The organism is Chromobacterium rhizoryzae, assembly GCF_020544465.1.
GTDB lineage: Bacteria > Pseudomonadota > Gammaproteobacteria > Burkholderiales > Chromobacteriaceae > Chromobacterium.
In genome coordinates this window covers 2737048-3639573 of record NZ_CP066126.1, presented here as the reverse complement: position 1 = coordinate 3639573, position 902526 = coordinate 2737048, and the positions used below count along the sequence as shown (strand labels likewise).

At 65.0% G+C, this 902526-nt stretch carries 786 protein-coding genes, 6 tRNA genes, 1 other RNA gene, 1 pseudogene, 1 CRISPR repeat array and 2 riboswitches (2 of these 797 cut by a window edge); of the genes and pseudogenes, 438 read left to right on the top strand and 356 right to left on the bottom strand.

Annotated elements, in window-relative coordinates; translation table 11 throughout:
* Nucleotides 1-273 carry the 5' end (the start) of a methyl-accepting chemotaxis protein gene (locus tag JC616_RS16400; RefSeq protein WP_227104282.1) on the bottom strand. Its footprint begins 1212 nt before the window's first position, so only the first 273 of its 1485 coding nucleotides appear in the window; the start codon lies at nucleotides 271-273; its stop codon lies off the left edge, out of view.
* Between the two features lie 203 nt (nucleotides 274-476).
* Complete coding sequence (gene pta / locus JC616_RS16395) at nucleotides 477-2570, bottom strand: phosphate acetyltransferase (protein ID WP_107800094.1); 2094 nt, start codon at nucleotides 2568-2570, stop codon at nucleotides 477-479.
* A gap of 673 nt (nucleotides 2571-3243) precedes the next feature.
* Between pta and JC616_RS16390 the strand changes: the two genes are divergently transcribed.
* The 7 genes from JC616_RS16390 (at nucleotide 3244) to JC616_RS16360 (ending at nucleotide 9493) form a co-directional block, all read left to right on the top strand.
* Nucleotides 3244-4353, top strand: coding sequence for an aromatic ring-hydroxylating oxygenase subunit alpha (locus tag JC616_RS16390; protein WP_227104280.1), 1110 nt, complete (start codon nucleotides 3244-3246; stop codon nucleotides 4351-4353).
* Between the two features lie 75 nt (nucleotides 4354-4428).
* Nucleotides 4429-4956: a hypothetical protein gene (locus tag JC616_RS16385; protein ID WP_107801906.1), complete on the top strand. Its 528-nt coding sequence runs from the start codon at nucleotides 4429-4431 to the stop codon at nucleotides 4954-4956.
* Nucleotides 4953-5216 (top strand): EamA family transporter, encoded by a 264-nt coding sequence (locus tag JC616_RS16380; protein ID WP_227104278.1) that lies wholly within the window; start codon nucleotides 4953-4955, stop codon nucleotides 5214-5216. Before JC616_RS16385 ends, JC616_RS16380 begins: the two co-directional genes overlap by 4 nt.
* Before the next feature lie 48 nt (nucleotides 5217-5264).
* Entirely contained in the window at nucleotides 5265-6077 is an 813-nt protein-coding gene (locus JC616_RS16375) for a DMT family transporter (RefSeq protein ID WP_404990271.1), read from the top strand.
* A 51-nt stretch (nucleotides 6078-6128) separates the two neighbouring features.
* Complete coding sequence (locus tag JC616_RS16370; RefSeq protein ID WP_227104274.1) at nucleotides 6129-6644, top strand: ClbS/DfsB family four-helix bundle protein; 516 nt, start codon at nucleotides 6129-6131, stop codon at nucleotides 6642-6644.
* A gap of 64 nt (nucleotides 6645-6708) precedes the next feature.
* Nucleotides 6709-7071 carry a SpoIIAA family protein gene (locus JC616_RS16365; RefSeq protein ID WP_048415463.1) on the top strand — a complete coding sequence of 121 codons (363 nt, stop codon included), beginning with the start codon at nucleotides 6709-6711 and terminating at the stop codon, nucleotides 7069-7071.
* Between the two features lie 109 nt (nucleotides 7072-7180).
* Nucleotides 7181-9493 (top strand): Tex family protein, encoded by a 2313-nt coding sequence (locus tag JC616_RS16360; protein ID WP_227104272.1) that lies wholly within the window; start codon nucleotides 7181-7183, stop codon nucleotides 9491-9493.
* Between the two features lie 42 nt (nucleotides 9494-9535).
* Here the strand turns inward: JC616_RS16360 and JC616_RS16355 are convergent, their stop codons facing one another.
* Nucleotides 9536-10018, bottom strand: a complete 483-nt coding sequence (locus tag JC616_RS16355; RefSeq protein ID WP_227104270.1) for an Lrp/AsnC family transcriptional regulator — start codon at nucleotides 10016-10018, stop codon at nucleotides 9536-9538.
* Between the two features lie 131 nt (nucleotides 10019-10149).
* Between JC616_RS16355 and phhA the strand changes: the two genes are divergently transcribed.
* The 4 genes from phhA (at nucleotide 10150) to JC616_RS16335 (ending at nucleotide 15131) form a co-directional block, all read left to right on the top strand.
* Nucleotides 10150-11043: a phenylalanine 4-monooxygenase gene (gene phhA / locus JC616_RS16350; protein WP_107800089.1), complete on the top strand. Its 894-nt coding sequence runs from the start codon at nucleotides 10150-10152 to the stop codon at nucleotides 11041-11043.
* A 310-nt stretch (nucleotides 11044-11353) separates the two neighbouring features.
* Complete coding sequence (locus tag JC616_RS16345) at nucleotides 11354-12346, top strand: extracellular solute-binding protein (protein ID WP_107800088.1); 993 nt, start codon at nucleotides 11354-11356, stop codon at nucleotides 12344-12346.
* Nucleotides 12347-12454: 108 nt separating this feature from the next.
* Nucleotides 12455-14065 (top strand): ABC transporter permease, encoded by a 1611-nt coding sequence (locus JC616_RS16340; protein ID WP_227104268.1) that lies wholly within the window; start codon nucleotides 12455-12457, stop codon nucleotides 14063-14065.
* A gap of 1 nt (nucleotide 14066) precedes the next feature.
* A complete protein-coding gene (locus JC616_RS16335) occupies nucleotides 14067-15131 on the top strand; it encodes an ABC transporter ATP-binding protein (RefSeq protein WP_227104266.1) in 1065 nt (354 codons plus the stop codon).
* Between the two features lie 208 nt (nucleotides 15132-15339).
* Here JC616_RS16335 and JC616_RS16330 read toward each other — a convergent pair whose 3' ends face one another.
* The 10 genes from JC616_RS16330 to queC all read right to left on the bottom strand — a co-directional run bounded on the left by JC616_RS16330 (nucleotide 15340) and on the right by queC (nucleotide 22666).
* Complete coding sequence (locus tag JC616_RS16330) at nucleotides 15340-15852, bottom strand: hypothetical protein (protein WP_227104264.1); 513 nt, start codon at nucleotides 15850-15852, stop codon at nucleotides 15340-15342.
* A 25-nt stretch (nucleotides 15853-15877) separates the two neighbouring features.
* Nucleotides 15878-16726, bottom strand: coding sequence for a phosphoserine phosphatase SerB (serB, locus tag JC616_RS16325; RefSeq protein ID WP_107801900.1), 849 nt, complete (start codon nucleotides 16724-16726; stop codon nucleotides 15878-15880).
* A 60-nt stretch (nucleotides 16727-16786) separates the two neighbouring features.
* Nucleotides 16787-17257, bottom strand: a complete 471-nt coding sequence (locus tag JC616_RS16320) for a DoxX family membrane protein (protein WP_227104262.1) — start codon at nucleotides 17255-17257, stop codon at nucleotides 16787-16789.
* Nucleotides 17258-17521: 264 nt separating this feature from the next.
* Entirely contained in the window at nucleotides 17522-18271 is a 750-nt protein-coding gene (locus JC616_RS16315) for an HvfC/BufC family peptide modification chaperone (protein ID WP_227104261.1), read from the bottom strand.
* A complete protein-coding gene (gene bufB / locus JC616_RS16310; RefSeq protein WP_227104259.1) occupies nucleotides 18258-19085 on the bottom strand; it encodes an MNIO family bufferin maturase in 828 nt (275 codons plus the stop codon). The genes JC616_RS16315 and bufB overlap by 14 nt, the downstream gene beginning before the upstream one ends.
* Nucleotides 19086-19131: 46 nt before the next feature.
* Nucleotides 19132-19407 (bottom strand): BufA1 family periplasmic bufferin-type metallophore, encoded by a 276-nt coding sequence (locus JC616_RS16305; RefSeq protein WP_107800083.1) that lies wholly within the window; start codon nucleotides 19405-19407, stop codon nucleotides 19132-19134.
* Between the two features lie 163 nt (nucleotides 19408-19570).
* Nucleotides 19571-19831, bottom strand: a complete 261-nt coding sequence (locus JC616_RS16300; protein WP_107800082.1) for a BufA1 family periplasmic bufferin-type metallophore — start codon at nucleotides 19829-19831, stop codon at nucleotides 19571-19573.
* A gap of 294 nt (nucleotides 19832-20125) precedes the next feature.
* Nucleotides 20126-20761 carry a 7-carboxy-7-deazaguanine synthase gene (gene queE / locus JC616_RS16295; protein WP_227104257.1) on the bottom strand — a complete coding sequence of 212 codons (636 nt, stop codon included), beginning with the start codon at nucleotides 20759-20761 and terminating at the stop codon, nucleotides 20126-20128.
* Between the two features lie 185 nt (nucleotides 20762-20946).
* Nucleotides 20947-21966 carry a 6-pyruvoyl trahydropterin synthase family protein gene (locus JC616_RS24630; RefSeq protein WP_449727706.1) on the bottom strand — a complete coding sequence of 340 codons (1020 nt, stop codon included), beginning with the start codon at nucleotides 21964-21966 and terminating at the stop codon, nucleotides 20947-20949.
* 1 nt (nucleotide 21967) lies between these two features.
* Nucleotides 21968-22666: a 7-cyano-7-deazaguanine synthase QueC gene (queC, locus tag JC616_RS16280; protein ID WP_107800079.1), complete on the bottom strand. Its 699-nt coding sequence runs from the start codon at nucleotides 22664-22666 to the stop codon at nucleotides 21968-21970.
* A gap of 362 nt (nucleotides 22667-23028) precedes the next feature.
* On the opposite strand from queC, the gene JC616_RS16275 reads away from it, so the two are divergent.
* A complete protein-coding gene (locus tag JC616_RS16275; RefSeq protein ID WP_227104255.1) occupies nucleotides 23029-24141 on the top strand; it encodes a M35 family metallo-endopeptidase in 1113 nt (370 codons plus the stop codon).
* A gap of 276 nt (nucleotides 24142-24417) precedes the next feature.
* Here the strand turns inward: JC616_RS16275 and dcuC are convergent, their stop codons facing one another.
* The 7 genes from dcuC to JC616_RS16240 all read right to left on the bottom strand — a co-directional run bounded on the left by dcuC (nucleotide 24418) and on the right by JC616_RS16240 (nucleotide 32442).
* Nucleotides 24418-25767, bottom strand: coding sequence for an anaerobic C4-dicarboxylate transporter DcuC (gene dcuC, locus JC616_RS16270; RefSeq protein ID WP_107800077.1), 1350 nt, complete (start codon nucleotides 25765-25767; stop codon nucleotides 24418-24420).
* A gap of 178 nt (nucleotides 25768-25945) precedes the next feature.
* A complete protein-coding gene (locus JC616_RS16265; protein WP_227104253.1) occupies nucleotides 25946-26467 on the bottom strand; it encodes a DUF5610 domain-containing protein in 522 nt (173 codons plus the stop codon).
* Nucleotides 26468-26620: 153 nt separating this feature from the next.
* A complete protein-coding gene (locus JC616_RS16260) occupies nucleotides 26621-27259 on the bottom strand; it encodes a DUF5610 domain-containing protein (protein ID WP_227104251.1) in 639 nt (212 codons plus the stop codon).
* A 424-nt stretch (nucleotides 27260-27683) separates the two neighbouring features.
* Nucleotides 27684-28760 (bottom strand): glycerophosphodiester phosphodiesterase, encoded by a 1077-nt coding sequence (gene glpQ / locus JC616_RS16255; protein ID WP_227104249.1) that lies wholly within the window; start codon nucleotides 28758-28760, stop codon nucleotides 27684-27686.
* A 649-nt stretch (nucleotides 28761-29409) separates the two neighbouring features.
* Complete coding sequence (locus tag JC616_RS16250; RefSeq protein WP_227104247.1) at nucleotides 29410-30426, bottom strand: Gfo/Idh/MocA family oxidoreductase; 1017 nt, start codon at nucleotides 30424-30426, stop codon at nucleotides 29410-29412.
* A gap of 161 nt (nucleotides 30427-30587) precedes the next feature.
* The gene (gene iolG / locus JC616_RS16245; protein ID WP_227104245.1) at nucleotides 30588-31586 is read right to left on the bottom strand and encodes an inositol 2-dehydrogenase; all 999 of its coding nucleotides are present in this window, start codon (nucleotides 31584-31586) and stop codon (nucleotides 30588-30590) included.
* Nucleotides 31576-32442: a MurR/RpiR family transcriptional regulator gene (locus JC616_RS16240; RefSeq protein WP_227104244.1), complete on the bottom strand. Its 867-nt coding sequence runs from the start codon at nucleotides 32440-32442 to the stop codon at nucleotides 31576-31578. The genes iolG and JC616_RS16240 overlap by 11 nt, the downstream gene beginning before the upstream one ends.
* A 204-nt stretch (nucleotides 32443-32646) precedes the next feature.
* On the opposite strand from JC616_RS16240, the gene JC616_RS16235 reads away from it, so the two are divergent.
* From JC616_RS16235 to JC616_RS16140, 20 genes are all read left to right on the top strand, one after another.
* A complete protein-coding gene (locus JC616_RS16235) occupies nucleotides 32647-33690 on the top strand; it encodes a sugar ABC transporter substrate-binding protein (protein ID WP_227104243.1) in 1044 nt (347 codons plus the stop codon).
* A gap of 63 nt (nucleotides 33691-33753) precedes the next feature.
* On the top strand, nucleotides 33754-34899 hold the full coding sequence (locus tag JC616_RS16230; protein WP_082150805.1) for an ABC transporter permease: 1146 nt from the start codon (nucleotides 33754-33756) through the stop codon (nucleotides 34897-34899).
* Entirely contained in the window at nucleotides 34896-35045 is a 150-nt protein-coding gene (locus tag JC616_RS16225) for a hypothetical protein (protein WP_227104242.1), read from the top strand. Before JC616_RS16230 ends, JC616_RS16225 begins: the two co-directional genes overlap by 4 nt.
* Nucleotides 35032-35826 (top strand): ATP-binding cassette domain-containing protein, encoded by a 795-nt coding sequence (locus JC616_RS16220; protein ID WP_227104241.1) that lies wholly within the window; start codon nucleotides 35032-35034, stop codon nucleotides 35824-35826. The genes JC616_RS16225 and JC616_RS16220 overlap by 14 nt, the downstream gene beginning before the upstream one ends.
* A gap of 329 nt (nucleotides 35827-36155) precedes the next feature.
* Nucleotides 36156-38114 (top strand): bifunctional 5-dehydro-2-deoxygluconokinase/5-dehydro-2-deoxyphosphogluconate aldolase, encoded by a 1959-nt coding sequence (locus tag JC616_RS16215; protein ID WP_227104240.1) that lies wholly within the window; start codon nucleotides 36156-36158, stop codon nucleotides 38112-38114.
* Nucleotides 38111-39967, top strand: coding sequence for a 3D-(3,5/4)-trihydroxycyclohexane-1,2-dione acylhydrolase (decyclizing) (gene iolD / locus JC616_RS16210; protein WP_227104239.1), 1857 nt, complete (start codon nucleotides 38111-38113; stop codon nucleotides 39965-39967). Before JC616_RS16215 ends, iolD begins: the two co-directional genes overlap by 4 nt.
* Nucleotides 39968-39981: 14 nt before the next feature.
* Nucleotides 39982-40902 (top strand): myo-inosose-2 dehydratase, encoded by a 921-nt coding sequence (gene iolE / locus JC616_RS16205; RefSeq protein ID WP_107732665.1) that lies wholly within the window; start codon nucleotides 39982-39984, stop codon nucleotides 40900-40902.
* On the top strand, nucleotides 40899-41708 hold the full coding sequence (iolB, locus tag JC616_RS16200) for a 5-deoxy-glucuronate isomerase (RefSeq protein WP_227104237.1): 810 nt from the start codon (nucleotides 40899-40901) through the stop codon (nucleotides 41706-41708). Before iolE ends, iolB begins: the two co-directional genes overlap by 4 nt.
* Before the next feature lie 351 nt (nucleotides 41709-42059).
* Nucleotides 42060-42704: a DUF3304 domain-containing protein gene (locus tag JC616_RS16195; protein WP_227104235.1), complete on the top strand. Its 645-nt coding sequence runs from the start codon at nucleotides 42060-42062 to the stop codon at nucleotides 42702-42704.
* Nucleotides 42602-43597: a DUF3304 domain-containing protein gene (locus tag JC616_RS16190; RefSeq protein ID WP_227104233.1), complete on the top strand. Its 996-nt coding sequence runs from the start codon at nucleotides 42602-42604 to the stop codon at nucleotides 43595-43597. Before JC616_RS16195 ends, JC616_RS16190 begins: the two co-directional genes overlap by 103 nt.
* Nucleotides 43585-44574 (top strand): DUF3304 domain-containing protein, encoded by a 990-nt coding sequence (locus JC616_RS16185; RefSeq protein ID WP_227104231.1) that lies wholly within the window; start codon nucleotides 43585-43587, stop codon nucleotides 44572-44574. Before JC616_RS16190 ends, JC616_RS16185 begins: the two co-directional genes overlap by 13 nt.
* A complete protein-coding gene (locus JC616_RS16180) occupies nucleotides 44562-47219 on the top strand; it encodes a T6SS phospholipase effector Tle1-like catalytic domain-containing protein (protein WP_227104229.1) in 2658 nt (885 codons plus the stop codon). Before JC616_RS16185 ends, JC616_RS16180 begins: the two co-directional genes overlap by 13 nt.
* A gap of 140 nt (nucleotides 47220-47359) precedes the next feature.
* The gene (locus JC616_RS16175; RefSeq protein WP_227104227.1) at nucleotides 47360-48655 is read left to right on the top strand and encodes an aminopeptidase P N-terminal domain-containing protein; all 1296 of its coding nucleotides are present in this window, start codon (nucleotides 47360-47362) and stop codon (nucleotides 48653-48655) included.
* A gap of 40 nt (nucleotides 48656-48695) precedes the next feature.
* The gene (locus JC616_RS16170; RefSeq protein ID WP_227104225.1) at nucleotides 48696-49859 is read left to right on the top strand and encodes an FAD-dependent oxidoreductase; all 1164 of its coding nucleotides are present in this window, start codon (nucleotides 48696-48698) and stop codon (nucleotides 49857-49859) included.
* Between the two features lie 11 nt (nucleotides 49860-49870).
* The gene (locus JC616_RS16165) at nucleotides 49871-51022 is read left to right on the top strand and encodes a UbiH/UbiF family hydroxylase (protein WP_227104223.1); all 1152 of its coding nucleotides are present in this window, start codon (nucleotides 49871-49873) and stop codon (nucleotides 51020-51022) included.
* A gap of 24 nt (nucleotides 51023-51046) precedes the next feature.
* Nucleotides 51047-51781, top strand: a complete 735-nt coding sequence (locus JC616_RS16160) for a thioredoxin fold domain-containing protein (protein ID WP_107800060.1) — start codon at nucleotides 51047-51049, stop codon at nucleotides 51779-51781.
* 96 nt (nucleotides 51782-51877) lie between these two features.
* Nucleotides 51878-52597: a hypothetical protein gene (locus JC616_RS16155; protein ID WP_227104221.1), complete on the top strand. Its 720-nt coding sequence runs from the start codon at nucleotides 51878-51880 to the stop codon at nucleotides 52595-52597.
* A gap of 341 nt (nucleotides 52598-52938) precedes the next feature.
* Nucleotides 52939-53199 (top strand): acyl-CoA-binding protein, encoded by a 261-nt coding sequence (locus tag JC616_RS16150; RefSeq protein WP_019101840.1) that lies wholly within the window; start codon nucleotides 52939-52941, stop codon nucleotides 53197-53199.
* Between the two features lie 253 nt (nucleotides 53200-53452).
* Nucleotides 53453-53923, top strand: coding sequence for a molybdopterin-dependent oxidoreductase (locus JC616_RS16145; RefSeq protein WP_158274250.1), 471 nt, complete (start codon nucleotides 53453-53455; stop codon nucleotides 53921-53923).
* Complete coding sequence (locus tag JC616_RS16140; protein ID WP_227104219.1) at nucleotides 53923-55725, top strand: ATP-binding response regulator; 1803 nt, start codon at nucleotides 53923-53925, stop codon at nucleotides 55723-55725. Before JC616_RS16145 ends, JC616_RS16140 begins: the two co-directional genes overlap by 1 nt.
* An 83-nt stretch (nucleotides 55726-55808) precedes the next feature.
* On the opposite strand, the gene JC616_RS16135 is transcribed toward JC616_RS16140, so the two are convergent.
* From JC616_RS16135 to JC616_RS16100, 8 genes are all read right to left on the bottom strand, one after another.
* Nucleotides 55809-56672 (bottom strand): helix-turn-helix domain-containing protein, encoded by an 864-nt coding sequence (locus tag JC616_RS16135; RefSeq protein ID WP_158274251.1) that lies wholly within the window; start codon nucleotides 56670-56672, stop codon nucleotides 55809-55811.
* 474 nt (nucleotides 56673-57146) lie between these two features.
* Nucleotides 57147-59237 carry a flagellar biosynthesis protein FlhA gene (locus tag JC616_RS16130; protein WP_227104217.1) on the bottom strand — a complete coding sequence of 697 codons (2091 nt, stop codon included), beginning with the start codon at nucleotides 59235-59237 and terminating at the stop codon, nucleotides 57147-57149.
* Nucleotides 59234-60376, bottom strand: coding sequence for a flagellar type III secretion system protein FlhB (gene flhB, locus JC616_RS16125; protein WP_107798655.1), 1143 nt, complete (start codon nucleotides 60374-60376; stop codon nucleotides 59234-59236). The genes JC616_RS16130 and flhB overlap by 4 nt, the downstream gene beginning before the upstream one ends.
* Nucleotides 60369-61148: a flagellar biosynthetic protein FliR gene (gene fliR / locus JC616_RS16120; RefSeq protein WP_227104215.1), complete on the bottom strand. Its 780-nt coding sequence runs from the start codon at nucleotides 61146-61148 to the stop codon at nucleotides 60369-60371. Before fliR ends, flhB begins: the two co-directional genes overlap by 8 nt.
* Nucleotides 61149-61150: 2 nt before the next feature.
* The gene (fliQ, locus tag JC616_RS16115) at nucleotides 61151-61423 is read right to left on the bottom strand and encodes a flagellar biosynthesis protein FliQ (RefSeq protein ID WP_048407810.1); all 273 of its coding nucleotides are present in this window, start codon (nucleotides 61421-61423) and stop codon (nucleotides 61151-61153) included.
* A 25-nt stretch (nucleotides 61424-61448) separates the two neighbouring features.
* Nucleotides 61449-62213: a flagellar type III secretion system pore protein FliP gene (fliP, locus tag JC616_RS16110; protein WP_227104213.1), complete on the bottom strand. Its 765-nt coding sequence runs from the start codon at nucleotides 62211-62213 to the stop codon at nucleotides 61449-61451.
* A complete protein-coding gene (gene fliN / locus JC616_RS16105) occupies nucleotides 62213-62575 on the bottom strand; it encodes a flagellar motor switch protein FliN (RefSeq protein WP_107798657.1) in 363 nt (120 codons plus the stop codon). Before fliN ends, fliP begins: the two co-directional genes overlap by 1 nt.
* A 31-nt stretch (nucleotides 62576-62606) precedes the next feature.
* Entirely contained in the window at nucleotides 62607-63473 is an 867-nt protein-coding gene (locus tag JC616_RS16100; RefSeq protein ID WP_227104211.1) for a FliM/FliN family flagellar motor switch protein, read from the bottom strand.
* Between the two features lie 469 nt (nucleotides 63474-63942).
* Here JC616_RS16100 and JC616_RS16095 point away from each other — a divergent pair, with 469 nt between their 5' ends.
* The 18 genes from JC616_RS16095 (at nucleotide 63943) to JC616_RS16010 (ending at nucleotide 78171) form a co-directional block, all read left to right on the top strand.
* Nucleotides 63943-64284: a flagellar hook-basal body complex protein FliE gene (locus tag JC616_RS16095; RefSeq protein WP_107798659.1), complete on the top strand. Its 342-nt coding sequence runs from the start codon at nucleotides 63943-63945 to the stop codon at nucleotides 64282-64284.
* Nucleotides 64285-64302: 18 nt separating this feature from the next.
* Nucleotides 64303-66000, top strand: a complete 1698-nt coding sequence (gene fliF / locus JC616_RS16090; protein WP_227104209.1) for a flagellar basal-body MS-ring/collar protein FliF — start codon at nucleotides 64303-64305, stop codon at nucleotides 65998-66000.
* Nucleotides 65984-67036 carry a flagellar motor switch protein FliG gene (locus tag JC616_RS16085; protein ID WP_048415757.1) on the top strand — a complete coding sequence of 351 codons (1053 nt, stop codon included), beginning with the start codon at nucleotides 65984-65986 and terminating at the stop codon, nucleotides 67034-67036. Before fliF ends, JC616_RS16085 begins: the two co-directional genes overlap by 17 nt.
* Nucleotides 67033-67740, top strand: a complete 708-nt coding sequence (gene fliH / locus JC616_RS16080; RefSeq protein WP_107798661.1) for a flagellar assembly protein FliH — start codon at nucleotides 67033-67035, stop codon at nucleotides 67738-67740. Before JC616_RS16085 ends, fliH begins: the two co-directional genes overlap by 4 nt.
* A gap of 3 nt (nucleotides 67741-67743) precedes the next feature.
* The gene (gene fliI / locus JC616_RS16075; RefSeq protein ID WP_227104207.1) at nucleotides 67744-69057 is read left to right on the top strand and encodes a flagellar protein export ATPase FliI; all 1314 of its coding nucleotides are present in this window, start codon (nucleotides 67744-67746) and stop codon (nucleotides 69055-69057) included.
* Nucleotides 69054-69488, top strand: a complete 435-nt coding sequence (gene fliJ / locus JC616_RS16070; protein ID WP_081575891.1) for a flagellar export protein FliJ — start codon at nucleotides 69054-69056, stop codon at nucleotides 69486-69488. Before fliI ends, fliJ begins: the two co-directional genes overlap by 4 nt.
* Before the next feature lie 131 nt (nucleotides 69489-69619).
* Nucleotides 69620-70963, top strand: coding sequence for a flagellar filament capping protein FliD (gene fliD, locus JC616_RS16065; protein WP_227104205.1), 1344 nt, complete (start codon nucleotides 69620-69622; stop codon nucleotides 70961-70963).
* 85 nt (nucleotides 70964-71048) lie between these two features.
* On the top strand, nucleotides 71049-71441 hold the full coding sequence (fliS, locus tag JC616_RS16060; protein WP_048407819.1) for a flagellar export chaperone FliS: 393 nt from the start codon (nucleotides 71049-71051) through the stop codon (nucleotides 71439-71441).
* Nucleotides 71428-71715: an ABC transporter substrate-binding protein gene (locus tag JC616_RS16055; RefSeq protein ID WP_107798664.1), complete on the top strand. Its 288-nt coding sequence runs from the start codon at nucleotides 71428-71430 to the stop codon at nucleotides 71713-71715. Before fliS ends, JC616_RS16055 begins: the two co-directional genes overlap by 14 nt.
* Nucleotides 71712-72719, top strand: a complete 1008-nt coding sequence (locus tag JC616_RS16050) for a flagellar hook-length control protein FliK (protein ID WP_227104204.1) — start codon at nucleotides 71712-71714, stop codon at nucleotides 72717-72719. Before JC616_RS16055 ends, JC616_RS16050 begins: the two co-directional genes overlap by 4 nt.
* 17 nt (nucleotides 72720-72736) lie before the next feature.
* Nucleotides 72737-73180, top strand: coding sequence for a flagellar basal body-associated FliL family protein (locus JC616_RS16045; RefSeq protein WP_107799889.1), 444 nt, complete (start codon nucleotides 72737-72739; stop codon nucleotides 73178-73180).
* Between the two features lie 6 nt (nucleotides 73181-73186).
* Nucleotides 73187-73879, top strand: coding sequence for an RNA polymerase sigma factor FliA (locus JC616_RS16040; protein ID WP_107799888.1), 693 nt, complete (start codon nucleotides 73187-73189; stop codon nucleotides 73877-73879).
* Between the two features lie 17 nt (nucleotides 73880-73896).
* Nucleotides 73897-74763: a flagellar motor stator protein MotA gene (gene motA / locus JC616_RS16035; RefSeq protein WP_107799887.1), complete on the top strand. Its 867-nt coding sequence runs from the start codon at nucleotides 73897-73899 to the stop codon at nucleotides 74761-74763.
* Nucleotides 74764-74776: 13 nt separating this feature from the next.
* Nucleotides 74777-75760, top strand: coding sequence for a flagellar motor protein MotB (locus JC616_RS16030; protein ID WP_227104202.1), 984 nt, complete (start codon nucleotides 74777-74779; stop codon nucleotides 75758-75760).
* Nucleotides 75761-75983: 223 nt separating this feature from the next.
* A complete protein-coding gene (locus JC616_RS16025; RefSeq protein WP_227104200.1) occupies nucleotides 75984-76676 on the top strand; it encodes a Crp/Fnr family transcriptional regulator in 693 nt (230 codons plus the stop codon).
* A 102-nt stretch (nucleotides 76677-76778) separates the two neighbouring features.
* Entirely contained in the window at nucleotides 76779-77048 is a 270-nt protein-coding gene (flgM, locus tag JC616_RS16020; RefSeq protein ID WP_048415766.1) for a flagellar biosynthesis anti-sigma factor FlgM, read from the top strand.
* The gene (gene flgN, locus JC616_RS16015; RefSeq protein WP_107799884.1) at nucleotides 77049-77474 is read left to right on the top strand and encodes a flagellar export chaperone FlgN; all 426 of its coding nucleotides are present in this window, start codon (nucleotides 77049-77051) and stop codon (nucleotides 77472-77474) included.
* Entirely contained in the window at nucleotides 77455-78171 is a 717-nt protein-coding gene (locus tag JC616_RS16010) for a glucosaminidase domain-containing protein (protein ID WP_227104199.1), read from the top strand. The genes flgN and JC616_RS16010 overlap by 20 nt, the downstream gene beginning before the upstream one ends.
* A 507-nt stretch (nucleotides 78172-78678) precedes the next feature.
* Here JC616_RS16010 and JC616_RS16005 read toward each other — a convergent pair.
* The 3 genes from JC616_RS16005 to JC616_RS15995 form a co-directional block, all read right to left on the bottom strand.
* Nucleotides 78679-79086, bottom strand: a complete 408-nt coding sequence (locus JC616_RS16005; RefSeq protein ID WP_107799882.1) for a VOC family protein — start codon at nucleotides 79084-79086, stop codon at nucleotides 78679-78681.
* A gap of 122 nt (nucleotides 79087-79208) precedes the next feature.
* Entirely contained in the window at nucleotides 79209-80387 is a 1179-nt protein-coding gene (locus JC616_RS16000) for an MFS transporter (RefSeq protein ID WP_227104198.1), read from the bottom strand.
* A gap of 15 nt (nucleotides 80388-80402) precedes the next feature.
* Nucleotides 80403-81137 (bottom strand): hypothetical protein, encoded by a 735-nt coding sequence (locus JC616_RS15995; protein ID WP_107799881.1) that lies wholly within the window; start codon nucleotides 81135-81137, stop codon nucleotides 80403-80405.
* A 441-nt stretch (nucleotides 81138-81578) separates the two neighbouring features.
* Between JC616_RS15995 and JC616_RS15990 the strand changes: the two genes are divergently transcribed.
* From JC616_RS15990 to JC616_RS15980, 3 genes are all read left to right on the top strand, one after another.
* Nucleotides 81579-81878 carry a hypothetical protein gene (locus tag JC616_RS15990; protein WP_107799880.1) on the top strand — a complete coding sequence of 100 codons (300 nt, stop codon included), beginning with the start codon at nucleotides 81579-81581 and terminating at the stop codon, nucleotides 81876-81878.
* Nucleotides 81879-82066: 188 nt separating this feature from the next.
* Nucleotides 82067-82618, top strand: coding sequence for a GNAT family N-acetyltransferase (locus JC616_RS15985; protein ID WP_107799879.1), 552 nt, complete (start codon nucleotides 82067-82069; stop codon nucleotides 82616-82618).
* 188 nt (nucleotides 82619-82806) lie between these two features.
* Entirely contained in the window at nucleotides 82807-84132 is a 1326-nt protein-coding gene (locus JC616_RS15980) for a methyl-accepting chemotaxis protein (RefSeq protein ID WP_107799878.1), read from the top strand.
* A gap of 223 nt (nucleotides 84133-84355) precedes the next feature.
* Here the strand turns inward: JC616_RS15980 and JC616_RS15975 are convergent, their stop codons facing one another.
* Nucleotides 84356-85819 carry a hypothetical protein gene (locus JC616_RS15975; protein WP_227104197.1) on the bottom strand — a complete coding sequence of 488 codons (1464 nt, stop codon included), beginning with the start codon at nucleotides 85817-85819 and terminating at the stop codon, nucleotides 84356-84358.
* A gap of 295 nt (nucleotides 85820-86114) precedes the next feature.
* On the opposite strand from JC616_RS15975, the gene JC616_RS15970 reads away from it, so the two are divergent.
* Genes JC616_RS15970 through frdD form a run of 5 tightly spaced genes read left to right on the top strand, consistent with a single transcriptional unit; the run spans nucleotide 86115 to nucleotide 90738 of the window.
* Nucleotides 86115-87440: an anaerobic C4-dicarboxylate transporter gene (locus JC616_RS15970; protein WP_107799876.1), complete on the top strand. Its 1326-nt coding sequence runs from the start codon at nucleotides 86115-86117 to the stop codon at nucleotides 87438-87440.
* 13 nt (nucleotides 87441-87453) lie between these two features.
* Nucleotides 87454-89238 (top strand): fumarate reductase (quinol) flavoprotein subunit, encoded by a 1785-nt coding sequence (frdA, locus tag JC616_RS15965; protein ID WP_227104196.1) that lies wholly within the window; start codon nucleotides 87454-87456, stop codon nucleotides 89236-89238.
* Nucleotides 89235-89981 carry a succinate dehydrogenase/fumarate reductase iron-sulfur subunit gene (locus JC616_RS15960; protein ID WP_227104195.1) on the top strand — a complete coding sequence of 249 codons (747 nt, stop codon included), beginning with the start codon at nucleotides 89235-89237 and terminating at the stop codon, nucleotides 89979-89981. The genes frdA and JC616_RS15960 overlap by 4 nt, the downstream gene beginning before the upstream one ends.
* Nucleotides 89978-90376 carry a fumarate reductase subunit C gene (locus JC616_RS15955; protein WP_107799873.1) on the top strand — a complete coding sequence of 133 codons (399 nt, stop codon included), beginning with the start codon at nucleotides 89978-89980 and terminating at the stop codon, nucleotides 90374-90376. Before JC616_RS15960 ends, JC616_RS15955 begins: the two co-directional genes overlap by 4 nt.
* Complete coding sequence (gene frdD / locus JC616_RS15950) at nucleotides 90373-90738, top strand: fumarate reductase subunit FrdD (RefSeq protein ID WP_227104194.1); 366 nt, start codon at nucleotides 90373-90375, stop codon at nucleotides 90736-90738. The genes JC616_RS15955 and frdD overlap by 4 nt, the downstream gene beginning before the upstream one ends.
* Before the next feature lie 80 nt (nucleotides 90739-90818).
* Here frdD and JC616_RS15945 read toward each other — a convergent pair whose 3' ends face one another.
* Both JC616_RS15945 and JC616_RS15940 read right to left on the bottom strand, forming a co-directional pair.
* Nucleotides 90819-91064 (bottom strand): hypothetical protein, encoded by a 246-nt coding sequence (locus JC616_RS15945; protein ID WP_081545763.1) that lies wholly within the window; start codon nucleotides 91062-91064, stop codon nucleotides 90819-90821.
* A gap of 131 nt (nucleotides 91065-91195) precedes the next feature.
* A complete protein-coding gene (locus tag JC616_RS15940) occupies nucleotides 91196-92098 on the bottom strand; it encodes a LysR family transcriptional regulator (RefSeq protein ID WP_227104193.1) in 903 nt (300 codons plus the stop codon).
* Nucleotides 92099-92207: 109 nt separating this feature from the next.
* Here JC616_RS15940 and JC616_RS15935 point away from each other — a divergent pair, with 109 nt between their 5' ends.
* Nucleotides 92208-93587 (top strand): MFS transporter, encoded by a 1380-nt coding sequence (locus JC616_RS15935; protein ID WP_227104192.1) that lies wholly within the window; start codon nucleotides 92208-92210, stop codon nucleotides 93585-93587.
* A gap of 15 nt (nucleotides 93588-93602) precedes the next feature.
* The gene (locus tag JC616_RS15930) at nucleotides 93603-94001 is read left to right on the top strand and encodes a hypothetical protein (RefSeq protein ID WP_227104191.1); all 399 of its coding nucleotides are present in this window, start codon (nucleotides 93603-93605) and stop codon (nucleotides 93999-94001) included.
* A gap of 6 nt (nucleotides 94002-94007) precedes the next feature.
* Here the strand turns inward: JC616_RS15930 and JC616_RS15925 are convergent, their stop codons facing one another.
* Nucleotides 94008-95204 carry a phosphatidylinositol-specific phospholipase C gene (locus JC616_RS15925; RefSeq protein ID WP_227104190.1) on the bottom strand — a complete coding sequence of 399 codons (1197 nt, stop codon included), beginning with the start codon at nucleotides 95202-95204 and terminating at the stop codon, nucleotides 94008-94010.
* Nucleotides 95205-95444: 240 nt separating this feature from the next.
* A complete protein-coding gene (locus JC616_RS15920) occupies nucleotides 95445-96287 on the bottom strand; it encodes a LysR family transcriptional regulator (RefSeq protein ID WP_107801846.1) in 843 nt (280 codons plus the stop codon).
* 248 nt (nucleotides 96288-96535) lie between these two features.
* Between JC616_RS15920 and gloA the strand changes: the two genes are divergently transcribed.
* On the top strand, nucleotides 96536-96931 hold the full coding sequence (gloA, locus tag JC616_RS15915; protein ID WP_107799868.1) for a lactoylglutathione lyase: 396 nt from the start codon (nucleotides 96536-96538) through the stop codon (nucleotides 96929-96931).
* A gap of 55 nt (nucleotides 96932-96986) precedes the next feature.
* Here the strand turns inward: gloA and JC616_RS15910 are convergent, their stop codons facing one another.
* The 3 genes from JC616_RS15910 to JC616_RS15900 form a co-directional block, all read right to left on the bottom strand.
* Nucleotides 96987-98615: a methyl-accepting chemotaxis protein gene (locus JC616_RS15910; protein WP_227104188.1), complete on the bottom strand. Its 1629-nt coding sequence runs from the start codon at nucleotides 98613-98615 to the stop codon at nucleotides 96987-96989.
* A 235-nt stretch (nucleotides 98616-98850) separates the two neighbouring features.
* Complete coding sequence (locus JC616_RS15905; RefSeq protein WP_227104186.1) at nucleotides 98851-99402, bottom strand: hypothetical protein; 552 nt, start codon at nucleotides 99400-99402, stop codon at nucleotides 98851-98853.
* A gap of 597 nt (nucleotides 99403-99999) precedes the next feature.
* Nucleotides 100000-101181, bottom strand: a complete 1182-nt coding sequence (locus JC616_RS15900; protein ID WP_227104184.1) for an MFS transporter — start codon at nucleotides 101179-101181, stop codon at nucleotides 100000-100002.
* A 206-nt stretch (nucleotides 101182-101387) separates the two neighbouring features.
* Here JC616_RS15900 and JC616_RS15895 point away from each other — a divergent pair, with 206 nt between their 5' ends.
* On the top strand, nucleotides 101388-102761 hold the full coding sequence (locus JC616_RS15895) for an aminotransferase-like domain-containing protein (protein ID WP_227104183.1): 1374 nt from the start codon (nucleotides 101388-101390) through the stop codon (nucleotides 102759-102761).
* A gap of 1703 nt (nucleotides 102762-104464) precedes the next feature.
* On the top strand, nucleotides 104465-104773 hold the full coding sequence (locus tag JC616_RS15890; RefSeq protein WP_227104181.1) for a helix-turn-helix domain-containing protein: 309 nt from the start codon (nucleotides 104465-104467) through the stop codon (nucleotides 104771-104773).
* A 214-nt stretch (nucleotides 104774-104987) separates the two neighbouring features.
* Here the strand turns inward: JC616_RS15890 and JC616_RS15885 are convergent, their stop codons facing one another.
* Both JC616_RS15885 and JC616_RS15880 read right to left on the bottom strand, forming a co-directional pair.
* Nucleotides 104988-105527, bottom strand: a complete 540-nt coding sequence (locus tag JC616_RS15885; protein ID WP_227104180.1) for a hypothetical protein — start codon at nucleotides 105525-105527, stop codon at nucleotides 104988-104990.
* Between the two features lie 81 nt (nucleotides 105528-105608).
* Complete coding sequence (locus tag JC616_RS15880) at nucleotides 105609-106148, bottom strand: hypothetical protein (protein ID WP_227104179.1); 540 nt, start codon at nucleotides 106146-106148, stop codon at nucleotides 105609-105611.
* Nucleotides 106149-106958: 810 nt separating this feature from the next.
* On the opposite strand from JC616_RS15880, the gene JC616_RS15875 reads away from it, so the two are divergent.
* Both JC616_RS15875 and JC616_RS15870 read left to right on the top strand, forming a co-directional pair.
* Nucleotides 106959-107504, top strand: coding sequence for a hypothetical protein (locus tag JC616_RS15875; RefSeq protein WP_227104178.1), 546 nt, complete (start codon nucleotides 106959-106961; stop codon nucleotides 107502-107504).
* Between the two features lie 293 nt (nucleotides 107505-107797).
* Complete coding sequence (locus JC616_RS15870) at nucleotides 107798-108253, top strand: hypothetical protein (RefSeq protein ID WP_227104177.1); 456 nt, start codon at nucleotides 107798-107800, stop codon at nucleotides 108251-108253.
* A 203-nt stretch (nucleotides 108254-108456) separates the two neighbouring features.
* On the opposite strand, the gene JC616_RS15865 is transcribed toward JC616_RS15870, so the two are convergent.
* Nucleotides 108457-108747 (bottom strand): putative quinol monooxygenase, encoded by a 291-nt coding sequence (locus tag JC616_RS15865; RefSeq protein ID WP_107799859.1) that lies wholly within the window; start codon nucleotides 108745-108747, stop codon nucleotides 108457-108459.
* Between the two features lie 384 nt (nucleotides 108748-109131).
* Nucleotides 109132-110916, bottom strand: coding sequence for an acyl-CoA dehydrogenase C-terminal domain-containing protein (locus JC616_RS15860; RefSeq protein ID WP_227104176.1), 1785 nt, complete (start codon nucleotides 110914-110916; stop codon nucleotides 109132-109134).
* 196 nt (nucleotides 110917-111112) lie between these two features.
* Between JC616_RS15860 and JC616_RS15855 the strand changes: the two genes are divergently transcribed.
* From JC616_RS15855 to folE, 7 genes are all read left to right on the top strand, one after another.
* Nucleotides 111113-111664: a DUF2062 domain-containing protein gene (locus tag JC616_RS15855; protein WP_019100393.1), complete on the top strand. Its 552-nt coding sequence runs from the start codon at nucleotides 111113-111115 to the stop codon at nucleotides 111662-111664.
* Nucleotides 111665-111673: 9 nt separating this feature from the next.
* On the top strand, nucleotides 111674-112231 hold the full coding sequence (locus tag JC616_RS15850; RefSeq protein WP_264372981.1) for an NUDIX domain-containing protein: 558 nt from the start codon (nucleotides 111674-111676) through the stop codon (nucleotides 112229-112231).
* Nucleotides 112218-112535, top strand: a complete 318-nt coding sequence (locus tag JC616_RS15845; protein WP_081545720.1) for a PilZ domain-containing protein — start codon at nucleotides 112218-112220, stop codon at nucleotides 112533-112535. Before JC616_RS15850 ends, JC616_RS15845 begins: the two co-directional genes overlap by 14 nt.
* Before the next feature lie 398 nt (nucleotides 112536-112933).
* A complete protein-coding gene (locus JC616_RS15840) occupies nucleotides 112934-114862 on the top strand; it encodes a PrkA family serine protein kinase (protein ID WP_081545718.1) in 1929 nt (642 codons plus the stop codon).
* 150 nt (nucleotides 114863-115012) lie between these two features.
* Complete coding sequence (locus JC616_RS15835) at nucleotides 115013-116296, top strand: YeaH/YhbH family protein (protein ID WP_107799857.1); 1284 nt, start codon at nucleotides 115013-115015, stop codon at nucleotides 116294-116296.
* 158 nt (nucleotides 116297-116454) lie between these two features.
* Nucleotides 116455-117969, top strand: coding sequence for a SpoVR family protein (locus tag JC616_RS15830; RefSeq protein ID WP_107799856.1), 1515 nt, complete (start codon nucleotides 116455-116457; stop codon nucleotides 117967-117969).
* 228 nt (nucleotides 117970-118197) lie between these two features.
* Nucleotides 118198-118836, top strand: a complete 639-nt coding sequence (gene folE / locus JC616_RS15825; protein WP_107799855.1) for a GTP cyclohydrolase I FolE — start codon at nucleotides 118198-118200, stop codon at nucleotides 118834-118836.
* 4 nt (nucleotides 118837-118840) lie between these two features.
* Here the strand turns inward: folE and JC616_RS15820 are convergent, their stop codons facing one another.
* The 4 genes from JC616_RS15820 to JC616_RS15805 are packed head-to-tail and all read right to left on the bottom strand — an operon-like array spanning nucleotide 118841 to nucleotide 121816.
* The gene (locus JC616_RS15820) at nucleotides 118841-119620 is read right to left on the bottom strand and encodes an ABC transporter ATP-binding protein (protein ID WP_227104175.1); all 780 of its coding nucleotides are present in this window, start codon (nucleotides 119618-119620) and stop codon (nucleotides 118841-118843) included.
* A complete protein-coding gene (locus tag JC616_RS15815; RefSeq protein ID WP_107799853.1) occupies nucleotides 119613-120587 on the bottom strand; it encodes a FecCD family ABC transporter permease in 975 nt (324 codons plus the stop codon). The genes JC616_RS15820 and JC616_RS15815 overlap by 8 nt, the downstream gene beginning before the upstream one ends.
* A 36-nt stretch (nucleotides 120588-120623) precedes the next feature.
* A complete protein-coding gene (gene dapB, locus JC616_RS15810) occupies nucleotides 120624-121436 on the bottom strand; it encodes a 4-hydroxy-tetrahydrodipicolinate reductase (protein ID WP_227104174.1) in 813 nt (270 codons plus the stop codon).
* Entirely contained in the window at nucleotides 121433-121816 is a 384-nt protein-coding gene (locus tag JC616_RS15805; protein ID WP_227104172.1) for an outer membrane protein assembly factor BamE, read from the bottom strand. The genes dapB and JC616_RS15805 overlap by 4 nt, the downstream gene beginning before the upstream one ends.
* 93 nt (nucleotides 121817-121909) lie before the next feature.
* Between JC616_RS15805 and fur the strand changes: the two genes are divergently transcribed.
* The 3 genes from fur to JC616_RS15790 are packed head-to-tail and all read left to right on the top strand — an operon-like array spanning nucleotide 121910 to nucleotide 123757.
* Nucleotides 121910-122335 carry a ferric iron uptake transcriptional regulator gene (gene fur, locus JC616_RS15800; protein ID WP_019101530.1) on the top strand — a complete coding sequence of 142 codons (426 nt, stop codon included), beginning with the start codon at nucleotides 121910-121912 and terminating at the stop codon, nucleotides 122333-122335.
* Complete coding sequence (gene aat / locus JC616_RS15795; protein ID WP_227104170.1) at nucleotides 122332-123033, top strand: leucyl/phenylalanyl-tRNA--protein transferase; 702 nt, start codon at nucleotides 122332-122334, stop codon at nucleotides 123031-123033. The genes fur and aat overlap by 4 nt, the downstream gene beginning before the upstream one ends.
* Nucleotides 123020-123757, top strand: a complete 738-nt coding sequence (locus JC616_RS15790; protein WP_107799849.1) for an arginyltransferase — start codon at nucleotides 123020-123022, stop codon at nucleotides 123755-123757. Before aat ends, JC616_RS15790 begins: the two co-directional genes overlap by 14 nt.
* A gap of 120 nt (nucleotides 123758-123877) precedes the next feature.
* Here the strand turns inward: JC616_RS15790 and JC616_RS15785 are convergent, their stop codons facing one another.
* The 8 genes from JC616_RS15785 to JC616_RS15750 form a co-directional block, all read right to left on the bottom strand.
* On the bottom strand, nucleotides 123878-124345 hold the full coding sequence (locus JC616_RS15785) for an outer membrane lipoprotein (protein WP_048415794.1): 468 nt from the start codon (nucleotides 124343-124345) through the stop codon (nucleotides 123878-123880).
* A 112-nt stretch (nucleotides 124346-124457) separates the two neighbouring features.
* Nucleotides 124458-125486, bottom strand: a complete 1029-nt coding sequence (locus JC616_RS15780; RefSeq protein ID WP_227104168.1) for a quinone-dependent dihydroorotate dehydrogenase — start codon at nucleotides 125484-125486, stop codon at nucleotides 124458-124460.
* A gap of 58 nt (nucleotides 125487-125544) precedes the next feature.
* Nucleotides 125545-126135, bottom strand: a complete 591-nt coding sequence (locus JC616_RS15775) for a malonic semialdehyde reductase (RefSeq protein ID WP_227104166.1) — start codon at nucleotides 126133-126135, stop codon at nucleotides 125545-125547.
* A gap of 28 nt (nucleotides 126136-126163) precedes the next feature.
* Nucleotides 126164-127000: a flagellar motor protein MotD gene (gene motD, locus JC616_RS15770; RefSeq protein WP_227104164.1), complete on the bottom strand. Its 837-nt coding sequence runs from the start codon at nucleotides 126998-127000 to the stop codon at nucleotides 126164-126166.
* 19 nt (nucleotides 127001-127019) lie between these two features.
* The gene (locus tag JC616_RS15765; RefSeq protein WP_227104162.1) at nucleotides 127020-127961 is read right to left on the bottom strand and encodes a S49 family peptidase; all 942 of its coding nucleotides are present in this window, start codon (nucleotides 127959-127961) and stop codon (nucleotides 127020-127022) included.
* Between the two features lie 41 nt (nucleotides 127962-128002).
* Nucleotides 128003-128365 (bottom strand): Rieske (2Fe-2S) protein, encoded by a 363-nt coding sequence (locus JC616_RS15760; RefSeq protein ID WP_227104160.1) that lies wholly within the window; start codon nucleotides 128363-128365, stop codon nucleotides 128003-128005.
* On the bottom strand, nucleotides 128341-129000 hold the full coding sequence (locus JC616_RS15755; protein ID WP_227104158.1) for an HAD-IA family hydrolase: 660 nt from the start codon (nucleotides 128998-129000) through the stop codon (nucleotides 128341-128343). Before JC616_RS15755 ends, JC616_RS15760 begins: the two co-directional genes overlap by 25 nt.
* A 1-nt stretch (nucleotide 129001) precedes the next feature.
* Complete coding sequence (locus JC616_RS15750; RefSeq protein WP_107799842.1) at nucleotides 129002-129937, bottom strand: RluA family pseudouridine synthase; 936 nt, start codon at nucleotides 129935-129937, stop codon at nucleotides 129002-129004.
* A gap of 522 nt (nucleotides 129938-130459) precedes the next feature.
* On the opposite strand from JC616_RS15750, the gene JC616_RS15745 reads away from it, so the two are divergent.
* The 4 genes from JC616_RS15745 (at nucleotide 130460) to JC616_RS15730 (ending at nucleotide 136894) form a co-directional block, all read left to right on the top strand.
* The gene (locus JC616_RS15745) at nucleotides 130460-133423 is read left to right on the top strand and encodes an Rne/Rng family ribonuclease (RefSeq protein WP_227104156.1); all 2964 of its coding nucleotides are present in this window, start codon (nucleotides 130460-130462) and stop codon (nucleotides 133421-133423) included.
* Nucleotides 133424-133518: 95 nt separating this feature from the next.
* Nucleotides 133519-133594 (top strand) — tRNA-Asn (locus tag JC616_RS15740).
* 253 nt (nucleotides 133595-133847) lie between these two features.
* Nucleotides 133848-135290: a sensor histidine kinase gene (locus tag JC616_RS15735; protein WP_227104154.1), complete on the top strand. Its 1443-nt coding sequence runs from the start codon at nucleotides 133848-133850 to the stop codon at nucleotides 135288-135290.
* Nucleotides 135287-136894: a diguanylate cyclase domain-containing protein gene (locus JC616_RS15730; protein WP_227104152.1), complete on the top strand. Its 1608-nt coding sequence runs from the start codon at nucleotides 135287-135289 to the stop codon at nucleotides 136892-136894. Before JC616_RS15735 ends, JC616_RS15730 begins: the two co-directional genes overlap by 4 nt.
* Before the next feature lie 54 nt (nucleotides 136895-136948).
* On the opposite strand, the gene JC616_RS15725 is transcribed toward JC616_RS15730, so the two are convergent.
* The 3 genes from JC616_RS15725 to JC616_RS15715 form a co-directional block, all read right to left on the bottom strand.
* Nucleotides 136949-137024, bottom strand: a tRNA-Ala gene (locus tag JC616_RS15725).
* Nucleotides 137025-137032: 8 nt separating this feature from the next.
* Nucleotides 137033-137108 (bottom strand) — tRNA-Glu (locus JC616_RS15720).
* Nucleotides 137109-137115: 7 nt separating this feature from the next.
* Nucleotides 137116-137191, bottom strand: a tRNA-Ala gene (locus JC616_RS15715).
* Nucleotides 137192-137608: 417 nt separating this feature from the next.
* Here JC616_RS15715 and JC616_RS15710 point away from each other — a divergent pair.
* On the top strand, nucleotides 137609-137953 hold the full coding sequence (locus tag JC616_RS15710; RefSeq protein WP_107799839.1) for an H-NS histone family protein: 345 nt from the start codon (nucleotides 137609-137611) through the stop codon (nucleotides 137951-137953).
* A gap of 171 nt (nucleotides 137954-138124) precedes the next feature.
* Here the strand turns inward: JC616_RS15710 and JC616_RS15705 are convergent, their stop codons facing one another.
* Nucleotides 138125-138889: an FCD domain-containing protein gene (locus tag JC616_RS15705; RefSeq protein WP_227104150.1), complete on the bottom strand. Its 765-nt coding sequence runs from the start codon at nucleotides 138887-138889 to the stop codon at nucleotides 138125-138127.
* 163 nt (nucleotides 138890-139052) lie between these two features.
* Between JC616_RS15705 and JC616_RS15700 the strand changes: the two genes are divergently transcribed.
* From JC616_RS15700 to JC616_RS15675, 6 genes are all read left to right on the top strand, one after another.
* Complete coding sequence (locus JC616_RS15700; RefSeq protein WP_227104149.1) at nucleotides 139053-139793, top strand: (Fe-S)-binding protein; 741 nt, start codon at nucleotides 139053-139055, stop codon at nucleotides 139791-139793.
* A complete protein-coding gene (locus JC616_RS15695; protein WP_227104147.1) occupies nucleotides 139790-140497 on the top strand; it encodes a LutC/YkgG family protein in 708 nt (235 codons plus the stop codon). Before JC616_RS15700 ends, JC616_RS15695 begins: the two co-directional genes overlap by 4 nt.
* Nucleotides 140494-141957, top strand: coding sequence for a LutB/LldF family L-lactate oxidation iron-sulfur protein (locus JC616_RS15690; RefSeq protein ID WP_107799835.1), 1464 nt, complete (start codon nucleotides 140494-140496; stop codon nucleotides 141955-141957). Before JC616_RS15695 ends, JC616_RS15690 begins: the two co-directional genes overlap by 4 nt.
* Nucleotides 141954-144842: an FAD-binding and (Fe-S)-binding domain-containing protein gene (locus JC616_RS15685; protein WP_227104145.1), complete on the top strand. Its 2889-nt coding sequence runs from the start codon at nucleotides 141954-141956 to the stop codon at nucleotides 144840-144842. The genes JC616_RS15690 and JC616_RS15685 overlap by 4 nt, the downstream gene beginning before the upstream one ends.
* Nucleotides 144839-144979, top strand: a complete 141-nt coding sequence (locus JC616_RS15680; RefSeq protein ID WP_227104143.1) for a hypothetical protein — start codon at nucleotides 144839-144841, stop codon at nucleotides 144977-144979. The genes JC616_RS15685 and JC616_RS15680 overlap by 4 nt, the downstream gene beginning before the upstream one ends.
* Nucleotides 144980-145079: 100 nt before the next feature.
* Nucleotides 145080-146708: a lactate permease LctP family transporter gene (locus JC616_RS15675; RefSeq protein ID WP_227108597.1), complete on the top strand. Its 1629-nt coding sequence runs from the start codon at nucleotides 145080-145082 to the stop codon at nucleotides 146706-146708.
* 206 nt (nucleotides 146709-146914) lie between these two features.
* Here JC616_RS15675 and JC616_RS15670 read toward each other — a convergent pair whose 3' ends face one another.
* The 3 genes from JC616_RS15670 to JC616_RS15660 form a co-directional block, all read right to left on the bottom strand.
* Entirely contained in the window at nucleotides 146915-147382 is a 468-nt protein-coding gene (locus JC616_RS15670) for a hypothetical protein (protein ID WP_107799833.1), read from the bottom strand.
* Entirely contained in the window at nucleotides 147358-148056 is a 699-nt protein-coding gene (locus JC616_RS15665; protein ID WP_227104141.1) for a winged helix-turn-helix domain-containing protein, read from the bottom strand. Before JC616_RS15665 ends, JC616_RS15670 begins: the two co-directional genes overlap by 25 nt.
* Nucleotides 148057-148716: 660 nt before the next feature.
* Nucleotides 148717-148941 carry a hypothetical protein gene (locus tag JC616_RS15660; RefSeq protein ID WP_107799831.1) on the bottom strand — a complete coding sequence of 75 codons (225 nt, stop codon included), beginning with the start codon at nucleotides 148939-148941 and terminating at the stop codon, nucleotides 148717-148719.
* Between the two features lie 331 nt (nucleotides 148942-149272).
* Here JC616_RS15660 and JC616_RS15655 point away from each other — a divergent pair, with 331 nt between their 5' ends.
* Both JC616_RS15655 and JC616_RS15650 read left to right on the top strand, forming a co-directional pair.
* Nucleotides 149273-149539, top strand: coding sequence for a hypothetical protein (locus JC616_RS15655; protein WP_146176662.1), 267 nt, complete (start codon nucleotides 149273-149275; stop codon nucleotides 149537-149539).
* Nucleotides 149540-149584: 45 nt separating this feature from the next.
* Nucleotides 149585-149731 (top strand): hypothetical protein, encoded by a 147-nt coding sequence (locus tag JC616_RS15650; RefSeq protein WP_157222177.1) that lies wholly within the window; start codon nucleotides 149585-149587, stop codon nucleotides 149729-149731.
* Nucleotides 149732-149874: 143 nt separating this feature from the next.
* On the opposite strand, the gene JC616_RS15645 is transcribed toward JC616_RS15650, so the two are convergent.
* From JC616_RS15645 to phnG, 7 genes are read right to left on the bottom strand one after another with little or no spacing between them, the layout of a single operon-like run.
* On the bottom strand, nucleotides 149875-151023 hold the full coding sequence (locus JC616_RS15645) for an alpha-D-ribose 1-methylphosphonate 5-triphosphate diphosphatase (RefSeq protein ID WP_227104139.1): 1149 nt from the start codon (nucleotides 151021-151023) through the stop codon (nucleotides 149875-149877).
* A complete protein-coding gene (phnL, locus tag JC616_RS15640) occupies nucleotides 151020-151727 on the bottom strand; it encodes a phosphonate C-P lyase system protein PhnL (protein ID WP_227104137.1) in 708 nt (235 codons plus the stop codon). The genes JC616_RS15645 and phnL overlap by 4 nt, the downstream gene beginning before the upstream one ends.
* A gap of 4 nt (nucleotides 151728-151731) precedes the next feature.
* The gene (gene phnK, locus JC616_RS15635) at nucleotides 151732-152505 is read right to left on the bottom strand and encodes a phosphonate C-P lyase system protein PhnK (RefSeq protein ID WP_227104135.1); all 774 of its coding nucleotides are present in this window, start codon (nucleotides 152503-152505) and stop codon (nucleotides 151732-151734) included.
* Complete coding sequence (locus tag JC616_RS15630) at nucleotides 152502-153359, bottom strand: alpha-D-ribose 1-methylphosphonate 5-phosphate C-P-lyase PhnJ (protein ID WP_227104133.1); 858 nt, start codon at nucleotides 153357-153359, stop codon at nucleotides 152502-152504. Before JC616_RS15630 ends, phnK begins: the two co-directional genes overlap by 4 nt.
* Nucleotides 153356-154441 carry a carbon-phosphorus lyase complex subunit PhnI gene (locus JC616_RS15625; RefSeq protein WP_227104131.1) on the bottom strand — a complete coding sequence of 362 codons (1086 nt, stop codon included), beginning with the start codon at nucleotides 154439-154441 and terminating at the stop codon, nucleotides 153356-153358. The genes JC616_RS15630 and JC616_RS15625 overlap by 4 nt, the downstream gene beginning before the upstream one ends.
* A 1-nt stretch (nucleotide 154442) precedes the next feature.
* Complete coding sequence (phnH, locus tag JC616_RS15620; RefSeq protein WP_227104130.1) at nucleotides 154443-155024, bottom strand: phosphonate C-P lyase system protein PhnH; 582 nt, start codon at nucleotides 155022-155024, stop codon at nucleotides 154443-154445.
* A 1-nt stretch (nucleotide 155025) separates the two neighbouring features.
* The gene (gene phnG / locus JC616_RS15615; RefSeq protein WP_107799823.1) at nucleotides 155026-155466 is read right to left on the bottom strand and encodes a phosphonate C-P lyase system protein PhnG; all 441 of its coding nucleotides are present in this window, start codon (nucleotides 155464-155466) and stop codon (nucleotides 155026-155028) included.
* A 168-nt stretch (nucleotides 155467-155634) separates the two neighbouring features.
* Between phnG and phnF the strand changes: the two genes are divergently transcribed.
* From phnF to JC616_RS15595, 4 genes are all read left to right on the top strand, one after another.
* A complete protein-coding gene (gene phnF / locus JC616_RS15610; RefSeq protein WP_227104129.1) occupies nucleotides 155635-156357 on the top strand; it encodes a phosphonate metabolism transcriptional regulator PhnF in 723 nt (240 codons plus the stop codon).
* Nucleotides 156357-157049 (top strand): DUF1045 domain-containing protein, encoded by a 693-nt coding sequence (locus JC616_RS15605; RefSeq protein WP_227104128.1) that lies wholly within the window; start codon nucleotides 156357-156359, stop codon nucleotides 157047-157049. Before phnF ends, JC616_RS15605 begins: the two co-directional genes overlap by 1 nt.
* Entirely contained in the window at nucleotides 157039-157608 is a 570-nt protein-coding gene (gene phnN, locus JC616_RS15600; RefSeq protein WP_227104127.1) for a phosphonate metabolism protein/1,5-bisphosphokinase (PRPP-forming) PhnN, read from the top strand. The genes JC616_RS15605 and phnN overlap by 11 nt, the downstream gene beginning before the upstream one ends.
* Nucleotides 157609-157906: 298 nt before the next feature.
* Nucleotides 157907-158236 (top strand): hypothetical protein, encoded by a 330-nt coding sequence (locus JC616_RS15595; protein ID WP_107799819.1) that lies wholly within the window; start codon nucleotides 157907-157909, stop codon nucleotides 158234-158236.
* Between the two features lie 62 nt (nucleotides 158237-158298).
* On the opposite strand, the gene JC616_RS15590 is transcribed toward JC616_RS15595, so the two are convergent.
* On the bottom strand, nucleotides 158299-159921 hold the full coding sequence (locus JC616_RS15590) for a sensor domain-containing diguanylate cyclase (protein WP_107799818.1): 1623 nt from the start codon (nucleotides 159919-159921) through the stop codon (nucleotides 158299-158301).
* A 76-nt stretch (nucleotides 159922-159997) separates the two neighbouring features.
* Entirely contained in the window at nucleotides 159998-160645 is a 648-nt protein-coding gene (locus tag JC616_RS15585) for a TetR/AcrR family transcriptional regulator (RefSeq protein WP_227104126.1), read from the bottom strand.
* 96 nt (nucleotides 160646-160741) lie between these two features.
* On the opposite strand from JC616_RS15585, the gene JC616_RS15580 reads away from it, so the two are divergent.
* The 5 genes from JC616_RS15580 to JC616_RS15560 all read left to right on the top strand — a co-directional run bounded on the left by JC616_RS15580 (nucleotide 160742) and on the right by JC616_RS15560 (nucleotide 166059).
* Nucleotides 160742-161422: a DAPG hydrolase family protein gene (locus tag JC616_RS15580; RefSeq protein WP_107799816.1), complete on the top strand. Its 681-nt coding sequence runs from the start codon at nucleotides 160742-160744 to the stop codon at nucleotides 161420-161422.
* A 155-nt stretch (nucleotides 161423-161577) separates the two neighbouring features.
* The gene (locus JC616_RS15575) at nucleotides 161578-162600 is read left to right on the top strand and encodes a putative 2-aminoethylphosphonate ABC transporter substrate-binding protein (RefSeq protein ID WP_227104125.1); all 1023 of its coding nucleotides are present in this window, start codon (nucleotides 161578-161580) and stop codon (nucleotides 162598-162600) included.
* Nucleotides 162601-162814: 214 nt separating this feature from the next.
* A complete protein-coding gene (locus JC616_RS15570) occupies nucleotides 162815-163915 on the top strand; it encodes a putative 2-aminoethylphosphonate ABC transporter ATP-binding protein (RefSeq protein WP_227104124.1) in 1101 nt (366 codons plus the stop codon).
* Nucleotides 163909-165606, top strand: a complete 1698-nt coding sequence (locus JC616_RS15565) for a putative 2-aminoethylphosphonate ABC transporter permease subunit (RefSeq protein WP_227104123.1) — start codon at nucleotides 163909-163911, stop codon at nucleotides 165604-165606. The genes JC616_RS15570 and JC616_RS15565 overlap by 7 nt, the downstream gene beginning before the upstream one ends.
* A 60-nt stretch (nucleotides 165607-165666) precedes the next feature.
* Complete coding sequence (locus tag JC616_RS15560) at nucleotides 165667-166059, top strand: DUF4280 domain-containing protein (RefSeq protein ID WP_081545670.1); 393 nt, start codon at nucleotides 165667-165669, stop codon at nucleotides 166057-166059.
* A 6-nt stretch (nucleotides 166060-166065) separates the two neighbouring features.
* Here the strand turns inward: JC616_RS15560 and JC616_RS15555 are convergent, their stop codons facing one another.
* Nucleotides 166066-167859 carry a patatin-like phospholipase family protein gene (locus JC616_RS15555; RefSeq protein ID WP_227104122.1) on the bottom strand — a complete coding sequence of 598 codons (1794 nt, stop codon included), beginning with the start codon at nucleotides 167857-167859 and terminating at the stop codon, nucleotides 166066-166068.
* Between the two features lie 629 nt (nucleotides 167860-168488).
* On the opposite strand from JC616_RS15555, the gene JC616_RS15550 reads away from it, so the two are divergent.
* Nucleotides 168489-168998 (top strand): hypothetical protein, encoded by a 510-nt coding sequence (locus JC616_RS15550; protein WP_227104121.1) that lies wholly within the window; start codon nucleotides 168489-168491, stop codon nucleotides 168996-168998.
* 368 nt (nucleotides 168999-169366) lie between these two features.
* Here the strand turns inward: JC616_RS15550 and JC616_RS15545 are convergent, their stop codons facing one another.
* On the bottom strand, nucleotides 169367-170191 hold the full coding sequence (locus JC616_RS15545) for a substrate-binding periplasmic protein (protein ID WP_227104120.1): 825 nt from the start codon (nucleotides 170189-170191) through the stop codon (nucleotides 169367-169369).
* 182 nt (nucleotides 170192-170373) lie between these two features.
* Between JC616_RS15545 and JC616_RS15540 the strand changes: the two genes are divergently transcribed.
* Nucleotides 170374-171462 carry an agmatine deiminase family protein gene (locus tag JC616_RS15540; RefSeq protein WP_107799810.1) on the top strand — a complete coding sequence of 363 codons (1089 nt, stop codon included), beginning with the start codon at nucleotides 170374-170376 and terminating at the stop codon, nucleotides 171460-171462.
* A 60-nt stretch (nucleotides 171463-171522) separates the two neighbouring features.
* Entirely contained in the window at nucleotides 171523-172485 is a 963-nt protein-coding gene (locus JC616_RS15535; protein WP_227104119.1) for a LysR family transcriptional regulator, read from the top strand.
* Nucleotides 172486-172626: 141 nt separating this feature from the next.
* Here JC616_RS15535 and JC616_RS15530 read toward each other — a convergent pair whose 3' ends face one another.
* From JC616_RS15530 to JC616_RS15490, 9 genes are all read right to left on the bottom strand, one after another.
* Entirely contained in the window at nucleotides 172627-173565 is a 939-nt protein-coding gene (locus tag JC616_RS15530; protein WP_227104118.1) for a carbohydrate kinase family protein, read from the bottom strand.
* Complete coding sequence (gene xylB / locus JC616_RS15525; protein ID WP_227104117.1) at nucleotides 173562-175034, bottom strand: xylulokinase; 1473 nt, start codon at nucleotides 175032-175034, stop codon at nucleotides 173562-173564. The genes JC616_RS15530 and xylB overlap by 4 nt, the downstream gene beginning before the upstream one ends.
* 55 nt (nucleotides 175035-175089) lie before the next feature.
* On the bottom strand, nucleotides 175090-176481 hold the full coding sequence (dalD, locus tag JC616_RS15520; RefSeq protein ID WP_227104116.1) for a D-arabinitol 4-dehydrogenase: 1392 nt from the start codon (nucleotides 176479-176481) through the stop codon (nucleotides 175090-175092).
* 20 nt (nucleotides 176482-176501) lie between these two features.
* Nucleotides 176502-177599, bottom strand: coding sequence for an ABC transporter ATP-binding protein (locus tag JC616_RS15515; RefSeq protein ID WP_227104115.1), 1098 nt, complete (start codon nucleotides 177597-177599; stop codon nucleotides 176502-176504).
* A 22-nt stretch (nucleotides 177600-177621) separates the two neighbouring features.
* The gene (locus JC616_RS15510; RefSeq protein WP_227104114.1) at nucleotides 177622-178305 is read right to left on the bottom strand and encodes an HAD family hydrolase; all 684 of its coding nucleotides are present in this window, start codon (nucleotides 178303-178305) and stop codon (nucleotides 177622-177624) included.
* Nucleotides 178302-179126, bottom strand: coding sequence for a carbohydrate ABC transporter permease (locus JC616_RS15505; RefSeq protein WP_227104113.1), 825 nt, complete (start codon nucleotides 179124-179126; stop codon nucleotides 178302-178304). The genes JC616_RS15510 and JC616_RS15505 overlap by 4 nt, the downstream gene beginning before the upstream one ends.
* Entirely contained in the window at nucleotides 179123-180055 is a 933-nt protein-coding gene (locus JC616_RS15500; protein ID WP_227104111.1) for a carbohydrate ABC transporter permease, read from the bottom strand. The genes JC616_RS15505 and JC616_RS15500 overlap by 4 nt, the downstream gene beginning before the upstream one ends.
* 80 nt (nucleotides 180056-180135) lie before the next feature.
* On the bottom strand, nucleotides 180136-181443 hold the full coding sequence (locus tag JC616_RS15495) for an ABC transporter substrate-binding protein (RefSeq protein WP_227104109.1): 1308 nt from the start codon (nucleotides 181441-181443) through the stop codon (nucleotides 180136-180138).
* 154 nt (nucleotides 181444-181597) lie between these two features.
* Complete coding sequence (locus JC616_RS15490) at nucleotides 181598-182374, bottom strand: L-iditol 2-dehydrogenase (RefSeq protein WP_019102568.1); 777 nt, start codon at nucleotides 182372-182374, stop codon at nucleotides 181598-181600.
* Nucleotides 182375-182616: 242 nt separating this feature from the next.
* Between JC616_RS15490 and JC616_RS15485 the strand changes: the two genes are divergently transcribed.
* Nucleotides 182617-183564, top strand: a complete 948-nt coding sequence (locus JC616_RS15485; protein WP_227104107.1) for a sugar-binding transcriptional regulator — start codon at nucleotides 182617-182619, stop codon at nucleotides 183562-183564.
* 335 nt (nucleotides 183565-183899) lie between these two features.
* On the opposite strand, the gene JC616_RS15480 is transcribed toward JC616_RS15485, so the two are convergent.
* A complete protein-coding gene (locus JC616_RS15480) occupies nucleotides 183900-184241 on the bottom strand; it encodes a hypothetical protein (RefSeq protein WP_107799799.1) in 342 nt (113 codons plus the stop codon).
* A gap of 377 nt (nucleotides 184242-184618) precedes the next feature.
* On the opposite strand from JC616_RS15480, the gene JC616_RS15475 reads away from it, so the two are divergent.
* Nucleotides 184619-185260: a S24 family peptidase gene (locus JC616_RS15475; RefSeq protein ID WP_146176661.1), complete on the top strand. Its 642-nt coding sequence runs from the start codon at nucleotides 184619-184621 to the stop codon at nucleotides 185258-185260.
* A 56-nt stretch (nucleotides 185261-185316) separates the two neighbouring features.
* On the top strand, nucleotides 185317-185670 hold the full coding sequence (locus JC616_RS15470) for a VOC family protein (RefSeq protein WP_227104105.1): 354 nt from the start codon (nucleotides 185317-185319) through the stop codon (nucleotides 185668-185670).
* A 204-nt stretch (nucleotides 185671-185874) separates the two neighbouring features.
* Here the strand turns inward: JC616_RS15470 and JC616_RS15465 are convergent, their stop codons facing one another.
* The 14 genes from JC616_RS15465 to tssB (JC616_RS15400) all read right to left on the bottom strand — a co-directional run bounded on the left by JC616_RS15465 (nucleotide 185875) and on the right by tssB (JC616_RS15400) (nucleotide 201221).
* Nucleotides 185875-186402: a toxin-antitoxin system YwqK family antitoxin gene (locus JC616_RS15465; RefSeq protein WP_227104103.1), complete on the bottom strand. Its 528-nt coding sequence runs from the start codon at nucleotides 186400-186402 to the stop codon at nucleotides 185875-185877.
* A gap of 4 nt (nucleotides 186403-186406) precedes the next feature.
* Nucleotides 186407-188413 (bottom strand): type VI secretion system Vgr family protein, encoded by a 2007-nt coding sequence (locus JC616_RS15460; protein WP_227104101.1) that lies wholly within the window; start codon nucleotides 188411-188413, stop codon nucleotides 186407-186409.
* Nucleotides 188414-188623: 210 nt separating this feature from the next.
* Nucleotides 188624-189181 carry a hypothetical protein gene (locus JC616_RS15455; RefSeq protein ID WP_227104100.1) on the bottom strand — a complete coding sequence of 186 codons (558 nt, stop codon included), beginning with the start codon at nucleotides 189179-189181 and terminating at the stop codon, nucleotides 188624-188626.
* Nucleotides 189182-189295: 114 nt separating this feature from the next.
* Complete coding sequence (locus tag JC616_RS15450) at nucleotides 189296-189964, bottom strand: endonuclease/exonuclease/phosphatase family protein (RefSeq protein WP_107799793.1); 669 nt, start codon at nucleotides 189962-189964, stop codon at nucleotides 189296-189298.
* Between the two features lie 22 nt (nucleotides 189965-189986).
* The gene (locus JC616_RS15445) at nucleotides 189987-190934 is read right to left on the bottom strand and encodes a hypothetical protein (RefSeq protein ID WP_227104098.1); all 948 of its coding nucleotides are present in this window, start codon (nucleotides 190932-190934) and stop codon (nucleotides 189987-189989) included.
* Between the two features lie 250 nt (nucleotides 190935-191184).
* Nucleotides 191185-191385: a hypothetical protein gene (locus tag JC616_RS15440; RefSeq protein WP_227104096.1), complete on the bottom strand. Its 201-nt coding sequence runs from the start codon at nucleotides 191383-191385 to the stop codon at nucleotides 191185-191187.
* An 80-nt stretch (nucleotides 191386-191465) separates the two neighbouring features.
* The gene (locus JC616_RS15435; protein WP_227104094.1) at nucleotides 191466-192272 is read right to left on the bottom strand and encodes a hypothetical protein; all 807 of its coding nucleotides are present in this window, start codon (nucleotides 192270-192272) and stop codon (nucleotides 191466-191468) included.
* A 77-nt stretch (nucleotides 192273-192349) separates the two neighbouring features.
* Complete coding sequence (gene tssH, locus JC616_RS15430) at nucleotides 192350-194929, bottom strand: type VI secretion system ATPase TssH (RefSeq protein ID WP_227104092.1); 2580 nt, start codon at nucleotides 194927-194929, stop codon at nucleotides 192350-192352.
* On the bottom strand, nucleotides 194926-195975 hold the full coding sequence (gene tssG, locus JC616_RS15425; protein ID WP_227104090.1) for a type VI secretion system baseplate subunit TssG: 1050 nt from the start codon (nucleotides 195973-195975) through the stop codon (nucleotides 194926-194928). Before tssG (JC616_RS15425) ends, tssH (JC616_RS15430) begins: the two co-directional genes overlap by 4 nt.
* The gene (gene tssF, locus JC616_RS15420) at nucleotides 195939-197738 is read right to left on the bottom strand and encodes a type VI secretion system baseplate subunit TssF (RefSeq protein WP_227104088.1); all 1800 of its coding nucleotides are present in this window, start codon (nucleotides 197736-197738) and stop codon (nucleotides 195939-195941) included. The genes tssG (JC616_RS15425) and tssF (JC616_RS15420) overlap by 37 nt, the downstream gene beginning before the upstream one ends.
* On the bottom strand, nucleotides 197738-198205 hold the full coding sequence (gene tssE, locus JC616_RS15415) for a type VI secretion system baseplate subunit TssE (protein ID WP_107801837.1): 468 nt from the start codon (nucleotides 198203-198205) through the stop codon (nucleotides 197738-197740). The genes tssF (JC616_RS15420) and tssE (JC616_RS15415) overlap by 1 nt, the downstream gene beginning before the upstream one ends.
* 393 nt (nucleotides 198206-198598) lie before the next feature.
* Nucleotides 198599-199096, bottom strand: coding sequence for an Hcp family type VI secretion system effector (locus tag JC616_RS15410; RefSeq protein ID WP_048409970.1), 498 nt, complete (start codon nucleotides 199094-199096; stop codon nucleotides 198599-198601).
* A 65-nt stretch (nucleotides 199097-199161) separates the two neighbouring features.
* Nucleotides 199162-200640, bottom strand: coding sequence for a type VI secretion system contractile sheath large subunit (gene tssC / locus JC616_RS15405; RefSeq protein WP_227104086.1), 1479 nt, complete (start codon nucleotides 200638-200640; stop codon nucleotides 199162-199164).
* A 35-nt stretch (nucleotides 200641-200675) separates the two neighbouring features.
* Complete coding sequence (gene tssB, locus JC616_RS15400; RefSeq protein ID WP_081545015.1) at nucleotides 200676-201221, bottom strand: type VI secretion system contractile sheath small subunit; 546 nt, start codon at nucleotides 201219-201221, stop codon at nucleotides 200676-200678.
* Nucleotides 201222-201502: 281 nt separating this feature from the next.
* On the opposite strand from tssB (JC616_RS15400), the gene JC616_RS15395 reads away from it, so the two are divergent.
* From JC616_RS15395 to JC616_RS15370, 6 genes are all read left to right on the top strand, one after another.
* Nucleotides 201503-201958: a hypothetical protein gene (locus JC616_RS15395; protein ID WP_227104085.1), complete on the top strand. Its 456-nt coding sequence runs from the start codon at nucleotides 201503-201505 to the stop codon at nucleotides 201956-201958.
* A 24-nt stretch (nucleotides 201959-201982) separates the two neighbouring features.
* Entirely contained in the window at nucleotides 201983-203329 is a 1347-nt protein-coding gene (tssK, locus tag JC616_RS15390; protein WP_227108596.1) for a type VI secretion system baseplate subunit TssK, read from the top strand.
* Entirely contained in the window at nucleotides 203319-204083 is a 765-nt protein-coding gene (locus JC616_RS15385; RefSeq protein ID WP_107799787.1) for a DotU family type IV/VI secretion system protein, read from the top strand. Before tssK (JC616_RS15390) ends, JC616_RS15385 begins: the two co-directional genes overlap by 11 nt.
* The gene (locus tag JC616_RS15380) at nucleotides 204080-207931 is read left to right on the top strand and encodes a type VI secretion protein IcmF/TssM N-terminal domain-containing protein (protein ID WP_107799786.1); all 3852 of its coding nucleotides are present in this window, start codon (nucleotides 204080-204082) and stop codon (nucleotides 207929-207931) included. Before JC616_RS15385 ends, JC616_RS15380 begins: the two co-directional genes overlap by 4 nt.
* A 31-nt stretch (nucleotides 207932-207962) precedes the next feature.
* Nucleotides 207963-209063 carry a type VI secretion system protein TssA gene (gene tssA / locus JC616_RS15375; protein ID WP_227104083.1) on the top strand — a complete coding sequence of 367 codons (1101 nt, stop codon included), beginning with the start codon at nucleotides 207963-207965 and terminating at the stop codon, nucleotides 209061-209063.
* 502 nt (nucleotides 209064-209565) lie between these two features.
* The gene (locus JC616_RS15370) at nucleotides 209566-210102 is read left to right on the top strand and encodes a GNAT family N-acetyltransferase (RefSeq protein WP_227104081.1); all 537 of its coding nucleotides are present in this window, start codon (nucleotides 209566-209568) and stop codon (nucleotides 210100-210102) included.
* Between the two features lie 117 nt (nucleotides 210103-210219).
* Here the strand turns inward: JC616_RS15370 and JC616_RS15365 are convergent, their stop codons facing one another.
* From JC616_RS15365 to JC616_RS15350, 4 genes are all read right to left on the bottom strand, one after another.
* On the bottom strand, nucleotides 210220-210891 hold the full coding sequence (locus JC616_RS15365; protein ID WP_107799783.1) for a hypothetical protein: 672 nt from the start codon (nucleotides 210889-210891) through the stop codon (nucleotides 210220-210222).
* Nucleotides 210892-211147: 256 nt separating this feature from the next.
* On the bottom strand, nucleotides 211148-212509 hold the full coding sequence (locus tag JC616_RS15360; RefSeq protein ID WP_227104079.1) for an alkaline phosphatase: 1362 nt from the start codon (nucleotides 212507-212509) through the stop codon (nucleotides 211148-211150).
* Nucleotides 212510-212697: 188 nt separating this feature from the next.
* Complete coding sequence (locus JC616_RS15355; protein WP_227104077.1) at nucleotides 212698-214146, bottom strand: alkaline phosphatase; 1449 nt, start codon at nucleotides 214144-214146, stop codon at nucleotides 212698-212700.
* Between the two features lie 276 nt (nucleotides 214147-214422).
* Nucleotides 214423-214737: a DnaJ domain-containing protein gene (locus JC616_RS15350; RefSeq protein WP_227104075.1), complete on the bottom strand. Its 315-nt coding sequence runs from the start codon at nucleotides 214735-214737 to the stop codon at nucleotides 214423-214425.
* A 200-nt stretch (nucleotides 214738-214937) separates the two neighbouring features.
* On the opposite strand from JC616_RS15350, the gene JC616_RS15345 reads away from it, so the two are divergent.
* Entirely contained in the window at nucleotides 214938-215384 is a 447-nt protein-coding gene (locus tag JC616_RS15345; RefSeq protein ID WP_227104073.1) for a GNAT family N-acetyltransferase, read from the top strand.
* Nucleotides 215385-215701: 317 nt separating this feature from the next.
* The gene (locus JC616_RS15340) at nucleotides 215702-216331 is read left to right on the top strand and encodes a LysE family translocator (RefSeq protein ID WP_107799778.1); all 630 of its coding nucleotides are present in this window, start codon (nucleotides 215702-215704) and stop codon (nucleotides 216329-216331) included.
* A gap of 190 nt (nucleotides 216332-216521) precedes the next feature.
* Here the strand turns inward: JC616_RS15340 and JC616_RS15335 are convergent, their stop codons facing one another.
* From JC616_RS15335 to JC616_RS15320, 4 genes are all read right to left on the bottom strand, one after another.
* Entirely contained in the window at nucleotides 216522-217370 is an 849-nt protein-coding gene (locus JC616_RS15335) for a glycoside hydrolase family 16 protein (RefSeq protein ID WP_107799777.1), read from the bottom strand.
* Between the two features lie 159 nt (nucleotides 217371-217529).
* Complete coding sequence (locus JC616_RS15330; RefSeq protein WP_227104071.1) at nucleotides 217530-218057, bottom strand: hypothetical protein; 528 nt, start codon at nucleotides 218055-218057, stop codon at nucleotides 217530-217532.
* Between the two features lie 354 nt (nucleotides 218058-218411).
* Nucleotides 218412-219170, bottom strand: coding sequence for a hypothetical protein (locus JC616_RS15325; RefSeq protein ID WP_227104069.1), 759 nt, complete (start codon nucleotides 219168-219170; stop codon nucleotides 218412-218414).
* Nucleotides 219167-220168, bottom strand: coding sequence for a substrate-binding domain-containing protein (locus tag JC616_RS15320; protein WP_227104067.1), 1002 nt, complete (start codon nucleotides 220166-220168; stop codon nucleotides 219167-219169). The genes JC616_RS15325 and JC616_RS15320 overlap by 4 nt, the downstream gene beginning before the upstream one ends.
* A 259-nt stretch (nucleotides 220169-220427) precedes the next feature.
* Here JC616_RS15320 and JC616_RS15315 point away from each other — a divergent pair, with 259 nt between their 5' ends.
* The 4 genes from JC616_RS15315 to JC616_RS15300 all read left to right on the top strand — a co-directional run bounded on the left by JC616_RS15315 (nucleotide 220428) and on the right by JC616_RS15300 (nucleotide 224541).
* The gene (locus tag JC616_RS15315) at nucleotides 220428-221867 is read left to right on the top strand and encodes a PhoPQ-activated protein PqaA family protein (protein ID WP_227104065.1); all 1440 of its coding nucleotides are present in this window, start codon (nucleotides 220428-220430) and stop codon (nucleotides 221865-221867) included.
* A 168-nt stretch (nucleotides 221868-222035) separates the two neighbouring features.
* A complete protein-coding gene (locus JC616_RS15310) occupies nucleotides 222036-222641 on the top strand; it encodes a helix-turn-helix transcriptional regulator (RefSeq protein ID WP_227104063.1) in 606 nt (201 codons plus the stop codon).
* Nucleotides 222638-223600: a threonine/serine dehydratase gene (locus JC616_RS15305; RefSeq protein ID WP_227104061.1), complete on the top strand. Its 963-nt coding sequence runs from the start codon at nucleotides 222638-222640 to the stop codon at nucleotides 223598-223600. The genes JC616_RS15310 and JC616_RS15305 overlap by 4 nt, the downstream gene beginning before the upstream one ends.
* On the top strand, nucleotides 223597-224541 hold the full coding sequence (locus JC616_RS15300; protein ID WP_227104059.1) for an ornithine cyclodeaminase family protein: 945 nt from the start codon (nucleotides 223597-223599) through the stop codon (nucleotides 224539-224541). Before JC616_RS15305 ends, JC616_RS15300 begins: the two co-directional genes overlap by 4 nt.
* 25 nt (nucleotides 224542-224566) lie before the next feature.
* Here the strand turns inward: JC616_RS15300 and JC616_RS15295 are convergent, their stop codons facing one another.
* The gene (locus JC616_RS15295) at nucleotides 224567-225829 is read right to left on the bottom strand and encodes a hypothetical protein (protein WP_227104057.1); all 1263 of its coding nucleotides are present in this window, start codon (nucleotides 225827-225829) and stop codon (nucleotides 224567-224569) included.
* 268 nt (nucleotides 225830-226097) lie between these two features.
* Here JC616_RS15295 and JC616_RS15290 point away from each other — a divergent pair, with 268 nt between their 5' ends.
* From JC616_RS15290 to JC616_RS15265, 6 genes are all read left to right on the top strand, one after another.
* Entirely contained in the window at nucleotides 226098-227117 is a 1020-nt protein-coding gene (locus JC616_RS15290; RefSeq protein ID WP_227104055.1) for a threonine aldolase family protein, read from the top strand.
* A gap of 114 nt (nucleotides 227118-227231) precedes the next feature.
* The gene (locus JC616_RS15285; RefSeq protein ID WP_227104053.1) at nucleotides 227232-228425 is read left to right on the top strand and encodes a serine hydrolase domain-containing protein; all 1194 of its coding nucleotides are present in this window, start codon (nucleotides 227232-227234) and stop codon (nucleotides 228423-228425) included.
* A gap of 95 nt (nucleotides 228426-228520) precedes the next feature.
* Nucleotides 228521-229066 carry a GNAT family N-acetyltransferase gene (locus JC616_RS15280; RefSeq protein ID WP_227104051.1) on the top strand — a complete coding sequence of 182 codons (546 nt, stop codon included), beginning with the start codon at nucleotides 228521-228523 and terminating at the stop codon, nucleotides 229064-229066.
* On the top strand, nucleotides 229059-229484 hold the full coding sequence (locus JC616_RS15275; protein WP_107799763.1) for a DUF2000 domain-containing protein: 426 nt from the start codon (nucleotides 229059-229061) through the stop codon (nucleotides 229482-229484). Before JC616_RS15280 ends, JC616_RS15275 begins: the two co-directional genes overlap by 8 nt.
* Nucleotides 229485-229495: 11 nt before the next feature.
* Nucleotides 229496-230212 (top strand): helix-turn-helix transcriptional regulator, encoded by a 717-nt coding sequence (locus JC616_RS15270; RefSeq protein WP_227104049.1) that lies wholly within the window; start codon nucleotides 229496-229498, stop codon nucleotides 230210-230212.
* Complete coding sequence (locus JC616_RS15265) at nucleotides 230209-230988, top strand: PhzF family phenazine biosynthesis protein (RefSeq protein WP_227104047.1); 780 nt, start codon at nucleotides 230209-230211, stop codon at nucleotides 230986-230988. The genes JC616_RS15270 and JC616_RS15265 overlap by 4 nt, the downstream gene beginning before the upstream one ends.
* A gap of 181 nt (nucleotides 230989-231169) precedes the next feature.
* Here the strand turns inward: JC616_RS15265 and JC616_RS15260 are convergent, their stop codons facing one another.
* Together JC616_RS15260 and JC616_RS15255 are read right to left on the bottom strand one after the other, a co-directional pair.
* The gene (locus tag JC616_RS15260) at nucleotides 231170-231625 is read right to left on the bottom strand and encodes a protease inhibitor I42 family protein (RefSeq protein ID WP_227104045.1); all 456 of its coding nucleotides are present in this window, start codon (nucleotides 231623-231625) and stop codon (nucleotides 231170-231172) included.
* 202 nt (nucleotides 231626-231827) lie between these two features.
* Nucleotides 231828-232742 carry a LysR family transcriptional regulator gene (locus tag JC616_RS15255; RefSeq protein ID WP_107799759.1) on the bottom strand — a complete coding sequence of 305 codons (915 nt, stop codon included), beginning with the start codon at nucleotides 232740-232742 and terminating at the stop codon, nucleotides 231828-231830.
* Nucleotides 232743-233159: 417 nt separating this feature from the next.
* Here JC616_RS15255 and JC616_RS15250 point away from each other — a divergent pair, with 417 nt between their 5' ends.
* The 3 genes from JC616_RS15250 (at nucleotide 233160) to JC616_RS15240 (ending at nucleotide 236091) form a co-directional block, all read left to right on the top strand.
* Nucleotides 233160-234572, top strand: a complete 1413-nt coding sequence (locus JC616_RS15250) for an MFS transporter (RefSeq protein ID WP_227104043.1) — start codon at nucleotides 233160-233162, stop codon at nucleotides 234570-234572.
* A 79-nt stretch (nucleotides 234573-234651) separates the two neighbouring features.
* Nucleotides 234652-235023, top strand: coding sequence for a VOC family protein (locus JC616_RS15245; RefSeq protein WP_227104041.1), 372 nt, complete (start codon nucleotides 234652-234654; stop codon nucleotides 235021-235023).
* 81 nt (nucleotides 235024-235104) lie between these two features.
* A complete protein-coding gene (locus JC616_RS15240; RefSeq protein ID WP_227104039.1) occupies nucleotides 235105-236091 on the top strand; it encodes a DUF1176 domain-containing protein in 987 nt (328 codons plus the stop codon).
* Nucleotides 236092-236165: 74 nt separating this feature from the next.
* Here JC616_RS15240 and JC616_RS15235 read toward each other — a convergent pair whose 3' ends face one another.
* Together JC616_RS15235 and JC616_RS15230 are read right to left on the bottom strand one after the other, a co-directional pair.
* On the bottom strand, nucleotides 236166-236525 hold the full coding sequence (locus JC616_RS15235) for a VOC family protein (protein WP_107799755.1): 360 nt from the start codon (nucleotides 236523-236525) through the stop codon (nucleotides 236166-236168).
* Nucleotides 236526-236593: 68 nt separating this feature from the next.
* Complete coding sequence (locus JC616_RS15230) at nucleotides 236594-237178, bottom strand: HutD/Ves family protein (RefSeq protein WP_107799754.1); 585 nt, start codon at nucleotides 237176-237178, stop codon at nucleotides 236594-236596.
* A 370-nt stretch (nucleotides 237179-237548) separates the two neighbouring features.
* On the opposite strand from JC616_RS15230, the gene JC616_RS15225 reads away from it, so the two are divergent.
* The 4 genes from JC616_RS15225 to JC616_RS15210 all read left to right on the top strand — a co-directional run bounded on the left by JC616_RS15225 (nucleotide 237549) and on the right by JC616_RS15210 (nucleotide 241400).
* Complete coding sequence (locus JC616_RS15225) at nucleotides 237549-239264, top strand: ABC-F family ATP-binding cassette domain-containing protein (protein ID WP_227104037.1); 1716 nt, start codon at nucleotides 237549-237551, stop codon at nucleotides 239262-239264.
* A gap of 153 nt (nucleotides 239265-239417) precedes the next feature.
* Complete coding sequence (locus tag JC616_RS15220; RefSeq protein WP_227104036.1) at nucleotides 239418-239720, top strand: hypothetical protein; 303 nt, start codon at nucleotides 239418-239420, stop codon at nucleotides 239718-239720.
* Nucleotides 239713-240618, top strand: coding sequence for a sensor histidine kinase (locus JC616_RS15215; RefSeq protein ID WP_107799751.1), 906 nt, complete (start codon nucleotides 239713-239715; stop codon nucleotides 240616-240618). Before JC616_RS15220 ends, JC616_RS15215 begins: the two co-directional genes overlap by 8 nt.
* Before the next feature lie 29 nt (nucleotides 240619-240647).
* Nucleotides 240648-241400, top strand: coding sequence for a LytR/AlgR family response regulator transcription factor (locus JC616_RS15210; RefSeq protein WP_227104034.1), 753 nt, complete (start codon nucleotides 240648-240650; stop codon nucleotides 241398-241400).
* An 11-nt stretch (nucleotides 241401-241411) separates the two neighbouring features.
* Here the strand turns inward: JC616_RS15210 and JC616_RS15205 are convergent, their stop codons facing one another.
* Entirely contained in the window at nucleotides 241412-242212 is an 801-nt protein-coding gene (locus JC616_RS15205; protein ID WP_227104032.1) for a substrate-binding periplasmic protein, read from the bottom strand.
* 120 nt (nucleotides 242213-242332) lie between these two features.
* Here JC616_RS15205 and JC616_RS15200 point away from each other — a divergent pair, with 120 nt between their 5' ends.
* Nucleotides 242333-242842, top strand: coding sequence for a GNAT family N-acetyltransferase (locus tag JC616_RS15200; RefSeq protein WP_227104030.1), 510 nt, complete (start codon nucleotides 242333-242335; stop codon nucleotides 242840-242842).
* A 42-nt stretch (nucleotides 242843-242884) separates the two neighbouring features.
* On the opposite strand, the gene JC616_RS15195 is transcribed toward JC616_RS15200, so the two are convergent.
* Together JC616_RS15195 and JC616_RS15190 are read right to left on the bottom strand one after the other, a co-directional pair.
* The gene (locus JC616_RS15195) at nucleotides 242885-243646 is read right to left on the bottom strand and encodes an alpha/beta fold hydrolase (protein WP_227104028.1); all 762 of its coding nucleotides are present in this window, start codon (nucleotides 243644-243646) and stop codon (nucleotides 242885-242887) included.
* Nucleotides 243647-243725: 79 nt separating this feature from the next.
* A complete protein-coding gene (locus JC616_RS15190) occupies nucleotides 243726-244661 on the bottom strand; it encodes a LysR family transcriptional regulator (protein WP_227104026.1) in 936 nt (311 codons plus the stop codon).
* A 129-nt stretch (nucleotides 244662-244790) separates the two neighbouring features.
* On the opposite strand from JC616_RS15190, the gene JC616_RS15185 reads away from it, so the two are divergent.
* The 4 genes from JC616_RS15185 (at nucleotide 244791) to JC616_RS15170 (ending at nucleotide 248906) form a co-directional block, all read left to right on the top strand.
* On the top strand, nucleotides 244791-245984 hold the full coding sequence (locus JC616_RS15185) for an MFS transporter (protein WP_227104024.1): 1194 nt from the start codon (nucleotides 244791-244793) through the stop codon (nucleotides 245982-245984).
* A 63-nt stretch (nucleotides 245985-246047) separates the two neighbouring features.
* Complete coding sequence (gene dkgB / locus JC616_RS15180) at nucleotides 246048-246848, top strand: 2,5-didehydrogluconate reductase DkgB (protein WP_227104022.1); 801 nt, start codon at nucleotides 246048-246050, stop codon at nucleotides 246846-246848.
* A gap of 182 nt (nucleotides 246849-247030) precedes the next feature.
* A complete protein-coding gene (locus JC616_RS15175; protein WP_227104020.1) occupies nucleotides 247031-248248 on the top strand; it encodes a 6-phosphofructokinase in 1218 nt (405 codons plus the stop codon).
* A gap of 358 nt (nucleotides 248249-248606) precedes the next feature.
* Nucleotides 248607-248906, top strand: a complete 300-nt coding sequence (locus JC616_RS15170; protein WP_227104018.1) for a putative quinol monooxygenase — start codon at nucleotides 248607-248609, stop codon at nucleotides 248904-248906.
* A 58-nt stretch (nucleotides 248907-248964) separates the two neighbouring features.
* Here JC616_RS15170 and JC616_RS15165 read toward each other — a convergent pair whose 3' ends face one another.
* The 3 genes from JC616_RS15165 to JC616_RS15155 all read right to left on the bottom strand — a co-directional run bounded on the left by JC616_RS15165 (nucleotide 248965) and on the right by JC616_RS15155 (nucleotide 252697).
* Entirely contained in the window at nucleotides 248965-250149 is a 1185-nt protein-coding gene (locus JC616_RS15165) for a NupC/NupG family nucleoside CNT transporter (protein WP_107799742.1), read from the bottom strand.
* A 257-nt stretch (nucleotides 250150-250406) separates the two neighbouring features.
* Complete coding sequence (gene rlmD / locus JC616_RS15160; protein WP_227104016.1) at nucleotides 250407-251945, bottom strand: 23S rRNA (uracil(1939)-C(5))-methyltransferase RlmD; 1539 nt, start codon at nucleotides 251943-251945, stop codon at nucleotides 250407-250409.
* 44 nt (nucleotides 251946-251989) lie between these two features.
* The gene (locus tag JC616_RS15155) at nucleotides 251990-252697 is read right to left on the bottom strand and encodes an ArsR/SmtB family transcription factor (RefSeq protein ID WP_227104014.1); all 708 of its coding nucleotides are present in this window, start codon (nucleotides 252695-252697) and stop codon (nucleotides 251990-251992) included.
* Nucleotides 252698-252818: 121 nt separating this feature from the next.
* On the opposite strand from JC616_RS15155, the gene JC616_RS15150 reads away from it, so the two are divergent.
* Both JC616_RS15150 and JC616_RS15145 read left to right on the top strand, forming a co-directional pair.
* Nucleotides 252819-253322, top strand: a complete 504-nt coding sequence (locus JC616_RS15150) for a DUF2938 domain-containing protein (protein WP_227104013.1) — start codon at nucleotides 252819-252821, stop codon at nucleotides 253320-253322.
* A gap of 185 nt (nucleotides 253323-253507) precedes the next feature.
* Complete coding sequence (locus JC616_RS15145) at nucleotides 253508-254437, top strand: L,D-transpeptidase (protein ID WP_227104011.1); 930 nt, start codon at nucleotides 253508-253510, stop codon at nucleotides 254435-254437.
* A gap of 1 nt (nucleotide 254438) precedes the next feature.
* On the opposite strand, the gene JC616_RS15140 is transcribed toward JC616_RS15145, so the two are convergent.
* Entirely contained in the window at nucleotides 254439-255860 is a 1422-nt protein-coding gene (locus JC616_RS15140) for an aminotransferase-like domain-containing protein (RefSeq protein WP_107799737.1), read from the bottom strand.
* A 209-nt stretch (nucleotides 255861-256069) separates the two neighbouring features.
* On the opposite strand from JC616_RS15140, the gene JC616_RS15135 reads away from it, so the two are divergent.
* A complete protein-coding gene (locus tag JC616_RS15135) occupies nucleotides 256070-256699 on the top strand; it encodes a LysE family translocator (protein ID WP_227104009.1) in 630 nt (209 codons plus the stop codon).
* 144 nt (nucleotides 256700-256843) lie between these two features.
* A complete protein-coding gene (locus JC616_RS15130; protein WP_107799735.1) occupies nucleotides 256844-257476 on the top strand; it encodes a class I SAM-dependent methyltransferase in 633 nt (210 codons plus the stop codon).
* A 185-nt stretch (nucleotides 257477-257661) separates the two neighbouring features.
* On the opposite strand, the gene JC616_RS15125 is transcribed toward JC616_RS15130, so the two are convergent.
* Complete coding sequence (locus JC616_RS15125; protein WP_227104007.1) at nucleotides 257662-258081, bottom strand: nucleoside triphosphate pyrophosphohydrolase family protein; 420 nt, start codon at nucleotides 258079-258081, stop codon at nucleotides 257662-257664.
* A 118-nt stretch (nucleotides 258082-258199) separates the two neighbouring features.
* The gene (gene aroA / locus JC616_RS15120; protein WP_227104005.1) at nucleotides 258200-259492 is read right to left on the bottom strand and encodes a 3-phosphoshikimate 1-carboxyvinyltransferase; all 1293 of its coding nucleotides are present in this window, start codon (nucleotides 259490-259492) and stop codon (nucleotides 258200-258202) included.
* 229 nt (nucleotides 259493-259721) lie between these two features.
* Between aroA and cmk the strand changes: the two genes are divergently transcribed.
* From cmk to yfcF, 13 genes are all read left to right on the top strand, one after another.
* Nucleotides 259722-260390, top strand: a complete 669-nt coding sequence (cmk, locus tag JC616_RS15115; RefSeq protein WP_107799732.1) for a (d)CMP kinase — start codon at nucleotides 259722-259724, stop codon at nucleotides 260388-260390.
* A gap of 92 nt (nucleotides 260391-260482) precedes the next feature.
* Entirely contained in the window at nucleotides 260483-262174 is a 1692-nt protein-coding gene (gene rpsA / locus JC616_RS15110) for a 30S ribosomal protein S1 (RefSeq protein WP_085951937.1), read from the top strand.
* Between the two features lie 7 nt (nucleotides 262175-262181).
* On the top strand, nucleotides 262182-262496 hold the full coding sequence (locus JC616_RS15105) for an integration host factor subunit beta (protein WP_019104286.1): 315 nt from the start codon (nucleotides 262182-262184) through the stop codon (nucleotides 262494-262496).
* Nucleotides 262497-262631: 135 nt separating this feature from the next.
* On the top strand, nucleotides 262632-262925 hold the full coding sequence (locus JC616_RS15100; RefSeq protein WP_019104285.1) for a LapA family protein: 294 nt from the start codon (nucleotides 262632-262634) through the stop codon (nucleotides 262923-262925).
* A gap of 120 nt (nucleotides 262926-263045) precedes the next feature.
* A complete protein-coding gene (gene lapB, locus JC616_RS15095) occupies nucleotides 263046-264206 on the top strand; it encodes a lipopolysaccharide assembly protein LapB (RefSeq protein ID WP_199225882.1) in 1161 nt (386 codons plus the stop codon).
* Nucleotides 264207-264389: 183 nt separating this feature from the next.
* Nucleotides 264390-265127: an orotidine-5'-phosphate decarboxylase gene (gene pyrF / locus JC616_RS15090; protein ID WP_107799730.1), complete on the top strand. Its 738-nt coding sequence runs from the start codon at nucleotides 264390-264392 to the stop codon at nucleotides 265125-265127.
* Between the two features lie 3 nt (nucleotides 265128-265130).
* Entirely contained in the window at nucleotides 265131-266450 is a 1320-nt protein-coding gene (locus JC616_RS15085) for a UDP-glucose dehydrogenase family protein (RefSeq protein ID WP_227104003.1), read from the top strand.
* An 8-nt stretch (nucleotides 266451-266458) separates the two neighbouring features.
* Nucleotides 266459-267421 carry a D-glycero-beta-D-manno-heptose-7-phosphate kinase gene (gene rfaE1, locus JC616_RS15080; protein WP_304502833.1) on the top strand — a complete coding sequence of 321 codons (963 nt, stop codon included), beginning with the start codon at nucleotides 266459-266461 and terminating at the stop codon, nucleotides 267419-267421.
* Between the two features lie 36 nt (nucleotides 267422-267457).
* The gene (locus JC616_RS15075; RefSeq protein ID WP_227104001.1) at nucleotides 267458-268036 is read left to right on the top strand and encodes a DUF924 family protein; all 579 of its coding nucleotides are present in this window, start codon (nucleotides 267458-267460) and stop codon (nucleotides 268034-268036) included.
* A gap of 55 nt (nucleotides 268037-268091) precedes the next feature.
* Nucleotides 268092-269087: an ADP-glyceromanno-heptose 6-epimerase gene (gene rfaD, locus JC616_RS15070; RefSeq protein ID WP_107799726.1), complete on the top strand. Its 996-nt coding sequence runs from the start codon at nucleotides 268092-268094 to the stop codon at nucleotides 269085-269087.
* Nucleotides 269084-269527, top strand: a complete 444-nt coding sequence (locus JC616_RS15065) for an NUDIX hydrolase (protein ID WP_227103999.1) — start codon at nucleotides 269084-269086, stop codon at nucleotides 269525-269527. The genes rfaD and JC616_RS15065 overlap by 4 nt, the downstream gene beginning before the upstream one ends.
* A gap of 94 nt (nucleotides 269528-269621) precedes the next feature.
* Nucleotides 269622-270506 carry a cysteine synthase CysM gene (cysM, locus tag JC616_RS15060; RefSeq protein ID WP_107799724.1) on the top strand — a complete coding sequence of 295 codons (885 nt, stop codon included), beginning with the start codon at nucleotides 269622-269624 and terminating at the stop codon, nucleotides 270504-270506.
* Between the two features lie 155 nt (nucleotides 270507-270661).
* The gene (gene yfcF / locus JC616_RS15055; RefSeq protein WP_227103997.1) at nucleotides 270662-271285 is read left to right on the top strand and encodes a glutathione transferase; all 624 of its coding nucleotides are present in this window, start codon (nucleotides 270662-270664) and stop codon (nucleotides 271283-271285) included.
* 35 nt (nucleotides 271286-271320) lie between these two features.
* On the opposite strand, the gene JC616_RS15050 is transcribed toward yfcF, so the two are convergent.
* The 3 genes from JC616_RS15050 to JC616_RS15040 form a co-directional block, all read right to left on the bottom strand.
* Nucleotides 271321-272508: a DUF3734 domain-containing protein gene (locus JC616_RS15050; RefSeq protein ID WP_227103995.1), complete on the bottom strand. Its 1188-nt coding sequence runs from the start codon at nucleotides 272506-272508 to the stop codon at nucleotides 271321-271323.
* On the bottom strand, nucleotides 272505-273287 hold the full coding sequence (locus JC616_RS15045; protein ID WP_227103993.1) for a 3-hydroxybutyrate dehydrogenase: 783 nt from the start codon (nucleotides 273285-273287) through the stop codon (nucleotides 272505-272507). Before JC616_RS15045 ends, JC616_RS15050 begins: the two co-directional genes overlap by 4 nt.
* 112 nt (nucleotides 273288-273399) lie before the next feature.
* Nucleotides 273400-274140, bottom strand: a complete 741-nt coding sequence (locus JC616_RS15040; protein WP_107799720.1) for an acetoacetate decarboxylase — start codon at nucleotides 274138-274140, stop codon at nucleotides 273400-273402.
* Nucleotides 274141-274463: 323 nt separating this feature from the next.
* On the opposite strand from JC616_RS15040, the gene JC616_RS15035 reads away from it, so the two are divergent.
* The gene (locus JC616_RS15035) at nucleotides 274464-275243 is read left to right on the top strand and encodes an HAD-IIA family hydrolase (RefSeq protein WP_107799719.1); all 780 of its coding nucleotides are present in this window, start codon (nucleotides 274464-274466) and stop codon (nucleotides 275241-275243) included.
* A 146-nt stretch (nucleotides 275244-275389) separates the two neighbouring features.
* Here JC616_RS15035 and JC616_RS15030 read toward each other — a convergent pair whose 3' ends face one another.
* Nucleotides 275390-276655, bottom strand: coding sequence for a DEAD/DEAH box helicase (locus tag JC616_RS15030; protein ID WP_227103991.1), 1266 nt, complete (start codon nucleotides 276653-276655; stop codon nucleotides 275390-275392).
* A 161-nt stretch (nucleotides 276656-276816) separates the two neighbouring features.
* Here JC616_RS15030 and hflX point away from each other — a divergent pair, with 161 nt between their 5' ends.
* The gene (hflX, locus tag JC616_RS15025) at nucleotides 276817-278205 is read left to right on the top strand and encodes a GTPase HflX (RefSeq protein WP_107799717.1); all 1389 of its coding nucleotides are present in this window, start codon (nucleotides 276817-276819) and stop codon (nucleotides 278203-278205) included.
* 294 nt (nucleotides 278206-278499) lie between these two features.
* Here hflX and JC616_RS15020 read toward each other — a convergent pair whose 3' ends face one another.
* Nucleotides 278500-279258 carry an SDR family NAD(P)-dependent oxidoreductase gene (locus JC616_RS15020; RefSeq protein WP_227103989.1) on the bottom strand — a complete coding sequence of 253 codons (759 nt, stop codon included), beginning with the start codon at nucleotides 279256-279258 and terminating at the stop codon, nucleotides 278500-278502.
* A gap of 127 nt (nucleotides 279259-279385) precedes the next feature.
* Here JC616_RS15020 and JC616_RS15015 point away from each other — a divergent pair, with 127 nt between their 5' ends.
* Together JC616_RS15015 and JC616_RS15010 are read left to right on the top strand one after the other, a co-directional pair.
* Entirely contained in the window at nucleotides 279386-280285 is a 900-nt protein-coding gene (locus tag JC616_RS15015; RefSeq protein WP_227103987.1) for a LysR family transcriptional regulator, read from the top strand.
* A gap of 226 nt (nucleotides 280286-280511) precedes the next feature.
* Nucleotides 280512-281429, top strand: a complete 918-nt coding sequence (locus JC616_RS15010; protein WP_107800197.1) for a bestrophin family protein — start codon at nucleotides 280512-280514, stop codon at nucleotides 281427-281429.
* Between the two features lie 111 nt (nucleotides 281430-281540).
* Here JC616_RS15010 and JC616_RS15005 read toward each other — a convergent pair whose 3' ends face one another.
* From JC616_RS15005 to JC616_RS14990, 4 genes are all read right to left on the bottom strand, one after another.
* Nucleotides 281541-282113, bottom strand: a complete 573-nt coding sequence (locus tag JC616_RS15005) for an isochorismatase family cysteine hydrolase (protein WP_227103985.1) — start codon at nucleotides 282111-282113, stop codon at nucleotides 281541-281543.
* A gap of 25 nt (nucleotides 282114-282138) precedes the next feature.
* Nucleotides 282139-282597 carry a MarR family winged helix-turn-helix transcriptional regulator gene (locus JC616_RS15000; protein ID WP_227103983.1) on the bottom strand — a complete coding sequence of 153 codons (459 nt, stop codon included), beginning with the start codon at nucleotides 282595-282597 and terminating at the stop codon, nucleotides 282139-282141.
* A 78-nt stretch (nucleotides 282598-282675) separates the two neighbouring features.
* Nucleotides 282676-283086 (bottom strand): VOC family protein, encoded by a 411-nt coding sequence (locus JC616_RS14995; protein ID WP_227103981.1) that lies wholly within the window; start codon nucleotides 283084-283086, stop codon nucleotides 282676-282678.
* A 39-nt stretch (nucleotides 283087-283125) separates the two neighbouring features.
* Nucleotides 283126-283449 carry a thioredoxin family protein gene (locus JC616_RS14990; protein ID WP_107800193.1) on the bottom strand — a complete coding sequence of 108 codons (324 nt, stop codon included), beginning with the start codon at nucleotides 283447-283449 and terminating at the stop codon, nucleotides 283126-283128.
* Between the two features lie 153 nt (nucleotides 283450-283602).
* Between JC616_RS14990 and JC616_RS14985 the strand changes: the two genes are divergently transcribed.
* On the top strand, nucleotides 283603-283962 hold the full coding sequence (locus JC616_RS14985; RefSeq protein ID WP_227103979.1) for a translation initiation factor Sui1: 360 nt from the start codon (nucleotides 283603-283605) through the stop codon (nucleotides 283960-283962).
* Nucleotides 283963-284165: 203 nt separating this feature from the next.
* Here JC616_RS14985 and JC616_RS14980 read toward each other — a convergent pair whose 3' ends face one another.
* From JC616_RS14980 to JC616_RS14970, 3 genes are all read right to left on the bottom strand, one after another.
* A complete protein-coding gene (locus tag JC616_RS14980; RefSeq protein ID WP_227103978.1) occupies nucleotides 284166-288056 on the bottom strand; it encodes a non-ribosomal peptide synthetase in 3891 nt (1296 codons plus the stop codon).
* Between the two features lie 703 nt (nucleotides 288057-288759).
* Nucleotides 288760-289233, bottom strand: coding sequence for a single-stranded DNA-binding protein (locus JC616_RS14975; RefSeq protein WP_107800189.1), 474 nt, complete (start codon nucleotides 289231-289233; stop codon nucleotides 288760-288762).
* A gap of 47 nt (nucleotides 289234-289280) precedes the next feature.
* Entirely contained in the window at nucleotides 289281-290642 is a 1362-nt protein-coding gene (locus JC616_RS14970; RefSeq protein WP_227103976.1) for an MFS transporter, read from the bottom strand.
* Between the two features lie 177 nt (nucleotides 290643-290819).
* Between JC616_RS14970 and uvrA the strand changes: the two genes are divergently transcribed.
* Both uvrA and JC616_RS14960 read left to right on the top strand, forming a co-directional pair.
* Nucleotides 290820-293651, top strand: coding sequence for an excinuclease ABC subunit UvrA (gene uvrA, locus JC616_RS14965; protein ID WP_227103974.1), 2832 nt, complete (start codon nucleotides 290820-290822; stop codon nucleotides 293649-293651).
* Between the two features lie 142 nt (nucleotides 293652-293793).
* Nucleotides 293794-294240 (top strand): VOC family protein, encoded by a 447-nt coding sequence (locus JC616_RS14960; RefSeq protein ID WP_081545504.1) that lies wholly within the window; start codon nucleotides 293794-293796, stop codon nucleotides 294238-294240.
* A gap of 55 nt (nucleotides 294241-294295) precedes the next feature.
* Here JC616_RS14960 and JC616_RS14955 read toward each other — a convergent pair whose 3' ends face one another.
* Both JC616_RS14955 and JC616_RS14950 read right to left on the bottom strand, forming a co-directional pair.
* Nucleotides 294296-295642, bottom strand: coding sequence for an HD-GYP domain-containing protein (locus JC616_RS14955; RefSeq protein ID WP_227103973.1), 1347 nt, complete (start codon nucleotides 295640-295642; stop codon nucleotides 294296-294298).
* Between the two features lie 185 nt (nucleotides 295643-295827).
* Complete coding sequence (locus tag JC616_RS14950; protein WP_227103971.1) at nucleotides 295828-296607, bottom strand: HAD-IIB family hydrolase; 780 nt, start codon at nucleotides 296605-296607, stop codon at nucleotides 295828-295830.
* A gap of 183 nt (nucleotides 296608-296790) precedes the next feature.
* Here JC616_RS14950 and JC616_RS14945 point away from each other — a divergent pair, with 183 nt between their 5' ends.
* On the top strand, nucleotides 296791-297300 hold the full coding sequence (locus JC616_RS14945; RefSeq protein WP_227103968.1) for a GNAT family N-acetyltransferase: 510 nt from the start codon (nucleotides 296791-296793) through the stop codon (nucleotides 297298-297300).
* An 81-nt stretch (nucleotides 297301-297381) separates the two neighbouring features.
* Here JC616_RS14945 and JC616_RS14940 read toward each other — a convergent pair whose 3' ends face one another.
* Complete coding sequence (locus JC616_RS14940; RefSeq protein ID WP_227103967.1) at nucleotides 297382-298857, bottom strand: protein adenylyltransferase SelO; 1476 nt, start codon at nucleotides 298855-298857, stop codon at nucleotides 297382-297384.
* A gap of 97 nt (nucleotides 298858-298954) precedes the next feature.
* On the bottom strand, nucleotides 298955-301234 hold the full coding sequence (locus tag JC616_RS14935; protein ID WP_227103965.1) for a YgiQ family radical SAM protein: 2280 nt from the start codon (nucleotides 301232-301234) through the stop codon (nucleotides 298955-298957).
* 536 nt (nucleotides 301235-301770) lie between these two features.
* Here JC616_RS14935 and JC616_RS14930 point away from each other — a divergent pair.
* The 3 genes from JC616_RS14930 to ushA all read left to right on the top strand — a co-directional run bounded on the left by JC616_RS14930 (nucleotide 301771) and on the right by ushA (nucleotide 306178).
* On the top strand, nucleotides 301771-302625 hold the full coding sequence (locus JC616_RS14930; RefSeq protein ID WP_107800180.1) for a Kdo hydroxylase family protein: 855 nt from the start codon (nucleotides 301771-301773) through the stop codon (nucleotides 302623-302625).
* Between the two features lie 98 nt (nucleotides 302626-302723).
* A complete protein-coding gene (locus tag JC616_RS14925; protein WP_227103963.1) occupies nucleotides 302724-304409 on the top strand; it encodes a glutamine--tRNA ligase/YqeY domain fusion protein in 1686 nt (561 codons plus the stop codon).
* Nucleotides 304410-304531: 122 nt separating this feature from the next.
* Nucleotides 304532-306178 carry a bifunctional UDP-sugar hydrolase/5'-nucleotidase UshA gene (gene ushA, locus JC616_RS14920; protein ID WP_227103961.1) on the top strand — a complete coding sequence of 549 codons (1647 nt, stop codon included), beginning with the start codon at nucleotides 304532-304534 and terminating at the stop codon, nucleotides 306176-306178.
* A 66-nt stretch (nucleotides 306179-306244) separates the two neighbouring features.
* On the opposite strand, the gene JC616_RS14915 is transcribed toward ushA, so the two are convergent.
* Complete coding sequence (locus JC616_RS14915) at nucleotides 306245-307627, bottom strand: NAD(P)/FAD-dependent oxidoreductase (protein ID WP_227103959.1); 1383 nt, start codon at nucleotides 307625-307627, stop codon at nucleotides 306245-306247.
* Nucleotides 307628-307648: 21 nt separating this feature from the next.
* Complete coding sequence (locus JC616_RS14910) at nucleotides 307649-308902, bottom strand: aromatic amino acid transport family protein (RefSeq protein WP_107800176.1); 1254 nt, start codon at nucleotides 308900-308902, stop codon at nucleotides 307649-307651.
* A gap of 477 nt (nucleotides 308903-309379) precedes the next feature.
* On the opposite strand from JC616_RS14910, the gene JC616_RS14905 reads away from it, so the two are divergent.
* Nucleotides 309380-309724, top strand: a complete 345-nt coding sequence (locus JC616_RS14905; protein WP_107800175.1) for a fucose-binding lectin II — start codon at nucleotides 309380-309382, stop codon at nucleotides 309722-309724.
* Nucleotides 309725-309772: 48 nt separating this feature from the next.
* Here the strand turns inward: JC616_RS14905 and JC616_RS14900 are convergent, their stop codons facing one another.
* The 5 genes from JC616_RS14900 to JC616_RS14880 all read right to left on the bottom strand — a co-directional run bounded on the left by JC616_RS14900 (nucleotide 309773) and on the right by JC616_RS14880 (nucleotide 315294).
* Nucleotides 309773-310579: a siderophore-interacting protein gene (locus tag JC616_RS14900; protein WP_227103957.1), complete on the bottom strand. Its 807-nt coding sequence runs from the start codon at nucleotides 310577-310579 to the stop codon at nucleotides 309773-309775.
* Nucleotides 310580-310783: 204 nt separating this feature from the next.
* Nucleotides 310784-311443, bottom strand: coding sequence for a PadR family transcriptional regulator (locus JC616_RS14895; RefSeq protein WP_227103955.1), 660 nt, complete (start codon nucleotides 311441-311443; stop codon nucleotides 310784-310786).
* 291 nt (nucleotides 311444-311734) lie between these two features.
* Nucleotides 311735-312355: an outer membrane lipoprotein chaperone LolA gene (lolA, locus tag JC616_RS14890; protein WP_107800172.1), complete on the bottom strand. Its 621-nt coding sequence runs from the start codon at nucleotides 312353-312355 to the stop codon at nucleotides 311735-311737.
* A 110-nt stretch (nucleotides 312356-312465) separates the two neighbouring features.
* Entirely contained in the window at nucleotides 312466-313572 is a 1107-nt protein-coding gene (locus JC616_RS14885) for a hypothetical protein (protein WP_227103953.1), read from the bottom strand.
* A gap of 129 nt (nucleotides 313573-313701) precedes the next feature.
* Entirely contained in the window at nucleotides 313702-315294 is a 1593-nt protein-coding gene (locus tag JC616_RS14880; RefSeq protein WP_107800170.1) for an NAD+ synthase, read from the bottom strand.
* A 74-nt stretch (nucleotides 315295-315368) separates the two neighbouring features.
* On the opposite strand from JC616_RS14880, the gene JC616_RS14875 reads away from it, so the two are divergent.
* From JC616_RS14875 to JC616_RS14865, 3 genes are all read left to right on the top strand, one after another.
* Nucleotides 315369-316502 carry a GNAT family N-acetyltransferase gene (locus tag JC616_RS14875; RefSeq protein ID WP_227103951.1) on the top strand — a complete coding sequence of 378 codons (1134 nt, stop codon included), beginning with the start codon at nucleotides 315369-315371 and terminating at the stop codon, nucleotides 316500-316502.
* A gap of 62 nt (nucleotides 316503-316564) precedes the next feature.
* Nucleotides 316565-316655 (top strand) — tRNA-Ser (locus JC616_RS14870).
* Between the two features lie 73 nt (nucleotides 316656-316728).
* Nucleotides 316729-316819: transfer RNA gene (locus tag JC616_RS14865), tRNA-Ser, on the top strand.
* Nucleotides 316820-316875: 56 nt separating this feature from the next.
* On the opposite strand, the gene JC616_RS14860 is transcribed toward JC616_RS14865, so the two are convergent.
* Entirely contained in the window at nucleotides 316876-317313 is a 438-nt protein-coding gene (locus JC616_RS14860; protein ID WP_227103949.1) for an acyl-CoA thioesterase, read from the bottom strand.
* Between the two features lie 345 nt (nucleotides 317314-317658).
* Between JC616_RS14860 and JC616_RS14855 the strand changes: the two genes are divergently transcribed.
* The 5 genes from JC616_RS14855 to JC616_RS14835 all read left to right on the top strand — a co-directional run bounded on the left by JC616_RS14855 (nucleotide 317659) and on the right by JC616_RS14835 (nucleotide 325350).
* Entirely contained in the window at nucleotides 317659-318420 is a 762-nt protein-coding gene (locus JC616_RS14855) for a substrate-binding periplasmic protein (protein ID WP_227103947.1), read from the top strand.
* A gap of 299 nt (nucleotides 318421-318719) precedes the next feature.
* Nucleotides 318720-319862 (top strand): efflux RND transporter periplasmic adaptor subunit, encoded by a 1143-nt coding sequence (locus JC616_RS14850; protein WP_227103945.1) that lies wholly within the window; start codon nucleotides 318720-318722, stop codon nucleotides 319860-319862.
* A 10-nt stretch (nucleotides 319863-319872) separates the two neighbouring features.
* Complete coding sequence (locus tag JC616_RS14845) at nucleotides 319873-323007, top strand: efflux RND transporter permease subunit (RefSeq protein WP_227103943.1); 3135 nt, start codon at nucleotides 319873-319875, stop codon at nucleotides 323005-323007.
* On the top strand, nucleotides 323000-324412 hold the full coding sequence (locus JC616_RS14840; protein ID WP_227103941.1) for an efflux transporter outer membrane subunit: 1413 nt from the start codon (nucleotides 323000-323002) through the stop codon (nucleotides 324410-324412). The genes JC616_RS14845 and JC616_RS14840 overlap by 8 nt, the downstream gene beginning before the upstream one ends.
* Before the next feature lie 176 nt (nucleotides 324413-324588).
* The gene (locus tag JC616_RS14835) at nucleotides 324589-325350 is read left to right on the top strand and encodes a hypothetical protein (RefSeq protein ID WP_227103939.1); all 762 of its coding nucleotides are present in this window, start codon (nucleotides 324589-324591) and stop codon (nucleotides 325348-325350) included.
* Here JC616_RS14835 and JC616_RS14830 read toward each other — a convergent pair.
* The 6 genes from JC616_RS14830 to JC616_RS14805 all read right to left on the bottom strand — a co-directional run bounded on the left by JC616_RS14830 (nucleotide 325347) and on the right by JC616_RS14805 (nucleotide 331473).
* Nucleotides 325347-325754 carry a DUF1801 domain-containing protein gene (locus JC616_RS14830; RefSeq protein ID WP_227103937.1) on the bottom strand — a complete coding sequence of 136 codons (408 nt, stop codon included), beginning with the start codon at nucleotides 325752-325754 and terminating at the stop codon, nucleotides 325347-325349. The two genes, JC616_RS14835 and JC616_RS14830, sit on opposite strands and share 4 nt — an antisense overlap.
* Nucleotides 325755-325761: 7 nt before the next feature.
* Entirely contained in the window at nucleotides 325762-326190 is a 429-nt protein-coding gene (locus tag JC616_RS14825) for a TOBE domain-containing protein (RefSeq protein ID WP_227103935.1), read from the bottom strand.
* 154 nt (nucleotides 326191-326344) lie between these two features.
* Nucleotides 326345-327052: an aspartate/glutamate racemase family protein gene (locus JC616_RS14820; protein ID WP_227103933.1), complete on the bottom strand. Its 708-nt coding sequence runs from the start codon at nucleotides 327050-327052 to the stop codon at nucleotides 326345-326347.
* Nucleotides 327053-327097: 45 nt separating this feature from the next.
* Nucleotides 327098-327976 carry an alpha/beta fold hydrolase gene (locus JC616_RS14815; RefSeq protein ID WP_227103932.1) on the bottom strand — a complete coding sequence of 293 codons (879 nt, stop codon included), beginning with the start codon at nucleotides 327974-327976 and terminating at the stop codon, nucleotides 327098-327100.
* 146 nt (nucleotides 327977-328122) lie between these two features.
* Complete coding sequence (locus JC616_RS14810) at nucleotides 328123-328452, bottom strand: DHCW motif cupin fold protein (RefSeq protein WP_048411883.1); 330 nt, start codon at nucleotides 328450-328452, stop codon at nucleotides 328123-328125.
* An 84-nt stretch (nucleotides 328453-328536) separates the two neighbouring features.
* Nucleotides 328537-331473 (bottom strand): hybrid sensor histidine kinase/response regulator, encoded by a 2937-nt coding sequence (locus JC616_RS14805; RefSeq protein ID WP_227103930.1) that lies wholly within the window; start codon nucleotides 331471-331473, stop codon nucleotides 328537-328539.
* A 140-nt stretch (nucleotides 331474-331613) separates the two neighbouring features.
* On the opposite strand from JC616_RS14805, the gene JC616_RS14800 reads away from it, so the two are divergent.
* From JC616_RS14800 to JC616_RS14725, 16 genes are all read left to right on the top strand, one after another.
* Complete coding sequence (locus JC616_RS14800; protein WP_199225856.1) at nucleotides 331614-332216, top strand: response regulator; 603 nt, start codon at nucleotides 331614-331616, stop codon at nucleotides 332214-332216.
* A 188-nt stretch (nucleotides 332217-332404) separates the two neighbouring features.
* A complete protein-coding gene (locus JC616_RS14795; protein ID WP_227103928.1) occupies nucleotides 332405-333352 on the top strand; it encodes an alpha/beta hydrolase in 948 nt (315 codons plus the stop codon).
* A 128-nt stretch (nucleotides 333353-333480) separates the two neighbouring features.
* Entirely contained in the window at nucleotides 333481-334158 is a 678-nt protein-coding gene (locus JC616_RS14790) for a hypothetical protein (protein WP_227103926.1), read from the top strand.
* Between the two features lie 131 nt (nucleotides 334159-334289).
* A complete protein-coding gene (locus tag JC616_RS14785) occupies nucleotides 334290-335000 on the top strand; it encodes a fimbria/pilus chaperone family protein (RefSeq protein WP_227103924.1) in 711 nt (236 codons plus the stop codon).
* A complete protein-coding gene (locus JC616_RS14780; protein ID WP_227103922.1) occupies nucleotides 335001-337499 on the top strand; it encodes a fimbria/pilus outer membrane usher protein in 2499 nt (832 codons plus the stop codon).
* Between the two features lie 14 nt (nucleotides 337500-337513).
* On the top strand, nucleotides 337514-338071 hold the full coding sequence (locus JC616_RS14775) for a DUF1120 domain-containing protein (protein ID WP_227103920.1): 558 nt from the start codon (nucleotides 337514-337516) through the stop codon (nucleotides 338069-338071).
* A gap of 395 nt (nucleotides 338072-338466) precedes the next feature.
* Complete coding sequence (locus JC616_RS14770) at nucleotides 338467-338850, top strand: hypothetical protein (RefSeq protein WP_227103918.1); 384 nt, start codon at nucleotides 338467-338469, stop codon at nucleotides 338848-338850.
* Between the two features lie 276 nt (nucleotides 338851-339126).
* Nucleotides 339127-339840, top strand: coding sequence for a 5'-methylthioadenosine/S-adenosylhomocysteine nucleosidase family protein (locus tag JC616_RS14765; protein WP_227103916.1), 714 nt, complete (start codon nucleotides 339127-339129; stop codon nucleotides 339838-339840).
* A 512-nt stretch (nucleotides 339841-340352) separates the two neighbouring features.
* On the top strand, nucleotides 340353-340559 hold the full coding sequence (locus JC616_RS14760) for a hypothetical protein (protein WP_227103914.1): 207 nt from the start codon (nucleotides 340353-340355) through the stop codon (nucleotides 340557-340559).
* 185 nt (nucleotides 340560-340744) lie between these two features.
* Nucleotides 340745-342073 (top strand): amidase, encoded by a 1329-nt coding sequence (locus JC616_RS14755; protein ID WP_227103912.1) that lies wholly within the window; start codon nucleotides 340745-340747, stop codon nucleotides 342071-342073.
* A gap of 266 nt (nucleotides 342074-342339) precedes the next feature.
* Nucleotides 342340-342651 (top strand): DUF1484 family protein, encoded by a 312-nt coding sequence (locus JC616_RS14750; RefSeq protein ID WP_227103910.1) that lies wholly within the window; start codon nucleotides 342340-342342, stop codon nucleotides 342649-342651.
* Nucleotides 342652-342942: 291 nt separating this feature from the next.
* Complete coding sequence (locus JC616_RS14745; RefSeq protein WP_107799146.1) at nucleotides 342943-343275, top strand: hypothetical protein; 333 nt, start codon at nucleotides 342943-342945, stop codon at nucleotides 343273-343275.
* A 51-nt stretch (nucleotides 343276-343326) separates the two neighbouring features.
* Nucleotides 343327-343950: a thiol:disulfide interchange protein DsbA/DsbL gene (locus tag JC616_RS14740; RefSeq protein WP_158274268.1), complete on the top strand. Its 624-nt coding sequence runs from the start codon at nucleotides 343327-343329 to the stop codon at nucleotides 343948-343950.
* A 170-nt stretch (nucleotides 343951-344120) separates the two neighbouring features.
* Nucleotides 344121-345284, top strand: a complete 1164-nt coding sequence (zapE, locus tag JC616_RS14735) for a cell division protein ZapE (RefSeq protein ID WP_227103908.1) — start codon at nucleotides 344121-344123, stop codon at nucleotides 345282-345284.
* Nucleotides 345285-345296: 12 nt separating this feature from the next.
* A complete protein-coding gene (locus JC616_RS14730; RefSeq protein WP_227103906.1) occupies nucleotides 345297-345878 on the top strand; it encodes a uracil-DNA glycosylase family protein in 582 nt (193 codons plus the stop codon).
* Nucleotides 345879-346070: 192 nt separating this feature from the next.
* A complete protein-coding gene (locus JC616_RS14725) occupies nucleotides 346071-346967 on the top strand; it encodes an alpha/beta fold hydrolase (protein WP_227103904.1) in 897 nt (298 codons plus the stop codon).
* A 200-nt stretch (nucleotides 346968-347167) separates the two neighbouring features.
* Here JC616_RS14725 and JC616_RS14720 read toward each other — a convergent pair whose 3' ends face one another.
* The 13 genes from JC616_RS14720 to JC616_RS14660 form a co-directional block, all read right to left on the bottom strand.
* Complete coding sequence (locus tag JC616_RS14720) at nucleotides 347168-348442, bottom strand: MFS transporter (protein WP_107799141.1); 1275 nt, start codon at nucleotides 348440-348442, stop codon at nucleotides 347168-347170.
* Between the two features lie 138 nt (nucleotides 348443-348580).
* The gene (locus JC616_RS14715) at nucleotides 348581-349540 is read right to left on the bottom strand and encodes a PDR/VanB family oxidoreductase (protein WP_227103902.1); all 960 of its coding nucleotides are present in this window, start codon (nucleotides 349538-349540) and stop codon (nucleotides 348581-348583) included.
* Between the two features lie 51 nt (nucleotides 349541-349591).
* A complete protein-coding gene (locus tag JC616_RS14710; protein ID WP_227103900.1) occupies nucleotides 349592-350614 on the bottom strand; it encodes an aromatic ring-hydroxylating oxygenase subunit alpha in 1023 nt (340 codons plus the stop codon).
* Nucleotides 350615-350633: 19 nt separating this feature from the next.
* Nucleotides 350634-350864 carry a recombinase-like helix-turn-helix domain-containing protein gene (locus JC616_RS14705; protein WP_107799138.1) on the bottom strand — a complete coding sequence of 77 codons (231 nt, stop codon included), beginning with the start codon at nucleotides 350862-350864 and terminating at the stop codon, nucleotides 350634-350636.
* 27 nt (nucleotides 350865-350891) lie between these two features.
* A complete protein-coding gene (locus tag JC616_RS14700; protein ID WP_227103898.1) occupies nucleotides 350892-351866 on the bottom strand; it encodes a VOC family protein in 975 nt (324 codons plus the stop codon).
* 104 nt (nucleotides 351867-351970) lie between these two features.
* Nucleotides 351971-353449: an aldehyde dehydrogenase gene (locus tag JC616_RS14695; RefSeq protein ID WP_227103896.1), complete on the bottom strand. Its 1479-nt coding sequence runs from the start codon at nucleotides 353447-353449 to the stop codon at nucleotides 351971-351973.
* An 8-nt stretch (nucleotides 353450-353457) separates the two neighbouring features.
* Nucleotides 353458-354288, bottom strand: coding sequence for an aspartate dehydrogenase (locus JC616_RS14690; protein ID WP_227103893.1), 831 nt, complete (start codon nucleotides 354286-354288; stop codon nucleotides 353458-353460).
* Between the two features lie 4 nt (nucleotides 354289-354292).
* The gene (locus JC616_RS14685) at nucleotides 354293-355957 is read right to left on the bottom strand and encodes a thiamine pyrophosphate-binding protein (protein ID WP_227103891.1); all 1665 of its coding nucleotides are present in this window, start codon (nucleotides 355955-355957) and stop codon (nucleotides 354293-354295) included.
* Nucleotides 355947-356747 (bottom strand): SDR family oxidoreductase, encoded by an 801-nt coding sequence (locus JC616_RS14680; RefSeq protein ID WP_227103889.1) that lies wholly within the window; start codon nucleotides 356745-356747, stop codon nucleotides 355947-355949. Before JC616_RS14680 ends, JC616_RS14685 begins: the two co-directional genes overlap by 11 nt.
* 12 nt (nucleotides 356748-356759) lie before the next feature.
* Entirely contained in the window at nucleotides 356760-357578 is an 819-nt protein-coding gene (locus tag JC616_RS14675) for an IclR family transcriptional regulator (RefSeq protein WP_227103887.1), read from the bottom strand.
* The gene (locus JC616_RS14670; RefSeq protein WP_227103885.1) at nucleotides 357571-358473 is read right to left on the bottom strand and encodes an alpha/beta fold hydrolase; all 903 of its coding nucleotides are present in this window, start codon (nucleotides 358471-358473) and stop codon (nucleotides 357571-357573) included. The genes JC616_RS14675 and JC616_RS14670 overlap by 8 nt, the downstream gene beginning before the upstream one ends.
* Nucleotides 358474-358485: 12 nt before the next feature.
* Nucleotides 358486-359241: an SDR family oxidoreductase gene (locus tag JC616_RS14665; protein WP_107799130.1), complete on the bottom strand. Its 756-nt coding sequence runs from the start codon at nucleotides 359239-359241 to the stop codon at nucleotides 358486-358488.
* A 46-nt stretch (nucleotides 359242-359287) separates the two neighbouring features.
* Entirely contained in the window at nucleotides 359288-360172 is an 885-nt protein-coding gene (locus tag JC616_RS14660; RefSeq protein ID WP_227103883.1) for a hypothetical protein, read from the bottom strand.
* Nucleotides 360173-360469: 297 nt separating this feature from the next.
* Between JC616_RS14660 and JC616_RS14655 the strand changes: the two genes are divergently transcribed.
* Nucleotides 360470-361018, top strand: coding sequence for a cupin domain-containing protein (locus JC616_RS14655; protein WP_107799129.1), 549 nt, complete (start codon nucleotides 360470-360472; stop codon nucleotides 361016-361018).
* Between the two features lie 89 nt (nucleotides 361019-361107).
* Here JC616_RS14655 and efp read toward each other — a convergent pair whose 3' ends face one another.
* The 6 genes from efp to JC616_RS14625 form a co-directional block, all read right to left on the bottom strand.
* The gene (efp, locus tag JC616_RS14650; protein ID WP_048412240.1) at nucleotides 361108-361671 is read right to left on the bottom strand and encodes an elongation factor P; all 564 of its coding nucleotides are present in this window, start codon (nucleotides 361669-361671) and stop codon (nucleotides 361108-361110) included.
* Between the two features lie 62 nt (nucleotides 361672-361733).
* Nucleotides 361734-362879, bottom strand: a complete 1146-nt coding sequence (gene earP / locus JC616_RS14645) for an elongation factor P maturation arginine rhamnosyltransferase EarP (RefSeq protein ID WP_227103881.1) — start codon at nucleotides 362877-362879, stop codon at nucleotides 361734-361736.
* A gap of 331 nt (nucleotides 362880-363210) precedes the next feature.
* Nucleotides 363211-364512, bottom strand: coding sequence for a NupC/NupG family nucleoside CNT transporter (locus JC616_RS14640; protein WP_107801759.1), 1302 nt, complete (start codon nucleotides 364510-364512; stop codon nucleotides 363211-363213).
* 280 nt (nucleotides 364513-364792) lie between these two features.
* On the bottom strand, nucleotides 364793-364972 hold the full coding sequence (gene ccoS, locus JC616_RS14635; protein WP_019103031.1) for a cbb3-type cytochrome oxidase assembly protein CcoS: 180 nt from the start codon (nucleotides 364970-364972) through the stop codon (nucleotides 364793-364795).
* Nucleotides 364972-367407 carry a heavy metal translocating P-type ATPase gene (locus JC616_RS14630; RefSeq protein WP_227103879.1) on the bottom strand — a complete coding sequence of 812 codons (2436 nt, stop codon included), beginning with the start codon at nucleotides 367405-367407 and terminating at the stop codon, nucleotides 364972-364974. The genes ccoS and JC616_RS14630 overlap by 1 nt, the downstream gene beginning before the upstream one ends.
* A 108-nt stretch (nucleotides 367408-367515) precedes the next feature.
* Nucleotides 367516-368181, bottom strand: coding sequence for a 7-cyano-7-deazaguanine/7-aminomethyl-7-deazaguanine transporter (locus JC616_RS14625; RefSeq protein WP_107799126.1), 666 nt, complete (start codon nucleotides 368179-368181; stop codon nucleotides 367516-367518).
* A gap of 169 nt (nucleotides 368182-368350) precedes the next feature.
* Here JC616_RS14625 and JC616_RS14620 point away from each other — a divergent pair, with 169 nt between their 5' ends.
* Nucleotides 368351-369337 carry an NAD(P)H-quinone oxidoreductase gene (locus JC616_RS14620; protein ID WP_227103877.1) on the top strand — a complete coding sequence of 329 codons (987 nt, stop codon included), beginning with the start codon at nucleotides 368351-368353 and terminating at the stop codon, nucleotides 369335-369337.
* Nucleotides 369338-369402: 65 nt separating this feature from the next.
* Here JC616_RS14620 and JC616_RS14615 read toward each other — a convergent pair whose 3' ends face one another.
* Both JC616_RS14615 and JC616_RS14610 read right to left on the bottom strand, forming a co-directional pair.
* Nucleotides 369403-370710, bottom strand: coding sequence for an enoyl ACP reductase FabMG family protein (locus tag JC616_RS14615; protein WP_227103875.1), 1308 nt, complete (start codon nucleotides 370708-370710; stop codon nucleotides 369403-369405).
* Between the two features lie 119 nt (nucleotides 370711-370829).
* A complete protein-coding gene (locus tag JC616_RS14610) occupies nucleotides 370830-371705 on the bottom strand; it encodes a hypothetical protein (RefSeq protein WP_227103873.1) in 876 nt (291 codons plus the stop codon).
* 139 nt (nucleotides 371706-371844) lie between these two features.
* Between JC616_RS14610 and typA the strand changes: the two genes are divergently transcribed.
* Nucleotides 371845-373665: a translational GTPase TypA gene (typA, locus tag JC616_RS14605; RefSeq protein WP_107799121.1), complete on the top strand. Its 1821-nt coding sequence runs from the start codon at nucleotides 371845-371847 to the stop codon at nucleotides 373663-373665.
* 261 nt (nucleotides 373666-373926) lie between these two features.
* On the opposite strand, the gene JC616_RS14600 is transcribed toward typA, so the two are convergent.
* Nucleotides 373927-374964: an NAD(P)H-dependent flavin oxidoreductase gene (locus JC616_RS14600; RefSeq protein ID WP_227103871.1), complete on the bottom strand. Its 1038-nt coding sequence runs from the start codon at nucleotides 374962-374964 to the stop codon at nucleotides 373927-373929.
* Nucleotides 374965-375079: 115 nt separating this feature from the next.
* Here JC616_RS14600 and JC616_RS14595 point away from each other — a divergent pair, with 115 nt between their 5' ends.
* The 21 genes from JC616_RS14595 to JC616_RS14495 all read left to right on the top strand — a co-directional run bounded on the left by JC616_RS14595 (nucleotide 375080) and on the right by JC616_RS14495 (nucleotide 392625).
* On the top strand, nucleotides 375080-375271 hold the full coding sequence (locus JC616_RS14595) for a hypothetical protein (protein ID WP_107799119.1): 192 nt from the start codon (nucleotides 375080-375082) through the stop codon (nucleotides 375269-375271).
* 145 nt (nucleotides 375272-375416) lie between these two features.
* Nucleotides 375417-376145, top strand: coding sequence for a 30S ribosomal protein S2 (gene rpsB, locus JC616_RS14590; protein ID WP_107799118.1), 729 nt, complete (start codon nucleotides 375417-375419; stop codon nucleotides 376143-376145).
* Nucleotides 376146-376214: 69 nt separating this feature from the next.
* Nucleotides 376215-377081, top strand: a complete 867-nt coding sequence (tsf, locus tag JC616_RS14585) for a translation elongation factor Ts (RefSeq protein WP_107799117.1) — start codon at nucleotides 376215-376217, stop codon at nucleotides 377079-377081.
* Between the two features lie 92 nt (nucleotides 377082-377173).
* A complete protein-coding gene (gene pyrH / locus JC616_RS14580) occupies nucleotides 377174-377893 on the top strand; it encodes a UMP kinase (RefSeq protein ID WP_048412252.1) in 720 nt (239 codons plus the stop codon).
* A 76-nt stretch (nucleotides 377894-377969) separates the two neighbouring features.
* Nucleotides 377970-378527, top strand: a complete 558-nt coding sequence (frr, locus tag JC616_RS14575; RefSeq protein WP_107799116.1) for a ribosome recycling factor — start codon at nucleotides 377970-377972, stop codon at nucleotides 378525-378527.
* Nucleotides 378528-378606: 79 nt separating this feature from the next.
* The gene (uppS, locus tag JC616_RS14570) at nucleotides 378607-379296 is read left to right on the top strand and encodes a polyprenyl diphosphate synthase (protein ID WP_233246784.1); all 690 of its coding nucleotides are present in this window, start codon (nucleotides 378607-378609) and stop codon (nucleotides 379294-379296) included.
* Between the two features lie 3 nt (nucleotides 379297-379299).
* Nucleotides 379300-380106: a phosphatidate cytidylyltransferase gene (locus tag JC616_RS14565; RefSeq protein ID WP_107799114.1), complete on the top strand. Its 807-nt coding sequence runs from the start codon at nucleotides 379300-379302 to the stop codon at nucleotides 380104-380106.
* 15 nt (nucleotides 380107-380121) lie between these two features.
* Entirely contained in the window at nucleotides 380122-381306 is a 1185-nt protein-coding gene (ispC, locus tag JC616_RS14560; RefSeq protein WP_107799113.1) for a 1-deoxy-D-xylulose-5-phosphate reductoisomerase, read from the top strand.
* Nucleotides 381300-382643 (top strand): RIP metalloprotease RseP, encoded by a 1344-nt coding sequence (rseP, locus tag JC616_RS14555; RefSeq protein WP_227103869.1) that lies wholly within the window; start codon nucleotides 381300-381302, stop codon nucleotides 382641-382643. Before ispC ends, rseP begins: the two co-directional genes overlap by 7 nt.
* Nucleotides 382644-382652: 9 nt before the next feature.
* Nucleotides 382653-384941, top strand: a complete 2289-nt coding sequence (gene bamA / locus JC616_RS14550) for an outer membrane protein assembly factor BamA (protein ID WP_107799111.1) — start codon at nucleotides 382653-382655, stop codon at nucleotides 384939-384941.
* Between the two features lie 18 nt (nucleotides 384942-384959).
* Nucleotides 384960-385445 (top strand): OmpH family outer membrane protein, encoded by a 486-nt coding sequence (locus JC616_RS14545; RefSeq protein ID WP_227103867.1) that lies wholly within the window; start codon nucleotides 384960-384962, stop codon nucleotides 385443-385445.
* Between the two features lie 106 nt (nucleotides 385446-385551).
* Nucleotides 385552-386616 carry a UDP-3-O-(3-hydroxymyristoyl)glucosamine N-acyltransferase gene (gene lpxD, locus JC616_RS14540; RefSeq protein ID WP_107799109.1) on the top strand — a complete coding sequence of 355 codons (1065 nt, stop codon included), beginning with the start codon at nucleotides 385552-385554 and terminating at the stop codon, nucleotides 386614-386616.
* Nucleotides 386609-387061, top strand: a complete 453-nt coding sequence (gene fabZ / locus JC616_RS14535; RefSeq protein WP_019100286.1) for a 3-hydroxyacyl-ACP dehydratase FabZ — start codon at nucleotides 386609-386611, stop codon at nucleotides 387059-387061. The genes lpxD and fabZ overlap by 8 nt, the downstream gene beginning before the upstream one ends.
* A gap of 2 nt (nucleotides 387062-387063) precedes the next feature.
* On the top strand, nucleotides 387064-387840 hold the full coding sequence (gene lpxA, locus JC616_RS14530; RefSeq protein WP_227103865.1) for an acyl-ACP--UDP-N-acetylglucosamine O-acyltransferase: 777 nt from the start codon (nucleotides 387064-387066) through the stop codon (nucleotides 387838-387840).
* Nucleotides 387841-387845: 5 nt separating this feature from the next.
* Nucleotides 387846-389018: a lipid-A-disaccharide synthase gene (gene lpxB / locus JC616_RS14525; RefSeq protein ID WP_107799108.1), complete on the top strand. Its 1173-nt coding sequence runs from the start codon at nucleotides 387846-387848 to the stop codon at nucleotides 389016-389018.
* Nucleotides 389015-389617 carry a ribonuclease HII gene (rnhB, locus tag JC616_RS14520; protein ID WP_227103863.1) on the top strand — a complete coding sequence of 201 codons (603 nt, stop codon included), beginning with the start codon at nucleotides 389015-389017 and terminating at the stop codon, nucleotides 389615-389617. Before lpxB ends, rnhB begins: the two co-directional genes overlap by 4 nt.
* Entirely contained in the window at nucleotides 389614-390105 is a 492-nt protein-coding gene (locus tag JC616_RS14515; protein ID WP_227103861.1) for a DNA-deoxyinosine glycosylase, read from the top strand. Before rnhB ends, JC616_RS14515 begins: the two co-directional genes overlap by 4 nt.
* Nucleotides 390106-390160: 55 nt before the next feature.
* Nucleotides 390161-390373, top strand: coding sequence for a hypothetical protein (locus JC616_RS14510; RefSeq protein ID WP_048411263.1), 213 nt, complete (start codon nucleotides 390161-390163; stop codon nucleotides 390371-390373).
* Nucleotides 390374-390599: 226 nt separating this feature from the next.
* Complete coding sequence (mobB, locus tag JC616_RS14505; protein WP_227103859.1) at nucleotides 390600-391106, top strand: molybdopterin-guanine dinucleotide biosynthesis protein B; 507 nt, start codon at nucleotides 390600-390602, stop codon at nucleotides 391104-391106.
* Complete coding sequence (locus JC616_RS14500) at nucleotides 391093-392286, top strand: molybdopterin molybdotransferase MoeA (RefSeq protein WP_227103857.1); 1194 nt, start codon at nucleotides 391093-391095, stop codon at nucleotides 392284-392286. Before mobB ends, JC616_RS14500 begins: the two co-directional genes overlap by 14 nt.
* 3 nt (nucleotides 392287-392289) lie before the next feature.
* A complete protein-coding gene (locus JC616_RS14495; protein WP_227103855.1) occupies nucleotides 392290-392625 on the top strand; it encodes a 2Fe-2S iron-sulfur cluster-binding protein in 336 nt (111 codons plus the stop codon).
* A gap of 49 nt (nucleotides 392626-392674) precedes the next feature.
* Here JC616_RS14495 and JC616_RS14490 read toward each other — a convergent pair whose 3' ends face one another.
* From JC616_RS14490 to dsbD, 3 genes are all read right to left on the bottom strand, one after another.
* Nucleotides 392675-393298, bottom strand: coding sequence for a LysE family translocator (locus JC616_RS14490; RefSeq protein WP_227103853.1), 624 nt, complete (start codon nucleotides 393296-393298; stop codon nucleotides 392675-392677).
* Between the two features lie 28 nt (nucleotides 393299-393326).
* On the bottom strand, nucleotides 393327-394439 hold the full coding sequence (locus JC616_RS14485) for an AI-2E family transporter (RefSeq protein WP_107799101.1): 1113 nt from the start codon (nucleotides 394437-394439) through the stop codon (nucleotides 393327-393329).
* Nucleotides 394440-394529: 90 nt separating this feature from the next.
* Nucleotides 394530-396284 (bottom strand): protein-disulfide reductase DsbD, encoded by a 1755-nt coding sequence (dsbD, locus tag JC616_RS14480; protein WP_256477518.1) that lies wholly within the window; start codon nucleotides 396282-396284, stop codon nucleotides 394530-394532.
* A gap of 251 nt (nucleotides 396285-396535) precedes the next feature.
* On the opposite strand from dsbD, the gene JC616_RS14475 reads away from it, so the two are divergent.
* The gene (locus JC616_RS14475) at nucleotides 396536-397318 is read left to right on the top strand and encodes an alpha/beta fold hydrolase (protein WP_107799099.1); all 783 of its coding nucleotides are present in this window, start codon (nucleotides 396536-396538) and stop codon (nucleotides 397316-397318) included.
* Between the two features lie 96 nt (nucleotides 397319-397414).
* Here JC616_RS14475 and JC616_RS14470 read toward each other — a convergent pair whose 3' ends face one another.
* From JC616_RS14470 to JC616_RS14455, 4 genes are all read right to left on the bottom strand, one after another.
* A complete protein-coding gene (locus tag JC616_RS14470) occupies nucleotides 397415-398239 on the bottom strand; it encodes a hypothetical protein (RefSeq protein WP_227103851.1) in 825 nt (274 codons plus the stop codon).
* A 200-nt stretch (nucleotides 398240-398439) separates the two neighbouring features.
* Nucleotides 398440-400290, bottom strand: a complete 1851-nt coding sequence (gene dxs / locus JC616_RS14465; RefSeq protein ID WP_227103849.1) for a 1-deoxy-D-xylulose-5-phosphate synthase — start codon at nucleotides 400288-400290, stop codon at nucleotides 398440-398442.
* 13 nt (nucleotides 400291-400303) lie between these two features.
* Entirely contained in the window at nucleotides 400304-401200 is an 897-nt protein-coding gene (locus JC616_RS14460; protein ID WP_107799096.1) for a polyprenyl synthetase family protein, read from the bottom strand.
* Entirely contained in the window at nucleotides 401190-401423 is a 234-nt protein-coding gene (locus JC616_RS14455) for an exodeoxyribonuclease VII small subunit (RefSeq protein WP_048412271.1), read from the bottom strand. The genes JC616_RS14460 and JC616_RS14455 overlap by 11 nt, the downstream gene beginning before the upstream one ends.
* A 255-nt stretch (nucleotides 401424-401678) precedes the next feature.
* Here JC616_RS14455 and JC616_RS14450 point away from each other — a divergent pair, with 255 nt between their 5' ends.
* The 5 genes from JC616_RS14450 (at nucleotide 401679) to JC616_RS14430 (ending at nucleotide 408314) form a co-directional block, all read left to right on the top strand.
* Nucleotides 401679-402512 carry an SDR family NAD(P)-dependent oxidoreductase gene (locus JC616_RS14450; protein WP_107799095.1) on the top strand — a complete coding sequence of 278 codons (834 nt, stop codon included), beginning with the start codon at nucleotides 401679-401681 and terminating at the stop codon, nucleotides 402510-402512.
* A 208-nt stretch (nucleotides 402513-402720) separates the two neighbouring features.
* Complete coding sequence (locus JC616_RS14445) at nucleotides 402721-404526, top strand: ABC transporter substrate-binding protein (RefSeq protein ID WP_107799094.1); 1806 nt, start codon at nucleotides 402721-402723, stop codon at nucleotides 404524-404526.
* Between the two features lie 48 nt (nucleotides 404527-404574).
* Nucleotides 404575-405516: an ABC transporter permease gene (locus tag JC616_RS14440; RefSeq protein ID WP_107799093.1), complete on the top strand. Its 942-nt coding sequence runs from the start codon at nucleotides 404575-404577 to the stop codon at nucleotides 405514-405516.
* 16 nt (nucleotides 405517-405532) lie between these two features.
* Nucleotides 405533-406597, top strand: coding sequence for an ABC transporter permease (locus JC616_RS14435; protein WP_227103847.1), 1065 nt, complete (start codon nucleotides 405533-405535; stop codon nucleotides 406595-406597).
* A gap of 16 nt (nucleotides 406598-406613) precedes the next feature.
* The gene (locus JC616_RS14430) at nucleotides 406614-408314 is read left to right on the top strand and encodes an ABC transporter ATP-binding protein (protein ID WP_227103845.1); all 1701 of its coding nucleotides are present in this window, start codon (nucleotides 406614-406616) and stop codon (nucleotides 408312-408314) included.
* Between the two features lie 46 nt (nucleotides 408315-408360).
* Here JC616_RS14430 and JC616_RS14425 read toward each other — a convergent pair whose 3' ends face one another.
* Both JC616_RS14425 and JC616_RS14420 read right to left on the bottom strand, forming a co-directional pair.
* A complete protein-coding gene (locus JC616_RS14425) occupies nucleotides 408361-408906 on the bottom strand; it encodes a hypothetical protein (RefSeq protein ID WP_107799536.1) in 546 nt (181 codons plus the stop codon).
* A gap of 269 nt (nucleotides 408907-409175) precedes the next feature.
* Nucleotides 409176-410825: a methyl-accepting chemotaxis protein gene (locus JC616_RS14420; protein ID WP_158274290.1), complete on the bottom strand. Its 1650-nt coding sequence runs from the start codon at nucleotides 410823-410825 to the stop codon at nucleotides 409176-409178.
* A gap of 683 nt (nucleotides 410826-411508) precedes the next feature.
* On the opposite strand from JC616_RS14420, the gene parS reads away from it, so the two are divergent.
* The 12 genes from parS (at nucleotide 411509) to JC616_RS14360 (ending at nucleotide 424425) form a co-directional block, all read left to right on the top strand.
* Nucleotides 411509-411973 (top strand): type II RES/Xre toxin-antitoxin system antitoxin, encoded by a 465-nt coding sequence (gene parS, locus JC616_RS14415; RefSeq protein ID WP_158274289.1) that lies wholly within the window; start codon nucleotides 411509-411511, stop codon nucleotides 411971-411973.
* Nucleotides 411970-412410, top strand: a complete 441-nt coding sequence (locus JC616_RS14410) for an RES family NAD+ phosphorylase (protein ID WP_227103843.1) — start codon at nucleotides 411970-411972, stop codon at nucleotides 412408-412410. The genes parS and JC616_RS14410 overlap by 4 nt, the downstream gene beginning before the upstream one ends.
* Nucleotides 412411-413030: 620 nt before the next feature.
* Entirely contained in the window at nucleotides 413031-413939 is a 909-nt protein-coding gene (locus JC616_RS14405; protein ID WP_227103841.1) for a BPSS1187 family protein, read from the top strand.
* Between the two features lie 274 nt (nucleotides 413940-414213).
* Nucleotides 414214-416889: a CRISPR-associated helicase Cas3' gene (cas3, locus tag JC616_RS14400; protein WP_227103839.1), complete on the top strand. Its 2676-nt coding sequence runs from the start codon at nucleotides 414214-414216 to the stop codon at nucleotides 416887-416889.
* A gap of 205 nt (nucleotides 416890-417094) precedes the next feature.
* The gene (casA, locus tag JC616_RS14395) at nucleotides 417095-418645 is read left to right on the top strand and encodes a type I-E CRISPR-associated protein Cse1/CasA (protein ID WP_227103837.1); all 1551 of its coding nucleotides are present in this window, start codon (nucleotides 417095-417097) and stop codon (nucleotides 418643-418645) included.
* Entirely contained in the window at nucleotides 418638-419171 is a 534-nt protein-coding gene (gene casB, locus JC616_RS14390) for a type I-E CRISPR-associated protein Cse2/CasB (RefSeq protein WP_227103835.1), read from the top strand. Before casA ends, casB begins: the two co-directional genes overlap by 8 nt.
* A gap of 25 nt (nucleotides 419172-419196) precedes the next feature.
* Complete coding sequence (gene cas7e, locus JC616_RS14385; protein ID WP_227103833.1) at nucleotides 419197-420333, top strand: type I-E CRISPR-associated protein Cas7/Cse4/CasC; 1137 nt, start codon at nucleotides 419197-419199, stop codon at nucleotides 420331-420333.
* Between the two features lies 1 nt (nucleotide 420334).
* Nucleotides 420335-420997, top strand: a complete 663-nt coding sequence (gene cas5e / locus JC616_RS14380; RefSeq protein ID WP_227103831.1) for a type I-E CRISPR-associated protein Cas5/CasD — start codon at nucleotides 420335-420337, stop codon at nucleotides 420995-420997.
* Complete coding sequence (cas6e, locus tag JC616_RS14375; protein ID WP_107799525.1) at nucleotides 420972-421571, top strand: type I-E CRISPR-associated protein Cas6/Cse3/CasE; 600 nt, start codon at nucleotides 420972-420974, stop codon at nucleotides 421569-421571. The genes cas5e and cas6e overlap by 26 nt, the downstream gene beginning before the upstream one ends.
* Before the next feature lie 11 nt (nucleotides 421572-421582).
* Nucleotides 421583-422500, top strand: coding sequence for a type I-E CRISPR-associated endonuclease Cas1e (gene cas1e / locus JC616_RS14370; protein WP_107799524.1), 918 nt, complete (start codon nucleotides 421583-421585; stop codon nucleotides 422498-422500).
* The gene (cas2e, locus tag JC616_RS14365; RefSeq protein ID WP_227103829.1) at nucleotides 422481-422804 is read left to right on the top strand and encodes a type I-E CRISPR-associated endoribonuclease Cas2e; all 324 of its coding nucleotides are present in this window, start codon (nucleotides 422481-422483) and stop codon (nucleotides 422802-422804) included. The genes cas1e and cas2e overlap by 20 nt, the downstream gene beginning before the upstream one ends.
* Before the next feature lie 81 nt (nucleotides 422805-422885).
* Nucleotides 422886-423953: direct repeats of the CRISPR family, unit length 29 nt; unit sequence GTGTTCCCCACGGGTGTGGGGATGAACCG.
* A gap of 268 nt (nucleotides 423954-424221) precedes the next feature.
* Complete coding sequence (locus JC616_RS14360) at nucleotides 424222-424425, top strand: cold-shock protein (RefSeq protein ID WP_107799522.1); 204 nt, start codon at nucleotides 424222-424224, stop codon at nucleotides 424423-424425.
* Nucleotides 424426-424651: 226 nt separating this feature from the next.
* Here the strand turns inward: JC616_RS14360 and JC616_RS14355 are convergent, their stop codons facing one another.
* Nucleotides 424652-425089 (bottom strand): hypothetical protein, encoded by a 438-nt coding sequence (locus JC616_RS14355; protein WP_227103827.1) that lies wholly within the window; start codon nucleotides 425087-425089, stop codon nucleotides 424652-424654.
* A 370-nt stretch (nucleotides 425090-425459) separates the two neighbouring features.
* On the opposite strand from JC616_RS14355, the gene JC616_RS14350 reads away from it, so the two are divergent.
* Nucleotides 425460-425771, top strand: coding sequence for a hypothetical protein (locus JC616_RS14350; protein WP_227103825.1), 312 nt, complete (start codon nucleotides 425460-425462; stop codon nucleotides 425769-425771).
* 57 nt (nucleotides 425772-425828) lie between these two features.
* Here JC616_RS14350 and JC616_RS14345 read toward each other — a convergent pair whose 3' ends face one another.
* The 10 genes from JC616_RS14345 to JC616_RS14300 form a co-directional block, all read right to left on the bottom strand.
* Nucleotides 425829-426122, bottom strand: a complete 294-nt coding sequence (locus tag JC616_RS14345; RefSeq protein ID WP_227103823.1) for a hypothetical protein — start codon at nucleotides 426120-426122, stop codon at nucleotides 425829-425831.
* 228 nt (nucleotides 426123-426350) lie between these two features.
* Nucleotides 426351-427196: an aminoglycoside 6-adenylyltransferase gene (locus JC616_RS14340; RefSeq protein WP_227103821.1), complete on the bottom strand. Its 846-nt coding sequence runs from the start codon at nucleotides 427194-427196 to the stop codon at nucleotides 426351-426353.
* Between the two features lie 100 nt (nucleotides 427197-427296).
* Entirely contained in the window at nucleotides 427297-427896 is a 600-nt protein-coding gene (gene hxsA / locus JC616_RS14335; protein WP_227103819.1) for a His-Xaa-Ser repeat protein HxsA, read from the bottom strand.
* A complete protein-coding gene (hxsC, locus tag JC616_RS14330) occupies nucleotides 427880-429073 on the bottom strand; it encodes a His-Xaa-Ser system radical SAM maturase HxsC (RefSeq protein ID WP_227103817.1) in 1194 nt (397 codons plus the stop codon). The genes hxsA and hxsC overlap by 17 nt, the downstream gene beginning before the upstream one ends.
* Entirely contained in the window at nucleotides 429066-430508 is a 1443-nt protein-coding gene (gene hxsB, locus JC616_RS14325) for a His-Xaa-Ser system radical SAM maturase HxsB (RefSeq protein ID WP_227103815.1), read from the bottom strand. Before hxsB ends, hxsC begins: the two co-directional genes overlap by 8 nt.
* Before the next feature lies 1 nt (nucleotide 430509).
* Nucleotides 430510-430830, bottom strand: coding sequence for a hypothetical protein (locus JC616_RS14320; protein WP_227103813.1), 321 nt, complete (start codon nucleotides 430828-430830; stop codon nucleotides 430510-430512).
* Between the two features lie 165 nt (nucleotides 430831-430995).
* Complete coding sequence (gene argE / locus JC616_RS14315) at nucleotides 430996-432171, bottom strand: acetylornithine deacetylase (protein ID WP_227103811.1); 1176 nt, start codon at nucleotides 432169-432171, stop codon at nucleotides 430996-430998.
* Nucleotides 432168-432842 carry a DUF1028 domain-containing protein gene (locus JC616_RS14310; protein ID WP_227103809.1) on the bottom strand — a complete coding sequence of 225 codons (675 nt, stop codon included), beginning with the start codon at nucleotides 432840-432842 and terminating at the stop codon, nucleotides 432168-432170. The genes argE (JC616_RS14315) and JC616_RS14310 overlap by 4 nt, the downstream gene beginning before the upstream one ends.
* A complete protein-coding gene (locus JC616_RS14305; RefSeq protein ID WP_227103808.1) occupies nucleotides 432839-433261 on the bottom strand; it encodes a RidA family protein in 423 nt (140 codons plus the stop codon). The genes JC616_RS14310 and JC616_RS14305 overlap by 4 nt, the downstream gene beginning before the upstream one ends.
* Nucleotides 433262-433272: 11 nt before the next feature.
* A complete protein-coding gene (locus JC616_RS14300; RefSeq protein WP_227103806.1) occupies nucleotides 433273-434541 on the bottom strand; it encodes a flavin-containing monooxygenase in 1269 nt (422 codons plus the stop codon).
* Between the two features lie 97 nt (nucleotides 434542-434638).
* Here JC616_RS14300 and JC616_RS14295 point away from each other — a divergent pair, with 97 nt between their 5' ends.
* The 3 genes from JC616_RS14295 (at nucleotide 434639) to JC616_RS14285 (ending at nucleotide 436354) form a co-directional block, all read left to right on the top strand.
* Nucleotides 434639-435598, top strand: a complete 960-nt coding sequence (locus tag JC616_RS14295; RefSeq protein WP_227103804.1) for a LysR family transcriptional regulator — start codon at nucleotides 434639-434641, stop codon at nucleotides 435596-435598.
* 181 nt (nucleotides 435599-435779) lie between these two features.
* Entirely contained in the window at nucleotides 435780-436034 is a 255-nt protein-coding gene (locus JC616_RS14290) for a type II toxin -antitoxin system TacA 1-like antitoxin (RefSeq protein ID WP_227103802.1), read from the top strand.
* Nucleotides 436031-436354 carry a type II toxin-antitoxin system RelE/ParE family toxin gene (locus JC616_RS14285; RefSeq protein ID WP_107799511.1) on the top strand — a complete coding sequence of 108 codons (324 nt, stop codon included), beginning with the start codon at nucleotides 436031-436033 and terminating at the stop codon, nucleotides 436352-436354. The genes JC616_RS14290 and JC616_RS14285 overlap by 4 nt, the downstream gene beginning before the upstream one ends.
* A gap of 136 nt (nucleotides 436355-436490) precedes the next feature.
* Here the strand turns inward: JC616_RS14285 and JC616_RS14280 are convergent, their stop codons facing one another.
* Genes JC616_RS14280 through JC616_RS14270 form a run of 3 tightly spaced genes read right to left on the bottom strand, consistent with a single transcriptional unit; the run spans nucleotide 436491 to nucleotide 440878 of the window.
* Entirely contained in the window at nucleotides 436491-437873 is a 1383-nt protein-coding gene (locus JC616_RS14280) for an aspartate aminotransferase family protein (RefSeq protein WP_227103800.1), read from the bottom strand.
* 54 nt (nucleotides 437874-437927) lie between these two features.
* The gene (locus JC616_RS14275; RefSeq protein WP_227103798.1) at nucleotides 437928-439334 is read right to left on the bottom strand and encodes an APC family permease; all 1407 of its coding nucleotides are present in this window, start codon (nucleotides 439332-439334) and stop codon (nucleotides 437928-437930) included.
* 44 nt (nucleotides 439335-439378) lie between these two features.
* A complete protein-coding gene (locus tag JC616_RS14270; protein WP_319792904.1) occupies nucleotides 439379-440878 on the bottom strand; it encodes an aldehyde dehydrogenase in 1500 nt (499 codons plus the stop codon).
* A 165-nt stretch (nucleotides 440879-441043) separates the two neighbouring features.
* Between JC616_RS14270 and JC616_RS14265 the strand changes: the two genes are divergently transcribed.
* Nucleotides 441044-441823, top strand: a complete 780-nt coding sequence (locus tag JC616_RS14265) for a LuxR C-terminal-related transcriptional regulator (protein ID WP_227103796.1) — start codon at nucleotides 441044-441046, stop codon at nucleotides 441821-441823.
* Nucleotides 441824-441971: 148 nt separating this feature from the next.
* On the opposite strand, the gene JC616_RS14260 is transcribed toward JC616_RS14265, so the two are convergent.
* On the bottom strand, nucleotides 441972-442586 hold the full coding sequence (locus tag JC616_RS14260; protein ID WP_107801818.1) for a trimeric intracellular cation channel family protein: 615 nt from the start codon (nucleotides 442584-442586) through the stop codon (nucleotides 441972-441974).
* 9 nt (nucleotides 442587-442595) lie between these two features.
* Here JC616_RS14260 and JC616_RS14255 point away from each other — a divergent pair, with 9 nt between their 5' ends.
* The gene (locus JC616_RS14255) at nucleotides 442596-442862 is read left to right on the top strand and encodes a hypothetical protein (protein WP_227103794.1); all 267 of its coding nucleotides are present in this window, start codon (nucleotides 442596-442598) and stop codon (nucleotides 442860-442862) included.
* Nucleotides 442863-442905: 43 nt separating this feature from the next.
* Nucleotides 442906-443088, bottom strand: a riboswitch (glycine riboswitch).
* A gap of 1 nt (nucleotide 443089) precedes the next feature.
* A riboswitch (glycine riboswitch) is annotated at nucleotides 443090-443176 on the bottom strand.
* A 136-nt stretch (nucleotides 443177-443312) separates the two neighbouring features.
* Here JC616_RS14255 and JC616_RS14250 read toward each other — a convergent pair.
* A complete protein-coding gene (locus tag JC616_RS14250) occupies nucleotides 443313-445856 on the bottom strand; it encodes a DUF3141 domain-containing protein (protein ID WP_264372977.1) in 2544 nt (847 codons plus the stop codon).
* A gap of 94 nt (nucleotides 445857-445950) precedes the next feature.
* Nucleotides 445951-446817 (bottom strand): formyltetrahydrofolate deformylase, encoded by an 867-nt coding sequence (gene purU, locus JC616_RS14245; RefSeq protein WP_227103792.1) that lies wholly within the window; start codon nucleotides 446815-446817, stop codon nucleotides 445951-445953.
* 230 nt (nucleotides 446818-447047) lie between these two features.
* Between purU and JC616_RS14240 the strand changes: the two genes are divergently transcribed.
* The 25 genes from JC616_RS14240 to fmdA all read left to right on the top strand — a co-directional run bounded on the left by JC616_RS14240 (nucleotide 447048) and on the right by fmdA (nucleotide 478437).
* A complete protein-coding gene (locus tag JC616_RS14240; protein WP_227103790.1) occupies nucleotides 447048-448301 on the top strand; it encodes a sarcosine oxidase subunit beta family protein in 1254 nt (417 codons plus the stop codon).
* Nucleotides 448302-448312: 11 nt separating this feature from the next.
* On the top strand, nucleotides 448313-448609 hold the full coding sequence (locus JC616_RS14235) for a sarcosine oxidase subunit delta (protein ID WP_107799503.1): 297 nt from the start codon (nucleotides 448313-448315) through the stop codon (nucleotides 448607-448609).
* The gene (locus JC616_RS14230) at nucleotides 448606-451623 is read left to right on the top strand and encodes a sarcosine oxidase subunit alpha family protein (protein WP_227103788.1); all 3018 of its coding nucleotides are present in this window, start codon (nucleotides 448606-448608) and stop codon (nucleotides 451621-451623) included. Before JC616_RS14235 ends, JC616_RS14230 begins: the two co-directional genes overlap by 4 nt.
* Nucleotides 451616-452308, top strand: coding sequence for a sarcosine oxidase subunit gamma (locus tag JC616_RS14225; RefSeq protein ID WP_227103786.1), 693 nt, complete (start codon nucleotides 451616-451618; stop codon nucleotides 452306-452308). The genes JC616_RS14230 and JC616_RS14225 overlap by 8 nt, the downstream gene beginning before the upstream one ends.
* A gap of 74 nt (nucleotides 452309-452382) precedes the next feature.
* Nucleotides 452383-453351, top strand: a complete 969-nt coding sequence (locus tag JC616_RS14220) for a dipeptidase (RefSeq protein WP_048412289.1) — start codon at nucleotides 452383-452385, stop codon at nucleotides 453349-453351.
* A 251-nt stretch (nucleotides 453352-453602) separates the two neighbouring features.
* A complete protein-coding gene (locus tag JC616_RS14215; protein ID WP_227103783.1) occupies nucleotides 453603-454664 on the top strand; it encodes an HAD family hydrolase in 1062 nt (353 codons plus the stop codon).
* A 195-nt stretch (nucleotides 454665-454859) separates the two neighbouring features.
* A complete protein-coding gene (locus tag JC616_RS14210; RefSeq protein ID WP_227103781.1) occupies nucleotides 454860-455708 on the top strand; it encodes a glycine betaine ABC transporter substrate-binding protein in 849 nt (282 codons plus the stop codon).
* A gap of 326 nt (nucleotides 455709-456034) precedes the next feature.
* A complete protein-coding gene (locus JC616_RS14205) occupies nucleotides 456035-456568 on the top strand; it encodes a DUF5943 domain-containing protein (RefSeq protein WP_107799497.1) in 534 nt (177 codons plus the stop codon).
* Between the two features lie 239 nt (nucleotides 456569-456807).
* Nucleotides 456808-458868, top strand: coding sequence for an NADH:flavin oxidoreductase (locus JC616_RS14200; RefSeq protein ID WP_227103779.1), 2061 nt, complete (start codon nucleotides 456808-456810; stop codon nucleotides 458866-458868).
* A 1-nt stretch (nucleotide 458869) separates the two neighbouring features.
* Entirely contained in the window at nucleotides 458870-460825 is a 1956-nt protein-coding gene (locus JC616_RS14195) for a DUF3483 domain-containing protein (RefSeq protein WP_227103777.1), read from the top strand.
* Nucleotides 460822-461919: an electron transfer flavoprotein subunit alpha/FixB family protein gene (locus JC616_RS14190; protein ID WP_227103774.1), complete on the top strand. Its 1098-nt coding sequence runs from the start codon at nucleotides 460822-460824 to the stop codon at nucleotides 461917-461919. Before JC616_RS14195 ends, JC616_RS14190 begins: the two co-directional genes overlap by 4 nt.
* Nucleotides 461916-462689, top strand: coding sequence for an electron transfer flavoprotein subunit beta (locus tag JC616_RS14185; RefSeq protein ID WP_227103773.1), 774 nt, complete (start codon nucleotides 461916-461918; stop codon nucleotides 462687-462689). The genes JC616_RS14190 and JC616_RS14185 overlap by 4 nt, the downstream gene beginning before the upstream one ends.
* Before the next feature lie 26 nt (nucleotides 462690-462715).
* Entirely contained in the window at nucleotides 462716-464002 is a 1287-nt protein-coding gene (locus JC616_RS14180; RefSeq protein ID WP_227103771.1) for an aromatic ring-hydroxylating oxygenase subunit alpha, read from the top strand.
* Nucleotides 463995-465110, top strand: a complete 1116-nt coding sequence (locus JC616_RS14175; RefSeq protein ID WP_227103769.1) for an FAD-binding oxidoreductase — start codon at nucleotides 463995-463997, stop codon at nucleotides 465108-465110. Before JC616_RS14180 ends, JC616_RS14175 begins: the two co-directional genes overlap by 8 nt.
* Before the next feature lie 443 nt (nucleotides 465111-465553).
* The gene (locus tag JC616_RS14170) at nucleotides 465554-466600 is read left to right on the top strand and encodes a quaternary amine ABC transporter ATP-binding protein (RefSeq protein WP_107799492.1); all 1047 of its coding nucleotides are present in this window, start codon (nucleotides 465554-465556) and stop codon (nucleotides 466598-466600) included.
* 80 nt (nucleotides 466601-466680) lie between these two features.
* Nucleotides 466681-467544, top strand: coding sequence for an ABC transporter permease (locus tag JC616_RS14165; RefSeq protein ID WP_107799491.1), 864 nt, complete (start codon nucleotides 466681-466683; stop codon nucleotides 467542-467544).
* Between the two features lie 118 nt (nucleotides 467545-467662).
* Nucleotides 467663-468649: a GlxA family transcriptional regulator gene (locus tag JC616_RS14160; protein WP_107799490.1), complete on the top strand. Its 987-nt coding sequence runs from the start codon at nucleotides 467663-467665 to the stop codon at nucleotides 468647-468649.
* 135 nt (nucleotides 468650-468784) lie between these two features.
* Nucleotides 468785-469723, top strand: a complete 939-nt coding sequence (locus tag JC616_RS14155) for a choline ABC transporter substrate-binding protein (RefSeq protein ID WP_227103767.1) — start codon at nucleotides 468785-468787, stop codon at nucleotides 469721-469723.
* A gap of 131 nt (nucleotides 469724-469854) precedes the next feature.
* Complete coding sequence (fdhA, locus tag JC616_RS14150; RefSeq protein WP_227103765.1) at nucleotides 469855-471048, top strand: formaldehyde dehydrogenase, glutathione-independent; 1194 nt, start codon at nucleotides 469855-469857, stop codon at nucleotides 471046-471048.
* Complete coding sequence (locus JC616_RS14145; RefSeq protein ID WP_227103763.1) at nucleotides 471032-471691, top strand: hypothetical protein; 660 nt, start codon at nucleotides 471032-471034, stop codon at nucleotides 471689-471691. Before fdhA ends, JC616_RS14145 begins: the two co-directional genes overlap by 17 nt.
* Before the next feature lie 38 nt (nucleotides 471692-471729).
* Nucleotides 471730-472215 (top strand): formate dehydrogenase subunit gamma, encoded by a 486-nt coding sequence (locus JC616_RS14140; protein WP_227103761.1) that lies wholly within the window; start codon nucleotides 471730-471732, stop codon nucleotides 472213-472215.
* On the top strand, nucleotides 472209-473777 hold the full coding sequence (locus JC616_RS14135; protein ID WP_227103758.1) for a formate dehydrogenase beta subunit: 1569 nt from the start codon (nucleotides 472209-472211) through the stop codon (nucleotides 473775-473777). Before JC616_RS14140 ends, JC616_RS14135 begins: the two co-directional genes overlap by 7 nt.
* The gene (gene fdhF / locus JC616_RS14130) at nucleotides 473774-476647 is read left to right on the top strand and encodes a formate dehydrogenase subunit alpha (RefSeq protein WP_227103756.1); all 2874 of its coding nucleotides are present in this window, start codon (nucleotides 473774-473776) and stop codon (nucleotides 476645-476647) included. The genes JC616_RS14135 and fdhF overlap by 4 nt, the downstream gene beginning before the upstream one ends.
* Nucleotides 476644-476880, top strand: a complete 237-nt coding sequence (locus JC616_RS14125; protein WP_227103754.1) for a formate dehydrogenase subunit delta — start codon at nucleotides 476644-476646, stop codon at nucleotides 476878-476880. Before fdhF ends, JC616_RS14125 begins: the two co-directional genes overlap by 4 nt.
* A gap of 336 nt (nucleotides 476881-477216) precedes the next feature.
* Nucleotides 477217-478437, top strand: a complete 1221-nt coding sequence (gene fmdA, locus JC616_RS14120; protein WP_227103752.1) for a formamidase — start codon at nucleotides 477217-477219, stop codon at nucleotides 478435-478437.
* Between the two features lie 113 nt (nucleotides 478438-478550).
* Here the strand turns inward: fmdA and JC616_RS14115 are convergent, their stop codons facing one another.
* Nucleotides 478551-479477, bottom strand: a complete 927-nt coding sequence (locus JC616_RS14115) for a LysR substrate-binding domain-containing protein (RefSeq protein ID WP_107799482.1) — start codon at nucleotides 479475-479477, stop codon at nucleotides 478551-478553.
* A gap of 109 nt (nucleotides 479478-479586) precedes the next feature.
* Here JC616_RS14115 and JC616_RS14110 point away from each other — a divergent pair, with 109 nt between their 5' ends.
* Entirely contained in the window at nucleotides 479587-480195 is a 609-nt protein-coding gene (locus JC616_RS14110) for an FMN-dependent NADH-azoreductase (RefSeq protein ID WP_227103750.1), read from the top strand.
* A gap of 130 nt (nucleotides 480196-480325) precedes the next feature.
* Here the strand turns inward: JC616_RS14110 and JC616_RS14105 are convergent, their stop codons facing one another.
* From JC616_RS14105 to JC616_RS14085, 5 genes are all read right to left on the bottom strand, one after another.
* On the bottom strand, nucleotides 480326-480943 hold the full coding sequence (locus tag JC616_RS14105; RefSeq protein WP_227103749.1) for a hypothetical protein: 618 nt from the start codon (nucleotides 480941-480943) through the stop codon (nucleotides 480326-480328).
* A 72-nt stretch (nucleotides 480944-481015) separates the two neighbouring features.
* Nucleotides 481016-481804 carry a substrate-binding periplasmic protein gene (locus tag JC616_RS14100; protein ID WP_107799480.1) on the bottom strand — a complete coding sequence of 263 codons (789 nt, stop codon included), beginning with the start codon at nucleotides 481802-481804 and terminating at the stop codon, nucleotides 481016-481018.
* Between the two features lie 70 nt (nucleotides 481805-481874).
* Nucleotides 481875-482660 (bottom strand): substrate-binding periplasmic protein, encoded by a 786-nt coding sequence (locus JC616_RS14095; RefSeq protein ID WP_227103747.1) that lies wholly within the window; start codon nucleotides 482658-482660, stop codon nucleotides 481875-481877.
* Between the two features lie 80 nt (nucleotides 482661-482740).
* Entirely contained in the window at nucleotides 482741-484228 is a 1488-nt protein-coding gene (locus JC616_RS14090; RefSeq protein WP_227103744.1) for an aldehyde dehydrogenase, read from the bottom strand.
* Nucleotides 484229-484415: 187 nt separating this feature from the next.
* Nucleotides 484416-484961, bottom strand: coding sequence for a cupin domain-containing protein (locus tag JC616_RS14085; protein WP_048412316.1), 546 nt, complete (start codon nucleotides 484959-484961; stop codon nucleotides 484416-484418).
* A gap of 212 nt (nucleotides 484962-485173) precedes the next feature.
* Here JC616_RS14085 and ald point away from each other — a divergent pair, with 212 nt between their 5' ends.
* The 4 genes from ald (at nucleotide 485174) to JC616_RS14065 (ending at nucleotide 489991) form a co-directional block, all read left to right on the top strand.
* Nucleotides 485174-486298, top strand: coding sequence for an alanine dehydrogenase (ald, locus tag JC616_RS14080; protein ID WP_107799477.1), 1125 nt, complete (start codon nucleotides 485174-485176; stop codon nucleotides 486296-486298).
* A 19-nt stretch (nucleotides 486299-486317) separates the two neighbouring features.
* Nucleotides 486318-487112, top strand: a complete 795-nt coding sequence (locus JC616_RS14075; RefSeq protein WP_107799476.1) for a gamma-glutamyl-gamma-aminobutyrate hydrolase family protein — start codon at nucleotides 486318-486320, stop codon at nucleotides 487110-487112.
* Between the two features lie 23 nt (nucleotides 487113-487135).
* Nucleotides 487136-488470, top strand: a complete 1335-nt coding sequence (locus JC616_RS14070) for a glutamine synthetase family protein (RefSeq protein ID WP_107799475.1) — start codon at nucleotides 487136-487138, stop codon at nucleotides 488468-488470.
* A gap of 138 nt (nucleotides 488471-488608) precedes the next feature.
* Entirely contained in the window at nucleotides 488609-489991 is a 1383-nt protein-coding gene (locus JC616_RS14065) for an aspartate aminotransferase family protein (RefSeq protein ID WP_227103743.1), read from the top strand.
* Nucleotides 489992-490145: 154 nt separating this feature from the next.
* Here the strand turns inward: JC616_RS14065 and tssE (JC616_RS14060) are convergent, their stop codons facing one another.
* From tssE (JC616_RS14060) to tssB (JC616_RS13970), 19 genes are all read right to left on the bottom strand, one after another.
* Nucleotides 490146-490556, bottom strand: a complete 411-nt coding sequence (gene tssE / locus JC616_RS14060; protein ID WP_107799473.1) for a type VI secretion system baseplate subunit TssE — start codon at nucleotides 490554-490556, stop codon at nucleotides 490146-490148.
* 2 nt (nucleotides 490557-490558) lie between these two features.
* Nucleotides 490559-491089, bottom strand: a complete 531-nt coding sequence (tssJ, locus tag JC616_RS14055) for a type VI secretion system lipoprotein TssJ (protein WP_227103741.1) — start codon at nucleotides 491087-491089, stop codon at nucleotides 490559-490561.
* Entirely contained in the window at nucleotides 491086-492114 is a 1029-nt protein-coding gene (tssG, locus tag JC616_RS14050; RefSeq protein ID WP_227103738.1) for a type VI secretion system baseplate subunit TssG, read from the bottom strand. The genes tssJ and tssG (JC616_RS14050) overlap by 4 nt, the downstream gene beginning before the upstream one ends.
* Nucleotides 492111-493886, bottom strand: coding sequence for a type VI secretion system baseplate subunit TssF (gene tssF / locus JC616_RS14045; protein ID WP_227103736.1), 1776 nt, complete (start codon nucleotides 493884-493886; stop codon nucleotides 492111-492113). The genes tssG (JC616_RS14050) and tssF (JC616_RS14045) overlap by 4 nt, the downstream gene beginning before the upstream one ends.
* A gap of 52 nt (nucleotides 493887-493938) precedes the next feature.
* Complete coding sequence (gene tssA, locus JC616_RS14040; protein WP_227103734.1) at nucleotides 493939-495501, bottom strand: type VI secretion system protein TssA; 1563 nt, start codon at nucleotides 495499-495501, stop codon at nucleotides 493939-493941.
* On the bottom strand, nucleotides 495498-495863 hold the full coding sequence (locus tag JC616_RS14035) for a hypothetical protein (protein ID WP_227103731.1): 366 nt from the start codon (nucleotides 495861-495863) through the stop codon (nucleotides 495498-495500). The genes tssA (JC616_RS14040) and JC616_RS14035 overlap by 4 nt, the downstream gene beginning before the upstream one ends.
* 13 nt (nucleotides 495864-495876) lie before the next feature.
* The gene (locus tag JC616_RS14030) at nucleotides 495877-499137 is read right to left on the bottom strand and encodes an ImcF-related family protein (protein WP_227103729.1); all 3261 of its coding nucleotides are present in this window, start codon (nucleotides 499135-499137) and stop codon (nucleotides 495877-495879) included.
* Nucleotides 499134-500258 carry a hypothetical protein gene (locus JC616_RS14025; protein WP_227103727.1) on the bottom strand — a complete coding sequence of 375 codons (1125 nt, stop codon included), beginning with the start codon at nucleotides 500256-500258 and terminating at the stop codon, nucleotides 499134-499136. The genes JC616_RS14030 and JC616_RS14025 overlap by 4 nt, the downstream gene beginning before the upstream one ends.
* Before the next feature lies 1 nt (nucleotide 500259).
* Nucleotides 500260-500523 (bottom strand): PAAR domain-containing protein, encoded by a 264-nt coding sequence (locus JC616_RS14020; RefSeq protein WP_227103725.1) that lies wholly within the window; start codon nucleotides 500521-500523, stop codon nucleotides 500260-500262.
* A 219-nt stretch (nucleotides 500524-500742) separates the two neighbouring features.
* Nucleotides 500743-503322: a T6SS phospholipase effector Tle1-like catalytic domain-containing protein gene (locus tag JC616_RS14015; protein ID WP_227103723.1), complete on the bottom strand. Its 2580-nt coding sequence runs from the start codon at nucleotides 503320-503322 to the stop codon at nucleotides 500743-500745.
* Nucleotides 503310-503858, bottom strand: coding sequence for a DUF3304 domain-containing protein (locus JC616_RS14010; protein WP_227103721.1), 549 nt, complete (start codon nucleotides 503856-503858; stop codon nucleotides 503310-503312). Before JC616_RS14010 ends, JC616_RS14015 begins: the two co-directional genes overlap by 13 nt.
* Nucleotides 503851-504306: a hypothetical protein gene (locus tag JC616_RS14005; protein WP_227103719.1), complete on the bottom strand. Its 456-nt coding sequence runs from the start codon at nucleotides 504304-504306 to the stop codon at nucleotides 503851-503853. Before JC616_RS14005 ends, JC616_RS14010 begins: the two co-directional genes overlap by 8 nt.
* Nucleotides 504294-505280 (bottom strand): DUF3304 domain-containing protein, encoded by a 987-nt coding sequence (locus tag JC616_RS14000; protein WP_227103717.1) that lies wholly within the window; start codon nucleotides 505278-505280, stop codon nucleotides 504294-504296. The genes JC616_RS14005 and JC616_RS14000 overlap by 13 nt, the downstream gene beginning before the upstream one ends.
* Nucleotides 505268-505822, bottom strand: a complete 555-nt coding sequence (locus JC616_RS13995) for a DUF3304 domain-containing protein (protein ID WP_227103715.1) — start codon at nucleotides 505820-505822, stop codon at nucleotides 505268-505270. Before JC616_RS13995 ends, JC616_RS14000 begins: the two co-directional genes overlap by 13 nt.
* Nucleotides 505819-506559: a hypothetical protein gene (locus JC616_RS13990; RefSeq protein WP_227103713.1), complete on the bottom strand. Its 741-nt coding sequence runs from the start codon at nucleotides 506557-506559 to the stop codon at nucleotides 505819-505821. The genes JC616_RS13995 and JC616_RS13990 overlap by 4 nt, the downstream gene beginning before the upstream one ends.
* Nucleotides 506559-507356 carry a DUF4123 domain-containing protein gene (locus JC616_RS13985; protein WP_227103711.1) on the bottom strand — a complete coding sequence of 266 codons (798 nt, stop codon included), beginning with the start codon at nucleotides 507354-507356 and terminating at the stop codon, nucleotides 506559-506561. The genes JC616_RS13990 and JC616_RS13985 overlap by 1 nt, the downstream gene beginning before the upstream one ends.
* Before the next feature lie 13 nt (nucleotides 507357-507369).
* Nucleotides 507370-509751 (bottom strand): type VI secretion system Vgr family protein, encoded by a 2382-nt coding sequence (locus tag JC616_RS13980; RefSeq protein ID WP_227103709.1) that lies wholly within the window; start codon nucleotides 509749-509751, stop codon nucleotides 507370-507372.
* A gap of 57 nt (nucleotides 509752-509808) precedes the next feature.
* Nucleotides 509809-511341 carry a type VI secretion system contractile sheath large subunit gene (gene tssC / locus JC616_RS13975; RefSeq protein ID WP_107799468.1) on the bottom strand — a complete coding sequence of 511 codons (1533 nt, stop codon included), beginning with the start codon at nucleotides 511339-511341 and terminating at the stop codon, nucleotides 509809-509811.
* Between the two features lie 15 nt (nucleotides 511342-511356).
* Nucleotides 511357-511863 carry a type VI secretion system contractile sheath small subunit gene (gene tssB / locus JC616_RS13970; protein ID WP_107799467.1) on the bottom strand — a complete coding sequence of 169 codons (507 nt, stop codon included), beginning with the start codon at nucleotides 511861-511863 and terminating at the stop codon, nucleotides 511357-511359.
* A 502-nt stretch (nucleotides 511864-512365) separates the two neighbouring features.
* On the opposite strand from tssB (JC616_RS13970), the gene tssK (JC616_RS13965) reads away from it, so the two are divergent.
* The 12 genes from tssK (JC616_RS13965) (at nucleotide 512366) to JC616_RS13910 (ending at nucleotide 525798) form a co-directional block, all read left to right on the top strand.
* The gene (gene tssK, locus JC616_RS13965; protein ID WP_107799466.1) at nucleotides 512366-513709 is read left to right on the top strand and encodes a type VI secretion system baseplate subunit TssK; all 1344 of its coding nucleotides are present in this window, start codon (nucleotides 512366-512368) and stop codon (nucleotides 513707-513709) included.
* On the top strand, nucleotides 513706-514368 hold the full coding sequence (locus tag JC616_RS13960; RefSeq protein ID WP_107799465.1) for a DotU/TssL family secretion system protein: 663 nt from the start codon (nucleotides 513706-513708) through the stop codon (nucleotides 514366-514368). The genes tssK (JC616_RS13965) and JC616_RS13960 overlap by 4 nt, the downstream gene beginning before the upstream one ends.
* Before the next feature lie 12 nt (nucleotides 514369-514380).
* A complete protein-coding gene (locus JC616_RS13955; RefSeq protein WP_227103707.1) occupies nucleotides 514381-516024 on the top strand; it encodes an OmpA family protein in 1644 nt (547 codons plus the stop codon).
* A gap of 125 nt (nucleotides 516025-516149) precedes the next feature.
* A complete protein-coding gene (locus JC616_RS13950; protein ID WP_107799463.1) occupies nucleotides 516150-516635 on the top strand; it encodes an Hcp family type VI secretion system effector in 486 nt (161 codons plus the stop codon).
* 148 nt (nucleotides 516636-516783) lie between these two features.
* A complete protein-coding gene (tssH, locus tag JC616_RS13945; protein ID WP_227103705.1) occupies nucleotides 516784-519405 on the top strand; it encodes a type VI secretion system ATPase TssH in 2622 nt (873 codons plus the stop codon).
* 192 nt (nucleotides 519406-519597) lie between these two features.
* Nucleotides 519598-520455 (top strand): flagellar motor stator protein MotA, encoded by an 858-nt coding sequence (motA, locus tag JC616_RS13940; RefSeq protein ID WP_107799462.1) that lies wholly within the window; start codon nucleotides 519598-519600, stop codon nucleotides 520453-520455.
* 15 nt (nucleotides 520456-520470) lie between these two features.
* Nucleotides 520471-521400 carry a flagellar motor protein MotB gene (motB, locus tag JC616_RS13935; protein ID WP_107799461.1) on the top strand — a complete coding sequence of 310 codons (930 nt, stop codon included), beginning with the start codon at nucleotides 520471-520473 and terminating at the stop codon, nucleotides 521398-521400.
* A 19-nt stretch (nucleotides 521401-521419) separates the two neighbouring features.
* The gene (locus JC616_RS13930) at nucleotides 521420-522163 is read left to right on the top strand and encodes a class I SAM-dependent methyltransferase (protein ID WP_227103703.1); all 744 of its coding nucleotides are present in this window, start codon (nucleotides 521420-521422) and stop codon (nucleotides 522161-522163) included.
* Entirely contained in the window at nucleotides 522150-523475 is a 1326-nt protein-coding gene (locus JC616_RS13925) for an HDOD domain-containing protein (RefSeq protein WP_227103701.1), read from the top strand. The genes JC616_RS13930 and JC616_RS13925 overlap by 14 nt, the downstream gene beginning before the upstream one ends.
* Before the next feature lie 5 nt (nucleotides 523476-523480).
* Nucleotides 523481-524284: a TrmH family RNA methyltransferase gene (locus tag JC616_RS13920; protein ID WP_227103699.1), complete on the top strand. Its 804-nt coding sequence runs from the start codon at nucleotides 523481-523483 to the stop codon at nucleotides 524282-524284.
* A gap of 30 nt (nucleotides 524285-524314) precedes the next feature.
* Nucleotides 524315-524875: a hypothetical protein gene (locus tag JC616_RS13915; protein WP_227103697.1), complete on the top strand. Its 561-nt coding sequence runs from the start codon at nucleotides 524315-524317 to the stop codon at nucleotides 524873-524875.
* A gap of 110 nt (nucleotides 524876-524985) precedes the next feature.
* Entirely contained in the window at nucleotides 524986-525798 is an 813-nt protein-coding gene (locus tag JC616_RS13910) for a rhomboid family intramembrane serine protease (protein WP_227103695.1), read from the top strand.
* A 20-nt stretch (nucleotides 525799-525818) separates the two neighbouring features.
* Here the strand turns inward: JC616_RS13910 and JC616_RS13905 are convergent, their stop codons facing one another.
* From JC616_RS13905 to trkA, 7 genes are all read right to left on the bottom strand, one after another.
* Nucleotides 525819-526937 carry a 2-methylaconitate cis-trans isomerase PrpF family protein gene (locus JC616_RS13905; RefSeq protein ID WP_227103693.1) on the bottom strand — a complete coding sequence of 373 codons (1119 nt, stop codon included), beginning with the start codon at nucleotides 526935-526937 and terminating at the stop codon, nucleotides 525819-525821.
* A gap of 1 nt (nucleotide 526938) precedes the next feature.
* Nucleotides 526939-528162, bottom strand: coding sequence for a multifunctional CCA addition/repair protein (locus JC616_RS13900; RefSeq protein ID WP_227103691.1), 1224 nt, complete (start codon nucleotides 528160-528162; stop codon nucleotides 526939-526941).
* A 15-nt stretch (nucleotides 528163-528177) separates the two neighbouring features.
* Nucleotides 528178-529125, bottom strand: a complete 948-nt coding sequence (locus JC616_RS13895; protein ID WP_227103689.1) for a complex I NDUFA9 subunit family protein — start codon at nucleotides 529123-529125, stop codon at nucleotides 528178-528180.
* A 203-nt stretch (nucleotides 529126-529328) separates the two neighbouring features.
* Complete coding sequence (locus tag JC616_RS13890) at nucleotides 529329-531224, bottom strand: lytic transglycosylase domain-containing protein (protein ID WP_227103686.1); 1896 nt, start codon at nucleotides 531222-531224, stop codon at nucleotides 529329-529331.
* Nucleotides 531225-531304: 80 nt separating this feature from the next.
* Complete coding sequence (locus tag JC616_RS13885) at nucleotides 531305-532759, bottom strand: TrkH family potassium uptake protein (RefSeq protein ID WP_227103684.1); 1455 nt, start codon at nucleotides 532757-532759, stop codon at nucleotides 531305-531307.
* A 3-nt stretch (nucleotides 532760-532762) separates the two neighbouring features.
* The gene (gloA2, locus tag JC616_RS13880) at nucleotides 532763-533155 is read right to left on the bottom strand and encodes an SMU1112c/YaeR family gloxylase I-like metalloprotein (RefSeq protein WP_199226016.1); all 393 of its coding nucleotides are present in this window, start codon (nucleotides 533153-533155) and stop codon (nucleotides 532763-532765) included.
* Between the two features lie 2 nt (nucleotides 533156-533157).
* Nucleotides 533158-534531, bottom strand: a complete 1374-nt coding sequence (trkA, locus tag JC616_RS13875) for a Trk system potassium transporter TrkA (RefSeq protein WP_227103682.1) — start codon at nucleotides 534529-534531, stop codon at nucleotides 533158-533160.
* Between the two features lie 183 nt (nucleotides 534532-534714).
* Between trkA and JC616_RS13870 the strand changes: the two genes are divergently transcribed.
* From JC616_RS13870 to JC616_RS13840, 7 genes are all read left to right on the top strand, one after another.
* The gene (locus tag JC616_RS13870) at nucleotides 534715-535446 is read left to right on the top strand and encodes a glutathione peroxidase (protein WP_107799452.1); all 732 of its coding nucleotides are present in this window, start codon (nucleotides 534715-534717) and stop codon (nucleotides 535444-535446) included.
* 148 nt (nucleotides 535447-535594) lie between these two features.
* Nucleotides 535595-536989, top strand: coding sequence for a dihydrolipoyl dehydrogenase (locus JC616_RS13865; protein WP_227103680.1), 1395 nt, complete (start codon nucleotides 535595-535597; stop codon nucleotides 536987-536989).
* A 517-nt stretch (nucleotides 536990-537506) separates the two neighbouring features.
* On the top strand, nucleotides 537507-538235 hold the full coding sequence (locus tag JC616_RS13860) for a DUF1120 domain-containing protein (RefSeq protein WP_227103678.1): 729 nt from the start codon (nucleotides 537507-537509) through the stop codon (nucleotides 538233-538235).
* A gap of 135 nt (nucleotides 538236-538370) precedes the next feature.
* The gene (locus JC616_RS13855) at nucleotides 538371-539099 is read left to right on the top strand and encodes a fimbria/pilus chaperone family protein (RefSeq protein ID WP_227103676.1); all 729 of its coding nucleotides are present in this window, start codon (nucleotides 538371-538373) and stop codon (nucleotides 539097-539099) included.
* Between the two features lie 15 nt (nucleotides 539100-539114).
* Nucleotides 539115-539786 carry a DUF1120 domain-containing protein gene (locus JC616_RS13850; protein WP_227103674.1) on the top strand — a complete coding sequence of 224 codons (672 nt, stop codon included), beginning with the start codon at nucleotides 539115-539117 and terminating at the stop codon, nucleotides 539784-539786.
* Between the two features lie 33 nt (nucleotides 539787-539819).
* Nucleotides 539820-542297: a fimbria/pilus outer membrane usher protein gene (locus tag JC616_RS13845; RefSeq protein WP_227103672.1), complete on the top strand. Its 2478-nt coding sequence runs from the start codon at nucleotides 539820-539822 to the stop codon at nucleotides 542295-542297.
* Nucleotides 542294-542851 (top strand): DUF1120 domain-containing protein, encoded by a 558-nt coding sequence (locus JC616_RS13840; protein ID WP_227103670.1) that lies wholly within the window; start codon nucleotides 542294-542296, stop codon nucleotides 542849-542851. Before JC616_RS13845 ends, JC616_RS13840 begins: the two co-directional genes overlap by 4 nt.
* A 10-nt stretch (nucleotides 542852-542861) precedes the next feature.
* On the opposite strand, the gene JC616_RS13835 is transcribed toward JC616_RS13840, so the two are convergent.
* Nucleotides 542862-544169 (bottom strand): MFS transporter, encoded by a 1308-nt coding sequence (locus tag JC616_RS13835; RefSeq protein ID WP_227103668.1) that lies wholly within the window; start codon nucleotides 544167-544169, stop codon nucleotides 542862-542864.
* Between the two features lie 99 nt (nucleotides 544170-544268).
* On the opposite strand from JC616_RS13835, the gene JC616_RS13830 reads away from it, so the two are divergent.
* The 4 genes from JC616_RS13830 (at nucleotide 544269) to JC616_RS13815 (ending at nucleotide 549416) form a co-directional block, all read left to right on the top strand.
* Nucleotides 544269-545651 (top strand): ATP-binding protein, encoded by a 1383-nt coding sequence (locus JC616_RS13830; protein ID WP_227103666.1) that lies wholly within the window; start codon nucleotides 544269-544271, stop codon nucleotides 545649-545651.
* Nucleotides 545648-546292 (top strand): response regulator transcription factor, encoded by a 645-nt coding sequence (locus JC616_RS13825; RefSeq protein ID WP_107799444.1) that lies wholly within the window; start codon nucleotides 545648-545650, stop codon nucleotides 546290-546292. Before JC616_RS13830 ends, JC616_RS13825 begins: the two co-directional genes overlap by 4 nt.
* A complete protein-coding gene (locus JC616_RS13820; RefSeq protein WP_227103664.1) occupies nucleotides 546292-547068 on the top strand; it encodes a DUF2861 family protein in 777 nt (258 codons plus the stop codon). Before JC616_RS13825 ends, JC616_RS13820 begins: the two co-directional genes overlap by 1 nt.
* Nucleotides 547069-547151: 83 nt before the next feature.
* Nucleotides 547152-549416, top strand: coding sequence for a glycoside hydrolase (locus JC616_RS13815; protein WP_227103662.1), 2265 nt, complete (start codon nucleotides 547152-547154; stop codon nucleotides 549414-549416).
* Between the two features lie 51 nt (nucleotides 549417-549467).
* On the opposite strand, the gene JC616_RS13810 is transcribed toward JC616_RS13815, so the two are convergent.
* Entirely contained in the window at nucleotides 549468-549638 is a 171-nt protein-coding gene (locus tag JC616_RS13810; RefSeq protein ID WP_227103660.1) for a hypothetical protein, read from the bottom strand.
* Nucleotides 549639-549820: 182 nt separating this feature from the next.
* Here JC616_RS13810 and JC616_RS13805 point away from each other — a divergent pair, with 182 nt between their 5' ends.
* The 16 genes from JC616_RS13805 to JC616_RS13725 all read left to right on the top strand — a co-directional run bounded on the left by JC616_RS13805 (nucleotide 549821) and on the right by JC616_RS13725 (nucleotide 578543).
* Nucleotides 549821-552412: a TonB-dependent receptor gene (locus JC616_RS13805; protein ID WP_227103658.1), complete on the top strand. Its 2592-nt coding sequence runs from the start codon at nucleotides 549821-549823 to the stop codon at nucleotides 552410-552412.
* Between the two features lie 547 nt (nucleotides 552413-552959).
* Nucleotides 552960-555530 carry a TonB-dependent receptor gene (locus tag JC616_RS13800; protein WP_227103656.1) on the top strand — a complete coding sequence of 857 codons (2571 nt, stop codon included), beginning with the start codon at nucleotides 552960-552962 and terminating at the stop codon, nucleotides 555528-555530.
* A 98-nt stretch (nucleotides 555531-555628) separates the two neighbouring features.
* Nucleotides 555629-556285: an energy transducer TonB gene (locus JC616_RS13795; protein ID WP_227103654.1), complete on the top strand. Its 657-nt coding sequence runs from the start codon at nucleotides 555629-555631 to the stop codon at nucleotides 556283-556285.
* A 50-nt stretch (nucleotides 556286-556335) separates the two neighbouring features.
* Complete coding sequence (locus tag JC616_RS13790) at nucleotides 556336-557067, top strand: MotA/TolQ/ExbB proton channel family protein (protein ID WP_227103652.1); 732 nt, start codon at nucleotides 556336-556338, stop codon at nucleotides 557065-557067.
* A gap of 10 nt (nucleotides 557068-557077) precedes the next feature.
* The gene (locus tag JC616_RS13785; protein WP_227103650.1) at nucleotides 557078-557521 is read left to right on the top strand and encodes an ExbD/TolR family protein; all 444 of its coding nucleotides are present in this window, start codon (nucleotides 557078-557080) and stop codon (nucleotides 557519-557521) included.
* A 13-nt stretch (nucleotides 557522-557534) separates the two neighbouring features.
* The gene (locus JC616_RS13780; protein WP_227103648.1) at nucleotides 557535-557954 is read left to right on the top strand and encodes an ExbD/TolR family protein; all 420 of its coding nucleotides are present in this window, start codon (nucleotides 557535-557537) and stop codon (nucleotides 557952-557954) included.
* A gap of 206 nt (nucleotides 557955-558160) precedes the next feature.
* Nucleotides 558161-560170, top strand: a complete 2010-nt coding sequence (locus JC616_RS13775; RefSeq protein WP_227103645.1) for a M13 family metallopeptidase — start codon at nucleotides 558161-558163, stop codon at nucleotides 560168-560170.
* 252 nt (nucleotides 560171-560422) lie between these two features.
* Nucleotides 560423-561688, top strand: a complete 1266-nt coding sequence (locus JC616_RS13770; RefSeq protein ID WP_227103643.1) for a nitronate monooxygenase — start codon at nucleotides 560423-560425, stop codon at nucleotides 561686-561688.
* A gap of 161 nt (nucleotides 561689-561849) precedes the next feature.
* Nucleotides 561850-563526, top strand: coding sequence for a ShlB/FhaC/HecB family hemolysin secretion/activation protein (locus JC616_RS13765; protein WP_227103641.1), 1677 nt, complete (start codon nucleotides 561850-561852; stop codon nucleotides 563524-563526).
* A 73-nt stretch (nucleotides 563527-563599) separates the two neighbouring features.
* Nucleotides 563600-575695, top strand: a complete 12096-nt coding sequence (locus JC616_RS13755) for a two-partner secretion domain-containing protein (protein WP_319792903.1) — start codon at nucleotides 563600-563602, stop codon at nucleotides 575693-575695.
* Nucleotides 575696-575697: 2 nt separating this feature from the next.
* Nucleotides 575698-575997: a hypothetical protein gene (locus JC616_RS13750; protein ID WP_227103639.1), complete on the top strand. Its 300-nt coding sequence runs from the start codon at nucleotides 575698-575700 to the stop codon at nucleotides 575995-575997.
* 13 nt (nucleotides 575998-576010) lie between these two features.
* Nucleotides 576011-576547, top strand: a complete 537-nt coding sequence (locus JC616_RS13745; protein WP_227103636.1) for a hypothetical protein — start codon at nucleotides 576011-576013, stop codon at nucleotides 576545-576547.
* A gap of 113 nt (nucleotides 576548-576660) precedes the next feature.
* A complete protein-coding gene (locus JC616_RS13740; protein ID WP_227103635.1) occupies nucleotides 576661-577164 on the top strand; it encodes a hypothetical protein in 504 nt (167 codons plus the stop codon).
* Nucleotides 577165-577382: 218 nt separating this feature from the next.
* Nucleotides 577383-577559: a hypothetical protein gene (locus tag JC616_RS13735; RefSeq protein ID WP_227103633.1), complete on the top strand. Its 177-nt coding sequence runs from the start codon at nucleotides 577383-577385 to the stop codon at nucleotides 577557-577559.
* 67 nt (nucleotides 577560-577626) lie between these two features.
* A complete protein-coding gene (locus JC616_RS13730) occupies nucleotides 577627-578034 on the top strand; it encodes a toxin-antitoxin system YwqK family antitoxin (RefSeq protein WP_227103631.1) in 408 nt (135 codons plus the stop codon).
* Between the two features lie 119 nt (nucleotides 578035-578153).
* The gene (locus tag JC616_RS13725) at nucleotides 578154-578543 is read left to right on the top strand and encodes a hypothetical protein (RefSeq protein ID WP_227103629.1); all 390 of its coding nucleotides are present in this window, start codon (nucleotides 578154-578156) and stop codon (nucleotides 578541-578543) included.
* Between the two features lie 83 nt (nucleotides 578544-578626).
* Here JC616_RS13725 and JC616_RS13720 read toward each other — a convergent pair whose 3' ends face one another.
* The 3 genes from JC616_RS13720 to JC616_RS13710 form a co-directional block, all read right to left on the bottom strand.
* On the bottom strand, nucleotides 578627-579061 hold the full coding sequence (locus JC616_RS13720) for a hypothetical protein (RefSeq protein WP_227103627.1): 435 nt from the start codon (nucleotides 579059-579061) through the stop codon (nucleotides 578627-578629).
* Between the two features lie 384 nt (nucleotides 579062-579445).
* Nucleotides 579446-580351, bottom strand: coding sequence for a hypothetical protein (locus JC616_RS13715; protein ID WP_227103625.1), 906 nt, complete (start codon nucleotides 580349-580351; stop codon nucleotides 579446-579448).
* Nucleotides 580352-580468: 117 nt separating this feature from the next.
* Nucleotides 580469-581248 (bottom strand): helix-turn-helix transcriptional regulator, encoded by a 780-nt coding sequence (locus JC616_RS13710; RefSeq protein ID WP_107798728.1) that lies wholly within the window; start codon nucleotides 581246-581248, stop codon nucleotides 580469-580471.
* A gap of 170 nt (nucleotides 581249-581418) precedes the next feature.
* Here JC616_RS13710 and leuC point away from each other — a divergent pair, with 170 nt between their 5' ends.
* The 15 genes from leuC (at nucleotide 581419) to accD (ending at nucleotide 598367) form a co-directional block, all read left to right on the top strand.
* Nucleotides 581419-582825, top strand: coding sequence for a 3-isopropylmalate dehydratase large subunit (gene leuC / locus JC616_RS13705; protein WP_227103623.1), 1407 nt, complete (start codon nucleotides 581419-581421; stop codon nucleotides 582823-582825).
* A gap of 19 nt (nucleotides 582826-582844) precedes the next feature.
* Nucleotides 582845-582982: an entericidin A/B family lipoprotein gene (locus JC616_RS13700; protein WP_081544472.1), complete on the top strand. Its 138-nt coding sequence runs from the start codon at nucleotides 582845-582847 to the stop codon at nucleotides 582980-582982.
* 92 nt (nucleotides 582983-583074) lie between these two features.
* Nucleotides 583075-583713, top strand: coding sequence for a 3-isopropylmalate dehydratase small subunit (gene leuD / locus JC616_RS13695; protein WP_227103622.1), 639 nt, complete (start codon nucleotides 583075-583077; stop codon nucleotides 583711-583713).
* 13 nt (nucleotides 583714-583726) lie between these two features.
* Nucleotides 583727-584506 (top strand): class I SAM-dependent methyltransferase, encoded by a 780-nt coding sequence (locus tag JC616_RS13690; protein WP_227103620.1) that lies wholly within the window; start codon nucleotides 583727-583729, stop codon nucleotides 584504-584506.
* Nucleotides 584503-584814 (top strand): hypothetical protein, encoded by a 312-nt coding sequence (locus tag JC616_RS13685; RefSeq protein WP_107798732.1) that lies wholly within the window; start codon nucleotides 584503-584505, stop codon nucleotides 584812-584814. The genes JC616_RS13690 and JC616_RS13685 overlap by 4 nt, the downstream gene beginning before the upstream one ends.
* A gap of 13 nt (nucleotides 584815-584827) precedes the next feature.
* Nucleotides 584828-585892 carry a 3-isopropylmalate dehydrogenase gene (leuB, locus tag JC616_RS13680; protein ID WP_043592101.1) on the top strand — a complete coding sequence of 355 codons (1065 nt, stop codon included), beginning with the start codon at nucleotides 584828-584830 and terminating at the stop codon, nucleotides 585890-585892.
* 180 nt (nucleotides 585893-586072) lie between these two features.
* Nucleotides 586073-587185: an aspartate-semialdehyde dehydrogenase gene (gene asd / locus JC616_RS13675; protein ID WP_227103618.1), complete on the top strand. Its 1113-nt coding sequence runs from the start codon at nucleotides 586073-586075 to the stop codon at nucleotides 587183-587185.
* A 152-nt stretch (nucleotides 587186-587337) separates the two neighbouring features.
* Nucleotides 587338-588348 (top strand): aspartate-semialdehyde dehydrogenase, encoded by a 1011-nt coding sequence (locus JC616_RS13670; protein WP_107798734.1) that lies wholly within the window; start codon nucleotides 587338-587340, stop codon nucleotides 588346-588348.
* 218 nt (nucleotides 588349-588566) lie between these two features.
* On the top strand, nucleotides 588567-590852 hold the full coding sequence (locus JC616_RS13665) for a FimV/HubP family polar landmark protein (RefSeq protein ID WP_227103616.1): 2286 nt from the start codon (nucleotides 588567-588569) through the stop codon (nucleotides 590850-590852).
* A 435-nt stretch (nucleotides 590853-591287) separates the two neighbouring features.
* Nucleotides 591288-593780 carry a type IV pilus assembly protein FimV gene (locus JC616_RS13660; RefSeq protein ID WP_227103614.1) on the top strand — a complete coding sequence of 831 codons (2493 nt, stop codon included), beginning with the start codon at nucleotides 591288-591290 and terminating at the stop codon, nucleotides 593778-593780.
* Nucleotides 593781-594012: 232 nt separating this feature from the next.
* Complete coding sequence (truA, locus tag JC616_RS13655; protein WP_107798735.1) at nucleotides 594013-594804, top strand: tRNA pseudouridine(38-40) synthase TruA; 792 nt, start codon at nucleotides 594013-594015, stop codon at nucleotides 594802-594804.
* A gap of 2 nt (nucleotides 594805-594806) precedes the next feature.
* Nucleotides 594807-595436 (top strand): phosphoribosylanthranilate isomerase, encoded by a 630-nt coding sequence (locus JC616_RS13650; protein ID WP_227103612.1) that lies wholly within the window; start codon nucleotides 594807-594809, stop codon nucleotides 595434-595436.
* Nucleotides 595423-596625, top strand: coding sequence for a tryptophan synthase subunit beta (gene trpB, locus JC616_RS13645; protein WP_107798737.1), 1203 nt, complete (start codon nucleotides 595423-595425; stop codon nucleotides 596623-596625). Before JC616_RS13650 ends, trpB begins: the two co-directional genes overlap by 14 nt.
* A 9-nt stretch (nucleotides 596626-596634) precedes the next feature.
* Complete coding sequence (trpA, locus tag JC616_RS13640) at nucleotides 596635-597423, top strand: tryptophan synthase subunit alpha (protein ID WP_107798738.1); 789 nt, start codon at nucleotides 596635-596637, stop codon at nucleotides 597421-597423.
* 74 nt (nucleotides 597424-597497) lie between these two features.
* The gene (gene accD / locus JC616_RS13635) at nucleotides 597498-598367 is read left to right on the top strand and encodes an acetyl-CoA carboxylase, carboxyltransferase subunit beta (RefSeq protein WP_107798739.1); all 870 of its coding nucleotides are present in this window, start codon (nucleotides 597498-597500) and stop codon (nucleotides 598365-598367) included.
* Between the two features lie 46 nt (nucleotides 598368-598413).
* Here accD and JC616_RS13630 read toward each other — a convergent pair whose 3' ends face one another.
* The 3 genes from JC616_RS13630 to tsaD form a co-directional block, all read right to left on the bottom strand.
* A complete protein-coding gene (locus JC616_RS13630) occupies nucleotides 598414-599172 on the bottom strand; it encodes a substrate-binding periplasmic protein (protein ID WP_227103610.1) in 759 nt (252 codons plus the stop codon).
* Nucleotides 599173-599380: 208 nt separating this feature from the next.
* Nucleotides 599381-601285, bottom strand: a complete 1905-nt coding sequence (locus JC616_RS13625; protein WP_227103608.1) for an ATP-binding cassette domain-containing protein — start codon at nucleotides 601283-601285, stop codon at nucleotides 599381-599383.
* A gap of 55 nt (nucleotides 601286-601340) precedes the next feature.
* On the bottom strand, nucleotides 601341-602366 hold the full coding sequence (gene tsaD / locus JC616_RS13620; RefSeq protein ID WP_227103606.1) for a tRNA (adenosine(37)-N6)-threonylcarbamoyltransferase complex transferase subunit TsaD: 1026 nt from the start codon (nucleotides 602364-602366) through the stop codon (nucleotides 601341-601343).
* Between the two features lie 121 nt (nucleotides 602367-602487).
* Between tsaD and JC616_RS13615 the strand changes: the two genes are divergently transcribed.
* Nucleotides 602488-602904: an OsmC family protein gene (locus tag JC616_RS13615; protein WP_107798743.1), complete on the top strand. Its 417-nt coding sequence runs from the start codon at nucleotides 602488-602490 to the stop codon at nucleotides 602902-602904.
* Here the strand turns inward: JC616_RS13615 and JC616_RS13610 are convergent.
* Nucleotides 602873-603310, bottom strand: coding sequence for a hypothetical protein (locus JC616_RS13610; RefSeq protein ID WP_146176588.1), 438 nt, complete (start codon nucleotides 603308-603310; stop codon nucleotides 602873-602875). The two genes, JC616_RS13615 and JC616_RS13610, sit on opposite strands and share 32 nt — an antisense overlap.
* Before the next feature lie 222 nt (nucleotides 603311-603532).
* Here JC616_RS13610 and JC616_RS13605 point away from each other — a divergent pair, with 222 nt between their 5' ends.
* The 3 genes from JC616_RS13605 to JC616_RS13595 all read left to right on the top strand — a co-directional run bounded on the left by JC616_RS13605 (nucleotide 603533) and on the right by JC616_RS13595 (nucleotide 607897).
* Entirely contained in the window at nucleotides 603533-604129 is a 597-nt protein-coding gene (locus tag JC616_RS13605; RefSeq protein ID WP_107798745.1) for an Ntn hydrolase family protein, read from the top strand.
* Nucleotides 604126-605007, top strand: a complete 882-nt coding sequence (hslO, locus tag JC616_RS13600) for an Hsp33 family molecular chaperone HslO (RefSeq protein ID WP_107798746.1) — start codon at nucleotides 604126-604128, stop codon at nucleotides 605005-605007. Before JC616_RS13605 ends, hslO begins: the two co-directional genes overlap by 4 nt.
* Nucleotides 605008-605230: 223 nt before the next feature.
* Complete coding sequence (locus JC616_RS13595; RefSeq protein WP_227103604.1) at nucleotides 605231-607897, top strand: collagenase; 2667 nt, start codon at nucleotides 605231-605233, stop codon at nucleotides 607895-607897.
* Nucleotides 607898-607951: 54 nt separating this feature from the next.
* Here the strand turns inward: JC616_RS13595 and JC616_RS13590 are convergent, their stop codons facing one another.
* On the bottom strand, nucleotides 607952-609028 hold the full coding sequence (locus JC616_RS13590; RefSeq protein ID WP_227103602.1) for a hypothetical protein: 1077 nt from the start codon (nucleotides 609026-609028) through the stop codon (nucleotides 607952-607954).
* Between the two features lie 110 nt (nucleotides 609029-609138).
* Here JC616_RS13590 and JC616_RS13585 point away from each other — a divergent pair, with 110 nt between their 5' ends.
* Both JC616_RS13585 and ribA read left to right on the top strand, forming a co-directional pair.
* Nucleotides 609139-609864 carry a GAF domain-containing protein gene (locus tag JC616_RS13585; protein ID WP_227103600.1) on the top strand — a complete coding sequence of 242 codons (726 nt, stop codon included), beginning with the start codon at nucleotides 609139-609141 and terminating at the stop codon, nucleotides 609862-609864.
* A gap of 96 nt (nucleotides 609865-609960) precedes the next feature.
* Nucleotides 609961-610542: a GTP cyclohydrolase II gene (gene ribA, locus JC616_RS13580; RefSeq protein ID WP_107798750.1), complete on the top strand. Its 582-nt coding sequence runs from the start codon at nucleotides 609961-609963 to the stop codon at nucleotides 610540-610542.
* A gap of 63 nt (nucleotides 610543-610605) precedes the next feature.
* Here ribA and JC616_RS13575 read toward each other — a convergent pair whose 3' ends face one another.
* From JC616_RS13575 to lptF, 5 genes are all read right to left on the bottom strand, one after another.
* Entirely contained in the window at nucleotides 610606-611250 is a 645-nt protein-coding gene (locus JC616_RS13575; protein WP_227103598.1) for a HugZ family pyridoxamine 5'-phosphate oxidase, read from the bottom strand.
* A gap of 99 nt (nucleotides 611251-611349) precedes the next feature.
* Nucleotides 611350-612978, bottom strand: a complete 1629-nt coding sequence (locus JC616_RS13570; protein WP_107798752.1) for a S53 family peptidase — start codon at nucleotides 612976-612978, stop codon at nucleotides 611350-611352.
* A gap of 429 nt (nucleotides 612979-613407) precedes the next feature.
* The gene (locus JC616_RS13565; protein ID WP_227103596.1) at nucleotides 613408-615981 is read right to left on the bottom strand and encodes a [protein-PII] uridylyltransferase; all 2574 of its coding nucleotides are present in this window, start codon (nucleotides 615979-615981) and stop codon (nucleotides 613408-613410) included.
* Nucleotide 615982: 1 nt separating this feature from the next.
* Nucleotides 615983-617059, bottom strand: a complete 1077-nt coding sequence (gene lptG, locus JC616_RS13560; RefSeq protein WP_227103594.1) for an LPS export ABC transporter permease LptG — start codon at nucleotides 617057-617059, stop codon at nucleotides 615983-615985.
* A 7-nt stretch (nucleotides 617060-617066) separates the two neighbouring features.
* Complete coding sequence (gene lptF / locus JC616_RS13555) at nucleotides 617067-618167, bottom strand: LPS export ABC transporter permease LptF (protein WP_107798755.1); 1101 nt, start codon at nucleotides 618165-618167, stop codon at nucleotides 617067-617069.
* A 201-nt stretch (nucleotides 618168-618368) separates the two neighbouring features.
* Here lptF and JC616_RS13550 point away from each other — a divergent pair, with 201 nt between their 5' ends.
* The 4 genes from JC616_RS13550 to JC616_RS13535 are packed head-to-tail and all read left to right on the top strand — an operon-like array spanning nucleotide 618369 to nucleotide 623946.
* Nucleotides 618369-619934 carry a leucyl aminopeptidase gene (locus tag JC616_RS13550; protein WP_107798756.1) on the top strand — a complete coding sequence of 522 codons (1566 nt, stop codon included), beginning with the start codon at nucleotides 618369-618371 and terminating at the stop codon, nucleotides 619932-619934.
* The gene (locus JC616_RS13545; protein ID WP_048412222.1) at nucleotides 619921-620343 is read left to right on the top strand and encodes a DNA polymerase III subunit chi; all 423 of its coding nucleotides are present in this window, start codon (nucleotides 619921-619923) and stop codon (nucleotides 620341-620343) included. The genes JC616_RS13550 and JC616_RS13545 overlap by 14 nt, the downstream gene beginning before the upstream one ends.
* A gap of 2 nt (nucleotides 620344-620345) precedes the next feature.
* A complete protein-coding gene (locus JC616_RS13540; RefSeq protein ID WP_227103592.1) occupies nucleotides 620346-623393 on the top strand; it encodes a hypothetical protein in 3048 nt (1015 codons plus the stop codon).
* Complete coding sequence (locus JC616_RS13535; protein ID WP_107798758.1) at nucleotides 623386-623946, top strand: cob(I)yrinic acid a,c-diamide adenosyltransferase; 561 nt, start codon at nucleotides 623386-623388, stop codon at nucleotides 623944-623946. The genes JC616_RS13540 and JC616_RS13535 overlap by 8 nt, the downstream gene beginning before the upstream one ends.
* A gap of 105 nt (nucleotides 623947-624051) precedes the next feature.
* Here JC616_RS13535 and JC616_RS13530 read toward each other — a convergent pair whose 3' ends face one another.
* The 6 genes from JC616_RS13530 to glnE form a co-directional block, all read right to left on the bottom strand.
* Entirely contained in the window at nucleotides 624052-624660 is a 609-nt protein-coding gene (locus JC616_RS13530) for a hypothetical protein (protein ID WP_227103590.1), read from the bottom strand.
* A 123-nt stretch (nucleotides 624661-624783) separates the two neighbouring features.
* Entirely contained in the window at nucleotides 624784-625377 is a 594-nt protein-coding gene (locus JC616_RS13525) for a TetR/AcrR family transcriptional regulator (protein WP_107798760.1), read from the bottom strand.
* Nucleotides 625377-626414: a lipopolysaccharide heptosyltransferase II gene (waaF, locus tag JC616_RS13520; RefSeq protein WP_107798761.1), complete on the bottom strand. Its 1038-nt coding sequence runs from the start codon at nucleotides 626412-626414 to the stop codon at nucleotides 625377-625379. Before waaF ends, JC616_RS13525 begins: the two co-directional genes overlap by 1 nt.
* Nucleotides 626415-626544: 130 nt before the next feature.
* On the bottom strand, nucleotides 626545-626745 hold the full coding sequence (locus JC616_RS13515; protein WP_019104039.1) for a zinc-finger domain-containing protein: 201 nt from the start codon (nucleotides 626743-626745) through the stop codon (nucleotides 626545-626547).
* A 43-nt stretch (nucleotides 626746-626788) separates the two neighbouring features.
* Nucleotides 626789-627712, bottom strand: coding sequence for a branched-chain amino acid transaminase (locus JC616_RS13510; RefSeq protein WP_107798762.1), 924 nt, complete (start codon nucleotides 627710-627712; stop codon nucleotides 626789-626791).
* Between the two features lie 244 nt (nucleotides 627713-627956).
* Nucleotides 627957-630647 carry a bifunctional [glutamate--ammonia ligase]-adenylyl-L-tyrosine phosphorylase/[glutamate--ammonia-ligase] adenylyltransferase gene (gene glnE, locus JC616_RS13505; protein ID WP_227103588.1) on the bottom strand — a complete coding sequence of 897 codons (2691 nt, stop codon included), beginning with the start codon at nucleotides 630645-630647 and terminating at the stop codon, nucleotides 627957-627959.
* Nucleotides 630648-630704: 57 nt separating this feature from the next.
* Between glnE and JC616_RS13500 the strand changes: the two genes are divergently transcribed.
* The 6 genes from JC616_RS13500 to JC616_RS13475 all read left to right on the top strand — a co-directional run bounded on the left by JC616_RS13500 (nucleotide 630705) and on the right by JC616_RS13475 (nucleotide 639402).
* Complete coding sequence (locus JC616_RS13500; RefSeq protein WP_227103586.1) at nucleotides 630705-634583, top strand: YhdP family protein; 3879 nt, start codon at nucleotides 630705-630707, stop codon at nucleotides 634581-634583.
* The gene (locus JC616_RS13495; RefSeq protein WP_227103584.1) at nucleotides 634580-635389 is read left to right on the top strand and encodes a carbon-nitrogen hydrolase family protein; all 810 of its coding nucleotides are present in this window, start codon (nucleotides 634580-634582) and stop codon (nucleotides 635387-635389) included. The genes JC616_RS13500 and JC616_RS13495 overlap by 4 nt, the downstream gene beginning before the upstream one ends.
* Before the next feature lie 14 nt (nucleotides 635390-635403).
* Nucleotides 635404-636846, top strand: coding sequence for a metalloprotease TldD (tldD, locus tag JC616_RS13490; protein WP_107798766.1), 1443 nt, complete (start codon nucleotides 635404-635406; stop codon nucleotides 636844-636846).
* Between the two features lie 328 nt (nucleotides 636847-637174).
* Nucleotides 637175-637699 (top strand): ester cyclase, encoded by a 525-nt coding sequence (locus tag JC616_RS13485; RefSeq protein ID WP_227103582.1) that lies wholly within the window; start codon nucleotides 637175-637177, stop codon nucleotides 637697-637699.
* Nucleotides 637696-638403, top strand: coding sequence for an SDR family oxidoreductase (locus JC616_RS13480; RefSeq protein WP_227103580.1), 708 nt, complete (start codon nucleotides 637696-637698; stop codon nucleotides 638401-638403). Before JC616_RS13485 ends, JC616_RS13480 begins: the two co-directional genes overlap by 4 nt.
* Before the next feature lie 27 nt (nucleotides 638404-638430).
* Nucleotides 638431-639402 (top strand): polysaccharide deacetylase family protein, encoded by a 972-nt coding sequence (locus JC616_RS13475; RefSeq protein WP_227103578.1) that lies wholly within the window; start codon nucleotides 638431-638433, stop codon nucleotides 639400-639402.
* A gap of 207 nt (nucleotides 639403-639609) precedes the next feature.
* Here JC616_RS13475 and JC616_RS13470 read toward each other — a convergent pair whose 3' ends face one another.
* The 6 genes from JC616_RS13470 to JC616_RS13445 form a co-directional block, all read right to left on the bottom strand.
* Entirely contained in the window at nucleotides 639610-640542 is a 933-nt protein-coding gene (locus JC616_RS13470) for a LysR family transcriptional regulator (protein WP_227103577.1), read from the bottom strand.
* A gap of 41 nt (nucleotides 640543-640583) precedes the next feature.
* Entirely contained in the window at nucleotides 640584-642371 is a 1788-nt protein-coding gene (locus JC616_RS13465) for an aminopeptidase P family protein (protein ID WP_227108591.1), read from the bottom strand.
* A 151-nt stretch (nucleotides 642372-642522) separates the two neighbouring features.
* Entirely contained in the window at nucleotides 642523-643905 is a 1383-nt protein-coding gene (locus JC616_RS13460) for an APC family permease (protein WP_227103575.1), read from the bottom strand.
* Nucleotides 643906-644026: 121 nt separating this feature from the next.
* Complete coding sequence (locus JC616_RS13455) at nucleotides 644027-645400, bottom strand: aminotransferase class III-fold pyridoxal phosphate-dependent enzyme (RefSeq protein ID WP_227103573.1); 1374 nt, start codon at nucleotides 645398-645400, stop codon at nucleotides 644027-644029.
* Between the two features lie 64 nt (nucleotides 645401-645464).
* Complete coding sequence (locus tag JC616_RS13450) at nucleotides 645465-646979, bottom strand: aldehyde dehydrogenase (protein ID WP_227103571.1); 1515 nt, start codon at nucleotides 646977-646979, stop codon at nucleotides 645465-645467.
* Nucleotides 646969-648399, bottom strand: a complete 1431-nt coding sequence (locus JC616_RS13445; RefSeq protein ID WP_227103569.1) for an amidase family protein — start codon at nucleotides 648397-648399, stop codon at nucleotides 646969-646971. The genes JC616_RS13450 and JC616_RS13445 overlap by 11 nt, the downstream gene beginning before the upstream one ends.
* A gap of 303 nt (nucleotides 648400-648702) precedes the next feature.
* Here JC616_RS13445 and JC616_RS13440 point away from each other — a divergent pair, with 303 nt between their 5' ends.
* The 3 genes from JC616_RS13440 to JC616_RS13430 all read left to right on the top strand — a co-directional run bounded on the left by JC616_RS13440 (nucleotide 648703) and on the right by JC616_RS13430 (nucleotide 650597).
* Nucleotides 648703-649659, top strand: coding sequence for a LysR family transcriptional regulator (locus JC616_RS13440; protein WP_107799436.1), 957 nt, complete (start codon nucleotides 648703-648705; stop codon nucleotides 649657-649659).
* 7 nt (nucleotides 649660-649666) lie between these two features.
* The gene (locus tag JC616_RS13435; protein WP_146176645.1) at nucleotides 649667-649933 is read left to right on the top strand and encodes a hypothetical protein; all 267 of its coding nucleotides are present in this window, start codon (nucleotides 649667-649669) and stop codon (nucleotides 649931-649933) included.
* A 298-nt stretch (nucleotides 649934-650231) separates the two neighbouring features.
* Nucleotides 650232-650597 carry a DOPA 4,5-dioxygenase family protein gene (locus tag JC616_RS13430; RefSeq protein WP_227103567.1) on the top strand — a complete coding sequence of 122 codons (366 nt, stop codon included), beginning with the start codon at nucleotides 650232-650234 and terminating at the stop codon, nucleotides 650595-650597.
* Nucleotides 650598-650669: 72 nt separating this feature from the next.
* On the opposite strand, the gene JC616_RS13425 is transcribed toward JC616_RS13430, so the two are convergent.
* Entirely contained in the window at nucleotides 650670-651848 is a 1179-nt protein-coding gene (locus JC616_RS13425) for an acetyl-CoA C-acetyltransferase (RefSeq protein WP_227103565.1), read from the bottom strand.
* Between the two features lie 312 nt (nucleotides 651849-652160).
* The gene (locus JC616_RS13420; protein WP_371926275.1) at nucleotides 652161-653858 is read right to left on the bottom strand and encodes a PHA/PHB synthase family protein; all 1698 of its coding nucleotides are present in this window, start codon (nucleotides 653856-653858) and stop codon (nucleotides 652161-652163) included.
* Between the two features lie 345 nt (nucleotides 653859-654203).
* On the opposite strand from JC616_RS13420, the gene JC616_RS13415 reads away from it, so the two are divergent.
* From JC616_RS13415 to JC616_RS13405, 3 genes are all read left to right on the top strand, one after another.
* On the top strand, nucleotides 654204-654860 hold the full coding sequence (locus tag JC616_RS13415) for a fumarylacetoacetate hydrolase family protein (RefSeq protein WP_227103561.1): 657 nt from the start codon (nucleotides 654204-654206) through the stop codon (nucleotides 654858-654860).
* Complete coding sequence (locus tag JC616_RS13410) at nucleotides 654860-655261, top strand: RNA-binding S4 domain-containing protein (protein ID WP_227103559.1); 402 nt, start codon at nucleotides 654860-654862, stop codon at nucleotides 655259-655261. Before JC616_RS13415 ends, JC616_RS13410 begins: the two co-directional genes overlap by 1 nt.
* Nucleotides 655262-655421: 160 nt before the next feature.
* A complete protein-coding gene (locus JC616_RS13405) occupies nucleotides 655422-656594 on the top strand; it encodes an MFS transporter (RefSeq protein WP_107799430.1) in 1173 nt (390 codons plus the stop codon).
* Here JC616_RS13405 and JC616_RS13400 read toward each other — a convergent pair.
* The 3 genes from JC616_RS13400 to JC616_RS13390 form a co-directional block, all read right to left on the bottom strand.
* Entirely contained in the window at nucleotides 656582-657112 is a 531-nt protein-coding gene (locus JC616_RS13400; protein WP_227103557.1) for a GNAT family N-acetyltransferase, read from the bottom strand. The genes JC616_RS13405 and JC616_RS13400 overlap by 13 nt on opposite strands.
* Before the next feature lie 85 nt (nucleotides 657113-657197).
* The gene (locus tag JC616_RS13395) at nucleotides 657198-658598 is read right to left on the bottom strand and encodes an L-serine ammonia-lyase (RefSeq protein WP_107799428.1); all 1401 of its coding nucleotides are present in this window, start codon (nucleotides 658596-658598) and stop codon (nucleotides 657198-657200) included.
* A gap of 620 nt (nucleotides 658599-659218) precedes the next feature.
* Nucleotides 659219-659863, bottom strand: a complete 645-nt coding sequence (locus JC616_RS13390) for an NAD(P)-dependent oxidoreductase (protein WP_227103555.1) — start codon at nucleotides 659861-659863, stop codon at nucleotides 659219-659221.
* A 114-nt stretch (nucleotides 659864-659977) separates the two neighbouring features.
* Between JC616_RS13390 and JC616_RS13385 the strand changes: the two genes are divergently transcribed.
* Entirely contained in the window at nucleotides 659978-660862 is an 885-nt protein-coding gene (locus JC616_RS13385) for a LysR family transcriptional regulator (protein WP_048412147.1), read from the top strand.
* A 52-nt stretch (nucleotides 660863-660914) separates the two neighbouring features.
* Here the strand turns inward: JC616_RS13385 and JC616_RS13380 are convergent, their stop codons facing one another.
* The 3 genes and pseudogenes from JC616_RS13380 to dinG form a co-directional block, all read right to left on the bottom strand.
* Nucleotides 660915-662084, bottom strand: coding sequence for a porin (locus JC616_RS13380; RefSeq protein ID WP_107799426.1), 1170 nt, complete (start codon nucleotides 662082-662084; stop codon nucleotides 660915-660917).
* Nucleotides 662085-662294: 210 nt separating this feature from the next.
* Nucleotides 662295-662579 (bottom strand): annotated as a pseudogene (locus JC616_RS13375) (DUF3579 domain-containing protein); the annotation flags it as partial.
* A 126-nt stretch (nucleotides 662580-662705) separates the two neighbouring features.
* On the bottom strand, nucleotides 662706-664832 hold the full coding sequence (gene dinG, locus JC616_RS13370; RefSeq protein WP_227103553.1) for an ATP-dependent DNA helicase DinG: 2127 nt from the start codon (nucleotides 664830-664832) through the stop codon (nucleotides 662706-662708).
* 215 nt (nucleotides 664833-665047) lie between these two features.
* Here dinG and JC616_RS13365 point away from each other — a divergent pair, with 215 nt between their 5' ends.
* The 5 genes from JC616_RS13365 to JC616_RS13345 all read left to right on the top strand — a co-directional run bounded on the left by JC616_RS13365 (nucleotide 665048) and on the right by JC616_RS13345 (nucleotide 670706).
* Complete coding sequence (locus tag JC616_RS13365) at nucleotides 665048-667006, top strand: aminotransferase class I/II-fold pyridoxal phosphate-dependent enzyme (RefSeq protein WP_227103552.1); 1959 nt, start codon at nucleotides 665048-665050, stop codon at nucleotides 667004-667006.
* A 192-nt stretch (nucleotides 667007-667198) separates the two neighbouring features.
* The gene (gene argF / locus JC616_RS13360; protein ID WP_107799423.1) at nucleotides 667199-668122 is read left to right on the top strand and encodes an ornithine carbamoyltransferase; all 924 of its coding nucleotides are present in this window, start codon (nucleotides 667199-667201) and stop codon (nucleotides 668120-668122) included.
* Nucleotides 668123-668219: 97 nt separating this feature from the next.
* Nucleotides 668220-669446, top strand: coding sequence for an argininosuccinate synthase (locus JC616_RS13355; protein ID WP_107801798.1), 1227 nt, complete (start codon nucleotides 668220-668222; stop codon nucleotides 669444-669446).
* A gap of 57 nt (nucleotides 669447-669503) precedes the next feature.
* The gene (locus tag JC616_RS13350; RefSeq protein ID WP_227103550.1) at nucleotides 669504-670388 is read left to right on the top strand and encodes a DMT family transporter; all 885 of its coding nucleotides are present in this window, start codon (nucleotides 669504-669506) and stop codon (nucleotides 670386-670388) included.
* A 114-nt stretch (nucleotides 670389-670502) separates the two neighbouring features.
* Entirely contained in the window at nucleotides 670503-670706 is a 204-nt protein-coding gene (locus tag JC616_RS13345) for a DUF2788 domain-containing protein (RefSeq protein ID WP_019099892.1), read from the top strand.
* Between the two features lie 252 nt (nucleotides 670707-670958).
* On the opposite strand, the gene JC616_RS13340 is transcribed toward JC616_RS13345, so the two are convergent.
* The 4 genes from JC616_RS13340 to JC616_RS13325 form a co-directional block, all read right to left on the bottom strand.
* Nucleotides 670959-672059: a response regulator gene (locus tag JC616_RS13340; protein ID WP_107799581.1), complete on the bottom strand. Its 1101-nt coding sequence runs from the start codon at nucleotides 672057-672059 to the stop codon at nucleotides 670959-670961.
* Nucleotides 672056-675154: a response regulator gene (locus JC616_RS13335; protein WP_227103548.1), complete on the bottom strand. Its 3099-nt coding sequence runs from the start codon at nucleotides 675152-675154 to the stop codon at nucleotides 672056-672058. The genes JC616_RS13340 and JC616_RS13335 overlap by 4 nt, the downstream gene beginning before the upstream one ends.
* A 201-nt stretch (nucleotides 675155-675355) precedes the next feature.
* A complete protein-coding gene (locus tag JC616_RS13330) occupies nucleotides 675356-676672 on the bottom strand; it encodes an amidohydrolase family protein (RefSeq protein ID WP_227103546.1) in 1317 nt (438 codons plus the stop codon).
* Nucleotides 676673-676689: 17 nt separating this feature from the next.
* The gene (locus tag JC616_RS13325) at nucleotides 676690-677478 is read right to left on the bottom strand and encodes a uracil-DNA glycosylase family protein (RefSeq protein WP_107799578.1); all 789 of its coding nucleotides are present in this window, start codon (nucleotides 677476-677478) and stop codon (nucleotides 676690-676692) included.
* A gap of 195 nt (nucleotides 677479-677673) precedes the next feature.
* Here JC616_RS13325 and JC616_RS13320 point away from each other — a divergent pair, with 195 nt between their 5' ends.
* The 4 genes from JC616_RS13320 to JC616_RS13305 all read left to right on the top strand — a co-directional run bounded on the left by JC616_RS13320 (nucleotide 677674) and on the right by JC616_RS13305 (nucleotide 680637).
* On the top strand, nucleotides 677674-679236 hold the full coding sequence (locus JC616_RS13320) for an alkaline phosphatase D family protein (RefSeq protein ID WP_227103544.1): 1563 nt from the start codon (nucleotides 677674-677676) through the stop codon (nucleotides 679234-679236).
* Between the two features lie 84 nt (nucleotides 679237-679320).
* On the top strand, nucleotides 679321-679866 hold the full coding sequence (locus JC616_RS13315; RefSeq protein ID WP_227103543.1) for a TetR/AcrR family transcriptional regulator: 546 nt from the start codon (nucleotides 679321-679323) through the stop codon (nucleotides 679864-679866).
* Between the two features lie 143 nt (nucleotides 679867-680009).
* Nucleotides 680010-680321, top strand: a complete 312-nt coding sequence (locus JC616_RS13310; protein WP_107799575.1) for a DMT family transporter — start codon at nucleotides 680010-680012, stop codon at nucleotides 680319-680321.
* Nucleotide 680322: 1 nt separating this feature from the next.
* Entirely contained in the window at nucleotides 680323-680637 is a 315-nt protein-coding gene (locus tag JC616_RS13305) for a DMT family transporter (protein ID WP_227103540.1), read from the top strand.
* A gap of 19 nt (nucleotides 680638-680656) precedes the next feature.
* Here JC616_RS13305 and ampC read toward each other — a convergent pair whose 3' ends face one another.
* Nucleotides 680657-681823 (bottom strand): class C beta-lactamase, encoded by a 1167-nt coding sequence (gene ampC / locus JC616_RS13300; protein ID WP_199225878.1) that lies wholly within the window; start codon nucleotides 681821-681823, stop codon nucleotides 680657-680659.
* A 220-nt stretch (nucleotides 681824-682043) separates the two neighbouring features.
* Nucleotides 682044-683156 (bottom strand): D-alanyl-D-alanine-carboxypeptidase/endopeptidase AmpH, encoded by a 1113-nt coding sequence (ampH, locus tag JC616_RS13295; protein WP_227103538.1) that lies wholly within the window; start codon nucleotides 683154-683156, stop codon nucleotides 682044-682046.
* Nucleotides 683157-683643: 487 nt separating this feature from the next.
* On the opposite strand from ampH, the gene JC616_RS13290 reads away from it, so the two are divergent.
* On the top strand, nucleotides 683644-684345 hold the full coding sequence (locus tag JC616_RS13290; RefSeq protein ID WP_107799571.1) for a hypothetical protein: 702 nt from the start codon (nucleotides 683644-683646) through the stop codon (nucleotides 684343-684345).
* Between the two features lie 53 nt (nucleotides 684346-684398).
* Here the strand turns inward: JC616_RS13290 and JC616_RS13285 are convergent, their stop codons facing one another.
* The 4 genes from JC616_RS13285 to JC616_RS13270 are packed head-to-tail and all read right to left on the bottom strand — an operon-like array spanning nucleotide 684399 to nucleotide 688534.
* The gene (locus JC616_RS13285; RefSeq protein ID WP_227103536.1) at nucleotides 684399-685592 is read right to left on the bottom strand and encodes a hypothetical protein; all 1194 of its coding nucleotides are present in this window, start codon (nucleotides 685590-685592) and stop codon (nucleotides 684399-684401) included.
* Nucleotides 685589-686515 (bottom strand): glycosyltransferase family 2 protein, encoded by a 927-nt coding sequence (locus tag JC616_RS13280; protein WP_227103534.1) that lies wholly within the window; start codon nucleotides 686513-686515, stop codon nucleotides 685589-685591. Before JC616_RS13280 ends, JC616_RS13285 begins: the two co-directional genes overlap by 4 nt.
* Nucleotides 686516-686540: 25 nt before the next feature.
* A complete protein-coding gene (locus JC616_RS13275) occupies nucleotides 686541-687722 on the bottom strand; it encodes a hypothetical protein (protein WP_146176648.1) in 1182 nt (393 codons plus the stop codon).
* Nucleotides 687719-688534, bottom strand: coding sequence for a hypothetical protein (locus JC616_RS13270; RefSeq protein WP_227103532.1), 816 nt, complete (start codon nucleotides 688532-688534; stop codon nucleotides 687719-687721). Before JC616_RS13270 ends, JC616_RS13275 begins: the two co-directional genes overlap by 4 nt.
* Before the next feature lie 363 nt (nucleotides 688535-688897).
* On the opposite strand from JC616_RS13270, the gene JC616_RS13265 reads away from it, so the two are divergent.
* Nucleotides 688898-689242 carry a DUF4180 domain-containing protein gene (locus JC616_RS13265; RefSeq protein WP_227103530.1) on the top strand — a complete coding sequence of 115 codons (345 nt, stop codon included), beginning with the start codon at nucleotides 688898-688900 and terminating at the stop codon, nucleotides 689240-689242.
* Nucleotides 689243-689327: 85 nt separating this feature from the next.
* On the opposite strand, the gene JC616_RS13260 is transcribed toward JC616_RS13265, so the two are convergent.
* Nucleotides 689328-689696 (bottom strand): LecA/PA-IL family lectin, encoded by a 369-nt coding sequence (locus tag JC616_RS13260; RefSeq protein ID WP_107799565.1) that lies wholly within the window; start codon nucleotides 689694-689696, stop codon nucleotides 689328-689330.
* Nucleotides 689697-689851: 155 nt separating this feature from the next.
* Complete coding sequence (locus tag JC616_RS13255; RefSeq protein ID WP_107799564.1) at nucleotides 689852-690190, bottom strand: hypothetical protein; 339 nt, start codon at nucleotides 690188-690190, stop codon at nucleotides 689852-689854.
* 162 nt (nucleotides 690191-690352) lie between these two features.
* Between JC616_RS13255 and JC616_RS13250 the strand changes: the two genes are divergently transcribed.
* The 3 genes from JC616_RS13250 to JC616_RS13240 all read left to right on the top strand — a co-directional run bounded on the left by JC616_RS13250 (nucleotide 690353) and on the right by JC616_RS13240 (nucleotide 692946).
* On the top strand, nucleotides 690353-690724 hold the full coding sequence (locus JC616_RS13250; RefSeq protein ID WP_227103528.1) for a hypothetical protein: 372 nt from the start codon (nucleotides 690353-690355) through the stop codon (nucleotides 690722-690724).
* Entirely contained in the window at nucleotides 690721-691362 is a 642-nt protein-coding gene (locus JC616_RS13245) for a CHAP domain-containing protein (protein ID WP_227103526.1), read from the top strand. The genes JC616_RS13250 and JC616_RS13245 overlap by 4 nt, the downstream gene beginning before the upstream one ends.
* A gap of 249 nt (nucleotides 691363-691611) precedes the next feature.
* Nucleotides 691612-692946 (top strand): hypothetical protein, encoded by a 1335-nt coding sequence (locus JC616_RS13240; protein ID WP_227103524.1) that lies wholly within the window; start codon nucleotides 691612-691614, stop codon nucleotides 692944-692946.
* A 111-nt stretch (nucleotides 692947-693057) separates the two neighbouring features.
* Here the strand turns inward: JC616_RS13240 and JC616_RS13235 are convergent, their stop codons facing one another.
* Complete coding sequence (locus tag JC616_RS13235) at nucleotides 693058-694146, bottom strand: chitosanase (protein WP_227103522.1); 1089 nt, start codon at nucleotides 694144-694146, stop codon at nucleotides 693058-693060.
* 244 nt (nucleotides 694147-694390) lie between these two features.
* Nucleotides 694391-695599, bottom strand: a complete 1209-nt coding sequence (locus tag JC616_RS13230) for a hypothetical protein (protein WP_227103519.1) — start codon at nucleotides 695597-695599, stop codon at nucleotides 694391-694393.
* 395 nt (nucleotides 695600-695994) lie between these two features.
* On the opposite strand from JC616_RS13230, the gene JC616_RS13225 reads away from it, so the two are divergent.
* Nucleotides 695995-696486 (top strand): surface-adhesin E family protein, encoded by a 492-nt coding sequence (locus tag JC616_RS13225; protein WP_227103517.1) that lies wholly within the window; start codon nucleotides 695995-695997, stop codon nucleotides 696484-696486.
* 164 nt (nucleotides 696487-696650) lie between these two features.
* Complete coding sequence (locus JC616_RS13220) at nucleotides 696651-697757, top strand: SGNH/GDSL hydrolase family protein (protein ID WP_227103515.1); 1107 nt, start codon at nucleotides 696651-696653, stop codon at nucleotides 697755-697757.
* Between the two features lie 142 nt (nucleotides 697758-697899).
* On the opposite strand, the gene JC616_RS13215 is transcribed toward JC616_RS13220, so the two are convergent.
* The 3 genes from JC616_RS13215 to JC616_RS13205 form a co-directional block, all read right to left on the bottom strand.
* Nucleotides 697900-699321 carry a Dyp-type peroxidase gene (locus tag JC616_RS13215; protein WP_227103513.1) on the bottom strand — a complete coding sequence of 474 codons (1422 nt, stop codon included), beginning with the start codon at nucleotides 699319-699321 and terminating at the stop codon, nucleotides 697900-697902.
* 208 nt (nucleotides 699322-699529) lie between these two features.
* Nucleotides 699530-700006, bottom strand: coding sequence for a hypothetical protein (locus tag JC616_RS13210; protein ID WP_227103511.1), 477 nt, complete (start codon nucleotides 700004-700006; stop codon nucleotides 699530-699532).
* Nucleotides 700007-700167: 161 nt separating this feature from the next.
* On the bottom strand, nucleotides 700168-701109 hold the full coding sequence (locus tag JC616_RS13205; protein WP_107799555.1) for a DMT family transporter: 942 nt from the start codon (nucleotides 701107-701109) through the stop codon (nucleotides 700168-700170).
* 114 nt (nucleotides 701110-701223) lie between these two features.
* Here JC616_RS13205 and JC616_RS13200 point away from each other — a divergent pair, with 114 nt between their 5' ends.
* Nucleotides 701224-702132: a LysR family transcriptional regulator gene (locus JC616_RS13200; RefSeq protein ID WP_227103509.1), complete on the top strand. Its 909-nt coding sequence runs from the start codon at nucleotides 701224-701226 to the stop codon at nucleotides 702130-702132.
* 167 nt (nucleotides 702133-702299) lie between these two features.
* On the opposite strand, the gene JC616_RS13195 is transcribed toward JC616_RS13200, so the two are convergent.
* The 3 genes from JC616_RS13195 to JC616_RS13185 all read right to left on the bottom strand — a co-directional run bounded on the left by JC616_RS13195 (nucleotide 702300) and on the right by JC616_RS13185 (nucleotide 704880).
* On the bottom strand, nucleotides 702300-703670 hold the full coding sequence (locus JC616_RS13195) for an amidase (RefSeq protein ID WP_227103507.1): 1371 nt from the start codon (nucleotides 703668-703670) through the stop codon (nucleotides 702300-702302).
* 5 nt (nucleotides 703671-703675) lie between these two features.
* A complete protein-coding gene (locus JC616_RS13190) occupies nucleotides 703676-703867 on the bottom strand; it encodes a hypothetical protein (protein ID WP_227103504.1) in 192 nt (63 codons plus the stop codon).
* 140 nt (nucleotides 703868-704007) lie between these two features.
* Nucleotides 704008-704880, bottom strand: coding sequence for an MBL fold metallo-hydrolase (locus JC616_RS13185; protein WP_227103502.1), 873 nt, complete (start codon nucleotides 704878-704880; stop codon nucleotides 704008-704010).
* A gap of 138 nt (nucleotides 704881-705018) precedes the next feature.
* Here JC616_RS13185 and JC616_RS13180 point away from each other — a divergent pair, with 138 nt between their 5' ends.
* Complete coding sequence (locus JC616_RS13180; RefSeq protein ID WP_227103500.1) at nucleotides 705019-705906, top strand: LysR family transcriptional regulator; 888 nt, start codon at nucleotides 705019-705021, stop codon at nucleotides 705904-705906.
* Nucleotides 705907-705916: 10 nt separating this feature from the next.
* Here the strand turns inward: JC616_RS13180 and JC616_RS13175 are convergent, their stop codons facing one another.
* On the bottom strand, nucleotides 705917-707143 hold the full coding sequence (locus tag JC616_RS13175) for an NADH:flavin oxidoreductase/NADH oxidase family protein (protein ID WP_227103498.1): 1227 nt from the start codon (nucleotides 707141-707143) through the stop codon (nucleotides 705917-705919).
* A gap of 81 nt (nucleotides 707144-707224) precedes the next feature.
* Between JC616_RS13175 and JC616_RS13170 the strand changes: the two genes are divergently transcribed.
* Nucleotides 707225-707686 (top strand): MerR family transcriptional regulator, encoded by a 462-nt coding sequence (locus tag JC616_RS13170; RefSeq protein ID WP_227103496.1) that lies wholly within the window; start codon nucleotides 707225-707227, stop codon nucleotides 707684-707686.
* Nucleotides 707687-707823: 137 nt separating this feature from the next.
* Nucleotides 707824-708513, top strand: a complete 690-nt coding sequence (locus JC616_RS13165; protein ID WP_107799548.1) for a type 1 glutamine amidotransferase domain-containing protein — start codon at nucleotides 707824-707826, stop codon at nucleotides 708511-708513.
* Between the two features lie 30 nt (nucleotides 708514-708543).
* On the opposite strand, the gene JC616_RS13160 is transcribed toward JC616_RS13165, so the two are convergent.
* The 7 genes from JC616_RS13160 to JC616_RS13130 all read right to left on the bottom strand — a co-directional run bounded on the left by JC616_RS13160 (nucleotide 708544) and on the right by JC616_RS13130 (nucleotide 735997).
* On the bottom strand, nucleotides 708544-711639 hold the full coding sequence (locus tag JC616_RS13160; protein WP_227103494.1) for a non-ribosomal peptide synthetase: 3096 nt from the start codon (nucleotides 711637-711639) through the stop codon (nucleotides 708544-708546).
* Nucleotides 711640-711715: 76 nt separating this feature from the next.
* Nucleotides 711716-714448 carry a condensation domain-containing protein gene (locus JC616_RS13155; RefSeq protein ID WP_227103492.1) on the bottom strand — a complete coding sequence of 911 codons (2733 nt, stop codon included), beginning with the start codon at nucleotides 714446-714448 and terminating at the stop codon, nucleotides 711716-711718.
* Between the two features lie 119 nt (nucleotides 714449-714567).
* Nucleotides 714568-716172 carry an MBL fold metallo-hydrolase gene (locus JC616_RS13150; protein WP_227103490.1) on the bottom strand — a complete coding sequence of 535 codons (1605 nt, stop codon included), beginning with the start codon at nucleotides 716170-716172 and terminating at the stop codon, nucleotides 714568-714570.
* A complete protein-coding gene (locus JC616_RS13145; protein ID WP_227103488.1) occupies nucleotides 716169-722819 on the bottom strand; it encodes a non-ribosomal peptide synthetase in 6651 nt (2216 codons plus the stop codon). Before JC616_RS13145 ends, JC616_RS13150 begins: the two co-directional genes overlap by 4 nt.
* Nucleotides 722820-723024: 205 nt before the next feature.
* A complete protein-coding gene (locus tag JC616_RS13140; protein ID WP_227103486.1) occupies nucleotides 723025-732579 on the bottom strand; it encodes a non-ribosomal peptide synthetase in 9555 nt (3184 codons plus the stop codon).
* A 205-nt stretch (nucleotides 732580-732784) separates the two neighbouring features.
* On the bottom strand, nucleotides 732785-733009 hold the full coding sequence (locus JC616_RS13135) for an MbtH family protein (protein ID WP_107798774.1): 225 nt from the start codon (nucleotides 733007-733009) through the stop codon (nucleotides 732785-732787).
* A 270-nt stretch (nucleotides 733010-733279) separates the two neighbouring features.
* Nucleotides 733280-735997 (bottom strand): MHYT domain-containing protein, encoded by a 2718-nt coding sequence (locus tag JC616_RS13130; protein WP_227103485.1) that lies wholly within the window; start codon nucleotides 735995-735997, stop codon nucleotides 733280-733282.
* Nucleotides 735998-736445: 448 nt separating this feature from the next.
* On the opposite strand from JC616_RS13130, the gene JC616_RS13125 reads away from it, so the two are divergent.
* Genes JC616_RS13125 through JC616_RS13115 form a run of 3 tightly spaced genes read left to right on the top strand, consistent with a single transcriptional unit; the run spans nucleotide 736446 to nucleotide 750509 of the window.
* The gene (locus JC616_RS13125) at nucleotides 736446-743618 is read left to right on the top strand and encodes a hypothetical protein (protein ID WP_227103483.1); all 7173 of its coding nucleotides are present in this window, start codon (nucleotides 736446-736448) and stop codon (nucleotides 743616-743618) included.
* Between the two features lie 11 nt (nucleotides 743619-743629).
* Nucleotides 743630-747400: a hypothetical protein gene (locus JC616_RS13120; RefSeq protein WP_227103481.1), complete on the top strand. Its 3771-nt coding sequence runs from the start codon at nucleotides 743630-743632 to the stop codon at nucleotides 747398-747400.
* Nucleotides 747401-747410: 10 nt separating this feature from the next.
* The gene (locus tag JC616_RS13115) at nucleotides 747411-750509 is read left to right on the top strand and encodes a phospholipase D-like domain-containing protein (RefSeq protein ID WP_227103479.1); all 3099 of its coding nucleotides are present in this window, start codon (nucleotides 747411-747413) and stop codon (nucleotides 750507-750509) included.
* A 34-nt stretch (nucleotides 750510-750543) separates the two neighbouring features.
* On the opposite strand, the gene JC616_RS13110 is transcribed toward JC616_RS13115, so the two are convergent.
* From JC616_RS13110 to licT, 5 genes are all read right to left on the bottom strand, one after another.
* Nucleotides 750544-750852 (bottom strand): DUF1484 family protein, encoded by a 309-nt coding sequence (locus tag JC616_RS13110; RefSeq protein WP_227103477.1) that lies wholly within the window; start codon nucleotides 750850-750852, stop codon nucleotides 750544-750546.
* Nucleotides 750853-750902: 50 nt separating this feature from the next.
* Nucleotides 750903-752291: a carbohydrate porin gene (locus JC616_RS13105; protein ID WP_227103475.1), complete on the bottom strand. Its 1389-nt coding sequence runs from the start codon at nucleotides 752289-752291 to the stop codon at nucleotides 750903-750905.
* Nucleotides 752292-752413: 122 nt separating this feature from the next.
* A complete protein-coding gene (locus tag JC616_RS13100; protein WP_227103473.1) occupies nucleotides 752414-753811 on the bottom strand; it encodes a glycoside hydrolase family 1 protein in 1398 nt (465 codons plus the stop codon).
* A gap of 22 nt (nucleotides 753812-753833) precedes the next feature.
* Complete coding sequence (locus JC616_RS13095; RefSeq protein ID WP_227103471.1) at nucleotides 753834-755687, bottom strand: beta-glucoside-specific PTS transporter subunit IIABC; 1854 nt, start codon at nucleotides 755685-755687, stop codon at nucleotides 753834-753836.
* Between the two features lie 154 nt (nucleotides 755688-755841).
* Complete coding sequence (licT, locus tag JC616_RS13090) at nucleotides 755842-756660, bottom strand: BglG family transcription antiterminator LicT (protein WP_107801716.1); 819 nt, start codon at nucleotides 756658-756660, stop codon at nucleotides 755842-755844.
* A 1051-nt stretch (nucleotides 756661-757711) separates the two neighbouring features.
* Between licT and JC616_RS13085 the strand changes: the two genes are divergently transcribed.
* The 8 genes from JC616_RS13085 (at nucleotide 757712) to JC616_RS13050 (ending at nucleotide 766851) form a co-directional block, all read left to right on the top strand.
* Nucleotides 757712-761065 (top strand): EAL domain-containing protein, encoded by a 3354-nt coding sequence (locus JC616_RS13085; protein WP_227103469.1) that lies wholly within the window; start codon nucleotides 757712-757714, stop codon nucleotides 761063-761065.
* Nucleotides 761066-761529: 464 nt separating this feature from the next.
* Nucleotides 761530-762099, top strand: a complete 570-nt coding sequence (locus tag JC616_RS13080) for a PAAR domain-containing protein (protein WP_227103467.1) — start codon at nucleotides 761530-761532, stop codon at nucleotides 762097-762099.
* 3 nt (nucleotides 762100-762102) lie between these two features.
* On the top strand, nucleotides 762103-762951 hold the full coding sequence (locus JC616_RS13075; RefSeq protein ID WP_227103465.1) for a hypothetical protein: 849 nt from the start codon (nucleotides 762103-762105) through the stop codon (nucleotides 762949-762951).
* A complete protein-coding gene (locus JC616_RS13070) occupies nucleotides 762936-763403 on the top strand; it encodes a hypothetical protein (protein ID WP_227103463.1) in 468 nt (155 codons plus the stop codon). Before JC616_RS13075 ends, JC616_RS13070 begins: the two co-directional genes overlap by 16 nt.
* Nucleotides 763404-763491: 88 nt before the next feature.
* The gene (locus tag JC616_RS13065; protein ID WP_227103461.1) at nucleotides 763492-763962 is read left to right on the top strand and encodes a hypothetical protein; all 471 of its coding nucleotides are present in this window, start codon (nucleotides 763492-763494) and stop codon (nucleotides 763960-763962) included.
* Nucleotides 763963-764018: 56 nt separating this feature from the next.
* Nucleotides 764019-764486: a hypothetical protein gene (locus JC616_RS13060; protein WP_227103459.1), complete on the top strand. Its 468-nt coding sequence runs from the start codon at nucleotides 764019-764021 to the stop codon at nucleotides 764484-764486.
* A gap of 59 nt (nucleotides 764487-764545) precedes the next feature.
* Complete coding sequence (locus JC616_RS13055; protein WP_227103457.1) at nucleotides 764546-765007, top strand: hypothetical protein; 462 nt, start codon at nucleotides 764546-764548, stop codon at nucleotides 765005-765007.
* Between the two features lie 599 nt (nucleotides 765008-765606).
* Entirely contained in the window at nucleotides 765607-766851 is a 1245-nt protein-coding gene (locus JC616_RS13050; RefSeq protein WP_227103455.1) for a peroxidase, FMP-type, read from the top strand.
* Between the two features lie 186 nt (nucleotides 766852-767037).
* On the opposite strand, the gene JC616_RS13045 is transcribed toward JC616_RS13050, so the two are convergent.
* A complete protein-coding gene (locus tag JC616_RS13045; RefSeq protein ID WP_227103454.1) occupies nucleotides 767038-767697 on the bottom strand; it encodes a BRO-N domain-containing protein in 660 nt (219 codons plus the stop codon).
* Between the two features lie 459 nt (nucleotides 767698-768156).
* On the opposite strand from JC616_RS13045, the gene JC616_RS13040 reads away from it, so the two are divergent.
* Both JC616_RS13040 and JC616_RS13035 read left to right on the top strand, forming a co-directional pair.
* The gene (locus JC616_RS13040; RefSeq protein ID WP_227103452.1) at nucleotides 768157-768585 is read left to right on the top strand and encodes a CDI toxin immunity protein; all 429 of its coding nucleotides are present in this window, start codon (nucleotides 768157-768159) and stop codon (nucleotides 768583-768585) included.
* 2 nt (nucleotides 768586-768587) lie between these two features.
* On the top strand, nucleotides 768588-768983 hold the full coding sequence (locus tag JC616_RS13035) for a hypothetical protein (RefSeq protein ID WP_227103450.1): 396 nt from the start codon (nucleotides 768588-768590) through the stop codon (nucleotides 768981-768983).
* A gap of 393 nt (nucleotides 768984-769376) precedes the next feature.
* On the opposite strand, the gene JC616_RS13030 is transcribed toward JC616_RS13035, so the two are convergent.
* From JC616_RS13030 to rluD, 11 genes are all read right to left on the bottom strand, one after another.
* Nucleotides 769377-770000, bottom strand: coding sequence for a hypothetical protein (locus JC616_RS13030; RefSeq protein ID WP_227103448.1), 624 nt, complete (start codon nucleotides 769998-770000; stop codon nucleotides 769377-769379).
* A 436-nt stretch (nucleotides 770001-770436) separates the two neighbouring features.
* A complete protein-coding gene (locus tag JC616_RS13025; RefSeq protein ID WP_227103445.1) occupies nucleotides 770437-771054 on the bottom strand; it encodes an SLATT domain-containing protein in 618 nt (205 codons plus the stop codon).
* Nucleotides 771051-772358, bottom strand: coding sequence for a nucleotide-binding domain-containing protein (locus tag JC616_RS13020; protein WP_227103443.1), 1308 nt, complete (start codon nucleotides 772356-772358; stop codon nucleotides 771051-771053). Before JC616_RS13020 ends, JC616_RS13025 begins: the two co-directional genes overlap by 4 nt.
* 279 nt (nucleotides 772359-772637) lie before the next feature.
* On the bottom strand, nucleotides 772638-773717 hold the full coding sequence (locus JC616_RS13015) for a ribonucleotide-diphosphate reductase subunit beta (protein ID WP_048410338.1): 1080 nt from the start codon (nucleotides 773715-773717) through the stop codon (nucleotides 772638-772640).
* A 19-nt stretch (nucleotides 773718-773736) separates the two neighbouring features.
* On the bottom strand, nucleotides 773737-773961 hold the full coding sequence (locus JC616_RS13010) for a hypothetical protein (RefSeq protein ID WP_227103441.1): 225 nt from the start codon (nucleotides 773959-773961) through the stop codon (nucleotides 773737-773739).
* Nucleotides 773962-773974: 13 nt separating this feature from the next.
* Nucleotides 773975-774361, bottom strand: coding sequence for a hypothetical protein (locus tag JC616_RS13005; protein ID WP_019102819.1), 387 nt, complete (start codon nucleotides 774359-774361; stop codon nucleotides 773975-773977).
* Nucleotides 774362-774545: 184 nt separating this feature from the next.
* A complete protein-coding gene (locus tag JC616_RS13000) occupies nucleotides 774546-774926 on the bottom strand; it encodes a hypothetical protein (protein ID WP_107798793.1) in 381 nt (126 codons plus the stop codon).
* Nucleotides 774927-775143: 217 nt separating this feature from the next.
* Entirely contained in the window at nucleotides 775144-775323 is a 180-nt protein-coding gene (locus JC616_RS12995; RefSeq protein WP_227103439.1) for a hypothetical protein, read from the bottom strand.
* A 119-nt stretch (nucleotides 775324-775442) separates the two neighbouring features.
* The gene (locus JC616_RS12990) at nucleotides 775443-778298 is read right to left on the bottom strand and encodes a ribonucleoside-diphosphate reductase subunit alpha (protein ID WP_227103437.1); all 2856 of its coding nucleotides are present in this window, start codon (nucleotides 778296-778298) and stop codon (nucleotides 775443-775445) included.
* 650 nt (nucleotides 778299-778948) lie between these two features.
* Complete coding sequence (gene pgeF, locus JC616_RS12985; RefSeq protein WP_227103435.1) at nucleotides 778949-779704, bottom strand: peptidoglycan editing factor PgeF; 756 nt, start codon at nucleotides 779702-779704, stop codon at nucleotides 778949-778951.
* Nucleotides 779694-780797 carry a 23S rRNA pseudouridine(1911/1915/1917) synthase RluD gene (rluD, locus tag JC616_RS12980; protein ID WP_107798796.1) on the bottom strand — a complete coding sequence of 368 codons (1104 nt, stop codon included), beginning with the start codon at nucleotides 780795-780797 and terminating at the stop codon, nucleotides 779694-779696. Before rluD ends, pgeF begins: the two co-directional genes overlap by 11 nt.
* On the opposite strand from rluD, the gene JC616_RS12975 reads away from it, so the two are divergent.
* The 3 genes from JC616_RS12975 (at nucleotide 780796) to JC616_RS12965 (ending at nucleotide 784252) form a co-directional block, all read left to right on the top strand.
* Entirely contained in the window at nucleotides 780796-781587 is a 792-nt protein-coding gene (locus tag JC616_RS12975; RefSeq protein WP_107798797.1) for an outer membrane protein assembly factor BamD, read from the top strand. The genes rluD and JC616_RS12975 overlap by 2 nt on opposite strands.
* A gap of 142 nt (nucleotides 781588-781729) precedes the next feature.
* Entirely contained in the window at nucleotides 781730-783244 is a 1515-nt protein-coding gene (locus tag JC616_RS12970) for a hypothetical protein (RefSeq protein WP_227103433.1), read from the top strand.
* A gap of 210 nt (nucleotides 783245-783454) precedes the next feature.
* On the top strand, nucleotides 783455-784252 hold the full coding sequence (locus JC616_RS12965; protein WP_227103431.1) for a hypothetical protein: 798 nt from the start codon (nucleotides 783455-783457) through the stop codon (nucleotides 784250-784252).
* Between the two features lie 178 nt (nucleotides 784253-784430).
* Here JC616_RS12965 and JC616_RS12960 read toward each other — a convergent pair whose 3' ends face one another.
* The gene (locus JC616_RS12960) at nucleotides 784431-784769 is read right to left on the bottom strand and encodes a P-II family nitrogen regulator (RefSeq protein ID WP_019100167.1); all 339 of its coding nucleotides are present in this window, start codon (nucleotides 784767-784769) and stop codon (nucleotides 784431-784433) included.
* A gap of 148 nt (nucleotides 784770-784917) precedes the next feature.
* On the opposite strand from JC616_RS12960, the gene purL reads away from it, so the two are divergent.
* Nucleotides 784918-788877: a phosphoribosylformylglycinamidine synthase gene (gene purL, locus JC616_RS12955; protein ID WP_227103429.1), complete on the top strand. Its 3960-nt coding sequence runs from the start codon at nucleotides 784918-784920 to the stop codon at nucleotides 788875-788877.
* An 81-nt stretch (nucleotides 788878-788958) separates the two neighbouring features.
* Here the strand turns inward: purL and JC616_RS12950 are convergent, their stop codons facing one another.
* Nucleotides 788959-789879 (bottom strand): LysR family transcriptional regulator, encoded by a 921-nt coding sequence (locus JC616_RS12950; protein ID WP_107798800.1) that lies wholly within the window; start codon nucleotides 789877-789879, stop codon nucleotides 788959-788961.
* A 114-nt stretch (nucleotides 789880-789993) separates the two neighbouring features.
* Between JC616_RS12950 and JC616_RS12945 the strand changes: the two genes are divergently transcribed.
* From JC616_RS12945 to JC616_RS12920, 6 genes are all read left to right on the top strand, one after another.
* Nucleotides 789994-790758: a sulfite exporter TauE/SafE family protein gene (locus tag JC616_RS12945; RefSeq protein ID WP_197081470.1), complete on the top strand. Its 765-nt coding sequence runs from the start codon at nucleotides 789994-789996 to the stop codon at nucleotides 790756-790758.
* 209 nt (nucleotides 790759-790967) lie between these two features.
* Entirely contained in the window at nucleotides 790968-791258 is a 291-nt protein-coding gene (locus JC616_RS12940) for a helix-hairpin-helix domain-containing protein (RefSeq protein ID WP_107798801.1), read from the top strand.
* Complete coding sequence (locus JC616_RS12935) at nucleotides 791258-791884, top strand: paraquat-inducible protein A (protein WP_227103427.1); 627 nt, start codon at nucleotides 791258-791260, stop codon at nucleotides 791882-791884. Before JC616_RS12940 ends, JC616_RS12935 begins: the two co-directional genes overlap by 1 nt.
* A complete protein-coding gene (locus tag JC616_RS12930) occupies nucleotides 791866-792498 on the top strand; it encodes a paraquat-inducible protein A (RefSeq protein WP_107798803.1) in 633 nt (210 codons plus the stop codon). The genes JC616_RS12935 and JC616_RS12930 overlap by 19 nt, the downstream gene beginning before the upstream one ends.
* Nucleotides 792488-794116, top strand: a complete 1629-nt coding sequence (locus JC616_RS12925; RefSeq protein ID WP_227103425.1) for a PqiB family protein — start codon at nucleotides 792488-792490, stop codon at nucleotides 794114-794116. The genes JC616_RS12930 and JC616_RS12925 overlap by 11 nt, the downstream gene beginning before the upstream one ends.
* On the top strand, nucleotides 794113-794706 hold the full coding sequence (locus JC616_RS12920; protein ID WP_227103423.1) for a PqiC family protein: 594 nt from the start codon (nucleotides 794113-794115) through the stop codon (nucleotides 794704-794706). The genes JC616_RS12925 and JC616_RS12920 overlap by 4 nt, the downstream gene beginning before the upstream one ends.
* Here the strand turns inward: JC616_RS12920 and JC616_RS12915 are convergent.
* Nucleotides 794696-796207: an amidase gene (locus JC616_RS12915; protein ID WP_227103421.1), complete on the bottom strand. Its 1512-nt coding sequence runs from the start codon at nucleotides 796205-796207 to the stop codon at nucleotides 794696-794698. The genes JC616_RS12920 and JC616_RS12915 overlap by 11 nt on opposite strands.
* A gap of 112 nt (nucleotides 796208-796319) precedes the next feature.
* Here JC616_RS12915 and JC616_RS12910 point away from each other — a divergent pair, with 112 nt between their 5' ends.
* The 5 genes from JC616_RS12910 to JC616_RS12890 all read left to right on the top strand — a co-directional run bounded on the left by JC616_RS12910 (nucleotide 796320) and on the right by JC616_RS12890 (nucleotide 800146).
* Nucleotides 796320-797213 carry a hypothetical protein gene (locus JC616_RS12910; RefSeq protein WP_227103419.1) on the top strand — a complete coding sequence of 298 codons (894 nt, stop codon included), beginning with the start codon at nucleotides 796320-796322 and terminating at the stop codon, nucleotides 797211-797213.
* Complete coding sequence (locus tag JC616_RS12905; RefSeq protein ID WP_227103417.1) at nucleotides 797210-797605, top strand: hypothetical protein; 396 nt, start codon at nucleotides 797210-797212, stop codon at nucleotides 797603-797605. The genes JC616_RS12910 and JC616_RS12905 overlap by 4 nt, the downstream gene beginning before the upstream one ends.
* Before the next feature lie 163 nt (nucleotides 797606-797768).
* Nucleotides 797769-798497 carry a pseudouridine synthase gene (locus tag JC616_RS12900; RefSeq protein WP_227103415.1) on the top strand — a complete coding sequence of 243 codons (729 nt, stop codon included), beginning with the start codon at nucleotides 797769-797771 and terminating at the stop codon, nucleotides 798495-798497.
* Nucleotides 798498-798543: 46 nt separating this feature from the next.
* Nucleotides 798544-799533 (top strand): hypothetical protein, encoded by a 990-nt coding sequence (locus JC616_RS12895; protein ID WP_227103413.1) that lies wholly within the window; start codon nucleotides 798544-798546, stop codon nucleotides 799531-799533.
* 253 nt (nucleotides 799534-799786) lie between these two features.
* Nucleotides 799787-800146: a hypothetical protein gene (locus JC616_RS12890; protein WP_227103411.1), complete on the top strand. Its 360-nt coding sequence runs from the start codon at nucleotides 799787-799789 to the stop codon at nucleotides 800144-800146.
* Between the two features lie 92 nt (nucleotides 800147-800238).
* Here JC616_RS12890 and JC616_RS12885 read toward each other — a convergent pair whose 3' ends face one another.
* Nucleotides 800239-801504 (bottom strand): Hsp70 family protein, encoded by a 1266-nt coding sequence (locus JC616_RS12885; protein WP_107798809.1) that lies wholly within the window; start codon nucleotides 801502-801504, stop codon nucleotides 800239-800241.
* 214 nt (nucleotides 801505-801718) lie between these two features.
* Here JC616_RS12885 and JC616_RS24580 point away from each other — a divergent pair, with 214 nt between their 5' ends.
* The 3 genes from JC616_RS24580 (at nucleotide 801719) to JC616_RS12865 (ending at nucleotide 803961) form a co-directional block, all read left to right on the top strand.
* Nucleotides 801719-802387, top strand: a complete 669-nt coding sequence (locus JC616_RS24580; protein WP_107798810.1) for an OmpA family protein — start codon at nucleotides 801719-801721, stop codon at nucleotides 802385-802387.
* Nucleotides 802388-802558: 171 nt separating this feature from the next.
* Nucleotides 802559-803626: a DNA-binding protein gene (locus JC616_RS12870; protein ID WP_227103409.1), complete on the top strand. Its 1068-nt coding sequence runs from the start codon at nucleotides 802559-802561 to the stop codon at nucleotides 803624-803626.
* Nucleotides 803627-803724: 98 nt separating this feature from the next.
* Nucleotides 803725-803961 carry a hypothetical protein gene (locus tag JC616_RS12865; RefSeq protein ID WP_107798812.1) on the top strand — a complete coding sequence of 79 codons (237 nt, stop codon included), beginning with the start codon at nucleotides 803725-803727 and terminating at the stop codon, nucleotides 803959-803961.
* A 99-nt stretch (nucleotides 803962-804060) separates the two neighbouring features.
* On the opposite strand, the gene JC616_RS12860 is transcribed toward JC616_RS12865, so the two are convergent.
* The 5 genes from JC616_RS12860 to JC616_RS12840 form a co-directional block, all read right to left on the bottom strand.
* Nucleotides 804061-804543, bottom strand: coding sequence for a GAF domain-containing protein (locus tag JC616_RS12860; RefSeq protein ID WP_227103407.1), 483 nt, complete (start codon nucleotides 804541-804543; stop codon nucleotides 804061-804063).
* A gap of 106 nt (nucleotides 804544-804649) precedes the next feature.
* A complete protein-coding gene (gene phbB, locus JC616_RS12855) occupies nucleotides 804650-805390 on the bottom strand; it encodes an acetoacetyl-CoA reductase (protein WP_107798814.1) in 741 nt (246 codons plus the stop codon).
* 115 nt (nucleotides 805391-805505) lie between these two features.
* Nucleotides 805506-806381: a ribosome small subunit-dependent GTPase A gene (rsgA, locus tag JC616_RS12850; protein ID WP_227103405.1), complete on the bottom strand. Its 876-nt coding sequence runs from the start codon at nucleotides 806379-806381 to the stop codon at nucleotides 805506-805508.
* Complete coding sequence (locus tag JC616_RS12845) at nucleotides 806378-806704, bottom strand: 4a-hydroxytetrahydrobiopterin dehydratase (RefSeq protein ID WP_048415508.1); 327 nt, start codon at nucleotides 806702-806704, stop codon at nucleotides 806378-806380. The genes rsgA and JC616_RS12845 overlap by 4 nt, the downstream gene beginning before the upstream one ends.
* Before the next feature lies 1 nt (nucleotide 806705).
* Nucleotides 806706-807950: a M48 family metallopeptidase gene (locus JC616_RS12840; RefSeq protein ID WP_227103403.1), complete on the bottom strand. Its 1245-nt coding sequence runs from the start codon at nucleotides 807948-807950 to the stop codon at nucleotides 806706-806708.
* 81 nt (nucleotides 807951-808031) lie between these two features.
* On the opposite strand from JC616_RS12840, the gene orn reads away from it, so the two are divergent.
* The 3 genes from orn to JC616_RS12825 all read left to right on the top strand — a co-directional run bounded on the left by orn (nucleotide 808032) and on the right by JC616_RS12825 (nucleotide 810966).
* Nucleotides 808032-808577 (top strand): oligoribonuclease, encoded by a 546-nt coding sequence (gene orn / locus JC616_RS12835; protein WP_107798817.1) that lies wholly within the window; start codon nucleotides 808032-808034, stop codon nucleotides 808575-808577.
* Between the two features lie 228 nt (nucleotides 808578-808805).
* Nucleotides 808806-810455, top strand: coding sequence for a glucose-6-phosphate isomerase (gene pgi, locus JC616_RS12830; RefSeq protein WP_107798818.1), 1650 nt, complete (start codon nucleotides 808806-808808; stop codon nucleotides 810453-810455).
* A 10-nt stretch (nucleotides 810456-810465) separates the two neighbouring features.
* Nucleotides 810466-810966: a CinA family protein gene (locus JC616_RS12825; protein WP_227103401.1), complete on the top strand. Its 501-nt coding sequence runs from the start codon at nucleotides 810466-810468 to the stop codon at nucleotides 810964-810966.
* A gap of 39 nt (nucleotides 810967-811005) precedes the next feature.
* Here the strand turns inward: JC616_RS12825 and xerC are convergent, their stop codons facing one another.
* From xerC to JC616_RS12805, 4 genes are all read right to left on the bottom strand, one after another.
* The gene (gene xerC / locus JC616_RS12820) at nucleotides 811006-811890 is read right to left on the bottom strand and encodes a tyrosine recombinase XerC (RefSeq protein WP_227103399.1); all 885 of its coding nucleotides are present in this window, start codon (nucleotides 811888-811890) and stop codon (nucleotides 811006-811008) included.
* Nucleotide 811891: 1 nt separating this feature from the next.
* Nucleotides 811892-812746: an AAA family ATPase gene (locus tag JC616_RS12815; RefSeq protein ID WP_227103397.1), complete on the bottom strand. Its 855-nt coding sequence runs from the start codon at nucleotides 812744-812746 to the stop codon at nucleotides 811892-811894.
* A 65-nt stretch (nucleotides 812747-812811) separates the two neighbouring features.
* Complete coding sequence (locus JC616_RS12810; protein ID WP_107798822.1) at nucleotides 812812-813225, bottom strand: tellurite resistance TerB family protein; 414 nt, start codon at nucleotides 813223-813225, stop codon at nucleotides 812812-812814.
* A gap of 12 nt (nucleotides 813226-813237) precedes the next feature.
* A complete protein-coding gene (locus tag JC616_RS12805) occupies nucleotides 813238-813675 on the bottom strand; it encodes an acyl-CoA thioesterase (RefSeq protein WP_227103395.1) in 438 nt (145 codons plus the stop codon).
* 117 nt (nucleotides 813676-813792) lie between these two features.
* On the opposite strand from JC616_RS12805, the gene JC616_RS12800 reads away from it, so the two are divergent.
* The gene (locus JC616_RS12800; protein WP_107798824.1) at nucleotides 813793-814242 is read left to right on the top strand and encodes a universal stress protein; all 450 of its coding nucleotides are present in this window, start codon (nucleotides 813793-813795) and stop codon (nucleotides 814240-814242) included.
* Between the two features lie 125 nt (nucleotides 814243-814367).
* Here JC616_RS12800 and JC616_RS12795 read toward each other — a convergent pair whose 3' ends face one another.
* Together JC616_RS12795 and ffs are read right to left on the bottom strand one after the other, a co-directional pair.
* Entirely contained in the window at nucleotides 814368-814691 is a 324-nt protein-coding gene (locus JC616_RS12795; RefSeq protein WP_107798825.1) for a helix-turn-helix domain-containing protein, read from the bottom strand.
* 272 nt (nucleotides 814692-814963) lie between these two features.
* Nucleotides 814964-815062, bottom strand: an RNA gene (gene ffs / locus JC616_RS12790) — signal recognition particle sRNA small type.
* 158 nt (nucleotides 815063-815220) lie between these two features.
* Between ffs and argE (JC616_RS12785) the strand changes: the two genes are divergently transcribed.
* Both argE (JC616_RS12785) and JC616_RS12780 read left to right on the top strand, forming a co-directional pair.
* A complete protein-coding gene (gene argE / locus JC616_RS12785; protein ID WP_227103394.1) occupies nucleotides 815221-816393 on the top strand; it encodes an acetylornithine deacetylase in 1173 nt (390 codons plus the stop codon).
* 186 nt (nucleotides 816394-816579) lie between these two features.
* Nucleotides 816580-817968: a sodium-dependent transporter gene (locus JC616_RS12780; RefSeq protein WP_227103392.1), complete on the top strand. Its 1389-nt coding sequence runs from the start codon at nucleotides 816580-816582 to the stop codon at nucleotides 817966-817968.
* 64 nt (nucleotides 817969-818032) lie between these two features.
* Here JC616_RS12780 and JC616_RS12775 read toward each other — a convergent pair whose 3' ends face one another.
* Entirely contained in the window at nucleotides 818033-818311 is a 279-nt protein-coding gene (locus tag JC616_RS12775; RefSeq protein WP_107798828.1) for a hypothetical protein, read from the bottom strand.
* Between the two features lie 220 nt (nucleotides 818312-818531).
* Here JC616_RS12775 and JC616_RS12770 point away from each other — a divergent pair, with 220 nt between their 5' ends.
* The 4 genes from JC616_RS12770 to JC616_RS12755 all read left to right on the top strand — a co-directional run bounded on the left by JC616_RS12770 (nucleotide 818532) and on the right by JC616_RS12755 (nucleotide 824157).
* Nucleotides 818532-819731, top strand: a complete 1200-nt coding sequence (locus JC616_RS12770) for an amino acid aminotransferase (protein WP_227108589.1) — start codon at nucleotides 818532-818534, stop codon at nucleotides 819729-819731.
* A 96-nt stretch (nucleotides 819732-819827) separates the two neighbouring features.
* Entirely contained in the window at nucleotides 819828-820454 is a 627-nt protein-coding gene (locus JC616_RS12765; protein ID WP_227103390.1) for a YbhB/YbcL family Raf kinase inhibitor-like protein, read from the top strand.
* 224 nt (nucleotides 820455-820678) lie between these two features.
* Nucleotides 820679-821026 (top strand): hypothetical protein, encoded by a 348-nt coding sequence (locus tag JC616_RS12760; protein WP_107798831.1) that lies wholly within the window; start codon nucleotides 820679-820681, stop codon nucleotides 821024-821026.
* Between the two features lie 191 nt (nucleotides 821027-821217).
* Complete coding sequence (locus tag JC616_RS12755; protein ID WP_227103388.1) at nucleotides 821218-824157, top strand: DNA translocase FtsK; 2940 nt, start codon at nucleotides 821218-821220, stop codon at nucleotides 824155-824157.
* A gap of 71 nt (nucleotides 824158-824228) precedes the next feature.
* On the opposite strand, the gene JC616_RS24515 is transcribed toward JC616_RS12755, so the two are convergent.
* Nucleotides 824229-824363 (bottom strand): hypothetical protein, encoded by a 135-nt coding sequence (locus JC616_RS24515; RefSeq protein WP_019100128.1) that lies wholly within the window; start codon nucleotides 824361-824363, stop codon nucleotides 824229-824231.
* A gap of 159 nt (nucleotides 824364-824522) precedes the next feature.
* Nucleotides 824523-825707: a vWA domain-containing protein gene (locus JC616_RS12750; RefSeq protein WP_227103386.1), complete on the bottom strand. Its 1185-nt coding sequence runs from the start codon at nucleotides 825705-825707 to the stop codon at nucleotides 824523-824525.
* 102 nt (nucleotides 825708-825809) lie between these two features.
* On the opposite strand from JC616_RS12750, the gene JC616_RS12745 reads away from it, so the two are divergent.
* From JC616_RS12745 to JC616_RS12735, 3 genes are read left to right on the top strand one after another with little or no spacing between them, the layout of a single operon-like run.
* Nucleotides 825810-827237, top strand: coding sequence for a coniferyl aldehyde dehydrogenase (locus JC616_RS12745; protein ID WP_227103384.1), 1428 nt, complete (start codon nucleotides 825810-825812; stop codon nucleotides 827235-827237).
* Between the two features lies 1 nt (nucleotide 827238).
* Nucleotides 827239-827763 carry a twin-arginine translocation signal domain-containing protein gene (locus tag JC616_RS12740; protein WP_227103382.1) on the top strand — a complete coding sequence of 175 codons (525 nt, stop codon included), beginning with the start codon at nucleotides 827239-827241 and terminating at the stop codon, nucleotides 827761-827763.
* Nucleotides 827760-829373 carry a GMC family oxidoreductase gene (locus JC616_RS12735; RefSeq protein WP_227103380.1) on the top strand — a complete coding sequence of 538 codons (1614 nt, stop codon included), beginning with the start codon at nucleotides 827760-827762 and terminating at the stop codon, nucleotides 829371-829373. Before JC616_RS12740 ends, JC616_RS12735 begins: the two co-directional genes overlap by 4 nt.
* Before the next feature lie 75 nt (nucleotides 829374-829448).
* On the opposite strand, the gene JC616_RS12730 is transcribed toward JC616_RS12735, so the two are convergent.
* A complete protein-coding gene (locus JC616_RS12730; protein WP_107798836.1) occupies nucleotides 829449-830033 on the bottom strand; it encodes a superoxide dismutase in 585 nt (194 codons plus the stop codon).
* A 118-nt stretch (nucleotides 830034-830151) separates the two neighbouring features.
* Here JC616_RS12730 and JC616_RS12725 point away from each other — a divergent pair, with 118 nt between their 5' ends.
* Nucleotides 830152-831324 (top strand): BaiN/RdsA family NAD(P)/FAD-dependent oxidoreductase, encoded by a 1173-nt coding sequence (locus JC616_RS12725; protein WP_107798837.1) that lies wholly within the window; start codon nucleotides 830152-830154, stop codon nucleotides 831322-831324.
* A gap of 145 nt (nucleotides 831325-831469) precedes the next feature.
* Here the strand turns inward: JC616_RS12725 and JC616_RS12720 are convergent, their stop codons facing one another.
* Nucleotides 831470-831808 (bottom strand): nuclear transport factor 2 family protein, encoded by a 339-nt coding sequence (locus JC616_RS12720; protein ID WP_107798838.1) that lies wholly within the window; start codon nucleotides 831806-831808, stop codon nucleotides 831470-831472.
* 156 nt (nucleotides 831809-831964) lie between these two features.
* On the opposite strand from JC616_RS12720, the gene dnaB reads away from it, so the two are divergent.
* From dnaB to JC616_RS12705, 3 genes are all read left to right on the top strand, one after another.
* Nucleotides 831965-833374, top strand: coding sequence for a replicative DNA helicase (dnaB, locus tag JC616_RS12715; RefSeq protein ID WP_107798839.1), 1410 nt, complete (start codon nucleotides 831965-831967; stop codon nucleotides 833372-833374).
* Between the two features lie 171 nt (nucleotides 833375-833545).
* Nucleotides 833546-833854 (top strand): (2Fe-2S) ferredoxin domain-containing protein, encoded by a 309-nt coding sequence (locus JC616_RS12710; protein ID WP_227103378.1) that lies wholly within the window; start codon nucleotides 833546-833548, stop codon nucleotides 833852-833854.
* The gene (locus JC616_RS12705) at nucleotides 833854-834462 is read left to right on the top strand and encodes an alpha/beta hydrolase (protein WP_227103376.1); all 609 of its coding nucleotides are present in this window, start codon (nucleotides 833854-833856) and stop codon (nucleotides 834460-834462) included. The genes JC616_RS12710 and JC616_RS12705 overlap by 1 nt, the downstream gene beginning before the upstream one ends.
* Before the next feature lie 59 nt (nucleotides 834463-834521).
* Here JC616_RS12705 and rnk read toward each other — a convergent pair whose 3' ends face one another.
* The 5 genes from rnk to JC616_RS12680 all read right to left on the bottom strand — a co-directional run bounded on the left by rnk (nucleotide 834522) and on the right by JC616_RS12680 (nucleotide 840176).
* A complete protein-coding gene (gene rnk / locus JC616_RS12700; RefSeq protein WP_107798842.1) occupies nucleotides 834522-834926 on the bottom strand; it encodes a nucleoside diphosphate kinase regulator in 405 nt (134 codons plus the stop codon).
* 166 nt (nucleotides 834927-835092) lie between these two features.
* Nucleotides 835093-835950: a flagellin N-terminal helical domain-containing protein gene (locus JC616_RS12695; RefSeq protein WP_227103374.1), complete on the bottom strand. Its 858-nt coding sequence runs from the start codon at nucleotides 835948-835950 to the stop codon at nucleotides 835093-835095.
* 155 nt (nucleotides 835951-836105) lie between these two features.
* A complete protein-coding gene (gene map / locus JC616_RS12690) occupies nucleotides 836106-836900 on the bottom strand; it encodes a type I methionyl aminopeptidase (protein ID WP_048415481.1) in 795 nt (264 codons plus the stop codon).
* Nucleotides 836901-836999: 99 nt separating this feature from the next.
* Nucleotides 837000-838379, bottom strand: a complete 1380-nt coding sequence (gene dbpA, locus JC616_RS12685) for an ATP-dependent RNA helicase DbpA (protein ID WP_107801722.1) — start codon at nucleotides 838377-838379, stop codon at nucleotides 837000-837002.
* Nucleotides 838380-838547: 168 nt separating this feature from the next.
* On the bottom strand, nucleotides 838548-840176 hold the full coding sequence (locus tag JC616_RS12680) for a methyl-accepting chemotaxis protein (protein ID WP_107798844.1): 1629 nt from the start codon (nucleotides 840174-840176) through the stop codon (nucleotides 838548-838550).
* A 241-nt stretch (nucleotides 840177-840417) separates the two neighbouring features.
* On the opposite strand from JC616_RS12680, the gene JC616_RS12675 reads away from it, so the two are divergent.
* The 3 genes from JC616_RS12675 to JC616_RS12665 all read left to right on the top strand — a co-directional run bounded on the left by JC616_RS12675 (nucleotide 840418) and on the right by JC616_RS12665 (nucleotide 843567).
* On the top strand, nucleotides 840418-841656 hold the full coding sequence (locus tag JC616_RS12675; RefSeq protein WP_107798845.1) for a TIGR03862 family flavoprotein: 1239 nt from the start codon (nucleotides 840418-840420) through the stop codon (nucleotides 841654-841656).
* A 189-nt stretch (nucleotides 841657-841845) separates the two neighbouring features.
* Nucleotides 841846-842058 (top strand): sigma factor-like helix-turn-helix DNA-binding protein, encoded by a 213-nt coding sequence (locus JC616_RS12670; RefSeq protein WP_048415477.1) that lies wholly within the window; start codon nucleotides 841846-841848, stop codon nucleotides 842056-842058.
* A 150-nt stretch (nucleotides 842059-842208) separates the two neighbouring features.
* Complete coding sequence (locus tag JC616_RS12665) at nucleotides 842209-843567, top strand: aspartate aminotransferase family protein (RefSeq protein WP_227103372.1); 1359 nt, start codon at nucleotides 842209-842211, stop codon at nucleotides 843565-843567.
* Between the two features lie 140 nt (nucleotides 843568-843707).
* On the opposite strand, the gene JC616_RS12660 is transcribed toward JC616_RS12665, so the two are convergent.
* Nucleotides 843708-845864 (bottom strand): HDOD domain-containing protein, encoded by a 2157-nt coding sequence (locus JC616_RS12660; protein WP_227103370.1) that lies wholly within the window; start codon nucleotides 845862-845864, stop codon nucleotides 843708-843710.
* A gap of 208 nt (nucleotides 845865-846072) precedes the next feature.
* Here JC616_RS12660 and cysD point away from each other — a divergent pair, with 208 nt between their 5' ends.
* From cysD to JC616_RS12645, 3 genes are all read left to right on the top strand, one after another.
* Nucleotides 846073-846999 carry a sulfate adenylyltransferase subunit CysD gene (cysD, locus tag JC616_RS12655; RefSeq protein ID WP_107798848.1) on the top strand — a complete coding sequence of 309 codons (927 nt, stop codon included), beginning with the start codon at nucleotides 846073-846075 and terminating at the stop codon, nucleotides 846997-846999.
* Entirely contained in the window at nucleotides 846999-848435 is a 1437-nt protein-coding gene (cysN, locus tag JC616_RS12650) for a sulfate adenylyltransferase subunit CysN (RefSeq protein WP_227103368.1), read from the top strand. Before cysD ends, cysN begins: the two co-directional genes overlap by 1 nt.
* 421 nt (nucleotides 848436-848856) lie before the next feature.
* Nucleotides 848857-849861: a BMP family lipoprotein gene (locus JC616_RS12645; protein WP_019102171.1), complete on the top strand. Its 1005-nt coding sequence runs from the start codon at nucleotides 848857-848859 to the stop codon at nucleotides 849859-849861.
* A gap of 106 nt (nucleotides 849862-849967) precedes the next feature.
* On the opposite strand, the gene JC616_RS12640 is transcribed toward JC616_RS12645, so the two are convergent.
* Genes JC616_RS12640 through dhbC form a run of 4 tightly spaced genes read right to left on the bottom strand, consistent with a single transcriptional unit; the run spans nucleotide 849968 to nucleotide 854482 of the window.
* Nucleotides 849968-850762, bottom strand: coding sequence for a 2,3-dihydro-2,3-dihydroxybenzoate dehydrogenase (locus JC616_RS12640; protein ID WP_227103366.1), 795 nt, complete (start codon nucleotides 850760-850762; stop codon nucleotides 849968-849970).
* Nucleotides 850759-851658, bottom strand: a complete 900-nt coding sequence (locus JC616_RS12635) for an isochorismatase family protein (protein ID WP_227103364.1) — start codon at nucleotides 851656-851658, stop codon at nucleotides 850759-850761. Before JC616_RS12635 ends, JC616_RS12640 begins: the two co-directional genes overlap by 4 nt.
* Nucleotides 851655-853301, bottom strand: a complete 1647-nt coding sequence (locus JC616_RS12630; protein ID WP_227103362.1) for a (2,3-dihydroxybenzoyl)adenylate synthase — start codon at nucleotides 853299-853301, stop codon at nucleotides 851655-851657. Before JC616_RS12630 ends, JC616_RS12635 begins: the two co-directional genes overlap by 4 nt.
* Entirely contained in the window at nucleotides 853298-854482 is a 1185-nt protein-coding gene (gene dhbC, locus JC616_RS12625) for an isochorismate synthase DhbC (RefSeq protein ID WP_107798854.1), read from the bottom strand. Before dhbC ends, JC616_RS12630 begins: the two co-directional genes overlap by 4 nt.
* 377 nt (nucleotides 854483-854859) lie before the next feature.
* Here dhbC and JC616_RS12620 point away from each other — a divergent pair, with 377 nt between their 5' ends.
* Nucleotides 854860-855705: a DAHP synthetase I family protein gene (locus JC616_RS12620; protein ID WP_227103360.1), complete on the top strand. Its 846-nt coding sequence runs from the start codon at nucleotides 854860-854862 to the stop codon at nucleotides 855703-855705.
* Between the two features lie 7 nt (nucleotides 855706-855712).
* On the opposite strand, the gene JC616_RS12615 is transcribed toward JC616_RS12620, so the two are convergent.
* The 10 genes from JC616_RS12615 to JC616_RS12570 form a co-directional block, all read right to left on the bottom strand.
* Nucleotides 855713-856618 carry a GGDEF domain-containing protein gene (locus JC616_RS12615; protein ID WP_227103358.1) on the bottom strand — a complete coding sequence of 302 codons (906 nt, stop codon included), beginning with the start codon at nucleotides 856616-856618 and terminating at the stop codon, nucleotides 855713-855715.
* A gap of 75 nt (nucleotides 856619-856693) precedes the next feature.
* Complete coding sequence (gene gntU, locus JC616_RS12610) at nucleotides 856694-858031, bottom strand: gluconate transporter (RefSeq protein WP_227103356.1); 1338 nt, start codon at nucleotides 858029-858031, stop codon at nucleotides 856694-856696.
* 1 nt (nucleotide 858032) lies between these two features.
* Nucleotides 858033-858560: a gluconokinase gene (gntK, locus tag JC616_RS12605; protein WP_227103354.1), complete on the bottom strand. Its 528-nt coding sequence runs from the start codon at nucleotides 858558-858560 to the stop codon at nucleotides 858033-858035.
* Nucleotides 858561-858766: 206 nt separating this feature from the next.
* Nucleotides 858767-859768, bottom strand: a complete 1002-nt coding sequence (locus tag JC616_RS12600) for a substrate-binding domain-containing protein (RefSeq protein ID WP_227103352.1) — start codon at nucleotides 859766-859768, stop codon at nucleotides 858767-858769.
* A gap of 219 nt (nucleotides 859769-859987) precedes the next feature.
* Complete coding sequence (locus JC616_RS12595; protein ID WP_227103350.1) at nucleotides 859988-861454, bottom strand: GDL motif peptide-associated radical SAM/SPASM maturase; 1467 nt, start codon at nucleotides 861452-861454, stop codon at nucleotides 859988-859990.
* 80 nt (nucleotides 861455-861534) lie between these two features.
* The gene (locus tag JC616_RS12590; RefSeq protein ID WP_227103348.1) at nucleotides 861535-862137 is read right to left on the bottom strand and encodes a DUF1842 domain-containing protein; all 603 of its coding nucleotides are present in this window, start codon (nucleotides 862135-862137) and stop codon (nucleotides 861535-861537) included.
* A 45-nt stretch (nucleotides 862138-862182) separates the two neighbouring features.
* The gene (locus tag JC616_RS12585; protein WP_227103346.1) at nucleotides 862183-862806 is read right to left on the bottom strand and encodes a DUF1842 domain-containing protein; all 624 of its coding nucleotides are present in this window, start codon (nucleotides 862804-862806) and stop codon (nucleotides 862183-862185) included.
* 47 nt (nucleotides 862807-862853) lie between these two features.
* Nucleotides 862854-863042 carry a DUF1843 domain-containing protein gene (locus JC616_RS12580; RefSeq protein WP_107798863.1) on the bottom strand — a complete coding sequence of 63 codons (189 nt, stop codon included), beginning with the start codon at nucleotides 863040-863042 and terminating at the stop codon, nucleotides 862854-862856.
* A 291-nt stretch (nucleotides 863043-863333) separates the two neighbouring features.
* On the bottom strand, nucleotides 863334-864284 hold the full coding sequence (locus JC616_RS12575; protein ID WP_227103344.1) for a M14 family metallopeptidase: 951 nt from the start codon (nucleotides 864282-864284) through the stop codon (nucleotides 863334-863336).
* The gene (locus tag JC616_RS12570) at nucleotides 864272-865852 is read right to left on the bottom strand and encodes an ABC transporter substrate-binding protein (protein WP_227103342.1); all 1581 of its coding nucleotides are present in this window, start codon (nucleotides 865850-865852) and stop codon (nucleotides 864272-864274) included. The genes JC616_RS12575 and JC616_RS12570 overlap by 13 nt, the downstream gene beginning before the upstream one ends.
* Before the next feature lie 134 nt (nucleotides 865853-865986).
* Here JC616_RS12570 and JC616_RS12565 point away from each other — a divergent pair, with 134 nt between their 5' ends.
* The 9 genes from JC616_RS12565 (at nucleotide 865987) to JC616_RS12525 (ending at nucleotide 879144) form a co-directional block, all read left to right on the top strand.
* A complete protein-coding gene (locus JC616_RS12565; RefSeq protein WP_227103340.1) occupies nucleotides 865987-867210 on the top strand; it encodes a D-amino acid dehydrogenase in 1224 nt (407 codons plus the stop codon).
* Between the two features lie 34 nt (nucleotides 867211-867244).
* Complete coding sequence (locus JC616_RS12560; RefSeq protein ID WP_227103338.1) at nucleotides 867245-867856, top strand: M15 family metallopeptidase; 612 nt, start codon at nucleotides 867245-867247, stop codon at nucleotides 867854-867856.
* A gap of 270 nt (nucleotides 867857-868126) precedes the next feature.
* Nucleotides 868127-869314, top strand: coding sequence for an O-succinylhomoserine sulfhydrylase (locus tag JC616_RS12555; protein ID WP_227103336.1), 1188 nt, complete (start codon nucleotides 868127-868129; stop codon nucleotides 869312-869314).
* Between the two features lie 202 nt (nucleotides 869315-869516).
* The gene (locus tag JC616_RS12550) at nucleotides 869517-870164 is read left to right on the top strand and encodes a TetR/AcrR family transcriptional regulator (protein WP_019102939.1); all 648 of its coding nucleotides are present in this window, start codon (nucleotides 869517-869519) and stop codon (nucleotides 870162-870164) included.
* A 90-nt stretch (nucleotides 870165-870254) separates the two neighbouring features.
* The gene (locus JC616_RS12545) at nucleotides 870255-872708 is read left to right on the top strand and encodes an acyl-CoA dehydrogenase (protein WP_227103334.1); all 2454 of its coding nucleotides are present in this window, start codon (nucleotides 870255-870257) and stop codon (nucleotides 872706-872708) included.
* A gap of 126 nt (nucleotides 872709-872834) precedes the next feature.
* Nucleotides 872835-873212, top strand: coding sequence for an acyl-CoA thioesterase (locus JC616_RS12540; RefSeq protein ID WP_019102937.1), 378 nt, complete (start codon nucleotides 872835-872837; stop codon nucleotides 873210-873212).
* 185 nt (nucleotides 873213-873397) lie between these two features.
* Complete coding sequence (locus JC616_RS12535; protein WP_227103332.1) at nucleotides 873398-874897, top strand: OmpP1/FadL family transporter; 1500 nt, start codon at nucleotides 873398-873400, stop codon at nucleotides 874895-874897.
* Between the two features lie 475 nt (nucleotides 874898-875372).
* Nucleotides 875373-877748, top strand: coding sequence for a 3-hydroxyacyl-CoA dehydrogenase/enoyl-CoA hydratase family protein (locus JC616_RS12530; RefSeq protein ID WP_227103330.1), 2376 nt, complete (start codon nucleotides 875373-875375; stop codon nucleotides 877746-877748).
* Nucleotides 877749-877941: 193 nt separating this feature from the next.
* Nucleotides 877942-879144 carry an acetyl-CoA C-acyltransferase gene (locus tag JC616_RS12525; protein ID WP_227103328.1) on the top strand — a complete coding sequence of 401 codons (1203 nt, stop codon included), beginning with the start codon at nucleotides 877942-877944 and terminating at the stop codon, nucleotides 879142-879144.
* An 82-nt stretch (nucleotides 879145-879226) separates the two neighbouring features.
* Here JC616_RS12525 and JC616_RS12520 read toward each other — a convergent pair whose 3' ends face one another.
* On the bottom strand, nucleotides 879227-880660 hold the full coding sequence (locus JC616_RS12520; protein ID WP_227103326.1) for a PilZ domain-containing protein: 1434 nt from the start codon (nucleotides 880658-880660) through the stop codon (nucleotides 879227-879229).
* Nucleotides 880661-880911: 251 nt separating this feature from the next.
* Here JC616_RS12520 and JC616_RS12515 point away from each other — a divergent pair, with 251 nt between their 5' ends.
* From JC616_RS12515 to JC616_RS12505, 3 genes are all read left to right on the top strand, one after another.
* On the top strand, nucleotides 880912-883107 hold the full coding sequence (locus JC616_RS12515) for a patatin-like phospholipase family protein (protein ID WP_227103324.1): 2196 nt from the start codon (nucleotides 880912-880914) through the stop codon (nucleotides 883105-883107).
* Nucleotides 883108-883404: 297 nt separating this feature from the next.
* A complete protein-coding gene (locus tag JC616_RS12510) occupies nucleotides 883405-884334 on the top strand; it encodes an esterase/lipase family protein (protein ID WP_227103322.1) in 930 nt (309 codons plus the stop codon).
* Nucleotides 884334-885245, top strand: coding sequence for a lipase secretion chaperone (locus tag JC616_RS12505; RefSeq protein ID WP_227103320.1), 912 nt, complete (start codon nucleotides 884334-884336; stop codon nucleotides 885243-885245). Before JC616_RS12510 ends, JC616_RS12505 begins: the two co-directional genes overlap by 1 nt.
* An 11-nt stretch (nucleotides 885246-885256) precedes the next feature.
* Here the strand turns inward: JC616_RS12505 and trpC are convergent, their stop codons facing one another.
* The 3 genes from trpC to bluB all read right to left on the bottom strand — a co-directional run bounded on the left by trpC (nucleotide 885257) and on the right by bluB (nucleotide 887329).
* Nucleotides 885257-886063 carry an indole-3-glycerol phosphate synthase TrpC gene (gene trpC / locus JC616_RS12500; RefSeq protein WP_227103318.1) on the bottom strand — a complete coding sequence of 269 codons (807 nt, stop codon included), beginning with the start codon at nucleotides 886061-886063 and terminating at the stop codon, nucleotides 885257-885259.
* A gap of 79 nt (nucleotides 886064-886142) precedes the next feature.
* Nucleotides 886143-886655 carry a prolyl-tRNA synthetase associated domain-containing protein gene (locus JC616_RS12495; RefSeq protein ID WP_227103316.1) on the bottom strand — a complete coding sequence of 171 codons (513 nt, stop codon included), beginning with the start codon at nucleotides 886653-886655 and terminating at the stop codon, nucleotides 886143-886145.
* Nucleotides 886656-886687: 32 nt separating this feature from the next.
* Nucleotides 886688-887329 carry a 5,6-dimethylbenzimidazole synthase gene (bluB, locus tag JC616_RS12490; protein WP_227103314.1) on the bottom strand — a complete coding sequence of 214 codons (642 nt, stop codon included), beginning with the start codon at nucleotides 887327-887329 and terminating at the stop codon, nucleotides 886688-886690.
* A 336-nt stretch (nucleotides 887330-887665) separates the two neighbouring features.
* Between bluB and JC616_RS12485 the strand changes: the two genes are divergently transcribed.
* The 6 genes from JC616_RS12485 (at nucleotide 887666) to aroF (ending at nucleotide 894349) form a co-directional block, all read left to right on the top strand.
* Complete coding sequence (locus JC616_RS12485; RefSeq protein WP_227103309.1) at nucleotides 887666-889120, top strand: aminoacyl-histidine dipeptidase; 1455 nt, start codon at nucleotides 887666-887668, stop codon at nucleotides 889118-889120.
* Between the two features lie 267 nt (nucleotides 889121-889387).
* Nucleotides 889388-890596 carry an MFS transporter gene (locus JC616_RS12480; RefSeq protein WP_166451425.1) on the top strand — a complete coding sequence of 403 codons (1209 nt, stop codon included), beginning with the start codon at nucleotides 889388-889390 and terminating at the stop codon, nucleotides 890594-890596.
* 395 nt (nucleotides 890597-890991) lie between these two features.
* Entirely contained in the window at nucleotides 890992-892065 is a 1074-nt protein-coding gene (gene pheA, locus JC616_RS12475) for a prephenate dehydratase (RefSeq protein WP_227103307.1), read from the top strand.
* An 81-nt stretch (nucleotides 892066-892146) separates the two neighbouring features.
* Nucleotides 892147-892728 carry an LOG family protein gene (locus JC616_RS12470; protein WP_227103306.1) on the top strand — a complete coding sequence of 194 codons (582 nt, stop codon included), beginning with the start codon at nucleotides 892147-892149 and terminating at the stop codon, nucleotides 892726-892728.
* Nucleotides 892729-892746: 18 nt separating this feature from the next.
* Complete coding sequence (locus JC616_RS12465) at nucleotides 892747-893310, top strand: hypothetical protein (RefSeq protein ID WP_199225839.1); 564 nt, start codon at nucleotides 892747-892749, stop codon at nucleotides 893308-893310.
* A gap of 22 nt (nucleotides 893311-893332) precedes the next feature.
* The gene (gene aroF, locus JC616_RS12460) at nucleotides 893333-894349 is read left to right on the top strand and encodes a 3-deoxy-7-phosphoheptulonate synthase (protein ID WP_227103304.1); all 1017 of its coding nucleotides are present in this window, start codon (nucleotides 893333-893335) and stop codon (nucleotides 894347-894349) included.
* Between the two features lie 73 nt (nucleotides 894350-894422).
* Here aroF and JC616_RS12455 read toward each other — a convergent pair whose 3' ends face one another.
* The 3 genes from JC616_RS12455 to JC616_RS12445 all read right to left on the bottom strand — a co-directional run bounded on the left by JC616_RS12455 (nucleotide 894423) and on the right by JC616_RS12445 (nucleotide 897661).
* Entirely contained in the window at nucleotides 894423-895067 is a 645-nt protein-coding gene (locus JC616_RS12455; protein ID WP_107798884.1) for a TetR/AcrR family transcriptional regulator, read from the bottom strand.
* A gap of 96 nt (nucleotides 895068-895163) precedes the next feature.
* Nucleotides 895164-896030 (bottom strand): mechanosensitive ion channel domain-containing protein, encoded by an 867-nt coding sequence (locus JC616_RS12450; RefSeq protein ID WP_227103302.1) that lies wholly within the window; start codon nucleotides 896028-896030, stop codon nucleotides 895164-895166.
* A gap of 20 nt (nucleotides 896031-896050) precedes the next feature.
* Nucleotides 896051-897661, bottom strand: a complete 1611-nt coding sequence (locus JC616_RS12445) for a peptide chain release factor 3 (protein WP_227103300.1) — start codon at nucleotides 897659-897661, stop codon at nucleotides 896051-896053.
* Nucleotides 897662-897773: 112 nt separating this feature from the next.
* Between JC616_RS12445 and JC616_RS12440 the strand changes: the two genes are divergently transcribed.
* From JC616_RS12440 to ribBA, 4 genes are all read left to right on the top strand, one after another.
* A complete protein-coding gene (locus JC616_RS12440) occupies nucleotides 897774-900038 on the top strand; it encodes a TonB-dependent hemoglobin/transferrin/lactoferrin family receptor (protein ID WP_227103298.1) in 2265 nt (754 codons plus the stop codon).
* A gap of 100 nt (nucleotides 900039-900138) precedes the next feature.
* Nucleotides 900139-900756 carry a riboflavin synthase subunit alpha gene (locus JC616_RS12435; protein WP_107798888.1) on the top strand — a complete coding sequence of 206 codons (618 nt, stop codon included), beginning with the start codon at nucleotides 900139-900141 and terminating at the stop codon, nucleotides 900754-900756.
* Nucleotides 900753-901415: a Dph6-related ATP pyrophosphatase gene (locus JC616_RS12430; protein WP_227103296.1), complete on the top strand. Its 663-nt coding sequence runs from the start codon at nucleotides 900753-900755 to the stop codon at nucleotides 901413-901415. Before JC616_RS12435 ends, JC616_RS12430 begins: the two co-directional genes overlap by 4 nt.
* 190 nt (nucleotides 901416-901605) lie before the next feature.
* A protein-coding gene (ribBA, locus tag JC616_RS12425) for a bifunctional 3,4-dihydroxy-2-butanone-4-phosphate synthase/GTP cyclohydrolase II (RefSeq protein ID WP_227103294.1) crosses the window boundary here: on the top strand, nucleotides 901606-902526 show its 5' portion. Its footprint extends 186 nt past the window's final position; the window shows 921 of its 1107 coding nt (coding positions 1-921); the start codon lies at nucleotides 901606-901608; its stop codon lies off the right edge, out of view.

Here is a 902526-nt window from a genome sequence, read left to right as displayed (position 1 = left end):
CGCGTACATGCAGCTGGTGATGAATTCCGCGCTGAAGCGCACCGCGCCGCTGAGCTTGAGCAGCAGCGGCCCCAGCAGCAGGCCCAGGCCGCCTAGCGCGATGCCGGCGGCCATCGCGCGGTGGCCCAGTTGCAGGTATTCGACGGCGAACAGCGGCGCCACCAGGCCGGCCAGCAGGCCGACGCCGACGACGGTGCGGCCGCGGATCGCCTGTTCCGGGGATAGGCGGACGCGGTCCGGGATGAACCATTCGGTGATGGTTTGAATCGACATGGAGTGCCCCTCTGATGCGTTGTAGACGCGGCTGCGGACGCAGCTTGTTGTTGTGCGGCTCTTATGGCGCTCCAATGTAAAACAATTGTTTGAATTAACGCAATGGCATGACCGGACAGGGCGGCGAAGGGGAGGGGCGCTGTTGCGCGGAACGGCGAAACCGCCTGCCGGGCGGCAGGCGGTTGGGGGAGGGCGGCTTCAGTTCAAGCGGACTCGCCTTGCTCCGCCTGCAGCGCGGTCAGCGCGATGGTGTAGACGATGTCGTCCACCAGCGCGCCGCGCGACAGATCGTTGACCGGCTTGCGCAGGCCTTGCAGCATCGGGCCCACCGACACCACGTTGGCCGAGCGCTGCACCGCCTTATAGGTGGTGTTGCCGGTGTTGAGGTCCGGGAACACGAAGACGGTGGCGCGGCCGGCCACCGCGCTGTCCGGCGCCTTCTGGCGGCCCACCGATTCCACGCTGGCGGCGTCGTACTGCATCGGGCCGTCTATCAGCAGGTCCGGCCGCTTTTCCTTGGCGATGCGGGTGGCTTCGCGCACTTTTTCCACGTCCGAGCCGCTGCCGGAGGAACCGGTGGAGTAGGAGATCATCGCCACTCGCGGCGGAATGCCGAAGGCGGCGGCGGAGTCCGCCGACTGGATGGCGATGTCGGCCAATTGCTCGGCGTCCGGGTCCGGGTTCACCGCGCAGTCGCCGTAAACCAGCACCTGCTCCGGCATCAGCATGAAGAACACGCTGGAGACGATGCGGGCCCCCGGCGCGGTCTTGATTAGCTGCAGGGCCGGGCGGATGGTGTTGGCGGTGGTGTGCACCGCGCCGGACACCAGGCCGTCCACTTCGTCCAGCGCCAGCATCATGGTGCCCATCACCACATTGTCTTCCAGTTGTTGCTCGGCCATCGGCGCGTTCAGGCCCTTGCTCTTGCGCAGCTCCACCATCGGCGGCACGTAACGGCCGCGCACCTCGTTGGGGTCGATGATTTCCACCGATTCCGGCAGGGCCACGCCCTGGGCTTCCGCCACTTGCAGGATTTCGGCGCGCTGGCCGATCAGCACGCAGCGGGCGATGCCCTTCTCGTGGCAGATGGCGGCGGCCTGGATGGTGCGCGGTTCGTTGCCTTCCGGCAGCACGATGCGCTTATTGGCCTTGCGCGCCTTTTCCATCAGCTGATAGCGGAAGGCCGGCGGCGGCAGGCGCAGTTCCTGCGGCGCGCCGATGTATTGCTTCAGCGGCGCCACGTTCAGGTGTTCGGCGACGAATTCGATCACGCGCTCCATGCGCTCGCGGTCGTCGGACGGCACTTGCAAGCTCATATTGTTGAGCGCGCTGCTGGTGTCGAAGGTATTGGATTCGCTGGCCATCACCGGCATGCCGCCGGTGAAGGCTTGCTGGCACAGCAGCATGATGCGCGGGTCCGGCATCGAGTCGCAGGTCAGCAGCAGGCCGGCCAGCGGCACCCCGTTCATCGCCGCCATCGCGGTGGCCAGCACGATGTCCTCGCGGTCGCCCGGGGTGATGATCAGCGCGCCGGGCTTGAGCAGGTGCACGATATTGGGCACGGTGCGGGCGGTCACCACCATGGTGCGCACGCGCCGGCTGGTCAGTTGGCCGGCGTGCAGCAGCCGCGCCTTCAGATGATTGGCTACGTCCAGCGTGCGCGGCGCCAGCAACTCGGGTTCGTGCGGGATGGCGCCCAGCAGCGGCAGTCTGACCTTCTTCATCAGGCTGCCGCTTTCCAGCACCTCGGTGGCGATGTCCTGGGCGTTCTGATCCTTGGGCACCCGGTTGAGGATGTAGCCGGCGACTTGTCCGCCCTGACCGCCGCCAAAGGCCTGGATGCTCATTTCCAGTTGCTCGGCGATCTCATGGCTGGCCAGGTTGTCGGCGGCGCTGACCAGGATGGTCTGCGCCTGCAGATTGCGGGCGATCTTGGTGTTGAGGAAGGTGGAGAACACCTGCTTCTGGTCCGGCACAAGGCCTTCCACCAGCACCACGTCCACCTGATGGGCCGCCTGCTGATACAGGCTGACCACTTCCTCCATCAACTGATCCACCTGGCCCTTGGACAGCAGGTGTTCCACCCGCTCCATCGGAATCGGCTCCGGCGGATTGAGCCGGCAGATGGCGCGCGCGAAGTGGGTGGAGCGCTCCGGCTCCTTGGGGTCCGCGCCCTGGGCGATGGGCTTGACGAAGCCGACGCGCAGGCCGGCCTGTTCCAGGCTGTGGATGGCGCCCAGCGCCACCGAGGTCAGGCCGGCGTTGAAGCCGATGGGTGCGAGGAAAAAGGTTTGCATGGTTTCAGAGACTTTCCTGTGACGCGCGGCGGGAATGGGCGCGAATGGCGGTCCGGCACCGACCGAACGGTGTCGCAGGCTGCAGGCGCTTGGCGCGATGAGTCGTTAAATTCAGCATTTCGGCAAAAATCAGCGGTTTTGTCGCCATTGGACCCGAGCTCGCGGCCGCGGCGGCGAGCATGGATTCCCGCTGCGTCGGACGCGGCTTTCAATCGGTATAGCATTGCCGGAAGCCGGCGTCAGCGCCGCGGGGTCTCCGGCGAAAAGCATGGCTGCGCCTGCTTTTACGCGGCAGGCATTGTAACTGGCGGCATATCGGCTACAGTCCAGATGGGGTCAGGCTCCAGGGCCGGACGGCGGCGATGACGGCGATTATAACATCATGAATTAAGCGACTCTAATATTGCATTGCAGCGTGAATGCTAAAGCTTTGATTCCTATCAAAAATATTATTCTAAGTATGATTTGGGTATGGCAAGCTGATGTTTTTACGCCAAGAACCCGCTTCCAGCAGAGAGGAAAGGCTTGCCCCGGTGGGGGGGCGGGGGCATAATCCGCCCCTCGGCCGCAAGGTTCGGCCTTGTTTTTGTTGATTGTTTTTGATAGTCCCGCAAACTCGTTTTAAGCGAGATTCGGCTGGTCTTATATCTTCTACCACGGAGGTGTGGGAATAATGTCTGATCTGGCTTCCGCTCAGTTGCTTCAAGCTTCTGCTGCCCAGCTACCCGTCTATACCTATTTCGATCCTGCCTATTACGCTCAGGAACAGCGGCTGCTGTTTGGAGACGCGCCCCTCTACTATGGCCATGAGCTGATGACGCCGAACGCCGGCGATTATCAGACTCTGGAATGGATGGGCCACGGCAAGATGCTCAAGAACGTGGATGGACGGGTCAAGCTGATCTCCAATGTCTGCCGCCATCGCCAGGCGGTCATCTATAAAGGCCGCGGCAACGGCAATCATATCGTCTGCAATCTGCATGGCTGGACTTACGACGCCGAAGGCGCTTTGCTGGGCGCGCCGCATTTTCCGGAAACGCCGTGCCTGAAGTTGAACCAGACCGAGCTGACGCGTTGGAACGGCCTTTTGTTCGACGCGCGCCGCAATGTGGCGCGCGATCTGGAAAATCTGGGCGTGGCCAAGCACATGAGTTTTGACGGCTACGCCTACCATTCCAGCCATCTGAGCGAGTACGGCTTCAACTGGAAGACCTTCATCGAAGTGTATTCCGAGGATTACCACGTCGATCCCTTCCACCCCGGCCTGGGCAATTTCGTCGATTGCGGCGATCTGAAATGGGAGTGGGGCGCGCAATACCATGTGCAGACCGTGGGCGTGAAGAACCAGCTGGCCACTTCCGGTTCCCGCGCCTACGGCAAATGGCATGAGGAAGTCCGCCGGCGCTACGCCGACCAGCAGCCGGAGTTCGGCGCCATCTGGCTGACTTACTACCCCAACATCATGGTGGAGTGGTATCCGCACGTGCTGGTGGTCAGCGTGGTGATGCCGCGCGGGCCGGAGCAGTGCACGGTGTTGACCGAGTTCTACTACCCGGAGGACGTGGTGTGGTTCGAGCCGGAGTTCATCGAGGCGGAGCAGGCGGCCTACTTCGAAACCGCCAAGGAAGACGACGAAATCTGCTACCGCATGCACGAAGGCCGCCGCGCCTTGTGGCTGCGCGGCGAGCACGAGGTGGGGCCTTATCAATCTCCCACCGAGGAGGGCATGTTGCACTTCCACGAGTTCTACCGGCGCAAAATGGGCGCGGCGCTGGCTGGTTAAGCGGCGGCTTGCAGTGTCATAATGGAAAGGCGCGGACCCAGTCCGCGCCTTTCTTATTCTGGTTTGCCCGATTCCATGCTCAAAACGCTTTTCCGCTGTTTGCCCTTGTCGCTGGCCTTGCTGGCTCCGCTGGCCCAGGCCGCCGTCTATACCGACGCCGCCAGCCGGGTGCGTTTCAATGTGCCGCCGGGCTGGAAGGTCCGCCCCAGCGTGGTGGACGGTCAGCGCGTGCTGCGCGTGGTGCCGCCCAAGGCGGACCAGCGCGAGCGCGCCGCCATCGATGTGCAGGTGTTCGCGCGCAAGCCGGGGCGCGGCGACACCCTGGCCCGGCTGGCGCAGAAATACCGCCGCGAGGGCGATAACCGCGAAGCCGCCAATTTCGCCCGCGGCAACAGCCGCAGCGGCCGGCTGGTCACCGAATACCGCGACGGCCGTTTCGTCTCCAACCGCTTGTGGATCGTCCGGCATAATCTGCACGTGTTCCAGCTGGGGGACAAAAAGCGCATGGCGGAGGCGCGCTGCGCCGCCAACGCGTCGGAGTTCAAGACCTACCGCCGGCAGATGGAGGCCATCTGTCTGTCGCTGGAATTGTTGAAACGATGACGCCGGCGCTGAGCGAGGGCGCGAGAACCCTGGGGCTGCGCTTGCGCCAGGGACGTTTAGGCTCCGGCTGGATGGTGGTGGCGGCCCTGTGCTTCGCCTTGATGAGCATGTTCGTCAAGCTGGGCGCCGACGCCTTCGGCTCCACCGAGCTGCTGTTCTGGCGCACCGCCATCGGCGCGCTGACCTTGGGCGCGGCGATGGCCTGGAAGCGCCAGTCGCCGCGGACGCCGCATTGGCGCGGCCACATCAACAATGCATAAGGATAACGTGGTTTGACTAGCGGAAAGTGGCGCCTGGGTTCGGGCTGGATGGTGGTGGCGGCGGTGTTTTTCGGCCTGATGGGGGTGTTCGTCAAGCTGGGCGCCGAGTATTTCTCCTCCACCGAGCTGGTGTTCTGGCGCACGCTGATGGGCGTGGTCACCCTGGGCGCGGCGGCCTTGTGGCGGCGCGATCGCTTCGCCACCCCCTTGCTGCGCTATCACGTGCAGCGCGGCCTGATCGGCTACGTCTCGATGCTATTGTATTTCTACGCCATCGCCCATTTGCCGCTGTCCACGGCGGTCACGCTCAACTACACCTCGCCGATGTTCCTGGCGCTGTTGTCGGTGGTCCTGCTGCGCGAGCGCCTGCCCAAGCAGGCGCTGGCCGGCCTGGCGCTGGGCTTTGTCGGCGTGGTGCTGTTGCTGCGGCCCACCTTGTCCAGCGAGGCCTGGGTGGCTGGCCTGCTCGGCGTCGGCTCCGGCCTGCTGGCCGGCTGGTCCTATCTGCACGTGAGGGAACTGGGCCGCCAGGGCGAGCCGGAATGGAAGGTGGTGTTCTATTTCGCGCTGATCTCCACGCTGGGCGGCCTGCTGCTGATGTTGTTCGAAACCTGGCACCCGGTGACGCTGGAAAACGTCTGGCTGCTGCTGGGCCTGGGCACCACCGCCACCATCGCCCAATTGGCGATGACCCGCGCGTATAAAGTGGGGCGCAAGCTCTTGGCCGCCAATCTGTCCTATCTGACCGTGGTGTTTTCCACCCTGTTGGGTGTGGGGCTGTGGGGCGACCCGCTCAGCGCCGCCGGCTTGGCGGCGATGGGTTTGATCATCGTCAGCGGCATGTTGGCCAGCCGGCGTTAAGCTGGAATCGAAATCCGGCGCTGCGCCGGACCCGGCCTGGAGGGTGGGAGGATGGCGGTACCGGCGGACAAGGCGGCTTTGCTGGCGGCGATGAGGGACGAATACCGGCGCTTGCGCGCGGTGTTGGTGCGGGTGCCGCCGGAGCGCGCCTTCGTCCAGGAACTGGACGGCCACGCCAAGAACAGCCGGATGAGCGCGGCGGATCTGCTGGCCTATCTGCTGGGCTGGCAGGCGCTGGTGCAGAAGTGGCACCGGCTGGAGCGGGAAGGCCTGCCGATAGACTTTCCTGACGCCGGCTACCGCTGGAATCAACTGGGCCTGCTGGCGCAGAAGTTCTACCGCGATTACCAGGGGATAGGCGATTGGACGCGGCTATGCGCGATGCTGGACGACAGCCAGCGCCAGGTGGAGGCGCTGGTGGAGAGCTACTCCGACGAGGCGCTGTACGGCCGCGCCTGGTACGACAAATGGACGCGCGGGCGGATGATACAGTTCAATACCGCCTCGCCCTGCCGCAACGCCCGCGGGCGGCTCGTCGCCTGGCTCAAGACGCTGCCGGCCGCCTGAAAAAGCTTGCCGCGCCAGTGCGGCCAAGCCTTAAAATGAAAGCGACACCGCAAAGGAGAAGCACATGATCTCGATACGCGAACAACACTACGGCCTGGACGTGGCGCTGTACAACGAATTCACGCTGGCGGACTTCAAGCTGCTGGAAGAGGCCTTGCTCAAGCGCCAGTCCGAGTGCGCCAAGCCCGACCTGCTGCTGGACCTGACCGAGTTGAAGGACTTCACGCTGGACATGGCGGTGGAAGAGGTCAAATTCATGCGCGCCCATGAAAACCATGTCGGCCGCGTGGCGCTGGTGGTCAGCGATGTCTGGATCAAGCTGGCCGCCCACATCGCCGGCTTGCTGTCCAATACCCGCACCCAGTATTTCGATACCGCGGAAGAGGCCCAGGCCTGGTTGGAAAGCCCGGTGGCGGCGGGCACCTGATTTGTCCGGTTGCGCTGATTTCGGGACGCCCTATGCGGCGTCCCGGTTGATTTTGTCGGCAATGGCGGTAGAGTAGCGGTTTTTGTTCAACTCGAAAGAATAAAAACCGATGTTGAAAAGCATTTCCCATCGTCTGGCGGCGGAACTCTCCGTCCGCGAGGCGCAAGTGGCCGCCACCATCGAACTGATAGACGGCGGCGCCACCGTTCCCTTCATCGCCCGTTACCGCAAGGAAGTCACCGGCGGTCTGGACGACACCCAGCTTCGCACCCTGGCCGAGCGCCTGGTGTATCTGCGCGAACTGGACGAGCGCCGCGTCAGCATCCTCGGCAGCATTTCCGAGCAAGGCAAGCTGAGCCCCGAACTGGAGGCCGCGCTCTACGCCGCCGACAACAAGACCACGCTGGAAGACCTTTACCTTCCTTACAAGCCCAAGCGCCGCACCAAGGCGCAGATCGCGCGCGAAGCCGGGCTGGAGCCCTTGGCCGACAGTCTGCTGTCCGACCCTAGCCAGGACCCCAACGCCGCCGCGGCCGCCTATGTCAACGCCGAAGCCGGCGTGGCCGACGCCAAGGCGGCGCTGGACGGCGCGCGCGCCATCCTGATCGAGCGCTTCGCCGAGGACGCCGAACTCTTGGGGCGGTTGCGCGAAAAACTGTGGAGCGAGGGCGAGCTGGCCGGCCAGGTGGTAGCCGGCAAGGAACACGAGGGCGCCAAGTTCTCCGATTATTTCCAGCACCGCGAAGCCATCCGCGCCACGCCCTCGCACCGCGCGCTGGCGCTATTGCGCGGCCGCAACGAGGGCGTGCTCAGTCTGACGCTGAAGTATCAGCCGGACGAGACGCCGATCACCGAGCGCTCCGCCTACGAGCAGTTGATCGCCGCGCGCTTCGGCGTGAGCGACGCCGGCCGCCCGGCCGACAAATGGCTGCTGGACGGCGTGCGCCTGTGCTGGCGCGCCAAGATCTTCCTGTCGCTGGAACTGGAGCTGGTGTCGCGGCTCAAGGACGCCGCCGACGCCGAGGCGATCAAGGTGTTCGCCGACAATCTGCACGACCTCTTGCTGGCGGCGCCGGCCGGCCGGCGCGCCACCCTGGGCCTGGACCCGGGCTTGCGTACCGGCTGCAAGGTGGCGGTGGTGGACGACACCGGCAAGCTGCTGGACACCGCCACCATCTATCCGCACGAGCCGCGCCGCGACTGGGACCGCTCGCTGGCGGTGCTGGGCGCCTTGTGCGCGCGTCACCGCGTGGATCTGATCGCCATCGGCAACGGAACCGCCAGCCGCGAAACCGACAAGCTGGCGCAGGAGCTGATCCGCGCCTATCCGCAGCTGGGCATGACCAAGATCGTGGTGTCCGAAGCCGGCGCCTCGGTGTACTCGGCCTCGGAACTGGCAGCGCGGGAATTCCCGGATCTGGACGTGTCGCTGCGCGGCGCGGTGTCCATCGCCCGCCGTTTGCAGGACCCGCTGGCCGAGCTGGTGAAGATCGATCCCAAGTCCATCGGCGTCGGCCAGTATCAGCACGACGTCAACCAGAGCCAGCTGGCGCGCGCGCTGGACGCGGTGGTGGAGGATTGCGTCAACGCCGTCGGCGTCGACGTCAACACCGCCTCGGCGCCGCTGTTGACCCGCATCTCCGGCCTCAACGCCACATTGGCGGCCAATATCGTGTCCTACCGCGATCAGAACGGCGCTTTCCGCAACCGCAAGCAATTGCTGAAAGTGCCGCGGCTGGGCGACAAAACCTTCGAACAGGCGGCCGGCTTCCTGCGCATCCGCGACGGCGACAATCCGCTGGACGGCTCCGCCGTGCATCCGGAAGCCTATCCGGTGGTGGAGCGGATCGTGCTCAAGACCGGCCGCGAGATGAAATCGCTGCTCGGCGATTCCGGTTTCCTGAAAACGGTGAAGGCGGTGGATTACACCGACGAGCGCTTCGGCCTGCCCACGGTGATGGACATTCTGCGTGAGCTGGACAAGCCGGGCCGCGACCCGCGTCCGGAGTTCAAGACCGCCACCTTCCAGGACGGCGTCGAGGACATCAAGGACTTGCAGCCGGGCATGGTCTTGGAGGGGGTGGTCACCAATGTCGCCAACTTCGGCGCCTTCGTCGACATCGGCGTGCACCAGGACGGCCTGGTTCACATCTCGGCCTTGTCCAACAAGTTCGTCGACGACCCGCGCAAAGTGGTCAAGGCCGGCGATGTGGTCAAGGTCAAGGTGATGGAAGTGGACGCGGCGCGCAAGCGCATCGCGCTGACCATGCGGCTGGACGACGCGCCGGGCGCCGGCAACAGCCGTGGCCCGCGCAACGACGGCCCGCGCGCTCAGGACCGGCGCGGCGGCGACCGCCAGCGCGGCCAGCAGCCGGCCGGCGACACCGCGATGGCGGCGGCGTTCGCCAAGCTCAAGCGCTGAGGGGGCTGAAGTCAAAAACGGCGGGGATATTCCCGCCGTTTTTCATTCCGGCACTGACGAGAGCGGCAGCTTCATCGTCTGTTTGATCGCGTTCAAGGCGATGGTGGATTTGACGCTGCGCACCAGCGATAGCCGCATCAGCCGGTTCATCACGAAGGTGGACAGCGAGGGCAGGTCCGGCACCACGATGCGCAGCAGATAGTCCGCCTCGCCGGCGGCGGCGTAGCATTCCAGCACTTCCGGCAGCTCGTTGATGGCCTGGGCGAATTCCTGCAAGGCGCTTTCGCTGTGGCGCTCCAGGCTGACGTGGGCGAAAGCCATCACCGACAAGCCCACCTGTTCCGGCTTCAGCGCCACCTGATAGCCCTGGATCACGCCGCTTTCCTCCATGCGCTGGATGCGGCGGCCGATCTGGGACGCGGACAAAGCCACTTGCTGCGCCAGTTTCTGATGGGTGACGCGGGCGTCGTGCTGCAACGCGTCCAGGATCTGGTAATCGAAGCGGTCTAATTCAATTTTGCGCATAGTGAGCATTTCATGGCGGTTATATGCGGCAAGTGTGCAAAAAAAATCGCATACAGGCAAATTTTGCGGTCTTCCCGCATCGCTCCGGGCCTAAACTAGAGTTATCCACCTAAATATCCGGACCCACCGCCATGAACGACCGAGCCGATTTCGTCGTGCCCGACATCACCACGCGCAAGAACGTCGGACTCAGCCACGACAGCGCGGACTTCACCCTGCCGCAACCGCTGGAGCGCTACACCGCCGCCGACCACGCTACCTGGGCCACGCTGTACCGCCGCCAGAGCGAGATGCTGCCGGGCCGCGCCTGCGACGAATTCCTGGAAGGCCTGGAGCGCCTGGGCGTGGACGCGGACCGGGTGCCGGACTTCGCCAAGCTGAATGAACAACTGATGGCCGCCACCGGCTGGCGGATCGTCGCGGTGCCGGGCCTGATTCCGGACGACGTGTTCTTCGAGCATCTGGCCAACCGCCGTTTCCCGGTCACCTGGTGGCTGCGCGAGCCGCATCAGCTGGACTATCTGCAAGAACCCGATGTGTTCCATGATTTGTTCGGCCATGTGCCGCTGTTGATCAATCCGGTGTTCGCCGACTACCTGGAGGCTTACGGCAAGGGCGGGATGAAGGCCAAGGCCTTGGGCGTCTTGCCGATGCTGGCGCGCTTGTACTGGTACACGGTGGAGTTCGGCCTGATCAACACGCCCAAGGGCATGCGCATCTACGGCGCGGGCATCGTGTCCAGCAAGGGCGAATCGGTGTACTGCCTGGACAGCGCCAGCCCCAACCGCGTCGGCTTCGATCTGGAACGCATCATGCGCACCCGCTACCGCATCGACACTTTCCAGAAAACCTATTTCGTCATCGACAGCTTCCAGCAGTTGTTCGACGCCACCGCGCCGGACTTCGCGCCCATCTACGCGCGGCTGGCGGCGGAACCGACGCTGGGCGCCGGCGACGTGGCCCCGGCCGACAAGGTGTTCAACATTGGCGACCGCAGCGGCTGGGGCGATTCCGAGGATGTGTGAAGCCTGGCCGTGATGGCTGGCAAGCTTGAGATAGACCCGCCGCGGCGGGTCTTTTTATTTGTTTCGATTAAAACGAAAGCAGGGGTGTTTACTAGATTGATAAGCATTCTCATTTTTGTTAGAGTCCGTTTACGATCTTGCGAGCTAGAGCGAGACAAGGCGAAAACGGCTGAGAAAGCGGAATGTACACACGGTACATGAGCATTTCGAAGCCGTTTTCAACGCCGTATCGCCGCAGCGCAGCAGATCGTAAACAGGCTCTTAGATTGAGGCTCTGATTCCTATCGCTCAACCCAACAGGGGACACACCTTGAAAACGCACCTGATGCTTGCCGCCGTCCTGGCGGGTTTCGCCGGCCACGCCATGGCGGAAGACGTAGTGGTTTACAGCGCTCGCGCCGAGCAACTGCTCAAGCCCATCATCGAGGTTTACAAGAAGGAAACCGGCGTCAACATCAAGCTGGTGTCGGACAAGGAAGGTCCGCTGATGGAGCGCCTGCGCGCCGAGGGCAGCAACAGCCCGGCCGATCTGCTGCTGACCGTGGACGCCGGCAATCTGTGGCAGGCCGCCAAGATGGGTCTGTTCAAGCCGGTGAAGTCGCCCTTGCTGGACGCCAACATTCCGTCCTATCTGCGCGATCCGGGCCATGAGTGGTACGGCCTGTCCATCCGCGCGCGCACCATTTTCTACAACACCCAGAAAGTGAAGCCGGGCCAGCTGTCCAGCTACGCCGACCTGGCCGATCCCAAGTGGAAGGGCAAGCTGTGCCTGCGCACGTCCAAGAAGGTCTACAACCAGTCGCTGGTGGCGATGATGTTGTCCGATCTGGGCCCGGTGAAGACCGAGAAAGTGGTCAAGGGCTGGGTGGATAATCTGGCCACCCGCGAATTCCCGGACGACACCAAGATGCTGGAGGCCATCGCCGCCGGCCAGTGCGAAGTGGGCATCGCCAACACCTATTACTACGGCCGCCTGATGGAAAAATCGCCCAATCTGCCGGTAGGCATCTTCTGGGCCGACCAGGCGGGCAAAGGCACCCATGTGAACGTTTCGGGCGCCGGCGTAGTCAAGTACGCCAAGAACGAAAAGGGCGCGCTGAAGTTCCTGGAATGGCTGTCCAGCGCCAAGGCGCAGAATATGTTCGCCGACGTGAACATGGAGTTCCCGGTCAACCCCAAGGTCAAGCCTGACGCGCGCGTGGCCGCCTGGGGCGACTTCAAGCACAGCTACATCAATGTCGCCAACGCCGGTTCGCGCCAGGCGGAAGCGGTGAAGCTGATGGACCGCGTCGGCTACAAATAAGCCGCGGCGGGCAGCCTGTCCGCATTTATTTACAGCCTGTCGGGCACCAAAGCCCCGGCAGGCTGTCTTTGCTTGTTTCCCTGCGTTTTTGACATGGTTTCTCCGCCGATGATCCGTTCTCTGTCGCCTTGGCGCGGCCTGGCCTTTGGCGTCAGCCTGCTGACCGTCGCGCCCTTGCTGGTGATTTTATGGTCGCTGCTGGCGCCGGATTGGGAGGTGTGGCGGCATTTGTACGATTACACGCTGCCGGAGCTGCTGCTCAACACCGTGTATCTGATAGGCGGCGTCGGCGCCGGCGTGCTGCTGCTGGGCGTGCCGCTGGCCTGGCTGACCGCGGTGCACGATTTCCCCGGCCGCCGTTTCTTCCACTGGGCGCTGATGCTGCCGCTGGCGATGCCGGCCTATGTGCTGGCGTTTTCGCAATTGGGCCTGTTCGATTTCACCGGGCCTTTGCAGACCTGGCTGCGCGAGCGTTTCGGCGATTCGTCCTGGGTGCCCAATATCCGTTCCACGCCGGGCGTGATCCTGGTGATGTCGCTGGCCTTCTACCCCTATGTCTATCTGTTGGCGCGCAACGCCTTCGCCACCATGGGCCGGCGCGCGCTGGAGGTGGGGCAGTCGCTGGGCCTGTCGCGCTGGCAGGGCTTCCGCCGCGTGGCGCTGCCGATGGCGCGGCCGTGGATCGCCGGCGGCCTGATGCTGGCGCTGATGGAAACGCTGGCGGACTTCGGCACCGTGGCCATTTTCAATTTCGACGCCTTCACCTCGGCCATCTACAAGGCCTGGTTCAGCCTGTTCTCCTTGCCGGCGGCCAAGCAACTGGCGTCCTTGCTGGTGTTGATGGTGCTGTTGCTGCTGTGGCTGGAGCAGCGTTCGCGCGGCCGCCGCGCCTATACCCAGGCCGGCAAGGCGGCGCCGCAGCCGCGCTTGCGGCTGGAAGGCGCGGCCGGCTGGCTGGCCGCCGCCGCCTGCTCGCTGGTGCTGGCGCTGGCCTTCGTCTTGCCCTTCGGCCAGCTGCTGGTCTGGGCTGGCGCCCACCTGGCCGAGGACCTGGACGCGGATTTCCTCGGCCACGTGGCCAACTCGCTGCTGCTGGCCTCGCTGGCCGCGGTTCTGGTGGCCATGATCGCCTTATTGCTCAGTTACGCGGCGCGGCGCGATCCGACGCGCTGGACCCGCTTGTGGAGCCGGCTGGCGACCCTGGGCTACGCGGTGCCGGGCACGGTGCTGGCGGTGGGGGTGTTCGTGCCGGTGGCCTGGTTCGACAATCTGCTGCTGGACTGGCTGCGCCCCTGGCTGGCGGCGGACGCCAGCGCGGTGATCAAGGGCACGTTGCTGGTGCTGATGCTGGCCTATGTGGCGCGCTTCCTGGCCGTGGGGCATTCCGCGGTGGACGCGGCCATGCACCGCATCAGCCGCAGCCAGGAGGAGGCGGCGCGCAATATGGGCTACAGCGGCTTGCGCCTGCTGGCGCGCCTGCATCTGCCGCTGCTGCGCGGCGGCCTGTTCACCGCGGCGCTGATGGTGTTCGTCGACGTGATGAAGGAGATGCCGATCACGCTGATGACCCGGCCTTACGGCTGGGACACGCTGGCGGTGAGAATTTTCAATTTGACCACCGAGGGCGAATGGGAGCGCGCGGCCTTGCCGGCGGTGGCCATCGTGCTGGCCGGCCTGTTGCCGGTATGGGTGCTGTCGCGGCAGAAGGATGCGGCCTGAGATGAAGCGTATGGATATGCAAGCTTTGCTGGAGTTCGACCTGGTCAGCCAGAAGTACGGCGAGACCCGCGTGGTCGACAATATGAGTTTCGAATTGCGGGCGGGCGAAATCGCCTGCCTGTTGGGCAGTTCCGGCTGCGGCAAAACCACGGTGCTGCGCTGCATTGCCGGTTTCGAGGGCCTGCTGGGCGGCGAGATCCGCCTCAACGGCCAGGTGATCAGCTCCATCCGCGAGCAGGTGCCGGCGCATCAGCGCCGCATCGGCATGGTGTTTCAGGACTACGCCTTGTTCCCGCATCTGACCGTGGCCGGCAACGTCGGCTTCGGCCTGGACGCCTTGCCCAAGGCCCAGCGCGCGGCGCGGGTGCTGGAGGTGCTGGAGGTGGTGGGCCTGGCGGAGTGGGCGCGGCGTTACCCGCACGAGCTGTCCGGCGGCCAGCAGCAGCGGGTGGCGCTGGCGCGGGCTCTGGCGCCGAGGCCCAGCCTGCTGCTGCTGGACGAGCCCTTTTCCAATCTGGACGTGGACCTGCGCGAGCGCTTGTCGCGCGAGGTGCGCGACATCCTGAAAAGCCAGGGCGCCACCGCCATCATGGTGACCCATGATCAGCACGAGGCCTTCGCCATCGCCGACCGCGTCGGGGTGATGCAGCAGGGTCGGTTATTGCAGTGGGACACGCCGTACCGGCTGTACCACGAACCGGCCACCCGCTACGTCGCCGACTTCATCGGCCAGGGCGTGTTCCTGGCCGGCAAGGTGACCGGGCCGCGTTGCGTGGCGTTGGAGATAGGCGAGTTCTGCGGCATCGTGCCCTTGCAGTTCGAGACCGGGGACGAGGTGGACGTGCTGGTGCGGCCCGACGATGTGCAGCACGACGACGCCAGTCCGACGCGGGCCTTGGTCTGCGCCAAGGTGTTCCGCGGCGCGGAGTTCCATTACACGCTGGCGCTGCCTTCCGGCCAGCGGGTGCTGGCCCAGGTGCCCAGCCATCACGACCACGCGGTGGGGGAGGCGATAGGCATCCGGCTGGAGCTGGATCATTTGATCGCCTTTCCGCGCGAGGGCTAAGAACCTGTTTACGATCTTTTACCTGTACTTTGAAACACGGTTTGGTGCACAGGAAGCCGCGTATCCGACGCGCCCCGGGTCCCTTCAAGCCTGCCGTCGGGTGGCAGGTCCGAGGACTTAAGCGGCTGCCTGTTCGAGCAGCGCGACGGTAGCGCGCAGCGGATTCCATGCCTTGGAGCCATCTCTCGGAAAGATCGTGAACACGCTCTTAGCGTTCCAGTATGGCCTTGCGATGGCGGCGGAACACCCATTTCTCCCACAGCAGGCGAGTGGTTTCGTCGAAGGCGCCGGCGATGTCGGCGCGAATCAGATAGTTGCCGTTTTCGCCCGGCGTCACCGTGTTGATGCGGGCGGCGAGGAAGAGCAGCAGCGCGGAATCGGGATTGGGGCATAGCGCCACCAGCACCGGCTCGCTGCCGTGGTTGGCGTGGTCGGAGATCCAGGCGATGCTGTCCAGGCCCAGCCGGCACGGCGTCAGCGGCGGGCGCTCCGGATGGCGGGACAGCAGCGACACTTCCAGCGCCAGGTCCAGCTTGGCCTCCAGCCTGACCAGCATCGGATCGGCCTCGGGCAGGGTTTCGGTAGGCGCGGCCAGCACCCGCAGCGCCAGCCGGGTTTCGCGTTCCTGGCGCGCCGGGCAGATCCCGCCCGGCAAGGGCTGGACCGAGAACGGCAGTTCGGCGTCGAAACTGGCGCTGCCCAGTTCGGGAAATAAGCTCATCGGTCGGCTCCCGCGGCGTGGCCGTTCAGTGATACAGGTTCAGGATGCGGTCCAGGCCGCCGTGGTTGACGGCGATGTCGGCCTGGGCGCGCACCACCGGCTTGGCGTGCACGGCGATGCCGACGCCGGCTTCGGCCAGCATCTGCAAGTCGTTGGCGCCGTCGCCCATCGCCAGCACCTGTTCCGGTTTCAGTCCCAGCGCCTCGCGCTGCTGGATCAGCAAGCGCTTCTTGGCGGCGGCGTCGACGATGGGGCCGCGCACCCGGCCGGTCAAGACGCCGTTTTCCACTTCCAACTGATTGGCGAAGGCGAAGTCCAGGCCCAGCTCGGCTTTCAGTCTGTCGGTGAAGAAGGTGAAGCCGCCGGACACCAGCATGAATTTGACGCCGTGGCGTTTGCAGGCGGCCAGCAAGGCCTCGGCGCCCGGCATCAGCCTGACTCTTTCACGATAGACCTGTTCCAGCGCGCTTTCCGGCAGCCCGCGCAGCAGCGCCACCCGCTCCGTCAGCGAGGCGGCGAAGTCCAGTTCGCCATGCATCGAGCGCTCGGTGATGGCCGCCACCTGTGGCTTGAGGCCGTTCATGTCGGCGATTTCGTCTATGCATTCGATGGTGATCAGCGTGGAGTCCATATCCGACACCAGCAGGCCGAAATCGGCGAAGCTGCGGCCGGCTTCGACATAGGCGCCGTCGTAGCCCCATTGCTCGCACAAGGCCAGCGCCGCGGTCCGTTGCGCCGGCGCCGCGCCGCGCAGGCGCGCCACGTTTGGACTGGGATGGTCCATATGGGTGGCCTCGGCGAGGTGGGCCAGTTCATGCAGATGATGCGGGTCCAGCGCGTCGGCTTGGATCACCAGGGTGTAGGCGAGGCTCATGGCGTGGCGGGTCAATGCGTGTCGGAACGGGCATTATGCCACGCCGCGCCGGCCGCCGGTTCAGTCCCGCGCCGCATGGCACCGGCTCCAGCGCCGCAGCGGCGCGTCCAGGGACAGCAGGCCGGGGCCGAAGGCGAACACGGCGGCGATCAGCATGCCCCAGTAGTAATGGAATTCGCGGGTGGCCTCGGTCAGCCCCGGATAGCTGATCACCGCCACCGCGTTGAGGATGAACAGGCCGGCGGCGGCGAAGCGCGCGCCCAGGCCCAGCGCCAGCAGCGCGGACAGGCCCAGTTCGCCGGCCGTGGCCAAGGCCGCGGCGATGGCGGGCGGCAGCAGCGGCACGTGGTATTCCTCGGTGAACAGCAGGAGGGTGGTGTCCCAGTCGTCTATCTTGGTCAGGCCGGATTTGAAGAACACATTGGCGATCCACAGCCGGAACAGCAGCAAGAGCAGCGGTTGCAGCAGATCGCCGCCGCGGATCAGCCAGCGGTAGGGCGCGTTGAGGCGGGAGCAGGTCAAGGGGTTCATGGCGGGTGTCTCCTGTGTGTTGAGTATGGTTCAGCGGCGGCGGATGGCAAACCGCGGGCGTGCGTTCCCCCTCCATGCCCGCAAGCTTGGATGAGGTTCGGCGCTTAGAACCTGTTTACGATCTGCTGCGCTGCCGCGGTACGGCGTTGAAAACACCTTCGAAATGCTCATGTACCACTCGTACATTCCGCTTTCTCAGCCGTTTTCGCCTTGTCTCGCTCTTGCTCGCGAGATCGTGAACAGGCTCTTAGGGTTTAAGCGTGTTTACAGCGTGACGTCTTGAATCAGGCGCTGCTGGAACAGCCGCAGCAGGCCGGCTTGCAGGTCGAAGTCCGCTTCGGCGGCCAGCGCCTGTTCCACCGAGGTTTCCAGCGTCGCGCCGTCGAGGAAGGCTTGCAGCAGCGCGGCCAGGCCGGGGCCGACGATGTCGACCTGAACCCGGCCCTGGAGGCGGTAGACCAGCGTCGCCTCCGGCTGCCGGTGCAGATCCACGTCCAGCTCCACCGGTTGGCGTTGATGGGCCAGCCAGATCGACGCGGCCGGCCAGGGGCTGAGCAGGGCGGCGACGTCGGGCAGCGGCCGCAGCCTGAGTTCGCCCCAGCGTTGCTGCGGGAAGGCGGCCAGCGCGACGCTGTCGGCCGGCGCGGCGTCGGCGGCGTAGTAGGCGCGGTGGACCCGCCATTCCAGCCGCGCGACGTCCGCCAGATAGGGTAGTTCGCGCGCGTGTTCGAAGCCGGCGACGAAGTCGCCGAAACCGGCGCCGTACAGATGCAGATTGCCGCTATGCGAGGGATGGCCGCCGATGAAGACGCGGGCCAGGCCGGTGAAGAAGTCCTCGCCCACCAGCTGGCGGCAGACCGGGTAGATGAAGGCCAGGGTGTCGATCAGCCCCACCCGGTAATTGTTGCGGTAGACCGCGAGGCCGGCCGGGTTCAGCGCCAGCGCCGCTTCCGCCGCGCGGGCCGGATCGGCGATCTGTTCCAGCAGTTCCGCCTGCCAATCAAACCCGTTCATACGCGGCCTCCAGGATGGCCTGGGCCTTGGCGGCCTCGCCGCGCAGGGTGGCCAGCGGCGGAATCTCCAGATCCCATTCGATCAAGGTGGGCCGCGGGCCCAGCCGGGCGATGGCTTCGCGGTACAGCTGCCAGACGCCGTCGTGTACCGGCTGGCTGTGGGTGTCCACCAGCATGCCCTCGCGTTCGCTGTAGCCGGCCAGGTGGATCTCGCCTATCGCCTCCGGCGGCAGCGCGTCCAGCACCGCGTCGGTGTCCACGCCCAGATTGACGCGGTTGACGTAGAGATTATTGATGTCCAGCAGGATGCCGCAGCCGGTGCGGCGCACCAGTTCGGCCAGGAACTCGCCCTCGTGCATCTCGTTGCCGGGGAACTCCAGATAGCTGGACAGGTTTTCCAGCAAGATGACTTGGCCCAGCGCGTCCTGGGTTTCTGCGACGTGGCCGGCGATCACCGTCAGCGATTCGCGGGTATAGGGAATGGGCAGCAGATCGTTGACGAAACGGCGTTCGGAATGGTTGAAGGACAGGTGTTCCGACACCGCGGCCGGCTGTACGGCGTCCACCAGCCGCTTGAGCGAGGCCAGATGGGCCGGGTCCGGGCGCGCGGCCGAGCCCAGGCCCAGGCCGACGCCGTGCAGCGACAGCGGCCAACAGGCGGCCACTTCGCGCAGCATGCTCCAGGGCATGCCGCCGTCGAAGAAGTTCTCGCTGTGCACTTCCACCCAGCCCAGGTCCGGGCGGCTGTCCAGCGCTTCGCGGTAATGCGGGGCGCGCAGGCCGACGCCGCACACCGCGGGAAGCTTGGTTTCCATCATCATTCACCTCGGGTCGCCCGTCCGGGCGGGCCCGGCGGCGCGATTAGGATTGCTTCGGCGGCGGCGTGGTGCGGCCGCCCAGGCCCTCGCATGTGCCCTTGGGCACGTTGTGCCACTCGTTGGGATCGTTGTCCACCTTGGCTTCGCCGGCGCAGTAGTGGGCGCCGTCGGCGGACGCGCAGTCGTTCTTGCCGGCCGGAGTGACGCCGTAGCATTTTTCCTTGGGCTGAGGCGGATCTTCGGCCTGAGCCGAGGCGGCGACGCCCAGCGCGATGACGGCGCCGACGGCGGAAGCGAGCAGTTTGCGAGCGGTGTTCATGTCAGTCTCCTGTGAGGTGGGTGCGGGCCGGTTTGTGATCGGACTCCAAGACCGGCGATTGGCAAACCTCGCTGAGACTACATGGATTTGAAATTCGTTCTTTCAGATTTCGTTCAGATTCCGGCCGGCGCGCGACAAGGGCCGTGCTCCGGCCGGGTCCGGCTTACTTCTTGGGAGCGGTGCTGCCGCCCATTTTCTCGCAGCTGCCCTTGGCCACGTATTTCCAGTCGCCCGGGTCCTTGTCCGTCTTGGCCTGGCCGGCGCAGGAGTGGGCGCCGGTGGCGGACGCGCAGTCGTTCTTGCCTGCCTGGGCGATGCCGTAGCACTTTTCCTTGTCGGCGGCGGCCGCCGGAGCGGATGCCAGCGCGCCGATGGCGACGACGGCGCCGAGAGCGGATGCGATCAGGGTTTTGCTGGTACTCATGGTGGTTCTCCTGTTTAACGGCCTGTGGCCGAAACTTGATGGTGCGGATTATAAACGAGCCCGCGTTTCCCGCCCTTGCTTTCACCGGGTCGGACATGGATTGAGTCGGGGGCCTTGCCGGCTTCTTACACTGTAGATGCGATTTTTTGATTCACCGCGCCGCCTGGCCGCCCTTCTTGCCGGTAAGTCGGCGTCAAGGCGGTTCCATTACGGCGGAACGCGGTTTTTTTTTGCGGGGGGAGCGAGGGGGCGAGGGAGGCGGATAAGGATTGGGCCCCGAAGGGCCCGGCAAGTTCAGCGGATATTGGTAACTTTATGTGTCTGCACCGACAGCCGCCAGCGCGGATGGGCCATGCAGTAGGCGATGGCGGCGCGGGTGTTGGCGGCGAGGTTCGGGCCGTCCATCGGTTGCAGATAGAAGGTGTCGAAGTCCAGCTGTTCGACGCTTTCCGGCGTCTGCGTCGCCTGCGGATAGACCAGCTTCAGTTCGTCGCCGCTTTGCAGCAGCAGTTCCGCGCCGGCCTTGGGGCTGACGCAGATCCAGTCCAGCCCCGGCGGCGCGGCCACGGTGCCGTTGGTTTCCACCGCCACCTCGAAGCCGAGCCGGTGCAGTTCGGCGATCAGCTCGGCGTCCAGTTGCAGCAAGGGCTCGCCGCCGGTGCACACCACATAGGGCGCGCCGCCGGCGCCGGCCGGCCATTCCGCGGCGATGCGCGCGGCCAGCGCCGCCGCGCTCTTGAATTTGCCGCCGTCCGGGCCGACGCCGACGAAGTCGGTGTCGCAGAATTGGCAGACCGCCTTGGCGCGGTCCTCCTCGCGGCCGGACCATAGATTGCAGCCGGAGAAGCGGCAGAACACCGCGGCGCGGCCGGCCTGCCGGCCTTCGCCTTGCAGCGTGTAGAAGATTTCCTTGACCGTGTAAGTCGTCACAGCGCGTTCTCTAAATGTAATGAAGGGACAGGCTTAGAACGTGTTTACGATCTTGCGAGCTAAGGCGAGACAAGGCGAAAACGAGCGAAAAAGCGGAATGTACACGTGGTACATGAGCACTGAGTTCGGTTTCAACGCCCATTTCTATCCATCCCGCCGACGCGCAGCAGATCGTAAACAGGTTCTTACAGCAGCGGCCAGCGCATATCGTCGCGGAACATCAGCGACACGCCGCGCAGCTCCTGCTCCATCAGATCGATGCGCGCCAGTTCCGGCACCAGCGGCGACAGATGGGCGTGCACCCACTCCGCCACCGAGGCGCTGTCGCCGCCGCGCACGCCGCTGAGCCGGTCCAGCGGATTGTGGTCCAGCTGGCGGTAGATGGGCTTGAAGCGGTCCTTGACGTCGCCGAAGTCCAACAGCCAGCCCATGGCCTGGTCCAGCTCGCCGCTGAGCATCAGCCGGACCAGATAGCTGTGGCCGGTGTAGGCGCCCTGATCGTTGAAGGGCCGGGCGCTTTCAAAGCGCTGTTCCTTCCAGATGCGGAAGCGCCGGCCGTCGTACTGGCTGCCGGCGCTATGGGTTTCGCGCACCTCCACCCAGGCCAGGCCCGGCAGCGTGTCGGCCAGCCGCTGATGCAGCCATTGCGCCAGCACCTCGCTGGTGGGGTTGTCCAGGCCGGCGATGTCGTTGAGATAGCGGTGATTGAGTTCCAGGAACAAGGGCCGCCAGGCGGCCTCCAGCCGCGGATGGCCGCTGAGCCTGGCATCGGCGGCGAGACGCACGCCGAAACCGTGGCCGTGCAGACGGCCGCATTTATGGCCAGCCGGCACATGGGGCAGTTGATGGGCGGCCTCGAACTGAACTTGTATCCAGTTGAGGGTGAGGTCGCCGTCCAGCGTCACGCCGCGCTGCGGCGAGCTTTGCAGGCTCAGCGCCGCCGGGCAGGGCAGGGCGGCGGCGAGGTGGGCGGCCAGCGCCAGATCGTCGCATTGGCTCAGTTGGCGGTTCAGATCGGCGTAGTCCAGCGGCGCGACGGCGGCGTCCAGCGCCGCCTGCAGCCGCTCGTGGGCCGGGTATTGGGCGTCGGCGCGGGCGATGACGCGAAAGCTGTGGCCATGCGGGCGCGCGGTGAGGTCGGACGCGCCGCTCACCTGCCGGGCGGCTTCGAAGCGGGCGCCGGCGATCAGGCTGGAGGTGTGCATCTCAGTCCTCCTGGCGGGTTTGGCAGCGGACGATCAGCGGGTCGGGCACGCCGGCTTCGGCGAAACCCTTGGCGCGCAACTCGCAAGACGCGCAATGGCCGCAGGGCGGCACCTGTCCGTTATAACAGGTGTGACTCCAGGATAATGCGTCCATCGCGCCGACTTGTTGCGCCAAAGCCACGGTTTCCGCCTTGGACAGATACATCAGCGGCGCGTGCAGCTCCACTCGGCTGTCCATGCCCAGCCGCAGCGCCACTTCCAGCGCCTTGAGGGTGTTTTCGCGGCAATCGGGATAGCCGGAATAGTCGGTCTGGGCGACGCCGGCGACCAGGTGGCGCGCGCCGCGGGTATAGGCCAGCGCGGCGGCGAAGGTCAGGAAGATCAGGTTGCGGCCGGGCACGAAGGTGTTGGGCAGCGCGTCGTCGTCGCGGGCGCCGTCTTCCGGCGCGATGTCGGCGTCGGTCAGCGCGTTGCCGCCGATGGCGGCGAAGGTGTCGATGGGCAGCACGGTCTGGCGCACGCCGGCGAGCGCGGCGATCTTGCGCGCGCAGTCCAGCTCCACGCGGTGGCGCTGGCCGTAGTCGAAGGTGACGGCTTCGACATTGTCGCGGCCGAAGGTCTGCAAGGCCCAATACAGGCAGGTGGTGGAGTCCTGGCCGCCGGAAAGGACGACCAGAGCCTTTTCAGGTGTCTGATTCATTGTGTTCGCCATTCGATAAACAGTCGAAGGTTGAGATGCGGAGCCGGGCGCGGCGCGGGCCTGCCGGCATGTCGCCTGCCTGGATCGGTCTCACCAAGCAGGGCAACCCGCTACTTTAACCTAGAACAGGCTGTTTTATGAAGCGTGCCAAAAATCAGACAGCCGCCGATTTCGTGTCGGCAAGGCCGCTTTTCTTGATTGAAATCATGTCTTCGTCATGTAATTAATGACTTTCGCATTCGAAATATGTTTGCGATCCATTTTAATAAACACGTGATGACAAAGGGGTTGGAAGGGCTGGCAACGCGCTGTCGGGCCACAAGCGCGGCAGAGGGGCCGGTGTTTCCGCCAGGAGAAGATCAATGAAAAAAGTGTTGCCGATTGCCTTGTTCGTGATGGCTTTGGGGGGCGGCTTCGCCCAGGCGCATGATCTGCAAGTGAGCGTGGCCAAGCAGCAGGCCGCGGTGGCGGCGGATCAGGACGTCGAGGTGGTGTTGAATTACCGCAATGCCGGCAAGGAAACCTTGCATATCTACAAATGGTACGTGCCGGGGCAGGATTTGCAGGAACAGATTTTCGAGGTCAGCCGCGACGGCAAGCCGGTCAGCTATCTGGGGCCGCGCTACAAGCGGGCGGTGCCCACCATCAAGGATACCGTGGCGCTGGCGCCGGGCGCTTCGCTGAGCGTCAAGGTCAAGGTGTCCGACTACTACGATATGTCGAAAAGCGGCCGTTTCGACGTGCGCTTCCAGGCGGCCAGCTCCCGCGTGCTGAACCGCGCCGCGCCGCAGCTGAACGCCAAGATCGCCTCCGGCGCGGACGCCGCCGTCGCCGCCGACGAGGTGCTGAGCTCCAATACCGCCAGCGTGTCGGTGGCCGGCCGCAGCAGCAAGCTGTTGAAGCAGTCGCTGGACGCGCAACGCGAATGGTCCATCCTCAGCCGCAAGGCGGCCGCTTCCAGCGTCACTTACGCGGCCAATTGCTCGGTGACCCAGCAAAGCCAGACCAACGGCGGCGTCAGCGCGGCCATCAATATGGCCAACGATTCGGTCAGCTATCTGTCCGGTTCTCCGTCCGGCACCCCGCGCTATACCACGTGGTTCGGCAAGTACGCGCTGGCCAACTGGAACACCGCCAAGTCCCATTACGTCAGCATCAAGGACGCGCTGGACACCAAGCCGATCAGCATCGATTGCGGTTGCACCCAGGCCGGCACTTACGCTTACGTCTATCCTGCGCAGCCGTACAAGATCTATCTGTGCGGCGCCTTCTGGAACGCGCCGACCAGCGGCACCGACTCCAAGGGCGGCACCCTGGTGCATGAGCTGTCCCACTTCACCGTGGTGGCGGGCACCGACGACCACGTTTATGGCCAGGCGGGCGCCAAGAACCTGGCGAAGACCAATCCGACCCAAGCCTTGAACAACGCCGACAACCACGAATACTTCGCCGAGAACACCCCGGCCCAGCAATAAGCTTTCCCTTGCGCCATGAGAAACGGCCGCCTGAGGGCGGCCGTTTTCTCTTCGGCGGGAATCGGGTTTGACGGTGCTTCAAACGCCTTATTGCTGAAGCGCAGCAGATCGGAAACGGGTTCTCAGAGCCTGTTCAAAGTCTCGCGAGCGAGGGCGAGACAAGGCGTTGCGGCTAAGGGAGCGGAATGCACATACGGTACATGAGCATTTCGGAGCTGTTTTCAATGCGCTTCTTATATCCATCCTGCCGACGCGCAGCAGACATTGAACGGGTTCTCAGGCCGGCACCAGCGCCAGCGTGCCCAATACCACAATCACCAGGCCGACGATCACCGGCACCGAGGTGCGCTTGACGATCTCGAACGGCGACACCTGGCCCATGCCGGCGCAGGCCACCACCACGCCGGACACCGGCGACACGGTGCGGCCCAGATTGGACGCCTGCAGCATGGGGATGGCGAGGAAGGCCGGGTTGATGCCGGCTTCGGCCGCCAGTTTGGGGATCAGTTCCACGAAGGCGTAGAAGGGCGCGTTGCCGGAGCCGGTGGTCAGCGCCGCCAGCGTGGTGATCGCCACCAGCACCAGCATCAAGACCATGGCGCCGGAGCCGAAGGACTGCGCCAGGCCGATCAACTGATTGATGAAGCCCAGCGCGGACAGGCCGTGGGCGAACACGCCGGCGGCCACGATCAGCATCACCACGCTGCTGAAGGCGTCGCCCATGCCCTTGTAAGCCACTTCCAGGCCGGCGAACACCGGCGCGGCGCGGCGATGGCGCAGGAATTCCACCAGCGCGGCCAGCGCGATGCACAGGATCAGCACGGTGACGATGTGCAGTTCCGGCGCCAGCTTGCCGTTGAACACCAGCACGCCGGCGATGGGCGTGAACGGCAGCAGGCAGTACAGCGCCGGCGCGTCGGTGACGATCTCGTGCACGTCCTGGCGCGTCAGCGGCAGGTTTTCCTTGCGGTCCAGATAGCGTTGCCAGAAGAAGTGGGCGCAGCCTATGCCGGCGATGGCCAGCAGCGAGATGGGCAGCGTGGTCTTGAAGGCGAAGTCGATCAGCGGCATGCCCGAGGCCTGGGCGGCGATCACCACGTCGCCGGAGGTGGGCGACAAGATCAGCGCCGCCGGCGACGCGCAGATGGCCGCCGCCGCGCCGCGGCTGATGCCCATGTTCACCATCAGCGGGAACAAGGTGGCCATCAGCAGCACGCCCAGGCCGGTGGCGGACGACACCGCCAGCGACAGCAGGCAGGCGACGAAGTAGGCCGCCACCATCAGCACGTACGGCGACTTGATGCGGCTGAGCGGCTTGGAGGCCAGCTTGACCACCATGTCGTTGGCGCCGATATGGGTCATGTAGCCGGCGAAGCCGCACAGCGCCATCACCATCAGGCCCAGGTCCGCGGCGCGGCTGCTGAGCAGGGATTTGACGAACTCGGCGATGTCCGTGGCGGCGTGGCCGGTGGCGGCCACGTTTTTGGGCAGCACCGGCATGCCTTGCAAGGCGGTGGCGATCAACAGCGCCAGACCGCCCAGCATCAGCACGCCGGTGGCGGAGTAGCCTTTGAAGATAGCCCGGCCCACCAGCAGCGTGACTATCGTGCCTATCAGTAATTCCATATCCAGCTCAATGTAAATAACAAAATTATAATTTACTAAAAAATACGAATGAGCATATTTCTAGATGAATCAAAATTGATATGGGGCAAGAACGCGGCGCTCGGCCGCGCTTAGGGGCGGGCAGGGAGAGAGGGACAGGCGCCTGAGGCGCGTTCCGCGCTAGAGCCGGAATCGTTGCCTAGACCGGCGGCTGGCCGAAGTTGATCAGCGCCACCGTCACTTGCTCCTTGGCCGAGACCAGATCGTGGTAGGCGAGGTGCAGCATATTCATGTTTTCCAGCACCTGGTGGGTTTCATTGAAGCCGCAGTCCAGGCTCTGCCGCGCGACGGCCAGGAAGATGAACAGCTGCTGCATCGGCGATTGCTTGGGGTGTTGCTGCCGGTAGAGGGCGTACAGCTGGTAGAAGTCGCGGACGATCCGTTCCGCCGCGTAGCCGGGATTGTGTTCCAGGCCCAGGCCGCTCAGCAGGTCCTTGCCCATCAGCGGCAGATCCAGCGCGCAGCTGAGCGGGTCCATCACCGCGTGGTGAAATAAATCCAGGAATTGCTTGTTGGCGGAAAAGCGGCTGTCGGCGCCGGGCTTGGCCGCGGCGGCCGCGGGCTCGCGCTGGCGGCCGTGTTTGCCGCCATGCTCCTGTTGCGAGAGCTGATGTCCGGCGGCGCGGCCGGCATGGGTCAGGGTAATGGGCAGGATGGGCATGACGGTCTCCTTGCGAGCATGCCGCCGGTCTGGCTGGCGGCGTTCGGTCGGAAACGCGGTGCGGATCTGTTTCGCTTCCCCGGCCATGACCTATTTTCGGCATGGTCGGGGAAAACTTTATTTTTAATTTAACGCTGCATTCAGTTTTAACCGTCAGCTTGTTGCCGCGGCGGCGTCGCTCTGGGTCTTGGGCTTCATGCTGGCGACGAAGTCGTCAAAGCCCTTGTTGACCAGATCGCGGGTTTTCTTGATCTCGTCGGCGATATTGCCGTTGAACACCTTGAGGCCGTTGAGGACGTCCACGGCCTCGGCATAGCCTTTCTCGAAGCCGCCGCGCACGATGTCGACAAAGTTCTTGGCCTGCTCTTCCTGGCTCAGTTCCGGATGTTGCTTGGCGTAGGTGCTGAAGAAGCTGAGCGCGCCGGACAGGATGCGCTGGGACGTGCCTTCCGGAGAATTGTCCTCGCTCATCTTCTGTTGCAGGATGTTGGGCGTTTGCTGCGCGCCCTGGGCGCTCTGGCCGTCGGACGCGGCCTGGGCGTCGCCGCCGCCGTTCAGCTGATCGGCCAGGATCTGGTTGATGCTGTCGATGGCGGTGCGGTAGAGCAGGGACAGCGATTTGCCGTCGGCGTTGGTGGAAACGTCCAGATTGGCCACCAGCCGCGCGTTCAATTGATTGCGCGCGGTGACGGTGCTGCTGACGTTCTGGCCGCTGCTGCTGGTCTGGCTCTGCTGGACGCTGGCGCTGAGCTGACTGCCGACGGACGGGTTGTTCACGGAATTGACGGACATAGTGCGCTCCTAAGCGGAAAGGGCGGTTGCGATCGACGGCCGGAAGCGGCGCGACGCCTTCATGCCCAAGGCGCTGTTGGTGTTGGTCGACCTGGTCTGAATCTGCTGTGTTGTTGGGGGCTTGCGCAGCGGGCGCAAGGACACCGAGGGCTGCCTTACCTCAGTATGGCCATATTTTCGGCCGGGCCCGCGGAAACTTGAGGCTTATTTCGGTGAGCGCGTGCATGCGGCAGGCAGAGCCCAGGCTGGCTTTGGGCCGGCCCGGCTCTGGCGTTGACAGCCGGCGGCTACCGGCTTCGGAACGCGCGCTTAGGGCCGCTAACAAAAGCTCGCAGAGAACCTGAGCCAAGGCGCGCCGACGCAGGCAGTACAAGTCGTACGACAAGGAGGCGCAACGCCGGATCAGGGGTTTTGTTAGCGGCTCTTAGCGGTGCTGTTTCTGACGGCGCAGGAAGTCGACCGCCAGGTCCGGGAAGTCGCTGAAGGCGCCGTCCACCTGGGCGCGGTTGTACACCGCGTCCAGCAACTGGTCCATATTCTTGGCGTAGGCCGGCAGCGCGTCCTTGCGCAGGGTGTAGGGATGGATCACCAGGCCGTTGGCGTGCGCGGCGCGGCCCATGCCGGTGAGCTTGATCTTGCCCGGGGCGGAGGCCTTGTCTATCAGCATCGGGTATTGCGGGCCGATGCCGTCGGCGTACTTGGCGATTTCCTTCATGCCTTCCGGACGGAACATCCAGTCGTAGTTGTAGTTCACCCACTGACCGGCGGCGTTCTGTTCGAAGGTTTCCTGCCAGTCGGTGTAAGCGATCAGCTGCACCAGCTTGAGGTCCATGCCGGCCTTGGGCATCAGCTCGGTCTTGATGCGCTTCAGTTCGTTGAAGTCGAAGCACTGCAGGTAGACCTTGTCGTTCTTGCCGGTGTAGCCGTAGCGCTTGAGCACTTCCAGCGCCTTCACCGTGATGTCCTTGCCTTCCTGGCGATGGAACCACGGCGCCTTGATCTCCGGATAGATGCCGATATTGCGGCCGGTGGAGTGGTTCAGGCCCTGGATGAACTCGATTTCCTCTTCAAAAGTGTGGATGCGGAAATCGGACTTGCCCATGGGGAAGCGGCCGGGATAGCTCTGACGCTTGACGCCCTTGTCGATGTCGAAGCCTTCGGTGAAGCGCAGCGATTTGATTTCGGCCAGGGTGAAGTCGATCGCGTAATAGCGTCCGTCCTTGCGCCCGCGCTCGGGAAAGCGTTCGGCCACGTCGGTGACGCGGTCCAGGTAATGGTCATGCAGCACGACCAGCCTGTCGTCCTTGGTCATCACCAGGTCCTGCTCCAGATAGTCCGCGCCCTGGGCGTAGGCCAGCGCCTTGGACGGCAGCGTGTGTTCCGGCAGGTAGCCGCTGGCGCCGCGGTGGGCGATGACGATTTTGTCCGCGGCCTGGGCGGACGCGGCCAGACCGATGGCCAGCGCGACGGCGGCGAGCAGGGGTTTGCAAGCGAATGACATGGCTTCTCCTTATATAGGGTGGTTCGCAATGGGCGTTGGCGCGACGCCATGATCGGATGCGCGGATGTCGGCGTGATGAAACCCGGCCAGTCCATCGTCATCGTCATGGTTTTGTTTTGGTGAAAAGGAGTAGGACGATAGGGTATCGCCGCGCCGGCGGCAAGCCCCCCGGCGCGGTAGTTTTGAAGGTGCTCACGCCTTTGCGGCGACCGCGAGGCAAGCGGTTTTCACGTCTTTCTTCCTTGCTCCCGCCGGCGCGCGGCAGAGCGTAAACAGGTTCTTAGAGCCTGTTCACGATCTTTTCCGATCGGAAGTCTTGTTCAAAGCATTGAATCCGCTACGCGGATGATGATTTAGGGCCGGTTCCGCCCGGCGAACGGAAAGGGGAATTTGCGCGGCCAAATTCCCCTTTACCCCAAAGGCCGCCCTGCAAGCCTGGCCTGCGGCTTCCCGCCGGTTCCCGTCAGGCCCGAGGCGCGGCTGAACTCGCGATTTGCTAACGTCAAATCGCTCAAACAGGGCAGCCGCTTAAGACCTCGGGCCTGCCACCCGTCGGCAGGCTTGAAGGGACCCGGGGCGCGTCGGATACATGGTCTCCTACGTATCTAGCAACGCTTAACCACACCTACAAAAGATCGTGAACAGGCTCTTACAACTCCACCGCCTGCCGGGTCCTCAAGGCCTCCGCGATGGCCAGGCCGATGCGGGTGGCTTCGCGGGCGTCGGCCAGGCTCAAGGCCAGCGGCAGGTCCAGGCGCGCGGCGTCGACGAAGTGCTGCAGCTCCAGCGTGAAGGCTTCGGCGAAGCGCTGATAGAAATCCGTCACGCATTCATTGCGCACGCCGTGGCGGTCGCTGATCTCCACGCGGTTGGCGCGCGGGTTGGCGCCCACGCTCAGCCGGCCCTGGGTGGCGAAGATCTCGGTCAGCGTTTCATGGCCGTGGGCCTGAGTGCGCGAGGCGTAGAAGCAGGCCAGCTTGCCGTCCTCGAACTCGCACATCGCCACGCCGTTGTCCACGTCGCCGTATTGTGCCAGCGCGCCGTGCACCGCGTTGACGCCGCTGGCCCATACCCGCAACGGACGCGGCGCGCCCAGTAGCCAGCGCGCCAGATCGATGTCGTGGATGCTGCAATCCATGAAGATGCCGCCGCTGGCGGGGGCGAATTGCACGAAGAAGCCGCTGTCGTCGTTGAGATCGCAGGTTTGCGAGCGCACCAGATAGGGCCGGCCCACCAGGCCCTGCGCCAGCTTGGCGGCGGCGTCCTGGTAGCTGGGGTCGAAGCGGCGCACGAAACCCACCATGGCCTTGAGCTCCGGGCGGCGGGCGGCAGCGCGCTCCACTCGCAGGCAGTCCTCCAGATTCAGCGCCAGCGGCTTTTCGCAGAACACGTGTTTGCCCGCGTCCAGGCAGGCGATGATCTGCTCGGCGTGCAGCGCGGTGGGCGTGGCCAGCAGCACCGCGTCCAGCCCCGGTTGGGCAAGCAGGCCCTCCAGCGCCGCGTGGCCGGCGGCGTCGGGCAGTTCCCGGCGAGCCCAGTCCAGCTCTTCCGGCAGCGGCGAGCAGACGGCGATCAGGCGCGCGCCGACGATGCGCTCGCGCAGATTGAGCGCGTGGCGGCGGCCCAGCCGGCCCAGGCCGGCGACACCGAGGTTTAATGTAGACATGACAAGCCTCCCTGTTGAGTTGGAACCTGTTCACGATCTGCTGTGCGTCGGCGATACGGCGTTGAAAACACCTTCGAAATGCTCATGTACCATTTGTACATTCCGCTTTCTCAGCCGCAACGCCTTGTCTCGCTCTTGCTCGCGAGATTGTGAACAGGCTCTTAGACCTGATCCAATTCGACGACCTGACCCGAGCGCCAGGAGCGGGTGGCGCCGTCGGCCAGTTCCAGCGCGCGCACGCCGTCCTCCACCGTGGTGCGCGGCGCGGCGCCGTCGCGGATCACCTCCAGGAAGTGGGCCATCTCGGCGGCGTAGGCCTGGCGGTAGCGCTCCAGGAAGAAGGGCTCCGGCAGGTCGACGGCCACAGCGCGCTCGCCGTAGGCGATCACCTCGGTGGGCCGGTGGTTGCCGGCCTGCAGCATGCCGCGGCTGCCCAGCACTTCGAAGCGCTGGTCGTAGCCGTAGGCGGCGCGGCGGCTGGTGTTGATCTGGCACAGCCGGCCCTGGCGGGTGCGCAGCGTCACCGCCGCGCTGTCGGCGTCGCCGGCGGCGGCGATGGCCGGGTCGCTCAGCGCGCTGGCGCTTGCGTGCACGCTGAGGACTTCGTCGTCCAGAATCCAGCGGCAGATGTCGAAGTCGTGGATCAGCATGTCCTTGAAGATGCCGCCGGAGCGGCGGATATAGTCCAGCGGCGGCGCGCCGGGGTCGCGGCTGGTGACGATCAGCATTTCCGGCGCGCCGATCTCGCCGGCGGCCAGCCTGGCCTTGAGCGCGGCGAAGGTGGGGTCGTAGCGGCGCTGGAAGCCGATCAGGCAGGGCACGCCGGCCGCGGCCACCGCCTGGGCGCACTGGCGCGCGCGCTCCAGCTCCAGGTCCACCGGTTTTTCGCAGAAGATGGCCTTGCCGCGCGCGGCGGCGGCCAGGATCAGCTCGGCGTGGGTGTCGGTGCTGGAGGCGATGACCACGGCGCGCACTGCCGGATCGTCCAGCGCTTGTTCCGCGGCGCAGGCCTCGGCGCCGTGGGCGGCGGCCAGCTCCCGCGCCGCCGGCGCGTGGCTGTCCACCACGTATTTGAGCCGCATGCCCGGCAGGCGGGCTAGGTTGGCGGCGTGGATCTTGCCGATGCGGCCGGCTCCGAACAGCGCTGCGTCAATCATCATATCCTCCAGTCTCCTTGGTTTCTTCTATGTTCAGCTCCAGCCGGCAGGCCAGCGCGATGAACAGCGCCTGGCACAGGCAGATGGTGCTGGTCAGCGAACGGAAGGAGAAGGCCGAGCCTTCCCTGACCGTCAATACCGCGTCGGCCCCGCGCGCCAGCGGGCTGAGCTGGCTGTCGGTGATCACCAATTGCCGGGCCTTGTGCTGCGCCGCCACCCGCGCGCAATAGCGGCTTTCCTTGCCGTAGGGCTGGAAGCTGATGGCGATCAGCACGTCTTGTTCGCCAATGCTGCGGATTTGCTGCGGAAACATGCCGCCCAGGCCGGACAGCAGATGCACTTTCTTGGCGGTGTGCTGCAAGGCGTAGGCGATGTAGGAGGCGATGGGAAACATGCGCCGCACCCCGGTCACGTAGATGTTGTCGGCGTTCAGCAGCAGTTCCACCGCCGCCTCCAGCTGCGCCTCGTCCAGCGCGGCGTCCAGTTCCTGCAGGCCTTGCTGGCAGGCGGCGATGAAGTCCCGGGTCATGCCGGCGGCGGAGCGCTGCTCGTCGCGGCTGGCGATCAGGCTCTGGATGCGCTGGCGGTAATTGGGCTGCGGCGCGCCCTGTGGCGTAAATGCGTCACGGAACACGGCCTGCATATCGGAAAAGCCGGCAAAGCCGAAGCGCTGGGCGAAGCGGACGATGGCCGAAGGCTGCACCTCGCAAGCCTGGGCGATGTCGGTAATGCGCTGCAGCATCAGCGTGCCCCGGTGCTGCTCCACGTAGCCGGCAATCACTTTCAGCTGCTTGCTCAGCGTGTCGTATTCGGCGGCGATGCGCTGCATCAATTCCTCGGCGGGGGCGGTGTTGGCCATGGGCGGGCTTTCCTAAGGTTTTGGCCAGTATACGTTTTGTGTCGATATTCGAAAATAAATTTCTATTGAAAAACATATTTGGAAAATTATTTGCAGAATAGAGCGAAAGCTCTTAAGGTGATTTCACGCCCGGCGCCGACAGCGGCCGCGGCCGACACCATAGCGGGCCCCACGATGGGCCGGCGGAGAAGAAGGAGGAGAGAGATGCAGCAGCGATCCTGGAAGTGTAAGTGGAGGCGGGCTCTGCCCGCAGCGGCGCTGGCGCTCTGCGCGCTGGCCCAGCCGGCGCTGGCGGCCGATGCCCGTTTCGTGCTGGTCAGCCACGCGCCGGATTCCGACGCCTGGTGGAACACCATCAAGAACGCGATCAAGCAGGCCGGCGAGGACTTCAACGTGCAGGTGGATTACCGCAATCCGCCCAATGGCGACCTGGCCGATATGGCGCGCTTGATCGAACAGGCGGCGGCGCGCAATTACGACGGCGTGATCGCCAGCATCGCCGATTACGATGTGCTGAAGCGGCCGCTGGGCCAGGTGGTGGCCAAGAAGATTCCGCTGGTCACCATCAATTCCGGCACCGTCAAGCAAAGCGAAAGCCTGGGCGCCTTGCTGCACGTCGGCCAGCCGGAATACGACGCCGGCTTCGATTCCGGCAAGCAGGCCAAGGCCGCCGGCATCAAGAGCTTCCTCTGCGTCAACCACTACGCCACCAATCCGGCCTCCTTCGAGCGCTGCAAGGGCTTCGCCGACGCCATCGGCGCCGATGTGCGCAAATCCACGCTGGACGCCGGCGACGACCCCACCGGCATCGAAAGCAAGGTCAGCGCCTATCTGCGCAACAATCCCGGCACCCAGGCGCTGCTGACGCTGGGGCCGACCTCGGCCAGTCCGGCGATCAAGGCGGTGAAGAAGATGGGCCTGGCCGGCAAGCTCTACTTCGCCACCTTCGACCTGTCCGAGGACATTTCCAAGGCGATCAAGGACGGCACCGTCAAGTTCGCCATCGACCAGCAACCCTATCTGCAGGGCTATATCCCGGTGGCGGCGCTGGCCATCATGAAACGCGACAAGACCGCGGACCCGGTCAAGGTGGAAGCGGCGCTCAAGGCCAACCCCAAATTCCAGGCCCGGCTGAGGGAGTACGGGCTGGCCCCCCTCTACAAGGGCCGCCACATCAACTCCGGCCCCGGCTTCGTCACCAAGGACAATATCGCCAAAGTGGAGAAGTACGCCGGGCAGTTCCGCTGACCGCCGTTTCCCGATGGATCTGACGCCCGGCGCCGCGACGGCTGCGGGGCGAGGAGCATAGCTATGAGCATGAGCAAGGCCAGCCCGGGCAAGGCCGCGGGCATCCGCATGGCGCCGCCCGGCGACGATGAAAGAGTGCGGCGGCTGTCGCTGTTCGACCGGCTGATGGGACGGCCGGAATTCGCCGCCGTCGCCGGCGCGGCGCTGGTGTTCGCGGTGTTCGGCGTCGGCGCCGGCGGTTCCGGCATGTTCGCCGTGGACGGCATCGTCAACTGGTCGCAGGTGGCGGCCTATCTCGGCATCATCGCCATCGGCGCCTGCCTGCTGATGATAGCCGGCGAGTTCGATCTGAGCCTGGGCTCGATGATAGGCTTCGCCGGCATGATGGTGGCGATCCCGCCGCTGTACTTCGGCTGGCCGTTCTGGCTGGCCGTCCTGTTCGCCTTCGCCGGTTCGCTGGCGGTGGGCTGGCTCAACGGCTATCTGGTGCTCAAGACCCGGTTGCCGTCCTTCATCGTCACCCTGGCTTTTCTGTTCATCCTGCGCGGCCTGACGCTGGCGCTGTCCATTCTGTTCGCTAACCGCACCATCGTCAGCGGCGTCGGCGATCTGGCGGCGGCGGACCCGCTGGCGCAATGGCTGTTCGTCGGCCATGTCGGCGCCGGCCTGTTCCACTGGCTGGCCGGCATCGGCGCCATCGCCTCCCTGCCGGACGGCGGCGCGGCGGCGGCCGGCGTGCCCAAGGTGCTGCTGTGGTGGCTGGCGCTGGCGGCGATCGCGGCCTTCGTGCTGGCGCGCACCCGGATCGGCAACTGGATCTTCGCCGCCGGCGGCGACGCCAACGCCGCCAAGAACGTGGGGGTGCCGGTCAAGCAGGTGAAGATAGGCCTGTTCATGTTCACCGCCTTCTGCGCCTGCCTGTTCGCGGTGCTGCAAGTGTGCGATGTGGGCTCCGCCGCCGCGGACCGCGGCCTGCAAAAGGAGTTCGAGGCCATCATCGCCGCGGTGATCGGCGGCTGTCTGCTCACCGGCGGCTACGGCTCGGTGGTGGGCGCCTGCTTCGGCGCGCTGATCTTCGGCGTGGTGCAGATCGGCATCACCTACACCAATATCAACTCGGACTGGTTCCGCGTCTTCCTCGGCCTGATGCTGCTGATGGCGGTGTTGTTCAATCACTATGTCAGACGCCGCGTGACGGAGGCCAAATGATGGTCACGACCGGCAAAATCCCTGCGGCCGCGTTGCGCCTCCTTGCCGTACTCAATGCACTGTCCGCGTCGGCGCGCCTTGCCGCAGCCGCTGCGCCGAACAATCCTGGCCGCGGGCCGCAAGGAGTCGAAGATGAAACCGTGTGACGACTACATCCTGGAGCTGGATCAGGTCAGCAAGACCTTCGGTTCGGTGATCGCCTTGCAGAAGGTGGATCTGCAGCTGCGCCGCGGCGAGGTGCATTGCCTGCTGGGCGACAACGGCGCCGGCAAGTCCACGCTGATCAAGACCCTGGCCGGGGTGCACCGGCCCAGCGGCGGCGAATACCGGGTGGACGGACAGCCGGTGCGCTTCGACTCGCCGCGCCAGGCGCTGGACCAGGGCATCGCCACCGTTTACCAGGACCTGGCCCTGGTGCCGCTGATGTCGGTGGCGCGCAATTTCTTCCTGGGCCGCGAGCCGATGAAGAAATGGCTGGGTCTGCTGCCGGTGCTGGATCTGGAACTGGCCGGCGAGGTGGCGCACGACAAGCTGGCGGAAATGGGCATCCACATCCGCGACCCGCATCAGGCGATAGGCACCCTGTCCGGCGGCGAGAAGCAATGCCTGGCCATCGCTCGCGCCATTTACTTCGGCGCGCGGGTGCTGATCCTGGACGAGCCCACCGCCGCGCTGGGCGTCAAGCAGAGCGTCAATGTGCTCAAGCTGATTTCCAAGGCGCGCGACAAGGGCATCTCGGTGATCTTCATCACCCACAACGTCAACCACGCTTACCCGATAGGCGACCGCTTCACCCTGCTCAACCGCGGCCGCTCGTTCGGCACTTACGCCAAGGACGCGGTCAGCAAGGAGGAGGTGCTGGACATGATGGCCGGCGGCGCAGAAATGCAGAAACTGATGGCCGAGCTGGACGGCGTCCATATCTAACAACGGTATCGCCACGAAATCCACGAAACCATTTTTAGCCACGGAAACACACGGAAGGACACGGAAAAAGACAGCGTGGATACAAACGTGGCTTGCGTGCTGTCTCGTGGGTTTCGTGGTTGGCGTTTTGGATTTTGAGCCACGGAAATACACGGAAGCACACGGAAAAAAGCGGAAAACGAATAGCGCCAACTAGGACCTCCAAGTTAAAGAACCCCCAAGGTTTTGTTGGGTTTGTCAGTGTATTTCCGTGTGTTTCCGTGGCTAAAAATGCCTGCTGATGTCTCTTTATGTATTCCGTGGCCAATCAAGCTTTCGAAGGAGGATGAATGCAAAACACCACCCGTTTCGCCAGCGGCCGCGACCGCGACCTGGTCTGCCTGGGCCGGCTGGCGGTGGACCTGTACGCGCAGCAGCTGGGCGCGCCGCTGGAAGACGCGGCCAGCTTCGCCAAATACCTGGGCGGCTCCTCCGCCAACATCGCTTTCGGCGCGGCCCGGCTGGGTTTGAAATCGGCGATGCTGTCCCGCGTCGGCGACGAGCAGATGGGACGCTTCCTGCTCAAGACCCTGAGCGCCGAAGGCTGCGACGTCAGCCAGGTAAGGGTGGACCCGGAGCGGCTGACCGCCCTGACCCTGCTGGGCATCAAGGACCGCGACACCTTCCCTCTGCTGTTCTACCGCGAAAACTGCGCCGACATGGCGCTCGGCGTCGAGGACATCGACGAGGATTTCATCGCCGGCAGCCAGGCCTTGCTGATCACCGGCACCCATCTGTCCCGGCCCGGGGTGGAGGCGGCCAGCCGCCGCGCGCTGCAATACGCGCGCCGCCACGACGCGCGCACGGTGCTGGACATCGACTACCGGCCGGTGCTGTGGGGCCTGGCCGGCCGCGGCGACGGCGAAACCCGCTACATCGCCAGCGAGGAGGTCAGCGCCCACTTGCAGAGCCTGCTCTCCGAGTTCGACCTCATCGTCGGCACCGAGGAGGAGTTCCTGATCGCCGGCGGCGCGGCCGAGCTGATGCCGGCCTTGGCCCGGGTGCGCGCGCTGAGCCGGGCGGTGCTGGTGGTCAAGCTGGGGCCCTTGGGCTGCGCGGTGATTCCCGACGCGGTGCCGGCGCGCATCGAGGACGCCTTCAGCGTGGCCGGCGCGCCAGTGGAGGTGATGAATGTGCTGGGCGCCGGCGACGCCTTCCTGGCCGGCTTCCTGTCCGCCTGGCTGCGCGGCGGCGACTACGCCGAATGCTGCCGCCGCGCCAACGCCTGCGGCGCGCTGGTGGTGTCGCGCCACGGCTGCGCGCCGGCGATGCCGACCCCGGCCGAACTGGAGTGCTTTCTCGCCACGCCGACGCGGCGGCCGGGCGAGGACGCGGCCTTGAGCCGGCTGCATCGGGTCAGCGCGGCGCGGCCGCGTTGGGACGAGTTGTGCGTGTTCGCCTTCGACCACCGCAGCCAGTTTTTCGAACTGGCGCGCGCGGCGGGCGCGGACGAGGCGCGGCTGCCGCGTTTGAAGCAACTGCTGGTGCAAGCGGTGGCCGACGTCGAGCAGCGGCTGGATCTGCACGGGCGGGTGGGGGTGTTGATCGACGAGCGCTACGGCGCCGACGCGCTGTCCGCCGCCACCGGCCGCGGCTGGTGGGTGGGCCGGCCGGTGGAGCTGCCCGGCTCCAATCCGCTGGTGTTCGAGCAAGGCCGCGCGATGGCCGGCGCCTTGAACGCCTGGCCGCGCGAGCAGGTGATCAAATGCCTGGTCCAGTACCACCCGGACGATGAGCTGGACAACCGGCTGGAGCAGGAGGCGCAGGTCCGCGCGCTCTACGACGCCGCCCAGGCCAGCGGCCACGAATTACTGCTGGAAATCATCCCGTCCAAGGATTTGCCGCGCGCCGCCGACACCGTCTACCGCGCGCTCAAGCGCCTGTACAACCTGGGCGTTTATCCAGACTGGTGGAAGCTGGAGCCGCCCGCCGCCGCGCAATGGCCGGCGCTGGACGCGCTGATCGCCGAGCGCGATCCCTATTGCCGCGGCGTGGTGCTGCTGGGGCTGAACGCGCCCTTGGACGCGCTGCGCCAGGGCTTCGCCGCCGCGCGCGCCAGCCGCAGCTGCCGCGGCTTCATGGTGGGGCGCAGCCTGTTTCAGCGGCCGGCCGAACGCTGGCTGGCCGGCGAGATCGACGACGCCGGCCTGGTGGCCGAGGCCGGCGCGCGTTTCGCCGAGCTGGTAGCGGTGTGGCGCGAGGAGCGCGGCGAAGCCGGCCGCGCGCTCAGCCAGGAGGGCGCGCGATGAGCACGATGCGTTTGACCATGGCCCAGGCGCTGGTGCGCTATCTGGCCGCGCAGCGGGTGGAACTGGACGGCGAGGAGGTGCAACTGTTCGCCGGGGTGTGGGCCATCTTCGGCCACGGCAACGTCGCCGGCCTGGGGGAGGCGCTGCAACAGGCCGGCGACAGCCTGCCCACCTGGCGCGCCCACAATGAGCAGGGCATGGCCCACGCCGCCATCGCCTACGCCAAAGCCCATTTCCGCCGCCGGATGATGGCGGTGAGCAGCTCCATCGGCCCCGGCGCCACCAATCTGGTCACCGCCGCGGCGCTGGCCCACGTCAACCGGCTGCCCTTGCTGCTCTTGCCCGGCGACGTGTTCGTGTCGCGCGCGCCGGACCCGGTGCTGCAGCAACTGGAAGCGCCGCAGGACGGCACGCTGTCGGTCAACGACTGCCTGCGGCCGGTGTCGCGCTATTTCGACCGCATCGTCCACCCGGCGCAGCTGCTCACGGCCTTGCCGCGCGCGCTGGCGGTGCTGACCGATCCGGCGCAATGCGGGCCGGCCACGCTGGCGCTGCCGCAGGACGTGCAGACCATGGCCTGGGATTATCCGGCCGACTGGTTCCGGCCGCGGCTATGGCGCATCGCCGCGCCGCCGCCGGAACCGGACGCGCTGGAGCGGGCGGCGCGGGCGCTGGCCGCCGCGCGGCGGCCGCTGATCGTGGCCGGCGGCGGCGTGCTCTACAGCGCCGGCGGCGCGGCGGCCTTGCGCGCCTTCGCCGAGCGCCACGGCGCGCCGGTGGCCGAGACCCAGGCCGGCAAGAGCGCCTTGCCCTGGGACCACCCGCTGCAATTGGGGGCGATCGGCGTCACCGGCTCGCCGGCCGCCAACCGGCTGGCGGAACGGGCTGACCTGGTGCTGGCGCTGGGCAGCCGTTTGCAGGACTTCAGCACCGGCTCCGGGCAGCTGTTCCGCCAGGCGCGGCTGCTCAGCGTCAACGTCAATGCGCTGGACGGGATCAAGGCCGACGCCGTGGCCCTGAGCGGCGACGCCGCGCTGTGCCTGGACGCGCTGTCGGCGCGGCTGGACGGCTGGCGCGCCGACGCCGGCTGGAGCGCCGAGGCGCGCGCGCTGGCCGAGGACTGGCGCGCGGAGACGGCGCGCGTCACCGGACAGCGCCAGCCGCACGGCCTGCCTTACGACGGGGAGGTAATCGGCGCGGTGCAGCGCCACCCCGGCTCCGAGCGCGACGACATCGTGGTCTGCGCCGCCGGCACCCTGCCGGCCGAGCTGCACAAGCTGTGGCGCGCGGCGACGCCGGGCGGCTACCACCTGGAATACGGCTATTCCTGCATGGGCTATGAAATCGCCGGCGGCCTGGGCGTAAAGATGGCGCGGCCGGAGCGCGAAGTCATCGTGATGGTGGGCGACGGCAGCTATCTGATGATGAACAGCGAGTTGGCCACCTCGGTGATGCTGGACCGCAAACTGATCGTAGTGCTGTTGGACAACCGCGGCTACGGCTGCATCAACCGCTTGCAGCAAGCCTGCGGCGGCGCGCCGTTCAACAATTTGCTGGACGACTGCCGCCAGGGCCGCCACGGCGCGCCGCGGGTGGATTTCGCCGCCCATGCCCGCGCGCTGGGCGCCGAGGCCGAGCACGTGGCCGACATCGCCGGCCTGGAGGCGGCGCTGGTCCGCGCCCGCGCCGCGGAACGCAGTTATCTGATCGTGATCGATACCGACCCGGCGCGCACCACCGAGGCCGGCGGCTGCTGGTGGGAAGTGGCGGTGCCGGAGGTGTCGGAACGGGCCGAGGTGCGCGCCGCGCGCCAGGCTTACGAAGACCGGCTGCGCCGGCGTCAATACGAATAGCGGGGAACAGCGCAATGCATGCATTCGACGTGAAAATCGGCATCAATCCGATCTCCTGGAGCAATGACGACCTGCCGTCGCTGGGCGGCGAAATCTCGCTGGAACAGGCGCTGGCCGAAGGCGCGGCCATCGGCTACCGCGGTTTTGAGCTGGGCAATAAATTTCCGCGCCAGCCGGAAGCGCTGGCGGCGGCGCTGGCGCCGCACGGCCTGCAATGCGTGTCCGGCTGGCATTCCGGCCGTCTGGCCGAGCGCGGCGTGGATGAGGAAATCGCCGCCGTGGAACCGCATCTGCGCTTGTTGGCCGCCAGCGGCTGCCGGGTGATGGTCTACGGCGAAGTGGCCCAGGCGATACAGGGCCAGCCGCGCCCCTTGAGCCAGCGTCCGCGCTTTGGCTCGGAGCGGCAATGGCGCGATTACGGCGAGCGGCTGAACGCCTTCGGCCGCCATCTGCAAAGCCACGGCCTGACGCTGGCCTACCATCACCACATGGGCGCCTACGTCGAAACCCCGGACGATGTAGACGCGTTGATGGCGGTCACCGGCCCGGAAGTGGGCCTGCTGTTCGACAGCGGCCACATCGCCTTCGCCGGCGGCGAACCGCTGGCGGTGCTGCGCCGCCATATCGGCCGCGTGGTCCACGTCCATTGCAAGGATATCCGCCCGCAGGTGGCGCGGCTGGCGCGCAACCGCGGCTGGAGTTTTCTGGAGGCGGTGCTCAACGGCGTGTTCACCGTGCCCGGCGACGGCGTCATCGATTTCGAAGCCCTGCTGCGCATGCTGGCCGAGCACGGCTATCGCGGCTGGCTGGTGGTGGAGGCGGAGCAGGACCCGGTGGTGGCGCCCAGCTACCGCTATGCCGAACTGGGCTTTCGCACCCTGGCCGGGCTGGTGGCCGCCATCCGCGCCGGCGCGCCGGAAAGGAGCTGCGCATGAATCAGCCTGATTTGCGCGTCAAGGCGACGGCCGGCCGCGTCGCCGCCGACATCACCCCGGCCTCCGCCGGCTGGCGCCATGTCGGTTTCCGCGCCTTGCGCCTGGCCGACGGCGAGGCCGAGGACTGGCTGCAAGCGGAGCGGGAATGCTGCGTGGTGGTGCTGGCCGGCGTCGTCGACCTCATCGCCGGCGACCAACACTGGCCGGGCGTGGGCGGCCGCGCCGATGTGTTCGACGGGCAAGCGCCGTGGGCGGCTTATATTCCCGCCGGCTGTGCGTTGCGCATCGTCGCCCGCGGCGCGGCGGAAGTGGCTTTGTGTTCGGCGCCGGGCCGGCCGCTGACCCGGCCGCCGCGGCTGATCCGGCCGCAGGACATGGCGCAGAGCGTGCGCGGGCAGGGGAGCAACACCCGCTACGTCACCGACATCCTGCCGCAGCAGGCGGAGGCGGACGGCTTGCTGGTGGTGGAAGTGCGCACCCCGTCCGGCCATTCGTCCAGCTATCCGCCGCACAAGCACGACCGCGACGCGCTGCCGGCGGAAAGCCAGCTGGAGGAAACCTATTACCACCGGGTGAGCCCGGCGCAGGGCTTCGTGTTCCAGCGCGTCTACACCGACGAGCGCGATCTGGACCAGTCCCACGCGGTGGAGGACGGCGACGTGGTGCTGGTGCCGCGCGGCTATCATCCGGTGTGCGTGCCGCACGGCTATGAATCCTACTACCTCAACGTGATGGCCGGGCCGCGCCGCGAATGGCGCTTCCACAACGACCCGGCGCATGAGTGGATGCTGTCCGGCAAGTCTTAAGACCCCGCCGCAGCGTATTTATTTCCTTATTTCCACGCATGGTTTTTTGATCCGCGGCAACCACTTATGGCTGTTGCGGTCTGCTGCCATGTGCTGCTCCGGCTTTGACGGCTTGTTTGCCCTGGCATTAAGAACAGTCACCAGCCATTTCCTTCTTTATCCAGACCATGGCGGCTCGCTTGCATCCGCTTTAAATGCTTAAGCTCTTAATTTTCCATGCCGCTGCCGCATTCCCCTTGTTCCACCGCTCAGTCGCTCGCACTGCCCGCTGTGGCAAGGGTGAGTAGCGATACCCGCAGGGCAAGCGGGTAGGGCTGCGGCCTTGGCTCTGTATCGGGTAAGGAGTGGATCATGTCTGACTTCGCCGCCGTCTGGCGGTCCATCCAACACGGCCTGGCCGGGCTGGCCCTCGCCGCGCTGTTGCCGGCCCAGGCCATGGGCAATAAGCCGTCCACCGAGATGGTTCCCGCGGGCGTCGAGGGCTACAACCACACCTCCGCCGCCATCAACCGCTTCAGCGTCAACCGTGCCGGCGGACCCAATATCGGACCCTACCAGGGCGGCGGCAAACAATCCTGCTGCGCCTCGCTGCCGCGCCAGTGGCGGCCGGGCCTGATGGCCACCGTCGAGTGGGAAAAAGACGCCAAGCCCTATGGCTACTCCGAGTGGGGACCGATTAATTCAGAGCAATTCATGCAGGCATTTGAGCGCCATAAAGCTCAGAACTACTCCACTCACCGCGCCGTCGTCGAAATCCCCCGCTATGAGAGTTCCGGTGCCATCAAGGTCCACTTCCTTCCCTGCGATCAGGTCAAGGTCGCCGCCAACAACATCACGCCCGGCTACCCAGGCTATCCGTACAACTTCCCCGCCAGGATGCAGGAGCCTAAAACATGTCCCAAGTATATCCACGTCCCGCACCGGCAGCGGTGCAACTGCGCGCCGGGCCCTTCCCCGACAGCGGCCTGCTGCCGCTCAATTATCGGCAGCGGCTAAACAATGAGCAGTTGAAGGAGCGCGACCTCAGCGACGAGAAATACCGCCACCGCAAGGCCGCCGCCGAGGGCGGACGGGTCTACGCCTCGCCCACCTGCACCAAGAGCCTGACCATCTCGCTGTTCTTCGACGGCACCAATAACCATGAGCCGTCGGACCGTGAGGCCAAGCCGCGCTCTACCTCCAATATCGCCCGGCTTTATCCCCTCGCCAGCAGCCACGGAAACACAGGGAAGGACACGGATAACACCCCCAAGCCTGATCCGTGTCTTTCCCTGTGTTTCTTTAAACCACAGGTTTGTGCCGCCCCCCTCACCGCAAGCAAGGAGTGGATCATGTCTGAGTTCGCCGCCGTCTGGCAGTCCATTCAACACGGCCTGGCCGGGCTGGCCCTCGCCGCGCTGTTGCCGGCCCAGGCCATGGGCAATAAGCCGCCCACCGAGATGGTTCCCGCGGGCGTCGAGGGCTACAACCACACCTCCGCCGCCATCAACCGCTTCAGCGTCAACCGCGCCGGCGGGCACAACATTGGTCCGTTCAACAACGGCGGCGGCTCACAATCCTGCTGCGCCTCACTACCGCGCCAGTGGCGGCCGGGACTGATGGCCACCGTCGAGTGGGAAAAAGACGCCAAGCCCTATGGCTACTCCGAGTGGGGACCGATTAATTCAGAGCAATTCATGCAGGCATTTGAGCGCCATAAAGCTCAGAACTACTCCACTCACCGCGCCGTCGTCGAAATCCCGCGCTACGACGAACCCTGTGCAATTCAAGTCCACTTCCTGCCCTGCGATCAGGTTCGCGCCACGGCCACCTGCCACAAGCCCAGCAGCCCTAATTTCCCCCATAAGGATTGGTACCAAATCAAGGAACCCAAGACATGCCCCAAGTAGATCAGCGTCCCGCCCCCGAAGCCGTCCACATCCGTGCCGAGCCCTTCCCCGACAACGGCCTGTTGCCGCTCAATTACCGGCAGCGGCTAAACAATGAGCAGTTGAAAGAGCGCGACCTCAGCGACGAGAAATACCGCCGTCGCAAGGCCGCCGCCGAGGGCGGACGGGTCTATGCCTCGCCCACCTGCACCAAGAGCCTGACCATCTCGCTGTTCTTCGACGGCACCAATAACCATGAGGAATCCGATAGCCAGGCCAAGCCGCGCTCTACCTCCAATATCGCCCGGCTGCCCCATGCCGTTTTTGCCACGGGAACACACGAAAGGACACGAACAACACCTCCAAAGCCTGACCCGTGTCTTTCCCTGTGTTTCTTGAAACCACAGGTTTGTGCCGCCCCCATCACCGCAAGCAAGGAGTGGATCATGTCTGACTTCGCCGCCGTCTGGCGGTCCATCCAACACGGCCTGGCCGCGCTGGCCCTCGCCGCGCTGCTGCCGGCCCAGGCCATGGGCAATAAGCCGTCCACCGAGATGGTGCCCGCTGGCGTCGAGGGCTACAACCACACCTCCGCCGCCATCAACCGCTTCAGCGTCAACCGTGCCGGCGGACCCAATATCGGACCCTACCAGGGCGGCGGCAAACAATCCTGCTGCGCCTCGCTGCCGCGCCAGTGGCGGCCGGGACTGATGGCCACCGTCGAATGGGAAAAAGACCCCAACCCGATGTCTCCCTTCCGGCGGGACCAATATGGTCGGATCCTTCCATCGGAACAAGAACGTGTCCGTGCTGAATTCACCCAACACCGCGCCGTCGTCGAAATCCCGCGCTATGAGAAGTCCTGCGGCCTCAATGTCCACTTCCTGCCCTGTAATCAGGTCAAGGTCGTCAGCTATTGCGGCGGCTATTACGGCGACCCTGGCTACCCGGTACAAGAGCCCCTCAAGATGAAGGAACCCAAGACATGCCCCAAGTAGATCAGCGTCCCGCCCCCGAAGCCGTCCACCTCCGTGCCGAGCCCTTCCCCGACAACGGCCTGCTGCCGCTCAATTACCGGCAGCGGCTGAACAATGAGCAGTTGAAGGAGCGTGACCTCAGCGACGAGAAATACCGCCGCCGCAAGGCCGCCGCCGAGGGCGGGCCGGTCTACGCCTCGCCCACCTGCACCAAGAGCCTGACTATCTCGCTGTTCTTCGACGGCACCAATAATCACGAGGAATCCGATAGCCAGGCCAAGCCGCGCTCTACCTCGAATATCGCTCGGCTCTATCACGCCACCCTGGGCAGCAAGCAGGGCGGCAGCGGCCAGGCCGACAACAAACTGGCCGAGCAGGGCTGGTACGCCTACTACATCCCTGGCGTCGGCACCCGTTTCCCCGAGATCGGCGAGCTGAAGCCGATGAGCAGCGGCCTGATCTTCGCCAATGGCGGCGAGGACCGCATCAACTGGGGGCTTACGCGACTGATCCACGCTTTACGCCAAAATTACGGCATGCCGCCATTGCCTGACGAGGATGCCAAAGAACTGGTGATCCAGCGCATGCGCAATCCAGTGTCGCAACCGGACGGCTATGTCCAGCGCGCCGACGCGCTGCGCCCGCAGCTGGAGGCGCTGGCCGAGGCCCGCTACGCCAAACCCCGACCGACGGTGCTGGGCATCCGCCTCTACGTTTACGGTTTCTCCCGCGGCGCCGCCGAGGCCAGGGTGTTCGCCCGCTGGCTGGAGGCGCTGACCCGGCCCGAGGACGCGCCGCCTGACGCGGTGGAGGTCCAGCACCGCCTGATCGGCATTCCGATCTCCATCCGCTTTATGGGCCTGTTCGACACCGTCGCCACCGTCGGCCTGGCCAATAGCCTGCCGATGGCCGACGGCCATATGGCTTGGGCCGGCGACAGCCAGTTGCGCCTGTCCGACAACCCCCTGTTCCTGGAGCAGTGCCAGCACTTCGTCGCCGCCCACGAGCAGCGCGCCAGCTTTCCATTGGACAGCATCCGCCGCCGCGACGACCCCAAGCAGGCCAATGGCCCGTCACGCTACCGCGCCGGCTGCGTCGAGACCCTGTATCCCGGCATGCACAGCGATGTCGGCGGCGGCTACCCGCCTGGAGAGCAGGGCAAGGGCGTGGATCCCAAGAACCCAGACCGGCAGTGGCTGCTGCTGTCGCAGATTCCCTTGCACGATATGTACCGCGCCGCCTTCGAGGCCGGCGCGCCCTTGCAGGTGCCGGAGATCGCACTGGCCGAGAACGAACGCTTGGACAAGCGCTGGCTGGTAATGGAGCGTGATACTCAGCTGGAGTTCATGGTGGCCCCGGAAGTCATCACCCGCTTCAACGCCTGGCTGGAACAAGCCCAGGCCGGCAGGCTGGAAGACGTGTTGCGCAGCCAGATCGCCTGGATCACCGGCTGGCGCATCCACCGCTGGATTGCCGGGTCGCGCTGTATTTACGAGTACGAACATGATCAGGCGCGGCAGGACTATTTCAAGCGTTGCGACGGTAAGGACCAGCCCAAGCCGCTGCGCCAGGCGCTGGAGCGCGAGCATGGCCGGCAATTGCAGGAGGACCTGGCCCGGCGCGACAACAAGCCGCCGCCGACACTGTCGCCGGAGCAACAGAAGCAACTCAACGATGACCGCGAACTGATAGCCAAAGCCGCCGCCGGCAAGCCGATTCCGGACGGCGGCAAGGCCAAGGACGGCAGCGAGCAGATGGTGACGCGGCCGGGCGTGGCCACCCGGGTCAATATCGACAAGGGCTTTGAACCGGTGATCGACCAGCAGCAGCTGGAGCACGGCGCCAAGGACTTCCGCAAGGATTATGTGCCGGAGTGGCAGTTGTCCGGCGACCCCAGCAGCGTCATCGACGGAGTGCTGGACCTGCTGCTGGGCGGCACCGTCTACCTGCTCAACAGCGACGACGAGGCCGCCGAGTACGCCAGCATCCGCGAGGGCGGTCAGGCCAAGGAAAAAACCTTGTTCGGCCAACGCGAGCTGCGCGATCTGGTGCTGCTGTACGACGAGCACATCCACGATTCGCGCGCCTGGTTCATGTACTCCAGCTGGATTGGCTCCCGCGAGCCGTGGACCGACTACTTCCGCTACCGCACGGTGTTCTACGACGACGAATCCAACAAGCCGCTGTCGCCGCTGATGATAGCCGGCCGGGTGGTGGGGCTGGCGGTGACGCTGGGCAGCGTCGGCTTCGCGATCAAGCGCAAGGACCCGCGCTATCTGCTGGGCTTGATCTTGCCGTCGCTGGGCTTGCCGGTCTTGAGCGGGCGCGGCTGGCCGCAGTGGCCGGCCGGGGCGCTGCCGGAGCTGAAGTTCACCGACCCGCGGAGCGGAGCGGCCTTGCCGATGGCGGAGCTGGACCCGGCGCTGCGGGCCTTCAGCCAGCGGCCGGCGGCGGCGGAAGCGGCGCTCAGGGCGGCGTGGCGCGCCGAACCGCGGCTGCCGGAGTTCGGCGCCGAGCCGTGGCAGCCGACGCCGCTGATGCTGAGGGCCTGGGAGGCGCGAAAGCAGGACATGGCGGAACTGGAAGCCTGGCGCGCCTTGACGCCGCCGCACCCCAACGACCCGGACGCGCCGCCGCTTCCGCCACGGCCGTGGACATGGTCGTAGTGAGCCGCGCCTTGCGCGGCTTGGAGGTTTCCATCCCCGCCGCTGCGGGGCCTTGCCCGGCGGCGGGGCTTGGGTTGGCGCGGGCGGCGGTGTAAACTGCCGCTTTTACGACCGCGTCGGTCCCTTGCCTGGATTCCGCCATGCCCACGCCTCATGCCGCACGCCGCGCCCGCCTGCTGTCCGCCCTGGGCGACGCCGTCGCGGTGCTGCCCACCGCGCCGGAAGCGGTGCGCAACGCCGATAATTTCTATCCCTATCGCCCGGACAGCCATTTCCTGTACCTGACCGGTTTCGCCGAGCCGGAAGCGGTGTTGGTGCTGGACGGGCGCAGCGGCAAGTCCATCCTGTTCTGCCGCGACAAAAATCCGGACATGGAAATCTGGGAAGGCTTCCGCCACGGGCCGCAGGCGGCGGCGGAGGTTTTCGGCTTCGACGAGGCTTATCCCGTCGCCGAGCTGGACGCGCGGATGCTGGAGCTGCTGTCCGGTTGCGGCCGGCTGTGCTGGAGTCTGGGCCGCGACGCCAAATTCGACGTGCGCGTCAACGGCTGGCTGGATAGCCTGCGCCAGCGCGCCTACCACGGCGCGCCGGCGCCCAGCTGCTACGGCGACGTGCACGCGCTGCTGGACGAGATGCGCCTGATCAAGGACGACAGCGAGATCGCGCTGCTGCGCCGCGCCGGCGAGATTTCCGCCGCCGGTCATGTGCAGGCGATGCGCGCCACCCGGCCCGGCCTGCATGAATACCAGATCGAGGCGGAAATCCTGCACGCCTTCGTCAGCCGCGGCGCGCGCCAGCCTTCCTACGAAAGCATCGTCGCCGGCGGCGCCCATGCCTGCACCCTGCATTACTGCGCCAACAACGGCTTGCTGCGCGACGGCGAGATGCTGTTGATCGACGCCGGCTGCGAGCTGGAAGGCTACGCCGGCGACATCACCCGCAGTTTCCCGATCAACGGCCGTTTCAGCGGCCCGCAGCGCGACGTCTACGAAGTGGTGCTGGCGGCGCAGGCGGCGGCCATCGCCGCCTTGGGGCCGAATGTGCCCTGGAACGCGTCCGGCGACGCCGCGCTGGCGGTGCTGGCCCAGGGCATGCTGGACCTGGGGCTGCTGCAAGGCAGCGTGGACGGGGTGATCGAATCCGGCGCCTACCGCCAGTTTTACATGCACGGCATCGGCCATCTGATCGGTCTGGACGTGCACGACGTGGGCGCGCGCAAGCGCAACGGCCTGTGGCGCGCTTACCAGCCCGGCATGTGCGTGACGGTGGAGCCGGGCTTGTACATCCGCCCGGCGGACGGAGTGCCGGCCGCGCTGCACCATATCGGCGTGCGCATCGAGGACGATGTGCTGATCACCGAGCAGGGCTGCGAGGTCTATACCGGCGGCGTGCCCAAGCGCATCGACGAGATCGAGGCGCTGATGAATCAGGATTGAATTCCGGAGCCTGTGTCCCGAGGAAACAGGAGGAAACAGAATGCAGCAACAGACAAATGAACATGTGGACGTGGTGATCATAGGCGGCGGCCCGGTGGGGGCGCTGGCCGCCTTGCGGCTGGCGCGCGCCGGCCGCGAGGTGACGCTGGTGGAGGCCCGCGGCCGCGACGAGGCGGTGCGCGACGCGCGCGCGCTGGCGCTGTCCTGGCACAGCCGCGAACTGCTGCGCGAAGCCGGCGCTTGGCCGGAGGATTTGCCGGCGTCCGTGATCGACAGCGTGCACGTGTCGCAGCAAGGCGCTTGCGGCCGCACCCTGTTGCGGGGCGAGGACGTGGGCCTGCCGCACCTGGGCGCGGTGGTGGATTATCCGGCGCTGGTGGCGGCGCTGGGCGGCGCGCTGGAGCGCGCCGGCGTGCGCGTGTTGTGGCGGCACCGGGTGCGGGCGGTCAAAAGCCTCAGCCATTACGCGGTGGCGACGGTGGAGTCGGACGCCGGCGAGAGCGTGTTGACCTGCCGGCTGGCGGTGATGGCCGAGGGCGGCGCGTTGGCGGAAAGCCTGCCCGGCGTCAAGCGTCTGAGCCACGATTACCGTCAGTGCGCGGTGCTGGCCGAGGTGCGCACCGAATTGCCGCCCAAGGGCGTGGCCTATGAGCGCTTCGCCCATGACGGGCCGCTGGCCCTGTTGCCGCACGGCGACGCTTATATGTTGGTGTGGACCCGCAGCGCGGAGGACGCCGCCCGCTTGCAGGCGGCCGACGACGCCGAGGTGGCCGCCGCCTTGCAGCAGGCCTTCGGCGAGCGGCAAGGCCGCATTCTGAGCGTGGGGCCGCGCGCGGCGTTTCCGCTGGCGCTGAAGCAGCTCAACCGCGTGGTCAGCGGCCGGGTGGCGATGATAGGCAACGCCGCGCAAACCATGCACCCGGTGGCGGCGCAGGGCCTGAACCTGGGCCTGCGCGACGCCGCCGGCCTCAGCGCGGCGCTGGCCGGCGCGGCCGATCCCGGCGACGCCGCCGCACTGGCGGCCTACGCGGCGTCGCGGCGGGTGGACAGCCACGCGGTGGTGGGTTTCACCCACGGTTTGATCAAATTGTTCGACGGCCACCATCCGGTGGTCAGCGCGATGCGCAGCGTCGGCCTCAGCGCGTTGGACGCGCTGCCGCCGCTGCGGCGCAAGTTCGCCAGCCATTTGGTGTTCGGCGTCTGATGGGAGCGGATGTGAAAGCATTGCAGTACGACGTGATCGTGGTCGGCGGCGGCTTGGTGGGCGCCAGCCTGGCGCTGGCGCTGGACCGCGCCGGCAAGCGGGTGGCCTTGCTCGAAGGACGGCCGCCCGAGCTTCAGGACCTGGACCAGGGCTGGGATGCGCGCATCTACGCGGTGAGCCCGGCCAATCGCCGTTTCCTGGAGAGCCTGGACGCCTGGCCCGGCGCCGAGCGCCTGGGCGCGATTGAGGCTATGGACGTGCGCGGCGACGCCGGCGGCCGCATCGAGTTCGCCGCCAGCGACGCCGGCGAGCCGGCGCTGGCCTGGATCGCAGAGAACCGCTGGCTGCTGGCCGCCTTGTGGCGGCGGCTGGCGGCGTCCGGCGTGGATTGCCTGGCGGGCATCAAGCCGCAGGCGCTGCGCGCCGACGCGCTGGGCGCGGAGCTGACGCTGGAAGACGGCCGCCGGCTGAGCGCCGCCTTGCTGGCCGGCGCCGACGGCGCCAACTCCTGGGTGCGCGAGCAGGCCGGCTTGAACGCCAGCGTCAAACCCTACGGCCAGAGCGGGGTGGTGGCCAATTTCGACTGCGAACGCCCGCACGGCGGCGTGGCGCGGCAATGGTTCACCGGCGACAGCATCCTGGCCTGGCTGCCCATGGCCGGGAACCGAATTTCCATGGTGTGGTCAACTTCTGATCCCTCGCGCTTGCTGGAGCTGCCGCCGGAGCAACTGGCGGCGACGGTGGCGGCGGCCGGAGGACGGGAGCTGGGCGAGTTGACCTGCCTCACCCCCGCGGCGGCGTTTCCGCTGCGCTTGATCCAGCCGGAGCGGGTGGCGGCGGAACGCGTGGTCCTGGTGGGCGACGCGGCCCACACCGTGCATCCCCTGGCCGGCCAGGGGGTGAACCTGGGCTTCCAGGACGCGGCGCAATTGGCCGCGCTGTTGGCCGGCGAACGCGACGCCGGAGACTGGATGCTGCTGCGCCGTTACGAGCGCCGGCGGCGCGAAGCGGTGAAAACCATGCAATTGGGCTGCGACGGCTTGTTCCAGCTGTTTCACGCCCAAGGGCCGGGCCTGTCCTGGCTGCGCAACACCGGCTTGAACCTGACCAATTGCCTGAAGCCTTTGAAGCGGCAATTCGCTCGGCAGGCGATTGGTTACTGAACCTCCTTTCAAGGATAAAGATTGATGAAGAAGAACCTGAAGTCCCTGGCGCTGGGCGCCTCCCTGATGATGGCGCTGGCCGCTTGCTCGCAAGCCGCCGGCAGCGGCAACGCCGGCGACGTGAAGAAGGCGTTTGAAGGCCGTTTCCCCGGCAAGCCGGTCAAGGCGGTGAGCGCCACCCCGGTGAAAGGGATTTTCGAGGTGGTGGTGGACAATAAGCAGGTGGTGTACACCAACGCCGACGCCAGCTATCTGTTTGTCGGCGATCTGATCGACGCGGTGAAGAAGGAAAGCCTGACCGAGAAGAAAATGGCCGAGCTGAACAAGGTGGACTTCAAGTCGCTGCCGTTTGAATACGCGCTGAAGGAAGTGCGCGGCAAGGGCGAGCGCAAGCTGGCGGTGTTCTCCGATCCGGACTGCCCGTTCTGCAAGAAGCTGGAGCGCGAAGGCCTGAAGAACCTGGACAACGTGACCATCTACACCTTCCTCTACCCGCTGTCCCAGTTGCACCCGGACGCGATGCGCAAGTCCAAGCAGATCTGGTGCTCGCCCGACAAAGTGGCGGCCTGGTCCGGCTTCATGCGCGACGGCAAGCCGCTGACCGGTCCGGACAATTGCGACACTCCGCTGGAGAAGATTCAGCAGCTGGGCGAGAAGCTGGGCATCACCGGCACGCCGGGCCTGATCTTCGCCAACGGCCAGCTGGTGCCGGGCGCGATCGATGGCGACGATATCGAGAAGCTGCTCAACGCCAAGTGAGCGCATGAAGGCAGGCGCCGCTAAGCGGAATTCCACGGCCTGCCCCTGCGTCCGCGCGACGCCGGGGCAGGCCGTTGTCGCGCCTGGCGGGCGGCGATGACGGCGCGGCCGGGCCGGCGCTTGTCCGACGGCGACCGCCTGTTGCTGGGCCTGTCGCTATCGCTGGCCTTGCACGGGCTGGCCTTGTTCGCGCCGTGGCCGGCCGGCGGCGCGCAGGGCGCGGTTTCCGGTCTGAGCGTGCGTCTGTCCGCCGCGCCGCCCGCTGCCAGCGCGGCGCGGGACGCCGTCCGGTCCGCGGCTTCCGGCCTTGCCGCGGAGCCGGCCGCTCTGCCGCCGGCCATGACCGGGCCCGGGGCGTCGCAAGCCTTGGCGGAGGCGTCGGCGCCGCGGCAGGAGACGCTGCCGGCGGCCGCGTCCGTCCCCGCGCCGGAAGCCTCCGCGCCGGCGGCAAACGGCGAGCAAGCCGCCGCCGCCGATGAGGGGCTGCCGCAGCGGCTGGGCCTGGACCTTTATTATCCGGCCGGACAGCTGGAGCGCCTGGCGGAGCCGCTGGAGCCCATCGTGCCGCCGATACTGGCCGATATGCCTGGGGATCCGCCGGTGTTCGAGCTGCGCGTCTATATCAATGAGCAGGGCGGGGTGGACGCGGCGCAATGGGCGGGGGCGGCGCCGGCGGACGGCGACGCGCAGCTGGAGCCGTTCCGGCGCGCGCGCTTCTTGCCTGCGCGCAAAGACGGCATTGCGGTGAAGAGCTATAAACGAATTCTGCTGGAGACGGCGCCGTTGACGGAAACGGCGGCGCCGGGCCGGCCTTAGAACGTGTTTACGATCTGCCGCGCGTCGCGGGGCGTTGCACGGTGAGCGCCCCTTCGAAAGGCTGATGCGCCGCGTGCGCACTCCGCTTTCTCAGACGTTTTCGCCTTGTCTCGCCTTAGCTCGCGAGATCGCGAACACATTCTCAAGCCTGTGCAAGGCTCTCCCGGGCCAGGGCGGCCTTGGAGCGGGCCGGTGGAACAAAATTGAGGCCGGACGCCGGGCCGGCGGCTGACCAAGGGCGCGGGTTCGTGGTAAATTCCGCTCTCCGGCGCTGCTTGCCGGAGGCTAACATCTCCAATCAGGGGCGTACGAACGTCCCGGCCTTCAACAAAGGAATTCCCATGTCTGATCTGCAGACTCTGTTCACCCAGGCTCAGGCCGATGTCAAGACCCTGTCCGAGCGTCCGGACAACCAGACCCTGTTGCAGCTGTACGCGCTGTTCAAGCAGGCGACCGAAGGCGACGCCGCCGGCGAGCGCCCGGGCATGATGGACTTCATCAACCGCGCCAAATTCGACGCCTGGGAAAAGCTGAAAGGCAAGGGCAGCGACGAGGCCAAGCAGGAATACGTGGACGTGGTGAAGCGTCTGCTGGAAGAGTAAGCCGGCCGCCAGAACGGGCCGCCCGCGGGCGGCGCCGTTTGCGGCGGCGAAGCGGCACCGGTCCCGAGTGCCGATTTTTTTTAGAAGTTGTTCGCCATCCCGCGGGGCAAGCCCGCGAAACGGGCGCCGCGGCCGAAGCGGCCCGCGGATCGCGAACGGGTTCTCAACTGCCGCCGGCTGTTGCCCAGCAGCGCGCGGCGGTACGGTTTTTCAATCAAGTGAAGCGTTGGCCAAGATGAAGAGAGTCTTTTGCTTGCTGGTTTTCGCCCTGCTGGCGCAAGCGTGCCGGGCCGGCGACGATCCGGTTTTGCTGGTGGTGTCGGGCAAGATCAGCCATTTCACCGATTCGGCGCGCGGCGTGTACGAGTTCCGCGAGAGCGCGCTGATGGCCTTGCCGCAAACTTCGCTGGTCACCGCCACCAGCTGGACGCCCAAGGCCACCTTCAGCGGGCCGCTGGTGCGGGACATTCTGAATAAAGTGGGCGCCTACGGCCACCAGGCCCAGTTCGTGGCGCTCAACGACTATACCTATTCCATTCCGGTCAGCGAGCTGGTCAAGTATCGCGCCATCCTGGCGCGCCGCTTCAATCAGCAGCCGATGAACGTGGCCCGCTACGGGCCCTTGTGGTTGATGTATCCGCTGGAGCAGATGCCGGATTCGGCCAAGGGGCCGGCGCTGGACGCCAAGCTGATCTGGCAGATAGACGGTTTGGTGGTGAACTGATGGACCAGGACAATCAAGCGTCTTCCGACGCCGCGCCGGGCTGGCTCAGCCGCCTGCGGCGGCTGATTTCCGGCTGGGGCGGCTGGCCGGAGGGCCGGCGCATGCTGTGGGTGGGCTTGCTGGTGCTGATCACCGCCGCCGGCGGCATGTATTACAGCATCAGCCAGCTGGGCAAGGTCAATTCCGTGGCCAATAGCAGCGAGGATTTGTATTGGTCGGTGGCGCAGTTCCAGCTGGAAATGGAGCGCGCCAAGTCCGCGCTGGTGGGTTTCCAGGCCGGGCGCATCAAGCAAGACGAGTTGTTGCGGCGGCTGGAAGTGGCCAATAGCCGTTTCCACGTGTTTGCCGAACCGGCGCCGGTGCGGGTGCAGATGTTGCTGCGCCAGGTGAAGGGCTTCGACACCCTGGTGGCGGATTACCAGCAATTGTTCAACGACCCCGCCTTCAGCCACCCGGCGCTGGACTCGGCGCCGGCGCTGCTGGAGCGCATCGATCTGCTGCGGCCGCAACTGATGGCCTTCGCCGTGGAGGCGAGGGTGGCCGAGGTCAAGAGCCGCACCGAGCGGCTGGAGGATCTGGACCGCCAGCGCAGCAATGTGCTGTATCTGCAATCGGTGCTGTGGGGCGTGATCTGCGCGGTCATCCTGCTGTTGTCGCGCTACAGCTCGGTCAAGCGTTTGGCCAGCGCCAAACAGGCCTTGCTGGAGAAGGAGCAGTCCGCGCATCAGGCCACGGTGGCGATGGAGCTGGACCGCACCACCTTCCTGGCCACGCTGAGCCACGAGATCCGCTCGCCCTTGCAGTCCATGCAGGTGTGCATCGAATTGCTGGAGCCGGTGGCGGACGGCCAGAAGACCGCGCGCACCGCCTTGCAGCGTTTGAAAACCAGCGTGTCGCATTTGTCGGCCCAGGTGCACGACATCATGGACATCAGCGCCATCCGCAATATGAAGCTGCGGATGAATCCGCAGCCCATGCCCTTGGCCGAGGTGCTGCAAGCCACCATGGACGTGATGCGGCCGCTGGCCGACGCCAAGGGCCTGGCGCTGAACTACCAGGCCGGGCCCTTGCCGGCCAAGGTGGTGCTGGACGAGGTCAGGCTGCGCCAGGTGGTGGGCAATCTGGTGTCCAACGCCATCCGCTACACCGACAGCGGCGCGGTGACGGTCAGCGTGTCCTGCCTGCGCGCCACCGGCCACCATGAACTGGTGCTGCAGGTGCGCGACACCGGCGTGGGCATTCCGCTGGAGTATCAGCAGCGCATTTTCCAGCCCTTCATCCAGGGCAAGCACCGCCGCGCCGGCAGTTGCGGCCTGGGCCTGTCCATCGTCAAGGAGTTGGTCAATCTGTTCGGCGGCTGCATCGAGCTGGACAGCGCCGAGGGCAAGGGCGCCTGCTTCACCGTGCGCCTGCCGGTGCAGGCGCTGGAGTCGGCCGGTCCGCAGTCGGTGCTGATCGTGGACGACGACGCCGACATCCGCGACACCCTGGCCGAGCTGCTGCAGCGCGACGGCTACCAAGTGGCCACCGCGGAGACGGCGGCGCTGGCCGAGCAGGCGCTGGAGCGGGCCGATTTCGACACCGTGCTGCTGGACATGCATCTGGGCGCGGACAGCGGCTATCAGGTGGCGGAGCGGGCCTGGAGCGGCCGGCGCGCCGAACAGACCGCCGTCGTCGGCATGAGCGCTTACCCGGAGGCGTTTCAGGATCCGCGCGCCCAGCGTTTCGCCGGCATCCTGGCCAAACCCTTCGACGCCGGCCAGCTGCGGCAGATGCTGGACGTGGTGGCCCGACGCGGCTGAACGCGGCGGCGCATGGCCGGACAGAAAAAAGCCCTGGAGATCCAGGGCTTTTTCATGTCGCTCGGCGGCTGGAGCGGGTCTGCTCAGACTTCCAGATCGTGGGCCGCGGTCACCACATTGGTGATCTGCAGCGCCAGGATGGAGCCCGGCGTGGGCTTGCCGATGTAGTAAACGCCCTGGATGCGCAGCGCCTGCTGCAAGGCGGATTCGTATTCCTCGGCGTGGCCGGTCAGCACGATGATGGGCACGGTGGCCGAGCGCTGGCGTATGGTTTCTATCACTTTCATGCAATCGTCGTCGCCCAGCACCCAGTCCAGCACGAAGGCGTCGAACTCCTCGTGCGGCAGCGCGGCCAGCAGCTCGGACGGGGACTCGTAGGGCAGGGCGAACAGGCCCTGGCGCACCAGCACCGCCGCCAGGATGTCGGCGTCCATATCGTCCAGCACCGCCACCAGCAGCCGCTTGTTGTTGGCGCGCTTGGGCGGCTGCACCGCCAGATAGGTGACTTCGTGGCCGTTGATGCAGCGGTCGTGGCTGCCCGGATACACATGCCAGCTGTCGCCCTGGCGGCGCGCCAGCAAGAGCGGGGAGATGGAGTCGTCCTGGACCACGTCGCCCAGCTGTATCCAGCAATGGGCTTCCTCGGTGTGGTCGGTCAGGTGGAGGATGGCCGGGATCAGGTCGGCGTCCGGCACCCGCACCGGCCGGCGGTTGTCTTGCGACACCAGCAGCTCGGAGGTGGGCAGGCCCAGGTATTGCGCCAGCTTCTCCAATTGACCCAACTGCCACTGGCTGCTGCCGTTGAGCTTGCGGTAGGTTTGCGACGCGCTCAGGCCCAGCACTTCCTCGATCAGGCTGACCTGTTGCGACTCCGCCAGGCCGCGCTGTTCCAGATGCGTGCGGATATTGGCGTTGATGATTTCAGTGGTTGGCTTGTTCTGTGTCATTTGCATGTCTTTGGAGTAGGGCGACTATCGGGTCGTTCTGGTCCGCAGCTTGCCGCCGGCGCGGGCGGAGGGCTGCTGTCTTTCTTCATTATCGGCGGCGGCGAGCGGAGGGCGGATGGCCTTCCGGGCAGGGGCGGGCACGTCGACGCTGGGGTTTCTACTTAGCCGATATTAGTCAGCTTTTGCAAAATTTGCGAAAAATTTTCGCTGAAAATGCAAAAAAGGTTTTCATTTTAAAATTGGGCATACAGATTGAAACCTGTTCCTTGGTACAGATTCGAGCTGTGTTATGCCTGTGGCTTATTAAGGCTTGGCCGGTGAAGGGCAGTTAGATGTTTGATTTTATTGGGCGGATGGCGGCTTGGGCGGAGGCGGACGGCTTGGGGCAGAGGGTGTTGTAATTTCGCATATCATGCGAAGAGCGTGCGGGCGCGGCGACGCGCGCCCGCGGCGGGCTTGATCGTGGGCGGGCGCTCAGCCCAGGGTGCCGGTCAGGCTGACTTCGCGGGTTTCCGGCACTTCGTTGTAGGACAGCACGTGCAGGCCGGGCGCGAACAAGCGCGCGTAGCGCGCCAGCAGCGGGCGGATCTGCGGCATCACCAGCAGGATGGGCGCGTGGCCCAGCTGTTTCATCTGGTCGCGCACCACCGGCATATTGGCCTGCAACTGCTGCAGCACGTTGGGGTCGATGGGGAAGCTGTCCAGCTGCGGCTTGCCGGTTTGCTGCGCCTGGCTCAGCGCGCCCAGCAGCAGGTTTTCCAGATCGGCGGACAGATTGAAGGCCTTCATCTCGCCGCGTGGGCCCAGGATGGATTGCACGATCTGGCGTTTCAGCGCGCAGCGCACCTCGGCCGCCAGCATGATGGGGTCCTTGCTGCTTTCGCTGGCGTCCAGCAGGGCGTTGGCGATGGGGCCGATGTCCTTCAGCGACACATTGTCGGTCAGCAGCTGGCGGTAGGCCTTGAGTTGCAAGGGCGCTGGCAGCGCCTGGTTCAGCGCGGAGGCGAGCTTGGGCGCCAGCGCCGACAGCCGCTCGTTGATGGCGGCCACGTCGTCGTGGCGGAACAGCTCGGCCAGATGCTCGCGCATCACCTTGTTCAGATGGGTGGCCACCACGCTGGCGCAGTCCACCACCTGATAGCCCAGGCCCAAGGCCTTGCTCTTGTCGTCGGGCAGGATCCAGGTCACCGGCATCGCGTAGGCCGGGTCCACGCCGGGCATGCCGTCCACCTCGCCGTACAGCTCCGGCGAGGGGATGGCCATCAGGCGGTCGGCGTAGACCTCGCCCTCGGCCACGGTGTTGCCGCTGAGCAGGATGGCGTATTGCGAGGGCTTGAGGCGCAGATCGTCGCGCAGGTTCACAGGCGGCATCAGCACGCCCATGCCCTCGCTCAGGCTCTGGCGCACGCCGCGCACGCGCTTGGCCAGCGGCGCGCCCTGGCTCTTGTCCAGCAGCGACACCAGCTTGTAGCCCAGGTTGACGCCCAGCGTGTCCACATAGGGCAGGGCGCCCCATTCCAGTTCGATGTCGGCGTCGCCGGCCAGCGCGCTTTTCGCCAGCGCCGGGTCCGGCTGGTTCGGCAGCACTTGCTGGCGGCGGTGCATCCGCCAGGCGACGAAGCCCAGCAGCAGCGCGAAGCCCAGGAAGGTGGGCCAGGGCATGCCGGGGATGGCGGCCAGCACCAGCATCATGCCGGCGGCGCTCATCAGCACGGTGGGGGAGGCCAGCATCTGCTTGCCCACCTGCTCCTGCATGTCGCCGTCGTCGCTGATGCGGGTGACGATGATGGCGGCGGCCGAGGACAGCAGCAGGGCCGGGATCTGGGCCACCAGGCCGTCGCCTATGGTCATCAGCGCGTACTGGCGGAAGGCGTCGCCGGCGGACAGGCCGTGCATCAGCGCGCCGATGGCCACGCCGCCGAAGAGATTGATGATCAGGATCAGGATGCCGGCGATGGCGTCGCCGCGCACGAACTTGGACGCGCCGTCCATCGCGCCGTAGAAATCGGCCTCGGTGGCGATGTCGCGGCGGCGCTGCTGCGCCTGCTCCTGATTGATCAGGCCGGCGTTGAGGTCGGCGTCGATGGCCATCTGCTTGCCGGGCAGCGCGTCCAGGGTGAAGCGGGCGGACACTTCCGAGATCCGTTCCGCGCCCTTGGTCACCACCATGAAGTTGATGATCATCAGGATGACGAAGACCACCATGCCGACGACGAAGTTGCCGCCTATCACCACCTGGCCGAAGGCCTCGATCACCCGGCCGGCGGCGTGGGTGCCCTCATGGCCGTGCAGCAGCACCACCCGGGTGGACGCCACGTTCAGCGACAGCCTGAGCAGGGTGGTGGCCAGGATGATGGTGGGGAAGGCGGAGAAGTCCAGCGGCCGCTTGGCGGAGACGCTGACCAGGATGACGATGATGGCCAGCACGATGTTGAAGGTGAACAGCATGTCCAGCGCCATCGGCGGCAAGGGCAGCATCACCATGGCCAGTATGGCCAGCAAAAACAGCGGGGCGGCGATCTTGTGGCGGCCGATGTCGGCCAGCAGTCGAGTGAAAGCGTTCATGATGCGGTTCTGGGATCGGCCATGTCGCGCGGGATCGGCAAATCGTCCGGCAGCCGCGGCTGGCTGCGGCGCGATCCGTTGCGGAAGGCCTTGAGTTGCATGACATAGGTCAGGACTTGCGCCACCGCTCGGTACAGCGGCGCGGGAATCTGTTGGTTGACCTGGGTGGTGTGGTAGACGGCGCGCGCCAGCGGCGGCAGCGGCACGATGTCCACCTGATGCTCTTGAGCCACCTGGCGGATGTAGAGCGCCATCTCGTCCAGGCCCTTGGCGATGATGAAGGGCGCCTCGGCGCGCTCCTCATCGTATTTCAACGCCACCGCGTAGTGCTCGGGGTTGACGATGACCACGTCGGCGGTGGGCACCGCCTTGCGCACGCCGCGCTGGGCCATCTGCATCTGGATCTGGCGGATGCGTTGCTTGATCTCCGGCCGGCCCTCGGTGCTCTTGTACTCTTCCTTGATTTCCTGCTTGCTCATCTTCTGCTGCTTCATGAACAGCAGGATTTGCAGCGGCAGGTCGATCAGCGCGAACAGCATGAACACCGCGGTCAGGGTCAGCAGCGCGTTGATCAGCAGCTCGGCGCTGCCGGCGAGAGCGGTGGCGAAGGGCGCGCCTTGCAAGGCGAAGAAGTCTTCCAGCGCGCTCTGGCTCAGCCGGTACAGCACCCAGCCCAGCAACAGCGCCTTGGCGATGGATTTGCCGATCTCGCTGGCGTGCCGCGCCGAGGCGATGCGGCCGAAGTGGGCCAGCGGATTGAAGCGCTCCAGCTTGGGCTGCAGATGGTTGAGGCTGAACACCCAGCCGCCGGGATAGAGCGAAACCACGATCATGCACAGCGGAATCACCGCCAGCGGCAGCACCATCTTGACCAGCAGCAGCAAGGTGCCGGCGAACAGCTTGGACCAGCTGTTGTCCAGCGCGCCGCTGCCGGAGAGCGGGGCGAAGGCCAGCGCGAACAATTCCCGGAATTCGTCCAGCCACTGCGGCATCAGCCAGAAAGCCAGTTTCAGCGCTAACAACAGGCCCAGCGCGGCGGCCAGATCGCGCGAGCGCGGCACCTGGCCTTGCTTGCGCGCCTGCCGCAGCTTGTGCGGCGTGGCCTTTTCGGTTTTGTCGCCGCCGCGCCCCTCAGCCATGGCCGGCCCTCAGCATGCCGTCCAGCAGGCGCAGCATCTGTTCGTTCAGGTTCAGGTATTGCTGGGGGATGAAGCGAGCCACCAGGCCCAGCGTGCCCAGACCGAACAGAGTAATCAGCGGGAAGCCCAGCGAGAACAGGTTCAGCGACGGCGCCACCCGGTTGATCATGCCGACGCCGGCCTGCACCACGAAGGTGGCGAACACCGCCGGCAGCGCCAGCAGCATGGCGGCGGACAAGACCCAGGCCACGCCGCCGGCCAGCATGGACAGCGAGGCGGCCGGCACGCCGCCGCCCACCGGCCAGGCCTGGAAGCTGGCGTAAACCACCTGGATCAGCAGCAAATGGCCGTCCAGCGAGAAGAAGATCATGGCGCCCAGCAGGTAGAGCAGGCTGGACACCACATCGGAAGAATTGCCGTTGCCGGGGTCGTTCATCACCGCCATGGACAGCGCCATCTGCGAGGACACCAGGAAGCCGAGCACGGCCAGCACCGCCAGCACCAGCTGAAAGGCGAGGCCGAAGACGAGGCCGATCACCGCCTGCTCGATGCTGGCGGCGACGCCGGCCAGCGAGAACAGGTCCAGCTTGGGCAGCGGCAGGGTGGCCGGCAGCGTGGCGGCGGACAAGGCCAGCGCCAGGCCGATGCGCACCCGCACCGGCACCATGCCCTCGCCGATGAAGGGCGCCACGCTGAAGGCGGCCATCAGCCGGCAGAACGGCCACCAGAAGGCCGGGATCAGGTCCAGCAGCTGGGCGTAGAGGCCGGTCACGGCTATCCGACCAGACCGGCGGCGCGCTGGAACATCGCCACGCAGAAATCCATCAGGAAGCCGGTGATCCAGTGGCCGGCGACGGCGATGGTGAGCAAGGTCACCAGCAGCCGGGGCAGGAAGGACAGCGTCTGCTCGTTGATCTGGGTGGCGGCCTGGATCAGGCTGACGATGACGCCGACGATCAGGCTGGGCAGGATCAGCAACACCACCAGGGTGACGACGACGCGCAAGCTGTCGTTGACGATGTCGACGGCGATGTCGGGAGTCAGCATGGGAAGTCCATTCTCAAGAGCGCGGTCAATAAGCCTGTATCGAGGTGACCAGGGTGTTCACCGTCAGCGACCAGCCGTCCACCAGCACGAACAGCAGCAGCTTGAGCGGCAGCGAAATCACCAGCGGCGACAGCATCATCATGCCCATCGCCATCAGCACGCTGGACACCACCAGGTCTATCACCAGGAAGGGGATGAACAGCATGCAGCCGATCTGGAACGCGGTCTTCAACTCCGACAGCACGAAGGCGGCCAGCTTGACTGCGAAGGCGTGGTCCTGCGGATTGTTGATCTTTTCCTCGCCGGACAGCCTGGCGATCTGCGCCAGCGCGGTCTTGCTGGTTTGCGCCAGCATGAAGCGGCTGATCGGCTTCTGCGCGATCTCCAGCGCCTGCTGCATGGTGATCTTGTCCTGATCGAAGGGCTGCAAGGCATGGTTCCACACCTCCAGACCCACCGGCCGCATCACCAGCAGGGTCAGGATCAAGGACACGCCGGTGACGATGCGGTTGGGCAGGCCCTGCTGCAGGCCCAGCGCCTGGCGCAGCAGGGACAGCACGATGATGAAGCGGGTGAAGCTGGTCATCATCAGCACCAGCACGGGCAAGAGCCCGAGCAAGGTCATCAGGATCAGGATCTGAGTCTTGATGGTGAAATCCACCGGCGTGCCGCCGGCGTTGGCCGACAGCAGCTTCAGCGGCTCGGCCTGACAGGCGGCGGCCAGCGCCCAAAGCCCCGCAGCGATGAGGCCGGGTCGCAGCAGGGGGCGCAGCTTCTTCAAGAGTCCCATCAGGCCAGGCTGTCCAGTTCCAGATCGTTCAGCTCCACCACCCGCAGGCCGTAGTTCTCGCCGGCCACCACCACTTCGCCGCGGCCGATCACCGTGCCGTTGACCTTGATGTCCAGCGGTTCGCCGGCCAGCTTGTCCAGCTCCACCACCGAGCCGTTTTCGATATTGACCAGATCGGCCAGCGAGATGTCGGCGCCGCCCACTTCCAGCGTCAGCCGGACCGGGATCTTGCGCAGGAACTGGGTCATGTCGCGTTGCGGCCGGCGCGCCGCGGCGTCGTCCGCCGGCTTGGCGTCCGCGTCGTTCTGACCGTCCAGGCCGTCCAGCACGCCGCCCAGGTCGAAATCGTCGTTCAAGTCCATGCTAATCCTTGCTTGTTCTGTGTTTGTGGAGTCATTCGCTGGCGACAAAGCCGGTCAGGCACAGCTTGCCGTGCTGCTCGGCCACTTCGGCGTCGAACAGCCGCGAAGCGCCGACCAGCACTTCGCTCCTGGCCTGCAGCGTCACCGGCAGCACGCTGCCGGGGCGCAGGTCCATGATGTCGCCCAGCGCCATTTCGCGGTCCAGCAGCCGCGCTTGCAGCCGCACCCGCAGCCGCTCGCGGAAGGTGTCCGCCGGCGCGGCCTGGGCGTCGGCGCTGTCGCGGCGGCCGGACAGGTTTTTCAGCAGCCGTTCGAAGCAGGCGGCGTCCAGTTGCAGGCGCAGCGCGCCGACGGCGTGCTCGCCGTCGCCGATGTCCAGGCGTATCTCCCAGACCCCGGTGCCGGGCGGCACGAAGGGCAGCGGCGCGCAGTCGGCCGGGCCGGGCGGCAGGCCGCCGGCTTGGCGGTCCAGGCGCAAAACGCATTGCAGCAGCCGCGGCAGCAGCCGTTCCGCCAGGCTGCGCGCCAGCCGGCGTTCGGTTTCGGTTTCCGCCGGCGCGGCGGCGTCGGCGTCCGGCTGCGCCGTCGGCGCGCCGAAGCGGTAGTCCAGCAAGCGCAGCAACAATGGCCGTTCGATATGGCTGCCCAGCTGGCAGCCGTCCAGCGCGTGCCACAGCCAGCGGCGCTCGTCGGCGGCCGGTTGCGTCTGTTCCAGCGCGCGGATGTGGAAACGCGCGTGGTAGCGGCGGTTCAATTCTTGCTGCAGGAAATCCGCCAGCTCTTCTTGCAGGGCTTTGCCGAAGACGGGTAGCAGATGGAACGGCCGTCCCAGCGTGCGCAGGTCGAGAGCCGGCAATTGGGCGCCGTCATGCTGCGAAATGATTCTGGCTCTTGGCATCTCGATTCTCGGTGAAGGCGTGGGCTTGGCGCCGCCGGCGCGCCCGGCCGGCGCGCGCGGGCGACGGCAGGGGCGCGGCGCTTAAACCGCGGCGTCCTGGTGTTCATCAAGGCCGGCCCGCCCTCTGCGGCGCTGGATGCGAACTGTACTAGAAGGTACTAAATTCGCGGCTCGCGGACGGAGGCAAACGGCAGGCTAAACCTTATGGAGTGTGCATCTTACTGGCTGCCGCCGTTGGGTAAAGGGGGAAAATTCACGTCAGAGTTTGTGAAAATTCACGGCTGTTGGTTTAAGCATAAAGTTTAAAATCGCCGCTCGTATCCTGGCGTCAGGATGATGGCATGGTTACAAGTCCTCATCTCGGGGCTGCCGCTTCGATACGCTCGCCGCCGCGCGGCGGGCCGCAGACGTGAAACCGGCCTTGATTGGCCACTCAATAATAACGGGCACCGCCCGACAAGGATTTCCGATGGCGACCAACCTGGGTTTGATGATTCATGCCGACCGCAAGCAAATGCTCGGCGAAATGGCCGGGATGGCGCGCGGCGCGCCGATTGCGCCGCCGCAACACAGCGAAGAGCCGGCCTCCGCCGCCAGCTTCTCCGACGCCATGGGCGCCGCCGTCCGCGATGTGGACGCGCAGAACCGCGCCGCCTCCGAAAAAATGGCCGATGTGGACAGCGGCAAGAGCGACGACCTGGTCGGCGCCATGCTGATGAGCCAGGAAGCCAGCCTGTCGTTCTCCATGCTGATGCAAGTGCGCAATAAGGTGGTGGGCGCCGTGGACGACTTGATCAAGATGCAGCTGTAAGCCGCGAGGACCATGCCCGTGTTGAATCGTTTCCGCAGCGGCGTCGCGGCCGTGCAAACCCGTCTGGGCGGCCGTTGGCCCGTTTCCGGACCCTCCCTGCGCCTGGCGCTGCCCATCGTCGCGCTGGCCATCGGCCTCACCGTGATGATCAGCCTGTGGCTGTGGCGCGACGACGCCAGCTACAAGCCGGTGTTCGGCGCCCAGGAAAAAGTGGTGGCCGCCGACATGATGGCGGTGCTGGACGCCGAGAAAATCCCCTATCGCATCCATCCGCAAACCGGCCAGGTGCTGGTGCCGGACAGCCAGCTGGGCCGCGTGCGCATGCAGCTGGCGGCCAAGGGCGTGGTGGCGCAGCTGCCGTCCGGCCTGGAGCTGCTGGACAAGAACGACCCGCTAGGCGTCAGCCAGTTCGTCCAGGACGTGCGCTTCCGCCGCGGCCTGGAGGGCGAGCTGGTGCAAAGCATTCTGGCGCTGGAGCCGGTGTCCGCCGCGCGCGTGCATCTGTCGCTGCCGCGCGCCACGTCTTTTGTCGGCGCCGTCAACGACAAGGGCTCCGCCTCGGTGGTGGTCACCCTCAAGCCCGGCCAGCAACTGAGCAACGAGCAAGTGGCCGCGGTGATCAAGCTGGTGGCCGGCAGCGTGTCCACGCTGTCGCCGTCCCAGGTCACCCTGGTGGACCAGGCCGGCAATCTGCTGTCCTCGCGCGTGGACCTGAGCGACGACGGGGTGTTGGGCGGCAATGAGAGCGACGCCGCGCGCCGCTTCCGCGAGGAAGCGCTGCAAAACGTCCGCGATCTGCTGACCCCGGTGCTGGGCAAGGACAATTTCAAGGTCAGCGTCACCGCCGACGTGGACAACGACCGCGTCGAGGAAACCCGCGAGAAATACGGCGAGGCGCCCAAGGTCACCAACGAGGCCTCGCGCGAGGAAACCTCCACCGAGAAAATGGCGCTGGGCGTGCCCGGCTCGCTGAGCAACCGCCCGGTCAACACCGACGCCTCCGGCCCGGCTTCGGAAAAAGCCGGCAACAGCAAGAACGCCGTCACCCGCCAATACGCCTACGACCGCAGCGTCACCCAGATCAAGAAGGCGCGCGGCACGCTGCGCCGCCTCAGCGTGGCCGTGGTGCTGAACCAGGCCGCCGCGCCGGCCAAGGGCGGCTGGAAGCCGGCCGAACTGGCCAATGTCGACAAGGTGCTGCGCAACGGCCTGGGCATACACGCCGAGCGCGGCGACACCCTGGCGGTGTCCACGCTCAACTTCTCCGCGCTGTCCGAGCCGGAGCCGATCTGGATGCAGCAGGACACCTGGTTCGAAGCCGCGCGCTGGGCCGTTTACGCCTTCGGCCTGCTGCTGGCCTACCTGCTGCTGGCGCGTCCGCTGCTGAAGATGCTGCGTCAGCTGACCGACCGCCAGCTGCGCGAATACCAGCAGCCGGAAGCGCTGGAACTGAAACCCGATCCGCTGATGGACGGCGCCGACCTGCGCGCCGCGCGCCAGGCGCAGCTGTCCTCCGCGCCGCAGCCGGCGGCCTTGGCCGCGGCCGGCGCCGGCGCCAGCCCGGTGGTGCCGCTGCTGGAAAACTACGATCTGCCGCCGGCCGGCTCCAGCGTCGACGTCTTGGTCGACCATCTGAAGGGCCTGGCCGCCAAAGAGCCGGAACGCGTCGCCGAAGTCGTCAAACAATGGGTGCAGAAAAATGGACGAAACCAATAACGCCGTAGCGCCGGCCCTGCCGCCGGCCGCCGCCGCGCCCGCCGCCGAAGCGATGAACACCATCGAGCAGGCCGCCGTGCTCTTGCTGTGCATGGGCGAGGAGCCCGCCGCCGCCGTGCTGCGCTGCCTGAGCCGCGAAGAACTGCTGCAAGTGACCCAGGCGATGTCCGGCATGAGCGGCATCAAGGTGGACGCGGTCAAGACCACGATTCAGAAATTCTTCGACGAATACCGCGAGCAGAGCGGGGTGCACGGCGCCAGCCGCGCCTTCCTCAAGCGCTCGCTGGATCTGGCGCTGGGCAGCGACATCGCCAACAGCGTGCTGGACACCATTTACGGCGACGCCATCCGTCCCAAGATGGCGCGGCTGCAATGGGTGTCGCCGCAATGGCTGGCGGACCGCATCGCCGGCGAACACGTGCGCATGCAGGCGGTGTTCCTCGCCTTCCTGCCGCCGGCCCTGGCCGGCCAGGTGGTGGACGCGCTGCCGGCGGACAGCCGCGACAGCGTGCTGGTCAACGTGGCCCGGCTCAAGGACGTGGACCGCGAACTCCTGGAAGAGCTGGAAGAACTGGTCAACCGCTGTCTGGAAAGCCTGCACACCCAGAGCACCGCGGTGGAAGGCATGCAGCAGACCGCCGACATCCTCAACCGCCTGCCGGGCGACCGCCAGCGCATGATGGAACTGCTGCGCGCCCACGATCCGGACATCGTCGAGGAAATCGAAACCCGCATGTACGACTTCTTCATCCTGTCGCGTCAGACCGAGGCCGTGCTGATGCGCATCAGCGAAGACATTCCGCTGGAGCAATGGGCGATCGCGCTCAAGGGCGCGGAGCCGGCGGTGCGCGAGGCCATCGTCCAGACCATGCCGCGCCGCCAGGCGCAAAACTTCGACGCGATGATGCGCCGCTCCGGCCCGGTGCCGCTGAGCCGCGTGGAAGAAGTGCGCGCCGACATCATGGCTCAGGTCAAACAGCTGGCCCAGGCCGGCGAAATCGACCTGCAGCTGTTCCCAGAGGAAGTGGTCGAGTGAAGGCCTGGCGCCCCTTCCGCTTCCCGCCGCTGATCCACAGCGCGCTGGACCTGCCGCTGAACGCGCAGGACTCCGCCCAGATCCAGGCCTCCGCCGCCGACGGCTTCCGTCAGGGCATGGACGCCGGTTACAACGAAGGCCTGGCCAGCGGGGAAGCCGCCGGCCGAGAGGCCGGCTACGCCGCGGGCCTGGAGCAGGGCCGCCAGGAAGGGCAGGCGGCCGCGCGCCGCGAAGCCCTGGCCGAGCTGGCCGACCTGGGCCGGCCGCTGGAGGCCGCGCTGGCCGAACTGCGCCGCGTCAGCGAGGAATACCAGGCGGCGATGCGCGACGAGGTGGTGGAACTGGTGGCCAAGGTGGCGCGCCAGGTCATCCGCTGCGAATTGGCGCTCAAGCCGGTGCAGATCCTGGACCTGGTGGACGAAACCCTGGCCGCGCTGCCGCCGGGCCAATACCAGCAGGACGAGGTGGAAATCCTGCTCAACGCCGAAGAATGCCAGCGCATCCGCGAACTGGCGCCGGAGCGCGCCGCGCGCTGGCGGCTGGTGGCCGACGCGCAGCTGCCGCACGGTGAATGCCGGATCCGCACGCCGGAGTCCGAGGCCGACGCCGGCTGTCAGCAGCGGCTGGAGGCCTGCATCGCCACCGTGCGCGAACAACTGCAACACGACGCCGACGAGCCGGCGGCGGCCGAGGCGGAGGCTTAAGCCATGCTGCGCCAGGCGTTGGGACGGCTGGAACTGCCCGAGGTGCCGGTGGCCACCGTCAGCGGCCGCCTGGTGGGCGCGTCCGGCCTGCTGCTGGAAAGCGTGGGCTGTCCGCTGGAAACCGGCCAGCGCTGCGTGATCGAAACCACCGGCGGCGGCTGGCTGCAAGCCCAGGTGGTGGGCTTCAAGCGCGAAGTCTCCTACCTGATGCCGTTCAAGAAGCCGGTGGGTCTGACCACCGGCGCGCGGGTGCTGCCCGCCGCCGACGGCGGCGGCCTGATGATAGGCCCGTCCTGGCTGGGCCGCATCGTCAACGGCCTGGGCGAGCCGCTGGACGGCCTGGGCCGTCTTGGCGGCGAACAGCCGCTGGCCGCCCACCCGCCGCAAGTCAATCCCTTGAAAAAACAGCCGGTGTCCGCGCCGCTGGACGTGGGCGTGCGCGCGATCAACAGCCTGCTCACCATAGGCCGCGGCCAGCGCGTCGGTCTGTTCGCCGGTTCCGGCGTCGGCAAAAGCGTGTTGCTGGGCATGATCACCCGCCACACCGAAGCCGACGTGGTGGTGGTGGGGCTGATCGGCGAGCGCGGCCGCGAAGTGCGGGAGTTCGTCGAGCACTCGCTGGGCGAAGCCGGCCTGGCCAAGGCGGTGCTGGTGGTGGCGCCGGCCGACGAATCGCCGCTGATGCGGCTGAAGGCCACCGAACTGACCCACACCATCGCCGCCCATTTCCGCGACCAGGGCCGCAATGTGCTGCTGCTGGTGGATTCGCTGACCCGCTACGCGATGGCTCAGCGCGAAGTGGCGCTGGCACTGGGCGAACCGCCGGCCACCCGCGGTTATCCGCCGTCGGTGTTCGGCCTCTTGCCCTCGCTGGCGGAGAGCGCGGGCAACGGCGAGGGCGGCGCCGGCAGCATGAGCGCCATCTACACCGTGCTGGCCGAAGGCGACGATCAGCAAGACCCGGTGGTGGACACCGCGCGCGCCATCCTGGATGGCCACATCGTGCTGTCGCGGGAACTGGCCGAGCGCGGCCATTATCCGGCCATCGACATCGGCCGCTCGGTCAGCCGCTGCATGAGCCAGCTGACCGCGGCGGAACACGCGGAGGCGGCGCGCGGCGCGCGCGGCGCCTGGTCCCGTTACCAGGAAGTGCGCAGCCTGATCCCCTTGGGCGGCTATGTCGCCGGCGCCGACGCGGACACCGACCGCGCGGTGCGGCTGATGCCCAGGCTGGAAGCCTTTTTGCGCCAGGGCGCGGCCGAGGCCGCGAGCTATGAAGACAGCCGCAACGGTTTGATGGAGATGATCGCGACATGAGCCAGCCCGAAGACGTGCGCCGCCTGGGCCTGATGGTCCAATTGCGGCAGCAGGACGTGGATCGCTTGCAAAGCGAGGTGGAAGGCAAGCGCCAGCTGCAGGAACGCTACCGCCGCAACATCTTGCGCATGGGCGAGCTCTGCGGCCAGAGCGGCGCCAGCGCCGACGCCGGCCACCCAGCTTTGGCGCGCAACTGCGCCGACTACAAGGGCGCGCTGCTGGGCCTGATGGCCTCGCAGCAGCAGGATCTGCAACTGGCCGAGGCGGACGCCGCGGTCAGCCAGCGCGCGCTGCTGCAAGCCAGCCTGCGCCGCGAAGTGATGGTCCAGGTGCGCGACCAGGCGGCGGAAAGCCTGCTGCGCCTGCGGCTGAAGAAAGAACAGAAGCAAACCGACGAACTGGCCGGGCAAGCCTGGCTGCGCGGAGCGTGATTATTCACGGCGGCTCAAGAAAAGCCGGCCGGCGGTCGCAAGGGATAGTCATTAGCGTCGATCTCAATACCGGCGATCTCATCTCGGCGCGCCGACCGCGCTCCGGCCCGCGTACAGCGAAAGGATTCTAAATGGCTATCGATTTCAGCAAGACCCCGCCCTCGGCGCTGGCCCAGAACGCCGCCAGCCTGTATCTGCAAGACGCCCAGAACCAGCTGGACAATCAGAGCAAGGCGGCGCAGGCGCGCGGCGACGCGCTGAACAAGCTGCAAAAGGCCTTGCAAGACTACCGCAGCGCGCTGAGTGGCATCACCACCAAGAAGAGCCTGGTGGCGATGAGCGCTAGCATCAGCCAGGAAGGCTTCGGCAGCGTCAGCGCCAAGGGCAACGCTCAGCCGGGCAACTACTCGCTGTTCATCGAACAAGTGGCCACCGCCCATCAGCTGTCCTTCGGCAGCCTGTCCGGCGCCAAGGCCCAGGCCGGCGACAAGATCACCATCCGCCAGGGCAGCGACAGCTTTGAAGTGGACCTCAGCAGCGCGGACCGCGACGGCGACGGCAATCTGTCTCCGTCGGAGCTGGCTTTGGCCATCAACCGCGCCAGCGGCAACAGCGGCAAGGTCAACGCCATGGTGTTGAACAACGGCGGCGCCAGCCAGCTGGTGATGTCCTCCGGCAAGACCGGCGAGAGCGGCGTCGTCACGCTGGACCTGAGCCAGGTCAGCGACGCCGGCCTGAAGAGCGGACTCGCCAGCCCCAAGGAGCTGACCAAGGGGCAGGACGCCATCGTCTGGCTGGGCAATAAAGACACCGGCGTGCAGATGAAGCAGGCGTCCAACACTTTCGACAGCATTGACGGGGTCAACCTGACCATCAGCAAGGCGATGAAAACCGGCGACACCCCGCTGCAATTGTCGGTGTCGCGCAACGAGGCCGACACCGTCGGCAATGTGCAAGGCTTTGTCGACAGCTACAACAAGCTGGCCAGCGCCATCTCCGATCTGTCCGCTCCGGGCAAGGAAGGCAAGACCGGCGGCCCCTTCGCCAGCGACTCCGGCATCCGCAGCCTGAAAGACGGCATCAACGGCCTGCTGCGTCAGGAATACGACGGCATTACCTTGAACCAGCTGGGCATCAAGGCCAACCGCGACGGCACCCTGAGCCTGGACAGCAAGAAGCTGAACGACACTCTGAAGGACAAGCCGGACGCGCTGGACCGTTTCGTCAACGGCGACAACAAGAACGGCGTGGTCAAGCAAAGCAGCGACTACCTGGACAAATGGCTGAACGGCAGCAGCGGCCTGCTCAAGCTGCGCAAGGATTCCGAATCCCGCATCCAGAAAGATCTGGATAGCCGCCAGCTGCGGCTGAAGACCCAGTACGACCAGAGTTACAAGCGCTATCTGACGCAGTTCACCCAGCTGCAGAAGATGCAGGAAGACATGCAGAAGACTCTGGGCATGCTGTCCTTCTGAATCCAGCCCGGGTTTGCTTGGCCGCACAGAATTCGGCGGGAGGGACCCCCTCCCGCCTATTGAATTAGAACAGGAGCACGACAACGTGGAATACGACGCCTACCGCAGCTATCACGCGGTCAATCTGGAAGCGCAGACCCACGCCGCCTCGCCGGTGCAATTGGTGCTGGTGCTGTTCGACGGCCTGCTGGAAGAAATGGCGCGCGCGCGCGGCCATCTGGAAAACCAGCGCTACGAGCAAAAGGGCGAGAGCATCAGCAAGTGCATCAACATCCTCAACGGCCTGTCCAGCGCGCTGGACTTCGATTCCGGCGGCGAGGTGGTCACCAATCTGGCGCGGCTTTACGACTACTGCGCCTACCGGCTCTACCACGCCAGCGTCAATCTGGACGTGGCGGCGCTGGACGAGGCGGAACAGCTGCTGATCAAGCTCAAGGGCGGCTGGATAGGCGTGCGGGACCAGCATGAAGCCGCCTGAGCCGGCCGCGCTGGAAGCCGCCATCCGCCGCGCCTGCGCCGAGCGCGACTGGGAGCGCCTGGCCGCGCTGGACCAACTCTTGGCCGAGCTGCTGCGCACCCAGCCTCAGGCGCTGGACGCCGCCGCGCGCGCCGCTCTGCGCGCCGCCTACCGCGACGCGCTGGAAGTCTGCCGCGCCGACTCCGCGGAACTACAAGACAAAATCGCCGCGCTGAGCCATCAGCGCGACGCGCAAATCGCCTACGCCGAAGTCAGCGACTGGAATCAAGCATGAACGTATCCTTGCCCCCCAATCTTCTCGCCGGCGGCGCGTCAACGCCCGCCGACGTCGCGCCGGCCGATCCCCTGCTGGACCCGAACGCGGCGGCGCCGGCGTCCGGCGGCGACTTCGCCAGCGCCTTGCTGGCCAGCCTGATGGACGGGCAGAACGCCGCGCCGGCGGCGGACGCAGACGCAGACGCCGAGGCCCCCGCGGGCGACGAGGCCAAGGCCGGAACGCCGGCGGCGCAGCCGCTCGCCCTGGCCGCGCCGCCGTTGCCGGCGACGCCGGCCATGCCGCAGCCGCTGGCTCCGACGCCGCAGGCCGGCGCGCCGGCGCAGCCCGGGATGGACGCGGCCGCGCTCGTCGCCAGCGCCGCGACGCCGCGCCGGAGCGCCGAGACGGCGCTGCCGGCGGACGCGCTGTCCGCCGCGCTCAACACCCTGGCGCCGTTGCCGGCCAAGCCGGCCGCGGCCGGCGAGGCTCAGGCCGGCCGCGAAACGCCGGCGCCGGCGCAAGCCGCCGCGCCCTTATTGGCCGCCATCGCGCCGCAGCCGCAGGACAAGGCCGGCGCGCCGCTGCCGGAATGGGCGCCGATCAAGCTGCCCGCGGAACAAGCGGCCAAATGGGGCGACAAGCTCAGCGCCGCGCTGGGCGAGCGCCTGCAAGTGCAAAGCAGCCACGGCATGGACCGCGCGCTGATCCGGCTGGACCCGCCCTCGCTGGGCTCGCTGGAAATCTCCATCCGCCACGAAGCCGGCGCGCTGCAAGTGCAACTGACCGCCTCGCACGGCGAAGTGGTGCGCCAGTTGCAAGCCATCGGCGACGCGCTGCGCCAGGACCTGTCCAACCGCCAATACACCCAGGTGGCGGTGGAGGTGCGCGAAGGCGCGCCGGGGCAGGGCGGCCAGCAGCGTCAGGAACGCCAGGGGCAACAGCAGCCGCAACGCGCGCCGGGACGGGCGCTGGCGGAAGCGGGGCAGGGTGATGGACAAGGCTTCTGGCTGGGCCAGGGCTGAGCAGCGGAAGCACAAGAATGAATCGAAACATCGTAGTGATTTTGATCGTGGCCATCGTGACGGCGCTGGCCGCAGGCGGCGGCGCCTGGTGGTGGCTGAGTTCGCGCGCGCCGCAGGCCGCGGAAGCGCCCAAGCCGGCGGCGGCGCTGGACGCGCGCTTCGTCAGCATGGACAAGGTGATCGTGATGCTGCGCGGAGGGGAATCCGCCACCCGCTTCATGGCGGTGGACCTGGTGTTCCGCAGCAATGAAAAGCAGGAGGCCGAGGTCAAGTCCCAGCTGCCCTTCCTGAAGAGCATCGCCGTGCGCGCGCTGTCGGAGCTGCCTGCGGACAAGGCGCTGACGATGAGCATAGACGACTACCAGCGTTTGCTGGCCAAGGCCTATGCCGGCGGTTTTCTGCGCGAGCGACGCGATGCGCCGTTCAGCGAGGTGATGGTCAGCAAATTGATCATCGAGTAAGCCGCCATGTACGCCAGTTACGCCGAAGCCCCGGCCAGCGCCGGCGGCGAAGCCGAGGCGCTGCGTCAGTACGCCCATCTGGTCAAGCGGGTGGCGCGCCAGCTGTCGTCTCAGGCCGGCGGCGTGTTCGACCGCGAAGACATGGAGCAGGTGGGGCTGATGGCCTTGCTGGAAAGCCTGCGCCGCTACGGCGAGCCGGACGACAAGTTCGCCGGCTTCGCCATTTTGCGCATTCGCGGCGCCATCCTGGACGAATTGCGCCGGCTGGACTGGCGGCCGCGCTCGGTGCGCCAGGAAGCCCACCGCGTGCGCGACGGCCTGCGCCTGCTCAGCCGCAAGCTGGGGCGCGAACCCAGCGAAGCCGAGGCGATGCAGCTGCTGGGCCTCAGCGCCGAGGCCTATCAGGAGGCGCTGCTGGCCGACAACGCGGAAGCGCTGTCCAGCTTCGACGAACTGATGGCCCAGGGCCTGGAGCCGGCGGCGGAAGACAATCCGGAACAGCGGCTGGCGCTGAAAAGCGCCTTGACCGTGGCCTTGCAGGCGCTGAACCCGCGCGAACAGCAAGTGATCCAGCTGTATTACGAATTTGAACTGAGTCTCAAGGAGATCGCGGCGGTGCTGGCGCTGACCGAAGCGCGCGTCTGCCAGATCAACAAGAGCGCTCTCAAAAAAATGCAGGCCTGCCTACAAGCGGCCTGAGCCCGAGGAAAGAAAACATGCAGCAATTATTCGGCATTCTGATCGTGCTGGTTTGTGTCTTTGGCGGCTTCATGCTGCATGGCGGCATCCTGTCCGTGATCTGGCAGCCGGTGGAGCTGCTGATCATCTGCGGCGCCGCCGTCGGCGCCATCGTGCTGGGCAACCCGCAGCACGTGCTGACGGAAATGGGCGGCCAGATCAAGCGCGTCGGCATGCGTAAGAAGTACGACGCGGAATTTCAGCGCCAGCTGCTGCTGCTGATGTACGAACTCCTGATCACCGCCAGCCAGGGCCTGAAGGCGCTGGACGAACACGTGGAGGCCCCGCGTCAGAGCGCCTTGTTCAACCGCTACCCGCTGGTGCTGGAAGAACCCAAGCTGCTGGCCTTCATCGTCGACAACTTCCGCCTGATGGCCATGGGCAAGATCAGCGCCCATGAACTGGAGGGCGTGCTGGACCAGGAGTTGGACGCCATTCACGAAGAATTGAACCAGCCGTCCAAATCGCTGCACAAAATCGCCGAGGCGATGCCGGGCTTCGGCATTCTGGCCGCGGTGCTGGGCATCGTGATGGCGATGAACAGCGTCAGCCAGGGCGCCACCGCCGGCGAGATCAGCGAGAAAGTGGCCGCCGCCATGGTGGGCACCTTCATCGGCATCTTCTTCTGCTACGGCGTGCTGGACCCGCTGTCCAATATGATGCACCAGCTGGTCAAGCAGGAGCTGTCCAACTACGAATCGGTGAAAGTGGTGTTGACCACCCATGTGTCCGGCAAGCCGCCGCTGCTGGCCATCGACGCCGGCCGCCGCCTGGTGCAGCTGAACACCAAGCCCAGCTTCTCCCAGCTGGAAACCTGGATCAACGCGCTGGAAGGCGTGAACTGAGCGGATGGCCGGCATGGCGAATAAACCCAATCGCGAGCATGAAGCCGCGGTGATCAAGAAGGTGTCGCGCCGTCAGGATTCCGAAGGACACGGCGGCGCGTGGAAAGTGGCGTTCGCCGACTTCGTGCTGGCGCTGATGTGCTTGTTCCTGGTGCTATGGGTGCTGGCCGCGCGCGACCAGGAAAACCTGCAGCAATTGCTGACCGCCGGCGGCGGCAGCCCGCTGAAGGCCGGCGGCTCGCGCAGCATCGAGCATACCGGCACGCCGCCGGGCAGCCTGATCCCGCGCGACCCGATTCCGGGCCAGCCCACCACCACCACCAAGGCCGACTCCCTGCTGCAGGAGAGCAACAAGGTGGCCAAGAAAACCTTCGACGGACAGGGCCAGCGCAGCCTGGACAGCGTGGCGGATCTGGAAAAGCTGGCCGGCCTGCTGGCCAAGATGAGCCGCGACGCCGGCCTGGCCAGCAATCTGCAGACCGTGGTCACGCCTTACGGCTTGCGGGTGATGCTGCACGACACCGACAACCAGGGCATGTTCGAGCGCGGCAGCGCCATCGTCGAGCCGCGCTTCAAGCGGCTATTGCACGATATGGGCGAGATGTTCGGCCATATCGACAATCAATTGCTGATTGTCGGACACACGGATGCCGCGCAATACCGGACCGCCGGCTTCGGTTCGTTTTCGAACTGGGGTCTGTCCAGCAACCGCGCGATGGCGGCGCGGCTGCATCTGCTGGAAGGCGGCATGAACGCCGCCGGCATTTTGCAAGTGGTGGGCATGGCGGACCGGGCGCCGCTGGACGCCGAGCACCCGCTGGCCGCCTACAACCGCCGCATCGAGCTCTTGGTGATGACCAGCAAGCAGGCGCAGGCGGTGGTGGCCATGTTCGGACCGCCGGGACAGAGCGGCAATCGCGAGACCAGTGTTGTAAGTTCGCCACTACAGAAATCCGATCTGGATAGCGCGCTGCAAGATGGCCTAACTCCCCGCTGAACTTTTATTTTTTTGGGTTCAAAACAAAAGCCTGATTCGTTTCAGGCTTTTTTTATGTGTGTTTTTTCACACTTTTGTTAACCGCTAATATTATAATCCGCACCTGATTAATAAAAATCCGAGCGAAAGACTCGGATGATGTTGACAAAAAAAGACGCCAAAAGGCGGCAAACATCTGCGGGAAAGTCGATTCAATCGCAAGACTATCGGGGACGACGTGGTCATGAATGAAAACCACAATATCAAAGCCTTGTTAAGAGGCACACATCTGTTCGGACATCTGGACAACGACAAACTGGACAAAGCGCTGGAACTGGCCGAAAGCCGCCGCCTGAACAAGGGCGAGGTGCTGTACAACGAGGGCGATAGCGCCAACGAGGTCTATCTGCTGGTCAGCGGTTGCATGCAAGTCTTTGTTTCGGATGGACTCAGCAAGAAATACATTCTGCAAATCTGCGCTTCCGGGGAGCTGATCGGCATGGTCGGCTTCATCGACAGCGGCGAGCGCAGCTCCAATTGCGCGGCGGACGAGGACAGCCACCTGCTGGTGTTCAGCCGCGACAGCCTGATGCAGTTGTTCGATACCGAAGACGGCCTGCCGCACAGCCCGGAGGCCCGCACCCGCATCATGTGCCATCTGGTGCAAGTGGTGCGCCGCATGTCCACCAAGGCCAAGAACCTGGCGCTGATGGACGTGTACGGCCGCGTGCGCATCCTGATCAATCAAATGCTGGAAGAGCAGGACGGCGAGGAAATGGTGCTGAAAAAGCAGCTGACCCAGCAGGAAATCGCCGACCAGATCGGCTCCTCCCGCGAGATGGTGGCGCGCATCCTGAAGGAGCTGGTGTTCGGCCGCTATATCCGTCTGGAAAACCGGCGCATTGTCGTTCTGAAAATGTTACCGGTAAATTTTTAAGTTTTTTCTCAGACTGTCGCCTTGAAAGGGTAAGGGCGGGCCGCAGGGCCCGCTCCGAGCGGCCGCGCCGCTCGCACAGCCTAACCAGACGGATTCCAAACTATGCAAATCAATTCGACCTCGTCGCAACGCCGCGAACTGGCGGTCGGCGGCCAGAGCGCCGCCGCGGAAACGCCGGCCCGCGCGCCCGCCGCCGTCGCCGCGCCCGCCGCGAGCCAGGACATGGCGCCGGCGGTGGCGGAACTGCGCGCGCTGCCGGACATCGACATGAAGCGGGTGGAAGAAGTGCGCGCCGCCTTGGCGCGCGGCGAAGTGCGCTTCGACGCCGCCCGCCTGGCCGATCTGGTGGAGCAATACCACCGGAGCCGCTGAATGAATCGCGAGCAAGCCTTCAAACAACTGCTGGCCACCGTGCAGCAGGATCTGCAAGGCTACGGCCGCTTGGAGCAACTGCTGGAACAGCAGTTCGCCGCCGCGCTGGCGCATCAGGCCGACGAGCTGCGGCAGCTGGGGGCCGACATCGTCGCCCAATGCGACGCCTTGCAGGCCAGCCGCGACCAGCGCCTGCAACTGGCCGGCCAATTGCTGGGCCGCGGCCGCGCCGCCTCGATGGACGCGGTGCTCAAGCTTTTGCCCGCCGCCGCGGAACAAGCCTGCCGCCAGCGCTGGAACGCGCTGGTGGAGCAGATCCGTTTGTGCCAGACCCTGAACCTGCGCAACGGCCAGCTGCTGCAACAGCAGCAGGACCTGATGAACCGCGTGCTGAATGGAGACAGCGATGTTTACTGTGCGCAATGACATCGGCGCCGGGCCGGACTTCGGCGCCGACGCCATCGCCTTGCCGTTGATCGGCCAGGGCGGCGGGGACGGCGAGCGTTTCGCCGACCAATGGAGCGGTCAGCTGCGCAGCGAAGTGCGCGACTTTATCGAAAACGGTTCGGAGAGCTGGTCCAGCCTGTCGCCGGAAGGCGCTTGGGCGCGTCAGCGCGTCCAGGACGCCACCCTGGGCGGCAGCATGCCCTACGGCGCGGACCAGCAAGCCTTTCTCGACAGCATCGCGCCCTACGCGCAACAGGCCGCCGCCAAACTGGGCGTGGCGCCGGAACTGGTGGCCGCTCACGCGGCGCTGGAGTCCGGCTGGGGCCAGCGTCCGCTGACCCGCGCCGACGGCGGCAGCAACCACAATCTGTTCGGCATCAAGGCCGGCAAGGGCTGGCAGGGCGAAGTCAGCCGCGCCTTGACCACCGAGCATGTGGACGGCCGCGACGTGAAGCGGACGGAAAGCTTCCGCGCCTACTCCGGCCTGCAAGACGCCTTCGCCGATTACGCGCAGCTGCTGGCCGGCAATCCGCGTTATCGCGGCGCGCTGGGCGTGGGCGGCAACGCCCAGGCCTTCGCTCAGGCGCTGGCGCAGGGCGGCTACGCCACCGATCCGGGCTATGCGGACAAGCTGCAAAAGGTGGCGGCGGGCATTCAGGCTCGCAGACAGCCTTGAACGCGGACTCTCGCGACACAAGCCCTGAAGGCGCTGTCCGCTTCAGGGGTTTTTTATATCCGCCGCGCGCGGCCGCCGGCGCGGCGAATAAGCGTCATTGACGATATTTAATACCAATTCAATGCCAGTTTGAATTTCGGCATTTACTCCAAACGGTTGTTTGAATTAACGCGATTAGGGCGGGCGGATTAAACCCCCTATTATCGAAGCGGTTTAGACTAGAGTATTTATGTCTAAATAAAAAAATCAAAACCAGTAATATTTAAAACCGCCAGACCCAGTTTGCCGGAGCGGCCTGTGAACCGGCGCTTAGCGCCGAAAGACGCCGCTCACGGCGGGCGCGGCGACGCCGGGTTCAACAGCGGTTTGGGGTTTTGGAGCCCAGGCCTTGCGGCCGCGGAGGCGGCTCAGAGGGCTGAAGCGGCGCTCGCCGCGCCGTCAGGAAGCGCGGCAGGCATTGAACAGGTTCTATGGTATCGCCGCAGCGCAGCAGATCGTAAACAGCTTCTAAGGGGAGGGCGGGCCTTTCAGCTCCACGACATTGCCCTCCGGGTCCTGCAAGTACAAGGAGGGGCCGTCGCCCTCGGCGCCGTAGCGCTGGGCGGTTTCCCCGGCGCTGAGGCCGTGGCTTGCGAGGTGGGCGCGTATCGCCTCCTCGTCGAAAGGCTCGACGCGGAAACAGAAGTGATCCAGATTGCGGCCTTCCGCGGCCGGCGCGCGGCCGCCGGCCCGGCCCAGCGGCCCGTCCACCGGCACCAGGTCCAGCAGCGAATGCCCGGCGCGCAACTGCAACAGCCCCAAGTCCTCGCGCCGGCGCTCCACCGTGCAGCCCAGCACCTCGCGGTAAAAGCGCTCCATCTTGGCCAGGTCGCTGACCCGCAGCACGATATGGTCGATCTCCCGAATGGCAATCATGACGTTTCCTTAGTTGCATGGCATTTTGTTTTGTATTTGTCATGATGCGTCCGGCGTGCGGATTTGCAAGCGGATGCCGGAATTGTATTTCTTAATGCCAACGATAGCCTTCGAACACGTTCTTAGGCCTGTTTGGCGTCCGCCGGCCGCAAGCCCGGCCCGAAGGGCAGCAGCAAGAGCGCGCCGGCCAGGGTCAACAGCCCGGCCGCGGCGCAGAACCAGGCCACCGGCCTTGGCTCGCTGCTCAGGCCCAGCAACAGGGCGGCGGAAAAAATGCCCAGGTTCAACAAGCTGGCGTGATAGGAATTGAGGGTGCCGCGATAGCGTTCGGACAGGGTGCTCAAGCGGGCGTGGTGCAAGGGCCCGGCGCAGCCGTAGCCGAAGGCCCACAGACAGCCGGCCAGCGCCAGTTGCCACAGCGCGCTCAGGGGCAGCAGGAAGGCCAGGATGCCCAGCGCCGCCGCCAGCGCCGCGGCCGGCAGGGCGGCCTCGCCCAGCCGCCTTTGCAACGGCGGACCGCAGAGATTGCCCGCGATGACCACCAAGCCCAAGCCGCCGGCCAGCAGGCCGCCGCCGGTGGAACTGAGCGCCAGCTTGCGCGCGGCGACCTCGGCCACCACCGCGCCGAAGCCGGCGACCCAACCCAGCCACAGATAGCTGACGCATAGCCGGCGCCGCGCGCCGGGCGTGCGCCAGGCGCCGGCCAGGGTGGCCAGGAAGCCGCCGCCCGCCGTCAGGCGGCCGCCGTCGGCGCGGAACCAGCGCCGCACCGCGGCCCAGGCCAGCAGGCCGGCCGCCGCCAGCGCGTAATAACTGGCCTGCCAGCCGGCGGTGTCCGCCAGCCGTCCGGCCAGCGCCGGCGTCAGCACGAAGGCCAGCATCAGCCCGATGAAGACCTGGCCCAGCCTTTGGCCCAGCTGGGCGCGCGGGGCCAGGTCCGCCACCAGCGCCAGCGCATTGGGCTGGATCACCGCCGCGCACAGCCCGCTCAGCGCGGACAGCGCGACGGCCGCGTTCAGGCCGGGGGCGGAGGGCAGCAGCGCGCAGCACAGGGCGAAGCCGAGCAGGCCCAGCTGCAAGGGCGGTCTGCGGCCAAAGCGGTCGGACAGCGGGCCGGCCAGCAGCGCGAACACGCCGTAGCACAGGCCGTAAGCGGCGGGCAGATAGGCGATGGCGCTGGAGGGCACGCCGAAATGGCGGCCCATCATGGCCATCATCGGGCCGGCCGCCACTTCGGCCGATCCGATGATGAACATGCAGCAGAACAGGGCGGCCAGCTGGCGGCGGCTTATGCCGCCCATGCGCGGCCGGAAGAATCAGAAGAAATGGATCTCAAGCCGGATATCCTCGATATGTTGCCAATCTATGCCGTCCCGGCGGTAGGCGTCCGGATCGTAGACGCCGTCATCGTAAGCGTCGTCGGGGTCTATGGACAAGCCGGCGCAGATGTAGCGGCGCAGATAGTCGTGATCGCTGGGCACGATGGCGGCCTTGCCGCCGCGCGACACGTCGAGGATGTAGTTGATGTCGCCCACCTGATAGCGCTGAATCAGCGCCGCCGCCTGGCCGAAGCCGATGTCGGCCAGCAGATCGGCGGCAAAGCGGTTGGCGCCCACCTCGAAGGACACCCGGTCCTTGCGTTTCTGCTCCGTCATCGGCGGCGGCTGATCCAGGCCGCTGCCCTGGCCGGCGGTTTCGTAATAGTGCAGCGCCGTCTGCACCCCGCGCAGGTCGTAAATATAGTCATAACGCTCGATGTTCTTGCGCCTGGCCGCGCAGATGAAAAAATAATGCCCCAGGCTGTGCAGAATCATGAAGGCGCGGGAAGCCGGCGACACCCCGCGCGCAAAGCGGATGTCGCGTCCCTTGATGATGGTCTTGATATTGAAGGGATGCGCGTCGGTTTCGGAATACTCCAATTGATACAGCTGCCGCAGCTTGGCTTGCAGCTGCTGCAGGTCCCGGGCGGACATCATGGCCAGCACTTTTTCGATCTGAGCGTCGATGTCTTCGACAACGGGGCTGTCCAATACGGCTTGGTCTAGGCTCATGGCGAGACTCCTTCCAAGTTAGGGTCAATCAAAAAGCGAGCCGGACCGCCGCTCGGCCCGTGGGCGCGGCGGCTTGTTGATATGGAGCGGGCATGAAGGCGGATGGCCGCCGCGGCGGCCGTCTTGAAACAGGCGACGGAATGCTTCTGCGGCGGCGGAGCGCTTGTCCTTCCGTATTATGGCCAAGCCCGGCGGAGAAGGCGCCGGCCTAAAGACTAGCTTTCACGTCAGGAGAGCGAGGCAAGGCGAAGACAGCTGAGAACGCGGAATGTACAAGGGTATATGAGCGTTTCGAAGGGGGTTTCAACGCGGTATCGCTGACGCGCAGTAGGTTTTAGAACCGGTTCTAAGTGTTTTCCGGTTTTGCCGGCCCTTGGCCGCGGCGCTATATCGCTAAATAGCAGGCGGCCTGCCCGCCGGTTCAACGGGAAAGGATGGAAGATGAAGGTTTCTGAATTCTTGCAGGATGGTTTCGGCAGCTTTTCCGCCACGCGGCTGGCTTTCCTGCTGTGGGCGCTGGGCGTGCTGCTGGTCTGGGCCTACACCTCGATCCAGAAAGGCTCGCCGTCCTTGCCGATAGACAATTCGGTGATCGTGGTGCTGGGCATTCTGATGACCGGCAAAGTGACGCAAAGCTTCAGCCCCGGCGATAGCCCGCAAATCCAGGCCGCCAACGCGCAGGCCCAGGCCCCCCAGCCTGCGCCCGCCGCGCCGGCCGGCAGCCCGGCCTTGACCGCCTGATCCGCTTCTTCAGCCGTTTGCGCCTTGTCCCGCTCTTGTTCGCAAGACCTTGAGCGGGCCTAGATAGGCTTTCTATTGGCGAGCTATCTTCTAGAATGGAGTGCGGTCTCCCGCTGTACACAATAAAGCGCGGCCGGGTCCACTCGCTTGCAAGCGCGGGGGCCGGCCGCCTCATTCTGGTGCTCGTGATGAATGTGATAACCCCGCCGTCTATCGATCTGCAGGGTTTCAGCCTGCGTCCCATGGAAATGCTGGATATTCCGGACTGGTACGACTATCTGCGCCTGCCCGAGGTGGCGCAGCATCTGCGCTGGGAGCTGCAATCGGCTGCGGATCTGGCGCCGCTGGTGCAGGCCTATCGCTCCGACGAGCCGGGCGCGCCGTTGCGGCTGGCCATCGTGGACGACGAATCGGGGAATCTGGCCGGTTCGGTTGGTTTCGACGCCGTCTGGCCGGAGGATCGCAAGGCGGAGATCGATTTCGACCTGGCGCCGGCCTATTGGGGGCGCGGGCTGGGGCAGGCCGCCTGCAAGGCGGTCACTGTCTGGGCCTTTGTCGGTTGCGGCTTGTACCGGGTACAGGCGGTGGCGCGCGACGGCAACCGGCGCGCCGAGCAATTGCTGCGCGGCAGCGGTTTTCAATACGAGGGTTTGCTGCGCGGCTATCGCCAGGTGCGCGGCGAGCCGGGCAATTTCAAGATGTTCTCGCGGCTGGTCACCGATCCGGACGCTGAAGCTTGAGCGGCGCGCGAGCGCCCTGGTCACGCCGCCGCAAGGCGGCTTGTTTTTTTTGCGCGGCCCGGCATTTTGGCCACCGGGGGGCGGTAGGTGTTTTTACGGTTTGACATTGGCATGACCGGCTTTGTAAATAAAGAGTGGAAGAGGAGCGCTGACGGCAAGGACGATGACTCGAGCGGAAAGGTTGCTGCATGTTCAATATGGCGTTGAAACGCAAATTGCGGGATACGGTGGCGGAGCTGCATAAACAGCAGGGCGTGTTGCAGGCGATAGACCGCTCGATGGCGGTGATCGAGTTTTCGCCGGACGGCGTGGTGCGTTCCGCCAACGCCAATTTCGAAGAAGTGATGGGCTACCGCGCCAGCGAGGTGATAGGCCAGCATCACCGGCTGTTTTGTCCGGCCGACTACGTGAGCAGCGCCGAGTACGCCACCTTCTGGAGCCGGCTGAAGCAGGGGCATTTCGTCAGCGACCGCTTCAAGCGAGTGACCAAGGACGGCGAGATCGTGTGGCTGGAGGCCAGTTACAATCCGGTGCGCGACGAAGCCGGCCAGGTGACGGCGGTGGTCAAGTTCGCGCTGGATGTGACCAAGTCGGTGCAAGCCGAACTGGAGGCCCGCAACACCATGAAGGCGGTCAGCCGCTCCATGGCGGTGATCGAATTCTCCATCGACGGCATTGTGCTGCGCGCCAACGGCAACTTCCTGAGCACGGTGGGCTACACCGAGCAGGAAATCATCGGCCAGCATCACCGGATTTTCTGTTCTCCCGATTATGTGCACAGCCCGGCCTACGCCGAGCTGTGGCAGCGGCTGAACCAGGGCACCTTCATCGCCGGCAAGTTCGAGCGCCGCGACAAGCAGGGCCGGCCCATCTGGCTGGAGGCCAGCTACAACCCCATCGTCAACGACGAGGGCGAGGTCTACAAAGTGATCAAGTTCGCGCTGGACATCACCGAGGAAGAAGAAGCGGCGCAGCACGACCTGCATCTGGTGAAGGAGGCGCACCGCTTGTCCGCCGCGTCCGACGCGGCCTCGTCGGACGGCCTGGCGGTGATCAAGGACACCATAGGCGAGATGAGCCTGATCGCGGACAGCGCCGAGCGTTCGGTCAAGATCATCGAGGACCTGGACTCCAAAACCCTGCGCATCACCTCCATCGTCAACACCATTCACGAGATCGCCGATCAAACCAATCTCTTGGCGCTGAACGCGGCGATCGAGGCGGCGCGGGCCGGCGAACAGGGCCGCGGCTTCGCGGTGGTGGCGGACGAGGTGCGCAAGCTGGCCGAGCGCACCAACGCCTCCACCAAGGAAGTGGCCGGCATGATAGACGACATCCGCAACGGCACCTCGTCCGCCAGCGAGAGCATCCATGAGATGCAGGTCAAGGCGCGGATGGGCGAGGAGCACGCCGGCGTGGCCAGCACCTCCATCGACCAGATCCGCAGCAGCACCGCCCAGCTGAGCGAGGTGGTCAGCCATTTTTCGGCGGTGCAGGCGCAGAAAACGCCTTAAGAACCTATTCAATGTCTGCTGCGCGTCGTCGATGCGGCGTTGAAAACGGCTTCGAAGCGCTCATGTACTACGTGTACATTCCGCTTTCTCAGCTGTTTTCGCCTTGCCTCGTCTTAGCTCGCGAGACTTTGAACAGCTTCTAAAAACCTGCTCGAAACCGCGCGCCGTATCCTGCGCCCATCCCCCGTCCGGAGGATGGGCGTTCGTCTTCAGGCCATGCCGCTTAATCCGCGCCGTCCGCGATGGACCACAGGAAGTCGGTTTGCAGATTGCCCTTGAACATGGGCGCATTGCGCGGGATGTAGAAATTGGTGGCGTAGCCTATCGGCTTGACCGTGCTGTCCATCTTCACCGAGGCGCCGGAGTGGCAGGTCATGCAATTGCTCTGTATGCCCAGGGTGCCCTTGAAGGTGGTCTTGGTCTTGGGGTTGTAAATGCCCACGTTCACCGGCGGCGGGGGCTGGAAGACGCTGCTGCCGAAGCTGGCCTCCAAGTAGGGGTTGTACACCGTGACCGGCGAGCCGACGCTCTTGCCGCCGTTCACCGGCTGGTTGGGCGCCACCATCTGGTAGCCGATGGACATCGCGTAATGCGCCGCCGGCCAGGGCAGTTGCGCCGGACGCGCCTGGGCCACGGCGACGGAGCTGGGCAGCGGCGGCTTGGCCGGGGCCGGCGTCCAGAAGAAGGTTTGCCAGGTCCATTCCGTCATCTCGCGCGAGGTGACGTGCATCGCCATCAGGATCAGGGTGTCGCCGGGCTCCACCGGCTGTTTCAACTGGTTTTGCGCCAGGCTGGAAAACAGGGCGGCGTTGGCGGCGGTGATCGGGATGCGGATGAAGTCGCCCAGGCCGAAGGTATTGGCGGCGCTGGGGCTGCTACAGGAAGCATCCGCGCTCTGAGCCGCGGAGCGGCCCGGGTTCTTGGCGTCGATGTAGACGCAGCCGGGCCAGGCCTCCTCCGGAAAGCCGCCGCTTTGCATCGCCGGCGTCGGCTTGGGCGTGCCGGGCCAGGCCGGCATCACATACAAGGAGGTGCCCGGAATCATATTGGCCTTGTTGACCAGCTTGTATACCGGCTTGATGGTGACGGCGGTGCTTGGGAAGGCCGGAATCGACGCGTTGCCGGCCTGGTAGAACTTGTTCAGCGCCGCCTTGGAAAACAGCTGGTTCTTGCTGGCGAAGGCGGCGGCGCTCGGATCGTAGCCCACCATTTCAAACGAGGAGGTGTCGCGCACGCCGCGGGCGGATTGGTCCTGGCTTTGGCTCAGCGCCGCCAGCCGCGCCTGCAGCTTTTCCATGAAGCCGGGAATGCGCATGAACTGGCGCGGCACGCGCAGCCGCATCTGGCGCGGAGCCGCCGCCAAGGCCGACGTCGCGTTGGCGGCCGCGTCCGCGGGCAGGGCGGCCACCTCGTTCGGCGTCAGCCAGGTCAGATAGACCGGCGCGTTGGCGAGCCCGTATTCGGTCTGGCCGCTGGGCATGGTCAGCGCGGCCCACATGCCCCAGCCGTGGCGGTGGATATTGCGGGCATGGGCGGCGCTGGGCTGATTGATCCACTGCATCAGCGTGGATTCCGGTTCCGGGAACTGGTAGCCGGGGATGCCGGGATTGGGCAGCGGCACCGGCTGCGCGGCGGCGTAGCCTGTCAGCAGCAGGCCGGCGAGCAGGGATAATTCATGGCGTTTCATCACGAGATCTCCAAACGGGGTCTTCAACTGGGCGGGAAGGCCGCGGGCCTCTGCCCTGGTGTTGGCGTCAATTGGGCATGCGCAAGCCGCATGCTGCCCAGTTATAGCCATACGGAATATCATGGTTAGCCGTTATTAAGGTCAGTGGAGCAGGCTGGAGGGCTTGAAAACAGCCGGTTTTCAATGCCAATGGTCTGTTTTGAAATCGTTATGATCCGGACTTGATCAAGGTCTATTAGCCGATGCTGTTAATCCCCTATAACAGCGAAAAACAATGGCTAATAGGGACAAGATCATGTGGGTTTTCTGGATACAATTCGCGCTGCTGCTGACGGCGATACTGATGGGCATACGCCGCGGCGGCGTGGCCCTGGGCATGATAGGCGGGCTGGGCGTGGCGGTGCTGTGCTTCGTGTTCCGCGTGGCGCCGGCGGAGCCGCCCATCACCGTGATGCTGATCATCCTGGCGGTGGTCACCGCCTCGGCCACGCTGCAAGTGGCCGGCGGCCTGGACTTTCTGGTGCAGCAGGCGGAGCGGCTGATGCGCCGCCATCCGCAGCAAATCACCTTCCTGGCACCGCTGTCCACCTTCCTGCTCACCATGTGCGTGGGCACCGGCCATGCGGTGTATTCGCTGCTGCCGGTGATCGCCGACGTCTCTCTGAAAACCCGCATCCGCCCGGAACGGCCGATGGCCATGGCCAGCGTGGCCTCGCAAATGGGCATCACCGCCAGCCCGGCGGCGGCGGCGGTGACCTCGCTGCTGGCGATGACCGCCCACAGCGGCCAGCCGCTGACCCTGTGGCAAATCCTGATGGTGACCGCGCCGTCCGGCCTGCTGGGCGTGCTGGCCGCCGCCTGCTGGAGCCTGCGCCGCGGCGTGGAACTGGACCGCGATCCGGAATTCCTGGCCCGGATGCAAGACCCGGACTTCCGCGCCTCGGTGGAAAAATCCGTCACCACCCTGGACAAGACCCTGCCGGCGGCGGCGCGGCAATCGGTGGCGCTGTTCTTCTCCGGCATCCTCGTCATCGTGCTGCTGGCCTTGTTTCCGCAATGGCTGCCGGTCAGCCAGGGCAAGCCGGTGCCGATGACCACGGTGGTGCAGTTCGTGATGCTGGCCTTCGGCGCCTTCATCCTGTTCCGTTCCAACGCCAAGGCCGCGGTGATCGCCCGTTCCGAGGTGTTCACCGCCGGCATGATCGCCGTGGTGTCCATCTTCGGCATCGCCTGGATGAGCGACACCTTCGTCAAGGCCAACGAGCCGCTGCTGGTGGCCAATATCAAGGCCATGGTGGCCTACGCGCCGTGGACCTTCGCGCTGGCGATGTTCGCCGTGTCCGCCTTCGTCAAGAGCCAGGCCGCCACGCTCACCATCATGGTGCCCTTTGGTCTGGCGCTGGGCCTGAGCCCGCATCAGTTGCTGGCCATCATGCCCTCTTGCTACGCCTATTTCTTCTTCGCCTTTTATCCCAGCGACCTGGCGGCCATCAATATGGACCGCAGCGGCACCACCCGCATCGGCAAATACCTGCTCAACCACAGCTTCATGATGCCGGGGCTGATAGGGGTGGGGGTGTCCACGCTGGCGGCGTACGGATTGACGCATTTGTACTTCTAAGTGAGGAAAGCTTGTGGAAACTTACCAAGCAGACATCGTGATCGTGGGAGCGGGGGGCGCGGGCTTGCGCGCCGCCATCGCCGCCGCCCAGGCGGACCCGGCCTTGCGCATCGCGCTGGTGTCCAAGGTCTACCCGATGCGCAGCCACACCGTGGCGGCCGAGGGCGGCTCCGCCGGGGTCAAGCAGGCGCACGACAGCTTCGACGCCCATTTCAACGACACCGTGTCTGGCGGCGACTGGCTGTGCGAGCAGGACGTGGTGGAATATTTCGTTAGCCAGTGCCCGGAGGAAATGGTGCAGCTGGAACGCTGGGGCTGCCCGTGGAGCCGCAAGGAGGACGGCAGCGTCAATGTGCGCGCCTTTGGCGGCATGAAGATTGAACGCACCTGGTTCGCCGCCGACAAGACCGGCTTCCACATGCTGCATACCCTGTTCCAGACCTCGATCCGCTTCCCGTCCATCCGCCGTTTCGACGAATACTTCTGCGCGGATCTGATCGTGGAAGACGGCGAGGCGCGCGGCGTGCTGGCGATAGACATCGCCAGCGGCGACAGCTTGTTGATCGAGGCCGGCGCGGTGGTGATGGCCACCGGCGGCGCCGGCCGGGTGTTCCGCGAAAACACCAACGGCGGCATCGTCACCGGCGACGGCATGGCGCTGGCTTACCGCCACGGGGTGCCGCTGCGCGATATGGAGTTCGTCCAATACCACCCCACCTGCATGCCCGGCACCGGCCTGTTGTTCACCGAGGCCTGCCGCGGCGAAGGCGGCCTGCTGGTCAACAAGGACGGCTACCGCTATCTGCAGGATTACGGCCTGGGCCCGGCCGAGGACAAGCCGCGCAATAAATTCATGGAACTGGGCCCGCGCGACCGCCTGAGCCAGGCCTTCTGGTACGAGCAGCAGCAGGGCCGCACCGTGGAAGGCCCGTGGGGCTCCGCGGTGTACCTGGACCTGCGCCACCTGGGCCACGCCAAGCTGCGCGAACGGCTGCCGCAAATCTGCGAGCTGGCCGAGGAATTCCTGGGCATAGACCCGGCCAAGGCGCCGATTCCGGTGCGGCCGGCGGTGCACTACACCATGGGCGGCATCCTGGTCGACGGCCGCTGCGCCGCGCCCATGCCCGGCCTGTTCGCCGCCGGCGAATGCTCCAGCGTCGGCATCCACGGCGCCAACCGCCTGGGCTCCAACTCGCTGGCGGAACTGTCGGTGTTCGGCAAAGTGGCCGGCGAAGAAGCCGCCCGCTGTGCGCGATCGCGCCGTCCGGCGCGGCGCGAGGCGCTGCAACAGCAGGCCGAGGCCGCCGAGGCGCGCCTGCATGCGCTGCGCGCGCGCGAAGGCGGCGAACGCATCGCCGAACTGCGCCGCGAAATGGCGGAAACCATGGAAGCCGGCTGCGGCATCTACCGCTTGGAAGCCTCGATGCGCGCCACCTGCGACAAGCTGGCGGAACTGAAGCAGCGCTTCCGCAATGTGCACGTGGAAGACAAATCCAGCGTCTGGAACAGCGACTGGCTGCTGGCCATCGAGCTGGGCTACCAGCTGGACGTGGCCGAGGCGATGGCGCATTCCGCGCTGCAACGCCGCGAATCGCGCGGCGCCCATCAGCGGCTGGACGGCTGCGAGCAGCGCGACGACGCCAACTTCCTCAAACACAGCCTCGCCGTCTACCAGGGCGCGGACGCGCCGCGCATAGATTACGGCGCGGTGAAGATCACCAAATCGCAGCCGGCGGTGCGCGCCTACGGCGCGGCCGGACTGGCGGCGGAAGCCGCGGCCAAGGAGGGCAAGGCATGAGCGAACAGACCAAGACCATAGCCGTGATGCGCTACCGTCCGGAGCAGGACAGCGAGCCGTGGCTGCAACACTTTGAAGTGCCGTACCGCGACGACATGTCGGTGCTGCAGGCGCTGCAATACATCCGCGATTATCTGGACGGCGGCCTGGCTTTCCGCTGGTCCTGTCGGCAGGCGATTTGCGGCAGCTGCGGCATGATGGTGGACGGCGTGCCCAAGCTGGCCTGCAAGACCTTCCTGCGCGATTACCCCGGCGCGGTGCGCATCGAGGCGCTGAATCACTTCCCGATAGAACGCGATCTGGTGGTGGTGCTGGACGACTTCATCGCCAAGCTGGAAAGCATCCAGCCCTATATCGTGCCCAAGGAAGACAAGCCCTTGTCCGAGGGCGAAACCCTGCAAACCCCGGCGCAGATGGACTGGTACGCCCAGTTCAGCAGCTGCATCAACTGCCTGCTGTGCTACGCCGCCTGCCCGCAGTACGGCCTGGACGACACGTTCCTGGGGCCCGGCGCCATCGCGCTGCTGCACCGCTACAATATGGACACGCGCGACGGCGCGGCCGAAGAGCGGATGGAGCTGCTGGCCGCGCAGGAAGGCGTGTTCAACTGCACTGCGGTGGGCTACTGCTCCGAGGTCTGCCCCAAAATGGTGGACCCGGCCAATGCGGTCAACCTCAACAAGACGGCGGTAGCCAGGGATTACTTCCTGCGCTTCGCCCGGCCCAAGGGGACGTGCAAATGAGCAAGCGCAAACCGTATGTCCGGCCAATGGAGGGCTGGTGGCGCAAGAACCCTTACTTCATCGAGTACATGGTGCACGAAGGCACGGCGCTCTTCGTCGCCGGCTACGCGCTGACCCTGCTGTGCGGGCTGTGGCGGCTGAGCCAGGGGGAGGCGGCCTGGAACGGCTTCATCTCCGCCTTGCAAAGCGCGCCGGCCTTGCTGCTGCACGCGGCGGCGCTGGCCATGATCGCCTACCACAGCTACACCTGGTTCAAGATCATGCCGCGCACATTGCCGCCGCTGACGCTGGCCGGGCGGCGGGTGTCCGCGCTGGCCATCACCGCCGGCGGCCTGGCCGCCGCCGCGGTGTGCAGCGCCGCGCTCTTGATGCTGGTATGGGGGATGACGGCATGAAACCGGAACTGAAACGCTCTCACGCGCCCATTTTCTGGGGCTTGTTCGGCGCAGGCGGCATGCTGGCCGCCTTGTTCGGCCCCATGCTGGTGTTCATCACCGGCATCGCCGCGCCGCTGGGCTGGCTGCCGGACGGCGCCGCCGATTACGCCACGCTGCAGGCGCTGGCGCAAAGCCTGATCGGCAAGGCGCTGCTGTTCGGCCTGATCGCCCTGCTGTTGTGGCACGCGGCGCACCGCATCTACCACAGCCTGCACGATGTCGGCGTCCGCGGCGGGCCGCTGGCCAAGGCCTGCACCTATGGGGTGGCGGCGCTGGGCACGCTGGCGGCGGCGGGGCTGTTGCTGGCGGTGGGCTTCTGAACGGCTTGTGGCCGGGAGTGAAACGATAGGGTTGGACGGCGCTTTGCGGCGCCGTCCTTTCTTTGCCCGTAGCTGGCGGATCAGCGCCCCATGCTCACCACCCACAAAAGGGGCAGCAGCAGAAACAATAGGGTGAAGCCGAACTGGGCTCCGGCCGTGTGCCGGCGCAGCTTCCAGAACACCAAGCAAGTCAGCGCCAGCCAGAATGCGATGGCGAACAGCGCCATATTGAGCATGTTTTCGCCCATGCTGCCCACGTCGGCCAGACAGCATTCGGACAAGAGCAAGAGGGCGGGCAGGAGCGAGGCGGCGCGGAGATAGGACATTTGAGTCGCTTATTGGGGATGAAACGCGCATTTTGCATCAAGGCCGCGGCTTTGCCCACCGTTCAGCGCAGGCCTGCGTGGATGCGGCACCCGCGCCGCTGGCAATGACCGGGACAATCGCGGGCGGCCCGCTAGTCCGCCGTCTCGCGCTCGCGCAAAAAATCGATGAAGGCCCGCACCTTGGCCGGCACATGGCGGGTGCGCGGGTAGAGCGCGTGGATTCCTTGCTGCGGGAAGCCGTGATCGGGCAGCAGCCGGCAAAGCCGGCCGGCTTGCAGATCGGCCTTGACCAGCCAGTCCGGCAGCAGGGCCACGCCTAGGCCGGCCAGCGCGTAGGCGCGCAGAATGGACGCGCTGTCCGAACTCAGCCGCGGCTGGCCATGCTGGCGCCAGGCTTCTTGGCCGCCGTCCGGCGTGTCCACCAGCCAAGGCTGGGCGTGCTTGAGCCGGCTGTGTCCCAGCCAGGGCAGCCGGCTCAGCGTGGCCAGGTCGCGGACGTCCCCGTCCGGCCGCTGCGCCAGCAGGGCCGGCGCCGCCACCGGGAAAATATCGAACTGGGCCAGCGGCACCGCGTGCAGATCGGTTTCCGGCAGGCGGCCCAGGCGAATGGCGACGTCGAAGCGTTCGGCGATCAGATCGGCGTGCAGCGAGGAGGTGGACAACTGCAGTTGCAGCGCCGGGTGGCGCAGGGCGAAGCGCTCGATCGCCGGGGCTATCCTGGCCAGGCCGTATTCCAGCGTGGCGGTGACGCGCAGCGCGCCGCTGAGCTCGCCGTGTTCGGCGCGGGCGTCGTCTATCGCCAGCCGCGCCTGCTCCAGCATGTCGGCGCAGCGCTGGTAAAAACGCGCGCCAGCGTCCGTCAGCGCCAGGCTGCGGGTATTGCGGATCAAGAGCGCAACGCCGATTTCCTGCTCCAGGCGCTTGATGTTGAAGCTGACCACGGCGCGGGTCTGCCCCAGCGCGGCGGCGGCGGAGGTGAAGGAGCCGGCGTCCGCCACGGCCTTGAAGGTTTCAAAACGATCCAGACTGACCACGGCATCGCCTGTTATTGTCAAAAATATTTTGACAGTTTAGTCGGCGGCGGCCGCTATTTCCAGCGCCGCCCCCTGTCTATACTCGGCCGCTTTACCGTGGAGAGCGCCGATGTCGCTTCGTTCGAAACTGACCCTGGTGTACCTGCTCGGCTTTGCGCTGGACCTGATCAATATGTTCATCGCCAGCGTCGCCTATCCGGACATCGGCCGCGGCCTGGGCGCGTCGCTGGCGCAGCTGGCCTGGGTGGGCAACGCCTATATGCTGGGCCTGACCCTGGTGATCCCGCTCAGCGCGTGGCTGGCCGGCGCTTACGGCGAGCGGCGGGTGCTGCTGGGATCGCTGGCGCTGTTTCTCGCCGGGGCCGCGCTGGCGGGCGCGGCCCCGTCCATCGAAGCCCTGATAGGCTGGCGTGCCTTGCAGGGCCTGGGCGGTGGCCTGCTGATCCCGGTGGGCCAGGCCATGGTTTACCGGCATTATCCGCCGGCGCTCCGCGCCCGGCTCACCGCCCTGATCATGGGCGTGGCGCTGATCGTGCCGGCGCTGTCGCCGGCGCTGGGCGGGCTGATCGTGGACGTCTTGTCCTGGCGTTGGGTCTTGCTGGCCAGCGTGCCGCTGGCCCTGCTGACGCTATGGCTGGCGGCGCGCTGGCTGCCGGAAGACCGGACCCCGGCGCGGCGCGGCGCGCTGGACCTGTCCGGCCTGGCCTTGCTGGCCGTCGGGATGGCTTCGCTGCTGCTGGGCTTGACCTGGCTGGGCGAAAGCGGCCATCTGGCGTGGGGACTCGCCGCGCTGTTATTGGCCGCCGCCGCGCTGGCCGGCTACGCGCGGGCGGCCGCAGGCAAGGCCGAGCCGGCGCTGAAGCTGACGCTGTTGCGCGGGCGCCTGCTGCGTACCGCCATGTTGGTGTATCTGTTCGTCCCCGGCGTGTTCATGGGCGTCAGCCTGGCGGCCATGCTCTATCTGCAAGAGGTGCTCAAGCTGAGCGCCGCCGCCGCCGGCGGCCTGATGCTGCCCTGGGCGCTGGCCTCCGCGCTGGCGATCAGCCTGACCCGCGGCCGCTTCAACCATGGCGGCCCCAAGCCCCTGCTGCTGCTGGGCATGCTGTTCCAGAGCGCCGGCATCGTTGCGCTGGCCCTGGGCGCCAGCGCGCCGGGGCCGCTGATCGCCGCTTACGCCCTGATGGGCTTCGGCGGCAGCCTGTGCAGCAGCGCGGCGCAGAGCGCGGCCTTCCTGGATATCGCCGAGGCCGAACTGCGGCAGGCCAGCGCGCTGTGGAACATCAACCGCCAGTTCAGTTTCGGCCTGGGCGTGGCCGTGATCAGCCTGCTGCTGAACGCGCTGACTCATTACAGCGGCGCGCTAGCGGCCACCGCCCAGGTCTACCAAGCCTGTTTCTTCATCGCCGCCGGCCTGACCCTGGCGCCGGCGGTTTTCGTGCTGCGCATCCACACCCCGACGGTGCTGGCCCTGCTGCGGCCCAGCCACTAACAGAGAGAAAGTCCGATGACCAAGCCCAATCCCTATTTCGACGAAGTGATCTCCGCGCATATCGCCATCCGGCAATGGTTCGCCGGCCCGGCGGACGCCGCCGCGCTGGAGGCCCTGATGGCGCGCTTCTCGCCGCGCTTCACCATGGTGGCGCCCAGCGGCGCGCAGCTGGATCTGGACGCGCTGCGGCAGCTGTTCGCCCGGACCGGCGGCGGCAAGCCGGGTTTGGAGATCGCCGTGGATCAACTGGCCTTGCTGGATGAACACGCCGGCGGCGCGACGGTGGCTTATCGCGAAGCGCAATACCTGGGCGGCCGGCCGAGCAGCCTGCGGCTGGCCACCGTGGTGTTTGAGCGCGACGCGGCCGGCGCGCTGCGCTGGCGGCATTTGCAGGAAACCTTCTGCCCCGGCTGAGCGCGGTCAATCGCGGCAGGCGCTGGCGCGGCCCAGGTATTCCCAGTCGCCGTTGCTGGACTGATTGGTGGGGAAATACCAATAGCCGCCGCTCTTGCGGCTGCGGAAATAGTCCACCGTCTTGGAGTAGGGGTTGTCGTAGCGGTAGATGTCGCCCAGGGTGGCGCGGTCGCCCGCGTTCCAGCGCTTACAGGTTTTCAGATTGAGCTGGATCAGTGTGTCTATCAGCCCCGGCCCCGGGAAATCGGCCATCACCATGCCCGCGTAAGCCGGGCGCTGGCGCTGGATGTATTCCTGGGTCAGCACATTGCTGCCTTCAAAGGCGATGGTGCAGATGCCGATGAAGCAATTGACGCGCGGAAAATCAGGATAACTGTTTTTCCAGCCCGGGGTTGTCAGGCCAGTGGCCAGCCGCGGCGCGCCGGTGGCTGGATTGGAATGGCCGCTGGCGATGAAATAGGGGAAGGAGCCGCCGGAGGCGGTCAGATAATTGATGTAGCCGTTGCCGCGCGGTCCCGTATTGGCTTGGTTCAGGTGAGCCTTGATCTTTTCCCATTTGCTGTACAAATCCCAGTTGGTGGAAACGCTGTACTGGTCCTGGATGTTGTAAGCACCGTAGGAAATGCCGTAACGCTTGCCGCTGGAGAAATTCTGCAAGAACACGATCTTACCGCGCACTTCGCGCAAGCTGGGATTGTTGCCGGTGGGAATGGCGATGTAGCCGCTGTAGCGATTGTAGTAGGACTCGAAAATCTGCTCAAAGGACATTGAGCTGTTTTCCGGCGTGTGTTCTTCCTTGACCCGGACGAAGAGGGTTTCGCTGGGGTTGGAGCGCAGGAAGGCGCTCATGTCGTTGAGCACATCGCCGAACATCGCTTGTTGGAACACCGGGCCGTGATGGATGGCGAAACTGTTGGCGATGGAGCGCAGGCGGATATCGAAAGCGCGCACGCCGGCATCCAGCTGGGTGCGCAAGGGCAGGGTCTGGGTGGCGACGCTGTCGCCGCCGTAGCGGCTCATGGTGTCGTGAGTGCCGGGCAGCGACAGCTGGCTGACCGTGAGGCCATCGTCCAGCAGGCCCATCCACTTGGGATGGCGGTAGCTGAAGTTGCTGTCGTGGGAATAAGCCGAATGGGCATGGGCGAGGACGGCCGGACTGCTTGCGGCCAGGCTGAGCGAAAGCGCGGCGAAAAGAGTTTTCATGATCGGGTCCCAAGTGAAAAGGAAGGGCTGGCGTACGGATGTCGGCTGGCCAACCTTACGACGAGATCATGTTATGCCGATTGCGATTTTTGCTCATTGTGCCCATGCCGCTGCTCCGTTTGCCCGGCCTTGTGCCGGTTTTTTTGAGCCGATTCAAAGTCTCGCGGGCAAGAACGGGACAAGGTGTTGCGGCTGAGAAAGCGGGTGCAGGCGCTAGCGCGGCAGGCATTGAGCAGGCGTTTAATCCGCGGCGACGGACTGAACGAAACCGTCAACCAATGCGGAGTCCTGCTGCTTGCGCCAGATGAAGTGGATGTCGCTGATCGCCAAATCCGGCAGCGCGAAGCCGCGGTAGCCGTCTTGCGGCCGGCACAGGCTTTCCGGCACGCAGGAAAAGCCGGCGCCGGCGGCGACGCAGGCGAAGATGGCCGGATAGGATTCGATCTCCAGCACCGCGCGCGGCCGCACGCCGGAGGCTTGCAGCCATTGATCCACCAGCCGGCGGTAATGGCAGGCCGCGCCGAAGGTGTACAGCTCCAGCCCGGCCAAGGCCTCCGCCGTCGCCGCGGCGGTGTCCGGCGGCGCGATCAGCGTCAGCTTCTCCCGGAAAGCCAGCCGGCTGGTCAGCAGCGGATGCTCCACCGGTCCGTCGCTGAGAATCAGATCCAGCTCACCATCCTGCAGCTGGCGCTCCAGTTCCAGCGAATGGCCGGCGCGCAGATGCAGCTCCACCTCGGCGTGCTGGCGGCGGTAGCGGGCGATGCGGGCGGGCAGATGGGTGGCCAGAGCGCCGTCCAGTGCGCCCACTCTCAGCAAGCCGCGCGCGGGCGCGCCGTCGAACAGGCCGCGCACCTCCTCGGCCTGTTGCAGCAGGCCGCGGGCGTGGCGGTAGAGCAGATGGCCTTCCGGCGTGGTCAGCAGGCGACGGTTTTCGCGGCTGAACAGCTTGACGCCCAGTTCTGCCTCCAATTCCTGCAAGCGGGCGGTGAGATTGGACGGCACCCGGTGCAATTGCTCGGCGGCGGCGGCGATGCTGCCTTGCTCCACCACCGCGCAGAAGAAATTCAGTTGCGAGAGTTTCATGTTTCGCTTTTTGTGATTGATCCGTACATTATAAGTCGCTTTTTATGGGTAATGAGCGCGGCTAAGATGACCGCGATCTAAGAAGCTGTTCAAAGTCTGCTGCGCTTCAGCGATACGGCGTTGAAACCCGTTTTGGAATGCTCATCTACCACCGGCACATTCCGCTTTTTCGCTCGCTTTCGCCTTGTCTCGTTCTGGCTCGCGAGACATTGAACAGGCTCTTCATCTCAACCATCAGGAAAAAGCGCATGAGAATTCTGCACACCATGTTGCGCGTGGCCGATCTGGACGCCGCGCTGGCCTTCTACACCCGGGCGCTGGGCATGCGCCTGCTGCGCCGCAACGACTTCCCGGACGGCCGCTTCACCCTGGCCTTTGTCGGCTATCGAGACGAAACCGAGGCCGCCGCCATCGAGCTCACCCATAACTGGGATCAGGGCGATTACCAGCTGGGCAACGGCTATGGCCATGTGGCGATAGAAGTAGACGACGCCGCCGCCGTCTGCGAGCAGGCGCGCGCGCTGGGCTACACCGTGGCGCGCGAAGCGGGGCCGATGAAGCACGGCCGCACCGTGATCGCCTTTTTGCAGGACCCGGACGGCTACAAGGTGGAATTGATCCAGAAGGGCACCCAGTACGACTGAGCGCGGGGAAGGGCGGGCCCGCGCTTGCCGGACCCGCCTGGTTTGAACCCCGTTTTTAGAGACGGAAGCGTGCGGTCACGCCCTGCAGGTTCTGCGCCAGCGCATTGAGCTGGCTGGAGGTGGTGGCCAGTTCTTCCACCGTGGCGCTGTTTTCCTCCGCCATCTGCGACACCCGTTCCATGCTCTGCGCCAGGTTCAGGCTGGCGGTGCGCTGCTCGCTCAGCGCGCTGGTGATGTTGCCGATGGATTGCACGATGGAGTGGGTGCTGCCCTCGATCTCCTGCATGGAGTCGGTGGCCTGGCCGGCGCCGTCGGACACCGTGCCCACGCTGGTCAGGCTCTGCTCCATGCTGCCCACCACCCGGTTGGCGCTGCCCTGGATGGAACCGATCATCTGAGTGATTTCCTGAGCGGAACTGGCGGTGCGTTCCGCCAGCTTGCGCACCTCGTCCGCCACCACGGCGAAGCCGCGGCCCATCTCGCCGGCGCGCGCCGCCTCAATCGCCGCGTTCAAGGCCAGCAGGTTGGTCTGGTCCGCCACGTCGCGGATCACCGTGACGATATTGCCTATCTTCTGCACTTCCTGAGTCAGGCCCTTCATCTGGTCCGAAGTGGCCGCCACCGAAGACGACACCGATTCGATATTGCCCACCGACGCCTTCACCGCATGGCCGCCGCGGCTGGCCAGATCGCCGGCCATCGCCGCTTGGCGGGAAGCCTCGTTGGAGTTGTCCGCCACGTGGTTGATGCTGACCGTCAGCTCCTCAATGGTGGCGGCGGCCTCCGAGGTGGCCTCGGACTGGCGCTGAGCGCCGTGGGCCACCTGTTCGGACATGCTGGCCAACTCATGGGCGGAGTCCGACACCTCGTTGGCGTTTTTCTGGATGCTGGCCACCACCTCGCGCAGGCCCTGGCGCATCTCCTGAATATCCTTGGCCATGGCGATGGCCTCGTCGCGCGCCTCCGGAATCGGCTCATCGTGGCCGGACAAATCGCCCTGCTTGATATTGCGCACCAGCTGCGCGGATTTCTTCAGCGGCACCGTCACCAGATTGGCGATGAACATCGCAATCGCCACCGCGGCGATCAGGGCGATCACCGCCACGGTGATCAACACCGTCACCGCCTCGCTCTGCGCGGCCTTGCTGCCCTCGATAGACTTTTGCATCAAGTCTTCCTGAAAGTCAGACATCTCTTTCAGCGCCTTTAAAAACGCATTGTTGGCCGGCGCAAAAGTCTTCATCAGAAAGGTTTTGGCTTCCTCGTTCTTGTTGGCGCGCGCCAAGGCGTACAAGGGCTCGAACTGACCGCCCAGATTGGCGCTGGCCGTCTTGAGCTTGTCGAACAGCTCCTTCCCTTTGGGCGTGGACAACAGCTTTTCCATCTGATCCATATTGACGGCGTTGGCGGCGCGGAACTCCTCCACCTTCTTGATATGGGTCTCGGTCTCCTCCGGCGTCTGCACAATGATGGCGTTGCGGATGGAGCGGCCCACGTCCAGCGTGGTAACGCTGATCTTGTTGGCCAACACGATCTTGGGATAACGGTCCTCGGTCACATCGCGGATCTTGTCCCCAATGGTATTCAACTTCATCATCGCCACCGCCACGATGATGGCGATCAGAATGATCAGCAGGCCAAAGCCGGCCAACAGTTTTTGCTTGACGGTCAACTGGTGCAGCATGGAGCGCTCCCCCGGACAGATATTGTGCCTATAGTGCCGCGACGCGCCCTGCCAGAGCCGCGGCCTCTTGATGAAACATAGTTGCCGGATTGGGCTAGATCAAATCATGCGTATCGCGCTTATCAATTTTTTGCTGGGGAAGAATGGGGAAGGCTGCAGTGGGCGAGTGGGTGGTGACGATATGTCATATGAATGGTTTGGCGGAGGTTTTTGGACTACCCCCGCCGTTGAGAAATTAGCGGTTTTTTATCAAGTAAATAGGCTGAAAAACGAGGCTGATAAAAGTCAAATGCGCAATGAAATAGAACATCATTACATGACATGACGCCAAGATTGAATAAAGTATCGGGTTGGTGGCGGCTATTCTAATGATATGACTGCCAGACTCAAGGTTGGAATCGTCAAAATAAGTAATGTACACCATGAAGGCAAGCATTCCGCCGATGGCGAATAGCGAAAGAGTCACTCGTTTCCAACTGAAATGGCTTAAATCCAAGTTGCTGAAAGCAAAATCCCGGCGAAATAGAAAAATAATTGCGATAAAATAAATTGGGATACTGAGACGAATGTACGAGAAAGTCACGGCAGCCGTGTTTTTCAGCGTCTCAGATTCCATGCCGCCAGAACCCGTTAAATGCTTGAGAGACAAGAAATTGAAGATTGGTGCTAGGGACGAATCTCCCATTAGCTGAGATGCGATTCCGATAAGCAGAATGGGCGCTATACTGACAAATATGAAAAAATAAAGCAAAGGAGATTTTTTTAATGTGTTTTCTATGGTTGGCATGATGGTTTTTATTGTGTGGTTTAAAAGAAGTCCTCCTGAAAGAGGGGACTACAGGATGTTTGATTTGTTTGAGTGGATTTCATTGTTCAATTCCTGAGTGTGTATTAAGTTTTGATGATTGGGCTGCTTTTGGGCGGAGGGCCAGGTTTCGTCAGAAGGAAGGCCGGCCCTTCTTGAGGGAATTAAAGTCATTGGTGTCCCCTGTGTCACAACGCATGCTAGCACCATCTTACAAGTGGGTAAATGAGGGTGCTTTCAAAAGAGTTGTTGTCTGAAGATTATATTGTTGATTTTGCCCATTCTTTCAGGGGTGAAGAAGGCGGCGGCTACAAGGTCCGCAGCAATAAGAGCATCAGTGCCAGTTATTGATAAAGCAAAAGCGCCTAATGCCAACTGATACGCAAAGGTATGCAAATGCCTGTGGCAGGGGAGTGTTTATTTCAGCCGTTATTCGTGGGCTGACGCTATTTGCAATGCCTTGCCTGCAAAGCCAAACCCTTTGGACATTCTTCGCATGCTATCGCCAATGTCTTTGCGGTCAATAGCATGCTGAAAGCGCGGGACTTTGAACCCGTTCTTAGGCCTTGCCACCCGCGGCTAATCGTGCCGGCTGGCCGCCGCCATGGCGGGAAGCATGGCGTTTGCCGCCGCGCTCCGCCCAATCGCCCGGGCAACCAGGGCCGCGCCGGCGGCCAGCGCCAGGCCGAACAGCAGCAGGGCGGCGGGCGCGCCCAGGCGGTCCACCAGCAGGCCGGTGAAGATCACCGGCAAGCTGAAGCCGATATAGGCCAATAGAAAGAAACCGGCGCTGGCGCGCGGCTTCTCTGCGCCGGCCAGCGCGTTCACCGCGGACAAACCGCCCAGATAAGTGAAGCCGTAGCAGGAGCTGCTCGCGCCCAGCGCGCCGAGCAACACCGCCGCCAGTGAACCCTGGGTCGCGCCCCAGGCCAGCAGCGCGTAGCTGGGCGGCAGCACCAGCATGCCCAGACGGGCGGCGCGGCTGGGCGGCATCGCGCGGGCCAGCGGCTGGAACAGCAGGCCGCAGCTGATCACGGTGAAAGTGGAAAACCCGGACCAGCGCGCCAGCCCATGCGCGGCCAGCACCGAGGGCAGCAGCGCGATCACCAGCCCCACCGCCGCCCAGGCCAGCAGAATGGCCAAGCCGAAGGGCAAGCTGCCGGCGGGGAAATAGGGCGGGCGCAGCATCGCCGTATGGCGGCCGCGCGGGGCCGGGTCCGGCAAGCCCGCCACCGCCAGCAGCGCCGCGCCGGCCAGCGCCAGATGCAGCCAAAAGCTGGCCGGCGTCAGCGTGCTCTGCCACAGCAGGCACACGCTGGTCAGCGCTGCGCCCAGGCCAAAGCCCAGCGAGGTGCTGGCCGTCACCCACAAAGTGGCGCGGCGGCCGTCCGGCTCCGCCATCAATTCCCCCATATAAGCGACGCCGGCGGCGGAAGCCAGCGCGGTGCCGCAGCCCAGCAGAAAGCGCGCCACGGCCAAGGCCTCCAGCCGTGGCCACAGTGCCATGACGGCGGTGGCCAGCATCGCCAGCGTCAGCGCCGCCAGGATCAGGGGCTTGCGTCCCAGCCGGTCCGGCAGGCCGCCCAGCGCCAGCAGCACCGGCAACACCCCCAGCACATAGGCGGAAAACGCGGTGGCGGTGGCCGCCGCGCCCTGGCCGGCCAACTGCGCGTAAGCGGTGTACAGCGGCGCTTGCAGATTCACTGCGCACGTGATCAGGCACAGGCCGAAGGCCAGCCGGGCAGGGTGGCGCGTGTTCATGCCGCCTCCGGGAATAAAAGAGACACGGCGGGACAAACAGTGTGGGTGGACAGTGGGACGGTCATAAGGTGAGGCCTGGCTAGGATAAAGGGTGCGGCGGGCCGCGCGACACGCCACTATCCGGCCCACCCATGACGGCAACAAGTGACAGCGGCGGCCATTTGCGCTTAACTGTTTGCTCATTATCAGCAAACAGTGAGCCCGCCATGCAGCTAGAACTCGACCGCGCCAGCCGGCAGCCGCTGGCGCAGCAAATCGCCGATCAACTGCACGCCTGGATACGGCTCAGCCGCGTCCGCCCCGGCACCCGGCTGCCCTCCATCCGCCAACTGGCCAAGGAGCAGCAGCTCAGCCAGTCCTGCGTGATCGACGCCTACGACCGGCTGGTGGCGTTGGGCCTGCTGGAATCGCGCCACGGCGCCGGCTTCTTCGTGGCCGCGCCGCCGGGCCGCGAAGAAAGCGAATGGCGGGAAACCATGGAGCCGGCCTGGGGCCAGTTCAGCGACAGCGGCGAACAGCTGAAGCTGGGCTGCGGCTGGGTGCCGGACAGCTGGCGGGACCAGGAAGAACTGGGCTACGCCATCCGCCACATCACCCGCTGTCAGCCGGCGGACCTGTTCGATTACAGCACCCCGCTGGGCCTGCCGGCCTTGCGCCGGCAACTGCAACAGCGGCTGCGCCAGATCGACATCCATGTGGAGCAGGAGCAAATCCTCACCACCAACGGCGGCAGCCACGCGCTGGACCTGCTGGCGCGCGCGCTGCTCAAGCCCGGCGACACCGTGCTGGTGGAAAGCCCCGGCTACTACAATCTGTTCAACCTGCTGAAATTCCACGGCATAGAAATGCTGGCGGTGCCGCGCGCCGGCAACGGGCCGGACCTGGCGGCGCTGGAAGCCATCCTGGCCCGGCAGCGGCCCAAATGCCTGTTCATCAACAGCCTGTTCCACAACCCCACCGGCACCTGCGTGACGCCGGCGGTGGCGCACCGCCTGCTGCAACTGGCCGAGGCCCATGACTTTCTGATTGTGGAAGACGACATCTACGCGGATTTCCAGAACCACCCCGGCGTGCGCCTGGCGGCGCTGGATTCGCTGCGGCGGGTGATCTACGTATCCAGCTTCTCCAAAACCCTCAGCTGCTCGCTGCGCGTCGGCTATGTGCTGGCCCAGCCGGAACTGATCCGCCAACTGGCCAATATCAAGATGTACACCGGCATCGGCACCCAGCGCTTTGCGGAATGCGTGGCGGCCCAGCTCTTGTCTAGCGGCGCTTACCGCAAGCTGACGCAAAGGCTGCGGCTGCGGCTGAACCGGCAAATGGCCGCCACGCTGCAAACGCTGGAGGCTAACGGCTGGCAAGTGTTCGCGGAGCCGCAGGGCGGCATGTTCGTCTGGGCGCGCACCGGCCGCCACAGCTTCGAGGACATGCAGGCGGAGGCCGCCAAGCGCGGCGTGCTGCTGTCGCCGGGCAGCGGCTTCATGCCAGGCGGCGAGGACAATGACTGGCTGCGGATTAATGTCGCTTATGCCGGCGATGCGCGGGCGCTGGGGTTTTTTGAGGGGGTGGGGAGTTTATAGCCTGAATGATGATTTGGAGGGAGGGTTCTGCTTCTCGGCCTTAGCAGCTTTTCAGTGATCCGAATGGCAATGACTGCTTTATACAAAATTCCGGACTCACTCCGAACTCTTATAGGTGTCTTGGGCATCCCCAGCGAGACTGACCTGGGGCATGCAAGGGTCAGTCGCGCCTTCAACGCCTGACATGGTGGCGAAATATGCCGATGGTGTTGTTCGCCAAAGTCAGAGTTATAATGCTGACAAATGGCGCTATAGAAAAATCTTGGGGAGAGAGATGGGCAATGCTTGCATCGTGTGCTGCCTGGCTGCGGGCTCGGGCAAGCGTGTCTTTATCAGCGGCGCTCGGTGGGCGGAGAATCAACAAGAAAATCTACTGCGCCAAGCATGACAGAGGTTATTCCAGCTTGGTTACGGAATTGGCCAGCCAAGCGGGTCTCTTCAATGCCATGTTGGTGTAGTCCACGACCACTCCAAGGATGTCAAAGAAAATACCGCGTATCATGCTGAGTTACACACATAGACAAACCAAATCTACGCCTACACAGGTGTATTTTTTTCACGTTAGGGCGTATGACTAGATACCGCTCACAGCGCATAGCTTCTCTCATTGCCTTGGCAACGTTTCTCGTTGCCGTAGGTCTCGCTGTATGGTTCAGGTCGGCAAATCCTTACGGGGTTTGGCTCTACACGCCGAAAAATTGGTGTAGTTGGCATCCCACAAACTCATTTACTCTGGCTTATGGCGTGACGACATCGCTAGCCACTGTCATTCTTGGGTTGCTCACATTCGTTTTCTGGGCCGCATCGCGCCTTTCAAGGTCGCCAGCCGCAGCAGCAGCCTTACGAGCGAAAGCCTCTGTCGGAGTTTGGTCCGTGTTATTTGCCGCAGTTCTTAGCATGGTTACACCTATTACCGAAGCCTGGCTTCCAAATGCCCAGGACCCAAAGTGTGCGGCCCATGTGCCTTAACAGTACGGTCAAGGCCGCTATGGCCTCCGTTTGATGCGCCACAATCGGCGAGTGCCTTACTGGCCTGTCCCGCTCGTCTGTGTACCTACGGGGCGTCATAGTATTCCCGGTGGAGGGGGGCGTTTGGTTTCGGATCAATCACCTGTGCCGGTGGTGGGGGTTTTTTGAGGCGTTTAAGGCTGGGTGAGGGGGCGGGTCAGGTGTTGTACTGGTTTGCGGGAGCTTGAGCGGTAGATTCCTGTGGTGGCTTGTATTTACCTGAGAGCCTGTTCCCGATTTTTTTTGGGTTAATTCATTGCCCAGTGGATTGAATCCGCTGCGCGGATGATGGTTTTCATTGCCGGGACTGCTCCTGCGTACAGGGAAAGGATATTTGCTTGGCCAAATATCCTTATCACTGAGCGAATCAAAGATTCGCACGTAGACACCCCTAAAGGCCGCCCTGCAAGCCTGGCCTACGGCTTCCCGCCGGTTCCCGTCAGGCCCGAGGCGCGGCTGAACTCTCTACGTGCGAATCGTTGATTCGCTCAGTGTTAATTTGCTAACGTCAAATCGCTCAAACAAAGCAGCCGCTTAAAACGAGCGAAGCGAAGTTTCTGCGTAGCTAAGACCTCGGGCCTGCCACCCGACGGCAGGCTTGAAGGGACCTAGGGCGCATCGGATACGCGGTTTCCTGTGTAGCTATGCAAGGTTTCAAAGCACTAAAACTCTCAGATCGATCAAGGAGACTATCGATGCCGACTGAAAAAGAACTGGCCGCTCGGGACGCCCTGCGCGATCTGGGAGCGGAACTGCTGGAGTCCGTGCGCCAGATGAAGGCGGACCAGGCCACCCGGCGCACTCAGGTCACGCCCACGCTGGCGGCACAAGCGCGTTCGCAGATGGGCATGTCCCAGACGGAGTTCGCGGCATTGCTGGATGTCAGCAAGCGCACGCTGCAGGAATGGGAGCAAGGCCGGCGCATGCCCACCGGCGCGGCGCAAACCTTGCTGCGGGTGGCTGTACAGCACCCGGAAGCGTTGCGGGAGCTGAAGTCCATCTAAGCTGGTGTTTGAATAGGAAGCAGCCTCTCGTTTGAGAGGCTGTTCTGTTTATGGTGTTGTGGTCAAAAGGCTTAGAACCTGTTCAAAGTCTGCTGCGCTTCGGCGATACGGCGTTGAAAACGAGCTCAAAATGCTCATGTACCACCTGTACATTCCGCTTTTTCGCTCGTTTTCGCCTTGTCTCGCTCTTGCTCGCGAGACTTTGAACAGGCTCTTACAGGGATTTGGCTTTTTCCTTAGGGGCGCTTTGACTAGGGCAGTTACCGTCTTCGGAGACCTCGATGATTTCATTTGCCATTGAGCAAAACTTTCCTCCCATGGACAAAATATTATTGAATTCTGCTGGGTACCAAAACGTTGCTACAACCTCTAACGGAGTTGAGGCCGGTAGTGGCTTCGGAGCTTGGCTCACTGTGTATTTGCCAGCAATGACTTCTCCGTAAATCAAACATTCACCAGACTTGACTTTGTAGAGTTCTACTTCGTTTCGGGACGCTGCATTAATTTTCCAGATGGCTTGCGCACCGTTGGCCGTTTCCGAGTAAACCGTGATGGAAGTCAAAACCAGCCCCTTGGAAGGGATGGCAATGGACGTGTTTGCCGATCTGTAGTTGTCTACTGAGAAGCAGACTTTTCCTGCCCCCGTATTCCGGGTAGTGATAGTGCCTTGGTAAAGAGATGAAGCGCAGGCGTCGAGGGCGGCCGCACCAATAATCATGCCGCCAAGGAGTGAAAGTAGGGCGTTTGCGTACATTCTTTGACCTTTAAGGTAACGGCTGGGTCCCGTAACAGCTGCTCTTGCTGCTTTGTCCCATGACGAGTGAAGGTTACGCGCTTAAAATGACTTGGTTTTTTTCTTGGAAGCGCTTTGGTTAGGGCAGTTACCGTCTTCGGAGGCCGTCATGACACCATTTGCCGTTGAGCAAAACGTACCACCTAGCGTCAAACCATTTGCAAATCCGCTTGGATGCCAGTAGGTGGTTACAACTTCCAATGGGCTTGAGCTTGGGAAAGGTTTGGGGGCTTGCTTCACCTTGTACTTCCCTGGAACCGTTTCGCCATAAATCAAACATTCAGCTGACTTGACCTTGTACAGCTCCGCTTCGTTTCGCGAGGACGCATCCATTTGCCAAATCGCTTGAGCGCCATCCGCCGTTGTCGTGTAAACCGTGATGGAAGTTAAAACCAGCCCCTTGGCAGGGATGGCAATGGACTTGTTGGCTGATCGGTAGCTATCCACCGAGAAGCAGGTTTTTCCCGCGCCGGCATTCCTGGCAGTGATAACGCCTTGGTAAAGGGACGAAGCCGTAGCAGTAAGGGTAAGAGTACAAAGAGCTATGCCGCTAAGGAGCGAGCAGAAGGAGTTGGCAGGCATGTTTTGAACCTTTAAAGAAAATCGCCAAAATCTTTGCTGTATGACAGTTTGACGCCCGTGTTGCTCTGTGTATGACCCCAAGTGGCCAACTCTGTAAGTTGCTGTATGTGGGTAGGGCACTACCTGGCCGGTCTTCGGTATGATGACACCATTGCGTGTGGTTGGGCAGAATGTTGTTCTCTGGTGAAACGGCAGATACCACAAAAATGATCAAGCCAGTTCTTCTGGTTTCCCTTGTTGGCGCTTTGTTCAGCTGCTCCGATCCAATGACGGAGGCAATCACAAGCCGTGACACCTTCGCTTACGCTGCTGTGAACGATGCCCGCGACAGGCCGGCCTTCACGATTCAAGCAGGTACATCCTGCCGAGTAGGTAAGACCTCATTCGGCAAAGCCGATGCGTACACGGAGGTGGTATGCGGAAATAAAAAGGGGTGGGTGTTGGAGGCGGAGAACTTGAAACCCTCGACGTTAGTTGGTGGCTAGTCGAACGACACTTCCCTATACCTCGTGGCGAGCTCATCTGCTAATGGAGCGAAGCTTAGATGGCAGGTCAGGGAGAACTGTAGAGTAGTTTGATTGTTGTGTAAGGTTGTGCGTAATGTGTTCGACTGAAGATTAATGCTGTTTGTATAAATTAAGTATCAGCTTGGCTGTGATGATTAATATGGTCTGTGAGTTGCGTGGTTGTTACTAAGGCTCTCAGAAAATATGTTCGTGAGGTAGTGATGATGCTTGAGTTTTATGATTTGGTAGTAAATGCGAATGTCGTTTTTTGTTTATGTAACTAATGGTTTTATCTAGGTGGTCTATGAAAAGAAATATTTTTATAATTTTGTTGTGTGCTTTGTGGTTATTAGCTTTTGTGGTTTTTCAGAAGCAATTGATTTCGATACCTCGTGCTTGGGCGCTTAATATGCCTGACGGGCTTTATTGTGAAAGTTACTCAGCCGTACGAAATGGTTGGATGTGCTCTAAATTTGAAAGCGTTCTGATGCGATTGTGGATAGGGTTCCTTGCTTTGATAGGGGGAGGGCTGGCTTTTAAGTTAATGGGGCGGGTGTCTGGTATGCATTTTTCTGTACTCTACTGCTTTTTGATATTTGTTGAGCTTGGGGCTTTTTTTGCTGGTTTGAGAGGTTATAGTTATTTTTGGAATGAGCATGCCAGTGCTGTATATGGAAGTATGATGCTCATTTTGTTGGTTCTCTCTGGGGTAGGCATGGTGTGGACTTTGCTAGCGGGTGAGTATAAAAGTTATCTTCGTGGAAGAAAGGTCAAGGTAAGACAGGCTTTAGGTATTGATATCGAAATTGCAGAACGTCTGGTGGAAAAGAAGTCACGAGAAAAGGAATGATTTGTTTTGTGGTTTCATTGGGTTGTTTTGATTTAATTGCCGTCATAATTGTTTGCTATTTTGCATTTTGCTGTCTCGTCAGTGTTGTCTGCGTAAGGTAGTCAGGCTGTATGGTCTTGACCCCCGTCCCTCTCTAGGCAACAATCCCTCCGTGCCGTTTCATCCCGGCACTGGGCCGTGAGAACCCATCGACTGCAGGCGAGGTGCTGTTTTCAGCACGTTTTCCAAACTTGCGTTGCGTCTGCCTGACCGGCAGCCGCTGGTTTTCACGCACTTCTAGTAAGAGGTTGCCCATGTCTGATTTCTCAAACCCCCGCCGTTCCCGCTACCGCTTCCCCTCCAGCGAAGCCAAAGACCTTCGTCTGCCCTTTGTCCGCCGCGTGCCGGGCCGCACTTATCCGCATTACTGGCAGCCGGCGGAGCCCAAGGATTATTTCGAGGCCTGCGCGATTGGCCGTCAGTACGCGGCGCATCTGGCGCAGTTGTTGAAGACCAACCGTCAGCATGCGGCGCGTGGGCTGTTGTTCCGCATTGCCAGCGATATGGATTTTGCCGACAAGAGTTACCGCATCGGCCTGTGCAAGGGCTTCTTCAATTATCTGGAAATGTTGATCAACCTGGCGGTGGAACGGGTGGATCTGGCGCAGCATGTGGAGGCGGTACAGCAGCTATATCTGTGCCTGGAGCAGTTGGCGGAGACGCAACAGCAACAGCGGCGCAAGAAGCGCGGCCGGGGCCGCCAGCGCTGAGCGCGTTGGTCATGAAAAAACGGCCCTTCGGGGCCGTTTGGTTTTGTGCTGTGTGTATTAGAGCCTGTTCAAAATCTCGCGCGCAAGAGCGAGACAAGGCGGAAACCGCTGAGACAGCGGAATGTACAAGTGGCACATGAGCATTTTGAGCTTGTACTCACCGTGCAAGACTTCACGGCGTGCAGCAGATCGTAAACAGGTTCTTAGCGGGCGAGTTCGGAGTAGTGGTGCTCATCATACTGACCGTCCAGATAGTCGTTGACGCGGTCGTTGAAGGCGATCCAGTGCGGTGTTTTCTGGTGTTCGGCCAGGCGCTCTTTGCTGTCCCACAGTTCGATCAGCGCGTAGCGCAGCGGCTCACCGGCTTGCTGCCAAAGCTGGTAGTAGTTGCAGCCGGTTTCCTTATTGGATTCCCGCACCATGGTGTTGAGCAGGGTGAGGAAGTCTTGTTGGCTTTCGGCTTTGACGTTGAAGAATACGTTCAGGGTAATCATGAGAGGGCCTCTGGTATTGGGGTGAATGAATGCGAAGGTTCCGCTGCCGTCGGCGCGGTGTATCCATGGCGACCATTTTACGAAGCCCTTTTATTCGTTAAAAGTGAAATATAATTAGCTTTGTATTCGTTTTTTATGAATCAATGTCGTGATGGCTCAAGGCCAGGCTGGGTGAGGGGCGGACGGCGGCAAAAGAAAAACGGCCCCGAGGGGCCGTTTCCGTTTCACTATCGTAAGTGGCTTAGAGCCTGTTCAACATCTCGCGAGCAAGGGCGAGACAAGGCGAAAACGAGCGAAAAAGCGGAATGTACTCGTGGTACATGAGCATTTTGAGCTGGTTTTCAACGCCGTATCGCTGAAGCGCAGCAGACATTGAACAGGTTCTTAGAACGCGAAGTGCTCGTCCTGCAATTCCATCAACGGCTTAGCGCCAGCCTTGAGCTTGGCCAGCAGGCTGTGCACTTCCGGGAACAGCTTGCTCATATAGAAGCGGCCGGTCAGGATCTTGGCCTGGTAGAAGCCGTCTTCGCCGCCGCCCAGCTTGGAATGAGCCACTTCCGCCATCCGCGCCCACAGCCAGGCGTAGCTGAGGTGGCCGATCAGGCGCAGGTAGTCGGTGGCGGCCGCGCCGGCTTCGTCGCGGTTCTGCATGCCGGCCATGCCGATGCCCATGGTCACTTCGCCCACGTCTTTCAACAGCTTGGACAGCGGGGCCACGTAGTCGGCCAGCTTGTCGTTGCCTTCATTGGCCTGGCAGAACTTGTGGATTTGCTTGGTGAACTTGCGCAGCTTCTGGCCCTGGTCCATCAGCACTTTGCGGCCCAGCAGGTCGATGGCCTGGATGCCGTTGGTGCCTTCGTAGATTTGGGAGATGCGGCAGTCGCGCACCAGTTGCTCCATGCCCCATTCGCGGATGTAGCCGTGGCCGCCGAACACTTGCATGCCCAGGTTGGCGGCTTCGTAGCCGTTGTCGGTCATGAAGGCTTTCGCCACCGGGGTGAGCAGGGCCACGAGGTCGGCGGCGTCCTGGCGGGCGTCGGCGTCCGGGTGTTTGTCTTCAATGTCCAGTTGCAGCGCCAGCAGGCTGGTCAGCGCGCGGCCGGCCTCGGTGTAGGCTTTCTGGGTCAGCAGCATGCGGCGCACGTCCGGGTGGACGATGATGGGGTCCGCCGGCTTGTCCGGGCATTTGTCGCCGGAGAGCGAGCGCATTTGCAGGCGTTCGCGCGCATAGGCCAGCGCGCCCTGGAAGGAGGCTTCGCCTATGCCCAGGCCTTGCATGCCGCAGCCCAGGCGGGCGGCGTTCATCATGGTGAACATGCAGGACAGGCCCTTGTTGACTTCGCCAATCAAATAGCCTTTGGCGCCGTCCAGGTTGATCACCGCGGTGGCGTTGGCCTTGATGCCCATCTTGTGTTCCAGGCTGCCGCAGGCCACGGGGTTGCGGCTGCCGTCGTCATGGAATTTGGGCACGATGAACAGGGAGATGCCTTTCACGTCCTTGGGCGAGTCCGGCAGGCGGGCCAGCACCAGGTGGATAATGTTGTCGGACATATCATGTTCACCGGCGGAGATGAAAATCTTGGTGCCGGTAATGCTGTAGCTGCCGTCGCCGTTGGGTTCGGCGCGGGTTTTGAGCAGGCCCAGGTCGGTGCCGCAGTGCGGTTCGGTCAGGCACATGGTGCCGGTCCAGCTGCCGTCCACCAGTTTGGGCAGGTAGGCCGCTTTTTGCGCTTCGGTTCCGTGGGCATGAATGGCAGAATACGCGCCGTGGGACAGGCCGGGGTACATGGACCAGGCCACGTTGCTGGAGCACTGCATTTCCATGATGGGGAAGCCCAGCGCCTTGGGCATGCCCTGGCCGCCGTAGGCCGGGTCGCAGTCCAGCGCCGGGAAGCCCAGTTCACAGTATTGCTGGTAGGCTTCCTTGAAGCCGGGCGGGGTGGTGACGGATTTGGTGGTGCTGTCGTAGTGACAGCCTTCTTCGTCGCCCTGGCGGTTCAGCGGCGCCAGTTCGCTTTCACAGAACTGGGCGGCGGCCTCCAGATAGGAGCGGAAGATGTCCTGGGTGGCTTCTTCGTAGCCGGGCAGGGTGGGGATGATGTCCTGTACCTTGATCAGCTCGTGGAGCACGAAATCGAAATCCCGCAGCGGGGCTTGGTATGCAGGCATGGGTCTCTCCTGTTGGTTTGCGCGGCCTGGACGATCCGGCCCAGGTCTGTCGTGTTTGGGTTCGCCCTGCGCTTGGGCGAATAATTCAAACGCTTGTTTAAATTATCGACGTGGCTTTGACAAGCTTTTCGCGTTTTACCCGTCGCCGAGTGTGGTTTAACGGCAACGCGCGCGCACAAGGATCAAAACATTCCAGATGACTTGGTTTAGACGCAAGGTACGCAAATGGGTTGCCTATCGGCACCATTGGTTTCAGAAGCCGGGCCTGCGACGGCTGGCGCCCTATCTGGACCGGCCGGCGTATTGGTCGCTGAACCGCCGCAAGGTGGCGATGGGGGTGGGGGTGGGTTTGTTCGCCGGGCTGATGCCCGGCCCCACGCAAAAGGTGACGGCGGTGGCGCTGGCTTTGCTGATGCGGGTGAATCTGCCGGTGGCGGTGTTGTTCACGCTGTACACTAACCCTTTGACCGTATTGCCGCTGTACTTTCTGGCTTATGCTTATGGCAAGCTTTTACTGGGCAATCCGGCTGCGGGTACAATGACGCCGCCGCCCAATTGGGACCGGATGAGCTTGCCGGATTGGTGGCACGCCTGCCTGAATTGGCTGGCGGAGCTGGGCTGGCCCTTGCTGGTGGGATTGCCGGCGCTGGGCCTGACCTTTGCCGTGATCGGCTACGCGTTGACGCGGCTGCTGTGGCGCTGGGCGGTGATCAGCGCCTGGAAAAGCAGGCATTGCAGAACACTTTAAGGGGTGATTGTGGATCTGGTTGAAAAGCAGTTGTCGTCGGAGCTGGTGTATCAGGGCGGTTTTCTCAAGGTTCATAAAGACGAGGTGGCGCTGCCGGACGGCGCGGCGTCCACGCGCGAATACATTCTGCACCCCGGCGCGGTGGCGGTGCTGGCGCTGACGCCGGACGGCAAGCTGGTGCTGGAGCGCCAGTACCGTTATCCGACCGGCCGCGAGTTCGTGGAGATTCCCGCCGGCAAGATAGACCCGGACGAGGACCCGGCGGCCACGGCCAGGCGGGAGCTGTTGGAGGAAACCGGCTACGCGGCGGAGCGCTGGACGTATCTGGGCACCGCTTATCCGTGCATTGGCTATTCCAACGAGCGCATCAGTTATTACCTGGCGGAAGGGCTGAGCCAGCAGGGCAGCCGGCTGGACGAGGGCGAATTCCTGGAGGTGCTGACGGTGCCGGTGGCCCAGGCGATGGAGATGACGCTGAGCGGGGCGATCTGCGACAGCAAGTCCATCGTGGGCCTGCACTGGCTGGCGGCGCACCAGGCCGGGAGGATGCCGGGTGTCGCCGTTTGATCCTTACCGGGATCGACGGCGCGGGCGTCGCATCAGCATGGGCTGCAAGGCTCGCATCCGTTCTTTGATCAGCGGCGAAACCCATTACGGCGAGTGCGTGGATTTGTCGGTGGACGGCATGGCCTTGCGCTCGTCCTTTGTGCCGCAGTTCGGCGAGCGTCTGTCCGTGATCGTGCTGGCCCCGGGCGTGGGTGGCATGCCGGGCAAGCCCTTGGAGGCGGTGGTGGAGGTGAAGCGCTGCAATGAGGTGCAGCGCGGCCGCATCTATGAAATCGGCGTGCGCATTGTGCAGCGCAAAGGCTGAGCGCCGCAGTCCGCGCGGGCGCGGCGCATCCTTTATATTCCCTTCTCTTTTTCCGCCGCGCTGCGCGGCGTGAATGTTTCAATCGCCGCGATGGAAACGTTTGATTCTCAAAGCGTTTTTTTAGGGCCGATTTCCGTTTACTCCCGCTTACACGCCGCTCGTCTTCCGTTACAAAAAAAAGCTGGCGGAATTCACCATCCATTTCAAATACTTGTATTGAATCTGGCTCACGATCTCATATTTTGTGTGCAGGCGCGGTTTTGCCCTGCCAGGCTGTGCGTTATGCTATACCCAGAAAAAGAAAGCCGGAAACAATGTGAATACTCTAATTCAGCAAGGGGAGCAGCGGATGCCGCGTGCATATCGTTTGCGCCTCTGCTACCTGCCAGGAGAGAGCCATGCACCCGGATATCTTCAGTCACTACGCTGCTCGTTACGACAAGACTCGTGAGGAGGAGTACACCATCCAGGAGTACCTGGAGCTCTGCAAGAAAGACCCCGGCGCTTACGCCACCGCCGCAGAGCGCATGCTGGCCGCCATAGGCGAGCCGGAGCTGGTGGACACTCGGCACGATTCGCGTCTGTCCCGCATCTTTTCCAACAAAGTCATCAAGGTCTATCCCGCGTTCCGTGATTTTTACGGCACCGAGGAGGTGATCGAACAGGTGGTGTCCTACTTCCGCCACGCCGCGCAAGGCCTGGAAGAGAAGAAGCAGATCCTCTATTTGCTGGGTCCGGTGGGCGGCGGCAAATCGTCCATTGCCGAGAAGCTGAAAGAGCTGATGGAGCTGGTGCCGTTCTATTGCCTGAAAGGCAGCCCGGTCAACGAGTCTCCGCTGGCGCTGTTCAACTACGACGAGGACGGGGCGCTGCTGGAAGAGGAATACGGCATTCCGCGCCGTTATCTGAAGAGCATCCCCAGCCCGTGGGCGGTGAAGCGGCTGCATGAGTTCAACGGCGACATCGGCCAGTTCCGCGTGGTCAAACGCTATCCGTCCGTGCTCAAGCAGATCGCGGTGGCCAAGACCGAGCCGGGCGACGAGAACAATCAGGATATTTCGTCGCTGGTGGGCAAGGTGGATATCCGCAAGCTGGAGAAATACGCGCAAGACGACCCGGACGCTTACAGCTACTCCGGCGGCTTGTGCCTGGCCAACCAGGGCTTGCTGGAATTCGTGGAGATGTTCAAGGCGCCGATCAAGGTCTTGCACCCGCTGCTGACGGCCACCCAGGAAGGCAACTTCAAGGGCACCGAGGGCTTTGGCGCGATTCCGTTTGAAGGCGTGATCCTGGCCCACTCCAACGAATCCGAGTGGAAGCAGTTCCGCAACAACAAGAACAACGAGGCTTTCCTGGATCGGATCTACATCGTCAAGGTGCCGTATTGCCTGCGCGTGTCCGACGAGATCAAGATCTACGACAAGCTGATCCGCAACTCTTCGCTGGGCCGCGCGCCGTGCGCGCCGGGCACGCTGAAGATGATGTCGCAGTTCGCGGTGTTGTCGCGGCTGAAAGAGCCGGAAAACTCCAGCCTGTTCAGCAAGATGCAGGTGTACGACGGGGACAATCTGAAGGATACGGATCCCAAGGCCAAATCCATCCAGGAATACCGCGATTACGCGGGGGTGGACGAGGGCATGAGCGGCTTGTCCACGCGCTTCGCCTACAAGATTCTGTCCAAGGTGTTCAACTTCGATCACAGCGAAGTGGCGGCCAACCCGGTGCACTTGCTGTACGTGATCGAGCAGCAGGTTGAGCGCGAGCAGTTCCCGGCGGAAATCGAGCAGAAGTATCTGACCTTCCTGAAGGAGTACCTGGCGCCCAAGTACGTGGAGTTCATCGGCAAGGAGATTCAAACCGCTTATCTGGAAAGCTACTCCGAATACGGCCAGAACATCTTCGACCGCTACGTCAGCTTCGCGGACTTCTGGATTCAGGATCAGGAGTACCGCGATCAGGACACCGGCGAGATTTTCGACCGAACCTCCTTGAACGCGGAGCTGGAGAAGATAGAGAAGCCGGCCGGGATTTCCAACCCCAAAGACTTCCGCAACGAGATCGTCAACTTCGTGTTGCGGGCGCGGGCCAACAACGGCGGCAAGAATCCCACCTGGACCAGCTACGAGAAGCTGCGCACGGTGATAGAGAAGAAGATGTTCTCCAACACCGAGGAGCTGCTGCCGGTGATCTCCTTCAACGCCAAGGCCAGCGCCGAGGATGCGAAGAAGCACGAGGACTTCGTCAACCGCATGGTGGAAAAAGGCTACACCGCCAAGCAAGTGCGTCTGTTGTGCGAATGGTATCTGCGAGTGCGCAAGTCCTCGTAAGCCGTCGCTGATCCGGCGCCGCCTGGGGCGGCGCCGGAAATCGCCCGCGCGGCCGCTGTCGCCGCCGGGCGGTGAAGAATATAACAACAGCAAGCCAGGCGATGGCCGCCCGCGGGCGGCCGCCGTCGGCACAGGCAAAGCGAGGTGCTTATGTCCCACATCATCGATCGGCGCCTCAACGGCAAGAACAAGTCCGCGGTCAACCGCGAACGGTTTCTGCGCCGTTTCAAGGCCCAAATCAAGGAGGCCGTCGCCAAGGCGGTCAAGGGGCGCAGCATTACCGATATCGAGAGCGGGGAGAAGGTCTCGATTCCGGTAAAGGATATTTCCGAACCCGTGTTTCATCACGGCAAGGGCGGCATGACGGAAAACGTGCACCCGGGCAATGAGGAGTTCGTCAAGGGCGACCGCCTGCCGCGGCCACAGGGCGGCGGGGGCGGAGGCGGCAGCAAGGCCAGCCAGGACGGCGAGGGCGAGGACGATTTCGTGTTCCAGCTGTCGCGCGAAGAGTTCATGAACGTGTTCTTCGACGACCTGGCCCTGCCCAATCTGATCAAGACCCAGCTGATGGGCATTGAGGAGATGAAGACGGTGCGCGCCGGTTACACCAACGACGGCACGCCGGCCAACATCAATATCGTGCGTTCGCTGCGCGGCGCGCTGGCGCGGCGGGTGGCGATGGCCGCGCCCACCATGGCCACGCTGGGCGATGCGGAGGAGGAACTCGACACCCTGATGGAGGATGACGAGGACAACACCTCGGAAATCCGCGAAAAACGGCAAAGCATTCACCGGCTGCGCGAACGCATCGCCAGCATTCCGTGGATAGACCCGTTCGACCTGCGCTACAACAACCGGGTCAAGCAGCCCAAGCCCACCAGTCAGGCGGTGATGTTCTGCATCATGGACGTGTCCGGCTCCATGGACGAGCAGAAAAAGGACATGGCCAAGCGCTTCTTCATCCTGCTTTACCTGTTCCTGCAGCGCAATTACGAGAAGATCGAGGTGGTGTTCATCCGCCATCACACCAGTGCGGTGGAGGTGAGCGAGGAGGATTTCTTCCACTCGCGCGAATCCGGCGGCACCGTGGTGTCCTCGGCGCTCAATCTGATGGCGGAGATCGTCAAGAAACGCTACGCCGGCAGCGAATGGAATATCTACGCCGCCCAGGCGTCCGACGGCGACAACTGGGACAGCGATTCCGCCAACTGCGGCCGCATCATGGAGGAGGACCTGCTGCCTTACTGCCAGTACTTCGCCTACATCGAGATCACCGAAGGAGAGCCGCAAAACCTCTGGTACGAATACTTGAAGGTGCAGGAACGCAACCGCCAGTTCGCCATGCAGAAAATTCGTTCGGCTTCCGACATCTACCCGGTCTTCCGGGAACTGTTCAAGCGCCAGCCGGCCAATGGCCGCGCCGCCACCGCCTGAGAACGTGTTTATGATCTCGCGAGACAAGGCGGAAACGAGCGAAAAAGCGGAATGTACACGTGGTACATGAGCATTTTGAGCTCGGTTTCAACGCGGTATCGCCGACGCGCAGCAGATCGTAAACAGGTTCTGAGCGGTCTTGCCAAGGGGGGAGCAACATGACACCGATTTCTACCGGGTCCGAATGGACCTTCGACCTGGTCGACGAGTACGACCGGCAGATACGCACCATCGCGGTGGATGAATTCAAGCTGGATGTCTATCCCAACCAGCTGGAAGTCATCACCGCCGAGCAGATGATGGACGCCTACGCCTCGGTGGGCATGCCGGTCAACTACCATCACTGGAGCTACGGCAAGCATTTCGTCGCCACCGAAAAGAGCTATAAGCGCGGCCAGATGGGGCTGGCCTATGAGATTGTGATCAACTCCAACCCCTGCATCGCCTATCTGATGGAGGAAAACTCCATGACGATGCAGGCGCTGGTGATCGCCCACGCCGCTTACGGCCACAACAGCTTTTTCAAGGGCAACTACCTGTTCCGCGCCTGGACCGACGCCTCGGCCATCATCGACTATCTGGTGTTCGCCAAGAGCTACATCACCAAGTGCGAGGAGCGCTACGGCATAGACGCGGTGGAGGACTTGCTGGACAGCTGCCACGCGCTGATGAATTACGGCGTGGACCGCTACAAGCGGCCGCAGAAGCTGTCGCTGGCCAAGGAGCAGGCGCGCCAGGAAGAGCGCGAGCAATACCTGCAAACCCAGGTCAACGATCTGTGGCGCACCATTCCCAAGCGCGACAAGGACGGCAGCGACAAGGCGCCGCCGCGTTTTCCGCCGGAGCCGCAGGAAAACCTGCTGTACTTCATCGAGAAATCCGCGCCGCTGCTGGAGCCTTGGCAGCGCGAGGTGGTGCGCATCGTGCGCAAGGTGGCGCAGTATTTCTACCCGCAGCGGCAGACCCAGGTGATGAACGAGGGCTGGGCCACGTTCTGGCATTACACCATCCTCAATCGCCTGTACGACAAGGGCATGGTCACCGACGGCTTTATGATGGAGTTTTTGCAGAGCCACACCAATGTGGTGTACCAGCCGCCGGTGACGGCGCGTTGGTACAACGGCATCAACCCGTACGCGCTGGGCTTCTCCATGTATCAGGACATCAAGCGCATTTGCGAAGCCCCCACCGACGAGGACCGCGCCTGGTTCCCGGACCTGGCCGGCACGCCGTGGCGGGAGTCCCTGGAGTTCGCGATGAAGAACTTCAAGGACGAGAGCTTTATCTCGCAGTATCTGTCGCCCAAGCTGATTCGCGATTTCCGTCTGTTCTCCATCCGCGACGACGACCACGACGACAAGCTGGAAGTGTCCGCCATCCACGACGACATGGGCTACCGCGACATCCGCGGCAAGCTGGCGGAGCAGTACAATCTGGGTTCGCGCGAGCCCAATATCCAGGTGTGGTCGGTCAATGTGCGCGGCGACCGCAGCCTGGTGCTGCGCCACACCATGCACAACAGGCGGCCGCTGGACGACAACAGCGCCAACGAGGTGCTCAAGCATGTGTGCCGGCTGTGGGGCTTCGACGTGAGGCTGGAAAGCGTGGACGGCAATGGCGATGTCAAGCAGAGCTACGAGATGAAATCCAACCTGGATGGCGCGCGCGTGTAGCCGCGGCGGCCTGTGATATAGTCGAAAACCCGGGGCCGGCGGTCGTCGCCCCCGGGTTTTTCATGCCGCCGGCGGATGCAACTTTCCCTCCGGGCCGCTCTCGAATTCCTATTTCGATTGCGCGTCGCCGCCGCAAAGCCTGTTTCGCTTCACGCGAGGTGGCCCCGGCCGCGCTCTGACTCGCCGGCGCGCGGCGGACTTTGAACCAGCGCTCACAAGGGAGACGATATGGACCACCAGCATTGCGATCATCCAGCGCCGGAGCGCGCGCCCAAGGTGGGCGTGGAACGCTTGCGGCCCTTCGACAAGGAGGCGTTTGAGCGCGCGGTGACCGATTTGCTGACCGCCTGCGGCTTTCAGCCGCAAGGCGATCCACATCTGGGCAGGACCGCGGAACGTGTCGGCGCGTTTTGGCGCGACCGCTTGCTGGACGGCTACGCCGCCGATCCGAGCGAGGTGCTGGGCTGCGGTTTTGAAGACGACTCCCGCGAGATGGTCATCATCAGCAATATCTCCATCCACAGCCTGTGTCCGCACCATCTGGTGCCCTTCGAAGGCATCGCCCACGTCGCCTACATTCCGGGCGGACGGCTGCACGGCTTCGGCCGCATCGCGCGGCTGATCGACGTGATCTCGCACCGCTTGAATTACCAGGAATGGATTTGCCAGGAAGTGGCGGACGCGCTGGTGCGGCACGGCATGGCCAAGGGCGCGGCCTGTGTGATCCAGGCCAAGCAGATGTGTTTGCAACTGGGGGAAAACCGGCGCGGCGCGGAGGCGGTGATCACCCAGGGCTTCGCCGGAGAAGTGGGCGAGGCCGACCGCGCGCGTTTTCTCAGCGAGTGCAAGCAGGCCTCGCACCGCTGAGCGTTTACTCTTGGTGCGGGTGGGGCAAGGGCACGAAAGCCCGCAAGGCGTGCTCCCGGCTGCTCAGCTCCGCCAGCCGCACGCCGTAAACCGCCTCCAGCGTTTCCCGCCGCATGATTTCGGGCGTGGGCCCGAAGCCGGCGGCGCGTCCTTCGTTCAGCAGCAGCACATTGTCGGCGTGGCGCAGCGCCAGGTTCAGATCGTGCACCACGGCCAGCGCGCCGATGTTCAGCTCGCGGCAGATGCGGGCCACCTGCGCCAGCAGCGCGTCGGCCATGGCGAAGTCCAGCGCGGCGGTGGGTTCGTCCAGCAATAGATAGCGTTCCGCGTCCGCAGAGGCCAGCAACTGGCACAGCGCGCGCGCCAGGTGGGCGCGTTGCTGTTCGCCGCCGGACAGGGTGCGCGCCTGGCGTTGCGCCAGCTCCGCGGTGCAGGTGAGTTCCATCGCCTGGCGGCAGGCCTCGCCGGCGTCGCCCAGCAGATAAGCGCCGGACTGGATCAGCTCCATCGTGCTCCAGCCGGCCGGCGTCAGCGGATTTTGCTCCACCACCGCGCGCTGGCGCGCCAGTTGCGCGGCGGATTGGCCGCGCAGCGGCCGTCCGGCCATCCACGCCTCGCCGGCGCTGGGCGCGTGCAGACCAGCCAGCATGCCCAGCAAGCTGCTTTTACCGGCCCCGTTGGGGCCTAGCACGATATTGAGTTCGCCCGGCACCACGCGCAGGGACACCGCCTCCACCAAGAGGCGGCCCTGGCGGGAAAGGCTGAGGGCGCGCGCTTCAAGCATGGGCGTCCTTTTCCGCGCTTTGCCGCAGCAGCCACAGGAAGAAGGGCGCGCCTATCAGGCTGGTGATCACGCCCACCGGCAGTTCGCTGGGCGCCAGCAGGCTGCGCGCCAGCCAGTCCGAGGCGATGGCCAGCAGCGCGCCCAGCATGGGCGCGATCCACAGCAGCCGGCGCGCGTTGCCGCCCACCAGTTGGCGCGCCAGGTGCGGGCCCATCAGGCCGATGAAACCGATCATGCCGCAGGCGGACACCACCAGGCCGGCGGCCAGGGCCGCCAGGATCACCACCTGCCATTCGCGGCGACGCACTTCAAAGCCCAGGTGAAAGGCGGCGGTTTCGCCCAATTGCAGCGCGTTGAGAAAGCGCCATTGCCGGTGCAGCGCCAGCCAGACCAGCGGCGCGGCCGCGCACAGCAAGACGGTTTGCGGCCAGTCCACGCTGGCGAAGCTGCCCATCAGCCAGAAAATCACCACGCGCAAGGAGCCGTCGGGCAGGGTGGTGATCAGCAGGGTCAGCAGGCTGCCCAGCAAGGAGCTGATGGCGAGACCGCTGAGGATCAGCCGGCTGCCGCCTTGTTGGGTCTGGCCCAGCAGGCGGATCAGCAATAAGGAGAACAGGCCGCCGGCGAAGGCGGACGCGGACACCGCGTAGAGGCCGGCGCCCAGGCTCAGCGCGGCGGCGGCGGCCAGCGCCGCGCCGCTGTTGATGCCGATCAGGCCGGGTTCGGCCAGCGGGTTGCGGAAACGCGCCTGCACCGCCGCGCCGGCGCTGGCCAACAAGGCGCCGGCGCTGGCGCTGGCCAGCAGGCGCGGCAGCCGCAGCTGCCACAGCAATTGCCATTCCAGTTCCGGCAAGGGCTGGCCGGCCAGCAAACGGGACGCGTCCATGCCGCTGCCGTGCAGCAGCGAGGCGAGAGAGAGGAGAATCAGGCCGGCCGCGAGGGCCAGGGTCAGCGGGAAGAGGCGCATGGAAAGGGGGGCGGGGAGGAGGCTCCCCGCCGGCGCTTAGCGCAGGCCCAGCACGTCCTGCATATCGAACAGGCCGCGCGGTTTGCCGGCCAGCCAGCGCGCGGCGCGCACCGCGCCGTTGGCGAAGGTGGCGCGGCTGGAGGCCTTGTGGCTGATTTCCACGCGTTCGCCGATGGCGGCGAACAAGGCGGTGTGGTCGCCGACCACGTCGCCGCCGCGCACGGTGGCGAAGCCTATGGTGTGCGGATCGCGCTCGCCGGTCACGCCTTCGCGGCCGTAAACCGCGCATTCTTTCAAGTCGCGGCCCAGCGCGTCGGCGATGACTTCGCCCATGCGCAGCGCGGTGCCGGACGGCGCGTCCACTTTATGACGGTGGTGGGCTTCGATGATTTCGATGTCGTAGCCGTCGTCCAGCACTCGCGCCGCCATGTCCAGCAGCTTGAAGGTGAGGTTGACGCCAACGCTGAAATTGGAGGCGAACACGATGCCGATCCGGTCGCCGGCGGCGCGGATCGCCGCCTTGCCGGACTCGTCGAAGCCGGTGGTGCCGATGATCATCTGCACGCCGCGCTCGGCGCAGGCGGCCAGGTGTTCCAGCGTGCCTTCCGGGCGGGTGAAGTCGATGACGGCGTCGGCGCCTTCCAGCGCCTGGAGGAAGTCGCCGCCTATCTTGACGCCGGTGTGCTTGCCGATGAACAGGCCGGCGTCCTGGCCGATGAATTCCGAGCCGGGGCGGTCCACCGCGGCGTGCAGAGCCACGCCGGGCGCGGCCAGCGCCGCTTCAATCAGGGCCTTGCCCATGCGGCCGCCGGCGCCGACCACCACCAGTTTCAGCGGGGAGGCGCTCATGGCTTGGCTTCCTGGGCCGGCGCGGAGGCGGTCAGCGGCGGGCGTTCGGCCGGCTGCGCCTGGCCTTCCACGCGCTCCAGCACGTCGCCGTTGAAGTGGATGGTCAACAGGCGGTTGCTGTTTTTATCCAGCTTGCCCTGCTTGATGTCGCTATAGGTGTAATCCCAGCGATTGGCGTGAAACGCGTCGGCCAGTAGCGGAGAACCCAACAGGAAACGCACTTGCGAGCGTGTCATGCCCGGTTTAAGTTTGGCGACGGCATCCTCTGTGACATAATTGCCCTGCTGGATTTCCATCTTGTGCGGGCTGAGCCAGTTCAGAGGGTTCATTGAGCTGCAGCCGGAGAGGGCAAGGACGGCGACAAAAATCAGGGCGCGCATGATACTCCGTGACCTAAAAGTTATGAGGCGGTAATTAGGCAAAGCCGTGAAAAGGCTTTATCATGATCTGAAATCGACCCACTTTATATCACGATGAGCAAAGCCAGTCACCTTAAAGATATCGGCCTCAAGGCCACCGGCCCGCGTTTGAAAATCCTCGATCTGTTCGAGGAGGAGCACGCCGGCCACATGTCGGCGGAAGATGTCTACCGCAAGCTGCTCGCGGAAAATATCGACATCGGCCTTGCCACCATTTACCGCGTGCTGACGCAGTTCGAGCAGGCGGGCATTCTGGTGCGCCACCATTTCGAAACCGGCAAAGCGGTGTACGAGCTGAACCAGGGCGGTCATCACGATCACATGGTGTGCGTCAGCTGCGGCAAGGTGGTCGAGTTCTTCGATCCGGAGATCGAGGCTTTGCAAGACCGCATCGCCGAGCAGCATGGTTTCCGCATCGTCGATCACGCGCTGTACATGTACGGCGAGTGCCCGGACTGCCTTAACGCCAAGAAGGCATGATTCCCTGGCTCGGTCCTGAGCCGGTCTTCCCTCCGGTGCGGCTGGCTCTGCGCGAACCCAATGGTTTGCTGGCCGCCGGAGGCGATTTGTCCCCGCAGCGCATCCTGGCTGCTTACTCCCAAGGCATTTTCCCCTGGTTTTCCGAAGGCGAGCCCATTCTGTGGTGGTCGCCGGCGCCGCGCATGGTGCTGAGTCCGGACGAGCTCAAAGTCAGCCGTTCCATGGACAAAGTGCTGCGCAACCAACCTTATGAAATCCGCGTGGACACTGCGTTTCGCGAGGTGATATCGGCCTGCGCCGAACCCAGAACCCAGCAGCAGGGCACCTGGATCGTGCCGGAGATGGTGGACGCCTATTGCCGTCTGCACCGGCTGGGCTACGCGCATTCTTTCGAGACCTGGATGGACGGCGAGCTGGTCGGCGGTCTGTACGGCATCGGCCTGGGCTTGATGTTCTACGGCGAATCCATGTTTTCCCGGCGCAGCAACGCGTCCAAGCTGGCCTTCATCCACATGGTGCGCCATTTGCGGACGCAGGGGGTGACGATGATAGATTGTCAGATGCACACCCGCCATTTGCAGAGCTTGGGCGCCAAGTTGGTTTCGCGTCAGACATTTCTTGCTACTCTGAAAGAGAATGCCCGACGGGCGCAGCCCGCCGCGATGTGGAACTACCGGTATACCAATGAGCCATCGTGATCCCGGCCCGACAGTGGCCATCCATTTCTACGCCACCGCGCCCTATCCCTGTAGTTATCTGGCCGGGCGTCAGGCGCGTTCGCAGGTGGCGATCCCGGCGGAGGCGATCGATGGCGAGGTTTACAGCCAGTTGGTGAAGCTGGGCTTCCGCCGCAGCGGCCTGTATACCTATCGGCCGTATTGCGACAGTTGCCAGGCTTGCGTGCCGGTGCGGATTCCGGTGGAGCGCTTCGCGCCCAGCCGCACTCAGCGCAAGGTGGCGCGCCGGCTGGAGGCGATGCAGGTGCGCCTGCTGCCGCTGGAGTTCGACGCCGAACACTATGCGCTGTATCGCTGGTATCAGCAGTCGCGGCACGCCGGCGGCGGCATGTCGGACGACGATCCGCAGCAGTATTCGGAGTTCATCCTGAAAAGCGGGGTGGACAGCATGCTGGCGGAGTTCCGCCTGGACGGCGAATTGAAGATGGTGAGCCTGATCGACCGCCTGGCCGACGGCCTGTCCGCGGTGTACACCTTTTACGATCCGGAAGACGCCAAATCCAGCCTGGGCGTGTTCAATGTGTTGTGGCAGGCGGAGCTGACGCGGCGGCTGGGGCTGCCGCACCTGTATCTGGGCTATTGGATACGCGAATGCCAGAAGATGTCCTACAAGGCGATGTATCAGCCCCTGCAGGCCTTGATGGACGGGCGTTGGGTGGAGTTGTCCAGGCCGCGGGACGAGTGAGCGGACCCAATGAAAAAGCCGGCGCGAGCGCCGGCTTTTTCATTGCTGACGCGGTCCGCGTCAGAGCCTGTTCAAGGCCTGCGAGTCGAAGACGTGCGACGGCGGGCCTTGAGCGGATGCTTAGAACGGCACCACGCGGTCGTTGCCGCCGCCGGTCAGCACGCGCACGCGCTGGTTGGCGGAGAACGGAATGTCGGCTTCCTGCACGATGGAGATCATGCGGCCGGAACCGTCCAGCTTGACGGTGATTTCCAGCGCGTTCTTGCTCAGGCCGCGTTGAGCGGCCTGGGCGCCGAAGCCGCCGGCCAGCGCGCCTACGATGCCGCCGGCGATCTGGCCCTTGCCGCCGCCGATATTGCTGCCGGCCAGGCCGCCCAGTGCGGCGCCGCCCAGGGTCAGCAGCTCATTGTTGCTGCCTTCCATTTTCACGTTTTGCACCGACACCACGGTGCCCAGCTGCACGGTCTGCGCCTGGCGCATCTGGCCTTTGGAGTAGACGGCGGCGGAGTCGGAGGTGGCGCAGCCGGTGAGCACGCCGGCGCTCAGCAGCGCGACGGCGGAAAGACGAATCAGTTGTTTTGCGTTCATATGAGTGAGTCCCATGTTATATAAGCGAGCCGGTTTGCCCCGGGATGGTCGCCGCGGGCCTGTCGCCGGGCTTCCTGAGGGAGGGCCCGTGCGCGGCCGCGCGTGCTGTTGTTCAGGGTTTGGCGCGCGCTGCGATCGCATTCGCGCATTCGGCCACCAGCGCCGGGCCTCGGTAGATCAGGCCGCTGTAGACTTGCACCAGGCTGGCGCCGGCGTCCAGTTTTTCCACGGCGTCCCGCCCGGACAGGATGCCGCCAACTCCTATGATAGGCAGAGCGCCGTCAAGTTCCTTGGCTAATTTGCGAATAACTGTTGTGGAACGGTCTTTGACCGGCGCGCCGGACAGGCCGCCGGCCTGCTCCGCCAACGGGTGGCCGGCCACCGCCTCGCGTGAGAGCGTGGTGTTGGTGGCGATGACGCCGTCGATGCGGTGTTCGGTCAGCAGGCGGGCGATGGCGACGATCTGATCGTCGTCCAGATCCGGCGCGATCTTCAGCGCCAGCGGCACGTGGCGGCCGTGCTTGTCGGCCAGCGCCTGCTGGCGCTGCTTCAATTGCGCCAACAGGCGGCCCAGTTCGTCGCCCTCCTGCAACTGGCGCAGGTTCTTGGTGTTGGGCGAGGAAATGTTGACGGCGACATAGCTGGCGTAGGCGTAGACCTTGTCCAGGCAGGCCAGGTAGTCGTCGGCGGCGTTTTCTATCGGGGTGGCGGCGTTCTTGCCGATATTGATGCCGAGCACGCCCTGGAATTTGCAGCGGCGGACATTGTCCAGCAGGGTGTCCACGCCCAGATTGTTGAAGCCCATGCGGTTGATGATGGCCTGGTGCTCCGGCAGGCGGAACAGCCGCGGCTTGGGATTGCCCGGCTGGGGCCGCGGGGTGACGGTGCCGATTTCGATGAAGCCGAAACCCAGCGCGGCCAAGGCGTCGATATGCGCTCCATTCTTGTCCAGCCCGGCGGCGAGTCCCACCGCGTTGGGGAAGGTCAGGCCCATGGCTTGCACCGGCTTGCGCGCGGCGCTGTGGCAGGTCAGCGTGCTCAGGCGCAGCTTGTGCGCCTGGTCCAGCATGGCCAGCGTCTGTTCGTGGGCGGTCTCTGCGTCAAAGCGGAACAGCAGCGGGCGCAGAAGCGAATAGAGCATCTTGTTTCTCCAGGCAGCAAAATGCCCGGCATTATAACCGGGCATGGGGCGGGGGGGATTAAAGAATCTGGCAGGCGTCGTCAAACTCGAAGCGCGGCGAGCGCGGGTAGAGCTTGTCCGCGGCGCCGTAGCCCAGGTTGACCAGGAAGTTGGATTTGAAGCGGCCGTCCGGGAAGAAGGCCTGGTCCACCGCGGCGTTGTCGAAGCCGGACATCGGACCGCAGTCCAGCCCCAGCGAGCGCGCGGCCAGCAACAGGTAGCCGCCTTGCAGGCTGCTGTTGCGCGAGGCGGTGGCCTGGATCGCCGCGTCGTTGCCTTCGAACCAGCTTCTGGCGTCGGCGTGCGGGTAGAGCTTGGGCAGGTGCTCGTAGAAGCGCATGTCCTGAGCCACGATCACGCAGACCGGCGCGGCCATGGTTTTTTCGACGTTGCCTTCGGCCAGGCAGGGCTTGAGCTTGGCCTTGGCGGCGTCGCTTTGCACGAAGATGAAGCGCGCCGGCGAGCAGTTGGCGCTGGTGGGCGCCATTTTCAGCAGGTCGAACAGCTGGTGCAGCGTTTCGGCGGTGACCGGGCGGTCCTGCCAGTGGCTGTGGGTGCGGGCGTTGAGGAACAGCTGTTCCAGCGCGGAATGATGAATCGGGGTGCTCATATCGTGCTCCTCTTGAGAAACAGGGGTGTTAGCGGCCATTGGCCATGGATGCGTCTTGCGGCGACAGCACTTCGGCGTCGCTCAGCCCGCTCGCCAGCACGGTGATGGCGACGCGGCGGTTGCTGGCGCGGCCGTCGGCGGTGGCGTTGTCGCCCACCGGCAGGTTGGCGCCTCGGCCCACCGCCACCAGCCGTTCCGGCTTGATGCCGTTTTCCTGGAACAGGCGCACCACGCTGCCGGCGCGCGAGGCGGACAGTTCCCAGTTGGACGGGAAGTAGGAATTGCGGATGGGCACGGTGTCGGTGAAGCCTTCCACCCGGATCGGATTGTCCACCTTGGCCAGCTGCAGCGCCATATTGGCCATCAGCTGGCGCGACTGTTCGTTGGGCTGCGCCTGTCCGGTGGGGAAGAGCGCGGTGTCGCGGATGTCGATGGTGACGCCCTTGCTGCTGTGGGTGATGGTGACCTGGCCGCTCTTGACCAGCGGGTCCATCACTTTGGCCAGATCCTGGGTCAGGTTGGCGAGCCGGGTTTTTTCGTCGCCCTGGGCGGAGCCGGTGTTGGCTTTTTTCTCGGTCTGGTGTTCCCCCTTGACCGCCTTGGCGATGGGCTTGGTCTCGGGGATCTCTATCATGGTGTTGGCCCCGCCGCTGGGCGGGGTGGTGTTGACGCTGATGGTGGAGCCGGAGCGGAAGGCATCCACGATGGCGGAGGAAAGCACGCGGTACTTGCCCTCGTTGACCGAGGAGATCGCGTACATCACCACGAAGAAGGCGAACAGCAGGGTGATGAAGTCGGCGTAGGAAACCAGCCAACGTTCATGGTTCTCGTGTTCTTCTTCCTGTCGTTTTCTTCTGCGCGCCATGGTGTGCCTTGCCGGTTGGTCAGAACAGCTTGGTGTCGAACAGACTCTTCACGCCGCCGGCGAACTCCACGCCGATCTTGCGCGCCACGCGGCTGGACAGATCGTCTTGCTGAGTATAGTCGACGGTTTTCTCCGCCTTGATCACGTCGCGCGCCACCGAGCGCACCGTGCCCAGGCCGTCGGCCAGGCCCAGCGGGATGCTCTTGTCGCCCAGCCACACCATGCCGGAGAACAGTTGCGGGTTCTTGGCCAGGCGCTGGCCGCGGCCAGCCTGGACCGCCGCGATGAATTGCTGGTGGATGTCGTCCAGCAATTGCTGGCGGATGGCTTCTTGCTTGGGGTTGACCGGGGAGAAGGGATCGCCCATCGCCTTGTTTTCGCCGGAGGTGCGCAGGCGGCGGTCCACACCCAGTTTTTCCATGGCGCCGGTGAAGCCAAAGCCGTCGGACAGCACGCCGATGGAGCCGATGATGCTGGCCTTGTCGACGAAGATCTTGTCGGCGGCGGAGGCGATGTAATAGCAGCCGGACGCGCAGACCTCGCTGACCACCACGTAAACCGGCACCGACGGGTGCAGCTTCTTCTGGCGGCGGATTTCGTCATAGGCCATGCCGGACAGCGCCGGGCTGCCGCCCGGGCTGTTGGCGTCGATGATGATGCCCTTGGTGCTCTTGTCGCCGTAGGCGTCGGTCAGGGCCTGGCTCAGCTTGTTGGCGGTGTCGCTCTGGCTGTCGATCACGCCTTCCAGCGTGATGACGGCGGTGTGCCCGGAGCCGACGATGCCGGCGGTGGCCTTGTCCTCGTTGCGCATGAACAGGCTGAACAGGATGAAGCCGATGATGATCAGCCAGATCATGCGGAAGAAAATTTTCCACTGGCGGGCGCGGCGTTGTTCCACCAACGCGGCGCTGGCCAGTTTTTCCAGCAATTGGCGTTCCCAATGGTTGGAGGTGTCGCTCATGTGTGGGTGCTCCCTGAATAATTCCAGGAGTCTAGCAAAGTTCACGACGGCATGACATTGATGCAGATGTTGCCGTCCTGTTCGAAGACGGGCACGGCGATCAGCCGCTGGCCGCGGCAGGGGCCGGAGACGCAATAGCCGGTGTGCGCTTCGTAGCAGGCGCCGTGCATGCTGCACACCAGATAATGGCCGCTGAGGTCGAAGACTTCGCCGTCGCGCAAATCCAGTTCCACCGGGATGTGGCGGCAGGCGTTGACGTAGGCGTAGACCTTGCCGCGGTAGCGTACGGCGAAGGCGGGCAGCGGCGGGGCGCCGTCCGTCTGTTCGATCTCGAAGCGCCAGGCGCGGCCGCCGTCCTGCAGCTCGGCCGCGGAGCAGATTATCCGAGTTTCGGCAGCAGCCATGTCTGCAGCTCGGGGTAGGAATGGAACAAGGCCAGCGGTCCGCAGCTTTCCAGGTGCTCGCTGTCGTGGGCGCCGAAGCCGACGCCTACGCCGTGGCAGCCGGCGTTGCCGGCCATCAGCAGGTCGTGGCTGGTGTCGCCTATCATCAGCGTGCGGCGCGGGTCCGCGCCCAGCATCTCGGTCAGCGACAACAGCATCTCCGGATGAGGCTTGGAATGGCATTCGTCCACGGTGCGGGTGGCGTGGAACAGCGGGCCGAGCCCGGTCTGCTCCAGCAAGCGGTTGAGGCCGGCGCGGCTGTTGCCGGTGGCCACCGCCAGGAAAACGCCGCTGGCGGCGATGGCGTTCAGGCAGTCCACGGCGCCGTCGAACAGGGTCACCTGATGCTGGTTGGCGTGGTAATGATGGCGGAAGGCTTCGGTCAGCCGCGGCAGTTGCTCCGGGGCGGCGGCCGGACAGGCCTGTTGCAGCGCCTCGGCCAGGCGCAGGCCGATGACGTGGCTGGCCTGCTCGCGGCTGGGGACGGGCAGGGACAGGTCGGCGCAAGCCTGCTGGATGGACTGGCTGATGTGAGCGGTGGAGTCCATCAGGGTACCGTCCCAGTCGAAAACGACCAGATCGAAGCGAGTGTTCATCTCAAGACCTCAGGCTTTTCAGGAAGCGCTCCAGCTCCGGCGGCAGCGGCGCTTCCAGTTTCAGCGGCTCGCCGGTCAGCGGATGGGGCAGGGACAGGCTGCGCGCGTGCAGGAACATGCGTTTCAGGCCGCGTTTGGCCAGTTCCTTGTTCAGCGCGAAGTCGCCGTATTTCTCGTCGCCGGCGATCGCGCAGCCGTTGGCCTGCATGTGCACGCGGATCTGGTGGGTGCGGCCGGTGCGCAGGTGGGCTTCCACCAGCGTGAACTCGGCAAAACGTTCCTTGACCGCGAAATTGGTGTGCGCGTACTGGCCGTTTTCGGCGTCGCTGACTTTCACGCGGCGCTCGCCGTCCGGGGTGTGGAACTTGAACAGCGGCAGTTTGACCTGGCGCGCGTCGTCCGGCCACTGGCCTAGGCCCAGCGCCAGATAGCGCTTGTCCGGCACATTGGCGCGCATCATGTCGTGCAGCTTGGTCAGCGCCGAGCGCTTCTTGGCCAGCATCAGGAGGCCGGAGGTTTCACGGTCCAGCCGGTGCACCAGCTCAAGATAGCGCCAGTCCGGATGCGCCTGGCGCAGTTGTTCGATCACGCCGAAGGACACGCCGCTGCCGCCGTGCACCGCCACGCCGGCCGGTTTGTCTATCACCAGCAGCGCGTTGTCTTCGTACACCACCGGGAAGGTGGCGGCCGGCACGTTCTTTTCCGCGCGCTCGGCCACGCGTATGGGCGGAATGCGCAGCTCGTCGCCCGCCTGCACGCGGTAGGCGGCGTCGATGCGGCCCTTGTTCACCCTCACCTCGCCGGAGCGCAGGATGCGGTAGATGTGGCTCTTGGGCACGCCCTTGAGCAAACGCACCAGGTAGTTGTCGATGCGTTGGCCGGCGTCGCCGTCGTCCACTTGGACGAAGGAGACGGAATCTTTGCGAATGTCTGTCATATTGCTTATACTTCTGGCGCTGTCCCAAGGTGTGTTGCACCAAGATGACGGCGAAATGTCAAGCCAAGGTCACGGCATGTTGCGTGGCGCTGCTGCAAGAGGTTGGAGACGGCCGGCAGGGATTTACAGACCCTGACCTGATGCCGCTCGCGACGTTTGCAGCCAAGGTTAACTCGCTCACCGAAAAGCAGCGATGGTAATGCATTTGTACGCATAACGCACTCACGAGTATTCCATTTCCTGATGCTAAGCCAGTCAGGAAATTTTGCAGCGAAGTTTGACCCGGCATGCTAGCCCCCCTGCACTGTATGTCCTGCCCTTTGAGGCAGGCCGGCGATCCCGGAGCGCCAATTGCGCACATGAGTCAGGTCTGCGTGTGATCGATTTTCAGGAAGTAGGCTTGTCAAAACTGTTTTTTTCGATCTTTACATCGACACTTCTTTCGGAAAGCGCCCATCAATAGTCACTGGGCCGTCAAATACTGGCTGCATCCCTTGCGTGAGTGCCGCGCAAGGAATGTAAATGAAACGCATGTTGTTCAACGCAACGCAAGCTGAAGAGCTGCGCGTTGCTATCGTCGACGGACAAAAGCTCGTCGACCTCGATATCGAGACTGTAGGCAAGGAGCAGCGCAAGGGGAATATCTATAAGGGTGTGATTACCCGTATCGAGCCCTCCCTTGAGGCTTGTTTTGTCGATTACGGCACCGAACGCCACGGCTTCCTGCCGTTCAAAGAGGTGTCCCGTTCCTATTTCCAGGGCTATGACGGCGGCCGTCCGCGCATTCAGGATGTGCTGCGCGAAGGCATGGAAGTCATCGTGCAGGTGGAGAAGGACGAGCGCGGCAACAAAGGCGCCGCGCTGACCACCTATATCAGCCTGGCCGGTCGTTATCTGGTGCTGATGCCCAACAACCCGCGCGGCGGCGGCGTATCGCGCCGCATCGAGGGCGAGGAGCGTCAGGAGCTGAAGGACCTCTTGTCTCAGCTGGAAGTGCCGCACGGCATGAGCCTGATCGCCCGTACCGCCGGCATCGGCCGCAATCTGGAAGAACTGCAGTGGGATCTGGGTTACCTGATGCAGCTGTGGCGCGCGATTGAAGGCGCGGCCGGCGCTCAGAACGCGCCGTTCCTGATTCTGCAGGAAGGCAGCCTGGTGATCCGCGCGATCCGCGATTACTTCCATCCGGACATCGGCGAAGTGCTGATCGACACCGAGGAAATCTACGATCAGGCCCGTCAGTTCATGAGCCATGTGATGCCCAACATGCTGTCGCGTGTGAAGCTGTACAAGGATCATGTGCCGCTGTTCTCCCGTTTCCAGATCGAACACCAGATCGAAACCGCCTTCGCGCGCAGCGTGCAGCTGCCGTCCGGCGGCGCCATCGTGATCGACCACACCGAAGCGCTGGTGTCCATCGACGTCAACTCCGCGCGCGCCACCAAGGGCGCCGACATCGAAGACACCGCGGTCAAGACCAACCTGGAGGCGGCCGAGGAAATCGCCCGCCAGCTGCGCTTGCGCGACCTGGGCGGCCTGGTGGTGATCGACTTCATCGACATGGAAAGCGCCAAGAACCAGCGCGACGTGGAAAACCGCCTGCGCGACGTGCTCAAGCACGACCGCGCTCGCGTCCAAATGGGCAAGCTGTCCCGTTTCGGCCTGCTGGAATTGTCGCGTCAGCGTCTGCAGCCCAGCCTGGGCGAGACCAGCCACGAGACCTGCCCGCGCTGTCACGGCATCGGCTTCATCCGCGGCACCGAGTCCTCCGCGCTGCACATCCTGCGCATCATTCAGGAAGAGGCGATGAAGGAAAACACCGGCGCGGTTCACGCGCAGGTGCCGGTGGACGTGGCCACCTTCCTGCTCAACGAAAAGCGTTCCGAGATCCATTCGATCGAAGAGCGTCTGGACGTGGACGTGGTGCTGATCCCGAACATCCATCTGGAAACCCCGCATTACAAGATCGTGCGCGTGCGCCACGACGACTTGGCCGAAGCCGGCGAAGCGCCGAGCTACAAGCGGGTGGAAGTGCAGGAAGAAGACGTGATCACCAACTTCGGCCATGAAAAGCCGAAGCTGGAGCGTCAGGAAGCCGCGGTCAAGGGCATTACGCCTCAGCAGCCGGCGCCGACGGTGGCGGCCAAGGCGGCCGAGCCGGAGCCGGGTCTGTTCGGCAAGCTGGGCGCTTGGGTCAAGAGCCTGTTCGCCGAGCCGGAGCAAGCGGCTCAGCCGGCCGAGAAGAAAAAGCCGGCGGCCCAGTCTCAGCAACGCGGCAACCGCCAGCGCAACGGCGACCGCCGTCCGGGCGGTCAGGCGCGTCGCGAACACGAACAGCGTCGTCAAGGTGCCGATGAGAAACCGCGTCGTCCGGAGCGCGCCGAACGCGGTGAGCGCCAGGACGGCGAGCGTCAGGAACGCCAGGAGCGTCCGGAGCGCAAAGAGCCGCCGCAACGCGAGGAGCGCCAGGAGCGCGGCGAGCAGCCGCGCAACGGCCGCCGCCGCGAGCGCGACAATGGCCGCGAGCGCGACAATGGCCGCGAGACTCGCGAAGGCCGCGAACCGCGCGAGCTGAAGGACGCGCAGCGTCAACAGCCGGCGCGTGAGGAAGCGCCGCAGGAGCGTCCGGAAAAGCTGGAGAAGCAGGAGCGTCCGCAGCAGGAACCGCGTCGTCGTCAGGCGCCGCAGGCGGAAGAGCAGGCTTTGGAGCTGAGCAAGCCGGTTGTCGACGAGGCTCGCGCCGAAGGCGACGCCGAGCAGCAGGAGCGCAATGAGCGTCGTCGTCGTCGCAGCCGTCGCGACCGTCGTCGCGATGATCCGGCCGCAGCGCCGCAGGAAGAGGGTCTTGCCCTGCCGGCGGCGGAAGCGGCGCCGATCGCGGTCGCGGCCGTTGTCAGCGCGGTAGCGGTGGAAGCCGTCGTCGAGGCGGTGGCCGAGGCGCCGGCTGAAGCGCCGGCGGCAGCGGCTGAGCAGCGCGAGGAAGCGGCGGCGGTTGAATCCGCGGCGGTTGAAGCGGTCCAGCCGGCGCGGGAAGCGTTCGAGCCTGTTGCGGCGGTTGAGCCGGAACAGCCGGCTGTTGACGCGGCTCCGGCGATTGAGCTGGCCCCGGTCGTGGAAGCGGCTCCGGTGCTTGAGGCGGCTCCGGCGGTTGAAGTGGTTTCGGTGCTGGAGGCTGTCGAGGCGTTTGTCGCGGCGGAACCCGCGCCTGCGCCGGAAGTTGCCGCTGCGCAGAGCGAGCCGGAACAGGCCGAGCCGGTCGAGCCGGCAGTCGAGGCGCCGGCCGTGGTCGAGACCCGCGCCGTTGCCGCGGCGGAGCCGGCAAGCCTGGGCGGCTTGGTCATGGTGTCCACCAAGTCGGTAGTCGAGGCGCCCGCGGCGCAGGAGCCGGTATTGCCGGCGGGGCCGCGTCGTCGCGACGTGACTCGTCAGGCTCAGCAAGGCGCCGCTCCGGCTGACCTGGTGCAGGTGGAAACCCGCAATCCTTGAACGTAGTCTGAGGCCCGGAGCGCTGCTATTTAGCGCTCCGGGTGTTGACGCCGCTCAGGGGTTTGGTTAATATACCCCTCTCTCGCAAGAGATGTTCCCTGATAGCTCAGTTGGTAGAGCGACGGACTGTTAATCCGCAGGTCGCAGGTTCGAGCCCTGCTCGGGGAGCCAGAATTCAAAAGGCCACGCATCGCGTGGCCTTTTTGCGTTTCCGCGCGTTCGTCGCGGTTTTCCGCCGAGTTCTCGGCGCCCTGGCGCGCCTGTCCCAATTGATTGCGCTAAGCAATTTTAACAGTTTGCTTCCCATTCCATACGTCATATAACACAAGCTGGTGACAACTTGACCGCCTCGTTTGCGCGCGCTTGAGCGCGGCCGTTTCCGGCTGCGCGGCGCGGCGAGCTGGGGGCGGCGTGAGGAGGCCGGGTGGCTGGATCCCTGAAGGGCGAAGGCAGCGCCTTGGATTGCGCCGAACAGGTGTTGTCCGATGTGCTGGAAGCGGTTCCGGTGGGACTGGCGCTGATTGACGGCCAGATGCGTTATCGATTGCTCAACCAACGTCTGGCGGAGGCCAACGGCCTGCCGCATTCGGCCCATCTGGGGCGCGGCGTGGCGGAAACGCTGCCGCAGATCGGCGAATATCTGGAATCGCTGATGCGGCAGGTGATGGAGAGCGGCGAGCCGGTGCTGGATGTTTGCGTCAATTCCAGGGTGGGCGCCGGCGGCAAGGGCGCGCTCAGGGAGTGGCAGATCAGCTATCTGCCGTATTGCGCCTCGGCGGACGAGGTGGCGGGGGTGTTGGCGGTGGTCAGGGACGTGGCGGCGGAGCGGCGGGCCGAGCGTCTGCGTGGCGAGGGCGAGGCCCGCTTGCGAATGGTGGTGGATTCCGCGCTGGACGGCTTGGTGATGATAGACCAGGGCGGGCGCATCCGGATGGCGAATCATCGGGCGGAGGTGATGTTCGATTATCTGGGCGTCGGCATGGAGGGTCTGATGATTTCCGGCCTGGTGCCGGAGCGCTTCCGCGACGGCCATGGGCGGCTGATCGAAAATTATATGCGCCGCCCGGAGGCGCGGGAGATGGCGCGCCAGCAGGAAATCTTCGGGGTGCGGCGCGACGGCGGCGAGTTCCCGGCCGAAATCGGCCTGACGCCGGTGCGCGACGGCGGGGAGTTGCAAGTGCTGGCCACCATTACCGACATCAGTGCGCGCAAGGCGGCGCAGGCCAGTCTGGAGCTGGCCTTGAAGGAAAAGACCGCCTTGCTCAACGAGGTGCACCACCGGGTCAAAAACAATCTGCAAGTCATTTCCAGTCTGCTCAATCTGCAAACGCGCTCGGCGCCGCCGGAGGCGGTGGCGGTCCTGACCGAGTGTCAGAATCATGTGCGCGCGATGGCGCTGATCCATCAGCTCTTGTACGAGCACGGCGACTTTTCCCGGATTCACGTGGGGGTTTACCTGGAGCGGCTGACTCAGTTGCTCAGCGGCAGCGTGTCGGACGTCGGGGTGCGCTTGCGCTGCCGCGGCATGGGCGCCGCGGTGTATCTGGGCATGCAGCGGGCGATTCCCTGCGGCTTGCTGGTGAACGAGTTGGTGACCAATGCGCTCAAGCATGCGTTTCCCGATCGGCGCGGCACGGTGGAGGTGGCGCTGGAGCGGGAGGACGGCGGGCGTTGCCGGATTCTGGTGTCGGACGACGGCGTCGGCATTCCGGAGTCGGTGAAGCTGGGCGAGGTCAGTTCCTTGGGGTTTCGCCTGATTCCCACCCTGGTGGGTCAGTTGAAGGGGGAGGCTCGCTTGCTGCGGCCTGAGGCGGGCGGGGCCTGCGTGGAGATCGCGTTCAGCGATGAGCCGGAGAGCGCGGAATGAATATGGACAACGGTTTGTTGATCGTGGAAGACGAAGGGGTGGTGGCGCTGGACTTGCAGACCAGTCTGGAGTCTTTGGGTTACCGGGTGCTCGGCGTCTGCGCCAATGCGGACGACGCGGTGCGGCGGGCGGGGGCGGATCGGCCGGATCTGGTGTTGATGGACATTCATCTGGACGGCGACGTGCCGGGCACCGAGGCGGCGCGCGTGATACGCGAGCGTTTCCAGATCCCGTCCATCTTTCTGACCGCCTACGCCGAGGACGATATGCTGCGCAACGCGGAAGGCAGCGCGCCCTACGGCTATCTGCTCAAGCCGTATCAGTTGCGGGAGCTGAACGCCTCGGTGCGCATGGGGCTGGCGCGGCGCAGGGCGGAGGTGGAGGAGCAGCGTCAGCGCCGTCGCTTGCGCATGGCGGTGGAGGCGGCCCGGCTGGGGGTGTGGGAATGGGGCGGCCGGCGCGGCGAGATGGCGTGGGAGCAGGAGTTTCTGGACGCGTTCCCGTTCGCCGTCGCCGAGGACGGGCTGCCCGGTTTGCTCGGCATGGCCGAGGCCGACGCCGCCGAGTTGACGCGGATCTTGGAGTCCGAGCGGGTCTTGCAGAAAACAGTGAAGCTGGACGCGGAGGGCGCGGAGCGCTGGCTTGAGCTGTGCGGGCGCAATTTCGCCGCGCAGGGCGAGCCGGCGCGTTGGGTGGGGGTGGCGCGAGACGTGACCGACGCGCATTTGAGCGAGGCCAGCCTGCGGCAAGCCAGCGTGGTGTTTCAGGCCAGCGCGGAGGGGATTCTGGTATTGGATCATCGGCGTTGCATCGTGTCGGCGAACGAATCCTTTTACCGATTGACGGGCTTGAGCGCGGAAGAGTCGTTGGGCAGTGATCCGGACGATTGCCTGCATGTGGAGCCGCATGGCGAGAGTTTTTACCGCCGGCTGGAGGGTGAGCGGCATTTCTGGCAGGGCGAGGTGGTGTGTCGCCGCCGGGGTGAAACCTTTCCTTGCTGGCAGCATGCGTCGGTGGTGCGGGACGGGGAGGGGGCGGTCAGTCATTACGTGCTGGCCATCTCCGATATTTCGGCGATACGCGCGGCGGAAGCGCATATTCATTTCCTGGCCTACCATGATCAGCTGACCGGTTTGGGCAATCGCCATTTTCTGCAGGTGGAACTGGATAAGGAGATTGCCAGGGCCAAGCGCCGCAATGAGCGCATCGCGCTCTTGTTCATCGATCTGGACGGCTTCAAGGCGGTGAACGACGGCTGGGGGCACGAGGCGGGCGACGCGTTGCTGGTGGCGATGGCCGAGCGTCTGCGTCAGCATGTGCGCGGCGAGGATTTGGTGGTGCGCCTGGGTGGAGACGAATTTCTGGTGGTGGCGCCGGGCTTGGATCGCGGAGAGTCCTGCAGCGTGATGGTGGGGCGGCTCTTGACGGTGTTGGCGCAGCCGGTGGCTTTGGGTGACGACGAGTGCGCGGTGTCGGCCAGCATAGGGGTGGCGTTCTTTCCGGAAAACGGCGGCGATCTGGGCGGTTTGCTGCATGCGGCCGACCGGGCGATGTACCAGGCCAAGAGGGCGGGTAAGAACGAATTCAGGATGGCGGCGGAATAAAATCCGCGCGGGAAAGAATAAAAGCCGAAATCGCGAGATTTCGGCTTTTATATTTGGTGGAGATAAGCGGGATCGAACCGCTGACCTCTTGCATGCCATGCAAGCGCTCTCCCAGCTGAGCTATACCCCCGGTATTGCTGGCGTCCCCACGGGGATTCGAACCCCGGTTACCGCCGTGAAAGGGCGATGTCCTAGGCCTCTAGACGATGGGGACTGAATTGTGGTGGAGATAAGCGGGATCGAACCGCTGACCTCTTGCATGCCATGCAAGCGCTCTCCCAGCTGAGCTATACCCCCACGGAGTGTTTCGTCCTTCCCGGCTTTCGCCCGGTCGGTCTCGACAGGAAGCGAACTATACCTAGGCTTTTCAGGCCGCGCAAGGCTTTTCTCAAAATATTTCCCTTGGTGGGCGCCGGGTGAGAAAGAGGGTTTAAGGGGCGGCGGCGGCGGCTTTTGACGCCGCTGGCCGCAAAGCCGTGATTTTCTGGGAAAAATCAGTTTATTCCTATTCCAAGCCATTGGGGTGGCGGGGATAGAATATCCGCGGAAAAACAATTCACGTCCGGCATTAGCGCAAAGAGTTAATGCCGGACAAGGTTAAAGCCTGGCTCAAATCGGCGGCTAACGATGGATGGCATAGACATGAGAATGCCGGGCGCGGATTGGCCGGGGTGGGAAGGGACGCGACAGTCCGGCAAAGCTTAGGAGGCGTGCATGAATAAAAAACAGTTGATCAACGAGGACTTGCTGGACTCCTCCTCGGACCAGGCTTTGAAAGAAGCCGCGGTTTTCCTGCTGAACACCCTGACGGACCGCGTTCAGTTGCGTCAGCAGAAAGGGATAGAAGAAATTGAGCGGCTGGCCATGGCTTACGGCCTGATTCTGCCCAAGCTCTACGCCAAAAACGGCGTGACGCCCAAATATCAGAACCCGGCGATGCCGCACCAGACCTGGTCCGGCCGCGGCAGGCCGCCGGTGTGGCTGGTGGAGGCGGAGGCCAGGGGAGAGGACCGCGAGCGCTTTGTGATCAAGAGTCAGAAGAGATTGGGGCAGGTCTAGCAGCATTCACCATCTGCCGCGCCTCGTGAAGCCTGGCATGGCGAGCGCCGCTTCGAAATGCTCATGCGCCGCGAGCGCGTTCCGCTTCTTCCGCTGTTTTCACTTTGTCTCGCGCTGGCCTGCGAGACCTTGAATGGATGCTGGCGCCGCGGCGGCCGGCGCAGGCGCGTTTCAAGGGTCCTGATGTTCCAGGCGCATGCGCGCCCGCGCATCGCGCTCCGCTTGCCGCTGCCTGCTTTGCAGCGTGGTGGCGACAAAGTCCAGATGTTGTTCCACCGCTTGCTGCGCGGCGTCCGGCTGCTTGTCGCGGATAGCTTCCCAGATGGCCAGATGCTGCGCGCGCAGCGCGTCCGCCACTTCTCCCACCGCGAACAAATCGGCGATATTGTCCTTGACGTGCCGATGCAGCATGGCCAGCAGGCTGCCGCTCAGATGGGCGAACAAGACATTGTGCGAGGCCTCGGCCACCGCCTGGTGAAAGCGCACGTCGGCCTGCGCCTGTTGGGCCAGATCTCCGCCGTCGTAGGCGCTCTGCAATTGGTTCACGCAATGTTCCAGACGCTGTAGGTCGGCCGGCGTGGCGCGGTTGGCCGCGCTGCGCGCCGCCGCGCCCTCCAGCACCCGCCTGAATTCCAATAAGTCTCCGTGCAAGTCCTGATGCTGGTTCAGCAGCTTTTCCCAGGGGTCGGAAAACGCGGTTTCCAGCCGGTCCGTCACCCAGGTGCCGCCGCCCTGGCGGCTGCTGAGCAGGCCGCGCGACGCCAGTTGCTGGATCGCCTCGCGCAGCGAGGGCCGGGACACGCCGAACTCCTCGGCCAGCTGCCGTTCCGGCGGCAGGCGGTCTCCCGGTTTGAGCACGCCGTCCAGAATGCGCTTTTCCAGTTGTTCGACGATGACGCCGGAGAGTTTGGGGATGTTCAGTTTGGGATAGGCCATGGCGCCGGGCTTGTCGGTTCGGAAAAATTGGTCAGACCAGAGTGAGTGCAGCTTACCACAGCCGGTGCGGGAATCCGCGTCGTCATATTGACGGACTCAAGCAATCACTCTAGAGTTGTTTTAATAAAAATAATTGGTCTTACCAATTTACAAAGGAAACCGGATGAAGCCTGCCAACGTGTATCTGTTCGGCACCTGTCTGCTGGACCTGTTTTTGCCGCAGGCCGGCGTGGACGCCATCGCCTTGCTGGAAGGCCTGGGCTTGCGAGTGCACTTTCCGCAGCAACAGAGCTGCTGCGGCCAGCCGGCCTATACCAGCGGCCATCCGGCGGAAGCGCTGGCGGTGGCGCGGGCGCAGCTGGACTGCTTTGCCGAGGACTGGCCCATCGTGGTGCCGTCCGGCTCCTGCGGCGGCATGATCAAGCACCACTGGCCCAAGCTGTTCGCCGGCCAGCCGGACGAGGCGCGCGCCTGCGCGGCGGCCGCGCGGGTGGTGGAGTTCAGCGATTTTCTGCTCAACCATCTGGACTGGCGGCCGCAAGATCAGGGCCCCAAGGTGAAGGTGGCGGTGCACACCTCCTGTTCCGCCCGCCGTGAAATGAATGTGCATCTGTCCTCTTGGGCCTTGCTGGAGCGGCTGGCCAATGTGGAACGGGTGGTGCACGACCATGAATCCGAGTGCTGCGGTTTCGGCGGCACTTTTTCGATCAAGCATCCTGACATCGCCGGGGCGATGGTGACGGACAAGGCCGCCGCGCTGCGGGACAGCGGCGCGGTGGAGTTCATCACCGCGGACGGCGGCTGTCTGCTCAATATCAACGGCAAGCTGGCCAAGGAGGGCAGGGCGTTTCGGGGCCGGCATCTGGCCAGCTTTCTGCTGGAGCGCGTGGGAGGCAAGGCATGAGCGCCCGCGAGGCCATTCTGGCCAAGCTGCGCGCCGCGCCGCGCGAGGAGTTGCCGCGGCCGGAACTGGACGCGCATTTCCGGCGCTTCGCGCCGCCGCAGCACAGCCTGGATGCCTTGCGCGGCTGGGCGCGGGCGATGCGGGCGGTGAAGACCGAGGTGCTGTGGGTGCGCGCCGACGACTGGCACACGCGGCTGGCGGTGTGGATCGCGCAGCGGCGGCCGGCCTCCTTGCTGCTGTCCGACACCGCGCACGGCCGCCGCGCCGAGGCGGTGCTGCAAGGCTTGCCGACGCCGCCGGCGCTGCGTTTCTTCGACCGCGCCGTCGACGGCTGGAAGGCCGAGCTGTTCGAGATCGAGGCCGCGTTCACCGCGGCGCGCTGCGGCATCGCCGCCACCGGCACCCTGGTGCTGTGGCCGGACGCGCAGGAGCCGCGGACCATGAGCCTGGTGCCGCCGCTGCACATCATCCTGTTCGACACCGCCACGCTCTATCCGGACTTCTACAGCGCGATGCGTTGTGAAAACTGGCAGGACGGCATGCCTACCAACGCCTTGCTGATTTCCGGTCCGTCCAAGACCGCCGACATCCAGCTGACGCTGGCCTACGGCGCGCACGGCCCGCGTGAACTGCTGGTGCTGGCGCAGCTGCCCGAGCACATCGATCCGGCGCAGCTGGAGCAGGCGGAGGAGGCCCGACCATGAGCGAGCACAAGATCGAGCTTTATCCCTCGCGCCAATTCAAGCAGCAGGCGCGCGCGGCATTGGCCGACGGCGAACTGCGCCACAGCCTGCGCGGGGCGATGGATTTTCTGATGGCCAAGCGTTTGTCGGCCTTCGACGATCCGGCGGAACTGGACGCCTTGCGCGCGCTGGGCGAGGCCATTCGCCAGCGTTGCCTGTCGCGGCTGCCGGACTTGCTGGAGCAGTTGGAGGCGAGGCTGAGCGCCAACGGCGTGCAAGTGCATTGGGCCGAGACCGCGGACGAGGCCAATCGCATCATCCACGGTCTGGTGGCGGCGCGCGCCGGCCGGCTGATGGTCAAGGGCAAGTCCATGGTCAGCGAGGAAATCGAACTCAACCATTATCTGGAAGCGCGCGGCGTCGCCGCGGTGGAAAGCGATATGGGCGAGTACATCGTGCAGCTGGCCGGCGAAAAGCCCACTCACATCATCATGCCGGCGATACACAAGACCAAGGCCGACATCGCGAGGCTATTCCACGACAAGCTGCCGGGCACGCCCTACACCGAGGACGTGGACGAGTTGATACAGATAGGCCGCGGCGCGCTGCGCCGGCTCTATCTGGACGCCGACGTCGGCCTGTCCGGCGTCAACTTCGCGGTGGCGGAAACCGGCACGCTGTGCCTGGTGGAGAACGAGGGCAACGGCCGCATGTGCACCACGGTGCCGGACCTGCACATCGCCATCACCGGCATAGAGAAAGTGGTGGAGAAGCTGGCCGACGTGCCGCCCTTGTACAGCCTGCTGACCCGCTCTGCCATCGGCCAGCCCATCACCACTTATTTCAATATGATCAGCGGCCCGCGCCGCGCCGGCGAAAAAGACGGTCCGCGTGAAGTGCATCTGGTGCTGCTGGACAACGGCCGCAGCCAGGCCTACGCCGACGCGCAATTGCGCAAGACGCTGCAATGCATACGCTGCGGCGCCTGCATGAATCATTGCCCGGTCTACGCCCGCATCGGCGGCCACGCTTACGGCACCACCTATCCGGGGCCGATCGGCGAGATCATTTCGCCGCATCTGCTGGGCCTGGAAAACACCCGCGATCTGCCCACCGCCTCCAGCCTGTGCGGCGCTTGCGGCGAGGTCTGCCCGGTGAAGATCCCCATCCCCGAGATGCTGATGCGGCTGCGCGAGGAAAGCCAACGTCCGGCCGGGGAGGCGGTCAGCCATCCGCTGCGCGGCCAGGGCGCGGCGGCCAGCGCGGCGGAGCGGCTGGCCTGGAAGGGCTGGCGCCAGGTCCACGCCTCGCCGCGGCTGTACCGCTGGTTCGGCTGGGGCGCCACCCGGCTGCGCAAGCTCGCGCTTGGCGGCCAGTTGGGCTGGACCCAGAACCACGCGCCGCTGACGCCGGCGCCCAAGACCCTGCACGAGCTGGTGCGCGAACGCGAAGCGCGCCGCGCCGCCGGGGAGCGGCCATGAGCATGAGCCCGGCGCATCAGGCTTTCCATCAGGATTTGCTGGCGGCGATGCCGGCGGCGCGCATCTACACCGACCCGCTGTCCACATTGGCTTACGGCACCGACGCCAGCTTCTACCGGCTGCGGCCGCAAATCGTCGCCCGCGTCGACTGCGAGGCGGAAGTGGCTGCCATCCTGGCGCTGGCGCGCCGCCACCGAGTGGCGCTGACCTTCCGCGCCGCCGGCACCAGCTTGTCCGGCCAGGCGGTCAGCGATTCGGTGCTGGTCTTGCTGGGCGATGGCTTCAACCATGGCCAGGTCTTGGACGACGGTGCGCGCGTCCGGCTGGGGCCGGCGATGATAGGCAGCCACGCCAACGCCCTGCTGGCGCCTTACGGCCGCAAGATCGGCCCGGACCCGGCGTCGATCAATAGCGCCAAGATCGGCGGCATCGCCGCCAACAACTCCAGCGGCATGTGCTGCGGCACCCGCGACAACAGCTATCACACGCTGGCGGCGATGCGCCTGCTGCTGCTGGACGGCGCCGCGCTGGACACCGGCGACGCCGCCAGCGTGGCGGCTTTCCGCCAGTCCCACGCCGCGCTGCTGGCCGGCTTGTCCGGCCTGGCGGCCGAATTGCGCGCCGACGCGGCGCTGGCCGAGCGGGTGCGCCGCAAATACCGGCTGAAGAACACCACGGGCTACGGCATCAACGCCTTGCTGGATTTCGACGACCCGGTGGACATGCTCAGCCATGTGTTGATCGGTTCCGAGGGCACGCTGGGCTTCATCAGCGAAATCACCTTCCACAGCGTGATCGAGCATCCGCACAAGGCCTCGGCCTTGCTGCTGTTCGACGCGCTGGAGCCGTGCTGCCGCGCGGTGTCGGCGCTGAGCGCGGCCGCAAACGCCCACGGCGTGGCGGCGGTGGAGCTGATAGACAGCCGCAGCCTGCGCGCCTTGCACGGCAAGCCGGGGCTGCCGGATTTCCTGGCGCGGCCGTTCGGTCCGGAGGAGGCCTGTTTGCTGATTGAGGCGCGCGCCGGCTCCGAGGCGGAGCTGGAGCGCCATTGCGCGGCAATAGACCAACTGCTGGCGGGTTTCGCGCCGCGTCTGTCCAGCGGCTTCAGCCGCGAGGCCACGGTATGCGACAGCTATTGGGCCTTGCGCAAGGGCCTGTTTCCAGCGGTGGGCGCGGTGCGGCCGCTGGGCAGCACCGTGGTGATCGAGGACGTGGCGTTTCCGATTCCGCAGCTGGCCGACGGCGTGGCCAGGCTGACGGCCTTGTTCGACCGCCACGGCTATGACGAGGCCTTGTTGTTCGGCCATGCCTTGGACGGCAATCTGCATTTCGTGTTCGCGCCCAGCTTCGACAGCGAGCGCGAGGTGGCGCGTTACGACGCTTTCATGCAGGACGTCAGCGCGCTGGTGGCCGGCGAATACGACGGCTCGCTGAAGGCCGAGCACGGCACTGGCCGCAATGTCGCGCCCTTTGTGCGCCAGGAGTGGGGAGACGCCGCCTGGAACATCATGCGCCGCATCAAGGCCTTGTTCGACCCGGACGGTCTGCTCAATCCCGGCGTGATCATCACCGACAACGAGCGGCTGCACCTGGAAAACCTCAAGCCCTTGCCGGCGGCCGATCCCATCGTCGACCGCTGCATCGAATGCGGCTTTTGCGAGGCGGCTTGTCCGTCGCACGGGCTGACGCTGAGCCCGCGCCAGCGCATCGTCGCCTGGCGCCGCATCCAGCAATTGAGCCGCGACGGCGGCGCGGCGGAAGAGCTGGCCGCGCTGCGCGCCGATTTCCGCTACCGCGCCATCGATACCTGCGCCGCCACCGGCATGTGCGCGACGCGCTGTCCGGTGGGCATCAATACCGGCGATCTGATGAAGCGCTTGCAAGGCCCGTCGCCGCGGCCCCGCGCCGCGCGCTTCGCCGCCCGCCACATCGGCGCCGCCGCGTCCGCCGTCCGCGCCGGCCTGGCGCTGGCGCATCTATTCGGGCCGGAGCGGCTGCACCGCATCAGCTTGCGGCTGCGTCGCCGCCACAAGGTGATTCCCTTGCTGCCCGCGCATCTGCCGCGGCCGGCCGGCCGTCTGCCCGCCGCCGGCGGCGACGGCGAGCCGGTGGTGCTCTTCCTCAGCTGCGTCAACCGCGCGCTGGCCGCGGACGCCGACGGCGGCAACGCCGCCGCGCCCACGCTGGCCTTGCTGCGCCGCGCCGGTTTCAGCCCTCGCTATCCGTCCGGCCAGGATGGCCTGTGCTGCGGCCAGCCCTTCGCCTCGGCCAATGCCGCGGAGGCGCTGGACATCAGTCAGAACGCGCTGAACCTGGCCTTGCTGGCCGCCAGCGAAGACGGCCGCCATCCGGTTTACCTGGACAACGGGCCGTGCGCGGCGCGCATCCTGTCCGCCCAGCGCCAAGGCCGGCTGGACGCGCGCTTGCGTCTGTTCGACGCGGCCCGCTTCCTGGACGCCTTCGTCGCGCCGCGGCTGGCGGTGACGCGCAAGCTGGCGCAACTGGCGCTGCACATCCCCTGCAGCGCCGCCGAGATGGGCGCGGCGGACGCGCTCAAGCGGCTGGCCGGCCGCTGCGCCGAGCGGCTGACGGTGCCGGACATCGCCTGCTGCGGCTTCGCCGGCGACAAGGGCTTCACCGTGCCGGAGCTGAACGCGCACAGCTTGCGACGGCTGCCGCCGGCCTTGCCCCAGGGCTGCCGCCACGGCGTGTCGATGAGCCGCACTTGTCAGATCGGCCTGAGCGAGCACGCCGGCTTTGAATACCGCAGCATCGAGGCGCTGCTGGATTTTTGCACCACCCCTGGAGCGTGTTTACGATCTAGCGAGCTAAGGCGAGACGAGGCGAAAACGGCTGAGAAAGCGGAATGTACAGATGGTACATGAGCATTTCGAAGGTGTTTTCAACGCCGTATCGCCGACGCGCAGCAGATCGTAAACAGGCTCTAAAAGCGGCCCGCTACGAAGGCCGCATCGTTGGCGCCGCCGCCCGGGCGGCCGGCGCCGAGTTGAAACGCCGGTAAACATCCTTCCCTGAACGCATTCCGTCCACACGGCCGCGGCTGGTCCGCCGCCGCGCGGATGTTTGTGCGCGCAAGAAGAAGGAGAGACTACAGAGGAGACATCATGATCTGGACCCAAAACTACTTTCCGTCCGGCGGCATGGCGCTGTCGGCGCTGATGGCGGCCTTGCCGATTATTTTCTTTTTCCTGGCGCTGGCGGTGTTCCGGCTCAAGGGCCATGTCGCCGGCAGCCTGACCGTGCTGCTGGCCTTGCTGGTGGCCACGCTGTTCTACGGCATGCCGGCGGACATGGCGCTGGCCGCCGCCGGTTTCGGCTTCGCCTACGGCCTGTGGCCCATCGCCTGGATCATCATCGCCGCGGTGTTTCTGTACAAGATCACCGTCAAGACCGGGCAGTTCGACATCATCCGCGCCTCGGTGTTGTCGGTGACCGAGGATCAACGGCTGCAGATGCTGCTGGTGGGCTTTTCCTTCGGCGCCTTTCTGGAGGGCGCCGCCGGCTTCGGCGCGCCGGTGGCTATCACCGCCGCGCTGCTGGTGGGCCTGGGCTTCAATCCGCTGTACGCGGCCGGCCTGTGCCTGATCGCCAATACCGCGCCGGTGGCTTTCGGCGCCATGGGCATTCCCATCATCGTCGCCGGTCAGGTCACCGGGCTGGACCCTTTCGCCATCGGCGCCAAGGCCGGACATCAACTGCCGTTTCTGTCGGTGCTGGTGCCGTTCTGGCTGGTGATGATGATGGACGGCCTCAAAGGCGTGCGCCAAACCTGGCCGGCGGTGCTGGTGGCCGGCGGCTCCTTCGCCGTCACTCAGTATTTCACCTCCAACTACATCGGGCCGGAACTGCCGGACATCACTTCGGCCCTGGTCAGCCTGGTGTGTCTGACGCTGTTCCTGAAAGTGTGGCAGCCGCGCGAGATCTTCACTTTCGCCGGTCGCCGCGCGCCCAGCCCGCGCCGGCCTTCCGGCTTCGGCCTGGGCCGGATCGCCCGCGCCTGGGGGCCGTTCCTGATCCTGACCGCGCTGGTGACGCTGTGGAGCCTGAAACCGTTCAAGGCCTTGTTCGCCAAGGGCGGCGCGCTGGAGCATTGGGTGCTGAAGTTCCATGTGCCCTACCTGGACAATCTGGTGATCAAGACCGCGCCCATCGTGGCCGCGGACAAGCCTTACGAGGCGCTGTACAAGCTGGACCTGCTGTCCGCCGTGGGCACCGCCATTTTCGTCGCGGCCTTGCTGTCCATCGTGTTGCTGCGCTTCCGGCCGGCGCAGGCCGCCGCCGCCTTCGGCGAAACCCTGCTGGAACTAAAGCGGCCCATCCTGTCCATCGGCATGGTGCTGGCCTTCGCCTTTGTCGCCAATTATTCCGGCATGTCCAGCACGCTGGCCTTGTGCCTGGCCAATACCGGCAAGGCCTTTCCCTTTTTCTCGCCCTTCCTGGGCTGGCTGGGCGTGTTCCTGACCGGTTCCGATACCTCGTCCAACGCCTTGTTCTCGGCACTGCAGGCGTCCACCGCGCATCAGTTGGGCGTGTCGGACATTCTGCTGGTGGCGGCCAACACCACCGGCGGCGTGACCGGCAAGATGATTTCGCCGCAGTCCATCGCCGTGGCCTGCGCGGCGGTGGGCCTGGTGGGCAAGGAGGCGGACCTGTTCCGCTTCACCCTCAAGCACAGCCTGATCTTTTGCAGCCTGGTGGGGGCGATGACTTACGCGATGGCGTATTTCTGAGAACCTGTTCAATGTCTGCTGCGCTTCAGCGATACGGCGTTAAAAACAAGCTCAAAATGCTCATGTACCACGTGTACATTCCGCTTTTTCGCTCGTTTTCGCCTTGTCTCGCTCTTGCTCGCGAGACTTTGAACAGGCTCGGAGATCGTAAACAGGTTCTGAGAACCCGGCTCAAGGCCCGGCGGCGTGGACGCGCCGGGCCGGGCTTACAGGATTTCCTGGTTTTCGCAGAAGAAGCTGATCGAGTCGAAATTGACCTGGGTGACATGGTTGGTGACCGGCACCATATTGATCAGGTGGCGGGTGCCGATGTCGAAGATATGGTATTCGCTGGCCAGGCTGCCGTACTCGGACGGCGACTTGGTCTTTTTGACGATGGTGACCGCGTTGGCCTCGCCGTTCCAGCCGTAGCTGGTGTTGAACTGCAGCAGGCGGTTGATGTAGTCGCCGGTGGGCGAATGCAGGAAGAAGTGGATGGTCTCGTTCTTCATGTCCAGATCGATGAAGCCGCTGGTGATCGCCGTCTCGCCGCTATTGCGCGGGAATTTGAGCTCGGAGATGCGGGCGGTGCAGATGGTGCGGCTGTCCATGATGTAGTTGTGGCCGGCATAGCCCAGATAGAGCGCGATCAGAAACAGTCCGAGAGCGATCAGAACACGATTTTGTTTTTGCAATTGAGATCGCTCCCGTATTTCTTGTCGCACAGATAACTCGCCGTGCATTTGCCGCTCTTGATGTAGAAGGCGTCGCCGCCGCTTTCCGGCAGCTTGGGCGCGTCGCGGTAGACATTGCCCACCACGAACAGGCTGCGCGCGCCGTCGCGCATTTTATGAATGTTCATTTGCGGAATCCACCAAGAGGCGTGCCAGCCCAAGAGCAGACCCGCGGCGGTGATGGCCAGCAGGGCCAGCGCCTGGCGGCGATCGACACGGACCGGCAGCCGCCAGCGCGCCATGCGCCGCTTGGGCGCCGGCGCGGCTCCGGCCGCGGGCGGGAGGCTTTCCGGCGCGGGCAGGGCGCCGTCGGCGTCCTCCCGCGGCTCCAGCGTGGCGAAGGCGCCGACGAATTGGCAGCCGCGCCTCGGAATGGTCTTGATGATCTTGGGATCCAGCCCGCTTTTCTCAAGCTGCGCGCGCAGATCGAATACCAGCTTGTGGTAGCTGGAGTCGGTGACGATGGTTTTCCCCCATACGTTTTCAATCAGCTCGTTTTTTTCGAACAGTCCGGAGAGCAAGAGCTTGAGCAGCAGCGCTTCATTGTATTTCAGGATGATCTTGTCTTGATCCCCGGGCAGCAGGCTGCCCTCGTCAGGGTCGAAGACGACTTTGTCTTCAATATGGAATCTCATTTTTATAATCTTTCTTCCCACGCCGCGGCCGGTATTGGAAACGCCTTGCGGCATTTGATATTACGGCCAGGACGGGTTCGGCGATATTTTAAATTACCCCATAGGTAATTTGCTCTAAATCGATTATAGGTAGCAATACCCAACTGCCAAGCTGGCCTTGCCAAGTGATGTTGCGGGGGAGCCGAAAGGTAAGCGGAAATGACAAGAGCGCCGGGCGCGCTCTTGATTTGACGTCAAATATTTTCCAACAGAATCCGCTTCTTTTCAAGAGGATGGCCGCGTTCGCCGCGCGGACCGCATGCGCGAACGGACGGCGAAGTCCGCTGGAACTCAGGCCTGTAGGGCATTGCCGCCGGGATGGCGGCGTCGGGGAATCCGGCGTATTCGGCGTGGCCGGCCCGCAACGAAAACCATGGATTTGGCGAAAGGCCGGAGCGGCCGGCGATGACTACGGAATTGTAGCGACGCGATTACAGCGCGCCGGCGCCGGAACGGAGCCGAGACGCCCGCCGAGGCGAGTCCGGCGCGAAGCGCGCATGAAAAACCGGGATAAGGGAGCCGCCAATAAGATGGCCTGTCGCTTGCTATTGAGGACTGAGTGGAATTGACGGCTCTGGCAAATGGCTGCGGCCGCTTGTTAAAACCAGCGGCGCTTTTGGCTTAATGCGTGGATTTAAGCTGTGTGATTTCTTGTTGCGCTCGCAGCAGCTCCTGCTCTATCGCATTAATTCTTTTATCTCTGCTGTTAAGTTCGTTTAACAGTTGCTCGCTCAGCAATTGCGCCTGATCCAGACATAGGATCAGCGCGGAGAGTTTGGCGCTGTTGGCGAGTTGCTCCATTAAAGGATTGCCGGCGTTGGCGTGGTCTTTGTTTTTATATTGCATGCTGAATGATGTGTGTTGTTATTCAATACATTTAGGCAGTCGAAAGCGGATTTCGCGCCCACGGAACAGAGCGGAGATCATAGCATGCAGTTTGGATGAGCGGGGGCGCAAGCCTTGAGAATTAAGCTTTTTGCCAGGGGTGGTAAGGAATGATAATGATTGCTGCGGCCGTTGTTGGCCCTGTTCGGGCCGATATCGGACCTGGGGCGGCGGCCAAAACGATAATCATTTCTAATGGCTGATAATAAATTGTACTGGTTTGGATAAAGACATTTAGTATCAACAGGGTTAAGCTGGCCGCTGATGTTTTTTGGAGGCAGTGGCCGTGTTAATGGCGGGAAATGAAAAAGTATTGGAAGGCTTGGCCCAAGAGCGGGAGATGATTTGGCGGCAGGATTTGGAGAGCTTGACGGTTTATATCGAAAACCTGATTAGAAAAACCTCCGCCATGGGCGCGGTGGTGCCTGGACTCTATCGCGCTTTGAGAATATGCAGCGTCGCCCTGAAAGGCGGCGGCGTGGGCGGCAAGGTGTATCTGACGCGCAAGGAGCGTTTGGATATTTATTGGGCGGTGAAGTCGGAAGCGTTTTCCATTTGATTATTGGTCAGTAGTGGCGTTTATTTTTGGATTGGGAAATCAATTGTGTCGCTGATCGGTTTTGTATGTTGTCGCGTATTTAGCATCGCTTTGTTCTGGTGCGGGATGAAGGCGCTGGGCATAGGCGTTTTGATGCTGCTCTTGCATATTGGCAAGGAGAAGGCTTTGAATGCGCCCTTGCGGCGCGAGTGAGCGCCTGCGCCTGGTTTGTGGCAGCAAAGTCAGGCGCGGGCTTCTCCTCGCCCCGCCGGAGCGGGCGAAATGGGGATTGTCGGATTGAAATGAAATGGGGCCGCGTTGCGATAACGCGGCCCTTTTGGCGTGGACGCCGTTTATCAGAATACGCGCAGGCCGGCGCTCCACACTTGGCGCACCAGCGGAATGCCGTCCCGCTCGCGCGCCTGGACCAGGTCCGCGCGCTGGCCGACGGCGATGGCGCCGCGGTCCGCCAATCCCACCGCCCGGGCCGGGTTGCGCGTGACGGTGGCGACGGCGCGGCTTGGGTCCCAGCCCGGCTGGCGGCCCAGCAGGTAGGCGGCGTGCAAGAGGCTGGCCGGCACGTAGTCCGAGGACAGGATGTCCAGCAGGCCGTGGCCGGCCAGTTCCAGGGCGGCGACATTGCCGGAGTGGGAGCCGCCGCGGACGATGTTGGGCGCGCCCATCACCGTCATCAGCCCCTGTTCGCGCGCGGCGCGCGCGGCGGTCAGGGTGGTGGGGAATTCGGACATGGCCACGCCGTCGCGCACCGCCTCGTCGATATGGCTGAGCTCGGTGTCGTCGTGGCTGGCCAGGGCTATGCCGCGCGCGCGCGCCAGTTCCACCACCGCCTGGCGGTGGCTTTCGGCGTAGCGGTCTTGCTTGAGCTTGCGTTGCTCCACCGCGGCGAGGAAGGTGTCGTCGTTCCAGCTGACGTTTTTCTTGGCGTAGTACTTTTTGTACTGCGCCAGGTCGCGGTATTGGCGCTGGCCGGGGGTGTGGTCCATCAGCGACACCAGACGCACCGCCGGATGGCCGATCAAGGGGGACAGCGCGTCCAGCAGCGTGGGATAGGCCAGTTCGCAACGCAGGTGGAACAGGTGCTCGGCGCGGAAGACGCGGCGGCGCATGCCGGCGTCTATCGCCTCGAAGGCGCTTTGCAAGGTATCCAGCCGCACGCTGTCGCCTTCCAGATCGCCCACCGACAGCGCGTCCAGCACGGTGGTGATGCCGGCTGCCACGCATTGCGCGTCGTGGGTGACCACGGCCGGCAGCGTCGGCCACAGCACGCCGTTGCGCGGCATCAGGTGTTTTTCCAGATTGTCGGTGTGCACTTCCACCAGGCCGGGCAGCAGGTCGTCGCCGTCCAGATCTTCGCTGTGGGGCGGGGGGGCGCTCAGCGCTTGGGCATGGACGGCGGCGATCACGCCGTTGTCTATTTCCAGCGCGCCGCGTTCGACGACGCCGTCGGCCAGGATCAGCCGGGCATTGTTCAATATCCGTTTCATGCTAGGTGTTCCGATTTGTTTGCCAGCGGGACTTCAAACACGCGGTCGGCGACGGCGTCGCGGGTGGGTTCGTCGTGGAAGATGCCCACCAGCGCCGCGCCGCGCGCCAGCGCTTCGCGCATCAGTTCAATCACCACCGCGCGGTTGGCGGCGTCCAGCGAGGCGGTGGGCTCGTCCAGCAGCAGGATGGGCCGCGGCGCTATCATGCCGCGCGCGATATTGACCCGCTGCTGTTCGCCGCCGGAAAAAGTGGCCGGCGGCAGCCGCCACAGCCGTTCCGGTATGTTCAGCCGCGCGAGCAAAGCGCCGGCCTCGCGCCGCGCCGCGTCGGCGTCCACGCCCCATTCGCGCAGCGGCTCGGCGACGATGTCCAGCGCCGGCACCCGCGGGATGGCGCGCAGGAACTGGCTGACGTAGCCCAGGGTGTGGCGGCGGGCGTCTGCGATCTCGTGCGGCAAGGCGGCGGCCATGTCCAGCCAGGCGTCGCGGTGGCGGATGCGTATGCTGCCGCGCTCCACCAGGTAATTGGCGTACAGCGCCTTGAGCAGCGTGCTCTTGCCGGCGCCGGAAGGGCCGGCCAGCGCCACGCATTCGCCGGCGGCGGCCTGCAGGGAGACCTCGTCGAGCACCGGCAGCGTCAGGCCGCCTTGTTGGTGCAGGGTGAAAGTCTTGCTCACTTGCCTTGCGTCTATCAATAGCTTCATGGCTTCAGGCCTGCAGGATGGAGGATACCAGCAGCTGGGAGTACGGATGCTGCGGATCGTCCAGGATTTGATCGGTGAGGCCGGCTTCCACCACGCGGCCGCCTTGCATCACCAGCGTGCGTTGCGCCAGCAGACGGGCCACGGCCAGGTCGTGGGTGACCATGATGACGGCGATGCCGCTGTCGCGCACCAGTCTTCGGGTCAGGTCCAGGAAGCGGGCCTGCACCGAGACGTCCAGGCCGCCGGTGGGTTCGTCCATGAAGACCAGCCGCGGATGGGTGGCCAGGCTGCGGGCGATCTGCAGCCGCTGCTGCATGCCGCCGGAGAAGGCGCTGGGCGGATCGTCCAGCCGCGAGCGGCCGATTTCCACCCGTTCCAGCCAGTCGCCGGCGGTCTGGCGCAGCCGGCCGTAATGGCGCTGGCCCAGCGCCATCAGCCGCTCGCCGATATTGGCGCCGGCGGAGACGTTCATGCGCAGGCCGTCGCGGGCGTGCTGGGACACGAAGCCCCATTCGCTGCGCGCCAGCCGGCGGCGCTCGGATTCGGCGATGGCGGTGAGTTCGTGCTCGCGGCCGTCGCGTTCGCGAAAGCGCGCGCTGCCGGCGTCGGCGGCCAGCTTGCCGGCCAGCGCGGCCAGCAGCGTGGATTTGCCGGAGCCGGATTCGCCGACCACGCACAGCACTTCGCCGGCGTAGAGGTCGAAATCGACGCCGAAGCAGCCGTTGCCGTTGCCGTAGTCCTTGCCGAGGCCGCGGACGCTGAGTAGGGGCGGGTTCATTGCGGGCTTTCCTGTGTGTCGCGGCGCTGCCGGCAGTGGTCGCTGTCGGAGCAGACGTATTGGCGCGCGCCGGCGTCGTCGGTGATGATTTCGTCCAGATAGCTGTCGCCGGCGCCGCACAGCGCGCAGGCCTGTTCCCAGCGCTGCACCTGGAACGGATGGTCGTCGAAGGCCAGGCTTTCCACCCGGGTGTGCGGCGGGATCGCGTACAGCCGTTTTTCGCGGCCGGCGCCGAACAGCAGCAGCGCCGGGTTCATGTCCAGCTTGGGATTGTCGAACTTGGGAATGGGCGAGGGCGAAGCCAGGTAGCGGCCGTTGACCAGCACCGGGTAGTCGTAGCTGGCGGCGATGTGGCCGTAGCGGGCGATGTCCTCGTACAGCTTGACGTGCATCAGGCCGTAATCCTGGTGGGCGTGCAGCTTGCGGGTTTCCTGTTCGCTGGCCTCCAGCGTGCGCAGAGGCTCCGGCTCCGGCACCTGAAACACCAGCACCTGGCCGGCGCGCAGCGGGGTTTCCGGGACGCGGTGCCGGGTCTGGATCAGGCTGGCTTCGGCGCTGCGGGTGGTGGTGGCCACGCCGGCGACGCGGGCGAAGAAGCGGCGGATATTGACCGCGTTGGTGGTGTCGTCCGCGCCCTGGTCTATGACCTTGAGCACGTCGTCGCGGCCGATCACGCTGGCCGTCACCTGGATGCCGCCGGTGCCCCAGCCGTAGGGCAGCGGCATTTCGCGGCCGCCGAAGGGCACTTGATAGCCGGGCACGGCCACGGCCTTGAGCAGGGCGCGGCGCAGCATGCGCTTGGTGTTTTCGTCGAGGAAGCCGAAGTTGTACGCCCATGGCGCGACGGTGCTCATGCTTGTGTCTCCTTGGCGGCGTGTTCGCGGCGCAGCTGGCGTATCAGCGACAGCTCGGCCTGGAAGTCGACGTAGTGCGGCAGCTTGAGATGCTGGACGAAGCCGGAGGCTTCGACGTTGTCGCTGTGGCACAGCGCGAATTCCGGCTGCTGCGCCGGCGCGTGCGCCGTTTCGCCGAGTTCGGCGGCGCGCAGGCTGCGGTCCACCAGGGCCATCGCCATCGCCTTGCGTTCGGCCTCGCCGAAGCTCAGGCCGTAGCCGCGGGTGAACTGCGGCGGCGCGCTGCGGCTGCCGGCGAACTGGTTGATCATCTGGCATTCGGTCAGGGTGATTTCGCCGATGTCGACGTCGAAGCCCAGTTCTTCCGGGCAGACCACGACGCTGACTTCGCCCATGCGGATTTCGCCGGCGAAGGGGTGGCTTTCGGCGTAGCCGCGCTGGGTGGAGTAGGCCAGGCCCAGCAGCCAGCCCTCGTCGCCGCGCGCCAGGTTTTGCAGCCGGGCGGCGCGGCCGGCCGGGAACAGCAGCGGCTCGCGGGTCAGGTCGGCCGGTTCCGGATCGCCCGGCGGCGGCGTTTCCGGCTCGATCAGCCCTTCCTGGGCCAGGGTGTCCAGCACGCAGGGCAGCCGTTCCGGCAGCGGCGCGTCCGCCAGCGTCGGCCGCGGCGGCTCGCCGGCCTGGGCCAGGCCGAAGTCCAGCAGCCGCTGGGTGTAGTCGGCGGTGGGGCCCAGCACTTGGCCGCCGGGCACGTCCTTGAAGGTGCCGGACACGCGGCGGCGCACCCGCATCGCTGCGGTGTCCAGTGGCCGGCTGGCGGCGAAGCGCGGCAGGGTGGTGCGGAAGGCGCGCAGCAGGAAGGCCGCCTCCACGCAGTCGCCGGCCGCCTGTTTCAGCGCCAGCGCCGCCAACTCCTCGTCGTACAGCGAACCTTCCTGCATCGTCCTGGCCAGCGCCAGCCGCAATTGGCCGCGGATCTGGGCGAGGCTCAGTTCCGGCGTCGCCGCGTCGCCGCGGCGCTTGGCGGCCAGCAGGTCCCAGGAGCGGGCGATGGCGGTTTCTCCGCCTTTGACGGCTACGTACATCTCAACCCTCCTTGACGCGGGTGCTGCGCGGCAGGCCGGCCACGCGCTCGCCGCAGATCAGAAAAATGTCCACGCCCCGCGGAAAACGGGCGTGATTGTCCCGCCATTGCCGCCAGAAACCGTCCGGCGCGCCGTTCACGCCGAAACGGCGCGGCGCGGCGAAGCCCGGGCCGTCGGCTTCCACCTGTTCGGCGTTGAAGCCGGCGGTTTCCAGCAGCACGGTGGCGGAGCGGTCCGGGTATTCGGGCTCGCCGGCCTTGAGCGCGGCCAGCGGCGGCGGCGGCGCGCCCAGCGGCAGCACCACGAAGTCGGCCTGTTCCGGCGCGGCGGCCAGGCGCAGGCCGGTGTGGAAGCGCAGGCTGGCCAGGGTGTCCGCCGGCAGCGGCGGCAGCCAGACGCTGACGTCCTGGTCCAGCAGGGCATAGAGCAGGGCGGCGGTGGCCGGCATCAGGCCGGGCAGCTCGGCCGGCAGCGCAGGCAGCGTTTGCGGCAGTAGGGGTTCGGCCAGCGCGGCCAGCGCGGCGCGGAAGCAGCGCTGACTGTCGTGAACCGGGTCGGAGAAGGCGGCGCGCATTTCATTCATCTCATTCCCCCCGGACCAGGGTGAAGAACTCCACCTTGCTGGCGGCGGCTTCGCGCGCCGCCTGTTCGCGGCGCGCGGCGCGTTCGGCGCGCAAGGGCGTTATCCATTGCGCGAGCAAACCGTCCCGCCGCGCCGGGTCTTGCAGCAGCGCGTCGGCCTGGGCGATCAATTCGGCGTGTTCGCCGTTGCTGCCCAGCGCCCAGCCGTGGCCCAGGCGGCCGTTGATCCGGCAACTGGCGCGGCTGACGCTGGCTTCGCCCAGATTGAAGCGGGCGCCGCCGCCGCCGGCGCGGCCCTGCAGCATGACAAGGCCGGTTTCGGCGCGGCGCAGCCATTCCACTTGCGGCGCCGGCGGCAATTGCGGGCCCAGCAGCCGGCGCAGCCGCGGCGGCGGGGTGTGGGCCAGCACGCTGAGCCAGTCTTGTCGGGTCGAGGTTTCCATATCGGGTATTCCCCTGTGCGGTTTCAACAAAAATTCATATAAACGTATAGACGTATCCATGATAATGGCCGGCGATAAGGCGCAAACAGCATGCGGCGATGAAGGTTTTGTGACGATTGGGTGGCGGGGCTAGACCTTGGCCGCCATGGGAACGAGAGGGCGAGAACGATGATTGAACGCGGTTCCGGGGTCGCCGTCTGGCGGCAGATAGAAAACAGCCTGGCGGAGGAGATCGCCAGCGGTGCGATCCGCGCCGGCGAGCAATTGGCCACCGAGCTGCAACTGGCCCAGCGCTTTCGTGTCAACCGCCACACCATACGGCGCGCGGTGGCCACGCTGGTGGAGCGCGGCCTGTTGCGGGTGGAGCAGGGGCGCGGCACCTTCGTCCAGGACAATGCGATCGACTACGCGATCAGCAAGCGCACCCGTTTTTCCCAGAACATGGCCAGTCAGAACCTGAACTCGGACATCGACGTCCTGGCCAGCGACACGGTGCCGGCCAACGCCGAACTGGCCGATTTGCTGCAAGTGGCGGTGGGCGAGCCGCTGCTGCGGATCAAGACCCTGAGCCGGGTGGCGTTGCGGGTGGTGGACTGGGCGATCTTGTTCTTTCCGGCGGCGCGCTTTCCCGGCCTGCCGGAGATTTACCGGCGCGAGCGCTCGGTGACGCGCGCGCTGGCGCATTTCGGCGTAGACGATTACACCCGGCGCTTCACCCGCGTCAGCGCGCGGCTGCCGGACAGCGAGACGGTGGACTATCTGGGGCTGCCCAAGAACCGGCCGGTGCTGCATGTGAAGTCCTTGAACGTGGACCCGCAGGGGCGGCCGGTGCAATACGGGATCACCTGCTTCAACGGCGATCTGGTGCAACTGGTGATGGAGGAGGCCTGATGCGTTACGCGCTGTATTACGCGCCGCGGCCGGACAGCGCCTTCTGGCGCGCCGGCAGCGGCTGGCTGGGCCAGGACGCGCACAGCGGCCTGCAAGTGTTGCCGCCGCACGCGCCGGGCCTGGACGCCGAAGTCTGGGCGGAGCTGACCGCGGCGCCGGCCCGTTACGGATGGCACGCCACGCTGAAAGCGCCGTTCGCCTTGCGCGCCGGCGCGGACGAGGCGGCGCTGCTGGCGCGGACCGCGGCATTGGCGCAACGCTTCCAGCCCTTCGAGCTGGCGCTGGAGGTGGCCTGGCTGGCGGATTTTCTGGCGTTGCGGCCGCCGGCGCCGCCGCCGGAGCTGGCGGAACTGGCCGCCGCCTGCGTGGTGGAGCTGGAGCCCTTGGCCGATCGCGAATCGCCGCGGAAAACGCGCGCCGGGCTGGACCCGCGCCAGGAGCGGCTAAGCTTGCGCTGGGGGTATCCCTATGTGTTCGAACACTACCGCTTTCACCTGACGCTGAGCGGCCGGCTGAGGCTGGACAGCGCGACGGGGCGGGCGCTGGAACAGGCGGCGCGCGGGCATTTCGCCGCTTTCTCCCGCGCGCGGGTGGACGGCGTGGCGGTGTTTGTCGAGCCGGCGGCGGGCGAGGCTTTCCGCTACCTCGCGCATTGCGGCTTTGACGGACAGGTGGCGCGCTATGAAGCCTGAGCCCGGCGCGCTGTGGTATGTGATCGGCCCGTCCGGCGCCGGCAAGGACAGCCTGCTGGCTTATGCGCGGGCGCGGCTGCCGGCCTCCGGCCGGCTGGTGTTCGCCCACCGCTACATCACCCGGCCGGCCGACGCCGGCGGCGAGAACCACGTGGCCTTGAGCCGGGAAGAGTTTGAACAACGCGAGCGCAGCGGCTGCTTCGCCCTGAGCTGGCGGCGGCATGGTCTGGCCTATGGCCTGGGCATGGAAGTGGCGCTGTGGTTGGAACAGGGGCTGGACGTGGTGGTCAACGGCTCGCGCTCGGCGCTGCCGCTGGCGGCGCGGCGTTTTCCCGGCCTGCGGCCGGTGTGGGTCGTCGCCAGCCCGGCGGCGCTGGCGGCGCGGCTGGCCGGCCGCGGCCGGGAATCGGCCGAGCGCGTCGCCCTGCGGCTGGAGGAGGCCGCCGCGCTGACGCCGCCGCCGGACGCGGCGGTGCTGCAAAACGACGGCGAACTGGCCGAGGCCGGCGAGCGGCTGCTGCGGCTGCTGACGCGGGGCAGGGAGGCGGACTGTCCTTAATACCTGGAAAACCGCGCCGGCGAAGCCGCCGCCGCTTGCTATAACCGGGGCAGTTCGCCGGCCGCGTGGCGGCGAGCCGCGCGCCGTCTCCGGCTGGCGGGACGCCGGAGAACGTGTTTACGATTTCGCGAGCTAAGGCGAGACAAGGCGAAAACCGCTGAGAAAGCGGAATGTACAGGTGGTACATGAGCATTTCGAAGTGGTTTTCAACGCTGTATCGCCGACGCGCAGCAGATCGTAAACAGGTTCTGAGCGGTGCGCATGCAATGGTCGTCCCGCCGTTGGCAGGAGAATGGATATGGCTTTGCAATCGAGAAACTGGCATGCCTGGCTGAACGTGATGCCGGGTCACCCCAAGAGCTTGCATGTGGCAGGCGACGTGGTGGTGGCCAACCCCGGCGTGGAGGCGCTGCTGTGCATGCGCGAGCCGCAAGGCATCAACCCGGCCATCCTGATGCTGGACTTGCACCTGGTGCAAAAGCCCGGCATGTGGCCGCAGGTGTTGGCGGTGGCGCACGCCCACTACGACAGGGTGCTGCCGCCGGGCGCGCCCAAGTACACGGCGGTGGAAGTGCTGCACAATAACGAGCGGGTGGCTTATATCGAGCCCATCCCCGAAATCGTATAGACAGCGGCAGTCACGGCGGCCTGGCAGGGCCGCCGGACGGCTTGCGGGATCGTAAACGGGTTTTACAGCGTGACGCTTTCGCAGCCGCTGCGGCCGGACTTCTTGGCCCGGTACATCGCCTGGTCCGCCGCCTGCAGCAGGCTGTCCGCGCTGCTGTCGCCGTTGCCCAGCGCGATGCCGACGGAAATGCCCAACTGGCGTTGTTCGCCGCCGATGTCGAAAGGCGTTTGCATCGTCTCTATGCATTTGGCCGCCACGATGCGGGCCGCTTCCTCCGCGTCCTCGCCCAGATCGCCGATCAACAGCACGAACTCGTCGCCGCCGATGCGCGCCAGGGTGTCGGTCTGGCGCACGATGCCGCCCAGGCGCTGCGCCGCCTGCCACAACACTTTGTCGCCGGCCTTGTGGCCGTAGCCGTCGTTGATCTGCTTGAAGCCATCCAGATCCAGAAACAACAAGCCCAGCCGGCTTGCATTGCGCTGCGCGCGCGCCAGCGCCATGGTCAGGCGGTCGGCCAGCAAGGCGCGGTTGGGCAGGCCGGTCAGGGTGTCGTGATGGGCCATGCGCGCCAGTTCCGCCTGATGCTGGTCCAGCTTGCTCAGCAGCCGGTTGAAGGCGGCCAGCAGATAGCCCACCTCGTCGTTGCGCTTGACCGGCAGCGGTTCCAGCGGCAGTTCGCCGCGGGTCATGCGGTCCGCGTGGCTGGCGGCGCGGAACAGCGGGCGGAACAGCAGATACAGGCCCGCGCCCGCGGCCAGGGCGAACACCAGCACGGCGATCACCGCGTTTTTCAGCAAAAAGGCTTGCGCCCGTCCCACGGTGGCGAAGGCCTCGCTGCTGGGCAGCCGCGCCACCACGAACCAGCCGGTGCTGGGCACCGAGGCGATGGCGGAGACTTCCTCGCGCCCCTGGGCGTTGACGGTGATGCCCACGCCGCGAAACCCCGTCATCGCCCGGTCGTGCAAGGGATTGATCCCCGCCGGCGGCGTGGGTTTGAGCACCATGTCCGGCTGGGAGGAGGCGACGAAGATCTTGTCCTGCGGCGAGATCAGCAAAAAGCCGCTATTGGGCCCGCCGATGTGGGAGGCCAGCAGCAAGTCCATGAAGCCCGGCGCGGCCAGCGCGGTAATGCCGGCCAGCGCACCTTGCGGGCGGCCGTCGCGCCAGGGCAGCGCCGCCGCCATCGGCAGCACCGGTTTTTTGCTGATGCGGCCGATGAGCGGGCGGCCGATGACGACGCGGTCCAGATTGGGCGGGCTGGACAGGGCGACGCGGATATAGTCCCGGTCGGAATAGTCCCGACCCACGCGGCCGGGCATGGACGGATAGTCGGCGATGGCGCGCCCGTCCGGCGTCACCACGTACAGGCCTTGCGAGAACGGGCATTGGAAGTCGCAATGCAGGCGCAGCCAGGCTTGCAGTTCCGCCGGGCGTTGCAGCAGCTCCTGGGGCAGGCTGGCGGCCAACCGCTGAAGCAAGGCCTGGCGCTGCTGGATCTTGAAGTCCACGTCGCGGGCGACGTAGCTGGCCAGCGCCATCTGCTGGTTCTGCACCACCTTGCTCAAATCCTCGCGCAGAAACTGGCTGAGCGCGTAGTAGCGCGCCACCGCGCCGGCCACCACGATGCCCAGCGCCAGCAGCAGCAAGCGGGTAACGATGCTATCAAGGACGCGGCGCAGGCTCATGGTCGCAAATAAGGTTGTCTTCAAGACAGTTTAGTCAAGGTTTCGGGCCTTGTATGCCCGGGCCCGGCGGGGCGGCTCAGCGCGGCAGCAGGCCGGCGCAACACAGCGCCACCGCGGCGCGGATGCGCTCGCCGGGCTCGTGCTCCGGCAGCGGCGGCGTCAGGCCCAGCGCCATCCGGCGCAGCGGTTCCGCTATCGTCATCGCCAGCAGCAGTTCGGCGGTTTGCGCCGGCTGCGGGCAGCGGATCAAGCCCTGTTCCGCCTGGCGCTCCAGCCAGCCGGCCAAGAGCGCGGCGCAGCGCTGCACGCCGTGCTCGGCGTACTGCGCCAGCGCCTGTTCCCGGCCGGGAAAGTCTCCTATCAGCAGGCGGAACAATCCCACCGCCTCGCGCGTGAGCACCTTGGCCGCCACGGTGTTCAGCAGCGCTTCCAAGGCCTGCGGCAGCGCGGCGGCCTCCGTCAGCGGCTCGCTCATCGGCGCGACGAAGGCGTCGGTCCAGCCGTGGATGACCGCGCCCAGCAACTGCTCGCTGTTGTCGGCGAAGCGGTACACCGTTTTCTTGGCCACCCCGGCCCGCTGCGCCACCGCCGCCATGGTGGCGGCCTGGTAGCCCTGGCTCAGCAAGAGTTCGGTGGCGGCGTCCAGCACCTGTTGCTTCAAAGCGTGTTCCGGCGCGGCGGGGCGGCCGCGCGCGCGCGGCGAGGCCTGATCCTGGCTTGACATCGGGGTAAGGTTTCCTCAATATGGAAACGCAATGCGTTTCTTAATTTACCAGCGCCGGCGTCGCGCCGCGCTGATCTTCAAGCCAAGGAGTGTACTGTGAATTCTCACTATGAAACATCTTACGATGAGCTGTTGCAGCCCGGCCCGCTGATGCTGGAAACCGGCGTGCGCCGTCTGGACGACGGCCGCTTGCTGGTGGCCGCGCGCACCGAAATGCCCGGCTGCGCCGGCCGCATGTTCGACTGGTGGTTCACCTTCTTCGATTCCACCCGGCACATCCGCTGGTGGCATCCGCACGACCATGTGGAGCTGCGCGGCTGGGACGGCCGCCGCCGCGCCGGCCGCGGCTATATCGGCTCCACCGTGCGCGCGGTGGAGGCGCTGGGCGAGATTCCGCCGGTGGCGGCGGTGTTGAAGTTCCACCCGCCGGAAACCTTCTTCGGCGCCGGCCGCTTGAGCGCGGCGCTGGCGCGCGGCGAGGCCTCGGCCGCGGTGTGTGCGCGCATCGCTTTCGGCAACGAACCGCGGCTCAGCGCCGACGGCGACCCGCTGGACGGCGAGATGGTGCACCTGACGCGGGACACCGCCCACGGCGCGGTGCTGCGCAGCCGCTTTTTGCTGGGCGCGGCCGACGGCAGCGGCGAGCCGGTGCCGGAACGCCTGGGCCTGGAGCTGATGCGCCATTGCTACAACGAGTTCAGCTGCCTGGCGCGGTTCTTGCCGTCGCTGTATTACGGCGAGCACGCCAACGGCGAGAAAGGGCCGCTGGCCTGGTAGGCCGCCGCGCCGGCGGGCAGGACATCCAGCCGCGCAAGACAAGCTTCACCCGGCCGTCACCGCGCTGTCATCGGCGCGTCGTAAGGTGGCGGCTGATTGACGGACGGCGCATGGACCATGAGGTCTATACGTCTAAACCCATTGGAGCGATGTCGATGAAACAGCTGATTGTCCTGGCCGCCGGCCTGGCCCTGTCCGGCCTGACGGCCCCGCTGGCGCAGGCCGCCACCACCCTGACCGTGTACACCGCGCTGGAGGCGGACCAGGTCAAGGAATACAAAGAGGCTTTCGAGAAGGCCAACCCGGACATCGAAATCCGTTTCGTGCGCGAATCCACCGGCATCATCACCGCCAAGCTGTTGTCCGAGAAAAACAATCCGCAAGCCGACGCGGTATGGGGCCTGGCCGCCACCAGCCTGATGATTCTGGACCAGCAGGGCATGCTGCAGCCTTACGCGCCCAAGGGCGTGGAAAAGCTGAGCCCGGAATTCGTCGACAAGGCCAAGCCGCCCAAGTGGACCGGCATGGACGTGTGGGCCGCCGCCCTCTGTTTCAACACCGTGGAAGCCGCCAAGAAAAACCTGCCCAAGCCGGAGAGCTGGGCCGACCTCGCCAAGCCGGTCTATAAGGGCCAGATCGTGATGCCGCATCCGGCGTCCTCCGGCACCGGTTATCTGGACGTGTCCGCCTGGCTGCAGATGATGGGCGAGAAAAAGGGCTGGGATTATATGGACAAGCTGCACGCCAATATGGCCCAGTACGTCCACTCCGGCTCCAAGCCGTGCAAGATGGCCGCCGCCGGCGAGTACCCGATAGGCATTTCCTTCGAATACCGCGGCGCCCAACTGAAGGAAAAGGGCGCGCCCATCGACCTGATCTACCCGAAGGAAGGCCTGGGCTGGGACCTGGAGGCCACCGCCATCATCAAGGGCAGCAAGAAGCTGGCCGCCGCGCAAAAGCTGGCGGACTTCTCGGTCAGCCTGCCGGCGATGCGCTTGTATGAAAAGAACTACGCGGTGCTGGCCATGCCCGGCGTGGCCAAGCCCAATCCCTTCATCCCCGCCGATTACGCCCAGCGTCTGAGCAAGAACAATTTCGCCTGGGCCGCCAAGCAGCGCGAGGCCATCCTGCGCGAATGGTCGCGCCGCTACGAAAGCAAGGCCGAACCCAAGAGCTGAGCCGGCTTCCGTCATTGCGCCGCCCGCCGGGCGGCGTCGTTTCTTTTTAAAAACCTGTTTACGATCTGCTGCGCGTCGTGGAGCGTTACACGGTGAGTGCGTCTTCAAAATGCTCATATACCGTGTGTGCGCTCCGCTTTTTCAGCCGTTGTCGCCTTGTCTCGCCCTTGCTCGCGAGATCGTAAACAGGTTCTAAGACACCCTGGAGTTGCGCATGAAACCGGCCGATAGCCTGGACGGCTTGTCCGAACACCTGTCCGTCCGCGGCCTCAGCCGCCGTTTTGGCGGCTTTACCGCTTTGGACGGCGTATCGCTGTCCATCCGCAAAGGCGAATTTGTCTGTCTGCTGGGCCCGTCCGGCTGCGGCAAGACCACCTTGCTGCGGCTGATCGCCGGGCTGGAACGGCCGGACGCCGGCAGCGTCCATTTGCTGGAGCGCGATATTACCGACGAGCCGCCGGCGCGCCGCGACTACGGCATCGTGTTCCAGAGCTACGCGCTATTCCCCAATCTCAGCGTCGCCGACAATATCGCCTACGGCCTCAAGCCGCGCGGCGGCGGCGCGCGCCACGCCCGCCGCGTGCGCGAACTCCTGGACCTGGCGGGCCTGCCCGGCGCCGAGGACAAATACCCGGCCCAGTTGTCCGGCGGCCAGCAGCAGCGCGTGGCGCTGGCGCGGGCGCTGGCCACCTCGCCCGGCCTGCTGCTGCTGGACGAACCGCTGTCCGCGCTGGACGCGCGGGTGCGCGACAAGCTGCGCGACGAACTCAAGGGCCTGCAAAAACGGCTGGGCGTCACCACGCTGATGGTGACCCACGATCAGGCCGAGGCGCTGGCCATCGCCGACCGGGTGGTGGTGATGAACGCCGGCCGCATCGAGCAGATCGGCACGCCGGCCGAAATCTACCGCCGGCCGGCCAGCCGCTTCGTCGCCGAATTCGTCGGCGCCGCCAACTGGCTGCCGGCGCGGCGGCGGGACGCCCACGGCGCCGCCGTCGGCAACTGCCTGTTGCGGCTGGACGCGCCCTTGCCGCAGGCCGAGGCGCTGACCCTGTTCCTGCGGCCGGAAGACATCATCGTCAAGGCGCGCTGGGACGGCGCGCCCAACACCTTGCTGGCGAGGGTGGCCGACATCAGCTTCGGCGGCGCGATGACCCGGCTGCGCCTGCAGCCGGAAGGCATGCCCGGCCAACTGCTGCACGCTGAAATCTGCCCGTCCATGCTGCAACGCCAGCCGCTGACGCCGGGCGAGGTGGTGCCGGTGGAATTGCCGGCCGCGCTGCTGCGCGCCTATGCCGGAGAGGGCGCATGCTGAGCCGCGCCTTGCCAGGCCGGCGCGCGGCGCCGGCCGACGGCGAGCGCCGCGTCGCCGCCGCGTTGGTATGGACGCTGACGGCCTTGCTGGCCTTGGCGCTGGGCCTGCCGCTGCTGTTCATCTTCGGCAAATCGGTATTGGACATGGACGGGGGCTTCGTCGGCCTGGCCAACTTCGTCCAGGTGCTGGACAGCCCGGGCCTGATGCGCGCCGCCCGCCACAGCCTGTGGCTGGCGCTGACCGTCACCGCCCTGGTGCTGCCGCTGGCCTTCGCCTTTGCCTGGGGCTTGAGCCGCAGCCGCGTTTGGGGCCGAGGGGTGTTTCGCCAGATCGCCTTGTCGCCGCTCTTGGCGCCGTCGCTGATGCCGGCCATCTCGCTGGTGTATTTGTTCGGCAACCAGGGCCTGCTCAAATCCTGGCTGGCCGGCGGCAGCGTCTACGGTTTTTGGGGCGTGGTGCTGGGCGAGGCCTTCTATACCTTTCCGCATGCGCTGTTGATCCTGTTGACCGCCTTGTCGGCGTCGGACGCGCGTTTGTACGAGGCCGGCCGCGCGCTGGGCGCCGGCGCGCTGCGCCGTTTTCTCACCATCACCCTGCCGGGCGCGCGCTACGGTCTGGTCTCGGCGGGCCTGGTGGTGTTCACCCTGGTGATCACCGATTTCGGCGTGCCCAAGATCGTGGGCGGGGACTACAACGTGCTGGCGGTGGAAGCCTTTAAGCAGGTGGTGGGGCAGCAACACTTCCCGCGCGGCGCGGTGGTGGGCCTGATGCTGCTGCTGCCGGCGGTGTTTTCATTCTTCATCGAGCGGCGCATGGCGCGCCGCCAGCAGGCGGCGCTGGGCGCGCGCGCGGTGCCGTTTTCGCCGGGGCCGTCGTCGGGCCGCGACCTGGCCGCCTGGCTGTTGTTGGCGATGATCTCAGTACCGCTGTTGGCCTTGCTGGGCGTCGGCGTTGCCGCCTCCTTCATCAAATACTGGCCTTACGACTTAAGCCTGACGCTGGCGCATTATCAGTTCGACAGCGTGGACGGCGGCGGCTGGAGCGCTTATTTCAACAGTCTGAAGCTGGCCTGCCTCACCGCCGGCGCGGGCAGTCTGCTGGTGTTCGCCGGCGCTTACGCCTGCGAGAAGCTGCCGGCCGCGCCGCTGGGCCGCGCGCTGCTGCGCTTCTTCGCCATGCTGCCGATGGCGGTGCCCGGCCTGGTGCTGGGTCTGGGCTATGTGTTCTTCTTCAACCATCCGGACAATCCGCTGCATGCGCTTTACGGCGGCATGACGCTGATGGCCGCCTGCACCATCGCCCACTTCTACACCACCGGCCACCTGACCATGAGCACCGCGCTCAAGCAGCTGGACGGGGAGTTCGAAGCGGTGGCCGCCTCGCTCAAAGTGCCGTTCTGGGTGACGCTGCGGCGGGTGAGCTTGCCGGTGTGCCTGCCGGCGCTGTTGGATGTGATGCGCTATCTCTTCGTGTCCGCGATGACCACGCTGTCGGCGCTGATCTTCATCGCCAGTCCGGACAACAGCCTGGCCGCGGTGGCCATCGTCACCATGGACGACGCCGGCGACACCGCGGCGGCGGCGGCGATGGCCACGCTGATCGCCTTGAGTTCGGCCGCGGTTTCGCTCTTGCTGCTGAGGCTGGAACGGCTCTTGTGCCGGCGCGGCCAGGGCTGGCGCGGCCGCGCTTGACTGCGGTTTGCTTTGGCGTGACGATGTCATGTCTTGGCCCGCCGGAGTGAGGAGACGCACATGGGATGTCCGCAAGTGTGCATGGGCGCGATGCTGCAATGCAGCTTCGGCGTCGCCCCCAGCAGCCTGGTGGTGTTGCCCGCCAACCGGGTGATGGCCGGCGGCGTGCCGGCCGCCAACATCATGGACAACGTGCCCATGCTCAACGTCATGCCCTTCGGCATGTGCCAAAGCCCGGCCAACCCGATGGTGGCGGCCGCCACCGCCGCCGCCATGGGCGTGCTGACGCCCATGCCCTGCATCCCGGTCACCGCCGCGCCGTGGACGCCGGGCGCGCCCACGGTGCTGATAGGCAATATGCCGGCGCTGGACAGCAACAGCATGCTGATGTGCAACTGGGGCGGGGTGATCAAGATCAACGCGCCCGGTCAGTTCACGGTGATGATTCCCTGAGCAGGTTTAAGCGGTCGGAGTGGCTCGGCCTAAAGGCTGGACCGGCGAAGCGGCCTGCCGGGTTGGCGCTGACTGATTTGGACTAAGCAAGCCGGCTGTGTGTTGAGCCGCGATGATGGTATCCATTACTTTGTCGTAGACCAACCAGCCAAACAGCGCTCGCGGGATGGGCAGCAAAGATGAAAGCCAGCGGGGCGCATTGGAGAGGGGCAGCTTGTCCGCTTGGAGCAGGGCCTTGAACCTGGTTTTGACGCCATCGCGAATCTGCCCCAGCCGGGCTTGATCCAGCGCGTCGACCGGCCACTCCGGCTGAGGTGCCGGCAGCTCTTCACCGACGGATCCCAGCAAAGGAAGGATTCGCCATTCTTCCTGCCCTTGACCTTGCTGCGCCCTGGCTTGCTGCTGTTCACCCGAGCGGAACAAGGGGTGGCCGGCCGGCAGGGTGAAATGCTGCTTCAGAAACTGCTGGCAATTGCGGCGGCCCAGCATGAAGTCGTGATGGCGATAAGCTTGGTGCAGAAAGCCGCCGAAGGCGCCGAGGCTGGAGGAGGCGAGGTGTGGCAGTTTGGGGTCTTGCTGCTGCCAGGCTGCTCCCCGGTTAGGCGAAATCAGGAAGCGGCTGTAAACATGGTCATCATCGGCGAGCATGCTTTCAGCGCTGTCGGTGCGACACTGATCTTTCCAGGCCGTCAGCAGTTTGGGCAAGGCGGAGAACAAATCGTCGGTTTTCTCCGGCGCGTGATAGGCGGCGCTCTCCGGGAAGGGATCGATCATTATCATGGCGCGGGTGGCGATGCCATCCGAGGTTTCTAGATGCCCCAGCGGGCCGCAGAGCAACTGATGTGTCAGCGCCACCGGTTCGTTGTTCATGGTTCCGCCATCGACGCATAGATAGGAGTAATTGCCCGTCAGTTGGCAGGAAGGCCGCAGCCGAATCAAGCGTCCATTGTGAGGGATGAAGCGATATAAATAGTCGCTGGCGTGTCGTTCCAGCAAGCGGTGGCGCAGGCCGCCAGGAAAGGCGCTGGAACCTAGCGCGTGTTGCAGCATTTTGCGCCAGTTCTGGTCTGGCGTGTTCGTGGAAAGCGGATATTCATCGGGTTGCAGAGGCGTCTGCGCGCTGTCCGGCCGAGTGTTCAGCGCAAACAGGATGTGATCGGCGTGCGCTGTCATATCCAGGCCATGGGCTCCTGGCGCGTCGGAGTCACTGGACATGGCCAAGTCGTAAGGCACGCCGGACAGATTGGCTTGGCAAAACGCCAGTCGCAGGGTGTCGGCTACATGATCGCGCCGATACGGCGCACCGAGTGTGGTTTGAGACCGTGCCTCCTCGGCCAATTGATCCAGTCGGCTGCAATCCAGTAAAGAAGGAAAGCCGGAGTTTTGGTCTTGCAAGTCCTGAGTGCCGAGCAGATTCAGGATGTCCACGGCTTCCACCCAATTGTGGTACAGCGGGTTGTCGGAGCGAGGGCCGTGAGCGAAATTCTTGTGCAAGGAGCAGGCCAACAGCGCGGCCACGACGCTGCCGGCGGAAGCGCCGGCCATCACGCTGAGTTTGACGCTGTGGGAGGGAGGGTTTTGCGCAGGGTCCGCTTTAGCCTGCTGCCACGCCTCCAGCGCCTCCAGCAAAAAATCAAGCACGCCGGCGGTATACGCGCCCGCCGACACCGCACCGGCCAGACAGAGGCCGATTTCAAACACGTTGTTCTGCTTTAAGTCCACTTGTGACCGGGTTTTATCGGCCGGCATGGACATGGTTTCTTCATACTGTTCGTTGGATACGAAAATCGAGTCGCTCATGGTGTTCTCCCAAAGAAACACGCGCGCTCCGTTGCCATAGAACGGTGTGAAGGGGGCTTCGGTGCGGGCTGACTTATGGCTGGTGGAAAATACAAGGGACTGTAAAAATCAAAACATGACAAGTTAAATAGCATCGCCATGGTGTTTTTTAATAAGAGCCGTTCCCATCTTTTGGTATTTCATAGTGTATTGTTTCGATATTTATAAAATTCAAAAATGGTTTTGATGAAAATTCTAAGCACTTTTTGACGCATGGTGAGTGTTTTAACAGAAGAGATGATTGCCGAGCCAGCACCGTGAGGCGGCTTGGCTTATTGGGTATAGTCACATTGTTCTAATTAGATCAAGTTTAAATGACTACGTGCGATTACTAAGAATATTTGCTGTAGTACAGTTTTGTGGTTGATTTATCCAATGGAAAGCGCTGGCTTTTAATTGACGGGTGAGCGAGATGATTTTAAGAATCAGTAGCAAATAAAGGAAGCCTTTAGGTGTGCAGGCATTTTTTATCAGCCTAAATGTCAGTTGTCCGTAATGCGGCAATGGCGAACTTGATAAATATCAATTTGTCATTTTTTGTTTGACGAAAAATGCCTGTTGTTTTCAACGCCGATATTGAAAGGGCATTCATGCAAGGATTCGCACTGTTTTCTCATGGCGCCGCTCTGGCACTCAGCCTGGCCGCCGCTTCCGCCTTCGCCGTCACCATCACTCCGCCCGGTCCCGGCGGCGCGCCTATGCCGTTTTCCGCGGTGGGGCCGGCCAAGGTGGGCAAGTTCGGCATCGATCTGGACTGCAAGGCGGTGTTCAGCGGCACCGTGGACGGCTACGGCAATGTGGCCATCACCAGCGCCTCGTTCAGCGGCGGCGCGCTGTGCAAGGTGATCAAGCCCTCCGCCTCGCTCGCCTCGCCGTGGACCGGCCATGTGGACACCGCCACCCAGCTGACCTTGGACAATGTGGCGGTGAACGTGAAATCGCCGATCGCCGGCGGCCTGTGCGGGCCCACCAAGATAGTCGGCAGCGTTGCCGACAACGGCAGCGAAACCGTGATCGGCCTGGATGCGGCCCAGCTGTCCGGCGGTTGCTCCATCAGCGCGACGTTGAGCACGACGCCCTATATGCGGGTCACGCCTTAGAACCTGCTTACGATCTGCTGTGCGTCGGCGATACGGCGTTAAAAACATGCTCAAAATGCTCATGTACCACGAGTACATTCCGCTTTTTCGCATGTTTTCGCCTTGTCTCGCTCTTGCTCGCGAGATCGTGAACAGGCTCTTAGAATCTGTTCATAGTCTGCTGCGCGTCGGCGATACGGCGTTGAAAATGGTTTTGAAATGCTCATGTACCACCTGTACATTCCGCTTTCTCACTCGTTTCCGTCTTGTCTCGCCCTTGCTCGCGAGATCGTAAACAGGTTCTTAAAGTCTGCCGCAGGGACCCCTGACGCGCCGTACGGCGGCGTCAGGGGTTTTGTTTATGGGGGTGGGAGCCGGTGGCTTTCCATTTACCGGGCCGGCGTCTGGAGAAAGTGTTCGACGATGCGTTCGGTTTCGCCGGATTGCTTCATCGCCTGCAAGGCGGCCGTCAGTCTGCCGGCCAGCGAGGCCGGGTCCAGCCGCAGCGGGTAGTTGTCCGGGCTTAAGGGCTGGTCGGCGCGGTAATCCGGATTGGGCTGCGCGCGGTAAAAGCGGGAGTGTTTGGAAAAGCCCATATGCATGGCTTGCCAGGGCTCCAGCGACGGGTGCAGCGTCAGTCCGGCCGGCCGCAGCCGCTCCCAGTAGAAGCGCAGCGTCAGTTCGTCGTAGATGTAGAAATCCGCCTTGCCGGCGCTGATCAGGCGAAAGGCGCGCTCCACATCCATTTCCGGCACTTGCAGAACCTTGATGCGCGCTTGCCACGGCAGGGGAATCAGGTCCGGGTTGCCCAGGCTGCGTAGTTCCACGCCATTGTCCAGATCGGCGTAGCCGCGTACCGCGGGGTGGCTGGCGCGGGTAATGACGACATGGCGCTCGCGCAGGCCGTTGGGCAGGAACAGGGCGATGGGCTCGCGCTCCGCGTTGTAGGTGTAGCCGGGATAGAAGTCCACCTCGCCCTGCGCCAGCGCTTGCAGCACGCGCTTCTTTGGCAGGCGCACCACTTTCAGCGTGCAGCCGATTCTTTGGCAGGCGCGGCTGTACAGGGTTTTATAGATGCCTTCGTCGTTGTCGTCGTCGATATAGGGACGCCGTTCATTGGTGCGGTAGCCCATCACCAGTTCCGGATCTTGCGCCAGGGCCAGGCGGGCCTGGGCCGCGATGACGGCGATGATGATGCAAAGCGCGAGACGCATGCCGGCCCCTCCTGTATTCCGTCTTCAGCTTATGTCATTCTTCCCGCCGGCGCGCGGCGGCGGCAAATACATGATAGAAATAGATAGGTTTCCGCAAAATTCATCGCTTTTTCAAATGCATGTCCGCTTGCACAATGCCAAGCACGGCCATGTGGCTGGAAACCGGCCTTGGAGACACGGCGATGAGCACTAGACGACAATTCCTGGGCGCAAGCCTGTTGACGGCGGGCGGCATGATGGCCGCCCGCGCTTGGAGCGCGGAGCCGAACGCGGCCGGCTACCGCATGCCGGACGAGGGCGAGGGCCACGCCGCCACCTGGATGGCCTTCGGTCCCAGCCTGGAGGTGTGGGGCACGAGTTTGCTGCCGGTGGTGCGGCGGGATCTGGCGCGAGTGGCCCAGGCCATCGCCGCCCACGAGCCGGTGCGCATGCTGACGCGCGCCGAGGACATGGCGCTGGCGGCCAAGCTGTGCGGCCCCAAGGTGGAACTGGTGGAGCAGCCGCTGGACGATCTGTGGATACGCGACAGCGGCCCGATCTTCGTCAAGGGCAAGGGCGGGGCGGCGGCGGTGGATTTCAACTTCAACGGCTGGGGCGGCAAGCAGGCGCACCGTAGGGACGCCAAGGTGGCGGCCGCGGTGGCGGCCAAGAGCGGCGCGCCGGTCGTGCGGACCTCGCTGGTGCTGGAGGGCGGCGGCATCGAGGTGGACGGCGAGGGCACCGCCATCATCACCGAAAGCTGCGTGCTCAATCCCAATCGCAACCCGGGCCTGAGCAAGGCGCAGTGCGAGCGCGAACTGCGCCGGCTGCTGGGCGTGGACAAGGTGATCTGGCTGCCCGGCATCGCCGGCCGCGACATCACCGACGGCCATACCGATTTTTACGCCCGTTTCGCTCGCCCCGGCGTGGTGGTGGCCGGCCTGGAGACGGACCCGCAGTCTTACGATTACCAGGTGACGCGCCGTCATCTGAGCCTGCTGCGCCAGGCGCGGGACGCGCGCGGCCGCAAGTTGGAGGTGGTGGTCTTGCCGGGGCCGGAGCGGGTGAGGCCGGAGTACGAGGGCCACGAGATGGCGGCCGGCTATATCAATTTCTACGTCTGCAACGGGGCGGTGATCGCGCCGGAGTTCGGCGACGCCAAGGCGGACCGCAACGCGGGCGCGGCCTTGCGCGAGCTCTTCCCGCAACGCGAGGTGGTGCAGCTGAACATCGACGGCATCGCCGCCGGCGGCGGGGGCATTCATTGCGCGACCCAGCAGCAACCGGCTTGAGCATGCGTTCACAGCCCGCTGCGCGTCCGCGCCGACCGGAAATCAGGAGGACATATTCGGATGGAGAGAGGCGATAACAGCGGCGGGCCGCAGGCGGCCGAGCGGGAAGACCCGGCGACGGGCGCGCTTGGCCGCCTGCCCTCGCTGCGGCTGCTGACCGGCTTCGAAGCCGCCGCGCGCCTGGGCAGCGTTTCCCGCGCCGCCGAGGCGCTGCATCTGTCGCAGTCCGCGGTCAGTCATCAGATTCAACAGCTGGAGGCCTTTGTCGGCCAGCCTTTGTTCCAGCGAGTGGGCCGCGGCATCGAACTGACCTTTGCCGGCGAAATGCTGCAACAAAGCGTGCGGCGCGCGCTGGACACGCTGCGGCGCGGGCTGGACCGCATCGCGGTCTACACGGACCCGGGCCTGGTGGTGCTGGTGGGGCCGGCTTTTTTACTGCACGGCTGGCTGCAGGGACGCTTGGACCGGCTGCGCGCCGCCCATCCCGACATCGTGCCCTTGTTATCCATAGACGAGGAGCCGGGCCAGGCCGATGAGATCGACGTGGACATCGTCATCGGCCGGCAGCCGATGGCGACGGCCGGCTGGGAAGACGCGGCCTGGCTGCGCGAGGACTGGCGTTTCGTCGCCGCGCCGGCCTTGGCGGAACAGCTGGCGGCGTTGCCGGCCGAGCGCCATCCGCAGCTGGCGCGTTTGATCTGCCTGGAAAAGACGCGCATGCCGGAGGAGGCGGAGGCCGCGGTGCAAGCGCTGCTGCCGCGTTTCGGCGTCGCCGCCGTTTACGATGCGCCGCAGCTGGCGCTGGACGCGGCCCTGCGCGGCCACGGCATCGCCTGTCTGCCGTCGCCGGCCTTGGAGGAGGCGCTGGCCGACGGCCGGCTGCGCGAGCTGGCCGGCTACCCGCGCCGGCCCGGCGCGCAATGGTGGTTGTCCCGGCCGCGCGACGCGCTGCGCAGCGAGGCGATGGCGAATCTGTTCGATTGGCTGCGGGCAGAGGGCGGCGGCGAGTCGGCGCCGCTTTAGAACCTGTTCACAGTCTGCCGCTATTCGTGAAACGCGGCGCGGCGAGCGCCGCTTCGAAATGCTCATGCGCCGCGAGCACATTCCGCTTTCTCCGCCGCAACGCCTGGCCTCGCCCTCGCTCGCGAGGCTTTGAACAGGCGCTTAGTCCGCCAGCTGCGCCCGTCGCGGCAGGTCCGGCCCGCGCCGCGCGCAGGTGAGGGCGGCGGCGCGCGTTGCGAAGCGGACCAGATCCTCGGTTTCCGCCCGGCTCAGCGCCGCCAGCCCGTCCGGGCTCAGCCGGCCCAGCTCGGCCAGCCGGCACAGCAGCGCGGCCTGGAAGCTGTCGCCGGCGCCCACGGTGTCCACCACCTGGACGGCGGCGGCCGGCTGTTCCCATTCGCCGTGACGGCGGCTGAACACGCGCACGCCTTGTTCGCCGCGGGTCAGCAGCAGCAACTGGCATGGCGGGGCGAGCCAGCCGCGGGCGCAGGCTTCGATCTCCTGTCCCGGATACAGCAGGGCCAGATCCTCGGCGCTGACCTTGATCAGATGGGCGTGGCGGCGATGGATGTCCAGGCATTGCCGCCAGCGCGCCCGTTCCGGCTCCACGTTCAGCCGCAGATTGGGATCCAGCGAGATCAGCCGCCGGCCGCTTTCGCGGGCCGCCAGCGCTTGCAGCGCCTCGCCGCCGGGGCGGCCCACCAAGGCGTAGGAGCCGAAGTGGACGGCGGCGACTTCGTCGTCCAGCGTCGGCAGCTCCTCCGGGCGCAGGCTGGCTTCCGGCGCGCGCTCGCCGTAGAAGCCGTATTGCGGCTGGCCGCCTGCGTCCACGCTCACCATCGCCAAAGTGGTGGGCAGATCGCGCGGCAGCAGATAGCGTCCGTCCACCCCCTCCCGCTCCAACAGCCGCCGCAGCTGCGCGCCCAGATAATCGTTGGACAAGGGCGTCAGCAGGGCCGCGCGCCGGCCCAGCCGCGCCAGGCCCACGGCCACATTGAACGGCGAGCCGCCGGGCACGGCGCGGTAGTTCAGCTGCGGCCATTCCGCCGCGCCGGGTTCCAGGAAAAAATCGTACAGGGCTTCGCCGCAGCACAGAATCATGGGGAGGTCTCCGCAAATGAGGGGGGCCGCGCCTGGTAGAGGGCGCGAAAGTGACGCAGGCGAGCTTGCAAGGCCTGATGCCGGGCGGCGTCCGGCGCGCAGCGCGCCCGCAGCGGCGGTTTGGCGCAGACGGCGCCGAGGTCGCCGCCGTCCGCCAGCCAGCCCAGGCGGGCCGCGCCCAGCGCGGCGCCGGCTTCGCCGCCCTGATGGGTGAGGATTTCGGCGTCCAGCGCGTCGGCCAGCAACTGCGCCCAGAACGGGCTGCGCGCGCCGCCGCCCACCAGGGACAAGGCTCGCGGCGCGGCGCCGGCGGCGCGCAGCGCGTCCAGCCCGTCCGCCATGCCGAAGGCGACGCCCTCCAGCACCGCGTAGCCGAGCGCGGCGCGGCCGTGCGCCTGGCTCAGGCCCCAGAAGGCGCCCGGGGCGAAGGGGTCGTTGTGCGGAGTGCGCTCGCCGGACAAATAGGGCAGGAACACCGGCGCGGCGGCTTGTTCCGCCGGGCTCAGCTGCTCGATTTCCGTCAGCAGCGTCGCCTCGTCCACGCCGGCCAGCCGGCAGAACCAGCGCAGGCAGCTGGCGGCGGACAGCATCACGCTCATCAGGCTCCAGCGCCGGGGCAGCGCATGGCAGAAGGCGTGCAGCGCCTGCGCCGGATTGGGGCGGAAACGGTCGTCGACGACGAAGATCACCCCGGAGGTGCCCAGGGACAGGAAGCCGTCGCCGGGGGCGATCGCGCCGATGCCGACGGCGCTGGCCGCGCCGTCCCCGGCGCCGCCGGCGATCAGCGGCGGCTGAGCGATGCCCCAGGCGGCGGCCGCGGCCGGGCTCAGCCGTCCGGCCGGCGCCAGCCCCTCCACCAGCCGCGGCATCTGGCGGCGCGACAGTCCGCCGGCGTCCAGCAGCTCCTCGGACCAGTCGCGGCGGCCCACGTCCAGCCACAAGGTGCCGGAGGCGTCCGAGGTGTCGGTGATCTTGTCGCCGCACAGGCGCAGGCGCAGATAGTCCTTGGGCAGCAGCACGGTGGCGACGGCGCGGAAGCTCTCCGGCTCATGCCGCGCCAGCCAGCGCAATTTGGGCGCGGTGAAGCCGGGCATGGCCAGGTTGCCGGCGACGGCGTGGAGCCGCGGCGCGGCGGCGGTCAGTTCGGCGCATTCGGCCACGCTGCGCAAATCGTTCCACAAGATGGCCGGCCGCAACACGCGGTCCCTGCTGTCCAGCAGCACCGCGCCGTGCATCTGGCCGGACAGGCCGACGGCGCGGGTGGCGGCCAGCGCGGCCGGCGCCTGCTCGCGCAGCTTGGCGACCGCCGCGCAGGCGGCGCGCCACCAGTCTTCCGGGTCTTGCTCGGCCCAGCCCGGCCGCGGCCGCGACACGTCCAGCGCCGCGCCGGCGCTGGCGAGCGGGCGGTTGTCGCCGTCCAGCAGCACGGCCTTGATTTCCGAAGTGCCCAGATCGATGCCCAGATACATGGTTTTGTCCTTGGAGGGAGTGGCGGACGGCCGGATGGCGGCTCTCTCGCGCAGTCTATCCCCGTCCGCGGCCGTCCAGCCAGCTGTCCACCCGCGCCAATGCGGCGCGCAAGGGCGCGACCAGCGCCGGGCTGCCGGCCAAGGGGCCCCAGAGCGCCGGGTCCGCGCAGTAGGCGGCCACCGGGTCGGCGGCCGCCAGCATGCGATGGCAGGCGGCGATGTCCATGCTGCCGTCCCGGTAGGCGTAGCCCAGCCGGCCGGCGCGCCAGCGTTGCAAAAAGCGCAGGAACAGCGCCGGCAGCATGGCGCAGGCGTCCGGCCGGCGGCCGGCGTCGATGGATTCCCGCAGCGTGGGCGCGATGAAGCCGGGCAGCTTGGCGTAGCCGTCCGCCGCCACGCGCTGATTGCTGTCGCCCAGCGCCGGATTGCCGAAGCGCTCCAGCACGCTGTCGCGGTAGCCGGCCAGGTCCAGCGGGCTGGGGCTGAGGCAGGGGATCACGTCCTGGCTGACGTAGTCGTGAGCCAGTTGCCGGATGTCCGGGTCCGCCGCGCCCTGGTGGATGAAGTCCAGGCCCAGCAGGCTGCCGGCCCAGGCGATGCCGCTGTGGCTGGCGTTGAGGATGCGGATCTTGGCTTCCTCATAGGGCTGGACATCGGCCACCAGCTGCGCGCCGACGCGCTCCAGCGCCGGGCGGCCGGCGGCGAAGCGGTCCTCTATCACCCACTGGGTGAAGGATTCGGCGGTGATCGCGCAGGGGTCGCGCCAGCCGGTGGCGGCGGCCACCCGCTCCGCCAGCTCCGGCGGCGGCCGCGGGGTGATGCGGTCCACCATGGCGTTGGGGCAGCTGCTGTGGCGGCGTGTCCACGCCAGCAGCTCGGTTTCCTGGCGCAGGGTCAGAAACTGTTCCAGGCCCTGGCGGAAGCGCTCGCCGTTGTGGCGCAGATTGTCGCAGTTGAGCAAGGTGAGCGCGCCGCCGCCGCGCGCCGCGCGCGCGCGCAAAATCGCGGCGACGGCGCCGTACAGGGTGTTGAGCCCACCGTGCAAATCGTCCGCCAGCTCCGGATTGGCGGTGTCCAGCGCCTGCTCCTGGTTCAGGTAGTAGCCGGCTTCGGTGACGGTGAAGGAGATCACCCGGGTGGCCGGGTGCGCGCCTTCGCCTATCAGCGCGCTCAGTTGGCGATCCCAGGGCAGCACCGCGTCGATGGCGCGGATGCGCCGGTAGCGGCGCTCGCCGGCCGGGCTGACGGTTTCCAGCGTGTACTGGCCTTGCTGCGCCGCCAACTGCTCCAGCAGCGGGTTCAGGTCGGCGCGGATATTGCCGACGGCCAGCCGCCAGGGCTCGGCGTCGGCGCCGGCCAGTTGGTCCAGATAGACGGCCTGGTGGGCGCGGTGGAAGGCGCCGGCGCCGATATGCAGCCAGCGCGGCGGGGTGGGGGCAAGTGTCATCGCGGGTTCCATGGCGGGGTTTAGCGCGGCAGGCGCGGCAGGGCCAGGCCGTCCTCGCGGAACAGGTGGCAGTGATGCGGCTGTGCGCTGAAGCCCGTTTCGTCGCCGGCGGCGAAGTCCTGCGCGTCCGAGATCCGGCTGATCAGCGGCTCGTCGGCGTCCGGCGCCTCGGCGTACAGATAGGCGCAGTCGCCCAGGCTTTCCACCGCGGCCACGCGGGCGCGCAGCGCCGCTGGCCCGGGGGCCGGTTGCAGGTGTTCCGGGCGGACGCCGACGGCGACGGCGTCGCCGGGCTTCAGGTCTTGCGCCGTCACCGCCGCCAGCAGCTCGCCGCCGCCGTCCAGACGCACGGCCACGCCTGCCGGCTGGATGCTCAACACGCGGCCCGGCAGAAAATTCATCCGCGGCGAGCCGATGAAGCCGGCGACGAAACGGTTGGCCGGATGGTGGTAGAGCGCGCGCGGCGCGCCCACTTGTTCGACGCGGCCGGCCGACAGCACCACAATCTTGTCCGCCAGCGTCATCGCCTCCACCTGGTCGTGGGTCACGTAGATCATGGTGGTTTTCAGTTGCTGGTGCAGGCGGGCGAACTCCAGCCGCATTTTGACCCGCAGCGCCGCGTCCAGATTGGACAGCGGCTCGTCGAACAAGAACACCTTGGGCTGGCGGGTGATGGCGCGGCCTATGGCCACCCGTTGGCGCTGGCCGCCGGACAGGGCCTTGGGCTTGCGCTCCAGCAGGTGGTCGATGTGCAGGATGGCGGCGGCGCGGCGCACCGCGGCGTCGATCTCGGCGCGGCTCTTGCCGGCCAGTTTGAGGCCGAAGGCCATATTGTCGTACAAGCTCATATGCGGGTAGAGCGCGTAGGACTGGAACACCATGGCGATGCCGCGCTTGGCCGCCGGCACCTCGTTCATGCGTTCGCCGCCTATCTCCAGCTCGCCGTCGCTGATCTCCTCCAGGCCGGCGATCATGCGCAGCAGCGTGGACTTGCCGCAGCCGGACGGGCCGACGAAGACGACGAACTCGCCGTCGTCGATGTGCAGTTGAATGTCGGACATCACTTCCGGACCGTCGCCGTAGCGTTTGCCGACATGGCGCAATTGGACGCTTGCCATGTGTTTTCTCCTTATCAGTATTTCAGAACGGACGGGCTTGCAGCCGGCGCACCAGCTCCGGCAGCCGCCGCATATCGTCGAAGACCAGGCCGGCCCCGGCGGCCAGCAGCCGCTCTGCGTGGCCGGCGGCGATGTGGCCGGCGCCGGCGAAGCCCAGCACGCGCAGGCCGGCGGCGCGGGCGGCGGTGACGCCGGTGACGCTGTCCTCCAGCGCCAGGCAGCGATCCGGCGCGGCGCGCAGCGAGCGGCAGGCCGCCAGGTAGACATCCGGCGCCGGCTTGGCCGCGCCCACCTCGTCGGCGCAATGCACGCGGCCCTGGAACAAGGGCCACAGCCCGGTGCGGCGCAACGCCGCGCGCACCCGCGCCCCGGCGCTGTTGCTGGCCACCGCCTTGGGCAAGGGGATGGCGCGCAAGGCGGCGGCCACGCCGGGTACGGCCCGCAGCCGCGCCGCCACCTCGGCGTCCACCGCCCGGCGGATGCGCGCGATCTCGTCCGGCGTCAGCGGCAAGGGGTGCTGGCGGGCGATGTCGGCCAACAGCGCTTCCAGCGTCATGCCCAGCCGCGGCTGGATCACCGCGGCCGCGTCCACGCCGGACGGCAGGCGCGCCGCCAGCTGCGTTTGCAGCGCGCGCTGGGCGGCGGCCTCGCTGTCCAGCAGCACCCCGTCGCAATCGCAGACCAGATGGGAGACGGCGGCGCTCATTTGACCGCTCCGAAAGTGAGGCCGCGCACCAGCTGCTTTTGCGTCAGCCAGCCCAGCGCCAGGATGGGCGCCACCGCCAGCAGCGAGGCGGCGGACAGCTTGGCCCAGAACAGGCCCTCCGGGCTGGAGTAGGAGGCGATGAACACCGTCAGCGGCGCGGCGTGGGCGCTGGACAGATTGATGCTCCAGAACGCCTCGTTCCAGCTCAGAATCAGCAACAGCAAGCTGGTGGACGCCAGGCCGGGCAGGGCCATCGGCAGCAGCATATGCATGATTTCCTGCCACAGGCCGGCGCCGTCCATGCGCGCCGCCTCCAGGATTTCGCGCGGCACTTCGCAGAAATAGGTGTAGGCCATCCACACCGCGATCGGCAGATTGGCCAGCGCGTAGACCAGCGCCAGCCCGGTCACGGTATCCAGCAGGCCGCCCTGTTTCAGCAGCAGATAGACCGGCAGCAGCACGCCCACCGAAGGCAGCATCTTGGTGGACAGCATCCACAGCAGCAGCGGCTGCGCGCGCGCGCCGGGATGGAAGGCCAGGCTATAGGCGGCCGGCACCGCCAGCAGCAGGCTGAGCGCGGTGGCGCCGAAGGACACGGCGATGGAATGGCCGGCAAAGGCCAGGTAGTCGCTGCGGGCGAACACCTCGCGGAAGCTGTCCAGCGTGGGCTGGAACCACAGGCTGAGCTGGTAGGCCTGGGCCTCGGTCTTGAAGGCGGTCAGCAGCATCCACAGGATGGGGAAGAACAGCAGCAGGGCGATCAGCCAGGCCGCGGCGGAGGTGGCGGCGTAGCGCCAGGACAGCGTCGCTCTCGCGTTCATGTTTGTCGCTCCTCCTTGAAGTTCTGCGCCAGCATGCGGATCAGGAACACCGCCACGATATTGGCCAGCACCACCGCCAGCACGCCGCCGGTGGACGCCAGGCCGACATCGAATTGCTGCAAGCCCACCGCGTAGATCAAAAAGGACAGCGTGGTGGTGGAGGTGCCGGGGCCGCCGCCGGTGGTGGCGTAGATTTCCGCGAACACCGATAGCAAAAAGATGGTTTCAATCATCACCACCACGCCGATGGGCCGCCTCAGATGCGGCAGGACGATGTGGAAGAACATGGCCAGCGGGCCGGCGCCGTCGATCTGGGCGGCTTCCTTCTGCTCCGGGTCCAGCGACTGGATGGCGGTGAGCAGGATCAGGAAGGCAAAGGGCAGCCATTGCCAGCTGACGATCAGGATGAGAGAGAACATCGGGTACTGGCCCAGCCAGTCCACCGGCGGCAGGCCCAGCGCTTGCGCGGCGGCGGCGAACAGGCCGTAGACCGGGTGCAGCAGCATGTTCTTCCAGATCAGCGCGCCCACGGTGGGCATCACGAAGAAGGGCGCGATGGCCAGCAGCCGGGCCGGGCCGCGGCCGAAGCAGGGCTGGTCGAACAGCACCGCCATCAGCACGCCGCCGACGACGGAGATCAGCAGCACCGCGCCGGTCAGCAGCAAGGTGTTGGCGATGGAGGGGACAAAGGCCGGATCGCTCCACAGGAAGCGGTAATTGTCCAGGCCGGCGAAGCCGGATTCGTCCGGGCTCAGCAGGCTGTAGCGGTTGACCGAGAAATACAGGGTCATCGCCAGCGGCACCAGCGACCACAGCAACAGGCTGAGCACCGCCGGGGCCAGCAGCCAGCGCTGTACGCCGCCGCGGCGCGGCCTGGGCGGCGGGGCCGCGCCGGCGTCGGCGCGCAAAGTGTGAGCGGGAGAGGGCATGGGTTTTCCTCCGGACCGCCGCGACGGCGGTCGTGGGTGGATGGGAGCGGCGAAGCGCTGGGGGCAGACTCCGTAGGTTCTTACGGCTTCTGATAACCGCCTTGCCGCACCGCCCGGTCCGCCGCCGCCTGGCCGGCTTTCAGCGCCGCGTCCACGCTGCTTTGACCGGCCAGCGCGCCGGAAACGGCCTGGCCCACCACGGTGCCGAAGGACTGGAACTCCGGGATGCCGACATACTGGATGCCGGTATAGGGCACTTTTTTCAGCGCCGGCTCATTGGGATTGGCCTGCTGGATCGCCGCCAGCACGAATTTGGCGAAGGGCGCGGCCTTTTGGTATTCCGGCTGCTGGTAAGTGGACAGGCGGGTGCCGGGCGGCACCGAGGTCCAGCCCTGATCCTTGGCCACCAGCCGGATGTAGTCCTTGGAGGTGGCCCATTGCGCGAACTGCTTGGCCGCCGCCTGCTGGCGCGAGGACTTGGGCACCGCCAGCGCCCAGGACCACAGCCAGCTGGAGCCCTTGGGCGTCACCCCCGTCGGCGCTTGGGCGAAGCCCACCTTGTCCGCCACCTGGGATTCCTTGGGGTTGAACAAGAGTCCGGCGGCCACGGTGGCGTCTATCCAGATGCCGCATTTGCCGCTGGCGAACAGGGTCAGGTTCTCGTTGAAGCCGTTGGTGCTGGCGCCGGGCGGGCCGTAGCGGCGCATCAGGTCCACGTAGAAGTTCAGCGACTGCTTCCACTCCGGGCTGTCTATCGTCGGCCGCCATTGCTCGTCGAACCAGCGGCCGCCGTTGGTGTGGATCAGGGTGGACAGATAGGCCATGTTCTCGCCCCAGCCGGCCTTGCCGCGCAGGCAGATGCCGTACACCCCGCCTTTTTCCTTCAGCGTTTTGGCGAAGCCGGCGATCTGCTGGTAAGTGGGCCGCTCCGGCATGTTCAGCCCCAGTTTGGCGAACAAGTCCTTGCGGTAATAGGTCATCGAGCTTTCCACGTAGAAGGGCAGCGCGTACAGCTGGCCCTTGTAGGACAGCGCGTCGCGCGCGGTCTTGACCACATCGGCCAGTTCATAGCCGGGCGCCAGTTGATCCATGGGCTGCAACCAGCCTTTTTGGGCCCAGATCGGCGCTTCGTAGGTGCCTATCGTCATCAGATCGAATTTGCCGCTCTTGGTGGCGATGTCGGTGGTGACGCGCTGGCGCAGCATGTTTTCCTCCAGCACCACCCAGTTGAGCTTGATGCCGGGGTTTTGCGCCTCGAAGGCCGGGGACAGCTTTTTCAGCGTGATCATGTCCGGGTTGTTCAGCGTGGCGATGGTGAGGGTGGCGGCGTGGGCGGAGCCGGCCAGCAGCAGGGTGGCGGCCAGCGGGAAGCGGCAGGGTCTGGTCATGGCGTTTCTCCTTGCTTGAAGCGTTGCGGACAAAGCTGGTGCGGCCGGCTTGCCGGGCGCGATGCGGCGGCGGCTCGGACCCGCTCGGGGCGGTGTCTGCGGTTCTGGATCGGGTCTTGAGGCGTGAATCAGGGCGGTTTGCCGGCGTGGCGGCTCAGCTCATCCAGTTGCCGCCGTCCACGTTCAGCGTCTGGGCGGTGATGTAGTCCGCGTCGGCGGAGGCGAGAAACACCGCCGCGCCGCATAAATCCTCCGGCCTGCCCATGCGGCCCAGCGGCACCGCCGCGCCCACCCGCCGTTTTTTCTCGCCGGGGCCAAGGCTCTCGTAAAGGGCGAACTGCGCGTCCACCTGATCCCACATCGGCGTGTCCACCACGCCGGGCGCGATGGCGTTGACGTTGATGCCGTGCGGCGCCAGCGCCAGGGCGGCGGACTGGGTGTAGCTGATCACCGCCGCCTTGCTGGCGCAGTAATGGGCCACCAGCGCCTCGCCGCGGCGGCCGGCCTGGGACGACAGATTGATGATCTTGCCGCCCTCGCCCTGGGCCGCCATTTGCCGCGCCGCCGCCTGCATCAGGAAGAACATGCCCTTGACGTTGACGGCGAACAGCCGCTCATAGCTGTCCCAGCTGGCTTCCAGCAGCGGGGCCAGGTCGAACAGCGCCGCGTTGTTGTAGAGGATGTCCACGCGGCCGAAGCGCTCGATCGCGGCGCGGACGATGTGTTCGATATCGTCGCGCTTGCCGATGTCGGCGGCCAGCAAGGCCGTGTTGTCCGCGTCCGCCCCGCCGGCCAGCGCCAGCAGTTCCGGGCTCAGCCGCAGGTCCACCAGCAGGCAGCGCGCGCCTTCGGCCAGATAGCGGCGCGCCACCGCCAGCCCGATGCCGCCGGCCGCGCCGGTGACGATGGCCACCTTGTGTTTCAACTTCATGCTTTCTCCTCCAAAGATTGTTTTTGAGCATTTGCTCTTGTTGTGGGCAAATATTCGATAAAATGAAGAAGGCTGTCAAGCGCAGAGGGCGAAAAAGAAGTGCTGCATAGCAGCATGATTTTAAAAGCCTATTTCTTCGTGCTTGCGGCGAATGAAGCGCGGCGCGCCAATCGTTTAGAATGTGCCTCTCTGCGTTGCGGACGCGGACGCGGGCGAGGGCCAAACCAAGCGAGGAGGGTGTTTTGTCCAAACAGCAGGAAAAGCTGGACCAGGCGGCGCGGGCCGCCTGGCTGTATTACGTGGCGGGCAAGACCCAGCACGAGATCGCCGAGCAGCTGCAAGTGTCGCGCCAAGTGGCGCAGCGGCTGGTGGCGGCGGCGGTGGAGCAGGGCCTGGTCAAGGTGACGGTGACGCATCCGGTGGCGGCCTGCCTGGAATTGGCGGAAGCCTTGCGCCGGCGTTTCGGCCTGCAACTGTGCGAGGTGGTGCCGGCAGACGGCGACACGCCGGCCGAACTGCGCAAGAAGCTGGCGGTGGCCGGCGCGCGCGTGTTCGAGCGCTATTTGCAGCAGCCGCGCCCGCTGGTGGCGGCGCTGGGCTCCGGCCGCACGCTCAAGGCCGTGATCGACGAGCTGGGCGACATCCACAGCCCGCAGCACCGGCTGGTGTCGCTGATCGGCACCATCGCCCACGACGGCTGCTCCAACCGCTACGACGTGGCCTTGCCGGCGGCGCAGAAAACCCAAAGCCGTTACTACCTGCTGCCGGCGCCCTTGTACGCCGACAGCGCCGACGACCGCGCGCAATGGTGCCACCACCGGCTGTACCGCGCGGTGGAGGCGCTGGGCGCGGAGGCCGACGTGGCTTTCATCGGCATCGGCGCCATTGAACCGGGCTGCCCCTTGCAGGAGGACGGCTTTCTGGATCAGGAGGAGATTGCCGGGCTGATGGCGCGCCAGGCGGTGGCGGAGCTGCTGGGCCGGCCGATGGACAGCGCCGGCCGGCTGGTGGGCGAAGCGGTGCAGCAGCGGGTGACCAGCCTGGCCTTGCGGCAGCGGCCGGACAAGCCGGTGATCGCCTTCGCCGGCGGCGAGGGCAAGGCGGCGGCCATCCTGGCGGCGCTGCGCGGAGAATGGCTGTCCGGCCTGGTCACCGACGAGGCCTGCGCGCGCAAGATGCTGGAAGGATGAGGCCAGCGGCCTCTAAGAAGCTGTTTACGATCTGCTGCGCTTCGTGGAGCGTTGCACGGTGAGTACACGCTCAAAATGCTTTGTGCCACGTGTACATTCCGCTTTTTCACTCATTTTCGCCTTGTCTCGCCCTGGCTCGCGAGACTTTGAGCTGGCTCTGAAAGGCGGCGCGCATGAGCGCGGGCGGGCTTGGAACCGGCCCGTCTCTCTTGCGCAGCGTGAGCCGCGGCGCGGCGAGCGCGGCTTCTAAAACGCATGGGCGCCGTTTGCGCTGGCCGCCGTCTCGGCCGCAAGCGCTAGTCTCGCGCTGGCTGGCGCGACGGTCATGCCGCCGCTCAGGAGGTCACCGCCTCCAGCTTGGCCGCCGCCAGCTGCAAACGTTGCTGCAGCGGCTCCAGCAAGGCCCACAGCGCCTTGCCGCGCAGTTGCGCGTTTTCGGTGTGGCGCAGCATCAGCAGCAGCGCGCTCAGCGCCTCGCAGCACTGGCGCAGCTCGTCCGCGATGTCGTCGTAATGCTCGCAGCAGCGGGACAGATAGGCGAGCTCTAGATCGATGGCGGCGAGGGCGGGGTTGTCGGCGCGCTGCGCGTGCAATTGCTGCACGGTCTTGATCAGGCGGGCGAGCGGCTTGGCCGGCGGCGGCTTGGCGAATCGGGCGAGGAGGGTGCGTATCGGCATGGCTGCTCCTAAAGGGGGCCAGCGGCGCGGCCGGCTTGCCGCCGGCGCGCCGGCCGGGGCTGGACCGGCCGGATTCGCGCTTTCCAGAGGGCGGGCTTAGAATGCACGAATCGTGTCGGCGCCTGGTTTGGCCTTGACGCAAGCGCGGCCTGGCGGATGGCCGCCGGGCCTGGGCCGGCTCAGCCTTGACGGCGTCGGCCGCTTCTTGTCATCGGCATGGAAACATCTGACCACGATTGAGGTTTATTGCAAATGCGAGCGTGGTCCGTCATGCGGAAAAATAAAGATATTCAATAAAGTCAATGCATTGCATGGACCGCGAATGTTGTTTTTCCGTCTATCAGCTGGGTCCGTTGTTGAATCTGAGGGGGTGGGCAGTGGAATCTCTTGGCAAACGACTGAGGTTTATCCGCGATACGGTGCTGAAAGAAGCGCGCGACGTCACCGCGCAGAAACTGGGCATCTCGCTGGTGTCGCTGCAAAACTACGAAGGCGGCGCGCGCCAGCCGTCCGCCGTGCTGGTGGCCAAGTTTTCGCGTTTGACCGGCGTGCGGGCGGATTGGCTGTTGTTCGGCGAGGGCGAGGCCTTGCCGGGCGAGGCCGGTCCGCGGACCGGCGAGACGGTGGAGCGCTATGCGCCGCAGGGCGCGCATGTGGAGGTGCCGTGTTACGGCGCCGGCGCGGCCTTGCCGCTGGCGCAGGGCTGGCTGGCGTCCCGGCTCAAGCTGCCGGCCGAGCAGCTGGCGGTGGTGGCGGTGGCCGGCGACGCGATGGCCGGGGTGTTGAACGACGGCGATCTGGCCCTGGTCAACCGGGCGGAGACGCAGCCGGGCAGCGGCTTGTACGCGCTGGAGCTGAATGGCGAGGTGGTGGTGCGCCGGGCGCAGCGGCTGCCGGGCGGCAAGCTGGGGCTGTCCAGCGCCAATGAGGCTTATCCGCCGTTCGAGGTGGACCTGGCCGCGCCGCCGGCGGATTTCTCGGTGTTGGGACGGGTGGTGTGGCTGGGGCGGCAGGTGTAGCGCTCGCCTACAAGTTTAAAAAACGGATATTTTTATTTGCGAAGGAGAATAAGGAAATGTCGAATAACAACTTTACGAGTGTAGTTTCCGTTCTTCACGTGAATGATTTTGACGGAGCCATTGAATGGTACGCCAAATGGCTTGGGCGCAAACCAGATGTGACCCCTTATGAGGGCGTCGCCGAATGGCAGCTGGCGGAAAATGCTTGGATTCAAGTTTCGCTGGCTCCTGACCCTAGCCTTGCGGGTAAATCATCTGTGGTATGCGGTGTCCACGATATCGAAGCACAGAGGGCCGTTTGTCAAGATGCTGGTATTGCCGCTAGCGAAACACAGGACCTAGGATTCATAAAGCTTGCGCAAGTCAGCGATCCAGCCGGAAACACGGTGATGTTCGTCCAAGAAATGTAGAGCCGTCCTGATTGTCGAAAGATGTGAAACTGACAATGTTAGCCGCTCTTAGAACGTGTTTACGATCTTGCGAGCAAGAGCGAGACAAGGCGAAAACGAGCGAAAAAGCGGAATGTACACGTGGTACATGAGCATTTTGAGCTTGTTTTTAACGCCGTATCGCCGACGCGCAGCAGATCGTAAACAGGTTCTTAGGCCCCGCGCTCACCCCATCATCTTTCTCCACCACCAGCGCCAGCGCGCCATCGGCTTGCCGTCCGCGTTCAGCGGCCGGCCGTCGTCGGCGAAGCGTTCCGGCGGCCCCAGCGGTTTGCCCTCGACAAAATTCTGCCGTTCCGCCAGCGCGCCGTTGGGATGGTAGCGCTGTTGCAGGCCGTGCTTGAGGCCGTTGCGGTAGACCGCCAGCTCCGCCGCCTGGCCGTTGGGAAACAGGGTGCGGGTTTCGCCGTGCGGCAGGCCGTGGCGGTAATGGGCCTGGCGTTGCAGCGCGCCCTCCGGCGACCAATACTGCGCGGCGCCGTGCAGCTGGCCGCGCTGGTAATGCAGCTGGGCCGAGGGCTGGCCGCCGGGGTGCAGCAGGGTGGCCGGGCCGTGCAGCTGGCCGTCCTGGTAGTGGAAGCGCGCCAGCGGCGCGCCGGCCTGGTCGATGCGCGCCGGGCCTTGCAGCTTGCCGTCGGCCAGCTGGCCGACGAAGCGCTGCTGGTCTTGCTGGAGGTCTATCGGTTCCGCCATCGCGTCAGTTCTGCTGGATCAGCCCGCCCTTGAGGGTGAGCATGCCGCCGCCGTCCACGGTCTGGCTGGCGCTGGCCTTGTTGGTCAGCGACACCCCGGCGTCGTTGGTCAGGGTGGTGCCGGCTTTATTGGTCAGCTCGGTGCCCGCCTGGTTGGTGAGCCCGGTGCCGGCCTTATTGGTCAGGCTGGTGCCGGCCTGGGCGGTGTAGGCGGCGTCGCTCTTGGCGGTGAAGGCGCCGCCGCTTTGCAGGGTGAGGGTGCCGCTGACCTTGATGGTGAGGTTGCCGTCCACGGTCAGCGTGTAGTTGCCGCTGACCTTGTGTTCGTGATTGCCGCCGGTGCTGTGGCTCTGGTCGCCCTCCACCTTGACCGTGCGCTTGCCTTTGACGTTGAGGGTTTCATTGCCGGTTTTCACTTCCACGGTGCGGTTGCCCTTGTCCACGCTGAGGCTGTCGTTGCCCTCGGTGACGCTGCGCTTGCGCTCGTTCTTCACCACCAGGGTTTCGTCGTGGCCCACGTCGGCGGCCGCGTCGTTGAGCACTTTCACCGTGTAGTCCTTCTGCGCCTGGAAGAACACTTCCTCCTTGTCCTTGCTGTCGTCGAAGCGTAGTTCGTTGAAGCCGCCGCCGCCTTTTGTCGAGTTGGTCTTGAGGCCGGACTGCGCCTGCTTGGCCGGCAGTTCGTAGGGCAGCGCGTTGTCGCCGTTGTAGACGCAGCCGCTGACCAGCGGCTTGTCCGGGTCGCCGTCGATGAAGCTGACAATCACTTCCTGGCCGATGCGCGGGATGAACTGCATGCCAAAGCCCTTGCCGCTCCACGGCTGCATCACCCGCAGCCAGCAGGAGCTGGATTCGTCGTCCTTGCCGTCGCGGTCCCAGGGGAATTGCACTTTGACGCGGCCGTATTTATCGGTCCAGATCTCCTCGCCGGCCTTGCCCACTACCTTGGCCACCTGCGGGTGCATCACCGGCTTGGGGCTGAGCCGCGGCGGGCGGTAGGGCGTGGCCTTGGGGATGGCGGCGAAGCGGTTGCGGTAATGCTGCTGGCCGGCTTCGTGGCTGACGCGGGTGATTACCCAGGCGATATTGCAGGCCGGGTCCGGGTGGCCGCTCAGGGTGAAGCAGTGGCCGGGGATCAGCCAGCGGCAGTCGCTGTCGCCCACCAGTTCCACTTCCTCGGCGCGCAGGCCGTCGCTGCGCTGCTTGGCCAGCGCGTCGCCGTCCGCCTTCTTGGTGTAGCCGCCCGGGTATTGGTAGAGATTGGGCAGATCGGATTTGGCCAGCGCCTGCGCGTACAGCGAGGCGCTGGCGGTGGTGAATTCGTAATCGCCGGCGCGGTAGCCGCCGGCCACCGCCTGGCGGCTGATGCCGGCGCTGCGCACGCCTTCCAGCTCGCGCCCGCCCAGGTCCTGGCCCAGGTAGGGGATTTTGGCGTTATTGGGGCAGTCAGGGAAATGGCTGTTGCCGTCCGCCAGCACCAGGGTGTGCTTGCCGTCGGCGTGGGTGAAGAACCAGAAGATGCCGGCGTCTTCCAGCAGCCGCATCACAAAATTGAGATCGCTCTCGCCAAACTGCACGCAGTATTCGCGCTTGGGATAAGTCGCATCCAGCTTCAGTTGGTAGTCGCTGAAGCCGTGGCCGGCGAAGACCGCTTTTACGATGTCCGGCACGCTCTGGTTCTGGAAGATGCGGTTGTTGCCGGCCAGGCTCAGCCACCACAGCCAGGGCCGCAGCGTCACGCTGTAGCGGTCCGCGGTGGCGTCGCCCGGCAGTTGGCGTATCGCCGCGCACAGGCCGTCCAGCGGCCGGGTGTCGTCGTCGCGGCGCAGGCTCAGCGTCAGGTGGGAAGCCACCGCCTTGTCCAGCGTCAGCGCGCTGTCGCTGAAGCCGGCCAGGGTGAAGCTGCCCAGCGCGTTCAGCGCCTCGTCGCCGGACAGGCTGTCCGGGTACAGCTCTTTCAGCGCGGAGGCGCTGAGCGAGAGCGGGGTGGTTTTGTCGGAAGGGCGGGGCATGGCGGTTCTCAAATATTGGGAAAGAGAGCATGAGCGGCGCGGCGGGATTGACTCTTCTCCTGCCTAGGCGTTTTTGGCGGCAAGATGGCCAATAGGGTGGCTTGCCGCTGGCCAGGCCGGCTTGAGGCGGGGAATGGGATGCGGTGTTTCATTGCTTTGCCTCTGACCCGGCTCGGGGGCTAGCGCGCATCGATGCTTGCGATTGCCGCGTCATACGATATAGGCGGTTTTTAATTTGGATTCGGGAATGACGTACAGGTCTTCGTGCCCCCATATCGAGTCCGGCGCGTCCAGCCCGTCGTACATCCTGACCCATTGCGATAATAAAGGGTAAATGTCGTCGTCTTTCTTCATCTCGCACACTAGCAGGTTGGGGTCGTAAAACTGGACTCTGCCCGTCCAGGGAAAATAGACGCCCAACGCATGGCCGCTGCCTTTGGAACTGGCGATGATGTAGAGCTTGTATTTGCCTGACCATGGGGTTTTGTCTTTGATGTTTTCCGCGGAGTTTTGCCCGCGCATATTGACGGTTTTCTCCGCTATCGACGCCAGTATTCTGGTGTTGCCGTTATTCAGCTGTTCAAAATGCAATTGGGTGGCCTGTTGCTGCGGACTTAATAGCGATTCGCTAAGGCCGGTGCCGCTTTTCAAGTTGCCGCTCAAGGCGCGAAACCAGGTCAGCACCTGACCGGTGCAGCTGCTGTTGGCATTGCCGGGAAACTTGCCGTCGCCTTCTATCGATGTGACATTCACCAGGCTCTTCAGCAATTCAAATCTCAACCTTAGACTCATCGCTATGCTCCTCAAAGGTGGGCTTAGTATTGCTTTGTCGAATAATCAGTCAGGCTGATGGCGGGGCATGGGATCTCGCGGCAGCGGCGCTCAGCTGAGGACGTCGAAGACGATGGGGCGATGGTCCGGGCCGCTCATGTCGAACGCGTCCGCCCAGCCGCTGATGTCGAAAGGCGCGACTTTGACGTCGACCGAGGCCAGCACCCAATCCAGGATGCCGCCTTTGGCGTGGGTGGCCTGTCCTTGCCAGCATTCATAGGCCACGCCGGGGGTGTCCAGCTCCTCTACACGGGTGTAGTCCAGGTTCAGATCGCCGGTGGCCACCCAGTGTCCGTCCAGGCTGGTGCAGTCCCGCAACTGGCTCTTGGTCAGCCCGCCCTGGCCGGATTTGAAGTGAGCCAGAAACAAGAGGCCGGTGTAGCCGTTGACGCCTTGGGCCACGACCGCGATCAAGTCCCGGTTCAGGCCTTTCAAGTGTCCCTGGCTGACAACTTCGAGATGTAGCCCTTTTCTGGTTATCACGATGTAGCCGTTGGAGTGGCCGCCGGCAAAGGCGTGGACATCATAGTTTTGATACACGCCGCGTAAATAATCGTAATAGTCGTCCAGCCTGGCGGAGTGCACTTCGCACAGAAACACCACGTCAACGTCCCAGCTGTCGTTGGAGCAGCATTGGTGGATGAAGGTCTCGACCTGCGCCTTTTTATCCAGCGGCGAGGATTCGCCGTTTTTTTCCAGATTGAAGCTGGCTACGCGCATCGTTGCTCCTTGACCGTTTAAGTTAGTGCTGCTTGTCTTGGCCCCCGCCATGCGCTCTGGAGTAGGTGCTGAAGGTGCACATGGATAAAGTGTCCCAGATGATTTTAATCAGGGAGGTGCAGCAATTGTCATCTTTCTGGTAGTAAGACAGCGAGTCAAAGTCGATATCGAATAAGTCGAATTCGTCACGTTGACTTTTCCCGGCTTGGGAGATTTTATTGGGGGCGTAGCCCAGCAAGTCCGTGCTCAGCAGGCCTTGTTCGCTGAGTTGCGCCAGGGTGTTTTTCTGGATGTTAAAGGCCAGCTTGCTCACCGAGGTGGGCGAATGGCAGCAGCAGATGCAAGCGCATAAGGGCAGCGTGTAGCCGGTGGTCAGCGGCCTATCCCGAGCGTCGGTGATGCCGGCTTCAAGCACCGCCGCCACCACCTCCGCGCAGTTGCCTAGGTTTTTTCCATTATTTTCTTTCATGAATTGGATCATTCTGTCTTGATCCAAGCCCAGCGCCGTCGGCGTTTTTTTTAATAGCGGCTTATGCGAGAAGGCCTTTTCATCGCCATGGCTGCCGCCAATGTCAATCAAGACATCATCGCCGCGACGCATGGTCATGCTGGGTGGCGGCACCGCGTCCATGCTTTGATGGCTTGGCGGAGGCCTGCCGATGGCGCTGGTTGGCGGGATGCCGATTTCCGGCGGCTTGCTTCTTAGAATGTGCGCCACTTCATTCTTGCTGGGGATGTAAATCACATGCCGGACCCGGATGTGCGCGGCTTTGGTGTTGGCCCAAAACTGGGTGATCTTATCCTTGGCGGTTCTGAGATGCATTTTTTGATGGCCGGCGGAGTATTGAAACTGATAGACCTCATGGTTTTGAGTGCTAATGGAAATGAGGCTGTGGTCTTGGCAGTCCCCATTCTTGCAACTGCAAAACATGGTGCCCGAGCCACCACTGAGGGTCATTACGGTAATCATGCGGCCTCCCTGTTTTTGCTTCCAATGAGTTGATGTTTTGCCGGGTGCTGCTAAAACCATCACATCGGTTCTAAATTTGCTCTGCCATCTTGCTAACTAGGGTGGAAGAGCTTTGTTTAGCGTCAGCATGCTGTCACTGAAGCCGGCCAAGGTGAAACTACCCAGTGCGTTCAGCGCCTCGTCGCCGGACAAGCTGTCCGGGTACAACTCTTTCAGCGGCGAGGCGCTGAGCGAGAGCGGGGCGGTTTTGTCAGAGGAGCGGGGCATGGGGGTTTAATGGATTGCGTTCATTGGCACTGCTCAATGTCAGCGCGGTGGCGCTATCACCGTTGAGAGCCAGGCTGCCCAACTCGTTCAACGCCTTGTCCCCCGAAAGCGTCTGGGGATAAAGATCCGTCAGGGCGGAGGCGCGGAGGGAGAGGCCGGTATTGGTGTCAGTGGGGCGGGGCATCAAGAATTTCGCTCAGCTAATGGAGAGTTCAAATAGCAGATATCGGTTATCTTTTGAGAGATTCTTAGAGCTTGGTTGGGCTATTTGTTCCAAGGTAAGCCACTATGAGGTTCACCGTCTCGCTTGTTGCATCCGCCGCATAATGGGCGAAGGTTCGGGATAGCTGTTTCAGCTGCACTTTGTATTTCAAAATCACTTTTCGAGCTTAAGAGTAGCGAAAATATGAATATTCCATTTTCATTTAATTGATATTTGTCTAGTGCAGAGTTTGATAACCCTAGTAAGCCAAACTTTTTAGCCTTGTATCCAGTGGCACCATCATTGGTCAAGCCTGCGTAGCGAAAAAGTTTTAAAGTTGCACCCCAAAGATTTTTTTCTGGAAGCTGATCTTTGCCAATGGTTTTTGAGCGCTGATGGTCAATTTCTATTTGCTCTTTCTCAAGTATGACTCCGCAATGCCGACAGGCGTAGAGATCATTGGAGTTCACGGTTTCAACTGAATTGGTCTGCCAGTTCCATCTTTGTCTTGAGGTAATGGTGGGTTTATATATTTGTTGCCATGCTGGCAGGTCAATTATGTTTCTGTAGTTGCTGCGAGACAATGTGGTCGTTAAGCTATCTAGAATGCCTGCTTGACGTTGTAACTCATTCCAGTCGGGTATTGAAACAGATTTGCCACTTTGTTGCTCATAAGCTCCAAAATGCTGTATTCCACCAACTTGGAATCCAAAGCTCTGATGGGTGATGGGAGAGGTTACAGTCTTTATGGTTAAGGAAGGAATTTCCGTTTTTTGTCCATTTTCACTGATGTAGTAGATTTTGTGTGCTTTGGCGAAGTTGCAGGAAGCATATTTGTTCTGATTGATTGTGTTTAGTGCATTAAGCATTTTCGCGCTCCTTTTGTATGTCTATTTTTGCATTCGTTCGGCTAGGGAAACTTTGCGTTTTCTATTTGAATGCGTAGTTACTCCAACACCCACTCCGCCAACTTCCCCGTCACCTGCGCCATCAACACGTTCTCGATATCCCGCGCGCCGGCAGAGCTGCATTTAGCCAAAACCGCTTTCACAATGGCCGGGTCGAAGTCGAATTGTTTCCCTGTCGCCGCCTTATAGCGGGCTTGCAGTTTTTCCAGCTTATTGATCACGATGTTTTCCAATGTGCGTTCCGCCAATGGCGGATAGGGCACCACGGTCATGCGGGCGAGGAAGGCGGGGCGGAAGGCTTGTAACAGCGTTTTGCGCAGGCGTTCGTCGAACTGCTGGGTGGCGAGTTGTTCGCCTGGCGTGGTTTGCAATAGCTCCGCCCCCACATTGCTGGTGGCCAGGATGATGGTGTTGTTGAAGTCCACCGTCAGGCCGGTGCCGTCTTCCATGACGCCCTTGTCGAACACGTTGTAGAAGGCTTCCAGCACGTCCGGGTGGGCTTTTTCGATTTCGTCCAGCAGCACCACGCTGTAGGGTTTGCGCCGCACCGCTTCGGTCAGCACGCCGCCCTGGCCGTAGCCGACATAGCCGGGCGGCGCGCCCTTGAGCTGGCTGACGCTGTGGGCTTCCTGGTATTCCGCCAGGTTGACCACGATCAGATTGCGTTCGCCGCCGTAGAGGGCGTCGGCCAGCGCGTAGGCGGTTTCGGTTTTGCCCACGCCGGTGGGGCCGAGCAGCAGGAACACGCCCACCGGTTTGCCGGGGTCGGTGAGGCCGGCGCGGTAGGCCTGGATGCGTTGGGCGATCTTGCCCAGCGCGGCCGGCTGGCCGATCACGCGCTGGCCCATGCGCTGGGCCAGGGTGCGGATGGCGTAGGCTTCGTCGGCCAGCATCTTGCCCACCGGGATGCCGGTCCAGCCGGCGATGACGGCGGCCACGGCTTTGGAGTCCACGTGTTCCGGTACCAGCGGGTCGTCCTGGCGCAGCGCGTCCAGGCCGGCTTCCAGCCGCGCCAGTTGTTCCGCCAGCCGCAGCGCCGGGTCCGCGGCTTCGTCCTCGTCGGCGGTCGCGGTCTCGTCTTCCGCTTCTTCCAGCAGCAGCGGCGGTTCGCCGGCGGGCAGCTCGGGCTCGCTGGCCAGGAAGTCCAGCAGTTGCTGGCGGGTGCGCAGGATTTCGCGCACCGCGCGCAATTCGTCTTGCCAGCGCACGGTCAGTTCGCGCATGGCTTGCAGCTGGCGCGCGCTGTCTTGGCGCAGCGCGGCGATGCGGGTGGCGTGGTCCAGGCCGGTGGCCTGTTCGTTCAGCAGCCGCTCCAGTTCCTCGTCCAGCATGGTCTGGCGGTGGCGCAGGTTTTCCAGCTGCGGCGGCTGGTCGTGCTGGGCCAGCGCCACGCGGGCGCAGGCGGTGTCCAGCACGCTGATGGCTTTGTCCGGCAGCTGGCGGCCGGAGATGTAGCGGTGGGACAGCTTGACCGCGTCGTGGATGGCGGCGTCCAGGATGCGCACGCCGTGGTGCTGTTCCAGCCGGGCGGCGACGCCGCGCAGCATGGCCACGGCGCGGTCTTCGTCCGGTTCTTCCACTTGCACCGGCTGGAAGCGCCGCGCCAACGCCGGGTCGCGTTCGAAGTATTTCTTGTATTCCTGCCAGGTGGTGGCGGCCACGGTGCGCAGTTCGCCGCGCGCCAGCGCCGGCTTGAGCAGGTTGGCGGCGTCGCTGTGGCCCTCGGCCGCGCCGGCGCCCACCAGGGTGTGGGCTTCGTCGATGAACAGGATGATGGGCCGGGCGGCGGCGCGGATGTCGTCCATCACGCTTTGCAGCCTTTGTTCGAATTCGCCCTTGAGCCCGGCGCCGGCTTGCAGCAGGCCCAGGTCCAGCGCCAGCAGGCCGACGCCGGCCAGCGCCGGCGGCACTTCCTCGTGGGCGATGCGCAGCGCCAGGCCTTCCGCCACCGCGGTTTTGCCCACGCCGGGCGCGCCCACCAGGATGGGGTTGTTCTGGCGGCGGCGCAGCAGGATGTCCAGGCATTGGCGGATTTCGCCGTCGCGGCCCACGATGGGGTCGATGCGGCCGGCGCGGGCGTCGGCCACCAGGTCGTGGGTGAAGCGCGCCAGCGCGCCGGCCGGCTCCGCCGCGGCGGCGGACGGGGCTTCGCGCGAGGCGGCGGCCCAGGCGTCCAGCTGTTCGCTCAGCGGCTGGCGCGGCGCGCGCAGCAGGCAGGGCGCGCCGATCAGCAGCAGATTGCGCAGTTCGTCGCGCTCCAGCAGGGTGAGCAGCAGCAGGCCGGAGCGGATGCTGGCCTGCTGGCGCAGCGTGGCCAGCAGCAGCGCTTCCTTGAGCCAGGCCACGGTGTGGCTGGAGAAGGCCGGGGCGCGGGTTTCGCCGCGCTTGAACTGGTCCAGGCTGCGGCGCAGCTCCGCGCTCAGCTGGTCCGGGCTCAGGCCCAGCTTGGGCAGCAGCAGCGGCAGGTCGCCGTTGGGCAGCTCCAGCAGCTCCAGCAGCACGTGTTCGATTTCCACGTAGTAGTGGCTTTGCTGCAGGCAGCGCTGGGCGGCCAGCTCCAGCGCCTTGCGGCAGCTGGGGTTGAGGCGGGCCACCAGTTCGGACAGTTCGGCGCTCATGCCGGGTCCTCGCCGGCCGGGGGCGGCCGTTGCAGCCGGGTGTCCAGCTGTCGCGCTCCGCCGGGGCCGCCCAGCCAGCTGTCCCAGCTCAGCCGCGGCGCGGCGCGGGCTTGCAGCTTGAGCGCGGCGGCCGGCGCCTGCCACAGCAGGCTGAGCTGGATGTCCAGGTCCGGGCCAAAGTAGAAGTCCGCCAGCGCGGCCAGCGCGCGGTGGCGTTCGCCGCCGGGCAGGAAGGCGCGGTAGCCGGCCGGGTCCAGCGGGCCCACGGTGAGGCGGATGCCAGCGTGTTCGTCCCAGGCGCGGCGGCCGGCCAGCGCGCCCTGGCCCAGCGCGGCGTTGCGGCCGTTGGGGCCGATGCTGGTGCGGCTGGTCGGCGGGATCTCGCGCCAGCCGCCGGCGTAGGGGCTGGCCTGCACCGGCGCGGCCAGGTGGCGGCTGGCCAAGGCGGCGAAGCCGGCCAGCGAGCGGCGGCGGTCCGCCAGCAGCGCGGCGCGGGCCAGCAGCGCGGCGTCCGGCACCGCCTGGCGTTGTTGCAGGCCGGCGGGCAGCAGGCCGCACAGGCTGAGCAGCAGCGGCCGCGCCGGGCTGAGCCGCGGCGCGGCGAAGCTGGGCGCCAGCCGGTATTTGCGCTGGGCGCGGTAGAGCAGGGCCAGCAGCCGGTGCTGGAACAGTTGCAGGAATTCCGCCGGCGCGTGGTCTTTGTCCTGGCGGCGCTGTTGCAGCCATTCCTGGTAGGCGTAGGGCAGCGGGCCGTCCGGACCGCCCAGGCCGAAGGATTCGACATCGAGCGCCGGCTGGCCGTCGCGCGCGTCGCCGCCCAGCGCGCCCGGTTCCAGCGCGCTCAGTTCGCTGGCGGCGAAGGCGGGCAGCAGCGGGCCGCGCAGCCGCAGCGCCTCGCGCGCCGGGTCCGCGCCCTGGCCCAGCGGCGCGGCTTGCGGCGTCAGCCGTTCCAGCAGCATCACCGCCTGGGCGAATTCAAAGCCCTGCGGCCGCGTCAGCAGCCGCTCGGCTACAGAACCAGGCTGGGGCCGGGCGGGGGCTGCCATGTCTGGATCTCCTGTTGCTGGTGGACGAGTCGGGTGCGCACGAAGCGGTTGGCGTGGGCGTAGAGGGCGAAGAAGTGGGCGAGCACGGCGGCGAACAGCACGCGGCTGCCGCCGGCGAAGCAGGCCGGGTCCAGCTCCAGCGTCAGCAGCAGGCCGTTGCGCCAGCCGCGCCAGGCGTCGGCGCCGACGTGGTCGACGATGCGTTCGCTGCCGAGCGCGACGATGCCTTCGATCTGGCGGCGCGCGGCCGGCTGTTCGCCCAGATTGTGCAGCGCCAGCATTTCGCGCAGCGCGGCCAGCGCCTGCGGGCCTTCGCTCAGCGACAGGTGGTTGAGGCTGAGCTGGGACACCAGTTTCCAGCGCGAGGCGCCGTCCAGCGCGGCTTCGGTTTGCGGCCGCGGCGGGCGCAGCAGCCGCGCCTGGCCCACCGGGCCGGGCAGTTCGAACATCAGCGGCGCGCCGGCCGGCAGTTGCTCGGCCAGGTGGCGGTTGGTGCACAGCAGCTCGGCGGTGAGGCTGAGTTCGCTGGCGGCCAGCGGGTCGAAATCGGCGTCCACCAGGGTGAGCAGCATGTCGCTGCCGGGGCGCAGGCGGTTGAGGCCGCGCACGCGGCGCGCGTGCCAGTAGCGGCCGTCGCCGCCCTCGCCGTGGCTGCAGGCGAAGTAGGGGGCGATGCGGCGCGCGCCGTCCGGGCCGGCGGCGCGCAGCTGGCGGATGGAGTGGATTTCCACGCTGTGGTCGCGGTGGGCGTCGGCCACCAGCAGGTATTCGCTGCGGCTGCCGTCCGGGCGCAGCGGCTCCGAGGTGTGCGGAAACAGATTGATCACCGGCGCGCAGCCCAGCGCGATGTCGCCGTGCTGGATGCCCAGGCGGCCGGCCGGCGCGCGCTCGAAGGCGATGACGATTTCCAGCTGCCGCTCCGCCTGGCGCGGCAGGCTCAGCGGCAGGTCGAAGAAGGCGAATTTTTCCGGGCAGGCGAAGTATTCCGCCAGCAGCGCGTGCGCCGGGTGCACGCCGTCCTCGGCCGGCAGCAGCGCTTCGTCGGCGCCAAAGCCGCAGGCGCGCGGCAGCGCGCCGGGGCGGATGGAGGGCGCGAGGCTGGGCCGCTCCGGCAGCCGGCAGCTGATTTGCAGGCTGTGGGCGGACAGTAGGTCGTAAAGCGCGGCGGCGTTGAGCGGGGAGCCGGCCAGGTGGATGCGCAGGCTGTTCAGCGGCAGCGCGCCCAGCGGCTCCGGCCCCAGTTTCTCCAGCCGCAGCACCAGGGCGGCGCGCGCCTGGGCCAGGCCGCTGGCGGCCTGGGCTTCGTCCTCGGTCAGCAGGCTGGCGTCGGCGAGCCGCAGCGGCCACAGGGTGACGGCGGCGCTGGTGCGGAAACGCAGGCTGTCGCCGGCGGTGGTGGCCACGAACAGCGGGGTGCCGCGTTCGATGCGGTAGCCGGCGTCCAGCTTGCCCTTGTCCGGGTCCGGCTCGAAGCGGGCGATGGCGCAGGAGGGCATGGGCCGCAGCGCGTGCGGGTAGAGCTGTTCCAGCAGCGCGTCGGTGAGTTCGGAATAGTCGTCGTCCAGCCGGCGTTGCAGGCGAGCGCACAGCAGGGCGAAGCCTTCCAGCAGCCGTTCCACTTGCGGGTCCGGGCATTCGCCGTCGCTCAGTTGCAGGCGGTGGGCCACCTTGGGGTAGCGTTGGGCGAATTCGCCGCCGGCGTGGCGCAGGTAGGCGAGTTCGCGTTGGTAGTAGTCCAGCAGGCGCGGGTCCAGCGATTCCATCAGCCTGCGTCCTCGCAGGCGGTGAGCCGCGCGCCGGACGGGTCCAGCTCGGCGACGAAGGCGGCCGGCCAGCGGCTGCCCTCGGCCTGGAGTTCGCCGTCTATGCGCACGCTGAGAAGCAGGCCGCGGCCCGGCACGGTGTCCACGCTGACGCGCGGCGCGGCCAGCCGGGGTTCGAAGCTGCGTATCGCCTGGCGGATCTCACGCGCCAGCCGCTGGCGGTCTTCGGCGCGCTCCGGGTGCAGCGCGCTCCAGTCCGCCACGCCGTAGTCGATGACGCTGAGTTCGGCCAGGTAGGGCTGTGCCGCGCGGCGGCTGGACAGCAGCCGCGCCAGTTCCGCCCGCACCGATTCTTGCAGCCGGCGGCGGTCCACCCGCAGCAGCGGCTCGGCCTCCAGCCGCTGCCGCGGTTCGGCGTCGGCCAGCAGTTCGAACAGACCCGGGCGAAACTGGGCGGCTTGGCGCATCGCGGTATCCTAAAAGTGCATGGGCCATGGAAAAACGCTTGGCCCCGAAACCCACGTAAAGACAGGAAAGAAATCTTTCTTGCCACGGAAGCGCACGGAAAACACGGAACAAGACAACAGCCGTGGTCATCGCTCACGCAAGCCAGGCGCCGCCTTTGGGTTTGTCCGTGTTTTTCCGTGGCTAAGCCACAAAACCCACGTAAAGACACGAAAAATCTTCTTTGCCACGGAAGCGCACGGAAAGCACGGAACAAGACAACACCCGTGGTCATGAAGTCCATGCAAGCCCGATGCTTCCTTTGGGTTTGTCCGTGTTCTTCCGTGTGCTGCCGTGGCCAAAAGACCCCGGAACGCCCGCTGTGCTGATGGGCTTCCGCGGCGGATTCAATCGACTTATTTGGAGTACTTGTTGGCGGCCAGGTCCCACACCGCGGCGGCGTTGCCGTCCTTGGCGCCGGTGTCTTTCTGGGTGGTCAGCTCCCACTTGATCTTGGTGAAGTTGAGCGAGAGGTTTTCCACCGGCTTGCCGCCGGTGCCGCCGCTGACGCTGACATTGGACAGGATGGCGTTGGTCAGGGTGTAGACGATGTAGGGCAGCACCTTGCCGCTGCTGTCGGCCGCGTTGCGGCCGATGGTGATCTTGACCTCGGGGATGTTCTTGCCCTGGCAGCAGTAGGCGTTGAGTTCCGGCGTGGATTTGTCGGTGAACTTGGTCAGGCTGAATTCGCCGATATGCGGCTTGCCGGAGGTGCGTTCGGTGTTGCTGACGTCGTTGGTCACCTGCATGGCCACGTTGTGGCTGTAGGACAGCACTTCGATCTTGTCGGTGTAGCCTTCCAGCTTGCACTCGCCCTTGATGTCGCTGCCCAGGTCCAGAATGATGGCGTCCATTGCTATGTGTTCTCCGTGTTATGAGAAGTATTGGGCCCGCCGCGCGGCGGGCCCTTGGTGTGGCGTCAGGCGGCGGCCGGCGGCGGCAGCTCCGCCACCAGGCGGATGGACGCGGTCAGCTCTTCCAGCTGGAAGTGCGGGCGCAGGAAGACGGTGGCGCGGTAGGCGCCGGGCTTGCCCGGCACTTCGGTCACGTCCACCCGCGCTTCGCGCAGCGGGTACTGGGCTTTCACTTCCTGCGGCGCGTTGTCGTTGACCAGCACGTAGTCCGCTATCCAGTTGTTCAGATAGGTTTCCACATTGTCGCGGGTCAGGAAGCTGCCGATCTTGTCGCGCATGATCACCTTGATGTAGTGGGCGAAGCGCGAGGCGGCCAGCACATAGGGCAGCATCGCGGAGATGCGGGCGTTGGCGTTGGCGGCGTTGGTGTTGTAGACCTTGGGCTGGTTGGCGCTCTGGCCGCCGAAGAACACCGCCAGATCGGTGTTTTTCTTGTGGCACAGCGCGATGAAGCCCAGGCCGTCCAGTTCTTTCTCGCGGCGGTCGGTGATGGCGATCTCGGTCGGGCATTTGAGCGCGATGTCGCCGGACACGGTGCCGAAGGTGTGGGCCGGCAGGCCTTCCACCGCGCCGCCGCCTTCCACGCCGCGGATGGCCGCGCACCAGCCGTATTTGGCGAAGGCGTCGGTGATGCGTTGGCCCAGCGCGTAGGCGGCGTTGCCCCACAGGTATTTGCCGTGGTCGGTGCCGTTGACGTCTTCCACGTAGTTCATGCCCTCGGTGGGCTTGGTGTCCGGGCCGTAGGGCAGGCGCAGCAGGATGTGCGGCAGCACCAGGCTGACGTAGCGGGAGTCCTCGCTGGCGCGGAAGGAGCGCCATTTGATCAGCTCGGCGCTTTCAAAAGCCTTGGACAGGTCGCGCGGCACCGCCAGTTCGGTGAAGCTGCTCATGTCGAACAGGCGCGGGCTGGCGGCGGAGATCAGCGGCGCGTGCGCGGCGGCGGCCACATTGGACAGCTTCTCCAGCAGCGCCACGTCCTGCGGATGGCGGCCGAATTCGTAATCGCCGATCAGCAGGCTGATGGGGTGGCCGCCGAAGGTGCCGTACTCTTCCTCGTAAATCTTCTTGAACAGCGCGCTCTGGTCGAATTCCACCGCCTTTTCCAGATCGTTCTGCAGCTCGTCCTTGGTGGCGTTGAGCAGGCGCAGCTTCAGGCGGCTGCTGGTTTCGGTGTTCATCACCAGGAAGTGCAGGCCGCGCCAGGAGGCTTCCATCTTCTGCACCTCCGGGTGGTGCAGGATGTTGTTGAGCTGCTTGCTCAGCAATTGGTCGATGATGGCGATGCGGTGGTTGATCATGGCCACGGTGTCTTTGTCGATGGCCATGCCTTCGTCCAACACCTGGGTGGCGAATTCGGACAGCAGGTCCTTGGCGTACTCCTGCTGGATGTCGTCGTGGGCCATGCGGCCTTCCTGGATGATGCGGTCCAGCAGCGACAGCGAGGCGGCGTCGCCGCTGGGCGCTTCGGCTTGGGTCTTAGCCATGAGATGTCTCCGGTATCAGGGGGGCGGGCGGGGCGTCAGGCGGCCGGCGGCGCGTCCGGCGCCGGGGCGGCTTCCGCGGCGGCCGGGGCCTCCGGGCGGGCGCTCTTGATCTTTTGCAGTTCCTCGGTGTTGGCCACCACGTCCTGCAAGAGCTTGTCCAATTCGTCGTTGCCGTCCAGCTTGGTCAGCAGGTCGCGCAGCTTCTGGCGCGCCTCGTACAGCCGGCGCAGCGGGGTGACTTGCTTGACGATGTTGACCGGGTCGAAGTCGTCGAAGTGGTTGAACTTCAGCTCCACATTGAGCTTGCTGCCGTCGTCGGACAGCGCGTTGTCCACCTGGGCGGTGACGCGCGGCGTCAGCGAGGCCAGCACGGCGTTGAAGTTGTCGCGGTCTATCTCCACGAAGCGGCGCTCGCTGAGCTTGGGCAGCGGCTGCTCCTGCTTGCCGGCCAGGTCCGCCATGATGCCTACCACCAGCGGCAGCTCCCGTTTTTCCAGGGCGTTGCCGATTTCCACGTCATACGTGATTTGCACGCGGGGCGGACGAATCCGGTCCAGCTTGTGCTGTGTGCTCTCTGCCATAACAGACCTCGATCGGTTGGGAAGCTGGGGACGCCGACGGCGGGCCGCGTATCCGGTCCGCTTGGGCGAAACTGCATGATTGTCAGACCATTGTTGCCCGGCCGGGCCTGGTCGTTCTTTTCCATTGAAGCCGGCTCAAGCCGCCGCATGGAAGCCCTTTTTGCTGACAAATGCTTGCAACTTGCATTTTTCAATGACCATGGCTTAACAATTCCTATAGAACTGTCGGCGTTTTTTTGCCAATATTATTTGCAATGGATAATGGCGTCGGGGTGATGCGGATGCGCAACGGGTATCTGGCTGGGCTGTTCTGCGCTTTGGCTTTGGGCTTGGGCGGGTGCTCGTCGCTGGGCTTCGGCCCCTCGGTCAAATTGCAGGCGGCCACGCTGGACGTGGTCAGCATGGCCAACGACGACACGCCGCTGGCGGTGGACTTCGTCGCCGCCAAGGACCCGGAGCTGTACAAGCTGCTGCTGGGGCTGCCGGCGGCCAAGTGGTTTGAGCAGCGCGAGCAGCTGCTGCGCGACTACCCGGCGGATCTCAAGGTGTGGGAGCTGGAGCTGGTGCCGGGCCAGCATCTGGAAACCGAGGACGTGCCGATACGGGGCGAATCCGCGGCCGGCCTGCTGGTGTACGCCAGCTACGCCGGACCGGGCATGCACCGGCTGAGCCTGGACGCGCGCAAGAAGGTCTGGCTGCGCTTTGAAAGCAAGAATATGCGGCTGATGGAGCCGTAGCGGGGGGAGAGCGGTTTGAAAGCAGTGCCACAGGCGGTGTGTTGGTACGAGGGGATGCAGTTGCTGCCCCAGCATTTTCAATGGCAGGCGCTGAGGGCGGACGGGGTGTCCGCGGCGCTGGCGGCGGCGGCCCAGCCGCTGTATTGGGGCGTGCTGGAGCTGGAGCTGGACGAGGCGGCGCTGGCCGGCGGCGTGGCGCGGGTGTCCGCGCTGGAGGCGGTGTTGCCGGACGGCTTGCCGCTGCGCTTCGACGCCGGCGACGGCGCGGCGCTCAGCTGCGACGTGACGGCCGCCGCGGCGGAGGCGCCGGGCCGCACGGTGACGGTTTACCTGGCTTTGCCGCCCCTGTGGCGCGCCGGCCGGCTGGACCCGGCCGCCGGGCGTTTCCGCTCGGAAAACAGCGAGGCGGTGCCGGATTTGAGCAGCGGGGAGAACCCGGCCAGCCTGACGCTGTGGCGGCCGGACATCCGCCTGGTCACCGAGGCCGAACGCGCCGACATGATCTGCCTGCCGCTGTTGCGCATCGCCCAGCAAGGCGGCGGCTTTGCCCGCCGCGCCTACGCGCCGCCGTCGCCGCGGCTGCTGCCGGACAGCCTGCTGGGGCGCAAGGTGGCGGCGCTGTGCGCCAAGGCGCGCGAAAAATGCGTCTTCCTCAGCGGACGTCTGCGCCAGGCCAAGGAGGCCGGCAAGGACGACGACATCGACGAAATCCGCCGCCAGCTGGCGGCGCTGTGGGCGCGGCTGCCGGAGACGGAAGCCGCGCTGGGCAGCCGCGCCGCCCATCCGGCCGCCCTGTTCGGCCTGCTGGCCGGCATGGCCGGCTCGCTGACCGCGCTGGACCCGGGCGCCGGCGCGCCGGTGTTCCCGGCCTTCAACTACCAGGAACTGCTGGCCAGCTACGAGCCGCTGCTGAACTGGCTGTCCGCCGCGCTGGACCGGGTGCGCGCCGGTTACCGCAGCCTGCCGTTCAACCGCGACGAAGAAGGTTTCTGGATCGTATTGCCGGAGGCCGCGCGCGACAGCGGGCGCTTGATCGTGGGCCTGCGCATGCCCGGCGGCGCGCCGGATTCCGCCGCTCAGCAATGGCTGGGCCAGGCCATCATCGCCTCCGAATCCCATGTGGCCACGCTGGCGCGCCAGCGCATGCGCGGCTTGTCCTTCCAGCCGCTGGACCGCGCCGAACAAGTGGCTTACAGCGTGGGCGACGACACCCGGCTGTTCGCCGTGCTGGCCAACGGCGACTGGCTGCAAGCGGATCAGCCGCTGAGGATGACGCTGCCGGCCGGCGGCGCGGCGCTGGAGCCGTGGGAGGCGCTGCTCTTCGTCGCGGACCCGCGCGAGGACGCCGATGGAGAACGCCATGCTGGATAGCGCGCTGTCCCAGCCGCTGGGGGCGCTGGCGCAAGCGCCGCTGAGCGCCACTTTCGAAGACGCTTACGCCGAATGGCTGCAAGTGTTCCGGGAACTGGCCGGCGGCGGCCACAAGGCCGAAACCGCCGCCGAACTGGCGGCCGAGCAGGGCGGGCTGCTGGCGCGGCGCTTGAGCCGCGCCGCCGGCGCGCGCGTGGGCGCGGCCGGGCAGAGCCAGATCGAGGCCTTGCAGTATCTGTTCGTCGCGCTGATAGACGAGCGGCTGTTGTTCGAGGACTGGCCGGGGCAGAGCCTGTGGCAGGCCACGCCGCTGGAGCAGCGGCTGTTCGGCAGCCGCGCCGCCGGCGACAAGGTGCCGGCGCTGATCGAGCGGGTCTTGCGCGAGCGCGATCCGGCCGGGCGCGATCTGGCCAATGTCTGCCTGCAAACGCTGACCCTGGGTTTCTACGGCCGGCTGCGCGGGCCGGGCGGGCTGGCCCAGCACGAGGAATGGCGGCGCGAGCTGTTCGCCTTCGCCTACCAGCGGGACGCCGACATCCGCAGCCTGGCGCCGGCGCTGGAGCGCAGCAGCAATGTGCCGCCGCTGCGGCTGACGGTGCGGCGCATGCTGCCGGACGGCTTCCGGCTGGCCGTGGGCGTGGCCGCCATCCTGGTGGGCATGTCGGTGGTGGGGCACGCGTTCTGGCACGACATCGTGTCGCGGGTGGAGCCCATGCTGTACCGCGGGGCGGACGGGGACGGGCAGAGCAAATGACGATACAGACCCTAGCCGGCATTGTGCTGCTGACCCTGTTGATCCTGCTGGCGCTGGCGGCGCTGATCTGGTGGCTGCGGCGCGAGGCCGATCCGGCGCGGCGCAGCTTCCGCGGCTCGGTGCGCCGCTTCGAGCGCGAGATCGGCGCGGAAGACCGCTACCAGACCCCCTGGGTGCTGGCGGTGGGCGACCGGGTGCGCAATGTGGAGGCCTTGTGCGCCTCGCTGCAGCTGAAGAGCGAGGGCGAGGCCAATTGGTTCGGCCGCTGGTGGTACGGCGGGGACGGCGCGGTGCTGGTGATACCGGACGATATGTTCAGCCATCCGGAAGGCGCGCTGGCGCCGCTGTCGGCCTGGCGGCGGCTCTTGGGCGTGCTCTTGCGCAGCCGCGCCGCGCGGCCGCTGGACGCGCTGATCTGGACCGTGTCCGCCGGCCAGCTGTGGAGCGAGCACCTGGCGGTCAGCGCCGGCCTGGCCGCGGCCAAGAAGTTTTCCGATCTGCAAAGACGGCTGGGCCTGAGCCTGCCCATCTATCTGGTGGTGACCGAGACCGAGCAGGCGCCGGGCTTCCTGGAGCTGGCGCAGGCGCTGCCCCGCGAAGCGCGCGACGCGATGCTGGGCTGGTCCTCGCCCTACGCCGCCAGCGCCGCCTATCAATCCGACTGGATAGAACAGGCTTTGACGCGGCTGCGGCTGACCCTGAGCGAAACCATAGCCGAATTCGGCGCCCTGCAAGGCGGCGTGTCCACGGACCTGTACCTGCTGCCGCGCAGCTTCGAAGCGGTGCGCGCCAATCTGCAGGCGTTGTGCGATCCGGTGTTCCGCGGCAACGCGCTGGGCGAGGCGCCGCAGTTGCGCGGCATCTACTTCACCGGCGCCCAGGCCGCGCCGCAGGACGATCTGGAAGAAACCGTCGCGCCGCCGGCGCTGCCCCTGTTCGCCGGCCGGCTGCTGCGCCAGCGGGTGCTGGCGGAGCAGGGCCTGGCCCAGCCGGTGCCGCGCATCCTGCGGCTGCGCCAGCGCTGGCACCGCTGGACCCTGGCCGGCATGGGCTTGTTCGCCGCCCTGTGGCTGGCCGGCATCAGCTGGTACTGGCACGCGGCCACCGACGACGCCGACGCGCTGGGCCGCCAGCTGCGCATTCTGCAACTGGACCGCGGCGGGCCGCGGCCGGAACTGGGCAACGACGCGGCGGCGCGGCAAAGCGTCGCCGCCTTCTGGCGCGCGCTCAAGGACGCGCCCTCGCGCCGTTTCGGCACCTTGCTGCTGCCCACCTCGCTGATGTCCCCGGTGGACGGCCGCATCGACGACACCATCGAATACGCGCTGCGCCGCTCGGTGATGCTGCCCTTGCAACAGCGGCTGCTGCGCGACGCCGAACAAGTTCGGCGCTTGGGCGAGGCCGGCGCGGACAGCGTCAGCGACGACACCGCCGCGCCGGAGAAATGGCCGGCCTATCTGCTGGCGCGGCAACTGGCCGGCGACGCGGTCAAGCTGGAACAGCGCGTCAACCAGTTCAACCACGCGGTGCGCGACGGCAACACCACGCTGGACGAGGCGGCGGAGCTGGCCAACGGCCTGTTCGGCCTCAGCCTGCGCGCGCCGCAGAACGCCCAGCGCGACAATCTGCGCCGCATCCTGCTGTCCAGCGATCAACTGGTGGCCGCGCCGATCGACCTCTCCAAGATCCGGCCGCAGGTGGGCGAACACTTCAGCGGCCTGATGCAAGCCTGGCTCGGCCAGCTCTACACCAATCAGACCTTTGACCTCACCGCCCAGCAATTGCAGAAACAGCTGCTGATGCTGGAGTCCGGCCAAGGCAACTCCTTGCCGGAACTGGACAGCGTGGCCGGCCATATCGGCCTGCTGCAAAGCCTGGTCAACGCCACCAACAGCGCCTGGAGCCGCGCCGCCGGCCAGGACTTGGTGCCCGGCTACAGCGCGATGCTGGACGGCGCGCGCCGCTCCAGCCTGATAGGGCGCGACGCGGTGGCGCGGGTGGTGGACCATTCCGCGGTGGCGCGCCAGGAATTCCGCAAGCGCTGGCTGGGCGGCGTGGGCGCCAGCTCGGCGCTGCTGGCGCAAGGGCCGTCCGGCGGCCTGGAGCTGCAGGACCAGGTGCTCAAGCTGAACGTGACCCTGGCCTCGCTGCTGAAGCAGGACTTCGTCGCCAGCGCGCGGGCGCAGGGCGAAAGCGGTCCGACGGCGGGCGGGCTGGCGAATATGGACGCCGACGCGATGACGGCGGCGCTGCGTCATTACGACGGCTATCAGAAATACCTGGCCGGCAGCGCCGGCCAGATGCCGCCGGCCTACCGCAAGGGCCTGGAGCGCGCCTTGCAGGACAGCGCGGCGCGGGCGATGTGGGCCGCCCTGAGCAGCCGCCGCGCCGAGCCGTCGGTTGGCCTGAACGGCGGTTCCATCGACGAGGGCAACGCCTTCGACGCCCAGGCCAAGGCCGCCACCCCGGTGCTGGCGGCGCTGGACGAACTGGCCCAGCCCGCTTTCCGCGACAGCGTGCTGCGCGAGATGGACCGGCGCGCGCTGCAATCCTTGCGCCACGCGGAGCGCAGCCTGCAAGGGCTGGGCTTGTACCAGCCGCTGCAGGGCAGCTTCCGCTGGTGGGACGGCTCGCGCAACGCCGGCGCCCGCGCCTTCCGCGCCGGCGGCGCGCGCGAGCTGCAGCAATACCTGGGCGCGCAGCTGGAGCTGGTGGGCAATCTGACCCAGGCCCAGGCGCCGGCGCTGAGCTGGCTGGCCTCGCACAAATCCTCGTTGCCGGTCAGCGACCAGCAATTGCAGCAACGCTGGCAAAGCGCCGCCGTCGAACTGCGCCACTACAAGGAAAAGGCCGCCAACAGCGCGCCGGCGGTGCTGGAAACCATGATCGTCAAGGATTTCAACGAGATGGACGTGGGCAATTGCCGCGCGGTGCTGGACCAGGTGGAGCTGCCGGCCGCCGGCAACGTCTTCTCCGACCGCGCCCAGACCCTGGTCAGCCTGGCCAGCGACCGCTGCGGCGCGCTGCGCACCCAGGCCGGCGCCGCCGCCTACCAGAAGCTGAGCGCCTTCTTCAATCAATACCTGGCCAACCGCTTCCCCTTCGCCGCCAAGCTGGCGGCGCCGGACGCCGCGCCGGAACGAGTGGCGGAATTCATGCGCCTGATGGACGACAGCGGCGGGCTGGCGGCCGCCGGCCTGCAGGACCTCAAGTCCGGCCAGGCTCAGGCGGCGCGGCGCTTCCTGGACGCGGCCAAGGCGGCGCGCGCCTGGCTGGGCCCGATGTTCGCCCGCGAGGGCGGCGGGCCGTGGCAGGGCGTGGACGTGGAAGTGCGCTGGCGCACCGACCGCGAACACGAACAGGCGGCGGACCAGGTGATCGAATGGACGCTGGCCAGCGGCGGCCAGCGCCTGCGCTACCCCGGCGGCGACGGCCAGCGCCTGCACTGGAACATCGGCCAGCCGGTGACGGCGACCCTGCGCTGGGCCAAGGAATCGCAACAGGCGCCGGTGGAGGATTCGACGCAAAGCGGGCTGACCGTGTTCGACCGGCTGGCCAGCTGGAACTACGGCGGACAATGGGGCTTGCTGCGCTTATTGCGCGAGAACAATTCGCCGCTGCGCACCAATAGCGTGGAAGGCGTCAACGACGTGGGCCTGATGCTGGCGCTGCCGGTGCGCAACCCGGCCTTGCTGGGCAACGGCGACGCGCAGATGTTTTTGCGGCTGACCTTGCAGGCGCCGGGCGGCAAGAGCGGCCTGGCCGTGGCCAGCCTGCCGTACGCCGCGCCGCCGTCGCCGTTCCGCGCGGCCGCCAATCCGCGGCTGGCCGCGATAGAGGGCAGCTGATGCGCGCTTTGAACACCTTGAGGAAACGGCCATGAGCGCCATGTCGCGTCTGGAAACCCTGTTGCAACCCATCGCCGCGGACAATCCCGGCGGCGAGCCGCTGCGCTACGCGCCGGAATACGACCAACTGCGCGAACTGCGGCGCGAGGACGATCCCAGCCTGCCCGCCGGCATCTGGGAAAGCGATTTGAAACGCGCGGACTGGTCCGGCGTGGAGCGCCTCGCCTCCGCGCTGCTGGCCGAGCGCAGCAAGGATTTGATGGTGGCCGGCTGGCTGGGGGAATCCTGGCTGCACCTGCTGGGCCTGCCCGGCCTGGAAGCGGCGCTGGCGTTGAGCGCGCAGTGCTGCGAGCAGTATTGGGACAGCCTGCACCCCTTGCCGCAGCAAGACGATCTGAGCTTTCGCACCGGCCCGCTGGAATGGCTGGCCAAAACCTACGCCGCCACGCTGGCGGCCCAGGTGCCCTTGCTGAACGCGCCGCCGCCGCAGGAGCGGCAGCCGCTGACCCTGCGGCAGTGGCAGGACCTCAACCGCCGGCTGCTGGCCGGCGGCGACGAGGGCAAGCTGGAGCGTGAACAGGCGCGCCACGAGCAGCAGAAGCTGAACGACTGGGTGCGCGCGCTGCCGCCGGCCGCGCTGGAGGAGAGCCGCGGCGCGCTGGCGCGCAGCCGGCAATGGCTGGCGCGGCTGCAGAGCTGGTGCGACGAGCGCATGGGCGCGGACGCGCCGTCCTACGCGCCCTTGAGCCAGACGCTGGAGCAGGCGGCGCAAGCCTTGCAGGAGCTGGCCGTCCTGCATCCCGGCCCGCCGCCGGAGCCGGAAGCCGCCGCCGTCGACCAGGCCGAAACCGCCGCGCCGCCGGCCCTGGCCGAAGCCGGCCACGGCGCGCCGCCGCCGGCGTCCGCGCCCGTTTTCGCCCAGCGCGAGCCGCAGGGGCGGGAGGACGCTTACCGCCAGTTGCGCGGCATCGCCGATTATCTGGCGCGCACCGAGCCGCACAGCCCGGTGCCCTATCTGATCTACCGCGCGGTGGAGTGGGGGGAGAAGCCATTGCGGGAGCTGCTGGCGGAGCTGATAGACAGCGACGCCGAGGCGCGGCGGTTGTGGTCCCTGCTGGGGGTGTTGCCTTAGAACCTGTTTACGATCTGCTGCGCGTCGGCGATACGGCGTTGAAACCGAGCTCAAAATGCTCATGTACCACGAGTACACTCCGCTTTTTCGCTCGTTTTCGCCTTGTCTCGCCTTAGCTCGCGAGATCGTAAACACGTTCTCAGAACCTGTTTACGATCTGCTGCGCGTCGGCGGGATGGATAGAAAGGGGCGTTGAAACCAAGCTCAAAATGCTCATGTACCCCGTGTACATTCCGCTTTTTCACTCGTTTTCGCCCTGTCTCGCCTTAGCTCGCGAGATCGTAAACACGTTCTCAGAGCCTGTGCAAAGTCTGCTGCGCGTCGGGGATACGGTGTTGAGAACAAGCTCAACATGCTCATTGCCTCTTGTACACTTCGCTTTTTCGCTTGTTTTCGCCTTGTCTCGCCCTTGTGCGCGAGGCTTTGAGCAGGCGTTGAAAAATGGGACTTGAGGCGGAGAAGCCGCCTCCCGCTTGACGAGCATTCAGTGAAGGACGGCCAGATGGCGAATGTGGAGTGGAAGGGGCTGATCATCCGCCGCGCGAGCGCGGCCGACGCGCCCGCGGTATTGGAAATTTTCGATGAAATCATCGCCTGGTTCGTCGCCATGGGCAACGCGGAGCAATGGGGAAGCGAGCCGTGGTCAAGCCAGCCGCGACAAGTGGAGCGGGTGGTCGAGGCGTGCTCGCTGCCGGGAGCGTGGGTGGCGGAGGAGGAAGGCGGCACCGTGTTGGCCGCCCTGGTGCTGGGGGAGGCCATGCCCTATGCGCCGGCCGCGACGGAGCCCGAAATCTACGTGCGCTTGCTGGTCGCCTCCCGCCGCTCCGGCGCGCGGGGCGTCGGCCGGCGTTTGATGGCTTTCGCGGACGAACAGGCGAGGCTGGCCGGCGTCAAGCGCTTGCGCGTGGATTGCTATGGCGGGGGCACGGGGGCCCTGGCGCGTTTTTACGAGTCCTGCGGTTATGAGCGCATCGCCGCATTCGATGTGGACGGCTGGCCCTGCCAGCTGCTGGAGCGCGTTCACGCTCCCGCGAGCTAGGGCGAGGCCGCTTGGGAAAGCGGCTTGCTCGCATGGCGCGCTGCGCCGCGCGCAGCGGACCGCGAACGGACTTCAAGGCCAGGATGCCTGGCCCGGAAGGACGGCGCGGGCAAGGGCTCAGTCCAGCGTGTCCATATAGTCCTTGCCGCGCAGCCGCCCGGTTTGCGCCCAGGGCAGCGGCTGGCCGGCGGCCAGCGGGCGGATCTCCACGCGCATGCTTTCGCGATGGCGGCCGTCCTGCGAACGCGATTCCACCCGCAGCGGCATCGCCCAGCGCGCGCTCCATTGCAATTGCTTGCTGTGGCCCTTGGCGGTTTTGCGATACCAGCGGCTGCCGTCCGCGCCGGGGCTGACGGTGAAGCCTTTCAGTTTTTCAATGTCCACCAGCTGGCTGGCCAGGATCCAGGAGCCGTCGAAGCCCACGTCGCTCCATTCGCGCTGCCCCACTTGCACCAGCAGCCGCTGTTGCGGCAGGGCGAACTCCAGCCGCGGCTGGCCTTTGGCGTCCAGCCAGACGTGGCGGCTGGCGGCGGCGTAGTCGATGTGGTCGTGGCCGTCCTCATGGCCGTGGCCGTCGTCGTGATCGTGGTCGTCGGCGGGGGCGTTCAGCCGTTCGCGCCAGACGTGCTTGCCCTGGCGGGTCAGTTTTTCCCGATAGCGTATGGTTTTTTCCACGCCGTCTTTGCCGATGGTGACGGTTTCGTAGCGGATGGTGGCCACCAGATCCGGCGCGGCGGCGCGCAGCGCCGGGGACAGGGCCAGCAGGGCCAGCGGCAGCAGGATTTTCATCGCGGTCTTTCTTCATACGTAAAAGTAGGCTTGCCCGTGGGCAAGCCGAATGGGGTGCATCCGGGACGGCCGCGCCGGGCCTGGAGCGGCGCCGGCGCGGAGGCGGGGGCTTAGAGCCTGTTTACGATTTCGCGAGCTAGAGCGAGACAAGGCGAAAACGAGTGAAAAAGCGGAATGTACACGTGGTACATGAGCATTTTGAGCTGGTACTCACCATGCAACGCTTCACGACGCGCAGCAGATCGTAAACAGGTTCTTACAGGCCCAGCGCGCTTTTCACCAGGCCGAACACCTTGGTGTTGTCCATCACGCCCTTGAAGCCCTTGGAGCCGGCGCCGCCGGACATCAGCATCACGTCGCCGCCGCCGTGGGTTTCGCTGGACAGGCGGATGCCGGTTTCCTGCTGGTAGTCGTCGCCCATCGCGGTGGCGGAGTCCACCGACACGCGGCTGGCCTTGCGGTTGGGGCCGTTGCCGAACACCAGCGCGGTGTAAGTGGCGCCGTCCGCGTCCTTGGATTCCTTGCCGTCGGCGTAGCCGCGCACGATGTCGTGGATGGGGTTGCCGCGCTTGGCGTAGCCGTTGATGGTCATGGTGTGGTCATGGTCCGCGGTGACCACGATCAGGGTGTTGTTCAGGTCCACCTTGGCCAGCGCGGTCTTGATGGCGTTGTCGAAGGCGATGGTGTCTTCCAGCGCGCGCTTGGCGTTGGTGCCGTGCAGCGCGTGGTCGATGCGGCCGCCTTCCACCATCAGCACATAGCCGTTGCCGTTGCGGGCCAGGGTGTCGATGGCCTTGGCGGTCATGTCGGCCAGGCTGGGCTGGTTCAGGCTGTTCTTCACCCGGTCCAGCTCATAGTCCATGTGGTCCTTGTTGAAGATGCCCAGCAGTTTGTTGCCGGACTGCGGGTTGAAGGCGGCCAGCTCGCTGCCGCTGCTCACCAGGGTGTAGCCCTTGGCCTGCATTTCGGTCAGCAGATTGCGGCCGTCCGGGCGCTTGCCGCCGGAGGCGGTGGGCAGGAAGAATTTGCCGCCGCCGCCCATCAGCACGTCCAGGCCGGCGCCCAGCTTGGCGTTGTAGCCGGCGCCGCCCGGCGCCGCCTGGGCGGCGATGTCGGATTCGGCGTCGCGGTGGCAGACGTGGGAGTAAGTGGCGGCCGGGGTGGCGTGGGTGACGCGGGTGGTGGTCACCGCGCCGATGGCCTTGCCCTTGGCCTTGGCCAGTTCCAGCAGGGTGGTCGCCGGCTGGCCGTTGCTGCTGCCGCAATTGCCGGTGCCGTTGCTATTGGGGTCGATGGCGCGGGTGTCGGCGGACATGGAGATGACTTCGTTGTTCATCTTCACGCCGGTCATATAGGCGGACATGGACGGCGCGCTGTCGGTGGTTTGCGCGTCGTTGGAGAAGGTCTTGACGCGGGCGGTGCGGGCCAGCTGTTCCATGTTCAGCTTGCCGGCTTCGCCGTATTTGTAGATGCGCGAGGCGGTGACGGTGGTGGGGCCCATGCCGTCGCCCAGGAAGAAGATCACGTTCTTGGCTTCGCCCGCGGCCTGGGCCGGCAGCGCGTGCAGGGCGGCGGCCAGCGCGGCGACGCTGAGCAGCGGTTTCATCATCGGTTTCATTGCGGTTCTCTTGTATGGGTTTATGTAGCGTTTGGGGGCGGCGGCTCAGAACCTGTTTACGGTCTGCTGCGCGTCAGCGATACGGCGTTGAAAATGTCTTCAAAATGCTCGTGTACCGTGTGTACACTCCGCTTTTTCAGCCATTTTCGCCTTGTCTCGCCCTTGCTTGCGAGATCGTAAACAGGTTCTCAGAGCGCGGCCGCTTTCTTCACCAGGCCAAACACGTCGATGTTTTCCAGGAAGCCGTGGAAGGCGTCCGAACCCTGGCCGATGGCGCCGATGTAGACATCGGTGCCGCCGTGGGTTTCGCCGCCGGCCGGCATGCGCACCGCCGCTTCCTGGTGGTAGTCGTTGGCGGACACCACGGCGTCGGTCAGCGCGGCGGCGGCGTTGCGGTTGCCGTTGACGCGGTTTTCGCCGTTGCCGAAACCGATGATGGAATAGGGCATGCCGTCGGCGTCGGTGGCCAGGCTGCCGTTGCTGTAGTTCTTCACCAGGCCCAGCACGCCGGGGTTGCCGGCCGTGGTCTTGCCGGTGCGCTGGGCGTAGCCGTTGAGCACCAGGGTGTGGTCATGGTCCGCGGTCACCACGATCAGGGTGTTTTTCAGGTCCGGATCGCGCTGTTTCATCGTGTCGATGGCGGTCTTGATCGCCTGATCGAAGGCCACGGTGTCCTGCAGCGCTTTCTTGGCGGTGGTTTCATGCAGCGCGTGGTCGATGCGGCCGCCTTCCACCATCAGGAAGAAGCCTTGCTTGTCCTTGCGGTCCGCCAGCATGGAGATGGCCTTGGCTGTCATCTCGGCCAGGCTGGGTTCCTTGGAGGCGTCGCGGTCCAGGTCGTAGCTCATGTGGCTGCTGGTGAACAGGCCCACGGCGCGGGTGGTCTTGGCCGGGTCCAGCGCGTTGAAGCCGGTTTTGTCCGCGGCGTAGCCGTAGCCCTTGGCTTTGAGCTCCGCCACCAGATCGCGGCCGTCGGCGCGCTTGCCGCCGGCGGCCTTGGGCAGGAAGAACTGGCGGCCGCCGCCAAACACCACGTCCACGCCGTCTTGCAGTTTGGCGTTGAAGAGCGCGCCGCCCGGCACCAATTGGGCGGCGATGTCGGATTCGGCGTCGCGGTGGCAAACGTGGGAGTAAGTGGCGGCCGGGGTGGCGTGGGTGACGCGGGTGGTGGTGACCACGCCGGTGGCCTTGCCGCCGGCCTTGGCCAGCTCCAGCAGGGTGCTGACCGGCTGGCCGTTGCCGCTGCCGCAGTTGGAGGTGAAGTCCGTGGTGGGGGATTTGGCCTGGGTGTCGGTGGACATGGAGATGACTTCGTTGTTCATCTTCACGCCGGTCATGTAGGCGGACATGGACGGCGCGCTGTCGGTGACTTGGGCGTCGTTGGAGAAGGTTTTGACAAAGCCGCTCTCCGGCAGCGTGTCCATGGTCAGCTCGCCGTCTTCGCCCACGGAGTAAATGCGGGCGGCGGTGGTGGTGTTGATGCCCATGCCGTCGCCCAGGAAGAAGATCACGTTCTTGGCGGCGGGACGGAGGCCCTGGTTGTTGTTGGCGGAGCCGCTGGCGGTGCCGCCGCTGCTGCCGCAGGCGGCCAGGCCGATGGCGGCCGTCACGGCCAGGGTCAGGCTGAGGATGCGCATGATGTTATGTTCCGGGCATGAAAAAAACCGGCACAGCATAGTGGGCGCATGTTTCGGCCAGGAGAGGGTTTGATGAAGATTTTGTTGCGGGGTCAACCGACGGGCCGGGGCCGGCGTTGGCGGGGCGCGCTTAGAACCTGTTTACGATCTGCTGCGCGTCGTGGAGCCTTACACGGTGAGCACACCTTCGAAATGCTCATGTACCATTTGTACATTCCGCTTTCTCAGCCGTTTTCGCCTTGTCTCGCTTTAGCTCGCGAGATCGTAAACAGGTTCTTAGCGCCGGTCGGCGCACAGCGGCAGCAGCCGCTGATAGGCGGCGTTGATGTCCTTGCTCTTGCGTTCCGCCAGTTCGCGCAGCTCCAGGCCCAGAGCGCTGACCTTGTCCGGATGGTATTCCGCCATCCGCGCCCGGTAAGCGGCTTTCAGTTCTTCCGCGGAGCAGGGCCAGGCGACTTGCAGCACCTGGCAGGCGCGCTCGGTCTCGGAGACGGCGCCGGACGGCGGGGCATCCGGCCGCGCCGGGCTCAGCGCCCGGCGGATCAGCCAGTAGGCCAGCAGGGCAAACAACAGCAGCGCAATCAATCGCATCGATACGGCTCCTTGGCAGAGGGCCGCCCGCGCTTGCGGACGGAATAGCAATATGGAGCGGCTGGCCGGACGCTGGTTCCCGACGCGGGGCCGCGGTGGGTGAACTATGCCGCCGGCGGGCGGTCCCACCCGGCCCGGTTATGTTCTTTAATTTAGAGCCGCCTGCCGATCCGGGGAGGCGGCGGCCCGCAAGGAAGCATATGAGTTCCACCATCCGTCCGGCCGTCCGCGCCGACATCGCCGCGCTGTTCGACATCCGCACCAGCGTCCGGCAAAACCATCTTTCCATCGAGCAACTGGCCGACCTGGGCATCACGCCCGAGACCATCGCCGAAACCATCGCCGCCGCGCCCTGCGCCTGGATCGCGGAGCAGGACGGCCAGCCGGCCGGCTTCGCCATGGCGGACCTGGACGCCGGCGAAGTGTTCGCCTTGTTCATCAAGCCGGCGTTCGAGGGCCTGGGCCTGGGCCGGCAACTGCTGAGCCAGGCCGAGGCCGCGCTGTTTAAACGCCATCCGGTGATCCGGCTGACGACCGACGGCGACGCGGCCATCCGCGCCAACGGCTTTTACCAGCGTCAGGGCTGGCGGCAGGCCGGCCCGGCCGAGGGCGGGGACCTGTTGTACGAAAAGCGGCGCGAGGGCTGAGCGAGGCGCGCCTCCGGCGACGAGACTGAAGGGGCCGGGGGCGTGCCGGATACGCGCGTTCCCGGGCGTCCGGAGGCGCGTGGCGGGCAAGTAAAGAGGGAGCGCTTCTTCTTTAAGCGCATAAGCATAAGCCAATATGCCACTACAGCCGCGCCGGCTTTTATATTATGATGCCGGCTCTGCGTTGTTTGCCGCCCCTGTCCGCATTACCCAGTTCCCTGCTTCATGCCAAGACGCCGCGTTTCGCGCGCCGTCGTCGTCGACTGTTTCCGGGTGGCCGCGCCAAGTCATAGATGATAGCCGTCCTGGAGTTTTGAATGAGTTTCGCCACCTTATTGCTGTACATCGTCGCCGTCAGCGCCGTGATGATCACCCCCGGTCCGTCCATGCTGCTGGCGCTCAACAACGGCGCCAGCCACGGCATGCGCATCGCCAGCTACGGCTTTGCCGGCGCGGTGCTGTCCGATCTGCTGCTGATCGCCGCCGTGGGCTGCGGCCTGGGCGCCTTGCTGCAAGCGTCGGAACAACTGTTTTCCATCGTCAAATGGGGCGGCGCCGCCTATCTGGTCTACCTGGCCTGGATGATGTGGCGCGCGCCCACCCAGGCGCTGGCCGCCAGCGCCCAGAGCGGCGAGGCCAGCGGCCGCGGCACGTTTTTGCGTTCCCTGGTGGTGGGCCTGTCCAATCCCAAGGGCCTGTTGTTCTTCACCGCCTTCCTGCCGCAGTTCATCCGCCAGGACCAGCCGGCGGTGCCGCAATACATGATTCTGGCCGTGGTCACCGCCAGCGTGGACTGCGTGATGATGTTCATCTACGCCTACGGCGGCCGCCACGCGATGCGCACCTTCTCCGCCCGCGTGATGGGCTGGATCAATCGCAGCTGCGCCGGCATGCTGGCGGTGCTGGCCATCGGCCTCAGCCTGTACCGCCGCAGCGATATGAGCTGAGCGCGCCGCTTTGCCTCCATGGAAAACCCGCTGAATCCGGCGGGTTTTTTGATGTGGGCCTATCGCCGGGCGCGACAAAAAGCCGCCCCTGGGGGCGGCAAGAGGACATCGATAGATACAAAGGAGGGGAGGACTTGTTCCTGAACCCTCCGGCCAATATATCCGCCGCCCGTGACAGCGGGATGACGGCTCAACGCAGCGGCGAGGCGGCCGACGCCGGCGCCCGACGGCGCGCGGCGGGTTCGGCGGCGTCCCGGTACACCCGCACATAGTCCACCACCATCTCCTGCGGCCAGCGCGTGGACGCGTCCGGCGCGCCGGCCCAATCCCCGCCCACCGCCAGATTCAGCACGATGAAGGCCGGTTCTTGCAAGGCGCTCCAGCCGTCGCCGCCGTCGGTTTTCATCGTCACGGTCTGATAGAGTTGGCCGTCGACGAAGTAGCGGATCGCCGCCGGCGACCACTCCACGGCGAAATCGTGGAAACGGTCGTTGAACCAGCCCAGATCCGGCGTGACATAGGAGGCCGACGCCGTTTGCACCGTCCCGGCCGGCGCGCCGGGCTTGGGCCGGTGCGCGCTGCCCCAGACGGTGGCGTTTTCCGCGCCGGCCTCGCTGCCCACCATTTCCAGGATGTCGATCTCGCCGTAATGCGCGGGCTGATCCCAGCGCTGGTTCAGCATCCAGAACGCCGGAAACATGCCCTGGCCGTAAGGCAGCTTGATGCGCGCCTCGATCCGGCCGTAGCGCCAGGCGGCCTGGCTGCGCAGGCGCGCCGAGGTATAGTCGCGGCCGCCGTAAGCCTGCCGCCGCGCGGCGATATGCAGCGCGCCGTCGCGCACGGCCACATTGTCCCCGGCGGTGTAGTACTGCAGCTCATGCAGGCCCCACGGGCCGGGGCCGGATTCCAGCCGCCATTTGGCGCCGTCCAGCGCCGCGCCGTTGAATTCGTCCTGCCACGCCAACTGCCAATTGGCCGCGGCTGCGCCGCCGCTCAGCAGCGCCGTAATCGCGGCGGCTGCCGCCATCTTGCTTTTCATCGCTCATCTCGCGCGAGTTTGTCGAGCGCCCAGCATAGCCGGAAGCGAGAGCGGTGCAGCGCGGCCGCGCTTGGCAGTTTTACCAAGCGCGGCCAGGCCCGCGGCTTAGAGCCTGTTCAACGCGGTATCGCCGCAGCGCAGTAGATCGTGAACAGGTTCTTAGGAGCAATTCGAGTTCAGGCTGGGATAGGCGGTATTCAGGATCCACTTGCCCTTGCTGTTCTTGGCATAGCGGAAAGATAGGTAAATGGGCTCCCCGGCGGGAAACGGGGTGGACAGGGTGCAGACTCCGGCCGCGTTCACTGTCTTGCAGGTGCTGGGTCGCGCGCCGGGCCAGCCCTTGGGATAGAGAGTGCCCTCCGGCACGCAATCGGACTCCGCCGCCCGGGTGCCGCATATGGCCGGTTTGGGGCCTTTGGGCCCGGGATAACCCTGCCAGGTGGTGAAGGCGGCCTTGAACTGGTCCCAGCTGTCGAACTGCGATTTGCCCGCCTGGGTGGGTTGGCCGCGGATATGGATGCTGACATGGCCTTCCATCGCGGTGTTGTCCGCCATGGATTTGACGCTGGCGTTCACATCCGGGGTGACGCGGCAATCCGCCGCCTGAACCGGCGCAGCGGACAACAGGCATAGGGTCAGCGCCGTCAGCGCGGCGCCGGAACAGATTGGGAGGAGGCGATTGGGCATGAGGGAATCCTGAAAACGTCGGGCGCGCAGGCCCGATGGGGTTTTTTAAAAGCGGGCGGCTGTAAGTTATTGCGCCAACAGGGCATGACGCGATTTATCGTTGAAGATTAATGCAAAAGGCATTAATGATGCCTGCGCTTTGGGACAGGTGGCGGGCGAGCGCCGTGCGCCGAAGCCTGGCCGAGGAGGCGTCCAGCGTTGGCGGCGCGGCCTTGAGAACGACTTCCGCGCGGGGCGGTTAGGGAGAGGAGTGCTTGGGCGATATTCCGGGGCGGCGGCTGAGGCCGGCCATGCGCCAAGCCGCCGTCTCAGCCGCAAGGCCCCGCCTCGGCCCGGTTTGCGGGGAAGGGCGTCCTACTGGCGGCTCCGCTCCCAGGCGGCCTGGGTTTCCAGGAACAAGCCGTGCAGCCGGTATTTGTCCCAGATGAAGGCCGTTTCCTTGGCGAACAAGCCGGCGCGCAAAGCCTGCCTGAGCTTGGCCAGAATCGCCGGCGGCGTGTCCGGATGGCAGATCAGCCAGCGCTCGGCCGGCGTCAGCGCCAGCGCCTTGCGCGGCGGCGGGCCGTCCTCCGGCGCGGGCGGGGTGTCGCTGACGAAGACCTCCAGCCGCTTGGCCGCCAGCATTTTGAAACCCAGCGCCGGTTTGGCGATGGGGATGTAGCTCAGCTGGGCGGAACTGAGCAGATCGCGCGCTTCCGCGATGTCCACCGTGCCCAGGGTCATGCCCTGCATATCGCGCAGATTCTTGAACGGCGCCGCGTTGCCGCGGGCCACGTAGGCCTGCAAGACCACCGGCGAGATGGCGGCCACATAGCTGACGGTTTCCGCCTTGCCCTGGTCGAAGTTCACATCCAGCGCGCAGGTGTTCTTCTCCGCGGCGGCCAGGAAATACGCGCGCTTGGCCGGCACGCCTTTCAGCGCCACCTCCAGCCCGGCCTTGGCCGTCAGGTAGCGGAAAGCGTCGGCGTAGGGGCCGCCGAGGCCGTCTCGGGCCGGCGTCAGATAGGGCGGATGCGCGTCCGCCACCACGGTCAGCAGCGGCTGGGCCTGGGCCAGGCAGGCGGCGCCGGCCAGCGCCGCCGCCAGCCGTCTGAACGCGGGCGGCGGGCTCAAGACTTCACCAGATCCACCGGCGTGCGCACAATGCTCTGCATCTCGCTTTGCGTCAGCCGCTTGTTGAAGGATTCCAGCCCCAGGCGGATGGCGTACTCCGCCTGCAAGGCCGGGTGCTGGTCCGCGGTGGCGTAAATGCGCTTGGACGCCAGCAGCGCGGCCATCTCCGGGATATTGTCGTAGCCGCCGATCAAGACCTTGCCGTCCCGCTTCAATTCCGTCACCGCCTGCGCCGCGCCAATCGCCATATTGTCGTTGCCGCACAAGAGCGCGGCCAGGTCCGGCGTCTGTTTCATCAGCTTCAGCGCCGCCGCCCGGCCGGCGTCCCGCTCCCAATCGCCCCAGGCGAGGGCGGCCAGCGTCATATTGGCGCTGGCTATCGCCTCCCGGTAACCGTCGCTGCGCGCCTTGGCGTTGATGGAGCCGGGCAGGCCCTCGATGATGGCCGCCTTGCTGCGCGGCTTCAAGGCCCGCAGCACATAGTCTCCCACCGCGCGCGCGCCGCTGAAATTGCTGGGGCCGACAAAGGGAATGTTGACGCCGTGGCTGGCCAGCGCCCGGTCATCCAGCTTGTTGTCCAGATTGATCACCAACAGGCCGCTTTGCACCGCCTTGATCAGCGCCGGGATGATGGCGCGGGAGTCCGCTGGCGTGATCAGCAGGATCTGCTCGCGGCGGGCGATGCAGGCCTCAACGATCTTGATCTGCCCGGCCAGATCGGTCTCCCCCTGCACCCCGTCTATCGTCAGCTGATAGTCGCCGCTGTGCTGCGCGTGGTGCCTGCGCGCGCCGGCCGTCATCACGCTGAAGAAGGGGTTTCTCAGCGATTTGAGCACCAGGGTCACCGCGGGCTTCGTCGCGGCCGCCGCCAGCCGGGGCCAGGCCAGCAGGCCCAGAGATGCCAGTAAAAACGCGCGCCGCCGCATGGAGCTCCCCCGCCTGTCGAATGAATGCGCCGGCAAGCCGCCGGCCAGGCCCGGCCGCGCGGCCAGGCTCAAGGATATGGCTTCTTTATAGAGCACAGCGGGGAGGGCGGCAGGAGCGGACTATCCATGCATTTGAGGGGTTTGGCCTCACTCTCGTCATCGATGGGCGTCGTCATGATGGGGGCAGGCCAAGCTCTGCCGCAGCGGCGGCTGTTATGGAAACATGGCCGTAAAGGACGCTTGGCGGAGGCGTGTGGAGTAGCGCTTGAGTGTTTACCCTAATCCCTGCAAAATCTAGCACCTACTCTCTAACAATTAATACATTCCGCCGATGAACATTTCTCTTTCCCTCGCGCTGCGCGCCTGCGCCGCGTTGTGCTTGTCATGGCCCGCCGTCGCGCCGGCCAAGTCCTTGCCGGTTCCGCCCGCCTCCACCGTGGTCGCCGACTATCTGCAACAGGCCAAGGCCAGTCAGCAGCCGGCCGAGCTGCTCAGCTCGGTGGTGGAGGACGGGGTGGAGGTGCGCATGTACCGGATGGTGTCGCAGCAATGGCCGGGAGCCGGCAGCGGCATTGGGAGCAATGCGCCGCTGTGGGAGCAGCAGTACAAGCTGGTCCTGCCCTTGACGCGCAAGCCGGGCGCGCCGGTGCTGCTGTACGTCAACGGCGGCAGCAATCACGCGCAGCCGCCCAAACTGCCGGACCGCTTGCCGGCGGAAGCGCTGGCGCGCGATCTGGGCGTGCCGGTGGCCGAGCTGTATTTCGTGCCGAACCAGGATTTGCAATTGGACGAGCAGCCGGCCGGCCGCGAGGACGCGCTGGTGGCCTATACCTGGCGCAAAACGGTGGATCAGCCGCAGGTGGAGCGTTTCAGCTCCCTGCATCTGCCGATGACGCAGGCGGTGAGCGCGACGATGGACGCCTTGCAGCGCAGCCTGCCGGGCAGCGAGCGTTTCGTGGTGGCCGGCGCGTCCAAGCGCGGCTGGGCCGCTTGGCTGGCCGGTCTGAACGATAAGCGGGTGAGCGCCATCGTGCCGGTGGTGGCGGATTTCTGGAACGTGCGCGTCAACTTCACCCATGTCTACAACAGCTACGGCCAGCAGTGGCCGGCGGCGCTGCGCGATTATCAGCGCAACGGCATCACCGAGGATGTGCTGCAGGGAGGGCCGGGTCTGGACGCCTTGTTGCGCTTCGAGGACGTGGTCAATTACCGCGCCGGGATGGCGCGTTTGAGCAAGTATATGATTTCCGCTTCCGGCGACGACTTCGCTGTGCCGGACTCCGCCTGGAGCTATCTGCCGGACTTCGCCGGCCCCACCCAGCTGCGCTATCTGCCCAATCAGTCGCACTATGTGAAGGGCGATCAGATCGGCAAGGCCTTGCGGCAGTTCATGCGCCGCTGGCTGGCCGGCAAGCCGATGCCGCGGGCGCAGGTGGACGCGGACCCGGCCAGCGGCCGGCTGCGCGTCAGCGTGGCGGAGCGCGAGGCGGGCAAGGCGACGCTGTGGCTGGCGCATAACCCCGCGAGCCGGGATTTCCGCTTCAATTCCGGCATCCGTTATCAGCCCAAGGCGATTGAAGGCCAGTGCCGCCGCGGCAACTGCCGCTTCGAGTTCAAGCCGGACGCTTCGCAGCCGGGCTGGCAGGCTTATTTCATCGAGTTCGAGGGCCAGGATTTCGCCTGGAGCACGCCGCCCTTGGTGTGGCCGCACGCCTATCCCAACGGCGAGCCGGTGCCGTTTGGCGCGCCGCGTTTGCAACTGGGGCGCTGATCGCGCTTGGGCGGGCGGTTTGGCCGCCTGCGCCAGATCTCGAAGCCGGCTGAGCCGGCTTTTATTTTTCTCATGTTTTGTATTTTTTAGTCCAATCTGGATTTTTTTGTTTACATTTTGGATTTCAAAGTCTACTATGGATTCATTGATCCAATTGTGAGTGCCGCCATGCTGTCCCGTTACCAGTCCATCGCCGACGCCATCGCCACCTTGTTCTATCCCTATGCCGAAGTGGTGCTGCACGACCTGGCCACCCAGTCCGTGGCCTATATCGCCAACAATTTCTCCAAGCGCGAGCTGGGCGACGATTCCGGCCTGGACGAGCTGGAAAACACGCCGGACGCGACGGTGATCGGTCCTTACGAAAAACTGAACTGGGACGGCCGCAAGCTGCGCTCCATCAGCGTGGTGCTGCGCGACGACGCCGGAGCCGTGCTCGGCATGATGTGCGTGAACCTGGACATCTCGGTGTTCGAGGGCGCGCGGGCGGCGCTGGACCTGTTTCTGTCCGGCAGCAAGCTGGTGGCGCAGCCGGCCTTGTTGTTCGAGGACGACTGGCAGGAGCGCATCAACCGTTTCATCCACGGCTGGCTGCAACAGCGCCAGCTGAGCCTGTCCATTCTCAACCGCGAGCACAAGCGCGAGCTGGTGGAGGCGCTGCTGCACGAGGGCGCGTTTCGCGGCAAGAACGCCGCCAACTACGTGGCCAATGTGCTGGGCATGGGCCGCGCCACGGTTTTCAAGCATTTGAAAGAGCTGAAGGAGCAAGCATGACACTGGATTCCCTGTTCGACGCCATCGCCGCCGCCCACCAAGCCATCCGCCCGCAGGCGCGGGTCACGCCGCTGGAGCACAGCCCGGCCTTGTCCGCCCTGACCGGCTGCGAGGTGTATCTGAAGTGCGAGCATCTGCAGCGCACCGGCTCCTTCAAATTCCGCGGCGCCAGCAACAAGCTGCGGCTGCTGGACCCGGCGGCGCGGCGGGAAGGGGTGATCGCCGCGTCCACCGGCAACCACGGCCAGGCGGTGGCCTTGGCCGGCGGGCTGTTGCAAGTGCCGGTGACGGTGTACGCGCCGGCGTCCGCCGCCGCGGTGAAGCTGGACGCCATCCGCGCGCTGGGCGCGGAGCTCAAGCTGGTGGACGGCGGCGCGCTGGAGGCGGAACTGAGCGCCGGCGAGGCGGCGCGGCGGGCGGGTCTGCCCTTTGTGTCGCCGTACAACGATCTGGACGTGGTGGCCGGCCAGGGCACGGTGGGCATGGAACTGGCCGAGCAGTGCCCGGAGCTGGACGCGGTCTTTGTCTCCGTGGGCGGCGGCGGCCTGATTTCCGGCATCGGCGCGGCCTTGCGGCGCCTGGCGCCCGGCGCGGAACTGGTGGGCTGCTGGCCGGAGGCGGCGGCCACCATGCACGCCAGCCTGCAAGCCGGCCGCATCGTCGAGGTGGACGAGGGCGACACCCTGTCCGACGGCACCGCCGGCGGGGTGGAGCCGGGCGCGGTGACTTTCGAGCTGTGCCAGGCCTTGATCCGCCGTTGCGCGCTGGTCAGCGAGGCGGAGATCCGCGCGGCGCTGCGCTTGCTGGCCCAAAGCGAGCGCTGGATGACGGAGGGCGCGGCGGGCGTGGCGCTGGCCGGCCTGTTGCGGCAGGCGCCGCGCTACCAGGGCAAAAAGGTGGCGGTGGTGCTGTGCGGCCGCAACATCGTGCTGGATAAGTTTTTGAAGGCGGTGTCATGAAAACCTTCAACAAGGATGAAATCCTGGCGCGGCTGGATCTGGAGCGGGCGGAAGCGCTGCTGCGCCAGGGTTTCATCGCCTATTCCGCCGGCCGCGCGCAACTGCCGCCGGTGCAGCATTTCGCCTTTGCCGCGGCCAACGGCGATTGCTGCGTGAAATCCGGCTATGTGGAGGGCGAGAGCCTGTTCGCGGTCAAGGTGTCGTCCGGTTTCTACGACAATCCCAAGCGCGGCCTGCCCAGCAATCAGGGCCTGGTGCTGTGCTTCTGCGCCCGCACCGGCGCGCCGTTGGCGCTGCTGCGGGACGAGGGCTGGCTCACCGCCTGGCGCACCGCGCTGGCCGGCAGGCTGGCGGCGCGGGTCTTGGCGCCCAGCCGGGTGGAGGCGATAGGCATTGTCGGCACCGGCTTGCAGGCGCGCTTGCAATTGCGCGCCTTGCAGGCGGTGACGCCGTGCCGGGAGACGTGGGTGTGGGGGCGTTCCGAGACCGAACTGGCGGCTTTCGCCGCCGAGTTCGAAGCCGAGGGCTACCGTGTGCGGACCACGCTGGACGCGGAGCCGCTGGCGCGCGCCTGCCGGCTGATCGTCACCTGCACGCCGTCCGCCCGGCCCATTCTGCGGGCCGGCTGGCTGCGGCCCGGCAGCCATGTCACCGCGGTGGGCGCGGACGCCGCCGGCAAGCAGGAACTGGAGACGGAATGGGTGGCCACCGCGGACCGCATCGTGGTGGACTCCGTCGCGCAGTGCGCGGCTTACGGCGAGGTGTCGCACGCGCTGGCCGCCGGCCTGCTGGAGCGCGAACGCTTGGCGGAGCTGGGGCGGGTGCTGGCCGGCGAGCTGGCGGGCCGGCAAAGCGAGGACGAGATCACGCTGGCGGACCTGACCGGACTGGCGGTGCAGGACGCGCAGATCGCCAAATGCGTGCTGGAGGCCCAGGCCTGAGACGCGCTTGACCGTCAAGGGGTTCTCAGGCCGCGTGCGGGAAACCGTGCACCGGCCGCAAGGGCGGCCGGGCGTAGCCGCCCTGTTTTTGCGCCGCCATCAGAAAGCGGGTGTAGTTTTCCTTGCCCACCTGGCGGAAGTTGAATTTGACGGTGTCGGCAGAGAGCGCGGCGCCGTCTTTGGCCTGCAAGCGGGCGACGATGTCGGCGACCACATTGTCCGCCTGCTGGCGCAGCGCCGAGCCCGCTTCTTTTTTCAGCATCTCGTTGAGGGTGACGATGGCGGGCGCGTCCGCCAGCCCCATGGCGGACAGGGCGGCGGCGTGTTGGCCGAAGTGCCGCCAGACGATGGCCTGGGAGCCCAGCCGCAACACGAACTTGAACGGAAAGCCGGTGCGGATGGAGAGCAGCACCGGGTCTATGCACACCAATTGTTCTATCGAGTTGACGCCCTCGGCCGCCAGCGCGGCGGAAATATTGGCGGTCACGCCTTCCAGCTGGATCAGTTGGTCGTTTTCCTGCGGCTGTTCCTTGGCGTTCAGGTTCAGCGCCACCAGCCGGCGCAGCAGCTTGAACAGGGAGTCCATCGGAAAGGCGCCGACGGCGAAGGCGGCCACGGTCTGCGCGGCGGAGACGGTTTCGGAGTCGCCGGCGGCGCTGACGGCCGCGCCGATGGGAATGGCCAGCATCATGCGCAGCGCGTACCAGTACACGTCCGCCACATTGAGGCTGCGCTTGCGCACGCTCAGCACCATATCGCTGACCACGAACAGATAGGCGCCGGCGATGGCGGCGCAGACGATCTGGGTGCCGAAGGGCAGGTCCAGCTGCCCGTTGACGGCGAGCAGATAAAGCACGCTCATGCACAGGGTGGCGATCAGCATCAGCATCATCGGGGTGAGAAAGGCGGCGCGGCCGTAGTGCTCGCGGTAGATCTGTTCGAACAATTGCTCGGCGGCGGCCTCCACCTCCTCGTTTTCCGGCAGCGGCCAGGCGTTCAGCTGCGGGTGTTTGTCGGTGCGCGGCTGCCAGAACTGGCGCAGATAATAGATCAGCGCGCCGTTGTTGAGCCGGTTGCGGAATTCCTCGTAGCGGGCGCCCCAGCCTATGACCAGGAAGCGGATCATCGGCGCGGCCGCCAGCGCGGTGGTCAGCAGGCCCAGCGCGAAATGACTGGCGTGCTGCGGGCGGGAAAAGGGCTGCGCCATCAGCAGCGACAGCCCGTACAGCGCGGCGATGTCCAGCAGCAACAGGCCTGCCCACAAGCCGTGATATTTCAGGTTTTTCATGATGGCCTCGCTGATTGGCGGCGTGGCTACCATGGTAGTTCTCCAGCGTAAAATCGCACTCCGTACGAATAACTAGCGCGCCGACCGGCGGCTACCTTATCAAAAGTAGTGTTGAATCATTGATGTCCGGCCCCTAGCATCGGCTTCGCGTTTCATTGGCACGCCAATGGCGCGGACTGGACGACGGGCGCCGACGCGCGCGCTCGCCAGACGCTTTCCTTGCCGCCGCTTGCCATCCTCCAGCCGACGTTCACGAACGGAGCCAGACATGCCGGACATCATCGATTTGAGAAGCGACACCCTGACGCGGGTCAGCAAGAGCGACGTGGAGACGCTGGATTTCGCCAAGATCGGCGACGACTGCTACGGCGAAGACCGCTATGTGCGCGAGCTGGAAGCCTACTGCGCGGACTTGTTCGGCAAGGAAGCGGCCTTGTTCATGCCCTCAGGCACCATGAGCAATCAAGTGGGGCTGCGCTGCCTGGCCGGGCCCGGCGACGAGATCGTCACCGAGGTGGGCTACCACATCAATTTCTTCGAATCCTCCGCCGTCAGCGCCAATAGCGGCCTGGTGCTGAACCCCTACCACAGCGCGGACGGCATCCTCACCGCCGACGACGCGCGCCGGGCCATTCACGCCAAGGCGCGCTGGTCCAGCCTGTACGCGGAGCCCAAGGCGGTGGCGATAGAAAGCAGCATCAACACCTACGGCGGCATCGTCTATCCGGCGGCGGAAATGCTGCGCATGCGCGCGCTGTGCGACGAAATGGGGCTGAGCCTGTACCTGGACGGCGCGCGGGTGCTCAACGCTTGCAGCCATCTGGACCTGTCGCCGGCGCGTTACTTGGGGCCGGCGGACATGCTGAATTTCTGCTTCTCCAAGGGCGTGGGCGCGCCCTTCGGCTCCATCCTGGCCGGCCCGGCCCGCAAGATAGAGGCGGCCAAGGTCTTCCGCAAATGGTACGGCGGCTGCCTGCACCAATCCGGCCTGATGGCCGGCATCGCGCTGGACAAGATGCGGCGCTGGCAGCAGGTGACGCAGGAAGACAATGAAAAGGCCCGCATCCTGGGCGACAAATTGAGCGCGGCGGCGCGGCTGAAGTACCCGGTGGAGACCAATATGGTGTTCATCGAAGCGGCGGACGCCAAGGCCATGGTGGCCAGACTGGCGGAGCGGGGCGTGCTGGCGCTGGCCTGGAAACCGGATCTGGTGCGCTTCATCAGCAGCAGCCTGGTGACGCGCGGGCAGGTGGAGCGGGCGGCGGACATCATACGCGCCAGCCTCTGAAGCGCCGGTCTCCCATTCCGGACAATTTCTCACGATAGCGCGGAGCGCCGCCCGCTTTTTCCCGGCGCGGCCGTCGCTTATCGTGGTGGCTGTTTTGAAGCCAAAGGAAGCGATATGTCGAATGTGGAATGCGGCGTGCGGCCCAGCCGTCTGGAAGCGGGCCTGGACGCGCGGGTGGACGCGGTGCTGGAACAGGCGCTGAGCGAGCGGCGGCTGGTGGGGGCGGTGGTGCTGGTGGCCAAGGACGGCGCGCCGGCTTACCGCCGCGCGGCCGGCTGGGCGGACCGGGAGGCCGGCTTGCCGATGCGGGAGGACGCGCTGTTTCGGCTCGCCTCCGTCAGCAAGCCCATTGTTTCCACGGCGGCGATGGCGCTGGCGGCGCGGCGGCGGCTGGACTTAGACGAAGACATCGCCCGTTGGCTGCCGGAATTCCGGGCGCGGCTGGCGGACGGCGCGCCGGCGCGGATCACGCCGCGGCAGCTGCTCAGCCATACCGCCGGCCTGGGCTATCGCTTTTTCGAGGAGGACGGCGACGGTCCCTACGCCCGCGCCGGAGTGTCCGACGGCATGGATGCCGACGGCCTCACCCTGACGGAGAATCTGCGCCGCATCGCCAGCGTGCCGCTGCTGTATACGCCGGGCCAGTCCTGGGGCTATTCGCTGGCCACCGATGTGCTGGGCGCGCTGGTGGAGCGGGTGGCGGACCAGCCGCTGCCGCAGGCGGTGCGCCGCTGGGTCACAGCGCCGCTGGGCATGGACGACACCGATTTTCACGCGCTGGAGCCGGGCCGCCTGGCCGCGGTCTACGTCAACGGCGAGGCCGAACCGTGGCGGATGGAGCAGCCGGCGATCGTGGCGCCGTTCGAAGGCACGGTGGGCATACGCTTTGCGCCGCAGCGGGCGCTGGACGCCGGCGCCTATCCGTCCGGCGGCGCCGGCATGGTGGGCAGCGCCGACGATTTCCTGCGCCTGCTGGAGGCGTTGCGGCAGGGCGGCGCGCCCTTGCTGCCGCCGGAGTGGGTGGAGGAGATGGCGCGCAATCACACCGGAGCGCAGGAACTGCCGGAAATGCCCGGCTTCGGTTTCGGCCTGGGCTTCTCGGTGCTGCGCGATCCGGCCGCCGCCGCCTCGCCGGAATCGCCCGGCACCTGGCGCTGGGGCGGCGCTTACGGCCACTCCTGGTTTGTGGACCGCGCGCGCGGCCTGAGCGTGGTGGCCTTCACCAACACCTTGTACGAAGGCATGTCCGGGCGCTTCGTCGCCGATCTGCGCGACGCGGTCTACGGCGTGGCGCCCCTCTTGCAATAATTCAACCAAAAATGTAGATTTCAACAAATTGTTGAATTGTGGCGGCCCAAGCCCGGCAAGATTCGAGCTTGGGCCGCTGGCGTGAAGGGGAAACGATGTTGCAATTGGAACGGCTGACGCTGCGCGAATTTCGCGCCGAGGATTTGCCCAATGTGTTTTACGGGCTGTCGCACCCGGAAGTGATCAAGCATTACGGCATCCATTACGCCAGCGAGGAGGACTGCCGCGCGCAGATGCGCTGGTTCGACGACATCCGCGCCGACGGCAGCGGCCTGTGGCTGGCGCTGGAAACGCGGGAGGATGAGCGCTTCCTGGGCGCGGTGGGCATCAGCTCCTGGTCGGAACAGCACCATTGCGCCGAACTGGGCTATTGGCTGCTGCCGGAACACTGGGGCCGCGGCTATATGCGGGAAGCCCTGCGCGGTTTCCTGAGGCTGGCCTATCGCCGCTTCCCGCTCAACCGCGTCTACGCGCAAGTGGAAGTGGACAATCTGGGCTCCGGCAAACTGTTGCGGAGCGTCGGCTTTACCCTGGAGGGCGTCAGCCGCGAGTGCGAATGGAAGGACGGCCGCTATCTGTCGCTGGCCAATTACGCCTTGTTGCGCGCGGAGCATGAGGCGGAGGACGGCGGCGATGAGTGAGGCGGAACGCAAATACGTGGCGGTGATCCACAAGCGGCTGGAGCCGGGCCGGGCGATGAATGTGCTGGGCCATCTGGCGCTGGCCCTGGCCTGCCGGCTGCGGCGCGCGGACGCGGCGGCAAACCACGTGGACTATGTGGACGCCGACGGCGGCGTGCACCCGGCGATTTCGGCCGATCCCTTCATCGTGCTGCGCGCGGACAACTCCGCCAAGCTGGAGCGGCTGCGCCAGGCCGCCGCCGAGGCCGGCGTGGTCTGCGTCGACTTCACCGACACCATGGGCGAGGGCGGCAGCGCCGAACAACTGCGCCGCACCGCGGCCACCCCGGCCGCCGCGCTGGAATACTGGGGCGTGGCCTTGTGCGGCGACGAGGCGGCGTTGGGCGCGCTGACGCGCAAATTCAGTCTTTACCGTTGACGGGCGGCCGCATGGAAGACCCGAAACCGGCGGCCGATCCGGCCCAGGCGGAAAAACAGGCGGTGCTGCGCGCCTTGAGCGCCGCGGTCAAATTGGTGGGGGCCATGGTGGACGCGCACACCGAGGTGGTGCTGCATGATCTGAGCCGGCCGGAGCGCTCCGTCGTCGCCATCGAGAACGGCCATGTGTCCGGCCGCCGTCTAGGGGACGCCATCCTGGGCGGCCCGGCCGGCGACCGCGGCTTCGCCGCCATCGAACAGGCGATGCGTCAGGGCGGCGCGGAACCGGCGCTGGTGTCCGGCTACCACACCCTGAGCCGCGACGGCCGGCGGCTGCTGTCCGCCAGCGCCGTCTTCAAGACCGCCGCCGGCGAACCCTTCGCCGCGCTGTGCCTGAACAGCGACCGCAGCCAGCTGGAAGCGGCGCTGGCCTGCCTGCAGGCGCTGGCGGGCCGCGCGCCGCCGCCGCCTCCGGCCGCGCCGGAGCCGCCGGCCATGGACGAGGCGATGCAGGACATCATCGCCCAGGCGCTGGAGCGCGGCGGCAAGCCGCTGGCGCGGATGAAAAAGGCGGACAAGAAACAGGCGGTGGCGCAGATGCTGGAGCAGGGCCTGTTCATCGTCAAAGGCGGGGTGGAGCGCGCGGCGGAGGCGCTGGGCGTCAGCCGCTACACCGTCTACAACTATCTGGACGAAATCCGCGGCGATGCGCGGGAGGACAAGGCATGAAGATTCCCATCTACCAGGTGGACGCGTTCTGCGACGCGGTGTTCCACGGCAATCCGGCGGCGGTGTGTCCCTTGCCGGCCTGGCTGCCGGACGCCGCGCTGCAAGCCATCGCCATGGAAAACAATCTGTCCGAGACCGCCTTCCTGGTGGCGGAGGGCGAACGAATGGCGCTGCGCTGGTTCACGCCCACCACCGAGGTGGATTTGTGCGGTCACGCCACGCTGGCCAGCGCCTGGGTCTTGTTCCATGAGTTGGGCTGGCGCGGCGAACGCATCGTCTTCCAGACCCGCAGCGGCGAATTGACGGCGCGGCGCGACGGCGAGCGCATCGAGCTGCGCTTCCCCGCGGTGACGCCGCGCCCCTGCGCCGAGCCGCCCGGCCTGCTGGCGGCGCTGGGCCTGGACGCCGGCCAGGTGCTGGCCGCCGACGATTACATCGTGGTGCTGGACGACGCGGCGCGGCTGGCGGCGCTGCGGCCGGACTTCCAGCGGCTGCGCGGCTTGCCCAAGCGCGGGGTGGCGGTGACCGCGCGCGGCGCGGACTGCGATTTCGTCAGCCGCTGGTTCGGCCCCGGCGTCGGCGTCGACGAAGACCCGGTCACCGGCTCGGCCCACTGCTGGCTGGCGCCGTACTGGGCCGGCGTGCTGGGCAAGACCCGCTTGCAGGCGCGCCAGGGCGGCGCGCGCCGCGGCAGCCTGGAATGCCGGCTGGAAGGCGCGGAAGTGGCTTTGCTGGGGCAGGCGCGGCTGTATCTGAGGGGCGAGATTTACGTTTAGAGCCGGTTCAATGCCTGCCGCGTTTTGTGAAGCGTTGCAGGTGAGTACAAGCTCAAAATGCTTATATACCACGCGTACATTCCGCTTTTTCGCTCGTTTTCGCCTTGTCTCGCCTTAGCTCCCGAGATCGTAAACAGGTTCTGAGAGAATAGTGCCGATATGATCGCTCGGAACTATTTCGTTATTTAACAGTAACTTTTACCGTTATGACTTTTTTAGCGCCCTTGCTCCACTGTTGACCATACTCAAATCTTACTGTCCCGGTTCCTTTTTCTAACGCTTTAAATATATAGCTTGTAAACCCGCCACATCCAACTGGCGGCACGCCCTCATTGTTGACGACGCCGCATTTGTCAGATGGTTTATGGCTGGAACTCAGAAACATCAATTCCGCAGGAAGTGTCCTTAAGCCCCAAGAGGCTCCTGTTGAGGGATTGTCAGGAAAGGTAATCGAAAAAATACGATCCAAGTTGACTTCAATATGGCCATTCCCTTCTTTAGGCAGGTCGTGATGTTGTTCAGGCACTGAATAATCGCCAATATTTAAATCATAATAGCCGAATGAATCTGATTTCATTTGAGCCCCTTTCTCAGAAGAAAAGCAAGTTGCCGGAATTAAGCAAAAAGATGTGACCATCAGTGTCTTATAAAAACTATGCATACTTTACCTCACTGAATATGAGTGATCAGAAGTTGATTGGCTGCCTAATGGATTGGTAAGCGAGTCAGCGTTGAAGCGAGTCATGGAGTCGCCAGCTTACTGAAGCGCTTTAGAACCTGTTTACGATCTGCTGCGCGTCGGCGATACGCAGGTAAACAGGTTTTTAGAGCGGCGCGCTTCAAACGGCGGCTTCCGCCGCCAATTGTTCATCGCACACCGCCTTGACGCAGGCGCGCAGCCATTGCTGCGCCGGGTCCGCGTCCAGGCGCGGATGCCAGATCATGGAAATGGTGATCTCCGCCACCGCCAGCGGCAGCGCGAAGCTGTGCAGGCCGGCGCGCAGATGGCCGGTGTGGCGCTCCGGCACGGTGGCGATCAAATCGCTGGCGCGCGCCAGCGCCAGCGCGGCGGCGAAGCCGCCCACGGTGACCGCGACGTCGCGGCGCAGCCCCTGCGCGTTCAGGGCCTCGTCCACCGGCCCGACCAGCCCGCCGCGGCGGGCCACCAACACATGGCGGCCGGCGGCGTAGCGGGCGATGTCGACGGCGTCGGCCGCCAGCGGATGGCCGGCGCGCACCACGCCGACGAAGCGGTCGCGGAACAACATGCGCACCCGCAACTCCGGCCCGGCTTCGTGGCCCACCACGCCGGTGTCCAGATCCACCGCGCCGTCGCGCAGCGGCGCGTTGTCCTTGTCGCGCTTGGGCAGGAAATGCAGACGCACGCCCGGCGCCTCGCCTTGCAGCCGCGCCAGCAGCCGCGGGCCGAAGTTTTCGACGAAACCGTCGCTGCAGCGCAGGGTGAAGCTGCGTTGCAAGCGGTCCAGCCGCAGCGTTCCGGCCGGGCGCAGCGCGCTTTCCGCGTCCAGCACCAGCGCGTGCACCCGTTCGCGCAGTTCCAGCGCGCGCGGCGTCGGCGTCAGGCCGCGGCCGGCGCGCACCAGCAGCGGGTCGCCGGTGACCTCGCGCAAGCGCGCCAGCGCGCGGCTCATCGCCGAGGGGCTGAGCTGCAGGCGGCGCGCGGCGCGGGCCACGCTGCCTTCGTTCAGCAGCGCGTCCAGGGTGATCAGCAGATTGAGATCGGGTATGGGCATGGCTTCGCCTTAAAGAGCCTATTCAATGTCTCGCGAGCAAGGGCAAGACGAAAACGGCTGAGAAAGCGGAATGTACACGTGGTAGATGAGCATTTCGAAGCCGTTTTCAACGCCCTTGTCTACAATCCCGCCGCAACGCAGCAGATGGTACACAGACTCATTAGAGCGGCTAACAAACCCCTGATGCTGCGTTGCGCCGACTTGCCGTACTCAAGTACTGCCTGCGTCGGCGCGCCTTGCCTCAGTCGTGAAACTGATTTTTGTTAGCCACTCTTAGTACAGCGATACCTGGCGCCAAACGCAACTATTTAGTGTAAACCATGCGTCTTCCGCCTGCTGTGGCGGCGGCGTAGCCTGTATCGGGTCCGTGTCGACGGCCCCGGCGTTCGGGGCCGGATGCGGGCGGGAGCCGCCCTCATGTCTGTTTCTCCATCCTCTTCGTCTTCTTCCTCCGCCGCGCTGGCCGGCCTGGCGCTGTCTATCCTGCTGGCCTCGCTGGGCGCCAGCGTGGCCAACGTCGGCCTGCCGGCCTTGGCCGCGGCCTTTCGGATCAGCTTCCAGCAAGCGCAATGGGTGGTGCTGGCCTATCTGTTGCTGATCACGCTGGCCAGCGTCAACGCCGGCCGGCTGGGCGATCAGTTCGGCCGCCGGCGCGCCTTGCTGGCCGGCATCGCCTTGTTCGTCGCGGCCTCGGCCGGCTGCGGCGCGGCCGACGCCTTCTGGGCGCTGATCGCCGGACGCGCCTTGCAGGGCGTAGGCGCGGCCTTGATGCTGGCTCTGGGCATGGCTTTTGTCGCGGACATCGCCCCGCAGGGCGAAGTGGGGCGGGCGATGGGATTGTTGGGCGCCATGTCCGCCGTCGGCACCGCGCTGGGCCCGTCGCTGGGCGGCGCGCTGATCGCGGGCTTTGGCTGGCGCGCGATGTTCTGGCCGATGTTGCCGCTGGGCGCGCTGGCTTTCGGCCTGATCTGGCGCAGCGTGCCGGCGCCAAGCGGCCCCGCCGCCGAGCGCGTCGGTTTCGACCTCGCCGGCAGCGGCTGGCTGGCGCTGACCCTGGCCGCCTACGCGCTGGGCTTGACCCTGAAGCCCGATCACGCCCAGGGGGGCTTCGGCGCGCTCAACGCCGTCTTGTTGCTGACGGCCGTCGTCGGCGGCCGCGCCTTCTTGCGGGCCGAGTCCAAGGCCGCCTCGCCCTTGCTGAACCTGGCTCTGCTAAGAGACCCGGCGCTGGCCGCCGGTCTGCTCGGCAACGCCCTGGTGTCCACGGTGATGATGGCCACCCTGGTGGTGGGGCCGTTCTATCTGGCGCGGGGGCTGGGCCTGGACGCCGCCGGCGTCGGCCTGGCGATGTCGCTGGGGCCGCTGGTGGCGGCCTTGAGCGGCGTGCCGGCCGGGCGGATGGTGGACCGCTATGGCTCGGACATCGCGGCGCGTTCCGGCCTGGCGGGCATAGGCGCGGGCGCGCTGGCGCTGGCCTTGCTGCCGGCCAGCCTGGGCCTGGCCGGCTATCTGTTGCCGCTGACCCTGATCACCGCCGCCTACGCCTTGTTCCAGGCCGCCAACAACACTCAGGCGCTGACCGGCGCCGCGGCGCGGCAGCGCGGCCTGGTGTCCGGCCTGCTCAGTCTGTCGCGCAATCTGGGTTTGATCACCGGCGCGTCCTTGATGGGCGCGGTGTTCGCCGCGGCCAGCGGAGCCGCGGACATCGCCGCCGCTGCGCCGCAGCAAGTGGCCGCCGGCGCGCGCGCCGCTTTTGGGCTGGCGGCGGCGCTGATGCTGCTGGCGCTGTTGGCGTCGGCGCATGGGCGCAGAAAAGCCGCGCTCTGCTGACGACACGCTGTCAGCAGGGGGCAGGCAGACTGGTTCTTTTCCACGGCGCAAGCCGCATTCCAGTGAAAAGGAGCAAGTCATGACCTTGACCCCCCAACCCAATCTGCAATTGCTGTATGCGACGGATATCCAGCGCTCCGCCGCGCTGTACCGCCGTTTGTTCGCCGCCGATCCGGTGTTCGTCAGCCCGCGTTACGTCGCCTTCAGCGCCGGCGGCGAGGCGCTGTTCGCCCTGTGGAGCGGCGGGGACGCGCCGCATGCCGACGTCCCGAGATTCGTCGAAGCCGGTATCATGCTGGCATCCGGCGAGGCGGTGGACCAGCTCTATCAGGTCTGGCGGAACGATCCCGATCTGCGCATCGCGCAGCCGCCGAGCACCGAGGTCTTCGGCCGCACTTTCCTGATGCTGGATCCGGACGGGCATCGGCTCCGGGTGTGCCAGCGGGACTGAGCGTTTGCGTCATGCCTGCTGCGCTTTGGCGGTCTGGCCTCGCCGCTGCGCGGCCGGCATGGAATACAACGAAGGGTAATCATGCGAATACACATCATGGCCGCCTTGGCGGCGCTGAATCTGCCCGCCGCGGCATGGGCCAAGACGGAGTCGTACAAGGACTGGGCGGTGGCCTGCGACAACACCCGCCATTGCGAAGCCAACGGCACCCAGGCCGCGGACGGCGACAATCCGGTCAGCCTCTTGCTCAAGCGCGACGGCGGCCCCAATGCGCCGCTGACCGGGGAGTTGATCGCGGCGGACGCCGACGACGGCAAGGCGGGGCCGCTGACGCTGCGGCTGGGCGATTTCAAACTGAGCGGCTTGAAAACGGAGCAGAGCTTGAGCGCCGGGCAGATGGCGCAGCTGCTGCCGCGCATGCTCAACGCGGACGCGATCAGCCTAGGCGACGGCAAGCTGCAATGGACGCTGTCGCTGGCCGGCCTCAAGGCCGCCTTGCTGAAGATGGACGAGGTCCAGGGCCGCCTGGGCACGCCCGGCGCGCTGGTAAAAAAGGGCGCGAAGCCGGAAGCCTCGGTGCCGCCGGCCTTGCCGACGCCTTTGCTGAAACCGGTGGCGGCGGCGGCCCGGCCCGGCGACGCCGCGCTGGCGGCGCCCATTCTCAAAGCGGTGCGCGAGCGCGGCTGCTGGGAGGATATGCCGGATGCGGAGAACCCGACGATAGACGTCCACCGCTTGAGCTCCGACAAGGTGCTGGTGCTGCGCGAATGCGGCCGCGGCGCTTATCAGGGCGGCTTCAGCGTGTGGATAGCCAACGATAAGCCGCCGTATCGGCCGGCGCTGGCCAAGCTGGCCGACGGCGACGCCGCCTATTTGATGAACGCCGAATTCAATCAGGGCGTGCTCAGCAGCTACGCCAAGGGGCGGGGCATAGGCGATTGCAACGTCAGCAGCGCCTGGGCCTGGACCGGCGGCCGCTTCGAACTGATGCACGCCGCCGAGGCGCCGCAGTGCCGCGGCATTCCCGGCGGCGTGTCGCTGCGCAGCTGGGTGACGCGGCAGAAATAAGCGGGCTCGGTCCGCCCGCGCTCCGTGGCGGGGGCGGACCGAGATCCCGTCGTTGGCGTGGCGCCGGTCTTTGCTTATGTCGACGCGGACGCGGCGGCTTCGGGCTGATGCAAGCCAAAGCTCAGGCCGCCGGGCGCATGGCATTGAGCGAATTTGCCGAAGCCCGGCTCCTCCGCGATGCCGCCGTCGATTTGGCCGCCCAAGGCCCGCACGCGCTCCACGGCGGCCGTGAGGTCCGGCACCTGGAAGAAGAGATCGATCCGGGGCGCGGCATCCCCCCCGTGCAGGCCGGCTTTAATCGATCCGGCCTGAAACCAGCCGCCGCCGTCCGTGCCCATCGGATGGAAGCTCCAGCCGAACAGTTCGGCGAAGAAGGCGCCGACAGGGGCCGCGTCTCCGGCGCCGATCTCGATATAGGAAACAGGTGATGCCATGGGAATCTCCTTTTGTGGTGAAAAAGCCTTTTGGCCTATTTCAACGGCCTAAACGATTATAGGCCGGATCAGGCCGGATCGACGGCTTCCAGTTCCACTTGCCACAGCGACAGCGGTCGCGCGGCTTGCAGCCGCAGCGTTTCGCCGCGCCGGGCGACGGCGGCGTCCCAGGCCGCCAGCGGCTGCGGCCGGCCGTCATGCCACAGCCGCGCGCCGTCCTCCAGCGCCAGCAGCAGGGTCAGCTCGGCGTCGGCGCGTAATTCCAGCGCGCCGTCCAGCGTCAGCCTGTCCAAGCGCGAGCGGTAGCGGCCGCGCCGCGTCATCACGTTGAAATCGGTCAGCGGGCCGTCCAGCAGCCGGCTTTGCGCCGGGGTTTCGCCGGCGAAGGCCAGCGGCTCGCCGCCCGGCGTCAGCCGCAGACGGCCGCGGCCGTCCAATTCCAACTCCAGCCCCGCGCCTTGCAGGATCAGCAACTGCCGGTCCACGCCGTCGAAGCGCGAGAACGGCCCGTCGCTGGCCACGCTGGCCAGGCTGACGCGGTAGTCGAAATCGTCCAGGCCGGCCCCGGCCGGGGAGATCAGCAATTGCCGGGTGCTGCCGCCGCCGTTTTTCCACGGGCTGGGCGGGCAGTCTTGCAGGCGGATGAGCGTCATGGCGGGCCTTTGAGTGATTGCGGGGTGGGAAGGGCGCTCCAGTCTAGCAGGAGCGCGCCGCCGGCGTCGCCGGACGCGGGCGGGACTGGAATAGGCGGCCGCGCTTGGTTTACACTTCGGGTTTCCATCACCTTGAATAAAAAAGAAAGGAGGTAAATATGCTTCAATTTGCGCGCCCAGAAATGTCGGTTCGCTTGTTTAGCGCATTTGCCGGCTCTTGCCCGAGTTCCATCGCGCTGCGATAACCGGGTCGGAGCAAAGCCACTCTTCACTTCGAGTTTCACTCGCCGAGTCTTTCCCGACTCCCATGTTGTCGCCAGCGCTCCTGTTGACAGGGACTGCCACGTCCCGAAAAAACGAGAGCAAGAGCATGACAACCCTGATTTCCGCGCAATCCCTGCAACTGGACGCCGGCCACGGCCCGCTGTTCCAGGACCTTTCCTTTACCGTAAAACTGGGCGACCGCATCGGCCTGCTGGGCCATAACGGCTGCGGCAAGAGCAGCTTGCTGGACGTGCTGGCCGGCCAGCGCGAAGCCAATGCAGGCGCGGTGCAATACGCCGGCCTGTGCCGGCTGCAATACGTAGAGCAACACCTGCCGGCGAGGCTGGCGGGCTTAAGCGCGCGCTCGGCGCTGCTGGAGGCGGTGGACCGCCAGCCGGAGCAGCACTGGCGGGTGGACAGCCTGCTGGACGAACTGGAATTGTCGGCCGCGGCCGACACCCCGGCGGCCAGTCTCAGCGGCGGCCAGCACACCCGGCTGCTGCTGGGGCGCGCGGTGCTGCGCCAGCCCAATCTGCTGCTGCTGGACGAGCCCAGCAACCATCTGGACCTGCCGTCGCTGCTGTGGCTGGAAGACTTTCTGCGCCGCTGGCAGGGCGGCTTCATCCTGGTGTCCCACGACGCGCGGCTATTGGACGCGGTGACTTCGCACAGCTGGATTCTGCGGGACCAGCGCCTGTACCGCTTCGAGCTGCCGTGCAGCCAGGCGCGGGCCGCGCTGGCGGAGGCGGACGACGCCGCGCGCGCGCGCCGCGCCGGCGAGCAGAAGGAGATAGACCGTCTGAACGCCAGCAGCAAGCGGCTGGCGATCTGGGGCCGCGAGCACGACAACGAAAAGCTGGTGCGCAAGGCCAAGTCCATGCAGAAGCGGGTGGACCGGCTGAAGGAGGAGCAAGCCTTCGTCAGCCGCGGCAGTCCGTGGCGCTTGCGGCTGCAAGGCCAAGCGCTGGCGGCGGACCGCTTGCAGGCTTTCGAGGGCTTGCAGGTGAGCGCCGCGCCCGGCTTGCCGGCCTTGTTCGAGGCCGACGAGCTGAGCCTGCGCAGCGGCGACAAAGTGGCCTTGCTGGGCGCCAACGGCGCGGGCAAGTCCTCCTTGTTGCGCCAGTGCTGGCAGGACTGGCTGCAAGGCGAGGCCGGCGCGGGCTGGCGGCCGCACCCGGCGGCGCGCGTCGCGTATTACGATCAGTCGCTGCGCCGGCTGGACGACGCGGCCGCGCTGTCGGACGCGCTGTACCCCTTCGCGCCGCTGAGCGAGGCGGAGCGGCGGCAGGCGCTGATTTCCGCCGGTTTCGCCTATGCGCGCCACGGACAGACCGTGGCCACTCTCAGCGGCGGAGAGCGCGCGCGGCTGCTGTTCCTGGCGCTGTCGCTGGCCAGCTACCATCTGCTGTGGCTGGACGAGCCGACCAACCACCTGGATCTGGACGGCAAGCGGGAACTGGCGGAGGCGCTGGCGGACTTTGCCGGCGGCTTCCTGCTGGTGTCGCACGACCGCGAGTTGATCGAACAATCGTGCAACCGCTTCTGGGTGGTCAGCGAGGGCCGGCTGCGCGAGTGGCCGGACGCCGCCGGCGCCTACGCCCAGCTGTTCACTCCGCAGGCCGTCGCGGCCGTGGCCGATCAGCCGACGGCGTCCGGCGACGCGTCCGTTCCCAAGGGCGCGGAGCGGCAGCTGGAGCGCCTGTATCAACTGGAGGCCTTGCTGAGCGCGGATCTGGCGCGCAAGCCCAAGCATCAGAAGCCGCAATTGCAGCGTGAATGGCGGCGGGAGATGGGGGCGCTGGAACGGGAGCTGGGCTTGTAACGCGAAGGGCGGCGTTAAAAACGCCGCCCGTTCGTCGCGTGTTTCGCCGCTTCATCCATCGCCTTGCGCGTTTCGTCGCAAGCCGCTGTCGGCCGCGTTTGGCGCTGGCTACAGTGAGCAGCGTCAACCACAACGCATTGCAAGGAGCTGAACATGGATCGGGAAAAACACGCGGAAGCCCTGGACGGACTGAACGGCGTCAAGCACAAAATCGCCATTTACTGGCGGCTTTATGTAGACTGGCTGGCCGGCCTCGGCTGGGGGCGGCTGGCCTTGGTCTCGCTGCTGGCCTTGATTTTGAGCGGCGTGCTGGCCTTGAGCGGCGCCGTGGTTTTTTTGATACTGATGTCCTTCCTGGTCAAGGCCTGCGTCGCGCGGAAGCCGTCGAGGCCGGCGGCGCTGACGCAGGGGACCGAGGAAGAAATGAAGCAAGACCGGGGGGCGTATCATGGATAGGCAAAAACATGCGGAGGCGCTGGCGGGCATTGAACTCGTCAGCCACAAGGCTTCCATCTACTGGTGGCTGTTTTTCGACTGGCTGGCCGCCGTCGGCTGGGGACGGCTGCTGCTGATCTGCTTTCTGGGCCTGATCCTGGGCGGCATCATCGGGATTCCCGCGCTGGCCTTCTTCCTGGGCGTGACCGTCTGCATCGTCAAGATCGTGGCCAGAGGCAAGCGCCGGGCGGAGCAGCGCGCCGACGCGGCGGTGGTGCGCAGCCGGCAGGCGGAGGAGCTGGCCGAGGTGGAGGCGCTGCAACGCCAGCTGGCGGAAGCGCGGATGGGGGCGCTGCAGGCGCAGATCGAGCCGCACTTCCTGTTCAACACCCTGTCCTCGGTGTGCCAGTTGATGGAAACCGCGCCGGAGCGCGCCTTGCTGATGCAAAAGGCGCTGATCCGCTATCTGCGCTCCTCGCTGCCGGAGTGGCGGGAGTCCCCGGCGGAAACCAGCCTGGGCCAGCAGCTGGAATTGTCGCGCGCCTATCTGGACATCATGCAGCTGCGGATGGAAGACCGGCTGCGGGTGCGGCTGGAGGTGCCGGAGTCGCTGCTGGACGCGCGCTTTCCGGTGATGATGCTGCAAACCCTGGTGGAGAACGCGATCAAACACGGCCTGGAGCCCAAGGCCGAAGGCGGCGAGATCCTCATCGACGCCAAGGTGCTGGCCGGCGAGCTTAGGGTGGCGGTCAGCGACAGCGGCGTCGGCTTCCCGGAGCAGCCGGGGCAGGGCCTGGGCCTGAGCAATATCCGCGAGCGTCTGGCCATGTTGCACGGCGAGCGCGCGCAGCTGTTGCTGGAGGTGTTGCCGACAGGCGGCACCCGCGCCACCATAGGCCTGCCGTTCGCCTTGGTGTGAGCGGCCCGCTTGTAAAGAGGACAGCGTTAATGAGCAAATTGAGCGCGGTGATCGCCGACGACGAGCGCCTGATGCGCGAGCAACTGCGCATGGCCCTGCAACGGGTGTGGCCGGAGTTGAGGATAGTGGCCGAGGCCCGCGACGGCGCGGAGGCGGTGGAGTTGGTTCGAGAGCATAGGCCGGACCTGGCTTTTCTGGACATCACCATGCCGGTGCAGAACGGCATCGCCGCGGCGATGGAGATAGACGGCCTGTGCCCGGTGGTGTTCGTCACCGCTTACGACCAATACGCGATCAAGGCCTTTGAAGAAGGCGCGGTGGATTATCTGCTCAAGCCGGTGGAGGACGAGCGGCTGTTGCGCACGCGCCAGCGCTGGGAGCAGCGGCAGTTGGCGCTGCCGACGCACTGGCAGGCCTCCTTGCAGCAGCTGAGCCGTCAACTGGCGCGGCCGGACTATCTGCGCTGGATCAAGGCCTCGGTGGGCAATAGCCTGCGCATGATCAGCACCGGCGAAGTGCTGTTTTTTCAATCCGACGAAAAATACACCCGGGTGCAGACCGTCGGCTGCGAAGCCTTGATCCGCATGCCGATCAAAGAGCTGTTGCAGGCGCTGGACCCGGACGAATTCTGGCAGATCCACCGCTCCACCCTGGTGCGGGTGGACGCCATCGAACAGATCAAGCGCGACGACGGCCAGCGCGGCCTCATGCTGCAATTGCGCGGCTATCCGGAACCGCTGGAAGTCAGCCGCAGCTATGCCCATCTCTTTCAGCGCATGTAAGCCGGGAGGCTTCAAGGTTTTGCCGTAGAGACCGGCTGATCGTAAGCCCCATCCTCGAAATCCCGCTCCATCCGCCGGTATTGGGCGCTGTTTTTAAGCCGGACCAGGCCTTCGTTGAAGCGGTCCAGCAGCCACTGGCTTTGCGGCTGCGCCCGGCTCAGCATCAGGCGGTACTCGTTGCGTTCCCACACCTTGGGCGCGTAGACGATGGCGGCGCGCTGCTCCGGCGTGAAGCGCCGGCGCAGCAAGGATTGCCCCACCGATTTGACCAGGGGGAAAAAATCGATGCGCTCCGCCAGCAACTGCCGCATGCCGCTTTCTATGTCCTGAGTGCTGTCGTTGCGAATATGGCCGGCGCGCACCGCCTCGCCCCATACCCCCAGTTTGGAACCGTTGGGCGTGGCCATGCGCAAGCCGTACAACTCCGGCATCTCCGTCGGAGAAAGCGGGCGTTTGGCCAAGTGAAACGCCACCTCCTCATCCACCACCACCGGCAGGCTGAACAGCGCGAATCGCTCGCGCTCCGGCGTGATCGACCACACCACCGATCCCGCGATTTCGCCGCCGCGCACCATGGCCTCGGCCCGGGCCCAGGGGAAATGCCGGTAGCGCACGGTGATCCCGGCCAGGCGGAAGGCTTCGCTGACAATGTGGGAGGCATAGCCCTGCTGCGGCAGCTTGGCGGATAGATAGGGCGGCCACTCCCCGCTGGCCAGCACCACCTCCCGCGCCGGCGGCGGCGCGGCGGCGAGGCAGGGCGGGGCGAGAACGGCGCAGCAGATCAGCGCCAGGCGCATCGGGGACCAAACCATGGCAGCGTCCGATAGGGTTTGTTCCAGACTAGCAGGTTTGCCGCGCCGCGCTCCGGCATGAAAACTGCTTGTCCCGGCTTGTGGCCGCGGTCCGCGCGCGGCGTTCAAGGGGGAAAAAAGATGAGCACGATCAGAATGACGCCGGCGCTGGCGGCCCGGGATTACTCGCGCCTGAGCGCCTTATTGGCCGACTGCGTGACCGGCGGCGCGTCGGTGGGCTTCCTCGCGCCCTTGCCTGAGGCCGAGGCCGCCGCTTACTGGGCGCAGGTGGACGCGCTGCTGGGCGCCGGCCTGCAATTATGGCTGGCGGAAGAGGGCGAGGAACTGCTGGGCTGCGTGCAACTGGCGCCTTGCCAGCGCGGCAACGGCCGCCACCGCGCCGAGGTGCAGAAGCTCTTGGTGCATTCCGCCCGCCGCGGCCGCGGCGTGGCGCGCCAATTGATGGCGACGCTGGAGGATCATGCACACAAACAGGGCATTCGCCTGCTGGTGCTGGACACCGAGGCCGGTTCCGGCGCGGAGGACGTCTACCGCAAACTGGGCTGGAGCAAGAGCGGGGAGATCCCGGATTACGCCGCCCGTCCGGACGGACGCCTGCACCCCACCGCCTATTACTTCAAGCGCTTGTGAGGCGTCGGAGCTTGTTGGCCAACGCCATCATGGGACGGGCGTTTAGCTAGAGGCGATAGCCGTCAGCGCGTCGCGCACCGCGGAGACGACCCGTTCCGGTTCCGAGAATTGCGGAAAATGGCCGCTGCGGGCGGCGATGACGTGGCGGCCTCGCGGCGACAGCGCCGCCAACCGGCGCTGGCCCTCGGCGCGCGCGTCCAGCACCGCCTTGGAGGTGAGCCAGGACAAGCCCGGCGCGCCGCCGCTGATCACAAACAGAGGGATGTCGGGGAAGGGCGGCGCTTCAGCGATCTGTTCCGCGCTACGGCGCAGGTGGCCGGTCTCGTTCAGGGTGTCCCGATCCTGAGCCAGGTCCAGCGCCCGGCGCAGCAACTGGCCCAGCCGGCCTTGCCGCGCATCCAGCGCGCTGATGTCCTCCGGCACGGCGGCGTCCAGCAGCACCACGGCGGCCACTTCGCCGGCGTAGCTGCGGGCGAACAGATTGGCGATCAGGCCGCCCAAGGCGTGGGCCACCAGCACATAGGGCGGGGCTAGGTCCGCCTTGAACAACAGCGCGCGCAGGGTTTCCATCATCGCGGCGCCGGTCTGCGCCTCGCGGGCGTTGCCGCTGTTGCCTATGCCGCAGCGGTTGTAGGCGAACACGCCGCTGAGCGTTTCCAGCGCCGGCAGCACTTTGTACCAGCCCTCCATCGGCGTGCCAGCGTCGTTGATCAGCACGATGGGCGGCGCGGCGGCGCCGACGGCGATGTACTCCATGGCGACGCCGTCGATGGCGACGATGAGTTTGGGGGGCAGGGTGGTCATGGCGCAAGCGGGCGGAGGCCGCCGTAATGGATCTATCTTATTGTTTTTGTAAGTGAAAAATTAATTCAGTTCCTGAACTTCATGAAGGACGCGGATTTTTTTCCATCGTCGTCGGCTGTCCCAGCCTCTGGCCCAGCTCCGCGGCCAGATAATCCACCCAGGCGCCGACGCGCGGCGCCAGCGCGCCCTGTTTGTAGAACACCGCCCAGATAGTCTGGCTCCACGGCAGGCTGACGGCGTCCAGCACCGGCAACAAGCGGCCGCTTTGCAGATCTTCGGCGGTGAGCAGGTCGTTGAGGCAGGCGATGCCGGCGCCGTGCAAGGCCAGGTGCAACAGGGTTTCGCCGCTGGAGGCGGTCAGCGCGGGCTGAATGGCCAGCCCGTTGCCGCCGCGGTGGCGCAGCGGCCATTGATTGAGGGTGTCCGGCGCGGTGAAGCCCAACAGCCGGTGCCGCGCCAGCGCATCGGCGCTGTCCGGCGCGCCGCGGCGGCTCAGATAGTCCGGCGAGGCCACCAGGCGGATGCGGCTGTCGCCCAGGCGGCGGGCGCTGAGGCTGGAGTCCGCCAGCGCGCCCATGCCGACGCGAATGGCGACGTCGGCCCGCTCTTCTATCAGATCGACGATGCCTTCCGCGCCCGTCAACTCCAGGCGCACCTGCGGGTAGCGTTCCAGAAAGCCGGCGGCCAGCGGCGCGATCAGCCGGGTGAGGATGGGGGTGGCGGCGTTGACGCGCAGCAGGCCGCTGGGCTGGGCCAGGCTGGCGGCCAACTGAGCCTCGGTGTCATGCAGCTCGGCCAGAATGCGGCGCGCGCGTTCCAGCAGCCAGCGGCCTTCCGCGGTCAGGTCCAGCCGGCGGGTGGTGCGGGTGATCAGCGCCACGCCCAACTGTTTTTCCAGCCGGCTGACGCTGCGGCTGATGCCGGACGGGGTCTGGCCCAGACGCTCCGCGGCGGCGGAGAAGGAGCCGGCGTCTATGACTGAGACAAATGCAATCAGCGCTTCCATGGGTAGCATTGTTGATTCCTGAGCAAAAGTTTTTGTCAGTGAAGCGGATTTTTCCGCGGCTGGCAAGCGTGGAGAATGCGGCCTTATTCGTTTGCCCGCCGCGGCGGGCCCGACTCGGCTTTTCTTTGGGAGAACACCATGCCGCTTGCCTTATGGGCGCTGACCTTGAGCGCCTTCGCCATTGGCACCACCGAATTCGTCATCGTGGGCCTGATTCCCACCATCGCTTCCAGCCTGGGAGTGTCGCTGCCGTCCGCCGGCCTATTGGTCAGTCTTTACGCCTTGGGCGTGGCGGTGGGCGCGCCGCTGTTGACCGCGCTGACCGGCCGCGTGCCGCGCAAGCCCTTGCTGCTGGGGCTGATGGCTTTGTTCACCCTGGGGAATCTGGTGGCCTGGCAGGCGCCGGGCTACCAGGCGCTGATGGCGGCGCGGGTGCTGACCGGCCTGGCGCACGGGGTGTTCTTTTCCATCGGCTCCACCATCGCCACCGGCCTGGTGAGCAAGGACAAGGCGGCCAGCGCCATCGCGCTGATGTTCAGCGGCCTGACGGTGGCGCTGGTGAGCGGGGTGCCGCTGGGCACCTTCATCGGCCAGACCCTGGGTTGGCAAGCCACTTTTCTGGCGGTGTCCATGCTGGGGGTGCTGGCCTTCATCGGCAGCCTGCTGCTGGTGCCCAAGGACATTCCCCAACCGCCGCCGGCCTCGCTGGCCGCGCAGCTGGCGGTGCTGAAACGGCCGCGGCTGTTGCTGGTGTACGCGATGACGGCCTTGGGCTACGGCGGTTCTTTCATCGCCTTCACCTATCTGGCGCCCATTCTGGAGCAGGTCAGCGGTTTCGCGCCGTCGCGGGTGGGGCTGGTGATGCTGGTGTACGGCGTGTCGGTGGCGGCGGGCAATATCTGGGGCGGCCGGCTGGCGGACCGCAAGGGGCCGGTGCGCGCCTTGCAGATCATCTTCGCCTTGCTGGCGCTGGTGCTGCTGGCGCTGAGCTTCACCGCGCCGTCGCCGGCGTGGGTGCTGGTCACGGTGCTGGCCTGGGGCGCGGTGGCTTTCGGCAATGTGGCCGGCCTGCAGCTCTATGTGGTGCGGCAGGCGGAACGCGACGCGCCGCAGGCGGTGAACGTGGCTTCCGGCCTGAACATCGCCGCCTTCAATGTGGGCATCGCCGGCGGCGCCTGGGCCGGCGGCTGGGTGGTGGCGGAGCTGGGCCTGCTGGCCACGCCGTGGATAGGCGCGCTGGTGGTGTTGGCCGCCTTGGCCCTGACCACTTGGTCCGGCGCGCTGGACCGCCGCGCGGCGCGGACGCCGGCAATGTGTTCGCAGGCGGCTTGACCGCCGGAGCAGGACAATGGAAATAAAGCGCCGCAGGGCGCGCAATTGAAAGGACGTTTCATCATGGATATGCCAAAAATAGGTTTGGGCACCTTCCGCCTGGAAGGGCAACAAGTGGTGGATTCGGTATTGACCGGGCTGGAGCTGGGCTACCGCCACATCGACACTGCGCAGATCTACGGCAACGAGGCCGAGGTGGGGCAGGCGCTGCGCCAGAGCGGCTTGCCGCGCGAGCAAGTGTTTCTGACCACCAAGATCTGGACCGAGAACCTGGGGCGCGAGCGGCTGGCGGACAGCCTGCGCCGCAGCCTGGACTTGCTGGGCGTGGAGCAGGTGGACATGACTCTGATCCACTGGCCGTCGCCCGGCGACGCGCTGCCGGTGGCGGAATATATGGAAGCGCTGGCCCTGGCCAAGCAGCAAGGGCTGACGCGGCGGATAGGCGTGTCCAATTTCACCATCGCCCATCTGCGCCGGGCGCTGGCCGCGGTGGGGCCGGGGGAGATCGCCAGCCAGCAGGTGGAAGTGCATCCTTTCCTGCAAAACCGCAAGCTGCTGGATTTTTGCCGAGAGCAGGGGGTGCCGGTCACCGCCTATATGCCGCTGGCTTACGGCAAGGTGATGGACGAGCCGCTATTGCGCGAAATCGCCGCGCGGCATCGGGCCAGCCCGGCGCAGCTGGCCTTGGCCTGGTTGTTGCGCCAGGGGCTGGCCGTGATTCCATCGTCCACCCGGCGCGCCAATCTGGCCGCCAATCTGCAGGCGGAGACGCTGAGTTTGAGCAAGGCCGATATGGACGCCATCGCCGGCCTGGAGCGCGGCGAGCGGCTGGCAGATCCGGAGTTCAGCCCGCGCTGGGATTAGGAGGGCCAAGGCCGCCTGTAGCGCGGCGGCAACTTGCGCGCGGATTTGCCGCCGGTCAAGGAAATGGGGAATGGCGCCGCCGTCCGGCTTGAGGCGGCTTTCCGGCCAGTGGTATGTTTGTGGTATTCCCGGCCCGGCCGCGCGCCGCGCCGTTTGATTCTCCATTTCTCCAGGTGGCGATGATGTCCAAACCCCGTGCCGTATATTTGCAGTCGGGCGGTCCGACTGCGGTGTTGAACGCTTCCGCGCAGGGCGCGATAGAAACCGCGCGCCAGCGCGGCCTGTCGATGTACGGCGCTTTCGACGGTCTGGCCGGCCTGCTGGAGGACCGCTTGTGCAATACCGACGCGGTATCGGACGAGGCCATCGCCCAACTGGCCTTCATGCCCGGCGGCAGCTTCGGCGTCAGCCGGCGCATGATAGGGAGCTTCGCCGAGGCCGGCGACGACTGGCGGCGGCTGCGCGAAGTGTTGGCCCGGCACGACATCCATTATCTGCTGGTCAACGGCGGCAACGGTTCGCTGGGCTGCGCCGAGCGTCTGGCGGAGTTCGAGCGCCACATGGGCTATCCGCTCAAGGTGGTGGGCGTTCCCAAGACCATAGACAACGATCTGGTGGGCACCGACAACAGCCCCGGCTACGGCTCCTCCGCCAAATTCCTGGCCAGCGCGATGCGCGAGGTGGGCCTGGACATGACCAGCATGGGCTGGGGCCGGGTCTTCATCATGGAAACCATGGGCCGCCATACCGGCTGGCTGGCGGCGGCCTGCGCCGCGGCGGCGCGCAATGAGCGCGAAGCGCCGCATTTGCTGCTGCTGCCGGAAGTGGCTTTCGACGCCGAGCGTTTCCTCGCCGCGGTGGACGACAGGCTGGCGCGCTTCGGCCAGTGCGCGATCGCGGTGGCGGAGGGCATTACCGACGCCGACGGCCGCTTCGTCGCCGAGGCCAAGAAATCCGAAGTCTACGGCCATGAGCAACTGGGCGGCGCCGGCCACTGGATCGCCCAGCTGCTGCTGCGCGAGCGCGGCATTTCCGCGCACGTGGCGCAGGTGGATTATCTGCAACGCGCCGGCGGTCATCTGGGTTCCAGCATGGATGTGCGTCAGGCCTACATCATGGGCGAGCGGGCGGTGGAGTGGCTGTTGGCCGGCAAGAGCGGCGTGATGGCCGGCATCAAGCGCATCCAGAACCATCCCTATTGCTGGGACGTGGTGGAGGTGCCGTTGGCGGTGGTGGGCGATCAGGAGAAGCGGCTGCCGCCGGAGTTCATCGGCGCCGACGGCTTCAGCGTCACGCCGGCCTTCCTCGATTATGTGCGGCCCTTGATGGAGGGCGAGCGGATTCCGCCGTTCAAGGATGGATTGCCGGATTATCGGCCCATCGCCTGGCCCAAGGTGTGAGGGCGGGAAGCACTGGATGGAAAACCCGGCTTGCGCCGGGTTTTTTTATTGCCCGGCGCCGGGTGGCGCGTGGCGCGGCGTTTTCAAACCCGGATTGAAAGAGTCTGCGCGCGGCCGGTCTGTTTGGCCTTGCGCGGCGTCTTCATACTGACGGTTTGAGGCGTAGGCCAGCGCGCCGCCGCCGCATCATCATCCCAAGAGCCTGTTCAAAGTCTTGCGAGCCAGAGCGAGACAAGGCGAAAACGAGCGAGAAAGCGGAATGTACAAGCGGTACATGAGCATTTTGAGCTCGGTTTCAACGCCGTATCGCCGAAGCGCAGCAGACTTTGAACAGGCTCTAAGAACGGAGAACCGCATCATGACGACATTACCCCTGACCAGCATCGCCGTGCTCAAGGCCAAGCCCGGCCAGCGCGACGCCTTGCGCGAGGCCTTGACCGCCTTGGTCGAGCCCACTCGCCGCGAGGCGGGCAACCTCGATTACACCTTGTTCGAACTCACGGACGAGCCGGGCAGCTTTTACATGCGGGAAGCCTTCGTCAGCCGCGCCGCGCTGGACGAGCATTTGGCCGCGCCTTACTTCCGGGCCTTCGAAAAGCGCTTCGATGAATTGCTGGCTGAGCCGATCAAGCTGATTTTCCTCGACAAGGTGGCTTGAGGCGGGAAATGAAACAGGCCCGGCATAGACCGGGCCTGTTGGCGGAGGAGGGGCCGGTTTAGAGCACCAGGCCGCCGATCAGCGCCGACAGAATGCTGACCAGGGTGGAACCGTACACCAGCTTCAGGCCGAAGCGGGACACCATATTGCCGCGCTCCTCGTCCAGGCCCTTGACCGCGCCGGCGATGATGCCGATGGAGCTGAAGTTGGCGAAGGACACCAGGAAGATGGAGATCACGCCTATGGTGTATTCCGACAGCTGGGCGGTGAGCTTTTTCAATTCCATCATCGCCACGAACTCATTGGTCACCAATTTGGTGGCCATGATGCTGCTGGCCGGCATGATGTCGGCGGCCGGAATGCCCATCAACCAGGCGAAGGGATAGAACACATAGCCCAGCACATACTGGAAGTTCACGCCGAAGACGGCGTCGAAGAGGTGGTTGACGGTGGTGATCAGCGCGATGAAGCCGATCAGCATCGCGCCGACGATCACGGCGATCTTGAAGCCGGCCATGATGTAGTCGCCCAGCATTTCGAAGAAGGACATGCGGTGGGCGGCTTCGGCGCTGATCAGTTCATCGTCGTCGCGGCTGGCGTCGTAGGGGTTGATCAGCGACAGGATGACGAAGGTGCTGAACAGATTGAGAATCAGCGCGGTGACCACGAAACGCGGCTGGATGATCTGCATATAGGAGCCGACGATGGACATGGACACCGTGGACATGGCGGTGGCGGCCAGCGTGTACATGCGCTTTTCCGAGAAGCTGCCGATGATGTTCTTGTAGGCGATGAAGTTCTCGGACTGGCCCACGATCATGGAGCCGACGGCGTTGAAGGACTCGATCTTGCCCATGCCGCTGATCTTGGCCAGCACCCAGCCGATGCCGCGTATCACCCAGGGCAGCACGCGGATGTGCTGCAGGATGCCGATCAGCACCGAGATGTAGACGATGGGCATCAGCACCTTGAGGAAGAAGCTGAACTCGCCCTGATTGAGCAGGCCGCCGAACACGAAGTTGGTGCCTTCGCCGGCGTAGCTCATCAATTTATCGAACACGCCGGCCACGCCGCCCACCAGGGTCAGGCCGTAGCTGGAGTGCAGCAGGAAGTAGGCCAGCGCCATCTCCACCACGATCAGTTGCAGCACGTAGCGGATCTTGATGTTCTTGCGGTCGCGCGCCACCACTTGGGTCAGCAGGAAGACAACCAGCAGTCCGAAGACGAATTGAAGTATGTGCATATCTATTGCCTTGATGGGCCGTCCTTCAGGCAGGAGCGGCGATGTTGGCGGGCGCGCCCGCTGTGTGTGTGCTTGTGTTGTTGATTGGCGAACGGCGAATTTTGACATGAAGCGATTGCCGCTTCCATGTAAAACGCATTCGCCCGCCACTGTGCGCTTATCCGCTGTCGCAAACCAGCCGGTTTGATCAAACAAGCTGTGCGGCCGGCTCAAAAATAAAGCCCCCGGCCATGGCCGGAGGCTTGTCGCATGCGGGACTATTGCGCTTGCTGTTCCGCTTCGCGGCGGGCTTGTTCGGCGAAATAATAATCGCGGCGGGCCTGCTTGGCCGCGGCCTTTTCAGCCAGCTCCTGCTCCTTCTTGGCGGCTTCCGCCGCCGCCTCGGCGCGCTGCGCCGCTTTCACCGCCTCGCGTTCGGCTTCCTCGGCGGCTTCGATCGCGGCGATTTCGCTGCGGCTCTTGCACGGGCCGGTTTTTTCGAACCAGGCCACGGACTCCACGTGGGCGGTGTGCGGGAACATATTGATGATGCCGGCCGCCTTCAGCGTGTAGCCCTTGGTGTGCACCAGCACATTGGCGTCGCGCGCCAGCGTGGCCGGATTACAGGACACGTAGACGATGCGTTTGGGCGCGGTGTCCTCGGTGATGGCCTTCAGCAGCTGCACCGCGCCGTCGCGCGGCGGGTCCACCAGCATCTTGTCGAAGCGGCCGAGCGCGGCGAAGGACTCCTCGGTGACTTCGAACAGATTGGCCATCTCATAGCTGACCTTGTCCTGCAGGCCGTTGTGGGTGGCGTTTTCCACCGCGCGCTTGACCAGGGGCTGGCTGCCTTCCATGCCGTGCACCTCGGCGCCGGACCGGGCGATGGGCAGGGTGAAGTTGCCGATGCCGCAGAACATGTCGGCGATGCGCTCGCCCGGCCGCGGGTCCAGGAATTTCAGCGCGCGCGCCACCATGACCGCGTTGATCTCGGGGTTCACCTGGGTGAACTCGGTGGGGTAGTAGGGCATCTCCACGCGGTATTCCGGCAGGCTGTAAGTCAGCTTGGGCGCGTCCAGCGGGTAGACCGGATAACAGGTGTCCGGGCCCTTGGGCTGCAGCCACATCTGCAAGGGCCGCTCCTTGCTGCCGTGGGCGTCGGAGAAGGCGCGCAGCAGCGCGTGGTCGGCGTCGTTGATGGCTTCCATATTGCGGAACACCAGGATGTCCACCTTGTCGCCCACCGCCAGCTCCACCTGGGGCATGCGGTTGTTGATCGACAGCTTGTAGATCATCTCGCGCAGCGGCACGATCAGGTCCGAGATATGACGCGGCAGGATGTGGCATTCGCTCATGTCGGTGATGTAGGTGGAGCGCTTCTCGTGGAAGCCCACCAGCACGCCGCCCTTTTTCTCCACCAGCCGCGCCGACATCCGCGCGCGGTGGCGGTAGTGCCAGGCCGGGCCGGCGATGGGCGTCAGTACCTGTTGCGGCTTGACCCGGCCGATGCGGGCCAGATTGTCTTCCAGCACCCTTTGCTTGACCGCCACTTGGGCGGAGAACTCCACATGCTGCATCGAACAGCCGCCGCAGGTGCCGTAATGCGGACAGCGCGGCTGTGTGCGCAGAAAGCTTTCCTTCAGCACCTGGCTGGTGTTGGCGTTCTCGTAGGAAGACTTTTTGCGATAGGCGCTGTAGACCACGGTTTCATAAGGCAGCGCGCCGTCGATGAAGATGGTCTTGCCATCGACGTGGGCGACTCCCCGGCCTTCGTGGTCCAGCGACTCGACCTGGGCGATAGTCTGTTTGTGCGTCATGGTGTTGCTTGGAAAATCAAACGGAAAGCGGCGATTTTCTCAAATTATCCGGCAACGCGCAGGGGTTTTTTGTCCGCGCCGGCCGGCGCGCCGGTTTCGACCTCCAGCCCGGCCGCTTTCCATTGCGGGAAGCCGCTGTCCAGCCGCCTGGCGTTCAGGCCGCGGGCGCGCAAGGCGGCCACCGCCTGGGTGGACAGCATGCAGAAGGGGCCGCGGCAATAGGCGATGATTTCGGCGCCGGCGCTGAGCTGTTCCAGGCCGTGTTCCAACCGCTCCGGCGGCAGGTTGAGCGCGCCGGGCAGATGGCCGGCGGCGTACTCGTCCGCCGGCCGCACATCCAGCAGGATGAGGTCGCCGTCGCCCAAGCGGCGCAGCAGCTCGTCCAGCGTGACGCCGTCCAGCGTCTCGGGCCGGGCGGCGGCGTCGTCCAGCAGCGCGCGGACGGCGGCGCGGCGGTGCTCGGCCTGACGGCGCAGCGCGTCCAGCACGGACAGAATGGGGCCGTCGCCCAGCCGGTACATCACGCGCTTGCCGTCGCGGCGCGATAGGACCAGTCCGGCGCGCTTCAGGTGTTGCAGGTGTTGCGAGGCGTTGGCGATGGACAGGCCGGCCAGCTCGGCCAGCCGCTCAACCGGGCGCTCGCTTTGGGCGATGTGTTCCAGCAGCAACAGTCGGTGGGCGTGGCTCAGCGTGCGGGCCAGGTCGGCCAGGTCGGCGAAGCGTTCCGGAGCGGGCGGGAGAGTGCTGGTCATGGACGGCCTTCAAAATATCATTCAATCAATCTATTTAATGATAGTCTATTGGCTGGCGTTTGTCAGCGCCGGCGTCGCGTCGGGCGCGGCGTGGGCATTGAATGGTTGATGGGGAGAGGGCATGGATGCGGTGACGGAATGGTTGGCGCGCGGCGCGCTGGTGGGCGTAGGCGCCACGGCGGTGATGGACGCGTGGGCGTACTGGCTGCGGCGAAGCTTTGGCACGCCGTCGCTGGATTACGCGCTGGTGGGGCGCTGGATGGCGCATTGGCGGCGCGGCCGCTTCCGCCACGCAAGCATCGCCCGCGCCGAGCCGGCGCGCGGCGAGCGGGCGCTGGGCTGGCTGGCGCATTATTTGATTGGCGTCGTCTTCGCGCTGTTGTTGCTGGCCGCGTGCGGCGAGCTTTGGTGGCGCGCGCCGACGCCGGGGCCCGCGCTCTTGTTCGGCCTCGCCAGCGCGGCGGCGCCTTTCCTGCTGATGCAGCCGGCGATGGGCGCGGGTTTCTTCGCGTCGAAAACACCGCGGCCATGGCTGTCGCGCCGGCGCAGCCTGGCGGCGCACGCCAGTTTCGGCCTGGGCCTGTACGCGGCGGCCTGGGTTTTGGCGCATTGGCCTGCGTTTTGAGCTCAAGCCGGCTATGCTGGCGTAAAACCGACAATATTAGCGACGGCCCGGAGGCGGCAGGGGCTTGGTAATAGTCAGAATCTTGCTTTCCCACGCTTTCTGTTAGAATCGAACAATAGTGATTTTAGATATGGTGCGGTATGTTGAAGCGATGTGTTGGGCTGTTGGGTTGGCTTGGGCTTGGCGTGGCGCCGTTTGTCGGCGCGGCGGTGATTCCCGAGCCTGATGTGCAGGTCAACCCCGCGGGCCTGCACTTGGTGCTGAACCTGCCGCAGGCGCGGCTGTTCCAGTACCAGGACGGCAGGCTGTCCAAGATCTATCCGGTGGCGGTGGGCAAGATGCTGACCCAGACGCCGATCGGCAGCTTTGACATTACCGGCATTTACAAGGCGCCGGCCTGGCATGTGCCGCGCTCCATCCAGGAAGAAATGCGCCGCAGCGGCAAGGAAGTGCAGACCGTGGTGCCGCCGGGGCCCAAGAACCCGCTGGGGCCGGTCTTCATTCGTTTCGGCGAGGCCAAGCTGGGCCTGGGCTTTCACGGCACCAACGCGCCCGGCTCGGTGCCCGGTTTCCGCAGCCATGGCTGCGTGCGCATGAAAAACGACGACGCCTTGCTGCTGTCCAAGACTGTGGGCCGCGGCGACGCGGTCACGGTGGCTTATCAGACCGTGTTGCTGAATCAGGACGCCGCCGGCGAACTGTGGCTGACCGCTTACCGCAATCACTACAAGCAGGACGATCCTTCCTTCCCGATGTTGGCCGAAACGCTGCTGGCCTGGCAGAAGCAAAAGTCCGCGGTGGTGTTCGGCGCGCGGGTGGACCAGGCTTTGAAGGCGCGCAAGGGCGTGCCGGTGTGTCTGACTTGCAAGGACGTGGCCAAGGCCAAGGTGGACGGCGATCTGTCCGCGGTGCGCTGGCTGTCGCCGGGCAAGGCGGACGATACTCAGTTCGCGCGCGAACCGGCCGGCCGCGAGCCGGGCGGTCCGTTGCCGTCGCAGGCCACGCCGCCGGCGTCCGCGCCGCAGCATGCGCCGGCGGTGGCGCCGTCGTCCGCGCCGTCCTCTTCGCGCGCCGCGGTGCGCGCCCAGCCGCCGCGTAGCGGCCGTCCGGCCTGATTCAGTCGGCCATCTCTCCCGCCAGTTCCCCCACGCGCCGCAAGGCGCGTTCGTACGCCGGGTTCCACGGATAGCAGCAGGACAGCCGCACGCAATTGCGGTAGCGCCCCTTGGCCGAGTACAGCGTGCCGGGCGCGATGGTGATGCGTTCGGCCAGCGCTGTCTGGAACAATGTCATGGTGTCCACGCCGCTGGGCAGCTCCACCCACAGCAGGCAGCCGCCGGACGGCGAGGTGGCCCGCGTCTGAGCCGGGAAGCAGCTGGCGACGGTGCCGCGCAGCCTTTCCATCTGGCTCATGAAGTGGCGGCGGATCAGCCGCAGGTGGTGGTCGTAGCCGCCGGTTTCCAGATATTCCGCCAGCGTTTCCTCCAGTAAGCGCGGCTGGGCCAGCGAGCTGGCGAACTTCAGCCGCGTCACTTCCCGCAAGAAGCGCCCGGGCGCGATCCAGCCGATGCGAAAACCCGGCGCCAGGGTCTTGCTGTAGCTGGAGCACAGCAGCACCCAGCCGTCGCGGTCATAGGCCTTGACCGCGTCCGGGGTGGCGCCGTCGTAGTGCAGATCGGCGTGCGGCACGTCCTCGATCAGCGGCACCTGGTGTTCGTTGACCAGCGCCGCCAGCCTTTGCTTGGCCTCGGCCGGCATGGTGCAGCCCAGCGGATTGTGCACGGTGGGCATGGCCACGATGGCGTTCAGCCTTTTCTCCGACAGCAAGAGTTCCAGCGCGTCCAGCGACAGGCCGTTGGCCGGATGGGTGGGAATTTCGATCACGCTCAGGCCCAGGTTCTTCAGCGTGGGCAGCAGCGCGAAATAAGTGGGCGATTCCAGGCCCACGGTGTCGCCCGGCTTGCAGCAGGCGCGCAAGGCCAGTTGCAGCGCCTCGGTGCAGCCGTTGGTGATCACCAAGTCCTCGGCGGCCAGCACGCAGCCCCAGCTGACCGCGCGCTGGGCGATCTGGCGGCGCAGCCGTTCCGAGCCGGGCGGAAACGGGTAATCGGTGGTCAGCTCCGGGTGCTGGCGCAGCAGCCGCCCCATGATGTGCTTGAAGCGGGTGGTGGGGTAGAAGTCGCTGCCGCGCGGGCTGGCCAAGGACAGGTCGATGAAATCCTCCCGCGTCTGCGCCGTCATCACCGCTTCGATCTGGTCCACCACCTCGCCGGCGTGGTGGGCGGCGCTTTGCCGGCGCATGCGCGGCAGCGGCAGGGTGGCGGCGGATTTGACGTAGAAGCCGGATTGCGGCCGCGCCTCGATCAGGCCGCGGTCCTCCAGCGTGCGGTAAGTCATCAGGATGGTGGACGGGCTGACCTTGTGCATTTCGCAGGCCTTGCGCACCGAGGGCAGCCGTTCTCCGGGTTGCACCACGCCGGTCTGGATCAGGGTGATCCATTCGTTGACCAACTGCTGATAGAGGGGTTCGTCGCTCATGCTGGGGGCCTCGCTGACAGATGTGGGGGTCGCCATCGGTACAATTTTCCGCAAAAACGACCATAACAGTTTTGAAATTGTAAAACTGTTATGGTTCCAATTCAATTTTTCTGAATCTGTATTCGATGTTGCGGCGGCGTTATCATGGCCAGCATTGAAAACATGTCGCGTCCGGATTGTCCGGCCGCTGGCTATGGTTTGGAGCGGTAATGAACTTTGTTGCGTTGGTGACTTATCTGTTGGTGATGTCGATCACGCCGGGGCCGAACAATCTGGTATTGGCCTCGTCCGGGGTCAATCATGGTTTTTCCCGCACGGTGCCGGCCTTGCTGGGCATGTCGCTGGGCCTGTCGGTGCAGGTGGGCTTGTTGACGGTGTTCCTGGGCAGCCTGGTCGCCGTCATCGCTTCGGTGCAGATTTACCTGGCCATGGCCGGCTGCCTGTATTTGCTGTGGCTGTCCTGGGGCATGGCGCGCTCGGCGCCGTCCGCGGGCGAGTCCGGCGGCGCGCCTATGGGGTTTTGGGGCGGGGTGCTGTTCAACTGGTTGAATCCCAAGGTGTGGCTGATGGGTTTCAATATCGCGATGGTGTTTCTGCCGGCCAAGATGAACGCCTGGCATGCCGGCCTGCTGTTCGCGGCGCTGACTTTCGTCATCGGCCTGCCGTGCATCGCGCTGTGGGCGGGGTCCGGCGTGGCCGCGCGCCGCTTCCTGGCGTCGCCGCGCCGGTTGAGGGTTTTCAATTGCGGCATGGCGGCGATGCTGGCGGGAACCGCGATCTGGCTGTTGCTGGAAATGCTGCCGGCGCAGTCCTTGCACGCGCTGCCGCAAATGATTTGATGAATAGCTAAATCGATAGGGATGTTCTTGCTGGGGACATCGTCTATGCTGTCCAAAAGGGTAGGTGGCTTATCGTACAGGTATCCTGGGATGCACCCGGGCCGGGGTAGGCCGTAGGCGGGCAGCCGAGACGGGGGCATCATCATGACAGCAGCGGGTTTCGACGGCGTGTATCGTTCGAGCACGTCCTTCTACGGGGACAAGCCGTCCCCGTCCTTGGTCCAGTATCTGGAAAAATATCATGTGGCGGGCGACGGAGCCGGCCTGGATCTGGGCTGCGGCCAGGGTCGCAACGCCTTGTTTCTGGCTCAGCGGGGCTTCGCGATGACGGCGGTGGACGGTTCAGCGGAGGCGATCGCGAGTCTGGGCGAGGCGGCGGACGAGCGCAGGCTGAACGTAAGCGGCAGGGTGGCGGATCTGGCCGGCCTGGAGCTGGAGCCGGGGCGTTTCCGGCTGATCGTCGCGAATACTTCGCTGGATCATTTGGGTGCGGACGAGGGCGAGGCGCTGGCGCGCCAGATGGCCGCCGCGCTGGAGCCGGGCGGCCATCTGTTCGTATCGGTGTTCACGGTCGACGATCCGGGGTGCGACGCCCTGGGCCGGGTGGCCAGCGAGACGGCCTCCTACGTCAAGCATTACTACCAGCCGGGAGAGCTGCGCCGTCAGTTCTCGGCGCTGAGCCTGCTGGCCTATCAAGAGGAGTATGCGCTGGATGTCGGCCATGGGCAGCCGCATTACCACGGCATCGCCCGGCTGTTCGCGCGGCGGGATCATTGAGCGCCGTTGCCGCCGACGCGCGGCGGGCTTTATCGGGCTCTCAGAACCTGTTTACGATCTCGCGAGCTAAGATGAGACAAGGCGTTGCGGCTGAGAAAGCGGAATGTACACGTGGTGCATGAGCATTTCGAAGCGGTACTCGCCGCGTCACGTTTCACGACGCGCAGCAGAACGTAAACAGGTTTTCAGGACTCCAGCGCCCGGCGTATCACTCCTTCCTTGTCGGCCGGCCGCCAGCCGGCCGGCTTCAGCACCTTGCCGTCCTCGCGGCGCACAATCTTGCCGTCCACGCATTTGCGCATATTGGCGGCGTGGATCTCCCGCGTCATCTCTTCCAGCGGCAGGCCTTGCGACATCAGCAGGCCGCTGAGCACATTGAGCACGTCCACGCCCTCGGCCAGCAGCTCCGCCATCCGCCGCGCGCGTTTCGCATCATCGCCGTCCTGGCGCTTGTAGTCGGCCAGCGCTTGCTGGAATTCCGCCAGCTCTTCGCCCAGCATGGTCTCCCACATCGCCAGCTGCTGCGGCTGCCATTGCGGCTGAGCCGGGCTGGGGATGTCGAACTGCTGCATGAATTGGCGGCGTAGGGCGAAGAAGTTTTCCATTATTTAGCGTCTTTCTGTTTTTGTGATCCATATATTGTGTTTTATCGGCGGGCGGGGCGCAAGCGGCGGGCAAAACAAAGCCCCGCCGGGGCGGGGCTGGATCGGGGCGCTGCGGCGTTTATGCCTGAGCGCTCAGCGCGGCCAGCGCGTCGAAGTAATCGGGGAAGGTCTTGGCCACGCATTTGGGGTCGTTGATGGTGACCGGGGCGCCCAGCAGCGAAATCAGGGAGAAGCACATCGCCATGCGGTGGTCGTCGTAGGTGTCGATCTCGGCGTTCGGCGTCAAGGCCGGCGGCGGGGTGATGCGGATGTAGTCCTGGCCTTCTTCCACCACGGCGCCGACCTTGCGCAGCTCGGCGGCCATCGCGCTCAGGCGGTCGGTTTCCTTGACGCGCCAGCTCTCGATATTGCGCAGCGTGCTGGTGCCGTCGGCGGCCAGCGCCGCCACCGCCAAGGTCATCGCCGCGTCCGGGATGTGGTTGAAGTCGGCGTCTATCGCCTTGAGCGGGAGGCTGGCGCGGGCTTCTATCCAATTGGGCCCCATGCTGACTTCGGCGCCCATCAGGCGCAGCGCGTCGGCGAACTTGACGTCGCCCTGAATGCTGTCCGCGCCCACGCCCTCCACCCGCACCGGGCCGCCCGCCAGCGCGCCGGCGGCGAGGAAATAGGACGCGCTGGAGGCGTCGCCTTCCACGTGAACCTCTCCCGGGGAGATGTAAGTCTGGCCGCCGGGGATGGTGAAGCGGCGCCAGCCGTCGCGCTCAACCCGCACGCCGAAGCGCGCCATCAGGTTGAGGGTGATTTCGATATAGGGCTTGGAGATCAGCTCGCCGCTGACTTCGATGACCGCGGTTTCGCCGGTCAGCGGCAGCGCCATCAGCAAGGCGGTGAGGAACTGGCTGGACACATTGCCCTTGACCGGGATGATCCGGCCGGCCTCCAGTTGCGCCGGCGCGATGGTCAGCGGCGGGTAGCCGGGCTGGCCTTGGTACTGAATCTTGGCGCCGGCCACGCGCAGCGCGTCCACCAGATCGCCGATCGGCCGTTCGTGCATGCGCGGCACGCCGCTGAGTTGGTAGTCGCCCTGCATCAGCGCCAGCGCGGCGGTCAGCGGGCGGAAGGCGGTGCCGGCGTTGCCGAGGAATAGATCTGCGCTTTTAACCGGAAATTCGCCGCCCACGCCCTGCACGCGGAAGTCGCGGCTGTCGCCTATCTGTTCGATCTCCACGCCCAGCAGCTTCAGCGCCGCCAGCATGTGGCGGATGTCGTCCGAATCCAGCAGATCGCGCACCAGGGTGCTGCCGCTGCCCAGCGCGGCCAGCAGCAGGGTGCGGTTGGAGATGCTTTTCGAGCCGGGGAGCTTGATGGCGCCGGACAGGCGGAGGACGGGGGCGAGATGCAGTTGTTCCATGGCGGTTCGGGATCTTGTGTTCTTGGGGTTGGCGAAGGGCGACGCGGCGCCCGTCGGACAATGTAACCGCCAGGAAGGTCTTTGCGCAAACCCGCGTGGCGGCGCGTCGGCGCGGCGCGCGTCGTAGAATCTTGCTGCGCCGGCCCGCGGCTTTGAGATAAAATCGACGGTTTGGCCGGTTGCCCGTCGCGGCGGCCGGCGCGAATTTCTGCAAGGACATCGTCTGTACATGACCGCACCTGTCATCGCCATCGACGGCCCGTCCGCCTCGGGCAAGGGCACCGTCGCCGCCCTGGTCGCCGCGCGGCTGGGTTTTCATTATCTGGATTCGGGCTCGCTCTACCGGCTGCTGGCGCTGTTCGCGCAGCGTCACAATATAGGCTGGGACGACGAGCCGGGCCTGGCCGCGGCCGCCTCCGGCTTGCCGGTGGAGTTCGCCGACGGGGCGGTGTGGCTGGAGAGCAACGACGCCAGCGCGGCGATACGCAGCGAGGAAATCGGCATCGGCGCGTCCAAGGTGGGCGCGCTGCCGGCGGTGCGCGCCGCGCTGTTGCAGCGCCAACGCGATTTCTGCCAGTTGCCGGGCCTGGTGACGGACGGCCGCGACATGGGTTCGGTGGTGTTTCCCGCCGCCGCCTTGAAGGTGTTTTTGACCGCCAGCGCCGAGGAACGCGCCGAGCGCCGCTATAAGCAGTTGATCGGCAAGGGAGATTCTGCTAATCTCCCACGGATTCTGCAGGACATTATCGATCGGGACGCGCGCGATGCCGCCCGGCCGGTAGCGCCGCTGCGCCAGGAGCCGGACGCCTTTTTGCTCGACACCACGGAGCTGACCATCGACCAGGCGGTCGCACAGGTTCTACGTTGGTTCGAGGAAAGACAGGTCTCCGGCCTATGATTTTTTTGTCGGGTGAAAATGCTGCAAGGCAATAAACCCGTTGTGCAACCCTAACCCCGCACGCCGCAAGGCGCGCACCGAGAGTACGCTTGATGACTACCCTCTCCATGGAAAACTTCGCTCAGCTGTTTGAGGAAAGCCTGACCCTTCACGACATGCGCGTGGGCGAGGTGATCACTGCCGAAGTGGTGGCAGTTGATTCCAACTTTGTAACCGTGAACGCAGGCCTCAAGTCCGAGTCCCTGATTCCGGCTGAAGAATTCAAGAACGACCAAGGCGTGGTCGAAGTGGCCATCGGCGACTTCGTTACCGTCGCCATCGACGCGCTGGAAAACGGCTTTGGCGAAACCAAGCTGTCCCGCGAAAAAGCCAAGCGCCTGGCCGCTTGGGTGGAGCTGGAAGAGGCTCTGGAAACCGGCAAGATCCTGTCCGGTCTGATCAGCGGCAAAGTCAAAGGCGGCCTGACCGTTATGGTCAACGGCATCCGCGCCTTCCTGCCGGGTTCCCTGGTTGACGTGCGTCCGGTGAAAGACACCACCCCGTACGAAAACAAACAGATCGAATTCAAGGTCATCAAGCTGGATCGCAAGCGCAACAACGTTGTTGTGTCCCGTCGTTCCGTGCTGGAAGAAACCCTGGGCGAAGAGCGCAAAGCTCTGCTGGAAACCCTGAAAGAGGGCGCCATCATCAAGGGTATCGTCAAGAACATCACCGACTACGGTGCGTTCGTTGACCTGGGCGGCATCGATGGTCTGCTGCACATCACCGACCTGGCATGGCGCCGCGTGAAGCACCCGTCCGAAGTTCTGGCCGTGGGCGACGAAGTGGAAGCCAAGGTACTGAAGTTCGACCAAGAGAAGAACCGCGTATCCCTGGGTCTGAAGCAACTGGGCGAAGATCCGTGGGTGGGCCTGTCCCGCCGCTACCCGTCCGGCACCCGTCTGTTCGGCAAGGTGACCAACCTGACCGACTACGGCGCGTTCGTGGAAATCGAACAGGGCATCGAAGGCCTGGTGCACGTGTCCGAAATGGACTGGACCAACAAGAACGTACACCCGTCCAAGGTTGTTCAGGTTGGCGACGAAGTGGAAGTGATGATCCTGGAAATCGACGAAGACCGTCGTCGCATCTCCCTGGGCATGAAGCAGTGCCTGGCCAACCCGTGGAACGAGTTTGCCGACAACTTCCACAAAGGCGACAAGCTGAAGGGCGCGATCAAGTCCATCACCGACTTCGGCGTGTTCGTTGGCCTGCCGGGCGGCATCGACGGCCTGGTTCACCTGTCCGACCTGTCCTGGAACGAAGCTGGCGAAGAAGCCGTGCGCAAGTTCAAGAAGGGCGACGAGGTTGAAGCCGTTGTTCTGTCCATCGACGTTGAGAAAGAGCGCATTTCCCTGGGCATCAAGCAGATGGAAGGCGATCCGTTCAACAACTTCGTTGCGATGAACGACAAGGGCGCTCTGGTTAAGGGCACCGTGAAGTCCGTTGACGCCAAAGGCGCCGTCGTGACTCTGGACACCGATGTTGAAGGCTACCTGCGCGCTTCCGAACTGTCCCGCGACCGCGTGGAAGACGCTCGCTCCGTTCTGAAGGACGGCGAAGAAGTGGAAGCCGTGATCATTGCCGTGGACCGCAAGTCCCGCAACATCAGCCTGTCCATCAAGGCTAAAGACGCTCAGGAAGACAACGTTGCTCTGAAGAGCCTGTCCGTTGACAGCGCTTCCGCTGGCACCACCAATCTGGGTGCCTTGCTGAAGGCAAAACTGTCCGGCTCTAACGAGTAATTGAGACATGACCAAATCTGAGCTGATCGCTAGGCTGTCGGAACGACTCGCCGAGCGCAATTCTCAGTTGGTCTACAAAGACGCTGAGTTGGCCGTCAAAACCATTTTGGATGCGATGGCCAATAACCTGGCGCAGGGAAACCGGATTGAAATCCGCGGTTTCGGCAGTTTCGATTTGAACTACCGTCCGCCGCGGATTGGCCGCAACCCCAAGTCGGGCACCAGCGTCTCGGTTCCTGAGAAATATGTGCCGCATTTCAAGGCGGGTAAAGAATTGCGCGAACGCGTCGATCTGTCCCTGTTGGAGCAGAGCGAAGCCTAGGCGTTCAAGCCCTGTCTAGCGAATCCGAAGCGCCGCTTTTTGCGGCGCTTTTTCTTTGCGCGGCTGAAATTCCAGCTTGGGTTGCGCCGGGCTATCGTTTAAACTTGCACTCCGGCAAACAAATCGAGCGAGATCATGCGTTACCTGCTTCGTATCGTTGAATTGGCCCTGTTGGTATTCCTGATCGCGGTCACCGTGCAAAACAGCCATGCGGTTGAATTCAAATTGTTCTTCGGCCAGTCCTGGTCCGCGCCGCTGATTGTGTTTCTGCTGCTGTTTTTCGTGGTTGGCGCGCTGGTCGGTCTGCTCGCCACGCTCGGCTATTATCTGCGCAGCCGGAAAGAGCTGTCCCAATTGAAAAAAGAATTGCGCAACCGTCCCCCCGCCAGCAAGGTGATCAGCGACCCCAGCGACGCGATCGCCGATTGAGCCTAGCGCGAGCGGCGGAGCGAGCCGGCGCCGCGCCTAGGCGCCGCCGCGATGGAATCCGTCGTTCTTGATGATGCCGCCCGGGAGCGGCTGTTGTTGTTTGTCCGGAAAGGATTGCTGTTGGAACTGGATTTGTGGTGGTTGCTATTGTTTCCGGCCTTTTTCGGCCTGGGTTGGTTTGCCGCGCGCGTGGACATGCGCACGGTGCTGAAACAGGCGAAGGCGGTGCCGACCGGATTTTTCCGCGGCCTGGACGCGCTGGTGGAGGACAAGACCGATATCGCCGCCTCGGCCCTGGCCGAAGTGGCGCGCCAGCAAGGGTCGGCGCTGGAGTTGCAGCACACCTTGGGCAAGCTCTACCGCAAGCGCGGGGAGAACGACCGCGCCATCCGGTTGCATCAGCGCATGCTGGACGCGCCGGATCTGCCGGCCGAGCACCGCGACGCGGTGCGCTTCGAATTGGCCCAGGATTTCCGTAAAGCGGGTCTGGTGGACCGGGCGGAAGAGATTCTGATCAAGCTGCAGGACGGCAATATGGGCCTGGCCGCGCGGCGTCAGCTGCTGGACATCTACCAGCAGGACCGCGATTGGCACAAGGCCATCGCCACCGCCAAGGAGTTGCGCAGCGACGCGCATTCCTTCCAGCACGAGGTGGCGCAGTTCTATTGCGAACTGGCCCAGGGCGAGTTGTACAAATCCAATAGCGAACAAGCGCGCCACTATGTGGAAGAAGCGTTCACGGCCAACCGCAAGTGCGTGCGCGCCAGCTTGATCCTCGGAGATATCGAGTTCGCCGGCGGTCATGTGGAGGCGGCGATCGCGGCCTGGCAGAACATTGAAAAGCAGAATTACGAATACTTGTCGATGGCCGCCGAGCGGCTGTTCGACGCCTATGAGCGGCTGGACAAGCCGCTGGAAGGCATCGCCTTGCTGCGCGGCTATCAGAAGACATTCCCGCAGCTGGAACTGACCGATCTGCTGTACCAGAAGATCGCCACTTACGAGGGCGAGGAAAAAGCGCTGGAAGTGGCGCGCGAGGGCGTGCACGCCCGTCCCAGCCTGTCCGGCGTCTACCGCTTGATCGAGGCGCAGATGGACGAATTGAGCCCGGAAGGGCGGATGGACGCGGAAGTGGCGCGCGCCTTGGTGCTCAAGCACGCGCAGCGCCTGAGCGTGCACCGTTGCAAATGCTGCAACTTCCGCTCGCGCGCCTTCTTCTGGCATTGCCCGGCCTGCGGCGAGTGGGAGGGCTTCACCGCCAACCGGACGGAATCGCAGTAAGCAGCAGCGCCGCTGAACAAAACGCCTAGATGTACTGCTTACGTCTGCGCGCCTTGCCTCTGCTTCTCCGCGAGGTGTTGTCAGCGGCTTGGGCGTAGGGATAGTTGTGCAGCCGCCAGAGAGCGGCTGCGCTGATTTGAATACCGGCCGTCGGCGAGCGTCGGCGGCAAGAATGGAGCAAGCATGAATCCTTTGATCGCAGCCGACGCGGCGCAGCCGACTTCGCCCGTCGTCGTGGCCCTGGACTTTGCCGACGCGGACAGCGCCTTGCGCTTCGCCAGCCGCCTGGACCCGAGCGAGTGTCGCCTCAAGGTGGGCAAGGAGCTGTTCACCTCCTCCGGCCGCAGCCTGGTGGAGAGTCTGGTGGCCAGAGGGTTTCAGGTGTTTCTGGATTTGAAGTTCCACGATATTCCCAATACCGTGGCCCATGCTTGCAAGGCGGCGGCGGAAGCCGGCGTCTGGATGGTCAATGTGCACGCCTCCGGCGGCCGCCGGATGATGGAGGCCGCGCGCGAGGCGCTGGCGCCGTACAGCCAGCGTCCGCTCTTGATCGCGGTGACGGTGCTGACCAGCATGGAAGCGGCGGATCTGGCCGAAATCGGCATCGCCGCTTCGCCGCAAGAGCATGTGCTGCGGCTGGCCGCGCTGACCCGCGACTGCGGGCTGGACGGCGTGGTGTGTTCGGCCCAGGAAGCCGGCGAACTGAAAGCCGCGCTGGGCCGCGAATTCAAACTGGTGACGCCGGGCATCCGCCTGGCGGACAGCGTCGCCGACGATCAGCGCCGGGTGATGACGCCGACGACCGCGCTGGCCGCAGGCTCCGATTATCTGGTGATAGGCCGGCCCATCACCCGCGCCGCCGACCCGCTGGCCGTGTTGCGCGCGATCAATCAAGACATTCAGCACTATCAGGCTCAATAAAATATGAAAATCACAGTTATCGGTACGGGGTATGTCGGTCTGGTGACCGGCACGTGTCTGGCGGAAACCGGCTATCACGTGTGCTGCCTGGATGTGGATCCCAATAAGATCGCCATCCTGAAACAGGGCGGCATTCCGATTTTCGAACCCGGTCTGGAAGACATGGTGCGGCGCAACGTCGCCGCCGGCCGGCTCAGCTTCACCACTGACATCGCCGAGTCTGTGGCCTTCGGCGACGTGCAGTTCATCGCCGTCGGCACCCCGCCGGACGAGGACGGCTCCGCCGACCTGCAATACGTGCTGGCCGCCGCGCGCAATATCGGCCGCCACATGACGGACTACAAGGTCATCGTCGACAAGTCCACGGTGCCGGTGGGCACCGCCGACCTGGTCAAGGCGGCGGTGGCGGAAACCCTGGCCGAGCGCGGCGAGGCGTTGGAATTCAGCGTGGTGTCCAACCCGGAATTCCTGAAGGAAGGCGCGGCCATCGACGACTTCATGCGTCCGGACCGCGTGGTGATCGGCGTAGACGACGAGCGCGCGGCCGCGATGATGCGCCGGCTGTACGCGCCGTTCCAGCGCAATCACGAGCGCGTGCTGCTGATGGACGTGCGCTCCGCCGAACTGACCAAGTACGCGGCCAACGCCATGCTGGCGACGCGCATCTCCTTCATGAACGAATTGGCCAATCTGGCCGAGAGCCTGGGCGCCGACATCGAGCAAGTGCGGTTGGGCATGGGCTCGGATCCGCGCATCGGCTATCACTTCCTGTATCCGGGCGTGGGCTACGGCGGCTCCTGCTTCCCCAAGGACGTCAAGGCCCTGGTGCAGACCGCCAAGGAAAACGGCCATGACTTGCGCGTGTTGAGCGCGGTGGAAGAGGCCAACGATCTGCAAAAGCTGCGCCTGGTGGACAAGGTGCTGGCGCGTTTTGGCCAAGATCTGTCCGGCCGCCGCTTCGCGATGTGGGGCCTGGCCTTCAAGCCCAACACCGACGATATGCGCGAAGCGCCCAGCCGCGTGATCGCGGAAGAACTGAGCCGCCGCGGCGCGGAAGTGGTGGCCTTCGATCCGGTGGCCGTCCATGAAGCGCAGCGGGTGATGGGCGACATCGCCGGCCTGAGCTTCGCCGACGACATGATGGCGGCGTTGCGGCAGGCCGACGCCTTGCTGATCGTCACCGAATGGAAGATGTTCCGCGCGCCGGACCTGAGCGCGGTCAAGCAAGCGCTGAAGCAGCCCTTAGTGTTCGACGGCCGCAATATGTACGATCCGGCCTGGATGCGCGAGCAGGGCTTCGATTACTTCGCGATCGGCCGCTGAGGATAATCATGGGCCTGATGCAAGACTTGGGGCTGGACAGCTCCAAACTGGCCGCCGAACTGGCGCAAGCGAAAGTCCTGGTGGTGGGCGATGTGATGCTGGACCGTTATTGGTTCGGCGACGCCACCCGCATTTCGCCGGAAGCGCCGGTGCCGGTGGCCAAGATCGAGCGCATTGAAGAGCGCGCCGGCGGCGCCGCCAACGTGGCGCGCAATATCGCCGGCCTGGGCGGCAAGGCCACCTTGCTGTCGGTGGTGGGCGACGACGAAGCCGCCTCGGCGCTGGAGCGCCTGCTGGCCGCGGACGGCATCGCCACCTCGCTGAAGCGCGACCCCAGCATCGCCACCACCATCAAGTTGCGCGTGGTGGCGCGGCAGCAACAGCTGATCCGCCTCGACTTCGAGGACGCGCCCAGCCATGAGATCCTGGCCGGCAAGCTGGAAGAGTATCAGCAGATCCTGGCCGAGCACGACGTGGTGATCCTGTCCGATTACGGCAAGGGCGGGCTGACCCACGTCAGCAAGATGATCGAACTGGCGCGCCAGGCCGGCAAGCCGGTGTTGATCGATCCTAAGGGCGACGACTACAGCAAATACGCCGGCGCCACGCTGTTGACGCCCAATCGCAGCGAGTTCCGCCAGGTGGCCGGCCGCTGGGCGTCGGAGAGCGAGCTGACCGCCAAGGCGCAGGCCTTGCGCGCGGACTTGGCGCTGGACGCCTTGCTGGTGACGCGCAGCGAGGAGGGCATGACCTTGTTCCGCGACGAGGGCGTGGTGCATCAGCCCACCTTCGCGCGCGAAGTCTACGACGTGTCCGGCGCCGGCGACACCGTGATCGGCACGCTAGGCCTGGGGCTGGCCGCCGGCCAGCCGCTTCCGGTGGCGATGAGTCTCGCCAACGCCGCCGCCGGCGTGGTGGTGGGCAAGCTGGGCACCGCGGTGTGCAGCCAGCGCGAACTTTTCGCCGTGTGATCCCGTCCAGTCAGGCTGGATCCTGAAGGAGAACACATGAAGCACTATACCGATGCCATCTTGGCGTTCTGGTTTGGCGGCGGCGACGACAGTTTCCTGTCGGTGCCGCGCAGCGCCTGGTTCAAGAAGGATGAAGTGTTCGACGGCATTATCCGCGAACGCTTCCTGGACGCGTGGCGACAGGCGCGCGCCGGGGAACTGCCGGCGGAGGCCGGCGACGCTCGCCGCGGTCTGGCCTGGCTGATTCTGACCGATCAATTCCCGCGCAATCTGTTCCGCGGCTCGGCCGAGGCCTTCGCCACCGACGGCCAGGCGCTGGCGCTGGCGCGCGAGATGGTGGCGCGCGGCCTGGACCGGCAACTGCCGCATATCGCCCGCACCTTCGTCTATCTGCCGTTCGAGCACAGCGAGTCGCTGGCGGATCAGGACGAAGCCGTGCGCTTGTTTGAAACCATGGCCGAGGACGCGGCCATGGCGAGTTTTATCGATTACGCGCACCGCCACCGGGACGTGATCGTCCGCTTCGGACGCTTCCCGCATCGCAACGCCGCGCTGGGCCGGACGGACACGCCGGACGAGAAGGCCTATCTGGCCGAGCCCGGCGCCGGTTTTTAAACGCGCAGCAATATTCTCGCGCCGTCGGCGATGGCCGGCGGCGGAAAGGCAAAACATGACTATCGTCGTCACCGGCGCCGCCGGTTTTATCGGTTCCAACCTGGTCAAGGCGCTGAACGAGCGCGGCGTCACCGACATCATCGCCGTGGACAATCTGTCCAGCGGCGACAAGTTCCGCAATCTGGTGGATTGCGAAATCGCCCACTATATGGACAAGCACGACTTCCTGGCCTTGCTGCTGGAAGGCGAGTTCGAGGGCGAACTGTCCGCCATCCTGCACCAGGGCGCGTGTTCCGACACCATGAACCACGACGGCAAGTACATGATGGATAACAACTATCAGTACACGCTGGCCCTGTTCGACTACTGTCAGCACGAGGAGATTCAGTTCCTCTACGCCTCCAGCGCCGCCACCTACGGCAAGGGCACCGTGTTCAAGGAAGAGCGCCAGTACGAAGGCCCGCTCAATGTCTACGGCTATTCCAAATTCCTGTTCGACCAAGTGCTGCGCCAACGCATGAAGGAAGGCCTGAGCGCGCAGGCGGTGGGCTTCCGCTATTTCAACGTCTACGGCCCGCGCGAGCAGCACAAGGGCCGGATGGCCTCGGTGGCCTTCCACCACTTCAATCAGTATCGCGAACACGGCAAGGTCAAGCTGTTCGGCGGCTGGGACGGCTGGGGCAACGGCATGCAAAGCCGCGACTTCGTGTCGGTGGAGGATGTGGCCAAGATCAATCTGTATTTCCTGGACCACCCGGAAAAGAGCGGCATCTTCAACCTGGGTTCCGGCCGCTCGCAGCCGTTCAACGACGTGGCCGTGGCCACCGTCAACGCCTGCCGCCGCCATGACGGCCAGCCGGCGCTGAGCCTGGACGAGATGGCGGCTCAGGGCATCGTCGAATACGTGGACTTCCCAGACGCGCTCAAGGGCAAATATCAGAGTTTCACCCAGGCCGACATCGGCAAACTGCGCAGCGCCGGTTACGGCGCCGAGCTGTTTGACGTCGAGCAGGGCGTGGATCGCTACGTGGATTGGCTGATCAAGCAATGACGCTGCGCGTCCGGCAGGCGGCGCGGCTGCTGATGCTGGACCCGGCGGGCAGGGTGCTGCTCTTTCCCTATCAGCCGGCGGACCGGGCCGAATACTGGTTCACGCCGGGCGGCGAACTCGAAGCCGGCGAAAGCCTGGCGGACGCGGCCCGGCGCGAATGCCGTGAAGAGACCGGTCACCTTATCGCCGATCCCGGCTCGCCGGTGGCCCGCCGCTCATTCGAGTTGACGCTGTTGGACGGAGAACGGGTGCGGGCGCTTGAGCATTTCTTCCTGATCCGCGTCGAACACGCGAGGCTGGACGACGGCGGCTGGACCGAGCTTGAGCGGCGGGTGATGGGGCGGGGCCGTTGGTGGCCGCCGGAGGAACTGGCCGCGTCCGGCGCGCGCTATTTCCCTGAGGACTTGCTGGTGATGCTGGCGGAAGCGTCCGCGGGCTGATAGTTGCAGCAACGGTTATTTGCTTAGACATAAGGATTCCGTCTTTGCTGATAGCCAATCGGTATAATGGCCGTTCCCCGTTGGAGAACGCGTCGTGTACAAGCATCTGGAAGATTTCGTCGGCCACACCCCCTTGGTCAGACTCAAGCGCCTGCCCGGCGTCACCAGCAACATCGTGCTGGTCAAGCTGGAAGGCAATAACCCGGCGGGCTCGGTCAAAGACCGGCCGGCGCTGTCCATGATCCGTCGCGCGGAAGAGCGCGGCGAGATTCAGCCGGGCGATACGCTGATCGAACCCACCAGCGGCAACACTGGCATCGCGTTGGCGATGGCGGCGGCGATGATGGGCTATAAGATGATCCTCATCATGCCGGAGAACTCCAGCGCCGAGCGGGTGCAGGCGATGCGCGCCTACGGCGCGGAAGTGGTCCTGACCCCCAAGGAAGCCTCCATGCCGGGTTCCATCGACCTGGCTCGCAAGATGGAAGCCGCCGGCCAGGGCCGCATCCTCGATCAATTCTCCAATCCGGACAATCCGCTGGCCCACTATGAAAGCACCGGGCCGGAAATCTGGCATGACACCCGGGGCGGCGTCACCCACTTCGTATCCAGCATGGGCACCACCGGCACCGTCATGGGCACCAGCCGCTATCTGAAGCAGCAAAATCCGGCGATCCAGATCGTGGGCGTGCATCCGGAGCCGGGCAGCCAGATCGCCGGCATCCGTAAATGGGAAGACCCCTACGTGCCCAAGATTTGCGACTTCTCGCAACTGGACGATTTGCAGCACGTCGGCCAGCAGGAGGCCGAGGATATGGCGCGGCAACTGGCGCGCGAGGAGGGCATCCTGGCCGGGCCTTCGTCCGGCGGCGCCTTGGCGGTGGCGCTGCGCCTGTCGCGTCAGCTGGAGAACGCGGTCATCGTCTCCATCATCTGCGACCGCGGCGACCGTTACCTGTCCACCGGACTGTTCGGCTGAGAGCGAGGGTTCACGCCCCTTCCGGCCAAGGCGCTTGTGAACCGCGTCACAAGACGGACGGCGCGGCGGAACGCAGTGTTCGCGTTTTGGCGCTGGCGTCCGGCGCCTCATGTCGCTAGCATCGGGAGTCCATTGTCCCCGTCCCGGAGGCTCCGATGCTGCTGCATGTCGATTCCCGTTTTCTCAGCCCTTACGCGCTGTCCGCCTTTGTCGCCCTGAAAGAAAAGGGGCTGACTTTCGAACTATCGACCGTCAGCCTGGAGGCGCAGGCCAATCTGGCGGCCGACTATCGGCGTCAGTCGCTGACCGCCCGCGTGCCCATGCTGGAAGACGGCGAGTTCCGTCTCAGCGAATCCTCGGCCATTGCCGAATATCTGGAAGACGCTTATCCCGAACGCGCGCGGCTATACCCGCAGGACTTGCGCCAGCGCGCTCGCGCGCGCCAGTTGCAAGCCTGGCTGCGCAGCGATCTGATGGCGCTGCGGGAAGACCGCAACACCGAGGTGGTGTTTCTGCGTCCGGCGGCGGGCACGCTGGCGCCGGAAGCGCGCCAGGCGGCCGGCAAGCTGATCGCGGCCGCGGAGCAATTGCTGCCGGCCGACGGCGGCGAGCTGTTCGGCGCCTGGTGTCTGGCCGATACCGATCTCGCGCTAATGCTGAAACGGCTGCAATACGACGATGTGCTGCCGCCGCGCTTGGCCGCCTACGCCGAGCGCCAATGGCGGCGGCCGGCGGTGCAGGACTGGCTGGCGCTGGGACGGCGGGCGGCCTCGGCTTGAAAGGCTGAGCGCGCGCCCGCGTCTGGACTGCCGTTTCAGCGATGCACGTCGTGGGTGACGAAGGGCCGGTCCGGCGACGGCATCTCCAGCCAGTCCGGATGGCGTAGTGTGCGGCGGATGTCCTGATAGCCGCTGGCCCAGTGCGCGCGCATGGTCTGGGCGCCGAATTGATAATCCTTGTGGTGGTCTTCGTACTCCTTGTCCTGGTAGATCAGGTGTATCACCTTCAACAGCCGGCCGCAGGCCAGTTCGTGGGCGTGGCGGTAGGCCGGGTGTTCGCGTTGCGCCTCCGGCACCAGTTCCATCAGCTGCCGCAGCAAGCCGCGGTAGTTCTGTTCCCGTTTCATCGTGTCGGTGATCTGCCGGGTGCGGCTGGAGTACTGGATGTCCTTCTGCCGCATCGCGATCGCCTTCATGTCCGTGGGCGGTTCGCCCTTGGCGCTCCACAGGTCCACCTGGAACACCAGCGAGTTCTTGCGCGGCTCGGTGCTCAGTATCTGCTTCAGCGGCGTATTGGACACCAGGCCGCCGTCCCAGTAGTACTCGCCGTCTATCTCCACCGCCGGAAAGCCCGGCGGCAGCGCGCCGGAAGCCATGAAATGCTCGGCGCGCAGTTTTTGGCGGGTATTGTCGAAGTAGACGAAGTTGCCGCTGCGCAGATTGACCGCGCCCACCGACACCCGCATCTGATCGCTGTCGTTGATGCGGTCGAAATCGGCGAAACGTTCCAGCGTGCCCTTCAGCGGAGCGGTGTCGTAAAGGCTGCAATTGGCGGGCGAGGGCGCGCCGCTTGGCCAGGGCGAGCGCGGCAGGAAGAAGCCGTTCTGGCCCTCGGTCAGCGCGCGCCAGGCCTCCCAGCTCGCCATCAGTCCGTTCAGCCCCGCCGGCCAATGGTGGGTGTCCAGTTGGCTGAAGGGGCTGGCCGGCAGAAACGGCGGCCGGCAGATGGTGTCCCAGAAGGCGCGCAACTGCTCCACCCGCCGCTCCGGCGGGTTGCCGGCGATGATGGCGGCGTTGAGCGCGCCGATGGAAATGCCGGCCACCCAGTTGGGGTGCAACTCGGCCTCGGCCAGGCCCTGGTAGACGCCGGGCTGATAGGAGCCCAGCGCGCCGCCGCCCTGCAGCACCAGCGCCAGCACCTGGTAGCGGTGGCCGGGCGGCAGGCTGCGGCTCTGGTACAGGCCGCCGCTCTGCGGGCAGGCGGGGTTGTGCGGCGGCGTCATTGCATATACCAGCCGTGGCTGACAATCACCGATTGTCCGGTGAGCGCGGCGCTGGGGAAGGCGGCCAGGAACAGCGCGGTCTGGGCCACGTCTTCCACCGTGGTGAACACCCCGTCCACGGTATTGCCCAGCATCACGCGCTTGATCACTTCTTCCTCGCTGATGCCCAGCTCTTTGGCCTGCTCCGGAATCTGCTTCTCCACCAGCGGCGTGCGCACGAAGCCCGGGCAGATCACGTGGGCGCGCACATTGTATTCCGCGCCTTCCTTGGCCAGCACCCGGCACAGGCCCAGCAGCGCGTGTTTGGCGGTGACGTAGGCGGATTTGAGTTTGGACGCCTCGTGGGAGTGCACCGACCCCATATAGATCACGGTGCCGCCGCGCTTGTCCTGATACATATGGCGCAGCGCGGCCTTGGTGGTGAGAAAGGCGCCGTCCACGTGGATGGCCTGCATCTTCTTCCAGTCGGAAAACGAGTAGTCCACCAGCGGGTTGACGATCTGGATGCCGGCGTTGGAGATCAGGATGTCCAGCCCGCCCAGCGCGTCCACCGCCGCCTGGGTGCCGGCGTTGACGGATTCCTCATGGGTCACGTCCATCGCCACGCCCACCGCCTTGCCGCCGGCGGCCTTGATCTCTTCCGCCGCGGCCTGCGCCGCCGTCAGGTTGATGTCGGCGATGGCCACCGCCGCGCCGGCGCGGGCGTAGGTTTCCGCAATGGCTTTGCCTATGCCGCTGGCCGCGCCGGTGATCAATGCCACTTTGCCGTTCAATTGCATGCTGCTCTCCTTGTCGTCGGGTGGGGTGCGCCGCATAGCGGCTTGGCGCCGGTTTCCGCCTCGTCTCGTCCTTGCTCGCGAGACTTTGAACAGGTTCTGTAAGTACAGGCGCTTAGTTCAGGTAATCGAATTCCACTTCGCCCAGGCCCAGGGTCAGGTCGGCGACGATGTGGCGTGCCTCCACCACTTCCAGCACCGGCAGTTCCGCCACCGGGGCCAGCGCGTGGGGAAACAGCGCCAGCGCCGCCGGCCCGCTCCAGGCGCCGTGCACGGTGACGTCCTTGAGGTGAAAGCGCACCAGCTCGCAGATGCGAACGCTGCCGTCCACATGCGGGATGATCTTCAAGAGGAAGTTGGGCGTGTTGACCATGGAGCGCTGCAGCGCGCTGGCGTCCTGGGCGTGATGTTTGTAGCCCATGGTGGCGGTGGCCACCCGCACCGGGCCGTAGTCCAGTTCGCCCACCAGGGTGTCGGTGCGCACTTGCAGCCGCGGGCAGGCCAGCTTCTTGGGAAAGCCCCACAGTTCGCGGCCGCCGGCGATGGGCGGATGGTCGTTCAGATACATCGCGTGGGTGTAATTGCCGGCCACGCCACCCAGCAGAACCGGGATCACCTGGCCGCTTTCGGTGTAGTCGCCAAAGCCGGTGGAGTCCGGCATGCGGATGAACTCGAAGTTGACCAGATCCGAGGCCGGCTGCAGCGGTTCCGGCACCGCCTCGCGCAGTTTGGCCGGATCGGTGCGATAAGTGATGATGAAGAATTCGCGGTTGGTGAAGCGGTAGGGGCCGCGGGGGAAGGCGGGGTTGGTCAGCGGCATGGCGAAGGCCTGCTCGCGGATGGCGTCGATGTTCATACGTGCTGCGCTCCCTGGATGGCAAAAGGTCGCGCCGGGACGGCGCGGCCGCTGCTGCGAAAGGAGCCCGCCGGCGGAACGGCCCGACGGGCATGCGTGCATCTGGCTCCGATGGTACAGGCAAAGATCCCATACAGATAGCTTGGCGCGGCGTCGCCTGTCCATTGGGACGACGCCGCGCGCCCGGCCGCTGTCTTTCCGCTCGGCGGCAAGGAGGGCGCCGGCCACCGCGCCGCCGTGCTATGCTGTCGCCGTTGCGGCGAATGAGCCGCGGCCCGCCACCGTGCCGGCGGAGTCGGCACTTGCAGTTTTGGATGGACCGTATGAGCAAAAGCATCATTTCCGACATGGACGGAGTGATTTATCGGGGCAAGCAACTGATTCCGGGCGCGCGCGATTTCGTCAACCGCCTGACGCAGGGCGGCACGCCCTTCCTGTTTCTGACCAATAACGCGGAGCAGACGCCGCTGGATCTGAGGCTGAAGCTGGAGAGCCTGGGCATCAACGGCGTGACGGAAGACAACTTCATCACCAGCGCGATGGCCACGGCGATGTTTCTGCGCAGCCAGACGCGCAAGGCCATGCCCACCGCCTACGTGGTGGGCGGCGCCGGCCTGATCAACGAGCTGTACAAGGTGGGGTTTTCCATTTCCGAATCCCATCCGGATTACGTGGTGGTGGCCAAGTCCCAGACCTTCAGTTTCGAGCAGATCAAGAAGGCGGTGCGTTTTATCGACCAGGGCGCCAAATTCATCGGCACCAACCCGGATATGATCGATCCGATAGAGGGCGGCGGCTACGAGCCGGCCGCCGGCACGCTGCTGGCCGCCATCGAGGCCGCCACCGGCAAGAAGCCCTACATCGTGGGCAAGCCGAACTCGCTGATGATGATGCTGGCCACCCGCAAGCTGGGCGTGCATCCGGAGGAGGCGGTGATGATAGGCGACCGGATGGACACCGACATCGTCGGCGGCATAGAAGCCGGCATGGGCACCGCGCTGGTGTTGTCCGGCGTGTCGTCGCGCGAATCCATGGAGCAGTTTCCCTACCAGCCGGACTATGTGTTCGAGAGCGTGGCGGAGATTGATCCGGGGGCCTTGTAAGAGCCTGGCTACGTTCTGTTGCGCGTCGCGAGGCTTTGAACAAGCCATGGCCGGTCAGGCCGGCGTCGGACGAAAACAGGGCCGCTCCCGTTTGGGGGCGGCCCTGTTTGTTTGCCGTCTAGATCCCGCTCGGCCCGGCGAGGCGCTCAGCGCTGCTCGGCTTGGACCGCGGCTTCCCGCAATTTGTCCTTCTTGCTCTTGCGTTTGCCCTTGACGCCGCCGTTGTCGGCTGCCGGGTTCGTGGCGGCGCTCGCGGCCGCGGCCGGGCTGGCGGCGATGGGTTCGAAACCGGCGATCCGTTCGCGCGGCAGTCGCAGTTGCTGGCGTTTCTCTATCAATTGGAAATGCGCGGCGCAATCGGCGCTGACGAAGCTGATGGCCTCGCCGCTGGCGCCGGCGCGGCCGGTGCGACCGATGCGGTGGGTGTAGTCCACCGGCGAGCGCGGCAGATCGTAGTTCACCACCACCGGCAGGCGGGCGATGTCGATGCCGCGCGCGGCCACATCGGTGGCTACCAGAACTTGCAGACGGCCGGACTTGAGGTCGGCCAGCACCTGGCCGCGTTGTCCCTGGCTGCAATCGCCGTGCAGCGCGGCGGCGCGGACGCCGGCGGCCTGCAGCTTGCCGGCCACTCGGTCTGCGGTGTGGCGGCTGGCCACGAAGACCAGAGCCCGCTCCCAGCCATGGGTGTGCAGCAGATGGCGCAACAACATGGTGCGCCGGCCGGCGTCCACCTCTATGACGCGCTGGCGGATGTCCGGCGCGGCGACGTCGCCGGGCGCGATGTCGATATGCCGCGGCTGGTTCAGCAGTTGCTCCGCCAGCGCGCGCACGGCGGGCGGGAAGGTGGCGGAAAACATCAGGTTTTGCCGGTAGGGCGGCAGCTGCGCCAGCAAGCGGGCCAGTTCGTCGGCGAAGCCGAGGTCGAGCAGGCGGTCGGCCTCGTCCAGCACCAGGGTGTCGACGGCGGCGAGCCGCAGCGCATTGTGCGCCAGCAGGTCCAGCAGCCGGCCGGGCGTGGCCGCCACGATGTCGGCGCCGCCGCGCAAGGCCATCATCTGAGGATTGATGGAGACGCCGCCGAAGACCACGGCGATCTTGGGCCGGCGCGGCAGGCCCTGGGCCAGCTGGCGCAGGGCGTCGCCCACTTGCGCCGCCAGTTCCCGGGTGGGGAGCAGGATCAGCGTTTGCGTCTGGCGAGGCGAGGCCTGGCGGCCAGCCAGCCATTGCTGCAACAGCGGCAGGCAGTAGGCCGCGGTTTTGCCGGAACCGGTTTGCGCGGTGGCCAGCACATCGTGGCCTTGCAAAACGGCGGGGACGGCGGCGAGCTGAACCGCGGTGGGGGCCGGGTAGCCCTGATCGCTGGCGGCCTGGGCCAGGGCGGGCGACAGGCCCAGTGAGGTGAATGACATGGATTGGCGTTGACGGCGATGGACTTGAAGCGGCAGGAGTATCGACGCTGCCCGCGGTCGGGTCAAGCGGGGCGTGGCGTCGCCGCAACGCGCGTTGCGCAGCGGGAAGTCCCGTTTGCGAGTACTATCTGGGCTCGCTATCAAGTTAAAGTCATACGCACATGCAAACAGAAGTCAAAGAGAAACCCCGCTACGCCCTGGTGGCCTCGGTCCAGTTGCCCGATGTCAGCGATGTCGAGTTCGAGGCCTCGCTCACCGAACTGAGCGAACTGGCCAAGACCCTGGGCTTCCAAGTGGTGCGGACCTTTGTGCAAAAGCGTAACAGCTTCGACCGCACCGCCTATATGGGCGTGGGCAAGCTGGAGGAAATCAGCCAGTTCGTCAATCGCGGTCTTCGCAACGACGAGCTGGAGGACGCGCCGCCGGTCTTGGACGCCGGTACGGTGGAGATCGACGCCTTGCTGGTGGACCACGAAATCTCGCCGTCGCAGGCGCGCAATCTGGAGCTGGCCGTCGGCTGCGAGGTGATGGACCGCACCATGGTGATTCTGGAGATCTTCCACCGCAACGCCCGCTCGCGCGCGGCGCGCGCCCAGGTGGAAATCGCCCGTCTCGGTTATATGGCGCCGCGCTTGCGCGAGGCGGCCAAGCTGGCCGGGCCGCAAGGCCGGCAGCGCAGTGGCATGGGCGGGCGCGGCGCCGGCGAATCGCATACCGAGCTGGATCGTCGCAAGGTGCGCGACCGTATCGCCGAGCTGCAGCGCGAAATCGTCGCGATGGAGCTGGAGCGCAAGACCCAGCGCGCGCGCCGGCTGGAGCGCCAGGGCCAGGGTCTGGGCGGGGTGTCGCTGGTGGGCTACACCAATGCCGGCAAGTCCACGCTGATGCGCGCCTTGACCGGCAGCGAAGTGCTGGTGGCCAATAAGCTGTTCGCCACCCTGGACACCACGGTGCGCGCCATCTACCCGGAAAGCGTGCCGCGGGTGCTGGTCAGCGATACCGTGGGCTTCATCAAGAACCTGCCTCACGGCCTGGTGGCCTCGTTCAAGTCCACGCTGGAAGAAGCGTTGGACGCGGCCCTGCTGCTGCATGTGATCGACGCCAGCGACCCGGGCTTCCAGCGTCAGCTGGAAGTGACCGACGAGGTCTTGAAGGAAATCGGCGCCGACGAAGTGCCGCGCATCCGGGTGTTCAACAAGATAGATCATGTCGGCGACGCGGCCGAGCAGGCGGCCTGGGCCGCCGAGCTGCGGCAACGCTATCCGGACTGCGTGGTGATGAGCGCGCGCCGCCCCGAGGAAGTGGCGGCGCTGCGCGCGCTGATCGTGGCCTTCTTCCAGCGAGATCTGGAGGAAGGCGAACTGCTGCTGCCGTGGTCCGCCCAGCAACTGCGCGGCGAAATCTACAGCCACTGCCAGGTGCTGGAAGAACGCGCGGAGGAAGAGGGCAGCTGGTTCCGCGTGCGCGGCGAGCCGGACAAGCTGCGCAGCCTGCGCGAGCAGTTGAACCCCGGCTCGCAGGGGCGTCAGAAGGAGTATTGGGAAGTCTGAGAACCTGTTCAAAGCGTCGCGGGCAAGAACGAGACAAGGCGAAAACGGCTGAAGAAGCGGAATGCACACGTGGTGCATGAGCGTTTCGATACGATATTCACCTTGTCGCGTCTTTCAGAGCACAACAGGCATTGAACAGGTTCTTAGTCTGCGAGCACGTCCCTCCCCACTCTGATTTTCGGCGCAGCGTTCGTCCTGCTGCTCAGGACCGTCCCGATAATCCAGATCCCTATCCGCTTAAGCGGATTCAATATCTTGGGCAATGGTCCCGAGCTGCAGAGATTGTTGCTTCTTTTAAAGGAACATGCCGCCGGAGGCTTCCACGCGCTGACCGTTGACCCAGGCGGCGCCGTCGCTGAGCAGGGTGGCGATGGCGCCGCCGATGTCGTCGGGGCGGCCGACGCGGCCCAGAGCGGTTTGCGCGGCGATATGGGCGTTGACCTGTTCGTTGTCGCGCACCAGGCCGCCGCCGAAGTCGGTTTCAATCGCGCCGGGGGCGATGACGTTGACCGCGATGCCGCGCGGCCCCAGCTCCTTGGCCAGGTAGCGGGTCAGCACCTCCACGCCGCCCTTCATCGCCGCGTAGGCGGCGTAGCCGGGCAGGGCGAAGCGGGTCAGGCCGGTGGAGACGTTGAGAATGCGGCCGCCGTCGGCGATCAGCGGCAGTAGCGTTTGGGTCAGGAAGAACGGGCCTTTGAGCTGGATGTTCATCAGTTGGTCGAACTGCGCCTCGCTGGTGTCGGCGAAGGCGGCGTGGATGCCGATGCCGGCGTTGTTGACCAGAAAATCGAAGTCGGCGCGTCGCCATTGCTCGGCCAGCGTCTGGCGCAGCCGCTCGGCGAAGGCGGCGAAGCCGGCGCTCTGGCCGACGTCCAGCGCCAGCGCGGCGGCCTGGCCGCCCAGTGCTTGAATCTCGGCGACCACCGCCTCGGCGTCGGCGGCGCGGCTTTGGTAGGTGATGACCACGTCCACGCCCTGGCGCGCCAGGTGCAGGGCCGCGCTTTTGCCCAGGCCGCGGCTGCCGCCGGTGATGACTGCGATTTTCTTGCTCATGGGAATCTCCTGTAGGGGGCGGGTGCAGGCTTGGACCCGATGAGCTCAGTTTATTGTATGGTTTTTGATAAACAAATATGATTATTTAAATTATAGTGTTCGTATATTGATAACAATTGGCGGCGGCATGAACAAGCTGGAAGCGATGCAGATTTTTGTCCGGGTGGCCGAGTTGTCCAGCTTCACGCAGGCGGCGGACAGCTTGGGTCTGCCCAAGGCCAGCATCTCGGTGGCGGTCAAGCAGACCGAATCCTGGCTGGGCGCGCGCCTGCTGCACCGGACCACGCGCAAAGTGCAGATGACCCAGGACGGGCAGGCTTTTTACGAGCGTTGCAAGGACGTGCTGGCGGACATGGACGAGTTGCAAAGCATGTTCCAGCGCGGCGAGGAGGCGCTGGGCGGGCGGCTGAGGGTGGACATGCCCAGCGGCGTGGCGCGCTATCAGGTATTGCCGCGGCTGGACGAATTCCTGCAGCGCCACCCGCGTTTGGAGCTGGAGCTGAGCAGCACCGACCGCAAGGTGGACATCGTGCGAGAAGGTTTCGATTGCGTGCTGCGCGTGGGGGAGCTTGGCGACTCCAGCCTGGTGGCGCGGCCGCTGGGACGTTTTCGGCAGCTCAATTGCGCCAGCCCCGGCTATCTGGCGCGTTACGGCGCGCCGGCCGGCCTGGAGGACCTGGCGCGGCACCGGCTGGTTCACTACGTTTCCACCCTGGGCGCGCGCCCGGCCGGCTGGGAGTGGCGGGACGGCAACGGCAGCCATTGGCTGGCCATGGCCGGCAGCGTCATCGTCAATAACGCCGACGCCTACCAGGCCGCCTGTCTGGCCGGGCTGGGCCTGATTCAGGCGCCGGAGTCCGGCGTGCGCCATTTGCTGGACAGCGGCGAACTGGTGGAAGTGCTGCCGGACTACCGCGCCGCTCCGATGCCGGTCACGCTGTTGTACGCCCACCGCCGCAACCTGCCGCGCCGGGCGCAGGTTTTCATGGATTGGCTGGCGGAGGCGCTGGCGCCGCATCTTGTGTGAATCGGGCGCAAACATGGCGGCGCAGGGGCAAGCTGCCCTATCATGGAGGCCGGTCAACCATTTTAGAACCTGTTTACGATCAGCTGCGCGTTGGCGATACGGCGTTGAAAACCTCTTCGAAATGCTCATGTACCGTGTGTACATTCCGCTTTCTCAGCTGTTTTCGCCTTGTCTCGCCTTGGCTCGCGAGATCGTAAACACGTTCTTACTTCGTCATATTCCCGCCATGATTGTTAGATCCACTTCTTCCTGGCTGCGCCTGTTGTTTGTCTGGCACGGTTCGGTGCTGCCGCGCATCATGCCGCGCCTGCTGCTGGTCTTCTTCATTTCCATCGCCGCCGCCGCCGTGCGCGGCTGGTGGCTGAGCGAACACGCGGACTCCGCGCTCAGCATTCCCGCCTTTACCTTGATGGGGGTGTCGCTGGCCATCTTCCTGGGTTTTCGCAACTCGGTCAGCTACGAGCGCTTTTGGGAGGCGCGCAAGCTGTGGGGCAGCTTGCTGATCGTCAACCGCTCGCTGGCGCGGCAGGTTCTGTCGCTGGCGCCGGACAATGCGGACGCGCGGCGTCTGATAGACGGCTGTTGCGCCTTCGCCTACGCGCTCAAGGCGCAGTTGCGCGGCGACGACGCCGACGCCCATCTGCGCCGTTTGCTGCCGGAGGAGATTCTGGACAAGGCGTTGGCGGCGCGCTTCAAGCCGGCGCTGATCCTGTCCTGGCTAGGGCAATTGGCCGCGCGCATGCGCGGCGACGGCGTGTTGGGCGATATGCAATGGCATGCGCTGGACCGTAATCTGAACTCGCTGTCGGAAGTGCTGGGCGGCTGCGAGCGCATCGCCTCCACGCCCATTCCCTTCACTTACCGGGTGCTGCTCAACCGCACCGTCACGGTGTATAGCCTGCTGCTGCCGGCCGGCCTGGTCACCAGCATAGGCTGGCTGACGCCGGCGATCGCGGTCTTCATCGCCTACACCTATCTGGCGCTGGAAGTGATAGGCGAGGAGCTGGAGGAGCCGTTTGGCAAGGAGGGCAACGACCTGCCGCTGTCCGCGCTCTGCCACGGCATCGAAGCCTCCTTGCGCGAGATGCAGGGCGAGGAAGTGGCGGCTCCGGCGCCGTCGCAGCAGGGTATTTATCTGTATTGAGCCATCGAGCCGCATAGTTTAGAACGTGTTTACGATCTAGCGAGCTAAGGCGAGACAAGGCGTACTCATCGTGCCGCATCTCACGAAGCGCAGCAGGTCGTAAACAGGTTCTTACAGCGCGGCCAGCTCGTCCAGGCTGATGATGCGGGCTATCGTCGCCAGCTGGCGCATTGAGATCTGATGCTCTTCCTCGCTGGCGGCGGCGCAGCCGTCCTCCAGCACCAGCACCTGGTAATCGCGGTCGTGAGCGTCGCGCGCGGCGGCCTGCACCGCCCAAGTGCTGCTGACGCCGGACAGGATCAGGCGTTCGATGTGATGGGCGCGCAGCACCGCTTCCAGCGAGGTGGCGTAGAAGGCGCTGACGCGCGGCTTGATCACGATGGCGTCTTCCGGCCTTACGTCCAGCTCCGGGTGGAAGGCGGTGCCGGGGCCGGACAGATCCAGCGCGCCGAATTCGTGAGCGCGGCCGAACAGCGGCGAGGCCTTGGGTTGTTCCACATAGGAGGGCGCGAAGCCCACTTTCACCTGCGCCACCAGCCAGCGGCGGCGGCGCGCCTCGGCGATGGCCTGGTTGGCGGCGGCGATGACGCCGCGTTGACGCGCGTGCTCGGCGCAGCGGGCGACCTTGCCGCCGTCCATCATGATGTCGCGAATATAGTCCAGTCCGATAAAAGCGGTGTTCATCGCTGAGTTCCTTATGGCGTATTGATCAAGACCGGCGAACGGCCGGCGTTTCAGCCGCGGCCAGTTCCGCCAGCAGCTCGCCGGCGGCGAGCAGCAGTTCCAGGCGCTGCGGCGGCAGTTCGGCCAGCGCGGCGCGCAGCCAGTCGTCTTTGCGCAGGCGGTGAGCGTCAAGGACCTGGCGGCCGGCGCCGCTCAGGCGAATCCGGACTTTGCGGCCGTCTTCGGGGTCGCCGGCGCGCAGAATCAGGCCGCCGGCGTCGAGTTCGCGCAGCAGGCTGGCCAGGTTGGAACTGCGCAGCTTTTCCGCGCGGGCCAGCGCAGATGGCGTTGCGGCGCCGTCCGCGCGTTCGATGCTGGCCAGCAGCGAAAGCTGGGCAAACGGCAGTTCGTCGTCTTGGGCCTCCTGGCGCAAGCGGCGCGTCAAGGCCATCAGTTGCAGGCGCAGCCGGGACACGGCCTCCGCCGGGATCGATGAGTTAGGCATTTTTCTATTTTAACATAGCTATGTTTGTATAGATAAGTCGGCGAGAAAACGGCGCCGCCAGCGACGCCGAGGCCGGCTCTAGCCTTGTTTCTGACAGTTGCTCATCCAGCGTATGCCGAAGCGGTCCACCAGCATGCCGAAGCGGGCGCCCCAGAAGGCGTCGTGCAGCGGCTCGTTGATCTGGCCGCCCTGGGCCAGGGCTTCAAAGATCGCGGTCTGCTCCGTCTCGCTGTCCAGCATGAAATTTAGCGTGATGTTTTCACCGATGGCGGGCGTGCGGCCCGGCATGCCGTCGGAGGCCATGAAATGAACGCCTTCGGCTTTGAACTCGGCGTGCAGAATCTTGTTCTTGGCCTCGTCCGGGTTGGGGAAGTCCGCGTCGCCGAAGCGCATGAGCGCCACGATTTCGCCGTTGAAGCATTGGCGGTAGAAGGCCAGCGCCTGTTCGCACTGGCCGTGGAAGTTGATGTAGGGCAGCAGGGTTTTCATCAGGGAGACTCCTGGTGGGTGGGGAGGGGCGGCCGTGTTTCAGGCTTGCAGGCATTGCCGCAGCGCATTGTTGACGGCTTCCACCGTTGCCGGCCGGGTCAGGCGAGCGGTTTCCTGGCCGTGGCGCAGGAAAATCAGCGTAGGCCACAGCTTGACGCGGTAGCTGCGTCCCAGGCGGCGGCCCGGCCCGTCTTCGATTTGCAAATGACGGACGTCGGGATAGGCCGCCAAGGCTTGTCGAATCAGAGGCTGAGCCGCCTGGCAGTGGCCGCACCAGGGCGCGCCGAATTCCAGCACGGTGACGCCGGGCTGGGCATCCAGTTCGGCGCGTTCCGGCGCCGGGTCGCGATAAAGCTTGTCCATGGTCAGGCTGGGGCAAGGGTGGATTTTAAATATGCCAAAGGACTTGCGTATTTGCCAGCGCCGTGATGAGAGGGCTGGCGGGGCGGGCTTGCCAAAGCCGGGCAAAACCGCGACGATGCAGGCCGTTTCATCAATGGCTCGGGGTTTGAACTCATGAAATCGCGCAAAGTTTCCGGCGGCTTGGTGTATTCCACCGAACACGGCCGCATGTGTCCGCAGTGCGGCTTTGCCGTCGCCCAATGCCAATGCGGCAAGCAGGAGGCGCCGGCCGGCGACGGCGTGGTGCGGGTGCGCAGGGAAACCAAGGGCCGCAACGGCAAGGCGGTCACCGTGATTCAGGGCGCGCCGTTGAACGCGCTGGAACTGGCGCAGTTGGGCAAACAGCTGAAAAACGCCTGCGGCAGCGGCGGCACGGTCAAGGACGGCGTCATCGAGATCCAGGGCGATCATTGCGAGCAGGTGCTGGGCTTGCTCAAGCAGCGCGGCTGGACGGTGAAGCGCGCCGGCGGCTAGACGCGCTCCAAAGCCTGTAGCGCCTTGTCGGAGACGAGGCGGCGGGCATGTTTTTGAAATGTTCATCACCGTACGGCCCTGCCGCTTTTTCAGCGGCAGGGCCTTGTCTCGCGCTGACTTGCGAGGTTTTGGAACAGCGGCTTGGGATTGAGCCGGAATGAAAAAGCCCGCGGCGTGCCGCGGGCGGGGTGGGGCGATGGGGCTTAGGCCGGCTGCGCCTGCCGCTGCGGGGTGGGGCTGAGCGGCGTCCGTCGCTGCAGCTCGGCGGCGAATTGCGCGCCGAATTGTTCCAGATATTGGCGTTGCAGCAGGCATTCATGCGGCGCGTTCACCTCGTACTCAATCAGCTTGCCGGAGACGTAAGGCTGCCAGAGCGACGGTTGCTGGTCTTCGGGGCGCAGGATGTCGGTGGTGGCGCGGATGAAGATCAGGTCGCCGTCGTAACGCTGGTAGCGGCAGCGGGCGAGCAGCTCCAGCATCAGCTTGGAGTCGTTCACCAGCCGGGTCAGAAACTCCTCGCCGACCTGGCTGCCGCCCAGCGCTTCTTCCATTGCGCTCTTCAGCCCCTTGATGCCGGCGCGCGGCGCGCCGACGATGGCCCGGGTCATGCGGGTGATGATGGTGGCGTCGTCCAGTTTCAGCGAGGCCGGCCCGCCCTGCAGCGGATAGCTGTCGAACATGCACAGGAAGCTGACTTCGTGGCCGTCGGCCTGCAGCATGGCGGCCAGGCGCAGCGCCAGATTGCCGCCCACCGACCAGCCCGCCAGCTGATACGGTCCCTGCGGCTGCACCGCCTGGATGCGTTGCCGGTACTCCTCCGCCAGTTCGTCCAGCGATTCGACGACGCGTTCCGGGTCGCGCAGTATCGGCGACTGGATGGCGTACAGCGGCTGGTCCTCGGGCAGGAAGGGCAGCAGGCCGGCATAGGGCCAGGCGATGCCGCCGCCCGGGTGAATGCAGAACAGCGGCGGGCGGCCGCCCTGGACGCGCAGCGGCAACATGGCGTCGAAAGGATCGCTGAAAGCGGCGGGCCGTTGCAGGCGCAGGGCCAGCTGGCGCGGCGTGGGGGCGGCTAGGAAGTCGGCGATGCCCAGCGAGACGCCGAAGGTTTCCCTGACGCGGTTGATCAGTTGCAGCCCCAGCAGCGAATGGCCGCCCAGCGCGAAGAAGTTCTGATTGGCGTAGACCTCGCCGCATTCCAGCGCCGTTGCGAACAAGCGGCACATGATTTCCTCTTCAGGCGTGCGCGGCGGAGCCTGTTCGCCGTCGTCCAGCAGCGTCGGCGTCGGCAGCTCGCCGGTGGCCAGCTTGCCGTTGGGCGTCAGCGGGAAGACGGGCACCACCATGATGACGCTGGGGATCATATGATGCGGCAATTGCCGGCTCAGCGCCTGTTTCAGGCCTTCGCTGTCCAGGTCCAGCTGTTGGTTGGCCACATAGCCGACGATGGCCGGGCCGTGGGGCAGGTCCCGCAGCAAGGCGACGGCGTCCTCTACGCCGCCGCAGCCCAGCAGGGCGTTCTTGATTTCGTCCAGCTCGATGCGCAGCCCGCGCAGCTTGATCTGATTGTCCTGGCGGCCCTGATAGTGGATGCGGCCGGCGTGGTCGAAGAACACGCGGTCGCCGGCCCGATACATGGTGTCGGCGGGGTCCAGCAGATCGGGAACGAAGCCTTTGGCCGTCAGCTCCGGGCTGTTGCGGTAACCGCGGGCAACGCCGGGGCCGCCGATGAACAGATCGCCCCAGGCGCCGGGCGGCAGCAGCCGCTGCCGCGGGTCCACCACATAGAGCCGGGTATTGGCGGTGGCGGGTCCGATGGACAGGTCGCCGTCGCCGTAGTCGGCGTTGATCGAGGTGGCGAAGGAGGTTTCGGTCGGTCCGTAGACATTGAGCAGGCGGCAGTGGGAGAAGCGCGCCAGCAGCGCCGGCGTGCAAGGCTCGCCGCCCAGCATCAGGACGGTGTCTTGCGGGAAGTCCTCGGTCTGGTGGTAGGCCAGCAGGCTGGGCGTCATGACCACGAGCTTGATGTTTTCCCGTTTGACCAGCGCGGCCAGCGGTTTGCCGGGCGCGCTGGCGACTTTGTCGCAGATGACCAGGGTGGCGCCGGCCAGCAGCGTCATCATGATTTCCAGCACCGACATGTCGAAGCCGGCGGCGATGAATTGCAGCACGCGCTGGCCGGCTTGCAGCCCCGCCGCCCGGATGGCGGTGTCGGCGATGGGCACCAGGTTGCGGTGGCTCACTTCCACGCCCTTGGGCTTACCGGTGGAGCCGGAGGTGTAGATCAAATAGCCGGGCGCGGCGGGGTCTACGCGGGGAAGCGGTAGGGTGGCCGGCGGCAGCGCGTCCAACGCCGCGGCGTCCAGGAGCAGCTGTTTTTCCGGCGCGATCCCTGCCTTGACGGCGCCGCCGCCGGCGACGATGACCGCGGCCGGCGAGGCGTCGGCCAGAATGTATTCGATGCGGGCTTCCGGCAGGTCGGGGTCCACCGGCACATAGCCTGCGCCCAGCTTGAACAGCGCAACGGCCGCGACCGCCCACTCTATGCTGCGCGACACGATGACGGCGACATCGTCCCCGGGGCGCACGCCGCGCGTCAGCAGCAGGCTGGCCAGGCGGTTGGCGCGCTCGTCCAGCTCGGCGTAGCTGAGTTCGCGCTCTCCCTGGCGCAGCGCCGGCCGATGGGCGTGGCTTAGCGCAGAGGCGGCGAAGGCGTCGGCGAAGACCGGTTGCGCGTCGGCGCGCGCCGGCAGCGGATAGCGGCGTTCTCGTTCGCCCGGCAGCAGCAGTTGGTAATCCGCGGCGAGGGTTTCCGGGTTGGCGACGAAATGCTCGAGCAGCAGAATCATCCGCTGATAGTGCAGTTCTAGCGCCTCTAGCGGGTAGAGATCGGCGTTGGCGTTGAAGCCTATCTCCAGCCGCCCGTCGGCGTTGCGGTCGAAAATGTCGATGCCGAGATGATCGGCCGGACCGTTGGCGACATTCTGCACCGTGGCTTCGCAGCCGTCGAAGCTCACTTCCTGGTCATAAGCCACGATATTGAGCAGGGTGTTGAACAGCGGCTTGTGACCGCGTTCCGCGTACAGGTCGCGGATCATGGCCTCTGAGCGGTAGCCCTGATGCAGCAGATGGCGGCGCAGCTGGCGCTGGATGTCCGCCGCAACCGACAGCACCGTGGCGTCCGGCGCGAAGGAGATGCGCAGCGGCAGGATGTTGGCCACCATGGCCGGAATCTCGCGCAGGGCTTTCAGCTGACGGGCCGCCACCGGCATGCCCACCGCCAGTTCGCTCTGGCCGGTCATGCGGTGCAGATAGGTGGCGCAGGCCGCCAGCAGCAGGCTGGACAGACGTAGGCGGTGTTGGCCGGCGGTTTCCCGCAGCCCGTCCACCGCCGCGCCGGAGAAGGCCTTGCGCAGGCGGTTCAGCTTGCGCAGGGGCGCGTCGCCGGGGACCAGTTGGGTGGCGTCGGGCAGGTCCAGGCAGTATTGGCGCCAGTAAGACTGGTCCTTGAGATAGGACTCGCTCTGGCGATAGGCCTGCTCCGCCTCGAACACCTGGCTCAGCGGCTGCGCCGGTAGCGCTTCGATGGCTTCGCCGCGCGCCAGCCGGACATAGCAATCGGTGATGTGCTTGAACAGGATGGCGTGGCCGAAACCGTCCACCACCAGATGGGAGCCCAGCTCTATCATGCGGTGGCGACGGTCGCTCAGTTTGACGATCAGATAGCGGATCAGCGGTTGTCGGGCCAGGTCCATATCGTCGGCCAGCAAGCCGTTCAGCATGGCGGCGTAGGCCTGCTCGGGGTCTGCTTCGGCCGATAGGTCGCGCCAGGAGAAATAGGCGTCGTGCAATTCGGGGCGCAGGTGCTGCCGGTATTGGCCGGTGACCGCGTCCGTTTCGAAGGCGGCGCGCAGGGTTTCCACTTGTCTGCACACGGTCTTGATGGCCTGTTCCAGCAGCGGGGCCTGCAAGTCGCCGGTGAATTCGATCACATCGCACAGGTGATAATGGAGATTACGGCCTTCCTGGCCGATGGCCAGGCAGACTTCCTGCTGGGCGGCGCTCAGCGGGCAGATCGATTTATCGTCTAGCATAATGTTTCCAATATGGTTTTTACAGTTGTTGGTATTTATTTAAAATAAAGTTAAGGGCGAATGAAGGCGCGACAAAAAAGAAGGACGCGTCGCCGCTATCGTTGCGGCTTTAGTACGGGATGGGTTTTACGGGCGGCGGATAGGCCCGGAGAGGGGCGGGTCGGTTGGCGACGCCGTGGATTGGCGTGGCTGACGGAGTACGGTGCGCGATGCGGCGTTTTTCATGGGTGCCCTGCACATGTCGTATAAGACAGGCCGAATATGTCGTTTTGATAATACGTGGAAATTATATCAATACGGCATGAAATTGACACAGTAAAATTCACTCGACATATGTCGGCGAAGTGGATTTGTCTCATTTGTGCAAACGCACATTTCGAGAGTGTCGATATCGGCTCAAGTACAGCCAAAGCTAGACACGGCAGGCGCTTAATGTTCCGAGATAGTACGATGCGGCGCAGCAAGCTGCGCCCTGGCTTGGCTGCGGACAGGGGTGGCGGGAGGGAGATGCATGCCGATTGGCGAACAGAGGAGGACGCTGACGCGCTTGCCAGCGCGGCGTTCAAGTCCGGCTTGCCTCCGGTCCGGATAAGCGGGGCGGGCGGGGGTTAGGGCGAAACAGCAAAGAAAAAGACCGAAATCCGGCGCCATCCGCTGACGGCGCCCTGTGTTTCGGTCTTGTTTGACAGTGACGATCCGGTGTTTAGAACGGAATGTCGTCGTCCATGTCGTCCAGTTGCTTGGGCGCCGGGCGCTGCTCCTGGCGGCGCGGCGCGGGCGGGGCTTCCTGGCGCGGGGCCGGGGCGTTGTAGCCGTAACCGTCGTCCATGCCGCCGCCGCTCATGCCGCCGCCGGAACCGCCCATTTCATTGCGGCCGCCCTGCAGGCTCAGTTCATTGACGCGCACGTCCGGGGACAGGCGTTTATTGCCTTCTTTGTCCTGCCATTCGCGCAGGGTCAGTTGGCCGTAAACGGTTACTTGCTGGCCTTTTGCCAGGTAGTTCTTCAGCGATTCACCGCGCTTGCCCCATACCTGGCAGCTGAACCAGTTGGTGCTCTTGCGCTCGCCAAAGCCGATGTCGCTGGCTACGCGGAACGACAGTACCGGCTCACCGCTGGGGGTGTAGCGCAGTTCGGCGTCGGCGGCCAGACGGCCGTCAAAGGTGATGCTGTTCATCAGATGTCTCCGAATAAAAATCTAAATATTTGGCCTGTCGCCGCAGCTCAGAACGTGGCTCCGATCAGGCGCTGCACCGTCGCCTCGTCCCACTGCCGCTGCGATACCTTCAGGTAGGCCACGCGGTCTTCCAACACGACCACGGCTTCATGCACGCCGGTCACGCCGGCCAATTGGCGGGACAGATCGCCGGCGTCGCCACGCCAGTCCTCGCCGATGTGATACATCACCGAGCGCACCGGCTTGGGCGGCCGCATGGCCAGCGACCACAGCAGCCAGGTGAGCATCAGCAGGCTGGTGAAGCCGAACACGCCGGCCGGACCAAAGCGGGTGTACAGCCAGCCGCCGACGGCCGCGCCCAGGAACAGGCCAAGGGATTGGGCGGTATTATACACGCCAATCGCGGTTCCCTTGGCATCCGCCGGGGCGATCTTGGAAATCAAGGACGGCAGCGTGGCTTCAAGAATATTGAAGGCGATGAAATACAGGCCCAGCCAGGCCACGATCTGCCAGAAGCTGTCCAGCGCCATCGCCATGCCCAGTTGGGCGGCGGCCATCAGCGCGATGGCGCCGACGAACACCTGCTTGAGCCTGGCCTTTTTCTCGCCGTAGATGATGGCCGGCACCATCAGCAGGAAACCGATCACCGTCACCGGCAGATACACCTGCCAGTGCTGGGTCTTGTCCAGGTGCGCGGTCTTGATCAGCGCGAAGGGGATGGTGACGAACATCGCCATCTGCGCCGCGTGCAAGGCGAAGATGCCGTAATTGAGCTGCAGCAGCTGCGGGTCTTTCAGCACCGCCGGCAGCCGTTTGGCGTTGGCCTCGGTGTCGGAGTGGAAGCGGGAGCTGACCGGGTCCGGGATGATCAGCCAGACGCCGATCAGCGCCGCCAGCGACAGCACGCCGGTGAGCGCGAAAATGCCGTTGACCCCGATATATTTGGCCAAGAGCGGCCCCAGCACCAGGCTGGCGGCGAAGGTGGTGCCGATGGACATGCCTATCATCGCCATCGCCTTGGTGCGGTTTTCCTCGCGGGTCAGGTCCGCCAGCAGCGCGGTGATGGCGGCGGAAATGGCGCCGGCGCCCTGGATGACCCGGCCCACGGTCAGGGTGGCGATGTCGTGGGCGCCGGCGGCGACGAAGCTGCCCAGCGCGAACAGCAGCAAGCCGCCGTAAATCACCTTCTTGCGGCCTATCTTGTCGGAGAGCATGCCCAGCGGCAGTTGCAGCAAGGCCTGGGTCAGGCCGTAACTGCCCAGCGCGATGCCGATCAGCGTGTGATTGTCCGCGCCTTCCAGGGTTTGGGCGTACAGGGCGAATACCGGCAGGATCAGGAACATGCCCAGCATGCGCAGGGCGTAGATGCCGGCGAGGCCAAGGCTGGCCCGGAGTTCTGTTGCGTTCATTCTTGTGTGCGTCGTTTGTGTTGCTGGCGGGCTGCGGCCTGCGGGCCGCGCCCCATGGTTCTAGTAACGGTCCGGCGCCGTTCCGGATGACGCCGCGCGTTAAAGACTGGTGGAGTCAGACTTGCCAAGTCAGGTATATTAACAGGTTCCCTGACCGACGGTGAGTTACGCTCCAATATGGACAGCATTCGCATTCGCGGCGCACGCACGCACAATCTGAAGAACATCAACCTGGATTTGCCCCGCCACCAATTGATCGTGATTACCGGCCTGTCCGGCTCCGGCAAATCCTCGCTGGCCTTCGACACCCTGTACGCGGAAGGGCAGCGCCGTTACGTGGAAAGCCTGTCCGCCTATGCGCGCCAGTTCCTGCAATTGATGGAAAAGCCGGACGTGGACCTGATCGAAGGCCTGTCGCCGGCGATCTCCATCGAACAGAAGGCCACCAGCCACAACCCGCGTTCCACCGTGGGCACCGTCACCGAAATCCACGACTACCTGCGTCTGCTGTACGCGCGCGTCGGCGAGCCGCACTGCCCGGAGCACGGCGTGCCGCTGTCCTCGCAAACCGTCAGCCAGATGGTGGACCATGTGCTGGCCTTGCCGGAGGAAAGCCGGGTGATGATCCTGGCCCCGGTCATCGTCGGCCGCAAGGGGGAGAATCTGGACTTGTTCGAAGACCTGCGCGCCCAGGGCTTCGTGCGGGTGCGGGTGGACGGCGAAGTGTTTGAACTCGACGCCGTGCCCAAGCTGGACAAGAACAAGAAGCACACCATAGAAGTGGTGATAGACCGCCTGAAAGTGCGCGAGGACATGAAACAGCGGCTGGCGGAAAGCTTTGAAACCGCGCTGCGCCACGCCGAGGGCCGCGCCATCGCCGTGGAAATGGACAGCGCCAAGGAACACTGGTTTTCCGCCAAGTTCGCCTGCCCGGTGTGCTCCTACAGCCTGCCGGAGCTGGAGCCGCGGCTGTTCTCCTTCAACAACCCCATGGGCGCCTGCCCCAAGTGCGACGGCCTGGGCGAAATCACCTTCTTCGATCCGCGCCGGGTGGTGGCGCATCCGGAACTGAGCCTGGCCGCCGGCGCGATCAAGGGCTGGGACAAGCGCAACCAGTTCTATTTCCAGATGCTGATGGCGCTGGGCGAGCATTACGGTTTTTCCGTGGCCGAACTCGCCTTTGAAGACCTGCCGGAAAAAGTGCGCAACGTGGTGCTGCACGGCTCCGGCCGCGACAGCATCGAGTTCAGCTATATGTCGGAGAAGGGCACCAAATTCAGCCGCGCGCATCCGTTTGAGGGCATCATCCCCAATCTGGAGCGCCGCTACCGCGAAACCGACTCCTCCGCGGTGCGCGAGGAACTGGCCAAGTACCAGAACAACCAGCCCTGCCCGCACTGTCAGGGCTCGCGGCTGCGCCTGGAGGCGCGCCATGTCTTCGTCGGCGACAAGACGCTGTACGAGATCAACCAGATGCCGCTGAAGGACACCGCCGGCTTTTTCGCCCAACTGGCTTTCAGCGGCCAGAAACAGGCGGTGGCGGAGAAAATCGTCAAGGAGATCAGCGAGCGGGTGTCCTTCCTCAATAATGTGGGCCTGGACTACCTGAACCTGTCCCGTTCCGCGGACACCCTGTCCGGCGGCGAGGCGCAGCGCATCCGCCTGGCCAGCCAGATCGGCTCCGGCCTGACCGGGGTGATGTACGTGCTGGACGAGCCGTCCATCGGCCTGCATCAACGCGACAACGACCGCCTGCTGGCCACCTTGATGCGGCTGCGCGATCTGGGCAATAGCGTGATCGTGGTCGAGCACGACGAAGACGCCATCCGCGCCGCGGACTACCTGGTGGACATGGGGCCGGGCGCCGGCGAGCACGGCGGCGAAGTGTTGGTGGCCGGCACCCCGGCGGAAGTGGCCGCCTGCGCCCATTCCGTCACCGGCGATTACTTGTCCGGCCGCCGCCGCATCGCGCTGGGCGGCGAGCGCCGCGAGGTGGATCCGGAGCGCATGCTGCGCCTGATCGGCGCCAGCGGCAACAACCTCAAGGACGTCACCCTGGACCTGCCCTTGGGCATGCTGGTGTGCATTACCGGCGTGTCCGGCTCCGGCAAGTCCACATTGATCAACGACACCCTGTACAAGATCACCGCGCGCGAACTCAACGGCGCCAGCGAAGAACCGGCGGCCTACCAGGACATCCAGGGCCTGAAGCAGCTGGACAAGGTGATCAACGTAGACCAGAGCCCGATCGGCCGCACCCCGCGCTCCAACCCGGCCACCTACACCGGCTTGTTCACCCCCATTCGCGAACTGTTCGCCGGCGTGCCGCTGTCGCGCGAGCGCGGCTACGGGCCGGGTCGCTTCTCCTTCAACGTCAAGGGCGGCCGCTGCGAGGCCTGCCAGGGCGACGGCGTGATCAAGGTGGAAATGCACTTCCTGCCGGATGTCTACGTGCCTTGCGACGTATGCCACGGCAAGCGCTACAACCGCGAAACCCTGGAAGTGCAATACAAGGGCAAGAGCATTCACGAAGTGCTGGAAATGACGGTGGAACAGGCGCTGGACTTCTTCAGCGTGGTGCCCACCGTGGCGCGCAAGCTGAAAACGCTGATGGACGTGGGCCTGGGCTATATCCGCCTGGGGCAGAGCGCCACCACCCTGTCCGGCGGCGAGGCCCAGCGCGTCAAGCTGGGGCTGGAATTGTCCAAGCGCGACACCGGCCGCACTCTGTATATCCTGGACGAGCCCACCACCGGCCTGCATTTCCATGACATCGACCTGCTGTTGCAAGTGCTGCACCGCCTGCGCGAAAGCGGCAACACCGTCGTGGTGATCGAGCATAATCTGGACGTGGTCAAAACCGCGGACTGGCTGATAGATTTGGGGCCGGAAGGCGGCGCCGGCGGCGGCCAGATCATCGCCACCGGCACGCCGGAACAAGTGGCGGCCAATCCGGTCAGCCATACCGGGCGCTATTTGCAGCCTTTGTTGCAGCGCGAGCAAGGCTGATGGCAATCAAGTACAATGCGCGGATAGACAGCTTGCTGTTATAAAGAAATACCGGCGGTGGCAAGGGGCGAATAGCGTCGCCAGCCCAGCTGAACGGCGCGTCGCCCAAGGGCCATCGCATCAAAAACAATATGAGGAAGTCATGCTGACTTTAGGCAAGATCGATCACATCCACATTCGTGTGACTGACGTGCCCAAGGCCCTGAAATGGTATCAGCGCGTGCTGGCCATGGCCCCGGACCCGCGCTATAAGCACATGCGCGAAGGCCCGCACGGAGCGGTGATGTTGGCCAACGCCAACGGCGCGGTGCGCCTGGCGGTGAGCGAAGACAAGAGCGGGGCGGCCAATCATCAGGGCGACATCGCCTTTGTGGTGAGCGGCCAGGATTTTCTGGAGTGGATAGACCAGCTGGCCGGCGAGCGCGTCACCAATCGCGACGGCCAGACCATCGCCCGGGACTCCGTGCGCGACCATCGCTTTTTCTGCTCGCTGTCCTTTGTCGATCCCTTCGGCAATCCGTTCGAGATCGTCAGCTACGATCACACCTGGCTGGTGGGCAAGCTCAAGCTGAACGAACAACTGGAGTGACAACCGTCATCCGAAACTAAAACCGCCGGTCTTGCGCCGGCGGTTTTTTATGCGCTCAAGACAGCGCGCCCTCCTGGCGCAGCACTTGTTCCAGCGCGGCGAAGCAGGCGGGGTCGATGGCGCTGCCCAGGTGCCGGCGCATGATGTCCAGCGTTTGCGGCGCGGGGGTGGCCGGGTGGTAGGGGCGTTCCGCGTTGATGGCGTCGAAGATGTCCGCGGCGGTGATGATGCGGGTTTCCAGCGCGATGGCGTCGCCGGACAGGCCGCGCGGGTAGCCGCCGCCGTCCGGGCGCTCGTGGTGGGCGCCGGCCACCCAGGCCAGTTCGGCGAAGTGTTCGATGCGGCCCAGGATGGCTTCGGTGTAAGCGGCGTGGCGTTTGACCGCCTCCCATTCGTCCGCCTCCAGCTTGCCGGGCTTGTCCAGTATGATGTTGCTGACGCCCAGCTTGCCCACGTCGTGCAGGAGCGCGCCGCGTTTCAGCCAGCGTCGCCGTTCCTGGCCCAGCTCCAGTTCCGCGGCGATCTGGTCGGCGTAATGGCCCACTCTTTGGCTGTGGCCGGCGGTGAACGGGCTTTTGGAATCCACCACCTGGCCGAAACCCTCGGCGATCTCGTCCAGATAGTCCTCGTCCAGCGGCACCGCGTATTGGGCCGGCTCCAGCCTCAGCACCGCCTGGTCGATGTCGTCGGCCTCCAGCTGCCGCCAGAAGTCCGGCCGGGCGCCTACGCGGCGGAAGGCGGCCACCAGTTCCGGATCGAACCAGCCGCCGGCGCGGCGCAGCGCCTGCTCCAGCGCCGCCTGGCGGCCGTGGGTGATGTGGAACACGTCTATCACCTGGGCCAGCAGCGCGATGCGCGAATTCAGCGGAATGGCGTCGCCGCGCAGCCCCAGCGGCCGGCCGGAGCCGTCCCAGTGTTCGTCCAGCGATTGAATGCCGCGCGCCACGTTTTCATTGAAACGCAGCTGGCGGGCGATGTCGGCGCCGCGGTGGCAGCGGGTGTTGATCAGTTCGTCCGCCATCGTCCTGCCGTGGCGCAGCACTTTGAGAACGGAAGCCGCGCGCCGCGCCCAGCCCTCGCTGTGGGTGCCGGTGTTCTTGAACACAAAGCCCAGCAGCTGCGGCAGGCCGGCGCCCACTTGCTTGAAGTCTTGTTTGAAGCTGCGATCGTCGGTCTGGTAGAGCTCGCAAATGCGCGCCGCGTTGCTGCTGCAGCCCAGGTCCTTGAGCAGGATGGCGTAGTACAAATCCCATAGCCGTTGCGGCGGCAGGCCTATGCATTGGCCGATATGCATGCCTATCCAGCAGCTGCGGATGCAATGGCCTTCGGGCTGGCCTTCGGTGATGTCCAGCGCGTAGCTCAGCGAGCTGATCAGTTCGGACAGCTTTAGGGTGGCGGCCATGGGCGCTCCACGGAATTGAGGCGGGTAGGGAGACGGCGGGAACCTGCTTGGCTCCGCTCACGCCATCTTGCAGAGAGCCAGGGACAAGGCGCGCAAACGCAGGCCGTGCATCAACGGCGAATCGTCGCAACGCGGCCTCTTTGTGAGCGGCCCCATCTTCTTTATCCTCGGCGGAGCGCGCTTTTTCAATCCCGCCGCGCCGGCGCGCGTTCGCTGCTCAGCCGCGCGATGGCGTCCACCAGCCGCGCTTCAATGTCCTGGTCCAACGGCAAGCGTTCGCTGGCCAGTTCCGCCAGCCGCGGATGGGCGCCTACCTGCACCGAGTGGCCGGCGTCCAGGAACATGCTGACATCGTTGCTGTCGTTGCCGAAGCAGATCAGCTCCTCGGCGGCAATGCCGCATTGGCGCAGCGCGGCCATCTTGCTGACGCCGGCGGCGGTGATGTCGAAGATCTGTTCGTCGGAATGGTGGTGCAGCTCCACGCCGGCGTGGGCGTCCAGTTCCCGGCGCAGGCCGGGGACGTCGGCGCAGGCGGTGATCAGCAGCTTGGCCGGCTGGCGGATGTCTTCGGCGCCGACATGGCTGGCCAGTTTGCCGGGGTCCACCTTGTTGAGGAAGGGGTGGCTGGCGTCGCCGTTGTAGTGGTAGTTCCAGCTCAGGTCCACCAGATAGGACGCGGCGAAGCGTTGCGCCAGTTGGGTGACGTCGGCGAACACCGGGTCCGGGATGGGGTTCAGCCGGTGCAACTGGCCTTGCCGATGGCTCATCGCGCCGTTGGCGCCGATGATCAGCACATCGTGGAAGCGAGCATCCAGCAAGGGCAGGATGTCGCGGTAGGGGCGGGCGGAAGCAAAGCCCAACTGGTGGCCGTGCCGGCGCAGGCTGTCCAGCGCGTCCTGGATGGCCGGGCTGATGGTCCTGCCGTTGAAGCAAATGGTGCCGTCGATATCAAAGATGAAGTGCATGAAGTCTCGCTGCGGGAAGGTGGCGGCGGCGGGTTTTTAGCGCCGTTTTATGATGTTTGTATTCTAACTGTCTTGGCAACTAGGGTGAAGCCGCCGCGCTGAATCGAATGCCTCCGGACTTGTCTGCGAGCGGTATCGCCCACATTTTCCTTTTATGACCGTTCAACCTGGAGAGTGCCGCGCATGAGCCAAAACGTTTGTCTGGATCCGTTGACCGCCGCCGATTTTTCCGCCCTGGCCGAACTGGCCGGCGAGATCTGGCATCAGCATTTCATCAGCATGATCAGCCGCGAGCAGATCGAATACATGCTGGCCGGCCGTTATGTGCCGGAAAAGCTGTCCGCCTATCTGGGCGCGCCGGACCGCTGGTTTGGCCTGTTGAGGCTGGACGGCAGGCTGGTGGGTTATTGCAGTCACGCGCTGACGGCGACGCCGGGGGAGATGAAGCTGGAGCAGCTGTATCTATTGGCGGAGACGCGCGGCCGCGGCCTGGGCGCTTATATGCTGGACGCGGTGGAACGGGCTGCGCGGCAGCGCGGCTGCCATACCCTGGTCTTGACGGTGAACAAGCACAATGCCGGCGCCATCGCGGTGTACAAGCAGCGTGGTTTCACCTTGCGGGAGCAGGCGGTGTTCGACATCGGCAACGGCTTTGTGATGGACGACGACGTGATGGAGAAGCGCTTGGCTTGAAGGCTGTTGAGCAGGGCTGGCGGGGAAGCGCAAGGTGGTGAGCCTTGCGCTTTTTGTTTTATCGGCTGCGGCTGGCGGTAATCAGGTGCCGCAGAAGGTCCGATACCCCTGCGCCACTTCCGGCGCGGCCGGCAGCGTGTAGCGCTCCAGGCCGGCGCGTTCGGTGAACGGTTGACGCAGCGCGTCCAGCAGCGCCAGCGTCGGGCCCATGTCGCCGTGGTCGCTGGCGGCGGCCAGCGCTTCTTCCACCAGGTGGTTGCGCGGGATGTAGAGCGGGTTGGCCTGGCGCAGCGCGGCGGCGCGTTCGGCGGCGGCTTGCGGTTCGGCGTCCAGCCGCTGGCGCCAGCGCGCCAGCCAGGGCGCGGCGGCGGCCGGGTCGTTGAAGAGCTGAGTCAGTGCCTGGTCTTGGCCTTCGGCGGCGTCGGCCAGCCGGCGCCAGGCCAGAGTGTGGTCGGCGTCCTGGCGCGCCAGCAGCGCCAGCCAGTCTTCGGCCAGCTCCTGGTCGATGTCCTGCGCCTGGCTCAGGCCCAGCTTGCGGCGCGCCTGTCGCAGCCAGTGGGCCTGGTAGCGCTCGGCGAAGTCTTCGATGACGGCGGTGGCCGCCGGCACCGCGTTCTTGGGCTCGTCCGGGTCCAGCAGCGGCAGCAGGGTTTCCGCCAGCCGGGCCAGGTTCCATTGGGCGATGGCCGGCTGGTTGCCGTAGGCGTAGCGGCCGCCGCTGTCGATGGAGCTGAACACGGAGGACGGATGATGGACGTCCATGAAGGCGCAGGGGCCGTAGTCTATGGTTTGGCCGCTGAGCGCCATATTGTCAGTGTTCATCACGCCGTGGATGAAGCCGGCGTGCATCCAGCGGGCGATCAGTTCCGCCTGGCGTTCCGCCGCAGCTTGCAGCAGCGCCAGATAGGGCTGCTCGGCGCCGGCCAGTTCGGGATAGTGGCGCGCCAGGGTGTAGTCGGCCACCTGGCGCAGCATGTCGCGTTCGCCGCGGAGGGCGAAGTACTGGAAGGTGCCGACGCGCAGATGGCTGGCGGCGACGCGGGTCAGCACCGCGCCGGGCAGCGCTTGTTCGCGGTAGACGGTTTCGCCGGTGGCGGTGACGGCCAGCGCGCGGGTGCTGGGGATGGCGAGCGCGTGCATGGCTTCGCCGATGATCAGTTCGCGCAGCATCGGCCCCACCGCGGCCTTGCCGTCGCCGCGGCGCGAGAACGGAGTGCGGCCGCTGCCCTTGAAGGCGATGTCGCGGCGTTGGCCGTTGCGGTCGATGACTTCGCCCAGCAGCAGCGCGCGGCCGTCGCCCAGCGACGGCGACAGGCCGCCGAACTGGTGGCCGGCATAGGCTTGGGCCACCGGCTTGGCGCCGGCCGGCAAGGCGGCGCCGGAGAAGGCGGCGGCCAGCTCGGCGGCGTCGGCCTGGCCGCTGTCCAGGCCCAGCTCTTGCGCCAGTTCGGCGTTCCAGTACAGCAGGGCCGGCGCGGGCGGGCGTTCTGGCTGCACCGGCGCGCAGGCGTCGGGCAGGTCGCGGGCGTAGCTGTGGTCGAAGTCGATGTGGATCATGGCGGGCTCGCTGGGCGGGGTATTGGATTGAGACGCCGGCGGCGGGGCAAAGTGCCCGGCCGCCGGCCGGCAAAAAGCCGCCCGTGGGCGGCTGGATTTAACGACTGCGGCCCTTGCCGGCCGGTTTGCTGCCGGGTTTCGCGGGCTTGCCGCGTCCGGCCGGCGCTTGGCCGGCGCCGGGCTTGGCCATGGCTTTGGCCTGCGCGGGCTTGCCGCGCTGTCCGTGACCGGCGGGGGCGGCGGCGCGCTGGCCTGGGGCCTTGTTGCGCGACAGCGGCGCACCCATGCGGTGGCGCACGGCGGCGGCCTTGTCGCCCGGCGGCGTCGGCGGAATCAGGCAGTGCTTGCTGTGGCCGATCAGGTCGCTTCGGCCCATCTGAATCAGCGCGTCGTGGAGGATCTGCCAGTTGTCCGGGTGGTGGTAGCGCAGGAAGGCCTTGTGCAGCTTGCGGCGGTAGCCGTCGCGCACCACGTCCACTTTTTCCGAGCTGCGCGACAGGCGCTTGAGCGGATTGCGGCGGGTGTGCCACATGGTGGTGGCCATCGCCATCGGCGTGGGGGTGAAGGTTTGCACCTGGTCCAGGCGGAAGTTGTTCTTCTTCAGCCACAGCGCCAGGTTCATCATGTCTTCGTCGCTGGTGCCGGGGTGGGCGGCGATGAAGTAGGGAATCAGATACTGTTCCTTGCCGGCCTGACGGCTGAAGCGTTCGAACAGTTCCTTGAACTTGTCGTACGCGCCCATGCCCGGCTTCATCATCATGGACAGCGGACCGTCCTCGGTATGTTCCGGGGCGATCTTCAGATAGCCGCCCACATGGTGCTGCACCAATTCCTTGATGTACTCGGGCGAACGCACGGCCAGGTCGTAGCGCAGGCCGGACTGGATGTTGATCTTCTTCACACCCGGCAGCGCGCGCGCCTTGCGGTAAAGCTGGATCAGGTGGCTGTGGTCGGTGTTCAGGTTTTCGCAGATGTCCGGGAACACGCAGGACAGCTTCCTACAGGAGCGCTCGATCTTCGGGTCCTTGCAGGAGAGGCGGTACATATTCGCGGTCGGGCCGCCCAGGTCCGAGATATGGCCGGTGAAGCCCGGGGTCTTGTCGCGGATTTCCTCGATTTCCTTGAGGATGGATTCCTCGGAACGGCTCTGGATGATGCGGCCTTCGTGCTCGGTGATGGAGCAGAAGGTACAGCCGCCGAAACAGCCGCGCATGATGTTGACCGAGTATTTGATCATTTCCCAGGCCGGGATATTGGCGTCGCCGTAGCTGGGGTGCGGGTTGCGGGCGTAGGGCAGGCCGTAAACGTGGTCCATTTCCTCGGTGGAGAGCGGAATGGGCGGCGGGGTCAGCCACACGTCGCGCTCACCGTGCATCTGCACCAGCGCGCGGGCGTTGCCGGGGTTGGATTCCAGGTGCAGGGTGCGGCTGGCGTGGGCGTACAGCACCGGGTCGTGGGCCACGGCCTCGTAGGCCGGGATGCGGATCACGGTCTTGGCGCGTTCGGCGCGGCGCTTGGCCAGGCGCTCTTCGCGGGATTCGATGCGGATTACCTGCGGCTTGGACGGGTCCTGGTCCTTGGTGGCTTCGGCCGCCTGTTCCGGGATTTCCTGGTAGGGGTTGAGGTGGACGTCCACCTTGCCCGGCAGGTCCACCACGCTGGAGTCCATTTCCTGCCATTCTTCATCCGGGCGCCAGCCGTGTGGCACGATGAAGGCGGTGCCGCGCACGTCGCGGATCTCGCTCAGCTTCTCGCCCCTGGCGGCGCGGTGCGCCACTTCCACCAGCGCGCGTTCGGCGTTGCCGTACAGCAGCAGGTCGGCCTTGGAGTTGATCAGCACCGACGGGCGCACTTTCTCGCTCCAGTAGTCGTAGTGGGCGATGCGGCGCAGGCTGGCCTCGATGCTGCCCACCATCACGCCCACGCCGGGATAGGCTTCGCGGCAGCGCTGGGCGTAGACGGTGACGGCGCGGTCCGGGCGCTTGTTGGCCGCGGCGTGCGGGGTGTAGGCGTCGTCCGAGCGCGGGCGGCGGTCCGCGGTGTAGCGGTTGATCATGGAGTCCATATTGCCGGCGGTGACGCCGAAGAACAGATTGGGCTTGCCCAGTTCGCGGAAGGCGTCCGCCGAGTGCCAATCCGGCTGGGCGATGATGCCCACGCGGAAGCCCTGGTCTTCCAGCAGCCGGCCCACCAGCGCCATGCCGAAGCTGGGGTGGTCGATATAACCGTCGCCGGTGATCAGGATGATGTCACAGGAGTCCCAACCCAGCTGCTCCATTTCGGCGCGGGTCATCGGCAGGAACGGGGCGGCGCCGAAGCGGCTGGCCCAGTACTTGCGGTAGGAGGTGATCGGTTTGGCGGCGTGTGCGGTCGTCATGCTGGCAAAAGGCTGAAGTTCAGACAACCCGCTATTATGCCATAGTTGCCGCTTGCTTGTGGATTAAGCGCTTGTTTTTTATTGGAAATTGCCTTGGTTGCAGTAGGGTTTTGCCGCAAGGGCGGTTTTGCCCATCAAAATCAAGGCGCTGCGCGCCCTGGCCGCAGGAACGGGGCGCCGGGGTTCCCACATGACATTCCCCGGCCGCAGGCGTATCCTAGCGGCCCGCTTGCAGGGCCGGTAAACGGCTTGGCGGGGCGGGGTGGCCGCTTAGGGCCTGTTCAAAGTCTGCTGCGCTTCCGTGAGACGCGGCACGGTGAGCGCCGCATGCGACATGCTCCCGTGTCACGAGCGCATGCCGGGTTCTCAGCGATTTTCGCCAAGTTTATGTCTCGCGCGTGCTCGCGGGATTTTGGACAGGTTCTATAGACGCGGCCGAGGGTGAGCGACTTGTAAAGCGGGTCTGGCCTCGGGCCAGTCGGCTTTGTCAGCCGCTCCTTGCCGCGTGGAAATCATTGTTTCAGCTAGGAGCTCAGATGACGAGCCAGATCGTATGGGTGGACGGCGCGGCGCAAGGCCGCTATGTGGATGAGTTGGAGCAGGGCAAGGTCTTGTATCTGCCCAGCTTCGATTTCAAGCTGCTGGCCGAGGAGGGCCGCTTGCTGGACCCGGCCGTCGCCGATCCCAAACGCAAGAACATCAGCCTGGAGCCGGACAACGGCGCTTTGCACGGCGTGGTGGGCGGCGCGGAACGGGAGGCGGAGGTGCGCGGCTTGATCGCGCGTTACCAGCGGGCCGCCGCGGACCTGGCCGCGCGCTTGTTGCCGGAATACCAGGGCAAGCTGCGCGCGGCGCCCACCAGCCTGCGGCTGATGCGGGTGGAGGACCGCCGGACGTCCTGGCGCAAGGACGATAGCCGGCTGCATGTTGACGCGTTTCCGTCCCGTCCCAATTACGGCGAACGCATTCTGCGGGTGTTCTGCAATATCAACCCCGATGGCGAGCCCCGGGTGTGGCGGGTGGGCGAACCGTTCACCGATATGGCGCGGCGCATGTTGCCGCGGGTGCCGCGGCAGTGGCCGGGTTCGGCGGCCTTGCTGGCGGGCTTGAGGATCACCAAGCGCAAGCGCAGCGCTTACGATCACATCATGCTGCATCTGCACGACGCGATGAAGGCGGACCTGGATTATCAGCGCCAATGTCCGCAGGAAACCATGCCGTTCCCGCCCGGTTGCGCCTGGGTCTGTTTCTCGGATCACGCGTCGCACGCGGTGATGTCCGGCCAGTTCATGCTGGAGCAGACTTTCTGGTTGCCGGTGGCGGAGATGGCCCAGCCGCAGCAGTCGCCGCTGGCCTTGCTGGAGCAGTTGTCGGGCCGGGCTTTGTTGTAAGGCGGCCAAAGGCGGGGCGGGCGAGGCCGGTCCGCTCCCAGCGGGGGCGAAATCGGTTACAATCTTCGATTAGTCATAAACTCGCACCGCACAAAACAATGAGCACGGAAAACAACGCGCCGGTTGTCAGCAACTTCATCCGCAACATCATTGACGAGGACCTGGCCTCCGGCAAGCACAGCAGCATCGTCACCCGCTTCCCGCCGGAACCCAACGGCTTCGCCCATATCGGCCACGCCAAGGCCATTTGCCTGAACTTCGGCCTGGCCGAGGACTACCAGGGCAAGTGCAATCTGCGCATGGACGACACCAATCCGGAGAAAGAATCGCCGGAGTACGTGCAGTCCTTCATCGACGACATCAGCTGGATGGGTTTCAAGTGGGACGGCGACGTGCGCTTCGCTTCCGACTACTTCGACCGCCTGTACGGTTATGCGGTGGAGCTGATCCAGGCCGGCAAGGCCTATGTGGACGATCTGTCCGCCGAGGAAATGCGCCAGTACCGCGGCAGCCTGACCGAGCCGGGCAAGAACAGCCCCTACCGCGAGCGCAGCGTGGAGGAGAATCTGGACCTGTTCTCCCGCATGAAGAACGGCGAGTTTCCGGACGGCAGCAAGACGTTGCGCCTGAAGATAGACATGTCTTCCGGCAACATCAATCTGCGCGATCCGGCCATCTACCGCATCCGCCGCGCGCATCATCACCGCACCGGCGACAAGTGGTGCATCTACCCGATGTACGACTACACCCATTGCATTTCGGACGCCATCGAGGGCATCACCCACTCCTTGTGTACGCTGGAGTTCGAAGACCATCGTCCCTTGTACGACTGGGTGCTGGACAATATCAGCATCGGCTGCCATCCGCGTCAGTATGAATCGTCGCGCCTGGAACTGCTGTATACGCTGACCTCCAAGCGCAAGCTGCTGGCGCTGGTCAACGAGGGCGCGGTGAGCGGCTGGGACGATCCGCGCATGCCTACCGTGGCCGGCATGCGCCGCCGCGGCTACAGTCCGGCCGGCATCAAGCTGTTCGCTCAGCGCATCGGCGTGTCCAAGAGCGAAAACATCATCGACATGACCATTCTGGAAGGCGCGGTGCGCGAGACGTTGGAAAACGATTCGCCGCGCGTGATGGCGGTGGTGAATCCGCTGAAAGTGACGCTGAGCAATTACGATGCCGCCGTCACCGCCAGCCGCAGCGCGCCCTTCCATCCGCATCATCCGGAGTTCGGCGAGCGCGAAGTGCCGATCGCCCGCGAGATCTGGATTGAGCAGGACGACTTCGCCGAAGTGCCGCCGCCCAAGTGGCAGCGCCTGACCGTTGGCGGCGAAGTGCGCCTGCGTTATTCCTACGTGATCAAGTGCGAGGAAGTGGTTAAGGACGCGGCCGGCAAGGTGGTGGAACTCAAGTGCAGCATCGACCACGACACGCTGGGCAAGAACCCGGAAGGCCGCAAGGTCAAGGGCGTGATCCACTGGGTGTCCGCCGAGCACGCGATTGAGGCCGATGTGCGCTGGTACGAGCGCCTGTTCACCGAGCCGCGTCCGGACGCGGTGCGCGGCGAGGACGGCGAATATCTGGACTTCCGCCAGTTCCTGAACCCGGAATCGCTGAAACTGGTGCCGACCTATGTCGAGGCCTCGGTGCTGCAGGCCGAGCCGGAATCGCGCTTCCAGTTTGAACGCCTGGGTTATTTCGTCACCGACCGTTACGAGCATCAGCCGGGGGTCAAGGCGGTGTTCAACCGCAGTGTGGGCCTGAAGGACAGCTGGAGCAAATAAGCTTGGACGCCCGGCCGGAAGCTGTGCGCGTCCGGCGAGGGAATGACTTTCAGCAATGGCGGGCCCGCGGGTCCGCCATTTTTGCGGCGTGCATGCATTCCAATAAAAACCAAGGATCAACGATGAAACTATCCGTGAAACTGCTTGCCCTGTCCCTGCTGGCCGCCGGCCTGCTCTCCGCCTGCGCCGCCACGCCCGGCAAGGGCAATTATGTCGAAGACAAGACTTACAAGATCACCATCCTGCACACCAACGACCACCACGGCCGTTTCTGGCCCAATAGCGACGGCGAATACGGCCTGGCCGCGCAGAAGACCCTGGTGGACCAGGTGCGCGCCGAGGTCAAGGCCGACGGCGGCTATATGCTGCTGCTGTCCGGCGGCGACATCAATACCGGGGTGCCGGAGTCCGATCTGCAGGACGCGGAGCCGGATTTCCGCGGCATGAGCCGCATAGGCTACGACGCGATGGCGGTGGGCAACCACGAGTTCGACAAGCCGGTGCCGGTGTTGATGAAACAGCGCAAGTGGATCAACTTCCCCATGCTGTCCGCCAACATCTACCAGGACGGCAAGCGAATGTTCGACCCGTACGCGATGTTCAATCTGGGCGGGGTGAGGGTGGCGGTGCTGGGCCTGACCACCGACGACACCGCCAAGATGGTGAACCCGGAGCAGGTCAAGGGCATCGAGTTCCGCAGCCCCATCGCCGAGGCCGGCAAGCTGGTGCCGGAGCTGCGCCAGCAGGCCGACATCGTCATCGCCGCCACCCATATGGGCCATTACACCGACGGCCAGCACGGCGTGAACGCGCCGGGCGACGTGGAGATGGCCCGCGCGGTGAAGGGGCTGGACCTGATCGTGGGCGGCCACAGTCAGAACCCGGTGTGCATGAAGGCGGAAAACCAGCGCGACGACGCCTATGTGCCGGGCGCGCCCTGCGCGCCGGACCGCCAGAACGGCGCCTGGATCGTGCAGGCGCACGAGTGGGGCAAATACGTGGGCCGTGCCGATTTCGAGTTCCGCAACGGTAAACTCAAGCTCTCCAAATACCGGCTGATTCCGGTCAATCTGAAGAAAAGCGTCAAGGGCGTGGACGGCAAGGATCAGAAAGTGCCGTACACCCAGCTGATCGAGGAAGACGGCAAGCTGCGCAACTTCCTGCAAAGTTATCAGAACAAGGGCCAGGCGGCGCTGGATGTGCCGGTGGGGCGGACCAGCGCCAAGCTGGACGGCGACCGCGGCGTGGTGCGCAGCCAGCCCACCAATCTGGGCGTCTTCGTCGGCCGGGTGATGATGGACAAGGTCAAGGCGGACTTCGCCGTGTCCAATTCCGGCGGCATCCGCGATTCGCTGCCGGCCGGCGCGATCAACTACCGCGACGTGCTGAAGGTGTTCCCCTTCGGCAGCACCCTGGTCTATGTGGACCTGAACGGCCAGGAAGCGCTGGATTACCTGAAGGCCGCCGCGCGGATGACGCCCGGCGCCGGCGCCTTTGGCCAGTTCGCCGGCGTCAAGCTGCGCATCGTCGGCGGCGAGCTGCAGCAGGCGCTGATCGGCGGCCAGCCCATCGATCCGGCCAAGACCTACCGGATGGCGATCAACAGCTTCATCGCCGCCGGCGGCGACGGTTACCCGCTGATGAACAAGCATCCGGGCTACGTCAACACCGGCTTCGTCGACGCCGAGATGCTGCGCGAGTACATCGCCGCGCATTCGCCGATAGACGCCGGCGCTTACGCGCCCGGGGACGCAGTGACGCGCAACTGAGCGCGGTCAGAGCGGTGCCGGTCATGAAAACCGCAGCCAGGGAGGCTGCGGTTTTTATTTGGGCGTCTAGCCCTTATCCTCCAGGCCGGCTGGCGCCAGCCGGCTGAGCAGGCGGTCCAGGCCGGCGGCGGGGCGTCGTTCGGCCTCAGCGGCTTCCTTGCGCAGCACCGCGGCGCGGACCAGCTTGCCGCCCAGATAACGAAAAGGCTCCGGCGGGAATTGGCGCACAGCGCGGCCCACCAGCGGGCAGCGGCTCCACGCATCGTCCAGATCCAGCGCCAGGCTGCTGAGAATCTGCGCGCCGATGCGGCTGGGGCCTACGCCATTGCCGCTCCACCCTATGCCGTAGACGAGGTGGGGCGCGTCCGGTAGGCGGCCGAATAGCGGCAGGCTGTCGTAGCTGCGGTCTATGGGGCCGGACCAGCTGTGCTCAACGGCCACGTCGGCCAGCGTCGGGTAGACGCGGCGGAAGTCGCTCTCGGTCAAGGCGTTCAGCGCTGGATCATCGTCGAAGCCCGCGTCGATGCGGCTGTTGAAGCCAAAGCGACCGGTGCCCTTGCCAAAGACGATGCGGTGGTCGCGGGTGGTGCGGTAATAATCGACCAGCAGTTGCGAATCGGTGATGGCCTCGCCGCCGGTCCAGCCTATCTCCGTCAGCCGCTCGGGAATGGGCGGCGTAGCCAGCAGGGTGCTGGTGACGGGCAGGACGCTGCGCGCCAACTCCGGGACGGAAACGGCCCAGGCATTGCTCGCGATCACGACTTTGTCCGCGCTCAGCGTGCCGCCCGGCGTGATCAGCCGGGCCGGCTGTCCGCGTTCTATCCGCCGCACCGGACTGTGTTCGAAGATGCGCACGCCGTTTTCCAGCGCGACGCGGCGCAGGCCGCGCGCCAGCCGGGCCGGCTGCACGGTGGCGTTGCCGGTCTCGATCACGCCTTGCAGGTGTTGCGGCGAGCCGCTGCGGCGGGCGACTTCCTCCGCCGGCAGCGGCACGAAAGTGGGGTACCCCAGGCGCTCCGCCAATTGCTGCACGTCAAGCCAGGCGCCGTGCTGCGCCGGGGTGGTGGCGGTCCACAGCCAGCCGGCGCGGCGGAAGTGGGCATCGATGGCGTGTCGGCGGCAAAAGGCGTCGATATCGTCGATGGCCTGTTCTGAGGCCAGAACCAGGCGCAGCGCCTCGCCCGGGCCGCAGATGGCGCTCAGAGAACGGATCTTGGGCCACCAGGACATGACGAAGCCGCCGTTGCGGCCGGAAGCGCCGCCGCCGCAGACATCCTGCTCGACAATGGCGATTTGCGTGGCCGGGCGTTTTTCCAGTATCTGCAGCGCAGTCCACAGGCCGACGAAGCCGCCGCCGATGATGGCGATGTCCACGTGCAAGTCGCGGTCCAATGCATTGCCGTCGGTCAGGTCGGCGGAGACTTCTTGCAGCCAGAGAGAACGTTTCATATGCGGGCTTTCTTGGGGGTGTTACCAACTAGCCGGCAGCCAGCCCATGGCGGCGGCGATGGCGTACAGGCCGCTGCCGGCGAAGGTCGCCGCGATCAAGGCCTGGATCAGCGGATGGGCGTACCAACCGCAGCGGAAGGCGGGAACGGTTTCGCCGTGGCGGCGCGCCCGATTCAGCAGGATGATGGGCATGATGCCCATCAGCACGCCGCCGAAGGTGCCGGCGAAGTACAGCGCGCCGACAAAGCTGGAGGCGCCGGAATAGGCGAACAGAAACGGCGGCAGCGCGACCGCCGCCAGCACCAGGCAGCGTTTGACGGGGTGGCCTTCCGGACCCAGACGGAAATGGTCGAAGATATTGGTGAGCAGGCAGCCGCCCAGCCCCCAGTAAGAGGTCATCATGGCCAGCAGCGCGAAGATATTGGCGGTGTAATACGCCCAATTGCCCAGGGCGCGCCCCCAGTTGAGCGTGGCCACCTGGCTGACGTTGTCGTTGCCGACCAGTGCGATCACCGAAGCGGGAATGGCCGCCACCAGCAGCAAAGTGGCCAGCATGCCGGCCACGATCAGGCGCGGCAGTTGACGGGCTTGATGCTGATTGCCGCGCACCAGTTCCGGCACCAGGAATTGCGCGCCAAAGACGAAGACCGCCAGATTGAACACCGGGATCACGTATTCCCATTCCCTTTGCAGCAGATAGGCGACGTTGGACGAGGGATGGGAGATCGTGGCGAAAATGAGGACGAGGACGATGGTCATCATCGCGCCGCTGATCAGTTTTTGGCCGGCGCCCAAGGCTTTCAGGCCCAGGTACAGAATCAAGGCGGAGGGAATGAAGAACAACAGGCTGCCCAGCTGCGGGCTTAGGCCGTATTCATTGAAGAAATCGGCGAGGATGTTGCCGCTGCCGCTCATATAAGCGGTGAGCGCGCCATAGCTGTTGGCGGCGACGGCGATGAAAATCAGCCAAGCGCCGATGCCGCCCAGGTAGCGTTGAGCCAGGCCGCTGAGTTGGTGGTTGCCGCGGGTGCGCAAACAGGCCTCGGCGGTGTAGAGCATGGTGATGATGCAGATGACGCAAGTGAGGATCAGGCAGGCCAGCAAGGGCAGGTAACCCGTTTTGCGGGCGGCGAAAGCAATGCCCAGCACGCCGGCGCCGATATTGGTGCCGACGATGATGCCTATGGTTTCCAGGGAGCCGATGGGGTGAACTTCCAGGCCGGAATCCGTGGACGGGTTTTGATTGACGGGAAGTGGGCGGGTGTTATCTAACATGCATTTTTCCTTTTAATTTAATATATTAATTATTTATTGTTTTATTGAACTCAAATGTCCTATCTGTGAGGGTGGGAGAGGGAGCCGAAGCGGGCCGCGCAAGCGCTGCAAAAGGGTTTCAAACTATAGCATGCCGGGCTGTGAGCGCCCGCTCAGCGTGGTCTGGTTCGGATAGTCTGTATTTGTCCTGACCTTTGGGCCCGGTGAATACGCGGGCGCGCTTGCCTACGGTAATGGAGGCAGTGGCAGCTTGAGACGGAGGGCTTCTTCTGCGCGTCGGCGCGCGGAAACCGGCCTGGGAGCCTGTTCAATGACTGCTGCGCGTCGGCGATACGGCGTTGAAAACAGTTTCGAGGCGCTCATGTGCCAGGAGTGCATGCCGCTTTTTCCGCCGCAACGCCTTGTCTCGCTCTAGTTCGCGAGACTTCAAACAGGCTCTGAGAAGTTTGGCGTTTGAACCCTTACAGGAGAACGACGATGGCTCAGCAAGGCGTATTCACTCTTCCCCCGCGCATCAACTTCGGCGTGACCGCGTTGACCAATGCGGCTTATCAGCAAAACATCACCGTATACGTGGACAACGAGCCGCGCGCCACGTTCAGCGGCAGTGGCGTGGACGACCGCAATCTGGGCACGCGGGTGATCAACTCCGGTTCCGGTGCGGTGAGGGTGGCGGTGACGGTCAACGGCAAGCAGTCCGACCTGGTGTCCAGCCAGGTGGTGTTGGCCAATCGTCTGAACCTGGCCTTGGTGGGCGCGGAAGACGGCGCGGACCAGGACTACAACGACTCCATCGTGGTATTGAACTGGCCGCTGGGTTAAGCGGGTCCGACGGATAAGCAAAGCCCCCATCTCGGGGGCTTTGTCGTGTCAGTCTTCCAGGGTTTCGTGGCTGGCGGCCTTGCCTTCCCGCCAGTAGCTGGCGGCGCGGATGCGGCTCTTGTCTATGCCGCGCTCCTCGCGCAGGTATTGGCGCACTGCGCGGATGGCGTGGTATTCGCCGGCGGCCCAGACAAAGCCTTCGCCCGCCGGCAGCGTCAGCGGCTTGAGCGCGGAGAGCAGCGCGGGCTCGGCGTCGGCGCCTTGGTGCACCCAGCGGATGTCGGCATTGGGATGGGCGGGCAGTTCGCAGCTTTGACCCGCCTCGCTGGTTTGCAGCAGGGCGATGACCTTGGCCGCGGGCGGCAGCTCGGCCAGGCGGCGGCGGATGGCCGGCAAGGCGGACTCGTCGCCGATCAGCAGGTGCCAGTCGAAAGCCGCCGGAATGACCAAGGAGCCGCGCGGGCCGCCTATGCCCAGGTATTGGCCGGGCTTGGCCTGAGCCGCCCAGCTGGTGGCGGGGCCGGCCTCGTGCAGTACGAACTCCAGGTCCAGCTCCAACCGCTCCGGGTCGAAGCGGCAGGGGGTGTAGTCGCGCGCGGTGGGGCGCGGCTGGCCTTCCGGATAAATCAGGGTTTCGTCCACCAGCGCCGGCAGCGCGGGTTTGGCGTCCGGATGCTCGGGGAAGAACACTTTGAGGTGGTCGTCGAAGGAGGCGGTGGCGAAGCCCGCCAGTTCCTCGCCGCCCAGGGTGACACGGAGCAGCTTGGGGCCGAGCGGGCGGATGGCGCGCACTTGCAGCAGGCGGAAGCGCAGCGGGTGGCGCAGGCGTTGCACGGTCAGATCGGGTGTGGTCATAGAGAATCCTGTCTTGAAGTCATGGCTGGGCGGCTTGGGGGCGTGAACAGCTTCTTGGACGCTGTTTACGGCCATGCGGGCAAGAGCGGGGGACTTTGCGGCTGAGAAAGCGGAATGCGCGTACGGCGCATAAGCGTTTCAAAGCGGGTTTCAAGGCCTTGCTGAATCCCTCTCGCCGGTGCGTAACTGGCCGTCAGCACCTTATTAGCCGGTGTCGCCCAGAATTTGCTCACAGGCTTGCCTCAGGATGGCGGCGATGCGGCGTTGTTCGTCCTCGTCGACGTTGGCGGTGCGCATCAGCGCTTGCTTCAAGTCGCCGCGGGCCCGGGTCAGTTCCGGAATCCAGCTGCCGACGGCGTCGTCCGGCGGCGGCATTTCCCCGGTCAGCGCGCGGCGGATCGAGTTCATCTTGCGCGCGATGTGCTGCAGCCGCGCCATCATCCATTCCACTTGTTCGCGGTTCTGTTCCAGATAGTCGCGGCCGGTCTCTGTCAGCGCATAGCATTTGCGCTTGCCTTCCTCGCTCACCGAGATATGGCCCAGTTCTTCCAGATAGGTCAGCGCCGGGTAAACCATGCCCGGGCTGGGGCTGTAAAAGCCGTTGCTGCGGCTTTGCAGCGCCTTGATCAGTTCGTAGCCGTGGCTGGGGCGTTCTTCCAGCAGGGCCAGCAACAGCAGCTGCAATTCGTCGGAGCTGAATTTGCGGCCGCGGGTCATGCTTTCGTCGTCGCCGCCGCCAAAGCCGCCGAATCCTCCGTGTCGGCCATGGCCGCCGCCGTGGCCGTGCCGGGCCATCGCGTGGAGACGATGATGCGCGTTGCGTCCGCCCAGGCGGCGCAGCAGGGTGTCGAGACGGTGAGGCATGACGGCTCTCCTGAAAAAATATATCTTAAGATATGTTTTTAGATAGGATAAAGTCAAGCCGGCTCAGCAAGGGCGGTGAGAATTTGTGGCGTTTTTGGCACGATGCCCGCATCGGTCCACGCCTCGCGAGCAAGAGCGGGACCAGGCGAAAGCGGCTGAGGAGGCGGAGTGCGCAAGAAGCACATGAGCGCTCCGAAGACGTTTTCAAGGCCGTAGCGCTGAAGCGCAGCGACTTTGAACAGGTTCTAAAAGAAAAGCCGCCCGGAGGCGGCTGGAGGGCGGCGGGGCGGCTTAGTCGCCGCTGACCACGTCCACGCCCTTGGGCGGCACGAAGGCGAAGCGGGAGGCGGGCAGCGGCGGGTTCTGCTGCGGCGCGCTGAAGCTGACCTTGGTGTGGTTGCCGAAGCTGTCGGTCAGCTCCATTTCCACCAGCATATTGGCCTTGAAGCCCATGCGGATGGCGCTGAAGCTGTTATCGGCCTGCTTGGGGCTGGCGGACAGCCATTCCACTTCGCCGGTTTTGCCGGCTTCCTGCAACTGGTAGTTCCGCTCGATGGCGTTGTTGCCGGCCAGCAAGGCCGCCGGGCTGGAGCCCAGCGCCGCGCCCTGGGCCTTGCGGGTGACTTGCGCCAGATCCTTGTCGTAGACCCACAGCGTCTTGCCGTCGCCGACGATCAATTGTTCATAGGGCTTGCTGTACTCCCAGCGGAATTTGCCGGGACGGGCGATTTCCAGCCGGCCGCTGGCTTCCTCGCGCTTGCTCTTGTTGCTGACCACTTGCTTGAAGTCGGCGCTCAGGGTTTTGTTGCCGGCGACGAAGGCTTTGAGCTGGGCGATGGCGGCGGCGTGGGAGGCGGCCGGCAGCGCCAGCGCGGAGAGGGCGACTGCGGCTGAGATCAGTTTCATCTTCATGCGGGGAAATCCTTGCGGTGGGCGGCCCGGGCCGCGTGACCAAGATGGGACCGCCGGGACGGCGCGCGGTTTCCGCGCGCGCGTCGGCGGCGACGCCGTTTTGTTAGCGATTATTGCGCGGCGGTTTCTTCCGCGGCCGTCGCCTCTTCGTCGGCCGCCGGCGGCTGGTTGAGCGCGTGCAGCGCCAGGCCCAGCGATTTCAGCCACTCCGGCTTGTCCAGGCGTTCCAGGTCCAGGATGTCGGCCTCGGCGGGCTGGTAGGCGAACACCGGCTTGCCCTGGTTGCTGTAGCGGATGTCGGCGTGGGCCTGACCGCGGAAGCCCGGGCTGTTGAAGCGTATGGTCTGGCGGATGGCCAGCAGGTCGCCGCCGCGGCTGACGTAAAGATCGCTGACGGTGTTGCTGTTCAGCGGATTGGCCTCGGAGGCCTTGATCAGGCTGTCGATCATCTGCAGCAGGCTTTCGCTGCCCAGCGGACCGGGTTTGATCTGCGGCTTGCGCGCGGCTTCCTGGCGCGCGACCTGGATCAGGCCGGCGATGATGTGGGAAGCCAGCTGGTTTTCCTGGGCGCGGTTCATGGCGATGCGCAGCCGGTAGCGCGCGCCCAGTTCCGCGGCGCGCGAGTCCAGCGGCTGGAAGCTGAACGCCTGCTTGTCCACCTTGGCGTAGGCTTCGTCCAGCAGTTTCGGCATCGCCTGGTACATGGCCTGCAGCGGGAAGTTGTCGGCCACGCGCTGCGGCAGCCGCACGCGCAGGAACTTGCCTTCGTAGGCTTGCATTTCCGGCACGAACAGATAGGCGGCGGACGGGTCCACCAGCAAGGACAGGTCCTTGGCGTGGAATTGCAGCGGCAGTTGCACGCTGGTCAGCAGGTTGCGGCGCTCCAGGCGCAGCGCCGGAATCAGTTCCAGCTTGCCGCCCGGCACGTCCAGCGCGGCCTTGATGTTGAGGCGCATGCTGCGGGCGATTTGATCGGCGGCGGAGGCGGCGGCCTGTTCCAGCGTGCTGCCGTCTTCCTTGGCCTTGTCGACGTCGGCGACGCTCAGCTCATCGAAGCCGATGTCGGCGTCCAGGTTGTAGCCCTTGCTGTTCCAGTTTTGCAGCATGATCTTGCGGACGGCCTGGTCCGCGCTTTTGTTGGCGATCGGCGAGACGCAGCCGGTCAGCAGCGCGATGCCGCACAGCGCGGCGCATAGTCCCAGTTTTTTTAGACGCATTATTGTTTCCTTGAGCGAGATTCTGCGCCGGGCGGGTGGGGTCGGTCCGGCGCGAGCCGGACAGTTTAACGCATCCGGCATCGCCTATGTCATGCGCGGGGCCGGGGCGGGGCGGTCCCGGCTGGGGGATCAGCTGAATTTATTGGTGATGGGGTAGCGCCAGTCCTTGCCGAAACCGCGGTGGGTCACGCGCGGGCCCACCGGCGCCTGGCGGCGTTTGTACTCGTTGATCTTCAGCAGCCGCACCACGCGGCGCACATCGGCCTCGGCGTAGCCTTCGGCGATGATGGCCTCGGCGGACAGGTTTTCCTCCACGTAGCGCGCCATGATGGCGTCCAGCACCTCGTAGGGCGGCAGGCTGTCCTGGTCGGTCTGGTCCGGGCGCAATTCCGCCGACGGCGGCCGGGTGATGATGCGTTCCGGGATGATCTCGCCTTGCAGATTGCGCCAGCGGCACAGTTCGAACACCAGGGTCTTGGCCACGTCCTTGAGCACGGCGAAACCGCCGGCCATGTCGCCGTACAGGGTGCAGTAGCCGGTGGTCATTTCCGATTTGTTGCCGGTGGTGAGCACCAGCTTGCCGCTCTTGTTGGACAGCGCCATCAGCAGGGTGCCGCGGATGCGGGCCTGCAGGTTTTCCTCTGTGGTGTCCTCGGCCAGGCCGGCGAAGCTGGGCGCCAGCGCCTGGACGAAGCTTTCGTACATCGGCCAGATTTCGATCTCGTCGTACTTCACGCCCAGGCGCTGCACCATGTCGCGGGAATCGGTCACCGAGATGTCCGCGGTGTAGCGCGAGGGCATCATCACCGCGTGCACCTTGTCCGCGCCCAGCGCGTCCACCGCCACTGCCAGGGTCAGCGCGGAGTCTATGCCGCCGGACAGGCCCAGCAGCGCGCCGGGGAAGCCGTTTTTGCCGATGTAGTCGCGCACGCCGGCCACCAGGGTGCGGTAAACGCTTTCCAGCGGGCCGGGCAGGGCCGCCTTGGCGCCGGGCAGCAGATCGCCGCCGTCGAAATCGACGATCAGTAGTTCGTCGTCATAGGCGGCGGCCTGGGCCACCACCTCGCCGGCGCGGTTGACGGCGAAGGAGGCGCCGTCGAACACCAGTTCGTCCTGGCCTCCGGTCAGATTGACGTAGGCGAAGGGCAGGCCGGTTTCCTCGGCGCGGAAGCGCACCACGTCGTGGCGGGTTTCAATCTTGTTGCGATGGAAAGGCGAGGCGTTGAGCACCACCACCACGTCGGCGCCGGCGTCGGCGGCCTCGGCGGCCGGGTCGACGGACCAGACGTCCTCGCAGATCAGCACGCCCACCTTGGCCTCGCCCTGCTGGAACACCAGCGGCGCGGCACCGGGGGTGAAGTAGCGGCATTCGTCGAACACTTCATCGTTGGGCAGCAGCATCTTGTGATACTGGCCCAGACGGTTGCCGTCGCGCAGCACGGTGGCGGCGTTGAAGCGATCCGCGCCCATCCGGGCCGGATGGCCCACCACCAGGGTGATGCCGTCCAATTCCAGCAGTTCGTCCAGCGCCTGGCTGCAGGCGCGGTAGAAACTGTCGCGCAGCAGCAGGTCTTCCGGGCTGTAGCCGGTCAAGGCCAGCTCCGGCGTGACCAGCACGTCCGCGCCCTGGGCGATGGCCGCGTGGGCGAGGTCGAGGATTTTGCGGGTGTTGCCGGGGATATCGCCGACAACGGGGTTGAACTGGGCGAGCGCGATACGCATCTTGATAGGGAACCGAATGTTTCGAGATAGATGGAATTTTACCTGATAGACGGCGCAAACGCCCGAGAGGAATCATGGTGTCCTTGCAATTGCACGAGAGAGTGGGCGCCTGGAGCGCGGAACAATGGGCGGGCCTGGGGGAAGGCGGCAATCTGTTTGTGGGCCGGCCGTGGCTGGAGGCGCTGGAGCGGGCGGCTTGCGTGGGCGAGGCCAGCGGCTGGCTGCCCTTGCCGCTGGGTCTGGAGCGGGACGGCCGCTTGCAGGCGCTGGCGCCGGCCTATTTGAAGCGGCATCCGCGCGGCGAATACGTGTTCGACTGGGCCTGGGCGGAAGCCTATGCCCGCGCCGGTCTGGACTATTATCCCAAGCTGGTGGTGGCCTCGCCGTTCAGCCCGGTGGGCGGCCGGCGGCTGCTGGGCGACGCGGCGGCCTGGCCGCAATTGATCGCCGGCCTGGAGCAAGTGGTGGACGAGCACGGCCTGTCGTCGGCCCACGTGCTGTTTCCCGCGCGGGAGGAGGCGCAGGCCCTGGACGAGGCCGGCTGGCTGCTGCGCGAAGGCGTGCAGTTCCACTGGCGCAATCGCGGCTATGCCGACTTCGACGCCTTCCTGGCCACGCTGAGCCGCGACAAGCGCAAGAAGATCCGTCAGGAGCGGCGCAAGGTGGCCGAGGCCGGCGTCAGCGTGCGGACATTGCGCGGGGAGGCCATCGCCGCCGAGGACTGGGCGTTTTTCTACCGTTGCTACCGGCAGACCTATCTGGAACGCCGTTCCGCGCCCTATCTGAATCCGGCCTTCTTCGCGCTGCTGGCGGAGCGGCTGGGTTTGCATTGCCTGATGTTCGTCGCCGAGCGGGACGGCGCGCCGCTGGCGGCCAGCCTGTGCCTGGTGCAGGACGGCGTGCTGTACGGGCGATACTGGGGCGCGGTGGCCGATATTCCCTGCCTGCATTTCGAACTGTGTTACTACCAGGGCCTGGAGTACGCGATCCGCGCCGGCCTGCAATGCTTCGAGGGCGGCGCCCAGGGCGAGCACAAGCTGGCGCGGGGCTTTGAGCCGGAGCGCACCTGGTCTGCCCATTACATCGCCGATCCGCGTTTCCGCGCGGCGATTGCCGGCTGGTTGCGGCGCGAGCGGGAAGGGGTGGGCGAGTATGTCGACGCCCTTTTTTCTCATTCCGCTTACAAAACACTTGCGCCGGATGAATAGGGCTTATATACTGCGCAGCCTCTGTGAACGAAACGCCAAGCGCCTTGTTTCACGGGGATTCTGGAGAGGTGGATGAGTGGTTTAAGTCGCACGCCTGGAAAGCGTGTTTAGGGTAATACCCTAACGGGGGTTCGAATCCCCCCCTCTCCGCCAGAATCAACAAAAACTGCCCTGGCGGTTTTTTTATTGCTCCGGCCCGACCGGCGCAAACAAGCAAGACACCTCCGGAGAGGTGGATGAGTGGTTTAAGTCGCACGCCTGGAAAGCGTGTTTAGGGTAATACCCTAACGGGGGTTCGAATCCCCCCCTCTCCGCCAAAGCAAGCAAAAAAGCCCTGACTGCATAGTCAGGGCTTTTTCGCGTCCGGCATGCCTCAATCCAGCGCCTGGAAATCCTCGGTTCGCTCCGCCCAGGCGAAAATGGCGCTCAATTCCGGCGGCGGCGCGGTCAGCTTGCGCAGCGTCAGGTCTATCCAGGAGCCGCTGACTTCGTGACGCGCGGCCAGGCGGTCGTCCTCCTTGTAAATCTCGTGGCGGATGCAAAAGCGCTTGCCGTCCTGGCTCAGGCCGGCGATGGCCAGGCGCACGTGAATGCGCTCGCTCAGCCGCAGTTCCTTGAAATACTCGGTCCACTCCTTGAAAATGACCGGGCCGAACCCCAGCGCCTGAAATTGTTCAAAGCCAAAGCCTTGGCCGCGCAGCCATTCTATGCGGGCATGGGTACAGAAATCGGCGTAGGCGGTATGGCGGACGTGCTGGTTAGCGTCGCAGTCGGACCAGCGCACTTCCAGCGGATGGCAAAACGGTTCCAAACCAATCTCCTCGGGCGGCAGCGGTTAGCGTGAAGGCGGGGCGGTTCATGATCTTGGCATTGCCCGCGCGCGGGGGTCAAGCGCTTTGCCGCAAGCCCGCTTGGGCTCAAGCGGCGACGCGGAAAGCCGGCCGCTTGTTCTATGCGGCCCCGCGCATCGAAAAACCGCGCGATCCGCTTGGATGGCGCACCCACGCCGCGTCGCCGTCCAGCGGCGTGACACGATTCCCGTCGCAGGCGAGGCGCCTTCATGCGCGGTTTGTAGTGTAAAGTTGTCGATATTAAGCATTGGCGCGCGCGGCGTTTGTCCATCTCCGGCTCGCGGCTTCTCGGCGGGAGGGTTCAGATGCAAGCGTGGTTTCGACGAGCCCTGTGCGCGGGCCTGCTGGCCGTTGCGGCGCAGGCGGCCGATGCGGCTCCGGCCCTGCTCATCGCCGTGGAGGACGATTGGCCGCCGTATTCGGCGCGCGGCGCCGACGGCGCCGCGCAGGGGCTGGCGCCGCAACTGGCGCGCGAGGCGTTCCGCCGCCGGGGCGTCGAGGTCCGCTTTGTGCTGGTGCCGTTTGCGCGCTGCCTGATGCTGGCGCGCGTCGGCCGCGCCGACGGCTGCCTCAGCGCCACCATTACCGATGATAATCGCGAGCAATTCTGGTGGCATCAAACGCCGATGTTCACCGAAGAACTGGCCATCTTCGCGCTCGCCGCCGGCGGAGCCGGGCTGGGCCTGCGCGATTTGGCCGGCCGCAGGGTGGGCATCACCCAGGATTACACCTATCCCAGCGTTTTCATGCGCGATCCCAAGATCGTCAAATCGGTGGCTCATTCCGATGAGGACCTGATTCGCATGCTGTTGGCCCGGCGCGTGGACTATGTGTTGATGAACGCGCGCCCCGGACAATTGCGCATCCGCGGCAACCCGTTCGCGGCCGGGCGGGTCCGGCAGGCGGGGCGGATCAGCCAGGATGGTTTCTGGCTGGCCTTCTCCAAGGCGCGGCCCAAGGGCAGGGCGTACGCGGACCAGTTCGAGGCCGGCCTGCGCGCCATGCGCGGCGACGGCAGTTACGAGCGCATGCTTCGCCGCTTTCAGCCTGCGCCGCCGGCGAAATGAGGGCGGCGCGGCGGGCAAGCCGGAGGCCGGCCGCGGCGGCGTCCACGCCGCGCATTTGATTCGCATTCACAACTCTTCACATCGTTTTCCCGCGAATTTACCCGCAATTTACAAAAACGCCGATTTTTAAAAAACACCCTTCACAAGCGGCTGTTTTAATAAGGCACTGCTAAGCCATCCCTAAATAAGGCACGGCCCGCGCCTCGCGGGACCGTCCGCGTCTTTGTCGACAAGGCTGCTTGCTTGCGCCCTGGGTTTGCCCGCCATTCCCGAATACCCGCTCATATGGAGAAATAATAATGCGCTATCCGTCGCGGCAGCTATTGTCGCTTGCCCTGCTATTGTCTGCGCCGGTCTGGCTGACCGCTTGCGGCTCGCCGCAGCAAAAGGCCGCCGCCGTCCCGCAAGTCACTGTGGAAACCGCCGCGCCCGGCGATGTGCCGATGACCATGGAACTGGTGGGCGAAACCGCCGGTTATCGCGATATCGAGGTGCGCGCCCGCGTGGGGGGCATTCTGCTCAAGCGCACTTATGTGGAAGGCCAGCCGGTGAAGCAGGGACAGACGCTGTTCCAGATCGACCCCGCGCCGTATCAGGCGCAGCTGGAACAGGCCAAGGGCGCGCAGGCGGTGCAGTTGGCCGCGCTGCAAAAAGCCGACGCCGATCTGACGCGCATCCGCCCGCTGTACCAGGAGCAGGCGGTGTCCAAAATGGATTACGACAACGCGGTGGCGGCGCTGAACTCCGTCAAGGCGGCTAAGCAGTCCGCCGACGCCAAGGTCAAGGAAGCCCAGCTCAATCTGGACTACACCCGCGTCACCGCGCCGATTCCGGGCCTGACCAGCAAGCAGGTGCAATCCGAAGGCAGCCTGATCCGCGTGGACGCCGCCGAGCCGCTGACCACCATTTCCCAGCTCAATCCCATCTACGTCAATTTCTCCATTTCCGAGCAGGACAGCCTCAATTACGAACACAGCCTGTCCACCGGCAAAGTGAGCGCGGAAGACGGCAGCCGCCATCCGGTGCGGATCCGTCTGGCGGACGGCCGCGTCTTTCCGCAAAGCGGCAAGCTGGATTTCCGCGACAACCGCGTGGATCCCAAGACCGGCACCATCAGCGCGCGCGCGCAATTTCCCAATGAAGACGAGCGTCTGCTGCCCGGGCAATTCGTGCGCGTGATGCTGGATCTGGGCGTGCGCAAGAACGTGCTGACCGTGCCGGAACAGGCCGTTGTCCAGGCCCAGGCGGACAATCAGCTGATGGTGGTGGGCGCGGACAACAAGGTGCAGGCCAGAATGGTCAAGCTGGGCGCTCAGGTGGGCGGCCGGGTGGTGATCGAATCCGGCCTCAAGGCTGGAGAGAAGGTGATTGTGGACGGCCTGATGCAGGCCCGCCCCGGCGCCGTGGTCAAGCCGGTGGCCGCCGCGCCGGCCAAGGCGTGAGGAGCTAGCCATGTTTTCGCGTTTCTTCATCAACCGCCCCATTTTCGCCAGCGTGCTGTCCATCGTCATTGTGCTGGCCGGCCTGGCGGCGATGCGCGCGCTGCCGGTGGAGCAGTACCCGCAGATCGTTCCGGCCGTGGTGTCGGTGTCGGCCAACTATCCGGGCGCCACGCCGGAAACCATCGCCCAGACCGTGGCCGCGCCCTTGGAGCAGCAGCTCAACGGCGTGGAAAACATGCTTTACATGCAATCCAGCGCTGCCTCCAACGGCCAGCTCAGCCTCAATGTCTATTTCGCCGTGGGCACGGATCCGGACCAGGCCACCATCGACGTCAACAACCGGGTGCAGGCGGCGATGAAACAGCTGCCGGACGAAGTGCAGCGCCAGGGCGTCACCGTGCGCAAGAAATCCACCTCGGTGCTCAGCGTGATCTCCATCGGCTCGCCCACCGGCCAGTACGACCGCAACTATCTGTCCAATTTCGCCCTGCTCAACGTGATGGACGAGCTCAAGCGCATTCCCGGCGTGGGCGACGTGGCGATGATGGGCGGCACCGACTACGCGATGCGGCTGTGGCTGCGGCCGGACCGCATGGCCCAGCTGGGCCTGACCCCGTCCGACGTGGCCAAGGCGGTGCGCGAGCAGAACGCTCAGTTCGCCGCCGGCAAGATCGGCGCCCAGCCCACCAGCGCGCCCATCAGCTTCACCTACACCGTCAACGCCAAGGGCCGGCTCAGCGAACCCAAGGAGTTTGAGAACATCATCGTGCGCTCGATGCCGGACGGCTCCAAGATCCGCGTCAAGGATGTGGCGCGAGTGGAGATGGGCGGCAACGACTACGATGTGATCGGCACCCGCAACGGCAAGCCCAGCGTGGGCATCACCACCTATCTGCAACCCAGCGCCAACGCGCTCAAGGTGTCCGCCGCCATCGCCGCCAAGATGGAGGAGCTCAAGGTCCGCTTCCCGGCCGGCGTGGACTACACCATTCCCTTCGACACCACCAAATTCGTCAAAGTCTCCATCGACGGCGTGGTGGAAACCCTGCTGGAAGCCACCGTGCTGGTGTTTCTGGTGGTGTATTTGTTCCTGCAGAATTTCCGCGCCACGCTGATTCCCTGCATCGCGGTGCCGGTGTCGCTGGTCGGCACCTTCGCCGGCATGCTGCTCTTGGGCTTCTCCATCAATCTGCTGACCCTGTTCGGCATGGTGCTGGCCATCGGCATCGTGGTGGACGACGCCATCGTGGTGCTGGAAAACGTCGAACGCATCATGAGCGAACGCCGCTGCGGCGCCAAGGAAGCCGCGGTGCTGGCGATGGGCGAGGTGTCCGGCGCGCTGGTGGCCATCGTGCTGGTCTTGTGCGCGGTCTTCCTGCCGGTGGCCTTCATGGGCGGCATGACCGGGGTGATGTACAAGCAGTTCGCCGTCACCATCGCCATGTCGGTGATCATTTCCGGCATTGTCGCGCTGACGCTGACCCCGGCCTTGTGCGCCTTGCTGCTCAAGCCCGGCCATCACCAGCCGCCGCGCTTTTTCCAGTGGTTCAACCGCGCTTTCGAACGCCTGACCGGCCGCTACGTGCTGGGCGTGTTGTTTCTCAACCGCCGTGTCGGCGTCGCCTTCGGCCTGATCGCCGTCGTTCTGGCCGCCACCGTCGGCCTGTATCAGAAAGTGCCGGGCTCGCTGGTGCCCAATGAGGACATGGGCACGCTGTTCGCCAACACCGCCTTGCCGGACGCGGCCGCGCTGACCCGCACCGCCAAGGCCACGGCGGAATTCGACCGGCTGATGATGGCCAATCCCAATGTGGAAAGCGTCACCACCTTCACCGGTTTCGACATCTTGTCCGGCTCCAAGCAGACCAACCGCGGCACCAGCTTCGTCACCCTCAAGGACTGGGACCAGCGCAAGGCCAAGGGCGAGGATTCCTTCTCCGTGGCCGCCGAGTTCAATCGCCTGGGCCGCAGCGTGCAGGCCGGCGTGATGAGCGCCTTCAATCCAGCGCCCATCATCGGCATGTCCACCACCGGCGGCCTGGAAGCCTATTTGCAGGACCGCGGCGACCAGGGCGCGCAAAAGCTCAGCCAGGCGGCGGAAAAACTGCTGGCCGCGGCGCGGCAGCGGCCGGAGTTCGCCAGCGTGGCCACCACCTTCCGCGCCAATGTGCCGCAGAAGTATCTGGACCTGGACCGCGAAAAGACCAAGGCGCTGGGCGTGGACATCAACCAAGTGTTCGACACCCTGCAAGCCACTTTCGGCCAGCTCTACGTCAACGACTTCAACAAGTTCGGCCGCACTTACAAGGTGCAGCTGCAGTCCGAGGCGGACTTCCGCGCGCGGCCGGAAGACATCGCCAATATCTATGTGCGCTCCGCCGAGGGCGTGATGGTGCCGCTGTCCAGCCTGGTGGAGGTCAAATCCAGCTACGGGCCGGAGCTGGTGGACCGCTTCAACATCTTCAACGCCGCCAAAATCCTGGCCCAGCCCGCGCCCGGCGTCAGTTCCGGCCAGGCGATCCAGGCGCTGGAAGAGGTGACCCGGCAAGTGTTGGGCAACGACTATGCGCTGGCCTGGAGCGGCAGCGCCTATCAGGAAAAACTGGCCGGCGGCACCGCCGCCACCGCCTTCCTGTTCGGCATCCTGATGGTCTTCCTGATCCTGGCGGCGCAGTACGAACGCTGGAGCCTGCCGCTGGCGGTGGTGACCTCGGTGCCCTTCGCGCTGTTCGGCGCCTTGCTCGCCGCCGTCATCGGCCATCAGGACAACAACGTCTATTTCCAGATCGGCGTCGTCACCCTGGTGGGCCTGGCCGCCAAGAACGCCATCCTGATCGTGGAGTTCGCGGTGCAGCAGCGCCAACAGGGCTTGCCGCTTATGGACGCCGCGCTGGAAGCGGCGCGGTTGCGCTTCCGTCCCATCGTGATGACTTCGCTGGCCTTCATCCTGGGCTGCGTGCCCTTGGTGATATCCAGCGGCGCGGGCTCCGCCAGCCGCCGCGCGCTGGGCACGCCGGTGGTGGGCGGCATGCTGGCCGCCACCTTTATCGCCACTTTCTTCGTGCCGCTGTTTTTCCGCTTGATCATGCAGGCGTCGGAGCGGCGCAAAGCGCCGGCTGCGGCGGAGGAGGCCGACAATGCTTAAACGCGTGCTGATGCCCTCATTGGCGGCGCTGGCGCTGAGCGCTTGCGCGGTCGGCCCCGACTACAGCCGCCCCAAACTGGAGCTGCCGGACAGCGGACAGGTCCACATTGCGGTCCAGAACCCGGCCATCGCCCTGGACTGGTGGAAGCAGTTCAACGATCCGGTGCTGGATCAGTTGATCGCCCAAGCCCTGGAACACAACCAGGACCTGGCCGCCGCCTCCGCCCGCGTCGACGAAGTCGCCGCCCAGGCCGGCATCGCCCGCGCCCAGCTGCTGCCGGCGCTGAACGCCAACGCCGGTTATCAACGCGGCCGCGCTTCCAGCACGACAAGCACGCCGGGCGCGCCGCTGGTCAGCGACGTGCGCAACGCCAAGCTCACCGCGTCTTGGGAACTGGACCTGTGGGGCAAGCTGCGCCGCGGCAATGAAGCGGCACGCGCCGACTTCGCCGCCAGCCGTTTCGCCCGCGACAGCTCGAAGCTGGCGATCGCCGCGCAAACCGCGCAGACCTATTTCCAGCTGCGCGCCTACGACGCCCAGCTGGACATCGCCAAGCGCACGCTGCAAAGCCGCGAGGAATCGCTGAAGCTGCAGACCAAGCGCTTCAAGGGCGGCTTGATCTCGGAGCTGGACCAGCAGCAGGCCGAGGCCGAGGCGGCCTCGGCCCGCGCCAAGGTGCCGCAGATCGCCAGCGCGCTGGAGCAGACCGAAAGCGCGCTGGGCGTGCTGCTCGGCCACTCGCCCAAGCAGCTGGTGGCCGGCGGCATTCAGCGCGGCCAAAGCCTGGACGCGCTGTCCGCCCCGCCGGAAGTGCCGGCCGGCCTGTCCTCCAGCCTGCTGGAGCGTCGGCCGGACATCGCCGCCAGCGAGCAGCAGCTGGTCGCCGCCAACGCCCGCATCGGCGTGGCGCGCGCGGCCTACTTCCCCAGCATCAGCCTGAGCGGGGCGCTGGGTTCGCAAAGCCTGTCGCTGGACACCCTGTTCACCGGCCCGACGCGGACCTGGAGCTTTGTCGGCAATCTGGCGGCGCCGGTGTTCAACTTCGGCCAGACCGGCTACGCGGTGGACGCGGCCAGCGCGCGGCAGAAGCAGGCGCTGGCGCAGTATCAGAAGACGGTGCAAAGCGCGTTCAAGGACGCGCTGGACGCACTGTCCGGCTACGGCGCGGCGCGGGAGATCCAGGCGGCGCAGACCACGCAGTTCCAGGCCTTGAACAAATCGCTGCGCCTGGCCAATCTGCGCTACGACAACGGCTACGCCAGCTATCTGGACGTGCTGGACGCGCAACGCAACAGCTTCCAGGCGGAGCTGGGCCTGGTGAGCGCCAAGCTGGACCAACTGAATGCCGTGGTGAGCCTGTACAAGGCGCTGGGCGGCGGCTGGGAAGCCCCGGCCAAGTCCTGATCCGCAACGTGCAAAGACAAACCCCGCCTTGGCGGGGTTTTTTCATGCTTGACCTGGGCGCGGGCCTGCGGCCTTGAGTGAATTAAAAACAACATTGGCATATCTGTCAGTGGTGATGTCCGGACCCGCTGCTTACCATGCGCTGCGTTTCGACGTCCCACCCCGCGCGAGGAGCCATGGGCACCATCACTCACTCAGACACCCTATATCCGCACTTGTTGACCATGGCCGGGCGCGAGCGCCTGGTGGATGAAGCCTATCAAGTGCACGACGCCGTTTTCAGCGGCATGGACCGGGCGGCCTTCCGCAAGATGGTGTTGCCGGAGTCCGAGCACAGCAGCATCCTGCTGCATCGCGGCGAACACGGTCAGGCGGTGGGCTATTGCGCCGTCCACCTGTTCCAGCGCCGCGCGGCGGGGCGCGAAGTCAAGGTTTTGCGCGGGCAGGCCGGGCTGCTCAAAGACTACCGCGGCCGCAACAGCAATATGCCTTTCCTGGCCGGCTGCATGTTGCGCTACTGGCTGCGCAGCCCGTGGCGGCCCATGTATTTCCTGGGCGCGATGATCCATCCGTCCAGCTTCATCCAGATGCACAAGTACGCCGCCGGCATGTGGCCCAGCCCGGAGCGGGGCATGGAGCAGCCGCTGGCGCGGCTGGCGGCGGAGTTGTGCGGCAGTTTCGGCATGGCGGCGCCCGCGGCGGAGCGTCCCTTTGTGGTGAAGCTGGGCATTTTGACCCGGGACAGCCAGACCGACCGGCAATTCTGGCTGCAGCACCCGCGCCCGGCGGCGCGCTATTTTGTCGAGCACAACCCGGACTACCATGAGGGCCACGGCTTGCTGGCCATGGCCGAGCTGTCGCCGACGGCCATTCTGAACGGCGTGTGGCGTTATCTGCGAGACAGGCGGCGCGCGGCCGCGGAGCGGTCGAGGCTCTAGGCCGGCTTGCTTTTGCCGCCGCCGGCATTGAGCGCGACGGCGGCCAGAATCAGCGCCTTGAACGCCTCCGCGTCCACTTCCTCGCCCTCGCGGATATCGATCGCCCGCCTGGCCTTGCCGTCCAGGCTGGCGTTGAACAATTGGGCCGGGTCCGGCAGCGCCGCGCCTTTGATGAAGGTCAGTTTAACGACGGAAGTGTAAGACTCGCCGGTGCAGAGGATGCCCCGCAAGGACCAGACCGGGGTGCCCATCCATTTCCATTCTTCGATCACGTCCGGGGCGGCTTCCCGGATCAGCCGCCGCATCCGCGCCAAGGCCGCGCCGCGCCAGTCGCCGAGTTCGGCGATTCTGCGGTCTATCAGGGCGGAGGCCGGCGCGCGCTCGGCCGCGGAGGAGGGCTTCATGCCGGGCTCAGATCCGGACGCCGACAATCACGTGGGAGGCCTTGAAGAAGGCGACGATGGTTTTGCCGACGGCCAGGCCAAGGTCGTCCGCGCTCTCCTGGGTGACGATGGCCACCAGGGCGTCGCCGCCGTTGAGCTTGATTTCGACCTCGGCGTTGACCGCGCCCGGACGCAGCGCGGACACCCGGCCTTCCAGGCGGTTGCGGGTGGAGAGCTTGATGCCGGCTTCGGGATTGGCCAGGATCACCCAGGGGGCCTTGATGATGGCCAGCGCGTCGCAGCCCACGGTCAGGCCCAGGTTGGCGGTGCTGCGCTGGGTGATGACGGCGGTGATCACCTCGCCGCCCGGCAGGGTGAGGTCGATCTCGTCGTTGACCGCTCCGGGATGGATGGCGGTGACTTTGCCGGCGAACTGATTACGGGCGCTGGTGAGCATCGGAGGTCCTTGATGTCGGATGGGTGGTGGCGTCATTGGCGATGTGCGGACAGTATATGCGGAAGCGGGCGGCGCGTTGGCAGCTATTTCGGCCTATGGTTCGTCCAAGGTCTCGCCTGGGTCCGCGAGACCGAGAACAGCCGCGGCTCGGCGTCTATCGCCGGCCAGCGGCGTCCGCGAGCGCGAACTCAAGCGCGGCCTCGACATGAATCCGGGTGGTGTCGAACACCGGCACCGGCACGTCGGCCTGGCTCAACAGCAGCGGAAGCTCGGTGCAGCCGAAGACGATGCCCTCGGCGCCGCGCGCTATCAACTGTTGGATCGCCTCCAGATAAGCGGCCTTGGTGGCCGGCGACGCCACGCCGCGGCCCAGCTCGTCGCGCAGGGTGCGCTGAATGAAAGCGCGGGTGTGCTGAGCCTCCGGGATCAAGGTCTCAATGCCGTTTTGCCGCATCTTGTCCCGGAAAAACGGCAGCTCCATGGTGAATTGAGTGCCGAGCAGGCCGACGGTCCGCAGCCGCTGCTTGGCGACTTCCCGCGCCGTGGCGGCGGCGATATGGATGATGGGGAGGCCCGCGGCCGTTTCCAGGCGCTCGGCCACGACGTGCGCGGTATTGGCGCACAGCACGATGGCCTCGGCCCCGGCGGCTTTTAAATGCAGGCAGCCTTTGAGCAGCAGCGCATAGGTGTGCTCCCAGTCGTCCCAGCCGCGCTGCTGGATATCGTTGAAATTCAGCGAGTAGACGACGCACTCGGCAAAATTGAGGCCGCCCAGGGCGGTGTTGACGCCTTCGTTCAGATAGCGATAGTAATCCAGCGTCGATACCCAACTGATGCCGCCCAGCAGGCCGAGGGTTCTCATGGCGTTCCTTAAGCTGTTTATAAAAGATACGGAGCGAGGGAGGGGTCAAGTCGCTGCGGCGAGCGCGCGGGCCTCGGGTTTTTCCAGCCAGTCCAGCAGCAAGGGCCACACCTCTTTGCTGGCGGAGGAGGAGTGCATCACCCTGGCATGGTTGTAGCCCGCGCTGAACCCGGCCGCGACCGAACAGAATAGCGCCTGGTTCTCTTGCCCTTTAAAGGCCGCCAGAAACTGCCGGCAGGCGGAGGGCGGGGCAATGAGAGAGTCGTTTTCGGCAAAGACCGCGAGGATGGGCGCTGAGATTTGCGGTAAACGCCGCAGATAATCAAAGCCGTCTGCGCCATTGAAGCGTCTGTGGATGTTCCAGTCAAACCATTGACGCATCATGTGCCAGGACTCGTCCTGAACGCCGATTCCCAGCCTTTTCCCGGGCAGCCTGCCCGCCAGGCGACAGGCTTCCCTCATGCCGATAAGGCGCAGCCGTCGCCAGGGCGTCTGGGCGGCATAGCCTGCTTGGCAGGCGAAGAGCGCTATTTTCCCGATGGCTTGGTTGAAATGAGGATGGCGCAACAAGCACATCGCCAGCGCCAATCCCCCTCCGCTGTGGGTCACGCAGTGGAGGCGGGCGACGCCTTCCTCTTCCAGCAGATAGCGCAGCGCCGCAGCCACGTCAAACAGCGCGACGGTCTCAAAATTGAAAGGAGGCGGGTCCCGCTGGCTGTCTCCGTGGCCGCGCCATTCAAGAATCCAGCAAGTGAATCCCCGCTCCGCCAGATGTCTCGCCAGGCCCAGGCAGATGCGCCTATCCGAAAAAGTGCCGTGCGTCATGAACAGATGACGCGGCTGGGAGGCGGGGCTGGAGATCTTCCACAGCGCCAGGGAGACCTGATCTTGGCTGAGCAGCCGGATGAGCACCTCGTTTGTCATTGCTGGATGTCCCGGTTCCGACGAGCCGCCGCGGCAGGCGCTCGCGGCGTGATCTTTTCAAAGGAAATGGCGCTCGGCGCTTCCTCTCCTTGCCGCAAGCTCGTTCCGAGGGTGCGGCAAAAGGGCGGAAGCCGGCGCGCCCGGCCTTAATCGACGATGAACAGCTTGGCGCCGGTTTCGGTATGGGACAGATGCGGTTCCGCGTCGTCGGCCACCTGGTAGCTGAGGCCGGGCGTCAAGGTGAAGCTGCGGCCGTCCGCCAGCGTGGTGTGCAGCACCCCTTCCAGACACAGCAGAATGTGGCCTTTGACGCACCAGTGATCCGCGCGGTAGCCCGGCGTGTATTCCACCATGCGGACGCGGATGTCCCCAAAGCGCTGGGTGCGCCAATAGGCGCAGCCGGTTTCGCCGGCATGCTGGGTGGGTTCCAGCGCGGACCAATCGCTGATGCCGAATGGAAGATCGGATATTTTCATGGCGGCTCCTCTTGGGTAGGGGGTCTAAGCGCCTGGCCATTGTCGCCGATGTTCCCGGGCCGCGATAGCGGCCTTAGAGCCTGTTCAAAGTCTAGCGTGCGCCAGCGCCTCCAGCCGATCCAGCAGCGCGCCGGTTTCTTCGCGCAGGCCGGCCGCCACCGCTTGCTCGATTTCCGTACACAGCTCCGCCACCGGCGCCAAGCCGGCCATGGCGAAAGCCCCCTTGGTGGCGTGCAACTGCTGCGTCAGCGGGGCGGAGTCCATCTGCTCCAAAGCTTGCCTCATCAGCTGCAGGGAATGATCCAGCGCGTCCAGCAGTTCGGCGCGCCGGGCGGCGGACAAGGGCGCGGGCGGTCTGGCGGCCGGGCGGTCTTCGGCGGGGCGCAAGGCCAGGCGTTTGCGGATCACGCGGTCCAGCTCCTCCAGGGTAAAGGGCTTGAGCATGAGCTCGTCGATGCCGGCTTGCGCGCAGAGCGGCTGTTCCGCGCTGCCGGCCTGCGCGGTGATGGCGACGATGGGGGCGGCGAAGCCGCTGTCGCGTAGCGCCCGGGCCAGGCTGTAACCGCTGATGTCAGGCATGCTCAGATCGGTCAGCACCAGGGCGTAGGCCTGACGGGCGGCCAGCGCCAGCGCGGCGGCGCCGTTGGCGGCGGTGTCCGCCTGATGGCCCAGCTCGCGGAGCTGGTCCTGGATGAGCGCCCGGATCGCCGGGTGGTCGTCCACCACCAGGATGCGGGCCGCCGGCGCGGCCGGGCCGGCCGCGACGGCGGGCGGCTCGGCAGCCGGCGCGGCGGCGCAGGGCGGCAAGGGCAGGGTCACGACGAAGGTGCTGCCCACCCCGGGAGTGGAGGTGAATTCAATCGTGCCCGCCAGCAATTCCGCCAGTTTCTTGCAGAGCGACAGGCCCAGGCCGGTGCCGCCGAAGCGGCGGGTGATGGAGGCGTCCGCCTGGGAAAACTCGGTGAACACCTGGTCGTGGTACTCGGCGGGGATGCCCACGCCGCTGTCCGTCACGCCAATGCGCACCGGCGAATCCGCGCGGTCGTCATCCTGCGGATAGACCTCCAGCAACACCTCGCCGCTGAGCGTGAACTTGATCGCGTTGCCCAGCAGATTCAGCATGATCTGCCGGACGCGGCCGGGATCGCCCAGATAAGCCGGCGCCAATTGCGCGTCTATCATGCAGGAGAATTCCAGGCCCTTGGCGCGGGCCAACGGCTCCATGCTGGCCGCCGCTTCGCGGCCGAGCGCGGCCAGATCGAAGGGAATCCGCTCCACGCTCATCAGCCCGGACTCCACCTTGGACAAGTCCAGAATGTCGTTGATGATGGCCAGCAAGGCCTGGGACGAATGATTGGCTACCGCCAGGCGCTGTTGTTGCGGCGCGGCCAGTTGGGCGCGGCCGAGCAAATCCAGGCTGCTGACGATGGCGTGCAGCGGGGTGCGGATTTCATGGCTGACCATGGCCACAAAGGAAGATTTCGCCTGGCTGGCCGCCTCCGCCGTTTGGCGCGCGCTTTCCAGCTGGCGCTCCAGCGCCTTGCGCGGGGTAATGTCCACCACATTGCACAGCAGAACCCGGATGCCCTGGTAATGCGTGGCCATGGTGGTGCTGTGCAGCTCCATGGCGCTGCCGTCCGCCAGCTCAAACTGGATGTCCCGGTGGCAAGGCGTGGTGCCGAGCGGGGACGCGGTCTGGTGGGTGTCCAGCAACTGCAGGTGCAGGGACGAGCGGGCAATTGAACCCATCCGCGTCCATTGCCGCATCACCTCGTTTTCCAGCAGCACCGTGCCGTCCGCGATGGACAGCAGCGTCAGGCCCGAGGGCGCGGTGTCCACCATGATGCGGTTCAGGTTCTCGCTTTCAAAAATGCGCTGGGCGTTGGAAAAAGCCGGTTTGAAGATCTTGCGATCCAGCAACAGAATGAAGGTCCATAAGCAAGTCAAGGCAACCAGCAGCGTGCTGAGATCAATGATCAGCGGCAGCCTCAAATCATTCAGCAGGCTATACCATGGGAAGACTTGAATATGAACCCAGCCCGGGGTGGGCAGACGGGCGCGGAGGATGAACAGGCCGTCGCGATACTGGATATCGGATACCGCGTCGTTGATTACGGGCAGGTCCATGGCGCGGAGCCTTGCGATCAGCTTCACGCCTTGCTGCGCTTGCCAGCCAAAGCTGATGTGAAGCGGCCCCATAGGACTGGCGAGCAAGGTGGTTTCATCGCTGATGTCCGGCCGCCAGGTATTCAGCAAGTTATCGATGCGGATATCCCTGACGAACACGGCGACAGGCGCGCCGTCCACCACGGCGGCCTGCGCCAGACGGATGGCGGGCCGGCGGGTCAGCGGCGCGGCGACGGCGGCCAGCCAAGCCGGCTGACGGCCGGCTTGGCCGTTGGCGGCCGTTGGATTGGGCATATTGGTGAAAGTCCTTTGCCAGAGCGTTTCTTTGCTGCCTAGCTGGGCGGGCGCCGCAGAGGAGAAGCTGGGGGAGATAATCGCCAGAAACCGCTGGTCCGGACTATACAAAGAAACGGTTACCGATTTTCTCAACTCGCAATCGCCGCCGCACATCGCGCTGGCGGCATGTTCCGCCAGCGCCAGATAAGGCTCGAAACGGGGGGCCGGGTAGGGGGCGGAGAGCTTGCCCAAGGCCAGCATCGGAGGGTGAGCCTGGGAGGCTTGCAGCCAGGCTTCCCCATTCTGCGCGGTGAATTGGCGCTGCAGCGCCGGGCTGGCTTTGGGCAGCGCCTTCCATGCCGTCTCGGCCTGGCTAACCTGGTGGTGGAGATCGATCGCATGCCCTCTGAGCAGTACCTTCAGCGTCGTATTTTCCGCATCGAACATCCGGTGCCGGTCCGCCAGCATTTCCTTGCCGGCCAGCCAGAGCGTCAGCAAAGTCAAAGCCAGCAGCGCCAGAGAAATGGCGACGCCCCCGCCAAACAAAGTAATGCGCTGGATGCGCCGCAGGCGGCTGAGCGGCTGGCTTTGAGGGGAGGGCTGGCTTGAGTTGCGCATACGGTTTTCGGCGTGGGGCTTGGCTGGGCGGTTGACCATTTTCAGGATATTTGCTTAGCTATAAAAATAGAATGTCTTGAAAACAATTGTTTAAATTTCATGTGAACGACATGGCGACAGCGGAAATAAAAGTCTTCTTAGTGGATGATCATCCCTCGGTGCTCAGCGGCTTGGAGCACGCCTTGCAAGGGCAGCGCTCCATCCGCGTGGCGGGCAAGGCCAATAGCGCCACCGCTCTGTGGGACATGCTGGCCAGCCAGCCTTGCGACGTGCTGGTGTCCGATTACTCCATGCCCGGCTGTGAATCCGGCGACGGCGCGGCCATGTTCGAGCGCTTGCGCCGGCTGTACCCGGAACTGGGCATCGTGGTGCTCACCATGATGGACAACGCCCTGGTGGTGCGCTCGCTGCGCGGCCTGGGCATTCACTGCATCCTGAGCAAATCCGACGCCATCGAGCACCTATTGCCGGCGGTGTACGGCGCCATGGCCAAAACGGCCTACTTCTCCCCGGCGGTGGAGCGTTTGCTGGAGGCCGACCACCTGGCCCAGCCCGCCGACAAGCGCGCCTTGACCGCGCGCGAAGCCGAAGTGGTGCGGCTCTTCGTCGCCGGCCTGACGGTGAACGACATCGCGGCCAAACTCAAGCGCAGCAAGCAAACCATCAGCACCCAGAAGGCCAGCGCCATGCGTAAACTGGGCGCGGAGCGCGACGCGGACCTGCTGCTGCTGTTCAAGCCCTGATACCTTTCTTTTCTCCCGGCGGCCCTTTCTTGGTGCCGCTTCCCCGCCGCGGGTTCCCGCGCATCCTGCGTGTCTGCTCACGCATAGGTCGGCCAGTATAGTCGTTTTAAGGTGAGATCCCCGCCGCGCGGCGCGCATTTCGTACTGGTCAAATATCCCCCCGCACCGAGCATGGCTAAGCTGCCGGATTGGATTTCGCCTGGCCTGAAAGACGGCAAGCAGGCGAGCATGGCGTTTATATTGAACTGGGTGCTCTGTTGATGGCGGGTGGCGTTTCAAAGTCTGGTGTGCGCATGGGCGCGTTTAAAAGAATCCTGGCCTTGTTGGCCGCCGTTTTGCTGGCGCTGAGCTTATGGGAGCTGGCGCAGCGATACTTCATCCTCAGCCCCTCGTATCAAACCGGCAAAACCCCGCAAGATTACGGGGTGACTTACCAGGAAACCTGGCTGCCGGTCGCCAAGACGGAAGGCGGCGGCCTGGTGCATGCATGGTGGTTGCCGGCCGAATCGTCCGCCGCGCCGGCGGTGCTGTTCTTGCACGGCAACGACAGCACGCTGCACACCGATGTCGATTTAATCCTCAGCCTGCGTCGGCTGGGCCTGGCGGTGATGGCGATCGACTACCGCGGCTACGGCGACGGCGCCTGGTATCTGCCCTCGCAGCGTTCGGTCTACACCGATGCCAGGGTGGCCTGGCAGGCCTTCAAGAAGCTGGTGCCGGAGGCGTCCAAGCACCTGGTGTACGGCCACTCGCTGGGCGGGGCCATCGCCATGGATATGGCGGCGGTGTCGCTGGGCGTGGACGGAGTGATTATCGACGGCGGCTTCTTGTCCGTCGCGGACATCGCCAAATCCTATACCGCCTCATGGCTGCCGTTTGACGCGCTGATCCGCCATAACTTCTCCTCCTATTCCAAACTGCCGGCCATTGCCGCGCCGAAACTATTCATCCATTGCTCTGGAGATGAAGTGGTGCCGATGGAGTTGGGTGAACGTCTATATCAACTCAGTCCTCAGCCTAAAGCCAAGTTGTTTATGCAAGGGGGTGATCATGATGCTTGTTATCGGAGTGATAGTGCTGCGTGGGGTGGTGTAATTAAGGGTTTTTTAAAAAATGCTGAATCTTATGGGCCTTGAATAGGGCGCTTCAGTGGTGTTTTGCGTGAAGTTGGATGGTTTTTGTTGGTTTAGTACTGGTCAGATATTTTGTGTTGAACTAGAAGGGTATAGTATTTTTTCCTATTAGTTTTTATATTGAGATTGTTATGTTGAATTCAAAAGGTGTGGTTTGTGTGGCAGCTACATTCACTATTTTTTGTGCGGGTCTGGCTAAGTCGGAAGGCCCGTTGGCGCATGGGCAGTTTATTTTAAAAGGCACTATTGAGCCGGCGGCTTGTGTGGTGGATTTTTACGGCAAAGAGGTTCAGGATTTTGGAGTGTTTGATTCGAAGAGTTTGCAAGGAGGAGATGGTTTTCTGGAAAAAAAGGGTGATGTTATGCCTTTTAAAGTAAGATGTGATGCTGTGCAACAGATGTCAGTCAGGTTTGTCGATAATAATCCGGGTTCTGTTCATGGTGATGGGCATAAAGACAGATTTGGTTTGGGTTTTATTGGGGATGCTAAGGTAGGGTATTTTCGTTTTACTGTTTCGAATGATCATAATAAGGTGATAGTAGGTGAAGGGGAAGATTCGGTTAAGGCTGATTATGCTAGGTCTGAGACCAATCTGGACGGTTCTTGGGTGAAGGAACCTAATGCAGATAAGGTTTTCTCCGGGTATTATTATACCCCTATGAAGAAGGATGGTGACACAGCGACCCCTCTTGGTTTTAAAGAATGGCATTCTGCTGTGAAGCCTACTATTTTTATTGATAGAAAGTTGGCGGTGAAAGATAAGGCTGAGTTCGAGGGGGTGGCGACATTGGAACTGAATTACCTTTAATGCTTGTTGATTAATTTTATTGGTTGGTGCATAAGTATCTAACTTTGGGTAAATAGATGCTTTTGCATTGGCTGATTTGACACCCCCGGCTGCAAAGATTTATACGGGGGTGTTTTTTTAAGAGTGTGTATATGGGTAGGTTGAAAAAAAGAGTAGTAGTGGGCTGGTGTATTGCCATATTGGGAGTCGCCGCTAACTGTATGGCGGGAGGTATGCAGCCAGCTACTTCGGTCTTGTTGCTAAATGAAGCCGATGTTGCTGGTGCCATGTTGTTGCAAAATACCGATAAGCGGCCCTTGCTTTTGTACTCAAAAATTGAAAACCTGCCGGAGGATGAGGGCGAGAAGCCGTTGGTGATGTTGACGCCGCCTGTGGCTAGAGTTGAGGCTGGGGAGTGGCAACAAGTGCGCTTTATGTTGCAGCTTAAAAAACCTTTGCAAACGCAGCGTTTGAAGCGCGTGATTTTTGAGGGGATACCACAAAAATCAAGAGCGGATCGAGCGCAAGTGGCGATTGCAGTACGGCAAAACCTCCCATTGGTGATTCACCCAAAGGGCTTGCCGGTAAACCGCGAACCATGGAAATTATTAAAGTGGTCCTTGAGTGACGGCCAGCTGACATTGGCAAACGACAGTCCTTATGTGGTGCGGATGGCTCAGGTCGTGAATCTCCAGCCGCAGGGCACCGCAGTGCAATTGGAGCGCAGCTATGTGTTGCCGGGGCAGACGCTGTCGTTCCCGGTTACGGATACCGGGGCCGAGGCAGTTAGGCTGTACCCGGCCACTCTGTACGGCTTCAGCGTGGACAGCTACGACGCGCCGTTGACGGCCAAGGCCGGCTAATTGGCGGTTTGGCAAGAGCGCCCGGCCTACTGCGGGCGTGGGGAGGCGTGGGCGGGTGCCCGGCTGCCGACAAGGCCCTGGAAACGCCGGCCGCTGGCGGCGGCCTTGCTGCTGGCCTTGGGCGCGACGCCGTCGCTGGCGCTGGGCGCCGAAGCGGCCGAAGACGCGATGTTCGATGCCGATGTTTTGCGCGCGCGCGGTCTGGACCCGGCCTTGGCCGAGTACTTCCGCGGCAAGCCGCGTTTTGCCGAGGGGCGTCAGCCAGTGAGTTTGTCGCTCAATGGCGAGGCATTGGGCGAGGTGGAGGCGGAGTTCGACGCGCAAGGCCAGCTTTGCTTCAGCCCGGCTTTGTTGGAACAGGCGCGCTTGCAAGGTCCGCCCCCGGATGAGGCGGAGGGCGTCTCCGTGGCGCCGGCCTGCTACGACTTTGTCGGCGCTTGGCCGCAGACCCAGGTGCAGCTAAACCCCAATCTGAACCGGGTGGCGCTGTTGGTGCCCACCGCGGCCATTCTGCCGCAGCCGCAAGAAGAGATTCAGCTGGAAAGCGGCGGCGTCGGCGGCATGCTGAACTACGACTTCAGCGCGAGCAGCTATCAGGGCCTGGGCAGCGGCAGCCGCAGCTTGTCGCTGGACACCGAGGCCGGCGTCAATATTGGCGACTGGATTGTGCGCAGCCGCCAGTTCTACTACTCCAATAACGGTCAAGGGCAGTTCAGCGATCTGGGCGCTTACGCCCAACGCTCCTTCATCTCCCAGCGCGCGCGTTTGCAGTTGGGTGTGATCAATGTCGACAGCCCGCTGTTTGCCGCCGGCCAGTTGCTGGGCGCGCAGTGGACGCCGGAGAGCGGCCTGGAGCAGGGCGGCCCCGGCGCGCGGGTGGAGGGCGTCGCCAATAGCGTGGCGCGGGTGGAGGTGCGGCAGGCGGGGGTGTTGATCCATATTGCGCAAGTGCCGGCCGGGCCCTTCTCTTTTGACCATATCCGCCTCAACAACCGCCATGTCGATCTGGAAGTGACGGTGGTGGAGAGCGACGGCGGCGAGCGGCGCTTCACGGTGCCGGCGGCAAGCCTGGCGCTGGATGCGGCCGCGCCGCTGGGCTATTCGCTGGCCATCGGCCGCTTGCGCGATGTTGCCGACGACGGCGAGGAACCCTTGCTGCTGACCGGCTCCGGCAGTTGGGCGCTGGGACAACGGGCGCAAGGGACGCTGGGCGCGCTCGGCACGCCGCAATACCAGGCCCTGGGCCTGGGGGCGGATGTCGGCCTGGGCGTCGACACGACCTTGAGCGCGCGCGGCGTGGCCTCCATGGCGCGGGAAGAGGGCGTGTTCGGCCATCAATCCAACTGGGCGATGAGCACGCGGATGAGCGAGGCGATGAGCGCCTCCTTATCGGCCTCGTTTCAATCCGAGGGCTACCGCGATCTGGGCGAGGCGACGACGGCTTACGGTCGAGAGCAAGCCGGCCAAGCGCGCAAGCGCCGCACCCGCGCCCAGTACTCCGCCTCCCTGGGCTGGAGCCATCAGCGCGCCGGCAGCTTCCGGCTGTCCTATTCCACCAGCCGCAGCTTTGACGGACATGTCAGCAGCCGCTGGCTGGGCAGCTGGGGCAAGTCTTTCAAGCGGATGTCGCTGAATCTGAACGTGGAGAACGGCCGCAACTCCTTTGACGGCCGCCGTTATCAAGCCTGGTATCTGAACTTCAGCCTGCCGCTGGAAAAACGCCGCATCAACAGCACGGTGCGTAGCAGCGGCGGCGACACCAGCCTGAATACCTCGGTCAGCGAAACCGTCAACGAGTATTGGGGTTATCAGTTGAGCGCGGAACAGAGCCGCCGCGGCACCGGGGTGAGCGCCAATGTCAACGTGCAGCCGCGTTACGCCAGCGCCCGGCTGGGCGTGGGGCAGAACTACGCCGGCCGCCATTTTTCCGCCGGGCTGAGCGGCGGCCTGGCCTTCCACCGCGACGGCGTCACCGCCTCCCCGGCGCAGATCCAGGACAGCTTTGGCGTGTTGTCCACCGGCAAGGTGTCCGGGGTACGGGTCAACACGCCGGGCGGCGCGGTATGGACCGACGCCGGCGGCCGCGCGGTGATCCCCAGCTTGACGGCTTACGACGTCAGCCGGCTGGAAGTGGATGTGAAAAGCCTGCCGCGCACGGTGGAACTCAAAAACGGCTACAAGGAGTTGAAAGTCAGCCGCGGCGCGGTGCGTCATGTGGAGTTCGACGTGTTCCAGACCCGCCGCGTGTTGTTGGAGGTCAAGGATAGCTTGGGCCAGCCGCTGAGCGCCGGCGGATCGGTGCTGACGGCGGACAACCGTTTCGTCACCACCGTGGTGGAGGGCGGCAAGGTGTTTCTGGACAATGCCGAGCCGGGGCAAGTTCTGACCGTGACCACGTCCAACGGCAACCGTTGCCAGCTGGATTTCGCGCTGTCGGAAACGGTGGACGAGCAGGTGTTTTACGAGCAGTTGAACGCGGTATGCCGGGCGGAAGCGTGAGCGAGGAGCAAGGAATGAAGTCGATGATTAAGCGGGCAACGGCCGGTCTGGGCGGCCTGCTCTTGTGCCAGGCCGTGTTGGCCGACAACTGCGTGATGCGCTTGAGCGGCGAGCAGTTGGATTACGGCGTGTTGAACAAAGGCCAGTTCAAGAGGGCCAAGTCCGGGGTGTTGGCCTTGGGCAAGCGGCGGATGACGCTGAGCGTTCAATGCGAGCAGCCAAGCGCCATCCGGCTGCGGCTGGAGGCGGAGCCGGCCGCCAAGGGCATGGCCTTGTGGAACGGCAAGGGCCACTACCGGATGAGCATGGGCGCGGCGCAATTGGATGGCCAGCCGGTGTTGCTGGCCGCCGTGCGTACCGGACAGGCGGCGCTGGAGCAGGCTGCGGCGGAGGTGGCGGTGGACGCCGAACATAAAATATGGGCGGTGGCGGACGGCAAGCCGGCCCGCGGCAAGCTGTTTACCGCGCAAATCTGGGTGGACGCCCAGGTGACGGCCGATACGCTGCGCGCGCGCGATGTGGAGCATTTGAGCAGCGGCGGGCGCCTGTTGCTGGAGAGGGACGACCGTTAAAGAGCGGTTAATAAAAATCGGCGTTACGGCTGAGGCAAGACGCGCCGACGCAGCCTCAGGGGTGTGTTTGCCGCTCCAGGCGTCGTTCCTGTTTGGGCGGGCCTGAACCGATCAAGCGCTTGGGCGGAGCCTGACTTTTTCTCCGCCCACTGATGTCTCAAGCCTGTAGGGCCGCCAACGGATTCCCCATCCCGCCTTGCGTCTGCCGGTCTTGCTGGCGAGAAGAGAACGCTGTCAAAAACGGTATCGATATGAAATATCCTTTGCTGCCTTAATTTAGTACCCGTCCTATTAAAATCCGGAAAAATTAAGCGTAGCGTTGCGCCTAGCATTATTCCTGGCCGTGAGGCATGTCAGTTGTGATTTCGGCTTGTCTCGCTCTTGCTGGCCAGGTCATGAATACGCTCTTAGGCAAAGGTATAGAAATCATGCTGAAGTCATTTCAGGTCGCAGTCGACGACTCTTTACTCAACGCGTTTTCCCATGAGAACCAGCACATTCAGCTAAGCATCGGCATTGGCCATCATAAAGTCAGCGACATCACCTTAAGCCGGGGCGATATTGAAGGCATTGTTACCCATAGCGCGGCTTTTTCGGTGGAGGGGATCAAGGCGGACAATGGAATGACCACCATTGTCTTGCGGCTTGCTTCTGGTTTGTGCGAGCAGGATGTTCTGAGATCCATGCATGCCCCATGGCGCGCTTACGCCTTGCCGACAGAAGCGCGTAAGTCCCCTCAGCACACCGTGCTATCCGGAGCCTCCGGAGATCATTGGTAGGTTGGCGTCTGCGGGCTCAAGATCAGCCGATGAAATCGACCTTGAGCAAGCCGGCGCCGGGCAGGCTGTTCACGGCCTGGCTCCAGGGGCGCAGGCGTATCCGCAATGGGCTCTCTCAGAACCTGTTTACGCTCTGCCGCGCGTCGTGAGACGTCACACGGTGAGTACCGCTTCGAAATGCTCATGTACCACGAGTACATTCCGCTTTTTCGCTCATTTTCGCCTTGTCTCGCTCTTGCTCGCGAGACTTTGAACAGGCTCTTATTAGGGCACAACATGAATATCTTGCTATTGTCGGCCTTTCCCGCCGAATCCGCCCTGCTGTCGCAACAGCTGTCCGCCGCGTGGGAGCCTGAGCCCATGCTCGGCGCTTTGTCCTGTCGCAGCCTTCAATACAATCTCCACCAGCTCTATCTGGCCGAAACCGGCGTGGGCACGGAAGACGCCGCCTTGACCACTCAAGCGGTGCTGCTGCAACGGGATATCGATCTGGTCTTGTTGCTGGGGACTTCAGGCGCAGTGGGAGATCATTGGGAGATAGGCGATGTCGTCGCCGGCAGCAAAGTCGTGCAGATGGATCTTTACGGCATCGACAAGATCCTGAAAGGCACGCTGTTTGAATCCTGTCTGTTTAACAGCAATACCCATGCTCCGCTGGAGACGGAATGGGACGTGGACCGCTATTGGCTGGAGAAGCTGACAGCGCTGCCTGGGGTGAAGCCGGGGCTGATCTTCAGCAGCAACCAGTTCCCAGTCCCTTCCTCCCTATTTCCCTTGATGTTGGAGTTGGGAGGCGGCGTGATTGAGATGGAAGCCTCCGGCGTGATGCGCGCCGCCCGCCGGCTGGGCTCCACGCCGGTGCTGGTGCTGCGGGCGGTCAGCAATATTATTGACAGCCGATGGCACGATACGGGTACGCCCGAGCATGGCATTGAGTTGCGCGCGGAGCGGCTGTCCGCCGCCGTGTTGAAGCTGCTGTCCGCCATTTGAAGCCTGCCAAGAGGCTGTTCAAAGTCCCGCTTTGGCTTGCCGGGCTTTGAACCGCTTCTTCATTTCCCCCGTTTGATCTCCCGCCTGGCCGGGCGGCCGTCTCCGGCTTGACGCTCCGCCCCCGTCTCAGTACTCTTTGCCTCGCGCTGCGCCAAATAACGCCGCGCCGGGCAGGCAAGCCTATTTTTCCCTTATTCGCAGACCCGCAGAGTCCGCCAGGACCCCGCACGTCTGTTGCCACGCACTTGCATCTGGGCAGGGCGTGGCAGGGAGCCTCTCGGGGCTGCCGGCCTTAATAAGGGAACCGGTCTTGCCACCTTGTCACGCTCCTGCTCGTATCCGAGCAGGCTTCCAAAGCTGACTTGGAGACTGCAATGACTCCTTCTGATTTTTCCCCCGCTTTTGCCAAACCACCCCCGGCCGCTTGCCAAGAACGCCAGTACTTGCTGTCCCAAACCGCGTTTGCTTGCGCGCAGGCCTTGAATTGCTTCACTGTATTGCGTTCCGCGCTCATGGCGATCCAAGCCAAGCGCAGCGGCAGCGAACCGTCCCATCTGCAATTGTTGGCGCGCCTCTCGCTTGAGGTGCTGGACGATTGCGCCGCCCGCCTGCAAACCCTTTACATCGAAACTGATGAGGCGCTCAAGACCGCGCCGCCCGCGCCGGCCCATTCGGAGGCCGCCGCCGCGTCGTGCTTGAAGCCGGACGCCGCCCGTTAAACAAGGGCGGCCCGCGCCTGCGCGCGGATTTCACATTTTCACGAGGAGTTCACTTTAGCCATCGCATGTAGTCGGGAGATCGTCATGTCGCAACATCATGAGTTTGGGGCGCGCCGCAGCCGGGCGTCGGTGGAGAAACCGCAGGGGAGAGATGCCCGCCGCGTCAACGCCGGGGAGGGCACGGCATGAAAGCGACCGTGATGCAGTTGCATCGGGATTTGCAATTGGGCAGAACCAGCAGCGTGGCGCTGACGGAGCAGGCGCTGACCGTCATCGCCGGCCATAGGGCGGCAGGAGGCGCGGCGTTTACCCATGTGGACGCCCAAGCTGCGCTGGCCGCCGCCCGGCACATCGACGCCGTCGGTCTCTATCCCACGCCGCTGGCGGGTCTTCCCCTGTCGGTCAAAGACCTGTTCGACGTCCAGGGCCAGATCACCACCGCCGGCTCCGTGGTGCGGAAGCAAAATCCGCCGGTGCAGCAGGATGCAACCGTGGTGGCGAAGCTGCGCGCGGCCGGCGCGGTGCTGCTGGGGCGCACCAATATGAGCGAGTTCGCTTGCTCCAGCCTGGGCTTGAATCCGCATTACGGCACCCCGCGCAATCCCGGCGATCCGGAACGCGTGGCGGGCGGGTCCAGTTCCGGCGCGGCCGTCAGCGTGGCCCTGGACATGAGCGTTGCCGCGCTGGGCTCGGACACCGGCGGCTCGGCGCGCATTCCCGCCGCCTTTTGCGGCCTGGTCGGTTTCAAGCCCACGGCGAAGCGGGTGCCGATGCAGGGCTGCCTGCCCTTGTCGCCGTCGCTGGATTCCATCGGAACGCTGGGGCGCTCGGTTTCTTGCTGCGCCATCCTGGACGCGGTGCTTTGTAGCGGCTGGACGCCCTCTCATGCGCGCGGTCAGCCCCCCGACGTGAAAAAACGCCGGCTTTACGTGACCGAAGACTATCTTGCCGAGCATCTGGACCTCGCCGTGGCCCAGGCTTTTGACGAGGCCCTGGCGCGTTTGTCCCAGGCCGGCGCCCGCATCATACGTTTCGATTTCCCCGAGCTTGGCTGGATTGCGGACATGGACGCCCAGGGCGGGCTGGCGGCGGCCGAGGCCTGGCACGAGCATGGCGAGCGGCTGGAGAGCGAGGACGGCGCTTACTACGACCCGCGCGTGGTCCGACATCTGCGGCAGGGGGCCGGTCAGAGCGCGGTCAGGTATCTGGAGCTGCTGGAGCGTCGCCGCACGCTGCAAGCCGTCGCCGCGCATCGCCTGTCCATGGCCGACGCCTGGCTGATGCCCACGGTGGCGATTCTGCCGCCCAGGCTGGCGGAGCTGGACGACGACGAGGACTACGGCCGTTTGAACCGGCTGGCTCAGCGCAACAGCGCTGTGGCCAATCTGCTGGACGGCTGCGCGCTCAGCCTGCCGCTGACGGCTCAGATCGGTTTGAGCGTGTGCGGGTTGCATGGCCGCGACACCCATACCCTGAAAATCGCCGCCGGCATTGAGCGCGTGTTGGAGTGTTGAACCGGGCCGGTTCAAGGTCTGGCGCGCGAGAGGGAGACAAGGCGAAAACGGCTGAAGAAGCGGAGTGCGCAAGTGGGGCATGAGCGTTCTGAAGCCGGCACTCATCATGCGATGTGGCAGACGTTGAACAGGTTCATTAAGAGCCGCGAATAAAACCTCGCAGAGAACCTGAGCCAAGGCGCGCCGACGCAGGCAGTACAAGTCGTACGGCAAGGAGGCGCAACGCAGGATCAGGGGTTTTGTTAGCGGGTCTAAGGAGAACGGTGATGAAAGGCCAATTACCCATGATGGAGCAACTGAAGCTGTTGAACCAGGATTTGCTCGACGCCCAGCCGGATCAGCACGCGCTGTTTCATCTTGGCCGGCAGATGGCTTTGCAGTGCGCGGAGATGGACGCCTGCCTGTTGCAGGGCTTGATGGAGATCCGCTCAGCCCATGTCGGTTTGCAAGCCATCCTGACCGTGCTGCAACGCCGCGACGAACCCTTGTTGTTCCGCAGCGAGGAGGCGGCGGCCTTGCTGGAGCCGGTGCAGCAGCGGCTGAGCCAGGGCTTGAACGTTCTTAACCGCCTGGTTTGAGCCCCGCCGCGGCGATGCGCGCGCAACAGCGCGTCGGGGCCGGCTTTTCGTACTGGTCAGATATTTTTTGACGGCGCGCTTGCGCATACTTGCCTCATCTTGTGCGGCGCCCTGCCGCATAGGGTCTCACGCCGATCCCCCGGTGTTGAGCTGCCTAGTGTCTATTGCAAACCCATTATGTTTGCCTCCCTCTCCCTGCGTGGAGAGGGATATTTTTTTAACCGGAATCCCGCTCCGGCCTGTCGGCACGAGCTGATCGCGCCGTTTGCGAGCCATCTGCTAGGAGAAAGCATGAACTTCAATATGAATGTCGCCCAGTTCCAGCACAAATTGGCCGAAATGGAGGAGGAAAACCTCATGTTGCGTTTGCAGCTGGATGTTTACCGCGATGAGTTGTTCAAAAAGTACGAATCGTTTCTCGATGAGAAGTTGACGTCGGAAATGGACAAAAAACTGAGCCTGGACGTACGCAAGGCGGAGGCGGACATGCGTCAGAAAATGCAGGAAGAAATCAAGCTGTTGAGGGAAGAGTTGCAGCGCCTGCGCTCGCTGGGCAAGACCGAGCCCAAGCTGAACAAGGTGGAAAAGACGGCCGAAGTGCCGACTTTGCTGGCCACGGCCTGAATCTGACTGGGGCGGCCGGCCGGCGGCGGATTCCATATGAGCGGAGTTTTCATGAGAGCATTTTTGCTGTTGTGCTGGTTTTTATTGGCCTTGGGCGCGGCGCAAGCGCAGCCGACGGTGGGCAAGGATTATCTGGTGCTGCCCAAGCCGCATCCGGTGTCCAGCGGCGACAAGATCGAGGTGGCGGAGTTTTTCTCCTATCCCTGTCACTATTGTTACGCTCAGGACGCCGCGATCACGGCCTGGTTGAAGGCTCAGCCCAAGGATGTGAACGTGGTGCGCAAGCATGTGGTGTGGGGCCGGCCGATGGAAGGCTTCGCCCGGGTGTTCGCCACCCTGAACGCCGCGGGTTTGGCGGATCGTTTGCATGTGGCCGCCTTCCGCGCGGTGCAGCACGACAAGATCAATCTGGGCAAGGAGGCGGAGTTTGAGAAATGGCTGCGCCGCCAGCCGGGCGTGGACGCCGCCAAGACCATGGCGGTATACCATTCCTTCGCGGTCAAAGCCCAGGTGGAAGCCGCCGCCAAGTTCACCAAGGATTACCGGATTAGCAGCACGCCCATGCTGGTGGTGGACGGCAAATACGTGCTCGCCGCGGCCCAGCCGGTGCAGACGCGGAAAGTGCTGGACGCGCTGCTGGCCAAGGTGAGGGCGCAAAGAAACGGCCAGGTCTGAATGTTTCGACAAGCGGTTCAATGCCGCATCGCCATGCGCGGCGGGCATTGAGCCGCTTCTTGATAGCACGCAGCCGCCTTATCGGGCGGCCGCATCGTTTTTGCCCGCAGGTCCAAACGGGGTATGATGGCGGACCGTATCGTTTATAGCGTTTGCACACTCCGCCGCCCATGTCCCAGCATACTTTCTCCCCGGATGGGAACGCCCATCTCAGCCCCAAGGCCTGGTATCAGGCCGCCAGCGAAAAACCCGGCTTCATCCACGACGCGGCCCAGGCGGCGGCGATCGAGGAGCTGGACCTGCTGTGGCATCAGCTGGTGGAGTTCAAGAACAAGCGCAACCGCTTCCTCGGGCGCAGCCTGCGCAGCCCGGACGTGCCCAAAGGCCTGTATTTCTGGGGCGGGGTGGGGCGCGGCAAGAGCTTTCTGATGGACGCCTTCTACGCCTGCGTGCCTTACCGCCGCAAGCGCCGCATTCATTTCCACAATTTCATGGCCGAGGTGCACCGCGAGTTGCGCGCGCTGGCCGGCAGCAAGGACCCCTTGCTGGCCTATGCCGACAAGATCGCCCGCGATACCCGTCTGCTGTGCTTCGATGAATTCCACGTCAGCGACATCGCCGACGCGATGATGTTGGGCCGGCTGCTGTCGGCCTTGTTCGAGCGCGGCGTGGTGCTGGTCACCACCTCCAACTACGCGCCGGACGGCCTCTATCCCAACGGCCTGCAAAGGCAGAACTTCCTGCCCACCATTGAACTGATCAAGCGCGAGCTGAAAGTGCTGAACGTGGACGGCGGCAACGATTACCGGCTGCGCGAGCTGACGCGCGAACCGCTGTTCATGGTGCCGGCGGACGCGGCCAGCGAGGAGAAGATGGAGCAGCTGTTCCAGCGCCTGAGCCACGGCGTGGAGCAGAAAAAACGCGCCATCGAGGTGCTGGGCCGCGAGATTCCGGTCAAGCGCCTGGCCGCCGGGGCGATCTGGTTCGATTTCCTGGCCTTGTGCGACGGCCCGCGCGCGCAGACCGATTACCTGGAAATCGCCACCGAATACCATACCGTCTTCGTCAGCGGCATCCCCAAGATCACCGCGCGCGAGGCGTCCATCGCCCGCCGCTTCACCTGGCTGGTGGACGTGTTCTACGACAACCGCGTCAAGCTGGTGGCCTCCGCCGCCGCCGAGCCGGAACAGCTGTACACCGAGGGGCTGCAGGCCGGCGAATTCTTCCGTACCGCCAGCCGGCTGACCGAGATGCAATCGCGCAGCTATCTGGAGCTGCCGCACCAGTCCGTCGGCCAGACCCACGACCAGCCGCCGGTCGGCGTGGTGCTGTAAACGGCCGCGGACATGGACGCCGCCGGCCTGCTGCAAGCAGTGCGCGCCTGCCGGCTGTGTGCGGACAGCCTGCCGCACGGCCCGCGCCCGGTGCTGCAATGGCATCCGGACGCGCGCATCCTGATCGCCGGCCAGGCGCCGGGGCGGCGCGTGCATGCGTCCGGCCTGCCTTTCGACGACCCCAGCGGCGAGCGGCTGCGCGATTGGCTGGGCGTGGACAAGACGGTGTTTTACGATGAAACCCGCATCGCCATCCTGCCGATGGCCTTCTGTTATCCCGGCACCGGCCCATCCGGCGATCTGCCGCCGCCGCCGCAATGCGCGGCCGCCTGGCGCCGGCCCTTGCTGGCCGGCCTGCCGCATCTGCAATTGACGATTTTGCTGGGGCAGTACGCGCAGCGCTATCACCTGCCGGGCCGCTATCCGCGGCTGACCGAGGCGGTGGAGCGTTGGCGCGAACATTGGCCGGCCTTGCTGCCGCTGCCGCACCCCAGCCCGCGCAATCAGCTGTGGTTCCGCCGTCATCCCTGGTTCGAGGCCGAGCTGCTGCCGGCTTTGCGGCAGCGGGTGGCCGAGGTGCTGGAGCGCGGCTGAGAAGCTGTTTACGATCTGCCGCGCGTCGGCGGGATGGATAGAAATGGGCGTTGAAACCAAGCTCAAAATGCGCATGTACCACGAGTACATTCCGCTTTTTCGCTCGTTTTCGCCTTGTCTCGCCTTAGCTCGCGAGATCGTAAACACGTTCTAAGCACTATTCACCATCAATGTTTCTCCAAGGAGGCCGCAATGTGGCGACGCTGGATCTGGAACGGCAAGCAATGGTTGTTTGACTGGGGCGTGCGCCAGCAGCGGCGCTGGGCCGGCTTGAGGCCGCGGCGGCTGCGGCTGGAGCAGGGCGAGTTGAGCTGGCTGGAGCGTCCGGCGCCGGCCGGCGCGCCTACGGTGCTGATGCTGCACGGTTTCGGCGCGGAGAAAGACCATTGGGCGATGCTGGCGCGCTGCCTGCCCAAGACCTTCCGTTTGATCCTGCCGGATTTGCCCGGCCACGGCGACAGCATGTCCGGCCTGGACATCAGCTACCGGGTGGAGGCGCAGGCGGACCGGCTGCGCGTTTTCCTGGAGGCTTGGGGCGTGGAGAGCGTCCATCTGATCGGCAATTCCATGGGCGGCGCCATCGCCGCCAACTTCGCCGCGCGCTATCCGCAGTCGGTGGCCAGTCTGACCCTGCTCAACGCCGCCGGCGCCGGCGTCAGCGCCAGTGAAATGGCCGAGTCGTGGCAGCGCAGCGGGGACAACCCGATGCTGGACATGACGAGCGCGGACGGGGTGAGGGCGATGCTGGACTGGGCGATGTACCGGCCGCCGCCGGTGCCCGGCTTCGCCATCGAGGTGACGGCGGCGCGCAAGGCGGAACGCGCCGAGGTGGAGCGCAGGATTTTCGACGATCTGTTCGACAGCGTGGATCAGCGGCCGGTGCTGGCGAGCATCCAGGCGCCGACCTTGATTGTCTGGGGCCGCGAGGACCGCATCCTGCACGTGGAGGACGCGGATTGCTTCGCCGCCGCCATCGCCGGCAGCGAAAAGCAGGTGCTGGAGCAGGTGGGCCATCTGCCGATGATGGAACAGCCGCGCCGGGTGGCCGCCCTGTGGCTGGAGTTCGCGCGGCGGCGGGCCGGCGTCTGAGAGCCTGCTTACGATCTGCTGCGCGTCGGCGATACGGCGTTGAAAGCAGCTTCAAAATGCTCATGTACCGTGTGTACACTCCGCTTTTTCAGCCGCAACGCCTTGTCTCGCCTTAGCTCGCGAGATCGTAAACACGCTCTGATATCCGGTTTACAAGCGCCGCGCGCGGCGCGCTGTTCCCATTCCGACGCCGGCAGGCCTCAGACCGCCGGCCTGGCTTGCGTCTGAGCCGTCGCGACGGCGTCTCCGCGCAGCAAGGCCAGGCCGCAGGCGATCACCACCACCTGGGTGCCGATCAGGCTGGCGAAACCCATGGCGAAGCCGCCGCCGCTGTCCCCGCTCAGGCTGATCAGCCAGCCCATCAACACCGGCATGAGGCCGGCCGTCAGCCCGCCTACGCCATTGGTGATGCCGAAGGCGCAGGCCACGTGCTCGGCCCGCGAGTAGTACTGGACGGTGCTGGGAATGGCCGGGCTTTGCAGTCCCCAGCACAGCCCGGCGGCGGTCAGGCAATAGGCGGCGGTGTAGCGGTCCGCGCTGTTGATGGCCAGCAGCACCGCCAGCGCCACGCCCATACTGGCGAAGATGAAGATCAAAGGCACGCGGCGGCGCGGGGTCAGATCCAGCAGCAGGCCGCCCAGCAGCACGCCCAGCACCACCGCGTATTGCGGCAGCGAGGCCAGCCAGCCCATTTCACGCAGGGAGAAGCCCCGGGCCTGCTGCAAATAGGCCGGCAGCCAGTTGCTGCTGCCCCATAGATAGGCGAGAAAAGCGGCGGTGAGCAGGGTCATGGTCAGGATGTGGCGGGTGTGGAAGGCCCCCCGGAATAGATCGGCCACGGTGGCGAGCGCGGCGCGCGGGGACTCCGGCCGCGGCAAGGCGGCGTAAGAGAGGGGCATGCGCACGAAGGCCAGCACCAGCGGCACGCCCAGCAGCACATTGAGCAGACCCAGCAGGTGGAAGGACGATTCCCAGTCCAGCAGCGCCACGGTGTAGCCGATCAGCGGATAGCCGACCGCCAGCCCGAGGCCGGTGCCCATATTGAACAGGGCGTTGGGCTTGCCGCTTTCCCCGCTGTCGAAGTGGGCCTTGATATAGGAGGAGCCCAGCGCGAACAGCGGCCCTTCGGCGAAGCCGAGCAGCGCGCGAGACGTCAGCAACATGCCGTAGCTGTTGAACCAGGGTGAAACAAAGGTGATCAGCCCCCAAAGGCACAGCCCGTAGATCAGGCTGCGGCGCACGCCGAACAAAGCGGCGCAAAATGGGGTGAACAGGATGGCGGACAGGCCGTAACCGGCCATGAAGGCGGTGGCCAGCAAGCCTTGCGCGCCGCGATCGTGCACGGTGATGCCCAGGTGGCGCAGAAAGTCGTTCTGGGTGATCAGCACCGCGATATTGATCCGGTCGACGTAGGAAATGGCGACCACCAGGAACAGCGTGGCCACGCCCAGCCAGCGTTGATTGCGTGTGTTCATTGCTCTTTCTCCTATTGCGTGGGGCGGTCTTGTCGCCGCTCGAGGCGCGCCGGCAGCGGGCGCAAAGGCTCCCCGCCGGCCCGCTTGGGGCCGGTTGTGGTGAAGGGGGAGACCGTCGCGCCCATCGCGGGCGCGCGTTTAGAGATCCAGGACCAGCTGCCGGCTCTTGCAGCCGGAGACGCAGATCATCATGGTGTTGCCGGCCCGGCGCTCGGCCGGGCTCAGCACCGAGTCGTGGTGCTCCGGCTCGCCGTCCAGCACCCGGGTTTCGCAAGCGCCGCAAATGCCTTCCCGGCAGCTGCAGTCCACCTTGACGCCGTGGGCCAGCAAGGCGTCGAGCAGGGATTGGCCGGCGGCCACATTGAGCTTGCGCCCGCTTTGGGCCAGCACCACTTCGTAGGGCGCGCGTTCGGCGGCGTCGGCCTGCGCGGCGGGCTTGGCGGCGAAGCGTTCGATGTGGACATGGGGCAGGGCCAGGTCCGCGCATATTTGCTCAAAGCTGTCCAGCATGGGGCCGGGGCCGCAGCAATAGAAATGGCTGTCGGCGGGGAAGCGCTCCAGAAAGCCGGCGAGCTTGGGCGGGCAGCCGGCTTCGGCGTCGATATGCCAGTCTATCGGCTGGCCGCCGCGGGCGATGTCGTCGGCCAGGGCCGCCTGTTCGCGGGTGCGGGCGCAGTAGAGCAGGCTGACCGGCCGGCCCAGTTCGCGCATCCGCGCGTACATGCTGTAGATGGGGGTGATGCCGATGCCGCCGGCGATCAGCACGGTTTGGCCGGCGCTTTCTTCCAGCCGGAAATGATTGCGGGGCGCGGAAGCCGGCAGTTCCGCGCCGACGCGCAGCTGCTGATGGATGTAGAGAGAGCCGCCGCGGCTGGCGCGGTCCAGCTGGACGGCCACCACGTAGGCGCGCGGCGCGCAGCGCGGCGTGACCAGCGAGTAGCTGCGCGCCATGCCGTTGGGCAGGTGCAGATCAATGTGGGCGCCGGCCTCGGCTTGCGGCAGCGGGCCGCCGTCCGGCCGGGCCAGCTCCAGGCTGAGCACGCCGTCGGCTTCGCGACGCATCGCCTCCAGGCGCAGGGTGAGCAGGGTTTGAGTCATGGCGGGATCTCGTTGCGGGCGCGGAGCGGCATGGCCGCTCCGACGCGGGGTTCAGCCTTGAGCGGCGGCCATTTGTTCGGCGGCGAGGCGGCGCAGATAGCGGCGCTGACGCACGATGCCCATATCGTGCTGGTACAGGAACTCCCGGTCCCAGGCGTCCAGCTCCATGTTTTCCAAGGCTACACGGTCTTGTTCCAGCACCTGCCAGTGGCGCGCCTCCAGCCGGTTTTTATACAGAAAGCGCCAGGTGTCGCGCTGCCAGCCGCTGACCTTGCGGCAGCGCCAGAACACCACGGCGCACAGTTCGCGGCTGATCGGGGTGTACATGCCGATGATGGTGAAGTTGCCGCCGGGGCCGCCGGTCTTGGGATAGGGGATTTCCAGCCGGTGCCACATCGCCGTGCCGTCGTCTATGAGTTCGGTCCAGTCGAAGTTGACGTTCTTTTGGCCGGTTTTTTCAAAGACGAAGCCTTGCTCCAGGTCCCGGATGGCGAATTCGGCCTGGCTGGCGCCCTCGGACATGGTGTGGGATTGCTTGTGCAGGAAGGCGCCGTGCATCGGGTCCATCACATTGTCGGCCACGTAGCGGTAGTCGTTGCCCCATTCCACATAGCAGGGAAAGTGGCTCCATTCGTCGGAGTTCAGATACTCCGGCAGCCGCAGCGGAGGCGGCGCGGCCACCTCTTGGCTGGCGTTGTAGATGAAGATCATGCCGGCCTGCTCCTCCACGTGAAAAGCGCGAGCGGCCTTGGCGCCTTCCAGCTTGCAGCCGGGGCTGCCCGGCACCCGGGTGACGGTGCCGCGGCAGTCCACCTCCACGCCGTGATAGGCGCAGCCCAGGCGGTCTCCCAGCACAAAGCCCATGGACAGCGGCGCGCCGCGGTGCGGGCAGTGGTCTTCCAGGCAGTGGACCTTGCCGTTGGCCGGCTCGCGCCACAGCGCCAGCTTGTATCCGAGGCGGCGCAGGCTGACGGCGCGGTCGCCGACGAAGCGGGACGGACAGACCATGTGCCAGCGGTCTTTGAGGCCCTTGGCCAGATAGGCGTCGATTTGTTCCATGCTGAAATCGCTCATGATGTTCTCCTCGATGGGTTTATTGAGCCAGGCGCGCCATTTCGGCGCGGAACAGCGCTTCGTTCCAGCTGCCGCCGTTGGGCGCGGACGGGCCGTGCTGGTTCAGGTGGGCAAGCAAGGCGTTCAGATCGTGGATTTCCTGCGCGTAAGCGCGCTCCAGGGCGTCGCCCAGCAGATCTTCGTAAGGCGTGGGGGCGGTTTGCTGCGCCTGGCGGGGCTCCAGGTAGCGGGACGGGATGACTCGGCTCATGGGGTTCTCCTTGGGACGGGGTGCGGTTTAGCGGTCGGTTTCGCCGGTTTTGTCGGTGAGAAAGCCCCGGCGCGGCGTCTCTGCGTGTTTGGGGCGGCGGGTATGGCCGTCCAGGCCGCCGGTCACCGCCCATTCCGCGAAGCGTTCCGGCCCGGGCTCGAAATCGCGCGGCTGCCAGGCTTCGGTCAGTTCGTCTTCGTCGCTGTAGTACTCGACCAGGCCACCGGCCGGGTTCTCGAAGTACCAGAAGTAGGCCGAGGAGATGGGGTGGCGGCCGGGGCCCAGTTCGGTTTTCCAGCCGAGCCGGTCCATGGCCAGGCCGCCGCCTATCACTTCGTGTATGTCGCGCACGGCGAAGGCCACGTGGTTGAGGCCTTTCTTGCCGCTGGGCAATTGCAGCAGGAATAGGTCATGGTGGCCACCGCGCGGCGCGCAGCGCAGAAAGCTGCCGCGTTGCGGGTATTGGTCGGACAGGGCGAAGCCCAGCCGGTCGCAGTAAAAGCGCACCATGGCTTCGCGCTGGTCGACGAAGAGCACCACATGACCCACTTCTATCGGTTGGGCGCGTTCGTAAACCGGGGCGCGCTGATCCACGCGCGGCCGTTCGCTCCAGCTGTTGAAGCGGGCGCAGTCCAGTTGCAGCGGGCGCTTGCGGCTGACTTGCAGCGCGATGCTCAGGCCGCAAGGGTCCTGGCAGCGCAGCCGCTCCGCTTCGCGCCGGAAGCCGGGCAGATTGCGCAACTGCGCGGCGTATTGATCCAGATCGCCGGCGCTTTCCACTCCCCAGACCACTTCCACCAAGGTGGGCCCTTCCTCCAGGCCGGCGGGCAGTCCGGGCAGGTCCGGGTGGGAGACGCGCACCACGCAGTCGTTGAGGCTGCGGAATTCCAGTTGCTGATCGCTTTCCCGCTCCAGGCGCAGTCCCCAATCCAGGAAAAAGCGTTTGCAGGCGGCCAGATCGGCCGCGCGATAGTTCACTTCGTCTATGCCAAGCACCGCCATGGCGGATCCTCCTCTTGTTGTGAAGCCGGTGGAATGCGGTTTGGAGCCGCTGGCAAAACCGCGTAGAGAGCCTGAGCCCAGCTAGGGGTTTTGTGAGCGGACTCTTAGTTGGCCCAGGGCAGCGGTTCCGGATTCAGCCCCCAGTACACGCCTTTCTGCTCCATGTATTGCAAGATGCCGTGCCGGCCTTTTTCGCGGCCCAGCCCGCTGTCGCGCCAGCCGCCGAAAGGGGTGGCCGCCGAGAACTGCTTGTAGGTGTTGATCCATACGGTGCCGGCCTGCAGCGCGCGCGCCAGGCGCCAGGCGCGCTGCGCGTCGCGGGTCCAGACGCCGGCCGCCAGCGCGTAGACGCTGTCGTTGGCCTGGGCGATCAGATCGGCCTCGTCGTCGAAGGGCAGCGCCGCCAGCACCGGGCCGAAGACTTCGTCCCGGCATAGCCGCGCCTGGTTGTCCAGGCCGTCGACGATGGTGGGCGGGTAGTAATGGCCGCGATCAAACAGGGCGCCGCGCGGACGCTCGCCGCCGCAGAGCAGGCGGCCGCCGTCCTCCAGCGCGCGCGCCACATGGGCTTCCACCTGTTCGCGGTGGGCGGCGCTGATCAGCGGTCCCATCTGGGTGAGGGGGTCGGCCGGGTCGCCCAGGCGCAAGCGCCGGGCGCCGGCCGACAGCCGGGCGATGAAATCGGCGTACAGCGGGCGGGCGATGAAGAGCCGGGAGCCGGCGACGCAGGATTCGCCGGAGGAGCTGAAGATGCCGTAGAGCACGCCGGCCACGGCGTGGTCGAGGTCGGCGTCGGCAAACACGATGGTCGGGGACTTGCCGCCCAGCTCCAGCGAGACCGGCATCAGTTTTTGCGCCGCCAGCGCGGCGATATGGCGGCCGGTGGCGGTGCCGCCGGTAAAGGCCACGCGCCGCACCAGCGGATGACGCACGATGGCATCGCCGATCAGCGAGCCCTTGCCGGGCAGCACGCTGAGCAGGCCCTTGGGCAGGCCGGCCTGTTCGCAGATCCTGGCCAGCTCCAGCGCCAGCAGCGGCGTGGCCTCGGCCGGTTTCAGCACCACGGCGTTGCCGGCGGCTAGGGCCGGAGCCAGTTTTTGCGCCTCGCTGGCGATGGGGGAGTTCCAGGGGGTGATGGCGGCCACCACGCCCATGGGCTCGTGCAGGCTCAGGCTCAGATAATCGCCGCGCGAGGGGGTGACGCTGTCTTCCAGCGTTTCGCAGGCGGCGGCGAAGAATTGAAAGGTGTCGGCGGCGCTGGCCACCAAGGCGCGGGTTTCCCGGATGGGTTTGCCGTTGTCCAGCCTTTGCAACTGGGCCAGTTCTTCGGCGCGCGCGCGGATGCCTTCGGCCACGCGGTAGAGCACCCGCGCGCGTTGGTGCGGCTTCCACTGCGGCCAGCCGCTGGCGTCGAAGGCGCGTTGCGCGCCCTGGACGGCTTCTTCCACATCGTCCAGGCTGGCGGCGTGCAGACCGGCCACGGCTTCGTCGGTGGCGGGGTAGCGGCTGTGATAGAGATCGCCGCGGCCTGGCCGCCACGCGCCGGCAATGCAAATGGGCAGGGGGGAGGGGAGTGTGCTCATGATGGCTCCTAGATGGCGATGGCCCGGACATGGTTGAGCAAGGCTCGGACCACGCTGTAAACCGTGAGGGCGGAGGTTTTCGGATTGCCGGGCAGCGCTTGGCCTTGCAGGCTGAGACTGAGCTCGCCGAAGCCGCCGCGGGCGTCTATGCAATGCTGGTTGCCGTGGGCGGCCGGGTCGGCGTAGAGCCGGACCTGCACCCGGTCCAGGCCCAGGCTGGCCAGCGCCACGGTGGCGGCGACGTTGGCGTTCTTGGGAAAACGCCGCGCCGCTTCCCGCGCGCTGCCGGAGAAGATCAATTGCGCCTGGCTCAAGGCCGCCAGATCCCAATCCCGTTCCGCCGGCGTGCCGCGCCAGGCCAGCGGCGGCTTGCGGCCGGTGTAGCTCACCTGTTCCAGCCCCCCCAGACGAGCGGCGGCCAGCGCGTCGATGGCGCCGACGGCGCCGGAGAGCAGGCGCGCTTGCGCGCCGCCGCGCCGGGCCGCCTGTTCCAGCCGTTCCGCCAAGCCGTCTTCGGTCAGCGCGCCGGCGGAGACGATCAGGCAGTCGATGCCGCGCTCCAGCGCCGGCAGCACGTGTTGGGCGACGGCGGCGTGGCCGGCGCATTCCACCAGCAGATCCGGCGCGTCCGCGTCCGGGTCCAGCGCGCGCCGCGGCCTCGCCTGCGGGGCGAGGCGGGCCAGGGTGTCGCGGACGCGGGCGTCGTCCGGCGCGGGCACCAGCACCTGGCCGACGCGCAGGGCCGGCTCCGCCGCGATCCCTTCCAGCACGCCGGCGCCGACGGCGCCGCAGCCCACCAGGGCGATGTCCAGCACGGGTTTGGGATGAGAGCGGTCCATGGGCTCAGTCCTGTTGCTTGGTGGGCGGGCCGGCGAAGACGCTTTTGAAGCGGCCTATCGCCAGCATGTCGATTTCCAGCAGGAAGGGGCCGCTGTGCTCCAGCGCCGCGGTCAGCGCCTGATCCAGCTCCTCCAGCCGGCTCACTTTGCGGTGCGGCAGCCGCAGCGAGGCGCACAGCTGGGCGTAGTCCGGGGTGTGCAGGTCCACATAGCAGCGGCGGCCGCCGTAGTGGGCGTCCTGGATGTTCTTGATCACGCCGTAGCCCTGGTCGTTCATCAGAATCATCACCAGGTCCGCCTGCTCCTGAACCGCAGTGGCCAGCTCGCCCAGATTGAGGATGAAGCCGCCGTCGCCGGCCAGGCCCAGGGTTTTGCGGCCGCTGCAGTAAGCGGCCGCGCCGATGGCGGCGCCTATGCTCATCGCCAGCCCCTGGCCGATGCCGCCGCCCAGCGCGTGGACGCCGGCGGTGGCGGAGAACAGCCGCAGCTGGCGGTTGCCCCAGGTGCTGTTGGAGACGGTGACGTCGCGCACCCAGTTGAAGTCGCGGCCGATGCGGGCTTGCAAGGTTTCCACCAGGCGGCGATAGGGCCCCAGCCCGTCCAGCAGCGCGTCCACGGCGGCCTGGCGCGCGCGCCACAGATCGGCGGGCAGGGCCGGGTCCACGCGCATCCGGCCTTCCAGCCGCCGCGCCAGCCCGTCCAGCGCCAATGCGGCGTCGCCGCAGACGAAGACGTCGTCGACGTAGCCGCGGCCTTCCGCCGCGGGGTCCGCGTCGATGCGGTATAAGGGGCGCGGCAGCTTGAGCTGGTATTTCAGGGTTTCATTGCCGCGCAGGCGGGAGCCGACCACCAGCATGGCGTCGCAGCTTTGATAGAGGGTCTCCACCGGCGGGTGCAGGTTGTAAGCGCCCAGGCTGCGTTCATCGTCTTCCGGCACGATGCCGCGCCCCTGGGTGCTGCTGACCACGCCAAAACCCAGGCGCAGCAAGCGCTGAGCCGCGTCGGCCGCGCCGCGCGCGCCGCCGCCCAGCCACAGCAGCGGCCGGCGCGCCGCGGCCAGCCGGTCCGCCAGCGCGTCGAGCGCGGCCTCGGACGGGACGGCGATCAAGGGCGGCAGCGGCGTAAGATCGGCCGGCAGCGGGATGCGCTCGGCCTGGATGTCGATGGGGATTTCTATGCTGACCGGTCCGCAGGGCGCGCTCAGCGCGGCGCGCGCCGCCTGTTTGAACACGCCGACCGCGGTTTGCGCGTTGCGCACGCGGAAGGCGGCCTTGGACACGGCGCGCAGCATGCCGAGCTGCTCGGGCGCTTCATGGATGTAGGCCAGCTCCTGGTCCAGATAGGGCGTTTCGATCTGGCCGGTGATGTGCAGCAGCGGCGTGCCGGCGGTCAGCGCCTCCACCATGCCGCCGGCGGCGTTGCCGGCGGCGGTGCCGGTGCTGGTCAGACAGACGCCCAGCCGCCCGGTGGTGCGGGCGCAGGCGTCGGCCATATTGGCGGCGCCGGCCTCTCCGCGCGCCGGCACGAAGCGGATGCGGCCGCGTTGGTTCAGCGCGTCGAGTATGGGCATATTGTGGATGGAGATCACCCCGAAGGCGGCTTTGACGCCGCAGTTTTCGAGGAAGATCGCCAGCGCTTCGCCGACGGTGACAGTGTGTTTATCGGGCATGACGCGACAGGCCTCCAGAGATGTCGAGATGGCTTCCCGTGGTGTAGGAAGAGAGCGGGGATGCGAGGAAGAACACGGCTTGGGCGGCCTCTTGCGGCAGGCCCAGCCGGCCGAGCGGAATTTGTTTGCGCGCGGCGAGCGCGGCGCTCCATTGGTCCCAGTCTTGTGTTGGGTCCTCGCGCTCGGCGAAGCGTCGCCGCCATTGTCCGGAGTCGACCAGGCCGATCAGGATGCCGTTGACGCGCACGCCGCGCGGGGCGAACTCGGTGGCCAGCGAGCGAACCAGATTGAGCACGCCGGCGCGGGCGGCGGAGGTGGCGACCATATGCGGTTCCGGCTGCAGGGCCAGCAGGGAGTTGACGCAGACGATGGCGGCCGGCGCGCGGCGCTCCAGCTGCGGCAGGAAGCCGCGGGTGGGATGGATGACCGACAGGAATTTCAGCCGCAGCTCGTCCAGCCAGTCTTCATCGCTGGTGTCGGCGAAGGTGGACACGCGGCCCTGGCCGGCGTTGTTGACCAGGATGGACGCCGGGCCCAGCTCGGCCTCCGTTTCCGCGGCGAAGGCGTTCACCGCTTCGCGGTCGAGCACGTCGCAGGCGCGGGCCAGCAGCCGGGCGGCGGGGAAGCGTTGCCGCAGCAGCGCTTCGGCCTGAGCCAGCCGGGCGGGATCGCGGCCGCAAAAAGCCACCGCGGCGCCGGCGGCGAGAAATTGTTCGACGCAGGCGAGGCCGATGCCGGAGGAGCCGCCGGTGATGACGGCGACGGACTGATCAAGATCGCAAAAGCTCATCGGAGGCTCCGTTCACAGGTGGATGACTTTGCCCATGCCGCCGCCGGCGTGGCCCAGCGCGCGGGACAGCTCGGCGGCGGCGGCGCGGATGTGGCCGGCCAGCGCATCGGCTTGGCCGGGCTCCAGCCTGGGCATGGGGAGGGTGGCGCCGATGGCGGCGATGATGGCGCCGCCGTGGTTGCGCACCGGAGCCGCCACGGTGGAGATATTGGTTTCGAAGAAGCCTTCGCCCACCAGGCAGGTGCGCTCCCGGTCTTGCTGCAGCAGGTGGAACAGCTCCAGCGTGTTGCGCGGGGTCTGGCTGGAATGGATGTCCAGATGCTCTTCCGGATACAGCTCGCGCAGTTTCTCCAGCGGCAGTTCCGACAGCAGGATGCGGCCGAACACGGTGGCGTGAGCGGGCAGCCGGGCGCCGATATTGATGTTGGAGGCGATCCAGGACGGTGGGTTGACCTTGGCGACGTAGACGATGGAGCGTCCGTCGCGCACCACCAGGCTGCAGGCGTGGCCGATCCGGTCGCGCAGCCGGCCCAGCACCGGCAGGCCCAGTTCGGTCAGTTCCAGCGAGGACAGGTATTCGAAACCCAGGCGCAGCACGGCGATGCCCAGCCGATAGTCGCGGCCGCCTTCCGCGCGTTCGATGAAGCCCAGCTGTTCCAGCGTGGCCAGCATGCGGAACACGGTGGAGCGCGGCAGCGCCAGCCGGCGCGCCAGCTCCGGCGCGCTCAGCGTGGGCTCGCCGCGGCTGAATTCGCCCAGCAGGCGCAGGCCGCGCTCCAGGGCCGGCACGGTATAGCGGGCGGCCGCGTCGTTGGGGTTCTGCTCATCCATGATGGGCTTCCTTGGTGTGGGGGTGGGACGGGGCGAGAGCGGCGCTGAGCAAGTCGGCGAGCGCCGCCGGCGCCTCCACGTGACAGGCGTGGCCGCAGCCGGGAATCAGATGGAAGGGCGCGTTGAAGGCGGCGGCCACGGTCTGGCAATCCGCCGGCGGCGTGGCCAGATCGCGCTCGCCGCAGAACACCGTCACCGGCAGCGGCGAAGGCGCGTAGCGGGCGATGTCGTCGCCAGTCAGCAGTTCGACGGCTTGGCCGTAGCCGCCCTCCTTGAGTTGGGCCATATTCCAGCGCACCCAGGCGCGCGCGGCGGCGTCGGCAGAGGCGGAGAGCAGCCTGGCCGGCGCCTGGTCCGCCACTTGGGCCAGGCCCTGGGCGTGCAGCGCGCGTAGCCGTTCGCCGCGGACGCGCGCGCCGTCGGCGCGCCGATCGGCCGCGCCGTAGCCTTGGGCCGGCGAGACCAGCAGCAGCCGTTCCAGCCGCTGCGGATGCCGGCGCGCATGGGCGGCGGCCATCAGTCCGCCCAGGGAATGGCCGACCAGGGCGCAGCGGGTGACGCCGGCGGCTTTGAGAAAGCCTTCCAGCGCCTGCGCGTAGTCGTCTGCCTTGGGGCGGGCCTGCGGCAAGGGGCTGGTGTCGCCGTAGCCGGGGGCATCCCAGGCCAGCACGCGGGCGCGGGGGGCGAGCGCGGCGGCCACCTCCATCCAGCTGGCCGAAGTGGAGCCTATGCCGTGCAGCAGCACGACGGTGGCGTCGCCGGTGCCGCATTCGCGGTAGGCGACGACGCGGTCGTTCACCTGGAGCCGGCGTTCCGGAAAACATTGGCGCAAGCGTCGGCGCAGTTTGAGGAGCAGGGTTTCATCGGCGTTAGCGGGCAGGTCCAGTGCGCTCATGGCGGTTTTCCTTCAGTGCATGACGAAACCGCCGTTGACCGCCAGCAATTGGCCGGTGACGAAGCGGGACAGGTCGGATAGACAGAACAGCACGGCGCCGCAGACGTCGTCCGGGGTTTGCGGCCGTTCCAGCGCGCGTTGCGCCACATAGTGGCGGTGGCGCTCGGCCGCCACCTGCTCGGTGGCTTCGCCCAGGGTCAGCCCGGGCGCGACGGCGTTGACGGTGATGCCGGCCGGCCCCAGTTCGCGGGCCAGGCTGCGGCTCATGGCGATGACCGCGCCCTTGCTGGCGGCGTAGGCCAGCAGCCGCGGCGCGCCCCACAAGGCGGTGTCGGAAGCGAGGTTGACCACCGCGCCGCGCCCGGACGCGCCCAGCGCCTGGGAACAGGCCATGGTCATCAGCCAGACGCCGCGCACGTTCACCGCCATCACCCGGTCCCAGCACTCAATATCCAGCTCGGCGGCGGAGACGCCGCCGGAATCGGTGACCGCGCCGTTGTTGACCAGGCCGTCCAAGCCGCCCAGGCGCTGGACGGCGTCCTCGGCGCAGCGGCGGATGGCGTCCGGGTCGGCCAGATCCAGCGGCAGCGCCCAGGCTTGATGCCCGGCCGCGCGCAGTCGTTCGGCCTGGGCCTGCGCCTGTTCATGGCGCAGGTCCGCTATCGCCACCGCGGCGCCTTCGCGCGCCGCGCTTTCGGCGAAGGCGAGCCCCAGGCCGCGCGCGCCGCCGGTGATCAGAATGCGTCTGTCCTTGAGGTTGTCCGGCATGAAATCTCCTTGAAAGGGTTAGCGTGGGCGCGAGGCCGTTTACGGATTAGAAATGCCATTCCAGATTCAGGCTGGGCGTATTGGTGTCGATGCCGGGACCGCCGCTGTTGCCGTAGGTGTTGCGGCGCAGCTCGTAACCCAGGCCCAGCCAGAGCGCGTTCTTGGCCTTGAAGGCCAGCAGGCCGATATCGGCCATCAGCGAGGGGCGGATCAGGTATTCGGCGGCGGTGTCCCGGTTCTGGTAATCCTTGCCCTTTTTGGCGTTGTAAAAGGCGTAGCCCTGGAATTTCAGCGGCAGCCCGGCCCACTGGAAGGGCAGGCCCCAGGCCAGTTCCAGGCGCGGAAAGGGATCGAAGGCGACGCTATTGCTGTTGCCCGCCTGGCGGCAGGGGTTCAGGCCGCATTCGCCCCATTCCCGCGCGTAGAGCAGGGCCAGATTGAGGTAGCCGGGCACGTCGAACTGCGCGGTGGGGCCGATGACCAGCATGCGTTTGGCCGGGGAAAAGGCGGAGTTCTTGGTTTCCACGTCGAAGCCGGCTTGCAGCGAGAAGTCGCGGATCGGGCCGAAGTCGGCGGTGCTGCCGCTGAGCTTTTTCCATTGCAGCTGATGGCGGTAGGCGAGATAGAACTCGGTGGCGCCGTTGTCCGCGCCGGAGCTGGACGGGTCGGCGCCGTTGGAGCGCAGGTAATCCAGCACGAAGAAATTGCTGCCTAAGCGATAGGCGGAACTGTGGTTGAGGGTGAGGATCTGTTTGCGGATGTCCCGGTTGTTGCCGGGCTCCTGATAGGCGTTGCCGAAGCGGTAGCCGATGAAGGTGTCGGACCAGTCCGCGGCGTAGGCGGGCGCGGACAGGGCCAGGCAGAGCGCGGCCAGCGTCCGGGGGCGTCGGACGCGGGACGGTCGAGTACAGGGCAAGCGGATAGGGGGCATTGCTGTTTCTCCTCATAAACCTGGTCGTCATTGAATGCGCCGGTTTTTATTTTTGTTCCACCTATAAAACAAGGATTTATTTGTGGAACATGATCGACTTTATGAGGTGAAAACCGAGCAAAATATTAGGGTTTTCCCTAATGTTTGGCCTGGGTTCGGCTTGCCTAGGCTATAGAAGATTTCATTAATGAAATCATGTTTCATAGACGGAACAAATGGGGCGCCCAGCGCCGCGCCCTGCGTTCCGGTTTCGACATTCCAGCCTGCGAGCAGGCTGCCCGCCGTTGAAAGACCACCATGAACAATGATCGTTTGAATGAATTGGTGCGGGAGGCTCTGCCTTCCTTGGCCAGGCCGGCCGGCAAGAGCTTTGCCGAGTGGATGGCGTCGCGTTGCGTGTTGCGCTCCACCCGCCGTTACGACTGGGACGCCTTGAAGTTTCAGGCGGATTTCAAGCCGGAGTACGGCCGCGCGCAGATGCGCTATGTCGGCACCGGCGCCACCGGGGTGGCCGCCGACGGCAATACCGTGCCGGCGGTGCACTTCACTTTTTCCACGATGAAGATTCCGCCCGGCCATATCGGCCCCCTGCATCTGCACACCGACGCGGAGGAGATCTTCTTTGTGTTGCAAGGCACGGTGAAGCTGTTTTGCGAATCTTTGGAAGGGGAGCGTTGGGAGGCGGTCGTCGGCCCGCGGGATCTGATCTCGATTCCGCCGGGGATCTACCGCGGCGAAGAGAATGTGGGCGACGACGACGCCTTGCTCTGTGTGATGGTGGGATCGCCGCGGCCGATGACGCCGACTTACCGGCCGGACGACCCCTTATCCAGGATCAAGCGCTGATGGCCTGTCGCTGACACGTTGCGCTCAAAACAAAAGCCGCCCGGTGCATGGCGCCGGGCGGCTTTGGGCACTGCGAAGCAAGAGGGCGCTTAGGCGCGCTTCTTGAATTCGTTGGTGCGGGTGTCGATTTCGATCTTTTCGCCGGTGTTGACGAAGGCCGGAACCTGAACTTCGAAGGTGGTGCCCACCAGGCGAGCCGGCTTCAGCACTTTGCCGGAGGTGTCGCCGCGTACGGCCGGTTCGGTGTATTCCACTTCGCGAACCACGGTGGTCGGCAGTTCAACCGAGATGGCCTTGCCGTCGTAGAAGGTCACTTGGCACACTTCTTCCATGCCGTCGACGATGAAGTTCAGCGTGTCGCCCAGGTTGTCGGCTTCCACTTCGTACTGATTGAATTCGGTGTCCATGAACACGTACATCGGATCGGCGAAGTAGGAGTAGGTGCAGTCCTTGCGGTCCAGCACGATGACGTCGAACTTGTCGTCGGCGCGGTATACGGCTTCGCTGCCGGCGCCGGTCAACAGGTTCTTCATCTTCATTTTCACAACGGAGGCGTTGCGGCCGGATTTGCTGAATTCAGCCTTCTGCACGACCATCGGGTCGCTGCCTACCATGAATACGTTGCCGGCGCGGAGTTCTTGTGCGGTTTTCATTACTAAAAGTCCCAAACTCTTGATTGAAGTCGGAAAAAAAGGTTTCCGAAAAACGGCGTATTCTAGCCGATTTCCCGGACAAAGTGCAGCAGTCTGTCGCCCAGATCGCCGTCCGCCAGCAATTTTTCCGGCCAGGCGGCGGCATGCTCGCGCCAGGCGGGCAGCCAGGCGGCCAGTTCCGTCCAGGCGGCGGCCATGTCGGCGCCGTGGTTCCAGGCATGGCTGGCGGCGCTCAGCGCCTGCGCCGCGCCGGCGGGCAGCGCCGCGCCGTACTGTAACAAAAAGGCATCAAGCTTGGCCAGATGGGCGGCGTCGTCCTGCGGGTAGATGTGCCACAGAAACGGCCGGCCGGCCCATTGCGCGCGCACGAAGCTGTCTTCGCCGCGCACCAGATTGAGGTCGCAGGACCATAGCAGCAGGTCGTAGCTGTCCTGGTCGGTCATCGGCAGCACCTTGACCGTCAGCTGGCCCTGGCGCGCCAGCATGCCGGCGCGCAAGGGGTAGCCGAAGACGCGGGCGGCGTCCGGCAGCGCCTTGCCTTCCGGCAGCAGGCAGGTGACCGGACGCTCGCCCAGCGCCCAGGCGGCCAGCAGGCTGGTGACCGCCGGGTTTTCATAGGCGAACAGGCTGACCCGCCACTCGTCCGCGGCCGGCTCGGGCAGTTCCAGCAACTGCCAGTAGGCGCGGCGCGCCAGCGCGTCGTCCTGCCATTGGCGGCGGACGTCGAGCAGGCCCTGTTCGCAGATCAGGCCGCCGGTGTCGGCCTCGAAGCCGGGAAAGAAGAAATGCTTGGTCAGCGGCAGCCGCGGATGCGGCGAGGGCTGGCGGTGGCAGCCGCGGGTCCAGTCTTCCGCCGACAGGTATTCCAGATTGATCCACACCGGCTTGACCGCCTTGGCGGCCATCGCCTGTTCAAAGTGCTCCGGCAGCCGGCAGCCGAAGGCCTCGATCACCACCTCGGCGGGCACGGTGTCCGCGGGCGGGCCCTCCGCCGGCCAGTGGCGGACGTCGATGTCGGCCAGACGCTGGGCCGGCAGGGCCGGATCCAGATCGGGCGCGATGCGGGCGAAGCTGGCCAGGTCGTCCACCCATAGCCGCACTTCCAGGCCGAAGTCGTGGGCCAGCCGGCGCGCCAGCCGCCAGGCGACGCCGATGTCGCCGTAGTTGTCGACCACGGCGCAGAAGATATCCCAGTGTTTGCGTTCCATTGGCGGTGCCGCGCGTGAAAATGGCGGCAGCTTAGCACGCCGCCGCGGGTTAATGAAAAACCCCGCGCCGGAGCGCGGGGTGGCAAAAAGATTAAGACGCCGCGGACAAAGGCCTGAGTTCGTAGCGTGGGCAAGTCCTTTGGGCTTGTCCACGCTACAACTAGATCAAAACGCGGTGATTGCTTTTAGAACTGGTTTACGATCTCGCGAGCTAAGGCGAGACAAGGCGAAAACGGCTGAGAAAGCGGAATGTACGCGTGGTACATGAGCATTTCGAAGCTGTACTCACCGTGTAACGCTCCACGACGCGCAGCAGATCGTAAACAGGTTCTTAGAAAATGGACATCCACAGGCCGGCGGTGGTCGCAGTCATGAAACCCGCCATCACCGCGGCGGCCAGCGCGCGCATGCCGATCTGGGCCAGTTCCTTCTGCCGCGACGGCGCTAGCGCGCCGATGCCGGCGACGCAGATGCCCACCGAGCTGAAGTTGGAGAAGCTGGACAGCGCGAAGGTGGAAATCAGGATGGCCTGCGGCGACAGGGTGCCGGCGGCCTTCATCTTGGCCAGGTCCAGATAGGAGATGAACTCGTTGACCACGATCTTCTGGCCCAGCAGGCTGCCCACTTCCAGGGTTTCGTGCCAGCTCACGCCCATCATGAAGGCGAACACGCGGAAGGCCTGGCCAAACAGGTATTGCAGCGTCAGGCCGTCGAACACGCCATTGGTGGAGGCCTTGATCATTTCGTTGACGCCCAGCGCGGCGCCGATGCCGTCCTTCACCACGAAGTTGGCCAGCGCGATCATGGACACGATGGCCAGGATGATGGTGGCCACCGCGGCGGCCATCTTCATGCCGGACATCGCGCCGTTGACGATGGCGTTGATGAAGCTGCCCTGATCGTCGTCCTGGCTGTAGTCCAGCTTGTCGCTGGAGGCATGGTCGCGGTCGGTTTCCGGGTAGATGATCTTGGCGAACACCGCGGCGGCCGGCGCGTTCATGAAGGAGGCCATCAGCAGATAGGTGGCGAACTTGGCTTGCTCCGCCGGATTGCTGCCGCCGAGGAAGGCGACGTAGGCGGCCAGCACGCCGCCGGCCAGCGTGGACATGCCGGCGATCATCACGCAAGCCAGCTCGGAGCGGCTCATGTGCTGGATGTAGGGGCGGATCAGCAGCGGGGCCTCGGTCTGGCCGAGGAAGATGTTGCCGGCCACGGTCAGGCTTTCCGGGCCGGACAGCTTCATGCTGCGCTTCATCACCCAGGCCATGCCGGCCACCACGCGTTGCAGGATGCCCAGATGGTAGAGCAGGGCACTGAAGGCGGAGAAGAAGATGATGACCGGCAACACCATGAAGGCGAACAAAAAGCCCATGCTGCCGCTGGGTTTGGCCAGGTCGCCGAACACGAAGCTGGCGCCTTCGCCGGAGAAGGTCAGCACTTTGGCGAAGCCGGAGCCGAAGGCTTCGAACACCGCGCGCGCGGCGGGCACGTAGTTGATGACCAGGAACAGCGAACTTTGCATGATCAGACCGATCAGCACGATGCGCCAATTGATGGCTTTGCGATTGGTGGACAGCGCATAGGCGGTGCCCAGCAGGAACAACATGCCGACGAGAGCTTGTAAGGTATTCACGAACAACCCTGAGATGATGGTGCGGAAGTTGACAAGCCGGCGCGCGGCGCCGGACAAGGCGGATCCAACGATTATTAGATGATGATTAGCTAATATTGCTCAAGGGGCGCGATTTTACAGCAAAAATCGGATAACGAAAGCGATTGCGACGCTTTGTCCTTGATTTTATTCGATTTGGGTGAAGATTGGGCCGGCGGCGGGACATGCGGGCGCGCCGCGTCGGAGCAAAAAAATCCCGGCGCGGGGGTGCGCCGGGAGGGGTTTGGGCGAGCGCGGGGCCTCAGTCGCGCCGCGGCGTCTCGTCCTTGGCGTCCTTGGGCTTATCGTCGTCCATCAGGATGCGGTGGGCCGGGCCCTCCATATCGTCGAACTGGCCGTTGCGGGTGGCCCACCAGAAAATGCCGCCGATGACGAAGGCCAGCACCAGGCTGAGCGGGATGAGCAGATACAGGCTTTCCATCAGGGTCTCCGTTTGACCAGTCGGAGGGCGTTGCCGACTACGATGAGTGAGCTGGACGCCATGCCCAGGCTGGCGATCCACGGCGTTACATGGCCGGCGATGGCCAAGGGCAGCGCCACGATATTGTAAGCGGCGGCCCACCACAGGTTTTGACGAATCACAGACAAGGTCTTGCGCGACAGCTCGAAAGCGCTGGCGATCAGCCCCAGCCGGTCGCCTATCAGCACCATGTCGCCGCTGGCGCGCGCCACGTCGGTGCCGCCGCCCATGGCGATGGATACGTCGGCCTTGGCCAGCACCGGCGCGTCGTTGATGCCGTCGCCCACCATCAGCACGCGCTTGCCGGCGGCTTGCAGCCGGCCGACATAGGCCAGCTTATCCTCCGGCGCGGCGCGGGCGATGTGGGCGTCCATGTCCAGCTGGCGCGCCAGGCTGGCCACCGCGCCGGCGCCGTCGCCGCTGAGCAGGTGTACGCGCAGGCCGCGCTGTTTCAGCTGGCGCAACAGCGGCGCCGCGTCGGCGCGTACCGCGTCGCCGATGGCGAACAGCGCCACCAGTTCGGTTTCGTCCGCCAGCGCGATCAGGGTCTTGTCGCCGTGCCAGTCGGCGGCCGGCAGCGGGCAGTCGCCCAGCTGGGCGGCGATGAATTCCGGCGAGCCTATGCGCCAGGCGCGGCCATCCAGCTGGCCGGTCACGCCCTGGCCGGGATGGTTGCGCAGCGCGTCCGCCGCCTGGTACGGGCCGTCGCCGGCGGCGGCCAGCAGCGCGCGCGCCACTGGGTGTTCCGAACCCTGTTCCAGCGCCGCCGCCGTGGCCAGCGCCGCCGCCGCGTCGCGGCCGGGCGCGGTCCAGCTGTCCAGCAGCCGCATATCGCCATGGGTCAGGGTGCCGGTTTTGTCGAACACCACATCGCTGATCTTGGGCAGGGTTTCCAACGCGTGGCCGCGGGTGGTCAGCACGCCCAGCGCCGCCAGGTGGCCGGAGGCGGCGGTCAGCGCCGCCGGGGTGGCCAGCGACAGCGCGCAGGGACAGGAAATCACCAGCACCGCCACCATGATCCACAGCGCGCGGTCCGGCTCGATATAGTGCCAGCCGATGTAAGTGCCAGCGGCGGCCAGCAGCAGCAGGGCCACGAACCAGCTGGCGAAGCGGTCGGCGATCACCGCCAGCCGCGGCTTCTCCGCCAGCGCCTGGTCCAGCAGCCGCACGATGCCGGCCAGCCGGGTGTCCTGGCCGGTCTGGTCCACTCGCACCACCAGCGGGCTGGCGGCGTTGACGCTGCCGGCGATCACCGCGGCGCCGACGTCCTTGCTCACCGGCCGGCTCTCGCCGGTCAGCAGCGCCTCGTTGCTGGCGCTGTGGCCGTCCAGCACCACGCCGTCGGCAGGAATGGTCTCGCCGGGTTTGATCAGAATCACGTCGCCGGGACGCAGCTGCGTCACCGTGGTTTCCTCGCTTTGACGGCTGGCGGGCCAGCCGGCCAGGCGGTGGGCGAAGGCGGGGATCAGCTTGACCAGGCTTTCGGTGGCTTCGCCGGCCTTGCGCCGGGCGATGCCTTCCAGATAACGGCCGCCCAGCAGCAGGAACACGAACATGGACACCGAGTCGAAATAGACGCCGTGCTCCACCTTGTTGATCAAGGCCCAGAAGCTGGACAGGAAGGCGGTGAGAATGCCTATGGTCACCGGGGTGTCCATGCCCACGCGCCGGGTCTTGAGGTCGCGCCAGGTGGCGCGGTAGAAGGGCACGGCGGAGTAGAGCACCACCGGCAGCGTCAGGATGAAGCTGGACCAGTGCAGCAGCCACAGGAAGTCCGGCGAAATCTCGCCGTCCGGCGCCAGATAGATGGGCACCGCGTACATCATCACCTGCATCATGGACAGGCCGGCCGCCCACAGGCGGTTGATCGCCTGCTTGCGCTCTTTCTGGTTCAGCGCTTCCTGGCGTTCGGCGTCGTAGGGGTGGGCGCGGTAGCCGATGGCGCTGACCGCCTCCAGGATAGCGGACAGCTGGACCCGGCTATTGTCCCAGCGCACGCGGGCGCGGTGATTGCTGTAATTGATGTCGACGCTGACGATGCCGGGCAGCTGGCGGATGTGCTGCTCGTTGAGCCAGACGCAGGCGGCGCAGGTGATGCCTTCCAGCATCAAGGAGGCCTCGCGCAGGTTTTCGGCCTCGAAGCGCACGAAGCTGCGCTGAAGCTCGTCGGAATCGTAGAGTTTGATCTGCTCCAGCAGTTCGAGCGGCACCGGCTCGGCCTGGCGCGCGCCCTCGGTGCGGTGCTGATAGTAATCGGACAGGCCGGACTGGATGATGGTGACGGCTACCGCCTGGCAGCCGGCGCAACAGGTGGGCTGATCGACTTCGCGGTATTTGACCGGGAACCGGACGTCGGGCGGCACCGGCAGGCCGCAGTGGAAGCAGTTTTCACTCATGATGGCCGATTGTAATCAATCCGGCCGCGTTTGGCTTGCGCTAGCGTGTTGGAATCAGCCGCGGCAGCCCCCATTTGCTGGGGGCGTCCGGCCCGGGCTTGGAGTCGTTTAAGCCGCGTGCAATTGAGCTTCCACGCCGCGCAAACTGAGCTGCTTGAGGATGCGGTTCAGGATCACGCCGTACATGGGCAGGAAGAACAGCAGGCAGATCAGCAGCTTGAAGCTGTAGTCCACCAGCGCGATCTCCACCCAGTTGGCGGCCATGAAGGGATCGCTGCTCTTGTAGAAGGCGATGAAGAAGAAGGCCAGCGTGTCGCTGATATTGCCGAACAACATGGCCGAGGCGGGGGCGATCCACCAGGTTTTCAGCTGGCGCAGGCGGTTGAACACCTGCACGTCCAGCACCTGGCCCAGCGCGTAGGCGGCGAAGCTGGCGACGGCGATGCGGGCGACGAATACATTGAAGCTGGCCAGGGCCGACGCGCCTTGCCAGGCGCCCTGGTAGAACAGGGTGGAGATCAGGTAGGAGATCGCCAGCGCCGGCAGCATCGCCGCGAAAATGATGCGGCGGGCCAGCGGCGCGCCGAATACGCGCACGGTCAGATCGGTGGCCAGGAAAATAAAGGGAAAGGTGAACGCACCCCAGGTGGTGTGGAAGCCGAACACGGTGATGGGCAATTGCACCAGGTAGTTGCTGGACGCGATGATGGCGATGTGGAACAAGGACAGCCACAGCAGCGCGGACAGCCGCTGTTGGCGGGTAAAGCTAAACATGATGTCGGCCTTTTTATTGGATTGGGGTGAGGGAACCCAATGCAGATTCGGTTGGCCTGGTCCGGCGAGGCTGGAACAGGGCAAGGGCGGAGATGATACGCGCCTGCGTCCGCCTTGGCAAAGGTATTTGACATTGCTAATCAGTCGCTTGAGAGCGAAAGGAGGGGGTATGTTGGCAGTTGTGCAGTCGGCTCCGGGCGGAGTCGACACCTTGCGTTTGGACGAGATCGCGCCGCCGGTTCGCGCCGCCGGGCAATTGCTGTTGCGAGTGATGGCGGCGGGCGTCAACCGCGCGGACCTGGCGCAACGGGCCGGGCAGTATCCGCCGCCGCCGGGCGCCAGCCCGATTCTGGGCCTGGAAGTGGCGGGCGTGGTGGAGGAAGCTGACGCGGATTCGCGTTTCCAGCCCGGCGATGCGGTGTTCGGCCTGATCGGCGGCGGAGCTTACGCCGAATACGCGCTGCTGGACGAGGCTTTGGCGATCGCCAAGCCGGACTGGCTGTCCTGGGTGGAGGCGGCCAGCCTGCCCGAGGCCTGGATGACGGCCTGGTTCAATCTGGTGGAAAAGGCCGGCTTGCAGGCCGGCGAGACCGTGCTGGTGCACGCCGGCGCCAGCGGCGTCGGCGCGGCGGCGATCCAGCTGGCCGGCCTGTTGGGCGCGCAGGCTTTCGCCAGTGCGGGCAGCGAGGAGAAGACCGGGTTCTGCCGCGAGCTGGGCGCGGCGCGGGTGTTCAACTACCGGCAAACGCCGGCCTTCGGCCCCATGGTCAAGGACTGGGGCGGCGCCGACGTGGTGCTGGACCCGGTGGGCGCCAGCTATCTGAACGACAATCTGTCGGCCTTGAAGCCGGATGGGCGGCTGGTCAATATCGGCCTGCTCGGCGGCGCCAAGGCGGAGTTGAACCTGGGCGCGCTGCTGATGAAGCGCATCGCCTTGATCGGCTCCACGCTGCGGCCGCAGCCACTGGAGGTGAAGGCGCGCTTGGCGCGGGCTTTGGAAACCCGGATCTTGCCGGCGCTGGAGCAGGGCAGGCTGCGCCTGACGCTGGATTCCAGCTACCCCTTGGCCCAGGTGGGCGACGCGCATGCGTATGTGGAGGCCAATCGCAATCTGGGCAAGGTGGTGTTGACGCTGTTTCCGGTGCTGGCTGGGTGACACCTTAAAAAAAAGCGCGCCCAAATGGGCGCGCCGTTTTGTGTCAGCCATCGGCCGAGGTGGTTTTAAGCATGCATCCGGTTCAGCTGGCGCGCGATGATGTCATGGTTCAGCCACAGCACCGGGCCGGCGGGCGCGGCGGCTTCGTGGAACATCAGCGGGCCGGTGGCGTCGATCACCAGGCTGCTCAGATGGTCGGTGATCAAGGCCTTCTTGTCCTGATGCAGGTCCACGATGGCGTCGGAGGTGCCTATCATCACCTCGGCCAGTTCCGGGCTGTTCGGCATTGGCCAGGCTTCGAAATTGCGGAAGCCGCGCATCACCTCGCCGCTATTGAGCGCGTCTATCTTCCCCAGCACCTCTTCCAGCGTATGGCCGTCCTGCAGCAGGGCGGCGCAGGCCTGCCATTGCGCGTCGGCCCAGGCGCCGCCGTCCTCGCGCTTCAGCGCGCGCAGCAGCGCCAGCAGCGGCAGCTCCACGCCGACGAAGATGTCCGAGGAGTTGGTGCGGATTTCCGGGCAGTTGAACACCGTGGCCTTGACGCCTTGCTCCCAGGCGGCGCGGGCGACGTTTTCCAGCCGCATCTTGGCGTAGCCCTGGGTGTAGTTGGTGTAGGTCTGCCACTGGTAATCGCCGTCGATCAGGATCTCGGTGCCGTGGTAGCCGTAGGCGGTGTAGCGTACCTGGCCGCCGGCGGCTTCCAGCCGGCCGCGCAGCGCGGCGCTGCCGTCGATCAGGTGCTGGAAGGTGTTGGCGGTGACTTCGTCGAAGTTTTGCAGGATCAGCTTGCCCAGATCGCTGTCCAACAGCGCCTGGGTGGACAGGAAGCGCTCGCCGCGGCCCTTGTAGACGCGGTTGGCGATGGCCAGGAAGACCTTGGCCTTGGGAATGCCGCCGGCCATGGTGTGGGCGAAGAACACATTGCGGCCGTCGGCTATCATGCCGTCCAGCTGCGCCATCGCCTGGGCGACGCCGTCCTTGAAGCGCTGCACGCCGATTTGGCGGCATTGCTCGATGTGTTCCCAGTCCAGCTTGTCGTCCTGCCAGCTTTTCAGCGTCAGGGAGGCCAGCAGCTCGGTCGGCGTCGGCGCGCCGTCCTGGTCGAAGCCGGCCATCAGCGGCACATTGATCACGCGGCCGCCGAGATTGGCTTCGGCCGCGGCCAGCTCTTCCTCGTTCAGCGGGCGCAGCTGGTTGTTCTCGTCGCGGCGGCCCACGGTCATGCCGATGATGTCCATGCCGGCTTTGCGCGCTTCATTGATCAGACCGTTGGCGTAGCCGCGGCCGAAGAGTTCGCCGAACAGGACGAAGACGTCGCCGGAGCGGAACAGGGTGCTTTGCGGAAGCTGTCTCAGGGCGCTGGTTTGAGCCATGTCTTTATCTTTCTCGATGCGGACCGGCGCGGCGCGTGATGGCGGGGCCGGTCACTTGGATGTGTTTGGAGTGATTGCTCGGATCGGGGGCATTCTACCCGCGATCCGGTTTGAGGTGTTCAGTCGGACGCCAGCGGCGACAGTGCTTCTATCAAGGCCACTTCCTGCGCGTAGCTGAGCGCCTTCATCTTGGTCAGGAGTTTTTCGCCGTCCACTTTCCATTGCTGGTCCAGCTCTTCCTCGATGATGCGCGCCTCCACCGCCAGCCACACGCCGCGGCAGGAGGCCGCGTCGTCGAAGCGCACGCCTTTTAGTACCTGGGCGATCAGATGCAGTTCCGGATCGCTGAACTGGCGCGACAGCAGCGCTTGTTCGCGCCGAACGATCTCGGCGTAGCGGTCGCAGATCTGCTGTACCCGCGGGGCGTCGCCGTAATGGGCCGGCTCGTCGGCCGGCGCGCTCAGCGCGCCGTGCTGGAACCAGGCTTCCAGCGCCGGCTTCAGTTGCGGCAGGTCTTCATGCCAGACCCGGGTCAGTTCTTCGCGGAAGCGGGCGTTGTCGGTGAAGGACAGTTCGTCGAAGGGCATGGCCGGCACCACGCCTTCGTCCAGCGCGCGCTTGCCCACCCAGATCCGGCCTTCCTCGTCGCGGCTGACCGCGGCGCGCCAGACCGCTTGCTCTTCGGTGGCCAGGTTGTCGACGTGGATTTCGACATAGGGCGGGGCGATGTCCTGATCTTCTTCCTCGGTGACGAAGCGCAGCGTGATGTCGAACAGGCTGTGCTTGGCGATGTCCAGCAATTGCAGGCCGTCCTTGTGGCCAGCCAGCAGGTAGCGGTCGCCATCGTCGTAAACGGCCACGTCGTCTATGCCGGCGGCCGGCTTGATCAGTTGGGCGGGCAGGGCGTCGGCCAGTTGGTTGGCATCGTTGTGCTGAACGGCGTAGCCGGTGCGGTAGGCTTCGTGTTCATGCCATAAGGCGTTCCAGTCGTACATGGAGCGTTTCCTCGTCGAAGTCGGTTTGCCGCGCAGTGTACGCAAAAGCCCAGCGCTTGTCGCCCGCTGGAATTTTTGGTATGGACAGTTTTTTGTGCTATTATCCAGCGATTTTTCTGTATCCATCCTCCTTCCTAAAATGACCCGACAAATTCGCAATATCGCCATCATCGCCCACGTCGACCATGGCAAGACCACGCTTGTAGACCAATTGCTGCGCCAATCCGGCACCTTCCGCGAGAACCAGCAAGTGGACGAGCGTGTAATGGACAGCAACGATCTTGAAAAAGAACGCGGCATTACCATTCTGGCCAAGAACACCGCCATCGAATACGAAGGCGTGCACATCAATATCGTCGACACTCCGGGACACGCCGACTTCGGCGGCGAAGTTGAGCGCGTGTTGGGCATGGTGGACGGCGTGCTGCTGCTGGTGGACGCCGTAGAAGGCCCGATGCCGCAAACCCGTTTCGTTACCAAGAAAGCGCTGGCGCTGGGTCTGCGCCCGATCGTGGTGATCAACAAGGTGGACCGTCCGGGCGCGCGTCCGGACTGGGTGGTGGATCAGACTTTCGACCTGTTCGACAAGCTGGGCGCGACTGACGAACAGCTGGACTTCCCGATCATCTACGCTTCCGGCCTGAACGGCTTCGCCAAGCTGGAGCTGGAGGAAGAGTCCGACAATATGCGCCCGCTGTTCGACACCGTGCTCAAGCACGTGCCGACCCCGCCGGGCAGCGCCGACGCGCCGCTGCAGCTGCAGATTTCCGCTCTGGATTACTCCACCTACACCGGCCGCCTGGGCGTGGGCCGCGTGCTGAACGGCCGCATCAAGCCGGGTCAGCAAGTGGTGGTGATGAACCATGACGATCAAGTGGCCACCGGCCGCATCAACCAGGTGCTGGGTTACCAGGGTCTGGACCGCGTGCCGGTTGAAGAAGCCGAAGCGGGCGACATCATCATCATCTCCGGCCTGGAAGACATCGGCATCGGCGTGACCATCTGCGACAAGGAGCAGCCGGTAGGCCTGCCCATGCTGTCCGTGGACGAGCCGACGCTGACCATGGACTTCATGGTGAACTCCTCGCCGCTGGCCGGCACCGAGGGCAAGTTCGTGACCTCGCGTCAAATCCGCGACCGTCTGACCAAGGAACTGCTGACCAATGTGGCGCTGCGCGTGGAAGACACCGGCGACTCCGACGTATTCCGCGTGTCCGGTCGCGGCGAACTGCACCTGACCATTCTGCTGGAAAACATGCGTCGCGAAGGCTTTGAAATGGCCGTGGCCAAGCCGCGCGTGGTGTTCAAGGAAATCGACGGCCAGAAGAGCGAGCCGTACGAGAACCTGACCATCGACCTGGAAGACGATCACCAGGGCGGCGTGATGGAAGAGATCGGTCGTCGCCGCGGCGAACTGACCAATATGGAATCCGACGGCAATGGCCGCACCCGCCTGGAATACCATATTCCGGCGCGCGGTCTGATCGGCTTCCAGTCCGACTTCATGACCATGACCCGCGGCACCGGCCTGATGAGCCACGTGTTCGACGACTACGCGCCGGTCAAGCCGGACATGCCGGGCCGTCACAACGGCGTGCTGATCTCGCAAGAGAACGGCGAGGCCGTGGCTTACGCGCTGTGGAAGCTGGAAGACCGCGGCCGCATGTTCGTGGCTCCGGGCGAGAAGTTGTACGAAGGCATGATCATCGGCATTCACAGCCGCGACAACGACCTGGTGGTGAACCCGGTCAAGGGCAAGCAGCTGACCAACGTGCGCGCCTCCGGCACCGACGAAGCCGTGCGTCTGACCACGCCGATCAAGCTGACGCTGGAATCCGCCGTTGAATTCATCGACGACGACGAGCTGGTGGAGATCACGCCGAAGTCCATCCGCATCCGCAAGCGTTACCTGAACGAATCGGATCGTCGCAAGATGGCCAAGGCCAACGCCGCGTCCTGATCGGCGCCGGTCTGGCAAAAACCGCCGTACCCTTGATGGGGCGGCGGTTTTTTTATGTCTTGGAGTGTGTGCTCGCCGTGCGGGGCTTCATGAGGCGCGGCGGGCATTGAGCGGGTTCTTAGAGCCTGTTCAAAGTCTCGCGAGCCAGAGCGAGACAAGGCGAAAACGAGCGAAAAAGCGGAATGTACACGTGGTACATGAGCATTTTGAGCTCGGTTTCAACGCCGTATCGCCGAAGCGCAGCGGACTTTGAGCAGGCTCTTAGTCGCTTAAGGCGTTCAGCCGTCGCCGACAAGCGTCCGCCTCGGCCAGGATGCGTTCGAACAGCTCGGCCACGCTGGGCGCGTCGTCGATCAGGCCCTGAGCCTGGCCGATCAGCTGCACGCCCTTGTCGAGGTCGCCGTCCTCTATCGCCAGGCGGATGGACTCGGTGGCGGCGCCGAATTGAGCCAGCTGACGCAGCGCTTGCGGCTGGCTCAGCAGGCCGCCCAGCACCACTTTGGCGATGGGCATGCCCAGCTTGCGCGCGGCGGCGCTGGCGCGCCAGGCGGCGGCGAACAGGCTGAGCGGCTTGCGCGTGGCCTGGCGGGCGGCCGGGGTGTCCATCACCCGGCACCACAGGCCGTCGAAATTCTTGGAATACAAGGTGTCGGCCACGCCGCGTTGACGGATCATCTCCTTGGTGCGCTGGTGCACCGGGCTTTCCCGGCTCATCGCCAGTCGCGTGCCCATGGCCACGGCGTCGGCGCCCAGCGCCAGCGCGGCGATCAGGCCCCGGCCGTCGGCAAAGCCGCCGGCGGCGATGAGGGGCAGCTCGCAGACTTTTCGGATGGCCGGAATCAGCGTCAGCGAGGTGACGGCGCCGCCGTGGGCGGCGGCCTCGTGGCCGGTGACCAGCAGGGCGTCGGCTCCGGACGCCTGCGCCGAACGCGCGTGCTTCTCCGTCACCACGGTGGCGATGACCTTGCCGCCATAGGCGTGGGCGCGCTCAATCAGCCAATCCCCCTTGCCCAGGGAAAAATTGATTACCGGCACGCGCTCTTCCAACGCGACCATGGCGTTTTCCTTGGCGCCGGGCATCATTAGCGTGCAGCCGACGCCGAAGGGGGCGTCGCTCAGCTCGCGCACGCGGCGGATGGCTTGCCGCGTCAGCTCCGGCGTCAGTGGGCCGGTGGCGAGTATGCCCAGGCCGCCGGCGTTGCCGACGGCGGCCACCAGTTCCGGGGTGGCGATATAGCTCATGCCGGGGCAGATCAGCGGGCGCTGGATGCCGAGCAGGCGGGTGATGGCGGTTTGCATGGGGCGGGGCTCGCTTTACAATGTCTGTCGGTCTGGGGTTGGCGGGCGCAGCGGGTTTGACCCGGCGCTGTCATTGTTGTCGGCTTTGCCGGAAAATTCAAACGATTGTTTAAATATGTTGCTGATCGTGTTGCTGGGCTGGCTCTATGTGGTGCTGATGCTGGCGGTGGCGCAGCACAGCGTGCTGGCTTCGCTGTCCACCGTGTTCTTTCTGGGCGTGCTGCCCACCTTCTTTGTGGCGCGGATGACGCGGCGCAAGCTGCGCCGTCAGCGGGAAAAAGCCCGCGAGGCGCGCGAGGAGGCTTGAGCGCTCCGCCGTCCGGTGTTAGAATCCCGCGTCCCTTGCCATCCTGGCGGGGGAAAATCATCTATTACGCACATCCGCGCCAAAGGGTGCCTCGTTTCGAGGTTGTCTGCGCGGATGGAGGCTTAACCCTTTAAGGAGTTTTTGCATGTCCACCAACGTTACCATGCGTCAAATGCTTGAGGCCGGCGTTCACTTCGGCCACCAAACCCGCTTCTGGAACCCGAAGATGGCCAAGTACATCTTCGGCAGCCGCAACAAGATTCACATCATCAACCTGGAAAAGACTCTGCCGCTGTTCGTAGAAGCCCAGGACTATGTGCGTCGTCTGGCCGCCAACAAAGGTTCCATCATGTTCGTGGGCACCAAGCGTCAGGCTCGTGAGATCGTACGTGAAGAAGCTGCCCGTTGCGGCATGCCGTTTGTTGACCACCGCTGGCTGGGCGGCATGCTGACCAACTACAAGACCGTGAAGCAGTCGATCAAGCGTCTTGAAGAGAAGCGCGCCATTCTGGAATCCGCTGGCGATACCGGTTACAACAAGAAAGAACTGCTGGACCTGCAACGCGAAGTCGACAAGCTGGAGCGTTCGCTGGGCGGCATCAAGGATATGAAGGGCCTGCCGGACGCCATCTTCGTTATCGACACTGGTTACCAGAAGGGCACCATCGTCGAAGCCAAGAAACTGGGTATCCCGGTTATCGGCGTTGTTGACACCAACAACACCCCGGACGGCATCGATTACGTGATCCCGGGCAACGACGACTCCAGCCGCGCCATCCGCCTGTACGCTCGCGGCATGGCCGACGCGGTGCTGGAAGGCCGCGCCCAGTCTCTGCACGAGATCGTGGCTGCTGAATCGGCTCAAGCCGAGTAAGCAGACGAAAAGGGGCGTAAGCCCCTTTTTTTAGACCCACGTAATCAAAATCATTCAGGAGTACGAAGTATGGCGGACATTACCGCAAAAATGGTTTCGGATCTGCGCGCGGCCACCGGCCTCGGCATGATGGAATGCAAAAAAGCCCTGGTGGAAGCCGAAGGCGACGCTGCCAAGGCTGAAGAAATTCTGCGCATCAAGTCCGGCAACAAGGCTTCCAAGATGGCTGGCCGCGTGGCTGCCGAAGGCATCATCGGTTCCTTCGTTGAAGGCGGCGTTGGCGCCCTGGTGGAAGTCAACTGTGAAACCGACTTCGTTGCCAAGGACCCGACCTTCCTGGCCCTGGCCGCCGCCGCCGCCAAGGCTGTGGTCGTAGCCAACCCGGCCGACGTGGAAGCGCTGTCCGCCGTGGAAATCGACGGTCAGTCCGTTGAAGACATCCGCAAGGCCGCCATCGCCAAGCTGGGCGAGAACATGACCATCCGTCGTTTCGTTCGCTACCAGACCGAAGGCGCGATCGCCACCTACCTGCACGGCGCCAAGATCGGCGTGATCGTCGACTTCGCCGGCGAAGAGCAAGTGGGCAAGGACGTGGCCATGCACATCGCCGCTTCCAAGCCGATCTGCGTGTCCAAGGATCAGGTTTCCGCCGACATCCTGGAACAAGAGCGCAAGATCTACACCGCTCAGGCCGCCGAATCCGGCAAGCCGGCCGACATCGTCGCCAAGATGGTTGAAGGCCGCGTCAACAAGTTCCTGGCCGAAGTGACCCTGATGGGCCAGCCCTTCGTCAAGAACCCGGACCAGACCGTGGAAAAACTGTTGGCCGAGAAGAAAGCCTCGGTCAAGGCGTTCGCCATGTTCGTAGTGGGCGAAGGCATTGAGAAGAAAGTAGTAGACTACGCCGCTGAAGTGGCTGCAGCCGCCAAGCTGTAAGCGCCCAGTCGCGAGACGTATTGACGGCACCCTGCCTGCAGGGTGCCGTTTTGCAAACTGAAAACCGAATATCCAGCCAAACCGAGGTTACCATGAGCCAAGTTCCTGCCTATAAACGCATCCTGCTGAAACTTTCAGGCGAGGCCCTGATGGGCGATGACAGCTATGGCATCAACCGTGCCACGATCGAGCAGATCGTCGGTCAGATCAAGGAAGTCGTGGAGCTTGGCGTGGAAGTGGGCGTGGTGATCGGCGGCGGCAACATCTTCCGCGGCGTCGCGCCGGCGGCCGCGGGCATGGATCGCGCCACCGCGGACTACATGGGCATGATGGCCACGGTGATGAACGCGCTGGCGTTGAAGGACGCGATGACCAAGGCTGGGTTGATCGCGCGCGTGCAGTCGGCGCTGACCATGCAGCAGATCGCCGAGCCCTATGTGCGCGGCAAGGCGATGCAATACCTGGAAGAGGGCAAGGTGGTGATCTTCGCCGCCGGCACCGGCAACCCCTTCTTCACCACGGACACCGCCGCGGCGCTGCGCGGCATGGAAATGAACGTGGACATCATGCTGAAAGCCACCAAGGTGGACGGCGTGTACACCGACGATCCGAAAAAGAACCCGGACGCGATACGTTACCAGACCCTGACCTTCGACGAGGCGATCTCGCGCAACCTGAAGGTGATGGACGCCACCGCCTTCGCGCTGTGCCGCGACCAGAACCTGAACATCAAGGTGTTCAGCATCTTCAAGAGCGGCGCGCTGACCCGGGTCGTGCTTGGCGAAGACGAAGGCACGCTGGTACACTGCTGAGTTTGAAAATTGCTGAAGGCGAAAGCGGCAATGGCCGTTTTCGCCTTGTCTTTTTAAGTTTCGATTTGGAGTGGACATGATTAACGACATCAAGAAATCGGCCGAGCAGAAAATGCAGAAGTCGCTGGACGCGTTCAAGACCGACCTGAGCAAGGTGCGCACCGGTCGCGCCCATACCGGCATTCTTGATCATGTCATGGTGGACTACTATGGCAGCGACGTGCCCATCAGCCAGGTGGCCAACGTGACCCTGGTGGACGCGCGCACTATCGGCGTGCAACCCTGGGAAAAGCCGATGCTGGCCAAGATCGAAAAAGCGATCCGCGACTCCGACCTGGGCCTGAACCCGGCCTCCATGGGCGAGATCATCCGCGTGCCGATGCCGATGCTGACCGAAGAGCGCCGCAAGGATCTGATCAAAGTCGTGCGCGGCGAGGCCGAGGGCGCGCGCGTGGCCGTGCGCAATATCCGCCGCGACGCCAACAACGAATTCAAGAACCTGCTTAAAGACAAGGCCATTACCGAGGACGACGAGCGTCGCGGCCAGGATGAGATCCAGAAGCTGACCGACAAGTACACCGTCGAAATCGACAAGGCCCTGGCCGCCAAGGAAGCCGACCTGATGGCCGTCTAAGGAGCGCCGTACCTTGTTTGCAAGCTCTACCAAGGATGTGCCGGAGGTGCGTTCCGTGCCTCGGCATATCGCCATCATCATGGATGGCAACGGCCGCTGGGCCAAAAAGCGTTTTCTGCCGCGGGTGGCCGGCCACAAGCGGGGCCTGGACACCGTGCGCGAGATCGTCGGAGCCTGCAAGGAACTGGGCGTCGAATGCCTGACCCTGTTCGCCTTCTCCACCGAGAACTGGCGGCGTCCGCAGGAGGAAGTGTCCTTTCTGATGGACCTGTTCATCCGCGCGCTCGAGCACGAGGTCAGCAAGCTGCACAGCAATAATATCCGCTTGCGGGTATTGGGTTCGCGCGAGCGTTTCAGCGCGGACTTGCAGGAGCGCATCCTGCGCGCCGAGGAAAAGACCGCCGGCAACGACGGTCTGGCCTTGAACATCGCCGCCGACTACGGCGGCCGCTGGGACATCCTCAACGCGGTCAACGGCCTGATCGCCGAGGGCGCCACCCATATCGAGGAGGAGGCGCTGAGCCAGCGCCTGTCGATGCCGTGGGCGCCGGAGCCGGATTTGTTCATCCGCACCGGCGGCGAACAGCGCATCAGCAACTTCCTGCTGTGGCAGCTGGCTTATTCCGAGCTCTACTTCACCGAGACGCTGTGGCCGGACTTCGACCGCGCGGCGCTGGAAACCGCCATTGATTCATACCAATGCCGCGAGCGCCGCTTCGGACGCACCAGCGAGCAACTGCCCGAGCATCTGCGTCGGGACGGGCGTTAAGCCATGCTGCTGACACGCGTTCTGACGGCTCTGGTCTTGCTGCCCCTGATGCTGGCGGCGCTGTTTCTGTTCCCGGCCGAGGCCTGGGCGGGCTTCTCCTGGCTGATCGTCGTTTTGGCCATGTGGGAGTTCAGCCGCATGGCCGGCATGACCGGCGCCGGCAAATGGCTGTATCTGGCGGCGAGCAGCGGCCTGGCCGCGGCCGCCTGGTTCGGCCATTACCGGCTGGGCCCGCTTGAGCACGTTCTGACGCTGGGTTTCTGGCTGTTGCTGGTGCCGTGCTGGCTGGCCAAGCGCTGGCGCATCCCCCCGGGCCCGTTGGCCTGGTTGCTGGGTTGGCTGCTGATGCTGCCGGCCTGGTTCGCCTTCCTGGAGTGGCGGCCGCAGCCTGGCGCGGCGGACGCCTTCGCCCTGCTGGCGGTGATGGGCCTGGTGTGGGTGGCGGACATCGCCGCCTACTTTTCCGGCAAGGCTTTCGGCCGGCGCAAGCTGGCGCCGTCCATCAGCCCGGGCAAGAGCTGGGAGGGCGTCTACGGCGGCGTGATCTGCGTGGCGCTGTACGTGGCGCTGGTGGACCATCTGGGCTGGATAGACACCGGCTTGCCGGTGTGGGCGCTGCTGTTGCTGGCCTTGCCGCTGACCGCGGTCAGCGTGATGGGCGATCTGCTGGAATCCTGGTTCAAGCGCGCGTCGGGCATCAAGGACAGCAGCCGCTTGCTGCCCGGCCACGGCGGCGTGTACGACCGCATCGACAGTCTTATCGCCGTCCTCGCCGTCAGCAACGCGCTGCGCGTTCTGGGCGGCATGTAACCGCAGGAAACTCAAATGACGAAACCGCAAGGGATTGTCGTTCTCGGCGCCACCGGCAGCGTGGGCGTCAATACGCTGGACGTGGTGGCGCGCCACCCCGAGCGTTACCGGGTGGTGGCGCTGACCGGCAACCGCCAGGTGGATCGCCTGTTCCAACAGGCTTTGCAATTCCGGCCTGCCTACGTGGTGACCGGCGACGCCGCGTCCGCCGACGCTCTGCGCGGCCGGCTGGCCGAGGCGGGGGTGAACGCCGAGGTGCTGCACGGCCCGGCCGCGCTGGTCCAGGTGGCGGCCTTGCCGGAGGCCGAGGTGGTGATGGCCGCCATCGTTGGCGCCGCCGGTCTGCCGTCCGCCATGGCGGCGGCGCGCGCCGGCAAGCGCATCTTGCTGGCCAACAAGGAATCCCTGGTGGTGGCCGGCCGTCTGTTCATGGACGCGGCGCGCCGCCACGGCGCGACCCTACTGCCGGTGGACAGCGAGCACAGCGCCATCTTTCAATCGCTGCCCCACGACTACGCCGGCAATCTGGACGCCGCCGGCATCCGCAAAATCATTCTCACCGCTTCCGGCGGCCCCTTCCGCCAGTCTTCGGCCGAGGACTTGCTGCGCGTGACTCCGGACGACGCCTGCCGCCACCCCAATTGGGTGATGGGGCGCAAGATTTCCGTCGATTCCGCCTCGCTGATGAACAAGGGCCTGGAGGTGATCGAGGCGCACTGGCTGTTCTCCGCGCCGCCGGAGCGCATCGACGTGGTGGTGCATCCGCAAAGCGTGATTCATTCCATGGTGCAGTATCGCGATGGTTCGGTGATGGCCCAGCTGGGTTCGCCGGACATGCGCACGCCCATCGCCTGCGCGCTGGCCTGGCCGGAGCGCATCGAGGCGGGCGTGGGTTCGCTGGACTTTTTCTCGCTGTCCAACCTCACTTTCGAGGCGCCGGACCTGGAGCGCTTCCCCTGTCTGAAGCTGGCTTTCGACGTGCTGCGCCTGGGCGGCGACGCGCCGGCGGTGCTGAACGCAGCTAACGAGGTGGCGGTGGACGCCTTCCTGCATGGGCGGCTGCGTTTCGTCGACATCCCCGCCGTGGTGTCCGCCGCGCTGGACGGCGTCAGCCTGGCCGGCAGCGGCTCGGTCGAGGCCTTGCTGGCCAAGGATGAGGAAGCGCGCGCCTTCGCGCTGCAGCGGGTGGCCGCATGCTGACCCTGCTCGCCTTCCTGGTGGCCATTGGCGTGCTGGTGACCTTTCACGAACTGGGCCACTACTGGGTGGCTCGGCTGTGCGGCGTCAAGGTGCTGCGTTTCTCCATCGGCTTCGGCAAGCCGCTGTGGACTTACTGGCGCAAGGGCACCGAGTGGGTGATCTGTCCGATCCCGCTGGGCGGCTATGTGCGCATGCTGGACGAGCGCGAAGGCCCGGTGACGGAAGAACTGCGCCCGCAAGCCTTCAATAATCAGCATGTGTTGAAGCGCATCGCCATCGTCGCCGCCGGTCCGCTGGCCAATCTCTTGCTGGCGGTGCTGCTGTACTGGGTGGTGATGGGCCAGGGCGTGACCCAGGTCAAGCCTCTGGTCGGCACCGTGGTGGCGCAGACGCCGGCCGCGGCGGCCGGCTTCGCGCCCGGCGACCGCATCCTGAGCGTGGCCGGCCAGCCGGTGGCCAACTGGCAGCAGATCCGTCTCGCCCTGGTGGAGGCGGCGATGTCGCCGGACGCCACCGTGGTGCAAGTGGAAACCGCGGCCGGCGCCAAGGCCGATCGCCGCATCGACCCCGCCCGCTTCGGCGACAAGGCGGTGACCGCGATGCAACAGGGCAACACCGGCCTGACGCCGGGGCGTTTCCTGCCGGTGATAGGCGCGCTGGAGGAGGGCGGCGCCGCGCAAAGCGCCGGCCTCAAGCCGGGCGACAAGCTGCTGGCGCTCAACGGCCAGGCGCTGAACAGCTGGGAAGGCTGGGTGGCGCAGGTGCGCAACAGCCCGGGGCGCGATCTGGACGTGAAAGTCCAGCGCGGCGCGGAGACGCTGAACATCAAAGTGCGGCCGCAGGCGCACCAGCAGGACGGCGAAGTGGTGGGGCGCATCGGCGCCGCGCCGCAGCCGGACGCCGGCTGGGGTCGTCAGTTGCTGTACACCGAACACTATTCCGCGGCGCAGGCGGGTTTGGCCGCCTTGGCCAAGACCTGGGACACCAGCTGGATGAGCGTCAAGTTCATGGGACGCATGCTGATGGGCCAGGCCTCGCTGGATAATCTGTCCGGCCCGCTGACCATCGCCAACGTCGCCGGCCAGACCGCGCGCGAGGGCCTGACGCCTTATCTGGAGTTCCTGGCGCTGATCAGCATCAGCATAGGCGTGCTGAATCTGCTGCCGATTCCAGTTCTGGATGGCGGGCACTTAATGTATTATGTCGCGGAGTTGATCAGAGGCCGCCCCGTCAGTGAGCGGGCGCAATTGTTCGGACAAAAAATTGGCTTCATCTTGCTGGCGTCTTTGATGGCGTTCGCTTTGCTGAATGATTTCAGCCGCCTATTTGGGGGTTAAAACCGATCTATGAAATTGAAATTGCTTGCAGCAGCCGTACTGGGCCTGACTTCGGCCTCCATGGCCTGGGCTGCTGATCCTTTTGTCATCAAAGACATTCGCGTTGAAGGCTTGCAGCGCACCGAGCCCGGCACCGTATTCAACTATCTGCCGGTCAAGGTGGGCGACACCTTCAATGACCAGAAGGCCAACGAGGCGATCAAGGCCCTGTTCGCCACCGGCTTCTTCAACGATGTGCGCATCGAATCGCGCGACAGCGTGGTGATCGTGGCCGTGGCCGAGCGCCCGGTGGTCAGCCAGCTCAACATCAACGGCGCCAAGGAGTTCAGCAAGGACCAGCTGAAAAAGGCCTTGAAGGACAACGGCTTCGCCGAGTCGCTGATCTTCGATCAGGCGCTGCTGGACGGCGCGGTGCAGGAACTCAAGCGCCAGTATTACAGCCGCGGCAAGTACTCCGTGGAAGTGACCCCGTCGGTGACCAAGCTGGAACGCAACCGCGTGGCGGTGACGCTGGACATCAACGAGGGCGTGACCGCGCGCATCAAGGAAATCCGCATCGTCGGCGCCAGCGCCTTCAAGCAGTCCGACCTGGTGGACCAGTTCAGCCTGACCACCGGCGGCTGGCTGTCCTGGGTGACCAAGGACGACCAGTACTCCAAGCAGAAACTGACCGGCGATCTGGAAAAGCTCAAGGCCTTCTATCAGAACCAGGGCTATCTGGAATTCAACATCGACTCCACCCAGGTGTCGATCAGCGCCGACAAGCAGGATATGTTCCTGACGGTGAATATTCACGAAGGCAAGAAATTCACCATCTCCGACATCAAGCTGGCCGGCGACCTCAAAGTGCCGGAAGCCGATCTGCGCAAGCTGATCCAGGCCAAGGCCGGGGACACTTTCAACAATGAAAGAATCACCGAGTCGGTGAAGTCGCTGAGCGACCGCCTGGGCCAGGCCGGCTACGCCTTCGCCAACGTCAACGTGCTGCCCGACATCGACCACGACAAACAGACCGTGGCCTTCACCTTCTTCGTGGATCCGGGCCGCAAGACCTATGTGCGCCGCGTCAACATCGCCGGCAACACCAAGACCCGCGATGAAGTGATCCGCCGCGAACTGCGCCAGCTGGAAGGCGCGCCTTACGGCGCCGACAAGATCAAGCGCAGCAAGGAGCGCGTGGAGCTGCTGGGTTATTTCGAGGACGTCAACATCGAAACCCCGGCCGTGCCGGACGCCGCCGACCAGGTGGATATGAACATCAGCCTGAAGGAACGCTCCACGGGCAGCGTGTCCGCCGGTATCGGCTTCGTGCAGGGCGAGGGCGTGCAATTGTCCGCCAACCTGTCGCAGAGCAATATCTTCGGCTCCGGCAAGTATATGTCGCTGGGCCTGTCCACCGGCAAGGTGAACAAGAACCTGTCGCTGTCCTTCACCGATCCGTACTTCACGCCGGACGGCGTCAGCCTGGGCTACGACCTGTACAACCGCGTCTACAACCCTGACGCCACCAATATTTCCGCGTACAAGACCAGCACCATCGGCGGCGCGGTGCGCTTCGGGGTGCCGGTGACCGAGTACGACCGCATCAACTTCAGCATCGGCGCGGAAAACACCAAGATCAGCACCTACGACAACAGTCCGCAGCGTTACAAGGACTTCGTCAACCAGTACGGCGCCAGCAACAACACGCTGCTGGGCACCATCAGCTGGGGCCGCGACACCCGCGACAGCGCGCTGTGGCCGACTCGCGGCGCGGTGATCAAGGTGGGCGCGGACGCCGGCCTGCCGGGCGGCGATCTGCAGTACTACCGCCTGACCCATCAGCAGACCTGGTTCTTCCCGCTGACCAAGACCTTTACGCTGATGCTGAACGGCGAGCTGGGCTATGCCGACGGCTACGGCAAGACTTCGCGTCTGCCGTTCTTCCAGAACTTCTACATGGGCGGTCTGGGCTCGGTGCGCGGTTACGACACCAGCAGTATCGGCCCGCGCGACACCAACGGCGACTACCTGGGCGGTACCCGCAAGGCGGTGGCCAACGCTGAAGTGCTGTTCCCCTTCCCGGGAATGAAGGACAATAAGTCGGTGCGCACCAGCCTGTTCTTCGACGCCGGCACCTTGTGGGATCCGTCGGTGGCCGGCAGTTCCGCCGGCGACGGTATGCGCTACTCCGCAGGCGTGGCGTTGACCTGGCTGTCTCCGATCGGACCGATGAAATTCAGTATCGCCAATCCGCTGAAGAAGAAGGACAACGACAAAGTCCAGCGCTTCCAATTCCAGCTGGGTACCGTGTTCTAAAATTGACGGGGTTGTTATATGAAAGCATTGCTGTGGGCGGCCGCCATCGTATCGGCAGTCGCTATGTCGGCCCAGGCGGCCGATCTCAAAATGGGCTATGTCAACACCGAGCGCATCTATCGCGAAGCGGCGCCGGCGATCGCCATCCAGAAACGTCTGGACAAGGAGTTTGGCGAGCGGCGCAACGAGCTGAAGAAGATGGAGGCGCGCGCCAAGGAGCTGGAGTCTCAGCTGGCCAAGAGCAGCTTGAATTCCGACGACCGCAAGCGCTACGAGCGTGAATACGCGGCGCTGGACCGGGATTACCGGGCCAAGGGCCGCGAGCTGTCCGAGGACTTCAACCAGCGCCGCAACGAGGAGTTCGCTTCGGTGCAGGAGCGGGCCAATCGCGCGCTCAAGCAGCTTGCCGAGCGCGAGCAGTACGACCTGATCCTGCAAGACGTGGTGTATGTGAACCCCAAGTACGACCTGACGCCCAAGGTTCTGAAAGAACTGGACCGCTGAAGGCAGGGCGGGGCGGCGCAAGGGCCGTTCCGAATGCGCGCGGCCATGGCCGCGCGCCAACTCACATTACGGGAGCAAGCCGACCCCAGGTCGGCTTTCGTTTTTGATGGCTTATACCCTCTCATTCATTACCGGGCAGCTGGGCGGCGAACTGGCCGGCCCGGACCTGACGGTGGGCCGCCTGGCGCCGCTGGAAGCGGCCGCGGCCGGCGACATCGCCTTTCTGGCCAATCCCAAGTATCGCAAGCAGCTGGACGACAGCGCCGCCAGCGCGGTGATCGTCGCGCCCAAGATGGCGGAAGAGCTGGCGCAGACCGAGGTCTGGAAGCAGCGCTCCTGGATCGTCGCCGCGGACCCTTATCTCTACTTCGCGCGGTTGGCCGCGCTATTCCACCCGCAGCCGCTGGCCCGCGCCGGCGTGCATCCCAGCGCGGTGCTGGGCGAGGGCGCGCGGGTGGCGGCCAGCGCGGAGGTGCGCGAGCACGTCAGCATCGGCCGCAACGCGGTCATCGGCGAGCGCTGCCGGCTGATGCCGGGCGTGGTGGTGGGCGACGACTGCGTGCTGGGCGACGATGTAGTGCTCTATCCCAACGTCACGCTTTATCACGGCTGCGTGCTGGGCCACCGCGTGGGCGTGCACTCCGGCAGCGTGATCGGCGCCGACGGCTTCGGTCTGGCCTGGGATAAGGATCACTGGTTCAAAATTCCGCAAACCGGCCGCGTCATCATTGAGGACGACGTGGAAATCGGCGCCAACACCACGGTGGACCGCGGCGCGATGGCGGACACCGTGATCCGCAAGGGCGCCAAGGTGGATAATCTGGTACAGATCGCCCATAACGTGCAGATCGGCGAGCATTCCGCCATCGCCGGCTGCGTCGGCATCGCCGGCAGCGCCAAGATCGGCGCTTATTGCACCGTGGGCGGCGCGGCGATGTTCGTCGGCCACATCGAGATTACGGACAAAACTCATATCGGCGGCGGCACCCTGGTGTCGAAGTCGATCAAGACGCCGGGCACTTACGCCTCGTCTTACCCCTTGCAACCTATGAAAGAGTGGCTGGCCAACGCCGTGCACGTCCGTCATCTGGACGATATGGCCAAGCGGCTCAAGCAGCTCGAGCGCGAGCTCAAAGAAATGAAGAATCAGGAGGAATCCCCCAATGTCTGAACACGCCGTCACCATCGATGTCCGCGAGATCATGCGCTATCTGCCGCATCGCTATCCTTTCCTGCTGGTGGACCGTGTCACCGAGTTCGAGGAAAACAAGCGCATCAAGGCGCTGAAGAACGTCACCATCAACGAGCCGTTCTTCGTCGGCCACTTCGAGCAATACCCGGTGATGCCGGGCGTGCTGATCATCGAGGCGATGGCCCAGGCCGCCGGCATCCTGGCCATCCGCAGCCAGGGCGAGCGCGCCGAGAACGAGCTGTATTTCTTCGTCGGCATCGACAACGCCCGCTTCAAGCGCCAAGTGGTGCCGGGCGACCAGCTGACCTTCGAAGTGGAACTGATCACCAGCAAGCGCGGCATCGGCAAGTATTCCGCCCGCGCGCTGGTGGACGGCCAACTGGCTTGCGAAGCCGAAATCATGTGCGCCAAGCGCGAGGTGTGATCATGGCCATCCATCCAACCGCCATCGTCGACCCCAAGGCTCAGATCGCCGACGACGTGGAAATCGGCCCTTACACCATCATCGGCCCCAACGTCAGCATCGGCAGCGGCAGCTGGGTGGGCCCTCACGTGGTGATCGAGGGCCACACCGCCATCGGCAAGAACAACCGCATCTTCCAGTTCTGTTCGCTGGGCGCCCAGCCGCAGGACAAGAAGTACGCCGGCGAGCCGACCCGTCTGGAAATCGGCGACAACAACACCATTCGCGAATTCTGCACCTTCAACACCGGCACCGCCCAGGACGCGGGCGTGACCCGCGTCGGCAACGACAACTGGGTGATGGCCTATGTGCACGTCGCGCATGACTGCCAGGTGGGCAATAACGTGATCCTGGCCAACAACGCCACGCTGGCCGGCCATGTGCAGCTGGGCGACTGGGTGATTCTGGGCGGCTTCACCAGCGTGCACCAGTTCGCCATCATCGGCGAGCATGCGATGACCGCCTTCGCCAGCGCCGTGGCCCAGGACGTGCCGCCGTTCGTGATGGCGCACGGCAACCGCGCGGTGCCCTCCGGCATCAACGCCGAAGGCATGAAGCGCCGCGGCTTCAGCGCCGAGCAGATCCGCCGCGTGCGGGGCGTCTACAAGACGCTGTACCGCCAGGGCCTGTCCTTCGAGGACGCCAAGGCCGCCATCCTGGCGGAAGCCGCCGCCGGCCACGATGAACTGGCTCCGTTCACCCGCTTCTTTGGCCAGTCCGCCAGAGGCATCATTCGCTGAGATCCATGCCCGACACTTTGTTTAAAAGCAAGCGGGCACTGAAGGTCGCCATGGTGGCTGGGGAAGCCTCTGGCGACCTTCTTGCCGCCCACCTGATGGACGCGCTGCTGGCGCGCTATCCCGACATCGAGTTCGCCGGCATCGGCGGCCCGCGGATGGAGGCCAGAGGTTTTGTCAGCCATGCGCCGCAAAGCCGGCTGGCGGTGATGGGCTATGCCGAAGTGCTCAAGCGCCTGCCGGAACTGCTGCGTATCCGCCGCACTCTGCGCGACCGCCTGATCGCGGAAAAGCCGGACGTTTTCATCGGCATCGACGCGCCGGACTTCAATCTGGACCTGGAGGCCGCGCTCAAGCGCGCCGGCATTCCCACCGTTCACTACGTCAGCCCCTCGGTCTGGGCCTGGCGGCCGGAGCGGGTGCAGAAGATAGGCCGCAGCGTCAGCCACATGCTGTGCCTGTTCCCGATGGAGCCGCCCTTATACCGTCAGGCCGGGGTGCCGGTCACCTATGTCGGCCACCCGCTGGCCAGCGAGATTCCGCTGCGCCCGGATCAGGGCGCGATGCGCGAGCAGCTGGGGCTGCCGCAGCGCGCGCCGGTGTTCACCCTGATGCCGGGCAGCCGCATCGGCGAACTGGAGCACATGGCGCCGCTGTACATCGAAACCGCCAAGCTGCTGCTGAAAAGCTATCCGGACGCCCAGTTCCTGGTGCCGCTGGCCACCCGCCCCACCATGGAGCTGTTCGACCGCATGTTGAGCCGCTGCAAGGGCTGGGATCTGCCCTTGCGCAAGCTGTTCGGCCACGCGCAGATGGCGATGATCGCCAGCGACGCGGTGCTGGTCACCAGCGGCACCGCCACGCTGGAAGTGGCGCTGACCAAGAAGCCGATGGTGATCAGCTACAAGCTGTCCCCGCTGACTTACCGCCTGGTCAAACGCAAGATCCGTCTGCCCTACGTCGGCCTGCCCAATATCCTGTGCGGCCGCTTCGTGGTGCCGGAACTGCTGCAGAAACAGGCCACGCCGGCCAAGCTGGCGGCGGAGATGCAAAGGCTGTACGAAGATCAGGACGCGCGCCGCGAGATGGTGCAGACCTTCACCGAGCTGCATCAGTCGCTGCGCCAGGACACCGCCGCGCTGGCCGCGGACGCGGTGTTGCAAGTGGCGGGGCGGCAATGAGCGGGCTGGATCTTGAGCGGATCGCCGGCGTCGACGAAGCCGGCCGCGGTCCGCTGGCCGGCGCGGTGTTCGCCGCCGCGGTGATTCTGGACCCGGCCAAGCCCATCGCCGGCCTGGCCGATTCCAAAGTGCTGAGCGAGGCCCGCCGCGATGAACTGGCGCCGCTGATCAAGCGCGACGCGCTGGCCTGGTGCATCGCCAGCGCCAGCGTCGAGGAAATCGACACGCTCAACATCCTGCACGCCACCATGCTGGCGATGACGCGGGCGGTGCAAGGCCTGCAGCCGCAGGCGACGCGCGCGCTGATCGACGGCAACCGCGTGCCCAAGGGCCTGCCGGTGCCGGGAGAAGCCATCGTCAAGGGCGACGCCAAGGTGGTGGCCATCTCCGCCGCCTCCATCCTGGCCAAGACCGCGCGCGACGCCGAACTGGTGGCGCTGGACGCCCTGCATCCGCAATACGGCTTCGCCCGCCACAAAGGCTACCCCACCGCCGAACACCTGGCCGCGCTGGAGCAGCACGGCGCCTTGCCGGCGCATCGCAAAAGCTTCGGCCCGGTCAAGGCCTGGCTGCTGCGTCAGCAGGGGCAGCTGTTTTGAGCGGCGCGGCCGCCAAATCCTGTTTCCCGCCGGTGGCGCGGCCGGACGCCCGCGTCTTGGTGCTGGGCTCCTTGCCCGGCGACGCCTCCTTGCAGGCCGGCCAGTACTACGCTCATCCCCGCAATCAATTCTGGCCGCTGCTGCAGGCGATCACCGGCCGGCCGCTGGTCGAGCTGGCCTACGCCGAACGTCTGAACGCGCTGCAACAGGCCGGCGTGGCCTTATGGGACGTGATCGCCAGCGCGCGGCGGCGCGGCAGCCTGGACGCCGACATCCGCGATCAGCAGGCCAACGATCTGCGGGAACTGGCGCAAAGCCTGCCGCGGTTGCGCGCGGTCGCCTTCAACGGCGCCACCGCTGCGCGCGCGGCCGGACAGCTGGACGGTCTGGGGCTGGACATCCTGGCCTTGCCTTCTTCCAGCCCGGCGCATACCCTGGCCTTTGACAGAAAACTTGAAGTTTGGCGGCAACTGGGACGATATTTGTAGTTGACGGCGGGACAATGCGTCGGCCGTCGCGATGAAACCACCTGGGGGAGCGAATATGGGCCATTACTGCATATGGTTTGTCACGCCGGACGACAGCGTGATGCGCCGGGCCGAAGTGGTGATCAACGGCGTGATCCATTGCCATCAGGTGCTGGAGGAGATCGAGGCGCAGCTGGCGGTGGACTGCGGCCTGACCCAGGTGATGATCGTGGACTGGAAACGTTTTGAAACGCCGGAGCAGGCCGGTAAGCTCGCTCACGCGGCCTAAGAGCCCGTTTACGATCTGCTGCGCTTCGGCGATACGGCGTTGAAAACAACTTCGAAATGCTCACGTACTGTATGTACGCTCCGCTTTCTCAGCTGTTTTCGCCTTGTCTCGCTCTAGCTCGCAGGATCGTAAACATGCTCTAGGCGGCTAGCTCTTTGGTAGGAGTCAAGCCCGCAGGCGGCCATGCTATCATGGCCGCCTGAATCTTTATGGGGGCGTCGGCGCTATGCATGTATTGGGTTTCGCCGGCTATTCCGGCAGCGGCAAGACCACCTTGCTGGAAAAACTGATTCCCCGTCTGACCGCCCGCGGCCTGCGCGTCGCCGTGGTCAAACACACCCACCACGACGTGGACTGGGACACGCCGGGCAAGGACAGCTGGCGGCATCGCCAGGCCGGCGCCGCGCAAGTGCTGCTGGCCTCGGCCCGCCGTCGCATGCTGGTGGAGGAGTTGGCGGACAGCAACGATCTGCCGCTGGCCGCCCACCTGGCCATGCTGGGCCCTTGCGATCTGGTATTGGCCGAAGGCTTCAAACACGAAGCCATTCCCAAGATAGAAGTGGTCAACAGCGCGCTGGCCGCGCCGGCCTTGCATCCTGTTGATCCGCAAGTTCTGGCCGTGGTCGGCGATCTGCCGCAAACGCTGGACCTTCCCTGGTTTCACCGCGACGACGTCGACGCCGTCGCCGCCTTCCTGATTTCACGATTGGATCTGCCCCATGCTGAGCTTTGAACAAGCCCGTGACTGGCTGCTGGAGCGCGCCCAGCCGCTGAGCGCCACCGAACAAGTCGAATTGCTGGCCGCCGCCGGCCGCGTGCTGGCCGAGCCTGTGCTGGCCACGCTGGACGTGCCGCCGCACGACAATAGCGCGATGGACGGCTACGCCTTGCGCGCCGACGAACAAGCGGCGGCGATGCCGGTGTCGCAGCGGGTGCCGGCCGGCAGCGTGCCGCAGGCGCTGGCCGCCGGCAGCGTGGCGCGCATCTTCACCGGCGCGCCCATTCCGCCCGGCGCGGACGCCGTCATCATGCAGGAACAGGCGGAAACCGCCGCCGACGGCACGGTGAGCTTCAGCCAACCGGCCAGCGCCGGCCAGAACATCCGCCGTCGCGGCGAGGACATCCGCGCCGGCCAGGAAATCCTGCCGGCCGGCAAAGTGCTGAACCCGGCCGACATCGGCCTGGCCGCGTCCATCGGCGTGGAAACGCTGACGGTGCGCCGCCCGCTGCGGGTGGCGGTGTTCTTCACCGGCGACGAACTGGTGGAGCCGGGCCGGCCGCTGGCCGCCGGCCAGATCTACAACTCCAACCGCTACTGGCTGGCGCCGGCGCTGATGCGCCTGGGCTGCGAGGTGATCGATCTGGGCATCGTCCGCGATTCCCTGGGCGCCACCCGAGAGGCGCTGCGCGACGCCGCCGACGCCGCCGACGTGATCATGACCTGCGGCGGGGTGTCGGTGGGCGAGGAAGACCACGTCAAGGCCGCGGTGGAGGCCGAGGGCTCGTTGGACCTGTGGAAGCTGGCGATCAAGCCGGGCAAGCCGCTGGCTTACGGCAAGGTGGGGCAGGCGGACTTCATCGGCCTGCCGGGCAATCCGGTGTCCGGCTTCGTCACCTTCCAGGTGCTGGCGCGCGCCTTCCTGGAACGGCGCGCCGGCCTGCCGGTCTCGGCGCTGGCGCCGGAAGGCCCGTATCCGGCGGCCTTCGACTGGACCCGGCCGGACGCGCGCCGCAGCGAGTTCATCCGCGTGCGGCGCGTGTGCGTCGACGGCCGCTGGCAGCTGGAACTGTACCCGCAGCAAGGCTCCGGCGTGCTGATGTCCTGCGCCTGGGCCGATGGCCTGGTGCGGCTGGAGCCGGGCCAGGCGGTGGCGCGCGGCGACATGCTGGTCTATCTGCCGCTGGTGCAGTAAGCCGTGCCCGTCGTCCGCTTCGTCGATGAAACCGGCGCGCTGCTCGGCGAGCAGCAGGCCATGCCCGGAGACAATCTGCTGGACCTGGCGCGGCTGGCGGACGTGCCCCTGCACTGGCGTTGCGGCCAGGGCACTTGCGGCACCTGCAAGGTGAGGCTGGCGACGCCGGAGGCGGAGCAGCGGCCCAGCCGTAAGGAACGCAATGTGCTGCTGCGCGCCGGCGCCATAGACGCGGCTCAGGCCGCCAGCGAATGCTGGACCGAGGCGCGGCCTTGGCGGCTGGCCTGCCACCTGCATCTGAGCGAGGAGGATTGGGAAGTGGAGTGTCCGGCGTTTTGAGCGCCAACAAAAAGGGCCCGTAGGGGCCCTTGTTTATTGCATTGGGCGCTCAAGCGCTCCTGCGGTACAGCGCGATCGACCCCGCCAAAGCCAGCAAGGTGCCGCCGCTGATGCGGTTCAGCCACTTCACGCCGTTTTCCCGCCACAGTTGCAGAGACTTCGCGCCCAGCAGCGCGTAGCCGCTCATCGCCAACACGTCTATCGCCACGATCACGGCGGCCAAGGCCAGGTACTGGGGCAACTGGGCTTCGGCCGGCGAGACGAACTGAGGCAATAGCGCGGACATGAAGAAATAATACTTGGGGTTGCCCATGGCCACGGAAAAGCTTTTGGCGACGGCGGCCCCGCGCGAAGGCTGGCGCGCGGCGTCTCGGATCAAGGCCGGCCCGTCTTTGGCGCGTAGCATCTGCAGGCCGACATAGGCGAGAAAAGTCACGCCCAGCCATTTGACGATCTGAAATAGCGTTTCGGACGCCGCCAGCAGCGCGCCGAAACCCAGACCCACCAACAGCACCAGCAGCAAGTCGGCCAAGACCGCGCCCAGCATGCCGTACAGCGCGTAGCGCAGACCGAAGCGGGAACCGTTGCTCAGCGCGAGCAACACCGTCGGCCCCGGGGTGAGAATGCCGACGGACATGATGAAGGCGAAGGCGAGCAGGGTGGCGAAAGTCATGAACAAGTCTCCGTCCGGTATCGATCTCTTAATCCGCGGTCTGCCGCTCGCCGCGCGCTTCGGCCTCGCCGGCCTTGGGTTCCGGACATTCCGGACGCAGCCAGTGGCGCAGCATGGTCAGGGCCACCGCCAGCAGGGTGGGGCCGATGAACAGGCCTATCACCCCCCAGGCGATCAGGCCGCCGATCACGCCCAGGAAGATCAGCGACAGCGGCATCTGCGCGCCCTGGCTGATCAGCAAGGGCTTCAGGATGTTGTCTATGGTGTTGATCAGCAAAAAGCCCCAGACCAGCAGAAAGATGCCCAGGCCGGTGTTGCCGATGTAAAACACCCAGGCGGCGGCCGGCAGCCAGACGATCAGCGTCGGCATCTGCGCCACCGCGACGATGAAGCAGAGGAAGCCCAGCACCAGCGCGCCGGGCACGCCGGCGATCAAGAGGCCGATCACGCACAGAATGGTCTGCGCCAGCGCGGTGCCCACCACCCCGGTGGTGACGCTGCGTATGGTGCGGGCGATCACGTCCGGCAGTTCGCCGGCCGGCGCGCCGCCCAGCTTGATCACGATCAGCTCCACCATGTCCCACAGCCGGTCGCCGTTGATCAACAGCAGGCCGGACACAATGATGGCCAGCACGATCTCCAGCAGGCTCAGGCTGAGATTGGCGCCGCCGGACAACAGCCACAGCGCACCCTGGTTCACCGCCGGGCGGATCTTTTCGAAGAAGCCGGGCAAGTCGGCCTGCACACTGCCCCACAGCTTTTGCAGGCTTTCGCCCACCACCGGGATATTGGCCAGCCAGGCCGGCGCGTTGGGCAGGGTCAGCTGGGTCAGATCATGGGTGAGGCCGGACAGATGGGGCAGGGTGTCCGCCAAGGTCAGCGCCATCAGGCCGATGGGGATGGCCAGCGCCAGCGCCAGCGCCAGCACGATGAGCAGGGCGGCCAGCTTGTGGCGCTCCCCCAGTTTTTGCCGCAGCCGGCAATGCAGCGGCCAGGCGGAAATGGCGATGATGGAGGCCCAGGTCAGGGCGCCGAGAAAGGGTTGGATCACGCGCAGGCAAGACATCACCAGCAGGGCGATGATGGCGATCTGGAACACGGCCAGAATGCTGACATTGGAGAACGCTTTATTGATGGCCATGGGGCTCTCGGAAAATGAAAACGGGCCGATCGGAAGACCGGCCCGCTGATTCTGCAATGCAATGGGCGTGAATGCAATTGGCGCTTGCGGCTATTGCGGATTCGCCGCCGCCAAGGTCTTGGCGAAGGCTTCCGCCGGGGTGAAGCCGATCACGCGGTCCGCCTCCTGGCCCAGCTTGTCGAACAGGATGATGCCCGGCGGGCCGAACAGGCCGAAGCGTTTGAGCAGCGCCTGGTGCTCGGCGTTGTTGGCGGTCACGTCGGCCTTGGCCAGCACATAGCCCTGCATCTGGCGGCTGACCGCGGCGTCCGGGAAGGTTTCCGCCTCCATCTCCTTGCAGGACACGCACCAGTCGGCGTAGAAGTCCAGCAGCAGCGGCTTGCCCTCCGTCTTGGCCCTGGCCAGCAGCGCGTCCAGCTGAGCGCTGTTCGCCACCGGCTGGAACACGGCGGCGGCCTTGGCTTCCGCCTGGCCCTGGCCCAGCCAGCGCAAGGGGTAGCGCGGGTTGTCGGCGCCGGCCAGCAGGCCGGCCAATTGGGCCGCGCCTATCAGCAGCAGCGCCACGCCGGCGGCCTTGCCCAGCCGCCGCGGCGCGCCGGCGTTGCCGGGCAGCGCTTCCAGCGCGCCCAGGGACACCGCGCTGCCTATCAGCAGCAAGGCCCACAGCAGCATCACCAGCGCGCCCGGCAGGAAGGGCGTGGCCAGCCAGATGGCCAGGCCCAGCATCACCACGCCGAAGCAGGCCTTGACGGTTTTCATCCAGCCGCCGGCGCGCGGCAGCACCTGGCCGCCGAAGGTGCCGATCAGGATCAGCGGCAGGCCCAGGCCCAGCGCCATCGCGTACAGCGCGGCCCCGCCCAGCGCGGCGTCGCCGGTGCTGCCGATATAGCCCAGCGCCAGCGCCAGCGGCGGCGCGACGCAGGGGCCGATGATCAGCGCGGACAGCGCGCCCATGATGAACACGGTGGCGAACTTGCCGCCGGACATGCGGTTGGAGGTGTCGGCCAGCCGCGACTGCAGCGCCGACGGCAGCTGGATGGTGAACAGATCGAACATGGACAGCGCGAACACCACCATCAGCGCGCTGGCGCTCAGCACCACCGCCGGCTGTTGCAGCCACACGGTCAGCAGCGCGCCGGTGAGGCCGGCGACCACGCCGACCAGGGTATAGGTCAGCGCCAGGCCTTGCACATAGGTGAAGGACAACAGGAAACCGCGGCGGCGGGTCAGCGTTGCGCCCTGGCCGGCAATCAATGAGGAAACGATGGGCAGTAGCGGATACATGCAGGCGGTGAAGGCCATGCCTATGCCCGCCAGCAGAAAGGTGCCCAATGTGGTCAGCCAACCCTGGGCTGCCAGCTCATTGTTGCCGGCCGAGGACTTTCCCTGCGGGGAGGCCTCCGACAGCCATTCGCCTAGCTTGCCGCCGGCGGCCGGCGTGCCGCCCACCTTGAGCTTGTGGGTGTAGGGCGGGTAGCACACGCCGGCGTCGGCGCAGCCTTGCAGTTTGACCTGCAGTTCGAATTCGGCCGGCGCGTTGGGCTGCAGGGGCACGGTCACCACGTTCTTGCCGATGAACACGGTCTGCTTGCCGAAGTACTGGTCGTTCTTTTCCTTGCCGGCGGGGAATTGCGGCGCGCCCACCAGATTGGCCGGCTGGCTGCTGATCTGGGTGCGGTCGCGGTACAGGTAGTAGCCGGGGGCCACGTCCAGCGTCAGCTGAAGCTGGTCGCCGGCGCGCTCAACCTTGGCAGCGAAGGCTTGTTCGGCCGGCAGCAAGTCGTCCTGGTTGACGGCGTGCGCGGGCAGGCTCAAGCCCAGGCAGGCCAGCGTGACCGCGAGCAAGCCCACGATCCGGGATGAGAGTAGCGATAAGTTGATTGGCACGGGATGACTCTATGGTTTATGGTCGTTAGCGTTTGAATGACCGGCGCGCGCAGGCATTGGTTCCATGGCGGCCGGGCGGGGTGCGGAAGGCGGCGGACTTGGTCGCGGCCGCGTCTTGCTATGCGAAAACAATATGCATTAAATTCAAATAACGGGCAAACGGTAAGATAGAATATTTATATAAAAACTAGGGCGCAACACCAGACATCATGCGAGAAACGATTCACTTTGCTCATGCCAACAGTTTCCCGGCCTCGGTTTACCGCAAATTCCTGGACGCGCTGGGCGAGCGCTGCCAGGTGGGCTTCCTCGACGCCATCGGCCACGATCCGGCCTATCCGGTCACCGACTGCTGGCCGCATCTGGTGGAGGAAACCATCGCCCACATCGAAAGCCACTATCAGGGCCCTATCGTCGGCGTCGGCCATTCTCTGGGCGGCTTCCTGATGTTCTACGCCGCCTTGCGCCGGCCGGAGCTGTTCAAGCGCATCGTGATCCTGGATTCGCCGCTGATGGGGCCGTTCCGCTCGCGCGGCATCTGGCTGGCCAAGAAGCTGGGCTTCATCGATCGCATCACCCCGGGCGGCAACACCCTGAAGCGGCGCGACAACTGGGCGTCGGTGGCCATGGTTCACGACTACTTCGCCCGCAAGTCCATGTTCGCCCGCTTCGATCCGGACTGCCTGGCTGACTACGCCGAGCACGGCACGGTGGACGACGGCCAGGGCGGACGCAAGCTTAAATTCCGTCCGCGGATCGAACATGACATCTATTGTTCGCTGCCGCATGATTTTCCGCGTTATCGCGGCCAATTGAAAGTGCCGGCGGCTTTTATCGCCGGCGTCGGCTCCGACGTGTTGAAACCGGCGGACCTGCGCTTCATGCGCAAGCACTTCAATATCCAGGTGCAGATGCAGCAGGGCAGCCATCTGTTTCCGCTGGAACGGCCGGTGGAAACGGCGCGGCGCATCCTGGATCTGCTGGAGGCCTGAGCCGGGATCCGGCGGCGCAAAAAACGGAAGCCCCAGGGCTTCCGTTTTGACTGCGGCTTGCGTTTGAGCGGCGAAGCGCCGCCGGTTTCAGGCGGGCTAGATGGGGCGGATTTCTTGCGGGTAGAGCAGGGCGATATGGGCTCTGCCTTCGGAGCGGTCGGTCAAGAAGAGCTGGGCCAACAACAGATGCTGTTCCGGCAGGGAGTTCAGGTCGGTCTTGATCTTGTCGAACAGCTCGGCCTTGTAGGTGGCTTGGTCGCGGCCACCGGCTTTGCTGGAATAGGTTTTCAGCGCCCAAGCATGGCCGACATGGGCCAGCTCGGGGTTGCTCAGTCCCAGTTTGTTATAAATGACGCCTTTGGCGTCCGAGCCGTCCTCGTCGGAGTAAGCGAGCAGGGAGAAGCTAGGGCCGCTGAGATTCAGGGCGGAATTCAGCTTGTCGGCCACGTTTTCGATATAGGGCTCGAAGTAGCAGGTGTATAGCCAGGCAGGCAGCGGGATGGGCGGCTTGATGACGGGCAGTTTGATGTGGGTGGTGGGATAGAACAGGGTGATGGTGGCCTTGCCGCCCTTGCTGTCCGACAGCAAGAGCTTGGCGCCGAAAGCCTCGGCTGGCGACAAGCTGTTCAGTTTGTTGCGAATCTTGTCGAATAATTCTGTATTGTAGGCGGCCTGATCGTCGCCTTTGGGCTTGGCCTCGATATAGAGTTTCTGCCAGCCGGCATTGTTCTTCTGGATATTGCCCTGGTTGGCCGGCGCATAAAACACCACGCCCTTGGCCGGATTTTCTTTCTCGTCGGCCACGGCGGCGATAATGTGATGATTGGCCCGCGACAGTTCATCGGTGCGCTGTCTGATCTTCTCCAGCAGCTCATCAATATCATTCTTAAACTCGGCAATATAATCCCAATAGTTCGACATTGAATGACTCCATTGCGGTTGAATGGCGCGGCGGTGTCGCGCTCTGAATGGATTGTATGTCGGTGGCAAATGTGCGCGGCTGACAAAAGCTGAACGCCGCTTCAGCGACGGCGGGCGGCATGGGCGCTTGGCGTGGGTTCTCAGGGGGCAAAGCAAAACGCCCGGCGGTGCCGGGCGTTGAAGTTGGACGACAAACCTTCTTACAGCATCGCCAGCCGCTGGCGCACGCTGCGCTCGATGCCGGCGGCGTCCAGGCCGCAATCGGTCAGCATGCCGGCCGGGTCGCCGTGCTCCACGTAATCATCCGGCAGGCCCAGTTGCAATACCGGCTTGAGGATGCCCATCGCCTGCATCGCCTCCAAACAGGCCGAGCCGGCGCCGCCCATCACCACGTTTTCCTCCACGGTGATGATCAGATCGTGGCTCTCCGCCAGCCGGCATACCAGTTCCGCGTCCAGCGGCTTGACGAAGCGCATGTCGGCCACGGTGGCGTTCAGCGCCTCGGCGGCGGCCAGGGCCGGCGTCACCATGCTGCCGAAGGCGAGGAAGGCCACTTTTTCGCCCTGGCGGCGCAGCAGGCCCTTGCCCAGCGGCAGCGCCGTCATCTCCGCCTGGATCTCGGCGCCGGGGCCGGTGCCGCGCGGATAGCGCACCGCGGCCGGGCTGTTCATCTGGAAGCCGGTGTACAGCATCTGCCGGCATTCGTTCTCGTCCGAGGGCGCCATCACCGTCAGATTGGGAATGCAGCGCAGGAAGGACAGATCGAAGGCGCCCGCGTGGGTGGGGCCGTCCGCGCCCACCAGGCCGGCGCGGTCGATGGCGAACAGCACCGGCAGATTCTGCAGCGCCACGTCGTGGATCAGCTGGTCGTAAGCGCGCTGCAGGAAGGTGGAGTAGATCGCCACCACCGGCTTGACGCCGTCGCAGGCCAGGCCGGCGGCGAAGGTGACCGCGTGCTGTTCGGCGATGGCCACGTCGTAATAGCGGTCCGCGTGCTCCTGCTCGAAGCGCACCAGGCCGGAGCCCTCGCGCATCGCCGGAGTGATGCCCACCAGGCGCGGGTCGCGCTTGGCCATGTCGCAGATCCAGTCGCCGAACACCTGGGTGTATTGCGGCTTGCCGCCGCCCTTGCCGCTGGCCAGGCCGTTGCTGGGGTCGAACTTGGTGACGCCGTGGTATTTGACCGGGTCGCTCTCCGCCAGCTTGTAGCCGTGGCCCTTCTTGGTGACGATGTGCAGGAACTGCGGGCCTTTGAGGCTGCGGATATTGCTCAGGGTGTCCACCAGCACGTCCACGTCGTGACCGTCGATCGGGCCGATGTAGTTGAAGCCGAACTCCTCGAACAGGGTGCCGGGGGTGAAGAAGCCCTTGACGTGCTCCTCCACCTTGCTGGCGATCTCCTTCAGCGGCGGGGCGATGCCCAGCACCTTGCTGGAGCCTTCGCGCATCGCCGCGTAGAAGCGGCCGGACATCAGCTTGGCCAGGTAGTTGTTCAGCGCGCCGACATTGGGCGAGATCGACATCTCGTTGTCGTTGAGCACCACCAGCAGATCGGTGTCCATCGCGCCGGCGTTGTTGAGGGCCTCGAAGGCCTGGCCGGCGGTCATGGAGCCGTCGCCGATGATGGCCACGCACTTGCGCTCAATGCCCTGGGTCTTGGCGGCCACCGCCATGCCCAGCGCCGCGCCGATGGAGGTGGAGGAATGGCCGACGCCGAAGGTGTCGTACGGCGATTCGTCGCGCTTGGGAAAGCCGGCCAGGCCGCCTTTCTGGCGCATGCTGCCCATGCGTTCGCGGCGGCCGGTCAGAATCTTGTGCGGGTAGGTTTGATGGCCCACGTCCCACACCAGGCGGTCGTCCGGGGTGTTGAACACATAGTGCAGGGCGATGGTCAGCTCAATGCTGCCCAGGTTGGAGGCGAAGTGGCCGCCGGTCTTGCTGACGCTTTCCACCAGGAAGTCGCGCAGTTCCGTGGCCAGCGGCGCAAGCTGCTGGCGCGACAGCTTGCGCAGGTCGGCGGGGCTTTGAATGGTCTCGAGCAAGGGATACATAGTTTTCTGCTTCTCAGAACGAGCGCGCGACGATGTAGTCGGCCAGTTCCTTCAATCGTTGGGCGGAATCGCCAAATCCTTCCAGCGCGGCAAACGCCTCGTCGCGCAAGTCGCGGGCAAACTGCTTGGCTTCGGACAGCCCCATCAGGCTGACGTAGGTGGGCTTGTCGTGGGCGGCGTCCTTGCCGGCGGTCTTGCCCAGGGTGGCGGTGTCCGCTTCGCAGTCCAGCACGTCGTCCACCACCTGGAAGGCCAGGCCCATGCGCTTGGCGAATACGTCCAGGCGGGCGGTCTCGTCTTCGCTCAGCGGCCGGCCGGCCATGGCGCCCAGCAGCACCGACGCGCGGATCAGCGCGCCGGTTTTCAGCAAATGCATATACTCCAGCTCAGGCTGATTCAGCGCCTTGCCCACGCTGGCCAGATCGATGGCCTGGCCGCCGGCCATGCCGGCGTGGCCGGCGGCGCGCGCCAGCGTATGCGTCATCGCCAGCTGGGCGGAGGCCTCCACGCCGGCCATGGGCGCGGAGAGCACGTCGAAAGCCAGGGTTTGCAGCGCGTCGCCCACCAGGAGCGCGGTGGCCTCGTCGTAAGCCACGTGGCAAGTGGGCTTGCCGCGGCGCAGCACGTCGTCGTCCATACAGGGCATATCGTCGTGCACCAGGGAATAGACGTGGACCATCTCCAGCGCGGAGCCGATGCGGGCCAGATTGTCGGCGCTGGCGCCCACCAGTTCGCCGGCGGCGAACACCAGCAGCGGGCGCACCCGCTTGCCGCCGCCCAGGCAGACGTAGCGCATCGCTTCGTGCAATTTTTGCGGCGTGTGCTGGGGGGAGGGCAGCAGGCGCTCCAGCGCGCCTTCCACTTGCTGCTGGATCTCGGTCATCCAGGCCATGAACGGTTTATTGTCCATTGGACAATTCCAGCGGTTTGAGTTCGTTGTTTTCCAGGATTTTCAGCTGCTGTTCCGCGTCGGCCAGTTTGGTCTGGCAGAACTTGATCAATTCTATGCCCTGCTTGTAGGAGCCGAGCGCCGTTTCCAGCGGCATGTCGCCGCTTTCCATCGCCTGGATGATGTCTTCCAGTTGGGCCAGTGCGGTTTCGAAACTGGCCGGCGCTTTGCTGGCTTTAGCCATGGCGTTTTCCTTATTGTGCTTTGTGGTGGCCGGGCCGTGCGTGTTCTATCGGTGTCGCGAGGGCGCGGGCGGCTCTTTAAGGCCGTCATTCTAGTCCAATTTCCCGGTGCGGCGACAGAGGCGATTGAGCGCTTTTGGCAAGCGCGAATGCCGTGGAGATGCCGGCGGCGCGGAAAGTGAACGCGCCTAGCGGACAATTCCCCGCCGCCCGCATTTGCGGTAGGGTGTCGCCAATTGAAAACGACAGGGGCCAGCATGCATTCGCAACCATCCATTCTGATCACCGGCTGCTCCAGCGGCATCGGCTACCACACCGCCGTCATCCTGGCCCAGCGCGGCTGGCGCGTGATCGCCAGCTGCCGCGCCGCGGCCGACGTGGAGCGCCTGCGCAGCGAGGGCATGACTTGCATCCGGCTGGACGTGGACGACGCCGACTCCATCCGCGACGGCCTGGCCCAGGCGGTGGAACTGGCCGGCGGCCGCCTGGACGCCTTGTTCAACAACGCGGGCTTCGGCCAGCCGGGCGCGGTGGAGGACATCAGCCGCGCGGCGATGCGCGAGCAGTTCGAAACCAATCTGTTCGGCCCCTGGGAGCTGAGCAACGCCGCGCTCAAAGTGATGCGCGCCCAGGGTCATGGCCGCATCGTGTTCAACAGCTCCATTCTGGGCTTCGCCGCCATGCGCTGGCGCGGCGCTTACAACGCCAGCAAGTTCGCGATGGAAGGCCTGTGCGACACCCTGCGCCACGAGCTGCACGGCACCGACATCCATGTGTCCTTGGTGGAGCCGGGGCCGATAGAAAGCCGCTTCCGCCCCAATGCGCTGGCGCGTTTCCTGAAGAACGTGGACATCGACGCCAGTTTTCACCGCGAGGCCTATCAGCAGCAGCTGGCGCGGCTGAAGAAAGAGGGCCACGCCGCGCCGTTCACCCTGCCGGCCAGCGCGGTGGCGGAGGCGGTGCACCGCGCCATCACGGCGGCCAAGCCGGCGGCGCGCTACCGGGTGACTTTCCCCACCAAATTGTATTGGTGGCTGCGTCGCCTGCTGCCAACCCGTTGTTTTGACTGGGCATTGCGCGCGGCCACCTGAGGCGGCGCCAAGTCCTTGGCTTAGCATGAGTTTTTCTATGCATAGACATGTATTTTCTTTGATGCCATTTTGATAGTTTCTTGTTGATCTAGCCCGCGGATTCGCTTTACAGTCACGGCACTTGCTCATGGCATTTCCTCATGCCGGAGCAGGCATAACAATAGAGACGCCGGGTTTCCCGGCTCCGTGACACAAAGGAGTAAGCGAGATGAATCGCTGGAAATGGCTGCCCCTGCTGCTGGCGGGGGCGGGCCTGCTCGCGTCCGCGCAAGCGGCCGATATGAGCAAGACGCTAAAGGTGTCCTTCCTGGCGCCCGAGACCGGATTCGACCCGGCCAAGATGAGCGATATTTATTCGCTGGGCGTGATCGAGAACATTTTCGACAACCTGCTCAGGTACGACTATCTGGCGCGGCCGCTCAAGCTCAAGCCGGGCACCGCCGTGGCCCTGCCGGAGATCTCGGCGGACGGCCAGGTGTTCACCTTCAAGGTCCGGCCCGGCATTTATTTTGCCGACGACCCGGCCTTCAAGGGCAAGAAGCGCGAGCTGACCGCGGCGGACTACGCCTACAGCATCAAGCGCTTCGCCGACCCCAAGGTCAGCTCGCCCAACGCCACTTCCTATACCGACTACGTGCTGGGATTGGCGGAGGCGGGCAGCGCCGCCAGCAAGAAAGGGCGCTTCGACTACGACAAGCCTATCGAAGGCATCAAGGCGCTGGACCGCTACACCCTGCAGCTGACGCTGAAAAAGCCCAATTACAACTTCCTCTACACCGTGGCCGCCAAATTCAGCGGCGCGGTGGCGCGCGAGGTGATTGAAACCTACGACAGCAACACCAACGCCCACCCGGTGGGCACCGGGCCGTTTGTGCTGAAGGAATGGAAGCCGGGCAACCGCATCATCCTGGAAGCCAACCCCGGCTACCGCAAGGAAGTGTTCGCCGACGAGCCGGCCGCCGACGCGCCGCCGCAGGACCGCGAAATCGCCGAGCAACTGCGCGGCAAGACCCTGCCTGTCATCGGCCGCGTGGACATCAAGGTGATAGAAGAAGAACAGCCGCGCTGGCTGTCCTTCCTCAACAAGCAGATCGACTACATCGGCGTGCCCAAGTCCGCCATCCCGTCCACCGTGCACAGCAGCGAGGCCAATCCCTTCCAGGCCAGCCTCAACCCGACGCTGGCGCAGCGCGGCATCCGCCTGCACCACAATCTGGGCATGGACCTGACTTACGCCTTCTTCAATATGCGTGACCCGGTGGTGGGCGGCTACAGCAAGCAAAAGATCGCCTTGCGCCGCGCCATCGCCATGGCCTACCCCAGCAAGGAAGTGATCAAGCTCTTGTACAGCGGCCAGGCCATCCAGCTGCAAAACCTGGTGCCCTTGAACATGGTGGGCAACGATCCGCGCTTTCACGGCGCGGCGGACTTCGATCCGGCGCTGGCCAACGCGCTGCTGGACCAGGCCGGCTACAAGATCGGTCCGGACGGCTACCGCCGCCAGCCCAACGGCCAGCCGCTGCTGATCACCCAGGCCACCCAGGGCAGCGCTTTCGACAAGCAGTTCAACCAGATCTGGCAGAAGGCCTTTGACAGCATCAAGCTGCGCGTCACCTTCAAAGTGGCCAAATGGAATGAAAACCTCAAGGCCGCCTACGCCGGCAAGGTGCAGATGTGGTCCTTGGGCGGTTCCGCCGCCATTCCGGACGGCGACGACTTCGTCACCGGCCTGTGGACCAAGCAGATCGGCATCGGCAACCTGCCCTTCTTCAGCCGGCCGGAGTTCGACAAGGCCTATGAAGCATCGCAAGTGCTGCCCAACGGGCCGGAACGCGACGCGCTGTTCGACCGCATGAACCGGGTGGTGGCCGCTTACCAGCCCTATGTGCTGGGCGTGACCCGCTTCGAAAACGTCGTCAGCCACGACTATCTCAAGGGTTACAAGCCGCATCCGCTGGCCACGATTGGGGTGTCCTGGCGTTATGTCGACATCGACCTGAGCAAGCGCCGCTAAGCGCCTTGATCCGGGGCGCAGCCGCGCCGCTATATTCTGGAGAAGCAGATGTTCAATTTCATCATCCGCCGAATCTGGCAGATGGTGCCGACGATGTTCGGCGTCATGCTGCTGGTGTTCGTGCTGTTCAACTGGGTGGGCGGAGACCCCACCTACATCCTGGCCGGCAAACGCCTGACGCCGGAAATCATGGCCAATATCCGCGCCCAGCTGGGCCTGGACCTGAGCCTGCCGCAGCAGTTCTGGCTCTTCGTCAAGCAAGTGGCCACCTTCGACTTCGGCACCTCCTGGTCCACCCAGCAGTCCGTCACCGCCACGCTGGCTTCGCGCATCGGCCCCTCGCTGACGCTGACCGGCACCTTGCTGGTGTTCGAACTGCTGACCGCGCTGCCCATCGCCATCGTCGTGGCTTACTACCGCGGCACGCTGACCGACCGCATGGTGACGCTGATCTGCACCGTGGCCATGTCCGTCAGCTCGCTGGCCTACATCATCGTCGGCCAGTACCTGCTGGCCTTCAAACTGGACTGGTTCCCGGTGATGGGCTGGGACGACGACAGCCTGCTGCGCAGCCTGCTGATCTATGTGCCGCTGCCGCTGATCCTGGGCATGCTGGTGTCGCTGGCGCCCAATGTGCGCTTCTACCGCAGCTTCGTGGTGGAAGAACTGGGCCACGACTACGTGCGCACCGCGCGCGCCAAGGGCTTGTCGGAAAAAACCGTGCTGTTCAAGCACGTGCTGCGCAACGCGCTGATCCCGGTGGTCACCGCGGTGATGATGTCCTTGCCCTTCCTGGTGCTGGGCTCGATGCTGCTGGAGCGCTTTTTCGGCATTCCCGGCATGGGCAATGAACTGCTGATGGCGGTGGACAAGAGCGATTTCCCGGTGATCAAGGCCATTACCGTGACCATCGCCGCCGCCGCCATGGTGTTCAACCTGCTGGCCGACATCATCTACAAGTGGATCGATCCACGCGTGCAACTCAAGTGAGCGCGGAGCACAAGACATGACAACATTGCACAATACCGCCGGCGCGCCGCCGGCCGCCCCCTCGCGCAGCCTGTGGGCGCTGGGCTGGCAACGCTTGAAGCGCGACCGCATCGGCTTCGTCTCCCTGTGGGTGGTGGCCGCCTTCATGCTGCTGGCCGCCGCCGGCTGGCTCAATCTGGCCGGCCGCGGCTGGAACGACGAAATCGCCGCCTCCTACGCGCCGCCCACTTTATTGCTGGAGAAATACCGCCAGCAGGAAACGCCGGCCGCGGCCGGCGGCCAGTCCACCGCCATCGTGCCCACCGAACGCTTGAAACCGTCGGAAGATCCCATTCACGACTGGCTGGAAGCCGCGCGCCCGCACGCCGCCCAGTACGCGGTGCCGGAAGTGAAGAAAGTGGCGTCGCTGACCTTCGGCGCGGACCAGCGCGGCCGCGACATCCTGGACAAGGTGATTAAGGGCACCGCCACTTCGCTGCTGGTGGGCTTCTTCGGCGCGCTGCTGTCCATCCTGATCGGCACCTCGCTGGGCGCGATGGCCGGCTATTTCGGCCGCAAGGTGGACGACTTCCTGATGTGGTTCTACAGCGTGTTCACCTCGGTGCCGGACATGCTGTTGCTGCTCGCCTTCGCCGCCGTGGCCGGGCGCGGCATCGCCACCGTCATTCTGGTGCTGTCGCTGACCAGCTGGACCGGCACCTTCCGCCTGGTGCGGGCCGAGTTCATCAAGAACCGCTCGCGCGAGTACGTGCAGGCGGCGGACGCGATCGGCGCCAGCCACAGCCGCCGCATGTTCATCCACATCCTGCCCAATGTCTCCCACCTGCTGCTGGTGCAGTTCTCCCTCTTGATGGTGGGCCTGATCAAGTACGAAGTGATCCTGTCCTTCCTGGGTTTCGGCGTGGACGTGCGCCAAGTGAGCTGGGGCTCCATGCTGGCGGAAGTGCCGGAAGAGCTGTTGCAAGGCTATTGGTGGCAGCTGGCCATGGTGGTGGTGTTCATGTCCACCCTGGTGACCGCCTTCAGCATGTTGACCGATGCGCTGCGCGACGCGCTGGACCCGCGCGCGGCGGCGAAGTGAGCGGGGAGAACAGACTATGACTCAGAACCAGACCCTGCTGTCGGTGCGCAATCTCAAAGTGGCGTTCCGTCAGGAGAACGGCGGCGATTTCCAGGCGCTCAAGGGCGTCAGCTTCGACATCCCGGCCAAGCGCACCGTGGCCTTGGTGGGCGAATCCGGCTCCGGCAAATCGGTGACCTCCATGGCCATCATGCGCCTGCTGTCGCCGCAGCACGCCAGTATCCACCCGGACAGCCAGATCCTGCTGCAAGGGCGGGATCTGCTCAAGGCCGGCGGCGCCGAGATGCGGGCGCTGCGCGGCAAAGACATCGCGATGATCTTCCAGGAGCCGATGAGCTCGCTGAACCCGGTGTTCAGCGTGGGCGAGCAGATCATGGAAGCCCTGATGCTGCACGCCAAGCTGGGCCGCCGCGCCGCGCGCCGGCGCGCGATCGAACTGTTGCGCGAAGTGGGCCTGCCGGAACCGGAAAGCAAGGTGGACAGCTACCCGCACCAGCTGTCCGGCGGCCAGCAGCAGCGGGTGATGATCGCGATGGCCATCGCCTGCGAACCCAAGCTGCTGATTGCCGACGAACCCACCACCGCGCTGGACGTGACCATCCAGAAGCAGATCCTGCAACTGATCGCGGATCTGCAGAAGAAACACGATATGGCGGTGCTGTTCATCACCCACGATCTGGGCGTGGTGGGCGAGTTCGCCGACGAAGTCATCGTCATGCGTCACGGCGAAATCCGCGAACAGGGCAGCGTGCAGCAAATCTTCGACGCGCCGCAGGACGCCTACACCAAGGCGCTGCTGGCCTGCCGCCCACACCTTGACCGGCGGCCGCAGCGGCTGGCGGTGATCGACGACTTCCTGCAGCCGGGCGGCTATGTGGAACCGCCGCAGCGCGAGCGCGGCTACCGGGACGACGACGAAATCATCCTGGACGTGCGCGGGCTGAGCAAATCCTTCGACGTGCGCGAAGGCTTGTTCGGCAAACGCCAGTTCCACGCGGTCAAGGACGTGTCCTTCAAGCTGGCCCGCGGCAAGACCCTGGGCATCGTCGGCGAATCCGGCTCCGGCAAGACCACCGTCGGTCTGACCCTGGTGCGGCTGCACCAGGCCAGCGGCGGCCAGGCGCTGTTCCACGGCCAGGACCTGCTGGGCATGGACGCCAAGGCCTTCCACGCCTATAAGCGGCGCATCCAGATCATCTTCCAGAACCCCTACGCCTCGCTGAACCCGCGCTTCACCGTGGAGCAGATCCTGAGCGAACCGATGCAGCTGCACGGCATCGGCCGCGACGGCGGCGAGCGGCGCAAGCTGGCGCAGGAACTGCTGGACAAGGTGGGCATGCCGGCCGGGGCGCTGCAGAAATACCCGCACGAATTCTCCGGCGGCCAGCGTCAGCGCATCGCGATTGCGCGCTGCCTGACCTTGAAGCCGGAAGTGCTGATCTGCGACGAATCGGTGTCGGCGCTGGACGTGTCGGTGCAGGCGCAAGTGCTGAACCTGCTGCAAGACCTGCAGGACGAATACGGCCTGTCCTATCTGTTCATCTCGCACGATCTGGCGGTGGTGAAGCATATCTCCGACCAAGTGATGGTGATGAACAAGGGTGAGGTGGTGGAGCAGGCGGACGCGGATCAGATTTACCGCGAGCCGCGGCAGAGCTATACCCGCAAGTTGTTGGAGTCCATCCCGCAAGGCTGGGTGGGCATGGCGCCGGCCTAAGCGCTGACGGCCATTCGCACAAAACCGCCGGGAAACCGGCGGTTTTTTATTGTCCGGCCAGCGCGCGGAAACCGTAATGCAGCAGCGCGTAAGCGCCAAACAGGATACAGGCCAGCGCGCCGTAAGCCAGGGCGGAGCGGCCGGCGTGGCTCAAGTCCGTGCTGCTGGGCAGGCAGCCGTCCCAGCACTGCGCCGCCAGAAAGCCCAGTCCGGCCGCGGCCGGGCTCAGCCACGGCCAGCGCGCCGCCAGCGCCAGCAGGCCCCAACCCAGCGGCAGCAACAGCAAGGGCGCAATGCCGATGGGCAGCGCGTTCCACCACGTCAGCCGGTTGAAGCCCACCTGACCCAGCGTCAGCTGCCGGCCGTTGCGGCGCGGCCACACGCTGAAGCGGCTGGGCCGCGCCCGCAGCAGCCAGCCCACCAGGAAGTGGCAGAGCTCGTGCAGCACCGTGCCCGGCAACGACAGCGCCACATAGGGCCAGAACCAGGCGCGGCGGCGCAACTGACGGCTGAGCAACAGGAACAGCGCCGGCCACAGCAGCACGGCGGGAGAGGGGGCGAACGGCGCGTACAGCGGCTCGAGGACGGACATGGGAAGAAGAGGGCGGGCGAAAACCTGGATTGTGGCATGAGAACCTGTTTACGATCTGCTGCGCTTCGGCGATACAGCGTTGAAAACGCCCTCAAAATGCTCATGTACCACTTGTACATTCCGCTTTTTCGCTCGTTTTCGCCTTGTCTCGCTCTTGCTCGCGAGATTGTAAACACGTTCTGCGGGCGCGCCCGGACCAAGCCGGACGCGCCCTCAAGCTTGAGAGGCTGGATGTTTAGAAGGCGTTCAAGGGCTGGAGCTTCTTGTTTTTAATCCGCGCGGAAGCGGTTAATCGCCGCATCCAGCCCATGCGCCAGGCCGGACAACTGCTGCGCCATGGCGGAGGATTCCTCCACCGACAAGCCGTTTTCCGTGCCCATATTGGCGATGCGCTCCACGTTCTTGGCGGCGTCGTTGCTGGCCGTGCTCTGCTCGCGCATCGCCTCGGCGATCTCGCTGGTTTTCTCCAGCAGACGGGTGGACAGCACGCGGATCTGCGCCAGGCGCTCGGACAGCGTGCCGCTCAGCGCCACGCCGGTTTCCACTCGTTCGGTGGCCTCGCGCATGCTGGCCACCGCCGTGGTGGTGTCGCCTTGCACCGCCTTGATTTTTTCGGAGATTTCGCCGGTGGCCTGCGCGGTGCGTTCCGCCAGCTTGCGCACCTCGTCCGCCACCACGGCGAAGCCGCGGCCGGTTTCGCCGGCGCGCGCCGCCTCGATGGCCGCGTTCAAGGCCAGCAGATTGGTCTGCTCGGCGATGTCGTGGATCACGTCCACGATGTTGCCGATCTCATCGGAACGCTGGTTCAGGCCGATGATGATGGTCTCGGAGCGGCTGATTACGCTGGCGATCTCGGACATCTGCTGCGCGGCCTGGCCGGCCACCTCGCTGCCGCTCACCGCCTCGTTCATGCTGCTCTTGGCCTCGCCGGCCATTTCCACCGCGTGCTCGGCCACCAGATTGATGCTGACCGTCATCTCCTCCACCGCGGCGGCGGTGGACGAAGAAGCGTCGGTCTGCACCTGGGACGCCTCGGCAATGCGCTTGGACACGCCGGACAGCGCGTGGGCAGTGTCGTTCACCTGCTTGGCGTCCTCGCGGGTCTGCTGCAGAAAGGCGCGCAGATTGCCCAGCAGCTGCGCCAGCGCGCGGCCGGTTTCGCTGACTTCGTCGCGGCCGGTTTGATCCACCGTCACCGTCAGATCGTTCTTCTCCGCCGCGTGGCGCATGGTCTGCTGCATGGCCTGCAAGGGACGGGTGATGGAACGGACGATGGCGAAGGCCAGCGCGACGCCCACCACCAGGGCCAGGCCCAGAATGGTCAGCATCATATTGCGGGTGTTCTTCATGCTGACCGCCAGCGCGTCCTCCGCGGACTGCGCGGACTCGTCCGCCAGCTTGCTCAGGCTGTTGAGCGCGTCGCGCGCCTCGTAGAGCTTGGGCTTGAACGGGGTGATGCCGGCGTCGCCGACATTGGCCCGGCTGATCTCGCCGCTGGCGATCTTCTGATACAGCCCGTTCATGCCCTGCTCGTAGCCGGAGATGCCGGTCAGCATGCTGTCGAAGGTTTTCTGGTGATCCGCGGCCATGGCCATGGACTTGGCGGTGGCCGCCTGGTTCTTGAACTCGGCGATGTGCTTGTCCAGCAACTGCTTATTGGTCTGGATGCTCTGATCCGAGTTGTCCGGATTGCCGATGCTGATGAAGATGTTCTTCTCATCCTGGCGGATGTGCAGCATATTGCTTTGCATGGCGTTCATCTGGTAGCGGAACGCGATTTTCTGGTCAAACAGCGAGGTCAGCTCGCCATCCATCTGGTTCAGCGACCACCAGCCGGAACCGCCCACCAGAGCCACTGCAAACAGCAGGCTGCCCGCCAGCGCGGCGATGCGCTGCCCGATCGTGAATTGACTTAACATAATGCCCCCCATAGGCGCTGATATTCATCTTTTTTCATAGCAAACGCCTATGAATTGGCGATTGCATCAATGTGTGAAGACGCAGCGCTTCGTGCCGGCACGGACTCCAGCTTGGGCCGGGACTCTGGAACATCGGGAACGGGCCCACAGGCCGGAATGACGGAGTGTTTCAATGCCAGCGCCCCTCCTCGTGCGGAGGCGGAAGCGGTGCGACGTTCATTGAATAGGCGCAATCATAATTCACGCCGCGCCGATAGTCCTAATGGTTATTTTTGCATCGCAAAGCGGGAACATAGGGTGTATGTCCGGGCAAGCGGGGCAAGGCGGGCTGCCAAGGCTGGGCATGGGGCCGATATGAGGTTTTTTCATGCCCAGCGCAATGTAAAAGACATAAAATCCGCATTGCCGCTTTCAAACGTCAAGATTGGGGCGGCCTAATCCAAGCGTCCGGCGTGCAGCTTCTGTTGCGTTTAGACCCGCTAACAAAACCCCTGATCCTGCGTTGCGCCTCCTTGCCGTACTACTTGTACTGCCTGCGTCGGCGCGCCTTGGCTCAGGTTCTCTGCGAGGTTTTGTTCGCGGCTCTTAGAGTCAGAAGAGGGAAGCCGGTCAAGCCGCGCCCTTGTTTTGTTTTGGCAAAATGCCGATAATAAATGAGCAAATTGCCAAATCAAGGAGGGGCCATGAAAGCGCTGCAAGTATTCGTGCCGGAGACGCCGGTCCCGCCCATGGTGGAACACAGCCTGTTGCAGGAACTGAGCGTGTTGGTGGGGCAGGAAATGCTCAACGATTTCGACGTGGCCAAAGTGGTGGAGCTGGGCGTGGACACCGGCATGCTGGAGCGCCTGGTGGACGCCGGCCTCAGCCGTGGCGAACTGGAGTTCGTCATCCCGCCGCGCACCCTGTCCCATCGCATCAAGAAGGGCCAGACGCTGAATACCGAGGAATCCGAACGCGGCGTGCGCGTGGCCAAGCTGCTGCTGCTGGCGGAAGACCTGTTCGGCGACAAGGACGCCGCCGCCCAATGGCTGCGCAAGCCGCTGCACCGCTTTGAGGGCAAATCGCCGCTGGACATGGCCCATACCGAGCCCGGCGCGCGGCTGGTGGAACAACTGATCGCCCAAGCCAACGAAGGCTACGCGGCGTGATTGCCTGGCGCATCAGCCGCTACGCAGACCTCAAGGGCCTGGGCGGGCTGCGCTGGCCCGGCCGCTGGCATCCCGCCGGCCAGCCCATCGTTTACCTGGCGGACCACCCGGCCAGCGCCATGCTGGAAGCGCTGGTGCACCTGGAAGTGGCCGTCCTGCCCGCCACCTTCACCCTGCTGCAAGTGGAACTGCCGGACCGGCTGGTGCAGACGCTGGACCAGGCCAGCCTGCCGGCTGACTGGACCCTGCAACCCGCGCTCACCCAGGGCCTGGGCCATCACTGGCTGCAACGTCAGGCCTCCGCCGCGCTGCAAGTGCCCAGCGCGGTGGCCCCCAACGCCCACAACTACCTGCTCAACCCCCTCCATCCGGACGCCGGCGCCTGCCGGATACTCAACGTGCAGGACGTGCCTTGGGATGCGCGCCTGAAGTCTTGATGAAGACCCCGCCGTGCCTACCTTCCGCTTGTCCAACGGTCTGTGCCTTGTCTTGCTATTTTTAAACTTTTCGATGTAAACAATTGTAAACAAATTCTTGGCATAAATCCGCCTTGCCGCGCTTTTGCGCGCAGGACAGCGCGAGTAGAGTCGGAGAGCGTGTTTACGATCTCGCGAGCCAGAACGAGGCAAGGCGAAAGCGGCCGAGAAGACGGAATGTACAAGGGATACATGAGCATTCTGAAGTTGTTTTCAACGCCGTATCGCCGACGCGCAGCAGATCGTAAACCGATTCTTAGAGCCTGTTCAAAGTCTCGCGAGCAAGGGCGAGACAAGGCGAAAACGAGCGAAAAAGCGGAATGTACAGGTGGTACATGAGCATTTTGAGCTTGTTTTTAACGCCGTATCGCTGAAGCGCAGCAGACTTTGAACAGGTTCTGAGAAAACTAGCCAAGGGCTCACGTAGGCCCAAGGCCGTCGGGGCAATTCAACCCACTTACAGAGCGGCTGACAAACCCCTGATGCCGCGTTGCGCTCAAGTATTGCCTGTGTCTGCGCGCCTGGCCTCAGATGTGAAACTGAGTTTGTTAGCCGCTTTTATTGAAGATGCGAGGAATGCAATGACAGTTTGGAAATGGGCCGGCAAGACGGCCGCGGCGGCGCTGCTGTTCAGTATCGCCACGGCCACGTGGGCGGACGCTGTCCGCAAGGATATTCTTCCCGCGGATACCGATGGCGGGATCGTGGCGAACAGCGGGCCGCACATCGTTTTTTCAACGGAAAGGGGCGGACGCGCGCCGCTGCTGGTCTTCCTGCCTGGAACCGGCGGCGAAACCACGCGCACCGTGGTGGGCGAACAGGCTTTCATCGACACCGCCCTGGCTCAGGGCTACCGCTTCATCATCCTGTCCTACATCGACACGCCGGCCGTTTCCCAGGTTTGCACCCGGCTGGTGCTGGCGACCAATCCGGACTGCGCGGCACAAATGCGCCAGAAGCGCGCCTTTGGGGAAAACGCCACCCCGCTGATCCAGGACAAACCCAAAGACGCCATTGTCCATAGACTGACCGCTCTGCTGCGCTACCTGGCCAAGACCGATCCTCAAGGCCGTTGGGAGCAGTACCTGGACAAGCAAGCCGTGGACTGGAGCAAGATCGTGCTGTCCGGACAATCCCAAGGCGGCGGCATGGCCGCCTATATCGCCAAGCGCGTGGCGGTCAGAGGCGTGATCGACTTTTCCGGCGGCTGGGACATGCGCGCCAACAATCGCATCGCCTCCTGGTACGCCTCTCCCGGCGCCACGCCGCCGGACAGGTTGTTCGGCACCTATCACGTGCAAGAGCGCTTTGCCGATCTCATCCGCAATTCCTATAACGCGATGCGCATCCCGGCCGACCATCAGTTTGCGCTGAATAAACCGATACGCCGCCCCAACGCCGACAACCCCGGACATGGCGAAGGCGCCAGCAATCCGGTGTACCGGGAGCTGTGGCAGGAGATGTTGGAGCAGCTCAAGCGGGGGGGATGAGGGGCGGCTGCTTGGGTGGCCGCGTCTTGCCTCCATGCCTAAATTGCCTGTCTATCCTTCCTGACTGCGAACGCCAGCGTTAGAACCAGCCTGATCGACTCGCATCCGGCTTGCCTTGCGCAATGTCAAACGCGTTCCTTCGCTTATCAGTGTTGCTTTCGGCATAATTGAGCACTCATCAAGGCGGCTATCCGTTTCCGCTTTGTTTTGAGCTCCAAGGCGGCCCTGAAGCGCTGCCGTTGTTTAGGTACGAGCGGCAGCAAGGGTTGAGTGCATGGAAACATCATTGAGTGTGGCGGTGCGCAGCTTGTGGGCCAAAAGTGGCGAAGAGAGTGGACATGGCCTGCTGTGTCACATGTTGGATGTGGCTGCCGTAGCCTCCGTGCTGTTGGAGTGGTGCCTGGCTGCGCCAGAGACGGCTCCGGACTGGTTTGGCCTGCCGTCAGAGTCCCTGAATGGGTGGCTGGCCGCCTTGGTGGGTTTGCATGATCTCGGCAAAGCCACTCCGGGGTTTCAGGCCAAGTGGGAAGCCGGGCGCTTACAAGTTGAGCGCGCCGGCTTGCCATTCTCATCGGTGGTGGCGCTGGCGCAAGACCGGCATGACTTGGCCAGTGCGGCCTTGCTGCCGGGCTTGTTGCAGGCCGAGGGCGTGCCGCGATTATGGGCGCAGGATGCGGCACAGGCTGTCAGCGCCCACCACGGTTTCAACTTTACCTCCTTGGGCGCTGGTGCTCCGCTGCGCGAACCGGCTATTTGGAAGCAGACAAGGCAGAGTCTATTCCAGGCCTATTGGCACACCCTGGCGCCGTCTGATGTTCCGCCGGATCATTCATTGCCGCTGCTTGCAGTGGAGTGGCTGGCCGGTCTGACTAGCGTATGCGATTGGATCGGCTCTAACGCTGACTGGTTTCCGCCTGGAGAGCGAGGCGATACGCCATCCGCCCACTATCACGCCGCCAGACGTTTGGCGGAATCGGCGCTGTCTTCCCCTGACAAACTAGGCTGGCCATCCAGCCGGCTCTTATTGCATCAACAGGCCTGTTCTTGTGACGCGATATTGGCGCGGCTGCTGAGCGCGGAGGCCTCTGTACAGGCGAGGCCGCTGCAACTAACCGGCGACGCTTTGTTGGTTCAGGGAAGCGGCCCGGCGCTAATGTTGGTGGAAGCGCCGATGGGAGAAGGCAAGACCGAACTGGCTTTTATCGCGGCCTTGCGTTTGCAGGCGCGCCAACATCACCGTGGCTTCTATCTGGCGCTGCCTACCCAAGCCACCGGCAATGCCATGTTCGAGCGGACCTTGGCCTTTCTGCGCGCATTCGCCTCCGGGGAGCGGCAGGATATCCAGCTATTGCATGGCGGGGCCGCCATGAATCAGACCGTTGCGCATTTGCGCGAGATCTGGGATCAGCATGGTAATGACGCGGTGGGCTCCTCCGGCTGGTTTGCCCAACGTCGGCGCGGCTTGTTGTCTCCCTATGGCGTGGGCACTGTGGACCAGGCCTTGTTTTCTGTATTGAACGTCAAACATCACTTTGTCCGGCTATGGGGGCTGGCCAATAAGGTGGTGGTTTTGGACGAGGTGCATGCCTACGACACCTATACCGGTCGCTTGATTGAAACCTTGCTGGCTTGGCTGAAAGCCTTGGGTTGCTCGGTCATCTTGATGAGCGCCACTTTGCCGGATACACGGCGCGCGCGTTTATTGCAGGCCTGGGGCGTGGATGAGCGCGAGCTGCCGTCGCCGGCCTATCCGCGGATATTGCTGGTGGATGACGCCGGAGCGCGTGGCGCCACCTTTAACGCGCGTGAACAGCAGCCTATCGCCGTGACCGGCCTCCCGGAGGGCTTGGACCACATCGCCGCCGCCGCGCGGCTTGCCTTGGAGCAGGACGGGTGTGGCGTGGTCATCGTGAATACCGTGGACCGGGCACAGCAGCTGTACCAGCTATTGCGGCCATATTGTCCGTCAGATGGCATGCTGTTGCTGTTTCATGCCCGCTTCCCCGCCGAGCAGCGCCGGCAGCTGGAGCAGCAAGTGTTGTCCACTTTCGGCTCCTCTCCCGCCATGGGCTCGCGTCCCAAGCGTGCTTTGCTGATTGCGACGCAAGTGGCGGAGCAAAGCCTGGACATTGATTTCGATTTCATGATTTCCGATCTCTGTCCCGTCGACCTTCTATTGCAACGCGCCGGCCGCTTGCACCGGCATCAACGCAAACAACGCCCGGCGGCGCACGCGCAACCACGATTGCAAGTGGCCGGCTTGCTAGCCGACGTGGTGCCCGAACTGGAGCAGACCGGCTGGGGACGGGTGTATGGCGATTACCTCTGCCTGGTGACCTGGGCCGTGCTGCAAAACGAGCCAGTCTGGCGGCTGCCGCAGGACATCGACCGCCTGGTGCAGGCGGTGTACGCGCCCTGGCCGGATTTGGATCATTTGCCGGAGGCCTTGCGCGAACGGCTTGAAATGGTGGAACGCACCCGTCATGGCGCCAAGGCCAATTTTCAGGCGCAGTTGGCGCAGCAGATTGCGCTGGATCTACAGAGTGAGGCCGCCATCGCTTACATCGGCAAGCCGCATGGCGCTGATGAAGACGATACCTTGGCCTTGCGCAACCGCACCCGGCTGGGGGATGACAGCCTGACCGTGATTCCGGTCTGGGTCGATGCCGATGGGCGCTGGCGGCCTGAGCCGGATGGCGCATCGTTCGATCCGCAGCAAGCCGTGTCGGATGCGCTTGCCCAAAGACTGTTTGAACGGCACATCAAATTGTCGCGCCGACAGCTGGTCCTGCATTTACTGGAGCAACCTGGGTATCCGGCTTTGAGCGAGCATCCCTTGCTCAGTCATTGCCATGTATTGCCGTTGACAAAGGACGGCGATTACCAGATGGGAGAGGTGCGCGTATCGCTGGACCCGCGCTTGGGGCTGATTTATGGGTTGCGGGCATGAGAGGAGGGCTGGAGAGGGGAAGGCCATTGTAGAAATGAGCCTTTCAATAACCGATAAGGTTCATCCCCTCGCCAAGCCCGCATCACTCTAGCACGGCTGTTTCCCTCAAAAGCAACGAAATTTCCTCCTTTAAAAAAACGATACTTGCGTGATTTGGAGCGGATTGTTAAATTGATGTCTATGGCATTAACTGGTGAGGGTTTTTATGAATAAAACTGTCAACCTACTGGACGCCGCTTGGCTCCCGGTCCGCTACCTGGATGGGCGCGTGGCCGAGATCGGCCTGGTGCAGCTATTCGCCGATACCGACCGCATCGCCGCCCTGGCCGACACCGCGCCGCCCAGTCTGCTAGCCGAGTACCGTCTGCTGCTGGCCATCCTCAATCGTGCGCTGCGGCGCGGCTTTGGGCGCTGGGATAGTGCCGATCTGGCGCGCTGCTACCGCGAAGGCCTGCCGGTGGCCGCCATTCACGACTATCTGGAGCATTGGCGCGGCGCCTTCAATCTGTTCGATCCGCAGCGCCCCTTTATGCAGGTGGCGGCCCTGGCCCAAGACGAAGCCACTCGCGACAAGGCCAAGCCTTGGTCGCAGATTTCCCTGGCCAGCAGCATCGGCAACAGCCCGGTGCTCTTTGATCATTCTATTGATAGTCAACCCTCCGCCATTCCCGCTGCCGAAGCGCTACGCCATTTGCTGGGCTTTTTGCAGTTCACCCCGGGTGGCTTGGTGAAAACCCTGCGCGACTCCGACAAGGCCGGGCCGCTGGCCAATACCGCCGCCAGTCTGCCCCTAGGGCAAACCCTGGCGCAAACCCTGTTGTTGGCCCTGCACCCGTCGGGGCCGGACGATGACCTGCCTGCCTGGGAAAAACCCCAGCCCACCATAGCCCAATTACGCGCCGAACCCACGCTGGCCAGCGGCCACAACGACCGCTACACCCGGCTGAGCCGTGCCGTGTTGCTGCTGCCCGAGCCCGATGGCGTCACTGTGCGGCAGCTGCGTTTTGCCGCTGGGTTGGCGTTGGCCGACAACGAACAAGCGCCGGACGCCATGGCCAGCTATCGCATGGGCGTCAACAATATGGTGCGGCTGAGCTTTGGCGAGGGCCGGGCGTTTTGGCGCGATTTGGGCGCCTTGCTGCCGCCGAACTCCGCCGACGACAAAGCGCATTCGCTGGCGGCGGCCACCCTGGGCTGGGCCCGGCATTTGCAGCACAGACTGGGGCAGACCGAGCCGCTGAGCGTGATGATCTTGGGTCTGTCCAGCAATCAGGCCAAGCTGGAGCGCTGGCGCGCCGAGCGTTTTGAACTGCCACAACGCGTGCTGGAGCAAGCGGAGGGCGCGGAAGAAGTCCGCGGCAAGCTGCGCGAAGCCGAAGAACTGTACAGCAAGCTGCGCCTGGTCATGGCCGGCATGTTGGCCGCCGTCATGCCAGACCCGGGCCACAAGGACACGCGAGGCCGGGCGCGGGCGCAACTGGACGCCGGCCCGGCGCCGGCGGCCTACTTCAGCGCGCTGGAAAGCCGCTGGCCGCAGTTGTTGGAGCGGATAGGCGCGGAAGCGTTGGAACACGCCGACGTCTATTGGCGGGACGCGCTGCGCCGTGCGGCCAAGCTGGCCTGGGACGCCGCTTGCCGCCAATTGGGCGGCAACGCCGCCGCGCTGAAAGCGCTGGCGCTGGCCGAGCCCGGCTACCTGGCTTTGATCCGTCCCTTGACCCAAGCATCCACGCAAGAGGAGAACAATCATGTCTGAACTGGCGCAGGACTTCGTCAAACACCTGCAAACCCTGGCGGAGCGCAACCGCGGCGCACTGGCCGAGCTGCGCCGCAGCGCCGGTTTCGCGCCGGGCGCCTACCCGCCGGCCTACCCCCATGTCGAGCGCTTTGTGCCAACGGACAGCCATGCCGAGGATAGCTTCCGCCGCGCGCTCTACCTGACCGCCGCGCTGTTTGCCCAACTGCCCAAGCAACAAACCGGCCGCAGCTTTGCCCAGGCCTTTGGCGCGCTGTGGCGGCAGCGGGACAGCGCCAGCCTGGAGCAGCGCTTCGTCACGCTGCTGGATGCCGAACCGGAAACACTGCCCAACTATCTGAGGCAAGCCTTCTCGCTATTGGCGGCTGAGCAGCAAGGCTTGGACTACGCCGCGCTGCTGCAAGATCTGGCCCGCTGGCTATCGTCCTGGCAGCCGCAGCGCTACGACGGCGTCAGCGGCCGCGATCTGGTGCGCCGTAACTGGGCGCGAGACTTTTATCGCCAATCCGCCCCCCTGAACGACTGAACCCCAGCCCCGTATGGAGAGAGCCATGAGTCTGTTTATCGAATTTCATCTGATTCAGAACTTCGCGCCGTCCAATCTTAACCGCGACGATACCGGCGCGCCCAAGGACGCCGTTTTCGGCGGCTACCGCCGCGCGCGCGTCAGCAGCCAGTGCTTCAAACGCGCTGTACGTCTGCAAGCGGATTTTCCCGCCGCCAATCAAGGCGTGCGCACCAAAAAACTGCTGGAACTGCTGCGTGAGCAACTCCAGCAGCGTTTCGGCCTGGCCGGGGAAGAACTGGACGGCCGCATTGAAAGCGCATTGGCCGCCGCCGGGCTCAAACTCAAGGAAGACGGCAAGACCGAATACCTGCTCTTTTTGGGCCAGCAGGAGATAGACGGTTTCGCCAGCCTGATTCACGCCCACTGGGATGAGCTGGCCCCGTCGGCCAATGGCGAGAAAAAGAGCAAGAAAGACGTCAAGGCCAATGTGCCGCCGGAACTGGCCAAACAGGCCAAGGCCATCATGAACGGCGGCAAGGCGCTGGACGTGGCCTTGTTCGGCCGCATGCTGGCGGACCTGCCGGAAGTCAACCAGGATGCCGCCTGCCAGGTGGCGCACGCCATCAGCACCCATCAAGTGGTGCGTGACTTCGACTACTTCACCGCCGTGGACGACAAAGGCAGTGCCGATGAAACCGGCGCCGGCATGATAGGCCAGGTGGAATTCAACTCCGCCACCTTCTACCGCTACGCCGCGCTGGACCCGGCCAAGCTGGCGGGCAATCTGCAAGGCGACCGTGAGCTGGCGCTCGCCGGCGTGCGCGCGCTGGTGCAAGCCATGGCCCGCGCCATTCCCAGCGGCAAGCAAAACACCTTTGCCGCCCACAACCCGCCCAGCTTCATCGGCATCGCCGTCCGCCATGCCAGCCCGCTCAACCTGGCCAATGCTTTTGAAAAACCTGTTTACGCCCGCAACGGCGAAGCGCTCACCGGCCAATCCGTGGCGGCGCTCGCGGGTTACGATGACAAGCTGGCCGGTCCCTATGGCGACGCGCGCGACGCCTGGGCCTATATCGACCTGACCGACGCCTGGCCGCAGGCCAAAGGCGAGCGGCAAACCAGCCTGGCGGCGCTGGCGGATTGGGCCGCCCAACAGGCCGGCGCCGCATGGGAGCGGTGATATGGCCACCCTGCTGCTCAGGCTGGCCGGCCCCATGCAAGCCTGGGGCACCACCAGCCGCTTCGACGAACGCGACAGCGGTCTGGAACCCTCCAAGTCCGGCGTTATCGGCTTGATCTGCGCTGCGCTGGGGCGCGACCGCGCGCAAGCGGTGGACGATCTGGCCGCGCTGCGCATGGGGGTCCGGGTGGATAGAGAGGGCCTGCTGATGCGCGACTACCAAACCGCCACCGGCGTATTGCTCGCTTCAGGCAAGGCCGATCTCAAGCGCACCGTGATCAGCCCCCGCTACTACCTGGCCGACGCGGTGTTTCTGGTGGGGCTGGAAGGCGACGCCGGCCTGCTGCGCCATATCCAGCAAGCCTTGCGTCAGCCGCATTGGCCGCTGGCCTTAGGCCGCAAATCCATGCCGCCGTCGCAGCCGGTTTGGCTGGAAGAGGGCGTGCAGGAGCATGAGCTGGAAGATTGCCTGCGCCATCGTTGGCCGCGCTTGGCTCCGCCCCAGCGCGAGCAAGCCGGTCAGCCGCTGCGCCTGATGTTGGAACATCCGTCGGAAGGCGCGGTGAGGCTGGACCAACCCGTGGCGCCGTTTGCCGAACGCCGCTTCGGCCCCCGCTTTGTCAAATCGGAGGTGGCGGATGTACCTGACACAACTGACGCTTGACCCCGGCCACCCCGCCGCGCGGCGGGATCTGGCCAATGCCTACGACATGCACCGCAGCCTATGCCGCGCCTTCGTCGCCGCGGCCGACGATATCCCGCCGCGCTTTCTGTGGCGGCTGGAACGCTGCGACGCAGAAGCCGGCGTAGCCGTATTGCTGCTGCAATCGCCGGAGCCTGGCCATTGGCAGGCACTGGCGCAAGTGCGAGCCGTACAATGCAAGCCGCTGCCGCTGGAGCAACTGATCGAGACGGATCGCCGCTATCGTTTCCGCCTGCTGGCCAATCCCACCGTCACCCGTGGCGGCAAACGCTATGGTCTGCTGCGGGAAGAAGAGCAACTGGCCTGGCTGACGCGGCAGTTGCAGCAGGCCGGCGCCGTGCCGCAGCGGGTGGAGCGCAGTCTCAGCCAGCAGTGGCGGCTGCGCAAGCCGGGCGGCGTCATCACCCTGCAAGCGGCGCGTTTCGACGGCGTGCTGGCGGTGGACAACGCCCAACGGCTGCGCGCGGCGGTGGCCGCCGGCCTGGGGCACGCCAAGGCCATGGGCCTGGGCCTGCTGTCCCTGGCTCCGGCTTAAGGACGGCGGCGATGGCGCAATGGCTGCCGCCGCTCAAGCCGCTCCCCATCAAGGAGCGGCTGTCGGTGCTGTTTGTCGAACGCTGTCAGTTGGATGTGCTGGACGGCGCCTTTGTCGCCGTGGACGCGGGCGGCGTGCGCACCCACATCCCGGTGGGCGGCGTGGCCTGCCTGATGCTGGAACCCGGCGTCCGCGCCTCCCACGCCGCCTGCAAGCTGGCAGCCCAAGTGGGCACGCTGCTGGTGTGGGTGGGCGAGGCCGGCGTCCGGCTCTATTCCGCCGGCCAGCCCGGCGGCGCGCGGGCCGATCGCCTGCTCTATCAGGCCCGGCTGGCGCTGGACGACGACGCCCGGCTCAAAGTGGTGCGGGAAATGTACCGCCGCCGGTTTGGAGAGGAACCGCCGCAACGGCGCAGCGTGGAGCAATTGCGCGGCATTGAAGGCGCGCGGGTGCGCGCCCTATACCAGCAACTGGCCCAGCACTATGGCGTGAAATGGCGGGCGCGCAATTACGACCGCGAAGACTGGGACCAGGCCGATGTCCCCAACCGCTGCCTGTCGGCCGCCACCGCCTGCCTGTATGGCGTGGCCGAAGCGGCGGTGCTGGCCGCCGGCTACGCTCCCGCCATCGGCTTCATCCACAGCGGCAAGCCGCTGTCCTTCGTATACGATGTGGCCGACATCTACAAATTTGAAACCGTGGCGCCGGTGGCGTTTGCGGTGGCGGCCAAGCCGTCGGCAAATGTGGAGCGGGAAGTGAGGCAGCGCTGCCGCGACATGTTCCGCAAAACCAGGCTGTTGGAACGCATCATCCCGGACATTGAAACGCTGCTGGCGGCCGGTGGTCTGGACGCGCCGCAGCAGCAGGGCGTGGTGGAAGCCGCTTTCCCTGAGGAGGAAGGGTTGGGAGATGCTGGTCATCGTACTTGAAAACGCTCCCCCCAGACTGCGCGGCCGGCTGGCCATCTGGCTGCTGGAAATTCGCGCCGGCGTTTATGTGGGCGCTTACAATCGCAAGATTCGCGACTACTTGTGGCAGCAAGTGGAAACCGGGCTGGAAGACGGCAATGCCGTCATGGCCTGGCAAACCGTCAATGAAGCCGGCTTCGATTTTGTCACCCTGGGCGTCAACCGCCGCATGCCGGTGGCTTTCGACGGCGCACAGCTGGTTTCTTTTCTACCTCTACCAACCGATGACGCCGTCGAGGCATCGGCCTCATTTCCTGCACCGTGAGAATCCGGTTAGCAAGCGATAAAAGTTGGTGGCTTTTGGGGTGTCATTTTTCGTATTTAAAATCAATCTCTTGTAAATGGTGTGTTCCCCACGGGTGTGGGGATGAACCGGGCTCCCAATCGACAGCCAGGTAGCGGGCAACGTGTTCCCCACGGGTGTGGGGATGAACCGAACGCGCCAGGGATGAGGGAGGTGTTGAAAGCGGTGTTCCCCACGGGTGTGGGGATGAACCGCTGTCTCCCGTCGCTTGACGCACCGGCCCCTTGTGTTCCCCACGGGTGTGGGGATGAACCGCGCGTAGTTCGAACTGAACACGGCTACGCGGTGTGTTCCCCACGGGTGTGGGGATGAACCGCTGGTGGCCAGCGCCACCGCGCCCGGACTCTCGTGTTCCCCACGGGTGTGGGGATGAACCGCGCTGGGCATCCAATGGACCAACCTGGGCGACGTGTTCCCCACGGGTGTGGGGATGAACCGTCGCGGCGCATGTCGATCACAGCCTGCTGATAGTGTTCCCCACGGGTGTGGGGATGAACCGCCCGCTCATGGCGGGCTTGTTTTCTCAATGCCGTGTTCCCCACGGGTGTGGGGATGAACCTGGGAAGAGGACTTGCAGTGGTCCTCGGTGACCGTGTTCCCCACGGGTGTGGGGATGAACCGGTGTGTTGCTGCTCAATCAGCCGCGGGTAACGGTGTTCCCCACGGGTGTGGGGATGAACCGCTGCAAGACGCAAGCGCCCCTTGCTCGTCCTCGTGTTCCCCACGGGTGTGGGGATGAACCGCAGGCAGCTCTGCACCATGCCGACGTCCAAGCCGTGTTCCCCACGGGTGTGGGGATGAACCGACCCGTCCCAGCCCCACATTACCCAGATCGCTGTGTTCCCCACGGGTGTGGGGATGAACCGATGATCCACAATTTCTACAAGCAGGCCGACCTGTGTTCCCCACGGGAGTGGGGATGAACCGGTGGCTGGCCACCGCACCAGCGGCGGCGTGCTGTGTTCCCCACGGGTGCGGGGATGAACCGAACAAGTCCATGGCTAGAGACACGGTCACTCCGTGTTCCCCACGGGTGTGGGGATGAGCCGGATGACTTGCACCGCCTTTTTGATCGTCTGGTGTGTTCCCCACGGTTGTGGGGGTGAAGCCATGCCCGCATCTAGCAAACCCAGCGCGGTTTGTCTTTGGCTACTGCTCGCTTTTTGGCAACAAATTCCTGCTCAAATTGCAAAATTCAAATATTGCTATTGACCAAGCCGGTGTTTTGCGAGTATTCTTGTCGCGATTTTCAAGCGCTATATCTATCGATACCTCAGTTGTCCATACAAGTTGGTCTGCTTTGTTTCCTTATCTATTCCTTGACTATCATGCTTTCAGGCAATTTATTGCCCTTAATCTGAACACCAAGGAGTGAATTATGGAAACTGGTATCGTTAAATTTTTCAATGACGCAAAAGGTTTTGGCTTTATTACCCCGGACAATGGCGGCGATGATCTTTTCGCTCACTTTTCCGAAATTCGCGCAGACGGCTTCAAGTCCCTGCATGAAGGTCAAAAAGTAAGCTACACCCGAGCAATGGGCCAGAAAGGCCCGGCTGCAACCGCGATCCAGCCGCTCTAAGCATTATCGCTGCAATAAAAAAGCCCCGTATGGGGCTTTTTGCGTATGCATAGATGTCGAGTAAATGAAAAAGCCGGTCTTAAAGACCGGCTTTTTTTATTGCTCAGCAGCAATGTGCGTATCGGCGAGCTAGCTGTCGCATGGCCGCCGGATGCTTGTTTGGGCAGGAAGCCGTTTTTTCCCGCTTAGTAAGCCCATGCCCCCAGCTCCCGCCGGGGGCCTCCCTTTACGGACTCTTCTTCAACACCCGTCGCTCCAGCAAGGAGCGCTCCACCTGCGCGTCCATCATCCGGTGCTGATGGTCGGTGTAGGCGTAGACATTCATCCGCCTTGCGCTGAGCGAGATCAGCCGCTCAAGGTGGTTGAAAAAGCCCAGCCAGTAGCCGCGCTGCTCGGTGCGGCTGAAGTCGATGTCGCGGGCGACTCGGCTGAGCAGGCCCTGGCCCACGTAAGCCGGGTTGTCCTTGAACCATTGCAGCAGATGGGCGGCGCATTCCCGGCCGTAGGCCTGGGCCTGGGCGGGGGTGGCCGGCGCGGACGGCATGTGCCAGTAATGCGGGTAGGTGCGTCCGGGAAGGCGGATGACGAAGGGCAGCAGGACTTCCTGGGTTTCTAGGGCCGGGGTGCGGTAGCGCCGTCGGCGCGGGAAGAGGGATTGCGGCATGTCGTTACTCCTGCGATGAAACAAGATTAACAAGCTGCCTATCCAGGAAAGGATTTGGCAGGCGCGTGATGGGATTGGCATTACCGGCACGTCAACGGCGAGCGCATAGCGCTCTCCCACCATGCACCTGCCGTCAGGTCATGGCAAAACACAAGCATGTACGTGAACGTACATGCCTGCTGTTGACGCGCTGCGAGATGCCAATCTCGGTGCCGTTTTTTGCGGCACGCGGGGATTGTTGCCGACTATGCGGGCAGGGTCAAGGCGCGGCGGCCGCGTTTCAGCCGGCATGCTGAGCGGAGCAAGCCGGCTGGGGGTGTTGGCGGCGGCGGGCTAGAATCGATAGTTCCATCTCAGACGGAGCTTGAACATGATTGTCAGAACATGGCATGGCTGTGTGCCGCGGCGGCACGAGACGGGGTTTGCTGCGCACCTGGAACAGACCGGCGTCCAGCACTCCAGAAGCATCGCCGGCAACCTGGGGGCTTTTGTCCGCCAGGAAGAGCAGGGGGAGTGGACGCATTTCTTTTTGGCGACTTACTGGGTGGATTTGGAGGCGGTCAAGGCGTTTGCCGGCGACAACTGCCATGTCGCCGTCACTTACCCGGACGATGAGCAGTTTGAGCTGTTGTCCGATCCTTATGTGTTTCAGCATGAAGTCAGCGAAATCGCCCCGTTGTAAGCCCCCGTTCAATGTCTGCCGCGCGCCGGCGCGGTCGGCGTTGAAAAGGTCATCGATTTAATCGCTATTCGCCTGCTCATCTGGGCGTGGCTGCTGTTGCGGCGTCATCACCGGCTCAGCCTGCCGGCGCTCAACGTTCTCCGCCTCGTGCTGAGGCGACGATGCCTCTTTGTTCTCTCTCTTGAACATATCGGGCGGGCTTGGCATCCGCATCAGTTGCTGCTGCATGCGCAAACTGTCCGTTATGGATTGGTGGATTTGCTTGAACGCCGGGTGAGAGGGGGAGAATGAATCCGCGGAGACCGCCGTGCTGTAAAGCGCTAGCGGCAGCAGAAGGGCGTGGATACGCATCTTGTTCCTGACAAAGTATCTGGCCGCGGGGGACGCGGCGCTTGGCTGTATGGCTTGGCTGGCGCGCTTCCGCTGTGAGGAGGCGCGTGGCTGGACTGAAGACAGGCGGACGGAAGCGAACGCCTGAAAGATAGAGGATTCTATCTAACCATGGACAAAGGTCAAGCCCACGGAAAATCCGCCGCCTGGCGCAGCGCGTGGGCAAGGGGGCGTCGCGGGAGCGTGGGTTTAGGCCGGCGCGCGGATCAAGTCGCGGATGCCGGCTTCCACCGCGGCCGGGTAGTCGAAGCCGGCGCGGGCGGCCACTTCGCGCGCCACTTGGCTGTACAGCCGCAGCGTGGCGTGGAAGGCGCGTTCGGCGTCGGCGGCGTCGAAGCGGCCAAATACCTGATGCAGCGCCTGCCAGTGTGCCGGCTCGGCCCAGTGTTGCAGCCGGGTGCCGATATGCCAGCAGTCCGCCGCTGCGCCGGGGCGGCTATGGGCGTGCCATTCCAGCATTTCCAGCAGCAGTTCCTTCATGGTCCAGTCCCTGAATTTGACGACGAACAGCTCGCCGCGCGCCAGGTATGTGGGGATGTGAAAGGCCTCGAACCAGAATTCCTCCACCCGTTCGCGGAAGCGCTCCTCGCTGGGCAAGGCCGGAGCGGCGGGGCGGCCTTGCGGCGCGGGCAGGTCTTGGGCCACGCCGGTTTTGTCCAGCAGCACGCGGTAGCCGCGCTGGTACAGCGGGTCCAGCCCATGCTCGCGCATGGCTTGCAGCCGGGCGGGGCCGGCCAGGGTGAGGTCGAGTTTGACGCCGTCGCCGTAGATGGCCAGGCGGGTGGGCCAGGCTTGGCCTTCGCCCAGGCGCAGCACGGTGAGCAGGGGGCCGATGTCGCGCAGCCAGCCGTCGTTCGCGGCCAGCGCCGCCGGGTTCGGGCCGATGATTTCCAGGTCCAGATCGGAGTGAATGTCGGCGCTGCCGTCGTCGCGGGCAAAGGAGCCGGTGAGGATCAGCGCGTCCACGTCCGGGCGGCTGTGCGCCCAGGCGATGGCGCTTTCCAAGCGCGGGTTTTGCGGGGCGAGGCTCAACATGCGGGGCGCTTTCGGCGGGTGATGGGTTTGGGTAGGCCGTCGCCGGGCGGGGAAGTTCCGGTTTCAAGCCACAGCGGGTCTGCCGCTGCTGGATTTGAGCTTAGCGCGCGGCGGGCACTCCCAGGCTGTTCAAGGTTTCGGTCGTCATCAAGCTGGTGACCGGCAGGCCTTGCATGGTTTGGTAGCGGGTGAGCGCCGCCCGGGTTGCCGTGCCGAACACGCCGTCAATGCCGCCGCTGTAAAGCTTCAGGCGGGTCAGTGCAATCTGTACCCGCATGATTTGCAGCCTTCTCTTTTCGGCCAAGGATTGAACCGAGTTGGTTTGCGTGGCAGGGGCGCTGGCCGCGGCGGTGGGCCTGGAACGGTTGTAAGAGGGGGTTGAGTGGCTGCGCGGGTAGATCGTGCTGTTGGATGAACTGCCGCTGTCGTCTATGGGGGCGGGGTTATAGCTGTAGCCGCCACCAGACCCGGAGTAATGAGAAGAGTGGGAGGAGTGCGATGAATGTGAGCTATGGCTGGAGTGGGAGCGGTGCGATGCGAACAGATTGTCCAGCGGGCCGTTCAGCGGGCGGAGTTGCACCGGGTCAAGTTTCAGCGGCTCTAACGCCGGCGCATCGTTCAGCGTGGCGGCGCTTGCCTTTCCCGAGACCAGCGGTAGTCCGGCCAGGAAGAGGGTGAGTGATTTAATGAACTTGCTCATGGGTGTGCCTCATTGAAATGGCTTTGATTGCAGTGGGTTTCCAGCCGCGCTCATGCCAGGCGAAAAGACCGGAACAGGAGGATTGAACGGAGCAGCCTTGGCATTCGGGGGCATAAACTTGCTTCCAGTCCGAAATGCTGCGATGCGCATCAGGCCAGAGCGTTTCCGGCAAGGCGCACAGCGGGGCGTTCATGAGTACGTAAGGCACACGGCCGCGGCGCAAAGCGGTGGCGCCGGCAAGCAGTTGGGGCTGCCAGGCGCGCAAGTCGACTTCGCAGAGCTCGCGGTTGGCCAACGCAAAGCCGATGGGTTCACAGCCCATGAGGGCCACTTGCTGGACAAAGGGCAGGTTGCGGGCAATGAAGTGGCAGAGTTCGGACAACTCTCGCAGCACCGGTTCAATGAGGACGATGCGCAGCTGTATGGGTTGCTGGAAGTCTTGCAGCGTCAGCAAACCTTCCAGCGTCTGTTCAAAAGCGCCGGGGGACTGCACGACGAAGTCATGCAAGAAATCAACGTGTCCGTAAAGTGGCACGAGCCAGCGCACGGGTTGTGCCAAATCCTGCAGCAGGCTTTGCGCCAGCGGCGCTTTGGCAAAGAGCCGGCCATTGGTGAGGACCTCCAGACCGGTTTGCGGGTGCAGGCGCTGAAAGGTGTCGATCACTTCTCTCAGCGCGGGCCCCGTCAGCAGCGGCTCGCCGCCGCTGATGCCAAGCAGGGAGGGCGATGTCTTGATGTGGCGAGCCAGTTGCAAGGCTTCGTCTACCAGCCAGGAGTCGTCGTGCTGAGTGGGCGGTTGCGAACACATCAAACAATAGCTATTGCACCGGTTGGTCAGAAACAGGGAGTGGTGTAGATCGCTTTGGCGATAAATGATGTGGGCGTGTTTTGAGCCTGGGGTCAGGGTAAGGATGTCTTCTTGTTCCAGGCTGTCGGGAGGTCCGATAACCGCCGGCATGGCGCTTAGGAGCGCCGCATCGTTGTTTGGGAGGTAGGCGGCCACATTGCTCAGGCCGGCTTGCGTCAACGTTTCCAGTTGACGCAGTTCTTCCGGGGAGGATGCGGGCACCAGAAAATTCAAATCCGGTTCCCATTCTTGCTGTAAGCCGGAAAGCGTGCAGACGCGGCAGAGTTGACGTCGTTGGATGCCCTGCAGCTTGACTGCCAGTTTACGCATGGGCTTCGCCCTCCGCTCTTGGGTGGGCCCAGCGATGCGCAATATCGAGGAACGCTGGCTGGCCCTCTTGCAGCAGGGTGAACATCAGGTCGAACATCCATTGGCTTTTCTGGCAATGCTCGGTGAAGTGTACCGGGGCGTAGGGGCTGCCGAACTGACTTTGGGCGTTGACGGGATCAGGGCCGCAGTAAGCGTTGTAAGCGCAGCTTTGGCAGCCGGGGGTGAATTCCACCAGGCTGGCTTGGATCAAGTTGCGCTGCGTTTCCGAGTTCAGCAGCGACTCAAGCGGCTCTCCAATACGGCCAAGCCGTAGGGAGTTGTCTCCCATTTCTTTCAACATGCGAGCTTCGTCTCCGGGGTAGACAAAGCCGTCGTAGTTGTAGAGCAAGCAAGCCAGGCCGGCGCCGGTGGGGCTTTGCAGATCGACGAAGCCGCCATCGAAAGGGGAGAGAATTTTGTTCAGGTGGATTGCCGCGGAGACTTCCACCAAGGGCGTGCCCTGCCGGTTCCAATACAAGACCCGTTCCAGTGCGGCTTGATAGAAAGTCTGGAATTCCTCCAGGCTGTAGCCCAATTTGACTTGGTTGCGGCGAGCGAAGCCGTAGGAGCTTAGCCTCCGGATAAAAATGTCGCCAAACCCCAGCTCTACATATTCATCGACAATGGCTTCCGCCTGGCTTAGGGAGTCCCGCGTGGTGGTCATCAAGGCGGAGACGGCGTCGTGGCCCAGTAGCTCCCTAGCCATTTCAATGCCGGCTACCGTTCGCTCATAGGCGTTGCGTGTAGGGGTTGGGCGGTTTTTGTTGTGGAGCGAGGCTGGACCATCGATGCTGGTGGACAAATAGATTTGATGCTGTCGGAAGAAGTCGCACATTGCGGGCGTCAGTTGGTGCAATGTCGACGCGACCACGAAGCGCAGCCGGCGTTGCTCGCTTTGATTGCGTTCCAGCAGGTAGTCCACGGCCTGACGTATCAGGTCGAAACGCAGCAGAGGGTCTCCGCCCTGGAACTCCACCGTCAAGGTGGGAGATGGGCTTTCAAAGATGGTGTCGCAGGCGGCAATGAGGTCGGCCGGCGACATGGAATGGCCATCGTCTTCAAGAGAGCGGCTGACCTGGCAGTAGCGACAGGTGTGAGCGCACTGCAAGGTGGGGACGATCAGGTGCAGGCTTGGGCCTGTCAGCACGGTTTCACGCTTGGCGGCGATGCGGGAGGCTAGTAAGCGCAGAGAGCCGCGTGAATGGGCGCTGCCCATGAAGAATTTGGATTGCAGTTCGGCGCGCTTGGTATGAGGAAGGTTGGCCGGCGCGTTGATCAGCATGTCCAGCTCCGTCGCTTGCAGGAAGGCATGATCGCCGGTGGCGCTGATTGCGACGAGAGAAGCGTCAGGGAGCCGCCGGAATTGAAACGGGTATACAGAAGGCGAGAGTGGCATCTTAGCGCCCCAGTGTTCGGCGTAGGATGCCTTCAATCGACGCGCGGATGTCTGTACAGGACTTCAAGTGAATTTCTTTTCTCAGCCTTTGATCAAGAAGGGCCTGAATCAAACGTTGTTGAAACGCTGCTGCGGACAGTTCATTTTCTATGGCTGCCTCCAAGGCCGGGACGTCGTTCTCATCCAAAGAGACTCTCGTGGCGCCGGGACAGAATATCAGGGCTGAGGCGAGTTCTTCCGACGTCACGGGAAAGGGCAAGGAGATAGGGTGCCATTGGTAGGGGCGGGCAAGCTCTATCACGCTGATTGTTGGTTCTGCCATGCCAATAGCCTGCTCATTTCCCGTTAGTCAATTGGAGACATGTGCAAGCATATTCCATGCTATGTGCATTGTCTAATGGGGCAAGGCAGATCGTGATCTTTTTCGGCAGGCTTGTTTGGACTCGTTCTTGGCGCGTGGTTCTGAAGGAGGTCGGGGCCCGTCGTCTCAGCGCGCGGGCTCGCTCAGCCGCCGCCGCAGGGCGTCGAGGAGCTTGTCGCAGGCGCTCAGTTGTTCCAGCGCCAGCCATTCGTCCGGCTGGTGCGCCTGGGCGATGCCGCCAGGGCCCAGCACCACGGCGGGGATGCCGGCTTGCTGGGAGAACAGCCCGGCTTCGGTGCCGAAGGAAACCTTGGCCGGCGCGCGGGCGTCGCCCAGCAGCGATTGCGCGAAGCGCACCACGTCGGCGTCCGGCGCGGTGAGCAGGCCGGGGTAGGCGCTGCGTTCGGTGAAAACGATGTCGGCGTCGGGGTCCACCGCGCGCATGGCGGGCAGCAGTTGTTGGCGGGCAAAGTCCATGATGGCGGACAGCAGCGCTTGCGGCTCGTCTTCCGGCAGGTGGCGGATTTCAAATTCGAATTCGCTGTGCTCGGGGATGATGTTGAGCGCGCTGCCGCCGCGCATGGCGCCCACGTGCAGGGTGGTGTGGGGCGCGGGGTAGAGCGGGTCGAACGGGCCTTCCGCCGCGCGCTGGCGCGCCAGTTGGCGGATGAAGACGATGAGTTCCGCCGCGTATTCCACGGCATTGACGCCGGCCTGGGGCAGGCTGGAATGGCCGGCCTTGCCGCGCAGGCGCACATGGTAGGCGAGCTTGCCCTTATGGGCGGCCACCACGCGCATGAGGGTGGGTTCGCCGACGATGGCCATTCTGGGCAGGGCCGGCAGCCCGCCCAGCACGTCCAGCAGCCGGCGCACGCCGATGCAGCCGATTTCTTCGTCGTAGCTCAGCGCGATGTGCAGCGGGGTGTGCAGCCCGGCGGCGGCGAAGTCCGGCGCGGCGGCCAGCACGGCGGCGATGAAGCCTTTCATGTCGGCGCTGCCGCGGCCGTAGGCGCGCTGCTCCCGTATTTGGAGGCGGAAGGGGTCGCCGCTCCAGGCTTGGCCGTCCACCGGCACCACGTCGGTGTGGCCGGCCAGCATCACGCCGCCCCGGTCCGCGGGGCCGATGGTGGCGTAGAGGTTGGCCTTGCCGCCGTCTTCGCTGCGGATCAGCTGGCTGGAGATGCCCCAGCCGGCCAGGTAGTCGCGCACGAAGCGGATCAGCTCCAGGTTGGAGCGGTGGCTGACGGTGTCGAAGCCGACCAGCCGCTCCAGCATGGCCAGCGAGCTGTAGCGTTGCATCATGGATCTCCCGCCACGCCGTAGCTGGGCGCATGCTGCGGGGTCAGCGCCCGGGCAAGGTAGGCGTCCATCTGCGGCTGGTAGCGGCGCCATAGCTCGGCCAGTTCCGCCACCGGCTGGCCGTCGCTCCAGTCTATGCGCAGATTGATGGCCGGCCATGTGGTATCGGCTGTGGCCAGCAGGCCGGCGGAATGGATGGGGCCGGCTTCTCCGCCGGCGGCCACCGCGGCTTGCAGCGCCGCCAGCAGGCGTTCCGGCAGGCCGCCGCCGGCGGCCTCGTAGGCGGCCACCATGGCTTGGGGCAGTTCGGCCGTGGCCAGCAGGTTGCCGCCGGCGGCGCAGTCTCGGCCGATGGCGGCGCCATGCAGGCCCAGCGCGTGCCGGCCGGTGATGACTTGCGGCCGGCCTTGAAGCGGGGCCAGCACCAGTTGCCGCCATTCCAGGTGAGGGTCCGCCGCCAGCAGGTCGGCGCGCAGCGCGTCGTCCGCGCCGCCGGCCGCCATCCGTTCCAGCGCCAGCGGGCCCAGCAGCGGGTTGCTGACGTTCTGGCTCAGCGCGGCGCCCACGCCGGCGCGCACATGGGCGCAACGGCTGGCCACGCAGATGCTGGAGGAGGCGATGGCGACGCCCACCATGCCGCTGTCCCGGCAGCGGGCCGCGATGGAGAAGGTCATCGGCAGCGCTCCTCGGGGATGACGGCGGTGACGTCGATTTCCACCAGCCATTCCGGGCGCGCCAGCGCCGACACCACCAGGCCGGTGGACACCGGGTAGACGCCTTTCAGCCATCGGCCCACCACTAGATAAACGGCTTCGCGGTAGCGCGGGTCGGTGAGGTAGATCACGATTTTGCAGATGTCGCCCAGCTCGCTGCCGGCTTCTTCCAGCAGCAGTTTCACATTGGCCATCGCTTGTTCGGCCTGGGCGGCCACGTCGCCTATGCCTACGGATTCGCGACTGTCCAGGTCCTGGCCGATCTGGCCGCGCAGGAAGACGAGATTGCCGGCCACCACGGCCTGACACAGATCGTTGTCCAGATTTTGCTCCGGATAGGTTTGCCGGGTGTTGAACGGGCGGATGCGGGTGTGGGTCATGGCGGGCTCCGTTAGGGTTGTGCGCGTTGGCCGGCGTCGCGGTAGGCGGCGTATTGGCGCTGGGTGGCGATGTGATCGGCAATGAAGCGGGCGTCGTGCCATACCCCCCAGAGGAAGGAGGAGCCGCGGTGAGACAGCCAGGGCAGGCCCAGGAAGTAGACGCCCGGCTCGCTGGACACGCCGCGCTGGTGTTGCGGCTGGCCTTGTTCGTTGAAGGCCGGGACTTGCAGCCAGCTGTAGTCCGCGGCGTAGCCGGTGGCCCAGACGATGCTGGCGACGCCGGCCGCGGCCAGGTCCAGCTCAAGGATGGGGCGGGTCACGCATTCCGGGTCCGGCGGCATATGGCGCGCGGCCGGTTCCTCCGGCAGGTCCAGCCGGTTGCGTTCGATATAGGCGTCCGCCGCCGCCAGCAGGGCCAGGTAGTTGGCGTCGCCGCGGGCGAGGTTGTCGGCCAGATCCGGGGCGAAACGGGCCACGCCGCGTTCAAACGCTTGGGCGCTGCCCAGCAGGGTGAGGCCTTCATGCGCCAGCGCGCGGAAGTCCACGGTGCGGCCGCCGCGCGCGCCGCTGACGGCGATGGTGACGTGGGCGGCGTCCGGTTTGGGGGCGGTGGCGGTCCATTCGCCCAATACGCCCAGCCACCAGCAGAAGTCGCGCTGGCGGTAGGCGCGCGGCGGGCGGTTGTGCGCGCCCACGGAGAGATAGACGCGCTTGCCGGCGCGTTGTAGTTCGTCGGCGATCTGCACGCCGGAGGAACCGGCCCCCACCACCAGCACCGCGCCCTCCGGCAGCTGTTCCGGCGCGCGGTAGTGGGCGGAGTGGATTTGCGTCAGCGTGTCGTCCTTGGGTGCGATGGCCGGGATGACGGGCTGTTGGAAAGGGCCGGTGGCGGCCACCACGCGTTCGGCCTGGAAGGCGCCGGCCGAGGTTTCCACGATGAAGCCGGACCGGTCCGGGTGGCGGCTGACTTTCAGCACCTCCACCCCGGTGCGGATGGGCGCGTTGAATTTTTGGGCGTAGGCGGCCAGGTAGTCCGCCACGCGTTCCTTGGGCGCGAAGGCGTCCGGGGCCAGGCCGGCGAACTCCAGGCCGGGAAAGCGGTCATGCCAGGCCGGGCCGTTGCAGACCAGCGAATCCCAGCGTTGGCTGCGCCAGCGTTCGGCGATGCGGTGGCGCTCCAGCACGATGTGGGGCACATCGTGGCGGCTCAGGTGTTCGCTGATGGCGATGCCGGCCTGGCCGGCGCCGATGATCAGCGTGTCTGTCGTTTCGATTGCCATCTTGACGCCTCCTGTCGCGTGCTTGACAAGGGCAGTCTACGAAGCCAGTCTGGATACGGAAAATAGTTATATCTTCTGCATTGGATAATTTTTAATTATGCAATACACCCTGAGGCAATTGGCTTATCTGGTCGCCGTGGCGGATCACGGCAGCGTCACTGAGGCGGCCAAGGCGCTGCACACGTCGCAGCCCGGCGTGTCCAGCGCCATCGCCCAGCTGGAGGAGGTGTTCGGCCTGCAGCTGTTCATGCGTCACCACGCGCGCGGCGTGTCGCTGACGCCGGCCGGGCGCAGCTTCATCGCCGCCGCGCGTCAGTTGCTGAAGCAGGCGGAGGATTTGACGCCGCAAGCGCAGGAGATCAGCCAGTCCTTGCGCGGCCGGGTGACGCTGGGCTGTTTCACCACCATCGCGCCCATCTTGCTGCCGCGGCTGTTGTCCGCTTTGCGCGACGCTCACCCGGAGTTGGAAGTGGATTTGCTGGAGGGCGACGCTCGGCAGCTGCGGGAGGCGCTGGCGGACGGGCGGATCGAGCTGGCTTTGGCCTATGACCTGGGGCTGCCGGAAGGCTTGCACAAGCTGCCGCTGTCCGGCGCGCGTCCTTACGCCTTGGTGGCGGGGGATCATCCGCTGGTCGGGCGCGGCAAGGTGTCGCTGGCGGAGCTGGCGGCGGAGCCCTTGGTACTGCTGGACCTGCCGCACAGCCGCGAGTATTTCCTGTCCTTGTTCCGGCAGCAGCGGCTGGAGCCGAAAGTGGGGCTGCGCACCATCAATTTCGAGCTGGCGCGCGGGCTGGTGGCGGCGGGCTTCGGTTACGCCTTGCTCAATTTGCGGCCGGAGGTGGACCTGGCTTACGGCGGCGGCAAGCTGGTCTGCCTGGACATTGCCGACGAGGTGCCGCGGCTGCCCATCATGCTGGCCTGGCCGCAGGCCTTGAGGCTGACGCGCAAGGCGGAGGCGGTGCGCGAGCTATGTTTGCAACTATTGGGAGGCGCTGCCGACGAGGGACGCCCTAAGAACCTGTTCAAAGTCTGCTGCGCTTCGGCGATACGGCGTTGAAACCGAGCTCAAAATGCTCATGTACCACTTGTACATTCCGCTTTTTCGCTCGTTTCCGCCTTGTCTTGCTCTTGCTCGCGAGGCTTTGAACAGGCTCTGAGGGGACTTTGGCCGTTTGTTCATCCACAAAAACACATTTGTGATAATGTGGTACTGATCTATCTATCTGGAGTAATAGGCCATGAGTCGTTTGACCATTGATGTGACCGAGCAGCAGCACCAGGCTCTCAAGGCGGCGGCCGCGTTGCAAGGTAAAACGATCAAGCAGTACGCTCTTGAGCGGCTGTTTCCTTCGGCATCCGACGAGGGCCAGGCGCTTGAAGATTTGAAAGCGCTGCTGGCCCTCCGCATGGCCGAGGCGCAGAGCGGGGAGGTGATCGACCGCAGCATCACCGATATTGCCAGTGAAGCGCTGGCATCGAGCAAGTCTGTGTGAGCAGGCCTTATATCCTTACCAAGAGCGCCGCCGCCGATATTCGAGAGCTCGCTCGCTACACCGCTAAGCACTGGGGCGATTCGCAGTGTCGGATCTATATCGAGCAGATCGAGAAGGCCGCCGCCGCTGTGGCAACTGGCAAAGGGGTGTTCAAGGATATGAGTTCGCTGCTTCCCGGCCTAAGGGTGAAGGCGGCTGGGCGCCATTACATTTTCTGTCTTCCTCGGGTGAACGGTCCGGCTTTGATTCTTGCCGTCTTGCATGAGCGAATGGACATCATCGCCCGTCTCAGGGACAGGCTGGCTTATTCCGCTGAATAGAGGCGGCATCGGTTGATGCAAAGCTGTTCTAAGTGGCGAATAGCTTGGTCTGGTGGTTTTCTCGTCAGATTTTTCCAAGTTTTCAAATGAAAAGGCCAGGCAGCCGCCTGGCCTAGCCGCGCGCTCATCTGTCCCTCTAGCGCACGCCCATCTCCTCCGCGGTGCGGTCCACGGCGATGCGGGTCTTGTCTATGAGTTCGTCGATCTCGCTCCGGCTGATCACCAGCGCCGGCGCCATGATCATGCGGCCAAGCGTGGAGCGTAGGATCACGCCCTCATCAAAGCCTATACTGCGGCAGCGCCAGCTGATGTCGGTTTCGTCGGCGAAGCGCTGCCGCGTGGCTTTGTCGCGGCAGAACTGCAAGGCCGCCACCAGGCCGGCGCCCTGGATTTCGCCCACCAGCGAGTGCTGGCCAAACACCTCGCGCAGGCAGGCTTGCAGATAGGGGCCGGTGTCCGTCCTGGTGCGCTCGACCAGTCCTTCGTCTTGCAGCACGCCCAGGTTGGCCAGCGCCACGGCGGCGGCCACCGGGTGGCCGGAGTAGGTCAGGCCGTGGGCGAAGACGCCGCCTTGCTCCACCAGCGTTTCACCGATGCGGCGCGACAGCACCAGGCCGCCCATGGGGATGTAGCCAGAGGTCAGGCCCTTGGCGATGCTGAGCGTGTCCGGCTGAAAGTGGAAATGCTGGTGGGCGAACCATTCCCCGGTGCGGCCAAAGCCGCCTATCACCTCGTCGGCGCATAGCAGCACCTCGTACTGGCGGCAGATGCGCTGGATTTCCGGCCAATAGCTGTCCGGCGGGAAGATCATGCCGCCGGCGCCCTGGAAGGGTTCGGCCACGAAGGCGGCCACCTTGTCGGCGCCCAGCGCCAGGATCTTGTCTTCCAGTTCTTGCGCGCATTGACGGCCAAACGCTTCCGGGCACAGCCCGCCGCCGTGGGCGAACCAGTAGGGCTCGCCGATGTGCTCCACGCCGGGGATGGGCAGGTCTCCCATCTCGTGCATGAACTTCATGCCGCCCAGGCTGGCACTGCCCACGGTGGAGCCATGGTAGCCGTTGTGGCGGCCGATGAAGATTTTCTTGTCCGGCTTGCCCATCACGTCCCAATAACGGCGCACGCAGCGGATCAGCAACTCGTTGGATTCGGAGCCGGAGTTGGTGTAGATCACGTGGCGGTAGTCGCCGGGCAGCAGGGAGAACAGCCGCTCGGAGAGTTCGTTCACCGCCGGGTGGGTGGTGTGGAAGAACACATTGTAGTAGCTGAGCTGTTGCAGCTGCCGGGCGGCGGCGGCAATCAGCTCCTGCCGGCCGTAGCCCACCTGGGTGCACCACAGGCCGGACATGCCGTCCAGGTAGCGCTTGCCGTCGGTGTCCCATAGATACACGCCCCGGCCCTCGGCCATCACCCGCGGGCCCTCCTGGTTCAGGGCTTTCTGGTCTAGAAAGGCGTTGATGTGGTGGGCGGCGTCCAGTTGCTGGTAGTCGCGGGTGCTGCGGCGGGGCGTGGAAGCGGTCATGACGGTCTCCTTGTCGGGGATGGGGCCGGGCCAGGCCCGGCGTTAGGCGTTTGGCTAGTGCCGGGTCAGCGCCTGGTCCAATGGTTCCGGGCGGAACAGCGGCTTGCGCATCACCAGCTTGATCCACAGGACGGCGATCAAGGACACCAGGCCCAGCACGAGGCCGGCGCTGGCGAAGATGGCGGCGCTCATGTCCGGGCTGGGCGACACGTGGTAGATGGCGATCAGCATGCCGACGATGCCCAGGCATTGCGGCAGCGGGTAGAACGGGGTTTTGAAGGGGCGGGCCAGCGTGGGGTAGCGGCGGCGCAGGGCGATCACGTCCAGGTGGCAGATGATGTAGGCCAGCAGCCAGGCGATAGCCGCCGCCAGCAACAGCAGGCCTATGGTGTCGGGGTCGTCGCCCATCAGCAGCACCGGCGCGCCGGTGATCAGGGCGACGAAGAGCACCGCCACCCATGGGGTGCGGTAGCGCCGGCTCAGCTGTTTGAACTGAGGAAAGACCTGGCCGTTGCACGCCATGCCGTACAGCATGCGCGGCACCGCCGCCAGGGAGCTGTTGAGCGTGCTGCAGGTGGCGGTGAAGGCGATCACCACCACGGTCAGCTTGCCGGCCTGGCCCAGCAGCGCGGTGGCGTATTGCAGGTGCGGCAGCGGCGCTGCGGTCAGGGCGGCGCGCGGCAGGTGGTAGAGCGCGCCCATGCAGTAGAGGGCGATGGTGATGAAGATCACGCTGAGGCCCAGCATCATCGCCAGCGGGATATCGCGTTGCGGGCGGCGGCTTTCCTCCACCAGCGGGCAGGTGAATTCCGCGCCGACAAAACCCCAGATCGCCAGCGCTCCCAGCGTCAGCACGCCGGCGCCCAGCGGGTTCCAGTCGCGGTTGGCGGCCTGGGCCAGCGCCGGCGGGCCGCCGCCGCTCAGCGCAGTGCTGCCCAGCGCCAGCAGCGCGACGATCATCACCAGGGCCAGCGCCGATTGCAGGCGGGCGAACACATCAATGCCCAGCAGATTGAGCAGGGTGAAGATCAGCAGCACGCCGTAGGCGACGCCGTTGAGGGGAAAGACGCCGGGATAGACCTGGTTGACGATGCGGTCGAGCAGCAGGAGTTCGGCCGACAGCGCGAACATCGCCACCACCACATAGCCGGAAAAGGTGGCCAGGATGGCGGGGAACTGGCCCAGGGCCACCTCGGTGTAGCTGCTGAGGCTGCCGGCGCGGGGAATCATCAGCGCCAGCTCGGAGAAGGATACGGCGTAGCAGAGCGCCAGCAGGAAGGCCAGGCTCAGCGGGATCAGAAAGCCGATGCCGGCCATGCCGGCGCCTTGCAGCATCAGCACCATCACGCCTTGGGATACGACGAGGCCGATGGCGACGGCGAGCAGCGGGGCGAGGCCCAGGCTGGCGCGAAAGGGGGCGGGGGCCGGCGGCGGGGCAAGGTGGGCTTGCGGTGTGCGCATGGTGGGTCTCCTACTATCTTGTTGTGCCGACTGCGGGACGGCGCTTATTCGTCTTGCCATTGCACCCAGGTGGTTTTGAGGTGGGTGTAGTGGTCGATGGCGTGCAGCGACAGGTCGCGGCCAAAGCCGGACTGCTTGCAGCCGCCAAACGGCAGGCCGGGGTCCAGCGCGTCCACGGTGTTGACCGAGACGGTGCCGGCGCGTAGCCGGCGCGCCACGCGGTGGGCGCGCGACAGGTCCCGGGTCCACACCGAGGCGGCCAAGCCGTAAGGGCTGTCGTTGGCGATGGCCACGGCCTCGGCTTCGCTGTCGAAGGGCATCACCGCCAACACCGGGCCGAAGACTTCCTCGCGCGCCAGCGCCATGTCCGGGCGGACATCGGTGAAGACGGTGGGGCGGATGTAGCAGTCGCCGCCGTCCAGGCTGAAGCGCTCGCCGCCGCACAGCAGGCGGGCGCCTTGGCGGTGGGCTTGGTCGATGTGGGCCATGATGCGCTCCGCCTGGCGGGCGTCGACGATGCAGCCGCTGCGGGTGGCCGGGTCCAGCGGGTTGCCCGGTTGCAGCGCGGCCGCCTCGCGCAGCAGGCGTTCCAGGAAGGCGTCTTGAATGGAGCGTTGCAGCAAGAGCCGCGAGTTGGCCGAGCACACCTGGCCCTGATTGAAGAAAACGCCGAAGGCGGCGCGCCGGGCGGCGGCGTCCAGGTCGCAGTCGTCGAACACCAGATTGGGGCTTTTGCCGCCGCACTCCAGCGCCACTCTTTTCATATTGGAGTCCGCCGCGTAGCGCAGAAAGGCTTTGCCCACTTCGCTGGAGCCGGTGAAGCTCAGGCAATCCACGTCCGGGTGCAGGCCCAGCGGCCGCCCCACCTCATCGCCGTAGCCCGGCAAGACGTTGAGCACGCCGTCCGGCAGGCCGGCCTCCTGGGCCAGTTGGGCCAGGCGCAAGGCCGACAGCGGGGATTGCTCGGCCGGCTTCAGGATCACGCTATTGCCGGCCATCAGCGCCGGCGCCAGCTTCCACGCGGCCATGTCCAGCGGGAAATTCCACGGGATCACCGCCGCCGCCACGCCCAGCGGTTCCCGGGTGATCAGGGCCAGCGCGTCGTCGGCGCCGGGGGCGGCCTCGCCGTATAGCTTGTCGGCGGCTTCGGCGTACCAGTCGAACACGCCGGCGGCGCCCGGCACATCGATATGGAGCGCATCGGCAATGGGCTTGCCGATGTCCAGGCAGTCCAGCAGCGCCAGTTCGTCGCCATGCCGGCGGATCAGCGCCGCCAGTTTTTGCAGCACGGTCTTGCGCTGGCGCGGGTGACAGCGCGACCAGAGGCCGGATTCGAAGCTGGCGCGGGCGGCCCGCGCCGCCCGTTCGACATCGGCCTCGCCGCAGCGGGCGATCTCGGCCAGGGGCCGGCCGTGGATGGGGCTGATGTCGGTGAAGGTGCGCTGGTTGGCGGCGGGCACGAAGCGGCCGTTGATGAAGGCGAGGCAAGGCGGGCGCAAATCGGCGGCGCGGCCTTGCCAGTAGGCCAGATCCTGCATGGGCATGGCGATCACTCCTGTTCAGGCGGCGCGACGGGGTGGGGGAAGCGCTCACATCACGGCTGGTCTTGTCGCGCAGGCTGGAGCCATACTAGTCAGTCCCCTTGGCGGCGGACATCACGCGAAAGCGTTAGAGCGGAAGGCGGGACTAACCTGATCGGGGTAGCTGGCATGCAGCTGAATGTGGCGGATCTGGTGTTTCACCAGCAATTGGGGCGCTTGTTGGACGGCGTCGACAACGCGGCCTTTTGGCAAGGGTTGGCCGCGTTTCTACGGGAACGCCTGAGTTTCGATACCTGGGTGGCGGTGCTGTTTCGCCAGGAGGCGCCGCCGTGGGTGCTGGCGGATCACGCGGCCAATTACGCCGCCGACGATTTGTTCGCCGACTACCGGCGCGGCCTGTATCTGCTGGACCCGTTTTACGGTTTTGCGCTGAAGCGCCCGGCCGCCGGCGTGTACCGGCTGGACGAGGTGGCGCCGGACCGTTTCCGGGAGACGGAGTACTTTCGCCGTTACTTTTCGCGCAATGTGGTGGCGGATGAAATCCAGTTTCTGCAAGTGTTGCCGGAGGGCGTGCTGTCTCTGTCGCTGGGCAGCAAACGCCGCTTCAGCGAGCAGGAACTGGGCGTTTGCAATCTGTTCGCGCCCTGGTTGCTGCCCTTGTCGCGTCTGGCCGCGCGTCTGGACGAAGGGCTGCGTCAGCCGGCGGCTAACGCGGGCAGGCAGAGCCGCCGGCAGCTGGAGGAGGCGCTGCACGCGCAGGGCTCCTCGCCGTTGACCAAGCGGGAGGTGGCGCTGCTGATACTCGGCGGCCACTCCACCAAGGGCGTGGCGCGCGAGCTGGGCATCTCGCTGGAAACCGCCAAGGTGCACCGCCGCCATCTGTACGCCAAGCTGGGCGTGTCCAGTCAGGCGGCCTTGTTTCTGCTGCTGGCGGGGATTCAAGCCTGATGCCGCGGCGCAGCGGTAAACAGAGGCGCTTAGACCCGCTAACAAAACCCCTGATCCTGCGTTGCGCCTCCTTGTCGTACCACTTGTACTGCCTGCGTCGGCGCGCCTTGGCTCAGGTTCTCTGCGAGGTTTTGTTAGCGGCTCTTAGTCAGTGCAGGTCGTGCCGATACATGAACACCGGCAGCCGCCATTCGCGCCAGATGGCGGCCAGACGGATGGCGAGACCGACGGCGAAGCTGGCCAGCACGTTGAGATCATGCGGCACGCCCAGCTTGATCAGGCCCAGGTAGAGCAGGGCCACGGCGAAGGAGACGCTGGCGTACAGCTCCTGGCGGAAGACCACCGGCACGCGGTTGCACAGCACGTCGCGCAGGATGCCGCCGGCAATGCCGGTGATCATGCCGGCCATCACCACCACCACCGGGTGGTAGTCCATGGACTGGGCCACGCCGCAGCCTATGATGGTGAAGGCGATCAGGCCCAGCGCGTCCAGCACCAGGAACACGCGGCTGAGGCGTTTCATATAGCGGGCCACGAACACGGCGGCCAGGCCGCCGGCGATGACCAGGCCGACGTATTCCGGGTGTTGGGTCCAGCCTATCGGGTAGCGGCCCAGCACGATGTCGCGCACGGTGCCGCCGCCCAGGGCGGTGAGGAAGGCGATGACGGTAACGCCGAAGATGTCCATATTGCGGCGGCCGGCCGCCAACGCGCCGGTCATCGCTTCCGCGGTGATGGCGATCAGATAGATCAGGGTAAGCATGTAGTTGCAATGGTCAAACAGGCTGGCGCCGAGATGCGCGGCGAAGCCGGGTGGGAAAATGGGTTGGCAATGGGCGGGCCATGCCAGGTGGCGCGCAGCCTGGGCAAGAGTTTCGAACACGGGTTTTCCTTGAGAGCTGGTGCACGATCTGCTGCGCTGCGACGATACGACATTGAAACCCGCTTCGAAATGCTCATGTACTACTCGTACATTCCGCTTTCTCAGCTGTTTTCGCCTTGTCTCGTCCTTGCTCGCGAGATCGTGAGCACGTTCTGAGCACGGCCGGCGGGCCGCGCATGGGCGCGGCGCTGCCGGCATTGCCTCTCCCCTTGTCCTTTTACCTGAGAGTTAGATGACGGGCGCGGCCTGTGTGCGGGCCTTGCCGGGTGTCACTTGCCCCTTCGGTGGGCGGCTAAGGGCCGGTCACATCATCCGACGCGCTCTCGCTGAAGCGTAGCAGATGATGAACGGGCGCTTAGGGCCTCTCTCCAATCGGCTGGTATCCATGGGCTGCGGTACTGTTGCCTGAGCGATTATGGGAGTTTGCGTCTTCGGCGGGGGCGCATGCCCCTCTCTCCCGCAGCAGGCAAGGATATTAGCGTTTGCTGTATTGTTCAGTCAACGACTGTATACATGGGGCGAGGCAAAAATGTTGCAGTGCGATATCAACATGAAAACGCCCGGACGGCGGTTTGGCTGTCCGGGCGTTTTTGCGCTGGCTGATGCTTAGTTGCTCGGCGTTTTGGGCTTGGCCGCGTCCTTGCCGGCGGCGGGTTTGCGCGCGGCCGGGGTTTTGGCTGCGGGGGCTTTGGCCACGCTGGCTTTGCCCGCTGGCGCTTTGGCGGTTTTGGCCGCCGGGGGTTTGCCGGGCGCCGGCTTGGCCGCGGCCGGTTTGCTGCTGGCGGGTTTGGCGGCCGGAGCGGGTTTGGCGGCAGCGGCGCTGGGCTTGCCGGCGGTGGGCTTGGCCGGGGCTTTGGCGGCCGGCTTGCGCGGCGGCGCCGCTTTCTTGGCGGGCGCGCTGGCCTTGGCGGCGGGGGCCGCGGCGGGAACGGTTGAGGCTGCCGCTATGGCCGGCTCGGCGGGCGGCAGGATGGCCGGCGCCGCCGGCGCGCGGGTGTCCAGTTGCAGCGCGTGGGCCGCTTGGTCCAGCCTGAGCTGTTGTTCCGGGGCGATGTCGCCGCTGAGCGCCAGCAGTTCATGCGCCAGCTGCCAGGCCTGGCGGCGGCGGTGTTCTTCCGGCAGCAGCTTGGGCAGGCCGGCCAGCGCGCGGGCTTCGTCCAGCCGCACCAGGAAAACCTGCTTGCGGGCGATGTCTTTCAGCTCCATCAGGGTCAGCGGGTATTCGTGGCGGATGTCGCGCATGATGCGGCGGATGGCGTTGAACGGGCGCTCGTCTATGATGCCGCGGCCAATCGCCACATAGGTGAGCAAGCGCACGAAGCCGTCGGCCAGGGAGCCGCTTTCGTAAGCGGGGTCCAGCACCTGGCGCTTGAGTTGCAGCCTTTCCTGTTTGTTCCAGCTGTCGCAGCGGGCGGCGCGGGCTTCGCGCGCGGGCTGCACGCCCACGACGGAGGCCAGCCACGGGGATTCGTACACGGCTTTGAAGCAGTGTTCGGTGGCGGCGTCGCGCAGGTCGCGGTAGCGGTCCAGGCTTTGCGTCATCCAGCTAGACCACTGTTCTTGCAACCGCCACAAGGGGTTGTCCGCGCTCACCGGCTGGCGGTGGGCGCGCACGTATTCCGCGGCGGGTTTGAGCCAGCCGAGCCAGGGATTGAGCGGGGAGATCAGCGTGCGTTCCAGCCGCGCCGGGTTGAGCTGGCGCAGCCATTGGGCGCTGGCTTCGTTGCTGACGGCGCGCACGGCCGGGGAAACGAAGCGGTTGTAAATGCCCTGGTTGATTTCGGAGACGCGGCGCACCGCTTCAAAGGCGCGTTCGTCTTCGCGGCCGTCGTCCAGCGCCAGGATGTCGGCCACTTCGCGGGCTTCGAAACGGATGATGTAGCGGCCCTTGATGTATTCCTGGCCGGGGGTGTTGGGGGCCACGTCTTCGATGACGGCCTCGTACAGGCCGGGGGCCAGCACGTCGATCAGGTCCAGCGCGCTGGCGAACTCGCTGTGCTCGCGGTTGGCGATGCCGGCGGAGACGAAGATGCCCAGGTGGCCCACCTTGTTGTGCAGGCAGTAAATGATGGTTTGTTCGTTGTCGCGGATGTCTTCCGCGTTGTCGTACAGGTCCGGTATCCAGTTCAGCGCCTGTTGCGGCGGGGTGATGTTGTCGCCCCAGGAGGCGAACACGATGATGGGGGAGCGGATGTTGCGCATGTCCACGCGGTGCTGGTCGCTGCTGACGATCTTGCCTTCCACCAGGTGGTTGCCCACGAAGAGCTGCTGGGAAATCCATTCCATTTCCTGCTTGTTCAGCAGGTAGTGGCCGCCCCACCAGCGTTCAAAGCCCAGATAGCGTTCGCGCTCGGTGTCCACCTTGGCGTACAGATTGTAGGGCTTCTTCCACAGGGTGTTGGCCGGGTCCAGCTTTTCAAAGTTGTTGACCAGATGGGCGCCGTCGAACTTGCCGTTGCCCAGATCGCCGGCCAGGGAGGCGGTCCAGGTGCCGCCCAGCATGCCGCCGGAGTAGCGCATCGGGTATTTGCCGGTGACGCCGGCCCAGTAGGACAGCGGGGTGCCGGCCAGCAGGATGGGGCCGCACAGCTCCGGCGCCACCGAGGCCAGCATGGCCAGCGCCCAGCCGCCCTGGCAGTTGCCGATGACGAAGGGCTTGCCGTCGCTGTCCGGGTGCAGTTCCCTGACCTTGCCGAGGAAGACGTATTCGGCGCGGCTGACGCTTTCTATGGTCTGGCTGGGCACCGGCTGGGGGAAGAACATGATGAAGTAGCAGGGGTGGCCCTGTTGCAGCGCGATGCCGATTTCGCTGTCCATCTTGAAGCCGCCGATGCCGGGGCCGTGGCCGGCGCGCGGGTCTATCACCACGAAGGGGCGCAGCGCCGGATTGGTGGCCGGGCAGCCGGCCGGCGGCAGGATGGCTGCCAGCGCGTAGTTGGCCGGGTCCGGCAGGCTGCGGCCGTCCAGGATGATTTTGTAGTCGAACACCAAGACCGGCGGCTTGCCGCTTTGCACGTGTTGCAGATAGTCCGCGCCGCGGTCATGCAGCACGTCCCAGTAGAGGATGCTGCGCTCGCAGGCGTCGCGCCAGTAGTCGGCGACCGGGTTGGAGGAGAAGAGCTTGGACCAGACGGCTGTTTGCGACCACATACGGCACCTCTTGGTTGGTATGACGGATAACTGGCTACTGTACCCTGCTTTTGTTGCGTTGCAATAGACAAAGTTCCTGCCAGGCGAACAACTGTCAGCGCAACACCACAGTGCGCCGCTCGGTGATGAAGACGCGCCGCTCCAAGTGGCTGCGCACCGCGCGCGCCAGCGCCTGGCACTCCATGTCGCGGCCGGCGGCCTGCAATTGCTCCGGGCTGTAGGCGTGGTCCACCCGTTCCACCACTTGTTCGATGATCGGGCCTTCGTCCAGATCGTCGGTGATGTAGTGGGCGGTGGCGCCTATCAGTTTGACGCCGCGCTCGTGCGCCTGCTGATACGGCCGCGCCCCCTTGAAGCCGGGCAGGAAGGAGTGATGGATATTGATGGCGCGGCCGGCCAGTTTTGCGGCGGCGGCGCTGGAGAGCACCTGCATATAGCGGGCCAGCACCAGCAGTTCCGCCTGGCTGTCGTCCATCAGCGCCAGCAGCGCGGCTTCCTGGCGCGGCTTGTTGTCCGGGGTGAGCGGCAGATGGTGGAAGGGCAGGCCGTAGGCTTCGGCGATGGGGGCGAGGTCGCGGTGATTGGAGACGACGGCGGCCACCGTCATGTCCAGATCGCCCATCTTCTGGCGATAGAGCAAATCGTTCAGGCAGTGGTCCAGTTTGGACACCATGATCAGCACCCGCGCGCGTTGGCGCCGGTCGTGCAGCCGCCATTGCAGGTCTTGATAGTGGCCGCTCATCCGCGCCATGCCGTCGGCCAGCCGTTCCGGGGCGAAGTCCGGCCGCTCTGGGTGGAAGACGCAGCGCACGAAGAAGCGCCGGCTGCGGGCGTCGTCGAATACCGCCAGTTCATCGATATAGCAGCCTTGCTGCTCCAGCAAGGCGGAGAAGCCGGCCACCTGGCCGGAGGCGCTGCGGCAGGCGAAGCTGAGCACGTAGGAGGGGGCGTCTGAGGTCATTGGCGTGTCCTGTTTGTAGGGCGGCACGGGCCAATCTAGGCCTTGTCCCGCGCGCGCGCTGTCCGCCATGCGTCCGCTTTGCGTGGATTTTGGACATCGCCGTGTCGCGTGCGGGCAAGAGGCCGTCCTTTCCAGCCAAATGCGCCGGCGGCGTCGCCCTGAGAATGAGGCCTTCCTCAACCTCGACAGCAGCGGCGCGGGCCCATGGCGGCCCGGCGGCGGGAGCGCAGATGGCAAACCGATATTCGCTGTGGAGCCTGATCCGGCACGGGCTTGGGCATCACCAGGGCTGGCAGCCGGCCTGGCGCAGTCCGCAGCCGGAAAGCAGCTACGACGTCATCATCGTCGGCGGCGGCGGCCACGGCCTGGCCACCGCCTATTACCTGGCCCGCATGTACGGCGTCCGCAAGGTGGCGGTGCTGGAAAAAGGCTATTTGGGCGGCGGCAACACCGCGCGCAACACCACCATCATCCGCTCCAACTATCTGTGGGACGAGTCTTCGCAGCTGTACGAGCACGCGCTCAAGCTGTGGGAGGGCCTGTCCCAGGAACTGAACTTCAATGTGATGTTCAGCCAGCGCGGAGTGATGAACCTGGGCCACAGCCTGCAGGACATGCGCGACATCGAGCGCCGGGTCAACGCCAACCTGCTCAACGGCGTGGACGCCGAGGTGCTGTCCCCGCGGGAGATCAAGGAGCGGGTGCCCTTGATCGCCATCGGCGGCGACGTCCGCTATCCGATCCTGGGCGCCAGCTATCAGCCGCGCGGCGGGGTGGCGCGCCATGACGCGGTGGCCTGGGGCTTCGCCCGCGCCGCCAGCAAATTGGGCGTGGACATCATCGAGGAATGCGAGGTGACCGGCTTGTTGATCGAGGGCGGCCGGGTGCGGGGGGTGCGAACCGGGCGCGGCGAGATCCGCGCCGACAAGGTGGGCTGCGTGGCCGCCGGCAACAGTTCCACGCTGGCGCGGATGGCCGGCTTGCGGCTGCCGCTGGAAAGCCATCCCTTGCAGGCCTTTGTGTCCGAATCGCTGAAACCCTGCCTGGACACGGTGGTGATGTCCGGCGCGGTGCACGGCTACATCAGCCAGTCGGACAAGGGCGAACTGGTGATAGGCGCGGGCATAGACAGCTATCTGGGTTACGGCCAGCGCGGCAGCCCGCATGTGATCGAGCACACGGCGGCGGCCATCGTCGAGCTGTTTCCGTCCTTCTCGCGGCTGCGGATGAACCGGCAGTGGGGCGGCATCGTGGACGTGTCGCCGGACGCCTGCCCCATCATCGGCAAGACCCGGATCCAGGGCCTGTATTTCAACTGCGGCTGGGGCACCGGCGGCTTCAAGGCCACGCCGGGTTCCGGCCACGTATTCGCCCACACCATCGCTCATGACCAGCCGCATCCGCTGAACGCGGCTTTTTCGCTGGAGCGCTTCGCCTCCGGCCGCTTGATAGACGAACACGGCGCCGCCGCCGTGGCGCATTGAGGGAGACGCCGATGCTGCTGATTCATTGCCCGCATTGCGGGGAGGCGCGGGAAGAGGAGGAGTTCGACTACGCCGGGGAGGCCTTCATCGTCCGCCCGGCGGCGCCGGAGCAGGTGGACGACGAGGCCTGGGGCGATTACCTGTTCTGCCGCAAGAACCCGCGCGGCTGGCATTGGGAGCAATGGCAGCACGCCGCCGGCTGCCGCAAGGTGTTCGCCGTCCGGCGTCACACCGTCAGCTACGAGATCGCCGGCAGCTGGACGCTGGCCGAGGGCAAGGCCCGTTATTTGCAGGAGGATCAGACGTGAGCGGCTATCGCATCCATCGTCCCGGCGAGCGCATCGACCGCAATCGGCCGCTGGCCTTCACCCTGGAGCGCGCGGCCTATCACGGCTTCGCCGGCGACACCCTGGCCTCGGCGCTGCTGGCCAACGGCGTGCGGCTATTGGGCCGCAGCTTCAAGTACGGCCGGCCGCGCGGCATCGTCGGGTTTGGCGCGGAAGAGCCCAACGCCTTGATCCAGCTGGAAAGTGGCGCCTTGAGCACGCCGGATCTCAAAGCCACCCAGGTGGAGCTGTATCAAGGCTTGCAGGCCTTCAGCGGCTTGGGGGACGCGTCCTGGGGCATGCGGCTCAAGGGCGCGTTGGGCCGGCTGGAGCGTTTCATGCCGCCGGGTTTTTATTACAAGACCTTCATGCAGCCGGCGGGGGCCTGGCCGTTTTACGAGCGCCGCATCCGCGAAGCCGCCGGTTACGGCCAAGCGCCGCGGCTGCCGGACCCGGAGCATTACGATCATCTGCACCACCATGTGGACCTGCTGGTGGTGGGCGGCGGCGCGGCCGGCTTGTGGGCGGCCACGCTGGCGGGGCGCGCCGGCCTGAAAACGCTGCTGCTGGACGAACAGGCGGAGATGGGCGGCTGGCTGCTGAGCGAGCGCCGGCTGCGCATCGACGGCCTGGAGGCGATGGAATGGACGCAGCAGCGCTTGCAGGAGCTGGCGGCGCTGCCCAATGTCCAGCGCTTGCCGCGCGCCACCGTCTTCGCCTTGCATGAGGGCAATCTGGCCTTGGCGGTGGAGTTGTTGCAGGACCACCTGCCGCCGTCCGAGCGCGATCCGGCCCGGCCGCGCCAGCGCCTGCACAAGATACGCGCGGGCCAACTGGTCTTGGCCAGCGGCGCCATCGAACGGCCGCTGGTGTTCGGCAACAACGATCTGCCCGGGGTGATGACCGCCGCCGCCGGCCACAGTTATTTGAACCGTTACGGCGTGGCGGTGGGGCGCCGGCTGCTGCTGCAGACCCAGAACGACGCCGCCTACGACGCGGCGCTGGAGCTGGCCTTGGCCGGGGCGGCGGTGACGCTGGCCGATGCTCGCCCAGCCGGCGCGGCGGCCTGGCGCAGCCGCGCCGCGCAGAATGCCGGCGTGGAGTTGCTGGCCGGTTACGGCATCGCCCGGGTGAACGGCGGCGCCGGCGTCGGCGGCGCGGACTTGGTGAAGCTGGCCGCGGATGGCCGGAGCGTGGCCGGCAAGGGGCCGCGGCTGGAGCTGGACGGCGTGCTCTCCTCCGGCGGGCTCAGCGCCACCGTGCATCTGTTCTGCCACAACGGCGGCCGTCCGCTGTGGCGTCCGGACCGTCTGTCCTTCGTTTGCCCGGACGCGGGCCGGCCCGGCGTCGTCTGCGTGGGCGCGGTCACCGGGCGCTGGGAGCTGGGCGAGGCCCTGGCCCAATGCCATGCCGCCATGCTGGCCCAGCTTGGCTGGGGAAGCCAGCGCGGTCTGGGCGCCGCGCCGCGGGTGGAGGCGGAGGAGGTGGCCGCGCCGCGTGAAATCTTCCGCTTGCCGGACGGGCGGCGCGAAGGCGTCGGCGCCAAGGCCTTCGTCGATTTCCAGAACGACGTGGCCGCCGCCGACATCCATCTGGCGGTGCGCGAAAACTACCGCTCCATCGAGCACGTCAAGCGCTACACCGCGCTGGGCTTCGGCACCGATCAGGGCAAGCTGTCCAACGTCAACGGCTTCGCCATCGCCGCCGAGGCGCTGGGCAAGCCCATCGCCGAGGTGGGCACCACTACCTACCGGCCGGCCTACACCCCGGTTAGCTTTGGCGCGCTGGCCGGCGCCCATGTCGGCGAGACCTTCGACCCGCGCCGCTACACCGCCATGCACGACAGCCATACCGCGCGCGGCGCCGAATACGAGCTGGTGGGGCAGTGGCTGCGGCCCTGGTATTTCCCGTGGCCGGGCGAGGACCTGCACGCGGCGGTGCGCCGCGAATGCCGCGCCGCCCGCCAGGGAGTGGCGGTGATGGACGCCTCCACCCTGGGCAAGATCGATGTGCGCGGCCCGGACGCGCGCGAGTTTCTGGGCCGCGTCTACAGCAACGCTTGGAGCAAGCTGGAGCCGGGCAAATGCCGCTACGGGCTGATGCTGGACGAAAACGGCATGGTGATGGACGACGGCGTCACCGCCTGCCTGGCGGACGACCATTTCCACATGACCACCACCACCGGCGGCGCGGCCCGGGTTTACAGCTGGCTGGAGCGCTGGCACCAGACCGAATGGCCGGAACTCAAGGTGCGTTTCAGCTCCATCACCGATCACTGGGCCACCACGGCGCTGGTGGGCCCGCAAAGCCGGGAGGTGCTGCGCAAGCTGTGCACGGATATTGATCTCGACCCTCAGACCTTCCGGTTCATGGAGGGCCGCGTCGGCACCGTGGCCGGCGTGCCGGCGCGGGTGTTCCGCATCAGTTTCTCCGGCGAACTGGCTTATGAGATCAATGTGGACGCCGGCTACGGCCGTTATCTGTGGGAGGAGGCGATGCGGGCCGGGGCCGAGTTCGGCATCACGCCCTACGGCACCGAGGCCATGCACGTCTTGCGCGCCGAGAAGGGCTTCATCATCGTCGGCCAGGACAGCGACGGCTCGATGAGCCCCAACGATCTGGCCATGGGCTGGGCGGTGGGCATGAAAAAGCCGTTCAGCTTCCTCGGCCGCCGCTCCTTGCTGCGCGCCGACACCGCCGGCGCGGGCCGCAAGCAGTTGGTGGGCCTGCTGACGGAGGACCCGCGGCTGGTGTTGCCGGAAGGCGCGCAAATCCTCAACGACGGCAAGGACGCCGCGCCGGCGGCGATGCAGGGCCATGTCACCTCCAGCTACCACAGCGAATGCCTGGGCCGCTCCATCGCCATGGCGGTGTTGAAGGACGGCGTCCGCCGCGAAGGCGACACCGTGCACGTGTGGTGGCAGGGCCATAGCGCGCCGGCGCGGGTGGCGTCCGCAGTCTTCGTCGACAAGGAAGGAGAGCGTCAGCATGTCTGAATCCACATTCAAGCCTGTGCTGGAATCGCCCTTGCGGCATCTGGATTTGCCGGAAGCGGCCGAAGCGCGCTGCGCCGACGGCCGCGTCTGGGGCAATGAAGCGCCCAATCTGGGCTACGCGCTGCTGCGCGGCGACGGCGCCGAGGCCGGGTTTTTCGAGCTGACGGCGCGGATCACCGGGCTGGAGCCGCCGCGCCGGCCCAAGACCTTGAGCCAGGGGGAGGGCGGCGCGCTGCTGTGGCTGTCGCCGGACGAATGGCTGCTGATCAGCCGCCGCCAGTGCCTGGCCGGCTGGCTGCCGGCGCTGGAGCGGGGCTTCGCCGAGCTGCGCCTGTTCGCCCAGGCGCTGGACGTCAGCGGCGGCTTCACCGCCGTCTACCTGTGCGGCGAGCCGCACCTGGCCGTGCTGCGCCACCTGGGCGGCTACGATTTCGAAGCGCTGCGTCCCGGCCAGGGCGTCGGCACCTTGCTGGGCAAGGCGGCGGTTCAAGTGCTGCGTCTGGACGGCGACGGCGTGTTCGTGGTCTGCCGCCGCAGCTTTGCCGACTACGTCTGGCTGCTGTTGCGGCGCGCGGCCCGGCCTTACGGCTTCGCGGTGTGCGAGCTGCCGGAAGACGCCGGCCATCCGCTGTGGGCGCAACTGGCGCGGCCGGCGCTGGCGGCGGTCCTGAGCGAGAGTTCTTAAAAAATTATTCAAAGTCCGCGGCGCTGCGGCGGGATAGTTGGACCGAGATGTGGACAAGCTAGAAGGAGATGGCAATGGATTTGCACGCAGACGCGCTGGTGATAGACGGACTGATCATCGCCAAATGGGCGCGGCCGGTGTTCGAGGACATGCGCCGCGGCGGCTTGAGCGCCGCCAATTGCACCGTGTCGGTGTGGGAGGGCTTTCAGGACACCGTGAACAATATCGCCGAGATGAAAGGGCTGATTCGCGAGCATGGCGATCTCTTGACCCTGGTGCGCGGCGTCGAGGATATCCGCCGCGCCAAGGCGGAGGGCCGCACCGGCGTCATCCTGGGTTTTCAGAACGCCCACGCCTTCGAGGACAGGCTGGAGTCCGTCGAAGCCTTCGCCGACATGGGCGTGCGCGTGGTGCAGCTGTGCTACAACACGCAAAACCTGATCGGCACCGGCTGTTACGAACGCGACGGCGGCCTGTCCGGCTTCGGCCGCGAAGTCATTGCGGAAATGAACCGCGTCGGCATCATGGTGGACCTGTCCCATGTGGGCGGCCTGACTTCGCGCGAAGCCGTTCTGGAATCGAAAAAGCCGGTCTGTTACTCCCATTGCCTGCCCTCGGGCCTCAAGCCGCATCCGCGCAACAAGAGCGACGAGGAGTTGCGCTTCATCGCGGATCACGGCGGCTTCATCGGCGTCACCATGTTTCCGCCCTTTCTGCGCCGCGGCATCGAAGCCACCGTGGACGACTACGTGGAAGCAATGGATTACGTGATTGCGCTGGTGGGCGAAGACTGCGTCGGCTACGGCACCGACTTCACCCAGGGCTACGATCAGGGCTTCTTCGACTGGATCACCCACGACAAAGGCCGGTATCGCCGGCTGACCGATTTCGGCACCATCCTCAACCCGGAAGGCATTCGCACCATAGGCGAAACGCCCAATCTGACCGCGGCGATGCAGCGGGCCGGCTGGCCTGAGCGCAAGATCCGCAAAGTGCTGGGCGAGAACTGGTTGCGGGTGTTTGGCGAGGTATGGGGGGCTTAGCCCCCCGGCCACGGCCCTGATCCCGCGTTGAGCCTCCTCGCGCGCAAGCGGCGCATGGGTATTTCTTAAAGAGCCGTTCAAAGTCTCGCGAGCAAGGGCGAGACAAGGCGAAAACGAGCGAAAAAGCGGAATGTACACGTGGTACATGAGCATTTTGAGCTGGTTTTCAACGCCGTATCGCTGAAGCGCAGCAGACTTTGAACAGGTTCCAAGGCGGGCCCGCCGCATCCGAAGCACATTCAGGAGGACTTATGAAGCAAGTTAAAGTATTGGGGGCTTTGCTGTTGTCGGCCGCGCTTTGGACCCAGCCGGCGGCGGCGGAGACCGAGCTGAAGCACTGGCCGCCCAAGATCGCGGAACGGCTGAACGCCATGATCAAGGCCAATGCCCATAAGGGCGAATACGCGGTGTTCGACATGGACAACACCAGCTATCGCTACGATCTGGAAGAAGCGCTGCTGCCTTATATGGAGGCCAAGGGCTTGCTGAGCCGCGAGCGGCTGGACCCGTCCCTGAAGCTGATTCCCTTCCGCGACGAGCCGGACCGGCCGGAAAGCCTGTACAGCTACTATCTGCGGCTGTGCGAGATTGACGAACTGATCTGCTACCCCTGGGCGGCGCAGGTGTTTTCCGGACTGACGCTGCGCCAACTCAAGACCCAGGTGGACGCGCTGATGGCCAGCGGCGCTCCGGTGCCGGTCAGGTATTTCCATCAGGGCAAGCCGGTGGAGGGCAGCGTGCCGGCGCCGCGCGTGTTCACCGGCATGGTCGAGCTGTACGCCAAGCTGCAGGAGAACGGCATCGCCGTCTACGTGATGACCGCGGCCAGCGAAGAACTGGTGCGTATGGTGGCCAGCGATCCGCGCTACGGCTACCGGGCGCCGCCGCAGAACGTGCTGGGCGTCAATCTGCTGCTGAAAGACCGAACGAACGGCGCGCTGACCACCTCGCGTTTGCAGATCAAGCGCGGCGGCTATGAGCCGGAACGCAATCTGGACCTGGAACTGACCCCCTATCTGATGAACCCGATGACCTGGTACGAGGGCAAGGCCGGGACCATCCTGGGTTGGATAGACCAATGGCGCAAGCCGGTGCTGGTGGCCGGCGACACGCCGCAGTCCGATGGCTACATGCTGCTGAACGGCACCGACACGGCCAAGGGCGGCTTGCGGCTCTGGGTAGACCGCAAAGCGGGCTATTGGGATCGGATCCGCAGCTGGAGCCGGGAAGCGGCCAGGCAGCAGCGCAAGCTGGGCCAGCCGGCGACGGCGGACCGCAACTGGCTGGTGGTGAAGCCGGAGCAGATTCAATAAGCGCTGGAAGACGCGGAATGGGGCGCATGGGCATGCTCACGCCGCTGGCAAGCTTGTATCAGACCTTGAACCGCTTTAGCGCCGCTAACAAAACCTCGTAGAGACGCTGGACCAAGGCGCGCCGACGCAGGCAGTACCAGCAGGCGCAACGCAGGGTCGGGGTTGGCTTAGCGGGTCTTAAGGGAGGAAACGAATATGTTGAGGCAATGGTGTTGCATCCTACTGCTGCTCTTGTGCGTGCCGGCCCACGCGGCCGAGGCCACGCCCGGCAAACCGCTCATCAAGATCGGCTACGTTGAAGGCTGGGCGGACAGCGTGGTCACCACTCAGGTGGCGGCCCAGATCATTCGCGGCCGGCTGGGCCACCCGGTGGAACTGATGCCGGTGGCCGCCGGCATCATGTGGCAGGGCGTGGCGCGCGGCGATCTGGACGCCACGCTGTCGGCCTGGCTGCCGGTGACCCAGGGCGCGTATTACCGGCAGTTCAAGGATAAGGTGCTGGACCTGGGGCCCAATTACGTCGACGCCCGCATCGGCCTGGTGGTGCCGGACTATGTGGCCGCCCGCGCCATAGGGGATCTCAACGCCGAGCGCGCGGCGTATCAGGGACGTATCGTCGGCATAGACGCCGGCGCCGGGGTGATGCAAAAGACCGAGGCGGCGATCAAGGCCTACCGGCTGAATTTGACGCTGATGCCCAGCTCCGGGCCGGGCATGACGGCGGAACTGGCGCGCGCGATCAACGCCCGCAAGCCCATCGTGGTGACCGGCTGGGTGCCGCACTGGATGTTCGCCAAATGGAAGCTGCGTTTTCTCGACGACCCGCAAAAAGTATTCGGCGAGGCCGAGCACGTCAACAACGTGGCCCATCCCGGCCTGAGCGCCAAGGCGCCGCGGGTGCTGGCCTTCCTGCAGCGCTTCCGCTGGCGGCCGGAAGAGATCGGCCCGCTGATGCTGGCGGTGGAAACCGGCGCCAAACCCGCTGCGGCGGCGGCCTCCTGGATTCGGGCCCATCCGGAGCGGGTGGCGGAGTGGGTGCCCTGAACCACTGCGCGTTCAATGACATGCCTCCCCTTGGCGGACCGTGGTCCGCCTTTTTTGCGCCCGCGCCGCGAGGTGTCGGCAATGGGCAAAAACCGGTCGCGCCGACGGCTCCGGCCCGGAATGGCCTGCGGCAAGATGCCGGCAATGACGGGCTGCGCCCGACTTGCTCAGAGCCGGTTCACCGTCTGGCGAGCAAGGGCGAGACAAGGCGAAAACCGCTGAGGAAGCGGAAGGGTCATGCGGCATATGGGCATTCTGAAGCCGTACTCACCACGCCATGTCCGACGAAGCGCAGCAGACCTTGAACAGGCTCTCAGGAGAACGGCATGCAACCGCAACTTCCCATCGACGTGGACCCCGACAGCGGCGTCTGGCGCACCAACGGCCTGCCCATGTTGTATGTGCCGCGTCATTTCTTCATCAACAACCACCTGGCCATGGAGGCGGCGCTGGGCCGTTACCAGTACGCGGACGCGCTCTACCAGGCCGGCCATCGCTCCGCCCACTTCTGGTGCGCCAGCGAGGCGGCCACCCACGGTCTGGCCGGCCTGGCCGTGTTCGAGCACTACCTGAGCCGGCTGTCCCTGCGCGGCTGGGGCCGCTTCCGCTTTTTGGAGGCCGACGTGGCCAGCGGCAACGCCCATATCCGGCTGGACCACTCCTGTTTCGTGCTGGCCCAGGGCGAGGCCGGCGCGCCGCAAAGCGAGCACATGGCCTGCTATCTGTTCGCCGGCTGGTTCGCCGGCGCGATGGACTGGGTGGGGGAAAGCCTGGGGCGCGACTACCGCACCGTCTGCCGCGAAAGCCAGTGCGCCGGGCAGGGCGCGCCGTACTGCGCGTTCACGGTCCATCCCTTGTAGTCAGGGTCTGTTGACGTATGTTTTACCGCTGCGTTCGTCCCCAGCCGGATGCGGCGGCCGACAAAGCGAGGCACCTGCTGGGGACGAACCCGGAGGGCTGACCGAGGAAAGCCCCCTCTACGGCGTTGTCAGGCTTGGCCTTGGTTTACCAAGGCCTGCGCCCTCCGCCTTGTAGAGTGCACTTTTCTCGGTCAGCGCGGCGGGGAAAACATACGTCAACAGACCCTTAGGAGCCGGCCATGTCTTACCCGCATTTGTTCGAACCCATCACCCTGAACCGGCTGACCTTGCGCAACCGCATCGTCAGTACCGCCCACGCCGAGGTCTACGCCGAAGCCGGCGGTCTGCCGGGCGAGCGCTACATCCGCTACTACGAAGAAAAAGCCAAGGGCGGCCTGGCGCTGGCGATTTGCGGCGGTTCCAGCCCGGTGTCCATCGACAGCCCGCAGGGCTGGTGGAAATCGGTGAACCTGGCCAGCGACGCGGTGATAGAACCGCTGGCGCGGCTGGCGGAAGCCATGCACCGCCACGGCGCCAAGATCATGATCCAGGCCACCCACATGGGGCGGCGCTCCAGCTATCAAGGCGAACACTGGCCGCATCTGCTCAGCCCCTCCGGCGTGCGCGAGCCGGTGCACCGCGGCAACGCCAAGATCATGGAGACGGAGGACATCCATCGCGTGATCGCGGATTTCGCGCTGGCGGCGCGGCGGGTCAAGGCCGCCGGCCTGGACGGCATCGAAATCGCCGCCGCCCACCAGCACCTGATCGACCAGTTCTGGAGCCCGCGCACCAATCAGCGCGAGGACGAATGGGGCGGCAGCCTGGGCAACCGGCTGCGCTTCGGCATGGAGGTGCTGCAGGCGGTGCGCGCCGAGGTGGGCGCGGACTTCTGCGTCGGCCTGAGAATGAGCGGCGACGAGTTCCACGAAGACGGCCTCAGCCACGACATGCTCAAGGAGATTGCCGCCGCCATGTCCGAAACCGGGCTGATCGACTATCTGTCGGTGATAGGCTCCGGCGCAGACACCCACAACAGCCTGGCCAACTGCATGCCGCCGATGGCGCTGCCGCCCGAGCCTTTCGTGCATCTGGCCGCCGGCATCAAATCGGTGTCCAAGGTGCCGGTGATGCACGCGCAGAGCATACGCGACCCGGTGCAGGCGGAACGCATCCTGGCCGCCGGCATGGTGGACATGGTGGGCATGACCCGCGCCCACATGGCCGACCCGCATCTGGTGATCAAGATCCGGGACGGCAAGGAAGACCAGATCCGCCAGTGCGTGGGCGCCAATTACTGCATAGACCGCCAGTACTACGGCCAGGATGTGCTGTGCATCCAGAACGCCGCCACCAGCCGCGAGTCCACCATGCCCCATCTGATCTCCCGGGCGGCGCGGCCGCGCCGGGTGGCGGTGGTGGGCGCCGGGCCGGCCGGGCTGGAGGCGGCGCGGGTGGCGCGCGAGCGCGGCCACGAGGTGGTGCTGTTCGAGCGGCAGCCGCAGGTGGGCGGTCAGATCCTGCTGGCGGCGCGCGCGCCGCAGCGCGAACAGATGGCCGGCATCGTGCGCTGGCTGGACATGGAAACCCAGCGCCTGGGCGTGGACCGCCGGCTGGGCGCGGCGGCGGACCGCTCCATGATCATGGACGAGCGGCCGGATATCGTGGTGCTGGCCACCGGCGGCCGGCCGCACACCGGCCAGGTGCCGGCCTGGGGCGTGGCGGAGGGGCTGGCCGTCAGCAGCTGGGACATCCTGTCCGGCCAGGTGGAGCCGGCCCGCAACGTGCTGGTCTACGACGCGCTGAGCACCCACGCCGGCTTCGGCGTCGCCGACTATCTGGCCAGCCGCGGCAGCACGGTGGAAATCGTCACGCCGGACGTGAAGGTGGGCGACGACACCGGCGGAACCACCTTTCCCATCTTCTACCGCCGCCTGTACGCCCAAGGCATCATCCCCACCCCCAATGTCTGGCTGGAGGCGGTTTACGCCGAAGGCGACAAGAAAATCGCCGTGCTGCGCAACGAATACACCGAAGCGCTGGAAGAGCGGGCGGTGGACCAGGTGGTGATAGACAACGGCGTGCTGCCGGACGACGCCCTGTACGGGCAGCTGAAGCCCTTGTCGCGCAACCGCGGCCAGACCGATGTGCGGGCGCTGTTCGCCGCCGAGCCGCAGCCCTGTCTGGACTGGCCGCTGGCGGCCGGGGAATTCCTGCTGTTCCGCGTCGGCGACTGCGTTTCCATGCACAACATCCACGGCGCGCTCTACGACGCGCTGCGGCTGGCCAAGGATTTCTGACATGAGTTTTCCCTACCTTCTCAGCGGCCTGTTCTGGTTGGGCGCGCTGCTGCTGAGCGCCGGGCTGCTCCGGCGCGCGCGGCTGTGGCGGCGGGGGCGCGCCGCGCCGGCGTCCTGGCGCGGCCTGCTGGCCGCGCCCAAGCGTTACTTCGTGGACCTGCACCGCGTGGTGGCCCGCGATCCGGCCGCGGCGCGCGCCCATGTGGCGGCGGCCGGCGGCGGGACGGCGGCGCTGCTGCTGATCGCGCTCAATTACGGCCTGCTGTTGCATCAGCGCTGGCTGGACCTGCTGCTGGCGGCGTCGGCCGTTCTGATGCTGATCGGCGCGGCCTTGATGCGCGCGCGTCGCCGCGCGCCGCCGGCCCGGCTGTCGTTGGGAGAATGGCAGCGGCTGCCGGCGCGGCTGGCCTGTTTCGCGCTGGGCGCGCTGCTGGTGGCGGCGCTGGCCGGCGGCGAGGTCTGGCTGAGCGCCGCCGGGCAAGGGCTGGCCGCCGTCGCGTTGTCGCTGCTGGCCTTGGGCGGCGCGGAGCTGGCCCTGGGCATAGGCCTGGGCCGGCCGATGAAGCACGCGGTGGCCGGTTTGCTGCACCTGGCCTTCCATCCGCGCGCCGAGCGCTTCGCCGGCAAGTCCGCCGATCTGAAGCCCTTGAACCTGGCCGCCGGCGAGTTGGGCGTGGCGCGGGCGGCCGATTTCGCCTGGAACCGGCTGCTGTCCTTCGACGCCTGCGTGCAATGCGGCAAATGCGAAGCCGCCTGTCCGGCCTTCGCCGCCGGCCAGCCGCTCAATCCCAAGCGTCTGATCCAGGACCTGGTGGCGTCCATGGGCGGCGGCGGTCCGGCCTACGCCGGCAGCCCGCATCCGGGCCGGCCGGCGGCCGCGGCCGCGAGCGCGGACCGGGACATCGTCGGCGGCGCGTTGGCGGCGGACACCTTGTGGTCCTGCACCACCTGCCGCGCTTGCGTGGAAAACTGCCCGATGCTGATCGAGCACGTCGACGCGGTGATCGATCTGCGCCGGCACCAGACCCTGACGCGGGGCGAACTGCCGGGCAAGGGCGCGGCGGCGCTGGCCAATCTGCGCCATACCGACACCGTCGGCGGCCATCCGCTGCGCGCGCGCTACCACTGGGCGGCGGACCTGGACCTGACGCTGCTGCGGGAGGGCGAGTCCGTCGATTGGCTGTTGCTGGCGGGCGAGGGCGCTTTCGACATGCGCTATCAGCGCGCCTTGCGCGCCCTGCTGACCGTGCTCAAGGCTGCCGGCCTGCGCGTGGCGGCGCTGGGCGAAGCCGAGCGCGACTGCGGCGACCTGGCGCGCCGCCTGGGCGACGAGGCGGGTTTTCAGCGGCTGGCGCTGGCCAATATCGCCACGCTGGGCCGCTATCGCTTCACCCGCATCGTCACGCCGGACCCGCATGTTTTTCATTGCCTGGCCAATGAGTACCCGGCGCTGGGCGGACATTACGAAGTCTGGCATCACAGCCGGCTGCTGGACCAACTGCTGGAGACGCGGGCGATCCGCGTGCGCTCCCGCGACTCGGCCGAGCCGCTGAGCTATCACGACCCCTGTTATCTGGGCCGCTACAACGAGGGCTACGGCGCGCCGCGCCGCGTGCTGGCCGGCATCGGCATCCAGGTGGTGGAGATGAGCCGCTCCGGCCGCGACGCTCGCTGCTGCGGCTGGGGCGGCGGGGCGGCCTTTACCGACGTGCCCGGGCCGCGCCGGATTCCGGACATGCGCATGGATGACGTCCGCGCCGCCGGCGCCGGCCGCGTCGCGGTGGCTTGCCCCAACTGCACCGCGATGCTGGAAGGCGTCAGCGGCGCGCGGGCGGAGGTGGTGGAATTGGCGGAACTGGTGGCGGAGCGTCTGGAGACCGGCCCGGAGGCCGGGCAAGAGCGGGGCGATGTGCGGCGCGCGGCGGCGCAAGGCCGGCTGGCGAAGGAGGAGGCATGAAGATGAAGCAGACCGCGCCGCGGGTGGACCCGCGCCGGCCCTGGGTGCGTTCGCCGGGCGGGCTCAAGCGCATCGTGCTGGGCGAGGACGGCGGCCTGCGCGACGCGCCGCCGGCGAGCGCGGCCAGGCTCAAGCCGCTGCGCAGCGCCGGACCGTTCGATGGACGGCTGTTGGTGGTGGCGCACGCCGAGCGCGGTCAGCTGGACGAGGCGGCGCGCGAGGCCATCGCCGCCGCCGCCCTGCTGGCCGGCCCGCGCGAGGAGGTGCTGGCGGTCTTGTTCGGCATGGAAGGCTGCGCCGACGCCGAACTGGCGGAACTGGCCTTGGACCGCGTCTTGACGCCGGCCGATCCGGGCTTTGCGCCGGAAGCCAAGCTGGCCTTGTTGCGGCGGCTGTGGCGGCGGGAGCAACCGAGCCATGTGCTGTTCGCCGACCGCGGCGAGGACGCCGATCTGGGCCGGCGCTTCGCCTGCCGCGAGCGCCTGTCGGTGCTGACCGATGTGGTGGAAATCGCCGCCGACGGCGTGCGCCGCCGCCGGCCGGGCGCGGGCTTCAGCGTGCATCCGCGCGCCCAGGCGCTCTTGCTCGCGCGCGGGGTGGCCGACGTCCGCCTGCCCTTCGTCGGGCGCGGGCTGCGGCAGGCTTGCGCGCCGGAGGCGGCGGAGGAGCGGGTGCGGGACCTGGGCGGCGTCGCCAGCCCGGCCTCGCAACTGGCGCTGGAAGAAGCTGACCTGATCCTGGCCGCCGGCAACGGGGTCAGCGACGTGCCGGCCTTCCTGCGGCTGGCGGAATCCATGGGCGCGGCGGTGGGCGCCTCGCGGGTGGCGGTGGACGACGGGCGTTTCCGCCGCGACCAGCAAGTGGGCGCCACCGGCCGCAGCGTGCAGGCCAGCGCCTATCTGGCGCTGGGCATTTCCGGCGCGGTGCAGCACCTGCAAGGCATCAAGGCCTGCCGCCATGTGATCGCGGTCAATCTGGACGCGGCCGCGCCCATGGTCAAGCGCGCGGACCTGAGCGTGATCGACGACTGCCAGTCCTTCATTCAGGCCTTGCAGGCCTTGCTGGAGCTTGAGAACAAGGAGATCGGACCATGAGCGAGACGGCGCTTTCCGCCGGAACGGCGGCGAAAACGGCGGTGCTGGTGGCCCCGGCGCCGCATCCGGTCAGCGGGCGGCCCTGCGCCGGCCCGGGCGATCTGGCGGCGCTGGCGCTGGCGCGCCGGCTGGGCCGCGCCTTCGTCGTCTTGCACGCAGGGGACGCGGACAAGGAGGCGCTGGCCGACTACCTGGCCCAGGGCGCGGCGGCCATCGCCGTGCTGCAGCCGCCGGCGGACAGCGACCCGACGCCGGCGCTGATCGCCGCGCTGGGCGATTTCGAACTGATTCTGTGCGGCGAACGCTCCGGCGGCGGCGAGGCGTCGGCGCTGCTGCCCTATCTATTGGCCGAAGGCCTGGACCGTCCGCTCTTGCCCGGCGTGCTGTCCTTGACGGAGGAGGACGGAGAATGGCGGGCGCTGCAAGGCCTGGCCAGGGGGCGGCGGCGACGGCTGGCGGCCCAGGCGCCGCTGTTGGCCAGCGTCAAGCCGGACGGCGCGGAGCCGCGCTGGTCCTGGGCCGGCTTGCAATGCGGCGTGGTGACGCGCCGCGCGGCGGCGGGGGAGCCCATGCCCGCGCCCAGGCTGGAGCCGGCGCGGCGCGCGCGGGCGCTGGCGGCGCAGCGCGGCAGCGGCCTGGAGCGCCTGCTGGGGGCGATTGCCGGCGACGACGCGACCGCCGGGGGGCGCGTCGTAAAACAGGGGGATTCCGTCGAGAAAGCGCAAGCGGTGCTGGATTACCTGCGTCAACATCGGCTCGTCGATTTTTGAGCCGCCCGCCATCAAAGGAGCGAGACATGTCCCACAGCGTCATTCCCTTCCCGGCAGCGACGACGGCCCCGCTGCGCGAACTGCTGGCCCGCCGCCGTCCCGGCCACAGCCTGGAAGCGCCGTTCTACCGCTCGCCGCAGGTGTTCGAGGCTGATCTCGAATACATCTTCCGCCGCCACTGGATCTATGTCGGCGTCAGCGCGGAAATACCCGAACCGGGCGACTACCTGACCGTGGAGCTGGGGCGCGATCCCATCCTGATCCTGCGCGACGACGACATGGCCATACGCGCTTTTCACAATGTCTGCCGCCACCGCGGCTCGCGGCTGTGCGCCGAGCGTCAGGGCTCGGTGGGCAATCTGGTCTGCCCCTACCATCAATGGACTTACGATCTGTCCGGCCGGCTGATCTTCGCCGATCACATGGCGGACGGCTTCGACCCCTCGCATCACAGCCTCAAGCCGGTGGCGCTGAAAAATCTGGAAGGGCTGCTGTTCATCTGCCTGGCCGAGCGGCCGCCGGAGGACATCGACGAGATGATGGCGCGGATGGCGCCCTATATCGCGCCGCACCGCATCGACGATTGCAAGGTGGCGGCCCAGGTGGACATCGTCGAGGCGGGCAACTGGAAGCTGACCATGGAGAACAACCGCGAGTGCTATCACTGCACCGCCAACCATCCGGAGCTGACCGTCTCGCTGTACGCCTACAGCTACGGCTTCGCGCCCCGGGCCGAGCAGGCCTCCGGGCTGGCCGATTACCAGCGCGTCGTCGCCGAGCACCACGCGCGCTGGGAGGCCGGCGGCTTGCCCTCGGCCGAGATCGAGCGCCTGTCCGAAGTGTCCGGCTTCCGCGCGATGCGCATGCCGCTGGACCGCAAGGGCCAGTCCCAGACCGTGGACACCGGCGCGGCCTGTCGCAAGCTGCTGGGCGATCTGCGCGACCCGGCGTCCGGCGGCCTGTCGTTCTGGACCCAGCCCAACTCCTGGCACCATTTCATGGCCGACCACATCGTCACCTTCACCGCCTTGCCGCTGTCGGCGGAAAGCACGCTGGTGCGCACCACCTGGCTGGTGCGCAAGGACGCGGAGGAGGGCGTGGACTACGAGGTGGACAACCTCACCCGGGTATGGAAAGCCACCAATCAGCAGGACCGCCGGCTGGTGGAGGAGTCGCAGCGCGGCATCAACGGCTCCGCCTATCGGCCTGGTCCTTATTCGCCCTACACCGAGGCCTTGGTGGAGAAATTCACCCACTGGTACGCGCAGCGGCTGGGCGACGGCCTGGAGCGGGAACGGCGCGACCATGAATAGCGCGCCGCCGGCCAGCCCATTGGATGATCTCCCGTCAGCCGCCGACCTGCCGCTGTGGCGGGCCGGCGAGGACAGCCTGCTCGTCTGCGTTCAGGCGCGGGAGGAAACCCACGATGTCAAAACCTTCGTGTTCCGCGCCGAGCCGCCGCGCCGCTTCCCTTATCTGCCCGGCCAGTTCATCACGCTGGAACTGGACATCGACGGCGCCGCGGTCAACCGCTGTTACACGCTGTCGTCCACGCCCACCCGGCCGGACCGGGTGTCCATCACCGTCAAGCGCATTCCCGGCGGCGTCGTTTCCTCTTGGCTGCACGAGCATCTGCGCCCGGAAATGGCGCTGCGGGTGTTGGGGCCGGCCGGCGAGTTCAGCTATGCGCGCCACGCCGCTTCGCCCTATCTCTTTCTGTCCGCCGGCAGCGGCATCACCCCGCTGATGTCGATGACCCGGGCGCTGACCGATCTGGCCTCCGGCGCCGACATCCTGTTCGTGCACAGCGCGCGCTCGCCGCGCGACATCGTGTTTCGCAAGGAATTGAGCCTGCTGGCCAGCATCCACCCCACTTTCAGCCAGGCGGTGATTTGCGAAAACCGGGCGGGAGAGCCGGATTGGGCCGGCCTGATCGGCCGGCTGGACCGGACGCTGATCGAGCGCATGGCGCCGGATCTGCACGCGCGCCAGGTGTTCTGCTGCGGCCCCGCACCCTATATGGCCGCGGTGCGCGAGCTGCTGCGCCAGTGCGGTTTCGACATGAGCCGCTATCACGAGGAAAGCTTCAATTTCGCCGAACTCAGCGCGGCGCCGCCGGACGAGGCGGTGCGGACGCCGCAGCCCGGCGTCGAGGGCCGCGGCTTCAATGTGCGCTTCGCCAAAACGGGGGACGATTTATCGGTGGCGCCGGGGCAGACGGTGCTGGCGGCGGCGCTGGCCAAGGGCATGCGCCTGCCGGCCTCCTGCACCCGCGGCGTGTGCGGCAGTTGCAAGAGCCGTCTGCTGGAAGGCCGGGTGGACATGCGGCACCAGGGCGGCATCCGGCCGCGCGAAGTGGAGCAGGGCTATTTCCTGCCTTGCTGCAGCCTGCCCTTGAGCGATCTGGTGGTGGATCGCTGAGCGCCTGTCCAAAGTCTCGCGAGCCAGGGCGAAACAAGGCGGAAACGAGCGAAAAAGCGGCATGTACAAGCGGCATTGCGTGTTTTGAGCGGGTACTCACCATACAACGCTTCACGAAGCGCAGCCGTCTTTGACCGCTTCCGCGCGCGCGTCCGTCGCCTCCCCGTCCTTCACGCCTGTCCGGCCGCGGCCGGCGTTTTTGTTTTTGCCGCCGGCGGCGGATTGCGGTTTTTTTACGACACCGGCCGGCCGGGCCGGAGACGAAAGCCGGCGCTGGATTTGGCGGCCAGGCCTATGCCGGCCGGTTTTGCGCGCGGATGTCGGATTTGGACGGCTTGTTGTCGGAATACCCTTACTTGGCCCAGCCCTTCCTTCCTATCTTGAACCTTGATTTACATTAAACATTCTTCGAATTGTCAGCGGCCGCGCCGAAGGGAGCCGGGATGCAAACGATCAAGGTCGAGGTCAGAAACCTCCACAAGGTGTTCGGCGGCAAGCCGGCGGAAGTGATGTCCTTGCTGCGGGCCGGCGAGAGCAAGGACGAAGTGTTTCGGCGCACCGGGGCGGTGGTGGGCGTCAACGACGTGTCGTTCTCGGTGCGCGCCGGCGAAATCTTCGTGCTGATGGGCCTGTCCGGTTCCGGCAAATCCACGCTGATCCGCCTGATCAACCGCTTGCTGGAGCCCAGCGCCGGCCAGATCCTGCTGGACGGCCAGGACCTGACCCGGCTGTCACCCAGGCAATTGGTGGCCTTGCGCCGCCGCGACATGAGCATGGTGTTCCAGAGCTTCGCGCTGATGCCGCACCGCACGGTGCTGGACAACGCCGCCTTCGGCCTGGAAGTGGCCGGCCTCGGGCGCAAGGCCCGCGAGGCGCGGGCGCGGGAAGTGCTGGAGCAAGTGGGGCTGGCCGCCTTCGCCGGCAAGTACCCGCATCAGCTCTCCGGCGGCATGCAGCAGCGGGTGGGTCTGGTGCGCGCGCTGGCGGTCAATCCCTCGCTGATGCTGATGGACGAGGCCTTCTCGGCGCTGGACCCGCTCAAGCGCGCCGAGCTGCAGGACTTGCTGCTGCAATTGCAGCGCGAGCAGCGCCGCACCATCGTCTTCGTCTCCCATGATCTGGAAGAGGCGCTGCGCATCGGCAGCCGCATCGCCATCATGGAGGGCGGCCGGCTGGTACAGGTGGGCAGCCCGCGCGAAATCATCGAATGCCCGGCCGACGACTATGTGCGCAACTTCTTCAAGAGCGTGGACACCTCGCGCTATCTGCAGGCCAAGGATCTGATCGAAGCCGCGCCGCCGCCGCGCGCGACGGCCGCTCCGCACGTGGAGCCGTCCTGTAGCCTGTCCGATGTGCTGTTGCGGCTCCAGGGGCAGGCCGAACCGCTGCAGGTGCGCGACGACGACGGCCGCTGCCTGGGCGTGATCACCCCCAGCAGCGTGCTCAACAAGCTGTCCCAGCACCGCCCTAGCGCGGCCGCCCACCACTGAACCCCAACGGGCGTCGCCGGCGCGGGGGCGTGTGGCTCTCGCCGTCCTGAGCGCGTCCGGCGAGACGAGGAGCACGCCGCATGGCCGACACCAGTCCCCAATCCCCGCTGCCGATAGGCAGCTGGGTCAACCAGATCATCCATTTTCTGCTGGAAAACAACGCCGGCGCCTTCGACGCCGTCGGCGGCGGCATCGACTGGTTCGCCACCCAGGTGGAGGCCTTGTTGCAGGGCGTGCCGCCATGGGCGCTGGCCGGCGTGTTCGCCGGCGTCGGCCTGTGGCGGCTGGGCTGGAAGTTCGCCGTCTTCGTCTGCGCGGCGCTGGGCCTGATCTGGGCCACCGGCTTCTGGAGCCAGACCGTCGCCACGTTGGCGCTGACCCTGTCCGCCACCTGCGTCAGCCTGATGCTGGGGGTGCCGCTGGGCATCTGCTGCGCACGCTGGCGCTGGGTCAACGCCCTGGTGCGGCCGGCGCTGGACTTCATGCAGACCATGCCGGCTTTCGTTTATCTGATTCCCGCGGCAATGTTCTTCGGACTGGGGCGGGTGCCGGGCATCCTGGCCACGGTAGTGTTCGCGGTGCCGCCGGCGGTGCGCTTGACCAATCTGGGCATCCGCCAGGTGAACCGGGAGCTGGTGGAGGCGGGCAACGCCTTCGGCTGCACCTCTTGGCAATTGCTGTTCAAGGTGCAGCTGCCCATCGCGCTGCCGTCCATCATGGCCGGGGTCAATCAGACCATCATGATGGCGCTGTCCATGGTGATCATCGCCTCCATGGTGGGGGCCGGCGGCCTGGGCAACGATGTCCTGGCCAGCATACAGCGGCTGGACGTCGGCCTCGGTTTCGAGAGCGGGCTGGCGGTGGTGCTGCTGGCCATCATCCTGGACCGGATCACCGAAAGCTTCGGCCGCGCGCCGGAAGCGGGCGCCGCGGCCGACGGCTGAGGATGAAACAGGAGGAAACCAGGGACGAAACAATACCTGCGCAACGGTTTTCAAGGCCGGCTGCGAACCGCTTCGGAGCAGAACAACAATCCTCGCAACGCACACATTGGAGGTCGTGATGGGACCGCAACAGATCGCCTCGTTGTCGCATATCGCCTTTTTGCTGCTGGACCGGTTTTCAATGATCGCGTTCTCCAACGCGGTGGAGCCTTTGCGCATGGCCAACTACCTGTCGCGCAAGAAGCTGTACCGCTGGAGCCTGCTGTCGGCGGACGGCGAGCCGGTCAGCGCCAGCAACGGCCTGAGCCTGTCGCCGATCTCCGCGCCGGGCCCTCCGCAGCAGTACGACATGCTCATCGTCTGCGGCGGCTGCCAGGTGCGCGAGGCGGCCACCGACAAGGTGCAGGCGCTGATCCGCCGCTTCGCCGCCCAGGGCGTGCCGCTGGGATCGATCTGCACCGGCACCTTCGCGCTGGCCCGGGCCGGGGTGCTGAACGGCTACCGTTGCGCCATCCATTGGGAAAACCTGCTGTCCATCAGCGAGGAATTCCCCCGCACCCGCTTCACCTCGGACCTGTTTGTGCTGGACCGGGACCGCTTCACCTGTAGCGGCGGCACCGCGCCGCTGGATTTCATGTGCCATCTGATCCGCCACAAGGGCGGCAAGAGCCTGGCGGCCGACGTCTCGGTGCAATTCATCGTGGACCGGCTGCGCGACGACGGCGACCGCCAGCACATCCCGCTGCTGGCGCGCATCGGCACCGGGCACGAAGCCTTGCTGGACGCCGCCTTGTCGATGGAGAGCAATATCGAGAACCCGCGCTCGCTGGAGCATCTGGCGGCGGAGCTGGGCGTGTCGCTGCGCCATCTGGAGCGCTTGTTCAAGCGCTATCTGAGCACCACGCCGGCGCAATACTATTTGGATCTCCGCCTGCGCCGGGCGCGCGAGCTGCTGCTGCAAACCAATATGAGCGTGATGGAAGTCACCGTGGCCTGCGGTTTTCTGTCCTCCTCGCATTTTTCCAAGTCCTACCGCGGGCTGTTCGGCTACCCGCCCAGCCGCGAGCGGCAACAATACCTGGTGGCGGCCGGGGCCATCGCCTGAACGCCTGTTCAAGGCCGGCCGCGCCTTGTCTCGTTCCGGCTCGCGAGACCTTGAACGGGTGCTGGAAACCTAATGGGCGGCGCGGCAGCGGCCGCCGGGCGGACTTTCGCCATCATCGCTGCCCGGGAGGAAGGGATGAATCGATTCAAAGCAATGTCCGCGGCGCTGCTGCTGGCCATCGCCGGCAGCGCGGCGGCACGGGAGCCGGCCGCCTGCCGCAATGTGCGTTTCGCCGATGTCGGCTGGACCGACATCGCGGCCACCACCGGCATGGCCAGCGTGGTGTTGGAGGCCCTGGGCTACCGCCCCAGCGTGACCATGGCCTCGGTGCCCATCGCCTTCTCCGGGCTCAAGAGCCGGCAGATCGACGTGTTCCTCGGGTATTGGAGCCCGTCGATGACGCCGTTGATCGAACCCTATCTGAAAGCGGGCCAGATCAAGGTGCTGACCGAGCCCAATCTGAGCGGGGCCAAGTACACGCTGGCGGTGCCGGACTACGTGGCCGCCGCCGGCCTGCGGGATTTCAAGGACATCGCCCGTTTCAAGGCGCAGCTGGACGGCAAGATCTACGGCATCGAAGCCGGCAACGACGGCAACCGCCTGATCGAGGACATGATCCGCAAGCAACAGTACGGCTTGGGCGGCTTCAAGCTGGTGGAGTCCAGCGAGGCCGGCATGCTGGCCGAACTGGAACGCGCCGAGCGGCGGAAGAAATGGATGGTGTTCCTGGCCTGGGAGCCGCACCCGATGAACGTCAGGCACAAGCTGCGCTATCTGTCCGGCGGCGACGCGGTGTTCGGCCCCAATTTCGGCGCGGCCAGGGTCTTCACCGCGCTGCCGCCGGATTACGAAGCGCGTTGCGCCAATGTCGGCCGCTTGCTGCGCAATCTGCGCTTCAGCACCGATATGGAAAACCGGGTGATGGGGCCGATCATGGACAAGATCAGGCCGGAGGTGGCGGCGCGGGAGTATTTGAAAAAGAACCCGGCGGTGCTGACGAGCTGGCTGGCGGGAGTGGACACCTTCGACGGCCGGCCTGGGCTGAGCGTCGTCGGCCAGGCGCTGGCGCGCTGAGAACCTGTTTACGATCGTGGCGCGTTTGATCGCAAAGGGGTCGCTTTGACTCAAGGCCGGCGTCGCTTTCTTTCCTAGCATCGGGAGCAGATGTCGCCGGTATCCGCCGGCGCGGCAGCGAGGAGACGATGATGACAGGCAATCGCGGAGTGGTGTACCTGGCGCCGGGCCAGGTGGAAGTGCGCTCCATACCCTTTCCGGAACTGGCGTCCCCGGCCGGGCGCAAGCTCGGCCACGGCGTCATTCTCAAGGTGCTGAGCACCAATATCTGCGGCTCGGACCAGCATATGGTGCGCGGCCGCACCACGGCCCCGGCCGGTCTGGTGCTGGGGCATGAAATCACCGGCGAGGTGATAGAGACGGGCGGCGATGTGGAAACGCTGCGCATCGGCGATCTGGTGTCGGTGCCGTTCAATGTGGCGTGCGGACGCTGCCGCTGCTGCAAGGAGCAGGATACCGGCGTGTGCCTGTCGGTGAACCCGGCGCGGGCCGGCGGCGCTTACGGCTACGTCGACATGGGCGGCTGGGTGGGCGGCCAGGCGGAATACGTGATGGTGCCTTACGCCGACTTCAACCTGCTGAAATTTCCGGACCGGGATCAGGCGCTGGCCAAGATCCGAGACCTGACCTGCTTGTCCGACATCCTGCCCACCGGCTATCACGGCGCGGTGTCGGCCGGCGTGGGGCCGGGCAGCACGGTCTACGTGGCCGGCGCGGGCCCGGTGGGTTTGGCGGCGGCGGCTTCCGCGCGCCTGCTGGGCGCGGCGGTGGTCATCGTCGGCGACGTCAATCCGGCGCGGCTGGCCCATGCCCGCGCCGTCGGCTTTGAAACCGCGGATCTGTCGCAGGACGCGACGCTGGGCGAACAGATCGCCGCCATCCTGGGCGTGCCGGAGGTGGATTGCGCGATCGACGCCGTCGGTTTCGAGGCGCGCGGCCACGGCCACGCCGCCTCGCGGCAGGAGGCGCCGGCCACCGTGCTCAACGCCTTGATGGAAGTGACGCGCGAGGCCGGGCGCATCGGCATTCCCGGGCTCTACGTGACCGACGACCCCGGCGCGGTGGACGCGGCGGCCAAGCAGGGCAGCCTGTCGGTGCGCTTTGGCCTGGGCTGGGCCAAGTCGCACAGCTTCTTCACCGGCCAGACTCCGGTGATGAAGTACAACCGCGCGTTGATGCAGGCGATTCTGTGGGACCGCATCCCCATCGCCGAAGTGGTGGGCGTGGAGATCATCAGCCTGGACAACGCGCCCAGAGGCTACGCCGAGTTCGACGGCGGCGCGCCGAAGAAATTCGTCATCGATCCGCATGGGCAGTTGCGCTAGCCTGCTCTGTTGGCTGGGCATGGGCGGCCTGGTCCTGGACGCGCAGGCTTGGGATGCGTCCGCGACCAGCCCGCTGCCCGGCGGCATCGCGCCGGGGCAGCGCATGGTGGCGCCCAGGGCGAGCCTGGGTCCCGGGCTGCCGTCAACGTCCTGGACGAGCGACGTCTCTCCGCCGGAGGACGAAGCCGCGCTGCTCTCCAGCGCCTGCCGGAACCGCCACTTGAACCCCGAGGCGGTTCGGGCGCATGCTAAATCCCGGCTCAGCGACATCAGCGCCAGCGAGTTGAGCGCTTACCGCCTCGAAGGCATCGTGCCGCAGGGGCCGAACCGGCGCGGGCCCTGGAGCAGCTTCGACTGGGTGTTCACCCGGCCCGACGGCGTGTTGCTGGTGTTGAGCGAATGGGATTTCGTCGCCGACGGCGGCGGCGTGCTGGCGCTGCGGGAAGACATGAATATGAGCGTGCGGGGCCATCCGGCCCGTTTTCAGCTCAGGAGCACGCCCTCCGGCAAGCCGGTGTCCGAGCTGAGCTGGGCCAGCCGGCAAAAGCTTTACAGCCTCAAAGTATGGGACGAGGTCGGCCCCGATGCGCGGCAAACCTATAATTCGGCTTGGCTGCTGCGTTTGGCCGAGCAGATCAGGTAAGCGAAGCGGGGGCCTGCTTGCACTCACTGGGAATCGCCATGTCCTTGACCGCGGAACAACAGGCGCGCATCGCCGCGCTGGTATCGGATCATCAAACGCAGCCGGGCGGTTTGCTGCCCTTGCTGCACGCCGTGCAGGACGAGTTGGGCCATGTGCCGGACGCCGCGACGCCGGACATCGCCCGCGCCTTCCGCCTGAGCCGCGCCGAAGTGCGCGGCGTGCTCAGCTTCTACCACGATTTCCGCGACGAGCCGCCGGCGCGCCATGAGCTGCGGCTATGCCGGGCGGAGGCCTGTCAGAGCATGGGTTCAGAGGCGCTGGCGCAAAGGCTGCGGGCGCGCACCGGCCTGGACGACGCCGGCCGCAGCGCCGACGGCGGCCTGGAACTGCGGCCGGTGTACTGTCTGGGCGCCTGCGCCTGCGCGCCGGCCTTGCTGCTGGACGGCGAATTGCACGCGCGGATCGACGCCGCCGCGTTGGACGCCTTGCTGGCCGGCTGTCTGGAGGAGGGCGGCGCATGCTGACCTTCCATCTACCCTGTGATTCCGCGGCGCGGGCGCTGGGCGCGGACCGGACCGCGCGGGCGCTGGCCGAGGCGGCGGCGCGACGCGGCCTGGAAGTGGACATCCGGCGCAATAGTTCGCGCGGCCTGTACTGGCTGGAGCCCTTGCTGGAAATGGACACGCCGCAAGGCCGCGTCGGCTTCGGGCCCTTGACGGCGGCGCAGGCGGACAGCGTGCTGAGCGCCGTGCTGGAGGCGGACGGCCAGCATCCGCTGGCGCTGGGCTTGCTGGAGCGCCTGCCCTATCTGGCCGGCCAGCAGCGGCTGTTGTTCGCGCGCGCCGGGCTGACCCGTCCCTTGTCGCTGGACGATTATCTGGACCACGGCGGCTATCGCGGCCTGGCCCACGCGCTGGAACTGGGCGGCGAGGGCACGCTGGACTGCGTGCTGGAATCCGGCCTGCGCGGCCGCGGCGGCGCGGCCTTTCCCGCCGGCGTCAAATGGCGCACGGTGCGCGAGGCGGCGGCGGACGGCAAATACGTGGTGTGCAACGCCGACGAGGGCGATTCCGGCAGCTTCGCCGACCGCATGCTGATGGAGGGCGACCCCTTTTTGTTGATCGAGGGCATGACTATCGCGGCGCTGGCGGTGGGGGCGACCCGCGGCTACCTCTATGTCCGCTCCGAATACGCCGCGGCGGCGGAGACGCTGCGGCGGGCGTTGGAGATCGCCCGCCGACGCGGCTATTTGGGGCCCGATCTGCAAGGCAGCGGCCGCGAGCTGGAACTGGAGCTGCGCCTGGGCGCGGGCGCGTATATCTGCGGCGAAGAAACGGCCATGCTGGAATCGCTGGAGGGCCGGCGCGGCGAAGTCCGGGCCAAGCCGCCGCTGCCCGCGCTCAGCGGCCTGTTCGGCCGTCCCACCCTGGTGCACAACGTGTTGACCCTGGCCTCGGTGCCCACCATCCTGGCCCGCGGCGCGCCGTATTACCGCGATTTCGGGGTGGGCCGCTCGCGCGGCACCATGGCGTTCCAGCTGGCCGGCAATGTGCGGCGCGGCGGCCTGGTGGAGCGCGGCTTCGGCCTGAGCCTGCGCGAGTTGATCGAGGACTACGGCGGCGGCTGCGCCAGCGGCCGGCCGGTCAAGGCGGCGCAGGTGGGCGGGCCGCTGGGCGCCTGGCTGAGCCCGTCGCAGTTCGACACCGCGCTGGACTACGAGGCTTTCGCCGCCGTCGGCGCCATGCTCGGCCACGGCGGCGTGGTGGTGTGCGACGACAGCGTCGACATGGCGCGCATGGCGCGTTTCGCCATGCGGTTTTGCGCCGAGGAGTCTTGCGGCAAGTGCACGCCCTGTCGCATCGGCTCCACCCGCGGCGTGGAGGTGATGGACCGGCTGTTGGCGGCCGGCGACGCCGCGGAGCGGCGCCGGCATTGGACCCTGTTGCGGGATTTGTGCGAGACCATGCGGCACGGTTCGCTGTGCGCGCTGGGCGGTTTGACGCCCTTGCCGGTGTTGAGCGCGGCGCGGGGTTTCCCCGCGGATTTCGGCCTGGACCCGGCCATCGTCGAGGAGGATGCGCCATGAGCTGCCAGTTTGACCCCAAGCCGGTCCCGACGGCGGACCTGGGCACGCCGGCGCGCGAGGGCGCGCCGGTGAGCCTGAGCATAGACGGCGTCGAGATCACCGTGCCGGCCGGCACCTCGGTGCTGCGCGCCGCCGCGCTGCAGGGCGCGCGCCTGCCCAGGCTGTGCGCCACCGACAGCCTGGAGCCGTTCGGCTCCTGTCGCATGTGCCTGGTGGAAATAGACGGCCAGCGCGGCTATCCGGCCGCCTGCACCACGCCGGTGAGCGCGGGCATGGCGGTGCGCACGCAGAGCGAGGCCTTGGCCAGGCTGCGGCGCGGCGTGATGGAACTCTATGTGTCCGACCACCCGCTGGATTGCCTGGGCTGCGCCGCCAACGGCGATTGCGAACTGCAGACCGTGGCCGGCCAGGTGGGGCTGCGCGAAGTGCGCTACGGTCTGGCCGGGGCCAATCATCTGGCCGATGCCAAGGATGAGTCCAATCCTTATTTCGATTACGACCCGGCCAAGTGCATCGTCTGCAACCGCTGCGTGCGCGCCTGCGAGGAAACCCAGGGGACTTTCGCGCTGAGCATCGTCGGCCGCGGTTTCGATTCCCGCGTCCGCGCCGCCGGCGGCGCGGACTTCCTCGGCTCGGAATGCGTGTCCTGCGGCGCCTGCGTGCAAGCCTGTCCCACCGCCACGCTGGTGGAGAAAAGCGTGGTCGCGCAGGGGCAGCCGGAGCGCAGCGTGGCGACCACCTGCGCTTATTGCGGCGTGGGCTGCGGCTTCCGCGCCGAACTCAAGGGCGAGCGCGTGGTGAGGATGACGCCGGACCGGGACGGCCGCGCCAATCACGGCCATTCCTGCGTCAAGGGCCGCTTCGCCTGGGGCTACGCCACCCATCCGGACCGCATCGTCAAACCCATGCTGCGCGCCGGCATCCACGAGCCCTGGCGGGAGGTGAGCTGGGAACAGGCGCTGGAGCATGTGGCCGGCGAGTTCCGCCGCCTGCAGACGCGCTACGGCCGCGACGCCGTCGGCGGCATCAGCTCCAGCCGCTGCACCAATGAGGAAACCTATCTGGTGCAGAAGCTGGTGCGCGCCGCCTTCGGCAACAACAATATCGACACCTGCGCCCGCGTCTGCCACTCGCCCACCGGCTACGGCCTCAAGCAGACTCTGGGCGAATCCGCAGGCACCCAGGATTTCGATTCGGTGCTGAGCGCCGACGTGATCCTGGTGATAGGCGCCAATCCCAGCGACGCCCACCCGGTGTTCGGCTCGCTGCTGCGGCGACGGCTGCGCGAGGGCGCGCGGCTGATCGTCATCGACCCGCGCCGCATCGATCTGGCCGATTCGCCGCACGCGGCGCCGGCGCTGCATCTGGCCTTGCGGCCCGGCAGCAATGTGGCCGTGCTCAACGCGCTGGCCCATGTGCTGGTGAGCGAAAACCTGTTGGATCAAGACTTCATCGCCCAGCGCTGCGAGACCGAGGCCTTCCGGCTCTGGCGCGACTTCGCGGCAGAAGCGGACAATGCGCCGGAGCGCGTCGCCGAGGCCAGCGGGGTGCCGGCGGCGCTGATCCGCGAGGGGGCGCGGCTGTACGCGGGCGGCGGCAACGCCGCCATCTACTACGGACTGGGCGTCACCGAACACAGCCAGGGCAGCACCGCGGTGATGGCCATCGCCAATCTGGCCATGGCCACCGGCAATCTTGGCCGCGCCGGCGTCGGCGTCAACCCGCTGCGCGGCCAGAACAATGTGCAGGGCTCCTGCGACATGGGCTCTTTCCCGCATGAACTGCCCGGCTACCGCCATGTGTCCGACGACGCGGTGCGCGCGCGCTTCGAGGCGGACTGGGGCGTGGACTTGCAGCCGGAGCCGGGGCTGCGGATTCCCAATATGCTGGACGCGGCGCTGGACGGCGGTTTCAAGGGCTTGTATTGCCAGGGCGAGGACATCGCGCAGAGCGACCCCAACACCCAGCACGTGGCCGCCGCGCTGACGGCGATGGAGTGCGTGGTGGTGCAGGACCTGTTTTTGAACGAAACCGCCAAATACGCCCATGTGTTTCTGCCCGGCAGCTCCTTCCTGGAAAAGGACGGCACCTTCACCAATGCCGAGCGGCGCATCTCGCGGGTGCGCCGGGCGATGCGTCCGCTGGCCGGCATGGCGGATTGGGAGGTGACCGCGGCGCTGGCGGCGGCGCTGGGCTATCCGATGGCTTATGCGCACCCGTCGGAAATCATGGACGAGATCGCGCGGCTGACGCCCAGCTTCGCCGGGGTCAGCTACGCCAAGCTGGACCGGCTGGGCAGCCTGCAATGGCCGTGCAACGAGGCGGCGCCCGAGGGCACGCCGGTGATGCACGTCGACCGTTTCTCCCGCGGCCTGGGGCGCTTCGTCGTCACCCGCTACGTGGCGACTTCGGAGCGGGCGGGCAAGCGCTTCCCGCTCTTGCTGACCACCGGGCGGATTCTCAGTCAGTACAATGTCGGCGCGCAGACCCGGCGCACCGAAAACCGGCTTTGGCACGCCGAGGACAGGCTGGAAATCCATCCGGCCGACGCCGAGGCGAGGGGCGTCGTCGACGGCGACTGGGTGGCGGTGCACAGCCGCGCCGGCGACACCGCCCTGCGCGCCAAGGTGACCGAACGGGTGGCGCCGGGCGTGGTGTACACCACCTTCCATCACCCGGAGTCCGGCGCCAATGTGGTGACCACCGACAACTCGGATTGGGCCACCAACTGTCCGGAGTACAAGGTCACCGCGGTGGAGGTGAGGAAGACCGCGCGGCCGTCGGAGTGGCAGCGCCGTTTCCACGGCTTCGGCGACGAGCAGCAAAGACTGCTGGCCGCCGGGCGGCGGACGGGGAGCCAGACGGAATGAGGCCGGAGCCGCTGGTGAAGATGGTCAACGAGATCGCGCGCTTCTTCGAGGACGCGCAGGGGGAGGACGCGGCGGCCGAGGTCGCCCAGCATCTGCGGCGTTTCTGGACGCCGGCGATGCGCGCAGGCCTGCTGACGCATTGGCGGAGCGCCGGCGCGGCAAGCGGGCTGGTCCCGCTGGCGGCGCGGGCCTTGGGCTGTTTGGAGCAGATGTCCGACAAGGCCGCTGGCTAAGAGTCTGTTTACGATCTGCTGCGCTTGGCGAGACGTCTCACGGTGAGTACCGCTTCGAAACGCTCATGTGCCACGAGCGTATTCCGCTTTTTCGCTCGTTTTCGCCTGGTCTCGCTTTTGCCCGCGAGACTTGGAACAGGCTCTTAAGAGCTTGTTCAAGATGGCCGGCGCGGCCTGTCGGGCGGCGCCGGCGATACGCAAAAACACGCGGCGCAGGCCGCGGATCGCCGCGGCGTCAGCGTCGCCGGCGCGGGGATGGGCCACAGCCGGCGGCGGCCGGTTGCGGACTTTCGCAAGCGGGGCCCGCGTGGTCCCGACCGTGCCGGAGCAAGCGTCATGACGACTACCCTGATCAAGATCGATCTCGATCAATCCCCTTACGACAATCCGCAGATCCACAACCGCTGGCATCCTGACATCCCCATGGCCTGCTGGGTGCTGCCCGGCGACGATTTCGTGCTGGAGTGCTACGACTGGACCGGCGGCCAGGTGCGCAACGACGATTGCGCCGAGGACATCCGCGACCTGGATCTGAGCGCCGTGCATTTCCTGTCCGGCCCGGTGGGCGTGGCCGGCGCGCAGCCCGGCGACTTGCTGGTGGTGGATTTGCTGGACATCGGCGCCTTGCCGGAGCGGCAATGGGGTTTCAACGGTATTTTCTCGCGCAGCAACGGCGGCGGTTTTCTCAGCGAGCATTTTCCGCACGCGCAAAAGACGATATGGGATTTCCAGGGGCTTTACGCCCGCAGCCGCCATATTCCCGGCGTCCGTTTCGCCGGGCTGATCCATCCCGGTCTGATAGGCTGCCTGCCCAGCCGGCCGTTGCTGGAGGAGTGGAACCGGCGCGAGGCCGAATTGCTGCGCGAGAATCCGCGCGCGGTGGCGCATCTGCCTTTCGCGCCCAGCGCGCATATGGGGCGCCTGGGCGGCGAGACGGCGCGGCGCGCGGCGGAGGAGGCGGCGCGCACGGTGCCGCCGCGCGAGCATGGCGGCAATTGCGACATCAAGGACTTGTCGCGCGGCGCCCGCGTGTTTCTGCCGGTCTATGTCGACGGCGCCGGCCTGTCGGTGGGCGATCTGCACTTCAGCCAGGGCGACGGGGAGATCACCTTTTGCGGCGCCATCGAGATGGCGGGTTGGGCGCATCTGAAGGTGGATCTGATCAAGGGCGGGGTGGCGGCCTACGGCATCCGCAATCCGGTGTTCCAGCCCAGCCCGCTGGCGCCGCGTCACGGCGATTACCTGATTTTCGAGGGCGTGTCGGTGGACGAGCGTGGCGGCCAGCATTATCTGGATGTGCAAGTGGCTTATCGCCAGGCCTGCCTGAACGCCATCGACTATCTGGGCAAGTTCGGCTATTCGCGCGCCCAGGCCTACAGCATTCTCGGCTGCGCGCCGGTGCAGGGGCATATCAGCGGGGTGGTGGACGTGCCCAACGCCTGCGCCACGCTGTGGCTGCCGACGGACATCTTCGATTTCGACATCCGGCCGCAAGCCGGCGGGCCCCGGCCGCAGCCGCTGGACGGCGTGCCAGTGCCCTTATCCTACGACCTGTAAGAGTCTGGCAATGTCTGCTGCGCTTCGGCGATACGGCGTTGAAAACATCCTCAAAATGCTCATGTGCCACGCCTACCTTCCGCTTTTCGCTTGTTTTCGCCTTGTCTCGTCCTTTAAGGCGCGACTTGATAGACCGGGTGGTCCGGCGGAATCAGCTCGGTGGCGAGGAAATCGATGAAGGCGCGCACCGCCGGCAGCAGGCCGCGGCGGGTGGGGAAGGCGGCGTGCAGAATGCCCCAGGGAATGTCGTAGTCCGGCAGCAGCCGCACCAGCTGGCCGGCCTGCAGCGCCTCGTGGCAGACCAGTTCCGGCAGCGCGGCCACGCCCAGGCCGGCGATGGCGGCGTCGCGCAGCACGATCAGATCGTCGGTCATCAGCCGGGGGCTGTCTATCTGCACGGTGTAGGCGTGGCCGGCCTGATCCAGCAAGGCCCATTGGCCGCGGCCGTCGGGCCGGCTCATGGTCAAGGCCGGCCAGCCGGCCATGTCGGCCGGATGCCTGGGCGCCGGGCGCTCGGCCAGCAAGGCCGGGCTGGCCACCAGGGAGGTCTGGGCGGTGGCCAGTCGGCGCACCACCAGATTGGCGCTGTCCTCGATCACATTGCGCACGCGGATGGCCACGTCCACCCCTTCTTCTATCAGGTCCACGCGCCGGTTGCTGGAATCCAGCTGCACCCGCAGCAGCGGGTGGCGGGCCATGAAGCGGGGCAAGGCCGGGGCCAGCAGGGTCTTGGACAGCAGTTCCGGACAGCTGACCTTGATCAGGCCGCGCGGCTCCGCGCTGCTGCGGGCGATGGCCTCGTCGGCGGCTTCGGCTTCCTCCAGCATCGCCTGACAGTGTTGGTAGTACTGCTGGCCGATCTCGGTCAGCGACAGGCGGCGGGTGGTTCTTTGCAGCAGGCGCACGCCCAGCCGCTGCTCCAGCTCCGCCACGCGGCGGGACAGCCGGGATTTGGGGATGCCCAGCACGCGGCCGGCGGCCATGAAGCCGCCGTGCTCAACCACTTTGGCGAAGTAGAGCAGATCGTTCAGGTCCTGCATGATTGTCTCGCTGATGGAACAATGTTTCCGATTTTTGCAGTCTAGTGCGGATTGGTTCGGAAAACTATCATGCAATCACTTTCTCTACCAAGACACCAAGGACCCGACCATGAAACTGTTGCATCTCGACTCCAGCATCCTCGCCGCCAACTCGGTTTCCCGCCAACTGACCGCCGTTGTCGCCGACACCCTGCGCCAGCGTCACGCCAATGTGGAAACCGCTTACCGCGATCTGGCCGGCCAGCCCATCGCCCACCTGTCCGGCGAAATCATCGGCGCCAATTTCACCGCCGAGGCGGACTGGACCGCCACCCAGCGCAGCGAAGCCGCGCTGAGCAATGAGCTGATCGAAGAATTCCTGGCCGCGGACGTGGTGGTGATCGGCGCGCCGATGTACAACTTCTCCATCCCGTCGCAATTGAAAGCCTGGGTGGACCGCGTGGCCGCCTCCGGCCGCACGTTCAAATACACCGAGAACGGCCCGGTGGGCCTGGCCGGCGGCAAGAAGGTGATCGTGGTGTCCTCGCGCGGCGGCGTTTACAGCACCGAGCAGGGCCAGCTGATGGACTTCCAGGAAGACTACCTGAAGACGGTGATGGGCTTCCTGGGCGTGAACGACGTGGCTTTTGTCCGCGCCGAAGCGGTGAATATGGGCGAAGACAAGCGCGCCACCGCCATCCACGCGGCCAAGGACGCCATCGCCAAACTGGCGCTGTAATTCTCCTGCCGCAAACGAAGACAGCCGGCCCTTGATGGGCCGGCTGTTTTGCGTCTGGCGCGAGCGGAGAATCTGCTCAATGCCTTTGTCGGGTTAGCCCGCCGACGCGCAGCAGATCGTAAACAGCCTCTCAGGGCAGCTTGCAGCTGTCCAACAGCTTGTCCAGCCCCTGCTGCTCGTGGCGGAAACTGGCCTTGGGCGGCGTGTGGCTGTAGTCGAGGGTGACGACGTAGAGGCTGTCGAAGTCGTTCTTGTCCCATTTGGGCACCTTGTCTGCCGAGCCCTTGTCGCCGTAATCCTGCATCAGGCTGACGGCGAGTTCGCGCAGCAGCTTGTGCTCCCAGGCGATGTAGACGGTTTTGCCGTGCTGCAGCGGGTTGACCAGTTGCTGTTGCAGCGCGTCGATGGCCTCCATGTCGAAGTTGCTGTTCACCGGCAGGCCCAGGGAGATGGCGGTGGGCTCGATGGTGGCCAGCGGGCGGATGTAGTTGAAGGTGCCGGCGGGGTCCCGGGTCTGGCTGGCGGTGGAGGGCGCGAAGATCTGGTCGGCCCGTCCGTATTTTTTGGGCAGCAGCTTGGCCAGTTCCAAAGAGCGGTTGAAGCCCTTGCAATTGAGCTGGCCGTAGCCGCCCTCGGGTTTTTCACCGTGGCGCAGCATGACCAGCGTCTGGGTCTGCGGCGCCGGGGCGGCGTGCAGCAGGGGGCTGGCCAGCATGGCCAACAGCAGGCTGAGGCGGGAGAGTTTCATCGCGGGGTCCGTTGAGTCGAAACCCGCTCAGTGTCCCGCAGCGGACGGCGGCGGCGCAAGCTGGAACAAGGATCAGGGTTGCAGCTGCAACTGGGCCACGCTGTCCGCGCTCAGGTATTTGCCGAAGATCTTGCGCAGGGCGCCGTCCTTGAGCATTTGCTGCAGCTGGGCCTGCCATTGTTCCGCCTGCTGCGGGCTGAAGGCGCTGTGCGCCAGCATCAGGCCGCCGGCGATGCGTTCCGAGTTGGGGAACAGGTCCAGCACCGTCACCTGGCCGGACAGGGCCGGGGAGTTGAGCCAGCTGTCGTAGCTGAAAGGGTGGGCGAAGGCGGCGGTGACGATGCGTTGGGACAACATGGCGTAGAGGTCGCGTTCGTCGTTGGCCATCACCACCTTGCCGCGTTTGGCCAGTTGTTCGATGAAGGCGTCTTGCTCCGGGCTGTGGCGGTAGCCGCGGATCACGCCCCATTTGACCGCCGGTTCGGCCAGCAACTGCTCCAGGGTGCGCGCGCCGATCTGCTTGGACAGCAAGATCATGTTCTTGCTGTAGAAGTAGGGATAGATCCAGGCGTATTTGCGGCGGTCAGCGGTGGGGATGGTGGAGGTGCCCAGATTCAATTGGCCGTGCTCCAGCATTTTCAGCACGCGGATGCGGGGGTAAACGTCTTCCTGGACGATATTGCAGCCCAGCCGGCGCGCCAGCTCGTGCACCAGGTCCACGTCATAGCCGTGGCCGTTTTCATAGGCGCTGCCAATCAGGTAGTAACCCACTTTCAGGCCGTCGGCCGGGCAGGGCGAATCGCCCAGCGCCGCCGCCGATGCCAGCGCGCCGCCCAGCAGCGCCGCCCAGTGTGCTTTCATGCCGTTCTCCCGTACGCGTTCCGTTTAGCTATAGCCGGATTCGTCGGGTCTTGCCGCATGCGAGTGATTGTTATTCCAGCATGCCGCGCACGCTGTCTTCGCTCAGGTATTTGCGCAGAATGCGCTGCAGGCTGCCGTCCGCGCGCATCGCGTCCAGTTCCGTCCGCCAGCGGCGCATCTGGGGTTCGCTGAAGCTGCGGTGGGACAGCACCAGGCCGTTCTCCAGGCTGCTGTCGCGGAAGGGGTCCATGACCTTGACTTGCAGCCGGGCGCGCGGCTGGCCGTTGAGCCAGTGGTCGTAGACCTGGGGCTGGGAGAAGGCGGCGGAAATGGAGCCGCTGCGCAGCATGTCCAGCAGGTCTTCCTCGTTGGCGGCGCAGATCAGTTTGTCGCGCTTGGCCATCTGCTGCAGGAAATAGTCCTGCAAGGGGCTGTTGCGGTAGCCGATGACGGCGCCCCATTTCAGCTTGGGGTCGTTCAGCCATTGCTCAGGCGTTTTGCCTTGCACCGCCGGGCTGAGCAGGGTCATGTTGCGGTCGCGGGTATAGGGCAGCACCCAGGCGTAGCGCAGCCGCTTTTGCAGCGGGATGGTGGAGGTGGCCAGATTGAGCTTGCCGTGTTGCACCAGCAGCAGCACGCGCAGGCGCGGGTATTCGCGTTCTTCGCGGATCTTGCAGCCCAGCCTGCGCGCCAGTTCGTGGACCAGGTCCACGTCGTAACCCTTGCCGCCTTCATAGGCGGTGGTCGTCGGGTAGTATCCAACCTTCAGTCCCTCCGCCGGACAGGCGGGCGCGGCGGCGCCGGCCTGCGCCGCGGCGGCGCAAAGGCAGAGGAGGGCGGTCAGGTGCTTGCTCATGGCGCTTCCTTTGCCGAGGGTGGACGAAAACAAGACAGGCTGCCGGAAGGGCAGCCTGTCGGCGGCGCTGTAAACGCGGTTTACAGCTTGATCAGCGTGCTCTTCAGCTCAGTGTATTTTTCCAGCGCGTGCAGCGACTTGTCGCGGCCGTTGCCGGATTGCTTGAAGCCGCCGAAGGGGAAGTTCATGTCCCCGCCTTCATCATAGCAATTCACCCACACCGTGCCGGCGCGCAGGCGGCGCGACACCTGGTGCGCGGTGCTGACGTTGGAGGTCCACACCGCGGCCGCCAGGCCGTAGTCGGTGTCGTTGGCGATGCGGATGGCGTCTTCCACGTCGTCGAAGGTGATGACGGACAGCACCGGGCCGAAGATCTCCTCGCGGCAGATGGTCAGATCGGCGCTGGGGCAGTCAAACGCCGTCGGTTCGATGAACAAGCCGGTGTCGGCGTGGGCCGCTTTGCCGCCGAACAGCTTCTTGGCGCCCTCGCTGTCCCCCTTGCCGATATAGGACAGCACCTTGTCGTACTGGATGCGGTCCACGATGGCGCCCATATTGGTGGCCGGGTCCAAGGGGTCTTGCGGATAGTAGCGGGCCGCGGCCGCTTCCAGCTCCTGCAGGAAGCGCGCCTTGATGTCGCGGTGGACCAGCACGCGGGAGCCGGCGGTGCAGACTTCGCCCATATTGTAGAAGATGCCGCCGGCGGCGGCGCGCGCCGCCTGGGCGACGTCCGGGCAGTCCGGCAGGATGATGTTGGGCGATTTGCCGCCCAGCTCCAGCCAGACGCGCTTGAGGTTGGATTGCGCGGCGTAGCCGGCGATCAGCTTGCCCACGCCGGTGGAGCCGGTGAAGGCGACGCAGTCCACGTCCATGTGCAGCGCCAGCAATTTGCCCACGTCGCCGGCGCCGGGCAGCACCTGGAACACGCCGTCGGGAATGCCGGCCTGTTTGGCCAGCGCCGCCAGGCGGATGGCGGTGAGCGGGGATTTTTCCGAGGGCTTGATGATCACCGGGTTGCCGGCCGCCAGCGCCGGGCCAAACTTCCAGCTGGCCATCATGATGGGGTAGTTCCACGGCACGATGGCGGCCACCACGCCGATGGCTTCGCGGGTGACCAGGCCCACCACCTTGGGGTCCACCGGCGCCACTTCGCCGCCTATCTTGTCTATGGCTTCGGCGAACCATTCCACGCAATAGGCGCTGCCGGGCAGGTCCACGCTGAGGGTGTCGCTGATGGGCTTGCCCACGTCCAGGGTTTCCAGCAGGGCCAATTCATCGCCGTGCTCGTAGATCAGCGCGGCGAAGCGCTTGAGGATGCGGCCGCGCTCGCGCGGCGGCAGGCCGGACCAGGCGCCGGAGTCGAAGGCTTGGCGCGCGGCGCGCACCGCGCGCTCCACGTCGGCCTCGCCGCACCAGGCCACGTCGGCCAGCTTCTCGCCGTTGGCGGGGTTGTTGCAGGCAAAGCTTTTGCCGTCTTGCGCCGCGCAGTACTCGCCGGCGATGAAGGCGCGCCCTTCGATCTTCAGTTGAGCGGCGAATTGCTTCCATTCGGCATGCGTTCTAGCCATTTACTCTCTCCTTTGATGATCCTGCGCCGTCCGTTGGCGGCGCCGGTATCGCTTGACGCGGGTTTGACTGCTTTGTCGTCTGTCGTGGGCTTGGAGCCGGCGGGGCGGGCAAAGCTCCCCGGCCTGGCCTTATGGCCTGCTGGTCGCCGGATGCGGTCTTGCCGGCGCTTCTTGTTCTTAATGGTTCTTAGAATGTGGGCGGCGAACTGGCGCTGACCACCTCGCAGGTTTCGGCGCCGACGTTGCGAAAGCGATGGGGCAGCCGGCTGTCGAAGTAATACGCGTCGCCCGGCCCCAGGATGCGGCTCTCGTTGTTCACCGTCACTTCTATACTTCCTTTGATGATGACGCCGCCTTCCTGGCCATCGTGCGTCAACATGTCCGGCCCGGTGTCGGCGCCGGTTTCGTAGACTTCGCGCAGGATGGCGATGTCGCGCTTGTCGTGGGCGGTGCCCACCAGCAGCAGCCGGATCTGCTCATTGCCCAGATTGGGTAATTCGTGGGCCTGGTAGAACACGCGCGCCTGTTCCGGGTCGGAATCAAAGGTGAAAAAATCCGCCAGCGTCATCGGCAGCCCTTCCAGCACCTTTTTCAGCGAGCTGACCGATGGGCTGACCCGATTTTGTTCGATCAGCGAAATGGTGCCGTTGGTGACTCCGGCTCGTTTGGCCAGTTCCCGCTGCGACAGCCCGAAACGATCCCTGACCATGCGTAATCTCGCGCCAACGTCCATGGATTCCTGCTCCGTCAGTATGTTAATAATTTTAGACGCTTTATGATAATTATTTTGTACGGACTCTGCACTACTTGCTGCGACGCAAAATCGAATATCTTTGCATCGGTGGGGGTTTATAGTCAGAATCAGAAACAAGGGGCAAGCGTATTGTGAATTTTCTTAAACGCTTGCGCGGCACTTCCGCAACAAATCTAAGTGAGGAGAGCGACATGCTGATCGGTGTTCCCAAGGAGATCAAGAACCACGAGTATCGTGTTGGCCTAACCCCGTCTGGAGTCCGGGAGTTAGTCGCCAACGGTCACAAGGTTTTGGTCCAGACCCAGGCCGGCCTCGCCATCGGTTTCACCGATGAACAGTATATCCAGGCCGGCGCCTCCATTGCCTCCAGCGCCGAAGAAACCTTCGAACGCAGCGACATGATCGTCAAGGTGAAAGAGCCGCAGCCGGTGGAATGCCGGATGCTGCGCCGGGATCAGCTCCTGTTCACCTATCTGCATTTGGCGCCGGACCCGGAGCAGACCAAATTATTGCTGGAATCGGATGCCATCGCCATCGCTTACGAAACCGTCACCGACGAGCGCGGCGGCCTGCCGTTGCTGGCGCCGATGTCGGAAGTGGCCGGCCGCATGGCGATACAGGCCGGCGCGCACGCGCTGGAAAAGGCCCAGGGCGGCCGCGGCGTCTTGCTGGGCGGCGTGCCGGGCGTGGCCCCGGCGCGGGTGGTGGTGATAGGCGGCGGCGTGGTGGGACTGAACGCCGCGCGCATGGCCATGGGCGCCGGCGCCGAGGTCACCATTCTGGACAAATCGCTGCCGCGCCTGAAGGAAATCGACATGGTGTTCGGCGGCCGCATCAAGACGCTGGTGTCCAACTCCGCCAATATCGAAGACAGCCTGCGCGAGGCGGACCTGGTGATCGGCGCGGTGCTGATTCCGGGCGCGGCGGCGCCCAAGCTGGTGACGCGGCCGATGCTGAAAATCATGAAGCCCGGCGCGGTGCTGGTGGATGTGGCGATAGACCAGGGCGGCTGCTTCGAGACCAGCCGGGCCACCACGCACCAAGACCCCATTTACGTGGTGGACGGCATCGTCCATTACTGCGTGGCCAATATGCCCGGCGGCGTGGCGCGCACCTCCACTCAGGCGCTGACCAACGCCACCTTGCCGTACACGCTGGAGCTGGCCAACAAGGGCTGGCGCCAGGCTTTGCTGGACAACGCCCATCTGCGCAACGGCCTCAACGTCTGCCGCGGCCGGCTCACTTACCAGGCGGTGGCCCAGGCGCTGGGCCACCCGTTCATCGACCCGATCGAAGCCATCAAGGCGGCTTCCTGACCCGTATCAAGGATTCGAAATGTTGCAAGCTATCATCGGCATACCCTGTGACATCAAGATGGTAGGCCCGCTGCCCTTCCACTCCGTGGGCGAGAAATACATCGCCGCCGCGGCCGGCGGCGCCGGCGGCGTGCCGGTGCTGCTGCCGGCGCTGGGCGACAAGACCGCGCTGAGAGACGTGCTGGAACTGGTGGACGGCGTGTTGCTGCCGGGCTCCCTGTCCAATGTCGAACCGCACCGCTACGGCGGCGCGCCCAGCCGGCCCGGCACCATGCACGACCCCATGCGCGACGCCACCACGCTGCCGCTGATCCAGCAAGTGCTGGAGCAGGGCATTCCCCTGCTGGGCATCTGCCGCGGCTTCCAGGAAATCAATGTGGCGATGGGCGGCGAACTGTACCAGCACGTGCAGGAAGAAGAAGGCAAGCGCGACCACCGCGAGCCGGACACGCCGGATCTGGATGCGATGTACGCCCTGTCCCACCCGGTGCGCTTCGCCGAGGACGGCCTGCTGCGGCAATGGACCGGCCAGGAGTCCGCCATGGTCAACTCCCTGCACCAGCAGGGCATCAAGCGGCTGTCCGATCGCCTGATCTGCGAGGCCGTCGCCGACGACGGCCTGGTGGAGGCCTACCGCGTGCGCGACGCCAAGGGCTTCGCCTTCGCCGCGCAATGGCATCCGGAATGGAAGTACTGGGACAACCCGCTGTCCATGGCCATCTTCAAAGCATTTGGCGACGCCTGCCGCCAACGCCGCGAACAGCGGCAACGCGGGCCGCAATTAACCGAGACCTTGTGTCACCACTCGGAATAACACACACAGAGGAAGAGAACATCATGACCCATCAGATCAATGAATGGCTGCGAGAGCACCGGATCACTGAAGTCGAGTGTATCGTCCCCGACATGACCGGCGTGGCGCGCGGCAAGATCGTGCCCAAGGACAAGTTCGTGTCCGACCCGGAAATGCGCCTGCCCGAAGTCGTGCTGATCCAGACTGTGACCGGGGACTACCCCGACGACAGCATGCTGGACCTGACCGACCCGGACATGGTGCTGGCGCCGGATCCGAACACCCTGCGCTTCGTGCCCTGGGCCGTGGATCCCACCGCTCAATTGATCTACGACTGTCTGCGCGCCGACGGCAGCCCGGTGGACGTGGCGCCGCGCAATGTGCTCAAGCGCGTGATCGGCCTGTTCGACGAGATGGGTCTGGAGCCGGTGCTGGCTCCGGAAATGGAATTCTACCTGCTGTCCCCCAATCCGGACCCGGACATCCCGCTGGCCGCGCCGGTGGGGCGCACCGGCCGCGCCGAGTTCGGCCGCCGCTCCTACTCCATCGACGCGGTCAACGAGTTCGACCCGCTGTTCGAAGACATCTACGACTACTGCCACGCGCAGAACCTGGAAGTGGACACCCTGATTCACGAGGTGGGCACCGCGCAGATGGAAATCAACTTCCTGCACGGCAACCCGCTGGAACTGGCCGACCAGGTGTTCCTGTTCAAGCGCACCGTGCGCGAGGCGGCGTTCCGCCACAATATGTACGCCACCTTCATGGCCAAGCCGATGGAGAACGAGCCGGGCTCCGCCATGCACATGCACCAGAGCCTGGTGGACAAGAACACCGGCCGCAATGTGTTCACCAATGAGGACGGCAGCCCGTCCGACCTGTTCTTCCACTACATCGCCGGCCTGCAGAAATACGTGCCCAAGTCCATGCCGCTGTTCGCGCCCTACGTGAACTCATTCCGCCGTTTGTCGCGCTACACCGCGGCGCCGACCAACGTCGAATGGGGTTACGACAACCGCACCGTGGGCCTGCGCGTGCCGCATTCCTCGCCGGCGGCGCGCCGCATCGAAAACCGGGTGCCGGGCGTGGACGTCAATCCCTATATCGCCATGGCCGCGACGCTGGCCTGCGGCTACCTGGGCATCATCAACAAGCTGCAGCCCAGCGAGCCGCGGCAGACCGATGCCTACGAGCTGCCTTACCAGTTTCCCAACTCCTCGGAGGAGTCCTTGCAGCAGCTGGCGTCTTGCAAGGAAATGGCCGAGGTGCTGGGCGAGCGCTTCGTCAGCATGTACGTGGGCATGAAGGAGAAGGAGTTCTCCGAATACTTCCGCGTGATCAGCCCGTGGGAGCGCAAGTTCCTGCTGCTGCACGTGTGATTTAGCTATGACATTGGGCTGATTTGTCCGTTAGAATCAGCCCGGACAGCCAGGATAAGCACTGAAAATACGCCAATGGCGAAGGAGGGGCGGCAGAGAACATCTCCGCCCCGTTGGAGAATACTGGAAGGAAGTCCTATGCAGAATCAACAACGCACGACCGAACAATGGCGCCAACTGGACGCAGCGCATCATCTGCATCCGTTTACCGATACCCAATCGTTGAACCAGCAGGGCGCGCGGGTGATGACTCGCAGCGAGGGGATTTACCTGTGGGATTCCGAGGGCAATAAGATCATCGACGGCATGGCCGGCCTGTGGTGCGTCAATATCGGCTACGGCCGCAAGGAACTGTCCGATGTGGCCAAGAGCCAGATGGACGAACTGCCCTTCTACAACACCTTCTTCAAGACCACCCACCCGGCGGTGGTGGAACTGTCCCACCTGCTGGCGCAAGTGACGCCGGCCGGCTACGAACATGTGTTCTACACCAACTCCGGCTCCGAGGCGGTGGACACCATGATACGCATGGTGCGCCATTACTGGGACGTGCAGGGCAAGAAGGAGAAGAAAACCCTGATCGGCCGCTGGAACGGCTATCACGGCTCCACCATCGGCGGCTCCAGCCTGGGTGGCATGAAGTATATGCACGAGCAGGGCGACCTGCCGATTCCGGGCATGGCCCACGTTGAGCAGCCGTGGTGGTACAAATACGGCAAGGATCTGAGCCCGGACGAGTTCGGCGTGGTGGCCGCGCGCTGGGTGGAAGAGAAAATCCTGGAAATCGGCCCGGAAAAAGTGGCCGCCTTCGTGGGCGAACCCATCCAGGGCGCCGGCGGCGTGATCATCCCGCCGGCCACTTACTGGCCGGAAGTGGAACGCATCTGCCGCAAATACGATGTGCTGCTGGTGGCCGACGAAGTGATCTGCGGCTTTGGCCGCACCGGCGAGTGGTTCGGCTTCGAGCACTTCGGCTTCCGTCCGGACATCTTCACCACCGCCAAAGGCCTGTCCTCCGGCTATCTGCCCATCGGCGCGGTCTTCGTGGGCGAGCGCGTGGCCCAGGGCCTGATCGCCGGCGGCGATTTCAACCACGGCTTCACCTACTCCGGCCACCCGGTGGCCAGCGCGGTGGCGCGCGCCAATGTGGAACTGCTGCGCGACGAAGGCATCATCGACCGCGTCAAGAACGAAACCGGTCCCTATATGCAGAAGCGCTGGCGCGAGACCTTCAGCCAGTTCGAGCACGTGGACGATGTGCGCGGCGTCGGCCTGATCCAGGCGTTCACCCTGGTCAAAGACAAGAGCAAGCGCGAGCTGTTCCCGGAGTTCGGCGACGTCGGCCTGATGTGCCGCGACATCTTCTTCGGCAACAACCTGATCATGCGCGCCTGCGGCGACCACATCGTGTCCGCGCCGCCGCTGGTGATCAGCAAGGCTGAAATCGATGAAATGCTGGGCGTGGCCGCGCGCTGCATGGAGACGTTCGAGCGCAAATTGAAGGACAGCGGTCTGGTCTGAGCGGAATTCGCGCATGGGCCGGCATCAAGCCGGGGCGGTCAGCCCCGGCTTTTTTCTTGGGGCCAGGCCGCTGCGGCTCGCGGCCGCAGGGTGACGAGCGTTCCCATGCGGCGCTCGCCGTGTCGCTGAGGCGCAGCGGGCTTTGAACGGGTTCTCAGTGCCGGTAGGTGCTTAGCCTGACGCCGCCCTCGGGCGTGAAGCTCGCATCCAGCAACAATTCGCCGTGCGGTTTCAAGCGGCAACGCAGCCGGTAGCGCAACACCATTTGCTCGTGGTCGCCGCGGAAATCGACCTCGACCGCGTCCAGCCTGGGTTCGTAGCGCAGCAGGGTCTGCTCGATGCTGCGCATCAGCTGATGGGCGCTGGCGGGCAAATGGCGATAAACGTGGCCCAGGTCCGGCAGGCCGTAATCGGGCAAATGCTTGAGCGAACCGGCGCGCGCGTTCAGGATGCGCCGAATGCTGTCCACCACGCTGCGGGAGAACTGCTGCTCCGGCGCAAGGCGATCCAGCGCTTGGCCGTCGGCAAACTGCCCGGTCAGCATTTCATACAGTGAAGCCCCCATGCTCAGCCCTCCGCCCGACGGCGTTCCAGCGCATAGCCGCGCAACTCCAGTTGCAGCGGCTTGTCGTTGTCCAGCTCCTTCTTGTCCAGCAGCAGCCGCCATTGCCGTTCCGGGCCGGCTTGCCGGAACAGCGCGATCACGCCGACGTAGGCCGCGTCCTGGCGGTAAGGCTCGCGCAGGCTGACCGCCGCGCCCGGCCGCAGCAGTACTTGGTGGCTGGCCAACAAGTCGTCGGCGAGCACGGACTGATCCTGCTCCAGCAGCGTCGAGTAGGGCGCGGCCAGAAAGGCGGCCTTGTCCTTCAGCTGATACACCCTCACCACCACCGACAGCGGCCGCTGCCCGGCTTCGGTGTTCAGCTCCTCGCTCGCGATCAAATCCAGGTTCAGACGCTCGACGCGGGTGAGGAAGATCTTTTGAGCGGCGCTGACGGTGACGTTCTTGGTGCTTTGCCACAGGCCGCAGCCGCTCAGCGGCAGCGCCAGCCCCAGCCAGACCAGTCCGGCGCTCAGGGCGGGAAGGCGATGTTTCATCCGGGTTCTCCTGGCTGCCGGTCGCAGACGTCCGACAGCGGTTGATAATGACCGATGCGCAAGCGGCGCCAGCGCCGGCCCGCCTCACCGGCCAGGGTGGCGCCCAAGCCCAGCCTGGGCCGGGCGCGGGTGTCCAGGCGGCTGGCCGGCAACCAGTTGGCGGGCAGCTCCAGCCAGATTTCCGCCTCCAGCCGCCATCCCAGGTAAACGCGGGTCAGCGCCAGCACATCCCGGTGCAAGGGGCCGCCGGGCAACAGGGCGGGCACGCAGTCGGCCTGAGCCGGGCGGACGGTCACGGCGATCGCGTGATTGGCGGCGCGCAGCCGGCGGCCCAGGACGAATTCGCCGGCGCGCAGCGGCGGCCGGGCGGAAAGAGGGGGCGGCTCGTCCAGCGCCGCCCAGCGGGGCAGGAACTCCCGCACCCGGATGTCGGCCGCGGGCAAGGCGTGGCGGATCACGCTGGCCAGGCCGGAAGCCGGCCGGGTGCGCTGGCCCAGCAAGGCGAGCAAGCCTAGCATGCGCCCGGCGGGCAGCTGCCGGCGCTCAGCCGCCTCGCCCACGCCCATGCCGATCAGGCCCAGCAGGGCCTTGGACAGCGGGTCGCGCGCGCCGGGCCGGAAGGCCAGTGGGTAACGGTATTTGCCCCAGGCGCGATAGAGCAGGGCGGTGAGGCGATGGCTGAACAGATCCAGCATCGCCGCCAGCGCTTCGTGGCCCTCGCGGCGGGCGGCGATGTCGTCCAGAAAGTAATAGGGCAGCACGGCGTCGACTCCGTAAAGCCCCATGAAGGCGGTGCGCAGCACCGGAGGGCGGCCGGTGTCGGGGTCGGCCGGTTCGGCGCGGACGATCTCGCCGGCGGGAAAGCCCAGAGACGGCGAGGGCAGCAGCCGCACCGGCTCGTCGGCCGGGCTGTCGGCCGCGCCCAGGCGCCGGTCGCCGGGCAAGCGCTCCAGCACGCGGCAGAATTGAAAAAAGTTGTACGAGGGAGCGGATTGCAGCCAGGCGTAAAATTCGGCTTCTGTCATAGCGGAGGCGCCTCCGTCTTGCTGTCCGGCCAAGAAACCCGTTCGTTTTCCGGCAGGATGCGCAGTTCGAAGCGGGTGAACAGATTCATGTCGGCGTAGGCGGCGAAGAAACGGTGCATCAGATCCCCGAACAGATGGAGGTCGCCCGGTCCGGCGAAGCAGGTCCGGTCCACCGCCAGCTCGATGCGGACCCCGCGCTCCATGCAGCCTTGCTTCACCCGGCTGACCAGTTGATGCCTGACCTCCAGCAGTCCGTTCAGCCGTTGGCGGTTCAATTCGTCCTCGGTCCAGTCGTACAGCGCCAGCGTGCCGCGCAGTACTTCCACGTCCAGCAGCGACAGAAAGTTGGGCGCCAGGTGCGAGAGCACCCGCCATTGATAACGGTCTTCCGCCTGCGGGTAGCAGGGAAGGGTGGGCGGGGTCAGATTGGCGATCCGGGTCAGCGGCGTGGACGGCGAGCGCTCCAGGATTTGCGCCTCGCGCAGCGCTTTGCGCGGCAGCATGCCGTTGGTGCCGGTGACGCGCAGCGACAGGATCTCTGCACGCCTCGCCGCCGACGGCGAATCCCATAGATGGCCGCCCAGCACCAGCCAGGTTTCCGGCCTGCCGGCCGCGCCAAGCCGGGTTCGGGCATGGTAGAAGCGTTCCGGCGCCTCGTCGCGCAGCATGCCGCCCCGGTGCTGGAAGCTGGAGAACGGCAAGTAGGCGTGGCGGCCGCCGTTTTCGGTGTCCATGGAGACGACCTCGTCCACCGACCAGGCCTCGATCTCCGGCCCCTGGCTCGCCAGCGGCACCACCCGGTATTCATGGCTCAAGTGGTCGACATGCAGCGGCTCGGCTTCCAGCGGGAACAGATTGATCGCCGGCACGCAGTGCAAGCGCAGATTGTCGGCAGTGAACGGCATGTCCGCCGGATAGCGCTGCGTCAGGGTCAACTCCAGCGCAAAGCCGGTCGCGTCTCCGGGCAGCAGAGCGGCGTCCAGCCCGGCCAGATCGAGAAACTGGAACTTTTCGCGGAAGCAAAAGTACTCCAGCAGCAGCTGATAGCCGCCAAAGGCGTTGTCGGCCTTGGGCCAGAGCCGGTCCGCGTCGTCGAAGCCCGCCGGCTCGAAGCGCAAGGCCGGCGCTTCCCGGGGCGGATGCGGGGCCTGGCCCAAAGGCCGCAAGCGCGCGCGGCCCAACTGCCGGGTCAGCGCGTGACGCAGCGCGAAGGCGATGGGCGGATCGGCGGCGAGGAACAAGCGCAGGCGGGACAGGTCCAGCGCCTCGCGCTTGGCCGCCGCGCCCAGCTCAAAGCGCAGCTCCAGCACCGAGCGTCCTTCGCCGTCCAGACGCGCGCCGGCCTGGCTCAGCAGCAAGGGTTGAATCGTCGCCGGCTGGGTGGTGCGGTAGGCGCAGCGCACCCCGCTCGCGCCCAGCGGCGCGGTGCGCACGCTCAATCCGGCTTCCACCGGTTTGGCCTGTTGCAGCGCATGGGCGTCGGCGCGCAGCTCCAGCACGGTCAGCGACGGCACCATGCGCAGATAATGCGGCCACAGCATATTGACCAGGCCTTCGGTCAGTTCCGGGAAGTCGTCGTCCAATTTCTGGCGGATGCGGCCGGTGAGAAAGGCGAAGCCTTCGAACAGACGCTCCACATACGGATCGCGCTTGCCCACCCGGTCGATATTCAGCAGGGCGGCGCGGTCCGGGTGGGCGCGGGCGAACTCCTTGCCGGCTTCGCGCAGATAGCGCATTTCCGCTTCGTAATAGCGCAGGGTCAGGTCATCCATAGACGGCTTTCATCGGCGGGTGGGAAAAGCGCCGCTCGCGGCGCGGACGGCTTCACGGCAAGGCCCCGGACAGCGCCCGGGCCGGGTCCAGCGCGGCCAGGCGCGCGTTGAGCCGTTCCAGTTGCTGGCCCAGGGCGGCGCGGTCCGCGTCCTTGCGCTGCATGCGTTGGCGCAGCAGCCGCGCCAACTGCGCCAGCAGTTCGAAGGCCAGCTCCGGTTCCCAGACGTCCAACTGGTGGCCGTCCGCCTGGCGCAGCAGCGCCTCCAGCAAATGGACGGCCATTTCGGCGCGGCCGTGGCGTTCCGCCAGCCGGGCCAGCAACAATTGCCGCAGGCAGCGTTCGCGGCCGCCCGCGGCGGCGGGCAGGGCCTGCACCCAGGCGAAGGCGGCGGGCAAGCCCTGCTGCGCGGCGATGGCGTGGGCCTGGGTTTCGGTTTCCGGCCAGTCCGCGCGGTCGTCCGCCGCCGGCGCGGCGAGAGCGGCGGAGTCCGGCCGCCGCCATTGCGCCAGCCATTCCAGCGTGGCGTCCTCCGCGAACGGACTGCCGTCGCTGAAGCTCAGTTTCTCCACGCCGGGCAGCCGCTGGCACAGCCGTTGAATATCGTCGCGGATCAGCTCCGCCAGCGGCGCGGTCATTTCGCCGCCGTGCTGGTAGGCCAGCCAGGCGTAACGCTGCAGGTCCAGCCACCAGTGATTGGCTCCTTCCGCGAAGGCGCTTTCCGCCCGCTCGCTCAAATCCCGCCATTGTTGTTGCAAGAGCAGGCGCTTCAGTTGCTGGCGCAGCTCGGCGCGCGGCGGCGGCAGCCGGCTGCCGCCGTCGGCGTCGCCGGGCGGCGGGCTGCTCAGCGCCTCCCAGCGCACGGCGCGCAGCAGGCGCAGGGCGGCGGCCTGGCCTTCCGGCTGTTGGCGCAGAAACACCGCCATCCGGCGCGCCTGCTCCAGCAGTTCGCGCCAGGAGCCGACATCGTCGGCGCCCGGCGGCGGCGCGTCGGCCGTTGTGGGGGCGGGGGCGGGCGCGTCCATGGCCGCATTGCCGGCGGCGGGGCTTGGCAGGCGCGGTTGAAGGCTGCGGCCCAGGGCATCCAGCCGCAGCGGCGGCGCCGGGCTGTCGGCCGCGAGCCGCTGCAGCAGCAGCAAGGCGGCCGCGGCCCGCCGCCACGCTTCGCCGTCGTCGTCTGCCAGCACCGCCAGCTGATCGGTGAAGCGTTCGCTGGCCAACCACTCCAGCGCATTGCGCCGCCGCGCCGGCTGGCGCGGCCAGACCGTGTCCGGGTAGCGCTCCAGCAAGGCGGCGCTCAGCTCCAGCCCGTCCGCCAGGCCGGCCACGCCGTCCTGGCGCAGCCGGGCGCAGGCGTAGTAGGCGGCCACGCGCAAATCCTTGCCGCGGGTTTTCAGCAAGGTTTCCGCATGCGCCAAGGCCAGCGGCGCGTTCATGCCGGAGAGGCGGGTCACTTCCTCTTTCAAGGCCTGAAACTCGTCGTCGTGGGACAGGTCCTCGCCGCAGGGCGCGGCGTCGGAAATCGGCTTCAGCCAGGCGGCCCAACGCGGCAGCCGCTGGCGGGCTTCTTCTTCCGGCGCGGTGTTCAGGCCCAGCAGCGCGCGCACCCAGCTCACTGGCACCCTCGCGGCGTCTTGCCGGACGGCGTTCGGCGCGCGGACAGCGTGGCCGGCCGCAAACCCATCCGGTAAGCCTGGACATTGATGGCGAGCGCGCCGCGGCCCGGCAGCATGGCGCGGCAGGCTTCGCCTCGCAGCGGATATTCGCGCCGGAGAATGCTCAGTTCCTCCTCGCTCCAGCGGTGCGGCGGCCTCAGGCCCAGAGCCTTGGCTTGAGCGTGGATGGCGGCGGGGCTGCGATCAGGCAGCAAGCTTTGACAGGCGGCGCCTATCAAGGGGTACTCCTGGCGCAGCACTTCCAGTTCGCGCGCGTTCCATTCGACGAGAGGTTTGTGTGTCGGCAAGGACTTGGGCGTCATGATTCGCGTCTCCTCAAGGTTGGGGCCGCCGGGCCGGCTTGGCCGCGGCGGGCGGCGAGTTAGGCTCCACGATAAAAATCCGCGCCGGCAGCTGGAACTGGATCAGCTGCAACAAGGCCAGCGGGCCGGCTCCGGCCTCGCTGCGCAGCTGGTAGCGTGCCTGATGCCCGTCCGGCAAGGCCCAGCTCAACTGCCAGCTGGCGCGGTCAATCTGTTCGCGCTGGGCCTGCTCCAGCAGGCGCAGCACGCCCCAGCGGCCGGGATGGTCCTGGGTCTGGCGCAGGCCGGTCTTCTCGGTCTGCCATTGCAGGCTGGCGCCGGCCTTCAGCGGATCGCCGGGCCAGCTCAGCGCCTTCCAGCTTGTCATCTGATTGAAGTAGTGCAGGCTGTGCTGATCCAGTTGCAGCAGGGTTTTCTCCAGGCCGATGGTGGCGGTGGGCTTCAGTTCGAAGCGGATGCCGGCGTCGCCCTGGGCGTAGAGCAGGCTGGACAGCCGCGACAGGCGGTTCAATTCGTTGAGGAAGTTCAGGTCGAAGCGCAGCGCCTGCGCCGCCGCCGGGTCCGGCGACCATTGATCGCCTTGTTGTTCCAGCACCCCGCCCAATTGCTGGCGCACGAACTGCTGCACCAGGCCGTCGCCGGGGTGCAGGAAACGGCCCAGCTCCGGCAAGGAGGCGTCGGCGTCGCTGCGGTGGAAGGGGTAGCGGCCGGCGAAGCTGGCCTGCCACGGCCGGACAATGCTCTGGTCCCACAGCTGGTTGAGGCTGGCCGCCGCCGGTTGCAGCAGGGTGTGCCAGGATTGGTCCAAGGGTTGCAGGAACAGGTGCCGGCCCAGGCCCTGCCAGTCTTCGCCCAGGCTGGCGGCCAATTGGGCGGCGTAATCGCGGCTCTCGGCCAGTTCGCCGCCCTTGCCCTGGAACACCGCCTGCGCCAGCGCGCGGGCGGCGGCGTCCGGGTCCGGCGCGGCGGCCACTTGCTGCAACTTGAGCCGGGTGGCCGCCACCCGCTCCAGATAGCGTTGCAGGCTGAGCGCGGAGCCGTCCTGGCGTTCCTCCAGCAGTCGCAGCAGCGGGCCGAAGCTTTGCGCCAGCGGCGCGGCTTCCTGTTTGCCCGTTGCCCCCTCCAGCTGCGGCGCGCTGGCGTCGGCCTTGCCCAGCAGCGCCTGGGCCTTGTCCACCAGATTGGCGCCCAGGCTGTCCACGCGCTCGCCGGTGCGGGCGTTGTCGCGCACCAGCGCCATCAAGGCGCGCAGCGGCGAGCGCTGCGGATCGGCGTAGACCTGCAATTGCTGGGCGTTGGCGGCCAGCTTGGCCTCCGTCTGCCAGGACACCGCGTTGAGGAATTGTTGCCAGGCGCGGGCGTAGTCGGCGAAATAGCGCTGGCGCAGCGCGGCTTCCAGCGCCTTGCCGGCGCTGCCCTGACCGGCCTCGCCGGCGCCCAGCACCCAGTCGCCGGCACTGCCTTGGCGGCGGTGCGCGTTGGCGAAGGCGGCGCGCAGATGCTCGTCCCAGGCTTTGCGGGTGAACACGCCGGGCAGGCTGGATTCGCTGCGCCACAGGCCGCGCAAGTCCTGGCCCGGCAGCAAGGCGGCCAGCGTCTGCGGCGGATGCTTGGCTTCGGCTTCGGCCAGGATCTGCTGATAGCGGGTGTCGTCGGCCTGTTGGCGGCCCAACTGGCCGATCAGGGTCTGGCGGCTGGCCCCGGCCAGCGCCGCGTCGGCGGGGATGCGCCAGGCGGGCTGGCCGGCCAGCCGCTCGGCGTAGAACTGCGCCATGGCGCGCAGCAGCGCCGGGGAGAAACCGTCATTTCGCGCCGCCAGCTGGGCGGCGAGGAAGGCCGGTTCGGCGCGCGCCGGCTGGTCCAGCGTCAGATAGGCTTTCAGCGCCTGATAGCCTTGTTCGGTCCGGGCCGGATCGGCGGCCAGTTCCGCGCTGGGGGTCTGGTTCAGCGCTTGCAGCTGCTGCGCCCAGCGGCCGCGCGCCGGTACGATCAGCGCCTGGCCGATGGCGCGGGCGTAATGCGGCCGCAAGCGCTCCAGCAAGGCGGCGTCGCGGTTCAGGCCGAAGCGGGCCGACCACGGCGCGCCGAGTTGCTGGCGGGTTTCCAGCTTCTCCAGCAACCGTTGCAGCCGCAGCGCGCTGTCCAGCGTGGCGGTTTTGGGCTGGGCGTTGACGGCGGCCTGGGCCTCGGCGATCAAGCCATGGTTTTGATAGGCGGAAACCAGCATGCCGGCCAGCCAGAACAGGCATAGCGCGCCGATGACGGCGGCCAGCCGGCGTTGCCAAGGGCGGCTGCGGCGGCGCGGGGCAAAGGCGGAGCCCTGGCTGATCGCGCCGCTCCACAGCCGGACGTCGGCCGGCCAGGTGGCCAAGGCCAGCGCCTTGACGGCGGAGGGCGCGGCCAGGCCGTCGCGCCAGCGCTGCCAGGCGGAGGCGAGTCCCTGAAGCTCGCGTTCCAGCCACTGCGAGCAGCGCAGCAGAAAGGGCTGGGCCGCCGCGCCGGGGTGACGCGGAATGCCGCGCAAGGGAAGCAGATCGGCCCAGGCCCTGGCCTGAGCGGCCCAGCCGTCGGCGTTGGCGGGAAGCGTGGGCAAGGGCCAGCCGGCGATGCCGGGGCCGGCGTTGTCGGGCGCGCGCTGACACAGGGTCAGCGGCAGGGTCCAGCCGCAGGCGATGGACAGCTGTTCGGCGCGCTCCGCCAGCGCGGCGGCGTCGGCGGCGTCGGGGAGCAGGGCGATGACGGCGTCGGCGGGCGTCCGCCAGCGTCCGCGCAGCCGCCGCCAGCCGCCTGGAGGCGGGGCGGCGGAGGCGTCGATCAAGACCATGCCGTCGGTTTCCAGCCAGGGTTGCCGGGCCAGCGCCGGCACCGCCTGGTGGACGGCCTCGGGCGCGCCGCAGAGCAGCAGCCAGTGCGGACGCTGCCGGGCCGGGCGCTGGCGCCAGTCTTGGGCGATGAGCGCCAGGCCGGCCCAGGGAGTGGGCGGGGTCGGCGCATCGGCGTCCGGCAGCCGGGGCGGCGGGGTGCCCCAGCGCAGCACCCGTTCCAGGCCGGACAGCAGACCTTGCTTCTTGAGCAGGCGGAACAGGCCGTAAGCCAGCAGCCCGGCGGCGGCCAAGGACAGCAGCGGCCACAAGGCCGGGCGGCTGTTGCCGGCGGCGTCGGCGCCGATCCAGGCGTCGCGGTACAGCCAGAGCGGGATGCCCAGCAACAAGAGCAGCAGCGCCAGCGCCAACAGCATGATCAGCAGGCCATGGGGTTTTGAAGGTGCGCTCATGCCTTGTCCTTATTGTTGGAGAGTGAGGCCGTCGGCAGCGCCATCCCGGCATAAAGCACGCTTTGCTCTTGCAAGAGCCAGCCACAGGGTTGCCGTTGGGCGGCGGCGTGGATGGCGGCCAGCGTGCACAGCGCCGGGCCGTCCAGTTCCGGCGGGCCGTTCCACCATGGCCGCAGCGCCTTGTCCGGCGCGGGCCAGGGGGCGGCGGTCGGCGTCAACTTGTCCAGGCCCAGGCAGACGGCCGGGGCTTGCTCGGCGTTGCGCGTGGCGCCGTCGCAGACATCCTCGCCGCCGTCGCTCCATTCCGGCCGGCTGAATCGCACCGTGTCGTCGGCACTGGGGCGGCGCAGCAGCCAGGCGAAACCTGCTTGCCGCGCCGGTTGCGCCGGGTCCAGCGCCAAGCCGGCGCATAGCACCGCCGCCGGCGCGGAGCCGTCCGCCGTCGGGGTGTGCAGCCGTTCAATGGCCGTGTCCAGCGTTTGCATGGACTCCCAGCGCCTTAGCGAATCCACGTTCAAGCCGGACCAATGCGCAAGCAAGGCATCGATAAACCGGGTTCTGCCGGCGTCGGTCCCTTGCCAGTACAGTTCCAGCGCCAGCGGCGCGGCGGGGCAGCGGGGATGGGTCAGCAGAGACTGGGCCAGCCGGTTGGCTAGACGGGTCTCTATTTCGGCGTGGCCTGGCGCGGTTTCCCAGCCGGGCGGTTGTTGCCGCAAGGGCGCGGGCGGCGGCGGCGCGGCGGCCGCGCACAGCGCCGCCCATTCCGCCGCGCCGCGGGCTTGCGGCGTCAGCAGCGCCCAGGCGGCCAGGCTGGCCGTCTGGCGGTGATGGGCCAGCCAGTATTGCTGGCGCTGCGCCAACTCATCCTTGAAGAAGGCGGCGTCATTGTCCGCCGAGTAATAAGCGACACCGCGCAGACAGAGCAGGAAGGCCCACAGCAGCGGGCCGAAAGCCGCGGTCCAGAACCAGAACTCCAGCGTGTTGGTTGGGGCGTCCGCCGGCCAGCGCCATAGCGCGAGGCCGGCGCCGGCGGCGCAGAACAACAGCAGCAGCGCCGCCCAGGCCCATGGCGACAGCCGCTTGGGCGGCGGCAATAAGGGCAAGCTTGGCCGTACGCGCATTTCAATGCACCTCGATGCCGTCGCTGCTGCTGAGCAGCGTGCAGCCGCATTCGCAGCGGTGGCCTTCCAGCGCCACCGGCCGGCCGTCCAGCAACCAGTGCGCCGCGCCTTCGGCGATGCGGTTATGGCCATGGTCCTTCAACGGGCAGAACACCGGGTCGCCCTTGCGGGCCAGCGGCTGCTGGAGATGGCCGCCCAGGCTGCTGCCCTGCAATACCGTGCCGCCGCTGCTAAGGCGGTCACCCTGACGAATCACGCGGGACATGGATGGTTTTCCTTTCTTTAAAAATTGACAGAGTCAAGGAACCCGGCCGGACTCAAACCCTATGGCGGACGGCGGGCAATCAGTGCCCGGCAAGAGACCCTGCAGCGGGCGGAACAAAGAACGCCATGAAATCCGGGGTAGCGAGTCATTTCCAGCGTTGATTCATAGTCATGAGAGAGTGTTTTATGCATGTATTAAGTTTTAGGGGGAAAGAAGGCCTCACCATGACCACGGCCGCGGCGGAAGCGGCGGCGCATCCGGGTCGTTGGGGTGCGGCGGCGTCAAGGCGCGCCAGGCTTCCAGTTCCGCCATGTCCTGCTTACGCGCCTCCCAGGCCCTTAGCATCAGCGGCGTCGGCTGCCACGGCTCGGCGCCGAACTCCGGCAGCCGCGGTTCGGCGCGCCACGCCGCCCTGAGCGCCGCTTCCGCCGCCGCCGGCCGCTGGCTGAAGGCCCGCAACGCCGGGTCCAGTTCCGCCATCGGCAAGGCCGCTCCGCTCTGCGGGTCGGTGAACTTCAACTCCGGCAGCGCCCCGGCCGGCCACTGCGGCCAGCCGCGCCCGCTCAATACCGGCAAGCCCAGCGACGGCAGCATCACACCCAGCAGATAGCGCGGGTCCTTGCGCTTGATCGCGAAGCCGACGCTGCCCAGCGTCACCGCCAGCCCCACCACCCGGCCGGCTATCATCAGCGGCGACAGCGGCTTGTTGGATTCGTCGTCGTAGAACACCGTGCGGTAGCGGAAGTAGTCGGTCCACGGCTCGCGGGAGCCAATCCAGCTGGAGTACATGAACCAGGCGCGCGAATCGTGGATGTGCTCGTCGTACAGCAGCACCAGATCGCGCAGCTCGCGTTGGCCGAACAAGGTTTTTTCCTTGGCCTGGCCGCCCTCGCGGATGCTGGCGTACTCGGCGGCCTCGTCGTCGCTGTTGAGCAGGTAAACGGTGCCGCCCAGCAGCAGGTCCAGCACTCCGTCGATGACGCTGCTGGGGTCGCCGGACAACTGCCACTCCGGCACATAATCCTTGCGGAAGTCCTTGGCGCCGTGCTCCAGCTGCTGCTGGTCGATCACCGGCTCAAAACCCTTGTCGATATTGACCCGTTGCTGGGCCGCCGCGATCAAGGTCAGGTCCTTATCGCGCTGCTCCTGCTGCTCCGGCGACAGTGTCGGCGGCGGCTTGTTGTCGCGCCGGGCCAGGTCCTCCTGCAATTGCCGGCCATGCTCGCGCTCCAGCGCCTGGCGCAGCGGCTTGGGCTGGTCCTTGCCGTCGCAGCGCTTGAAATAGTCCTGCCGCGCCTGATCATGTTCGTACTCGTAAATACAGCGCGACCCGGCGATCCAGCGGTGGATGCGCCAGCCGGTGATCCAGGCGATCTGGCCGCGCAACACGTCTTCCAGTCCGCCGGCCTGGGCTTGTTCCAGCCAGGCGTTGAAGCGGGTGATGACTTCCGGGGCGACCATGAACTCCAGCTGAGTATCACGCTCCATTACCAGCCAGCACTTGTCCAGACGTTCGTTCTCGGCCAGCGCGATCTCCGGCACCTGCAAGGGCGCGCCGGCCTCGAAGGCGGCACGGTACATATCGTGCAGCGGTATCTGGGATAGCAACTGTCGGCTGTTTTCTGGATCGATACTATCCACGCTCTTGCCCTGTTCGCCGGGCGGGTAGCCGCCGCCGACATCGCTGTGCATGCCGGGATACAGGGTTTCAACGCAGCCGGCGCGGTAGCGTGACGGGCCATTGGCCTGCTTGGGGTCGTCGCGGCGGCGGATGCTGTCCAATGGAAAGCTGGCGCGCTGCTCATGGGCGGCGACGAAGTGCTGGCACTGCTCCAGGAACAGGGGGTTATCGGACAAGCGCAACTGGCTGTCGCCGGCCCAGGCCATGTGGCCGTCGGCCATCGGCAGGCTATTGGCCAGGCCGACGGTGGCGACGGTATCGAACAGGCCCATAAAGCGGATGGAGATCGGGATGCCGATCAGGCGGTGCTGGACCTCCACCGCGTCAGGCAGCGCGTCCTCGGGCCGGGTCAGCGCCTCCAGCCAGCGGGCGAACACCCTGGCTTCGGCGGCGCCGCGGGAGAAGCCGTAGACGAACAGGCGGATGCCTAGCACCGTGGGTCGGGGTTTGGCGTAGCGGGCCTCGGCCAGCGCCTCCAGCTGCGGGCGCAGCGCGTCGGCGCGCTGGACATAGCCGTCCGGCTGCGACACCGGATTGCGCATGCGCTGGATCACCAGTTCCTTGGCGACATTATCGTCTAGGCGGTTTTGGGTGTAGTTGATCAGCAAAGCATCAATGATGCGGGTCAGCCCCCAGTTGATGCGGTCCTCGCCGCCATTGGCGAAGATCAGGCCGCTGCTCATCGGCTTCAGCTCGCCGATCTCGGGGAAGCGGGTGCCAACGCCGGGGATGTAGTAGCGGTAAAGTCCTTTTTCAGCCAGCTTAGGATCGGGCTGGGCGCTGCCGCCGTTGCCGCTGCCCAGGGTGGCGTGGAATAACCGGGCGATATTGGAGGTAGAACGCGGCTTGGCCTGGCTATCGGACTCCTCATGGTTATTGGTGCCGTCGAAGAACAGCGAGATGGTCAGGCTCTTGGTGCAGGTGGGCGAGGCGTAGACCGGCCCGCCCTCGGCGGCGGCCTTGCGGCGGCGGTATTTCTCGTCGCTGAGGTCGCGCTCCTTCAACTGCTCATTGTTCAGCCGCTGCCGGTAATTGAGCGGCAACAGGCCGTTGTCGGGGAAGGGCTCGGCACGGAGGTGGACGGCTTCGGGGGCGGGACGCTGATCTATTTGGGACATGTCTTGGGTTCCTTGACCTGGTAGAACGCCTTGTAGGGGTAGTCTGGATGATCTGGAGTACGGCAGGAACTGACCACGCGCACCTCATCACAGGGCAGGAAGTGGACTTGCACGCCGCAGGATTTCTCATAGCGGGGGATTTCGACGACGGCGCGGTGTTGGGTGAATTCCGAACGGATGCGTATCGCTTCTGATGGGAGGATCTGCCCATTTTTATCCCGCTTAATCGGTGAATTGGGATTGGGGTCTTTTTCCCACTCGACGGTGGCCATCAGTCCGGGCCGCCACTGGCGCGGCAGCGAGGCGCAGCAGGATTGTGAGCCTCCATAACTATTGAACGGGCCGATGTTGTGCCCGCCCGCGCGGTTGACGCTGAAGCGGTTGATGGCGGCCGAGGTGTGGTTGTAGCCCTCGACGCCGGCGGGGACCATCTCCGTGGCCGGGTTGGTGCCCATGGCCTGGGCCGGCAACAGCATGGCGAAGGTCAGCAGGGCCAGGCTGGCTTGGGAGGACCGCCAGGTGGCGAACTCAGACATGGTCAACTCCTTTCTTGCAGTGAGGGGAAACGGCACAAGCTGGTAAGCACGGAAACACAGGGAAAAACACGGAAAAACACGGCGCGGGCTTTGTGGGGGTTGTCCGTGTCCTTCTGTGTGTTTCCGTGGCAAAAACGGCATGGAGCAGCCGGGCGATGTTCGAGGTAGAGCGCGGCTTGGCCTGGCTATCGGACTCCTCGTGATTATTGGTGCCGTCGAAGAACAGCGAGATGGTCAGGCTCTTGGTGCAGGTGGGCGAGGCGTAGACCGGGCCGCCCTCGGCGGCGGCCTTGCGGCGGTGGTATTTCTCGTCGCTGAGGTCGCGCTCTTTCAACTGCTCATTGTTTAGCCGCTGCCGGTAATTGAGCGGCAGCAGGCTGTTGTCGGGGAAGGGCTCGGCACGGAGGTGGACGGCTTCGGGGACGGGACGTTGATCTACTTGGGGCATGTCTTGGGTTCCTTGATTTGGTACCAATCCTTATGGGGGAAATTAGGGCTGCTGGGCTTGTGGCAGGTGGCCGTGGCGCGAACCTGATCGCAGGGCAGGAAGTGGACTTGAATTGCACAGGGTTCGTCGTAGCGCGGGATTTCAACGACGGCGCGGTGTTGGGTGAATTCCGAACGGATGCGTATCGCTTCTGATGGGAGGATCTGCCCATTTCTATCCCGCTTAATCGGTGAATTGGGATTGGGGTCTTTTTCCCATTCGACGGTGGCCATCAGGCCCGGCCGCCACTGGCGCGGCAGCGAGGCACAGCAGGATTGTGAGCCGCCACCGTTGTTGAACGGACCAATGTTGTGCCCGCCGGCGCGGTTGACGCTGAAGCGGTTGATGGCGGCGGAGGTGTGGTTATAGCCCTCGACGCCGGCGGGAACCATTTCGGTGGACGGCTTATTGCCCATGGCCTGGGCCGGCAGCAGAACGGCGAAGGCCAGCAGGGCCAGGCTGGCTTGGGAGGACCGCCAGGTGGCGAACTCAGACATGGTCAACTCCTTTCTTGCAGTGAGGGGAAACGGCACAAGCTGGTAAGCACGGAAACACAGGGAAAAACACGGTGCGGGCTTTGTGGGGGTTGTCCATGTCCTTCCGTGTGTTTCCGTGGCAAAAACGGCATGGGGCAGCCGGGCGATATTGGAGGTAGAGCGCGGCTTGGCCTGGCTATCGGAGTCCTCGTGATTATTGGTGCTGTCGAAGAACAGTGAAATAGCCAGGCTCTTGGTGCAGGTGGGCGAGGCATAGACCCGTCCGCCCTCGGTGGCGGCCTTGCGGCGGCGGTATTTCTCGTCGCTGAGGTCGTGCTCCTTCAACTGCTCATTGTTTAGCCGCTGCCGGTAATTGAGCGGCAGCAGGCCGTTGTCGGGGAAGGGCTCGGTGCGCAGTTGTACCATTGCCGGCGCGGGACGCTGATTTACTTGGGACATGTCTTGGGTTCCTCCATCCGTCTTGGGAAGTTGTAGGGATAGGGGATGGTGTTATTGGCGGCCACTTTGACTTGATTGCAGGGCAGGAAGTGGACCAGAAGAGTCTTGAACTGCGAATAAGGCGGAATTTCGACGACGGAGCGGTGCACCGAGTAGTTATCGGCATCGCCTTCATCCAGCGGTTCATTAGGATGCCTGGGTTCCTGAGTGGGATTGGGCGGCGGGTTGAGGTTTTTTTTCCATTCAATGGTAACGGTTTGGCCTGGCTGCCATTGGGGCGGCAGGTACACGCAGCAGCTTTGAGAGTTTCCGGACTCGCCCGGGTACAGCTTTGAGGCGTCGGTTTTATTGACGCGAAAGTGATTGATGATGGCCGGGGTATGGTTCTGGCCGGTGATCTTGGCCGCAATCGGCTTTGCGGCGGGCGGATTGTCAGTGGCATGGGCCAGCGGTGTTAGTAGGCTGAGTGCCAACAGAATAGGCAGGGCCAACACCGCTGAGCGGGTCGTGGTGCTGAGTGGTTGTTTTGTTTTCGGTGTCATGGCTTGGTTTCTTCCTGCGCGCAAGGGCCATCCGCTTGGTGGGCGGCAGGACGTGAGGAGGAGGCTTGAAACGGGGACCGCTGTCCCGTCGCTGGCAATAACTGGAAACACAGGCTTGGAGTGTCCAGCAGCAGAAAGGCGGTGTGTTCGAAGCGGCCATTGGCGTCATGTCCGTGTAGGTTAAAGGGCTCGCATCTGGCGGCATGTCGGTATTCCGCTGCCCGGCAGGTGTCGCTGCCGCCCTTGCTGAAGGAGAGGTACAGCTGAGGCGCTTCGATATATTCGCCATCCTTGCGGGCGATGGAGAAGGAGATTGCGCTCAAGTTCTGGCCTTTAATTTTGGGTAGCGTTAGCGCAAAGTTGCCGTTTGCTGTGGTGGTGACAGGAAGCGGGCCGAAGCGGCCGCTGGGGCCTGGCCGCGCGAAGTCCCAGCCAAAAAGAAACGGGATCGGCGTCGTGATCTTTGGGAGGCCGGTAGGGTAGACGATGGGGAGTGCGCCGCTGCTACTCTGATAGCTGAAGGTCGCTTTTTCAATAGTGAATGCTTCGGGCAAAGAGATCACCATGCGGCCATAGGGTTCGCGCTCAAATTCTTTGGGATTGATGCCCTTGCTGGTGGGGAGTTCTTTCACCAGGGGAATCACGCAACCAGCCAGGCTTAAGCCGAGCAGGGTCAGCAAGGCGAGCCGGCCCAGCAGGGCGCGGAGGCTGGTGAGGGGGTGGCGGCTGGTTATCATCATTGTTCCTGTGGGAGGCTTGCTTGGTCAGCCAACTGCTGGGCGATCCACTCCATGCGTTCCACGCTGTTCCAGCGGCTTTCGACATCGGCTTGCCGGTTGAGCCGGGCCAGTTCATCGAGTAGTTGTTCCTGAGATTGCGTGGCGCGTACCGGCTCCAGGCTTAGCAGTTGGATCAGGCTGGCATGGGCTTCCACATAGGACTCCAGCTGTACGCGCTGCGTGCTGTCCAGTGGCAGCGGCTGGTGGCTGGAGGGTAGTGGGGCGGGGTGGTCGCTGGGCGCGGTCCAGCGCTCAAGTGCGCCGTCGCGATTGCGCCAGAGCCATAGATCAATGCGCTGGCCGAGCGCGGCGCCTTGTGTCGGCGTCAGCGCGTTGATCACGATGCGCAGCAGGCGCGGGTCGTAATAGCGCAGCAGGGTCAAGCCTCCGTCGTCCAGCTTGACGGTCAGGAAGCGGCGCAGGTGGGCGGCCAGCGCCGGTTGCGAGCTTGAGCTGAGCAGCACGATCCACTGTGGCTGCGACCACAGCAGGCTGAGAGAGCCGTCCAGCCAGTCGCAATGGCTGGGCTGCGACAGCATCACCCGCACCAGCAGCGGCGAGTCCTGCCGCAGATCGCTAAAGGGGGTGTCGTCGAACAGGCGCAGGCATTCCAGCCGCGGCTGGATCATGGCGATGCGGCGGAGCCAGTTGTCGCCGTCGGCGGCCGGGTCCAGCAGCAGGTCCAGATGGCCGTAGCGCCGCTGCGCCGCGGCGGCGCTGATCTGGTCGAGATAGCGGTGGTGAGGTTCGGTCATGTCGCTTCCTTTCCTAGGCGGCGGTTTCCAGCGGGACCAGCGGATTGGCGTTCGCCAAGGCCAGGCGCAGGCATTCCTTGCACACCGAGGCCGGCAGTTCCGGCAAGGGCAGGGTCTGGCCGCCGGGCGGGGCCATGTCGTAGACGCCGCGCAGTTTGAGGTCGCCGGGGCTGTGGATGTCGATCTTGCCGTCTTGCAGGCGGATGAAGGCGCCGCCGCTGGCCAGGGTGATGCCGTTCTTGGCGTTGAGCAGTAGTTGGCCGTTGACGGTTTGCAGCGTCATGTTTTTTTCGCTGCTCAGGTCCAGCGCGTCGCCGTGGGCTTCCAGTTGCAGCTTGCCCTGGCCGGCCACCAGCCGCATGCCCTGGCTTTGCGCCAGCAGGGCGATGGCCTTGACCGCCACCGCGTGCAGCGATTCGCCGCTGCCCAGATTGATGTCGTCGCCGGCCTGAAGGTGGATGGCCTGGCCGGCGCTGGCGAGGAGGGAGGCGGGGGTGGCGTGGGCGATGCCGGCCGGCGCGTGCGCCAACAGCGCCGATCCGGCTAGTTGCTTGCTGTTGTCTAGCAGGGTTTGCAGGGTGTCCAGCATGGGTTTGGGATTGCGGTGCTCGCCGGCCAGGCGCAGCAGTTCCCGCGCCTGGTTCATGGCGGCGTCCAACTGATCCAGCGCCGCCTGCATGTCCAGTTGCTTGCCGCGCGCCTTGGGTTGGGCGTCGGTGCTGAGGAACAGCCCCTTGGCGGCGCGCAGCGCGCCCCAGCCGTCGGTTCTGAGTTCAAAGCCTTCGCCGCGCGGCGCGCGCTGGCCGTCCACGGCGTGGCCCAGATTGAGCTGGCTCTTGTCGAACTCGGTGGCCAGCTTGATGTGCTCCTGGCCCTTGCGGTCTTCCAGCCGCAGCTTGTTGTTGGCCCAGGTGCGGATCAGGTTGCGGCTGTCCCAGTGCGCGCCGGGGTTGCTGTCGGTGAGCTCGGAATTGTGCAGGCAGCCGCTGATATAGGGCCGGTCCACATCGCCCAGCACAAAGCTGACCAGCACCTCGGTGCCTGGGTGCAGCGGGAAGTGCAGGCCGTATTCCGGGCCGGCGTAAGGCCGGGCCAGCCGCAGCGGGCGGCTGTCGCCGCCGGGCGACCATTCGTCCAGATCGAAAGGCAGGCGCACGCAGTAGCGGCCTTGCAGGTCGATAGCGCCGTAATAGGTTTTTTCCGGGGCGACGACGCGGGACGGCAGCGCGCCGGAGAGGCGCGGCACCGGGGTCAGCCGTTCCTGGCGATAGGGCCGGTCGGCGGGGGTGGCGGTGAAGGCGTTGCGGTAGGCGTCGCGGCGGCCGCCCTGGTGTTGGACCGAGACCAGCAGCCAGCCGTCCGGGGCTGGAGCCAGCGCCGGGCCGTCGTGCTTGAAGATCTGGCCGGGGGCGAAGGCTTGCAGGCAGTTGCCGTCGCCGGCGGCGATCCACTGGCGGCAATGCTCGCGCTGCTGGGCGATCAGCACCGCGCGCAGTCCCTGCTCCGGGTTTTTGTAATGCTCGCCCCACTGGTAATCGACGCCGCGGGCGCCGGGGGTCTTGGCCGGCGGGCCGCCTTCGGCCAACAGCGGCTGGTTGGCGTCGCGGTAGTTGTAGTCCTTGCGCTGGAGGCGGGCGCGGATGGGCTGGGCGGCCAGTTCGAAACGGCTCAGGGTTTCTTCGTTGTCGGCCATGCCGGCCTGGGGGCGGAGCTTGAGCTTGACGCCGCCCTGGGGCGGCTGGGCGGGATCGCGGCCGGTGCGGACGTAGGCGTCGATGTCGTCGCCGAAGACAATGGTTTCCCAGGCGGCGTTGTCGGGTTCGGTGAGCAGGTAGTAATAGAGGCCGGCTTTCTCGGCCAGCCGATGGATGAAGTCCAGATCGGACTCCTGATACTGGGTGACGAACTCCAGCTTGGGATAGGGGTTGGGGTCTTGGCCGAACAAGGGGCGCAGCCGCCAGGCGACTTCATGGCCGCGATAGCCGTGGCGTCGCAGCACGGTTTCGATGATGTCCGGTACGGTTTGCTGCTGGAAGATGCGGGAGAAGCGGCCTTCGGCCAGGCGGGCGAGCTGGGATTCGACGCGGACCTGATATAGCGCCTCGTCGCGGTTGGCGCTGAGGCGCTGGGCATGGCTGACCACGCCGCGCCAACGGCGCAGCAGTTGGGGCGGGGTGTCGGGAAAGAGGGCGGCGTCCGGGTGGGGTCCGTGGATGGAGAACAGCGCGTAGCGGTCCAGCAGGGAGACGAGGTCGATGTCTTGCTGGGCGGAGGTGAAGCGGATGTCGGCGGCGAAGGGCCGGCCCAGGGTTTCGTCCAGGGTGAAGGATTCGACCGACAGCAGCTCGGCCGGCAGTTCGGCGATCTTCAGGTGATAAAACTGTTGCGGCGGCATGGCGGAGTCTCCAGGTGGACTTGCCCCTCGGGCCGTGGAGGCGGCCCGAGGGAGCGCTTAGTTCTTGGCCTTGGGCATTTGCGAGACCAGGGACAGGTTGATGTCCAGGCCTTCCACCTGGAAGTGCGGCACGATGAACAGCTTGACCTTGAAGAAGCCCGGATTGTCTTCGATATCTTCGACGACGACCTGGGCGTCGCGCAGCGGGTGCGAGGCTTGCAGCTCGTCGCTGGGGTCGGTCATCTCCGTGACCAGGAGCTTGATCCAGGTGTTGAGTTCCAGTTCCAGCAGACGGCGGTCCTTGGTGGCGCCGATGTTTTCGCGCTGGATCAGCTTCAGGTAGTGCGCCAGCCGCGACAGCAGGAAGATGTAGGGCAGCCGCGCGTTGATGCGGCTGTTGGCGCTGGCTTGCTTGGTGTCGTACAGCGCCGGTTTTTGCGTGGAGTTGGCGGAGAAAAAGCAGGCGTAATCACGGTTTTTGTAGAAGGACAGCGGGATGAAGCCCAGGTTGGCGAATTCGAATTCGCGGGTTTCCGGTATCAGCACTTCGGTGGGGATCTTCACCTGATTGCCTATGCCCAGGTCGTACAGGTGGATGGGCAAGTCTTCCACCAGGCCGCCGGCCTGCGGGCCGCGCACTTGCACGCACCAGCCGTTGCCGATGAAGCTGCGCACCATATTGGCGGCAAAGGCGAAGCCGGCGTTGGTCCATAGGTAGCGCTGATGGTCCGGGCCTTTGACGTTTTCGGCGTAGTTGAAGCTGCGCACCGGCACGGTGTCGGGGCCGTAAGGCAGGCGGGCCAGGAAGCGCGGCAAGGCGAGACCGATGTAGCGGGCGTCGTCGCTATCGCGGAAGCTGCGCCATTTGATGTATTCCGAGCGGTCGAAGTAGTTGGCCACGTCCTGGATGGCGGCGACTTCGTCCATGCTCTCCTTGCCGAAGAAGGCCGGCCCCACGGCGCCGATGAAGGGCATGTGGGCGGCGGCGGACACTTTGGCGATGTCGCGCAGCAGGGCGATGTCCTGCGGGCCGCGGTCGAATTCGTAGTTGGAGATGATGGCGCCTATCGGTTCGCCGCCGGGGGTGTCGTATTCCTGGATGTAGGTGTGTTGGTACAGGCCGCTCTGAATCACTTCCGGCGCGTCGTCAAAGTCGTTGCGCAGGTCTTCCTTGCTGACGTCCAGCACTTCGATCTTGACGTTTTTGCGGAAGTCGGTGCGGTCCACCAGGAAACGCAGTCCGCGCCAGGCGGATTCGATTTGCTGGAAGGACGGGTTGTGCATCACCGCGTCCAGCTGACGGCTGATTTGCGCGTCGATGCGGGCGATGTGGAAGTCCAGCAGGCTTTTGTCCAGGCGGTCCACTTTTTGCGAGGATTCCTGAATCATTTTCAGGAATACGTTCACCGCCACGGCGATGCGCTCGTCCAGCGGCGCGTCCGACATCGCTTCCGCGGTTTGGTAAGCCTCGATGGGCTGGGCGCTGGCCACCGGGGACAGGTTGATCTTGGCGCATAGCGATTCATACACGCTGGCCGGGGACTCCAGCACGATGGTGTCCTCGGGCTGCTGTTGTTTTTGGGTCGACATGAGCGGGCTCCTGATTTAGTGGGCGGCTTGGCTGAGCGGGATGATGCGTTCCAGTTCGCTGCGCAGGTTGGCGGAGAGGGAGTCGTCGCGCAGGATTTTTTCCAGCTCGCGGCGGAAGGAGGCGTTGTCCAGCAGATTGGCTTTGAGGTCGCGCAGCAGATTGCGCATCGCCAGCAGCGCGCGCAGTTCCGGAATCCGCGCCGCCACCTGTTCCGGGTGAAAGTCCTTCATGGCCTTGAAGTCCAGTTCCACCGCCATTTCGGAACCGTCGCCGGCCAGCGTGTTTTCCACCACCAGCTTGGCCTTGGGGTTGAGTTCGGCCAGTACCGCGTCGAAGTTGTTTTTGTCGATGGACACCTTTTCCCGTTCCGCCAGAGGCCGCTGTTCCTGGCCATGGCTGTAGTCCCCCGCCACCAGCAGTTTCAGCGGGAGTTCGACTTTCTTCTGCGCTCCGCCGGTATGCAGATCCAGCTTGATGTTGACCCGCGCGGCGGGCACTTCATTTTGAAAGCTTTCAGCCATGGTGTTTCCTCCTGCGATCAAGGTTTGAAGCATGTCCATTTCCCATGCGGGCAAATGGGCGGTTGGCCATATTTCGCGTCGTCGCCGTGTTTTTTGGCGATGCGCGATCTGGCGGATATTTTGTGTTTTTCCCTATTTTATTTAGGTCAACAAGCTTGCGTTATTTGATTTTGTATTTATGTATGTTTCGTTTTATTTTTCAATGTTAACCAGATTATGGGGTTTGAGGCAATATGGTCGTTGGGTTGACAGGGTGGCTTGTTTGGTGGCTAGAATACGCCATGTTTATGGTTTCGTGCCTTGTTGATTTCAATGTCATAAATAGTTTATTTGTTTTTTGGGATTGATTTTATGGTTTAATTTTTGAAAATGTTTTTTGTTTTTATTGGTTATTTATTTTTGATTTTTATTGTGATTGGCTTGCTGTGAATTTTCAAAAACTCCGTGCGCTGTTTTTCAATGTTGCGGCGTGCTGTTCAGAGCCTAATCAGAGGTTGTCCACATGAAAGTTTTTCGTCCGATGTGGGTGGAGGGCGCTTTATTGTCCCCTCAGCATTTTCAGCAGCAGTCCTTGTGGTTTTCCCATTTGGCGGCCTTGTTCGGACGTTTGGCTCAGCCCTATTTTTGGGGCTGTTGGGAGGTGGAGTGGGATGAGGCCGCGCTGAGCCTGGGCAAGCTGAAGCTGGAAAGACTGCGTTTGGTCCTGCCGGACGGCGCCGTGGTCGACTGCGCCGAGGCGGACCGCTTGCCGCCGGCGCGGGATTTTGCCGCGCCGGCCGAGGCGCTGAGCGTGCAGGTTTTTCTGGGCTTGCCTTTGTGGGAGGCCGGGGGAGGCAATTGCGAGCGCGAAGGCGAGACGCCGGCGCGGCCCAGGCGGCAACGTTGCGAATACCTGGAAGTGGAGGACTTGTACGACGGCCCGCCGGCGGAGCTGGCGGTGGAGCGCGGCAATTTGCGCTTGCTGTTGGAGTTTGAGGAGCGGGCGGACTATGTCTGTTGCCCCTTGCTGCGTTTGAGCCGCAACGGTCAGGGAAGATGGACGCGGGATGCGACGTTCTGGCCGCCGGCGCTGCGTTTGGACACCGCGCCGGGTTTGCTGGACATGCTTGGGCGGATAGAGGAGATGCTGCTGGCGCGCAGCCGCCAGTTGTCGGAGCGCCGCCGCGAGCGCGGACACGGCTTGGTGGATTTTTCAGTGTCGGACGCGGGCCTATTCTGGTTTTTGCACTGCGTGAACAGCGCCTGGCCGGTGCTGGCGCATTTGCGGCAGACGCCGGCCAGCCACCCGGAAACGCTGCACCGAGCGTTGGCGCAGTTGTGCGGCATGCTGTCCACGTTTTCGCTACAGCAAGATCTGGCGGATATTCCCGCTTACCGGCATGAAGACGCCAGGCCGGGTTTCCTGCGGCTGGAAGACTGGATCAGGGGCTGCCTGGATACGGTGATCCCCTCCCAGGTGGTGTCGGTGCCTCTGCAGAAAGGGGAGTCGTCGATGTGGCATGGCCAGTTGGCTGATCCCAGGCTGGGCGAGCAGGGCGGCTTTTATCTGTCGGTGAGGGCGGATATGCCGCCGGCGCAGTTGCTGGAGCGTTTTCCGGCGGTGTGCAAGATCGGCGCACCGGAGGATGTGGAGACCGTGGTCAGCACCGCTTCCGGCGGCGTGCCTTTGAGCGTGCCGCCGCGTTTGCCCGCCGCCTTGCCGGTGCGGATGGAAAACCTGTACTTCGTTCTGGACGCCGGCCATCCGGCCTTCCAGCGCATGCTGGCCGCGCAGGCGTGCTCTTGCTATGTGCCCGCGTCTTTGCCGGGCGTGGTGGTTGAACTCTTCGTGGTGTTGAAATCATGAGCAAGCAATTTCCGCCGGAGGCTTTGGCCCGCAGTTTCCGGGACACCGCGCTGACGGTGTCGATGTTGGCCGACAAGGACGCGCCGGAGCATGTGGAGGATTGGCGCGAGCACGCGGCCGGACTGGTGAGCGCGACGCGCGAGGCGCTGCGTCAGGCCGGCGCAGGCGAGGCTTTGATCGAGCGGGCCAGTTACGCGCAATGCGCCTTGCTGGACGAGGCGGCACTGCGCCGACTTGAGGGCGCGAAGCGGGCGGCTTGGGCGCGGGAGCCTTTGCAAGTGCGCTTTTTCAACAGTTATCAGGCCGGCGAGGTGCTGCTGGGACAGATGCGGGCGCATTTGGCGCAGCCGGCCGCGGAGCCGGCGCTGGGCTGGTGCTATGCGATGGTGCTGGCCTTGGGGTTTCGCGGCGGGGAGGACGACGCGGCCAGTCAGGTCCTGTTGGGGCAGTTGAGCGCGGGCCTGCCTGCGCCCTTGCCGCTGCCTTCCGGCGAATTCGACGGCGGGGTTGCCATGTTGCGCGGCGGCGCGTCCCGGCGTTTCCGGCGCTTGGCTTTGCCGCTGGCCGCGGCTGGGGCGGGCTTGCTTGCGGTGTGGCTTGCGCATGCCGCGCTGAGCGGTTGGTTGAATGCCGCCGATGCCGCCTTGGCGTTGACGTAAAGGGGGCGGGCGATGCGTATTCACGCGCATTTTTTCTGTTTATGGGCGCTGTCGCTGGCGGCGGCCTTGTGGTGGTTGGCGCAAATGGCGCCGTGGAGCGGCGCGGCGCGCCTGGGCGCGGGGCTGGCGGCTACGGCGTTCTGCTTGGGCTGGGCAGGCTTGAGGCTGCGGCGCTGGCGCCGCGACGGCGCGACGTGGGAGCTGTTGCTGCCGGGTTTGCTGGACTTGCCGCAGGGCTGGCGCAGCGGACGCGCTGCGGTGGTGGAACTGGAAAGCCGGCGCGGCGCCTATGTGGCGGTGGAGGACGGCGTGCTGAGGGTGATGGTGCCGACCCCGGCTTTGCTGGAGCGCGCGGTAGCGGAACTGGTGGCCTGGCGGCGGGGTTCGCCGCCGGACGCCTTGGCCTTGCGTCTGGACGCGGCGGCCGAATGCAGCGAGCCGGCCTGGTTGGGGCGCTTGCAGGCGTGGCGACAGGCGATTGCCGACGTGGAACGTCGTTTGGCTTGCCGCTTGCCGGTTTATTTATTGGTGGGATTCCCCGCGCCGGCGCGCAGCGCAGGCATGGACGGCGCTCTGGGCGTGGTGTTGCAAGGCGCTCCGTGCGCCAGCCTGCGGCAGTGGCGAGAGCGGTTGGAGGATTGGCGCGGCCGGATGGAACTGCAGCCGCCGGCCTTGGGCGACGAGGGCGCGCGAGCGCTTTTCGATTTGCGTTTGCGCGCCGGCGCGGTGGGAGGCTGGCTGGGCGCTCAGGTCTTGCCCGCCATATTGCAGGGGGCGACGCCGGCCCCGGCGCCCGGCTTGCAGGGCATCGCCTTGCTGCCGGCTCAAGGGCGGGACGCGGCGTTGTCGCCGTGGGGCCGTTGCCGGCAGGCCTTGAGCGGTTTGGCCGTGCGTTCGCTCAGCCTGGACACGGGCGAGCCGGAAGGCGTGCCTGGAAGCTGGCTGTTCGGTTTGGCGCCGGGCGCGCGCCTGCCTGCCGTCTGGCGGCTGGTTTTGAGTCTTTGGCTCTTGGCTTGCCTGACGGCCGTGGCGGCGTTCGCCGCTTCGGCCTGGTCCAACCGAGCGTTGCTGGAGCGCTTGTCGGCCAATGTCGCGCATTATCGCGCGCTGCCGATAGAGCGGGACGAGGCGCGTCGCCAGGCGCTGCTGACGCTGGAAGGCGACGCGCGCGAGTTGCGGAGCCATGTCGATCTCGGCGTGCCTTTGCGCTTGGGATTCGGCTTTTACCGGGCTCAGCCGTGGCGGGAACGCATTGCCCGGCTGATAGCCGATTACCGCCCGCCGGCGGCGGCTCCGGCCTCGGTGTCGCTGGACAGCCTGTCCTTGTTCGATAGCGGCAAGGCGGTGTTGCGCGCCGGAGCGGAGGCGGCGTTGCAGCCCGCATTGGCGGCGCTGGCGCTTTATCCGGAGCGAAATGTGCTGGTGGCCGGCCATACCGACAGCGTGGGCCAGGCGGAAGCGAATCAGCGCTTGTCGTTGCAGCGCGCCGCGGCGGTGCGCGACTGGCTGGCGCAGGAGACCGGCTTGCCGCTGACCCGTTTTGCCATCCAGGGCTACGGCGCTACGCGGCCGCTGGCGGGCAATGAGGATGAGGAGGGCCGGGCGCGCAACCGGCGAGTAGAGATTACCTTGCTGCCGGCGCTGCCCGTCAGGTGACGGGCGGCAGGCGGCGAGGAGGCCGCAGGGTGCGGCGCGCTCGCTCCGCGGCGTCGAGCTAGGACGAGACGGCGAGCGAGCTTGTTTAAACTTAAGTTATTAAGTTAAGCCAAGGAGGGTTTGATATGGCGATACCAGCGTATATGTGGTTGAAAGACGACGGTGGCGCGGACATCAAGGGTTCTGTGACGGTGCAAGGCCGGGAGAACAGCGTGGAGGTGGTGGAGTTCGACCACGCGGTGCGCATTCCCACCGATGGCAACACCGGCAAGTTGACCGGCACCCGCGTGCATGAGGCGCTGACCCTGGTCAAGGAGTTCGATGCTTCATCGCCTTATCTGTACAAGGCGGTGACCAGCGGCCAGACGCTGAAGGAGGTCGAGTTCAAGTGGTATCAGATCGACGACGCCGGCAGCGAGCAGGAGTACTTCAACATCAAGCTGGACAACGTCAAGGTCGTGTCGGTGGCGCCTAAGATGTACAACATCAAGGACCCGGACCGCGAGCGCTACAACCACTTGGAGGAGGTGGAAATGCGCTACGAGAAAATAACTTGGGCTTACAAGGACGGCAACATCATCCACTCCGACAGCTGGATTGAAAACCGTTAGCGCCGCCGCGCACGGCAAGCGCGGGGCTTAGGCGAGCGGCCGGCTTGGCGGTTCGTCGCAGCGCCTCGCGCTTGCCGGCGGGGGTCCAAGGGAATTAGCGATGCCGGCCTTTCTGGCCGGCATGCGCTTTGTTTGGGAAAAGACGGACATGACTCTCGATTCTGTTCATTTGCTGCGGAGACTGAACGAGCACTGCGCCCGGGCGCTGGAGGCGGCGGCCGGGTTGTGCCAGGCGCGCACGCATGCCGAAATCACGGTTGAGCACTGGCTGGTGAAGTTATTGGAGCAGGGAGACGGCGATCTGGCCGCTTTGCTGCGGCATTACGAGATCGACGTGGATGAGATCTGGCAAGGCTTGCTGGCCGCGCTGGAGCGCCTGCCGCGGGACCGGCGCGGCAAGCCGGGCTTGTCGCGAGGGCTGCAGGAGTTGCTGCAGGCCGCCTGGTTGATCGCTTCGCTGGATTTCGGCGGCCGGCAGATGCGTTCCGCTCATCTATACCTCGCCTTGCTGGCGGCGCCGGAGCGTTTGTCTTGCCGGCAGGCCTGGCCATTATTCAGTTTGTCCGCCGCGCAGGTGCGCGCGCGCTGGGCCTGGCTGGAGCAGGTGTCGGCGGAATCCGAGGCGTTGGGATCTGTGGAGGCCGCGGCGTCTGCGCCGCCGGAGGCCGGCCGCGACGGGGCCGCGGCGGCGGATGAGCTGCCTGAGGTGTTGAGCCGTTTTGCCGGCGACCTGACAGCCAAGGCGCGCGAGGGTTTGATCGATCCCGTGTTGGGGCGCGACAAGGAAGTGCGCCAGATGGTGGATATCTTGCTGCGTCGGCGCAAGAACAATCCGATCCTGGTGGGCGAGCCGGGGGTGGGCAAGACGGCTTTGGCCGAGGGCCTGGCCTTGCGCATTGCGGCGGGCGAGGTGCCGGAGGCATTGCGCCGGGTGCGTCTGCTCGCGCTTGATCTGGGTTTGTTGCAGGCCGGTGCCGGGGTCAAGGGCGAGTTCGAACAGAGGTTGAAGCAGGTGATAGAGGCGGTGCGCACGGCGGCGGAACCGATTTTGCTGTTCATCGACGAAGCGCATGTGCTGGTGGGCGCCGGCAATTCCGCCGGCGGCAGCGATGCGGCCAATCTGCTGAAGCCGGCGCTGGCGCGCGGCGAGCTGCGGACGATAGCCGCCACCACCTGGTCCGAGTACAAGCAGTATTTCGAGCAGGACGCGGCGCTGGAGCGTCGTTTCCAGATGGTGAGGGTGGACGAGCCGGACGATGCCGCGGCCTGTTTGATGCTGCGGGGCTTGAAGCCGCGCTATGCCGAGCATCACGGGGTGGCGATCCGCGACGAGGCGATCACGGCGGCGGTGAGCTTGTCGCGGCGCTACCTGGCCGGCCGGCAGTTGCCGGACAAGGCCGTGGATTTGATCGACACGGCGGCGGCGCGGGCGCGGATGAGCCTGGAAGGGGCCGCGGCGGAGCTGCAGGGCGCGCAGGCGCGGGTCTTGGCGCTGGAAAGCGAGAGCGAGGCTTTGCGGGAGGATGCGCGGCTGGGCGCGGGCAACGCGCAGCTTGAGTCCCGCCTGAGGGCGATCGAGTCGGAACTGGCGGCGGCGCGGCTTGAGAACGAGGCTTTGCAAGGGCGTTACCAGCAGGAACGGCAGGGCGCCGAGGCGCTGCGCAGGCTATGCCGGGAGTGGGCCGGCCGGCCGGACGGCGCGGCGCGGCTGGCCCAGGCGCGGGCCGATCTGGCGGCTTTGCAAGGGGAACGCCGCTTGGCGGCCGCCGACGTGGACGCCGCCTTGGTGGCGGAGGTGATTGCCGATTGGACCGGGGTGCCGGTGGGCAAGCTGCTGGCGGATGACGCGGCCAATCTATTGGGTTTGGCGCCGGCCTTGCGGGAACGAGTGCGCGGTCAGGAGGCCGCGGTGGCCGAGATCGCCCAGTCCCTGCTGGCGGCCAAGTCCGGATTGGCGCCGGGGCGAGGCCCTTTGGGCGTGTTCTTGCTGACCGGGCCGTCCGGCGTCGGCAAGACCGAAACCGGCCTGGCCTTGGCCGATCTATTGTTTGGCGGCGAGCAGGCCTTGCTGACCATCAATCTATCCGAGTATCAGGAGGCGCATACCGTCTCGCAATTGAAAGGCTCGCCGCCGGGTTATGTCGGCTATGGCCAGGGCGGGGTGCTGACCGAGGCGGTGAGGCGTCGGCCGTACAGCGTGATCTTGCTGGACGAGGTGGAAAAAGCGCACCGCGATGTGCTGAACCTGTTCTACCAGGCGTTTGATCGGGGTTTCATGCGGGATGGGGAGGGCCGCGAGATCGATTTTCGCAATACCCTGTTTCTGATGACGTCGAATCTTGGCAGCGAGCTGTTGCTGGAACAGGAGGGGGAGCGGGAGCGCGGGGCCTGGCTGGACGCGTTGCGCCCCGTGTTGCTGGCCCATTTCCAGGCGCCGCTGCTGGCGAGGATGCAGGTGGTGCCGTTTGGGCTGCTGTCCGAGTCCGCCTTGGCGGAGATCGCTCAATTGAAGCTGGCGACGCTGGCCGCGCATCTGAAGGAGTCGCAAGGCATTGAGCTTGAGGCCGGAGAGGACTGCGCGCGGGCGATGGCCGGCGCTTGCGGTAGGCGAGACAACGGCGCGAGAGGCCTGGATCATCTGATCCGGCAGCAGTTGTTGCCGGGAATGGCGGCGCAGTGTTTGCAGTGGCGTTTGGAGCGGGGGGGCATGCCGGCGCGGATTGCGCTGGCGGCGGGGCAGGACGATCAGCTTGAAATGACGTTGTTGTAATCGTCTCGGAGCCTCGCCGATACTTGGCTTCGTCATTTTTCAGCGCTAGTGAATATCACCTTCCATGTTTTTTGCAGCTGGGAAAGCGGATTGATACAATTCAATCCGCTTTTTCTATTATGAATAGAATAAAAGTCGTGCTGTAATGGAAATCGCAGCGATCCGAAAAATCACAAAGACAGGACTTGACGCATGTTCGTCGGAATCGGGTACCTCATAATTCTTGGCTCCGTGCTGGGGGGATTCGTCGCTGCGGGGGGGCATCTCGCCGCGTTGATGCAGCCGCTGGAGGTGGTGATGATCGCGGGCGCCGCGCTCGGCGCTTTCGTGGTGGCCAACGGCGGCGCGCCGCTGAAGGCCACGATGAAGGCTTTCCCCACCGTGTTCAAGGGCACGCCTTACAGCAAGGCCTTCTACATGGAGTTGTTCTCGCTGCTGTTCGAGATTCTGACCAAGGTGCGCAAGGAAGGCCTGATGTCCATCGAGGCCGATGTCGAGAATCCGGAAGCCAGTCCTGTCTTTTCCAAATACACCACCGTTCTGCACGACCACCACGTGGTGGAATTCATCTGTGATTACCTGCGCCTGATGGTGGGCGGCAACCTCAACGCTTTCGAGATCGAGAACCTGATGGACGTGGAGATCGAAACCCACCATCACGAGGGCGAAGTGCCGGTCAACGCGGTCAAGGGCCTGGCCGACGGCTTGCCGGCCTTTGGTATCGTGGCGGCGGTGATGGGGGTGGTGCACACTATGGAGTCCGTGGGCGCGCCGCCGTCCGAGCTGGGCATGCTGATCGCCCACGCGCTGGTGGGCACCTTCCTCGGTATTTTGCTGGCCTACGGCTTTGTCGGCCCGCTGGCCACCATTCTGGAGCACAAGCTGGGCGACGGCACCCGAGTCTACCAAACCATCAAGGTCACCATTCTGGCCAGCCTCAACGGCTACGCGCCGCAAGTGGCGGTGGAGTTTGGCCGCAAAGTGCTGGCTTCGCATGATCGTCCGTCCTTCAAGGAACTGGAAGACCATGTGAAACAGGCGAAGAAATAAGCGGGGGGCGCGATCATGGCTGACGAATCGCAACGGCCCATTATCGTCAAACGCATCAAGAAGGGCGGCCACGGCCACCATGGCGGCGCCTGGAAGATCGCCTACGCCGACTTCGTGACCGCGATGATGGCCTTCTTCCTGCTGATGTGGCTGCTGGGTTCCGCGTCGCAGGGCACTTTGAACGGCATCGCCGAATACTTCAAGACGCCGCTGAAGGTGGCGCTGTCCGGCGGCGCCGGCGCCGGCGACGCCACCTCGGTGATCAAGGGCGGCGGCAATGATTTGACCAAGCAGACCGGCCAGGTCAACAAGTCCGGCTCGCCGCAAGACGAGATCATGCGCAAGCAGCAGGAAAAAGCTTCGATGGAGCAGCTGCAGAACAAGATCCAGAGCACGGTGGATCACAGCGAGCTGCTCAAGGAGTACAAGAACCAGCTCAAGCTGGAAATCACCCCGGACGGGCTGAAGATCCAGATCGTGGATGAGCAGAACCGTTCGATGTTCGACTCCGGGAGTTCGCGCATGCTGCCGCATACCCGCGTCTTGCTGCAGCAGCTGGCGAAAGAGCTGAACATGATGCCGAACAAGATCAGCATCTCCGGCCATACCGACGCCAAGCCATTCGGCAGCGGCCAGGGCGGCTACAGCAACTGGGAGCTGTCGGCGGACCGCGCCAACGCGGCGCGGCGCGAGCTGGTGGCGGGCGGCCTGCAGGACAACAAGGTCTTGCGCGTGGTGGGCCTGTCCTCGGCCAACCCGCTGGTGAAGACCAATGTGTTCAGCCCGGAAAACCGGCGCATCGCCATCGTGGTGCTGAACAAGGAAGCCGAGAGCAATATCCTCAACGACGGCTACAAGCCGCAGATGAACCAGGATGTGATTGGCGGGCCCGCGGAGGGCGGGGCGGAGCCGGCAGAGGCGCCGGCGGAAGCGCCGGCCAAATAATGCCGATGCGAGCGTTGCCTTGTTGAGCCGCTTGCGCCATCTGGGCCTGCAAGTGCTGGCGGCCTTGGCGGCGATGTATTTCGTCGCCCCCGCCGCCCAGCCCTTGGCTTGGGCGATCCTGCAGGGCCTGTGCGCGGCGGCCTTGGCCATTTTCATGCGCCTGCCGGGCTGGCAGCGTTTGCTGCACGGGCTGTTCGTGCCGGCGCTGGCCTTGATGCATCAGGCGGCCTTGCCGCCTTGGGTGTATTTGCTGGGGCTGGCGCTGACTTTCGCGCTGGGCCGCAACGCCGTGCTGGAACGCGTGCCCTTGTATCGCTCTTCCGCTCAGGCGGCGGAGCGCCTGGCCGAGCGCCTGCCGGGGCGGGCCGCCTTGCTGGAGGCAGGCTGTGGAGACGGCAGGCTGGCGGTCTGGCTGTGCCGGCTGCGGCCGGATGTCAGGGTTAGGGCGCTGGAAAGCGCCTGGGGCAGCTGGTTGTTGGCCCGCGCGCGCTGGTGGCTGGCGCGGCGGCCGCGGCGGCTGGAGTTCGCCTGCCGCAGTTTTTGGAGGGAATCTTGGGGAGAGTACGATGCGGTGTACGTGTTTCTGTCCCCGGAGCCGATGGCTAAGGTCTGGCGCAAGTTTGTGGCGGAAGGCCGGCCCGGCAGCCTGCTGGTCAGCAACACCTTCGCCGTGCCCGATGTCGAACCCGATGAACGCATCCCGCTGGGAGGCGCTTTGCAAACCGAATTACTGATCTGGCGCCACCCACATGGAGCTTGCTAACTGGATCAAGTCCATCGCCGAACGGCGTTGGCCGATTCTGCCCAATACGCTGGGCGAGCTGAAGGACATCTGCGCTCGCCACAGCGATCTGATCAATTTCACCGACCTCGCCAATCTCTGTCTGTCCGACCCCTTTCTGCTGTTGGACCTGGTCCGGGTGGTGGGCGGTTCGCGCGCCTTGCAGCGCAATGAAAGCATTCCCTCGGTGGAGCAGACGCTGCTGCTGATGGGGCTGGAGGCTGTGACCAACCGCTTTGGCCGCGTCGCTGCGCTGGAGGCGGTGCCGGACAAGCTGGACGCCGAGGTGCTGGAGGCGGTGGAGGACTGGCTGGGCCGTTCCCGGGTGGCCGCCTTGCTGATCAAGGAGTGGCTGTCCCTGCAGGGCGATCACAAGGTGGAAGACTGTTTCGTGGCCGCCTTGCTGTACAATCTGCCCGCCTGCCTGTTCATGATGCAGCGCAATCAATTGCCGGACCGCCCGCTGCTGCAGGAAATGTCCAACGCCTTCGATTGCGATTACGCCCAGGTGCTGGAGCAATTCATCAAGCTGATGCCCTTGCCCACCGGCCTGAACGCCCTGCTGGGGCCGGGGAGTCCGACCAAGCGCCGCCAATTGCTGCGCCTGGCGATGGCCACCGCCAACTCTCTGGAGCAAGGCATTTGGCGCAGCACCTGGCAGGTGGGCGTGGAGGCCGCGGCCAAGCTGATAGGCTGCGCGCCGCATCTGGCGCATCAGGCGGTGGTGCACGCGGCCTTGTCGGTGGCGCGCCACCCCCGGGCGGTGGGCTATATGTACCCGGTGCGCAGTCTGTTGATGCTGGAAGGGGAGTACAAGCGGCCCAGCTTGCAGAAAACCGCGGCCTTGAGCGACGCGGAGCAGATGGAAAAAGCGATACGCGAATCCATCCGCCACCTGGCCAACGATCTCAAGTTCGAGCGGGTGTTGTACTACCGTTACGATCAGGACGCGCATGCGCTGAAGCTGCGTTATCAGCTGGGCCTGGGCGACAGCCATCCGCTGCGCAAGCTGGCCCTGGGGTTGGAGCCGGGCTCTTTCTTCGCGGTGTTGACCAGCAAGCCGCAAAGCTTCCACGCGCCGGCCCTGGTGCGCCAGCAGTTGGAGCGGCGCTACGAGGATCTGTTTTTCGAGCATGTCGGGGACAATGAATTCGCCCTGATCACCCTGTTTGTCGGACATGCGCTGTCCGGCGTGTTCTATGTCGACAACGGCCATAGCGGCCAGGCGATCGACGAGGACAGTTACCACCGTTTCAAGGATTTAGTGGCGCGCCTGACCCTGCTGCCGCAATAGGACACATGTCGTACATCAGCAAAACCATCACTTCCGCCCATAACGACGAAATCAAGCAATTGGCGCGCCTGGCGCAAAGCCCGCGCGAACGCCGCAAGCAACAGTTGATGTTGCTGGAGGGCATTCATCTGACCGAGTCCTGCCTGGACGCCGGCATCGTTCCCGAGCGGGTGTATCTCAACGAGGCGGCGCAAGCGCATCCTGAGGTGCAGGCCTTGTTGCGGCGCCTGAGCGCGCCGACGGTCGTGGTCACGGTGCCGGAAGCGGTGTTGGCCAAGGCCACCGCGCTGGCCAGCGCCGGGGAATTGCTGGCCTTGTGCCCGCGGCCGCAAGCGCGGCCCTGCCCGGAAGCCGCGTCGCGGGTGATGCTGGAGGATATCCAGGATCCGGGCAATCTGGGCACCATTCTGCGGTGCGCGGCGGCGGCTGGCGTCAGCGAACTGATGTTGTCCAAGGGCTGCGTCGACGTCTATTCGCCCAAGGTGCTGCGCGCCGGCATGGGCGCGCACTTCGTGCTCAATATCCACGAGCAGGCCGATCTTTGCGCCGAACTGGCGCGCTACGACGGCCGCAAGCTGGTCACCCATCTGGAAGGCTCGACTTCTTTGTACGCGCAGGACCTGCGCGGACCGGTGGCTTTCGTGTTCGGCAACGAGGGCGCCGGTGTCAGCGCGGAGGCGCTGGCTCTGGCCGATGCGCGGGTGCGGATTCCGATGCCGGGCCACGCCGAATCGCTGAATGTGGCGATGGCGGCGACAGTGTGTTTGTTCGAGCGGGTGAGGCAGCTGGAGACGGATTTCTCATCCTGAGCATTGAGAACGCTGGACTAGGGGGGATATATGACTAGGTTCGCGCTGGCGGAGCGCATTCTGCCCAATTATCAGTTTGTCGAGACGCATTCCCGCATTCTGGCCGCCGATGCGGCCTCGACGCTGGACGCGGTGCAACGCGTCGCGCCGGCGGACGACCCTTGGGCGCGGCGCTTCATGGCGCTGCGCGAACTGCCCGGCCGCCTGAGCGGCGCCTTGCCCGGCAATCGTCCGCCGTTCGGCATGCACAGCTTCACGCCGCTAGCGCGCGACGGCGATAGCGAATTGACGCTGGGCCTGGCGGGCGCCTTCTGGCGCGCGGACTTCGGCCTGCGCGAGATCGGCGGCCTTGAGGATTTCATGGCTTTGAATGAGCCGGGCGTGGCTCGGCTGTTGCTGAGCTTTCACTGCGAAACCGTCGCCGAAGGCGTGCGCCTGTCGACTCAGACCCGCGTGCATTGCCCCGACGCGGGCACCCGTTGGCGTTTTGCGCCGTACTGGTATCTGATTCGTCCGGTCAGCGGCCTGATCCGCCGGCGCATGCTGCGGCAGGTGGAGTGGGCGTTGTTGCGCGACCCGGCAAGGGCTTGAAGCCTTGCGCATGAAAATTGAGTAGCGTTTGATTTTTATTTTGCCTGGTTTGCTTTATCATGCGCCGGAGATATTTAAACGGCAAATTGAAACAAAGGAAACCAGCACAGATGAATGAGACCGCGCTTGATTCTTCCTCATCCCGCTTCGGCGGGCTTTCTTCTTTTCTGCGGCAGCAGTGGGCCACCATCGGCCTGGTGCTCGCCAATCTGATCGTTTACGTCTGGATGGGCACCTCGGGCGTTTCCTGGACTGAGCCCGATCCCGAGCAACTGGTGAGCTGGGGCGCCAATCTGGCGCCGTTCACCCTGGGCGGCGAAAGCTGGCGGCTGCTGAGCAGCATGTTCGTGCACGGCGGCGCCATGCACCTGCTGCTCAATATGTATATGTTGCTGCTGATCGGTCCCTTGGCGCAGAAGCGCTTCGGCGGCATCGGCTTTCTGGCGATTTATCTCGCCACCGGCCTGACGGCGGGCCTGGTCAGCGCCTGGTGGTACGGCACGCATCCGGTGACCAATCTGCTGATGCAGAGCAGCATCCGCCTGGTGGCCAGCGTCGGCGCGTCCGGCGCCTTGATGGGCCTGGCCGGGGCGATGTGCGTGGCCGGCCTCAGCGACGCCGACATGGGCGGCTCGCAGGGCAAGGCCTTGGCGCAAGTGGTGCTGCTGAACCTGGGCATGGGTTTCATGGTGTCCGGCGTGGACCAGGCCTGCCATATCGGCGGCCTCCTGGCCGGCTTGCCCTTGGGCGTGCTGGGCTGGCTGCGCCTGCGTCCGCTGCCGCGGCTGTTGATGTTCGCGGCCTTGGCCGGCGCGGCGGCGCTGGGCGCGCATCAGGCGAGCCAGGCGCTGGGGTCCGAAGATCTGAGCGAGTTGGCGGCGCAGCTGCGTCAAGCGCCTGCCGCGGAGCCCGCGCAGCCTTGACGCGGCGGTCCGCTGGCCGGCTAGTCCAGCGGGATGTAGACTTCGCCGCGCATCAGCGGCCTGGCGGTGCGGGTCATCACCACTTCGCTGATAGTCCAGCCGTATTCGTCCGAGTGGCCCAGCACCGCTTCCACCGTTTGTCTGCCGCTGGCGTGGCTGAAGGTCAGCGGCATGCCGCGCACCGGCGCGCCGGCCACTTGCTGCGGCAGCGTGCCTTCGGTGGCGCAGGCGCAGGCCAGCGCGATGGCGCCGGTGCCGGTGTAGGCGTGGTGCAGCGAGCGGCCGGAGGTCAGGATGCGGGCGTTGATCTGGCAATCCTCGTCCCGGCTTTCCGATAGCAGGCTGATCCGCGGCGAGCCGGGCCGTTCCCGCCGGGCGGCGAAAATGTCGGGCGCCAGGCCCATGACCACGGCGGCGATTTCCCGCGCCCACTCCAGCCGGTGGCGCGCTGTCTCAGGCAAGGCCGCCATTTCTTCGTCGCCCTTGAGGCCGAAGTCCCGGGCGCGGACGAACACCGTGGGATTGCCGGCGTCCACCAGGGTGGCTTCCACCCGGCTGCCGTCCGGCAGCGTCAATTCGTCCACCAGCTTGCCGGTGGGGTAGAGTTCGCCGGAGCTGCCGCCGGCCGGGTCCAGGAAACGCAGCCGGATCGGCGCGCCGGGAAAGGCGACGCCGTCGATGCGGTAGTCGCCTTGCCAGACCGGCTGGCCGTGCATGATTTCCAGTTCGGCGACGATGCGCTTGCCGACATTGGCTTGCCAGATGCCGATGGAGGCCACGCCGTCGCGCGGCTCTACCAGTTTTTCCATCACCGCGAACAGCGGCACCGCGGCGCTGAGGTTGCCGCAGTTGCCGGACCAGTCGATCATCGCATCCTCTATCGATACATGGCCGAACAGGCAATCGACGTCGCAATCGTCGCGCCGCGACGGGCTGAGTATCATCACCTTGCTGGTGCTGGCCCGGCCGGTGCCCAGGCCGTCGATCTGCTTGCCATGCGGGTCCGGGCTGCCGATGGCGCGCAAGAGCATGCGTTCCCAGGAGGAGGTGTCCTCGGGCAGCGCATCGGCGCGGATGAACAGACCCTTGCTGGTGCCGCCGCGCATCAGCGTGGACGGCAGACGGTAGGTCGCGGCCATGTCAGTGCGTCTCCAGTTGCTCCTTGCGGACGGCGATGGCGCGGGTCCGGGCGCGATCTATCGCTTCCGGCAGCGTGCGCTTGTCTTCCCACTGGCGGGCGATGCCGCCGGCGTCCACCGCCAGCGCCGCGTCCAGCAGCGCGGACAGGTAGTCCGCCTGCGGATAGGGCCGGTCGTGGAAGCCCAGGCGTCCGCGCGCGTCCGCGCGGCAGGCGTCCAGCATCAGCAAGAAGCGTTCCGGCCGCCGCAAGGCGTCGGTTTGCTTGAACAATCTCAATATTGTGCTTGGCTTCAATTCGAAAGCACAGTGTACTTTGGTATGGCTCAACAGCGTGACGCGCGCCAGGTCGCGACAGTCGGCCGGCACCCGCAAACGCTGACACAGCGTCAGCAGCGGGGCTTCGCCGGCGGCCTCGTGGCCGATGTGGCGCGGCAGCATGTCCGCCGGCGTCAGCGCCTTGCCCAGGTCATGGGTCAGCGCGGCGAAGCGCGCCGCCAGCGGCAGGCCTTGCTCGGCGGCGCAGTCCAGCGCCCGCATCACGTGGTCGCCGGTGTCGATTTCCGGGTGGTGGTCGGCCCGCTGCGGCACGCCGAACAGCGCATCCAGCTCCGGCAGCACGCGGGCGAGGGCGCCGCAGGCGCGCAGGACCAGGAACATGCGCGACGGCCGCTCCTCCATCAGGCCCTTGGCCAGCTCCTGCCACACCCGCTCCGCTACCAGGGCGTCGGCTTCGCCGTCCGCCACCATTTGCCGCATCAGCGCCATGGTGTCCTCGGCCACGGCGAAGCCGAAACGGGCGGCGAAGCGCGCCAGCCGCAGGATGCGCACCGGGTCTTCGGCGAAGGCGGGGCTGACGTGGCGCAGGACGCCGGCCTCGAGGTCGCGCCGGCCGTGGTAGGGGTCGATCAGGCTGCCGTCCGCCGCCTCGGCGATGGCGTTGATGGTCAGGTCGCGTCGGGCCAGATCCTGTTCCAGCGTCACGTCCGGCGCGGCGTAGACGGCGAAGCCGTGGTAGCCCTTGCCGGTTTTGCGCTCGGTGCGCGCCAGCGCGTATTCCTCGTGGGTGTCCGGGTGCAGGAACACCGGAAAGTCCTTGCCCACCGGCTTATAGCCCAGCGCCAGCAGGTCTTGCGGGCTGGCGCCCACCACCACCCAGTCGCGGTCTTTCACCGGCAGTTTCAGCAGGCGGTCGCGCACGGCGCCGCCGACGATATAGCATTGCATTGATCCGTTTCCCGTTCAGCGCGCGATCTGGCGGCGGTAGGCGGACATCTGCAGATTGAATTCCTCCGTGCCCAGCAAGGCCGGCGCCAGCGCTTCCAGCGCCGTGGGGCTGAAGCCCAGCAGAGCGGCGGGGAAGGGCTGGTCGCTGACATTGTCCACGCTCAGCGAGCGCACATTGTCGCGGCTGATCAGCGCGGGACCGGGCAGGCATTCCATCAATGCGGCCTGCAGCATGGCCAGGCCCTGCGGCAGCGCGATCACCGGGCGCGGCTTGCCGATATGGCGGCCCACCAGGCTTACCAGCTCGGCCAGCGTGTAAACGCCGGGGCCGGCCAGGTCCAGGCTTTGGCCGATGGTGGCGCGGCGCGACAGGCTGGCCGCCACCGCGTGGGCGACGTCGCCGGCCCAGATCGGCGCGAAGCGCGTCTTTGCGCCGGCCAAGGGCAGAAAGGGCGCTTTGCGCAGCAGGCCGGCGAACATATTGAGGAAGCTGTCGCCGTGGCCGAACACCACGGACGGCCGCAAGAGGGTCCATTCCAGGCCGCTTTCGCGCACGCGCGCTTCGGCGCGGCCCTTGCTTTGCTGGTACAGGCTGGGGCCGCGCTCGTCGGCGCCCAGCGCGCTGATGTGGATCAGCCGGCGCACGCCCTGGCTGCGGCAGGCCGCGATCACCTTCTCGGTCAATTGCACATGGGCTTTGTCGAACTGCGCGGCGCTGCCGTGCAGGATGCCCACCATATTGATCACCGCGTCGTGGCCGGAAATCAGTTGTTCCAGCGCTTCCGGACGGTGGATGTCCGCTTCCACCAGCTGCGCGCCGGGCAGCACCAGCAGCGAGGCCTTGGCGCGTTCGCGCCGGCGGGTGGCGATGGTCAGCTGGCAGTCTTGTTCGGTCAGCCGTTCCGCGATGTAGCTGCCGATGAAGCCGCTGCCGCCGATGACGCAGATGCGTTGATAAGTCATGGGTTCCCTTTCTTCGAGCCTGTTCAAAGCCTGCTGCGCGTTGGCGATACGGCGTTAAAAACGATTTCGAAATGCTCATGCACCGCATGTACATTCCGCTTTCTCTATCGTTTTCGCCTTGTCTCGCTCTCGCTCGCTAGCCCTTGAACAGGTTCTTTATGGTACTTGTGGGAGGGCGCGCCGCCCTTGGGCGGCGCAGGCTTTCAGCGGGACGGCACCACGCCCATCCGGTTTTTCAGCGAGATGTTGGCGTGGCCGAAGGTGCTGGAGTAATAAGCGGCGTTGGCCATCACTTTCTGCACGTAGTCGCGGGTCTCGGTGAAGGGGATGGTTTCGGCGTAGATGGTGCCGTCCAGCGTGCGGTCCGCCTGCCAGGCGCGCGCGCGCCCCGGGCCGGCGTTGTAGGCGGCGGTGGCCATCACTTCGTTGCTGGACAAGCTGTCCAGCACGTAGCGCAGATACCAGGTGCCCAGTTGCACATTGGTTTCGATGTCGTTGACCGCGTATTGGCCCAGGCCGATTTTCTTGGCCACCCATTTGGCGGTGGCCGGCATCAGCTGCATCAGGCCGGAAGCGCCGACGCCGGAGCGCGCCATGGTGATGAAGCGGCTTTCCTGGCGGATCAGGCCGTAGACCCAGGCGTCGTCGATGTCCAGTTGCTTGGCGTAGCGCTGGGTGACGTCGCGGTAGGGCGTCAGGTAGCGCAAGGAGTAATCGTGTTCTTCCTTGGTGCGTTCGGCGCTGTAGATGGCCATATCGTAGAAGCTGGCGCGGCGGCCCACTTCGGCGGCGGCCAGCAGTTCGATGTCGCTGCGGTTGCGCATCGCCCAGCGCCATTCGCGCTGTGCGTCGGCGCGGAACTCGGGCTTGACGTGGCGTTCGGCCAGCTCCAGCAACGCCAGCGCGCGTTTGATCGCCGGCTCCTCGCTCATCTGCTTGATGTCGTCCTTGGCCGGGCCGCTTTTGCTGGCCGGGGTGGACAGGCTGTTGCCCAGTTCTTCCAGCGACAGCAGCGCGTAGTAGTTGTGGCCGATGCTGGCCTGGCTGAACAGCGGCGTCGCCTCGTTCTGCCGGCCCAGCTGTTGCAGCGAGCGGCCGCGCCAGTAGCGCCAGGCCGGTTTGGCGCTGACGGTGACAGGCATGGCGCGGATGATTTTCTCCAGCTGGGTCCATTGCTCCAGGCGCAGCGCCGAGCGCGCCCACCACTCCCATTGCTCGGCGGTCAGCTGGTCGGCGTCGGCCTTGTCGAACCACTGCAGCGCTTGCGCCGCCTGCTGTTTGCGCGCGGACAGCAAGGCCAGTTGGCCCCAGGCGAAGCCGGCGCGTTCCTTGCTCAAGGACTTTTCGTGATCGAGCAGTTTGCCCAGGCCGTTGCTGATATTGGCCTTGCCCTTGATCACGATGTCGTAGACCGCCGCTTCCTGGCCGCCGGGGGTGGACAGATCGGCGTTGGCCGGCTTGCTGAGCGCGGCGTTGTCCAGCGGCAGGCCGGTGTTGGCGGCCAGTTGGCGCGCCTGGCTCAGGTAGTTGCCGGCCAGGAGCAGGCGGGCGCGCTGCCACAGCCAGTCGCGCTTCACGACGCCGCGGCGCGCGGCCTCGGCGATCAGGCGGTTGCAGCCTTCCGGCAGCGGACGGCTTTCCAGGAAGCGGTCCAGATCCGTCGGCGCCTTGCCCTGATTCAGCTCGTTGAGCTGACCGTAGCAGCTGGATTCTTCGTCCCGGCCTTCCGGCGGCAGTTTTTTCCACTCCGAGGCGAAGCGGCTCCAGCTTTCGCGCGCGGCCAGTTTTTTCAGCCATTCGTTGCGCACGCGCTCCGGCATCAGGCCTTCGTCCACGCGGGCCAGGAAGTTCTGGGCCGGGCCGTCGTCGTCGCCGTCCAGCGCCTTGAGCGCCAGCCAGTAAGCCGGGTAGTCCTTCAAGGGGTAGTTGGACGGCATGCCGCCCGCCAGGCTGGCCAACTGGCCCAGCTTGTTGCCGCGAAAGGCGTCGCGGGCGGCGATCAGTTCGTCGTCGGCGCCGGCGAAGGCGGGCAGGGCGGCCGTCAGCGCCAGGCTGAGGGCGAGCATGCGGCTGGGGGCGGTGAATGTCATAGGGTTCATGATCCGGTTTCGTCTTTATTATCCGGCGCGGGGCGCCGCTTTGGTTCAGACCCGCGCGCGGCGGGTAAATTCTTCGCGTCCTATTTGCGCCAGAAGGCCGGCGTGAACAGGATCAGCAGGGTAAACACTTCCAGCCGGCCCAGGAGCATGGCCAGGCTGCAAGTCCATATCTGGAAGTCGGACAGCGACGCGTAGTTCGACGCCGGTCCGACCACGCCGAGCCCGGGCCCGGCATTGTTGATCGAGGCGATCACCGCGGTGAAGGCGCTGAGAAAATCCAGGCCGCTGGCGATCAGCGCGAAGCTTAGTATCACTATGCACATGCAGTAGACAAATATGAAGCCCATTACCGACAGCATCACGTCTTGCGGCACCACTTTGCCGCCGATTTTCACCGGGCGCACCGCAGCCGGATGCAGTAGCCGCGTCATTTCATTGACGCTTTGCTTGCTCAGCATCAGGGTGCGCACCATCTTGATGCCGCCGCCGGTGGAGCCGGAGCAGGCGGTGACGCTGGACAGGAACAGCATCCACAATGGCACGAAAATAGGCCAGCGCGCGTAGTCCACGCTGGCGAAGCCGCTGTCGGTGGCGATGGAGATCAGATTGAAGCTGACGTGGCGCAGAGCGGTGGGGAAGTCGTAGACGCGGTGGGCCCACAGATAGGCGCTCATCGCCAGAATGCTGCCCAGCAGCAGCCACAACATGGCCTTGGCCTCCGGGTCGCGCAGATAGGCGCGCAGCGAGCGTTGACGCAGCGCCAGGAAGTGGGTGGCGAAGTTCATCGCGCCGACTATCATGCCGAAGCTCAGGATCAGTTCCACCGGCAGGGAGTCGAATGCGCCCACGCTGCTGTCCCGGGTGGAGAAGCCGCCCAGGGACAGCGCGGCGAAGGCGTGGCACACCGCGTCCAGCCAGCTCAGGCCGGCGGCTTTCAGGGCCAGGGCCACCGCCAGCGTCCAGCCGCTGTAGACCAGCCACAGGTTCTTGGCGGTTTCGGTGATGCGCGGCGCCAGCTTGCTGTCCTTCATCGGCCCCGGCGTTTCCGCCTTGTACAGCTGCATGCCGCCGATGCCGAGGATGGGCAGGATGGCCACCGCCAGCACGATGATGCCCATGCCGCCCATCCAATTGAGGAAGTGGCGCCAGAAATTGAGCGAGGCCGGCAGGGCGTCCAGGCCGCTGATCACGGTGGAGCCGGTGGTGGTGAGGCCGGACATCGCCTCGAAGAAGGCGTGGCTGAAGGACATGTCCGGCCGCGCCAGCATGAAGGGGAAGGAGGCGGTGATGGCGAAACCCACCCACAGCGTGGTGACCAGGATGAAGCCGTCGCGCGGCTTCAGTTCGCGCTGGTAGCGCCGGGTGGCGGACCACAAGGCGAGGCCGATGGCCAGGCCGGCCACGGCGGCGGTGACGAAGGTGTCCAGCGCGCCGTCGCGGTACAGGATGGAGACCAGCGCCGGCGCGAGGAAGGTGCAGGAGAACAGCATGATCAGCTTGGACAGCACATAGAGGATGGCGAGTATCTTGCGCATGTCTCAGTCCCGCGGCTGGTAGAACTCGAGCGGCAAGCCGTCCGGGTCCGCGCAGAAGAAAAAGCGCGCGCCGGTGTATTCGTCCACGCGGACATCCTCCACCGCCACGCCCTCGGCCAGCAGGCTTTGGCGACAGGCGGCGAGATCGGCGCAGGCGAAGGCCAGGTGGCGCAGGCCGCAGGCTTCCGGCCGCGTGGGGCGGGGCGGCGGCGAGGGAAAGCTGAACAATTCCAGCTGGCCGCCGCCCGGCGCGGCCAGGTCCAGCTTCCAGGACTGGCGTTCGGCGCGCCAGTGTTCGGCCAGGATGGGCAGGCCGAGGACGCGGTGGTAGAAGTCGCGCGAGCGGGCGTAGTCGGAGGCGATGATCGCCACGTGGTGCAGGCCGGTCAGATGCATGGTCACAGAAAGCCCAGTTTGACCTGAATGAGTTTTTCCACCTGGCGGATCACCCGGCGGCGCGACAGGAAGATGATCAGATGGTCGCCGTTTTCCACCGTCAGATCGTGGTGCGCCATCAGCACCTGTTCACCGCGGATGGCCGCCACGATGTGGCTGCCGTGCGGCATGTCGATCTGGTCGATGCGGCGGCCGGTCAGCCGCGATTGCTGCGCGTCGCCGTGGATGATGACTTCCATCGCCTCCGACGCGCCGCGGCGCAGCGGGTGCACCGCCTCCACGTCGCCCTGGCGGATATGGGCCAGGATGGAGCCTATGGTGGACAGGTGGGGCGAAATCACGATGTCGATGCGGTGGCCTTCCAGCAGGTCCACATAGCTGGTGCGGTTGACCAGGGCCACCACCCGGCGCGCGCCCATGCGCTTGGCCAGCAGCGTGGACATGATGTTGTCTTCGTCGTCGTTGGTCAGCGCGCAGAACACATCCATCTCGTCCACGTTCTCGGCGTCCAGCAGCTCTTCGTCGGTGGCCTCGCCGCGCAGCACCAGCGCGTGTTCCAGCCGTTCCGCCAACCATTGCGCGCGTTCCGGCCGCGCTTCTATCACTTTGACGCTGAAATCGTTCTCCAGCAGTTTGGCCAGCCGGTAGCCGATATTGCCGCCGCCGGCGATCATGATGCGCCGCAAGGGCCGTTCGCTGAAGCGCAGTTCCTTGAGCATGGCCTGCACGTGCTCGCGCGCGGCGACGAAGAAGACCTCGTCGCCTTCCTCCAGCACGGTGTCGCCGTCCGGCACCAAAAGCGTGTCCCGGCGGTGGACGGCGCAGACGCGGCAATCCGCGTCCGGCATGTGTTCGCGTATATGGCGCAGCGGCATGCCCAGCAGCTTGCCGCCGGAGTGGGCGCGGGACACCACCAGTTGCAGCTTGCCGTCGGCGAAGTCCAGCACTTGCAGCGCGCCGGGGTAGGCGAACAACTGATAGATGTGGTCGGTGACGATCTGTTCCGGACAGATGGCGGATTCGATGCCGAAGTGGGCGAGCGGATCGCCGTGCTCGGATTCCAGGTAGTCGCTGGAGCGGATGCGGGCGATGCGGGTGGGGATGTTGAAACAGGCTTCGGCCATTTTGCAGGCCACCAGATTGGTTTCGTCGTCGCGGGTCAGCGCCAGCACCATGTCGCTGTCCGCCGCGCCGGCATCGGCCAGCACCTGAGGATGGGCGGCGTTGCCGGCCACGGTGCGGATGTCCAGCCTGTCCTGCAGCTGCTTGAGCCGCGCCGAATCCTGATCCACCACCGTGATGTCGTTATTTTCCGAAAGCAGGTTCTCCGCCACATTGGCGCCCACTTGTCCGCCGCCGAGAATCAGAATCTTCACCGTCTTGCCTGGCCGTTTGAGTCGTTTATGCAATTTTAACGGTTAGCGCGGCCGCTTGCTTGTCGATTAAAAAAGCAAATCAGCAGCCTTGCCACAATCAATTAGACGAATTTGCTCTCAGCTATCAGAATGCACCCATCGATTTATTAAACCTGTCAGTCAATCCAAACAAGGAGTCTCGCCATGTTGCAAAACCGTGAAGGCCAACGCGTACCGAATGTCACTTTCCGTGTTCGTGACAACAACGAGTGGAAAGATGTCAGCACCGCCGAACTGTTCGACGGCAAAACCGTAGCGGTGTTTTCGCTGCCGGGCGCGTTCACCCCCACATGTTCCTCCACCCACCTGCCGCGCTTCAACGAGCTGGCGCCGGCCTTCTTCGCCAACGGCGTGGACGCCATCCTCTGCGTATCGGTTAACGACACCTTCGTGATGAACGAATGGGCCAAGGATCAGGAAGCGCAGAACCTGGTGATGATCCCGGACGGCAACGGCGATTTCACCGCGGGCATGGGCATGCTGGTGGACAAGCAGGACCTGGGCTTCGGCAAGCGCAGCTGGCGCTACTCCATGCTGGTGAAGGACGGCGTGGTGGACAAGATGTTCATCGAGCCGCAAGAGCCGGGCGATCCGTTCAAGGTGTCCGACGCCGACACTCTGCTGGACTACGTCAATCCCAGCGCCAAGAAGCCGGACCAAGTGGTGGTGTTCTCCAAGACGGGTTGCCCGCACTGCGCGCGCGCCAAGGCGGTGCTGAGCGAAAACGGCTACGACTTCGTCGAAGTGCCGCTGGACAACAAGGTGCGCGGCAAGGTGCTGGGCGCCGTGGCCGGCAAGATGACCGCGCCGCAGGTGTTCATCAACGGCCAGCTGATCGGCTCCGCCGACGAAGTGGAAAAGTACTTCTCCAAGTAAGCCTCAACTGTGTTCGTCCCCGGTGGCTCGGGCCCTGATGCCACCGGAGTTGTTGCGGGCCGGATGCTCCGTCCGGCCCTTTTTTTACCGGGATACGAGACGGCATGCCCAGCGTGCCGTGCCGTATCCCGATACCGAAAGGAATGAAATGCATACCTTGAACATCGATGTCGCCGTGATCGGCGCCGGCACCGCCGGCCTCGCAGCCTACCGCGCCGCCAAGGCTCGCGGCGCCAGCGCCGTGGTGATTGAAGGCGGTCCTTACGGCACCACTTGCGCCCGCGTCGGCTGCATGCCGTCCAAGCTGCTGATCGCCGCCGCCGAGGCCGCGCACGAACTGCGTCACAGCGCGCCTTTCGGCGTACATGTGGACGGGGACGTGCGCATCGACGGCCGCGAGGTGATGGACCGCGTCAAGCGCGAGCGCGACCGTTTCGTCGGCTTCGTGCTCAAGGGCGTGGAAAGCATTCCGCCGCAAGACCGGCTGCGCGGCTACGCGCGCTTCATCGACAACACCACCTTGCAAGTGGACGAGCACACGCTGGTGCAGGCGCGCCGCGTGGTGATCGCCACCGGTTCCTCGCCTTTGATCCCGCCGCCGTTCCAGGTATTCGGCGATAGATTGATCATCAACGACGATGTGTTCGATTGGGACACGCTGCCGGACAGCGTGGCGGTGTTTGGCCCCGGCGTCATCGGTCTGGAACTGGGGCAGGCGCTGTCCCGCCTGGGCGTCAAGGTTCGCGTGTTCGGCCGCGGCGGCGGCGTCGGCCCGCTGTCGGACCCCGCTGTGCGCGACTACGCCAGCCGGGCGCTGGGCCGGGAGTTCTATCTGGACCCGGACGCCAAGGTGCTGGAAATGGGCCTGGTCGACGACAAGGCGCAAATCCGCTACGTCAATCTGGACGGCGAAGAAGTCTGCGAGCGTTTCGATTACGTGCTGGCCGCCACCGGCCGGGCGCCCAATGTGCGCGGTCTGGCGCTGGAAAACGCCGGCCTGGAACTGGACACGGGCGGCGTGCCCAAGTTCGATCCGCGGACGCTACAGTGCGGGAATTCGCCGATTTTCATCGCCGGCGACGCCAACAACATCCTGCCGCTGCTGCACGAGGCCGCCGACGAAGGCAAGACCGCCGGCGACAATGCCGCGCAGTATCCGGCAGTACAGCCCGGCCTGCGCCGCTCCAGCATCGCCGTGGTGTTTTCCGATCCGCAGATGATGATGGTGGGCAGCCGCTTCGCCGATTTGCCGGCGGATGGCTTCGTGGCGGGCGCCGTCAGTTTTGAAGACCAGGGCCGCAGCCGGGTGATGGGCGTCAACCAGGGCCTGCTGCATGTATACGCCGAGCGCGGCAGCGGCCGCTTCCTGGGCGCGGAAATGATAGGTCCGCGCGCCGAGAACCTGGCTCACTTGCTGGCCTGGAGCCATCAGCAAGGCCTGACCGTTGCCCAGATGCTGGAGATGCCCTTCTATCACCCGGTGATAGAAGAAGGCTTGCGCACCGCGCTGCGCGACGCCGCCACCAAGCTGGCGCAAGACTGAGTCTTGCCGGCGGCATTCCCAAGCGGGATGTCGCCGTTTTTCCGCCCGTCCATGGTCCCCGCCATGGCGGGCTTTTTTGCGTCCGCCTAAGACCCGCTAACCAAACCCCTGATCCTGTGTTGCGCCTCCTTGTCGTACGGCTGGCGCTGCCTGCGTCGGCGCGCCTTGGCTCAGCTACGCTGCGCGGCTTGTTAGCGGCTCTAAGTGGAAGACCATGAGGTAAATCCTCAACAACTCTAAATATTAATATATTAATTATTTAGATTTGTTGATTTTTTTGAAGTGATGTGACTGAGGTTTGTTGTGTGTTTTTTATTTGTGAATATTGAAATGAAATTGGTGTGCTTGTTGTTTTTTTAGGAAAAATCCTATTGTAGGCATTCTTACGAAAAAGCAAGATGACCTCGCCGCGAATCAATAAGCGGATGTCGCCGGAATGGGGCGGCTGTCTTGCAAGAAAACATCGTTTAATGCGAATGATTTGATTGCGAACTTTCATCTAATTGGAGGTTGAATCGTGAAGAAGCAGAATATGATTTTGGTGGTGGCCACGGTTTTTGCCGGAGCCGCTCAATGGGCTTCGGCAAATAGCGCAGATTTGCTGATTACCGGCAAGCTGGTGCCGCCCGCGTGCACGCCGGCTTTGAGCGGCGGCGCGGTGATTGATTATGGCAATATCCCGGTGTCCAACCTGAGCAATCGTGACGCGTACACGCTGGAAGATCGCAATGTCAGCCTGACGGTGACCTGCCAAGAGGATACCGCGCTGGGCATCCGCATCACCGATGCCCGCGCGGAGAGCAAGCCCTTGCTGGTTAGCGAAATCCCGAGGCCGACTAAGCCTTCCGGTAGCCATGCGGTCGCTAGCCTCAACGAGCAAACCATGGGTTTGGGGAACGATGCGGAGGCGGGAAAACTGGGCGTTTGGTGGCTGAGCATGGAGTTTGACAAGCTGAAGGCGACCAATAGCGCGAACGCGGAGGTGGGCGATACCAAACTATTGTACTCGTCTAATAATGGCTCGAGTTGGGGGGAGACGAATACCACTCCGCTTAACTCGCATTACGGCGGCGCCAATGTCACCACTTTCGCCATCAAAGGAAAAACGATCAATACCCCTGCGGTAGCCTCCGTACATGAGTTCCCCATGGTGGTGGGGGCGGCATTGAACACCAAGGGGCGCTTGAGCGTGAAGGACGACACTAAGCTGGACGGCAAGGGTACTTTCACTATTTATTACCAGTGATTGGGTTGCGCGAGTCGGCGCTGAATAAGTCTTGAGTCAGCGTGCTTGAATACGGGCCGGCGGCATGCTTGCCGGCCCGGTTGATACGGTTTGACGCGGTGAATCAACGCCGTCCTTGATGGAAAAGAGTTTCATATGATGCATGCGCTGAATGTGTTCGCCGTTGCGGTCCGCGGCGGCGCTATGGCCGGCGCCTTGGCGCTGGCCCTGCAGCCCGCGGCGGCCTGGTCCGCCGGCGTGGTGCCGGAAACCTCGCTGGTGGTGGTGGAGGAAGGCGACGGCGAGGGCGTGATCAACGTCAAGAATACCGACGCCCACGCCAGCCTGATGTATGTCCGGCTGGAAAACCTGCCCGAAGACCCGGAGCAGCTATTGCTGGCGACGCCGCCGATTTCCCGGGTGGAAGGCGGGGAGAAACAACTGGTCCGCTTTTTGTTGAAATCGCCGCAGCCGCTGCGGACCGAGCGGCTGATGCGGGCGTCCTTCGAGGGGATTCCCGCGGTGTCCGCCGATAAGGGGCATCGCATTCAGATGACTTTCAATCAGAACCTGCCGGTACTGATCCGTCCCAAGGGCCTGCCGCGCGAGCGGGAACCTTGGGTCAAGCTGCAGTGGGGCCTGACGGAAGACGGCCGGGTGGAGGTCAAAAACGACAGTCCTTACGTGGTGCGCCTGTCCACGCACAAGGTGGAGTTGCAGCCCGGACGGCAAGGGCTGGAGCTGCCCAAGGCCTATATCCTGCCCGGCGAGCGCTTGCAGCTGGCGTCGGCCGGCCAGACGCCCTTGGACGCCACTCACGTCAAGCTGTGGCCGGCGACCAGCTACGGCTATGCGGTGGACTCCTTTACCGCAGCCTTGAACTGAGCGGCCTAGCCCGTGATGAAATATCGCCAAGCAATCGCCGCCGCGCTATGCGCATCCATGCCGGTACTGGCGGCGAACGCGCCATTCGCGCTGACGGCCGAGGTGGTGCCGCCCAGCTGCACGCCCGGCTTTTCCCATAACGGCGTGGTCGATTACGGCCTCATCCCCTGGTCGGCCTTGAATCCAGGCGCGACGCTGTTGGGCGAGCGGGAGATCAGCTTGCATGTGCAGTGCGATCAGCCGGCGCTGGTGGGTTTGAGCATACGGGACAACCGCGGCGACAGCCGCGCCGGCATCGTCGCCATGGCCGGGCTTCAGACGACGGGGGCCGCATCGCCGTCGCTGCCGGCGGAGGCGGAGCAGACTCTGGGCCTGGGCCGGGACAGCCGCAAGCAAGCGCTGGGCTATTGGTGGCTGAGCCTGATCGAGGCTCATGCGGACGAGCGTCCGGCGACGCTGATGCGCAGCGCCGGCCGGCAGGAAGGCTGGTCGCAGGCCGGCGGCGAACCGCTAAACCTGCGTTACGGCTATGCCTTGGGCTCGCCGCAGCGTCAGGCGCTGCAGCCGGCCGGCACCCACGTGTTCAAGCTGCGCGTCGGCGCGGCGCTCAGGGGGCGGCAGGCGCTCAGCGCGCGCGAACCGGTGCGCTTGGACGGCCACGCCACTGTCACGGTCTTCTATCCCTGACGTCTCCATCCATCCAATCTTGGGTCCTGTTAGATGAAGTGTTCAATTGAATGGCTGCTCAGACCCATTCCGCTATTACTGTGGCTGGCCGGGGCGTTCCCGACGGCGTCGCTGGCGGAGACCGGGGCGCGCGACGCGCCCGGCGAGGGCGTGCAGTTTGACCTGGGCGTGTTGAAGGCGAGCGGCATCGACCCCGGCGTGGCGGAGTACTTCAGCCTGGGCGCGCGCTTTGCGCCGGGCAGGAATCGGGTGTCCTTATTCGTCAACGGCGCCGGTCGCGGCGGCGCCGAGGTGAGCATAGACGAGGGCGGCCGCCTGTGCGTCGACGACGGATTCTGGACGGCAGCCGGCTTGCTGCCCGCGGCCGGCCAACCGCCGGCGGAGGCCGGCTGTCGGGAGTTGACAGCTTTTTATCCGCAGGCGGTGGTCAAGCTGCGGCCGGAGCTGGCGCGGGTGGACATCCTGGCGCCCAGCGGCGCCTTGCGGCGCGAGCAGGAGCCACTGGGCGGCTACGACAGCGGCGGCACGGCCGGCCTGTTCAATTACGAGGTGCTGGCCATGCGCAGCAGCGGAGGCGGGCGGAGCCAGCAGTATCTGCAAGGTTTCACGGAAATCGGCTTCAATTGGCGGGACTGGATGGTGCGCAGCCGGCAAAGCTTCGCGCGCAACGAGGCGAGCAATCGTTTCCAGTATCTGTACAGCTATGCGCAGAAGACCCTGGTGGACAGCAAGGCCATCCTGCAAGTGGGCGAGTTGTCGCTGAACAACCCCCTGTTTGCCGGCGTGAATTTTTCCGGCGCGCAGTGGCTGCCGCAAGGAGCCTTGCTGCCGCGCGGCAATCGGCCGCAGGTCAGGGGCATCGCTCAGAGCGAGGCCCGGGTGGAGGTGAGGCAGGCCGGCGCTTTGGTGTACAGCACGCTGGTGCCGCCCGGCGCTTTCGAATTGAACGATGTGCCCATCCTGTCGGCGGGCTTCGATCTGAATGTCACCGTCACCGAAAGCGATGGCGGCCAGCACGCCTTCACCGTGCCGGCGGCGGCGTTTTTCGCCAGCCCGGGCGGCGACGTCGAGGGCTTCAATATGGCGGCGGGCAAGATGCGTCAGTTTGGCGGCCAGGACGGCGACACGCCGTGGCTGTTTTCCGGCAGCCGCAGCTGGCGGCTGGGCCGGGAACTGGACCTCAGCCTGGGCGGCCTGTGGTCCGAACGCTTTCATTCCGTCGGCGGGGCCTTGTCTTATCTGTTGAGCCCCGGGCTGGTGGCCGGCATGCGCGCGGTGGCCTCCCGCGACGGCGAGGCGGGGCGGAGCGGCGCGCAATACAGCGCGTCCTTGAGCGCGAGCTGGGGCGAGCGCCTGTCCGGCGCGCTGAACCTGAGCCGGCAGAGCGCCCACTTCCGCACGCTGTCGGATTACGCGGCTCGTCAACAAGAGGTGCCGGCCGCGCTGACGCAGTACGGCCTGTCCCTGTCCTACCATCATGAACTCATGGGCGCGTTCAGCCTGGGCGCGACCCGCTCGCATCACGGCGGCGAGGCCTCGCAGCGCTTGAACGGCGGCTGGTCGCGGCGGATGTGGGGCGCCAATGTCTCTTTGAACGTGGGCCGAGATTTGAGTCGGGGCGCGGGCGCGCATCGCAATCAGTTTTACTTGAACGTGGATCTGCCGCTGGAGCGCGCCAGCCTGAGCGCGTATCTGCAACGCTATGGCCAAAGCCAAACTTTGGGGAGCAGCTACCGCGAAGTCGTCAGCGACAGCTTGAATTACGGCGTGGCGGTGGATCGCGACGCGGACCGGAACAGCACCGGCTTCAACGGCAATCTGCACTGGATTCCGCGTTACGCCCAGCTGGGCCTGGGCATGAGCCAGCGCGGCGGCGCGCAGTCGTACAACGCCAGCCTGCGCGGCGGCGCGCTGCTGCATGAGGGCGGACTGACCTTCTCTCCCTATCCGCTGCGCGACAGCGTCGGGGTGCTGTCGGTGGGCGGCTTGCCCGGCGTGAAGTTCAGCACGCCCAGCGGCCCGGTGTGGAGCGATGGCGACGGCCACGCGGTATTGGCCAATCTGAACGCTTACGCCGATACCCGAGTGGAACTGCAGACGCCTAGCCTGCCGCGCAATGCGGACGTGGCGAACGGCTTGAAAGTAGTGCGCGCCGGGCATGGCTCGGTCAGCCGGGCGGAGTTCTCGGTGCTCAAGACCCAGCGCTTGCTGATCCAGATCGCGGCGGAGGACGGCGAGGCCTTGGCGTCCGGCCTGAGCGTGGTGGATGGGGAGGGGCGTTTCATCACGCTCACCGGGAGCGGGGGCGAGGTGTTTCTGGATCAGGCGACCGCGCGGAACGGCCTGTATGTGGAGTCTCCGCCAAGGCGGCGCTGTCGCTTGGACTATGTCTTGCCGGACGAGGACGCTTCCGCCTTGTACCAAACCGTCAGGGCGCGCTGCGCGCCGGGTTCGCTGCTTGAAGCGGACGCGTCGGAGCGTGGCGTCGGAGACCGAGGAGTTGAGGGATGAGCATGGGAAAATGGGTTTTGATGGCGCTGGCGGCCTTGAGCGCGGGCGCGGCGGCCGAGGAAGGGCCGTGCGCGTTGAGCTTGAGCACGCCCAATCTGGACTATGGCGTGCTGCCCTTGGCCGCCTTGCGAGAGGGCTTCGGCCGGGGCGCGCCGGGGGGCGGCCTAGAGGCGCGTACCTTGAGTTTGCAGGCCGTTTGCGAAGGGCCCCGGGCTTTGGCCCTGCGTTTCAACGGCCCGGCGGCGGACGCGGCCTCGTTCCGCTTCGGGCCTCAGGGCGCGGCGCGTCTGATCTTGCGCGCGGCGACGCTGGATGGCCGCGACGCCTATTTCCGCGTGGAGGGGGAGAGCGGCGGCGAGCGCCTGCGCTCGGCCCCGCTACGCCCCGGCCAGCTGGTGCGGGTGTATCCGGACAGCGGCGGCGGGACGGGGCGGGCCTTGCGCTTGGAGCTGGAAGTCCAGCCGCTCTTGCCGGCTGGCGCGACGCATGCCCGCGAGCGGGAGCGCTGGCGGATGGACGGAGTGTTCGAACTACAGGCCTCCGCCGCGGAATGAAGCGCCGGTCTCAGTCGCGCAGCGCGCGCAGCCAGTCCAGCCGCTGTCGCCAGATCACCGGCGCGGCGCTGAGCAGGTGCAGGGTGGCCAGGATGTTGAGCGCGGCGGTGGCCAGCAGCAGGATGGCGATGCTGTCGTAAAGCTTCAGCGCCAGCGCGCTGCCGATGGCGGCGGCCACCATGTAGAAGCCGTTGGCGATATTGTTGGCGGCCACGGCCTGGGAGCGGAAATCATCCGGGCTGGCGGTTTGCAGCCAGGTGTACAGCGGCACGGTGAAGAAGCCGCCGAAGAAGCCCAGCAGCGCCACGTCGACCATATTGCGCCAGCTGCCGGCGCGGGCCAGGTAATCGGCCAGGCCGATCAGCTCGCCGCGGTAGTGCGGCAGCGCGGACAGCGCCAGATCGCCGCCGAACAGCGTCATGCCGACGCTGCCCACCAGCACCATGCCCAGTTGCAGTTTGCCTTGCGACAGCTTGGCGCACACCACCGAACCCAGGCCGATGCCGATGGAGAACAAGGCCAGCAGCAGGGTGTAGACGGCGGCGTCCCCGCCCAGATGCAGGCGGGTGAAGGTGGGCAGCTGGGTGGTGTAGACCGCGCCCATCAGCCAGAACCAGGAAATGCCGAGGATGGCGCAGCGCACGTCGCGGATGCGCCAGGCGTCGCGCATCAGCAGCACGGAGTCTTTGAGGAAGTTGAAGGACAGCTTCAGCTGCGGCGCGCCGGGCTGGGCCGGCGGCATCTCGCGGCTGGCGCCGTAACCGAGCATGGCGGTGGCCAGCAAGGTGGCGGTGATCAGCAGAGGGCCGCCGTTGGTCAGCATGCTGCCGCCGATCTGGCCGATCAGGATGGCGAGAAAAGTGCCCATCTCGATCAGGCCGTTGCCGCCCACCAGTTCTTGTTCTTTCAGATACTGCGGCAGCACCGAGTATTTGAGCGGGCCGAAAAAGGCGGAGTGGGCGCCCATCAGGAACAGCGCGGAAAGCAAGAGGCCGGCGGAGTGCAGGAAGAAGCCGGTTCCGGCCAGCAGCATGATGGCGATCTCGGCCAGCTTGATCCAGCGGGCGATGGCGGCCTTGTCGTAGCGCTCCGACAATTTGCCGGCGGTGGCGGAAAACAGGAAAAAGGGCAGGATGAACACGCCGGCGGCCAGATTGACCAGTTGTTCCGGCGGCAGCCCGGCCAGGCTGAGTCCGTGAAAGCTGATCAGCACCACGATGGCGGTTTTCAGCAGATTGTCGTTGAAGGCGCCCAGGAACTGGGTGCCGAACAGCGGGAAGAAGCGCCGGGTGGCGAAGAAGGAAAAGCCTGCTTTCACGGGGATGCCGATCTTGTGTCATGAGCCGGAAACGCATGCTAGCGGATTCGCGCCGGCCTGTCAGCCGAGCGGCGGCGGGTTTTCCGTATAATGCGGCGCATGAAGCTACGTCTGTGTTGTTGCCTATTGATCTGCCACGCGGCCTGGGCCGGCGAGCTGTCGTCGCGGCTGGACGCCGCCTTGGCCGAGTCGCGGCCGGCGCGGTCTTTGGCGCTGACGCGGATTCAGTCGCTGGACGAGGGGCTGATCGCGCCGGCGTCGTTGCAGCCGGCCTGGTCCCGCTACAGCCTGCGCGCCTTGCGGCAGCTGGAGGCGCACGAGCGCCGCTGCGAGGGGGACCTGTCTGCTCTGCCGGCGCTGTGGCGGGATTTCGAACGTCGGCGCTGCGCGGACGGACGTCTGCCGGACGACTGGCTGCGCCTGCATCCGGTTCATCCCTTGGGCGGCAGCAGCGCCGCGCACTGGCGGCAGGGCCGGCCGCGGGCGGCGGTGGCGGACTGGCTGCATGTGCGCGAACGCGACGACGATCTGGGGCTGTTGGGCGGGCTGTCGGACGACAATCTGGACGCCTTGCTGGCCGGCGCGCGTTGGCTGTGGCAGGACGGCGCGCTGTGGCGGCTGCGGGACGGCCAATGGCGGCTGTACCCGGCCGCCGCCTGGCGGGAACGGGCGGAAGCGGCCGGGGTCAGGGTGTCCGCGGCCGGCGCGGGCGCCTGCGCGGAGCGCCAGGACGGACTGTGCTTGAACCCGACGCCGGCGCCGGCCTGGCCCTGGCGGGCTTTGCTGGCGGGCCTCGCCGGGCTGGCGCTGGCCGCCGGCGGCTGGCTGGCCTGGCAGCGGCGGCGCCTGGAACGGGAGCGGCGTTTCGCCTTGCAGATGCTCACTCATGAATTGCGCACCCCCATCGCCGGTCTGGCCGGCGTGGTGGAGGGGCTGCGCCGGGATTTCGACCGCCTGCCGGATTCCGCTCAAGATCAGTTCGGACATTTGGCCGGCGGCGTCAGCCGCCTGCGTCAGTTGGCCGAAGCCAGCCGCCATTACTTGTCCGCCGAACGTCTGGACGAAGGGCGGCAAGCGGTGCGGCTGGCGGAATGGCTGGACGCGATCGCGGAGCGGCATCAGGCCGCGTTTTGTCTGAACGAGGACGCGACCGTGCTGTTGCCGGCCTATTGGCTGGGCTTGTGCCTGGACAATTTGCTGGCCAACGCGCGCCGGCATGGCCGGCCGCCCTGGCGCGTGCAGGCGGATTGGGACGGCCGCAATTTGACGCTGACGGTGTGCGACGGCGGCCGCCTGAGGGATTACCGGCTGCGCCGACTGGCGCGGCGCGACGGCGGCGGCGAGGGCATGGGGCTGGGTCTGGCCATCGTCCGGCGGGTGCTGAAGCGGCTGGGCGGCCGGTTGAGCCTGTCCGGGCCGCCCACGCGCTTTAGCTTGCAACTGCCCGTCAAGCGGGTGCCGCGACAGGATTCCCCGCGATGAACACCTTGCTCTTGATTGAAGACGACGCAACGCTGGGCGACGGCCTGAGCCGCTTTCTGGAGGACGCGGGTTATCGCTGCCTGTGGCTGCGGCGGGCGGAGGACGCGGCCGCGCAGTGGCTGCGCGCCGATCTGGTCATCCTGGACCGCAGCCTGCCGGACGGCGACAGCCTGCGGCATTTGCCCGGCTGGCTGGCGCAGAAAGCCTTGCCGGTGATTGTGCTGACGGCGCGGGTGGAGGTGGGCGACCGGGTGGCCGGGCTGGAGGCGGGCGCGCGCGACTATCTGAGCAAGCCTTTCGCCCATGCCGAGTTGCTGGCGCGGATTCGCGCCCAGTTGCGGCCTTTGGGCGACGGCAGTCTGAGCCTGGGGGCCTTGAGCCTGCAGCCGGCCAGGCAATCGGCGAACTGGCAAGGACGGGAGGTGGCGTTGACGCGCACCGAGTTCGAACTGCTGGCGTTGTTGGCGCGCATGGCCGGACGAGTGATGAGCCGCGACGAATTGCTGAATCAGGTCTGGGGCTACGACAGCTTTCCGTCCACGCGCACCGTGGACACTCACATCCTGCAATTGCGGCAGAAGCTGCCCGGCATCGCCATCGAAACCGTGCGCGGCGTCGGCTACCGTTTGGAGAAGAACTGATGCTGCGCGCATGGTGTTTGTGGCTGGCGCTGGCCGCGCCGGCCGTCGCGGATCCGCTGGCGACCTTGAACCGCGCCTTGCTGGGCGCGGACGACGCGGCCGCCTGGCAGGCGCTGTCCGAGAGCTGGCCGGCCTTGCGCAGCCAGGCGCAGCGGCAAGCCTGGGCGCAGGCCTTGGCGGCGCTGAGCGCCGAGCACTGCGGCAAGGACGCGCCGCTGACGCTGCCGGCTTGGCTGCCGCAGCTGACGCTGGAGCTGGCGCAGCGCGACATGCCGCTGGCGCGCGCCTACCGGGTGGTGCTGAGCGGCCGCGGCGCGCTGGAGGACGCCCGGCTATTGGACGCTCAGGGGCATGATTTGCTGCGCGGCGGCTTGCTGGAGCGGGAAGACGGCCAAGGCTTCCGCCTGGAAAGCGCGGACCTGAGCCGGCCGCTGGCGGCGGGCGCTTACCGCTTGCAGCTCAGCGCCGCCGGCCGGCAATGGCAGGCCGAGCTGGCCTTGCCTGAGGTGGCCAATCTGGATTGGCTGTCGCGCAGCCCGCTGGCGGTGTCGCGCTTGCCGCCGCCGCGCGCGGCCTGCGCCCAGCCCTGGCTGGAGCAATCGCTGTTGCGTCGCAGCGACTACGGCTTTGTCTGGTGGCGGCGGCGCGAGCTGGGCGAGGCGCTGCGCTGGCCGCCCGGCCGGGGCGAGCTATGGCAGAGCGTGGCCCTGGTGCGCGCCGAGGCGCGCGGTCAATTGGTGTTGAGGCTGGCGCACCGTCAGGTGGGGCCGCGCTGAAATCCTGACATTGGCCTGACAATCGGGGCGGCCTTTGCCTTTTTAATCTCTCCGTCTTGATTCCCATACGGAGAGTGCCCGCAATGCCGATATCCCCTCATTCCCTTGTTTTTGCGCTGGCGGCGATGTGTCTGTCCCTGAGCGCCTGGGCGCAGATCCGGCTGGAGAACGCGCAATGGAGGGTGGCGCTGGACCCGGCCACCCTGGCGGTGACCGCGACGCCGGCCGGACAGCCGCCGCTGGCGGTGTCGAGCGGCGGCCCGGCGCGCGCGGTGGCGGATCTGAACGCGGACGCGGCCGGCGCCGCCTGGTCCTGGGAGCGCGGCCGTTATCGCTTGAGCGCGCGCCTGGACGGGCCGGACCTGACGCTGACGGTTCAAGCCGGAGCCGGCGCAGCGGAGACCGTGCCGCTGCTGCGGCAGCCGGCGGCGGCGATGGGGCGCGGCTTGCTGCTGCCCTTGGCCGAGGGCAGTTATGCGCCGGCCGGCGACCCGCTGTGGCTGGATTTCCTGCCGCGCTTCGCCGGCGACGGGCTAAACACCTCGGAAAACCTCAGCTTGCCCTTGTGGGGCATGGACTACGGCGCGAGCAGCCTGCATTGGCTGCTGCTCAATCCCTTCAACAACCGTTTGAAGGTAAGCCGGGACGGCGCCGGCCTGGGGCTGGCGCTCAGCCATGATTTCAACGCCTTGAACCGGCGGGAGCCGATGATCTTGCTCTTGCATCTGGCGGACGGGGACCTCTTGGCCGGGGCCAAGCGTTATCGGCAATGGCTGATCGGGGCGGGGCGTTTCGAAAGCCTGGCCGACAAGATGCGCGCGCAGCCGGAAACCGCCAAGCTGGTGGGCGCCAGCCATGTCTATCTATGGGGCAACGATTTGCTGGGCGCGGAGGATGTGCGCGACTGGGGACGCTGGCTGAGCTTGCTGCGCGGCGACAGCGCGCTGGCGCGGCGGCTGAGAGGGCGCTTCGACGCCGAAGCCGCCGCGGCGCTGCGGACGGCCTCGGCCCGGCCCGACGCCTACCAGCGCCGGGCGCTGTTGGCGGCCTTCAATCAGGCGGCCACGGCGGAGGCGCGCGCCGGCTGGCTGAGCGCCGCGCCGGCGTGGAACAAGCTGGCCGAGCCTTACCGCCGCCTGCGGCGCGAGGTGAGGGAAGTGTTCGGCGCGGCCTTGGGCGAGCCTGACGATTGGGGCGGCGGCTTGTCGCTCCGCACGCTGCGGGCCTTGCGCGCGGCCGGCCTGGAGCGCCTGTGGCTGGGCATGGACAATTGGGAGGGCGGCTTGTGGCAGCCGCAAGCGATGAAGGCGGGCGTGCGCGCCGGCTATCTGATGGCGGCCTACGATTCCTATGAAACCGCCTTGCCGCCCGGGCAGCGCGAGGATTGGCTGACGGCGCAGCAGGGCGCCGCCGCGTACCGGAACTGCGGCATTACCTTGGCCAGCGGCCGGCGCAAGAGCGGCTTCCAGCAGTCCGGCTATTACACCAACCCGGATTGCGTGCGGCCGGTCTTGCGTCAGCGCAGCCAGGCGCTGCATCAGGCGCTGGGTTTCAACAGCTGGTTTCTGGACGCCTACGCCACCGGCATGGTGTTCGACGATCACAGCCCCGGCCGGCGGACCAGCCAGGCCGGCGTGGCGGCCGGCAATGAACGCAGCATGGCCTGGGTGCGGGACCGCTTCGGCGTGCCGGTGGGTTCGGAAAACGGCAACGCCGCCACCTCGCGCGGCATCGCCTTCGCGCACGGCATGCAGGTGCCGGTGCTGGGCTGGGGCGATCCCGATCTGCAGAAAAATCCCAAATCGCCGTACTTCCTGGGCCGCTGGTTTCCGGCGAATCAGCCTGAGGTGTTTTTTCGCGCCGTGCCCCTGAAACAGCCGTATCTGAATATTTACTACCAGCCGGGCTACCGCTTGCCGCTTTACCAGGCGGCGTTCCACGACTCCATCGTCACCAGCAATCACTGGCTGTACGACAACCTGAAGTTCAGCAACGCCTATGCCGACAATCTGCTGACGCAATGGCTGTACAACACGCCGCCGCTCTGGCACCTGAGCGTGGAGAGCCTGGAAAAGCGGCTGCCGCTGATGCGCTGCGCCGATCAGGTGTTCCGGCCGCTGCACCGGCAACTGGCGACCCAGGCCATGACTGGTTTTGCCTGGCTGACGCCGGACCGCTTGTCGCAACAGACCCGCTTTGCGGACGGCAGCCGCTTGACGGTGAATTTCAGCGCCGAGCCGCGGCAGCTGGAAGGACGCGAACTGGCCGGCCGGGCGATGCGGGTGCAACTGTCCGGGCAGCCGGAGCGCACGGTTTCCTTAAAGGATTGCGAGCCGGCTCCGGCCTGATGGACCGCTGTTTGGCCCGGTGTTCCGCAGGCATGAGTTAAACGCATTGATTTAATCGTCTATCTGATTTTTACACATGTCATAAAAATATCGTGCCACACAGCGCATTGGCAAAATGACAACGCGCCGCTGTAAACGCCACAGCGGCGGCCTGCGCGCCGCCATCGGGCGTAAGCCTTTGCCGGCGGCCTTTCCGGCCGATGGCGGCGCGACGGTTTTCATCCAGGACGCCGCCGTGGGCGGAAAGACGGTATGTGACGATTCATGATGTCGATTGACCGTCTGTAATAAATGCTCCAAGCATCGTGTCAGGCCATATGACAAATAGTCTGCGGCTGGATGATCTGCCGAAAGCGTGTCTAGAGAAGCGCGCTAAGCAGGTTAGACACATGACTGGAGAAATCATGAGAACTAGCAAGAAGAAGTTGGTGCTGGCCCTGGCCCTGGCAGGCCTGGGCGGCCAAGCCGGCAGCGTTTGGGCGGCGGAATCGAGCAGCGGCACCCTGGACCGGGTGGAAATCACCGGGTCTAATATCAAGCGCAGCATCAAGCAGGAAAAAGCGCTGCCGGTGACGGTGGTTCGCACCGAGGAAATGAGCAAGCAGGGCTTCACCACGGTGGAGCAGGTGGTGAATTCGCTGGCCAGCAACCAGTCCAGCATGGTGGGCGCTTCGTCGGTGCAGACGGTGTCGGGCGGCGCCTCCTACGCCAGCCTGCGCGGCCTGGGCTCGCAGTACACGCTGGTGCTGCTGGACGGCCGCCGCGTCGCCAGCCAGGCGATTGGCGGCTACGCCACGGATTTGAACGCCATCCCGCTGTCGGCGATTGAGCGCATCGAGGTGCTGCGCGACGGCGCCTCCGCCATCTACGGCACCGACGCCATCGGCGGCGTGATCAACTTCATCACCAAGAAAAGCTATCAGGGCGTGACGGTGGCGGGCGAGCTGGTGTCCACCGACCACAAGGGCGGCAATACCGGCAGCGCCAGCATCACCGCCGGCATCGGCGATCTGAACAAGGACGGCTACAACGTTTACGGCTCCCTGAGTTATCAGAAGCTGGACGCCATCACCACGCTGAACCGTTCCTTCGCCAACAAATACCTGACCGCGGACAATCTGAGCGGCCGGGTCTTCCCGTCCAACTTCACCTACAAGGGCAACGCCTACAACCCGACGGCGCCGAATTGCAAACCGCCGTACGCCAAGCCGATAGACGCCAACTCCTGTGGCGAGAACGCCACCCTCTACATGGACTTGACGCCGGAGGTGGAGCAACTGACCGCCTTCGCCAAGGGCACCAAGCAGATTGGGGAACATACCCTGTCGCTGCAGTACATGGGGGCGCGCAACCTGAGCACCACGCGCATCTCGCCGGCGCCGCTGGCCAAGATCGCCACCCTGAAGGCGGGCGACAAGTATTATCCGACCCATTTGCCGGACGGCACGCCCACCGACGGCAGCGACGTGGTGATCAACTCGCGCGCGGTGCCGTTGGGGCCGCGCGTGACCGAGAGTCTGTCCACCACGCAGCGGCTGGCTTTCAACGCCGAAGGCTTGCTGGCGGGCTGGGATTACCGCGGCGGGGTGGCCTACTCCGAGAACAAGACCATCATCAATTACAAGTCCGGCTATGTGCACGGCGACAAGATCGCCGCCGCCTTCCAGGACGGCACCATCAACCCCTTTGGCGATTCCGCGCCGGGCGCCTGGCAGAGCACCGAGCTGAAGGGCGATGGCTGGATCGCCAAATATCAGACGGTGATGGCGGACTTCAAGGTCAGCAAGGAGGTGTTTCAGTTGCCGGCCGGCATGGTGGCGACGGCTTTCGGCGTGGAAACCCGGCGTGAGAAGCTGGACAGCCAGATCCAGGACATCGCTCAGTTCGCGCTGGGCTCCGGCATCGCCGATTCCAAGTCCACCAGCGGCAGCCGCGGCGTGACCGCGGCCTATGTCGAAGCGGACATCCCCATCTTCAAGAACTTCGACGCCCAGCTGGCGGCGCGTTACGACCGCTACACCGACTTCGGCAGCTCCTTCAACCCCAAGATCGCCGTCAAGTATCAGCCTATCCCTCAGGTCTTGTTCCGCTCCTCGGCCAGCAAGGGCTTCCGCGCGCCGACGCTGTACGACGTGTTCACGCCCAACAGCAAGACCTATACCGCCAACAAGTTCAACGACCCCTTGCGCTGCCCGGGCGGCACGCCGGCCAACGGCGGCAACAAGGTGGACGATTGCAACACCCAGTTCGAAGCCTTGCAGGGCGGCAACAACAATTTGTCGCCGGAGAAGGCCAGCTCGCTGACCTTCGGCATCGTGATCGAGCCGATCAAGGAAATCACCGCCAGCGCGGACTTCTGGTGGACCACGGTGAAGGACACCATCGGCGCGCTGGATCCGGGTGTGATTTTCGCCGATCCGGGCAAGTACGCGGACAAGTTCGTGCGCAACCCCGACGGTTCGCTCAACCATGTGATCACCACCACCCAGAACCTGGGCACTTTGAGCGCGGCCGGCGTGGACATCAGTCTGGCTTTCCGTCTGCCCAAGATGGCTTGGGGCAATTTCGGCGTCAATCTGGACGGCACCTACACCTCCAAGTACCAGCAGCAAATGGAGCCCAAGGGCCCTTATCTGAGCTCGCTGGGCGGTTGGTATCAGAATATTCTGCAGCCGACCTTGCGCTGGAAGCACAGCCTGGCGTTCAACTGGGCCCAGGGGCCGTGGAGCGGGGTATTGGTGCAGAACTACTCGTCCGGCTACACCGACCTGAATCCCAACGATGAAGGCCATAATGTGCGCCCGTACTCCAACTGGAACCTGTCCGGCAGCTATGTGTGGGACAAGAAGCTGACCATTACCGCCGGCATCCGCAATCTGTTCGACCAGGAGCCGCCGTTCAGCAACCAGACCAAAACCTTCCAGTACGGCTTTGATCCGGTGGTGGCGGACCCGGTGGGGCGCGCCTACTTCCTGAAAGCCAGCTACAAGCTCTAAGCCTCGCCAAGGCGGTTTGATCAAGCCCCGTCGCGCCGTTTGGCGTGGCGGGGTTTTATGTTTTTGGAATGAATTTGGCTGGTGGTATGCAGCTAAGTTGGCGTTGTTTAGATTGGATATGAATGTTTTTTTACATGCCTGCCATTAAAAAAACGAATGCATAAGTTTTTACAAAATTAGTCTAATCTGAAATTCTTGTACGAATTTGTCGTAAAAATGCAAAAAAGCAACAATGGCAAGTTGTTCTCACCATGGAAAATGACATGGAATTAGCGGCTTTCTGTAAAAGCTGCTGGCAAAAATCAGGGGCATAGTCTATTGATTTTCAAGCGCTAACATGATTTTTGCGCATTTCTCCGTCAAAAGGCGCGTTTAAACGGGGCGCCGGACGAGCAGGATCGCCCCTCAACAAATATTGACGGGGAGCAACAATCCTTAACACACTCGAAACACGGTCATGACGTTCGATTGTCGACGACCTGCAGTATCCAGCAAACGTTCGTCAGAAGCGCTGCTGGTTTCCGTGTGCAGTTAAGGAGAAATCAAGTTGAGAAGTCAAAAGAAGCAGCTAGTGCTTGCCCTGGCCATGGCCGGCATGGCGAGCCATGCGCCGTTCGCATTCGCCGCTGAGGCGAACTCCGGTCAACTGGACCGGGTGGAGATCACCGGTTCCAACATCAAGCGCAGCATCAAGCAGGAAAAGGCGCTGCCCGTCACCATTCTCAAAACCGAAGACCTGGCCAAGCAGGGTCTGACCACGGTGGAGCAGGTGGTCAACAGCATCGCCGCCAACCAGTCGTCGCAAGGGGCCAGCGCCTCGGTCGGCGCGTCCTCCGGCGGCGGCTCTTTCGCCAGCTTGCGCGGCCTGGGCAATCAATACACGCTGGTGCTGCTGGACGGCCGCCGCATGGCCAATCAGGCGATTGACGGCACCTCCGCCGACCTGAACGCCATTCCGCTGTCCGCCATCGAGCGCGTGGAAGTGTTGCTGGACGGCGCCTCCGCCATCTACGGCACCGACGCCATCGGCGGGGTGATGAACTTCATCACCAAGAAGAGCTTGAAGGGCTTCAGCATCGGCGGCAGCCTGGCCAATCCGCAGCATGGCGGCGGCGATGAAAAGCGCGTCAACGCCTCCTACGGCATCGGCGACTTGAATCAGGACGGTTTCAACGTCTACGGCGCCATCGACTACCTGAAGCAGGATATGGTGATGGCGGGCCAGCGTGATTTCGCCAAGCAAATCACCCCCTATACCAGCACCAGCCCCAATGCATGGCCCGGCAACTATCTGGACGGCAGAACCAACAAGTGGGTGACGCCTTCCGCGCCGAAATGCGCGCCGCCCTTTTCGCAGTACGTAGGCGGGCGCTGCGTTGAGTATTTTTCTTTGTACCCCAGCATCATCCCGCAGGTGGAGCAGATTTCCGGCCTGATCAAGGCCACCAAGCGCATTGGCGACAACCACGAGCTGTCGCTGCAATACACCCGCACCGAAACCATCACCACTGCGCAGAACGCGCCGCTGCCGACCGCTGGCGACATCACCCGCGCCAACGCGGTGGACCCGAGCAAGCGCGACAAGCTGTATGTGCGCACCATTCCGCTGGGCAATCGCGAGACCGAGGCCAACTCGGTCACGCAGCGCCTGATGCTGAATATGGAAGGCCTGATCGCCGGTTGGGATTACCGCGCCGGCATCGGCCGTTCGGAAAACCTGATCAAGGAAAACCTGACCTCCGGCTACGTCAGCAAGAGCAAGATGCAGTCCGCGGTCGATAGCGGCGCGCTGGATCCGTTCGATCTGTCCGGCAACAACCTCGCTGCCTGGCGCTCGGTGGGCATGACCGGCCAGACCAAGGAAGCCAAGTCCACCATCGACATGGCCGACATCAAGGCCAGCCGCGAAGTGTTGCAACTGCCGGCCGGCATGCTGGCGATCGCGCTGGGCGCGGAAGTGCGCCGCGAGTCCTTGAGCACGATCTACAACAAAGCGGTGACCCGCGACGCCTTGAGCACGGGCCAGGACAAGACTGAAGATTCCAGCGGCAGCCGTTCCGCCTACGCTTTCTACGGCGAGGCGGACATTCCGGTGCTGAAGAACCTGGATGTGCAACTGGCCGCGCGCTACGACCACTACAGCGATACCGACAGCTCGATCAACCCGAAAGTCGCCTTCAAGTTCCAGCCCAGCTCGCAAGTGATGTTCCGCGGCTCGGCCAGCACCGGCTTCCGCGCGCCGTCGCTGTACAATATCTACCGCCCCAACCAGTTGCAGCTGACCAGCAGCAGCTACGTTGATTACGGCGCTTGTCCGGACGGCGTGAATCCTGCGCCGGGCGCAGACGGCACCGCTTGCACCAAGATGCAGCGCAATAAGCGCATTGCGGGCAACAAGAAGTTGGAACCGGAAAAGTCGTCCTCCTTGTCCTTCGGCATGGTGATCGAACCGGTCAAGGACTTCACCGCCAGCGCGGATTTCTGGTGGACCATGATCAAGGGTCAGATCAGCATTCTGGACGAAACCGCCATCTTCGCGGATCCGGTCAAGTACTCTAAAAACTTTGTCCGCGACGGCAACGGCAATCTGTCCTACATCATCGACGACTACGACAACCTGGGCAATCTGAGCGCCGCCGGCGTCGACGTCAAGCTGAACTGGGTATTGCCCAAGACCGCCGCCGGCACCTTCTCCGCGACGCTGGACGGCACTTATCTGTCCAAATACTCCTACCAGAATGAGAAAAACGGCCCGTATTACAGCAGTCTGGGCTCGTACATCGACGGCGGTCCGACTTTCCGTTGGCAGCATAACCTGACTTTGGGCTGGGCTTACGGCCCGTGGGGCGCGATGCTGGCCCAGAACTACAAGTCCGGTTACACCGATGCCAACCCGGCAGGTCAGAACCACAACGTCAGACCTTACTCCACCTGGAATATGTCTGGTTCCTATACCTGGAACAAAAAGCTGACGGTGACCGCCGGCATCAAGAATCTGTTCGATCAAGAGCCGCCTTACTCCAATCAGTTAACGCGTTCGACTCAGCAGAACTACGATCCGCGCTTTACCGATCCGATGGGCCGTTCCTTCTTCCTCAAGGCTAATTACAAGCTCTAAGGCGGCGGGAAACTGGATGGGGCGGACTGGGGTCCGTCCCGTTCTCGGGCCCGGTGGCGCGCCGCCGCCGGGCGAATCAGAAGACAGTGGATATAAACATGACGAGCATCACAGCCAGAGGAATCGGTGGTCCCCCGCCCAAGCGCCGCATCGCGGGCTTGGTCGGCGTGATCGTCTTCCATGCACTGTTGATCTACGCGCTGGTGTCGGGCCTGGCCCAGGGCGTGGTCAAAGTGATCCAGCAAAAAGTGGAAGTGGCGGTCATCAGCGAACCGCCGCCGCCTCCGCCGCCTCCGCCCCCCAAAATAGAAAAAGTGGTGCAGCCCACCGCCGCGCCCAAGCCGCAGGCCTATGTGCCGCCGGTGGTCAATCCGCCGCCGGTCACCTCCACGGCCAACGCGATCCAGTCCACCACCTCGGACCCGGCGCCGCAGCCGGCGCCCACCCCCGCCCCGGCGGTGGAAGCGCCCAAGGGCCCGGTGTCGGCCAAGGCCAACTGCACCCAGCTGCAAGCCCCGGAATACCCGAGCAAGGCGCAGCAGGACGAGATCCAGGGCGTGGTGCGCGTGGCCTTCCAGGTGGGCGACAACGGCCGCTTCAGCCACATCGCCAACATCTCGTTCGACGGCGGCATCCCGCCGCGTTACCGCAGCGGCTTCCAGTCGGCGATCAGCGCCGCGCTGCAAGGCTATAGCTGCAAACCCAACAGCCTGTTGAGCCAGGAATTCGGCTTCAAACTCGACTCCGGCGAATGAGCGCGAGCGCGCCTCGACCGGAGCACAGCAACTCTTAGGAGAACCAAAGCATGACCAAGACCACTCGCACCGCCTTTGCCGCCCTGGCCCTGCTGGCCAGCCTGCCTGTCCTGGCCGCCGAAACCGCGCACGTGACCAGCAACCCGTACGGCATCGACGCCCTGTGGGCGCAAGGCGACATCGTCGCGCGCGGCACCCTGATCATTCTGCTGATCATGTCCGCGGCCACCTGGTACGTGGGCATCGTCAAACTGCTGGAACAGCGCCGCCTGCTCAAGCAAGGCCGGGAACTGCTGGCGTCTCACGGCGCGGAACTGCAAAAACGCGCGAGCGAACTGGCCGACGAAGGCATGTTCAGCGCGGTGGCGGTGGCCGGCATTGACGCGGCGGCCGAGCACAAGGGCGAACTGGCCGGCCGCGTGGACCTCAACACCTGGGTGTCGATGGCCATCTCCGACGCGGTGGACTCCGCCAGCCACCATATGCAAAACGGCCTGTCGGTGGTGGCCACCGTGGGTTCCACCGCTCCGTTCGTCGGCCTGTTCGGCACGGTATGGGGCATTTACCACGCGCTGACCGCGATCGGCATGTCCGGCCAGGCGTCCATCGACAAAGTGGCGGGCCCGGTGGGCGAGGCGCTGATCATGACCGCGATCGGTCTGGGCGTGGCGGTGCCGGCGGTGCTGGGATACAACTGGCTGGTGCGTCGCAACAAGCTGGTGCTGGACATGGTGCGCGTGGTGGCCGGCCGCCTGCACGCCAGCCTGCTGAACGCGCGCTGAGGCGACGGCGATGAAGGGGCGCAACGCAAGATTCGGCCAAGGCCACGGCAAGGGCGACGAAGACGCGGTGATGTCCGCGATCAACACCACGCCGCTGGTGGACGTGATGCTGGTGCTGCTGATCATCTTCCTGATCACGGTGCCGGTGGTGACGCAGACGGTGAAGATGGCCTTGCCGAAGGAAAGCAATATCCCGACGCAGACCAAGCCGGAGAACATCGTGCTGGGGGTGGACACCGGCAACACCATTTACTGGAACACCACGCCGGTGAAGACGCAGGAAGAGCTGCTGGCGCGGCTGGTGAAGGAGGCGAAGAAGGAGCCGCAGCCGGAAGTGCACATCCGCGGGGATCTGGCGGCGAAGTACAGCCCGATCGGCCGGATCGTGCTGGCGGTGCAGCAGGCGGGGATCGTGAAGATCGCCTTTATTACCGAACCGCCGCCGCGCAACTAGAAGGGAGAGCAAGATGGGTATGAATGTAGGCTCGTCCGACGACGAGCTGATGGTGGAGATGAACACCACGCCCTTGATCGACGTGATGCTGGTGCTGCTGATCATGCTGATTATCACCATCCCGATCCAGACGCACGCGGTGAAGCTGGACATGCCGGTGAGCAGTCCGGCGAAGCCGATGGAGAAGCCGGTGGTGGTGCAGATCGACATTGCGGCGGACAACGGGATCTTGTGGAACGGAGAGCGTTTGGCGAACCGGGAGGCTTTGGAGAAGAAGCTGACGGAAGCGGCGGCGCGGGCGCCGCAGCCGGAGTTCCACATCAAGCCGAACAAGGACGCGGGGTATGAGCCGGTGGCGATGGTGCTGGCGGAATCTCAGCGTTTGGGTGTGACTAAATTGGGCATCGTGGGCTCCGAGCAGTTTGTGCAGTGATCCCGCGAGTCCGGCCAAGACACGCTTTATATAACTTGTCTTGATCCATATATTGTCTTTGTCATGAAATTGATGTTTGACCCTTTGTGAGGAAAAGGCAGCCTTCGGGCTGCCTTTATTTCGCAATTGCGAGCCGGCCCGGCATTTTCACCGGAACCAAAACAAGGAAAACAGGGCCGCAGAGAAATGGAGTGAAAGGAACCCCGATGAAAATGAAGTTAGCCCTGATGGCCGCCAGCCTGTTGCTGGCTTGGCAAGCGCAAGCCAGCGCCGTGTCCGGCATCGACAAACAGCATTTCGACAGCGCGGTGCGTCCGCAAGACGATATCTATCACGCGGTCAACGGCGCCTGGGTCAAGCACGCGGTGTTGCCGGCGTCCGAAGACAACGACGGCGCTTTCAAGCAATTGCGCGATCTGAGCCTGGAACGCAGCCGCAAGCTGATAGAGGAGGCCGCCGCCAAGCCGAAGGCGTCGGATGAGGCGCAAAAGATCGGCGATCTGTATCACAGCTTCATGGACGAGGCCGCGCTGGACAAGCTGGGCCTGACGCCGATGCGCGGCGAACTGACGGCCATCGCCGCCTTGAAGGACAAGAGCGCCTTGGCGGCCTGGATGGGCGCGGCGCAGGGCCTGGGCGTGCAACAGCCCTTGGCTTTTTACGTTGAAGCGGACGCCAAGGACGCGCGCCAATACCTGGCCGGCCTGTATCAGAACGGCCTAAGCATGCCGGACCGCGACTACTATCTGGGCAAGGACGCGCGCTTCGAGAAGGCGCGCCAGGCCTATCGCGCCTATCTGGTCAAACTATTCAAGCTGGGCGGCTACGCCGACGCGGAGCAGCGCGCCCAGCGCGTGTTCGCGCTGGAAACCAAGCTGGCGGAAGCCCAGTGGAGCAAGGTGCAGAACCGGGACCCGCAAAAGACTTACAACAAGATGAGCGTGGCCGAGCTGAAAAAGCGGGCGCCGGGCTTTGACTGGCAAGCTTTTCTGGACGCGGCCGAGGCCGGCGGCATCAGCGCCGTCAACGTCAATCAGCCCAGCTATGCAGAAGCCTGGGCCAAGCTGGCGGCCGCGTTGCCGCTGCAAGACTGGCAGGATTATCTGACGGCGCAGACGCTGGACGCCTACGCGCCTTATCTGGACGGCGTCCTGGCGCAGACCCGTTTCGATTTTCACGGCAAGGCGCTGGCCGGCACGCTGGAGCAACAGCCGCGCTGGAAGCGCGGGGTGAAGGCGGTGGAGGGCAATCTGGGCGAAGCCCTGGGCAAGCTCTATGTGCAGGCTTACTTCCCGCCGGAGTCCAAGGCCAAGATGGAAGCGCTGGTGGGCAATCTGATGAAGGCCTACGCCCAGAGCATAGACACGCTCAGCTGGATGAGCCCGGCCACCAAGAAGGCCGCGCAGGAAAAACTGTCCAAATACATGCTGAAGATAGGCTATCCCAACAAGTGGAGAGACTACGGCGGCCTGGAGATCAAGCGGGACGATCTGGTGGGCAATATCAAGCGCGGCTCGATGTTCGAATACCGCCGCATGCTGGCCCGCTTGGGCAAGCCGGTGGACCGCGAGGAGTGGGGGATGACGCCGCAAACCGTCAACGCCTACTACAACCCGTCGCTGAACGAAATCGTGTTTCCGGCCGCCATTCTGCAGCCGCCGTTCTTTGACGCCAAGGCGGACGACGCCGCCAATTACGGCGGCATCGGCGCGGTGATCGGGCATGAAATCAGTCACGGTTTCGACGATCAGGGCAGCCAATTCGACGGCGACGGCAATATGCGCAATTGGTGGACGGCGGAAGACCGGGCCCGTTTCGACCAGCTGACCGGCAAGCTGGTGGCGCAGTACAGCGGCTACGAACCCTTGCCGGGTAAGCATATCAACGGCGAACTGACGCTGGGGGAGAACATCGCCGACAACGCCGGCCTGCAAATCGCCTACAAAGCCTACCTGCTGTCCCTGGACGGCAAGCGCGCGCCGACGATAGACGGCATGAGCGGCGACCAGCGTTTCTTCTACGGTTTCGCCCAAGTGTGGCGCACCAAGATTCGCGACGAGGCCTTGTTGTCGCGTTTGGTGACCGATCCGCATTCGCCGGGGGAGTTCCGCGCCATCGGCGCGGCGAGCAATAGCGACGCCTTCGCCGAAACCTTCGAGGTCAAGCCTGGCGACAAGATGTTCAAGCCCCAGGACGAGCGCATTCGAATTTGGTAAGCGCCGGCGCAATGCCCGCCGCGCGTCGGCGGGCTGGAAAAAGCCGGGGTCTCCCGGCTTTTTCAATGGCAGGCGCGTAGCACGGCTGCAATCTGGCGGGCGCATAGTGGCTTGGGCGGGCTAAAGTCCAGATTGCGGCCCGGCGGTCTCGGCCCCGGCCGAGAGCTCGGAGCAAAAACTCTAAAAAAATGGATTTTCCCACAATGCGGGGGGATAATGCCCGCCAGCATTCAGGAGAGATAGGCTGATTTAATGAAGTGCGTTGACGATTTCAGACTGCGGCTGGGCAAGCAGGAGCTGGTGCCCATCATGATAGGCGGCATGGGTGTGGACATCTCCACCTCGGCGCTGGCGCTGGAAGCGGCCAGGCTGGGCGGCGTGGGCCATATTTCCGACGCCATGGTGCCCACGGTGACCGACCGCCGCTTCAACACCAAATACGTCAAAGACAAGCTCAAGCAGTACAAATTCAATGTCGAGAACAGCGACAAATCCGTCGTGCAGTTCGACTTGGGCCTGCTGGCTGAGGCCACCCGCATGCATGTGGGCAAGACCATGGAAGCCAAACGCGGCGACGGCCTGGTCTTCATCAACTGCATGGAAAAGCTGACCATGAACGCGCCCAAGGAAACCTTGCGCACGCGCATGCACGCCGCGCTGGACGCCGGCATCGACGGCATCACCCTGGCCGCCGGTCTGCACCTGGGCTCCTTCGCGCTGATGGAAGACCACCCGCGCTTTCGCGACGCCAAACTCGGCATCATCGTCTCCTCGCTGCGCGCCCTGCAGCTCTTCCTGAAAAAGAGCGCGCGCAGCAACCGCTTGCCGGACTACGTGGTGGTGGAAGGCCCGCTGGCCGGCGGCCACCTCGGCTTCGGCATGGACTGGGCGCAATACGATCTGGCCGCCATCGTCGTGGAAATCCGCGACTGGCTGCGGGCGGAACAACTGGATATCCCGCTGATTCCGGCCGGCGGCGTGTTCACCGGCAGCGATGCGACTCAGTTCCTGGAAATGGGCGCCGGCGCGGTGCAGGTGGCCACCCGCTTTACCGTGGCGCGCGAATGCGGCCTGCCGGAGAAGGTGCAGCAGGAATACTTCAAGGCCAACGAGGACGACATCGAAGTCAACCAGCTGTCGCCCACCGGCTATCCGATGCGGATGATCAAGCACTGTCCGGCCATCGGCGACGGCATCCGGCCCAATTGCGAGGCCTACGGCTATCTGCTGGACGCCAAGGGCGGCTGTTCCTATATCGAGGCCTATAACCGCGAAGTGGCGGCCCACCCCGGCGAGCGCCGCATCAAGGTGTGGGACAAGACCTGTTTGTGCACGCAGATGCGCAATTTCGATTGCTGGACCTGCGGCCACAACGCCTATCGTCTCAAAGACACCACAGTCCGGCGCGAAGACGGCGGCTATCAACTGCTCAGCGCCGAGCACGTGTTCCACGACTACCAATACAGCAAGGATCACAAAATCGCCTTGCCGGAGCTGGAAAGTAGGGTCGTCGCATAAACTGAGCGGTTTCATGAAGAAGACGGGAGCATGAGCTCCCGTCTTTTTTATTCGCAGCTACGTGTTTTTACGTAATTCTTGTATAAGCATTTTTATTTAAAATACCGGAGAAAATTGTATTTGAATAATTTAAGATAAATGCGCTAAGCCGTTCCCTGACTATGAAGAACTTGATTGCCGCCACTCTTGGCGGCTTTGTCTTGCCTGCTGTACAAGCCGCACCTCTCGATGGTCGTGTTTTTGATCAGCCACTTATAAACCATCAGCAGCAATTGGAGCTTCAGCGTCAAGAACTGCAAGAGCGTCCAGATGCTTTTCAATCACAAGTTAAGTCCAAGTCTGAAATTGTAGAACAATATTACGGTGGCGAATGCTTCCCCATTCGGGTACTTGTATTAGAGGGCATGCCCGCCGCCTGGCGCGGCTGGCTGCCTGTGGCGGCGGCCCGCTGGCAAGGCCAATGCCTGGGCTTGGTCCAACTGGACCAAGTGGTGGCGGAGCTGAGCAATGCGATGGTGGAGCGCGGCTATGTCACTAGCCGGGTGTATCTGCCGGAGCAAAACCTGACGCAGGGGCGCTTGCGGCTGGCGGTGGTGCCCGGCCGCATCCATCAAGTCCGGCTCAAGGACGGGCCGGGCGACCGCGGCCTGGCGTCCGCCTTTCCGCTTGGCGCCGGCGACATCCTCAATGTGCGCGCGCTGGAGCAGGGGCTGGAACAGCTGGGGCGGGTGCCCACCCAGCAGGCGACGATGGAAATCGTCCCCGGAGAACAGCCGGGCGAAAGCGATGTGGCGGTCAGCCGCAGCCGCGCGCGCCAGCTGACCGGGCAACTGAGCCTGGACGACAGCGGCCAGCCCGCCACCGGCAGGCTGCAGAGCAACGCAAGCCTGCTGCTGGGCGGCGCCACCGGCTTCAACGATCTGCTGTCCCTGTCCTGGAGTCAGGACGCCGAGCATATCGCCCACCCGCTGAGCCAGGCGCATACCGTGTCCTGGCTGCTGCCTTGGGGCGATTGGACCGCCTTCGCCAGCTATAGCGCGTTCGCGTACCGGCAAACGGTGCAGGGCGTCAACCAATCCTTCTCTTCCAGCGGCCATAGCCGCAATACCCTGCTATCGCTGGCGCGCTTGCTTCACCGAGACCAGAGCAGCAAGACCGAACTCAAGGCCAGCCTGACCCGCAAGGCCTCGCGCAGTTTTATCGAAGACGCGGAAATCGCGCAGCAGCGCCGCGATCTGACCATCGCCGGCCTGGAGCTGAGTCATCGCCGCTATCTGGGCGAAGCGGTGCTGGACGCCTCGCTGGCGTATCAGCGCGGCATCGGCGGCTGGGGCGCGCAAAACGAAGAGCAAACGGCCGCCTCCGGCTTCACCGCCCGCCATGAACTGTTTCAAAGCCGTCTGGCCTTGCAGCTGCCGCTGCGCTTGGGCAGCCAAACCTGGCGTTGGAGTAGCGAGCTGCGCGGCCAGTACAGCGCCGATCCGCTGCTGCCTTCGGAACAGTTTTCCATCGGCAGCCGTTACACCGTGCGCGGCTTCAACAGCAACAGCCTCAGCGGCCGCGGCGGCCTGTACTGGCGCAATGAGCTGAGCGCGCCGCTGCCGGCCTTGGCCGGCGCGCAGCTGGAAGGCTATCTGGGCTTGGACGCCGGCCGGGTGTCGCATCCGGCTTACGCCGACGACAGCAGCCGCAGCCTTTCCGGCTGGGCCGCCGGCCTGCGCGCGCAGTTGGCGGGCAAACTCAGCGCCGAACTCAGCCACGAACGCGCAATGCGCCAGCCGCAAGGCTGGAACCGGTCCGCCATTACCCATTTCAATCTGACCCTGCTCTGGCAATAAGCCCGTTTTGCCGAGCTCCCGGCCTTGAGCGTGCGTTCAAGGCCGGGCCCTGTCCCGTTTCGACGACGCCATCATGAACAAAACACTCTATCGCATCATCTTCAACCAAGCGCGCGGCCAACTGATGGCGGTGCAGGAAACCGCAAGCGGGCAGGGCAAGGGCGGCGGCCGAGGCCTGAATGCGGCGGGGGCGAGATTCGCCGCCGCGCGCGGCTTCGGCTTCAAACTATGCGCGCTGTGGGTGGGCGTCGGCCTGGGCAGCGTCGCGCTGGCGGCGGACATTGCGGCGGATCCCGGCGCGGCGGCCGGCAAACGGCCGACAGTGACTCAGGCCAACAACGGGTTGCCGGTGGTGCAGATCGCCGCCCCCACCGCCGCCGGCGTGTCCCACAACCAGTACCAGCAGTTCAACGTCGGCCCCAAAGGGGCGGTGCTCAACAACAGCGTGCAAGTCGTCAATACCCAGCTGGCCGGCTATGTCGGCGGCAATCCCAATCTGGCCGGCGGCAGCGCCCGCATCATCCTCAACGAAGTCACCCACGCCAACCCCTCGCAGTTGAACGGTTATCTGGAAGTGGCGGGCCAGCGCGCGCAAGTGGTAGTGGCCAACCCGTGGGGCATCAGCTGCAGCGGCTGCGGCTTCATCAACACCCAGCAAGCCATGCTGAGCACCGGCACGCCGCAACTCAACGCCCAGGGCGCGCTGACCGGTTTTCAGGTCAACGGCGGCGCCGTCAATATCAGCGGCGCCGGCCTGAACGCCGGCAATGTCGATAAATTCGCCATCATCAGCCGCGCGCTGCAAGTGAACGCCGACCTGCACGCCAAGCAGTTGGAGCTGGTGCTGGGCCGCAACCAGGTGGACGCCGACACCCTGCAGGCGCGACCGCTGGCGGCCGACGGTTCCGCCGCGCCGGCCTTCGCGCTGGACGTGGCGCAACTGGGCGGCATGTACGCCAACGCCATCCGCCTGGTGGGCACCGAGGCCGGGGTGGGCGTCAAGCAGCAAGGCGAGATGGCGGCGCGGGCCGGCGATCTGCAGCTGAGCAGCGCCGGCGACCTGGTGCTGAAGGGCAAGACCTTCAGCCAGCAGGACATCAAGCTCAACAGCGTGGGCAAGCTGGAACACAGCGGCCAGACCCGCAGCCAGGGCGCCTTGCAAGTGACCGCCGCCGACACGGCCCAACTGGAAGGCAGCCTGACGGCGGGCGGCGCGCTCGGCATTGAAGCGGCCGCGGTGGCGGGCAAGGGCAGCGTAGCCGCCGGCGCCCAAGCCGACGGCAAATTGGGCGAGGCCGGCGCGCTGACGCTGCGCAGCCGCGAGGGCCTGGATTTCCATGGGGAGCTGTTGGCCGGCGGCGATGTGAGCATTCAGGCGGGCAGCGCCCAGTTGCAGGGGGCGGTTGTAGGCGCCCGCCACGGCGATTTGCGGGTGACGACGGGCGGCGAGTTGAACGCCTCGCAAGCCAAGCTGGGCGCCCGAGGCCTGGCCCGCATGCAAGCCGGCGAGGACATCAAGCTGCAAGAAGGCGCCTTGAGCGCCGGGCAGTTAGAACTGCAGGCGAGGGCGCTGGACAACCGCGGCGGCCTGATCGCGCAAAGCGGCGCGGCGGCCGGCTCCGTACGTTTGCAGGGCGTGTTGGACAACCGCGACGGGGTGATCTCCAGCCAGGGCAAAACGCTGGACGTGGAGGCTACGGCCATCGACAACCGGCATGGCGAGATCAGCCACGCCGGCGCGGACACGCTGCGAGTGAGCGCGGACAAAATCGACAACCGCGAGCAAGGCAAGCTGCACAGCGACGCCAAAGCCGAGCTCAAGACGGCGGAGCTCGACAACGCGCAAGGGCGATTGACCGCCTTGCAGGGCCTGAGTCTTAGCGCCAGCGATGTGTTGCGCAACGATGGCCTGCTCGGCAGCGACGGCCAGTTCAAGCTGACGGCTGGGCAGCTGGAGAATGGCGTGGGCCTGATCCAGGCGGGCAAGGATTTGCAACTGACGGCGGCCAGCGTCAGCAACGCTGATAAAGGGCAAATCTTGGCGCTGGGCAAGGACGCGGCCAGCAAGCTGGAGATCAGCGGCCAGCTGAACAATCAGGGCAAGATCGCCGGCAATGCCGGGCTGGACATCAAGGCCGCCGACATCGACAACCACGGTGGCACCTTGCAATCGGCTGGGGAGTTGAAGCTGGAGAAGCAAGCCAGCTTGAACAACGACGGCGGCCACATCGTGGCCAAAGACCTGAACCTGAAAGCGGGCACGCTCAGCAATCAGGGCGGCGAAGTCTTCGCCCAGCAAGCACTGGACGCCAAGCTGCAGCAGCTGAACAACGCCAAGGGCAGCTTGATCGGCTCGCAAAGTCTGAGTCTTAGCGCCAGCGATGTGCTGCGCAACGATGGTCTATTGGGTAGCGACGGCCAGCTCAAGCTGACGGCCGGGCAGTTGGAGAACGGCGCGGGCCTGATCCAGGCCGGCAAGGATTTGCAACTGACGGCGGCCAGCGTCAGCAACGCCGACAAGGGCCAGATCCTGGCCTTGGGCAAGGACGCCGCCAGCAGCCTGGAGATCAGCGGCCAGCTGAACAATCAGGGCAAGATCGCCGGCAATGCCGGGCTGGACATCAAGGCCGCCGGCATCGACAACCACGGCGGCACGCTGCAGTCTGCCGGGGAGTTGAAGCTGGAGAAGCAAGCCAGCTTGAACAACGATGGCGGCCACATCGTGGCCAAAGACCTGAGCCTGAAGGCGGATACGCTCAGCAATCAGGGCGGCGAAGTCTTCGCCCAGCAAGCGCTGGACGCCAAGCTGCAGCAGCTGAACAACGCCAAGGGCAGCCTGATCGGCTCGCAAAGTCTGAGTCTTAGCGCCAGCGATGTGCTGCGCAACGATGGCCTATTGGGTAGCGACGGCCAGTTCAAGCTAACGGCCGGGCAGTTGGAGAACGGCGCAGGCCTGATCCAGGCGGGCAAGGATTTGCAACTGACGGCGGCCAGCGTCAGCAACGCCGATAAAGGCCAGATTCTGGCGCTGGGCAAGGACACAGCGAGCAGCCTGGAGATCAACGGCCAGTTGAACAATCAGGGCAAGATCGCCGGCAATGCCGGGCTGGACATCAAGGCCGCCGACATCGACAACCACGGCGGCACGCTGCAGTCGGCCGGCGAGTTGAAGCTGGAGAAGCAAGCCAGTCTGAACAACGACGGCGGCCACATCGTCGCCAAAGACCTGAACCTGAAGGCGGATACGCTCAGCAATCAGGGCGGGGAAGTGTTTGCCCAGCAACAGTTGGATGCTCAACTGAGTCAGCTGAACAACGCCAAGGGCAGCCTGATTGGTTCGCAAAACCTGAACCTCAGCGTCAGCGAGGTGTTGCGCAACGATGGCCTGCTCGGCAGCGACGGCCAGTTCACGTTAACGGCCGGGCAGCTGGAGAACGGCGTGGGCCTGATCCAGGCGGGCAAGGATTTGCAGCTGACTGCGGCCAGCGTCGACAACGCCGACAAGGGCCAGATTCTGGCGCTGGGCAAGGATGCCGCCAGCAGCCTGGAGATCAGCGGCCAGCTGAACAACCAGGGCAAGATCGCCGGCAACGCCGGGCTGGACATCAAGGCCGCCGACATCAACAACCACGTCGGCACGCTGCAGTCGGCCGGTGAGTTGAAGCTGGAGAAGCAAGCCAGCCTGAACAACGACGGCGGCCACATCGTCGCCAAAGACCTGAACCTGAAAGCGGGCACGCTCAGCAATCAGGGCGGCGAAGTCTTCGCCCAGCAAGCGCTGGACGCCAAGCTGCTGCAGCTGAACAACGCCAAGGGCAGCCTGATCGGCTCGCAAAGTCTGAGTCTTAGCGCCAGCGAAGTGCTGCGCAATGATGGCCTGCTAGGCAGCGACGGCCAGTTCAAACTGACGGCTGGGCAACTGGAGAACGGCGCAGGCCTGATCCAGGCCGGCAAGGATTTGCAACTGACGGCGGCCAGCGTCAGCAACGCCGACAAGGGCCAGATTCTGGCCTTGGGCAAGGACGCCGCCAGCAGCCTGGAGATCAGCGGCCAGCTGAACAACCAGGGCAAGATCGCCGGCAATGCCGGGCTGGACATCAAGGCCGCTGACATCGACAACCACGGCGGCACGCTGCAATCGGCCGGGGAGTTGAAGCTGGAGAAGCAAGCCGGCTTGAACAACGACGGCGGCCACATCGTCGCTAAAGACCTGAACCTGAAGGCGGATACGCTCAGCAACAAGGGCGGCGAAATCCGCCACCTGGGACAGACCATGGCGCAATGGCAGGTGCGCCAGCGTCTCGACAATCAGCAAGGCACGCTGTTCAGCAACGGCGGCCTGACGCTTGCGGCTCAATCCTTGAACAACCAGCAGGGCTCGTTGAGCAGCCTGGGCGCGCAATCATTGCAATTGGCCCAAGGTCTGGACAATCAGGGCGGCGCCCTGGTTAGCGGACAAGGGCTGCAACTGCAGCTGGGCGCGGCCTTGAGCAACCAAGGCGGCACGGTGCAAGCCGAGTCCTTGCAAATGCACGCGGCTGGCCTGGGTAATCAGGGCGGCAGCATCAAGGTGTTGGGAAGCGGCGACGGCAAGGTCAACATCAGCGGGACGCTGGACAACTCCGCACAGGGTTTGTTGGCCGGCAATGGCGGTCTGGAGGTGAACGCCGCGGCCTTGGACAACCGTCAAGGCGTTTTGCAAAGCGCGGCCAAGCTGGGCGTACAAGTGGCGCAAGTGGCGCAGAACCAGGGCGGCAAGATCCAGGCCGGGCAACTGCAACTGAAAGCCGCGGAGCTGAACAACCAGCAGGGCTTGCTCAGTCAAGCGGGAGACGGCGCGGCCAAGCTGGAGTTAAGCGGCCAGCTGGACAACAGTCTGCAGGGCAAGGTGCTGTCCAACGGTCAACTGCAGGTGACGGCGGCGGGCCTGCTGAATGCTGGCGGCACGCTCAGCAGTCAGGGCGATCTGCAGCTCAGCGCGAGTGGAGTGCTGGACAATCGCCAGGGGGCTTTGGGCAGCAACGGCGCCTTGAAGTTGGACAGCGCCAGCGTGGACAACGCCGGCGGCCTGATCCAGGCCGGCCACACTTTGGCCTTGGACAGCGGCAGTCTGCTCAACCAGGGCGGCAAGCTGTTGGCGCTGGGCAGCGGCGACAGCCGTGTGACCCTCAGCGGGCAATTGAACAACGGCGGCCAGATCGCCGGCAACGGCGATTGGCGGATCAAGGCGCAAGGACTGGACAATGCCGGCGGCAGCCTGCTGAGCGTGGGCAGCCTGGGCATCGACACCGTGAGCCTGGGCAATTCCGGCTCCTTCCTGGCCGGCAAGGATTTGAGCCTGACCCTCGCCAGCGACTTCATCCACGCGTCGGGCAGCAAGCTGCAAGCCAATGGCAAGCTCAGCATCAGCAGCGGCGGAAATCTGATCAACAGCGGCCAGTTGCAGGCCGGCGGCGATTTGGTTTTGAACGGCGTCAGCTGGACCAATAGCGGCGAGGTCAACGCAGGCGGCAAACTTAGCACTGCACTGAGCCAGGCGCTCAGCAATAGCGGCAAGCTCAGCGCCGGCAGTTTGCAACTGAACGCCGCCAGCGTGCTGAACACCCACTCCATCACCGGCGGCGATATCTCCATCCAGGCCGCCAGCCTGGACAACGGCGGCAACCAGGGGCTGATCGCCTCTGCCGGCAATATGGTGCTGGATATCGGACAAACCTTGAATAATCACGACGGCAGCTGGTTGTATAGCCAGGGTGATATGCGCATAGGCAAGGCAGGGGCGGCCACAGGGCAGGTGATTAACCATGTGGCGACCCTGCAGTCCGATGGCAATATGTTTATTGATGCGGGGAGGGTGAGTAATGAGGCAAATCCAGTAGAAGTGCTGCCAAGTAAAGAAAGTGTCGAAAGCTATAGAAAAACATTATATATGCTTCCTTCTGTGGTTTATGAGCATGTGAGTTGTGGAAAGGATGGCGCTGGTCAATGTGATCGCAGCATGTCCTATGTTGGCTTTGTTTCTTTGAATGGGGTGGCATCAGTTGATGAGGAAAGAAAGTATATTACTGTTAAAGATTCTGTTGGCTCTAAGTTGGTGTCAATTCCATATTTTTTAAAGGTGGGAAGTGGTTGGCAGGCAGGTTATTATTATTTGCCGGGTTATGATCCTAAAAAACATATTCTACCGACTACTTCACGTCAGCTGCTATCGGGTAATTTGGATCCAATGATTTTTGGTTATGGTGTGGCAGAGTCATTTATATCTGGTGGTGTTGTTGATGGTTATAGCGCCGCGCCGAAAATAAATATTTACCCGCTACCTATTTCAGTGGCTGGTAGAGATGAGGTTGGCGTTCCAGGTGAAATGGCAAGGAATTACTCGGTTTCAGTTAAGACCGATATGGCTGCTGGGGGAGGGGGCGTTGCGAGACTGTTGGTTGCAGGTGATTTATCTATTCAGTCTTCAGGTGTTTTTAATAAATATAGTTCAATTTCAGCTGGCGGTGACTTGGTTTTGGTGGCTGGCAATCAAGTAAATAATGTTGGTCAAAAGCTGTTGAAGACAGTAACCGAAACGACTCAAGCTGTTTTCCCTGCTGGTAGAGTGGGGGCTACAACCGTCACAACGCGTACTGAAGTCCTAGCCTCACTGGACGCGACCATTAGCACCGGCAAAAAACTCACATTACAAGCCCCCACCATTTCCAACGGCAAGGCTTCTCAGCTCGATATCTCTCTAACTACCGGCGACAGCCAGTCCAAAGCGACGGCGGTAAACACCGCAGCGGGCAAGGCTTTGGCGCAAGCCGATGGCGACATGGCCAGCGAGGGCAAGAATCTGGGCGGCAAGCCGCCGGATGCCGTCGCCTCCACGCAAACCTTGGCCGGGCAGCTGACTGGCGCGCAAGCAGCGGCGGATCTGCAAAAATCAGCGGTGGGCGGCCTGACCGGCGCGCAGTGGGATGGAGTCAAAACCTCGGTGCTGCCGCAGCAAGTATTGCTGGAGTCCGCCGGCACCAAGGCGGCCAACCCGGTAGCCGGCGGTTATAGCCTGCCCAATAACGGACTGTTCCAGACCCGTCCGGCGCCGGCGCAGCCTTATTTGGTGGAAACCGATCCGCGCTTTACCCAATACGGCAATTTCATTTCGTCGGATTATCTGCTCAAACAATTGGGCTACGACCCCAGCCGCGTGGAAAAGCGCCTGGGCGACGGTTTCTACGAGCAGCAACTGGTCAGCCGCGCGGTGACGGAACTGACCGGCAAGCGCTTCATCGGCGGCAACGCCAACGCGACGCAGCAATACCAGCAATTGATGAGCCAGGGCGCGGAATACGCCAAGCAATTCCAATTGACGCCGGGCGTGGCGCTGTCCGCGGAGCAGATGTCCCGACTCACCGCGGACATTGTGTGGCTGGTCAAGCAGAATGTCGACGGTCATGACGTGTTGGTGCCGGTGGTGTACCTGGCCAAGGCGCAGGAGCAATCGCTGCGCGGCCAGGGCGCGGTGCTGGCCGGCAGCCATATGGAGCTGCTGGCCGATGGCTCGCTGATCAACAGCGGCACCCTGAAGGCGGACAACAGTCTGTTGGCGCAGGCGGGCGATATCCGCATCGAAGGCGGCAAAGTGCTGGCCGGCGGCGATCTGGGCCTTGGCGCTCGCTACAACCTGAGCGTTAGCGACGACAAGCAACACAGCCAGGCCGGCAGCGTGATCCAGGCAGGCAGCTTGCAGCTGCAGGCCGGCAATGATCTCAAGCTGCAAGCCGCGCAGCTGCGGGTCAGCGGCGACGCGAAACTGCAGGCCGGCCGCGATCTGGACATCGCCAGCCGCGAAAACCGCTACAGCTATGCAGGCAACACCGGCCGCAGCCAGTACAGTTACCAGCAGGTCGACCATGTGGGCAGCACGCTGCAAGTGGGTGGCAGCCTGGGCTTTAACGCCGGGCACGACCTCACGCTTAGCGGCGCGGAGGTCAAGGCTGGCGGCAAGTTGCTGGCCGTGGCCGCCAATGAGCTGACCCTGCAATCTACACTGGACAGCAAGCAAGGCCAGGGCAGCTGGAACGGCTGGGGTTGGGGCGCGTACTCGACACTGGACCAGATCCGCCATGCCACCCAGCTGCAGGCCGGCGGCGATATGCTGCTGCAAGCCGGTGGCAATCTAGCCCTCAACGGCTCCCAAGCCCAGGCCGGCGGTGGCCTGCTGGCGCTGGCCGGCAAGCAGTTGACCGTGCAAAGCGAAGTCAACAGCCGACAAGATCAGCTCAATGTGCAGATGGGTTCCAAGGGCTATGGTCACAGCTGGCAAACGGACAGCCTTACCGTGGCTGGCCTGACCAGCCAGGGCAATCTGCAGTTGCAAGCCGGCGACGCCGCCGTGCTGAACGGCGCCAGCCTAGGCAGCCATGGCGGTTTGACGCTGAATGTAGGCCAGGATATCCGCCTGGGGGCGGTGGCTACCCAAAGCCGCAGCGACAACTACTACACCAATGGCGATATCCATAACAACTACGACCTTAGCCAGCACGGCAGCGCGCTGTCTGGCGCCAGTGGTTTGACCCTTAATGCAGGCCGTGACATCACGACCCAGGCCGCCAGCCTTGGCAGCGATGGCCAGGCCACGCTGTTGGCCGGCCGCGACATCACGCTGGGCAGCGCGGAAAACCGTCACAGCGATTACCACAAAACCGTGCGCAGCTCCGGTGGCGCGTTCAGCCGCAAAACCACGGTGGATATCAGCGCGCATGACAATACCACCCAAATCGGCTCCACCGTTTCCGCCGACAAGATTGCAATGCAAAGCGGACAGGACCTCAATATCCAGGCTAGCCAGGTGGCTGGCAGCGGTACGGTCAGTCTGACGGCGGGGCGCGATCTTAGCATCCGTTCCGGCACTGATACCCAGCGCGTGTTCCAGTTCCATCAGGAAAAAACCTCCGGCTTCTTCTCCGGTGGCGGCATCGGCTTCACGGTCGGCAGCAAGGAGCTGACCCAGGAAATGAACGGCGCGGGCAGTACCCAGAGCCAGAACCGCAGCCTGGTGGGCAGCATCAACGGCGACCTGCAATTGAAAGCCGGCGGTGTGCTCACCTTGCAAGGCAGTGACGTCACCGCCGGCGGCAACCTGTTGGTGGATGCCAAGAAACAACAACTGGACGCGGCGGTGGACACTTGGCACAGCGTGCAGAAAACCACCAGCAAATCCAGCGGCCTCACCGTGCAGATCACTAGCCCGCTGCTCAGCGGCCTGCAGGCCGTTGCCGCGGCCACCGACACCTTGGTCAGCAGCAAGGACGATAGGGTGAAAGCCTTGTCCGCCGCCACCGCCGGCCTGGCCGGCTACAACAGTTACACCGCCTATCAACAAGCCATGGCGGGGGGCAATCCTACCCAGAACGGAGGCGGTATCAAGCTCAGTATTACTGTGGGTGGGAGCCAGAGCGAAAGCACCACCGTCAGCGACAGTCATACGGAAAGCGGTAGCCTGCTTAAGGCCGGCGGTAATCTGTTCACGCAGGCTGCGGGTGCGGGCCAGGACAGCACCATTGCCGGCCATGGAGCTCAATTGCTGGCAGGCAAGGACCTCACTATCAGAGCCGATGGCGCAATTACTCTGCTGGCCGCGCAAAGCACCAGCAGTGAACGCACTACCTCCAAATCCAGTAGTGGAGGGGTGGGAGTAGTGATTGGTATTGAAAATAACAAACCGACATTCGGCTTTACAGCCAATGGCAGTGCTAGCCGAGGCAAGGCTGATGGCAATGGTACACAAAACCAGCTCAGCCAACTCAACGCCGGCGGCAGGTTGGATATTCGATCCGGCGGAGACTTTACGTTGCAAGGAGAGGCTAGAGGTCAGCAAATAGTTGGCTCCATTGCCGGTGATCTGAAACTGGAAAGTCTGCAAGATACCAGTAGTTATCACAGCCTGAATCAAAGCATAAGTGGCAGTGTGACTATTGGTTATGGCAGTGGCGGTTCGGTGTCGCTTAGCCAGCAAAAAATGGATGCGGACTACGCCAGCGTGCAGCAGCAGTCCGGTATCAAGGCCGGGGATGGCGGTTTCCAGCTCAGAGTCAAGGGCAGCACCCAACTCACCGGCGCGGTCATCGCCGGCAGCGCGGCATCCATCCAGCAAGGCAAGAACAGCTTGAGCACCGGCGCGCTGGTCACCAAGGACATCGACAATCATGCCGACTTCACCGCCAGCAGCGTGACCGTCACCGCAGGTTCTGGCGGCGTCACCGGCATGGCGATGGCGGCATCGGATCACGATGCCAGCACCACGCGCAGCGGCATCAGCGGCGGCAAGCTGGAGATCACCAATAATGCGCTGCAACAAACATTGACCGGTCAAAGCGCGGCGGATGCCGCCGCCAAGCTCAACCGTAATGTGGATAGCGCCACCGATGGCAGCGGCAAGCTGGCCAACAACTTCGACAAGGAGCAGGTGCAAGCGCTGTTCGATGCCGCCGCCGCGCTGCACGAACAAGTGGGCACCTTCCTGTCCAATAAGGCGCAGGCGGCCAAGGCCACTCAGGACGCGTTGGACGCCGCGCGCAAAGATCCGACCGCCTCGGCCAGCGATCTTGAGCGGCTGGAACGCGCCGCCGCGGACACCAAGGCCGACGCCGACAAATGGGCGCCAGGCGGCGCCTATGGTCAAATTCTGACCGCGGTCACCGCCGGCATCGGCGGCAACCTGGCCAACGGTCTTGGCGGCATGGCGCAAAACGCGGGCATCGCCTATCTGCAAGGCCTGGGCGCTCAGCAGGTGAAAGCACTGGTTGACGGGATGGAGGGCGGCGCCAAAACGCCGGAAGGCGAAACCGTCCGCGCGGTATTGCATGCCGCGCTGGCCTGCGGCGGAGCCAGCGCCAGCGGCCAGAGCTGTGGCGCGGGCGCTGCCGGGGCCGCCGCCGCGGTGGCGCTGAATAGTGCTTTGGATCAGCTGCAGAAAACCGACGCTAGCAAGATGACGGCAGCGGAGAAACTGCAACGCGAGAACCTGGTCAGTGGTCTGCTGGCTGGTTTGTCTACCGCCACTGGTGGTGGCAGCACCGCCGCGACTACGGTGAATGCGGCTAAAACGGAGATGGAGAACAACACGCTGTCCCTACCCGAGAAGAAAGTGTTAATCGCGGTGGAGGCGGCATGCCGTGAGGGGGATGCAAACGCGTGCCAGGTTCGGGATCAGCTAAAATGGTTGGATGCCACGCGTAATGCTGAAATTGATAAGCTGGCGCGAGAAGGTGACGAGGGCATGCTTGGCGCATTCTCTGGTTTAGGGCCTTTGATCGGAAATATAGATGATCAGAAAAAACAATTGGAGCAGTTGGAGGCGCAGGCGCAGGAACTCCAGAAGAGAGTCGAGTCGGGTTGTTCCATTGTGGCTGTCAAGTGTGATCTGGAAGCTAATCAGGCAAAGCTCGCGTTTACTCAGCTTTTAATCCGAGAGACCAAACGAGAGCAGGGAGTGTTGCAGCAGATTGCAAACATTGTTTCGTCTGAGCACACCATCAAGAATGGCGAGCCTGGCCTAGTGCAGACAATGCCAGAGTTGGATCTGTTTGCTGGATTTGGTGTTTTGCGTGGAGCGTTTAAGGCTGCGACAGGACCATTGCTGGGGAGTGAGGGCCTTGCTAGTCTCCGAGGGAGAGTCGGCACTGCGAGTGGATTAGATGCTTCATCTGCAGCGAATGATTTCGTAATGTTTTATCATGGCACATCGCCAAAGAATGCCGCCAATATTCGATCGATAGGTGTGGATTTGTCTGAGTCGAAATTGACCAATGATTTTGGTCCTGGTTTTTATATGACAACCTCTCGTGATGAAGCTATTAGTTCCGCAACTATGATGAGCAAAAATTCGCAAGATGTCGTTGAATTCTCAGTGCCTAAATCAGAGCTTGAAAAACTAAATAGCAAGGTTTTTGGAGGGGCAAATGGAGAATGGGCTGACTTTGTTGCAATGAATAGGCAATTGACAACTGTTCCTTACCTTCCGCCTGATGAGTGGAAGTATACTTTTGATTTGGTAACAGGGCCAATGTTTGGTGGGGTTGGCAGAAATGGGATAAGAACATTGCCTGCTAGAGGTAATCAAACAAGCATACATACAAAAGAAGCGGTGGATTTGTTTAATAAATATATGCTAAGGAGATAAAATTGTTGCTTCCATCAACAGGTGAGGATGAGGCTTGGTTGTTTGAACGAATAGTTTTTCAACTGCAGAAGGATTATGGTCACACAGAGGAAGGGGCGATTGGCCTAGTGTGTGATTATTATAAAAAATTTACTGATCCATCGTTTTGTGCTTTATATAATCAATCTGTTCAAACGGTAGAGTTTTTTTGTAGAGAAGAGTCTTTGCTCATGGCAGATAGAATTCAGTTTTATGAAGCTTTAGGCAATGAACCTGACGAGAGGGCGTTTACTCAATGGCATAGGGTGCAACGTTCTAAATAAACTGGAGTGAATGATGGCAGTATTAATTGAAGGTATATCGGTAGTTATTCGTTGTCGATCGATTATTGAGAAGGTGCCTGGGGGTATTGCGCATTTTATGCGGATGCTCCCAAATAAAACACTCCGCTCGGATGGTGAACTGGCATGCGTTCACTTTGTGAGTCCTCATGAGACGCGAAGTTATGTGGAAACTCTAAGCGAAATGGGCTTGAGGTACAAGGGCGATGATGGAGCAGCTGTGGATCTTGTGGTTGTTGATCAAATGCATGGGCCGATGGTTTCTTGTGACTGGTTAGGGTTCGGTTGCGCGGATTGGGATGATGATCCAAGGCAACCCGTTGCAGTTTGCTTTGTGCCTCCGGCTGTTAAAGCAAAAGTCATGGCGCCAGAAGGATGGCGTTATGCAGACTCTTTGAGTGCTAATGGCAAATTTGTGGCTGGCGTTGATGCTCCATCAAATTTGGTGTTTTTGCGACAAGATGATGGTGTGGATGTGTTTGTAGATAGAGAAACAGGAAAGGAGTTCTTTCTTCCAAAACTTAAAAGGTAGTTGTGTGCATGATCTGGATTTTGAGTGGCTGAAGATTATTTACATAAAAATAGTCCGTGAGGATTTGAATGTGATTCGCTACTTTTTACGCCTTGGCAGAAGAGTGTGAACTGTTGAAAATAATAGGATCGAAACGAGGCAAGAAGGTGGTCGCTGAATTTGGAGATTATCTTCCATTTAAATTTGATTTGACTGATGGAGAGAGTTGTAATTGTGTTTATTGGAGGCTAGGTAATTTTAAGAGTTCATTAATTGAAATAGGGGTTGATCGAAAAAGTGGGGTGGTGACCAGCTTCTCTTTGGTGATTTTTGATTGTTTTGAGCGTGGAGTTCCTGAGCTGAGTACTTCATTGCGAGAAGAGATTGGAGTGCCATGTTTTTCGGTTGATTGGTGGCATGAAGAGATGCTTTTGGATGAGAGGGCTGAGGTTCGGGTTTTCTATGATTCAAATAAGATAATGATTGCTTGGGCTGATGTTGATGCGACGGAGTGGATTGCCGTGTCTGATTGTGTTGAATTTGGGGTTGGATTTTCAGGAAGGCTTTGCTGGGTCTGTGTAAGAGGGTTGCCCGAGGAAAGTATTAATGGCTTGTCTTTGCTTCAGAGCGCAAATTAGTTTGAGAATTTATTGCTGAGCTTGGCTGTGGGCGTAATAATTCTCATGGCGGCTTTAGGAAGGATCTAGGTGTTTTTGTAAGTGATGAAACACGTGCACCCGGATGATACGACCTATATGTATGATTTGATTTCAGTGGCGGCAAAGGAAGAGTGTGCCGGTGTTTTTTGGAATTTTAAAAGAGTGATGCAGAATAGATTTTTTTGTGCCATGATATATTGAGCCATGCTTATAAAGTAACGGGTGAGTTTGGCGTGCTTGAAGAGGAAGTGTTGAAACAGCGCCCGGATCTGGGTGTTCGTGCAGCCCAGAGCCTGAAGTTGCTGAGTAAAAAAATATATTCAAATTTTAAAAAATCAGGTAAGTCATCTTTTGATTGTGTTGAACGAGTGTGAATTGTTTCTGCGAGTTGTTCAGGTCTTGTTGTTTTGTAAGCGGATAAGGTTCGGAGAGGTGGGGTAAATGTTGAGGGTTGATGAGGGTGAGTTGGACTATTCGGTTGAGCGAATTTGCATTTATGCTGGGGCGCCTTTTAGTGGTGTTGCATACGAAGAGATAAAGGATGTCTTAATCAGTGAGACTATGTATGTGGATGGTCTGCTAGATGGGACGGTCAATATCTGGTATTCCTCTGGCAAGCCGTTTAAAGAAGAGTCGTATCGCAGGAATTATTTCCATGGATGCTGCGTGGAGTGGTTTGAGCATGGCGGGGTGAAGATCACTTGTAGCTATGAGTGTGGAATTTTGATAGAAAGAAAAGAGTGGGATGTGAAGGGGGGCTTAATTAGCGAGTATGGCTTGACTCCATCAGCAGAAGGTTATGAATTGCTGGAGATTCGTCGGCATATGTGGAGCGAGGGCCGGCTCTAAGTTGGATATGTGGTGTGAGCTAGCATGTTGTAGGTAAGTGGTGGGGTGAGGGAGTGTGTCCTAGGGTGGTGCTACCTCTTGGGGCGCTGCAGGAATGATTAATTTTGCAATGAGAAGCCGTGATTCCAGAAAAAAAGGTAGATTTTGAGTGTTATCGTACTTATGCGGCAGTGTTAAAGACAGTTGACTCTGAGTTTTCAAGGGGCGCTAGTTTCGGCTACGACCTTGGGCAGCAGTTCGCATGTGCTTATGATGAACTAGAGAGGCCATGTAAACTTGGGTCGCAATTCAGAAAGGTTGCTATTTATACTGCGCTATTTAAGCGAGTGAGAGGTATAAGTGATGGATTTGCAGTGGATGATCCATTTGACTGGGATGTGTTGCATGAGCTGAAGGAAATTTATATGGGCGTGGATGAGCAGTTTTTTGAAACCTACCACGAGGAGGCGGATGGGCTGAGAGAAGATATGGAGTTGATTACAGAGGTGTTTTTAACAAAGTTGGGCTGATTTGAATTGCTGGGGTTAAGATTTTTTAATGAGCGAGAATTTGAAAGCGGCGCGCCAATCCGGCGCGCCGCTTTTTTTACGCCTTAGCTATTGCGGCCGGGCGTTTTGCCTTCCAGCTCGGTTTTGGCGATTAGCGCGCGTTGCATCGCGTGCACGCTGTCCACGTGCTGGAAGACGTCGCAGCGCAGCGCGCCCAACACCATCAACTGCTCCGCGTAGTTGAAGAAACCCACCCAATAGCCGCGGGCGTGGTGAGGGTCGCGGAAGTCGATGTCGTAGGCGATCTTGCCGAGCAGGCCCTTGTTGTGGCGGTCCAGATTGTCTTTCAGGTACTGGGCCAAGTGGGCGGCACATTCGCGGCCGTAGGCGCAGGCGTCCACGTAGTCGTCGGCCGGCGGCATCTGCCAATGGTGGGGCTGGCCGCGTTGAGGCAGGTGGCGGACGAAGGGCAGCTGCGTGGCCTGGGTTTCGTGAGGCTTGGGACGGTAATGACGGCGCGGGGGAAGTGCTTGGGACATTAGGGAGACTCCTATGAGAGTGTGCATGATGTCCCCGCTTCTCGGTTCCAGTCGGGAGGCGGGCGCAAGACCACAGGACTGGAACACCGATCACTCTCTTCTCGGCACGGCCGAAGCCGTTCCCGCAGCCTGCGCCCGCCGTATGGGCGTGCTCAGGCGGCGAACAATAAGGGCCGCAAAGCGGCCCGTTCGCTGAGAGTGAAGTTTTTTGGGGTTCCAGTCCCAGTGCCGGATGTGGGTCGGCACGCAGGCGATTGTGGCGGCGCGGGCGGGGCGGGTCAAGGGCACGCGGCCGCCGAGTTTTGGGCTTGGGCTTGTGGCCAAGCCGCCCCGGTCCCAGCCGCCGGTGATGCGGCGGGCACTGGGCGGGGGTTTTGGACAGGCTTAGCCGGCGCGCTTGCCCAGGGTGATCCGGCGCTGGGCGAAGGCTTCCCGGCTCAGGCGGATGGAGTCGTAATGACGGCGGCTGAGACGGGTGCCGCCGGCGCGGCGCAGCGACAGCCCCAGCGTGCTTTGGTCGCTGGCTTCGCGTTCGCCGGATAAGGTTTGGGCGGCGGCTTGGCAAGCGGCTTGCCGGCGGGTGGCGGCCGGGTGCGCCTGGTAGGCGTTGCTGGCCTGTTCCAGCGCTTTGCGCAGCAACTGCGGTTTGGTCTGCTCCAGCGCGTCGGCTATTTGGTCCGCCGTGGCGCGTATCAGCTCCTGAAGCGCCTGCTGTTGCAGCGGGCGTTTGTTGCTGCAGTCCAGTCCTGCCTGCTGGCTGAGTTGCTCCAGTTGCTGGCTGAGGGTGCTGACGCCGCCCTGGCGGAAGCGCTCGGCTTGTTGCGGGTAGAGTTGGGCGGCGGCGGCGATCATGGCTTCGCGGTAAGCCTGGATCAGGGCCTTGGCGTCCGCGCCGGGCATCCTGGCCAGGTCGCGGCGCGCCATGTCTTCGGTGTGGGCGTCAATGAAGGCGTGCACTTCGCGGGCTTGGTGATTGTGCAGCAGTTGGCGCCAGGTATTGAGCGGTTGCTGGTTCAGCCAGTGGGCGAAGCGTTGCTGGGCGGGTTTGAACGCCGGGTCCACGCCGGCTGGCGCGGCGGTGGCGAAGCGGCGTCTGGCTTGGTTCAGCGCGCTGTCGTGGGCGCGGGAGCGAGCGGCGCTTGAGCTGGGCGCGGCGCGCAGCAGGGCGGCGTTGGCGTCGCTGTTCTGCGCGCGTTTGAGTTCGCCGGCCAGCGCGGTTTGCGGCGGGGTGTCCGGGTCCGCGGAACCGCGCGGGTGAATGCAGCTGAGCAATAGGTCTGAAATTTTCATAAGCGCTCCTGAGGCGGGATGGGCGGCGTTTAGCGCCGCCTTTTTGTTGGTGCGGCGCAGTGTGCCCAAACCCGGGAGCGTTCAATATAAAGAAATGGCCATGTCCCCGGCATGCGCTCAGAGCAGCATCACCAGCTTGTACTCCGGCGCCTGGGCCAGTTTGAGGGTGATTTGCTGGTGCTCGATGCGGCCGGCGCTGGGGTGGTGGAACACGCGGCTGCCGCCTTCGCGGCCTTGTACGTCCTGTTGCTGCCAGTATTGGCGGAATTCCGGGCTTTTCGCTTCCAGCGCCGCAATCATCGCGGCCATGGCGGGCTGATTCAGCCGCGGGCTGAGATCGGCGCGCAGTTCTGCGACGATGCGGCCGGCGCGCTCCGCCCATTGGTCGATGAAGCTGCGCGCTTCCGGGGCCAGGAAGATGAAGTCCAGCAGGCTGCGGCTGGCGTCCGGCCGGCCCAGCCAGTCCCGGAACAGCCTTTGGGCCGGCGGGTTCCAGGCCACGGCGCGCCATTCGGCGTCCAGCACGTAGGCGGGGGAATCGATATGGGCGGTGGCCTGCTTTAACAGTGCCTTGGCCTGTTCGGACGGGCCGCGCCATTCCGGTTCCGGGTCTTTGAGGCCTGCCAGATTGAACAGGTAGTCGCGCTCGGCGGCGGTCAGGCGCAGCGCCTCGGCCAGCCGGGCCAGGGTGGGCGCGGACACGGATTGGGTGCGGCCCTGTTCTATCCAGGTCAGCCAGGTGGTGCTGATGTCGCACAGCGCGGCCACTTCTTCGCGGCGCAGGCCTTTGGCGCGGCGGCGCTGGCCGGGCGGCAGGCCGGCTTGTTCCGGGCTCAGCCGTTCGCGGTGGGCGCGGATGAATTGGCCCAGCGGCGCGCTGTCTTTGCTGGCGGTCATGGGCGTAGGGCTCTGGGTATTAGTATCGCTACTAGTATAAGCAACTGGCTTGTTGCCGGGAAAGTTTGGCTCCAAGATAAGTCCACGGAGCAGAGCCTTGTGCCCGGCGCGCGGAAACCCGCGGCGCCGGCGGCAGTCTCAAGTTGAATAACCGGATTCGAGCAAACACCATGACCGCACAGACCTTGTACGACAAATTATGGAACAGCCACGTGGTGCGCCAGGAGGCGGACGGCACGGCCTTGCTGTACATCGACCGCCACCTGGTGCATGAGGTGACCAGCCCGCAGGCGTTCGAGGGGCTGAAGCTGGCGGGCCGCCCGCTGTGGCGCGTGGATTCGGTGGTGTCCACCGCGGACCACAACACGCCCACCGATCATTGGGACGAGGGCATCAAGGACCCGATCTCGCGCCAGCAGGTGGAAACGCTGGACGCCAACATCAAGGCCTTCGGCGCGCTGGCGTACTTCCCGTTCAAGGACAAGGGCCAGGGCATCGTCCACGTGATGGGGCCGGAGCAGGGCGCCACGCTGCCGGGCATGACGGTGGTGTGCGGCGACAGCCACACTTCCACTCACGGCGCTTTCGCCGCGCTGGCGCATGGCATCGGCACCTCCGAGGTGGAGCATGTGATGGCCACGCAGTGTCTGGTGGCCAAGAAATCCAAGAATATGCTGGTGCGGGTGGACGGCAAGCTGGGCCGCGGCATCACCGGCAAGGATGTGGCGCTGGCCATCATCGGCAAGATTGGCACCGCCGGCGGCACCGGCTATGCGATCGAGTTCGCCGGCGAGGCCATCGAGAGCCTGTCTATGGAAGGCCGGATGAGCTTGTGCAATATGGCGATCGAGGCCGGCGCGCGTTCGGGCATGGTGGCGGCGGACCAGAAGACCATCGATTATGTAAAAGGCCGGCCGTTTGCGCCTAAAGGCGAGCAGTGGGAGCAGGCGGTGGCGTATTGGCGCACTTTGCGTTCCGATCCGGGCGCCGTATTCGACGCGGAAGTGGTGCTGCGCGCGGAGGAGATTCTGCCGCAGGTGACCTGGGGCACTTCGCCGGAGATGGTGGTGGATATCGACGGCGCGGTGCCGGACCCGGCGCGGGAAAGCGATCCGGTGAAGAAAAACGGCATTGAGCGCGCGCTCAGCTATATGGGCTTGCAGGCCAATACTCCCATTCACGACATCGCGGTGGACATTGTCTTCATCGGCTCCTGTACCAATAGCCGCATCGAGGATTTGCGCGAGGCCGCCAGCGTGGCCAAGGGCCGCCATAAGGCCGCCAACGTGAAGCAGGTGCTGGTGGTTCCGGGCTCCGGCCTGGTGAAGGCGCAGGCCGAGGCCGAGGGCCTGGACCAGGTGTTCCTGGCCGCCGGCTTCGAGTGGCGCGAGCCGGGCTGCTCCATGTGCCTGGCGATGAACGCGGACCGTCTACAGCCTGGCGAGCGCTGCGCGTCCACGTCCAACCGCAATTTCGAGGGCCGTCAGGGGCAGGGCGGCCGCACGCATCTGGTCAGCCCGGCGATGGCGGCGGCCGCCGCCGTCACCGGTCATTTCGTCGATGTGCGTTCGTTGTAACCGTTCCAAGGAGAGAATCATGCAAAAACTGCTGTTGTTGGTACTGGCCGCGCTGACCCTGAGCGCTTGCAATACGGTGAAGGGCGTGGGCCAGGACGTGTCCAAGGGCGGGCAGGCGATTGAAAACGCCGCCAAGGACGTGTCCAACAAAATGTGATGCGGCGGCCCGCCCCCGGCGTCCGCCGGGGCGGTTGTCTCCTCGCACTCTCTAATGAAGGCGGGCGCTAGCGCCCGGAAACGGCATTGACGATGAAAGCATTTACCACCCTGACCGGTTTGGCCTGTCCCTTGGACCGCGCCAATGTGGATACCGACGCCATTATTCCCAAGCAGTTCTTGAAATCCATCAAGCGCTCGGGCTTCGGTCCCAATCTGTTCGACGAATGGCGTTACCTGGACCACGGCGAGCCGGGCATGGACAACAGCAAGCGGCCGCTGAACCCCGACTTCGTGCTTAACCTGCCGCGCTATCAGGGCGCGCAGGTGTTGCTGGCGCGCGAGAACTTCGGCTGCGGCTCCAGCCGCGAGCACGCGCCGTGGGCGCTGGACGACCAGGGCTTCCGCGTGGTGATCGCGCCCAGTTTCGCCGACATCTTCTTCAACAACTGCTACAAGAACGGTCTGCTGCCCATCGTGCTGGCGGCGGACGCGGTGGATCAGCTGTTCCGCGAATGCGCGGCCGCCGAAGGCTATCAGCTGACCGTGGACCTGGCGGCGCAGACGGTGAGCACGCCGGCCGGGCAGGTATTCCCCTTCGACATCACCGAGCACCGCAAGCACTGCCTGCTGGGCGGCCTGGACGAGATTGGCCTGACCCTGCGGCACGCGGACGAAATCAAGGCTTTCGAAGCCAAGCGCCGCGGCGAGCAGCCGTGGCTGTTCGCCTGAATGGCGGCCGGCGATGAGCGCGCTACAGCAGGGCGGCCACGCGCATAAGCAGCACGTGGAGCAGCAGTTCGGCGGCCAGGCCGCCGCCTATCTGAGCAGCCAAGTGCATGCGGAAGGCGCGGAGTTCGCCGAGCTGCGCCAAGCGGCGGCGGAGCATGGCGCGGCGCGGGTGCTGGACCTGGGCTGCGGCGCCGGCCATGTCGGCTTTCAGGTGGCGGAGCCGGCGCGGGAGGTGGTGGCTTACGATTTGTCGGCCGCCATGTTGGAGGTGGTGGCGGCTGAAGCGGCCCGGCGCGGCCTGGACAATCTGAGCACGCGGCAGGGCGCGGCGGAGCGGCTGCCTTTTGCCGACGGCGATTTCGATCTGGTGTTCAGCCGCTATTCCGCCCATCACTGGGGCGATGTGGGCCTGGCGCTGCGCGAGGCGCGGCGCGTGCTGAAGCCGGGCGGCCGGCTGGCGCTGATCGACGTGATGTCGCCGGGGCAGCCCTTGCTGGACACGCATCTGCAGGCGGTGGAGGTGCTGCGGGATTCCAGCCATGTGCGCGATTACAGCGCCGGAGAATGGCTGGCGATGCTGGCCGAGGCCGGCTTCGCGGTGGACAGCCTGCGCCGTCAGCGGCTGCGGCTGGCCTTCGACGCCTGGACCGCGCGCATGCGCACGCCGCCGGAGATGGCCGCGGCCATCCGCCTGCTGCAGCAGCGCATGGGCCGGGAGGTGCGCGATTATTTCGCCATCGAGGCGGACGGCAGCTTCAGCGCCGACGTGATGGTGTCGTGGGCCAGAACATGAACGCCGCCCGCGGCGACGGCCGGCGCGGCGCGATGGCCTGGCTGCACCGCCATCCCTGCTGGGCCTTCGCGCTGCTGGGCTTGAGCTTTCTAGTGTTCGGCGCGGGCACGGTCAATCTGGCCCTGTTGTTGCAATTGAATTTCAAGCTGTGGCTGGACGCCGGCTGGCAGGCGGCGATGGACGGCGCGCTGCGCCAGTTGCTGGAACTGCTGGCGTCCGGCTATGCCGCGATGGCGGCTTATATCGTATTCAAATGTTGCGAGCGGGCGCTGGTGGAGCGGCTGACCCGGCGCGGTCCTCAAGACTGAAAAGGAAAACAGTATGAAAATCGCCATTTTGCCGGGTGACGGCATCGGTCCGGAAATCATCGCCCAGGCGCAGCGCGTGCTGGAAGTGCTGCGCAAGGACGGTCTGCCCATCGAAACCGAACAGGCGCCCTTGGGCGGGGCCGGCTACGACGCCTTCGGCCAGCCGTATCCGGAGTTCACCCAGAAGCTGTGCCGCGAATCCGACGCGGTGCTGCTGGGCGCGGTGGGCGGCCCGGCCTACGACAAGCTGGAGCGTCCGCTGCGGCCGGAGCGCGGCCTGCTGGCCATCCGCAAGGATTTGAACCTGTTCGCCAACCTGCGGCCGGCCATCCTGTACCCGGAACTGGCCAACGCCTCCACGCTGAAGCCGGAAGTGGTGTCCGGCCTGGACATCATGATTGTGCGGGAGCTGACCGGCGACATTTACTTTGGCCAGCCGCGCGGCATCGCCGTCAACGAGCTGGGCGAGCGCGAGGCCTACAACACCATGCGCTACAGCGAGGGCGAGGTGCGCCGCATCGCCCATGTCGCCTTCGGCATCGCAATGAAGCGCGACAAGCGCTTGTGCTCGGTGGACAAGGCCAATGTGCTGGAAACCACCGAGTTCTGGAAAGAGGTGATGATAGATGTGGCCAAGGAGTATCCGCAGGTGGAGTTGTCCCATATGTACGTGGACAACGCGGCGATGCAGCTGGTGCGCAATCCCAAGCAGTTCGACGTGATGGTGACCGGCAATATCTTCGGCGACATCCTGTCGGACGAGGCCTCGATGCTGACCGGCTCCATCGGCATGTTGCCGTCGGCCTCGCTGGACGAAAACAACAAGGGCCTGTACGAGCCCTCGCACGGCTCGGCGCCGGACATCGCCGGGCAGAATCTGGCCAATCCGCTGGCCACCATCCTGTCCGCGGCGATGATGCTGCGCTACACCTTCGGCCTGGAAGACGCGGCGCAGCGGGTGGAAAACGCGGTGAAAACCGTGCTGGCGCGCGGCCTGCGCACCGCCGACATCTACGAGGCCGGCTGCGAGAAGGTCAGCTGCTCGGCGATGGGGGATGCGGTGGTGTCGGCGCTGTAAATGGCAGTGGTCCGCCCGGCTTGCGCCGGGCGAACCGTCTGTTCTGATTTGAATACAATAAAAACGAAATACCCCATTGCCTGACGCTTTATCGCGCTGCACAATGGGGTGACAACATTACAGCCGCCCGCCGCACAGGCGGGCGCGACGATTTGACAGACAGATACCAGGAGAGACCCAGTGAGAGTAGGTTTTGTTGGCTGGCGCGGCATGGTGGGTTCCGTGCTGATGCAGCGCATGCGCGAAGAGAACGATTTTGCGGCGATCGCCGAGCCGGTGTTCTTCACCACCTCCAATGTGGGCGGCAAAGCCCCCGACATCGGCCGCGACGCCCCGGCGCTGAAAGACGCGAAGGACATCGCCGAACTCAAGACCATGGACGTGATCGTCACCTGCCAGGGCGGCGATTACACCAATGAAGTCTATCCGCAGCTGCGCGCCGCCGGCTGGAACGGTTACTGGGTGGACGCGGCTTCCGCGCTGCGCATGGAAGACAATGCCATCATTATCCTGGACCCGGTCAATAAAGCGGTGATCGAGCAGGGCCTGGCGCGCGGCGTCAAGGACTACGTCGGCGGCAACTGTACCGTGTCGCTGATGCTGATGGCGCTGGGCGGCCTGTTCCAGAACGATCTGGTGGAGTGGGCCACCTCCATGACCTATCAGGCCGCCTCCGGCGCCGGCGCGCAGAATATGCGCGAACTGCTGTCTGGCATGGGCGCGATCAACGCCCAGGTATCCGGCCTGCTGGCGGACCCGGCGTCCGCCATTCTGGACATCGACCGCAAAGTGTCGGACTTCCTGCGCGCGGACGATTTCCCCAGCCAGAACTTCGGCGTGCCGCTGGCCGGCAGCCTGATCCCTTGGATAGACAAGGACCTGGGCAACGGCCAATCCAAGGAAGAATGGAAGGGCGGAGTGGAAACCAACAAGATCCTGGGCCGCTCCGCCAACCCGGTGCCGGTGGACGGCTTGTGCGTGCGCGTGGGCGCGATGCGTTGCCACAGCCAGGCCTTGACCATCAAGCTCAAGCGCGATGTGCCGCTGGACGAGATCGAAGCCATGCTGGCCGCCGCCAATCCCTGGGCCAAAGTGGTGCCCAATACCCGCGAGGCCTCGATGGCCGAGCTGACCCCGGCGGCGGTGACCGGCACGTTGGCCACGCCGGTGGGCCGCCTGCGCAAGATGGCGATGGGCGGCGAATACCTGTCCGCCTTCACCGTGGGCGACCAACTGCTGTGGGGCGCGGCCGAACCGCTGCGTCGCATGTTGCGTATCCTGATCGAGCGCTGACAGGGTAGAATGGCGGCAGCCTGGGGCTCGCCTTGGCGAGCACCTACTGCCGAGCCGCGCGTCAAACGCGCGGCCTAGTTGAAAAGGGCACTGAGGTGCCCTTTTTTGCGCGCGGTATTCTGTTTGCAATGATTGATTGAGAAAGTAAAGCGATGTCGAACTCTATTCAGCTCGCCGTAGTCGGCGCCACCGGCCTGGTGGGCCAGGCGGTACTGGAACTGCTGGCCCAGCGCCAATTGCCTGTTGGCCGGGTCTTTGCCGTGGACGCGGCGGACAAGGAAGGCGAGACCGCCGCCTACGGCAATCTGGAGCTGGACGTGCATCCCATCGACGGTTTCGCCTTTGAAAACGTGGCGCTGGCCATCTTCGCGGCCGGCAGCGAGCTGGCGCGCGAGTACGCGCCGCTGGCGCGCGCGGCCGGCGCGGCGGTGGTGGATTTCAGTTCCGCCTTCCGCGAGGACGACAGCGTACCGCTGGTGATTCCCGCCATCAACGGCGCCTTGCTGGCGGACGCCGGCGAAGCCGCGCTGGCCGCCGCGCCCAATTGCACGGTGACGCCGCTGGCGCTGGCGCTCGCGGCGCTGCGCCCGCTGGGTTTGCAGCGCGTGTCGGTGGCCACTTATCAATCGGTGTCCGGCAGCGGCCAGGCGGCGATGGAAGAGCTGGCGGACCAGACCACGGCGCTGTTCTCCCAGCGCGAGACCGAAAGCCGGGTCTACGACAAGCGCATCGCCTTCAATGTATTGCCGCAGATCGGCGCGCTGGACGCGGACGGCGCGTCCGAGGAAGAGCGCTCGGTGGAGCGCGAATTGACGCGGCTGCTGGATCTGCCGCAGTTGCAAGTGGAGGCCACCTGCGTGCGCGTGCCGGTGTTCTTTGGCCACGCCTGGGCGGTGAACGCGGCATTCGAACATGAATTTGACATGGAGCAAGCGCGCAAACGTCTGCTTGCGGCAGGCTTGCAAGTGGTGGCCGCGGATAAGCTGGGCGGCTATGTGACGCCGATGGAAGCCACCGGCAACGAGGCGGTGTGGGTCAGCCGCCTGCGCGGCAAGGGCCGGACGCTGAGTTTCTGGCTGGCCGCCGACAATGTGAAGGCCGGCGCCGCGCTCAATTGCGTGAATATCGCCGAAACTCTGTTAAAGCAGAATGGCTTGATCTGATCCGGCGGTTTGGCTGAAGCCGCGCATCGCGCGGACAGAGGGCGGCATTCGCGAGAGTGCCGCCCTGTTTCATGGCTGCGGCGGAAATCGCGGGTAAACGGCGTCATTATGAAATCTAGCTAAAAACAGCCGCAGGGCCTAAGATTGCAACAGTTACCGTCTGCGCCCGCTGGGCCAGCGCAAATAAAATCAAGATAAACCGTGCCGGAAGGTTGACAGTGACACATCAGGCAAAAATCAGAATCGGCGTTCTGGCGGTGGCTTTGGCCTGCTCCGCCAGCGCCTGGGCAGGGCTGGGGAAAATCAACGTCAGGTCCAATCTGGGCGAGCCGTTCCGCGCCGATATCGAATTGACCGGGGTAAGGGCGGCGGAACTGGAGAGCGCGAGGATAGGGCTGGCCGGGGCGGATACGTTTCAGGATTTGAACGTCGATTACGCCACGGTGCTCAATATGCTGCGCTTCAGCGTGGCGCCCAGTTCGCGCGGCGCCATGATACGCATCAGTTCTTCCGGCCCCATCAACGACCCCTATCTGCGCTTCGTGGTGGAGGCCAAGACCTCGTCGGGACGCGCGGTGCGCGAGTACACCGTGCTGTTGGACCCCAGCAATTACTCTATGGCCTCGCCGTCCGCCAACATCGTGCAGGACGTGCCCAGCTACGCCGACAACAATCTGTCCAGCCGCTACCGCGGCAACGTCGCGCCCATCGCGCGGCCGCAGCCCGGCATTCTCAAAGTGAAGTCCGGCTCCACCCTGCGCGGCCTGGCCGGCAAGGTGAGGCCGCGCGGCGCCACGCTGGACCAGACCATGGCCGCGCTGGCCCAGGCCAACCCCGACGCCTTTGTCGACGGCGACGTCAGCCGCCTCAAGCTGGGCGCGGTGCTGAAAGTGCCGACCAGCCGCAAGATCAAAGCCCTGAGCGCCGCTCAGGTGGCCAGCATTCTGGGCGGCCAGCCCGCTGCGCCGGCGGGCGAAGCCAAGGCCGGCTCGGATGTGCTGAAGCTGGTGCCCAGCGAGCCGGGCGGCGGCAAGCTGACCGATCTCGAGCAGCAAGTGGCGGCGCGCGAGCAGGCGCTGAAAAACGCGGAGGCGCGCATCAGCGCGCTGGAAGAGCAATTGAAGGCCTTGCAGGCCGGCAAGCCCTTGCCGGCCATGCCCAGCTCCAGCCCCAGCGCCGTTCCGGCCGCGGCCGAGCCGGCGGCGGCCAGCGCTCCCGCGCACGCCGCCAGCGCGCCGGCCCCGGCGCCCGCGGCCAAGCCCGCCCCGGCGGAGCACAAGCCCGCGGCCAAGCCGGCGGCGCCGCCTCCGCCGCCGGAACCTTCGCTGCTGGATAAAGTGATAGACCACCTGCCGCTAGTGGGCGGCGGCGTGGCCGGCCTGGGCCTGTTGGGCGCTCTGGGCCTGCTGCTGGCGCGCAGGCGCAAGGGCGGCAAGCCCTTGTCGCTGTCCGCCAACAATACCAGCGCCGCCCTGAGCCGCGGCGCGTCTTCCGGCATGGAGCCGCCGTCGGTGGGCGGCGGCCATTCCTTCATGAGCAACTTCACCCAGGCGGCCGGCGCCATCGACGCGGCCGAGGTCGACCCGGTGGCGGAAGCCGAGGTGTACATCGCCTACGGCCGCGACGTGCAGGCCGAGGACATCCTCAAGGACGCGCTGGCCAAAGATCCGTCGCGCCAGGAAGTCAGGCTGAAGCTGATGGAGATCTACGCGGCGCGGCCGGACGTCGCCAGCTTTGAAAAACTGGCGCGGGAAATGCACGCCACCTTCGACGGCCATGGACCGATCTGGGCCAAGGCCGCGGCGATGGGGCGCTCGATAGACCCGACCAACTCTTTGTACTTGTCGGACGGCGAGGGCGAGGACATCGAAGCCGCGCCCGCGCCGACGTCGCCCCCGGGCGGCATCGATCTGGACCGGGAATTGTTCGGCGAGCCCGAGGCCGCGCCGACGGAGCCGGCCGCCGCGCCTGAACCGATTGCCGCGCCGGAAGCGGCCGCGCCCGAGAACGATCCCTTGGCCGCGCTGTTCGCCGAACCCCAGGCCGAGGAGGAGAAGGCGGAGGAAGCCAATCTGCTCAATTTCGATCTGGACACGGAGCTGACGCCGCCCGCGGCCGAACCCAAGCCGGAGCCCGCGCCCGCGGCGCCGGCGGAAAACAATTTGCTGGACTTCGACTTCAATCTGGAAGGCATGGCGGCGGAAGCGCCGGCCGCAGCGGAAGCGCCGGCGCCGCAAGCGGCCCCGCCCGCGGGCTTCGAGTCCCTGTACGAGGACATGTTGGCGGAAACGCCGGCCGCCGAGGCGGAAGCCCCTGCGGCGGCGCAGGCCGAAGGCATGTCGGTGCTGGACGACCCGCTGGCCACCAAGCTGGACCTGGCCAAGGTTTATCTGGACATGGGAGACCGCGACGGCGCCAAAGAAGTATTGCAGGATCTGATCGCCGAGGCGCAGGGACCGCTCAAGGCGGAGGCCGAGGCCTTGCTGGCCACGATCAGCGCCTGAGACAGAGGCTGAGAGCCGGTTCAATGTCTCGCGAGCCAAGGCGAAAACGGCTGAGAAAGCGGGTGTCCGCTTGGCGCATGAGGATTGCGAAGCGGCGCTCGTCGTGAACGTCCGACGCGGCGCTGCGGACATGGGGCGGCTTCAAAGGCAATGAGCGGCGGGATGGAGTTACTCCTCCCGCCGCTTGACGATCTCGCGCCGGTGCGTGGTTTTTAGGCGAAAAACCGGAAAATGTGTGGCTTTTTTGGCCATTGCCTGGATGCAATGAGACGGGGACGCCCGATTTATCCTCGCTAAGTGGTTGTTGTATAGTTTCGTTGCAATAATTAAAACGTTATAAGGGCCTGTCGAGACCCGGCTGCCGGCCAAGGCAAGCGGCGCGGCGGCTTCGAAGAATGAGGGTGGGGAAATTCGTTCATGTCTTTCAAGACACGCATGAGTCAAATCGCGTCGCTGCTGGCCGGTCTTGGTCTGGCGGCGGCCGCTACGGCCGGCTTGGGGCCGATCCGGGTGTTGTCCGCCGATGGCGAGCCTTTCCTGGCGGAAATTCCGGTGGTGGACGAGGAGCCCTCCGACAATGTGCTGGTGGGCCTGGCGGATCGCAACCGCTATCCGCTGTTGTCCACTTACAGCGGTTCCGCCGGCAGCCTGCAGTTTTCCATCGTCCGCAAACCGGACGGCAATGTTCAGAAAATCCAGGTCAAGGGCGCCGCCAGTTATCCGGAGCCGCTGTTGCGCTTCGCCGTGGATCTGAGTTGGCCGGCGGGCCGGTTAGTGCGCGAATTCGAAGTGGATTATCGGCGAGACGGCCCGCGCAACAAGCCCGCGCCGGCGCGGGAGGAGGGCAAGAAGCCGCTGGCCGGCGTCGACGCCTCGCCGCGGCTGGATTCCTTGGGCCTGAGCGACGCCCGCCTGCGTTCCCGTCTGGGCGAACCCTTGCTGTTGGAGCTGACTTTGCAGGGCAGTGCCTTGGATCAGGCGGAACCGCCGCGGCTGGCCTTGTTCGCTGTGGCGGCGCAGGGCGAGCCCAACGCCCAGCAAGTGCGTCTGGTGGCTTCCATTGTGCCCCATGTCGAAAAAGTGGCCAAAGGCCGGTTCAATGTGCAATTACGCACTGAGCAGCCGGTGACCGAGCCGATGCTGGCCTTCCGGCTGGAGGTGGCGGCGGGCAAGCTCAAAGCGCAGAAAAACTACTCGGTGTTGCTGGATCCCCATTCGGCGGCCAAGCCGGCCCCCGTCGCCAAGACGCAGGGTTTGAAAGTGTACCGGGTGCTCAAGGGCGACACGCTGTCCGGCATCGCCAGCCGCGTGCGCGGCGGCGGGGAGTCGGGCGCGGTGGCGCAGCAACTATTGCAAGGCAATCCCGAGGCCTTCATCGCCGGAGACGCCAATCGCCTGCGCGCCGGCGTGGCGCTGGAATATCCGTCGGAGTGGCAACTGCGCGGCCAGAGCGCCGCCCGCGCCGCGGAGCCTAAGCGGCCGGCGGTTTCGCCCGAGGCCCGCGCGGCTGAGAAAAGCGCGCCGCAAGACAGCAAGCCCCAGGCGCGAGCGCCGCAGGAGCATCAGCCTCCGGCGCAGAAGCCCCCGGAACGCAAGCCGCCGGAAGCCGCGCGGCAGGAACACAAGCCACCGGAATCCAAACCGCAGGAGCACAAACCCGTAGAGGCCAAATCGGCGGCCAAGCCGGCCGCTCCGCTCGCGCCGGCGCATCCGCCTGTCGCCAAGGAAGCGTCCAAACCGGCTCCGGCGGCGGAAGCCCCGAGGCAAGCGGCCGCGCCGTCGCAGCAGGAGAGGCATTTGCAGCAGATGCTGCAGCGGCAAGACCAGGCCCTGCAGCAAGCCGAGCAGCGGGCCAAGGCGCTGGAACAGAAAATCCAGGATTACCAGCGCCAGGCGGCGGCCAAGGCCGCGCCGGCCCCAGCGCCGGCGGAAAGAGAGCCCGGCCCCGAGTCCGCGCCGGAGCCCAAGGTCGAGACCAAGCCGGAACCCAAGCCGGAACCCAAGGTGGCGGCCGTCAGTTCCATGCCGGTCGCGGCGGCGTCCGCGCCGCAGGCGGCGACGGCGGAACACGCGGAGAAGCCTCCGGTTGTCGAAGCGGCCGCTCAGCACGAGCCGCCGCCGGCCACGCCTGTCGACAGCAAGGCTGCGCCGGTCACGGCGGCGGCCAATGGCTGGACGGACGAATTGGCCGCGGCCTTGTCCGACGAGTCCATGCGCTGGAAGCTGGGCGGGGCCGCGGCGGCGCTGGGCCTGGTGGCCTTGCTGCTGGCGCGGCGCAAACGCAAGGGCGGCGGCAAGGACGAGCCCGCCGCGCCGGCCTTGAGCGGCACGGCGGCGGGCGCGTCGATGTTGGGGCCGTTGACAACCTTGATGAGCTCCTTGAAGAAGGGCGACGGCATCGACCTGTCCTCGGTGGACCGGGTGGCCGAAGCCGACGTCTACCTGGCCTACGGCCGCGACGACCAGGCTTTGGAGATTCTGCGCGAAGGCTTGGCTCACGAGCCGATGCGGCAGGATTTGCGCTACAAATTGCTGGAAGTCTTGTCCACCCAGCAGGACAAGCAGATGTTCATCGCCGAGGCCACCACCGCCAAGGGCGTGTTCGGCAAGGACAGCACCTTATGGATGAGGGTGTGCGAAATCGGCCAGACCGTCGCGCCAGGCCATCCGCTGTTCGCCCAGGCCAAGCCCGAGCCAGCGGCGGATGCGCCGCCGCCCGCGGCCGCCGAGCCTGCGCCTGTGGCCGCTCCCGCGGCCCCCGTCGCGGCAGCGCCCACACCGGCACCCGCGCCCGTCGCGGCAGCGCCGACGCCCGCCCCGGCAGCCGCGGCGAGCCCGGACGAGGAGAAAATGGAGTTGGCCAAGTTGTATCTGGAGATGGGCGACAAAGAAACCGCGGACGCCTTGATGAAGGAGGCCGGCCGCTAAAGCGCCGGTCGCGCCCGCGCGCATGGAAGAGGTCGGCCGCGCTTGACGCGAGCCGGCCTCTTTTCGTTTTGCTTCGACGGCGTCTTATGCCGCGGTTGGGCGCTTTTCTCGTGCGTTCGCAGCAAACGTCATCGTTTGGGCGTGGCGCAAACCGGGCAGGATAAGGTAGAGTGAGTGCTTTATTGCTGAAACGACGCGGCGCGCCGCGTCGGAGTTTGAAGAAGGTGTGGGTATGAGGATAGCGCTCGGCATCGAGTATGACGGTCGGGCGTTCGCCGGCTGGCAGACTCAGCCGCATGGCAATACGGTGCAGGACAGATTGAATCAGGCGATCGCGCAGATCGCCGGCGTGGAGGCCGTCGGCACGCTGGCCGCGGGCAGGACCGACGCCGGCGTGCATGCGGCCATGCAAGTGGTGCATTTCGACAGCCCGGCCGAGCGGCCGCTGAACGCCTGGGTGCGCGGCGTCAACGCCTTGCTGCCGGCTGAGGTGGCGGTGGTGTGGGCGCGGGAGGTGTCGGCGGATTTTCACGCGCGTTTTTCGGCGTTTTCCCGCAGTTACAGTTATTTTCTGCTGACCAGCCCGGTGCGACCCTGTCTGCTGGCCGGCAAGATGGGCTGGTTTCATCAGGCGCTGGACGTGGCGGCGATGCGAGAGGCGGCGGCCCATCTGTTGGGGCGGCATGATTTTTCCAGTTTTCGCGCCTCGGAGTGCCAGGCCAAATCGCCGCTCAAGGATTTGCAGCGGCTGGACATCAGCGAGCAAGACGGCCTGATCCGCTTCGATCTGCTGGCGGACGCCTTCCTGCATCATATGGTGCGCAATATCGTCGGCGCGCTGGTCTACGTGGGCAAGGGCGCTTTGCGCGCGGATGAGATGGCGGGTTTGCTGGCCGCGCGCGACCGTACCTTCGCGCCGCCCACCTTCATGCCGGACGGTTTGTACCTGACCGGCGTGGGTTATCCGGAAACATATGATTTGCCGTCGCAGGCGGACGCCGCGCGGCTGGCTTTGTGGAGATGAGAGTGGGCGGCACGACCCGAATCAAGATTTGCGGCATTACCCGGCCGGAAGACGGCGTCGAGGCTGCGCGGCTGGGCGCCGACGCCATCGGCCTGGTGTTCTACGCCAAGAGCCCGCGCCATGTCGACCTCGAGCAGGCGCGGGCGGTGATCGCGGCGCTGCCGCCCTTCGTCAGCGTGGTGGCCTTGTTTGTCAATCCGGAGCCGGAGTACGTGCGCGAAGTGCTGGCCGCCTGCGCGATCGACATCTTGCAGTTCCACGGCGAGGAAGACGCCGCCTTCTGCCGCTCTTTCCAGCGGCCTTATCTGAAAGCGGTGCGGGTGAAGCCGGGCGTGGACCTGGCCGAGATCGCCGCCGCCTACCCGGACGCGCGCGCGGTGCTGAGCGACGCCTTCGTCGAAGGCGCGCACGGCGGCACCGGCGCCACCTTCGACTGGAGCTTGCTGCCGGAGGCCTTGCCTCTGCCGCTAATCCTGTCCGGAGGCCTGGACGAACACAATGTGGCGGCGGCGGTGGCGCAGGTGCGCCCGGCCGCGGTCGACGTCTCCAGCGGTGTGGAGGCGTCCAAGGGAATCAAAGATGCCGCCAGAATGGCGGCGTTCATATCAGGAGTTAGACATGGATCGTTATGACCTGCCGGACGCCCAGGGCCATTTTGGCCCGCATGGCGGCGTCTATGTCGCCGAAACCTTGATGGCGGCGCTGGACGAGCTGAAAAACGAGTACGCTCGCGTCAAGGCCGACCCGTCGTTCTGGGAAGAATTCCGCCACGAGCTTAAGCACTACGTCGGCCGGCCCAGTCCGGTCTACCACGCCAAGCGCTGGTCCGAGCAACTGGGCGGCGCGCAGATCTATCTGAAGCGCGAAGACCTGAACCACACCGGCGCGCACAAGATCAACAACGCCATCGGCCAGGCGCTGCTGGCGCGGCGCATGGGCAAGAAGCGGGTGATCGCCGAAACCGGCGCCGGCCAGCACGGCGTGGCCTCCGCCACCGTGGCGGCGCGCTACGGCATGGAGTGCGTGGTGTATATGGGCGCCGAGGACATCAAGCGCCAATCGCCCAATGTGTTCCGCATGAAGCTGCTGGGCGCCACCGTGGTGCCGGTGGAGTCCGGTTCCAAGACGCTGAAGGACGCCTTGAACGAGGCGATGCGAGACTGGGTGACCAATATCGACAGCACCTTCTACATCCTGGGCACCGCGGCCGGTCCGCATCCCTATCCGATGCTGGTGCGCGATTTCGTGTCGGTGATCGGCGAGGAGGCCAAGGTGCAGATGCCGGAAGTGATCGGCCGCCAGCCGGATGTGGTGGTGGCTTGTGTCGGCGGCGGCTCCAACGCCATCGGCATGTTCTACCCGTATATCGGCGTGGACGGCGTGCGCATGGTGGGCGTAGAGGCCGGCGGTCTGGGCCTGGATTCCGGCAAGCACGCGGCACCGATTTCCGGCGGCGCGCCCCTGGGCGTGTTGCACGGCGCCAAGAGCTATCTGATGCAGGACGAGAACGGCCAGGTGGTGGAAACCCATTCGGTGTCCGCCGGCCTGGATTATCCGGGCGTGGGGCCGGAGCACAGCTATCTGAAGGACATCGGCCGCGCCGACTACGTGGCGATCAACGACGACGAGGCTTTGCGCGCCTTCCACGACTGTTGTCACTTCGAGGGCATCATCCCGGCGCTGGAATCCAGCCACGCGCTGGCCTGGGCCGTCAAGGAAGCGCCGAAGATGGGCAAGGACCAGGTGATTCTGGTCAATCTGTCCGGCCGCGGCGACAAGGACATCAACACTGTGGCCGGTCTTGCCGGCATCACTCTGTAAGGAGGCGCTATGTCACGTATCGCCAAATGTTTTGAAGCGCTGGCCGGCGGCAAGGCGCTGATCCCCTTCATCACCGCCGGCGACCCGTCGCCGCAGCTGACCGTGCAACTGATGCACGGCCTGGTGGAGGGCGGCGCCGACATCATCGAGCTGGGGGTGCCGTTTTCCGATCCGATGGCCGACGGCCCTGTGATCCAGCGCGCCTCCGAGCGCGCTCTGGTCCACAAAGTGGGTTTGCGCCAGGTGCTGGAGCTGGTGGCGGCGTTCCGCCGCGACAACGATCACACCCCGGTGGTGCTGATGGGTTATCTGAATCCGGTGTTCGCCATGGGCTATCAGGACTTCGCCGCGGCGGCCAAGGCCGCCGGCGTCGACGGGGTGCTGACTGTGGACAGCCCGCCGGAGGAATCCGCCGATCTGTCGGCGGCCTTGACCGCCAACGGCCTGGATCCGGTATTTCTGATCGCGCCCACCACGCCGCCGCAACGTGTGGCGGAAATCGCCAAACTGGCGCGCGGATACGTCTATTATGTGTCTCTGAAGGGGGTGACCGGCGCCGGGCATCTGGACATTGACGACGTAGCGCGTAAAATTGCTGCCCTTAGAGAATATTTGACCGTACCGATAGGCGTCGGCTTTGGCATTCGCGACGGTGCGACAGCCAAGGCGATCTCCGCCGCCGCTGACGCGGTGGTGGTGGGCAGCCGTTTGGTGCAGGAAATTGAGGCGGCGACACCCGAAACCGCCAAAGAGCGGTTAACCCGTCTGGTGGCCGAACTGAAGGCCGCCATCCGATAGAACACTGCGGGGGCTCAGCCCCCGTTTTACTGTGCCCGCCGTTTGGCGGCGGGCCCAAGAATCAAGGAGTCAGCATGAGCTGGTTGAATAAGCTCCTGCCGCCGAAGATCAAGCGCGACAACCGCGCCGACAAACCTTCCGCGGTACCGGAGGGGCTTTGGAGCAAGTGCCCGGAATGCGAAGCCGTGTTGTATTACACCGATCTGGAGAGCAATCTGCAGGTGTGTCCCAAGTGTAATCACCACCATCCGCTGACCGCGCGCGAACGTCTGAACCTGCTGCTGGATGAAGAAGGCCGTCGCGAGTTGGGCGAAGAGGTCAAGCCGGTGGATATCCTGAAGTTCAAGGACAGCAAGAAATATCCGGACCGCCTGACCGCCGCCAAGAGCGACACCGGCGAGGACGACGCGCTGGTGGTGATGCAGGGCAGCATCGAATCGATGCCGGTGGTGGTGGCCGCGTTTGAATTCAAATTCATCGGCGGCTCCATGGGCTCGGTGGTGGGTGAGCGCTTCGTGCGCGGCGTGCGCGCCGCGGTGGAGGCCAAGGCACCCTTCATCTGCGTGGCCGCTTCCGGCGGCGCGCGGATGCAGGAAGGCTTGAACTCGCTGATGCAGATGGCCAAGACCAGCGCGGCCTTGCAGCTGCTGACCGACGCCAAGCTGCCCTTCATCTCGATCCTGACCGACCCGACCATGGGCGGCGTGTCCGCCTCCTTCGCCTTCCTGGGCGACGTGGTGCTGGCCGAGCCCAAGGCGCGCATCGGCTTCGCCGGCGCGCGGGTGATCGAGCAAACCGTGCGCGAAACCTTGCCGGAAGGCTTTCAGCGCGCCGAGTTCCTGCTGAGCAAGGGCGCGGTGGACATGGTGGTGGACCGCCGCGAGCTGAAGCGCAAGCTGGCGGAGCTGTCCACGCTGCTGATGAAGGAGCCGGCTCCGGTCTGATCCGCAGCCAAGCCGCATTGAAAAGCCGCCAGAGATGGCGGCTTTTTTATTTGGCGCGGCAGGTTTGCACCGCGCGATTGAATTGCGTCAGGAACTGCGGCGACTCGCGGGCGAGAAAGGCTTTGCCGAAGTAGACGCCGAAGGGCAGGCTTTGCGCCAGTTCGCTGCGCAGCTGCTCCTGCACGCCCATCTTGGCGATCAGCGCGTCCACCACGTAGGCGTTGCCGAGAATGGCGTCGACGCGGCGGCTCAGCAGCATCTTGACCAGCTGTTCGCTATTGGGCGGGGTGGAGGTGAGCTGGTAGCCGTGTTCGCGCAGCCAGTCGTCCATATTGGAGCCGTTGAAGGCGGCGGTGCGGCCCTGGCGCTTGAAATCGCTGCCGGACGGGGATTGCGGATTGTCCTTCAGCAGATACCAGCGCCGCTCGTAAGGCAGGATGGGGGCGGACAACACCGCGTAGCCGTCGCGCTCCGCGGACGGCGTGGCGGTGAAGAAGGCGTCGGCCTGCTGGTGCTGCACCTGCCATTGCGCGCGAGGCCACGGCAGGAAGGCGATGGAGTAGGGGCGTTGCAGTTGTTTGAGCGCGCATTGCACCACTTGCACCGCCAGGCCGTCGGCGCTGCCGTCCTCCTTGCGGAAGGAAAGCGGAGCTTGCTGATGGGTGTTGAGCCGGATGGGGGGCTCGGCGGCGGCGGCGCCGACGAGCAGCAGGCCGGCAAGCAGGACGCGTCGGACGGGCGACGGACATGCGTGGCGGCGGGGAAGGCGTTGCGCGGCCTTGCTTAAAAAATGGGCGGCAGTCATTTGTTTTTTGCAATCATGGAGTTGCCGGTCTTATCCACATGCTGTCACCAGATTTGCCCATTGGCAAGGTGGGAAAGTTCCCCGGATTTGCCTTTTTTATAAGCGTAAGAGGCAAGTGGCTAATTGCAAAAGTTTTTTTGGCGTCCGGCCGGGGTTATCCACACAGTTATCCGGCGATTGCTGTGGAAAACCCGGGCCGCCGCCGCCTTCATTCCGCCTGTTCCAAGGCCTCCAGTTCGGTCTGGGCGTCCAGCCAGGCTTCCTCCACTTCGGCCAGGCGGGTCGCCACCTCGCCCTGGCGGCGCACCGCGTCGGCCAGTCGTTGCCGGTTGGCGTCCTCGTAGGCGTCGGCGGAGGCCATGAAGCCGTCCAGTTCGGCTTTCGCCGCGCTGAGCTGGTCCAGTTCCTTTTCCAGCTTGTTCAACTTGTTCTGCAGCGGTTTGCGCAGCAGGGACAGCCGCTGCCGCGCTTCCGCCTCCTGGCGTTTCTGTTCCTTGCGATTCAGGCCCTGGGCGTCTCCGGACGAGGGCTTGCCGGCGTCGGCGAGCAGGGTCAGCCGCCACTGGCGATAATCCTCCAGATCGCCGTCGAAGGGCTGCACCTTGCCGTGGCTGACCAGCCAGAAGATGTCGGTGGTGGCTTCCAGCAGGCTGCGGTCGTGGGACACCACGATCAGCGCGCCGCTGAAATCCTGCAAGGCCATGGTCAGCGCGTGGCGCATTTCCAGGTCCAGGTGGTTAGTGGGTTCGTCCAGCAGCAGCAGATTGGGTTTTTGCCAGACTATCATCGCCAGCGCCAGCCGCGCTTTCTCGCCGCCGGACATCGGGCCCACCGGATCGGTGGCGGCGTCGCCGCGGAAGTTGAAGCCGCCCAGGAAGCTGCGCAACTCCAGTTCGCGCGTGGTGGGCGCCAGTCTTTGCATATGCTGCAGCGGCGTCTCGTCTTCGCGCAGGGTTTCCAGCGTGTGCTGGGCGAAATAGCCTATCTTCAGTGTCTGCGCGTTGACGACTTCGCCCCGCAGCGGCGCAAGGTCGCCGGACAGCAGCTTGACCAGGGTGGATTTGCCAGCGCCGTTGACGCCGAGCAGGCCGATGCGCGCGCCGGCCTCCACCGACAGGTTCAGCCCGCTAAGAATGGCGGCGGAGCCGTAGCCGACGTCGGCCTGTTCCAGCTTCAGCAGCGGATTGGGCAGGTTGTCCGGGCTGTCGAAGTGGAAGTCGAACGGCGAGGCCACGTGGGCCGGCGCGATGCGCTCCAGCTTTTCCAGCGCCTTGACCCGGCTTTGCGCCTGGCGCGCCTTGGACGCCTTGGCCTTGAAGCGGTTGACGAAGGATTCCAGGTGGGCGATCTGGTGCTGCTGCTTTTCGTATTCGCCTTGCTGGCGCGCCAGTTTTTCCGCGCGCATCACTTCGAACTGGCTGTAGTTGCCGGTGTACAGCGTCAGTTCCTGGTTGGCGACTTCAACGATGTGGTCGCAGACGCTGTCCAGGAAGTCGCGGTCGTGGGAAATCATCAGCAGGGTGCCCGGATAGCCTTGCAGCCAGTCTTCCAGCCACAGCACGGTTTCCAGGTCCAGGTGGTTGGTGGGTTCGTCCAGCAGCAGCAGGTCGGAGCGGCACATCAGCGCCTGGGCCAGGTTGAGGCGCATGCGCCAGCCGCCGGAGAAGCTGGCCACCGGCCGTTGCTGGGCGTCCACGTCGAAGCCCAGGCCGGTCAGCAGCTTGCCGGCGCGCGCCGGCGCGGCGTAGGCGTCGATGCGCGCCAGCTCGCCGTGCAGATGGCCGATGGCGTTGCCGTCGTGCCGCTCTTCGGCGTCCAGCAGCCCCTGTTCCAGCTGGCGCAACTCATGGTCGCCGTCCAGCACGTAGTCCAGCGCCGAGCGTTCCAGCGCCGGCGTTTCCTGCGCCACATGGGCGATGGTCCAGTGCGGCGGCAGCAACGCGTCGCCGCTGTCGGCGTGCAATTCGCCCATCAAGAGCGCGAACAGGCTGGATTTGCCGGCGCCGTTGGCGCCGGTGAGGCCGGTCTTGTAGCCGGGGTTGAGCGTCAGGTTGGCGCCTAGCAGCAATTCTTTCAGGCCGCGGCGCAGGTTGAGGTTTTTGAGTTGAATCATAGGAGTCCGAACGGCCGCGCCGGCGTTCGCGGCCGGCGCGGCGCATGGGTGTGGGTCAGGCCGGCGGCAGCGCGCTGAGATCCCAGCGCGGCTTGATCGAGTAACTGCCGGGGGCTTGGGCGTGTTTCAGCCGCATCGCGCCGGCGAAGGCGATCATCGCGCCGTTGTCGGTGCACAGCGCCAGCGGCGGGTAGAAGACTTCGAAGCGGCGCCGGCGCGCGGCCTCGTCCAGCGCGGCGCGCAGCTGCTTGTTGGCGCCGACGCCGCCGGCCACCACCAGCCGCTTCATGCCGCACTGTTTGAGCGCGGCCAGCGATTTCTTGGTCAGCACTTCGACGATGGCTTCCTGGAAGGCGCGGCAGATGTCTTTGCGCGTCTGTTCGTCGATATGGCCGTCGGCGTCCGCCACCTGCTTGCTCAGCGTCAGCACCGCGGTTTTCAGGCCGGAAAAGCTCATGTCCAGATCGCCGGAGTTCAGCATCGGCCGCGGCAGGGTGAAGCGGGCCGGATCGCCTTCCTCGGCCAGCCGCGACAGCAGCGGGCCGCCGGGATAGGGCAGGCCCAGCAGTTTGGCGGTCTTGTCGAAGGCCTCGCCGGCGGCGTCGTCCAGGGTTTCGCCCAGGATTTGGTAGTCGCCGACGCCGCGCACCGCCATCAGCTGCGTGTGGCCGCCGGAAACCAGCAGGGCCAGAAAGGGGAACTCGGGCTTGGGCTCGGCCAGCAGCGGAGACAGCAGATGGCCTTCTAGATGATGGACGCCCAGCACCGGGATGTTCAGGCCGAAGGCCAGCGCGTTGGCCACGCTGGCGCCCACCAGCAGCGCGCCACCTAGGCCGGGGCCCTGGGTGTAGGCGATGGCGTCGAGGTCGGCCAGGGTCTTGCCGGCCTCGGCCAGGCAGGCCTCGGTCAGCGGGATGGCGCGGCGGATGTGGTCGCGGCTGGCCAGCTCGGGGACCACGCCGCCGTATTCGGCGTGCATGGCCATCTGAGTGTGCAGTTGGTGGGCCAGCAGGCCGCCGTCTGTGTCGTACAAAGCGACTCCGGTTTCGTCGCAGGAAGATTCAATACCTAGTACCAGCATGTTTGGGCGCAGCTCGGATATAGCGGGACAATCTTTCTATTTTACCGGTGAATCTTTGTTCGCCCAAATCCGGATGTTAGGCTAGGCCGTTTCGGAATTCCTACTATGAGGAGAGGCGGGGATGAAAGCCAGGTTGAAGTGGGTGGACGGCGTGTGTTTTCTGGGCGAAAGCGGCAGCGGTCACGCGGTGGTGATGGACGGCGCGCCGGAGGGCGGCGGCAGGAATCTGGGGCCGCGGCCCATGGAGCTGTTGCTCTTGGGCACCGCCGGCTGCACCAGCTACGATGTGATCACCATTCTGAAGAAATCGCGGCAGCAGGTCAGCGATTGCTGGGTGGAGATCGAGGCCGAGCGCGCCGAGGAGGAACCCAAGGTGTTCACCCGCATTCATTTCCACTTTGTGGTGAGCGGGCGCGAACTGAAGGCGGACGCGGTGGAGCGGGCGATCAGGCTGTCGGCGGAGAAATACTGTTCCGCCTCCATCATGCTGGGCAAGACCGCCGACATCAGCCACGATTTCGAACTGCGCGACGCCTGAGCGCGTGGCCGACGGCGGGCGGGCCGGCCAGCAGTTCCGCCGCCAGGTTCAGCGCCGCGTCGCAGTCCGGGCGGTGGCGCAGCGGATAGCCCCAGAATTTTTCGAAGCGCGGCGCGAACTCGTCCAGATAGCGCTGTTGATCGGTCAGAGGAGCGATCACGATGGTGCCCCTGATCAGCTGGCGGATTTGCAGCCGGTTGTCCTTGACCCACAGCGCCGCCATCTTGCGGATGATGCGCGCGTGCAGGTCCAGCTCGGTGGGGGCCGGTTCCTTGGCGATGAAGACGAAGGGGCGTTGCTGGAGCAGCAGCTGGTCCAGCGTGGCGAAGATGTCGGTGGGCTGCTGTCCATCCGGGCGGCGGCGATCCAGCCAGACGATGGGAAAGTCTTGAGCGTGGAATTGCATGGCTTTTTTGTAAATGAGAATCAATATCATTGTATCGATAAAAACCCGCTTTGTCATCTCGTCGCGGCCGCGGCGCGGCCTTGAGATTCGCGCCGGCGGTCCCCATCTCCCCCAAAGTCGGCCGCGGGCGCAAAGCTTGGGTTGCCGGGCGTAAGCCGATACAATAGGCGGTTTTGCGCGGCCGCCGAACCCGGGGCCGCCATCGACGAAAAAGGCGCAGGGATGACTACCATCGTGGCGGTAAGAAAGGGCGATCAGATTGCGATCGCCGCGGACAGCCAGACCACTTTTGGCGACGACCAGAAGCTGCTGGCCGGCTATGATTGTTTCCACAACAAGATTTTCCAGCACGGGGACAGCTATCTGGCCATCTCCGGCTCGGCCGCGCACGACCTGGTGCTGCAAGGCGCGCTGAAGGAGTTGAAGAAAAAAGACTTGAGCAGCCGCCAGGGCATTTTCGAGACCTTCCGCAAGCTGCATCCCAAGCTGAAGGACGGTTTCTACCTGCGTCCCGAGGAGGACGAGGAAGATCCGTACGAATCTAGCCAGATGATGGTGGTGATCGCCAACCGTCACGGTATTTTCGGGGTTTACCCCATGCGCGAGATCTATGAGTTTTCCCGCATCTGGGCGATAGGCTCCGGCCGCAAGTTCGCGATGGGCGCGATGTACGCGGTGTACGACCAGGCGCTGAGCGCGCGCGAAATCGCCGAAATCGGCGTGCGCGCCGGCTGCGAATTCGACGTCAGCTCTTCGATGCCGATGACGGTCTATACCGTAGAGCTGGCGGCGGACAAGGAAAAGAAAGACACAGCATGAGCACACAAGACAGATTGCAACGATTTTTGTTTGACGGCGCGCCGGTGCGCGGCGCCTTGGTGCGCCTGGACGGCGCCTGGCAGCAGGTGCTGGCCCGCCGCAGCTACCCGCCGGCCATGAAGAAGATCGTCGGCGAAATGATGGCGGCGGCCGAGCTGATGGCCGCCAACCTCAAGTTCGACGGCGCGCTGATCCTGCAGCTTCACGGCGCCGGCGCCCTGAAGCTGGCGGTGGTGGAGTGCAATAACGACCGCACCATCCGCGCCACCGCCAAGTGGGACGACGGCATTGCCGACGACGCTTCCATCCAGTCCTTGCTGGGTGGGCACGGGCGTTTTGTGGTGACGCTGGAGCCGCGCGTGGACAAGGCGCAAACCTGGCAGGGCATCGTGGCGCTGGAGGGCGACAGCATAGGCGAGATGCTGGAGAACTACATGCTGCGTTCCGAGCAGCTGGAAACCCGGCTGATCCTGGCCTCCAGCGACGAAACCGCCGCCGGCATGCTGTTGCAGAAACTGCCGGAAGGCCATGGCGATCCGGAAGGCTGGGAGCGCATCCAGATGCTGGGCGCCACGCTAAGGGCGGACGAACTGCTGGGCCTGCCGGCCGAGGACGTCCTGCACCGCCTGTTCCACGAGGAAACGGTGCGGGTGTTCGATCAGGAGACGGTGAGCTTCGCCTGCAACTGCAGCCGCGAACGCGTCGGCGACATGCTGAAGATGTTGGGCGGCCAGGAGGTGGGCGAGGTGTTGCTGGAACAGGGCAGCGTGGAAATCGTCTGCGACTACTGCAACCAGCATTACGTTTACGACGAGGACGACGCCAACCGTCTGTTTGATTACGACGTGATCGCCGCCGCGCGCGAGGCCAGGCATTGACGCCTGTCCCTTGGTTGGGCAACAAACTTTATCGAAGCCGCTTGCGCGGCTTTTTTTACGCCCTTTTTTCGGTGAAAAACAGGGTAAAAATACCAATGTTGTAATTATGGTTTAAATTGTGTGTTTTATTTTAAACTGAATTCTCATGACGATGGCTATTCTATATGATTTGAAATGCGCATCTGAATATTGATGCGACATTATTAATGTCTTGGATAGCGTCATGATAAAAACAGCTTCGCTCAGCGGCGTGCGCGCACTGAGTCTTTCCGTGATGGCGGCCGCCTTATTGGCCGGTTGCGTCAGCGATTCCGAAAAAACAGCGGCCAGCCAGCCGGCGCCGCAGGCCAATCTGCCTCAGGCCGGCCACTCCTCGCATTCTCCGGCTTTGTCGGAGAAACCGTCTTATCCGCACGGCCTGCCGCCCGGCGCGCCGGCCGACGGCGCCGGTCCCGGCGCCAAGCCGCAAGGCCCGATGCAGCAGACCGGCGCGCGCCGCGCCAAGGAGGCCGCGGCCGGGCCGCAGTACGCCGCCTGCGAGGAGGCCAAGCTGGGCCAGTTGTCCGGCGCGGCGCTGGCGCGCTATGTCGCCAGCGTGCAGGGCACGTGCATGAATCGCCTGTTCCAGGCGGACGCCTTCAGCTACCGGGTGGTGTCGCCGGCGAATATGCGGGAAGTGGCGGCCGAGGCCCGCGCCCGCGCGCAAAGCTGGGACGGCAAGAGCGCCAACGGCTTGTGGCCGCTGGCGGTGTTCCTGAAAGCCGGCTACTTCACCCAGTACAGCCACGCCGCGGAAGTGGGCGATTACGGCCGTCCGGTGGACGAGCCGGTGATGCAGGCGGTGAGCGCGCTGGCGGAAAACCCGGCGCTGTGGAGCGAGCCGGTGCGCGACGGCAGCGGCGACCACGATGCCTGGTATCTGGCGACCGATCTGCGTCAGTCGGTGGCGGAAACCATGATTCTGGCGGATTCGGTGCGCAAGCAGGAATACGCGCTGCCGCTGCTGCAGCGCTTCTTCGGCCGCTACAACGCCGCGGCTAAGAACAACTGGGCGCGCATCGCGCTGCATCCGATGCAGACCACCCTGTTCAATATGCATTACACCGAGGGCTTCGCAGACAAGGCGGGCGCCGGTCAACTGGACGCGCTGGCGACCAGCCTGGCAGGGCTGACCCGCGCCGGCCAGCCGGCCTTCGCCGACGAACAGATGTATCTGAACACCGTGCGTGAAACCGGCCGCTTCATGCAATACCCGCGCACCGCCAAACTGGCGGAAGACGCGGTGGCCGGCCTGCTGGGCGGGGAGAAGTTCGGCGCTTCGTGGGCGGAAGCGGTGTACGCCTTGAAGAAACTGGGCAAGGTGCCGTGCGAGCGCTACGGCATCTGCCAGGCGGAACAGGAGCTGAAAACGCATCTGTTCCCGCATAGCTGGAGCTTCGACAACGGCAATCTGGTGTTCGAAACCCCGCTGGCGCTGGCCGAAGTGGAGCCGCTGTACTACGCGATGAAGCAGGTGCAGGCGCAATTGGGCCGGGTCAGCGGCATCAGCCAGCCGGTGAACGGCGACACCAACGCCAAATTGCGCATGGTGATCTACGGCAGCAAGACCGCCTACCAGCGCTTCCAGGGCCTGCTCAATGAATTGTCCACCGACAACGGCGGCATTTACATCGAAAAGGACGGCACCTTCTACACCTTCCAGCGCGAAGTGCCGCGCGAGAGCTATCTGAGCCTGGAAGAACTGGTGCGCCACGAGTACGTGCACTATCTGTCCGGCCGCTTTATCCAGCCGGGCATGTGGGGCAGCTCGGACTTCTACCGCGACGACCGCCGCATGGCCTGGTACGACGAGGGCTTCGCCGAATTCATGGCCTGGAGCACGTCGCGCGACGGTATCAAGGTGCGCGGCCACGTGGTGGACGTGGTGGCCAACGGCTGGCCGCAAAGCTATCTGGAACCGTCCCGCATCATGCGTTCCAGCTATAGCGACGGTTGGGACTTCTACAGCCATTCCGCCTTGTGGTTCTACTACCTGAACCAGCAACAGCCGGGCCGCATCGCCGAGATCCTGGCCTCGCTGCGCGCCGACGACGTCAAGCGCTTCGACGCCCTGGTGGCGGAAATGGGCCGCGACGCCGGTCTGGTGCAGGGCTTCCACGATTATGTGGGCCGCCAGGTGGAGGCGCAGCGCGCCGGTCAACTGGGCAATACCTCGACCGAGCGGGGCGTGGACTGGCTGAAACAGGCGGAGTGGCAGGCCGGCGAGATCGGCGCGATCGAGGGCGCGATGCGCCGTCATCTGCCGGTGGCGTGCCGCGTCTGGGCCGACGGCGAACGCAGCGCTCTGCGCCGCTTCGAATGCGACGGCGTCTTGCCCTTGCGCTCCGGCACCGCCACCTTGGCGCGCCAGGAGCTGGACAAGACCCTGGACTCCGCCTTGCAGAACCTGCTGCGCGGCAGCGGCATCAACAATATGATGGCGCTCAACTGCGCGGCCACCGACTACGACTTCAAGGCCAAGCGCGCCGCGCTGCGCTGCGAAGGCCCGCTGGGTCCGGTCGCGTCGCAGCCGTCGCAGCCGGGCGGCGGCGACGCCAAGCTGGGTTTGGCCAAGCTCAGCTATTCCAGCCCTGTGCGCTGCCTGCGCGGCCAGCTGCAAGGCGTGGGCGAGCCGGACGGCTATAGCCTGGTGAGCGGTCCCAAGCTGGGCCGCGCCGTCATGGCCGACCACGGCGCCTTCAACTACCGCCGCGATCAGGACCAGCCGGGCGTGGCCGACCAGATCACCGTGCGCGTGCGCAAGGGCGCGCAAACGCGGGACGTGGTGGTGCAGTTGCTGGCGACGCCGGTGAATATATCGGACGAGGCGTGCTGGGCCCGCGCCGGTTGAGGCGTGTCTGAGGCATGAATGAAAAGAGCCGGGAGATTCCCGGCTCTTTTTGTTTTAGAGCGCTTGAACCTGGCCCGGATCCGGCCGCTCCAGCCACGCCATGAAGGCGTCGCCCAGCCTTTGGCTCTCGGCGGTGGCCTGGCGCCAGACCTGCTGGCGCTGAGCGTCCCGGCCCAGGTAGCGGTGGAAGTCGTTGCGGTCCGGCAGTTTGCCGCCGGGCAGGCGCGCCAGGTAGTCGCGCGACGGCGAGATCAGCACGGTGTTGGCGTGGTGGGCCGGACTGGACCGGCGCCAGGGTAGGAATTTGTCGAACCAGCCGGGCACGATGCGCTCGGTGAAATGAGGGTAGAGCACGATGTCGTCGCCCTGGGCGAAGGGAAAGTCCAAGTGGTAGTCGGTCAGGCCGCCGTCGCGATAAGTGGCCGCCGGCGCGCCCGGCAACTGTACACCGTTGAGCACGCCGGGAATGGCGATGGTGCCCATCAGCGCGGCGTCCAGATTGTCCGCTCCCAGCGGTTGGCACAGCGTAGGGATGTCGTCCGCGGGCTTGAAGCGCAAGTCGCTGCGCGGGTCGTGGCAGATCACCCGGCTGAAGGCGTGGCGCAGCAGGCCGCGGGACACGGCGTTGAGCGCGGCGCTCAGCGCCAGGCCGCCCAGCAGCGCCGCGCGCGCCTCGCTGGCGAGCAGGCCGTGGGAACGCACCAGCAACAGGCTAAGCTGATAGTGAGGGTGATCGATCAGCGCGCCGCGCGCCTCGGGCGGCAGCACCTCGTCCAGCATCAGGCGGGTCTGGCGGGTGATGTCGGCTACGCCGATCTTGGCCGCGTAGGTTTCAGCGGTGTAGCGCTCCGCCAGCCGGGCCAGCGCCTGACGCGGTTCGGCCTGCATCGCGCAGGCGAAGCGCCAGCCGCCGATGGAGGCGCCGACCAGCTCGCGCTGGCGCGGGCTGCGGTTCAGCCATTCGAACACCGCCTGGTCCAGGCCGGTGATGCCTATCGCCTTGGGGCCGCCGGCGGCGCCGGGCAGGGTGGCCACGCTGGCGGCGGGCAGACCCTGGCGTGCCAGCAGCTTGCGGGCGTGCGCGCCGGCCTTGATCACGAGAGGCGGGTAAGGGATATGGATGGCGGGCATGGTGTTTTATTCTGGGCTGGGGTTGGCCAGCGCGGGGCGGTTTTTGGTATCCTGCTGGGTTTCGATATTCATTCGCATCGGGCGGCGCGGCCGCCTTCAGGAGCACAGTCATGATACCCGTAAGCCAACTGGCCGACTATCTGCGCGAGCAGAGCCTGGATCTGGATCGCACCGAGCTGCAGATCGCGGTGCTGACCCTGTCCGCGGTGTTGAACGCGGACAAGCCGGCGGCGCGGCAGGATTTGTACCGCTACCGGGTGCCCAAATTGAGCGAGGACGGCAGTTGCTCCTTGTTCGAGGAACTGGCCGACGAGCCTTACGACCTGGCGCCGCTGTTCGGCGGCGAAAGTCCGGAGGCGACGGCGGCGCTGCGCAATCTGCTGGCGCTGGTGGAGTCGGTGAACCTCAAGGTGGGCGCGGACTGGCTGGGCGTGTATCGCAAGATAGGCAAGGGTCAGCAGGCCAAGCTGGTCAAGCTGGCTTATCAGGGAGTGCCCAGCCGCGCGGAGTTTCCTTTGACCGAGGCCTTCGCCGAGTACAGCAACAACAGCCGGGTGGGCCTGACCGGCTGGGCGGTGCTGATCGAGGACGTCAAAGCCTGGCGCGCGGAGGGCGGCGGCTATTACGAGTGCGATCCCAAGGTGATGAGCGAGGTTTGCCTGCCGGTGCTGGGTCAGGACGACAATGTGCTGGGCATTCTGGACGCCGAGGCGTCCAGCGCCGGTTTCTTCACGCCGGAGCGGCTGGTGTGGCTGGCCGCGCTGGCCATTGTGCTGGCCGAGCCTTTCGCCGCCTTGCCGCTGGCGCTTGAAAATCCGGAAGCCGACCACAGTTAATAAAGATTATCGCGCGCGGATTCAGGCGCGTTCATCAGGTTTAGCGGAGAAACAATGTCATTGCCTGCTGTCGAGCTCAGCGCTGATGAGCCGAGGATGGAGTACATCGCGAGTTGCAAGCTGCCCACCCCCTGGGGTGAGTTCACCATGCATGGTTTTGAGGAAGTGGGGGGGCGCGAGCACGTCGCGCTGACCCTGGGCACGATAGACGACGGCGAGCCGGTGCTGTCGCGCCTGCATTCGGAGTGCCTGACCGGCGACGCGCTGTTTTCGCTGCGCTGCGACTGCGGCTTCCAACTGGAGGCGGCCTTGTCCGCCATCGCCGCCGAAGGCCGCGGCGCCTTGCTGTATCTGCGTCAGGAAGGCCGCGGCATCGGCCTGATCAACAAGATTCGCGCCTACCAGCTGCAGGACGGCGGCGCCGACACCGTGGAAGCCAACGAGCGGCTGGGCTTCCCCGCCGACATGCGCGATTTCCGCATCGCCCGCCACATGCTGGACCAGCTGGGCGTGTCGCGGGTGCGGGTGATGACCAATAATCCGCGCAAGATCGAAACCCTGCGCAATGCCGGCATCGATGTGGTGGAACGGGTGCCGCTGGAAGTGGGGCGCAATCCGCACAACGACCGTTATCTGGACACCAAGGCCAGCAAGCTGGGCCATATGTTGTTCAAGTGAGCGGCCGCGCCGGAACGGCGCCGCCGGGGAGTGCGCGAACGGGAGCCGACAGGCTCCCGTTTTTCATGCCAGCGCCGCGCAGAGCGCTGTCCAGCGGGCGGCCAGCTCGTCCGCCGCCAACGCGGCGGGAAAGGCCAGCCGGCGGCGCGCGGCGGCGATCTCGTAATCGATGCCGTGGCAGTCGGCCCCCAGCAAGCGGACACCGGCGGGCAAGGCGGCGCTCTGCGTCAGCAGCTCCGCCTCTTGTTCCGGCTCCAGCGTCGGGCCGTCCAGCCACTGCTCGGCCTCCAGCCAGCCCATGCGGCCGAAGCCTTCGATATAGCGCAGCCGTTGCGGCTGCAGTCGGTAGAAGGCGAAGTCCAGCTGCAGCCAGTCTTCGGCCTCCGGCTGGTAGCGCAGATGGCGCGCCAGTTCCAGCGGCGTGGGTTGGAAGGCTTCCATATCGCCCAGCAGAGTCAGGCGCGCGCCGCTCTGGCTGGACGCCGCCGCCGGGTCCAGCAAGGCCACGCTGCAGCGCGGATCGGCTTGCAGATTCTTGCTGTGCTCGGCCAGCGCGCTGAGGCAGAGCGTGGGGCGGTGGCGCAGATCGGGCACGCAGGGTATCGGCGTGGCGTAGGGATAGCCGGCCAGTTGAGTGCTGTGGGTGGCCAGGCTGGCGTGGACACAGCGGTGCAGCAGATGGACGGCGGCTGAGGGCGGGATTTTCATGTTTGGTTTCCGGCGCGAGGTGGGCCCATCTTAGCCGGCGCCGCTGCCGGGCGCAAAAAAGCCCCGGAGGACCGGGGCTCAAGGCGAGAGAGCGCTGCTTTAAAAACCGGGGGTCCGCGCGATGAAGGCGTTCAGATTGGCGATGTTCAGGCTGCCCCAGCCGGTGGTGTAGTCCCAGCCCTTGGCGGCGCTGTAAGCGCCGTTGCTGCCGCTGGTGACGTCGTGGTACAGCGCGGGGTTGGCCTTGAAGTATTTGTAGATCGACGGCGCCGGCGAGTGGATGTTGTTGCCGTTGGCCGACTCTATCCGCGCCCAGAAGCCGGTGAACAAGGGCGCCGCCAGACTGGTGCCGCCGATCTGCGAAGTGCCGCCGTTGACCAGGACCAGCGCGCCGCTATTGGGGTCGGCGTCGAAGGAGACGTCGGGCACGCCGCGCTTGGTCTTGGAAATGGTCAGCACGCCGGCGCTGCTTTGCCAGGCCGGAGCGTTTTCGGTGTAGCTGGGGCCGCCGCCGCCGCCGTTCCAGGTGCTTTCCGACAGATACGCGGTCTTGCCGCTGGTGGACAGGGTGGTGCCGCCCACCGCGATCACGTAGGGCGACACCGCCGGATAGCTCTGGCGCGCGGTGCGGCCGCCGCACTCGTAGGAGCCGGAGTCGCCGGTGGACACCGAGAAGGTCTGGCCCTGGGCCACCGCCGCCTGGAAGATCTGGTCGGCGCTGGCGGTCATGCCGTCGCTCTGGGCGCTGGTCTCGCATTCGCCCAGCGAAACGTTGACCACCTTGGCCGTGCCGTCGCTGACCGCGGCGTTGAAGGCGGCGGTGATGTCGGCGTTGGTCATTGACGGCGCCACGTAGAAGTTCATCTGCTGCACCGCGCCGCCGGCGGCGGCGAGGATGTCCTGGCTGTCCAGGTTCCATTCCTCGGTGCCGGAGGTGTCGCTGCTGGGCGTGCCGCTATTGATCACCGAGGTGGCCACCGCGCCGTAGCCTGCGCCGCTGGCGAAGTCCTGCAGATCGCTCAGCGTCTGGCTCAGGTCGCCTTCGGCGATGATGCCGACGGTGGTGTTGCTGGCCGGCGGCAGGCTGTTCGCGTTGTAGATGGACGGGAAGTCGGTGGGAGCGTGGCCGCTGACGCTGGTCGTCTTGAAGGCCTGCGGCGTCGGATGGCGCAGCGCGGTGTGGAATTGATGCACGTTCTGCAGGCCGTGCACCGCCAGCACGATGTCGGCCAGCGCGCCGGGCACCTGGGCGTTGGCGACATTGGCGAAGGCTTGGCGGCCATTGATGTCGTAGCGGTGCAGCGAGGTCTGGAAGCCGGCCTTGACCGTGGCGGCGCTGCCGTCGGCGGTGATCAGCAGCCGGTTGGGCGCCACTTTGATGTTGCGGAAGCCGCTGGCCTGCAAGTGTTTGACCACGGTTTGCGCCTGGGCCTCGGTGGGGGAGAACTGGCTCAGAAACTCGGCCTTGCTCAGGTAGCGCTTGCTGCGGCCTTGAAGGATGTCCTGGGTCAGCGCGTCCAGCTGCGCCTTGTTGCGCACTTTCAGCGCCACCGCGACGTGGACGCTCTGGCCGGCGGCGACTTCGCCGCTGTCTTGCGCCTGCGGGGTCAGCGTCTGTACCGGGTGAGCCAGGGTGTTGGTGGATTGCCAGTTGAGGTTTGCTGCTTGCGCCGCGATGCTGAAGAAAGCGGCGGACACCAGTGCGGCCGTGTATTGCTTGGCAAACATTCACTTCTCCTCTGAAGAAGTACCGCGCGGGCCTGCGCTTGGGCAGGGCCCTTGGACCGGGCTTGTAGTCGCTCGACGGCGCGCCTTTGGTCCAGGTTGGTTGCCCTTGGTGCGGAAGGGCTGCTCCCGATGGGGAACGCTGAATGTGTAATCCCAAATCTCAATCGATGACAAGTAAATTGTTGATCAGCGTCGAATCTGTATGCAAAACGCAAAAAAATGACAATGGCAATGCATTTTTCTAATTGGTTTAATGAGTATGCCTGATGGTTTGCGGCTTGCGTTCTGGGTCTATTCAAGACCTGGCGCGCAAGATAGGGGTAAGCGGGGAAGCGCTTTGCTCATGAGCGGCATGAGTATTTCGAAGAGTCGCCGCCATGGCCGCAAACGCTTTGTCTGGCGCCTGCCCGCCTGGCGTTAAACGGGCGCTTACAGCCGCAGCGCGGCCAGCAAGGCGTTTTCCAGCGCCAGCACGGTTTTGTCGTCGCTAAGACCGGGGCCGGAGATCAGGAAGGAGTCCTCGGCGCGGCTGCCCAAGGTCATGATCTTGGCGGATTGCACATTCATCCGGTAGTCGGACAGCACTTTGGCGATGCGGGCCAGCAGGCCGGGGCGGTCGCCGGCGACGATGGACAGCACGTAGAAGCTGGCCTTGTCGTCCGGGCGGATCAGGATTTGCGGCGTGATCGGGAAGTGTTTGAGGTGGCGGCTGATGCGGCCGGAGGCGGGCAAGCTCAGTTCGCCCTCCTGGCGCAGGCATTCGGCCAGTTCGAACTCGATGAAATTGATCATGTCGCGGTAATCGCCGTCATGATGCTCGGGCACGAAGACGTGGAAGGTGTCCAGCGCGTAGCCGTGGCGGGTGGTGTAGACCTTGGCGTCGGCGATGCTGTAGTGGGTGCGGCCGAAGAAGGCGCAGGCGCGGGCGAACAGTTCCGGCCGGTCCCGGGTGTAGATCAGCACCTGTATGCCCTCGTGGTCGTCGGACAGCCGGGCGCGGACCAGGGGCTGCTCGGCGTGGACGAAGCGGTTGAGCAGGCGCGCGTGCCAGGCGATCTCCTTGGCCTCGTGGCGCAGGAAGTAAACAGTGTCCAGCTCCTGCCACAGCGCGGCCTCCACGCCGCCGGGCACCGCGTGCAAGCGCAGCAGCGCCTGGGCCTGGTGTTTGCGTTCCTCCAGCTCCGAGGCGACGTCCAACTGGCCGCCGCGCACCAGTTGGCGCATCGCCGCGTGGTAAAGGTCTTCCAGCAGCTTGGCTTTCCACGCGTTCCAGACTTTGGGGCTGGTGCCGCGGATATCGGCCACGGTGAGCAGGTAGAGCGCGGTCAGCCGGCGCGGCGTGCCGACCAGCTCGGCGAAGCGGCGCACGGTTTCCGGGTCGTAGATATCCTGCTTCTGCGCCACGCTGGACATGGTCAGATGTTGGCCCACCAGCCAGGCCACCAGCTCGCCGTCCTCGGCCGGCAAGCCGTGCTGGCGGCAAAAGTCCGCCGCGTCCACCGTGCCCAGCGCCGAATGATCGCCGCCGCGGCCCTTGGCGATGTCGTGGAACAAGCCGGCCAGATACAGGGTTTCCGGGCGTTCGAAGTCGTTGATCAGCCGGGACATCAGCGGGTATTCGTGGGTGAAGGCGCTGCTGGCGAAGCGGCGCAGATTGCGCACCACCATCAGAATGTGTTCGTCCACAGTGTAGACGTGGAACAGATCGTGCTGCATCTGGCCGACGATGTGGCCGAAATTGGGCAGGTAGCGGCCCAGCACCCCGTATAGATTCATCCGCCGCAGGCAGCGCGTCAGCCCGTTGGGCTCGCGGAACAGTTGCAGGAACAGCTCGCGGTTGCGCGGGTTGTTGCGGAAGCGCTCGTTGATGTGGCTGCGGGCGTGCCACAGCGCGCGCAACATGCGCGGCGCGAAGCCGCTCAGTTCCGGGTTGCGCTGCAGCATCAGAAAAGCTTCCAGGATGGCGGACGGGTATTTTTCGAACACGTCCGGCTGGCGGATGCCCAGCATGCCGTTGACCGAGTAGAAGCGTTCGTTCAGGTTCTGAGTGACGCGCGGCACTTGCGAATAAATCCGGCCGCGCAGATTGGGCAGCAGGATGCCGTTGAGCTGGTTGACGGTCTTGGCGGCGCGGTAATACAGCTGCATCGCCTGTTCGCTGGCGCGTTTGGCCGGCGTGTCCTGCAGGCCCAGCGCCTGGCCCAGCTGTTGTTGCAGATCGAAGATCAGCCTGTCCTCGCGCCGGCGCGCCAGCAAGTGCAGTTCGATGCGCAGGCCCAGCAATTGGCGTTCGCTGTGCTTGATCAGGCGCGCTTCGGCCAGGGTCAGGATGCCGCGGCGCACCAGCGCGTCCCAGTTGTCGCCCAGGCCTATGGCCTTGCTGATCCACAGAATGGTGTGCAGATCGCGCAGCCCGCCCGGGCTTTCCTTGATATTGGGTTCCAGATTGTTGCCGACGCCGAAGTGGCGGGTGTGGCGCTGCTGTTGCTCCTGGGTCTTGCCCTCGAAAAAGGCCAGCGGGTCGCGTTGGCGGTCCAGCAGCGCGCTCATGCGCCGCCAGGGCGCGGCGTCGCCGGCGATCAGCCGGTTTTCCAGCAGATTGGTCTCAATGGTGATGTCGCCGCGGGCCTCGGTCAGGCATTCCTCGACGGTGCGCACGCTGTGGCCGATTTCCAGGCCCACGTCCCACAGCAGGCTGATGAAGGCGCCTACGCGTTCGCCCAGCTCCGGCGACGGCGGCTGGTCCAGCAGCACCAGCAGGTCGATGTCGGAATAGGGGAAGAGCTGGCCGCGGCCGTAGCCGCCCACCGCGATCAGGCTGGCGGCGCCGTCCAGGCCGGACTGCGCCCACAGCGCCTGCAGCGCGGCGTCCACGGTCTGGCTGTGCCGTTTCAGATATTCCTGGGGATTGCGCTGCTGCCGGTATTGCTCGGCCAGCGCCTGACGTTTGCCGGCCAGTTCCTGGCGCATGCGGGCGAGGGATTCCGCGGCCGGCGAACTCATGTCAGCGCCTTTCCTGTCTGGCGATGATGGCGACGCCGGCCACCAGGAACAGCAAGGTGGGCAGGGTGGCGGACAGGATGGGGTTCCAGTCGTACAACAGGCCCAGATGGCCGAACAGGCGATTCACGAAGTGAAAGGCGATGCCCAGGCAGATGCCGCCGAACAGACGGATGCCCAGTTGGCCGTGGCGGCGCTGCTGCGGAGTGAAGGCCAGGGCCACCAGCGCCATTGAGATGCAGGCCAGCGGATAGAACAGCTTGCTCCACAAGGCGATCTCGTAGCGCTGGGTTTGCTGTTTATTGCTGCGCAAATGCTCCAGATAGGTCAGCAGCGCGCTGGCCGACATCTGTTCCGGCACCACCAGCAGCACGGACAGGATTTCCGGCTCGACGATGGATTTCCAGGACAGCTCGGGGTAATGACGGCTGACGGCCTGGTCCGCGGTCAGCGTGGTTTCGCGCACATTGATCAGCCGCCATTGCTGCTCGTCTTTGGAGAAGGAGCCGCGTTCGGCGTAACGGGTGCGCACCAGGCGGAAATTATCGTCGTAGGTGTAGATGCGCACGCCCAGCAGCGAGGTGTCCGGCAGCATTTCATGGACGTTGATGAAGTTCTGATTGTCCTTGACCCAGATGCCGGAACGGAACTCCTGCGCCACCATGGAGTGGGTGGCGGACAGCTTCAGGCTCTGCGCCTGCTGGCCGGTGCGCGGCGCCACCACCTCGCCCAGCAGCACGGTGAGCAGGGCGAAGCCGAGGCCGAATTTCAACAGCGTGGCGGCGATCTGCGGCAGGGTCACGCCGCTGGTGCGTATCACCGTGTATTCGCTGTTGGTGGCCAGCTGGGTCATCGCCACCATGCCGCCGATCAAGACCGCCAGCGGCATCAGTTCATAGGCGTGGCCGGGCATCAGCAGCGCGACATAGCCCAGCATCTTGCCCAGGGTGTAAGTGCCCTTGCCCAGATTGGGCACCTCGGCCAGCAGGTCGAAGAAGCCGTACAGGCCCAGCAGGGCCAGCAGGGTGAACAAGGTCGCCTGGCTCAGGGTGGCGACGATGTAGCGATGAATCAGTTTCATGACGGGATCAGGATTTCCGGAACAGCAGGGACAAGGCCTGGCCGATGGGACGGGCCGGGCGGTTGCGGTAGCTCAATAGCGCCAGCGCCAGCGCCAGCATGGCCAGATGCACCAGAAGCACCAGCCAGACGCCGGCCTTGCCCTGGGCCACCCAGTTGCGGGCCACGGTCAGTCCGTTCTGATAAACGAAGAAAACCAGCAGCGACAGCAAGAGATTGTAGGTCTGGCCGCTGCGCGGGTTGAAATAGGACATCGGAATCGCCAGCAGGGCCAGGATCACGCAGCTGATCGGCATGGACAGCCGCCAGGCCAGCTCGGCGCGGTAGTCGGCGGAGTCCTGGCTCAGCAGCTGGGCGGTGGGAATGGCCTGGCGATTGCCGGACGGGCCCGGCATCTGCTGGCTTTCGCCGATGCCGGCGGTGTAGCGCTGGAATTCCGCCACCTCGTAGTTGGCGCTGCCGGGTTCGCCGACGTAGCGTTGGCCGTGTTCCAGCACCACCACGCGCTCGCCGTCCGGCTTAGTGGTAATAAAACCGGATTTGGCGAAAATCGTCGCCACTTTGCCGTCGGTGATTTCCTGCATGAAAATATTGGTGGCCGCGCCGTGCTCGCCGGAGTAGTTCTCGATGAAATACACCTTGTTGGACGAGGCCGATTCCTTGAACACGCCGGGAGAGATCGCGGAAACCTCCTCGCGGCGTTTGATCTGTTCTGCATAGTCCTGGCTGCGCTGATCGGCCCAGGGACCGATGAACAGGGTGACGCCGGCGATCAGCACCGCCAGCGGCAGGGTGAAGCGCATCACCGGCCACACCCAATTGCTCAGAGACAGGCCGGAACTGAGCCAGACCACCATCTCGTGATCGCGCCAAATACGGGTCAACACCACTAAAATGGTGGCGAAAACCGTCAAAATCATCAATACCGGGAAAAAGCCCAGCGTAGTGAAGCCAAGCACCGCGGCAACGGCCTCGTTGGCCATCTGTCCTTCGGCCGCGCGGCCCAGCAGATTGACTGCCTGAGTGGAAACGATAATCGCCAGGAGCACGATGAAAACGCCTAAAGCGCTCAAAGTCAGCTCGCGAGTCAGGCTTTTTTGAAAAACCATTTATTCAGTGCCTTTTTGACTTTTCATGAAAAGCATTGTGATAATTCCGGGGACCATCCAGAAACGTCAAAAACGGACGATTTCGGAATCAACAACAAAATCCGTCTTCACCGGAAGGCCGGGCCGTCAGGATTCTACCCGCGCATCGACGGCCGGTTAAGAGGTGGAGCTACAGACACTCGCTCTACACGGGAGTTCTCAATGGAATTTAACATAAAAAGCGGCAGTCCGGAAAAGCAACGGGTAGCTTGCGTTATCGTCGGCGTGTACGAATCCCGCAAGCTGACCTTCGCCGCGGACCTGCTGGATCGCATCTCCAACGGCTTCATCAGCGACGTGCTGCGCCACGGCGATATGGAGGGCAAACTGGGCAGCACGCTGGTGCTGCATTCGGTGCCGCACACCCTGTGCGACCGGGTGATGCTGGTGGGCCTGGGCAAGGAGCGGGAGTTCCGCGCCAAGGAATACCGCGAGGCGGTGCGCGCCTCGGTCAAGGCCTTGACCCAGACTTCGGCGGTGGAGGCGGTCAGCTACCTGAGCGAACTGACAGTCAAGAAACACGACGTCGAGTGGATGATAGAACAGGCGGCGGTGGTGACGCTGGACGCCTTGTACCGTTTCGACCGCTTCAAGAGCAAGGTGGACGAATCGGTGCGCGAGCCGCGCAAACTGACGCTGGCGGTGCCGCGCCGCAGCGATCTCGCCGACGGCGAAAAAGGCCTGCAACGCGGCCTGGCCATCGGCAGCGGCATGAAGCTGGCCAAGGACCTGGGCAATCTGCCGGGCAATGTCTGCACCCCCAGCTATCTGGGCGAAGAAGCGCGCCAGATGGCCGCGGCCTTCGGCGCCGACGCCGAAATCCTGGGCCCCAAGGACATCGCGGAACTGGGCATGGGCTCCTTCCTGTCCGTGGCCAAGGGTAGCGTGGAAGAGGCTCGTCTGATCGTGCTGCGCCATCACGGCGCCAAGGACAAAGGCGACAAGCCCATCGTGATGGTGGGCAAGGGCATTACCTTCGACTCCGGCGGCATCTCGCTGAAACCGGGCGAGGGCATGGACGAGATGAAGTACGATATGTGCGGCGCGGCCACCGTGCTGGGCGCTTTCCGCGCCGCGGTGGAAATGAACCTGCCGCTGAACCTGGTCGCCATCGTACCCACTTGCGAGAACATGCCCAACGGCAACGCGCTGAAGCCGGGCGACATCGTCACCTCGATGTCCGGCCAGACCATCGAGATTCTGAACACCGACGCCGAGGGCCGGCTGATCCTGTGCGACGCGCTGACCTACGCCGAGCGCTTCGACCCGGCAACCGTGATCGACGTGGCTACGCTGACCGGCGCCTGCGTGATCGCGCTGGGCCATATCGCCACCGCGCTGTACAGCAATCAGGACAGTCTGGCGCGCGAACTGCTGGCCGCCGGCGAGGAAGTGGCCGATCGCGCCTGGCATATGCCGTTGTGGGACGAGTATCAGGACATGCTGAAGAGCCCGTTCGCCGACATGGCGAACATCGGCGGCCGTCCGGGCGGCAGCATCACCGCCGCCTGCTTCCTGTCGCGCTACGCCAAAGCATACGACTGGGCGCATCTGGACATCGCCGGCACCGCCTGGAAGGGCGGCAAGGACAAGGGCGCCACCGCGCGTCCGGTGCCTTTGCTGGTGCAGTTCCTGCAAGACCGCGCCGACATCGCGCTGGGCAATGTGGTGCGCCGCGGCCGTCCGCGCCGCGAAACCCCTGAAACGGTGGACGATGAGCAGGATTGATTTTTACACCAAAGTGGCCGACCCGCAGGGCTTCGCCTGCCTGCTGGCGGCCACGGTGATGCGCAAGGGGGAGCGGCTGCTGATCTGGTTCGACAGCGAGCAGCAGCTCGACACCTTCAGCCGGCAGCTGTGGAGCTTCGGCGATACCCGCTTCGTGCCGCACTGCAGGCTGGGCGCCGACGAGGCGGCGGACACGCCGATCTGGCTGACCGCTCGCCTGCCGGACGCGCTGGAGCACCCGGTATTGTTGAACCTGGGTTCGAATTTGCCGGAGCGGATGGAGCGCTTTGATCGTATTCTGGAAATAGTCGGACGCGACGAAGCGTCGCTGGAGACGGCGCGCCTGCGGTTCAAGGCGTATCGCGAGCGCGGTTATGCAATCGAACATCACGACATGAGCAATAAGTGACCATGAGCGAGCCGTCAAAGCCCAAAGAGCCTGACTGGTCCGGCCTCAACCTGCCGGTGTTGACCGAGGTGGTGGATGAGTCGCAAGTGCCTACCTTGGGCGACGAAGTCATCGACATCCCCGATTTTGATTTCTCCAGCGAACTGGACGCGCTGGCCGACCAGTTGGGCGAGCCGCCGCAGGACCTGCCCGCCGAACTGGAAATTCCCGAACTGAGCCTGGAGGAGCTGATCGCCGCTCCCGTTCCCGGCGAAGAGCCTTTGCTGGACCTGGCTTCGCTGCCGTCGCTGGATCTGGACGACATGCCGGCCTCCGAACTGGGCATCGAGCAAGTGCTGCCCGGCTGGAACCCCGCCGCGGCCTTGCCGGAGGCGGCGCTGCCAGCGGCGGAAGCCGGCGATTTCGAATTTTCGCTGCAGCCGGCCGGCGAGGAGCCGCCGGCGGAGGCTTTGGCCGACGAGTCCGCGTCCATCGCGGAAGAGCCGCCGGCCGTGGCGCCTGCTCCGGCGCTCGATGCCGTGCCGCTAGTCGCCGAGGCTGAGCCGGCAATGGCCGCCGCGCCTGCGGCCGCCGAACCGGAGCCTGTTGGCATCGAGATTCCGGACGCGGAGGCGCCGACCGCCGTACCGCCCGCGCCGGATGTCGGCGTGGCCGAGACGCTGATCGAGCCGCCCGCGCCGACGCCTTTCACTTCCATTTCCTTGGATAGCCTGCCCACCGGCGTGCTGGGCGGCGGAGTCGGGCCGGAAACCCAGGTGGACAGCTTGCTGCCGAATTGGCCGGAGAGCCCGGCGGAGGAAGCCGCCCCCGTCTGGCCGGAACCCGCCGAGGCCCCGTCCGCCGGTGCGCCGGCGGACGATCTGGAACAATTTGCGCCGCTCCAGGGCGAGAGCGCCGTCGAAGCGCCGCCCGAGATGGATGTGCTGCCTGTGCCGGCGTTTGACGTCGCGCCGGCCGTAGCGCCCGAAGCGGTGTTTGAACCGGCGGTGGCGCTTCCCGATGCGATGATTTCGCCGGAGTCCGCCGTCGCCGCGGCGCTTGCCGCGCCGGGAGAGGAGCCCTTGCTGGCCGAGATCGACCAGGCGCTGGCGGGCTTGCAGACGGAGCCTGTCTTGGCGATGCCGGAGGCCGTTGAGGCGGAGGCGCATGAGCCTCCGGCTGAGACGGAAGCGCCAATGATGGACGCCGCGTTTGCCGAAGCGGCGGCAGAGCCGGTGTTGGACGAGGCGCTGGAACCGCAAGTGGCCGAGCTGGAAGCCCCGCATCTGGGCGCTGGGTTTGCCGAGCCGGTGGAGGCCGAAGCGGTAGCCGAGCCTGTGCTGGACGAGGCGTTGGAGCCGCAAGCCGCTGAGTTGGAAGTCCCGCATCTGGACGCTGAATTTGCCGAGCCGGCGGAAGCCGAAGCGGTAGCAGAGCCTGTGCTGGATGAGGCGCTGGAGTCGCAAGCTGCCGAACTGGAAGCCCCGCAGCTGGACGCTGGGTTTGCCGAGCCGGCGGAAGCCGAAGCGGTAGCAGAGCCTGTGCTGGACGAGGCGTTGGAGCCGCAAGCCGCCGAGTCGGAAGTCCCGCAGCTGGACGCTGCGTTTGCCGAGCCGGCGGAAGCCGAAGCGGTAGCCGCGCCTGTGCTGGACGAGGCGCTGGAGCCGCAAGCCGCTGAGACGGAAGCCCCGCATCTGGACGCGGCGTTTGCCGAGCCGGCGGAAGCCGAAGCGGTAGCCGAGCCTGAGTTGGGCGAAGTGCTGGAGCCGCAAGCTGCCGAACCGGAAGTTCCGCAGCTGGACGCTGCGTTTGCCGAGCCGGCGGAAGTTGAAGCGGTAGCCGAGCCGGTGCTGGACGAGGCGCTGGAACCGCAAGCCGCCGAGTTGGACGTTTCGCAGCTGGACGCTGGGTTTGCCGAGCCGGCGGAAGCCGAAGCGGCGGCAGAACCTGTACTGGAAGATGTGCTGGAGCCGCAAGCCGCCGAGTTGGAAGTCCCGCAGCTGGACGCTGAGTTTGCTGAGCAGGCGGAAGCCGAAGCGGTAGCAGAGCCTGTGCTGGACGAGGTGCTGGAGTCGCAAGCCGCTGAGCCGGAAGTCCCGCATCTGGATGCTGGGTTTGCCGAGCCGGCGGAAGCCGAAGCGGTAGCCGCGCCTGTGTTGGACGAGGCGCTGGAGCCGCAAGCCGCCGAGTTGGACGTCCCGCATCTGGACGCTGAGTTTGCCGAGCCGGTGGAAGCCGAAACGGTAGCCGAGCCTGTGCTGGACGAGGCGCTGGAGCCGCAAGCTGCCGAACCGGAAGCCCCGCATCTGGACGCTGCGTTTGCCGAGTCGGCGGAAGCCGAAGCGGTAGCCGAGCCTGTGCTGGACGAGGCGTTGGAGCTGCAAGCCGCCGAGCCGGAAGCCCCGCAACTGGACGCTGAGTTTGCCGAGCAGGCGGAAGTCGAAGCGGTAGCCGAACCTGTATTGGATCAAATGCTGGAGCCGCAAGCGGCTGAGCCGACAATGCCCTTGGCGGACGCCGAGCCCGAGTCCTTGGCCCTGGCCGAGGGCGAGATTCCCGAACTGACGGTGCTGGAGTCCGAACCCGAGACCGAGACGGATGGGACGGGGGCCGCGGAGTTGGCTGCGGGAGCCGGGGCGCTGGCCGCCGCGGGCCTGGCGCTGGCTGCCGGCGCGGCGTCGTCGGGAGAACCCGAGCGGGAAGCCGTTTCCGACGCGCCGCCGGCGCGCGGCGTGGAAGTCTTGAAAGTGTCCGAGGTGGCTTCGGCCGCCGCGGCCGCCGCGATGATGGCGCCTCAGGCGGTGAATGCGCCGCCGGGCACGGTGGCGGTGATAGACGAGCAGGCCTTGTTGCAGTCCATGTACGAGAAAATGCTGCCGCGGATGAAGGTGGAGCTGTCCTTGTGGTTGCAGGACGCTTTGGAGTTGCAGGCCAAGCAGATGTTGTCCGGCGTGATGCATCAGCTCAAGGAGGATTACGAGATGTTGTTCGGCGAGGCCTTGAAGGAGAGCTTGCGCCAGACCATCAATTCTTTGGGCAAGATTGAAAAGGATGGGAAACGCGATGAGTGATAGGTTATCGCATATCGTCACCCGCACCGGCGACGATGGCAGCACCGGCCTGGGCGACGGCAGCAGGGTGGGCAAGGACAGCTTGCGCATTTGCGCGCTGGGCGAGGTGGACGAGTTGAACTCGGTGCTGGGCGTGTTGCTGGCGGAGACCTTGCCGGATGAGGTCAGGACCTGGCTGTCCGAGGCGCAGCACGACTTGTTCGACCTGGGCTCGGAGCTGGCGGTGCCCGGCTACAGCGCCTTGGGCGCCGAGCACGTGCAGGCGCTGGAGGCTGTGGTGGCCTTCCTCAACGAGGATTTGCCGCCGCTGAAGGAGTTCATCCTGCCCGGCGGCTGCCGGGCGGCGGCGCTGTCGCACCAGGCGCGTTCGGCATGCCGCCGCGCCGAGCGCGCGGTGGTGGCGCTGGCGCAGCGGGAGACGGTGTCCGACGCCGCGCGCCGTTATCTGAACCGTCTGTCCGATCTGCTGTTCGTGCTGTCGCGTTATCTGAACCGTCAGGCCGGCGAGCCGGACGTGCTGTGGCGACCGGGGCGCAAAACCGGAGAGGCCTGAGAGGCTGTTCGATGTCTGCTGCGCGTCGGCGGGATGGTCCGAGCGGCGATCCGGCAAGAAAAACGGCAATCCGCATGGATTGCCGTTTTTTTCAGTGAGGAGGCCTCAGGCCACTTCCGAAACCCGCGGACGGTAGGTGCTGTTCTGCAGCAGGGACTGGGTGGTCTGGTACTGGGTGACCGCCAGCTGGCCGCTGGCGTTCTGCTGTTGGGAACGGGCCACCGCGTTGTTCGCGTTGTTGTTGGTCTGATTGGTCTGCTGTTCCGCCTGATTGTTGACGGCTTGCTGCTCATTGGCCGCCGGCACCGTGTTCGGGCGCGGCGGCGTCGCCGGCGGGGCGCTGGCGGCGCGATTGGCGCTGGCCGCTTCCGCCGCGCGCTGCTGAGCCCGCGGGGTGTCGTTGGCCGCGGCGGCCGGCGCGGCGGAGCTGGCCAGGGCGGCGGTTTGCGCCTGTTCCTGGCTGACCCTTTGCTGCTCGCCGTTGCGGGTTTGCGCGGCATTGGTCTGCGCGGTGTTCAGCTGGCGTTGCAGCTGCTGTTCGACCCGCGCGGTGTCGGGGTTCTGCCGGACCGCGGCCTGGCTGACGTTTTGCTGGGAAACCGCAGGAGTGGCGGACCGCGGTTCTTCCAGCGTCTTTTGCTCAGGCCGCGTGTTCTGCAGCGATTGCAATTGCTGCAGAGAGTTGAGGCTGCCTATGCTGCCGGTGCTTGCCATATCGCTCTCTCCAAACCGTGGGTGCCGTTGCCGTCGCGCAGGACGGTATAGAGCCCAGTTGCCCTATATCGCTGATTCTAGAATCTTTTTTACCGGATTGCCGAATTTTTTCAGGCCTAAAGGTCAGATTTGTGGCAGTAATACCAATTCCAGCATGCGTTCGGCCAATTGATCCACGCTCAGCGGCCCTTGGGAGCGGTACCACTGCACCGACCAGTGCAGGCTGCCCAGCAGGGTGCGGCGCAGTAGCGCGGTGTCGGGCTTGACCAGGCCGGCGGCGGCGGCTTCGTCCAGCGCTTGCTGCCACAGCGCTTCGTAGCGGTCGCGCAACACGATCAGGCCGGGCCGGGCGGCGGCGGACACGCTGCGCCATTCGTAGAGCATCACTTCCAGCGCCGCCTGATTGTCTCCCAGCAGCGAATTGAGGTGGACGCGGAACAGCGCGGCCAGCTTGGCCCGCGGCGATCCGGCCGCGTCCAGCGCGCGCTTCAGCTGTTCGGTGGTGCTGGTGATGCCCAGCGCCATCACCGCGACCAGGATTTCCTCCTTGGTGCGGAAGTGGTAGAACAGGCTGCCGGACTGCATGCCGACCGCGTTGCCCAGGTCGCGCACCGTGGTGCGCTCGTAGCCCTGGTCGCGGAACAGTATCGCCGCGGCGCGGATCAGCTCCATGCGGCGGCTGTTTTCTTCGACGGGTGCGGTGTTGTCTGTGCTCATTATTGTGTTTTTTCTTGGGAGTGGGCGGGCAGCAGCGGAAGCGCGGCTTGCCAGACCCGTTCCGGCTCCATTTTTTCCAGGCAATCGGTATGGCCGTACGGACAGGTCCGTTCGAAACAGGGGCTGCAATCCAGGTTGAGGGAGACGATGGCGGCCCGCGTCGACAAGGGCGGTGTGAAGTCGGGGCTGGAGGAGCCGTACAGCGCCACCAGCGGCTTGTCCAGCGCCGCGGCCACGTGCATCAGGCCGGAATCGTTGCAGACGGCGAGCCGGGTCAGGCCTATCAGGTCTATCGCTTCTTCCAGACCGGTGGCGCCGCAGAGGTTGACGGCCAGGCCGCCGGACAGGCGGCTGATGTCGTCGCCCACTTCGCGGTCCTTGCCGGAGCCGAACAGCCACACCGCGTAGCCGGCGGCGTCGAAGCGGCGCGCCAGTTCGGCGAAGTGCCGGGCCGGCCAGCGCTTGGCCGGGCCGTACTCGGCGCCGGGGCAGAAGGCGACCGCGGGGCGGCCGGCGTCCAGTTGCAGCTTGTCCAGCGCCGCCCGCTGGCTGGCGTCGGTGAGCGCCAGCCGCGGATGGCTGAGCGGCCGCGGCAGCGGCTCGCCCTTGTCTTCGGCCAGCGCGCAAAAGCGTTCCACCATCATCGGCAGCGCCTGCTCGTCCAGTTCGCGCGCGTCGTTGAGAATCCAGTAGCGCGATTCGCCGAGGAAGCCGGTGCGCAGCGGGATGCCGGCGAACAGCGGAATCAAGGCGGATTTCAGCGAGTTGGGCAGCACGATGGCTTGATCGAAGCGTTCGGCGGCCAGCTGGCGCGCCACTTTCCAGCGCTCGCCCAGGCGCAGCGCGCCGTGGCCGAAGGGGTTGAGATGGGCCTTGGCCACTTCCGGCATCCGCGCCAGCAAGGGCAGGGTCCAGGCCGGCGCGAACACGTGCAGCTCCAGATCGGGGTGGCGTTGGTGCAGTCTTTGGTACAGCGGTTGCGCCATGACGCTGTCGCCGACCCAGGAAGGGCCGATGACGAGGATTTTCTTCTTCATTGCAGATGTTCCGATTGCAAACCGAAACCGGGGCGCGGCCCGGCTTGGGTTTGCAGACGAGGCGGGCCGGCAAGCAAAAAAGGTGCGGCTCGCGCCACACCTTAGCTGCGTTGCCGGCGCGGAGCCGGTCTCAGTGGTGGCCGCCTGCCGGGCCGTTCAGCTTGTAGCGGGTGCCGCAATAGGGGCACAGCGCTTCGCCGGTCTTGTGCACGGGCAGGAACACGCGCGGGTGGGAGTTCCAGGACACCATGTCCGGCATCGGGCAATGCAGCGGCAGGTCGTGCTGGGTGACTTCGATCACGCGTTGAGTGTTTTCTTTCTGTTCAGCCATTCTGTATTCCTTGCGGAGCCGCCGCACGGGCGGCTCGTCTTGCTTAGTTGACGTAGGTCAGCCAGTGCTGGTGTTCGGCATCCAGTCCTTTGACGATGTCGAAGTAGCGCTTCTGGATTTCGGCGGTGATGGTACCACGATTGCCGTCGCCGATCGCGCGTCTGTCGAGTTCGCGGATCGGGGTCACTTCGGCGGCGGTGCCGGTGAAGAAGGCTTCGTCCGCGCTGTAGACCTCGTCGCGGGTGATGCGCTTTTCTATCAGTTCCAGGCCCATTTCCTTGGAGATCTGCACCACGGTGTCGCGAGTGATGCCTTCCAGCGCGCTGGTCAGGTCCGGAGTGTACAGCTTGCCCTTGCGGATGATGAAGATGTTTTCGCCGGAACCTTCCGCCACGAAACCATCCACGTCCAGCAGCAGCGCCTCGTCGTAGCCGTCGGCGGTGGCTTCGTTGTTGGCCAGGATGGAGTTCATGTAGTTGCCGTTGGCCTTGGCCTTGCACATGGTGATGTTGACGTGGTGGCGGGTGAAGGAGGAGGTCTTCACGCGTATGCCTTTTTCCAGGCCTTCGTCGCCCAGATAGGCGCCCCAGGGCCAGGCGGCCACGATCACGCGCACGTCGTTCTTCAGCGGCGCCACACCCAGCTTGCCGGAGCCGTAGAAGGCCATCGGGCGGAAATAGCAGGATTTCAGGCCGTTGGCCTTGACCACGTCCAGATGGGCCTGGCTGATCTGTTCCGGCGTGAACGGCAGCGCCATACCCAGGATCTTGGCGGAGCGGAACAGCCGCGCGGTATGGTCTTCCAGACGGAAGATGGCCGGACCCTTGGGGGTTTCGTAAGCGCGCACGCCTTCGAACACGCCCATGCCGTAGTGCAGGGTGTGGGTCAGCACGTGGGTGGTGGCGTCGCGCCAGTCCACCATTTCGCCGTCATACCAGATTTTTCCGTCACGATCAGCCATCGACATCTTGGTGTTCTCCAATATTGTGTTTTCGCTTTGGGATGGGGCCGGATCTTGTCCGACCTCAGAACCTTTTCAAAGTCTCGCGAGCAAGGGCGAGACAAGGCGAAAACGAGCGAAAAAGCGGAATGTACTCGTGGTACATGAGCATTTTGAGCTGGTTTTCAACGCCGTATCGCTGAAGCGCAGCAGACTTTGAACTAGGTTCTTATCCAATGAGTTTATCTCGCCCTCATGACGCTGTGAACCGTTATTTGAGCGCTTGCTCGAATACTTGCCGCCACAAGGATCGGCAGAGGCCGTAGTCCTCCAGCAAGGCGGCGTCCGGCGTCACGGTCTGCTTTTCGTTGAGTCGGGCGGCGTGTTGCAGCCGGCGGTAGTGGCGGTAGGCGTTGCGCGCGGCTTCGGCGTCGGCGGCGGGGATCAGCCCGGCCTCGGCGGCGGTGGCCAGCAGCGCGATATTGCCGGCGTTGGCGGTCAGCGCCGGCAGCGCGTGGGCGTGGGTCAGGATCAGGTATTGGACCAGGAATTCGATGTCTATGATGCCGCCGCGCGCGTTCTTGGGGTCTTCGTCGCGGGCGGGGTGGCTGTCCAGCATGCGCTGGCGCATCGCCAGCACCTCGTCTCGCAACACGGCCGGCTCGCGCCGACGGGTGAGGATGGCGTGGCGTTCCTGTTCGAACTGGACGCCGACTTCGGCGTCGCCGGCCACGTAGCGGGCGCGGGTCAGCGCCTGGTGTTCCCAGACCCAGGCCTGTTGCTCCTGGTATTGGCGGAAGGCGTTGACCGAGCTGACCAGCAGGCCGCTGGCGCCGTTGGGGCGCAGCCGCAGGTCGATGTCGTAGAGCACGCCGGCGGCGGTGGCGCTGGTCAGCCAGGTGGACATTTTGCGCGCCAGCCGCGAATAGAGTTCGGCGGCGTCCGGGTGCTCGTCGTCGTAGAGGAAGATCAGGTCCAGGTCCGAGGCGTAGCCCAGCTCTTTGCCGCCCAGCTTGCCGTAGCCGATGATGGCGAAACGCGGCGTGTCGCAGTGGCGGCTGGGGATGTCCAGCCAGGCGTGGCGCAGCGTGGCCGCCAGCACGATGTCGGCCAGCAGCGACAGTTGATCGGACAGCGCCTCCACCGTCCACATGCCGGCCAGGTCCTGCGCCACCAGGCGGAAGGATTGCGCGTGCTGGAAGTGGCGCAGCGCGTCCATCTTGGCCTCCACGTCGCCGTCGGCCTGGCTCAGCTGCTGTTCCAGTTGTTCCGCCAGCTGCGGCCAGTCCGGCGTGGCGTAGAGCACGCGCGCGTCCAATAGCTCGTCCAGCAGTATCGGGTGGCGGGTCAGATAGCCGGAAACCCAGGCGCTGGACGAGTAGAGCGAGGCCAGCCGTTGCAGGGTCTGCGGGTATTCGGTCAGCAGCGCCAGGTAGGAGGCGCGGCGGCTGATCGCTTCCATCAAGGCGATGATGCGGGTCAGCGTGGCGTCGGCGTTGTCGAAACGGGAGGCGACTTCGATCAGCGCCGGCATCAATTGATCGAACTGCTTGCGGCCGTTCAGCGGCATCTGCTGGTAGCGCTGCCCCTGGGCCAGGCTTTGCAGCTGGCGCGCCACTTGTTCCGGTTCGGCGAAGCCCAGCTGGCGCAGCCTCTCCACCGGCAATTCCTCGGCGATGTCGCTCCAGAGTTCGGTGAGCGGATGGTCGGCGGCGCCCTCGGTGGGCAGGATGAACACTTGCTCGAAGTGGCGGGTGACTTTGCGGCGCTGCTGGTTGAGCCGGTTCATGAACTGCTCCCAGTCGGCGCAGCCCATGGCGGCGGCGATGCGGGCGCGGTTGTCCGCGGCGGCGGGCAGGGTCTGGGTCTGTTGATCGTCCAGATATTGCAGCCGGTGTTCCAGATTGCGCAGGAAGGCGTAGGCTTCCTGCAGTTCGGCGACGGCGGCGGGTTCCAGCAGCCGCAGTTCGCCCAGCCGGCGCAAGGTTTCGCGGGTGCCGCGCAGTTGCAGGCTGCGGTCGCGGCCGCCGCGTATCAGCTGGAAGACCTGGGCGATGAATTCCACTTCGCGGATGCCGCCGGGGCCCAGCTTGATGTTGTCGGCCATGTCGCGGCGGGCCACTTCGCGGCGGATCTGCGCGTGCAGTTCGCGCATCGCGCCGTAGGCGCTGTAGTCCAGGTATTTGCGGTAGACGAAGGGGCGCGCCGTGTCGGCCAGCGCCGCCGCGTCGCCGCTGAGCGGCCTGGCCTTGATCCAGGCGTAGCGCTCCCATTCCCGGCCCTGGCTCAGCAGATAGTTTTCCAAGGCGGCGAAGCTCATCGCCAGCGGGCCGGAGTCGCCGTAGGGCCGCAGCCGCATGTCGACGCGGAACACCTGGCCGTCGGCGGTGACGTCGTTGAGCAGGGCGATCAGCTTCTTGCCCACCTGGGTGAAGTATTCGTGGTTGCTGATGGCGCGGCCGCCATGGGCGGCGCCGTCGGTGTCGCCGCTTTCCGGGTAGACGAAGATCAGGTCGATGTCGGAACTGACGTTGAGTTCGCCGCCGCCCAGCTTGCCCATGCCGATGACGATCAATTGCTGGACCTCGCCGCTATCCTCGCCTATCGGCTGGCCGTAGTGGGCGAGGCCGGCGCGGGCGCAGACCAGCGCCCGTTCGACGGCGAAATCGGCCAGCGCGCTGACGGTGGACACCACTTCGTCCAGATCCGCCAGGCCGTTGAGATCGCGGCAGATCAGCCGCGCCACCACCGCCTGGCGCAGCCGCCGCAGCGCCGGCGCCAGCCCTTCGGCGTCGCTCAGTGCCTGCCAGTCGGCGAAGGCTTCCATCTCCGCCGCGTCGAAAGGCCGGCCTAGCCTGGCTTGCAGCCGCTCCAATTCTTCGGGGCGGGCGGTCAGCAGACGCTGCAGATAGTGAGAGAACTCGCGGCTGCGGGCAATGGCAGCGGCCGTGTTTGCTGGCATAATAGGCCTCTACGGCATGTCAATTCTTGATGGCCACATTGTAACGGTTTGCCGCATTTGGAAAAGCTCTTCTCCGTTCTGTCCCATATCCATGTGATCAAGGTCCTGAAACGGACCTGTGCGCTGTTGGGAATGGCCGCCGCCGCCGCCTTGACGCTGCTGCTGGCGGCCTTTTGCGCGTTCACTTTCTGGGTGCTGCCCAATCTGAACCAGTTTCGCCAGCCGCTGGAGCGTTATCTGAGCCAGTCGCTGGGGCGGCCGGTGCAGGTGGCGGCCTTGTCCGGCGAATGGCTGACCGTGGGGCCGCGTTTCGAGCTGGGCGGCGTCACCATCGCCAATCCGCAGGACGGCAAGGCGCTGACCTTGCGCCAGGTGTCGCTGGAGCCGTCGTGGCGTTCCTTGCTGGCGCTGGAGCCGCGGCTGGCCAGCGTGGTGGTCAAGGGCCCTACGGTGGAGCTGCTGCGCTCGCGCCAGGGCGTGATCTATCTGAACGGCTTCGATCTGAGTTCCGGCTCCGCCGACAGCGGCCTGGGCAATTGGCTGCTGCGCCAGCCCAGCCTGGAGATCAGCGACGCGCGGCTGAGCTGGCAGGATGAATTGCTGGGCCTGCCGCGGCTGGACCTGAGCCAGGGCCAGCTCAAGCTGAGCGCCGGCCTGTTCGGCCACGGCCTGAAGCTGTCCGGCCAGCCGGCGGCGTCCTTGGGCAAGGGCTTCGATCTGACGGCGTCCTGGCGCGGCGACGACATCGCCGCCTGGCAGCAGTGGTCGGGCTCGCTCAAGGTGGCGCTGGACGGCGCCAAGGTGGGGTCGTGGACGCGTTATCTGCAACAACTGGGCATGCTGCGCAGCGGCGAGGGCAGCGGCACGGTGGAGATGTCCTTCTCCGACGGCGCCATCGACGCCTTGAAAGCCAGCGTCAACGTCCACGACGCCGCCTACACGCCGCCGGATTCCCACGAACTGGTGCTGCCGCGGCTGCAGGGCGAGTTGCAGCTGACGCGCCAGCTCAGCGGCAGCTATAAGGTCAAGGCCAGCCGGCTGAGCCTGGCCAGCGCCAGCGGCCTGGCTTTCGACAATTCCAATATCGACGGCGAGTGGCGTTACGGCGAGCAAGGCTTCGGCCAACTGACGCTGGACAATGTGGACCTCAGCCACCTGACCCCCTTCATCCACGCGCTGGGCGCCGACCGCAACCCCTTGTTCGCGCGTTTCTCGCCCAGCGGCGCGCTGCGCGACCTGACCGTCAGCTGGAAGGGCGCGTTGGAAGCGCCCAAGGCCTTCAAACTCAAATCCCGTTTTGAAAAGCTGGCCTGGCAGCCGTTCGGGGAGCTGCCCGGCGTGTCCGGCGTCAGCGGCGCGATCAGCTTCGACGAAAAAGGTGGCCGCCTGCAGCTGGACACCGGCAAGTCCCAGGTCAGCTATCCATCGGTTTTTGTCGCGCCGTTGAATTTCGACAAGCTGACCGCCGACGTGGGCTGGCGGCGGGAAGGGCAGGCGGTGGTCTTGGACTTCCGCCAGGCCGCCTTCTCCAACGCCGATTTGTCCGGCAGCCTGCAAGGCAGTTATCGGCATCAGGGCGCCGGGGCCGGCGTAGCCGATCTGCGCGCCAGCATTGCCGGAGTGCCGGCGGCCAGGGTGGCGGAGTATCTGCCGCACGAGGTGGGCGAGCACACTTTGCGCTGGCTGCGCCAGGCCTTGCAGGGCGGGCAGCTGCGCCAGGCGACGATGAAGCTGCGCGGCGATCTGGAGCAGTTCCCCTTTGCCGGCGGCAAGGGCGGCGAGTTTCTGGTGGAGGCCGAGGTGGAGCGCGCGCGTCTCAGCTATCAGTCCGGCTGGCCGCGCATCGACGACATCGACGCCCAATTGCTGTTCCGCAATGAACGGATGGAGGTGAACGCGCGCCGCGCCGTCACCGTGGGCGTGCCGCTGAGCGGCGTCAAGGCGGTGATAGACAATCTGGGCGCCGACGTGCCCATGCTGACGGTGGAGGGCCGCGCGGCCGACCGTCTGCAGCGCATGCTGGCCTTCACCACGCAAAGCCCGGTGGACGGCTGGCTGGATGGCTTCACCGGCCAGATCGAAGCCGGCGGCGACGCCAGCCTGGACTTGAAACTGGGGATACCGCTGGCCGGCGAACAGGGCGTGACGGTGCGCGGCGACATCCGCTTCGCCGACAACGCGCTGCGCTTCAAATCCCTGCCGATTCCGCCGCTGAGCAAGGCGCGCGGCCGGCTGACCTTTACCGAACGCGGCGTGGACAGCCCGGGCCTGCAGTTCGTCGGCTTCGGCGGTCCGTTCCAGTTGAAGGCCAACACCGGCGCAGACAAGCGCATGCGTTTCGAACTGGCCGGCCAGGCCGATTCGCGTCAAGTGCTGAAGCAGTATCTGCCGGCGCTGGCGGAGCAGGTGTCGGGCAAGTCCGGCTACCGCGCGCAGTTCATCGTCAAGCAGGGCTTGGAAAGCCTGGCGGTGAGTTCGGACTTGCAGGGCACCGCCTTCGATTTGCCGCCGCCGCTGGCCAAGAGCGCCGGCGCGGCCTTGCCGCTGCAATTGCAGCTGCGGCCGCAGCAGATGCGCGGCGTCCAGACCCAGCGGCTGGACTTCAGTCTGGACGGCATGATAGCCGGCCGCCTGCGTTTGAACGAACACGGCGATTTGCAGGCCGGCGCGCTGGGCGTGGGCCGCGCGCCGGGCGAGCCGGCGGCGTCCGGCCTGGCGGTGCGGGTGGCGCAGCCCAAGGTGGTGCTGGACGATTGGCTGAAACTGGCCGACGGCGCCGCGCAGTCCAGCGGCGGCGGAGAGCCTGCGGCCCTGCCGGCCTTGCAGCTGGAACTGGAAACGCCGGAATTGGTATTGCCGGGCCTGAGCCTGCACAAGGTCAACGCCCGCTTGGGCAACCGCGAGCTGTCCAAGGCCTGGACCGTACAGCTGCGCTCCAACGAGATGAGCGGCGACGCCAGCTACCGGCCGGAAGGCAACGGCCTGCTGCAGGCCAATCTCAGTCGTCTGGCCTTGAACCTGCCGGCGGACAAGGAGAAGAAGGAGGGCGCGGCGGAGGCCAAGGCCGCGGCCGGCGGCGAAGCCTCGGTGCTGAACCGCCGGCTGCCGGAGATGAAGGTGCGCGTCGGCGAACTGGTGTTGCAGGGGCGCTCGGTGGGCCGGCTGGAGCTGGAGGCGCGCCGCGACGGCAGCGTCTGGCAGATGGCGCCCTTGCGGCTGACCACCAACGACGGCACGCTGAAGGCCACGGTGCGTTCGGACGCGCGCGGCGCCGGCAATGTCGACGCCCGCTTCGAATTGCTCGTCGGCGACGCCGGCAAGCTGCTGACGCGGCTGGGTCAGGGCGAGATTTTCCGCAACGGCCAGGGCACGCTCAACGGCCGCTTGAATTGGCCCGGCGGCCTGGGCGATCTGGATTTGGCCAAGGTATCCGGCGAATTGGCGCTAGACTTCAAGGACGGACGCTTCGCCAAGGTGGACCCGGGCGTGGTCAAGCTCCTGGGCGCGCTCAGCCTGCAATCGCTGCCGCGCCGCATCCGGCTGGACTTCACCGACGTGTTCAGCGACGGCTTCGCCTTCGACAGCCTGAAAGGCGAGGCGCAGGCGCGCAACGGTCTGTTCACTTCGTCCAAGGTGGAGATGAAGGGGCCGGGCGCGGACGTGACGATTTCCGGAGAACTGGACCTGGGCAAGGAAAGCCAGGCCTTGAAAGTGCACGTGGTGCCGCGGCTGGCGGAAAGCGTGGCGCTGGCGGCGGGGGCGGCCCTGCTCAATCCGGTGGTGGGCATCGCCACGCTGGCGGCGCAGAAAGTGCTGCGCGATCCGGTGGGCCGCATCCTGTCGGTGGATTACGAAGTGAGCGGCTCCTTGCGCGACCCCAAGGTGGTGCGCACGGCGATCGGTCCGATACAGCAGAACAAAGGGGGGAAACCATGAAGCAAAAATTCCTGGCGGCGGCGGTGCAGATGGTGTCCGGCTCCGACGTGACGGCCAATTTGCAGCGCGCCGCGCATTGGGTGGCGGAAGCCGCCGGCAAGGGCGCGCGGCTGGTGGTCTTGCCCGAGTATTTTTGCCTGATGGGGCGGCAGGAAACCGATAAGGTGGCCGTGTGCGAAGCCTACGGCGACGGCCCCATCCAGAGCGCGCTGGCGAGGATGGCGCAGGAGAACGGCGTGTGGCTGGCGGCCGGCACCGTGCCCTTGCGCAGCCCGGAACCGCAGCGGGTGCTGAACACCACCTTGCTGTTCGACCCGGACGGCGAGGTGCGCGCCCGCTACGACAAGATCCATTTGTTCGGCTTCTCCGGCCTGGGCGAGAGTTATTGCGAATCCAACACCATCCGTCCGGGCGAGCAGCCGGTCAAGGCGGATCTGGGTTTCGCCGAGATGGCCTTCGGCATCTGCTACGATCTGCGTTTCCCTGAACTGTTCCGCCAGTTGTCGCCCTATGATCTGATGATTTTGCCGGCGGCCTTCACCGCCACCACCGGCGAGGCGCATTGGGAGCCGCTGTTGCGCGCGCGCGCTATCGAGAACCAGAGCTATGTGCTGGCCTCGGCGCAGGGCGGAGAACACGACAACGGCCGCAAGACCCACGGGCATTCGATGATCATCGATCCCTGGGGCCGCGTGCTGGCCGAAATAGACAAGGGCGAGGGCGTGATCCTCGCCGAAATCGACCCGACATTGATCCAGTCGGTGCGCACCCGCCTGCCGGCGCTGGCGCACCGCGTACTCGCGTGAAAGAACCCGACACTATGCAAGATGCTTTCTCCGCGGCAGACAGCCTGCTGCTCAAGCCTTACGGTCTGGACGAGGCGGCTTTGGAAGCCACGCTGGCGCGCATGCGCCACCACGCCATCGACTACGCCGATCTCTATTTTCAATACACCCGCAGCGAGGCCTGGAGCCTGGAAGAGGGCATCGTCAAGTCCGGCAGCTTCAGCATTGACCAAGGCGTGGGCGTGCGCGCGGTGGCCGGTGACAAGACCGCCTTCGCCTATTCCGACGCCATCAGCCTGGAAGCGCTGAGCCGCTCCGCCGACGCGGTGCGCGCCATCGGTCAGGCGGGCGGGGACGGTTCCGCCGGCGCGCAGACCCGGCGCGCGCCCAAGCCGCTGTACCCGGCGCTGGACCCCTGCCACAGCCTGGAGGCGGCGGCCAAGGTGGCCTTGCTGGAAAAAGTGGAGCGGATGGCGCGGGCGCAGGACCCGCGGGTGATCCAGGTGATGGCCGGCATGGCCAGCGAATACGACGTGGTCTACGTGGCGCGCCACGACGGCGTGCGCGCCGCCGACGTGCGGCCGCTGGTGCGGCTGTCGGTGATGGTGATCGCCGAGCAGAACGGCCGCCGCGAGCAGGGCTCCAGCGGCGGCGGCGGCCGCTTCGACCTGGCCTACTTCGACGACGAGGTGCTGGAGCGCTACGCGCGCCAGGCGGTGCATCAGGCGCTGACCAATCTGGATTCGCGGCCGGCGCCGGCGGGCCAGATGACCGTGGTGCTGGGGCCGGGTTGGCCCGGCGTGCTCTTGCACGAGGCGATAGGCCATGGCCTGGAAGGCGATTTCAACCGCAAGGGCACTTCGGCCTTTTCCGGCAAGATCGGCCAGCGGGTGGCGGCGCCGGGCGTCACGGTGGTGGACGACGGGGTGATGGAAGAGCGCCGCGGTTCTCTGGCGATAGACGACGAGGGCAATCCCACTCAGCGCACCGTGCTGATAGAGGACGGCGTGCTCAAGGGTTATATGCAGGACGCGATGAATTCGCGCCTGATGCAGGTGGGCGCCACCGGCAACGGCCGCCGCGAGTCCTACGCCCACATCCCGATGCCGCGGATGACCAATACCTATATGCTGGCCGGCCAGCACGATCCGCAGGAAATCATCGCCTCGGTCAAGGACGGCCTGTACGCGGTCAATTTCGGCGGCGGCCAGGTGGACATCACCAGCGGCAAGTTCGTGTTTTCCGCGTCGGAAGCCTGGCGCATCGAAAACGGCAAGCTCAGCTATCCGGTCAAGGGCGCCACCCTGATAGGCAACGGGCCGGACGTGCTCAACTACGTCAGCATGATAGGCAATGATTTGCAGCTGGATCAGGGCGTCGGCGTCTGCGGCAAGGAAGGCCAGAGCGTGCCGGTGGGCGTGGGCCAGCCCACGCTGCGCATAGACGGCGGCCTGACCGTGGGCGGCACCGGCGGCTAAGAACCTGTTCACGATCTACTGCGCTGCGGCGATACAGCGTTAAAAACAAGCTCAAAATGCTCATGTACCACGTGTACATTCCGCTTTTTCGCTCGTTTTTGCCTTGTCTCGCTCTTGCTCGCGAGATTGTGAACAGGCTCTAAGAACCTGCGTAAACAGGTTCTTTGAGAAAGGCGAAGCGCTGGAGCTTCGCCTTTTTTTACGCCTATTTTCAAATTGAACAAGCAGATCATCCAAATTTAAAGCCAATTATCAAATCCCTTCGGCGGCGACACAATGCGCTGGTCCGGTGTCGCCGTGTTGGCGACGCCGCAATCGGGAGACGATGATGAAAGCTTTGACCTTGGCGCTGGGCTTCGGCCTGGCCTTGACCGCGGCCTTCGCCGGCGCGGCGGAAAACCTGCCGCAACCGGCGCGGGTGTGGGCGGACCGTCCGGCCGGCAGCACGGCGGCGGTGAAACTGGCCGCGCTGCGTTACGCGGCGTTCTGGAACAGCGGCGATCCGCGTTACGCCGAACTGGCCTTGGACCCCGACTTCATCGACCGCACCCTGCCCTCCGGCCGTCAGCAGGGCGTGGCCGGGCCCTTGCAGGCCTCGCGCCAGTTCCGCGCCGCGGTGCCGGATTTGAAGGTGGACGTCACCGACATGGTGCTGGCCGGCGACCGCGTCGCGCTGCGCCTGCATTTCCAGGGCCATTTCAGCGGCCGCTTCGGCGACGTGCAAGGCCAGGGCCAGCCGGTGGAGTTCCAGGCCTTCGACCTGTACCGTGTCAAGAACGGCCGCATCGCCGAGAACTGGCACCTGGAAGACAATCTGACCCTGATGCAGCAACTGGGCGTGGTGAAGCCATGAGCGCGGGGGATTTTGCTTTCCACGGCCAGACCGTGGCGGTGTTGGGCGGCGGCTCCGGCATCGGCCGGGCGGTGGCGGACGCGGCCGCGGCGGCCGGCGCGCGGGTCTATGTGCTGGGACGCAGCGCCCAATCTGAGTCGGATCGTGAAGGCATCCAGGCGGACATGACCGACAGCCGGGCATTGGCCCGGGCCTTCGCCGACATCGGCCGCATCGATCATCTGGTGCTGACCGCCGGCGCCCGGGTCGGCGCGCCGGCCTTGGCCGAGTTGAGCGAGGAGGCTTTGCGGCAGACTTTTGACGTCAAGCTGTTCGGCAGCCTGCTGGCGGTGCGCGAGGCCTTGCCCTATCTGACGGAGCGGGCGTCGGTGACCTTCACCTCCGGCTTGCTGGCGCGCAAATTCTCCAGCGGCGGCCTGCTGAAAAGCACGGTCAACGCCGCGCTGGAAGCGGCGGCCAAGAATCTGGCCAAGGAGCTGGCGCCGCGCCGCGTCAACGTGGTCAGCCCCGGCGTGGTGGACACCGAGCTATGGGGCGAGGCCGGCTCGGTCGCGCGCCAGGCGACGTTGGCGCGCATCGGCCAGGGCCTGCCCGTCGGCCGCGTCGGCCAGCCGCGGGAATTGGCGCAAGCCTATCTGCTGGCGATGGCCAACGGCTTCATCTCCGGCGCGGTGCTGGACGTGGAGGGCGGGGCCTTGTTGTAGGCCCTGGCCCAAGAGAGAGGACTCGAGATGTCCGATACCCTACCCATTAATCGTCGCCAGTTCCTGGCCGGCGCGGCCGCGGGCGGCACCGCGCTGATGCTGGCGCACGGCGCGGCGCTGGCGGCGACAGGAGCAAGCAAGATGACGACAATTTCAACAAGCGGCGGCGCCTTCTGGCCGAACGGCGCCCGCCTGGCGATTTCGATTTCCATGCAGTTCGAGGCCGGTGCGCAGCCGGAGCGCGGCGCCAGCGGGCCGTTTCCGCCGCTGGACCCCAAGTACGCGGATCTGCCGATGCAAAGCTGGTACGACTACGGCGTGAAGGAGGGCATTCCGCGGCTGCTGGACTTGTGGGACCGCACCGGGGTCAAGGTGACTTCGCACATGGTGGGGCAGGCGGTGGACCGCAGCCCGCGGCTGGCGCGCGAGATCGTGGCGCGCGGCCACGAGGCGGCGGCGCACGGCCAAACCTGGGAGCCGCAATACCCGATGACGCCGGAGCAGGAACTGGCGGCCTACAGCGCCAATATCGCCAGCATCGAGCGCGCCACCGGCACGCGGCCGGTGGGCTTCAACGCCTTCTGGCTGCGCGGCACGCCCAATACCCTGAGCATTCTGCAGCAACTGGGCTTTCTCTATCACATCGACAACGTCAGCCGCGACGAGCCGTTCACGGTGGCGGTCAAGGGCCAGCCGTTCGTGGTGGTGCCCTATACCTTGCGCAACAACGACATCGTGCGTTTCGACTCGCCGGCGCTGAGCAATGAGGCTTATCTGTCGGATCTGAAGGCCGAATTCGACGTGCTCTACGCCGAGGCGGGTTCGCGGCGGCGGATGATGTCGATCAGCACCCACGACCGCATTTCCGGCTCGCCGGCGCGGGTCAAGGCGCTGGAGCAGTTCATCCGCTATGCGCAGAGCCATGCCGGCGTCGCCTTCATGCGCAAGGACGAGATCGCGCGCTACGCCTTGCAGGCGGACAAGGTGCCGGCGGACTGAGAGCCTTGGGTCTTGAGTCGCGTTCCACAACCGCGGGACGGCCATTGGCCGCGCCGCGGTTTTCTTAGAGCCTGTTTACGATCTCGCGAGCTAAGGCGAGACAAGGCGAAAACGGTTGAAGAAGCGGAATGTACAGGTGTTACATGAGCATTCTGAAAGCGTTTTCAACGCTGTATCGCCGACGCGCAGCAGATCGTAAACAGGTTCTTACAATTGGGCGCCGGCCTCCGGCAGCAGGGCGGTGGCCGGCAGCGTCGACAGCCGCTCGCGCAGGAAATCGATCAGCCGACGAATGCGCAGCGGCTGGCCGCGCTGGCCGGGGTAGAGCAGGTGCAGCGGCGCGCTGTCGGTGAAGTACTCGTCCAGCACCGTGAGCAGGCGGCCCTGGCGCAGATCGTCGGCGATGTCCAGCAGCGATTTGTAGGCGAAGCCCTGGCCTTGCAGCGCCCAGCGGCGGATCACCTCGCCGTCGTTGCTCTGCTGCGCGCGCTCCAGCCGCAGCGCGCGGCGCTGGCCGTGCTCTCGGTACGGCCATTCGTGCATCGGGCCGTCGCCGGTGACCAGGGTCAGCGTCGGCAGCTCGGCCAGCTGCCGCGGATGGCTGGGCATGCCGGTGCGCGCCAGCAGCGCCGGCGCGGCGCAAACCACGCGGCGGCTGGCGGCCAGTTCGCGCGCGATCAGGCTGCTGTCCGCCGGCTGGCCGTAGCGGATGGCGATGTCGATGTCCTCGCCGATCAAATCGGCCGGGGTGTCGTCCAGCTGCAAGGCGAAATGCACCGCCGGGTGCAGGCGGCGGAATTCGTCCAGGCAGTCCAGCAAGGCGTGGCGGCCCAGGTCCGACGGCGCCGACAGCCGGATCAGGCCGCTGAGTTCGCGCTGCTCGCGCTGCAGCCGGTCCTGGCCTTGCTGCAGGGTGTCCAGCGCGCGCTGGCAGTGGTCGCGGAAGACTTCGCCGGCCTCGGTCAGCCGCAGCTGGCGGGTGGTGCGCTGGAACAGCCGGCTGTCCAGCGCGGCCTCCAGCCGCTGGATGCAGGCGCTGGCGGCGGCGGGGGACAGGCCTTGCTTGCGGCCGGCGGCGGAGAAGCTGCCCAGTTGGGCGGCGTCGAGGAAGAGGCGTAGGTCGTTGAGTCGATCGAGCATGAGCGTGGCCCGGGCGCGGCAGCGCCCGGGCGGGGAGGGGTTTAAATGGTTTCGGTATTGGCCAGCAGCCATTCGCGCGCCGCGCCGTCCACCAGCGGCAGCAAGCGCGCGCGCACCTCGGCGTGGTACTGGTTCAGCCAGTCCACCTCGGCGCGGGACAGCAGGTTGAAGTCCAGGCAGCGGGTGTCGATGGGGCACAGGGTCAGGGTTTCGAAGCGCAGGAAGTCGCCGAATTCGTTCTGCGACGAGGCCACGTTCAGCACCAGGTTCTCGATGCGCACGCCCCAGCGGCCCGGGCGGTAGACGCCGGGCTCGATCGAGGTGACCATGCCTTCCTGCATCGCCATATTGGCGTCCGGCACCGCGCGGGAAATGCTTTGCGGGCCTTCGTGCACATTGAGGAAGTAGCCGACGCCGTGGCCGGTGCCGTGGCCGAAGTCGATGTCCTGCTGCCACAGCGGCGCGCGCGCCAGCGCGTCCAGCATCGGCGACAGGGTGCCGCGCGGGAAATGAGCCATGGACAGGCCTATGGTGCCTTTCAGCACCAGGGTGAAGTCGCGCTTCTGCTCGGCGGACGGCGCGCCGACCGCCACCACGCGGGTGATGTCGGTGGTGCCGCCCAGGTATTGGCCGCCGGAGTCTATCAGCAGCAGGCCGTCGCCCTTGATCTCGCTGTGGGCGGCTTCGGTGGCGTGGTAGTGCGGCAGCGCGCCGTTGGCGTTGAAGCCGGCGATGGTGCCGAAGCTGGGCGACACGAAGCCGGGCCGGCGCGCGCGCGCGGCGGTGATTTCCTCGTCTATGGTCAGCTCGGTGACGCGGCTGCGGTTGACCTCGCCTTCGAACCAGGCGAAGAACTCGCACAGGGCCGCGCCGTCCTGTTCCATCGCGCCGCGGATGTGGGCGGCCTCTTCCTCCGTCTTGCAGGACTTGAACAGGGTGCTGGGATTGATCGCCTCGATCACGCGGGCGGCCGGGTTGACCGCCTGGCGCAGGCCCAGGGTCACGCGGCGCGGGTCCAGCAGCAGGCTGGCGCCGGCCGGCAAGGCGGCGAGCGCCGGTTTGGCCTGGGCGTAAGGTCGCACTTCGACGCCGTCGGCCGCCAGTTGGGCGCGCAGCTCGGCGGAAATCTTGCCTTCGCCGACGAAGAGGGTGGCCTGCCGACGGCTCAGCAGCGCGTGGCTGATGAAGACCGGATTGTAGTTGACGTCGCTGCCGCGCAGATTGAAGCTCCAGGCGATGTCGTCCAGCGTGGACAGGAAGTGCCAGTCGGCGCCGGCCTCGTCCATGGCGGCGCGCAAGCGCGCCAGCTTGTCGGCGCGGCTTTGCGGCGCGAAGGCCGATTCATGTTGATAGACCGGCGCGTCCGGCAGCGGCGGGCGCTGCGGGTCGATGGCGTCTATCAGGTCCAGATCGGTGCGCAGCCGGGCGCCGGCCTGTTCCAGCGCGGCTTGCAGCGCCTTGGCCGCGGCCAGGCCCAGCGAGTCGCCGTCCACCGCCAGCGTTTGGCCGGCGCTCAGGGTCTTGGCGATCCAGCCCAGGTGGTCGGCGCTGGCGGCGCTGACGATCTTGACCAGCTGGATGCCGCTGCCGGCCAATTCGGCTTCCGCTTGCACCCAGTAGCGGCTATCGGCCCAGACGCCGGCGAAGTCGCGGGTGACGATCAGCGTGCCCATGGAGCCGGTGAAGCCGGACAGCCATTGGCGGGCCTGCCAGCGCGCCGGCAGGTATTCCGACAGATGCGGGTCCGAGGAGGGCACCAGACAGGCGTCGACGCCGGCGTTCTTCATGGCGGCGCGCAAAGAGGCGATGCGTTGCGGAATGGTGTCCAATTGCGGGGTTGCGAGGGTGTTCATGCCGGCTCCGGGGGATGTATGCCATGCATTCTGTGGCTAATGAAACCGGGGCGCAAGAGTATGAGCATAGCTGATGATTGCCATGTCATTTTGGCTGGGGGCGCGGGCGTCGGACGCCCGCCTTCGCTCAAGACCCGCTGTCGTCGAATTGAACCGTGGGCACGGCTTTGCGCAGGCCGTGCGTCAGGCACAGCAAATACGCCACGCCCGCGGCGAGCCAGGCCAGGCCGATTTGCAGGGTGAGCGCCGATAGGCTGGTCCATAGCCATAGCGTCAGGGCAAATCCAATCGCCGCAGGCAAGCCATAACGCAGCCAGGCGCTGAATGGATGCGGCTTGCCGTCCAGCAGATAGGTTTTGATCACCGCCAGATTGACCACCGAGAACGCGACCAGCGCGCCGAAACTGATCAGGGAGGCCAGGGTGGCCAAATCCATCACCAGCGCCAGCAGGGAACAAAGGGATACCACCAGTATCGACCAGATCGGGGTGTTGAAGCGTTGCGACAGACCGGCGAAGACCCGGTGCGGCAAGACGCGATCCCTGCCCATGCTGTACAGAATGCGCGAGACCGAGGCTTGGGAGGCCAGCGCCGATCCAAAAGCCCCGGCCACATAGCTGGCGGTGAAAAAACTGACGAAATAGGGGCCGGCGATGCGCTGCATCACTTCATTGGCGGCGGAGTCCGCATGCTGGAACCGGCTGCCGGGGAAAGCCAGCTGGCTGATGGCCGCCAGCAGGATGAACAGCAGTCCCGCTGCTATCGTCGTGATGATGATGGCCCGCGGGATGTCGCGGTGCGGTTCCCGCGCCTCTTCCGCCAAAGTGGACACCGCGTCAAAGCCCAGAAAGGACAAACACAGGATGGCCGCGCCGGCCAGCACCGGAGCCAGGCCGATGGCGCTGCCGTCCCCCTGCCACGGGGCCAGCAGATCCACGCTGCTCTGAGTCATGATCTGCCGGGCGGCCAGCGCGACAAACACCAGAACAAAGACGAGTTGAGCGGCCACCAGCACATTGCCGAAACGCGACACCGATTGAATGCCCAGCACATTAAACACCGTGACCAGCGCGATCATGGTCACGATAAAGCCCCAGGCCGGCACTTGAGGAAAGCTTTGATGCAGGTAGATGCCGATCACCAGATAATTGATCATCGGTAAAAACAGGTAATCGAGCAATAAAGACCAGCCGGCCAGAAAGCCCGCCATCGGACCAAAGCTTTTACGGGCGTAAGAATAGGCCGAGCCTGCAACCGGGTAACGGCCGACCATGCGGCTGTAAGACAGCGCGGTGAAAAAAATGGACAACAAGGTGAGCAGATAAGCCAAAGCGGTGCGGCCGCCGGTGACTTGAGTGACCACGCCATAGGTGGTGAATACGGTCAAGGGCACCATATAGACCAGGCCAAACAAGGTCAGCGCCGGCAGCGATAAGACTCGGCGCAGCGATCCGGCGTAGGGCAGGGGCTGCGCGGGCGCCGTCATGGGGAACGGGGGGGATCCTGGCATCATGATGCTCCTCTATTGTCGGCCAGCGCTTTGGCGCCTGTCCAAAGTCCGCTGCGCGTCGTTAACCGTCTCTTGGGACCGGCTATTGTTGTCGATTCAAGCCGCTTGCTATCCATGGCGCTTATCGTAGCAAGGCTTTCTCCGCGGCCTCGACGGCTTGCTCGAAAGTGTCCGCGATGAGATCGGCCTGCTCCAGGCTCAGGGTCAACGGCGGCGAAATGATGAAGGTGTCCGCCAGATTGCGTATCAACACCCCGTGTTGACGGCAGTAGTCGGAGATATAGGCGCCGAAGCCCAGATCCAGATCAAAAGGCTGTTTGCCGGCGGGGTCGGCCACCAGTTCCACGCCTATCATCAGGCCCAGGCCGCGGACATCGCCCATATGGGGATGCGTGTTCTTTATCCTTGTCAGGCGCTGCAATAAATGACCGCCCACCTTGGCCGCGTTTGCCGTCAGCTTGTCCCTTTCGATGATCTCCAGATTGGCCAGCGCCGCCGCGCAGGCCAGCGGATGGCCGGCATAGGTGTTGCCGTGATAGAAGGCGGTTGGGCTGAACTGGCGGGCGTCGCTGGAGTGAAACGCCGACTCCACCCGCTGGTTGATCAAAGTCGCGCCCAGCGGGATGTAGCCGCTGTTAATCCCTTTGGCGAATACCATGATGTCCGGCTTCACTCCCCAATGCCGGCTGCCGAACAGCTTGCCAATGCGGCCGAAACCGGTGACCACTTCGTCCGCGATCAGGAGCACGCGATGGCGGTCGCACACCTCGCGCACCAAGGGCCAGTAATTGGCGGGCGGGACGATGACGCCGCCGGCGCCTTGCACCGGTTCGGCAATGAAGGCCGCCACGCTGCCGGGGCCCTGATGCAGGATTTCCCGCTCCAGCAATTGCGCGCATAAGCGGCCTAGGGTGTCTGAATCGTCGGTGTAGGGGTTGCGGTATAGATGGGGGGTGTCCACTTGGCTGAAGCCCGCCAGCAAGGGCTCGTAAGCCTGGCGATAAGCGGTGCTGCCGTTCGCCGACAAGGCTCCCAGGGTGACGCCGTGGTAAGCCTGCTTCAGCGAGATGATTTTATGGCGCTCCGGCTCGCCGCTTTGCCGCCAGTACTGGCGGGCCAGTTTAAACGCCGCCTCATTGGCTTCCGAGCCGCCGGAGGAGAAAAAGGCGGCGCTCATGCCTTCCGGCTCCGTCATCCGGCATAAGCGTTCGGCCAGCGCCAGGGCCGGCTGCGTGGTGGTGCCGCCAAAAATCGAATAAAAACCCAGCTGGTTCAATTGTTGGGTGATCGCCTCCTTGATTTCCGGATGGTCGTGCCCGACGTTCACATTCCACAAGCCGCCTTGCCCATCAAGATAGCGTTTCCCGGTTTGATCGAAGACATGGCAACCCGAAGCGCGATCGATCCGCAACGGCGGATGCGCGGCAATATGGCTGGCATTGGCGAAGGGGTACAAGAGATGGCCGGTGGGATGGCGATTGGCCGTGCTGCTCATGATGTTCTCTCCTCGGTTTTACGATGCGGCGCCGGTTGGTTTCGATGGCCGGCGTTCTGCTGTCCTACTGCTCCTGATTCAGCGTCATCCACACCCCCTTGGTCTGGGTGTAGGCCAGCAACGCGTCAAAGCATTTGTCGCGGCCATTGCCGGACTCTTTCCAGCCGCCGAACGGCAGTTGCATATCGCCGTCCATATAGCTGTTGACGTAGACCATGCCGGCTTCGACCTCGCGCGCGAAGCGATGCGCGTGGTTGAGGTTTTGGGTCCAGATGCCCGCCGCCAGGCCAAAGCGGCTGTCATTGGCGATGGCGATGGCCTGGTCCAAGCCGGATACCGGCATCACGCAGGCCACCGGGCCAAAGATCTCTTCCCGCGCGATGCGCATGCCGTTGTCCACGCCGGCGAACACCGTGGGGTTGACGTAGGCGCCGTGTTCCAGGTGGCGCGGAGCGTCGCCGCCCAACAGGCATTGCGCGCCGGCTTGCCGGCCCAGCGCGATGTAATCCAGCACGCGCCGCTGCTGACCGCGGCTCACCAGCGGGCCCATGCTGGTGGCCGGGTCCAGCGGGTCTCCCGGGAGGTGATGGCTGCGCGCGGCGCTTAGGAAGGCGTCGAGGAAATCAGGAAGAATGCTTTGCTCCACCAACAGGCGGGAGCCGGCGCAGCATACCTGGCCTTGATTGCCGAATACGCCCATGGCCGCCCAGCGCGCGGCGGCCTCCAGGTCCTGGACATCGGCCAGAATCACATGGGGGGACTTGCCGCCGCACTCCAAGGACAGTTGCTTCATATTGGACTGGCCCGCGTAGCCCAGCATCAGCTTGCCCACTTCCACCGAACCGGTGAAGGCGATCTTGTCGACATCCCGATGCAAGGCCAGCGGCCGGCCGCAGCCAGGCCCGTCGCCGGTCAGCACATTGAATGCCCCGGGCGGGCCGCCGGCCTCGATGAAGAGCTTGGCCAGCCATAAAGCGCTGAGCGGAGACTCCTCCGCCGGCTTGAGCACCACGGAGTTGCCGGCCGCCAGCGCGGGCGCGATCTTCCAGCAGCTCATCAGCAGGGGGTAATTCCAGGGCACCACGCAGGCCACCACGCCCAAGGGCTGACGCAGCACAAAGCTATGGATGTGGTGGGCGGTTGCGCCCACCGTGCCCTGCACCTTGTCGATGGATTCCGCGGTAAAGCGCAGGCATTGCACGCTCAGGGGCAGGTCCACCGTCAGCATCTCGCTGATCGGCTTGCCCATGTCCAGGCAGTCCAGCAAGGCGAAGGTGCGCTGATGTTGTTCGATCAAATCGGCGAGCCGATTGAGCACGGCCATACGCTCCCGCGGCGGCCGTCTGGACCAGGCGCCGGATTGAAACGCGCGCCGCGCGGAATTGACGGCGAGATCCACATCCTGGCCATCGGCGCTGGGCAGCTCGGCCAGGATTTGGTCATTGCTGGGATTGACGCTGGCGAAGCGCCGGCCGGAACGCGCCTGGCGAAAATCCCCGTCAATGAACAGCCCCAGTTCCAAGGGCGACTCCTTGGCCAGGGCGCGCCAGTCGGCGGCGGATAGGGGTTCAGCGCTCATCGTCGGCTCCTGAGTCTAATAGATGGGGAAAGGCGCCCAGCGCTTCAAACTGGCCGGCCAGCGACAGCAATTGCCGGTCCGCCCCGCGCGCGCCGATGAATTGCAGCCCAAGCGGTCTGCCGTCCGGAGTCAGGCCGCAGGGGACGACGCAGGCGGGATGCTGGCTCAGATTGAGCGGGAAGCTGAAGCCGGCCCACTCCGTCCAGGCCGCGCCATCGCCGGCCGGCTGTCGCGAGGCGATGGGGAAGGCCGCCAAGGGAGTGGCCGGCGCCAGCAGCAGATCGAACCGGCTCATCGTCTGGTCCATGAAGGCGCCAAACTCGGCGCGCCGGGTCTGAGCCGCGACCAAGTCCGCCGCGCTCAGGGCCAGGCCGCGTTCGGCTATCTCGACAAAGCCCGGGTCCAGTTGTCCGCGCAGGGCCGGCGCCACCCTGGACAGCCGGTTGGCCGCGCCGCTGAACCAGTGCTTTTGGAAAACATCGAGCAGATCGATATCGGGGAGCTCGAATGGCTGGATCTCCACCCCCAAGGAGCGCAGCAGACTCAAGGCCCGTTCCATGACCGCGGCCACTTCCGGCCGCAGCTGGCCGCAGGCCGGGGTGGACCAGTACGCCACTCTGGCCCGGCTGAGCGCCAAGGGCGGGAAGGCGGGCGGGTTGCCGATGGGCTGATGCCAGTCGCGCAGGTCGCGGCCGCTCATCGCGTCCAGCATGGCGCTGACGTCGCCGACGCAGCGCGCGATCGGACCAAGATGCGCCAGGGTGCCGAAGGCGCTGCCGGGATAGGCGGGCACCCGGCCAAAGCTCGGCTTGTGTCCGACCAGGCCGCAGAAGGCCGCCGGGATGCGAATGGACCCGCCGCCGTCCGTCCCCAGGTGCAATACGCCCGCGCCGGCGGCGGCCGCCACGGCCGCGCCGCCGGAAGAGCCGCCCGGCGTCAGCTCAGGCCGCCAAGGATTGCGCGTAATCCCATGCAGCGGATTATCGGTGACGGCTTTCCAGCCGAATTCCGGCGTTGTCGTCATGCCCAGCAAGACGGCGCCGGCGGCGCGCAAGCGAGCCACCGACGGCGCGTCGCTGTCGCAAACCGCCGCGCTGCTGCTGTGGCTGCCATAGCGCACGCTCCAGCCTTGCACCTGGACGATGTCCTTGATCGTGACCGGCACGCCATCGATGGGCGACAAGGGACGGCCCCGCCGCCAACGCTCATCGGCCGCGGCGGCGGCGGCGAGCGCGCCGGCGCGGTCGATGGAAGCGAAGGCGTTGTATCGGTCTTGGACCGCCGAGGCCCTGGCCAGCGCCGCGTCCGCGACTTCAAGCGGAGAAAGGCTTGCCGCGGCGTAGCGGGCGGTCATGGTTTGCACGTTCAGCCGGCAGAGCGGGGACGCGTCCGCCAGCGGATTTGTAGAAATAGATGACATACTCAGCTCCAAGGTAAGGAGCGGCGTGGCCGCAATGGCATGACTGGGCGGTGGTGTTGCCTGGCGATGATGGTAAGCAAACGGGGCGGCGCGGAAAAACGCATTTTTCGCGGCAAGTTGCGCTGTTTTTATGTGTAAGAGCCTGTTCAAAGTCTTGCGAGCGAGAGCGAGACAAAGCGTTGCGGCTGAAGAAGCGGAATGGTCATACGGTGCATGAGCATTCTGAAGCTGTTTTCAAGGCCGTATCGCTGAAGCGCGGCGGACTTTTAACAAGCTGCTCAATGCCGGCGAGGGGGCGGGGCCATGAATATTTCGATTAGACAAATCCGTTATGTCTATGAGGTGGCGTTGACGGGCAGCATCGCGGCGGCGGCGGAGTCGATACCGATTTCCAAATCCGCCTTGTTGAGCGCCATCATTCATGTGGAACACCAAATCGGATTTCGGATTTTTGAACGCCGCCCGGCGCGAGGCGTAAAAATCACCCCGGCGGGCAAGCAATTCATGCTGGCGGCGCAGGATATGTTGGAGGCGAAGTCGACGTTTAATCGCAGCATCGCCAATCTGACGCGGCCGGGCGCCGTACAATTGCGGATTGGCTGTTTTGAGCCGTTTGGCGCTTTATTCATGCCGGATGTGCTGAAGCGCTATATACAGGGCCAGGGCGAAGTCGACATCCAGCTGCGGGAAGGAGATCAGTCGCAACTGCGCGGCTGGCTGGCGGCCGACGAGGTGGATTTGATCGTGACCTACGATATCGGCTTTCACTTGGACGAGGAGGTCAGCCGTATCTGCAAAGTGCCCTGTCATGCCTTGCTGTCGAGACAAGACCCGCTGGCGGAACAAGAGTCGGTCTCCTTGGCGGATTTGGCGCTGCGGCCGTTGGTATTGCTGGATTTGCCGCAGACGGCGGCGTATTTGCTGGCCTTGTTCGCGATATCGCCTTGTCAGCCTCATGTGCGCTTCAGGACGCGCTCTTATGAAACCGTGCGCGCGGCGGTTTCCGCGGGATTCGGCTGTTCCATCCTGAATATGTGCCCGTCCGGCAGCGCCACTCGGGACGGACCGGCGTTGATACGAAGACCGTTCTCCGATTTCAGCCCCGCGCCCACGCTGATCGTGCAGGATAAACATGGTCGGGAAAAACCCGCTTTCATCCAGGATTTTATTAGCGCGACGCAGCAGCATTTTCGCCAACTGGGGCCGGAGGGTTTCGCCGTGGCGATCCCGGCCTTGGCGGCGACTTTGTTTCAGGTGTAAGTATTGATTGAACCATTTAAAAGACGATTGGAACCGCCGCTCTGGCCTTGACGCCCGGATGGGTATTTTATCGCCATGGCAAGCCCGGATGAGGTCTATACTGGAGCCGGCATTGGCACCGCCGATGCACGCCAAGGAGCTGATCATGAGTAAATCAAGACACAGCAGCAAGGAAGCCAAAAAACAGCCGTTGATGACGCCCAAGGAGAAGCGGGCGGCCAAACATCAGAAGAAGCATGGGCCGGACGGGGCGCCCATCATTGTCCCTCACTAAGGCGAGCGCCGCGGCGATGCGGCTGCCTTGATGTGCTGAGCGCCTCGCTGGTTTTGATCCGTGCGCTGTTTCCCTTCACGGTCCATGCGACCGTCTACGCCGGCCAGCGGGCCGGCCAATCGCCCAAACCTCCTGCCTTTGCGGCCAGGAGGTTTTTGTTTGGCGCGGATTGCTTGCGGATCAAGGGCAGGCGCGCGCCGCCAAAATATGCTTGTTGATTTTTTTCGGCGGAGACGATAGCTTTACCGGCTTTATTCGGGGCCGGCCGCCGTGAACGCGGCGGGGCGGGGGACAGGCGATGCAACAGGTCATCGAGGCGACGGGCTATCACGCCCATGTGTATTTCGACGCGGCGCAGCAAGCCGCGGCGCGGCGGCTGCGCGAGGCGGTGGCGCAGCGCTTCGCCGTGGAATTGGGGCGCTGGCGAGAGCAGGCTTACGGGCCGCATCCGGTGGGCGCGTATCAGATCGCCTTCGCGCCGGCCTTGTTCGGCGAGATCGTGCCGTGGCTGATGCTGAACCGGGAAGGGCTGAGCGTGCTGCTGCATCCGCTGACCGGCGACGATGTCGAGGACCACAGCGACTTCGCCATGTGGCTGGGCGCGCCGCTGGAGTTGAACATGGACTTTCTGCACCAGCACGGCGACAACGGGCGCTCGGGCTAGCCGCGGCGGGCGCGGCCAAAACAAAACCCACCGGCCGGAGCCGGTGGGTTTTGTGATTGACGGGTACCGGTTTTAGCGCCGTTCCACCGCCAGCGCCACGCCCATGCCGCCGCCTATGCACAGCGTGGCCAGGCCCTTCTTGGCGTCGCGGCGCTGCATTTCATGCAGCAGGGTGACCAGCACGCGGCAGCCGGAAGCGCCGATCGGGTGGCCCAGCGCGATGGCGCCGCCGTTGACGTTGACCTTGTCCGGGCCCCAGCCCAGTTCGCGCGCCACGCCCAGCGCCTGGGCGGCGAAGGCTTCGTTGGCTTCCACCAGATCCAGCTCTTCCACCTTCCAGCCGGCCTTGTCCAGCGCCTTGCGGGTGGCGGCCACCGGGCCTATGCCCATGATTTCCGGCGCGCAGCCGGTCAGCGCGTAGCCCTTGATCGCGGCCAGCGGCTTCAGGCCCAGCTGGTCCGCCTTCTGGGCCGACATCAGCAGCACCGCGGCGGCGCCGTCATTGATGCCGGAAGCGTTGCCGGCGGTGACGGTGCCTTCCTTCTTGAAGGCTGCGCGCAGCTTGGCCAGGCCTTCGGCGCTGGCGTCGTGCTTGATGAACTCGTCGTTGTCGAAGGCCAGCGGATCGCCCTTGCGCTGCGGCACCAGCACCGGGGTGATTTCGTCCTTGAACTTGCCGGCTTTCTGAGCGGCGGCGGCGCGTTGCTGCGAGGCCAGCGCCAGCGCGTCCTGCTCTTCGCGGCCGATGCCGTACTTTTCCGCCACGTTTTCAGCGGTGATGCCCATGTGGTAGGCGTTGTAGGCGTCGGTCAGGCCGTCGTTGACCATGGTGTCGATCAGCTGGGCGTTGCCCATGCGGAAGCCGTCGCGCGAGCCGGGCAGGATGTGCGGCGACAGGGACATGCTTTCCTGGCCGCCGGCGATGACGATGTCGGCGTCGCCGTTGGCGATGGCCTGGGCGCCCAGGTGCACGGCGCGCAGGCCGGAGCCGCAGACCACGTTGAGGGTGGTAGCCGGGGTGGTGACCGGCAGGCCGGCCTTGATCAGCGCCTGGCGCGCCGGGTTCTGGCCGCTGCCGGCGGTCAGCACCTGGCCGAGAATGACTTCACTGACGTCTTCCGGTTTCAGGCCGGTTTTGGCCAGCAGGGATTTGATGACGGTGGCGCCCAGTTCCGGGGCCGGGATCTTGGCCAGCGCGCCGCCGAAACTGCCGATGGCGGTGCGGGTTGCTGCGACAATCACGACTTCCATGTTTTTCTCCGTCTCTCTCTTCAATGTGACCGCGAAGGTCGGTGTGTCGGCCAGCGCGTCGGCGGCGGGGCGGGGAAGCCGCTAAAGCGTTTCGAAGCGGCTTTCAACGCCCTTGCCCAACTATCCCGCCGAGGCGCGGCAGACTTTGAACAGTTTTTCTTAGAGCCTGTTTATGATCTCGCGAGCTAAGGCGAGACAAGGCGAAAACGAGCGAAAAGCGGAATGTGCACGTGGTACATGAGCATTTTGAGCTCGGTTTCAACGCCCATGTCTATCCATCCCGCCGACGCGCAGCAGATCGTAATCAGGTTCTTATTGCAGGCTGGCCACCACGCTGGGCATGGCCTTGGCCAGCACATAGCTGCCCGGCGCCGCTTGCAGCGGCGGGAAGTCTTTGCTGCCCAGGCTCTTGGGCGCGGCGACTTTCTTGCCGGATTGAGGGGCCAGCCAGGCGTCCCAGTCCTTCCACCAGCTGCCGGGGCGGCTTTCCGCGGTTTCCAGCCAGGCGTCCGCGTGCTGGGGCTGGGCGTCGTTGACCCAGTAATTGCGCTTGTCCTTGGTCACCGGGTTGATCGAACCGGCGATATGGCCGGAGGCGCCCAGCACGAAGCGCCGCGACGGCGCGCCGGTCAGGTAGTGGATGCCGGAGTAGGCGGAGCTCCACAACACGATGTGATCTTCGCGCGCGGCGAAGATGTAGACAGGGATGTCGATCTTGGAAACGTCGATGGGCACGCCGCACAGGGTGATGGAACCCGGCTTGGTCAGCGCGTTGTTCATGTAGAACTGGCGCAGCATGAAGGTGTGCATCGGCAGCGGCAGGTCCACCGCGTCGTTGTTCCAGTAGAGCAGGTCGAACGGCGCCGGCGTCTTGCCCAGCAGATAGTTGTTGACCACGTAGTTCCACACCAGATCGTTGGCGCGCAGGCTGGCGAAGGTGCGGCCTATCTCCTTGCCGCTGATGATGCCGCCGGCGGCGATCTTGGCTTCGCGGCTGGCCACCAGATTCTCGTCGATGAAGTAGGAGATCTCGCCCGGCTCGGCGTGATCTATCAGCGAGGTCATGAAGGTGGTGGAGTCGAAGTATTTGAGTCCGCGCGCCTGCAGCACGCACTGGGTGGTGGTCAGGATCACGCCGCCGACACAGAAGCCCAGCGCGTTCATGCTGTCCTGCTTGCTGATCTTGCGCACGGTTTCCGCCGCGGCGATCACGCCTTTCTCGATATAGCTTTCCCAGGTGAAGTGCTTCATCTCCGGTTCCGCCGAGCGCCAGCTGATCAGGAATACGCGGTAACCCTGGGCGACGAAGTGACGGACCATGGAGTTGTCCGGCTGCAAATCCATCAAGTAGTACTTGTTGATGCAGGGCGGCACGATCAGCAGCGGCTTTTCGTAGACCTGGCCGGTGGTGGGGGTGTACTGGATCAGTTCGATCAATTCATTGCGGAACACCACCTCGCCCGGGGTGACCACGATGTTTTTGCCGATCTCGAACTGGCTCTCGTCCGACATCGAGATATGGCCCTTCTGGAAATCCTCCAGCATGTTCTTCATGCCGTCGACCAGGCTTTCGCCCTTGGTCTCTATCGCCCGTTTCATCACGTCCGGGTTGGTCAGCATGAAGTTGCTGGGGGAGACCGCGTCCAGGTATTGGCGGGTGGCGAAGGCCAGCTTGTCCTTGGCTTCTTCCTCCAGCTGGGCGTTGTCCACCAGCTCGGTCATCCATTTGCTGGTGAGCAGATAGCCTTGCTTGAGGAAATGGTAGAACGGGTGTTCGTCCCATTCCGGCGAGGCGAAGCGGCGATCGCCCTTTTTCGCCGAGGCGTCGCCGTTGGCGGGCGCCTGGCCCAGGAATTGCGACCACAGATTCATCTGCTGCTGATACAAGCTGCTTTGCCAGGCGAACAGCTGGCCGGCGTTGCTGAGCATGGCGCCCCAGGCGTTGGCCAGCGGCAGTTCAGCATTTCCAGGTTGCGGCGGCAGCGGCAGGTTGTTGACGAACTGCTGCATCCATTGCTGGTTGGCCTCGGATAGGCTGGCGAAGAAACTATCCAGCGGGTTTGTACTTTCTTGGGTCAAAGCTGTCTCCTGAAACGTGCCGAAGCGTTATCGAAGCTTTCCTGCATTGGACCGTGTAACAAAGTGTGCGGTCGCAAGGTACGCCATGACTGTAACAGGGTTGCATGACATTTTCACCGGGAGGAGGACGATAAGGCGCGTCGAAAGCCGCATCTTGTTGCCGCAGTGCACAATCTGCCTAGCTGTCCTTTCGGCCTGGCATGCCGGGGGGGTGGAAATTATGGGATAATCGCGAGCTGGTAAGCTTGGCGTTGAACAGAACGGGAAAGGATGGTCATGACGGCATTCAAGGCGCGCTTGGGCGATCAGGAGGTCGCGGTGGGCAATATCTTCTGCATCGGGCGCAATTACGCCGCCCACGCGGCGGAATTGAACAACCCGCTGGAGGACGAGCCGCTGGTGTTCCTGAAACCGACGTCGGCGCTGGCCGGAGAGGGCGAGCCCCTGCGTTTGCCCGACTATTCCCGCGACGTTCACCACGAGTGCGAACTGGTGCTGCTGATAGGCAAGGGCGGCCGCGACATTGCGGAGTCCGAAGCGCTCGGCCATGTGGCCGGCTACGGCATCGGTCTGGACATGACGGCGCGCGATGTGCAATCGGCGGCCAAGAGCAAGGGGCAGCCCTGGACCAAGGCCAAGGGCTTTCCCACCGCCGCCTGCCTGTCTCGTTTGGCGCCGGCGGAGCGGGTGGCCGATCCGCAGCGGCTGAGCTTCGAGTTGCGCGTCAACGGCGAACTGCGCCAGCAGGGCGACACCGGCCTGATGCTGTTCCCGGTGGCCGCCGTCATCGCCTATCTGTCGCGGATCTACGGCCTGCAGGCCGGCGATCTGATTTATACCGGCACGCCGGAAGGCGTGGCCGCGGTGCGTTCCGGCGACCGGCTCAGCCTGAAGCTGGAGGGCCTGGCCGCCGCCGAATGGAGCGTGCTCTGATGGCGGCCTCAGGCGAGGACGAGGGCAAGGTCCGTCTCGACAAATGGCTGTGGGCTGCCCGTTTCTTCAAGACCCGGCAGCTGGCGCACGAGGCGCTGGAGCTGGGGCGGGTGCAGGTCAACGGCGACCGGGTCAAGGCGTCGCGGGTGGTCAAGGAGGGGGACCAGCTGGTGATGCGCATCCATCAGCTGGAATACCGCGTCGAGGTGCTGGCGCTGAGCACCCAGCGCCGGCCGGCGCAGGAGGCGCGGCTGCTCTACCGCGAGGACGAGGCTTCTCAGCGCGCGCGTGAAGAGCAGGTGCTGCTGTTGAAGTCGGAGCGCGCCAGCTTCCCGCACGGGGACGGCCGTCCCACCAAGAAGGCGCGGCGGGATATCGGCAAGTTCAAAGGGCAATTTTAAGAGGCGGTTCACAGTCCGCTGCGCGTCGGCGATACGGCGTTGAAAACGTTTTCGCCTTGTCTCGCTCTAGCTGGCGAGACTTTGAACAGGCTCTAAAAAGCCGCTCAAAGTCTGCGCGCCATTTTCAACCAGAAACCCGTCAAGGGCCGAGCTTCAGATCATGTCGTCTTCCGCGTCACCCGCCGTATCCCTGCTGCCGTTCAGCCTGTTCTATTTCAGTTATTTCGCCTTCCAGGGCCTGTTCAGTCCGTTCTGGGGGCTCTATCTGCAATCGCTGTCCTTCTCCGCCTGGCAGATCTCGGTGCTGATGGCCTTGTCCACGCTGGCGCGCATCGTGGCGCCCGGCTTCTGGGGCTGGCTGGCGGACCGGCGCGGCCGCCGGCGCGCCATCATTCTGACGACGTCGCTGCTGTCGGCGGCGGCCTTCCTGCTGGTGGGACTGGACCGCGCTTTCTGGTGGGTGTTCGTCAGCCTGGCGGTGTCCCACTTCTTCTGGGCGGCGGCGCTGCCGCTGGTGGAGGCCAGCACCGCCCACCTGACGCGCGCGCAGCCGGGGCGTTACAGCCGGGTGCGGGTCTGGGGCTCGATAGGCTTCGTCTGTCTGGCGATGAGCGGCGGCCTGCTGCTGGATGGCATCGGCATTGGCAATCTGCCCTGGGCGCTGTGCGCGCTGCTGGCCCTGGTGGCCGCGGCGGCCTGGCGGGTGCCGGAAGTGGCCGCCGAGCGCAAGAGCGGACCGTCGGCGCCGATAGCGGCCACGCTGCGGCGGCCGGAGGTGATGGCCTTGTTCGGCTGCTGCTTCCTGATGGCCTTCGCCCACGGCCCTTACTACACTTTTTTCTCCATCGGCCTGAAGCAGGCGGGTTATGAGCAAGGCGCGATCGGCATGCTGTGGGGGCTGGGCGTGGTCAGCGAGGTGGCGGTATTCCTGCTGATGCCCAAGATCATGGCGCGCGCGCGTTTGGAAACGCTGATGCTGGCGTCGCTATTGGCGGCGGCGCTGCGTTTCGCCTTGATCGCCGCCGCGGCCGAGCTGGCCTGGGTGGCGATAGGCGCGCAGCTGTTGCACGCGCTGACTTTCGGCCTGCACCACGCCGCCTCGGTGGGCTTGATCCACCGCATGTTCGACCCACATCACCACGGCCGCGCCCAGGGTCTGTACATCATCGCCTCGTTTGGGGTTGGCGGCAGCGCCGGCGGCCTGATCGGCGGGCTGGTGTGGCCGCACGGCGGCATGGCGACGACGTTCGCGATGTCGACGGCCGCCGCCGCGCTGGGCGTGTTGCTGTGCCGGCGCTGGCTGCGGCCGGCGGCGCCTGCTCAGGCGGGCTGATCTTTGAACAGGGCCGGCGGCACGAAGTAACAGCTGTCGCCGTCGATGCCGGGCAGTTCGATCCGGCCCTGATAAAGCAGGCCGATTTTCTCCAGCACGCGGATGGATGCCTGGTTGTGCGGCGCGGTGATGCCCACCACCACCACGTGGCCCAGTTGCTCGCGGCCGTGTTCTATGGCGGCCAGCGCGGCTTCGCTGGCGTAGCCGCAGCCCCAGTATTGCTCCAGGAAGGCGTAGCCGATGTCCGGGTAGTCCAGGCCGTCGCGCTTGACTAGGCCGCAGATGCCGACCGGGGCGCAGTCGTCCAGCCGTTCCACCAGCAAGAGGCCGTGGCCGTGCTTGCGATAGCTGGTTTGCGGGCCTTCCTCGATATAGCGCAGCGCGCCGAGCAGATCGTGGGCGTCCTTGTCGCCGATATTGGCGATGAAGGCCGGCTCGTTCAGCAGCTTGAGCATGAAGGGGGCGTCGCTGGCGTGCAGCGGACGCAGTTGCAGTCTGGCGGTGGCGATGTGATGCATGGCTGGTTCGGATTTCGCGGGATGAGGTCGTAAAAAAAGCCGACGGCGCAAGCGCCATCGGCTTTGATGCTAACAGGCCTGCGGCTCAGCACTCAACAATATTCACCGGCACTTCGATGACATTGATGGCCAGGCCGCCGCGCGCGGTTTCCTTGTACTTGGTGCTCATGTCCATGCCGGTGTCGCGCATGGTCTTGATCACCCGGTCCAGCGACACGAAGTGCTGGCCGTCGCCGCGCAGCGCCATGCGCGCCGCGTTGATGGCCTTGACCGAGGCCATGGCGTTGCGTTCGATGCAGGGCACTTGCACCAGGCCGCCCACCGGATCGCAGGTCAGGCCCAGATTGTGCTCCATGCCGATCTCGGCGGCGTTTTCCACCTGTTCCGGGGTGCCGCCCAGCACTTCGGCCAAGGCGCCCGCGGCCATCGAGCAGGCCGAGCCCACTTCGCCCTGGCAGCCCACTTCGGCGCCGGAGATGGAGGCGTTGAGCTTGAACAGCACGCCGATGGCGCCGGCGGTGAGCAGGAAGCGCACAATGCCGTCGTCGCTGGCGCCGGGCACGAAGCGGGCGTAATAGTGCATCACCGCCGGGATGATGCCGGCCGCGCCGTTGGTGGGCGCGGTGACCACGCGGCCGCCGCCGGCGTTTTCCTCGTTCACCGCCAGCGCGTACAGATTGACCCAGTCCATCACCGTCAGCGGGTCGCGCAGCGCCGCCTCGGGCGAGGCCAGCAGCTTGCGGTGCATGTCGGCGGCGCGGCGCTTCACCTTCATGCCGCCGGGCAGGATGCCTTCGCGCTCGCAGCCGCGCTTGACGCAGTCCTGCATCACTTGCCAGATCTTCAGCAGCTCGGCGCGCACTTGTTCCTCGCTGCGCCAGGCCAGCTCGTTCTCCAGCATGATCTGGCTGATGGATTTGCCGTGGCGCTGACACAAGGCCAGCAATTCCGCCGCGCTCTTGAACGGGTGCTTGAGCTCGGTGACGCCCGGCGGCACGAAGCCGGCGTCGATGGCGGCCTCGTCGACCACAAAGCCGCCGCCCACCGAGTAATAAGCGCGCTTGGACAGGCTGGCGCCGGCGGCGTCGAAGGCTTCGAAAATCATGCCGTTGGGGTGGTAGGGCAGGGTTTTTTTCTTGTGCAGAATCAGGTGTTCGCCTTCGACGAAGGGCACGGTCTGCTTGCCCAGCAGGGCGACGGATTTGTCGGCGCGGATGGCGGCCAGCATGCCGTCCACCGCGTCGGTGTCCACCAGGTCGGGCTGTTCGCCCTGCAGGCCCAGCAAGACCGCGACGTCGGTGCCGTGGCCCTTGCCGGTGGCGCCCAGCGAACCGAACATTTCGGCGCGCACGCTGGCGGTCTGAGCCAGCAACTCGTCTTTTTCCAGCCGGGCGATGAATTGGCGCGCGGCGCGCATCGGTCCAACCGTGTGGGAGCTGGACGGGCCGATGCCTATCTTGAACAAATCAAAAACACTGATGGCCATAATGCTTCTCTTTAAGGGCTGTGTCCCGCTAAGCGGGTTGTTGTCCGGACGGCCTGGGCCGTCCTTATTATTGTCGTTGTCATGGTTTCGCACGGCTTTGGCGCGAGGGCCGGCCTGCGCCTCGCCATCTTGCGGCAGCCGGGCAATCTAGACAAGCCGGCGACGGCTGTCAATTTAGAATTATAGAGTCAGGACTAAGTTGCGTCGGGGATTCGACGAGTTGAAACCGCTTCGCATTCGGACGGCATGAACCGGGCGGGTGGGAGGCCCTTTGTACAAGGCGAGGAGGGGAATGGGGCGTGAAAAAGCCCGGGCGAGCCGGGCTTGGAGCTTAGAACCTGTTTACGATCTGCTGCGCGTCGTGAGACGTGACACGGTGAGTACCCTTTCGAAATGCTCATGCACCACGCGTACATTCCGCGTTCTCAGCCGCTTTCGCCTTGTCTCGCCCTAGCTCGCGAGATCGTAAACACGTTCTTAGAACCTGTTCAAGGTCTGCTGCGCTTCGGCGATACAGCGTTGAAACCGAGCTCAAAATGCTCATGTACCACGTGTACATTCCGCTTTTTCTCTCGTTTTCGCCTTGTCTCGCTCTTGCTCGCAAGACTTTGAACCGCCTCTTAGACTGCGGCGGCGGTGAAGCGGCGGCGCAGATGCTGCGGTTTTTCCAGTTCGTCGACGATGGCCACGGCCAGGTCTTCCACGCTGATATCGGCCGGCTTGTCGCCGTTGAACAGCAGCTGATCGCCGCCCAGCCGGTATTTGCCGCTGCGCTCGCCCGGGTGGAGGAAGGCCGGCGGGGAGACGAAGGTCCAGTCCAGCGTGCTTTCCTCGCGCAGGCGGCGCAGCGCCTCGCGCACGCCCAGCGCGCCTTCCTTCCATTCCGCCGGGAATTCCGGGGTGTCCACCAATTGCACGCCGGGCGCCACTTCCAGGCTGCCGGCACCGCCCACTTCCAGGAAGCGCTTGACGCCCGCCTGCTTGACGCCGGCGACGATGGCGTCGTGGCCCTTGACGGCCAGCGCCTGGATGTCGGCCTTGTCCCAGCCGGGATTGAAGGCGCTGACCACGGCGTCGTGGCCGGCCACGGCGGCGGCGATCTGGCCGGCCTGGTAGGCATCGGCGGCCACGCCGCTCAGTTGCGGGTGTTGCGGCAGCTTGGACAGCGTGGTGACGATGGCGCTGACTTGATGATTGCGAGCCAGCAGTTCTTGCAAGACGGCCGAGCCGACAAAGCCGCTGGCGCCGATCAGAGCGATTTTCATGGGGATTCCTTTTCGCGATAAACGTGATGAAGTTTGATGGCGTTCAGAATAGCAGCTTGATTATAGAGCGATAATCCGGCAAAAATAAGATTGATAGTTTAGATGGACTTAATAATGGATGCGTTGAGACGGATGGCGGTCTTCGCCATGGTGGTGGACAAGGGTTCGATGAACGGCGCGGCGCGCGAACTGGGCATGACGCCGTCGGCGGTCAGCCAGCACATCAGCAAGCTGGAGCAGCAGCACGGCGTCAGCCTGCTGCACCGGACCACGCGTAAGCTGACGCTGACCGAGGCCGGCAGCCTGTTCTATCAGGGCTGCGCCGATATGCTGGCCGCGGCGCAGCTGGCCGAGCAGCGTTTGCTGGAGCTGCGCGACGCGCCGGTGGGCGAGCTGCGCATCGCCGCGCCCACCGGTTTTGCCGGCGCGCTGTTGAGCGAGGCGCTGACGCCGCTGCTGAGCGCGCACTCGGGCCTGAAGCTGCGTTTGTTCTTCCACGATGAAATGATAGATCTGGTGGACAACCGCATCGATCTGGCTTTGCGCGCCGGCGTGCTCAAGGACTCCAGCCTGGTGGCGCGCCACCTCGCGGATTGGCCCAATGTGCTGTGCGCGTCGCCGGCTTATCTCGCGCGTCAGCCGGCGATCACGCGGCCGGAGCAATTGTCCGCGCTGCAGTGGGTGGCTTTGTCGGATCGCAAGCTGGGTTGGCTGGCCTTCGAGCATGCGGACGGCAGCCGCTTCACCGCCGAGCCGGACGCGCGCCTGGTCAGCAACAATATCGTCGCCGCGCGCCAGTTCGTGCTGGCCGGCATGGGGGTGGCGGTGCAGCCGGAGCCGGAGATACGTCAGGAACTGGCTGACGGCCGCTTATTGCGAGTATTGCCGGAGTGGAGCTTGCCGCCGCTGGCGATTTACGCGGTGACGCCGCGCCGCGACATTCAGCCGGCCAAAGTGCGTTACGCGATCGAGGCCTTGCGCGCCAGCCTGAGCAAATGAAAAACGCCGCCGGCAGGGCCGGCGGCGTGATTGGAGCGGCAGTCGTTCAGGATCAGAAGGCGATCTTGAAGCCTACGCCGAAGGCTTGCGGGTCGTTGCCGGCGGTCAACGAAGCGTTGCTGGCGCCCAGATTGCTATCGTATACCGGGTTGTTGGCGAAGTTGGCCTTGGCCTTGGCGTTGTTGCTGATCTTGGTGTAGTAAGCCAGCACTTGAGTGGTTTTGGACAGGTTGTAAGTGCCGCCCAGAGTCCATTGCTTGGCCTTGAAGTCGTCGCCGTTAACGCCGGCGGAAGTGTTCTTCAGCGTGCCCAGCTGGCCGTAGGACAGCTTGACCGAAGCCGCGCCGAAGTCCTGACCCAGCGCGATCAGCCAGTCGTCTTGCTTAACTTGGCCGCCGCCTACCTGGTCGTAGGTGCCCCATTCGTAGTTGCCGCCGACGAAGGTGCCGGTGTCGAACTTATAGCTGGCGGCCAGGCCGTAGAAGGTGACGTTCTTGCCGGAGTTCAGCGACAGTACCGCCGGGCTGGAGTTGTTGTACGAGTTGCTGTTGGCGATAACGGCCGTATCGTACTGGCGATCCCAGGCGGCGGCCAGGTTCAGGCCTTGCCAGGTGTAGCCCAGGCCCAGGGAGATGCGTTTGGAGTCGTTGCCGGATACGCGGCTCTCGTCCACGCCCCAGGACGCGCCCAGCTTGAAGCCGGCCCAGCTCGGGGAGAAGTAGTGTACGGAGTTGGCCATACGCGCTTCGCCGCGGCTGTTGACCGAGCTGCTGCCGAAGTTGTCGGCGGTGGTGTTGACCATCAGGTCGGTGCCCAGCGCGCTGTTGCTGCTGCCGGTGAACATCTTGTAGGCGGAGTCGTGTTGGCCCAGCAGCACGCGGCCGAAATCGCCGTTGTCGAGGCCGATGAAGGTGTTGCGGGTGGCGAAGGTCGCGCTCTGACCTTTGTCGTTGGTGCCGCCTTGTTCGAAGTTGCGCAGGCTGTTTTCCACCTGCCAGATCGCCTTGGTGCCGCCGCCGATGTCTTCAAAGCCCTTGAAGCCGATGCGGGAGTTGTGGTCGACGATGCGGGTGCGGCTGCTGTATTCGCTGCCGCCGGAACCGGTGGCTTTGCTCGATTCGATGCCGCCGCTGAGGAAACCGTAGATGGTTACGTCAGCGTGGGCGACAACGGGCAAGGCGAACATTGCGGCAAGCAGGGCTGCCAGATTTTTCTTTTGCATCTTGAATGCTCCAAGTCAGTTTTTGCTTTACTAAAGTCAGGTGCCGAAGCTGGCGGACCTGCAATATCTATAATAGATAAGTGCGGTATCGCCACAACACATGTCTTAGTTTAGCTACAAAATATGACGTGGGTGTTGCAATGTTGTTGCATCAAGACAATTCGGACAGGGGTAGTGTTGCAATTACGCCAAGAATTGATTGGGGTAGACCTCGTCCAGCAGGGTGCGGCAATCGACGATGCGCAGATCGTTGTCCTTGGCGAAGTCCATCAGAAAGCAAAACACCTGCGGGCTGATTTTCTCCAGTTTCTTGTCCACCGCCACGCAGCGCACGCCGTCCAGCATCATCGGGCGGACATGGGCGTGGTAGTGCAGTTTCTGATCGTCGAAGGAGGCTAGGATGCCGGCCAGGCGTTCGGCCCAGTCGCTGGGGCGGAAGGTGCGCCCCTCGGAAGTGATGCCCTGGATGACTATTTCGTATGGATTGCAGATCATGGCGGTGGACCGGAGTGTTTGCTTTTGGTTTAGCCTGTTTTTTATCGTCTGCTAAGCGATTTGCGCTTGGCGTTTTATGTTCAGGCGTTTTGTTTGTTGCTGAATATTTAGCATTTTACCCGAAAATCAGATGCGCTTGAATGGCGGCAGCGAGGCTAGCAGCCGCTTGCCGTAGCTTTGTTTTTGCAAGCGGTTGTCCAGAATGGTGACGCGGCCGTAGTCGCGTTCGGTGCGGATCAGCCGGCCCACGGCCTGCACCAGCTTGATCGAAGCTTCCGGCACCGTGATCTCGATGAAGGGATTGCCGCCGCGTTTCTCTATCCAGCGCGACAGAGTTTTGCCCACTGGATCGTCCGGCATTGCGAACGGCAGTTTGGCAATAATCACGTGCACGCAGCTTTCGCCGGGCAGGTCCAGGCCTTCGGAGAAGGAATCCAGGCCGAAGATCACGCTGGGTTCGCTCTGTTTCAGCCGCTGATGGTGCTGTTCTATCAGCAGGCTCTTGGGGATTTCGCCCTGAATCAGCAGCCGCTCGCGCAGCGCGGCCGGCAGGCCGGCGGCGACCTCCTGCATTTGTTTGCGGGAGGAGAACAGCACCAGGGTGCCGACCGGTTCTTTCACATCGATCAGCTTGGGCAGCCATTCCACGATTTCGCGGGTATGGCCGCCGGCGTCCTTGGGGCTGGCCAGCATCGGCGGCAGATACAGCTCGCCCTGCTCGTCGAAATTGAAAGGGGAGTCCAGCGCCACGCAGCTGACTTCCGGCATCCATTTCAGGCCGGTCTGCGACAGCAGCAGGTCGAATTCGCCCAGCGAGCGCAGCGTGGCCGAGGTCAGGATGGCGCCGGCGGCGCGGCGCCACAGCGTGGCGGCCAGGCTGGCGGCGGCGCTGACCGGCGAGGCGGAGAACAGGTAATCACCCTTGCCTTCGGCGCGGCGGGTGATCCATTTGGCGATGGGCGGGCTGGCGGGCTCGGTTTCTTTTTCAAACAACTCCCACACCGCCAGCAGTTGTTCGGCGCGCGCGGTCAGAAAGCCCAGGTCGGAGGCGGTCTTGTCGACTTGCGCCGCTTCGCCGCCCTTGTCCTTGCGCGCCTCGCCCAGCGCGTCGGTCAGCAGGCTCAGCTGTTTGAACAGCGAGCGGGCCGAGGTGGCCATATTGGCGGTGGGGCCCTGGAAGCGTTCCGGCAGCACGCCGTCCTCTATCAGCCAGGTGGGCTCCAGATTGTCGCTGGAGGCGGCCAGCGCGTCTTCGCCCTCCAGCAGCCACAGCCACTCGGTCAGCGTTTCGGAGCAGGCGCTGGCGGCTTCTATCGCCTGGCTGACGATGTCCACCTTGTCGGTCAGCGCCTCCACGCGGATGGCGGCGGCGGCCACTTTGTCCAGCCAGGACATGGCCTGAGCCAGCGAATGTTCGGCGGAAAACTGGTTAACCGCCTTTTTGGCCAGGTGGTGCGCCTCGTCGATACAGTAGTAACTTTCTTCCGGCGCCGGCAGGATGACGCCGCCGCCCATGGACACGTCGGCCAGCATCAGGTCGTGGTTGGCCACCACCACGTCCACGTTTTCCAGCACGTCGCGCGCCAGATAGAACGGGCATTCCGGCCGGTTGGGACAGGCGGCTTTCAAACAGCCGTGGCGGTCGTTGGTGACGCGCGACCACAGGCCGTCCTCTATCACGCTTTCCCAGGCGTCGCGGTCGCCGTTCCAGCGGCGGTAATAGAAGGCGTCGGCCAGCTGGCGCAGGGTTTCGATTTCGCCGGCTTCCGGCTTGCGGTCCCATAGCGCCAGCATCGGGTCCAGGTCCAGCAACTGGCCTTGGGCGTTCTCGGCGGTCAGCGCGTAAATGCGCTGCGGACACAGATAGCGGCCGCGGCCCTTGGCCAGGGCGAAGGTCAGCGGCAGGCCGCTGTTTTCGACGACGAAGGGCAGGTCGCGGTTGACCAGTTGCTCTTGCAGGGCGACGGTGGCGCTGGTGACCACCAGTTTCTTGGCGCGGGATTTGGCCATCACGCCGCCGGCCAGCAGATAGGCCAGGCTTTTGCCGACCCCGGTGGGGCCTTCGATCACGGCGATGCTTTCGCCGGCGCGCTCCGGCCAGTCGTCGCCTTCCTTGTCCTTGCTGCGCGACAGCGCGTTGGCGATCTCCGCCAGCATGCGGCGTTGCGCGGCGCGCGGGCGGAAGCCCGGCAAGTTGTCGGCTATGGTCCGGTAATGGTCGCGAATCGCGTCTTTTTCAGCAGGGGTCAGCATGGCGGCGATTGTACCGCAAGGGGGCGGCCTTGTCTGGCCGCGCCAAGCCGGGCGTCGAATATGGGGAAATCCTGATGTGCGACTGCAAAATGACGGCGATGCGCGGATGTGGATAGGATAGGCAAATATAAAAACAAGCGAAATTGCGCGAGCGACTTAGGCAGACAAATCCATCAATAACAGCGCAAAGCAATATCAACAGGAGAAACCCGATCATGACACCCGTTAGCCGAGTGCTGGTGGTCAGCGACGACGCCAAATGGCAGGCCGATGTGCTGGCCGGACTGGGCGCCGCCGCGGTCCGGCTGGAAAACCCCTACGGCCTGACTTTCGTCGGCGTCGCGCGCAGTCAGGACGCGCTGGATCAGATCGCCCGAGACGGCGACGTCCAGGTGGTGCTGGTGGACAAGCAGTTGCAGGAGAAGGGCGTCAGTCAGGCGGCGGCGCAGCTGGCCAACCGCATCAGCGCCTTCCGTCCGGAAATTTCGCTGTATGTCTTATTGTTCGACGACGACGAGCGCGCGCTGGTGGAAGACCTGGCCAGCCACGCGGTGGACGGCTATTTCTACCGCGACGAGCTGGATTTCCACGGCTGGTTTCGCATTCTGTCGGCGGAGCTGGCGGAAAAGTCCGCGACGCCGTTCTACGACAAGCTCAAGCAATACGTGCGCATGGCCAAGGACTCCTGGCACACGCCGGGCCATTCCGGCGGCGATTCCTTGAAAGGCAGCCCCTGGGTCGGCGATTTTCACGACTTCGTCGGCGAGAGCATGCTGCGCGCCGACCTGTCGGTGTCGGTGCCGATGCTGGATTCTCTGCTGCACCCCACCGGGGTGATAGAGGAGGCGCAGATGCTGGCGGCCAAGGCCTTCGGCGCCAAGCGCACCTACTTCGCCACCAACGGCACCTCCACCTCCAACAAAGTGATTTTCCAGACCTTGCTGGCGCCCGGCGACAAGCTGCTGCTGGACCGCAATTGTCACAAATCGGTGCATCACGGCGTGATCCTGTCCGGCGCGCTGCCGGTGTATCTGGATTCCTCGATCAACAAGCAGTTCGGCATTTTCGGACCGGTGCCCAAGGAAACCATCTTCGCCGCGATCGACGCCAACCCCGACGCGCGGGTGCTGATCCTGACCTCCTGCACCTACGACGGGCTGCGCTACGATCTGAAGCCCATCATCGAGGCCGCGCACGAGCAGGGCATCAAGGTCATCGTCGACGAGGCCTGGTACGGCTTCGCCCGTTTCCACCCGGCGTTCCGGCCGACGGCGCTGGAGTCCGGCGCCGACTACGTGACCCAGAGCACGCACAAGGTGCTGTCGGCGTTCTCCCAGGCCAGCATGATTCACGTCAACGACCCCGGCTTCGACGCGCATCTGTTCCGCGAGAACTTCAATATGCACGCGTCGACCAGCCCGCAGTACAACCTGATCGCCAGCCTGGACGTGGCGCGCAAACAGGCGGTGATGGAGGGCTACCGGCTGTTGGACCGCACGCTGAAACTGGCGCAGGAGTTGCGCGACAAGATCAACTCCACCGGCGCTTTCCGGGTGCTGGAACTGTCGGACCTATTGCCGGAGGAGGTGAGGGAGGACGGCATCCAGCTGGACCCGACCAAGCTGACCGTGGACATCACCCAGTCCGGCTTCACCGCGGACGAATTGCAGCAGGCGCTGTTCGAGCGCTACAACATCCAGGTGGAGAAATCCACGTTCAGCACCATCACCCTGCTGCTGACTCTGGGCACCACCCGCAGCAAGGTGTCGCGGCTTTATGACGCCATGCTGCGTTTGACCAAGGAAAAGCGTCCGCCGCGACCGCTGGGAAGGATGCCGGAGATTCCGCGTTTCTCCAGTCTGGCCAGCTTGCCGCGCGACGCTTTTTACGAGGCCGGCGAGCGCTTGCCGCTGCTAGACGACGACGGCCGCCCCAACGCGGCCCTGGTCGGACGGGTCTGCTGCGACCAGATCGTGCCGTATCCGCCCGGCATTCCGGTGCTGGTGCCCGGCCAGGTGATAGACGACACCATTCTCGCGTATTTGGCGCGGCTGCAAAAAACCCAGAAATCCATAGAAATGCACGGTTTGGCCGAGGATGGCGGCGAGTTTTTGCTGCGAGTGCTCAAAGAAGGGGAGCTGGCGCAACTGCCTGGACGCGCCTTGTTCAAATGAATGCTTGTCAGACAGGCTGATTTCCGATAAATATAAGTCTTGTCGCAATTATGTAAATCATGCGCTTTGCGTAGGCATGCTTGCGACGCCTGTGAATGACTTGAGACCAGCGTGTAGTAATGTGCCATCGCGCATGAAGGACACTGAAACGGTGTCGAACGCGCGGTGGCTTTTTTTTTGAAATGGAGCACCATGACGTCCCCTAGGCATTACTTGCAATTCAGCGACCTGACCCACGAGGAATACCGCCATCTCTTCGAGCGCAGCAAGGTCCTGAAACGACGACGTAGCGACGGCCAGCTGTACCAGCCGCTCGTCGGCAAGGTGATGTCCATGGTGTTCGAGAAGAACTCCACCCGCACCCGCGTTTCTTTCGAAGCGGGCATGGCGCAACTGGGCGGCCACGCGATGTTCCTGGACTCGCAAAGCTCGCAGATGGGCCGCGGCGAGCCCATCGAGGACACCGCCCGCGTGCTGTCCCGGATGAGCGACATCATCATGATCCGCACCTACGAGCAGGCGCTGGTGCAGCGGCTGGCCGCGCATTCCAAGGTGCCGGTGATCAACGGCCTGACCAACGAATACCACCCGTGCCAGATTCTGGCGGACATCTTCACCTATATCGAGCAGCGCGGCTCGATCAAGGGCAAAACCGTGGCCTGGATAGGCGACGGCAACAATGTCTGCCGCACCTGGCTGCAGGCGGCTCGCATCCTGGGCTTCAAGCTCAAGGTGGCGACGCCGGTGGGCTTCGAGCTCAAGGCCTTGGACGGCCAGCATTACGGCCCCGAGCACTTCGAACCCAGCCACAGCGCCAGCCATGCGGCGACCGGCGCGGACCTGGTGACTACCGATGTGTTCACCAGCATGGGTTTCGAGGCGGAGAAGGAAGCGCGGCTGGAAGCCTTCCGCGACTACCAGGTGACGCCGGAGCTGATGAAGCTGGCCAAGCCGGACGCCTTGTTCATGCACTGTTTGCCGGCGCACCGGGGTGAGGAAGTGGCTGCCGCGGTGATAGACGGGCCGCAGAGCGTGGTCTGGGACGAGGCGGAAAACCGCATGCACGTGCAGAAGGCGCTGATCGAGTTCCTGCTGCTGGGCCAGCGCTACGACTGAACTGACGACGCGGGCGAGCCCGCCGTTTACGCGATTCGGCAAGGCCGCGCCAGGCGCGGGCCGGATCCGGCAATCAATGGATTTGAAAGAATACAAAATGTCTGACATCAAGAAAGTGGTACTGGCTTACTCCGGCGGTCTGGATACTTCGGTAATTCTCAAGTGGCTGCAGGATACCTATCAATGCGAGGTGGTGACCTTCACCGCCGACATCGGCCAGGGCGAAGAAGTGGAACCGGCGCGCAAGAAGGCGGTGTCGCTGGGCATCAAGCCGGAAAACATCTTCATTGACGATCTGCGCGAGGAGTTTGTCCGCGACTTCGTGTTTCCGATGTTCCGCGCCAACGCCGTTTACGAAGGCGAGTACCTGCTGGGCACCTCGATCGCGCGGCCGCTGATCGCCAAGCGCCAGATCGAGATCGCCAATCAGGTGGGCGCCGACGCGGTGTCTCACGGCGCCACCGGCAAGGGCAACGACCAGGTGCGCTTTGAGCTGGGCTATTACGCGCTGAAGCCGGACGTCAAGGTGATCGCGCCGTGGCGGGAATGGGACCTGCTGTCGCGGGAAAAACTGCTGAACTACGCGGAAACCCACGGCATCGACATCAGCAAGAAGAAGAACGGCGGCAGCCCGTATTCGATGGACGCCAACCTGCTGCACATCTCCTATGAAGGCACGGTGCTGGAAGACCCGGCGGCGGAGCCGGAAGAGGATATGTGGCTGTGGACGGTGAGCCCGGAGAACGCGCCGGATCAGGCCGAATACATCGAGCTGAGCTATGAGAAGGGCGACATCACCGCGATCAACGGCGTGGCGATGAGCCCGGCCCAGGTGCTGACCGAGCTGAACCGCCTGGGCGGCAAGCACGGCATCGGCCGGCTGGACATCGTGGAAAACCGCTATGTGGGCATGAAGTCCCGCGGCTGCTACGAAACCCCGGGCGGCTCCATCATGTTGAAGGCGCACCGCGCGATCGAATCCATCACCCTGGACCGCGAAGTGGCCCACCTGAAGGACGAACTGATGCCCAAGTACGCCAAGCTGGTCTACACCGGCTACTGGTGGAGCCCGGAGCGTCTGATGCTGCAAGGCATGATCGACGCCTCCCAGGCCACGGTCAACGGCTGGGTGCGGCTGAAACTGTACAAGGGCAATGTGATCGTGGTGGGCCGCGAATCCAAGACCGACTCGCTGTTCGACCCCGCCATCGCCACCTTCGACGAAGACGGCGGCGCCTACAATCACGCCGACGCGGCCGGTTTCATCCGCCTGAACGCGTTGCGGATGCGGATTGCCGGCAACGCCAAACAGAAACGCGGCTAAAGCGCCGCGTTGGACCCCAAAAGCCCCCGCAGGGGGCTTTTTTTAATGACGCAAAATATGGAAACCAATCATCGATCCAATGCCTGGATCCCCTGGGCCTTCGTGCTGCTGTGGAGCACCGGCTTCATCGGCGCCAAACTAGGCCTGCCTTTCATCGGCCCGTTCACCTTTTTGGCGATACGGATGGGTCTGACCCTGCTGTGCTTCGGCGCGCTGATCGCCTGCTTCCGGCCCGCTTGGCCGGGCCTGGCGGCGGCCAAGCACCAATGGGCTTGCGGCGCGATGCTGCACGGCCTTTATCTGGGCGCCAGCTTCGCCGGCATCAAGCTGGCGGTGCCGGCCGGCATCACCGCGCTGATCGTCGGCCTGCAGCCGATACTGACTGCGATACTGAGCTGGCTGATGGGCGAGCAGCGGCTGAGCCGCATGCAATGGCTGGGTCTGGCGATAGGTTTTGGCGGCGCGCTGCTGGTGGTGCTGGGCGGCAAGGGCTTGCAGTTAGGCGCCAATCCCGGCCTGTGGCTGACCGCGCTGGCCTTGTGCGCGATCACTGCCGGCACCTTGTACCAGAAACGCTTCGGCCAGGGCGTGCATCCGTTGACCGGCGCCTTCCATCAATACCTGGCGGCCTTTCTGATTACCGGCGCGCTGGCCCTGGGGCTGGAGCGCGGCGAGGCCATCCACTGGAACGCGCAACTGGCGCTGGCCCTGGGCTGGAGCGTGCTGGCGCTGTCGGTGCTGGCCATCCTGCTGCTGATGCGCATGCTGAAGGACGGCGATGTCAGCAAGGTGGCCAGCTATTTCTATCTGACGCCGGGCCTGGCCGCGGTGCAGGCCTGGTGGCTGTTCGACGAACAGCTGAGCCTGTTGGCGGTGGGCGGCATGCTGTTGGCCGCGCTGGGCGTCGCCCTGGTGCTGCAGAGGTTGCGCTGGCGCCGATAGCCGCGCGCGGGCATTGAGCCGGAGGGCGATGGCGAGTATCTTATTACGGCCAGGCGGGGCGCATCGCTAAGACCCCGCCGGTCCGTGATCTGCTGTGGACGCAAAGGACAACAAGTGTCGGAAGAACAATTCACCAATATTTCCATGATCGTGTGCCTGGGCGGCCTGATCATTTTCATGGGCTTCATCATCTGGGACCTGGGCAAGAAGGCTCAGGCCGGCAAGATGGGCATGTTCATCCTGTTCCTGGTGCTGGGCTTCGGCGTGTCCGGCTTCCTGTTCAAGAACGTGCTGGTGGAGTTCCTGATCCAGAAGTAAGAACCTGTTTACGATCTGCTGCGCTTCGTGAATCTTGGCACGGTGAGTACCGCTTCGAAATGCTCATATACCCTCTGTACATTCCGCTTTCTCAGCGGTTTTCGCCTTGTCTCGCTCTGGCTCGCGAGATCGTAAACACGTTCTAAGACCCGCGATACCGCGAACAGCCGGCAAGCTTGCTTGCCGGCTTTTTTATTGTGTCGCCGGGAAGCTGCGCGATTTTGCGCGCGGCGCTTGGTTGGGAGGCGGTTCTTAGTCGGTATAGCGCAGGGCGATGGCGCGGAAGGTTTCCGTCATGCTCAGGAAGGCGGCGACGATGTCCGGGTCGAAATGCTTGCCGCTGCCTTCGCGGATGATGGCGACCGCCTGCTCATGGGGGAAGGGGGGCTTGTAGACGCGGCGGGATATCAGGGCGTCGTAGACGTCCGCCACCGCCATCAGCCGGGCGGACACCGGAATGTCGTCGCCGGTCAGGCCCTGGGGGTAGCCGCTGCCGTCCCATTTCTCCTGATGACTGTAGGCGATCTCCTTGGCGTGGCGCAGAAAGCTGCTGGGAGAGTCCAGCAGCCGCTCCGCCGCGGCGATGGTGTCGCGTCCCAGCGTGGTGTGGGTTTTCATGATTTCGAACTCTTCCGGCGTCAGCTTGCCCGGTTTGAGCAGGATGTCGTCCGGAATGCCCACCTTGCCGATATCGTGCAAGGGCGCGGATTTGAACAACTCCTGGATGGTCTCCTCTTCCAGCACGGCCTGGAAGCGCGGGTGATTGCGCAATTGGGTGCACAGGGCGAGCACGTAGTTCTGCGTCCGGCGCAGATGGTTGCCGGTTTCATGGTCGCGAGTTTCCGCCAGCGAGGCCAGCGCCAGGATGGTGACGTCCTGAACCACTTGCACTTCGTGGATGCGGCGTTCCACTTCGGTTTGCAGGAAGGCGGCCTTGTCTTCCAGAAAGTCGGCGGCGGCCTTGAGCCTCAGATGGGTTTTGACCCGGGCCAGCACGATGGGCGGCGAGATGGGCTTGATGATGTAATCCACCGCGCCGGCGTCGAAGCCGGCCTGTTCGTTCTCGTTCTCGCCCATCGCGGTCAGAAAGATCACCGGGATGCGCGCGGTGCGCGGGTTGGCCTTGACCTGGCGGCAAGTCTCGAAGCCGCCGATGCCGGGCATCATCACATCCAAGAGCAGCAAATCCGGCAGCGCGTCGCCTTCCAGCAGCTCCAGCGCGCGCTCGCCGCTGTTGGCGATTTGGGTCCGATAATGGTCTTTCAGCAAGCCATACAGCAAGGTGAGGTTTTCCGGGGTGTCGTCCACGATCAGAACGGTCTGACGCGGGGCCGCCGGGGCGGAGTCCGTCATCTTATGTCCTCCGGCAAGGGGATGCGCTGGGCGGCCGCGGCGTGGCGCAACAGTGTCAGCGCGTTGACGAAGTCAAAGTGGTTCAGCGCTTTTTCGAAGTCGGCGAATTCATCGGGGCCGAACAGGGCGCGCAGCGCCGGCGTCTGTTGCAGGAACAGTTCCAGCGCGTCGCCGTCGCTGGCGGCCAGCAGGGCGGCCAGTTGTTGCAGCAGCGCCGGGCCGGCCGGCGCGTCCGCCGTCGGCGTGCCGGCGTCGGATAAGCGGTCTTCCGCTTCCAGACCGGCGCGCAGCGCCGTCATCACCTGTTCCAGCGCCTGTTCCAGCGGCGCCAGATGAATGGCGCCGCGCGCGCGCAAATCCCGCTCCAGCACGGTGGCCGCCTCCTGCAACTGCACGCAGCCCACATTGCCGCTGACGCCTTTGAGCGTGTGCACGGTGCGTTCGGCCTGGACGTAGTCGCCGATTTCCAGCGCCGCGGACAGCCGCGCGGCGGCGTCCGCTTCCTCGGCGATGAATTGGCGCAGCAGGTGCAGATACAGCTCGCGCTTGCCGGCCACGCGTTTCAAGCCGGCCTGTTGATCCAGGCCGGGGATGTCCGGCAGCGCCAGCGCGGACGAGGAGGCGCGGTGGATCTCCGCGCCCGGCGGTATCGGCTTCACCCAGCGCAGCAGGGTCTGGAACATCGTATGCGGGTCTATCGGCTTGGCGATGTAGTCGTCCATGCCGGCGCTCATGCAGTCCTCCCGCTCCTCCGACAGCGCGTCGGCCGTCATCGCCAGCACCGGCAAGGAGGCGAACTGGGGATCGGCCTTGATCTGCCGGGTGGCCGAGATGCCGTCCAGCACCGGCATCTGCACATCCATCAATACCGCGTCGAAGCCTTGCGGCCCCATCGCGGCCAGACGCGCCAGCGCTTCGCCGCCGTGATTGGCCAAGGTCACCAGCGCGCCCGCGTCGCCCAGCAGTTCCACGGCGATCTGCTGATTCACCAGATTGTCTTCCACCAAGAGCAGGCGCACGCCGTCCAGCCGCGGCAATTCCTCGGTCAGCGCCACCAGGCCGTGGTCCCGCTGCGGTCCGAACATCGCCAGCACCACGTCGTAGAGCGAGGACAGGCTGACGGGCTTGATCAGGACCGCGTCGCAGCCGCTCAGCTCGCCCTGGGCGCGCACGTCGTCGCGGCCGAAGGCGGTGGCCAGCACCACCTTGATGCTGCGGCTGATGCTGCGAATCTGTGAGATGGTTTCCACCCCGTTCATGCCCGGCATCATCCAGTCCACGAAGACCGCGTCGAAAGGCCGGTCCAGATTGGCCTGGGCGATCGCCGCCACCGCCTCCGGCCCGGAGGCGCAGGCGTGGGCGTAGAAGCCCAGCGAGCGCAGCTGGTCGGACAGGATGTCCCGCGCCGAGGCGTTGTCGTCCACCACCAGCACGCGCAGGCCCTTGATCTCTCCGGGCAGGCCCTGGCGGCGGGTGTCCACGGCGGAGGACACGCCCAGCCAGGCGTTGAACATGAACAGGCTGCCCCAGCCGGGGGCGGATTCCACCCGGATGGAGCCGCCCATCAGCTCCACCAGCCGCTTGGCGATGGTCAGGCCCAGGCCGGTGCCGCCAAAACGGCGGGTGGTGGAGCCGTCGGCCTGGCTGAACGGCTGGAACAGCCGCGCCGCCTGTTCCTCGCTCATGCCGATGCCGGTGTCGTGCACGCAGAAACGCAGCTGGACCTTGTCGCCCACTTGTTCCAGCCGGCTGATGATGATGGCCACTTGGCCCTTTTCCGTGAACTTGATCGCGTTATTGCTCAAATTGATCAGCACCTGGCTGAGCCGCAGGGCGTCGCCCACCAGCCCCTTGGGCACGTCCGAGCCCACTTCGAACAGCAATTCCAGCGATTTGTCCGTCGCCTTTTGCGCCACCAGCGAGGACACCGCCTCCAGCACATCGTCCAGCCAGAACGGTTCGGCCTCCATTTCCAGCTTGCCGGCCTCCACCTTGGAGAAATCCAGAATGTCGTTGATGATGCCCAGCAGGGAGGTGCCGGCGTTGTGGATTTTGTTGACGTAGTCGCGCTGTTGCCCGCTCAGCTTGGTTTTAAGCGCCAGATAGGACATGCCGATGATGGCGTTCATCGGCGTGCGGATTTCATGGCTCATATTGGCCAGGAACATCGATTTGGCCTGGGTGGCGTCTTCCGCCTGCTGCTTGGCCACGCGCAATTGCCCGGCGGTGTCCGCCAGCCGCGCGTAAAGCAGGCCGTTTTCCAGCAGCAGGATGATCAGCACGAAGCTGGCGGACAAGAGGCCGTAGCCGCGGCCGGCGTAAAAGCCCAGGTCGAAGCGGCTGGCGTTGAGCATGGCGGACAGGGCGATGTCGCACAGCCAGGCCGTCATCACCACCGCCAGCCAGACATCCAGCAAGGTGCGCGTCCAGCGCCGCAGCAAGAGCAGCAGCGCCAGCGCGCTGAAGCCCCAAACCGCGGACACCACGCCGAACATGATGGGGGTGTAGCGGCTGCCTTGCATGATGGGGGGAAACCAGGGGTGGCCCAGCGTGGCCAGTGCCGTCAGCGCCGCCATCAGCGCCAGCGAGCCGGCGACGCAGCCCAGCACCGCCGGCAGCGCGCTGGCGAAGCGCTTGGGGCCGTCGTTGCGCTGGGCGAGCAGCGCGTAGGCCAGCACCATCAGCGGAAAGCCGCCGTGCCAGAACATATACATCCAGGCCGTGGTCTGCGGCCCGGCGCCCAGCAGGCCGCCCGGCGCGAACACGCCGGGGAAGGTCAGTGAATGCGCCATCGCCATCAGCGCGGTGAACAAATAGCCCGTCGCCAAGGCCAGCAGGGCGCGAGCGCGCAAGATCGCGTACTGGCCGAACAACAGCGCCGCGGTGACCAGATCGCAGACCGCCATCGCCGCCTGATAGGCGGGAATGAAGGCGGGCACCTTGGGCAGGGGCAGCTTGGCGAAGGGCAGCGCGCAGACGAAGACCAGCATGGATACCACGATGGCGGCCAGGGCCAGCCGGCGCTGCGCGCGGCTGGGCGGCAGCGTGGACAGAAACTCGAAGGCGTCGTTGCCGGAGGCGGGAGTTTGCTGCATGCGCCAAAGCTCCATTGATCAACGGATTTGGTGTTTATGAATTAATCATATTTTGCTGTTTTATAGCATATGCACTCGTAAGCAGGGAGTGGAATGTCCATTGGGTATCCACGCTTGCCGGAGACGCCGCGGGGACCGGCGGGCATGGGCGCGCGCCGCCGGATCGGCGCTGTCGCGGAGCGCGGACTTTGAGCGGCGGGCTCAGGGCGCCAGCGGCGCCACGCCGGCGTAGACCTTGCGCAGCGCGGCGCGGACGTCGTCCAGCCGCTGCTCGCCCTTGGGCGTTTTGGCGGTTTGCATGCAGAGCCGTTTGGGCGCGCCGTCCACGGTCAGCGCGTCGCAATCGGCGCGGCCGGCCGCCGCCATCGCGTCGCTGTCGCCGTAAAGCAGCCGGCCGTCCACCAGCACCGCGGCCACGTCGCGCAGCCTGGCGTCCAGCAGCGCCTGGCCGGGGGCGGCGGCGCGGCTGGACAGGATGACGACGTCGGCTTTCAGGCCGGCGCGCAGTTCGCCGATGTAGTCGTCCAGGGCCAGCGCCCGCGCCGGGTGGCGGGTGATCATGGCCACCCAGTCCCGTTCCCGGATCGCGCTTTGGAATTGCCGGCGGTTGACGCTTTCCGCCACGCGCAGTTCGTCGAACAGATTGTCGCTGCCGGTGGGGTTCCAATCCACGCCCAGCGAGACCGGCACGCCGTGGCGCAAGGCGAGGTCGACGCGGGTGGTGCGGCCGTACAGGGCCAGATTGCTTTGCGGGGACCAGATCAGCTTGCTGCCCGCCGCGCCCATCTGGCGGAACTCCTCGTCGCCGAAGGCGGTGCCGTGGATGACGGCGGTGCCGGGGGCGAGCAGGCCCTTGGCCTTGAGCGTGGAGAATTCCGCCAGCGCGTCGGCGTCCACGCCTTCGGCGACGTGGATCAGGAAGGCGTCGGTCGCGTTCCAGTCGATCTTGGGCGCGCCGCCGACGTCCAGGATGAAGGTGCGGACGTGGGCGGAGGAGACTGGCAGGCCGGACTGGGGGTTCTCCGCATTGCGGATCAGCCCTTGCAGGCAGCGGCCGGCGGGCGAGCCCTGTATGGTGGTGACGCCGCTGATCAGCGCCTTGGCCTCGCCGTATTTCACCATTTCGCAGATCAGGCCGCTTTTCTTCAATTGATCGTAGGGACGTTTGAAGGTTTTGTAGGCGGCGGCGCGCTGCCATTGCCCGCGGTTCTGGTAGAGCTTGGGCGGCGTCCACTTGGGCAGCGCGTTGTAGGCCACGTGGTTGTGGGCGTCGATGAAGCCGGGAAAGACGTAGCCCTCGCTCACGTCCAGCACGGTGGCGCCGGGGGGCTCGGCGCAGTCCGCGCCGGCGCAGACGATGCGGTCGCCGGCCAGCACCAGCCGGCCGTCGCTCTCTTGTTCCGCCAGCACCAGGCGGCCGCGTATCACCAAGTGTTCGTCGTCGCCCGGCGTCACCGTCACCCCGGCGTGGGCCGGCAACAGCGCGGCGGTGCACAGCAGCCATCCCAGGCTTTTCATTTGCTTCTCCCGCCGGTTCAGCCCTGGTCCGCCTGCGCCGTCCACAGAATGGAGGCGTTGGCGGCCGGGGTTTTCAGTTTGGCCTGGCCCTTGATCACCCGCGTGGCCATATCGCCCTGGCCCAGCCAGGCCGGCATGCCGAAGGGCAGGTCCGCGGCGGGAATCCGCGCTAGATCCTGCTCGCGAAAGCCCGTCAGCTCATAGGGGGTGGGGTCCGGCGCAAGGCCGGGGTCCGGGTTCAGCAAAGGCGCCAGCGCGGCCAGGGTCTGGTTCCAGGATTTGAGCAGCGCGCCGGGCGAGCGCGCGGTGGGATGCTGCGGCTGGAACAGCCGCTGCGCGGCCTTGAAGGACGCCGCGCCGGGCCAGTCGTCCAGCACCTTGGCCGCCGCCTTGCCAAAGCCGATCACCGCTTGCAGGCCGGGTTGCTTGAGCTGGTCCAGCAATTGATTGCGCCAGGCGCGCACGGCGGCCTGGTCCATGAAGCCGGCCATCTCGGCGTCGAACTGGCCGTAAATGCTGTACAGGCTGGCGTTGACGATCACGTAGGAACGGTCCAGGCCCAGCTTGCGCAAAAAGCCCTGCACCCGCTGGCCGGCGGTGCCGACCATGGCGCGGCGCGTCAGGTTTTCATCGGCGGACGGGTCCTGTCCCACGATCAGCACCTTGGCGCTGCCGTCCAGGCGGCCGCGGTAGTAGACGGGGCCCCATTCCAGGCGGAATTTGGCCGGGAGAGCCTGATAGCTTGCCAGCGGAGCGTGCTCGAACAGCGAGGAGAAAGGCGGGGGCGGCCCGGGGTCCCAGAGCATGTGCTTTCCTTTGAACCTGTTGGCGGAGCCCGTTGACTGCGGGCCGGCTCGGAGGGCCGCGCGGCGGGGTGTTTGAGGTATATGCGATCAAGCGCGCGAATGAAATACGTAAAACCCGCTAGCGGGACATCCTGGCGTCATCTTGCCGCGGCAAGATCGGCGTTTTGACTGTCTTGATCAGCACCGGAGAACGCCATGGATCGCCGCCGTTTTTTGAAAACCTCGCTTGCCGGAGGTGGCCTGTTGCTGGCCGGGCCGGCGCTGGCCGCGCCGGCCGTCGTCACCTCGGACCGTCTGCGCCCGCTGATGAATTCCGGCATCCAGATCGGCGACGCGAGCGCGGACCGCGCCATCGTCTGGGCGCGCTCCGACCGGACCGCGCGCCTGGTGGTGGAGTGGGACCGCAGCGAGCGCTTCGCCAGCCCGCGCCAGGTGCGGGGCCCCTGGGCGACCGAGGCCGGCGACTTCACCGCGCGCGTGGATCTGAGCGGCCTGCCGGCCGGCGAGCGGCTGTATGTGAGAGCGCGTTTTGAAGACGCGGTCCATCCGCGGGCCTGGTCCGAGCCGGTGACAGGGAGCTTTCGCACTGTGGCGGAAACGGCGCGCGATCTGCGCTTCGTCTGGTCCGGCGACACCGCCGGCCAGGGCTACGGCATCAATCCGGACTGGGGCGGCATGCGCATCTACGAAACCATGCGCCGGCAGCGGCCGGATTTCTTCGTGCATTGCGGCGACACCATTTACGCAGACGGCCCGATGGCGGCCGAGACGGCGGTGGAGGGCGGCAAGATCTGGCGCAATCTGCTGACGCCGGAAGTGAGCAAGGTGGCGGAGACGCTGGACGAATACCGCGGCCGCTACCGCTACAACCTGATGGACGCCAATGTGAGGCGCTTTGCCGCCGAGGTGCCGCAGATCTGGCAATGGGACGACCACGAGGTGGTCAACAACTGGTCCGACGGCAAGGACTTGTCCGCCGACCCGCGTTACCGCGAGAAAAACATAGGCGTGTTGCAGGCGCGCGCCACCCGCGCCTTTCTGGAGTACGCGCCGCTGCGGCTTCACGGCAACGGCGAGGACGAGCGGGTGTATCGCCATCTGCCGCAAGGGCCGTTGCTGGATGTCTTCGTGCTGGACATGCGCAGCTATCGCGACGCCAACGGCGCCAATCTACAGCGGGAGGGCGAGCCGGGCGCGAACTTCATGGGCCGGGCGCAGCTGCAATGGTTGTTGGAAGGCTTGCAGGCTTCCAAGGGCGTCTGGAAGGCGGTGATGGCGGACATGCCGCTGGGCTTGCAGGTGGCCGACGGCAAGAACGCGGACGGCAGCGCGCGCTGGGAGGCGATGGCCAACGGCGACCACGGCCGGCCGCTGGGGCGCGAACTGGAGCTGGCCTTGCTGCTGGGCGAGATCAAGCGACGCGATATCCGCAACGTGGTGTGGTTCACCGCCGACGTGCATTACACCGCCGCCCATCATTACCATCCGGAACGCGCCGCTTTCGCGGACTTCAATCCGTTCTGGGAGTTCGTCTCCGGTCCGTTGAACGCCGGCACCTTCGGTCCCAATCCGCTGGACATGACTTTCGGCCCCAAGGTGGTGTACCAGAAGGCGCCGGAGACGCAGAACCTGTCGCCGCTGGCCGGCATGCAGTTCTTCGGCCAGGTGGACATAGACGCCCGCAGCCGCGCGATGACGGTGAGGCTGAAGGACGTGGCCGGCCAGACCTTGTTCACTCAGGAGCTGGCGCCGGCCTAGTTGCGACGCCCATCGCGCGCTTGACGCTATTTCCTGGGGTTCAATAGAATACATACGTATGTATTCAATGAACCGGGAGGCATCGTGAGCAAACCCAGATCCATCGATCGCAATCAGGTGTTGGACGCGGCGGAAGAGATCATAGAACGCAAGGGGGCGGCCGCCCTCACCATAGACGCCGTGGCCAAGGCCGTGGGCATCAGCAAGGGCGGGGTCCAGTCCTGTTTCGGCGCCAAGCGCAATCTGGTCAACGCCATGTTGGAGCGCTGGGGCAAGCACTACGACGCGTGTTTCGAGAAAACCGCGGGTGTCGCCGCCGAACAGCTGTCCAGCGTCGAGCAAGTCAAAACCCATGTCCGCATCACCGCGACGGAAGAGGCCTTGATCGCCCGCGCCGCCTGCCATCTGAGCGCCATGCTGGAGTCCAAGGATCAGAAAGACTGGGTGCGGGCCTGGCATGCCGAGCGCTTGGGCAAGCTGGACGTGGCCACCGAGGAGGGCCGCCGCGCGCGCGTGGCCTATCTGGCGGTGGAAGGGGCGTTCATGCTGCGCTACTTCGGCCTGGCCGAGATGAGCGAGCAGGAGTGGCGGGACGCGTTCCAAGATATCGAGCGATTGGCGGAGCGCTGAAGACGTTCTTGGCGCGCTCATTATCAAGTGGGCCGCCGCAGGGTTTTTCCGTTCTTGCCCGAGGGTGCGTAAACAGGCTCCGGGCGTGTGCCGCGACGGCTGAACGGGCTTTGATGATTGAGTCGGGGAAGGGGCGTTTAAAGATGCTTAGCTGGGTGTTGTTGCTGTTTGCCAGCGGTTTGGAAGTACTGTGGGCCGCGGGTTTGAAGCGCTCGGAAAGCGTATTGGAATGGTTGGCGACCATTGTCTGCATCATCGGCAGTTTCTCCTTGCTGGTGCTGGCGACCAAGAGAATGGGCGCGTCGACCGCCTATGTGTTTTTTGTGATCTTCGGAACCGTAGGCGCTTATCTGTTGGATGTGGCCTTGTTCGGCAAGCCGTTCAGTCCGGTGGCGATGCTGGCGATTGCGGTGATCCTGTTTTCGGTGGTGCAACTCAAGCAAGTGAAAGACTGAAATGGACTGGCTTTATCTGTTGGCGGCGGGCGTGCTGGAAATTCTGGTGGTGGTGGGGATCCGGGACATCGCGCTGAAGCGGTATGTCAGGGGCTGCGCGCTGTATGCGACGGGCTTGAGCAGCTCCTTGTTCCTTCTCTATCTGGCGATGAAAACCATAGACATGTCGATTGCTTACGCCGCTTATACCGGGATTGGCGTGGTGGGCACGGTGGTGACCGGCATCCTGTTCTGGGGCGATAAAAAGAGCAATAAAAAGCTTGCCTATCTGTCGCTGCTGGTCGCGTCCATCGTTGTGCTCAAGACCGCCGGCTAGCGACGACGGCCGTGCGGGATCATGGTTGAGCGGCGGGCGCGAGTCCGCCGTCCAGCCGCGCCAGGATGCGGTAGGCGGCGCTCACTCGCTCGGCCAGCGGATAGGACTTGTTGGCCAAGAGCACGATGCCCAGTCGTTTTTCCGGGATATAGGCGGCGTAAGCCGAAAAGCCGTTGGTGGACCCGGTCTTGTTGATGAAGGCCCGCGTTTGCGGCGGCAGCGGCGGATCCAGGCGCTGCGCCGGCATGCCCTGATAGATATAGGCGGGGGCATTGCCGCTCAGCAGCCGCGGCAGGTCCACCGGATACGGGTATTGTTCCCAGATCAGGCCTTGGGTCAGCACCCCGGCGCGGTAGTAGCCGATATGGGTGTCCTCGAGCGCGGCCCGCAGCTTGGGCGCCATGGGCAGCAGGCCCATATTGGCGTTGAGGAAGCGCGCCAGGTCGGCGGCGCTGGTCCTGACGCCGTAGGCCTCGTCCGCCAGCAGGGCCGGAGTCAGCCGCGCGGGCCTGTCGTTCTTGTCGTAGCCCTGGGCGTAGTCGCGCATTCTCTGGGCGGGGACGTTGACGAAGCTGCTGTCCATGCCCAGCTTGGCGAAGATCCTGCCTTCCACCGCCGCCGCGTAGGGCATGCGCATGCTGGCGGCGGCGATCTGGCCCAGGACGCCGATGCCGATATTGGAATAGACCCGCTGCCCGCCCGCCGGCTGCCTGGGGCGCCAGCGCCGCATGAATCGCCGCAATGTGCCGGCGTTGTCGACGTCGTCCGGCACGAACAAGGGCAGGCCTGAGGTCTGAGTGCCCAGGTTCAGCAGCGTGACCCGTTCCAGGCCGCCGCCGGCCAGCGCCGGCAGGTGCTGGGTCACGGGGTCGGCCAGCGAGAGCCGGCCTTCGGCCTGGGCATAGCTGGCCAGCGCGGCGGTGAAGGTTTTGCTGAGCGAGCCGATCTCGAACAGCGTGGCGCGCGTTACCGGCCTATGGTCGGCCTTGGAGGCGACGCCGTAGTTGTAAACCTGAACACCGCTGTCGACGGCGAGGCCCACCGCCATGCCGGGGATGCCGTGCTTGCGCATCAGCGCCGGGATTTCCGCGTCGACGGCGGCTTGGGGCGAAGGCGCGGCGGCCAGGGCGTGGGCGGATAGCGCGGCGCAGGCCAGCAGCAGGACGCGGCGATTCATTGCGGGCATGACGATGCCTCCTTGTCGATGAGGATGTGGGAAAAGAAGGAGCGGCGCGAGTCATGGCGTCTGCGCGTCGCCAGGGCCGTTTGGCGTCTGTTCAAGGCCCCGCGAGCGAGGCGAGGCCTTGCGTCCGATCAAGCCGCATGCGCCTGGGCGATAGGGGGATTTCGAAACGGTGTCTGCCGCATCGGGCCCCGCGACGCGCAGCGAATCGCAAGCGGCTTTCTTAGGAGCGGTTCAGCGCCAGCAGCAACTGGTTCACGCCGTCGCTCATCGCCTGGTAGCGGGTCTGCTTGCCGCGGGTCAGCGCCACCCATACCGCGGTCCCCCGCTGGGGATCGATGGCGACGTAGCTGAAAAAGCCGCCGCCGCCGGCGGTTTTTTGCAGGAAGGGCCGGGTGTCCGGCTGTTCGTGCATCGCCACCCAGCCCAGGCCCAGCGCGTCGGCCTTGCCGGGAACGTCCATGCCGGCGAGGCTGCGCAATTCGGCGCGCTGATAGCGCATCTGGAAGGTTTGCTGGTACAGGCGCTTGCGCTGCTCGTTTTGCGGCCGCACCAGGTCCTGCAGCCAGCGTTGCATGTCGGCGGCGGTGGAATAGACGCCGCCGCTGCCTATGGCCGCGCTGGTGTTGACGCAGGGACTGGCCTCCACGCCGCGCAGCAGGCGCGCGCATTGGGCGGGGCTGGGGCTGAAGGTGGTGTCGCGCATGGCCAGCGGCCCGGTGACGGTGTCGCGCAGCAGCGCCGGATAGGGCTTGCCGGCGGCGACGGCCAGCGCGTCGGCCAGGTAGTCGTAAGCCAGATTAGAGTATTGCGCGCTCTGACCCGGCGCGAAGCGGGCCTTGGTCTTGGCCAGCCAGCGCCAGCGCTGCTGCTGATTGGGCCAGACGAAAACCGGCGTGTCGCGCGGCTTGACGCCCGGCAGTTCGCGCGGGAAGCCGCTGGTGTGGGTGGCCAGGTGGAGCAGGGTGATGGGCTGGCCGGCCAGGGCCTTGGACTGCGCGCTTCCCGCCGGCGCGAACTTCCGCAGCGGATCGTCCAGCTTGAGCCGTTGGTCCAGGACCATGGCCGCCAGCACTTCGCTGGTCATCAGCTTGCTGAGGCTGGCGATGCGCAGCAGCGAATTGGCGTCCGGCGTCTGGCGGCTGCCCGGGCGGGTTTCTCCGTAAAAGCGTTGCAGGCCGCCTTGTTTGTCGACGACCACCATCACCATGCCCACCGCCTGGCTATCCTTGAAAATCCGCTCGGCGTGCTGGTTCAGTTGGGCGATGGGCATGGCGGCCTGGCTCAAGGCCGGCAGGGCGGCCAGGGCCAGGCTGATGAATCCCTTTGTTCTCATTGATCTTGCTTTCCCTTGGATGAGGTGGCGCGCCGGCGGCGCCGTCAGATGGCGTGCATTTTAGGGGGGAGGCGGTGGACGGCATAGCGCGCAATATGTAACGACTGTAACCAGAGCCGCCGACCCAGTCCGAAAGTACAGGCACGCCCGGTTTTCAAGATGCTATTACTGGCTAGTCGAAGTCCCTATCGCCGCCATTATCGGCCCCGCCTCGTCCGCGCCAAGGCGCCCGCCCCTGATTGACGACTTAGTGGCTGTTTGTTCGCCCGCGCCGCCGCGCGGGGGAGGAGAGATCCATGCGCAATCACGCAATCATCATCTCAAGCCAGGGGTAGAACCGCTGGCAAAACCCGCTTGAACGCGCCAGCCCGCGCGCCGCGCCGGCGTCATGCCGTTTGCGCGGGTTTTGTCAGCTGCTGTTGCCGTAGGGAGGTTGCCGGCCTTGGGCCCGCGCCTGGGCAGCTGACTCACTTTGGAGGAAAGCGTCATGCCATCAGTCAATCAGTTCGCCTATGTGCCCAACACCAGCACGTATAAGTTCGCCTATGGCGGCTCCATTCCCAATATGTCGATCGCCAATATGCCCAGCGACACCAATTGGGCGCGCTGGACCATGCTCAACGACGGCGAGTATTACCGGATGTATTTCTTCAAGGGCAGCAGCGCGGACACCTTGTACCAGGCCGCGTTCAATCCGGCCACGTCCAAGTACGAGTTCGGCTTCCACTCCATCCCGGAGTTGAAGATCACCGGCGCGCCGCCGGACGCGGACGCCAGCAGCGTGTCCATGCTCTACGACAGCAGCACCAGCACCTATCGCTTGTATTTGCGGCGCCTGGGCGCGCCCACGGTGCTGTACCAGTTCGGTTTCAACCGCTCCACCAACCACTATGAGTACGGCTACAACTCCATTCCCACTCTGAACGTCACCGGCGCGCCGGGAGACACCGACTTCCACCGCTGGTCGATGTTGTTCGACGGCAGCACGTACCGCTTGTACGCCTTCAAGGTGGGCAGCGTGGACACCTTCTACCAGTTCGGCTACAACCCGCAGACCCAGGCCTACCAGTACGGTCACGATTCCATTCCCATCCTGACCCTGGTGGGCACGCCGGCCAACAGCAATCTGACCAGCATGTCGATGTTGTTCGGCCAGGGCGATTACCGCTTCTACTTCCAGACCTTGTAAGCGCGCGGCGGGCAAGGGCGGCGGACGGCCGGGACGGCGGTCCGCCGGCGGCTTCAGTCCCGCAAATCCACGATGGGCGGCGTCTTGCTGGTGACGGGGTCCAGCCGCCATCGCGCCCGCGCGGTCAAGCCGAGCGCGAAGGCGCCGTCATCCGGCGCCAGGCCCAGCAAAGCCGCCAGGCGCGCGCGCAAGGCCGCTTCCGGGCCGGCGTCCAGATGTTCGGCCAAAAGCAGGGTCAGCCGCTCGCGGCCGGCCGGGTCGCGGTCCAGCTGGATCTGGAAAGCGTGCTCCGCGCCGGTCAGTTGCGCGAAATCGTCCAACTCGTACGTGGTTTCATTGAGGCGGAAGGACCGGCCGTCGCGGCCGCGCAATTCCAGCCAGCGTTCGCCGTCGCACTCCACCCAGCGGCCGATGTCGCCCAAGCAGTAACGGAACACCGGGAAGCGCCGCCGCCAGGCGTTGCTGACCGCGATGCGGCCGTAACCGGCGGCGTCCGGTTGCAGGATCTCCGCCGCCACCCGAGGCAGCACCCGGAACAGGCCGGGGCGGCGGCTGGCGTCGCTCCAGGCCCAGATGCCGGTTTCCGCGCCGCCGTACAGCGACCAGACCTGGGCCGCGCCCAGCGCGGCGCGCAGCCGCGCCAGCGTGGACGCGTGCAGGGTTTCGCCGGCGTACAGCAGCTGCGGAATCTCCAGCCGCTCGCCGGCGGCTGCCAGATGGGCGGCGAACAAGGCCAGCCGCGACGGGGTGCCCAGCACGTGGCTGGGGCGGAATCGCCGCGCCGCGGCCAGGATGTCGGCGTCGGCGGCGTGGGCGCTCATCGGCAGCGTGGTGGCCTGACAACGTTCCAGCACATCGTCGACGATGGCCGCGGTGCGGTAGAGATTGGCGTAGCCGAACAGGTTCAAGGCGATGCTGGCGGGACCGAACACCCCGTCGGCGCGCAGCCGGTCCGCCAGCGCCTGCCGCTGGGCCAGGTTTTCCGCAATGTCCACCGGGAAGATCAGCGCCGCCCGGGTGCTGCCGCCGGAGCGCACCAGATAGAGGCCGGACGCTTCCCGCTCCGGCGAAAACGTCTCCAGCGCGGCTTGCAGCGTCGCCTTCTCCAGCGGCGGCGCGTCTTCGGCGCAAGCCACGCCGCGGTAAAGCGTTCGATAGAAGGGGTGGGCGCGGGCCAGTTCGAAGCACTCGCGCAGCAAGGCCTGCTGGCGGGCCGGCGCGGGCGGCTGGGCGGGCGGCGCCTTCATGCCGGCAGCCTGGCCGCGTCCATCGGCGTCAGTCCCAGCTGGATCAGCAGCGGACGGTGGCGGCTCAGGAAGGCGCGCCGCTGCGCCGCGTCCGGCAGCGCTTCTTGCGCGTAGTCCAGCCAGCGCTGCGCCAGCATGCGAGCCAGGCGCAATTCGTCCGCGTCCTGGCTGCCCGCGTAGCGCAGCACCGTGGGCGGGGTGGCCAGCAGCCGCCAGTCCCGGCACGGCCGGTGCGACAGGCTGTCCGCCAGAATGCGGAAGCGGATCAGCGGCGCGGACAGCAGGCCGGCGCGTCCGCCGTGCGCGACGATCTCTTTCAGCACCCGGTACCAGAAATCGATGCCCTCGTTCAGCCGCGCGCCGGCCACATAGCGTTGCGTCAGCAGCCATTGCCGCCGCGCGGCCACATTGCTGGCCCGGCCCATGAAGAAGTCCGGGTGGCCGGCGGTGCGCAGCGGGCGGGGCAGCAGGAAGGCTTCGTCCTCCAAAGGCTCCAGTTCGGCGCGCAAGGCGTCCAGCTGCGGAAAGCGTTCCTCAGGCGGCGCGCTGTCGTAGCCCAGCACCGCCAGGTCCAGCCGGTGCTCGTTCATTTTCTGCTCCAGCAAGCGCAGGCAGTCCGGCCGGTAGCAGTCGTCGGCGTCCAGGAAGCTCACTAGTTCGCCGCCGGCCCGCGCCAGGCCGGCGTTGCGCGCCGCGCCGGGGCCGCTGTTGCGCGGCAGCCGCAGCAGCACGCTGCGGGTACGGCTCAAATCCTGGGCGTGGTGGCGCAAGGCCTGCTCCGCCGCCTCCGCGCCGTCGTCGGTGCTGGCGTCGTCGACGATGATGATCTCGTGCGGCGCCTTTTCCTGCGCCGCCAGCGAGGCGATGGTCTCGCCGATGTAGGCGCGTTTGTTGTACAGCGGAATAATGACGGAATGCCGCATGAAGCCCCCTGTGCGCGAAACCGGTTCAGGCCGTCGCAGCGGCGGAGTACAGCTTGCCGCGGCGCTGGTGCAGATTGATGATCAACTCGTCCGAGCCGCGAAACACGCCGGGGCCGTAGCTTTCCGCGTCGCGGCACAGCTGCATGCCCACCAGTCGGATGCGCTGCCGGCTTTCCGGGTCCACGAACTCGCTTTGCTCGATGTAGTCCTGGAACATGTATTGCGGCCATTGCCCCAGCACCAGTTCGCGCCAGGCGGTTTCGCCGCAGGCGGAGCGCACCAGCGAGCCCAGGCCGCGGCCGCCGCTGCTGGGTTTGGCGATGAAGTCGCCGGCGCGCGCCAGCAGGGCCTCGGCCTCGTCCCGCGAGGCCGGCGCGAAGGAGGGGATCAGAAAGGGGCGCAAGGCCGCGTAATCGTCGGCGTCCAGGCAGTCCCGCATGATGTCCTCGCGATTCAGGACCGCCAGCACCCGCTTGTCGTGCACCAGGATCAGCGTGCGGATGTCGTTGAAATACGCGCCGCCGTCCAGTAGCTGGTCCAGCACCCGGTCCGGCAGCAGCGGCAGTTCGCTGCGATCCATTTCCAGGATGCAGCGGTTCACCGTCCGGCCGTCCAGCCGCAGCTTGCCGTCGCGGACGCTGAGCGCCTCCGGCCGGGCGGACAGAAAGTGGACGCCGTCGCGGCGCAGCGTTTCCGCCAGCAGGAAAATCTCGGTGCCGGGTTCGCGGGCGTGCGTCAGCGCCACCACGCAGCCGGGCGGATGCCATTGACGCAAGGTTTGCAAGAAGGCGTCGTCTCCGGCCGGCTGACCCAGCCAGCGGCTGATCATCCAGCCGTTCATCGGGTAGCGCGCGCCCACCTCGCAAATGCGCGGCTGGCCATGGCGGTCGTAGATGAAGTCCGGACGGTAGAAGCCCACGCGGTAAGGCCGGCCGTGCGCGCGCCGCAGCAGCGCTTCCATGGCCTTGGGCAGCTGATAGAGCGCCCGGATGCGTGGATCCAGAAAGTAGCGGCCGACAATGGCGCGGAAGGCGGCGTCCAGCAGCGCGCTCAGGCGCCGCAGGCTGCTCAGATAGTCGGCGGACACCTCCACGCGGGCGCGCGCCAACTGTTCCGGGGCGAACAGGGGCGGCGCGCCCGGCGGCCAGGGCGGCGGCGCGGCGGCCTGGTCCGCCAGCCGCAAAAGCGGAGGCCGCGGCCGGCTCACAGCGCCTCCGCGGCGGCGTCCCGCGGCACCGTCGCCAGCACCGCCGCCTTTTGCTCCAGATAGGCGCCGACGATGCCGTCCAGGCTGTAGCGCTCCAGGTCCAGCGCCATGGCCCGCGCGTAGTGGTTTAGGGCGTTCATGGCGTGGAAGAAGTGGTTTTTCTCGGTGGGGCCGCAGTGCACGCTGATCCAGCCCAGCGTGCGGGTGGCGTCTCGCTCGGCGAAGCCCAGCGTCCGGGTCAGCCAGCGGCGGAACAGCGGCAGGATGAATTCCACCTCGCCATGGGTGTAGATCTCGTGCGTCAGCGTGGTCAGCAGCGCGACGGCCAGGTCCGGCTCGCGCAGCGACTGATGATCCTTCCAGCTTTTGAAGGCCTTGGCGCTGGGGTGGAGATAGGCATGGGACAGCCACTGGTCATCTCCGACAATGCCCGTGGCCATGTTGTAGTACATCTGCGCGTGCAGCACCTTGTGCGTGACCGCCAAATCCTCGTCCACGATGCGGTTCAAACAGACCATGGCGGCGAACAAGGCCTCGCGGTCCGCCACCGGCTGGCCGGTGTGGACCAGCAGCGTCAGCCGGTTGCTGATGCCGGCCACCGTCATCGCGCTATTGTTGGTCTGGCTCCAGCTCTGGAAAAAGCGCCGCAGCGTTTCCGGGCTTTGCCGCCGCGCGGTCAGGCGCGCAAAGCCGGATTCGATCGCGTCGAAGTGGCTGCCGTGCCGTTCAAAGGCTTGCAGCAGCTCGCGCTTGAGGTGGGACGCGGGCAAATCCCGCAATACCGGCATGATGATCTGGCTGAGACGGTGCATGAACGGAACCCTTGCTTGCATTGAGCGCCGCGGCGGTCCGGACGGAGCGGCCGCCGGCCCGGTTTCTTTTACGCTTGCGCAGACATCAATATGGTTTAAGGACCAGACTGCCGATATAGGTACTACCACCATATTGAAAATCCGCATGAATGATCTAGGAGCCAGTTCAAGGTCCGTCGCGCTTCGGCGACGCGGTGTTAAACACGTTTCTCTCTGTGCTTGCCGTCTAGGCGCGTTCTTGCTCGCGAGCCTTTGAGCAGGTCTTAAGAGCCATGCTCAAACGGCGCTTGTCGTGCGGCCATGTCTTAGTCATGATTTGCTTTTGTTTTTCATGCAAGGGAGAGCGTGCCGATGGAAATCCGAGTGACGACCGTCAAGCAGACGAAGTTGATCGAGTGCAGCGCCGGGGTGGCGAGCCTGGACCAGGCGCTGGATTTGGTGGCCTTGTGCGCGGAGCACGACGCGCCGCGCGTGCTGCTGGCGGAAGAGGCCTTACCGCCGGCTTTTTTCGACTTGAGCAGCCGCTTCGCCGGCGAGTTCGTTCAGAAGCTGGTCAACTACCGTCTTGCCGTGGCCGGGGTGTTCGTCGACGGCGCCGCCTACGGCGAACGTTTTGGCGAATACCTGAGCGAAGCGCGCCGTGGCCGGCAGTTTCGCGTGTTCGACGATAGAGAGGCGGCTCTGGCCTGGCTGGCGGCGCAGCATTGAGCGCGTAGCGGCTCGGACAGCGTGAAGGCGGGGAAAGGACGCGGAGCAGCCCCTTGCGGGGCTGCTTGCGAGCGGAAGAGCGCGATCAGACCGCGTCTTTGCCGATGCTTACCTGGAAGGAACCGGAGTTGTTGCCGTAGGTGCTGGGCACATCGTTGTAGTACAGCGTGATCTGGCCTTGCGCGTTGGCCGGCGCTTTCCAGCGGAACAGGCCGGTGTTCACCGGGATGAAGCCGCCGGCGCCGATCTTCATCACCAGCGCGCCGCAGTAGGCGTCGCCGCAGATCAGGCCCTGATTGGGGTGGCTCTTGTCGCCCTGCGGGCCCCAGTTGGGCTGCGGGCCGTAGCCTGCCCAGCCCGACGCGACAATGGTGATCACATCGCCGGGATTGTAAGTGATGGTGGTGGGTTCCCCGTTGGGATTGTTCGCAGCGACAGTACCGGTCCAAGCCATGGTGAATCTCCAAAATGAAAGTGAGAGAAAGCAGATTCGACGTCGCGCCGACGGCGCGAGGAATATGCTTATTTCATTAAAGTTGGCGATGGGGGTTTTAGCCGCTGATCTTTCGGCGAGGTCGGCTAGGGGAACTTCGGATAGCTTGCCGGCGCTCAGCGGCCTTTATCCAGCTTGCAGGCCAGGCCGGTGCCGGCGAAGCCGCCGTAGAGCTTCATTTCATCCGGCAGCTTGCGCGTGATGAAAAAGCTGTCCGGCAGCGCCAGGCCGGCCTTGTCGCGCGGCCAGGTCAGCAGCCCGCGTTCGTCCATATAGCCCTGAAAACGCTGTTCGCCGCGAATCAGCTCCACCGTCTGGCTCTGGCGGCTGAAGTGGAAGCGGGTGGCGTCGGCGCAGTGGTAACTGGCCTGCATCGCCTGCGGCTTGCAGCCGGCCAGCAGAACGAGCAGGGCCGGCGCCAGGCTGGCAAAAAGGAAACGGGCGGGGACGGACATGGGCGGCGTTCGGGCTGAGGACGGAAGGCCGCCAATATAACAAGAGCGGCCGGCGGCGGCTAGCCGCGCTCCGGGCGAGGCTGGTTCATCGGCACGGCAACTGTTAACATGCCGATCGAATTTTAGGCCGCCTGTCTCGATGGCGGCCGCAAGGAGACCGATATGTTCCCGCGAAAACCGATGCTGTTTGTCCTTGGCGCGCTGACGCCGTTTGCCGCCATGGCGGCGGATATTTATATCGGCATGCTGAGCGCGCACGAGGGGAGCTTGCGGCTGACCCGCTGCAGCATCGGCAAACCTATCTATCAGTTGCTGAGCCAGGAAGGCCGGCCCTTGGCGGAATGGCCGGGCCTGTCGCCGCAGGCGCTGGAAGAACAGGCCAAAACCTCGGCCCGGATCCTGGGCGAATTCACGGAGCGGGACGGCAAGCCGGCCTTGCAAGTGGAGCGCATCGACGCGATCCGTTCCGGCGAGTCCTGTCATCTGGAGGATTGGCTGGACGAGCCGGTCAAAGCCGGGCCCGGACCGCAATGAAGCTGAGCAAGGGCAAGGCGGCGCTGACGCTGCTCGCGCTGCTGAGCGGCGCCTACTGGGCGGCCACGCATCTGAACAGCAACTGGGGCCGCGCGGTGGGCGAGCCTGTGGACGCCTTCAACGGCGTCGCCGTGTATTACAACGGCGGCGTGCAGCATGTGGAAGGGCGCAATCTGGCGCCGGACGGCTACAATCTGGGCCTGCGCTATCAGTGCGTGGAGTTCGTCAAACGCTATTACTATCAGCGTTTTGGCCACAAGATGCCGCAAGACAAGGGCCATGCCCGGGATTTCTTCCAGTCCCGTCTGGACAACGGCGCGCTCAATCCCGAGCGCGGTCTGCTGCAATACCGCAACGGCGGCGGCGACGCGCCGCGGGCGGAAGACCTGATCGTGTTCGCGCCCTGGGTGTTCAACCGTTACGGCCACGTCGCCATCGTCAGTCGGATCGGGCCGGATTTCATCGAGATCATCCAGCAGAACCCCGGCCCGTTCGGCGAGGCCCGCGAGCGGCTGCCCTTGCTCATGGAGCAGGGCGTCCCGCGGGTGGACCATCCGCGGGCGCTGGGTTGGCTGCGCCGCGCGCCGCAGGCTTCGGCGCCGGCGGAGGAGGGCCTGGAGCCGGCGGGCGAGGCCTGACCATCTATTGTCTGCCGGCACTGCGGGGCGCATCTTCATCGGAAGCATTGGCTCTGGCCAGCAGGCCGTTATTTTATTCGCATGAGGCGTGCTTGCCTGATCTTGGCCGCTCGATAAATCGTTGTGTGTTTTTTTTATCGGCAACACGTCTATTTGTTTCGCATGGTTTTTGATTTTTGGCGTGAGTGTTTTTTACAAGCCGCTTTCTGGCTTCCTTGGTAACTTTGCTGAAACCAAAGGAGCTTTGTCATGCCGATCAATCATATCGCAGCCTATACGCCTCAAACTGTCGTACCCAATAGCGAAAATCAGCCTGTTCAGGATTTCTCAGGCAAATCAATCCGTGGCCGCGACGTGGTCTTAATCAACCCATTCTGCGAGGGAGGCGGGGATCATGCCTTGGCGAATAAAATAGCCAATCTTGCTTTAGAGGAAGGCTGCCGCGTGACGATTGTGCCCGTCTCCGCTAATGGAGGTGGCGAAAGTGATTCCGGTCAGCGCAATATCTCTCTGCATGGGGGTGGTCACGATGCCAGCAGCCTTAGTAATCCGGTATTCATCGTGGCTCCCGTGGGTATTTTGACAACCGAAAAGCTGGGCGAGACCATCAATCGATTATGCGATCAATATCAATTTCCCAAGGGTGACATTGCTCTCATTGAGGAAATGGATTTATTGGCTTCTCCCAGTCAGCAGTTGCCGGAGCGCCAGGAATTGTTGCAGAAAATGGGGTTTGGCAAGGTTGACGCGTTCAATCTGGGTTTCGGCAAGGGGGCGATTGGTTATCTGCCCGTTGATCCGCTTACTGTCAATACTGTCAAAGACCGTTTTGAAGGGGAGCTGGTCAAGCTGCTGGATAGCTGCAATCTTTCGTTGGCGAAAGACAGTCACTATCATCTGGCCTACATCAGTTCGGATACTTGTATTACTGCGTCGCAAGTTTTTATCGCCAACACCCTCACTGAGAACAAGGGGAGTGGGAAAGACGCCAATTACGTCATGGTGTTGAGGCAGCTGGATGGATACGCCAAGAAGGTGTTGCCAAACAAGGTCAGTGAAATATTGAACCTGCGCAGCCAGCAACATGATTTTCCGGCCTTGTTCGCCAAGGCCAATATCGCGTTTGCCGATCCTGATACGGGCCGGCTTGAAAACAAGATGGAAATCAAGGGCGAGGGACAGGGGCAGCTCAATATTGTCTTTGCCAATGCCTTGCCGCAGAATATTTTCCATGACTTCATGTGTCTTGCTCATTCAGGCATGGCCAGTGGCGATCAATCCTTGGGCGAGTTTCTGTCCTTGACCGGAAAAATGCCTTACTACGATATGCAGCCATGGAAACAACCATTGGCCGAAGCCGTTAAAGAGGCTGGAGCGGAGTTGGGCGGCGCGGAGTTGAAGCAGGCGGTGGCGGAAAGAATTATCGGACGCCAGCCTTTTAGCGGGCGCATGGCTTATCAGATTGTTCCGAATCTTGGGCAGACGGAGCGCTCGGCCGAGCTGAACCATGGCTTGAACGCTTTGGATACGCTGATTAGCACCAGAACAGCCGATCGTCACATTCGAGCGCTGTTGACGCCGTAGTCAATCTCCTGGGCGGAAGCGCATGTCCCAGCCCTTCATCGGTCAAGCCTCCATGCCCAGGCCCGGCCCTCGCGGGGAGTTTCGCCGCGCGGGCCAGGGCCTTTTCTAGGTTTACTTCATCTTCCAGCTGGTGGCTTTCAGCACCGCGGCGTCGGCGTCTTTCAGATCGGTCTCGCCCTGGCTCAGCAGGCCGCTCCATTGTTTGACGCGATTCTTGCCATTGGGCGGCTGGTTGTATTCATTCGTGTCCACCACCTTGCTGCGCTCGGCGTGGAAACGGTTCATGAAGGTTTTTTCGTCGCCGCTGCCGCCGGAACGGGACAGCAGTCCCTGCAGCGTGTCGGAACCGCCGCTGGCGCCCTGGTTCAGCGCGGTGTCCACGAAGGAGCCTATCGTCAGCGCGCTGCCGAAACCGCGCTGGCGCGCCTGTTGCACGCTGTATTGGATGTAGACCTTGTAAAAGGTCTGCCACATCGCTTCGCGCCAGGCGGCGTTGTTTTGCAGCGCGGCTATCTTGCCGCAGAACACCTTCTCGCTGTCGCTGATCTTGAGCACCGGCCCTTGCATGCCGCCGCGCACCCCGGCGCGCGCCAGTCCGCCGGCAATAGAGGGATTGCCGGCGCCGCTGGCGGCGTCGAACTCCTTGAACAGCGTCGGGCCGTCCGGCCCCTGATCGCGCGGGCCGCCGGTGGTGGCGCCGAAAATGCCGATGGTGAAGCCGCGTTCGTCGTCGATGTCCTCGCAATAGCCGTAAAACTTGGGCCAATCCAGCGAGTCTTGCTCCGGCTTGTTCACTAACTTCATGATGTTGTTCCACTGCTCGCCGTCCAGCCCGGTGTTGGCTTTCAGGAATTTCAGCGTGCTGGGGGAGAAGTTGGCGTCCGGATTGGCCGCTTTGGCCTTGCCGGGCAGCGCGCAGCGCGCGCCGGCGGTCCAGGGCTGGCCTATTTCCGCCGCGCCGCTGCTGGCGTCCGGCGTGTTGCCCTGGGTCCAGTAAACGGCGGTGAAGTTGACGCCGTGATGGCTGGCCACGCTGCCGGCCGGATAGGGCGTGGCGGCCTTCCACGGCGCGGCGCAGACCGCCAGCCGCGCCGCCAGCCTGGGAGCGCTGCCGGCGGGAGAGGCTTGCGCCCAGGATGCGCCGGCGCAGGCCAGCCAGCCGGCGCCGGCCAGGGCCAGCATCGAAAGTGTGCGTTTCAAAACGTTCTCCGGTAGACAGAGGTAGGGCGGCGCGAGCCGGGAAAACGCACAAAATGCCATACGGATTTTATTGGCGAAAGAGGGGGGGACTGGCAAATGGAACGGGCGGCGCGGACGCGCGCAAGTAGATGGGCCTCCTATCGGCGTTTCAGCGTTGGAAGAGGGAAGTAGCGCCGCGCGCAGCAAGCGCATTCTATGCGGATTGGCGCGCGGAAAATTCAGACGATGAGGTTTGGAGCGGGCGCTACTCCAGCCGCATCACATCGCTGCCCTTGTCCAGCGCAGGGTAGGCCAGCGCCAGGTAGTCTTGCGCAAAGCCGGCCAGGGCCTCGGCGGACGGCAGCGTGTATTCCCCGCTATTGGGATCGAAAAACCGGAATGTCCGCGCGGCATGATCCACCCTGGCCGCCAAGGCGTGGCCGACGCCTTGGGCGGGGCGGATGCCGATGTTGTACAGGCCGTCGCGCTCCAGCGCGATCTTGAAGCCCGGGCTTTCGCTGTGGCCGCGAGGGCTCAAGCCATAGACGGCGAAATAGTCGGCGATGGCGTCTACGCTTCGCCACACATAGCTGTTGACCGCCAGTTCCATCACCTCGTCCCGTCCGCCCTCGGTTTCGATGTCGCGGAAAAAGGCCTCGGCCTCGTTTGGCCAGCTGCGCTGGCTGGCCAACCATTTGACGACCAGCGGGAAGCAAACGCCTTGTTCGCCTATCGTCGACCCCTGGATGAACGCTGTTTGCCGGAAGGCGCGCGCCTGCTCGCCGCCATGCGCCCGCGCGCATTGGGTCCAGGCGTCCTCCGATGCGCGCGCCAGCGCGGCGAGCAGGCTTTTGACCTTGCCGGGCTTGGGCGCGGAGCTGAGATCGACCTTGCCCAGTTTTCTTTCCGCGACGGCGATCTGTTTCGGCCGGCCGCAGGCCCGGATGCCGGACAACAATTCGGCGTAGCTTGCCGGCGGACGCTCGAAAGCCACGCCCACCATCTTGAAGCGGCGCAGCAGCGCCGGCGGCATGGCTTGCGGGAGCGGGGCGTCCGCCTTGGTCTCTGGCTGGGCGAGGCGTTGTTTGGCCCGCGTCACCACGCAGGCGCTGCGCAGCAGGCCCAGTTCTTCTCGAATCAGGCGGACTTGCTGTTGCATCAGGCTGCGCAGCAGCAGGCAAGAGCTCCTGTCCCCAGCCGGCGGCGGAGCGTTGCGGGGCGCGACGACGGGCGGGCTCAGGCGCAATAAAGCGGACAGCTTGAGCGGGCCGGAGCCGACGACGGCTCCCCGGGCGCGGAGAAAGTCCCTGGCGCGCCGGGTTTGTTCCGGGTGCAGCAGATAGCTGCGGCCGGTGTACAGCACCAGCATGCCGTCTTTGCGCATGCCGACGCGGCTGTGTTCCTTGTGGTCTTGCAGGCGGGACAGGTCGTACTGCTGCGCCCGCAGTTGGATGGCGGTTGGAATGGTGCTCATGGCGGTTTTCCCGGCGAGGTGCAGATTTGGAGCGGCGGCGTCTCGGCGCGCCGTCCGAAGCGGACGGCGACGGACGCGCTGGGGAGCGAACCCAGGTTTGCCGCATGGTTATTTTATTGGGGCGCAGTGTGAAGGCTGAGCGGCGGGGAATACTTTCAGAAAACGATTCCGGCCACGGGCCGATGGACGGCTGGCTCAAGTGTAAGAAAACGCCCTTGATCCGCGACCCATTTACCAGCCTTGGCCCTGTGCTGCGACGATTCGCCTTGCCGTGTTTCGGCTCCGCGGGCTTGACTCAGAGCGCGCCCGGCCATTCACAAGGAAAAACCAGGGCTGTTATCATGCCCGCCGCCGCTGCATTGCGCGTATCGATTGGAAAAATATTGGGAATCAGAATGTTGAAAGTCATTGCCTGCGTTTTTATCTTGTTGTCCTCCATGGCCAGCGCCTCCAGCTGGGATTTCACCTACTTCAACCCCAGCGAGGGCGGCTTGTTGATCGATACCGACAGCATTGCGCAATCGCCGCACGGCACCGTCAAGTTCTGGACGCTGTGCGCGCCCAGATTCGAGGCGGACAAGCCGATGACGGCTTACGCCTACAGCCAGTCCCTGTACGAGATCCATTGCCGGCAGCGCCTGATCATGATGCCGATGACGGTGGCTTTCGATGTGAACGGCGAATCGCGGGAAACCGAGTTCGAGCACGCCAAGATGGAGGACATCCAGCCGGACACGCAGGAGGATTTTCTGTGGACCTATATCTGCAAGCCGGAAAAGCGGCCGGACATGGCGGTGGCGATGCGGCAGGGCATTCAGGGCTTCTTGCGGGAGCAGAGGCGTTACGCCAGCGAGCATCTGGCGTTTCATCGGGATAAGAGCCGCTGATCGCGGCGGCCTACGGCAAGCGCCCTGCCTCGGCAGGGCTTTTTTGCGCGCCTTGACCGGCGGCGTGATCGTTTTAAGCAAGCTTGCGGGCTCGCGCTTGGGCATGCTGCGGCACATTGAAAACCCATTGACCGCGCCGCGGATCGCGCACAGGAGCTTACGCCATGCCGATGACTTGCAAACTCGTACCCGGAAAACTGCTGGTTCCCAGGCACTGCGCCCGGCGCGAGGAGGCGCGCTTGGCGGAGGCGTCCAGGCTGATCATGCGGCTGCGGCAATTGCGGCACGAGCCTTCCACGCTGTCGCGCTCGGACTCCGTCGCCTCGCTTGGCTTCGACAAAAAAGCGCTGTTCGCGCTGGCGCTGAAAAACCAGGCGGTGCAGGCCAAGACGCCGGCCGCGGCCGCCGGGGAGGGCAAGAGCCTGGGGCATATCCAGCGCCTGGTGGTGATAGGCGACAGCCTGTCGGACTCCGAAGGCCGCATGCTCAGCAAAACCCTGGGGGTGATGCCGTCCTCGCGCCAGTACTACGAAGGGCGTTTCACCAATGGCTTCGCCTGGCCGGACTTCCTGGCGTCCAGGGCTTTTCTGGGGAAGCCGGTGGTCAATTACGCCGAGGGCGGCGCGGTGGCCGGCAAGTACTCCAAGTGGAACCCGGCCTTCATGTTCATCTCCCATATGGAGCGCCAGATCAATAAGCACCACTTCCAGCCGGGCGATATGGCGGTGCTGGCCCTGGGCTCCAACGACTACATGACTTTCGGCAAGACCGACGTGGACAAGGTGATCCGCACCTACGAGCGGCAGATCGACAAGCTGGTGGCCAAGGGGGTCAAGGACATCCTGGTGGCCGGCGCGCCGGATCTGTCCAAAACCGTGAACGCGCGCAAACAGCCGCCGGCGGAGGCCGAAAAGCTGCACGACTTGTCTCAGCGGCATAACCGGCAGCTGAGCCAGGCGGTGGAGGCGTTGCAAGCCCGCTACCGCGACGCCGGGGTGACCCTCCGTTTCTTCGATATCGGCGCCAAGCTGGATTACCTGATGGAGCTGGCGGAAACAGTGGATTACGACACGATGCACAATAAGCACGAGGGCTATATCGACCTGCCGCGCGTGCTCGGCTTCGCCGGCGACGCGCGGCCGCTGGACAGCTCGCATCGCCACCTGTTCCACGACGAGGTGCACCCCAGCCAGGAGGTGCACCAGATCCTGGCCGCGCACATGACGGACTTCATCCACGAGCAGTACGGGCGGCCGGCCGACGCGTCTTAGAGCCTGCTCAAAGTCTCGCGAGCAAGGGCGAGACAAGGCGAAAACGAGCGAAAAAGCGGAATGTACACGTGGTACATGAGCATTTTGAGCTCGTACTCACCGTGCAAGGCTTCACGACGCGCAGCAGACTTTGAACAGGCTCTTAGCCGCTGGCCAGCCGCGCCAGGTAGCGCAGGCCGCCGATGCCGGGAAGGAAGCAATACGCGCCGCCGCGGGTGATGATCATCCGCGAGAAGCCCTGCAACACGGTGTTGTTCTTGCCCGAGCGGCCGGGCGCGGCCAGGGTGAAGCTGCTGTCCGCGGGGTCGTTGACGCCGAGGAAGACGTCTTCTCCGCTGATGTTGAACACCGCGTTGCCGGCGTCCGGATTGCCCGGTTCCGTGGCGGATTTGACGAAGTCGCTGAGCAGGTTCCACTGGCTGCTGAGAAATTCGAACTGATTGCTCAGGCTGGCGTTGATGAAGTAGCCGATCAGGCCGCGGGCCGCGGCCGAGGGGTGTTCGGGGTCGTAGGCCGGGCCGTAAGGCATGGCCCGGCGCACGATGCGGTGGTGGGCGCTGTCGGTGCCCACCACCGCGCCGTTGCGCGGATTGTTGCGGCGGATGTGGGAGCCTATCGGACATTTCAGGCCCAGGGTGTCGTCTTGGGACGGCTGGGCATTGACGTAGTTGAAGTCGTTCAATTGACTGGTCGGCAGCGTGGCGCCGGCCTCGTCCGGCCGCAGCGTCAGCGGGTTGCCGTTGCGCCAGCGTCCGCATACCTTGGCCGCCAGCAGTTCGGGATCGATGCCGGCCTTGGCCGCGTATTCGCTCAGGAACGCGTCGAAAGCGGCCACGTCCTGTTCCAGGATGCGGAAAGCGGCATAGCTGCTGTTGCGGCTGAGTTCGGGCGGTTGCACCGAGTACACGCCCTTGCCCTCGTTGGTGTAGCCGAGCAGGAATTCCCCGGTGGCGATGACGGCCTGATCGTCCGGTTCCGGGCGCTTGCGCGGCGGCGCGCCGGCGATGGTGGGCTGGGCGATGCTGTCGCGGTAACCGAAGTGCACCTGATTGTCAGGCAGCGCCTGGGCGTCATGGGCGGATAGTTCGCTGACGGCGCCGGCGAAGGCCTGACGCAGCCGCGCGCTGAGGCTTTCCAGCAGCGCCGGGTCCTTGGCCACCCACAAGCTGAGCACGATGTGCACCTGCTCGCCATTGGCCAGGCCGCCTATCCATTTTTCAGGCGCGCTGGCGCCGATGTCGCCAACGAGGCTGGCGGTGTCGCCATCGGTGGCGCCGCGTTGGAAGGTCGATTCGAAACTGGCCAGCTGCTCGGCGCCGACGCCCAGCATGCGCAGCCCGGGACAGGTGAAGCCTATGTTCAGGAAGCTGTTCGGTTTTTGCAGCCAGCGCTTGGCGCTGGTGATGCTCGGCAGGCCGTCCCGGCCCTCCACCAGTTTCAGGATCAGCTCGCCGGCGGCGGCCTTGTCGCTAACGCTCAGAATGAAATGCCGGGCCAGGTCCACGCGGTAGCCGCGCAGAATCGTGCCTTGGATGTCGTCGTACGGGAGGTCGGGGCTGTTCATGGCATGCCTTTCAGCAATGGGACGGGTGTAAGAGGCTGTTCAAAGTCCGCTGCGCTTCGTGAAGCGCTGCTCGGCGAGTACCCGCTCATGTACCACGCGTACATTCCGCTTTTTCGCTCGTTTTCGCCTTGACTCGCGCTTGCTCGCGAGGCTTTGAACAGGCTCTAAGGCGCAAGCGGGCGGGCCGCCTGCGCCTGGCGGGCGCGCTTCAGTCCAGCGCGGCGAGTATGGTCTGCACCGTGTACGGATAGGCCTGGTACAAGCCGTTGTCGTCCTTGCCGCCGCCGCCGTTGTTGGGAATATGCTGGGACGCGTCGTTCTGGGCGATGAAGGCCTGAAAGGCCGCCACATTATTGGCCACCGGGGTCAGCGCCTTGCCTCCCACCACGAATTGCAGCAGTGCGTCGAAGACGGTGCCCACCTGGGCGACGAAGTCGTTGATGTAGGCGTTGAAGCTGCCGTCGTACTCGGTGATGACCGCGATCACGTAGTTGTCGCTGCTTTTGCCGGTAGGCTGCAGATTGGCGGCGGAGCGGTCCAGGAGCAAGGTGCGCGCGTAATGGACGGTGCCGATCGAAGTCAGCGCTTGATGCAGGGTGGGTTCGTATTCCGCCAGAGTGGCGGCGATGGCTTCCAGGCTGGTGCCGGGAATGACCGGCATCAACAGGGTGAGCGGGCTGGCCATGGGGCTTCTCCCTAAGGGGTTTGGGAATTGAAGCCTAGCAGCGCGACCTTGACTGTCAATGCGATTTTATTCGTTTTGCAAATCAATGGCCGTGGTTTAGGTATTCGTACTAAGGGCTTGCCCGAGGGCCGCGCCCGGCGGGGGCGGGCGCGGCCGAACGCTCACTTGCGGTTGGTCAGGGACACGCCCGCCGCCGCCAGCGCGCCGCCCGCCAGCATGGACGCCAGGATGGGTTCGCCCAGCAGCCCCGCGGACAGCAGCACGCCGAAGGCGGGCACCAGATTGGTGAACACGGCGGCGCGCGAGGGGCCGATCTCCCGGATGCCCTGGTAATACCAGATAAAGCCCACCACGGTGCCTATGGCCCCCAGATAGAGCATGGACAGCCAGATCCGCCAGCCGAAGGAGGCCCAGGGAACGGAGCCGATCTCGCCGGCCGCGCCCAGAGACAGGAAGGCCAGGCCCCACAGCGTGGCGTAGGTGGTGGCCGCGATCGGACTCAGGGTTTCCATCGCCTTGCGCGAGCCCAGCGTATAGGCCGCCCAGCTCAGCACCGCCAGGCTCATCAGGGCTTCGCCGGCGCCGAAGGACTGGCTGAAATCGTGGACCGTGCCGACGAGATCGCCGCGGGTGATGACCACCATGGCGCCCAGCAAGGCCACGGCGATGCCGGCCCAGCGGCGCAGGCCCAGGCGTTCGCGGAAAATCAGGCTGGCGGCCAGCGCGGTCATGATGGGATTGAGGCTGACGAACAAGGCGGTGCGGCCGGCGGGAATGCGCGCCAGCGCGCCGAAGAAACAGGCGTTGTAGAGAAAAATGCCGGTAAAGCCCAGAAACGCGGTGACGGCGATCTGCGAGCGGTTCAGCCGCGGCAGCCCGCCTTCCAGCCGGCAAGCCACCAGCACCAGCAGCAGGGCGGCCACCAGGAAGCGGCCGAAGGCGGCAGTCATCAGCGGCATGGATTGCGCCAGCACTCTGCCGGCGATGAAGGTGCCGCCCCAGAACAGCGCGGTCAGCGCCAGTTTCAGAGACAGGGCCGGCCTGAGCGCGGTTTGCGCGCGGGCGGGCTGCGCCGCGACGGCGAGGGTGCTTGAGTGGTTCATGGTGGGCGCCGGGCGAGCCGCCCGGCCTCCTGATGCTATGTGGGTGCGTATATACTATTGATTGTTTGAATTCATGGAAAAATGAGCATTTGCTCATGGGTGGACGAGACGGTCATGACCTTTACGCAGCTGGAAATCTTTGCGCTGGTGGCGGAGCTGGGCGGCTTCACCGCGGCGGCGGACAAACTGGGCATCAGCCAATCCGCGGTGTCGCACGCGATCAGGCAATTGGAGAAGGAATGGGGGCTGACCCTGCTGACGCGCGGCCAGGCCGGCATCGAGGCCACCGAGGCCGGCAACAGCCTGCTGCTGCGCGTGCGCGAGCTCTTGGGCGTGGCCGAGGCGATCCGTCAGGAGGCGTCGGCGGCGCGCGGCCTGAACCGCGGCGTGCTGCGCATCGGCTCCTTCGGCACCACCTCCTCGTTGCTGCTGTTGCCGCGCATCCTCGAGCAGTTCCGCGCCAGCTATCCGGAAATCGACGTGTTCGTGGAAGAGGGCGAGGACGACGAGGTGGCGCAATGGGTCAGCGAGCGCCGGGTGGACGTGGGCTTCGTGGTGCTGCCGGACGATCGTTTCGACACCTTGCCGCTGGTGGAGGACCAGTTCGTGGCCTTGATTCCGGCCGGCCATCCGCTGGCCGGCCAGCCGGCGGCGCGGCTGGCGGATTTGTGCGACATGCCCTTCATCATGACGCTGGCGGGCAATACCGCGCTGATTGAGAGATTGTTTGAAACCGCCGGCCTGCGGCCCATGGTCAAGCACCGCTACGCCCAGATTCTCACCATCGTCAAAATGGTGGAGAACGGCGCCGGGGTGTCCATCGTCGCCGATCTCGCGGTGCCGGCGCCCTTGCTGGCCTTATGCCCCGGCGTGGTGAAAAAGCCGCTGGCGCCCATGGTGCGGCGCGCGGTGGGCCTGGCGGTGCCCAGCCGGAAGCACGTCAGTCCGGCGGTGGCGGCTTTTCTCCACACCTGCAAAACCATGGCCAAGAGCCTGCGCGACGGTTCGCTGGGCGGTTTGTGAGCGGGCGCGATGCGGACAGTCCACAAGCCTGTTCAAAGCCTCGCGGGCCAGGGCGAGACAAGGCGAAAGCCGCTGAGAAAGCGGAATGCGCAGGCGGCGCACGAGCATGTTTAAGCGGCGCCCGCCGCGCCACGCGTCGCGAAGCGCGGCAGGCTGTGAACAGCTTCTTAGGCCCGCGGCAGGTCAAACCGGGTTTGGCAGCGGCTCTCTATCAGCTGGCCGGCGCGCAGCACCGTGAGCTCGTCGAAAGGCCGGCCAATCAGCTGTACGCCGAACGGCAGCCCGGCCCGGTCCAGGCCGGCCGGCACCGTCAGCGCCGGCAGGCCCAGCACATTGGCGGGCGTGCTCAGCCGTATATAGGCGGATACCACGCTCTCTTCGACGCCGTCCGGCCAGACGAAACTGTCCTGGCCGTGCAGCGGCGCGGTGTGCGGCACGGTGGGGACCATGAGCAGGTCGATGCCGGCGAAAAGCCGGCGCCAGGCGGTTTGTAGCGCGATCCGCGCGGCCTGGGCCTGGGCGTGTTCATTCTGCGGCACCAGCATGCAGGCTTCCAGCAGCGTCCTCACCTCGTCGCCGTACAGCTGCGGCGCGCGGCGCAGCGCGTCCCGGTGATAGGCGGCGGCTTCCGGCGCTATCAGGCCCCATTGGATGGGCAGGATGAAATCGGTCAGCGGGATCTCGACCTCCACCAGCGTCGCGCCGGCGGCGGCGAGTTCGGCCTGCTGATCCTGGAGCGCGGCCTGGATGTCCGGCGCGATATGCTCGCAGAAATAATTGCCGGCCACGCCGACGCGCAGCCCGTCCACCCCCTGGCCCAGGCCCTGGCGGTAGCTGTCGGCCGATGGCGGCCGTCGCGTCGCGATGGCGTCCAATAAGGCCGCGGCGTCCGCCACGGTGCGGGTGATGGGGCCGACATGGTCCAGCGAGCCGGACAGCGGCACCACGCCTTGGCGGGACACCAGTTCGTAAGTGGGCTTCAGGCCCACCAGCCCGCACAAGGCGGCCGGCACCCGGATGGAGCCGCCGGTGTCGGTGCCCAGCGCCGCCAGCGCGCCGCCATAAGCCACCGCGGCGGCGGAACCGCCGCTGGAGCCGCCGGGGGAACGCTCCGGCGCCCAGGGATTGTTGGTTTGCGGCGTGGTCAGGCCAAAGGCGAATTCATGGGTATGGGTCTTGCCGGTCAAGATCATGCCCGCCTGTTTGAGCCGGGCGGCCACCTCGCTGTCGGCGGCGGCGAGGTGATGCCGGCGCACTTGCGAACTGGCGGTGGTGGGCAGGCCGGCCGCGTCTATCAGGTCTTTCAGCGCGTAGGGGATGCCGTGCAAGACGCCGCGGTATTCCTTGCGGCGGATTTCCTGCTCGGCCCGCCGCGCGGCGTCCATGGCCTGATCCGCGGCGAGCGTGACATAGGCGGACAGCTGGTCTTCTTTCTCTTGCGCCCGCTCCAGCACCGAGCGGGTCAGCTCCACCGGCGACAACTGGCCGTCCGCTATCTGCCGGGCCGCGTCCACAATGCTCAATTGATAGGCTTGCACGGCGTTTACCTCCAGTCCGGGTCGAAGGGGGGCGCTGAGCGCGCGTCGGCCGGGCTCAGCCGGTCCAGCTTGGCGATTTCCGCGCGGATGAAGGCCAGGGTGGCGGCGACGGCCTCCAGGCGATCGGGGGCGAGCTTGAGGCCGGCGGCCTGGGCCAGGGCGGCGACGGCCTCCGGCGCGAGGGTGGGAAGGGCCATGAGGAGCTCCTAGGTTGGGGGCCTGTGCAAGGCCTGGCGCAAGGCATTGAGATTAAGGATTAGAGCAGCTTGTCGTCGGCGTTTCAAAGCCGCGTGGACGGGGACGCCCCACGGAGGCGGCGGATCGTTAAGCGGCGCCTCTAGAGGAAGGTCCAGCCGAAGCCGCCGTCCCGGCGCGTCACCCGGCCGGCGGAGCTGTCGGCGAAGTGGGCGCTGAACACCAGGGCGCGGCGCTCGGCGGCGAAGTCCAGCAGCCAGCGCCGGGATGCCCGCGCCGCGTCCTGCTCCCGGCAGAACACCGAATTCCATTCCGGCCGGTACACCTGCATCGGCGTATGCATCACATCGCCGCAGAACAGCGCCGTCTCACCGCGCGAACTCAGCGAAATCGACATATGGCCGGCGCAATGGCCGGGCGTGGGGTGGAAGCGGAAACCGTCCTGGTAGTCGCCGCCGTCCAGGCCGATCGCGCGCGCCTGACCGGAGGCGATCACCGGCGCCACGCTGTCGTCGAACACCATGCGCCGGCTGTCCGCTTCCGGCGTGGCGAAGAAATCCAGATCGCCTTGCGGCAAAGCATAGAGGGCCTTGGGGAAGGTGGGCGTCCACTGGCCGTTGATCAGCCGCGTGTTCCAGCCCACATGGTCCGCGTGCAAATGGGTCAGCAACACGTGGTCGACGTCCGCGGGCTGGATGCCCGCGCGGGCCAGGCGTTCCAGAAAGGGGGTTTGCAGCCGGTGGAACAGCGGGTTGAACGCGCGTTCCTTGTCATTGCCGACGCCGGTGTCGATCAGGAAAACCTGGCCGGCCCATTCCACCGCCCAGCTGTGCACGCTCAGGGTGAGGCGCGCGCCGTCGGCGTCCAGCAGACCGCGCAAGCCCGGCTCTTGCGCCAGCAGCGTCTCGTTCCAGTCGCGGTAGAGGAAGGACGGGGCCAGGCCGTGCAGCAGGGTGTCCGTCACGCGGGTGATCTTGGCGTCGCCAAGTTGATAAGTGGGGCTGATGGTGTCCATTTGGGTCTCTGCGGCTAGGATGCGCGCCGGCGCGGCCGGCGGCTTGACCGTCACTATCGCGGAAATTATCCATGCTTTCCAATGCCGAATTATTAATTCGTGATAACTTAAAGGCATAGCCAAGCCGAAAGACCCCGCATGGAATTGCGCCATCTTCGTTACTTCATCGCCGTGGCCGAGCACCAAAGCGTGCGCCTGGCCTCCGAGCATCTGCACATCACCCAGCCGGCGGTGTCGCGGCAGATCCAGGACCTGGAACAAGAGCTGGGCCTGCCGCTGTTTGAGCGTTCGCCGCGCGGCCTCAAGCTGACCGCGGCCGGCGCAAGCTATTTGCGCGAGGTGCGCAAAGCGATGGCCGCGCTGGACGACGCGGCCGAGAGCGCGCGGCGCGTGGCCGCCGGCCTTTTGGGCCGGCTGCGGCTGGGCTGCGTGGAGAACGCCGGTTGGGACGGCCTGGTGCCCCAGGCTTTCAGCCGCTTCCAGGCGGAGGCGCCGGAGGTGGCGCTGGAGCTGAGCGTGCTGAACACGCCGCAGCAATTGAGCGCGCTGGAGGAGGGCGCGCTGGACGGCGGCTTCATCTACCAATACGAAGACTTGCCGGAAAGCCTGGCCGGCCTGCCCTTGCTGGAGCACGACGTGGTGCTGGCGCTGCCGCGCTGCTGGGACACCGGCCATGACGAGAGCCGCCCCATCGCGCTGCGCAGCCTGGCGGACCGGCCCTTCGTCACCATGCCGCGCGAAGCCTATCCCGGCTATTACGACCGCCTGATCAGCGCTTGCCGGCAACTGGACGTGCGTCTTAGGGTGGCGCAGGAGGCCGGCACCGAAACGGCGATCTTGTCGCTGGTCTGCGCCGGCATCGGCGCCGCCATCGTCAACTCGGCCAATCTGGGCCGGCCGCCGGCCCAGGCGCGCTTCTTCCGGCTGCGGGATTTGTCCTTGCCGATGCCGCTGAGCTTCGTCAGCCGCAAGGACGCGGCCAACCCGGCGCTGAAGCGCTTTCTGGCCGCGCTGCCGGGCGCTTGAGGCCGCCGGCTCAGCGTTGCGCCGCCCAGCGTCGATAGCGGCGGGCGCGGCAGGCGGCGGCCAGCTGCTGCTGGATCAGCGCCCGCAGCGGCGACACCTGGGGCTTGGGCGTCTTGCCCTGGCTGAGCCGGCGCAGCTGAAACTTCACCGCGGCCATATTGGCGAGCGCCGCCAGCGGCTTGTTGCGCCAGGCGATGGGCGGCAGCGCCGGAGCGGTGTCCTTGCCCTGGCGCCAGTCGCTGGGCAGCCTGGGGTCCAGGGCCAGCGCGGTGGCGATGCCCGCCATGGCCACGCCGCTGGCCACCACCTGTTCGGCCACCGGCCGGCGGCGGATGCCGCCGGTGACCATCACCGGCATGGCGGCCACGGTTTGGAGCGCTTGGGCGAACGTCAGGAAATAGGCCTCGCGGGCCAGGGTGCGCCCGTCGCGGGCCTCGCCCTGCATCGCCGGCGCTTCGTAACTGCCGCCGGAAAGCTCGACCAGATCCACCGCCAGCTCATTGAGCCAGAGCACCACCTGGCGGGCGTCGTCGGCGCTGAAGCCGCCGCGCTGGAAATCGGCGGAATTGAGCTTGACCGCCACGGCGAAGCCCGGGGACACCTCCGCGCGCACCGCTTTGACGATCTCCAGCAACAGGCGGGCCCGGTTTTCCAGCGGGCCGCCCCAGGCGTCCGTTCTTTGGTTGGACAGCGGGGACAGGAACTGGCTGAGCAGATAGCCGTGGGCCGCGTGGATTTCCACGCCGTCGAAACCGGCCTGCTCGGCGAGGCCCGCGCTGCGGGCGAAGCGCCGTATCACATCGGCGATCCCCTGCGGCGTCATCGCCTGCGGCAGGGCGAAATGCCTGGACATCTTGCCCAGGTCCAGCGGCACCGCGGACGGCGCCCAGGTGGCCTGGCCCAGATTGGCCGGCATCTGACGGCCGGGATGGTTGATTTGCAACCAGAACTGCGCGCCGCGGGAGCGGCCGATCCGGGCCCAGCGCCGGAAGCGCTCCATCTGGCGCTCGTCCTCCAGCACCACGCCGCCCGGCCCGGTCATCGCGCGGCCGTCCACCATCACGTTGCCGCTGATCAGCAGGCCGGCGCCGCCGTCCGCCCAGGCCTGGTAGAGCCTCATCAAGGCATCGGACGGGGCCTGGTCCGCGTCCGCCATGTTTTCTTCCATCGCCGCCTTGGCGATGCGGTTGGGCAGGCTGGAGCCGTTGGGAAGGGTCAAGGGGCTGAATAGGGGCATGAGCGCGCGCTCCGGGTTTGATCTTGGCTCAACCATAGGTTTAAAGTTAACTTTAATGTCAAGCCCCGATCGAGAACGCGGATGAAAATTGGAGAATTGGCGAAGCGCTGCGGCATGACCGCCTCCCGCATTCGCTTTTACGAAGCCAGCGGCCTGATCCGGGCGGTGGCGCGCGGGGCCAACGGCTACCGCGATTACGGCCCGGAAGCGCTGTGGGTATTGGACATCATCGCCAGCGCCCAGAGCGCCGGCTTTTCCCTGGAGGAAATTCGCCGTCTGCTGCCGACGGAGCCTAAGGCCTGGCAGCATGAGGACCTGCTGGCGGGGCTCATGCGCAAAGTGGCCGAGATCGAACGCTTGCAGCAGCGGCTGGAGCAGAACAAGGCCCAGTTGCGGCGGGTGATCGCCGGCATGGAGAACGGGCCGGAAGGGCTGGCCTGCGACGAGCGGGCCCAATGGGTGTTGAACCGCCTGCGCGACGAGGACGGCGCGGCGGGCGGAGCGCCGGGAAGCGGGCAAGGCCCGCTCCCGGAAAAGTCGTAAACGGGCGCTTAGGCTCAGGTGAAATGCCTTGACCCTCTAGCGGACTTGAAGCTTAAGGTGGCGCAGGCCCGCCGCCGGAAACGGCCGACGCAAACCATGTTCAAACCCCAGCGGCGCTTTGATGAGGAGAAGCCGTCATGAGCAAGCGCATTCTGCATGTGGTGAGCAATGTCGCTCACTACGCCGATCCGTCCGAAGCCACCGGTTTGTGGCTGTCTGAATTGAGCCACGCTTACGAGGTGTTCGCCGCGCAAGGCTGGGAGCAGCAGTTGATCAGTCCGCTGGGCGGCGCCTCTCCCTTGGAGCCGCGCTCGCTGAAATGGCCGAACGCCGACGCCTCGGCGCGGGCCTGGCTGGCCAGCGCCGATAAGCGGGCCTTGCTGGCGGATACCGCCAAGCCGGAAGACATCGCCCCGGCGGCGTTCGACGCGATCTATTTCACCGGCGGCCACGCGGTGATGTGGGATTTTCCGGAGCACGCCGGCCTGCAGCGGCTCGCCCGCGAGATCTACGAGCAGGGCGGCGTCGTTTCCTCGGTGTGCCACGGTTATTGCGGCCTGCTGAATATCCGCTTGTCCGACGGCGCGCTGCTGGTGGCCGGCCGCCGGCTGACCGGCTTTTCCTGGCGGGAGGAAGTGTTGGCCGGCGTGGCCGGCAAAGTGCCCTACAACGCCGAGGAGGAAATGAGGCGGCGCGGCGCCCGCTATGAAAAAGCCTGGCTGCCGTTCATGCCCAAGGTGGTGGTGGACGGCCGGCTGGTGACCGGGCAAAACCCGCAGTCGGCCAAGGCCACCGCCAAGCGAGTGGCCGCCTTGCTGTCGCGCTGAGGCCGGGAGCGCCGGCCTCGCGCGGCCGCGTCAAGCGCCTAGGCCGGCCAGCTCCCCGACGGCGACGCCCAGTGCTTCTTCGAAAGCCTGGAACAGCGCGTCCGCCGCGGCCTCGCCGCAATAAGCGGGATCGCCGCTCAGCCGGAATTCGGCGATGTCCGAGCCCTCGTCCAGATGGACGGCGATATTGACGGGGTAGTGGAAGCGATCCACGCCGTCCCAGTCCCGCAAATCCGCCGTTTTCGAATCCCGCGCCCGGAAATTCGTGAAGTTGAAGGTGTAAAGGAACTCCCGGCCGGGGCTGCGCGCATCGAAAATCGCGCTGAGCGGGTAGAGCGCGTATTTCTCCTGCAGCAGCAGGCGCTGGTGGATGGCCTCAGCCGTCTCCAGCGGGCACGCCAAGGCCTGAAACGACAGCGGCTGCAAATTCCAGAACAGGCCCACCGCGTCCAGCGGATCGCTCAGTTCCGGCACCCGGCCGTTGACCACCATTCCGATCAAGACCTGAGGGTCCCGGGTCGCGCGCGCGATCGCTTGCCCGGCGGCGGCCAAATACAAGGATCGCGTCTGGATGCGCCGCGCGCGCGCGCAGTGGCCGACGCGGGCCACCAGCCGGGGCGCGATGCGTTTTTTGTGCTCCGTCATTCCGGCCGGCGGTGTTCTCCGTCGCTCAAGCGTCTGCGCGCCGGCAAACGGCGCTCGCCGCCAGTATTCAATCGCCGCCGGGTCCAGGGCCATGCGCTGCTGGAGGGCGACGTATTCGGAAAACACGTCCGCGCGCGCCGGCGGCGCGATGGCGTCATGGCGCTGATAGCGCTGGAATACCGCGTCGAAAAAGCGTTGCTGCCCCCAGCCGTCGTCTATTGCGTGGTGGATGCTCAGGAAAACGACGCAGCGGCTGTCCTCGGTTTGGAAGAAGCGCAGCCGCGCCGTTTCGCTTGCCGCCTCGAAGGGCGCGAATGGCGCGTGGAGATCGGCGCGTGCGTATTCGGCAATCCGCGCCCGCCGCCGGGCAGGGGCGTCGCGCCGGAGGTCGACGGCGTCCAGGCGCACCCGTTCCCTGCCCGCGTCGGTGCGGAGAATCGCGTCGCCGTCGCGGACGAAGAGCGTGCGGAAGACGGGATGCCGGGAAAACTCCAAGCGGAAGGCCTCCATGAGCCGCCCGATGTCGAGCGCCGCGTCCACGCAGTCAAACCACTGCTGCACGTGATAGACGCCCAGCCCTGCCGGGGCCGCTTGATAGTGCTCCAGCATCAGGCGCTGCATGTCGGACGCGGCGTTCGCGCGTTTCGCCTGCGTTGGCGGCAAGCCGGTTTCGCCCCGCAGGCTGCGGTCGTTCAGGTCCCGGACATTGGGCGAGTGAAACACGTCTTCCACCGTGGCAGCCCAGCCGGCGCGATTCAGCGCCATGATCAGTTCCACGGCGCGGATGGAGTCCCCGCCCAAGGCGAAGAAATCATCGTTAGGACCAAGACGTTCCACGCCGAGCACCCGGCGCCAGATCGCCGTCATGTCGGCTTCATCGGCCGAGGCCGGCGCGTCCGGCGGGCGTTCGTCGCTCAGGGCCCGCGCCATGTGCGGCAAACGGCTGCGATCGATCTTGCCGTGAGCGGTCAGCGGCAGGCTGTCGATGCAATGAAAGTGGTGCGGCATCATGAAGCCGGGCAGCTTTTCCGCCAGCGCCTGGCGGAGTTCCCGCAAGCTCATCGGCGCGGACGCAAAGCGGATATAGGCCGACACCAGATCTCGCCCATCCTCGGACGAGGCCTGGACCACCGCGTTGGCGACGCCGTCCAGCTCGCAGAGCGCGGATTCGATCTCCGCCAGCGAAACCCGGAAACCGCGGATCTTCAGGTAGCCGCCCTTGCGCGATTCGTAAACCAGCTCGCCGTGCGGATCGATCTTCGCCAGATCCTGGGTTTTGTACATCCGCTGGCCTTCGCGGCCGGGAAAGGGGCAGGGAATGAAGGCCTCGGCGGTCAGGCCAGGCCGGCCGTGATAGCCGCGCGCCAGTCCCGGACCGGCGACATACAGCTCGCCGACCTCGCCGGCCGCCACCGGCTGCAAGTCCTCGTCGAGCAGGAATAGCGACAAGTCCGGCAAGGCCGAGCCGATGCCGGCGGACTTCCTATGCTTCGTCTCGTCGGCGTCGACCACGTGCAAGGTGACGTGCACGGTGGTCTCGGTGATGCCGTACATATTGACCAGCACCGGGCCTTCGTCGCCCATGGTCTTGAACCAGGGCTTGAGCTGGGTCAGGTCCAGCCGCTCGCCGCCAAACACCACGAAGGCCAGCGATTCCAGGGCCTCGCGCTGTTCCGGATGTTCGCTCAGATACAGGGCCAGCTGATAGAAGAAGGACGGCGTCTGGTTGAGCACCGTCGCGCCATGCCGCCGCAAATACGCCAGCAGCGCGGAGGGGTCTCGAATGGTGGCCAGGTCCGGGACCAGCAGGGCTCCGCCATGCAAGAGCGCGCCGAAGATTTCCCAGACCGAAAAATCGAAGGCGTAGGAATGCAGCAAGGGCCAGACGTCCTCCGGCCCAAAGTCGTAATAAGGCTGGGACTCGGCAAACAGCCGCAGCACATTGCGGTGGGTGATCAGGCTGCCTTTGGGGCCTCCGGTCGAGCCCGAGGTATAGATGACGTAAGCCAGGTTGTCGCGATGCGGCGCGCCGCCGCCCACGGGCATCTCGTCGCGCGATGGCGCAAAAGCGTCCAGATCAAGCTGCGGGATGTCCTTGGCGGACGCGGCGGCGGCCAGCCGTTCCCGCGATGCCGCATCCACGACGATGAGCTTGGGTCGGGCGTCGCCGACGAGGTAGTCCAGCCGCTCCGCCGGATACTCCGGGTCCAGCGGAAGGTAGGCGCCGCCGGCTTTCAGAATGGCCAGCATGGCGACGATCAGATCGGACGATCTGCGCACGGACAAGCCCACCAGGGTTTCGGCGGTCACGCCCATGGCGCGGAGGCGGCGGGCCAGGGCGTCCGCCCGCTGATCCAGTTGCCGGTAGCTGAGCGAAGCCGCCGCGCATTGCACGGCGATGCGGTCGGGAAAGCGCTGGACCGAGCGGGAGAAGGCCTCGGCAAGCGTTTGGCAGGCGCTGGGTTCTGTTGGATGAGTCATTGGTTTTGCATGTCCTGCCGGCTAGAGCGTTTTGCGCCCTCCGGCGGTTGGTCAGTTGTCGGCGCTCGACATGGGCTCACGTCGCGTCCGTCGCCAAGCCGGCGTTCCCGGCGCCGGCCGGCTTGGGTTTTCTCAGCAGCTTGGGCGCGGCGCGCGGCACCTCCCCGGCGGCCGTCGCGCCGGCGGCCTGCCGCAGCGGCGCGTCGAAGCCCCGCACGCACTGGGACAGCAAGGCCGATAGTTCCGCGCCCATGGCTTCAATCGACGCCGGGTCGAACATATCGGTCGCGTACTCGATGCGGACGCAACTGCGCGCCAGATTGAAGCCGAAGGCCAGGTCGAACTTGGCGATAGGGTTGCTGCCCGGCAGCAAGGCCACGGTCAGGCCGTCCTGCGTCCAGCCGTCGAAGTCTTGATCGACGGTGACCACCGCCTGGAAGACCGGGTGTTGGCCGGGAACGCGCTCCAGGCCAAGCCGATCGACGAGGGAGGAGAACGGCACCCGGTAGCCGGCGTAGCTCGCCTGGGCGGTTTGGCGCACTTTTTCAATGATGTTGCGCGGGGTGTCGGCGGTCTCTATCCGCACCGGCATGGCGAGCAAATTGACGAAATTGCCTATGGTGTCCTCGATCGCGCCGTCGCCGCGTCCACCATGGGGGAAGCCCAGGCAGACGTCGGCCTGATTGCCGCGCGCGGACAGATAGGCGGCGAGCAGGGCGGCGACGGCCATGAACGGCGAGGCGCCAAGCTGGGCGGCGCGCTGGATGTGCTCGCCCAGCAGCGCCTGGGGCAAGGCGCACTCCAGGAAGGCCCCGGCGTAGTCGCGTCGCAGCGGGCGCGGGCGGTCCGGCCTGAGATTGAGCGGGGCCGCAGTTCCCGCCAGGCGGTCTAGCCAGCGGCTCAGCGCCTTCTGGTAGTCGCGGCTGCGCTGCCAGGCCCGCTCCTCGGCGGCGGCCTCTCTCACCGTCATCGCCGGCCCCACGGCGGGCAAGGCGCCGCCTCGCAGCAGGGTACGCAGATCGCGCAGCCATATCTGCGCGGAATGGCCGTCAAACGCCATGTGGTGAAACACCATCAGCAACACCCAGTGATCGCGGTCGCGGCGCGCCAGGCAAAAGCGGAAGAGCCGGCCGGCGGCGAGGTCGAAGGGGGTCGAGCTGACATCCCGTTCCAGGCTGGCGAAGCCGGCGTCGCGGCGGTCCGGCGGCAGTTGGCCGAGATCCGCGGTTTCGAGTACGCGGGAGGGCGGCGCGCCGATGTCCTGCCGCAGGCCGGCCGGGGTTTCCACAAAGCGCGCGCGCAGGGCTTCATGGCGTTTCAGCAGCTGTTCCAGCGCCGCCTCCAGGCGGGCGGGGTCCAGCTGGCCGCGCATCTCCAGATGCAGCGGGACATTGTACAAGGCGCGGTCCGGGGCCAGTTTCTCAAAGAAATACAGGCTTTGCTGATTGCTGGACAGCTGGCCCAGCCGGGCGTCGGCCTGGGGCCGCGCCAACGCCGCGAGCGCGCCGGTGCCCCGCTCTTGTCCGCGGCTGGCGAGTTCTTGCTCATCAGCCGTCGGCAAGGCGTCCGGCCGGCGGGCGGGATCGGCAAGGCATTGCGCGGCGAAGCGGACCAGCCCGTTCAAGAGCCGCTGGGCGGCCGAGGCTTCGAACAAGGCGTCGGCGTACTCTAGCGTCAGCCAGACGCCGTCGTCGCGTTCGTCCAGCACAAAGCTCAAGTCGCGTTTCGCGCCTCCGGCATGCGCCGCCTGCTCGGTCAGCCGCAGGCCGGCGAGACGCCAGAGCGGGCGTTTTCGCACCCGCGCGGCGACTTGAAACCCCGGCGGCTCCAAGGCGGCGGAGGGTTCAAACGCCATGTTCCGGTTCTCCGCGCCCTGCGCGGCCTGCGTGCGGACCTGGTCCAGCATCTCCCGCAGAGTGGGCTTGGCGTCCAGGCGCAAGCGCAGCGGGAGCGGGGTTTCAAACAGGCCGATGATGTCATTGGCTTCCGCGTGGCGTCGCCCCGGGACGGACGCGTCGATGAGGATTTCATCCCGGCCGCTTTCCGCGCCCAGGAAAAGACCGAGCAAGGATGAGAAAACGACCAGCAAGGCGTCTCCCGTTTCCTGTTGAAGCCGGCGCAATTGTTGTTCTTGCTCGGAGGGGAGCTTGAGTGTCAACTCCGCGCCGTCCGTCGATATCGTGGCCGGCAACGGATGGTCCGCGCCCAATCGTGAAGGCCGGGGCGCGCCGGCGCGCCATGGTTCGCGCTGCCAATGGGCGAAGTCCGCGTAATCGAGCGCATTGGGCGCGAGCTCGACATCGCCGCCGTTCAAGGCGGCGGCATAAGCCGTGTCCAGGTCTGTAGCCAGGATGCCGGCCGACCAGGCGTCAAAAACAGCCTGATGGAACACCATGACCAGGCTCGCCTCATCATCCGCCGGCTGAAAGAGAGCAAAGCGAAATAAAGGCCCCGTCGCCAGATCGAAGGGGCGGTCGATGACTTCCCGGACGGCCGCGGCCAGGCCGGCGCCGTCCCCGCTCGCCGGTTCCAGGCGCGTCGGCTGGAGCAAGGGGCCGGGCCAGGCGTGCCGCGTCGAGCAAAGCAGCTCGTCGCCGTCGAAGGCCATCGTCGTGCGCAAGGCCTCGTGTTTGGCCACGACCGCGGCCAGGGCCGTCTCCAATGCCGCGGCGTCCAGCGCGCCGCTTATCCGCAGCACGACGGGAAACGAGCATGAGGCGGCGTCCGGCGCCAGCGGATCCAGGTGGAACAGTCGTTCCTGTTGCAAGGACGCAAGCCAGCCGTAGCCGGCATCGAGTGAAAATTTCATAAGCGAATACCTTGGGTCGGCAATCAGTCGACAAGAACAAGCCTTTATTCAGCCCCGCGCCCCAAGCCGGCGACGGCGTCCTGGAAGCTTTTACGGCGCGCGGCGGACATTGAACAGGCTCAGCAGCTGAAGCTGCTGCAGCCGTACAGCCGTTCCGCGCTCAGGCCCGCGGCGCGGCAGCGCTCGAGAAACTTGTTCGACTCGACGATCTGCTTGCTGTCGGCCGAATACTCCAGGCCGGTGACGAAGCGCATCCAGGGTTCTTGCCCCATCGCGTAGACGTAGATCTTCTTACAGTCGAACTCCTCGACGATGCTCCAGGCGTGCTCGCAGTCGGAACCGGACAAGGTGCGGGATTCGTCGTCGCGCCGGCTGAGCGGGCTGCCGGTGTACGGGCCGTACAGCCAGCTGAGCGGCGCGCCGTCGCACTCCATGCCGATGAACAGCGTGTCCGCCTTGCCCAGACGCTCCACAATGCGGCGGTAGAGCGCGCGGTCCTTGCAGTCCGAGTCCGCCAGGAACAGGAAGCGGCGGTTTTTCAGCCGCAGGAACATGCCGTGCTTGCTTTCGATGTCCAGGTCGGCGTGCTCGCCGTAAAACGGCAGGCTGACGATTTCGCCGTCGTCGAAGCGCACGCTTTCCATCGGCTCGAGTTCGGACACGTTGCGGAAGCCGAGCGCGCGCAGCGTGAGCTTCATCGACGGATCGGCCAGGCTGCGGCTGTTGTGGCGCGGCACCAGGAGGCGGCCGATGCGGCCGCGCAATTGCAGCAGCAGCTCCGGGCTGAAGTGGTCCTGATGGTTGTGGGTGATGAACACGTAGTCGATATGGTCGGGCAGATCGTCGAAAGTCAGCCGCTGCGGCTCGCCGTCCCGGTCCCAGGTGACGAAGGGATCGATCAGGACCGAGGTGGACGCCGTTTGCAACAAGACGCAGGCGTGGCCGAAATAACGGATGCGCACGTCGCCGCCGTGATACTCGGGCTGCTCGCGCCGCGGCGCTTCGGTGTCGAAGAAGCCGCGGAAGCGGGCTTCCTGTTCCGCCGGCACCTTCAGCGCCTGCTTCAGTTCCGCGTAAGGGACGGCGCGTATCCGGCTGGCGGCGAGCGCTTCGTGATGAGGAGCGGCGAAGGGCAGCGGGAGCACCAGCCTGGCGTCTCCGTCCAGCCGGGGCGTGTTCAGAAAGAAATGGCGCTGCTCGTCGTGCTCGGTGCTGAAGGCCAGCGCCTGCCGGTCCGCGTCCGCGGCGGCCGGATAGCTCAGCAATGGGTCCAGCACGCGGAGGCCGGGGTGATGGTTGAGGTCGTAGCTGACTTCGACCAGGCCAGCCAGCGTGGGCGGCAACTCGGCGTAGACCGCGTCCAGGCTGTGGCCGCTGGCGGTTTGCTGCAGCTGGCGATTGAGCTTTTGCAGATCTTCGGCGAAGCGGAGCAGCGGCGCCGCGTCCTTCAGCGTGTCCTGCAGCAGGCGGCGCACCGCGGGCAGATCGCTGGCCGGCAGTTCCAGGAAGGGGCCGCCCAGCATCTGGGGGTTCTTGGAGGCGGCGATGTGCACATTGGGGTTGGCGATGAAGGAGCGCAGCAGCGGAATCTGGCGGAAGGCCAGATTGATCGCCTGCTGGACCGGCGACACCAGATGACTCCAGGCGTACCAGCGGTGGAACAGCGGTTCCAGTTTGACGCCGCTTTTCAGGTAGACGGCCGCGTCGGGATGGGGAGTGTTCATGCTTGCTCCAATGTCGTGGAAGAGGGAGGGAAAGGGCGCGAAGCCGGCGTGCCGGACGGGGCCGTCGCCTCGCTGTGTCCTGCCTGCGACGCGGCGTAGTCCGCGTAGTCGGCGTATGGCCGCGGCAGCGGCGTCCAATCGGGGGCGCCGCCGTCGGCGCGGGCGGCGTAAGCCTGGGCCAGCTCCCGCAGCAGCGGCGCGATCGGCGCGCCGGCGCCGCTGTCCGCGGCCTGGCGCAGCGCGGCGGGCAAGGCCAGGCCGTTGGCGGTCTTGATCGTCGCCCCTGTTTCGGCCGGCGCGTTCAGGGCGGCGTGACGGCGGCCCAGCTCGCGCAAGGCCTGGCGCAAGGCCGGCAGCTCCAGCTCGCCGTCGCAGCGCAGCGAGACCGGCGCGCCGTCTTGTCGGCGGACGGTCAGCCAGAACGAGCGGCCGCCGGCCGCCGACGATGGTTCGTCCGGGCGGCCAAACGCCGGGCGCCGCGCCAATTCGGCGACGCTGGGGGCGAGGAAGAGCTGTTCCATCGACAGCCTGACGCCCAGCTTGCCGCGGATGAGGGCGGCCAGCCGCATCGCCAGCAGCGAGTCGCCGCCCAGTTCGAAGAAGCCGGCGTCCAGATCCACGGCCGGCAGCCGCAGCGTCTCTGCGAACAAGGCCGCCAGCGTCTGTTCAAGCGGCGTGGCCGGCAAGCGTTGCGGCGCGGCCGCGAAGACCGGCGCCGGCAGCGCGCCGCGGTCCAGCTTGCCGTGGGCGTTCAAAGGCAGCGCGGGCAAGACCGTCACCGCGGCGGGCACCATGTAGTCGGGCAGGCCGGCGGCCAGCCCGGCGCGCAGCCGCGCGCCGTCCAGGCTGGCGCCGGCGCGCGGGACGGCGTAGGCGACCAGGCGCTTGCGGCCGTCGTCGTCGACAGGCAAGACCACGGCCTGGGCCACGCCGGTTTGCGAGCGCAGCGCGGCCTCGATCTCGCCCGGCTCGATGCGATAGCCGCGCAGCTTGATCTGCTGATCGAGCCGGCCCAGGAATTCCAGCTGGCCGTCCGCCAGGCGGCGCGCCTTGTCGCCGCTGCGGTAGAGCCGGCTGCCGGGCGCGCCGAAGGGATTGGCGACGAAACGCTCGGCGCTGAGCGCGGGGCGGCCCAGATAGCCGCGCGCCAGGCCGGCGCCGGCCACGTACAGCTCGCCGGCGACGCCGGCGGGCACCGGCTGCAAGGCCTCGTCCAGCAGATAGACCTGGCTGTTGAGCACCGGCCGGCCTATGGGCGGCGCGCCGTCGGTCAGGCGGTCGCTCAGGGTGGCGCAGATGGTGGATTCAGTGGGGCCGTAGGCGTTGATCATCCGGCGGCCGCGCGCCCATTTGGCCACCACCTCGGCGGGGCAGGCGTCGGCGCCGACCAGCAAGGCGCCGGGCAGCAGATCCGGCGCCGGTTCCAGCATGGCCAGCAGCGCCGGCGGCAGCAGCGCGTGGCTGACGCGCGCGGCTCGCAGCGTGCCCGGCAGGCTGTCGGCGTCCAGCTGCCTGGCGTTGGCGGGCACCAGGCAGGCGCCGCCGGCGAAGGCCATCAGCATTTCCAGCACCGAGGCGTCAAAGCCCGGCGAGGAGAATTGCAGCACGCGCGCGGACGCGTCCAGCGCGCAGCGCTCTTTCAGGTCTTGCGCCAGGCTGGCCAGTCCGGCGTGGCCGACCGCGACGCCTTTGGGCCGGCCGGTGGAGCCGGAGGTGTAGATCACGTAGGCCAGATCGTCCGCCGTCAGCGGGCGCAGCCTTTCTTGCTGGCCGATGTCGCCGTCCGCGAAGCTATCGTCGGCCTCCGGCGCCATCACCGGCCCGGCGGTTTGCGGCAGGCGGGCGGCGGAGCCGGCGTCGCTCAGCACCAGGGCCGGGCGGGCGTCGTCCAGCATCAGCGCCAGCCGCTCCGCCGGGTAGTTGAGGTCCAGCGGCAGATAGGCGGCGCCGGCTTTCAGAGTCGCCAGTTGCGCGACGAGCAGCGCCGCCGATTTGGGCAGCGCGACCGCCACCAGCCGACCAGGGCCGACGCCCGCGGCGATCAGCCGCCGGCCCAGCCGGTTGGCCCGGCGGTTGAGCTCGGCGTAGCTCAAGGTTTCGCCGTCGCAGTCCAGCGCCGGCGTGTCCGGCGCGCGGCGGACTTGCCGCTCGAACAGCTCGCACAGCGGCAGCGGCGCGATGTCGCGGGCGCTGGCCTGGTCATCCAGCAGCAGGCGGCGCTCGTCCTCGCCCAGCAGGTCCAGACGGCGCACCGGGCCGTCGGGGTCGCCGGCCAGCTGCGCGAGCACGGCGGCGTAGCAGCGAGCGTAGCGCCGCAGCGCGTCGGCGTCGTGGGCGTCGCGGTGGGCGGTCAGGCTGCCGGCGATGCGCGCGCCGTCGGGGCGGAAATTGATTTGCAGCGCGAAGCTGTTGTCCATCGCGCTGTCCTGCTGGCGCCAGTCGGCCAGCGCTTCCAGCGCCTGGAAATGCGTGTAATTGAAGATGGCCTCGCCGGCGTCGCGCAGGCCGGCGTCGCGCAACATGGTGGCCAGCGGATAACGCCGGTGCGGCAGCAGCGCCCGTTCCGCGTCTATCACGCGGCTTATCAGCCGGGTCCAGGGTTCGCGCCGGATCTCCATGCGCAGCGGCACCGAGTTCAGGAACAGGCCCACCATATGCTCCGCGTCCGCGGTTTCCGGCCGGCCGTTGGTGACCAGCGCGGTGCAGGCGCCGCTTTTGCCGGTCAGCATGGCCAGCGCCGCCAGGTGGGCGGCCAGCAGCACCGATTTCAGCGGCGCGTTCAAGCGGCGCGCCAGCGCGGTCAGCGCCGTCGAAACCGGCTCGTCTATGGCGATGTCGGCGTGGATCTGCAGCGGGCCGTCGGCCGCGGCGGCGCTGTCCTCCCGCGCGAGCAGCGCGGCGGCGGCTTCGTAGCCTCGCAGCTGTTCCCGCCAGAAATCCCGGCTGGCCGGCGAGGTCATCGCCTCGCGTTCCAGCGCGATGTAGTCGCGGTAGCGGCTGGACAGCGCGGGCAGCCGGCAGGGCCGGCCGGCCAACTCGGCCTGGTAGAGCTGGGCGAGTTCGACGATGAAGACGGAGTCGCTCCAGCCGTCGAGGATGGCGTGGTGGATGCGCAGCGTCAGATGGAAGCGCCGTTCGCCCAGCCGGTGGGCGTGGGCGTGCAGCAGCGGCGCGGCCCCGGGATCGAAAGCTTGTTTCGACCAGGCGGCGATGAAGGCCGTAAGGGTTTCTTGCTGCGCGGCGGGCGGCAGCTGTCCGAGATCGCTCTCTGCCAGCGGAATGGCGGCCGTGGCCAATACCAGTTGCAAGGGTTCGAGATAGCCGTCCAGCGCGAAGCGGGTGCGCAGCAACTCGTGCCGCCGGCACAGCGCGTCCAACGCGCGGCGCAGCGCGGCGGCGTCGTAAGGCAGGGACACCGCCAGCCCGACGATGTTGTGGTATAGGGTCGAGCCGTCGCGGAAGGCGCTGTGGAACAGCATGCCCTGTTGCAATTGGCTGAGCGGGTAGGCGTCCACCGCGTCCGGCGGCAACCGCCGGCGGTCGGTGGGGTCCAGCAAGGAAAAGGGTTCGGCCGGCGCGGCGGCGGCAGCCGCCTGTTCCGCATGGGTGGCCAGCAGCGCCACGCTGTGGTGTTCGAACAGGCTGGCCAGTTCGAAGGAGACGCCGGCTTTGAGCGCCAGGCCCTTCAGCCGCAAGGCCAGCAGCGAATCGCCGCCGAGGTTGAAGAAGCTGTCGTCCAGACCGACGCGCTCCAGGCCCAGGGTCTGGGCGAAGGCTTCGGCCAGCAGTTTTTCTTTTTCGGTGACCGGCTCGCGGTGCTCGGCCAGCGTCAGCTCCGGCGCCGGCAGGGCGCGGCGGTCCAGCTTGCCGTTGGGCGTCAGCGGCAGCGCGTCCAGCGCCACCCAGGCGGCGGGCGCCATGTAGTCGGGCAGACGGGCGGCCAGCGCGTCGCGCCAGCGCGCGACGTCGGCCTGGACGCCGGCGGCGGGCACCGCGTAGGCGACCAGCCGGCGCTGCCCGGGCGCGTCCTCGCGGATCAGGACCACGGCCTGGGCGACGCCGGGCTGGTCCAGCAGCGCGGCTTCGATCTCGCCCAGCTCGATGCGCAGTCCGCGCAGCTTGACCTGATGGTCTAGACGGCCCAGATAGTCCAGCGCGCCGTCCTCGCGGCGGACGACGCGGTCGCCGGTGCGGTACAGCCGTTGTCCGGCGGCGAAGGGGTGGGCGACGAAGCGCTCGGCAGTCAGCGCCGGACGGCGCAGATAGCCGCGGGCCAGGCCGACGCCGCCCAGGTACAGCTCGCCGGGGATGCCGGGCGGCAAGGGCCGCAGCATGGCGTCGAGCACGAAGAGCTGGGTGTTCCAGATCGGATGGCCGATGGGCACCGAGCGGCTGTCGCGCGTCGGATCGCAAGTCCAGGCGGTGACGTCGACGGCGGCTTCGGTGGGGCCGTAGAGATTATGCAGCGGGCAGGGCAGCGTCTGGGCGGCGCGGGCCAGCAGCGGCGCGGGCAAGGCTTCGCCGCTGCACAGCACGCGGCGCAGGCTGGCGCAGCCGGCGCTGGCGGGTTCCTGCAGGAAGGCGTCCAGCATGGAGGGGACGAAATGCAGGGTGGTGACGCCGCGGCGGCGGATCAGCTCGGCCAGATAGACGGGGTCGCGATGGCCGTCGGGCCGGGCCAGCAGCAGCGAGGCGCCGGCGAGCAGCGGCCAGAAGAACTCCCAGACCGAGACGTCGAAGCTGGACGGGGTTTTTTGCAGCACCACGTCGTCGGCGGCCAGCGGGTAGGCGTGCTGCATCCACAACAGGCGGTTGACGATGGCGCGATGGCTGTTGACGGCGCCCTTGGGGCGGCCGGTGGAGCCGGAGGTGTAGATGACGTAGGCCGGATGCCTGTCGTCGCCGGCGAGGTCCAGCGGCGCATCGGACAGGGTCTCGTCGAGTTGGTCCAGACACAGTGCGCGTTCGACCGGCAGGCCGGCCAGCAGCTCGGAGCGAGACAGGACCACGGCGGGCTGGGCGTCGGCCAGCATGAAGGCGATGCGTTCGGCCGGATAGTCGAGATCGATCGGCAGATAAGCGCCGCCGGCCTTGAGCACGGCGAGCAGGGCCACGACCAGATCGATGGAGCGGGGCAGCGCGACGGCGACCAGGGTTTCCGGGCCGACGCCGTCGGCGCGCAGGCGGCGGGCGAGGCGGTTGGCGCGTTGGTGCAGCTGGCGGTAGCTGAGGGCGGCCTCGTCGAAGCGCAGCGCCTCGGCGTCGGGGCTGAGTTCCGCCTGGCGTTCCAGCAACTGGGTCAGGGTGGCGGCGGGCAGCGGGGCGTCGGTGCGGTTCCAGGCGGCGAGCGCGTCTTGTTGGGCCGGCGTGGCCGGCTGGATGCGGGCGAGCGGCAGCTCGGGCTGTTCGGCGATCAGGCGCAGCAGCTCCAGCAACTGCCGGGCGATGCCGTCGACGGCGTCGGCGGAGAAGAGATCGGGTCGGTAGCCGAAGCGCAGCTCGAGTTCGGGTCCGGGGACGGCGCACAGGCTGAGCGGGTAGTGCGAGGTGTCCGCGCCGTCGCCGCCGAGCGGAATCAAGGCCAGGCCGTCGGCCACCTCGCCGTCGGCCGCGCCGGGCAGCGCCGGATAGCTTTCGAAAACCAGCAGAGTGTCGAACAGCTCCGTTCTTCCCGCCGCCTGCTGGATCTCGGCGAGGCTGAGGTGCTGATGCTCGATCAGCGCGGCCTGCTGGGCCTGCAGGCGTTGCAGCAGGGCGGCCAGGGTTTCCTCGGGCCGCAGCTTCAGGCGCAGCGGGACGGTGTTGATCAGCAGGCCGACCATGCGCTCGACGCCGGGCAGCTCCGGCGGGCGTCCGGAGACGGTGACGCCGAAAACGACGTCGTCTGAGGCGGAGAGGCGGGCGAGCAGAATGGCCCAGGCCGCTTGCAGCAAGGTGTTGAGGGTGACGCCCAGTTGGCGGGCCCGCGCCTGCAGCGGGGCGGTTTCGGTTTGACGGGACAGGATCAGCTGGCGTTCCCCCGCGGCGGCGGCGCCCAGTTTGGCCGGCTCGTCCAGCGCGTCCAGGCTGGCGGCCCAGGCGCGGGCGGCGGCGGCCTTGTCCTGCTGTTGCAGCCAGGCCAGATAATCGCGGTAGGGCGCGGCCGGCGGCAGCGCGGCCGATTCTCCCTGGCGGTAGAGCGCGAACAGCTCGTCCATCAGGATGGGCATGGACCAGCCGTCGAACAGCAGGTGGTGGAAGCTCCACAGCAGTTGATGGTGTTCCGCGTCCAGCTTGACCAGGATGAAGCGCAGCAGCGGCGGCTTGCCCGGATCGAAGCGGCGGCGCAGATCCGCCTCCAGCAGCGTGTCCAGCGCGGCGGCGTCCCGGCCGGACAGATCTTCCTCGCGCCAATCCAGCTCGAACTCGCGGGGCACCACCTGACGCGGCTGCGCCAGCCCCTTGTAGACGAAGGCGGCGCGCAGATTGGGATGGCGTTGCAGCAGCGCCTCCGCCGCGCGCCTGAGCCGGCCGGCGTCCAGGACGCCGCGCAGCTCGAAGCGGTTGCGGACATGATAGGCGTCCACCTCGCGTTCGTCGTACAGCGCGTGAAACAGCAATCCTTGCTGCAATGGCGACAGCGGCAGGATTTCGGCGATCTTCGACATCGTGAACCTCGCAATGGGCGGCCGCCGTCGGCGGCCCCCCGGAAAGTATTTGGAACAGGCTCTTAGAGCCTGTTCAAAGTCTCGCGAGCAAGGGCGAGACAAGGCGAAAACGAGCGAAAAAGCGGAATGTACATGTGGTACATGAGCATTTTGAGCTGGTTTTCAACGCCGTATCGCTGAAGCGCAGCAGACATTGAACAGGTTCTTAGAAGCCGGCTTCGATCAGGTCTATCTCCTCCTGCGACAGCCCGCCGGCCAGGGGGTGGTCGGACGGGGTGCTGCCGCCGGCGTCCGGCGCGCGGCCCAGCCTGGCCAAGGCGCGCAGCGCGTCGAACCAGTCCTCCGCCAGCTTCTCGATCTCCTGCCGGTCGAACAGGCGGCCGGCCCACAGCCAGGTGGCCACCAGTTCCGGTCCGTCCGGGCCGTCGTGGGTGGCGGCGTTGAGCTCGATGGCGTGGGTCTGCGGCGTCGAAGGATCGCTGTTTCCGTCCAGCCCGGCCGCTTCCGGCGCCGGCATCCAGTCGCCGCGCGCCGGCGTGGCGAAGCGTCCCAGGTAGTTGAAGCCGAGTTGCGCCGGCGCGGCGCCGCTCAGCCGGGCGGCGGTCTCCGGATTGAGATAGCGCAGCAAGCCGTATCCCAGGCCCCGGTCCGGCAGCGCGCGCAATTGCTCCTTGACCCGCTTCAACGCCGCGCCCAGCACGGCGTCGTCGTCCAGGGCGGCCGCGGCGGAGGCGCCGGGGTCGAGACAGACGGGGAACAGGCTGGTGAACCAGCCCACGGTGCGGGAAAGATCGCAATGCTCGCCCAGCTCCTCGCGGCCGTGGCCTTCCAATTCCAGGCGCACCGCGGAGCCGCCGTCCCGTCCCCGGCCATGCCGCCAGCGCGCCACCGCCAGCGCGAAGCCGGTGAGCAGCACGTCGTTGATGCCGGCGTGGAACAGCGCCGGCACCCGGGTCAGCAGATCGGCGGTGACGGCGGAAGGCAGCGCGACGCTCAGACGCCGGCTGGCGCCGGCCGTGTCCAGCGCCGGGTCCAGCCGGCAGGGCGACAGCGGCGGATCGGGCTGGTCTTGGATGGCCGCCCACATCGGCGTTTCGGCCGCGCGGGCGGCGCGGACAGCGTCCTCGTTCAGCAGCAGCGCCCAGCGGCGGAAGGAAGTAGCCACCGGATCCAGCCGGATGGCTTGGCCGGCGCGGGCCTCGCGCCAGGCGGAGGCCAGGTCGGGCAGCAGGATGCGCCAGGAAACGCCGTCCACCGCCAGGTGATGGATGCCCAGCCACAGCCTGCCCGGCGCGTCCGGGCCGGCGTCCAGCCACAGCGCCCGCAACATGGCGCCGGCGGCGGGGTCCAGCTGCCGCGCCGCGGTGGCGATGTCGGCCGGCGGGATCTCCAGATGCGCGTCCGCCGCGATGCGGCGCAGGCAGTCCTGCGCCGATGTCGAGCCGACCGGCGGCACGCTCAGGCCGTTGTCGGCATCCAGCCGCATCCGCAGCGCGTCGTGTTTGTCCAGCAAGGCTTGCAGCGCCTGCAGCAGATGGGCTTGTTCCAATCCGGCGGGGGTTTGCAACAGCATGGATTGGTAGAAGCCGCTTTGCGGGCCGCCGCGCTCCAGCCACCAGCGGATGATGGGCGTCGCCGGCAGCGGGCCCTCCGCGGTGTCCTCGGCCGCGACGGCGACGACCGGCCGGGCGACGGCGGCCAGCGCCTCCACCCGAGGATGGAGGAAGACCTCGCGCGGGCTGAGCAGCAAGCCTTGCCGCCGTGCGCGGCTGACCAGCAGGATGGAGGCGATGCTGTCGCCGCCGAGATCGAAGAAGCCGTCGTCCAGACCGACTTCGTCCAGGCCCAGCAACTCGGCGTACAGGCCAGCCAGGATGTGCTCGGCGTCGCTGCGCGGAGGCCGCCGCTCGCCGGCCTGGAAATCGGGCGCGGGCAGCGCGCGGTGGTCCAGCTTGCCGTTGGGGGTCAGCGGCAGCGCGTCCAGCGCGACGACGGCGGCCGGCACCATATAGTCGGGCAGCTGCGCCGCCAGGGCTTGTCTGAGCGAGGACGGGGCGATGTCGGCGCCGGGGTGGAGCGCGACATAGGCGAGCAGCTGGCGCGGCGCGCCGTCCGTCTCGCGCAGCACCGCCCGCGCCTGGGACACGGCCGGGTGTTCGCTCAGCCTGGCCTCGATTTCGCTCAGTTCGATGCGGAAGCCGCGCAGCTTGATTTGTTGATCGGCGCGGCCGAGGAATTCCAGCTGGCCGTCGGCGCGCCAGCGCGCCCGGTCGCCGCTGCGGTAGAGCCGGCTGCCGGCGGGGCCGAAGGGGTTGGCCACGAAGCGCTCGGCGCTGAGCGCCGGCTGATCCAGATAGCCGCGCGCCAGGCCGCTGCCGGCCAGATAGAGTTCGCCGGGCGCGCCGACGGGCAGCGGGCGCAGCGCGGAATCGAGCACATAGGCGCGGGTATTGTCCATCGGCGCGCCTATCGGCAGCGGCGCAGCCAGTGGCTGATCGCGCGGCAGCGGGCAGCAGGTGGCGAAGGTGGTGGTCTCGGTGGGGCCGTAGACGTGGACCAGCTCCAGCTCCGGATGGCGCTCCCGCACCCGCTGGAAGGCGCGCAGCGAGGCGGCTTCGCCGCCGGTCCACAGCGTGCGCAGGCTGGCGAAGCAGTCCGGCCGCTCCTCGGCCAGCAGGTTGAACAGCGCGGTGGTCAGGAAGGCCGCGGTGACGCTTTCCCGCCGCAGGACGTCCGCCAGCGAGTCGATGTCGTTGTCCCCCGGCGGCGCCAGCGTCGCCTGGCCGCCGTGCAGCAAGGGGGTCCACAGCTCGTAGGTGGAGGCGTCGAAGGCATGCGGAGAGTGCAGCAGCACCTTGCTTTGGGATACGCCCTCCCAGCGGCGGTCCAGCGCCAGATCCCTGACGTTGGCGTGGCTGACGGCTATGCCCTTGGGCACGCCGGTGGAGCCGGAGGTGTACATCACATAGGCCAGCGCGTCGGGGGTCAGCTCCAGGCGGGGCGGGTGCTCGGCGCTGTCGGACGGACCGTCTATCCGCAGCACCGGCAGGCCCGGCGGCAGCATGGCCGGCGCCGGTGTCTCGTCGGCCAGCAGCAAAGCGGCGCGCGACTGGGTCAGGGTCCAGGCACGCCGCTCTTCCGGCTGGGCGGTGTGCAGCGGGATATAGCAGCCGCCGGCCTTGAGCACGCCGAGGATGGCCACCGGCAGCAGCGGGCCGCGCCGCAGCCACAGCGCCACCGGCGTTTCCACGGTCACGCCGGCCGCGCGCAAGCGGTGGGCCAGCGCGTTGGATTGCAGATCCAGCTGGCGGTAGCTCAGGCGAACGTCGCCGGCGCAGACCGCGACGGCGTCCGGCGTCAGCCGGGCCTGCCGGCGGAACAGCTCGGGCAGCGTCGCCGGCGCGGTGGCGCGAGTGGTGGCGTTCCAGCCGTCCAGCTGGCGGCTCTCGGCCTCGTCCAGCCAGCGCAGGCTGGCCAGCGGCCGCTCAAGATCGCCGGCCAGCGCCTGGAACAGGCGCGTCAGGCTGGCGAGAATGCGCTCGGCCGCGGCCGGCGGGAAGGCGTCGGCGCGGCAGCCCAGCCGGAGTTCCAGTCTTTCCCCCGGCACCACGCAGAGGCCCAGCGGGTAATGCGACACATCGCCGCCCAAACCGTCGACGGGGCGCACACTCAGGCCGTCTCCGGCGCGGCTTTGGCGCAGCGCGTCGAGCTGCGGATAGTTTTCGAACACCATCAGCGTGTCGAACAATTCCTCCATGTCCGTCAGCTGCTGGATGTCGCCGAGTCCGAGATGCTGATGCTCCATCATCGCGGCCTGGCGCGATTGCAGATCGTCCAGCCAGCCGGCCAGCGTGGCCGACGGTTCCAGTTTCAGGCGCAGCGGCACGGTGTTGATCAGCAGGCCGGGCAGCCGCGCGATGTCTTCCAGCGGGGCGGTCCGTCCGGACACAGTGATGCCGAACACCAGATCGTCGCGGCCGGTCAGGCGGGCCAGCAGCAGGCCCCACGCGGCCTGGGCCAGGGTGTTGAGGGTCAGCCCGCGACGCCGCGCCTGGGCGGACAGCGCGGCGCTGAGCTCCGCCGTCAGCGCGGCGGTGTGCAGATCCGGCCGCCGTTCCGCGGCGGGGAGGCCGGGCGCCACCAGGGTGGGCTCGTCCACGCCGCGCAGGTATTGGCCCCAGGCCTGGCGGGCGGCGGCCTGATCGCGGCCGGATAGCCAGAGCAGGTAATCGCGGTAGGCCGGCGCGGGCGGCAGCGCGGCCGATTCTCCCTGGCGGTAGAGCGCGAACAGTTCTTCCAGCAGCACGGGAAGGGACCAGCCGTCGAGCAAGAGGTGGTGGAAAGTCCAGAGCAGGCGGTGGCGCTCCGGCGCCAGCCGGATCAGGGTGAAGCGCAGCAGCGGCCCGCGGTCCGGCGGCATGCTCTCCCCATGATCGGCCGTCTGCATGTTTTCCAGCCGCGCGCGCGCCTCGTCGTCGCCGAGCGCCGACAAATCGGCTTCCCGCCACGGCGCGGCGCTGTCCAGGCTCAAGGCCTGCATCGGTTGCTGGGTGTCCTCGTGAATGAAGGAGGCCAGCAGATGCGGGTGGCGGCTAAGCAGACGTTCGACGGCGCGGCGCAGCGCGGCGCTGTCCAGCGCGCCGTCCAGCTCGATGCGCATCTGCACCACATAGGGGTTGGCGGCGGAGTGGTCGTAGAGCGCGTGGAACAGCAGGCCTTGCTGCAGCGGCGTCAGCGGCAGCAGTTCGGCGAGGCCGGGGCGGCGGCGGCTCAGGCGCTCGATTTCGGCCGGCTCCAGCCGCAGCAGCGGCGCGTCGGCGCGCGCGTCAACGGCCAGGGCCGAGGCCTCGGCCGCAACTTGGGCGAGGCCGCGGACGCTGGGGTGTTCGAATACCTGGCGCGGCGTCAGGCCCAAGCCCCGCTTGCGGGCCAGGCTCACCAGCTGGATGGAGCTGATGCTGTCGCCGCCGAGATGGAAGAAGCTGTCGTCCAGACCGACGCGCTCCAGGCCCAGGGTTTGGGCGAAGGCTTCGGCCAACAGTTTTTCTTTTTCGGTGACCGGCTCGCGGTGCTCGGCCAGCGTCAGCTCCGGCGCCGGCAGGGCGCGACGGTCCAGCTTGCCGTTGGGCGTCAGCGGCAGCGCGTCCAGCGCCACCCAGGCGGCGGGCACCATGTAGTCGGGCAGGCGGGCGGCCAGCGCGTCGCGCCAGCGCGCGACGTCGGCCTGGACGCCGGCGGCGGACACCGCGTAGGCGACCAGCCGGCGCTGCCCGGGCGCGTCCTCGCGGATCAGGACCACAGCCTGGGCGACGCCGGGCTGGTCCAGCAGCGCGGCTTCGATCTCGCCCAGCTCGATGCGCAGTCCGCGCAGCTTGACCTGATGGTCTAGGCGGCCCAGGTAGTCCAGCGCGCCGTCCTCGCGGCGGACGACGCGGTCGCCGGTGCGGTACAGCCGTTGTCCGGCGGCGAAGGGGTGGGCGACGAAGCGCTCGGCAGTCAGCGCCGGACGGCGCAGATAGCCGCGGGCCAGGCCGACGCCGCCCAGATACAGCTCGCCGGGAATGCCGGGCGGCAAGGGCCGCAGCATGGCGTCGAGCACGAAGAGCTGGGTGTTCCAGATGGGATGGCCGATGGGCACCGAGCGGCTGTCGCGCGTCGGATCGCAAGTCCAGGCGGTGACGTCGACGGCGGCCTCGGTGGGGCCGTAGAGATTATGCAGCGGGCAGGGCAGCGTCTGGGCGGCGCGGGCCAGCAGCGGCGCGGGCAAGGCTTCGCCGCTGCACAGCACGCGGCGCAGGCTGGCGCAGCCGGCGCTGGCGGGCTCCTGCAGGAAGGCGTCCAGCATGGAGGGGACGAAATGCAGGGTGGTGACGCCGCGGCGGCGGATCAGCTCGGCCAGATAGACGGGATCGCGATGGCCGTCGGGCCGGGCCAGCAGCAGCGAGGCGCCGGCGAGCAGCGGCCAGAAGAACTCCCAGACCGAGACGTCGAAGCTGGACGGGGTTTTTTGCAGCACCACGTCGTCGTCGGCCAGCGGGTAGACGTGCTGCATCCACAACAGGCGGTTGACGATGGCGCGATGGCTGTTGACGGCGCCCTTGGGGCGGCCGGTGGAGCCGGAGGTGTAGATGACGTAGGCCGGATGCCTGTCGTCGCCGGGGAGCTCCAGCGGCGTATCGGACAGGGTCTCGAGCGCATCGTCGAGTTGGTCCAGGCATAAGGCGTGTTCGACCGGCAGGCCGGCCAGCAGCTCGGAGCGGGACAGGACCACCGCGGGCTGGGCGTCGGCCAGCATGAAGGCGATGCGTTCGGGCGGGTAGTCGAGATCGATCGGCAGATAAGCGCCGCCGGCCTTGAGCACGGCGAGCAGGGCCACGACCAGATCGATGGAGCGGGGCAGCGCGACGGCGACCAGGGTTTCGGGGCCGACGCCGTCGGAGCGCAGGCGGCGGGCGAGGCGGTTGGCGCGCTGGTGCAGCTGGCGGTAGCTGAGGGTGGCCTCGTCGAAGCGCAGCGCCTCGGCGTCGGGGCTGAGCGCGGCCTGACGTTCCAGCAACTGGGTCAGGGTGGCGGCGGGCAGCGGGGCGTCGGTGCGGTTCCAGGCGGCGAGCGCGTCTTGCTGGGCCGGCGTGGCCGGCGGGATGCGGGCGAGCGGCAGCTCGGGCTGTTCGGCGATCAGGCGCAGCAGTTCCAGCAATTGCCGGGCGATGCCGTCTACGGCGTCGGCGGAGAAGAGGTCGGGTCGATAGCCGAAGCGCAGCTCGAGTTCGGGTCCGGGGACGGCGCACAGGTTGAGCGGATAGTGCGAGGTGTCCACGCCCTGGCCGCCCAGATAGCCGATGGACAGCGCGTCGTCCACGCGGCGATCGTCATCGGCGATCGGATAGTTTTCAAAGACCAGCAGGGTGTCGAACAAATCGCCAAGGCCGGCCGCCTGTTGGATCTCGGCGAGGCTGAGGTGTTGATGCTCAATCAGCGCGGCCTGCTGGGCCTGCAAGCGTTGCAGCAGGGCGGTCAGGGTTTCCTCGGGCTGCAGCCGCAGGCGCAGCGGGACGGTGTTGATCAGCAGGCCGACCATGCGCTCGACGCCGGGCAGTTCCGGCGGGCGTCCGGAGACGGTGACGCCGAAAACGACGTCGTCTGAGGCGGAGAGGCGGGCGAGCAGAATGGCCCAGGCGGCTTGCAACAAGGTGTTGAGGGTGAGGCCTTGCCGGCGGGCCAGCCGTTCCAGCGCGGCGTAGACCGCCGGGTCCGCCGTCACATTGTGGTTGCGCGGCAGCTGCCGGCTTTGGGACGCGTTGGGCGCCAGGCGCGCCGGCTGCTCCAGCCCGGCCAGATGCTTGATCCATTGGCGCTTGGCGGCGTCGCGGTCGCGGGTGTGCAGCCAGGCCAGGTAATCGCGGTAGGGAATGGCGGGCGGCAGCGCGTCGCCGCGGTAGAGGGCGAACAGTTCGCGCAGCAGCACCGGCACCGACCAGCCGTCGAACAGCAGGTGGTGGAAGCTCCACAGCAGCTGGTGGCGCTCCGCGTCCAGCTTGACCAAGGTAAAGCGCAGCAGCGGCGCGCGCGCCGGGTCCACGCCGGCGGCGTAGTCGTCCGCGCGCAGCCGTTCCAGGGCGCGCTGCTGTTCATCAGCCTGATGCGCGGACAGGTCCAGCTCGCGCCAGGGCGTCTCCACGCGCTCCAGCACGATTTGCGCCGGCTGCTCCAGCCCGTCCGCGGAGAAGGCGGCGCGCAGATGGTGATGGCGTTGCAGCAAGCCTTCGGCGGCCGCCCGCAGCTTGTCCGCGTCCAGCGGGCCGTCCAGCTGGAAGCCCATCTGTATCAGATAGACGTCGCTTTGACCTTCGTCGTACAGCAGGTGGAACAGCAGGCCCCGCTGCAGCGGCGACAGCGGCAGCACCGCGCTGACCGCCGGATAGCGGGCGCGGATGCTTTCCAGGTCCGCGGCGCTGGGCGGCGGCAATTCGCCCGCCGCCGCGTCGGCGTCCACCGGGCGGACCCGGAGCGCCAGACGCTCGATGCAGGGGTGGTCGAACACGTCCTGCGGGCTGAATTGCAGGCCGTGGGCGCGGGCGCGGCTGACCAGCAGAATGGCGCTGATGCTGTCGCCGCCCAGATCGAAGAAACCCTGGCCCAGACCCACCCTGGACAGCCCCAGCACTTCCGCGTACAGCTTGGCCAGCGTTTTCTCCAGCCAGTCCCGCGCCTCGCCGGCGTCGGCGTTTTCGAAATCCGGCGCGGGCAGCGCCTGTTTGTCCACCTTGCCGTTGGGGGTCAGCGGCAGGCGCTCCAGCGGCACCACCGCCGCCGGCACCATGTAATCCGGCAGTTGCTCGGCCAGCGCCGCGCGCAAGGCCGCGCCGTCGGCTTGCAGGCCGGCGCGGGAAACGACGTAGGCGATCAACTGCTTGATGCCGGGCAGGTCTTCGCGCAGGCGGACCACGGCCTGGCTCACGCCGGCTTGCTGGGTCAGCAGGTGTTCGATCTCGCCGGGCTCGATGCGGTAGCCGCGCAGCTTGAGCTGTTCGTCCGCCCGTCCCAGGTAGTCCAGCGCGCCGTCGGCGCGCAGCCGCGCCAGGTCGCCGCTGCGGTACAAGCGGCTGCCGGCGGGGCCGAAGGGATTGGCGACGAAGCGCTCGGCGCTCAGCGACGGCCGGCCCAGATAGCCGCGGGCCAGCCCGTCGCCGGCAAGATACAGCTCGCCCTCGACGCCCGGCGGCAGCGGCCGCAGGGCGTCGTCCAGCACGTAAGCCTGGACGCCGGGCAGCGGCGCGCCGATGTCGGCGGGCGCCTCGTCCCGCATCTGGCCGCTCATCGTCGCGCACACGGTGGCCTCGGTGGGGCCGTAGGCGTTAAGCATGGTCCGGCCGGCGGACCAGCGCCGCACCTGGGCCGCCGGGCAGGCCTCGCCGGCGACGATCAGGCCGCAATCCTGTGGGATGCCGCCGTCCGGCATGAGGGCCAGCGCGCTGGGAGGCAGGGTCAGATGGCTGATTTTCTGGCGGGCGAGCAAGTCCGCCAGCGCCGCGCCCGGCGTCAATTCCGCCGCCGGCGCGGTGACCAGACAGGCGCCGGAGAGCAAGGTCATGGCGACTTCGGAGAAGGCCGCGTCGAAACTGGAAGACGCGAATTGCAGCACGCGGGCGCCGGCGGCGATGCCGAAGCGGCGGCTCTGCGCGCGCGCCAGCGCGCCTATGCCGCGGTGAGTCACCGCCACGCCCTTGGGCTGGCCGGTGGAGCCCGAGGTGTAGATCAGGTACGCCAGCTGGTCCGGGAAATCGTGAAGCGGAAGCGCCTGATCCGGCTGCGCCTGCCATATGGGCTGCTCGGTATCCAGTTCCACCACCCGCGCCCAGTGGACCGGCAGTTGTTCGGTCAGCGCGGCCCGCGTCAGCAGTGCGGCCGGCATGGCGTCGTTGAGAATATAGGCCAGCCTTTCCCGCGGGTAATCAGGGTCCAGCGGCAGATAAGCGCCGCCGGCCTTGAAAATGGCCAGCATGGCGATGATTTGTTCGGGCGAGCGGTCCAGGCACAGCCCCACCGGCGTTTCGCGGTCTATGCCCAGCTCCCGCAGATAATGGGCCAGACGGTTGGCCTGGCCGTCCAGCTCGCGGTAGCTGAGCGCGCGCGCGCCGTGTCGCAGCGCGATGGCGTCGGGATGGTCCGCCGCGCTTCGGGCGAACAGGGCGGCGAAGGTTTCAGCCGGGGCGACCGCGGCGTGCGGATTGCGGGAGGGGAAAACGGCGTTGTCGTTCATATCGCACCTTGAATGGCTTGCGGAACAGGGCGTGAGGCCGCAACCTTCCGCGCATGCGCGGCCGGGCGGCGTTTTTTTCGGTGTGGAGCGGGATGGCGGGTAGGGCGCGCGGCGAACGCGCCGCCGCGAGATGGCGAGAGCGGTGCCGCGCTTTGTCCTGAAAGCGGGCGCGTCCCGGCATGGCCCCCTTGAGCCGGGGCGGGAATCAGCCGGTGGAGAGCAAGGCGTCCTGAGCGCGGGCCAGACTGGCGGGCCGCATGTCTATCCAGTTTTGTTCGATGTGGTCCAGACAGGACTGGCGGTCGGAGGGGCCGAAACAGGCTTGCCAACCCTCCGGAACCGGAGCGAACTCGGGCCAGAGCGAGTACTGGCCCTCATCGTTGACCAGGGCGAAAAAAACGCCTTCCTTATTGTCAAACGGGTTCGCCATGACACTTCTCCCTGTGGCTGTCTCATGAGGTTTGTCTGCGTCAATGCGCAGAAATATCTGAACAGCATATCAATACAAAATGAACATGTCATTAAATAAATATGGTTTTATCGCAATAAATGGACTATGGCGAGGCGGAGCGGGGCAGGGAGAAAAACGCAGAGGGGCGGAATGCGCGTACGGCGAGAGGGGTTCGATGCGGCGCTCATCGCGCAAGCTGCCACGGCGCGCGGCGGCCCCGCCGCCGCCCTCGGCCGGGAACGCCGGCGGCTAGCCGGCCATGCGCTTCATCACGCGTTCGATTTCATCTTGCAGCCGGATGACGTCTATGGGCTTGGTCATGAAGCCGTCCATGCCGGCGGCCATGGCCGCCTCGCGGTCCTCCTGAAACGCTCCGGCGGTCAAGGCGATAATGGGCGTGGCGCGCTTGTCGCTGTCGGGGTCCACCTGACGGATGAACTTGCAGGCGGTGATGCCGTCCATCACCGGCATCTGAATGTCCATCAAGATGAGGTCGATGTCGTGGTGCTGCCACGCGTTGATGACCTCTTTGCCATTGGACGCGGTATAGATGCGGTGCCCGTATTTTTTGAGCAGGATGGTGACGATGTCCAGATTGATCGCATCGTCATCGGCCACCAGGATGTTCAGGGGGGACGGCGGCTTGGGCATGAGCTCCGTCGCCGCCGGCTCCAGGCAGGACAGGGCGTCCGGCGGCGCCGGGCGCAAGGGGAGGTAAACCTGAAAGATGGAGCCTTTGTCCGGGGTGCTTTGCACCTCGATCCGGCCGCCCATTTTCTGGGCCAGCTGCAAGGCGATGGTGGTGCCCAGGCCGGTGCCGCCAAAGCGGCGGGTGGTGGAGGCGTCCGCCTGGGAAAAGGGTTCGAACAATTTGGCCAGGGTGTCCTTGCTCATGCCGATGCCGCTGTCGCGGATCAGGATGACCACGTTTTCCCCCGCGGACAGCACCGTCAGCCAAACCCCGCCCTGAGCGGTGAACTTGATGGCGTTGCCAACCAGGTTCATCAAGATTTGCCGCACCCGGAAAGCGTCGCCGATAAAGGCCTGCTGGATAATGGCCGGGTATTTCAACTGCAAGCTGATGCCTTTTTTGCTGGCGCTCAGCCGCAGGATGTCGATCACGTGTTCCGCCACCTCGCGCAATGAAAAGGGCGCTTCCTCCAGCTCCAGGGCGTTTTGTTCGAGCTTCGCGGTGTCGAGGACATCGTTGAGCAGGCCCAGCAAGCTTTTGGCGGAGTGGTTGACGGTTTTCAGCATGCTTTTTTGCTGAGCGTCCAGCTCGGTGTCTTGCAGCAAATCGGTGTAGCCGATGATGGCGTTCATCGGCGTCCTGATCTCATGGCTCATATTGGCCAGGAAGGCGCTTTTGGATTTGACCGCCGACAGCGCGCGATTCTTGGCCTCGATCAAGGCGAACTCCGCCGCCTTTTTCTCCGAAATATCCAGAATCACCCCGTCAATCAACAGCGGCGCGCCGGCGTCGTCGTAGACGCCGCGAGCGCTCTCCAACACCCAGCGCTCCTCCTCGTTCAGGCATAGCAAACGATATTCGAGAACATAGAGCTGCCGCTGCTCCAGGGCGGCGCGGATGGTTTCGCGCACCCTGTCCCGGTCCTCCGGATGGATGATGTCCAGCAGCTGGATGCGGCCGTCCAGAAAGGATTTGGCCGACCAGCCGCAGAGCTTCTCGATGTCCTCGCTGATGAAGATGGTCTTCCAGGGTTCCAGGCAGTGGCTGCGAAAGGCGACGCCGGGAATGTTGTCTATCAAGGTGCGGAACTGCTTTTCACGGTCCTCCAGCTCTTGCTGGATGCGGTAGCGTTCGCTGATGTCGCCGATGAAACCGACGTAGATCACCTGATCGGGCAGCAACACCTTGCCTATCGATAGCCGGATGGGAAACTGGACGCCGTCTTTTCTGAGCGCCATCTCCTCGCGCTCCCTGCCGATCAGCTTCGCAATCTGAGTCTGCTTGTAGTCGGAGAGGAAACGGTCATGCTCGGAGTGATGCGGCTCCGGCATCAATAGCTTGATGTTCTTGCCCAGCAACTCGTCGACCTTCCAGCCAAACAAGCGCTCCACCGCCGGGTTGGCCGTCAAGATGCGGCCTTTTTCATCAATGGTGATGATGCCGTCCAGCGAGGTGTTGAAGGTGGCTTGCAGCTTCAATTCATTGCTTTGCGTTCTGAGGTACAAGGGACGGTAACGCAGCAACACATTGCCGACGAAGACCATATTGCCAAGCAGGAGCACCGTGATGGCGATGGCGACGGCCAGGCCGGCGTTGTTGTCCAAGGCGTTGCGGAACGCCGGGTCCGGCGTGCCGATGAAGCGGGCGGCCTCCATGCCGAAATAATGCATGCCGGCAATGGCCACCCCCATTACCGCGCCGCTGAGCAGCGTCATCCATCCCTTGCCGATTTTTTTATTGTCCAGGCCAAAGCGTATCCACAGCGACAAGGTGCTCAGCAAAACGGCGAGCAGGATGGAAACGGAGAACCACAGCGGGTCGTAGCGCAGCAGCGGCGTCATCCGCATGGCCGCCATGCCGGAATAATGCATGGTGCCGATGCCGCTCCCCACCAGCACTCCGCTGATCAGCAACTGCCTGCCGTCGATCTTGGGCTGAGACAGCAAGTGCAAGGCAATCAGCGAGGCGGCGACGGCGGGAAGCATGGACAAGAGAGTGGGCAGCAGCGCGTATTGGACCGTGCTGCAAACGCTGAAAGCCAGCATGCCGACAAAGTGCATGGCCCAGATGCCGCCGCCCATGGCGCAAGAACCGGTGGCGAGGGCGACCCGGCGCAGCCAGCGATCGCTGGCCTCGCGGGCCAGGCCGGCGATCTGCAGCGCCAGACAAGAGGTGAAAACGGCGACCAGCAAGGACAGCGCCACCAGCCACAGATTGTATTGGGTCGGTAGAAATAAATAGGACTGGTAAGCGTCAATGAAAAACGAACTGAGCATGGACTCCCCATTTTCAATGGTTTCTTTACGCTATGCCAACTTAAGCGCCGGGACTCCTCTCAGGTATAGACAATGGCGGCCGCGTCGGCGGGCTTGGGCAAACGGCGTCTGTCGTAGCGCTCATGCGCCGTATCTGCCGGCCTGCGGAAGAAGGAGGGCGGGAGCAACCGCGTGCCCCCAGCCGCCATCGGCAGATACGCCGCGCATGTGGCCAGGCGCTCATGCCGCGGTGAAGGGGCGGGCCGGTCGATGGCCCGCAGGCGGGCGGAAGCCGTCAATTACCGCCGGGTTTGTTGACGCATTCAATCAGCAAAAAGGCTTTCCATAAACCATATCCTATTGAATTTACAAACTTAATGGAATATCTGCTGACAGTGGCCTATGCTTTCCTGATCAGTCTCTAGCGCCCCGCCGACGCGTTGACTCCTTTTCAAGAAAGGGAGCTCTGATGGTTACCGAACTTGCGCTCGTGGATTTGTTCCGCCCCTATCTGCTCAAGGGCGAGAACACGGATTGGCATGCCGTGCTGTCCGTCCTGTATGTCGAGAGTTTCGAGACGGCGTTTGGCGTGGAAGGCACGGTCATCCGCGGCGTGGCGCGCTTCTCCGGCGATGTCGAGATCAGCTTCGATCCGTCCAGCGGCACGCTGCGCGCAGAGGCGTCCAATACCGAAGGGCACCCGCGCAGCCAGCCCGGCCGGCGCGACCCCTGGTTCGACATCACCGACACCCACGTCGAGTTCGCCCTGTCGGTGCCGCGCGCGGCGGGCGCCATCATCGCCAACGGCGTGGGCGGCATTCCCGGCGGCGACGCGGGTTTCGCGCCGGTGCGCGCCGTGCTCAACGCCTGGGACCCGATCCCCGGCGACGCGCCGCCCTCGGACTATCCCGGCACCGGCTTCACGCTGGACCTGGTGCTGGCCGGCATCGTGCTGCGGCCTCCCTTCCTCAAGCCGGCCAAGATGGAGAGCGACGGCCTGCTGGTGCCGGACGCCTCGCGCAGCGACGTCTTCTTCACCCTGCCCAAGATCAAGCTGCGCCTGTCGCAAGGCAGCGACGCCGCCGCGGCGCTGAACGTGTCCATCGCCTCGCTGGGCGTCACCGGCATAGACGATCCCGGCGACATCGGCGCCGCGCAGCTGATTACGATGACGCCGCCCTATGCCTTCGTCGGCGACGGGCAGGTGGTGGGCTTCGGATTCCGCTCCGCCACGCTGGACCTGGCCGACGGCTACACGCCGCCGGAGGTGCTGGACCAGTTTGGCTTCGACGAGAGCTGGACCGGGCTTTATCTGCCGGAGATCCGCCTGTTCGTGGCCCCCAACGGCATGCAGGACTTCGCCGTGGACGCCGGGGTGCGCAACTTCCTGATCGGCTTCGGCCAATCCAGCGGCGTGACCGGCGATTTCGAGCTGATGGTGATCAATCAGGGCGCTGGCCAGCTCAATGTGTCGGCGCGCTTTTTCACGCCGGACGGCGCCGCCATCGGCATCCGCCGCACCGGCGAGCACACCGCCGAGGCGTCCTTGCCCGCGCGCACGCGCATGGTGATCGACATCACGGGGGGCCGCGCGCCCTATGTCGGGCAGGCAAGCTTCGGCGGCGGCGCGCATAACGGCCTGGTGCACGACATCGATCTGTCCGGCGCCGCCGACATGAGCATAGGCGTCACCGCCACCGACGCGTCCAATCCGCAGAAAAGCGCCACCCTCACCATCACCGCGCGGAGGGAGCAGGCCGCGCAGAGCCTGCCCGCGCCCGGCGCCGCGCCCGGCCAGCCGGCCACGGTGCGCACCACCTCCATTACGCTGGAAGGGCAGCCGCAGACCACGCCCGAGCTGTTGCTCGTCCGTCAGGACGCGAGCTCCGTCACCGTCAGCCTCAACCCGGCCAATCCGGCCACGGCCTGGACCGTGGACGGCGCGGCGCAGAGCCCCGGCGCCACGGTGACGATCCCGGTGTCCGCCGGGCAAACCCGGGCGATACGCGCGGAGCTGAGCAGCGGCTCCGTGACCGGCATTACCTGCTACTACCGCTTCGATCACCCCAATGACAGCGATCCGGCCGACTACGCGCTGATCCCCGACAACACCAACAGCTCGCCGGCGGTGGACCCGAGCGGCAGCGCCGTCTGGACGCCGCCGGCGACGCCGTTCATGCAGCAGTACCGCGCGGCGCTCAAACGCATTTCCGCCGCCGCGCTGACGCTGACCGGCGTGGCCAGCTTCGAAGGCAATGTGGCCAAGGCCAAGTACAACTACCTGCTCTCGCGCCGCCGCGCGCGGGCGCTGCAGCAGATCCTGAGCGCGGAGGCGGCCAATCCGGACGCCAATCTGCGCATCCCCAGCTTTACGCTGACGCTGGACCCGCCCGACATCGGCGCGGCGGAGCCGCCGCCGGCCTGGACCGCGGACTGGCAGACGCATTCCGGCGCGCGCAATCTGTGGTGGAAGGCGAGCATCGGCGGCTTCGGGCCCATCGCCTTGCCGGGCACCGTCACCCAGGGCGACGCCACGCGGCCGGCGGCCCCGCCGCCGCCGCCGCCCACCATCCCCACGCGGGATCCCGCGCCCGCCACGCCGCCGCCGCCGGACTGGTTCCGCTCCGCCGCGCTCAAGGTGCGCATCGTGCGCGATCAGTTCGTCGCCATTGAATTGAGCGGGTCGATCGACTTTGAAACCGCGGCCGAACAGCGGCTGCGCAACGGCGGCGTCGCCCAGGGCGACATCCCCACCTTCCAGGGCCTGGGCAGCCAGAACCCGTCGGACGGCATCGTCAATTACCAGATCCTCTACCAGCGCGATCCGGCCAGCCAGACCGACGAGGTCAAGCTCTACCTGGGCGCCGATCCCAACGACCGCGACGGCCTGGTGATGACGGGGCAGCTGGCCGGCCAGCCGCTGCAAGCCCCCAGCACCGGCCGCAACGTGCTGGGCATGACCACGGTGTTCACGCCGCTGCTGGCCGCCACCGCGCCCGCCAATCCGGCCGACGGCGACGTCGGCGCCCTGGTGCTGACCGGGGCCGCGCTCGCGCTGCCCATCACGCTGGCGGAGCTGGGCCTGTTCAATGTGGAGCGCGTGGTGTTGTACGGCGGCGAGTTGCATGTGACGACGCGAGCGGGGCAGTGGGTTTCCACGCTGCTGTTCGACGTGGAAACGGCGGTGTCGGCCAATGTCTCCATCGGCGGCTTCCAGCTGCTGGAGATTCCGCGCAACAAGCCGCTGGCGGTGCGCTACAAGGCGATAGGTCTGCAGATGGGCTATCCGCCGGGCTCGGCCAACCGCTTCCAGCTGCGGCCGATGTTCGATTCGTCCAAGGGTTATTCCATCGACCTGTCGGGGCCGGGCGCGGTGCGCGTGCCGGACCCGCTGGGCCAGATCATCCAGGTGTTGGGCGCGCGCATCGCGCGGACCAATCCGCTGACCTTCGAAGTGGATCTCGGTTTCGCGGTCAACCTGGGCGTGATCACCATAGAACGCGCGCGGGTGCGCATTCCCGTGGATCCGGCGGGTCCGCCGGAATTGACGGCCTTCGCCGCCAGCCTGAAGGTGCCGGGCACCATAGAAGGGCGCGGCTATATGGAGATCAACGCCAACCCGTTCGAGATCAAGGGGCAGATCGACGTATCGCTGGTGCCCATCAAGCTGCGGCTGGCGGCGGGCATCGCGGTGTCCGACATCCCGGCGGCCCTGGGCGGGCCGGCCACGGCGGTGGCGATCTCGCTGGAACTGGAGCTGCCGGTGGCGATACCGCTGGCGCAGTCCGGCTTCGGCATTTACGGCTTCCTCGGCCTGTTCGCCATGCACTACACCCGCAACGAGGACGGCATCACCTCGCTGACGCCCGCGCTCACCTGGCTCAAGGACCGGGCCCAGGGCAATCCGACCAACCTTCAGGCGTGGAAGCCGCAGATAGACCATTGGGCCTTCGGCGTGGGCGCCATCCTGGGCACGATGGAAGGCGGCATCATCTTCAACGTCAAGGGGATGGTCCTGCTGGAACTGCCGGGGCCGCGCCTGCTGCTGGTGGTCAAGGCCAATCTGCTGGCCAAGCTGCCGGACCTCAAGGACAAAACCGCCGAAGGCACCTTCCTGTGCGTGATCGATCTCGACTTCGGCCGCGGCACGCTGACCATTGGGCTGTCCATCGATTTCAAGATCACCCCCATCGTGCAGATCACCATCCCGATCGAGGCGTATTTCAACCTCAATCACGGCGGCGACTGGCACGTCTACCTGGGCACCTTCCCGGGCAGCGACAGCATGAACCGTCCGCTGCCGGGCCCCATCCACGCCAACATCCTCAAGGTGTTCGACGGCCAGGGCTATGTGATGGTGTCTGGGCACGGCATCCCGGCGTACAAGGGCTTGTCGGCGGTCTCGGGCGTGGGCTTGGCCGTGGGCCTGGAGGTGTCCATCACCTGGGGCAACACCTCGATCAACCTTTATCTGCGCGCCACCGCCGGTTTCAACGCGGTGCTCGGTTTCGACCCGTTCTACGTGGGCGGCCTGCTCTACGTCCGCGGGGACTTGCACCTGTTCATCATCAGCATCAGCGCGTCGGCGGATCTGACGGTGCAGATCGGCACCAAGTCCGACGGCTCGCAGATCTCGCGGATAGACGGCGAGATCTGCGGCGAGATCGATCTGTTCTTCTTCAGCATCAAGGGCTGCGTCGATTTCCACATCGGCGAGCAAAACCCCATCATCCCGGCCGCGCCCGAGCTGGTCCGGGCGGTGAGCCTGGTCAGCCGTTCGCCCGCGCTGGTGGTGGGCACCGGGGTGGACCGCGGCATTGATTCGAAAATCGGCGACGCGCTGCGCGGCGCGTCGCAGCCGGCCGCCAACAATCCGGCCTTGCCGGTGGTGCCCATTGACGCCATTCCGGTGATCACGATGTCGGCCACCCCGGTGGACGACGCGCTGACGATTCTGGGCCAGACGCCGGGCGGATCGCCCGGCGCGCCGGCCGACGGCTTCGTCAAGCGCGGCGACTACGCCTACCGTTACGACGTGACCGCCGTGGAGCTGACGCGCGCCGACGGCGGCGTCGCGGTCGGCCCGGGGCCGACGCCGTCGACCTGGTGGACGCTGAACGACCCCACCGAAGGCAATCTCGTCGCCAATCTGTCCCTGCTGAACTGGGTGCCCAACCCCACGCCCAAGGCGCTGGAGCGCAGCCAGTTCCTGGAAGAAAACATCACCGAACGCTGGGGTACCGTCTGCCACGACGCCGCGCCCGCCGCCGCCGTGCTCTGGACCTTCGAGCACGAACCCAGTGGCCCGTCGGAAACCGGCTGGCAGGTGGACGGCATCGCCTGGCCGGACCCGGACAAGACCAAGCGCTCGGAAGCGCCGGACCTGGAGCTGGAGGTGAGCGAACGCTGGCGCACCGGCCAGCGCCAGCTGGACCGCCAGCGCGGCATCGTGCCGGCCGTCATCGCGGGCACGCAAGTGCCGTGCCGCCAGAAGCCCGGACTGCCGTCCTCCACCGTGCCCGCGGGCGTCGCCGCGCCGCTTAATCTGTCGGGTTTCGCCAGCCGTCTCGCCGTCGGACGCGCGGTGCTGGAAGCCGCCACCGCGCCGTCCATCGCGCTGCGCCGGACCGACCGCATCGACGTCGCCCCGGTCGCGTTTGCCGACACCGTGCGCCAGCTGGCGAGCAGCACCGTCATCAACCGAGCGGCGCTGACGCAGATCAGCGCCGGCCTGGCCACGCTGGCGCCGTCGGCCGCCGCGCCGGGCGCCGCCACCGTGCCGCCGCGCCGCTGCGACAGCCGTCTGCTGGCGTCTCCGCTGTACGACATCGGCCTGCCGGTGGTGTTCGGCGACAAGCGCCGCGCGGGCGAGGTGGCCGCGCAACTGGAGCAGGCCGGCTTCAAGCAAGGCCCGCTGGACGATGTGATCGTGGTGAGCTGCGGCGCCATCGTCGACGGCCGCATCCTGCTGCTGGCCCGGCGCGAACTGCCGCCCAACCCCACGCCGGCGCGCGGCCTGGTGCTGCGTCTGCTGGACGTGAGCGGCGCCGAGATCGGCCGCCGCGTGGTGAGCAACGCCGACGCGCTTGGCCTGCTCGGCCTGCCGCCGCGCTGGACGGACGCCAACGGGCCGTGGGTGGATCCGGTGTCCCACGTGGTGCTGCAATCCCAGCTGATGCAGGCGCAGGGCTATGTGCCGTATCTGATCCACCTGGACAAGGCGGAGAAGCTGGACCGCATCGAGATCGGCGTGCCGCACGCGAAGGACCCGGCCGCGGCCAAGAAACGCGAGGTGAGCGGGCGGCCGTACTATGTGGCCGCGCTGGAGTTCACCCGCTGGGCCGAGGCCGCGCGCGAAGACTGGGATCAACGCCAGACCCAGCGCAACCGCGGCGTGCTGGAGCAATTGCTGGGCGCCGCCAGCGGCGACGTGGCCTTGCTGGCGCCGGACGAGCTGTACCACCTGCGCACCACGGTCCATATCCGCGCCCGCGACAAAGCCGGCAACGAAACCGACGGCGGCGCGCAGACGCAGGACTTCTGGTTCCGCACCGACGCCAACAGCCCCAAATCGCTGGAACCGTGGATGCTGTGCACGCTGCCGGCCGCCGGGGAAGCGCATTATTTTGGCGAGGAGCACGTGCGCCTGGTGTTCGGGACCAACGATGTGGACAAATTGTGGGGGGCCTACGGCAAGGAATTGCGCGTGCGCCTGAAGGCCGCCTCGTTCGCCCAGGTGAACGTGCCGGGCATCGAGCATCCTGTGCCCATCGTCCATCCCGCCGGGGGCGGCGCCGGCATCCAGCCCAAGCTGGGCGATGTGAAGGCGAGCGTGATGTCGCCGTTCGAAGGCGCGCTGGTGGACAAGCTGGCCGAGTTCGGGCCGTGCATCCCGGTCGATGTCGACCGCTCGCGTCACAGCGAGCTGACCCTCCCGATCCCGCTCGATCCCTACACCGACTACGTGCTGGACATCGAAGCCGTGCCCATGGGCGCGCCCAAGAATGCCGTGGGCGAGCGCGTGCTGCGGCGGCATTTCTCAACCGGCGCCTTCGGCACCTTCGACGCGTTCGCCACCGCCTTCCAGGGCGTGCTGACCGAGCATCGTTACGCGCCGACGGGGGCCATGCAGGGCATTTTCGCCACCGCCGCCTTCGCCAGCCGGGACCCGCAGGGGCCGGAGCTGGATCAGGCGATGATGGCCGCCGGGCTGGAGCCGATGCCGGTGCCCAAGGAGCCGCGCGTCGTCGTGTTCTGGGAACAGGCCAACCCCGCGGCCACGCCGCAGCCGGTGGCGGTGATGATAGACGCCCCCGAACCCATGCGCCGCACCCGCCCGCTGCCCAGCGAGGAGCCCAGCGGCGACACGCCGCCCAGCAAACGCTGGCAGATGACCGAGCAAGTCTGGCTGGATCTGACCCCGGCGGCCGGCAATGCGGCCGGCGTGAGCCAGACGCTGTGGGCGCCGGGCAATCAGCGCGCGCTGATCCGCCTGGGCGCGGGCGCGCGCGGTCAGCGGCTGCGCCTGGCGCTGGAGCGCAAGGTCTTCAAGGCGGCTTATCTCGATGGCGCGGGCGCCGCGCCCACCGATTTTGTGATCGTCGACGAACCGCTGGCGCATGCGCCGTGGGAAGAGTTCTGAGGAGCCCCGAGATGGCGACCCGTATCTACGACCCCGCGATCCTGAACGCGCAAGGCGCCCTGGTGGATTTCACCGCCCTCCTGCGCCAGCGCGGCGGAGTCAACCCCAATATCGGCGCGGCGACCATGGTGCCGCCCAAACGGCGCGCGCTGCTGCTGCGCTGGCAGACCAGCCCCGCGGCCGGGCTGCCCAGCGAGCCCTTCAAGGTTTGGCGCCGTCCGGCCACGCCGCTGGGCCAGCCGCATCCGGTGGGCTATGAAGAACTGGCCTTGCCGCCGCTGTTCCGCATCATTCAGTTCGACGCGCCGCTGGCTTCGGCGCGGCTGACCGTGCATTCCAGCGCCGGCGGCATGCTCAGCGTGGCCGTGCTGGCCGGACCGCCGGTGCTGGAGGCCATCGTGGCCGTGCAGTCCCGCACCCTGGCCGCGGGCGGCAGCGACACCCTGGAGTTTCAGGCGCCGCTGATCACCGGGCTGATGCTGGTCAACGTCTCCAGCTACGACGCGCCCACCGGGCTCAACGCCGACGAACTGGAAAAAGTGGAAGGCTGGCAGCTGGTGGAAACGGTGGGGCTGCCGGTGGCGGAGGCGGACTGGGCGGGGCTGGGCCAGCGCCACGGCGTCAAACAGGGCAGGGTGGGCGCGGAAATGCCGGCGCCGGACGCGGCGGTGGACCGCTACCAGCGCGGCGTCAATCCGCTGGGCTGGTGGCCGGCGTTTCCGGACGCCGCGCCGGCGCCGATGTGGCAATTGCCGGACCCGGCCAAGCTGGTGGACGAGAGCGCCATCGAACTGCTGCCCATGCTGCATGACGTGGCCTCGCTGCCGCCCAATCAGCAGGCGGCCAAACGCTTCACCTTCACCATCGATCCGCCGCAGAACCCGGCCGGCGAAACCATGCCCGCCACGGACCCGGGCAAGGCCGATCTGTCGCCGGTGGGGCTGTTGGCGATGGCGGCGTCGACCGATCCGCTGCTGGCCGTGACGCTGGGCTACGGCACCGGCTACGCGGACGAGGACATTCCGCCCATCAACTTCGCCAGCAGCCAGCTGTTCGGCGACGCCAGCCGCAGCGATTGGGACTGGCTGATCACCGGCCTGTGGGACAAGGGGCTGGACGGGGCGTCGGGGCCGGTGGAGTTCGCCGCGCTGGTGCCGCGTCCGGGCCTGGCCTTGCCCGCGCCCACGCCGGCGGATTTCGCGGTGGACTTCCAGGCCAATCTGCGGCCGTCTCAGGCGGACCGGGACTGGCTGGCGTCGATCCGGGCGAGCTGGGAGCGCTTTCCCTTGAACCAGCTGAGCGCGGTGGCCAGCTACGCCGCGGCGCGGCGCCGCAACGGCGCGCCCGGCGCGGCCGAGGCGCTGCTGCAAAAGCACGCTCAGGCCGGCGGCCATCGCCCCATCGGCAGCGCGCGCAACGACCGCGACCCGGAGCCGACGCGCCAGAGCGCCACCGACGGCGCGCTCGCCGTCCCCAATGATCCGGGCAGCGTGGCCATGACGTATGCGGCGGCCACCCAGAATATTTTCGGCATCTGGAGCCCCTGGGCGGCGGCGGCCATCACCGTGGGCCAGCCGGACCTCTCGCCGGTGCAGTTCCTGTCCGCCGACCTGCGCGCGACGGACCCGGGCAGTGGCAGCGTCTGCGCGGCGTCCCTGGTGTGCGAGATATCGGTGGACTGGCGCGTGCGCACCCCGTCGCGCATCGATCTGCGCGGCCGCCTGTTCGCCGCGGCCACGCGCAGCAGCGCTCCGCCGGCCGCGCCCGCGCCGGCGGGGCTGCAAAAATCGCTGGGCGGCGCGGCGGCGGCCATGCAGCTGACTTTCGCCGGCGACGCGCCCGCGCTGGCCGGCGGCACGGTGGATGCGCTGGACGCGGAAGGCGCGGCGGTGGTGACGCCCGGCCACGCCGCGCAGGGCAGCAGCCGGCGTTACCGGCTGACGATTCCAGGCTTCTCGCTGGACTTCGGCGCCACGCCGCATATCGGCCTGGTGCTGGAGGCGCGCGCGGTGGAGGCCATCGCGCCGCACCGCAGCGGCCCCTGGCCGCCTACGCCGCGCCTGGCTTACGCCTCCGATCCGCGCGCGCGGCCCACCGTCGTGGACATCGTCCAGCTCGCCAGCCTGCCGGACGCCGCCGGCGAATGCCACGCGCACCTGAGCTGGGCGGCCGTGGCCGGCGCCGTGGGCTACGCGGTGTACGAAAGCACCGAAACCCGCATCCTCAGCAGCCACCCCGGGCAGCCGGAACCCACGCCGGAACGCACGCTCAGCCAGCGGCTGAGCACGATCAAGCAGGCGTTCAAGGCCAACCCCATCCGCCGGGACTTCATCCGCCGCAACGCCGAACTGATCACCGTCACCGCCGCCGACGTGACGATGCCGCGCGGCTCGCGCGACATCCACGTCTACACCGTGCTGCCCATGATGGCGGGCGGCCACGAAGCGGCCTGGCCCAGCGGGCCGAACGCGGATCAGGCGCTCATCGCCTACGCCGCGCCGCGCGTGGCCGAGCCCGCGCCGCCAACGATAGAAGTGCAGATGGTGTTCGACAAACCGCCCGCCGCGCCGGACTACCGGGCGCGCATCCGGGTGGGCACGCGCGGCGGTGCCGGCGCGCGGCCCAAGCGCATAGACCTGTACCGCGTGCGCGTGGACGACGCGGCGCGCGCGCTGGACAGCATGGGCCCGCCAATCGCCAGCGTCATGGCCAGCGGCGGCGGCTGGACGGTGAGCGCGCCGGACGGCGGCGGCGACTGGATCGCCCGCCTGGCCGGCGAAGACCGCCCCAGCGGCTCATGGCGCAATGTCTGGTATCGCGCCGTGGCCTGGAGCGACGACGACGCGCTGCGCGGCGTGCTCAAGGGGCGTTCGCGGCCGTCGCCCGCGGTGTCGGTGCTGATCCCGCCGGCCGGGCCGCCGGACCTGTCCCCGCTGACGATGAGCTGGCCCGGCGGCGATCCGGCCGCGGTGCTGCTGCAGTTCAGCTCCAACGCGCCGGTGGCGGCCACGCCGGCCGGGCCGCACATGCTGTCGGTGGAAGCCGTCCTGGCCGGCGGCGCGCCCCTGTTGCGGCGGCAGACGGCGCTCGACAAGCTGGGCCTGGCGCCGCCCGTCACCGGCACGGACGTCTGGCGCATAGACGGCGGCCCCACCCAATACCGGCTGCTGGTGCGTCGCGCCGCCATGGGCGACGCGGTGTCGGTGACGGTGCGGATGACGGACCCGCTGGGACGCGCGAGCGAGCGTACGCTGGCCATCCCGTCCGGCTCCATCGTCCCGCTGCCGCTGTTGTCGCCCATCGTCGGCGCGGCCCTGTCGCCATCCGGCAAGGCCTACACCTTTAGCAGCAACGCGCCGGACAGCGATGCGGGCGGGGTCTATCGTCTGCGCATAGAACTGACGCCCGAACCGTCGGTTCCGCCCATTACGCCGATACCGCCCATCCGGCCCTTGCCGACCATTCCGCCCCTCTCGCCGCGGCTGCCGCCCGGGCTGGGCGGCATAGGCGGCATAGGAATCCCACCCATCATCATCGGCCCGCGTCCCGCGCCGTCCCAGTTCAAGCTGATCAACGGGGTCTATGTGTTCGAGGCGGAGCTGGGCTCGGTGCCCACCGTGTCCGGCAGGCCCGTCCTCGGCGCGTCGGGGCCGGCCGTGGCGCGGCAGGCCGCGCCGGCGCACGACCATTTCGCCATCGTCTCGGCGCTGGCCTTGCGCGGCGTCTTGGTTCGCATCATCACGCCCGACGGCCGCACGGTCGAACAACGGGCCCACGGATAAGGAGCGCGCCATGGTGACGGTTTTCACGTTGACGCCGGCGGGCGCCGCGCAGGCGCTCAAGGACCACGGACTGGACGCGCTGGGGCTGACCGCGCTGCGGCTGGGGCCTCGCTGGGGCGGGGCCAACCCCGCGTTTGACGGCGCGGCGCTCACGCTCGCCTTTGCCGGCGCGCCCAAAGCGCCGTGGCGCGGCATTCTTGAATACCTGGACAGCCTGGCCGCGTTCCGCGCGGCGGACGGCGCGCCCCTGAGCGGGGCCGGCGCGGCGCTGCGCCTGCATCCGCAGGCGGCGGCGCGGCTGGAGACGCTGGCCGCCGGCCGTTACGCCGCGCCCGGGCAGCCCCAGGTGCGCGCCGTGCCGCATACCCTGATTGTCCGCGGCCTGACGGACAACGTCTCGCCGCACAGCTACGATCCGGGCGATGACCTGCCGGCCGGGGCCGCGGGCGCGGCGCTGAGTTTTCACGATGCGCGCGGACTCATCGTCGACCCCGTCGCGGTGGCCGCCATGCTGGACGATCTGCAAACGGCGTTTCCCGCGCTGGATATCAGCGCCGGCGCGGTATCGCCCGCGGCGGCGGGCGGGGTGCGCAGCATTGCCGGCCTGGCCGGCGGCGTGCTCGCCCAGGTGGCCACGTTGCACGGGCGCGCGTTTTCAGCGGTGGGCGGCGGCCCCGGCGTGGAAAGGCAGGCGTCCGGCGGCGGCTCGTCCACGGCGCTGGGCGCGGCAGGGCTGGTGGCCATGAGCGCCGGCCAGCAACTGGCGGGCACGGGAGCCGGCGCGGCGGCCAGGCTGCGCCTGGGCTGGGCCGGCGGCGGCACCATGTCGGCCGGACCGCTCACCGTGCCCAATCTGCCGGCGGGCGTGACGCTGGCGCGCCAGTTCGTCCGCGCCTTCGCCGTGGACCTGGATTGGCATTTGCGCGGCAACCGCACCGCCTCCGCGGTCAACGGCATCCCCGCGGACGACCAGAAAATACCGGCGGACCTGCAGCCCCAGGTCAGGGACGGCGTAACCGTGGATTACCTGGCGGACGGCCCGGACATGTTGGCCGCGGCGTCTCAGACGGCGGGACGCATGATGGGGGCCGGCGCCGGCGCGCTGATGTTCGCCGTGTCGCCCACCTTTGAATCCGGCGTGGGCACCGCCGCCGCGCCGGGCGCGGGCGCGCACTGGCCGGCTTTTCCCGGCCCCAACACCAATGCCGGCTTTGGCGCGGGCATGGCGCCGCCAGCCGGCGTCACCGCCGCCTGGTCCGGAACCAACGACGTGGTGGTGGCCATCCCGGCCGATTTCGCGCCCAGCGGCGCCACCGTGCGCGTTTTCGCGCAGCGCTTCCAGCTGATCCAGGCCATAGGCGAGGAGCTCTCCTTCCTGCGCGCGGACGGCGGCGCGGCGATCGCCGCGGCGGGCAGCCCGGTGCAGGTGCTGGTGCGCAACCCGTTTGGCCTGAAGCCCGGGGACCCGCTGCCCAGCCCCGGCACCCTGGTCTATGACCTGGTGATCGCGCCGCGCACCGGGCGGCGGCGCATGTGGGCGGCGCAGCGCGCCGTCATCGCCGCCGGGCCGGCGGCCGCGCCGGCCGACCCCTTCGCCGCCGGAGACCCGCTGGCGGCCTGGCCGGACAACATCAAATCCATCTGCCCGGTGCCGCTCTTCGGCCTGCCGCGCACCGTGACGCCGCCGGGCGGCTCCCCGGCCACCGCGGCGGACCTGGCGCGCGCGCTGATGTCCGAAACCCAGCCGCGCCAAGGGCCGCGCATGCCCACCATGGCGCGCTTCGACGCGATCGTCGTCACCGGCGTCCCCAGCGCCAACGTATCGGCGGGGCTGGACTGGGACGCGGTGCTCAGCGGCGGCCGCTGGGCGCGCGAAAGCCGATCGGCGGACCACGCCAACGCCAACCCCGGCAACCCCGCCGGCCCGGACACCCATGCGCCGGGCGTGCGCGTCACCGGCGCGCTGGCTTACGACCTGGCCCAGCACGCGCTGCGCCGCGTCCAGCCCATCTTTCCCTTGCCCGGAGACAGCACGCCGGGCTGGATCGCCATGTCCGGCGGCAACAACTTCAACCCGCCCGCCGCCGCGCCGGCGGCCACGCCCGGCAGCTCCTCGGGCGTGGCGCTGGAAACGGTGTGCGCGGTATGCGAAACGCCGGAGCTGTCCTTGCTGCCCGACGACAACCCGCTGGGCTCGTCCTCGCCTATCACCTTCCAGAACCTGCTCAACCAGCTGGCCGCCGCCTTGGGGCTGGGCAGCGCGCCGTCCATCACCATCTCCAACGAAGACCGGCTGATCAACGCGGTGCGGCGCGAATTCTTCGTCTCCAAGCACGGCAACCGCGATTCGCTCTGGGCGCTGACCCGCGCCATCGGCGAGGCCGATGAACTGATCTACATCGAGACCGCCGGTTTCGCCCGCACCGCGCGGCCCAGCGGCCCGCCCGCCGCCTATGAGATAGACCTTGCGCAAAAGATAGCGGACCGGATGGCGGCCAACCCCAATCTGAAAGTGATTGTCTGCCTGCCGCGCGAGACGGACTTCGCGCCCGCGTACGCGCCCTTTGTGCGCAGGGCGATCGCCCAGCGCAAGGACGCCGTGGACATCCTGCAAAGCGCCGGCGCGGCGCGCGTGGCGGTGTTCCACCCGCGCGGCTTCCCCGGCCGCTGGGCGCAGCTGCGCACCACCACCGTCATTGTCGACGACGTCTGGTGCCTGAGCGGCGCCACCCATTTTCGGCGCCGCGGCATGACCTTCGACGGCAGCATGGCGGTGGCCTCGTTCGATCGGGACATCGCCGGCGGTTACAGCCGCAAGGTGAGCGCCTTCCGCCGGCAACTGATGGCGGCCAAGCTGCAGGTGAGCCCAACGGACGCGGCGGGGCTGCCGGCCTCGGAATGGCTGCGCCTGCAATCGCCCGCCGCGGCCTTTGATCTGATCTCGGATCTGCTGATGCAAGGCGGCCTCAGCCGGCTGGCCCCGCTGTGGCTGGGCCCGACGGATGCGTCGGTCATCCCGCAGAGCGAGGATGTCGCCGATCCCAACGGCGCCACCGGCGCGTCCGGGCTGCTGACCCTGGCGGGGCTGTTGAGCGAGAGCGGCACCTGAGGCCCGCCGGCCGCCGGCAGGGAGGCCAGGCGGGCTAGACCAGGCGGTTGATGCGGCTTAAGCCCTGGCTCAGGCGCTGTTGCAGCGGCTCCAGCAGCGCCGCGGCTTCCTCGCTGCTCCACAGCAAGGGCTCGTCGCGGCGCTGCAGCAGGGTCAGGATGGCCTGCAGGCCGAGATGGGCGGCTCGGATGTCGATCAGGCCCTGCGTCAGACGGGCGTCCATCTCTTCGCATTGCCGGGCCAGTTGCCGGCCAAGCTGCGGCAAGGCGCTCTGGTCCTGTGTATTGCTCAGGTTCTGGTTCAAGCGCCTTAATTGCTCCATGGCGGGCAAGGTCGTTGTCATGGCATTCCTTAGGTTTGACCCCTCTGAAAAACTCAAGAAGATTGGCGATATCAGAAGTTGAGGGTGGTTTTTAGGCCCACGACCCAGGCATTGGGCGTCTGAACCAGCCCTCCCGGCCGCACCCAGTATTGGAGTCCGGGTTGCAACTCCAGCCAGGGCCAGACCTGGTAGCGGTAGATCAATTCGGCGTTGACCGAGGATTCCGGCAGCGGCGCGTAAAGCGGGTCCTGATAGTCGCTGACGCCGGCTCGCTGATTCAGCAGGTTCTGGCTGCGGCGCCAGTTGGGGCTGGCCTGAAATTTGGATACGCCCAAGGCCAGCCAGTCATTTGGCCGGGCATCAAATGGTCCGCGATAGCGTAAGGACAAGGAGCTGGCATAGGACCGGGCGTTGCTGCGTTGATCGGCCACGCCCAAGCTCCAGGAGAGGCTGAGCCCGCGGTTGGCTGTTTCAAGGCGGCGAGTCAGCTGTTGATTGAAGCCGGTGTACAGATACCAAGTATTGCGGTAGTGCCGATACCCCGCGGGGTCGTCCGTTCCCGCGCCTCCGGATGCTCCGGCGTAGAAGTCGCGTTGCTTGGCATTGGTATAGAGCAATCCCAGCATGTAAATGCCTGGCAGGCCAAAATGGCGGGTTTTCCATTCCGCTTCCAGCGGCAGCAGGATGCCGCGGCTGCCGTCGGTGGATACGCTCCAGGCGTGGCTGCGTGATGGCGCTTGCGGGTTCTGTTCCAGCAGGCCGGTTTTCAGGGTGACTTCCGGAGTGAGCCGGTACTGTAAGCTTGTGCCCCAGTAGTGCACGTTCCAGTTGTACCAAGTGCGCGAGCCGGCGGATTTTCCTCCGCACAGATTCAAGGTCTGGAAATCGCAGGGAATGATCTGGTCGAAGTCCTGCACCTTGTTCATCAGTCCTATCCGCCACTGCAATCTGCCGTCGAGAAAGCTGCGACGGAAGGTCAGCCAGCCCAGCCGGGTAATGGACTGGCCGCCCCAGCTTTCCTGCGCCAGATCGTTGAAACCGACGCGTGGGTCTTGCAGCCGCGTGCTGGTCAGATTGTTGTCATGATTGCGGTTGACGATATTGCCCTCGATCGCGGCATCGGGCATGCCGGTCAGCGCCTCCAGGCTTTGGCTGAAGGTCAGCGAAAACTGGTCGATGTATTCGGCTTTCTTGTCCTTGTTGTAACCGCCTTTGGCGTTGTAGGCGGTTTGGCTGACGTGGGCCAGGCGATAACGAAAACCATATTGTTCCAGCCGGTTGCGAATACCGGTATCGGTGCTGAGCAAGTCGCCGGCCTGCGGTTCGAAGCCCAGAACCGTGCCGTTCCAGGCCGGGTTTTGGCTTTCGGCTTGAATGACATCGGGGCTTAGCAATACCCCTAAGCTCAGCGCCAAAGCCAAGGGACCGCGACGCGGGGCGGTAGAGAACAAGGTAGGCATGTTTGTCTCCTGATCTTTCCGGCGGCTGCCTAGGCGCGGGCAAAGCCCGCTCCTGGCCTATGGCAGCGCCTGCTATGGCTTGGCCCGCTGTTGGCGGGCCGCGAATGTTCCCGTTTCTGCGATTAGCCGGCCGGCTTAAGCGTTTGTCCCCGGCTGCGTATCACGTCTCGATACCAGTAAAAGCTGTCCTTGCGCCTACGCTCCAGGCTGCCTTGGCCTTGGTCGTCCAGATCGACGTGGATGAAGCCGTAGCGTTTGGACATCTCCGCCTTGGAGGCGCTGACCAGATCAATAGGCCCCCAACTGGTGTAGCCAAGGAGTTCCACGCCGTCGTCCAGGGCCTCGGCCGCTTGCAGCAGGTGATCGTTGAGGTATTGGATGCGGTAGGGGTCGTGGATGCGGCCGTCCGGCGTCACCTCGTCGCGCGCGCCCAGGCCGTTCTCCACGATGAACAGCGGCTTCTGGTAGCGGTCGTAAAGCAGATTGAGCAAGTAGCGCAGGCCCTGCGGGTCGATCTGCCAGCCCCATTCCGAACTGGGCAGGTGAGGGTTGGGCACCATGCCCAGCACGCCGTTTGCCTGTTGGCCCACTGTGGGATCGGCTGAGGCGCAGCCGGACATGTAGTAGCTGAAGGAGATGAAATCCACGGTGGCGCGCAGGTCGTCAAGGTCGGCAGCGCGGATATCCAACGCGATGCCTGCCTCGCGGAAGAAGCGCTGCATATAGGCCGGATAAGCGCCTCTTGCCTGCACATCGCCAAAGAACAGCCACTTTCGGTTTTGCCGCAAAGCTTCCTGCACGTCTTCCGGCCGGCACGTGAGCGGGTAACGAACGCCTCCCAACAACATATTGCCGATCCGGGCGCCCGGTATCAGTTCATGGCAGGCTTTGACGGTGCGGGCGCTAGCCACCAGTTGGTGGTGAATGGCTTGGTAAATCGCTTGCTTGCCGCTGTCCGGCGGCAGGCCAACACCGGTAAACGGCGCGTGCAGCGCCATATTGATCTCATTGAAGGTCAGCCAGTATTTGACCTTGTCGCGATAGCGGGCGAATACGGTGCGGGCGTAATGCTCAAAAAAGGCGATGGTCTGGCGGCTGGCCCAGCCGCCGTGTCGCTGGGTCAGCGCATAGGGCATTTCGAAGTGCGACAGCGTGACCAAGGGTTGAATCCCGTGCTTGGCCATTTCGTCGAACAGGCGATCATAAAACGCCAGCCCGGCCTCGTTGGGCGCGTCCTCGTCGCCTTGGGGAAAGATGCGGCTCCAGGCGATGGACACGCGCAGGCAGCTAAAACCCATCTCGGCGAACAGAGCGATGTCCTCCGGATAGCGGTGATAAAAGTCTATGGCCTGGTCCTTGAGGCCGCTGTCGCCGGCCACGCGCTGGGCGATGGGGCCAAACACCCCTTGCGGCAGCACATCCGAGGTGGACAGGCCTTTGCCGTCGGCCAGGTAAGCGCCTTCAGCCTGATTGGCGGCCAAAGCGCCGCCCCATAGAAAATCAGCGGGAAACAATGTCATCTCTCATCTCCTGATGCGGTGGTTAACGGCTGACGGCCAGCAGAGGCGCCAACTCCGCCACCTCGGCCATGGTGAGAGGCTGCACTTGCGGGCAGCCGGGGTTGCTGATCAGCACCAAGCTGGTCATGTCGAAGCCGGCCTCGGCAATGGCGGCGCGGTCAAACTCCAACAGCAGATCGCCCGCCGTGATGGCGTCGCCAGTCCGGACATGGGCGTTGAAGTGGCGGCCATCGAGCTTGACGGTGTTGATGCCGATATGGATCAGCATTTCGGTGCCGTCGTCGGCGACGAGCGCCAGGGCGTGGCAAGAGTGGAATAGGGATTTGACCCGGCCGCCAAACGGCGCCACCACCCGACCGCTGTGCGGCAAGATAGCCACGCCCTTGCCCAGCACGCCGCTGGCGAAGGCGGGGTCCGGTACCGTGTTGAGCGCCTGGGGCTGGCCATGAATCGGGGAAAGGACTTGATAAGACGATGCGGCATCGACCGCGGTTGGAGGCTCTGTCGTCGCGGCGGCCGCCGCCTCGGCCTTGGGCTGGCCGAAGAAGAAAGTGAGCAGCGCGGCGAGACTCGCCGCCAGCAGGCTGCCGGCAATCGCTCCCCAAACCGTATAGTCGATGCCGCTGTCGGGAATGAGTTGAGCAAAGGAAAAAATGCTGGCCAGACCCATCGAGTATTTTTTTGCCTGCACATAGCCGACAAACAGGCCGCCTAGCGAGCCTCCCACGCAGCCGAAGATGAAAGGGCGTTTGGCCGGCAAATTGATGGCATAGATGGCCGGTTCGGTAATGCCGAACAGGCCGGACGTGACCGCCGAGCCGGCCAGGGCGCGTTTTTTGGCGTCGCGGCTGCGCAGCATCACCCCAAAGGCTGCGCCAGCCTGCCCTAAAACAGCGGGGATCAACATGGGCGTCAAGGTGTCGTAGCCCAGCGCGCTCAGATTGTTGTAGAACAGCGGGATGAAGCCCCAGTGCAGGCCGAAGATCACCAAGACCTGCCAGCCCGCGCCCAAGGCGGCGCCCGCAAGCATGGGCATGAAGCCGTACAAGACCTGAATGCCGCCCGCCAGTGTTTGGCTGGCCCAAGTGGCCAGCGGTCCTATCAGAATGAAGGTGAGCGGCACAACCAGGATCAGGCAGGCCAGGGGCGTCAGGATGTTGCGCACCGAGTCATGCAGGCGTGGACGGAGCCTACGCTCGACTTGGCAACTGACCCAGGCCGCAAACAGGATGGGCATCACCGAGGAGCTGTAATTCATCAAGGTCACGGGCAGGCCGAGAAAATCCAAAGCCGCCGTCCCCGGGTCTTTGGCGGCCTCAAAAGCACGGAGCGCTTGTGGATGCACCAAGGCGCCGCCAATCGCCATGGTGAACAGAGGATTACCGCCAAATTTTTTGCCGGCGGTATAGCCCAGCGCCATCGGCAGGAAATAAAACAAGGCGTCGCTGGCGGTGAACAAGAGTAAATAAGTGCCGCTGCTCTTGCTCAGCCAAGCGCAAGCCACGAACAGAGCCAGCAGCCCTTTTAAAACACCGGAGGCGGTAAGAATGCCCAGGACGGGCATGAAGATGGCCGATACCAGGCTGATAAAACGATTGAACAGCCCATCCTTTTCTTCCTTATCGGCGTCCTCCTGGGCACCCATCAGCGGCTGTATCTCGGCATAGACCTCCGCCACCCGGTTGCCGATCACCACCTGGAATTGCCCGCCGCTCTCCAGCGCAATGAGAACGTCGGGCAGGCTGTTCAAGCTTTCGGCATGGGCCAGCCCTGGGTTGCGCAATTTGAAGCGCAGACGGGTGGCGCAGTGCACCAGGCTCAGAATATTGTCCTTGCCGCCCACTCCCGCGACGATCAGCTTGGCGAGTATGTCCATTGTTCTCCTCCCTATGGCGAGCGAACGCTCAAAAAAAAACCTGACCGCGCCCGCCCGCAATGGGGGCGGCGTGGTCAGGTTTTGCCTGTTCTAGACAGTAACAACCCTATTGATGTCTCTGCGGCTCAAAGCCGCCGGCGAGTAAAGATCAGGCTTACAGGCGGCTGATGTGAATGGCGAGGAACATCATCTCGTCCAACTCAAGTTCCTTCTGGTACTGCTCCCAAATAAAGCCTCTAACGCTTTCCGCGCTGCGCCACGCCTGCGGGTAGCTTGCCTTCACCGCCGCATGCAAGGAGGCGTCTCCAACAGGCAATGTCTGCTGCGACAACACGCGTTGCGCAAAAAACTTCAGGTGGGCAATGAAGCGGTGGTAGTTCAGCATTTGCTCGTCAAGCTCACGCCCTTGCTGGTAGGTGACAATCCGGAGTATCTGCTGCATCAATTGGGAAATGGCTTGCATCCCGAGAGCCTCGGTTGATATTTGGGCATTGGTCAAATGCCAGGCGATGAACCCCGCTTCATCTTCCGGCAGGCTCAGACCCAGGCGCTGCTCAATCAGCATCAGCGCTTGCTGGCCAAGGGCGAACTCTCTTGGGTAGAGCCTGCGCATTTCCCATTGCAGCGCGTTGTGGAGGGCAATGCCCTGGCGCTGGCGTTCAATCGCGAAATGGCAGTGATCCAGCAGCGCCAGATACACCTCCTCGGGCAGTTTGCCCAATTGCTTTTTCGCCAGGCTGAGGATATCGGCGCACACCGCCATCACCTCCGCGGGGATGCCGCTCAAGACTTCGCTCAAGCGGGATGTCAGCTCATGGTTTTGCAAGGCGAAGAGTTTTTCGATCCGGGCCGGGTCCAGCGCGTCTCCCGGGCGCTTTTGGAACCCCAGGCCGCAGCCCATGGCCACCAACTCATGCTGGTGTTCGTCCAACACGAGGGCCGCGTTGTTGTTCAAGATTTTGCTGATTTTCATAGCGCACACCCTGAAAACAAAAAAACCTGACGGCTTGGCCTCAGCCAAGTCATCAGGTTTTGCCTGCTTGCGCAGTAACAATCCTTGAGCACATACATCCGGTTTGACGACGCGGGAACCCTGTCACGGCTTTGGTCCCAGCTGTCATCAACGCATAAGACCATAGGATGGTAGGAATGACAACTTAATTTGTTAAAAATATGACAATTCAACGCCGACTGATGCGGGCGTCTGACAGAGCGGGCAGCCGGGGGCGGTTTAGCGGCAGTGGCGAAAGAGAGGGAAGGCGTCATTGCGGTCTCCAAGTCAGTGTTGGAAACCTGTCGTTCCGCGGGCAGGGAACGGCGTCGGGGCAAAGACTGTGCAACTGGCTGGCGCAATTGTCCAGCACCGCGGTGGCGGCGCAGGCCAGATGCTGCAAACGGGGTTGATGTGACTGTGCGGCGTGGGATTGGAAGGCGTCAAGCGCGTGACGCAGGGTGGCGAGGCAGTTCAAGGCCAGGGCGCAGGCGGCCAGGGTTTGGCTCTGTGGATCAGGCGGTGGTTTGGCGAAAGCGGAGTGCGGATGGGAAGGGGTCATTGCGGTCTCCTAGTCAGCTTTAGAGCCTGCCCGGAGAGGCATGGACAGGCACGTGACAAGGTGGCAAGACCGGTATGTATGATCAAGGACCGGCAGCCCACAAGGAGCTCCCTGCCACGGCCTACCCGAATGGGTACAGCGTGGCAGCAGACGTAGTTGTGCCAAAGCGGACACAAAAGAGTCTGCGATCATACATTTCTGGGCTTGCCAGCCCTACGCAGCGTATTGGGCGCAGCGCGAGGCACAGGGTACTGAGGCGGGGGTGGGGCGTCAAGCCAATGGCGGAGGAGAGGAGGGTTTCTTGATTGTCATCCTTCAAAGGATGCGTCGTGGTTCATCAAGTTGGAATTTTCAAGGGGGAGCGGACTGGAGTTTGTGGGGCCTCAAGACCAAACCCTTGGTTAATGCCTTGTTCTACCGTGGCGGAATTTACTATCTATATAGGATATTGATTGGGGTCAGCACGCCGGGGTGGACATTTTGCCAGACCGATTTGAAGCCAAGTTGCGAGTCGCCATTGCCGTTGCCATGTTGTTTGTAGCGGCGCTGTCGCTTTCCATCTGGAAGGTTGTCGACAACGCCAGTCAAGCCGCGCACTGGCTGGCGAACAGCGTTCTGGTCATGGACCAGTTGGCGCATATCCGCGGCGATACCACGCAAGTGGAAATGAGCACTCAGAACTATCGTCTGACAGGCGATGAATCCAATTTAAAGGAGCGCGACAGGGCAATTGACGCACGCGAGCGCTTGCTGGCGCAGCTTCGTGTGCGAGTCGGCGATAGCCCGGAACAGCTTAAGCGTTGGATGGCTCTGCGCAGAGTCGTCAATCAGCGATTGGCAATCTCCCGTGAGGTTGAGCGCTTGTATCGCCAGCAGGGCGGAACCGCAGCCAGCGCCTATGCGACGCAAGCGCCGCTACGCGCCTCCCGCACACAGGTATATCGCTTGCTGGACGAAATGGACCGGGAAGAGCACCACGTGTTGGAACGGAGGCAGATCGATTATGAGCGCTCACAGCAGTGGCAGCTATGGTGGAACGGCCTGAGCGGCATCACGCTTTACCTGCTGCTGGCCGGGACTTTTTTCATGGTGCGGCGGCAATGGCGGGCGCTCAAGGCCAGCCGGGAGGCATTGGCGTCCAGCGAGGAAAGCCTGGCCGCCACGCTGCATTCGATTGGGGACGCGGTTGTTTCCGTCAATGCGGCTGGCTTGATTACCCGTTGCAACCGGGTGGCCGAGTTGCTCACGGGTTGGCCTGCCGCCGAGGCCGTCGGCGTGCCCCTGTCACAGATATTGACCGTGCGGCGGGATAAAGACGACCGGGCTATCGATTTATTGGCGTGCGGCACAAGAATGGTGACTCAGGCCTTGCACATGCCGGAGTCCTGGCATGGGGAACTGGTGGCGCGCGACGGCCGGCAGTGCCCGATCAGCTACACCGTGGCCCCGATTATCGCCAGCGGCGGTCAACTGAACGGCGTGGTGGTCGTATTCCATGACTCCACCGCGGAACGGGATGCCCGGCTGACCATACTGGCGCAGAATGCCCTGCTTACCGAGAGAGTGCAGGACCGGTCCTTGCGCTTGGTGGAAAGCGAGGCGCATCTGGACGCCATCCTCAGCGCAGTGCCGGTGCTGATTGCCTATGTCAATGCCGATCGCCTCTATGTGTATGTCAACGAACAGTACCGGCAGCGCTTTGCGCCAGAGCGCGTGAACATCACCGGCTGCGCCGTGAAGGAAATTCTGGGGGAAGAGCGTTACGACATAGCCTGTCCGCGCATTGACAAGGCGCTGGCAGGCGAGCCGCTGGACTATGACTGGCAGCCTTTTCCAGGGGTTTGGCAAAACATACGCTATGTGCCCAAACGCAATGAGCAGGAGGAGGTGATCGGTTATTACGTGCTGGGCATCGACGTCACCGAGCGCAAGGCGGCAGAGGAGCATATCCAGCTGCTCAACAACGAACTGTCTCAGCAAGTGCGCGAGCTGGAGCATGTTTCCCGCGCCTTGCGTACCCTCAGCGCTGGCAACCGCGCCATGTTGCGCGCCAAGGACGAGCAGGAGTTGCTGGACAGCAGCTGCCGGGCCATTGTTGAGGCCGGCGGTTACGACACGGCGGTGATCTGGTATGGCGACGGAGAGGCGCAAGAGCTACAGCCGATGGCTCAATGCGGCTTTGCCGGCGGGCTGGACGAACTGAAAGGCATTGTCCTGGGCAGAGCCGATGCCGCCGGCGGCATCAGCATCACGCCGACTGCCGTGCGTACCGGCAAGGTGCAACTGGCGCGCGACATGCAGAACGACAGCCGGTATGGGGCGCTGCGGGCCTTGATGTATGGGGCGGCATCCGGCCTGGCCTGCCCGTTGCGGGTGGACGGCCGCGTGATCGGCGCCCTGACCATTTACGACAAGCAGGCGGATACCTTTGACGACGACGAGATTGATTTGCTGATTGAGGCCAGCGCCGATCTCGCGTTCGGCATCGGCTCCTTGCGTGCGCAGCGGGAACGAGAGCAGGCCCGCGCAGCCATGCAGCAAATGCTGCGCCATGATCAACTGACCGGCCTGCCCAATATGTTGCAGTTTGAAGAGGCATTGACGCTGGCCGTTGTGCACGCCAGCCAGGAGGGCCGCATGCTGGCCGTGCTGCAGTTCAATATCGAGCGGCTGGGGGAAATCAACGAGGTGCTCGGCTTTGCGCAGGGCGACCAGGTATTGCGTGAGTTTGGCGCTCGCCTGAGGGCTTGCCTGCCCGCCGCCGCGTTGGCCGCGCGCGTGCGAGGCGACGAATTTGCGGTCTTGCTCCCCGGCGCCGACGCGCAAGAGGCCTTGGTGCTGGTCACGGCGGTCACCTGGACGATGACCACCGCTTTTGAAGTGGCGGGGCTGACCCTGGACGTTGCTGCAAGAGTGGGAATCGCGCTGTTCCCTCAACATGGGGGGAACGTACACGATTTGTTGCGTCATATGGGCAAGGCCGCACAGCAGGCCAAGCAGCGAGGGGTGGCTTATTGCCTGTACGAACCGGGCAAGGGCGAGACGCAGGCGGAGCGGCTGACGCTGGCCAGAGAACTCCGCCATGCCATAGCGCAGGGCGAGCTGCGGCTATACCTGCAGCCCAAGGTCAGCCTGGCCGATGGCCGGATCTGCGGCGCCGAGGCCTTGGTGCGCTGGCAGCATCCGCAGCACGGCTTGTTGGGGCCCAGCGCCTTCATTGATATCGCTGAGCGGTCCGGGCTTATCCACCCGCTGACCGAGTGGGTCATTACGGCAACGCTGGAGCTTCTGCAAGCCTGGCAGAGGCAGCGGCTGATGCTGCCCATCGCGGTCAATTTATCGGTGCGCAATCTGCAAGACGACGCCTTGCCGGACAAGCTGCGGCTTTGGCAGGAACAGCGTTCGATTCGCACCGGCTTGCTGGAGCTGGAAATCACGGAAAGCTCCGTGATGCTGGACCCGGAGCTGGCGCTGGCCTTGTTGCATGAACTGCGATGCGCTGGTGTCGCACTGTATGTGGATGATTTTGGCACCGGCTACTCGTCGTTGAGCTATCTGCAAAAACTGCCGGTGGATTACATCAAGATTGATCAGTCTTTTGTGATGAATATGTCGCAGGACAAAGACTCCGCCATGATCGTGAAATCCACCATCGAACTTGTCCACCATCTGGGACGGCTGGTGGTGGCGGAGGGAGTGGAGTCCGCCGCTGACTGGCAGAGCCTGCGTGAGCTGGGCTGCGACTATGCTCAGGGGTATTTTATTGCCGCGCCGATGCCGGCTGAGCAGTTCGCCGCCTGGACCACCACATTCCGGGCGCCATAACGTGGGAAAGCCTCCTGTGCCGCAAGCCGCTTTGCTTGGACGGCTAGCTGCGGCAAGGGGTTTTGCTCCTGTTGCGCGAGCAAGCGCTGGCTGAGGCCCCGCAATGCTTTGATGACCGGCGGCCCGGCATATCCCATGGACGAGGCATACGCAGCGGAGTGCGGAGGGAAAGGCGTTATTGCGGCCTCCTGGTCAACTTTGGCGCCGGCCGGGAGAGGCTTGACCCGGCGCGCGACAAGGTTGCAAGACCGCAATCTACTACGGCAGCCGTCAGGCTTGGCCTTCTTGCGGGTACGACGAGGGCGCAGCCAGACGAACCTATACAGCGGCGGAGCCGCTAGGTTCGGTTGCCTCCGTATGGACAAATCGGAGCAGGGGACTTCGTTTAGTTGATATCTTAAGAATAATTGCCGAGAATGCCCGTGGCGTGCCGGAAGCTACTTTCTTGAATGGAAAGGAAAACTATGGCTGCGCGCGCAATCGTCCGGGAGGGCGATACCACTTCACATGGCGGCACCGTGCTGGAGTCATTCCCCAACTTCAATATCTATGGCAAGAACGCATCCGGCATCGGCCACCGTGGCTACTGTCCGCAGTGCAAGACAGAGTTCGTCATCGTGGCCGGGGCGCAAAACGTCATCTTCATGGGCAAGAATGTGGCGGTGGAAGGGATGCTCACTTCCTGCGGCGCAGTCCTGATTGCCTCCCAGTCTCAAGCCACGGTAGATACCGACCCTGGCGCAGCCAAGAGGGTGCCGGGGCCGCTGAGCGCGATGATTGCGGCGGGAGCGCCCATGCTGGCGCAAGGCCCGAACTGGATCGAGTTCGCTTTGCCCGCCCAGGAGAACTACCAAGGCTTGGCCTGCACGATCAACTTCAACGACGGCAGTTCCAAAGACATGACGTTTGACCAGGCCAGCTGCTTGCGGATTGACTCCATGGCCGAGGTGGCGGGTGTCCATGTGGAAATTCCGGATGACGAAGATAATGGCGAATGCCTCTTTAACCAATTCATTAATCTGATTGAGGGCTGAGACATGACTGATTCCGTGACCTATGGCAGAAGCCGCAGTGCTGGCACTTCCACCACCAGCGGGGCCAGCGTCCCCGAATATAAGATCGAGTACCGAGGTTACTATCAGGTTAATCTGCGGCATGAACTGGAGTCGCCTCTCAAGAAAAGCATTGAAGCTCTTGAAGCTGCTGCGGCGCGCTTTGCGACGGATGCTATTAATGATGGGAATGTACGGATTTCTTATCAGAATAATATTCACCGCATGGGACAGGCAGTGCTTGATGAAGTGAGTGCCGGTAACATAACGGCAAAAGATGGTATGAGCTTTTCCATCCAAATGCGTAACAAAATCATGCTGGAGCACCGAGCGGTGACTTCAAGGCAAGGAGTTGCCTTAGCGGAAAAGCATAAGCCCAAGGGGGTGAGTGAGAGGGAGTTGCTAGATAAATACGCCAAGGATATGTATGGTAAGGATTTTGAAAAATTGACTCGCTCGAAAAAAACAAGTATTTATTATAAGATTATTAACTCTTCGGCTCGAACAAATGATGGGTTTGATGGAGTCGCAAAGAAATTAAAAGTTATGGGGAAGGTGGGCTGGGTAGTGACCGCAACACTAGCGACTTATTCAATAGCAGAGGCAGAGAACAAGAAGAAAGAAGCTGTAAGGCAGGGTGCTATCATTAGTGGGGGTGTGCTAGGGGGAGCGGCTGCTGGACTGGCGGTTTCTACTATTTGCGGTCCAGGTGCTCCATTTTGTGCGATTGCGGTAGTTTTGGCGGGTAGTATTGCTGGTGGAGCATTGTCTGAAACGGTGGTTGATAGTCTAGATGAGGAATTGGAGGAGTTTGCAAATTGGCAGCTGCAATAAACGGTTTCAGCATAGCTAAACGTGATGTCTACCTTTCTGAATCAAGAGATGTTGAGTATACACTTTTGTATGAAGGAGCGGACACTGGTATCAAATCTATCTACTATCACGATATTGTCGTTCAATATCAATTAATGGACGGATGTTTTTTTGTCGTGCTGAAGAATGAACATTTTGAGATTGTGAACTATGCTTTTTATCTGTTGGGTAAAGGTCTTTCGACTTTGGATTGTGTGAAGCAATTTCAGTCTTATGGGTGTGATGGATTTATGACTGATAAGCATTTTTCAGAAGGAATATTTTCTTTCAAAAGAACAGGTAATTCCAAAAAGTATGTTTTGAAAATAGACCGCAAAGGTGGGTTTTTTTATTCAATGAGTGACTTTAGGGGTAGATCATTTTTTGATTTCCTTCGTTTGAAAAAATACTTGATGCTGATGGAAGTGCCGTGATTTTGTCTTGAGTGCAACTGTGTGGGAGTTGCTGCTGCTAGACTATTTGCTGAAATGTGTAGTGGATAGCTTTAGATGAGGAACTAGAGTGGCATGCAAAGTGCAATATACAATAACTAACTTCAGCTTGCTTAAAGATGAGAAAACATCAAATGATGGGAATGCTTATTACTTTCTACTGTTTGATGGCGATAGGGCAGGAGTAAGAACATATTGTGAAACTGTCTTTATCCAGCATCGTTTAGGCGAAGGTGGGCGATTTTTTGTTATTTTGGAAAATGAGTGTTTTGATGCTGTAAATTATATTGTTTATTTGTTTGACGCCAATATTCATGTCTTGGATTGCTTGTGTCTGGATTGGTCTGAATTGGATAGGGGGTTTATACAGAGCTATCAGCTGAATGATGGTGTGTTTTGCTTTGAGAGATCTCTGAACAATAAAAAATATGCGCTGAAGATTAGCGATGGTGGTGAGTTTCGTTATTCAGGAGGGGATTTCAAATATAGGGCCCTGCTTGACTTCATCAGGCCACGAAAATTCTTAACCCTGACAGGGTAGGCATAGTTTCTTTTAATCAGGGCTCAGTTGGTCGTCTGGGAGGAGGTGCTTTCAAATTGGCAGTAACAATAAATCATTTCAGTATAGAAGAACGTAATGCCCATCTCTCCAAGTCTGGAGAGGTGGAGTATGTGCTTTTGTGTGAAGGAGAAGATGTCGGTATCAGGTCTATTTACTATAATGCTGTTTTTGCCCAATATCAGTTGGAGGAGGGGCGCTATTTTGTTGTGTTGGAAAATGACTCCTGGGAGGATACTAATTATCAGTTTTATCTCTTGGGTTATGATTTCTCGATTTTAGACTGTGTGCGACAATTTGCTTCTGATGATTGTGAAGAGAGATTTATCGTTTACCATAGGCTTGACGGAGATGAGTTCACTTTCAAAAGAGCCGGTAATGCGAAAAAACATGTCTTGAAAATTGACCGTGTAGGAAGGTTTTTTTATTCGGCAAGAGACCTGAAGAGTAGATCGTTTTTTGATTTTCTTCGCCTGAAAAAATATTTTTCACTAACTGAAGTGTAATGCGGCTATTTAAGGTTTCGATTGTTGTGGTAGGGTGAGGCGTAAAGGAGGGCAAGGTGGTGTCTGAGATAATAAACTTCAGCTTGCTAAAAGATGAGAAGCCATCAAATGATGGAAATATATATTATTTCCTGTTGTTTGATGGCGCTAAAACTGAGGTGAGGACTTATTGTGAAACTGTCTTTGCACAGTATCGCTTAGCAGAAAATAATAGGTATCTAGTTGTACTGGAGAATAGCTATTGGGAAGGTGATGATTATACCTTTTACCTGCTGGATGCCGATTTTAAAGTTCTGGATTGTATGTATATAATTTGGTTTGAGGGTAATCCCGGTCATATAGATAACTATCAGCTGAGGAACGATGGGTTTTGTTTTGAAAAATACAAGAACGTTAAGAAGTACTTGATAAAGATTGGCGAGCGCGGAGGGCTTTGCTATTCGTGGATGGACTTTAAATATAGACCCTTGAAGAACTTCATCAAGCCACGAAAATTCTTAACCCTGTCAGTGCAGGCATAACTTCATTGATTGCTGTGGAAGAGCCTGCACCAATCAGTTCCGTGCCCCGTTTTCTATCACACCGATGCGCGCAGTCCCCCGCATAGGCGTACTCATCGCTCCAGCTGCATCCTTCCCGTTTCTAGTCTTCGCAAGTGCCAGCCATAGGCAAGGAGTGGCTTACGGGCTGTTGTTGTTTGGCGAAAGCGAGGTACGGATGGAAGACGGCGGCTGTACCACAATCGCCCGGGAGGGCGATATCACCTCCACTGTGCTTGGGTTTCGGTTCTACCGTCCCCATGACCGCATTCTCTCCAAAGATGGTTTTTCAGAAAATTTCGCCTAACTTAGACGTTCTCTATTCATAATAAAATAATCAATAGAATTTGCCTTGACATTGTCATGTCTAGTGCTAGGATTTTTGTATGGCGGAATTTACTTCATTTTATGGCTGAAGATTTGCAGAATATTTCAGTCATGCAAATACAAATTTTGCTAGAAAACCAGTCTTTCATTGACGTGTTTTTATTTGTACAGCAAGTCCCGTAAAGCTGACACGGCTTTTATCGTCTTTTCGCTGCACCGCCCTTTATCAAAATGAATGATCATGCGAGGTGTGTATGCCTGAAAACAATGTGGTTCAAACGCCGGCTCCGCCCTATCCAGAATATTCGGATAAAGTACTGGATCAGCCGGCTGATTATGGTGTGCTGAAGCAGCTGGAAGGCACATGGGTTAACTACAATCCGGACAAGACAAATCTGGGCTGGGGTTTGCATACCACCTGTATGCCGTCTCCAGGGACAAATTCTGAAACCATTTTCGGCATATTCCACTTCCTCTGTGAAAACTATACCGAAGAACTCACGTTTTCCCTGGTGGATGGCGGGGTGCGGAATCGGGGCGGCACCAATGAGCAGTTTGCGGGCGCGGTGAAATACAATCAAAGCATACAGCGCGTCAGTGACGGCGTGGGCATTCACGAAGAAGATGGCATGTATTTGTGGATGAACCCGATGTACAACCATGCGGCTACTGAGGAATCCGTCATTTCTGATAACGGTTTCCCTGGGATTGCCATTGGCGCCGGCGCCAACGGGCCAAATTATGTGCCGCCTTATTCCATTGCGCGTAGCGGGACCATACCCCATGGCAGTGCGATGATGATCACCGGCGGATTTCAGGCGGACATTCCCGGCAAACCGGAATATCCCACCGGCACCGACTGTTGGACTCAGCCCTTTAGCAACTCGTGGCCAACGACTCCTCCGCCGCAAGACAATAATACGGTGCCGGCTGCCGTTGCTGCCAACCCCGTGCCCCTGGCTGGGTCTCCGCTCGCCATTTCACCCAGCATGGGCGCAGCCGCACTGCTGTCGGTTCAGGAGGGTGCGCCGGCCGCGCCGCTTAATCTGGATGAACCCGCGCCGGCTTGGGCGTTTGACAAGTCATTGCCGGCCACCCAGCCGGACAGCAATCTGACTTATTTCCAACGGATTGTCGCTGATCCAAACTACCCGTATTCCGTGCGACCTGATTTGCGGTTGCGTGATGTGATCAAAGACCAGCGCATCAAAAAATACACGCTGATTCAGCTCAGCAGCAAGCACAATGGCGGGCCGCAAGGCGGGATTTTAAATACGCCCTTTGTGAGCACCTTTGCCAATGTTACGGAAATGAATCTGAATTTATGGATACAGACGGTGATAGACAGCGACGGCTGTGAGGTGTTGCAGCTTCAATATGAGCAAGTGCTGTTTTTTGAGTTCATGTTCGGCTCCAACGGGCAAGTGACGCGCTGGCCGCATATCCAAGTCAATACTTTGAGAAAGAAGCCGACGGGTAGGTCGCATGTAAACTACTAGGACTCTTTTGATGAAAACACCGCTTCGCAATAGTGAAGCGGTGTTTCTTATTACGCTGCGCGATTAGCCGACTAAGAGTGGCTAACAAAACTCAGTTTTACGGCTGAGGCAAGGCGGGCCGAGGCAGACAGTACCTTGAGTACGGCAAGTCGGCGCAACGCAGCATCAGGGCTTTTGTGAGCCGCTCTAACTGCCTATGCGCTCCGCCAAACGCAACTGGCAGGCGGTGGCTAGCTTCACCAGTTCCGCCTTGCTGACCGGTATCTTGCCGGGCGGGGCGATCAGCTCCGCCATGCCGCTGAGCGTGGAGACGCTGCTATCCAGGCCGATCAGCCTGCCTTGCGGCCAGCGCTGCTTGTTGCTGGGCGCGTAATCCAGTGTCAGCACCCAGCGTGAATGCAGCCATGGGCCGGGTTCGCGCAGAACGGTGTCCAACACCGCGCGGCTGACCTGTTGCGCCGCCTCCGCGGCGAGGGCGAGCGCCAGGTGCAGGGCTTCCGCGGTGCCAGCCGCGCCGGCTTGATGCAGCAAGGCCGGGCGGGTTTCCTCCAGCCACCAGCGCCGCAGCCGCCGCGCACCGGGCTTCTTGATACGGCGGAGCACCTCGTCCAGCTCGCTTTCGGACAGGCACAACACCGGTTCCGCCTCATCCGTCAGGCAGAAGGCTTGTCCCAGCGGCTCGCCCAAGGCCTGCTGAAAATCCTTCACCTCCAGCTTCATGGACGCAGCCACCTCCGCTGCTACAAACCAGAACCCCTCCGGCCGTCGCAGCACCCGCATGGCCAAATCCTTGGCGAAATCCAGCCGTAGCGGGGTATTCACTTCCAGATTGATAGCGGCATTCATGGCCGAGCCTCCCCAATGAAACGTGGGAGCCGCGCTGCCAGAAACGCATGGCGATACGCGGCACGCAGTCGCAAGCAGGCATGTGATAGGCGGTGGGGAGAGTAAATAAGGGGAGGGGAGATAGAGACGACAAATATAAGACGAGCATCCATGGTTATGGACTCCTGACGGTTTTGTCTAAAGCGCCCCCTGTTGAGAGGGGCGGCCGGGCACTTCAACACCGCCGTCAGACGGCCCGCAGATTTCCCCCGTTGCCGGGGTATTGTATGGCTGCACGCTACCCGGCCATAAGCTTTGGACGTGCCAGGATAGCGGCACGACAGGAAACCTATGGACGCAAAAAAGCCACGACTTACGGGCGCGGGCTAACCGCTGACGGAGAGGTGTGTTGAGCACCAGTGTGCAATCTAACAGTGTGGCAGCTTGGGGTCAATCCACTCAGGTAGAATGGAGAGTAACTTGGCTTTGGAGATGGTTATGTCAGTTTTATTTGCCGAATGTTTGCAAGCTTTGGGTGGTGATGCGAAGGTTGTAAATGCCAGCGATGCTGAAGTTGTTTTTTCTGATATTGAAAAGAAATTTATATTTTCAGTGTCTGGTGGTCTTCAAGTCGGCGATGAGTACCTGTCGATGAGAGGAGAGGCCAGGAAGCTGTTGGGTGAATTCAATAAGGAAAGTGGGGGGCTTTATATTTTTTGGGATGATGCTGCTGTTCCCATTTTGGAAATTCCAGCTTCGTGTATTTCAAAAATCATAAGCGGTATTGATGATGTTCTTGCTGTTGGATTCAAAAATTACATCTATCAATCCGAGACAGTGGCAATTATGGAAGCATCGTCATTTGGAACTGGACTTTTGGTTAGCCATGACTCTGTAGGAGAGGTGTGAGAGTGTTGTTAGTGCATGAGCGGGAGAGGTTAAAATCGCAGCTTAATGAATTTCACGAAAATGCCCATGGAATGGGTGTTGCTGCTGTTTGGTGTCAGATTGAATCAGCCCTAAGTATGGAAAAGAAAAGAGAAATATTTCTTTATATCTTACGCTTATTTTTTGATTCAAACCTAGTTAAATGGGGCTGTCGATCTGAGATTGTTCAAGATTTTAATCTTGTTCTTAAGATGATGGAGAGCTGCTGGCCTGATGATGATGAGTTCGATGATGATCAATTTTTGACTGTACTGCCATACGACAGTGATGGAGTGTCAAAGACACATGCTTGGATAGAAGGTGATTTAGTCTGGGTTGATGATTGTGGGAAGTATTTATGGTCTACGGATGCTGAATGATAAGCTTAGGAGGACGATCGAACCAATTTGCCAGCAATCCCCTTCAGCGCAAGCCGGTCTTTAAGCCAGACTCGGGGCTTTAAGTTGCCGGTTGTTCGACGCGGGGCGACGGTAGCGCCCCGCTAGTTCCGGCGGCTCCCCGAGTCTGGTTTGAAAGACGGGGTTTCGCAGCGCTCTAGGGGCGGCCTGGGGTTGCAAGGGGATTGGCCGCGCAATCCCCTTGCCCGTCCGCTGGGCGGAACCGGCATGCCAAATATTATCCGCGAAGCGGATTCCAAAATATAACGGCTATTTCAATAGATTGCCGCAATTTCACAGTAAATGTTAAGCTTTACAAGCTCAGCCTAATCTACCGTGCTGGCGTAAATGACAACCTGGCTTTTAGGTTTTAATTTATTTGCTAATAAGACCTTGGCAGGCTTCTTCAAATAGCTTTACTGTACCAGTCTTTGTATTTATTTCTTGGCATACTTTTATGTTTTCCTCAGTCGGAGGGATAGATGCCTTTGAGCATGCCGCATATTTTTGCGGATGCCTTGTCTCACTTAGTGATGCGGTTTGATCCAGCTCTGCGATGCAGACTTCCGACATCATTTTGTCTTGTGGTAGGTTGTAATTAAAAATGGGTGCGTAAAATTTTCCTGCTACTACTTTAAACGTTACATCATAGTATCCTTGGAAGTTTCTTATTGACATGTTGGTTAGGTTTGGCGCAATGATTGCGGGAATCACATTGTCAAAATCCTGAAATGTAATTCTTACGGTTTTCTCTCCAGGCAGCATCCCGATATAAGGTCCAAATGGATGGCCGGGTGGAAAGTATGTCTTAATTATCTTACCGTCAATGTGAGTGGTCGTGATTGATGGACCATTAAAGTGTGCTCTGTTCAGCGGAGAGTAAATTGCAACTTCACTGTTGGGGCGAGTATTGCCACTGTACATGTTTGATATGTTGGTTGCACAGCCTGCTATGGATGTAACGGTTAATATTATTAGTATGGTTTTTAGCTTCATCATGGACAAAATATTTATTGATTGGTTGTGCTGTTGGGGTAAAGAAAATAAGCCGGTGGTAAATCTTCATTTTACGCAAGGTAGACATTGACGTTCAAGAAGAATTAGGGTGGTTTGTTGGCTTTTTGAGAATTGAAACCGAACTAACTTATCAATTCCCTTTCGGGCAAGTCGGCTTTCGAATCAGACTCGGGGTTTTAAGCTGCCGGTTGTTCGACGCGGGGCGACGGTAGCGCCCCGCTAGTTCCGACAGCTCTCCGAGTCTGATTTGAAAGACGAGGTTTTGAGTGCTGCAGGGACAGCCTGGGGTTGCAAGGGGATTGGCCGCGCAATCCCCTTGCCCGTCCGCTGGGCGGAACCGGCATGCCAAATATTATCCGCGAAGCGGATTCCAATGTGGGCGGTGCGTCAAGTAGTATTCATGCCTCATCATCGTTATTTAATAAAATTTGATGCAGTTGAATGCAACTGGCAATGCCTTCGCTAAGTAAAAAATCAGTACAAAAGATGAAATTAATACGGCAATCCACCCAGTGAGAGGTACTTTGTCTCGCCAGAAGCGAAATTGCTTTTCTTTGTTTATCCAGTCGATTTGGTATTGCCAAAAAAACTTATAATGAGCATACCAGTCGCTGAATAGTATTTGTTTGCTTATCGCTATGCTATAGTATTTGTTCTCGATTTCTTTCAAGGTTGCATTGTGCTTATCTAGCTCAGAGTCTTTGGGGTCTTCAATGCCATCTACCTCTCTGTAGAGGTCTCGCAATAAATTGAATAGTTTAGTTAATTCGGTGGCGGTTTTTTCATAATCGCTTTTTTTGGAATCGTAGAATGTAATATAGAGTCCAATAAGGCCAATAATTGTGAGGGCTGCAGAGAGATTCTTTGTCGATAGTTCATCATGTATCAGTGCGAAAATGCCAATGGCTAGTGAAAAGAAGCCAATGAAGCCTGGGATCTTATCAACGATATCGTAAGTAGCCCAGTGCTTTCTGCCACCAAAGCCAACGTTGTAGCCTGTCTCAGCAATGTTTTTTAATAGTTGATCTTTGGTCATAAATTCTCGCTGATTGGTACTTGAATGCTGTCTTTTGCAATGACCACATTATTTTTAATGATATAGCAATCCACGATATGATCCCCTTTGAAACTGGTGGACTCTTTAATTTCCTCACGGCCAGTGTCAAAGATTATTTGTCCTCTTATACAGTCTCTTCTTTGAGCCTCAGGTCCTTGATTTAGTACTTTCCACTTGATGGAATAATCGCCCGGTATCTCTTTGTTTTTGATGAAAAACTTTAAACTTTTTTTCGATTTTAGCGGGTGATTTAGATGTAAGATTTCACTTAGTAATCTCTCGCGGAAACCATTTTGTGAGACTTCACAGTCGATTGTCAGCGGGTATCGAATGTCAATAGGGTGCTGATCCTCGATGAATTGCTCGGTGTTGCTGAATGCAAAATTATTTGCAGACTCCATTGTGGCTTTGGTAACGCTGGATCGTGTGCTTGGAAAGTCTGAACCAAACACCTTTTTCCATTTGTCTCCTTCATTATCTTGGCCCGTAGCATTTATGGCTTCGCAGCAAAGATCATAGGCTTTCTTCGCAGGGCGCTGAAATTTTTGTTTTACTCTAACTCGTTGTTTACTGCCGAGAGCTAGGTAGTAGTCTTGACCTTGCAAGTTTGATGCGTATTGGAAAAAATCTCTGACCATGTAGTCATGATAGTTATAGCTTTTATTGTCGTATGCATCTGTGGATGCTAAGAAATTATGCGCTAGAGTGTCAATTAAGAGCCCGCCAATACCTACGCCGTGTTTGTTTTTCCATGCCCTTAGTATTTTGCATAGGTGGCGTAAGTTTTTATTCTTGTTGTCGATGAACTCTTTGGTTGCTCTTATTTCTTCTCTAGGTTTTGTTATTTTCCAACTGCCACCATTTTTGGTGTTGGGGTATTTGAAGCTACCATCTTCTAATTCGAAGACAGGCTGAACTTCGATATGAAAGTTAGTGTAAAGCACACAAACAACCAAGCGATCTACATAAATATTAGTTCTAGGGTACCTGGATTGAATGGCTTTCTTTGTGTCTGCAAGAAGTTTGGATTGTCCACCGTTTTTATTGTAGGTGTCCCATTTTGATGCAGGAACGATGTACACCATATCGAGATCGGAAATACCTTTGATGGCAGTCCATCTACCATAAGAGCCAACTTGCAAACTATTTGCGGTTTTCGATTCAGTATCTCTGAAATTCTTGTTAAGAGCAGCTGTTATTTCTCCGTAGCGATCCTCAATTTGAGTATGATTTTCAATGCGAAGATTGCCTAAGAAGGTTCTAAAGATCTCGGCTGTAGTCATGCTGTCTCTCCTGTTCAGAAGGTGCAATACTATTTGTGCGATATAAAGTCTAGTGTTCTTGGCCGCTTTTCTATGCTGAGAATGAAGTGACCTGAAAAGGTTTATGATGTTTTAATGAGGTCACGGATAATTCTATGTTGGCTTACTCTTCTTTCTATGAAAAAGGCCCTGAAGAAGCAGGGCCTTTCGTCACGCCAAGTAAGATTTCGTACTTTGGTGATCGGGAAGAGCAAATTTTGACTACAAAATTTTAACCTTTCCGATTTCCGACAATCTGAATCAATCCCAGCTCAATGCCCCGCCAGTCTGGTACTCGGTCACGCGAGTCTCAAAGAAGTTCTTCTCTTTCTTCAAGTCGATCATCTCGCTCATCCACGGGAAGGGATTGTTCACGCCGGGGTAGAGCTGGTCCAGGCCAATCTGCTGCATGCGGCGGTTGGCGATGAAGCGCAGGTATTCCTTGAACATGCTGGCGTTCAGGCCCAGCACGCCGCGCGGCATGGTGTCTTCGGCGTAGGCGTATTCCAGTTCCACCGCGTGCTTGAACAGTTCGGTGATCTCGGCCTTGAAGCTTTCGGTCCAGATTTCCGGCTGTTCCAGCTTGATGGTGTTGATCAGGTCGATGCCGAAATTGCAGTGCATGGACTCGTCGCGCAGGATGTACTGGTACTGTTCCGCCGCGCCGGTCATTTTGTTCTGGCGGCCCAGCGCCAGGATTTGCACAAAGCCCACGTAGAAGAACAGGCCTTCCATGATGCAGGCGAACACGATCAGGGATTTGAGCAGCTTCTGGTCGTTTTCCAGCGTGCCGGTCTTGAAGGCCGGGTCGCACAGTACATCGATGAAGGGGATCAGGAATTCATCTTTGTCGCGGATGGATTTGATTTCGTTGTAGGCGTTGAAGACTTCGCCTTCGTCCAGGCCCAGGCTTTCCACGATGTATTGGTAGGCGTGGGTGTGGATGGCTTCGTCAAAGGCCTGGCGCAGCAGGAACTGGCGGCATTCCGGGCTGGTGATCTGGCGGTAGGTGCCCAGCACGATGTTGTTGGCGGCCAGGGAGTCCGCGGTCACGAAGAAGCCGAGGTTGCGCTTGACGATGCGCATTTCGTCTTCGGTCAGTTGGCCGGTTTTCCACTGTTCAATGTCACGCTGCATGTTCACTTCTTGCGGCATCCAGTGGTTGGCGCATTGGGCCAGGTATTTTTCCCATGCCCATTTGTGTTTGAAGGGCACGAGCTGGTTGACGTCGGTGGTGCCGTTGATCACTTTTTTGTCCACCACGTTGACGCGGCCGGCGGCGTTGGCGCCCGCGGAGGGGGCGGCCGGTTTGGTTTCGATGGTGTCGTCAAAGTTCAGCATTAAGGGCTCCTGTCTGGATTTACTCCGCGTCCGGCGCGGTGATTTGGGGCGGCAGCGGCTGCTTGTCGCCAGCCAGGCTGGGGCTGAGCGGCAGGCTGCTTTTGCGCAGTATTTGTATCTGGCGCGGCGCGGCGGCGATTGCCGGCACCGGGTCCAGGTCCACGTGCAGGCTGCCCAGTTTGCGGTAGCCTGCGTCTTTGCCATTTTCGCCATGGCGGGCGATACAGAATGCGGTGGCGCTCATGAGCGGCGTCCTTTCAGAAGCGCAGCTGTTGGCTGAGGCGGTGGATCAGCTGGCGTTCGCTGCTTTCCTCCTGCTCCACCTGGCTGCCGCGCGGCTGCCGCAGCTTCAGCAGCTGGCGGTATTGCCGGTTGGCTTGTTCTATGTCTTGCTTGAGCAGCTCTATTTGCTGCTGCAGTTCTTCCGGCTGGCAGTACACCACCAGCGCGTCCGCTTCCACCCAGGCTTTGCGCCATACTTTCTGGCGCGGCAGGCGGCGGGCTTCGTTGAACAGGTCCTTCCATTCGCAGGGCGGGGCCTGGTTCAGCGTCAGGTACATATTGAACAGCACAAACTGCTTGTCGGGGTTGTGGGTTCTTTGTTCGCAAAACCCGTTGATCCGGATGTTTTCAAACGTTTGCATCTGACCTCCTGCTGAAGCCTGGCTTGTGGCGGCGGGGCCGTGGGCCTCGTCTTCCTGGAACCCGCTCAACACCCGCCGCGCTTGCTTGCTTGGCCTTGAGCTGTTTCCGTCGCCCGCATCGCGGGCCGGCGGCGTTTCCATCCCGAAGCCGCCTGAGGGCAAGCGGCTTGAGGCTGGGCGCTACTTACTGCTGCGGCGCGTCCTGGTACTGGACCAGGCCGTAAATCTTCCACTGGCCGTCCACCCGTTTCAGGTGGTAGCCGGTGCAGTATTCCCAGGCCGGCTGGTCCTGGCGCTGCACAATCCAGCGCACGCGGGCGCTGGCGGCGTCTTCGCCAAAATTCAGCACGCTGTCCAGCTGGTGGCTGGCGCTGAGAAAGCCCTGGCTGCGGTACCACGCCAGCAAGGCGGTGGTGGTGTCGCGCAGCGATGCCATGTCTTCCCAGCTGCTCAGGTCTCCCTGGTGGATGGCGGTGAAGGGCACGGTGAAGTGCGCGGTCACTTGGGGTACATCCAGCTGGCTGTAGCCAACGGCGTAGCTGTTGAAAAATTCCTCTATGTTCATCCGGTTTCCCCTGGTTTTGTGTGTGTGCGGCTTCCCTTGCCCTTACGGTCTGGCGCGGGTTGTTGCTGCGTTCCCCATTGGCCAGCCGTCTGGACGGGCAGGCGGCTGGCCAATGGGTGGGGCGGCCGGATTACGGGGCCATGTCACAGCCGGCTGTGTGCAACGGGCTGTGAGATGGAGCCTGGCCGGGGCCAGGCTGGGGGTTAAGTGCTTGTCGTTACTTACGGCGGTGATCTATTTCCTTGGCGACGCCTTTAAAAGGCTCTCCTTGCTTGCTGTCGATAAACTGACCATTACCCGTGTCTCGCTTCACCCAAGAGTCAGTTTTGGGGTTGTGAACCTGAGTCCGATCTTTCACAGAGCCTTGGCGATAGTCTTTGCCGGTATTTGTTGCCATTCGAGTTCTCCTGCCCAGTTGGATTGAAAAATACAAATGTCTAAATAACAAACGACTGCAATCTAACCTTTATTACCAAGTGCCCCGAAGCAACGGTGGGGCACTTGGCGTTTCACACCTTACTGGCAGCTCTCGCAATCCGGGTTGTCGATGCTGCAGAACTTGGCGTCGGTGGCCGGGGTATTGTCCACCATGGCTTCCGGAGCCGCGGCCGCTTGGCTGTGGCTGTTGGACACCGCGTTCAGCTCGCCGCCGCGGCCGGTGGATTTCTCGGCGCTGGTGGCGGCCAGGGTGCGCAGGTAGTAGGTGGTTTTCAGGCCGCGCAACCAGGCGTGCTTGTACAGTTCGTCCAGTTTCTTGCCGGAGGCGCCCGCCATGTACAGGTTCAGGGACTGAGCCTGGTCGATCCACTTCTGGCGGCGGGAGGCCGCTTCCACCAGCCAGCGCGGGTCCAGTTCAAAGGCGGTGGCGTAGATGGCTTTCAGCTCGGCCGGCACGCGGTCGATTTGGCCCAGGCTGCCGTCAAAGTATTTGAGGTCGGCTACCATCACTTCGTCCCACAGGCCGGCGGCTTTCAGATCGCGCACCAGGTATTCGTTGGTGACGGTGAATTCGCCGGACAGGTTGGATTTGACGAACAGGTTCTGGTAGGTCGGCTCAATGCTCGCCGATACGCCGATGATGTTGGCGATGGTGGCGGTGGGCGCGATGGCCAGGCAGTTGCTGTTGCGCATGCCGTGGGTTTTCACGCGTTCACGCAGCGCGTTCCAGTCCATGCGTTCGCTGCGGTCCACTTCCAGGAAGCCGCCGCGTTCGGCCGCCAGCAGGTTGATGCTGTCGTGCGGCAGGATGCCGCGGTCCCACAGGCTGCCCTTGTAGGACGGGTAGCGGCCGCGTTCTTCCGCCAGTTCGGTGGACGCCCAGTAAGCGTAGTAGGCCACCATTTCCATGGATTCGTCGGCAAACTCCACCGCGGCGTCGGAGCCGTAGGCCACGCGCTTCTGGTGCAGGCAGTCCTGGAAGCCCATGATGCCCATGCCCACCGGACGGTGTTTCAGGTTGGAGTTGCGAGCCTTCTTCACCGGGTAGAAGTTGATGTCGATCACGTTGTCCAGCATGCGCAGGGCGATGCGGATGGTGCGCTGTAGTTTTTCGGAGTCCAGGCCGCCGTCCGCCTTCAGGTGGGCGGACAGGTTGACGGAACCCAGGTTGCAGACCGCGATTTCGTCCTCATTGGTGTTGAGGGTGATCTCGGTGCAAAGGTTGGAGCTGTGCACCACGCCCATGTGCTGCTGCGGGCTGCGGATGTTGCACGGGTCCTTGAAGGTCATCCACGGGTGGCCGGTTTCAAACAGCATGGTCAGCATTTTGCGCCACAGGGACAGCGCCGGGATGCGCTTGTACACCTTGAGCTCGCCGCGCTCGCCCATGGCTTCGTATTCTTTGTAGCGCTTCTCGAAGGCCGCGCCGTACAGGTCGTGCAGGTCCGGGGCTTCGGACGGGGACAGCAGGGCCCAGTCCGCGCCTTCCATCACGCGCTTCATGAACAGGTCCGGAATCCAGTTGGCGGTGTTCATGTCGTGGGTGCGGCGGCGGTCGTCGCCGGTGTTCTTGCGCAGCTCCAGGAATTCTTCAATGTCCGCGTGCCAGGTTTCCAGGTAGGCGCAGACGGCGCCTTTGCGCTTGCCGCCCTGGTTCACCGCCACGGCGGTGTCGTTGACCACTTTCAGGAAGGGCACCACGCCTTGGGATTTGCCGTTGGTGCCCTTGATGTGGGAGCCCATGGCGCGCACGGAGGTCCAGTCATTGCCCAGACCGCCGGCAAACTTGGACAGCAGGGCGTTTTCCTTGATGCCTTCGTAGATGCCGTCCAGGTCGTCGGCAATGGTGGTCAGGTAGCAGCTGGACAGCTGGCTGCGACGGGTGCCGGAGTTGAACAGGGTGGGGGTGGACGACATGAAGTCGAAGCTGGAGAGCACGTTGTAGAACTCGATGGCGCGCTCTTCGCGGTTCACTTCGTTCAGCGCCAGGCCCATGGCCACGCGCATGTAGAAGGCCTGCGGCATTTCGATGCGGTTGCCGTCCACGTGCAGGAAGTAGCGGTCAAACAGGGTTTGCAGGCCCAGGTAGCCAAATTTCAGGTCGCGGTTGGCGTCCAGCGCGGCGCCCATTTTTTTCAGGTCGTATTCGCCCAGTTTTTCATCCAGCAGTTCGGCGTCGATGCCGTTCTTGATGAAGGTGGGGAAGTACAGCGCGTACTGCTTGGCCATTTCTTCCTGGCTGACGGCTTCGCCCAGGATTTCCAGGCGGATGTTGTTCAGCAGCAGGCGGGCGGTCACGTAATCGTAAGCCGGGTCCTGCTCAATCATGGAGCGGGCGGCCAGGATGGCGGATTTGTTGACTTCGTCTTCGCTGACGCCGTCGTAGATGTTCTTCAGGGTTTCGCTCAGGATGGCGTCGATATCGATGCCGGCCAGGTTCTGGCTGGCGGATTCGATGGTGGCGCGCAGGCGGGCGATGTCCAGCGGCAGCTTGCGGCCGTCTTTACGCACCACGTTGATCTGCACCTGGGTCAGCGCTTCGCCGCGGGCGGCGCGCTCTTGGGCGCGCTGTTCGCGGTACAGCACGTAGGCGCGGGCTACATCATGCTCGCCAAAGCGCATCAGAGACAGTTCCACTTGGTCCTGGATGTCTTCGATGTGGATGGCGCCGCCTTCCGGCTTGCGGCGCATCAGGGCGCTGGCCACTTGTTCGCTCAGCTGGGCGACTTTTTCGCGCAGGCTGGCGGAGGTGGCGCCTTGATGGCCCATGACGGCCAGGAAGGCTTTGGTCATGGCGATGGAGATCTTGACGGGCTCGAACGGCACCACCGCACCGTTGCGACGGATGGTTTTGTACTGGCTGAAATCGGCCTTGGGCGCGGCTGCGCGGCCGAGTTCTGCGGCGGTCTGCCCTTCAAAGGTGGTCAATTGCATGTAGCCCTCGATAAGGTGGGTGGTTGCGTCCTTCCGTTGCTGCGTTTCCCGAGGGGCAGGCCGGCTGTGGACAAATCTGTTGAAAAGCTGTGCGCGAGCTGTGGGTAAACACAATATGTATTGTTTGTAGCTCGCGGAACACCCAAATTCTAGTGTTGAGTATGGGGCAGTACAAGTCTTGACAGCGGAAGATTTAATGGCTGTTTTGGCGCGGACGAGGGGCGAAAGCCCGTGGTTGTTGGCTTTGCGGGGCCTGAGATTTTTTTTGGCCGGCCGACACATTTCACTCTGTAGGCAGGAAACCTTGCTGAAACAAGCCGCAGCGGGGAGGGCGGCGCGGGCCACTAGATGTTGTGGATTTGCATCAGGGCGCGGACGGCGTCGCGCTGGCGGAAATTGGTGCGTAATTGGTGTGTTGGGTTTTTGGCCTGTCCGACCGCGCGGTCAATAAAAAGCCCCGCGGGCGGCGGGGTTGTGGGGAGGGTGGCTTAGAACCTGTTTACGATCTGCTGCGCGTCGGCGATACGGCGTTGAAACCGGATTCGAAATGCTCATGTACCGTATGTACACTCCGCTTTCTCAGCCGTTTTCGCCTTGTCTCGCTCTTGCTCGCGAGATCGTAAACACGCTCTTAGATCGTAAACAGGTTCTTACTCCAGCCAGATCAGGCTGGCCATACGTCCGGTCTGGCCGTCGCGGCGGTAGGAGAAGAAGCGAGCTCGGTCTATCACCGTGCATTCTTCGCCGCCGTAGATCTGTTCCACGCCGGCGGCGTTCAGGCGCTGACGCGCCAGCGCGTAGATGTCGGCCAGGAATTTGCCGTCGCCGATATCGCTGAAGGCGGTCGCGGCGGCAGGGTCGCGTTCCATGAAGGCGGCGCGCACTTCCGCGCCCACTTCAAAGGCGTCCGGGCCGATGGCGGGGCCCAGCCAGGCCATCAGCCGCGCCGGGCGTTCCTGGCAGGCGGCCACGGCGGCTTCTATCACGCCCTCGCACAAGCCGCGCCAGCCGGCGTGGGCGGCGGCCACCACCGTGCCTTCGCTATTGCACAGCAGGAGCGGCAGGCAGTCCGCGGTCATCACCGCGCACACCGCGCCGGGCTGGCGGCTGAAGCTGGCGTCGGCGTCCGGCGGCTGGGCGCCCACCTCGGCCGCGTTCAGCACCGTCACGCCGTGCACCTGGTTCAGCCAGGCCGGCTCCGCCGGCAGTTGCTGGCGCAGCAGCGCGCGGTTGGCGGCCACGGCGGCCGGGTCGTCGCCCACGTGCTGGCCTAGGTTCAGGCTGTGGAAGGGCGCGGCGCTGACGCCGCCGTTGCGGGTGGTGATCAGGGTGCGCACATTGGGCGGCGCCGGCCAGTCGGCCTCCAGCCAGTCCGGCGCTTGTTCGGCGGGCAGCTCAGCGGACATAGATCACCTCCACGTCGCCGTCGTCTTCATCGTCCTCTTCGTCCCAATCCTCGTCTTCCGGCTCGTCCTGCAATTGCGGCAGCGGCGCGGCGTCGGCGGTGTCGCCGTCTCCGCGCAACACGTCCAGCAGGTGGCGCAGGTCGTCCGGCAGCGGGGCTTTCCAGTTGCGTTCTTCGCCGCTGGCCGGGTGCACCAGGGTCAGGGAGTAAGCGTGCAGCGCCTGGCGGCCCAGCGTCTTCACCACGGCGGCCACGCCTTCGTCCATCTTGTGGCGCAGGTTGCCGTAGACCGGATCGCCGGCCAGCGGGTGGTTGGCCTCGCGCATGTGCACGCGGATCTGGTGGGTGCGGCCGGTTTCCAGCTTGCATTCAATGTAGGAGTGACTGGCGAAGCGTTCCAGCACCCGCACATGGGTGATGGCCTGTTTGCCGCCAAACTTCAGCACGGCCATTTTCAGGCGGTTGTGCGGATCGCGTCCCATCTGGGTTTCTATGGTGCCGTCAAACGGCACGTTGCCGTCGGCGATGGCGCGGTAGATGCGCTTGACGGTGCGCGCCTGCAACTGGCGCACCAGCTCGGTCTGGGCCGGCAGCGTCTTGGCCACCACCATCAGGCCGCTCGTGTCCTTGTCCAGCCGGTGCACAATGCCGGCGCGCGGCACCTGGGCCAGCGCCGGGCAGTGGTGGAGCAGGCCGTTGAGCAGGGTGCCGCTCCAGTTGCCGGAGGCGGGGTGGACCACCAAACCGGCCGGTTTGTTGATCACCAGGATATGATCGTCTTCAAAGATGATGGGCAGGTCCATGGCTTCCGCCTGGAAGGCCATCTCCTCGTTGCTGCGCATCAGGGTGACGTCCAGCTTTTCGCCGCCCAGCACTTTGGTCTTGGGCGCGGCGGGTTTGCCGTCCAGCAGCACATGGCCGTCCTTGATCCATTGCGTCAGCCGGCTGCGGGAGTATTCCGGCATCAATTTCGCCAGCGCGGCGTCCAGCCGTTCGCCGCACAGCGACAGCGGAACATCAAGTTGTTGTGTAGCGGATACCTCGTTTTCCGAGATGTCGCTATAATCGTCCGGGTCAAAGTAAGGATCAGTCATGAAAAGATACGTTGTCGCTGCAATGTTGGTGATGGGGCTTGCCGGTTGTGCAACCACGGAAACCTACGATGAGACTCGCGGCTGGACCGTGGAAAAGCTGTATTCGGAAGCGCATGATGAGTTGAACAGCGGCAATTATACCCGCGCTGTCAAGCTCTACGAAACGCTGGAAGCGCGTTTCCCTTACGGGCGCTACGCCCAGCAGGCGCAGATGGACCTGGCTTACACCCATTACAAGGATAATGAGCCGGAGCAGGCCATCGCCTCCGCCGACCGTTTCATCAAGCTTCATCCCACCCATCCAAACCTGGACTACATCTATTATCTGAAAGGCTTGGTGTTTTACAACGATGATTCCGGGCTGCTGGCCAAATGGGCCGGTCAGGACATGAGCGAGCGCGATCCGCGCGCCGCGCGCGAGGCTTTCGCCGCCTTCCGCGAGCTGGTGACGCGCTTCCCCAACAGCATTTACAAGGAAGACGCCTCCAAGAAGATGGAGCGGCTGCTGGACGCGCTGGGCGGCAACGAGATGCACGTGGCCCGTTATTACATGAAGCGCGGCGCTTACCTGGCGGCGGCCAACCGCGCCCAGGGCGTGGTGAAGAGTTACGCCAACACCAAGTATCCGGAAGAGGCGTTGGGCATCATGGTGGCGGCTTACGACAAGCTGTCCATGCCGCAGCTGCGCGACGACGCCAAGCGCGTGCTGGCGCTGAACTACCCTAATAGCGAATACCTGAAAGAAGGCTGGTCCATCGAGGACATGCCGTGGTGGAAGCTGTGGAAGTAAGCCGACCTTAAATGGTTTGAAAGCCCCCGGAATCCGGGGGCTTTTTGTTTGATGTCGCGCAGGCGCAGCGGGGCAAGGGTTTGAGGGCAATGCCTGCGGGATGATATGGTTTCGCCCTTTAAGCTGATAATCATAATTAGTCATGTCCAAAACCTTCGCCTCCCTATTGGGGCTGGCCGTCTTGTGCGCGCCGCTTGCCGCCGCCGCAAAACCAGACTTCGTCCTATTGAAGGCGCGTTACCCGGAAAAGCTGTCCTACGACGGCTCGGCGCAGCTGCTGAGCGCCGGCGGCGGCGAACTGAACGATTCCGCCATGGGTTTGATCGACGCGCTCAAGCTGCGTTTTCCCTGGCATGAGCTGTGGGCGCTGCGTTCGGCCAATGGCCTGAGCTTGCGTCAGGGGCGCGCGGAGGCGGCCCTGCCTTTGCCCAAGGGCGGCTATTTCACCGCCAGCTATGTGGCGATGTCGCGAGACGGCCTGACCTTGGCTTTTGGAAGCGGCCGGGACGGCAAGCTGGAGGCGGTGCGCTGGCGGCGCGGCGGGACGTTGGAAACGCTGGTGCCTGCCGGCCAGGCCTGGCTGTCCGGCGTCACCGACATCAGCGCCGACGGCCGCACGGTGATTGGCTGGCTGCTGAGCGATAAAGGAGCCATGCCGCGCGGCTTCCAATGGGTGGAGGGCAAGGGCTTCAGCTTGTTGCCGGAGCCCATGAGCCTGCCGCTGGCGCTGAGCGCGGATGGGGCCGTAACGGCCGGCATCGCCCTGCGCGGCGATCTGGACACGCTGCGGCGGATGCGGCGCATGCAAGATTTCATGAACGAAAGCCCGCTGATGAGCGATGGCGCGGCGACTCAGCTGCATGTTTCCGGCGTCCATCTGGGGCGCGGCGATGTGGCCGGCTACTTCAAACATGCCGACTCCGGCGTGTGGCACGGCTTTGTCTGGAATCCGGACGAGGGCAAGCCAAGCCGGCGCGAACCCTTGCCGTGGCCGGTCGAGGCGGAAGGCAAGATGGATGACGCGCAGCGCGACGCGCAAGTGTTGGCCTGGGCCGGCATGAGCGGCGCAGACGGGAAGATCGTCACGGAAAGCGACGCCGTGCGTTGGCGTGCGGGCGAGGGCGTCAGCGTGATCCGCGCCAAGTCGGTGCTGGAGGGCTTGTCCGCGGACGGGCGCACGGTTTTTGTGTCCTTTGACCGGGAAAACGACCATAGGCGCGCCTTCGTGCAAATCTCGCCGGAGGGCGAGGCGGATCTGGAGGCGGCGGTGCGCGCGGAAACCCGCAAGGAGAGCCTTGGGATGTTCTTGCGTTCGGTTTCCGAGGATGGCCGCCGCGTATGGCTGAGCGCGTCCGCTACGGACGGAGAACACCCGCTGCGCTTGGAAAACGGCAAGCTGGCGCCGTTCTCGCCGGTGATCGGCGATCTGACGCTGACCGCTTATAGTCAGGACGGCCGCGTGGTGGCGGGCATCTCCACCCAGCCGGAGCAGGGCGGCTACGCGACTTTGCGCTGGCGCTTTGGCGCGCCCAAGACGCAGCGCCTGTTCTGCCCGGGCGAGGAGCGGAGCAGCAGCCACATCGTCATGTCCGGGGACGGCAAGGTGGTGGCCGCGGGGCAGGATACGCATACCTGCCTGTTCGGGCCTTTGGATTAAGACCCGGCTGGTGCTTGTCCGTGAGATCGCAGGCGTGCTTGATGGTCCGCGCCGCCTGTAAGCCCAATCCTTTGGGATGCCTTGGGTCAATTCGTTATGTTTTGTGAATATTCTGGTTTTTGAATGTTTCTTGCCATGGCTATGATTCTGGCTTGCGCGCCTCGATCGAGGGCGTGGCGCGTTTTAACCGACTATCAGGGTGGATGAAATATGAAACAGAGAGTGTTGGCGATTAGCCTGGCATTGTTTGCCGTCGGCGCAAGCGCGGCGGATTTCGAATGGCTGGACACGGGCTTGACGGATTGCACGGGGCGGGATGTGGGCAGCACCAGCGGCAGCGTTCCCGATAATCATTATGCGGCAAGCGGACTGACCGCCGTATGTTGGGACGGAAAGACGTATTCGAACCGCAATAGCCCCGGCGTTGCATTCTGCACCTATAAGAACATCAGCCGCGCCGCATGCGTCGGCGGCGTCAATACCGGCAAGGCGTACGCCGCGGCGCCCGTCAAGGAGTTCGCCTGGGAGGAGAAGGGGATTGGAGATTGCGCCGGTCGAGACGTGAACGCGAGTTATGGCTCCAGCTTGCCTTCCAAGGCGCTGGCCACGGCGGGAACGATAGCGGTGTGCTGGGATGGCAAGACGTACAACAACGTCAATAACCCCGGTCAGGCGTTCTGCACTTACAAATCGGCAACGGTGGAAAGCTGCACGGGCGGGCGCAACCCCGGTTGGGTGTACGCGCCGGCCAAGGTCGCCGCCATGAAGTGGCAGGCTGGCGGCATCGGCGACTGCACGGGGCAGGACTATGCGCAAACGGACGGCAAGACGCCGCATCCCAATTATCTGATCGAAGGCACGGCGGCCGTATGCTGGGACGGGGTGGAGCATTCAAACCGCAATGCGCCGGGGAAGGCGTTTTGCACCTATAAGACGGTGAAGTTGGAGCAATGCGCCGGCGGCCGGAATCCCGGGTGGATGTACTCGCCGGCTCGGGCGATCAACTGAAGGGGCGTTGAAAGACAAAGCGGCAGGCTGTCGGCCTGCCGCTTTTAGAACGTGTTTACGCTCTCGCGAGCTAAGTCGAAACGCGCAAAAAAACGGAATGTACTCGTGGTACATGAGCATTTTGAGCGGGTACTCACCGTGCAACGCTTCACGACGCGCTGCAGATCGTAAACGGTTCTTAGATTGCTTGTTCGTTGGTTTCGCCGGTGCGGATGCGCACCACTTGCTCCACCGGGGTGACGAAGATCTTGCCGTCGCCTATCTTGCCGGTGCGGGCGGTGGCGACGATGGTTTCGATGGCGCGCTCCACCAGGTCGTCCGGCAGGATCACTTCCACTTTCACCTTGGGTAAAAAGTCCACCACGTATTCGGCGCCGCGATAGAGCTCGGTATGGCCCTTCTGGCGGCCAAAGCCCTTGACCTCGGTGACGGTCAGGCCGTTGATGCCCAGCTCGGACAGGGCCTCGCGCACCTCGTCCAGTTTGAACGGCTTGATCACGGCTTCAACCTTTTTCATGCTGGAAGCTCCTTGCTGATGAGAAGAAATGCTGTCTAAATGCGGATTATTTTATTAAGCGGCGGACATCCGGGCAATTAGCCGCTTAAAACAAACAGTGAATTGCTGTATTATGACGCGCTTTCCTGATACTTGTCGCGGGTGTCTAATGTCTTACCTTACCAAGCTCCGTGGCGGCGTTGCGCTGTCGCCGTTCCGTCTTGAAAAACTGCTTGCCGCAGCCGCCGAAGCCGGGCTGCCGGATCTCAGCATCAGTGCCGAATTCTGGCATTTCGCCGAAAGCGAAACCGAACTGACGCTGGAAGAGCAGGCCACCTTGGGCAAGTTGCTGAGTTACGGCGAAGCGCCGTTGGCCGGCCAGCCGGATGGCGAACTGTTTCTGGTGACGCCGCGATTGGGCACTTTGTCGCCCTGGGCCTCCAAGGCCACCGATATCGCCCAGCACTGCGGGCTGGGAGGGATTCACCGCATCGAACGCGGCACCGCCTTCTGGGTTAAGTCCGCGCAACAATCTTTAAATGAAGAGGCTCGTCATATTTTGACGGGCCTCTTGCACGATAGGATGACGGAAACGGTGTTGGCCTCGCTGGACGACGCCGCCCGCCTGTTTGTCCATCAAGATCCGCAGCCGATGAGCAGCGTGGACATTCTCGCCGGCGGCCGCGCGGCGCTGGAGGCGGCCAACGCCGATCTGGGCCTGGCCCTGTCCGAGGACGAGGTGGAATATCTGGTGGAAAACTTCACCAAGATGCGCCGCAATCCCACCGACGTGGAATTGATGATGTTCGCGCAGGCCAACTCCGAGCACTGCCGCCACAAGATCTTTAACGCCAAATTCATCATCGACGGCGAGGAGCAGGAAAAGTCGCTGTTCCGCATGATCCGGGACACCCACGACGCCAATCCGCAAGGCACGCTGGTGGCGTACAAGGACAACGCCTCGGTGATCGAAGGCGCTTTCATCGAGCGCTTCTATCCGCAGCCGGACGGCCACGGCTACGCTTACCACAGCGAGCCCACCGATATTCTGATGAAGGTGGAAACCCATAACCACCCGACGGCGATTTCGCCGTTCGCCGGCGCGTCCACCGGCAACGGCGGCGAAATCCGCGACGAGGGCGCCACCGGCCGCGGCTCGCGTCCCAAGGCCGGCATGACCGGTTTCACCGTGTCCAATCTGAACATCCCCGGCTTTGTGCAGCCGTGGGAGCGTTACAGCGACGTAGCGGCGCAATACGGCAAGCCGGAGCGCATCGCCTCCGCCTTGCAGATCATGCTGGAAGGCCCGATTGGCGGCGCGGCGTTCAATAATGAGTTCGGCCGTCCCAATCTGACCGGCTATTTCCGCACCTTCGAAGAAGTGGTGGAAGGCGAGATGCGCGGCTATCACAAGCCGATCATGATCGCCGGCGGCCTGGGCAATATCCAGCAGCAGCAAATCCACAAGAACGAGATTCCGGAAGGCGCGCTGCTGATTCAGCTGGGCGGCCCCAGCCTGCTGATCGGCCTGGGCGGCGGCGCGGCTTCGTCCATGGACACCGGCGCCAATAGCGCGGACCTGGACTTCGACTCCGTGCAGCGCGGCAACCCGGAAATCGAACGCCGTTGCCAGGAAGTGATCGACCGCTGCTGGCAGATGGGCGACGCCAACCCCATCGTATCGATTCACGACGTGGGCGCCGGCGGCCTGTCCAACGCCTTCCCGGAGCTGGTGAACGACGCCGGCCGCGGCGCCGTCTTCCATTTGCGCAAAGTGCACCTGGAAGAAAAGGGCATGACGCCGATGCAGATCTGGTCCAACGAGTCGCAGGAGCGCTATGTGATGGCGGTGCTGCCGCAGGATCTGGAACGCTTCACCGCGCTGTGTGAACGCGAGCGATGCCCGTTCGCGGTGCTGGGCGTGGCCACCGACGACGGCCATCTGCAGGTGCGCGACGATCACTTCGACAACCATCCGGTGGACATGCCGCTGGAGGTGTTGCTGGGCAAGCCGCCGCGGATGACCCGCGACGTGAGCACCCGCGAACGCGATCTGGCCATCTTCGACGCCTCGCGCTTTGAATTGAAGGAAACCGCGCTGCGCGTGCTGCGCAACCCGACGGTGGCGGACAAATCCTTCCTGATCACCATCGGCGACCGCACCGTGGGCGGTATGACCGCGCGCGATCAGATGGTGGGCCGCTGGCAGGTGCCGGTGGCGGACGTGGCCGTCACCACCATGGGTTTCAACACCTACCGCGGCGAAGCGATGGCGATGGGCGAACGCACGCCCACCGCGTTGTTCGACGCGCCGGCCTCCGGCCGCATGGCGATAGGCGAGGCGCTGACCAATATCGCCGCCTCTTTTGTCGGCCACCTGGGCAACGTCAAGCTGTCCGCTAACTGGATGGCCGCCGCCGGCCACCCGGGCGAGGAAGCGCGCCTGTACCGCACGGTGGACGCGGTGTCCAAGCTGAGCCAGGACCTGGGCATCAGCATCCCGGTGGGCAAGGATTCCTTGTCGATGAAGACGGTGTGGGAAGAGGCCGGCGAGAAGAAAGCCGTGACCGCGCCGCTGTCGCTGATCATTTCCGCTTTCTCCCCGGTGGAAGACGTGCGCAAAACCGCGACGCCGGAGCTGAAAGAGGACAAAGACACCGATCTGATCCTGATCGACCTGGGCTACGGCCGCTGCCGTCTGGGCGGTTCCATCTACGGCCAGGTATGGAAGGCGATGGAAGGCAAGGCGCCGGACGTGGAAAGCCCGCACCAGTTGGCGGCCTTCTTCAACACCGTGCAGACGCTGTTGCGCGACGATATGTTGCTGGCCTATCACGACCGCTCCGACGGCGGCCTGTTCGTGACCTTGTCGGAAATGATGTTCGCCGGCCATATCGGCGTCACCATCGATCTGCAGGAACTGGTGATCGAGCGCAAGAACACCCAGCGCATCATCGACGACTTCGTGCAGCCCACTCAGGAAGCCGCCACCCATGGCCGCCTGATGCGGGTGCTGTTCAATGAAGAGTTGGGCGCGGTGTTGCAGGTGAAGAAATCCGACACGCCGGAAGTGATTTCGCGCTTCATGAAGGCCGGCATCGGCCGCGAGCTGTTCGTGATCGGCCGCGTGAACAACAAGGACCGCCTGGTGATCAAGCACCGCGGCGTGGAGTTGTTCAACGAGAGCCGTTCCGATCTGCACCGCGAATGGTCCGAGACCAGCGCCCGCATGCAGCGCCTGCGCGACAACCCTGCCTGCGCCGACAGTGAACACCTGCTGCGTTCCAGCCCGAAAGCGCCGGGTCTGAGCGCCAAGCTGAGCTTCGACGTGCACGCCGATCCGGCGGCGCCCTTCGTCGCCGGCGGCGCGCGTCCGCGCCTGGCGGTGCTGCGCGAGCAGGGCGTCAACGGTCAGCTGGAGATGGCGGCCGCTTTCGACCGCGCCGGTTTCGACACCGTGGACGTGCATATGAGCGACGTCATCAGCGGCCGCGTGTCGCTGGCGGATTTCAAGGGCCTGGCCGCCTGCGGCGGCTTCAGCTACGGCGACGTGCTGGGCGCCGGCGAAGGCTGGGCCAAGAGCATTCTGTTCAATCCGCGCGCCCGCGATCAGTTCGAGGCCTTCTTCGGCCGCGGCGACACTTTCGCGCTGGGCGTGTGCAACGGCTGCCAGATGATGTCCAATCTGTCGTCCATCATCCCGGGCGCCGAACACTGGCCCAAGTTCCACCGCAACGCTTCCGAGCAGTTCGAGGCGCGCTTCGCCATGGTGGAAGTGACGGCCTCGCCGTCCATCTTCCTGGGCGATATGGTGGGCAGCCAGCTGCCGGTGGTGGTCAGCCACGGCGAGGGCCGCGCGGTGTTCGCGCCGGGCGCGCAGGAGCAGGCGCTGACGGCGTTGCGCTATGTCGATTTCGACGGCCGCGCCACCCAGACCTATCCGCTGAACCCCAACGGCTCGCCGGCGGGCATCACCGGGGTGACCACGGCCGACGGCCGCTTCACCATCATGATGCCGCACCCGGAACGGGTGTTCCGCACGGTGCAGAACAGCTGGCACCCGGCGGATTGGGGCGAGAACGGCGCTTGGTACCGGATGTTCGCCGCCGCCCGCCGCTGGGTGGGTTGAGCGGGGCCATGGTGGGCCGGTGTTCCGGCCCATGGTGAACATGATCGAAACGGAAGCTTTGGCTTCCGTTTTTTTTATGGTTCAGCGCGCTTTAAGCCCGTAGCCGGCGTCGCGGGCGGCTGCGCGCACCTCCTCCAGCAATAGCCGGGCTTTGCGCGGAATGCGACGGTTGGCGAAGACGGCGTGCATCTGCGGGTTGTCGCCGTGGCTGGAGACGATGCGGTAATCCGGGCACAGCCGCAGCAGCTGGCCGGCGCGCACCAGCGGCTCGGCCAGCCAATCGCCCAGGCGGGCGACGCCCAGGCCGGCCAGCACGGCGTGGAGCACGGCGCTGCCGGAGCTGACGCGGTGCCAGGGCGTCAGATTGAGGCTGAGCTGGTGGCCGGCGGACACGAAGTTCCAGGCTTTCAGCACGCGCGGCGCGGAGTGGATCAGCACCCGGTGCTCCGGCAGTTGTTCCGGCGTTTGCGGCGCGCCGTGGCGCTCGACATAGGCCGGGCTGGCGTAGAGGTGGCGCTGGTAATCCCACAGCGGGTAGCCGATCAGCTCGCTGGAGGCGGGGAAGGCGCCGCGGATGCTGAAGTCCAGCTTCTCGCGTATCGGGTCCAGTATGGTGTCGCTGTACAGCACGTCGAAGCGCAGCTCCGGGTTGGCGTCGGCCATGCGGGTCAGCACCGGCGGCAAGAGAGCGTGGCTCATCGCCTCCGGCGCGGAAAAGCGCAGCAGGCCGCGCGGCGCCTCGCTCAAGGCCGCCAGCTCGTCCTCGGCTTCTTCCTGCAGGTCCAGCATCTTGCGCGCCGCGGCGTAATAGCTTTCGCCGGCCAGGGTCAGATTGACCTGTTTTTGCGAGCGCGCCAGCAGGCTGCCGCCCAGCGCTTCTTCCAGTGTCTGCACCGCGCGTGTGGCGCTGCTGGGCGATGTGCCCAGCTGGCGCGCGGCGGCGACAAAGCTTTTTCTTTCCACCACCGCGCAGAACACGCGCAATTCCCATAAGGATTTCATCCCGGCCCCGGCATTCTGATTGCGATTTTCGCAATACGGTATTGCAAGCACGCTTGGCTGGCAAGGCATAGAATCTTGTCCTAACTGTAAGCGGCGCGGAGCCGGGAGAAGTGGATGCTGTTGACCTTGAGTTTTTTGTGCGTGATTGCCTTCGCCGCCGGCCTGGTGGACGCGGCGGTGGGCGGTGGCGGCCTGATTCAGATTCCGGCCTTGTTCAGCGCCTTGCCCAATCTGGCGCCGGCCACGGTGTTCGGCACCAATAAGCTGGCGGCGGCCATGGGCACCTTGTCCGCCGCGCGTTCCTATCTGAAGCGGGTCAAGGTGCCGTGGCGCTTGGTGCTGCCGGCGGCGGTGGCGGCCTTCTTCATGTCCATCGCCGGCGCGGCCACGGTCAGCCTGATCGACAAGGCCGTGCTGCGCCCCCTGGTGTTGGCGCTCCTGGTGGTGATGGCGGTGTACACCTTGTGGAAGAAGGACTTCGGCTCCCTGCACAAGCCGGTGGCGATAGGCCGGCGCGAAATGGCGATAGGCATGGCCATTGGCGGCGCCATCGGTTTTTACGACGGCCTGTTCGGCCCCGGCACCGGCAGCTTTCTGATGTTTTTGTTCATCCGCTTCTTCGCTTTCGATTTTCTGCACGCCTCGGCCTCGGCCAAGGTGGTGAACCTGACCACCAACTGCGCGGCGCTGCTGTTCTTCATCCCCGCCGGCCATGTGCTGTTCCAGTACGCGCTGCCGATGGCGGTGTGCAATATGGCCGGCGCGACGGTGGGCACCTGGGTGGCGATGAAGAAGGGCACCGGCTTTGTGCGGGTGCTGTTCCTGCTGTTGACCAGCACCTTGATCCTCAAGCTGGGCTGGGACATCTTCCACGGCTGAGCGTCTGTTCAAGTCCGCCGTGCTGGACCGGGCGCGGCGGGCGCCGTTGCGCAAGGCGCATGCGCCGCCTCCCTTCCGTTTCTTCCTTTCCTCCCTCCTTGTCTCGCCTAATTCTCGGGATGTTGAACGGCCTCCGGGCCGGGCCGGCTTTTGAACTCTGGCGCGGCCTCCTTTATGATGCGGGTTGTCGCCATCTGCGCAGAGAGTTTATGCATCCATCACGTTGTCCGCCCGCGGCGCGGGCGCGGCATTTGCGCGAGCTGCCCAATATCGGCCCCAGCCTGGCCGAAGATTTGCGCTTGCTCGGCATCGAAGAGCCGCGCCAATTGCGCGGCGCCGAGCCTTTGCGGCTGTACCACCGTTTGTGCGAACTGACCGGAACCCGGCAGGACCCGTGCGTGCTGGATACGCTGATGTCGGTGGTCCATTACATGGACAGCGACGAGGCGCGGCCGTGGTGGAGCTTCACCGCCGAGCGCAAGGCGAAAGGCGGCTACTGATGACGCGGCCGGACGCCGATTCCAAGCTGACCGCCTGCCACGATTGCGATCTACTGATGCGGGTGGCGTTGAAGGGGGAGGGCCGGGCGTGCTGCCCGCGCTGCGGCGCTTTGGTGCGCCGTTACGGCGCGCAGCGGCAGGACGCCGAACTGGCGCTGCTGCTGACCGGGGTGATCGCCTTTCTGCTGGCCAACGTCTATCCGGTGGTGACCCTGGAGGCCGCCGGAGCCCGCAGCGCGGCCACCTTGTGGCAGACGGTGGTGGCGCTGGAGCGCCAGGGCATGTTGTCGGTGGCGATGCTGGTGATGTTCACCGGCATCGTGATGCCGTCGCTGGAGCTGGGCAGCATGCTCTATGTGCGGCTGCCGCTGGCCTTCGGCCATGTGCCGCGCGGCTTTCCCTGGCTGATGCGGCTGAAGATACTGACCCGCCCATGGTGCATGGTGGAAGTGTTTTTGCTGGGCATCCTGGTGTCCTTGGTCAAACTGGTCAGCCTGGCCACCGTGCACGTGGGCGTGGGCCTGATGGCCTTGTTCGCCTTGATCGTGTTGATGGCGGCCAGCGCCAGTCGTTTCAATCCGGAAGACTTGTGGGAGCGTTGTCAGCAATGTCGGACTACCGCGTGAAAACCGCCGCGCAGTCCGGCCTGTGGCTGTGCCACGGCTGCGGGCTGCTGTGCCGGGCCGGAGAAGGCGCCCAATCCTGCCCGCGCTGCCACGCCGCGCTGCACTCGCGCAAGCCGCACAGCCTGCAGCGCAGCTGGGCCTTGCTGCTGGCGGCGATGGTGGCCTATCTGCCCGCCAATCTGCTGCCTATCATGGAAACCTCCACCATCATGGGCATGCAGAACGACACCATCATGAGCGGGGTGGTGTATTTGTGGAAATCCGGCTCCTGGCCGCTGGCGCTGGTGGTGTTCACCGCCAGCGTGCTGGTGCCGCTGTTGAAGATTCTGGCCTTGCTGCTCTTGCTGGTGACGGTGCAGCTGGGTTCCGGCTGGGCGCCGCGGCAACGGACGCGGCTGTATCGGGTGGTGGAGGTGATCGGCCCGTGGTCGATGTTGGACATTTACGTGGTGGCCCTGATGGTGGCGCTGGTGCAATGGCAGTCGCTGGCGTCGATCAAGGCCGGGCCGGGGGCGATCGCCTTCGGCACGGTGGTGGTGCTGACCATGGTGGCGGCGATGAGTTTCGATCCCAGGCTGATCTGGGATCAGGTAAAGGAAGACGATGAGCAGTGATCAACCCGAAAAACCGGCCGCAGCCGGCGAGGACTTGCCGGTCGCGGTGCCGGTGAAGCGGCGGCGCTGGTCGCCGTCGCTGGTGTGGCTGATTCCGGTGGTGGCGGCGGTGATAGGCGGCTGGCTGGCGGTGAGCGCGGTCTTGTCGCGCGGGCCCACCATCACCATCGCCTTCCAGAACGCGGAAGGGCTGGAGGCGGGCAAAACCCGGATCAAGTACAAGGACGTGGAGATAGGCGAGGTGAAGGCGGTGTCGGTGAGCCCGGACCGCCAGTCCATCCTGGTCACCGCGGAGCTGAGCAAGAACGTGGACGATTACCTGGTGGCGGACAGCCGTTTCTGGGTGGTGCGGCCGCGCATCTCCGGCGGCAGCGTGTCCGGTCTGGGCACGGTGCTGGGCGGCTCCTACATCGGCATGGACGTGGGTAAGAGCAAGGAGCGCCGCACCGAGTTCAAGGGCCTGGAAGTGCCGCCCATCATCAACGCGGACCTACCGGGCAAGATGTTCGTGCTGCGCTCCGACAATCTGGGCTCGCTCAACGCCGGCTCGCCGGTGTATTTCCGCCGCGTGCCGGTGGGCCAGGTGGTGGGCTACGAGCTGGACCCGGCCGGCAGCGCGGTGAAGCTGTCGGTCTTCGTCAACGCGCCCTATGATCACTTCGTCACCGTCAACAGCCGCTTCTGGCACGCCAGCGGCATCGACGTGGCCATCGGCGCCAACGGCCTGAGCGTCAACACCCAATCCTTGGCGGCGATCGCGCTGGGCGGCATCGCCTTTGAAACCCCGCTCAGCGACGGGCCGGACAAGGCGCCGGACGCCAAATACCTGTTCCTGCTCAATGAAACCCGCGAAAAAGCGCTGCAGAACCGCGACCGGGAAACCCAGTCCTTCCGGCTGAAGTTCCGGCAGTCGGTGCGCGGCCTGACCGTGGGCGCGCCGGTGGATTTCCGCGGAATCACCTTCGGCGAAGTCACCGCCATCGGCATCGAATACGCGGCGGCGCGCAAGGACTTCGACATGACGGTGGACATCCGCACCTATCCCAGCCGGCTCAACACCCTGTCCGGCGATCACAGCCTGTCGGCCAAGATTTCCGTGGAATCGCTGGTGCGCAACGGCCTGCGCGCCCAGCTGCGCTCCGGCAGTCTGATCACCGGTCAGCTTTACGTGGCGCTGGACTTCTTCCCCGAGGCCAAGCCGGCCAAGGTGGCGGTGCGCAACGGCATGACCGAGCTGCCGACGCTGCCGGGCGATCTGGAAGAACTGCAACGAGTATTGCAGCGCATTGCGCGCCGGCTGGACAAGGTGCCGTTCGACAGCATCGGCGAGGAGCTGAATCAATCGTTGAAATCGCTGCACCAGACGCTGGACAGCATGCGCAAGCTGTCCGAGAACATGGACGGCAAGGTGCTGCCGCAGGCGGTGAAAACGCTGGAAGACTTGCAGAAAACGCTGGAAAGCACGCGCCAGACGATGCAGGCGGATTCGCCGCTGCAGCAGGATGTGCGCGCGGCGGCGCAGGAAGTGTCGGAAACGGCGCGCAGTTTCCGCGCGCTGGCCGATTACCTGGACCGCCATCCGGAAGCGTTGATACGTGGCAAGGGAGAGAAAAAATGAAATCCATCGCGCTGAGCTTGATCATGCTGGCGCTGCTAAGCGCCTGCGCCTCGCCGCCCACCACCTTCCATCAATTGCGGCCGGCGCTGTCGACGGCGGCCGCGACCCCCGTGCTGGGCGTCAGCGTGATGGTGGGGCCGGCAAGCCTGCCCGCGGGACTGGAGCGGCCCCAGCTGGTGGTGGAAGACGCCGCCGGCAATGTTGAATTGCTGGACTTGCAACGCTGGGCCGGTCCGCTGGACCGCATGCTGACGCAAGCCGTGGCGGCGGACCTGTCCCGCTCGCTGGGCCTGGCCAGCATCTACGCCTATCCGCAACCGGGCATGGGCGGCGGGGACGTCCGCTTATTGCTGGACGTGCGCCAGCTGCGCCTGCGTCCGGGGCGCGACGCCTCGCTGGAAGTGGCTTGGCAGGCGCTGCCGACGCAGGGCGACAAACGGCCGCTGGCCAGCGGTTATTTCCTGCAGAGTCAGCCTTTGGCGACGCCGGACGCCGCGGCGGCCGCGGCCGGCCTGCAGACGCTGGTGACCGAGCTGGGCCGCCGGCTGGCCGGCGAGTTGGGGCCGGCTCTGGCCGGCTTCAAGCGCTAGGCGGGGCCGGCGGGCGCCGTTGCGCCCACGGTCTGGCCTGCTCCAACTGGCGGGCCAGCCGCAGCAGGGTCAGGTCGTCGCCGCAGCGCGCGACGAATTGCACGCCTATCGGCAGCCCGGCCTGGCTCCAGTACAGCGGCACGCTCATTGCCGGCTGTCCGCTCATATTGAAGGGTATGGTCCAGCCCAGATACTCCATCAGACGGCGCGAAGTGGCCGGAATCAACTGGCCGAAGCGCAAAGTCCAGTCCCAGCCCAGCTTGCCCAGCATCCAGCGCGAGATCGCGGTTTCGGCGGCGCTGGGCCCCAGGCCGCCGACGAGGGCGGGCGGCTGGTTCAGGGTCGGGGTGGCCAGCGCGTCGTAGCGCTGGTGGAAGGTTTCCATGATCCGGGCCTGCTCCCAGGCGAAACCGCGCGCCCAGGCCAGCTCACCGGCGCTGAGCCGCTCGCCGTAGCGCGCCAGCGCCCAGCTGGCCGCTTCCAGTTGCTGGTGGCGCGCCGGCTTGCCGGTGCGGCGCTCGATGTCGCGCAGCAGGCCGGCCATCTCGCCGCAGATGATGGCCAGCATCGCGCGGTTGTATTCCTCCGGCGACGCCAGCGGCGGCGACGCTTCTTCCACCTCGTGTCCCAGCTCGGTCAGCAAGGCCAGCGCGTCGTCCAGCGCGGCGGCGCAGTCCGGGTGCAGCGCGCCGCCCAGGATGGGGCGCTTGCTCCAGGCGATGCGCAGCTTGCCGGGCTCGCGCTGATGCGCGGCGAAAAAGCTTTGCTCCGGCGCCGGCCAGTAATAGGCCTCGCCGCCGCGCGGGCCGCCGGCCAGCAGGTCCAGCATCGCCGCGCTGTCGCGCACGCTGCGCGTCAGCGCGTGTTGGCAGACCAGGCCCTGCCAGCCCTCGCTGTAGTCCGGTCCGGCCGGGCCGCGTCCGCGGCTGGGCTTGAGGCCGAACACGCCGCAGTTGGAGGCGGGAATGCGGATGGAGCCGCCGCCGTCGCCGCCGTGGGCGATGGGCACGATGCCGGCGGCCACCGCCGCGGCCGAGCCGCCGCTGGAGCCGCCCGGGGTGCGGGTCAGGTCCCAGGGATTGCGGCTGAGGCCGTAGACCTCGGATTCGGTGTAGGGACTGAGGCCCAGTTCAGGCGTGGTGGTCTTGCCGATGAAGATCAGGCCGCCCTGGCGATAACGTTGGATGATGTCGGCGTCGCGCGGCGCGACATAGCCGTCGAACAGGCGGCTGCCGTTGCGAGTGGGCACGCCGGCGATGTCGGCCAGCAAATCCTTGATCAGCACCGGGCAGCCGGCAAGCGGGCCGGCGCCTTGCGCTTGCCGCAACTGGGCCTGAGCCTGTTCCGGCAGCGGCAGGCAGACCGCGTTCAGCGCCGGATTCCAGCGCTCCAGCCGTGCCTGGGCGGCGGCCGCGGCCTCGCCGGCGCTGATCTGGCCGCCGGCGATCAGCTGGGCCAGGCCAATGCCGTCGTAGTCTTCGTATTCATTGAAACAGTTCATGCCTGCCTCCGGGGGCTTGGCTGGCGCTCCATGGCGTACCAGCATAGTCGAACAAGACGGCTTGATGTACTGATTGCGACTAAATAAAATCGAATGCGATGGTTTTCTTGTCTTGATGATGCAATATGAATTTTACGGGGGAGGCGTGGCAATGCGCAATCTGAGGGCGGGAGTTGGTTTCTTGGGTTTGCTGATGGCGGTCGGGGCGGTTGCCGAAACACCAGGACACTCGCAGGCCCCGCGCAAGGAGTCGGTTTACGCCTATGCCGAATTGGCTAAGGGGCGGGCGGCTTTCGACGCATTCCGCGCGCTGGCACCGGGCTCCTCGCTGCGCTATCGCCTTTATCCACATCCGCCGCGGGCGGGAGTAGGGCTATTTTGGCGCGATGGCAGTGGGGGCAAAGGCATGGTCAAGCTCGCCAGCGACTACAGCTTTGCCCTGGATGAGCTGGCGGGGCTGGCGCAGCGCAAAGCACTGTTGGTGGCGAACCTGCCCCCGGTGGAGTTGAGTTGGCGTCCGGTGGTACGCAGCAAAGGTCTGCCCGCCAATACCCGGCGGCTGGGAGATTTGCGACTGGAGTGCTTGGTGGGGGTCCAGAGTAGGGTGAGCTTGCGGGATGAGAGGGAGGTGGCCTGCTTGCCGGTGGTGGAGGCCGCGTGTCAGGAGGATGTGGTGGCCTGCGCGCGCAAGGCTTCAGCGGCCTTGGGCGAGGCGATGCTCAAGGGGCTGGCGCGCTTGCAGAGCGAGAAAAACCCTTATGAGCAAGGGCGCGTTCAATACTTGTTCATTGCTGACAAGCCGGTGTTCAGCGTTACCTTGTTGGAGCGTGGCAAGCAGTTCACCTTGCCCGTCATCTGGCTTTACGGTCGCGCTGAGTCGTTCACACCGTTCTTTCAATGGCCGTACCCGCGTGAGTATTTGTATTCGGTGCCGCTGGATGTAGGGGCATGGTCTGACGATGCGCAAGTCGTGTTGGAACCCATGATTGGGGAGGGCGGCAAATGAAAAAGCGATGGTGGGCGCTATGTTGCGTTTGTTGGTTGATGGGGTGCGCCAGCAGCGGAAGCAGGCAGTTGGCGGAAGTGGATGAACCGGCGGTGAAGCGAATGCTGCAAAGCGGAGGCAGCCGGCGCGAGGTGCTTGATGCTTTTGGGGAGCCGCAGGACCGAATACGTTTTTCCAGCAATCGTGAATTGTGGGTGTACAGCTATGTTCAGCATCGGCCTCAGTTGCAAAACTTCACCGACCTGGGGCCCTTGTTCAGTGCGCAGAACCGTTACGACAAGGAGCTGGTGTTATTGTTTGACGTTGGGGGTAAGGTGCTGCAGTGGCGCTTGTCCACCAGAGAGGAGGTGCGTGGTACCGGGGTGCTGAACAAGTCCCCAACAGGAGGGTGATGGTTGGCGCATAGCCAGTTGCAGTGGCATCCCCTACAATAGCGGGAATGCAACAGCGGACTTGCCGGTGGTTGCGGGTGGCCCGAGCGTCTGTCTTGGAAGATGGAGACGGAGCGGGCGCCGCAGCGGGCGCAAGCCGCTTTTTTTATTACGGAACGAAATGATGGAACCAGTGCGCCTGTCGAAACGCATGGCCGAGTTGGGTTTGTGCTCGCGCCGCGAGGCCGATAGCTATATCGAACAAGGGTGGGTGAAAGTGGACGGCGAGGTGGCCGTCCTCGGGCAGAAAGTGCTGCCGCACAATCTGATCGAAGTGGACAAGAAGGCGCAGGACGCTCAAGCCTCGCGCGTCACCATCCTGCTGAACAAGCCCATGGGTTACGTGTCCGGCCAGGCCGAGGACGGCTACGAGCCGGCGGTGGTGCTGGTCAAACCGGAAAACCAGTGGGCGGAGGACAAGAGCCGCCGCCGGTTTTCTGCGCAGCATCTGAGAGGGCTGGCGCCGGCCGGCCGTCTGGACATCGATTCGGTGGGCCTGTTGATCCTGACCCAGGACGGCCGGGTGGCCAAGCAGATCATCGGCGAGCATTCCAGCGTGGACAAGGAGTACCTGGTGCGGGTGGAGGGCGAACTTTCCGAAGAAGGTTTGAGTCTGCTCAATCACGGTCTGGAGCTGGATGGTAAAAAATTGCTGCCTGCCACCGTGGCTTGGCAAAACGAGGATCAGTTGCGTTTTGTGCTGCGCGAGGGCAAGAAACGCCAGATCCGCCGCATGTGCGAACTGGTGGGCTTGCGCGTGGTAGGCCTGAAGCGGATTCGCATCGGCAAGGTCAAGCTGGGCAATCTGCCCACCGGCCAATGGCGCTATCTGCGCGACGACGAATCGTTTTGATCCGGCCGGACGGCCGGTTGTCAGTGGGGGACGCATGTTAGGGCGCTTGTTGCAAAGATGGGGGCTGGATGCCGAAAGCCGGCAGCAGCAGCGGGAGTTGACGCAGGCGATAGAGAGCCTGGTCGACGGCACGGACAAGCGTTTGCGCCTGTCTCCCGGCTATCTGGACGCGCTGGCCCCGGGCATGCGCGTCACCCAGGCCTATCTGGCCGAGTTGCCCAGCCGAATGCCGGAGCCGCTGACGCTGTCCTTGCGCGGCTTTGCGCAGGACCCGCGGCTGGGCTTGCTGTTTTCCGGGCCGGCCAGCCTTTTGTCCTGCCTGCGGCAGAGCGAAGCCTTGCGCAATTTCTTCCTGTCCGCCAGCCAGGGCGACGAGGCCTGGGCCTTGTTGTCGATGGCGCGCAGCGAAACCGGCCGCCTGGGCGTGGCGATGGAGGGCGGGGAGCTGCGCCGCGAAGTGCCGCAGCAGGTGGTGAGCTTCGACGGTCATAGGCTGGCCATGCCCTGCGCGTCGCGCGAGCTGCTGCTTGAGAGCAGCGCGCGGCGCAGCGAGGAAATGCTGGTCACGGTGATCGCGCGGCGGCTGAGCCTGCTGGAGCAGTTGCGCCAGACCTTGGACAACGAGATGTCGCGGCTGCAATTGCGCTTGAGCGTGCTGCGTTGCGAGGCCGGCACCGTGGTGGACGGCTCCTCGGACGGTTCGCCCTTGCCCGATACCTGCGAAGGGGTGCAGCGGCGCATGGCCGAGATCGAGCCCCAATTGCGCGAGGCGCGCGGCGCGCTGAGCCTTGAGGGCTTGCTGGAGACGGTGCGCCATGTGCTGGAGCATCCGGCCGAATATTTTCGGCTGGAATGGCGGACCTTGTACCTGAACCGCATGGGGATCAAGCAGGACGCGCCGGGCGAAGACGCCACCGAACTGGAGTTCGAGGAGCTGGTGTTGGGGCAGACCCAACCTTTGCGCCGCGCCTTGATGCCGGTGCGGGTGACGCGCCAGGCGCTGGCGGAACTGGAGCGGGAATTCGGCAGCGACTGAGACGGGGCCCGGCTATGCCAAAGCGGGCTGTGCAAAGCCGAAACAAGGGCTATGCTGGAACTGTATAGTCGCTTTCGATCAGCCTTCAGGGCGGCTGATTGAGTCTGCCCCGGCACCAGGCCGGGGTTTTTTTGCGCCCGCCGCATCGCAATGGGATATTTTGCGCCGGGAATGCGTGAAACGCCCGCCAGGGCTTGCTTTGTGCTATCCTTGCGCCCCTCTTCAGCAACGACCGTGACCCGTCACTCAAGCCATGAAAGATCCTTGCGATCACTACACCTTCGATCTGATTGGCGGCGTCCGCAAAAAGCCGGGACGCAAGCCTTTGGGCGAGCGCGCGATGACGGTGGCCGAGCGCAAGCGGCGCAGCCGCGAACTGCGCCGCAGCCGTCTGCAGGAGCTGTCGGTGACGGTGGAGCTGAGCCGGGATGCGCAGAAGTCGCTGGATAAAATGATAGAGTGGTGGGGTGTCAGCAAGAAGGAGGCGATCAACCGCGCGCTGATGATAGCCTGTCAATCGCAGACCGGGCGCACCGCGCAGTTGTTCGAGTTCGATCTGCCGCCGGAGGCGCGGCGCAAAGGCAAGAAGACTAGCGGCGGTTCCGGCGCGTAAGCGCCGCCGCTGTGCGAATAAGCGAAAAGGCCGAGCAAGCATGCTCGGCCTTTGGCGTTTCAGGGCCCGGCGGGCCGGGCGCGAATCGTGTCTTAACCGTAGCGTTTGGCGGCCTCGATCGCCAGGCCGCTGCCGATGCTGCCGAAGAGGTCGCCTTCCACATGGCGGGCCTGGGGCAGCAGGCGCTTGATGCTGTCGCGCAGCGCCGGCACGCCGCTGGAGCCGCCGGTGAAGAAGACGGTGTCGATGTCGTCGGCCTGCGCGCAGGCGTCGGTCAGCAATTGGCGCACGGTGGCGCCGATCTGGCCCAGCATCGCGTCTATGCTGTGATTGAATTGATCGCGGCTCAACTCGCAATGCAGGCCGGCCTCGATATGCCCCAGGTCCAGCCGGTGCTGCGCCTCGTCCGACAGCGCGATCTTGGCGGCTTCCACCTGCATCGCCAGTCGGTGGCCGGCGCGGTCCTGGATCAGGCGGAACAGGCGGTCCAGCACCTGCGGCTGCGCCGCGTCGCGGTGCACGTCCTGCAGGTCCATCCAGGCCTTGCGGGTGTAGGCGAAGTTGATGGTGTGCCAGGTGGCCAGGTTGAAGTACTGGCTGGACGGCATCTCCGCGTTGTTGCGCAGCCGGCTCTTGAAGCCGAACAGGGGCATCACGCCGTGCAGGCTCAATTGCTTGTCGAAGTCCGTGCCGCCGATGTGGACGCCGCCGGTGGCGAGAATGTCGTCGAGGCGCTCGTCCAGGCGGTGGCGCTCGGGCGCCAGGCGGATCAGGGTGAAGTCCGAGGTGCCGCCGCCGATGTCGACGATCAGCACCAGCTCTTCGCGTTCCAGCCGGGCTTCGTAGTCGAAGGCGGCGGCGATGGGTTCGAACTGGAAGGACACGTCCTTGAAGCCCACCTGGCGCGCGATCTCGCCCAGCGTGGTCTCGGCTTCGGCATCGGCCTTGGGGTTGTCGTCGACAAAGTGCACCGGGCGGCCCAGCACCACTTGTTCGAACGGGCGCTCGGCGGCGCGGTCGGCGCGCAGCTTCAATTCCTGGATGAACAGGCTGAGCAGGTGGCGGAAAGGCAGGGCCTTGCCTTGCACTTCGGTTTGGCTGTCGATCAGGTTGGAGCCTAGCAGGCTTTTCAGCGAGCGCATCAGCCGGCCTTCATAGCCTTCCATGTATTCCTGCAGCGCTAGCCGGCCGAACACGGAATGATCTTCCTCGTAATTGAAGAAAACCACCGAGGGCAAGGTGATCTTGCCGTCCTCCAGCGTCAATAGAGTGGCTTGGTTCGGGCGCAGCCACCCCACGGTGGAGTTGGATGTGCCAAAGTCAATGCCGCAGGCGCGGGCCGTAGTCTGCGTGTTCATATTCCCTCCCGTAAAGCGAGGCGCGATGGTACGCGGATTGGCGCGGCAAGGGAAGGCTTTGGCAACCGAATCAAGCGTTTTGTCGCTTTGGCGGCTTTGGCCGCGCCTGTCTTTTGGCCGGGACGCGCGGTGGCCGCAACGCAATGGGTATATGCTGAAAGCGCGTCCCGCAGGAGCCGGGGCGGGTAATGGACTGAATGGAAAGGATCCAGGCATGAATAAACTGATCGTGATGTTTGTTGCATTGGCGCTGGGGAGCGGCGGTCTGTCCGGCTGCGCGAACATGTCCGAAACCCAGAAAGACACTGGTACCGGCGCGGCGATTGGCGCGGTGGCCGGCGCGGTGCTGGGCGGCCTGACCGCCGGCGGCAATCCTGGCCGCAGCGCCGCCACCGGCGCGGCCCTGGGCGCGGCGCTGGGCGCCGGCGGCGGCTATTTGTGGTCCAAGCACATGCAGGAGCAGAAGGCGGCGATGGAGCAGGCGACCAAGGGTTCGGGCGTCAGCGTCAGCCAGACCGCGGACAATCAGCTGAAGCTGGACATCCCCAGCGATGTGTCTTTTGACGTGGGCCGCTACGACATCAAGCCCAATCTGCGGCCGATTCTGGACCGTTTCGCCGCCACCTTGAACCAGAACCCGGTGACCACGGTGAAGATCGTCGGCCATACCGACAACACCGGCTCCAATGCGGTCAATGACCCGCTGTCGCTGAACCGCGCCCGCGCCACGCGCGACTATCTGACCGCGCGCGGCGTGGCGGAGGGGCGGATCAGCATCGCCGGCCGCGGCTCGCATGAGCCGGTGGCGAGCAACGCCAGCGCCTCGGGGCGGGCGAAGAACCGGCGGGTGGAAATCTTCGTGGGCGAAGCCGCGCGCGGTTGACGCGGGCGGACGGAGCGACGCGGGGCGGGCGCCGTAAACGGCGCGCCGCCCTTTGTGTTTTTCGGCCGAGGCATACGCAGGCTGTCTGTTAAATTTTAAATGTAATACGTAATATATTTTAAAGCGACGCTTTGCTAGAATGTCGGTCACGACAAACGGGCATTTTCAGGCATGGCGACAGATATTTATTCGCGCATCCGGCAGGCGGCGTTCGAGCTGGTGGGCGAAGGTGTATGGCCGACGGTGATGGAGGTGAGGGCCAGGATAGGCGCGGGCTCCAACACCACGATCAACAACACCTTGAAAGAATGGCGACAGGAGTTTCTGTCGCGGGTGGCGGTGTCGTCGCGGCGGCCGGATTGGCCGGCCGGCCTGGCCGAAGCCTTTGAACAAGTGTGGCAGCGGGCCTGCGACGAGGCGGACGGCCGGCTGGAGTCTTTGCGTCAGGACGCGGAAACCGCGGTGGCCCAGGCAGCGGCGGAGACCCGCGAGCTGGAAGCCGGGCTGGCGGCGCGCCAGGCCGAGTTGCAGTCCGCCTTGCGCGAGCTGGAGTTGCGCGCCGCGAGGCTGGCGGATTTGGAAGGACGCTTGCAGGGCGAGGAAACCCGGCGCCAGATGCTGGAGCGGGCGCAGATGGAGCAGGAGTCGAGGCTGGAGCAGTCCAGGAAGGAGCTGTCCGAGCTTAGGCGTCAGGCGGAGCAACGTCAGCAGGAACTGGAAGAGCGCGCCGAGCTGAAAGTGCAGGAGGCGCGGGAGGAAGCCGCGCGGCGCGAGGCGCTGGCCTATGAGCGGCTGGAAGGTTTGCGGCTGCGGCTCTATGAACAGATGGAAGAGGAGCGTCGGGCGATGCAGCAGGCGCAGGCGCGCCAGGAAGAGGCTTTGCAACAAAGCCGGCGCGAGCGGACGCGGCTGGAAGGCGAGTGGCGCGACCGTCTGGCGGAGCGCGAGCGAGACAACGGCCGTTTGGAGGCGAGGCTGGAGTGGCTGGAAGGGCGCAATGCCGCCTTGGAGCAGGATGCGTTGCGGCAGGCGGTGCAGTTGGAGCAGACTTCGGCGCGCTTGCTGGATATGGCCAGCGAGAACAGCCGGCTGGCCGGCGAGGTGAATCTGGGCGCCGAGCGGCAGCTGGCGCGTTTGGTCGAGATTCTGGCCGGTTCGCGCCAGGAGCTGTTGGCGCTGGACGAGGCCGGCTTGCGCGAATGGCTGGGGCGGCAACTGCAATTGCCCCTGCTGGGCTAGCGCGCTCCGGACGCGTGTTTCTACTAAGTGCTTGCCACGATGCCGGCGGAAGCCGGCTTTGCTAGTTTGACGTGAGGATTGTCTTGATTGGAGGCAATATGACTTTCGTCGAATATTATCGCGCGCCGGCGCTGATCTCCCTGCTGGCCTTGTTCGTGTGGTGCGGCTTGTGCTGGGCGGACGGCGGCTCTTTCTGGCAGGGTTTGCTGGCGATGGCCGCGGGCAAGAATTTGTCCATTCTGTCCGGTCTGGCCGTGTTCTGGGTTCTGGAGCTGGCGGGACGCGCGTGGTCGAGATCCCGCGAGGGGCGAGACCCTATGCATTTGCAGTCGTAGCCGGCGGCAAGGGCCGGCAATGAAAAGCGCGCCAAAGGGCGCGCTTTTTTCATGGCCGCGGCGGCCTCGAAAGCTCTTGAGGCCGGTTTGCGGGCTTTCTCAGAACAAGCGGGCCAGCCCCGCGGCGATGCGCTCCAGGTATTCGGCGTCCACCGCGTCGAAGCTGGCCGGTTCGCTGGAATCCACATCCAGCACCGCGACCACTTCGCCTGCGGCGTTGCGGATGGGCACCACGATTTCCGAACGGGCGCTGGAGGAGCAGGCGATATGACCGGGGAAAGCGTCGACATCATCCACCACCAGGGTTTTTTCGGCCTGCCAGGCGCTGCCGCACACCCCTTTGCCAAACGGGATGCGAGTGCAGGCGATCGGGCCCTGGAAGGGGCCAAGCACCAGTTGCTTGTGCTTGACCAGGTAGAAGCCGGTCCACAGCCAGTCGAAGCTGCTGTGCAAGGCGGCGCAGAGATTGGCCAGCGCGGCGATCTGATCAGTCTCGGACTCAATCAGCGCCAGCGCCTGCGGCAATAGGGTTTGATAGCGCTCTTGTTTGTCGGCGCCGTGGATGATCAGCTGTTCTGCCATGGGGTGTCGTCGGGGTGTGGCTTGGGAAAGCGACAGCATACACAGCGGGCGGGCAAAAGAAAACGCCGCCCGGCGGGGCGGCGTCGCGCGGCGGGCTGGGGCCCGTTTACATCATGTGTTGACCGCCGTTCATCGCCACGTTGGCGCCGGTGATGAAGCCGGCCTGTTCGGAGGCGAGGAAGGCGACCAGGGCGGCGATTTCCTCGGGCTTGCCCAGACGGCCCACCGGAATCTGCGCCACGATCTTGTTGCGCGTCTCCTCCGCCACCGCCATCACCATATCGGTGGCGATATAGCCGGGCGAAATGGTGTTGACGGTCACGCCCTTGCGCGCCACTTCCTGCGCCAGGGCCATGGTGAAGCCGTGCATGCCGGCTTTGGCGGCGGAGTAGTTGGTCTGGCCGAACTGCCCCTTCTGACCGTTGATCGAGGAGATGTTGATGATACGGCCGAAGCCGCGGTCGCCCATGCCGTCCACCACCGGCTTGGTCATATTGAACAGGGAGTCCAGATTGGTGCGCAGCACCGCGTCCCAATCGTCCTTGGTCTGCTTCTTGAAACTGCAGTCGCGGGTGATGCCGGCGTTGTTGACCAGCACGTCCACCGGCCCCAGGTCTTTGGCCACCTTTTCGGCCAGTGCCTTGCAGGCTGCGGTGTCGGTGACGTCGCATTGGTAGGCGTGGATATCCTTGAGTCCCAGCCCCTTCATGTCGGCGAGCCAGGCTTGTTCGCGGCCGGGCTTGCTGTAGGTGGTGACTACGATGTGACCGCTTTCCGCCAGGGCTTTGCAGATGGCGGTGCCAATACCGCCCATGCCGCCGGTTACGAGTGCGATTCGCTTAGTCATAGTGCTGGCTCCTTTTTTGGCTGTCTGTCTGGATATGCTTATGCGATACGACTTTCAGTTTTTTAGGATAAGTGAATTACCCGCGTATGTGAATGGAAAGTACGCACACCCTTCGTCACGGCTTGGACGGTGAAAGTTCATCCGTTAGACGTTGCAGCAAAGAGAGCCGGGACTTGGCGATGGCGCCCGATTCACATGCGGTCATGATGGCACAGTTCGGTTCCACGCGGTGCGAACAATTGTGGAAGCGGCATTGACCAATCAACGGGCGTATTTCCGGGAAGTAGCGGGTTAGTTCGGCGGCCTTCAAATGCTTGAGGCCAAACTCCTGCAGGCCGGGGGAATCGATCAGATGACTGTCCGCGTTCAGATGGTAAAGCGTGGCGTGAGTCGTGGTGTGGCGGCCGGAGTCCAGCGCGGTGGAAATGTCGCCGATGCGGGCGTTGGCGTCCGGCAGCAGCGCATTGGTCAGCGTGGACTTGCCCATGCCGGACTGGCCGACGAAGACGCTGGTCTGGCCTTGCAGCAAGGGCAGCAGCGGCGCGACGTCCTGCTTGGCGGACAGGGTGACCACTTGGTAGCCCAGTTGGCGGTACAGCTCCAACTTGCGCAGCAAGCCCTCGGTTTCCGGCAGGTCGGCCTTGTTGACCACGATGACGGGATCGATGTCGCCGGCTTCCGCGGCGATCAGGCAGCGGCCCAGCAGTTCTTCGTTGGGGCTGGGCACGGCGGCGATCACGAACAGGATGCGGGTCACATTGGCGGCGATGACCTTGGTTTTCCAGTCGTCCTGGCGGTAGAGCAGGCTGCGTCGCTCTTGTGAGCGCTCGATGACGGCCTGTTCCTTGTTCTGCACCAGGATGTCCACCCAGTCGCCACAGGCGAAATCGACGCGTTTGCCGCGGGTGGTGCAATCGTAAACCTGGCCGTCGGATTCAACGATGAAGCGGCGGCCGTGGCTGCGGATGATTTGTCCGGTCTGACCTGTCATGGGCGGGCCAGCAGCGCTTCGGTCTTGGCGGCGCAGATGAAGTCGTTCAGGGTCAGGCCGCCGGCGTCGTGGGTGCTGAAGTTGACGACGACGCGGTTGTAATGCACCGACAGGTCCGGGTGGTGGTCTTCGCGGTGGGCGATCCAGGCCAGCGCGTTGACGAAGGCCATGGTGTCGTGGAAGTTGGCGAAGGGAAAGGTCTTGGTCAGTTCGATGCCGCGGATGTTCCAGCCGGGCAGGGAACCCATCAATTGGTTGACGGTGCTGGCGGCCAGCGGGCTGGCGCCGTGTTGGGCTTCGCAGGACAGTTCGAGCAGGTTCATGTCAGCGGTTTCCTTGTAGATGGTTGATGCGCAGCGCGGCGGGCGGGTGCGAGTCGTAAAAAGCGGAATGCAGCGGGTCCGGCGTCAGCGTGGACGCGTTGTCGCGATAAAGTTTGACCAGGGCGGACACCAGTTTGCCGGCGTCGGTTTCGCTGGCGGCGAAGTCGTCGGCCTCGTATTCATGGCGGCGCGACAGGCTGCTGGACAGCGGGGTGAACGGAAAGGTGAAGGCCGGCACCGCGGTGAAGAACAGGATCAGCGCCATCGCGGTGCTGGGCGTGGAGACGCCCAGGCCGGCGTAGAACCAGGGCGCGTCCAGCAGCTGCCCCAGCAGGAATAGGAAGCCCAGCGACAGCGCGAAGGCCAGCGCGATGCGCTTGACGATGTGGCGGCGCTTGAAATGGCCAAGCTCGTGAGCCAGCACCGCTTCGATTTCCTGATGGTCCAATTGCCCCAGCAAGGTGTCGAAGAACACGATGCGCTTGCCGGCGCCAAAGCCGGTGAAGTAGGCGTTGCCGTGGCTGGAGCGGCGGGAGCCGTCCATCACGAAGACGCCCTGGCTCTGGAAGCCGGCGCGTCGCAGCAGCGCTTCGATGCGCGCCTTGAGCTCCAGGTCTTCCAGCGGGGTGAATTTATTGAACAGCGGCGCGATCAGCGTCGGGTAGATCGCCACCATCAGCAGCTGGAAGCCGGTCCAGACCAGCCAGACCCACAGCCACCACAGCGGGCCGGAAATGTCCATCAGCCACAGCACCAGCGCCACCAGCGGCAAGCCGATGACGGCGCCCAGCAGCAGGCCCTTGATCTGGTCGATGATGAACAGCCTGGGCGTGGTCTTGTTGAAGCCGAAGCGGGCCTCGATGCCAAAGGTGGAGTACAGGCTGAGCGGAAAGCTGACGCAGCCGGTCAGCGCCGCCACGCCCACGATCAGCAGCAGGCCGGACGGCAGCGGCGAGACGCCTGCGGCGGCCACGGCGCCGGCCAGCCATTGCAGCACGCCGCCAAAGGTCAGCGCCAGGATCACCAGGCTGTCCAGCACGGCGGAAAACAGGCCGAAACGGGTCTTGGCGATGCAATAATCGGCGGCCAATTGATGTTGTTGCAAGGCGATGGCGTCGCGAAAAGCGGCGGGCACTTCCGCGCGGTGGCGGGCGATGTGGCGGGCGTGGCGCCAGCCCAGCCAGAGTTTTAGCGCGAGTGTGGCCGCCAGCGCGGCCAGGAAGAGAGAGCTGAATGCCTCGGTCATCGGAGTCCGTTATCTGCTGTCAGGTTTGCCGCCAGCGCGGCAATGAAGGAAAATAGAAGGGTTTTGCAAAGATTGGCAAGTATGACACAAGATCAAATGAACCTCATCTGGCTCGACATGGAAATGACGGGCCTGAATCCAGAGACCGACCGCATCATCGAAGTGGCGATGATCGTGACCGACAGCCAGCTGAACGTGGTGGCGGAATCGCCGGTGTTGGTGATCCACCAGCCCGACGAGGTGTTGGACGGCATGGACGACTGGAACAAGAACACCCACGGCAAGAGCGGCCTGATCGAAAAGGTCAAGGCCTCCACGCTGGGCGAAGCCGAGGCCGAGCAAATCCTGCTGGATTTCATGGCTCTGCACGTGCCGCCGCGGATCACGCCGATGTGCGGCAACACCATCCACCAGGATCGTCGTTTCATGGTGCGCTGGATGCCCAAGCTGGAAGAGTATTTCCACTATCGCAACCTGGATGTGTCTACGCTGAAAGAGTTGTGCAAGCGTTGGAAGCCGGAGGTGGCGCGCGGCGTGGTCAAACGCGGCAAGCACGAGGCGCTGGCGGACATCCTGGAGTCCATCGAGGAGTTGCGTTACTACCGTGAGCATTTCCTCAAGCTCTAAGAACCTGTTTACGATCCGCCGCGCGTCGTGAAACGTGGCACGGCGAGTGCCGCTTCGAAATGCGCATGTGCCACGAGTACATTCCGCTTTCTCAGCTGCAACGCCTTGTCCCGCTCTAGCTCGCGAGATCGTAGACACGTTTTAAGCGGGGTACTGTCCCACAGGAGCGGCTCCGCAGCGGAGCTTGCTCCTTTTTATTGGCGAACACTTATTCCAGCGGCAATCCATATGGCTTCGCAACGCAGTTCCGACATTAATTCCACCCGGGTCTGGGCCCGGCTGCATCAGCATCAGCGCGCGACCCGGCACATGCATATGCGCGAGTTGTTCGACGCCGATCCGCAGCGTTTCCAGCGCTTTTCGCTGGAGCTGGACGGCCTGTTGCTGGACTACTCCAAGAACCGCATCACCGAACGCACGCTGGAGCTGTTGTTCGAATTGGCGCGCGAGGCCGATCTGGCCGGCTGGATGGAGAAAATGCGCGGTGGCGAGCGCATCAACGTCAGCGAGGACCGCGCGGTGCTGCACACCGCCTTGCGGCTGCCGGCCGGCGAGAGCCTGCTGCTGGACGGCTGCGAGCTGGTGGCCGAGGTGCAGGCGGTGCTCGCGCGGATGCGCGCTTTCAGCGAACAGGTGCGCGGCGGCGAGTGGAAAGGCTTCAGCGGCCGGCGCATCCGTCACGTGGTCAATCTGGGCATAGGCGGTTCCGATCTGGGGCCGCTGATGGTGAAAGAGGCGCTGGCCGCGTACGCGTCGCCGGAGCTGGACGTGCATTTCGTCTCCAATGTGGACGGCGCGCACGTCGCGCGCACGCTGCAGCGGCTGGACCCCGCCGAAACCCTGTTCATCATCGCGTCCAAATCCTTCACCACGCCGGAGACGCTGCTGAACGCCCAGGCGGCGCGGCAGTGGTTTTTGCAGGCGGGGAGCGAGGCCGATATCGCGCGTCATTTCGTCGCGGTGTCCACCAATCAGCCGGCGGTGCAGGCTTTCGGCATCGATCCGGCGCATATGTTCGGCTTTTGGGACTGGGTGGGCGGCCGCTACTCCACGTGGTCGGCCATCGGCCTGCCGGTGATGCTGTCGATAGGCTTCGACCGCTTCCAGGAATTCCTGGCCGGCGGTCACGCGATGGACCGGCATTTCTTCAGCGCGCCCTTCGCCGCCAATATGCCGGTGCTGCTGGCGCTGATCGGCGTCTGGTACAACACCTTCTACCGCGCCCATACCCACGCCATCATGCCTTACGACCACGGCTTGCGGCGTTTGCCGGCCCATGTGCAGCAATTGGACATGGAGTCCAACGGCAAGCGCGTCGGCCGTTACGGCGAAGCGCTGGATTTCGACACCGGCCCGGTGATCTGGGGCGAAGAGGGGGCCAATAGCCAGCACGCCTTTTTCCAGCTGCTGCATCAGGGCACGCGACTGGTGCCTTGCGACTTCATCATCCCGATGCGCAGTCATTATCCGGTAGCGGACCAGCACCAGGTGCTGGTGGCCAACTGCCTGGCCCAGACCGAAGCCTTGATGCGCGGCAAGAGCGAGGCCGAGGCGATGCGGGAGCTGGCGCATTTGCCGGGCGAGCAGCTAGACATGTTGTTGCCGCAGAAGCTCTTCCCGGGCAATCAGCCGTCCAACACCCTGGCGCTGGACGAGGTGAGTCCGCGCAGCGTGGGCATGCTGCTGGCGCTGTACGAGCACAAGGTGTTCGTGCAGGGCGTGATCTGGGGCATCAACTCCTTCGATCAATGGGGGGTGGAGTACGGCAAGCAACTGGCGCGCCGCATTCTGCCGGAGCTGGCCGCCGGCGACGACGCGCTGGCGCACGACAGCTCCACCAACGGCTTGATCCGCCATTTCAAAGCGCGGCGAGGCTGAGAGGATGGCCATGCAAGAAAGTCTGGAATTGGCTCGCCGTCTGGGCGGGCGTTTGTTGGCGGCGGGCGAGAGCGTCGCCGCCGCCGAATCCTGCACCGGCGGCATGATCGCCGCGGCGCTGACCGACATCGCCGGCAGTTCCGCCTGGTTCGGCTACGGCGTGGTCACTTACAGCAATGAGGCCAAGCAGCGTCTGCTGCGGGTGGAGGACGGCACCTTGCGCGAGCACGGCGCGGTCAGCGAGGCGGTGGTGAGGCAGATGGCCGCCGGCGCGCAGACGTTGTCCGGCGCGGATTGGAGCGTGGCGGTGTCCGGCGTCGCCGGCCCCGGCGGCGGCACGGCGGCCAAGCCGGTGGGGCTGGTCTGGTTCGGCATCGCCGGTCCTGACGGCTGGAGCGAGGCTTTCCGCTGCCGCTTCGACGGCGATCGCGCGCAGGTGCGCGCGCAAACCGTGATCCGCGCCTTGCAGCGTCTGGACGAGCTGTTGGCCGCGCGCAGCCGCGCCGCTTAGCGTCCACCTGCTGAAGTGCGGCGGGCTTTGAACAGGCTCTTAGTCTTTGTTGTCCGGTTTTTTGCGCGCGCGCGGGTGCGCGCCGTCGTAGACCTTGGCTAGGTGCTGGAAGTCCAGCGCGGTGTAGATCTGGGTGCTGGACAGATTGGCGTGCCCCAGCAGTTCTTGCACCGCGCGCAAGTCCCCGGATGATTGCAGCAGGTGAGAGGCGAAGGAGTGGCGCAGCATATGCGGATGCACGTGTTGTTGCGCGCCGGTCTTGATCGCCCAGTCACGCAGGCGTTTTTCCACTTGCCGTCCGCCCAGCCGTCCGCCGTGGCGGGCGATGAAGACCGCGCGCTCCTCCTGCGCCGCCTGGCGTTGCGCCAGCCAGCGCTGCAGGCAGGCGCGCGCCTCGGCGCCCAGCGGCGCAATGCGTTCCTTGCCGCCCTTGCCGCGGATGCGCAGCAGATCGTCGGAAAAGTCCAGGTCTTCCAGATTCAATCCCACCGCTTCGGACAGGCGCAGCCCGCAGGAATACATCAGCTCGAACAGCGCGCGGTCGCGTATGGAGAGCGCGTCGTCGTCGTCGATGCGGTCCAGCAAGGCCGCGGTGCTGTCCACCGGCAAGGCCTTGGGCAGCGGCTTGTCCTGTTTGGGCGCGCGCAGACCCTGGCTGGGGTCGTCCCCGCGCTGTCCGTTGTCCAACAGCCATTGGTAGAAGCGGCGCCAGGCGGAGAGCTTGCGCGCCAGGCTGCGGCTGTGCAGGCCTTGCGCGTGCAGCTTGGCCAGGATTCTGCGCAACTGGGCGTGTTCGGCCCGCTCCAGCGGAGCGGGGCTCAGCAGGGCGGCCAGTTGTTCCAGATCGCGCAGGTAGGCGGCGGCGGTGTGGCCGCTGCGGCCAGCCAGCGCCAGCGAGGCGGCGAAGCGCTCCAGGATGTCCATTTCAGCGGCGCAGCCTGGCCATCTGCATCAGGCGCTCGAACAATTGCAGATCCTGTTCGCTCTTGAGCAGCGCGCCCGCCAGCGGCGGCGGGGCGTTGTCCTGATGGCGCTGCTTCAGCGCGGCGGCGTCCATGTTTTCCGCCGACAGCAGTTTCAGCCAGTCCAGCAATTCCGAGGTGCTGGGTTTCTTCTTTAGGCCCGGCAGCTCGCGTATGGAGAAGAACACCTCCAGCGCTTCGCTGACCAGTTGCTGGCGCAGGGCGGGGAAGTGGGCGTCGATGATGGCCTGCATGGTGTCCCGGTCCGGGAAGCGAATGTAATGGAAGAAGCAGCGGCGCAAGAAGGCGTCCGGCAGCTCTTTTTCATTATTGGAGGTGATGATGATGATGGGGCGCTGGCGGGCGCGCACGAACTCCTGGGTTTCGTGGACGAAGAACTCCATCTGGTCCAGTTCGCGCAGCAGATCGTTGGGGAATTCGATGTCGGCCTTGTCGATTTCGTCGATCAGCAGCACCGGGGCGGAGTCGGCGTCGAAAGCCTGCCACAGCTTGCCCTTGACGATGTAGTTGCGGATGTCGTGCACGCGGGCGTCGCCCAGCTGCGAGTCGCGCAGCCGCGAGACCGCGTCGTATTCGTACAGGCCGTGCTGCGCCTTGGTGGTGGACTTGATCGGCCAGACAATCAACTCTCGGCCCAGGCTGCGGGCCACTTCCTCGGCCAGCATGGTCTTGCCGGTGCCGGGTTCGCCCTTGATCAGGAGCGGGCGCTCCAGCGTGATGGCGGCGTTCACCGCCATCATCAGGTCTTCGGTGGCGATGTAGTTGTCGGTACCGGAAAATCGGGTATTGCTCGTCATGGGCGGGGGAGGCTTCAAAATGGCCAAAGCAGCCGCGCGGACGGCTGCTTTGGCGCGGAAAGGGGTTAACGGGCGAATTCGCGTTCCAGATCGTCCAGCGAAATGCCCCAGCTTTTCATCATATGGCTCAGCAAGGCCATTTCCGGCTCGCTGATGGTGCCGTCTGACTTGCTGATGTCCATGGCCAGCACGCAGGCCAGGATGCGTTTGCGGTGGTCGCTCACCTCGGCCAGCAGGCCGTTGATGCGCTCCGCGTCCAGCAAATGAATGGTGCCGTCGTCGTTGGCTTCGTCGGAGACGTCGTCGCAGTAATCCACCAGCACCTTGGTGAACTGCTTGCGCGGCAGGCCGATCAGGTCGTAGACGTGGAGTTTCTCCAGCAGCTCCAGCTCGCGCGGGTCCATATTGCCATCCGTGATCATAAACATGGCCAGCAGGCGCGCCAGTGCTTCCGGGCTATTGAGTGCGTATTTTCTCATGACGCCTTTCCTTTATTCTGATGTGACGCCTAGCCGCTCCAGAAACGCTGGGGGCATGGCGGCAGGCTTGCGGCTGACGTAGTCGAAGAAGACTAGGCCTGTCTTCAATCTTGCCACTTCTTTCCCGGTTTTGTCATTGCTTGCCTGATAGAGCAGATCGAAACCGCGCGCGCCGAGGTCGTCCACGGCCAGCGCGAAGCGCAGCACCTCGCCGTGAAAGGCCTCCGCGCGATAGAGGATGGCGGTGTCCGCCACCACGACGCCCAGGCCCTCGATGCTGAGTTCGTGCGGATAGCCTAGACTTTGTAAAAAGCGCAGCCGCGCTTCCTGAGCCAGTCTCAGCACGGCGTCGTTGCCTAGGTGGCCGGCGTAGTTGATGTCTCCGATGCGGATGTCGACGCGGGTTTCGAATGCGAAGCGCTCAGGCAGGACAATCTGGATTCTGGGCATGGTGTGGGCTTTGGGCGAGTGGTTTGGCTGAGTTGTTTGTCTTAACCTGAGTCAACAGGGCAGTGGCATGGTTTGATAGACTGCAAGTGTAAGGCAAATACAACAAGGAGCAGAGTCATGTATCAGCGCATATTCGTACCCGTGGATGATAGTGAAACCTCCAACCTGGCATTGCACGAGGCTTGCCATCTGGCCAAGGAGGTGGGCGCCAGCCTGAAGTTGGTGCATGTGGTGGATTTGGCCCAGTTCGGCTGGGGCGGCACCGAGTTTCTGGACGCGACCGAGCTGCAGAAATCGATCAAGCAGGCGGGCGAGCAGGTGTTGGGCCAGGCCGGGGCCAAGGCCAAAGAGCTGGGCGTGACGGCGGATTGCAAGATTCTGGAAAGCTGGGGCGACAAAATCGCCGCGGTGCTGGTGGACGACGCCGGCGTCTGGGGCGCCGATTTGATAGTGATGGGTACCCATGGCTGGAGCGGCTTAATGCATTTGCTGATGGGCAGCGTGGCGGAGGGCGTGCTTAAACTGGCGGACGTGCCGGTGTTGCTGGTGCGCAACCCGGGGGACTAGGCTGATGGCATGGCGGGCGCCTTGCATGGACGGAGTGAGGCGCGCCGTTGCTTGTCGGACAATCACGCGGGCAAAAATAAAGCCAGCCGGCATCGCTGCGGGCTGGCTTTCCTCGCGGAAGGGGATCAGCCGGCGGTGGCTTCCACGCTGCCGTCCTGGGCTTCCAGCTTGGTGCGAACCGCTTTGCGCAGACTCTTGTACAGGTCCGGGTGGGTTTCCTTCAGGTACTCGACGATTTCGAAGTCTTCGCGGCGAACCTTGGACAGGTCGATCTGCTCGACGTGAACCAGGCGCAACAGTTCGCGCACCGGCTTGGGCATGTTGCGGCCGCTTTCGTAGCGGGAGCCGCCGGACTGGGTCACGCCGATGCGGCTCCAGAATTCTTGCTGGTTCAGGCCGAGCTTGCGGCGGATCTCACGCGGGTTGGGGATCTTTTCAAACAGTTTCATGAGTGTTCCTCTCAGTATCAAAGAATATTGGTTCTAATATTTTTTAGGTTTCGTGCCCTGCACCCTAAAAATAGCAAAAAAAATCCATCAGGAATAATTCTGATGCAAAAAAGTTCATGAAGTTCCGTTAAGAGTCGACTTCGTTTTTTGCAATGTTAGTGGATTCTTATTGTCAAGGACAATGGGATTTGCAGGTCGAGACGCAAAAAGATACTGTGTGGTCGCTTTTTTGTAAAGCGTTTTGGCATTTGAGACTGAAAAAAAAGGGGAGGGGCGGCGAGCCTGACCCCCGGCACTTGCGCTAAATAACTGTGGCTGCTTCCTTCCGGACCTGACCAGGTTCGCTATCGCGCAATGCGGGGAGACCCGCCTCAAGAGAAGACGCATTCTAACGACAAGCGGCCGTTTTGCCAAGCTCGGCGTGCGTTTTTGTCGCGACGCCGGCCGCGGCGTCGGTTGCCGAAGCGCGGCCGCGCAGGCAGACTGGGCGGCATCTATATTAATACCGCGGCAAGCGTGGGAGTGTGTGATGGTTCAATCGGCGCAAGAACTGTTGGCGGAACTGATCCGCTTCGACACCACCAGCCGGCATTCCAATCTGCAATTGATCGAGTGGACGCGCGCTTATCTGTCGCAATTGGGCGTGGAGTCCACGCTGACCTTCAACGACGAGGGCAGCAAGGCCAATCTGTTCGCCCGCATCGGCGCGCCGGAACTGCCGCTGGTGGTGCTGTCCGGCCATAGCGACGTGGTGCCGGTGGACGGCCAGGTCTGGAGCAGCGATCCCTTCGTTCTGACCGATAAGGGCGATGGGCGCTTGTATGGCCGCGGCTCCGCCGATATGAAGGGCTTCATCGCCTGCGTGCTGTCGCTGGCGCCCTGGTTCGCGGAGTTGGCCGCGCGCGGAGAATTAAGGCAGGGCATAGGCATCGCCCTGTCTTACGACGAGGAAGTCGGCTGCCTGGGCGTGGGCCGGCTGATAGACCGCCTGGCGGCGGACGGGGTCAAGGTGTCGGGCTGCATCGTCGGCGAGCCCACCAGCATGCAGCCGGTGATCGCACACAAGGGCATCGCTCATTTCCTGTGCAAGGTGGGCGGCCGCGCCGCGCATTCCTCGCTTACCCCGCAAGGCGTCAACGCCATCGAGTTCGCCGCGCGGCTGATCACCCATATCCGCAAGCTGGCCGACGCCGAAGCGTCCTTCGGCCATCGTCAGTCCTCATATGATGTGCCGTTCACCACCTTGCAGACCGGCACCATTCATGGCGGCACCGCCTGCAATATCGTGCCCAAGGATTGCGAATTCATGTTCGAGTGCCGCTGGTTGCCGGGCGATGGGCCTGAGCGTTTTGTCAGTTCCGTCCGGGACTACGCCGCCACCTTGTTGCTGGAGATGCGCGAGGTGGCGCCGGAGGCGCAGATCGAGATCGAACGGGTGGTGTACAGCCCGGCCTTCGAATCGTCTGAAGACAGCGCGGTGCGTCGCACCGTGGCGCGCTTGTGCGGCTGCGACGGCGGCAAGGGCGTCGCCTACACCACTGAGGCCGGCCTGTTCAGCGAGGCCGGCATCGCTTGCGTGGTGTTGGGGCCCGGCAACATCGAACAAGCGCACCGGCCCGACGAATACATCGACATCGATCAACTGGAGCAGTGCGCGGCCTGGTTGCGGCGACTGGGAGATGAGCTGACGCAAAAACCGTGAAGATTTTTTTGCGCTGATGACCGAATAGCCGCAAAATCGCTGCCGGCGACAAGCCGAACACTCAAGTTGCCCGCCGGGGGGATCCCTTAGGCGGGCTTGTTTTATGGCGGCGTGAGCAGCTGTTCAACGCCCGGTCCCAAGGGGCCGGCGAGCGTTGGCGCCGCGGTAGTCAGAAAGAAAAAATAAATGAGTCAGAACGTGGGATCTGTGCGGCAGGGAGGCGCGGCCAAGTCGCGAGACGGCTTCACCTCCAGCTTTGGCGTGTTGGCGGCGACTCTCGGTTCCGCCGTGGGCCTCGGCAATATCTGGAAGTTTCCTTATCTGACCGGCACCAATGGCGGCGCCGGTTTTTTGGTGGTGTATGTGCTGGCCACGCTGCTGGTGGGTTTGCCGGTGATGATCGCCGAGATCATGCTGGGCCGCAAAGCCAAGCGTGACGCGGTGACGGCGCTGAAGACGCTGGCGCCGGCCGGTCAGCCCTGGTGGCTGATCAGCGCATTCGGCGTGCTGGCCGCCTTCCTGATCATGGCTTTCTATTCCGAAGTGGCGGCCTGGGTCTTCGCCTATGTGTTCAAGTCCTTGGGCGGCGGCCTCTTGTCCAGCGATCCCAAGGTGACCTCGCAGGCGTTTGGCGCCTTGATCTCCGATCCGGTGCAATCCTTGCTGTGGCAATGGCTGGTCTTGCTGCTGATAGGCGGCATTCTGCTGATGGGGGTGTCCAAGGGCATCGAGGCGGTGACCAAGAAGCTGATGCCCTTGCTGTTCCTGCTGTTGCTGGTGATAGGCGCGCGCAGCCTGATGCTGCCCGGCGCGGCCAAAGGGCTGGACTTCCTGTTTACCCCCGATTTTTCCAAGATCAGCGGCGCGGTGGTGTTGACCGCGGTGGGGCTGGCCTTCTTCAAGCTGTCCATAGGTATGGGCACCATGATTACCTACGGCAGCTATTTCCGCGATGATCAGAACATCCCGGTCACCACCTTCCGGGTGATGTGCGCGGACCTGTTCGTTTCCCTGCTGGCAGGCATCGCCATTTTCCCCGCGGTGTTCGCTTTCGGCTTTGAGCCGGCGGCCGGCCCGTCGCTGCTCTTCATCACCATCCCGGCGGTGTTCGCCAGCATGCCGCTGGGCAATGTGTTCATGGTGGCCTTCTTCGTGCTGGCCGCGATCGCCGCCACCGGCGCGATGCTGTCCATTCTGGAAGTGCCAGTATCGGTGTTCAGCGAGCGCTTCGGCATCAGCCGCGTCAAGGCCACGGTGATCAACCTGCTGCTGCTGGCCTTGGTGGGCGCGGGCTGCGCCTTGTCCAACAGCACGCTGTCCGGTTTCAAGCTCTTCGGCATGACCTTGTTCGATCTGTTCGACTTCGTGACCTCCAATCTGCTGATGCCATTGGGCGGCATCTTCCTCTGCCTGTTCGTCGGCTGGGTGTGGGGTTTCGAACAGCTGAAGCAGGCGCTGAGCAATCAGGGCGCCCTGAAGAACGAGGGCTTGTTGAAAGCGCTGTTCTTCGTGCTGCGCTATGTGTCGCCGCTGTTGATCCTGGTGGTGATGCTGAAGGGCCTGGGCGTGATTTGAGCCCGTGCCGTCAAATAGAAAAAGGAGCCGCGAGGCTCCTTTTTTCATGCCGGCCGGCAGGGGTTTAGGGCTGGGCGGCGTCGTCTTCCGGTATCACCACCGGCGGCGGGGTGAAGCCGTTCAGTTCGCGGGCGTTTTTTTCCAACAGCAGCACAATGCTGGTGTTGAGCGCGCCGAAAGCCCAGCTGACCAGGAAAAACACCGAGTAGGCCGATAGCTTGTCGTTGAACAGGGTTTTGCCGTGCAGACTGAGCTCGGCCGGATCGAAAATGGAGAAGAACACCCCTGTCGCCAGAATGGCGATGATGAAGGAGGGCCAGAACAGCAAGATGCCTTTTTTCATTGAGTCATGCTCCTGTGGCTGCCGCAAGGAAATGCTTGGGTGGCTGATGTCAGGGTAATGGCCGGGCGACGCACTGTCAAAACGCGGCGACGGTGGATGAGAGCCCGGAGAACGGCTCTCCATGTTAGACTGTGGCCATCCGGTTTTTCTTGTCCAGCCGGCCAGGGCGAGCGCTTTTGGCCGGTTGTTGCGTAAAGTAATGGAGCCTTGCATGACCTCGATCTTCTCCGCCGTAGAACTGGCGCCGCGCGACCCTATCCTGGGCCTGAACGAAGCATTCAACGCCGACACCCGCACCACCAAGGTGAATCTGGGCGTTGGCGTTTATTCCGACGACAACGGCAAGATTCCGCTGTTGGCGGCGGTAAAGGCGGCGGAGAAGGCGCGTCTTGAAACCATGCCGCCGCGCGGCTACCAGCCGATCGAAGGCGCTCAGGCTTACGACAGCGCGGTGCAGAACCTGCTGTTCGGCGCGGACAGCGAGCTGATCAAGGCGGGCCAGGTGGTGACAGCTCAAGCGCTGGGCGGCACCGGCGCCCTGAAAATCGGCGCGGACTTCCTGAAGCGCCTGAACCCGGCGGCCAAGGTCTATATCAGCAATCCGAGCTGGGAAAACCACCGCGCGCTGTTCGAGTCCGCCGGCTTCGAGGTGGAAAACTACCCGTATTACGACGCGGCCACCCGCGGCGTCGATTTCGACGGCATGCGCGCCTTCCTGGCGCAACTGCCGGCCGGCTCCGTGATCGTGCTGCACGCTTGCTGCCACAATCCCACCGGCGCCGACCTGTCCGACGCGCAATGGGCCGAGGTGGTGCGGGTCTGCCGCGAGCGCGGCCTGGTGCCTTTCCTGGATATGGCTTATCAGGGCTTTGCCGACGGCATCGACGCCGACGCCGTCGCCGTGCGCCTGTTCTCGGCCTCCGGCCTGCAGTTCTTCGTGTCCAGCTCCTTCTCCAAGAGCTTCTCGCTGTACGGCGAGCGCGTGGGCGCCTTGTCCATCGTCACCGCCGGCAAGGAAGAATCCGCGCGCGTGCTGTCCCAACTGAAGCGCGTGATCCGCACCAACTATTCCAACCCGCCGATTCACGGCGGCGCGGTGGTGGCCGCGGTGCTGTCCAACCCTGAACTGCGTCAGTTGTGGGAAGACGAACTGGCCGGCATGCGCGATCGCATTCGCGCGATGCGCGTCGGCTTGGTCGAGGCGATCAAGGCCGAAGGCGTGGCTCAGGACTTCTCCTTTGTCGCCCAGCAGCGCGGCATGTTCTCCTATACCGGCCTGAGCGCGGCCCAGGTGGAGCGCTTGCGCGCCGACTTCGGCATCTACGCCGTGTCCACCGGCCGCATCTGCCTGGCGGCGTTGAACAGCAAGAACCTGACCTATGTGGCTTCCGCCATCGCCCAGGTGGTGAAGGCGGGCTAAGCCTGGCCGGTTTTGATATCCAGCATCGCCAAAGCCCCGCAAGTCGGGGCTTTTTTTCAATCGGCCTATCGCCGGCCGTAGTCAAGGAGCAGATTCATGCAATTGCACAGCCGCAGCTTTCAAGACGGGGAACGCATTCCGGGCCGCCTGGCCTTCTGCGTGCCGGACGCCGACAGCCATGTCGCGCTGTCCGACAACCTCAACCCGCATCTGGTCTGGAGCGGAGCGCCGGAGGGGACGCGCTCGTTCGCGCTGATATGCCATGATCCGGACGTGCCGTCGCGCGGCGACGACGTCAATCAGGAGGGCAGGGAGGTGCCGGCGGATCTGCCGCGGGTGGACTTCTATCACTGGCTGCTGCTGGACATTCCCGCCGGACAGAGCGAGATCGCCGAGGGCGGCCACAGCGCGGGGGTGAGCGCGCGCGGCAAGAGCGGTCCGGACGCGCCGCAGGGCTTGCGTCACGGCATCAACGACTACACCGGCTGGTTCGCCGGCGACGCGGCTATGGCCGGCGACTACTACGGCTACGATGGCCCCTGCCCGCCGTGGAACGACAGCCTGGAGCACCGCTACGTTTTCACCGTCTACGCCTTGGATGTGGCAGCTTTGCCGGTGGACGGCGCCTTGACGCCTGCCAACATCGTCGCGGCTTTGGGCGGCCATGTGTTGGCCTCGGCCAGCTTGAGCGGCCGCTATACGCTAAATCCGCGTTTGCTGTAATCGTCCCGCAATGTGAAGAAGTGGCAAAAAGGACAGTTTGTCCGTCTCGCAACGCAGAGGCCTCTGGCAAGGGATTGCAGTAGGCCAATGAAATGCAGCATGATGTTGCGGCGTTTCCCGTCTCCGCGGCTGATTTAGTTCGGAAGCCCGCGCCCGCGCGGCGCTTTGAACCGCGGCCAGCCCAAAGCGGCAAACGATAACAACATCAAAGGGGATTAACTGTCATGGTTGCAAACACTGTTAAAGACAAGCTGCCGGCCGCCGCGTTGGCGACGGGCGCTTTTGACGCGGACGATGCCGATGTGCGCAACAATCTGGGGCTGATGGGCTTGTTGGATGTGAACTCCGGCGATGGCCGCTATCGCCTGACCGCGACGCTGGAGCCGGAAGTCGAAGGCGTGGACGACGTTCAGGCCTGGGTGTTGGAAATGGAGCTCGTGACCCTGGCCACCGGCCAGGTGCTGCGTTGCAAACAGGCCGGCGTCGCCTACGCCGGCCCCACGCCGGGCAGCCATCTGCGCCGCTTGTTGGCCAATGGTCAGCTGCAGGGGTATTTGCAACTGGCCGCCTAGCCGGACCGCGCCGCCAGCAGGGATTAAGCCGCCGCATCATGCCGCGGCTTAATTTTTTTCTCCGCCTGGGCGCTCATCGTCCGCGCGCGCCTGCCGCGAACACTATAAAAAACGGTACAATCGCCGCAGTCGGGCCCGCAGCGGGTGCGGGTCCGGCCGTTAATTTTCGACATCGTCAGAGGTTGTGAACTGTGTGGTTTGTGCTGTGTGTGCTGCTGTTGGTGCTGGGTGCGCTGGCTTGGCTGGTGTATACCGGCCGCGTCGTCTTGTCCGAATGGACCCAAAAGCTGGATCGCTTGTTGGGCATGTCGCCGACGGAGCGTCATGAGCCGGACTACTTCGCGGAGGAGGCCGACGCCGTGCCGCTCGCCGCGGAGGCGTGGAGCCGTCCTCGGACCGAGCCGATCGCGCCCCGCGACGCGTCTCCCGCTTCAGCCGAGCCGGAGCCGGCTAGACCGTCCGCGCCGCAGCCGTCCCCTGAACGCGTAGCGCCGCCGGCCGCCGTCGAGCGCGAAACCGTAGTCTTGCCGAAACGGCCGGCCGCGCCGCCGCAGGCCAAGCCGGAACTGCCGACCCTGGAACTGTCCCGCGAATACCGCAAGCGCGTGCGCCAGCCGTCGGCCGAGCAAGAACAGGCCAAGGATCTGCCGGTGATCGGCCTGCATGAGCTGCAACATAATCTGCAGTCGGATTACCGTCGCCGCCAGGCCTCCCGGGTTCTGACGCAGAGCGCCAAGGATCAGGGCGCGTCCGCTTTGCCGGTGATCGAGCCCAGCGAGGTGCGCGAGCAGTTGCGCCACATCCATTCCAAGCGCGGCAAAACCATGGCCGCGCCTCAAGCTTTCGTGATTCGCCCCCAGGCGCTGAAGCCGCAAGAGGCGGAGGAGCCGCAAATCGTGCCGCCGCCCGTGGTGCGGCATGAATTGCCGGCCAGCGCGCGGCCCGCGCATCACGGCTGGCTGTCTCCGCCGCCTGCGCAGGCGCGACCGGCGCCGCCGTTGATCGAGCCCGAAGTGGTGGCGTTCGAGGAGATATCCGCGCCGATGGCGGAGATCGCGCCGCCTAGGCCGGAGGACGAGGCCCAGGCCCCGTCGTCGGAGCCGGCGTCGCCGGTATTCGCGCCGGTCGAGCCCGCCGCGCCGGCGTTTCTGCTTGACGTGGAGCCCAGGTCCGAGCAGGAATGGGCGCCGCCGGCCGAGGCCGCGCCGCCGGCTCCCGCGGCTGACGAGGCGGCGTTGCCGCTTATCGACCCGGTTCCGGTTTCCGTTCCGCAGACCGTAGACGAGGCGGAGCCGACGCGGCCGCCGGAGCCGGCGCCGTGGCGCTGGCCGCAAACGCGTTCGGTTCTGGTGCAGGAGGATGAAAAGCCCGCGGTGGTGCAGCAGGCGGTGTTGCCGGCGGAAGAGCCGCCTTCGGCGGCGGCCGCGGCGCGGCAGCTGGCGGCCAAACCCATGCCCTGGGTCTTGATCGAGCCGCCGGCGGCGGAAGCGAAGCCGGCGGAAGTCTTGGCCGAGCTTCGTCCGCCCTGGGACGCCGAGCCGGCGCCGGAGGCGTCCGAGGCATGGGCGCGGCAGGCGCAGGCCGAGGTGGAGCAGGCGGCGACGCCGGACGCCAAAGCGGAAGCCAAGCCGCGGCCGGTATACGACGATTACGGTTTGCCGGGGCTGGATTTGCTGCGCCCGGCGGACGAGGCGACGGTGACGTGCTCGGAGGAGGAATTGCTGGAGCGCGGCATCGTCATCGAGGAAAAGCTGGCCGAGTTCAAGGTCAAGGTCAGCGTGGTGGACGCTTACGCCGGCCCGGTGATCACCCGTTACGAGGTGGAGCCGGCGGTGGGCGTGCGCGGCAATCAGGTGGTCAATCTGATGAAGGATTTGTCGCGCGCGCTGGGCCTGGCCGCGATCCGGGTGGTGGAAACCATACCCGGCAAAACCTGCATGGGTCTGGAGCTGCCCAATCCCAAGCGCCAGATGATACGTTTGTCCGAGATCTTCTCCTCCGAAGTGTTCCAGCAGCCGCGTTCGCGCCTTACTCTGGCCTTGGGCAAGGACATCACCGGCCAGCCGGTGGCGATGGATCTGGCCAAGGCGCCGCATCTATTGGTGGCCGGCACCACCGGCTCCGGCAAATCGGTGGGCGTCAACGCGATGATTCTGTCCATGCTGTACAAGGCGCGGCCGGACGAAGTGCGCTTCATCATGATAGATCCCAAGATGCTGGAACTGTCGGTGTACAACGACATCCCGCATCTGCTGGCTCCGGTGGTCACCGATATGAAGCTGGCGGCCAACGCCTTGAACTGGTGCGTGGGCGAGATGGAGCGCCGCTACCGGCTGATGAGCGCGCTGGGCGTGCGCAATCTGGCCGGCTACAACGACAAGGTGAGCGAGGCCGAAGCCATGGGGCAGCGTATCGGCAATCCGTTCAGCCTGACGCCGGAAACGCCGGAACCCTTGGAAGCCTTGCCCTTCATCGTGGTGGTGGTGGACGAGTTCGCCGACCTGATGATGGTGGCCGGCAAGAAGATCGAGGAATTGATTGCGCGGCTGGCGCAGAAGGCGCGCGCCGCCGGCATCCATTTGATCCTGGCCACTCAGCGGCCGTCGGTGGACGTGATCACCGGTCTGATCAAGGCCAATATTCCGACGCGGATCGCCTTCCAGGTGTCCAGCAAGGTGGACAGCCGCACCATTCTGGACCAGATGGGCGCGGAAAGCCTGCTGGGACAGGGCGATATGCTGTTCCTGCCGCCGGGCACCGGTTATCCGCAGCGCGTGCACGGCGCCTTCGTCACCGACGACGAAGTGCACGCCATCGTCGAACATCTGAAGCAGTTCGGCGAGCCCGATTACGTGGAAGGCCTGCTGACCGGCGAGAGCGAGGCTGAGGAGGAGTCCGCCGCGGCCACGGCCAAGGCGCAGGCGGCGACGGAAAGCGACCCGCTGTACGACGAGGCGGTGGAAATCGTGATGCGCACCCGCAAGCCGTCTATTTCATCGGTGCAGCGTCATTTGCGCATAGGCTATAACCGCGCCGCGCGGCTGATCGAGGAAATGGAAGCGGCGGGCATCGTCAGCCCGATGGAAAGCAACGGCAACCGGACGGTGCTGGTGCCGCAGCGCGAGTTCTGATCCGCGTGTCGCCGCATGAAAAAAGCGCGCCCTAGCGGCGCGCTTTTTCGTTTTTTATGCGTGGACGGGGGTCAGCGACGGCGCTGGTCCTGATCGTTGCGAATGCGGATCGGAGCCAGTTGGTCCTGGTCTTCCACCGGGCCGCTCAACATCTTGGCGACGACGACCACAGCGGCGATGAGGGCGAATAAAAGCAAAATTTCCATGGCATGGCTCCCCGAGGCTTGAGTACGAACTTGTTGGTGAAGACGATTGCCGGCCAATCGGCCTGGAAGCAAAGTCGTCTATGGCGGCCCCCTGTGATTTCATTCTGGAACACAAGCCGCCGCAAGCTCAAGTAATAATTTGTGTCGGAAAGTTAAAATTCAAGGCGCGCTGCGCTTCAGCGCCCGCATCGCCTGATCAATGCCTTGCAACGTCAGCCCGTACATGCGGCCGGACATCAGTTGCCGCAGCATGTGCAGCGATTGGGTGTAGTCCCAGTGCGCTTCCGGCACCGGGTTGAGCCAGGCGGCGTGCTTGAAGTGAGCGAGCAGGCGGCGCAGCCAGACTTCGCCGGCCTCCTGGTTCATGTGTTCCACGCTGCCGCCCGGATAGCTGATCTCATAGGGGCTCATGGTGGCGTCGCCGACGATGATCAGTTTGTAATCGCCGCCGAAAGTATGGATCAGGTCCCAGGTGGGCAGGGTCTGGGTGTGGCGGCGGGCGTTGTCCTTCCATACCGCTTCGTAAACGCAGTTGTGGAAGTAGAAATACTCTAGGTGCTTGAACTCGGACTTCACCGCCGAGAACAGTTCCTCGCAGGCCTTGACGTGGTCGTCCATCGAGCCGCCGATGTCGAACAGCACCAGCACCTTGACCGCGTTGCGCAGCTCGCGCTGCATGCGCAGGTCCAGCATGCCGGCCTTGCCGGCGGTGGCGGCGATGGTGGCGTCCAGATCCAGCACTTCCTCTGCGCCGTCGCGGGCGAACTCGCGCAGCCGGCGCAGCGCGATCTTGAGATTGCGGGTGCCCAGTTCGACCGAGTCGTCGAAATTGCGGAATTCGCGCTGGTCCCACACTTTCACCGCGCGGCGATGGCGCGACTCATGCTGGCCGATGCGGATGCCGGCAGGGTTGTAGCCGAAGGCGCCGAAGGGGCTGGTGCCGCCGGTGCCTATCCATTTATTGCCGCCCTGGTGCCGTTCCTGCTGCTCTTGCAGCCGCTGGCGCAGGGTGTCCATCAACTGCTCCCAGCCCAGCGCTTCCAGGCGGCGCTTGTCTTCCTCGGACAGGTGTTTTTCCACCTGCTTGCGCAGCCAGTCATCCGGGATGCCGGTTTTCAGTTCGTCCAGCGCCAGTGACAGGCCTTTGAAATGGCTGCCGAACACTTGGTCGAAGCGGTCGAAGTGTTTCTCATCCTTGATCAGCGCGGTGCGCGCCAGATAGTAAAACGCGTCCAGATCGCCGAAGGCGACGCGTTTTTGCAGCGCCTCCAGCAAGGTGAGGAATTCTTTCAGCGTGACCGGCAGGCCGGCCTCGCGCAGGGCGTAAAAAAAATCGATCAACATGGCGCGGCTAGAGGGTGACAGCGTGGGTGGGCGATGATATTCTTGTTTTAGAGTCACGGCTCTAAACAATCGTTCGGATACTGCTATCCTAAGGATAATACAATGAATGCCGCCGCCATGCCCATTTGCCGGGATGATCATCTGCAAGCGGAGTTTTCCCGCCTGTACCGCCTTAGCCGGGCTTCAGCGTTTCCGCCGCTGGAGCAGCGCCAGGATTGGCTCAAGCGCCTGGAGAGCATGTTGCAGGACAACCGCCAGGCTTTCGTCGACGCCATCAGCCAGGACTTCGGCCACCGCAGCGCGGTGGAAACCCGGCTGGCCGAGCTGTTTCCCTCGCTGGAGGCCATACGTTACGCGCGTCGGCGGCTGCGGCGCTGGATGCGGCCGGAACGGCGCGGGGTGTCTATGTGGTTCCAGCCGGCCGGCAACAGCGTGATGCCGCAGCCCTTGGGCGTCATCGGCGTGCTGGTGCCGTGGAACTATCCCTTGTTTCTGGCGCTGGGGCCGGTGGTGTCCGCCTTGGCGGCCGGCAACCGGGTGATGGTGAAGATGTCGGAATACACGCCGGCAACCGGCGCGCTGTTGCAGCGCCTGGCCGAGCGCTACCTGGGGCCGGAGGTGATGGTCGTGGTCAACGGCGACGCCGAACTGGCCCAGGACTTCAGCCGGCTGCCTTTCGACCACCTGTTCTTTACCGGCTCCACCGCGGTGGGCCGTCACGTCATGCGCGCGGCGGCGGAGAATCTGACGCCGGTGACCTTGGAGCTGGGCGGCAAATCGCCGGTCATCGTCGCCCGGGGCGCCGATCTGCGTCACGCGGCCGAGGCCATCGTCGCCGGCAAAATGCTGAACGCCGGCCAGACCTGCGTGGCGCCGGACTATGTGCTGGTCAACGATAAGGACCGCGCCGCTCTGCTGGAAGAGTTGCGCGGCGCGGCGCGGCGCGCCTATCCAACGCTGGCGGACAATCCCGATTACAGCGCCATCATCAACGAGCGTCATTGCCAGCGCCTGCTGCAATGGCTGGAGGAGGCGCGCGCGGCCGGGGCCGAGGTGGAGCAGATCAACCCGGCGGCGGAGGACTGGCGGCCCAGCCGCAAATTCCCGCTGACCCTGGTGCAGGGTTGTCCGGAAGACGCGACTTTGTTGCGGGAGGAGATTTTCGGGCCGATTCTGCCGGTGCTGAGTTACGACAAATTCGACGAGGCGCTGGCCTACGTCAACGTGCGGCCGCGGCCGCTGGCCTTGTATCTGTTCGACCGGGATGCGCTGCGCATAGAGAAAACCTTGCGCGAAACCGTGTCGGGCGGGGTGGCGATCAACGACATCGCCCTGCAGGTGGTGCAGGAGGATTTGCCTTTCGGCGGCGTCGGCCCGTCCGGGATGGGGCATTGTCACGCCAAGGAGGGCTTTATGGCCTTCTCCAAGCTCAAGCCGGTGTTCCGGCAAAGCCGCTGGGCCGGCACCGTCTTGACGCGCGCGCCTTACGGCGCCGGCGTGGAGCGGCTGTTGAAGTGGATGCTGCGCTGAGATGCTGAGCCGCCGCCAATTGCTCAAAACCGGTCTGGGCGGCGCCGCGGCCTTGGCGCTGGCCACCTTGTTGGCCTCGCCGCAGCCGGACGGCCCGGCCGAGGACTGGGCCAAGCCCTTGAAGCTGCGCGCCTTGACGCCGCGGGACGCCCAGTTGCTGGCGGCGATCGCCCCGGGCGTCCTGGGGGCGGGCGTCGCGCCGCCCGAGGACGTGGTGCGCGGCGTGGACCGCGCGGTGGCCGGCTTGCCGCCGGCGATGCGGGCCGAACTGCGTCAATTGCTGGATTTGCTCGGCAACCCCTGGGGGCGGCGCTGGATCGCCGGAGTGTCCGCGCCGTGGCGGCAGGCGTCGGTCGAGGACATCGAAGCCTTTCTGCGGCGCTGGCGCGGCAGCGTTTTTCCCTTGCTGCGCAGCGGCTATCAGGCCCTGCACCAATTGCTGAACGCGGCCTGGTACGGCAATCCGGCCAGTTGGCCGGCGCTGGGCTATCGGCAGCCGGCGGCGGTGATGGAGATGCTGCCGTGAGCCGCGCGACGATACCCGATCCGGTGGCCGCCGGCGTCGTCGCGGGCTGGAAGGCGCTGGACGGCGCGAGCCTGCCCGATCTGGAGCTGCGGGCCGATGTGGTCATCGTCGGCAGCGGCGCCGGCGGAGGCATGGCGGCCGAGCAATTGGCCGCGGCCGGGTTGGACGTGCTGCTGTTGGAGGAGGGCGGCCTGTACAGCTCGCGCGATTTTCGTCTGTTGGAAGCCAAGGCCTACCCGGAGCTGTATCAGGAGTCCGCCTGTCGCAAAACGGCGGACAAGGGGATTTCCATCCTGCAGGGCCGGGCCGTGGGCGGGAGCACCGTGGTCAACTGGACCAGTTCCTTCCGCACGCCGCCGGACACGCTGAACTGGTGGCGGGAGCGCCACCGTTTGAGCGGCGTGGGCGAGGAGGCGATGCGGCCCTGGTTTGAGCAAGCCGAGGCGCGGCTGGGCATCGCCGACTGGCTGCCGGACCCGAACCCCAACAACGCGGTGCTGGCCCGCGGCTGCGCGGCCTTGGGCATCGCCCATGCGCGCATCCGCCGCAATGTGCGCGGCTGTTGGAACCTGGGTTATTGCGGCATGGGCTGCCCCACCAACGCCAAGCAGTCCATGCTGGTGACGGCGATTCCCGCCGCGCTGGAGCATGGCGCCAGGCTGATCAGCCGGGCGCGGGTGGATCGTTTGCGCGCCAATGCCGCCAGAACCCGGCTGGAAGGGCTGGAAGGACGTTTTCTGGCGGCGGACGGGGTGGGGGAAACCGGGCGCCGCTTCAAGGTGAGGGCGGCTCAGGTGGTGCTGGCCGCCGGCGCCATCGGTTCGCCGGCCATCCTGCTGCGCAGCGGCCTGATCGATCCGGGCGGCCATACCGGGACGCGGACCTTTCTGCACCCGGTGCTGCTGTCGGCGGCCTTGATGCCGGAACCGGTGGAGCCGTTCAACGGCGCGCCGCAGACGGTGTACAGCGATCACTTCATGCATGTTCACGCGCTGGACGGCCCCTTGGGCTACAAGCTGGAGGTGCCGCCCATCCATCCCTTGCTGGCCGGCATCACCTTTCCCGGCTTCGGCGCGGCGCAGCCGGCCTTGCTGCGGCGCTTGCCGCATCTGCACGCGACGCTGGCCTTGTTGCGCGACGGTTTTCACCCGGAAAGCCGCGGCGGCCAGGTGCGCTTGCGCGGCGATGGTTCGCCGGAGCTGGACTATCCCTTGAACGAGGTCTTGTGGGAGGGCGCGCGCCGCGCCTGGTTGAGCATGGCCGAGATCCAGTTCGCGGCCGGCGCCAGGCAGGTGCTGACGGTGCATGAGCAGGCCGGCCTGGCCCGCAGCTGGGGCGAGGCCCGGAGCATGATTGCGGGGCTGACGCTCAAGCCCTTGCTGGCCAAGGTGGTCAGCGCTCATGTGATGGGGGGCTTGGCGATGTCGGGCGACGCCGAGTCCGGGGTGGTGGACGAATGGGGGCGGCATTGGCAACTGGACAATCTGACCGTGGTGGACGGTTCGGTGTTTCCCAGCAGCGTGGGGGCCAATCCGCAGCTGTCCATTTACGCCTTCGCCCTGCGCGCGGTGGCGGCCTTGCGGCAGCGGATGCAGGGCGTAAAAACCTGAGAGGCCATGGCGCGAGGGCGACAAAAAAGGGACCGCGGAGGTCCCTTTTGCATCAGGCTGTCAGGCAGCGTCGAATCAGGCGAAGTTCTTGGCGACGAAGTCCCAGTTCACCAGCTTCCAGAAGCTGTCCAGATAGTTCGGGCGGCTGTTGCGGTAATCGATATAATACGCGTGCTCCCACACATCACAGGTCAGCAGCGGCTTCTTGTCGGTGGTCAGCGGGGTGGCGGCGTTGCTGGTGGATACCAGGTCCAGCGAGCCGTCGGTGTTCTTCACCAGCCAGGCCCAGCCGGAACCGAAGGTGCCGATGGCGGTTTGGGTGAAGGCTTTCTTGAATTCGTCGTGGGAACCCCATTTGGCGTTGATGGCGTCGGCCAGCGCGCCGGTGGGCTTGCGCTCTTCGCCGGCGTTGGGGGCGAAGCCCAGCCAGTAGAAGGTGTGGTTCCAAACTTGGGCCGCGTTGTTGAAGATGCCGCCGGAGGATTTCTTCACGATCTCTTCCAGGGAGGCGTTTTCAAACTCGGTGCCCTTGACCAGGTTGTTCAGGTTGGTGATGTAGGTCTGATGATGCTTGCCGTAGTGGAATTCCAGGGTTTCCTTGGAAATGTGCGGGGCAAGCGCGTCCAGCGCGTACGGCAGTTCCGGCAGTTTGTGTTCCATTATGCTCTCCTTGTTGAGAAAGTAAGCCGCATAAGCGGATGCTTTAGCCGCAAGTTTACTGGATTAAGCCGCTGGTCGCCAATAGTTGACTAAAAAAGTAAAGTAAGGATGAACGCCATTGCAGTATGATGTTATTGTCATTGGAGCCGGCGCCGCCGGCCTGATGTGCGCGGCCACCGCGGGCCAGCGCGGCCGGCGCGTGCTCTTGCTGGACCATGCGCGCAAGCTGGCCGAGAAGATCCGCATTTCCGGCGGCGGCCGCTGCAATTTCACCAATCTCCACGCCCGTTTCGACTGTTATCTGTCGGCCAATCCGCATTTTTGCCGTTCGGCGCTGGCGCAGTACACGCCGCAGGATTTCATCGCCATGGTCGAGCGTCACGGCATCGGCTATCACGAGAAAAAGCTGGGCCAGCTGTTCTGCGACGACGGCAGCGAACGCATCATCGCCATGCTGGACGAGGAGTGCCGGCTGGGCGGGGTGGACCGGCGCATGGAGGCGCAGGTTCTGCGGGTGAGCCGGGACGCGGACGGTTTCGCGCTGGAGACCGGCGCCGGCGTTTTTCGCGCGGCGTCGCTGGTGGTGGCGACCGGCGGTTTGTCCATCCCGCAGATCGGCGCGACGCCGTTCGGCTACCAGTTGGCCGAACAGTTCGGCCTGGAGCTGACGCCGCTGACGCCGGCCCTGGTGCCGCTGACCTTTCACGTGGAGGACGCGGAAGCGTTCGCGCCGCTGGCCGGCGTGTCTTTGGAAGTGGAAGCGCGCGCCGGCAAGGGGCGCTTCCGCGAGAACGTGTTGTTCACTCACAAGGGCGTGTCCGGCCCGGCCATTCTGCAAGTGTCGTCCTATTGGCAGCCGGGCATGACGCTGGAACTGGACCTGCTGCCGGACGCGGACGCCGCGGCCTGGCTGGAGCAAAAGGCCGGCAGCGAGCAGCTTATCGCCAACGCGCTGGCCGAGTTCGGCTGGCCCAAGCGCTTCGCCGAGGCCTGGCTTGAGCGCGAGGGCTGCAATAAGCGGCTGAAGGACTTGTCGCCCAAGCAGCGTCAGCAGCTGGCCGAGCGCTTGCACGGCTGGCGGGTCAAACCCAACGGCACCCAAGGCTATAAAAAGGCCGAGGTGACGCTGGGCGGGGTGTCGACCAAGGCGCTGTCGTCCAAGACCATGATGGCCAACGCGGTGCCCGGCCTGTTCTTCATCGGCGAGGTGGTGGACGTCACCGGCTGGCTGGGCGGCTACAATTTCCAGTGGGCCTGGTCGTCAGGCTATGTGGCCGGGATGCATTGCTGATCTTGGAGCCTGTTTATGATCTCGCGAGCAAGGGCGAGACAAGGCGAAAACGGCTGAAAAAGCGGAGTGTACATACGGTACATGAGCATTTTGGAGATGTTTTCAACGCCGTATCGCCGACGCGTAGCAGATCGTAAACAGGTTCTTAGTCCGCCGCCAGGAACCACACGTTCTGGATCTTGCCGTCGATGATTTCATAGACGGCCGCCACTTCGAAGGGCTGTTCGGCCACGCCGCTAACGCGTTCGTGGTCGATTACCTTGTTGCCGAACTCGATGCGTTTGACCAGTTCGGCGTGCAGGTCCGGCAAGTTGAAGCGCTGGCCGGCGTAGAAATCTCTCAGGGCGGCTTTGCCGCGCAGGCTGGGCTCCGCGCCGGGCAGCCGGTACACCGTCACGTCGTCGGCGTAGACGGCGAGAAAGGGCTCCAGCTGGCGTTGGTTGTAAGCGTCGAGTTGTCTTTGGACGAGGGCGGTGGGCGTCATGGCGGCTCCAGATGAACGAAGCTTCGATGCTGGGGCCGCGCGGGGCGCTTGTCAACGCATGCTCAGCGAGTGGCGGTTTCGGGTTAAAATCGGGTTTTGCCTGATCCAGGCTTGCTTCATTCGCGCGGCCAGGCCGCGCCATCACTCCGAGTCTACATGACTGAATCGTACGAGAATTTTGACAGCGAGATGGCGGCGATCCGCACGCCGCCTCATTCGATCGAAGCCGAGCAATCGGTGCTGGGCGGCTTGTTGCTGGACAACAGCGCCTGGGACAAGATCGCCGACGTGGTGTCCGAGGCGGACTTTTACCGCCATGACCACCGGCTGATCTACAAGCACGTGGCCAGGCTGGTGGAACTGGCGCGTCCGGCCGACGTGGTCACCGTTTCCGAAAGCCTGGACAAGAACGGCGAACTGGGCAATATCGGCGGCCTGTCCTATCTGGCCACGCTGGCGCAGAACACGCCGTCCGCCGCCAATATCCGCCGCTACGCCGAGATCGTGCGCGAGCGCTCCATCATGCGCCAGCTGGCGCTGGTGGGCACCGAGATCGCCGAGGCCGCCTACGCGCCGATGGGGCGCGACGCCTCGCAGCTGCTGGACGAGGCCGAGGGCAAGGTGTTCCAGATCGCCGAATCCACCGCCAAGTCCAAGCAGGGTTTCCTGGAGATGCCGGGCCTGTTGAAAGAGGTGGTGGAGCGCATCGACATGCTCTACAGCCGGGAGAACCCGGACGAGGTCACCGGCGTGCCCACCGGCTTCATTGATCTGGACGCCAAGACCTCGGGCCTGCAAGCGGGCGATCTGATCATCGTCGCCGGACGTCCGTCCATGGGCAAGACCGCGTTCTCGATGAATATCGCCGAGCATGTGGCGGTGGAGCAGCATCTGCCGGTGGCGGTGTTCTCGATGGAGATGGGCGGCACGCAGCTGGTGATGCGTATGCTGGGTTCGGTGGGGCGGCTGGATCAGCACACGTTGCGTACCGGCAAGCTGGGCGACGATGACTGGCAGAAGCTGACTTACGCGATAGGCAAGCTGTCCGAGGCGCCGATGTACATCGACGAAACCGCTGCGCTGACCGCGCTGGAAGTGCGCGCGCGCGCGCGCCGTCTGGCGCGCCAGCACGGCGGCAAGCTGGGTCTGATCGTGATCGACTACTTGCAGCTGATGTCGGGCTCGGGCCGCGGCGACAACCGCACCGCCGAGCTGGGCGAGATTTCGCGCGGCCTGAAAGGCCTGGCCAAGGAGCTGCAGGTGCCGGTGATCGCGCTGTCCCAGCTGTCGCGGGCGGTGGAGCAGCGTCCCAACAAGCGGCCGATGATGTCGGACTTGCGGGAATCCGGCGCCATCGAGCAGGATGCCGACTTGATCGTCTTCATGTACCGGGAAGAGTATTACAACCCGGAGAACCAGGAAGTGAAGGGCCTGGCCGAGGCCATCATCGGCAAGCACCGTAACGGTCCCACCGGCGCGGTGCGGCTGGCCTTCGTCGGCAAGTACGCCAAGTTCGACAACGCCGCCACGCTGGGCGTCAGCGGTTGGGCGGACAGCGACTCCTAAGAACCTGTTACGATCTGCTGCGCGTCGGCGATACGGCGTTGAAAATGGTTTCGAAATGCTCATGTACCGTCTGTACACTCCGCTTTCTCAACCGTTTTCGCCTTGTCTCGCCTTAGCTCGCGAGATCGTAAACACGTTCTAAGATGGTTCTGTGAGCATACGAGGCATTTCATGAGCTTTTTCGACAAGCATGTATTCATCTGCTGTAATCAGCGCGCCGGCTGCGAGGATTGCTGCAATAATCACGGCGCCAGCGAACTGCTGGGCTATATGAAGGACAAGGTCAAGGTCCTGGGCCTGGCCGGCGAGGGCAAGATCCGCGTCAACAAGGCGGGCTGTCTTGGGCGCTGCGACGACGGCCCGGTGATGGTGGTGTATCCGGAGGAGACCTGGTACACCTTCGTCGACAAGGAAGACATCGACGAAATCGTCGCCGAGCACATGGTGGGCGGGCGCGTGGTGGAAAGGTTGAAGATCTGATGTTGAAGGCGATGAACAAGCAAGTGGTGGCCGGGCCCGCCGGCGGTCTGGAAACCATCGTGGTGGCGGCCCAGGCCGAGGCGCGCGGCATTGCGGTGATCTGCCATCCCAACCCGCTGCAAGGCGGCACCAACACCAACAAGGTGGTGCAGACCGCGGCCAAGGCCTTGTCGCAGCTGGGCTATGTCTGCTACTGCCCGAATCTGCGCGGCGTGGGCGACAGCGAGGGACAGCACGATTACGGCCTCGGCGAGGTGGAGGACGTGATCGCCGTGGTGGAACACGCGCGCCGCGAGCAGGGCGATCTGCCGCTGGCGCTGGCCGGTTTTTCCTTCGGCGGCTTCGTCGCGGCGCGCACCCGCGCGCGCATAGCGTCGGACAAATTGCTGCTGATGGGCGTGGCGGTGGGCAAGTACGAAACGCCGACGCCGGAGGTGCCGGCCGATGCGCTGGTGATTCACGGCGAGGAGGACGAGGTGATTCCGCTGTCCGCGGTGATGGCATGGGCGCGGCCGCAAGGTTTGCCGGTGGTGGTGTTTCCCGGCGCCGGCCATTTCTTCCATGGCCGCCTGGTGCAGCTGGCGCAGACGATTCAGCGCTGTTGGTAGGGCGTCGTCAGGCCCTGGCGCAAAAAAACCGGTCATCCATGCGATGGCCGGTTTTTTTATCAGCGGTGCAGTTCGCCCGCGGCTTCTGGCTGGTAGGTGACTTCCAGCACCTTCAGGCGGATGCTGCCGGCCGGCGTCGGCCAATCTATGCTCTGTCCGGCGGAGAGGCCGAGCAGCGCGGCGCCGATGGGCGCCAGCACCGAGATCTTGCCTTGTTCGCTGTCCGCTTCGCGTGGGTAGACCAGGGTCAGGGTTTTTTCCTGGGCGTCGTCCAGCTTGACCCGCGCGCAGCTGTTCATGGTGATGATGCCGGCGGGCATGGCGGCGGGCTCCACCACATCGGCGCGCTCCAGCTCGGCTTCCAGCGCGGCCGCGGTGGGGTGGCCGCTCTCGCAATCCTCCAGCAGCGCGGCGAGGCGCTCATAGTCCAGAGAGGACACCGTGATGGCCGGGCTTGTCGACATATGCAACTCCTTCAGATAGACAAAGGGCACCACAGGGTGCCCGATGATTTAGTGCGCGAAAAGCGTGTGTGCCAATGATATCGCTTGTAACCGCGTGTAACAAGGCTTGGCGGCGCAATCGCCGCTAATACTGGGCTTTGGGCCGGGGGGGGGCCGGCCTCGCGCTTCAGCCCAGCAGGGACAGCGCCGCGCGCGGGCCGACATTGGCCTGGGCCTGGGTGGCGAGGCCGGTTTGCCCCAGGATCTGTTTGGCCGCCAGCTGCGCCGTCGCGGCGGCGAAGTCGGTGTCGCTGATCCGGCTATTGGCGGCGGCGGTGTTGACCGAGGCGGTTTGCAGATTGTTGATGCTGGCCTCGAAACGGTTGCTGATCGAGCCCAGCGTGCTGCGGGTGTTGGCCAGGGTGTTCAGATCGGCGTTGGTGCTTTGCTGCGCGGCCAGCGCGCCGGCCTGGGTGCTGATGTCTATGGTGCCGGTGGCGTTCAGATTGGCGTTGTAGCTGTTGAGCCCGCCGCTGGCCGGCGCGGCGGACAGATTGACGCCGGAGATGTTCACCTGGTTGTCCGCGCTGCCGTTGGGGCCCACCTGGAAGGTGGTGGAGGCGTTGCTGTTCAGCAGCGGGGTGCCGTTGAATTCGGTGCTTTGCACGATGGCGGAATTGGCCTGGGTCAGCTGGTCCACCTGCTGTTGCAGCGCCTGGCGGTTGCTGGCGCTGAGCGCGCCGTTGCCGGCCTGGATCGCCAGCTCCTGGATTTGCTGGGTATTGCTTTGCAGCTGATTGAGCGCGCCGTCGGCGGTTTGCGCCAGCGAGATGCCGTCGTTGGCGTTGTTGATCGCCTGATTGTTGCCGTTGATCTGGGCCAGCAGCGCTTCGGAAATGGCGGCGTTGGCCGGATTGTTGGCGGCGTTGTTGGTGGTCTTGCCGGCCGAGAGTTGAGCCAGCAGCTTGTCTTTGGCTTTCTGGGTCTGGTTCAGCTGGTTCTGCCCCTGCAGCGCGCTCAGATTGCTATTGATGGTCAGTGCCATGGCCGGCTCCCGCTGGATGTGGTTTCACTTCTTCAGTGTAAGAAAGCGCGCGGGGCAGGGCAAGCCGGGTTTTGGGTAAAGTCGCGTCGCGGCGGATGGCGCGGGCATGGGCGTGAAAAAGCCCGGCGGCGCCGGGCTGGGGATGCGTTTCCGGCTTATTTGCCGGGCTTGGGCGGCGTGCCCGCGGACTGGGTCAGGATCTCGTAGCCGCTGTCGGTGACCAGCACGGTGTGCTCCCATTGCGCGGACAGGCTGCGGTCCTTGGTGACCACGGTCCAGCCGTCGCCCAGCATGCGCAGGTGGCGCTTGCCCTGGTTGATCATGGGCTCGATGGTGAAGATCATGCCGGCCTGCAGTTCCAGCCCGGTGCCGGGGCGGCCGTAGTGCAGCACTTGCGGCTCTTCGTGGAATTTGGTGCCGATGCCGTGGCCGCAGAATTCCTGCACCACGCTGTAGCCGGAGTTTTCCGCGTGCTGCTGGATGGCGTAGCCGATATCGCCCAGCGTGGCGCCCGGCTTGACCTTGTCGATGCCGCGCCACATGCATTCGTAAGTGATGCGGGACAGGCGGCGGGCGTGTTCGCTAACGTTGCCGACGTGGTACATGCGGCTGGTGTCGCCGTGGTAGCCGTCCTTGATCACGGTGACATCCAGATTCATGATGTCGCCGCTCTTCAGGGGCTTGTCGTTCGGGATGCCGTGGCAGATCACGTGGTTGACCGAGGTGCACACGGATTTGGGGTAGGGATTGTGGCCGTCCGGCGCGTAGTTCAGCGGCGCCGGGATCGCGCCCTGCTCATTGACGATGTAGTCGTGGCACAGCTTGTCGATGGCTTCGGTGGTGACGCCGGGCTTGATGAAGGGGGTGATGTAGTCGAGGACTTCCGACGCCAGGCGGCCGGCGATCCGCATCTTTTCGATGTCTTGGGCGTTTTTCAGTTGGATGCTCATGGGATTCTGGTGATGTGCGTGTCTGCGGCTAATGAGACGTATTCTAGCAAAAACGCCCCCGGCCCGGCAGTGCTTGTCGGGCCGGGGGCGCGTCGTCGTTCAAATCAGGCGCATCTTGAACTGCTTGCCCTTGATCTTGCCGGCGGACAGGCGCTCCAGCGCCTGCTCGGCGATGGCGCGGTCCAGCGCGACGAAGCTGGCGAATTCGAAGATGCTGATCTTGCCGATCTGGGCGCCGCTAAAGCCGGCGTCGCCGGTCAGCGCGCCGAGGATGTCGCCGGGGCGCAGTTTTTCGCGCTTGCCGCCGGCGATTTCCAGCGTGACCATCGGCGGCAGCAGCGGGCCGCCAGGGGCCGGGGTCAGCTGTTCCAGCTTGGCCCAGGTCAGCGGCGCCTGCTGATAGCTTTCGATCAGCGCCAGCCGCTTGTCGTCGTTGTCGGCGGTCAGGGTCAGCGCCAGGCCCATCGCCTCGCCGCGGCCGGTGCGGCCGATGCGGTGGATGTGGATTTCCGGATCATGGGTGACGTCGACGTTGATCACCAAGTCCAGTTCCTTGATGTCCAGGCCACGCGCGGCGACATCGGTGGCCACCAGCACGGTGGCGCTCTTGTTGGCGAAGCGCAGCAGGATCTGGTCGCGTTCGCGCTGCTCCAGGTCGCCGTACAGCGCCAGCGCGCTGAAGCCGCGCGCCTGCAGGTCTCGCACCAGTTCCTTGCAGCGTTCCTTGGTGTTGCAGAAGGCCAGCGCGGACGTCGGGCGCAGGTGCCGCAGGATGGTGGTGACGGTTTCCAGCCGCTGTTCCGGCTTGATCTTGTAGAACCATTGTTCGATGCGTTCGCCGCTGTGCAGCGATTCCACCTGGATTTCCTGCGGCCGGCGCATGAACTGGGCGCTGATCTTGCGGATATTTTCCGGATAGGTGGCGGAGAACATCAGGGTCTGGCGCTGGCGCGGGCAGGCGCGCACGATGCCGACGATTTCCTCGATGAAGCCCATGTCCACCATGCGGTCCGCCTCGTCCAGCACCAGGGTGCCGACGCCGGACAGATTCAGCGAGCCGCGGAACAGGTGATCCTGCAGCCGGCCGGGGGTCCCCACCACGATGTGGGCGCCGTGTTCCAGCGAGCCGATTTGCGGGCCCATCGGGCTGCCGCCGGTCAGGGTAACCACTTTGACATTGTCTATGCTGCGCGCCAGCCGGCGGATTTCCTGCGCTACCTGGTCGGCCAGCTCACGGGTGGGGCAGAGCACCAGCGCTTGCACGCCGAACCAGCGCGGGTTCAAGCGCGCTAGGATGCCGAGTCCAAAAGCCGCTGTCTTGCCGCTGCCGGTCTTGGCCTGGGCGATCAGGTCCTGGCCGTCCAGAATGGCCGGCAGGCTGGCCGCCTGGATGGCGGTCATGCTGTGGTAGCCCAGGCTGTCCAGATTGGATAAGAGGGCGGCGGACAGGGGCAGGGTGGAGAAAGCGGCTTTTTTCACAATGACTTGGCGTATTACGGTATCGGGCTGCGAGTGTAACAGGCCGGCGGCCAACGGCCAAATCGGATATCCGCCGCCGGCGGATTTATTTCGGCTCCAGCCCGCAAGAAGGCGGAGGCCCCGCGCGAACGGGGCCAGAAATTGACTGGCGGCTCCATGGAGTTGGATTCACACGGTGAAGCGCGACACCGATTCCGTCAGCCGCTGGGCCAATTGTTCCAGTTGTTCGGCGGCGTTCACGGTTTGGCCGATCTCCTGATCGTTGGTCTGCGCCATTTCGGCGATGGCGTCTATGCTGCCGGTTACGGATTGGCTGGCGGCGCGCTGCTGCTCGGTGACGGCGACGATCTGGCGCAGGCCCTGGCGCACCTCGGCCACCGATTGATTGGCGGCGTCCAGCACGCTGGACACGCTGTCGGCGGACTGGCGGCTGGCGGCCAGCGAGCTGAGGCCGGCGTTGACCGCGGCGCGCACCGCGTCGGTTTTCTGGTTGAGCGCGCCGGTCACGGCGTCGATCTCGCTGGCGGAGCGGGCCGATTTCTCCGCCAGCTTGCGCACCTCGTCGGCCACCACCGCGAAGCCGCGGCCCTGTTCGCCGGCGCGCGCGGCCTCGATCGCCGCGTTCAGCGCCAGCAGATTGGTCTGTTCGGCGATCTCGCGCACTTCCTTGGTCATATTGGTGATGCTGGAGGTGGAACTGGCCAGCTCGGTTTCCGCCTGCGCCATCAGCCGCACCGCCTGCTCCACCTGGCTGACTTCGCGTTGCAGCTGGCTCAGGCTGGCGCGGCCGTCTTCGGAGCGTTGCAGGCTCTGGTCGGCTTCGGCGCTGACGTCCTCGGCCTTGCCGGCGATTTCGCCGATATGGCTGGCCAGCTGCTCCACCGCGCCGGCGGCGGACTGGGACTGGCGGTTTTGCCTGTGCGAGCTTTCCGCCAGGTGGGCGGCGCCGTCGGCTAACTGGCGCGAGGACTGGGACACCGCGCCGGCGGAGGCGCCGACGTGGCGCACCAGCTCGGCGATGGCGGCCAGCATCTGGTTGAAGCGCAAGGCGGTGTCGCCGATTTCGTCGCGGCTGCGCACCGGCAGCCGTCGCGTCAGATCGCCTTCGCCCTGGGCCAGTTCGGCGAGCCCGGCCGACATCGCCTGCAGCGGGCGGGTGACGAGGCGGCGCGCCAGCAGGAAGACCACCGCCATCAGGGGCAGGGAAGCCAGGATGGCGAACAGAATGCTCTGATCGCGGAAACGGCTGACCGAGGCGTAAGGCTTCTCCAGGGAGACGCGCATGCTGACCACGCCCAGCGGCGTCTTGTCCGCCACCTGGTGGCACATCATGCAGTTTTTGCCCAGATAGTTGCGCGAGGCCAGCGCCGGATAGACCACGCGCAGATGTTCGCCCAGCGCCGGCGTGGATTCAATCCGGATATGAGGCTTGCCGTCCCGCAGCGCCTGTTGCTCCACCGCGTCGCCGTTCAGATTCTTGTCGCCGGCGTTGCCGGGGCCGAACTGCTTGCTGACGGCCGGGGCGCGGATCACTCTCAGATCGCGCACCGCGGACAGTTCCTTGATCTGGTCCAGAAAAACGTCGCGTTGGCCCACGGTGCCGGTAATCATCATGCCGGTGAGCCCGGCCATGGTCATTTCATTCATGCTGTGGGCCAGGTCTTGCGCCTGTTCCACGGCGATGTCCCGGCTGACGCTGGTTTCCCAGGCTATCAGCCCGCTCCAGGCCAGGACCAGGCAGCACCATACCGCCATGGTCAGTTTCAGCCAGATCGGCCAATCGGAAAATTTGCGCATGCGTGTGCGGACGGAGGGTCCGTTCTCCTGGTGTGTTTGTAGAATCGCGCGATTGCCGCTATAGGTTTATTGAAATGGGTCGCAGCGCGATGGTAGTGATTTGATGACGTAGGAATGTTGGTTTAAATCAAACTTATAGTTAAAACGATTAGGCTTGGGTTTGCGGCGGTTTTCTGTGAAAATCCCGCCCTCGCCGCAGTTTGGGCGCATTCTTCACCATGGATTTCAAGGAGCGCAGTATATGGGTGACACAAGCGGACGCCGCGTAGCCATCATCGGCGGCGGGCCGGCCGGCCTGGCCGCCGCCGAGCAACTGGCGGCGGCGGGCGTGCGGGTCGATGTCTACGACGCGATGCCGTCGGTCGGCCGCAAATTCCTGCTGGCCGGCGTGGGCGGCATGAACATCACCCATTCCGAGCCCCACGCCAGCTTTGTGCAGCGCTACGGCGCTCACAGCGCCGAGTTGCGGCCCATGCTGGACGTGTTCAACGGCGAGCATGTGCGCGCCTGGGTGCACGGCCTGGGCATAGAAACCTTCATCGGCAGTTCCGGCAAGGTGTTTCCCAAGGAAATGAAGGCGGCGCCGCTGCTGCGCTCCTGGCTGACGCGCTTGCGCGAGGCGGGGGTGAGCTTCCACGTGCGCCATCGTTTCCTGGGCTGGGACGAGCGCGGCCGCCTGCGGCTGTCGTCGCCGGACGGCGAGCGCCTGGCCGAGGCCGACGCCGTGGTGCTGGCCATGGGCGGCGGCAGCTGGCGCAAGCTGGGTTCGGACGGCAGCTGGGCGGCGATGCTGCGCGAACGCGGCGTGGAGGTGTCCAAGCTGCAGCCGTCCAACTGCGGCTTCGACGCCGGCTGGAGCGAGTATTTCGCCGACAAATTCGCCGGCGCGCCGTTGAAATCGGTGACCTTGCAGTTCCATCCGGCCGTCGGCCATCCGTTCAGCCGCCGCGGCGAGTTCGTCATCACCGCCGGCGGCGTGGAGGGCAATCTGATTTACGCCTGCTCCGGCGCCATCCGCGACGAAATCGCGCGCAGCGGCGCGGCCTTGTGTTATCTGGACCTGATGCCGGACTGGAGCTTGCAGCGCATTCTGGGCGAGGTGGCGCGGCCGCGGGGTTCGCGTTCGATGTCCAGCCATTTGCAAAGCCGCTTGGGTCTGAAGGGCGTGCGCATGGGCTTGCTGCGCGAATGCCTGGACAAGGACGTGTTCAACGACCCCGCCAAGCTGGCCGAGGGCATCAAGGCCTTGCCTTTGCGCTTGCTGGCGCCGCGGCCGCTGGACGAGGCGATCAGCACCGCCGGCGGCGTGACCTTCGGCGCGCTGGACGACAATCTGATGTTGCAGGCGATGCCCGGCGTGTTCTGCGCCGGCGAGATGCTGGATTGGGAAGCGCCCACCGGCGGTTATCTGCTGACCGCCTGCTTTTCCACCGGGCGCGCCGCCGCCGGCGGCGTGCTGCGCTGGATGCGGCAGGCTTGAGGCCTGTTGCGTCCACGCCAGCGCAATAGGCGGCGACTGCGTATTTACACGGAGCGCTGCCTGCATTTTTTTTGCAAGCCCCTATACTGGTAATGTCGCGCGAAACGCGCGGCCACGTCATTGTCGAGAAAGCCGCCCACTGCATGGATTGTCATGATGCGAAGGCGAACGCCTGAGGAGAACAGCGCGATGAAGCTTGACGATTTCAACCAGGTGGCCGATCTGATCGGCCTGAAAAAACGCTCGCGCGAAGCGGTGTGGCTGATGGAGGTGGAGGGCATGACCGGCTACTTCGCCGCCCAGCAAATGGACATCAGCGAGTCCACCGTGTCCCGCGCTCACAGCCGCTTCCGCCGCGCGCTGCAAAAAATCAACGCTCTGGCAGGCCATCTGCCCTTGTAAAGCCGCCATTGCGGCGCTGACAAAGCCCGGCCTCGGCCGGGCTTCGTCGCATTCAGGCTGTTCCTTGTGCCGGGGAGGGCCGGCGCCGCTGCCGCCGTCGACGGCATCTGGATATACTGACGCGCAGTCTTCCCCTTCAAGGAGAGCTTCATGGCTTTGCGTCACGGCATCGATTTCGACAAGGCCCAGGCCTTGCACCGGCAGGAACTGGCGATGTTTTCCGAGCGGCGCCCGCGTTCGCGGCAGCTGTCCGCCGCCGGCGGCGAGCATTTGCTGTTCGGCGCGCCCTTGCACTGGATGGCGGACTGGTCCACTCCCTTCAATCTCTACGTGGAAGAGGCCCGGGGCGCGCGGCTGCGCGACGTGGACGGCCATGAATACCTGGATTTCTGCCTGGGCGACACCGGCGCGATGTTCGGCCATTCGCCGGAGCCGGTGGCGCGCGCCATCGCCGAACAGGCGGCGCGCGGCCTGACCGCCATGCTGCCGTCGCCGGACGCGGTCTGGGTGGCGGAGGAACTGGCGCGGCGCTTCGGCCTGTCGCACTGGCAGTTCGCCCTCAGCGCCAGCGACGCCAACCGCTTCGCGCTGCGCTGGCTGCGCGCCGCCAGCGGCCGGGATCAGGTCGTCGTGTTCAACGGCTGTTACCACGGCACGGTGGACGATGCCTTCGTCGATCTGGTCGACGGCCGGCCCAGGCGGCGCGCCAGCCTGCTGGGCCAGGTCCACGATCCGGCCGCGCATACCCGGGTGGTGGAGTTCAACGATCTGGAAGCGCTGGAGCGGGCCCTCAGCGACGAGCGGACGGCCTGCGTGCTGGCCGAGCCGGTGATGACCAATATCGGCATGGTGTTGCCGGATCCCGGTTACTGGAGCGAGGCCCAGGATTTGATCCGCCGCTACGGCAGCTATCTGCTCTTGGACGAAACCCACACCATCAGCAGCGGGCCGGGCGGCTACGGCGCGGCCTACGGCCTGAAGCCGGACGCTCTGGTGTTGGGCAAGCCGCTGGGCGGCGGCCTGCCGTGCGCGGTGTACGGCTTCAGCGCGGAATTGGCGGAGCGGGCGCAGCGCGCCAAGCGCGCGGCCGCGCCCGGTCATTCCGGCATCGGCACCACCTTGAGCGGCAATATGCTGGCCGCGGCGGCGATGCGCGCCAACCTGGCCGAGGTGATGAGCGACGCCGCCTATCAGCGGATGTTCGCGCTGGCCCAGCATCTGGCGGACGGCTTGCAGGACTGGATAGAACGCTGGCGGCTGCCGTGGTGCGTGAGCCGCGTCGGCGCGCGCTGCGAGTTCCAGTTTTCCCCGCGCCCGCCGCGCAACGGCAGCGAGGCGGGGGCGATGCTGGACGAGGAGCTGGAGCGGGTGATCCATCTTTACCTGCTCAACCGCGGTTTCCTGATCACGCCCTTCCACAATATGTTGCTGCTGTGTCCGGACGCGGAGTTCGCCGACATCGATCGCCTGCTGGAGGCCTTGGACGGTTTCGCCGGCGAGGTGGTTTAGCGCCGGTTCAACCCTTCGCGAGCCAGAGCGGAACAAGGCGTTGCGGCTGAGAAAGCGGAGTGTACAAGGGGGGATGAGCATTTCGAAGCGGTGCTCACCGTGCCACGTCTCACGACGCGCAGCAGATCGTAAACCGCTTCTTAGCGCGCGGGCTGTTGGCGGATGGCGAGCAAGGCCTGATTGCGCAGCGTCTTCAGCAGGCTGAGCTGCTCCGGCGCGATGGCCAGCGAGCCGGCCTGGCGGCGGTCGCCGTAGAGTATGCCCAGCTTGCGTTTGTCCAAGGACAGCGGCAGCAGCACAAAGGTATGGGCGACGCCCATCTGGCGGAACCAGGCCGGGATGTGCTGGGCGATGGCCGGCGCGTCGATGTCGTCTATCAGCATGTCGGCGTTGCGTTCCAGCGCCTTGCGGAACAGGCTGTCGCCGCTGTCGATGTCGGCGCGCAGCGCCGGCAGCAGCAACTCCACTTTTTCGCCGAAACCGAAGCGCGCCTGCAGCGGCAGATCGGCCCCGCTGCGCGCGCAGATCAGCGCGTGGTCGAAGCCCAGTCCGCGGTACATGGTTTCCAGAATGATGCGCAGCAGGTCGTTGAGCTTGTAATCGCCCAGCAGGGTGTTGGTGATGTCCTGCACGCCGGCGGACAGCACAGCGATCCGGCCGGCGGAGCCGGCGGTGGCCTGCAGCCGGGTGGGGTCCGGCGCGGGCGGCGGCGGCGCGGCGGGGCTGGGCGGCGGCGCGCTCTTGTCCAGCCTGGCCTGGCGCAAGGCCTGCGAGCGCGGCCCTTGGCCGGCTTCCGGGCCCAGTTCCGCCAGATAGGCGGTGAGCTGGGTTTGCGCCTGCGCCAGTTCCCGTTCCAGCGGCGCCCACTCCAGCGCCAGCGCCCGGCTGTAGCGTTGCAGCAGCTTGCGGCTGGCGTCGGCCTGGTCGATGCCGCTCTGGGTCAGCTGGCAGACCAGTTCGCGGCACAGCGAGCTTAGCGCCTTCATCCGCATCTCGCCGGTTTGCGGCTGGCGCACCGCGCCGGCCGGCATCGGTTCCATGCCGGTCAGAATCCGTTCCGGAAAACGCCACAAGGCGGCGGTGGCGGCGCCCAGGTCGGCGTAATGGGCGCCCAGCGTCTGGTGCGCGGCCTGGTCGACGCCGGCGCCGGCGGCGATCAGCGTCTGGATTTGCCGGTACTCGTCGCGGAAGTAGTTGACGCACAGCAGTTCGCCCAGGTTTTGCAGCATGCCGCAAATCAAGGCTTCTTCCGCCTCGCGCACGCCGCAGGCCGGCGCCAGCGAGCGGGCCAGCAGGCCGGTGAACAAGGTCTTGATCGCCACGTCGCGGATCTCGTCGGCGTGGGCGCGGTTGTGCAGGTGTTCGAACAGCAGCAGGCTGAGCGCCAGATTGCGTATGGTGTCGAAGCCCAGGATCACGATGGCGCGCGAGATGGTGCTGACCGCGCCGCCGTACTGGCTGAAATTGGCGGAATTCACCACTTTCAGCAGCTTATTGGTCAGCGACACATCTTTGAGGATGGCGCTGGACAGCGCTTGCAGGCGCTCGCTGTCGGCGTTGTTGCTCTTGTTGATGGCGGCGATGGCCTGGGACAGCGCCGGAAAGTCCGGCGCGTGGCGCATGCGTTGCAGCAAGTGGTCCAGCGCGGCGCGGCCGCCTTCCTGGCGGTTGAAGCGTTGATGGCGGGCCAGCCAGTCCTGCAGCCCGGCCAGCGCGCGGCGGCAGGCGCCGGCGTCGGCCGCCGGGTCGCGCAGCGCGTCCAGCCATTGCTCCAGCTCCGGATCGCAGTCCCGTTCCGGCGCGCCGGCGCTGATCAGCCAGCGCAGCAGTTGTTCGGCCTGAGACAGCTCTTGGCGCAGCCGTTCCGGGTTCAAGGCCTGGCAGGCGTGTTCGCCCAGCAGCGCGACGCGCTGGTGGATGTCGGCGAGCACGGTTTCGGGATAGAGCCGCCCCAGGCATTTGCCGCTGGCGTGCAGGTGGATCAGCGGCTCCAGGATGTCGCAGGCCAGGCCGATGCGCTCGGCCAGCGGCAGCGCGGCCAGCGCCTTCAGACGCAAGGGCTGCAGCGTGTCCTGCCGGTAGACGGCGTAGGGTTTGCCGTCCAGGCGGGCCTGGCCCTGCCAGGCTTGTAGCAAGGGATGGCGGAAGGCCGGGCGCGGCGGCGCGTCCGGCAGCTCGGACGCGGACTCCACCAGCGCCAGCGCCGCGCCGTCGCGGCTGGCCAGCAGCACCGACAGGCCGTCCGGGCAGTGCAGCGTGGCGACGATTTGGTATTCCGGCTCTGCGGCGGGGCTCATCGCTGTCTCCGTGCGGCTTGCGTATTTGTACTAATGTAGACAGTTATTGCAGCGTGGGCCGAAGATTCCGCAGCGTCCGTCCTGGCGTTCTTATTGCCCTTTGGACTAATTGTTGATTTGCTAAGAGCATATTGATATAACCCATCGGTTTTGATGCGCCGATGGGCTTTCGGTAGATTTGAGCGCATCTACAGGATGGGCAGGAAGCATGAACATCGGTCAACAGAGGCTGACTCACCTCAAGCAGTTGGAAGCGGAGTCTATCCACATCATTCGCGAAGTGGCCGCGGAATTCGAAAACCCGGTGATGCTGTATTCGATAGGCAAGGATTCGGCGGTGATGCTGCATCTGGCCAAGAAAGCGTTTGCGCCGGGCAAGCCGCCGTTTCCCTTGATGCACGTGGACACCACCTGGAAGTTCAAGGAAATGATCGCGCTGCGCGACAAGCAGGCGCGAGAGTACGGCTGGGATCTGATCGTCCACGTCAACCAGGAGGGCGTGGACGCCGGCATCAATCCGTTCACCGCCGGCAGCGCCAAGCACACCGACGTGATGAAGACCGAGGGCCTGAAGCAGGCTTTGAACAAATACGGTTTCGACGCCGCTTTCGGCGGCGCTCGCCGCGACGAGGAAAAAAGCCGGGCCAAGGAGCGGGTGTATTCCTTCCGCGACCGCAACCACCGCTGGGACCCGAAGAACCAGCGGCCCGAGCTCTGGAACATCTACAACAGCAAGATAGACAAGGGTGAGAGCATACGGGTGTTCCCGCTGTCCAACTGGACCGAGCTGGATATCTGGCAATACATCTTCCTGGAAAACATCGAGATCGTGCCGCTGTACTTCGCCGCCGAACGGCCGGTGATAGCGCGCGACGGCACGCTGATCATGATAGACGACGAGCGGATACTGGATTATCTGAGCCCGGCGGAGAAGGCGAGCATTGAAACCCGCCGCGTCCGCTTCCGCACCCTGGGCTGTTATCCGCTGACCGGCGCGGTGGAATCGCAGGCGGCCACACTGCCGGACATCATTCAGGAGATGCTGCTGACCCGCACTTCCGAGCGTCAGGGCCGGGTGATAGACCACGACAGCGCCGGTTCGATGGAAAAGAAAAAGATGGAAGGATATTTCTGATGACCCACCAATCCGATCTGATCGCCGGCGACATCCTGGAATACCTGCGCCAGCACGAAAACAAGGATCTGCTGCGCTTCATCACCTGTGGCAACGTGGACGACGGCAAGTCCACCTTGATCGGCCGGCTGCTGCACGATTCCAAGCTGATCTTCGAGGATCAGCTGGCGGCGATAGAGCGCGACTCCAAGAAATACAACACCACCGATCAGGAGATAGACCTGGCCTTGCTGGTGGACGGTTTGCAGGCGGAGCGCGAGCAGGGCATCACCATCGACGTCGCCTACCGCTATTTCAGCACCGACAAGCGCAAGTTCATCATCGCCGATTGCCCGGGCCATGAGCAGTACACCCGCAATATGGCCACCGGCGCGTCCACCAGCAATCTGGCCATCATTCTGATCGACGCGCGGCGCGGGGTGCAGACCCAGACCCGCCGCCACAGCTACATCGTCAGTTTGCTGGGCATCCGTCATGTGATCGTGGCGGTGAACAAAATGGACCTGGTGGATTACGATCCGGCGGTGTTCGAGCGCATTCGCGACGAGTATCTGGCCTTCGCCGAGGGCCTGGCGATTCCGGACATCCGCTTTGTGCCGATCTCCGCGCTGCGCGGCGACAATGTGGTCAGCCGCGGCGAGGGCGCGCCCTGGTATCAGGGGCCGACGCTGATGCAGTTGCTGGAAACGGTGGAAGTGCGCAGCGACGCGGCGCTGGAAGGCTTCCGCCTGCCGGTGCAGTACGTGAACCGGCCCAATCTGGACTTCCGCGGCTTCTGCGGCACTATCGCCGCCGGCGAGATCCGCCCCGGCGACGAGGTGCTGGCGCTGCCGTCCGGCCGCCGCAGCAAGGTCAAGGCCGTGGTGGCTTACGAGGGCGAACTGGCCGCGGCCGGGGCCGGCGAGGCGATCACGCTGACGCTGGAAGACGAGATCGACGTGTCGCGCGGCGATATGCTGGTGCGCGCCGACCAGCCGCCGCCGGCGGTGGCGGCCAGCCTGGACGCGCATCTGGTGTGGATGCAGGACGCGCCCTTGCGCGCCGGCAAGGAGTACGGCTTCAAGCTGGCCGGCAAATTCGTCACCGGCCGGGTGGAGGCCATCCTGCACCAGGTGGACGTCAACACGCTGGAGCAGAAGCCGGCCGAGGCGCTGCACCTGAACGAGATCGCGCTGTGCCGGATCAGCCTGAACGCGCCGGCGGTGATAGACGCTTACGCCGCCTGCCGCGGCACCGGCAGCTTCATCGTGATCGACCGGCTGAGCAACGCCACCGCCGGCGCCGGCATGATCACGGCGGCCAGGACGGAGCAGGCGGCCGCGCCGCAGGACGAATTGCAGCGCTTGCGCGCCTTCGAGCTGGAGTTGAACGCGCTGGTGCGCAAATACTTCCCGCACTGGGAGGCCAAGGACATCGGCCAGCTGTTTCCGCGCTGAGCGGGGGGTGAGCGCTGCCGACGGCCCGTCGCCCTAGTTTTCAGAGCCTGTTCAAAGTCTAGCGAGCGGGAGCGGGACAAGGTGCCGCGGCTGAGAAAGCGGAATGTACGTTTGGTATATGAGCATTTCGAAGCCGCACTCGCCGTGCCGCCTCTCATACGGCGGGCTGTCCGTTTTTCGACCTGTTGTTGCAGGATTCGGCCACGCCGGTTTACAGCCGGCGGCGGGCTGCCTACAATCCGGCAGCTTCAATTGGCGCGTTGTATCCGCTGCGGTTCGCAGCGGCGTGGTTCTGTTTCGTCCCGTCTGCTCCGGCAGCCGCGGTCCACTCGGTTTCCCCCTCCGTCTTTCGCTTGAAGCGCCGGCAACGCCGCCCGCGGCGCTGTCGCATCGCCTGTAATCCACATAGAAAAGATAAAACATGACGTTTGCGCTGAAACACATCGCAGGCGCAACCGCTGCCATCTTGCTGGCAGGCCCGGTTGCAGCCAAGGATTTCACTGTCGCCGTGATCTACGATCAGGCGGGCAAGTTCGACAAGAGCTTCAATGAAGCGGCATTCAACGGCGCCGAACGTTTCAAGAAAGAATTCCACATCAACTACCGCGAAGGCCAGGTCAGCAACGACGCTCAGAAAGAGCAGATGCTGCGCAATATGGCGCGCAAGGGCGCCGACCTGGTGGTGGCGGTGGGCTTCGCCTACACCCAGTCCATCGAGACCGTGGCCAAGGAATTCCCCAAGGTGAAGTTCACGCTGGTGGATTCGGTGGCCAAGGGCCCGAATGTGCAGAGCATCGCCTTCAAGGAGCAGGAAGGCTCCTTCCTGGTGGGCATGGCCGCCGCGCTCAAGTCCAAGAGCGGCAAGGTGGGCTATCTGGGCGGCATGGACGTGCCGCTGATCCGCGCCTTCGGCTGCGGTTACGCCCAGGGCGCCAAGTACGCCAATCCCAAGGCGGTGGTGATGCAGAACATGATAGGCACCACCCACGCCGCCTTCAACGACCCGGCGCGCGGCGGGGAATTGGCCAAGAGCCAGTTCGATCGCGGCGTGGACGTGGTGTTCGCCGCGGCGGCGCTGTCCAATATGGGCGTGATCCAGGCGGCCAAGGGCGCCAAGAAGTTCTACATCGGCGTGGACAGCAATCAGAACTATCTGCAGCCGGGCGTGGTGCTGACCTCCATGGTCAAGCGCGTGGACAACGCGGTGTACGAAACCATGCGCGACGCCAAGAACGGCGCGTGGAAGCCGGACGTCAAGCTGATGGGCCTGAAGGAAAACGGCGTGGACTGGGCGCTGGACCAATACAACCGTTCGCTGATCACGCCTGAGATGGAGAAGAAGATTCTGCAGGCGCGCAAGGACATCGTCAGCGGCAAGATCAAGGTGGTGGATTACCGCGCCGCCAACCGCTGCCCGGTGAACTGATCCGCCGGAGCCGCGCCGCGCTTGGCGCCGCGCTTGGCGCGGCGACGTGACAACGGGCAAGACCTTTGGTCTTGCCCGTTTTTCTTTGCGGATCGTGAATAGGTGCTTAGATCCCCAGCGTCGCGCCGCCGTCCACGTACAGATTATGCAGCGTGATGTGACGCGCCTGATCCGACAGCAGGAACAGCGCGGCATTGGCCACGTCCTGCGGCGCGGCGATGCGTTGCAGCGGGATGCCGGTGCGGTACTGCTCCAGCGAGCCTTGCAGAATGGCCGGCGGGATGGCGTCGTCGCTCCACAACTGGCGCTGCATCGCGGTGTCGGTGGAGCCGGGCGACACGATGTTGCAACGCACGCCGAACTCGGCCAGCTCCAGGCCCAGGCATTTGCTGAACTGGGTGGTGGCGGCCTTGGACGCGGCGTAGGCCGCCATCTGGGTGCGCGGCACTTCGGCGGCGTTGGAGCCCACGGTGACGATGCCGCCCCGGCGGCGAGCCTGCATGCGCCGCGCCACCGCGCGGCTGAGGAAGAACACGCCGTGAGTGTTGACGGCGAAACTTTGCAGCCAGTCCTCGTCGCTGAGCTGTTCCACCGTGCCCAGACGCAGCACGCCGGCGACATTGGCCAGCATGTCGATGGCGCCGATCTCGTCTTCGATGCGGGCCACCGCCTGTTCCACCGCCGCGCCGTCGCGGATGTCCAGCGGCAGCGGGATGATGCGGCCGTCGGCGTGGGCCGGCGTATGCAGCGCTAGTTGCTGCAGGCCGTCGGCGCGCAGGTCCAGCGCCGCCACGCGGCAGCCCTGGTCCGCCAGCGAGCGCGCCAGCGCCGCGCCTATGCCCTGGGCCGCGCCGCTGACCACGGCCAGCCGGCCGTGGAATTCCGGGTAGCTGGCGCTCATGCGGCGGCCCCGTCCAGCTGGCGCGCCAGCAGCGCCTGCCAGGCGTTGACGGTGGGTTGTTGCGCCAGTTCGATGAAGTCGATTTCCGCGCCCAGCGCGCGCCATTGTTCCAGCAAGCTCATCAGGCGGATGGAGTCCAGGCCCCAGTCCAGCAGATTGTCGTCCAGGCCGATGTCGCTGGCCGGCTGTTGCAGCAGTTCGGCGATGGCGGCGCGCAGCGCTTCCGCGCTGGGCGCGGCGCTGGCCGGTGCGGCCTGCTGGTCCAGCTGGCCCAGCTGGCCCAGCAGACGCTGGCTGTCCAGGGTCACGCCGCAGCGCTGGGCCACGTATTCCAGCGCCATCGCGTGGCGGTCGGCGGAGAAGTCGGCCAGGCCGTCGGCGACGAAGAAGGGCTGGATGTCGTACATGAAGGCGTCCAGCGCGGTGCTCATGCAGCCGATGTGGGCGTAGATGCCGCAGATGATCAGCTGGTCGCGGCCTTGCTGGCGCAGCAGATTGAGGAAGGGCGAGCGCTGGAAGGCGCTGTAGCGCCACTTGGTCAGCACGGTGTCGTCGGCGGCCGGGCTCAGGCTGGCCACGATGGGGTGGCGTTCCGGGCGCGCCGGCAGGCCGGGGCCCCACATATCGTTGAGCAGGCCGCGGTCGCTGTCGGCCTGTTCCGCCGGCTGGGCGGTGTAGAACACCGGGATGTTCAGCTCGCGGCAGCGTGCGCGGATGGCGGCGATATTGCGCAGCGCGGTGGCCACCGGTTCGGCGTCGCGGTCATAGAAATCCAGGAAGTATTCCTGCATGTCGTGGATCAGCAGCGCGGCGCGCTGCGGCGCCACCGTCCAGTTGACGCGGTTGTCCGGCAATTGCGACGGGATGGCGTAGGGGGCGATGCGGGGAATGCTCATGCTTGTGACCTTTGGGTGGGCTGCGCGGCCAGTTTCTGTTCCAGCATCTGGCGCAGGGTTTTCTTGCTGACCTTGCCGACGCTGGTTTGCGGCAGGGTGTCGACCAGCTCCAGCCGGTCCGGAATCTTGTAGGCGGCGAGGCCGCGCTCGCGCAGGAAGGCGGCCACCTGGGGCAGGCGGATCGCCTGTTGCTCGCGCGGGATGATGAAGGCGCAGGAGCGCTCGCCCAGATAGGGGTCGCTCATCGCCACGATGGCGACGTCGCGCACCAGCGGGTGGGCCAGCAGGTGGTTTTCCACTTCCTCGGCGGAGATTTTCTCGCCGCCGCGGTTGATCTGGTCCTTGGCGCGGCCTTCCACCGTCAGATAGCCGTCGGCGTTCATGCTGACCAGGTCGCCGGTGCGGTAGAAGCCGTCGGCGGTGAAGGCGCGCTGATTGTGGTCGGCGGCGCGCCAGTAGCCGCGGATGGTGTAGGGGCCGCGCGTCAGCAGGTGGCCGACTTCGCCCGGCGCCACCGGCTGGTCCTCGTCGTCGACGATGCGCACTTCGTCGTCGGCGCTGATCGGCCGGCCTTGTGTGTTCAGCACCTGCTCCGGGCCGTCGTCCAGCCGGGTGTAGTTGACCAGGCCTTCGGCCATGCCGAAGACCTGCTGCAGTTTGCAGCCCAGCGCGGGCTCGACGCGGGCGGCGAGCTCGGGGCCGAACTTGGCGCCGCCCACTTGCAGCAGGCGCAGGCTGGCGAGCTTGCCCGGCTGCTTGGCGGCGGCGTCCAGCCACAGCGGCACCAGCGGCGGCACCAGGGCGGCGATGGTGACGGCCTCGGTCTCGATCAGCTCGAAGGATTCGTCGACGCTGGGGCCGGAAGCCAGCACCACGGTGCCGCCGGCGTGGAAGACGCCGAAGCTGCCGGGCGAGCTCATCGGGAAGTTGTGGCCGGCTGGCAGCACGCACAGATAGACGCTGTCGCGGCTCAGGCCGCAGATCTCGGCGCTGGCGGCGAAGCTGTACAGATAGTCGTCATGGGTGCGCGGAATCAGCTTGGGCACGCCGGTGCTGCCGCCGGAGAGCTGGAAGAAGGCCAGGCCGCTGGGGTCCGGCTCCGCCGGCAAGGGCTGGTCCATCAGGTAGAGGCTGTTGAGCGGGGTGTAGTCGCCGGCGTCGCCGGCGACGATCACCTGCTGCAGCGAGGGCGCCAGCGGCAGCAGCTCGGCCGCCAGCGCGCGGTAGTCGAAGCCGGCGTGCTGATCGGCGCAGATATAGACCGCGGCGTCGGTGTGCTGGCAGAAGTAGGACACTTCGGCGCGGCGGTGCGCCGGCAAAGCGAACACCGGCAGCATGCCGAGGCGGAACAGCGCGAAGGCGACGATGAAGAATTCGGCGCAATTGGGCAGCTGCACCACGGCACGCTGGCCGGGACGCAGGCCGCGGGCGTACAGACCGGCGGCCAGGCGCTCGGCGTAGAGCTTGAGCTCGCGGTAGTTCAGCCGCTGCTTGCCGGCCACCAGCGCCAGTTTTTCCGGCTGTTGCTCGGCCTGGGCCGCCAGCATGGAAAACAGGGTTTGGCCTTGCCAATAACCGGCCTCGCGGTAGCGGCGGGCGAAATCTTCAGGCCACGGCGTCCAGTCCAGTTGTTGCTCGCTCATGCCGCCTCCGCCAGGTCGGCCAGGCCCATTGCGCGCAGCATGGTGCGGAATTTGGCCGCGGTTTCGGCCAATTCGCTTTCCGGCAGCGAGCCGGTGACGATGCCGGCGCCGGCGAACAGGCGCAGCGTGCGTTCGGCGATTTCGGCGCAGCGGATGGTGACCGCCCATTCGCCGTCTCCCTTGCCGTCGCACCAGCCCACCATGCCGGTGAAGAAGCCGCGGTCGAAGGGTTCGATCTCGCGGATCAGGCTGCGCGCCGGGTCGGCCGGGAAACCGCACACCGCCGGGGTGGGGTGCAGCGCGCGCGCCAGTTCGAAGGAACCCACCGCCGGATCGATCAGCTCGCCGCTGATGCGGGTGGACAGATGCCACATGGTGGCGGTGGAGACCAGGGACGGGCCGGCCGGCACTTGCAGATCGCGGCAGTACGGCGCCAGCGCCTCGACCACGGCGTCGATCACCAGCTTGTGCTCGAACAAGTCCTTGCCGGACTCCAGCAGCGCGTCGGCGCGGCGGCGGTCTTCCGCCGGGTCCGGGCTGCGCGCGGCGGAGCCGGCCAGCGGATTGGTGATCACTTGCCGGCCGTAGCGGGCCAGCAGCAGTTCCGGGCTGGCGCCCATCAGCGCGCGGCGCGGCGCGCCGTCTTCGCTCAGCTGCACGGCGAAGGTGTAGCCGTGCTGGTTCTGGCTGGCCAGATTGAGCAGCAATTGACGCTGGTCTATGGCCTGCTTGGCGGAAAGCTCTAAGGTGCGCGACAGCACCACCTTGTCCAGCGCGCCGCTGCCGATGCGGGCCAGCGCATCGCTGACGCCCTGGCAGTAAGCGGCCGGCGCCGGCTGCGGCGTCAATTGGCAATCGGCTTGCAAGGGCTGGCGCAGGGCGCTGCGCTGATCCTGACTCAGCGCGTCGGCGCGGCGCACTTGTTGCGGCACGAACAACCACGGCTGTTGTTCCGGCATGAAGGGGATGGCGCCGACGACCACGGCCTGAGCCGGGTCCGGCTGGGCGGCCAGCGCGGCGGCGATGGCGGCGCTGGGATCGGTGTCGGTGATCACTTGCTGGATGCCTTCGGCCAGCAGGGTGTGGCATGGCGAGGCGAAGAAGAAGGCGGAATCGGCCTGGTAGGCGGCCAACAGATTGTGTTCGCCGCTATAGGCTGGGTCGAGTGAGGTTTGGTTCATCGCTATTCCTGAGTCCACTGGGTAGGTGGGGGATGGCTCGTCTGAGCGTCGAGGGCGAATATAAATGATAATCGTTATCCATTGCAATACGGTGATATTGCGTACAGATGATATTGATTCCACATTTTTGCTCTAGGACTTCGTGGAGGCGCAGGTCCGGATTTGGCGGCGCCGCGTCATGTTGACGTCATCTCAAAGGCGCGCCAGAGGCCGTTCTCAGCTACTTTTTGGCATGCTGAGCAAGGGCGGGAGGCGGTGTCTCATGCCGAGGGATTGGACTAATTTTGGTAAAAACGCAATTGACAATCATTCTCAATAAAAATATCGTAGCCGCCAATTGAACCGCTTGCATGGCAGGCGCAGGATGGAGAACGACAATGTATTTTGAAGGCAGCGACAGCATGGACGGTGTTCCCGATAGTGCGCAGGCGGCGGAGCCGATGGGCTTGCTGCGCTTGCCCTCGCCGCGGGAACTGATGGCCGACGCGATGGCGGACGACAGGGCGCGGGAGACGGTGGCGCGCGGCCGCCGCCTGACTCAGGCCGCGACAGCCGGAGCGGGGACGCGCCGCCTGCTGTTGCTGCGTTTGCCGCTGCCGGCCTTGCTGGAGCAGGCTGAACAGCTGAGCGCCTGGCTGTCGCGGGAGGCGGGCTGGAGCGTGTTGGCCCAGCCGCTTGCCGTCGCGACGACGGGGCGCGGACGACAAGCGCTGTTGGAGCAAAGAAAGGTTTATCTGCAATGCCTGGTCGCGGGCGTTCCCTTGGCGCATGTCTTGATTCAGCCCAATGAGATGGCGTATCTGAGCGATCTGGTCAGCGCGGTGTTGCTGCCGCCCACCGTGATCGAGAGTCAGATTCATCGGGAGCTGGCTTCGGCGCTGCCATGCCCGGTATTGCTGGAGCCCGGCGACGCGGACAAGCTGCAGATCGCTCGCGACGCGCGCCAGGCGGTGGCGGCCAGCCATCGCTTCCCGATGCTGCTGAACGAGGGGCGGGTGGGCCTGGTGGAAAGCGCCGGCAATCCGGACGGCGCGGTGTTGCTGGGCGCGGGCATGGCGGCCGGCGGCGCGCCGCATTTGCTGGCCTTCGACGACGCGCCGGAGCGCGCGGAAGACTGGGCGCCGGCTTGCGGCGGCCTGACGCTGACCGCGTCCAGCGTGGCGGCGGCGCAGCGGCGATTCCAGCGCTGGCAAGCGTCCGAGCTGTTGGCCGCGGCCGACTGAGCCGGTTTTAACGCACGCTGCTCACGCAATCCCGCCCGCTGCCCTTGGCGTGGTACAGCGCTTCGTCGGCGCGCGCGTAGCAGCTGGCGATGTCGTCGTCGGGCCGCAGCTCGGTCAGCCCGATCGAGCAGGTGTAGCCCAGCTCGGGCTTGGCCGCCAGGGGGCGGTCCAGCCGCGCGGCGGCGAGAATCCGTTCACAGCATTGCTCGGCCTCCAGCAGCGAGGTTTGCGGCAGCAGCAGCATGAATTCCTCGCCGCCCAAGCGGCCGAAGCCGTCTCTTTGCCGCAGCTGAGCGCGCGCGGTCTGGACGAAGCCGCAGATGACGTGGTCGCCGGCCGGATGGCCCTCCAGGTCGTTGATGCGCTTGAAGTGGTCGAGATCGAGAATGGCGAGACAGGCCGGCGCCGCGTGTTGAAGCCGCTGCTGCAACAGCAGTTGCAATAACTGCATCAGATGGGTGCGGTTGCTGATGCCGGTCATCGGGTCGGTCTGGGCGGCGCGCACGGCCACGTCGCGGGCCTGGCGCAGTTCGCGCTTGTCGGCGCGCAGTTCGGTGATGTCGCTGGCCTGGCACAGCATCCAGCCGTCCGCGCTCATGGTTTCCGTCATCCACATCCAGCGGCCGTCGCATAGATCGGCCTCGAAAGCGCGGTAAGGCAGTTTGCCGCGGCGCGAACAGGCGGAGCGCAGCCAGGCTTCGATATCGTCGGTTTCTATCCGCGAGCCTTGCTTCTGCCGGTAGTTTCGTCGCATGAGTTCCGCCCAACTCAGGTGTTCCTCTTGGGACAGGAAGAAGCTTTGGCGAAAGGCGGTGTTGGCGTAGCGCAGCATGTCTTGCGGGTCGAACAGCGCGATCAGGACCGCGCTGTCGTCCAGCAAGGCAAGCAGGGTGGTGCAGAGGGGGTCCGTCATGGCGGTGGGCTACTCAAGCGTGTTTCAGTGAGTATCGTACCCGGCGGCCATGCTTGCCAAGGCGCATGCCGCGCGTCACAGCATGGCGAAGGCCGCCATGCCGACCAGCGCGCCGGTCGTGCCCAGTATGGTCTCCATCAGCGACCAGGTTTTCAGCGTCTGAGCCTCGTCGGCGCCGGTGAATTTGCCGAACAGCCAGAAGCCGGAGTCGTTGACGTGGCTGAGCACGATGGAGCCGCCGGCGATGCAGATGGACAGCGCCGCCAGCTGCGCGCCGGACAAGCCCATGGTTTCGATGGCCGGCAGCACCAGGCCCACCGTGGTCAGGCAGGCGACGGTGGCCGAGCCCTGTATGACCCTGACCGCGGCCGCCAGCGCGAAGCAGGCGACGGCGATGGGCAGGCCGGCGCCGATCAGCGCGTTGCCCAGCGCCGGCCCCACGCCCGAATCCACCAGCACCTGCTTGAACACGCCGCCGGCGCCGGTCACCAATAGGATGATGCCGGCCGGTTGCAGCGCGGCGTTGCAGACGCGCATGACCTGTTCCGCGTCCATGCCGCGGCGGATCGCCAGGCCGTAGATGGCGATCAGGCAGGCGGCCAGGATGGCGCTGAACGGGTGGCCGATGAACTGCAGCCAGTGGTAGACGGCCGAGCCCGGCGCGGCCAGATGGCTGCCCAGGGTCTTGCAGGCCACCATGACCAGCGGGAACAGCACCAGGGTCAGGCTGAAGGCGAAGGAGGGCATGCGGCTGCGGTCCAGAGCCGGCTCGCTGATGTCGTCCGGCAGCGCCAGGCTGACGTGCCGGCTGATGAAGCTGCCGAACAGCGGTCCGGCCAGCAGCATGCCGGGAATCGCCGCCGCCAGCCCGATCAGAATCATCCAGCCGAAGTCGGCCTGCATCTGCGAAGCCAGCAGCATGGGCGTGGGACCGGGCAAGAGGAAGGCCGCCGCCGCGGCCACGCCGGCGAACAGCGGCACCGCCAGCTTGACCACATTGCCGCCGGTGCGGCGCGCCACCGCGAACACCACGCCGATCAACAGCACGATGGCGACGTCGAAGAACAGCGGCAACGCGCAGACCAGGCCGGCCACGCCCAGCGCGTAATGCGCGCGCCGTTCGCCGAAGCGGCTCAGCAGCCGGTCGGCGATCTGATCGAGCGCGCCGGTTTCGTGCAGGATCTTGCCGAACATGGCGCCCAGCGCCACCACCACGGCGAGGAAGCCCAGCGTGCCGGCCATGCCTTTTTGCATGGTGTCGGCGATTTTCTCCACCGGCATGCCGGAGGCCACGCCGGCGCCGATCGAGACCAGCATCAGCGCGATGAAGGCGTGCAGGCGCGCCTTCATCACCAGCAACAACAACAGAGCGACCGAGCCCAGCGCGGTCAATACCAGGGTTGCGATGGACATGTCAGCGCTCCTGGCGGGACTGGATCAGGCGCAGCGCGCTGGCGACGACGCTGTCCAGCTCGGGGCGGATATCCAGGGCGTGGACGTCGGTCTCGTCCGGCCCCGGCTCTTCCAGCGCGGCGAATTGAGAGGCCAGCATGTCGGCCCTCTGGAAATGGCCTTGCCGGGCTTGAAGCCGTTGCAGGATCAAGTCGAAGTCGCCTTTCAGATAGAGGAAGGACAGCTGGGGATTGCCGGTGCGCAGCTGGTCGCGGTATCGCCGTTTCAGCGCGGAGCAGACGATGATGGACAGCGCGTTGCTGCGTTGCATGGCGTAGGCGGCGTCGCTGAGCGCGGCAAGCCAGGGCAGCCTATCGGCGTCGTCCAGCGGCGTTCCGGCGGCCATTTTGTCGATATTGGCGCGCGGATGCAGGAAATCGCCGTCCAGCACGGCGCATGTCAGGTGTTGGGCCAGCCGCGCGGCGAGCGCCGATTTGCCGCAGCCGGAGACGCCCATCAGCACGTAAACCTGATGTGGTGTGGAATTCATGAAGCCACTCCAATGAGTTGTCGCTTTCGTTTGAAGGCGGATCGTAATTGTTACCGGTAACATCATGCCGATGATAATATGTCGGCTTTGCGGCGAGCAGGCAAGCGTTTTGAGCGCCGGGCTTGATCCGGAACCGGCGTCATCGCTTGAGGGCTTGATTGCTAAGGGATTTTACGGGGAGGCCGGTGTCGTATTCCGGCACCGGCTTAGACGCTGCCGCCCAGGCTCAGGGTATAGCCCAGGTCCACGACCGGATCGGCGTAACGCTGGCCGTGGATGCGGCCGAGCAGGCGTTGCGCCGCCAGCCGGCCTATCGCTTCGCGCGGCGTGACCACGCTGGCCAGCCGCGGGTGCAGCGCGGCGCCGATGTCCAGCGCGTTGAAGCCGGCGACGGCGATGCGCTCCGGCACCGCCAGGCCCATGGCCTGGGCCTCCAGCAGCGCGCCGGCGGCGATGTCGTCGTTGGTGCAGAACACGCCGTCCAGATCCGGCGCGGAGGCCATGGCCTGGCGCAGCATTTCGCCGCCAAGCTGAAAGCTGGAATGTTGTTCGGTCTGGATCTCCAGCGGGATCAGCCCGGCCTGCTCCATCGCCGCCCGGTAGCCGGCGGCGCGCAAGCGGGTGCGGCGGTCGAGGCGGGCGGCCAGATAGGCGATGCGCCGCTTGCCGCGCGCGATCATGGCCCGGGTCATGTCCTCGGCGGCGGCCCTATGGTCCAGGCCCACGGCCAGGTCTATGGGCTGGGTCGGCAGCTCCATCACTTCCACCACCGGGATGGCCGCCACCTGCAGCATGCGCAAAGTGCGTTCGGAGTGAACGGTTTCGCACAGGATCAGCCCGTCCACCTGAAAGGACAGCAACTGCTCCACTTGCCGGGTTTCCTGTTCGATGTCGTAGCAGTAATGGCCGTAAAGCGTGTGGTAGCCGGCCTCGCGGGTCATGGCTTCGACGCCGTGCACCAGGCTGGAGAACACCTGATTGGACATGGACGGCAAGAGCACGCCGATGGCGCGGCTCTTGGCGCGGGCCAGCAGGTCCGGCACCCGGTTGGGGATATAGCCCAGTTGCTCCATCGCGCCGGCGATGCGCTGGCCGGTGGCGTCCGACACCAGGCTGGCGTTGCGCAGATAACGGCTGACCGTCATCTTGGAAGTGCCTACCCGGTCGGCGATGTCCTGCAGCGACGGGCGGCGCGGCTTATCGCTCATGACGCGGGCCCGGCAAGGCGGAAGCGACGGCTTCCGGGGATAGGGCGAACGGCGCGAAACGGTTCATGCGGGCATCGGGCTCCCATGGCGGCGTGGTGAGGCTAGGCAAGCCGCGATTGTAGACCGATTTTCGTCAAATGAGCTATGGCCAGTGGATGGCCGTGGCGGCGGCGCCGAGTTTTTTGGCATAAAACCGCGTTTCGGCGCCGGCGCGGCGTCTTAATCGTCCGGCAAACCCAGCAGGCGGCGCAGATTGTTGATCACCTGCTGGCGTTTGGCCTGTTCTTGCAGGTAATCGCGTTCGGCGGCGGCGACGTCGGCCGCGCAGTGCGGACAACAGGTCTCGTCGGGGTGGATGTATTGCTGGCACTGCCGGCACAGCGCCAGCTTGGCCGGCGGCCGGCCCTCGCGCGGCGCGGTCTTGCCCTTGTTTTTCCAAGTCAGCGCGATCACCTGGCCGCTGCGGCTGATGCGGCTGACTTCCTGGCCGCTGGCGATGTCCTCGGTGATCAGGTCGAAACGCCCGACGGCGAAGGAGGCCGGCGCGGCGTCCTGCAGTTTGACGATGCGCTCGCGCAGGCCCTGTTTTTCCAGTTCCAGCGCGCGGTAATGGCAGTAGGGGTTGTTGCCGGGCTTGCCCAGCAGCGAGTGGGAGGTCCAGGTGCAGCCGCCGCGGCAGACGTCGTTGTAGTAGCAGCCGCGGCAATAGCCCCATAAATCGTCCACCGAGCGCAGCCGGCCGAAATGGATGCCCTCGCTGTGATGCCAGATGTCGTCCAGGCTCATGTCGCGCACATTGCCGCCGGAAAAGCCGACGGTGGCCAGCGAGGGACAGCCCTTGACGGTGCCGTCCGCCTCCAGCGCCAGCACGGTCTGACCGGCGGCGCAGCCGCTCCAGTGCACCCGCTCGTCGCCGAAGCCGCGCCACAGCCGCTCGTAAGGGCCGTAGTAGCCGATATTGTTGCCCACGTTCATCAACAGGCCGCGTTCCACCCCCTCGCGGTAAAGCCGCGCCAGCAAGGGCATCAGCTCCAGCAATTGGTAGGGCTGCAGCAAGAGTTCGTCGTTGTCCACCGCATTGCCCATCGCCACCGTCAGCTGGATTTGCCAGTGGGTGGCGCCCAGTTCGATGATCTGATCCATCAGCGCCGGCAAGTCCGGCATGGTGGCCGCGCCGATCTGGGTGTTGACGCTGACGGCGAGGCCGGAGGCCTTGGCGCGGCGCAAGGCGTCCACCGCCTTGTCGAAAGCGCCCGGCACATTGCGCACCTTGTCGTGCAGGGGCGCGAGGCCGTCCAGCGACACGCCGACGCCGTTGAGGCCGGCGTCTATCGCCTGTTGCAGCCGGGCGGGGTTCAGATTGCGGCCGCCGGTCTGAATCGCGCAATACATGCCGTGGCCGCGGATGGCGCGGATCAGCTGGGTCCAGTCCTTGCGCAGATAGGCCTCGCCGCCTATCAAGGTGATTTCGCGGGTGCCCAGCGCCGCCAGCGCGTCTATCACTTCCAGGCATTCGGCGGTGGACAGCTCATTGGGGCGGCGGTGGCCGGCGCGGGAGCCGCAGTGCAGGCATTTCAGATCGCAGGCCAGGGTGATTTCCCAAACCACGTGCACCGGGACGTAGCGCTTGAAGTCTTCGTCGTCCAGATAGCGTGCCGGGCGGACGGCGGGGCTGTCATCTAGCATGGGCGGGTCCTTGAGAGAGGGCGAGGAGCGCCCGGCGGGCGCTCCTGGGCTTTGAACACGCGCGGATGAGGCGGGGCGGTCTAGTGCCTGCCTTCGAGGCGGGCGATTTCAGCATGCAGCTGCTTCAGCGCGGCCTCGATATTGTCGTGCTGCTTCAGCTGCTCTTCCGCCTGGCCGGCCAAGGACTTCATCTGCGCCAGATTGCTGCTGACGCGCGATTGTTGCAGCGCGGCGGCGTACAGCGGGATGGGGTGCGGATAGGGCTTGCTGCCGGCGCGCGGCTCCGGGTGCACGGCCGGCGCTTCGGTGACGATGGCGTGCGCGACAGTGTGCCAGGCTTCCTGGTAGAAGAAGCGGTAGCTGGCGTGGCCGTCCTGCCAGTCCTGATCGAGGATGCCTTGCAGATGGAAGGTTTCGGCGATCTGGCTATTGGGCGAACTGGGGCTGCCGTTCAGCGACAGCACGATGTGATGTTCGGCCGACGGGTCCAGCTTGGCCTGGCTGTAATGGCCCCAGACATTGGCCTGGAACTGCAGCGGCGGACTGACGCTCTGGGTGATGCTGGCGTGGCCGCTGATCTTTTTCTGCGGCGTGTCGACCAGCAAGTCCAGGGTCAGGACCGGCGCGCCCAGCACCGGTTGGGAAATGAGGTAACGGACATGGAACAATCCTGTTGCTGACATGGAGCACTCCTTGACGAATGGGAAGGTATCGGCGCGCGCGCCTGCTTATTTGCGGTCCAGCTTGGTGATTTCCGCCTTCAGCGCATCCAGTTCCTTGCGCAGTTGCGGCTGGGCGTCCAGCTGCTGTTTGGCGTAAGCGGCCAGGGTTTTCATATGGGCCAGGTCGCCGCTGGCGATGGCGCTTTGGATCGGCACGCCGTACAGGGCGTTGATGGGCGGATTGGGCAGGATCACCGGGCCGGGTTCCAGCGGCAGCGGGAAATAGCGGGATTTCAGTTCCGGGTTCAGCTTGGCCGGCACATTGTCCACTTCCACCCATGTGGAGCCGTCGAGATAGCTGTAATTGGCGATGCCCTTTTTCCAGTCGTGGCTGAGCACCAGGTGCAATTTGAAGTTGGTGGTGTTGCCGTTGTGGCCTTGGGCGGAGATCAGGATACGGCCCTCGCTGGTCGGCACCACGCCCAGGTAGGCGTATTGGCCGTGAACATGGGAGTGCAGGTTCAGCGGCGGGTGGAGGCTTTGGTTGACGACGTGGGCGCTGCCGGTCACCGAGTGGGTGGGGGGCGCCACCAGCAGGTTCAAGAGCAGCGTCGGCGCGCCCGCCAGATCGTTGCCGATGAGGTAGCTGACGGGGAACAATCCGATTTCAGTCTGAGTATTGCCTGACATAAGACCTCCAAAACGAAAGGTGAGGGATGCCTCGGGCTGCGCGGCGCTCAGCGCCGTTCCAGACGAGTGATTTCCAGCTTCAATTGCTCAATGGCGGCGTGCAGATCGCCGTATTGGTGCAGATGCTGTTCGCCTTGCTCCAGCAAGGTTTTCATCTGCGCCAGGTTGCCTTCGGCGATCGCCTGATGAATGGCGACGCCATAAGGCAGCGTTTGATGCGTGGGAAGATGGCTCATGGTGTTCACTTCCTTGCGCTGAATGATTTGAGGTGGACGCACGGCCAGGGACGACCGGGCGCGGTAGCGGCTGCCGGCCGCGCGGCAGTGCTTATCGGTGTAGCAGTTGGGATGGGGGGCGTGCTGGCCTAAATGGCGGTTTTTATGAAAAACAAATACTTAAGTGGAAATGCTGAGTCGTGCAGAATGGCGCTGGGAGCCGGTCTTGGAAAGTGAAATGCTCATGCGGCGCATGAGCATTCCGAAGCGGTGGCCGCGCCTCGCTGCGCGCGGCGGATCGTCAACAGCTTCTCAAAAGCGGGAGGACGCCCGGGCCAGATAGAACCACTCCTGGCCGCTAGGGCTGCGGGGGTTGGGGAAGACGATGCGGCCGTCGTCCAGCGCCGTTACCGGGCTGCCGTCGGCGCGCCAGCCTATCAGCTCGCCTCGGCTCACCGGGTCGAAGCTGGTCCAGTCGCGAGCGAAGCGGTCTCCGTCGTCGAGCTTGTCCACCACCTCGTACAGGCTGAGCGCCTCCAAGGGGCCGGCCGCGGGCGGCGGCGCGTCCAACATGCCCAGATGAGCCAAGGTGTTGACGATGGCCTGGTAGGCGACGCTCGGCGCGGCCGGGTCGTCGTGCTGGCCGCACTCCAGCGTCAGCGCCCAGCCGCCTTGTTGGCGCATGTACTCGGTGGTGCCGACGCCGTAGCGGACGTCGCCGTCCGGGGTCTTGCCGCGTCGGCTCACCCCCAGCGCGTAAGTGGCGAGCCAGCCGTCCACCGCGCGGGCCACGCCCAGCCTTTGCGCCAGCGCTTCTTCTTGCGCGGCCAGGGCGAAGGGCTCCAGCTCGCCGGCGTTGTCGCGCGGTCCCAGGAACACGAAAGCCTGGCCCTGGGACTGGAAGGAGTGCAAGTCCAGCAAAACCTCGTGCTCCGCCAGCAGCGGACATAGCCAGTTGGCGACATGGTCTTCGTAATCGCGCGGCGCGTCGCTGGGGGCGAGATGGCGGTTCAGATTGCGTTCGCCGCCGCGCTGGCCCAACTGAAAGGCCAGCGGATTGCTCACCGGGACCAGGGTCAGCCGGCCGGCGCGCAAGGTCAGCGCGCCTTGTTCCAGCTCCGCCATCAGCCGGCGGACGGCGAGCGTGCCGCAGCCCTCGTTGCCGTGCACGGCGGCGGTGACGATCAGGCGGGGGCCGGCTCGCAAGCCCTGATAGCGGTGGCTGACGAAATAGGGCGGCCAGCTTGGGTTTATTTGAGCCATACGTCCTCGAAGTCGAAAGAACCGTTGGGATTCATCACGAAACCCTGCACATTGTTGCGCAGCGGAATGTAAATGCGGGAATGGGCCATGGTGATCCAGGGGCGCTCGTATTTGAAAATCTCCTGGGCTTTCAAATAGTACTGGGCGCGTTGCTTCTGCTCGGTGGCCTGCCGGCCCAGCAGCAGCAGCTTGTCGAACTCGGGGTTGCAAAAGCGCTGGCCGCCCTTGCTGACGCTGCAGGACAGCGAATTCCACAGGAAATCGTCCGGGTCGCCGGAGTTGCTGGTCAGGCCGGACATATAGACATCGTGTTCGCCGGCGGCGGCGCGTTTCAGGTATTCGCCCCATTCGTAGGATCGAATATTGGCCTTGACGCCTATCCTGGCCCAGTCCTGCTGGATCATCTGCGCCATCAGCTTGCCGTTGGGGTTGGTCGGCCTTTGCACCGGCAGCGCCCACAGATCGAGGGCGAAGCCGTTGGGGTAGCCGGCCTGGGCCAGCAGCGCCTTGGCCTTGGCCGGGTTGTATTCATTGCGGGTTTTGGGGTTCCAGCTCCAGGTGGACGGCGGATAGGGGTTGACCGCCTGGGTGGCGCCGCCCTTGGGGAACATCGCCTTGAACAGAGCGTCGCGGTTGATGGCGATGTCCAGCGCCACGCGCACTTCGCGCTTGGCGAATTGCGGCCGTTTCAGATTGTAGGCCAGATAGGAAATATTGCTGGCGCCGGTGGCGGCGATCTTGATGTTCTTGTCGGCGGCCAAGGTGTCCAGATCGGCCTCGCGCACCGCCGCGGCCACCTGGCATTCATTGGCTTTCAGTTTCTGGATGCGCACTTGAGGATCGGTGACGATGGCGAAAATCAGGCTGCGGGTTTTCTGCGGCGCGCCCCAGTACTGGGGGTTGGCCTCGTAGCGCACGGTCGAGTCCTTGGCGTAGCTCTTGAAGCGGTAGGGGCCGGTGCCTATGGGCTGCAGATTGATCTGCGCGGGCTTGCCGGCCTGCAGCAACTGCTGGGCGTACTCCGCTGACTGCATGCCGGCGAAACCCATCGCGAAGAAGGTCAGGAAGGTGGCGTTGCGTTCTTTCAGCCGGATCTTGACGGTGCTCGGGTCCAGCTTTTGCACCGAGTCTATCAGCTTGACCAGGCCGTAGCCGTCCGGGCCGGTCAGCGGGGTCTTGAGCGCTTGGTTGAACGGCAGCTCCGGCCGGATCCAGCGGTTGACGGTGAAAACCACGTCGTCGGCGGAGAAGTCGCGGCTGGGCTTGAAGTAATCGGTTTGATGGAATTTGACGCCGCGGCGCAGCTTGAAAGTGTATTCCAGTCCGTCCGCCGACACGCTCCAGCTTTCCGCCAGCCCAGGGCGCAGCGCCACGCCGCCGCGTTTGAATTCGGTCAGACCCTGAAAGACGGGCTTGACGATGTTGTAGGTGGAGGCGGTGTCCCACATCGCCGGGTCGAAGCCTTCCGGCGCGGCTTCCGCGCAAAAGACCAGGGGCTTGGCCGCCAGCGCGGCGGCGGGCAGCGCGCCGGCCAGCAACAGGGAAAGGGAGAGGATCGATTTTGTCATTTACGCTATCCTGAGTTCTTGTTCGCGGCAGGCGAATTGTCCGTCATCTACCGCTGTCGGTCCAAGGTCTTGGCGATTGGTTCCCGGCGTCGAAAGCCGACTTTGCGGTTTGACGGACTTTGCGAGGGGGCGGAATGGACGAAGCGAGGGTGCTGATCGTGGGCGCCGGCGTGATTGGACTGTGCAGCGCGTGGCGGCTGGCGCGGGCGGGCTGGCCGGTCACGGTGCTGGAACGGCGCGGCGAAGCGGCGGCCGGCGCCAGCCACGCCAACGGCGGCCAGCTAAGCTACAGCTATGTGGCGCCGCTGGCCGACGCCGGGGTGCCGGCCAAGGCGCTGGCCTGGCTGCTGAGCGCGGACGCGCCGATGCGTTTGCGCCCGCGTTGGGACGCGGCCCAGTGGCAATGGCTGTGGCGCTTCTACCGCGCCTGCAACCGCGAGGCCAACCGCGCTGGCAGCGCCCAATTGTGGCGTTTGGCGCAAAGCAGCCGCCAGCAGTTGGACGCGCTGCGCGCGGAAGGCCTGGACGGTTTCGCCTGGCGGCGCAACGGCAAGCTGGTGCTGTACCGCGGCGCGGCGGCGCTGGAGCATGCGGGACAAGGCGTGGCGGCCTTGAGCGAGCTGGGCGCGTGCCAGCGCTTGCTGGACGCGGACGCCTGCCGCGCGCTGGAGCCGGCCTTGGCCGGCTTGAGCGGGCCGCTGGCCGGCGGGGTGCATACCCCGGACGAGGAGGTGGCGGATTGCCGGCTGTTCTGCCTGGCCATGCAGCGAAGAATGCGCGACGAGGGTCTGGACGTAGAGTTCCGCTTCGGCGAGGAGGTCGTAGGCTTCGAACTGGCCCAGGGGCGGGTGCGGCAAGTTTGGCTGCCTGGAGGCGCTCTGCCTTGCTGCCATCTGGTGCTGGCCGCCGGCGTCGGCGGCACGGGGCTGGCGCGCAAACTGGGCCTGCGGCTGCCGCTCTACCCGCTGAAGGGCTATAGCCTGGACATGCCGGCGGGTGAGGGTTTGCCCGCGCTCAGCGTCACCGATTTCGAGCGCAAGATCTTGTACGCGCCGATAGGCGGCCGTCTGCGGGTGGCGGCGGCGGCGGACCTGGTTGGCTATGACGAAAGCCCGGACCCGCGGCGCGTGGCCGGCTTGCGCCGGCAAGTGATGCGAGATTGGCCGCGGGCGGGCCGCCTGGAACAGGCGGCGGAATGGGCCGGCTTGAGGCCGGCCACGCCGGACGGGGTGCCCATGATAGGCCGCGCGCCCGGCGGACCGGCCAATCTGTGGCTGAATCTGGGACACGGCGCCTTGGGTTTCACCTTGGCCCTGGGCAGTGCCGAGCGGCTGGCGCGGGAGATGGCGGGGGAGTGAGGGTCGGGGGATGGACGAGGGAAGCGAGGCGAGCATGAAAGCGGTGATCGGGATGGAGGACTTGGCGGCGCATCCGGAATACCTGTCGATAGCGGACATCGACGGGGTGAGACTGGACCTGCGCTATGCCTGCGCCAACAATTTCGTGGGGCGAAACCTTTACGGCGAGGCGGCGCCGGCCTTATTGCACCGCCGCGCGGCCGAAGGCCTGGCCATGGCCGCGCGCGAGCTGCGCCGGCTGCGTCCCGGCTTCCATTTGCTGGTTTTCGACGCGCTGAGGCCGGGACGGGTGCAGCGGGTGCTGTGGGACATCGTCAAGGACACGCCGCAGCGCATCTACGTCGCCGACCCGGCGCGCGGTTCGATCCACAGCTTCGGCATGGCGGTGGACCTGAGCGTGGAGGATGCCGACGGGGGCGAGCTGGACATGGGCACCGGTTTCGACGACTTCACCGAACGGGCGCAGCCGCAGCGCGAGGCGGAGCTGCTGCGGACCGGCAGGCTGAGCGAGGCGCAAGTGGCCAACCGTCAGCTGTTGCGCCATTGCATGAGCCAGGCCGGCTTCAACGGCATCGCCACCGAGTGGTGGCACTTCGAGGCGGCGGATCGCGACTGGGTGCGTGCGCATATGCTGCTGATCGAGTGAGCCGGCCGCCGTCGCCGGCTGGCGCTAATGCCGCCGGGCCGGCGGCTTTATGCCCGGCAGGCATTTAGCAAACCGCGGATTTTCAGGCAATATGGCCGTTGGTCGCCTGTTCATGCTCCTGCGAGGCAAGGCGAGACAAGGCCTTGCGGCTGGGAAAGCGGAGTGTGCGCACGGCGCATGAGCCTTTCGAAGCAGTACTCGCCGCGCCAGGTCTCATGACGCGCAGCCGATCGTGAACAAATTCTTAGAAGCACCCGCAGAGAAACATCAATGGCATCCGACAATATCGAACAAGCCTGTTGGCACCCGGAAACCCAGGCAATCCGCGGCGGCCGCGAAATCAGCGATTATCGCGAGCACAGCCAAAGCCTGCATCTGACTTCCAGCTTCACCTACGATTCGGCGGAACAGGCCGCGGCCATGTTCCTGGGCGAACTGGACGGCTACACCTATTCCCGCTTCACCAATCCCACCGTCGCGGCCTTTCAGCAGCGGCTGGCGCTGATGGAGGGCGGCGAGCGCGCCATCGCCACCGCCACCGGCATGGCGGCGATCCAGGCCATCATGATGAGCTTGCTCAAGGCCGGCGATCACATCCTGTCCTCGCAAAGCCTGTTCGGTTCCACCACCAATCTGTTTGCCGGCCTATTGGCCAAGTTCGGCGTGGAAACCACCTTCGTCGACGCCACCGACCTGCAAGCCTGGCGCGACGCGGCGCGGCCCAATACCCGTTTGTTGTTTCTGGAGACGCCGTCCAATCCTCTGACGGAAATCGCCGACATCGCCGCCATCGCGGCTATTGCCCATCAGCATGAGGCCCTGCTGGTGGTGGACAACAGCTTCTGTTCCCCGGCCTTGCAGCAGCCGCTGAAACTGGGCGCGGACCTGGTGATGCACTCCGCCACCAAATATCTGGACGGCCATGGCCGGGTGATGGGCGGCGCGGTGGTGGGCAGCGACGCGCTGATCGAACAGATCTACCTGCACGTGCGCACCGCCGGCCCCACCTTGGCGCCGTTCAACGCCTGGGCTCTGCTCTCCGGCATGGAAACCCTGCATCTGCGGATGGAAAAGCACAGCGCCAACGCGCTGGAGTTGGCGCGCTGGCTGGAAGCGCAGCCGGCGGTGGAGCGGGTGTTTTATCCAGGGCTGGCCAGCCATCCGCAATATGAACTGGCCTTGCGTCAGCAAAGCGGCGGCGGCGCGGTGGTGTCCTTCGTGGTCAAGGGGGGCAGGGCCGAAGCCTGGCGCGTGGTGGACCGGGTCCAGCTGATTTCCCGCACCGCTAATCTGGGCGACGTCAAGTCCACCATTACGCATCCCGCGTCCACTACCCACGCCCGCATCACGCCGGAAGCCAGGTCCAAGGCCGGCATCGTCGAAGGCCTGTTGCGGGTGGCGGTGGGCCTGGAGCATGTCGAGGATCTGAAGCGGGATTTGGCGCGCGGCCTTGACTAATCGCTTTCAACATGTGTTTCATTCAAACGGCAGTCTAAAATACGGACTGCCGCTTTTGTTGCCACCCTGAGAGTTTGGCCCGAGCGCCGTCGAGACATGTCTTGACATTCGTCAAATTAAAACGTAAGTTTGAAACGCTTGTTCGAAAGCTGAAATGAGCAAGACCATAAAACCAGCAAATACAAAAAAGGCACTGGAGAACATGGAAGCAAGCCGCCCCGATACCGCCACCCGCATTCTGGACGTTGCAGAACGCTTGTTTGTGGAGCACGGTTTCGAAGCGACCTCGCTGCGCATGATCACCCAGCAAGCCGAGGTAAACCTGGCCGCGGTGAATTACCACTTCGGCTCCAAGGACGCGTTGTTCGAGTCCGTGTTCATGCGCAGACTGGCCCCGCTGATAGCGGACTGCCTGGCGGAACTGGACAAGCTGGAGGCGGAGGCCTCGGAGGAGAAACTGTCGGTGGAAGGCTTGGTGCTGTCGTTCATACGGCCCTGCCTGTCGCTGTCCAAGGACCCGTCGCGCGGCGGGGCGATGTTCGTGCGCCTGTTGTCGCGCACCTTGGTGGAGAACCACCGCCTGTTGCGCGAAACCATCTCCCAGCAGTACAGCGTGTTCGTCCAGCGTTACAGTCGCGCGTTTCAGCGCGCCTTGCCCTTGCTGGACACGGAGCAGTTGGCCTGGAGAATGCATCTTGCGTTCAGCGTCATGTTCAATGCCTTCGCCGGCAACGATGTGCTGAAGATCTTCACTCGCAGTCAGATCGTCAGCGCGCGGGATCCGGACATGATCGTCAAATACCTCGTGCCCTTTGTCATGGCTGGCCTGGTCGCGCCCATGGAAGGCTGATTCCGGAGCGCAGGGCAGGACGCGTCGACCAAGGCCGCGTCCCTTGCTGTTGCCGCCGGAATGGAAGGGTCAACACGAGGGTAAAACAAAATGATATCTGCCGTTGTTCTGGTCGTGCTGCTGGGCGCGCTGGCGTATTTCCGCGCGCCTGTTCTGGCCTGGACCGTGGGGCTGGCCGCCTGGCTAGCCGCGCTCCAGTTCGTCCTCCATTGCCCGCTGCCGCCGGCGGCCTGGGCTGTTTTCGCGGTGATCGCCGCCGTTCTCAATCTTCCGCCCTTGCGCCGCGCCGTGTTCACCGGCCCGGTGTTCGGCGTGTTCAAGAAAATCACGCCGGCGATGTCCCAGACCGAGCAGGAAGCCATCAACGCCGGCACGGTCTGGTGGGATCGCGACCTGTTTTCCGGCAAGCCGGACTGGAACCGCCTGCTGTCCTTTCCCGATCCCAAGCTGACGCCGGAAGAACAGGCCTTCATCGACGGCCCCACCGAACAGCTGTGCGCGATGATTGACGATTGGAAGATCACCCACGAGCTGAAGGATCTGCCGCCGGAAGTATGGCAATTCATCAAGGACAACGGCTTCCTGGGCATGATCGTCAAAAAGCAGTACGGCGGTCTGGAGTTCTCCAACTACGCTCACGCCAAAGTGGTCACCAAGATCGCCACCCGCGGCGGCACCGCCGCGGTATCGGTGATGGTGCCCAACTCCCTGGGCCCGGGCGAATTGCTGCAGCACTACGGCACCGAGGAGCAGAAGGATTATTATCTGCCGCGCCTGGCCAAGGGTCTGGAGATTCCCTGCTTCGCGCTGACCAGCCCCTATGCGGGCTCGGACGCCGGCAGCATTCCCGACTACGGCATCGTCTGCCGCGGTTCCTACACCCATCCGCGCACCGGCGAGCGTTTCGACGACGTGCTGGGCCTGCGCGTCAGCTGGGAAAAGCGCTGGATCACCTTGGCCCCGGTGGCCACCATCCTGGGCCTGGCGTTCAAGATGTACGATCCCGAGCATCTGCTGGGCGATAAAGAAGACCTGGGCATCACCTGCGCGCTGGTGCCCACCGAACACGAGGGCGTGGCCATCGGCCGTCGCCATTTCCCGGGCGGCGCCGCCTTCATGAACGGCCCGACCTGGGGCAAGGATGTGTTCATTCCGCTGGACTGGATCATCGGCGGCCGCGAGTTCGCCGGCCAGGGCTGGCGCATGCTGGTTGAGTGCTTGTCGGTGGGCCGCTGCATTTCCCTGCCGGCGATGTCGGTGGCTTCCGGCAAGATGAGCACCTTCGTCACCGGCGCTTACGCGCGCATCCGCGATCAGTTCGGTCTGCCCATCGGCAAGTTCGAGGGCGTGGACGAGGCGATGGCGCGCATCGGCGGCTACACCTATCAGATGGAGGCCTCGCAGGACCTGGCCTTGACCGGTCTCGATACCGGCGAGAAGCCGTCGGTGCTGTCCGCCATCCTCAAGTACCACAACACCGAGCGCATGCGCAAAGCCATCAACGACGCGATGGACATCCATGGCGGCAAGGCCGTGGTGCTGGGACCGCGCAACTATCTGGCGCGCGCCTATCAGGCGATTCCGATCGGCATCACCGTGGAAGGCGCCAACATCCTGACCCGTTCGATGATCATCTACGGCCAGGGCGCGATCCGCTGCCATCCCTTCGTGCTGCGCGAAATGAAGGCGGCGATGACCGACGACGGCAAGGAATTCGACGCCGCCATCACCGGTCACATCAACTTCGTGATCAGCAATGTGGTGCGTTCGCTGTGGCTGGGTCTGAGCGGCGCCCGTTTCGTCGGCGCGCCGCGCGGCGGCGAAGTCGGCGCCTACTATCGCCGGCTGACCCGTTTCTCCAGCGCCTTCGCCTTGCTGTCCGATATGGCGATGTTCAGCCTGGGCGGCAGCCTGAAGTTCCGCGAGAAGCTGTCCGCGCGTCTGGGCGACATGCTGTCTGGTCTTTACATCGCCTCCGCCTGCCTGAAGCGCTTCGAGCGCGACGGCGCGCCCAAGGAAGACCTGGCGGTGTTGCAGTGGTCGGTGGAAAACGCCTTGTACGATGTGCAGCAGGCGATGGACGGCTTCCTGGCCAACTTGCCCAGCCGCATGCTGGCGGCGGTGTTGCGCAAGCTGATCTTCCCGTGGGGCCTGACGCTCAAGCCGGCGTCCGACCGCGTCGGCACCCAGGTGGCGCGCGCGATGATGGAGCCGGGCGCGACCCGCGAGCGGCTGACGCGCGGCATGTATCTGCCCAAGGAGGAAACCGATGCGGTGGGCGTGCTGGCGCACGCGCTGGAGGCGGTGCTGGCCACCGAGCCGCTGGAGCAGAAGCTGCGCAAGCTGGCGCGCGACGGCAAGTTCGTGTCGGTGACCGCGCGCGAGCGCCTGGCGGAAGCCTTGGCGGCCGGTTTGCTCAATCAGGCCGAGTTCGACGCCGTCAGCCGCGCGCGCAAGCTCAAGCGCGACGTGATCATGGTGGACGATTTCGACAAGATGCTGGAGCAACATGACGATAAGCTGCTGCAACGCTTGATCTTCTGAGCGTAAGGGGTAAGATTTGCCGGGATTCGTCCCGGCATTTCACGCCAGCGGCTGGCAGACGGCCGCTGGCGTGAAATGATGAAAAGTCGCCAAGATCGAGCGATGAACAAGAACAAAGGAGTGAGCATGGACCGCCCTGAAGTCCGGATTCCCACGCTGCGCGTGCGCGCGCTGCCAACCAGCACCAACGCTTATGGCCGAGTCCAGGCCGGTTGGCTGATGAATCAGATCGACATGGCCGGCAGCCTTGACGCCGAGCGCCTGTCGCGCGGCCCGGTGACCACGGTGGCGGTCAACACCTTTCAATTCGCCGCGCCCATCCTGCTGGGCGACGTGGTGGACCTTTATGTGGAACGGCTGAGAATAGGCCAGAAATCCATCACCCTGAAAATCACCGTCGAAGCGGAGCGCATCGATGGCTCGCACGAGGCGATCACCGAAGTGGTGGCCACCTATGTGGCGGTGGATTGCGATGGAAAATCGCGTCTTTTAGGTGATATTTAGCTCATTTCCATGCTTTTTTGCGTGCTTGTTGCAGAAATGTCTCATTAAACGTTTGTTTGGAACAAACACTCCAAAACCTTGTGGAATTGCTCTAATTCTCTGGTAGCATCAAATATGACCAGTGCTTGTTATTGGTCATCTAACACCTAAGAACACTATAGCAACGCCAAAGAGAGAGGGAGAACATGAAACTCAAGCACCTCAGCCTGTCCGTGATGGTCATGGGCGCAACATTCGGTCTAATGTCCACCCAGGCCGTGGCCTCGGGTTATCAGTTTGGTTCGCAGAGCGTGTCCGGCCAGGGCACGGCGCATGCCAACGGCGCCGAGGCCAACGATCCTTCCACTATTTTCGCCAACCCGGCCGGTCTGTCCCGGCTGGAGGGCACGCAGTTTTCCGGTGGCGCGACCTTGGTCGTGCCGCATTCCGAGTACACCGATAACGGTTCCACTCGGGCTGTATTGATTCCTGGCGCGACTGCCCAACCGGCTGGCGGCAGCAATGGCGGCTCTTTTGCGCCCAAGGCCGTGGCGGCGCCCAACTTCTATCTGTCGCACAAAGTAAACGACAAGATCAATCTGGGCTTGGGCATATTCGTGCCCTATGGCGCCAAGCTGGATTATGGTTTCGACTGGGCCGGCCGTTATGCGCTGAAGAGCGTGAATCTGCAGTCCTTCAACATCAACCCGTCGATGTCGTTCAAGCTGGATGATCGCCACTCCTTTGGCTTTGGTATTTCCGCTCAATACATGAATGCGTCGCTGGATCAGATGGCGGATGCTACGACTGGTGTGAACGCCCGTATTTTCCAGACGGCTTACCAACAAGCGTTGGCGGGAGGTGCTTCGCAAGCGGTGGCTCTGGCTCAGGCGCGCGGCGCGGTTGGGGCGGCGGCGGTCAATGGGGATGGCCTGGCTCACGTGGAAGGCGATGATTGGGGCTTTGGCTGGAATATCGGCTATATGTTCCAGCTGAATGAAAACACCCGTTTTGGTTTGGCCTACCGTTCCAGTATCAAGCAATCTTTGAGCGGTTCGTCCACTTGGACATTCAATAATGTCACCAATAACGCCATTCCTGGTCTGCCGCAGAATGGGGCCGGTGCGCTGGCCAAGAGCAAGCACCCGGATGCTACGGCCAAGGTGGATGTGACTACCCCGGAAACCGCGTCCGCCAACTTCTTCCATCAGCTGAATCCGAAATGGGCGGTGATGGGCGATGTGACCTGGGTGGCCAACTCGCAAATGAAAGAGATTGTGATCCAGCAGTCCACGGTGGGCGGCGTGGCTCAGGGCGATATGGTGATTCATCAGAACTGGCGCGATACCTGGCGCGTGTCCTTGGGCGCCAACTACCAGTACAGCGATGCCTGGCTGTTCCGCGGCGGCGTGGCTTGGGAGCAATCGCCGTTGCAGTCCGATAGCGACCGTCATCCGGCCTTGCCGGATAGCGATCGTCTGTGGCTGTCGCTGGGCGCCAACTACAAGATCAACAAGCAAAGCTCGATCGACGTCGCGTATAGCTTCATTAACTTTACGAACGCTAACGTCAATTACACGGATACTTGCAATCCTAGCGGCCAGATGTCCAATGGCCAGTTGTGTACCGGCAACGGCGGCACGGTCAAAGGCAGCTACAAGACCTATCTGCAGCTGATCGGCTTGCAGTACAACTATCGGTTTTAATTGAATCGGCGCCGCTGGGCGCGCGGATTTCGGGTCGGGCGGGCGCGGTGGCGCTCGCCCGGTTTTTGCGTTTGCGCCGCGCCGGTTTTTCCGCTTGTTTTCTCTCTCTATTTTTCCATGAACCCCCTGTTTTTTTGCCCAAATTGGGTTAGACTTATTTGAGAGAAAAGCGAGTGTTTGATATTTTTCAATGCAGATCTTTTCCAGCTGCGCTTGATCCGCCGCGATAGTGGCTGCCGGCGCGGTTTTTCAGTAGATTGACGGATGTCCGCGGCGGTGGGAAAACCATCTCTCGCCAGGCTTCCGGGCGGGCCGGGCTTCATCATAATCATTCTCCCGGCCGGCCGAGTTGTGCCGGCTGCAGCGGCGGCGCGCCGCCGACTCAGCGCAAGGACGAACAACGCCCGTCCTTGAGGCAGGCTGAGCAGGCGAGAGGGGCCTGTCTCATGTTGTGTTTCAACAAAACGAGGAAACCATGTCTCAAACCAAGTTCAACGTACGCAAGGTAGCCGTGTTAGGCGCTGGCGTGATGGGGGCTCAAATCGCCGCCCATCTGGTGAATGCCAAAGTTCCGACCATCCTGTTCGACTTGCCCGCCAAGGAAGGCGACAAGAACGGCATCGTGCTCAAGGCGCTGGAAGGCTTGAAAAAGCAGAAGCCGGCTCCCTTGGCCAATAAGGATGCCGTCAACCACATTCAGCCGGCCAACTACGACGACCACCTGCACCTCTTGAAGGATTGCGACCTGGTGATCGAAGCCATCGCCGAGCGCATGGACTGGAAAGCGGATCTGTACCACAAAGTGGCGCCGCATCTGGGCGAACACACCATTTTCGCCACCAATACGTCCGGCCTGTCGATCAACACGCTGGCGCAAAGCTGCCCGGATAATGTACGCCCGCGTTTCTGCGGCGTGCACTTTTTCAATCCGCCGCGCTATATGCATCTGGTGGAAATCATTCCCTGCCTGACCTCGGACGCGCACATCCTGGATAATCTGGAGCGCTTCCTGGTGTCCAGTCTGGGCAAGGGCGTGGTTCGCGCCAAGGACACCCCCAACTTCGTCGCCAACCGCATCGGCGTATTCTCGATGCTGGCCACCATCGCCAACGCCGACAAGTTCGGCATCCGCTTCGACGTGGTGGACGACCTGACCGGTCCGCGTCTGGGCCGCCCTAAATCGGCCACCTTCCGCACCGCCGACGTGGTGGGCCTGGACACTTTCGCCCACGTGGTCAAAACCATGCAGGACACCCTGCCGCAAGACCCGTGGCACGGCCTGTTCCAGACTCCGGAATGGATGCAGAAGCTGATCGCCGCCGGCGCGCTGGGCGCCAAGACCAAGGCCGGCATCTATAAGAAAGACGGCAAGCGCATGTTGGTGCTGGACCCGGCCAAGGGCGAGTACGTTGGCTCCGGCGAGAAGGGCGACGACGCGGTCAAGGAAATCCTGAAGATCGCCAATCCGGCAGAAAAATTCCAGAAACTGCGCGAGAGCAGCCATCCGCAGGCGCAATTCCTGTGGGCATGTTTCCGCGATGTGTTCCATTACATTTCCCACCATCTGGCCGATATCGCCAATAGCGCGCGCGACGTCGACTTCGCCATCCGCTGGGGCTTCGGCTGGAGCGTGGGTCCGTTTGAAACCTGGCAGGCCGCCGGCTGGCAGCAAGTGGCCAAGTGGCTGGACGAGGACGTGAAAGCCGGCAAGGCGCTGAGCGCCGCCGCGCTGCCGGCCTGGGTGCTGCAGGGCGACCGTGCCGGCGTGCACTTCGCCGAAGGCTCTTACGATCCGGCCGGCAACAAGCTGGTGGGCCGCTCCACGCTGGACGTGTACCAGCGTCAGCTGGCGCCGGCCAAGGTGCTGGGCGAGGCGGCGGCGCCGCTGGGCGAAACCGTGTTCGAAAACGAGGGCATGCGCGCCTTCACTACTGGCGACGAAGTGTTGGTGGTGTCGTTCAAGTCCAAGGCGCATACAATCGGCCCGGCCGTGATCGAGGGTCTGAACAAGGCCATCGACATCGCTGAAGACCGCTTCAAGGGCCTGGTGATCTGGCAGACCGAGGAGCCGTTCTCCGTCGGCGCCGATCTGCAGTCTATGATGCCGGCCTTCATGATGGGCGATTGGGACGCGATCGACGCGACGGTGCGCCGCTTCCAGGAAACCTCGATGCGCCTGCGCTATTGCCAGGTGCCGACGGTGGCGGCGACCCAGGGCTATGTGTTCGGCGGCGGCTGCGAATTCGCGATGCACTGCGACAAGACCGTGGCGGCGCTGGAATCCTATGTCGGTCTGGTGGAAGTGGGCGTCGGCCTGCTGCCGGGCGGCGGCGGCTGCAAAGAATTCGCCCTGCGCGCCGCTCAGGAGGCGCGCGGCGACGTGCTGGCCGCGCTGAAGGACTACTTCATGGCCATCGCCACCGCCAAAGTGGCCACCAGCGGCTTCGAAGCGCAGGAAATCGGTTTCTTCCGCAACGGCGACCCGGTGGTGTTCAACGCTTACGAGCTGTTGCACGTGGCCAAACAGCAGGCGATCGCGCTGGCCGAGGCCGGCTACCGTCCGCCGCTCAAGGTCAAGGGCTTCCCGGTGGCCGGCCGCAGCGGCGCCGCGTCCATCAAGGGCCAGTTGGTGAACATGCTGGAAGGCAACTTCATTTCCAAGCATGACTTCTTCATCGCCGGCCTGATCGCCGACGTGATGACCGGCGGCGACGTCGAGGCCGGCACCCTGGTCAATGAGCAGTGGATTCTGGATCTGGAGCGCAAGGCCTTCATGACCTTGCTGAAGAACTCCAAGACCCAGGATCGCATCGCCAATATGTTGACCACCGGCAAGCCGCTGCGCAACTAAGTGCTTGGGGGTGATTCTGCTGCGCGCGCCGATATCGAATGCTGCGATGCTCGCCGTACCGCATGTACGGCTGCGCTTCTCGCTTCGATCTCGGCCCGCTCGCGACGAATCCTCCCGCAAGCACGGCCAATAGCCAGATGAAAGGCAGCCTGATCGCCGGAGCGCGGGTCAGGCCGCCGACAGGAGAATCAAAATGAGCAAACAAGTACAAGAAGCTTACATCGTCGCCGTCACCCGCACGCCGGTGGGCAAGGCGCCGCGCGGCATGATGCGTCATGTGCGTCCGGACGATATGCTGGCGCACGTGATCACCGGCGCGCTGGCCCAGGTGCCTAATCTGGATCCGAAGCTGATTTCCGACTGCGTTGTGGGCTGCGCCTTCCCGGAAGCGGAACAGGGTCTGAACATGGCGCGTATCGGCGTGTTGCTGGCCGGCCTGCCCAATACCGTGGGCGGCATCACCATCAACCGTTACTGCTCGTCGGGCATCAACGCGGTGCAGATGGCCGCCGACCGTATCCGCCTGGGCGAGGCCGACGTGGTGATCGCCGCGGGCGCCGAGTCGATGTCGCTGGTGCCTATGATGGGCAACAAGGTGTCGCTGAACCCGGAAATCTTCGCCAAGGATGAAAACTACGGCATCGCTTACGGCATGGGCCTGACCGCCGAAAAAGTGGCGCAGCAGTGGGGCGTGTCGCGCGAAGACCAGGACGCGTTCGCGGTGGAATCGCACCGCCGCGCGCTGGCCGCGATCGACGGCGGCAAGTTCAAGAGCGAGATCACGCCGCTGGAGGCGACCTACCGCACGCCCAATCTGGAAACCGGCGAAGTGGCGGTCAAGACCCGCGTGCTGGACACCGACGAAGGCCCGCGTCGCGAGACCACGCTGGAAGGCCTGGCCAAGCTGAAAACGGTGTTCGACGCCAAGGGTTCGGTCACCGCCGGCAATTCCTCGCAGATGTCCGACGGCGCCGGCGCGGTGATTCTGGTGTCCGAGCGCGTGCTCAAGGAGTTCAATCTGACTCCGCTGGGCCGCTACGTCACTTTCGCGGTCAAGGGCGTGCCGCCGGAAATCATGGGCATTGGTCCGAAAGAGGCGATCCCGGCCGCGTTGAGCCAGGCGGGCCTGAAGCAGGACGATCTGAAGTGGATCGAACTGAACGAGGCGTTTGCGGCTCAGGCTTTGGCGGTGATCCGCGATCTGGAGCTGGATGCCTCCAAGGTCAACCCGCATGGCGGCGCCATCGCTCTGGGTCACCCGCTGGGCGCCACCGGCGCCATCCGCACCGCCACCCTGGTGCACGGCATGCGCGACGCCGGCCAGAAGGGCTACGGCATGGTGACCATGTGCATCGGCACCGGCATGGGCGCCGCCGGCATCATCGAAGTCTTGTAAGCGGGACGGTTCTCGCGTAAAAAAACCGGCTCGCCATGGCGAGCCGGTTTTTTATTGCCCGCCGCGCGGCGGAGGGCGGGGCTTAGTCCACCTTGGACAGCGTGTCGAAGTCGCTGTGGCTGCAGTCCTCGTATTCGTGCTGTGGCGTTTTGAGGCGAATCTGATAGGACTTGCCTTGCGCCGCCAGCACCAATTGCTTGTCCGGCAGCGTCAGGGCCTTGGGCATCAGGAAGTAGCGCTGGCCTTTGCGGGAGTTGGGCTGGGTGATGTAGATGGCGGTGGAGGGCGGGGATTCCGAGTGCTCGGGGTCCAGCAGCGATACGCCGACGGGGTTTTGCCCGAGGATTTCTATGCCCACCTTGGTGCCGTTGCTTTGGCGCAGGATGCGGCGGATCACGCCCAGCAGCTGCGGGTGATTGTCCGCTTTGACCAGGATGACGCGGCCGATGGCCAGCTGCTCCACCGCCTTGCCGATGAAGGTGAGGCCCATGCCGGTGGAACTGATGTCGTTGATGCGCCAATCGCTGGCGCGCTCGGGATCCTGCGTCGGCACGTCCTGAACCTTGACCTGATAGGCGACGCGTTCGAAGCCTATGCTGACGTGGGCGTTGGACGCGTGCAGCGAGCGCTCCGACTTGCGCAGCGATTTGCCGCCGTCGGTAGACCAGCGAATGGCCAGTTTTTCGCATAGAATGGCCCATTCCTCGCGCTCCAGCCCGCCGTCCATGGCCGCCAGGGCGGGAGGGATCCGTCTGTCCAGATCGAACATCAGATCTGCCAGGCGGCTGGTGATCTCGTAAGCGGACCAGTAGCGGTGCCATTTGCCGGCCATGCCGCGCAGCATGGCTTGCGGCGGTTCGGGCATCGACAGGTTGTAGACGAAGATGGGCTCTTCCACCGGCGGCTGTTTGTCCAGCGGAATGCTCTGGCTCAGCATCATCAGCAACTGGTCTACCGCGATGATCTCCTTGTGCAGCATATTGTCGGTCTGCGCCAGGAAGAGCATGCCGGCTTGGATCAGCAGTTGTTCACAGCTGAATTCGTCCGGGCTGTTCAGATAAAGCTTGATCGGGTGCCGGGAAAAACCGCTTTCCTCCGCCTGGCTGAAAAAGCGGAACCCGTTTTGCCAGGCGGCGCCTTCCGGCTTCAGATAGCGCAGGGAGTTCCAGGCGATCAGCCGCATCTGGTGATGCAGGCCGCGGATGGTGACGATGCGGATTTCGTCTTCCGGCACCGCGTTGGGGTGGCTTTTGTACAGTCTCAGGCAGATCTGGTAGGCGGAGGACAGCTCGTGCCAGTAGGCGAGGATGGTGGGCAGATAGCCTTTGCTGCCGCCTTTGGACTGCAAATAGTCCCGGCACAGCTGGCGATGGATGTTGTTGGCCTTGTCGTCGACGTAGACCAGGGTCTTGACGCGCTCTTTCAGCGAGATATCGGTGTCGGTATTGATTTTGGCGACGGCTTTGATGATTTCCACCAAGGCGCCGAAATACTCGGTTTCAGGCAGGTCGCGCACTAATAGCGTTGCAGACTGCGCCACTTCGGAGGCAGTCGTGTTTTTGTTCAGTAGGGAACTGACTAGTGATTTGAAGTCAAACATTTAGCCCGGCTTTATAGGAAATTATGTTTTCATTGGCATATCGCTATATCTTACGCCACGCGCAGGCGTGGGTGAAACGGTAATTCTCATTATTTACCCATATGCTTACAAATAACAATCGCTGGAATCGGCGACAGCGGCTGACATCGCTGCTGTTGCTCGGGGTTTTGTCGCAAACGACCTGGGCGGGCAACGGGGAAGAGCTTGGCGCGTATCCGCCGCAAGGCGTGGGTTTGGTGCTGGGCGGCGGCGGCGCGCGCGGTTTCGCCCACCTGGGGGTGCTGAAGGAACTGGAGCGTTTGCGGATTCCCATCGCCTGTATCGCGGGGACCAGCGCCGGCGCCTTGATTGGTGGTATTTATGCAAATGGCTTGCCTTTGGCGCAGATGGAGCACGAGTTCGACGCCGCCGATTGGGACGCCTTGCTCTCCGGCAAGCCGACGCGGGCGGACGTGCCCTACGATCGCAAGCGCGACGATTACAAGAACTATCTGGACGTTACCTTCGGCTTGAAGAAGGACGGTCTGAAAGTGCCGCGCAGCGCGATCAATTCGCAGGAAATCGAGCTGTACATCCACAAGCTGACGCGTGATCGCGTGGTGGGCAGTTTTGATCAGTTGCCGATCCCGTTTCGCGCGGTGGCCACCGATCTGGCCACCGGCGAACCGGTGGTGTTCGCGCAGGGCTCGCTGGCGCGCGCGCTGCGCGCCAGCATGGCGGTGCCGGGCTTGTTCGATCTGATAGAAGACGACGATGGCCGCCTGCTGGTGGACGGCGGCCTGGCGCGCAATCTGCCGATTCAGGATGTCAAAGGCCGCTGCGCCGATCGGGTGATCGTCGTCGACGTGTCCACGCCGCTGATGAAGGCGAAAGAGATCAACAGCCTGTTCGATGTGGTGGCGCAGACTTCCAATCTGATGGTCAGCCGCAACGCCAAGGAGCAGTTGCGGAAGCTGGATAAGCGCGATCTGGTGATCAAGCCGGATTTGAGCGGCTATACCGCGGCCTCTTTCAGCGAACACCAGGCAATCACCCAGCGCGGCGAGGAGGCGGCCAAGGCTCTGGCCAAGCAGCTGTCGGCCTATTCGGTGTCGGAAGAAGAGTACGCGGCGTGGAAGCGCCGCTTGGAGCGGCCGCACTTCCCCTTGATCGACAAGATTCAGGTGGAAGGCAAGCCCGGCCAGTTCACCAAGCCGGAGCAACTGGCCAAATCGCTGGCTTTCTCCTCGGTGGTGGAGCCGGTCAGCAGCGCTCAGACCCGTCTGCGCGGCGTGTTCGCCGGCGGCGACTACGACCGGCTGACCTACCGCGTGGACAGTGTGTCCGGCCGCAATGTGATGACGGTGTCGCCGCTGGAGCGCAGCATAGGTCCGAACTTTCTGCGCTTCGGCCTGAATCTGAGCAGCGCGACGCCGGGCGAGAGCAATTTCAACTTTTTGGCTTCGCATGAATGGCGCAACGCCAATAGCGCCGGCGGCGCCTGGCGCAACGATGTGTCCATCGGCCAGAACAAGCTGTTCAAGACCGAGTGGTACCAGCCGCTGTACGAGGGCAGCCCGGTGTTCGGCGCGGCGTCCTTTGGGTATCGACAGGATTTTTTGTCGATTTATAACGCTGACCATTCGTTGAATACGGAGTGGAACAATGATGTGGGCAGCGTGCGTCTGGATGGCGGAGTGGCCTTGGGGCGTTACGGCGAGTGGCGGATTGGCGCGTACCGGGACGATAATCACTTCGGCTCGCGGGTATCTTGGTTTCCTGGCTTGGTGCCGTCAAACTTTCGGGATACCGGGGTGGGCACCAGCCTGGTGGTGGATCAGTTCGACAATCCGCGCTGGCCGCGCTCTGGCTACTTCTTCAGTGGCCGGTTGACCAAGAGCATTCCGTCCTGGGGCAGCGATGTCAATCTGACCAACTACGATACGACCATGGAGTATGTCAAGACTCTGGGCAGTGTGACGATGCGCTTGACCGCCAAGAACAAGGGCGCTTTGAATCTCGACGACAGAGAGGATGCCCAGACCTTGCCCAGATCGCTGGGCGGTTTCTTGAATCTGAGCGGTTATCAGGACTCCGAACTGATTGGCGATCGCTCGTCCCTTTTCCGCTCGATGCTGTATTGGCGAGCGTCCAGCCTGCCGTCGGCGATTGGCTCCGGCGTTTACGCCGGTATCTCGATGGAGCTGGGCAAGATTTGGGGCCGAGTGCGAGCTGAAGACCTCTCGTCGCACGATACTAACTGGATTCCCGCCGGATCGGTCTTCCTCGCCGCGGACACCATCATCGGGCCGTTCTTCCTTGGCGTTGGCACCGCCAAGGGCGGCAAACCCACCGCCTATCTGTATCTGGGGTCCGACTACTGAGTCGATTGTGGCTTTGGACTGAGGCTCATCAAACTAAAAACGCTATATGGCAGCCGCCATATAGCGTTTTGTTTTTCTTGGCCTGGTGGGGGCGAACGGCCGCTCCAGCCCACGCTTATCGATCTTTCGGACGGTTGAATTTTAAGTTCTTGTATTTTCTGTTGTTGATATGTGACGTAAAAATACAAACGTTTGAATAATTCTGGTGTTTTGGGCCGCTTTCTCCTATTACCAATCTTGGGCATGCAAATAAGAGCAATTACTCAGCCCGCATTGATCAACTAGAGGAGAAACACCATGAAGAAGTTGTTACACGGAGCATTGCTGTGCCTGGGCCTGCTGTTGCCCCTGTCCGCCGCCCACGCCGCCAGCGGCTATACCCAGACGCGCTACCCCATCGTGCTGGTGCATGGCTTGTTCGGTTTCGGTCAGTTGTTGGGAGTGGATTATTTTTATCAAGTGCCGGCGGCCTTGCGCGCCGACGGCGCGCAGGTGTTCGTGGCCGAGGTGTCTGCGCTGAACAGCAATGAGGCGCGCGGCGAGCAGTTGCTGCAGCAGGTGCAAAAAATCATCGCCATCACCGGCGCCGCCAAGGTCAATCTGATCGGCCATAGCCAGGGCGCGCCCACGGCGCGCTACGTGGCCGGGGTGCGGCCGGACCTGGTGGCTTCGGTCACTTCGGTGGGCGGGGTCAACAAGGGGTCGGCGGTGGCCGACATCGTGCGCGGCGTCGCGCCTCCGGGATCGGTGTCCGAGGCGGTGGCGTCCGCGGTGGCCAAGGCCTTGACCGCGGTAATGCAGTTCTTCGCCGGCACCACCGGGCAGCCGCAATATCCGGTGGGCGCGTTGGATTCCCTGACCACGGCGGGAGCCTCCGCCTTCAGCGCCAAATTCCCGCAAGGGGTGCCGACCAGCGCTTGCGGCGAGGGCGATTATCAGGTCAACGGCATCCGCTACTATTCATGGACCGGTTCGGCCACCGTCACCAATGTGCTGGATCCGCTGTCGGTGCCGATGGGCGTGCTGGGTCTGGCCTTCGGCTCCACGCCCACCGATGGCCTGGTCAGCGCCTGCTCCGCGCATCTGGGTCAGGTGATCCGCGATAACTACCGGATGAACCACGTCAACGAGATCAATCAGAGCTTTGGTCTGGTCAGCCTGTTCGAGGTCAGCCCGGTGAGCTTGTACCGGCAGCAGGCCAATCGCCTGAAGAACACGGGCCTGTGATGTTGCGGGCCTGGATGGGGTGGGGCTGCGCGCTGCTGCTGGCCGCGCTGGGCTGGCTGTGCGTGTCCGGAGCTGACGACGCGGCGGCGCAAACCGGAGTCGCCGCGCCGGCGGCGGCGCCGTCCTTGCGCGGCACCCAGGCGGATGGCCAAGCGCGCGTGGAGGCGAGCGGGGCGCTGAGAGTGGACGCGGAGCTGCGGCGCTTGTTCGATTACCAGTTGGCGACGCTGGGGGAGCGGGACTTGCCGGCGGTGCGCAAGGCGGTGCAGCAGGCCTTGCAATCGCAATTGGGCGCCGCGGCCTTGGGGCAGGCTTTGGCCTTGTTCGACCGTTACGTCGCTTATCGGCGAGCCTTGAGCGAGACCAAGCTGGCGGCGGGGAACGCGGCCGAGGGTTTGCAGCGGATGAGGGCGCTGCGTCTGCAATTCTTGTCCGCAAGCGAGGTGGCGGGCTTGTTTGGCGATGAGGACGTCTACGACGACTTCACCGTCCAGCGGCTGCGCATCGCCGCCGACGCCGGTTTGAGCGCGGAGCAGAAGGCGGCTAGGCTCAAGGCCTTGGAGGCGGCTTTGCCGGCCGAGCTGCGCGCGGCGCGGCAGGAGCCGGTCAAGCATCTGGCGCTGGCGGAGGCGGAGGCGGCTCTGAGGAAGAAGGGCGGCGGCGAGCAGGAGTTGTACGCCTTGCGCGCCGGCATAGTGGGGCAGGCCGCCGCCGACCGTTTGTCGCAGCTGGACCGCGAACAGGCTCAGTGGCAGGCGCGCATAGACGGCTACCGACGGGAGGCGCAGCGCTTGCGGGCGGCGCCCGGTCTGGACGCCGCGCAAAGACAGCAGGCGCTGACCGCCTTGCGCGTGCAACGCTTCAATGCGCAGGAGCAATTGCGGCTGGACGCTTTCCTCCCGCCGCAATAGCCGGCAATGTTTTAGCGGTCCGTCGGGTTTCGAAACAGCCGGGAGAGTCCTTCTCCCGGCTCTTTTTCGCGCATGAAGGCTTCGCCCACCAGGAAGGTGTGCACCTCGTGGCTGCGCATCAGCCTCACGTCGTCGACGGTGGCGATGCCGCTTTCGGTGATGGCGATGCGGCCGTTCTCGATTTGCGGCAGCAGCTTCAGCGTGGTGGCCAGGCTGACTTCGAAGCTGCGCAGATTGCGGTTGTTGACGCCGATCAGCTCGGTTTGGAGTTGCAGCGCCTGTTCCAGTTCCTCGGCGTCGTGCACCTCGGCCAGCACCGCCATGCCCAGTTCCATTGCCAAGGCCTCCAGTTCGCGCATCAGCGGCAGTTCCAGCGCGGCGGCGATCAGCAGAATACAATCGGCCCCCATCGCGCGGGCTTCGTATACCTGGTAGGGGTCGACGATGAAGTCCTTGCGCAGCACCGGCAGCCGGCAGGCGGCGCGGGCGGCCTGCAGATAGGCGGCGTCGCCCTGGAAATACTGGCGGTCGGTCAGCACCGACAGGCAGGCCGCGCCGTGTTCGGCGTAGCTGGCGGCGATGTCGGCCGGACGGAAGTCCTCGCGGATCACGCCCTTGCTCGGGCTGGCTTTTTTGATCTCGGCGATGACCGCGGCTTGGCCCAGCGCGTGTTTGGCGCGCAGCGCGGCGACAAAATCGCGACGATCGCCGCTGCGCGCTTCCGCGGCGGCGCGGACCGCGCTCAGCGATTGCTGGCGCAAGGCGGCGGCGATTTCTTCACGCTTGGTGGCGATGATGGTGTTGAGTATGTCTGACATGCTTGGGTCTGCAATCCGGGCGAATCGAAAGAAACGACCATCATGCAGGAACTGCCGTGGCCTTGACAAGCCGCGGCGCTCAGGGCCGGCTGGCTTGCTTCTGCCGGCGCGGCACCTCGACGATGCGCGGCGCGTGGCCGGTCAGGTCCAGGAAGCGCATCAGCTCAGCCATCGGCAGCGCCAGCGTGCTGGTATTGACCAGGGGGTGGCAGAGGATGGCGTCCCGGTGGCTCAAGTCCTGATCGACGACGATGGCGACCTGGCGGTCGCGGTCGTTGAAGGCGGCCAATAGCGTCACCGCGCCCGGGGTCAGGCCCAGATAGCGCTGCAGGCGCTCCGGCGAGGCGAAGCGCAGGCCTTTGAGCTCCAGTTGCTCGCCCAGGGCCTTGATGTCGACGCCGGCGTCGGCCGGCACCGCCAGCAACACGTGCTGGCGGCCCTTGGCGTCGCACAGAAACAGGTTTTTGCATTCCGCGCCGGGCAGGCCCGGCGTCAGGCGCGCGGCTTCTTCGCAGGTGTAGACCGGCGGGTGGTCGAAGCGCTGATGGCGGATCTGGTGCTGATCGAGAAAGTCGTACAGAGCGTGTTCCATCGTCTCAGGCTAGCATGGCGCCGGCCGGCAGCTCAATGGTCGCGCCAGCGGTCTTCGAACACCAGTTGCTCCAGCGGCTGGCGGCTGGCCCACTTTTCCTGCTCCAGCATCGGTTGGGCGTAGAACTCGGCGACATGGCCGAGGCAGAGCACGGCGATGGGCTTGGCGCCTTCCGGCATGCCCAGCAGCGCGGAGAGCGCGACGGGGTCGAACAGGGACACCCAGCCCATGCCCAGGCCTTCGGCGCGCGCCGCCAGCCACAGGTTCTGGATGGCGCAGGCCACCGAGGCCAGATCCATCTCCGGCAAGGTGCGGCGGCCGAACACATGGCGTTCGCGGCCGTCCATCAGGGCGGCCACCAGCACCTCGCCGCAGTCGCGGATGCCTTCCACTTTCAGGCGAAGGAATTCCGCCTGGCGCTCTCCCAGTTGATCCGCGGTGCGCAAGCGCTCCGCGTCCACCAGCGCGCCTATTTTTTCGCGCAGGCCGCGGTCCGCGATGCGGATGAAGCGCCACGGCTGCATATAGCCGACGCTGGGCGCGTGGTGGGCGGCTTCCAAGAGGCGGCGCAGCAGCGCCGGGTCCACCGGGTCCGGCAGAAAATGGCGCATATCGCGCCGCTGCTCTATCACCCGGTAAATGGCGGCGATGTCTTGATCGGGGTAACGGTGCATGGCGGGCCTTTCTTTAGATGCTGTTCAAGTCTGCGGCGCTCCAGCCCGCCAGCCTTTGAACAGGCTCTGACAAACAGATGTGGGGATTATTCAGTGTCGGAGGATAGCGGCTTTGTCACAGCTGGCAAATAGCATGGCGGCGCTTGCAGGCGGACTCATGACTTCGGTCAAGCGATTCAGCGGATTAGACGCTTTTGGCATGAGTTTCCCACATGACGCGGCGCATGCGGGCGTGATAAAGTGGACAGTCTGAATTCCAACGTCGCCGCGCCTGGCGCGGCGCGTTCGGCCATAGCCCGAACCGCTATCGCATCTTGATGATTTAGAGGACTTTCCGTGACCCGAATTGCAGAACTAGAACCCAAAGTCGTCTGGGAGCACTTCCAGACCCTGTGTGAAATCCCGCGTCCGTCCAAGCATGAGCAGCAATTGCGCGACTACCTGAAAGGCTGGGCGGAACTGCGCGGCCTGGACACCGTGGTGGACGAGGTGGGCAACCTGATTATTCGCAAGCCGGCGACCCCGGGCTACGAAAACCGCGTCGGCGTGGTGCTGCAAGGCCATCTGGACATGGTGTGCCAGGCCAACACCGGCACTGAGCACGACTTCTTCAAAGACCCGATCCGCCCGACGCTGCAAGACGGCTGGCTGGTGGCGGAAAACACCACGCTGGGCGCCGACAACGGCATAGGCGTGGCGCTGGGCATGGCGGTGCTCAATAGCGAGGAGGTGCCGCACGGTCCGATCGAGGTGCTCTTGACGCTGGACGAGGAAGCCGGCATGGGCGGCGCGCTGGGTCTGGGCACCGGCCTGCTGCAAGGCCAGTACCTGATCAATATCGATACCGAGGAGTGGGGCGAGTTCTATATGGGCTGCGCCGGCGGCGTGGACGTCAATGTCAGCCGCGGCTACGCGAGCGAGACGCTGCCCGCCGGCTACCAGGCCGCCAGCCTGGTGATCAAGGGGCTGCGCGGCGGCCATTCCGGCGCCGACATCCACCTGGGACGCGGCAACGCCAACAAGATTCTGATCCGCCTGATTCGCGAACTGGAAGCGGAAACCGATCTGCGCGTGGCCTCGTTCAAGGGCGGCACCGCGCGCAACGCCTTGTCGCGCGAGGCTTTCGCCGCAGTGGCCTTCCCGGCCGCCGACGCGGCCAAGGTGGCGGCCAAGCTGGACGCCTTCCAAAGCCTGCTGCGTTTCGAACTGGCCGGCGTCGACGAAGGCGTCACCGTGGTGCAGGAGCGGATTGAGCTGGACAAGGTACTGGCGCGCGCCGACCAAGGCGCCATCTTCGCCGCGCTGCACGCGGCGCCGCATGGCGTCAAGCGCATGAGCCAGCGCGTCGAGGGCGTGGTGGAAACCTCCAACAATCTGGGCGTGGTGGTGCTGGAGGACGGCAAGCTGTTCGCCAACCTGATGGTGCGCTCCTTGCTGGATTCCGGCACCTGGATGCTGGCGCGCGAAGTGGAAAGCCTGTTCCTGCTGGCCGGCTGCCAGGTGGACATGGAAGGCGGCTACCCGGGCTGGGCGCCTAATCCGCAATCCAAGCTGCTGGCCCTGTTCCAGCAAGTCTACGCCAGCGAGTTCGGCGGCGAGGCCCAGGTGCAGGTGATCCACGCCGGCCTGGAGTGCGGCATCCTGGGCTCCAAGTATCCGGGCATGGACATGGTGTCCTTCGGCCCCAATATCCGCGGCGCGCACGCGCCGGGCGAGCGCGTGGAAGTGGAGTCGGTGGGCAAGGCCTGGCATTTGCTGAAGGCGGTGCTGGCCGCGGTGCCCGCGCGCTAAATCGCGGTCCTCGACGGTTTGACGCGAACACCGGCCGGCGCCAGCGCTGGCCGGTTTTGTTTTTGCCGTCCTGGTTTTGCCCTATGATCACAACTGATCACGACAGCCGCGCCGCTGTTAGTCCTTGTTCAAAGTCCGCTGCGTAGCGCGAGACGGATGGTAAAGGGGCGTTGAAAACCCGCTCATCGCTTTTTCAGCCGCAAGGCCTTGCCTCGCCCTGGTGCGCGAGATTTTGAACAGGCTCATCTTTCCGCATGGAGACAAGCGATGAACGATTCCATCAAGCGATTATTGCTGACCGGCGGCCTGATCGTGTCGCTGGCCATGGGCATACGCCATGGCTTCGGCTTTTTCATGCCGCCCATGACTCAGGCCTTCGGCTGGAGCCGGGAAGCCTTCGCCTTCGCGCTGGGCCTGCAAAACCTGGTCTGGGGCCTGGCGCAGCCCTTCGCCGGCGCGCTGGCGGATAGGCACGGCTCCGGCAAGGTGTTGCTGGGCGGGGCCTTGCTTTACGTCGCCGGCCTGGCTTTGATGACGGTGTCCGGCACGCCCTTGCTGTTTTCTCTGTCGGCCGGCGTGTTGCTCGGCCTGGCCTTGTCCTGTGTCACCTACAGCGTGATTTTCGGCGTGGTGGCGCGCAGCGTGCCGCCGGCCTATCGCTCGCGGGCGATGGGCATCGTCGCGGCGGCGGGCTCTTTCGGCCAGTTCGCGATGATTCCGGTGGAGCAGGGCTTGATCGACGGCCTGGGCTGGTTGCCGGCCTTGCTGATTCTGGCCGGCTGCGCGGCCTTGATGCTGCCCTTGTCCGGCTGGCTGGCGCGCGAGGACCGGCCGGCGCAAAGCGCTGCGAGCGCGCATTTGTTGCGCAGCATGGCCGATACCTTCGCCGCCGCCTGGGCGGAGCGCGGCTTCCGCCTCTTGATGGCCGGTTATTTCGTCTGCGGCTTCCAGGTGGTGTTCATCGGCGTGCATCTGCCGGCCTATCTGCGCGACCACGGCCTGGGCGGCGGCGTCGCCAGCCTGGCGCTGGCCTTGATCGGCCTGTTCAACATCTTCGGCACCATGGCTTTTGGCGAACTGGGCAGCCGCTGGTCCAAGCCCGGCCTGCTCAGTTTCATTTACCTGGCGCGCAGCGTGGTGATCGCGGTCTTCCTTCTGCTGCCGCTCAGCGGCGTTTCGGTGGCGGTGTTCGCCGCGGCGATGGGCTTTCTGTGGCTGTCCACGGTGCCGCTGACCAATGGGGTGATCGCCGGCATGTTTGGCGTGCGTCACTTGGGTATGTTGTCCGGCGCGGTGTTTTTCTCGCATCAGGTGGGCAGCTTCCTGGGGGTGTGGCTGGGCGGGGCGCTTTACGATCTGCTCGGCAACTACGATCTGGTGTGGATGCTGGCGATAGCGCTGGGCTTGCTGGCCGCCGCCGCCAATCTGCCGGTGCGGGAAACCCCGTCGGCCAGTTTCGCCAAGGAGGACGCGTGAGAACCTGGTTGTTTTCCATCGGCGCGGTCTTGCTGCTGGCCTGGCTGACCGGGATGTATCTGCGCGCGGATTTCGTGGTGGATCTGGCCAACCGGGTGTGGACCTGCTTTGGCTAGGAAGCGGTTCAAGGTCCGCGGCGTTTCGGCGATACGGTGTTGAGAGCGTCTTTGGAGTGCCGGCGCACTCCGCTTTCTCCGTCGTTTTCGCCTTGTCTCGCTCTAGCTCGCAAGATCGTAAACACGTTCTAAGCGCGGGCCGGTCTCTTGGGTTTTCTCGCGACAAAGGCTTGCGAGCCTGGCTCATCTCGCGGAAACTGAGTGTTTAGAGACGCGCTCGCGGCCAAGCCGGGCGGCGCGTCTTCACAGGATGTGTGCAATAGAGAAAGACTGGAAGCCGTGTCGGAACATTTACTTAAACAGCACCGCGACGCCATCGACAACATCGATGTGGAAATCCTCAATCTGCTGAACCAGCGCGCCACCCATGCGCGCGAAATCGGCGAGATCAAGGGCGGCGGCATCATTTATCGGCCCGAGCGCGAGGCGCAGGTGCTGCGCCGCGTCAAAGAACTGAATCCCGGCCCCTTGCCGGGCGAGTCGGTGGCGCGCTTGTTCCGCGAGGTGATGTCCGAATGCCTGGCGCTGGAAAAGCCCTTGTCCATCGCCTATCTGGGGCCGGAAGGCACGTTCAGCCAGCTGGCCACGCTCAAGCATTTCGGCCACGCGGCGCGCACCGTGGCCTGTAGCTCGATCGACGAGGCCTTCCGCCTGGTGGAGTCGCGCGGCCTGGATTACGTGGTGGCGCCGGTGGAAAACTCCACCGAAGGCGCGGTGGGCCGCACGTTGGACCTGATGGTGACCAGCCCGCTGAAGATTTGCGGCGAAGTGGTGCTGCGCATCCATCACCATTTGCTGCGCAAGGTGGAGGGCCTGGATGGCATCCGCCGCGTGTACGCCCACGCCCAGGCGCTGGCGCAGTGTCACGAGTGGCTGAACAAGAATCTGCCGGAGGCGGTGGAGCGGGTGTCGGTGGCCAGCAACGCCGAAGCGGCGCGCCTGGCGGCCGAAGACGAGGGCGCGGCGGCGATCGCCGGTCAGGCCGCGGCCGAGCGCTACGCTTTGCTGAAGCTGGCGTCCAATATCGAGGACGAGCCCAACAACACCACTCGTTTCCTGGTGCTGGGGCTGCAGGACGTGGGCGTGACCGGTCAGGACAAGACTTCGGTCGTGGTGTCCGCGCCCAACCGCCCAGGCGCGGTGCACCATCTGCTGGCGCCCATCGCCGGCAATGGCGTGTCCATGAGCAAGTTCGAGTCGCGGCCTTCGCGGGCCGGGCTGTGGGACTATGTGTTCTTCATCGATATGGAGGGGCATAGAGACGACGCCAATGTGCGCCAGGCCTTGGCCGGCCTCGCCGAGTGCACTTCCTTCGTCAAGGTATTGGGTTCTTATCCGCTCGCGGTGCTTTGAGCGCCGGAGGGGGATGCAAGCGGGCCGCGCAGCGGCCCGTTGTGTTTTTGACGCTGATGTTTCAATAGGGGAAAAATAAAAATGAAAGCCATCTGTCTGTTTTGCGGCTCCAATAAGGGCGCCAAGCCCGAATACGAAGCGGCCGCGCGCGATTTTGGCCGCACCTTGGCCGAGCAGGGCGTGACCCTGGTTTACGGCGCCGGCAAGGTCGGCCTGATGGGCGTGGCGGCGGACGCCGCGCTGGCGGCCGGCGGCAAGGTCGTCGGCGTGATTCCGGAGTTTCTCAAGGCCAAGGAAGTGGCGCATACCGGCCTGACGGAGATTCATGTCACCGAAACCATGCATCAGCGCAAGGCGCTGATGGCGGAGTTGTCCGACGGCTTCATCGCCTTGCCGGGCGGCTTCGGCACCTTCGACGAATTGTTCGAGATCCTGACCTGGGGCCAGCTGTCCTTGCACGGCAAGCCGGTGGGCCTGCTCGACGCCGCCGGCTATTACCAGCCCTTGCACCGGATGATGGAGCACGCGGTGGCCGAAGGCTTCGCCCGCCCCGGCAATATGGACCTGTTCCGCATCAGCGAGGACCTGCCCACGCTGCTGACGGAGATGCGCGCCTACCGGCCGCAAGAGGTGGCCAAGTGGCTGGACCTGGCCAAGGCCTGAGCCGGCGCTGAAACCGAGATGCGCGCAAGGGAAACGGCGGCGCTGGGCTGGCGCCGGCTGAAACGGGTGTTGACCTGGCCGCCGGCCTTGCTGGCGGCCTTGATCATCCTGTTCGAGGAATACGCCTGGGACGAGTTGTCCGCGGCGCTGGGACGCTTGGCGACCTGGCCGCCGCTGGCGGCGCTGGAGCGGCGCATCGCCGCCTTGCCGCCGTGGGCGGCCTTGGCGATGTTCGCCTTGCCGGCCGCCTTGCTGCTGCCGGTCAAGCTGGCGGCGCTGTTCCTGATCGGACGCGGCCACGCGCTGCTGGGCTTGCTGATCATTCTGCTGGCCAAGCTGGGCGGCACCGCGCTGGCGGCGCGGCTGTTTGCGCTGACCCGGCCTGCGCTGATGCGGGTGGCCTGGTTCCTGCGGCTGTATAATGGCTTCGTTTACTGGCGCGGGCGCATTTTCGAACGCTTGCATGCTTCGGCGCCGTGGCGGCTGGCGCATGCGCTGGCCGGCTTTTTCCGGCGCGGCGCGCAGCGTCCGTCGTTCTGGTCGCGGCTGGGACGGCGTTTGGCCCGGCGCTGGCGGCGATGAAGGGTTTTGAACGGGGTAGCGGATGATCATCATCATGAACCGGCAGGCGCCGGAAAGCGAAGTGGCGGCCGTGGTGGCCAAGATCCGCGGGGCGGGACTCAGCGAGCATGTGTCGCGCGGCGCGGAACGCACCATCATCGGCGCGGTGGGCGACGAGCGCAGCCTGTCGCCGGAAATGTTTGAATCCATGCCTGGCGTGGAGCGGGCGATGCGAGTGGTGCGGGAATACCGCATCGTGTCGCGGGAAACCCATCCGCAGAACAGCGTGGTGCAGGCGCGAGGCCTGGCTTTCGGCGGCGAGGCCTTGCAGGTGATCGCCGGTCCGTCGGCCGTGGAGTCGGCGTCGCAAATCGCTCAGGCCGCGACCGCGGCGCGGGCCGCCGGCTGCCGGCTGCTGCACGGCGGGGTGTTCAAGCAGCATCCCAGCCCTTACGGTTTCCAGGGCTTGGGCGTGGAGGGCATCGAGCAGTTGATCGCCGCCGGCCGCGCCGAAGGTTTGCCGGTGGTGTCCGAATTGGCCGACGTGCGCATGCTGGATGTGTTTCTGGAGCAGGGCGTGGACATCATCCAGATCGGCTCGCGCAGCATGCAGAACGTGGAGTTGTTGAAGGAAGTGGGACGTTTGAACAAACCGGTCATCCTCAAGCGCGGCGTCGCCGCGACCTTGGGTGACTGGCTGATGGCGGCCGAATACATCGCCGCCGGCGGCAACCACAACATTGTGTTCTGCGAGCGCGGCATTCGCAGCTTCGAGCCGGCCTACCGTGCCATGCTGGACGTCAGCGCGATCCCCCTGCTCAAGCGCGAGACCCATTTGCCGGTGATCGTCGATCCCAGCCACGCCGCCGGCAAAGCCTGGCTGGTGCCCGCTCTGGCCAAGGCGGCCCTGGCCGCCGGCGCGGACGGCTTGCTGCTGGACATGCATCCGCAGCCGGAAGCCGCCTTGTGCGAGGCCGATCAGGCCTTGACGCCGGACGGTTTGGCCGCCCTGATGGCGGAATTGCGGCCCTTGGCGGCGGCCTTGGGGCGTAGCCTGTAATCCGCTTTAGAAGCGCCGACGCATGAAAAAAGCCGCGATTACGCGGCTTTGCTCTTTTCGCGGAGGCGGGGCGTCACACTTTGTGGCGCTCGCACAGCGCCTGGAAGGCGCCCATATACTGATCCTGCACATAGGGCTTGAGCAGGGCCAGCACCTGCAGCACGCCGCGGTGGCCGGATTCCTCGGTGATCGGCGCCTTGGGGCGCGCGGTCTGTTCAAAGGCGAACCAGAACTTCACCACCAGCCAGATATTGATGCTGACCGGTTCGATGTCTTCCTCGTCCATTTCCAGCAGGCCCAGGCGGATGAATTCGCGAAAGTGCTCGGCCAGGATGTTTTTCAGCTCGGTGTTGACGAACTGGTGGTACTCCGACTGCATCTGAGGGTTGCGCGCCAGCATGCCCGGCAGGTCGTAGAACATGAAGCGGAACTGCCACATCGCCAGGAAGGCGGTGTCCAGGTAGTTGACCAGATCGTCCACCGTCATTTCGCGGTTTTCCGGCACCGCCAGACGCTGGTTGATGAACTCGCGGTACATCAGGAAGATCTGGTAGACGATTTCTTCCTTGTTGCGGAAGTGGTAGTACAGATTGCCCGGACTGATGCCCAGATGCGCGGCGATGTGATTGGTGGTGATGCTGCGCTCGCCCTGTTCGTTGAACAGCTTGAGGCTCTCCTGGATGATGCGGTCGTAGGTTTTGATTCTGTTTTTGCTCATGATGCGCTTGGGCTGTTCAATGACATTCGCGATGCGCCATTCTAACGCAAATTTGGAGTTCTTGCTCTAATTATTTGCGCGCGATACGCCTTCGCTTCAGGCCTGGGCGGCGTCGTTCTGCTCCGGAAAGCATTGCGCCAGAAAACTGTGCAGGATGGTTTGTTCGATACGATGCCGGTCTCGGGCCGGAATGGCGATGCGCAAGATCAACTGATAGCGTTTTTCATCCACCGGCTGCAAGGCGATGCGCGGCTCCACCGACGGGATGTCCACCAGATTGCGTTTGGCCATGTCTTCCATGTGCTGACGCGCCACTTCCAGGTGGGGTTGGCAGGATTCTTCCGCCGCCGCCATCAAGAGGCGTTCGGCGCGGATGGGCGGCACGGTGTAGGCCATGGGCACGTTGACGATGTGCATCACATAGTCGCCCATATAGTTTTCGCGGATCACCGGCGTGGACAGCAGCAGGCTGTTGGGGAAGGTCAGCGCGCGCCCGGTCATCTGGTGCGAGCTGTGATTGGGTCCGATCTCCATCACCGTGGTGGACAGCAGGCCGATGTCCACCACCCGGCCGCGCACCGCGCCCACTTCGATGTGGTCGCCCAGGCTGTAGCTGTTGGAGGTCTGGCGCACCAGGCCGCCGGACAGGCACATGATCAGTTCCTTGGTGGCCAGGATCAGCGCGGCGGCGAAGGCCAGCATCGACACCGCGATGGTTTGCAGCTCGCTGGCCCAGATCAGGCCGATGCCCGCCAGGCCGGAGATGAACAGGATGTTGCGGGTGTTCACCGACCAGCGCCGTTTCGACTCGATCGCTATGCTGTTGTTGGCCGCCAGCAGCCGGTCCATCACCAGGCGGATGATCAGCAGGGCGGCGATCAGGATCAGCGAGCGCGCTATCTCGTGCGAGTAGTTGTCGCGCAGATAGCCTATCAAGTCGAATAGGGTGGCCTTGGGCTCCATGTCGGGCGTCGGTTTCAGCTTCAGTCGTTGAGTTTGACCGCGTGTTCGCGGGTTTCGTGGAATACGATGTCCGGCCAGCGTTCCTGGGTCAGTTGCAGGTTGACGCGGTTGGGGGCCAGGTAGGCGAGGTTGCCGCCGGCGTCGGTGGCGATGTTGATCTGCAGCGCCTTGACGAATTCGTCCAGCTTCTTGCGGTCCTCGCAGCTGAACCAGCGCGCGGACCAGATGCTGGCGGATTCGAACATCGCGTCCACGCCGTATTCGGCGGCCAGGCGCGAGGCCACCACTTCAAACTGCAGCACGCCCACCGCGCCCAGAATCAGGTCGCCGCCGCTGTGCGGCTTGAATACTTGCACCGCGCCTTCCTCGCCCAGTTGCTGCAAGCCTTTCTGCAACTGTTTCAGCTTCAAAGGGTTTTTGATGCGCACGCCGCGAAACAGTTCCGGCGCGAAGAAGGGAATGCCGGTAAAGGTCAGTTCCTCGCCTTCGGAGAAGCTGTCGCCGATCTGGATATTGCCGTGGTTGGGGATGCCGATGATGTCGCCGGCAAACGCTTCTTCTACGATCTCGCGGTCGTGGGACATGAAGGTCACCACGCTGGAGGCGGCGATGTCGCGGTTCAGGCGCAGATGCTTCATCTTCATGCCGCGCTCGAACTGGCCGGAACACACGCGCAGGAAGGCGATGCGGTCGCGGTGCTTGGGATCCATATTGGCCTGGATCTTGAACACGAAGCCGGAGAATTTGCCTTCGGTGGGCGCGACATCGCGCACGGTGGCGTCCCGCAGCTGCGGCGCCGGCGCCCAGTTGATCAGCGCGTCCAGGATTTCGCGCACGCCGAAGTTGTTGATGGCGGAGCCGAAGAACACCGGTGTCAGTTCGCCGGCCAGGAATTGGTCCAGATTCCACTCGTTGGACGCGCCCTTGACCAGCTCGATCTCCATGCGCAGTTGTTCCATTTCCAGCGGGAACAGCTGGTCCAGGCGGGGATTGTCTATGCCCTTGATCACTTCCACGTCGGTGATCAGTTTTTCCGCGCCCGGTTCGAACAGGATGACTTCATCGTTCAACAGGCTGTAAACGCCGCGGAAAGCCTTGCCCATGCCGATGGGCCAGGTGATGGGCGCGCAGCGGATCTTCAGCACGTTTTCCACCTCGTCCAGCAGCTCCAGGCTGTCGCGCACCTCGCGGTCGTATTTGTTCATGAAGGTGACGATGGGCGTGCTGCGCAGGCGGCAGACGTTCAGCAGCTTGATGGTCTGCTCCTCCACGCCCTTGGCCGCGTCTATCACCATCAGGGCGCTGTCCACCGCCGTCAGCACGCGGTAGGTGTCTTCGGAGAAGTCCTGGTGGCCCGGGGTGTCCAGCAGGTTGACGGTGTGGTCGCGGTATTCGAACTGCATCACCGAGGACGCCACCGAGATGCCGCGCTGCTTCTCGATCTCCATCCAGTCGGAGGTGGCGAACTTGCCGCCTTTCTTGCCCTTGACGGTGCCGGCCATCTGGATGGCGCCGGAGAACAGCAGCAGCTTTTCGGTCAGCGTGGTCTTACCGGCGTCAGGGTGGGAAATGATGGCGAAGGTGCGGCGGTGGGACACTTCTTCGGCGATGCGGGCGAGTTCGGCGGACATGGGGATGCTTGTATTGGAATTCGATAAAGCCGGCTATTTTACCGGACTTGCCTTAAGGTGGAAGTTTTATGTTAATATTGAGAATGATTATCATTAATATAACAAAACCGTGATGCCTGGCTGCTACCTTTTCTCGTCTTGCCCCGATTCCATTTCCCTCGCTCAAAATCCGCCGCGTTTCCGCCCCAAGGCGCTCGTGCTCAGCCTGGCCTGCCTGGCCGCGCCCGGCGTCTGGGCCGCCGAGGCGCCGGCGCGCCTGGACACCGTCCACGTTACCGCCGACGGTCCGCAGGCGCGGGTGGGCAGCAATAAGCTGGACCGCGAAGAAATCGAGCGACCGCAAGCCCGTTCGCTGGCCGAAGTGCTGGACGCTCTGCCCGGCGTCAACGCCGGCGGCTCGCAGCGCCCCGGAGGGCAGACCATCAATGTCTGGGGCTTCGATGCGGTTGAGCATGTCCCGGTAACACTGGATGGCACCGCTCAGAATTTTGATAAATACCAACAGGGCACATCATTTGTGGACCCTGAACTGTTGGGTTCGGTAGAGGTGTTGAAAGGCGGGCATTCTCCGTTCTACGGCAACGGCGCGTTTGGGGGCGTGGTCAAGGCGGAAACCAAAACAGTAAGCGAGTTGCTGCTGCCGGGTAAGTCGGTGGGCGGCTTCTCCAAGCTGTCTTATCAAGATAACGGCCATCGCTTTGGCCAGTCTTTGGCCGCTTATGCCGGCGGAGCCGGCAAGCCGCTGGATTTGCTGGCTTACATCACGCACAGCCGTGGCGGCGATGGCGAGCAGGCCAATGGCCGCACCTATCATTTCTCGGGGGGCTCCCAACGTTCCGGGATGCTGAAGTTGACATGGAGGCCGGCGACCGGGCACCAGTTCAAGCTGGGCTTTGTGCAGCAAAGCGAGCAATTGAGAACGCCATGGGCTGCGCGTGGAGGCGACATCCCCGCACCTACCGAATGGGAAATCCAAAAGCTGGGTTTGGAAGAAGCTTGGCTGAAGAAAACGGTATGGCGTGAGCAGGATGTTGACTCTGTGAGCGCCGAGTGGCGCTATGCCAGCCCAGACGTATCGTGGCTGGATTGGCAACTGACTTATAGTCAATCCCGGCGTTTCCAGCATGACCGCCGTCCGGAAAGTGCGTGGAAGGTTGATTTCCGTAATTCTTACGGCCAGGAAAGTTGGGTGACGCAACGCGACAAGACGCTAGAGTTTCGTAATGTCGCCAGCATAGGGGAGGGCTGGGCAAGTCAAACGATTACCACGGGGGTGAGTTGGTCGCAGAAAGATTGGGATCCCTTATCCTATCTGGCGCCTCAGGCCAAAAACGCGGACTACAACTACGGTTGGATCAATCCATATGGCGCCTCCAAGGGCAAGGAGACCATGCGTTCCGCGTACTGGGTGCATGAGTGGAGACCATTGGAGGGGCTGAAGATCGCGCCGTCGCTGCGTTATGACCATGTAGAACTGCAAGGGCGTCCCAATCTTGCTCCCATTTATAACGACGCATCGGCTGGGCACGATTACCGACCGGTGAGTTATGCCGGCTGGTCGCCGCGTCTGGCGTTGGCCTGGCAGTTCGCGCCCAGTTGGACGGTGGATGCGGCTTATGCCCATACTTGGCGAGCGCCTAATGTGGACGAGGTCTACCACGTTCAGACCTGGCGCTCCCAGCTGTCAGGCACAAGTCGTCAACTGAAGCCCGAAACGCTGGATGCTTTGCGTCTGGGGGTAAGCTTTGATGGAGAGAGCGTGCTGGCGGGCGGTGACCGGCTATCTACCTCTTTGGCCTGGTTCCAGCAAAACGTGCATGACAATATTTGGATGCGCCTGGGCAATCAGCGGACGGGCGACGCGCCAGGTGTCGAGCCGCCGAAAGGCACGGGGTTTTACCGAAACCTGCCGGGTTATGTCATTCAGGGCTTTGAGTTGGAAAGCCACTATCAGTGGCGCGGCTGGTTCGGCAGCCTCTCCTTGTCGGCGATGACGGGGCAGCATGCGCACAGCCTGCGTGACCCCTGGGGCAAGTCCGAGCCTATGGTGCAAATTCCCCCGCGCAAGGCGGTGCTGACTTTCGGACACACCTTCCGGAAACTGGGGCTTACCGTGGGCGGGCAGGGCAAGTTTGTTCGCGCTCAAGATAGGGTTCCGCAAGCGGTTAATCCAGAGGTAATGTACGGCTTTGCCCCGCAACATGGCTACGCCTTGGCGGGACTGTTTGCCAGCTGGCAGCCGACGGGCAGGCTTAAGGGCGTCGAAGTGCGGGCTGCGGTGGATAATTTGTACAATCGAGAGTACACACCCTATCTGACCGAGGGCGCCGAGGGCATGGGACGCGCAATCCGCACCAGCGTGTCCTGGCGTTTCTAATGCCGGGAAAAAGCTTGAGTCCGATTTAAGACCAGGAGGGGCCGCGCGCCCCTCCTTGCGTTACAATGGCGCTCCGAATCCCTAGCAAAGGAGCGTCTTCGTGTTTACCGGTATCGTCCAAGGGGTGGCGGAAGTGATCGCCATCACGGAGAAGCAGGACTTCCGCACTCATACGCTGCGCTTGCCCGACGCGCTGTTGCCCGGTCTGGAACTGGGCGCCTCGGTGGCCCACAACGGCTGCTGCCTTACCGTCACCGCCATCAACGGCGATCAAGTTTCCTTCGACCTGATGCGCGAAACCCTGCGCGTCACCAATCTTGGCCTGCTGCAAGCGGGCGACCTGGTCAATATCGAGCGCGCCGCGCGTTTCGGCGATGAAATCGGCGGCCACGCGATGTCCGGCCATATCTTGTGCCTGGCCAAGGTGTCCCGAGTGATCGATCTGCCCAATAATCGCACCGTCTGGTTCGAATTGCCGGCGGAACACATCAAATACGTGTTCGCCAAGGGCTATATCGGTATTGACGGCATCAGCCTGACCATAGGCGAGGTGACGGACAACCGTTTCTGCGTGCATCTGATTCCGGAAACCCTGGAGCGCACCATCATCAAGTCGCGCAAAGTGGGCGATCTGATCAATATCGAAGTGGACCCGCAAACCCAGGCCATCGTGGAAACGGTGGAACGGGTGCTGGCCCAGCGCGGAGCCGCTGAGTGAACAGAGCCGGCCGGCGCGTGCTGGCCTCCTGGAGCGGCGGCAAGGATTCTTGCCTGGCCTTGTGGCGAGCGGTGAGCGCCGGCGCCAGCCCGCAGGCCTTGCTGACCATGATGGACGAGGATGGCCGGCGCTCGCGCTCGCATGGGGTGCGTCCGGAAGTGCTGGCGCTGCAAGCCGCGGCGCTGGGCCTGCCCTTGCGGGTGGGCCGCGCGAGCTGGGACGGTTATGAGGCCGAGTTCATCGCCCGGCTGGAGGAGGCGCGCGCCGACGGCTGCGAGGCCGCGGTGTTCGGCGACATCGATCTGGACGCCCATCGCGAGTGGGAGGAGAAGGTTTGCGCCGCCGCCGGCCTGCAAGCTTGGCTGCCGTTGTGGCAGCAGCCGCGCGCCGAGCTGGTGCGCGAATTCATCGACGCGGGCTTTCGCGCCCGCATCGTGGTGGTGAACACCCGGCTGGCGAGCGAAGAGTGGCTGGGTCGCGAGTTGAGCCGCGAGGTGGTGGACCGGATGTTGGCGGAAGGTTTGGACCCTTGCGCCGAGGCCGGCGAGTTTCACACATTGGCGACGGACGGGCCCTTGTTCGCGCGGCCCTTGCGTTTGCGCGACGGCGACATCCATCGCCATGGAGATTATGTCAGCCTGGACCTGTTGCCCGGCTGAGAAACTGTTCAAAGTCTGTTGCGCTTCGCGAGGGCGCGGCACGGCGAGTTAGCGCTGCAGAATGCGGATGCGCCGTATACGCGCTTCAGTTGTTTTCGCCTTGGCCCGCGAGACTTTGAACAGGTACTGATAATGAATTCAGGCGGGCGGCGGCCCGCGCCAAAAACAAGTGCTTACGAAGGAAGACGGTATGACTATTTCCCCGATTCAGGACGTTATCGCCGACATCAAGGCCGGCAAGATGGTGGTGCTGGTGGACGCCGAAGACCGCGAGAACGAAGGCGATCTGGTGATGGCGGCGGAGTTCGTCACCCCGGAGGCGATCAACTTCATGGCCAAGCACGGCCGCGGGCTGATCTGTCTGACCTTGACCGAGGAGCGTTGCCAGCAATTGAACCTGCCGCTGATGGTCAGCAATAACGGCACTCCGTACAGCACCAACTTCACTGTGTCCATCGAAGCTGCCGAAGGCGTGACCACTGGCATTTCCGCCGCGGACCGCGCTCGCACCGTGCAGGTCGCGGTGGCGCGGCTGGCCAAGCCGGCGGACCTGGTGCAGCCGGGCCACATCTTCCCGCTGAAGGCGCAAAAAGGCGGCGTGCTGATCCGCGCCGGCCACACCGAGGCCGGTTGCGATCTGGCGATGCTGGCCGGCCTGGAGCCGGCCGGCGTGATCTGCGAAATCATGAACGACGACGGCACCATGGCGCGCTTGCCGGAACTGGTGGAGTTCGCCGGCGAGCACGGTTTGAAGGTGGGCACCATCGCCGACCTGATCCAGTACCGCAGCCGCACCGAATCGCTGGTGGAAAAAGTGGGCCAGCGGCCGGTGGATACGCCGTTCGGCGCATTCGAGCTGCACGTGTTCCGCGACATCACCACCCGCGCCACCCATCTGGCCCTGGTCAAGGGCGAGATCCAGGCGCAGCGCGAAACCCTGGTGCGCGTGCACGAGCCCTTGTCGGTGATCGACGTGCTGGCGCCCTTGTGCAGCCAGCACTCCTGGACCGTGCCCAATGCCTTGGAAATGATCGAGGAGGCCGGTCACGGCGTGGTGGTGCTCTTGTATCGCGACGAAACCGGCGAGGCGCTGGCGCAGCGCGCGCTGGGC

What these genes read in the sequence shown, in the direction of transcription:
- JC616_RS13475 (WP_227103578.1), top strand. Translation starts at nt 638,431, where the DNA reads ATGTCCGATACCCTACCCATTAATCGTCGCCAGTTCCTGGCCGGCGCG.
- fliP (WP_227104213.1), bottom strand. Translation starts at nt 62,213, where the DNA reads ATGGGACTCTTGAAGAAGCTGCGCCCCCTGCTGCGACCCGGCCTCATC.
- JC616_RS12505 (WP_227103320.1), top strand. Translation starts at nt 884,334, where the DNA reads ATGTTGCGGGCCTGGATGGGGTGGGGCTGCGCGCTGCTGCTGGCCGCG.
- JC616_RS13830 (WP_227103666.1), top strand. Translation starts at nt 544,269, where the DNA reads ATGAAGCTACGTCTGTGTTGTTGCCTATTGATCTGCCACGCGGCCTGG.
- JC616_RS13660 (WP_227103614.1), top strand. Translation starts at nt 591,288, where the DNA reads ATGAGTCAAATCGCGTCGCTGCTGGCCGGTCTTGGTCTGGCGGCGGCC.
- JC616_RS15380 (WP_107799786.1), top strand. Translation starts at nt 204,080, where the DNA reads ATGACGATACAGACCCTAGCCGGCATTGTGCTGCTGACCCTGTTGATC.
- JC616_RS14975 (WP_107800189.1), bottom strand. Translation starts at nt 289,233, where the DNA reads ATGAACAGCATCACCTTTGACGGCCGTCTGGCCGCCGACGCCGAACTG.
- JC616_RS13615 (WP_107798743.1), top strand. Translation starts at nt 602,488, where the DNA reads ATGAAAGCCAGGTTGAAGTGGGTGGACGGCGTGTGTTTTCTGGGCGAA.
- JC616_RS14745 (WP_107799146.1), top strand. Translation starts at nt 342,943, where the DNA reads ATGAACTTCAATATGAATGTCGCCCAGTTCCAGCACAAATTGGCCGAA.
- JC616_RS12940 (WP_107798801.1), top strand. Translation starts at nt 790,968, where the DNA reads ATGCATCCATCACGTTGTCCGCCCGCGGCGCGGGCGCGGCATTTGCGC.
- JC616_RS13325 (WP_107799578.1), bottom strand. Translation starts at nt 677,478, where the DNA reads ATGCTCTGGGACCCCGGGCCGCCCCCGCCTTTCTCCTCGCTGTTCGAG.
- JC616_RS15860 (WP_227104176.1), bottom strand. Translation starts at nt 110,916, where the DNA reads ATGCCTGCATACCAAGCCCCGCTGCGGGATTTCGATTTCGTGCTCCAC.
- JC616_RS14905 (WP_107800175.1), top strand. Translation starts at nt 309,380, where the DNA reads ATGGCTCAGCAAGGCGTATTCACTCTTCCCCCGCGCATCAACTTCGGC.
- lpxD (WP_107799109.1), top strand. Translation starts at nt 385,552, where the DNA reads ATGGCTTATACCCTCTCATTCATTACCGGGCAGCTGGGCGGCGAACTG.
- JC616_RS14830 (WP_227103937.1), bottom strand. Translation starts at nt 325,754, where the DNA reads ATGAAGCCCTCCTCCGCGGCCGAGCGCGCGCCGGCCTCCGCCCTGATA.
- JC616_RS14610 (WP_227103873.1), bottom strand. Translation starts at nt 371,705, where the DNA reads ATGTACGACTGGAACGCCTTATGGCATGAACACGAAGCCTACCGCACC.
- JC616_RS15255 (WP_107799759.1), bottom strand. Translation starts at nt 232,742, where the DNA reads ATGCCCATACCCGATCTCAATCTGCTGATCACCCTGGACGCGCTGCTG.
- JC616_RS14310 (WP_227103809.1), bottom strand. Translation starts at nt 432,842, where the DNA reads ATGACCTTCTCCATCGCGGCCCGCTGCCGGGACAGCGGCATGGTGGGC.
- JC616_RS13865 (WP_227103680.1), top strand. Translation starts at nt 535,595, where the DNA reads ATGCATACCTTGAACATCGATGTCGCCGTGATCGGCGCCGGCACCGCC.
- JC616_RS12600 (WP_227103352.1), bottom strand. Translation starts at nt 859,768, where the DNA reads ATGAGCGATAAGCCGCGCCGCCCGTCGCTGCAGGACATCGCCGACCGG.
- JC616_RS16150 (WP_019101840.1), top strand. Translation starts at nt 52,939, where the DNA reads ATGTCTGATCTGCAGACTCTGTTCACCCAGGCTCAGGCCGATGTCAAG.
- JC616_RS13420 (WP_371926275.1), bottom strand. Translation starts at nt 653,858, where the DNA reads ATGCAGCAGTTCGTCAACAACCTGCCGCTGCCGCCGCAACCTGGAAAT.
- gntK (WP_227103354.1), bottom strand. Translation starts at nt 858,560, where the DNA reads ATGAATTCCACACCACATCAGGTTTACGTGCTGATGGGCGTCTCCGGC.
- JC616_RS12780 (WP_227103392.1), top strand. Translation starts at nt 816,580, where the DNA reads ATGAGTCAGAACGTGGGATCTGTGCGGCAGGGAGGCGCGGCCAAGTCG.
- bufB (WP_227104259.1), bottom strand. Translation starts at nt 19,085, where the DNA reads ATGGAAACCAAGCTTCCCGCGGTGTGCGGCGTCGGCCTGCGCGCCCCG.
- JC616_RS16330 (WP_227104264.1), bottom strand. Translation starts at nt 15,852, where the DNA reads ATGAGCTTATTTCCCGAACTGGGCAGCGCCAGTTTCGACGCCGAACTG.
- JC616_RS15575 (WP_227104125.1), top strand. Translation starts at nt 161,578, where the DNA reads ATGAAACAGCTGATTGTCCTGGCCGCCGGCCTGGCCCTGTCCGGCCTG.
- JC616_RS12645 (WP_019102171.1), top strand. Translation starts at nt 848,857, where the DNA reads ATGACGTTTGCGCTGAAACACATCGCAGGCGCAACCGCTGCCATCTTG.
- JC616_RS15370 (WP_227104081.1), top strand. Translation starts at nt 209,566, where the DNA reads ATGGCGAATGTGGAGTGGAAGGGGCTGATCATCCGCCGCGCGAGCGCG.
- fliQ (WP_048407810.1), bottom strand. Translation starts at nt 61,423, where the DNA reads ATGCTGACTCCCGACATCGCCGTCGACATCGTCAACGACAGCTTGCGC.
- JC616_RS12775 (WP_107798828.1), bottom strand. Translation starts at nt 818,311, where the DNA reads ATGAAAAAAGGCATCTTGCTGTTCTGGCCCTCCTTCATCATCGCCATT.
- JC616_RS13285 (WP_227103536.1), bottom strand. Translation starts at nt 685,592, where the DNA reads ATGAAGGCGCCGCCCGCCCAGCCGCCCGCGCCGGCCCGCCAGCAGGCC.
- JC616_RS15555 (WP_227104122.1), bottom strand. Translation starts at nt 167,859, where the DNA reads ATGAGCGACTCGATTTTCGTATCCAACGAACAGTATGAAGAAACCATG.
- JC616_RS14475 (WP_107799099.1), top strand. Translation starts at nt 396,536, where the DNA reads ATGCGAGAAACGATTCACTTTGCTCATGCCAACAGTTTCCCGGCCTCG.
- JC616_RS13515 (WP_019104039.1), bottom strand. Translation starts at nt 626,745, where the DNA reads ATGGCTGAACAGAAAGAAAACACTCAACGCGTGATCGAAGTCACCCAG.
- JC616_RS12695 (WP_227103374.1), bottom strand. Translation starts at nt 835,950, where the DNA reads ATGGCACTGACCATCAATAGCAATCTGAGCGCGCTGCAGGGGCAGAAC.
- JC616_RS15550 (WP_227104121.1), top strand. Translation starts at nt 168,489, where the DNA reads ATGCAAGGATTCGCACTGTTTTCTCATGGCGCCGCTCTGGCACTCAGC.
- fliJ (WP_081575891.1), top strand. Translation starts at nt 69,054, where the DNA reads ATGAGCCAGCCCGAAGACGTGCGCCGCCTGGGCCTGATGGTCCAATTG.
- JC616_RS15645 (WP_227104139.1), bottom strand. Translation starts at nt 151,023, where the DNA reads ATGAAACGGATATTGAACAATGCCCGGCTGATCCTGGCCGACGGCGTC.
- JC616_RS13385 (WP_048412147.1), top strand. Translation starts at nt 659,978, where the DNA reads ATGGATGCGTTGAGACGGATGGCGGTCTTCGCCATGGTGGTGGACAAG.
- JC616_RS13810 (WP_227103660.1), bottom strand. Translation starts at nt 549,638, where the DNA reads ATGAAAACCGTCGCGCCGCCATCGGCCGGAAAGGCCGCCGGCAAAGGC.
- JC616_RS13630 (WP_227103610.1), bottom strand. Translation starts at nt 599,172, where the DNA reads ATGACTGCCGCCCATTTTTTAAGCAAGGCCGCGCAACGCCTTCCCCGC.
- JC616_RS13765 (WP_227103641.1), top strand. Translation starts at nt 561,850, where the DNA reads ATGAAGAACTTGATTGCCGCCACTCTTGGCGGCTTTGTCTTGCCTGCT.
- JC616_RS15905 (WP_227104186.1), bottom strand. Translation starts at nt 99,402, where the DNA reads ATGCCAACCATAGAAAACACATTAAAAAAATCTCCTTTGCTTTATTTT.
- JC616_RS14195 (WP_227103777.1), top strand. Translation starts at nt 458,870, where the DNA reads ATGAGTTTTCCCTACCTTCTCAGCGGCCTGTTCTGGTTGGGCGCGCTG.
- JC616_RS12550 (WP_019102939.1), top strand. Translation starts at nt 869,517, where the DNA reads ATGGAAGCAAGCCGCCCCGATACCGCCACCCGCATTCTGGACGTTGCA.
- pyrH (WP_048412252.1), top strand. Translation starts at nt 377,174, where the DNA reads ATGAGCCAAGTTCCTGCCTATAAACGCATCCTGCTGAAACTTTCAGGC.
- JC616_RS13855 (WP_227103676.1), top strand. Translation starts at nt 538,371, where the DNA reads ATGATGCATGCGCTGAATGTGTTCGCCGTTGCGGTCCGCGGCGGCGCT.
- JC616_RS12865 (WP_107798812.1), top strand. Translation starts at nt 803,725, where the DNA reads ATGACTTTCGTCGAATATTATCGCGCGCCGGCGCTGATCTCCCTGCTG.
- JC616_RS15545 (WP_227104120.1), bottom strand. Translation starts at nt 170,191, where the DNA reads ATGCGTCTCGCGCTTTGCATCATCATCGCCGTCATCGCGGCCCAGGCC.
- JC616_RS15030 (WP_227103991.1), bottom strand. Translation starts at nt 276,655, where the DNA reads ATGTCATTCACCTCACTGGGCCTGTCGCCCGCCCTGGCCCAGGCCGCC.
- tssF (WP_227103736.1), bottom strand. Translation starts at nt 493,886, where the DNA reads ATGGATGACCTGACCCTGCGCTATTACGAAGCGGAAATGCGCTATCTG.
- JC616_RS14215 (WP_227103783.1), top strand. Translation starts at nt 453,603, where the DNA reads ATGAAGCAAGTTAAAGTATTGGGGGCTTTGCTGTTGTCGGCCGCGCTT.
- frdD (WP_227104194.1), top strand. Translation starts at nt 90,373, where the DNA reads ATGAAACCGGAACTGAAACGCTCTCACGCGCCCATTTTCTGGGGCTTG.
- JC616_RS15865 (WP_107799859.1), bottom strand. Translation starts at nt 108,747, where the DNA reads ATGATTACCCTGAACGTATTCTTCAACGTCAAAGCCGAAAGCCAACAA.
- JC616_RS14660 (WP_227103883.1), bottom strand. Translation starts at nt 360,172, where the DNA reads ATGCCCCCTATCCGCTTGCCCTGTACTCGACCGTCCCGCGTCCGACGC.
- JC616_RS14970 (WP_227103976.1), bottom strand. Translation starts at nt 290,642, where the DNA reads ATGAACGCAACAGAACTCCGGGCCAGCCTTGGCCTCGCCGGCATCTAC.
- JC616_RS13535 (WP_107798758.1), top strand. Translation starts at nt 623,386, where the DNA reads ATGAGTGATAGGTTATCGCATATCGTCACCCGCACCGGCGACGATGGC.
- tssE (WP_107799473.1), bottom strand. Translation starts at nt 490,556, where the DNA reads ATGGGGGCTTCACTGTATGAAATGCTGACCGGGCAGTTTGCCGACGGC.
- dalD (WP_227104116.1), bottom strand. Translation starts at nt 176,481, where the DNA reads ATGACACTTGCCCCCACCCCGCCGCGCTGGCTGCATATCGGCGCCGGC.
- uvrA (WP_227103974.1), top strand. Translation starts at nt 290,820, where the DNA reads ATGGACAGCATTCGCATTCGCGGCGCACGCACGCACAATCTGAAGAAC.
- JC616_RS14260 (WP_107801818.1), bottom strand. Translation starts at nt 442,586, where the DNA reads ATGCTTACCCTGATCTATCTGATCGCCATCACCGCGGAAGCGATGACC.
- JC616_RS15465 (WP_227104103.1), bottom strand. Translation starts at nt 186,402, where the DNA reads ATGGCGGAACCGATAGACCTCCAGCAAGACCAGCAGCGCTTCGTCGGC.
- JC616_RS15530 (WP_227104118.1), bottom strand. Translation starts at nt 173,565, where the DNA reads ATGATTCTGTGCTGCGGCGAAGCCCTGTACGATTTTTTCCTGGAACCC.
- JC616_RS14940 (WP_227103967.1), bottom strand. Translation starts at nt 298,857, where the DNA reads ATGATCCACATCGACTTCGACCACAGCTACGCCCGCGACCTGCCCGAC.
- JC616_RS13625 (WP_227103608.1), bottom strand. Translation starts at nt 601,285, where the DNA reads ATGATTCAACTCAAAAACCTCAACCTGCGCCGCGGCCTGAAAGAATTG.
- JC616_RS15280 (WP_227104051.1), top strand. Translation starts at nt 228,521, where the DNA reads ATGTTGCAATTGGAACGGCTGACGCTGCGCGAATTTCGCGCCGAGGAT.
- JC616_RS15170 (WP_227104018.1), top strand. Translation starts at nt 248,607, where the DNA reads ATGACGACATTACCCCTGACCAGCATCGCCGTGCTCAAGGCCAAGCCC.
- rnhB (WP_227103863.1), top strand. Translation starts at nt 389,015, where the DNA reads ATGAGCGGGCTGGATCTTGAGCGGATCGCCGGCGTCGACGAAGCCGGC.
- JC616_RS15300 (WP_227104059.1), top strand. Translation starts at nt 223,597, where the DNA reads ATGAAAACCTTCAACAAGGATGAAATCCTGGCGCGGCTGGATCTGGAG.
- JC616_RS12990 (WP_227103437.1), bottom strand. Translation starts at nt 778,298, where the DNA reads ATGCAATTGACCACCTTTGAAGGGCAGACCGCCGCAGAACTCGGCCGC.
- JC616_RS15875 (WP_227104178.1), top strand. Translation starts at nt 106,959, where the DNA reads ATGAAAAGAAATATTTTTATAATTTTGTTGTGTGCTTTGTGGTTATTA.
- JC616_RS15895 (WP_227104183.1), top strand. Translation starts at nt 101,388, where the DNA reads ATGCAGCTAGAACTCGACCGCGCCAGCCGGCAGCCGCTGGCGCAGCAA.
- JC616_RS16130 (WP_227104217.1), bottom strand. Translation starts at nt 59,237, where the DNA reads ATGAACGCTTTCACTCGACTGCTGGCCGACATCGGCCGCCACAAGATC.
- JC616_RS13840 (WP_227103670.1), top strand. Translation starts at nt 542,294, where the DNA reads ATGAGCATGGGAAAATGGGTTTTGATGGCGCTGGCGGCCTTGAGCGCG.
- JC616_RS12885 (WP_107798809.1), bottom strand. Translation starts at nt 801,504, where the DNA reads ATGAACACGCAGACTACGGCCCGCGCCTGCGGCATTGACTTTGGCACA.
- JC616_RS14300 (WP_227103806.1), bottom strand. Translation starts at nt 434,541, where the DNA reads ATGGCAATCGAAACGACAGACACGCTGATCATCGGCGCCGGCCAGGCC.
- JC616_RS15840 (WP_081545718.1), top strand. Translation starts at nt 112,934, where the DNA reads ATGCACCCGGATATCTTCAGTCACTACGCTGCTCGTTACGACAAGACT.
- JC616_RS13540 (WP_227103592.1), top strand. Translation starts at nt 620,346, where the DNA reads ATGAGCGAGCCGTCAAAGCCCAAAGAGCCTGACTGGTCCGGCCTCAAC.
- JC616_RS15690 (WP_107799835.1), top strand. Translation starts at nt 140,494, where the DNA reads ATGAGCGAGCACAAGATCGAGCTTTATCCCTCGCGCCAATTCAAGCAG.
- JC616_RS15705 (WP_227104150.1), bottom strand. Translation starts at nt 138,889, where the DNA reads ATGGCCTATCCCAAACTGAACATCCCCAAACTCTCCGGCGTCATCGTC.
- dxs (WP_227103849.1), bottom strand. Translation starts at nt 400,290, where the DNA reads ATGTATCCCTTGCTCGAGACCATTCAAAGCCCCGCCGACCTGCGCAAG.
- fliN (WP_107798657.1), bottom strand. Translation starts at nt 62,575, where the DNA reads ATGGACTTGAACGACGATTTCGACCTGGGCGGCGTGCTGGACGGCCTG.
- parS (WP_158274289.1), top strand. Translation starts at nt 411,509, where the DNA reads ATGAAAGCGCTGCAAGTATTCGTGCCGGAGACGCCGGTCCCGCCCATG.
- JC616_RS12975 (WP_107798797.1), top strand. Translation starts at nt 780,796, where the DNA reads ATGAAAAGATACGTTGTCGCTGCAATGTTGGTGATGGGGCTTGCCGGT.
- JC616_RS12665 (WP_227103372.1), top strand. Translation starts at nt 842,209, where the DNA reads ATGGCTTTGCGTCACGGCATCGATTTCGACAAGGCCCAGGCCTTGCAC.
- JC616_RS16170 (WP_227104225.1), top strand. Translation starts at nt 48,696, where the DNA reads ATGCAGCAACAGACAAATGAACATGTGGACGTGGTGATCATAGGCGGC.
- JC616_RS15125 (WP_227104007.1), bottom strand. Translation starts at nt 258,081, where the DNA reads ATGGAAAACTTCTTCGCCCTACGCCGCCAATTCATGCAGCAGTTCGAC.
- JC616_RS12760 (WP_107798831.1), top strand. Translation starts at nt 820,679, where the DNA reads ATGGTTGCAAACACTGTTAAAGACAAGCTGCCGGCCGCCGCGTTGGCG.
- fliI (WP_227104207.1), top strand. Translation starts at nt 67,744, where the DNA reads ATGCTGCGCCAGGCGTTGGGACGGCTGGAACTGCCCGAGGTGCCGGTG.
- JC616_RS12795 (WP_107798825.1), bottom strand. Translation starts at nt 814,691, where the DNA reads ATGAAACTGTTTGAAAAGATCCCCAACCCGCGTGAGATCCGCCGCAAG.
- JC616_RS16365 (WP_048415463.1), top strand. Translation starts at nt 6,709, where the DNA reads ATGATCTCGATACGCGAACAACACTACGGCCTGGACGTGGCGCTGTAC.
- JC616_RS15340 (WP_107799778.1), top strand. Translation starts at nt 215,702, where the DNA reads ATGAGTTTCGCCACCTTATTGCTGTACATCGTCGCCGTCAGCGCCGTG.
- JC616_RS16085 (WP_048415757.1), top strand. Translation starts at nt 65,984, where the DNA reads ATGGACGAAACCAATAACGCCGTAGCGCCGGCCCTGCCGCCGGCCGCC.
- argF (WP_107799423.1), top strand. Translation starts at nt 667,199, where the DNA reads ATGACGTCCCCTAGGCATTACTTGCAATTCAGCGACCTGACCCACGAG.
- pta (WP_107800094.1), bottom strand. Translation starts at nt 2,570, where the DNA reads ATGCAAACCTTTTTCCTCGCACCCATCGGCTTCAACGCCGGCCTGACC.
- JC616_RS14435 (WP_227103847.1), top strand. Translation starts at nt 405,533, where the DNA reads ATGACAACATTGCACAATACCGCCGGCGCGCCGCCGGCCGCCCCCTCG.
- JC616_RS15205 (WP_227104032.1), bottom strand. Translation starts at nt 242,212, where the DNA reads ATGGTTTGGTCCCCGATGCGCCTGGCGCTGATCTGCTGCGCCGTTCTC.
- JC616_RS13950 (WP_107799463.1), top strand. Translation starts at nt 516,150, where the DNA reads ATGGCGATACCAGCGTATATGTGGTTGAAAGACGACGGTGGCGCGGAC.
- JC616_RS13895 (WP_227103689.1), bottom strand. Translation starts at nt 529,125, where the DNA reads ATGACTTATCAACGCATCTGCGTCATCGGCGGCAGCGGCTTCATCGGC.
- JC616_RS14430 (WP_227103845.1), top strand. Translation starts at nt 406,614, where the DNA reads ATGACTCAGAACCAGACCCTGCTGTCGGTGCGCAATCTCAAAGTGGCG.
- JC616_RS12935 (WP_227103427.1), top strand. Translation starts at nt 791,258, where the DNA reads ATGACGCGGCCGGACGCCGATTCCAAGCTGACCGCCTGCCACGATTGC.
- fabZ (WP_019100286.1), top strand. Translation starts at nt 386,609, where the DNA reads ATGTCTGAACACGCCGTCACCATCGATGTCCGCGAGATCATGCGCTAT.
- cas2e (WP_227103829.1), top strand. Translation starts at nt 422,481, where the DNA reads ATGCTGGTCATCGTACTTGAAAACGCTCCCCCCAGACTGCGCGGCCGG.
- waaF (WP_107798761.1), bottom strand. Translation starts at nt 626,414, where the DNA reads ATGAAGAAGAAAATCCTCGTCATCGGCCCTTCCTGGGTCGGCGACAGC.
- JC616_RS15015 (WP_227103987.1), top strand. Translation starts at nt 279,386, where the DNA reads ATGAACAAGCTGGAAGCGATGCAGATTTTTGTCCGGGTGGCCGAGTTG.
- JC616_RS14255 (WP_227103794.1), top strand. Translation starts at nt 442,596, where the DNA reads ATGGTCAAACAGGCTGGCGCCGAGATGCGCGGCGAAGCCGGGTGGGAA.
- JC616_RS13220 (WP_227103515.1), top strand. Translation starts at nt 696,651, where the DNA reads ATGCCGATGACTTGCAAACTCGTACCCGGAAAACTGCTGGTTCCCAGG.
- JC616_RS13010 (WP_227103441.1), bottom strand. Translation starts at nt 773,961, where the DNA reads ATGAGCGCCACCGCATTCTGTATCGCCCGCCATGGCGAAAATGGCAAA.
- JC616_RS15155 (WP_227104014.1), bottom strand. Translation starts at nt 252,697, where the DNA reads ATGACCAGCACTCTCCCGCCCGCTCCGGAACGCTTCGCCGACCTGGCC.
- JC616_RS15960 (WP_227104195.1), top strand. Translation starts at nt 89,235, where the DNA reads ATGAGCGAACAGACCAAGACCATAGCCGTGATGCGCTACCGTCCGGAG.
- JC616_RS15880 (WP_227104179.1), bottom strand. Translation starts at nt 106,148, where the DNA reads ATGCCTGCCAACTCCTTCTGCTCGCTCCTTAGCGGCATAGCTCTTTGT.
- JC616_RS13190 (WP_227103504.1), bottom strand. Translation starts at nt 703,867, where the DNA reads ATGGCCCTTCCCACCCTCGCGCCGGAGGCCGTCGCCGCCCTGGCCCAG.
- frr (WP_107799116.1), top strand. Translation starts at nt 377,970, where the DNA reads ATGATTAACGACATCAAGAAATCGGCCGAGCAGAAAATGCAGAAGTCG.
- JC616_RS14305 (WP_227103808.1), bottom strand. Translation starts at nt 433,261, where the DNA reads ATGACCCACACCCGCATCCGCCCGTTCAACACCCGGCAAACCTATCCG.
- JC616_RS14320 (WP_227103813.1), bottom strand. Translation starts at nt 430,830, where the DNA reads ATGGCAGAACCAACAATCAGCGTGATAGAGCTTGCCCGCCCCTACCAA.
- cas3 (WP_227103839.1), top strand. Translation starts at nt 414,214, where the DNA reads ATGGAAACATCATTGAGTGTGGCGGTGCGCAGCTTGTGGGCCAAAAGT.
- JC616_RS15395 (WP_227104085.1), top strand. Translation starts at nt 201,503, where the DNA reads ATGCGCAACGGGTATCTGGCTGGGCTGTTCTGCGCTTTGGCTTTGGGC.
- JC616_RS13430 (WP_227103567.1), top strand. Translation starts at nt 650,232, where the DNA reads ATGCAACAGGTCATCGAGGCGACGGGCTATCACGCCCATGTGTATTTC.
- JC616_RS12560 (WP_227103338.1), top strand. Translation starts at nt 867,245, where the DNA reads ATGAAAGCGGTGATCGGGATGGAGGACTTGGCGGCGCATCCGGAATAC.
- JC616_RS12720 (WP_107798838.1), bottom strand. Translation starts at nt 831,808, where the DNA reads ATGACGCCCACCGCCCTCGTCCAAAGACAACTCGACGCTTACAACCAA.
- JC616_RS14135 (WP_227103758.1), top strand. Translation starts at nt 472,209, where the DNA reads ATGCTGACCTTCCATCTACCCTGTGATTCCGCGGCGCGGGCGCTGGGC.
- rlmD (WP_227104016.1), bottom strand. Translation starts at nt 251,945, where the DNA reads ATGACGCACAAACAGACTATCGCCCAGGTCGAGTCGCTGGACCACGAA.
- JC616_RS13140 (WP_227103486.1), bottom strand. Translation starts at nt 732,579, where the DNA reads ATGAACGACAACGCCGTTTTCCCCTCCCGCAATCCGCACGCCGCGGTC.
- JC616_RS15360 (WP_227104079.1), bottom strand. Translation starts at nt 212,509, where the DNA reads ATGAAACCGATGATGAAACCGCTGCTCAGCGTCGCCGCGCTGGCCGCC.
- JC616_RS13365 (WP_227103552.1), top strand. Translation starts at nt 665,048, where the DNA reads ATGACACCCGTTAGCCGAGTGCTGGTGGTCAGCGACGACGCCAAATGG.
- JC616_RS15745 (WP_227104156.1), top strand. Translation starts at nt 130,460, where the DNA reads ATGAAACGCATGTTGTTCAACGCAACGCAAGCTGAAGAGCTGCGCGTT.
- JC616_RS15185 (WP_227104024.1), top strand. Translation starts at nt 244,791, where the DNA reads ATGCCGCTTGCCTTATGGGCGCTGACCTTGAGCGCCTTCGCCATTGGC.
- JC616_RS13805 (WP_227103658.1), top strand. Translation starts at nt 549,821, where the DNA reads ATGAGAACTAGCAAGAAGAAGTTGGTGCTGGCCCTGGCCCTGGCAGGC.
- JC616_RS13215 (WP_227103513.1), bottom strand. Translation starts at nt 699,321, where the DNA reads ATGAACAGCCCCGACCTCCCGTACGACGACATCCAAGGCACGATTCTG.
- JC616_RS14275 (WP_227103798.1), bottom strand. Translation starts at nt 439,334, where the DNA reads ATGCGCACACCGCAAGCCCACCTTGCCCCGCCGCCGGCCCCCGCCCCC.
- JC616_RS14655 (WP_107799129.1), top strand. Translation starts at nt 360,470, where the DNA reads ATGAACAATGATCGTTTGAATGAATTGGTGCGGGAGGCTCTGCCTTCC.
- JC616_RS12590 (WP_227103348.1), bottom strand. Translation starts at nt 862,137, where the DNA reads ATGTCAGCAACAGGATTGTTCCATGTCCGTTACCTCATTTCCCAACCG.
- JC616_RS13120 (WP_227103481.1), top strand. Translation starts at nt 743,630, where the DNA reads ATGGCGACCCGTATCTACGACCCCGCGATCCTGAACGCGCAAGGCGCC.
- JC616_RS13885 (WP_227103684.1), bottom strand. Translation starts at nt 532,759, where the DNA reads ATGCGCAAGATACTCGCCATCCTCTATGTGCTGTCCAAGCTGATCATG.
- JC616_RS16000 (WP_227104198.1), bottom strand. Translation starts at nt 80,387, where the DNA reads ATGGGCGGCATAAGCCGCCGCCAGCTGGCCGCCCTGTTCTGCTGCATG.
- JC616_RS15785 (WP_048415794.1), bottom strand. Translation starts at nt 124,345, where the DNA reads ATGAACGCAAAACAACTGATTCGTCTTTCCGCCGTCGCGCTGCTGAGC.
- JC616_RS12570 (WP_227103342.1), bottom strand. Translation starts at nt 865,852, where the DNA reads ATGACAAAATCGATCCTCTCCCTTTCCCTGTTGCTGGCCGGCGCGCTG.
- JC616_RS15975 (WP_227104197.1), bottom strand. Translation starts at nt 85,819, where the DNA reads ATGAAACGCCATGAATTATCCCTGCTCGCCGGCCTGCTGCTGACAGGC.
- JC616_RS13415 (WP_227103561.1), top strand. Translation starts at nt 654,204, where the DNA reads ATGACGGCATTCAAGGCGCGCTTGGGCGATCAGGAGGTCGCGGTGGGC.
- JC616_RS15470 (WP_227104105.1), top strand. Translation starts at nt 185,317, where the DNA reads ATGTCGAATAACAACTTTACGAGTGTAGTTTCCGTTCTTCACGTGAAT.
- serB (WP_107801900.1), bottom strand. Translation starts at nt 16,726, where the DNA reads ATGAGCCTCGCCTACACCCTGGTGATCCAAGCCGACGCGCTGGACCCG.
- JC616_RS13440 (WP_107799436.1), top strand. Translation starts at nt 648,703, where the DNA reads ATGAATATTTCGATTAGACAAATCCGTTATGTCTATGAGGTGGCGTTG.
- JC616_RS12630 (WP_227103362.1), bottom strand. Translation starts at nt 853,301, where the DNA reads ATGAGCGAGCAACAACTGGACTGGACGCCGTGGCCTGAAGATTTCGCC.
- tssE (WP_107801837.1), bottom strand. Translation starts at nt 198,205, where the DNA reads ATGCGCCAAGCCGCCCAGTTTCGCCCGGGTCTGTTCGAACTGCTGGCC.
- JC616_RS14670 (WP_227103885.1), bottom strand. Translation starts at nt 358,473, where the DNA reads ATGAGCGCACTGGACCTGCCCGCTAACGCCGATGAAACCCTGCTCCTC.
- glnE (WP_227103588.1), bottom strand. Translation starts at nt 630,647, where the DNA reads ATGCCAGCAAACACGGCCGCTGCCATTGCCCGCAGCCGCGAGTTCTCT.
- tsaD (WP_227103606.1), bottom strand. Translation starts at nt 602,366, where the DNA reads ATGCTGGTACTAGGTATTGAATCTTCCTGCGACGAAACCGGAGTCGCT.
- hxsB (WP_227103815.1), bottom strand. Translation starts at nt 430,508, where the DNA reads ATGCCACTCTCGCCTTCTGTATACCCGTTTCAATTCCGGCGGCTCCCT.
- JC616_RS12970 (WP_227103433.1), top strand. Translation starts at nt 781,730, where the DNA reads ATGTCCAAAACCTTCGCCTCCCTATTGGGGCTGGCCGTCTTGTGCGCG.
- phhA (WP_107800089.1), top strand. Translation starts at nt 10,150, where the DNA reads ATGAACGACCGAGCCGATTTCGTCGTGCCCGACATCACCACGCGCAAG.
- JC616_RS13775 (WP_227103645.1), top strand. Translation starts at nt 558,161, where the DNA reads ATGAAAATGAAGTTAGCCCTGATGGCCGCCAGCCTGTTGCTGGCTTGG.
- JC616_RS14175 (WP_227103769.1), top strand. Translation starts at nt 463,995, where the DNA reads ATGAATAGCGCGCCGCCGGCCAGCCCATTGGATGATCTCCCGTCAGCC.
- leuB (WP_043592101.1), top strand. Translation starts at nt 584,828, where the DNA reads ATGAAAATCGCCATTTTGCCGGGTGACGGCATCGGTCCGGAAATCATC.
- JC616_RS16050 (WP_227104204.1), top strand. Translation starts at nt 71,712, where the DNA reads ATGAACGTATCCTTGCCCCCCAATCTTCTCGCCGGCGGCGCGTCAACG.
- JC616_RS15730 (WP_227104152.1), top strand. Translation starts at nt 135,287, where the DNA reads ATGAATATGGACAACGGTTTGTTGATCGTGGAAGACGAAGGGGTGGTG.
- JC616_RS14445 (WP_107799094.1), top strand. Translation starts at nt 402,721, where the DNA reads ATGAATCGCTGGAAATGGCTGCCCCTGCTGCTGGCGGGGGCGGGCCTG.
- JC616_RS14900 (WP_227103957.1), bottom strand. Translation starts at nt 310,579, where the DNA reads ATGACCACACCCGATCTGACCGTGCAACGCCTGCGCCACCCGCTGCGC.
- JC616_RS14065 (WP_227103743.1), top strand. Translation starts at nt 488,609, where the DNA reads ATGCAGAATCAACAACGCACGACCGAACAATGGCGCCAACTGGACGCA.
- JC616_RS13915 (WP_227103697.1), top strand. Translation starts at nt 524,315, where the DNA reads ATGACTAGGTTCGCGCTGGCGGAGCGCATTCTGCCCAATTATCAGTTT.
- JC616_RS14075 (WP_107799476.1), top strand. Translation starts at nt 486,318, where the DNA reads ATGTTGCAAGCTATCATCGGCATACCCTGTGACATCAAGATGGTAGGC.
- JC616_RS16380 (WP_227104278.1), top strand. Translation starts at nt 4,953, where the DNA reads ATGACGCCGGCGCTGAGCGAGGGCGCGAGAACCCTGGGGCTGCGCTTG.
- JC616_RS15820 (WP_227104175.1), bottom strand. Translation starts at nt 119,620, where the DNA reads ATGCTTGAAGCGCGCGCCCTCAGCCTTTCCCGCCAGGGCCGCCTCTTG.
- JC616_RS15075 (WP_227104001.1), top strand. Translation starts at nt 267,458, where the DNA reads ATGAAGCACTATACCGATGCCATCTTGGCGTTCTGGTTTGGCGGCGGC.
- JC616_RS14085 (WP_048412316.1), bottom strand. Translation starts at nt 484,961, where the DNA reads ATGGACGTTGGCGCGAGATTACGCATGGTCAGGGATCGTTTCGGGCTG.
- JC616_RS15480 (WP_107799799.1), bottom strand. Translation starts at nt 184,241, where the DNA reads ATGCCGATACGCACCCTCCTCGCCCGATTCGCCAAGCCGCCGCCGGCC.
- JC616_RS14910 (WP_107800176.1), bottom strand. Translation starts at nt 308,902, where the DNA reads ATGTTAGATAACACCCGCCCACTTCCCGTCAATCAAAACCCGTCCACG.
- JC616_RS13700 (WP_081544472.1), top strand. Translation starts at nt 582,845, where the DNA reads ATGCAAAAACTGCTGTTGTTGGTACTGGCCGCGCTGACCCTGAGCGCT.
- gloA2 (WP_199226016.1), bottom strand. Translation starts at nt 533,155, where the DNA reads ATGCATCTGACCGGCCTGCACCACGTGGCGATCATCGCCTCCGACTAC.
- JC616_RS15760 (WP_227104160.1), bottom strand. Translation starts at nt 128,365, where the DNA reads ATGGCTGCTGCCGAAACTCGGATAATCTGCTCCGCGGCCGAGCTGCAG.
- cas6e (WP_107799525.1), top strand. Translation starts at nt 420,972, where the DNA reads ATGTACCTGACACAACTGACGCTTGACCCCGGCCACCCCGCCGCGCGG.
- JC616_RS13485 (WP_227103582.1), top strand. Translation starts at nt 637,175, where the DNA reads ATGAAAGCTTTGACCTTGGCGCTGGGCTTCGGCCTGGCCTTGACCGCG.
- JC616_RS12635 (WP_227103364.1), bottom strand. Translation starts at nt 851,658, where the DNA reads ATGAGCATTCCCCGCATCGCCCCCTACGCCATCCCGTCGCAATTGCCG.
- JC616_RS14355 (WP_227103827.1), bottom strand. Translation starts at nt 425,089, where the DNA reads ATGCCGCAATCCCTCTTCCCGCGCCGACGGCGCTACCGCACCCCGGCC.
- JC616_RS13130 (WP_227103485.1), bottom strand. Translation starts at nt 735,997, where the DNA reads ATGCTCAGTTCGTTTTTCATTGACGCTTACCAGTCCTATTTATTTCTA.
- JC616_RS12915 (WP_227103421.1), bottom strand. Translation starts at nt 796,207, where the DNA reads ATGAACTGTTTCAATGAATACGAAGACTACGACGGCATTGGCCTGGCC.
- ispC (WP_107799113.1), top strand. Translation starts at nt 380,122, where the DNA reads ATGACGAAACCGCAAGGGATTGTCGTTCTCGGCGCCACCGGCAGCGTG.
- JC616_RS15435 (WP_227104094.1), bottom strand. Translation starts at nt 192,272, where the DNA reads ATGCTTAATGCACTAAACACAATCAATCAGAACAAATATGCTTCCTGC.
- cas1e (WP_107799524.1), top strand. Translation starts at nt 421,583, where the DNA reads ATGGCGCAATGGCTGCCGCCGCTCAAGCCGCTCCCCATCAAGGAGCGG.
- yfcF (WP_227103997.1), top strand. Translation starts at nt 270,662, where the DNA reads ATGCTGCTGCATGTCGATTCCCGTTTTCTCAGCCCTTACGCGCTGTCC.
- JC616_RS13330 (WP_227103546.1), bottom strand. Translation starts at nt 676,672, where the DNA reads ATGAAAAGCCTGGGATGGCTGCTGTGCACCGCCGCGCTGTTGCCGGCC.
- rsgA (WP_227103405.1), bottom strand. Translation starts at nt 806,381, where the DNA reads ATGACAGGTCAGACCGGACAAATCATCCGCAGCCACGGCCGCCGCTTC.
- JC616_RS16355 (WP_227104270.1), bottom strand. Translation starts at nt 10,018, where the DNA reads ATGCGCAAAATTGAATTAGACCGCTTCGATTACCAGATCCTGGACGCG.
- JC616_RS15450 (WP_107799793.1), bottom strand. Translation starts at nt 189,964, where the DNA reads ATGCGCGTAGCCAGCTTCAATCTGGAAAAAAACGGCGAATCCTCGCCG.
- JC616_RS16025 (WP_227104200.1), top strand. Translation starts at nt 75,984, where the DNA reads ATGAATGAAAACCACAATATCAAAGCCTTGTTAAGAGGCACACATCTG.
- JC616_RS12670 (WP_048415477.1), top strand. Translation starts at nt 841,846, where the DNA reads ATGAAGCTTGACGATTTCAACCAGGTGGCCGATCTGATCGGCCTGAAA.
- JC616_RS12740 (WP_227103382.1), top strand. Translation starts at nt 827,239, where the DNA reads ATGCTGAGCCGCCGCCAATTGCTCAAAACCGGTCTGGGCGGCGCCGCG.
- JC616_RS12810 (WP_107798822.1), bottom strand. Translation starts at nt 813,225, where the DNA reads ATGAGAAAATACGCACTCAATAGCCCGGAAGCACTGGCGCGCCTGCTG.
- JC616_RS16220 (WP_227104241.1), top strand. Translation starts at nt 35,032, where the DNA reads ATGAAACCGTGTGACGACTACATCCTGGAGCTGGATCAGGTCAGCAAG.
- JC616_RS16320 (WP_227104262.1), bottom strand. Translation starts at nt 17,257, where the DNA reads ATGAACCCCTTGACCTGCTCCCGCCTCAACGCGCCCTACCGCTGGCTG.
- JC616_RS14490 (WP_227103853.1), bottom strand. Translation starts at nt 393,298, where the DNA reads ATGACTTTCGCCACCCTGCTCGCCTTCGCCTTCATCATGTCCGTCGGC.
- JC616_RS16360 (WP_227104272.1), top strand. Translation starts at nt 7,181, where the DNA reads ATGTTGAAAAGCATTTCCCATCGTCTGGCGGCGGAACTCTCCGTCCGC.
- argE (WP_227103811.1), bottom strand. Translation starts at nt 432,171, where the DNA reads ATGATGCAACGCTACAGCTCGCTGGCCATGCTGGAGCGGCTGGTCGGC.
- JC616_RS13380 (WP_107799426.1), bottom strand. Translation starts at nt 662,084, where the DNA reads ATGCAAAAGAAAAATCTGGCAGCCCTGCTTGCCGCAATGTTCGCCTTG.
- pgeF (WP_227103435.1), bottom strand. Translation starts at nt 779,704, where the DNA reads ATGTCCGCTGAGCTGCCCGCCGAACAAGCGCCGGACTGGCTGGAGGCC.
- JC616_RS16370 (WP_227104274.1), top strand. Translation starts at nt 6,129, where the DNA reads ATGGCGGTACCGGCGGACAAGGCGGCTTTGCTGGCGGCGATGAGGGAC.
- JC616_RS12640 (WP_227103366.1), bottom strand. Translation starts at nt 850,762, where the DNA reads ATGAGCGCCAGCTACCCGGAATTCCACGGCCGGCTGGCCGTGGTCAGC.
- JC616_RS14270 (WP_319792904.1), bottom strand. Translation starts at nt 440,878, where the DNA reads ATGCCCATGCAGGATCTGGCCTACTGGCAAGGCCGCGCCGCCGATTTG.
- JC616_RS14210 (WP_227103781.1), top strand. Translation starts at nt 454,860, where the DNA reads ATGTTGAGGCAATGGTGTTGCATCCTACTGCTGCTCTTGTGCGTGCCG.
- JC616_RS15210 (WP_227104034.1), top strand. Translation starts at nt 240,648, where the DNA reads ATGAGCAAATTGAGCGCGGTGATCGCCGACGACGAGCGCCTGATGCGC.
- JC616_RS13845 (WP_227103672.1), top strand. Translation starts at nt 539,820, where the DNA reads ATGAAGTGTTCAATTGAATGGCTGCTCAGACCCATTCCGCTATTACTG.
- JC616_RS15755 (WP_227104158.1), bottom strand. Translation starts at nt 129,000, where the DNA reads ATGAACACTCGCTTCGATCTGGTCGTTTTCGACTGGGACGGTACCCTG.
- JC616_RS15980 (WP_107799878.1), top strand. Translation starts at nt 82,807, where the DNA reads ATGTTCAATATGGCGTTGAAACGCAAATTGCGGGATACGGTGGCGGAG.
- JC616_RS12960 (WP_019100167.1), bottom strand. Translation starts at nt 784,769, where the DNA reads ATGAAAAAGGTTGAAGCCGTGATCAAGCCGTTCAAACTGGACGAGGTG.
- aat (WP_227104170.1), top strand. Translation starts at nt 122,332, where the DNA reads ATGATTCCCTGGCTCGGTCCTGAGCCGGTCTTCCCTCCGGTGCGGCTG.
- JC616_RS14105 (WP_227103749.1), bottom strand. Translation starts at nt 480,943, where the DNA reads ATGAAACTCTCCCGCCTCAGCCTGCTGTTGGCCATGCTGGCCAGCCCC.
- JC616_RS16190 (WP_227104233.1), top strand. Translation starts at nt 42,602, where the DNA reads ATGTCCCAAGTATATCCACGTCCCGCACCGGCAGCGGTGCAACTGCGC.
- JC616_RS13210 (WP_227103511.1), bottom strand. Translation starts at nt 700,006, where the DNA reads ATGGCCAGCCCGCTCACCCTGTTGATGCCGGTCATTCCCGGCACCAGC.
- cysD (WP_107798848.1), top strand. Translation starts at nt 846,073, where the DNA reads ATGAACATCGGTCAACAGAGGCTGACTCACCTCAAGCAGTTGGAAGCG.
- JC616_RS14685 (WP_227103891.1), bottom strand. Translation starts at nt 355,957, where the DNA reads ATGCCCGATAAACACACTGTCACCGTCGGCGAAGCGCTGGCGATCTTC.
- JC616_RS15265 (WP_227104047.1), top strand. Translation starts at nt 230,209, where the DNA reads ATGAAGATTCCCATCTACCAGGTGGACGCGTTCTGCGACGCGGTGTTC.
- JC616_RS12455 (WP_107798884.1), bottom strand. Translation starts at nt 895,067, where the DNA reads ATGAGCAAAAACAGAATCAAAACCTACGACCGCATCATCCAGGAGAGC.
- JC616_RS15440 (WP_227104096.1), bottom strand. Translation starts at nt 191,385, where the DNA reads ATGCCCCGCCCCACTGACACCAATACCGGCCTCTCCCTCCGCGCCTCC.
- JC616_RS12950 (WP_107798800.1), bottom strand. Translation starts at nt 789,879, where the DNA reads ATGAAATCCTTATGGGAATTGCGCGTGTTCTGCGCGGTGGTGGAAAGA.
- truA (WP_107798735.1), top strand. Translation starts at nt 594,013, where the DNA reads ATGAGGATAGCGCTCGGCATCGAGTATGACGGTCGGGCGTTCGCCGGC.
- JC616_RS13095 (WP_227103471.1), bottom strand. Translation starts at nt 755,687, where the DNA reads ATGGACATACTCGCCAAGCTGATCGTCGCGGGAGTGGGCGGCAAGGAC.
- JC616_RS15585 (WP_227104126.1), bottom strand. Translation starts at nt 160,645, where the DNA reads ATGTCAAGCCAGGATCAGGCCTCGCCGCGCGCGCGCGGCCGCCCCGCC.
- JC616_RS16040 (WP_107799888.1), top strand. Translation starts at nt 73,187, where the DNA reads ATGTACGCCAGTTACGCCGAAGCCCCGGCCAGCGCCGGCGGCGAAGCC.
- JC616_RS24580 (WP_107798810.1), top strand. Translation starts at nt 801,719, where the DNA reads ATGAATAAACTGATCGTGATGTTTGTTGCATTGGCGCTGGGGAGCGGC.
- phnL (WP_227104137.1), bottom strand. Translation starts at nt 151,727, where the DNA reads ATGAAGCTATTGATAGACGCAAGGCAAGTGAGCAAGACTTTCACCCTG.
- JC616_RS15220 (WP_227104036.1), top strand. Translation starts at nt 239,418, where the DNA reads ATGGATCGGGAAAAACACGCGGAAGCCCTGGACGGACTGAACGGCGTC.
- lpxA (WP_227103865.1), top strand. Translation starts at nt 387,064, where the DNA reads ATGGCCATCCATCCAACCGCCATCGTCGACCCCAAGGCTCAGATCGCC.
- JC616_RS12480 (WP_166451425.1), top strand. Translation starts at nt 889,388, where the DNA reads ATGAACGATTCCATCAAGCGATTATTGCTGACCGGCGGCCTGATCGTG.
- JC616_RS16240 (WP_227104244.1), bottom strand. Translation starts at nt 32,442, where the DNA reads ATGGCCAACACCGCCCCCGCCGAGGAATTGATGCAGCGCATCGCCGCC.
- JC616_RS15955 (WP_107799873.1), top strand. Translation starts at nt 89,978, where the DNA reads ATGAGCAAGCGCAAACCGTATGTCCGGCCAATGGAGGGCTGGTGGCGC.
- JC616_RS12890 (WP_227103411.1), top strand. Translation starts at nt 799,787, where the DNA reads ATGAAAGATCCTTGCGATCACTACACCTTCGATCTGATTGGCGGCGTC.
- JC616_RS12710 (WP_227103378.1), top strand. Translation starts at nt 833,546, where the DNA reads ATGAGCTTTTTCGACAAGCATGTATTCATCTGCTGTAATCAGCGCGCC.
- JC616_RS16250 (WP_227104247.1), bottom strand. Translation starts at nt 30,426, where the DNA reads ATGTCTACATTAAACCTCGGTGTCGCCGGCCTGGGCCGGCTGGGCCGC.
- JC616_RS15790 (WP_107799849.1), top strand. Translation starts at nt 123,020, where the DNA reads ATGAGCCATCGTGATCCCGGCCCGACAGTGGCCATCCATTTCTACGCC.
- JC616_RS15970 (WP_107799876.1), top strand. Translation starts at nt 86,115, where the DNA reads ATGTGGGTTTTCTGGATACAATTCGCGCTGCTGCTGACGGCGATACTG.
- JC616_RS15035 (WP_107799719.1), top strand. Translation starts at nt 274,464, where the DNA reads ATGAGCAAAAGCATCATTTCCGACATGGACGGAGTGATTTATCGGGGC.
- JC616_RS13460 (WP_227103575.1), bottom strand. Translation starts at nt 643,905, where the DNA reads ATGCCAGGATCCCCCCCGTTCCCCATGACGGCGCCCGCGCAGCCCCTG.
- tssG (WP_227104090.1), bottom strand. Translation starts at nt 195,975, where the DNA reads ATGGCAGCCCCCGCCCGGCCCCAGCCTGGTTCTGTAGCCGAGCGGCTG.
- JC616_RS14265 (WP_227103796.1), top strand. Translation starts at nt 441,044, where the DNA reads ATGCAGCTGAATGTGGCGGATCTGGTGTTTCACCAGCAATTGGGGCGC.
- JC616_RS13670 (WP_107798734.1), top strand. Translation starts at nt 587,338, where the DNA reads ATGTCGAACTCTATTCAGCTCGCCGTAGTCGGCGCCACCGGCCTGGTG.
- JC616_RS14005 (WP_227103719.1), bottom strand. Translation starts at nt 504,306, where the DNA reads ATGCCCCAAGTAGATCAACGTCCCGTCCCCGAAGCCGTCCACCTCCGT.
- JC616_RS14180 (WP_227103771.1), top strand. Translation starts at nt 462,716, where the DNA reads ATGTCCCACAGCGTCATTCCCTTCCCGGCAGCGACGACGGCCCCGCTG.
- JC616_RS12900 (WP_227103415.1), top strand. Translation starts at nt 797,769, where the DNA reads ATGGAACCAGTGCGCCTGTCGAAACGCATGGCCGAGTTGGGTTTGTGC.
- JC616_RS14165 (WP_107799491.1), top strand. Translation starts at nt 466,681, where the DNA reads ATGGCCGACACCAGTCCCCAATCCCCGCTGCCGATAGGCAGCTGGGTC.
- iolG (WP_227104245.1), bottom strand. Translation starts at nt 31,586, where the DNA reads ATGATGATTGACGCAGCGCTGTTCGGAGCCGGCCGCATCGGCAAGATC.
- JC616_RS16045 (WP_107799889.1), top strand. Translation starts at nt 72,737, where the DNA reads ATGAATCGAAACATCGTAGTGATTTTGATCGTGGCCATCGTGACGGCG.
- motD (WP_227104164.1), bottom strand. Translation starts at nt 127,000, where the DNA reads ATGGCGCGCAGAAGAAAACGACAGGAAGAAGAACACGAGAACCATGAA.
- JC616_RS14815 (WP_227103932.1), bottom strand. Translation starts at nt 327,976, where the DNA reads ATGACAAACGAGGTGCTCATCCGGCTGCTCAGCCAAGATCAGGTCTCC.
- JC616_RS15935 (WP_227104192.1), top strand. Translation starts at nt 92,208, where the DNA reads ATGTCGCTTCGTTCGAAACTGACCCTGGTGTACCTGCTCGGCTTTGCG.
- JC616_RS14725 (WP_227103904.1), top strand. Translation starts at nt 346,071, where the DNA reads ATGTGGCGACGCTGGATCTGGAACGGCAAGCAATGGTTGTTTGACTGG.
- JC616_RS14955 (WP_227103973.1), bottom strand. Translation starts at nt 295,642, where the DNA reads ATGGCCGCCACCCTAAAGCTGTCCGAACTGATCAGCTCGCTGAGCTAC.
- JC616_RS13125 (WP_227103483.1), top strand. Translation starts at nt 736,446, where the DNA reads ATGGTTACCGAACTTGCGCTCGTGGATTTGTTCCGCCCCTATCTGCTC.
- JC616_RS14010 (WP_227103721.1), bottom strand. Translation starts at nt 503,858, where the DNA reads ATGTCTGAGTTCGCCACCTGGCGGTCCTCCCAAGCCAGCCTGGCCCTG.
- JC616_RS15500 (WP_227104111.1), bottom strand. Translation starts at nt 180,055, where the DNA reads ATGCCCTCTCCCGCTCACACTTTGCGCGCCGACGCCGGCGCGGCCCCG.
- tssC (WP_107799468.1), bottom strand. Translation starts at nt 511,341, where the DNA reads ATGTCGACCCAAAAACAACAGCAGCCCGAGGACACCATCGTGCTGGAG.
- JC616_RS15040 (WP_107799720.1), bottom strand. Translation starts at nt 274,140, where the DNA reads ATGAACATCGACGCCATCCGCGAGCAGGCCTTCGCCATGCCGCTGACC.
- JC616_RS12925 (WP_227103425.1), top strand. Translation starts at nt 792,488, where the DNA reads ATGAGCAGTGATCAACCCGAAAAACCGGCCGCAGCCGGCGAGGACTTG.
- JC616_RS15275 (WP_107799763.1), top strand. Translation starts at nt 229,059, where the DNA reads ATGAGTGAGGCGGAACGCAAATACGTGGCGGTGATCCACAAGCGGCTG.
- JC616_RS16315 (WP_227104261.1), bottom strand. Translation starts at nt 18,271, where the DNA reads ATGAACGGGTTTGATTGGCAGGCGGAACTGCTGGAACAGATCGCCGAT.
- JC616_RS14730 (WP_227103906.1), top strand. Translation starts at nt 345,297, where the DNA reads ATGGACGCCGCCGGCCTGCTGCAAGCAGTGCGCGCCTGCCGGCTGTGT.
- JC616_RS14350 (WP_227103825.1), top strand. Translation starts at nt 425,460, where the DNA reads ATGATTGTCAGAACATGGCATGGCTGTGTGCCGCGGCGGCACGAGACG.
- JC616_RS16260 (WP_227104251.1), bottom strand. Translation starts at nt 27,259, where the DNA reads ATGTCCGTCAATTCCGTGAACAACCCGTCCGTCGGCAGTCAGCTCAGC.
- JC616_RS14680 (WP_227103889.1), bottom strand. Translation starts at nt 356,747, where the DNA reads ATGAGCTTTTGCGATCTTGATCAGTCCGTCGCCGTCATCACCGGCGGC.
- JC616_RS13995 (WP_227103715.1), bottom strand. Translation starts at nt 505,822, where the DNA reads ATGACACCGAAAACAAAACAACCACTCAGCACCACGACCCGCTCAGCG.
- JC616_RS12965 (WP_227103431.1), top strand. Translation starts at nt 783,455, where the DNA reads ATGAAACAGAGAGTGTTGGCGATTAGCCTGGCATTGTTTGCCGTCGGC.
- JC616_RS14625 (WP_107799126.1), bottom strand. Translation starts at nt 368,181, where the DNA reads ATGTTTAGCTTTACCCGCCAACAGCGGCTGTCCGCGCTGCTGTGGCTG.
- JC616_RS12705 (WP_227103376.1), top strand. Translation starts at nt 833,854, where the DNA reads ATGTTGAAGGCGATGAACAAGCAAGTGGTGGCCGGGCCCGCCGGCGGT.
- JC616_RS13155 (WP_227103492.1), bottom strand. Translation starts at nt 714,448, where the DNA reads ATGAAATTTTCACTCGATGCCGGCTACGGCTGGCTTGCGTCCTTGCAA.
- iolD (WP_227104239.1), top strand. Translation starts at nt 38,111, where the DNA reads ATGAGCACGATGCGTTTGACCATGGCCCAGGCGCTGGTGCGCTATCTG.
- JC616_RS14850 (WP_227103945.1), top strand. Translation starts at nt 318,720, where the DNA reads ATGCGCTATCCGTCGCGGCAGCTATTGTCGCTTGCCCTGCTATTGTCT.
- JC616_RS13335 (WP_227103548.1), bottom strand. Translation starts at nt 675,154, where the DNA reads ATGCAGCAAACTCCCGCCTCCGGCAACGACGCCTTCGAGTTTCTGTCC.
- JC616_RS15045 (WP_227103993.1), bottom strand. Translation starts at nt 273,287, where the DNA reads ATGCAATTGAACGGCAAAGTGGCATTGATCACCGGCGCGGCCAGCGGC.
- JC616_RS14985 (WP_227103979.1), top strand. Translation starts at nt 283,603, where the DNA reads ATGAAATCGCGCAAAGTTTCCGGCGGCTTGGTGTATTCCACCGAACAC.
- JC616_RS12525 (WP_227103328.1), top strand. Translation starts at nt 877,942, where the DNA reads ATGAGCAAACAAGTACAAGAAGCTTACATCGTCGCCGTCACCCGCACG.
- JC616_RS13255 (WP_107799564.1), bottom strand. Translation starts at nt 690,190, where the DNA reads ATGTCCGTCCCCGCCCGTTTCCTTTTTGCCAGCCTGGCGCCGGCCCTG.
- JC616_RS14960 (WP_081545504.1), top strand. Translation starts at nt 293,794, where the DNA reads ATGCTGACTTTAGGCAAGATCGATCACATCCACATTCGTGTGACTGAC.
- rpsB (WP_107799118.1), top strand. Translation starts at nt 375,417, where the DNA reads ATGTCCACCAACGTTACCATGCGTCAAATGCTTGAGGCCGGCGTTCAC.
- JC616_RS14000 (WP_227103717.1), bottom strand. Translation starts at nt 505,280, where the DNA reads ATGTCCCAAGTAAATCAGCGTCCCGCGCCGGCAATGGTACAACTGCGC.
- JC616_RS13000 (WP_107798793.1), bottom strand. Translation starts at nt 774,926, where the DNA reads ATGAACATAGAGGAATTTTTCAACAGCTACGCCGTTGGCTACAGCCAG.
- JC616_RS15330 (WP_227104071.1), bottom strand. Translation starts at nt 218,057, where the DNA reads ATGCCCAATCGCCTCCTCCCAATCTGTTCCGGCGCCGCGCTGACGGCG.
- cas5e (WP_227103831.1), top strand. Translation starts at nt 420,335, where the DNA reads ATGGCCACCCTGCTGCTCAGGCTGGCCGGCCCCATGCAAGCCTGGGGC.
- JC616_RS15000 (WP_227103983.1), bottom strand. Translation starts at nt 282,597, where the DNA reads ATGCCTAACTCATCGATCCCGGCGGAGGCCGTGTCCCGGCTGCGCCTG.
- tssF (WP_227104088.1), bottom strand. Translation starts at nt 197,738, where the DNA reads ATGGAATCGCTGGACCCGCGCCTGCTGGACTACTACCAACGCGAACTC.
- JC616_RS15920 (WP_107801846.1), bottom strand. Translation starts at nt 96,287, where the DNA reads ATGAAACTCTCGCAACTGAATTTCTTCTGCGCGGTGGTGGAGCAAGGC.
- JC616_RS13925 (WP_227103701.1), top strand. Translation starts at nt 522,150, where the DNA reads ATGGAGCTTGCTAACTGGATCAAGTCCATCGCCGAACGGCGTTGGCCG.
- JC616_RS15515 (WP_227104115.1), bottom strand. Translation starts at nt 177,599, where the DNA reads ATGGCAAGCGTCCAATTGCGCCATGTCGGCAAACGCTACGGCGACGGT.
- JC616_RS15815 (WP_107799853.1), bottom strand. Translation starts at nt 120,587, where the DNA reads ATGCGCCTCTTCCCGCTGACCCTGGCCCTCGCGGCCGGCCTGATTCTC.
- JC616_RS13815 (WP_227103662.1), top strand. Translation starts at nt 547,152, where the DNA reads ATGCCGATATCCCCTCATTCCCTTGTTTTTGCGCTGGCGGCGATGTGT.
- pgi (WP_107798818.1), top strand. Translation starts at nt 808,806, where the DNA reads ATGGCTTCGCAACGCAGTTCCGACATTAATTCCACCCGGGTCTGGGCC.
- tssK (WP_107799466.1), top strand. Translation starts at nt 512,366, where the DNA reads ATGAAAGTTTTTCGTCCGATGTGGGTGGAGGGCGCTTTATTGTCCCCT.
- JC616_RS16335 (WP_227104266.1), top strand. Translation starts at nt 14,067, where the DNA reads ATGAAGCGTATGGATATGCAAGCTTTGCTGGAGTTCGACCTGGTCAGC.
- JC616_RS15285 (WP_227104053.1), top strand. Translation starts at nt 227,232, where the DNA reads ATGTCGAATGTGGAATGCGGCGTGCGGCCCAGCCGTCTGGAAGCGGGC.
- JC616_RS13710 (WP_107798728.1), bottom strand. Translation starts at nt 581,248, where the DNA reads ATGACCGCCAGCAAAGACAGCGCGCCGCTGGGCCAATTCATCCGCGCC.
- JC616_RS12465 (WP_199225839.1), top strand. Translation starts at nt 892,747, where the DNA reads ATGCGCGCAAGGGAAACGGCGGCGCTGGGCTGGCGCCGGCTGAAACGG.
- JC616_RS14510 (WP_048411263.1), top strand. Translation starts at nt 390,161, where the DNA reads ATGGGCCATTACTGCATATGGTTTGTCACGCCGGACGACAGCGTGATG.
- JC616_RS13110 (WP_227103477.1), bottom strand. Translation starts at nt 750,852, where the DNA reads ATGACAACGACCTTGCCCGCCATGGAGCAATTAAGGCGCTTGAACCAG.
- JC616_RS12800 (WP_107798824.1), top strand. Translation starts at nt 813,793, where the DNA reads ATGTATCAGCGCATATTCGTACCCGTGGATGATAGTGAAACCTCCAAC.
- JC616_RS13280 (WP_227103534.1), bottom strand. Translation starts at nt 686,515, where the DNA reads ATGCGGCATTCCGTCATTATTCCGCTGTACAACAAACGCGCCTACATC.
- JC616_RS13495 (WP_227103584.1), top strand. Translation starts at nt 634,580, where the DNA reads ATGAAGCAAAAATTCCTGGCGGCGGCGGTGCAGATGGTGTCCGGCTCC.
- JC616_RS16100 (WP_227104211.1), bottom strand. Translation starts at nt 63,473, where the DNA reads ATGCCAAGAGCCAGAATCATTTCGCAGCATGACGGCGCCCAATTGCCG.
- JC616_RS12995 (WP_227103439.1), bottom strand. Translation starts at nt 775,323, where the DNA reads ATGGCAACAAATACCGGCAAAGACTATCGCCAAGGCTCTGTGAAAGAT.
- JC616_RS15595 (WP_107799819.1), top strand. Translation starts at nt 157,907, where the DNA reads ATGGCTTTGCAATCGAGAAACTGGCATGCCTGGCTGAACGTGATGCCG.
- typA (WP_107799121.1), top strand. Translation starts at nt 371,845, where the DNA reads ATGACCCGACAAATTCGCAATATCGCCATCATCGCCCACGTCGACCAT.
- mobB (WP_227103859.1), top strand. Translation starts at nt 390,600, where the DNA reads ATGCATGTATTGGGTTTCGCCGGCTATTCCGGCAGCGGCAAGACCACC.
- JC616_RS16215 (WP_227104240.1), top strand. Translation starts at nt 36,156, where the DNA reads ATGCAAAACACCACCCGTTTCGCCAGCGGCCGCGACCGCGACCTGGTC.
- JC616_RS13250 (WP_227103528.1), top strand. Translation starts at nt 690,353, where the DNA reads ATGTTCCCGCGAAAACCGATGCTGTTTGTCCTTGGCGCGCTGACGCCG.
- motA (WP_107799462.1), top strand. Translation starts at nt 519,598, where the DNA reads ATGTTCGTCGGAATCGGGTACCTCATAATTCTTGGCTCCGTGCTGGGG.
- fdhF (WP_227103756.1), top strand. Translation starts at nt 473,774, where the DNA reads ATGAGCTGCCAGTTTGACCCCAAGCCGGTCCCGACGGCGGACCTGGGC.
- JC616_RS15505 (WP_227104113.1), bottom strand. Translation starts at nt 179,126, where the DNA reads ATGAACGCGAGAGCGACGCTGTCCTGGCGCTACGCCGCCACCTCCGCC.
- gloA (WP_107799868.1), top strand. Translation starts at nt 96,536, where the DNA reads ATGAGAATTCTGCACACCATGTTGCGCGTGGCCGATCTGGACGCCGCG.
- JC616_RS24515 (WP_019100128.1), bottom strand. Translation starts at nt 824,363, where the DNA reads ATGGAAATTTTGCTTTTATTCGCCCTCATCGCCGCTGTGGTCGTCGTC.
- JC616_RS13290 (WP_107799571.1), top strand. Translation starts at nt 683,644, where the DNA reads ATGCCATCAGTCAATCAGTTCGCCTATGTGCCCAACACCAGCACGTAT.
- JC616_RS12450 (WP_227103302.1), bottom strand. Translation starts at nt 896,030, where the DNA reads ATGGAGCCCAAGGCCACCCTATTCGACTTGATAGGCTATCTGCGCGAC.
- JC616_RS14705 (WP_107799138.1), bottom strand. Translation starts at nt 350,864, where the DNA reads ATGAGCCGAGTCATCCCGTCCCGCTACCTGGAGCCCCGCCAGGCGCAG.
- JC616_RS12860 (WP_227103407.1), bottom strand. Translation starts at nt 804,543, where the DNA reads ATGGCAGAACAGCTGATCATCCACGGCGCCGACAAACAAGAGCGCTAT.
- JC616_RS15570 (WP_227104124.1), top strand. Translation starts at nt 162,815, where the DNA reads ATGAAACCGGCCGATAGCCTGGACGGCTTGTCCGAACACCTGTCCGTC.
- earP (WP_227103881.1), bottom strand. Translation starts at nt 362,879, where the DNA reads ATGGAACGCAAACACTGGGATATCTTCTGCGCCGTGGTCGACAACTAC.
- JC616_RS14095 (WP_227103747.1), bottom strand. Translation starts at nt 482,660, where the DNA reads ATGAGCAAGCACCTGACCGCCCTCCTCTGCCTTTGCGCCGCCGCGGCG.
- JC616_RS15355 (WP_227104077.1), bottom strand. Translation starts at nt 214,146, where the DNA reads ATGCGCATCCTCAGCCTGACCCTGGCCGTGACGGCCGCCATCGGCCTG.
- JC616_RS15805 (WP_227104172.1), bottom strand. Translation starts at nt 121,816, where the DNA reads ATGCGCGCCCTGATTTTTGTCGCCGTCCTTGCCCTCTCCGGCTGCAGC.
- JC616_RS13545 (WP_048412222.1), top strand. Translation starts at nt 619,921, where the DNA reads ATGAGCAGGATTGATTTTTACACCAAAGTGGCCGACCCGCAGGGCTTC.
- hxsA (WP_227103819.1), bottom strand. Translation starts at nt 427,896, where the DNA reads ATGAGCAAGTTCATTAAATCACTCACCCTCTTCCTGGCCGGACTACCG.
- JC616_RS15775 (WP_227104166.1), bottom strand. Translation starts at nt 126,135, where the DNA reads ATGAGCACCCCGATTCATCATTCCGCGCTGGAACAGCTGTTCCTCAAC.
- JC616_RS15305 (WP_227104061.1), top strand. Translation starts at nt 222,638, where the DNA reads ATGACACTGGATTCCCTGTTCGACGCCATCGCCGCCGCCCACCAAGCC.
- JC616_RS15295 (WP_227104057.1), bottom strand. Translation starts at nt 225,829, where the DNA reads ATGAAAAACCTGAAATATCACGGCTTGTGGGCAGGCCTGTTGCTGCTG.
- JC616_RS14840 (WP_227103941.1), top strand. Translation starts at nt 323,000, where the DNA reads ATGCTTAAACGCGTGCTGATGCCCTCATTGGCGGCGCTGGCGCTGAGC.
- leuD (WP_227103622.1), top strand. Translation starts at nt 583,075, where the DNA reads ATGAAAGCATTTACCACCCTGACCGGTTTGGCCTGTCCCTTGGACCGC.
- JC616_RS15710 (WP_107799839.1), top strand. Translation starts at nt 137,609, where the DNA reads ATGAATAAAAAACAGTTGATCAACGAGGACTTGCTGGACTCCTCCTCG.
- JC616_RS14340 (WP_227103821.1), bottom strand. Translation starts at nt 427,196, where the DNA reads ATGTTGAGCCTCGCCCCGCAAAACCCGCGCTTGGAAAGCGCCATCGCC.
- JC616_RS16030 (WP_227104202.1), top strand. Translation starts at nt 74,777, where the DNA reads ATGGCGAATAAACCCAATCGCGAGCATGAAGCCGCGGTGATCAAGAAG.
- rpsA (WP_085951937.1), top strand. Translation starts at nt 260,483, where the DNA reads ATGACTACCCTCTCCATGGAAAACTTCGCTCAGCTGTTTGAGGAAAGC.
- JC616_RS14090 (WP_227103744.1), bottom strand. Translation starts at nt 484,228, where the DNA reads ATGGCTAGAACGCATGCCGAATGGAAGCAATTCGCCGCTCAACTGAAG.
- JC616_RS15200 (WP_227104030.1), top strand. Translation starts at nt 242,333, where the DNA reads ATGAGCACGATCAGAATGACGCCGGCGCTGGCGGCCCGGGATTACTCG.
- JC616_RS15345 (WP_227104073.1), top strand. Translation starts at nt 214,938, where the DNA reads ATGAGTTCCACCATCCGTCCGGCCGTCCGCGCCGACATCGCCGCGCTG.
- JC616_RS13050 (WP_227103455.1), top strand. Translation starts at nt 765,607, where the DNA reads ATGCCTGAAAACAATGTGGTTCAAACGCCGGCTCCGCCCTATCCAGAA.
- cysN (WP_227103368.1), top strand. Translation starts at nt 846,999, where the DNA reads ATGACCCACCAATCCGATCTGATCGCCGGCGACATCCTGGAATACCTG.
- JC616_RS14035 (WP_227103731.1), bottom strand. Translation starts at nt 495,863, where the DNA reads ATGACGCCCAAGTCCTTGCCGACACACAAACCTCTCGTCGAATGGAAC.
- JC616_RS14740 (WP_158274268.1), top strand. Translation starts at nt 343,327, where the DNA reads ATGAGAGCATTTTTGCTGTTGTGCTGGTTTTTATTGGCCTTGGGCGCG.
- tldD (WP_107798766.1), top strand. Translation starts at nt 635,404, where the DNA reads ATGCAAGATGCTTTCTCCGCGGCAGACAGCCTGCTGCTCAAGCCTTAC.
- JC616_RS16235 (WP_227104243.1), top strand. Translation starts at nt 32,647, where the DNA reads ATGCAGCAGCGATCCTGGAAGTGTAAGTGGAGGCGGGCTCTGCCCGCA.
- JC616_RS15235 (WP_107799755.1), bottom strand. Translation starts at nt 236,525, where the DNA reads ATGGCATCACCTGTTTCCTATATCGAGATCGGCGCCGGAGACGCGGCC.
- aroF (WP_227103304.1), top strand. Translation starts at nt 893,333, where the DNA reads ATGATCATCATCATGAACCGGCAGGCGCCGGAAAGCGAAGTGGCGGCC.
- JC616_RS15270 (WP_227104049.1), top strand. Translation starts at nt 229,496, where the DNA reads ATGGAAGACCCGAAACCGGCGGCCGATCCGGCCCAGGCGGAAAAACAG.
- JC616_RS15230 (WP_107799754.1), bottom strand. Translation starts at nt 237,178, where the DNA reads ATGACGCTCATCCGCCTGCAAGACTGCCCGCCCAGCCCGTGGAAAAAC.
- JC616_RS13850 (WP_227103674.1), top strand. Translation starts at nt 539,115, where the DNA reads ATGAAATATCGCCAAGCAATCGCCGCCGCGCTATGCGCATCCATGCCG.
- JC616_RS14935 (WP_227103965.1), bottom strand. Translation starts at nt 301,234, where the DNA reads ATGACGACCGCACACGCCGCCAAACCGATCACCTCCTACCGCAAGTAC.
- tssB (WP_107799467.1), bottom strand. Translation starts at nt 511,863, where the DNA reads ATGGCTGAAAGCTTTCAAAATGAAGTGCCCGCCGCGCGGGTCAACATC.
- JC616_RS15655 (WP_146176662.1), top strand. Translation starts at nt 149,273, where the DNA reads ATGGCGGGAAATGAAAAAGTATTGGAAGGCTTGGCCCAAGAGCGGGAG.
- tssH (WP_227103705.1), top strand. Translation starts at nt 516,784, where the DNA reads ATGACTCTCGATTCTGTTCATTTGCTGCGGAGACTGAACGAGCACTGC.
- JC616_RS14720 (WP_107799141.1), bottom strand. Translation starts at nt 348,442, where the DNA reads ATGAACACACGCAATCAACGCTGGCTGGGCGTGGCCACGCTGTTCCTG.
- JC616_RS15105 (WP_019104286.1), top strand. Translation starts at nt 262,182, where the DNA reads ATGACCAAATCTGAGCTGATCGCTAGGCTGTCGGAACGACTCGCCGAG.
- JC616_RS15590 (WP_107799818.1), bottom strand. Translation starts at nt 159,921, where the DNA reads ATGAGCCTGCGCCGCGTCCTTGATAGCATCGTTACCCGCTTGCTGCTG.
- JC616_RS15765 (WP_227104162.1), bottom strand. Translation starts at nt 127,961, where the DNA reads ATGAGCGACACCTCCAACCATTGGGAACGCCAATTGCTGGAAAAACTG.
- ribA (WP_107798750.1), top strand. Translation starts at nt 609,961, where the DNA reads ATGGAGTACATCGCGAGTTGCAAGCTGCCCACCCCCTGGGGTGAGTTC.
- JC616_RS15010 (WP_107800197.1), top strand. Translation starts at nt 280,512, where the DNA reads ATGATTGTTAGATCCACTTCTTCCTGGCTGCGCCTGTTGTTTGTCTGG.
- JC616_RS14100 (WP_107799480.1), bottom strand. Translation starts at nt 481,804, where the DNA reads ATGAAAGCACACTGGGCGGCGCTGCTGGGCGGCGCGCTGGCATCGGCG.
- JC616_RS14675 (WP_227103887.1), bottom strand. Translation starts at nt 357,578, where the DNA reads ATGGATGAGCAGAACCCCAACGACGCGGCCGCCCGCTATACCGTGCCG.
- dnaB (WP_107798839.1), top strand. Translation starts at nt 831,965, where the DNA reads ATGACTGAATCGTACGAGAATTTTGACAGCGAGATGGCGGCGATCCGC.
- JC616_RS12945 (WP_197081470.1), top strand. Translation starts at nt 789,994, where the DNA reads ATGCTGTTGACCTTGAGTTTTTTGTGCGTGATTGCCTTCGCCGCCGGC.
- JC616_RS15130 (WP_107799735.1), top strand. Translation starts at nt 256,844, where the DNA reads ATGACAGCAGCGGGTTTCGACGGCGTGTATCGTTCGAGCACGTCCTTC.
- JC616_RS14545 (WP_227103867.1), top strand. Translation starts at nt 384,960, where the DNA reads ATGAAAGCATTGCTGTGGGCGGCCGCCATCGTATCGGCAGTCGCTATG.
- bamA (WP_107799111.1), top strand. Translation starts at nt 382,653, where the DNA reads ATGAAATTGAAATTGCTTGCAGCAGCCGTACTGGGCCTGACTTCGGCC.
- xylB (WP_227104117.1), bottom strand. Translation starts at nt 175,034, where the DNA reads ATGTATCTGGGCATCGATCTGGGCACTTCGGAAATCAAGGCCGTGCTG.
- JC616_RS15315 (WP_227104065.1), top strand. Translation starts at nt 220,428, where the DNA reads ATGAACATTTCTCTTTCCCTCGCGCTGCGCGCCTGCGCCGCGTTGTGC.
- JC616_RS13410 (WP_227103559.1), top strand. Translation starts at nt 654,860, where the DNA reads ATGGCGGCCTCAGGCGAGGACGAGGGCAAGGTCCGTCTCGACAAATGG.
- JC616_RS12920 (WP_227103423.1), top strand. Translation starts at nt 794,113, where the DNA reads ATGAAATCCATCGCGCTGAGCTTGATCATGCTGGCGCTGCTAAGCGCC.
- tssA (WP_227104083.1), top strand. Translation starts at nt 207,963, where the DNA reads ATGAGCGCCATGTCGCGTCTGGAAACCCTGTTGCAACCCATCGCCGCG.
- tssH (WP_227104092.1), bottom strand. Translation starts at nt 194,929, where the DNA reads ATGAGCGCCGAACTGTCCGAACTGGTGGCCCGCCTCAACCCCAGCTGC.
- gntU (WP_227103356.1), bottom strand. Translation starts at nt 858,031, where the DNA reads ATGTCCATCGCAACCCTGGTATTGACCGCGCTGGGCTCGGTCGCTCTG.
- ushA (WP_227103961.1), top strand. Translation starts at nt 304,532, where the DNA reads ATGAAACTATCCGTGAAACTGCTTGCCCTGTCCCTGCTGGCCGCCGGC.
- JC616_RS14160 (WP_107799490.1), top strand. Translation starts at nt 467,663, where the DNA reads ATGGGACCGCAACAGATCGCCTCGTTGTCGCATATCGCCTTTTTGCTG.
- JC616_RS12825 (WP_227103401.1), top strand. Translation starts at nt 810,466, where the DNA reads ATGCAAGAAAGTCTGGAATTGGCTCGCCGTCTGGGCGGGCGTTTGTTG.
- JC616_RS14990 (WP_107800193.1), bottom strand. Translation starts at nt 283,449, where the DNA reads ATGGACAAGCTTTATCGCGACCCGGCGCCGGAACGCGCCGAACTGGAT.
- JC616_RS16180 (WP_227104229.1), top strand. Translation starts at nt 44,562, where the DNA reads ATGCCCCAAGTAGATCAGCGTCCCGCCCCCGAAGCCGTCCACCTCCGT.
- JC616_RS14880 (WP_107800170.1), bottom strand. Translation starts at nt 315,294, where the DNA reads ATGCGTATCGCGCTCGCCCAGTTCAACCCCGTTGTCGGCGATATCCCC.
- JC616_RS14770 (WP_227103918.1), top strand. Translation starts at nt 338,467, where the DNA reads ATGAATACGCTCTTAGGCAAAGGTATAGAAATCATGCTGAAGTCATTT.
- JC616_RS15065 (WP_227103999.1), top strand. Translation starts at nt 269,084, where the DNA reads ATGACGCTGCGCGTCCGGCAGGCGGCGCGGCTGCTGATGCTGGACCCG.
- lptF (WP_107798755.1), bottom strand. Translation starts at nt 618,167, where the DNA reads ATGGTTTTTCAAAAAAGCCTGACTCGCGAGCTGACTTTGAGCGCTTTA.
- JC616_RS14810 (WP_048411883.1), bottom strand. Translation starts at nt 328,452, where the DNA reads ATGAAAATATCCGATCTTCCATTCGGCATCAGCGATTGGTCCGCGCTG.
- JC616_RS15535 (WP_227104119.1), top strand. Translation starts at nt 171,523, where the DNA reads ATGGAGAGAGGCGATAACAGCGGCGGGCCGCAGGCGGCCGAGCGGGAA.
- phnG (WP_107799823.1), bottom strand. Translation starts at nt 155,466, where the DNA reads ATGGAAACCTCGACCCGACAAGACTGGCTCAGCGTGCTGGCCCACACC.
- JC616_RS15195 (WP_227104028.1), bottom strand. Translation starts at nt 243,646, where the DNA reads ATGACCACCCTGCCCCCCAAACTCATCGTCGCCATCGACGGCGTCGCC.
- JC616_RS13005 (WP_019102819.1), bottom strand. Translation starts at nt 774,361, where the DNA reads ATGCAAACGTTTGAAAACATCCGGATCAACGGGTTTTGCGAACAAAGA.
- JC616_RS12580 (WP_107798863.1), bottom strand. Translation starts at nt 863,042, where the DNA reads ATGAGCCATCTTCCCACGCATCAAACGCTGCCTTATGGCGTCGCCATT.
- JC616_RS13015 (WP_048410338.1), bottom strand. Translation starts at nt 773,717, where the DNA reads ATGCTGAACTTTGACGACACCATCGAAACCAAACCGGCCGCCCCCTCC.
- xerC (WP_227103399.1), bottom strand. Translation starts at nt 811,890, where the DNA reads ATGGACATCCTGGAGCGCTTCGCCGCCTCGCTGGCGCTGGCTGGCCGC.
- JC616_RS16300 (WP_107800082.1), bottom strand. Translation starts at nt 19,831, where the DNA reads ATGAGTACCAGCAAAACCCTGATCGCATCCGCTCTCGGCGCCGTCGTC.
- JC616_RS12575 (WP_227103344.1), bottom strand. Translation starts at nt 864,284, where the DNA reads ATGGCTCAAATAAACCCAAGCTGGCCGCCCTATTTCGTCAGCCACCGC.
- JC616_RS13610 (WP_146176588.1), bottom strand. Translation starts at nt 603,310, where the DNA reads ATGCAATTCCACGCTCAAGACTTTCCCATCGTCTGGCTGGATCGCCGC.
- JC616_RS12870 (WP_227103409.1), top strand. Translation starts at nt 802,559, where the DNA reads ATGGCGACAGATATTTATTCGCGCATCCGGCAGGCGGCGTTCGAGCTG.
- casA (WP_227103837.1), top strand. Translation starts at nt 417,095, where the DNA reads ATGAATAAAACTGTCAACCTACTGGACGCCGCTTGGCTCCCGGTCCGC.
- JC616_RS15490 (WP_019102568.1), bottom strand. Translation starts at nt 182,374, where the DNA reads ATGAAGTTGAAACACAAGGTGGCCATCGTCACCGGCGCGGCCGGCGGC.
- JC616_RS15085 (WP_227104003.1), top strand. Translation starts at nt 265,131, where the DNA reads ATGAAAATCACAGTTATCGGTACGGGGTATGTCGGTCTGGTGACCGGC.
- JC616_RS14115 (WP_107799482.1), bottom strand. Translation starts at nt 479,477, where the DNA reads ATGCAGGACCTGAACGATCTGCTCTACTTCGCCAAAGTGGTTGAGCAC.
- JC616_RS13270 (WP_227103532.1), bottom strand. Translation starts at nt 688,534, where the DNA reads ATGCACCGTCTCAGCCAGATCATCATGCCGGTATTGCGGGATTTGCCC.
- JC616_RS14235 (WP_107799503.1), top strand. Translation starts at nt 448,313, where the DNA reads ATGCTGCTGATTCATTGCCCGCATTGCGGGGAGGCGCGGGAAGAGGAG.
- JC616_RS13530 (WP_227103590.1), bottom strand. Translation starts at nt 624,660, where the DNA reads ATGGCAAGCACCGGCAGCATAGGCAGCCTCAACTCTCTGCAGCAATTG.
- JC616_RS15150 (WP_227104013.1), top strand. Translation starts at nt 252,819, where the DNA reads ATGGATGCGGTGACGGAATGGTTGGCGCGCGGCGCGCTGGTGGGCGTA.
- JC616_RS15540 (WP_107799810.1), top strand. Translation starts at nt 170,374, where the DNA reads ATGAGCACTAGACGACAATTCCTGGGCGCAAGCCTGTTGACGGCGGGC.
- argE (WP_227103394.1), top strand. Translation starts at nt 815,221, where the DNA reads ATGGTTCAATCGGCGCAAGAACTGTTGGCGGAACTGATCCGCTTCGAC.
- purL (WP_227103429.1), top strand. Translation starts at nt 784,918, where the DNA reads ATGTCTTACCTTACCAAGCTCCGTGGCGGCGTTGCGCTGTCGCCGTTC.
- JC616_RS14690 (WP_227103893.1), bottom strand. Translation starts at nt 354,288, where the DNA reads ATGGACCGCTCTCATCCCAAACCCGTGCTGGACATCGCCCTGGTGGGC.
- lolA (WP_107800172.1), bottom strand. Translation starts at nt 312,355, where the DNA reads ATGAAGATGAAACTGATCTCAGCCGCAGTCGCCCTCTCCGCGCTGGCG.
- JC616_RS13390 (WP_227103555.1), bottom strand. Translation starts at nt 659,863, where the DNA reads ATGAAAATCGCTCTGATCGGCGCCAGCGGCTTTGTCGGCTCGGCCGTC.
- JC616_RS13160 (WP_227103494.1), bottom strand. Translation starts at nt 711,639, where the DNA reads ATGACTCATCCAACAGAACCCAGCGCCTGCCAAACGCTTGCCGAGGCC.
- dinG (WP_227103553.1), bottom strand. Translation starts at nt 664,832, where the DNA reads ATGCTGACCCCTGCTGAAAAAGACGCGATTCGCGACCATTACCGGACC.
- lptG (WP_227103594.1), bottom strand. Translation starts at nt 617,059, where the DNA reads ATGAAACTGATTCATCGCTACATCGTCGCCACCCTGAGCCAGGCGACC.
- JC616_RS15215 (WP_107799751.1), top strand. Translation starts at nt 239,713, where the DNA reads ATGGATAGGCAAAAACATGCGGAGGCGCTGGCGGGCATTGAACTCGTC.
- JC616_RS14455 (WP_048412271.1), bottom strand. Translation starts at nt 401,423, where the DNA reads ATGGCTAAAGCCAGCAAAGCGCCGGCCAGTTTCGAAACCGCACTGGCC.
- JC616_RS16385 (WP_107801906.1), top strand. Translation starts at nt 4,429, where the DNA reads ATGCTCAAAACGCTTTTCCGCTGTTTGCCCTTGTCGCTGGCCTTGCTG.
- JC616_RS16140 (WP_227104219.1), top strand. Translation starts at nt 53,923, where the DNA reads ATGGACCAGGACAATCAAGCGTCTTCCGACGCCGCGCCGGGCTGGCTC.
- JC616_RS14855 (WP_227103947.1), top strand. Translation starts at nt 317,659, where the DNA reads ATGCAAGCGTGGTTTCGACGAGCCCTGTGCGCGGGCCTGCTGGCCGTT.
- JC616_RS13075 (WP_227103465.1), top strand. Translation starts at nt 762,103, where the DNA reads ATGACTGATTCCGTGACCTATGGCAGAAGCCGCAGTGCTGGCACTTCC.
- JC616_RS15100 (WP_019104285.1), top strand. Translation starts at nt 262,632, where the DNA reads ATGCGTTACCTGCTTCGTATCGTTGAATTGGCCCTGTTGGTATTCCTG.
- JC616_RS13180 (WP_227103500.1), top strand. Translation starts at nt 705,019, where the DNA reads ATGGAATTGCGCCATCTTCGTTACTTCATCGCCGTGGCCGAGCACCAA.
- phbB (WP_107798814.1), bottom strand. Translation starts at nt 805,390, where the DNA reads ATGACTAAGCGAATCGCACTCGTAACCGGCGGCATGGGCGGTATTGGC.
- JC616_RS15510 (WP_227104114.1), bottom strand. Translation starts at nt 178,305, where the DNA reads ATGAGCGCCGCCGTCTCCCATCTGGTCTGCGATTGCGACGGGGTGCTG.
- JC616_RS12680 (WP_107798844.1), bottom strand. Translation starts at nt 840,176, where the DNA reads ATGCGCAAATTTTCCGATTGGCCGATCTGGCTGAAACTGACCATGGCG.
- JC616_RS15385 (WP_107799787.1), top strand. Translation starts at nt 203,319, where the DNA reads ATGCTGGATAGCGCGCTGTCCCAGCCGCTGGGGGCGCTGGCGCAAGCG.
- JC616_RS16010 (WP_227104199.1), top strand. Translation starts at nt 77,455, where the DNA reads ATGTTTACTGTGCGCAATGACATCGGCGCCGGGCCGGACTTCGGCGCC.
- JC616_RS16005 (WP_107799882.1), bottom strand. Translation starts at nt 79,086, where the DNA reads ATGATTGCCATTCGGGAGATCGACCATATCGTGCTGCGGGTCAGCGAC.
- JC616_RS15250 (WP_227104043.1), top strand. Translation starts at nt 233,160, where the DNA reads ATGTCTGTTTCTCCATCCTCTTCGTCTTCTTCCTCCGCCGCGCTGGCC.
- JC616_RS13305 (WP_227103540.1), top strand. Translation starts at nt 680,323, where the DNA reads ATGGACTGGCTTTATCTGTTGGCGGCGGGCGTGCTGGAAATTCTGGTG.
- JC616_RS15260 (WP_227104045.1), bottom strand. Translation starts at nt 231,625, where the DNA reads ATGGTCACATCTTTTTGCTTAATTCCGGCAACTTGCTTTTCTTCTGAG.
- JC616_RS15310 (WP_227104063.1), top strand. Translation starts at nt 222,036, where the DNA reads ATGCTGTCCCGTTACCAGTCCATCGCCGACGCCATCGCCACCTTGTTC.
- JC616_RS12745 (WP_227103384.1), top strand. Translation starts at nt 825,810, where the DNA reads ATGAATGCCGCCGCCATGCCCATTTGCCGGGATGATCATCTGCAAGCG.
- JC616_RS15245 (WP_227104041.1), top strand. Translation starts at nt 234,652, where the DNA reads ATGACCTTGACCCCCCAACCCAATCTGCAATTGCTGTATGCGACGGAT.
- JC616_RS16195 (WP_227104235.1), top strand. Translation starts at nt 42,060, where the DNA reads ATGTCTGACTTCGCCGCCGTCTGGCGGTCCATCCAACACGGCCTGGCC.
- accD (WP_107798739.1), top strand. Translation starts at nt 597,498, where the DNA reads ATGAGCTGGTTGAATAAGCTCCTGCCGCCGAAGATCAAGCGCGACAAC.
- JC616_RS13200 (WP_227103509.1), top strand. Translation starts at nt 701,224, where the DNA reads ATGACCTTTACGCAGCTGGAAATCTTTGCGCTGGTGGCGGAGCTGGGC.
- JC616_RS13985 (WP_227103711.1), bottom strand. Translation starts at nt 507,356, where the DNA reads ATGACCGAACCTCACCACCGCTATCTCGACCAGATCAGCGCCGCCGCG.
- JC616_RS14405 (WP_227103841.1), top strand. Translation starts at nt 413,031, where the DNA reads ATGACAGTTTGGAAATGGGCCGGCAAGACGGCCGCGGCGGCGCTGCTG.
- efp (WP_048412240.1), bottom strand. Translation starts at nt 361,671, where the DNA reads ATGAAAACCGCACAAGAACTCCGCGCCGGCAACGTATTCATGGTAGGC.
- JC616_RS15175 (WP_227104020.1), top strand. Translation starts at nt 247,031, where the DNA reads ATGTCCAAACCCCGTGCCGTATATTTGCAGTCGGGCGGTCCGACTGCG.
- fmdA (WP_227103752.1), top strand. Translation starts at nt 477,217, where the DNA reads ATGACGACTACCCTGATCAAGATCGATCTCGATCAATCCCCTTACGAC.
- JC616_RS13575 (WP_227103598.1), bottom strand. Translation starts at nt 611,250, where the DNA reads ATGAAAATCCCGCCCTCAGCCGCCGTCCATCTGCTGCACCGCTGTGTC.
- JC616_RS14240 (WP_227103790.1), top strand. Translation starts at nt 447,048, where the DNA reads ATGGCAAACCGATATTCGCTGTGGAGCCTGATCCGGCACGGGCTTGGG.
- JC616_RS12530 (WP_227103330.1), top strand. Translation starts at nt 875,373, where the DNA reads ATGTCTCAAACCAAGTTCAACGTACGCAAGGTAGCCGTGTTAGGCGCT.
- JC616_RS13445 (WP_227103569.1), bottom strand. Translation starts at nt 648,399, where the DNA reads ATGTCATCTATTTCTACAAATCCGCTGGCGGACGCGTCCCCGCTCTGC.
- JC616_RS13550 (WP_107798756.1), top strand. Translation starts at nt 618,369, where the DNA reads ATGGAATTTAACATAAAAAGCGGCAGTCCGGAAAAGCAACGGGTAGCT.
- JC616_RS15625 (WP_227104131.1), bottom strand. Translation starts at nt 154,441, where the DNA reads ATGTACGTAGCCGTCAAAGGCGGAGAAACCGCCATCGCCCGCTCCTGG.
- JC616_RS14925 (WP_227103963.1), top strand. Translation starts at nt 302,724, where the DNA reads ATGAGCACGGAAAACAACGCGCCGGTTGTCAGCAACTTCATCCGCAAC.
- JC616_RS12615 (WP_227103358.1), bottom strand. Translation starts at nt 856,618, where the DNA reads ATGACGGACCCCCTCTGCACCACCCTGCTTGCCTTGCTGGACGACAGC.
- JC616_RS13320 (WP_227103544.1), top strand. Translation starts at nt 677,674, where the DNA reads ATGGATCGCCGCCGTTTTTTGAAAACCTCGCTTGCCGGAGGTGGCCTG.
- JC616_RS14470 (WP_227103851.1), bottom strand. Translation starts at nt 398,239, where the DNA reads ATGTCGAACTATTGGGATTATATTGCCGAGTTTAAGAATGATATTGAT.
- JC616_RS14190 (WP_227103774.1), top strand. Translation starts at nt 460,822, where the DNA reads ATGAAGATGAAGCAGACCGCGCCGCGGGTGGACCCGCGCCGGCCCTGG.
- fliD (WP_227104205.1), top strand. Translation starts at nt 69,620, where the DNA reads ATGGCTATCGATTTCAGCAAGACCCCGCCCTCGGCGCTGGCCCAGAAC.
- JC616_RS12545 (WP_227103334.1), top strand. Translation starts at nt 870,255, where the DNA reads ATGATATCTGCCGTTGTTCTGGTCGTGCTGCTGGGCGCGCTGGCGTAT.
- JC616_RS15855 (WP_019100393.1), top strand. Translation starts at nt 111,113, where the DNA reads ATGACTTGGTTTAGACGCAAGGTACGCAAATGGGTTGCCTATCGGCAC.
- JC616_RS13225 (WP_227103517.1), top strand. Translation starts at nt 695,995, where the DNA reads ATGTTGAAAGTCATTGCCTGCGTTTTTATCTTGTTGTCCTCCATGGCC.
- JC616_RS13585 (WP_227103600.1), top strand. Translation starts at nt 609,139, where the DNA reads ATGATACCCGTAAGCCAACTGGCCGACTATCTGCGCGAGCAGAGCCTG.
- JC616_RS13905 (WP_227103693.1), bottom strand. Translation starts at nt 526,937, where the DNA reads ATGGCCGCGACCTACCGTCTGCCGTCCACGCTGATGCGCGGCGGCACC.
- JC616_RS13755 (WP_319792903.1), top strand. Translation starts at nt 563,600, where the DNA reads ATGAACAAAACACTCTATCGCATCATCTTCAACCAAGCGCGCGGCCAA.
- purU (WP_227103792.1), bottom strand. Translation starts at nt 446,817, where the DNA reads ATGACCTCAGACGCCCCCTCCTACGTGCTCAGCTTCGCCTGCCGCAGC.
- JC616_RS13770 (WP_227103643.1), top strand. Translation starts at nt 560,423, where the DNA reads ATGAAGTGCGTTGACGATTTCAGACTGCGGCTGGGCAAGCAGGAGCTG.
- rfaD (WP_107799726.1), top strand. Translation starts at nt 268,092, where the DNA reads ATGACTATCGTCGTCACCGGCGCCGCCGGTTTTATCGGTTCCAACCTG.
- JC616_RS14790 (WP_227103926.1), top strand. Translation starts at nt 333,481, where the DNA reads ATGTTGAATTCAAAAGGTGTGGTTTGTGTGGCAGCTACATTCACTATT.
- JC616_RS14205 (WP_107799497.1), top strand. Translation starts at nt 456,035, where the DNA reads ATGCAACCGCAACTTCCCATCGACGTGGACCCCGACAGCGGCGTCTGG.
- JC616_RS15495 (WP_227104109.1), bottom strand. Translation starts at nt 181,443, where the DNA reads ATGACCAGACCCTGCCGCTTCCCGCTGGCCGCCACCCTGCTGCTGGCC.
- JC616_RS15945 (WP_081545763.1), bottom strand. Translation starts at nt 91,064, where the DNA reads ATGTCCTATCTCCGCGCCGCCTCGCTCCTGCCCGCCCTCTTGCTCTTG.
- JC616_RS13340 (WP_107799581.1), bottom strand. Translation starts at nt 672,059, where the DNA reads ATGACGGACTCCGCCCCGGCGGCCCCGCGTCAGACCGTTCTGATCGTG.
- JC616_RS13135 (WP_107798774.1), bottom strand. Translation starts at nt 733,009, where the DNA reads ATGGCGAACCCGTTTGACAATAAGGAAGGCGTTTTTTTCGCCCTGGTC.
- JC616_RS15685 (WP_227104145.1), top strand. Translation starts at nt 141,954, where the DNA reads ATGAGCATGAGCCCGGCGCATCAGGCTTTCCATCAGGATTTGCTGGCG.
- JC616_RS12675 (WP_107798845.1), top strand. Translation starts at nt 840,418, where the DNA reads ATGGGTGACACAAGCGGACGCCGCGTAGCCATCATCGGCGGCGGGCCG.
- JC616_RS13920 (WP_227103699.1), top strand. Translation starts at nt 523,481, where the DNA reads ATGTCGTACATCAGCAAAACCATCACTTCCGCCCATAACGACGAAATC.
- cas7e (WP_227103833.1), top strand. Translation starts at nt 419,197, where the DNA reads ATGAGTCTGTTTATCGAATTTCATCTGATTCAGAACTTCGCGCCGTCC.
- JC616_RS13570 (WP_107798752.1), bottom strand. Translation starts at nt 612,978, where the DNA reads ATGTTTGCCAAGCAATACACGGCCGCACTGGTGTCCGCCGCTTTCTTC.
- JC616_RS14995 (WP_227103981.1), bottom strand. Translation starts at nt 283,086, where the DNA reads ATGAAAACCCTGCTGCCCTACATCAACTTCCACGGCCAGTGCGAACAG.
- JC616_RS13730 (WP_227103631.1), top strand. Translation starts at nt 577,627, where the DNA reads ATGTTGAGGGTTGATGAGGGTGAGTTGGACTATTCGGTTGAGCGAATT.
- phnH (WP_227104130.1), bottom strand. Translation starts at nt 155,024, where the DNA reads ATGAATGAAATGCGCGCCGCCTTCTCCGACCCGGTTCACGACAGTCAG.
- JC616_RS14250 (WP_264372977.1), bottom strand. Translation starts at nt 445,856, where the DNA reads ATGTGGTCGCAAACAGCCGTCTGGTCCAAGCTCTTCTCCTCCAACCCG.
- flgM (WP_048415766.1), top strand. Translation starts at nt 76,779, where the DNA reads ATGCAAATCAATTCGACCTCGTCGCAACGCCGCGAACTGGCGGTCGGC.
- JC616_RS14755 (WP_227103912.1), top strand. Translation starts at nt 340,745, where the DNA reads ATGAAAGCGACCGTGATGCAGTTGCATCGGGATTTGCAATTGGGCAGA.
- JC616_RS13820 (WP_227103664.1), top strand. Translation starts at nt 546,292, where the DNA reads ATGCTGCGCGCATGGTGTTTGTGGCTGGCGCTGGCCGCGCCGGCCGTC.
- JC616_RS14140 (WP_227103761.1), top strand. Translation starts at nt 471,730, where the DNA reads ATGTCCTTGACCGCGGAACAACAGGCGCGCATCGCCGCGCTGGTATCG.
- dkgB (WP_227104022.1), top strand. Translation starts at nt 246,048, where the DNA reads ATGGATATGCCAAAAATAGGTTTGGGCACCTTCCGCCTGGAAGGGCAA.
- hxsC (WP_227103817.1), bottom strand. Translation starts at nt 429,073, where the DNA reads ATGCGTAAACTGGCAGTCAAGCTGCAGGGCATCCAACGACGTCAACTC.
- JC616_RS15240 (WP_227104039.1), top strand. Translation starts at nt 235,105, where the DNA reads ATGCGAATACACATCATGGCCGCCTTGGCGGCGCTGAATCTGCCCGCC.
- JC616_RS12470 (WP_227103306.1), top strand. Translation starts at nt 892,147, where the DNA reads ATGAAAGCCATCTGTCTGTTTTGCGGCTCCAATAAGGGCGCCAAGCCC.
- JC616_RS15335 (WP_107799777.1), bottom strand. Translation starts at nt 217,370, where the DNA reads ATGAAAAGCAAGATGGCGGCAGCCGCCGCGATTACGGCGCTGCTGAGC.
- JC616_RS14895 (WP_227103955.1), bottom strand. Translation starts at nt 311,443, where the DNA reads ATGCCTCACCGTCTCGACACCCTGCTGCGCCGCCTGGGCGGACGCAAC.
- JC616_RS14785 (WP_227103924.1), top strand. Translation starts at nt 334,290, where the DNA reads ATGGGTAGGTTGAAAAAAAGAGTAGTAGTGGGCTGGTGTATTGCCATA.
- JC616_RS13870 (WP_107799452.1), top strand. Translation starts at nt 534,715, where the DNA reads ATGTTGCAAAACCGTGAAGGCCAACGCGTACCGAATGTCACTTTCCGT.
- JC616_RS16160 (WP_107800060.1), top strand. Translation starts at nt 51,047, where the DNA reads ATGAAGAAGAACCTGAAGTCCCTGGCGCTGGGCGCCTCCCTGATGATG.
- JC616_RS16390 (WP_227104280.1), top strand. Translation starts at nt 3,244, where the DNA reads ATGTCTGATCTGGCTTCCGCTCAGTTGCTTCAAGCTTCTGCTGCCCAG.
- JC616_RS16135 (WP_158274251.1), bottom strand. Translation starts at nt 56,672, where the DNA reads ATGACACAGAACAAGCCAACCACTGAAATCATCAACGCCAATATCCGC.
- trpC (WP_227103318.1), bottom strand. Translation starts at nt 886,063, where the DNA reads ATGTCAGACATACTCAACACCATCATCGCCACCAAGCGTGAAGAAATC.
- JC616_RS12555 (WP_227103336.1), top strand. Translation starts at nt 868,127, where the DNA reads ATGGCATCCGACAATATCGAACAAGCCTGTTGGCACCCGGAAACCCAG.
- trpA (WP_107798738.1), top strand. Translation starts at nt 596,635, where the DNA reads ATGTCACGTATCGCCAAATGTTTTGAAGCGCTGGCCGGCGGCAAGGCG.
- dhbC (WP_107798854.1), bottom strand. Translation starts at nt 854,482, where the DNA reads ATGAACCAAACCTCACTCGACCCAGCCTATAGCGGCGAACACAATCTG.
- JC616_RS15890 (WP_227104181.1), top strand. Translation starts at nt 104,465, where the DNA reads ATGCCGACTGAAAAAGAACTGGCCGCTCGGGACGCCCTGCGCGATCTG.
- JC616_RS12620 (WP_227103360.1), top strand. Translation starts at nt 854,860, where the DNA reads ATGTATTTTGAAGGCAGCGACAGCATGGACGGTGTTCCCGATAGTGCG.
- JC616_RS15410 (WP_048409970.1), bottom strand. Translation starts at nt 199,096, where the DNA reads ATGGACGCCATCATTCTGGACCTGGGCAGCGACATCAAGGGCGAGTGC.
- dapB (WP_227104174.1), bottom strand. Translation starts at nt 121,436, where the DNA reads ATGAGCGCCTCCCCGCTGAAACTGGTGGTGGTCGGCGCCGGCGGCCGC.
- cmk (WP_107799732.1), top strand. Translation starts at nt 259,722, where the DNA reads ATGACCGCACCTGTCATCGCCATCGACGGCCCGTCCGCCTCGGGCAAG.
- JC616_RS14565 (WP_107799114.1), top strand. Translation starts at nt 379,300, where the DNA reads ATGCTGCTGACACGCGTTCTGACGGCTCTGGTCTTGCTGCCCCTGATG.
- JC616_RS14295 (WP_227103804.1), top strand. Translation starts at nt 434,639, where the DNA reads ATGCAATACACCCTGAGGCAATTGGCTTATCTGGTCGCCGTGGCGGAT.
- JC616_RS12540 (WP_019102937.1), top strand. Translation starts at nt 872,835, where the DNA reads ATGGACCGCCCTGAAGTCCGGATTCCCACGCTGCGCGTGCGCGCGCTG.
- JC616_RS14450 (WP_107799095.1), top strand. Translation starts at nt 401,679, where the DNA reads ATGCATTCGCAACCATCCATTCTGATCACCGGCTGCTCCAGCGGCATC.
- JC616_RS14710 (WP_227103900.1), bottom strand. Translation starts at nt 350,614, where the DNA reads ATGAGCGATTTCAGCATGGAACAAATCGACGCCTATCTGGCCAAGGGC.
- flhB (WP_107798655.1), bottom strand. Translation starts at nt 60,376, where the DNA reads ATGGCTGAGGGGCGCGGCGGCGACAAAACCGAAAAGGCCACGCCGCAC.
- JC616_RS13980 (WP_227103709.1), bottom strand. Translation starts at nt 509,751, where the DNA reads ATGCCGCCGCAACAGTTTTATCACCTGAAGATCGCCGAACTGCCGGCC.
- JC616_RS14460 (WP_107799096.1), bottom strand. Translation starts at nt 401,200, where the DNA reads ATGGACAATAAACCGTTCATGGCCTGGATGACCGAGATCCAGCAGCAA.
- JC616_RS13795 (WP_227103654.1), top strand. Translation starts at nt 555,629, where the DNA reads ATGACGAGCATCACAGCCAGAGGAATCGGTGGTCCCCCGCCCAAGCGC.
- JC616_RS14715 (WP_227103902.1), bottom strand. Translation starts at nt 349,540, where the DNA reads ATGACTCAAACCCTGCTCACCCTGCGCCTGGAGGCGATGCGTCGCGAA.
- zapE (WP_227103908.1), top strand. Translation starts at nt 344,121, where the DNA reads ATGTCCCAGCATACTTTCTCCCCGGATGGGAACGCCCATCTCAGCCCC.
- JC616_RS15990 (WP_107799880.1), top strand. Translation starts at nt 81,579, where the DNA reads ATGAAGGTTTCTGAATTCTTGCAGGATGGTTTCGGCAGCTTTTCCGCC.
- JC616_RS12535 (WP_227103332.1), top strand. Translation starts at nt 873,398, where the DNA reads ATGAAACTCAAGCACCTCAGCCTGTCCGTGATGGTCATGGGCGCAACA.
- JC616_RS13510 (WP_107798762.1), bottom strand. Translation starts at nt 627,712, where the DNA reads ATGTCGATGGCTGATCGTGACGGAAAAATCTGGTATGACGGCGAAATG.
- JC616_RS15665 (WP_227104141.1), bottom strand. Translation starts at nt 148,056, where the DNA reads ATGAGATTCCATATTGAAGACAAAGTCGTCTTCGACCCTGACGAGGGC.
- JC616_RS15680 (WP_227104143.1), top strand. Translation starts at nt 144,839, where the DNA reads ATGAGCATTTCGAAGGTGTTTTCAACGCCGTATCGCCGACGCGCAGCA.
- JC616_RS24630 (WP_449727706.1), bottom strand. Translation starts at nt 21,966, where the DNA reads ATGCACACCTCCAGCCTGATCGCCGGCGCCCGCTTCGAAGCCGCCCGG.
- JC616_RS16305 (WP_107800083.1), bottom strand. Translation starts at nt 19,407, where the DNA reads ATGAACACCGCTCGCAAACTGCTCGCTTCCGCCGTCGGCGCCGTCATC.
- JC616_RS16230 (WP_082150805.1), top strand. Translation starts at nt 33,754, where the DNA reads ATGAGCATGAGCAAGGCCAGCCCGGGCAAGGCCGCGGGCATCCGCATG.
- JC616_RS13105 (WP_227103475.1), bottom strand. Translation starts at nt 752,291, where the DNA reads ATGCCTACCTTGTTCTCTACCGCCCCGCGTCGCGGTCCCTTGGCTTTG.
- JC616_RS13480 (WP_227103580.1), top strand. Translation starts at nt 637,696, where the DNA reads ATGAGCGCGGGGGATTTTGCTTTCCACGGCCAGACCGTGGCGGTGTTG.
- JC616_RS14885 (WP_227103953.1), bottom strand. Translation starts at nt 313,572, where the DNA reads ATGCGTCTAAAAAAACTGGGACTATGCGCCGCGCTGTGCGGCATCGCG.
- tssJ (WP_227103741.1), bottom strand. Translation starts at nt 491,089, where the DNA reads ATGAAACATCGCCTTCCCGCCCTGAGCGCCGGACTGGTCTGGCTGGGG.
- JC616_RS16055 (WP_107798664.1), top strand. Translation starts at nt 71,428, where the DNA reads ATGAAGCCGCCTGAGCCGGCCGCGCTGGAAGCCGCCATCCGCCGCGCC.
- JC616_RS14950 (WP_227103971.1), bottom strand. Translation starts at nt 296,607, where the DNA reads ATGCACTTCATCTTTGATATCGACGGCACCATTTGCTTCAACGGCAGG.
- folE (WP_107799855.1), top strand. Translation starts at nt 118,198, where the DNA reads ATGGACCACCAGCATTGCGATCATCCAGCGCCGGAGCGCGCGCCCAAG.
- JC616_RS14020 (WP_227103725.1), bottom strand. Translation starts at nt 500,523, where the DNA reads ATGTCCCGCGTGATTCGTCAGGGTGACCGCCTTAGCAGCGGCGGCACG.
- JC616_RS13100 (WP_227103473.1), bottom strand. Translation starts at nt 753,811, where the DNA reads ATGACATTGTTTCCCGCTGATTTTCTATGGGGCGGCGCTTTGGCCGCC.
- JC616_RS12930 (WP_107798803.1), top strand. Translation starts at nt 791,866, where the DNA reads ATGTCGGACTACCGCGTGAAAACCGCCGCGCAGTCCGGCCTGTGGCTG.
- JC616_RS12565 (WP_227103340.1), top strand. Translation starts at nt 865,987, where the DNA reads ATGGACGAAGCGAGGGTGCTGATCGTGGGCGCCGGCGTGATTGGACTG.
- tssB (WP_081545015.1), bottom strand. Translation starts at nt 201,221, where the DNA reads ATGGCAGAGAGCACACAGCACAAGCTGGACCGGATTCGTCCGCCCCGC.
- JC616_RS15135 (WP_227104009.1), top strand. Translation starts at nt 256,070, where the DNA reads ATGAACTTTGTTGCGTTGGTGACTTATCTGTTGGTGATGTCGATCACG.
- trpB (WP_107798737.1), top strand. Translation starts at nt 595,423, where the DNA reads ATGGATCGTTATGACCTGCCGGACGCCCAGGGCCATTTTGGCCCGCAT.
- JC616_RS16225 (WP_227104242.1), top strand. Translation starts at nt 34,896, where the DNA reads ATGATGGTCACGACCGGCAAAATCCCTGCGGCCGCGTTGCGCCTCCTT.
- JC616_RS13960 (WP_107799465.1), top strand. Translation starts at nt 513,706, where the DNA reads ATGAGCAAGCAATTTCCGCCGGAGGCTTTGGCCCGCAGTTTCCGGGAC.
- uppS (WP_233246784.1), top strand. Translation starts at nt 378,607, where the DNA reads ATGGATGGCAACGGCCGCTGGGCCAAAAAGCGTTTTCTGCCGCGGGTG.
- JC616_RS14425 (WP_107799536.1), bottom strand. Translation starts at nt 408,906, where the DNA reads ATGTCCGTCCTCGAGCCGCTGTACGCGCCGTTCGCCCCCTCTCCCGCC.
- JC616_RS13455 (WP_227103573.1), bottom strand. Translation starts at nt 645,400, where the DNA reads ATGAGCAGCACGGCCAATCGCCATCCCACCGGCCATCTCTTGTACCCC.
- JC616_RS13400 (WP_227103557.1), bottom strand. Translation starts at nt 657,112, where the DNA reads ATGCATCACATCGCCACCGCCAGACTGCAACTGCGTCCGCTGCACGCC.
- JC616_RS14620 (WP_227103877.1), top strand. Translation starts at nt 368,351, where the DNA reads ATGTTGGCAGTTGTGCAGTCGGCTCCGGGCGGAGTCGACACCTTGCGT.
- rseP (WP_227103869.1), top strand. Translation starts at nt 381,300, where the DNA reads ATGCTGACCCTGCTCGCCTTCCTGGTGGCCATTGGCGTGCTGGTGACC.
- JC616_RS13165 (WP_107799548.1), top strand. Translation starts at nt 707,824, where the DNA reads ATGAGCAAGCGCATTCTGCATGTGGTGAGCAATGTCGCTCACTACGCC.
- hflX (WP_107799717.1), top strand. Translation starts at nt 276,817, where the DNA reads ATGCAAACAGAAGTCAAAGAGAAACCCCGCTACGCCCTGGTGGCCTCG.
- JC616_RS14070 (WP_107799475.1), top strand. Translation starts at nt 487,136, where the DNA reads ATGACCCATCAGATCAATGAATGGCTGCGAGAGCACCGGATCACTGAA.
- JC616_RS13785 (WP_227103650.1), top strand. Translation starts at nt 557,078, where the DNA reads ATGAAGGGGCGCAACGCAAGATTCGGCCAAGGCCACGGCAAGGGCGAC.
- JC616_RS16265 (WP_227104253.1), bottom strand. Translation starts at nt 26,467, where the DNA reads ATGCCCATCCTGCCCATTACCCTGACCCATGCCGGCCGCGCCGCCGGA.
- JC616_RS14185 (WP_227103773.1), top strand. Translation starts at nt 461,916, where the DNA reads ATGAGCGAGACGGCGCTTTCCGCCGGAACGGCGGCGAAAACGGCGGTG.
- JC616_RS15985 (WP_107799879.1), top strand. Translation starts at nt 82,067, where the DNA reads ATGAATGTGATAACCCCGCCGTCTATCGATCTGCAGGGTTTCAGCCTG.
- JC616_RS16155 (WP_227104221.1), top strand. Translation starts at nt 51,878, where the DNA reads ATGACGGCGCGGCCGGGCCGGCGCTTGTCCGACGGCGACCGCCTGTTG.
- JC616_RS13890 (WP_227103686.1), bottom strand. Translation starts at nt 531,224, where the DNA reads ATGAACCCTATGACATTCACCGCCCCCAGCCGCATGCTCGCCCTCAGC.
- fur (WP_019101530.1), top strand. Translation starts at nt 121,910, where the DNA reads ATGAGCAAAGCCAGTCACCTTAAAGATATCGGCCTCAAGGCCACCGGC.
- JC616_RS14760 (WP_227103914.1), top strand. Translation starts at nt 340,353, where the DNA reads ATGGCGATCCAAGCCAAGCGCAGCGGCAGCGAACCGTCCCATCTGCAA.
- JC616_RS14420 (WP_158274290.1), bottom strand. Translation starts at nt 410,825, where the DNA reads ATGTTAAGTCAATTCACGATCGGGCAGCGCATCGCCGCGCTGGCGGGC.
- JC616_RS14630 (WP_227103879.1), bottom strand. Translation starts at nt 367,407, where the DNA reads ATGAGTGAAAACTGCTTCCACTGCGGCCTGCCGGTGCCGCCCGACGTC.
- JC616_RS13045 (WP_227103454.1), bottom strand. Translation starts at nt 767,697, where the DNA reads ATGAATGCCGCTATCAATCTGGAAGTGAATACCCCGCTACGGCTGGAT.
- JC616_RS12495 (WP_227103316.1), bottom strand. Translation starts at nt 886,655, where the DNA reads ATGGAACACGCTCTGTACGACTTTCTCGATCAGCACCAGATCCGCCAT.
- dcuC (WP_107800077.1), bottom strand. Translation starts at nt 25,767, where the DNA reads ATGGAATTACTGATAGGCACGATAGTCACGCTGCTGGTGGGCCGGGCT.
- JC616_RS14875 (WP_227103951.1), top strand. Translation starts at nt 315,369, where the DNA reads ATGGTGTCCTTGCAATTGCACGAGAGAGTGGGCGCCTGGAGCGCGGAA.
- JC616_RS13185 (WP_227103502.1), bottom strand. Translation starts at nt 704,880, where the DNA reads ATGGACACCATCAGCCCCACTTATCAACTTGGCGACGCCAAGATCACC.
- JC616_RS15995 (WP_107799881.1), bottom strand. Translation starts at nt 81,137, where the DNA reads ATGAGCCTAGACCAAGCCGTATTGGACAGCCCCGTTGTCGAAGACATC.
- JC616_RS13685 (WP_107798732.1), top strand. Translation starts at nt 584,503, where the DNA reads ATGAACGCCGCCCGCGGCGACGGCCGGCGCGGCGCGATGGCCTGGCTG.
- JC616_RS14200 (WP_227103779.1), top strand. Translation starts at nt 456,808, where the DNA reads ATGTCTTACCCGCATTTGTTCGAACCCATCACCCTGAACCGGCTGACC.
- JC616_RS13470 (WP_227103577.1), bottom strand. Translation starts at nt 640,542, where the DNA reads ATGCTCGATCGACTCAACGACCTACGCCTCTTCCTCGACGCCGCCCAA.
- JC616_RS13990 (WP_227103713.1), bottom strand. Translation starts at nt 506,559, where the DNA reads ATGATAACCAGCCGCCACCCCCTCACCAGCCTCCGCGCCCTGCTGGGC.
- JC616_RS15630 (WP_227104133.1), bottom strand. Translation starts at nt 153,359, where the DNA reads ATGAGCACCGTCGCGCCATGGGCGTACAACTTCGGCTTCCTCGACGAA.
- hslO (WP_107798746.1), top strand. Translation starts at nt 604,126, where the DNA reads ATGAGCACACAAGACAGATTGCAACGATTTTTGTTTGACGGCGCGCCG.
- map (WP_048415481.1), bottom strand. Translation starts at nt 836,900, where the DNA reads ATGAGCATCCAACTGAAAAACGCCCAAGACATCGAAAAGATGCGGATC.
- JC616_RS14145 (WP_227103763.1), top strand. Translation starts at nt 471,032, where the DNA reads ATGGGCAGTTGCGCTAGCCTGCTCTGTTGGCTGGGCATGGGCGGCCTG.
- JC616_RS15930 (WP_227104191.1), top strand. Translation starts at nt 93,603, where the DNA reads ATGACCAAGCCCAATCCCTATTTCGACGAAGTGATCTCCGCGCATATC.
- JC616_RS14665 (WP_107799130.1), bottom strand. Translation starts at nt 359,241, where the DNA reads ATGCCGGACAACCTCAAGGACAGACGCATTCTGATCACCGGCGGCGCG.
- JC616_RS16175 (WP_227104227.1), top strand. Translation starts at nt 47,360, where the DNA reads ATGCCCACGCCTCATGCCGCACGCCGCGCCCGCCTGCTGTCCGCCCTG.
- JC616_RS13590 (WP_227103602.1), bottom strand. Translation starts at nt 609,028, where the DNA reads ATGCCCGCCATCCATATCCCTTACCCGCCTCTCGTGATCAAGGCCGGC.
- JC616_RS15005 (WP_227103985.1), bottom strand. Translation starts at nt 282,113, where the DNA reads ATGAACACCGCTTTTATCGGACTGGACTATATTCGCGACATCATGATG.
- JC616_RS13355 (WP_107801798.1), top strand. Translation starts at nt 668,220, where the DNA reads ATGTCTGACATCAAGAAAGTGGTACTGGCTTACTCCGGCGGTCTGGAT.
- JC616_RS15445 (WP_227104098.1), bottom strand. Translation starts at nt 190,934, where the DNA reads ATGATTACCGTAATGACCCTCAGTGGTGGCTCGGGCACCATGTTTTGC.
- JC616_RS14980 (WP_227103978.1), bottom strand. Translation starts at nt 288,056, where the DNA reads ATGCTAGACGATAAATCGATCTGCCCGCTGAGCGCCGCCCAGCAGGAA.
- phnK (WP_227104135.1), bottom strand. Translation starts at nt 152,505, where the DNA reads ATGAACCCGCCCCTACTCAGCGTCCGCGGCCTCGGCAAGGACTACGGC.
- tsf (WP_107799117.1), top strand. Translation starts at nt 376,215, where the DNA reads ATGGCGGACATTACCGCAAAAATGGTTTCGGATCTGCGCGCGGCCACC.
- JC616_RS13565 (WP_227103596.1), bottom strand. Translation starts at nt 615,981, where the DNA reads ATGAGTTCGCCGGCCGCGGAATCCCTCGCCCGCATGCGCCAGGAACTG.
- JC616_RS13955 (WP_227103707.1), top strand. Translation starts at nt 514,381, where the DNA reads ATGCGTATTCACGCGCATTTTTTCTGTTTATGGGCGCTGTCGCTGGCG.
- JC616_RS15190 (WP_227104026.1), bottom strand. Translation starts at nt 244,661, where the DNA reads ATGCTACCCATGGAAGCGCTGATTGCATTTGTCTCAGTCATAGACGCC.
- JC616_RS14500 (WP_227103857.1), top strand. Translation starts at nt 391,093, where the DNA reads ATGCTGAGCTTTGAACAAGCCCGTGACTGGCTGCTGGAGCGCGCCCAG.
- JC616_RS14025 (WP_227103727.1), bottom strand. Translation starts at nt 500,258, where the DNA reads ATGCGCGTACGGCCAAGCTTGCCCTTATTGCCGCCGCCCAAGCGGCTG.
- JC616_RS16185 (WP_227104231.1), top strand. Translation starts at nt 43,585, where the DNA reads ATGCCCCAAGTAGATCAGCGTCCCGCCCCCGAAGCCGTCCACATCCGT.
- JC616_RS12510 (WP_227103322.1), top strand. Translation starts at nt 883,405, where the DNA reads ATGAAGAAGTTGTTACACGGAGCATTGCTGTGCCTGGGCCTGCTGTTG.
- JC616_RS14015 (WP_227103723.1), bottom strand. Translation starts at nt 503,322, where the DNA reads ATGTCCCAAATAGATCAGCGTCCCGCCCCCGAAGCCGTCCACCTCCGT.
- JC616_RS15460 (WP_227104101.1), bottom strand. Translation starts at nt 188,413, where the DNA reads ATGCCCCGCCCTTCCGACAAAACCACCCCGCTCTCGCTCAGCGCCTCC.
- JC616_RS14825 (WP_227103935.1), bottom strand. Translation starts at nt 326,190, where the DNA reads ATGCTCACCAGCGCCCGTAATCAGTTCGCCGGCAAAGTCACCGCCATC.
- JC616_RS13900 (WP_227103691.1), bottom strand. Translation starts at nt 528,162, where the DNA reads ATGCAATGCTATATCGTCGGCGGCGCCGTGCGCGACCGCCTGCTGAAA.
- JC616_RS12750 (WP_227103386.1), bottom strand. Translation starts at nt 825,707, where the DNA reads ATGTTGATCGATTTTTTTTACGCCCTGCGCGAGGCCGGCCTGCCGGTC.
- JC616_RS14945 (WP_227103968.1), top strand. Translation starts at nt 296,791, where the DNA reads ATGAGCCAAAACGTTTGTCTGGATCCGTTGACCGCCGCCGATTTTTCC.
- JC616_RS14125 (WP_227103754.1), top strand. Translation starts at nt 476,644, where the DNA reads ATGAGGCCGGAGCCGCTGGTGAAGATGGTCAACGAGATCGCGCGCTTC.
- JC616_RS15900 (WP_227104184.1), bottom strand. Translation starts at nt 101,181, where the DNA reads ATGAACACGCGCCACCCTGCCCGGCTGGCCTTCGGCCTGTGCCTGATC.
- JC616_RS14820 (WP_227103933.1), bottom strand. Translation starts at nt 327,052, where the DNA reads ATGAGAACCCTCGGCCTGCTGGGCGGCATCAGTTGGGTATCGACGCTG.
- JC616_RS16340 (WP_227104268.1), top strand. Translation starts at nt 12,455, where the DNA reads ATGATCCGTTCTCTGTCGCCTTGGCGCGGCCTGGCCTTTGGCGTCAGC.
- JC616_RS13395 (WP_107799428.1), bottom strand. Translation starts at nt 658,598, where the DNA reads ATGGCCATCAGTGTTTTTGATTTGTTCAAGATAGGCATCGGCCCGTCC.
- JC616_RS13245 (WP_227103526.1), top strand. Translation starts at nt 690,721, where the DNA reads ATGAAGCTGAGCAAGGGCAAGGCGGCGCTGACGCTGCTCGCGCTGCTG.
- JC616_RS16095 (WP_107798659.1), top strand. Translation starts at nt 63,943, where the DNA reads ATGGCGACCAACCTGGGTTTGATGATTCATGCCGACCGCAAGCAAATG.
- casB (WP_227103835.1), top strand. Translation starts at nt 418,638, where the DNA reads ATGTCTGAACTGGCGCAGGACTTCGTCAAACACCTGCAAACCCTGGCG.
- JC616_RS13170 (WP_227103496.1), top strand. Translation starts at nt 707,225, where the DNA reads ATGAAAATTGGAGAATTGGCGAAGCGCTGCGGCATGACCGCCTCCCGC.
- JC616_RS15910 (WP_227104188.1), bottom strand. Translation starts at nt 98,615, where the DNA reads ATGCTGCACCAGTTGACCGTCAAGCAAAAACTGTTGGCCGGCTTTGGC.
- motB (WP_107799461.1), top strand. Translation starts at nt 520,471, where the DNA reads ATGGCTGACGAATCGCAACGGCCCATTATCGTCAAACGCATCAAGAAG.
- JC616_RS12440 (WP_227103298.1), top strand. Translation starts at nt 897,774, where the DNA reads ATGCCTGGCTGCTACCTTTTCTCGTCTTGCCCCGATTCCATTTCCCTC.
- flgN (WP_107799884.1), top strand. Translation starts at nt 77,049, where the DNA reads ATGAATCGCGAGCAAGCCTTCAAACAACTGCTGGCCACCGTGCAGCAG.
- JC616_RS14845 (WP_227103943.1), top strand. Translation starts at nt 319,873, where the DNA reads ATGTTTTCGCGTTTCTTCATCAACCGCCCCATTTTCGCCAGCGTGCTG.
- JC616_RS14750 (WP_227103910.1), top strand. Translation starts at nt 342,340, where the DNA reads ATGAAAGGCCAATTACCCATGATGGAGCAACTGAAGCTGTTGAACCAG.
- JC616_RS15050 (WP_227103995.1), bottom strand. Translation starts at nt 272,508, where the DNA reads ATGACGCCGCCGCACAACCCCGCCTGCCCGCAGAGCGGCGGCCTGTAC.
- JC616_RS14360 (WP_107799522.1), top strand. Translation starts at nt 424,222, where the DNA reads ATGGAAACTGGTATCGTTAAATTTTTCAATGACGCAAAAGGTTTTGGC.
- JC616_RS13025 (WP_227103445.1), bottom strand. Translation starts at nt 771,054, where the DNA reads ATGACCAAAGATCAACTATTAAAAAACATTGCTGAGACAGGCTACAAC.
- JC616_RS13145 (WP_227103488.1), bottom strand. Translation starts at nt 722,819, where the DNA reads ATGTCGAAGATCGCCGAAATCCTGCCGCTGTCGCCATTGCAGCAAGGA.
- JC616_RS15700 (WP_227104149.1), top strand. Translation starts at nt 139,053, where the DNA reads ATGAAGCCTGCCAACGTGTATCTGTTCGGCACCTGTCTGCTGGACCTG.
- JC616_RS15925 (WP_227104190.1), bottom strand. Translation starts at nt 95,204, where the DNA reads ATGAAAACTCTTTTCGCCGCGCTTTCGCTCAGCCTGGCCGCAAGCAGT.
- pyrF (WP_107799730.1), top strand. Translation starts at nt 264,390, where the DNA reads ATGAATCCTTTGATCGCAGCCGACGCGGCGCAGCCGACTTCGCCCGTC.
- JC616_RS13230 (WP_227103519.1), bottom strand. Translation starts at nt 695,599, where the DNA reads ATGAGCACCATTCCAACCGCCATCCAACTGCGGGCGCAGCAGTACGAC.
- JC616_RS15365 (WP_107799783.1), bottom strand. Translation starts at nt 210,891, where the DNA reads ATGAAAATCCTGCTGCCGCTGGCCCTGCTGGCCCTGTCCCCGGCGCTG.
- JC616_RS12660 (WP_227103370.1), bottom strand. Translation starts at nt 845,864, where the DNA reads ATGAGCCCCGCCGCAGAGCCGGAATACCAAATCGTCGCCACGCTGCAC.
- JC616_RS14440 (WP_107799093.1), top strand. Translation starts at nt 404,575, where the DNA reads ATGTTCAATTTCATCATCCGCCGAATCTGGCAGATGGTGCCGACGATG.
- JC616_RS13240 (WP_227103524.1), top strand. Translation starts at nt 691,612, where the DNA reads ATGCCGATCAATCATATCGCAGCCTATACGCCTCAAACTGTCGTACCC.
- JC616_RS16375 (WP_404990271.1), top strand. Translation starts at nt 5,265, where the DNA reads ATGGTGGTGGCGGCGGTGTTTTTCGGCCTGATGGGGGTGTTCGTCAAG.
- bluB (WP_227103314.1), bottom strand. Translation starts at nt 887,329, where the DNA reads ATGCACCGTTACCCCGATCAAGACATCGCCGCCATTTACCGGGTGATA.
- JC616_RS14805 (WP_227103930.1), bottom strand. Translation starts at nt 331,473, where the DNA reads ATGCGCAACTCAAGCCAGCCCTCCCCTCAAAGCCAGCCGCTCAGCCGC.
- JC616_RS12845 (WP_048415508.1), bottom strand. Translation starts at nt 806,704, where the DNA reads ATGAACCTGCTCGAACTGTCCTGCGAAGCCCAACACGGCGCCAGCCCG.
- JC616_RS14030 (WP_227103729.1), bottom strand. Translation starts at nt 499,137, where the DNA reads ATGAGCGCACCTTCAAAACCCCATGGCCTGCTGATCATGCTGTTGGCG.
- JC616_RS13020 (WP_227103443.1), bottom strand. Translation starts at nt 772,358, where the DNA reads ATGACTACAGCCGAGATCTTTAGAACCTTCTTAGGCAATCTTCGCATT.
- JC616_RS13450 (WP_227103571.1), bottom strand. Translation starts at nt 646,979, where the DNA reads ATGAGCGCTGAACCCCTATCCGCCGCCGACTGGCGCGCCCTGGCCAAG.
- leuC (WP_227103623.1), top strand. Translation starts at nt 581,419, where the DNA reads ATGACCGCACAGACCTTGTACGACAAATTATGGAACAGCCACGTGGTG.
- motA (WP_107799887.1), top strand. Translation starts at nt 73,897, where the DNA reads ATGCAGCAATTATTCGGCATTCTGATCGTGCTGGTTTGTGTCTTTGGC.
- rluD (WP_107798796.1), bottom strand. Translation starts at nt 780,797, where the DNA reads ATGACTGATCCTTACTTTGACCCGGACGATTATAGCGACATCTCGGAA.
- JC616_RS14485 (WP_107799101.1), bottom strand. Translation starts at nt 394,439, where the DNA reads ATGGCCATCAATAAAGCGTTCTCCAATGTCAGCATTCTGGCCGTGTTC.
- ccoS (WP_019103031.1), bottom strand. Translation starts at nt 364,972, where the DNA reads ATGGAAAGCCTGTATCTGCTCATCCCGCTCAGCCTGGTGCTGGCCTTC.
- JC616_RS14220 (WP_048412289.1), top strand. Translation starts at nt 452,383, where the DNA reads ATGGATTTGCACGCAGACGCGCTGGTGATAGACGGACTGATCATCGCC.
- JC616_RS13350 (WP_227103550.1), top strand. Translation starts at nt 669,504, where the DNA reads ATGGAAACCAATCATCGATCCAATGCCTGGATCCCCTGGGCCTTCGTG.
- JC616_RS13405 (WP_107799430.1), top strand. Translation starts at nt 655,422, where the DNA reads ATGTCGTCTTCCGCGTCACCCGCCGTATCCCTGCTGCCGTTCAGCCTG.
- JC616_RS14225 (WP_227103786.1), top strand. Translation starts at nt 451,616, where the DNA reads ATGTCTGAATCCACATTCAAGCCTGTGCTGGAATCGCCCTTGCGGCAT.
- ampC (WP_199225878.1), bottom strand. Translation starts at nt 681,823, where the DNA reads ATGCCCGCAATGAATCGCCGCGTCCTGCTGCTGGCCTGCGCCGCGCTA.
- JC616_RS12815 (WP_227103397.1), bottom strand. Translation starts at nt 812,746, where the DNA reads ATGACGAGCAATACCCGATTTTCCGGTACCGACAACTACATCGCCACC.
- JC616_RS12905 (WP_227103417.1), top strand. Translation starts at nt 797,210, where the DNA reads ATGAAAAAGCGATGGTGGGCGCTATGTTGCGTTTGTTGGTTGATGGGG.
- JC616_RS15020 (WP_227103989.1), bottom strand. Translation starts at nt 279,258, where the DNA reads ATGAGCAAGAAAATCGCAGTCATCACCGGCGGCAGCCGCGGCCTGGGC.
- JC616_RS13910 (WP_227103695.1), top strand. Translation starts at nt 524,986, where the DNA reads ATGAATGAGACCGCGCTTGATTCTTCCTCATCCCGCTTCGGCGGGCTT.
- JC616_RS14290 (WP_227103802.1), top strand. Translation starts at nt 435,780, where the DNA reads ATGAGTCGTTTGACCATTGATGTGACCGAGCAGCAGCACCAGGCTCTC.
- JC616_RS14155 (WP_227103767.1), top strand. Translation starts at nt 468,785, where the DNA reads ATGAATCGATTCAAAGCAATGTCCGCGGCGCTGCTGCTGGCCATCGCC.
- JC616_RS14110 (WP_227103750.1), top strand. Translation starts at nt 479,587, where the DNA reads ATGAAACTGTTGCATCTCGACTCCAGCATCCTCGCCGCCAACTCGGTT.
- iolB (WP_227104237.1), top strand. Translation starts at nt 40,899, where the DNA reads ATGAATCAGCCTGATTTGCGCGTCAAGGCGACGGCCGGCCGCGTCGCC.
- JC616_RS12595 (WP_227103350.1), bottom strand. Translation starts at nt 861,454, where the DNA reads ATGCTAGATGACAGCCCCGCCGTCCGCCCGGCACGCTATCTGGACGAC.
- glpQ (WP_227104249.1), bottom strand. Translation starts at nt 28,760, where the DNA reads ATGTCATTCGCTTGCAAACCCCTGCTCGCCGCCGTCGCGCTGGCCATC.
- JC616_RS12765 (WP_227103390.1), top strand. Translation starts at nt 819,828, where the DNA reads ATGCAATTGCACAGCCGCAGCTTTCAAGACGGGGAACGCATTCCGGGC.
- JC616_RS15750 (WP_107799842.1), bottom strand. Translation starts at nt 129,937, where the DNA reads ATGACAGACATTCGCAAAGATTCCGTCTCCTTCGTCCAAGTGGACGAC.
- JC616_RS14600 (WP_227103871.1), bottom strand. Translation starts at nt 374,964, where the DNA reads ATGCAAACCGCCATCACCCGCCTGCTCGGCATCCAGCGCCCGCTGATC.
- tssC (WP_227104086.1), bottom strand. Translation starts at nt 200,640, where the DNA reads ATGGCTAAGACCCAAGCCGAAGCGCCCAGCGGCGACGCCGCCTCGCTG.
- JC616_RS12585 (WP_227103346.1), bottom strand. Translation starts at nt 862,806, where the DNA reads ATGTCAGGCAATACTCAGACTGAAATCGGATTGTTCCCCGTCAGCTAC.
- JC616_RS15605 (WP_227104128.1), top strand. Translation starts at nt 156,357, where the DNA reads ATGCGTTACGCGCTGTATTACGCGCCGCGGCCGGACAGCGCCTTCTGG.
- orn (WP_107798817.1), top strand. Translation starts at nt 808,032, where the DNA reads ATGACACAAGATCAAATGAACCTCATCTGGCTCGACATGGAAATGACG.
- JC616_RS14775 (WP_227103920.1), top strand. Translation starts at nt 337,514, where the DNA reads ATGAAGTCGATGATTAAGCGGGCAACGGCCGGTCTGGGCGGCCTGCTC.
- JC616_RS13175 (WP_227103498.1), bottom strand. Translation starts at nt 707,143, where the DNA reads ATGCCCCTATTCAGCCCCTTGACCCTTCCCAACGGCTCCAGCCTGCCC.
- JC616_RS13080 (WP_227103467.1), top strand. Translation starts at nt 761,530, where the DNA reads ATGGCTGCGCGCGCAATCGTCCGGGAGGGCGATACCACTTCACATGGC.
- JC616_RS14915 (WP_227103959.1), bottom strand. Translation starts at nt 307,627, where the DNA reads ATGAAACGTTCTCTCTGGCTGCAAGAAGTCTCCGCCGACCTGACCGAC.
- JC616_RS16275 (WP_227104255.1), top strand. Translation starts at nt 23,029, where the DNA reads ATGAAAAAAGTGTTGCCGATTGCCTTGTTCGTGATGGCTTTGGGGGGC.
- JC616_RS14765 (WP_227103916.1), top strand. Translation starts at nt 339,127, where the DNA reads ATGAATATCTTGCTATTGTCGGCCTTTCCCGCCGAATCCGCCCTGCTG.
- ampH (WP_227103538.1), bottom strand. Translation starts at nt 683,156, where the DNA reads ATGAGAACAAAGGGATTCATCAGCCTGGCCCTGGCCGCCCTGCCGGCC.
- phnN (WP_227104127.1), top strand. Translation starts at nt 157,039, where the DNA reads ATGAAGCCTGAGCCCGGCGCGCTGTGGTATGTGATCGGCCCGTCCGGC.
- JC616_RS13745 (WP_227103636.1), top strand. Translation starts at nt 576,011, where the DNA reads ATGGCAGTATTAATTGAAGGTATATCGGTAGTTATTCGTTGTCGATCG.
- lpxB (WP_107799108.1), top strand. Translation starts at nt 387,846, where the DNA reads ATGCCCGACACTTTGTTTAAAAGCAAGCGGGCACTGAAGGTCGCCATG.
- JC616_RS14280 (WP_227103800.1), bottom strand. Translation starts at nt 437,873, where the DNA reads ATGACCGCTTCCACGCCCCGCCGCAGCACCCGCGACTACCAGCAACTG.
- JC616_RS14930 (WP_107800180.1), top strand. Translation starts at nt 301,771, where the DNA reads ATGACGAGCCAGATCGTATGGGTGGACGGCGCGGCGCAAGGCCGCTAT.
- JC616_RS12730 (WP_107798836.1), bottom strand. Translation starts at nt 830,033, where the DNA reads ATGGAACACAAACTGCCGGAACTGCCGTACGCGCTGGACGCGCTTGCC.
- JC616_RS13790 (WP_227103652.1), top strand. Translation starts at nt 556,336, where the DNA reads ATGACCAAGACCACTCGCACCGCCTTTGCCGCCCTGGCCCTGCTGGCC.
- JC616_RS15350 (WP_227104075.1), bottom strand. Translation starts at nt 214,737, where the DNA reads ATGCGATTGATTGCGCTGCTGTTGTTTGCCCTGCTGGCCTACTGGCTG.
- JC616_RS13030 (WP_227103448.1), bottom strand. Translation starts at nt 770,000, where the DNA reads ATGATGAAGCTAAAAACCATACTAATAATATTAACCGTTACATCCATA.
- JC616_RS15140 (WP_107799737.1), bottom strand. Translation starts at nt 255,860, where the DNA reads ATGAGCGACGAACCCCTCTATCAGCAGTTGGTCAACGAATGGATCACC.
- JC616_RS15885 (WP_227104180.1), bottom strand. Translation starts at nt 105,527, where the DNA reads ATGTACGCAAACGCCCTACTTTCACTCCTTGGCGGCATGATTATTGGT.
- JC616_RS13605 (WP_107798745.1), top strand. Translation starts at nt 603,533, where the DNA reads ATGACTACCATCGTGGCGGTAAGAAAGGGCGATCAGATTGCGATCGCC.
- JC616_RS15290 (WP_227104055.1), top strand. Translation starts at nt 226,098, where the DNA reads ATGCCGGACATCATCGATTTGAGAAGCGACACCCTGACGCGGGTCAGC.
- JC616_RS15565 (WP_227104123.1), top strand. Translation starts at nt 163,909, where the DNA reads ATGCTGAGCCGCGCCTTGCCAGGCCGGCGCGCGGCGCCGGCCGACGGC.
- ald (WP_107799477.1), top strand. Translation starts at nt 485,174, where the DNA reads ATGCTGATCGGTGTTCCCAAGGAGATCAAGAACCACGAGTATCGTGTT.
- JC616_RS15165 (WP_107799742.1), bottom strand. Translation starts at nt 250,149, where the DNA reads ATGCACATACTTCAATTCGTCTTCGGACTGCTGGTTGTCTTCCTGCTG.
- JC616_RS13715 (WP_227103625.1), bottom strand. Translation starts at nt 580,351, where the DNA reads ATGAAAATTTCAGACCTATTGCTCAGCTGCATTCACCCGCGCGGTTCC.
- JC616_RS13525 (WP_107798760.1), bottom strand. Translation starts at nt 625,377, where the DNA reads ATGAGCACAGACAACACCGCACCCGTCGAAGAAAACAGCCGCCGCATG.
- JC616_RS15695 (WP_227104147.1), top strand. Translation starts at nt 139,790, where the DNA reads ATGAGCGCCCGCGAGGCCATTCTGGCCAAGCTGCGCGCCGCGCCGCGC.
- JC616_RS13115 (WP_227103479.1), top strand. Translation starts at nt 747,411, where the DNA reads ATGGTGACGGTTTTCACGTTGACGCCGGCGGGCGCCGCGCAGGCGCTC.
- phnF (WP_227104129.1), top strand. Translation starts at nt 155,635, where the DNA reads ATGATTGAACGCGGTTCCGGGGTCGCCGTCTGGCGGCAGATAGAAAAC.
- JC616_RS14170 (WP_107799492.1), top strand. Translation starts at nt 465,554, where the DNA reads ATGCAAACGATCAAGGTCGAGGTCAGAAACCTCCACAAGGTGTTCGGC.
- JC616_RS15225 (WP_227104037.1), top strand. Translation starts at nt 237,549, where the DNA reads ATGACAACCCTGATTTCCGCGCAATCCCTGCAACTGGACGCCGGCCAC.
- rfaE1 (WP_304502833.1), top strand. Translation starts at nt 266,459, where the DNA reads ATGGGCCTGATGCAAGACTTGGGGCTGGACAGCTCCAAACTGGCCGCC.
- JC616_RS15660 (WP_107799831.1), bottom strand. Translation starts at nt 148,941, where the DNA reads ATGCAATATAAAAACAAAGACCACGCCAACGCCGGCAATCCTTTAATG.
- JC616_RS13310 (WP_107799575.1), top strand. Translation starts at nt 680,010, where the DNA reads ATGCTTAGCTGGGTGTTGTTGCTGTTTGCCAGCGGTTTGGAAGTACTG.
- JC616_RS13780 (WP_227103648.1), top strand. Translation starts at nt 557,535, where the DNA reads ATGGGTATGAATGTAGGCTCGTCCGACGACGAGCTGATGGTGGAGATG.
- licT (WP_107801716.1), bottom strand. Translation starts at nt 756,660, where the DNA reads ATGAAAATCAGCAAAATCTTGAACAACAACGCGGCCCTCGTGTTGGAC.
- JC616_RS15870 (WP_227104177.1), top strand. Translation starts at nt 107,798, where the DNA reads ATGTCTGATTTCTCAAACCCCCGCCGTTCCCGCTACCGCTTCCCCTCC.
- queC (WP_107800079.1), bottom strand. Translation starts at nt 22,666, where the DNA reads ATGAATCAGACACCTGAAAAGGCTCTGGTCGTCCTTTCCGGCGGCCAG.
- JC616_RS14595 (WP_107799119.1), top strand. Translation starts at nt 375,080, where the DNA reads ATGTTGCTGATCGTGTTGCTGGGCTGGCTCTATGTGGTGCTGATGCTG.
- JC616_RS13595 (WP_227103604.1), top strand. Translation starts at nt 605,231, where the DNA reads ATGATAAAAACAGCTTCGCTCAGCGGCGTGCGCGCACTGAGTCTTTCC.
- JC616_RS15830 (WP_107799856.1), top strand. Translation starts at nt 116,455, where the DNA reads ATGACACCGATTTCTACCGGGTCCGAATGGACCTTCGACCTGGTCGAC.
- JC616_RS14700 (WP_227103898.1), bottom strand. Translation starts at nt 351,866, where the DNA reads ATGGCGGTGCTTGGCATAGACGAAGTGAACTATCGCGCGGCCGATCTG.
- aroA (WP_227104005.1), bottom strand. Translation starts at nt 259,492, where the DNA reads ATGGAACAACTGCATCTCGCCCCCGTCCTCCGCCTGTCCGGCGCCATC.
- JC616_RS14695 (WP_227103896.1), bottom strand. Translation starts at nt 353,449, where the DNA reads ATGAGCACACTCCCCTCCCCCCTGCCCATTTGCATTGCCGGCGCGTGG.
- tssG (WP_227103738.1), bottom strand. Translation starts at nt 492,114, where the DNA reads ATGACAGAAGCCGAATTTTACGCCTGGCTGCAATCCGCTCCCTCGTAC.
- JC616_RS13690 (WP_227103620.1), top strand. Translation starts at nt 583,727, where the DNA reads ATGAGCGCGCTACAGCAGGGCGGCCACGCGCATAAGCAGCACGTGGAG.
- JC616_RS14615 (WP_227103875.1), bottom strand. Translation starts at nt 370,710, where the DNA reads ATGGCTCAAACCAGCGCCCTGAGACAGCTTCCGCAAAGCACCCTGTTC.
- JC616_RS15780 (WP_227104168.1), bottom strand. Translation starts at nt 125,486, where the DNA reads ATGCTCTATTCGCTTCTGCGCCCGCTGCTGTTCCGCTTTGACGCAGAG.
- JC616_RS14345 (WP_227103823.1), bottom strand. Translation starts at nt 426,122, where the DNA reads ATGCGTATCCACGCCCTTCTGCTGCCGCTAGCGCTTTACAGCACGGCG.
- rnk (WP_107798842.1), bottom strand. Translation starts at nt 834,926, where the DNA reads ATGTCGACAAGCCCGGCCATCACGGTGTCCTCTCTGGACTATGAGCGC.
- iolE (WP_107732665.1), top strand. Translation starts at nt 39,982, where the DNA reads ATGCATGCATTCGACGTGAAAATCGGCATCAATCCGATCTCCTGGAGC.
- JC616_RS14835 (WP_227103939.1), top strand. Translation starts at nt 324,589, where the DNA reads ATGGGCACCATCACTCACTCAGACACCCTATATCCGCACTTGTTGACC.
- JC616_RS13425 (WP_227103565.1), bottom strand. Translation starts at nt 651,848, where the DNA reads ATGGAAGTCGTGATTGTCGCAGCAACCCGCACCGCCATCGGCAGTTTC.
- fdhA (WP_227103765.1), top strand. Translation starts at nt 469,855, where the DNA reads ATGACAGGCAATCGCGGAGTGGTGTACCTGGCGCCGGGCCAGGTGGAA.
- JC616_RS13825 (WP_107799444.1), top strand. Translation starts at nt 545,648, where the DNA reads ATGAACACCTTGCTCTTGATTGAAGACGACGCAACGCTGGGCGACGGC.
- JC616_RS12840 (WP_227103403.1), bottom strand. Translation starts at nt 807,950, where the DNA reads ATGACCGAGGCATTCAGCTCTCTCTTCCTGGCCGCGCTGGCGGCCACA.
- JC616_RS12805 (WP_227103395.1), bottom strand. Translation starts at nt 813,675, where the DNA reads ATGCCCAGAATCCAGATTGTCCTGCCTGAGCGCTTCGCATTCGAAACC.
- JC616_RS15560 (WP_081545670.1), top strand. Translation starts at nt 165,667, where the DNA reads ATGGGATGTCCGCAAGTGTGCATGGGCGCGATGCTGCAATGCAGCTTC.
- JC616_RS12445 (WP_227103300.1), bottom strand. Translation starts at nt 897,661, where the DNA reads ATGTCCGCCGAACTCGCCCGCATCGCCGAAGAAGTGTCCCACCGCCGC.
- JC616_RS13150 (WP_227103490.1), bottom strand. Translation starts at nt 716,172, where the DNA reads ATGAACACTCCCCATCCCGACGCGGCCGTCTACCTGAAAAGCGGCGTC.
- JC616_RS13205 (WP_107799555.1), bottom strand. Translation starts at nt 701,109, where the DNA reads ATGAACCACTCAAGCACCCTCGCCGTCGCGGCGCAGCCCGCCCGCGCG.
- JC616_RS13260 (WP_107799565.1), bottom strand. Translation starts at nt 689,696, where the DNA reads ATGGCTTGGACCGGTACTGTCGCTGCGAACAATCCCAACGGGGAACCC.
- JC616_RS13720 (WP_227103627.1), bottom strand. Translation starts at nt 579,061, where the DNA reads ATGTCCCAAGCACTTCCCCCGCGCCGTCATTACCGTCCCAAGCCTCAC.
- JC616_RS15835 (WP_107799857.1), top strand. Translation starts at nt 115,013, where the DNA reads ATGTCCCACATCATCGATCGGCGCCTCAACGGCAAGAACAAGTCCGCG.